Origin of the sequence: Sulfitobacter mediterraneus, assembly GCF_016801775.1 — a bacterium.
In the GTDB taxonomy this organism is placed as follows: domain Bacteria; phylum Pseudomonadota; class Alphaproteobacteria; order Rhodobacterales; family Rhodobacteraceae; genus Sulfitobacter; species Sulfitobacter mediterraneus_A.
Genome location: NZ_CP069004.1, coordinates 2432319 through 3342148, shown reverse-complemented (window position 1 = coordinate 3342148; position 909830 = coordinate 2432319). Strand labels below are relative to the sequence as shown.

General features: G+C 57.9%; 873 protein-coding genes, 9 tRNA genes, 3 rRNA genes, 2 pseudogenes and 4 riboswitches (2 of these 891 cut by a window edge). Of the genes and pseudogenes, 418 read left to right on the top strand and 469 right to left on the bottom strand.

The window, feature by feature from the left end; all coding sequences use genetic code 11:
- Positions 1–283, bottom strand: the 5' portion of a protein-coding gene (locus JNX03_RS16520) for a cytochrome c biogenesis CcdA family protein (RefSeq protein WP_203210091.1). Its footprint begins 458 nt before the window's first position; 283 of the gene's 741 nt are visible here — the first part of the coding sequence; its start codon is at positions 281–283; the stop codon falls past the left edge of the window.
- Positions 284–353: 70 nt separating this feature from the next.
- On the opposite strand from JNX03_RS16520, the gene JNX03_RS16515 reads away from it, so the two are divergent.
- Genes JNX03_RS16515 through JNX03_RS16505 form a run of 3 tightly spaced genes read left to right on the top strand, consistent with a single transcriptional unit; the run spans position 354 to position 2226 of the window.
- A complete protein-coding gene (locus JNX03_RS16515) occupies positions 354–722 on the top strand; it encodes a hypothetical protein (RefSeq protein WP_203210090.1) in 369 nt (122 codons plus the stop codon).
- An 8-nt stretch (positions 723–730) separates the two neighbouring features.
- Positions 731–1123, top strand: coding sequence for an ArsR/SmtB family transcription factor (locus JNX03_RS16510; RefSeq protein WP_203210089.1), 393 nt, complete (start codon positions 731–733; stop codon positions 1121–1123).
- 47 nt (positions 1124–1170) lie between these two features.
- A complete protein-coding gene (locus tag JNX03_RS16505; RefSeq protein ID WP_203210088.1) occupies positions 1171–2226 on the top strand; it encodes a YeeE/YedE family protein in 1056 nt (351 codons plus the stop codon).
- A 54-nt stretch (positions 2227–2280) separates the two neighbouring features.
- Here JNX03_RS16505 and JNX03_RS16500 read toward each other — a convergent pair whose 3' ends face one another.
- Positions 2281–3939: a sulfatase-like hydrolase/transferase gene (locus tag JNX03_RS16500; protein WP_203210087.1), complete on the bottom strand. Its 1659-nt coding sequence runs from the start codon at positions 3937–3939 to the stop codon at positions 2281–2283.
- 140 nt (positions 3940–4079) lie between these two features.
- Here JNX03_RS16500 and JNX03_RS16495 point away from each other — a divergent pair, with 140 nt between their 5' ends.
- Both JNX03_RS16495 and JNX03_RS16490 read left to right on the top strand, forming a co-directional pair.
- Positions 4080–5246, top strand: coding sequence for a nucleotide sugar dehydrogenase (locus JNX03_RS16495; protein WP_203210086.1), 1167 nt, complete (start codon positions 4080–4082; stop codon positions 5244–5246).
- Positions 5247–5267: 21 nt separating this feature from the next.
- Positions 5268–6533: a glycerate kinase type-2 family protein gene (locus JNX03_RS16490; protein WP_203210085.1), complete on the top strand. Its 1266-nt coding sequence runs from the start codon at positions 5268–5270 to the stop codon at positions 6531–6533.
- An 18-nt stretch (positions 6534–6551) separates the two neighbouring features.
- Here the strand turns inward: JNX03_RS16490 and JNX03_RS16485 are convergent, their stop codons facing one another.
- The 4 genes from JNX03_RS16485 to JNX03_RS16470 form a co-directional block, all read right to left on the bottom strand.
- On the bottom strand, positions 6552–7481 hold the full coding sequence (locus JNX03_RS16485; RefSeq protein WP_203210084.1) for a D-amino acid aminotransferase: 930 nt from the start codon (positions 7479–7481) through the stop codon (positions 6552–6554).
- A gap of 162 nt (positions 7482–7643) precedes the next feature.
- Positions 7644–8450 (bottom strand): ABC transporter permease, encoded by an 807-nt coding sequence (locus JNX03_RS16480; RefSeq protein ID WP_203210083.1) that lies wholly within the window; start codon positions 8448–8450, stop codon positions 7644–7646.
- Positions 8443–9210 (bottom strand): ABC transporter ATP-binding protein, encoded by a 768-nt coding sequence (locus tag JNX03_RS16475; protein WP_203210082.1) that lies wholly within the window; start codon positions 9208–9210, stop codon positions 8443–8445. Before JNX03_RS16475 ends, JNX03_RS16480 begins: the two co-directional genes overlap by 8 nt.
- 72 nt (positions 9211–9282) lie before the next feature.
- A complete protein-coding gene (locus tag JNX03_RS16470; protein ID WP_203210081.1) occupies positions 9283–10302 on the bottom strand; it encodes an ABC transporter substrate-binding protein in 1020 nt (339 codons plus the stop codon).
- 136 nt (positions 10303–10438) lie between these two features.
- Between JNX03_RS16470 and JNX03_RS16465 the strand changes: the two genes are divergently transcribed.
- From JNX03_RS16465 to rpe, 3 genes are all read left to right on the top strand, one after another.
- The gene (locus JNX03_RS16465) at positions 10439–13606 is read left to right on the top strand and encodes a 2Fe-2S iron-sulfur cluster-binding protein (RefSeq protein ID WP_231024310.1); all 3168 of its coding nucleotides are present in this window, start codon (positions 10439–10441) and stop codon (positions 13604–13606) included.
- Entirely contained in the window at positions 13603–14604 is a 1002-nt protein-coding gene (locus JNX03_RS16460; protein ID WP_203210079.1) for an NAD-dependent epimerase/dehydratase family protein, read from the top strand. Before JNX03_RS16465 ends, JNX03_RS16460 begins: the two co-directional genes overlap by 4 nt.
- Before the next feature lie 97 nt (positions 14605–14701).
- Positions 14702–15391: a ribulose-phosphate 3-epimerase gene (gene rpe, locus JNX03_RS16455; RefSeq protein ID WP_203210078.1), complete on the top strand. Its 690-nt coding sequence runs from the start codon at positions 14702–14704 to the stop codon at positions 15389–15391.
- A gap of 9 nt (positions 15392–15400) precedes the next feature.
- On the opposite strand, the gene JNX03_RS16450 is transcribed toward rpe, so the two are convergent.
- The 9 genes from JNX03_RS16450 to JNX03_RS16410 form a co-directional block, all read right to left on the bottom strand.
- Positions 15401–16894 (bottom strand): class I adenylate-forming enzyme family protein, encoded by a 1494-nt coding sequence (locus JNX03_RS16450; protein WP_203210077.1) that lies wholly within the window; start codon positions 16892–16894, stop codon positions 15401–15403.
- A 30-nt stretch (positions 16895–16924) separates the two neighbouring features.
- Positions 16925–17695 (bottom strand): oxepin-CoA hydrolase, alternative type, encoded by a 771-nt coding sequence (locus tag JNX03_RS16445; RefSeq protein WP_203210076.1) that lies wholly within the window; start codon positions 17693–17695, stop codon positions 16925–16927.
- A complete protein-coding gene (locus JNX03_RS16440; RefSeq protein WP_231024308.1) occupies positions 17692–18138 on the bottom strand; it encodes a PaaI family thioesterase in 447 nt (148 codons plus the stop codon). Before JNX03_RS16440 ends, JNX03_RS16445 begins: the two co-directional genes overlap by 4 nt.
- The gene (locus JNX03_RS16435; RefSeq protein ID WP_203210074.1) at positions 18107–19240 is read right to left on the bottom strand and encodes an acyl-CoA dehydrogenase family protein; all 1134 of its coding nucleotides are present in this window, start codon (positions 19238–19240) and stop codon (positions 18107–18109) included. The genes JNX03_RS16440 and JNX03_RS16435 overlap by 32 nt, the downstream gene beginning before the upstream one ends.
- Positions 19237–20442, bottom strand: a complete 1206-nt coding sequence (locus JNX03_RS16430; protein WP_203210073.1) for an acyl-CoA dehydrogenase family protein — start codon at positions 20440–20442, stop codon at positions 19237–19239. Before JNX03_RS16430 ends, JNX03_RS16435 begins: the two co-directional genes overlap by 4 nt.
- 12 nt (positions 20443–20454) lie before the next feature.
- On the bottom strand, positions 20455–21627 hold the full coding sequence (locus JNX03_RS16425) for an acetyl-CoA C-acyltransferase (RefSeq protein ID WP_203210072.1): 1173 nt from the start codon (positions 21625–21627) through the stop codon (positions 20455–20457).
- Positions 21624–23720 (bottom strand): 3-hydroxyacyl-CoA dehydrogenase NAD-binding domain-containing protein, encoded by a 2097-nt coding sequence (locus JNX03_RS16420; RefSeq protein ID WP_203210071.1) that lies wholly within the window; start codon positions 23718–23720, stop codon positions 21624–21626. The genes JNX03_RS16425 and JNX03_RS16420 overlap by 4 nt, the downstream gene beginning before the upstream one ends.
- 37 nt (positions 23721–23757) lie before the next feature.
- Positions 23758–24534 (bottom strand): IclR family transcriptional regulator, encoded by a 777-nt coding sequence (locus JNX03_RS16415; protein WP_203210070.1) that lies wholly within the window; start codon positions 24532–24534, stop codon positions 23758–23760.
- A 163-nt stretch (positions 24535–24697) separates the two neighbouring features.
- Positions 24698–25186: a class I SAM-dependent methyltransferase gene (locus JNX03_RS16410; protein WP_203210069.1), complete on the bottom strand. Its 489-nt coding sequence runs from the start codon at positions 25184–25186 to the stop codon at positions 24698–24700.
- A 144-nt stretch (positions 25187–25330) separates the two neighbouring features.
- On the opposite strand from JNX03_RS16410, the gene JNX03_RS16405 reads away from it, so the two are divergent.
- From JNX03_RS16405 to JNX03_RS16390, 4 genes are read left to right on the top strand one after another with little or no spacing between them, the layout of a single operon-like run.
- Positions 25331–27100: an ABC transporter ATP-binding protein gene (locus JNX03_RS16405; protein ID WP_203210068.1), complete on the top strand. Its 1770-nt coding sequence runs from the start codon at positions 25331–25333 to the stop codon at positions 27098–27100.
- The gene (locus JNX03_RS16400; RefSeq protein WP_203210067.1) at positions 27093–29000 is read left to right on the top strand and encodes an ABC transporter substrate-binding protein; all 1908 of its coding nucleotides are present in this window, start codon (positions 27093–27095) and stop codon (positions 28998–29000) included. The genes JNX03_RS16405 and JNX03_RS16400 overlap by 8 nt, the downstream gene beginning before the upstream one ends.
- Positions 28997–30025, top strand: a complete 1029-nt coding sequence (locus tag JNX03_RS16395; protein ID WP_037905839.1) for an ABC transporter permease — start codon at positions 28997–28999, stop codon at positions 30023–30025. The genes JNX03_RS16400 and JNX03_RS16395 overlap by 4 nt, the downstream gene beginning before the upstream one ends.
- Positions 30022–31176, top strand: a complete 1155-nt coding sequence (locus JNX03_RS16390; RefSeq protein WP_203210066.1) for an ABC transporter permease — start codon at positions 30022–30024, stop codon at positions 31174–31176. The genes JNX03_RS16395 and JNX03_RS16390 overlap by 4 nt, the downstream gene beginning before the upstream one ends.
- 115 nt (positions 31177–31291) lie before the next feature.
- Here the strand turns inward: JNX03_RS16390 and JNX03_RS16385 are convergent, their stop codons facing one another.
- The gene (locus JNX03_RS16385) at positions 31292–32068 is read right to left on the bottom strand and encodes an MBL fold metallo-hydrolase (RefSeq protein ID WP_203210065.1); all 777 of its coding nucleotides are present in this window, start codon (positions 32066–32068) and stop codon (positions 31292–31294) included.
- Between the two features lie 55 nt (positions 32069–32123).
- Positions 32124–34553, bottom strand: a complete 2430-nt coding sequence (locus tag JNX03_RS16380; protein WP_203210064.1) for a mechanosensitive ion channel family protein — start codon at positions 34551–34553, stop codon at positions 32124–32126.
- Between the two features lie 191 nt (positions 34554–34744).
- Between JNX03_RS16380 and JNX03_RS16375 the strand changes: the two genes are divergently transcribed.
- Genes JNX03_RS16375 through JNX03_RS16340 form a run of 8 tightly spaced genes read left to right on the top strand, consistent with a single transcriptional unit; the run spans position 34745 to position 42516 of the window.
- Positions 34745–36025, top strand: a complete 1281-nt coding sequence (locus JNX03_RS16375; protein WP_203210063.1) for a nucleotide sugar dehydrogenase — start codon at positions 34745–34747, stop codon at positions 36023–36025.
- Positions 36026–36048: 23 nt separating this feature from the next.
- Positions 36049–37260 carry a glycosyltransferase family protein gene (locus JNX03_RS16370; protein ID WP_203210062.1) on the top strand — a complete coding sequence of 404 codons (1212 nt, stop codon included), beginning with the start codon at positions 36049–36051 and terminating at the stop codon, positions 37258–37260.
- A complete protein-coding gene (locus JNX03_RS16365; RefSeq protein ID WP_203210061.1) occupies positions 37257–38498 on the top strand; it encodes a glycosyltransferase family 4 protein in 1242 nt (413 codons plus the stop codon). The genes JNX03_RS16370 and JNX03_RS16365 overlap by 4 nt, the downstream gene beginning before the upstream one ends.
- Positions 38498–39571 (top strand): glycosyltransferase family 4 protein, encoded by a 1074-nt coding sequence (locus tag JNX03_RS16360; RefSeq protein WP_203210060.1) that lies wholly within the window; start codon positions 38498–38500, stop codon positions 39569–39571. The genes JNX03_RS16365 and JNX03_RS16360 overlap by 1 nt, the downstream gene beginning before the upstream one ends.
- On the top strand, positions 39568–40155 hold the full coding sequence (locus JNX03_RS16355) for a histidine phosphatase family protein (RefSeq protein WP_203210059.1): 588 nt from the start codon (positions 39568–39570) through the stop codon (positions 40153–40155). The genes JNX03_RS16360 and JNX03_RS16355 overlap by 4 nt, the downstream gene beginning before the upstream one ends.
- On the top strand, positions 40152–41288 hold the full coding sequence (locus JNX03_RS16350) for a glycosyltransferase family protein (protein ID WP_203210058.1): 1137 nt from the start codon (positions 40152–40154) through the stop codon (positions 41286–41288). Before JNX03_RS16355 ends, JNX03_RS16350 begins: the two co-directional genes overlap by 4 nt.
- On the top strand, positions 41285–42043 hold the full coding sequence (locus tag JNX03_RS16345) for a polysaccharide deacetylase family protein (protein WP_203210057.1): 759 nt from the start codon (positions 41285–41287) through the stop codon (positions 42041–42043). The genes JNX03_RS16350 and JNX03_RS16345 overlap by 4 nt, the downstream gene beginning before the upstream one ends.
- Entirely contained in the window at positions 42040–42516 is a 477-nt protein-coding gene (locus JNX03_RS16340; RefSeq protein WP_203210056.1) for a class I SAM-dependent methyltransferase, read from the top strand. Before JNX03_RS16345 ends, JNX03_RS16340 begins: the two co-directional genes overlap by 4 nt.
- Here JNX03_RS16340 and JNX03_RS16335 read toward each other — a convergent pair.
- The 6 genes from JNX03_RS16335 to JNX03_RS16310 form a co-directional block, all read right to left on the bottom strand.
- A complete protein-coding gene (locus JNX03_RS16335; RefSeq protein WP_203210055.1) occupies positions 42513–43343 on the bottom strand; it encodes a 3-keto-5-aminohexanoate cleavage protein in 831 nt (276 codons plus the stop codon). The two genes, JNX03_RS16340 and JNX03_RS16335, sit on opposite strands and share 4 nt — an antisense overlap.
- A gap of 58 nt (positions 43344–43401) precedes the next feature.
- A complete protein-coding gene (locus JNX03_RS16330; protein ID WP_203210054.1) occupies positions 43402–43914 on the bottom strand; it encodes an alkylphosphonate utilization protein in 513 nt (170 codons plus the stop codon).
- A 35-nt stretch (positions 43915–43949) separates the two neighbouring features.
- Complete coding sequence (locus tag JNX03_RS16325; protein ID WP_037905825.1) at positions 43950–44132, bottom strand: hypothetical protein; 183 nt, start codon at positions 44130–44132, stop codon at positions 43950–43952.
- Positions 44133–44413: 281 nt separating this feature from the next.
- Positions 44414–45433, bottom strand: a complete 1020-nt coding sequence (locus JNX03_RS16320; RefSeq protein ID WP_203210053.1) for a hypothetical protein — start codon at positions 45431–45433, stop codon at positions 44414–44416.
- A 213-nt stretch (positions 45434–45646) separates the two neighbouring features.
- Positions 45647–47446: a translation elongation factor 4 gene (gene lepA / locus JNX03_RS16315; RefSeq protein WP_203210052.1), complete on the bottom strand. Its 1800-nt coding sequence runs from the start codon at positions 47444–47446 to the stop codon at positions 45647–45649.
- A gap of 111 nt (positions 47447–47557) precedes the next feature.
- The gene (locus JNX03_RS16310; RefSeq protein WP_203210051.1) at positions 47558–48124 is read right to left on the bottom strand and encodes an MAPEG family protein; all 567 of its coding nucleotides are present in this window, start codon (positions 48122–48124) and stop codon (positions 47558–47560) included.
- A gap of 235 nt (positions 48125–48359) precedes the next feature.
- Here JNX03_RS16310 and JNX03_RS16305 point away from each other — a divergent pair, with 235 nt between their 5' ends.
- Positions 48360–48722, top strand: a complete 363-nt coding sequence (locus tag JNX03_RS16305) for a hypothetical protein (protein ID WP_203210050.1) — start codon at positions 48360–48362, stop codon at positions 48720–48722.
- Positions 48723–48728: 6 nt separating this feature from the next.
- On the opposite strand, the gene JNX03_RS16300 is transcribed toward JNX03_RS16305, so the two are convergent.
- From JNX03_RS16300 to JNX03_RS16255, 10 genes are all read right to left on the bottom strand, one after another.
- A complete protein-coding gene (locus JNX03_RS16300) occupies positions 48729–49328 on the bottom strand; it encodes a GNAT family N-acetyltransferase (protein ID WP_203210049.1) in 600 nt (199 codons plus the stop codon).
- A gap of 16 nt (positions 49329–49344) precedes the next feature.
- On the bottom strand, positions 49345–50046 hold the full coding sequence (locus JNX03_RS16295) for a DNA helicase (protein ID WP_203210048.1): 702 nt from the start codon (positions 50044–50046) through the stop codon (positions 49345–49347).
- Between the two features lie 167 nt (positions 50047–50213).
- On the bottom strand, positions 50214–50606 hold the full coding sequence (locus JNX03_RS16290; protein ID WP_203210047.1) for a ketosteroid isomerase-related protein: 393 nt from the start codon (positions 50604–50606) through the stop codon (positions 50214–50216).
- Positions 50603–51073 carry a low molecular weight phosphatase family protein gene (locus JNX03_RS16285; protein ID WP_203210046.1) on the bottom strand — a complete coding sequence of 157 codons (471 nt, stop codon included), beginning with the start codon at positions 51071–51073 and terminating at the stop codon, positions 50603–50605. Before JNX03_RS16285 ends, JNX03_RS16290 begins: the two co-directional genes overlap by 4 nt.
- On the bottom strand, positions 51074–51553 hold the full coding sequence (locus JNX03_RS16280) for a UPF0262 family protein (protein ID WP_203210045.1): 480 nt from the start codon (positions 51551–51553) through the stop codon (positions 51074–51076).
- A 96-nt stretch (positions 51554–51649) separates the two neighbouring features.
- Positions 51650–52951 carry a histidinol dehydrogenase gene (hisD, locus tag JNX03_RS16275; protein WP_203210044.1) on the bottom strand — a complete coding sequence of 434 codons (1302 nt, stop codon included), beginning with the start codon at positions 52949–52951 and terminating at the stop codon, positions 51650–51652.
- Positions 52952–53071: 120 nt separating this feature from the next.
- Positions 53072–54802, bottom strand: coding sequence for a DUF4214 domain-containing protein (locus JNX03_RS16270; protein WP_203240814.1), 1731 nt, complete (start codon positions 54800–54802; stop codon positions 53072–53074).
- 142 nt (positions 54803–54944) lie between these two features.
- Positions 54945–55415 (bottom strand): DUF2948 family protein, encoded by a 471-nt coding sequence (locus tag JNX03_RS16265; protein WP_203210042.1) that lies wholly within the window; start codon positions 55413–55415, stop codon positions 54945–54947.
- The gene (gene murA / locus JNX03_RS16260) at positions 55415–56683 is read right to left on the bottom strand and encodes a UDP-N-acetylglucosamine 1-carboxyvinyltransferase (protein ID WP_203210041.1); all 1269 of its coding nucleotides are present in this window, start codon (positions 56681–56683) and stop codon (positions 55415–55417) included. Before murA ends, JNX03_RS16265 begins: the two co-directional genes overlap by 1 nt.
- A 1-nt stretch (position 56684) precedes the next feature.
- On the bottom strand, positions 56685–56870 hold the full coding sequence (locus tag JNX03_RS16255; RefSeq protein ID WP_203210040.1) for a hypothetical protein: 186 nt from the start codon (positions 56868–56870) through the stop codon (positions 56685–56687).
- An 83-nt stretch (positions 56871–56953) separates the two neighbouring features.
- On the opposite strand from JNX03_RS16255, the gene JNX03_RS16250 reads away from it, so the two are divergent.
- Positions 56954–57028, top strand: a tRNA-Thr gene (locus tag JNX03_RS16250).
- A gap of 125 nt (positions 57029–57153) precedes the next feature.
- Here the strand turns inward: JNX03_RS16250 and JNX03_RS16245 are convergent.
- From JNX03_RS16245 to JNX03_RS16200, 10 genes are all read right to left on the bottom strand, one after another.
- Entirely contained in the window at positions 57154–58347 is a 1194-nt protein-coding gene (locus JNX03_RS16245) for a Fic family protein (RefSeq protein WP_203240813.1), read from the bottom strand.
- A 516-nt stretch (positions 58348–58863) separates the two neighbouring features.
- The gene (locus JNX03_RS16240; protein ID WP_203210038.1) at positions 58864–59394 is read right to left on the bottom strand and encodes a hypothetical protein; all 531 of its coding nucleotides are present in this window, start codon (positions 59392–59394) and stop codon (positions 58864–58866) included.
- A gap of 93 nt (positions 59395–59487) precedes the next feature.
- On the bottom strand, positions 59488–59952 hold the full coding sequence (locus JNX03_RS16235) for a hypothetical protein (protein ID WP_203210037.1): 465 nt from the start codon (positions 59950–59952) through the stop codon (positions 59488–59490).
- Positions 59949–60119 carry a hypothetical protein gene (locus tag JNX03_RS16230; RefSeq protein WP_203210036.1) on the bottom strand — a complete coding sequence of 57 codons (171 nt, stop codon included), beginning with the start codon at positions 60117–60119 and terminating at the stop codon, positions 59949–59951. Before JNX03_RS16230 ends, JNX03_RS16235 begins: the two co-directional genes overlap by 4 nt.
- Before the next feature lie 93 nt (positions 60120–60212).
- Positions 60213–60500 (bottom strand): helix-turn-helix domain-containing protein, encoded by a 288-nt coding sequence (locus JNX03_RS16225; RefSeq protein ID WP_203210035.1) that lies wholly within the window; start codon positions 60498–60500, stop codon positions 60213–60215.
- A 113-nt stretch (positions 60501–60613) separates the two neighbouring features.
- Positions 60614–60784 (bottom strand): helix-turn-helix transcriptional regulator, encoded by a 171-nt coding sequence (locus tag JNX03_RS16220; RefSeq protein WP_203210034.1) that lies wholly within the window; start codon positions 60782–60784, stop codon positions 60614–60616.
- Positions 60785–60858: 74 nt separating this feature from the next.
- Positions 60859–61464 carry a hypothetical protein gene (locus tag JNX03_RS16215; RefSeq protein WP_203240812.1) on the bottom strand — a complete coding sequence of 202 codons (606 nt, stop codon included), beginning with the start codon at positions 61462–61464 and terminating at the stop codon, positions 60859–60861.
- A gap of 37 nt (positions 61465–61501) precedes the next feature.
- Positions 61502–62695, bottom strand: a complete 1194-nt coding sequence (locus JNX03_RS16210) for a tyrosine-type recombinase/integrase (protein ID WP_203210032.1) — start codon at positions 62693–62695, stop codon at positions 61502–61504.
- Between the two features lie 364 nt (positions 62696–63059).
- Complete coding sequence (locus tag JNX03_RS16205) at positions 63060–64409, bottom strand: HWE histidine kinase domain-containing protein (protein WP_203210031.1); 1350 nt, start codon at positions 64407–64409, stop codon at positions 63060–63062.
- Positions 64410–64413: 4 nt separating this feature from the next.
- Entirely contained in the window at positions 64414–65214 is an 801-nt protein-coding gene (locus tag JNX03_RS16200) for an alpha/beta fold hydrolase (RefSeq protein WP_203210030.1), read from the bottom strand.
- A 405-nt stretch (positions 65215–65619) separates the two neighbouring features.
- Between JNX03_RS16200 and JNX03_RS16195 the strand changes: the two genes are divergently transcribed.
- The 4 genes from JNX03_RS16195 (at position 65620) to JNX03_RS16180 (ending at position 69341) form a co-directional block, all read left to right on the top strand.
- Complete coding sequence (locus JNX03_RS16195; RefSeq protein WP_203210029.1) at positions 65620–65790, top strand: glutathione S-transferase; 171 nt, start codon at positions 65620–65622, stop codon at positions 65788–65790.
- 121 nt (positions 65791–65911) lie between these two features.
- The gene (locus JNX03_RS16190; protein ID WP_203210028.1) at positions 65912–66337 is read left to right on the top strand and encodes an SRPBCC family protein; all 426 of its coding nucleotides are present in this window, start codon (positions 65912–65914) and stop codon (positions 66335–66337) included.
- Positions 66338–66968: 631 nt separating this feature from the next.
- Positions 66969–67718 carry an SDR family oxidoreductase gene (locus tag JNX03_RS16185; protein ID WP_203210027.1) on the top strand — a complete coding sequence of 250 codons (750 nt, stop codon included), beginning with the start codon at positions 66969–66971 and terminating at the stop codon, positions 67716–67718.
- Between the two features lie 30 nt (positions 67719–67748).
- On the top strand, positions 67749–69341 hold the full coding sequence (locus JNX03_RS16180) for a GMC family oxidoreductase (RefSeq protein ID WP_203212273.1): 1593 nt from the start codon (positions 67749–67751) through the stop codon (positions 69339–69341).
- Here the strand turns inward: JNX03_RS16180 and JNX03_RS16175 are convergent.
- The 6 genes from JNX03_RS16175 to JNX03_RS16150 form a co-directional block, all read right to left on the bottom strand.
- Positions 69338–71245 carry a flavin-containing monooxygenase gene (locus JNX03_RS16175; protein ID WP_203240754.1) on the bottom strand — a complete coding sequence of 636 codons (1908 nt, stop codon included), beginning with the start codon at positions 71243–71245 and terminating at the stop codon, positions 69338–69340. The genes JNX03_RS16180 and JNX03_RS16175 overlap by 4 nt on opposite strands.
- An 8-nt stretch (positions 71246–71253) precedes the next feature.
- Positions 71254–72798, bottom strand: a complete 1545-nt coding sequence (locus JNX03_RS16170; protein WP_203210025.1) for an alpha-N-arabinofuranosidase — start codon at positions 72796–72798, stop codon at positions 71254–71256.
- 81 nt (positions 72799–72879) lie between these two features.
- Positions 72880–74196 (bottom strand): extracellular solute-binding protein, encoded by a 1317-nt coding sequence (locus JNX03_RS16165; RefSeq protein ID WP_203210024.1) that lies wholly within the window; start codon positions 74194–74196, stop codon positions 72880–72882.
- A gap of 48 nt (positions 74197–74244) precedes the next feature.
- Positions 74245–75081, bottom strand: coding sequence for a carbohydrate ABC transporter permease (locus JNX03_RS16160; RefSeq protein ID WP_203210023.1), 837 nt, complete (start codon positions 75079–75081; stop codon positions 74245–74247).
- A complete protein-coding gene (locus JNX03_RS16155; RefSeq protein ID WP_203210022.1) occupies positions 75078–76001 on the bottom strand; it encodes a carbohydrate ABC transporter permease in 924 nt (307 codons plus the stop codon). The genes JNX03_RS16160 and JNX03_RS16155 overlap by 4 nt, the downstream gene beginning before the upstream one ends.
- On the bottom strand, positions 75998–77086 hold the full coding sequence (locus JNX03_RS16150) for an ABC transporter ATP-binding protein (RefSeq protein ID WP_203210021.1): 1089 nt from the start codon (positions 77084–77086) through the stop codon (positions 75998–76000). The genes JNX03_RS16155 and JNX03_RS16150 overlap by 4 nt, the downstream gene beginning before the upstream one ends.
- A gap of 149 nt (positions 77087–77235) precedes the next feature.
- On the opposite strand from JNX03_RS16150, the gene JNX03_RS16145 reads away from it, so the two are divergent.
- Both JNX03_RS16145 and JNX03_RS16140 read left to right on the top strand, forming a co-directional pair.
- The gene (locus JNX03_RS16145) at positions 77236–77964 is read left to right on the top strand and encodes a FadR/GntR family transcriptional regulator (RefSeq protein WP_203210020.1); all 729 of its coding nucleotides are present in this window, start codon (positions 77236–77238) and stop codon (positions 77962–77964) included.
- A 122-nt stretch (positions 77965–78086) separates the two neighbouring features.
- Positions 78087–78974, top strand: a complete 888-nt coding sequence (locus tag JNX03_RS16140) for an alpha/beta hydrolase (RefSeq protein ID WP_203240753.1) — start codon at positions 78087–78089, stop codon at positions 78972–78974.
- Positions 78975–79340: 366 nt separating this feature from the next.
- On the opposite strand, the gene JNX03_RS16135 is transcribed toward JNX03_RS16140, so the two are convergent.
- From JNX03_RS16135 to JNX03_RS16090, 10 genes are all read right to left on the bottom strand, one after another.
- A complete protein-coding gene (locus JNX03_RS16135) occupies positions 79341–80282 on the bottom strand; it encodes an alpha/beta fold hydrolase (RefSeq protein WP_203210018.1) in 942 nt (313 codons plus the stop codon).
- Positions 80279–81283: a zinc-dependent alcohol dehydrogenase family protein gene (locus JNX03_RS16130; protein WP_203210017.1), complete on the bottom strand. Its 1005-nt coding sequence runs from the start codon at positions 81281–81283 to the stop codon at positions 80279–80281. Before JNX03_RS16130 ends, JNX03_RS16135 begins: the two co-directional genes overlap by 4 nt.
- Before the next feature lie 58 nt (positions 81284–81341).
- The gene (locus tag JNX03_RS16125; RefSeq protein WP_203210016.1) at positions 81342–81659 is read right to left on the bottom strand and encodes a DUF1330 domain-containing protein; all 318 of its coding nucleotides are present in this window, start codon (positions 81657–81659) and stop codon (positions 81342–81344) included.
- Positions 81660–81904: 245 nt separating this feature from the next.
- Positions 81905–82489: a TetR/AcrR family transcriptional regulator gene (locus JNX03_RS16120; protein WP_203210015.1), complete on the bottom strand. Its 585-nt coding sequence runs from the start codon at positions 82487–82489 to the stop codon at positions 81905–81907.
- 335 nt (positions 82490–82824) lie between these two features.
- Positions 82825–83823 (bottom strand): SDR family oxidoreductase, encoded by a 999-nt coding sequence (locus JNX03_RS16115; protein ID WP_203210014.1) that lies wholly within the window; start codon positions 83821–83823, stop codon positions 82825–82827.
- Complete coding sequence (locus JNX03_RS16110) at positions 83820–84536, bottom strand: hypothetical protein (protein ID WP_203210013.1); 717 nt, start codon at positions 84534–84536, stop codon at positions 83820–83822. The genes JNX03_RS16115 and JNX03_RS16110 overlap by 4 nt, the downstream gene beginning before the upstream one ends.
- Positions 84537–84591: 55 nt before the next feature.
- Positions 84592–85161: a TetR/AcrR family transcriptional regulator gene (locus JNX03_RS16105; RefSeq protein ID WP_203210012.1), complete on the bottom strand. Its 570-nt coding sequence runs from the start codon at positions 85159–85161 to the stop codon at positions 84592–84594.
- 279 nt (positions 85162–85440) lie between these two features.
- Positions 85441–85887 carry an SRPBCC family protein gene (locus tag JNX03_RS16100; RefSeq protein WP_203210011.1) on the bottom strand — a complete coding sequence of 149 codons (447 nt, stop codon included), beginning with the start codon at positions 85885–85887 and terminating at the stop codon, positions 85441–85443.
- A gap of 26 nt (positions 85888–85913) precedes the next feature.
- Positions 85914–86372: an SRPBCC family protein gene (locus JNX03_RS16095; protein WP_203210010.1), complete on the bottom strand. Its 459-nt coding sequence runs from the start codon at positions 86370–86372 to the stop codon at positions 85914–85916.
- A 2-nt stretch (positions 86373–86374) separates the two neighbouring features.
- Complete coding sequence (locus JNX03_RS16090) at positions 86375–87331, bottom strand: alpha/beta fold hydrolase (protein WP_203210009.1); 957 nt, start codon at positions 87329–87331, stop codon at positions 86375–86377.
- A gap of 111 nt (positions 87332–87442) precedes the next feature.
- Here JNX03_RS16090 and JNX03_RS16085 point away from each other — a divergent pair, with 111 nt between their 5' ends.
- Positions 87443–88099, top strand: coding sequence for a hypothetical protein (locus JNX03_RS16085; protein ID WP_203210008.1), 657 nt, complete (start codon positions 87443–87445; stop codon positions 88097–88099).
- Positions 88099–88698 (top strand): TetR/AcrR family transcriptional regulator, encoded by a 600-nt coding sequence (locus JNX03_RS16080; protein WP_203210007.1) that lies wholly within the window; start codon positions 88099–88101, stop codon positions 88696–88698. The genes JNX03_RS16085 and JNX03_RS16080 overlap by 1 nt, the downstream gene beginning before the upstream one ends.
- A gap of 153 nt (positions 88699–88851) precedes the next feature.
- Here the strand turns inward: JNX03_RS16080 and JNX03_RS16075 are convergent, their stop codons facing one another.
- Entirely contained in the window at positions 88852–89808 is a 957-nt protein-coding gene (locus JNX03_RS16075) for a LysR family transcriptional regulator (RefSeq protein WP_203210006.1), read from the bottom strand.
- Between the two features lie 23 nt (positions 89809–89831).
- Here JNX03_RS16075 and JNX03_RS16070 point away from each other — a divergent pair, with 23 nt between their 5' ends.
- From JNX03_RS16070 to JNX03_RS16060, 3 genes are read left to right on the top strand one after another with little or no spacing between them, the layout of a single operon-like run.
- Positions 89832–90029, top strand: a complete 198-nt coding sequence (locus tag JNX03_RS16070; RefSeq protein WP_203210005.1) for a tautomerase family protein — start codon at positions 89832–89834, stop codon at positions 90027–90029.
- A gap of 3 nt (positions 90030–90032) precedes the next feature.
- Positions 90033–90554, top strand: a complete 522-nt coding sequence (locus JNX03_RS16065) for an SRPBCC family protein (RefSeq protein WP_203210004.1) — start codon at positions 90033–90035, stop codon at positions 90552–90554.
- Positions 90555–90591: 37 nt separating this feature from the next.
- Positions 90592–91239: a hypothetical protein gene (locus tag JNX03_RS16060; protein ID WP_203210003.1), complete on the top strand. Its 648-nt coding sequence runs from the start codon at positions 90592–90594 to the stop codon at positions 91237–91239.
- A gap of 278 nt (positions 91240–91517) precedes the next feature.
- On the opposite strand, the gene JNX03_RS16055 is transcribed toward JNX03_RS16060, so the two are convergent.
- Positions 91518–92867 (bottom strand): PLP-dependent aminotransferase family protein, encoded by a 1350-nt coding sequence (locus JNX03_RS16055; protein ID WP_231024306.1) that lies wholly within the window; start codon positions 92865–92867, stop codon positions 91518–91520.
- A gap of 131 nt (positions 92868–92998) precedes the next feature.
- Positions 92999–93634 carry an FMN-binding negative transcriptional regulator gene (locus JNX03_RS16050; RefSeq protein ID WP_203210001.1) on the bottom strand — a complete coding sequence of 212 codons (636 nt, stop codon included), beginning with the start codon at positions 93632–93634 and terminating at the stop codon, positions 92999–93001.
- Between the two features lie 586 nt (positions 93635–94220).
- On the opposite strand from JNX03_RS16050, the gene JNX03_RS16045 reads away from it, so the two are divergent.
- The 3 genes from JNX03_RS16045 (at position 94221) to JNX03_RS16035 (ending at position 96536) form a co-directional block, all read left to right on the top strand.
- Complete coding sequence (locus JNX03_RS16045; RefSeq protein ID WP_203210000.1) at positions 94221–94814, top strand: ATP-dependent Clp protease proteolytic subunit; 594 nt, start codon at positions 94221–94223, stop codon at positions 94812–94814.
- Positions 94815–95232: 418 nt separating this feature from the next.
- On the top strand, positions 95233–95739 hold the full coding sequence (locus tag JNX03_RS16040; RefSeq protein WP_231024304.1) for an RNA polymerase sigma factor: 507 nt from the start codon (positions 95233–95235) through the stop codon (positions 95737–95739).
- Positions 95739–96536: an anti-sigma factor family protein gene (locus JNX03_RS16035; protein ID WP_203209999.1), complete on the top strand. Its 798-nt coding sequence runs from the start codon at positions 95739–95741 to the stop codon at positions 96534–96536. The genes JNX03_RS16040 and JNX03_RS16035 overlap by 1 nt, the downstream gene beginning before the upstream one ends.
- A 56-nt stretch (positions 96537–96592) precedes the next feature.
- Here the strand turns inward: JNX03_RS16035 and JNX03_RS16030 are convergent, their stop codons facing one another.
- Both JNX03_RS16030 and JNX03_RS16025 read right to left on the bottom strand, forming a co-directional pair.
- Positions 96593–97213, bottom strand: coding sequence for a LysE family translocator (locus JNX03_RS16030; protein WP_203209998.1), 621 nt, complete (start codon positions 97211–97213; stop codon positions 96593–96595).
- Between the two features lie 27 nt (positions 97214–97240).
- Positions 97241–98440 carry an MFS transporter gene (locus JNX03_RS16025; RefSeq protein WP_203209997.1) on the bottom strand — a complete coding sequence of 400 codons (1200 nt, stop codon included), beginning with the start codon at positions 98438–98440 and terminating at the stop codon, positions 97241–97243.
- A gap of 88 nt (positions 98441–98528) precedes the next feature.
- Here JNX03_RS16025 and JNX03_RS16020 point away from each other — a divergent pair, with 88 nt between their 5' ends.
- On the top strand, positions 98529–99476 hold the full coding sequence (locus JNX03_RS16020) for a GlxA family transcriptional regulator (protein ID WP_203209996.1): 948 nt from the start codon (positions 98529–98531) through the stop codon (positions 99474–99476).
- Positions 99477–99502: 26 nt separating this feature from the next.
- Here JNX03_RS16020 and JNX03_RS16015 read toward each other — a convergent pair whose 3' ends face one another.
- The gene (locus tag JNX03_RS16015) at positions 99503–99790 is read right to left on the bottom strand and encodes a DUF1330 domain-containing protein (protein ID WP_203209995.1); all 288 of its coding nucleotides are present in this window, start codon (positions 99788–99790) and stop codon (positions 99503–99505) included.
- A 469-nt stretch (positions 99791–100259) separates the two neighbouring features.
- Here JNX03_RS16015 and JNX03_RS16010 point away from each other — a divergent pair, with 469 nt between their 5' ends.
- From JNX03_RS16010 to JNX03_RS15995, 4 genes are all read left to right on the top strand, one after another.
- Positions 100260–101210 (top strand): homocysteine S-methyltransferase family protein, encoded by a 951-nt coding sequence (locus tag JNX03_RS16010; protein WP_203209994.1) that lies wholly within the window; start codon positions 100260–100262, stop codon positions 101208–101210.
- 59 nt (positions 101211–101269) lie between these two features.
- A complete protein-coding gene (locus tag JNX03_RS16005) occupies positions 101270–101596 on the top strand; it encodes a hypothetical protein (RefSeq protein WP_203209993.1) in 327 nt (108 codons plus the stop codon).
- A gap of 52 nt (positions 101597–101648) precedes the next feature.
- Positions 101649–102323 (top strand): ADYC domain-containing protein, encoded by a 675-nt coding sequence (locus tag JNX03_RS16000; protein ID WP_203240752.1) that lies wholly within the window; start codon positions 101649–101651, stop codon positions 102321–102323.
- Positions 102324–102542: 219 nt separating this feature from the next.
- Entirely contained in the window at positions 102543–103184 is a 642-nt protein-coding gene (locus JNX03_RS15995) for a LysE family translocator (RefSeq protein WP_203209991.1), read from the top strand.
- Between the two features lie 406 nt (positions 103185–103590).
- Here the strand turns inward: JNX03_RS15995 and leuD (JNX03_RS15990) are convergent, their stop codons facing one another.
- The 5 genes from leuD (JNX03_RS15990) to JNX03_RS15970 all read right to left on the bottom strand — a co-directional run bounded on the left by leuD (JNX03_RS15990) (position 103591) and on the right by JNX03_RS15970 (position 109298).
- Positions 103591–104214: a 3-isopropylmalate dehydratase small subunit gene (leuD, locus tag JNX03_RS15990; protein WP_203209990.1), complete on the bottom strand. Its 624-nt coding sequence runs from the start codon at positions 104212–104214 to the stop codon at positions 103591–103593.
- The gene (gene leuC, locus JNX03_RS15985) at positions 104211–105632 is read right to left on the bottom strand and encodes a 3-isopropylmalate dehydratase large subunit (protein WP_203209989.1); all 1422 of its coding nucleotides are present in this window, start codon (positions 105630–105632) and stop codon (positions 104211–104213) included. The genes leuD (JNX03_RS15990) and leuC (JNX03_RS15985) overlap by 4 nt, the downstream gene beginning before the upstream one ends.
- Positions 105629–106459 (bottom strand): amidohydrolase family protein, encoded by an 831-nt coding sequence (locus JNX03_RS15980; RefSeq protein ID WP_203209988.1) that lies wholly within the window; start codon positions 106457–106459, stop codon positions 105629–105631. The genes leuC (JNX03_RS15985) and JNX03_RS15980 overlap by 4 nt, the downstream gene beginning before the upstream one ends.
- Positions 106456–108291, bottom strand: a complete 1836-nt coding sequence (locus JNX03_RS15975; RefSeq protein ID WP_203209987.1) for a TRAP transporter permease — start codon at positions 108289–108291, stop codon at positions 106456–106458. The genes JNX03_RS15980 and JNX03_RS15975 overlap by 4 nt, the downstream gene beginning before the upstream one ends.
- 65 nt (positions 108292–108356) lie before the next feature.
- Positions 108357–109298, bottom strand: coding sequence for a TAXI family TRAP transporter solute-binding subunit (locus JNX03_RS15970; protein WP_203209986.1), 942 nt, complete (start codon positions 109296–109298; stop codon positions 108357–108359).
- A 180-nt stretch (positions 109299–109478) separates the two neighbouring features.
- Here JNX03_RS15970 and JNX03_RS15965 point away from each other — a divergent pair, with 180 nt between their 5' ends.
- Positions 109479–110357, top strand: a complete 879-nt coding sequence (locus JNX03_RS15965; RefSeq protein ID WP_203209985.1) for a LysR family transcriptional regulator — start codon at positions 109479–109481, stop codon at positions 110355–110357.
- A gap of 701 nt (positions 110358–111058) precedes the next feature.
- On the opposite strand, the gene JNX03_RS15960 is transcribed toward JNX03_RS15965, so the two are convergent.
- The 6 genes from JNX03_RS15960 to JNX03_RS15935 form a co-directional block, all read right to left on the bottom strand.
- Positions 111059–112195, bottom strand: a complete 1137-nt coding sequence (locus JNX03_RS15960) for a mandelate racemase/muconate lactonizing enzyme family protein (RefSeq protein ID WP_203209984.1) — start codon at positions 112193–112195, stop codon at positions 111059–111061.
- Positions 112192–113070 carry a glycine betaine ABC transporter substrate-binding protein gene (locus JNX03_RS15955; RefSeq protein ID WP_203209983.1) on the bottom strand — a complete coding sequence of 293 codons (879 nt, stop codon included), beginning with the start codon at positions 113068–113070 and terminating at the stop codon, positions 112192–112194. The genes JNX03_RS15960 and JNX03_RS15955 overlap by 4 nt, the downstream gene beginning before the upstream one ends.
- A gap of 19 nt (positions 113071–113089) precedes the next feature.
- Positions 113090–113824, bottom strand: a complete 735-nt coding sequence (locus JNX03_RS15950; RefSeq protein WP_231024302.1) for an ABC transporter permease — start codon at positions 113822–113824, stop codon at positions 113090–113092.
- A complete protein-coding gene (locus JNX03_RS15945; protein WP_203209982.1) occupies positions 113821–114924 on the bottom strand; it encodes an ABC transporter ATP-binding protein in 1104 nt (367 codons plus the stop codon). The genes JNX03_RS15950 and JNX03_RS15945 overlap by 4 nt, the downstream gene beginning before the upstream one ends.
- Positions 114921–115568, bottom strand: a complete 648-nt coding sequence (locus tag JNX03_RS15940) for an ABC transporter permease (protein WP_203209981.1) — start codon at positions 115566–115568, stop codon at positions 114921–114923. The genes JNX03_RS15945 and JNX03_RS15940 overlap by 4 nt, the downstream gene beginning before the upstream one ends.
- Before the next feature lie 61 nt (positions 115569–115629).
- Complete coding sequence (locus JNX03_RS15935; protein WP_203209980.1) at positions 115630–116475, bottom strand: GlxA family transcriptional regulator; 846 nt, start codon at positions 116473–116475, stop codon at positions 115630–115632.
- 311 nt (positions 116476–116786) lie between these two features.
- Between JNX03_RS15935 and JNX03_RS15930 the strand changes: the two genes are divergently transcribed.
- The 7 genes from JNX03_RS15930 (at position 116787) to JNX03_RS15900 (ending at position 122853) form a co-directional block, all read left to right on the top strand.
- Positions 116787–117452, top strand: coding sequence for an alpha/beta hydrolase (locus tag JNX03_RS15930; protein WP_203209979.1), 666 nt, complete (start codon positions 116787–116789; stop codon positions 117450–117452).
- A gap of 103 nt (positions 117453–117555) precedes the next feature.
- The gene (locus JNX03_RS20720; protein WP_203209978.1) at positions 117556–117777 is read left to right on the top strand and encodes a transposase; all 222 of its coding nucleotides are present in this window, start codon (positions 117556–117558) and stop codon (positions 117775–117777) included.
- A gap of 234 nt (positions 117778–118011) precedes the next feature.
- The gene (locus JNX03_RS15920; RefSeq protein WP_269142465.1) at positions 118012–119736 is read left to right on the top strand and encodes a thiamine pyrophosphate-binding protein; all 1725 of its coding nucleotides are present in this window, start codon (positions 118012–118014) and stop codon (positions 119734–119736) included.
- Positions 119737–119771: 35 nt separating this feature from the next.
- A complete protein-coding gene (locus JNX03_RS15915; protein ID WP_203209976.1) occupies positions 119772–120569 on the top strand; it encodes a transporter substrate-binding domain-containing protein in 798 nt (265 codons plus the stop codon).
- A gap of 103 nt (positions 120570–120672) precedes the next feature.
- On the top strand, positions 120673–121341 hold the full coding sequence (locus JNX03_RS15910) for an amino acid ABC transporter permease (RefSeq protein ID WP_203209975.1): 669 nt from the start codon (positions 120673–120675) through the stop codon (positions 121339–121341).
- The gene (locus tag JNX03_RS15905) at positions 121341–122090 is read left to right on the top strand and encodes an amino acid ABC transporter ATP-binding protein (protein WP_203209974.1); all 750 of its coding nucleotides are present in this window, start codon (positions 121341–121343) and stop codon (positions 122088–122090) included. Before JNX03_RS15910 ends, JNX03_RS15905 begins: the two co-directional genes overlap by 1 nt.
- A gap of 16 nt (positions 122091–122106) precedes the next feature.
- On the top strand, positions 122107–122853 hold the full coding sequence (locus JNX03_RS15900; RefSeq protein WP_203209973.1) for an IclR family transcriptional regulator: 747 nt from the start codon (positions 122107–122109) through the stop codon (positions 122851–122853).
- A 2-nt stretch (positions 122854–122855) separates the two neighbouring features.
- Here the strand turns inward: JNX03_RS15900 and JNX03_RS15895 are convergent, their stop codons facing one another.
- Positions 122856–123566, bottom strand: a complete 711-nt coding sequence (locus JNX03_RS15895) for a hypothetical protein (RefSeq protein ID WP_203240810.1) — start codon at positions 123564–123566, stop codon at positions 122856–122858.
- Positions 123567–123759: 193 nt separating this feature from the next.
- Positions 123760–124503, bottom strand: a complete 744-nt coding sequence (locus JNX03_RS15890; RefSeq protein WP_203209971.1) for a HisA/HisF-related TIM barrel protein — start codon at positions 124501–124503, stop codon at positions 123760–123762.
- A gap of 322 nt (positions 124504–124825) precedes the next feature.
- Between JNX03_RS15890 and JNX03_RS15885 the strand changes: the two genes are divergently transcribed.
- Entirely contained in the window at positions 124826–125713 is an 888-nt protein-coding gene (locus JNX03_RS15885) for an adenylate/guanylate cyclase domain-containing protein (protein WP_203209970.1), read from the top strand.
- Positions 125714–125739: 26 nt separating this feature from the next.
- Here the strand turns inward: JNX03_RS15885 and JNX03_RS15880 are convergent, their stop codons facing one another.
- The gene (locus JNX03_RS15880) at positions 125740–126555 is read right to left on the bottom strand and encodes an adenylate/guanylate cyclase domain-containing protein (protein ID WP_203240809.1); all 816 of its coding nucleotides are present in this window, start codon (positions 126553–126555) and stop codon (positions 125740–125742) included.
- 620 nt (positions 126556–127175) lie between these two features.
- On the opposite strand from JNX03_RS15880, the gene JNX03_RS15875 reads away from it, so the two are divergent.
- A complete protein-coding gene (locus JNX03_RS15875) occupies positions 127176–127700 on the top strand; it encodes a flavodoxin domain-containing protein (protein WP_203209968.1) in 525 nt (174 codons plus the stop codon).
- Positions 127701–127849: 149 nt separating this feature from the next.
- Positions 127850–128341: a hypothetical protein gene (locus JNX03_RS15870; RefSeq protein ID WP_203209967.1), complete on the top strand. Its 492-nt coding sequence runs from the start codon at positions 127850–127852 to the stop codon at positions 128339–128341.
- Between the two features lie 58 nt (positions 128342–128399).
- On the opposite strand, the gene JNX03_RS15865 is transcribed toward JNX03_RS15870, so the two are convergent.
- The 15 genes from JNX03_RS15865 to JNX03_RS15795 form a co-directional block, all read right to left on the bottom strand.
- The gene (locus tag JNX03_RS15865; protein ID WP_203209966.1) at positions 128400–130424 is read right to left on the bottom strand and encodes a sensor histidine kinase; all 2025 of its coding nucleotides are present in this window, start codon (positions 130422–130424) and stop codon (positions 128400–128402) included.
- Positions 130425–130555: 131 nt separating this feature from the next.
- The gene (locus JNX03_RS15860) at positions 130556–131494 is read right to left on the bottom strand and encodes a response regulator (protein WP_203209965.1); all 939 of its coding nucleotides are present in this window, start codon (positions 131492–131494) and stop codon (positions 130556–130558) included.
- 350 nt (positions 131495–131844) lie between these two features.
- Positions 131845–132990, bottom strand: coding sequence for a lytic murein transglycosylase (locus JNX03_RS15855; RefSeq protein WP_203209964.1), 1146 nt, complete (start codon positions 132988–132990; stop codon positions 131845–131847).
- A gap of 109 nt (positions 132991–133099) precedes the next feature.
- Positions 133100–133561, bottom strand: a complete 462-nt coding sequence (locus JNX03_RS15850) for a CreA family protein (RefSeq protein WP_203209963.1) — start codon at positions 133559–133561, stop codon at positions 133100–133102.
- Positions 133562–133603: 42 nt separating this feature from the next.
- A complete protein-coding gene (locus tag JNX03_RS15845) occupies positions 133604–134824 on the bottom strand; it encodes an aminopeptidase P family protein (RefSeq protein ID WP_203209962.1) in 1221 nt (406 codons plus the stop codon).
- Between the two features lie 184 nt (positions 134825–135008).
- A complete protein-coding gene (locus JNX03_RS15840; RefSeq protein ID WP_203209961.1) occupies positions 135009–136187 on the bottom strand; it encodes an ABC transporter permease in 1179 nt (392 codons plus the stop codon).
- A 3-nt stretch (positions 136188–136190) separates the two neighbouring features.
- Positions 136191–137840 (bottom strand): ABC transporter permease, encoded by a 1650-nt coding sequence (locus JNX03_RS15835; RefSeq protein WP_203209960.1) that lies wholly within the window; start codon positions 137838–137840, stop codon positions 136191–136193.
- Positions 137837–138127, bottom strand: a complete 291-nt coding sequence (locus tag JNX03_RS15830) for a DUF1330 domain-containing protein (protein WP_203209959.1) — start codon at positions 138125–138127, stop codon at positions 137837–137839. The genes JNX03_RS15835 and JNX03_RS15830 overlap by 4 nt, the downstream gene beginning before the upstream one ends.
- Positions 138128–138202: 75 nt before the next feature.
- Positions 138203–139309, bottom strand: a complete 1107-nt coding sequence (locus JNX03_RS15825; RefSeq protein ID WP_203209958.1) for an extracellular solute-binding protein — start codon at positions 139307–139309, stop codon at positions 138203–138205.
- 120 nt (positions 139310–139429) lie between these two features.
- Positions 139430–140530, bottom strand: coding sequence for an ABC transporter ATP-binding protein (locus JNX03_RS15820; RefSeq protein ID WP_025049595.1), 1101 nt, complete (start codon positions 140528–140530; stop codon positions 139430–139432).
- Positions 140531–140655: 125 nt separating this feature from the next.
- Positions 140656–141366 carry a maleate cis-trans isomerase family protein gene (locus tag JNX03_RS15815; protein ID WP_203209957.1) on the bottom strand — a complete coding sequence of 237 codons (711 nt, stop codon included), beginning with the start codon at positions 141364–141366 and terminating at the stop codon, positions 140656–140658.
- Positions 141363–142514 (bottom strand): M24 family metallopeptidase, encoded by a 1152-nt coding sequence (locus JNX03_RS15810; RefSeq protein ID WP_203209956.1) that lies wholly within the window; start codon positions 142512–142514, stop codon positions 141363–141365. Before JNX03_RS15810 ends, JNX03_RS15815 begins: the two co-directional genes overlap by 4 nt.
- A 56-nt stretch (positions 142515–142570) precedes the next feature.
- Positions 142571–142647: transfer RNA gene (locus JNX03_RS15805), tRNA-Arg, on the bottom strand.
- A gap of 57 nt (positions 142648–142704) precedes the next feature.
- Positions 142705–143169, bottom strand: coding sequence for a GNAT family N-acetyltransferase (locus tag JNX03_RS15800; RefSeq protein ID WP_203209955.1), 465 nt, complete (start codon positions 143167–143169; stop codon positions 142705–142707).
- Positions 143157–143468 carry an ETC complex I subunit gene (locus JNX03_RS15795; protein ID WP_203209954.1) on the bottom strand — a complete coding sequence of 104 codons (312 nt, stop codon included), beginning with the start codon at positions 143466–143468 and terminating at the stop codon, positions 143157–143159. Before JNX03_RS15795 ends, JNX03_RS15800 begins: the two co-directional genes overlap by 13 nt.
- A 320-nt stretch (positions 143469–143788) precedes the next feature.
- On the opposite strand from JNX03_RS15795, the gene uvrB reads away from it, so the two are divergent.
- Positions 143789–146005 carry an excinuclease ABC subunit UvrB gene (gene uvrB, locus JNX03_RS15790; RefSeq protein WP_275290521.1) on the top strand — a complete coding sequence of 739 codons (2217 nt, stop codon included), beginning with the start codon at positions 143789–143791 and terminating at the stop codon, positions 146003–146005.
- 63 nt (positions 146006–146068) lie between these two features.
- Here uvrB and JNX03_RS15785 read toward each other — a convergent pair whose 3' ends face one another.
- Positions 146069–146350 carry a hypothetical protein gene (locus JNX03_RS15785; protein WP_203209953.1) on the bottom strand — a complete coding sequence of 94 codons (282 nt, stop codon included), beginning with the start codon at positions 146348–146350 and terminating at the stop codon, positions 146069–146071.
- Between the two features lie 322 nt (positions 146351–146672).
- Here JNX03_RS15785 and JNX03_RS15780 point away from each other — a divergent pair, with 322 nt between their 5' ends.
- Together JNX03_RS15780 and JNX03_RS15775 are read left to right on the top strand one after the other, a co-directional pair.
- A complete protein-coding gene (locus JNX03_RS15780; protein ID WP_025049588.1) occupies positions 146673–146858 on the top strand; it encodes a PLD nuclease N-terminal domain-containing protein in 186 nt (61 codons plus the stop codon).
- Between the two features lie 125 nt (positions 146859–146983).
- Positions 146984–147652, top strand: a complete 669-nt coding sequence (locus JNX03_RS15775; RefSeq protein ID WP_203209952.1) for a hypothetical protein — start codon at positions 146984–146986, stop codon at positions 147650–147652.
- 32 nt (positions 147653–147684) lie between these two features.
- Here JNX03_RS15775 and JNX03_RS15770 read toward each other — a convergent pair whose 3' ends face one another.
- From JNX03_RS15770 to JNX03_RS15760, 3 genes are all read right to left on the bottom strand, one after another.
- Positions 147685–149973 carry a glycosyl hydrolase family 28-related protein gene (locus JNX03_RS15770; protein ID WP_203209951.1) on the bottom strand — a complete coding sequence of 763 codons (2289 nt, stop codon included), beginning with the start codon at positions 149971–149973 and terminating at the stop codon, positions 147685–147687.
- Positions 149974–150127: 154 nt separating this feature from the next.
- Complete coding sequence (locus JNX03_RS15765; protein WP_203209950.1) at positions 150128–150541, bottom strand: DUF4864 domain-containing protein; 414 nt, start codon at positions 150539–150541, stop codon at positions 150128–150130.
- 61 nt (positions 150542–150602) lie between these two features.
- Positions 150603–152183 (bottom strand): lysine--tRNA ligase, encoded by a 1581-nt coding sequence (locus tag JNX03_RS15760; RefSeq protein WP_203209949.1) that lies wholly within the window; start codon positions 152181–152183, stop codon positions 150603–150605.
- Between the two features lie 122 nt (positions 152184–152305).
- Between JNX03_RS15760 and JNX03_RS15755 the strand changes: the two genes are divergently transcribed.
- Positions 152306–152728: a tellurite resistance TerB family protein gene (locus JNX03_RS15755; RefSeq protein WP_203209948.1), complete on the top strand. Its 423-nt coding sequence runs from the start codon at positions 152306–152308 to the stop codon at positions 152726–152728.
- A 14-nt stretch (positions 152729–152742) separates the two neighbouring features.
- Here JNX03_RS15755 and JNX03_RS15750 read toward each other — a convergent pair whose 3' ends face one another.
- The 3 genes from JNX03_RS15750 to dacB are packed head-to-tail and all read right to left on the bottom strand — an operon-like array spanning position 152743 to position 155870.
- Positions 152743–153600, bottom strand: a complete 858-nt coding sequence (locus JNX03_RS15750; protein ID WP_203209947.1) for a GNAT family N-acetyltransferase — start codon at positions 153598–153600, stop codon at positions 152743–152745.
- Positions 153593–154387: a polysaccharide deacetylase family protein gene (locus JNX03_RS15745; protein WP_203209946.1), complete on the bottom strand. Its 795-nt coding sequence runs from the start codon at positions 154385–154387 to the stop codon at positions 153593–153595. The genes JNX03_RS15750 and JNX03_RS15745 overlap by 8 nt, the downstream gene beginning before the upstream one ends.
- Positions 154377–155870, bottom strand: coding sequence for a D-alanyl-D-alanine carboxypeptidase/D-alanyl-D-alanine endopeptidase (gene dacB / locus JNX03_RS15740; RefSeq protein ID WP_203209945.1), 1494 nt, complete (start codon positions 155868–155870; stop codon positions 154377–154379). Before dacB ends, JNX03_RS15745 begins: the two co-directional genes overlap by 11 nt.
- Before the next feature lie 86 nt (positions 155871–155956).
- On the opposite strand from dacB, the gene JNX03_RS15735 reads away from it, so the two are divergent.
- Positions 155957–156781, top strand: a complete 825-nt coding sequence (locus JNX03_RS15735) for a DMT family transporter (protein ID WP_203209944.1) — start codon at positions 155957–155959, stop codon at positions 156779–156781.
- Here the strand turns inward: JNX03_RS15735 and JNX03_RS15730 are convergent.
- Entirely contained in the window at positions 156764–157375 is a 612-nt protein-coding gene (locus tag JNX03_RS15730; protein WP_203212269.1) for a nicotinate-nucleotide adenylyltransferase, read from the bottom strand. The two genes, JNX03_RS15735 and JNX03_RS15730, sit on opposite strands and share 18 nt — an antisense overlap.
- An 83-nt stretch (positions 157376–157458) precedes the next feature.
- Entirely contained in the window at positions 157459–158796 is a 1338-nt protein-coding gene (locus JNX03_RS15725) for an alpha/beta hydrolase (RefSeq protein ID WP_231024301.1), read from the bottom strand.
- A gap of 23 nt (positions 158797–158819) precedes the next feature.
- On the opposite strand from JNX03_RS15725, the gene ettA reads away from it, so the two are divergent.
- Positions 158820–160475, top strand: coding sequence for an energy-dependent translational throttle protein EttA (gene ettA / locus JNX03_RS15720; RefSeq protein ID WP_203209943.1), 1656 nt, complete (start codon positions 158820–158822; stop codon positions 160473–160475).
- Positions 160476–160559: 84 nt separating this feature from the next.
- Here ettA and JNX03_RS15715 read toward each other — a convergent pair whose 3' ends face one another.
- On the bottom strand, positions 160560–161522 hold the full coding sequence (locus JNX03_RS15715; protein WP_203209942.1) for a response regulator: 963 nt from the start codon (positions 161520–161522) through the stop codon (positions 160560–160562).
- Between the two features lie 405 nt (positions 161523–161927).
- On the opposite strand from JNX03_RS15715, the gene JNX03_RS15710 reads away from it, so the two are divergent.
- Both JNX03_RS15710 and JNX03_RS15705 read left to right on the top strand, forming a co-directional pair.
- Positions 161928–162134: a cold-shock protein gene (locus JNX03_RS15710; protein ID WP_025049574.1), complete on the top strand. Its 207-nt coding sequence runs from the start codon at positions 161928–161930 to the stop codon at positions 162132–162134.
- 140 nt (positions 162135–162274) lie between these two features.
- The gene (locus JNX03_RS15705; protein ID WP_203209941.1) at positions 162275–162826 is read left to right on the top strand and encodes a L,D-transpeptidase; all 552 of its coding nucleotides are present in this window, start codon (positions 162275–162277) and stop codon (positions 162824–162826) included.
- Between the two features lie 70 nt (positions 162827–162896).
- Here the strand turns inward: JNX03_RS15705 and JNX03_RS15700 are convergent, their stop codons facing one another.
- The 9 genes from JNX03_RS15700 to JNX03_RS15660 form a co-directional block, all read right to left on the bottom strand.
- Positions 162897–163352 (bottom strand): macro domain-containing protein, encoded by a 456-nt coding sequence (locus tag JNX03_RS15700; RefSeq protein ID WP_203209940.1) that lies wholly within the window; start codon positions 163350–163352, stop codon positions 162897–162899.
- A gap of 68 nt (positions 163353–163420) precedes the next feature.
- The gene (locus tag JNX03_RS15695) at positions 163421–164410 is read right to left on the bottom strand and encodes an ABC transporter substrate-binding protein (RefSeq protein WP_203209939.1); all 990 of its coding nucleotides are present in this window, start codon (positions 164408–164410) and stop codon (positions 163421–163423) included.
- Positions 164411–164447: 37 nt separating this feature from the next.
- Positions 164448–165287 (bottom strand): ABC transporter permease, encoded by an 840-nt coding sequence (locus tag JNX03_RS15690; protein ID WP_203209938.1) that lies wholly within the window; start codon positions 165285–165287, stop codon positions 164448–164450.
- Positions 165287–166150: an ABC transporter permease gene (locus tag JNX03_RS15685; RefSeq protein ID WP_203209937.1), complete on the bottom strand. Its 864-nt coding sequence runs from the start codon at positions 166148–166150 to the stop codon at positions 165287–165289. Before JNX03_RS15685 ends, JNX03_RS15690 begins: the two co-directional genes overlap by 1 nt.
- A 63-nt stretch (positions 166151–166213) precedes the next feature.
- Positions 166214–166999 carry an ABC transporter ATP-binding protein gene (locus JNX03_RS15680; RefSeq protein ID WP_203209936.1) on the bottom strand — a complete coding sequence of 262 codons (786 nt, stop codon included), beginning with the start codon at positions 166997–166999 and terminating at the stop codon, positions 166214–166216.
- 57 nt (positions 167000–167056) lie between these two features.
- The gene (gene hydA, locus JNX03_RS15675; protein WP_203209935.1) at positions 167057–168517 is read right to left on the bottom strand and encodes a dihydropyrimidinase; all 1461 of its coding nucleotides are present in this window, start codon (positions 168515–168517) and stop codon (positions 167057–167059) included.
- A 66-nt stretch (positions 168518–168583) separates the two neighbouring features.
- Complete coding sequence (locus JNX03_RS15670) at positions 168584–168907, bottom strand: hypothetical protein (protein ID WP_203209934.1); 324 nt, start codon at positions 168905–168907, stop codon at positions 168584–168586.
- Positions 168904–169116 (bottom strand): hypothetical protein, encoded by a 213-nt coding sequence (locus JNX03_RS15665; RefSeq protein ID WP_203240750.1) that lies wholly within the window; start codon positions 169114–169116, stop codon positions 168904–168906. Before JNX03_RS15665 ends, JNX03_RS15670 begins: the two co-directional genes overlap by 4 nt.
- 71 nt (positions 169117–169187) lie before the next feature.
- Entirely contained in the window at positions 169188–170438 is a 1251-nt protein-coding gene (locus JNX03_RS15660) for a Zn-dependent hydrolase (RefSeq protein ID WP_203209932.1), read from the bottom strand.
- A 189-nt stretch (positions 170439–170627) separates the two neighbouring features.
- Here JNX03_RS15660 and JNX03_RS15655 point away from each other — a divergent pair, with 189 nt between their 5' ends.
- Together JNX03_RS15655 and JNX03_RS15650 are read left to right on the top strand one after the other, a co-directional pair.
- Complete coding sequence (locus tag JNX03_RS15655) at positions 170628–171206, top strand: TetR family transcriptional regulator C-terminal domain-containing protein (protein WP_203212267.1); 579 nt, start codon at positions 170628–170630, stop codon at positions 171204–171206.
- Positions 171207–171319: 113 nt separating this feature from the next.
- A complete protein-coding gene (locus JNX03_RS15650) occupies positions 171320–171682 on the top strand; it encodes a hypothetical protein (protein ID WP_203240808.1) in 363 nt (120 codons plus the stop codon).
- A gap of 23 nt (positions 171683–171705) precedes the next feature.
- Here JNX03_RS15650 and preA read toward each other — a convergent pair whose 3' ends face one another.
- The 5 genes from preA to JNX03_RS15625 form a co-directional block, all read right to left on the bottom strand.
- Positions 171706–173007: an NAD-dependent dihydropyrimidine dehydrogenase subunit PreA gene (gene preA, locus JNX03_RS15645; RefSeq protein WP_203209930.1), complete on the bottom strand. Its 1302-nt coding sequence runs from the start codon at positions 173005–173007 to the stop codon at positions 171706–171708.
- 20 nt (positions 173008–173027) lie between these two features.
- Positions 173028–173849, bottom strand: coding sequence for a class I SAM-dependent methyltransferase (locus tag JNX03_RS15640; RefSeq protein ID WP_203209929.1), 822 nt, complete (start codon positions 173847–173849; stop codon positions 173028–173030).
- Positions 173850–173892: 43 nt separating this feature from the next.
- The gene (locus JNX03_RS15635; protein WP_203209928.1) at positions 173893–175215 is read right to left on the bottom strand and encodes an NAD(P)-dependent oxidoreductase; all 1323 of its coding nucleotides are present in this window, start codon (positions 175213–175215) and stop codon (positions 173893–173895) included.
- A 139-nt stretch (positions 175216–175354) separates the two neighbouring features.
- Entirely contained in the window at positions 175355–175972 is a 618-nt protein-coding gene (locus tag JNX03_RS15630) for an SOS response-associated peptidase (protein WP_203209927.1), read from the bottom strand.
- Between the two features lie 3 nt (positions 175973–175975).
- Positions 175976–176617: an arylesterase gene (locus tag JNX03_RS15625; protein WP_203209926.1), complete on the bottom strand. Its 642-nt coding sequence runs from the start codon at positions 176615–176617 to the stop codon at positions 175976–175978.
- Between the two features lie 48 nt (positions 176618–176665).
- On the opposite strand from JNX03_RS15625, the gene JNX03_RS15620 reads away from it, so the two are divergent.
- From JNX03_RS15620 to JNX03_RS15610, 3 genes are read left to right on the top strand one after another with little or no spacing between them, the layout of a single operon-like run.
- On the top strand, positions 176666–177334 hold the full coding sequence (locus tag JNX03_RS15620; protein ID WP_203209925.1) for an ABC transporter ATP-binding protein: 669 nt from the start codon (positions 176666–176668) through the stop codon (positions 177332–177334).
- Entirely contained in the window at positions 177331–179847 is a 2517-nt protein-coding gene (locus JNX03_RS15615; RefSeq protein WP_203209924.1) for an ABC transporter permease, read from the top strand. Before JNX03_RS15620 ends, JNX03_RS15615 begins: the two co-directional genes overlap by 4 nt.
- Positions 179848–179861: 14 nt before the next feature.
- Positions 179862–180746 carry an inositol monophosphatase family protein gene (locus tag JNX03_RS15610; protein WP_203209923.1) on the top strand — a complete coding sequence of 295 codons (885 nt, stop codon included), beginning with the start codon at positions 179862–179864 and terminating at the stop codon, positions 180744–180746.
- Between the two features lie 66 nt (positions 180747–180812).
- Here JNX03_RS15610 and gcvP read toward each other — a convergent pair whose 3' ends face one another.
- The 3 genes from gcvP to gcvT all read right to left on the bottom strand — a co-directional run bounded on the left by gcvP (position 180813) and on the right by gcvT (position 185230).
- Positions 180813–183659 carry an aminomethyl-transferring glycine dehydrogenase gene (gcvP, locus tag JNX03_RS15605; protein ID WP_203209922.1) on the bottom strand — a complete coding sequence of 949 codons (2847 nt, stop codon included), beginning with the start codon at positions 183657–183659 and terminating at the stop codon, positions 180813–180815.
- Between the two features lie 67 nt (positions 183660–183726).
- Positions 183727–184086 (bottom strand): glycine cleavage system protein GcvH, encoded by a 360-nt coding sequence (gene gcvH, locus JNX03_RS15600; protein ID WP_203209921.1) that lies wholly within the window; start codon positions 184084–184086, stop codon positions 183727–183729.
- 19 nt (positions 184087–184105) lie between these two features.
- Positions 184106–185230: a glycine cleavage system aminomethyltransferase GcvT gene (gene gcvT, locus JNX03_RS15595; RefSeq protein WP_203209920.1), complete on the bottom strand. Its 1125-nt coding sequence runs from the start codon at positions 185228–185230 to the stop codon at positions 184106–184108.
- 152 nt (positions 185231–185382) lie between these two features.
- Positions 185383–185471, bottom strand: a riboswitch (glycine riboswitch).
- Between the two features lie 93 nt (positions 185472–185564).
- Between gcvT and JNX03_RS15590 the strand changes: the two genes are divergently transcribed.
- Positions 185565–186122: a gamma-glutamylcyclotransferase family protein gene (locus JNX03_RS15590; RefSeq protein WP_203209919.1), complete on the top strand. Its 558-nt coding sequence runs from the start codon at positions 185565–185567 to the stop codon at positions 186120–186122.
- Here the strand turns inward: JNX03_RS15590 and JNX03_RS15585 are convergent.
- The 4 genes from JNX03_RS15585 to JNX03_RS15570 all read right to left on the bottom strand — a co-directional run bounded on the left by JNX03_RS15585 (position 186102) and on the right by JNX03_RS15570 (position 190768).
- Positions 186102–187499, bottom strand: coding sequence for an MATE family efflux transporter (locus tag JNX03_RS15585; protein WP_203209918.1), 1398 nt, complete (start codon positions 187497–187499; stop codon positions 186102–186104). The genes JNX03_RS15590 and JNX03_RS15585 overlap by 21 nt on opposite strands.
- A gap of 57 nt (positions 187500–187556) precedes the next feature.
- Entirely contained in the window at positions 187557–188894 is a 1338-nt protein-coding gene (gene gltX / locus JNX03_RS15580) for a glutamate--tRNA ligase (protein ID WP_203209917.1), read from the bottom strand.
- A 62-nt stretch (positions 188895–188956) separates the two neighbouring features.
- Positions 188957–189358: a DUF1801 domain-containing protein gene (locus JNX03_RS15575; protein WP_203209916.1), complete on the bottom strand. Its 402-nt coding sequence runs from the start codon at positions 189356–189358 to the stop codon at positions 188957–188959.
- A 21-nt stretch (positions 189359–189379) separates the two neighbouring features.
- On the bottom strand, positions 189380–190768 hold the full coding sequence (locus JNX03_RS15570) for an MORN repeat-containing protein (protein ID WP_203209915.1): 1389 nt from the start codon (positions 190766–190768) through the stop codon (positions 189380–189382).
- A gap of 194 nt (positions 190769–190962) precedes the next feature.
- Here JNX03_RS15570 and JNX03_RS15565 point away from each other — a divergent pair, with 194 nt between their 5' ends.
- The 4 genes from JNX03_RS15565 (at position 190963) to JNX03_RS15550 (ending at position 194500) form a co-directional block, all read left to right on the top strand.
- Positions 190963–191388, top strand: a complete 426-nt coding sequence (locus tag JNX03_RS15565; protein WP_203209914.1) for a GFA family protein — start codon at positions 190963–190965, stop codon at positions 191386–191388.
- Positions 191389–191479: 91 nt separating this feature from the next.
- Entirely contained in the window at positions 191480–193138 is a 1659-nt protein-coding gene (locus tag JNX03_RS15560) for an NAD+ synthase (protein ID WP_203209913.1), read from the top strand.
- Between the two features lie 49 nt (positions 193139–193187).
- Positions 193188–193667: a hypothetical protein gene (locus JNX03_RS15555; RefSeq protein ID WP_203240807.1), complete on the top strand. Its 480-nt coding sequence runs from the start codon at positions 193188–193190 to the stop codon at positions 193665–193667.
- A 32-nt stretch (positions 193668–193699) separates the two neighbouring features.
- Positions 193700–194500, top strand: a complete 801-nt coding sequence (locus tag JNX03_RS15550) for an alpha/beta hydrolase family esterase (protein WP_203209911.1) — start codon at positions 193700–193702, stop codon at positions 194498–194500.
- On the opposite strand, the gene JNX03_RS15545 is transcribed toward JNX03_RS15550, so the two are convergent.
- Positions 194497–195180 carry an ArsR/SmtB family transcription factor gene (locus JNX03_RS15545; RefSeq protein ID WP_203209910.1) on the bottom strand — a complete coding sequence of 228 codons (684 nt, stop codon included), beginning with the start codon at positions 195178–195180 and terminating at the stop codon, positions 194497–194499. The genes JNX03_RS15550 and JNX03_RS15545 overlap by 4 nt on opposite strands.
- Before the next feature lie 70 nt (positions 195181–195250).
- Here JNX03_RS15545 and JNX03_RS15540 point away from each other — a divergent pair, with 70 nt between their 5' ends.
- The 3 genes from JNX03_RS15540 to JNX03_RS15530 all read left to right on the top strand — a co-directional run bounded on the left by JNX03_RS15540 (position 195251) and on the right by JNX03_RS15530 (position 196416).
- The gene (locus JNX03_RS15540; protein WP_203209909.1) at positions 195251–195574 is read left to right on the top strand and encodes an NIPSNAP family protein; all 324 of its coding nucleotides are present in this window, start codon (positions 195251–195253) and stop codon (positions 195572–195574) included.
- A complete protein-coding gene (locus JNX03_RS15535; protein WP_203209908.1) occupies positions 195571–195915 on the top strand; it encodes an antibiotic biosynthesis monooxygenase family protein in 345 nt (114 codons plus the stop codon). Before JNX03_RS15540 ends, JNX03_RS15535 begins: the two co-directional genes overlap by 4 nt.
- A 75-nt stretch (positions 195916–195990) precedes the next feature.
- Positions 195991–196416: an acyl-CoA thioesterase gene (locus tag JNX03_RS15530; RefSeq protein WP_203209907.1), complete on the top strand. Its 426-nt coding sequence runs from the start codon at positions 195991–195993 to the stop codon at positions 196414–196416.
- Between the two features lie 15 nt (positions 196417–196431).
- Here the strand turns inward: JNX03_RS15530 and JNX03_RS15525 are convergent, their stop codons facing one another.
- Both JNX03_RS15525 and JNX03_RS15520 read right to left on the bottom strand, forming a co-directional pair.
- Positions 196432–197961: a cryptochrome/photolyase family protein gene (locus JNX03_RS15525; protein WP_203212266.1), complete on the bottom strand. Its 1530-nt coding sequence runs from the start codon at positions 197959–197961 to the stop codon at positions 196432–196434.
- Positions 197955–198620 (bottom strand): SDR family NAD(P)-dependent oxidoreductase, encoded by a 666-nt coding sequence (locus tag JNX03_RS15520; protein ID WP_203209906.1) that lies wholly within the window; start codon positions 198618–198620, stop codon positions 197955–197957. The genes JNX03_RS15525 and JNX03_RS15520 overlap by 7 nt, the downstream gene beginning before the upstream one ends.
- Positions 198621–198925: 305 nt before the next feature.
- On the opposite strand from JNX03_RS15520, the gene JNX03_RS15515 reads away from it, so the two are divergent.
- A complete protein-coding gene (locus JNX03_RS15515) occupies positions 198926–200494 on the top strand; it encodes a 2-isopropylmalate synthase (RefSeq protein WP_203209905.1) in 1569 nt (522 codons plus the stop codon).
- 335 nt (positions 200495–200829) lie between these two features.
- Here the strand turns inward: JNX03_RS15515 and JNX03_RS15510 are convergent, their stop codons facing one another.
- Positions 200830–201414: a VOC family protein gene (locus JNX03_RS15510; RefSeq protein WP_203209904.1), complete on the bottom strand. Its 585-nt coding sequence runs from the start codon at positions 201412–201414 to the stop codon at positions 200830–200832.
- A gap of 172 nt (positions 201415–201586) precedes the next feature.
- On the opposite strand from JNX03_RS15510, the gene JNX03_RS15505 reads away from it, so the two are divergent.
- The 7 genes from JNX03_RS15505 to JNX03_RS15475 are packed head-to-tail and all read left to right on the top strand — an operon-like array spanning position 201587 to position 208583.
- Positions 201587–202633, top strand: coding sequence for a rod shape-determining protein (locus tag JNX03_RS15505; RefSeq protein ID WP_025049534.1), 1047 nt, complete (start codon positions 201587–201589; stop codon positions 202631–202633).
- A gap of 43 nt (positions 202634–202676) precedes the next feature.
- Entirely contained in the window at positions 202677–203585 is a 909-nt protein-coding gene (mreC, locus tag JNX03_RS15500; protein WP_203209903.1) for a rod shape-determining protein MreC, read from the top strand.
- The gene (locus JNX03_RS15495) at positions 203582–204121 is read left to right on the top strand and encodes a rod shape-determining protein MreD (RefSeq protein ID WP_203209902.1); all 540 of its coding nucleotides are present in this window, start codon (positions 203582–203584) and stop codon (positions 204119–204121) included. Before mreC ends, JNX03_RS15495 begins: the two co-directional genes overlap by 4 nt.
- 14 nt (positions 204122–204135) lie before the next feature.
- A complete protein-coding gene (mrdA, locus tag JNX03_RS15490; protein ID WP_203209901.1) occupies positions 204136–206079 on the top strand; it encodes a penicillin-binding protein 2 in 1944 nt (647 codons plus the stop codon).
- The gene (rodA, locus tag JNX03_RS15485; protein WP_203209900.1) at positions 206076–207215 is read left to right on the top strand and encodes a rod shape-determining protein RodA; all 1140 of its coding nucleotides are present in this window, start codon (positions 206076–206078) and stop codon (positions 207213–207215) included. Before mrdA ends, rodA begins: the two co-directional genes overlap by 4 nt.
- 31 nt (positions 207216–207246) lie before the next feature.
- Positions 207247–207657, top strand: coding sequence for a VOC family protein (locus tag JNX03_RS15480; protein WP_203209899.1), 411 nt, complete (start codon positions 207247–207249; stop codon positions 207655–207657).
- Positions 207654–208583, top strand: coding sequence for a 2-hydroxyacid dehydrogenase (locus JNX03_RS15475; protein ID WP_203209898.1), 930 nt, complete (start codon positions 207654–207656; stop codon positions 208581–208583). The genes JNX03_RS15480 and JNX03_RS15475 overlap by 4 nt, the downstream gene beginning before the upstream one ends.
- Positions 208584–208601: 18 nt before the next feature.
- Here the strand turns inward: JNX03_RS15475 and JNX03_RS15470 are convergent, their stop codons facing one another.
- The 6 genes from JNX03_RS15470 to JNX03_RS15445 all read right to left on the bottom strand — a co-directional run bounded on the left by JNX03_RS15470 (position 208602) and on the right by JNX03_RS15445 (position 214763).
- Positions 208602–210614, bottom strand: coding sequence for a M3 family metallopeptidase (locus tag JNX03_RS15470; protein WP_203209897.1), 2013 nt, complete (start codon positions 210612–210614; stop codon positions 208602–208604).
- 71 nt (positions 210615–210685) lie between these two features.
- Entirely contained in the window at positions 210686–211027 is a 342-nt protein-coding gene (locus JNX03_RS15465) for a DUF1428 domain-containing protein (RefSeq protein WP_203209896.1), read from the bottom strand.
- A 51-nt stretch (positions 211028–211078) separates the two neighbouring features.
- Positions 211079–212137 carry a HesA/MoeB/ThiF family protein gene (locus JNX03_RS15460; RefSeq protein WP_203209895.1) on the bottom strand — a complete coding sequence of 353 codons (1059 nt, stop codon included), beginning with the start codon at positions 212135–212137 and terminating at the stop codon, positions 211079–211081.
- The gene (gene dut / locus JNX03_RS15455; RefSeq protein WP_238936765.1) at positions 212137–212574 is read right to left on the bottom strand and encodes a dUTP diphosphatase; all 438 of its coding nucleotides are present in this window, start codon (positions 212572–212574) and stop codon (positions 212137–212139) included. The genes JNX03_RS15460 and dut overlap by 1 nt, the downstream gene beginning before the upstream one ends.
- Positions 212575–212607: 33 nt before the next feature.
- On the bottom strand, positions 212608–213804 hold the full coding sequence (gene coaBC / locus JNX03_RS15450) for a bifunctional phosphopantothenoylcysteine decarboxylase/phosphopantothenate--cysteine ligase CoaBC (RefSeq protein WP_203209893.1): 1197 nt from the start codon (positions 213802–213804) through the stop codon (positions 212608–212610).
- Between the two features lie 80 nt (positions 213805–213884).
- Positions 213885–214763, bottom strand: coding sequence for an RNA polymerase factor sigma-32 (locus JNX03_RS15445; protein ID WP_203209892.1), 879 nt, complete (start codon positions 214761–214763; stop codon positions 213885–213887).
- A 97-nt stretch (positions 214764–214860) separates the two neighbouring features.
- Between JNX03_RS15445 and cobU the strand changes: the two genes are divergently transcribed.
- From cobU to JNX03_RS15425, 4 genes are all read left to right on the top strand, one after another.
- Entirely contained in the window at positions 214861–215382 is a 522-nt protein-coding gene (gene cobU / locus JNX03_RS15440; RefSeq protein WP_203209891.1) for a bifunctional adenosylcobinamide kinase/adenosylcobinamide-phosphate guanylyltransferase, read from the top strand.
- The gene (locus JNX03_RS15435) at positions 215379–215960 is read left to right on the top strand and encodes a histidine phosphatase family protein (protein ID WP_203209890.1); all 582 of its coding nucleotides are present in this window, start codon (positions 215379–215381) and stop codon (positions 215958–215960) included. Before cobU ends, JNX03_RS15435 begins: the two co-directional genes overlap by 4 nt.
- 58 nt (positions 215961–216018) lie before the next feature.
- Positions 216019–216705 (top strand): glutathione S-transferase, encoded by a 687-nt coding sequence (locus tag JNX03_RS15430; RefSeq protein ID WP_203209889.1) that lies wholly within the window; start codon positions 216019–216021, stop codon positions 216703–216705.
- Positions 216706–216801: 96 nt separating this feature from the next.
- Positions 216802–218316, top strand: a complete 1515-nt coding sequence (locus JNX03_RS15425) for a YifB family Mg chelatase-like AAA ATPase (protein ID WP_203209888.1) — start codon at positions 216802–216804, stop codon at positions 218314–218316.
- On the opposite strand, the gene JNX03_RS15420 is transcribed toward JNX03_RS15425, so the two are convergent.
- Genes JNX03_RS15420 through rsmI form a run of 4 tightly spaced genes read right to left on the bottom strand, consistent with a single transcriptional unit; the run spans position 218282 to position 221435 of the window.
- Positions 218282–219208 carry an alpha/beta hydrolase gene (locus JNX03_RS15420; RefSeq protein ID WP_203209887.1) on the bottom strand — a complete coding sequence of 309 codons (927 nt, stop codon included), beginning with the start codon at positions 219206–219208 and terminating at the stop codon, positions 218282–218284. The two genes, JNX03_RS15425 and JNX03_RS15420, sit on opposite strands and share 35 nt — an antisense overlap.
- Positions 219205–220140, bottom strand: coding sequence for a glutathione synthase (gene gshB / locus JNX03_RS15415; RefSeq protein ID WP_203209886.1), 936 nt, complete (start codon positions 220138–220140; stop codon positions 219205–219207). Before gshB ends, JNX03_RS15420 begins: the two co-directional genes overlap by 4 nt.
- Positions 220141–220197: 57 nt before the next feature.
- Complete coding sequence (locus JNX03_RS15410; RefSeq protein ID WP_203209885.1) at positions 220198–220575, bottom strand: YraN family protein; 378 nt, start codon at positions 220573–220575, stop codon at positions 220198–220200.
- Positions 220572–221435 (bottom strand): 16S rRNA (cytidine(1402)-2'-O)-methyltransferase, encoded by an 864-nt coding sequence (rsmI, locus tag JNX03_RS15405; protein ID WP_203209884.1) that lies wholly within the window; start codon positions 221433–221435, stop codon positions 220572–220574. Before rsmI ends, JNX03_RS15410 begins: the two co-directional genes overlap by 4 nt.
- 94 nt (positions 221436–221529) lie before the next feature.
- Here rsmI and JNX03_RS15400 point away from each other — a divergent pair, with 94 nt between their 5' ends.
- The 4 genes from JNX03_RS15400 to murJ all read left to right on the top strand — a co-directional run bounded on the left by JNX03_RS15400 (position 221530) and on the right by murJ (position 229490).
- Positions 221530–222714, top strand: coding sequence for a penicillin-binding protein activator (locus tag JNX03_RS15400; protein WP_203209883.1), 1185 nt, complete (start codon positions 221530–221532; stop codon positions 222712–222714).
- Position 222715: 1 nt separating this feature from the next.
- A complete protein-coding gene (locus JNX03_RS15395; RefSeq protein WP_203209882.1) occupies positions 222716–225499 on the top strand; it encodes a [protein-PII] uridylyltransferase in 2784 nt (927 codons plus the stop codon).
- A gap of 215 nt (positions 225500–225714) precedes the next feature.
- The gene (locus tag JNX03_RS15390) at positions 225715–227847 is read left to right on the top strand and encodes a Hint domain-containing protein (protein WP_203209881.1); all 2133 of its coding nucleotides are present in this window, start codon (positions 225715–225717) and stop codon (positions 227845–227847) included.
- Between the two features lie 101 nt (positions 227848–227948).
- Positions 227949–229490: a murein biosynthesis integral membrane protein MurJ gene (gene murJ, locus JNX03_RS15385; protein WP_203209880.1), complete on the top strand. Its 1542-nt coding sequence runs from the start codon at positions 227949–227951 to the stop codon at positions 229488–229490.
- 11 nt (positions 229491–229501) lie between these two features.
- On the opposite strand, the gene JNX03_RS15380 is transcribed toward murJ, so the two are convergent.
- Positions 229502–230188 (bottom strand): rhomboid family intramembrane serine protease, encoded by a 687-nt coding sequence (locus tag JNX03_RS15380; protein ID WP_203209879.1) that lies wholly within the window; start codon positions 230186–230188, stop codon positions 229502–229504.
- Positions 230189–230261: 73 nt separating this feature from the next.
- On the opposite strand from JNX03_RS15380, the gene trpS reads away from it, so the two are divergent.
- From trpS to JNX03_RS15360, 4 genes are all read left to right on the top strand, one after another.
- Positions 230262–231278, top strand: a complete 1017-nt coding sequence (gene trpS / locus JNX03_RS15375; protein ID WP_203209878.1) for a tryptophan--tRNA ligase — start codon at positions 230262–230264, stop codon at positions 231276–231278.
- 185 nt (positions 231279–231463) lie between these two features.
- Positions 231464–231934: a VOC family protein gene (locus tag JNX03_RS15370; protein WP_203209877.1), complete on the top strand. Its 471-nt coding sequence runs from the start codon at positions 231464–231466 to the stop codon at positions 231932–231934.
- Positions 231935–232044: 110 nt separating this feature from the next.
- Positions 232045–232623, top strand: coding sequence for a nitroreductase family protein (locus JNX03_RS15365; protein WP_203209876.1), 579 nt, complete (start codon positions 232045–232047; stop codon positions 232621–232623).
- Positions 232608–233315, top strand: a complete 708-nt coding sequence (locus JNX03_RS15360; RefSeq protein ID WP_203209875.1) for an EI24 domain-containing protein — start codon at positions 232608–232610, stop codon at positions 233313–233315. Before JNX03_RS15365 ends, JNX03_RS15360 begins: the two co-directional genes overlap by 16 nt.
- On the opposite strand, the gene JNX03_RS15355 is transcribed toward JNX03_RS15360, so the two are convergent.
- The gene (locus JNX03_RS15355) at positions 233275–233568 is read right to left on the bottom strand and encodes a DUF1467 family protein (protein WP_203209874.1); all 294 of its coding nucleotides are present in this window, start codon (positions 233566–233568) and stop codon (positions 233275–233277) included. The genes JNX03_RS15360 and JNX03_RS15355 overlap by 41 nt on opposite strands.
- Before the next feature lie 3 nt (positions 233569–233571).
- Positions 233572–233976, bottom strand: a complete 405-nt coding sequence (gene mce / locus JNX03_RS15350; RefSeq protein WP_025050021.1) for a methylmalonyl-CoA epimerase — start codon at positions 233974–233976, stop codon at positions 233572–233574.
- Between the two features lie 130 nt (positions 233977–234106).
- Between mce and JNX03_RS15345 the strand changes: the two genes are divergently transcribed.
- Entirely contained in the window at positions 234107–234826 is a 720-nt protein-coding gene (locus JNX03_RS15345) for a response regulator (RefSeq protein WP_203209873.1), read from the top strand.
- A gap of 7 nt (positions 234827–234833) precedes the next feature.
- Here JNX03_RS15345 and JNX03_RS15340 read toward each other — a convergent pair whose 3' ends face one another.
- The gene (locus JNX03_RS15340) at positions 234834–235559 is read right to left on the bottom strand and encodes a GNAT family N-acetyltransferase (protein ID WP_203209872.1); all 726 of its coding nucleotides are present in this window, start codon (positions 235557–235559) and stop codon (positions 234834–234836) included.
- Positions 235560–235712: 153 nt separating this feature from the next.
- On the opposite strand from JNX03_RS15340, the gene JNX03_RS15335 reads away from it, so the two are divergent.
- Positions 235713–235895 (top strand): hypothetical protein, encoded by a 183-nt coding sequence (locus JNX03_RS15335; RefSeq protein ID WP_203209871.1) that lies wholly within the window; start codon positions 235713–235715, stop codon positions 235893–235895.
- 9 nt (positions 235896–235904) lie between these two features.
- Here the strand turns inward: JNX03_RS15335 and JNX03_RS15330 are convergent, their stop codons facing one another.
- Together JNX03_RS15330 and JNX03_RS15325 are read right to left on the bottom strand one after the other, a co-directional pair.
- Positions 235905–237080 carry a DUF1501 domain-containing protein gene (locus JNX03_RS15330; RefSeq protein ID WP_203209870.1) on the bottom strand — a complete coding sequence of 392 codons (1176 nt, stop codon included), beginning with the start codon at positions 237078–237080 and terminating at the stop codon, positions 235905–235907.
- Between the two features lie 4 nt (positions 237081–237084).
- Positions 237085–238467, bottom strand: a complete 1383-nt coding sequence (locus JNX03_RS15325) for a DUF1800 domain-containing protein (protein WP_203212265.1) — start codon at positions 238465–238467, stop codon at positions 237085–237087.
- A gap of 138 nt (positions 238468–238605) precedes the next feature.
- Between JNX03_RS15325 and JNX03_RS15320 the strand changes: the two genes are divergently transcribed.
- The gene (locus JNX03_RS15320; protein WP_203209869.1) at positions 238606–239082 is read left to right on the top strand and encodes a hemerythrin domain-containing protein; all 477 of its coding nucleotides are present in this window, start codon (positions 238606–238608) and stop codon (positions 239080–239082) included.
- A 50-nt stretch (positions 239083–239132) separates the two neighbouring features.
- On the opposite strand, the gene aspS is transcribed toward JNX03_RS15320, so the two are convergent.
- The 10 genes from aspS to msrQ all read right to left on the bottom strand — a co-directional run bounded on the left by aspS (position 239133) and on the right by msrQ (position 250100).
- Positions 239133–240983: an aspartate--tRNA ligase gene (aspS, locus tag JNX03_RS15315; RefSeq protein ID WP_203209868.1), complete on the bottom strand. Its 1851-nt coding sequence runs from the start codon at positions 240981–240983 to the stop codon at positions 239133–239135.
- A 166-nt stretch (positions 240984–241149) separates the two neighbouring features.
- A complete protein-coding gene (locus JNX03_RS15310) occupies positions 241150–242538 on the bottom strand; it encodes a PepSY-associated TM helix domain-containing protein (RefSeq protein WP_203209867.1) in 1389 nt (462 codons plus the stop codon).
- A gap of 65 nt (positions 242539–242603) precedes the next feature.
- Positions 242604–242969 (bottom strand): hypothetical protein, encoded by a 366-nt coding sequence (locus JNX03_RS15305; RefSeq protein ID WP_203209866.1) that lies wholly within the window; start codon positions 242967–242969, stop codon positions 242604–242606.
- Positions 242970–243108: 139 nt separating this feature from the next.
- Positions 243109–243185: transfer RNA gene (locus JNX03_RS15300), tRNA-Met, on the bottom strand.
- Between the two features lie 161 nt (positions 243186–243346).
- A 5S ribosomal RNA gene (gene rrf, locus JNX03_RS15295) occupies positions 243347–243461 on the bottom strand.
- An 88-nt stretch (positions 243462–243549) separates the two neighbouring features.
- Positions 243550–246429, bottom strand: a 23S ribosomal RNA gene (locus tag JNX03_RS15290).
- A 519-nt stretch (positions 246430–246948) separates the two neighbouring features.
- Positions 246949–247024 (bottom strand) — tRNA-Ala (locus tag JNX03_RS15285).
- A gap of 23 nt (positions 247025–247047) precedes the next feature.
- A tRNA-Ile gene (locus JNX03_RS15280) sits at positions 247048–247121 on the bottom strand.
- 158 nt (positions 247122–247279) lie between these two features.
- A 16S ribosomal RNA gene (locus JNX03_RS15275) occupies positions 247280–248738 on the bottom strand.
- The 16S, 23S and 5S rRNA genes sit together here with 3 tRNA genes alongside, the layout of an rRNA operon.
- 744 nt (positions 248739–249482) lie before the next feature.
- Entirely contained in the window at positions 249483–250100 is a 618-nt protein-coding gene (gene msrQ, locus JNX03_RS15270) for a protein-methionine-sulfoxide reductase heme-binding subunit MsrQ (protein WP_203209865.1), read from the bottom strand.
- Between the two features lie 114 nt (positions 250101–250214).
- On the opposite strand from msrQ, the gene JNX03_RS15265 reads away from it, so the two are divergent.
- The gene (locus tag JNX03_RS15265) at positions 250215–250856 is read left to right on the top strand and encodes a hypothetical protein (RefSeq protein ID WP_203209864.1); all 642 of its coding nucleotides are present in this window, start codon (positions 250215–250217) and stop codon (positions 250854–250856) included.
- Here JNX03_RS15265 and msrP read toward each other — a convergent pair.
- From msrP to clpB, 4 genes are all read right to left on the bottom strand, one after another.
- On the bottom strand, positions 250853–251758 hold the full coding sequence (gene msrP, locus JNX03_RS15260) for a protein-methionine-sulfoxide reductase catalytic subunit MsrP (protein ID WP_203209863.1): 906 nt from the start codon (positions 251756–251758) through the stop codon (positions 250853–250855). The two genes, JNX03_RS15265 and msrP, sit on opposite strands and share 4 nt — an antisense overlap.
- 147 nt (positions 251759–251905) lie before the next feature.
- Entirely contained in the window at positions 251906–252556 is a 651-nt protein-coding gene (locus tag JNX03_RS15255; protein WP_203209862.1) for an HAD family hydrolase, read from the bottom strand.
- A 48-nt stretch (positions 252557–252604) separates the two neighbouring features.
- Positions 252605–253108 (bottom strand): GNAT family N-acetyltransferase, encoded by a 504-nt coding sequence (locus JNX03_RS15250; protein WP_203209861.1) that lies wholly within the window; start codon positions 253106–253108, stop codon positions 252605–252607.
- Between the two features lie 118 nt (positions 253109–253226).
- On the bottom strand, positions 253227–255842 hold the full coding sequence (gene clpB / locus JNX03_RS15245; RefSeq protein WP_203209860.1) for an ATP-dependent chaperone ClpB: 2616 nt from the start codon (positions 255840–255842) through the stop codon (positions 253227–253229).
- A gap of 374 nt (positions 255843–256216) precedes the next feature.
- Between clpB and JNX03_RS15240 the strand changes: the two genes are divergently transcribed.
- Together JNX03_RS15240 and pyrF are read left to right on the top strand one after the other, a co-directional pair.
- The gene (locus JNX03_RS15240) at positions 256217–256531 is read left to right on the top strand and encodes an orotidine 5-phosphate decarboxylase (protein WP_203209859.1); all 315 of its coding nucleotides are present in this window, start codon (positions 256217–256219) and stop codon (positions 256529–256531) included.
- Between the two features lie 237 nt (positions 256532–256768).
- A complete protein-coding gene (gene pyrF / locus JNX03_RS15235; RefSeq protein ID WP_203209858.1) occupies positions 256769–257461 on the top strand; it encodes an orotidine-5'-phosphate decarboxylase in 693 nt (230 codons plus the stop codon).
- 186 nt (positions 257462–257647) lie between these two features.
- Here pyrF and JNX03_RS15230 read toward each other — a convergent pair whose 3' ends face one another.
- Entirely contained in the window at positions 257648–258082 is a 435-nt protein-coding gene (locus JNX03_RS15230) for an NUDIX hydrolase (protein WP_203209857.1), read from the bottom strand.
- 55 nt (positions 258083–258137) lie between these two features.
- Between JNX03_RS15230 and JNX03_RS15225 the strand changes: the two genes are divergently transcribed.
- The gene (locus JNX03_RS15225; RefSeq protein WP_203209856.1) at positions 258138–259391 is read left to right on the top strand and encodes a DNA polymerase IV; all 1254 of its coding nucleotides are present in this window, start codon (positions 258138–258140) and stop codon (positions 259389–259391) included.
- Here the strand turns inward: JNX03_RS15225 and JNX03_RS15220 are convergent.
- Positions 259369–259986: a TetR/AcrR family transcriptional regulator gene (locus tag JNX03_RS15220; RefSeq protein WP_203209855.1), complete on the bottom strand. Its 618-nt coding sequence runs from the start codon at positions 259984–259986 to the stop codon at positions 259369–259371. The genes JNX03_RS15225 and JNX03_RS15220 overlap by 23 nt on opposite strands.
- A gap of 87 nt (positions 259987–260073) precedes the next feature.
- Here JNX03_RS15220 and JNX03_RS15215 point away from each other — a divergent pair, with 87 nt between their 5' ends.
- A complete protein-coding gene (locus JNX03_RS15215) occupies positions 260074–260571 on the top strand; it encodes a DUF1772 domain-containing protein (RefSeq protein ID WP_203209854.1) in 498 nt (165 codons plus the stop codon).
- 3 nt (positions 260572–260574) lie between these two features.
- Here JNX03_RS15215 and JNX03_RS15210 read toward each other — a convergent pair whose 3' ends face one another.
- Positions 260575–261435, bottom strand: coding sequence for an N-formylglutamate amidohydrolase (locus JNX03_RS15210; RefSeq protein WP_203209853.1), 861 nt, complete (start codon positions 261433–261435; stop codon positions 260575–260577).
- Between the two features lie 149 nt (positions 261436–261584).
- Here JNX03_RS15210 and JNX03_RS15205 point away from each other — a divergent pair.
- Both JNX03_RS15205 and ykgO read left to right on the top strand, forming a co-directional pair.
- A tRNA-Val gene (locus tag JNX03_RS15205) sits at positions 261585–261659 on the top strand.
- A 95-nt stretch (positions 261660–261754) separates the two neighbouring features.
- A complete protein-coding gene (ykgO, locus tag JNX03_RS15200) occupies positions 261755–261880 on the top strand; it encodes a type B 50S ribosomal protein L36 (RefSeq protein WP_005850168.1) in 126 nt (41 codons plus the stop codon).
- 92 nt (positions 261881–261972) lie between these two features.
- Here ykgO and JNX03_RS15195 read toward each other — a convergent pair whose 3' ends face one another.
- Entirely contained in the window at positions 261973–262806 is an 834-nt protein-coding gene (locus JNX03_RS15195) for a PhzF family phenazine biosynthesis protein (protein ID WP_203209852.1), read from the bottom strand.
- A gap of 148 nt (positions 262807–262954) precedes the next feature.
- Here JNX03_RS15195 and yghU point away from each other — a divergent pair, with 148 nt between their 5' ends.
- From yghU to JNX03_RS15180, 3 genes are all read left to right on the top strand, one after another.
- Positions 262955–263830 (top strand): glutathione-dependent disulfide-bond oxidoreductase, encoded by an 876-nt coding sequence (gene yghU / locus JNX03_RS15190; protein WP_203209851.1) that lies wholly within the window; start codon positions 262955–262957, stop codon positions 263828–263830.
- Positions 263831–263961: 131 nt separating this feature from the next.
- A complete protein-coding gene (locus JNX03_RS15185) occupies positions 263962–264978 on the top strand; it encodes a Fe(3+) ABC transporter substrate-binding protein (RefSeq protein ID WP_203209850.1) in 1017 nt (338 codons plus the stop codon).
- 89 nt (positions 264979–265067) lie between these two features.
- On the top strand, positions 265068–265613 hold the full coding sequence (locus JNX03_RS15180) for a GNAT family N-acetyltransferase (RefSeq protein ID WP_203209849.1): 546 nt from the start codon (positions 265068–265070) through the stop codon (positions 265611–265613).
- On the opposite strand, the gene JNX03_RS15175 is transcribed toward JNX03_RS15180, so the two are convergent.
- The 8 genes from JNX03_RS15175 to JNX03_RS15140 all read right to left on the bottom strand — a co-directional run bounded on the left by JNX03_RS15175 (position 265610) and on the right by JNX03_RS15140 (position 275911).
- A complete protein-coding gene (locus tag JNX03_RS15175) occupies positions 265610–267274 on the bottom strand; it encodes an ABC transporter permease (protein ID WP_203209848.1) in 1665 nt (554 codons plus the stop codon). The genes JNX03_RS15180 and JNX03_RS15175 overlap by 4 nt on opposite strands.
- Positions 267275–267334: 60 nt before the next feature.
- Positions 267335–268543, bottom strand: coding sequence for a phenylacetate--CoA ligase family protein (locus JNX03_RS15170; RefSeq protein ID WP_203209847.1), 1209 nt, complete (start codon positions 268541–268543; stop codon positions 267335–267337).
- 48 nt (positions 268544–268591) lie between these two features.
- Positions 268592–269428 (bottom strand): ABC transporter ATP-binding protein, encoded by an 837-nt coding sequence (locus JNX03_RS15165; protein WP_203209846.1) that lies wholly within the window; start codon positions 269426–269428, stop codon positions 268592–268594.
- Between the two features lie 68 nt (positions 269429–269496).
- The gene (locus JNX03_RS15160) at positions 269497–270780 is read right to left on the bottom strand and encodes an ABC transporter substrate-binding protein (RefSeq protein WP_203209845.1); all 1284 of its coding nucleotides are present in this window, start codon (positions 270778–270780) and stop codon (positions 269497–269499) included.
- A 95-nt stretch (positions 270781–270875) separates the two neighbouring features.
- Positions 270876–271952, bottom strand: coding sequence for a branched-chain amino acid ABC transporter permease (locus JNX03_RS15155; protein WP_037907039.1), 1077 nt, complete (start codon positions 271950–271952; stop codon positions 270876–270878).
- A 67-nt stretch (positions 271953–272019) separates the two neighbouring features.
- The gene (locus JNX03_RS15150) at positions 272020–273027 is read right to left on the bottom strand and encodes a branched-chain amino acid ABC transporter permease (RefSeq protein ID WP_203209844.1); all 1008 of its coding nucleotides are present in this window, start codon (positions 273025–273027) and stop codon (positions 272020–272022) included.
- Positions 273028–273054: 27 nt separating this feature from the next.
- Entirely contained in the window at positions 273055–273813 is a 759-nt protein-coding gene (locus JNX03_RS15145; protein WP_238936727.1) for an ABC transporter ATP-binding protein, read from the bottom strand.
- 127 nt (positions 273814–273940) lie between these two features.
- Positions 273941–275911, bottom strand: a complete 1971-nt coding sequence (locus JNX03_RS15140) for an AMP-binding protein (RefSeq protein ID WP_203209842.1) — start codon at positions 275909–275911, stop codon at positions 273941–273943.
- 203 nt (positions 275912–276114) lie between these two features.
- Between JNX03_RS15140 and JNX03_RS15135 the strand changes: the two genes are divergently transcribed.
- Both JNX03_RS15135 and JNX03_RS15130 read left to right on the top strand, forming a co-directional pair.
- Positions 276115–278025: a PAS-domain containing protein gene (locus tag JNX03_RS15135; RefSeq protein WP_203209841.1), complete on the top strand. Its 1911-nt coding sequence runs from the start codon at positions 276115–276117 to the stop codon at positions 278023–278025.
- Positions 278022–278723, top strand: coding sequence for a response regulator transcription factor (locus JNX03_RS15130; protein ID WP_203209840.1), 702 nt, complete (start codon positions 278022–278024; stop codon positions 278721–278723). Before JNX03_RS15135 ends, JNX03_RS15130 begins: the two co-directional genes overlap by 4 nt.
- On the opposite strand, the gene JNX03_RS15125 is transcribed toward JNX03_RS15130, so the two are convergent.
- Together JNX03_RS15125 and fdhF are read right to left on the bottom strand one after the other, a co-directional pair.
- Entirely contained in the window at positions 278720–279916 is a 1197-nt protein-coding gene (locus JNX03_RS15125) for a Zn-dependent hydrolase (protein WP_203209839.1), read from the bottom strand. The two genes, JNX03_RS15130 and JNX03_RS15125, sit on opposite strands and share 4 nt — an antisense overlap.
- Before the next feature lie 109 nt (positions 279917–280025).
- Positions 280026–282794, bottom strand: coding sequence for a formate dehydrogenase subunit alpha (gene fdhF, locus JNX03_RS15120; RefSeq protein ID WP_203209838.1), 2769 nt, complete (start codon positions 282792–282794; stop codon positions 280026–280028).
- Positions 282795–282985: 191 nt separating this feature from the next.
- On the opposite strand from fdhF, the gene JNX03_RS15115 reads away from it, so the two are divergent.
- From JNX03_RS15115 to JNX03_RS15105, 3 genes are read left to right on the top strand one after another with little or no spacing between them, the layout of a single operon-like run.
- Positions 282986–283639 (top strand): histidine phosphatase family protein, encoded by a 654-nt coding sequence (locus JNX03_RS15115; protein ID WP_203209837.1) that lies wholly within the window; start codon positions 282986–282988, stop codon positions 283637–283639.
- A gap of 14 nt (positions 283640–283653) precedes the next feature.
- Positions 283654–284271, top strand: a complete 618-nt coding sequence (locus tag JNX03_RS15110; protein WP_203212264.1) for a glutathione S-transferase family protein — start codon at positions 283654–283656, stop codon at positions 284269–284271.
- On the top strand, positions 284268–285329 hold the full coding sequence (locus JNX03_RS15105) for a saccharopine dehydrogenase (protein ID WP_203209836.1): 1062 nt from the start codon (positions 284268–284270) through the stop codon (positions 285327–285329). Before JNX03_RS15110 ends, JNX03_RS15105 begins: the two co-directional genes overlap by 4 nt.
- Here the strand turns inward: JNX03_RS15105 and JNX03_RS15100 are convergent, their stop codons facing one another.
- The 7 genes from JNX03_RS15100 to puuE form a co-directional block, all read right to left on the bottom strand.
- Positions 285330–286571, bottom strand: coding sequence for a DNA recombination protein RmuC (locus JNX03_RS15100; RefSeq protein WP_203209835.1), 1242 nt, complete (start codon positions 286569–286571; stop codon positions 285330–285332). It lies immediately after the preceding gene.
- Positions 286568–288409 (bottom strand): DNA mismatch repair endonuclease MutL, encoded by a 1842-nt coding sequence (gene mutL / locus JNX03_RS15095; RefSeq protein ID WP_203209834.1) that lies wholly within the window; start codon positions 288407–288409, stop codon positions 286568–286570. Before mutL ends, JNX03_RS15100 begins: the two co-directional genes overlap by 4 nt.
- A 71-nt stretch (positions 288410–288480) precedes the next feature.
- Positions 288481–289701 carry a urate hydroxylase PuuD gene (locus JNX03_RS15090; RefSeq protein ID WP_203209833.1) on the bottom strand — a complete coding sequence of 407 codons (1221 nt, stop codon included), beginning with the start codon at positions 289699–289701 and terminating at the stop codon, positions 288481–288483.
- 83 nt (positions 289702–289784) lie between these two features.
- On the bottom strand, positions 289785–291107 hold the full coding sequence (locus JNX03_RS15085; protein ID WP_203209832.1) for a uracil-xanthine permease family protein: 1323 nt from the start codon (positions 291105–291107) through the stop codon (positions 289785–289787).
- Positions 291108–291158: 51 nt separating this feature from the next.
- On the bottom strand, positions 291159–291647 hold the full coding sequence (locus JNX03_RS15080; protein ID WP_203209831.1) for an ureidoglycolate lyase: 489 nt from the start codon (positions 291645–291647) through the stop codon (positions 291159–291161).
- The gene (locus tag JNX03_RS15075) at positions 291644–292453 is read right to left on the bottom strand and encodes a bifunctional allantoicase/(S)-ureidoglycine aminohydrolase (protein WP_203209830.1); all 810 of its coding nucleotides are present in this window, start codon (positions 292451–292453) and stop codon (positions 291644–291646) included. The genes JNX03_RS15080 and JNX03_RS15075 overlap by 4 nt, the downstream gene beginning before the upstream one ends.
- Complete coding sequence (puuE, locus tag JNX03_RS15070; protein ID WP_203209829.1) at positions 292450–293865, bottom strand: allantoinase PuuE; 1416 nt, start codon at positions 293863–293865, stop codon at positions 292450–292452. Before puuE ends, JNX03_RS15075 begins: the two co-directional genes overlap by 4 nt.
- Before the next feature lie 530 nt (positions 293866–294395).
- Here puuE and uraH point away from each other — a divergent pair.
- A complete protein-coding gene (gene uraH / locus JNX03_RS15065) occupies positions 294396–294755 on the top strand; it encodes a hydroxyisourate hydrolase (RefSeq protein ID WP_025049471.1) in 360 nt (119 codons plus the stop codon).
- Here the strand turns inward: uraH and JNX03_RS15060 are convergent.
- Genes JNX03_RS15060 through JNX03_RS15045 form a run of 4 tightly spaced genes read right to left on the bottom strand, consistent with a single transcriptional unit; the run spans position 294735 to position 298634 of the window.
- Positions 294735–295664: a metal ABC transporter permease gene (locus JNX03_RS15060; protein WP_203209828.1), complete on the bottom strand. Its 930-nt coding sequence runs from the start codon at positions 295662–295664 to the stop codon at positions 294735–294737. The genes uraH and JNX03_RS15060 overlap by 21 nt on opposite strands.
- The gene (locus JNX03_RS15055) at positions 295661–296866 is read right to left on the bottom strand and encodes a metal ABC transporter permease (protein WP_203209827.1); all 1206 of its coding nucleotides are present in this window, start codon (positions 296864–296866) and stop codon (positions 295661–295663) included. Before JNX03_RS15055 ends, JNX03_RS15060 begins: the two co-directional genes overlap by 4 nt.
- Positions 296863–297663, bottom strand: coding sequence for a metal ABC transporter ATP-binding protein (locus JNX03_RS15050; protein ID WP_203209826.1), 801 nt, complete (start codon positions 297661–297663; stop codon positions 296863–296865). Before JNX03_RS15050 ends, JNX03_RS15055 begins: the two co-directional genes overlap by 4 nt.
- A gap of 2 nt (positions 297664–297665) precedes the next feature.
- Positions 297666–298634 (bottom strand): metal ABC transporter solute-binding protein, Zn/Mn family, encoded by a 969-nt coding sequence (locus JNX03_RS15045; RefSeq protein WP_203209825.1) that lies wholly within the window; start codon positions 298632–298634, stop codon positions 297666–297668.
- Positions 298635–298883: 249 nt separating this feature from the next.
- Here JNX03_RS15045 and deoC point away from each other — a divergent pair, with 249 nt between their 5' ends.
- Together deoC and JNX03_RS15035 are read left to right on the top strand one after the other, a co-directional pair.
- The gene (gene deoC / locus JNX03_RS15040) at positions 298884–299897 is read left to right on the top strand and encodes a deoxyribose-phosphate aldolase (protein ID WP_203209824.1); all 1014 of its coding nucleotides are present in this window, start codon (positions 298884–298886) and stop codon (positions 299895–299897) included.
- Positions 299898–299935: 38 nt separating this feature from the next.
- Positions 299936–302278, top strand: coding sequence for an aldehyde dehydrogenase family protein (locus JNX03_RS15035; RefSeq protein ID WP_203209823.1), 2343 nt, complete (start codon positions 299936–299938; stop codon positions 302276–302278).
- A gap of 101 nt (positions 302279–302379) precedes the next feature.
- Here JNX03_RS15035 and JNX03_RS15030 read toward each other — a convergent pair whose 3' ends face one another.
- From JNX03_RS15030 to JNX03_RS15005, 6 genes are all read right to left on the bottom strand, one after another.
- Entirely contained in the window at positions 302380–303693 is a 1314-nt protein-coding gene (locus JNX03_RS15030; protein ID WP_203209822.1) for a M16 family metallopeptidase, read from the bottom strand.
- A complete protein-coding gene (locus JNX03_RS15025; protein ID WP_203209821.1) occupies positions 303690–305033 on the bottom strand; it encodes a M16 family metallopeptidase in 1344 nt (447 codons plus the stop codon). Before JNX03_RS15025 ends, JNX03_RS15030 begins: the two co-directional genes overlap by 4 nt.
- A 93-nt stretch (positions 305034–305126) precedes the next feature.
- On the bottom strand, positions 305127–305630 hold the full coding sequence (locus JNX03_RS15020) for a DUF3035 domain-containing protein (protein WP_203209820.1): 504 nt from the start codon (positions 305628–305630) through the stop codon (positions 305127–305129).
- 51 nt (positions 305631–305681) lie between these two features.
- Positions 305682–306179, bottom strand: a complete 498-nt coding sequence (lspA, locus tag JNX03_RS15015) for a signal peptidase II (RefSeq protein ID WP_203209819.1) — start codon at positions 306177–306179, stop codon at positions 305682–305684.
- A gap of 15 nt (positions 306180–306194) precedes the next feature.
- Positions 306195–307781: a bifunctional phosphoribosylaminoimidazolecarboxamide formyltransferase/IMP cyclohydrolase gene (gene purH / locus JNX03_RS15010; RefSeq protein WP_203209818.1), complete on the bottom strand. Its 1587-nt coding sequence runs from the start codon at positions 307779–307781 to the stop codon at positions 306195–306197.
- Positions 307782–307797: 16 nt separating this feature from the next.
- Positions 307798–309546, bottom strand: coding sequence for a heparinase II/III family protein (locus JNX03_RS15005; protein ID WP_203209817.1), 1749 nt, complete (start codon positions 309544–309546; stop codon positions 307798–307800).
- Positions 309547–309667: 121 nt separating this feature from the next.
- Here JNX03_RS15005 and JNX03_RS15000 point away from each other — a divergent pair, with 121 nt between their 5' ends.
- On the top strand, positions 309668–310474 hold the full coding sequence (locus JNX03_RS15000; RefSeq protein WP_238936703.1) for a phosphate/phosphite/phosphonate ABC transporter substrate-binding protein: 807 nt from the start codon (positions 309668–309670) through the stop codon (positions 310472–310474).
- Here the strand turns inward: JNX03_RS15000 and JNX03_RS14995 are convergent, their stop codons facing one another.
- Positions 310475–311749 carry an RsmB/NOP family class I SAM-dependent RNA methyltransferase gene (locus JNX03_RS14995; RefSeq protein WP_203209816.1) on the bottom strand — a complete coding sequence of 425 codons (1275 nt, stop codon included), beginning with the start codon at positions 311747–311749 and terminating at the stop codon, positions 310475–310477.
- 86 nt (positions 311750–311835) lie between these two features.
- Here JNX03_RS14995 and JNX03_RS14990 point away from each other — a divergent pair, with 86 nt between their 5' ends.
- A complete protein-coding gene (locus JNX03_RS14990) occupies positions 311836–312039 on the top strand; it encodes a DUF1674 domain-containing protein (protein ID WP_203209815.1) in 204 nt (67 codons plus the stop codon).
- A 16-nt stretch (positions 312040–312055) separates the two neighbouring features.
- Here the strand turns inward: JNX03_RS14990 and JNX03_RS14985 are convergent, their stop codons facing one another.
- The 3 genes from JNX03_RS14985 to dapB all read right to left on the bottom strand — a co-directional run bounded on the left by JNX03_RS14985 (position 312056) and on the right by dapB (position 313496).
- The gene (locus tag JNX03_RS14985; protein ID WP_203209814.1) at positions 312056–312412 is read right to left on the bottom strand and encodes a dihydrodipicolinate reductase; all 357 of its coding nucleotides are present in this window, start codon (positions 312410–312412) and stop codon (positions 312056–312058) included.
- Between the two features lie 102 nt (positions 312413–312514).
- Complete coding sequence (locus tag JNX03_RS14980; RefSeq protein ID WP_203209813.1) at positions 312515–312688, bottom strand: hypothetical protein; 174 nt, start codon at positions 312686–312688, stop codon at positions 312515–312517.
- Positions 312672–313496, bottom strand: coding sequence for a 4-hydroxy-tetrahydrodipicolinate reductase (gene dapB, locus JNX03_RS14975; protein ID WP_203209812.1), 825 nt, complete (start codon positions 313494–313496; stop codon positions 312672–312674). Before dapB ends, JNX03_RS14980 begins: the two co-directional genes overlap by 17 nt.
- A gap of 87 nt (positions 313497–313583) precedes the next feature.
- Between dapB and rbfA the strand changes: the two genes are divergently transcribed.
- The 8 genes from rbfA (at position 313584) to JNX03_RS14935 (ending at position 320719) form a co-directional block, all read left to right on the top strand.
- Complete coding sequence (gene rbfA / locus JNX03_RS14970; protein WP_203209811.1) at positions 313584–314000, top strand: 30S ribosome-binding factor RbfA; 417 nt, start codon at positions 313584–313586, stop codon at positions 313998–314000.
- Positions 313997–314734 carry a phosphodiester glycosidase family protein gene (locus tag JNX03_RS14965; RefSeq protein WP_203209810.1) on the top strand — a complete coding sequence of 246 codons (738 nt, stop codon included), beginning with the start codon at positions 313997–313999 and terminating at the stop codon, positions 314732–314734. The genes rbfA and JNX03_RS14965 overlap by 4 nt, the downstream gene beginning before the upstream one ends.
- 95 nt (positions 314735–314829) lie before the next feature.
- On the top strand, positions 314830–315735 hold the full coding sequence (gene truB, locus JNX03_RS14960; RefSeq protein WP_203209809.1) for a tRNA pseudouridine(55) synthase TruB: 906 nt from the start codon (positions 314830–314832) through the stop codon (positions 315733–315735).
- A 7-nt stretch (positions 315736–315742) separates the two neighbouring features.
- On the top strand, positions 315743–316249 hold the full coding sequence (locus JNX03_RS14955) for a DUF1643 domain-containing protein (protein WP_203209808.1): 507 nt from the start codon (positions 315743–315745) through the stop codon (positions 316247–316249).
- Between the two features lie 104 nt (positions 316250–316353).
- Positions 316354–316809: a hypothetical protein gene (locus JNX03_RS14950; RefSeq protein WP_203209807.1), complete on the top strand. Its 456-nt coding sequence runs from the start codon at positions 316354–316356 to the stop codon at positions 316807–316809.
- Positions 316810–317010: 201 nt separating this feature from the next.
- A complete protein-coding gene (rpsO, locus tag JNX03_RS14945) occupies positions 317011–317280 on the top strand; it encodes a 30S ribosomal protein S15 (protein WP_037906963.1) in 270 nt (89 codons plus the stop codon).
- A 349-nt stretch (positions 317281–317629) separates the two neighbouring features.
- A complete protein-coding gene (gene pnp / locus JNX03_RS14940) occupies positions 317630–319765 on the top strand; it encodes a polyribonucleotide nucleotidyltransferase (RefSeq protein ID WP_203209806.1) in 2136 nt (711 codons plus the stop codon).
- 162 nt (positions 319766–319927) lie between these two features.
- Positions 319928–320719 (top strand): FkbM family methyltransferase, encoded by a 792-nt coding sequence (locus JNX03_RS14935; protein WP_203209805.1) that lies wholly within the window; start codon positions 319928–319930, stop codon positions 320717–320719.
- Between the two features lie 2 nt (positions 320720–320721).
- Here the strand turns inward: JNX03_RS14935 and JNX03_RS14930 are convergent, their stop codons facing one another.
- Positions 320722–321375 carry a peroxiredoxin gene (locus JNX03_RS14930; protein ID WP_203209804.1) on the bottom strand — a complete coding sequence of 218 codons (654 nt, stop codon included), beginning with the start codon at positions 321373–321375 and terminating at the stop codon, positions 320722–320724.
- A gap of 162 nt (positions 321376–321537) precedes the next feature.
- Between JNX03_RS14930 and JNX03_RS14925 the strand changes: the two genes are divergently transcribed.
- A complete protein-coding gene (locus tag JNX03_RS14925) occupies positions 321538–322965 on the top strand; it encodes an aldehyde dehydrogenase family protein (RefSeq protein ID WP_203209803.1) in 1428 nt (475 codons plus the stop codon).
- A 282-nt stretch (positions 322966–323247) separates the two neighbouring features.
- Here JNX03_RS14925 and JNX03_RS14920 read toward each other — a convergent pair whose 3' ends face one another.
- Positions 323248–323895 (bottom strand): RluA family pseudouridine synthase, encoded by a 648-nt coding sequence (locus tag JNX03_RS14920; RefSeq protein ID WP_203212262.1) that lies wholly within the window; start codon positions 323893–323895, stop codon positions 323248–323250.
- 77 nt (positions 323896–323972) lie between these two features.
- Here JNX03_RS14920 and JNX03_RS14915 point away from each other — a divergent pair, with 77 nt between their 5' ends.
- A complete protein-coding gene (locus tag JNX03_RS14915) occupies positions 323973–324383 on the top strand; it encodes a nuclear transport factor 2 family protein (protein WP_203209802.1) in 411 nt (136 codons plus the stop codon).
- Here JNX03_RS14915 and rarD read toward each other — a convergent pair.
- The 9 genes from rarD to JNX03_RS14870 form a co-directional block, all read right to left on the bottom strand.
- Positions 324380–325300: an EamA family transporter RarD gene (gene rarD, locus JNX03_RS14910; RefSeq protein WP_203209801.1), complete on the bottom strand. Its 921-nt coding sequence runs from the start codon at positions 325298–325300 to the stop codon at positions 324380–324382. The genes JNX03_RS14915 and rarD overlap by 4 nt on opposite strands.
- A gap of 51 nt (positions 325301–325351) precedes the next feature.
- Complete coding sequence (locus JNX03_RS14905; protein ID WP_203209800.1) at positions 325352–327796, bottom strand: GcvT family protein; 2445 nt, start codon at positions 327794–327796, stop codon at positions 325352–325354.
- Positions 327797–327807: 11 nt separating this feature from the next.
- A complete protein-coding gene (locus JNX03_RS14900) occupies positions 327808–328689 on the bottom strand; it encodes a homocysteine S-methyltransferase family protein (RefSeq protein WP_203209799.1) in 882 nt (293 codons plus the stop codon).
- A complete protein-coding gene (locus JNX03_RS14895; RefSeq protein ID WP_203209798.1) occupies positions 328686–331133 on the bottom strand; it encodes a GcvT family protein in 2448 nt (815 codons plus the stop codon). Before JNX03_RS14895 ends, JNX03_RS14900 begins: the two co-directional genes overlap by 4 nt.
- 2 nt (positions 331134–331135) lie before the next feature.
- Positions 331136–331528 (bottom strand): GFA family protein, encoded by a 393-nt coding sequence (locus tag JNX03_RS14890; RefSeq protein ID WP_203209797.1) that lies wholly within the window; start codon positions 331526–331528, stop codon positions 331136–331138.
- Positions 331528–332148 (bottom strand): LysE family translocator, encoded by a 621-nt coding sequence (locus tag JNX03_RS14885; protein WP_203209796.1) that lies wholly within the window; start codon positions 332146–332148, stop codon positions 331528–331530. Before JNX03_RS14885 ends, JNX03_RS14890 begins: the two co-directional genes overlap by 1 nt.
- Positions 332149–332151: 3 nt before the next feature.
- Positions 332152–332724: a helix-turn-helix domain-containing protein gene (locus tag JNX03_RS14880; RefSeq protein ID WP_203209795.1), complete on the bottom strand. Its 573-nt coding sequence runs from the start codon at positions 332722–332724 to the stop codon at positions 332152–332154.
- A 77-nt stretch (positions 332725–332801) separates the two neighbouring features.
- Complete coding sequence (locus tag JNX03_RS14875; protein WP_203209794.1) at positions 332802–333260, bottom strand: GAF domain-containing protein; 459 nt, start codon at positions 333258–333260, stop codon at positions 332802–332804.
- 75 nt (positions 333261–333335) lie between these two features.
- A complete protein-coding gene (locus JNX03_RS14870) occupies positions 333336–334508 on the bottom strand; it encodes a thiolase family protein (RefSeq protein ID WP_203209793.1) in 1173 nt (390 codons plus the stop codon).
- An 89-nt stretch (positions 334509–334597) separates the two neighbouring features.
- Between JNX03_RS14870 and JNX03_RS14865 the strand changes: the two genes are divergently transcribed.
- From JNX03_RS14865 to JNX03_RS14855, 3 genes are all read left to right on the top strand, one after another.
- Positions 334598–334936, top strand: a complete 339-nt coding sequence (locus JNX03_RS14865) for an STAS domain-containing protein (protein ID WP_203209792.1) — start codon at positions 334598–334600, stop codon at positions 334934–334936.
- On the top strand, positions 334929–335423 hold the full coding sequence (locus JNX03_RS14860) for an ATP-binding protein (RefSeq protein WP_231024176.1): 495 nt from the start codon (positions 334929–334931) through the stop codon (positions 335421–335423). The genes JNX03_RS14865 and JNX03_RS14860 overlap by 8 nt, the downstream gene beginning before the upstream one ends.
- Positions 335424–335739: 316 nt before the next feature.
- Complete coding sequence (locus JNX03_RS14855; protein WP_203209791.1) at positions 335740–337317, top strand: gamma-glutamyltransferase family protein; 1578 nt, start codon at positions 335740–335742, stop codon at positions 337315–337317.
- A gap of 46 nt (positions 337318–337363) precedes the next feature.
- Here JNX03_RS14855 and hspQ read toward each other — a convergent pair whose 3' ends face one another.
- Positions 337364–337690, bottom strand: a complete 327-nt coding sequence (gene hspQ / locus JNX03_RS14850; RefSeq protein ID WP_025049429.1) for a heat shock protein HspQ — start codon at positions 337688–337690, stop codon at positions 337364–337366.
- A gap of 83 nt (positions 337691–337773) precedes the next feature.
- Here hspQ and JNX03_RS14845 point away from each other — a divergent pair, with 83 nt between their 5' ends.
- Both JNX03_RS14845 and JNX03_RS14840 read left to right on the top strand, forming a co-directional pair.
- Complete coding sequence (locus tag JNX03_RS14845) at positions 337774–338655, top strand: AEC family transporter (RefSeq protein WP_203209790.1); 882 nt, start codon at positions 337774–337776, stop codon at positions 338653–338655.
- A gap of 73 nt (positions 338656–338728) precedes the next feature.
- A complete protein-coding gene (locus JNX03_RS14840) occupies positions 338729–339319 on the top strand; it encodes a lytic transglycosylase (protein ID WP_203209789.1) in 591 nt (196 codons plus the stop codon).
- A 34-nt stretch (positions 339320–339353) separates the two neighbouring features.
- On the opposite strand, the gene JNX03_RS14835 is transcribed toward JNX03_RS14840, so the two are convergent.
- The 4 genes from JNX03_RS14835 to JNX03_RS14820 form a co-directional block, all read right to left on the bottom strand.
- A complete protein-coding gene (locus tag JNX03_RS14835) occupies positions 339354–339962 on the bottom strand; it encodes a LolA family protein (RefSeq protein WP_203209788.1) in 609 nt (202 codons plus the stop codon).
- A 160-nt stretch (positions 339963–340122) separates the two neighbouring features.
- A complete protein-coding gene (locus tag JNX03_RS14830; RefSeq protein ID WP_203209787.1) occupies positions 340123–343017 on the bottom strand; it encodes a DNA translocase FtsK in 2895 nt (964 codons plus the stop codon).
- 17 nt (positions 343018–343034) lie between these two features.
- Positions 343035–344219: an aminotransferase class I/II-fold pyridoxal phosphate-dependent enzyme gene (locus JNX03_RS14825; protein ID WP_203209786.1), complete on the bottom strand. Its 1185-nt coding sequence runs from the start codon at positions 344217–344219 to the stop codon at positions 343035–343037.
- A 117-nt stretch (positions 344220–344336) separates the two neighbouring features.
- On the bottom strand, positions 344337–345665 hold the full coding sequence (locus JNX03_RS14820; protein WP_203209785.1) for an amidase: 1329 nt from the start codon (positions 345663–345665) through the stop codon (positions 344337–344339).
- A gap of 84 nt (positions 345666–345749) precedes the next feature.
- Here JNX03_RS14820 and JNX03_RS14815 point away from each other — a divergent pair, with 84 nt between their 5' ends.
- Positions 345750–346976, top strand: a complete 1227-nt coding sequence (locus JNX03_RS14815) for a UbiH/UbiF/VisC/COQ6 family ubiquinone biosynthesis hydroxylase (protein ID WP_203209784.1) — start codon at positions 345750–345752, stop codon at positions 346974–346976.
- A 10-nt stretch (positions 346977–346986) separates the two neighbouring features.
- On the opposite strand, the gene JNX03_RS14810 is transcribed toward JNX03_RS14815, so the two are convergent.
- The 6 genes from JNX03_RS14810 to JNX03_RS14785 all read right to left on the bottom strand — a co-directional run bounded on the left by JNX03_RS14810 (position 346987) and on the right by JNX03_RS14785 (position 351572).
- The gene (locus tag JNX03_RS14810) at positions 346987–347172 is read right to left on the bottom strand and encodes a Trm112 family protein (protein ID WP_203209783.1); all 186 of its coding nucleotides are present in this window, start codon (positions 347170–347172) and stop codon (positions 346987–346989) included.
- Positions 347169–347813, bottom strand: a complete 645-nt coding sequence (locus tag JNX03_RS14805; RefSeq protein ID WP_203209782.1) for an LON peptidase substrate-binding domain-containing protein — start codon at positions 347811–347813, stop codon at positions 347169–347171. Before JNX03_RS14805 ends, JNX03_RS14810 begins: the two co-directional genes overlap by 4 nt.
- A 27-nt stretch (positions 347814–347840) precedes the next feature.
- Positions 347841–348755: a thioredoxin gene (gene trxA, locus JNX03_RS14800; RefSeq protein ID WP_203209781.1), complete on the bottom strand. Its 915-nt coding sequence runs from the start codon at positions 348753–348755 to the stop codon at positions 347841–347843.
- A gap of 55 nt (positions 348756–348810) precedes the next feature.
- Complete coding sequence (locus JNX03_RS14795; protein WP_203209780.1) at positions 348811–349599, bottom strand: exodeoxyribonuclease III; 789 nt, start codon at positions 349597–349599, stop codon at positions 348811–348813.
- Positions 349600–349671: 72 nt separating this feature from the next.
- Positions 349672–350634: a zinc-dependent alcohol dehydrogenase family protein gene (locus JNX03_RS14790; protein WP_203209779.1), complete on the bottom strand. Its 963-nt coding sequence runs from the start codon at positions 350632–350634 to the stop codon at positions 349672–349674.
- 251 nt (positions 350635–350885) lie between these two features.
- Positions 350886–351572 (bottom strand): response regulator transcription factor, encoded by a 687-nt coding sequence (locus JNX03_RS14785; protein ID WP_203209778.1) that lies wholly within the window; start codon positions 351570–351572, stop codon positions 350886–350888.
- 164 nt (positions 351573–351736) lie between these two features.
- Here JNX03_RS14785 and ribA point away from each other — a divergent pair, with 164 nt between their 5' ends.
- Together ribA and JNX03_RS14775 are read left to right on the top strand one after the other, a co-directional pair.
- Positions 351737–352825 carry a GTP cyclohydrolase II gene (gene ribA, locus JNX03_RS14780; RefSeq protein ID WP_203209777.1) on the top strand — a complete coding sequence of 363 codons (1089 nt, stop codon included), beginning with the start codon at positions 351737–351739 and terminating at the stop codon, positions 352823–352825.
- Positions 352826–352835: 10 nt separating this feature from the next.
- On the top strand, positions 352836–353330 hold the full coding sequence (locus JNX03_RS14775; protein ID WP_203209776.1) for a L,D-transpeptidase family protein: 495 nt from the start codon (positions 352836–352838) through the stop codon (positions 353328–353330).
- 1 nt (position 353331) lies between these two features.
- On the opposite strand, the gene JNX03_RS14770 is transcribed toward JNX03_RS14775, so the two are convergent.
- Together JNX03_RS14770 and JNX03_RS14765 are read right to left on the bottom strand one after the other, a co-directional pair.
- Positions 353332–353985, bottom strand: a complete 654-nt coding sequence (locus JNX03_RS14770) for a YggS family pyridoxal phosphate-dependent enzyme (RefSeq protein ID WP_203209775.1) — start codon at positions 353983–353985, stop codon at positions 353332–353334.
- A gap of 104 nt (positions 353986–354089) precedes the next feature.
- On the bottom strand, positions 354090–354977 hold the full coding sequence (locus JNX03_RS14765) for a porin (protein ID WP_203209774.1): 888 nt from the start codon (positions 354975–354977) through the stop codon (positions 354090–354092).
- A gap of 288 nt (positions 354978–355265) precedes the next feature.
- Here JNX03_RS14765 and JNX03_RS14760 point away from each other — a divergent pair, with 288 nt between their 5' ends.
- The 5 genes from JNX03_RS14760 to JNX03_RS14740 all read left to right on the top strand — a co-directional run bounded on the left by JNX03_RS14760 (position 355266) and on the right by JNX03_RS14740 (position 360505).
- A complete protein-coding gene (locus JNX03_RS14760) occupies positions 355266–355766 on the top strand; it encodes a DUF3576 domain-containing protein (RefSeq protein ID WP_203209773.1) in 501 nt (166 codons plus the stop codon).
- An 87-nt stretch (positions 355767–355853) separates the two neighbouring features.
- Positions 355854–358400, top strand: coding sequence for a leucine--tRNA ligase (gene leuS, locus JNX03_RS14755; RefSeq protein ID WP_203209772.1), 2547 nt, complete (start codon positions 355854–355856; stop codon positions 358398–358400).
- The gene (gene lptE, locus JNX03_RS14750) at positions 358387–358878 is read left to right on the top strand and encodes an LPS assembly lipoprotein LptE (protein WP_203209771.1); all 492 of its coding nucleotides are present in this window, start codon (positions 358387–358389) and stop codon (positions 358876–358878) included. The genes leuS and lptE overlap by 14 nt, the downstream gene beginning before the upstream one ends.
- A complete protein-coding gene (gene holA / locus JNX03_RS14745) occupies positions 358878–359876 on the top strand; it encodes a DNA polymerase III subunit delta (RefSeq protein ID WP_203209770.1) in 999 nt (332 codons plus the stop codon). Before lptE ends, holA begins: the two co-directional genes overlap by 1 nt.
- A 29-nt stretch (positions 359877–359905) precedes the next feature.
- Positions 359906–360505, top strand: coding sequence for a glutathione S-transferase family protein (locus JNX03_RS14740; protein ID WP_203209769.1), 600 nt, complete (start codon positions 359906–359908; stop codon positions 360503–360505).
- Here JNX03_RS14740 and JNX03_RS14735 read toward each other — a convergent pair.
- Both JNX03_RS14735 and JNX03_RS14730 read right to left on the bottom strand, forming a co-directional pair.
- Entirely contained in the window at positions 360502–361677 is a 1176-nt protein-coding gene (locus tag JNX03_RS14735) for a TIGR03862 family flavoprotein (RefSeq protein ID WP_203209768.1), read from the bottom strand. The genes JNX03_RS14740 and JNX03_RS14735 overlap by 4 nt on opposite strands.
- Entirely contained in the window at positions 361674–363008 is a 1335-nt protein-coding gene (locus tag JNX03_RS14730) for a mechanosensitive ion channel family protein (protein ID WP_203209767.1), read from the bottom strand. The genes JNX03_RS14735 and JNX03_RS14730 overlap by 4 nt, the downstream gene beginning before the upstream one ends.
- Positions 363009–363083: 75 nt before the next feature.
- Here JNX03_RS14730 and JNX03_RS14725 point away from each other — a divergent pair, with 75 nt between their 5' ends.
- Positions 363084–363377 (top strand): HNH endonuclease, encoded by a 294-nt coding sequence (locus JNX03_RS14725; protein WP_203209766.1) that lies wholly within the window; start codon positions 363084–363086, stop codon positions 363375–363377.
- Between the two features lie 139 nt (positions 363378–363516).
- On the opposite strand, the gene JNX03_RS14720 is transcribed toward JNX03_RS14725, so the two are convergent.
- Together JNX03_RS14720 and JNX03_RS14715 are read right to left on the bottom strand one after the other, a co-directional pair.
- A complete protein-coding gene (locus tag JNX03_RS14720; RefSeq protein ID WP_203209765.1) occupies positions 363517–364128 on the bottom strand; it encodes an enoyl-CoA hydratase/isomerase family protein in 612 nt (203 codons plus the stop codon).
- Positions 364125–364874 carry an SDR family oxidoreductase gene (locus JNX03_RS14715; RefSeq protein WP_203209764.1) on the bottom strand — a complete coding sequence of 250 codons (750 nt, stop codon included), beginning with the start codon at positions 364872–364874 and terminating at the stop codon, positions 364125–364127. The genes JNX03_RS14720 and JNX03_RS14715 overlap by 4 nt, the downstream gene beginning before the upstream one ends.
- A 158-nt stretch (positions 364875–365032) precedes the next feature.
- On the opposite strand from JNX03_RS14715, the gene JNX03_RS14710 reads away from it, so the two are divergent.
- The 6 genes from JNX03_RS14710 (at position 365033) to lpxK (ending at position 371302) form a co-directional block, all read left to right on the top strand.
- Complete coding sequence (locus JNX03_RS14710; protein ID WP_203209763.1) at positions 365033–366562, top strand: hypothetical protein; 1530 nt, start codon at positions 365033–365035, stop codon at positions 366560–366562.
- A 107-nt stretch (positions 366563–366669) separates the two neighbouring features.
- On the top strand, positions 366670–368016 hold the full coding sequence (locus JNX03_RS14705) for a TldD/PmbA family protein (RefSeq protein ID WP_203209762.1): 1347 nt from the start codon (positions 366670–366672) through the stop codon (positions 368014–368016).
- The gene (locus tag JNX03_RS14700) at positions 368003–368779 is read left to right on the top strand and encodes a 3'(2'),5'-bisphosphate nucleotidase CysQ (protein ID WP_203209761.1); all 777 of its coding nucleotides are present in this window, start codon (positions 368003–368005) and stop codon (positions 368777–368779) included. The genes JNX03_RS14705 and JNX03_RS14700 overlap by 14 nt, the downstream gene beginning before the upstream one ends.
- A gap of 52 nt (positions 368780–368831) precedes the next feature.
- Positions 368832–369074, top strand: coding sequence for a DUF4170 domain-containing protein (locus JNX03_RS14695; RefSeq protein ID WP_025049397.1), 243 nt, complete (start codon positions 368832–368834; stop codon positions 369072–369074).
- Positions 369075–369080: 6 nt separating this feature from the next.
- Positions 369081–370313, top strand: a complete 1233-nt coding sequence (locus JNX03_RS14690; RefSeq protein WP_203209760.1) for a 3-deoxy-D-manno-octulosonic acid transferase — start codon at positions 369081–369083, stop codon at positions 370311–370313.
- Entirely contained in the window at positions 370310–371302 is a 993-nt protein-coding gene (gene lpxK / locus JNX03_RS14685) for a tetraacyldisaccharide 4'-kinase (protein ID WP_203209759.1), read from the top strand. Before JNX03_RS14690 ends, lpxK begins: the two co-directional genes overlap by 4 nt.
- Positions 371303–371326: 24 nt before the next feature.
- Here the strand turns inward: lpxK and JNX03_RS14680 are convergent, their stop codons facing one another.
- From JNX03_RS14680 to JNX03_RS14670, 3 genes are read right to left on the bottom strand one after another with little or no spacing between them, the layout of a single operon-like run.
- Positions 371327–372439 (bottom strand): CaiB/BaiF CoA transferase family protein, encoded by a 1113-nt coding sequence (locus JNX03_RS14680; RefSeq protein ID WP_203209758.1) that lies wholly within the window; start codon positions 372437–372439, stop codon positions 371327–371329.
- The gene (locus tag JNX03_RS14675) at positions 372439–373113 is read right to left on the bottom strand and encodes a DsbA family protein (protein ID WP_203209757.1); all 675 of its coding nucleotides are present in this window, start codon (positions 373111–373113) and stop codon (positions 372439–372441) included. Before JNX03_RS14675 ends, JNX03_RS14680 begins: the two co-directional genes overlap by 1 nt.
- A gap of 21 nt (positions 373114–373134) precedes the next feature.
- Positions 373135–373644 (bottom strand): DUF721 domain-containing protein, encoded by a 510-nt coding sequence (locus JNX03_RS14670; RefSeq protein ID WP_203209756.1) that lies wholly within the window; start codon positions 373642–373644, stop codon positions 373135–373137.
- Positions 373645–373727: 83 nt separating this feature from the next.
- Between JNX03_RS14670 and JNX03_RS14665 the strand changes: the two genes are divergently transcribed.
- The 4 genes from JNX03_RS14665 (at position 373728) to JNX03_RS14650 (ending at position 377021) form a co-directional block, all read left to right on the top strand.
- The gene (locus JNX03_RS14665; protein WP_203209755.1) at positions 373728–374795 is read left to right on the top strand and encodes an A/G-specific adenine glycosylase; all 1068 of its coding nucleotides are present in this window, start codon (positions 373728–373730) and stop codon (positions 374793–374795) included.
- 78 nt (positions 374796–374873) lie between these two features.
- Entirely contained in the window at positions 374874–376019 is a 1146-nt protein-coding gene (locus JNX03_RS14660) for an alkane 1-monooxygenase (protein ID WP_203209754.1), read from the top strand.
- A 67-nt stretch (positions 376020–376086) separates the two neighbouring features.
- Complete coding sequence (locus tag JNX03_RS14655; protein WP_231024177.1) at positions 376087–376524, top strand: response regulator; 438 nt, start codon at positions 376087–376089, stop codon at positions 376522–376524.
- A 110-nt stretch (positions 376525–376634) separates the two neighbouring features.
- Positions 376635–377021: a GFA family protein gene (locus JNX03_RS14650; protein ID WP_203209753.1), complete on the top strand. Its 387-nt coding sequence runs from the start codon at positions 376635–376637 to the stop codon at positions 377019–377021.
- A gap of 98 nt (positions 377022–377119) precedes the next feature.
- On the opposite strand, the gene JNX03_RS14645 is transcribed toward JNX03_RS14650, so the two are convergent.
- The 3 genes from JNX03_RS14645 to JNX03_RS14635 all read right to left on the bottom strand — a co-directional run bounded on the left by JNX03_RS14645 (position 377120) and on the right by JNX03_RS14635 (position 379587).
- The gene (locus JNX03_RS14645; protein WP_409202361.1) at positions 377120–378223 is read right to left on the bottom strand and encodes a site-specific DNA-methyltransferase; all 1104 of its coding nucleotides are present in this window, start codon (positions 378221–378223) and stop codon (positions 377120–377122) included.
- Positions 378224–378323: 100 nt separating this feature from the next.
- Positions 378324–378938, bottom strand: a complete 615-nt coding sequence (locus JNX03_RS14640) for a ribonuclease HII (protein ID WP_203209751.1) — start codon at positions 378936–378938, stop codon at positions 378324–378326.
- Between the two features lie 151 nt (positions 378939–379089).
- Positions 379090–379587, bottom strand: a complete 498-nt coding sequence (locus JNX03_RS14635; protein WP_231024178.1) for a hypothetical protein — start codon at positions 379585–379587, stop codon at positions 379090–379092.
- Positions 379588–379772: 185 nt separating this feature from the next.
- On the opposite strand from JNX03_RS14635, the gene JNX03_RS14630 reads away from it, so the two are divergent.
- The 6 genes from JNX03_RS14630 to JNX03_RS14605 all read left to right on the top strand — a co-directional run bounded on the left by JNX03_RS14630 (position 379773) and on the right by JNX03_RS14605 (position 385648).
- Positions 379773–380063: a hypothetical protein gene (locus JNX03_RS14630; protein WP_203209750.1), complete on the top strand. Its 291-nt coding sequence runs from the start codon at positions 379773–379775 to the stop codon at positions 380061–380063.
- A gap of 1 nt (position 380064) precedes the next feature.
- Positions 380065–380739, top strand: a complete 675-nt coding sequence (locus JNX03_RS14625; protein WP_037918829.1) for a winged helix-turn-helix domain-containing protein — start codon at positions 380065–380067, stop codon at positions 380737–380739.
- A 109-nt stretch (positions 380740–380848) separates the two neighbouring features.
- On the top strand, positions 380849–381625 hold the full coding sequence (locus JNX03_RS14620) for an aldolase/citrate lyase family protein (RefSeq protein WP_203209749.1): 777 nt from the start codon (positions 380849–380851) through the stop codon (positions 381623–381625).
- Positions 381622–382800, top strand: coding sequence for an MFS transporter (locus JNX03_RS14615; protein ID WP_203209748.1), 1179 nt, complete (start codon positions 381622–381624; stop codon positions 382798–382800). Before JNX03_RS14620 ends, JNX03_RS14615 begins: the two co-directional genes overlap by 4 nt.
- 98 nt (positions 382801–382898) lie before the next feature.
- Positions 382899–383921: an aspartate-semialdehyde dehydrogenase gene (locus tag JNX03_RS14610; RefSeq protein WP_203209747.1), complete on the top strand. Its 1023-nt coding sequence runs from the start codon at positions 382899–382901 to the stop codon at positions 383919–383921.
- Positions 383922–384022: 101 nt separating this feature from the next.
- Entirely contained in the window at positions 384023–385648 is a 1626-nt protein-coding gene (locus JNX03_RS14605) for a mucoidy inhibitor MuiA family protein (RefSeq protein ID WP_203209746.1), read from the top strand.
- On the opposite strand, the gene JNX03_RS14600 is transcribed toward JNX03_RS14605, so the two are convergent.
- The 3 genes from JNX03_RS14600 to JNX03_RS14590 are packed head-to-tail and all read right to left on the bottom strand — an operon-like array spanning position 385649 to position 387613.
- The gene (locus JNX03_RS14600; protein ID WP_203209745.1) at positions 385649–385960 is read right to left on the bottom strand and encodes a P-II family nitrogen regulator; all 312 of its coding nucleotides are present in this window, start codon (positions 385958–385960) and stop codon (positions 385649–385651) included. It lies immediately after the preceding gene.
- Between the two features lie 3 nt (positions 385961–385963).
- Positions 385964–386947: a sodium-dependent bicarbonate transport family permease gene (locus JNX03_RS14595; RefSeq protein ID WP_203209744.1), complete on the bottom strand. Its 984-nt coding sequence runs from the start codon at positions 386945–386947 to the stop codon at positions 385964–385966.
- A 15-nt stretch (positions 386948–386962) separates the two neighbouring features.
- Entirely contained in the window at positions 386963–387613 is a 651-nt protein-coding gene (locus JNX03_RS14590) for a carbonic anhydrase (protein WP_203212258.1), read from the bottom strand.
- A gap of 146 nt (positions 387614–387759) precedes the next feature.
- On the opposite strand from JNX03_RS14590, the gene JNX03_RS14585 reads away from it, so the two are divergent.
- From JNX03_RS14585 to JNX03_RS14575, 3 genes are all read left to right on the top strand, one after another.
- Positions 387760–388137: a hypothetical protein gene (locus tag JNX03_RS14585; RefSeq protein WP_203209743.1), complete on the top strand. Its 378-nt coding sequence runs from the start codon at positions 387760–387762 to the stop codon at positions 388135–388137.
- A gap of 78 nt (positions 388138–388215) precedes the next feature.
- A complete protein-coding gene (locus JNX03_RS14580) occupies positions 388216–389598 on the top strand; it encodes a leucyl aminopeptidase family protein (RefSeq protein WP_203209742.1) in 1383 nt (460 codons plus the stop codon).
- Positions 389595–390368, top strand: coding sequence for an NlpC/P60 family protein (locus tag JNX03_RS14575; protein ID WP_203209741.1), 774 nt, complete (start codon positions 389595–389597; stop codon positions 390366–390368). The genes JNX03_RS14580 and JNX03_RS14575 overlap by 4 nt, the downstream gene beginning before the upstream one ends.
- A gap of 6 nt (positions 390369–390374) precedes the next feature.
- On the opposite strand, the gene JNX03_RS14570 is transcribed toward JNX03_RS14575, so the two are convergent.
- Complete coding sequence (locus JNX03_RS14570; protein ID WP_409202362.1) at positions 390375–390722, bottom strand: DUF2794 domain-containing protein; 348 nt, start codon at positions 390720–390722, stop codon at positions 390375–390377.
- Between the two features lie 117 nt (positions 390723–390839).
- On the opposite strand from JNX03_RS14570, the gene paaI reads away from it, so the two are divergent.
- Both paaI and paaK read left to right on the top strand, forming a co-directional pair.
- Complete coding sequence (gene paaI, locus JNX03_RS14565; RefSeq protein ID WP_203209739.1) at positions 390840–391277, top strand: hydroxyphenylacetyl-CoA thioesterase PaaI; 438 nt, start codon at positions 390840–390842, stop codon at positions 391275–391277.
- The gene (gene paaK, locus JNX03_RS14560; RefSeq protein ID WP_203209738.1) at positions 391277–392590 is read left to right on the top strand and encodes a phenylacetate--CoA ligase PaaK; all 1314 of its coding nucleotides are present in this window, start codon (positions 391277–391279) and stop codon (positions 392588–392590) included. The genes paaI and paaK overlap by 1 nt, the downstream gene beginning before the upstream one ends.
- Here paaK and JNX03_RS14555 read toward each other — a convergent pair.
- Complete coding sequence (locus tag JNX03_RS14555) at positions 392584–392829, bottom strand: I78 family peptidase inhibitor (RefSeq protein WP_203209737.1); 246 nt, start codon at positions 392827–392829, stop codon at positions 392584–392586. The two genes, paaK and JNX03_RS14555, sit on opposite strands and share 7 nt — an antisense overlap.
- Positions 392826–393443, bottom strand: a complete 618-nt coding sequence (locus JNX03_RS14550; protein WP_203209736.1) for a TetR/AcrR family transcriptional regulator — start codon at positions 393441–393443, stop codon at positions 392826–392828. Before JNX03_RS14550 ends, JNX03_RS14555 begins: the two co-directional genes overlap by 4 nt.
- A gap of 141 nt (positions 393444–393584) precedes the next feature.
- Between JNX03_RS14550 and mbfA the strand changes: the two genes are divergently transcribed.
- The 6 genes from mbfA (at position 393585) to JNX03_RS14520 (ending at position 398496) form a co-directional block, all read left to right on the top strand.
- A complete protein-coding gene (gene mbfA / locus JNX03_RS14545; protein WP_203209735.1) occupies positions 393585–394559 on the top strand; it encodes an iron exporter MbfA in 975 nt (324 codons plus the stop codon).
- Between the two features lie 51 nt (positions 394560–394610).
- The gene (locus tag JNX03_RS14540; protein WP_203209734.1) at positions 394611–395540 is read left to right on the top strand and encodes an AEC family transporter; all 930 of its coding nucleotides are present in this window, start codon (positions 394611–394613) and stop codon (positions 395538–395540) included.
- A 65-nt stretch (positions 395541–395605) separates the two neighbouring features.
- Positions 395606–396439, top strand: a complete 834-nt coding sequence (gene fghA, locus JNX03_RS14535; protein WP_203209733.1) for an S-formylglutathione hydrolase — start codon at positions 395606–395608, stop codon at positions 396437–396439.
- A gap of 5 nt (positions 396440–396444) precedes the next feature.
- Entirely contained in the window at positions 396445–396897 is a 453-nt protein-coding gene (locus tag JNX03_RS14530; RefSeq protein WP_203209732.1) for a YaiI/YqxD family protein, read from the top strand.
- Between the two features lie 64 nt (positions 396898–396961).
- On the top strand, positions 396962–397582 hold the full coding sequence (locus tag JNX03_RS14525) for an HAD family hydrolase (RefSeq protein ID WP_203209731.1): 621 nt from the start codon (positions 396962–396964) through the stop codon (positions 397580–397582).
- A complete protein-coding gene (locus tag JNX03_RS14520) occupies positions 397579–398496 on the top strand; it encodes an ornithine cyclodeaminase family protein (protein ID WP_203209730.1) in 918 nt (305 codons plus the stop codon). Before JNX03_RS14525 ends, JNX03_RS14520 begins: the two co-directional genes overlap by 4 nt.
- Here JNX03_RS14520 and JNX03_RS14515 read toward each other — a convergent pair.
- Positions 398493–399734: an MFS transporter gene (locus JNX03_RS14515; protein ID WP_203212257.1), complete on the bottom strand. Its 1242-nt coding sequence runs from the start codon at positions 399732–399734 to the stop codon at positions 398493–398495. The genes JNX03_RS14520 and JNX03_RS14515 overlap by 4 nt on opposite strands.
- A gap of 209 nt (positions 399735–399943) precedes the next feature.
- Here JNX03_RS14515 and JNX03_RS14510 point away from each other — a divergent pair, with 209 nt between their 5' ends.
- Positions 399944–400336, top strand: coding sequence for a GFA family protein (locus tag JNX03_RS14510; RefSeq protein ID WP_203209729.1), 393 nt, complete (start codon positions 399944–399946; stop codon positions 400334–400336).
- A 46-nt stretch (positions 400337–400382) separates the two neighbouring features.
- Complete coding sequence (gene zapE / locus JNX03_RS14505) at positions 400383–401459, top strand: cell division protein ZapE (RefSeq protein ID WP_203209728.1); 1077 nt, start codon at positions 400383–400385, stop codon at positions 401457–401459.
- Here zapE and JNX03_RS14500 read toward each other — a convergent pair.
- The 5 genes from JNX03_RS14500 to JNX03_RS14480 all read right to left on the bottom strand — a co-directional run bounded on the left by JNX03_RS14500 (position 401438) and on the right by JNX03_RS14480 (position 408023).
- Positions 401438–401632 (bottom strand): hypothetical protein, encoded by a 195-nt coding sequence (locus JNX03_RS14500; protein WP_203209727.1) that lies wholly within the window; start codon positions 401630–401632, stop codon positions 401438–401440. The two genes, zapE and JNX03_RS14500, sit on opposite strands and share 22 nt — an antisense overlap.
- Before the next feature lie 113 nt (positions 401633–401745).
- Positions 401746–403020: a bifunctional folylpolyglutamate synthase/dihydrofolate synthase gene (locus JNX03_RS14495; RefSeq protein WP_203209726.1), complete on the bottom strand. Its 1275-nt coding sequence runs from the start codon at positions 403018–403020 to the stop codon at positions 401746–401748.
- The gene (accD, locus tag JNX03_RS14490) at positions 403017–403967 is read right to left on the bottom strand and encodes an acetyl-CoA carboxylase, carboxyltransferase subunit beta (RefSeq protein ID WP_231024179.1); all 951 of its coding nucleotides are present in this window, start codon (positions 403965–403967) and stop codon (positions 403017–403019) included. The genes JNX03_RS14495 and accD overlap by 4 nt, the downstream gene beginning before the upstream one ends.
- Before the next feature lie 58 nt (positions 403968–404025).
- Positions 404026–404925, bottom strand: a complete 900-nt coding sequence (locus tag JNX03_RS14485; protein ID WP_203209725.1) for a CPBP family intramembrane glutamic endopeptidase — start codon at positions 404923–404925, stop codon at positions 404026–404028.
- Positions 404922–408023: an ABC transporter transmembrane domain-containing protein gene (locus JNX03_RS14480; RefSeq protein ID WP_203209724.1), complete on the bottom strand. Its 3102-nt coding sequence runs from the start codon at positions 408021–408023 to the stop codon at positions 404922–404924. The genes JNX03_RS14485 and JNX03_RS14480 overlap by 4 nt, the downstream gene beginning before the upstream one ends.
- Positions 408024–408197: 174 nt before the next feature.
- Here JNX03_RS14480 and ilvD point away from each other — a divergent pair, with 174 nt between their 5' ends.
- The 6 genes from ilvD (at position 408198) to JNX03_RS14450 (ending at position 413194) form a co-directional block, all read left to right on the top strand.
- Positions 408198–409964: a dihydroxy-acid dehydratase gene (gene ilvD, locus JNX03_RS14475; protein ID WP_203209723.1), complete on the top strand. Its 1767-nt coding sequence runs from the start codon at positions 408198–408200 to the stop codon at positions 409962–409964.
- On the top strand, positions 409945–410550 hold the full coding sequence (locus JNX03_RS14470) for a hypothetical protein (RefSeq protein ID WP_203209722.1): 606 nt from the start codon (positions 409945–409947) through the stop codon (positions 410548–410550). The genes ilvD and JNX03_RS14470 overlap by 20 nt, the downstream gene beginning before the upstream one ends.
- A 111-nt stretch (positions 410551–410661) precedes the next feature.
- Entirely contained in the window at positions 410662–411435 is a 774-nt protein-coding gene (locus tag JNX03_RS14465) for a DUF6478 family protein (RefSeq protein WP_203209721.1), read from the top strand.
- Positions 411436–411444: 9 nt separating this feature from the next.
- On the top strand, positions 411445–411810 hold the full coding sequence (locus JNX03_RS14460) for a hypothetical protein (protein WP_203209720.1): 366 nt from the start codon (positions 411445–411447) through the stop codon (positions 411808–411810).
- A 165-nt stretch (positions 411811–411975) separates the two neighbouring features.
- A complete protein-coding gene (locus JNX03_RS14455) occupies positions 411976–412458 on the top strand; it encodes an RNA polymerase sigma factor (RefSeq protein ID WP_280526480.1) in 483 nt (160 codons plus the stop codon).
- Position 412459: 1 nt separating this feature from the next.
- Positions 412460–413194: a hypothetical protein gene (locus JNX03_RS14450; RefSeq protein WP_203209718.1), complete on the top strand. Its 735-nt coding sequence runs from the start codon at positions 412460–412462 to the stop codon at positions 413192–413194.
- A gap of 62 nt (positions 413195–413256) precedes the next feature.
- Here the strand turns inward: JNX03_RS14450 and JNX03_RS14445 are convergent, their stop codons facing one another.
- From JNX03_RS14445 to gpmI, 3 genes are read right to left on the bottom strand one after another with little or no spacing between them, the layout of a single operon-like run.
- Positions 413257–414591: a S41 family peptidase gene (locus tag JNX03_RS14445; RefSeq protein ID WP_203209717.1), complete on the bottom strand. Its 1335-nt coding sequence runs from the start codon at positions 414589–414591 to the stop codon at positions 413257–413259.
- A 2-nt stretch (positions 414592–414593) separates the two neighbouring features.
- A complete protein-coding gene (locus JNX03_RS14440) occupies positions 414594–415724 on the bottom strand; it encodes a murein hydrolase activator EnvC family protein (protein WP_203212256.1) in 1131 nt (376 codons plus the stop codon).
- The gene (gene gpmI, locus JNX03_RS14435; RefSeq protein WP_203209716.1) at positions 415721–417238 is read right to left on the bottom strand and encodes a 2,3-bisphosphoglycerate-independent phosphoglycerate mutase; all 1518 of its coding nucleotides are present in this window, start codon (positions 417236–417238) and stop codon (positions 415721–415723) included. The genes JNX03_RS14440 and gpmI overlap by 4 nt, the downstream gene beginning before the upstream one ends.
- Before the next feature lie 227 nt (positions 417239–417465).
- Between gpmI and JNX03_RS14430 the strand changes: the two genes are divergently transcribed.
- The 3 genes from JNX03_RS14430 (at position 417466) to JNX03_RS14420 (ending at position 421280) form a co-directional block, all read left to right on the top strand.
- Positions 417466–417645, top strand: a complete 180-nt coding sequence (locus JNX03_RS14430; protein WP_203209715.1) for a zinc-finger domain-containing protein — start codon at positions 417466–417468, stop codon at positions 417643–417645.
- 131 nt (positions 417646–417776) lie between these two features.
- Positions 417777–420578: a DNA polymerase I gene (polA, locus tag JNX03_RS14425; protein WP_203209714.1), complete on the top strand. Its 2802-nt coding sequence runs from the start codon at positions 417777–417779 to the stop codon at positions 420576–420578.
- 84 nt (positions 420579–420662) lie between these two features.
- Positions 420663–421280, top strand: a complete 618-nt coding sequence (locus tag JNX03_RS14420) for a glutathione S-transferase (RefSeq protein WP_203209713.1) — start codon at positions 420663–420665, stop codon at positions 421278–421280.
- On the opposite strand, the gene JNX03_RS14415 is transcribed toward JNX03_RS14420, so the two are convergent.
- The 3 genes from JNX03_RS14415 to JNX03_RS14405 are packed head-to-tail and all read right to left on the bottom strand — an operon-like array spanning position 421277 to position 422847.
- Positions 421277–421510, bottom strand: a complete 234-nt coding sequence (locus tag JNX03_RS14415; protein WP_203209712.1) for a DUF2798 domain-containing protein — start codon at positions 421508–421510, stop codon at positions 421277–421279. The genes JNX03_RS14420 and JNX03_RS14415 overlap by 4 nt on opposite strands.
- On the bottom strand, positions 421507–422256 hold the full coding sequence (locus JNX03_RS14410; RefSeq protein WP_203209711.1) for a hydroxypyruvate isomerase family protein: 750 nt from the start codon (positions 422254–422256) through the stop codon (positions 421507–421509). Before JNX03_RS14410 ends, JNX03_RS14415 begins: the two co-directional genes overlap by 4 nt.
- A 6-nt stretch (positions 422257–422262) precedes the next feature.
- A complete protein-coding gene (locus JNX03_RS14405) occupies positions 422263–422847 on the bottom strand; it encodes a DUF1285 domain-containing protein (protein ID WP_203209710.1) in 585 nt (194 codons plus the stop codon).
- A gap of 69 nt (positions 422848–422916) precedes the next feature.
- Between JNX03_RS14405 and JNX03_RS14400 the strand changes: the two genes are divergently transcribed.
- Genes JNX03_RS14400 through JNX03_RS14380 form a run of 5 tightly spaced genes read left to right on the top strand, consistent with a single transcriptional unit; the run spans position 422917 to position 430061 of the window.
- Positions 422917–423924, top strand: coding sequence for an AAA family ATPase (locus JNX03_RS14400; RefSeq protein WP_203209709.1), 1008 nt, complete (start codon positions 422917–422919; stop codon positions 423922–423924).
- Complete coding sequence (locus JNX03_RS14395; protein ID WP_203209708.1) at positions 423921–424805, top strand: DUF58 domain-containing protein; 885 nt, start codon at positions 423921–423923, stop codon at positions 424803–424805. Before JNX03_RS14400 ends, JNX03_RS14395 begins: the two co-directional genes overlap by 4 nt.
- A complete protein-coding gene (locus JNX03_RS14390; protein ID WP_203209707.1) occupies positions 424802–427573 on the top strand; it encodes a DUF4159 domain-containing protein in 2772 nt (923 codons plus the stop codon). The genes JNX03_RS14395 and JNX03_RS14390 overlap by 4 nt, the downstream gene beginning before the upstream one ends.
- On the top strand, positions 427570–429612 hold the full coding sequence (locus JNX03_RS14385) for a hypothetical protein (protein ID WP_203209706.1): 2043 nt from the start codon (positions 427570–427572) through the stop codon (positions 429610–429612). Before JNX03_RS14390 ends, JNX03_RS14385 begins: the two co-directional genes overlap by 4 nt.
- Positions 429609–430061 (top strand): GNAT family N-acetyltransferase, encoded by a 453-nt coding sequence (locus JNX03_RS14380; RefSeq protein ID WP_217621278.1) that lies wholly within the window; start codon positions 429609–429611, stop codon positions 430059–430061. Before JNX03_RS14385 ends, JNX03_RS14380 begins: the two co-directional genes overlap by 4 nt.
- A 19-nt stretch (positions 430062–430080) precedes the next feature.
- Here the strand turns inward: JNX03_RS14380 and JNX03_RS14375 are convergent, their stop codons facing one another.
- From JNX03_RS14375 to JNX03_RS14355, 5 genes are all read right to left on the bottom strand, one after another.
- Positions 430081–430986: a nickel/cobalt transporter gene (locus JNX03_RS14375; protein ID WP_203209704.1), complete on the bottom strand. Its 906-nt coding sequence runs from the start codon at positions 430984–430986 to the stop codon at positions 430081–430083.
- A complete protein-coding gene (locus tag JNX03_RS14370; RefSeq protein WP_203209703.1) occupies positions 430971–431621 on the bottom strand; it encodes a DUF1007 family protein in 651 nt (216 codons plus the stop codon). Before JNX03_RS14370 ends, JNX03_RS14375 begins: the two co-directional genes overlap by 16 nt.
- Positions 431622–431692: 71 nt before the next feature.
- Positions 431693–432610, bottom strand: coding sequence for an AEC family transporter (locus JNX03_RS14365; RefSeq protein ID WP_203209702.1), 918 nt, complete (start codon positions 432608–432610; stop codon positions 431693–431695).
- Positions 432611–432662: 52 nt separating this feature from the next.
- On the bottom strand, positions 432663–434687 hold the full coding sequence (gene pbpC, locus JNX03_RS14360) for a penicillin-binding protein 1C (RefSeq protein WP_203209701.1): 2025 nt from the start codon (positions 434685–434687) through the stop codon (positions 432663–432665).
- A complete protein-coding gene (locus JNX03_RS14355; RefSeq protein ID WP_203209700.1) occupies positions 434684–440125 on the bottom strand; it encodes an alpha-2-macroglobulin family protein in 5442 nt (1813 codons plus the stop codon). Before JNX03_RS14355 ends, pbpC begins: the two co-directional genes overlap by 4 nt.
- Before the next feature lie 133 nt (positions 440126–440258).
- Between JNX03_RS14355 and JNX03_RS14350 the strand changes: the two genes are divergently transcribed.
- Entirely contained in the window at positions 440259–442430 is a 2172-nt protein-coding gene (locus JNX03_RS14350; RefSeq protein ID WP_203212255.1) for a response regulator, read from the top strand.
- On the opposite strand, the gene yaaA is transcribed toward JNX03_RS14350, so the two are convergent.
- The 3 genes from yaaA to JNX03_RS14335 form a co-directional block, all read right to left on the bottom strand.
- Entirely contained in the window at positions 442415–443194 is a 780-nt protein-coding gene (yaaA, locus tag JNX03_RS14345; RefSeq protein ID WP_203209699.1) for a peroxide stress protein YaaA, read from the bottom strand. The two genes, JNX03_RS14350 and yaaA, sit on opposite strands and share 16 nt — an antisense overlap.
- A 27-nt stretch (positions 443195–443221) precedes the next feature.
- On the bottom strand, positions 443222–445267 hold the full coding sequence (gene recQ / locus JNX03_RS14340) for a DNA helicase RecQ (RefSeq protein ID WP_203209698.1): 2046 nt from the start codon (positions 445265–445267) through the stop codon (positions 443222–443224).
- Between the two features lie 117 nt (positions 445268–445384).
- Positions 445385–445672, bottom strand: a complete 288-nt coding sequence (locus tag JNX03_RS14335; RefSeq protein WP_203198065.1) for a YggT family protein — start codon at positions 445670–445672, stop codon at positions 445385–445387.
- Between the two features lie 125 nt (positions 445673–445797).
- On the opposite strand from JNX03_RS14335, the gene JNX03_RS14330 reads away from it, so the two are divergent.
- From JNX03_RS14330 to arfB, 6 genes are all read left to right on the top strand, one after another.
- Positions 445798–446340, top strand: coding sequence for an acyl-CoA thioesterase (locus JNX03_RS14330; protein WP_203209697.1), 543 nt, complete (start codon positions 445798–445800; stop codon positions 446338–446340).
- 106 nt (positions 446341–446446) lie between these two features.
- On the top strand, positions 446447–447820 hold the full coding sequence (locus JNX03_RS14325) for an MFS transporter (protein WP_203209696.1): 1374 nt from the start codon (positions 446447–446449) through the stop codon (positions 447818–447820).
- Positions 447817–448743, top strand: a complete 927-nt coding sequence (mepA, locus tag JNX03_RS14320; RefSeq protein WP_203209695.1) for a penicillin-insensitive murein endopeptidase — start codon at positions 447817–447819, stop codon at positions 448741–448743. The genes JNX03_RS14325 and mepA overlap by 4 nt, the downstream gene beginning before the upstream one ends.
- Entirely contained in the window at positions 448719–449609 is an 891-nt protein-coding gene (locus tag JNX03_RS14315) for an esterase-like activity of phytase family protein (protein ID WP_203209694.1), read from the top strand. Before mepA ends, JNX03_RS14315 begins: the two co-directional genes overlap by 25 nt.
- A gap of 93 nt (positions 449610–449702) precedes the next feature.
- Entirely contained in the window at positions 449703–450323 is a 621-nt protein-coding gene (locus JNX03_RS14310) for a queuosine precursor transporter (protein ID WP_203209693.1), read from the top strand.
- A gap of 385 nt (positions 450324–450708) precedes the next feature.
- A complete protein-coding gene (gene arfB, locus JNX03_RS14305) occupies positions 450709–451131 on the top strand; it encodes an alternative ribosome rescue aminoacyl-tRNA hydrolase ArfB (protein ID WP_203209692.1) in 423 nt (140 codons plus the stop codon).
- A 64-nt stretch (positions 451132–451195) separates the two neighbouring features.
- Here the strand turns inward: arfB and cobF are convergent, their stop codons facing one another.
- The 7 genes from cobF to cbiE are packed head-to-tail and all read right to left on the bottom strand — an operon-like array spanning position 451196 to position 456652.
- Positions 451196–451945: a precorrin-6A synthase (deacetylating) gene (cobF, locus tag JNX03_RS14300; protein ID WP_203209691.1), complete on the bottom strand. Its 750-nt coding sequence runs from the start codon at positions 451943–451945 to the stop codon at positions 451196–451198.
- Between the two features lie 5 nt (positions 451946–451950).
- Entirely contained in the window at positions 451951–452253 is a 303-nt protein-coding gene (locus tag JNX03_RS14295) for a DUF1636 family protein (protein ID WP_231024180.1), read from the bottom strand.
- 8 nt (positions 452254–452261) lie between these two features.
- Positions 452262–452987 carry a uroporphyrinogen-III C-methyltransferase gene (gene cobA / locus JNX03_RS14290; protein WP_203209689.1) on the bottom strand — a complete coding sequence of 242 codons (726 nt, stop codon included), beginning with the start codon at positions 452985–452987 and terminating at the stop codon, positions 452262–452264.
- Complete coding sequence (locus JNX03_RS14285; protein ID WP_203209688.1) at positions 452984–454309, bottom strand: cobyrinate a,c-diamide synthase; 1326 nt, start codon at positions 454307–454309, stop codon at positions 452984–452986. Before JNX03_RS14285 ends, cobA begins: the two co-directional genes overlap by 4 nt.
- Positions 454306–455091 (bottom strand): precorrin-4 C(11)-methyltransferase, encoded by a 786-nt coding sequence (cobM, locus tag JNX03_RS14280; protein WP_203209687.1) that lies wholly within the window; start codon positions 455089–455091, stop codon positions 454306–454308. Before cobM ends, JNX03_RS14285 begins: the two co-directional genes overlap by 4 nt.
- Before the next feature lie 14 nt (positions 455092–455105).
- Positions 455106–455474 carry a cobalamin biosynthesis protein gene (locus JNX03_RS14275; protein WP_203209686.1) on the bottom strand — a complete coding sequence of 123 codons (369 nt, stop codon included), beginning with the start codon at positions 455472–455474 and terminating at the stop codon, positions 455106–455108.
- Complete coding sequence (cbiE, locus tag JNX03_RS14270) at positions 455471–456652, bottom strand: precorrin-6y C5,15-methyltransferase (decarboxylating) subunit CbiE (protein ID WP_203209685.1); 1182 nt, start codon at positions 456650–456652, stop codon at positions 455471–455473. The genes JNX03_RS14275 and cbiE overlap by 4 nt, the downstream gene beginning before the upstream one ends.
- On the opposite strand from cbiE, the gene JNX03_RS14265 reads away from it, so the two are divergent.
- On the top strand, positions 456651–457406 hold the full coding sequence (locus JNX03_RS14265; RefSeq protein WP_203212254.1) for a cobalt-precorrin-6A reductase: 756 nt from the start codon (positions 456651–456653) through the stop codon (positions 457404–457406). The two genes, cbiE and JNX03_RS14265, sit on opposite strands and share 2 nt — an antisense overlap.
- On the opposite strand, the gene cobJ is transcribed toward JNX03_RS14265, so the two are convergent.
- The 10 genes from cobJ to JNX03_RS14215 all read right to left on the bottom strand — a co-directional run bounded on the left by cobJ (position 457382) and on the right by JNX03_RS14215 (position 466918).
- On the bottom strand, positions 457382–458116 hold the full coding sequence (gene cobJ, locus JNX03_RS14260; protein WP_203209684.1) for a precorrin-3B C(17)-methyltransferase: 735 nt from the start codon (positions 458114–458116) through the stop codon (positions 457382–457384). The two genes, JNX03_RS14265 and cobJ, sit on opposite strands and share 25 nt — an antisense overlap.
- Positions 458113–458844, bottom strand: coding sequence for a precorrin-2 C(20)-methyltransferase (gene cobI, locus JNX03_RS14255; protein WP_203209683.1), 732 nt, complete (start codon positions 458842–458844; stop codon positions 458113–458115). Before cobI ends, cobJ begins: the two co-directional genes overlap by 4 nt.
- A 3-nt stretch (positions 458845–458847) precedes the next feature.
- A complete protein-coding gene (locus tag JNX03_RS14250; RefSeq protein WP_203209682.1) occupies positions 458848–459477 on the bottom strand; it encodes a precorrin-8X methylmutase in 630 nt (209 codons plus the stop codon).
- Entirely contained in the window at positions 459477–460622 is a 1146-nt protein-coding gene (cobG, locus tag JNX03_RS14245) for a precorrin-3B synthase (RefSeq protein ID WP_203209681.1), read from the bottom strand. Before cobG ends, JNX03_RS14250 begins: the two co-directional genes overlap by 1 nt.
- Positions 460619–463861: a cobaltochelatase subunit CobN gene (gene cobN / locus JNX03_RS14240; RefSeq protein WP_203209680.1), complete on the bottom strand. Its 3243-nt coding sequence runs from the start codon at positions 463859–463861 to the stop codon at positions 460619–460621. Before cobN ends, cobG begins: the two co-directional genes overlap by 4 nt.
- A gap of 3 nt (positions 463862–463864) precedes the next feature.
- Positions 463865–464899: a cobalamin biosynthesis protein CobW gene (gene cobW / locus JNX03_RS14235; protein WP_203209679.1), complete on the bottom strand. Its 1035-nt coding sequence runs from the start codon at positions 464897–464899 to the stop codon at positions 463865–463867.
- Positions 464896–465270, bottom strand: coding sequence for a DUF1636 family protein (locus JNX03_RS14230; protein WP_203209678.1), 375 nt, complete (start codon positions 465268–465270; stop codon positions 464896–464898). The genes cobW and JNX03_RS14230 overlap by 4 nt, the downstream gene beginning before the upstream one ends.
- A 71-nt stretch (positions 465271–465341) precedes the next feature.
- On the bottom strand, positions 465342–465860 hold the full coding sequence (locus JNX03_RS14225; protein ID WP_203209677.1) for a hypothetical protein: 519 nt from the start codon (positions 465858–465860) through the stop codon (positions 465342–465344).
- A 1-nt stretch (position 465861) separates the two neighbouring features.
- Positions 465862–466539 (bottom strand): CbtA family protein, encoded by a 678-nt coding sequence (locus tag JNX03_RS14220; RefSeq protein ID WP_203209676.1) that lies wholly within the window; start codon positions 466537–466539, stop codon positions 465862–465864.
- A gap of 208 nt (positions 466540–466747) precedes the next feature.
- Positions 466748–466918, bottom strand: a complete 171-nt coding sequence (locus JNX03_RS14215; RefSeq protein ID WP_081788172.1) for a CbtB domain-containing protein — start codon at positions 466916–466918, stop codon at positions 466748–466750.
- 36 nt (positions 466919–466954) lie between these two features.
- A riboswitch (cobalamin riboswitch) is annotated at positions 466955–467172 on the bottom strand.
- Between the two features lie 144 nt (positions 467173–467316).
- Here JNX03_RS14215 and JNX03_RS14210 point away from each other — a divergent pair.
- Complete coding sequence (locus tag JNX03_RS14210) at positions 467317–468213, top strand: DMT family transporter (protein ID WP_203209675.1); 897 nt, start codon at positions 467317–467319, stop codon at positions 468211–468213.
- On the opposite strand, the gene pncB is transcribed toward JNX03_RS14210, so the two are convergent.
- Positions 468210–469502, bottom strand: a complete 1293-nt coding sequence (gene pncB / locus JNX03_RS14205; RefSeq protein WP_203209674.1) for a nicotinate phosphoribosyltransferase — start codon at positions 469500–469502, stop codon at positions 468210–468212. The two genes, JNX03_RS14210 and pncB, sit on opposite strands and share 4 nt — an antisense overlap.
- A 229-nt stretch (positions 469503–469731) precedes the next feature.
- Between pncB and JNX03_RS14200 the strand changes: the two genes are divergently transcribed.
- Entirely contained in the window at positions 469732–470388 is a 657-nt protein-coding gene (locus JNX03_RS14200; protein ID WP_203209673.1) for an NYN domain-containing protein, read from the top strand.
- Between the two features lie 10 nt (positions 470389–470398).
- Here JNX03_RS14200 and pncA read toward each other — a convergent pair whose 3' ends face one another.
- Entirely contained in the window at positions 470399–470992 is a 594-nt protein-coding gene (gene pncA, locus JNX03_RS14195; protein ID WP_203209672.1) for a bifunctional nicotinamidase/pyrazinamidase, read from the bottom strand.
- A gap of 90 nt (positions 470993–471082) precedes the next feature.
- Here pncA and JNX03_RS14190 point away from each other — a divergent pair, with 90 nt between their 5' ends.
- Entirely contained in the window at positions 471083–471976 is an 894-nt protein-coding gene (locus tag JNX03_RS14190; RefSeq protein ID WP_203209671.1) for a rhodanese-related sulfurtransferase, read from the top strand.
- A gap of 189 nt (positions 471977–472165) precedes the next feature.
- Here the strand turns inward: JNX03_RS14190 and JNX03_RS14185 are convergent, their stop codons facing one another.
- The gene (locus JNX03_RS14185) at positions 472166–473386 is read right to left on the bottom strand and encodes an MFS transporter (RefSeq protein ID WP_203209670.1); all 1221 of its coding nucleotides are present in this window, start codon (positions 473384–473386) and stop codon (positions 472166–472168) included.
- Between the two features lie 142 nt (positions 473387–473528).
- Here JNX03_RS14185 and JNX03_RS20620 point away from each other — a divergent pair.
- Positions 473529–473621, top strand: a pseudogene (locus JNX03_RS20620) (chemotaxis protein MotB); the annotation flags it as partial.
- A gap of 218 nt (positions 473622–473839) precedes the next feature.
- Here JNX03_RS20620 and JNX03_RS14180 read toward each other — a convergent pair.
- On the bottom strand, positions 473840–474202 hold the full coding sequence (locus JNX03_RS14180; protein ID WP_231024181.1) for a flagellar biosynthesis protein FlgN: 363 nt from the start codon (positions 474200–474202) through the stop codon (positions 473840–473842).
- Positions 474183–474467 carry a rod-binding protein gene (locus JNX03_RS14175; RefSeq protein WP_203212252.1) on the bottom strand — a complete coding sequence of 95 codons (285 nt, stop codon included), beginning with the start codon at positions 474465–474467 and terminating at the stop codon, positions 474183–474185. The genes JNX03_RS14180 and JNX03_RS14175 overlap by 20 nt, the downstream gene beginning before the upstream one ends.
- A gap of 292 nt (positions 474468–474759) precedes the next feature.
- Between JNX03_RS14175 and JNX03_RS14170 the strand changes: the two genes are divergently transcribed.
- On the top strand, positions 474760–476556 hold the full coding sequence (locus JNX03_RS14170) for a flagellar hook-length control protein FliK (RefSeq protein WP_203209669.1): 1797 nt from the start codon (positions 474760–474762) through the stop codon (positions 476554–476556).
- Positions 476557–476567: 11 nt separating this feature from the next.
- A complete protein-coding gene (locus tag JNX03_RS14165; protein WP_203209668.1) occupies positions 476568–477233 on the top strand; it encodes a flagellar hook capping FlgD N-terminal domain-containing protein in 666 nt (221 codons plus the stop codon).
- Here JNX03_RS14165 and JNX03_RS14160 read toward each other — a convergent pair whose 3' ends face one another.
- From JNX03_RS14160 to JNX03_RS14140, 5 genes are all read right to left on the bottom strand, one after another.
- Complete coding sequence (locus tag JNX03_RS14160; RefSeq protein WP_203209667.1) at positions 477234–478562, bottom strand: NAD(P)/FAD-dependent oxidoreductase; 1329 nt, start codon at positions 478560–478562, stop codon at positions 477234–477236.
- Complete coding sequence (locus JNX03_RS14155; protein WP_203209666.1) at positions 478559–479380, bottom strand: ABC transporter permease; 822 nt, start codon at positions 479378–479380, stop codon at positions 478559–478561. The genes JNX03_RS14160 and JNX03_RS14155 overlap by 4 nt, the downstream gene beginning before the upstream one ends.
- A complete protein-coding gene (locus JNX03_RS14150; RefSeq protein ID WP_203209665.1) occupies positions 479377–480252 on the bottom strand; it encodes an ABC transporter permease subunit in 876 nt (291 codons plus the stop codon). The genes JNX03_RS14155 and JNX03_RS14150 overlap by 4 nt, the downstream gene beginning before the upstream one ends.
- Entirely contained in the window at positions 480252–481379 is a 1128-nt protein-coding gene (locus JNX03_RS14145) for an ABC transporter ATP-binding protein (RefSeq protein ID WP_203209664.1), read from the bottom strand. The genes JNX03_RS14150 and JNX03_RS14145 overlap by 1 nt, the downstream gene beginning before the upstream one ends.
- A gap of 79 nt (positions 481380–481458) precedes the next feature.
- Positions 481459–482544, bottom strand: a complete 1086-nt coding sequence (locus tag JNX03_RS14140) for a polyamine ABC transporter substrate-binding protein (protein WP_203209663.1) — start codon at positions 482542–482544, stop codon at positions 481459–481461.
- Positions 482545–482690: 146 nt separating this feature from the next.
- On the opposite strand from JNX03_RS14140, the gene JNX03_RS14135 reads away from it, so the two are divergent.
- Together JNX03_RS14135 and JNX03_RS14130 are read left to right on the top strand one after the other, a co-directional pair.
- Positions 482691–483392 carry a GntR family transcriptional regulator gene (locus JNX03_RS14135; protein WP_203209662.1) on the top strand — a complete coding sequence of 234 codons (702 nt, stop codon included), beginning with the start codon at positions 482691–482693 and terminating at the stop codon, positions 483390–483392.
- 73 nt (positions 483393–483465) lie between these two features.
- Positions 483466–484863, top strand: coding sequence for an aspartate aminotransferase family protein (locus JNX03_RS14130; protein WP_203209661.1), 1398 nt, complete (start codon positions 483466–483468; stop codon positions 484861–484863).
- A 32-nt stretch (positions 484864–484895) separates the two neighbouring features.
- Here the strand turns inward: JNX03_RS14130 and JNX03_RS14125 are convergent, their stop codons facing one another.
- Positions 484896–486158, bottom strand: a complete 1263-nt coding sequence (locus JNX03_RS14125; protein ID WP_203209660.1) for a lytic murein transglycosylase — start codon at positions 486156–486158, stop codon at positions 484896–484898.
- Between the two features lie 32 nt (positions 486159–486190).
- Positions 486191–486934 (bottom strand): helix-turn-helix transcriptional regulator, encoded by a 744-nt coding sequence (locus JNX03_RS14120; protein ID WP_203209659.1) that lies wholly within the window; start codon positions 486932–486934, stop codon positions 486191–486193.
- A 75-nt stretch (positions 486935–487009) separates the two neighbouring features.
- Between JNX03_RS14120 and JNX03_RS14115 the strand changes: the two genes are divergently transcribed.
- Entirely contained in the window at positions 487010–487741 is a 732-nt protein-coding gene (locus tag JNX03_RS14115) for a glutathione S-transferase family protein (protein WP_203209658.1), read from the top strand.
- Here the strand turns inward: JNX03_RS14115 and rnr are convergent.
- The 3 genes from rnr to dapE are packed head-to-tail and all read right to left on the bottom strand — an operon-like array spanning position 487710 to position 491714.
- Positions 487710–489965 (bottom strand): ribonuclease R, encoded by a 2256-nt coding sequence (gene rnr / locus JNX03_RS14110; protein WP_203209657.1) that lies wholly within the window; start codon positions 489963–489965, stop codon positions 487710–487712. The two genes, JNX03_RS14115 and rnr, sit on opposite strands and share 32 nt — an antisense overlap.
- Before the next feature lie 31 nt (positions 489966–489996).
- Positions 489997–490548 (bottom strand): TIGR04282 family arsenosugar biosynthesis glycosyltransferase, encoded by a 552-nt coding sequence (locus tag JNX03_RS14105; protein ID WP_203212251.1) that lies wholly within the window; start codon positions 490546–490548, stop codon positions 489997–489999.
- Positions 490549–490568: 20 nt separating this feature from the next.
- Complete coding sequence (dapE, locus tag JNX03_RS14100; protein WP_203209656.1) at positions 490569–491714, bottom strand: succinyl-diaminopimelate desuccinylase; 1146 nt, start codon at positions 491712–491714, stop codon at positions 490569–490571.
- 266 nt (positions 491715–491980) lie between these two features.
- Here dapE and JNX03_RS14095 point away from each other — a divergent pair, with 266 nt between their 5' ends.
- Together JNX03_RS14095 and JNX03_RS14090 are read left to right on the top strand one after the other, a co-directional pair.
- A complete protein-coding gene (locus JNX03_RS14095) occupies positions 491981–493564 on the top strand; it encodes a Hint domain-containing protein (protein WP_203209655.1) in 1584 nt (527 codons plus the stop codon).
- Position 493565: 1 nt separating this feature from the next.
- Complete coding sequence (locus tag JNX03_RS14090; RefSeq protein ID WP_203209654.1) at positions 493566–494660, top strand: Hint domain-containing protein; 1095 nt, start codon at positions 493566–493568, stop codon at positions 494658–494660.
- Between the two features lie 46 nt (positions 494661–494706).
- Here the strand turns inward: JNX03_RS14090 and JNX03_RS14085 are convergent, their stop codons facing one another.
- The 4 genes from JNX03_RS14085 to JNX03_RS14070 form a co-directional block, all read right to left on the bottom strand.
- Positions 494707–495066, bottom strand: coding sequence for a hypothetical protein (locus JNX03_RS14085; protein ID WP_203209653.1), 360 nt, complete (start codon positions 495064–495066; stop codon positions 494707–494709).
- Positions 495067–495134: 68 nt separating this feature from the next.
- Positions 495135–495389, bottom strand: a complete 255-nt coding sequence (locus tag JNX03_RS14080; protein ID WP_203209652.1) for a GlsB/YeaQ/YmgE family stress response membrane protein — start codon at positions 495387–495389, stop codon at positions 495135–495137.
- A 66-nt stretch (positions 495390–495455) separates the two neighbouring features.
- Positions 495456–496283, bottom strand: coding sequence for a 2,3,4,5-tetrahydropyridine-2,6-dicarboxylate N-succinyltransferase (gene dapD / locus JNX03_RS14075; protein ID WP_203209651.1), 828 nt, complete (start codon positions 496281–496283; stop codon positions 495456–495458).
- A 231-nt stretch (positions 496284–496514) separates the two neighbouring features.
- Entirely contained in the window at positions 496515–497435 is a 921-nt protein-coding gene (locus JNX03_RS14070) for a threonine/serine dehydratase (protein WP_203209650.1), read from the bottom strand.
- A gap of 78 nt (positions 497436–497513) precedes the next feature.
- Between JNX03_RS14070 and JNX03_RS14065 the strand changes: the two genes are divergently transcribed.
- Positions 497514–498356, top strand: coding sequence for a TIGR00730 family Rossman fold protein (locus JNX03_RS14065; RefSeq protein ID WP_203209649.1), 843 nt, complete (start codon positions 497514–497516; stop codon positions 498354–498356).
- Positions 498357–498386: 30 nt separating this feature from the next.
- Here the strand turns inward: JNX03_RS14065 and JNX03_RS14060 are convergent, their stop codons facing one another.
- The 4 genes from JNX03_RS14060 to JNX03_RS14045 all read right to left on the bottom strand — a co-directional run bounded on the left by JNX03_RS14060 (position 498387) and on the right by JNX03_RS14045 (position 501034).
- Complete coding sequence (locus JNX03_RS14060) at positions 498387–498587, bottom strand: hypothetical protein (RefSeq protein ID WP_025049271.1); 201 nt, start codon at positions 498585–498587, stop codon at positions 498387–498389.
- A 144-nt stretch (positions 498588–498731) separates the two neighbouring features.
- Positions 498732–499208, bottom strand: coding sequence for a protein-tyrosine phosphatase family protein (locus tag JNX03_RS14055; RefSeq protein WP_203209648.1), 477 nt, complete (start codon positions 499206–499208; stop codon positions 498732–498734).
- A 2-nt stretch (positions 499209–499210) separates the two neighbouring features.
- Positions 499211–500395 carry a 23S rRNA (adenine(2503)-C(2))-methyltransferase RlmN gene (rlmN, locus tag JNX03_RS14050; RefSeq protein WP_203209647.1) on the bottom strand — a complete coding sequence of 395 codons (1185 nt, stop codon included), beginning with the start codon at positions 500393–500395 and terminating at the stop codon, positions 499211–499213.
- Between the two features lie 108 nt (positions 500396–500503).
- The gene (locus JNX03_RS14045; RefSeq protein WP_203209646.1) at positions 500504–501034 is read right to left on the bottom strand and encodes an invasion associated locus B family protein; all 531 of its coding nucleotides are present in this window, start codon (positions 501032–501034) and stop codon (positions 500504–500506) included.
- A 175-nt stretch (positions 501035–501209) separates the two neighbouring features.
- Between JNX03_RS14045 and JNX03_RS14040 the strand changes: the two genes are divergently transcribed.
- Entirely contained in the window at positions 501210–502190 is a 981-nt protein-coding gene (locus JNX03_RS14040) for an asparaginase (protein ID WP_203209645.1), read from the top strand.
- Between the two features lie 15 nt (positions 502191–502205).
- Here JNX03_RS14040 and JNX03_RS14035 read toward each other — a convergent pair whose 3' ends face one another.
- The 4 genes from JNX03_RS14035 to serB form a co-directional block, all read right to left on the bottom strand.
- Positions 502206–502520 carry a YciI family protein gene (locus tag JNX03_RS14035; protein WP_203209644.1) on the bottom strand — a complete coding sequence of 105 codons (315 nt, stop codon included), beginning with the start codon at positions 502518–502520 and terminating at the stop codon, positions 502206–502208.
- 12 nt (positions 502521–502532) lie between these two features.
- Positions 502533–502976 carry an SRPBCC family protein gene (locus JNX03_RS14030; protein WP_203209643.1) on the bottom strand — a complete coding sequence of 148 codons (444 nt, stop codon included), beginning with the start codon at positions 502974–502976 and terminating at the stop codon, positions 502533–502535.
- Entirely contained in the window at positions 502969–503292 is a 324-nt protein-coding gene (locus tag JNX03_RS14025) for an ArsR/SmtB family transcription factor (RefSeq protein ID WP_409202364.1), read from the bottom strand. The genes JNX03_RS14030 and JNX03_RS14025 overlap by 8 nt, the downstream gene beginning before the upstream one ends.
- A gap of 64 nt (positions 503293–503356) precedes the next feature.
- Positions 503357–504232: a phosphoserine phosphatase SerB gene (gene serB, locus JNX03_RS14020; RefSeq protein ID WP_203209641.1), complete on the bottom strand. Its 876-nt coding sequence runs from the start codon at positions 504230–504232 to the stop codon at positions 503357–503359.
- 157 nt (positions 504233–504389) lie between these two features.
- Here serB and JNX03_RS14015 point away from each other — a divergent pair, with 157 nt between their 5' ends.
- Positions 504390–505529 (top strand): phosphoserine transaminase, encoded by a 1140-nt coding sequence (locus JNX03_RS14015; protein WP_203209640.1) that lies wholly within the window; start codon positions 504390–504392, stop codon positions 505527–505529.
- A gap of 87 nt (positions 505530–505616) precedes the next feature.
- Positions 505617–507212, top strand: coding sequence for a phosphoglycerate dehydrogenase (gene serA / locus JNX03_RS14010; RefSeq protein ID WP_203209639.1), 1596 nt, complete (start codon positions 505617–505619; stop codon positions 507210–507212).
- Positions 507213–507260: 48 nt separating this feature from the next.
- Here serA and JNX03_RS14005 read toward each other — a convergent pair whose 3' ends face one another.
- Entirely contained in the window at positions 507261–507629 is a 369-nt protein-coding gene (locus JNX03_RS14005; protein WP_203209638.1) for a hypothetical protein, read from the bottom strand.
- A gap of 160 nt (positions 507630–507789) precedes the next feature.
- Between JNX03_RS14005 and JNX03_RS14000 the strand changes: the two genes are divergently transcribed.
- Together JNX03_RS14000 and JNX03_RS13995 are read left to right on the top strand one after the other, a co-directional pair.
- Positions 507790–508698 (top strand): LysR family transcriptional regulator, encoded by a 909-nt coding sequence (locus JNX03_RS14000; RefSeq protein WP_269142444.1) that lies wholly within the window; start codon positions 507790–507792, stop codon positions 508696–508698.
- A 44-nt stretch (positions 508699–508742) separates the two neighbouring features.
- Positions 508743–509477: a metallophosphoesterase family protein gene (locus JNX03_RS13995; RefSeq protein WP_203209636.1), complete on the top strand. Its 735-nt coding sequence runs from the start codon at positions 508743–508745 to the stop codon at positions 509475–509477.
- Here JNX03_RS13995 and JNX03_RS13990 read toward each other — a convergent pair.
- From JNX03_RS13990 to JNX03_RS13970, 5 genes are all read right to left on the bottom strand, one after another.
- Positions 509444–510472 carry an App1 family protein gene (locus JNX03_RS13990; protein WP_203209635.1) on the bottom strand — a complete coding sequence of 343 codons (1029 nt, stop codon included), beginning with the start codon at positions 510470–510472 and terminating at the stop codon, positions 509444–509446. The genes JNX03_RS13995 and JNX03_RS13990 overlap by 34 nt on opposite strands.
- A 51-nt stretch (positions 510473–510523) precedes the next feature.
- On the bottom strand, positions 510524–511564 hold the full coding sequence (tdh, locus tag JNX03_RS13985) for an L-threonine 3-dehydrogenase (RefSeq protein WP_203209634.1): 1041 nt from the start codon (positions 511562–511564) through the stop codon (positions 510524–510526).
- On the bottom strand, positions 511551–512525 hold the full coding sequence (locus JNX03_RS13980) for a PLP-dependent cysteine synthase family protein (RefSeq protein ID WP_203209633.1): 975 nt from the start codon (positions 512523–512525) through the stop codon (positions 511551–511553). Before JNX03_RS13980 ends, tdh begins: the two co-directional genes overlap by 14 nt.
- Positions 512522–513709 (bottom strand): glycine C-acetyltransferase, encoded by a 1188-nt coding sequence (locus JNX03_RS13975; protein WP_203209632.1) that lies wholly within the window; start codon positions 513707–513709, stop codon positions 512522–512524. Before JNX03_RS13975 ends, JNX03_RS13980 begins: the two co-directional genes overlap by 4 nt.
- 94 nt (positions 513710–513803) lie before the next feature.
- On the bottom strand, positions 513804–514370 hold the full coding sequence (locus JNX03_RS13970; RefSeq protein WP_203209631.1) for a helix-turn-helix domain-containing protein: 567 nt from the start codon (positions 514368–514370) through the stop codon (positions 513804–513806).
- Positions 514371–514496: 126 nt separating this feature from the next.
- Here JNX03_RS13970 and JNX03_RS13965 point away from each other — a divergent pair, with 126 nt between their 5' ends.
- Positions 514497–515678, top strand: a complete 1182-nt coding sequence (locus JNX03_RS13965) for an acetyl-CoA C-acyltransferase family protein (protein ID WP_203209630.1) — start codon at positions 514497–514499, stop codon at positions 515676–515678.
- Between the two features lie 63 nt (positions 515679–515741).
- Here the strand turns inward: JNX03_RS13965 and ubiB are convergent, their stop codons facing one another.
- Both ubiB and ubiE read right to left on the bottom strand, forming a co-directional pair.
- The gene (ubiB, locus tag JNX03_RS13960; RefSeq protein WP_203209629.1) at positions 515742–517274 is read right to left on the bottom strand and encodes a 2-polyprenylphenol 6-hydroxylase; all 1533 of its coding nucleotides are present in this window, start codon (positions 517272–517274) and stop codon (positions 515742–515744) included.
- Position 517275: 1 nt separating this feature from the next.
- Positions 517276–518019: a bifunctional demethylmenaquinone methyltransferase/2-methoxy-6-polyprenyl-1,4-benzoquinol methylase UbiE gene (ubiE, locus tag JNX03_RS13955; protein WP_203209628.1), complete on the bottom strand. Its 744-nt coding sequence runs from the start codon at positions 518017–518019 to the stop codon at positions 517276–517278.
- 104 nt (positions 518020–518123) lie between these two features.
- Between ubiE and mutM the strand changes: the two genes are divergently transcribed.
- From mutM to gyrB, 7 genes are all read left to right on the top strand, one after another.
- On the top strand, positions 518124–518975 hold the full coding sequence (gene mutM / locus JNX03_RS13950; protein ID WP_203209627.1) for a bifunctional DNA-formamidopyrimidine glycosylase/DNA-(apurinic or apyrimidinic site) lyase: 852 nt from the start codon (positions 518124–518126) through the stop codon (positions 518973–518975).
- 64 nt (positions 518976–519039) lie between these two features.
- Positions 519040–519816 carry an enoyl-CoA hydratase gene (locus JNX03_RS13945; protein ID WP_203209626.1) on the top strand — a complete coding sequence of 259 codons (777 nt, stop codon included), beginning with the start codon at positions 519040–519042 and terminating at the stop codon, positions 519814–519816.
- Between the two features lie 165 nt (positions 519817–519981).
- Positions 519982–520245 (top strand): 30S ribosomal protein S20, encoded by a 264-nt coding sequence (gene rpsT, locus JNX03_RS13940; RefSeq protein ID WP_203209625.1) that lies wholly within the window; start codon positions 519982–519984, stop codon positions 520243–520245.
- Between the two features lie 535 nt (positions 520246–520780).
- On the top strand, positions 520781–522142 hold the full coding sequence (dnaA, locus tag JNX03_RS13935) for a chromosomal replication initiator protein DnaA (protein WP_203209624.1): 1362 nt from the start codon (positions 520781–520783) through the stop codon (positions 522140–522142).
- A gap of 141 nt (positions 522143–522283) precedes the next feature.
- On the top strand, positions 522284–523402 hold the full coding sequence (gene dnaN / locus JNX03_RS13930; protein WP_203209623.1) for a DNA polymerase III subunit beta: 1119 nt from the start codon (positions 522284–522286) through the stop codon (positions 523400–523402).
- A 59-nt stretch (positions 523403–523461) separates the two neighbouring features.
- On the top strand, positions 523462–524559 hold the full coding sequence (gene recF / locus JNX03_RS13925; protein WP_203209622.1) for a DNA replication/repair protein RecF: 1098 nt from the start codon (positions 523462–523464) through the stop codon (positions 524557–524559).
- A 93-nt stretch (positions 524560–524652) separates the two neighbouring features.
- The gene (gene gyrB / locus JNX03_RS13920) at positions 524653–527067 is read left to right on the top strand and encodes a DNA topoisomerase (ATP-hydrolyzing) subunit B (protein ID WP_203209621.1); all 2415 of its coding nucleotides are present in this window, start codon (positions 524653–524655) and stop codon (positions 527065–527067) included.
- 42 nt (positions 527068–527109) lie between these two features.
- Here gyrB and JNX03_RS13915 read toward each other — a convergent pair whose 3' ends face one another.
- The 5 genes from JNX03_RS13915 to JNX03_RS13895 form a co-directional block, all read right to left on the bottom strand.
- Positions 527110–527673 carry a PqiC family protein gene (locus tag JNX03_RS13915; RefSeq protein WP_203209620.1) on the bottom strand — a complete coding sequence of 188 codons (564 nt, stop codon included), beginning with the start codon at positions 527671–527673 and terminating at the stop codon, positions 527110–527112.
- Between the two features lies 1 nt (position 527674).
- Positions 527675–529759, bottom strand: a complete 2085-nt coding sequence (locus tag JNX03_RS13910; protein WP_203209619.1) for an intermembrane transport protein PqiB — start codon at positions 529757–529759, stop codon at positions 527675–527677.
- The gene (locus tag JNX03_RS13905; RefSeq protein ID WP_203209618.1) at positions 529752–530426 is read right to left on the bottom strand and encodes a paraquat-inducible protein A; all 675 of its coding nucleotides are present in this window, start codon (positions 530424–530426) and stop codon (positions 529752–529754) included. Before JNX03_RS13905 ends, JNX03_RS13910 begins: the two co-directional genes overlap by 8 nt.
- Positions 530384–531031: a paraquat-inducible protein A gene (locus tag JNX03_RS13900; RefSeq protein ID WP_203209617.1), complete on the bottom strand. Its 648-nt coding sequence runs from the start codon at positions 531029–531031 to the stop codon at positions 530384–530386. Before JNX03_RS13900 ends, JNX03_RS13905 begins: the two co-directional genes overlap by 43 nt.
- A gap of 112 nt (positions 531032–531143) precedes the next feature.
- Positions 531144–532247, bottom strand: a complete 1104-nt coding sequence (locus tag JNX03_RS13895; protein ID WP_203209616.1) for a CaiB/BaiF CoA transferase family protein — start codon at positions 532245–532247, stop codon at positions 531144–531146.
- A gap of 124 nt (positions 532248–532371) precedes the next feature.
- On the opposite strand from JNX03_RS13895, the gene JNX03_RS13890 reads away from it, so the two are divergent.
- Positions 532372–533988, top strand: coding sequence for an FMN-binding glutamate synthase family protein (locus JNX03_RS13890; RefSeq protein WP_203209615.1), 1617 nt, complete (start codon positions 532372–532374; stop codon positions 533986–533988).
- A gap of 6 nt (positions 533989–533994) precedes the next feature.
- Here the strand turns inward: JNX03_RS13890 and JNX03_RS13885 are convergent, their stop codons facing one another.
- The 3 genes from JNX03_RS13885 to JNX03_RS13875 all read right to left on the bottom strand — a co-directional run bounded on the left by JNX03_RS13885 (position 533995) and on the right by JNX03_RS13875 (position 536134).
- Entirely contained in the window at positions 533995–534360 is a 366-nt protein-coding gene (locus JNX03_RS13885; RefSeq protein ID WP_203209614.1) for an STAS/SEC14 domain-containing protein, read from the bottom strand.
- 64 nt (positions 534361–534424) lie between these two features.
- Positions 534425–535282 carry a YihY/virulence factor BrkB family protein gene (locus tag JNX03_RS13880; protein WP_203209613.1) on the bottom strand — a complete coding sequence of 286 codons (858 nt, stop codon included), beginning with the start codon at positions 535280–535282 and terminating at the stop codon, positions 534425–534427.
- A 21-nt stretch (positions 535283–535303) separates the two neighbouring features.
- Positions 535304–536134, bottom strand: a complete 831-nt coding sequence (locus JNX03_RS13875; protein WP_203209612.1) for a formate/nitrite transporter family protein — start codon at positions 536132–536134, stop codon at positions 535304–535306.
- A gap of 140 nt (positions 536135–536274) precedes the next feature.
- Here JNX03_RS13875 and JNX03_RS13870 point away from each other — a divergent pair, with 140 nt between their 5' ends.
- Positions 536275–537555 (top strand): acetylornithine deacetylase/succinyl-diaminopimelate desuccinylase family protein, encoded by a 1281-nt coding sequence (locus JNX03_RS13870; RefSeq protein ID WP_203209611.1) that lies wholly within the window; start codon positions 536275–536277, stop codon positions 537553–537555.
- On the opposite strand, the gene JNX03_RS13865 is transcribed toward JNX03_RS13870, so the two are convergent.
- Positions 537546–538808: an Hsp70 family protein gene (locus JNX03_RS13865; RefSeq protein ID WP_203209610.1), complete on the bottom strand. Its 1263-nt coding sequence runs from the start codon at positions 538806–538808 to the stop codon at positions 537546–537548. The genes JNX03_RS13870 and JNX03_RS13865 overlap by 10 nt on opposite strands.
- 130 nt (positions 538809–538938) lie before the next feature.
- Here JNX03_RS13865 and JNX03_RS13860 point away from each other — a divergent pair, with 130 nt between their 5' ends.
- Positions 538939–540417 carry an ABC transporter substrate-binding protein gene (locus tag JNX03_RS13860; protein ID WP_203209609.1) on the top strand — a complete coding sequence of 493 codons (1479 nt, stop codon included), beginning with the start codon at positions 538939–538941 and terminating at the stop codon, positions 540415–540417.
- 58 nt (positions 540418–540475) lie between these two features.
- On the opposite strand, the gene JNX03_RS13855 is transcribed toward JNX03_RS13860, so the two are convergent.
- Entirely contained in the window at positions 540476–540934 is a 459-nt protein-coding gene (locus JNX03_RS13855) for a hypothetical protein (protein WP_203209608.1), read from the bottom strand.
- A gap of 114 nt (positions 540935–541048) precedes the next feature.
- Between JNX03_RS13855 and JNX03_RS13850 the strand changes: the two genes are divergently transcribed.
- On the top strand, positions 541049–542110 hold the full coding sequence (locus JNX03_RS13850; RefSeq protein WP_203209607.1) for a DUF418 domain-containing protein: 1062 nt from the start codon (positions 541049–541051) through the stop codon (positions 542108–542110).
- A gap of 11 nt (positions 542111–542121) precedes the next feature.
- On the opposite strand, the gene JNX03_RS13845 is transcribed toward JNX03_RS13850, so the two are convergent.
- Positions 542122–543237, bottom strand: coding sequence for an acetoin utilization protein AcuC (locus tag JNX03_RS13845; protein WP_203209606.1), 1116 nt, complete (start codon positions 543235–543237; stop codon positions 542122–542124).
- A 95-nt stretch (positions 543238–543332) separates the two neighbouring features.
- Positions 543333–543755 (bottom strand): hypothetical protein, encoded by a 423-nt coding sequence (locus JNX03_RS13840; protein WP_203209605.1) that lies wholly within the window; start codon positions 543753–543755, stop codon positions 543333–543335.
- Positions 543756–544013: 258 nt separating this feature from the next.
- Between JNX03_RS13840 and JNX03_RS13835 the strand changes: the two genes are divergently transcribed.
- From JNX03_RS13835 to JNX03_RS13810, 6 genes are read left to right on the top strand one after another with little or no spacing between them, the layout of a single operon-like run.
- Positions 544014–544961, top strand: a complete 948-nt coding sequence (locus JNX03_RS13835; protein ID WP_203209604.1) for an ABC transporter permease — start codon at positions 544014–544016, stop codon at positions 544959–544961.
- The gene (locus JNX03_RS13830) at positions 544958–545773 is read left to right on the top strand and encodes an ABC transporter permease (RefSeq protein ID WP_203209603.1); all 816 of its coding nucleotides are present in this window, start codon (positions 544958–544960) and stop codon (positions 545771–545773) included. The genes JNX03_RS13835 and JNX03_RS13830 overlap by 4 nt, the downstream gene beginning before the upstream one ends.
- Complete coding sequence (locus tag JNX03_RS13825) at positions 545770–547371, top strand: ABC transporter ATP-binding protein (protein WP_203209602.1); 1602 nt, start codon at positions 545770–545772, stop codon at positions 547369–547371. The genes JNX03_RS13830 and JNX03_RS13825 overlap by 4 nt, the downstream gene beginning before the upstream one ends.
- Positions 547368–547835: a GNAT family N-acetyltransferase gene (locus tag JNX03_RS13820; protein ID WP_203209601.1), complete on the top strand. Its 468-nt coding sequence runs from the start codon at positions 547368–547370 to the stop codon at positions 547833–547835. The genes JNX03_RS13825 and JNX03_RS13820 overlap by 4 nt, the downstream gene beginning before the upstream one ends.
- Positions 547836–547872: 37 nt before the next feature.
- Complete coding sequence (locus tag JNX03_RS13815) at positions 547873–548865, top strand: P1 family peptidase (RefSeq protein WP_203209600.1); 993 nt, start codon at positions 547873–547875, stop codon at positions 548863–548865.
- A complete protein-coding gene (locus tag JNX03_RS13810; protein WP_203209599.1) occupies positions 548858–549667 on the top strand; it encodes an alpha/beta fold hydrolase in 810 nt (269 codons plus the stop codon). The genes JNX03_RS13815 and JNX03_RS13810 overlap by 8 nt, the downstream gene beginning before the upstream one ends.
- Here JNX03_RS13810 and maiA read toward each other — a convergent pair.
- The 5 genes from maiA to JNX03_RS13785 form a co-directional block, all read right to left on the bottom strand.
- Entirely contained in the window at positions 549649–550296 is a 648-nt protein-coding gene (maiA, locus tag JNX03_RS13805) for a maleylacetoacetate isomerase (protein WP_203209598.1), read from the bottom strand. The two genes, JNX03_RS13810 and maiA, sit on opposite strands and share 19 nt — an antisense overlap.
- Positions 550293–550985 carry a fumarylacetoacetate hydrolase family protein gene (locus JNX03_RS13800; RefSeq protein WP_203209597.1) on the bottom strand — a complete coding sequence of 231 codons (693 nt, stop codon included), beginning with the start codon at positions 550983–550985 and terminating at the stop codon, positions 550293–550295. The genes maiA and JNX03_RS13800 overlap by 4 nt, the downstream gene beginning before the upstream one ends.
- An 82-nt stretch (positions 550986–551067) precedes the next feature.
- Positions 551068–551457: a Cu(I)-responsive transcriptional regulator gene (cueR, locus tag JNX03_RS13795; protein WP_203209596.1), complete on the bottom strand. Its 390-nt coding sequence runs from the start codon at positions 551455–551457 to the stop codon at positions 551068–551070.
- Positions 551454–553907, bottom strand: coding sequence for a heavy metal translocating P-type ATPase (locus tag JNX03_RS13790; RefSeq protein WP_203209595.1), 2454 nt, complete (start codon positions 553905–553907; stop codon positions 551454–551456). Before JNX03_RS13790 ends, cueR begins: the two co-directional genes overlap by 4 nt.
- A 76-nt stretch (positions 553908–553983) precedes the next feature.
- On the bottom strand, positions 553984–555009 hold the full coding sequence (locus tag JNX03_RS13785) for a pyridoxal-phosphate dependent enzyme (RefSeq protein WP_203209594.1): 1026 nt from the start codon (positions 555007–555009) through the stop codon (positions 553984–553986).
- A 202-nt stretch (positions 555010–555211) separates the two neighbouring features.
- On the opposite strand from JNX03_RS13785, the gene JNX03_RS13780 reads away from it, so the two are divergent.
- Entirely contained in the window at positions 555212–556666 is a 1455-nt protein-coding gene (locus tag JNX03_RS13780; RefSeq protein WP_203209593.1) for a mannose-1-phosphate guanylyltransferase/mannose-6-phosphate isomerase, read from the top strand.
- Between the two features lie 74 nt (positions 556667–556740).
- Here the strand turns inward: JNX03_RS13780 and rfbA are convergent, their stop codons facing one another.
- The 6 genes from rfbA to JNX03_RS13750 form a co-directional block, all read right to left on the bottom strand.
- On the bottom strand, positions 556741–557613 hold the full coding sequence (gene rfbA / locus JNX03_RS13775) for a glucose-1-phosphate thymidylyltransferase RfbA (protein WP_203209592.1): 873 nt from the start codon (positions 557611–557613) through the stop codon (positions 556741–556743).
- The gene (gene rfbD / locus JNX03_RS13770) at positions 557610–558461 is read right to left on the bottom strand and encodes a dTDP-4-dehydrorhamnose reductase (RefSeq protein ID WP_203209591.1); all 852 of its coding nucleotides are present in this window, start codon (positions 558459–558461) and stop codon (positions 557610–557612) included. Before rfbD ends, rfbA begins: the two co-directional genes overlap by 4 nt.
- Positions 558462–558467: 6 nt before the next feature.
- On the bottom strand, positions 558468–559508 hold the full coding sequence (gene rfbB, locus JNX03_RS13765) for a dTDP-glucose 4,6-dehydratase (RefSeq protein WP_203209590.1): 1041 nt from the start codon (positions 559506–559508) through the stop codon (positions 558468–558470).
- Positions 559505–560074 carry a dTDP-4-dehydrorhamnose 3,5-epimerase gene (rfbC, locus tag JNX03_RS13760; protein WP_203209589.1) on the bottom strand — a complete coding sequence of 190 codons (570 nt, stop codon included), beginning with the start codon at positions 560072–560074 and terminating at the stop codon, positions 559505–559507. The genes rfbB and rfbC overlap by 4 nt, the downstream gene beginning before the upstream one ends.
- 84 nt (positions 560075–560158) lie before the next feature.
- Positions 560159–560308, bottom strand: coding sequence for a hypothetical protein (locus JNX03_RS13755; RefSeq protein ID WP_203209588.1), 150 nt, complete (start codon positions 560306–560308; stop codon positions 560159–560161).
- Between the two features lies 1 nt (position 560309).
- Positions 560310–561302, bottom strand: coding sequence for a DUF2793 domain-containing protein (locus JNX03_RS13750; protein ID WP_203209587.1), 993 nt, complete (start codon positions 561300–561302; stop codon positions 560310–560312).
- Between the two features lie 211 nt (positions 561303–561513).
- Here JNX03_RS13750 and JNX03_RS13745 point away from each other — a divergent pair, with 211 nt between their 5' ends.
- On the top strand, positions 561514–564219 hold the full coding sequence (locus JNX03_RS13745; protein ID WP_203209586.1) for a calcium-binding protein: 2706 nt from the start codon (positions 561514–561516) through the stop codon (positions 564217–564219).
- On the opposite strand, the gene JNX03_RS13740 is transcribed toward JNX03_RS13745, so the two are convergent.
- On the bottom strand, positions 564216–565436 hold the full coding sequence (locus JNX03_RS13740) for a glycosyltransferase family 4 protein (protein WP_203209585.1): 1221 nt from the start codon (positions 565434–565436) through the stop codon (positions 564216–564218). The two genes, JNX03_RS13745 and JNX03_RS13740, sit on opposite strands and share 4 nt — an antisense overlap.
- 2 nt (positions 565437–565438) lie before the next feature.
- The gene (locus JNX03_RS13735; RefSeq protein WP_203240741.1) at positions 565439–566731 is read right to left on the bottom strand and encodes a glycosyltransferase; all 1293 of its coding nucleotides are present in this window, start codon (positions 566729–566731) and stop codon (positions 565439–565441) included.
- A 140-nt stretch (positions 566732–566871) separates the two neighbouring features.
- Between JNX03_RS13735 and JNX03_RS13730 the strand changes: the two genes are divergently transcribed.
- Together JNX03_RS13730 and JNX03_RS13725 are read left to right on the top strand one after the other, a co-directional pair.
- The gene (locus tag JNX03_RS13730) at positions 566872–567798 is read left to right on the top strand and encodes a glycosyltransferase (protein WP_203209583.1); all 927 of its coding nucleotides are present in this window, start codon (positions 566872–566874) and stop codon (positions 567796–567798) included.
- 13 nt (positions 567799–567811) lie between these two features.
- Positions 567812–568828, top strand: a pseudogene (locus tag JNX03_RS13725) (glycosyltransferase); the annotation flags it as partial.
- Between the two features lie 106 nt (positions 568829–568934).
- On the opposite strand, the gene JNX03_RS20615 reads toward JNX03_RS13725, so the two are convergent.
- Both JNX03_RS20615 and JNX03_RS13720 read right to left on the bottom strand, forming a co-directional pair.
- A complete protein-coding gene (locus tag JNX03_RS20615) occupies positions 568935–569597 on the bottom strand; it encodes an ABC transporter ATP-binding protein (RefSeq protein ID WP_231024183.1) in 663 nt (220 codons plus the stop codon).
- Between the two features lie 6 nt (positions 569598–569603).
- Entirely contained in the window at positions 569604–570863 is a 1260-nt protein-coding gene (locus JNX03_RS13720; protein ID WP_231024184.1) for a capsule biosynthesis protein, read from the bottom strand.
- A gap of 201 nt (positions 570864–571064) precedes the next feature.
- On the opposite strand from JNX03_RS13720, the gene JNX03_RS13715 reads away from it, so the two are divergent.
- From JNX03_RS13715 to JNX03_RS13705, 3 genes are all read left to right on the top strand, one after another.
- Positions 571065–571796: an ABC transporter permease gene (locus JNX03_RS13715; protein ID WP_231024185.1), complete on the top strand. Its 732-nt coding sequence runs from the start codon at positions 571065–571067 to the stop codon at positions 571794–571796.
- An 84-nt stretch (positions 571797–571880) separates the two neighbouring features.
- Positions 571881–575081, top strand: coding sequence for a glycosyltransferase (locus JNX03_RS13710; RefSeq protein WP_203209581.1), 3201 nt, complete (start codon positions 571881–571883; stop codon positions 575079–575081).
- Positions 575082–575097: 16 nt separating this feature from the next.
- A complete protein-coding gene (locus JNX03_RS13705; protein ID WP_203209580.1) occupies positions 575098–575832 on the top strand; it encodes a sulfotransferase family 2 domain-containing protein in 735 nt (244 codons plus the stop codon).
- Between the two features lie 151 nt (positions 575833–575983).
- Here JNX03_RS13705 and JNX03_RS13700 read toward each other — a convergent pair whose 3' ends face one another.
- The 4 genes from JNX03_RS13700 to JNX03_RS13685 all read right to left on the bottom strand — a co-directional run bounded on the left by JNX03_RS13700 (position 575984) and on the right by JNX03_RS13685 (position 580363).
- A complete protein-coding gene (locus JNX03_RS13700; RefSeq protein ID WP_231024232.1) occupies positions 575984–576817 on the bottom strand; it encodes a sulfotransferase in 834 nt (277 codons plus the stop codon).
- Positions 576818–576882: 65 nt separating this feature from the next.
- Entirely contained in the window at positions 576883–578652 is a 1770-nt protein-coding gene (locus JNX03_RS13695) for an HAD-IIIC family phosphatase (protein ID WP_203209578.1), read from the bottom strand.
- A 6-nt stretch (positions 578653–578658) separates the two neighbouring features.
- Entirely contained in the window at positions 578659–579297 is a 639-nt protein-coding gene (locus JNX03_RS13690) for a hypothetical protein (RefSeq protein WP_203209577.1), read from the bottom strand.
- 115 nt (positions 579298–579412) lie between these two features.
- Positions 579413–580363 (bottom strand): GlxA family transcriptional regulator, encoded by a 951-nt coding sequence (locus JNX03_RS13685; RefSeq protein WP_203209576.1) that lies wholly within the window; start codon positions 580361–580363, stop codon positions 579413–579415.
- Positions 580364–580435: 72 nt separating this feature from the next.
- On the opposite strand from JNX03_RS13685, the gene JNX03_RS13680 reads away from it, so the two are divergent.
- The 3 genes from JNX03_RS13680 to JNX03_RS13670 are packed head-to-tail and all read left to right on the top strand — an operon-like array spanning position 580436 to position 584429.
- Complete coding sequence (locus tag JNX03_RS13680; RefSeq protein WP_203209575.1) at positions 580436–581596, top strand: acyl-CoA dehydrogenase family protein; 1161 nt, start codon at positions 580436–580438, stop codon at positions 581594–581596.
- Positions 581596–583623 carry an acetate--CoA ligase family protein gene (locus JNX03_RS13675; protein WP_203209574.1) on the top strand — a complete coding sequence of 676 codons (2028 nt, stop codon included), beginning with the start codon at positions 581596–581598 and terminating at the stop codon, positions 583621–583623. The genes JNX03_RS13680 and JNX03_RS13675 overlap by 1 nt, the downstream gene beginning before the upstream one ends.
- A 20-nt stretch (positions 583624–583643) precedes the next feature.
- Complete coding sequence (locus JNX03_RS13670; RefSeq protein WP_203209573.1) at positions 583644–584429, top strand: carnitinyl-CoA dehydratase; 786 nt, start codon at positions 583644–583646, stop codon at positions 584427–584429.
- A gap of 9 nt (positions 584430–584438) precedes the next feature.
- Here the strand turns inward: JNX03_RS13670 and JNX03_RS13665 are convergent, their stop codons facing one another.
- Together JNX03_RS13665 and JNX03_RS13660 are read right to left on the bottom strand one after the other, a co-directional pair.
- Positions 584439–585923, bottom strand: coding sequence for a heme biosynthesis protein HemY (locus tag JNX03_RS13665; protein WP_203209572.1), 1485 nt, complete (start codon positions 585921–585923; stop codon positions 584439–584441).
- 13 nt (positions 585924–585936) lie between these two features.
- The gene (locus JNX03_RS13660) at positions 585937–586881 is read right to left on the bottom strand and encodes a COG4223 family protein (RefSeq protein ID WP_231024186.1); all 945 of its coding nucleotides are present in this window, start codon (positions 586879–586881) and stop codon (positions 585937–585939) included.
- 4 nt (positions 586882–586885) lie between these two features.
- Here JNX03_RS13660 and JNX03_RS13655 point away from each other — a divergent pair, with 4 nt between their 5' ends.
- Entirely contained in the window at positions 586886–587335 is a 450-nt protein-coding gene (locus tag JNX03_RS13655) for a hypothetical protein (RefSeq protein WP_203246359.1), read from the top strand.
- Positions 587336–587385: 50 nt separating this feature from the next.
- Here the strand turns inward: JNX03_RS13655 and JNX03_RS13650 are convergent, their stop codons facing one another.
- Complete coding sequence (locus JNX03_RS13650) at positions 587386–588090, bottom strand: uroporphyrinogen-III synthase (protein WP_203240739.1); 705 nt, start codon at positions 588088–588090, stop codon at positions 587386–587388.
- A gap of 73 nt (positions 588091–588163) precedes the next feature.
- On the opposite strand from JNX03_RS13650, the gene tsaD reads away from it, so the two are divergent.
- From tsaD to JNX03_RS13625, 5 genes are all read left to right on the top strand, one after another.
- Positions 588164–589252, top strand: a complete 1089-nt coding sequence (tsaD, locus tag JNX03_RS13645; RefSeq protein WP_203209569.1) for a tRNA (adenosine(37)-N6)-threonylcarbamoyltransferase complex transferase subunit TsaD — start codon at positions 588164–588166, stop codon at positions 589250–589252.
- Positions 589249–590202, top strand: a complete 954-nt coding sequence (locus tag JNX03_RS13640; protein WP_203209568.1) for an NAD(P)H-dependent glycerol-3-phosphate dehydrogenase — start codon at positions 589249–589251, stop codon at positions 590200–590202. Before tsaD ends, JNX03_RS13640 begins: the two co-directional genes overlap by 4 nt.
- A 1-nt stretch (position 590203) precedes the next feature.
- Positions 590204–590476, top strand: coding sequence for a YciI family protein (locus JNX03_RS13635; protein ID WP_203209567.1), 273 nt, complete (start codon positions 590204–590206; stop codon positions 590474–590476).
- Positions 590476–590895, top strand: a complete 420-nt coding sequence (locus JNX03_RS13630; protein ID WP_203209566.1) for an EVE domain-containing protein — start codon at positions 590476–590478, stop codon at positions 590893–590895. The genes JNX03_RS13635 and JNX03_RS13630 overlap by 1 nt, the downstream gene beginning before the upstream one ends.
- Before the next feature lie 179 nt (positions 590896–591074).
- Positions 591075–591467 carry a DUF1761 domain-containing protein gene (locus JNX03_RS13625; RefSeq protein ID WP_203209565.1) on the top strand — a complete coding sequence of 131 codons (393 nt, stop codon included), beginning with the start codon at positions 591075–591077 and terminating at the stop codon, positions 591465–591467.
- Positions 591468–591686: 219 nt separating this feature from the next.
- Here the strand turns inward: JNX03_RS13625 and JNX03_RS13620 are convergent, their stop codons facing one another.
- The 4 genes from JNX03_RS13620 to JNX03_RS13605 form a co-directional block, all read right to left on the bottom strand.
- Positions 591687–592028, bottom strand: a complete 342-nt coding sequence (locus tag JNX03_RS13620; RefSeq protein ID WP_203209564.1) for a DUF2853 family protein — start codon at positions 592026–592028, stop codon at positions 591687–591689.
- Between the two features lie 149 nt (positions 592029–592177).
- Positions 592178–592762, bottom strand: coding sequence for an extensin family protein (locus tag JNX03_RS13615; RefSeq protein ID WP_203209563.1), 585 nt, complete (start codon positions 592760–592762; stop codon positions 592178–592180).
- Positions 592763–592973: 211 nt separating this feature from the next.
- Positions 592974–594365, bottom strand: coding sequence for an adenosylhomocysteinase (gene ahcY / locus JNX03_RS13610; RefSeq protein WP_203209562.1), 1392 nt, complete (start codon positions 594363–594365; stop codon positions 592974–592976).
- Between the two features lie 89 nt (positions 594366–594454).
- Complete coding sequence (locus JNX03_RS13605) at positions 594455–594754, bottom strand: S-adenosyl-L-homocysteine hydrolase (protein WP_203209561.1); 300 nt, start codon at positions 594752–594754, stop codon at positions 594455–594457.
- A 74-nt stretch (positions 594755–594828) separates the two neighbouring features.
- Here JNX03_RS13605 and JNX03_RS13600 point away from each other — a divergent pair, with 74 nt between their 5' ends.
- The gene (locus JNX03_RS13600; RefSeq protein WP_203209560.1) at positions 594829–595425 is read left to right on the top strand and encodes an HD domain-containing protein; all 597 of its coding nucleotides are present in this window, start codon (positions 594829–594831) and stop codon (positions 595423–595425) included.
- Positions 595422–595907: a GNAT family N-acetyltransferase gene (locus JNX03_RS13595; protein WP_231024187.1), complete on the top strand. Its 486-nt coding sequence runs from the start codon at positions 595422–595424 to the stop codon at positions 595905–595907. Before JNX03_RS13600 ends, JNX03_RS13595 begins: the two co-directional genes overlap by 4 nt.
- Positions 595908–595917: 10 nt before the next feature.
- Here the strand turns inward: JNX03_RS13595 and JNX03_RS13590 are convergent, their stop codons facing one another.
- Together JNX03_RS13590 and JNX03_RS13585 are read right to left on the bottom strand one after the other, a co-directional pair.
- Positions 595918–596466, bottom strand: a complete 549-nt coding sequence (locus tag JNX03_RS13590) for an ActR/PrrA/RegA family redox response regulator transcription factor (RefSeq protein ID WP_025047458.1) — start codon at positions 596464–596466, stop codon at positions 595918–595920.
- A 73-nt stretch (positions 596467–596539) separates the two neighbouring features.
- Entirely contained in the window at positions 596540–597151 is a 612-nt protein-coding gene (locus tag JNX03_RS13585; protein ID WP_203209559.1) for an SCO family protein, read from the bottom strand.
- 96 nt (positions 597152–597247) lie between these two features.
- Here JNX03_RS13585 and regB point away from each other — a divergent pair, with 96 nt between their 5' ends.
- The 8 genes from regB (at position 597248) to trxA (JNX03_RS13545) (ending at position 609107) form a co-directional block, all read left to right on the top strand.
- Entirely contained in the window at positions 597248–598627 is a 1380-nt protein-coding gene (gene regB, locus JNX03_RS13580; protein WP_203209558.1) for a sensor histidine kinase RegB, read from the top strand.
- Between the two features lie 85 nt (positions 598628–598712).
- Positions 598713–600227 (top strand): PAS-domain containing protein, encoded by a 1515-nt coding sequence (locus tag JNX03_RS13575; RefSeq protein ID WP_203209557.1) that lies wholly within the window; start codon positions 598713–598715, stop codon positions 600225–600227.
- A 56-nt stretch (positions 600228–600283) separates the two neighbouring features.
- A complete protein-coding gene (tsaE, locus tag JNX03_RS13570; RefSeq protein WP_203209556.1) occupies positions 600284–600757 on the top strand; it encodes a tRNA (adenosine(37)-N6)-threonylcarbamoyltransferase complex ATPase subunit type 1 TsaE in 474 nt (157 codons plus the stop codon).
- Positions 600754–601764 (top strand): aminoglycoside phosphotransferase family protein, encoded by a 1011-nt coding sequence (locus tag JNX03_RS13565; RefSeq protein WP_203209555.1) that lies wholly within the window; start codon positions 600754–600756, stop codon positions 601762–601764. Before tsaE ends, JNX03_RS13565 begins: the two co-directional genes overlap by 4 nt.
- Positions 601740–602426 carry a nucleotidyltransferase family protein gene (locus tag JNX03_RS13560; protein WP_203209554.1) on the top strand — a complete coding sequence of 229 codons (687 nt, stop codon included), beginning with the start codon at positions 601740–601742 and terminating at the stop codon, positions 602424–602426. The genes JNX03_RS13565 and JNX03_RS13560 overlap by 25 nt, the downstream gene beginning before the upstream one ends.
- The gene (addB, locus tag JNX03_RS13555; protein ID WP_203209553.1) at positions 602419–605376 is read left to right on the top strand and encodes a double-strand break repair protein AddB; all 2958 of its coding nucleotides are present in this window, start codon (positions 602419–602421) and stop codon (positions 605374–605376) included. Before JNX03_RS13560 ends, addB begins: the two co-directional genes overlap by 8 nt.
- Entirely contained in the window at positions 605373–608750 is a 3378-nt protein-coding gene (addA, locus tag JNX03_RS13550) for a double-strand break repair helicase AddA (RefSeq protein ID WP_203209552.1), read from the top strand. Before addB ends, addA begins: the two co-directional genes overlap by 4 nt.
- A gap of 36 nt (positions 608751–608786) precedes the next feature.
- Entirely contained in the window at positions 608787–609107 is a 321-nt protein-coding gene (gene trxA, locus JNX03_RS13545; protein ID WP_203209551.1) for a thioredoxin, read from the top strand.
- Between the two features lie 45 nt (positions 609108–609152).
- Here trxA (JNX03_RS13545) and JNX03_RS13540 read toward each other — a convergent pair whose 3' ends face one another.
- The gene (locus JNX03_RS13540; RefSeq protein WP_231024188.1) at positions 609153–610049 is read right to left on the bottom strand and encodes a capsular biosynthesis protein; all 897 of its coding nucleotides are present in this window, start codon (positions 610047–610049) and stop codon (positions 609153–609155) included.
- 102 nt (positions 610050–610151) lie between these two features.
- On the opposite strand from JNX03_RS13540, the gene hslV reads away from it, so the two are divergent.
- From hslV to JNX03_RS13525, 3 genes are all read left to right on the top strand, one after another.
- Entirely contained in the window at positions 610152–610709 is a 558-nt protein-coding gene (gene hslV / locus JNX03_RS13535) for an ATP-dependent protease subunit HslV (protein WP_037906346.1), read from the top strand.
- Positions 610706–612007 (top strand): ATP-dependent protease ATPase subunit HslU, encoded by a 1302-nt coding sequence (hslU, locus tag JNX03_RS13530; RefSeq protein ID WP_203209549.1) that lies wholly within the window; start codon positions 610706–610708, stop codon positions 612005–612007. The genes hslV and hslU overlap by 4 nt, the downstream gene beginning before the upstream one ends.
- A gap of 104 nt (positions 612008–612111) precedes the next feature.
- Complete coding sequence (locus tag JNX03_RS13525; protein ID WP_203209548.1) at positions 612112–613329, top strand: MFS transporter; 1218 nt, start codon at positions 612112–612114, stop codon at positions 613327–613329.
- Here JNX03_RS13525 and JNX03_RS13520 read toward each other — a convergent pair.
- From JNX03_RS13520 to JNX03_RS13510, 3 genes are read right to left on the bottom strand one after another with little or no spacing between them, the layout of a single operon-like run.
- Positions 613326–613907, bottom strand: a complete 582-nt coding sequence (locus JNX03_RS13520) for a Smr/MutS family protein (RefSeq protein ID WP_203209547.1) — start codon at positions 613905–613907, stop codon at positions 613326–613328. The two genes, JNX03_RS13525 and JNX03_RS13520, sit on opposite strands and share 4 nt — an antisense overlap.
- Positions 613904–614914 carry a murein transglycosylase A gene (gene mltA / locus JNX03_RS13515; RefSeq protein ID WP_203212246.1) on the bottom strand — a complete coding sequence of 337 codons (1011 nt, stop codon included), beginning with the start codon at positions 614912–614914 and terminating at the stop codon, positions 613904–613906. The genes JNX03_RS13520 and mltA overlap by 4 nt, the downstream gene beginning before the upstream one ends.
- A 23-nt stretch (positions 614915–614937) precedes the next feature.
- Positions 614938–615597 (bottom strand): Tim44/TimA family putative adaptor protein, encoded by a 660-nt coding sequence (locus JNX03_RS13510; RefSeq protein WP_203209546.1) that lies wholly within the window; start codon positions 615595–615597, stop codon positions 614938–614940.
- 104 nt (positions 615598–615701) lie between these two features.
- Here JNX03_RS13510 and JNX03_RS13505 point away from each other — a divergent pair, with 104 nt between their 5' ends.
- The gene (locus JNX03_RS13505) at positions 615702–616181 is read left to right on the top strand and encodes an FxsA family protein (RefSeq protein ID WP_203209545.1); all 480 of its coding nucleotides are present in this window, start codon (positions 615702–615704) and stop codon (positions 616179–616181) included.
- Positions 616182–616239: 58 nt separating this feature from the next.
- The gene (secB, locus tag JNX03_RS13500; protein ID WP_203209544.1) at positions 616240–616722 is read left to right on the top strand and encodes a protein-export chaperone SecB; all 483 of its coding nucleotides are present in this window, start codon (positions 616240–616242) and stop codon (positions 616720–616722) included.
- Here the strand turns inward: secB and dnaQ are convergent.
- From dnaQ to JNX03_RS13480, 4 genes are read right to left on the bottom strand one after another with little or no spacing between them, the layout of a single operon-like run.
- Entirely contained in the window at positions 616719–617405 is a 687-nt protein-coding gene (dnaQ, locus tag JNX03_RS13495) for a DNA polymerase III subunit epsilon (protein WP_203209543.1), read from the bottom strand. The genes secB and dnaQ overlap by 4 nt on opposite strands.
- On the bottom strand, positions 617398–617988 hold the full coding sequence (gene coaE / locus JNX03_RS13490) for a dephospho-CoA kinase (RefSeq protein WP_203209542.1): 591 nt from the start codon (positions 617986–617988) through the stop codon (positions 617398–617400). Before coaE ends, dnaQ begins: the two co-directional genes overlap by 8 nt.
- Positions 617988–618821 carry a shikimate dehydrogenase gene (locus JNX03_RS13485; RefSeq protein ID WP_203209541.1) on the bottom strand — a complete coding sequence of 278 codons (834 nt, stop codon included), beginning with the start codon at positions 618819–618821 and terminating at the stop codon, positions 617988–617990. The genes coaE and JNX03_RS13485 overlap by 1 nt, the downstream gene beginning before the upstream one ends.
- Positions 618818–619417, bottom strand: coding sequence for a Maf family protein (locus tag JNX03_RS13480; RefSeq protein ID WP_203209540.1), 600 nt, complete (start codon positions 619415–619417; stop codon positions 618818–618820). The genes JNX03_RS13485 and JNX03_RS13480 overlap by 4 nt, the downstream gene beginning before the upstream one ends.
- Before the next feature lie 404 nt (positions 619418–619821).
- On the opposite strand from JNX03_RS13480, the gene JNX03_RS13475 reads away from it, so the two are divergent.
- From JNX03_RS13475 to JNX03_RS13445, 7 genes are all read left to right on the top strand, one after another.
- Positions 619822–620271, top strand: coding sequence for a CopD family protein (locus JNX03_RS13475; RefSeq protein WP_203209539.1), 450 nt, complete (start codon positions 619822–619824; stop codon positions 620269–620271).
- Positions 620272–620394: 123 nt separating this feature from the next.
- Entirely contained in the window at positions 620395–621666 is a 1272-nt protein-coding gene (gene rho, locus JNX03_RS13470) for a transcription termination factor Rho (protein WP_203209538.1), read from the top strand.
- A gap of 31 nt (positions 621667–621697) precedes the next feature.
- A complete protein-coding gene (mnmE, locus tag JNX03_RS13465) occupies positions 621698–622984 on the top strand; it encodes a tRNA uridine-5-carboxymethylaminomethyl(34) synthesis GTPase MnmE (RefSeq protein WP_203209537.1) in 1287 nt (428 codons plus the stop codon).
- Between the two features lie 13 nt (positions 622985–622997).
- Entirely contained in the window at positions 622998–624860 is a 1863-nt protein-coding gene (gene mnmG / locus JNX03_RS13460; RefSeq protein WP_203209536.1) for a tRNA uridine-5-carboxymethylaminomethyl(34) synthesis enzyme MnmG, read from the top strand.
- The gene (rsmG, locus tag JNX03_RS13455) at positions 624857–625462 is read left to right on the top strand and encodes a 16S rRNA (guanine(527)-N(7))-methyltransferase RsmG (protein ID WP_203209535.1); all 606 of its coding nucleotides are present in this window, start codon (positions 624857–624859) and stop codon (positions 625460–625462) included. The genes mnmG and rsmG overlap by 4 nt, the downstream gene beginning before the upstream one ends.
- On the top strand, positions 625455–626252 hold the full coding sequence (locus JNX03_RS13450) for a ParA family protein (RefSeq protein WP_203209534.1): 798 nt from the start codon (positions 625455–625457) through the stop codon (positions 626250–626252). Before rsmG ends, JNX03_RS13450 begins: the two co-directional genes overlap by 8 nt.
- Before the next feature lie 10 nt (positions 626253–626262).
- On the top strand, positions 626263–627162 hold the full coding sequence (locus JNX03_RS13445; protein WP_203209533.1) for a ParB/RepB/Spo0J family partition protein: 900 nt from the start codon (positions 626263–626265) through the stop codon (positions 627160–627162).
- Here the strand turns inward: JNX03_RS13445 and hemW are convergent.
- From hemW to rph, 3 genes are read right to left on the bottom strand one after another with little or no spacing between them, the layout of a single operon-like run.
- Positions 627159–628316 (bottom strand): radical SAM family heme chaperone HemW, encoded by a 1158-nt coding sequence (hemW, locus tag JNX03_RS13440; protein WP_203209532.1) that lies wholly within the window; start codon positions 628314–628316, stop codon positions 627159–627161. The two genes, JNX03_RS13445 and hemW, sit on opposite strands and share 4 nt — an antisense overlap.
- On the bottom strand, positions 628309–628920 hold the full coding sequence (rdgB, locus tag JNX03_RS13435) for an RdgB/HAM1 family non-canonical purine NTP pyrophosphatase (RefSeq protein WP_203209531.1): 612 nt from the start codon (positions 628918–628920) through the stop codon (positions 628309–628311). The genes hemW and rdgB overlap by 8 nt, the downstream gene beginning before the upstream one ends.
- The gene (gene rph, locus JNX03_RS13430) at positions 628917–629630 is read right to left on the bottom strand and encodes a ribonuclease PH (protein ID WP_203212245.1); all 714 of its coding nucleotides are present in this window, start codon (positions 629628–629630) and stop codon (positions 628917–628919) included. The genes rdgB and rph overlap by 4 nt, the downstream gene beginning before the upstream one ends.
- 111 nt (positions 629631–629741) lie before the next feature.
- On the opposite strand from rph, the gene hrcA reads away from it, so the two are divergent.
- Positions 629742–630806 carry a heat-inducible transcriptional repressor HrcA gene (gene hrcA, locus JNX03_RS13425; protein ID WP_203209530.1) on the top strand — a complete coding sequence of 355 codons (1065 nt, stop codon included), beginning with the start codon at positions 629742–629744 and terminating at the stop codon, positions 630804–630806.
- 9 nt (positions 630807–630815) lie between these two features.
- A complete protein-coding gene (locus JNX03_RS13420) occupies positions 630816–631379 on the top strand; it encodes a nucleotide exchange factor GrpE (protein ID WP_203209529.1) in 564 nt (187 codons plus the stop codon).
- Positions 631380–631432: 53 nt separating this feature from the next.
- Here the strand turns inward: JNX03_RS13420 and mutS are convergent, their stop codons facing one another.
- On the bottom strand, positions 631433–634054 hold the full coding sequence (gene mutS / locus JNX03_RS13415; RefSeq protein ID WP_203212244.1) for a DNA mismatch repair protein MutS: 2622 nt from the start codon (positions 634052–634054) through the stop codon (positions 631433–631435).
- A gap of 164 nt (positions 634055–634218) precedes the next feature.
- On the opposite strand from mutS, the gene JNX03_RS13410 reads away from it, so the two are divergent.
- The 3 genes from JNX03_RS13410 to JNX03_RS13400 are packed head-to-tail and all read left to right on the top strand — an operon-like array spanning position 634219 to position 639133.
- Positions 634219–635949, top strand: a complete 1731-nt coding sequence (locus JNX03_RS13410) for a glycosyltransferase 61 family protein (RefSeq protein WP_203209528.1) — start codon at positions 634219–634221, stop codon at positions 635947–635949.
- A gap of 56 nt (positions 635950–636005) precedes the next feature.
- A complete protein-coding gene (locus JNX03_RS13405; RefSeq protein WP_203209527.1) occupies positions 636006–638264 on the top strand; it encodes an NADP-dependent malic enzyme in 2259 nt (752 codons plus the stop codon).
- A complete protein-coding gene (locus JNX03_RS13400) occupies positions 638261–639133 on the top strand; it encodes a ribokinase (RefSeq protein WP_203209526.1) in 873 nt (290 codons plus the stop codon). Before JNX03_RS13405 ends, JNX03_RS13400 begins: the two co-directional genes overlap by 4 nt.
- On the opposite strand, the gene msrA (JNX03_RS13395) is transcribed toward JNX03_RS13400, so the two are convergent.
- The gene (gene msrA / locus JNX03_RS13395; protein WP_203209525.1) at positions 639130–639795 is read right to left on the bottom strand and encodes a peptide-methionine (S)-S-oxide reductase MsrA; all 666 of its coding nucleotides are present in this window, start codon (positions 639793–639795) and stop codon (positions 639130–639132) included. The genes JNX03_RS13400 and msrA (JNX03_RS13395) overlap by 4 nt on opposite strands.
- A gap of 164 nt (positions 639796–639959) precedes the next feature.
- Here msrA (JNX03_RS13395) and JNX03_RS13390 point away from each other — a divergent pair, with 164 nt between their 5' ends.
- Both JNX03_RS13390 and JNX03_RS13385 read left to right on the top strand, forming a co-directional pair.
- Positions 639960–640652 (top strand): HAD family hydrolase, encoded by a 693-nt coding sequence (locus tag JNX03_RS13390; RefSeq protein WP_203209524.1) that lies wholly within the window; start codon positions 639960–639962, stop codon positions 640650–640652.
- 71 nt (positions 640653–640723) lie between these two features.
- A complete protein-coding gene (locus tag JNX03_RS13385; protein WP_037906287.1) occupies positions 640724–641137 on the top strand; it encodes a DUF7282 domain-containing protein in 414 nt (137 codons plus the stop codon).
- Positions 641138–641232: 95 nt separating this feature from the next.
- Here JNX03_RS13385 and JNX03_RS13380 read toward each other — a convergent pair whose 3' ends face one another.
- Positions 641233–642501: an argininosuccinate synthase gene (locus JNX03_RS13380; protein WP_203209523.1), complete on the bottom strand. Its 1269-nt coding sequence runs from the start codon at positions 642499–642501 to the stop codon at positions 641233–641235.
- Positions 642502–642624: 123 nt separating this feature from the next.
- Here JNX03_RS13380 and ilvA point away from each other — a divergent pair, with 123 nt between their 5' ends.
- The gene (ilvA, locus tag JNX03_RS13375; protein ID WP_203209522.1) at positions 642625–643857 is read left to right on the top strand and encodes a threonine ammonia-lyase IlvA; all 1233 of its coding nucleotides are present in this window, start codon (positions 642625–642627) and stop codon (positions 643855–643857) included.
- A 9-nt stretch (positions 643858–643866) separates the two neighbouring features.
- Positions 643867–644679, top strand: a complete 813-nt coding sequence (locus JNX03_RS13370) for an SDR family oxidoreductase (RefSeq protein ID WP_203209521.1) — start codon at positions 643867–643869, stop codon at positions 644677–644679.
- Here the strand turns inward: JNX03_RS13370 and JNX03_RS13365 are convergent.
- A complete protein-coding gene (locus JNX03_RS13365; RefSeq protein WP_203209520.1) occupies positions 644676–645008 on the bottom strand; it encodes an Hpt domain-containing protein in 333 nt (110 codons plus the stop codon). The two genes, JNX03_RS13370 and JNX03_RS13365, sit on opposite strands and share 4 nt — an antisense overlap.
- Before the next feature lie 150 nt (positions 645009–645158).
- On the opposite strand from JNX03_RS13365, the gene JNX03_RS13360 reads away from it, so the two are divergent.
- Positions 645159–646436, top strand: a complete 1278-nt coding sequence (locus JNX03_RS13360; protein ID WP_203209519.1) for a PP2C family protein-serine/threonine phosphatase — start codon at positions 645159–645161, stop codon at positions 646434–646436.
- Here JNX03_RS13360 and JNX03_RS13355 read toward each other — a convergent pair.
- Positions 646433–646876 (bottom strand): NUDIX domain-containing protein, encoded by a 444-nt coding sequence (locus JNX03_RS13355; protein WP_203209518.1) that lies wholly within the window; start codon positions 646874–646876, stop codon positions 646433–646435. The genes JNX03_RS13360 and JNX03_RS13355 overlap by 4 nt on opposite strands.
- Positions 646877–646968: 92 nt before the next feature.
- On the opposite strand from JNX03_RS13355, the gene JNX03_RS13350 reads away from it, so the two are divergent.
- The 7 genes from JNX03_RS13350 (at position 646969) to JNX03_RS13320 (ending at position 655435) form a co-directional block, all read left to right on the top strand.
- Positions 646969–647964 carry an Hsp33 family molecular chaperone HslO gene (locus JNX03_RS13350; RefSeq protein WP_203209517.1) on the top strand — a complete coding sequence of 332 codons (996 nt, stop codon included), beginning with the start codon at positions 646969–646971 and terminating at the stop codon, positions 647962–647964.
- Positions 647954–648553, top strand: coding sequence for a CoA pyrophosphatase (locus JNX03_RS13345; protein ID WP_231024189.1), 600 nt, complete (start codon positions 647954–647956; stop codon positions 648551–648553). The genes JNX03_RS13350 and JNX03_RS13345 overlap by 11 nt, the downstream gene beginning before the upstream one ends.
- A complete protein-coding gene (locus tag JNX03_RS13340; RefSeq protein WP_203209516.1) occupies positions 648529–649707 on the top strand; it encodes a CCA tRNA nucleotidyltransferase in 1179 nt (392 codons plus the stop codon). Before JNX03_RS13345 ends, JNX03_RS13340 begins: the two co-directional genes overlap by 25 nt.
- A gap of 170 nt (positions 649708–649877) precedes the next feature.
- Positions 649878–651716 (top strand): ABC transporter ATP-binding protein, encoded by a 1839-nt coding sequence (locus JNX03_RS13335; RefSeq protein WP_203209515.1) that lies wholly within the window; start codon positions 649878–649880, stop codon positions 651714–651716.
- Positions 651713–653545 (top strand): ABC transporter ATP-binding protein, encoded by a 1833-nt coding sequence (locus tag JNX03_RS13330; RefSeq protein WP_203209514.1) that lies wholly within the window; start codon positions 651713–651715, stop codon positions 653543–653545. Before JNX03_RS13335 ends, JNX03_RS13330 begins: the two co-directional genes overlap by 4 nt.
- 37 nt (positions 653546–653582) lie before the next feature.
- Complete coding sequence (locus JNX03_RS13325) at positions 653583–654803, top strand: class I SAM-dependent RNA methyltransferase (protein WP_203209513.1); 1221 nt, start codon at positions 653583–653585, stop codon at positions 654801–654803.
- A 134-nt stretch (positions 654804–654937) separates the two neighbouring features.
- Positions 654938–655435 carry a L,D-transpeptidase family protein gene (locus JNX03_RS13320; protein ID WP_203209512.1) on the top strand — a complete coding sequence of 166 codons (498 nt, stop codon included), beginning with the start codon at positions 654938–654940 and terminating at the stop codon, positions 655433–655435.
- Positions 655436–655450: 15 nt separating this feature from the next.
- On the opposite strand, the gene JNX03_RS13315 is transcribed toward JNX03_RS13320, so the two are convergent.
- Entirely contained in the window at positions 655451–655960 is a 510-nt protein-coding gene (locus JNX03_RS13315; RefSeq protein ID WP_203209511.1) for a CAP domain-containing protein, read from the bottom strand.
- 171 nt (positions 655961–656131) lie between these two features.
- Here JNX03_RS13315 and JNX03_RS13310 point away from each other — a divergent pair, with 171 nt between their 5' ends.
- Both JNX03_RS13310 and JNX03_RS13305 read left to right on the top strand, forming a co-directional pair.
- The gene (locus JNX03_RS13310; RefSeq protein WP_203209510.1) at positions 656132–656743 is read left to right on the top strand and encodes a L,D-transpeptidase; all 612 of its coding nucleotides are present in this window, start codon (positions 656132–656134) and stop codon (positions 656741–656743) included.
- A 141-nt stretch (positions 656744–656884) separates the two neighbouring features.
- The gene (locus JNX03_RS13305; protein ID WP_203209509.1) at positions 656885–657067 is read left to right on the top strand and encodes a hypothetical protein; all 183 of its coding nucleotides are present in this window, start codon (positions 656885–656887) and stop codon (positions 657065–657067) included.
- A gap of 85 nt (positions 657068–657152) precedes the next feature.
- On the opposite strand, the gene hemH is transcribed toward JNX03_RS13305, so the two are convergent.
- Complete coding sequence (hemH, locus tag JNX03_RS13300) at positions 657153–658199, bottom strand: ferrochelatase (protein WP_203209508.1); 1047 nt, start codon at positions 658197–658199, stop codon at positions 657153–657155.
- A gap of 54 nt (positions 658200–658253) precedes the next feature.
- Entirely contained in the window at positions 658254–659072 is an 819-nt protein-coding gene (locus tag JNX03_RS13295) for a methyltransferase domain-containing protein (RefSeq protein WP_203209507.1), read from the bottom strand.
- An 11-nt stretch (positions 659073–659083) separates the two neighbouring features.
- Here JNX03_RS13295 and JNX03_RS13290 point away from each other — a divergent pair, with 11 nt between their 5' ends.
- The 4 genes from JNX03_RS13290 to JNX03_RS13275 are packed head-to-tail and all read left to right on the top strand — an operon-like array spanning position 659084 to position 661391.
- Positions 659084–659818: a ComF family protein gene (locus JNX03_RS13290; RefSeq protein WP_203209506.1), complete on the top strand. Its 735-nt coding sequence runs from the start codon at positions 659084–659086 to the stop codon at positions 659816–659818.
- 36 nt (positions 659819–659854) lie between these two features.
- Positions 659855–660112 (top strand): glutaredoxin 3, encoded by a 258-nt coding sequence (grxC, locus tag JNX03_RS13285; RefSeq protein WP_203209505.1) that lies wholly within the window; start codon positions 659855–659857, stop codon positions 660110–660112.
- 2 nt (positions 660113–660114) lie between these two features.
- A complete protein-coding gene (locus JNX03_RS13280; RefSeq protein ID WP_203209504.1) occupies positions 660115–660960 on the top strand; it encodes a carbon-nitrogen hydrolase family protein in 846 nt (281 codons plus the stop codon).
- Complete coding sequence (locus tag JNX03_RS13275) at positions 660957–661391, top strand: MarR family winged helix-turn-helix transcriptional regulator (RefSeq protein WP_203209503.1); 435 nt, start codon at positions 660957–660959, stop codon at positions 661389–661391. The genes JNX03_RS13280 and JNX03_RS13275 overlap by 4 nt, the downstream gene beginning before the upstream one ends.
- 3 nt (positions 661392–661394) lie before the next feature.
- Here JNX03_RS13275 and ubiG read toward each other — a convergent pair whose 3' ends face one another.
- Positions 661395–662141, bottom strand: coding sequence for a bifunctional 2-polyprenyl-6-hydroxyphenol methylase/3-demethylubiquinol 3-O-methyltransferase UbiG (gene ubiG, locus JNX03_RS13270; protein WP_203209502.1), 747 nt, complete (start codon positions 662139–662141; stop codon positions 661395–661397).
- A 48-nt stretch (positions 662142–662189) separates the two neighbouring features.
- Here ubiG and pip point away from each other — a divergent pair, with 48 nt between their 5' ends.
- The 6 genes from pip (at position 662190) to infB (ending at position 669488) form a co-directional block, all read left to right on the top strand.
- Complete coding sequence (gene pip, locus JNX03_RS13265) at positions 662190–663161, top strand: prolyl aminopeptidase (protein WP_203209501.1); 972 nt, start codon at positions 662190–662192, stop codon at positions 663159–663161.
- Entirely contained in the window at positions 663158–664015 is an 858-nt protein-coding gene (locus JNX03_RS13260; RefSeq protein WP_203209500.1) for an ABC transporter substrate-binding protein, read from the top strand. The genes pip and JNX03_RS13260 overlap by 4 nt, the downstream gene beginning before the upstream one ends.
- Before the next feature lie 134 nt (positions 664016–664149).
- Positions 664150–664728, top strand: coding sequence for a ribosome maturation factor RimP (rimP, locus tag JNX03_RS13255; RefSeq protein WP_203209499.1), 579 nt, complete (start codon positions 664150–664152; stop codon positions 664726–664728).
- Complete coding sequence (gene nusA / locus JNX03_RS13250; protein ID WP_203209498.1) at positions 664728–666356, top strand: transcription termination factor NusA; 1629 nt, start codon at positions 664728–664730, stop codon at positions 666354–666356. The genes rimP and nusA overlap by 1 nt, the downstream gene beginning before the upstream one ends.
- A gap of 22 nt (positions 666357–666378) precedes the next feature.
- A complete protein-coding gene (locus JNX03_RS13245; RefSeq protein ID WP_203197884.1) occupies positions 666379–666999 on the top strand; it encodes an RNA-binding protein in 621 nt (206 codons plus the stop codon).
- An 8-nt stretch (positions 667000–667007) separates the two neighbouring features.
- Positions 667008–669488 (top strand): translation initiation factor IF-2, encoded by a 2481-nt coding sequence (gene infB, locus JNX03_RS13240; protein WP_203209497.1) that lies wholly within the window; start codon positions 667008–667010, stop codon positions 669486–669488.
- Between the two features lie 76 nt (positions 669489–669564).
- Here the strand turns inward: infB and JNX03_RS20690 are convergent, their stop codons facing one another.
- The 4 genes from JNX03_RS20690 to JNX03_RS13225 form a co-directional block, all read right to left on the bottom strand.
- Positions 669565–669699, bottom strand: coding sequence for a hypothetical protein (locus JNX03_RS20690; RefSeq protein ID WP_259939953.1), 135 nt, complete (start codon positions 669697–669699; stop codon positions 669565–669567).
- A gap of 109 nt (positions 669700–669808) precedes the next feature.
- Positions 669809–670207, bottom strand: coding sequence for a (deoxy)nucleoside triphosphate pyrophosphohydrolase (locus JNX03_RS13235; RefSeq protein WP_203209496.1), 399 nt, complete (start codon positions 670205–670207; stop codon positions 669809–669811).
- A complete protein-coding gene (argJ, locus tag JNX03_RS13230; protein ID WP_203209495.1) occupies positions 670204–671430 on the bottom strand; it encodes a bifunctional glutamate N-acetyltransferase/amino-acid acetyltransferase ArgJ in 1227 nt (408 codons plus the stop codon). The genes JNX03_RS13235 and argJ overlap by 4 nt, the downstream gene beginning before the upstream one ends.
- Positions 671431–671433: 3 nt before the next feature.
- Positions 671434–672282: a peptidylprolyl isomerase gene (locus tag JNX03_RS13225; RefSeq protein ID WP_203209494.1), complete on the bottom strand. Its 849-nt coding sequence runs from the start codon at positions 672280–672282 to the stop codon at positions 671434–671436.
- A gap of 176 nt (positions 672283–672458) precedes the next feature.
- Here JNX03_RS13225 and secA point away from each other — a divergent pair, with 176 nt between their 5' ends.
- The 3 genes from secA to JNX03_RS13210 all read left to right on the top strand — a co-directional run bounded on the left by secA (position 672459) and on the right by JNX03_RS13210 (position 677840).
- Complete coding sequence (gene secA, locus JNX03_RS13220) at positions 672459–675149, top strand: preprotein translocase subunit SecA (RefSeq protein ID WP_203209493.1); 2691 nt, start codon at positions 672459–672461, stop codon at positions 675147–675149.
- Positions 675150–675254: 105 nt separating this feature from the next.
- Positions 675255–676262 (top strand): hypothetical protein, encoded by a 1008-nt coding sequence (locus tag JNX03_RS13215; RefSeq protein ID WP_203209492.1) that lies wholly within the window; start codon positions 675255–675257, stop codon positions 676260–676262.
- A gap of 21 nt (positions 676263–676283) precedes the next feature.
- Complete coding sequence (locus JNX03_RS13210; protein WP_203209491.1) at positions 676284–677840, top strand: substrate-binding domain-containing protein; 1557 nt, start codon at positions 676284–676286, stop codon at positions 677838–677840.
- 12 nt (positions 677841–677852) lie between these two features.
- On the opposite strand, the gene radC is transcribed toward JNX03_RS13210, so the two are convergent.
- Positions 677853–678602 (bottom strand): RadC family protein, encoded by a 750-nt coding sequence (gene radC / locus JNX03_RS13205; protein WP_203209490.1) that lies wholly within the window; start codon positions 678600–678602, stop codon positions 677853–677855.
- A 113-nt stretch (positions 678603–678715) separates the two neighbouring features.
- Here radC and JNX03_RS13200 point away from each other — a divergent pair, with 113 nt between their 5' ends.
- Positions 678716–679198 carry a protein tyrosine phosphatase family protein gene (locus JNX03_RS13200; protein ID WP_203209489.1) on the top strand — a complete coding sequence of 161 codons (483 nt, stop codon included), beginning with the start codon at positions 678716–678718 and terminating at the stop codon, positions 679196–679198.
- 88 nt (positions 679199–679286) lie between these two features.
- Here JNX03_RS13200 and dnaJ read toward each other — a convergent pair whose 3' ends face one another.
- Together dnaJ and dnaK are read right to left on the bottom strand one after the other, a co-directional pair.
- Positions 679287–680441, bottom strand: a complete 1155-nt coding sequence (dnaJ, locus tag JNX03_RS13195) for a molecular chaperone DnaJ (protein WP_203209488.1) — start codon at positions 680439–680441, stop codon at positions 679287–679289.
- 79 nt (positions 680442–680520) lie between these two features.
- A complete protein-coding gene (gene dnaK, locus JNX03_RS13190) occupies positions 680521–682428 on the bottom strand; it encodes a molecular chaperone DnaK (RefSeq protein ID WP_203209487.1) in 1908 nt (635 codons plus the stop codon).
- 215 nt (positions 682429–682643) lie between these two features.
- Here dnaK and JNX03_RS13185 point away from each other — a divergent pair, with 215 nt between their 5' ends.
- Positions 682644–683246, top strand: coding sequence for an alpha-ketoglutarate-dependent dioxygenase AlkB family protein (locus tag JNX03_RS13185; RefSeq protein ID WP_203209486.1), 603 nt, complete (start codon positions 682644–682646; stop codon positions 683244–683246).
- A gap of 70 nt (positions 683247–683316) precedes the next feature.
- On the opposite strand, the gene JNX03_RS13180 is transcribed toward JNX03_RS13185, so the two are convergent.
- Positions 683317–684141 carry an ABC transporter permease gene (locus JNX03_RS13180; RefSeq protein ID WP_025047375.1) on the bottom strand — a complete coding sequence of 275 codons (825 nt, stop codon included), beginning with the start codon at positions 684139–684141 and terminating at the stop codon, positions 683317–683319.
- Positions 684142–684254: 113 nt separating this feature from the next.
- Between JNX03_RS13180 and cysQ the strand changes: the two genes are divergently transcribed.
- The 9 genes from cysQ (at position 684255) to JNX03_RS13135 (ending at position 694489) form a co-directional block, all read left to right on the top strand.
- Positions 684255–685052, top strand: a complete 798-nt coding sequence (cysQ, locus tag JNX03_RS13175) for a 3'(2'),5'-bisphosphate nucleotidase CysQ (protein WP_203209485.1) — start codon at positions 684255–684257, stop codon at positions 685050–685052.
- Complete coding sequence (locus tag JNX03_RS13170; protein WP_203209484.1) at positions 685052–685852, top strand: 3-deoxy-manno-octulosonate cytidylyltransferase; 801 nt, start codon at positions 685052–685054, stop codon at positions 685850–685852. The genes cysQ and JNX03_RS13170 overlap by 1 nt, the downstream gene beginning before the upstream one ends.
- Entirely contained in the window at positions 685849–687084 is a 1236-nt protein-coding gene (locus tag JNX03_RS13165; RefSeq protein ID WP_203209483.1) for a glycosyltransferase family 2 protein, read from the top strand. The genes JNX03_RS13170 and JNX03_RS13165 overlap by 4 nt, the downstream gene beginning before the upstream one ends.
- 121 nt (positions 687085–687205) lie before the next feature.
- Entirely contained in the window at positions 687206–688099 is an 894-nt protein-coding gene (gene galU, locus JNX03_RS13160) for a UTP--glucose-1-phosphate uridylyltransferase GalU (protein ID WP_025047371.1), read from the top strand.
- 22 nt (positions 688100–688121) lie between these two features.
- The gene (gene galE, locus JNX03_RS13155) at positions 688122–689105 is read left to right on the top strand and encodes a UDP-glucose 4-epimerase GalE (protein WP_203209482.1); all 984 of its coding nucleotides are present in this window, start codon (positions 688122–688124) and stop codon (positions 689103–689105) included.
- A complete protein-coding gene (locus JNX03_RS13150; protein ID WP_203209481.1) occupies positions 689065–690303 on the top strand; it encodes a glycosyltransferase family 4 protein in 1239 nt (412 codons plus the stop codon). Before galE ends, JNX03_RS13150 begins: the two co-directional genes overlap by 41 nt.
- Before the next feature lie 44 nt (positions 690304–690347).
- Positions 690348–691358, top strand: coding sequence for a glycosyltransferase family 2 protein (locus JNX03_RS13145; protein WP_203209480.1), 1011 nt, complete (start codon positions 690348–690350; stop codon positions 691356–691358).
- Positions 691355–693052, top strand: a complete 1698-nt coding sequence (locus JNX03_RS13140; protein WP_203209479.1) for a beta-1,6-N-acetylglucosaminyltransferase — start codon at positions 691355–691357, stop codon at positions 693050–693052. The genes JNX03_RS13145 and JNX03_RS13140 overlap by 4 nt, the downstream gene beginning before the upstream one ends.
- Positions 693053–693055: 3 nt before the next feature.
- On the top strand, positions 693056–694489 hold the full coding sequence (locus JNX03_RS13135; protein ID WP_203209478.1) for a sulfotransferase family 2 domain-containing protein: 1434 nt from the start codon (positions 693056–693058) through the stop codon (positions 694487–694489).
- Between the two features lie 7 nt (positions 694490–694496).
- Here the strand turns inward: JNX03_RS13135 and JNX03_RS13130 are convergent, their stop codons facing one another.
- The 30 genes from JNX03_RS13130 to JNX03_RS20685 form a co-directional block, all read right to left on the bottom strand.
- The gene (locus JNX03_RS13130; protein WP_203209477.1) at positions 694497–694961 is read right to left on the bottom strand and encodes a PTS sugar transporter subunit IIA; all 465 of its coding nucleotides are present in this window, start codon (positions 694959–694961) and stop codon (positions 694497–694499) included.
- A 42-nt stretch (positions 694962–695003) separates the two neighbouring features.
- Positions 695004–695570: a ribosome hibernation-promoting factor, HPF/YfiA family gene (hpf, locus tag JNX03_RS13125; RefSeq protein ID WP_203209476.1), complete on the bottom strand. Its 567-nt coding sequence runs from the start codon at positions 695568–695570 to the stop codon at positions 695004–695006.
- Positions 695571–695823: 253 nt separating this feature from the next.
- Positions 695824–696582, bottom strand: coding sequence for an LPS export ABC transporter ATP-binding protein (lptB, locus tag JNX03_RS13120; protein WP_203209475.1), 759 nt, complete (start codon positions 696580–696582; stop codon positions 695824–695826).
- The gene (gene lptA / locus JNX03_RS13115) at positions 696582–697067 is read right to left on the bottom strand and encodes a lipopolysaccharide transport periplasmic protein LptA (RefSeq protein WP_238936701.1); all 486 of its coding nucleotides are present in this window, start codon (positions 697065–697067) and stop codon (positions 696582–696584) included. Before lptA ends, lptB begins: the two co-directional genes overlap by 1 nt.
- Positions 697068–697084: 17 nt before the next feature.
- Entirely contained in the window at positions 697085–697690 is a 606-nt protein-coding gene (lptC, locus tag JNX03_RS13110) for an LPS export ABC transporter periplasmic protein LptC (protein ID WP_203209473.1), read from the bottom strand.
- A 5-nt stretch (positions 697691–697695) separates the two neighbouring features.
- Entirely contained in the window at positions 697696–698658 is a 963-nt protein-coding gene (locus tag JNX03_RS13105; RefSeq protein ID WP_203209472.1) for a KpsF/GutQ family sugar-phosphate isomerase, read from the bottom strand.
- Positions 698655–699269 carry a ribonuclease D gene (locus tag JNX03_RS13100; RefSeq protein WP_203209471.1) on the bottom strand — a complete coding sequence of 205 codons (615 nt, stop codon included), beginning with the start codon at positions 699267–699269 and terminating at the stop codon, positions 698655–698657. The genes JNX03_RS13105 and JNX03_RS13100 overlap by 4 nt, the downstream gene beginning before the upstream one ends.
- 55 nt (positions 699270–699324) lie before the next feature.
- Positions 699325–700116 carry a PaaX family transcriptional regulator C-terminal domain-containing protein gene (locus JNX03_RS13095; protein ID WP_203209470.1) on the bottom strand — a complete coding sequence of 264 codons (792 nt, stop codon included), beginning with the start codon at positions 700114–700116 and terminating at the stop codon, positions 699325–699327.
- The gene (gene paaZ / locus JNX03_RS13090) at positions 700106–702130 is read right to left on the bottom strand and encodes a phenylacetic acid degradation bifunctional protein PaaZ (protein WP_203209469.1); all 2025 of its coding nucleotides are present in this window, start codon (positions 702128–702130) and stop codon (positions 700106–700108) included. Before paaZ ends, JNX03_RS13095 begins: the two co-directional genes overlap by 11 nt.
- Positions 702131–702139: 9 nt before the next feature.
- Positions 702140–703204 carry a ferredoxin--NADP reductase gene (locus tag JNX03_RS13085; protein ID WP_203209468.1) on the bottom strand — a complete coding sequence of 355 codons (1065 nt, stop codon included), beginning with the start codon at positions 703202–703204 and terminating at the stop codon, positions 702140–702142.
- A 13-nt stretch (positions 703205–703217) separates the two neighbouring features.
- Complete coding sequence (paaD, locus tag JNX03_RS13080; RefSeq protein ID WP_203209467.1) at positions 703218–703685, bottom strand: 1,2-phenylacetyl-CoA epoxidase subunit PaaD; 468 nt, start codon at positions 703683–703685, stop codon at positions 703218–703220.
- Positions 703679–704401: a 1,2-phenylacetyl-CoA epoxidase subunit PaaC gene (paaC, locus tag JNX03_RS13075; protein WP_203212242.1), complete on the bottom strand. Its 723-nt coding sequence runs from the start codon at positions 704399–704401 to the stop codon at positions 703679–703681. Before paaC ends, paaD begins: the two co-directional genes overlap by 7 nt.
- Positions 704402–704430: 29 nt before the next feature.
- Positions 704431–704775, bottom strand: a complete 345-nt coding sequence (gene paaB / locus JNX03_RS13070; protein WP_203209466.1) for a 1,2-phenylacetyl-CoA epoxidase subunit PaaB — start codon at positions 704773–704775, stop codon at positions 704431–704433.
- 4 nt (positions 704776–704779) lie between these two features.
- A complete protein-coding gene (gene paaA / locus JNX03_RS13065; RefSeq protein ID WP_203209465.1) occupies positions 704780–705772 on the bottom strand; it encodes a 1,2-phenylacetyl-CoA epoxidase subunit PaaA in 993 nt (330 codons plus the stop codon).
- Between the two features lie 3 nt (positions 705773–705775).
- Positions 705776–706978 carry a 3-oxoadipyl-CoA thiolase gene (gene pcaF, locus JNX03_RS13060; RefSeq protein WP_203209464.1) on the bottom strand — a complete coding sequence of 401 codons (1203 nt, stop codon included), beginning with the start codon at positions 706976–706978 and terminating at the stop codon, positions 705776–705778.
- Positions 706979–707167: 189 nt separating this feature from the next.
- Positions 707168–707944: an IclR family transcriptional regulator gene (locus JNX03_RS13055; protein ID WP_203209463.1), complete on the bottom strand. Its 777-nt coding sequence runs from the start codon at positions 707942–707944 to the stop codon at positions 707168–707170.
- 323 nt (positions 707945–708267) lie between these two features.
- The gene (locus JNX03_RS13050; protein WP_203209462.1) at positions 708268–708591 is read right to left on the bottom strand and encodes a 2Fe-2S iron-sulfur cluster-binding protein; all 324 of its coding nucleotides are present in this window, start codon (positions 708589–708591) and stop codon (positions 708268–708270) included.
- 39 nt (positions 708592–708630) lie between these two features.
- Complete coding sequence (locus JNX03_RS13045; RefSeq protein ID WP_203209461.1) at positions 708631–709410, bottom strand: SDR family oxidoreductase; 780 nt, start codon at positions 709408–709410, stop codon at positions 708631–708633.
- 68 nt (positions 709411–709478) lie between these two features.
- A complete protein-coding gene (locus tag JNX03_RS13040; protein ID WP_203209460.1) occupies positions 709479–710588 on the bottom strand; it encodes an ABC transporter substrate-binding protein in 1110 nt (369 codons plus the stop codon).
- A gap of 32 nt (positions 710589–710620) precedes the next feature.
- Positions 710621–711322, bottom strand: coding sequence for an ABC transporter ATP-binding protein (locus tag JNX03_RS13035; protein ID WP_203209459.1), 702 nt, complete (start codon positions 711320–711322; stop codon positions 710621–710623).
- On the bottom strand, positions 711309–712079 hold the full coding sequence (locus JNX03_RS13030; protein ID WP_203209458.1) for an ABC transporter ATP-binding protein: 771 nt from the start codon (positions 712077–712079) through the stop codon (positions 711309–711311). Before JNX03_RS13030 ends, JNX03_RS13035 begins: the two co-directional genes overlap by 14 nt.
- Positions 712076–712960, bottom strand: coding sequence for a branched-chain amino acid ABC transporter permease (locus JNX03_RS13025; protein WP_203209457.1), 885 nt, complete (start codon positions 712958–712960; stop codon positions 712076–712078). Before JNX03_RS13025 ends, JNX03_RS13030 begins: the two co-directional genes overlap by 4 nt.
- Positions 712957–713847: a branched-chain amino acid ABC transporter permease gene (locus tag JNX03_RS13020; RefSeq protein ID WP_203209456.1), complete on the bottom strand. Its 891-nt coding sequence runs from the start codon at positions 713845–713847 to the stop codon at positions 712957–712959. The genes JNX03_RS13025 and JNX03_RS13020 overlap by 4 nt, the downstream gene beginning before the upstream one ends.
- 149 nt (positions 713848–713996) lie before the next feature.
- Positions 713997–714347, bottom strand: a complete 351-nt coding sequence (locus tag JNX03_RS13015; RefSeq protein ID WP_203209455.1) for an NIPSNAP family protein — start codon at positions 714345–714347, stop codon at positions 713997–713999.
- 7 nt (positions 714348–714354) lie between these two features.
- A complete protein-coding gene (locus JNX03_RS13010) occupies positions 714355–715119 on the bottom strand; it encodes an SDR family NAD(P)-dependent oxidoreductase (protein ID WP_203209454.1) in 765 nt (254 codons plus the stop codon).
- A gap of 3 nt (positions 715120–715122) precedes the next feature.
- Positions 715123–715773: a ThuA domain-containing protein gene (locus JNX03_RS13005; protein ID WP_203209453.1), complete on the bottom strand. Its 651-nt coding sequence runs from the start codon at positions 715771–715773 to the stop codon at positions 715123–715125.
- Positions 715770–716516: an SDR family NAD(P)-dependent oxidoreductase gene (locus JNX03_RS13000; protein ID WP_203209452.1), complete on the bottom strand. Its 747-nt coding sequence runs from the start codon at positions 716514–716516 to the stop codon at positions 715770–715772. Before JNX03_RS13000 ends, JNX03_RS13005 begins: the two co-directional genes overlap by 4 nt.
- Entirely contained in the window at positions 716513–717733 is a 1221-nt protein-coding gene (locus JNX03_RS12995; protein ID WP_203209451.1) for a cytochrome P450, read from the bottom strand. Before JNX03_RS12995 ends, JNX03_RS13000 begins: the two co-directional genes overlap by 4 nt.
- Before the next feature lie 102 nt (positions 717734–717835).
- The gene (locus JNX03_RS12990; protein ID WP_203209450.1) at positions 717836–718213 is read right to left on the bottom strand and encodes a limonene-1,2-epoxide hydrolase family protein; all 378 of its coding nucleotides are present in this window, start codon (positions 718211–718213) and stop codon (positions 717836–717838) included.
- Complete coding sequence (locus JNX03_RS20685) at positions 718210–718731, bottom strand: MarR family winged helix-turn-helix transcriptional regulator (RefSeq protein WP_203245811.1); 522 nt, start codon at positions 718729–718731, stop codon at positions 718210–718212. Before JNX03_RS20685 ends, JNX03_RS12990 begins: the two co-directional genes overlap by 4 nt.
- A 96-nt stretch (positions 718732–718827) precedes the next feature.
- Here JNX03_RS20685 and JNX03_RS12980 point away from each other — a divergent pair, with 96 nt between their 5' ends.
- From JNX03_RS12980 to JNX03_RS12965, 4 genes are read left to right on the top strand one after another with little or no spacing between them, the layout of a single operon-like run.
- Entirely contained in the window at positions 718828–719832 is a 1005-nt protein-coding gene (locus JNX03_RS12980; protein WP_203209448.1) for an amidohydrolase family protein, read from the top strand.
- 11 nt (positions 719833–719843) lie between these two features.
- A complete protein-coding gene (locus JNX03_RS12975) occupies positions 719844–721211 on the top strand; it encodes a metal-dependent hydrolase family protein (protein ID WP_203209447.1) in 1368 nt (455 codons plus the stop codon).
- A gap of 26 nt (positions 721212–721237) precedes the next feature.
- Positions 721238–722467 carry a cytochrome P450 gene (locus tag JNX03_RS12970; protein ID WP_203209446.1) on the top strand — a complete coding sequence of 410 codons (1230 nt, stop codon included), beginning with the start codon at positions 721238–721240 and terminating at the stop codon, positions 722465–722467.
- A gap of 33 nt (positions 722468–722500) precedes the next feature.
- A complete protein-coding gene (locus JNX03_RS12965; RefSeq protein WP_203209445.1) occupies positions 722501–723712 on the top strand; it encodes an NAD(P)/FAD-dependent oxidoreductase in 1212 nt (403 codons plus the stop codon).
- Between the two features lie 197 nt (positions 723713–723909).
- On the opposite strand, the gene JNX03_RS12960 is transcribed toward JNX03_RS12965, so the two are convergent.
- Positions 723910–723995: transfer RNA gene (locus JNX03_RS12960), tRNA-Leu, on the bottom strand.
- Positions 723996–724166: 171 nt separating this feature from the next.
- On the opposite strand from JNX03_RS12960, the gene JNX03_RS12955 reads away from it, so the two are divergent.
- From JNX03_RS12955 to JNX03_RS12910, 10 genes are all read left to right on the top strand, one after another.
- A complete protein-coding gene (locus JNX03_RS12955; RefSeq protein ID WP_203209444.1) occupies positions 724167–725153 on the top strand; it encodes a complex I NDUFA9 subunit family protein in 987 nt (328 codons plus the stop codon).
- Complete coding sequence (locus JNX03_RS12950; RefSeq protein WP_203209443.1) at positions 725153–725959, top strand: undecaprenyl-diphosphate phosphatase; 807 nt, start codon at positions 725153–725155, stop codon at positions 725957–725959. Before JNX03_RS12955 ends, JNX03_RS12950 begins: the two co-directional genes overlap by 1 nt.
- A gap of 157 nt (positions 725960–726116) precedes the next feature.
- Positions 726117–727550: an NAD(P)-dependent oxidoreductase gene (locus tag JNX03_RS12945; RefSeq protein ID WP_203209442.1), complete on the top strand. Its 1434-nt coding sequence runs from the start codon at positions 726117–726119 to the stop codon at positions 727548–727550.
- Positions 727551–727552: 2 nt separating this feature from the next.
- Complete coding sequence (locus JNX03_RS12940) at positions 727553–727984, top strand: GFA family protein (RefSeq protein ID WP_203209441.1); 432 nt, start codon at positions 727553–727555, stop codon at positions 727982–727984.
- Positions 727984–732516, top strand: a complete 4533-nt coding sequence (gltB, locus tag JNX03_RS12935) for a glutamate synthase large subunit (RefSeq protein WP_203209440.1) — start codon at positions 727984–727986, stop codon at positions 732514–732516. Before JNX03_RS12940 ends, gltB begins: the two co-directional genes overlap by 1 nt.
- Positions 732517–732687: 171 nt before the next feature.
- Positions 732688–733623, top strand: a complete 936-nt coding sequence (locus tag JNX03_RS12930) for a Hint domain-containing protein (protein ID WP_203209439.1) — start codon at positions 732688–732690, stop codon at positions 733621–733623.
- A gap of 47 nt (positions 733624–733670) precedes the next feature.
- On the top strand, positions 733671–734399 hold the full coding sequence (gene mtgA / locus JNX03_RS12925) for a monofunctional biosynthetic peptidoglycan transglycosylase (protein WP_203209438.1): 729 nt from the start codon (positions 733671–733673) through the stop codon (positions 734397–734399).
- A 58-nt stretch (positions 734400–734457) separates the two neighbouring features.
- Complete coding sequence (fzlA, locus tag JNX03_RS12920; protein ID WP_203209437.1) at positions 734458–735123, top strand: FtsZ-binding protein FzlA; 666 nt, start codon at positions 734458–734460, stop codon at positions 735121–735123.
- A 61-nt stretch (positions 735124–735184) separates the two neighbouring features.
- Positions 735185–736213, top strand: coding sequence for a tRNA epoxyqueuosine(34) reductase QueG (queG, locus tag JNX03_RS12915; protein ID WP_203209436.1), 1029 nt, complete (start codon positions 735185–735187; stop codon positions 736211–736213).
- 67 nt (positions 736214–736280) lie between these two features.
- Positions 736281–738287 (top strand): hydantoinase/oxoprolinase N-terminal domain-containing protein, encoded by a 2007-nt coding sequence (locus JNX03_RS12910; protein WP_203209435.1) that lies wholly within the window; start codon positions 736281–736283, stop codon positions 738285–738287.
- A 26-nt stretch (positions 738288–738313) separates the two neighbouring features.
- Here the strand turns inward: JNX03_RS12910 and msrA (JNX03_RS12905) are convergent, their stop codons facing one another.
- The 4 genes from msrA (JNX03_RS12905) to JNX03_RS12890 all read right to left on the bottom strand — a co-directional run bounded on the left by msrA (JNX03_RS12905) (position 738314) and on the right by JNX03_RS12890 (position 741371).
- Positions 738314–738823, bottom strand: a complete 510-nt coding sequence (gene msrA, locus JNX03_RS12905) for a peptide-methionine (S)-S-oxide reductase MsrA (protein ID WP_203209434.1) — start codon at positions 738821–738823, stop codon at positions 738314–738316.
- Entirely contained in the window at positions 738820–739269 is a 450-nt protein-coding gene (msrB, locus tag JNX03_RS12900; protein WP_203209433.1) for a peptide-methionine (R)-S-oxide reductase MsrB, read from the bottom strand. The genes msrA (JNX03_RS12905) and msrB overlap by 4 nt, the downstream gene beginning before the upstream one ends.
- Before the next feature lie 154 nt (positions 739270–739423).
- On the bottom strand, positions 739424–740431 hold the full coding sequence (locus JNX03_RS12895; protein WP_231024190.1) for a GlxA family transcriptional regulator: 1008 nt from the start codon (positions 740429–740431) through the stop codon (positions 739424–739426).
- 70 nt (positions 740432–740501) lie between these two features.
- On the bottom strand, positions 740502–741371 hold the full coding sequence (locus JNX03_RS12890; RefSeq protein ID WP_203209432.1) for a DMT family transporter: 870 nt from the start codon (positions 741369–741371) through the stop codon (positions 740502–740504).
- A gap of 140 nt (positions 741372–741511) precedes the next feature.
- Here JNX03_RS12890 and JNX03_RS12885 point away from each other — a divergent pair, with 140 nt between their 5' ends.
- Positions 741512–742099, top strand: coding sequence for an ATP-dependent Clp protease proteolytic subunit (locus tag JNX03_RS12885; protein WP_203209431.1), 588 nt, complete (start codon positions 741512–741514; stop codon positions 742097–742099).
- Positions 742100–742165: 66 nt separating this feature from the next.
- Here JNX03_RS12885 and JNX03_RS12880 read toward each other — a convergent pair whose 3' ends face one another.
- From JNX03_RS12880 to ade, 3 genes are all read right to left on the bottom strand, one after another.
- The gene (locus JNX03_RS12880) at positions 742166–742456 is read right to left on the bottom strand and encodes an HU family DNA-binding protein (protein ID WP_025047280.1); all 291 of its coding nucleotides are present in this window, start codon (positions 742454–742456) and stop codon (positions 742166–742168) included.
- Positions 742457–742585: 129 nt separating this feature from the next.
- Positions 742586–744049, bottom strand: a complete 1464-nt coding sequence (locus JNX03_RS12875; protein ID WP_203209430.1) for an AMP nucleosidase — start codon at positions 744047–744049, stop codon at positions 742586–742588.
- On the bottom strand, positions 744046–745848 hold the full coding sequence (gene ade, locus JNX03_RS12870) for an adenine deaminase (protein WP_203209429.1): 1803 nt from the start codon (positions 745846–745848) through the stop codon (positions 744046–744048). The genes JNX03_RS12875 and ade overlap by 4 nt, the downstream gene beginning before the upstream one ends.
- 49 nt (positions 745849–745897) lie before the next feature.
- Here ade and JNX03_RS12865 point away from each other — a divergent pair, with 49 nt between their 5' ends.
- The 9 genes from JNX03_RS12865 to JNX03_RS12825 all read left to right on the top strand — a co-directional run bounded on the left by JNX03_RS12865 (position 745898) and on the right by JNX03_RS12825 (position 753427).
- On the top strand, positions 745898–746317 hold the full coding sequence (locus JNX03_RS12865) for a VOC family protein (RefSeq protein ID WP_203209428.1): 420 nt from the start codon (positions 745898–745900) through the stop codon (positions 746315–746317).
- 66 nt (positions 746318–746383) lie between these two features.
- Positions 746384–747139, top strand: coding sequence for a class II aldolase and adducin N-terminal domain-containing protein (locus JNX03_RS12860; protein WP_203209427.1), 756 nt, complete (start codon positions 746384–746386; stop codon positions 747137–747139).
- Entirely contained in the window at positions 747129–748121 is a 993-nt protein-coding gene (locus JNX03_RS12855; protein WP_203209426.1) for a sterol desaturase family protein, read from the top strand. The genes JNX03_RS12860 and JNX03_RS12855 overlap by 11 nt, the downstream gene beginning before the upstream one ends.
- Positions 748122–748273: 152 nt before the next feature.
- A complete protein-coding gene (locus JNX03_RS12850; RefSeq protein WP_203209425.1) occupies positions 748274–749521 on the top strand; it encodes a glycosyltransferase family 4 protein in 1248 nt (415 codons plus the stop codon).
- A gap of 50 nt (positions 749522–749571) precedes the next feature.
- Positions 749572–750456 carry an NAD-dependent epimerase/dehydratase family protein gene (locus tag JNX03_RS12845; protein ID WP_203209424.1) on the top strand — a complete coding sequence of 295 codons (885 nt, stop codon included), beginning with the start codon at positions 749572–749574 and terminating at the stop codon, positions 750454–750456.
- Positions 750456–751073: a sugar transferase gene (locus JNX03_RS12840; RefSeq protein WP_203209423.1), complete on the top strand. Its 618-nt coding sequence runs from the start codon at positions 750456–750458 to the stop codon at positions 751071–751073. Before JNX03_RS12845 ends, JNX03_RS12840 begins: the two co-directional genes overlap by 1 nt.
- 46 nt (positions 751074–751119) lie before the next feature.
- Positions 751120–751980 carry an SDR family oxidoreductase gene (locus JNX03_RS12835; RefSeq protein ID WP_203209422.1) on the top strand — a complete coding sequence of 287 codons (861 nt, stop codon included), beginning with the start codon at positions 751120–751122 and terminating at the stop codon, positions 751978–751980.
- A gap of 4 nt (positions 751981–751984) precedes the next feature.
- Positions 751985–752569 carry an exopolysaccharide biosynthesis protein gene (locus JNX03_RS12830; protein ID WP_203209421.1) on the top strand — a complete coding sequence of 195 codons (585 nt, stop codon included), beginning with the start codon at positions 751985–751987 and terminating at the stop codon, positions 752567–752569.
- Positions 752570–752635: 66 nt separating this feature from the next.
- A complete protein-coding gene (locus JNX03_RS12825) occupies positions 752636–753427 on the top strand; it encodes an ion transporter (RefSeq protein ID WP_203209420.1) in 792 nt (263 codons plus the stop codon).
- Here JNX03_RS12825 and dxs read toward each other — a convergent pair.
- From dxs to JNX03_RS12800, 5 genes are all read right to left on the bottom strand, one after another.
- Complete coding sequence (gene dxs / locus JNX03_RS12820; RefSeq protein WP_203209419.1) at positions 753424–755352, bottom strand: 1-deoxy-D-xylulose-5-phosphate synthase; 1929 nt, start codon at positions 755350–755352, stop codon at positions 753424–753426. The two genes, JNX03_RS12825 and dxs, sit on opposite strands and share 4 nt — an antisense overlap.
- A 21-nt stretch (positions 755353–755373) precedes the next feature.
- Positions 755374–756300, bottom strand: coding sequence for a polyprenyl synthetase family protein (locus tag JNX03_RS12815; RefSeq protein ID WP_203209418.1), 927 nt, complete (start codon positions 756298–756300; stop codon positions 755374–755376).
- The gene (locus tag JNX03_RS12810; RefSeq protein WP_203209417.1) at positions 756260–756502 is read right to left on the bottom strand and encodes an exodeoxyribonuclease VII small subunit; all 243 of its coding nucleotides are present in this window, start codon (positions 756500–756502) and stop codon (positions 756260–756262) included. Before JNX03_RS12810 ends, JNX03_RS12815 begins: the two co-directional genes overlap by 41 nt.
- A gap of 153 nt (positions 756503–756655) precedes the next feature.
- Positions 756656–757357 (bottom strand): response regulator, encoded by a 702-nt coding sequence (locus JNX03_RS12805; RefSeq protein ID WP_203209416.1) that lies wholly within the window; start codon positions 757355–757357, stop codon positions 756656–756658.
- Entirely contained in the window at positions 757354–757866 is a 513-nt protein-coding gene (locus JNX03_RS12800) for a MarR family winged helix-turn-helix transcriptional regulator (protein WP_203209415.1), read from the bottom strand. The genes JNX03_RS12805 and JNX03_RS12800 overlap by 4 nt, the downstream gene beginning before the upstream one ends.
- 158 nt (positions 757867–758024) lie before the next feature.
- Here JNX03_RS12800 and JNX03_RS12795 point away from each other — a divergent pair, with 158 nt between their 5' ends.
- Positions 758025–758894 carry a branched-chain amino acid aminotransferase gene (locus tag JNX03_RS12795; RefSeq protein WP_203209414.1) on the top strand — a complete coding sequence of 290 codons (870 nt, stop codon included), beginning with the start codon at positions 758025–758027 and terminating at the stop codon, positions 758892–758894.
- A gap of 13 nt (positions 758895–758907) precedes the next feature.
- Here the strand turns inward: JNX03_RS12795 and JNX03_RS12790 are convergent, their stop codons facing one another.
- The 4 genes from JNX03_RS12790 to aroC all read right to left on the bottom strand — a co-directional run bounded on the left by JNX03_RS12790 (position 758908) and on the right by aroC (position 762468).
- Complete coding sequence (locus JNX03_RS12790; protein ID WP_203209413.1) at positions 758908–759675, bottom strand: SDR family NAD(P)-dependent oxidoreductase; 768 nt, start codon at positions 759673–759675, stop codon at positions 758908–758910.
- A complete protein-coding gene (gene cobO, locus JNX03_RS12785) occupies positions 759675–760274 on the bottom strand; it encodes a cob(I)yrinic acid a,c-diamide adenosyltransferase (RefSeq protein WP_203209412.1) in 600 nt (199 codons plus the stop codon). The genes JNX03_RS12790 and cobO overlap by 1 nt, the downstream gene beginning before the upstream one ends.
- A gap of 13 nt (positions 760275–760287) precedes the next feature.
- Positions 760288–761262, bottom strand: coding sequence for a DMT family transporter (locus tag JNX03_RS12780; RefSeq protein ID WP_203209411.1), 975 nt, complete (start codon positions 761260–761262; stop codon positions 760288–760290).
- A 102-nt stretch (positions 761263–761364) separates the two neighbouring features.
- On the bottom strand, positions 761365–762468 hold the full coding sequence (aroC, locus tag JNX03_RS12775) for a chorismate synthase (protein WP_203209410.1): 1104 nt from the start codon (positions 762466–762468) through the stop codon (positions 761365–761367).
- Between the two features lie 91 nt (positions 762469–762559).
- Positions 762560–762662, top strand: a riboswitch (TPP riboswitch).
- Between the two features lie 36 nt (positions 762663–762698).
- On the opposite strand from aroC, the gene thiB reads away from it, so the two are divergent.
- Genes thiB through JNX03_RS12760 form a run of 3 tightly spaced genes read left to right on the top strand, consistent with a single transcriptional unit; the run spans position 762699 to position 765887 of the window.
- Positions 762699–763676, top strand: a complete 978-nt coding sequence (thiB, locus tag JNX03_RS12770; protein ID WP_203209409.1) for a thiamine ABC transporter substrate binding subunit — start codon at positions 762699–762701, stop codon at positions 763674–763676.
- The gene (locus tag JNX03_RS12765; protein WP_203209408.1) at positions 763652–765208 is read left to right on the top strand and encodes a thiamine/thiamine pyrophosphate ABC transporter permease ThiP; all 1557 of its coding nucleotides are present in this window, start codon (positions 763652–763654) and stop codon (positions 765206–765208) included. Before thiB ends, JNX03_RS12765 begins: the two co-directional genes overlap by 25 nt.
- Positions 765195–765887 carry a thiamine ABC transporter ATP-binding protein gene (locus JNX03_RS12760; protein ID WP_203209407.1) on the top strand — a complete coding sequence of 231 codons (693 nt, stop codon included), beginning with the start codon at positions 765195–765197 and terminating at the stop codon, positions 765885–765887. Before JNX03_RS12765 ends, JNX03_RS12760 begins: the two co-directional genes overlap by 14 nt.
- A 143-nt stretch (positions 765888–766030) precedes the next feature.
- Here JNX03_RS12760 and JNX03_RS12755 read toward each other — a convergent pair whose 3' ends face one another.
- On the bottom strand, positions 766031–766480 hold the full coding sequence (locus JNX03_RS12755; RefSeq protein ID WP_203209406.1) for a 6,7-dimethyl-8-ribityllumazine synthase: 450 nt from the start codon (positions 766478–766480) through the stop codon (positions 766031–766033).
- Between the two features lie 75 nt (positions 766481–766555).
- Positions 766556–766706: riboswitch (FMN riboswitch) on the bottom strand.
- A gap of 65 nt (positions 766707–766771) precedes the next feature.
- Here JNX03_RS12755 and JNX03_RS12750 point away from each other — a divergent pair.
- The 5 genes from JNX03_RS12750 to JNX03_RS12730 all read left to right on the top strand — a co-directional run bounded on the left by JNX03_RS12750 (position 766772) and on the right by JNX03_RS12730 (position 770968).
- Entirely contained in the window at positions 766772–767395 is a 624-nt protein-coding gene (locus JNX03_RS12750; RefSeq protein WP_203209405.1) for an FMN-binding negative transcriptional regulator, read from the top strand.
- 72 nt (positions 767396–767467) lie between these two features.
- Positions 767468–768079 carry a glutathione S-transferase gene (locus tag JNX03_RS12745; protein ID WP_203209404.1) on the top strand — a complete coding sequence of 204 codons (612 nt, stop codon included), beginning with the start codon at positions 767468–767470 and terminating at the stop codon, positions 768077–768079.
- Positions 768080–768254: 175 nt separating this feature from the next.
- A complete protein-coding gene (gene petA / locus JNX03_RS12740) occupies positions 768255–768812 on the top strand; it encodes a ubiquinol-cytochrome c reductase iron-sulfur subunit (RefSeq protein ID WP_203209403.1) in 558 nt (185 codons plus the stop codon).
- Between the two features lie 12 nt (positions 768813–768824).
- Positions 768825–770165 carry a cytochrome b gene (gene petB, locus JNX03_RS12735; RefSeq protein ID WP_203209402.1) on the top strand — a complete coding sequence of 447 codons (1341 nt, stop codon included), beginning with the start codon at positions 768825–768827 and terminating at the stop codon, positions 770163–770165.
- An 11-nt stretch (positions 770166–770176) separates the two neighbouring features.
- Positions 770177–770968: a cytochrome c1 gene (locus tag JNX03_RS12730; protein WP_203209401.1), complete on the top strand. Its 792-nt coding sequence runs from the start codon at positions 770177–770179 to the stop codon at positions 770966–770968.
- Between the two features lie 100 nt (positions 770969–771068).
- On the opposite strand, the gene mtaB is transcribed toward JNX03_RS12730, so the two are convergent.
- Positions 771069–772325 carry a tRNA (N(6)-L-threonylcarbamoyladenosine(37)-C(2))-methylthiotransferase MtaB gene (gene mtaB / locus JNX03_RS12725; protein ID WP_203209400.1) on the bottom strand — a complete coding sequence of 419 codons (1257 nt, stop codon included), beginning with the start codon at positions 772323–772325 and terminating at the stop codon, positions 771069–771071.
- Positions 772322–773155 carry a diaminopimelate epimerase gene (gene dapF / locus JNX03_RS12720; protein WP_203212240.1) on the bottom strand — a complete coding sequence of 278 codons (834 nt, stop codon included), beginning with the start codon at positions 773153–773155 and terminating at the stop codon, positions 772322–772324. Before dapF ends, mtaB begins: the two co-directional genes overlap by 4 nt.
- A 104-nt stretch (positions 773156–773259) precedes the next feature.
- On the opposite strand from dapF, the gene JNX03_RS12715 reads away from it, so the two are divergent.
- A tRNA-Lys gene (locus tag JNX03_RS12715) sits at positions 773260–773335 on the top strand.
- Between the two features lie 235 nt (positions 773336–773570).
- Here JNX03_RS12715 and JNX03_RS12710 read toward each other — a convergent pair.
- Together JNX03_RS12710 and JNX03_RS12705 are read right to left on the bottom strand one after the other, a co-directional pair.
- A complete protein-coding gene (locus JNX03_RS12710) occupies positions 773571–774206 on the bottom strand; it encodes a ChrR family anti-sigma-E factor (protein WP_203209399.1) in 636 nt (211 codons plus the stop codon).
- Positions 774207–774773 (bottom strand): sigma-70 family RNA polymerase sigma factor, encoded by a 567-nt coding sequence (locus tag JNX03_RS12705; RefSeq protein WP_231024191.1) that lies wholly within the window; start codon positions 774771–774773, stop codon positions 774207–774209.
- 158 nt (positions 774774–774931) lie between these two features.
- Here JNX03_RS12705 and JNX03_RS12700 point away from each other — a divergent pair, with 158 nt between their 5' ends.
- The 6 genes from JNX03_RS12700 (at position 774932) to JNX03_RS12675 (ending at position 780433) form a co-directional block, all read left to right on the top strand.
- On the top strand, positions 774932–776212 hold the full coding sequence (locus JNX03_RS12700; protein WP_203209397.1) for an NAD(P)/FAD-dependent oxidoreductase: 1281 nt from the start codon (positions 774932–774934) through the stop codon (positions 776210–776212).
- On the top strand, positions 776209–776964 hold the full coding sequence (locus JNX03_RS12695) for a DUF1365 domain-containing protein (protein ID WP_203209396.1): 756 nt from the start codon (positions 776209–776211) through the stop codon (positions 776962–776964). Before JNX03_RS12700 ends, JNX03_RS12695 begins: the two co-directional genes overlap by 4 nt.
- The gene (locus JNX03_RS12690; protein WP_203209395.1) at positions 776964–778121 is read left to right on the top strand and encodes an SAM-dependent methyltransferase; all 1158 of its coding nucleotides are present in this window, start codon (positions 776964–776966) and stop codon (positions 778119–778121) included. Before JNX03_RS12695 ends, JNX03_RS12690 begins: the two co-directional genes overlap by 1 nt.
- A complete protein-coding gene (locus JNX03_RS12685; protein WP_203209394.1) occupies positions 778114–778851 on the top strand; it encodes an SDR family NAD(P)-dependent oxidoreductase in 738 nt (245 codons plus the stop codon). The genes JNX03_RS12690 and JNX03_RS12685 overlap by 8 nt, the downstream gene beginning before the upstream one ends.
- A gap of 27 nt (positions 778852–778878) precedes the next feature.
- Entirely contained in the window at positions 778879–779277 is a 399-nt protein-coding gene (locus JNX03_RS12680; RefSeq protein WP_203209393.1) for a DUF2177 family protein, read from the top strand.
- A 100-nt stretch (positions 779278–779377) separates the two neighbouring features.
- Complete coding sequence (locus JNX03_RS12675; protein WP_203209392.1) at positions 779378–780433, top strand: cupin domain-containing protein; 1056 nt, start codon at positions 779378–779380, stop codon at positions 780431–780433.
- 6 nt (positions 780434–780439) lie between these two features.
- On the opposite strand, the gene JNX03_RS12670 is transcribed toward JNX03_RS12675, so the two are convergent.
- Positions 780440–781954, bottom strand: a complete 1515-nt coding sequence (locus JNX03_RS12670) for a malonate--CoA ligase (RefSeq protein WP_203209391.1) — start codon at positions 781952–781954, stop codon at positions 780440–780442.
- A 71-nt stretch (positions 781955–782025) separates the two neighbouring features.
- Positions 782026–783762 carry a SulP family inorganic anion transporter gene (locus JNX03_RS12665; RefSeq protein WP_203209390.1) on the bottom strand — a complete coding sequence of 579 codons (1737 nt, stop codon included), beginning with the start codon at positions 783760–783762 and terminating at the stop codon, positions 782026–782028.
- A gap of 239 nt (positions 783763–784001) precedes the next feature.
- Between JNX03_RS12665 and JNX03_RS12660 the strand changes: the two genes are divergently transcribed.
- The 3 genes from JNX03_RS12660 (at position 784002) to JNX03_RS12650 (ending at position 786820) form a co-directional block, all read left to right on the top strand.
- A complete protein-coding gene (locus JNX03_RS12660) occupies positions 784002–785456 on the top strand; it encodes an aldehyde dehydrogenase family protein (protein WP_203209389.1) in 1455 nt (484 codons plus the stop codon).
- A gap of 9 nt (positions 785457–785465) precedes the next feature.
- The gene (locus JNX03_RS12655; RefSeq protein ID WP_203209388.1) at positions 785466–786212 is read left to right on the top strand and encodes an SDR family oxidoreductase; all 747 of its coding nucleotides are present in this window, start codon (positions 785466–785468) and stop codon (positions 786210–786212) included.
- Between the two features lie 77 nt (positions 786213–786289).
- Entirely contained in the window at positions 786290–786820 is a 531-nt protein-coding gene (locus JNX03_RS12650) for a hypothetical protein (protein WP_203209387.1), read from the top strand.
- A 20-nt stretch (positions 786821–786840) separates the two neighbouring features.
- Here JNX03_RS12650 and JNX03_RS12645 read toward each other — a convergent pair whose 3' ends face one another.
- Complete coding sequence (locus tag JNX03_RS12645) at positions 786841–788109, bottom strand: flavin-dependent oxidoreductase (protein ID WP_203209386.1); 1269 nt, start codon at positions 788107–788109, stop codon at positions 786841–786843.
- A gap of 336 nt (positions 788110–788445) precedes the next feature.
- Here JNX03_RS12645 and hisD (JNX03_RS12640) point away from each other — a divergent pair, with 336 nt between their 5' ends.
- From hisD (JNX03_RS12640) to JNX03_RS12625, 4 genes are all read left to right on the top strand, one after another.
- Entirely contained in the window at positions 788446–789753 is a 1308-nt protein-coding gene (gene hisD, locus JNX03_RS12640; protein ID WP_203209385.1) for a histidinol dehydrogenase, read from the top strand.
- Positions 789754–789809: 56 nt separating this feature from the next.
- Complete coding sequence (gene comD / locus JNX03_RS12635; RefSeq protein WP_025047231.1) at positions 789810–790307, top strand: sulfopyruvate decarboxylase subunit alpha; 498 nt, start codon at positions 789810–789812, stop codon at positions 790305–790307.
- Positions 790307–790861 carry a sulfopyruvate decarboxylase subunit beta gene (gene comE / locus JNX03_RS12630; protein WP_203209384.1) on the top strand — a complete coding sequence of 185 codons (555 nt, stop codon included), beginning with the start codon at positions 790307–790309 and terminating at the stop codon, positions 790859–790861. Before comD ends, comE begins: the two co-directional genes overlap by 1 nt.
- A gap of 139 nt (positions 790862–791000) precedes the next feature.
- On the top strand, positions 791001–793406 hold the full coding sequence (locus JNX03_RS12625; protein ID WP_203209383.1) for a GcvT family protein: 2406 nt from the start codon (positions 791001–791003) through the stop codon (positions 793404–793406).
- 47 nt (positions 793407–793453) lie between these two features.
- Here the strand turns inward: JNX03_RS12625 and JNX03_RS12620 are convergent, their stop codons facing one another.
- Positions 793454–796852: an indolepyruvate ferredoxin oxidoreductase family protein gene (locus tag JNX03_RS12620; RefSeq protein ID WP_203209382.1), complete on the bottom strand. Its 3399-nt coding sequence runs from the start codon at positions 796850–796852 to the stop codon at positions 793454–793456.
- Positions 796853–796987: 135 nt separating this feature from the next.
- Here JNX03_RS12620 and JNX03_RS12615 point away from each other — a divergent pair, with 135 nt between their 5' ends.
- Positions 796988–797437 carry an Lrp/AsnC family transcriptional regulator gene (locus tag JNX03_RS12615; protein WP_203209381.1) on the top strand — a complete coding sequence of 150 codons (450 nt, stop codon included), beginning with the start codon at positions 796988–796990 and terminating at the stop codon, positions 797435–797437.
- Here the strand turns inward: JNX03_RS12615 and JNX03_RS12610 are convergent.
- On the bottom strand, positions 797434–797655 hold the full coding sequence (locus tag JNX03_RS12610) for a DUF2061 domain-containing protein (RefSeq protein WP_203209380.1): 222 nt from the start codon (positions 797653–797655) through the stop codon (positions 797434–797436). The two genes, JNX03_RS12615 and JNX03_RS12610, sit on opposite strands and share 4 nt — an antisense overlap.
- A gap of 278 nt (positions 797656–797933) precedes the next feature.
- On the opposite strand from JNX03_RS12610, the gene JNX03_RS12605 reads away from it, so the two are divergent.
- The 4 genes from JNX03_RS12605 (at position 797934) to JNX03_RS12590 (ending at position 802410) form a co-directional block, all read left to right on the top strand.
- A complete protein-coding gene (locus JNX03_RS12605; protein WP_203212239.1) occupies positions 797934–799046 on the top strand; it encodes an S-(hydroxymethyl)glutathione dehydrogenase/class III alcohol dehydrogenase in 1113 nt (370 codons plus the stop codon).
- A gap of 102 nt (positions 799047–799148) precedes the next feature.
- Complete coding sequence (locus JNX03_RS12600; protein ID WP_203209379.1) at positions 799149–799607, top strand: (2Fe-2S)-binding protein; 459 nt, start codon at positions 799149–799151, stop codon at positions 799605–799607.
- 2 nt (positions 799608–799609) lie between these two features.
- The gene (locus JNX03_RS12595) at positions 799610–801850 is read left to right on the top strand and encodes a xanthine dehydrogenase family protein molybdopterin-binding subunit (protein WP_203209378.1); all 2241 of its coding nucleotides are present in this window, start codon (positions 799610–799612) and stop codon (positions 801848–801850) included.
- Positions 801850–802410 carry a hypothetical protein gene (locus JNX03_RS12590; RefSeq protein ID WP_203209377.1) on the top strand — a complete coding sequence of 187 codons (561 nt, stop codon included), beginning with the start codon at positions 801850–801852 and terminating at the stop codon, positions 802408–802410. Before JNX03_RS12595 ends, JNX03_RS12590 begins: the two co-directional genes overlap by 1 nt.
- Positions 802411–802467: 57 nt before the next feature.
- Here the strand turns inward: JNX03_RS12590 and JNX03_RS12585 are convergent, their stop codons facing one another.
- Positions 802468–804021: a trimethylamine methyltransferase family protein gene (locus tag JNX03_RS12585; RefSeq protein ID WP_203209376.1), complete on the bottom strand. Its 1554-nt coding sequence runs from the start codon at positions 804019–804021 to the stop codon at positions 802468–802470.
- A 132-nt stretch (positions 804022–804153) separates the two neighbouring features.
- On the opposite strand from JNX03_RS12585, the gene JNX03_RS12580 reads away from it, so the two are divergent.
- Entirely contained in the window at positions 804154–805194 is a 1041-nt protein-coding gene (locus JNX03_RS12580; RefSeq protein WP_203209375.1) for a pyridoxal-phosphate dependent enzyme, read from the top strand.
- 41 nt (positions 805195–805235) lie between these two features.
- Here JNX03_RS12580 and JNX03_RS12575 read toward each other — a convergent pair whose 3' ends face one another.
- The 5 genes from JNX03_RS12575 to JNX03_RS12555 are packed head-to-tail and all read right to left on the bottom strand — an operon-like array spanning position 805236 to position 810633.
- A complete protein-coding gene (locus JNX03_RS12575; RefSeq protein ID WP_203209374.1) occupies positions 805236–806684 on the bottom strand; it encodes a M81 family metallopeptidase in 1449 nt (482 codons plus the stop codon).
- Positions 806681–807211: a TRAP transporter small permease gene (locus JNX03_RS12570; protein ID WP_203209373.1), complete on the bottom strand. Its 531-nt coding sequence runs from the start codon at positions 807209–807211 to the stop codon at positions 806681–806683. The genes JNX03_RS12575 and JNX03_RS12570 overlap by 4 nt, the downstream gene beginning before the upstream one ends.
- Before the next feature lie 4 nt (positions 807212–807215).
- Entirely contained in the window at positions 807216–808190 is a 975-nt protein-coding gene (locus JNX03_RS12565; protein WP_231024192.1) for a TRAP transporter substrate-binding protein, read from the bottom strand.
- A gap of 29 nt (positions 808191–808219) precedes the next feature.
- Positions 808220–809503 carry a TRAP transporter large permease gene (locus tag JNX03_RS12560; protein ID WP_203209371.1) on the bottom strand — a complete coding sequence of 428 codons (1284 nt, stop codon included), beginning with the start codon at positions 809501–809503 and terminating at the stop codon, positions 808220–808222.
- Positions 809500–810633, bottom strand: coding sequence for an NAD(P)/FAD-dependent oxidoreductase (locus JNX03_RS12555; RefSeq protein WP_203209370.1), 1134 nt, complete (start codon positions 810631–810633; stop codon positions 809500–809502). Before JNX03_RS12555 ends, JNX03_RS12560 begins: the two co-directional genes overlap by 4 nt.
- 176 nt (positions 810634–810809) lie before the next feature.
- On the opposite strand from JNX03_RS12555, the gene JNX03_RS12550 reads away from it, so the two are divergent.
- On the top strand, positions 810810–811346 hold the full coding sequence (locus tag JNX03_RS12550) for a helix-turn-helix domain-containing protein (RefSeq protein WP_231024193.1): 537 nt from the start codon (positions 810810–810812) through the stop codon (positions 811344–811346).
- A 156-nt stretch (positions 811347–811502) separates the two neighbouring features.
- On the opposite strand, the gene JNX03_RS12545 is transcribed toward JNX03_RS12550, so the two are convergent.
- The 5 genes from JNX03_RS12545 to JNX03_RS12525 form a co-directional block, all read right to left on the bottom strand.
- A complete protein-coding gene (locus JNX03_RS12545) occupies positions 811503–811823 on the bottom strand; it encodes an NIPSNAP family protein (RefSeq protein ID WP_203209368.1) in 321 nt (106 codons plus the stop codon).
- On the bottom strand, positions 811820–812293 hold the full coding sequence (locus tag JNX03_RS12540; RefSeq protein ID WP_203209367.1) for a TRAP transporter small permease: 474 nt from the start codon (positions 812291–812293) through the stop codon (positions 811820–811822). The genes JNX03_RS12545 and JNX03_RS12540 overlap by 4 nt, the downstream gene beginning before the upstream one ends.
- Entirely contained in the window at positions 812290–813576 is a 1287-nt protein-coding gene (locus JNX03_RS12535; RefSeq protein ID WP_203209366.1) for a TRAP transporter large permease, read from the bottom strand. The genes JNX03_RS12540 and JNX03_RS12535 overlap by 4 nt, the downstream gene beginning before the upstream one ends.
- Before the next feature lie 57 nt (positions 813577–813633).
- Positions 813634–814605: a TRAP transporter substrate-binding protein gene (locus tag JNX03_RS12530; protein WP_203209365.1), complete on the bottom strand. Its 972-nt coding sequence runs from the start codon at positions 814603–814605 to the stop codon at positions 813634–813636.
- A 71-nt stretch (positions 814606–814676) separates the two neighbouring features.
- Positions 814677–815573, bottom strand: a complete 897-nt coding sequence (locus JNX03_RS12525) for an NAD(P)-dependent oxidoreductase (protein WP_203209364.1) — start codon at positions 815571–815573, stop codon at positions 814677–814679.
- A 134-nt stretch (positions 815574–815707) separates the two neighbouring features.
- Between JNX03_RS12525 and JNX03_RS12520 the strand changes: the two genes are divergently transcribed.
- From JNX03_RS12520 to JNX03_RS12510, 3 genes are read left to right on the top strand one after another with little or no spacing between them, the layout of a single operon-like run.
- Entirely contained in the window at positions 815708–816451 is a 744-nt protein-coding gene (locus JNX03_RS12520) for a FadR/GntR family transcriptional regulator (protein ID WP_203209363.1), read from the top strand.
- Between the two features lie 18 nt (positions 816452–816469).
- Positions 816470–818116 carry a thiamine pyrophosphate-binding protein gene (locus JNX03_RS12515; protein WP_203209362.1) on the top strand — a complete coding sequence of 549 codons (1647 nt, stop codon included), beginning with the start codon at positions 816470–816472 and terminating at the stop codon, positions 818114–818116.
- A gap of 19 nt (positions 818117–818135) precedes the next feature.
- Positions 818136–819629: an aldehyde dehydrogenase (NADP(+)) gene (locus JNX03_RS12510; RefSeq protein WP_231024194.1), complete on the top strand. Its 1494-nt coding sequence runs from the start codon at positions 818136–818138 to the stop codon at positions 819627–819629.
- 380 nt (positions 819630–820009) lie between these two features.
- Here JNX03_RS12510 and JNX03_RS12505 read toward each other — a convergent pair whose 3' ends face one another.
- Positions 820010–821251, bottom strand: a complete 1242-nt coding sequence (locus tag JNX03_RS12505) for a hypothetical protein (protein ID WP_203209361.1) — start codon at positions 821249–821251, stop codon at positions 820010–820012.
- Between the two features lie 339 nt (positions 821252–821590).
- Positions 821591–821667: transfer RNA gene (locus JNX03_RS12500), tRNA-Arg, on the bottom strand.
- 124 nt (positions 821668–821791) lie between these two features.
- Between JNX03_RS12500 and JNX03_RS12495 the strand changes: the two genes are divergently transcribed.
- Positions 821792–822829, top strand: coding sequence for a LacI family DNA-binding transcriptional regulator (locus JNX03_RS12495; RefSeq protein WP_203209360.1), 1038 nt, complete (start codon positions 821792–821794; stop codon positions 822827–822829).
- Position 822830: 1 nt separating this feature from the next.
- Entirely contained in the window at positions 822831–824030 is a 1200-nt protein-coding gene (locus JNX03_RS12490) for a winged helix-turn-helix domain-containing protein (RefSeq protein WP_203209359.1), read from the top strand.
- A gap of 12 nt (positions 824031–824042) precedes the next feature.
- Here the strand turns inward: JNX03_RS12490 and JNX03_RS12485 are convergent, their stop codons facing one another.
- On the bottom strand, positions 824043–824738 hold the full coding sequence (locus JNX03_RS12485; RefSeq protein WP_203209358.1) for an aspartate/glutamate racemase family protein: 696 nt from the start codon (positions 824736–824738) through the stop codon (positions 824043–824045).
- Between the two features lie 170 nt (positions 824739–824908).
- On the opposite strand from JNX03_RS12485, the gene JNX03_RS12480 reads away from it, so the two are divergent.
- From JNX03_RS12480 to JNX03_RS12440, 9 genes are all read left to right on the top strand, one after another.
- Positions 824909–826147 (top strand): NAD(P)/FAD-dependent oxidoreductase, encoded by a 1239-nt coding sequence (locus tag JNX03_RS12480; RefSeq protein ID WP_203209357.1) that lies wholly within the window; start codon positions 824909–824911, stop codon positions 826145–826147.
- 31 nt (positions 826148–826178) lie between these two features.
- Entirely contained in the window at positions 826179–827168 is a 990-nt protein-coding gene (locus JNX03_RS12475; RefSeq protein WP_203209356.1) for a TRAP transporter substrate-binding protein, read from the top strand.
- 105 nt (positions 827169–827273) lie between these two features.
- Positions 827274–827798: a TRAP transporter small permease gene (locus JNX03_RS12470; protein ID WP_203209355.1), complete on the top strand. Its 525-nt coding sequence runs from the start codon at positions 827274–827276 to the stop codon at positions 827796–827798.
- A 4-nt stretch (positions 827799–827802) separates the two neighbouring features.
- Positions 827803–829113: a TRAP transporter large permease gene (locus JNX03_RS12465; protein ID WP_203209354.1), complete on the top strand. Its 1311-nt coding sequence runs from the start codon at positions 827803–827805 to the stop codon at positions 829111–829113.
- An 11-nt stretch (positions 829114–829124) separates the two neighbouring features.
- Positions 829125–830063, top strand: a complete 939-nt coding sequence (locus JNX03_RS12460; RefSeq protein ID WP_203209353.1) for a hypothetical protein — start codon at positions 829125–829127, stop codon at positions 830061–830063.
- A complete protein-coding gene (locus tag JNX03_RS12455) occupies positions 830056–830793 on the top strand; it encodes a 5-oxoprolinase subunit B family protein (RefSeq protein WP_203209352.1) in 738 nt (245 codons plus the stop codon). Before JNX03_RS12460 ends, JNX03_RS12455 begins: the two co-directional genes overlap by 8 nt.
- Positions 830790–831818 (top strand): biotin-dependent carboxyltransferase family protein, encoded by a 1029-nt coding sequence (locus tag JNX03_RS12450; protein WP_203209351.1) that lies wholly within the window; start codon positions 830790–830792, stop codon positions 831816–831818. The genes JNX03_RS12455 and JNX03_RS12450 overlap by 4 nt, the downstream gene beginning before the upstream one ends.
- Before the next feature lies 1 nt (position 831819).
- Positions 831820–832593 (top strand): LamB/YcsF family protein, encoded by a 774-nt coding sequence (locus JNX03_RS12445; RefSeq protein WP_203209350.1) that lies wholly within the window; start codon positions 831820–831822, stop codon positions 832591–832593.
- 4 nt (positions 832594–832597) lie between these two features.
- A complete protein-coding gene (locus JNX03_RS12440) occupies positions 832598–833431 on the top strand; it encodes an aminoglycoside phosphotransferase family protein (RefSeq protein WP_203209349.1) in 834 nt (277 codons plus the stop codon).
- Here the strand turns inward: JNX03_RS12440 and JNX03_RS12435 are convergent.
- Positions 833416–836337, bottom strand: coding sequence for an ABC transporter transmembrane domain-containing protein (locus tag JNX03_RS12435; RefSeq protein ID WP_203209348.1), 2922 nt, complete (start codon positions 836335–836337; stop codon positions 833416–833418). The two genes, JNX03_RS12440 and JNX03_RS12435, sit on opposite strands and share 16 nt — an antisense overlap.
- A 208-nt stretch (positions 836338–836545) precedes the next feature.
- On the opposite strand from JNX03_RS12435, the gene JNX03_RS12430 reads away from it, so the two are divergent.
- Positions 836546–836935, top strand: coding sequence for a DUF3307 domain-containing protein (locus JNX03_RS12430; RefSeq protein WP_203209347.1), 390 nt, complete (start codon positions 836546–836548; stop codon positions 836933–836935).
- Here JNX03_RS12430 and JNX03_RS12425 read toward each other — a convergent pair.
- From JNX03_RS12425 to JNX03_RS12410, 4 genes are all read right to left on the bottom strand, one after another.
- Positions 836925–838643: an adenylate/guanylate cyclase domain-containing protein gene (locus JNX03_RS12425; RefSeq protein ID WP_203209346.1), complete on the bottom strand. Its 1719-nt coding sequence runs from the start codon at positions 838641–838643 to the stop codon at positions 836925–836927. The genes JNX03_RS12430 and JNX03_RS12425 overlap by 11 nt on opposite strands.
- A gap of 92 nt (positions 838644–838735) precedes the next feature.
- Complete coding sequence (locus tag JNX03_RS12420; RefSeq protein WP_203209345.1) at positions 838736–843583, bottom strand: PKD domain-containing protein; 4848 nt, start codon at positions 843581–843583, stop codon at positions 838736–838738.
- Positions 843584–843620: 37 nt separating this feature from the next.
- Positions 843621–845957, bottom strand: coding sequence for a FecR domain-containing protein (locus tag JNX03_RS12415; RefSeq protein WP_203209344.1), 2337 nt, complete (start codon positions 845955–845957; stop codon positions 843621–843623).
- Between the two features lie 301 nt (positions 845958–846258).
- Positions 846259–847317, bottom strand: a complete 1059-nt coding sequence (locus JNX03_RS12410) for a saccharopine dehydrogenase family protein (RefSeq protein ID WP_203209343.1) — start codon at positions 847315–847317, stop codon at positions 846259–846261.
- A gap of 211 nt (positions 847318–847528) precedes the next feature.
- Between JNX03_RS12410 and JNX03_RS12405 the strand changes: the two genes are divergently transcribed.
- The 9 genes from JNX03_RS12405 to JNX03_RS12365 all read left to right on the top strand — a co-directional run bounded on the left by JNX03_RS12405 (position 847529) and on the right by JNX03_RS12365 (position 856240).
- Entirely contained in the window at positions 847529–848452 is a 924-nt protein-coding gene (locus JNX03_RS12405; protein ID WP_203209342.1) for a LysR family transcriptional regulator, read from the top strand.
- A 151-nt stretch (positions 848453–848603) separates the two neighbouring features.
- Positions 848604–850337 carry an ABC transporter substrate-binding protein gene (locus tag JNX03_RS12400; protein ID WP_203209341.1) on the top strand — a complete coding sequence of 578 codons (1734 nt, stop codon included), beginning with the start codon at positions 848604–848606 and terminating at the stop codon, positions 850335–850337.
- Positions 850338–850443: 106 nt separating this feature from the next.
- Entirely contained in the window at positions 850444–851505 is a 1062-nt protein-coding gene (locus JNX03_RS12395; RefSeq protein WP_203209340.1) for an ABC transporter ATP-binding protein, read from the top strand.
- A complete protein-coding gene (locus JNX03_RS12390; RefSeq protein WP_203209339.1) occupies positions 851505–852578 on the top strand; it encodes an ABC transporter ATP-binding protein in 1074 nt (357 codons plus the stop codon). The genes JNX03_RS12395 and JNX03_RS12390 overlap by 1 nt, the downstream gene beginning before the upstream one ends.
- On the top strand, positions 852575–853438 hold the full coding sequence (locus JNX03_RS12385; RefSeq protein ID WP_203209338.1) for a carbohydrate ABC transporter permease: 864 nt from the start codon (positions 852575–852577) through the stop codon (positions 853436–853438). Before JNX03_RS12390 ends, JNX03_RS12385 begins: the two co-directional genes overlap by 4 nt.
- Positions 853435–854232, top strand: coding sequence for a carbohydrate ABC transporter permease (locus JNX03_RS12380; RefSeq protein ID WP_203209337.1), 798 nt, complete (start codon positions 853435–853437; stop codon positions 854230–854232). The genes JNX03_RS12385 and JNX03_RS12380 overlap by 4 nt, the downstream gene beginning before the upstream one ends.
- Positions 854232–854633 carry a DUF2160 domain-containing protein gene (locus JNX03_RS12375; RefSeq protein ID WP_203209336.1) on the top strand — a complete coding sequence of 134 codons (402 nt, stop codon included), beginning with the start codon at positions 854232–854234 and terminating at the stop codon, positions 854631–854633. Before JNX03_RS12380 ends, JNX03_RS12375 begins: the two co-directional genes overlap by 1 nt.
- 79 nt (positions 854634–854712) lie before the next feature.
- Positions 854713–855108, top strand: a complete 396-nt coding sequence (locus JNX03_RS12370; protein WP_025047187.1) for a BlaI/MecI/CopY family transcriptional regulator — start codon at positions 854713–854715, stop codon at positions 855106–855108.
- Positions 855095–856240, top strand: a complete 1146-nt coding sequence (locus JNX03_RS12365) for a M56 family metallopeptidase (protein WP_203209335.1) — start codon at positions 855095–855097, stop codon at positions 856238–856240. The genes JNX03_RS12370 and JNX03_RS12365 overlap by 14 nt, the downstream gene beginning before the upstream one ends.
- A 15-nt stretch (positions 856241–856255) precedes the next feature.
- Here the strand turns inward: JNX03_RS12365 and glpK are convergent, their stop codons facing one another.
- The 8 genes from glpK to leuC (JNX03_RS12325) form a co-directional block, all read right to left on the bottom strand.
- A complete protein-coding gene (glpK, locus tag JNX03_RS12360) occupies positions 856256–857743 on the bottom strand; it encodes a glycerol kinase GlpK (RefSeq protein WP_203209334.1) in 1488 nt (495 codons plus the stop codon).
- A 51-nt stretch (positions 857744–857794) separates the two neighbouring features.
- On the bottom strand, positions 857795–859414 hold the full coding sequence (glpD, locus tag JNX03_RS12355; protein WP_203209333.1) for a glycerol-3-phosphate dehydrogenase: 1620 nt from the start codon (positions 859412–859414) through the stop codon (positions 857795–857797).
- Between the two features lie 71 nt (positions 859415–859485).
- A complete protein-coding gene (locus tag JNX03_RS12350) occupies positions 859486–859866 on the bottom strand; it encodes a VOC family protein (protein WP_203209332.1) in 381 nt (126 codons plus the stop codon).
- 118 nt (positions 859867–859984) lie between these two features.
- Complete coding sequence (gene leuB / locus JNX03_RS12345; protein WP_203209331.1) at positions 859985–861091, bottom strand: 3-isopropylmalate dehydrogenase; 1107 nt, start codon at positions 861089–861091, stop codon at positions 859985–859987.
- 66 nt (positions 861092–861157) lie between these two features.
- Entirely contained in the window at positions 861158–862114 is a 957-nt protein-coding gene (locus JNX03_RS12340) for an endonuclease/exonuclease/phosphatase family protein (RefSeq protein WP_231024197.1), read from the bottom strand.
- A 29-nt stretch (positions 862115–862143) separates the two neighbouring features.
- Positions 862144–862974, bottom strand: a complete 831-nt coding sequence (locus JNX03_RS12335; RefSeq protein ID WP_203209330.1) for a hypothetical protein — start codon at positions 862972–862974, stop codon at positions 862144–862146.
- Between the two features lie 313 nt (positions 862975–863287).
- Complete coding sequence (leuD, locus tag JNX03_RS12330) at positions 863288–863893, bottom strand: 3-isopropylmalate dehydratase small subunit (RefSeq protein ID WP_203209329.1); 606 nt, start codon at positions 863891–863893, stop codon at positions 863288–863290.
- On the bottom strand, positions 863893–865299 hold the full coding sequence (leuC, locus tag JNX03_RS12325) for a 3-isopropylmalate dehydratase large subunit (RefSeq protein ID WP_203209328.1): 1407 nt from the start codon (positions 865297–865299) through the stop codon (positions 863893–863895). Before leuC (JNX03_RS12325) ends, leuD (JNX03_RS12330) begins: the two co-directional genes overlap by 1 nt.
- 318 nt (positions 865300–865617) lie before the next feature.
- On the opposite strand from leuC (JNX03_RS12325), the gene JNX03_RS12320 reads away from it, so the two are divergent.
- The 3 genes from JNX03_RS12320 (at position 865618) to rlmH (ending at position 868006) form a co-directional block, all read left to right on the top strand.
- Positions 865618–866934, top strand: a complete 1317-nt coding sequence (locus tag JNX03_RS12320; RefSeq protein WP_231024200.1) for a mechanosensitive ion channel family protein — start codon at positions 865618–865620, stop codon at positions 866932–866934.
- 213 nt (positions 866935–867147) lie between these two features.
- Positions 867148–867513 (top strand): ribosome silencing factor, encoded by a 366-nt coding sequence (gene rsfS, locus JNX03_RS12315; protein WP_203209326.1) that lies wholly within the window; start codon positions 867148–867150, stop codon positions 867511–867513.
- Between the two features lie 22 nt (positions 867514–867535).
- Positions 867536–868006 (top strand): 23S rRNA (pseudouridine(1915)-N(3))-methyltransferase RlmH, encoded by a 471-nt coding sequence (gene rlmH, locus JNX03_RS12310; protein WP_203209325.1) that lies wholly within the window; start codon positions 867536–867538, stop codon positions 868004–868006.
- 3 nt (positions 868007–868009) lie between these two features.
- Here rlmH and JNX03_RS12305 read toward each other — a convergent pair whose 3' ends face one another.
- Both JNX03_RS12305 and JNX03_RS12300 read right to left on the bottom strand, forming a co-directional pair.
- Positions 868010–868363, bottom strand: coding sequence for a hypothetical protein (locus tag JNX03_RS12305; protein ID WP_203209324.1), 354 nt, complete (start codon positions 868361–868363; stop codon positions 868010–868012).
- Between the two features lie 44 nt (positions 868364–868407).
- Positions 868408–869100, bottom strand: coding sequence for a DUF599 domain-containing protein (locus JNX03_RS12300; RefSeq protein WP_203209323.1), 693 nt, complete (start codon positions 869098–869100; stop codon positions 868408–868410).
- 81 nt (positions 869101–869181) lie between these two features.
- On the opposite strand from JNX03_RS12300, the gene JNX03_RS12295 reads away from it, so the two are divergent.
- The 6 genes from JNX03_RS12295 (at position 869182) to JNX03_RS12270 (ending at position 875490) form a co-directional block, all read left to right on the top strand.
- Positions 869182–870630: an FAD-linked oxidase C-terminal domain-containing protein gene (locus JNX03_RS12295; protein WP_203209322.1), complete on the top strand. Its 1449-nt coding sequence runs from the start codon at positions 869182–869184 to the stop codon at positions 870628–870630.
- Between the two features lie 59 nt (positions 870631–870689).
- Positions 870690–871808: an FAD-binding protein gene (locus tag JNX03_RS12290; protein ID WP_203209321.1), complete on the top strand. Its 1119-nt coding sequence runs from the start codon at positions 870690–870692 to the stop codon at positions 871806–871808.
- A 39-nt stretch (positions 871809–871847) separates the two neighbouring features.
- Positions 871848–873179, top strand: coding sequence for a glycolate oxidase subunit GlcF (gene glcF, locus JNX03_RS12285; RefSeq protein WP_203209320.1), 1332 nt, complete (start codon positions 871848–871850; stop codon positions 873177–873179).
- 95 nt (positions 873180–873274) lie between these two features.
- Positions 873275–874063 (top strand): trypsin-like serine peptidase, encoded by a 789-nt coding sequence (locus JNX03_RS12280; protein WP_203212236.1) that lies wholly within the window; start codon positions 873275–873277, stop codon positions 874061–874063.
- Between the two features lie 119 nt (positions 874064–874182).
- Positions 874183–874890: a trypsin-like serine peptidase gene (locus JNX03_RS12275; protein WP_203209319.1), complete on the top strand. Its 708-nt coding sequence runs from the start codon at positions 874183–874185 to the stop codon at positions 874888–874890.
- 129 nt (positions 874891–875019) lie between these two features.
- Positions 875020–875490 carry an Hsp20 family protein gene (locus tag JNX03_RS12270; protein WP_203209318.1) on the top strand — a complete coding sequence of 157 codons (471 nt, stop codon included), beginning with the start codon at positions 875020–875022 and terminating at the stop codon, positions 875488–875490.
- Positions 875491–875591: 101 nt separating this feature from the next.
- Here JNX03_RS12270 and JNX03_RS12265 read toward each other — a convergent pair whose 3' ends face one another.
- Together JNX03_RS12265 and JNX03_RS12260 are read right to left on the bottom strand one after the other, a co-directional pair.
- The gene (locus tag JNX03_RS12265; RefSeq protein ID WP_203209317.1) at positions 875592–875870 is read right to left on the bottom strand and encodes a YiaA/YiaB family inner membrane protein; all 279 of its coding nucleotides are present in this window, start codon (positions 875868–875870) and stop codon (positions 875592–875594) included.
- 19 nt (positions 875871–875889) lie between these two features.
- Positions 875890–876573 (bottom strand): PspA/IM30 family protein, encoded by a 684-nt coding sequence (locus JNX03_RS12260; RefSeq protein ID WP_203209316.1) that lies wholly within the window; start codon positions 876571–876573, stop codon positions 875890–875892.
- 120 nt (positions 876574–876693) lie between these two features.
- Between JNX03_RS12260 and JNX03_RS12255 the strand changes: the two genes are divergently transcribed.
- Positions 876694–877308: a TetR/AcrR family transcriptional regulator gene (locus JNX03_RS12255; RefSeq protein WP_231024201.1), complete on the top strand. Its 615-nt coding sequence runs from the start codon at positions 876694–876696 to the stop codon at positions 877306–877308.
- A 55-nt stretch (positions 877309–877363) separates the two neighbouring features.
- Here JNX03_RS12255 and JNX03_RS12250 read toward each other — a convergent pair whose 3' ends face one another.
- A complete protein-coding gene (locus tag JNX03_RS12250) occupies positions 877364–878836 on the bottom strand; it encodes an NAD-dependent succinate-semialdehyde dehydrogenase (RefSeq protein WP_203209314.1) in 1473 nt (490 codons plus the stop codon).
- A gap of 96 nt (positions 878837–878932) precedes the next feature.
- Between JNX03_RS12250 and JNX03_RS12245 the strand changes: the two genes are divergently transcribed.
- The 9 genes from JNX03_RS12245 (at position 878933) to JNX03_RS12205 (ending at position 888866) form a co-directional block, all read left to right on the top strand.
- Positions 878933–879721: an alpha/beta hydrolase gene (locus tag JNX03_RS12245; protein WP_203209313.1), complete on the top strand. Its 789-nt coding sequence runs from the start codon at positions 878933–878935 to the stop codon at positions 879719–879721.
- 14 nt (positions 879722–879735) lie between these two features.
- Positions 879736–880953, top strand: a complete 1218-nt coding sequence (locus JNX03_RS12240) for an MFS transporter (RefSeq protein ID WP_203209312.1) — start codon at positions 879736–879738, stop codon at positions 880951–880953.
- A gap of 120 nt (positions 880954–881073) precedes the next feature.
- The gene (locus JNX03_RS12235) at positions 881074–882150 is read left to right on the top strand and encodes a hypothetical protein (protein WP_203209311.1); all 1077 of its coding nucleotides are present in this window, start codon (positions 881074–881076) and stop codon (positions 882148–882150) included.
- A gap of 270 nt (positions 882151–882420) precedes the next feature.
- Positions 882421–883542: a hypothetical protein gene (locus tag JNX03_RS12230; RefSeq protein WP_203209310.1), complete on the top strand. Its 1122-nt coding sequence runs from the start codon at positions 882421–882423 to the stop codon at positions 883540–883542.
- A gap of 54 nt (positions 883543–883596) precedes the next feature.
- The gene (locus tag JNX03_RS12225; protein ID WP_203209309.1) at positions 883597–885537 is read left to right on the top strand and encodes an AAA family ATPase; all 1941 of its coding nucleotides are present in this window, start codon (positions 883597–883599) and stop codon (positions 885535–885537) included.
- Entirely contained in the window at positions 885534–886463 is a 930-nt protein-coding gene (locus tag JNX03_RS12220) for a restriction endonuclease (RefSeq protein ID WP_217621277.1), read from the top strand. The genes JNX03_RS12225 and JNX03_RS12220 overlap by 4 nt, the downstream gene beginning before the upstream one ends.
- A gap of 131 nt (positions 886464–886594) precedes the next feature.
- Positions 886595–887950 carry a DUF6638 family protein gene (locus tag JNX03_RS12215; RefSeq protein ID WP_203209308.1) on the top strand — a complete coding sequence of 452 codons (1356 nt, stop codon included), beginning with the start codon at positions 886595–886597 and terminating at the stop codon, positions 887948–887950.
- A gap of 1 nt (position 887951) precedes the next feature.
- Entirely contained in the window at positions 887952–888218 is a 267-nt protein-coding gene (locus JNX03_RS12210) for a hypothetical protein (protein ID WP_203209307.1), read from the top strand.
- A gap of 12 nt (positions 888219–888230) precedes the next feature.
- On the top strand, positions 888231–888866 hold the full coding sequence (locus JNX03_RS12205; RefSeq protein ID WP_203209306.1) for a DUF1523 family protein: 636 nt from the start codon (positions 888231–888233) through the stop codon (positions 888864–888866).
- Between the two features lie 104 nt (positions 888867–888970).
- Here the strand turns inward: JNX03_RS12205 and JNX03_RS12200 are convergent, their stop codons facing one another.
- On the bottom strand, positions 888971–890548 hold the full coding sequence (locus JNX03_RS12200; RefSeq protein ID WP_203209305.1) for a DUF5928 domain-containing protein: 1578 nt from the start codon (positions 890546–890548) through the stop codon (positions 888971–888973).
- Between the two features lie 144 nt (positions 890549–890692).
- On the opposite strand from JNX03_RS12200, the gene JNX03_RS12195 reads away from it, so the two are divergent.
- On the top strand, positions 890693–891511 hold the full coding sequence (locus JNX03_RS12195) for a sulfotransferase family protein (protein WP_203209304.1): 819 nt from the start codon (positions 890693–890695) through the stop codon (positions 891509–891511).
- A gap of 3 nt (positions 891512–891514) precedes the next feature.
- On the opposite strand, the gene JNX03_RS12190 is transcribed toward JNX03_RS12195, so the two are convergent.
- Entirely contained in the window at positions 891515–892198 is a 684-nt protein-coding gene (locus JNX03_RS12190; protein ID WP_231024202.1) for an SGNH/GDSL hydrolase family protein, read from the bottom strand.
- Positions 892199–892312: 114 nt separating this feature from the next.
- A complete protein-coding gene (locus JNX03_RS12185) occupies positions 892313–893968 on the bottom strand; it encodes a hypothetical protein (protein ID WP_203209303.1) in 1656 nt (551 codons plus the stop codon).
- 139 nt (positions 893969–894107) lie between these two features.
- On the opposite strand from JNX03_RS12185, the gene smpB reads away from it, so the two are divergent.
- From smpB to JNX03_RS12165, 4 genes are all read left to right on the top strand, one after another.
- The gene (gene smpB / locus JNX03_RS12180; RefSeq protein WP_203209302.1) at positions 894108–894596 is read left to right on the top strand and encodes an SsrA-binding protein SmpB; all 489 of its coding nucleotides are present in this window, start codon (positions 894108–894110) and stop codon (positions 894594–894596) included.
- Complete coding sequence (locus JNX03_RS12175; protein ID WP_203209301.1) at positions 894589–895233, top strand: glutathione S-transferase family protein; 645 nt, start codon at positions 894589–894591, stop codon at positions 895231–895233. The genes smpB and JNX03_RS12175 overlap by 8 nt, the downstream gene beginning before the upstream one ends.
- An 87-nt stretch (positions 895234–895320) precedes the next feature.
- The gene (gene sseA, locus JNX03_RS12170) at positions 895321–896175 is read left to right on the top strand and encodes a 3-mercaptopyruvate sulfurtransferase (protein ID WP_203209300.1); all 855 of its coding nucleotides are present in this window, start codon (positions 895321–895323) and stop codon (positions 896173–896175) included.
- On the top strand, positions 896175–897359 hold the full coding sequence (locus JNX03_RS12165; RefSeq protein WP_203209299.1) for an aromatic amino acid transaminase: 1185 nt from the start codon (positions 896175–896177) through the stop codon (positions 897357–897359). Before sseA ends, JNX03_RS12165 begins: the two co-directional genes overlap by 1 nt.
- A 163-nt stretch (positions 897360–897522) precedes the next feature.
- On the opposite strand, the gene JNX03_RS12160 is transcribed toward JNX03_RS12165, so the two are convergent.
- Entirely contained in the window at positions 897523–898830 is a 1308-nt protein-coding gene (locus JNX03_RS12160; RefSeq protein ID WP_203209298.1) for an ammonium transporter, read from the bottom strand.
- A 30-nt stretch (positions 898831–898860) separates the two neighbouring features.
- Positions 898861–899199 (bottom strand): P-II family nitrogen regulator, encoded by a 339-nt coding sequence (locus JNX03_RS12155; RefSeq protein WP_203209297.1) that lies wholly within the window; start codon positions 899197–899199, stop codon positions 898861–898863.
- A 254-nt stretch (positions 899200–899453) separates the two neighbouring features.
- Here JNX03_RS12155 and JNX03_RS12150 point away from each other — a divergent pair, with 254 nt between their 5' ends.
- From JNX03_RS12150 to JNX03_RS12110, 9 genes are all read left to right on the top strand, one after another.
- Positions 899454–901667, top strand: a complete 2214-nt coding sequence (locus JNX03_RS12150; RefSeq protein WP_203209296.1) for a transglycosylase domain-containing protein — start codon at positions 899454–899456, stop codon at positions 901665–901667.
- A 117-nt stretch (positions 901668–901784) separates the two neighbouring features.
- Entirely contained in the window at positions 901785–902633 is an 849-nt protein-coding gene (locus JNX03_RS12145) for a PhzF family phenazine biosynthesis protein (protein WP_203209295.1), read from the top strand.
- A gap of 138 nt (positions 902634–902771) precedes the next feature.
- Complete coding sequence (locus JNX03_RS12140) at positions 902772–904463, top strand: type I secretion system permease/ATPase (protein WP_203212233.1); 1692 nt, start codon at positions 902772–902774, stop codon at positions 904461–904463.
- A complete protein-coding gene (locus tag JNX03_RS12135) occupies positions 904460–905755 on the top strand; it encodes an HlyD family type I secretion periplasmic adaptor subunit (RefSeq protein WP_203209294.1) in 1296 nt (431 codons plus the stop codon). Before JNX03_RS12140 ends, JNX03_RS12135 begins: the two co-directional genes overlap by 4 nt.
- Positions 905756–905825: 70 nt before the next feature.
- Positions 905826–906284 carry a RidA family protein gene (locus tag JNX03_RS12130; protein WP_203209293.1) on the top strand — a complete coding sequence of 153 codons (459 nt, stop codon included), beginning with the start codon at positions 905826–905828 and terminating at the stop codon, positions 906282–906284.
- The gene (locus tag JNX03_RS12125) at positions 906281–907042 is read left to right on the top strand and encodes a glycerophosphodiester phosphodiesterase family protein (protein WP_203209292.1); all 762 of its coding nucleotides are present in this window, start codon (positions 906281–906283) and stop codon (positions 907040–907042) included. Before JNX03_RS12130 ends, JNX03_RS12125 begins: the two co-directional genes overlap by 4 nt.
- A 47-nt stretch (positions 907043–907089) precedes the next feature.
- Positions 907090–908277, top strand: coding sequence for a GNAT family N-acetyltransferase (locus JNX03_RS12120; protein ID WP_203209291.1), 1188 nt, complete (start codon positions 907090–907092; stop codon positions 908275–908277).
- Positions 908274–908582 carry a 4a-hydroxytetrahydrobiopterin dehydratase gene (locus JNX03_RS12115; RefSeq protein WP_203209290.1) on the top strand — a complete coding sequence of 103 codons (309 nt, stop codon included), beginning with the start codon at positions 908274–908276 and terminating at the stop codon, positions 908580–908582. The genes JNX03_RS12120 and JNX03_RS12115 overlap by 4 nt, the downstream gene beginning before the upstream one ends.
- Positions 908583–908592: 10 nt before the next feature.
- Complete coding sequence (locus JNX03_RS12110; RefSeq protein WP_203209289.1) at positions 908593–909438, top strand: mechanosensitive ion channel family protein; 846 nt, start codon at positions 908593–908595, stop codon at positions 909436–909438.
- A gap of 55 nt (positions 909439–909493) precedes the next feature.
- Here JNX03_RS12110 and JNX03_RS12105 read toward each other — a convergent pair whose 3' ends face one another.
- Positions 909494–909830, bottom strand: the 3' portion of a protein-coding gene (locus tag JNX03_RS12105) for a peroxiredoxin (RefSeq protein ID WP_203209288.1). 152 nt of this gene lie beyond the right edge of the window; only the last 337 of its 489 coding nucleotides appear in the window; its start codon lies beyond the right edge, outside the window; its stop codon occupies positions 909494–909496.

Sequence of the window (909830 nt, the reverse complement as noted above, 5' to 3'; positions counted from 1 at the left end):
CTATCCAGCGCAGGATGTCAAAGTACTCGCGCACCGCCTGACCAAAGGTTGTCGCCACGGCCCCAAGCCCCATAAAAATGGTGATGACACCGGCCGCAAAGAAACAGGCGGCCAACACTGCGCGTATTCTCACACTGCGGTCAATTTGCGCATCTGCCTGGATCTGGTTCATGCCAACGCCCGCCAGATAACTCAGGTAGAACGGCACAATCGGCAAGATACAGGGCGACAGGAATGACAACAGCCCGGCGATCAAGGCCCCTGCAAAGGTAATATCCATCATGACCCAGACCCGCCCTTGAGTAATTCACATATTCATATTATGTATTATTACTACCAAAGGTCAATTTACCATGTTCCTGCGCCGCGTCTTACTTTCTGCTTTTCTGCTGCTTTCCTCTGCCTTCACGGCGGCGGCCGAGTTGTCATTGGTTATGGTGGAAGAAGCCGGATGTGTTTGGTGCGCCCGGTGGAACGACGAGATTGCACATATCTATCCAAAGACACCCGAAGGTCAGTCCGCGCCGCTGCGCCGGATCGATATTCACGCGGCCTTGCCCGATGATCTGACCTTTGCAAGACGGCTCAGCTTTACCCCCACATTTGTGCTTATGCAGGATAATCTGGAAATTTCACGCATCGAAGGCTATCCTGGCGAGGACTTCTTTTGGGGGCTTCTGGAAAAGATGCTGGAAAAAGCCGACAGCCCGCCATTGAATTGAGGATGACGATGGACACGAGCGTTTCACACCAAGACGGCCTGACACCGTCGGAACCGGCAAGCACATCCAGCTTGCCCGTGTTCGACAAGGACATCTGCGCCGAAGACATGGACAAGATGGCCGCCAACGCGATGCGGGCGTCAAACTTTCTCAAGGCGATCAGCCATGAGGGCCGGTTGATGATCCTGTGCCATCTGGCCTCTGGCGAGAAATCCGTGACCGAATTGGAAGAGCTGCTGTCTGCGCGGCAAGCGGCTGTGTCCCAGCAATTGTCCCGCCTCCGGCTTGAAGGGCTCGTGACACCGCGCCGCGAAGGCAAAACCATCTTCTACAGTCTGACCGATGACCGCCCAAAGCAGATCATGGAAGTTGTCTATGATCTGTTCTGCCGCCAAAAATAACCGGTGACGCGGCGCTGCAAGACCCACTGCAACCAGAGGGCCAAGCCATGTTTGATGTCTTTTCCGAACCCACGCTTGTTGCGTTGATCGGCCTTGTTGGTGGTGTGTTTTTGGGGTTGGCCGCCCGCATCGGTCGATTTTGCACCCTCGGCGCAATCGAAGATCTTTACTACGGCGAAAGCGCCCTGCGGCTGCGGATGTGGGGGATAGCCATTGGCGTGGCCGTGATAGGCACCTTTGGCTTGTCCGCGCTGGGGCTTCTGGATCTGGGCGGCACCCTTTACATGACGCGGGACTGGAACCTGCTGGGATCGGTATTTGGCGGTCTGGTGTTTGGCTATGGCATGGCCCTGGCGGGGAACTGCGGCTATGGGGCACTGGCGCGGCTGGGCGGCGGTGATCTGCGATCCTTCTTGATTGTGCTGGTGATGGGGCTGTCGGCCTATGTCACCTTGGGCGGGCCGTTGTCGGGCCTGCGCATCTGGGCCTTTGGCACCGATGTGCTCCCGGCGGCCACCTCCAGCTATGCGCAGGCTCTCGCGGCGCTTTCGGGCCTTTCCGTAAACATCGCCGGCATGACCATTGGCGTTGTCATACTGGCGCTGACTTTGGCGAACCGCGAGATGAGGCAATCTTTCAGCCATGTGTTCTGGGGCGCTGTTGTGGGTCTGGCGATTGTATCAGGCTGGGCGGGCACACACTGGGTTGCGGCGCATGGATTTGACGCAACAGCGGTGGTCAGTCACACGTTTTCCGCCCCCATCGGGGAAACCATGCTTTATGCCATGACGTCCTCCGGCAACACCATCAGTTTTGGCACGGGCTCCGTACTGGGTGTGCTGATCGGGGCGTTTCTGGGCAGCCTGTTCAAGGGGCATTTCCGCTGGGAGGCCTGCGATGACCCAAGAGAGCTGGGCAGACAGCTTTTTGGGGCGGCCTTGATGGGGATGGGCGCGGTTGTTGCAGTTGGATGTAGCGTAGGCCAAGGCATCTCCGCCTTTTCGGTGCTGGCCTATAGTGCGCCCATTACCTTGCTGTGCATTCTGGCCGGTGCTGCGATTGGGCTGCGGCAATTGATCCTGGGATTTGCGCCACCGGCGTAGCACGCGGAGTTCTCAAGAACTTCGGACCGATTTCTTTGAAGAAATCGTACCGCCCTATCGCTTGCCCTTAACTTCTCCATTTATGTGATCCTGCCGCACCGTGCCGCGATATTTCACCGTCAATTCATCCGGCACTTCACTGCCGTCATACATAAACGGCAGGATCCCCCGACGCCCGGATTTGCCGCGCATGGTCTCGATATCGTCTTCGGATCGTGTCACCCTTTGTGACATCCGCAGTCCCCATTGCGCCAACATGTCATAAAGGCGGTCCATCTCCGGGTGGTGCTTGCCGCCTTTTGCCAGATCATCAAATTCGTCCGGATCGTTCTCCAGATCAAACAACATCGGGCGGAAGCCGCCCTCGGCGTGCATCAGCTTGTAGCGGCCATCAAACACCATAAACAGCCGTGCATCGCGCGGCCGCAGGCCCAGTTTGACCGCTTGCGGGGTGGCTGAATAATCGTATTCGCTGATCGCGTATTCGCGCCAGTCCGGCACCTCGCCATGCAACCACGGGATCAGGGACCGGCCCTCTATGATGTGATCCGGCACCTTGCCGCCCGCTGCCTCGACAAAGGTCGCGGCCAGGTCGACGCTTTCAACCAGTGCATCGCAGGTTGTGCCCCGCGCGGCATCCGCCACGCTGCGCGGATCGTAGATGATCATCGGCACTTTCACCGATTGTTCGTGAAACAGATCTTTCTCGCCCAGCCAGTGATCGCCCAGATAATCACCATGGTCCGAGGTCAACACAATCATCGTGTCTTTCAAACGGTCAGTGTTTTCCAGATGATCGAGCAGACGCCCCAACTGGTCATCACATTGCTTGATCAGCCCCATATAGGCCGGGATCACCTTTTGCCGCACCTCTTCGCGCTGAAACGCGCTGGCGACCTTGTTTTCCATATAGGCCCCGAACACCGGATGCGGATCTTCGCGTTCGACATCGGCGCGGCGTGGTTGGGGCACGTGGTTTGCACCGTACATATCGTGATAAGGCGCGGGTACGATATAGGGCCAATGCGGCTTGATATAACTGACATGGGCGCACCAAGGGCCGTCATGTTCCTCGATAAACTCGATTGTCTTGGTGGTCAGCCATGGGGTCTCGCTGTCCTCCTCGCGGATATTGGCGGGCTTGTCGGCGTTCCGGAACATCCAGCCCGAAGCAATCTGATCATCGTCAATGCCAGCATTGGCATAATCGGCCCAGGGGTTTTCACTGTCATAACCTTTGCCCTTGAGAAATTCGTTATAGGGAGAGCGTTTTTCATCATAGAACCCGTCTGGCCCCTCGCCCCACAGCCCATCATCGCGCACCCATGCATCAAACCCGCATTCGGCCTGCCGTGCGCCAATGGTGCTGTCCGCGCTGAGCCCCAGCCGCGCCATGCCCTCTACATCCGCCACCATGTGGGTCTTGCCAATCAGCCAGCAATCCATGCCAAGTTTGCGCAGATGATCGCCAATGGTCTGTTCTCCCACCCGCAACGGGAAGCCGTTCCATTGGGCGCCATGGCTCGATGCGTAACGGCCCGTGTAGTAGCACATCCGACTGGCACCGCAGATCGGCGATTGCACATAGGCGTTTGAGAACCGCACTCCCATTGCCGCGACGCGGTCGAAATTTGGCGTGTGCAAATGCGGATGCCCCGCACAGCTTAGATAGTCGAACCGCAACTGGTCATACATGATAAACAGGATATTCACTGGCGTTCCCCCTGCCCTCCAGTATCCACAGCGCAAGCAAAACAACCAGAGGTAATTTCCCCCGCGGGCAGCTGATCATTGCCACCCCAAAGCCGATATGACACTAAGGTGCCACAGATTTTGGGGCGGGCATCATTGACATGAAAATTGCCGTATTCGGTATCGGTTATGTGGGCCTGTCCAATGCCGTTTTGTTGGCCCAGAACAACACCGTCGTTGCCGTGGATTTGGACGCAGATCGCGTTGCACAATTGAATGCGCGCTGCTCCCCCATCGAAGACCCGGAACTCGAAGACTGGCTGGCCACCAAGGATCTTGATCTGACCGCCACAACCGACAGCGCCGGCGCCATGGCGCAGGCCACCTTTGTCGTGGTTGCCACGCCCACGGATTACGATCCCAAAACCGATTTCTTTGACACGTCATCCGTCGAGGCCGTGATCCACGCGGCTGCTCAAGACGCCCCCGATGCCACGGTTGTCATCAAATCCACCGTTCCGGTTGGTTTCATATCGCGCATGCGTACTGCGGTGGGATCGGACAACATCCTGTTCTGCCCCGAATTCCTGCGCGAAGGCATGGCGCTGCATGACAACCTGCACCCTTCCCGGATCGTTGTAGGTGCCGATACAACCGCTGCACGCACCTTTGCCGAACTGCTGGTCCAAGGGGCCGAGGCGCAGGACATCCCGCTTCTGTTCACCGGCCCCGAAGAAGCAGAATCAATCAAGCTTTTTGCCAATACCTATCTGGCCATGCGCGTTGCCTTCTTTAACGAGTTGGACAGCTATGCGCTGAGCCAAAACATGGACGCCCGCCAGATCATCGAAGGCATCGGACTCGACCCGCGCATCGGCACCCATTACAACAATCCCTCCTTCGGATATGGCGGTTATTGCCTGCCCAAGGACACAAAACAATTGTTGGCAAATTATTCGGATGTGCCGCAGAATCTGATGCGGGCGGTGGTCGATGCAAACCGCACCCGCAAGGATTTCATCGCAGATCAGATCATATCCCGCGCCCCGAAGGTTGTCGGCATTCACCGTCTGGTGATGAAAGCCGGTTCCGACAATTTCCGCCAAAGTTCCGTGCAAGGCGTGATCCGCCGCATCCGCGCCGCTGGCATTGACGTGGTGATTTACGAGCCTGCCCTTGAGGCTGAAACTTTCATGGGCTGCTCGGTCATCAACGATCTGGCGACCTTCAAGCAACGCAGCGATGTGGTCGTGGCAAACCGTGCCTCCGAAGACCTTGACGATGTGGCAGGCAAAGTCTTCACCCGCGATATTTTTGGCCTCAGCTGACCGCAGGTGTGAGGAGGGCAGATGCGCGATCCAAAAAGAGATTTCCTCGCCAGTCTGTTTGATGCTGCCGTCGCCGCCGCCGATCCGCTAAAGGCTTTGCAGGGCAACCTGCCGGACCCGCCCAAGGGCCGCACCGTCGTCATCGGTGCAGGCAAAGGCGCGGCGCAGCTGGCCCAAGCCTTTGAGCAACTCTGGCCCGCCCCTTTCGAAGGGGTTGTCGTCACCCGCTATGGCTATGCCGCCCCGTGCCGAACCATCCGTGTGCTGGAGGCGGCGCACCCCGTGCCCGATGCAGCCGGCCTCGAAGCCGCCCAAGCGCTCAAGGATGCTGTTCGGGGGCTTGGCCCGGACGATCTGGTGATTGCACTGATCTGCGGTGGTGGATCGTCTTTGTTGCCTGATCCACCTGACGGTCTGACGCTGGACGACCTGCAAAAATTGAACGAGGCGCTGCTGGCCTCAGGTGCACCGATTTCGGTGATGAACGACATCCGCAAATGCTTCAGCGGGATCAACGGCGGACGCCTCGCCGAACTGGCCGCGCCTGCACAGGTCTGTTCGTTGATCGTATCGGACGTTCCAGGCGATGCACCCGGCGAGGTGGCCTCCGGGCCGACCGTGCCGGGACGACCTGCACCCGCAGATGTCCGTGCGATGATCCGCGCCCGCGGTATTGTCCTGCCCGACCGCTGCTTGGCCTATTTGGAAAACGCGCCCCGTACGGCAAGTGGCCGCGCGCCGCAGGTCTTGACCAAGATCATCGCCTCGGCCGCCCTTTCCCTGAAGGCCGCCGCTGACACCGCACAGGCACGAGGCGTGAAGCCGTGGATCCTCTCCGACGCCATTGAGGGAGAGGCGCGGGATGTCGCGCAGGTGCACAGCGCCATCGCCCTTCATGCGGCCAAGTCCGGCACACCCTTTGCCGCGCCCTTCGTTATGCTTTCGGGCGGCGAAACCACAGTGACGCTCCGCCACAAGGGACGTGGCGGACGCAACAGTGAATTTCAGCTGAGCCTCGCCATCGCAGTTGACGGTCAGGCTGGGATCAGCGCCCTTGCCGCGGACACGGACGGGATCGATGGTTCCGAAGACAACGCCGGTGCCTTTGTCGATGGCAATACAGCCAGCCGGATGCGCGATGCGGGCATCAACCCCGTCGCTTTTCTCGGCCAAAACGATGCCTATAGCGCCTTTGAGGCCACGGATGATCTCTTTGTCACCGGCCCGACAGGCACCAACGTGAATGATTTTCGCGCCCTCCTGATCGGCGATCTGCCAAAGGGTTGAGGGTGCCAAACGCCCCAGTCAAAGGGCAGCTTTCTGCGCCACATGATCCGCGATCAACGCCTTATAGAGCGCTTGCAACCGCGCCGTGACAGGCCGCTCTCCATTGCCAATCGGTTTGCCATCGATCGTCGCCACCGGGGTCTGCGCTCCGAATGTCCCGGTCAAGAATGCCTCATCGGCGCTGTAGGCCTCATAAAGCGAGAAGTTCTTTTCAAACACCGAAATGTCATTCGCCCGGCACAAGTCAATCACCTTTTGCCGCGTGACACCGTTCATGCAGTAATCCCCCGTCGAGGTCCAAACCGTGCCATTGCGCACGATGAAAAAGTTGCAGGCGTTGGTGGTGTTCACAAACCCATGCGGGTCTAGCATCAATCCTTCATCCGCGCCCGCCGCTTCGGCTTGCAGGCAGGCTATGATGCAGTTGAGCTTGGAATGGCTGTTTAACTTCGGATCCTGGCTGTTGGGCAGGCCCCGAACCTGCGGCACCGTGGCCAGCGAAATGCCCGCCGATTGCAGGCGGTTCACCGGCTTGGAATGCTCCATGATGATCACCAAGGTGGGGCCAGAGGTGCTGAGCGCCGGATGCTGGAACGGCTTGTCCTTGATCCCCCGCGTCAGCATCAGCCGGCAATGCACATCGTCTGTCATCCCGTTGGCCGCCGCCGTCTGGCGCAGCGCCTTGGCGATGCCGGCACGGTCCATGCCCACATCCATCGCGATGGTTTTGCAAGAACCAAAGAACCGGTCCATATGTTCGTCAAAGAACGCCCAGACCCCGCCATACAGGCGCATCCCTTCCCAGATCCCGTCCCCCAGCATAAAGCCGCTGTCATAGACCGACACTTTGGCTTCATCGCGGTGCACGATCTCGCCGTTCACATAGATCTTGATGTCGCGGTTGCGAATGTCTTCTTCGGCGTCATGGGTGGTGGAATGGTCAGTCATAAAAAGTCCGTTTCTGGTTCTTCAGTCTTGATAACAGGTTTCAAAACCCCTGCCACACATGTCCCGCCTTTCGAGGGATCGCTGTTCCGCCCCCTTTTTGGCCATAAATAATCCGGGGGAAGCGCCGCGCATGCGGCGATGGGGGCTGGCCCCCTCTTGCCTTCAGACCCGCCAGCGCAGCACCCGCCGTTCCAGCGCCGCAATCGCCGAAGACACCGCCACCCCTAGCACCGACAAGATCACCACGCCGGCAAACAAACGTTCCAGATCGTAAAGGCTGCCTGCCTCAAGGATATAGGCCCCGATCCCGTATTGCGCGCCCAGCATTTCAGCGGCCACCAAAAGGATAATCGCGATGGTCAGTGACACCCGCAGCCCTGACAGGATACCGGGCATGGCTCCGGGCAGCACGATCTTGCGCACGATCGACCACCAAGTCAGTCCAAAGCTTTGCCCCATGCGGATCAGGCTGCGGTCCACGTTGTCGACCGCCGCATAGGTCGCCACCACTGTGGGCGTGAACGTACCAAAGGCAATCAACGCATATTTGCTGGCCTCATCAATGCCGAACCAGATCACAAACAGCGGCAACAACGCTATTTTGGGAATAGGAAAGATCGCCGCAACCAGTGGCACCAGCCCCGCCCGCACAAGGCTGAAGAGTCCGATCAACACGCCGACCGAGATCCCGATCACCGCACCCATGCTGGCCCCGATCACCAGCCGGGTCAGGGAGGGGATCAAATGTTTGAACAGCAGGCCGGATGCATAAAGTTCCCCAAAGGTCGCGGCCACATCGCTGGGCCGCGGCAGGGTCAGTGATGAAATAACGCCACTGCGCGTGCCCCATTCGGCCAGCACGATCAGCAGCACAAACACCACGATCCCAACCCCGCGTTTGCGCTGGGTGATGAAACCGCCACCTCTGAAAGTGACCTTCTGGGCTTGCAATTCTTTGGTGTCAGACATGAATCAGCTCCGCATCGGCGGCAGCAGCTTCTTCGCGCATCAAACCCCAAAGATATTGTTGCTGTTCCTCAAGTGCCGCATCACCATAAGCACGTTCGACCAGCGGCGTGTTCAGCGTCACAACCTCCCGGATCCGGCCCGGCCTGCGGGACAGCACGACGATCTTATGACCCAGGCGCACCGCTTCGGCGAGGTGGTGGGTGACATAGACCGCCGTGAAGGGTTGCCGTGTCCACAGGCCGATCAGATCATCCATCAGCAATTCGCGGGTCTGGCTGTCCAGCGCCGACAAGGGTTCATCCATCAACATCACTGCCGGGCGCACGGCCAGTGCGCGGGCAATGGCCACCCTTTGTTTCATGCCTCCAGACAATTGTTTGGGCAGGGCATCTGCAAATTCGCTGAGCTTGGTGCGGGCCAGCACATCATCAATGATCTCGCCGCGCGCCGACGCGCTCAGCCGGTGATCTTCAAGCACCAATTCAACATTGCCGCGTACCGACCGCCATGGCAGCAGGGCGAAATCTTGAAAAATATAGGTCAGCGGGTTCAGGCAACCCTCAGGCGCTGCGCCCAGTTGCAGCACCTGCCCGCCGCCGGGTTCTTCCAGCCCGCCGATCAGCCGCAGCAGGGTGGATTTGCCACAGCCTGATGGCCCGACGAGACAGACAATCTGCCCCGATGGGATTTCGAGCGTGATGTCACGCAGCACTTCGGTGTCACCGTAGTGATGGCTGATGTTGTCCAGTCGCAGGTCCATGGCGCAGCCTTCATTCCAATACAAAAGGGCCGGACGGAAAGCCCGGCCCCTGATAGATGCGATCTGTGCCGCTCAGGCGCCCATTGTTTTGACGTATGATGTGTCGACCAGTTGATCCAGCGTGATATCCGCATCCACCAGACCTTCGGACTGGAACCATTCAAGCTGGTCGCGGACGCTGGCCACATTCAGGGCCGCACCTTCATTCAGGCGCATCGTGCCGTTGATGATCGACGGTGCCGCCTTTTCACGGGGGCGGTCTGTGTAGACATATTTATGGATCAGATCGACCATGGCGTTGACGCCATCCTCGCCGCCGTCCTTGGCGATCATCGCGCTGTTGTAGTCCGCGACCCCCTTGGAGAACCCGCCAAGGAAACTTTGTGTCAGATCCCGATCTTCGCTGGCGTTCTTGGCCGAGGTAAAGACGGTCGTGACCTGATAATCGGGCAGATAATCGGCCACATCGCCGATGATATGCACTGCGCCTGAGCCTGCCAGGGGCTTGGCGATATGTGGCACGATGGACCAGCCATCAATCTGCCCCGATTTCAGTGCACCGATGATCGCACCGACCTTTTGCAGCGGCTTGAAGGTCAGGTTGATCCCTTCTGCGGCAGCCATCTTAGACCCCATGTAATGGAAGGATGATCCCGCCTGAGTGATGCCATAGCTTTTGCCATCCAGCATCGCCGGGGATGTGACGCCCGCCTGATAGGCCGCGTCAGAGACCAGGAACTTTTGACCGTCGATGCCGGGTTCTTCCTGCAATGCGCCGCCGATCACCTTGATCGCGCCTTTTTGGGCCAGTGAGACAAGGCCGCCGGAAATGGCGGTCACGGCATAGTCGACATCGCCGCTGGCAATCGCCACCGCCATTGGCTGTGCGGCCTGAAAGAACCGCAGTTCGACATCAAGACCGGCCTCTTTGAAATAATCCCGCTCAAAGGCGACAAAGCTGCCCGAATGGCTGGTAAAGCGCAGCGCACCGACAACGATTTTCTTGTTTTGTGCAATCGCGGGCGCGGCAAGGCCAACAGCGGCGGCAGCGCCCATCGTGGCCAAGGTCTGGCGGCGGTTAAAAGTGATCATGTTCTTACTCCCCATTTCTGGCAGTAGCATGGTCAAGGCGGTCCGGCAGAGTCAAGCGCGGCACTGGCAATTCACGCGCCGCTGTGGCACCTGCTGTGGCATGAAATTTTTCTCGTCCAAATCGCGGCCCATGCATATGGGATCATATCCACTGGAACGTTTGCGCCGGTTGGCCGGACCCTTGGCGCATTTGCCTGACCTGCCTTTCCCGACGCTGAGCTTTGAGCGGCCCGAAGACCCGGCAAGCATTGTCAATGCAATGGGGCCGTTTCAAGCGATGATGGATGTGGTGCGCAGCGGCAAGGTCAACCCGGCCAAAGCAGCGATCCCCGATGATCCCTTGGTGCGCAGTCAGCACCTCAAATCCTTTGGCTATTACAACGATGCCAGCATGGTCGGCATTTGCGCACTGCCCGATGCGGCGCGGCTGGCGCGACCCCGCCACAACCCTGCCACCGATGCACTGGCCCGTGACCTGCGCGAGCGGCAGACCAAGACATTGGCCGCTGGTGTCGATGTGATCATGGCGAACCTGCGCGATGCGGCCGAGGCACCGGCGCAGCCACTTGGCGATCACCATCATGCGCTGGTGATTCTGACGGCCTTTCCCCGCGATCCCAAGGCGGACGAACCGGGCAGCGACTGGATCATGAATGCGCAGGCCGAACGCGCCTGCCTCAGGGCCAGTGAAAATGCCACCGTGCTGGCCGAATATATCCGGCAGCTTGGTTTTGATGCGCGGGTGCATTCGGCCACCACATCAGATGTGCATCTGGGCAAACTGGCGATTGCGGCGGGACTGGCGGTCTGGGAGGGCGGAACATTGCAAGCGCCTTGGATCGGTGATCGCTTCGGCCTGGCGGTTGTGACGACTGACATGGCCCTGTCCAACGACCTGCCCCTGGCACCGCTGCGCGAACAGCCTTGGGCGGCTCTCAAAGGCCCGCATTGGCAGCTTGGCACCCATGGCGGCACCAGCGCCCGCGATCACGACCCTTATGCCAAACGCGGCTATGCGCAGGGACCGCACCCGTTTGAAACCCTCAAACGGGTTGATGATCCAACCACTTATATCGACGCGGCGAACGTGCCGCGCGTCCCCAAACGCGCCGATCTGTTTGCGCGGGGACAGTTCGGCGATATGGGGCCAAAAGTGCAAAACGCCATGAAGGGCGGTCATCACGTGGTGAAATCCGCCCCTGCCGCGGCGCAACGGCGTTTGCTGGGGGCTTTGATCCTGTTGCAGGACGGTGCGGTGCATCCTGATCCGGCGCAGCATGACGCCACCCGCAATGCCGCCAACCTCAAGGCGGCCAGCTATTTTCTGGGCGCGGACGCCGCCGGTATTTCGGCCTGTCCGGATTGGACATGGTACAGCCATGACGCCACTGGCACACCCATAGATCCGCCCCATGATCAATCCCTGAGCATGATCATTGATCAGGGCTTCGACACCATGGAAGGATCGTCGGGCGACGACTGGATCGCGGTGTCGCAAAGCATGCGGGCCTACCTGCGGTTCTCGATGCTGGGTGGGGTTCTGGCCCAACATCTGCGCAACCTTGGATATCCGTCCAAGGCGCATACGGTGATGGACGGCGATGTGTTGCAGCCACCCTTGTTGTTGTTGGCCGGCATGGGTGAGGTCAGCCGCATCGGCGAGGTGATCCTCAACCCGTTCCTTGGCCCACGCCTGAAATCCGGTGTGGTGACAACCACCCTGCCCGTCACCCATGACAAGCCCATTGATTTTGGCCTGCAAAAGTTTTGTGAGGCCTGCAACAAATGCGCCCGCGAGTGCCCCTCTGGTGCGATCACCGCCGGGCCAAAAAAGATGTTCAACGGCTATGAGATCTGGAAATCCGACAGCCAGAAATGCGCCACCTACCGGATCACCAATCAGGGCGGCGCGATGTGCGGGCGTTGTATGAAAACCTGTCCGTGGAATCTTGAGGGGCTCTTTGCCGAAGCGCCGTTCCGCTGGGCCGCGACACATATTCCGCAGGCCGCGCCGATGCTGGCCAAGCTGGACGACAAGGTTGGCAAGGGCCGGTTGAACCCGGTCAAAAAGTGGTGGTGGGATGTCGAATTGCAGGACGATGGCAGCTATGACACGCCCGCAGCCCCGGTGAATACCCGCGATCTGCAAACCGATCTGGACCTGAAGTTCGAGGATCAGACACTGGCAGTCTACCCCGCGCCGCTGGCTGCGCATCCCTGGCCCTATCCTGACCCGATGAACCGCGAGGCCGGGATCAAGGCGCATGCCGATCTGATCACCGCTGATGAACATCGTGCAAAATCTGCGCGAGGCGAGACAGACCACCTGCACCTTTACAATGTTGGCAGTGATGCGCCGGTTTTGGATCTGCGCATCGTCAACGCGGAAAAGATGAGCGATGGGGTGACGCTATACGATTTTGCCCATCCCGAAGGGCACGACTTGCCGGAATGGACGGCAGGGGCGCATCTGGATCTGGTGGTCGCGCCTGAATTCTTGCGACCCTATTCCCTGCTGGGTGATCCGGCAGACCGCAGCCGCTACCGGATTGCGGTGCTGCGCGAGGATCAGGGGCGCGGCGGATCGGCATTGCTGCACCGGGTGTTCACCAAGGGGCGGCGGGTGTTTGTTTCCAAACCTGTGAACCATTTTGAACTGGTTGAAGACGCCGCGCAGACCTTGTTGATGGGAGGCGGGATCGGTGTAACCCCGATGATCGCCTTTGCGCACCGCTTGCACGCATTGGGCAAACCTTTTGCCCTGCATTATTCGTCATCGTCCCGCGCCTCTGCCGCGTTTCTTGCGTTCTTGGCGCAGATGCCTTGGAAGGATCAGGTGCATCTGCATCTGTCAGACGAGGGCAGCCGCGCGGATTTACCTGCACTGATGTCCACCTTACCAAAGGGCAGCCACGTTTACACCTGCGGGCCGGATGCCTATATGCAATCGGTCATGGACGCGGCCGAGGCTGCGGGGGTGCCCGAAGACGCGCGGCATCTTGAATATTTCTCAACACCGGAACTGCCTGAATACGTGAACACACCCTTCACCCTGCGCCTGTCTTCGGGCCGCGAGATTGCGGTCGCTGCGGATCAATCTGCCTCTGATGCGCTGATTGCCGCAGGGGTACCTGTGGACATCAAATGTTCCGACGGGATCTGCGGCGTGTGCAAATGCGGTGTGAAGGCCGGCGAAGTGGAACACCGCGATTTTGTGCTGTCTGCCACACAACGTGAGACCTCCATGATCCTGTGCCAATCCCGCGCCGCCCATGAGGGTGCGACCCTGGAGATTGACCTTTGAAAACCGCACTTGTCACCGGATCATCCGGATTTGTCGGCTACTTCACCTCTCGCGCGTTGCTTGAGGCCGGATGGCAGGTGGTCGGACTGGACAGCCTGTCGGATTATTATGACGTCGGGCTGAAGAAACGGCGGCAGGAAATGTTGCTGGAATATCCTGCGTTTCAGGTGGTGAACGAAAAGATCGAAACGCCCGGTGTGTTGTTAACCCTGTTTGAACAGCACAGACCGGACATCGTCGTGCATCTGGCGGCACAGGCGGGCGTGCGCCATTCGCTGCATATGCCGAGGGCCTATGTTGAGGCGAACCTGATCGGAACCTTCGAATTGCTTGAGGCCGCGCGGACCTTCCCGCCAGAGCACCTGTTGCTGGCGTCCAGCTCATCGGTTTACGGCGCGAACACCGACCTGCCCTATGCAGAGACAGACAAGGTGGACAGCCCGATGTCCTTCTATGCAGCCACCAAGAAGGCGGGAGAAACCATGGCGCACAGCTATGCCCACCTTTACGGGCTGCCGACGACCATGTTCCGGTTCTTTACGGTTTACGGGCCATGGGGCCGTCCTGACATGGCGCATTTCAAGTTCACCAAGGCGATCCTGAACGGTGATCCAATCGACATCTACAACCATGGCCAGATGCAGCGCGACTTTACCTATGTCGATGATCTGGTCGGCGCAATTATGGCCCTGATTGACAAACGCCCCGATCCCGCCGCGCCTGTGGCGCATGACAATGTCTCAGCCGTGGCGCCGTTTCGGGTGGTCAATATCGGCAATGACAGCCCGGTGAAGTTGCTGGATTTCATTGCTGCTATTGAAACCGCTTGCGGGCGCGCGGCAATCAAGACCTTTCATGATATGCAACCCGGTGACGTGCCTGCCACTTGGGCGGACACCCGGCTGCTGACGGCACTGATCGGGGATCGCCCCACCAAGGATATCAAGGACGGCTTGCAGGCCTTCGTCGATTGGTATCGCGCCTATTATCAGGTCTGAGATCTGCGGCCTTTGTGCATCTTGGGCCAGTCTGCACTGGTCACATGCCCATTGACCCGCTAAGACGCGGCCAAACTGCCAACACAGGACCAGCGCCATGACCTTTGACCGTTCCATCAAAATTGCCCCGTCGATCCTTGCCGCCGATTTCGCCAACTTCGGCGCTGAATGTGAGGCCATCGAGGCACAGGGTGCCGACTGGGTGCATGTGGATGTGATGGACGGGCATTTTGTGCCCAACATCAGTTTTGGCCCAACCACCTGCGCCGCGATCCGTCCGCATATCAAGGGCGTGATGGATGTGCATTTGATGATCGCGCCGGTCGATCCCTACATTGATGCCTTCGCCAATGCAGGCGCGGATGTGATCACCGCCCATGTGGAGGCCGGTCCGCACATTCACCGTACCCTGCAAGCCATTCGCGGCGCGGGGGCCAAGGCCGGTGTCGCGCTGAACCCCGGCACCCCGGCCGAGGCGGTCGCGCATCTGCTGGACCTGACCGACCTGATTTGTGTGATGACGGTGAACCCCGGCTTTGGCGGGCAAAAATTCATCGACATGAGCGATAAGATCAGAAGCCTACGGGCGATGATCGGTGACCGCCCCGTGCATATCGAGATTGACGGTGGCGTGGACCCGACAACCGCGCCGATCGTGGCGCAGGCCGGGGCCGATGTCTTGGTTGCAGGGTCAGCCGTGTTCAAAGGCGGTTCGGTCAGCGATCCGGCCCCTTACGGGACCAACATCAAAGCGATCCGTGAGGCGGCGGCGGGCGTTTACGCCTAAGCTATTTGCTCAGGTCAGTTGATCGGCAAATGTGTCGAGCAATTTGTGTTTGAGGATCTTGCCTGTGGGCGCGGCGGGCAACGCTGTGCCGAGGATGATCTGCGCGGGCCTTTTGTAGCCAGTCAACCGGTCCCTCACAAAATCGCGGAGCGTTTCCACGGTCAGATCATCCCCTTCAGCAATCTGCACAAAGGCCAGCACCTGTTCATCGCCATCTTTCATCCGGCCGATAACGGCAGATTGGATCACTTGCGGATGGTCGTTCAACGCCGCCTCGACCTCGGGGGGATAGACGTTGAAGCCGCCGTGGATAATCAGCTCTTTTGAGCGGCCAAGAATGTGCAGAAAGCCGTTTTCATCGATCTTGCCCAGATCACCAGTCCGCATCCAACCATCGGAGGTCAGCACTTTGGCAGTTTCCTCAGGATTTCGATAATAGCCTTTCATGATGTGCGCGCCGCGCGTCAACACCTCGCCAGTGCCATCACGGCCGCCTGGCACGCTGTCGTCGATCATGACCTCCACACCGGGCAGGCAGGGACCAACCGAGATATCAGGCGATCCGATGGGATTGTTCGAGGCGCAGACGCCCGCGGTGGTTTCGGTCATGCCATAGCCGTTTTGCAGGGCGACCCCGTAGAACGCCTCTGCCTTGCGTTTCCATGCCGGATCAAGCGGCGCCGCGCCCGAGGACACATAGCGCAGGTCAGGCGAGCCGAGCCGGTCGAGGCCTTGTTCTTTGGTGTATTGCATCAGCAAAGCGTGCATCTGCGGCACCGCTGACAGGAGCGTGACACCTTCATTCAGCGCCGCAAACAACTTGGCGGCGGAAAACCGGGCCTCAAGCCGCACAGAGGCACCAGCATAGCATGACGCAGTGACAACGGAAGCGAGGCCAAAGACATGGGTGATCGGCAGCACGCCATAGATCAGATCGTCTGGCGTCATATTGCGCAGGTTGGCCGAGGCTTTGCCGCCGAAGCGCAGATTGTCATGGGTCAGCATCACGCCCTTGGGGTCGCCGGTTGTGCCCGTGGTGTAAAGCAGGACCGCAACATCGGCCAGATCGGCGTCAGGCTGGCTGCGCAATGGGGTTGCCAGCTGCAATGTGCCAAACCGGCCCGAGATGGTGCTGGCCTGCAATCTGTGCGCATGTGCCCCCGCATCGGGCGACACCGCATCGGTCATCACCACCGCCGCCGGGGCGGCGTGCGCCAGAACACGGTCCACTTCTGCAGGGGACTGGCGTGCGTTGACCGGGATCACCACGGCGTCCATCTTCCAGCAGGCAAAAAGAACCGCCACCGCAGCGGCGCAGTTTTCCGAGAGCATCAAAACCCGGTCATTGGCCTGCACGCCGGCCTCTGCCAGTTGCGCGGCCAGATCATCGCCGGCGGCATCCAGATCGGCAAAGCTCCAGCGGGTGCCAATGCTGTCGGTCAGTGACAGGGCATGCGGGGCGGTTTGCACTTGATCGGCCAGAAAATCCTCAACCCGTTGCATGTGGTTCCCTCCCTGTTGTTGGCTGCGTGATCAGCGGTAATTTGGTGGTCGTTTTTCCAAGAATGCGGCGATACCCTCGGCCGCTTCGGCCTGTCCGGCGGCATGGGCCATCGCATCGCGTTCGGCATCAAGCTGCACAGCTTCGGTCACGTCATAGGCCGCGCCGACCAGCCCGCGGATGGTGCCTTGCGCCTTGCGCGGACCAGTGGCCAGCGCATCGGCCAGCGCCATGGCTTCGGTCATCGCCTGACCTTCGGGGCAGATCAGATTGACCGCGCCGAGATCGGCAAACCGCTGTGCCATGACAGGCCGGCCCATCAGGCACATTTCCATCGCCAGCGGGCGCGGGATCATCCGTGCCAAGGCAGCCGTGAGGCCCGCATCGGGGACCAAGCCAGCCTTGACATAGGCGGCGGTGAATTTGGCGGTTTCCGATGCGACGATCAGATCACAGGCCAGCGCCAGTGACAGCCCTGCCCCTGCAGCGCCGCCTTCAACGGCGGCGATCACCGGCACGGGGCAGGCGCGAATGCTGCGCACCAGATCGTGCAGATCGTCAATTCGGTCGCGGCGGTCTGCCTCTGCCATTTTGCGGCGTGCGATCAGTACGTTCAGATCGCCGCCCGCGCAGAAGAACCCCCCTTCAGAGGTCAGTATCACGGCTCGGATGCGGGGATCTTGCGCTTGCTCCATCGCGGCGGCGATACACTCATATAATTCGGGCGACAGCGCCCCGCGTTTATCAGTGTTGCCATTCCAGATGATCAGGCGATCACCCTTGTCTTCGAGCCGTGCGGTCATGTCAGTCGTTCCTTTGGGACACGTTTGAATACGCCGGTGGAGCTGGCGATAAGGCGGCCATCTTCGTCCACCAGATCCGCCGCGATATAGAGAATGCTGCGCCCGCCACCCGTGACCCGGCCCATCGCGGTGACCCGTTTGCCCGCGCTTACGGGGGCGATGAACTGGGTTGTCAGGGTCACGGTCAGAAAGGGTGCCTTGCCCGTGGCGTCCACCGTCAATGATCCGGTGGTGCCGCTGGCGTTGTCCAAAAGGGCCGTCGCAATTCCGCCATGCAGCACGCCATGACGGTTGGTGTGTTGCGGCCCGATATCAAGCCAACACCGCCCGCGCCCGTCCGGATCACCCACATCCACGACGTAACCAATCAGCGTTTGCGTGCCGGTTTCGTCGTGGATCAGGCTATCGGCCTCAGGCGGCGGCAAGGGCGATGAACCGTTCAAGATGATGGTCCGTATCACCAAAGCGGTGATCGGCCATGGTGATCCGCTTGGCGATATGAGCCAGTTCATATTCCTGCGTCATCGCGATGCCGCCGTGCATCTGGATGCTTTCCTCGGCGACCAGTCGTCCGGCGCGGCCCATCAGGTTTTTGGTGGCGGAGACGTTGATCTCGCGCAGTTTGCGGTCTTCCTCAAGATGCCCTGCGGCATTGATCACGGCAGAGCGGGCCTGCTCCATCTCGATCAGCAGATCAGAGAACCGATGGGCCAGTGCCTGGAAGGTGCCGATGGGACGTCCGAACTGTTTGCGGGTGCCGAGGTAGTCGCGAGTCAATTCTGTCGCGGTTTCCATCGCGCCCAACGTTTCAGCGCATTGAGCCACGCTGGCCGCAGCCATCCGCGCCTCGATCGCGGCGAAGGCATTGCCTGCCTCGCCCAAGCGGTCTGCGGCGGTCAGCTGCACATTGTCGAGCATCACTTCGGCGGCGCGGCCACCAGCCAGCAAGGCGTAGCCCTGAATGGTGAGACCTTTGGCGTCCGACGGTACAAGGAACAGCGAAATGCCCGCCTCATCGTCCACAGCGCCGCTTTCGCGGGCCGAAACCACCAGATAGTCGGCGGCTTCTGCGTTAACTACAACAGCCTTGTGACCGTTCAGCACGATGGCGTCGCCATCTGTCTTGGCAGTGGTTTGCACGCGGTTCAGGTCATAGCGGCTGGAGGGTTCGCCGTGGGCGAGGGCCATATGCAGCCCGCCGCCAATCAGGGTTTCAACATGCGCCTGCTGCGCCTCATCGCCCAGATCCGCCAGCAATCCGCCCGCGAGAACAGCACTGTCCAGAACCGGCTCCACCACGCCAGCGCGGCCCAGTTCTTCAAACACCACGGCCAGATCAAAGCCCTTGCCGCCAAAGCCGCCCTGTTCTTCGGTGAACAGCGCGCCGATGACGCCCAGTTCGGCCAGTTGCGCCCAGATGTCTGAGGACATGCCGCTGTCGCTGTCGAGAATGGCATTGCGTGTTGCGGTGTCATAGCGGTCACGCAGAAACCGGCGCAGGGTGTCCTGCAACATTTGCCGTTCTTCGGTCAGGTCAAAGTTCATGCGCCACCTCCCATCTTAACCTTGGCAATGATGCCACGTTGAATTTCGTTCGAGCCGCCAAAGATCGACAGCTTGCGATAGTTGAAATATTGCGCGGCCACCGGCCCCGCATCATGTGGATCAGGCAGGCCTGCGTTTGATCCTTCGACCGCCTCTGAGGCGAAGGGCATGGCATATGCGCCGACCGCACGGCGGGCCAGATCGTTGATTTCCTGCCGGATGATCGTACCTTTAACCTTGAGCATGGACGCCTCAACGCCCGGCGCGCTGCCAGCAGCGGCCTGAGAAATAATGCGCAGATTGGTGGTGGCCATCGCCATCAGATCAATCTCGACCTGCGCCATACGGGCGGCAAAATGCGGGTTTTGCGCCAGTGGTTTGCCCCCGGCCATTTCCGCCCGCGCCACCCGTTTGACCGCCGCCAGGCCGGCCTGGGAAAAGCCGACGCCCGCGATGTTCGTGCGCTCATGGGTCAGCAGGTATTTGGCGTAGGTCCAGCCTTTGTCCTGCTCGCCCACCAGATTTTCCACCGGCACTTCGACGTCTGTGAACCAGACCTCGTTGACCTCATGGGTGCCATCCAAAAGGATGATCGGGCGCACTTCGACGCCCGGCGAGTTCATGTCGATCAGTAGGAACGAAATGCCCTCTTGCTGTTTGACGTCCTTGTTGGTGCGCACCAGACAGAAGATCATGTTGGCGTGCTGTCCAAGGGTCGTCCATGTTTTTTGGCCATTCACAATGTAATGCGTGCCGGCATCATTCAGCACAGCTGTGGTTTTCAAAGAGGCCAGATCGGACCCAGCGCCCGGTTCTGAATAGCCCTGACACCACCAGTCTTCGCCCGACAGAATGCGCGGCAGCCAATAGTCCTGCTGTTCCTTGGAGCCGAATTTTTGCAGCACCGGGGCCAGCATCGACAAGCCAAAGGGCACGATGCGCGGTGCGTTGGCGGCGGCGGCTTCTTCTTCGAAGATATGCCGCTGCACCGCGTTCCATTCCGCCCCGCCAAAGGACTTTGGCCAGTTCGGCGCAAGCCAGCCCTGCTCGTTCAGTATCGCATGCCAGCGTTCCTGATTTTCGCGGCCCAACTCCTGACCTTTGCGGATCTTGTCGCTGAACTCCTTGGGCAGCTTTTCCTTGAGAAAGCTGCGGACTTCGTCGCGAAAGGCCTTGTCTTCGTCTGAATAGCGCAGGTCCATTGGGCCGCTCCCTTAGTAGATTTCGAACAGGCCAGCAGCGCCCATGCCGCCGCCAACGCACATGGTCACAACACCCAGCTTGGCACCGCGACGCTTGCCCTCAAGCAACAGATGCCCTGTCAGCCGTGCACCTGTCATGCCAAACGGGTGGCCAATGGCGATGGAGCCGCCGTTGACGTTGTATTTGTCAGGGTCGATGCCCAGACGGTCCCGTGCATAGAGGCACTGGGAGGCAAAGGCTTCGTTCAGTTCCCACAGGTCGATATCATCCACCTTAAGCCCGTGCCGTTCCAGCAGACGCGGCACGGCAAAGACCGGACCGATGCCCATCTCGTCCGGCTCGCAACCCGCCACGGCAAAGCCTTTGAACGCGCCAAGCGGTTCAAGACCGGCTTTTTCGGCTTCCTTGCTGTCCATCACCACAACCGCAGCTGCACCATCTGAGAGCTGGCTGGCGTTGCCCGCTGTGACGTAGCCGCCTTCGCGCACAGGCTGCAGGCCAGAGAGACCTTCCATGGTGGTGCCGGGGCGGTTGCATTCGTCGCGGTCAACGACAACCTCATGAGTCGTGACTTCGCCGGTTTCCTTGTTCTTCATGCCCATCGTTGTGGTCATCGGCACAATTTCATCGTCGAATTTGCCGGCCTGTTGTGCCTCATGGATCAATTGCTGGCTGCGCAGGCCATATTCGTCCTGATATTCGCGGCTGAGGCCATAGCGTTCGGCGACGATATCGGCGGTTTCGATCATGGTCATGTAGACGTCCGGTTTGTGCTCAAGCAGCCATGGATCGGGGACATGTTTCATGTGCGGCTGGACCATCGAAATGCTTTCGACTCCGCCTGCAACCATCGGGCCTGCGCCCTCTTGCGTGATGGCGTTGGCCGCCATGGCAACGGTTTGCAGGCCGGACGAACAGAACCGGTTGACCGTGACGCCGGAGGTTGTGATCGGCAGACCTGCCCGCAAACCGATCTGGCGTGCGATGTTGGCACCGGTCGCACCCTCGGGCGTGCCGCAGCCCATATAGACGTCTTCGATCTGCGCCGGATCAAGGCCCGCCCGTTTCACCGCATGTTCAACCGCATGACCGCCCATGGTGGCGCCATGGGTCATGTTGAACGAACCCCGAAAAGATTTCGCAAGGCCCGTGCGGGCGGTGGAGACAATAACAGCTTGTTTCATTTCGAGGCTTCCTTGTTCAAATCATCAAATGTGCGGCCCTCGGAGGCCAGTTGTTTGAGAAGGGGCGCAGGTTCCCAGAACCAGGCATCTTCCTTTGCATAGTTTTCAATATCCGCCAGAACGGCAGACAGCCCCTGAATGTCGGCCCATTTCATTGGCCCGCCCCAATAGCGCGGGAAACCGTATCCAAAGAGCAATGTCATATCGACGTCCAAGGGGCGGCGGGCGATGCCTTCGCCCACGACCTTGGCCGCTTCGTTTACCATGGCACACATGTAGCGGCGTACAATCTCCTGATCGGTGAAAGGACGTGGCGTAATTCCCAGCTCTTGCTGTTCGGCGGCGATCAGTTCGGCAATTTTTGGGTTCGGGGTGCCGCCACGTTTGCCTTTTTCATAGACGTAATAGCCCTCGCCGGTTTTCTGACCGAAATGGCCCTGCTCGCACAGCCGGTCGATGTATGTCGGCACACGTTCCTGCGGATGGCGGTCCGGCGCTTTGCGCTTGCGGGTCATCCAGCCAATGTCGAGCCCCGCCAGATCGGCCACGGCAAATGGGCCCATGGCAAAGCCAAAATCCGTCAATGCCTTGTCGATCTGATAGGGCGTTGCGCCATCCAGCACCATGTGGTCGGCGGCGGTGCGGTATGTGGCCAGGATACGGTTGCCGATAAAGCCGTCACAGACACCTGCCCGCACACTGACCTTGCCGAGCGCCTTGCCCAGCGCAAAACCCGTTGCAACAACATCCGGCGCAGTTTGATCGGCGACCACGACTTCAAGCAATTTCATCACATGGGCCGGGCTAAAGAAGTGCAGGCCGATCACATCTGCGGGGCGCGATGTGCAGGCAGCAATTTCATTCACATCCAGATAAGAGGTGTTGGTGGCCAGCACACAGCCGGGTTTGCAAGCCGCGTCGAGCTTGCCAAACACCTCGCGTTTGACGGCCATGTCCTCGAACACCGCCTCGATCACCAGATCGACGTTGGACAGGCTGTCGTAACTGGTGGAGACGGTGAGCGCCTGGGTGATCAGGGCATCGTATTTGTCCTGAGTGATCTTGCCGCGCTTCAACGCCCCTTGCAGATTCCCCGCGATCCGCTCGCGGGCGGCGGCGGCAAACTCGTCTTTCATCTCGATCAGCACCACACCAAAGCCCGACAAAAGCGCCGCCGTGCCGATGCCAGCGCCCATGGTGCCCCCACCGATCACACCGATGGATTGCAAGGCGCGCGGTTCAACGCCTTTAAGCTCAGGCAGGTTGCTGACTGCGCGTTCGTTAAAGAAAGCGTGAATCATGCCTTTGCGCTGATCGGTGTTCATCAGTTCCATGAACAGCTCACGCTCACGCAGGATTCCTTGATCAAAGGGCAACTCGCTGGCCGCTTGCACGGCCCGGACGGCTGTGGCCGGGCTGATCTGGCCGCGGCCCCTTTTCAACACGGCGTCATAAGTTGCATCCCAATCGATCCCAGCCGCGGCGGGCATTTCGCTGACCGGGCGGCGCGGTGCATTCTGGTCGAGCAACTCTTGGGCGTAGGCCAAACCAACGGCCTCCGGATCGCCCTCTTCGACACGGTCAAGTATGCCCAGCTCCAAGGCTTCGGGCGCTTTGATGTGGCGGCCTGTGGTGATCGCCTCCACGGCCTTTTCCGCGCCAATCAGGCGCGGCAAACGCTGCGTTCCACCGGCACCGGGCAAGATGCCCAGATGCACTTCGGGCAGGCCCACGCGCGCGGAAGGCTGCGCGATCCGGTAGTGGGCGCAGAGCGCAACCTCAAGACCGCCACCAAGGCTGACCCCGTGCATGGAGGCCACGACCAACAACGGAGAGGCTTCGATGCGTGTACATAGATCTGGCAGGTTCGGCTCCATCGGAGGTTTGCCAAATTCGGTGATATCTGCGCCAGCAATAAAGGCGCGGCCATCGCCGAGTATCAGCACCGCCCGCACGCCATCTTCAGCCTCTGCGCGGGCCATGCCATCGGACAAACCCTGACGCACGGCCCTGCTCAGGGCGTTAACGGGAGGGTTCTGAATGCGCAGCACGGCAATATCTCCGTGGCGGCTATAGGCAATCTTGTCGCTCATGTTCTCATAGGCTCCTTGGTGTTCTGTTCGGATGTATCTAACCGCGCCGCGCAAGGGCGGGCGGCAAACCGTTTTGTCTTTCAAAGCTGCGCACTGCATCGCGCAGCGCCGGGCCAACCTCGGCCATCATTCGGTCATCGGGCAGATCCTGCGGCAGCGCCCCGCAGGTAAAGGCCACCGATTCTCCAAACTCACTGGCATAATAGGGCACGCTGACCGCGTTGACTGTACTGGCATATCGGGTTGGCTGCGGTGCAATTGTAAAACCCTTCCCGATCAGTTGGTCATAACCGTCCTGCCGGTAACGGGTGAGCGCTTCATCAGGCTCAAGCGCGGCAAAACGGTCGTCGCCCAAGGTGGCCAGAACAGCCAGCCCAGAGGAGGAGCCATAGATCGGGACCCGATGGCCGGGATCAAGCCAGATCGCAGAAACCCCCTCGGGCCGCCACGTTTTGGCCAAGAGCATCCGGTCGCCATCACGCACCGCAACAAGCGCCAATGTGCCCGTCTGGTTCGCCAACCTCTGAAGCGTATTGGACGCCAGATCGAGAAAACTGACAGAGAGGGACGCAACCGATCCAAGCGCAACCGCCGCCGGACCCAAGCGAAACCTGTCATTGCGGGCGCCATGGCTGAGATATCCCAATGCGCACAGCGTATAAGACAGGCGCGTCACGGTTGGCTTGGGCAGGCCGGTCCGCTCAGCAATCTCTGCATTGGTCAAACCATCGTCGCTGGCGCGAAAGGCCTGCAAAAGGCCCAGCCCCCGCGCCAGTGTATTGGCGAACTTCCGGTCTGTGGGCGCAGCAGTCATCGCAAGGACACCGCGCAGGGCATCCCGGCATGCCGGCTTTTGTTCAGATCATCCGCCTTGTTTCGCACTGCAAAACACCGTTTCAATAAATTCCGCAACGCAAGCTAGTCCGCTCTCCAAAGAGACGCAAGAGCAGCCAGCAGGGAATATCGATCAGCGGCGGTCAGCCAGCGCGGTAGATGAAACAACGCCCCGGAAAAGCCTCTGGCGGCAAGGGCAACTCTTCGAGTGCGTCAAAATACATCCGGTCACTGGCGACCATAATGCCCCCCTTGGCCAACATGGGTTCAACCAGCGGCGAGATTGCCCGCGCAAAAGCATCGTTCTTGGCCCGATTGTGCCCCCCAAGATCGGCATGGATCAACGCCGCCGTGGGGCCAAACCGCTTCAGCGCGGCGGGCAATGTGTCATGCACATCCCCCAGGATCAGCCGATCCTCGGGCGGGGTGCTGTCGGGGTGTGAGGCCACCGCCCGTTCGAACACATAGATCTCACGGTCCGGCATGGTTTCGACCATGTGGTGATATGTCCGGCCATTGCCCAGCCCCAATTCGAACACTGGACCTGCCATCCCCTCGGTCAATGCATTGGCATGATCCAGACAGGCGCGTTGTGACACCATTCGGGCAATAAAGAGATCCAGTCTGCTCATGGTAGGCTCCTTTGGGCAATCTTGTCGCTACATTGAGGAATGTAGGCATCATGTCCAGCAGTTGCGACCTGCTACTGGACGAATGCGCCGGAATCGGCTTCACTCTGGTTCAAAGTATCACCTTGCCCTGACGACAGGACCAAAATGCCACCAATACTCGAAGTAGATGCGCTTACGATCGGCTTCGGAAACGCAGAACCTGTCGTGCGCGATGTCAGCTTTTCCGTCAATGCCGGAGAGACGCTCGCGCTGGTCGGGGAAAGCGGGTCCGGCAAAACGCTGACCTGTCGCAGCGTGCTCAAGATCCTGCCCGAAGCCGCGCAGATGCGCAGCGGGCGGATCAATTTTGCCGGAAGCGGCGGTGCAGTGAACCTGCTGGATGCCACGGAACGACAGTTGCGCCGGGTTCGGGGCAACCAGATCTCGATGATTTTTCAAGAACCGATGCGGTCGCTTTCGCCTTTGCACCGGCTCGGCAATCAGGTGGCCGAGGTGTTGCACATCCATCGCGGGCTGAGCCTCAGCGCGGCCAAGCGTGAGGTTCTGGAACAGTTTGAGAAGGTCGGCTTTGTTGATCCCGAACGCGCTTGGCGCAGCTATCCCTTTGAAATGTCCGGCGGGATGCGCCAACGAGCGATGATCGCGATGGCCATGGTGGCCAAGCCTGAAGTGTTGATCGCGGACGAGCCAACGACAGCGCTGGATGTCACCACGCAGGCGCAGGTGCTGGGCCTGATCCGGAAGTTGCAGCAAGACACCGGCATGGCGGTGATCCTTGTCACTCATGATCTGGGCGTTGTGGCCAACATGGCGCAGCAGGTTGTCGTGATGAACAAGGGCCGCGTCATGGAAGCGGGCCGCGCCTCCGATGTGCTGGGCGCACCTGCACATAAATACACGGCCAAACTATTTGCCGCTGCGCCGATGATCCCCGAAGTTGCCAAACCGGCACGGGCCATGGTGCGCGATGACGTGATCCTTGATCTGCGCAACGTCACCAAGACGTTCACCTTGCGGGCGGGTGGATGGCGCAAACCGGTGCAGGTGACGGCCTGCCGCGATGTGAACCTACAGGTGGAGCGCGGCAAAACCCTTGCCGTGGTGGGCGAAAGTGGCTCTGGCAAGACGACATGTGCACGGGTCGCCTTGGGTTCAGAGCGCCCCGATGCGGGCGGCGAGGTGCTGTTCCATCCGGGCGGCGGACAAGAGCCCCTGCCTGTTCATGACATGACCACCACACAGCGCACTTCGTTCCAGCGCGAGGCGCAGATGGTGTTCCAAGACCCCTATTCATCGCTCAGCCCGCGAATGCGGGTGCAGGATGCATTGACCGAGCCGATGGACATTCACAAGATCGGCACCCGTGCCGACCGCCGTGACAAGGCGGCAGAGATGCTGCGGCTGGTGGGGCTCAACCCCGATATGCTGGGCCGCTATCCGCATGCGTTTTCGGGTGGCCAACGCCAAAGGCTTTCGATTGCGCGGGCGCTGACCCTGGACCCCAAGTTGCTAATCTGTGATGAGCCGACCTCGGCACTTGATGTCTCGGTGCAGGAACAAATCCTGAGTTTGCTGGAGGACATCCGTGATCATGCCCATTTGAGCTATCTGTTCATCAGTCATGATCTGGCCGTTGTGGCGCGGATCGCGGATGAGGTGGCGGTGATGCGGGCCGGTGTCATTGTCGAACAAGCCCCGCCCGACACACTGTTCTACAATCCCCAACACCCCTACACCAAGGCGTTGATCGCCGCGCAGCCAGAGCCGGACATGTCCCGCCCCATTGACCTTGATCTGGTGGCCAAGGGCGCGGGTGCGCCGACATCCTGGCCGGATATGTTCCGTTTTGACGGGCCGGATGCGCCCGCGCTGCGTGAACTGGAACCCGGACATATGGTGCGTTGTCATGCGTAAACTGCTTTGCCTTTTGCTTTGTCTCGCCGCGCCGGCCTGGGCGCAGGACAGCACGCAGGAAACCTCCTTCTGGGCGATGGAAGTGCAAAACGGCGACCTGCCGCCAATTGCAGAGCGTTTGCCCGAGGTGCCCCTGGTTGTCGATCTGGAGGCGAAGGGGCGCACCTATGGCACCCAAGGCGGCACATTGCGCACCTTGGTTTCGCGCACCAAGGATGTGCGGCAGATGGTGGTCTATGGCTATGCCCGTCTGGTGGGCTATGCACCGGATTATTCGCTTTACCCCGATATCCTGCGCGATTTCGAAGTGTTCGAGGATCGCCGCTATACCTTGCATCTGCGGCCCGGCCACAAATGGTCGGACGGTGCACCGTTTACCTCGGAAGATTTCCGTTACTGGTGGGAAAACGTCGTCAACAATGACGAGATTACGCCAACCGGCCCGCCGGATTTCATGGTCGTCGACGGCAATTTGGGCAGCGTCACGTTCCCCGATGCCCATACGGTTGTCTTTGAATGGCCAACGCCCAATTCCAATTTCCTGCCGCTATTGGCGCAGGCCAGCCCACCATTCCTTTACCGGCCCGCCCATTACCTGCGCCAGTTCCACGTTGATTTCGCCGAAACCGAAAGCCTTGCCGAAGAGGTCCGGCGCGCCCGTGTGAAAAGCTGGGCCGCGCTGCACAACAAGCGCGACAACATGTACAAGTTCGACAATCCCGCATTGCCGACCTTGCAGCCTTGGATCAACGCAAGCGGACGCGGATCGCGCAAGCTATTTGTGCGCAACCCCTATTACCACCGGATCGACAAACGCGGGGTACAGTTGCCCTACATCGATGTGGTCGAGATGACGATTGTCAGCGCCGGTTTGATCGCCGCCAAAGCGAACGCCAGCGAAGTAGATCTACAGGCCCGTGGACTTGATTTTCCAGATATTTCGATCCTCAAGAAAGGCGAGAGCGACGGCGGGAACTATCGCACCTTGCTGTGGGCCAACGGCGCGGCCAGCCAGATCGCGATCTATCCCAATCTGAACTTTCGCGATCCGGTCTGGCGCGAGGTGATGCGCGATGTGAGGTTCCGCCGGGCGCTCAGCCTGGGCATCGACCGGCGGATGATCAACCGCGCACTTTATTTCGGATTGGCGCATGAGGGCGGCATGACTGCGCTCTCGTCCTCCCCCCTGCACGACCCCGAGGATCTGACTTCTTGGGCAACGCTGGACGTGGCCCGTGCCAATGCCCTGCTTGACGAAATGGGGCTGACTGATCGCACACCTGCGGGCATTCGCAAACTGCCCGATGGCCGCCCGATGGAATTTGTGATCGAAACCGCCGGTGAGCGCCAAGAGGTAGAGAACGCACTCGCCATTGTCACCGACACCTGGCGCGAGTTGGGCATCAAGCTCATCATGCGCCCGCTGGACCGCGATATCCTGCGCAACCGGGTCTATGCCGGTGTCAGCATGGCGGCGATCTGGTTTGGCTGGGACAACGGCTTGCCAACGCCCGCCACCTCGCCCAAATACCTCGCCCCGACCAATCAGGAATTCTTTTCCTGGCCTAAATGGGGACAGTACTACCAGACTTCCGGCAGCGCTGGCGAAGCCCCCGACATGAAGCACCCGCAGCGCCTGATGCAATTGGCCGATGACTGGAGCCACACCTTTGATCCCGCCCAGCGCCGCGCGATCTGGCGCGAGATGCTGGATATCCACGCCGATCAACAATACGCCATTGGCATCCTGTCCGAAGCGCCGCAGCCGGTTGTGGTTTCCAAACAAATGCGTAACGTTCCCGAAACGGGGATCTGGGCCTTTGAACCCGGTGCGCATTTCGGCATCCACCGGATCGACGAATTTTACTATGAGAACCCGCTACAGCAGGTGACCCAATGATGTTTCTCCGCTATGCGGTCTACCGGTTTTTCACCATGCTGCTCACCCTTTGGGTGGTCTCGATCCTTGTCTTTGCCATCATCAACCTGCCACCCGGCGACTACCTGTCGAACCAGATCGCCGAATTGCGCGCCACCGGTCAGGCCGAAGGGGTCGCCAAGGCAGAATTTCTGCGCACCGAATATGCCCTCGACCGCCCGCTGTGGGAACAATACCTGATCTGGGTGGGTTTCTCGCCGGGGCCAAATGGGTTTTCCGGCTTGATCCAAGGGGATTTTGGCTGGTCCTTCGAATTTGACCGCCCCGTGGGGGAAATTGTTGGCGATGCGCTTTGGCTGACGGTTCTGGTCAATCTGGCAGCGGTGCTGTTTGTCTATCTGATTGCCTTGCCGCTAGGGGTGCTGGCGGCGGCGAAATCGGAAACATGGGTGGATTACACCGCCGGTTTTGTCGGCTATCTGGGTCTCGCGACCCCCAACTTCCTGCTGGCGCTGATCCTGTTTTACTATGGGCACAAGTATTTCAACCTGCCCATCGGCGGGCTGATGGACCCGGTCTATGAAGGCCAGCCGATGTCATGGCTCAAGGTCAAATCCATCCTGCTGCATATGATCGTGCCCACCTTTGTGATCGGCACCTCCGGCGCGGCGGCCATGATGCAACGGCTGCGCGCCAATATGCTGGACGAGCTGAGCAAACCCTACGTCGAAACCGCCAAAGCCAAGGGGCTGGCCCCTGCCAAGCTGCTGGCGAAATATCCCCTGCGAATGGCCTTCAACCCCTTTGTCGCGGATATCGGCAACCTGCTGCCGGCGATGGTGTCGGGCTCGGTTCTGGTCTCTGTGGTGCTGGGCCTGCAAACGATCGGGCCCTATCTGCTGGCCGCCCTGAAATCCCAAGATCAGTTCCTCGCAGCATTTGTGCTGATGTTCGTGGCTCTGCTGACCCTGATCGGGACGATGATCTCGGACATGTTGCTGGTGCTGCTTGACCCGCGCATCCGGTACGGAGGGCGCGGCGCATGACCATTCAGCCGGACAATCGTTTTGTCGACACCGAACCATGGGTCGACGACGCCGACATCAGCGCCCCCGAGCGGGCGGAAATGGATGCGCCGGGTTGGCTTCTGACCTGGCGTAAATTCCGGCGGCACAAGCTGGCGTTGGTGTCAGGGCTTTTCCTGCTGCTATGCTATCTGATGTTGCCCATCGCCGGCTTCATTGCGCCCTATACACCCAATGAGCGCAGCGCCGATTACCTTTATGCCCCACCGCAAAGCATCAATCTGTGGCACGAGGGATCATTTGTCGGGCCTTACGTCTATCCGGTGACAGCCACGGCCGATCTGGTCAATTTCCGCTGGACCTATACCACCGATGAAACACGGCCCATGCCGCTGGAGTTCTTCTGCGAGGGGGACGACTACAACCTCTTTGGCGTGATCCCGTCAGACACCCATCTGGTCTGCGCCCCCGAAGGCGCAACGCTGTTCCTCTGGGGGTCCGATAGATTGGGCCGCGATGTGTTCAGCCGCATCCTCTACGGGGCGCAGCTGTCCCTGACAGTTGGGATCATCGGCATCACAGTGTCATTCCTGCTGGGCATCACCTTCGGCGCAATGGCAGGCTATTTCGGCGGCAAAACCGACTGGATCATCAACCGCGCGATTGAGATCCTGCGCTCGCTGCCGGAACTGCCGCTGTGGCTGGCGCTGTCTGCGGCGGTGCCCTCCAACTGGGGGCCGGTCGCGGTTTTCTTTATCATATCGATCATCCTGGGCATCCTCGACTGGCCGGGCCTGGCGCGTGCGGTGCGCTCCAAATTTCTGTCGCTGCGCGAAGAGGAATACGTCAAAGCCGCCGAAATGATGGGCGCGCGGCCCGCCCGCGTGATCCGCAGGCATCTGCTGCCCAACTTCATGTCCCATCTGATCGCCAGCGCCACACTGTCGATCCCGGCGATGATCCTTGGCGAAACCGCGCTCAGCTTCCTCGGCCTCGGCCTGCGGGCGCCCGCGGTCAGCTGGGGGGTGATGCTCAACGATGCACAGAACCTTGCCAGCATTGAAATCTACTGGTGGACGGCGATTCCGATGTTGCCCATCGTCGTGGTGGTGCTGGCCTTCAACTTCCTCGGTGACGGGCTACGCGCCTCGCTCGATCCATACAAAAGCTAGAATAGGCCCGATTGACCTGACCCTGCCTCCCCCTTTTTGGCTCTAAATACCTCCGGGGGGTGCGGGGGGCTGGCCCCCCGCATCGGTCGGGTGCCGCAAGGCACCCGAAACCAGGTCAGCCATACCAAGGCGCAAACCGAACCTCTGTATCGCCCCCCACCATCTTGGCGAAGGCTTCGGGATCTTGCGTGCCGCCATCGCGGCCACGGTAGTGATAGGGATAGACAAACCGCGGACCAAACTCCGACACCGCCGATGCCGCTGCATTTGCATCCATCGTGAACGGCAAGTTCATACAGACAAAGGCGAGGTCAATCTCTTTCAGCGCACGCATTTCCGGGATGTCTTCGGTATCGCCTGAAATATAGACGCGGAAGCCTTCGAAATTGAGCACATAGCCGTTGTCGCGGCCCTGCGGGTGAAACTTCTTGCGCTCTTCGGTGATGTTGTAGGCCGGGATCGCTTCGATCTTGAGGCCTTGATAATCAGCCATCCCTCCATTGGCCACCTCGGAGGCCTGCGCCTTCATCTCTTCCGACAGCTTGCCAAACACAGCCGGATTGGTGATCAGCTTTGTGTTATCTTTCACCAAAGCCTTGAGCGTATCCGCATTGTAGTGATCGCCATGTTCATGGGTGATCAAAACCAAATCGGCCTCCGGGAACCCTTCGTATTGGGCAGGCTCGCCCACCGGATCGACATAGATCGTGCCCTTGGGAGTTTCCATCACGATGGATGCATGGGCCACGGGGTGCACTTTGATCATGCCGCCGGGGGTGTCGAAACTGTCGCTGGCATGGGCTGCGGCCCGCGCGGCGAACGGCAGCAATGTGATCGTGCCAACGCCGGCTGCGGCGCCGGCAATAAAACGTCTACGGCTTGGGTGGGTCATCTCGCTCTCCTGGGTTGCTGCTTGGTGATCTAGAAGGAGGGCGGACCTTTTCAACTTACCGGTCGTCACCGCCGCCGCCCTGCTCTTCTTCTTGTTCCTCATCGACATGGGCCTGCGCGGCCGCTGTCACTGCCCGCTTTTGTTCGTCGTTGAGTTCTTCCACCTTGCCATCAGCCAGTCGCACGGTGACTTCGCGGTGAGCAAATTTGACCCCTTCGCGTTCGAACAATTCGCGGATTTCCTCATAGACTTTCTTGCGCACCAGCCATTGATCACCGGGCTTGGTCATGAACTTGACCCGGATGATCATCGCGCTGTCCTGCATCTCAATCACGCCTTGGGATTTCAGCGGCTGGATGAAATTGTCACCAATCACCGGATCGTCGAGCAGTTCCTGACCCAGCTTCTTGATCAGTTTGCGCACCTTCTCCACATCCGTGTCATAGGTCACCCTCAGGGGCAGTTTCATGATCACCCAGTCGCGGGAATAGTTGGTCATCACCTGCAATTCGCCAAAGGGAATAGTGTGCAACGCACCAAGATGATGGCGCAGCTGAAACGACCGGACCGAGATTTTTTCGACCGTGCCCTTGACCCCGCCAACATCCAGATATTCCCCTTTGCGGAACGCGTCATCGAACAAAAAGAATGCCCCGGCAAAGACATCCCGCACCAGAGCCTGAGAGCCAAATCCAATAGCGACCCCCACGATACCGGCACCGGCAAACAGCGGGCCCACGTTGATCCCGATCTCCATCAGCACGATCAGGACAATGGTGACGACAACCACGATCAACACGATATTGCGGAATAGTGGCAACAGGGTCGCCAAACGGCTGGCGGAGGATCCGCCGCCCTCATCGCCCAATTCGCCCTCTTCCTGATCACCCGATTCTTCGGCGATCTTTGTGTCAATCCAGATGCGGAAGGCGTGGTAGACGATATAGCCGATAAAGATGATCACCATGATGTCCAGCAGCCTGTCGGCAAAGCTTTCGACCATTTCGGCGCTTTCGTTGTCCCAGATATAGAAGAACGCATAGGTGCCTGCGACAAAGGCAAGGATACCGGCAACACGCCGTGCCAGCGCTTCGAATGAGTTGAGGGAATGCCGTGTGGGCTGCGCCGCGCGGGCCGCTTCTTCGGCGGCGCGGGCTTCGGCCAGCTCCTGCTCCAGACGCGCGGCCTCGGCTTCGCTGTTTGGGGTTTCGCCCAACTGGGCATCCGCCAGTGCGCGGGCCTTGGCTTCTTCCTCATCGCGGATGGCATTCAATTGCCGCATCGCGCGGGCGCGGGCAAAGCTGCGTTCGATCAGGTAGTTGATCACCCCGTAAACCACGATGATCGAGATCAAGATCCCATAAGCCCCCGCAATCAGGGGGAACCCGCGGGGGTTGGCCAGCACCAGATCAAAGGTCAGATTGAACCAGGCCAGCAACACATAGAGGATCACAGCCGGTGCCCAGACACGGGCAAGGGTGCGGATGATAAAACTGCTTTCGGACGGCGATCGACCATTGCGCATCGCGTTGGAGATGGCACGTCGGTTGACCAGAACCAGCAGGATATTCAACAGCACGATAACTGCGGACATGACCGAGAACAGGAAGGCATAAACATCGTAATTCAGCCCCAGCTCGCCAATCCAGACACCGAACAGGATGCTGCAAATGTCCAGTGAGGCCAAAATCCAAAGCCAGCGATGCAGACGCTTTGCCTCGGCGTCAGTCAGAGCGGGTATGCGGTATTGCGACAGGAACGGCGACAGGATCATCCGCCACAGCCCGGCGACGAACCGGCATGTGAAATAGGCAATATTGATCAAGGCTGCCGTGAACTGCATCGCCGTGTCTGTGAGTTGGCCAAAGACGATAAAGCCCAGAATATAGGCCACCAGCATCGACACCAGGATCCCGCCCACCCCCATCAGGAACCGGAAAATCAGGAACGGCATTTTCTCGACATAGCCGACCGGGTTCTCCTGAATGCGGGCCACGACAAAACTGCGGGCGATCCGTTTGCCAAAGATTTGCGCCTCGACAAAGGCGCCTGCTGCGAACAGCAACAGGCTGTAAAGAACTGCTTTGCCAAAGGCGGTGATGGTTCCATCGGGGCTGGCCGCCCTGAGGATATATCCGACCTCGGCAAAGGCGTCGGGCAGATCCAGCAGGCGGTCTATCAAGGCAGAGCGGAACTTGACGATTTGATCCTGCGTTTCCATCAAAGCGGAGGATCCTGCCTCGCTATCAGCCGAAGGGGCTTCCGGGCGCGCAGTGTCCTGGCTCAGCAGATTGCCATCGCGATCTATGACCACAACACCGACGCCGTTCTCGGCGGCCTTCTTCATGATTTCGTCGATATCGGGCGCGTCTTCTGTCTGGGATTTCGCGGGCATCAAGGATCCCAAGCCCTGCGCGGACGCCGGCAATGACAGCCCGCCCAAAAACAGGCCAAGAACCGTCAAAAGCAAAATCGCAAACCGCATAAATCCCCCACTGGCCATCTGGCCTTACCTCACGCTAAGTCAGCCACCAGCCCATTGCAATTAAAGGGTGATCGCCCCAAGTCACGATTATGCGTTTGGCCCGTGCACCGTTTTGCATGACGGATGAAACTATGCCATAGCAATGGCATGCCTTTGGGCCCCGAAACGACGACAGAACCAAGGAACGGCCCATGGCAAACTCCTCCACAACCGAACGTATTGCTGTGCTGGGCCTTGGCTATGTGGGTTTGCCTCTGACGGTGGCACTGGCACGGGAGGGGTTTGATGTTGTTGGCCTTGATACCCATGCACCTGCGGTTGCGGCGTTGCGCGCTGGGCGCGATCCCAATGGGGAGGTCTCGGATGCCTCTGTTTCGGGGTCATCGGCGCTGTTTACCCATGATGCTGCTGATCTTGCGGGGTGCACGGCATTCATCATCGCCGTTCCAACCCCGATTACGGACGCCAAGACGCCTGACCTTGGCCCGGTGCTTGGGGCCTGCGCCACCATCGCACCGCATCTGACCGACGGTGCCCTGGTGATCCTGGAAAGCACGGTCTACCCCGGCGTCACAGAAGAGGTCTGCGGACCAGCCTTGACCGCTGGCAGCGGGCTTGAGGCCGGGCGTCAGATCAAGCTGGCCTATAGCCCAGAACGGGTGAACCCCGGCGATGCCGAACATTCCATGGAAAACGTGGTCAAGATCATCGCTGCGCAGGATGAAGAGACCCTGACCCGCGTCGAGGCGATCTATGCCCCCGTGGTCAAGGCGGGCCTGCATCGCGCCTCCTCCATCATGACCGCAGAAGCGGCCAAAGTGATCGAGAACACCCAGCGCGATCTGAACATTGCATTGGTCAATGAATTTGCCCTGATCTTTGCCCGGCTTGGCCTTGATACGCTTGAGGTCTTGGAGGCCGCAGGCACCAAGTGGAATTTCCTGCCGTTCCGCCCCGGCCTGGTGGGCGGGCATTGTATCGGGGTTGATCCCTATTACCTGACCTACCGGGCCGAACAGCTTGGCTATCATCCACAGGTGATCCTCGCCGGGCGGCGCATCAATGATCATATGGGCGCCCATGTGGCCCAAACCCTGATCAAGGCGATGCTGGCCCGCGATATCGGTGTGCGCGGGGCAAGGGTGCTGATCCTTGGGTATACCTTCAAGGAAAACTGCGCAGACACGCGCAACACGCGGGTTGCGGATATTGTCGGCGAACTGGCGTCTTATTCCGTGCAGGCCGATGTGCATGACCCATGGGTCGGCGTGGACAGGTTGCAAGGCGAACACGCAGTCAGCGGCATTGCAGAGCCGCAGCAAGGCACCTATGACGCGATCATTGTAGCGGTCGGACACCGTGAATTTGTCACAATGGGCGCTGAGGCAATCCGCGCCTTGGGCAAACCGGGGGCCGTGCTCTATGACATCAAGGGAATTTTTGGTAAATCAGGCAGTGATCTGAGGCTCTGAACGGATATCGGCAGGTGAATTTTATGGCGCAAACCGAAGACGGGCCGATCAACGGCAGCGCGGCCTCTCGCCGGGTGATGTTCTACAGCCACGACACATTTGGCCTTGGACATCTGCGCCGGTCGCGGGCGCTGGCCTCTGCGCTGACCGAAGGGGATGACAACGCCTCGGCGATCATTCTGACCGGATCACCCGTTGCGGGGCGATTTACTTTTCCTGAACGTGTTGACCATATCCGCCTGCCCGGCGTGACCAAGCTGCCCGATGGCAGTTACATCAGCCAGACCCTTGGTCTTGATATTGACCGCACCACGGCCCTGCGCGCCGGTTTGATCCAAAGTGCGGTGGAGCAATACCAGCCCGATTTGCTGATCGTGGACAAAGAACCCACCGGCTTTCGCGGGGAGCTTTTGACCACTTTGGAATGGCTGCGCAAAGAGGGGCGAACGCGGGTTGTTCTGGGCTTGCGTGACGTGCTGGACCAGCCCGACGTTTTGGCCGCCGAGTGGGACCGCAAAGGCGCCGTTGAGGCGACCGAACGCTATTACGATGAAATCTGGGTCTATGGCGTGCGCGATGTCTATGACCCTACTGAAGGCTTGCCCCTGTCAGAAGCCGCCCGTGCCCGCATGCATTGGACAGGCTACCTGCGCCGTGAAGTGACCGATGCCACGGAAACGCCCAATCACCCCTATGTGCTGATCACGCCCGGTGGCGGCGGGGACGGAGCGGCGATGGTGTCGCTGGTGCTTTCGGCCTATGAACAGGATCCTGACCTGTCACCCAAGGCGGTTCTGATCTACGGGCCGTTCCTGTCTGGCGAGGTCCGTGATGCCTTTGACGCGCGTGTTGCCAAGCTGGATGGCCGGGTGGCCGCCATGGGTTTTGACAGCCGGATCGAAGCTTTGTTTGCCGGGGCTGAGGGCGTGATTTGCATGGGCGGGTACAACACATTTTGTGAGGTTCTGTCCTTTGACCGGCCCGCGGTGATTGTGCCGCGCACCAAGCCGCGGCTCGAGCAATGGATCAGAGCCAGCCGCGCCGAGCAACTGGGTCTGGTGCGGATGCTGGACGAAACCCGCGATGGCATGACCACAGACGCAATGATCCGCGCCATTCGCAACCTGCCTCAGCAGGGCAAACCATCGGATGCCGGTGCCGACGGGCTGCTGGATGGTCTGGACGTGGTGGTGGAACGCGCCCGTGCGCTGATGCAGAAAGACAAAGACACATGAGCCATCCCAAACTTGCTGTTGTGGTCAAAGGCTGGCCACGGCTGTCCGAAACCTTCATCGCCCAGGAACTTGTCGCGCTGGAAGAGGCCGGACTGGAGTTTGACATCTGGTCGCTGCGTCATCCGACCGACAAGAAGACCCATCCTCTGCATGATCGGTTGCAGGCCAAGATCCGGTATCTGCCGGAATACCTGCGCAATGAACCGCGCCGCGTAGCCACCGCCATGGGGGCTGCCGCTGAAATGCCCGGTTTTGATGCCGCAGCTGCGGCCTATGCCGCAGATGTGGAACGCGATGACACCGCAAACCGCCGCCGCCGTTGGGGGCAGGCTTGCGTGATGGCCGCGGAAATGCCCGGCGATGTGGCGGGCATCTATGCGCATTTTCTGCATACGCCGTCTTCTGTTGCCCGCTATGCCGCGATCTTGCGTGGCATGCCGTGGTCATTTTCGGCCCATGCCAAGGACATCTGGACGTCGCCAGAGTGGGAGCTGCGCGAGAAATTGTCGGCGGCTACTCATGGTGCGGCTTTCGGGGCGACATGCACCGGTTTTGGCGCAAAGCATTTGCAAGGTTTGGCCGATACGCCCAGCCGGGTTGATCTGGTGTATCACGGGTTGGATCTGGCGCGGTTTCCTGCCCCGCCCGACCGGATGATGCGCGGAACCGATGCGCCGTTTCACATGATGTCCGTCGGGCGTCTGGTGGAGAAGAAGGGCTTTGACAATCTCATAGATGCGCTGGCGCTGCTGCCTGCATCGCTCAATTGGCACTGGACCCATATTGGCGGCGGTGCCCTGGATGCAGTGATGCAGGACCGTGCGGCGGCGCATGGAATTGCAGACCGGATCACATGGCGCGGTGCCTGCGATCAGCCTGAAGTGATCACGGCAATGCGTGCGGCTGATCTCTTTGTCCTGCCCTCGCGGATTGCGGCAGATGGCGACCGCGACGGTCTGCCAAATGTCCTGATGGAAGCGGCCAGCCAGAAGCTGCCAATCCTCAGCACACCAGTGTCCGCCATCCCCGAATTTATCGACAGCGGCACCCATGGTGTTCTTAGCGATGATGCGCCCGCCGCATTGGCCGATGCGATGGTCGACTTTGCTTCAGACCCCTCACAAGGCGCCAAGATGGCCGAGGCCGCTTATGGGCGGCTCACGCAGGATTTCCTGATGCACCCGGGGATTGAGCATCTCAAAAAGCGGCTGCTGGCGATGCTGGCGCAGGCGGGCTGATGCGTCTTGCCTTCTATGCGCCGATGAAGCCGCCGGATGACCCGGTGCCATCAGGAGATCGCAGCATCGCACGCGGGCTGGTTGCGGCCTTGGCGCAAAGGGGGACAGACGTCACCTTGGCCAGCCGCTTTCGCAGCCGGGACGGTATGGGCAACGAAGAAGTGCAGGCCGATCTGATGGCGCAGGCCGCAAAGGAAATTTCCCGTGTTTCAGAGGCAGGGAAACGCGCGGGCTGGCAGGCTTGGCTGACCTATCACAACTACTACAAAGCGCCGGATCTCATTGGCCCGCAGGCGGCGGCGGCGCTGGATATCCCATATTTGCAAATTGAATCCACCCGCGCCCGCAAACGCCTTGAGGGGCCATGGGCAGCATTTGCAAAAGCCGCCGAAGCTGCCTCTGACGCGGCCCAGGTGATTTTCTATTTTACTCAACATGACGCCGAAACCCTGCTCCGCGATGCTCCGCGATCGCAGGTCTTGATCCATCTGCCGCCATTCTTGAACGGTGACACCTTGCCGGTGCCCTCAGGTTTGTCCGGTCCGATGCTGTCCGTTGGGATGATGCGCAGCGCGGCCAAGTTGCCGTCTTATCAGATCATCGCCCAGACTTTGGCACTGTTGCCGGATACAGATTGGTGCTTGCAGATCGCCGGTGATGGTCCCGCCCGCGCCGAAGTTGAAGCCTTGATGGCTCCATTCCGGGGCAATGTCCGCTTCCTTGGCGCACTGGACACATCCGCGCTTCAGGAGATTTATCGCCAGTCCAGCCTGCTGTTCTGGCCCGGTGTCGACGAGGCTTTTGGCATGGTCTATCTAGAGGCGCAGGCCGCAGGCTTGCCCGTTGTTGCGCAAGATCGTCCCGGAGTGCGCGAGGTTCTGGCAGGAGCGCCCCAGCCGGCGGTGCAAGACGGACCTGCCGCATTGGCGGCGCGGATCACGGATATGATGAACAAACCGGCCCAACGCCACAAAGCCGCATTGGAGGCACGCAGCATGATCGCAAAACGACACCTGTTGCCCGCTGCCGCAGATGTATTGCGCGGCGGATTGGCCAAGGTGGGTGTGCGATGAACGCCCGCCTTGCCCTTTTGCGTCACGGCCATACACCATGGAACCGCGCGGGCCGCATTCAGGGGCGCACCGACATCGCCCTCGACCCCGAAGCAGTGGCGCAGCTGTCCCGGCTGCGGTTGCCGCCGCCATGGGATGCAGCGCATCTGTGGTCCAGCCCGTTGTCGCGGGCCGCAGACACCGCAAAGCTGGTGGCGGGCCGTGCCGCGCAAACGGACGCGGCGCTGCTTGAAATGAACTGGGGCGATTGGGAAGGCCTGAAGGGCGCGGAGCTTAAGGCCGATCCCGATGTCTCCTACCTGGATATTGAGGATTGGGGTTGGGGTTACACCCCGCCAAACGGGGAAAGCCCCGCCGCCCTTCGGGATCGCTTGGTGCCATGGGCAGAGACCCTGCACGGGGATCACGTCGCGGTCTGCCATATCGGCGTGATGCGGGTGCTCTTGGCCCATGCAACGGGATGGAACTTTGATGGACCGGCCCCCTTTGCGGTGAAACGGAACCGGCTTTTCGTGATTGAGATTGACGATGGCACATGGTCTGTTCCGGGCGATCCGGTTCGTTTGATTGAGGCTGCGCCATGAAGGTCATGATCGTTGTGACCCATCTGCTTGGCACCGGGCATCTGTCGCGGGCGTTGACGCTGGCAAAGGCATTCATTCAGGCAGGTCATGAGGCAGTGGTTGTCTCGGGCGGAGTGCCGGCGCCGCAGCTGGATCCGGGTGATGCGGCGCTGTTGCAACTGCCCGCGCTGCGCTCTGACGGAGTGAACTTTGCCCAATTGCTGACGGCGGCAGGCAATCCAGTAGATGACGCGATGCTGTACGGGCGGCTTGACGCGCTTTTGTCTTCGCTTGACGATCAAGCGCCGGATGTTCTGATCACCGAGCTGTTCCCCTTTGGTCGCCGCGTGCTGCGCGCAGAGTTTATCGCATTGTTGGAGGCGGCCAAGGCGCAGGACAAACCTCCGCTGATCCTGTCCTCGATCCGCGATATTCTGGCGCCGCCTTCCAAGCCCAAGAAGGCCGTATTTGCCGATGAGATGCTGGAACGCTTCTACGACGGTGTGCTGGTCCATGCCGACCCCCGGATCACCCCGCTGCATCTCAGCTGGCCGGTGACCGAGGCACTGGCATCGCGTTTGCACTACACCGGCTTTGTTGCGCCGCCGGTCTCAGACAGCCCAACCGACGCTGGCAAAAGCGAGGTGATCGTCAGCGCTGGCGGCGGCGATGTGGGCCGTGATGTGTTTGCCGCTGCGCTAGAGGCCGCAGCGGGCGATCCGGCGCGGCCCTGGCGGCTGTTGCTGGGTGGCGCGGATGCTGCCGAACGTTGCGCCGCCCTGGCGTCCCAAGCGCCGGACAACGTGATCATCGAACCAGCCCGCCCCGATTTTCGCGCGATGCTGCACAATGCAGCAGCCTCCGTTTCCCTGTGTGGCTACAACACCGCGCTGGATGTTCTGCAGGCTGGATGCCCGGCAGTGTTTGTGCCCTTTGACGCAGGCAATGAGGTTGAGCAGGGTATTCGCGCCCGCGCTTTGGCCCAGCAGGACGGGATCACCACGATCAACAGCGCCGATCTGACGCCAGAGAGACTGCGGCAAGCCGTGCAAAAGGTTATGGATGCCCCTGACCGTTCGCCCATGACCACCGGTCTGGATGGCGCCGCAGAGACCGTGCGTATCACCGCGCTGCTGCTTGAGACTCAAAGGTGAGTATTGATTGGTCCCCCTTGACCGCCGAGATGGCGATCTGGCAGCGCGAAGCACGGGTGCTGCCGATCTGGTGGCGCGATGACGACGCTATCAAAGACAGCCCGGCGCTGGCAAAACTCACCGGCTTGGCCGAAACGCTGGGCCTGCCGGTTCATCTGGCAGTGATCCCCAAGTTTGCGCATCCATCCCTTATTGGGGTGTGCAACGGTCCGTGGGCGGTGCCGATGGTCCATGGCTGGGCTCATGACAACCATGCGGCACGGGGTCAAAAAAAGGCGGAGTTCGGGCGGCCCAGAGCAGGTGCCTCAGATGAGATGGCACAAGGCCTTGGCACGTTGAAACAGATGTTTGCTGCAGATCTTTTGCCGCTGTTTGTGCCGCCGTGGAACCGCATTGATGCGGGTTACATCGCCGCCTTGCCTGATCTGGGATTCGCGGGGCTGTCCACCTTTACCCCCCGTGCCGCACGGCTTGCTGCGCCTGGCCTCGTGCAAATCAATACCCATATCGACCCGATCTTTTGGAAGGGTGGCGGCGGATTGGTTCCGCCGGAGGCACAGATCGCCGCATTGGTGCAAAACCTGCAGGACCGCCGTTTCGGCCGCGCGGATGCAACCGAACCCCTTGGCCTGTTGACCCATCACCTCGTGCATGATCAAGAGATCTGGGCCTTTACCGAAGCCTGCCTTGGCACTTTGCTGGAGGCCGGCGCAAAGCCGTGCAATTTACATGATCTGAAAGGAAATCTGCCGTGAGCCGATTGGAATCCATGCGCCGCAGACTGGAGGCGCAGATTGATGGCCTGAACTGGGCTGCGCACACCATTTCCGATGTCGCGGGCGATGTTCTGGAGATGGGCCTGGGCAATGGCCGCACCTATGACCACCTGCGGCAAGAATTACCCAATCGGCGCATTTGGGTGATCGACCGCGTGTTGCAGCCGCATCCGTCCTGCGTGCCGCCGCAAGAGAACTTCCTGCAAGGCGAGGCGGATGCCATGCTGGCCGGACTGGCACAGCGCGGGGTGCAAATGGCATTGGCGCATTATGACTTTGGCTTTGGGGTCAAGGAAAAGGATGTCGAGGAAGGCGCGCGGCTGTCGCCTCTGATCGCGCCTTTGATGGTGCCGAACGGCTTGATCGTCTCGCAACAACCGCTGACCGGGTTCACCCAGGTCAGCGGACCTGACACGATCGACCCTGAGCGATACCTGTTTTACCGCAGTTAAGCGGGGCGCAGCCCGAGGATTTGCCGGGCTTGTGCAGGCGTGGCAACGGGGCGCCCGTGTTTTTCGCAGATCTCGGCGGCGCGTTTGACCAGCGCCGCATTAGAGGGCGCCAAGGTCTGCTTGTCCCAGCGCACGTTGTCTTCGAGGCCTGTGCGGGTATGGCCACCGGCCGCAATCGACCATTCGTTCAGCACGACCTGATTTGGCCCGATCCCCGCCGCGCACCACTGGGCATCAGGGGCCAGTCGTTTGACCGTTTCGATATAGAAATCAAAGGTCGGGCGATCGACGGGCATGGCGTTCTTCACCCCCATCACAAACTGGATATAAAGCTGCCCCGGAATGCGCCCGTCGCGGTTCATTTCAGCGGCCTTGTGAATGTGGCTCAGGTCAAAGGCTTCGATCTCTGGCTTGATCTCATGGGTGCGCATCTCGCCAGCGAGCCAATCCACCAGATCCGGCGGGTTCTCATAGACGCGGGTGGGAAAGTTGTTTGATCCCACCGAAAGCGAGGCCATATCGGGGCGCAGTGGCAGCATGCCGCCCCGCGCCTGCCCGGCGCCGGACCTGCCGCCGGTGGAAAACTGGATGATCATGCCGGGGCAATGTTTGATCACGCCCTCTTGCAATGCTGCGAATTTCTCGGGGTCCGAGGATGGCGTCTCGTCCGCATTGCGCACATGGGCGTGGCAAATGCTCGCCCCTGCCTCAAACGCGGCATGGGTGCTTTCGATCTGCTCCGATACGCTGATCGGGACGGCGGGATTGGCCGCTTTGGTCGGGACAGAGCCGGTGATGGCAACGCAGATGATGCAGGGATCAGACATGGGGTTTCCTCAGCTAAGGCAACGCCAGTGTTCCACAGCGCCCCGCCGAAGTCGAGCGTCAGCGGCGTTTGACAAACTCCGTCAGGATGACGATCCGCTGCCCCTCAACGCGCCCTTCGATATGGGCGGGGTTGTCTTGCACAAGCGATATTTTATGCACCGCCGTGCCGCGTTTGGCAGTAAAGCCCGCACCTTTGACCGGTAGATCCTTGATCAGAACAACCGTATCGCCCTGGCTCAGCGGTTGACCGTTGCTGTCACGGTGCGCGCTGTCTTGGGGAACGTTATCCGCCCAAGCGCGGGTCTCGTCATCAAGGTAAAGCTGATCGGCCAGATCGCGGGCCCAATCGGTCTCTAATCGCGCAAGAATGCGGGCGGCCAGAACCTGTATCGCCGGATTTTCGGACCACATGGTGGAAGCCAGCACGCGGAAATGATCGGCCGCCGGCGCATCGCTGGCGATCTCATCGGCGCAGGTGGTGCAGATATGTACAGACGCCCCCTCAGGGCCGCCCGGAACTGGCGTTTCGATCAAAGGCGTATCGGATGCGGTGCAAAGAGGACATGTCATGCCCCTGCCCTACCCCATTGGTGATCCATGCGAAACTACAGACTGGTGATCTTTTTCGCCACCATCAGCGTGACCGGAACGGCCACAACCGCGCCCGCCGCCGCCGCGATCAGGATGGGCGTCAATGTGTCATATCCCGCAACGAGAACGGCAATCACGCCAGCCCCCGCAAGGGTGGAACCGATGATGGAATAAAGCATGGAAGCCAAGCGAAGCATGGGGGGACCTTTCCCGATTTGATGTTACCGGAAAGGTATCGGGCGGCGGCAGGCAACGCTTTGATTTGAGTCAAAAGGGAAAGGGTTTGTTGGGTTTGGTTGGATGGTTTGGCAATGAGCCGCTATCGCCGCATGTATGTTACTAGGGGCCGGTATTTCTTTACGGTCAACATCGCCCATCGGGGGCAGGATGTGTTGGTGCGGCATATTGAAGTGCTGCGCCATGCGGTTCGGATGACGCGAGCGGAAAGACCGTTTGAGATTGGGAAGTCTCGTGTGTATTATCCTTTGTTGACCCCGCTTGCCTGATTTAGTGTTCGTTGATTCCACCTCATATAGAACATTAGGAACGGATCAGTCAGATATAGATGGTCATCAGCCCACTCTACAACAGGCTCTCCATCAATCTCATCTTTCGCAATCCCCGACATATGTCCCAATGCAGAAGAAACTTCGTGTTTTTGCGGCAAGTCAGTTTCTACAAGAATTTTCCGAAGTTCGTCTCTAATTTCATTATAGTGAATCTTATCTTTCGGTCCAGTATTCGCCACCGCTGCAAGCACAGCTTCATAAATATCCATCGATCTTTCACTGTTTAGTAGCATGCGATCAAGCCGCTTCGCTCGAGACTGGGGGCCTTTTGCCAACTTTTGAAAAGTTGGAAGACCAAATTGCTTAGCCACTACTTCGAAAATTTCCTTTAAAGTCTCGTCAGACGGATTGAATGTCTTGGATTGAGATTGGGTTTCTTCAATATCATAATGGTCACAAAGCCGGCCACAAAATCGTTGCATCAAAAGAGGACTTCCGTTCGCCTCTTCGGAGAACACATCCTGTGTCTCGTGGGGCACGTCGACATTGAGCGCTCGAAATCCTTTCTTGGGGATTTCTACAAGTTCACCTTTGTTCCATGATGGGATTTCCACATGTGCAAAACGCCCTTCCATCTCTCGTTCGACGCCAATCGCATCAAATGCCCTATGCGGAACAGCGATCAATATTGCACAAAGGCCCTCGAATATCTCAGATTTCAGCGAACGGATGACTTCTCTTTGCACTTTCTCAGGCATATAGTGAAAGTCATCGACCACCAAAGCTAAGTCTTTTTCTCGTAGATAGGTAAGAAGCGTTTTTTTATTTCTATTGTTGAAGGTAAGCGCTTCCCCCTCGCTTGCCTTTCTTTGCGCAGTCACCAAATAGCGATATCCAATTGTATCCTCAGTAGAGCCATCGTGTGTCTCACTTTCAGGGAGATTCAGGTCCTGAAGCAGTAAATTCCAGAACTCATCGCTATCTTCCACCTGACCGCCATTTACCAATGCGGACCTTTCTGGTCCTAGGGTATGACGCGTTAGCACTGTTTTACCTGACTTAGTAGGACCCGTAACACATATCACTTTGTACCCTTCACGTATCTCGGACCTCAAAGATTTTTCAAGATTTTGTGCTAGTCGATCCACGTATGTTATTGAAGGCATCCCACCAGCGACGAAGACTTGCTTAGTTTTCATTTCTCAACCATCCATCTTCAGAGCCGAAATAAACGCCTCTTGCGGAATATCCACCTTCCCGAACTGGCGCATTTTCTTCTTACCCGCTTTCTGCTTTTCCAGCAGCTTTTTCTTACGGGTCGCATCACCGCCGTAGCATTTCGCCGTCACGTCCTTGCGCATCGCAGAGAGGGTCTCACGCGCGATCACCTTGCCGCCGATGGCCGCCTGGATCGGGATTTTGAACATGTGACGTGGGATCAGATCCTTGAGCTTTTCGACCATTGCACGGCCGCGGGCTTCGGCCCGGTCGCGGTGAACCATAGTAGACAGCGCATCCACCGGTTCGTCGTTCACGAGGATCGACATTTTCACCAAATTGTCCTGACGGTAGCCGATCATCTGATAATCGAATGAGGCATAGCCCTTGGTCACCGATTTCAGGCGGTCATAGAAATCAAAGACCACTTCGTTCAGCGGCAGATCATAGACCACCATCGCCCGCGATCCGGCATAGGTCAGGTCTTCCTGGATGCCGCGACGGTCCTGGCACAGTTTCAGCACATCACCGAGGTATTCGTCAGGCACAAGGATCGTTGCCTTGATGCGCGGTTCCTCAAGGTGATCGACCAAGGTCATGTCAGGCATGTCGGCGGGGTTATGCAGTTGCGTGACCGTGCCATCCTTCATGTGGATGTCATAAATCACCGAGGGCGCGGTGGTGATCAGGTCAATGTTGTATTCCCGTTCGATCCGGTCGCGGATCACCTCAAGGTGCAGCAGGCCAAGAAAGCCGCAGCGGAAGCCAAAGCCAAGCGCGGCAGAGGTTTCCATCTCAAAGCTGAAAGACGCGTCATTGAGGGCAAGCTTTTCGATGCTGTCGCGCAGGTCTTCGAATTCGGCGGCATCTACGGGGAAGAGACCACAGAAGACCACCGGTTGCGATGGTTTGAAGCCCGGCAGCGCCTCGGTTGTGCCCTTTTTTTCGTGCGTGATTGTATCGCCCACGCGGGTGTCGCGGACCTGTTTGATCGAGGCCGTGAGAAAGCCAAGCTCGCCTGGGCCAAGCTCGTCAATCTCGGTCATCTGGGGACGGAACACGCCGATGCGGTCCACATGGTGGGTGGAGTTGTTGGAGAGCATGCGCACACGCTCGCCCTTTTTCAGCACGCCGTCCATAATCCGCACCAGAACGATCACACCGAGATAGCTGTCGTACCACGAATCCACCAGCATCGCCTTGAGCGGCGCATCACGGTTGCCTTTCGGCGCGGGCAGTCTGGTGACGATGGCCTCAAGCGTTTCATCAATGCCGATGCCGGTTTTGGCCGACACACGGATGGCATCGGTGGCATCAATCCCGATCACGTCCTCGATCTGTTCGGCGACGCGGTCACAATCGGCGGCGGGCAGGTCAATTTTGTTGAGCACCGGCACGATCTCGTGGTCCGCCTCAATCGCGTGATAGACGTTTGCCAATGTCTGCGCCTCGACGCCCTGCGTGCTGTCAACCACCAGAAGCGAGCCTTCAACCGCGCGCATGGAGCGGGAGACTTCATAAGCAAAGTCGACGTGGCCGGGGGTGTCGATCAGGTTGAGGACATATTCCTCACCATCTTTGGCGGTGTAATTGATCCGCACGGTCTGCGCTTTGATCGTGATGCCGCGTTCGCGTTCGATGTCCATGCTGTCAAGCATCTGCTCTTTCATATCGCGATCCGCCACGGTGTGCGTGGATTGGATCAAGCGATCGGCAAGCGTGGATTTCCCGTGGTCGATGTGCGCCACGATGGAGAAATTGCGGATATGTGAAAGCGGTGTCATGCAGGGGATATGATGCGCTTTGGTGGGTTGGTCAAGGTGGATTCAATGTGGCCCCGACATGGCTCAAACCCCTGTGGCGCTTGGGCCGAACCGCTGCGGGTCTTGCCGCGTCTAAACGATCAGTGCCAGCGCCAGATAGCTCCCCATCCCATAAAGCGCAATCAGGCTGATGCTCATGCAAATTCCGCGCAATCCGTCACGCCCCGTCAGATAGGCAACGGCATGGCCAAGGCGTCCCAGCGCAAAGCAGATGATCCAGATCTGCGCCGCGATCTGAACCGGGGAAATCAGGCAAAGGGTGACGGCCAGCATGGCGAAATAGACAGTATTTTCCGTGGCGTTGCGGTGAGCGTTGTGCTGACGCTCAAGTTCCATCTGCGCCTTTGCGCTGATGTCCGCAGGGCTGCGTTCGCTGGCCTCCCATTCCTCCGGCGTCGCCTTAAGATCATATTTCAGTCGCGTCAGCTCGGTTGTGGTCATCAATACCGAGTGATTGATCACCAGCAGCAGCGCACCGATCACCAGCGCCCCGATCAAAGGTTTGCTTGGCAACGCCACGATGGCCGGATCCACCCCGAACAGCAGCAGGTTCAAGGCCAGAGCGATGGCAACCAGCGCGGCAGGATAGGCGATGATAATTGCACGGAACTTTGTCTTTTTATCTTTTGCAGGGGACATGAAAAATTGCCTTTTGGGTCCGAACAGACAAACTGCGGCATTCATGCGGTTGCGGCAAGTCCGGAAAACCAGCCCTTGCCCGGTCAGCGCCAAAACCAAGAGGCGGTTGCCGCTGATGCGGGCGGGACCAAACAAACGTGAATTGCCCCTTTGCGCAGAATAGGTCATACTTTGGCCAAAGCAGAAAGGGTCTGAACGGGGCAAACCCGGGGCCAACAAATCGAGGCAGTTTACGATGTTGCGGATAATGATTGCGCTTGTTGCGATGCTGGGGCTGACGGCCTGCGGCGGGTCTCGCTATAGCAGTGCCAATGCACGGGGGTACAAACCGGCACCGGTTCTTTTTGCCACCGGACCCATCCAGAAAGCCTGCCAGCAGGCGAACCGCAAAGCCGCCTCGCGGGCGCGGTGTGGCTGTGTTCAGGCGGTTGCGGATCGCGAGTTGTCGAATGCCGATCAACGGCGCGGCGCCAAGATGTTCAGCGATCCCCACAAATTGCAGGAAATCCGGCAATCCGACAACGCCAGCAACGAACGGTTCTGGAAAGCGTGGAAAGCCTATGGCAAGGTCGCGGCCGAGCTTTGCTCTGCGTCCTGATCCGACCTACAGATCCTTGATCCAGAATTGCAGCGGTTTGGCCGTTTCATCCGCCTGACCTATGTCTTTCCATTTGAACTGCGCCACCACCCCTTGCAGCGGGGCATAGCCCCGTCCGCGCCAGAAATCATCCAGCGGGCGATAGCTTGCGGGGTGTTGCGGGTGATCGGCTGGCCGAACAACCCCGCAAAAACAGCATTTGGAAAACCCCAACCGGCGGGCGTGGGCCTCTCTGATGTCAAAGAACCGGTGCCCGATGCCAAGCCCGCGATACTCAGGCAACAGGACACTTTCCGCGCAATAGAACACATCATCCAAAGCGATGCCCGTGCCGTCAAATGCAACGGCGAAATCATCCGCGTGATCGGCCAGCGGCGTGCCTGTGCTGGCACCGACCAGATCAGCGCCTTTGTAAGCCCCAACGACGACAGCACGGTCCGAATTCCGATAGGATTGCAGATACCCCTCCTCATAGGCCAGATCCCCGTCATAAAGGTAGGGCCAGTCGCGGAAAACAGCGATCCGCAGGCGGGCCACATCCGCGAGGGCCGGTGCGAGGTCCACGCCGGTCAGGGCGCGGACATCTATTAGATCTGGCTTTACCATCGAAACTCCCAATTCGTCAGGCAAACGCCTGTAGGCTGATCTTACCGGCGTTCAGAAAAATACATCGATCGAAGATGCGCAAATCGGCAGGATCGGCAAGACGCACATCTGCAAGGCCGGGGCGGTTTTGCCCTGCCTCAACAAAGCGGCGGTCGATCTGGCTGAGGCAGATGATCGTTTGCCCGCGGGCCTTCGCAAAGTCTTTGAGCGTGGCAAGCTGGCTGTCCAGGTCGGGGGTGCTGCGGCTTTCGCAGAGGCGTTGGAGATAGTCGATGACAATTACCCCGCCCTTGGGGGCAGCGGCGTGAGTTTCTACAATATGACCGGCACAAATGCCATCCGAGGTATCAATCTTGATTGCCCGTCCTTCCAGCCGGGTTTCGGCCAGCAATCCCCTGACGGTTTCTTCAGAATACTCCAACGTAAAAAAGGATGCCCCCTGCCCCGTCGCGGCGGCTTCGGCCAAAATCTCCAACGCGAGCAATGTCTTGCCTTCGCCGGGCCGTGCGGCAACCAGTACCAGATCGCCAGGCTGCAATTGCGCCAGCAGACGGGCCGCGCGGCCGGTGTCCGCATCACGTTTGGCCAGATGGCTCCAGTTTTGGAAGCCCTCCTGAACTGCAATACGGTCCAGAGCCGCGCTATGGGACAGTTTTCCCGTGCGGGACAATTGTCGAGCCTTGCGTTTGAGAACAAAAATCGGGGCGGATAACAGCATTTTGAAACCTCCTGTGCGCAGGTGTCACAATCCCTCCTGATGTGGCGGCGCGTGCAGGTTCAAAGCTTTGCCAATTGCCCTGCATGTCACATGCTTCCCCGGCGGAGGGGGGCGGCACAGGCGGCGCCGTGACTCAGCCTAGGCGCAACGCCAGCCTCGATCAAGTGTCAGGAAACCTGCGCGATCCAATCGCTGAGATTATAGCGGGTGGTCACGCGGGTGATCTTGCCATCAGCCACATCAAAAAAGGATCCGGCGGTCAGCTTATAGGTCTGTCCCTTTGCCTCGGGTAGGCCATCGTCAGTCGCCAGATAGGTGCCGTTGACGACAAACTCTGCCGCAGCGCGGGTGCCGTCTTCGTTGTGAAAAATCACCATATCCGTCAGATTTTCCCGGTAGCAGCGGGTCATGTGGTCACAAAAGCTGGCAAATGCGGGTTTGCCGATGCGAATGTCGCCTTCATTGACGTGATGGGCCACGTCATCGGACAGGCATTCGATCATGGCATCGGTATCACCGGCGTTGAAGGCTTCGAAATAGCGTTGGATAATATCTGTCATGAAAGGTCTTCTGCTTCTTTGGGGGGGCCGAACCGTTCCACCAGCCGGCTTGCAATCTGGTCTCGGGCGGCGCGAAACTGCACCAGTTTGGCGTCACGTGTCTCGCCCAGGCCGGTCGGGTCAAGGATCGGCCAATACTCAACATCGAGATGGAAAAAACGGGTTAATTCAAGCGCCCGGCGTTGGCTGGCCGGGCTAAGAGCAATCACCAGATCAAATGAGCTAAGATCATCGCCCCATTGTTCCATCTCGTCAAAACTGCGGGACCGATGGCGGCTTAATTCGACGTCCATCTCGGCGCAAACCGCGATGGAAAAGCCATCAATCTCGAGATCGTTCTTCACGCCAACAGACTGCACGTAGGTATCGGTGCCATAGAACTTTTTCATGATCCCCTCTGCCATGGGGGACCGCACCGCGTTATGATCGCAGCAAAAAAGCACCGATTGTGGCAAGCCTGAGGTCATTCAACCGCCGAAATGCAGAACACAAATGAGCGTAAAGAGGCGGCGGGCGGTGTCAATGTCGATCTCTGCCTTACCCTCAAGACGTTCTTGCAACACGCGGCTGCCTTCGTTGTGGATCCCGCGGCGGGCCATGTCGATGGTTTCAATCTGGCTGGGCGGCAGTTTCTTCACCGCGTCAAAATAACTCTCGCAGATCTGAAAGTAGTCTTTGACGACCTGCCGGAACGGACCCAGCGAAAGGTGAAATTCCGCTGCCTTTTCCTCGGCTTCGGTGTTCACATCAAAGACCAGACGCTTGTCACGGATGGACAGGCCAAGGTGGTACGGACCGTCGGGCACCGCACGTTCTTCGCGCTGCGGCAGGACAAAGGTGTTGTCCTCCAGCAGATCAAACATCGCCACCTTGCGCTCCTGTTCGATCTCAGGCGTGGGCGGCGGCAGGTTCGCGTCATCAAGTGCGATATGGGTGATGCGGGACATCCGGCGCATCCTTTTCTCAAACAATTACGAGGTTTGCATACGCCAGTGACCATAGCGGTGCAATGGCCCGCAGCGGCGCACCATTGACCGGCTGCGTCACCCGTTGAGTTTACGGAGCCGTGCGGTGACGGACAGACCGTGCGCCTCAAGACTTTCGGACGCTGCCAACCGCTCTGCCGCCGGGCCAATCTGGCGCAGTGCATCGGGGGTCATCCGCGCCAAGGTCGTGCGCTTCATAAAGTCCAGCACCGAGAGGCCGGAAGAGAACCGCGCAGACCGCGCCGTGGGCAAGACGTGGTTGGGCCCGCCGACATAATCGCCAATCGCCTCTGGCGTCCATTGCCCAAGAAAGATCGCGCCCGCGTGGGTGATCTTGTCCGAAAGGGTATCAGGGTCCGCCACGCACAGCTCCAAATGCTCAGGCGCAATCCGGTTTGACAATTCGGCCGCCACATCCAGATCCGGCACCGTGATGATCGCGCCATTGTCGCGCCAGCTTGCCCCCGCGATCTCGCGCCGCTCCAAGGTTTCGAGGCGTTTGTCCACCGCTGCGCTCACCGCTTTGCCAAAAGCGGGATCGGTGGTGATCAGAATGGATTGCGCACTTTGATCATGTTCGGCCTGGCTAAGCAGATCAAGGGCGATCCAGTCTGGATCATTATCGCCATCCGCGATCACCAGGATCTCGGAGGGTCCAGCAATCATGTCGATGCCCACCTTGCCAAACACCCGCCGTTTGGCGGCTGCAACAAAGGCGTTGCCGGGGCCGGTGATCTTGTCCACGGGGGCTATGGTCTGGGTGCCATAGGCAAGTGCTGCCACCGCTTGCGCCCCGCCGATGCGGTAGATCTCATCCACGCCGGCGATCTGCGCTGCCAGCAGCACCAGTGGGTTTAGCACGCCATCCGGCGTCGGCACGACCATTGCCAAACGCGGGACGCCTGCCACTTTGGCCGGAATTGCGTTCATCAACACCGAGGAAGGATAGCTGGCCAGTCCGCCCGGCACATAAAGACCCGCCGCCGAAACCGGTGTCCAACGCCAGCCAAGGGTCGCGCCCGCATCATCGGTCCATTCGGCGTCTTCTGGCAATTGGCGCTCGTGATAGGCGCGAATGCGGGTTGCAGCCAGTTCAAGTGCAGCGCGGTCCTCAGCGCTGACCTTTGCTGCCGCTGCGGTGACCTCTGCCGGGCTGATGCGGAGGGTTTCCGGCGACAACGTGACCCGATCAAACTTTTCCGTCAGCGCGATGACAGCCGCATCGCCCCGTGTCCGGACATCGGCAATGATATCGGCCACTGCGGCGTCCACATCGGGGCTGTCTTCCCGCTTGGCCCCCAGCAGGGCGGCAAATGCGGTCTCGAAATCCGGCGCAGCGGCGTTCAGGGTTACGGGCATGGGCGGCAATGCTCCAACAGGGGCGCACCTGACCGGGGGGCTGGGCGCAATGGGGTTGGCTGCTGCTTAACGGGAATGGTTTGGCGGCTCAAGCGGATGCATTGCCGCGCCCTCCCCTATTTATCCGTCAAAAAGATCGCCCGCGATCCCGACCATGGTGATGATCATTTCGCCACTGTTTGCTTCCATGGCATCGCTGTGAAGATCGTCGATCATCGCTTTGGCTGCGTCTACGCTGTCATCGCTACCATCCAGACCGGCAAAAATCGCATCGGCATTGTCCAGATTGCTCATCCCTTTGACGGCTGAATAGTACAGCCCCAGGTCAATCTTGCTGTCCAGATAGGCATGATCCAGCGCCCGTTGGGCGGTTTCTTCGGGGGTGTCTTTTGGATCGTACCGTGGCACTGCGCCTTTGATCAGTTCCAATACAAAGTTGCTGCGATCAACCTTGCCTTCTTCGGCCATCCGAGACCAGAATTCCAATCCGCGCGGATCCAAACTGCGGTTCAGGACGGATTGCGCAATCGCCTGCAACTCGCTCACGCTCAGAGACAGATCCTCGTATTGATCCGCAATCTCTTGAGAGGTTGAGAGATGCCCGGCAAGGTCGTCCATGCTCATCCCTTCGGCGATCTTGCTGCCCCAGAAATACAGCCCTTGCGCGTCCGGTGCGCGATCAAGAACCGCGAGGTAATGCGCGGTGATTTCGCGGGCTTGGTTCACGCTCAGTTCAAGCGCCGACAACAGCACATCAGTGTCGATTGTGGCGTTCGAAAATTCCAGAAAATCGATCCCGTTGAGGGTATCGTTGCCCTCTCTATTCAATACACGGTCTGCAACAAGGATCGTTGGCTGAGGTTGGTAGGGCAAAATGTCGGGATCGGCAATTATTGCGAAGGAGTTTTGATCCGATATGTTCGCTATGTGGTCTGGTTCGGAAGACACAAAAACGGAAATTGCAAATTCGTCACTCTCCCCCGCAAAGACTGCTGTCTCGCCATCTCCTCCGGAAAGGCTGTCGTCGCCAGCGCCCCCGATGAGCCGATTTTCTCCCCTATAAGCGACAAGCGTGTCGTCGCCGTCACCACCAAACAACGTGTCATTGCCCTCAGCCGCTGTAATGTGGTCGTTGCCTGCGTCGCCATGGAAAACGGCGTCATTTGGTTTTGGAAAGTCCCAAACGATCAGGTCGCCAATGATGGGTTCGTCCAATTCGGGGGATGCGTTTTCTTGCGGCGCAGTCACTTGGTCATCGCCGAAGGTGCCATCAAGATGATATATTGTCCAAGGATCTTCCTCCCGGATCACATCATCGCCACCATACCCGTGAATGACCGGAGGTTCATCGCTCTGCCAACTTGCACTGACAGTAATGTCATCATCACCGCCAAGGATGAGTTCATCCCAGAGGATGGCGCCATGGTCGGAACCGATGACGTTGCCCTCAAGGTCCAACAATCCGTCGTTCGGTTGTTGCGCGGGAATTGAAACGCTCGCCCCGGTGATCTCGATCCATGTCTCGGGGGGGGCAGGAACCACGTGTTGATCGTCATTCGTAATCAACTCTGACGGCTGATACACGGTGCGCGCGCCAGTGATTGTTCCAGAAAGCTGACCGTCTTCACTGTACTGAAAATTCCCGCTGATCTCTGTGCGCAGGGTGTCTCCCAATTCGATAATGAGCATCGTCTCGGAAAAAGAGAAGCTGCGGTAAGAGATTGAAAAAGTCTTTCCGCCGATCTCTACACTTTGGGCCAAAAAGTAGTTTGTCCGCCCGAAATGTGGCAGCCCGTTGAGGGTGGTCCCGTCCAAAAGGACCTGGGGACCGTCAATGTGTACATTTGCCATAATCAAAAGCCATTTAGTGCTGAAGTTCTACAGTGTTTGGTCCACTGTACAGCAATGGCTCATGCCCACAATCAGGAACTGAATTTAATTCGGCTGAAACACCTTAAAAGGGCGATTGGGCACCTCACCCATCCGGGTTTAATCACTCTGGATGGTCGGGAAGCTTCTTTGACGGAGCGACATAGGGGCGCGTCACGTCCTTGAGCGTGACCTCCAGCGCCTCAACCGCAAGTCGGATCGCACCATCCCCCGCAAGGGTCAGCAAAACATGGCCCGAAGGCGCGTCCGCCTCTTCGAACGTGATGGTCAGCAGGGACAGAATCACATCGGCATCGCCTTTTGGCACGCCTTGACTGGCGACCGATTGCACGTTTGAGAACAGCAGCACCGACTGCACCCGTTCCGGGGCATGACGGGTTTTGCCGTCGTCTTCCCAACGCACCCGGTTCAGCAGCAAGGCAAAACGTCTGCCCTTGCTGTCCCAGGTCATCTCGGAGGCCGGAAACACCGCGTCTTGCGCCAGTGACGAGATCACCTCAAGATCCGCCCCATCCAGCGCACCAAGGTTCAACGGTGCCTCGCGGCCATCCTCAAATCGGGCGTCCATGCTCATCAGCTTTTGATCCGTTCAATATCCGCACCCACGCCGCGCAGTTTGGCCACCACATGCTCATAGCCGCGATCAAGATGGTAAACGCGGCTGACGGTTGTTTCCCCTTCGGCGGCCATTCCCGCAAGGATCAAAGACACAGAGGCCCGCAGATCCGTCGCCATCACCGGTGCGCCTTTCAGTTTGGCCACACCTTTGACCGTCGCCGTGCCGCCGTGCACCTCGATATCTGCGCCCATGCGGATCAGTTCGGGGGCATGCATAAACCGGTTCTCAAAGATTTTCTCTTCCAAAACCGATGTGCCGTCAGCCGTGCACAGCAGGGCCATCATCTGTGCCTGCAAATCGGTGGGAAATCCGGGGAAAGGTTCGGTCGTCACGTTGACCGCCCGGATATGATCCTCACGGCGAGTAACGCTCAGCCCGTTTTCGGTTTCGCTGACAGAGATACCAGCCGCATCCAACTTTTCGCAGAAGGCCGCCAGCAGGTCGATGCGCCCGCCCAATAGCTCCACCTCGCCGCCGCAGATCGCAGGGGCCAGCATATAGGTGCCCAGCTCAATCCGGTCCGTGACCACACGGTGCGTGGCACCATGCAAGCGGTCCACCCCTTGGATGGTCACGGTTGACGTGCCGTCGCCGTCAATCTCAGCGCCCATCGCCCGCAAGCAATTGGCCAGATCCACAATCTCTGGCTCGCGGGCGGCGTTGTTGATCACTGTTGTGCCCTTGGCCAGCGTGGCCGCCATCATGATGTTTTCCGTGGCGCCGACCGAGGCAAACGGAAAGTCGATCACCGCGCCCTTAAGTTTGCCACCATCCGCCTTGGCGTGCAGATAGCCATCGCGCAGATCGATCTCGGCGCCCATCTTGGCCAAACCATCCGTATGGATGTCCATAGGCCGTGCGCCGATGGCACAGCCGCCTGGCAAGGACACTTCTGCATGGCCTTCACGCGCCAACAGCGGTCCAAGCACCAGATTGGATGCCCGCATCTTGCGGACAATGTCATATTCGGCGCGGGTGTTGATCGGCCCATGGCTCGCCATCGCCAGAACTTTGCCCTCTTGCAGCGAGGTGACCTCAGCTCCAAGCGAGCTGAGCAGCTCTGTCATGGTGCGGATATCGCTGAGCCGAGGCGCATTGGTCAGCGTCAAAGGCTCATCAGACAGCAAGGTCGCAGGCATCAATGCCAGACAGGCGTTTTTGGCCCCTGCAATCGGGATCTGCCCACTGAGTTTGCCGCCGCCTCTGACCAGAATTGAATCCATGTTATCTGCTTTCCTGTTCGGAGCCATCCGGCCCGTTGCCTGTATCTGGCGCGGTCTCATCTTGTATCTTGCGCGCCCGCGCCTGAGCTTTGCGCCGCCCCATATTGGCCTTAAGCGCGGCCTTCAACCGATCCTCGCGGATTTGCGCCTGTTTTACCGGTTTTTGATCTGCGGGAGCCTTTGCCATGACGCTTGTCTAACGCAGGCGCACAAAGGCGTCCAGATTGGGGTTGCACCAATATTATTTTGCAGCTAATCACCCGCCACGATGCTGCTGTAGCTCAGAGGTAGAGCACTCCCTTGGTAAGGGAGAGGTCGAGAGTTCGATTCTCTCCAGCAGCACCATTTACCTACTAAATTCGCATTATAATCAATGAGATAGATTCTTCCTCATTTTACCAGACCACCCTTTAGGCCACCTTTCACCGCGCGCTTGTAGCCCTTGAGGTTGGCTAAGAGCGCCCAGTTGACTACGCCTCATCGTCGACGTCGTTCTTCCAAGGTAAGAATGAGGTAATTTTTTCAATGTTTGGCCTCACCCTTTTGCGAGGAGTTCGCCGAATAAGCTCCATATCTACAAGCACATTGATATCGCGGGTCAGCGTCTTGACCGCGAGTTGCGCATAGGTACGACCCATCTCCAGATCAGCGGCCAATACATCTTGAATTCTTCTGAGCTCATTGGATCGGCTTATCGCCAACGCAAGATTTCGTTGTCGCTTGGCGGCCTCTGTAGTTTTGTCTGCGAATTCAGCATGAACATAGTTGACCCAAGTGACTCTTACCTGCTCCAACTGAATTTGCTCGACCTGCTCCCTTAAACCGTCAACGAAGCCCTGCAATGCGTAGGAGTTAAACTCCATCAGCTCGCCCTTCTTTGAAATGGCGTCGAGCTTCCGGTAGTACTCGGTTCGCGTTTTGTTGTAATGATTGCTGAGCAACTGGCAGGTCGGCATTGGAAACCCCGCACGAAGCAAAATATAAACCTCTAGAAGCCTCGACGTCCGCCCATTACCATCCCCAAACGGGTGGATGAGCGCTATGTAAACGTGCGAAAAAAGCGCCGCGAAAATAGCCTTCATAAACTTGGACTGCTCATCATTGTCAGAGCAAAGCATCTCTTCTACCACTTCACACATCCGCTCGAGTAGATAGTAGCAGTCTTCGTTTGGGGCCCCGCGATACCCGGCAACCACCACGCTGTGCCGACGGATTTCGCCAGGAACGACGCCATCCTCCAAATCCAAGCCCTCCAGAGCTTTCAAATTTAGCGATCTAATGAAGTCTACTGTGACCTCGCAGTCAGCCGGGTTTGAATGCCTCAAATCTTCGACAAACCCGTTGCACGCATCAATGATATTCTGCGTTTCTTTTTGGAGATACTCTTGGGAATCAGGCAGCTTTAAACCGCCTTCAACCTGCTTAAGCACATCCTCTTCAGTAAGCGTATTACCTTCAATCGCAGTGGTTGCAGCAGCCCCTTTAGCTAAGAAAATGTTGTACATCTTAGTAGCATGGTCCGGGTCGATCGGCGCATTGGCTACATGCTTTGCTTTTGAGATTATCTCGCCTAAGTCCATCCAAGACTGATGCGGCAGCCGAGTGACATCCATGGTGAAGGTGAGCCACGGGTGTGTCCTCAAGTATTCCCTCTTCGCCGACATTTTCTCTCCCTTCGTATGTCTATTTTTTATATATTAACATCATATTGTTAGTTAAAAAATTGTGAACCTAAAGTCCACATTTTTTAAGATTCTTGTCTATCAGAATAGCACATTTTTCTACAAATGCATGTGATTATTGATAGCCACATACGTCGGGCCGGAAACAAAGCAACCAAGAAGCCGATAGCAGCCCAGCGCAGGGGGATACTCCGTGTGGGTGGGTGATGGGAAAAGAGGGGCTAGCTCGAAACCACGCCCTCTGTCAGTCCACTCAAGCGCCCTTGCCGCGCTGCAACTGCTTTACGAGCTGCCTCAGAGCGATGACGTGACCGGACCTTAGCCCATGTCGCCATGCTGGATGATGCATTCCTGCCGGGTGACCACCTCCCGCTCCGTGCATCCTACAGACGCGCCAGCCGCGAACGGCAGGATTTTTGCATAGAAGGCCAGTCCGTTTTGAGTGGGCGGCGCATCGCGGCGCTTGGTGTGCCCTTTGCATGGGGTTGGCGTCACTTTTCATGAACGCCCCTCCCCCGTCTGGACGTTGCCCACAATGGCTTGCCCGCCGCCCTCTACGTTAACATGCTGAACTGTGACAGTCTGCTTGCCTCCGTTGCGATGTTTTCGCAGCGCCTCCATCTGAGCCGTGTAGGTGCGGGCCAGTTTGGTATAGCTGGAGTTATACGCCGTTGCCTTTTCAACCGTGTCCGCTGACGCCAACCAACGCCCCGCCCTGACCATGGCCACATGGGTTGCGGCCATCTGAACCGCCAACATCCGTTCCACGGCATCCCGAGGCGCAAGTTCTTTGATTGCGGCCAGCATGAAGGCGCGTTCATCGTTTCCGGCAAAGTCGTCACTTGCCTCATTGGCCTTGAGAACCTTGAGGCAATGAGACAGCAGTCCGTTTGCCATTTCCGGCAGATCTGTTTGGAACAGGTTTTCAAGTGTGTCCTCCTTTGCAAGGTGGACATGGTGCCCGGCTTCTGGCGTTCCTTTCAGGCTGACTCCGAAAGAGCTGAGTTCGATATTTGGTTCTTTGGTCATGGTCGCTGCCTATGGCTAGATGTATAAATGTCCTGATTTTTGTGACGCCCGAATGAGCAAATTGCTCTTTCCTGTCACGGTTATTGTGACGCTTTACCCCCCAACCACCCTCAACTGACCTTTGGTGTCACAACCATTGTGACGCGATGGCACGGTTTTTGTGCGGGGGTTCTTTTTTTCCCGCCACGCCATGAAAGACTTTGGCGCGGTTTTCATGTTGTCCGTTGGCACTTCCTCCAGCGCCCAGCGCGATGATTGCCCGATACCGGATGGCCCAAGATGATGGCCTTGCGTCATGCGGATAAACCCGCGTCTCTCAAGTTCCTTGAACCACGCCCCCGGAGTATTGCGGCTCACGTTTAACAGTTGTGCGGCCTCACGATGGCTTAGGGCAATTCGCCCATTGTTCGATCCGGTGTAACGCCGCTTCAGCTCCACATAGAGCGCCCTTGGACCGGGTTTGAGGGTAGCCCATGCCTCTGACGCTTGAAGCCACTCAGGAAGCTGGACGAAACGCCCAGCCCCCTTTTTCTTACCCTTGTATGGCTTGCGGCTCATTTGAGCGCCTCCCTTGCCTTGAGGGCCAGATAGACGCGGGTTGCGACGATCTGGTCGGGACAGCCCCCCAAGGACAACCAGAGCGCCTCTGTGGCCGCTCCAGCGCCCTTGCGGGCCATGACGTGCCAAGTCCCGCCTTGGTTGGCGAGTTTGAAGCGTTCAGCCATGGCGCGGCCCTCCATAGTGCAAGAAGGCCACCAAACGGGCTTGGGTTTCGGTCAATCCAAAACGGCGGCGTAGGCGGGCAATCTGATGGCGGTTCATACCTCGCCCTCCTTTGCGCCCAGCGCCTTGGCGGATTTGGGAAAGCGCAACTTGCTGCGGTCTGTGTCTGGCGCAAGGCTGTAAAGAGCGATTTGGCCGGGGCTGGAGTATTCCGTCTTGATCGGCCAGCCATACTCCCAGCGCAGGCGGTGAATGATAGCCCCCAAACGCCAGCCTTTCACGTTCTGAATTTGGGTCAGTTGGGAGATAGTGCGCCCTTCTGTGAGCGCTTTGCACGTCCAGTAGACGCTGGTGGGTTTTGAGTAAAAGTGTGCCTGTGGCATCTTCAATCCTTTCGATTGAAAAAGCGCGGCGCTGGGCGTAGGTATAGGACGTATCTTGCCGGATATATTCCCGTCCCAAATGCTCAGCGCTTGTGCGCAGGGTGGGACGGGTCTTAACCCGCAAAGGATGCAATCGCTGCATCAACATCGACCTCATTCCAGTATAGACGAGACCCGATTTTAGTGGGCTTGGGCAGACGGCCCAGATCTACATCGCGGTAGATGGTAGTGCGGCCACGGTTGCCGAGTTTGGCTTGCAGGTCCTTAAATGAAAGATAGCGCATTGATGTGCTCCATAGGTTGCGATGAATCCTATGTGACAGCAGGTGCCTACTCAGTCATACCCGGAGATACTCTTTCAATTCTGGGAACGGTTTGACCAAATGTTCATCAGTGTCTTTGGTGACGGAACTGCGAAATGGTTGCCCAACCCCTCCGAAATCGCATCACAGGCGCTTTGGTTTTTGTGCGTGGCTTCATTTTCGGTGATGGGCACACCATATTTCTCAAGGTGGGACAGAAAAAAGACCACCATCGAATTGCGTGCGCTGTACTTAAGTGGGTGCGGACCTCGACCAACGGCTGGCCTACTGATTGTGCCAGCGATAGTGCCACTTGCCCACTCTCTAGTCTCAGGCAGTAGGGGCAAGTTATCTCGCACAATCTCTGAAACCACCGCCGACAACGCATCCCAAACGTCCGGATCGGAAAGACTTTCTTTTAGTATTTCCGCCAAGGTGTGATGGGTTGACCAATCCTCCGTTTCTTCTGAAAAATACGGTTCAATGCCGTGAAGCAAGAAAAGTTCTTGCCTAAAGAATGCAACCTTACCACTTCGGTTCATATTGATTTGCCAGTCAGAATCAAATGCGATTCGGAGCGCCGAGGATGTTCGTGCAAGCTCAACCAGTTGATCAAAATTAGCCGGAGAAGACTGCAAATCTAAGGACTCCAACCTTTGCATCCATTGGTCATTACTTAGTGGTTCTGGAAGGGGGTTATTAGCCATCAAGAACAATTAGGTTTGATACAACAGGCTGCTTTAGTTTCTTGCTCCACCGTTCCATCAGCGCTCGCCTTTGCTCTAGAAAATCCGTGCGCCTGTACGCCCGCTCAACCTTGCCGCCGACAACATGTCCCAAGCAGGTTTCGGCCACGTCATGGGGTGTATTGGTCGTCTCTGCCACCCAATCCCGAAAGGAGGACCGGAACCCGTGCGGGGTTTCAATCATGCCGCGCCGATGCATGTATTTGGACATGGTTGCATCCGAGATAACACCACGCCTGACGCCGGGAAAAAGGAAGCCATCGCGTGCAAAGGGTCTGGCCTGTTCAATCACCGCCTTGGCTTCTGTGGACAGCGGCACCCGGAAGTCAGTGGTTGTGCCTTTGCGCCCTTTCATCAAGTCCGCTGGCACCGTCCAAACATCGCCTTCGATCTGGTCAAGGTGCATGAAGCGCACGGGCTTTGAACGCAGCGCGGTCAGGATAAGCAGGCGCAGCGCCAGTTCCGTTGTCGTGCCTTTGTTCAGCGATTGATAGAAGGCAGGCACATCCTGCCAATGCAGCGCCGGGGTGTTCTGTGTCTTGTGGCGTTGCTGGCCCAAAAGTGCCTTGGCCTTATCTGTTGCTTGCAGATCCACATCCAAGCCCAGCGCGGCGGCATGGCGCAGGCAAATGCCCAGCCGATTCATGGCCTTTTTGGCTGTATGCGCCTTGTCATGCCAGATCGGGGCAAGGGTGTCGCGTATATCGCGCTGGTCAATCTCTGATACGGGAACCTTGCCCAGCTTAGGCAGCACATGGTTTTCCAAAGGTGAGAACCAGCGCCCTGCCATGCCATCGCCTTTCAGTTCAGCCTTGCGGCTTTCAAAGGCATCCAGCGCCACGTCCTGCAATAGGTGCATGTTGCGCTCACTATCCCGGCGTTGTTTATCCCGCACCTTGATTGGGTCATGCCCTTCGCGGACAACGGCCCGCCACTTGTCCGCCTCCAGCCGTGCCTCCTTAAGCGATACGGCAGGATATGCACCCAAACCCATTTCACGCCGCCGACCATGCACTACGACCCGCAAGAACCACTTGGCATTGCCATCCTTGGCCCGTGCGAACCAAAGGCCACCACCATCTGAATATTTGCCGGGTTCAGCCGCTTTGACAGCCTGTGCCGATAGCTTGTTCAATGCTCTTGCCATTTGGTCCACCCTCAGGTCCACCCTCAACATATAGTATGCTGTGGGGCATGGCGAAACACCTTGGGGCAAGAAAATTCAATAAAATATGGAATATTTGCTTTGGGCGATATGCCGTGGTGCCCCAATATATAGGCTTACAATGCCCTCCAGCAGCACCATGGAACCCCGATTAATCTAGCGTTATCAAATAGCTGCCGTTAGGCTCTCGCTATTGGTCCGCCTTTACCCCATCCAATCGATGACACATCGGTTGCTTCTTTGGGTTTTGCGCGTTTTTCAGCCGTTCACTCCAGAAACGCAAATCATTGGCAAGAGGTGGTGAGGCTCTGGTCTTGTAGGCTTGTTGCCGTTGCTTTCAATTTGGTTAGTCAGATCTCAATCGACCTGTGCAATCAAACTCAAGACCGTCACGGGCATAGTTCATGGATATATCACCATCAAACTCTGCGCTTAGCATTTGCTTAAGCATGATAGTTCCAAAGCCGGTTCTTTGGGGTGTCACCACCGGCGGGCCACCTCGCTCGCACCAGCGAATGTGCAGATTGCGATTGTCATTGCCGGAAAGTGACCATGTTATTTCAACTTGGCCACCCGATACCGACAATGCGCCGTATTTCCTTGCGTTGGTTGTTAGCTCGTGGAACGCCATCGACAATGCCTTGAACTGGTTCGAACCAACCTTAACGTCAGGGCCATCGAAACTGATCTGCTGATTATCGCTGGCCTGTGCTATCACCGGAACTATCAATTCCGATAGCTCTGTCGGCTTCCATAGATTGGCAGTCACCAGGTTGTGGGAGTTTGATAGGCTATCCAACCGACCAAGCAGCTTTTCTCGATCTGTTTTTAACTTGTCGCCACGCAAAGACAATCGCACCAGGCCGCTCACGTTTGCGAAAATATTGCGAACCCTGTGATTCAGTTCTTCGACCAACAAGTTGAGGCGGTTTTGCACCTTAACCCGACCGCTTATATCAGTCAAAATGATCGAATACTCATTTGACGCGTAAGGGTTTTCTGTTTGATCAATCTGGGCAACCGAGATTTCAAAAAAACGACCTCTGTCGTCAGAAGTCTCAAACCGAACATGTCCTGCATTTTCGCTCAGCCGGTTCAGCGCATAGTCAAACCAGTCTTTGCGTTCCCCTGTCATCTCAATAAGGTCACTCACCTTTTTTTGAGGTGGTTCAGCACTCTCCAAGCCCATCATCATCACTGCAGCCGGGTTCATGCGTCTAGGCAGGCCCGAACTATCGCACCTCAGAATACCGTCAGGAGAATGTCGAACGATCGCGGCCAATTCCTCCGCTTCTGACTTGGCTTCAAGCAACTGCCTTTCAAAACTTGTCCGCTCGGAAGCATCAAACAAAGCGAAGTGTATTTCTCCAGCGTTTTGGTCCGCGAGTTTTCTAAGCTTCGCATTTAGGAGCACCGGGATAACGGAATTGCTGTCTTTCGCTTGAAGGGAACAGGAAATTGCCTTCACCTGCCCATCAAGCAGAATTTTCGGGAAAATCTGTGTCTCAAAATAAAGTCTGCTGGCCGGATCAAAAAGGCTGTGTAACTTTGAAACAGAAACCAGATCGCCCAGCTCCCAGCCCAACCAATCGGAGAGGGTCTTGTTCGCATAGGACACTGTACCTCTCAGATCCGTTACCAAGAAAGCGCATGGGGCCTCATGAATTAAGTCATCACTCAGGATACTCTTTGCCATCACTTCACTTCAGTGCTTCCAAAAACTCCGCCAGAAGGTCGGCAGTTTTTGCTGGTTCAGTCATGTGAGGGCAATGGCCTGTCGCATCTACGACCTTCAACTCACTTGACGGGATCGCCGAAGCCAACCAATTACCTACGTTCAGCGGCGCGAGTGCATCGTCAGAACATTGCACGATAAGGGTTTGGCAATGGATCTTGCTCATATCCTCTCTGTGGTCTGCCAAAAAAGTTACCCTACCAAAGTGCTTTGAAATCTTTGGATTCGCGCGGCAAAAGCTTTCAGCCAACTCGGTAGAGGCCAGACCATCCGCCTTTTGTCCGGTGATGGTGGGCACGAGTTGAGAGGTCCAACCCAGAAAATTCTGCTCCATGAGGTCGATCAGACCTTCAATGGTCTCCAGATCAAACCCTCCCACATAATCTGCATCATTGATAAAGCATGGAGAGGGAGCAATAAGTGCCAAGGCCTTGATCCGGTCAGGGACCATTTGCGCGGCCAGAGCGGCAATTGTTCCCCCCACAGAGTGCCCGACAAGTACCGCGTCAACAGCATCTAGTTCATCAAGAATTCCGACCAAATCCTCAGCATGGCCCGTCAAGCTTTGATATCTGTCAAAATCGTAGTTGGCGGCGTCTGATTTTCCCATCCCCATGAGATCATAGAGTACAATCTTGCCCGTCCCGAAAAGCAGTGGAACAACGTAGCGCCACATGTTCTGGTCACAGCCGTAGCCATGAACAAAGACTATGGTTCGCCCCCCATCAGAAGACTGAGTGACATTGTGGTTCTTCAAAAAGGACATTGCATTCGCACCAGTGATTCCCGCGCACAGTATATGATAACTTCCCGAAAGACAGGGCAGCTTACCCCTGGATAAGCTCAAGAACAAACGACCATGTGCGCCCCGAAACAAGGCGCACCAATGCCCGCAATTTTCCACCTGATTTCCTCAACTGAAAGACTTTCAGCCACTCTATAGTCTGGGCGTTCAACCAATCACTCTGCCTTTCAACATTGAAAGCAAATTTAGTTTTTTGAACTGCCGTGATCGTAGCCCGTGCCTACATGCAAGGCTAGGCGGCCAGCGGCTGAATGGCGATGCCGGCAGGTGTCTGATTTTGCCTTCAGTTTGTCCAGGATACGACGCTGACACATGAGTTTCTGATGTGGTAACTCTGCTTGCGTCGAAACCACGAGGAATGAACCCATGGCAGAACTGAAATTGGAAGATTGTCGCAACGATAGATGCCCTTGGTCAGGTGATCCAGTTTCCGCGGATTCACTGACAATCTACAAAGGCGAGGTCGTCGGCTTCTGTAACCCCGGCTGCCGGGACAAGTTTGAAAAGGCGGTCCAGCTGTTCGAACAGTCGATATGATTGAATCTGAAACGGCTCGGTTTTATCGCAGACCTATAGCTCAAGCCAATGGGGGAGGTGTTGAGAAAACCAGGGGCGCCTCAGCGCATTCTGATCCGTTCTGTTACTTTTGAGACGTCGAATGTACACAATAAAAGATACCATTGAAATTCAAAGCGATCCGGCATCTGTCTGGTCTGCTGTTACGGACGTAGAGAACTGGCCGCAATGGACGCCGACGGTTACTTCGGTTGAAAGGATCGATTCCGGTCCGTTCGGGTTGGAAAGTGTAACCAGAGTGAAGCAGCCTGGACAGCGGGCGAAGCTTTGGCGGGTTATCCGCTTTGATGAAGGGCATCAGTTTGCATGGCAGAGCGGTGGGAGCGGCTTGCAAATGGAGGCGGCTCACATTGTCCGGAAGTCCGCTCGAGGTGCTGAAAGCTCGATTTCATTACGGCTCAATGGTCGTCTGGCACCTTTTCTGGCACCATTGCTTTACCTGCCCATCAGGCTCGCATTGAAGCAAGAGAGTGCTGGCTTGAAATCTTGGTGCGAAGCACATCTCTAGGCCAAAAATTTATCGACTGCACGTCTCCTCCGCCAGTCCCGCCAAGACATCAGAGGTTGGTCGGAAGTCAATTCATTTCACTCGCGCAAGAACATCGCAAACTTTACACCGTCGATATCAAATTCGCCTCGGTGGCGTGACAATTGTGGCGGCTCTAGAGGCCAATCCAAAAGCAATGCAGCAGTTCCCGAAAAGCTGTGAGACAGCGCCAATCGTCCCGTGGACAGGTCTGAGTGGCGCGCAAAACGGCTATGGCTCTTTGTCTGTCAACTGACGATTCCGTTGTGTGCAAGGGACGGAGGTTTGGCATTGACAGCAACTTGGGCATATTTGGGCGGTTCGAATATTGGTTCATCAACAGATCCAAACCGACACACTCCATCAAAGCCTGAACGAAGCCCGCAATAGTTCCTTAGCCAGGTTTTGCTTCTATTTCCCAAAATATTCTTATTATAGTGCTTTCCAGCTATGTCGACGATGTAAGATTGACGTGCCGAAAGTTTCAATTTACGGTTCACTTAATGAACCAATATTCTTGCGTGTCGTGATGGATTTATCCGGAGCCGCAAGACGCCAGAGCAGCCGTTTTAACTGGACGCAATGGCAACGAGAACTGAAAGGAAATCACAACATGACCCCCAAGCCCGGATTTGAAGGACGCCGCGCAGTCGTCACTGGTGCAGCGCGAGGGATGGGCTTTGCCATAGCGAAACGTTTTGCCGAACAGGGCGGCGAGGTTTGTCTTTGGGATATTTCGCAAGAGGCGCTGAATGAAGCCGTTTCGCGCATTGCCGGCAGCGTGCGTGCTATGACTGTTGATGTCGCTGATCCGGACGCGGTTCAGGTCGCTATGGACAAGGCGGCCGACGACATGAATGGTCTCGATACCCTTGTCAACTCCGCAGGGATTGCCGGGCCAAACACGCTGGTCGAAGCCTTCCCTCCATCGGAGTGGGCGCGGGTCATGCAGGTAAATCTGAACGGTACCTTCCATTGCTGCCGCGCCGCCGTCCCGTACATGCGCGCGGCCGGCTCGGGCCGGATTGTCAACATCGCCTCGGTTGCAGGAAAGGAAGGCAACCCCAACGCCAGCGCCTATTCGGCGTCAAAGGCAGGCGTGATCGCACTGACCAAGAGTCTGGGCAAGGAACTTGCGACGACAGGCATCACCGTCAATGCCATCACGCCGGCGGTAATCGAAACCGAGATGCTCAAGGACGTGACGGAGGCTCAGATTGATTACATGCTGTCGAAAATCCCGATGGGACGGATGGGGACGGTCGACGAGATCGCTGACATGACCCTGTTCCTCGCCTCCGACCGTTGCTCCTATTCGACCGCTGCAGTCTTTGACATGACCGGTGGACGCGCGACCTATTGATTGGACATCACCCCCGAACTGGAGCCGGACATGATCGAAGCTGATTACGTCATTATCGGCGGTGGCACCGCCGGCTGCGTACTGGCACACCGGTTGAGCGAAAATGGCGCTCACCGGGTTCTTGTCATTGAAGCTGGATCGGCGCGCCGTTCACCTTGGGTCGATATCCCGGCCGGGTTCCAGAAATTGCTGGTATCACATCGACATAATTGGCGTTTCGTAACGGAACCGGAAGCCACAACCGGGCACCGCGCTATCGCGATCCCGCGAGGGAGAGGGCTTGGTGGGTCGAGCCTGATCAACGGGATGATCTGGGTGCGCGGTCAACCCGAGGATTACAACGCCTGGTCCGAGATGGGTTGTGACGGGTGGAGTTGGCAAGCCATCCAGCCCTACTTCGAGCGGGTCGACGGCATCGGCCTCCGTCACAACAGCACCGGGACCGGCGGTATGATCCCTGTCGCAGAAACAGAAGAGCGCCCCTATATTGCGGAACTCTTTCTCAAAGCGGGACATGCTGCGGGGCTGCCGCAGAACCCAAATTACAATGCCGGCGAACAGGAGGGGGTCTGCACCTACCAGGTCAATCAGCAACATGGACAACGGGTAAGCGCCTGGCATGCCTATCTTGCCCCGGCGTTGCGGCGTGCAAATCTCGAAGTACTGACAGATGCCTCGGTTGAACGGATCACTATCGATAAAGCCCGCGCGACCGGCGTGATCTTCCGCCGCGGAAGAGAGGTCTGTCAGGTTCGGGCCCGGCGGGAGGTTATCGTGGCAGCAGGCGCCGTTCAAAGCCCCCAACTGTTGGAGCTATCAGGCGTCGGCGAATCGCCACGCCTGCAGGCACTGGGGATCGACCCATTGGTTCACAACCCTCACGTGGGTGAGCACTACGCGGATCATTTCTGCACTCGCCTCTCCTGGGAAGTGAGAGGTGCCTCGACCCTGAACCAGCAAACCCGTGGGTTGGGTCTGGCCGCGGCAGTGCTTCGCTATACCCTGACACGAAAAGGTATACTGACTCTCGGCACCGGGCTTGCCGGTGCGTTCTTGCGTGCCGTGCCCGAAGCCGAGCGGCCCGATGTCCAGTTGTTCTTCATGCACGCAAGCTATGCCAATGCGGCCGAACGCATTCTCGACCGCCATCCGGGGATCACGCTGGCGGTCAGTCAACTGCGCCCGAAGTCACGGGGGTCGATCCACGCGGTGTCATCGGATCCGAAAGTCCCGCCGGCGATCCGCGCCAACATGCTGTCCCATCCCGAAGATTTGCGGGTGATGATCGAAGGCATGCGCCGTGCACGCGACATTGTGAACACCGCGCCGTTGGCACAGCATTGCGTGAGGGAAACCGCGCCAGGGCCTGACTGTCATACGGACGCGGAATGGGAGGCTTTTGCACGTGAAACCGGCCAGACCATCTATCACGCCAGTGGCACTTGCAGGATGGGGCGTGAAGGGGAAAGCGTCACAGATCCGGCACTGCGGGTGCGAGGTGTTGACGGCCTGCGCGTGATCGACGCCAGCGTTATGCCAGCAATCCCGTCCGGCAACACGCAGGCGGCGGTCTTTGCGCTGGCTGAAAAGGGAGCCGATCTGGTTCTGGACGACGCGCGCTAGCGAAAGACGTGATGGTCCGGGTCTGGCCGCAGTGTCATGTCCCAGAACTCGTAATGCGTTCCCGGCCAGTTTTGCGTGACGCGACCGGCGGCGTTCTTGTACCAGCTGTCCACGCCCGGTACGCCCCAGGCGCGTTCGGCATTCATCGCGTCCATCCGCGCAGTGTAGGTTTCCAGCGCCTCGGTTGTTACTTCCATGCTGGAAAAACCTTCGGTCATCATGTGGTTGAGACATCCCAGCACATACCGCGCCGAACATTCCGCAAAGAAGATGATGCCTGCACCCACGACGGTGTTGGTGTTCGGCCCATAAAGCATGAAGAGGTTAGGAAACCCTGGCACAGAAGTGCCGCGATAAGCGCAGGGGTCCGCCATCGCTTTGGCCATGGAGGCGCTGTCGCGACCGGTGATCTCGATCCCGTCAAAGAAGCGATCAGCCTGGAACCCGGTGCCAAAGATCAGTACGTCTGCAGGAATGCGGGTGCCATCCGACAGGATGACGGCATCACCTTCGATCCGGTCGATCCCCTGACGGATCAGGCTCACGTCGTCACGCCGAAGCGTACGAACCCACGATCCATTGTCTCGCAAGGGGCGTTTGGCGCAGGGGGGATAGTCGGGCATCAACTTGGCCAGCAAGGTTTCGTCACCGCCGGTCTGTTCCCGGAGATAGTTCACCCAAAGATCGCGCATCAATGCGTTGCGGGAACTGACAGCTTTATCGCCTGCATAGCCTTCCTCGCAGAAAAGATCCGGCAGCACACCATCGACACCATCTCGGCGGAACAGCCAGAGACGATACCATTCGGCATAGAACGGCCAGTGTCGGATCAGCCAGCGTTCTTCTTCCGGCAAGGTGTCGTGATAGTCGGGCGTCGGCACCAGCCAAGGCGGCGAGCGTTGCAGGACGGTCAGGTGAGCGACCTTGTCGGCGATGGCGGGGACGAATTGCGTGGCCGAGGCACCGGTGCCGATGACCACGACGCGCTTGCCCTGCAGATCGACCGCGTGGTCCCAGCGGGCGGAATGGAAAGCGGCACCAGCGAAAGTGTCCAAGCCGGGAAGGTCCGGGGTCTTGGGCCGGTTCAGCTGGCCCAAGGCGGAGATCAGGGCCCGGCCCGTGTGTGTCGTTCCGTCAGCAAGGCGGACAGTCCAGTGGGCACTGTCCTCGTTCCAGTCGGCTGCCACTACCTCGGCCCCGAAATGGATGTGGTCCATCAGGTCAAAGCGGGCGGCAACCTCTTCGAGGTAGGCGCGGATCGTCTGTTGGTCCGAGAACCGGGCTGGCCAGTCGTGATCGGCCGCGAAGCTGTAGGAGTAGATATGGTTGGGCGTGTCTACGCGGCAGCCGGGATAGGTGTTGTCGCGCCAGGTGCCGCCAAGGCTATCGGACTTTTCCAGCACCACGAAGGGATGGCCTGCACGCTTGAGGCGCACAGCCGCGGCGATGCCCGATATGCCAGCGCCAATGATCACGACGGGCCATTCGGCGCAGTTGCCCTTTGGTACCTCGTTTTCGCGCCAGGCCGGACGATTTGGTCCGGCGAAGGGCAGTTCCTCGCGCAGCAGCGGAGCATAGCTGTCCGGGGTGTCCTGACCGATGATATGCGTAGACGCATGATCGAGTACGGCGTGCGGCGGTATCCACAAGTCCCGGCCTGAGGTGCGCCAGTCTAGCGCCGCTTTGACCGCGCGGGCGCGGATGGCATCGCGATCGGCTTCGCTCAACCCGTCTTCCCGCCCTTCAAGCATGTCGGTGTCTGGGGTGATGCCTGACGAAAGCACGGCGTCGTCCCCTTCCAGATGCATGAGCGTCATCATCAGCGCAGGCACGTTGGCGACCGCGACCATGCGGCGCAACGTAGCTTCATCGGCAGTGGCGAATGGATGGGCGGCGTCGAGCATGGGCTGGATCATCCGGGCAGGCAGGAAAGAACACACCAACTTGCCGGCGGTAGGCTGGCGACGAGGTGGCCATCTTCGATTTTGGCGCCTTCGATGTTGACCGGGGCGAGGTTGTCGGCCTCGGCAGTGTTGGTCAATTCCGTATCTGTGTTACCGACTGCCAATGCGACGTCCACGTTGTCGATACCCAGACCCGAAACGTCCACGCGCAACTCGCAGGACTCCTTTAGATCGCGGTTCAGCGCAAAGACAGTCACACGGTCACCATCGCGGGTGGCGGCGAAATCGAGTTTGGCGCCGCCCTGGTGGCCAGCGCGGAGCGCCGTACCGCGCCCGTATTTCGAAGCCAAAGCGAAGGGATGAAAGATCGTCTGCTTCCAAGCCCGCCCCCCCGGTTCGGTCATGATCGGCGCGATGATGTTGACAAGCTGCGCAGTGCAGGCGGCCTTGACACGGTCCGCGTGGTTGAGAAGCACGATCAGAGCGCCGCCAACAACCATCGCATCCTTGGCGTCGAAGACCTCTTCGATAAGAGGCGGATGTTCGGGGAAACCCTCATCCAGCGTATCGACTGGGTGGCCGGATTTGTACCAGACATTCCATTCGTCGAGGCTCAGCATGATCCGCTTTGGCGAACGCCGGGTGGCCGCAACCGCATCGGCAATTGCAATCACTTCCGAAATGTAATCGTCCAGCCGGTCGATGTTTTCCAAAAAGCTTTCGGTCGTGCCTTCCGGATTCTTGAAATAAGTGTGCAACGAAATGATGTCGACTGCCTCGAAACATTCGTCGAGCACGTCATATTCCCATCGTGCGTAGGTCTTCATCTCGCGGTTGGAAGACCCACAAGCCGCAAGTGTCAGAAAGCGGTCATCGTCAAGCTGCGTCCTGCCACCCCCCTGCCCCATGTTGGCGAGGTAGTCGCGGGTGTGGGCCAGTTCGTCGTTGACCCAGCGCATCACCTTGGCCGCCTGAAGCGCCAGCCGCCCGTATTCGCGAGCGGGCCGGGCACCGATCTGCCATGGGCCGTCCATTTCGTTGCCAAGGCACCAGAACTTGATGCCATGCGGTTCGGGATAGCCGTGTTCGTGCCGCAGATCGGACAGTTCGGTACCGCCAGGATGGTTGCAATATTCGACAAAGCGACGGGCGTCGTCGATGCCGCGGGTGCCAAGGTTGACGGCGAACATCGGTTCGATCTCTGTCTGGCGGCACCAGTCGATGAATTCATTTGTGCCGAAGGTGTTGGGCTCGCGCGTACCCCAGGCGAGGTCCAGCCGCACCGGGCGGTCCTTCACCGGGCCAACGCCGTCTTCCCAGTTGTAGCCGGAGACAAAATTGCCGCCCGGGTAGCGCACGACAGTTACGCCAAGTTCTTTCACCAGTTCGGCGACATCCTGTCTGAAGCCGTTTTCATCGGCGCTTGGATGGTCAGGCTCGAAAATGCCAGTGTAGACGCAGCGCCCCATGTGTTCGACGAAGGAACCGTAGATGCGTGGATCAACCTCGCCAATGGTGAATGACGGGTGGAGCGAATAGAGAGCATGCGCCATGTTCAGATTTCCGTAAGCTTGGGTTCAAAATGCCGGCAGCGCCTTTGGAAGTGACGCTGCCGGAAGGTGGGGAGATAATACTCAGTTTGCGCGGGCAAGCATGTCGTTCACCCGCTTTTCGGCAGCGGCGATGGCTTCGTCCACGGTCTTTTGACCGTTGACCGCCGCCTGCATCTCTTCCCCGACATAGTCAGTCACGGTGAACTGCCGCTTGACTTCTGGCGGGAACGGGGTGGCATGCAGTGCGACACGCTCGAGCCGGTCACGGGCAGGCAGGGACTTGAACTCCTCGCTTTCGATGATCGAACTGCGGACCGGCAAATGGCCGGTGCGCGCCCAGTGCAGGTTGTTGTCCCACAGGAATTTCAAGAACGCGATAGCGGCGGCTTCTTCCTCGGCGTTGAGATCCTGTTTGGGGATCACCCAGGCGTGGCCGTCGGACCAGATACCGTCCTGAGCAAAAAGCTGGGGAAACGGCTGGACGAAATAGCCGCCAGCCAGCGCGCTTTCGTCCTTCAGCGATTCCTGCTGGTAGGTGTCAATCAGCCAAGTGCCCATGATGTAGACGCCGCATTCGCCCTGCGGGAATGCCGCCGTTGCCGCAGAATAATCGTAGTCTGTTGTGCTGAGGCCTTCCGAATAGAGGGTTTTAAACAGATCGACATAGTTGCGCGTGGCATCGCTGTTGAGGTTGATCATGGTTGGATCGGCAAAGAAGTTGTGGTCCTGCTGATAAAGCAAGGTGAACAGCGTGCGGGCATAGACCTGCGCGTTGCCAACCGAGGCCTCGCACAGATATGGCTTGCCTGTGGCTTCCTTGAACTGCCGTGCCTGAGTGATGAAATCATCGGCGCTGGATGGGGTGACGGGGGTGCCGTCGCCATTCACCATGCCAGCTTCCTCCATCAGGTTCATATTGGTGTGCCACAGCCAGCCCAGCGTGTCGAAAGGCATGGCGTAAACATCGCCCGCCTTGGTCACACCGGCTCGGGCGGCGTCGGTCATGTCGCCAAGATCGACACCCGCTTCGGTTAGTTTGTCGCCCAACGGCATCAATAGATCGCGTGATGCATAATTGGATAGTATCGACTGGTGCATCACGGAAATGGTGGGGGGCTCTCCGTTGCGCAGTCGCGCGGTCAGCTGGTCATAGCCTGGCCACTCCACAACCTCTTCCTTGATCTGATAGCTGTCTGATGTGTTGTTGAATTCATTGATCAACGTTGTGATGATCCCGCATTCGCCGTTGCCCTTTGCGGCTTCGGTCACATCTCCGTAGTCAGCTTCGCAAGAGCCGAAGAAGCGGCTAAGGCTGATCTCCGTCTTTTCGGCAAGTGCGGGAGCCGCAAACGCGCAGGCAGCAACACTCGTTATCAGGGTGTATCTCAGGTGTTTCATTGGTTCTCCTCCCGGTTGATTGGTTCTGCCGTTGCCGGCGTTGGACTTTCAGCGCCCGGCGGTTCCCGCCGCTGCGCCAATGATCTGTTTTTGGAAAATCAGGTAGACAATCAGGGCGGGCAGCCCGGCGAACACGGCTTGCGCCATCAGATATCCCAGCCCTTCTGACTGGGCGAAGTTGCCTTGCACGGATGCGATGCCCACTGTCAGTGTGTACATTTCGGGACGCGTGGCGGAAATCAGCGGCCAGAAGTAGTCATTCCAGACCAGCAAGAAGGTGAAAATGCCCAGCGTTGCTTGCACCGGCATGCTTTGCGGCAGCAGCACAGACCAAAAAACCTTGAACCGCGACGCATTGTCGAGGATCGCCGCCTCATCCTGTTCGCGCGGAATGCCGCGGAAAAACTGCGTCATCAGAAAGACGCCAAAGGGCAGGGAAAGATGCGGCAAAACCAGGCCGGTGTAGGTGTTGTGCAAATTCCAGTCGGTGAACAGTTGATGGCGCGCGATGATTACGGCCTGCTCGGGAATCGCGAGACCGATCAGCACGATCACGAATAGGGTGCGCCGGAACGGGAAGTTCAGCCGGGCGAAGCCGTAGCCCGCCAGTGACGACACAAAAAGTACGCCAACGGTTGCACTGACCGATACGATCGCGCTGTTCAGAAGCCAGCGGAAAACCGATGAGGTTTCCATGATATTGATGTAGTTCTTGAACGTGAAAGGTGGCACCCAGACTGGATCGCCGGACAGCATCAATACCTCGTTCGGCTTGAACGACAGGATCAGCACCCAGAGGACGGGCAGTATCCAGACCACGGCGAACACGCCAACTGCGAGGCTGATCGCACGGGAGGCGGGACGATTGTGAACGCCGACCATCATCTTGTCTGCCCCCGAACCGAATATGCGTATTGCGCCAGGGCAGCGACGGCAATGATGAGAAACAGCACCTCGGACGCGGCGGCGGCATAGCCGACATCCCAGTTCTTGAAGCCCTGTTCATAGATGAACTGAACGAAGGAGCGTGAGCGGTTGTTGGGCCCTCCCCCGGTCATCAGAAGTGACTGGCCGAACAGCTGGAATTGCGCGACGACCTGGTAAATCGTTACCACGACAAATGTCCGTCTGATTGAAGGGAGGGTGATCTTGGTCAGGGTCGTCCATCGCCCCGCGTTATCAAGCGCGGCAGCCTCGTAGAGGTCATCCGGGATCTGCTGAAGCGCCGCGAGAAACAGGATCATCGGCAGACCCAGAACCCACCAGACCGTCGCCATAGCAACCGCAACCAATGCCAGATCGGGGTGCGAGAGCATGGCCACCGGCTCCACGCCGAGGGGCTCGGCAAGAGCGCCGACCAACCCCTGGCTCGGCATCAGGACCACCTTCCAGATGATGGTGACGATGGTGACCGACAGAACAGAGGTGCCGAAGAAGATGGCGCGCATGATGGCGGCACCACGGGTCCGGCGATTGAGCACCAGGGCCAGTGCAAGACCGAGCCCGACGAAGACCGGGACCGTCATGCCGACGAATATGAAAGTGTTGCGCACCGCACCCAAAAAGATGTCGTCGTCCAACAGCCGGTAATAGTTTTCCAGACCCGCGAACTCGGCCGACAGGTCGAACAGGTCATATCGCTGAAGACTGATCCAGATGCCGTAAAACAATGGGTAGAGCAGGAGGATGACGTATGCCAACAGGAACGGCGCTACGAATACCGCGTTGCGGATATCGGGAGACTCCAGCGTGCGGCTGGCGGCACGGCGCGGTGCCTTGGTGCTATCAGGGTGTATCGCCGTCACTTTACTTGCACCGGATTGTACGCCAGTCCCTCGGCGTCGAAAATGTGCAGACGGTCGGGTGCCACACCAAAACGCACTGTGTCGCCTGACGAGATATGTGTTTGCCCGTCGGCCTCAACGACCAGCGGTGAGCCGTCGGGCAGACGCAGGTGTAGGCTGGTGCGGTCCCCGAGATGCTCGACAATCTCAACCTTGCCGGACAGCGCCCCTTCCGGATCGGGCATACATGCTTCCGCTCGAAGACCAAGCTGATGCGGTCCCGCGTTGATGCTGTTGAGTGGCACCGTGGTCGGCAGCACCGACCCGTCCGGCAGACGAGCCATCGCTATGCCGCCGCTGCCTTCTGCCAACGAGACGGGCAGCATGTTGATCGGCCGCGACCCGACAAAGCTAGCGACGAAGGCGTTGGCCGGTGCGTTGTAGATCTCCATCGGCGCGCCGATCTGTTCGATCCGCATCTCGCGCATGACTACAATGCGGTCGGCCAATGTCATTGCCTCGACCTGATCATGGGTAACAAAGATGGTCGTGGCCTTGGTGCGTTTGTGCAATTGGGCGAGCTCGATCCGCGTCCGCAGTCGCAGCGCAGCGTCCAGATTGGACAGAGGTTCATCAAAGAGAAAGGCTTCGGGCTTTTTTACCAGCGCCCGGGCGATTGCCACACGCTGTCGCTGACCACCTGACAGCTGTGCGGGTTTGCGGGCCAGCAGCGGGGTGATTTCCAGCATTTCGGCGGCCTCGGCCACGCGTTCGTCGATCTCGGCACTCTCCATGCCGATGTTGCGCAAACCGAAAGCGATGTTGTCAGCGATGCTCATGTGGGGATAGAGCGCGTAATGCTGAAACACCATGGCGACGCCACGCGCACCGGGAGCGAGGGTATCGACGCGGCGGTCGCCGATACGTATCTCGCCCGCATCGACCCCTTCCAGACCCGCGACCATCCGCAGCAATGTGGATTTGCCGCATCCCGATGGCCCGAGGAATGCGATGAACTCCCCCGCCTCGATTTTCAGATTAAGATTCTGAAAGACCGTGACAGAGCCGAAGCTCTTTGAAAGATTGACAAAGGAGATATCGCTCACAAGCTTCTCTCATACTGACTATTGGTTTATTATGTGAACCAGTTTGAGAATGCCAGGTCAAGTGTTTTTTTCCTTGCGGTAGGTCTTGCAGGATTGAGGCGCATCCCATGGTGCTCTACAAATGCCGATTATGCGAAACAGGAAGACCCATGGAAAAACTCGAACCGCTCAAGCTCAATGACCAGATCGCACAGCATCTGATCGACATGATCGTGAACGGTGAGGTCGCACCGGAGCAGCGTTTGCCATCGGAGCGCAGCCTGGCTTCGAGCCTCGGTGTCAGTCGCGGGACGCTGCGCCAGACGTTGGTACGGCTGGAGCTGGATGGTATTCTGGACATCAAGCCTGGCAGCGGAGTTTTCGTGACGGCGGACGGATTGTCACGCGCTTACGCCCGCCCCATGCCACACAGCGCGGATGTTCCGCCCCTCGATATTATCAAGGCGCGGAGGATTGTAGAGGGCGAAGCCGCACTCCACGCCGCGCTGAACGCATCGGACGGGGATCTTGTGCGGATTTCAAACCTCCTCACCGACTTTTCTGCCGGGCCTCGCCGGTATGATCTGCGACACCCCTCTGATCGAGATTTTCACATTGCGATCGCAGAAGCTTCGGGCAACAGGGCTGTGGCGCGTCTGGTCGTGGAGCTTTGGGAGATGCAGCGCGGCAAGCTGTACCAACGGCTTGAGGACCATTTCTCAACCGCGCCGATGCGGGACCTGGCTGTCGAAGATCATCGCAAGATTATCGAGGCACTTTTGAAAAGGGACGCGCAAGGGGCCCGTCAGGCGATGCATGATCACCTCGACAGGATCCACCTGAACCTCGCCACAGGCGAACTTCACCCCGATACCGTCAAAGGCAATGGTCCGAAGTAGGAAGATGACATTAGAGTATTTGGTATCTAAACTGGTCCAAATATGAAAAGATGGTTAAAGACCAACCAAGACCGCATAGTGCTTGGAAAGTGTGTTGGATCGTCTGAAGGGATGTCGAAAGAGTGACGCGGAACGCCAGAATCCATGAGGAGGTTCAACAGGCTCTTGCCAGATTGGCCCGAGATGCCGAAGGGCGTCCGGCTTTACTGGGTCTCGAACCGCTTGAGTACCGCAGACAGTTGGAACCGCTTGCCCTTCTTTACGCGCAGGAACTCGTCGATGGTGTTACGCGCGAACCCATTCGCGAGGGGATACGCCACCGCCCCGAAACGCGGCAGCCCGGTCCGCGGATCGTTTATGTGCATGGCGGTGGCTGGGTCTTTCTGGGCCCGGAAACGCACGCTCGCTTTTGCGATCTGCTTGCGCTGAAGACCGGGCGCGAGGTGTTGTCCCTCAGATATCCGCTGGCTCCGGAGAATCCGTTTCCCGCGGCGCCTGATCATCTGCAGCGGACAATCGCGGCCCTGGCTACGGATGAATCCGTGATACTGGCGGGCGACTCGGCCGGGGCTAATCTGGCGCTGTCCTGCGCGCTGGCATTGCCAGAGCGGGCGGTCTGCGGTCTGGGACTGATCTATGGAGCCTTCGACGACGACTTCGAAACAGAAAGCCACCGGTCCTATGGCGGCGGCACGCATCCGCTGACCACGCAGGAGATGCAGTATTTCTGGAATTCCTATGCACCGGTAGAGCGGCCCTGGCGTGCACGGCCGCTGCATGGTCCTTTGTCACATGCTCCGCCCACGGTCCTTTTGATCGCCGAAACAGATTGCCTGCGCAGCGACAGCGAGGCACTGGAACACAAGTTGCTGTCGGCCAGGCGGCACGTTGAGAGCCGTATGATGGAGGGGCTGTATCACGGGGCCATACTGCATGATCTCCTGCTGCCTTCGCTCATGCCTCATGTCGATTGGTTCGCGGATCGGCTTGCGGCGTTCGAACATACTTGAGCTCCGGCCAGCGAACACGATGTCCTGTAGCAATGAGGCTTGTAGCTCAGTATTGGTGGCTTCAGGGGCCGTTTGGTCGGGGAGCCGTTGGGGTAATCGGCGTCAGCCGCATGGATAAGGCTCATCTGCCGAGGCTCTCAAGGATCGGTTTCGTTCCCGGCATCCGCTCCAGCGTTCTACCGATGCGCTCCCGCCAGCGCGGACCAACCTCCAGCGCAGTTGTGTAAGCCCGGGCTAGATCGTCAGGACGATCACATCGACGACAGCCCAAACAGTGGCCTCCGAGGCAATCAGCGGCACCCCCTCAACTTTAGATTTCGCAGTCGTGCTGCTCCAGCAGCTGTTGTCGTGGCATGCCCAAAGACCTCATCCCTCGAGGAAAGTGCGCAACTGAGGAATGATAACGTCAGGCGCGTCCTCCTGCATGTAGTGTTTTGCCATCGGCAAACGCGTCACCTCGGCATTGGGCAAACGCGCCTCCCACGCGTCGAGCGCGGCGACAGGGAAAAGCGGATCTTTCATACCCCAGAATATCCGAGCTCTTCCGGAGAAATTGTCCAGAAACGGCCCAGTTTCGTTGATGAGTATTTGTGCACTGGCGTCGGCGGTGCGCGTGGGGATCAAGCGCGGAAACGCCATGACACCAGCGCGATCCTGCCGCCCTTCGAACACAGCCTTGTAAGCATGATGCACCGATTTCAGACGGGCACTGTCGGCGGTCGCCAGCTTCATCACGATGCGTTCGAAAAAGCCAAGGCGACGGACAATAAAATCTCCGATCCCCGGCTTGCGCATCACGCGCAGGGGCACTGGCAGTTTCAGATTGTCCGGGTCCATCCCCGCAGCAGGCGGGTAAAAGCCGAAGGTGTTCATCACCACGATATCTTTGATACGGTCGGGGTGGCGCGCAGCCATACCAAGGCCGATGGGCCCGCCCCAGTCCTGCATGACCAGAGTGACGTTGCGAAGATCGAGATTGGTGACCAAAGCCTCCAGATTGCGGATGTGAGCGCCAATTGTATAGGACGCCTCGTTTTGCGGTTTGTCCGAAAGCCCGAAACCAATGTGATCGGGCGCGATGACGCGGTGCGCGTCCGATACCCCTGCAATGAAGTCCCGGTACAAAAACGACCACGTGGGGTTGCCGTGCAGCATCAGCACCGGATCGCCAGCGCCCTCATCCACGTAATGCATCACGCCCATCGGCGTTTGTGCAAAATGGTGATCAAACGGATAGGCATCGGCAATCCCGAGCTTGCGGACCATCTGTTGTGCGCGCTTTTGCGCGGCTTGAAAATCGTCAGTCATGTATTCATCTCCACCAGAATTTTTCCAAGTTGCGCGTTGGACGCCATGTGCCGGTAGGCGTCCGCCACTTGATCGAAAGGGAACACCTTGTCGATCACGGGCCGGTAGTCGCCACGCGCCAGCCCCCCGGACAAATGCGCTACTGCCGCTGCGCGCCGCGCGGGGTGATCGAGCAGCTGCCAAACCAGATGAAAGCCCGTCACCGTCAAGCCGCGCCGGATCATGGCCTCGAAAGGCAGCGCGGGGACCTCACCCGACAGCAGGCCATAGGCCACCAGCGTCGCATCCGTCCCTGCCGCTGCGGCAAGCGTCGTTGCCCCCGTGCCCATCACCGCGTCACAGGCGATATCGAACCCTCGACCATCAGTGATCTGCATGATCCGCGCCACCACGTCCTCGTTTTCGGTGACAATCACATGATCCGCGCCCGCCTCTTTGAGCGCCGCCACCTTGTTGTCAGTGCGCGTCATCGCGATCGATTTGCCACCATGGGCCTTAATGATCTGAAGTGCCGCCATGCCGACCGAGGAACTGGCCGCATTCACCACCACAGCTTGCCCGGTGCCTTTGGTCAGCCCGCCTTTCTGCACCAGCAGCCCGTAGGCCGTTCCGAACGCCATCCAGAAGCCGGCGGCATCGATATAGCTCACCGCCTCCGGGACTGGTTCCAGCGCCGAGGTGGTCATGTTCACGATCTCTCCCAGCGTGAGATATTTCAGCTGGTCAAACCCCGGTGTAATTGCCACGCGGTCGCCAACAGAGAATTCTTTGACCTCAGGGCCAACCGCGACGATCTCGCCCGCGCCTTCGACGCCCGCGCCGGACGGAAGAACAGGTTCGATCAGATATTGCCCAGCGATGAACAGCAACTCAGCACGGTTAAGGCCTGCGGCCTTGACCGCAATCTGTACTTCACCCTCTTGGGGAGGCGGCACGGTCTTGTCCACGAAATGCAGCACGTCTGGGCCGCCGAGGGTGTCAAATTGAACAGTCTTAGGCATGGGAATTCTCTCTCAAATGGGGAAGCTCCGCGCCCAGAAAATGGGGCGAGGTAAAGGTTCAGGGCGCGAAGGACGGCACGACCAGCGCCACCGAGGTATCCGTGTTGGTCAGTTCATGCCGCCGCTGGCGGAGGGGTTGGTAATCGGGGTCGGCCCACCAGTCGGCATGCGCTTTTGCGGACGCGAACTTGAGCATCACGGTGAAGGACTTGGCGTATTCGCCCTCCAACACTTGTGGTTCTGGCGTCGCGGCCAGTACCTCGACCCCGTGTTTGGCGTGGATCGCTTGCAACGGTCTTGCATAATCCTCGAAAAACGCAGGCATGTCGTCAATATCCAGCATCACGATCATGTAGACGGGAGAGGTATCGCTCATGGGTCAGTTCTCCGATTGAACGCGATCGCACAGCCAGTCCGACAGGTTGCGCCGGATGGATTCGGGTGGTTTTTCCGAATGAAATGGATGGCGGAGTCTGCCGGTTGCCTATCACCCGATTTTGGTGAAATTGTTGGGAACGCAAAGTCCGCTGGCGCAGCGACCGATCGAGCCCCTGTCAGATTTCCAACTTGTTCCATTGCCGCTCCTTTTCTTCAACGATTAGTGAATAATAGTGAAATTTTTCAGCTTAGATCGGCCACCGCATCCGCGGCGATGGCACGAAGCTCATCGACGGGGCGTCCGGCCCGACCAAGGATGCACAGCGCCACGTGCGCCGCAAACAGCCGAGCGTTGCGCTGGGCAATGTCTTCAGAATTTAAATTGACCTCGTTCCGCTTCGCCGCTTGGGTCAGCGCATTGCGATAAGCTGCCTTGATCCGGTCGAAATAGGCTTCCGCACGAGTGTGCACTTCCGGAACCGCCGAGACCTCTTCTTGCGAAACGCTGCAAACGAGACACCCCTTAGGGCCTTCCTTTGCTTGTGACAGCTCCACAAAGGTGTTTAGCAGGTTTGCGATCTCGCGCACGCCTGCCGTTTCAACCTCAAGAGGGGCCAGAAACATGCGCCCAGCCTGGTCAGCGAAATCATCCATCGCCTTTAAAAACATAGCGAGCTTATCGCCTGGCCCATTGTAGAGCTGCCGACGATTCAGCCCCGTCGCTGCCTCAAGGTCGTTGAGCGACGTTTCCGCGTAGCCCTGTCGCCAGAACACCGACAAAAGGTTGGTCCGCAGGGCTATTGGATCGTATGCAATTTGGCGTGCCATATGACCTTATTCACCGATCAGTGAAGAAAGTCAACTAATTCGTCTGCGTTAAAGAAGAACGGAGCCGCACGGAGGCCGTGTCAATTCCAGCGGACGCGTTTTCTTACCCAAGTTGTGCTAAAAGTGTTGGCTCGAGCTTCGACACCTGCGCGCGTGACAGCGCCGACGCCCAAACTTCGCTTCTTCGCGCTGCTCGCCTAACTTCGCGATTAGTTGGTCGACGCCAAGCGTGAGATCGCGCACCAGCGGTTGCAGCGCAAAGTGAAAACAAGAAGGCGGAGGTTCAGATTAAGGACGATGAAAAGCCATCCGAGTTCCGGGGGTGAGTTCGTGCATCAGTTGGTGTTCCAGTTCTGTTCAATGTACCGGTCGAGGGTCATCTGTTCGGGCAAACCCAGCTCCTCCACGATGGGCGGGTCTTCCCATCGCGGCTGGTGGGCGGCGACGAGTTTGACGAGGGCGAGGACATTGGCCGCCGAGGGCATGATCGGCCGCATCGCACCTTGCCCTGTCGCCGCGAACCATGCCTTCATCGGGACCGGTCGCACCTTGCGTCCGGTCTTGCGAGACAGCTTCTCTGCCACCTCGCGCCACGTGACCCACTCCGGCCCGCCCGCCTCGATAATACGATTTAGGCAATCATCGCGCCCGACGGCTCCTGCCAAGATTTCGGCCACATCGCGGGTCGCGATGAAGGGTGCGCCGTGGCGGCCCCCGCCGGGGGCGAGCAGCACACCGCGCCGGGTGACAAGATTGCCTGTCATTGCCTGCCACATCCGCATGAAGCCATAAGGGCGGCGCGTTGTTGCATGGGGATCGGGACCGATCAGCTGGCGACAGCCGCCCATGACCAGCCAGACATCCATGAACGCCGGATTGCGCACAATCGTCGCCGGAATGGAGGATGCCGCGAGCCGCGCTTCCAGCGCCCGCTTGCCCGCCATCTCCGGCACGGTGTGTTCTCTTTCCCATGTCGGAACGGAAGACTGGACAAACTGTCGAACACCTGCGCGTTCTGCCTCTTCGATCAGCGCGTCGTGGCCGTCACGGTTGATGGACTTGACCGACATGGTCTTGCCGGACGGGATGATACCATTCGCCGAAGACACGACGATATCGACACCATCGAGCGCCCGGCGCAGGCTTTCGCGGTCGGCGAGATCCCCCACGGCGTAGTCCAGATCGCCCAAGCCCTCCGCACCGTGGACCTTCGCGTGCGGCTTGCGCACGAGCGCCCGGACGGGCCGACCGCGCTTCAATAGTGCCTTGATGACTTGTGAGCCAACATGCCCGGTCGCACCGAGAACGAGGGTTCGGGTTTCCGATGTAGTCATGTTTGAAATCCTTCGTTTGGGGAAGCCGCGCGCCAGGCCGCGACCGCACCGAGCAGGTTGAAGATAAGGAAGACCGGAACAACGAGGGTCGGACCGAGCGCCATCGGCCAATCGAGCATGACGGCAGAGGTCGGGTACCGGTCGAACATCTGCATCGGTCCCGGCAGTCCCGTCTGAAGAGCCAGCATGCCAGGCACGAGGATCAGGGCGACCCCGACGAGATGCCATAGAACGAGCGCATCTTTGTGGATGCGTTTATTGCGCACCAACACGAAGACCGGAAGCGCCGAAAAACCAAAGGCCAGATCGGTCAGGCCAATCGCCATCAAGACTTCGAGCGGGAACGTGCCCTGAGCCGTCTTGATAAGCGTTCCGATTGCCAGAATGCGCAATGATTGGACGGCGACCAGCCAGTGAGATGGAGTATTTCCGGCGATGTGAAAAATCGTCTGACGCTGCTCATGCGACAACAGGAAGATGCCAACGAGAATGAACGGCACGACAGGCAACCACAGGCCGGGCATCAAGGACAGAACCAAGCCGGAATCGTAAATCCCGGAAAGGGCCATCCATGCGGTAACGCATGCCCAGACGGAGAGTGCGGCGGCTATCCCGCCCATCGTGCGCAGACCCGCTGCAGACGCGCGAAAGCCAAACAGCAGTCCAAAGGCGATCTGCGCCGCGAACAGAAACGGAAGTGTAGAGACTGTCATCTGGCACGGCGTGTTAAATGCAGAACGATCATTCTCTTAATGGGTAAATGAAAGCTCACGACTGTACCGCCCGCAGGCCCTCCGAAACAGTGGCGTCGATCATGTGCGCGGGCGCACCGGCATGCGCGAGAACGAACAGACCCTGAAGCAATCCCGTTAAGTAGTCCCCCAACGGCCCGGCCCGGTCTTGCGCGACACCCGCGCGACCAAGCGCCGTGCGAAACCGCGCGCTGGTGCGCGACAGGTGACGTTCGATCTGGTCATGAACATCCGGATCATGGGCCGTTTCGTCATTGGCTGTATTGGCCATCAGACATCCCGTGCGCCCTGCGGGCGACTTGGCAATTGCGCCGATCTGTTCGAACAAGGCCGTGATCGTGGCCAGGCTTGCGTCTTCGCTATCGAGTTCGGAAAGAATGGTGACGGCTTGTGTCCTGCGGTAGCGTTCGAGGGATTTGAGGAAAAGGGAACGCTTGTCTCCGAAAGTCGCATAAAGGCTCTTGCGGCTGACTCCGGTTGCTTTGGTAAGATCGTCGTAGGATGCCTCGGCAAAGCCCCGCTTCCAGAACAGGAGCATCGCTGCGTCGAGTGCCTCATCAGGATCATATGTGCGTGGGCGTGGCATACATTCAATTTATAGAACGCTCATTCCCCTATCAAGAGCTTTTGATTCAGTAGTGCAAAGTTTTGCGTAAACGCAGCGCGAAATCACAAAAAGTAGATGTTCGAAGTCTAGTGGAACAGGCCGCTAGAGACGGTGCGATCAAGTTCTTTCTGGACTGGCGTTAGACATCAAACCCGGAGTGCCTCACAACGCAGGCGGCACAGAAGCCAGGCGTTGCCTTCGAGAAAGGCTTGAGGCCGTGTAGCAGGGCCGGTGGCGATGGACCGACCCCGCAATCATTTACGCCTTGTTCGCGTGACTTTCGAGGCCTTGGAATGCAGCGTGATAGGACTGGACCATCATCGGTCTGATCTCCTCCAGCACCGCGGGGTCGGCGTCAAAATGCGCCGTCCAGATTGCGAGAACACCGTTGTCGGTCTGTTCGGTCGTCACAACGCCGCCCAGGTTTTCGACCGGGAAAGGCGGGTTTTTGATGGCATAGCCGAAACGGCCAGTATCCCGGTCGTTCTCCACGATGGTCTCCCGCAGCTCATAACCATCAAGCTGCGGGTCGGGATGCGCCATGACGCAGACACGCGCAGACCCTGCGGTGTCACCATGACAGGTGTCGGATTTCAGGAACGGTATCCAGTTGCTCCATGCCGGGTCGTGCACGGCGGCACGAACGGCGTCGAGTGGCGCGTCGATATGGGTCGCAAAGCTGACGGAAGCGGATGTCTTGGTCATTTTCGGTCCTTTCGATATTGTGGTATTTAGGCAAACAAACGTTCGACATGGCGGGCATTACCATCGAGCGCCTTGGCCATTTTGCCGCGCAGCATCGGCTTCATCATCGGCAGCATCAGCATGCCGATCGGGCCCATGGGCGGTTTGAAGTCCATCGTGAAGATCAGCTCGCTCTTGTTCGGCCCGATCTCGCGAACCTCGAACAGGCAGGTCGCGCCTTTCATCGGCATGGTTGTGTCGTCAATCACAAGGCCCAGCTTACGGCCCGGCTCGTATTGGTTGATGGTCTCGCGCAGGTATTGACTGCCGTCCGCCTTCAGATCGCACTGGCGTTTTGCGCCCAGACCTGTTTCGGCGCTGCCCGGCAGAATGCGCGAGGCGGCGAGGTTGTCGTTCCATTTCGCGATACCGCCGTAGTCGTCGAGGCTTTTCCAGACCTCGGAAGCGGGGGCGTCGATCTCGCGGCGTGTGGTGACTTTGGCCATTTTCAGTTCTCCAGATTTTTATTGAGGAAGGCAGTAAGTGCTGCGACATAGGCGTCGGGTGCCTGGGTCTGCAGGAAGTGTCCGGCATCGGGAATGCGAGTAATGTCGCCCTCGTCCGTGCCAAGCTTGGCGGCGAGATCAGGAATGACGATATCGGGCGCGAAAAAGCGGTCCTGTTCACCGAAGATGATGGCAGTCGGCCCGTCGTAGGCGGCCAGATCGGCGGCCAGCGCCTCCCCACCCTGCATGAAGGCAGGGACGGCCATGCCGAAGAAGGCACTGTAGGCGGCCCCTGCCCCGACCAGATCCGTACCGTAGGCGTCAACCTCTTGTGCAGGTGCTGTGCCGGGTCCGGAATAGCCCTGGTCCATCCACATCTGCGCCATCTCGCGCGCGACTGCCGGGTCGTCCAGATCGGCGAAGGCGTCCATGGGTGAGACCTGACCCGCCATCATCTGCATGACCAGTGGCGTGGGCGTGACCCCATCGAGACCTGCCAGGGTATTGGTGGCGGCAATGGATGTTAGCCGTTCAGGTGCCTGCCCCACCATCGACCAACCTGTCATGCCACCGACGTCATGAAGAACCAGCGCAAAGCGTTCAATTCCGAGTGAGTCTGCCAGCTCTAACATGCGAGCGGCGCGGGCCTCAGTCGCATAGACAGCCATATCGTCGGGGCGGTCAGATGCACCGTGTCCCAAAAGGTCGGGGACGATCACGCGGTAGCCTGCGGCGGCAATACGCGGGGCGACGTCACGATAAAGGTAGGACGATGTCGGGATGCCATGCAGCAGCATGACAGCAGGATCGTCAGGGTGGCCAAGGTCGAGATAAGCGATACCGTGACCGCCAATGTTGGCGCGGTCGAGCATCGCGCGATGTGTCTCGCGTGGCGTTTCAGCCAAGGATGCCTGCGTTGCCGCAAAGAGAAGCGCGGTGGAAAGGAGTAGATGTTTCATGGATTTCCTCTGGTCAGGTGGGTAAAGTCGGCGTATCACTACACATGAAGTGCTTTAACACTACACACGTAGCGAAAAAGAAGTCAACGTAGAATCCAAAGGAAATACGCCATGCCCTCCAAACCCCTTCAGCCGTTGATGCTTGTGCCCGGAACCAATGTGCTTTTCACGGCACGCAGAGGCGCTGCAAGGATGATGGCGGCGCGTGCTGCGAGTGGCGGGCTGGTGCTTTATTCCCCGATTCCCGCACCCGATCCGGACGCCATCGCCGTCGCCCGCGACCTTGGCGGGGTTTCGGCCATCATTGCGCCGTCACCATTCCACCATCTTGGCGTTGCCGATTGGCTTGCCGCGTTTCCGGACGCCGCAGTGTCCGCGCCGGAAGCTGCGCTCGACCGGCTGGAAAAGCGGCTGGGGTTCCGGCCCTCTGCCGAGATGCCGACGTTTGCGGGCGATGTGACGTTGATCATCCCGGATGGTCTGAAAGCCGCTGAAGTCTGGTTGCGTGCCAAATGCGCCGACGGCGTTGCATGGGCCGTATGCGACGCCTTTGCCGGCCCCACGGGTACGGACGACACCCCTGCCGCAGTCCCCAAATTGCGCGGCGCTTTTGCGACCATGTGCCTGGGCGACCCTTTGATGTACAAGGCATGGGCGCTGGCGCAGATCGAGAGAGACAAGCCGGTTCAGCTCTATCCTGCCCATGGAAACCGCGTGGCGGGATCAATGTTGGCGAAGGGATTAAAAGACATCGTGGAGGAACTGTAATGGCACGTCCAAAAAGCTATAACCGCGCCGAGGTCGTCGACCGCGTCCGAGACCTGTTCTGGAAACACGGCTACCAGGGCTTGGGCATTCGCGCTATCGAGGAGGAGACCGGCCTCGGCCGCTTTGCAATCCGTACGGAATTCGGAGGTAAGGAAGGGCTAATGCTGGAGGCGCTGGCCTCTTATACGGGCGATACTGACACCTATGTCCATCAGGTGCTTCGTGCACGCGACGATACCGAAGCCATCGTCGAAATCTTGGAGGGCATGGTCACGCCGCATCCGGAGACCATGCGGCATCTCGGATGCCTGATGGTCAACACTTCGGTCGAGAACGCAGCCCTTGATAGTGGCCCACTGCGAGAAGCAACAAACAAGCATTTCGATACGCTAAGAGATGAGGTTGCGGCCCTGCTGATCCGCGGGCGTGCACATGGCAAGGTGCGCACCGACGTCGATCCCGCCTCTGGCGCCGAGTTCGTCAAGGGCGCGGTGATCGCAGCAATGGTGTTGAACCGCGCAGCTGGCGATGCGTCAGGCGGAGCGGGTTTCATAAGCGAAGCGGTACGGACAGTCAGGAGCTGGGCAGAATCAGGCTAAGCTGACCTGCTGGGTGAAGCAGCAAATACATCCCATTAGTGGACACAAGGCGCTCATTCTTGCTGCTGTAGCCATTCCAATGGCAAATCTGCAAATCATCCCGCTGGCGTGTGACAAAAGTCGGACTGGTTTTTTTCGCAGACCTGAGGCTTCTCAGAATGAGACTCCACCCTTTGCGACGCGCTCTAATCCTGCCGCTACAGCTTTCATGACCTCGCGCACGCGGGGGACGTGGCGGAGTTCCTCATGGGTCACGACCCACGCGGGGTAGGACGGCCCGTCCGAAATCTCGACAAGCGTCGAAAGCTCTGTGTATGCCGCGACAAAGGCCTTTGGCAGACATGCGCAACCCATGCCGCCTGCACATAAGCGAGCCTGCGCCATCATGCTGTCGACGCGCGCGACGATCCGCCCCTGCGGGTCATGGCGCAGGATCACGTCATCGATTTCGTTGACCCCGCGCGGCAGGGACCACGATAGCCAAGGCTTGCCCGGCGCATCATGGGCGAGGTTTGGCGGCGCGTAGATGCCCAGGTCGATCGCGGGCAGCCGCCGCCCCACCAGACCGTCATGGGGGCTTTCGGCCTGCCGGATCGCCACGTCGGTTTCACGCCGGTCAAGGCTGAGGTAGGCGTTGGTCGGCTTGAGGTCGAGCACCAGCCCCGGGAACCGTCGCCCGAGATCGACAAGCGTGTCGGTTAGAAGATCCAGCATGAAGTCCGTCCCCGAGAGTTTGACCGTGCCCGTCACGGGTGGGGCTTTCAGCGGTGCGGCCAGCGCGTCGTCGATACCGGTTTCAACCGTGCGGGCGATGCGCACCAGATCGTCGGCAGCGGCAGTCAGAACAACGCCGCCCTTGATCCGTTCGATCAGTTTCAGATCGAGCCGGTCTTCGAGGCGCCTGATCCGGCGGGGGATCGTCGTCTGGTCGACCCGCAGTTTTTCTGCGGCGCGGGTCACGTAGCCCGCCTCTGCCAGGGCAAGGATGAGTTTCAGATCGTCCCAATCAAGTCGTTCACTTGGTCTCACAGTCACCCCCTGCATCTGTGCAGGCTGACCTGCATATTCCTGCATTGAGGCAATAACCGGCCCGGCGCAATCTGTCGACATCAACAATACCAAAGGAGAATGACATGCCAACCATTCGCGTTACCGTCCCGCAGGCAGCTTGGTCCAAGGACGAGAAGGCTCAGATCGTGACCAAGCTCACCGATAGCCTCAATCAGGTCGCAGCCGCGACCGGCAAGGGCGATATCAAGCAACATATCAACGTCCACATCGAGGAAACCGCCGAAGGCGGCTACGCGATGGGCGGTCAGGTGGTGGGCTGAACAATGGAGCTGACCATAATACGACAAATAAACGCGCCGCTGGACAAGGTCTGGAACATCGTAGGACCGAACTACACCTCCGCCGGAAACTGGGCCAGCTCGGTCTATGTGTCAGGCGCAAGGCCCGGCACGCCGAAGGTCGCCAATGCCCCGGCAGCGGGGCGCGTCTGCGAAACCTCGCTCGGACCGTTCACGGAAACAATCGAAGCCTATGACGACTCCCGCCATATCGTGTCCTACTCGGCGACCGGGGCGAAGATGCCTGGCTTCATGAAAGGGCTGCGCAATACGTGGCACCTGACCCCCAGCGGCAATGGCACCAAGGCCAGCATGACCCTGCGCGCCGATATCGCCTTTCCTATGAACATACTCATGGGCTGGATGATGAAGATGCAGTTCAAGAAGGCCCTGACCGAGACCATCGACGATCTGAAGGTCTATGCCGAAACAGGTCGACCGTCGCCCCGCAAGCTCAAGGTCGATGCGTCCAAGAAAGCCGCCGCCGCGCGGCAGGCCATGGCCTGACCGGCCGCAACCACCTCTCAAAAAATTGGAGAAGACCATGAAACATCTGCTTTCCTTTGCAATCGCCCTCACAATTTCGACCGCACTCTCAGCACAACAGATGCCCAATATTGAAGCCGAACGAACCGCCATGTACGGCGAATTCGCCGCCGTCACATCTGCTGATGCTTTGACCGATTACACCTATGAAAGTGGCTATCTGGGCGCCTATATCGACGCACCCCTGCAGTCCGTTCAGACGCTCTTGCTGCCCATGACGCCCGAAGAAGCCTTCCCGCTGGTTCACTCGGGCAACGCCGATTGGTCACTTCAGATCGAGACGCTGACCTGGGATCATTCGGCCTCTGAAACACCGGGCGAGTTGGGCATGGGGTCTGTGCGCCGCTGCGATTTCGTGGGCGGAGCAGGCACAGCCTATGAACGCATCTTCGCAGTCGAAGAGAACCGCATGATTGCCTACGATCTGGATATGGAACGCAGCACCGTGCCGCTTCCAATCAAGGATTTCTTCGTGATCTGGACGCTTGAGGACAAGGGGGTTGACGGCACATTGATCACCACGCGCATCTATTTTGACGAAGCGCAAGACATGGGCGGGAACGCGGCCGCCGCGGTCGGTGAGGCACTCGCCGTGGATTTTCGCAACTTCGCCAACATCCACGGTGGCACCTACGTGGAGATGTAAGCCCATCACACGAGGGCCGGATGGCCGGCCCTCGTTTCTTTCTATCACTGGATCGCAAGTCGTTCGTTTCCTCATCACATTCGCCTTTAGTCTCTTCGCCCTGCCGACTGACGCGATGTTCGCACTTGTGGATGAAAGCGGGCTCTGCTCTCCAGTTCTGGACCGCTGAAAGCTGGATTTCCCGGGCCGTTTTACGGTGGCGGGCCAGGGACATCATCACGATCAAGGTCTGGAAAGAGCGACGGCCATGACTGGTCAGAGGCGCACCCGCTGGACGGCTAATATTGCCCAAGCATGACTTGTCTTAAGGTGGCCACAGCCCGGTCGATTTCCGGTTCTGTGTAGTTACAAAACCCCAGGATTAACCCATTATAGGATGCGTCATCGGTTCCAAATGATGACAAGGGTTGCGCGGTGACGCCAAGCTTTTCTGCCTTTTCAGACACCACTGTGTCTTGGAAGCTGGTCCTGAGGTGAAAGGCGATTTGCATCCCTGCTTGATGATCGGTGAACCAGCCAAACTCAGCAAGATCAGCCGACAATCTCCCAATCAGATATTTGCGCCTTTCTTTGTAGATACGTCGAACCTTGCGCAAATGGTGATAGAAAGCTCCGGTTTGAATAAACTCGGCCAATGCCTGCTGCGGCATGTAGCTGGCGCTGAAACCAAAACGCTCCAACGAAACCCGGAATTTCCCGATCAGTTCAGCCGGAACAATCAGGTAACCTATCCTGAGTAGGTTGGAAAAGATCTTTGCAAAACTGCCGACATAAATCGTGCGATCAAGATGGTCAAAGCCTGCCAGCGCTGGGATTGGATGACCGGCATAGCGGAACTCACTGTCATAATCGTCTTCAATGATCCACGCTTTATGTCTTTTGGCCCAGGCCACAAATTCCTGACGCCGTCGGGGCGACATCACGCCGCCAAGCGGGGATTGGTTAGACGGGGTTAGGATCGACAGCCTTGGGGTTTGCCCGGGGAGCGGCACCTCGGCTCCCTGATCCCCAATTTTCAGGTCTACAGGCGCCAGCTGCATGGCCTTGGCGAAATTGCGCACCGGCGGGTAGCCCGGATTTTCCAACCCAATGCTGTCCCCGGCTTTTGCCAGGGTGCGAATACAGATTCCAAGTGCATCGGTTGAGCCAGCAGTGATTATGATCTGATGAGGAGAGGCCTCGATCCCGCGCCAGTCCAAGACATGACTGGCAATTGCCTTTCGAAGCTCAAAATTCCCGAACCGACCGCCACCAAGCAACATCGCTTGTGGATTTGTCCGGCAGACTTTGGCCACAGCTTTGGCCCACTGCCGATGGGGAAACAACTCCATATCCGGCTGCCCGCCTAAAAGGGGTTGCGGCAGGGTCTGTACCTCATCCTCAAATCTGTTCTGGATTTCCTGCCGCGGTTTGAATTGGGTTTCGGATATGGCGCACACCAGCATCCCGGAGCGAGGCACGCTTGTGATATACCCCTCCGCACACAATTGGTCGTACACCGTCACGATCGTGGACCGCGAAACGCCCAAGTCCGCTGCAAACGACCGGGACGGCGCGAGCTTGGTCCCCTCAACCAGGTCGCCATCTATGATCGCCTGCCGGATGGCCGAACAAATCTGTTCAAACATCGGGATTCTCGATGTGCGGTAGATTGAGAACGGGATATTTGCCTTTTGAGCCATCAGTTCATTCGACCACGAGATACTCCACAACCAGAAATGTTGATAGCATCCTTTAGCGATGCAGACGACCGTTCAGTCTAACGCCGACGAGTTTCGACAATCGCTGCCATGTCCCGTGCGGCCTGCGCATGCTCGCACCGCAGACCCTCTGCCACCCCTGCGTTGTCGGCGGTCTCTTTATTTTGGCTGACTTTCCAGGTGCCTTGCAGGCTTTCAATCTTGATTTCGATGCCCGTGATGCCGCGCAACTGCCTATGGATGAACTCACTAGGTGCATCGGAAACCGTCCACGGTTTTTCCCGCCCTTCCTCGTGCAGATCCGTCAATGCATTCAGATGGGATAAAATCCACGCTTCATCATGTATCAGGTCAATCTTGCCCCGCGCATGAACAGAAATGTAATTCCAAGTTGGCACAACTTTGTCATGCATGTCTTTCGATGGATACCACGATGGCGTCACATAGGCGTGCAAGCCGGTAAAGACGACCAGGGCCCTCGCATCGTGATCAACAAGCCGGCGCATTGGATTGGCACGGGCAATATGCCCACGAAGTGTCCCTTGGTCCGACTCCTCCGCATGGATCATCATGGGAATATGGTCGCATACCATCTCTCCGTTCTGCAGTGACAGCAGGCTGGCAAAGGGGTTTTCTCGGATCATGGCGTGCATGACCTCAATGTCATCTTCGCGGAAAACGGGCGGCTGAAACATTTTGTGGCTCCTGTTCGGACTTGTTGAGAAACGGTTGAGAGATAAAAGATCCAGGACAACTGGCCCATCCGGGGGTGTGCAGCACAAATGAATCTGCCCGTCCGGAACGGGAATTATCGGCTCTTCCAAGTAGATGACGTTTCCCTCCTTCAGCGTGCATCTGCGTCACTTCAAAATCGGCAAATGAGATCGTCATGCTTTACCTGAAATCCATTGTTCACTGGCAGATCGCATTCCAATTGGCCTTTGTACCCATCCAGTATGTAAAAATTTGACCATACCAGATGAACAATTGCGAAAGGCTCCGAAGGTTGGCGGAAAATGACGTTACTCTGTCATTTGTTAACAGCCTGCAGGTTGCTACAATTTGCCTTCCTATCTTGGGGTTCGCCGAAGGCCCTTTCAGGCCGCAACAGATTTTCTCAATCCTGACCAAACGCAAAGACGCCTGGATGGCTTGGAAAATGGAGCATAGGCCGAAACTGGATCCCTTGATCTTAATTCAAACAGCCACGACCCGGAGACGACATTACTTTGCCTTGGCGAGGAGTCTGCGTAAGGGTGAGGCCATCAATAGGACTTGAATGTGAACGAAAACGAACCCGTCACAGGTGACCATCCAAAAAACGACAAACCGTCCCCTCGCGTAGAACAGCTTCTGTTTCAAAGCCGGAATGTGGTTGTCTCCGGTCAGGTAAATGACAAGCTGGCCAAAGAAACCGTAACGCATCTATTGGCACTTGCAGAAGAAAGCGATGACCCGATCAATCTGTTTGTTTCTTCCCCTGGCGGACACGTTGAATCAGGCGATATGGTTCACGACATGATCAAATTTATTCGCCCGAAGGTCCGCACCATTGCGTCCGGCTGGGCGTCGAGTGCCGGTGCCTTGATTTTTGTCGGTGCCAAATTGGAAAATCGCTATTGCCTGCCCAACACCAGGTTCTTGCTGCACCAACCCTCTGGTGGCATAGGTGGGCAAGCATCGGATATGATGATCCAAGCCGAGCAGATTAAGATCATGCGTGAGCGGTTTGATCATCTTTTTGCTGCGGCGACCGGGCAAACACCGGAGAAGATAGCAGAAGATACCAAGCGAGATTTCTGGCTCACTTCGAAAGAAGCAGTTGACTATGGGTTGGTCGGAAAGATTATTCGATCTGCTGATGATCTCGACTAAACTGATAGACATCCACTTTGCGAGATCGCCCGAATTGTCGTATCTCAGTTCAATGAGCGAAAACCATCTTTTACTTCCCAGTCTGGTGGAACTCTTTAACGCGATTCTCTTTGGGCATCGCGTTTGAGCAGTCGCTCCAGAAATCCTGTGCAAGAGGTCTTTTCACTGCCGTCAAAATCTATCATTTCCAGACAATACTGCATCGAAAAAAGACAGAGTTTTTCAGGCGCAAAATAAATCCGCCCATAGGCGCGTATTTAGTGGTGGAAGGCTTGTTCCTGCGCGGAAAATTGGAAATGATATCATGATTGTAAGCGTTCAATCCCCTTCTTCCAGCTTGCCAGGGCTCCACGAAATGGACGTGCAAATGCGTCTGTTCTGGCACTGGTTCTTAAGGACATCAAAAAGGTTCTCCGTCTTGTCTGCCGATGATTTCCAATTGCGCCAAGAGTTAATCGCGATGCTGCCACGCTTGCGGCGCTATGCACTGTCATTGACCGGGTCCCTTCCGGATGCAGATGATTTGGTTCAGGATACCTGTGCCAAGGCGTTGCGCTATTCGGATCAATATCACCCCCACCAAGATCTGGACCGGTGGGTTTTCCGAATTGCCCGCAACCACTGGTTCAGCGAAACCCGCAAACGTAAGGTGCGACTGGGAGCAGGGCAGGTCGATGCAGTTGAAACCGGCGAGCTCTATACCACGGTCAATGGGGAAAATGCGCTGGCTGGACGGCAGTTGGGGCATCAAATCATGCAATTGCCATCCGAGCTTGCGACGGTTTTGCTACTCGTCTCTGTTGAGGGATATAGCTACAAAGAAGCCGCTGCACATCTGGGCTGGCCCATTGGCACAGTGATGAGCCGCATCAGTAGAGCGCGGCAACTCCTGCGTGAGCGGCTGACCGAGAAGGAGCCGATGTGATGGACGAAGTTCTTTTTCAGAAGCTCAGCGCCTATATTGACGGCGAGCTCTCACCCCAAGACGCCGAGCAGATTAAAGATCTTTTGGAAAATGATCCATCGGTGGCGGAAATCTATCGCAGCATCGTGGATGCAGACGCTCGGGCTCGGGAAGAGCTCGACCGGATGTTGGAGTTGCCAGTGCCGGCGCACTTGATCCATGCGATTGAAGCCGCACCCCCCGCACCTGCAAATATCTCGGACGCCCCAAGCCACCTTCGAGTGATGATCCAGATCGCAGCCAGTGTCGCGTTCTTGGCAGTCGGCGTGGTGATCGGCCAGAGTTTATCCAAAAGTGGTGCGGCTCCGGGTCTCGAAACTGCGGCCACAACGGTGCCGCCGGGCTGGCTTCGCGATATTGCCGAGTACCACGCGGTTTACGAAACCCAGACGCGTCATCTTGTGGAGGTGCCCGCATCAGACGTCGATCACATCGAAGCATGGTTGGGCAAAACCGTTGAAGTCTCGTTTGAAACACCGGATCTCACTGCCGTTGGCTTGACTTTCGAAGGTGCCAGGCTGTTGGTCGCCGCAGGAAAGCCAGTTGCCCAACTGGTTTACACAACTGAAAGTGGCGATGTTGTTGCTCTATGCTTTCTGAAAACAGACAAACCCGACACTGAATCAAGCAAAGCGCAGCAAATTGGCGGCTACCACATGGTCAGTTGGCGCAGCAACGGCGGTGCTTACGTTGTGGTCGGACCAAAGGCGCGGCAGGATGTGATCGAACAAGCGGCGGCCCAAGCGATTTCGTTGTAACGTCTCAGGCGTATGCAGCGTGCTTGGTCCGTCGTGGGGCCGCTGTCTAACTGCCGTTAGAGAAAGGCCAGCAAGGCTGCCAGGAGGATCATCAAAGCAAGGGACAGGTTCAAAACGCGCTCTGCAAATGGTGGCAGGTTTGCGCGGCCCAATAAGACGCCAGCCAAAAGCCATAGAATATCAACGACAATCATCACTGTTACGACGATGCCCCACTTCCAGACACCGTCTGCAGTGACGCTATTCGTGACCAAGGTGTAGCTGCCCATAAGCGACGCGAAGGCAACATAGGCCTTGGGATTGGTCATCCCCAGGACAACTCCCGCCATCAGAAAACCGCCCCGTGGTGGCTGTGGTTTCTGTTGGGCCTTAGGTGAGACAGGTGCGCTTCCGATTTTCCAGGCGAGATACAGCAGATAGGCCGTGGCGATAATGACCATAACCGTTTGAACCGCAGGAAAAGCCACAAAAAGCGAAATGAGACCTGCCGCACTGATAGCGGCAGCCGTGCCTAACCCCAGCTGCAAGCCCAGATAAAAGCGCATGCCATCTTTCAAGCCAAATGTGCGCCCCACGGCCAGGAGCGCCGCAATCGCCGGACCGGGCGAGCCCAGCAGACCGGTTGCCGCAATTGCAAAAAGTACTGCCGCAGCAGAATCCAAATCGATTGATGACATTTGTTTTCCAGATGAATGAACTTGATATCAATTGGCGCCAGCGCGGCGCTGAATGCGACCTGTAACCAGCAGACCAGCAAGTCCCAACAGGACAATCGCCAATCCGATCCCCGCCAGAATGGGCCAGCTGTAGACCGCAATGATCGCGCCCGCGAGGAAGGCAAAAACAGTCGAAGACAAAGCGATCAACGTGTCATTCAATCCTTGGACTGCGGGCTTTTCGGGGATCGTGACGCATGCTGCCAGCATACTCGTGGCTCCAATGAAGCCAAAATTCCAACCCGTGCCCAACAAGATCAGTGATAGGTAGAAATGCTGAGAAGCTATCCCGCTTGCGGCAATGCATGCAGATGCGATGAGCATGGCAAACCCCAGCAGAACAATTCTGATTGCGCCAAACCGTTTGATGAGAAAGCCGGTGAAAAAACTCGGTGCAAACATCGCCACCACGTGCCAGCGGATGACGTCGCCCGCGATGGCCTCATCAAATCCGCAACCAATCATGGCAATCGGGGTTGGGACCATTAGAAAAACCATAACCCCCTGCGCCAGAGCCCCGGCCAAAATGGCACCCCGCACCTCGGGTCGGCGCAAAGCGGACCAGGCAAGATGCCTCGAGGATGTTCCTTTTTCGAGAGGGGACGAGGTTTTTGGAATGCGGACGAAGACCAGAGGCACGACCCCTGCAACCGACAGCGCGGCGATTGCCAAATATGCACCCAGAAGCGGGATCCCTGCATAGGCATCCTTTGCCGCAATAAACACTTGCGGGCCGAGAAACGCCGCCACCAAACCTGAAGTCAACATCAGCGAGATCGCCACTGGTTGCCAGGCAGCTTCAACCACCTCTGCCGCCGCAAACCGAAAATACTGATAGGACGCAAGGGCGATGCCCAACATGAAATGGGCCAAACAGAGCAGGACGAAGGAGGCAGCCATCAAGGCATACGCTCCCAAAACCGCGCCCAGAATGGCCAATGCTCCGCCCAGAAAGAAACCCAGCTTTCGCCCTAGACGCCCCATCAACAAGGATATTGGCGCAGCACAGACAAGCCCCGCCAAGGTTTGCACCGATGCTGGCAGTGTCGCCAATGCGGTGTTGGGGGCGAGCATCAGGCCAGCCAGCCCCCCAAGAATGATCAGGATCGGCATGGCAGAGCCAAGCACAGTATTGGCCGTGAGAAGTCCGAAAAAATTCCGGTTTTGAAGAAGGCTGAGCCCAGTCATTTGGTGCACTTTTTTGTTAACACTTGCCATATATCGACTTTTCTGATTGTCAGATATGACAATCAAGCATCAAAAACGGACTCCATCCATGCGGCGTTCAATCGAAATTCTACTTTTTGACGGGGTCAACCTTTTGGACGTCTCGGGCCCTGTCCAAGCGTTTGAAGCGGCGCAAGTCCATGGTCGCAAGCCCTATGAGCTTCGGTTTGTGACTCTCGACGGTGCTGCGGTTCGAGCGTCTTGCGGGTTGCTGTTGGGGGCGGATGCCATGCTGGAAGCAGGATCGGCCCGCGGCGACCTCCTGATACCCGGCGGCAGCGTTGAACCTTTGCTGACCCACAACCACCTTCTTGACATCATCCGCGATCGAAAGGCGAACCCAAACGAACATCGTCTCATTTCGATCTGTTCCGGCGCGTTGATCCTGGCGGCAGCCGGGGTTTTGGACGATCGCGAAGCGACAACGCATTGGACACGGTCAAAGGACATACAAGCCTATGATCAGGTACGTTGGGATCTCGATAAAATATTCTGCATCTCAGGCAACGTATTTACGTCTGCCGGGGTGACCACGGGCATTGATCTGGCTCTGCACATCATACGGCAAGATTGCGGTGCCAAGGTCGCTCTGGATTGCGCGCGGGAGCTGGTTATTCAATTGCGCAGGTCTGGCGGGCAAAGCCAATTCGCGGTCCATCTGCCCAGCCAGTTTTCGGATAGCACAGATCTGTCCAAACTGATTGAACAGGTCGTTTCACAACCGGAAAACAACTGGACAATCGATGCCCTCAGCCGGGTTGGCAACATGAATGAACGCACTTTGTCGCGGCGGTTCAAGCGTGAAATGAGCTGCACGCCCAGCCAGTTTGTCGAACGTGTACGGGTAGATCACGCACGGGGGCTGTTGTTGGAGGGGCTTGCGCTAAAATTGGTGGCCGCGCGCAGTGGGTTTGGTGATCTTCAACGCATGCGCCGTGCGTTTAAACGCCGGTTTGGTCTCGATATCCGCCAATATCTTGAGAACTTTGGCCAATAGGCCATGTTGTGCAAATGCCCGGCCCGTTAAGCCCCCTCGACAAGGACACTCACCCCTGACGAACATGACAGCCGCATGTTCTTGGCTGGCTCATATTCTGTCGAGTTGTACCAGGCAAGTGCGGCAGCCTTGTCAGGAAAAGAAATTACCACGATCCTTTCATACTCAAACTGGCCTTCCAGCTCAGTGATGTCACCGCCACGCACAATGAACTTTCCTCCGAATTGCGAGATCGAGGCCGGGGAAAGTGTTTTGTACTCGGCGAACTTTTCCTGATCCTGAATGTCTTCTTGAAAAATAACGTAGGCTGGCATTTTGGCTCCTTGTTTCACTCTAGAATGACTGCTGCCGGGTGAACCCGCTCCTATATGTGCCAATCGAAATGACGGAATTCCCCTATTTGACACGCTGCTAAAGAAAATCACCGTTCAGAAAAATCGCAAGCGAATGCTCCAAACACATTGCATTTCAAAGCGTTGTTTCTGGAACACGATGGCGCGCCGGAGTCTCAACCACTATCCCTTTCTAAAAAATAATTGCTAGCCGAGAATAATTTTTCAAGTTGCTGCGTAACGGTCGTGAACTGAAGAGGAACGACCATGTTTTTTCAAAATTGTCTTACATCCTTGCTGACTGCATTTCCGAGGCCGCGCACCACCTTCAGCGGTTCCGGCGCAGAAGGCATCAATCGGCACCTTTTGTCCGACATTGGCGTGCCGCTTCAGGATCATCAGGCGGGCGATCTATCCCGTCTCATTCACTCTTGTCACGGATGGTAACCCTATGCACACGTACAGAAACGCCCTGCCCCAATTGAACGGTCATGCACTGCTCACCGACAGTGGGCTTGAAACCACTTTGGTCTTTCACGAAGGTATCGACCTTCCTTGTTTTGCCTCCTATCCGCTGCTTGGTACAGCGGAGGGACGCGCCCAGCTTGAAACCTATTTTGAACGCCATCTGGAGATCGCCAGGCAGCGGAAGATGGGCTTCTTGCTGGAAGCGCCAACCTGGAGAGCCAGTCCGGGTTGGGGCCAAGAGTTGGGTCATGACCGGCAAGCATTGCAGGCCTTCAACGCGCAGGCGATCGAGATGATGTGCGCCTTGCGTGACAAAGCTGCCCTGCCCCATCCGGTCGTTATCTCCGGCAACATCGGGCCGCGCGGTGATGGCTATCAAGCCGATACTGCGATGACAGCGAGCGAAGCACAGGCCTATCACGCGGATCAGGTCGGATGGTTCGCACAGACCGCCGCCGATATGGTCAGCGCCTTCACACTGTGCACAGTGAATGAGGCAGTCGGCATTGTCCGGGCCGCCGTGGAGGTGCAGATCCCTGCGGTGATCGCCTTTACGGTAGAGACTGACGGCTGCCTTGCAGATGGCACTCCGCTTGGCGAGGCGATCACCCAGACGGACGCGGCAACAAACGGCAAAGCGGCCTATTTCATGGTCAACTGCGCCCATCCTGAGCATTTTGAGGACGCTCTGCGCAGTCAGGAGCCTTGGTTGCAGCGGCTGCGCGGCATCCGCGCCAATGCCTCACGGCTCAGCCACGAAGAACTCGACAACGCCGACGTTCTGGATGACGGCAATCCAGCCGAACTTGGCGCCAGCTATGGCACTTTGCAGGCGCAATTGCCTCATTTGTCGGTGTTTGGCGGCTGCTGCGGGACAGACAGTCGGCACATCGCCGAAATCGCCAACAATCTGTGTTGCGCACGGGCTGCGTGAGCCATCCAGCCAGACAGATCAACCCATCAACCAACCCCAAACTTGAAAAGGGATATACTATGAAACTGAACCACAAAAACACGGCCCTTGCCGCAACGCTGAGCGCACTTCTGTTTGCACAAGGCGCGATTGCTGAAACTCGAACGCAGGCTGTCGACATCAAGACAAATGCGCTTACTTTTAACGCACTTACCTTCAACGCGCTGACCATTAATCGTCTGGCATTGAACCGTCTGGCGCTGAACCGTTTGGCGCTGAACCGGTTGGCCTTAAATCGGCTTGCTCTGAACCGGTTGGCACTCAATGGCTTTCATCTGAACGACTTCGATTTCGACGGTTCGTCATCCATTGTTGCACAGAACGGCCGTTTGGTCATCAAACACTAAAGAAAAACAAGGCACGCGGGTCAACCGCGTGCCACAACTCAGGTTTGTTAGAATGAACTGTACTCGATTGGTTTTGACCTTTGCACTCATCGCCATAGCCACGACGGGCAAGGCGGATATTCCCTTGCCTGCGGGCGCGGTGCTTCAGATGGAGGGAGGTGCGGGCAATGCGGAGATCACCGTCACGCATGTTGAAGAGACAAGCCAGTACAATGTCTATTTTCTCACTGATGAAAACGGTTCCGCCTGCGGCGATCAAGATGGCGAACCGGTTGGCGCAATTCCACTTTCCGGCTCGTGGGGAGCAGATATGTCATGGTCCCCCGAAGGTTTGACAATGGCCTGCACAAACGGACCGATAGGCAAATGTGTCACATGGGGATATCTGCCATGGGACGCCGAGCTGCGCGATTTTCACCAGGCCTGTATTCGAATGGTACGTGCGGACTATTGCGGCACTGGGCATGGCACCACGCGCGATGGCACTCCGATTGATGTCTGGGATCGAAAGGGGATCAACACCTCGTCCGATGTTCAAGACATGCTGCACGAAGCGGATTGGGATGCAGATGGTGCGATAACCATCTACAGGACCCGTTTCCAAGCTGGTTTGGACTATGTTCTAAAAAACTGTCCGGACCGTTTAGCTCAGAGGCAGGGAACTTCAGAAATCGGGCGGGAAACGCTTTTGAGTAACGGGTCATTTCCCTTTTATGTTCAGGATTAGTCGCCGAGAACTTAGAAGAATAACGGAAATCTGACCGGCACCGAAGCCACCTCTCGAAGTGTTGTTACTTAGGCTCAGCTTTGCTGACGAAGCGCTTTTGCTCATTAGCTGCAACATGCTCTGCCCAGTATCGGCAAAGCCAATATGAGGTTTTGTTTGCCAAAGCGATGACTTTGGAACATTGTGTGAACAACCGTATATTCGAACGAGGGCGATACCATGCAAGAAATATCCATCTACCTCCCGGGAATCCTTCTTGCCTATTCTGCATTTCTACTGGCCATCGCAAGCCCCGGACCTAATATTCTTGCTGTCATTGGCACTTCAATGAGCGTCGGTCGATCCTCTGGTATGGCTTTGGCGATGGGCGTTGCGAGCGGATCATTTACTTGGGCCATACTGACAGTCTTTGGTTTGTCAGCCATACTTTCCACCTATGCCTCAGCTCTTTTGGCAATCAAAGTATTCGGTGGTCTTTACCTACTTTGGCTTGCTTACAAATCCTTCAAATCCGCAGCCTCAACCCATGATATTGAAGCAAGAGAGTTGGCAGGCGGACGGCGGACCCCATATGGATATTTCAAGCGTGGCTATATCATCCAAATGACCAACCCGAAGGCAGCTCTTGCTTGGATTGCAATCATTTCCCTGGGTCTGAAGGAAGGAGCGCCGCTTTGGGTAGGAGCTGTCATCGTGCTCGGGACATTCATGCTCTCGGTAGCCATCCACCTGATGTATGCGGTTGCATTCTCGACCCCGGCGATGGTGCGATTGTACGGCAATTCCCGACGTGTCATTCAAGGCGTCCTAGGCACCTTCTTTGCTTTCGCCGGTCTAAAGTTGCTGGCCAGCCGGGCATAATCAATGGCGCAAGCGTTCTGTGGTGAACGGAAACCTGCGAAAACGATTTTTGATGCTGGCTCCCTTTCCCAGTTTCTATAGGTGGCCAAAGCAGTACTTCTCAAGAATCCCAAGCAACATCTCTTTGGAATGAATGCGATGTGGGTGACGGATGCGCCGTACTTTTTCAACGTGCCGGAGCGAATTGCCTGATAACCGCCACGGTAATCCTCGTTCGACATCTCAGGCCATGGCCGAACCTACAACGTCACAGCGCGGGCAACACGTATCAAACGTGGCCTCTTTCAGAACAAGCAATGGGCATCCGGCGAGCGGGCGACCATCAATCAATTGTTCGAAGTCGTAGCGTGATCAAGCGAGGAGCCAAATAACTGCAACAGCAATGATTTATGAATCAGCGCTGATTTCAAGCCTCCGCACTGCCCCGACTTGGTTCGGCAACAAGGCCGTTTTTGACCTCGTATGCACGGATGCCATCAGCGTATTGCAGGGTTTCCTCAATATGGTCTAGCCCAAGCATCAGGTTCCTGCGCAGGCCTGCATCGATGTCAAACTCCAGGGCCGCGCCCTGCGCTGGCCGAATTTTCTGAGCGTCCAAGTCGATAGTCAGTTCGGCCCTATCGCCATCGCTGATCGTTTCCAGAAGAACGGTTAGTTTGTCTTCGGGCAGTTCTACGGCCAATAGTCCGTTTTTCTCGCAATTTCCGAAAAAGATCCCGGCAAAGCTGGGCGCGATGATCGCGCGAATGCCCTGTTGCAAAAGCCCCCAGACCGCATGTTCGCGGCTAGAACCGCAGCCGAAGTTGCGGCCCGCCACAATAAATCGCGCGTTACGATATCCGGCGCGATTTAATACGAAACCAGAACGCTCATTCCCATTTTCGTCAAACCTCAAATCGTGAAACACACCCTGAGCCAACCCCTCCCGGTCGATCCGCTTGAGAAATTTCTTGGGCATGATCACATCGGTATCGATGTTCGGCAACGGCATGGGTGCGGCGATTCCAGTAACCGAAGTGAAAGGTGTCATGTCTGTGCTCCTGGCAGAAATTCCCGATAATCGACCAAATGACCCGCTACGGAGGCCGCTGCGACCATCGCCGGGCTCATCAGATGGGTGCGAGCACCGGTACCCTGTCGTCCCTCGAAATTCCGGTTGGTGGACGATGCACATCGGGCGCCAGCGTCAAGTATGTCATCATTCATAGCTAGGCACATGGAACATCCCGAATTGCGCCATTCATAGCCTGCCTCGATAAATACCCGATCCAGCCCCTCTGCCTCGGCCTGCCGTCGCACGGCAAGCGACCCCGGGACGATTATCGCGGAAACACCAGCAGACACCTTCCGGCCCTTCAACACTTCCGCAGCAGCGCGCAAGTCTTCCATGCGGGAATTGGTGCAGGAACCGATGAACGCATGTGAGATTTCTATCGCCCCAAGCGGTTGACCCGGCTCAAGCCCCATGTATTCCAATGCGCGTTCTTGCGCGGCTCGCTCCATTGGATCATTTGCGTGCTCCGGCGCCGGAACCTCCCCGTCAATCCCGCAGGCCTGATGGGGGCTGGTGCCCCAACTGACCTGAGGCGCGATAGCCGCTACATCGATGTCGATGTCGATGTCGAACTTGGCATCAGGATCGGATTGCCAGCTGGCCCATTCCTGTTTGGCGGTGTCCCAATCCCTACCCTTCGGTGCGCGTGGCCGACCTTGCAGGTAATGGAATACCGTTGCATCCGGCGCGATCAACGCGACACGTGCGCCGCCTTCGACGGCCATATTGCACATTGTCATCCGCCCTTCGACCGACAGCAGGTTGACAGGAGCGCCAGCAAATTCGACCGCATGGCCCACTGCCCCAGACACGCCAACCTTTGCAATAAAGGCCATGACCAGATCCTTGGCTGTCAACCCCGGTGGCATTTCGCCGGTAAAGGTCACCCGCATGTTCCGCAGCTTGGTGTAGACAAGGGTCTGCGTGGCCAGAACATGCTCGATTTCCGAAGTGCCGATCCCGAAGCCAAGCGCACCAAACGCACCATAAGTGGTGGTGTGGCTGTCGCCGCAAGCGATCACCTTGCCCGGATGCGCTAAGCCGTTTTCCGGCACCACCACATGCTCGATCCCCTGCCTGCGGTCGAACAGGTCAAAAAGCTCAATCCCGTGGCGTGCGCAATTGCGGCCCAAGTTTTCAATTTGTAGCCGGGCATCATTGTCCGTCATCTCGTCCAATGAAGCGATGGCGCGAGTCGGGTTCACATGATCCACAACCGCCAGATGCGCCTCTGGTCGCCACACCGGACGTCCTGCCGCATGCAGGCCGGCAAAGGCTTGCGGGCTGGTGTATTCATTCATGATATGCAGATCGACGTACAAAAGCAGCCGGTTGTCGTCGATCCTCCGCACTGTATGGCTATCGCAGAGTTTATCATACAGGGTCCGTGTCATGTTGCGTCCTCGAACTGGCGAAATCTGTATAGTTGCTCTGGGTTGCTGCAAAAAATCTTATGAACAAGGGCCGGATCATCAATCCAATCCAGCCAGGTTCGCAGTTCTTCCAACTCGTTTGGCGGCTGCAACTGCCCCGGATGCGGACAGTTCGTGGCCCAAACCAGCCTGTCTGGCGTTCGCTCGATCAGCCGCTCCACCCGCGCACGCAGCCCCTCGCTACATTGGAGGCCCGGGGCCGACAGTTTGACCCACCAGCGTCCTGTATCCATAAGAGCCTCCAAAGCCCGTGCCGCCGGATGCCCTTCGGGCGCGGGCTCTCGGAACCGGCCAACATGGTCTAGCACCGCAGGGCACGGCAGCCCGACAAGTCGCTCGAGGTGTTCTGGCAGGGTCGCCCCGTCAATATGAAGCTCGATATGCCAGCCCAAAGGGGCAATCCGCTCGGCGACCGGTTGCAGACTATCCCACCCAAGCGCACCGCCCTTCCACATGAAAAAGCGCACTGCACAGGCACCCTGCGCGTCCAGCCGGGCCAATTCCGCATCGGTCACAGTCTCGTCAACAACGACCACCACTCTGGCGTCCTGTCCGAATTCGGCCGCCGCGGCCAACTGCAATCGGTTGTCCAGCCCATAGGTTGTGGGTTGAACGACCACCATGCGGCTGTGCCCCAGACGCCGCATTGTCGCGCGGTAGTCCTCTGTCGAGAAATCCGGCGGTGTGGGTTTCACCGCGCTCGCTGCTCCGGGAAATCGATGGTCATAGAAGTGCATATGCGTGTCGCAAGCCCCCGCGGGCAGCAGCTGTGCCTCGGTGCGGATCATGCCCCGGTCTCCTCAGGGTTGCGACGTGCGCGTGCTGAAAGAAAAAGCACCGGTGCCGCAAGTGCCAGTCCGGCCAGATCCAGCAGCCCCGACGGCCCCAGCAGGCAAAGCCCTGCCACCACCGCGACGGGACGCAGGAGTGCAGCAAGCGAGGACAGCAACCAACCGTGAAAGCCCGCTGCCAGCAATACGCCACCTAAAAGCGCGGTCAGTGCCGTCTGCGCAATCTCGGAACCGGTACCAAGTGTCAGGATTGCAGGTGACAATGCAAACATGAATGGCATGACATAAGCCGTACCAGCAAGCTTCATCGACGCTGCACATCCCTGCCAAAGCCCCGCACCCGAAATGGCATTTGCCGCATAAACCGTGATGGCGACAGGTGGGGTAAGGCCAGACAAAATGGCAAAATAAAATGCAAACATATGCGCCGCCGGCACCGGAATTCCCAACTCTGTCAGTGTCGGCACGAACAGCGCGACCTGAACGATATAGGCCGGCGCGGTCGGAATCCCCATGCCGACCACAATGCCGGCCATTGAGGCGAGGATAAGGGCCAAGTATAGGTTCTCGTCTGCAAGTCGAAGCACGGCCTGGCTAAAATCCAGCCCAATGCCGGTGATGTTAATCACCCCGACTACAATACCGGCAGTGGCACAGGCCGTGGCAATCAGCACCGCGTTTCGCGCACCCTCTACGAGCGCATCCAGAACATTACGGACCGTTACATTGCTGCGTGTCGACTTGCGCAGGAGGGCCACGGGAACAACGCTGGCAATACCGGCAAGAGCAGAGAATTGGGCCGAATAACCGGAGACCAGCGACAGAATAATCACGAGCAACGGAATGGAAAGATGTCCGTTCTCGATCAGGACCTTGCCCAGTTTTGGCGTCTGATCCGCCGGCAACCCCTCCAGACCTGTGGCCCGCGCTTCGAAGTGGATCGCGGCAAATACGGTGGCGTAATAGAGCAACGCGGGGATCAACGCATAAAGGCAGATCTGGGCATAGGATGTGCCGATGAACTCGGCCATTAGGAAGGCCGACGCGCCCATGACAGGCGGCAGGATCTGTCCACCGGTTGAAGCAACAGCCTCGACCGCGCCGGCGACATTCGGCCGGAACCCGGCCTTTTTCATCATCGGGATGGTAAAAACACCGGTTGTCATGACATTGGCAACGCCGTTTCCGGACACTGTGCCAAACAGCGACGAGGTAATCAGCGCCACCTTTGCCGCACCGCCCGAAGTGCGCCCAGCCAGAGCCAGCGCGAAATCGACAAAAAACTGGCCGATCCCCATCTTCTCGATCAATGCTCCGAACAGGACAAATAGCGTGATGAAAGTGGCCGATACAGCAAGCGGGATGCCAAAAATGCCTTCAGTCGTCAGGTAGGTTTGTTCAATCAATTCACCCGGCGCGATATTGGTAAAGAACACCGCATATCCCAGAAAAATGCTTGCGGTAATGGCCAGTGGCCACCCCATCAAACGACGCGCGGCCTCGATCACCAACAGGTTTGCGGCAATACCAAACACCCAGTCGGCGGGTTTGATCGGGTCAATCAAATAGAAGCGGTTATAGATATAGTCGATTTCAACAATAGGGTATGCGGCAACTCCGATGGACAGGAGAACCAGTGCCACTTCGGCTATTCCCGGTGTGTCCTTCTTCCCTCGCCAGTCGATCATCAGGAAGGTGATCGTAAGCACGAGACCCAGATGCACGCTGCGCATGATAAGCGCGTTTGGCGCCCCGAAATAGCCAATCCACAGATGATAGACAGCCATAAACAAGGCCACTGCCCTGCCAAGAGTTACGAGATGACGCATGTTATGAAACCTGAATGCGGCCCCTCGCCAGCTTCGGCGAGGGGCTTTGATGTTAATCGGCAGGATTACTTGGCAACCTCAATGCCGTTCTCGGCATAGAACTTTGCGGCTGCGGGATGGAATGGCACGCCTAAATCCTGACTCATGCGTTCCAGGTCCAGCCCCTTGGCTGCGCTGGCGACACCGCCAAGCGCCTCTGCATGTTCAAGGACGTTGCGGGTCAGCGTATAGATCAAGTCGTCCGGTGCGTCGCAGCGTGTGATAATGTGAGCCGACCAAGTCAGCGCGGCCGTGTCCTCGTCTACACCCTGATAGGTACCGCCCGGAATCGCCCCCAGTTGCAGGCCCGGCATATTCTGCTTCAGTGTTTCATATGTGGCATCGGCTACGGGCAACATGCGGATGTCTCGCGCCGCGGCAAGGTCCATGACCGCACCGGCGGGGGCCGTGGTCACAAGCGTGAAGGCATCGGCATTTCCATCCTTCATCATCGAAACGGCATCGTTGTAACCGACTTGGTTCAAGCGTCCCAGATCGTCATAGCTCAATCCGTTCACGCCGAGCACCAGCCGGGCAAACTGTTCCCCCGTGGTACCCGCCTTTTGGCTGGCAAGCGAGATGCCTTTGAAATCCGCAGGTGATTTGATCTCGCTGTCCTTCAGGACAACCATCTGAAAATACTGCGGGTAAAGTGCAGCCACGTTGCAGACATCGGTATGCGGCGTGCCAAACGGCTCGGCACCGTTAAGCGCATCGACCGTCGTGACCGAGTTGGCAAACCCAAGCACGGCCTTATTTGTGCCCACGCCCTTGATGTTGGCGATCCCACCACCGTTCACCACCTCCAGCTTCAGATCGGGCCGTTCCTCTTCCAGGAACCCTTTGAGTGCGCCGCCCAGTGGATAGAAAGACCCGCCCGGCGAACCTGTCATCCAGCGTAGCGTGTCGGCAGCAGCCGGGCTTGAAACCATAGCGGCTAGCGCCAGTGTCGATAGAAACTTCTTCATCTGATCCTCCCTAGATCCGCCATGAACAGTCCCGGCGGTAAATGTCCCGACAGGATGCAATGCGGGTGCCACAACGCAATTGATATTATCTGAATGCCGCCTTCTCCAATGAAGAATGGACCGTGCCTGCCTTTTTCCGCTATTGTACCGGCGACAGTTTTTCTCATGGATGGAGCGGTCATGGACCTTTCAGCGCTCAAGACTTTTCAGGCAGTTGCCGAAACCGCCAGCGTCACTCGGGCGGCCGATAAATTGTGCTGCGTTCCTTCGGCGGTGACCGCACGGCTCCGACAGCTCGAGCAGGAGATCGGTCAGCCTCTTTTCTTACGCGAACGGCAAGGAATGATCCTGACCCCGAAAGGCCGGGTGCTGCTGGACTATGCCAAAAAGGCGATGGTGCTGTTTGATGAGGCGGAAAAAGCGGTGCGTCACGACGATCTGCCCCAGGGTACGTTGAAAGTGGGAGCCACGGATACCGCCGCCACGCTCTATCTGCCGCGTGTTTTTGCGCAGTACCACCTGTCTTATCCCGATGTCAGCCTTGAGGTCACCTCGGGCGTGACTGAAACCCTGATTGCGGGTGTACGCGATCACAAACTTGACTGTGCAATTGTCAATCGTGAAGTCCGTGATCCACTGTTCAAGGCCGAACAGGTGCGTCGTGAACGGTTGGTGCTGGTCTCTGCCCTGACGGTAGATCAAATAACGGACGCCGACGAATTTACCTTTCTCGCTGCACCAACCGGTTGCGTTCAACGTGCAAGGGTAGAAGAGTGGTGGTCCGAGGGGGCGCATGCTCCGATCCGGCTGATTGAAATGGCAAATATCGAGATGCGCATCAGCTGTGCGGCGGCCGGAATGGGTGTGACGGTTCTGCCCTTGTCTACATTGGAGCGCTTGGCAGACCGTGAAACGGTACGCATTCATGATGTTCCGGAACCCTGGGCCTGGCTGGACACTTTCTTGATCTCGCGTGCTGACAGTCCCTCTTTCGCCGCCCGCCGTTTGTTCCGAGAAATGGTCCTGCAAGAGTTCCGCCAACTGCGTGCAGTGGTTTGAGCTCACGAGCTGCGAAAATTTAATATGAACTGTCTGGCTCACATTGGCACGGCCACCTATTTGAAACGTCCCTCAGAGGTGCATTTCTCAAAATAGCCTGTCAGGACATCAAGCGGAGCATAGGGCTGTGGCCCGATCCCATTTCCGTCTGGTCGCGGATGCGCAGGGCGTCAATGCAATTTCCAACGGCGTGGGCGCCGCTGACGAAGGCTTATTGTGCGACGACCCGCCCTGCCCTTCTGACAGCGACATAGGGCGGTCAGGCGGAATGCTGAAATAGCCTCGACCTTGTTCGCGAAGGCGATATCCGAATTCAAGCAGCGATTGGGCACATGCAAGCCGGGTCCGCGCCTGGGTCGTGTCGCGGTCTGATGAACGGGCACACCAAGGGGGTCACAGGCCGGCGCCCGATCACCTCTCAAACCGACAGCGGATTGGGTAACAAAAGCTGCCGAGGGAACATTGCGGGAATTTTGCCATCATCGCAGGCACACAAACGCCCATCGCAATCGCCGGTGCTTTCGTCAAATCAGAGCAGGAACAAGCAAGTCAAATCGCCAGCGAACCACAGCTGTCGGAGGAATTTCCCCAGGGTTTGCCCACTCATTCCGGCTCCTTAGCTTCCTCCGGCTACCAGCTTCTTACGGTTCAATTTGCCGCGAGATCTGGTCAGTTCCGATCCGGAGGTCGCCGCTGTTGTATCAGGCACGGGCGGCGTCGACAGCGCGTGGGTCAAGCGTGATGCCCAGCCCCGGAACCGCTGGCAGAGCAAGGTGCCCTGCAACCGGGGTCAGGTCGGGCGCGGCCACGATATCGCGTTCCAGCAGTTGCCACATGATCTGGTTCGCATCGTCAAGGTTTGGGATCGTCCGCGCGACGTGATGTTCGGCGGCGGTGGTTATGCCGGTCGTCATCGAGGAATGGATACACAGTGTCATGCCACCGCCTTCGGCCAGCGCCGCCACATGCCGCGTTGCACGTAGCCCCCCCGCTTCGCGTGGGCCAACTGCAAGCATGTCTGCCCCGCCGTTTGCCACAACCCGGTGCGCGTCTGAAATCGAGAACACCGCCTGATCCGCCCCGATCGGGATGGGCGAACGCGCAGTCAGCCGCGCCAGCGCTTCGGTCGAGGTGGCAGGCGTGGGCTGTTCGACATACTCGATATCGTATTCTGCGATCCGGCGCAGCATGCGCAATGCCACTTCCACTGGCCAACCTTCATTGGCATCCAGCCGCAGCCGCGTGTTGGGAACCGCGGCGCGAACGGCTTGGACCGACGCAATGTCGCGTGCCTCGCCCATCCCGACTTTGAGGTAAAGGACAGGCATGGACCTGGCCACTGCGTCGCGTGCATCTTCGGCCAGTTCTTCCGGTGTTTCCCCCTGAAGAAAATGGAAGTAGCCCACGCTGTCGCGGACCGCGCCCCCCAGCAAGTCCCAGACCGGCCGGCCCGCCAGCTTGCCGCAAAGATCGAGACAGGCCATCTCCAGCCCGCTGGCGACCTGTGCGAACTGCCGTGGCACGACGCATCCCCAGACCGTCCAGTGCTTCTTCCACGCCGCAGCAAGAAGTCCGGCATGGTGCCAAGGGTCTTGCCCGGTCAGCCCCTCGGCGACGCGCCGGACAATCATCCCGGTGGCCTGCGGATCGGGAGCAGCGGTGCATTCACCGATGCCCGTCAGATCACCCGACCGCACTTCAATCAGCAGAGTGTGGAAATGCGTTTCTGTCCCCTGCGACCACCGGTAGGGGGTGCGCAGTGGGTGACGCAGAGGCGTCACCCGGATACTGTCGATGACAGGCGCCCCCGCGCGGGGGGCGGATGCGCCGTCCGTCATAGCAGGCCTTCTTCACTCAGGTAGGTTTCAGCCACTTGTTCCACGGATTGACCGTTCACGTCCACCATTCCGTTCAGTCGCTGCATAGTCGCATCGTTCAGCCGACCGGAAAGATCTTCCAGCAGGGTGCCGATCTGCGGATTGGCCTCTAGCACTTCGGCCCGCACAACGGGGACCAGCGCGTAGTTGGGAAAGAAACTTTTATCGTCCCCAAGCAGTTGCAGGTCCATCGCTGCAATCCGGCCATCAGTTGCGCCCACAACGGCGACGTTAACGTTTCCGCTCGATAGCGCATCGAAGACCAGACCGCCATCCATGGGACGGATGTTCGCGCGCCCCGCTTCGAAAGCATAGGTCTCCTGCAGGCCCAGAAGGCCATCGTCGCGGCGCGGGAATTCTGCTGTTGTGGCCATCAGCACTGCGCGGCCCTCGCTATATGCGGCGGCGAGGTCGGAGAGAGTCGCCATCCCTTCGGTCACGGGGTCATCCTTACGGATCGCCAAGGCGTATGTGTTGTTGGCGTTTGACGGCGCCAACCAAACCAGCCCTTTTTCTCCATCCAGCTCCTTCACTCGCTGGTAGGTTTCTTCGGGCGACAGGCGTTCCTCGACCTTGTTGAAGGTCACCAGCGAAGTGCCGGTATATTCCCAGTAAAGATCGACAGCGCCCGATTCCAGCGCCTGCCGCACCACGGTGGTGCCCATGCCATCGGCCTTTTCAACCTCGAAACCGTTGGCTTCCAGAAGGCGGGTGGTCATTTCGGCCAGTATGAGCTGTTCAGTGAAACCCTTGCCGCCAACGGTAATTTCTTGTGCGGCAACGGGGGTCGCCATGCCCATGGCGACGGCAAGAGCCATCAGTTTATTGCGTATCATGTTCAAATCCTTTTGTTGGTCATCGGAGTGGATTGACCCCTCGCGGCACCAGCGCCCATTGCAGGCGCCCCACGAGGAAGTCGGTGAAGATCGCGAGTGCTGCCACCGCGATTGCTCCAGCCAGCATCATCCCTTGATCGTAAAGAGCGATGCCGGTGAAAATAAGTTCGCCCAAGCCGCCCGCACCGATCAGGAAGGCGAGCGGGGCGGTACCGACGCAGATCGCCAGCGCCGTGCGCAACCCGGCGAAAATCACGAAAAGCGCGTTGGGCAATTCAACGCGGAAAAACGTCTGCGAGGGTGTCATGCCCATGCCTTGCGCCGCGTCGATCAAACTGTGGTCAACGGCGGAGAGCCCAGCGTGCGTGTTGCGCACAATGGGCAGCAGGGTGGCCACGAAGAGGCCAAAGACGGCAGGTGGCGTGCCGATGCCCAGCAACGACATCGACAGCGCAAGCACTGCCAGCGTGGGGATCGTGGTGCCTAGGTTGAAAACCTGCAAAACGGTCTCCGACGCACGGCGAAACCGGGGCCGTGACAGGATTGCGCCTGCAGGCAAACCGACGAGGATCGCCAAGCCCCCGGACCACAGCACCAAAATCACATGCTGCACGCCGAGATAAGCGATATCGGGACGGTAAGACATCAGCGAGGGGCCGAGCCCCGATGCCCAGAACCACGCGCCCGCCAGAAAGACGCCCAGCAGGATCGCCGGTCCGCGCAGCGGTTTGAAAGAGGATAGAAGCAGCCTCACGGTGCCGTTTCCTTTTCTGAAAGGGCGGCAGTCACATCGGCGAAATTCAACGTGCCACGTAGAATTCCCTCTGCATCCACACAGGGGATGATTGGCATGTTGTCGGCCAGCATTGCAGCAACAGCAAGGCGCAGATCATCCTCTACCCGGCAGGTGGCGGCGACGGGTGTGGCGTGTTCGGCCACCGTGCCCGCACCATTGGCAGCGGCGCGGGTGATCAGCCCTCTCGGCCGTCCGCGCGGGCCGACCGCGACGAGGGCTGGTGCTGCCGTCGCTTCGAAAATTTCACGCGCGCGGGCCTGCGTGTCGGACAGCAGCAAGCGCGGTGGATTGCGGTCCATCGCGTCGCCCGCGCACACCAACCGCAGGCGTTTCAACGCACGGTCACGGCCCAAGAAGTCCTCGACAAAGGCATCACCCGGATCGGACAAAAGCTCCGCTGGTGGGGCGTAGCGCATCAGGCGGCCGTCACGCAGAATCGCGACCCGGTCCGCGAGCTTGATCGCTTCGTCTAGATCATGGCTGACCAGAACCACCGTCGTACCAAGGCGGCGTTGCAGGCGCAGAAACTCGTCCTGGATGACCTCGCGGTTAATCGGGTCGATGGCACCGAAAGGTTCATCCATCAACATAACGGGCGGATCCGCGGCCAGCGCGCGTACCACTCCGATGCGCTGCGCCTGTCCACCTGACAGCTCGCGCGGGTAGCGGTTGAGAAAGACCGCCGGGTCGAGCGCCACCATCTCCAGAAGCTCCGCCGCCCGGGCGCGGCTCTCCTTGCGCGGCTTCCCCAGTAGATCCGGCACGGTGCAGATGTTGTCCACCACGGTCTTGTTGGGGAACAGGCCGATCTGTTGGATGACGTAACCTATGCGCCGCCGCAGCTTGACCGGATCGCCCTGCGTCACATCCTCTCCATCGATCAGGATGCGGCCCGAGGTAGGTTCGATCAACCGGTTTATCATCCGCATCGTCGTTGTCTTGCCGCAGCCCGATGGGCCAAGCAGGACGCAGATCTCCCCTTTTGGCACCTCAAGGTTCACGCGGTCCACGGCGGTCACGGTGTCAAACACCTTGGTCACATTTTCCAGACGGATCATCGGATGCCTTTCGACGTCAGAGCGCGCTGTAAAGCGCCAAGGCCAAGATCCGCCGCGATGGCCAGCAGCGAGACAGCGACGGCACCGGTAATCAGCTGGCGCGGGTCGGATTGCGCGATGCCCCGGCTAATGAAAGTACCTAGGCCACCCGCGCCGATATAGGCGGCGATGGCAGTGACGCCGATGGACATCACGACCGCCGTACGCACGCCCGCCATGATAACGGGAAGGGCCAACGGGATCTCCACCTGTCCCAACCTTTGAAAGGGACGCATTCCCATTCCCATCGCGGCCTCGCGGAGGGCAGGATCGACATCGGCGATAGCTGTATAGGTGTTTCGCACGATGGGAAGCTGGCTGTAGAGCACAATGGCCACCACGGCGGGCACCGCGCCGATGCCGTGGCCGATGGGGGCCAGCAAAGGGATCATGATCCCGAATAACGCGACAGAGGGGATGGTAATAAGGATTGACGCTGCATAAAGAACCGCATCCGCCGCGCGCCGGTTCTGCGTGATCGCGATGCCCAACGGCACGGCGGTTATGATGGCAATGCCCACGGCCGCGGCAACGATGACGATATGCTCGCCCGCGCGTTCCAGGATCACCTGCCAGTTCTGAGCTGCGAAGTTGATCGTTTCCATGGCGTCCCCCTTTTCTCAAGGGACGCCCGAATCGAAGCTGGCGCTTTGCCCTCAACCGCCGCTAATGTGCTGGCCGCCGCAAATTCCTTGGCGCACTACCGGTTTTGGTTCTGAAAGCGCGCGAAAAGGCCGCCGCATCTGCATATCCGCAGGCAAGGGCGATCTGCGCGATGGATAGGTCCGTAGATTGGAGCAGTTCTGCCGCACGATTCAGGCGCATCCGGCGCAGGTAGGCCGCCGGTCCTTCACCAAGGATTGCATTAAATCGACGTTCGAGAGCGTCGCGGCCAAGACCTGACTCCGTTTCCAGTGCGTGGACATCGAACCCGGTCTCGATCTGTTGTTCCAATGCCGTGACGGCGGCCCGAATGGGCCCTTCCGGCAAGGTCGCTGCTGGCGGCGGCGGTCCAAGCGCACCCGCGCCCTTGCGCCGGGTATGACTGAACCAGTCCGCCACCGCGTCCGCCAAAGCAGCGCCTGCGTCAAGCGCGATGAGTTCGAGCGACATATCCAGCGCCGCCGTACCGCCCGCACATGTCAGCCGCCGCCTTTCGATCACCCAGAGGCTGGGTTCAAGGGGGATTTCCGGAAACCGCGTCGCAAAAGCGGCGCGCGCGGTCCAATGCACGGCGCAGCGCCGACTGTTCAACAATCCCGCCCGAGCGAGCGCAAAGGCACCATCTGCGGCGGCCCCTATCTCAGCCCCCATTCTGTCCATTTTTCGAAGCCAAGGCAAAAGCGGGGCAAGATCGACCGTTGCTGCATCGCCTCCAGATAACAAAATGATACGATCCATATCTGGCAACGCCGGCGCGATGAGATCGGGCCGCGCAGACAGCACCCCCGAGGATGGAACAACGGGGTCACATCCGATCACCTTCAGGTCGTAGAAGGGTTGTCCCGTCATTCCATTTACCGCGCGAATTGGCTCGATCAACGCAGCGAATGCCATGGCAGGGAACCCGCGCAGCACGACCACGCCCACTCGCTTAGGTTTGCGGGGGGGGTGTTTTAGAACGAACTGGGGATATCTGTTGCGATCTACGGACATCATAAAGCAAAAAGCAAACCTACAGTGCCTGTCATTACTGGCATCCTAGACCAATGTCGGGTTAGTAGTCCCGAATGACGAATTGGGCAACGGCATCTTCCGAAACATTACGACGCGCTCACCGGATCGAAGGGCGGAAGCGCGGTTGTTTGCCGCCTGGCGTTACCGTGCGGCGGGTGAAGGGTGCATTGATCGTTGATCCTTCGCATTCGTCCATGAATGCAGCAACGCTGCTTTGGTGGCATGGCGGTGGATTTGTCGCCGGTCACCCTTTGCGGGCGCTGGCCCCGGCCGCATGGATCGCTGAGACCGCCGGAATGACCTGCATACTGCCACTCTGGCCACTTGCGCCCGAGACAAAATGGCCCGCGCAGGCCCGACATGCCCGCAACTGGTGTCGCCGGATAACAGGACCAGTCTATGTCGGCGGAGACAGCGCCGGTGGTGCGCTTGCTTTGGCTTGCTCCGATCTGGCGGAGGCCCTGGTGCTGGGTTATCCCGCACTTGGCGCAGCGCCGGGGGCGTCTGTTGAGCAATGGGGAAGCCAGGAAAACGGTCTCGATGCCGCAGCGGTCAAAAAGATGTATGCGCGTCTTGGCGCTCCTGATCTTTCGGCGCGTTGGGAGCAAGGGTTACCACCCTGCCTTGTCCTCACCGGGGATCGCGAGCCTTTGGCCGATGACCGCAATATACTGCATGGACTTGGAACCTTCGACGTCCATGTGACGCCGGGTGCAGGGCACGGCTTCTTGCGTGATGCTGGCAAAGAGGCTCCGGCAACACAGGCCGTGCTGACCGCCGGGCGCTGGCTTCAGTCGTTGGCCTTGGGGTAGGCTCTTCCTGGATCACGGCAGCACAATTAGGCAAGCTTCCCGCAGGCCTTTCCCAGATCATTGACAAGGCGCATGGCAAACCTCGCGTCGATGACCCGCGAGCTTGCCGATAGCAATAGCGGCGAGTGGTCCATTTGCAGCGCTCAGTTACCACTTCGCTGTCGATGATCCTGACCGCTTCACCTCGTCTAAAGAGGCGGAACCATGGGTCGGCTTAACCCCTTCGCGCCGCAAGTTTGGTGAAAAACAAGTCCTGCCAACATCGTCAACGCCCGTGATGTCAACCTCAGATGGGCGCTGCGCGAAGCAAAAACATCTATGCTGATCCGTGACCCGTCAACTTGGCTGAGGACATCGGGAGCCGGTCGTCGAATATGTTGATTCGATGCACGCGCACCGAGAAATTGGCAAAGTTAGAACTACAACTTCTCATATAGTGGGATAATTGGCTAACGTCGATGCTTAATATTGGCGTTATTTCAATAATATTTTGACAGGAAAACATCCAGATGCTTCGCTTTAGGTGAAAATAAATCCCGCTATATGGAGCTTATTCGAGATGCACGAAAGACTATCGAGCCAGACGAGAACCGCCAAAGTGGCCCAGTTGATGGCTGATACACTGGCCTTGTATGGCGTCGAGTTTCTCTTTGGTATGGAGGATCCGGTTTATCTTTATCACCATCTAGATCGGACAAAGATCAGACCGATCACCATCCGGGACGAGAAACACGGGGCGATCATGGCGCATGGCTATGCCAAAATGTCCAAGCGTCCGGGCATTTGCACATCCACTTTCGGGCCAGGTGCCACCAATTTGATTACCGGTTTGCTCGAGTCACAGAAAAGCTCGATCCCTGTCATCGCCTTGATTCAAGAGATCCCTGCAAACCAGCGTGAACGCAATGCGAGCAGCGAGATTGACCATATTGCAGCGCTCACTCCCTTTACCAAGAAGGTCTTGCGGATTGATACGCCAGAACGTTGTTGCGAAGTAATTCGACGAGCATTTCGCAGCGCCACCAGCGGTCGCCCTGGCCCGGTCGCAATATTGTGCCCGGCTGATATTATGAATATCGAAACGACAGCGGATACATATGCCGAACCGGAGTTCGCGACGTTCCCAGCCTCACGGCCCAGAGCGGCCAAAGCTGAAATCGAGATGGCAGCAGGGTTGTTGGCAAGTGCTGAGCGGCCGGTCATAATTGCCGGCGGCGGCAGCATCCTGTCAGGGGCCTCGCAAGAGGTAATCGACCTAGCCGAGCGCCTTGGTGCTCCGGTTGCAACGACAATGAACGGACGCGGCACAATACCCGACAGTCACCCGCTTTCGGCGGGTACGTTGGGATCGTCAACCAGTGGCATATATGGACGTGGCCATATTTCGAATGAGGCCGTGAGCAATGCTGATGTCGTCCTGATCGTTGGGTCGCGAACAGGCCAGATTTGCTACATGAACTGGCAACAGCCGGGACCTGAAACACGTATCATCCATCTTGATATTGATCCCGAGGAACCGGGGCGGAATTTCCGGACGGATGTGACATTGATCGGCGACGCCCGCGAGACACTGGCTGAGCTTATAGCATCGCCCGTCACCAACAAACCCGGCCGGTCCGGTGCCATTGGCGAGGCGCTTGTTGCGAAGAACAACGAGTGGAAAGCTTCATTCAAGGAAATTTCTACCTCAACGGCGATTCCAATGCGTCCTGAATGCGTCCTTGGCGAAATATCCAATCGGATGGATCCCCAGACCATTTTGGTGACGGATGCAAGCTATGTTACCGGCTGGGCGTTCAGCCATATCGATAATGTATCCGTCGGCGGGCGCATCCTGTCGCCCCGTGGCACGGGCGGTATCGGGTGGTCTTTGCCAGCGGCCCTCGGCGCTAAGCTAGCTGACCCGAGTGCGAAGGTTGTCTGCCTGACAGGGGACGGGGCTTTCGGTTATGTCATGGCCGAGATGGAGACTGCTGCGAGGTGCGATATTCCCGTCGTTGTTGTTGTTATCAACAACGCAACCCTAGGCTTCCAAAAGCACTTTGAGCAAAAGTTGTTCGATGAATACGGAGAGTGCGATCTTTCGGATATCGATCACGCGGTTCTTGCCAAGGCACTTCATTGTGACGGGGAGCGTGTTGAAGATCCAGCCGAGATACCAGCCGCCGTCGATCGCGGTCTGAAAAGCAAGAAACTCTACCTCATAGATGTCGTCGTGGACAATCGTGCCATGGCGCCGATCCTGGGGCTGGATCGCGACGGAGATGCCCCAACAAGTCACTAAACAGAACAAGAAACCAATACATGGAGGACTAAAACATGGTGTATTCACTGATTAAAAGTATTGTCGTTGCTGCGGTATGTACAATTTCCACGACCGCTTGGGCCGGGGAAACATTTGACCGGATCATGTCGTCAAACAAGATGACCGTTGGTGTTGCCCCTTGGAATGGGTTTGTTGCAAAAAACCCATCCAGCGGGGAATTTGAAGGCCTGATCGTTGACGATATTGCAATGCTTTCAGAGCTGACGGGCATCGAGATCGAACTGATCAACACCACCTGGAGCGGGCTGATTGCTGGTCTTCAGGCCGGCAAATGGGACGTTATCATGACGGGCATGGGCGCAACGCCTGAACGCTCAAAAGCCGTCGCGTTTACCGATGGTTGGGGCTTCCTATCCCCTCTGGCGCTGGTCGGCACTGACAGCCCCTTTCAAACAAGCGAAGACCTGAACCAAGAGGGAAATAAAATTACAGTCGTTTCGGGTACAAGCGCGCACCGGCTGGCGGCACGTGTGTTCGACAAGGCAGAGGTGGCGTCCTATTCAGATACGGGTGCTGCCGTACTTGAAGTGATGCAGGGCCAAGCGGCTGCTTATATTGGCGATTCAATTTCCAACACGAAACGCGCCGAAGAACGCTCTGAACTTCGGGCGCTCGAGTTTGATCCTTCTGTCATTGAATGGAATAGCCTGAATCATGCTGTGCGATATGACGATCCGGAGCTTCTGGTGTTCTTGAATACCTATATCCACACGATGCAATTGCGTGGATGGTATGTTGAACTTGCCGAACGCTGGGGCATGCCTGCTAGCTTGGCGACTGGCCCGAACTAAACGCCATTGGCTGACTGCAATTTAACTGGGCCGGAGCTTTACAGGCTTCGGCCTAGGATCAAGACCCTAGATAAACTGAGGATCATATGATGGAGAGGGCGGCATGAACTACAATTTTGAATTTGGAATTCTATTCCAATACGGGGATTACCTTGCCGGGGGTGTTTGGTATGCGGTCATCATCGCCTTTCCAAGCATCTTAATAGCGACAATTGTCGGCATGATATTGGCGGCGGCACATCTTTCTCCCATCCGTATTTTCAGCATGGCCAGCTCTGTCGTCGTAGATGTATTTCGCACCTTGCCGGTTGTGGTCCTGTTGATCTGGATTCATTATGTATTTCCAATTCTCACCGGCCTATCAATGAGCCCGACACAAAGCAGCATACTTGCCTTGTCCTTGAACGGCAGTGCGCTGGCCTGTGAGGCATTCCGTGGTGGTTTGCAAGCAATTCCCGGAACGCAGCGCCAGGCGGCCTGGTCACTCGGGTTGTCGAAAATGGACACTTTGAGGTTTGTGATCATCCCCCAAGGCTTCTTCTCAACCCTCCCCGCACTGACAAATGTGCATATTACGATAATCAAGAACGTCACTGTCACCGTGCTGATTGCTGTGCCCGAAGTGATGTTCCGCGCACAGGAACTGACTGTTCAATTCTTTCGTCCTCTCGAACTCTACACGGGGGCTGCCGTTGTTTATGTGGCACTCATCCTGTCTTTCACTGTGGCAATGCGTCGCCTCGAGAAACTTCGCAAATGGGAGAGCGTCTGATGTCCGAGAAACCTTTTCTTAATATTAGCGGCCTGACTAAGAAATATGGGGACACGACCATTCTTAGCGATATTGATTTAAGCATCAATAAAGGCGATACGCTGATGATATGTGGGCCAAGTGGTTGTGGCAAAAGCACCCTCCTGCGATGCCTGAACGGATTAGAGCAGGTTGAAGCTGGCTCGCTCACGATCGGCGACCGGCACGTTGATTTGAGCGATCCCAATCAACGCGAGTCGGCACGGCAGGGTACGGGTCTGGTATTTCAAAACTTCAACCTGTTTCCCCATATGTCCGTGTTGGATAACATCACGCTGGCCCCGCGACGCGTTATGAAAACGCCCAAATCCAGGGCTGAAGATGAGGCGAAAGACTTGCTGGACCTCATTGGGCTCACCGACCGAATGCAAGCCTACCCTTGCGAATTATCCGGCGGTCAACGCCAAAGGGTTGCAATTGCGCGGGCACTGGCCATGAACCCGGAGCTGTTGATGTTTGATGAACCCACATCCGCCCTTGACCCGGAAAAGAAAGAAGAGGTTCTTGGGGTGATCCGCGAACTCAAGAGCATTAAGAATGTTACGATGATCGTCGTCACACATGAAATCGGATTTGGAAAAACCGTGTCTGATTGGGCCATGTTGCTCGATGCTGGCAAAGTGGTCGAATTCGAACCATCAACAGATTTTTTCAGCACACCAAAATCTCAACGCACCAAAGAGTTTTTGAATGCGATTGTAAACGCCTGAAGTCGAGCAAAACCATATGAAGACCCTCAACAACATGACAAAGGCTTTGAAGCTTGTTGCGGCATCACCAAAGCCGATATCGGTGAGCGAGATTTGCACGGCGCTTGACCTGCCACGAAGCAGCGCCTCTCGTCTGATGGCGTCACTACGTGACAGTGGACTGATTGAACAAGTGCCCAGGTCACGCCAATACGTGGCTGGGCCACTAGCCTGGGAACTGGGTGTTCAATATCGTCCGCTAAATTTCAATCTGGATGCCATCGCGGAAAGTTTGGCCCATATCTCACTTCTAACGGGTCTTTCCACATGGCTTGCTGTATTGGACAAACGTGAAATCATACTGTTGCGTCACCATCAGGGATCGACACCCATATTGATATCCGTACGTCTGGGGCAACGCCTACCTGCGCATACAACAGCGATGGGCAAAGCGCTGTTAAGTCGTTTGTCAGATCGCACCATCAAAGAATTGTATGATGAAACCCTGCCAAGTTTGACGGGGCGGAGCCTTCAGACGCGCACCGAATTGATTACAGAACTAGATGAGATCAGGCAAACCCGTTTGGCCTATTCACGCCAGGAAGCATTTCCCGGCATTGTTTCCGTCGCAGGGGCGATCATGGGCGTCGCCAACGATTATCCAATCGGCATCAGCATGTCGTACCAAGCGCAGCAGAAAAATGCGGCGGATCTTGACCCTATATTAGAAAAGGAACTGCAAACGATTGGACAGCAGTTCGGGGACGATTATTGGGCCAGCTGAACTCATCGTGAGCCCGCAGCCTCCTCGTTCTGTGGCGCCTCTTTCCCGGTGAGTTTTGTGAAGAAGTCTGTCACAGCATTGGTGTCTGACTTTTTTGGGGTACTCTTTTGGGGTGTTTTCTTTGCGGGCTTTTTCTGGGGCTTGTTCAGCGCCCCTTCCATGGGATTGCGATACCAGATACGGATCAGTTCTGACATTCGCTTCACTCTTCTGAGTTCGGGGTTATTAGGATCAATTGATTTTTGCGATCTCGCAATGTGTTCGAGCACTGAAACCCTGTCTTCTGCCAGCACAAGCCAATGTTCCAGGCGTCTTTTCCTGCTCTTTTTTGTCCTAAGTTTGGTCAGGTCATTGAAATGTGTAAGCGTTGTTTCTCGCCAAACCAACATCATCTCGAATATGACCGATGACATCTTTTTTGAGAAACCTTCGATCACAATACTATGACCCTCCTTGTTGCCACGGATCGCGGTCCTGAGATCTCTGTCTTTGACGTTTTTGAGGTTTTTCTGCGTGTAGATTACACTTATTTTTTTCGACCTCTTCTTTGGTGGGTTCTTATCGATATTGTGGGATGAAGACGGGCGCTCGTCCGATCCTCCGCCTCCTTCTGCGTTGGCAACGCCATGAGAGGAAACCATTGCCAATGAAGCACTCAAACCAGACAGTAGCCACCGTCTTGTGACATGGATTATCTGTGGAACCTGTCCCATAAAGGCCCATAATCTAGGAGAATGTGGAGCCTGACTTTAGCAAAATTAGGAATTTTTGGCAAACCAGCTTTGGCATAGGTACTGTACCCCCTTCCCGAGGTTGCCCCGACAACCCGCTTATGGGCAGGACAGCCAGCGGGCTGGCGGGCCACCAGACAATTGGGGTGACAGTCTGGTGGTCTTGGTCGGTCTGCTAGATAAATTCGGCGCGGCTGCCGATTTCCGGGCGTGCGATTTGAAGCGCATCCTCTATCTCGATGCTACGATCGAACAAAGCCCGCCCGATCAATGCACCCGAAACTTGCGGCACAAATTTCAACCGAGACAAATCGTCAAGGGAACGGATCAGCCCTCTGGCCACAACCGGAGAATTGGCCTCGCTCGCCAGTTGGGAGATCAGGGCAACACTGTCTTCTGCATCCCCTATTTCCGCCCCGATGTCGGTCACAATGATCGCGGCAAATGGATCGCTCTGGAACGCCTCCAGAAATGCCGATGGCGTAAACGCGCTTTTCTCTTTCCAGCCGTCGCTGACCACATGGCCTTCAAATACATCCACTGCGAGCACAATTTGATCAGGAAAGAGCTTGGCCGCCTCCTTCACCAGATCGGGCTGCCGCAATGCCAGCGTGCCAACGACAACGCGCCCCACACCGTGGTCGACCCACTCTGCGATGCGCTCGACGCTTCGAAAACCACCGCCCAATTGAACAGGGATTCCAACAACGCGAATGATCTCCCTGATGAGATCGGAATTCCGCTCATCACCCGACATCGCATCAAAGTCGGTGATGTGAAGCCATTCCGCGCCCGCCTCGGCAAAGCTTTTGGCCTTTTCTATTGGGTCGATATGCCAAATCTGGGGCTCTTCCGTACGCCCGCGGAAAAGGCTGACACAGCGACCTTCGAGCAGTTCAATCATGGGGTAGAGAATCATGGCAGGTTTCCTATCAAGGGGATCGTTTGGCTCAGGCCCACTACCCGTAGCTGTGGTTCGCGCTCAAGATCGTGAGAAGAAGCGACCAATATAGCAGAATTTGAGACAAAACTGAAATTAGCGAACAGCGTTCTGACGGCCACAAGCCCGAAGACAACGGCTGATATCCGTTGCTTTCGCAGTCCGGGAGCCAACCATTCTGGTGTCCTGATCCCCAAATCGTTAATGTTGCTATTTCCAACCACGCCGCGGTATCCTCAAAAAATTACCCTCGTTCCCTGCCCCAACGAACCTATCAATTGATTTCCGGTGACCAATTGCGATGCCATTTGCTTGCGTTCTGATATCCGACGTCACTGGCAGCACGCAGCTTTATGAAGCTGTAGGCGATGCGCTTGCCCTGGAGCAGATTACGGATGTCCTGACGAGAATGCGCCAAATCATTGAGCAGCACGGCGGGCATTGCGTTAAATCGCAGGGTGACGATGTGCTGAGCTACTTCGACCAGTCCGACAGCGCGTTTCAGGCCGCAATGAAGATGATCCATGAAGATTGGCACGCCGACTTGGCGGTCCATGTTGGCATGTACGTAGGCGAGATTCTGACCCACGACGGGGATATTTACGGCACGCCTGTGAACACAGCGGCCCGTTTGGCATCCATAGCCAAGCCGGGGGAGATATTGCTGGGCGATGCATGTTTTGACGGCTTGATGCCAATATCAAAACAGCAACTGACGCTGATTGGTGATTTACAGCTCAAGGGCAAACAAACGACGACCAGAGTCTATTCCTGCTCTGCCAGCGATGTATCTTTGCAGACGGCCACAGTTGTAAAACCCAAGAAGGCCCAGGCCAACGGCACAGACTTTGCCCGTTTGGCCTATGCCGACAGAAGTTGGCAGGTTGGTGAGGGGGAAAAACTGTCCATCGGGCGCGCCATCGACAATGACATCGTCTTGGGCCACGCTTGGGTCTCGCGCAAACATGCGGTTGTTTCGATGCGGCAAGGGGAGCTGGAATTTTCGGACATCAGCTCCACCGGTAGCGTCATTCAAACCGATGACGGCAAAGCGATCTCAATCCATCGAAGGACCACCCTGCTGAATGGCAGCGGTCTGATTTTTCTGGGGGCGGATGAAAAGGCCGAAAAAGCGAATGCGCTGTCTTTCGACACGAAGAAGATGAAGATCGAATTTGCCTCGGACTGACTGTTCCGGATCCTAGGATCAAGCCCCTAGCCTTCCGAAAAGACCGGGATCTTGCCAGCAAGCCCTTTCAGTTCGTAGGAGCCGCAATTTTCAAAGGCTTCGTCACTCAGATGTTGGCGAATTTCCTCTGAAACCAAGATCGCTTTGCCCAGTGTTCCGCACATGTCGGCCAAGCGGCTGGCCAGATTAACGTCGCGCCCGATCACAGTGTAGTCGAGCCGGGCACCGGAGCCGATGTTGCCGTATGCAACTTCGCCAAAATGCAGCGCAACACCTACGTCAAACTGTATCTCCGCGCTCTTGCGCCGGTCCGCCACAGCCAGACGCCCCTGGCGGGCCGCGCACAGCGCTTTGGCACAAGCCTTCGCATCCTCCTGCCCGGCACGGAAAATGGCCAATACACCATCGCCGATGAATTTGAGAACCTCGCCGCCATTGTTTTCGACAGCGGGAACCACGCAATCATAGTATTCATTTAGAAGGGCTGTCGCACTTTCGGCTGACAGATCAGAGGTCAACAGCGTGAATTCACGCATATCCGCAAACAGGATTGCAGATCTGAGCCGGGTCACCTCGCCGCGATGCACATCGCCCGCAAGTATCCTCTCATGCGGCTCTTCGCCCACGTACATCCGTGTGACCTCTTTCAAGATCCGGTGCATCACAAGAATTTCCTGACAGGCTTCGATTGCCGGAAAGGTTGCCCGTAAAAGGGCGACATCCACGTCGCTAAAGCCGGCCTCCGCCTGCGTTGCAAAGGAGAAAATATTCTGCATTCCATTGGCCATGAGCGTCGGCGCACAGATGTAGTCCGTTAGCCCGGCTTGTTTGAGTTCTGGCACGAGGTTGAAGTCTGTCTCCTGTAGGTCTTGAGGGTTGAACCGGACCCACCGCCCTGTTTCATGCGCGAGGGCTGAGGGCGATGTCTCATATTCGGTTGACGCCGTTCCAATGTATGGAAAGACGTTTGCGATAGCTCCTCGCCCTTGCTCCCAAACCCGATAAGATGCGGAATTTATTGCGTGCAAGATGCGGACAATGGTCACGCATCGGTGTAATGGCAGCCCCGCAGATACAAGTTGCTCTGCCAAGGCGGTGAGCGTGTCGTTTGCGTCGGCATTGAACCTGCCCTCTCCCAACATGTAATCGCGAATGGAGATAGCTTTCTTGACCTTGGCTGGATCAAGCAGGCTCCAAGGGTCGTCCGCATTGGCCGGAAGAAGATATTGTGAATTTTTCATCTCGCACCTCTGGGCATCACTCATCGTTGGACCAAAATATCGAAATATTGAGACACCCTAGCAGATGAAACGCCGACCGGCACACGTGGGGCCCGAATAAATCCGCCGCTTTGATCTAGAACAAAGCCCGTCCGCCCGAGACATGTAGAAAATAACCTTGCAGGTCAGTTGAGCAGCGATGGACCTCTGCCCTTCTGGCGGAGGAAGAGATGGGGTGCACAATGGAATTGCTCATTATTTACGAAACCGTCGAAGGACAAACGCGCAAGATTGTTGACGCCGTGGAGGCACAGATACGTGCGGCGGGACACGGCGTGCGGCTGTTCAACACATCGGACAGATTGGCGCCCATTTCTTTTGAAGGTATCGACAAGGTCATCCTGGCCGCACCGGTGCATGAGCGACGTCACCCGCAAGGCTTTGAAGTCCTGGTATCTGCCAGTCGGGAAGATCTGCAAGCCCTGCAAACCATGATCATTTCTGTCAGCCTAAAGGCTGCATTCCCTGACGGGCTTGAAGAAGCGCAGGAATATCTGACCGAGATGGAAATGCGCACACGGTTTGAACCCAACCGCGAGCTTCTGCTTGCCGGTGCTGTTCGCGCCAGCAGCTACGGCTATTTCGAAAGCCAGATCGTGCAGAATGTTCTCTTGGACGGGCGGGAGGTCGATCTGGTGGACGGCGTTCGCGAATTCACGGATTGGGACAGACTGCGTGCTGAGGTCAGCGCCTTTTTGGATGCTTAACCGCCTGTGGTCTCCGCAGCCTTCTGATCCGCCGCTGTTCAAAATTTGGCGCCCCGCTGGTTTCCCATCATGAAATTACCATAGTTCTGCCAGTTTCCGACTTTAACCGGCGCTCCACGAGAGCCATCTCAAAGTTAAGGAGGCCAAGTATGAACTTAATCTCGCCACTCATCGGTGCGCCGCAAGGCACATCATCGGCCAACTCTGAGCCAGAGGACAAATCGCCCAAGAAGGCGGAAGTGTCTGACGGTCAGGACAAGCAAGAGCCAAAACCCTCTGAGCAGAAAGCGGCAGACCAGACGACTGAAGTTGATAATTCCAACCCGCCCTCAAAGGCAGAGCAAGCCAAACCGGTTGCGGATAAAGGTCCGGCTGCAGCCAGCGATGGCGCGCCATCTCGCGCATCTGTTTCCGCTCTGGATGATGATGCGGCCAAGATCGCGGCCGACCGCCGCGCAGCGGAGAACCGGATTGAACAGGCACGCACACGTGCGTTGATCGACAGCATTGCGCCTGTTGCAAATTCACCCGCTCAGGGTAGCAAATCCTATATGGAAACGCTGCTAACGTCCAAGCCTGCGGCGGAGACGACCGCTGCGCCTGAGACTGCAGCAGCCCCAAAGGCCGACGCCGCGGCCTAGTATCACGATGTTTGAGCCTTCTGGAACGGCCCGCGATTGTCGGGGCTATCCGGAGGGCTCATTCAGCGCTCTGAAGCGGCAATGTCACCTTGAACACGCTGCCTTCACCTTCGACACTTGTTGCAGTGAGCGTTCCGCCATGCGCCTCGACAATCTCGCGCGAGATGGCGAGGCCAAGACCGGTGCCGCCGATGCCCCGCTTGTTGGACGAATCCACTTGATGAAATGGCTCAAACACCCTCTCGACCTGATCGGGCGGAATGCCCATGCCGGTGTCTTTGACCCTGATTTCGATCTGGTCTCTGACGATCTCTGCGATCAGGGAAACGCTGCCTGTTTCGGTGAATTTTGTGGCGTTGCCCAGAAGGTTCATCAAAACCTGCTGGATCCGCTTGGCATCAAGATCCAAAGTCGCAGACACAGGTTGGACGTTTAGCTCCAGACCCTTCTGTTCAACCATCGGGGCCATCTGGCCAGCCGCCGTTTGGATGATCTCGCCAATGTCATTGGGCTGAATATCAAGGGACAGGCCGCTGGCCTCGATCTTGGCAAAATCCAGAATTTCGTTCACCAAGAACAGCAGATGCTCGCCGGACCGCTCCAGCTTTTCCATCATGCCAGAGATCATCTCGTAGACCCCGGACAGTTGGGTCTTGAGCGCCGCGCCTTCACTATCCGGCAACGCATCAATCGACGCGGTCAGCTCCTTGGCCTTGGGCAGACGCTCCACCTGTTTGGACAGGCGGGCTGTGCCGAGGATCACGGTCAGCGGCGTGCGCAATTCGTGGCTGAGGACGGCCATAAAGTCCGATTTGGCTTTGTTCGCCGCCTCCGCCCCCAATTGAGCCTCTTTCAACTCGGAGACATCAATGCGCAGGCCGACTATGCTGCCGTCAGGCATGGTCCGGTCCGAGGCTTTGATCACGCGGCCATCTGACAGGAAATGTTCTGCATCGAAATCACCCCCGCGCTTTGCGTTCCATTCGGCAAGCCATTCTTCTTCGCGGCCAACAGCCGATGGAAAAATCCCGCGCTTGAGGCCGCGCAACACCAAATCTTCGTATGATGCGCCCGGCTCGATTGCGTCGCGGTTCAGGTTGTAGATGTCGAGGTATTTCTTGTTGTTCAGCACCAATCGGTCATTGGGGTCGAACATGATGAACCCGTGATCCAGTGCATCGATGGCATTCGACAGCCGCACCTCGGCGATACGACGGTTGTCCGCCAGCCGGATGACGTACCACAGCAAGAACAGCGCAAGACCAATGGCGATAAAGGCAAGAAGACGATCAGAATTGTGATCGGGTTTGTGCAGGGGCCAACCGCCAACGGGGACGGCCGCCAATTGCCAAACACCATAAGGGAAATCCAGCGTCAAAAGCACAGGGTCTTGGCCCAGAATGTCCTGATCCCCAAAGAGAACGTGATCAGACGCCCCGCCATTGGTCGTATCCTGGATCATGATCTCATAGTCTTGGCCGATGTCCGGCAAGCCCAGGTTGGTGAGAAACTTTTCATAGTCCAGCACAACGGAGATGATACCCCAGGGAGATTTATCTACCCCATCCCCGACATAGACCGGTTGGCGCAGAATGAGGCCCCGTCCACCCTGCACGAGGTTGACCGGCCCGGTGATCAATCCCTTGCCGGTCTCCATGGCCTGTTTCACCATTGGGTATTGTTGCTTGTTACTGCGATAATCGAGACCAATCGCGCGTTCGTTGCCCTCGGCCGGGATCACTCTTGTAACGACAAGATCCGGCGCAATCCCAATAGAAATCAAATCCGGTGTTGTCTCGATCAATTGCTCTGCGCGGGCAGACAGCTGATCACCCTCCATAGACGGATTTTGACCGACAATCGTGGCGAGTTCGCTCAACTTGAGGATACGGTCGATGATCTCTTTGCGGATGTTCTCGCGCAGCTCGACCAGTTGCAGCGTTGTCTGCAACTTGTTGTCATTCAGATACGCATTATCGCCCAGCTTTTCGAGCCGCCCTGCAATCAGGATGCCTATCAATGCGGCAATACTTAGAACCCCAACCATTCTGATATTTGAAAACAGGGTAATTCCGCCGCTCATTGCAGGGTCAGTCTCTTCATTGGTTAATCTTTACTTCAGCAAAACCAAACAGGAGGGTGGTGTCAACTTGAAGTCGACACCGCAACACATCCTAAGGGGGATGTTCCGCCACGTATGGTTGTAAAGGCCTGTTACTGCAGTCTGACGCTCTGATCCAGATGATTTTTCACTGCGTACAAAAGGTAAGAAGGCTCAACCCCTTCCGGCACTTCATTGCCATGGATTTGCCAGCTGCTGTAATCAGTGCGCAAATCCTGCGCACTCAAAAGCTGGCTGTCCACTTCACCAATCGCAGTCGTGATCGCATCTTTGAGGGTCATTGCCGGCCTGCGCACCGGCGCAAAGGACAGGATCAGGAATGCACCTTTGCCCAAATACGTGACGATCCCCTGCCAGGGTTGAGCGTGCGAAGCGATCACAGAGGCAAGTTTCACCAGGTATTGATGTGTCTGCGGTTCCTGCAGCGATTGCGTCACCTCTGGCAAATTGTTCAGTCTCAGCGCCATAAGGCTGACGTTGCCGTGTAGGGTGTTGCTGATCCGGGCAAAGCAGTTTTCAAAGGCGCCCAGCCCAACCAGGCCACTTTCAGTGATCTGTGCAGGTGTTACAGGGCGGTGCAAGGCACAGAACCGTTTGAGTGTTGTGTCACCGTTGCCAGCATCCTCTGACACGTCTTGCGAACGGCGGGCCAATTCGACCATCCGCGTTTCGACACCGTATAGACGTGTCTCCAGTTCAAAGAACTCGAACGGCTTGGTGACATAATCCCATGCACCCGCCACAAATGCCTCGGCGATGTTCTTTTTGTCATGCTGCGCGGTAAGCATGATGATCGGTACAAATTCATACCCGTTGTGCCGCCGGATCATCGGGATCAATTCGATCCCGGTCTGAACCGGCATATTGATATCAAGCAAGATGCACTCAAAAGGTGTGCTTGACGCCTCGATCAATTGTAATGCCTCTTCGCCGGATTTGGCGAATTGGACATTCTCGTAGTCAATCGAGGATAGGAACAGTTCTAGAATTTCAAGGATTAGGATATCGTCATCAACGACTAGGATCTTCATGGTTAGTATCCTTTGGCTTCTCGCCTTCCCATTTGGCCGTCCGGAGCGTCCGAAAGCGCGTGCTTACACTGACCGCCTTGCGGGAAAGTGCCTGAGGTGTGCTTCTGCATCAAACTTCATCCCATGAGTTTGGGTGCAGATATTCTACCATAAAGGGAGTATTCTCCAAACAAATAGTGGACAACATCCACCACTTCCACAAGGCAGCAGATCGAGGTGGAAAACTTCCCACCATATTTGCCTGAGATTGGCAAAACTTGTCGCCATATCTTTAATCGGGCTTAAACTCGCCAAATCCTCCACCCGGCGGGCGGGATACTTTTTCAAATATTAACGGGTTTTCGCCGCTCTCAGCCAAGCGTCCGAAGCAACGCGATTGAGGGGTCGCCCGTCGGTGTTTGGCCAATGCTCGATTGATAGGCCGCAATCGCCTTGCGGCTGTTCGGACCGATCACCCCATCCGCACCATCGGTGTCAAAGCCCCGCGCCGTGAGCCGTTCCTGCAGGCGCTGCCGGTCCGCTTTGGTCAGCCCATATTTATCGGGTGGAAAGCTGCCTTTGATCGGGCCTCCACCGGCGATCCGGTCTGCCAGATGCCCCACACCAATCGCATAGCTGTCGGAATTGTTGTAGCGTTTGATCACTCGGAAATTCGAGGTCACGACAAATTTTGGCCCGCCCGGTTGTGGCTGGATCACCGATCCGGCGCTTGCAGGCAGGGTGCCCGCTTCGCCGCCCCATTTGCGCCCCCGTGTCCATCCGTTGCGTGACAGATACGCCGCCGTTGAGGCCAATGCGTCAGACGGATCTTCGGACCAGATATCGCGCCGTCCGTCCCCCGTGAAATCGACAGCGAAGGCTTGATAAGAAGTCGGGATGAACTGGGTATGCCCCATTGCACCTGCCCATGACCCAGTCATGCGCGCGGGGCTGATATCGCCGTTCTGCAAAATCTTGAGAGCGGCAACGAGCTGTTTTTCAAAGAACGCGCCGCGGCGCCCGTCAAAGGCCAATGTGGATGTGGCCGAGATCACCGGCACATCGCCGCGCCGTTCGCCGTAGTAGCTTTCCAAGCCCCAGACCGCCGCGACGATCTCGGCGGCCACGCCATAGCGTGCTTCGATCGCCGCCAGTGTGCCGCGGTGGCGGGCATAGGCGGCGCGGCCCTTAGACACCCGTTCATCCGAGGCTGCGATAGCAAGGTAGTCTTCCAGAGTGCGGGTAAATTCGGTCTGATTGCGGTCCCTTTTGACCACGCCGGGCAAATACCCCGCGCCGCGAAACGCGCTGTTCAGGACCGAGGTGGAGATGCCTTGCGCCTCGGCACGACCGCGAAAGGCGGCGACCCAAGCATTGTATCCGGTGTTGAACTGCGGTCGCAGATCAGCGGGCAAGCCGCCTGTCTGTACCGGGACGACGCTGCGCCCGCCATTGGAACAAGCTGAAAGGCCAAACGCGCCCAAACCAGCAATCATTGTTCTGCGTGAAATTTCCATGTGCCTGCTGCCCTGTTTGTTTTCCATCAGTATAGAACAGGTTGAGACACGCGCATAGCGGGTACCTGCGGCCCAAGCAAAGATCAGCGGATCTTGGCGCGAGATCCTGCTATTGCGTCGGTTGATACAACGGGACGGTAGACATCGACATCTTGGCAGAGCCGTTTTGCACATCCCGCGCGTGACTGATGTAAATCAGGGTATTGTTCTTCGCATCAAATATCCGTTTGACCCGAAGCGTTTTGAAGATGATCGAACGGCGCTCGCTAAAGACATTCTCGCCTTCGTTGTCACGCTCGATATCTCCAATTTCAATGGGTCCGGTCTGGCGACAGGATATCGAAGAGTTCGAAGGGTCCTCGAACCAATTGCCCTTTTGCAACCGATCGATCAGACCGCGTTCAAAATAGGACAGATGGCAGGTGACACCCTTGACCTTGGGATCCTGCACCGCCTCGACAACGATGTCATTGCCAAGCCAGTCCACGTCGACGTTGCCCACAACGTCAGCGAAGGCGGGCATGGACAGGGCACAGGCGATAGCGGGGGCAAGGATGCGTTTGAAAGTCATGTAAACAAACGCAGCCCCCTTGCCCCCGGTTCCATCTTGTTCTCAGCTGTCGATGATGTTGTGACCAGGCCCATAGGGGAACCCGGTGATATTCTCCACGCCATCCTCGCTGATCACCAGAATATCATGCTCGCGGTAGCCACCCGCCCCCGCGGTTCCTTCCGGCACCCAAAGCATCGGCTCCATCGAGACAACCATGCCCGGTTCCAGAACGGTGTCGATATCCTCGCGCAACTCCAGACCGGCCTCGCGGCCATAGTAGTGGCTGAGAATGCCAAAGGAATGGCCATACCCAAACGACCGGTATTGCAGCAGGTTCTCCTGCGCGAAAAAGCGGTTGATCTCTTCGGTAATGCCGCTGCACGTCGCGCCCTGTTTGATCAGGCTGATGCCCAGTTCGTGTGCGGCCACGTTGGCCTCCCACAGACGCAGGCTTTCGGCGTCTGGCTGGCCGAGGAACAATGTGCGTTCCAGCGCGGTATAGTAGCCAGAGATCATCGGGAAGGTATTCAGAGACAGGATATCGCCTTTTTGCAGGGCGCGCTTGGTGACGGGGTTGTGTGCGCCATCTGTGTTCAGCCCCGATTGGAACCACACCCAGGTGTCGCGATATTCGGCATCGGGGTAGGCGCGGGCGATTTCGGCCTCCATGGCGTCACGGCCCGCCATCGCGATCTCGATCTCGGTTGCCCCTTCGCGGATCGCCGCGTGGATGGCCGCGCCGCCAACATCAGCGGTACGTGCGCCGCCCTTGATCAGTGCAATCTCTTCATCTGACTTGATCATCCGGGCGGTCATGGTGTCAGGTGCGATGTCCGGCAGTTCGGTTGCGCCCAGCATTTCGGTTGCCTTGTCGCGCATCGCCAGCGTCAGGTGATCCCCTTCGATGCCAATCCGCTTGGCCCCGCCGGTAAGCCCCGCCACTGCCCGCCAGTAGTTGTCACGCTTCCAATCGGTGTAGATCACATTGTCCTCTACAGACCGGCGCCACGGCTGCCCTGCGTCAATGTTGGCCGAGACGGTTGTGCAGGCCTCTTGCGTCACCACACAGCCATAAGGCCGCCCGAAGGAGCAGTAAAGAAAGCCGGAGTAATAGGCGATGTTGTGCATCGAGGTCAGCAGCACAACTGGAATGTCCCGTGCGGCCATGATGCTGCGCAGCTTGGCCAGACGGCGGGCGTATTCTGCCTTGGAAAACGGCAATGGGGCTTTGTCGCCATTGTGGGACGTGAAAAATTCAGGGCGGTTTGCGATATCGACCATGGTGGGTCTCCTGTCTCAAGGTCGGACAGAAGACGCCCGACCACACGTTCCGGCGTTCAGAACGGGGGAGGCATCGTAGGACGATGGCCGCGCGGCAAGCAGGGTCCACGACGCCATCGCGGGCAAGCTGCGCAAGGGGTTTGCTACTCCCCTTGCCAATTTTCGTCAACAGTTTTTAAGCTGGTTAAGCCGGTGACATGCCGCGAAGCCGCTCGGACCGGCGGCGCAGAACCTCGACCACGGTCAACAGCGCGATGGAGACCACAACAAGGATCGTTGCAACCGCCAGAATGGTCGGGCTGATCTGTTCCCGCAGGCCCGTGAACATCTGCCATGGCAGTGTTTTCTGACCAGCAGACCCAACAAAGAGCACCACGACCACTTCGTCAAACGAGGTGATAAAGGCAAAAAGACCCCCCGAGATTACACCCGGCAAGATCAGCGGCATCTGCACCCGGAAGAAGGTCGTCACCGGCCCTGCCCCCATGTTGGCTGCGGCACGGGTCAGCGAGTTGTCAAAGCCCACAAGCGTGGCCGTCACGGTGATGATCACGAACGGAATGCCAAGCGCTGCGTGCGCGAGGACCACACCGATATAGGTGCCTTGCAGGCCAATCCGGCTATAGAAGAAGTACATGCCTGCGGCCGAGATGATCAGCGGTACAATCATCGGCGAGATCAGGATCGCCATGATCGCCCGGCGGAACGGCACGTGCGGCTGGCTCAGGCCAATGGCGGCCAGGGTGCCAAAGCTCACCGATAGAAGGGTCGCCATTGGCGCGATCTGAACGGAGTTCTTCAGTGCATTCTGCCAGTCAGAGTTGGTCAGGAAGTCGCGGTAATGCTTGAGCGAGTAGCCTTCAGGATCAAAGCGCAGCATTTCGGGCGTGAAGGTAAAGAAATCCTCGGCGTTAAAGCTGAGCGGCATAACCACAAGGATGGGCGTGATCAGGAACACAAGGATTGCGCCGCAGATCACCCGGAAGGTGAAATGCCACAGAACCTGACCAGGGGTCAGATAGGGCGCAACCCGTGCGCGGTATCGTCCCTCATAGAGCCAGAAGCTGAACCAGCCAAAGAACCAGCCAAAGGCCGCACCGATGATCATCGCCGGAAGGCCGCCAAGGAAAAACCCGACGATGGCGAGGATCACCACAAGACCCCAGCGGCTCGGGCTTTCCGCCTTAATGATCTGGGTCATCACGAACGCAGCGGCGGCCAGCAGGACCGCCCCCAGAACCACGCCCAGCAGGCTGGCGCCCTGCGCAGTCCCGACAAAAAGTCCCGCCACAGCGCCAGCGGCGGCAACCACGGGCACATAGAAGGAAACAGGCGTGCGGGAGATAGGTGTCAAAGCAGCCATGGATCAGCCCCCCAATTTTACGTTGTCGATGCCGACGATGCGGTCATAGGCCCAATACAGCCCCAGAACCACGGCCAGCAGGATCGCACCCAATGCAGCCGCAAGGCCCCAGTTGAGCGAGCTGGAAATGTGATAGGCAATCCGGTTCGAGATGAACGTGCCGGTCGTGCCGCCCACGATCTCGGGTGTGATGTAGTAGCCGATGGACAGGATGAACACGAGGATCGACCCCGCGCCGATGCCCGGCACCGATTGTGGGAAATAGACCCGCCAGAAGGCGGTCCAGTTGGTTGCGCCCAGCGATTTGGCCGCACGTAGATAGCTTGGCGGTATCGTCTTCATCACCGAATACAGCGGCAAAATCATAAACGGCAGCAGGATATGTGTCATCGCGATGATCGTGCCTGTTTGGTTATTGATCAGCGCAAGCCGGCTGTCATCGGCCACAACGCCCAGCCAGACCAAGGTGTCATTCACCACACCTTGTTGTTGCAACATCACCTTCCATGCCGATGTCCGCACCAGAAGAGAGGTCCAGAACGGCAGCAGCACGAGGATCATCAACAGGTTTGCCGTCCGCGCGGGCAGGTTGGCGAGGATAAATCCAACGGGATAGCCCAGCAGGATACAGCTGCCGGTGATCACCATGGACATGAACAGCGTCCGCACAAACAACTTGAGATAAAGCTGTTCATTTTCGGGGCGCATTTCGGGGCCGTCGATGGTTTTCTGCATATCCACCGCATTCAGAAAATATCCGGCGGTGAATTCGGGGCTGTAAACCTGCAAGGTGCGCCAGACGTCAATGCTGGCCCAATCCTTGTCGATCTTGGTAAAGGCCTCGGTGAAATTCACGGTTTCAAAACCAGAAACCGCTGCGGCGGCTTCTTGCAACTCTGCGGCCCCCTCACCGGAATAGCCGGCGACATTCGCGCCCGCAGTCAAATCATCATAAAGTGCGGAATAGACAATCGCCCATGGATCTTCTTTGGCCAGATTGTCGTTTTCATCCACCTGCACAAACTCGGCGAACAGGCTGAACTTTTCGGATGTCTGCGGCAGCAGCGCGACTATCTCTGGTTTGATTTCAAGCCGTGGCTGTGGCTCCTCTGATTTCTTGTCCCATGCGTTCTGCGCAGCCAGCCAGCTGGAGGTACCCATCAGCACGTTCCAGTTCTCGCCCTTCTTCCAGTACTTGTTGAGGTCTTCGAACTGGTCTTGATAGACCTCGCCCATGTCTTCGACCTTGCGACCCGATTTGCGGAACAGGCTGGAAACGCCCGTCAATTCGTAGTTGAGGCGGGAGCCAAGTCGCGTGTGCAGTTTGCGTTCCTTGGCGATAAACATGTCCTCATAGAGGTTCTTGAACACGGGCTCTGGCGGGGGCGTTTCACCCTTTGCGTCCCAATCGGCCAGCGCAGCCGTGGTGCGCGGCAGGGTTTCCGATACGATCTGGTTCTCGACAGAGCGGAACAGCATATCGGCGATCGGCGCGATAAAGGTCAAAAGCACAAAGATCAAAAGCGGCGCGATCAACATCAGCGCCCGCAGTTTCTGGCGGCGCAGGGCGCGGTTCAGGCTGGATTTTAATGTTGTGCCATCGGCGGCCAACATGGGGCCATCGGATGCGGTAGTTGCGGTTTTGTCGGTCATTCTGCGCCCTCCACGACAAGGATCGTGCTGTCGGCGGTGCGTTGCCGGATTTTGGCAACCTCTTGATATTCAGGATCGTTATAGGCGGCGAGCGCCTCTTGATACGATGGGAACTCCAGCACCACGTGCCGCTCGAATGCGTCACCTTCCATCAGCTGGCTTTGCCCGCCGCGCACAAGGAATTTGCCACCAAGACGTTTGAGGATCGGCGTGTCGCGCTCCACATACTCCTTGTAGGCTTCGGGGTCTCTGACCGTAATATGGCCAATGATATATCCCTTGGGCATCGAGGTGTTCTCCTATCGTAGGGGATCAGGGGCCAATGGCGGCCCCTGATGATAGCTTAGCCATTCAAGGCTGGCTTATTGTGCCAACCACGCCTGGAATTTCGCGTCGATGTCATCGCGGTAGTCAGCCCAGAACTCGTAGTTGTAGAGGAAGGTGTTCTTGGCGTTTTCGGGATCTGTTGGCATGTGTGGTGCCATATCGATACCCAGATCCGCGTGCTGACCGACCAGCGGTGCAGAGGATGCACGTGCCGGGCCATAGCTGATGTACTTGGCCTGATCGGCCAGACGCTGCGTGTCCGTCGCGAACATGATGTAGTCCAGCGCACGGGCTTTACGTTCGTCGCTCAGACCTGCCGGAATGATCCAACCGTCAAGGTCAAACACCTGCGCGTCCCAAAGCATGGCAACCGGTTGCTTTTGCTCTTCGATGACCGAGAACAGACGGCCATTGTAAGTGGAGCCCATCACAACTTCGCCATCAGCCAGAAGCTGAGGTGTATCGGCACCAGCGGACCACCAGATCACGTCGTCTTTGATCGTGCCCAGCTTGTCCAGCGCGCGCTGCTGACCTTCGGCTGTTTCCAGAACGTCATAGACTTCATCCTTGGCCACACCGTCACAGATCAAAGCCCATTCCATGTTGTTGATCGGACGCTTTTCCAGGGACCGCTTGCCTGGGTAGGCTTCGGTGTCGAAGACCGCGCAAACGGATGTTGGCGGCGTGTCACCGACCATGTCTGTGCGATAGCCGAATGTCGTGGAATAGACGATCTGCGGGATAAAGCAGTCGGAAACCAGCAGGTCGCCGAAGTCGTCCGCCGCAGATGTGCCATCGGGCGCAGCCGCCAGATGCTCATCAGGGTCGATTTCCATGGCCAGACCTTCGTCGCACAGACGGATCGCATCCGCCGCAACAACGTCAACAACATCCCATGTCACGTTGCCCGCTTCGTTCATCGCACGCAGCTTGGCCACCGCTTCGGCAGAAGATTCATCGTTGATGATCTTGACGCCGGTCTTTTCCATATAGGGGTCGTGGTAGGCTTTTTGCTGTGAGTTGGAGTATGCGCCCCCCCAGCTTACGATGGTCATCTCGCTGGCCATGTGGCCATCAGCAGAGGCCATGCTTGCCGCAACAGTCAGTGCGGTCGTGGCCAAAAGAGCTTTGGTCATTTTCATTGATAGTCTCCCAGTTATGTACCCGTTGAATGCTTGGCGTGACGGCAACGGGCTTGGCCGACGCGCCTTTGTGTGCGTGGACCAACGTATTGGACCACGACAAACCCCATGCACCTGCCCTTAGGCGTCCAGCGCACGGCAGTCCTCTGCAAGCCAGCCGATTTCGATCTGCTGACCCGGCTTCAGACGCACCTGATCAGGTGCGTTCCGTGTCTTGATGACAAAATCGTCCCGCCCTGCAACTCGAAGACGGGTGCGGAAGATGTCACCCATATAAATAAATTCTAGCACTTCGGCGTTCAGCGTATGTGCATCCGCGCTCAGCCGGTCCTTGTTGTATTCCACCCGCTCTGGCCGGATTGACACGCGTGTACGTTCGCCCACTTTGCTGACGTTTACCGGCTTGGCATCAATCAATCCGCCGCCATCAAGCTGCACCAGGGCGCGGTCATTGTTGATCTCCTTGACCACACCCTCAAGCGTGTTGTTCTCACCAATAAACTGCGCAACGAAGCTGTTTTCCGGCGCTTCGTAAAGCTGATCTGGCGGAGCAAGCTGTTGAATGCGGCCATCATCAAACACCGCGACACGGTCTGACATGGTCAGCGCTTCGGTCTGGTCGTGGGTCACGTAAACCGTGGTAATCCCCAAATCATGTGCCAGATTGGTGATTTCAAACTGCAGCGTTTCGCGCAGCTGTTTGTCGAGTGCGCCCAGTGGTTCGTCCATCAACACCAGCTCAGGTTCAAATACCAAAGCCCGCGACAGGGCGATCCGCTGCTGCTGACCACCGGACAATTGCGCCGGACGGCGACCGGCGAAATCGCCCATCTGCACCATATCCAGCGCCCGTTTGACTTTTTCTTCACGCTCGGATTTCCCGATCTTGCGCACTTCCAAAGGGAAAGACAGGTTTTCAGCCACTGTCATATGAGGGAATAGCGCGTAGTTCTGGAACACCATGCCAATGCCGCGTTTGTGCGGCGGGATATTGTTGATCGATTTGCCATCAAGCCGGATGTCGCCATGGGTGGCTGTCTCGAATCCGGCCAGCATCATCAGGCAAGTGGTTTTCCCAGAGCCCGATGGCCCAAGCATGGTCAGAAACTCGCCCTTGGGCAAAGAAAGATTGAGATCCTTCACAACCAGAGCTTCGCCATCATAAGATTTTTGCACGCGTTCGAACTCGACGAAAGCCGCGTCGTTTGACGATGTATTCACGTCGTCTCCCTTCCCCGTTCTGACCGCAGCAGGTTCATCCCGCTGTCACATTTGAACGATCCCAATTCAAACGGACCACTGTCCAATACGCAACTAGAAACTTGATTTGGCACCAAGTATTCGGGTTACTCGGCGCTGTTGAGCTGGGCCATATGCCACGCCAAAGCCTGATTGCTGGACAAAACGGGTTTTCCAAGTGCCTGAGAAACCTCATCAATTACGCCCAGTGTTCGCAAATTTGTGCAGCTCATGAACACACCTTCGACCGATCCATCACGGCCAAGGTTAATTGCCCCGTCAATCAAAGACCGCGCAGAGATTCGGACCACTTTTTCCTCTTCGGCGACGCCAAAACTGCCAAAAACCGGCGTCTCAACCCCCTGCGCCGCGAAGGCCCCGCGCAGGGTTTCATTGACCTCAGCCACATAGGGCGACAGCAAGGCCAGCCGGGAGATGCCCTTGTGCGCCGCATAGGCTACCGCCGCTCGCAGCGGATTGGTCACCTCTGCCGCTTTGCAGGTCTTTTGCACCTGCTCTGCCACCGCTTGCGATCCGATCACCGAACTGGCGGAGGTGCATCCATACCCCACCACCCGGTAAGGCCGTGCCTTGGGCAGAAGGTCGGCGGCGGCGGATATGTCTCCCTTCATCGCGGCCAGACTGTCTTGCGAGACCTCCGGCGCGCTGGCGATGCGGGTCACATAGATCGGACTTGGGTCTTTTGCAAAATAGTGACGCATGTCGCCCTCAAGGGTCTCGTCGGTCTGAAGCACGATCAGACCCATCGGCGGCGCGGAAGGGTCATCCGCATCAAGGGCATAATTGAGATGCGTCACAGCGTGGAAATCTCCGGTCCAATCCGCGGCGAAATGAAACGCGGCGCGCCATCCGTGATCACGATGTTTTCCTCATGCACAATGATCTTTCCCCCAACGGCGATCCCCGGCTCAAGCGTTAGAACCATGCCCGCCTCCAGCGGCGTGTGATCTTGCGCAATCAGCGACGGCCATTCTGTTAGGGACATGCCCAAGCCATGCCCCAATCGCCCGGCCTCTGTTGCGCCAGCGCCCCGTGTGAGAACATCATTCATCGCGTGGAAAAGATCTGCCGCCGTCGCGCCCGGACGGGCAATATCAAAGGCCGCATCTGATGCCTCGATCAATTGTGCATGGGCGGATTTTACGGCTGTTGAAGCGGGGCCAACCGACCAATTGCGATCATAATCGCAGAAATACCCGTCCCATACCATGCCGGTGTCGAGCATCAGAACATCCCCTGCCACCAAAGGCACGGCCCGCGCGGGAGAGATCACATCGGTATAGCCGCCCTGCTCCGCCCCGCCTGCCAGATACGGCACCCAATCGGCACCTTCCTCCAGACACAGCATTTGAAACCGGCGAAACACGTCGTCCAGTGGCACCCCTGCAGCGGCAATCTCCGGCACCCGGCCAAAGGCGCGGCCTGCAATGGCACAGGCGTTTTCGATTTTGGCGATCTCGGCCGTCGATTTGACCATCCGCAAACCGCGTATGATCCCCGCATCTCCAACGATCTGCCGGGCCGGCAACAGATCCTCAAGCCGGCGCAAATCAGCCAAAGGCATGCGCAGATGGGTTTCATGCCCGTCCGGCACACCAATCCGCCCGCGATCCGGCGTCAATTCCCGCAAGGCCTCACCCAGAAGGCTCACGCCATCATCGGCCAGATCCGGCGCGCTCCAACTGCGGATATCCTCCACCCAGGTTTGCCCCATGAGCGCCGCACCGATAGAAGGGATCACTGCAACGGGTTTGCCACTGGCTGGCACTATCAAGAACCAAGGCCGCGTTGGACTTTCCCAAAATCGCGTCAGATAACCGGTGAAATAGCGAACTTGCGCTTCGGTCGTCAAAAGCAAGGCATCCAAATCCGCCTTGGCCATGGCCATTTGCGCCCGGGTCAACCGCGCCTCAAACTCAGCCTGCTCGAATCCACGATTGGTCATCTGTCACTCCCCTGTAAAAAAGGAGCGGCAAATTCGCGGTTTAATCAAGAAGAAACTGGCGATCCCTGAAGGACTCGAACCCTCAACCTGCTGATTAGAAGTCAGCTGCTCTATCCAGTTGAGCTAAGGGACCGCTGGCGGGGTTGTCCAACATCAGGCATGGCTTGGCAAGCCTGATCGTCAGGAGAAATCAAAGCCGAAGTGTCATAAAAGTACTGAGTGGATCAAGCTGATAGGCACCAAATGGCGGGCATTCTTCAAAGCCCTCGGATTCATAGAGGCTCCGCGCCGCCTGAAACTCTGCCGCGCTGCCGGTTTCCAGACTGATCTGGGTCATCCCTCGGTCGCGTGCCTCTTGCAAAAGTGCCTGCAACAATCGCCGCGCAACACCCTTGCCGCGGGCCTCTTGCGCCGTGTGCATGGACTTCAACTCGCCTGCGTCATCGCCAATGCGTGTCAACGCACCTACACCCAATAAAACGCCAGCTTCTCGCACGCCCAGCAGGGTCGCGCCGGCGTCCAGCAATGTCTCGGGTGCCATCACGTGACAGCTTTCCGCAGGCGACAAGGAACGCATCAACGCAAAATGCCGCTCCAGCAAGGCGCGGACATCAGCGGTGTTTGGCTGCTCGAATGTGACGCTCAGTGGGTCCATGCGCCGCGGCGTCCGGTGGCAAAGTTCTCACCATAGCCACCCGCGCGAATGTTTGGCTTGCGCTTGTTCGGATCCTGCACCTGCGCATCGATGCCATGCTCGCGGGCATATTCGACAGCCTCTTCCTTGGTGGAGAATTGCAAACGTACCTGCGACTGCGTATCGGACGATGAGGTCCACCCCATCAACGGATCCACCTCACGTGCCTCGGAGGGGGCAAACTCAAGCAGCCAGACGCGGGTTTTAGCGGTGCCCGATGACATCGCGGTGCGTGCGGGTTGGTAGATACGTGCGCGCATATCGGCCTCTTTGCTGCTAGCGTTATGGGCTTATCCGATATTCGCGGGCGCGGGGCAAGAGACAGCGTCGGGCTTTCACTGTAACAAATCCCGCATTTGATCCAATAGGCACACCATCCGCAACAAAACCGCTCCTCTCCCTTTCTGGCCTTAAATACCTCCGGGGGGTCCGGGGGGCTGGCCCCCCGGGGTTTGCCGCGGGACCAAATGCCTAATATGGGTCACCTCCCCTGTCAGTTTGTGGCAGCAATCCGCTCCGGCCTCTTGATCCTGCGGCAAAAGACGTCACCTATGTGTCTGACCCTCGCAAGGACCCCTTCATGCCCTACGCACAAACCGACAAATCCGGCGGCAATCCCGATTCCATGCCGATCATGGCCAATCCGGCACCGGATGTGCGCAGCCGTCCCAAACTGGAAGGTGGTCGCAAATTTGTCCTGCATACGGAATTTGAACCCGCGGGCGATCAACCCACCGCCATCAAGGAGTTGTCTACAGGCATCTTTGACGGCGACCGCGATCAGGTTCTGTTGGGTGCGACGGGCACAGGCAAGACCTTTACCATGGCCAAGGTGATTGAGGAGACCCAGCGCCCCGCGATCATTCTCGCCCCGAACAAGACCCTCGCGGCTCAGCTATATGGCGAATTCAAGGGCTTCTTTCCAGACAATGCGGTGGAATATTTCGTCAGCTACTATGACTACTACCAGCCCGAAGCCTATGTGGCGCGGTCCGACACCTATATTGAGAAAGAAAGCCAGATCAACGAACAGATCGACCGCATGCGCCACTCGGCCACGCGGGCGCTGCTCGAGCGGGACGATGTGATCATCGTGGCCTCGGTCTCTTGTATTTACGGCATCGGTTCGGTCGAAACCTATGGCGCGATGACGCAGGATCTCAAGGCCGGAACCAGCTATGACCAACGGCAGGTGATCGCGGATCTTGTCGCCCAGCAATACCGCCGCAACGATGCCGCGTTCCAGCGCGGGTCTTTCCGCGTGCGCGGCGATTCGCTTGAAATCTTCCCGGCCCACCTTGAGGACCGCGCCTGGCGTCTGTCCTTCTTTGGCGAAGAGCTGGAAAGCATTACCGAGTTCGACCCTCTCACAGGCGAAAAGACCGACACTTTCGACCAGATCCGCGTCTATGCCAACAGTCACTATGTCACCCCAAAGCCGACGATGCAGCAGGCCGTGATCGGCATCAAGAAAGAGCTGCGCACGCGGCTGGATCAGCTGGTCGCCGATGGGAAATTGCTAGAGGCGCAACGGCTTGAACAGCGTACAAATTTCGATCTTGAGATGCTGGAGGCCACCGGCGTGTGCAACGGGATTGAAAACTATTCTCGTTATCTGACAGGTCGCGCGCCGGGGGAGCCGCCACCCACGCTTTTTGAATTCATTCCGGACAATGCAATTGTCTTTGCCGATGAAAGCCACGTGTCGGTGCCGCAGATCGGCGCGATGTACAAGGGTGACTATCGGCGCAAGTTTACCTTGGCCGAACACGGTTTCCGGCTGCCGTCGTGCATGGACAACCGTCCGCTGAAGTTCGAAGAATGGGATGCGATGCGCCCGCAGTCGGTCTTTGTCTCGGCCACGCCCGCCTCTTGGGAGATCGAGCAAACCGGCGGCGTGTTCACGGAACAGGTGATCCGCCCCACGGGCCTGCTTGATCCGCAGGTGGAAATACGTCCGGTTGAGATGCAGGTCGATGATCTTTTGGATGAGGTGCGTTTGATGGCCGCTGGCGGCTATCGCACGCTGTGTACCACACTGACCAAACGCATGGCCGAAGATCTGACCGAATACATGCACGAACAGGGTATTCGTGTCCGTTATATGCACAGCGACATCGACACCATCGAACGGATCGAGATCTTGCGCGATCTGCGACTTGGGGCGTTTGACGTACTGATCGGGATCAACTTGCTGCGCGAAGGGCTCGATATCCCCGAATGCGGATTGGTGGCCATTCTCGATGCCGACAAGGAAGGCTTCCTTCGCTCGGAAACCTCATTGATCCAGACCATCGGCCGCGCCGCCCGTAATGCCGAAGGGCGGGTGATCATGTATGCGGACAGGATCACCGGATCAATGGAACGGGCGCTGGCCGAAACCGACCGGCGGCGCGCCAAGCAGATTGCCTATAACGAGAAACACGGGATCACTCCGGCAACGGTCAAAAAGAACGTCGAGGACATTCTGTCTGGCCTCTACAAAGGCGATGTGGACATGAACCGCGTCACCACGCAGATCGACAAAAATCTGGCCGGCGGCAACATGCAAGCGGTGCTGGATGGTCTTCGGACGGATATGCGCAAGGCGGCGGAAAACCTCGAATTCGAGGAGGCCGCGCGGCTGCGCGACGAGGTGAGACGGCTTGAGGCGGTTGATCTGGCGATTGCCGATGATCCGATGGCGCGGCAATATATGGTCGACAAGGCGGTAGATGATGCGCAAAAGGCCTCCGGTCGCAGCACGATGGGCCGCGGGGGAATGCGCGGCGGGGTGAAGCGTCGCAAGGGCCGCTGATGCCGAAGTCTAAACGAAAAAAGCCCCGCACGACTGCGGGGCTTTTTCATTCGTATTGCTCAATCAGCTGTCGTCTGATGGCGGCGTGATTTCCAGAGTCGGCACGGAGAGGCGCTTCTCTTCCATCGTAACCTCCACATCTGGAACTTCGACGGTCACATCTTCTTGCTCAACGGAAACAGACCCGACCTCTGCTTCAAACTCTGGCAGCTGTCCGCCGTTAACAGAAACGTCCACGTCAGGCATGCGGGTCTCTTGTGTCTGGTCGATATCAATCATGTAGATACCGGCGGCGATAACGACTGCGGCGGCTGCACCGCCAATAATTGCTGTGGTCGACTTCATTGTCTTTTCCTTTCAAGTCCGTTGCGTTTGAACGTCATGGGGAAAGAACAGTCGTCCCGCGATTTGGTTCCCGAAAATATGACATGATTGTTTTAGATCGGTATCCTTTATGGTCGGCAGACGGCAGTCAAACCTATGTTTTCAAGGGGAATTTGGAATTCGCTTAGAAACCATTCCACCCCTCGCGCCGCGCGGCCTTCAATTTAGGATTTCTAATAGGGCAGGCACGTTGGACGGAATTATTTCGGCGGAATTGGAACCGATCGGGTCCTATCGCGGTTAATTCGGCAGACCACCTGCTAATCACAAACGGAGAAATACAATGGAATACGGACTTCTTGGACTGATCATCCTGATCGCTGACATTTACGCCATCTATCAGGTTCTGACCTCCAGCACCTCGACGCTGAGCAAGATCCTCTGGACACTCGGCATCCTGCTGTTGCCAGTTGTCGGCTTGATCGTCTGGCTGATCGCCGGTCCCCGTGGCGGTTCCGTCCGCGTGTAAGACCCGATCACTGACCCAAAGGAGGCCCGGAGCGTTCGTCGCTCCGGGCCTTTTGTCTTTTCGGCACGCCGGTTTCGTAAGGATTTGTTAACCTTCGTTTAGGACGATCAGGGCCGGAGGGCCCGATGCGTTATTTTCTCTTGATTACCGCGATCCTGCACTGCCTCGCTGCCCCATTGGCCGCTGGCCCATGGCTGCGTGAAGAGGGTAAGACCTTTCTGTCGACCTCCGTCAGCAGCACCCGGACGTTCGAAACCCAAAGCAGCACCTATCTGGAGTTTGGCCTGTCTAGGGAGACAACGCTGGTCGCCGACCTGAACCTGACGGCAAGCGATCCTTCTGGCAAGAACGGAAGCGCTGTTTTGTTCTTTCGCCGCGCCCTTGGTCCTGCGGAAGGGGAGAACAAACTTGCCTATGAGGTTGGCATCGGCGCAGATTGGGGCAGCTACGGCACCCGCCCTATGGTTAAAACCGGGCTGACCTGGGGCCGCGGCATGCAGATGGGCGCGAAGGGCGGATGGGTCACCGTGGACGGGTCGCTGCTTTGGGACATCAAAACCAAAGACTACCGCGCCAAGCTGGATGGGACGTTTGGCGTTGATCTGGGGGATACCACCAAAGGCATTCTCGAACTGAACCTCGGCCATGCCGATGGCAGCACCTATGCCACCTTCGTTCCATCGTTGGTGATCCGCCCACCCGTTACTGATTTTCAAATCCAGCTTGGGATTGAGGCACCGCTTAAAGGCATCGCCACAAACCGCATCAAAATTGGCTTGTGGCGCGAGTTCTGAGCGATCCCCTTCGCGAGTTCCGAGCGATCCCTTTAACGTTTGTCCATACGGACCATGGCCTGCACTGTCCCTTTCACAGGCGTCGGCCAAACCAGTTGGATATGATCACCCTGGGCCCCATGCTGCAGATCGACATAGGGCATGTCATATTGGCGAACATTGTTGTCATTTCGGATCGGGCCAAATGGCATCACGCTGTCCACCTGCAAGGCCTGTCCGGAAAACGGCAATTGAGGGCCGGCATCAATATCCCACGCAGTGGACGGCTGGTTCTGGTCAAATTCCACATAGGCCGGGTTCTCAACAGGGTTTGACACAGCGTGAAACGAGTTGGCCGCCATCACCAGATTTTTGCACCGCGACATGTCCAAAGCGGCAAAGCTGTCATCGACCCGCTCAACCCGGTCAATCGAACCATTCAAGCTGCGGAACCTGTTCCCGGTGATTGTGACTCCGCTCAGGAAGTGCCCCGCGCCATGTGGTTTGACAATGATATAGCTGAACCATGGTGCCACTTCGCCGGACAGAAAGATGTTGTCGGTGATGCTGAGTGCGCTAAAGGAAAACTCCGAATTGAACTCTGGCGCGGAATCATGCTCATTGGTCCACTCGATAAAGCAGTTGTCGATGTAATTGCCTGAAATCACGCTGCTGACATGGGTATTGGCCAGGACAATCCCTGCGGATCGCACACCGTCTTGCACCGTATCACCTTGGAAAAAGTGGTTGCCCGTCACGATGTTGTTGGCCCCAGCAAGCAACCCGAAATGCCGGAATTTGGTCGCCCGGTTGTTGCGGATTTTCACATCGTTGGTGTTGGCATTGAAACCGATGCTTTTGCGGTTCGGGACGTCCAGCGGATCTTCGGCAGACAGGAACTGACATCGATCCACCAACATCCCCTGACACCCTGTGCCTGCCGAGGTGATCCCCCGATCCATCGGGCGGCTGATGAAACAGTCACGCAGATGAAATGAGATGCCTGACCGGGCCAACATGATGCCGCTGCACCGGTCGTTACATTGAAACTCGATATCCGCCATCACGAATTTGCTGAGCTGGTTAAAGCCGCTGAAGTCTACAAGGTATTTGAACCGCCTGAACGTGAATGTCTGGGTGCCTTCCGCATCAAAAAGCGGCTGCGTCAGGGTCACTTGCTGTGTCGCTTCGTTTTTGTCCTCGACATAGACCTCGCGTCCCACGCCCGTGCCTTCGACCAGCGCCCCCACCTGCACATTCGCCACATTCGCCACATTGGTCAGCACGCGGTTGCTGCCAGCATCATAAGTCGCTTGGGAAGTCACGGTGTCAGTGTCCCAAGCGGCAGAGTTTTCCGCCTCAAGCTGGCCGTTGCGGATCACCCGGCGCGTGGCATAGCTGTCGCGATCCGGAACCGCAGCCTGCATATCCAGTGGTCCGGTAATCGTGACCTTACGCCCGCCCAAATCCAGCGTTTCGTGATCCGAGTTGCTCAGCAATGCCTGAAACGCTTTGCGAAACGCCTCTGCCTCATCTTCAAAGGCCTCGATATAGCTGGGCAGATCAAAGCTGCGGCGCAGCAGCAGTTTGGCGGCAACAGGCATTGTCACCCGCCCTTCGAACTTGACCGCCGTGTCGAAAGTCACATCGTTTTCCAGATGAAAGACACCTGCTGGCACAAACACCTCGCGCCCGTTGGCCGCCGCATTGGCGGCCTCAAATGCTGCGGTATTGTCGGTGGTGCCGTCGCCGATGGCGCCGTAGTCCGTCACATCAACTGTTGAGATCATCCCGCGCAGGAACACGGCAGTGACATCTTCAATCTCGATATCATCGACCCGCACAATGCCGCCATTAGGCCCGATCAGATCCAAACCAAAATGTCCGTAAACCGGCTCATTGCCCCATGGCATATCGACCCCGCCGCGCGTGCCGGTGCCAACAATGGCCCGCACCTCGACCACTTCGCCATAGCTTGTCAAATCAACGGCGGCCGAAAACTCAGTCAAGCCAGTCACACGGCTGCCATTACCCAGTGCCGGATACCCCGCAATTCGCACCGACGGCAGATTGCCACTGATCGCCTTAACCCGCACACGGATTTGCAAATAGCAGCCCGGCAGGATCGGCGTTTGCCCCATAAACCGGATCTTCTGGACGCCTTGGGTTTTCAGAATTTCCAGCGCGCCGCCAAAATCCTGATCTGCAGGTACAAACAAGGCGTTGGGATCGTTGTCGTAGGTATCAGATCCGGCTGTCCCATCGCCGCTTGAATAGACATCCAAACCATTCGCATAGGGGGTCGGAGCCAACACCAGACCCTCGGTAATTGCCTTGTTCATCGCATTTTCCCTTTGTTCGGGGCCGCAAATCACGGACCGCCAGATTGCCGCATCTCCCGGCATTGCCGGGTCGGCTCAGGGAAGTATCGGGCAAGGGTTAACTGTGCCGTGCGGGATCGTCCGGCGCAGGTGCAACACCCCATGGATCATGCGATCAGGCAGTGCCGCCCGGTGCGGCCATCAACTGAACGCCGCCAATGCGCCACCCTTCGGCGGTCTGCTGCATCCGGTAAAGAAGCAGATGCGTGAACCCTTTGGCATCTGTGATCTGTACCTTTTGATAGACCACCGGCCCATCTTGCACCTGTTCAAGATATCGCACTTCGGCAGGTCTCCAGACCATTGGATAGCCATTGATCACCATCCGCTCAAAGTTCTGTGGTGATTGGAACAGCCGTTGCAAGGTCGGCGTGGCAAAGGTGAAGGCCTCAGCGAAATCATCCGCTTTGAACGCCTCAATCTGGCGGTTGATGGTGTCTTCCACCTCGGGCACCTGCGCCGCCGCACCAAAGACAAGGAGGGCCGACAAAACCAGCCCTCCGAACACAGATGTAATAAAGCTTCGCATCTCTCTCGCTCCCTTGCTGACATGACTTAAGCTAAGTCACGGCAGCACCGAGGCAAGAGTTTCAGCCTTCTGTCAGTTTTCCCGCCAGCGCATCATCAATCAGCGCGACAGTTTCATCCACGCCATAAAGCGCGATAAATCCACCGAAGCGCGGGCCTTGGCTGGCACCCAGCAACACCTCGTAAAGGGCCGTGAACCAATCGCGCAGCGGCTCGAACTTTGGTTTGCCAACGGCAAAGACCATGCTTTGCAGCGCCTCGGCATCCAATCCACCATCCCAGGATTTGAGATTGTCGCGCAGCTCTTCCAACGCGGTCCGCTCCAGATCACTGGGCGCACGGAAAGTTTTGTTTGGCTTCACAAAGTCGTTGTAATAGGCCACCGCATGACCCGCCGCCGCGTCCATTCCGGGGTTGGTTTCCGGTGTCGCTTCGGGTGCATATCGCTGGATAAAGCCCCACAGTTGCGACTTGTCCTCGGCGCTGGAAACAGAAGCAAGATTCAACAACATCGAAAACGGAACGACCATATCCGAGGTCGGAACATCGCCGCCGTGAATATGCCAAACAGGGTTATTGAGCCGCGCTTTGGTGTCTTGCGTCTCATACGCCTTAAGCTGTTGGTGATATTCATCCACCGCCTTGGGGATCACATCAAAATACATCCGCTTGGCGGTTTTGGGCTTGAGGAACATGAAATACGACAGGCTTTCGGTGCTCGCATAGGTCAGCCACTGATCAATGGAGATCCCATTGCCCGAAGATTTGGAGATTTTCTGCCCGTTCTCATCCAGAAACAGCTCATAGCTGAAATGCTCTGGCTTTTTGCCGCCCAGGATCTCGCAAATCCGGTCATAAATCGCCGTGTTGGTGGCATGTTCCTTGCCATACATCTCGAAATCCACATCCAGCGCCGCCCAGCGCGCGCCAAAATCCGGCTTCCATTGCAGCTTCACATTGCCGCCAGTGACAGGCAGGGTCATTTCCTCGCCCTCTTCGGTGTCAAAGGTGATGGTGCCCTCTTTGGCATTTACCTCTTTCATCGGCACATACATCACCCGCCCGGTTTCGGGATGGATCGGCAGGAAGATCGAATAGGTCTGGCGGCGCTCCTCGCGCAGGGATTTCAGCATCACCGCCATGATCTCATCGTATTTTTCCGCCGCCCGCAGCAGGATCTTGTCAAACTGGCCGGTGCGGTAAAACTCACGTGCCGAATAAAACTCATACTCAAAACCAAAGGTATCGAGGAACCGGCGCAGCATGGCGTTGTTGTGATGGCCAAAACTTTCGTGCGTGCCAAAGGGATCCGGCACCGAAGTCAGCGGCTTGTGCATATGTTCGGCCAGCATCTCTTGCTGGGGCACGTTGCCCGGCACCTTGCGCATACCGTCGAGATCATCGGAGAAACAGATCAGCTTGGTCGGAATGTCCGAAATTTCTTCGAACGCCCGTTTGATCATCGTGGTGCGCAACACTTCGCCAAAGGTGCCGATATGCGGCAGACCAGACGGACCATAGCCAGTCTCAAACAGCACATATCCCTTTTCCGGCGCCGCCTTATGATAGCGTTTGAGCACCCGGCGCGCTTCTTCAAAAGGCCAGGCTTTGCTTGTCATTGCAGCGTCACGCGTCTCGGACATAGGGGTCATCCATTTCATATTGTCCCGCACACTTTGCGCAGGACTGCGGGTCTACCTATTGCGTCACTGTCGAAGCGTCAATATTCTGCACTGCAACATGACCCCGCAAAGGATGCAGCACGATGCCGGATACTCTCCCTTCCCCGCTCAGCCCTCAAGATTGCCTGATCGCTCTCATGGTTGCTGTTTCCGCCTCAGATGAGGATGTCGGTACCACTGAGCTGATCAAGATTCAGACGGCAGTGAATATCCTGCCGATCTTTGCAGGCTTTGACATTGATCGCCTCAGCATCATCAGCAAAACGGTTTTTGACCTTTTTGATCAAGAAGATGGCCTCGATGCGCTGTTTGGGCTGATCCGCGGCGGCCTGCCTGAGCGTCTCTATGAAACCGCCTATGCGCTGTCCTGTGATGTGGCGGCGGCGGACGGGACGCTCGAAGAAACAGAGCTGCGCCTGCTCGAAGAAATCCGGTATGAGCTTAACATCGACCGCTTGCACGCCGCCGCGATTGAGCGCGGGGCACGTGCGCGGCACCTGATTTAAAGGCAGCCGTACCCTTAATATAGCTTCATCCCCAGCAAGACGATCTCGGTATAGAGGTGATCAATGGCTTCCGGAGACAGGTTTCCCGGACTATAGAATCGCGGCACCGGGATCGGCTCTGTGCGGTCGGGCACGACCCCCTCCGCAACAAACCGGCTATCGACCGACAGTACCGCCGCGTGACCTTCCGGCAATACCGCATCGGCAATTTCACGGGCATAGCGGGCAAAGAGAGCGCGGTCCCCTAGGTACATCACCTCGTGCGTGATATATGCATCGACCTTTTGCTGGACCGAGATCATCATAAAGCACGGCCCGCCAGATGTTTCGATCACCAAGGGACACAGTTTCAGGTCAGCGTGATCCTTCAAAATTTGCTGCTCCTGTTCTGAGAGCACGCCTTCAGTGCCATCCAGATCATCGTGAACCAGCAATCTTGATGGCCCCGACCGTTCCCAGATAAATCGGGTATCGTCGAGCACCTGCAACCCGACATTGGCGACCACGCCCAACGCCCCGCGCGCGCTGCTTAGGTTGGTACAGGTCAGCGCAGGATCTGCCGTGACCAATTGCATCACCCTTTGCCCGATCCCTTGCCCGCGATAGGCCTTATCGACATACCATGAGGTCAGGTTGCATAGGCGGGCCGTGCCAAAATCCATCTGCCGCCGTGACATCACAAGGCCCAGCACGCCAATCATCCTGCCTTGATCGCGCACGACCACGGCAAAGGGGTCATCTTCCTGCGCCCAGCGCCCGGAAAGAAGCTTGCGCCAACCGTCGATGGACCATTTCGCGCGGGGGAAACTTTGATGCATGAACTGCACCACATCTTCGCGTTCATCCGGTCTGGCAAAACGGATCTCAACCATTGGCCTGCCCTTGCTTCAACAGGGACGCCAACGTGATCCAGGCGCCGCCTCCTTCCCCGGTCAACCGATCCAAAAGCGCCTCTACAAAATCCCAGGTCGCAGTGTCGGTTTGCAGATGGTGGGTCAATAGCCCCGTGGGCTCCTGCCGGTCCGCCTGTCCTGTCCGCCGCGCGGCAAGGTGGGATACGACTTGCTGCAAGGTCTTGTCGGTTCCGCGAAACGCCGCGCCTTCTTTCCAGCGCACCGGATCAATATGGCAATTGACCTGCAACAGCCCCTCTGGCGTCTTGGCGCTCAGGCGGGGATCGAATGCAGTCAGCATCTTGTAACCAACCTGCGGAAGCGCCTGCACGGTGCGCGGTCCAATGCGGTTCCATGGCGGCGCGACGATAGGCAAAAGATTGGGCAGCTCTGCAGCCAACAACATCTCCCAGCCCGCCCGCAGATCAGCAATCTGCAACGACAGATCACGGCTTTCGCCAATCTCCGAGGCACGTTTGCCTTTAGGTTCATGATTGATGTGGGCAAAGCCATGCTGCACCACAAAAACTTGGTCACAAGGCTCAAGACGCGCCGCCAGGGCAGGTTCAACCCCCTTTGGCACCGCAGCCAGATGCAAGGGCGCACCAAAACGATCCGATAGCCCGATCAATTGATCAAGCGCCGCTGTCGGCCCCTGCGTATCGTCGTCGCGCCACCAGAATGTCGGGATCTCTCCGGCTTGCTTCCATAGAGAAAGCTCCCGCTCCAGCGCGGCCCAGCCGGTCAGATCCGCTTCAAGTGCCATAGAGAGCCGCCCAGCGTTCGATCAGCCCTTGCTGCACGCGCTTGGCACGCCTGTTCCATGTTTTTGCACCCGGCGCGCGTTCGCGTTCTTCAGGCCTGATCTTGGCGCGGGCGTCTTCGTCCGCTGCGAATATGGCAAAGGCCAAGACCCGCCCATCCTCCGCCGTGAAATATCCCGCCAGACCAGAGACAAAATTCAAGGTGCCGGTTTTGGCCTCGACCGTGATCGGGTGATCCTTGATTGGCCGCCCTTTTTCGTCGCGCATTTTGAAAGGCTTTAGAATGCTCCGCAGCGTGCTGCCATGCACTTTGACCAAGGCAAGCGCCATATCCTGCGCAGTCATGCGGCTGGCATCGCCCAGGCCGGAATGGTCCACAAGCTTGGGTGCACTCAGCCCCAGATCATTGATCGCCCAACGGTTCATCTCGGCCGCCGAAGATTGCAAATCCGCTACCAAACCGATCCGCTTTTTCGTCGCGGCAAGGCCGATCATTTCAGCCGTGAGGTTGGTGGAATACTTCAGCATATCCTGCAAAATACCGAGCAACGGGCCGCTTTGGTGGGTGACGATGGTCTCGCCCTGTGGCAGCGCATCAATCACCTCCGGCTTGGCCAACCGGATACCCTGCGCCCCAGCCAAAGTGGCAAATACATCCCCCGCATATAGCCCTGGCTTGCGCACCGGCAACCAACGCGCACCGTTCTTGCCCAATGCGCCTTTGGCGACGGTCCAGCTGTCGCGCTGCGGCTGGTCTTCATAGGTATAGATCGGGGCGCGGCGGTCGCGGATTTGCATGGACGCCATGGTCACGGCAGGACGGTAACGTTCGCTGCGCCCTTCCATCGTGATGGCATAGCCATTGCTGCCCCGCTTCCATTCGAAATGCACACGATTGAAATTCAGCGCCAAACCCGAGACCGCAGGATTATAGCCAACCTGATCGGGCTGCGCCGGGTCGATTTGGCGCAACACCGGAAGGGCCGCTTCAAACACCTTGAAGCCGCCCTTGATCCCGATGATGCCTGCCTCTTTCAGCTGTGCCGCCATCTGTGCCAAACCGTCGGTATCAAGGGTCGGATCGCCGCCGCCCACCAAAACCAGATCGCCCTGCACTTCGCCATTCACCACACCGCCTGTTGCCACGAGCGTTGTTTCAAATTGATGCGCCGCGCCCAATGTCCCAAGCGCATAAAGCGCGGTAAGGGCTTTGGCCACGCTGGCAGGCGCGGTGCCGGTCTGTTCGTTCTCGCATTCCAGCCATTTGCCGGATTGTGCATCCGCCACCGCAAAGGCCACCCGGCCCGAAAGCTTTTCGCCGCTGATAATTTCTTGTGCGCGTGGAACGGCGCGTTTGTAAAAGCCCTCACCGCGCAGATGCGGCCGCAAACTGGTGGCGGGCGGCGCGGCCAATGCACCGGTGCCAGCAATCCCGAACCCGGCCAGACAGCCCAAAAAACCACGTCTTGAAAAATCGTTACCCATGGTCCGGTTAAACCGCAGTCCGGCGTCCGCCACAAGAACCTGAGGAGCAGATTTTCAATCCCCTGTGCGCATGTTAAGCGCGTGCCATGCAACGCGCGGTTCTTATTATGCTGGTGGCCATGTCGCTGATCCCCGTCGGGGACAGCGCTGGCAAGATCCTGACCTCAGGGCTGGGTGCGCAGCCTGTCTTTGTGGCGTGGTCGCGGTTTGCGCTCGGCACGGTGCTGGTCTTGCCGTTCCTGCCCAAAGGCAGCTTTGCCCTGCTTGGCAATTGGCGCATTTGGCTGCGCGCCTCGATGCTGTGCGGCGGGATCACCTGCATCCAGTTCGCGTTGCGCACGGTTGATATCGCCACGGTTTTTGCTGCCTTCTTTATCGGACCGATGTTCAGCTATGTACTGGCCACCCTATTCCTGCGTGAACAGGTCACTGTGGTGCGCACGACTTTGATCCTGCTCGGCTTTGGTGGGGTTTTACTGGTGGTTCGGCCGGGAACCGGCGGCGATGCCGATGTGTTTTGGGCCGTCGCTGCGGGGCTGTTCTATGGCGCATTTCTGACCATGTCACGCTGGCTTGCGCATCTGGGAAAACCTTTGGCGCTGACCTTTACCCAATTGGCGATCAGCATGGTCTTGCTGCTGCCATTCGGGCTGACCAATCTGCCAGAGGCGAGCCTGCCAATGGCGTCAATGACACTGGCCTCGGCGTTGTTTTCGATGCTGGGAAATCTGCTGTTGCTTTATGCATATGGTTTGGCACCGGCCACGCGGCTGGCCCCGTTGGTCTATTTCCAACTGATTGCTGCGGTTCTTCTTGGCTGGGCCCTGTTCAACACACTGCCCGATGCCCTCACATGGGCAGGTCTGGTATTGATCATCGGCGCTGGCCTAGCCTCAACCCGTTTGCGCTGACCAGCCACCCCTCGCACGGATTTCCGTCGACGAGGCGTCATGCATCGGCACATTCACAAAGCACCACGCTGGCGCTTCCGACTGGGCAAGCAATTGCGAATAACGCCCCGGAATCCGGTAGGGCGCAAAAAGCGCCGAGGCGCGGCTCATCCGGGCCGAAATACGTTGTCCGGGGCGGGCCAGGATGCCCATCGGAACGGTCTGGGCAATTTGACGCCAGTCCTGCCAAAGGTGGAATTGCGCCAGATTATCAGCCCCCATCAACCAGACAAACCGAACCTTGGGATAACTCTGACGCAACTTTGCAAGGGTCTGAGCGGTGTAGCGGGTGCCCAGCGCGGCCTCGATATCGGTGACCTGCACACGCGGATGCTGCATCACTTGCCGCGCTCGTTCCATCCGTTTGCCCAAGGGCGCTGGCCCCCGTTCCTTAAGCGGGTTTCCGGGGCTGACCAGCCACCACACCTGATCAAGACCAAACCGTTTGAGCGCCTCACGGGTGATATGCACATGTCCTGCATGAGCCGGATCAAACGATCCGCCCAATAGACCAACAACCTGTCCCGGCGCGGCATAAGGAAATTGATGGCGCAACATGCGGCCCCCGTAATTTTCCCACAGGTTCAACGGTGTTTGCCTGCTGTTGTCAATCGGGCCACCACGAGGAAGGTGCCGCCTTAGCGGCCCACATCCACCTTCAAATCGGGCAAACGGTCCAATGGATAGTCGGGATGCAAACGCCAGATCAGATCCGGATCTTCTTCAAGCGGGCGTAATTCACCACCGGGAAAGGCCCGGGTGCGCAGGGCCAGCACGATATCGGACAAAACCGCGGGATTGGCGCGAAAGTATGAATGGCTGTCAGACCCAATGGATTTCTCGACCCGGATAAAATGGATCAACGCTTGTTTGCGCAAATACCTCAATTCGCCTTCTTCGAAGTCCTTGTCCGTTGCCGCGCCGATGCGCGGGGCGTTGGTCAGGATCGAAGACAAACGCAAGGCCACATCATCAGGGTTCACGTAGATATTGATCTGCTCGAACGCCTCTGAAACGCGCTCTGACAAAAGCCGCTGCCGCACGATGCCGGTGTCCAAATCCGGCGCGGCAAGGATCAGCGTGCCGGTTTTCATCGCCGCCTTGGGCGCGCGTCCCTTGGCACGGTGATGGATCACCAACTCTCGCAGTGCTTGCGTCATGACCGATGTGCCGCGGGAATGGGTGACGATATCAATATCTTCGACCTCCGGAATCTCGGCGAGCAGGCGCAGGAATTCCTTGGCGTGGTAAACGCTAAAGTCACCGGATTCGCGGTCCCGGAAATATCCAAGGACGCCATTGTTGCCTGCGGGCCAGGAAAACACGATGGGCACGGACCTCCGCCCTGTGAAATGCCAAATGTTTGCCAGTGTTTGCAGCGAGGCGTCAAACTCGTTGCGTACCCCATGCACAAAAATCAAGATGCGTCCATTGCCCGTCCGGCGCACCTCTTCCCGAATGGCGTCTTGGAACGTTTTTGCATGTCGGTCGTAATCCGCCTGTGCCGTTCGCAGAACTTCAAACCGGCCATCCTTTCGCTCCGCCTCAAGTGGAATATCGGGAAACCGGACAATCTCGCGCAATTCTTGCACCTCAAGCCGCGAAATCCGGCCGCCTTGGCCTAGATGGGTACGTGCCACAAGATCGGGCCAGTCTACCGCACCAAACCGTACCTCTGTCGCGCCAAAGGCCATCGCATTGGACCGGCCCGTGCCATAATCTGTTACGACGCCATTTTCATACACCGGCTCCCTGTCCGTCATGAAAAAGATCGGCGGATCCACAACACGCAGGGCAATCGGCACCAACTGTTCTGGATAGTTCCGGCCATCAAGGTACAGGTTGGGCGGCTGCGACAGCTCAATCGCGGCACTGCATCCCGCAAGAACCAGCACCAACAGCCATCTGCATAGCTTCAACCCGACATGTCTGCGTTGATCTTGCCCCATCCGCGGGATATTGCGGTCTGAATCCACTTTTGACCAGACAGGAATCCCTCATGGCCGCCTATCAATTCGTTTATCACATGTCCGGCGTCTCCAAGACCTATCCGGGCGGTAAGAAAACCTTTGAGAATATCCACCTGAACTTTTTGCCGGGCGTGAAGATCGGCGTCGTCGGTGTAAACGGTGCGGGTAAATCGACCCTGCTGAAGATCATGGCCGGTCTGGACAAGGACTTTCAGGGCGAGGCATGGGCCGCCGAGGGGGCCAAAGTGGGCTACCTGCCGCAGGAACCCAAGCTGGATGAAAGCCTGACCGTGCGCGAAAACGTCATGCTGGGCGTGGCCGACAAAAAGGCGATCCTTGATCGCTACAACGAGCTGGCCATGAACTACTCGGATGAAACCGCCGACGAGATGGCCAAGTTGCAAGATGACATTGACGCGCAGAACCTTTGGGATCTGGACAGCCAGATCGATGTTTCGATGGAGGCCCTGCGCTGTCCGCCCGATGACGCCAACATCAAAGACCTCTCGGGCGGCGAAGCCCGCCGCGTCGCGCTGTGTAAACTGCTGCTTGAAGCGCCTGACATGCTGCTGCTTGACGAACCGACCAACCACCTTGACGCCGAAACCATCGCATGGCTGCAACAGCACCTGATGGACTACAAAGGCACCATCCTGATCGTTACCCACGACCGTTATTTCCTTGATGACATCACCAGCTGGATTCTGGAACTCGACCGCGGCAAAGGTGTACCTTACGAGGGCAACTATTCTGACTGGCTTGAGCAGAAAGCCAAACGTCTGGCGCAAGAAGCCCGTGAAGATAAGTCCAAACAGAAAACGCTTGAACGCGAACTTGAGTGGATGCGCCAGGGCGCCAAGGCCCGTCAGGCCAAGTCCAAGGCCCGTATCAACGCCTATAACGAAATGGCCGACCAGTCAGAGCGCGAGAAACTGACCCGTGCCCAGATCGTCATCCCCAATGGCCCCCGCCTTGGTAACAAGGTGATCGAGGTGGCGAACCTGAACAAAGCCATGGGCGACAAACTGCTGGTCGAAGACCTCAGCTTTGATCTGCCCCCCGGTGGCATCGTCGGCGTGATCGGCCCCAACGGCGCGGGTAAATCAACACTGTTCAAGATGCTGACCGGTCAGGAAAAACCCGATGCAGGCACCATCGAATATGGTGAAACCGTTGATCTCTCCTATGTTGATCAGTCCCGTGATGACTTGGCCGATGATGATACTGTATGGCAGGCAATCACCGGCGGTGCCGAACTGATCAAACTGGGGGACGCCGAGGTGAACTCCCGCGCCTATTGTTCCTCCTTCAACTTCAAGGGCGGCGATCAGCAGAAGAAGGTTGGCCTGCTCTCGGGTGGGGAACGCAACCGTGTCCACATGGCGCGTCTGCTCAAAGAAGGTGGCAACGTCCTGCTGCTCGATGAACCGACCAACGACCTTGATGTCGAAACCCTGCGTGCCCTCGAAGATGCGCTGGTCGATTTTGCCGGCTGCGCCGTGGTCATCTCCCACGACCGCTTTTTCCTCGACCGGATCTGCACACACATCCTCGCCTTTGAAGGCGAGGCGCACGTCGAATGGTTCGAAGGCAACTTTGAAGACTATGAAGAAGACAAGAAGCGGCGTCTGGGCGCCGACGCCCTTGAGCCAAAGCGCTTGAAGCATAAAAAGTTCGTGCGTTAATCGCGATCTGGACACTTCGGAACAAACAAAAGGCGGGGCATGAGATGATCATGCCCCGCCTTTTGAATTAAAAGAGGTCTAGGTTCAGGCCGCGTTCTCGAGCGGTTCAAACAGCTCGTTCTCACGGTCGGCGGCCAGTTCCTGCATCATGTCCTTGTTCTGGAGATGCTCGCGCAGCATGTCGCTGGCGCTCAACCCTGTCCACAGACGTTTGTCAGTCATTGGCGTGACCTGAATTTCCGGTGGCATTGGCGTGCCGTTGGTTTCCATATTCCAACCACTGGTCAGCGCCTCGTTCATATGTTCCTGCAAATCTGCGTGGTTCAACCGCGCACGGCCCATGACCACAGCAAGGAAACGGCCACTGCCTGCATAGCCCATCTTCCAGACCCGGCCATCAAGTGCCTCTTTGGCAGCCTCGGCGACCTGTTCGAGGTTCCGGCGGAATGCGGGGCTGCCCGCAGCGCGCAATACACCGCGCAGGCCCATCACGTCGATGGCAACAAGGTTCATCGCATAGACACCCGCCGGCATCCGCAGCAATTCATTTTCAAGCGCCAGCAGATCGGTGACACCGCCGGTGTCCAGTGACACGGCTTGATCAAACCGGATCTTGGTCTTTTCGGTCAGTTCCGCCAGCGTGTGTTGCGCATGGCGCTCACGGTGCAGGCTGTCATTGAGCATGCCCGCACTATTGATCCGCGCGCCAAGTTCGATCCCATCAAGCGGTTTGGACACAAAATCAGTTGCCCCCGCATGGAATGCCCGGCCCATCAGATCAGCTTCGCGGCTGGCGGTGATCATGATAATGGGTGTGGTGCGATATGATTTCATCGCGCGGATCTGCTCACACAGCTCGATCCCGTCGATACCCGGCAGCATGATATCCAGCAGGAAGCAGTCAATCGGAGTGGTCTGAGCTTGCAGAACCTCCAGCGCGGCTTCCGCCGTTTCGCAGCAGATCAGATCGCCGCTGTTGTCTTTGTTCAGTGAACCCTTGAGCAGATCAAGGATAATTGGATCGTCATCAACTGCAAGTATGCGCATTTCTATTCCCTCTCGTTCAAGATTTTGGTACCGACCCCCATCGGCACAACCTTCTGGCATATGGCCAAGTTATCCCCCTATTGCGGGCTTCTTTGCGACCGATTTAAGACAATTCTAGGTCTTGGTGTTTTCCAGTCTTTTCAGGGTATTCCTTAATATATTGGGTTTGTTCGCCTTAACTTGGCCGAGAATAAGGCAAAAAGGGACGAGAACTGTCACATGGGCAAGCTTTCGCCCGCCCTGTTACGCCCTCTTGTGCGAATCTGATCAAACTGCCATAAGGCGGGTTGCAAACGTTATTCTATTTCGACCCCTGTCTCCTTTTACGGCGCTCAGTTTCGATCCAGACCAACAGAGCCGGGCCATCGCATCTACGCGGATGGCACTAAAATGGAGAATACGGATATGGCCACTGGCACCGTAAAATGGTTCAACACAACTAAAGGCTTCGGCTTTATCGCACCCGATGGCGGCAGCAAGGACGTTTTCGTTCACATTTCTGCTGTTGAGCGCGCAGGCCTGACAGGTCTGGCCGACAACCAAAAAGTGACATTCGACGTCGAAGCAGGCCGTGACGGCCGCGAAAGCGCGACAAACATCGCACTGGCCTAAGGGCTGGGGGCATTTGCCCACACGCAAAATTGACCGGTCTACTGGCAACAGTAGGCCGGTTTTTTGTTGCCTTAGGGTTGCCAACGCGCCTGAGTTTGCGACAATAAAATTGGTTTTACATAACGAACATGGAGCGACCTATGCGCCGCCGCACATTTTTGGCCAGCACGCTGGCCGCCACCGCCCTTCCACAACTCGCCATGGCAGAGTCCGCCGCCTATGATCCCACTCCGCAAGAGGTGCGCATCAAACGCCAGTATCAGCCCGGTCAACTGCTGATTCTGCCGCGCAGCCATTACCTGTACTTCGTCACCGCACCGGGCAAAGCCATCCGCTATGGCGTTGGTGTCGGCAAGGCCGGCCTTGAATTTACCGGCACGGCGACGATCGCGCTCAAGAAAGAATGGCCCACATGGCGCCCGACCGACGAGATGATCGAACGCGACCCCAAAGCCTACAAGCGGTTCATCGGCAACACCGAAGCCCAGCCCGGCGGCCCTGACAATCCCTTGGGCGCACGGGCGCTGTATCTGTTCCAGAACGGCAAAGACACATATTTCCGCATCCATGGCACCACCCAGCCCAATTCCATCGGCCGCTCGGTGTCCAACGGCTGTATCCGGATGCTGAATGAGCACGTGAAAGACCTGTACGAACGTGTGCCCGTCGGGACAGTTGTGACAGTTCTATAAGACCTGCCGCGTATTCGTTTGATGGAAAGGGCTGGCGTTGCGCCGGCCCTTTTTACTTAGGCTCAGGATACTAGCTGTCAAAGACAACCAATGTGTAATCGAGCCCGGCCAACTCAGCTTCGATAATGCCTTCGATCACCTGCCAGTCTCCGCCCGCCAGCCCTGCGCCGATCATCGGAAAGCCGATCCGCTTTCCGGCAAACCGATCTGCAATGATGGAAAAGCTGCTGCGAATTGCATCATAGTCTGCCTTCCGCCCCTGCCCGCGCCAATCAAACTGGGTGTAGGCATTGACCACCGTCAGCCGAAGATCACCCTGTGCAATCTCGGCAACCGAGATCTGGCCCAACTTGCCGCGATCCCCCTTACCCGTTCTTTTGTCTTCCGCCAGCGCTTCGGGGAATGTCTTCGCTATTCCTCGTGCGATTCCTGCGCCCATGGTGCAAAAGCAGTTGCAGCCATGCACGATCACATCAAAAGCACCGGCCTGTGCCAAGGCGATCAAATCGCCCTTTACCTTTTTCATCGGTTATTCCTCAAAATGAAAAGGGCCGGCGAGTGGCCAGCCCTCTCGCGTCTCAATACAAGGTCGTTTTAGTTCAGCGCTTTGTCCGTAATCTGATGTGTCCAGGCCCCTTCAGGCGCTTTGGAGATCACCGGATCGGAACCACCAGACAGCAAGGATGCCACCGTGCGCTCATAATCGGCCGGATCAAGTGCGCCGTTGCTGCCCGCGGTCAGCTTGGCCACTTCGCCCATCATGCGCTTTTGGTGCATTTCCGTCTGTGCGCCGGATGCATCGTTGTCCAGAACGATTTCCGCGGCTTCATCCGGATTGGATTCCGCATATTTCCAGCCCTTCATGGACGCCCGTACAAAGCGGACCATTTTGTCTTCAAACGCCGGATCAGACAGTTTGTCTTCGAGAACATACAGGCCATCCTCCAGCGTCGCGACGCCTTGGTCTTCGTATTTGAACACCTGCAGATCGTCCGGTGTCAGACCCGCATCAATCACCTGCCAGTATTCGTTGTAGGTCATGGTGGACACGCAAGCGGCCTGTTTCTGCAAAAGCGGATCCACGTTGAAACCCTGCTTGAGCACCGTGACGCCATCATCGCCGCCATCGGTCGAAATGCCCAGTTTGCTCATCCAGCTCAGGAACGGGAATTCGTTGCCAAAGAACCATACGCCCAGCGTTTTGCCTTTGAAATCGTCTGTGCTGGTCACGCCTGCATCTTTGCGGCAGGTCAACATCATGCCAGAGCTTTTGAACGGCTGGGCGATGTTCACCATCGGCAAGCCTTTTTCGCGTGCTGACAATGCAGATGGCATCCAGTCAACGGTTACATCTGCGCCGCCGCCAGCCAGAACCTGTGTGGGCGCAATGTCAGGGCCGCCCGGTTTGATTGTAACGTTGAGGCCTTCTTCTTCGTAAAAGCCCTTGTCCAAAGCCACGTAGTAGCCCGCGAACTGGGCCTGCGTGACCCATTTCAGCTGCAATGTGACATCGTCTGCCGCCTGCGCCATGGTCCCCCATAGACCCAGCGCCGCACCGGCTGCCAATTTTGTAAATTTTTTCATTTTGTTATCTCCCTCTTGGTTGGTCTTCATATCGTAGTTATTTCCGCTGGCTTGGATGCCAGAATGTCACATGTTTTTCGACCAGCGCCATCAACCCATAAAAGGCTGATCCGACAATCGCCGCCACCACAATCTCGGCCCAGACCAGATCAAGCGCAAGCTGTCCGACCGATGTTGAAATGCGAAACCCCATGCCTTTGACCGGAGAGCCGAAAAATTCGGCAACAATCGCCCCGATCAACGCCAGCGTTGTCCCGATCTTGAGGCCGTTGAACACAAACGGCATTGCAGCAGGCAACCGCAGCTTCAGCAAGGTCTTCCAATAGCCCGCCGCATAGGTCCGCATCAGGTCGCGCTGCATCGCATCGGTTGATTGCAATCCCTGCACAGTATTCACCAACATCGGAAAGAACACCATGACCACGACCACCGCCGCTTTGGATTGCCAGTCAAACCCGAACCACATCACCAGAATGGGCGCCATCCCGATCACCGGTAAAGCGGCCACAAAATTGCCGACCGGCAACAGCCCGCGTTGCAAAAACGGGAACCGGTCAATGGCCACCGCAATCAGGAATGCCGACCCACAGCCGATGATATATCCCGAAAGTGCGCCTTTGAGGACCGTCTGCATAAAATCCACCCACAAGATCGCAGTGGAGGATGCAAAGCGCACGGCAATGACGCTGGGCGCGGGCAACAAGACCTGATTGATCTCAAAGCCGTTCACGACCCCTTCCCAGACCGCAATCAACGTGATGCCAAACACGATGGGAGAGGCCAGCCCCGTGAGCCGCGACGGCGGGCGCCGCGCCAGCCAGACGTTGAGCATCCAACCCGCGATCCAGGCAACCGCTGCAAAGACAAGCCAGCCCATCACGCCATCCCCATCCGTTTCAGCGTAACACGCTGAATGATCCCGATGATGCCGACAAGCGTCGCTGCCAGTGCCGCCGCCATCAACAAAGCAGACCAGATTTGTATTGTCTGGCCATAATAGCTACCAGCGAGCAAACGTGCCCCCAAACCGGCCACCGCGCCTGTTGGCAATTCGCCCACAATGGCCCCGACGAGTGACGCCGCCATTCCGATCTTGAGCGATGTAAAGAGATATGGCATCGACGCCGGCAGGCGCAGCTTCCAAAACGTCTGGGATTTGCTCGCAAACCATGTGCGCATCTGATCAAGCTGCATCTGATCGGGGCTGCGCAGGCCTTTGACCATGCCGACAACCACAGGGAAAAACGACAGATACATCGAAATCATCGCCTTGGGCAAAAGCCCCGAAATGCCAACTGCGTTGAGCACCACGATGATCATAGGCGCGATCGCCAGAATGGGAATGGTCTGTGAGGCAATGACCCAAGGCATCACGCTCATATCCATGGTCCGGTTGTAAACAATCCCGACCGCCAGCAGAATGCCAAGTCCGGTGCCCATTACAAAGCCCAGCAAAGTCGCGCTGAGTGTCACCCAGGAATGATAGATCAACGACCGTTTGGAGGTGATCTTTTTCTCAACCGTGGTTTTCCAAATCTCTTTGCCCACCTGATGTGGCGCAGGCAGTTTGGGCTTTTCTTGTGACCACGTATCCGCGATCAAGGTCGAGGTGGTCAGAACCTCACCGCTGCGCGTGGCTTTATCATAGGCCCAAGGTGCATTCAGCCAGACCGCAGCCGCGTACCACATCACCAGCAAAAACCCGACAACGCTCAAAACAGGAACAACAGATCCCCTCATGCGCCGCCCCCCTGCTTCATTTGGCTAGAAAAACTCATCTGACCTGTCTGCGTCCACTGCGGGTCAATCATCTTGATGCCCCGCACGCAGCCCTTCACGCACCCGGTGCGCCACTTCGAGAAACTCCGGCGTGTCGCGGATGTCCAAAGGGCGGTCCTTGGGCAGCGGGCTGTCAATCACATCCGTGATCCGCCCCGGACGCGGCGACATCACCACGATCTTTGTGCTCAGATAGACCGCCTCGGGGATTGAATGGGTGACAAAGGCGATGGTCTTGCCCGTTCGTTCCCACAGATGCAGCAATTGTTCATTCAGGTGATCGCGCACGATCTCATCTAGCGCGCCAAAAGGCTCATCCATCAGCAGAATGTCCGCATCAAAACTCAGCGCCCGCGCAATCGAGGCACGCTGCTGCATCCCGCCCGACAGCTGCCAAGGGAATTTCTTTTCGAAACCGGCCAGTTCAACCAGCTCCAAAACCCGCTGCACCCGCTCGGCCTGCTCCGCGCGTGGCACCCCCATGATCTCAAGCGGAAGCCGGATATTGCCACCAATGGTGCGCCAGGGATAAAGCCCCGCCGCCTGAAACACATAGCCGTAGGCCCGCTGGCGTCGTGCCTCTTCGGGGCTCACACCATTCACGGTCACGGTCCCGCCCGTGGGCTGCTCCAGATCCGCCATGACCCGCAAAAATGTGGTCTTGCCACAGCCTGACGGGCCAATGAACGATACAAAATCGCCGTCCTTGATCTCAAGGTTCACGTCTTTCAACGCATGGACCGGCCCGTCATTGGTTTGAAAGGTCAGGTCTAGGTTCTTGGCGCTGATCACGCTCTGCTTTTCAGTCACTTCATGTCCCTCGCAAAGGGGCAGCGCCCGGCCACCCCTTTTGAATGTCTTGTCCTATCAGATACCCGCCGGAATGTTCAGTGGGTCTCGTTTGATCATCTTCGGGCTGGTCAGCGCCTTCCACTTGCTCAGCGCCACATTGGCGCTTGGGAACGCAGGACGCGGAATAAACTTGCCTCGGCCCGGTTGTGGCTGGCTATTCTGGCCCCAGGCCCAGATCACATCACCGCGGCTGAGCGTGTAGCGTGCGTTGGCCGTGACCTCAAACCCCTCGAAAACGTTGTAATCCAAAATCGAATGATGATTGGCGGGGCTGATGGTCTTGGTGATCTTGGGATCCCATACCACGATATCGGCATCGGCCCCCTCAACGATGGCACCCTTGCGCGGATAGATGTTGAGAATCTTCGCCACATTGGTCGAGGTCGCCGCGACAAATTCATTTGGCGTCAGGCGTCCGGTTTCCACACCCTCGGTCCAAAGCACGCCCAGACGTTCCTCAAGCCCGTTCGACCCGTTTGGAATGATCCGGAAATCATCACGCCCGGCGCGTTTCTGTTCGGTGTTGAAGGCCGCGTGGTCCGTGGCCACCACTTGGAGGCTGCCTGCTTGCAAACCGGCCCACAAACTGTCCTGATGGTCCTTTGACCGGAACGGAGGCGACATCACGCGCCGCGCGGCATGATCCCAATCCTTGTTGAAATACTCGCTCTCGTCCAGAGTCAGGAACTGGATCAGCGGCTCGCCATAAACCCGCATCCCCTTCTGCCTCGCCCGGCGGATCGCCTCATGGGTCTGCTCGCAGGACACATGCACAATGTACAAGGGCACACCTGCAGTATCGGCAATGGTGATCGCGCGGTTTGCCGCCTCGCCCTCAAGCTCCGGCGGGCGGGAATAGGCATGCCCCTCCGGACCGGTGATCCCCTGATCGAAATACTTCTGCTGCAACTCGGCGACCAGATCACCGTTCTCTGCATGCACCATCGGCAAGGCACCCAACTCGGCACAGCGCTTGAAAGAGGCGAACATCTCATCATCCTCGATCATCAATGCGCCTTTGTAGGCCATGAAATGTTTGAAGGAGTTCACCCCCATTTCCACGGCATCTTTCATCTCGTTAAAGACATTCTCGTCCCAACCGGTGATCGCCATGTGATAGCCCACATCCGAACAGATCTGCGGCGCCGACTTGCGGTGCCATTCGTTGATCGCGTTCTTGATCGACCCATCCGCGCCGGGCAGACAGAAATCGACCACCATCGTGGTCCCGCCACAGGCCGCCGCCCATGTGCCGGTCTCGAATGTCTCTGCCGCCGTGGTGCCCATGAAGGGCATTTCCAAATGGGTGTGCGGGTCAATGCCGCCGGGGATCACATAGGCGCCTTCGGCATCGATGTATTCATCTCCCTTGAGGTCCTCACCGATCTGCTTGATCGTTTCTCCCTCGATCAGCACATCTGCTTTCCACGTCCGGTCTGCCGTGCAAACCATTCCGCCCTTGATCACCTTGCTCATCGTCTTTCTCCCATCTTCTTTCTTTTTGGCCCCAAAATACTCCGGGGTTTGGGGCAGCGCCCCAAGTCAAACCGATCCAAAACACCCCAGCGCAGGCCCATGCACACCGATATCCAGCGGCCCAAAATCGCTCTCCACACATAGCGAGAAATATCCCGCCTTGGGCAGATAGACCACCCGGTAGGTGCCATCGCCCCGACTGACCGACCAACAGCGCTGAGTCAGCCCGCCAGAGAAGTTTACCGTGATCTCAGTTGGCGGGCACCGCAGTGATACAAAATCCCGCGCGGTCCGCCGCAACACGGCGTCTTGACTTTTCGCGGCCTCGTCCAGTTCGGTATCCAGCAGGATATCGATCTGCCGAGCGGTTGAAGTCTCCAATTTGATCACATCGGATCCGGCTCATCACCACGTGTTTCGATGACTACATCAACATTAATGAGCGCGCTGCCCGGGTTCATGCGAATTTGGTCAAGTGGATTTGCCAGCAAATGGGTCGCCGCTTCTTCGACCGTCGCAAAAGAGATTGCGTGTTTACTCTTATTACTCTTACGACCGTCACCATCCATTGGCCGGTCGTTCGGCCAAATATGGTACATCGGCTCCTCGTCCCCTCGCTCCCGCAAGATATACTTTCGCGCAACCTGATCATTTGTCGATTTTCTTATCCTCACCCCACAACCTCCGCTGTTTCTACCACCGCATGCAGTAGCACATCCGCCCCGGCCATCGCCCATTCTTTGGAAATTTCTTCGGCTTCATTGTGGCTCAGACCATCAACACAAGGGCACATAACCATCGCCGTAGGTGCAACACGATTGATCCAGCAGGCATCATGTCCTGCACCGGAGATCAGGTTCATATGCGAATAGCCCAAACGCTCCGCCGCATTGCGCACCGCAGTCACGCAGCCTTCGTCAAAGGCCACCGGATCGAATCCGCCGACCTTCTCAAATTCGATCTTAAGGCCCATGTCATCGGCAATCTTCTGACCCTCGACACGCAAGCGCGCCTCCATATCTTCGATCACGTTCAATTCCGGCGACCGGAAATCAACGGTAAATACCACCTTGCCCGGGATCACATTGCGTGAGTTGGGAAAGACATCAATATGCCCCGCCGCGCCAACGGCATGGGGCGCATGGGACCATGCAATCTCGTCGACCTTATCCAAAATGCGCGCCATGCCCAGCCCGGCATTCTTGCGCATCGGCATTGGCGTTGATCCGGTGTGGCTGTCCTTGCCGTGGATCGTCACTTGCGTCCAGCTCAGACCCTGCCCATGCGTGACAACTCCGATGTCCTTGCCCTCCGCCTCAAGGATCGGGCCCTGCTCAATGTGCAGTTCGAAAAAGGCGTGCATCTTGCGGGCACCGGTTTCTTCTTCGCCGCGCCAGCCAATCCGCTTGAGTTCATCGCCAAATTTCTTGCCTTCGGCATCTTCGCGGTCATAAGCCCAGTCTTGCGTATGAATGCCAGCAAACACTCCCGATGACAGCATCGCGGGCGCATAGCGCGTGCCCTCTTCATTGGTAAAATTGGTCACGACAATCGGATGTTTGGTCTTGATCCCCAGATCATTCATCGTGCGCAGGATCTCAAGCCCGCCCAGAACCCCCAAAACGCCATCATATTTGCCGCCTGTTGGCTGGGTGTCCAGATGGCTGCCCACATAGACGGGCAATGCATCGTGATCTGTGCCCTCGCGGCGGGCAAACATGTTTCCCATCTGGTCCAACCCCATGGTGCAGCCTGCATCTTCGCACCATTTTTGAAAGAGCGACCGGCCTTCACCATCTTCATCGGTGAGTGTCTGGCGGTTGTTACCGCCTGCCACGCCCGGCCCGATTTTAGCCATCTCCATCAGACTGTCCCACAAACGATCGGGGTTGATCTTAAGGTTTTCTCCGGGGGCAGGCATGGGCGGGCTCCTTGATCGGCTATCATCAGAAATTTTACCATTTGGTAAATACACGATTGCGTCTACCATGTTCCCTGTCAAGAACTGGTTTTACCTGCAAAGGCGGTATAGACCTAGGATGCCTGTTTTTGCGGCAACAACAAGGATTTCGCCACGGTGCCAGATACGAAAAAGCCAAGTCGCATTCAGATGCGCAATCGCCGCGTGATCCTTGATGCCGCCCTCGAAGTCTTTTCCCGCCATGGATATCGCGGCGCGACTCTTGACCAGATCGCGACTGAGGCCGGACTGAGCAAACCCAATATCCTTTATTACTTTAACGGCAAGGAAGAGATCCACGTCACGCTGCTGAGCCAGTTGATGGAAACCTGGCTTGATCCTTTGGTCGAGATGGACGCGGGCGGCGATCCATTGGAGGAAATCCTGGCCTACGTGCAGCGCAAGCTGGACATGACCCGCGATTTGCCTCGCGAAAGCCGCTTGTTTGCCAACGAGATCCTGCAAGGCGCACCGCGCATGGGGGCGCAATTGCATGATGGGCTGAAACCATTGTTTGACGAAAAATGTGCCGTAATCACGGGTTGGGTCAAGGCGGGGAAGCTCGCACCGGTGGACCCGCGGCACTTGCTGTTCTCGATCTGGGCAACAACCCAGCATTATGCCGATTTCGAAGTTCAGGTGGATACGCTTTTGGGGGGCGGTGCAGAGGTTTTTGACGGCGCTGCCACCCATCTGCAATCCATGTTTCGAAAATTGCTGGCGCCGTGAACCTTTGGTTTACCGTAATTGACGCTGGTCCATTGTATTAGGACATCATTTACACATTTGCCCCAAGGTAATTGCGGGTGGCGGGCTCCTCTTGATCAAGATCGGAGCACAGGATGAGTTCTATCTTACTTTCAAACCCTTTTGTCACACAGGCGCCTCCGCCAGGTGTGTCGGCAGATACCCACACTGTTCCCGTCATCGCGCCGACCATCGCCGCCGCGCAGGGGCGTGCGGCAGGCAACAGCACCGGTTTTTCCGGATCTGGCAGCAGTGGCACCAGCGATCAAGGCGCAAATGCAGCGCTGTTTCGCAAAAGGATCAGCGGCGCCTTTCCCCGCCCTGCGGATGCGACCCGAAGTTCGGTCGTCGCTGCGCAAACCCAAACAGAAAAACCGGCCCCCTTGCCCGGTGCCGGCCTTCCTGAAGTGTCGATGCCCGATCCGCTGCCAACCTCGCCCTTTCTCAAGAAAGGGTAAGGTCAACAGGTCGGGAGGAGATGTTATTCTGCAGCGTTGGCCGCAGGGTTGTTGGGATGGGTTGTCCAGTTGGCATAATCCGGCTGGACAACTTTTCCTGTCCGTGGATCAGTCTCGCCCGGTGCCATTGCCTCCATCGTGATGCAGTCTTCGACGGGGCAAACGTTGACGCACAGGTTGCAAGCCACGCATTCCTCATCGATCACTGTAAATGTGCGGTCTTCGGACATGGCGATCGCCTGGTGCGAAGTATCCTCGCAAGCGGCAAAGCAACGGCCGCAGGAAATGCACAGATCCTGATTAATTTTCGCCTTGGCGATGTAGTTCAGGTTCAGCTGGTTCCAGTCCGTTACATTTGGCACCGCGCGGCCGACGATTTCGTCAACGGATGAGATGCCCTTGCTGTCCATGTAATCGCTCAGACCCGAGATCATTTCCTGCACGATCTTAAAGCCATAGGTCATCGCGGCGGTGCAGACCTGCACGTTGCCAGCCCCAAGCGCGAGGAACTCCGCCGCGTCTTTCCAGGTTGTCACGCCGCCAATGCCGCTGATCGGCAGGCCTTGCAGGCCCGGATCGCGGGCGATTTCCGCCACCATGTTCAAGGCAATGGGTTTCACTGCCGGGCCGCAATAGCCGCCATGCGCGCCTTTTCCGTCAATGGTGGGCTCCGGCGCAAAAAGGTCCAGATCAACCGAGGTGATCGAATTGATTGTGTTGATCAAGCTCACCGCATCCGCGCCGCCACGCTTGGCCGCTTCGGCGGGCTTGCGCACGTCTGTAATGTTTGGCGTCAACTTGACGATCACTGGCATACGCGTGTTCGCCTTGACCCAGCGCGTGACCATTTCAATGTATTCCGGCACCTGCCCCACGGCAGAGCCCATGCCACGTTCACTCATCCCATGTGGGCAGCCAAAGTTGAGTTCAACCCCATCCGCGCCTGTCTCTTCGACCATTGGCAGGATCATCTTCCACGGCTCTTCCTCGCAAGGCACCATGAGCGACACGATCATCGCTTGGGCGGGGTAGTCGCGTTTGACCTCTTTGATTTCGTCCAGATTGGTCTGCAACGGACGGTCGGTGATCAATTCGATGTTGTTCAAGCCCAAGAGTCGTCGGTCAGCACCGTAAATTGCGCCATAACGCGGCCCGTTCACGTTGACGACATGTGGGTCTAACCCAAGGGTTTTCCACACAACACCGCCCCAGCCTGCATCGAATGCGCGGCGCACATTGTAGGCTTTGTCCGTTGGCGGCGCAGAGGCCAGCCAGAACGGGTTGGGGGATTTGATCCCGATAAAATTCGAAGAAAGATCTGCCATCTTGCGTCTCCTGTCGGGCCTCAGCCCTTTCTAAAAATCATTTCTACGGGTTGGATGTGGTCTGCCTGGACCGCGCCAATCATGTTGGCCATCTTGTTTGGGGCTGCGTCCCCCATCAGCATTGGCAAGCTTACCGGCGGCGGCCCCGAGGCCGCTATCTTGGCCTGCATGTCGGCAAAGAACTGTTTTGCAAACGCACCCCGGTCATTGCGGATCTCAAGGGTGAAACCTGCCTTTTGTGCCGCAGTTTGGTAGTCAGCTGGCGTTCCGAGGAAAGAATCCTCTGCCGTGGTCGCCCAAGGCACTGGAAATTCCGGCTGCCCGCCGAACAGCATCACATCATAGACAGCAAATACTCCGCCATCGGTCAGAACCCGTGCGGCCTCCGCGAACAGCTTGTCCTTATCTTGGATGTTCATACCGACATGGATCAACGTGGCCGCGTCAAAACTGGCATCGGCGAAAGGCAACTGCGTTCCGCTGCCCACCTCAAAGGACGTCTTCGCGCCCACAATCTCGCTCAGCTTTTCAGCGCAGGTTACAAAGTCCGGCGTCAGGTCGATGCCGACGACCTTGATGCCATATTCACTGGCAATGAAACGCGCCGTTCCACCGATCCCCGATCCGATATCCAACAGCCGCGTGTCCGCAGTCAGCCCCAGCGGATCAAGCAAAGCCTTGGTTGCCGCGATGCCGCCAATATGAAACTCATCAATCGGCTTGAGGATTTGCGCAGTGATCTGCGCCTCCTCGATCCCTGACTGAGCAAGCTTTTCGATGATCTTCTCGAAGAGGTCCGACTGCGCATAATGCCGTTCGATATGATCGACAGCGCCGCTCATTCCCCTCGTCCATTCAAAGGCAGGGTGGTGTGAAAATATTGCATTAGGCGCTCAACACTTCATGCATATCCATAGCCGCATCGCGGCCTTCGGCAACTGCTGTCACTGTCAGATCGTCACCGCCTGACGCACAATCGCCCCCGGCCCATACACGATCAAGCGATGTCCGACCTGTGCCATCTACCTTGATCTTGCGGCCATCCAGCTCTGGCAGGTCGTCCCCCTCAAGGGTCTGACCAATCGCCTTGAACACCTGATCCGCCGCAAGGCGCAGTGTCTGGCCCGTGCCGTTCATGTCCTCGTCTACGTATTCGAATTCGATCTCACGCACTGCGCCATTGCCATGCACCGCCTTTGGCACTGCATGAGTCACGATCCGCACGCCCTTTGAGGCTGCGAGGTCTTGTTCAAATGCGCTGGCATTCATCCGGTCACGGCCCCGGCGATAGACCAAAGTGACATTCAATGCGCCCAGCAGCTTGGCCTGCACGGCGGCATCAACAGCGGTCATACCGCCGCCGATCACCACAACATCGCGACCAATCGGTACGCTGGCCAGATCACTGGCCTGCCGCAAATCAGCGATGAAATCCACCGCGTCGGTGACGCCATCCTTGTCCTCGCCATCCGCGCCAAGCGCGTTCACACCGCCCAGACCAATCCCGAGAAAAACCGCATCATAGGTATCGCGCAGTCCTTGCAGGGTGATCCCCTGCCCCAAGGCCACGTCATGTTTCAGGGTAATGCCGCCGATTTTCAGCAACCAATCCACCTCGCCTTGCGCAAAACCATCCGGGGTCTTGTAGGTGGCGATCCCGTATTCGTTCAGCCCGCCGGGCTTGGGCCGCGCGTCATGTACCACGACATCATGCCCCATCATCGCCAAACGGTGCGCCGCAGAAAGGCCCGCTGGCCCTGCACCGACCACCGCAACCGTCTTGCCCGAAGGGGCGCCTCGTTCAAAGGGATGCACGCCCTGTTCTTGCAAATGATCGGTGGCGTAGCGTTGCAACTGACCAATCAGCACCGGCTTGCCCTCGGCCAATTCACGCACACAGGCCTCTTCGCACAATGTCTCTGTCGGACAGACACGTGCGCACATGCCGCCCATGATGTTTTGGCTCAAGATCGTTTTGGCCGCCGCGTCCGGCGTACCTGTGGCGATCTGCCGAATGAACAGCGGGATATCAATGTCCGTCGGGCAGGCCGTGATACAGGGCGCATCATGGCAGAAATAGCAGCGGTCAGCCGCCACCAGCGCTTCATGCGCATCAAGTGGCGGATGCAAATCCGAAAACTGCGCCTCATAACTCTCTTGATCCAACCGGCCCGGCTTGATCCCTTCGGCAAAAACGTCTGATGACATCTGGTACACCCCTGAATGACCTGATTTTTAAAAACGGTCTCACGGATTCATTTTTTTATCAACTGGTAAAATTATTGAAAGGGTAAGAAAATGCACCATGGGCGCGGGATGCCAAAGAAATGTGCAAGGATCAGGATGCTTAAGCTCCCGACCAATCAACGCCTTCCGCTTTCTCGATCCGCAACAAGCCTTCGGGCCATGGGACCATGAGCCTCTGCACCTCTGAGACCTGCCCTTGCAGCCAAAGCGCGATATCGCTCGGCCTCAGCAGAACACCCATGCGGTGATGGATCGGTTCAACATCTGCGTTTGGCGGGCAAGTCACTGTGGCGACCTGCTCCACCTTGATGCCGCCGGGGCCGCGCCAGACATCGGTGATCGCCGCGAAGAAAAGCAATCCGCCATCCTTTGCCGCTATCCGCCACGCGGTCTTTTTGCGTTTCTCGCCGGTCCACTCATACCAGCCGTCTACCGGCACAACCGCCCGCCCTGTGCCTTCATAGGCGGATTTTTCAAAAACCGTCTCTGATCTTGCGTTGATCAGCGTTTCCATCACCGGACGGCCCCGCGCATTGACGCGGCCCACTGGAATGATGCCCCACCTCATGCGGGAAACGCCCTTGGTGGTGAGGCAGAGAATCTCTTGGCCCGGTGCGATGTTATGGCGGGGCGGGTCATTATCATACGCTGATGTATCGATGCCCAGAACATCGCTTATCTCCGCAAGGGGTGATGTCAAAAACAGGCGACCGGGCATCGGTTAGCCCTTTATCTGATTGACCAGCTCCAACAGCTCCGGCCCGAACCGGGCCACGATCATCGCCACGCCTTCGGCATTTGGATGGACCCCGTCACCCTGAAACAGCGCCCGATAGGCGCTCAGATCCTCGTTTTCCTCTCCCTCTGTCAGCCCCGCGAAAAAGCTTTCGAGATAGAGAGTTTCAAAATCCTTGGCCAAGTCGGGGTAGATCGCCTCAAAATCGGCCTTGTAGTCTTCGCCATAATTCCCCGGCGCTTGCATACCAACCAGCAAAACCTCGACCTCGGCGGCTTGGGCGGCGGTCAGGATACCGGTCAGATTCTGCCGCGCTTGTTCCGGTGGCAGCCCGCGCAGCACGTCATTGCCGCCCAAAGCCACGATCATACCGTCCACATCTGGTGTCAGGGTCCAGTCCACCCGCGACAAACCGCCGGCAGTGGTATCGCCGGAAACCCCGGCATTGATCAATCGCACGTCCGCGCCATTCGCATCCAGCCAGGCCTGCAATTGCGGCACAAACCCTTGTTCGGCGGGCAAGCCATACCCTTGGGTCAGACTGTCGCCCAAGGCGGCAATAACCACCTCATCGGCTTGCGCAGTCCCTGCGAAACAGGCCAGAAATCCAATCATTACCTTGCGCATTTCAAACTGACCTCCATATCCAGCAGATACCTATTTAAAGGCGGCCCTATGACAGACCTCGTGTTCCAGCTTAAAGATGTGGCTTTTTCGCTCAGAGGCAATGCCGGACAGGTCGATATCCTGCGCGGAATTTCCCTGAAGGTCCACAGCGGCGAAAGTGTTGCATTGGTTGGTCCCTCCGGGTCTGGTAAGTCTTCCTTGCTGATGGTGATGGGCGGCCTGGAACAGGCCACCGGCGGCACGGTTGAGGCATTAGACCATGATTTGAGCACAATGGACGAGGATGCCCTGGCGCGATTCCGGCAAGGACGCATGGGGATTGTGTTTCAATCCTTTCACCTGATCCCGACCATGACCGCCTTGGAAAATGTTGCCACGCCTCTGGAAATTTCGGGTCAGACGGATGCCTTTGATCGTGCGCGTGAGGCGTTGGAGGCGGTTGGCCTTGGCCACCGCGTTGATCACTACCCCGCCCAATTGTCTGGCGGCGAGCAACAGCGCGTCGCCCTTGCGCGAGCCTGTGCGCCCCGCCCGGCGATCTTGCTTGCCGATGAACCCACCGGCAATCTGGACAGCACAAACGGCAGCGCGATCATGGATTTGCTCTTTGAGATGCGAGACACCTATGGCGCGACGCTGGTTCTGGTGACGCATGATCCCGCGCTCGCGGAGCGGTGCGACCGGTCCGTGGCCTTGGCCGACGGCAAAATCGCATGAGCCTGTCTCTTGCCAGCCGCTTTGCCCGCCGTGAAATGCGCGGCGGCCTCAAAGGCTTTCGTCTGTTTCTGGCCTGCCTCGCGCTTGGCGTAGCCGCGATTGCCGCCGTTGGGTCAGTCCGCGCTGCGATTGAGGCTGGTTTGCAGCGCGAAGGTGCGGCCCTTCTGGGCGGCGCGGCAGAGCTGGATTTCACCTACCGGTTTGCAACCGCCGAGGAACAGGACTGGATCGCGGGCCGCGCAACGTCCGTCTCTGAAATTGTTGAGTTTCGGTCCATGGCAGTGGTGGGCGACGAAAGGGCACTGACGCAGATCAAAGGCGTTGATGATGCCTATCCCTTGGTCGGGCAGATGGTTCTTGACCCGGCGATGCCCCTGGATGCAGCGCTGGCCGATCAAGGAGGACATCCCGGCGCGGTGATGGAACGGGCGCTGTCTGACCGGCTTGGCATTGCGGCGGGTGACACTTTCCAGCTTGGACGCAAGACCTACCACCTGTCCGCGCTGATCCTGCGCGAACCTGACAGCGCGGCCAGCGGTTTTGCCCTTGGTCCGCGCACCCTTTTGCACAGTGATGCGCTGGATGGTTCGGGGTTATTGGGGCCGGGGACGCTGTTTAACTCCAAATACCGTCTGACCTTGCCGCCAGATACTGATCTTGACGCGCTGAAGAATGACTCATTGGAGCAATTTGAAAACAGCGGAATGCGCTGGACGGATGCGCGGAACGGCGCCCCCGGTGTGGCCCGTTTTGTCGAACGTCTTGGGGCGTTCCTTGTGCTAGTCGGACTTTCCGGTCTGGCGGTGGGCGGCGTGGGTGTGTCTGCGGCTGTGCGGTCTTACTTGAATGGCAAAACCGGGGTGATCGCCACCTTGCGCGCCCTTGGGGCGGATCGCGCGACGATCTTTCAGACCTATTTCCTCCAGATCGGCATCCTGTCGATCTTGGGTGTGATGATTGGTGTGGTGCTTGGCGCGGTTGCCCCGATGCTGCTGTCGCCACTGATCGAGGCGCGGCTGCCGGTGCCTGCACGCTTTGCGTTTTACCCACTGCCTTTGGCCGAGGCCGCAATTTATGGCTTGCTGACCGCACTGGCCTTCACCCTTTGGCCCCTGGCCCGCAGCGAAGACGTGCGGGCCGCCACATTGTTCCGCGATGCATGGCAAGGCGCCCGGCGCCTTCCTGCGCCCCGGTATCTGGCAGTGATCGGGTTGATTGTCGCCACGCTGGTCGGGCTGGCGGCCTGGTTCAACGGATCTTGGATGCTCACACTCTGGACATTGGGCGGGATCGCCGGAGCGCTTTTGCTGTTGGTTCTCGCCGCTGGTCTGCTGCGCCTGTTGTCGCGCCGTGCGGCGCGGCTGGCACGTGGGCGTCCCCGCCTGCGGTGGGCCCTCGCCGCGATCAGCGGTCAGGGCGAAGGAGCCGGCGCGGTGGTTCTGTCACTGGGCCTTGGCCTGTCGGTGCTGGCCGCTGTGGGCCAGATTGACGGAAACCTGCGCAATGCGATCTCCGGCAATTTGCCGGATGTTGCGCCCTCGTATTTCTTTGTCGATATCCAGAAAGATCAGATCGACGGCTATACCGAACGCTTGGAAAATGACCCTGCCGTCAGCCGCATCGACAGCGCCCCCATGCTGCGCGGGGTTATCACCAAGATCAATGGACAGCCCGCCGACGAGGTTGCAGGCGATCACTGGGTGGTGCGCGGCGACCGCGGCGTGACCTATGCCGCCGCGCCTGACCCCGATGCCCGTTTGACTGCCGGCTCATGGTGGGCCGAGGATTATTCCGGCCCGCCGCTGATCAGCTTTGCCACCGAAGAGGCCGAAGAGATTGGCCTGTCTTTGGGCGACACACTGACGATCAATGTGCTGGGCCGCGATATCAAGGGCACCATCGCCAGCTTTCAAGAGGTCGATTTTTCCACCGCTGGTATCGGATTTGTTCTGACGATGAACCCCGCTGCATTGTCCGGCGCACCGCATACGTATATCTCAACTGTCTATGCCGAAGCGGAAGCCGAAGCGCAGATATTGCGCGATCTGGCCAGCGCCTACCCGAACATCACCGCCATTCGGGTGCGCGACGCGATTGACAGGGTCTCTGCTGTACTGGCCGGTCTGGCGGCCGCTACGTCCTATGGCGCTTTGGCGACCCTGCTGACCGGATTTCTGGTGTTGATCGGGGCCGCCGCAGCCGGGGCGCAGGCCCGCACCTACGAAGCCGCACTTCTGAAAACACTGGGCGCATCACGCCGTGCCATCGCAGCCAGCTTCATGCTGCGTGCCGCGCTTTTGGGTGTGTTTGCCGGGGCGGTTGCCTTGCTTGCAGGGGTGCTGGGTGGTTGGGCGGTAAGCCGATTTGTGATGGAAACCGACTTTACAATCATCTGGCCATCGGCCCTGATGATCATTGCAGGCGGCGTGTTGGCCACCGTCCTTGCCGGCCTCGGCTTTGCGCTGAGGTCTCTCAATGCCCGGCCCGCGCAGGTTCTGCGTGCCCGTGAATAGCAACCGGATGTGACATGACCCAGGACTTGCCGGCCCCCCTGCCCCCCGCCTTGCGCCCCGCGCAGCAGCAGCACGTCCTGAACATTGTCCGCCGCGCCGCCAAGGCAGAAATTCTGCCGCGTTTTCGCGCCCTCGCTGCCGCAGATATCAGCAGCAAATCACGCCCCGACGATCTGGTGACCCGCGCCGATCTGGAGGCCGAGGCGATGATGACACGGGCGCTCAAGATCGCATTTCCCGATGCCCTGGTGATCGGCGAGGAAGCTGTTTCCAAAAATCCGTCCCTGTTGGACGGTTTGGCCGCTGCGCCCCTGGCGTTCATTCTCGATCCGGTGGATGGCACGTGGAACTTTGCGCATGGGCTGGCGGTCTTTGGCGTGATCCTTGCGGTCACGCAATTTGGCAAACCCGGTTTTGGGCTGATCTACGATCCAATTGCCGACGATTGGGCCATTGCGGACAGCGCGACGGACCTCGCTGAAATGCAAAAGGCCAATGGCAACAGCACGCGGCTGAAGGTTGCAATGGGCAAGCAGATTGAGAACCTGTCAGGATATATCCCGCTCAGCCTGTTCAATGGGCCGGTGTTGCGACAGGTCGCTGCGACTCTGCCAAGTTTCGCCCGCATCAGCAGCCTGCGCTGTTCTGCGCATGAATACAGGATGGTGGCCCAGGGCCATGTGGATTTTCTTCTGACAGGAATGTTGCACCCGTGGGATCACGCCGCCGGAGCATTGATCTGTGCGCAGGCCGGTGCCCATGTGGAAATGCTGGACGGTGGGCCTTATACCGCCGCCCGCCGCGACGGTCATCTGTTGGTCGCGCCGGACCGCACCACATGGAACCGGCTGCGCAAGGTCTTTGATTTTCTTGTGAGGCAAGAGCCGAACAGCGCCTGAACGGGTCAGATGCAAAAAAGGCGGAGCCTTTAGCCCCGCCTTTTGCCATTTCTCAATTCCGCCGGATCATTCCGCCGCTTCAGCGTAGTCCTCCATCGGCGGGCATGTGCAAATCAGGTTGCGGTCGCCATGCACGTTGTCAACGCGGTTCACCGGTGGCCAGTATTTATCCACCCGGAATGCACCCGGAGGGAAACAGCCCTGTTCGCGGGTATAGGGGCGTTCACCCCATTCCAACACCAGATCCTCAACCGTATGCGGCGCGTTCTTAAGCGGGTTGTTCTCGCGTGGCATATCGCCTTTCTCAATGGCATCAATCTCTGCACGGATCGCCAGCATCGCATCACAGAACCGGTCCAGCTCTGCCTTGTTCTCGCTTTCCGTCGGTTCAACCATGAGCGTACCTGCCACAGGCCAGGACATCGTTGGCGCGTGGAAGCCGCAGTCGATCAGACGTTTGGCAATGTCATCCACCGTCACCCCAGCGCTTTCGTCGAAGGGGCGCACATCGATGATGCACTCATGCGCCACCCGGCCTGATGGCCCCTTGTAAAGCACGTCATAGGCACCTTCGAGACGCTTGGCGATGTAGTTGGCATTCAGAATCGCGACACGGGTGGCTTGGGTCAGGCCGTCTCCGCCCATCATCAGGCAATAGGCCCATGAGATCGGCAGCAGCGAAGGCGAGCCATATGGCGCCGCCGACACGGCGCTGCCGCCATCGTTCGGATGGCCCGGCAAATGCGCAATCAGGTGCTCCTTTACGCCAATGGGTCCCATGCCCGGGCCTCCGCCGCCGTGGGGGATGCAGAAGGTCTTGTGCAGGTTGAGATGGCTCACATCGCCGCCCAGATCACCGGGGCGCGACAGGCCCACCATGGCGTTCATATTGGCCCCGTCGATGTAGACCTGACCACCGTGTTCATGGGTGATCCTGGTCACCTCGGTTACGGTTTCCTCAAACACCCCATGGGTCGAAGGATAGGTGATCATGCATCCGGCAAGGTTCTCCGCATGCTGCTGTGCCTTTGCGCGGAAATCGTCCAGATCAATATCACCGTTTTCGGCAGATTTGATCGGTACGACCTTCCAGCCCACCATTTGGGCCGAAGCCGGGTTGGTGCCATGGGCACTCATCGGGATCAGACAGATGTTGCGGTGCCCTTCGCCATTGGCGCGATGATAGGCCGAAATGGTCAGCAGGCCCGCATATTCCCCCTGCGCGCCCGAGTTTGGCTGCATGGAGATCGCGTCATAGCCGGTGATGTCACAAAGTTTGGAGGACAGATCGTCGATCATCTCCTTGTAGCCCAACGCCTGATTGTCCGGCACAAACGGGTGCATCAAAGAAAATTCGCGCCAGCTCACCGGCATCATTTCGGCGGCCGAGTTCAGCTTCATCGTGCAAGAGCCCAGCGGGATCATCGCCCGGTCCAACGCCAGATCGCGGTCCGCCAGACGGCGCATATAGCGCATCATTTCGGTTTCGGCGCGGTTCATGTGGAAGATCGGGTGGGTGAGGTATTCGGTTTGCCGGATCAGCTTCTCCGGCATGTGGTAATGCGGGGTGTAGTCCTTGTCCGCACGATCAATGCCAAAGGCCCGCCAAACCGCCTCGATCGTGGCGGGTTTGCTGCGCTCATCCAGGGTGATGCCGACCTTGGTCTCGCCCACTTTGCGCAGGTTTACGCCCTCTTCAACCGCTGATTTCATCACGGCAGATTGCAATGGACCAACTTCAACAGTGATCGTGTCAAAGAAGGTCGCAGGGCGCACTTCAAAGCCCGCCTGTTTCAGCCCTTCGGCCAGACGCACGGTCTTGCGGTGGATGCGCTGTGCAATCGCCTTGAGGCCCTTCGGCCCGTGGAACACGGCATACATCGACGCCATCACCGCCAGCAAAGCTTGCGCTGTACAAACGTTGGAAGTCGCTTTTTCACGGCGGATGTGCTGTTCGCGGGTTTGCAGCGACAGGCGGTAGGCGCGATTGCCATGGGCATCAATAGATACCCCGACAATCCGGCCCGGCATGGACCGTTTCATCGAATCCTTGCAGGCCATATAAGCGGCGTGCGGGCCACCGTATCCTTCGGGCACACCAAAACGCTGTGTGGTGCCAACGGCGATATCTGCGCCCATCTCCCCCGGCTCTTTCAGCAGGGTCAAGGACAGCGGATCGGCAGAAATGATCCCAATGCCCTTGTTCTCGTGCAGCGCGGCAATGTGGCTGGTGAAGTCGCGCACATGGCCATAGGTGCCCGGATACTGGAATATCGCGCCAAAGACCTTGTCCGCTTCCATCTTGTCCGGGTCGCCGACGATGATCTCGATGCCCAAGGGGGCCGCGCGGGTTTTCATCACCGCGATGTTCTGCGGATGACAATCGTGATCCACAAAGAAGGCGCTGACCTTGGACTTGGACATGCGCTGCGCCATGGTCATCGCTTCGGCGCAGGCTGTTGCCTCATCCAAGAGCGAGGCATTGGCGACCTCAAGACCGGTCAGATCGCTGATCATGGTCTGAAAGTTCAAAAGCGCCTCAAGCCGGCCTTGCGAGATCTCAGGCTGATAAGGCGTATAGGCGGTGTACCACGCCGGGTTCTCAAGAATGTTCCGCTGAATGGCCGGAGGGGTAACCGTGCCATGATAGCCCTGACCGATCAGGCTGGTCATCACCTTGTTCTTGGAGGCGACGATGCGCATGTGCTCCAGCACTTCGCGCTCTGACATGGCCTTGCCGAAATCCAGCTTGCCTTTCATGCGGATGCCGCCCGGCAGGGTGTCATCAATCAACGCGTCCAAAGACTTGGCACCAACCGTCTCCAACATCTGCGTCATCTCTTCGGGTGACGGGCCGATGTGGCGGCGATTGGCAAAATCATACGGAAGATAATCGGTAGGCTTGAAGGTCATGGCACCCGCCCTTTTCTTTTTGGCTGTAAATATTCCCGCCGGAGGCATCCCCGGCGGGCATCATGCGTTACCCGATGAAGGCCTGGTATCCGGCTTCATCCATAAACTCGTCCATCTGCGATGCATCGCTGACCTTGAGCTTGAAAAACCACGCTTCGCCCTGCGGGTCGTCATTGACCATGCTGGGATTGTCGGTCAGTGCGCTGTTCACTTCGGTGATCTCACCATCAATCGGGGCAAGGATGTCAGAAGCGGCTTTGACAGATTCGATCACCACCACTTCGTCGTCTTTACTGACGGTTGTGCCTTCTTCGGGCAGTTCCACAAAAACGACGTCGCCCAATTGCTCTGCCGCGTGGATCGTAATGCCCACAACCACTTCATCGCCTTCAACGCGCAGCCATTCGTGTTCTTCGGTAAATTTCATGTTGTCGTTCCTTTGTTGATTATCTTTTGAAGTTTGCCGCTACAAAGGGCAGCTTGGCAATCGTCAATGGCAGACGTTTGCCGCGGACCTCGCCCCAAAGAGGCGTGCCAATTTTGCTGTGCTCTGTGGCGACATATCCCATCGCGACCGGCCCGCCGAAAGTCGGGCCAAAACCGCCGGAAGTGACCGTGCCAACCTGTGTGCCACCTTCGGCCGCATCAAAAATCGCCACGCCTTCGCGCATCGGGGCGCGTCCTTCAGGCAACAGCCCCACACGCTTGCGGGCGGCGCCGTTTTCAAAGGCGGCCATCACGGGCTCTGCGCCCGGAAACCCGCCAGCGCGGTCGCCGCCTGCACGGCGTACCTTTTGCACGGCCCAGTTCAATGCGCCCTCGACAGGGTTAGTTGTGGCGTCGATGTCATGTCCATAAAGGCAAAGCCCGGCCTCAAGGCGCAGGGAATCCCGTGCGCCAAGGCCAATCGCCTCGACCCCGTCTTGCGCCAACAGCTTGCGCGTCAGCGCTTCGGCCTGCGCCTCAGGCACGGAAATTTCATAGCCGTCCTCGCCTGTATAGCCGGACCGGGAGGCCCAAACCGCGATCCCGTCCAGTGTCAGGTCTCGCACATCCATAAACGTCATATCTGCCGCCGCGGCATCCATCGCGGCAACCGCCGCCTCTGCGCCAGGCCCCTGCACCGCGATCAGCGCGCGATCCGTCAAGGCAGTCACGGTGATCTCAGGTTCGAGCGCCGCCTTCATGCGGGCAATATCGGCCGTCTTGCACGCAGCGTTCACCACCACGAACAGATCATCGCCGCGCCGGGCAAACATCAGATCATCTTCGATTCCGCCAGCGTCATTGGTGAACAACCCATAGCGCTGCCGGCCATCGCCCAGCCCCAGCACATCCATCGGCACCAGTGTTTCAAACGCTGTTGCGACCGCCTCCCATGACGGGCCCGACAGGATCACCTGGCCCATGTGGCTGACGTCGAACAGACCTGCGGCCTCGCGGGTATGCTGGTGTTCCTTCATCACGCCAAGCGGATATTGCACGGGCATTTCATAGCCCGCGAAGGGCACCATCTTGGCGCCTAGCTCAACATGCAGATCAAAAAGTGGTGTGCGGTTCAGATCGCTCATCCGGTGTGTCCCCTTGTTCAACCGGATGTCGACAATTGATCAACCGGCACCAATGCACCGCAACATGCGGCCCACGATGCCCCCTCTGTCCTTTCGCCTGAGATCGTTATCCCTTCGGCGGGTGCCGCTCGCACCACTCTCCAGAGTGTCGTATGCCCGCCACGGTCCTTGTGGCCTGAGAGTTTCCGGGGCGGTTGCTCCTTCGGCACCGGCGCTCTGCCGATTCTCCCATGACGGTTGGCTATAGGTATGCCGCGGCATACCATTCCGTCAAGCGTGCTTGTGTTCGCGTCGCTTCCGGTGTTGTCTGCGGCCTAAATTCGATCGGCAGACCATGATGACCCCTTACTTTTTTGGCTACGGCAGCCTCGTCAACCGCAACACACACGCCTATCCGGATGCGCATCCCGCGCAATTGCAGGGCTGGCGGCGCAGATGGGTGCGCACCCGCCTGCGCGACGTGGTGTTTCTGACGGTGGAGCCTGACCCCTCATGCACCATTGACGGGTTGATCGCTGCCGTGCCGGGCGCCGATTGGGCGGCGCTGGACCTGCGCGAAACCGGCTATGACCGCCAGCCCTCCGGCGGCGCGGTTGCACATCCTTTGGGCCAAGCGCCGCAGATTGCCCATTACAGCGTGACGCCCGACAATCGCGTCGATAGCGGCGATCATTGCATCCTGCGCAGCTACCTTGATGTGGTGGTGCAAGGGTTCCTGCGTGAGTTTGGAGACGCGGGCGTGCAGCGGTTCTTTGACACGACGTCAGGCTGGGAAACGCCCATTCTGGATGATCGCGCCGCACCGATTTATCCGCGGCACCAACCCATATCAGAGGCTGAAACCGCGCTGGTGGATCTGCACCTCAGCCGTCTATCGGCGGGCCTGAAATAGCGCCATCAGACGCCCCTCGCGGCCAAATATCTCTTGCCCTGTCTTGCCCGGTTTGCCGCCCCGCGCGATGCAGCGCAGCGCCAGCACCCAGGCGACGATCCCAAACAGAACACCTGCCAACGATTGCCCGATCAGCACACCTTGCGGGCCCCAGATCATCGCGCCCAGCCAGACCAGCGGGATCAGCGCCAATGCGTTGCGGCCCCAATTGGTGAAGGTCGACAGGAACGGCTGGCCCAGGTTGTTGAACGCCGCATTGGCCACAAACAACACGCCGGGAAAGAAGAACGCCAAGGACAGCGGCCCGCAAAACAGATAGATCAAATCGCGGGTAATGCCTGTGGCCTCAAACAGATTGGCAATCGGCCCGCGCAGGGCAAACAGCACAGCCGAGACAAAGACCGTGACCAAAGCTGTGAACAAGACCGCCGCATTGAAACCGCGCCGCACCCTGTCCATGTTGCCCGCGCCGTAGTTCTGGCCGATGATCGGACCAACCGCCCCCGACAGGGCAAAAACCACGCCGAAGGCCACCGGAATCATCCGGCCGACAATCGCCATGCCCGCCACCGCCTCTTCACCATATCCGGCCATCGCCCGTGTGACATAGGCCTGGCCTACGGGGGTGGCGATCTGTGCAAGAATGGCGGGAAAGGCAATGGCCAGCACCGGCGCAAGGTCGCGGATCATACCAGCCAGACGCGGGCGCACGATGCCCCCATAAATCCGGATCAACGGCAGGATTGCCACCACGGCAATCACCAGCCGCGCCACGAAGGAGGCAATTGCCGCGCCGGTCAGCTCCAGATCCAGCCCGAAGATCAGGATCGGGTCCAGCACCGCATTGACCACGCCGCCCGAGATCGTCGCCATCATCGCCCGCCTCGCATCGCCGTGGGCACGCAGGACCGCACTGCCCATCATGCCAAGGATCAAGAAGGGCACGCTTGGCACCACGATTTGCAGAAAATGCACGCTCAGCTCGGCGGTTTCCCCTGTCGCGCCCAGCAGCGCCACCATCCATTCCAATGACAACCAGAAGATCACCGCAAAGACGATGCTGAACATAAGACCATAGCTCAGCGCGTGGGTGGTGCGTTCCCGCGCCAGTTCGGCATCCCCGGAGCCAAGCGCCCGTGCCACCAATGCCCCAGCAGAAATAGCCAATCCAATCCCGAAGGATGTGGTGAAAAACAAGATCGCACCAGCATAGCCGACGGCGGCAGCCAGTTCCGATTTGCCCAGCATCGAAATGAAGATCATATCAACAAAATCGACGACAAAGACCGCCATCAACCCGATGGAGGCCGTCAACGCCATCACGGCGGTATGGGCAAAGAGATTGCCGGTCAGGAATTTCGCCTGTGCATCAGCCATATGCGGCCGCGCCGCTGATCTGGCCTTGGGCCGGATGTGTGATCCCCGGCCCGCAAATCATTTCCGCGCTTTGACCACTTGCAACAAGGGCATCACGGCGGCCATTTCCGGCCCACTTTCCTGCCCTGTCAGGGCCAGACGCAATGGCCGGAACAGCCCGCGCCCCTTGCGACCGGTGGCCTCTTTGACGGCGGCGGTCCAACTCGACCAGGTGTTTTCGTCAAACGGCATCTCAGGCAGCATCGCCATGGCCTCTTTGATGAAATCCGCGTCGCCCTCTTCGATCACCGGATCAGCGCCATCGCGGAACATCGCCCACCAGCCGTTTAGATCTTTGAGGGTCGAGATGTTCTCGCGGGTGACGGACCAGAACCGGTCCGCTTGATCCGCAGGCACGCCCAACGCGGCAATCTCATCTGCTACGGCCTCAAGCGGCAATTGCTGCAGATAGCGTCCGGTCAGCGGGAAAAGATCCTGCACGTCAAATTTGGTCGGGGCAGAGCCGAAATGATTTATATCAAAGCCCTCGATCAGGCTGTCCATATCCGTGCGCAGTTCCACCGGATCAGACGATCCAAGCCGCGCCATCAGACTGAGCAAGGCATAGGGCTGAATGCCCTGCGCCCGCAGATCACGCAAAGACAAGGTGCCAAGGCGCTTTGACAGCGCTTCACCCTGCGGGCCGGTCAACAGCGAATGGTGGGCAAAACTTGGCACATTGCCCATGCCCAGCGCCTGCATGATCTGGATCTGCGTCGCCGTGTTTGTGACGTGATCAGAGCCGCGCACAACATGGGTCACGCCCATTTCGGTATCATCCACAACACTGGCCAGCGTATACAGGATCTGCCCGTCACCGCGGATCAACACCGGGTCCGACACAGAAGCGGCATCGATAGAGATATCGCCCAGAATGCCATCATTCCACTCGATCCGCTCCTGATCCAGCTTGAAGCGCCACACCCCATCACCGCGTTCGGCACGCAGGGCGTTCTTTTCATCCTCTGACAGTGCCAGCGCCGCGCGGTCATAGACCGGCGGCTTGCCCATGTTCAGTTGTTTCTTGCGCTTGAGATCCAGCTCGGTCGGCGTCTCGAATGCCTCGTAGAACCGGCCCTTGGCCCGCAGATCATCCGCCGCAGCGTGGTACTGATCGAGCCGTTCGGATTGCCGTTCGACCCGGTCCCAATGCAGGCCCAGCCATGTCAGGTCTTCTTTGATTGCATCAACATATTCTTCTTTGCTGCGCTCTGGATCTGTGTCGTCAATCCGCAGGATGAATGTTCCGCCAGCCTTGCGGGCAATCAGATAGTTCATCAGGGCGGTCCGCAGGTTGCCCACATGGATATATCCGGTTGGGGACGGGGCAAAACGGGTAACGGTTTGGCTGGACATTTGGTATTCTCCTATCGCAACGGTCACCTGTCACAGCGCCGCAGAATTGTCCAGTAAACAGCTTAGGTCGGCTGCACTGGCCAATGACCGTTCAGGTCTTGCAGACCGGCGCGGATCAATTCGGCGAGGACATCCGTGTCAGCATCGGCCAGCTTGTTGAGGTAGAGGCAGGATTTGCCTTTGCTGTGTTTGCCCAGCCGCGCCAATATGGGGTCGAAATTGGCATATCCGGGCATGATATAGATCGACAACTTGGCCTTGCGCGGTGCAAAACCGGTGGCAAATGTGCTGCCGCTGCGGCCAGAGGCGTAGGTGTAATCATACCGGCCATACCCCAGCATGCCGCCTTTGTAGAATCGCGGTTGCCAGCCTGTGACTTTGCGAAAGAGCGCATCCAGCTCGGCCGCCTCTGCATGGCGGCGCGGTGGCTCTACGTTTGTCAGAAACTCCGCAACTTCATCCATCGATCGTCCTTGTCGTCCGGGTCAGCCGCCGTCGTTCAGCGCGCCGTTCTCCCAATCTCCACTGGCCTCTTCGCCGGTGGCATAGCGCATGGTGCCCGCGCCCTGCCGTTTGCCGGCCTTGAAGGTACCCTCATAGACATCACCGTTGGCATAGGTCGCTTTGCCCTGACCTTCGATCTCGCCCCGGAACCATTGGCCCTCATAGACAAAACCGCTCGCCATGGTGATGTTGCCGGTGCCGTGGCGTTGGCCCATGTCAAACTCGCCCACATAGATCGTCCCGTCAGGGTAGGTCGCCTTGCCCTGTCCGTGCCGCTGGCCGTCTTTCCATGTGCCCTCATAGCGATAACCATCTGCGTAGGTCATGACGCCCTGTCCGTCGTTCCGGGCATTTTTAAAGCTGCCCTCGTAAACGACGCCATTGGGATAGGTCGCCTTGCCCTGCCCTTCAATCACACCGCCGGCCCAATCCCCTTCGTAGGTGGAACCATCAGGATAGGTGATCTTCCCCTCGCCATCGGCCAGATCATTGCGGAACGACCCAACATATACCGACCCGTCCGGATAGGTGACTGTCCCCTGCCCCTCGATCTGGCCCGCCACCCAGGAGCCGGTGTAAACATAGCCGTCCGCGCCGGTGAAGGTGCCCTGCCCATCGCGGCGGTCGTCCTTGAATGTGCCCTCATAGGTATCACCGTTGGCATAGGTGACCTTGCCGCGGCCCTCGCGGCGGCCACTGACAAGGATGCCTTCGTAAACATCGCCATTGGCTTGGGTCAGCTTGCCAGTGCCATCAATCTGGCCGTCTTTCCATGAGCCCACGTAGATCAGCCCATCGGGCATGGTCAGCGTTCCGGTGCCGTGGCGCTTGCCCTGCCGGATATCACCGTCATAGACCGCACCATCAGGATAGGTGATCGTGCCAACACCGTGTTTGGCCCCGTCCACCCAATCGCCCTTATATTCATAACCGCCTGGGCTTTGCATCACGCCTTTGCCGTGGTGTTTGGCATTGCGGAACTGTCCCTCATAACGCACCCCATTGGCATAAAGCGCAACGCCCTGCCCCATGATCGCGCCAGCCTCCCATTCCCCTTCATAGGTGCCGCCATCGGCAAAGGTGATCTTGCCAAAACCGTCCGGCTTGCCCTTGGCAAAGTTGCCCTCATAGACCGACCCGTTGGGAAAACGGGCCACGCCTTCGCCTTTGATTTCTCCGTCTTCCCAATTGCCGCTGTATTCATAGCCGTTGGGCAATTTGTAGCTGCCTTGCCCGTGCTGCAATCCGCCGCGGAAACTGCCCTCGTAGATCCCGCCATCGTCATATTGTTTGGTCTGGACCTGCCCATCCTGCGCCAAGGCGGGCAAGGGCAACAACGAGAGACAAAGCAACAAGGAACGGAGCGTCATGGACATACCTGCATTTCACGCGAAACTGCGCCGGATCGGTTTGGGTCGCACCCCCTGCGACCTTTGAACGGTAGCCTATGCAATGGGGCCAAAGGGGGCAATCGTCTTTTGTCTGGGTAAGGACGCAAGCGGATTGCGGCCCTCGACCCCCTTGGAAAAGCGGCCTAGGCTACCCCCAGATTCAGGAGATTTCCATGACCGATGACACCCAAACCCAATACACGGGCCGCTGCTATTGCGGCGCATTGCAATATGCCGCCGAGGGCAAGCCGGTTTTCAAGGCGCAATGCCATTGCCGCGAATGTCAGTACTTCTCAGGCGGCGGGCCAAACTATTTCATGATGATGCCCAAAGACGGTCTCCACTGGACCAAAGGCACCCCGAAAGAGTTCACTCGGCCAGATCTGGAAGGCGCCGTCACCAGATGTTTCTGCGGGCAATGCGGAACGCATATTCTCACGAAACTGCCTGCGCGGGATCATGTCGTGCTCAAGGTAGGGACGCTGGATGAACCCTCCCGTTTTGGCGCGGCCAAAGCGGCGATCTACATGGTGGATCAACAACCGTTTCACCTTGTTCCTGAGGGTCTTCCCGCGTTCGAACGGCTGCCTCCGCGCTGATCCGGCGCGGCACTTGGACGCGATTGGGGTTTTCCCCCGGCGTTGATCTGCTACATCACAGGTCAGACGTATTTTTCTATCGAGGCAGCGCATGGCAGACCGGTTTCGCATCACCTTGGGTCAGTTGAACCCGACCGTCGGAGATTTGGCAGGCAATGCCGCGTTGGCCCGCGAGGCATGGCAAGCGGGCAAGGAGGCAGGCGCCGATCTCGTAGCCCTGCCGGAGATGTTCATCACCGGGTACAACGCGCAGGATCTGGTGATGAAACGCGCGTTCCAGCTGGATGTGATGACCCATATTGAGGCATTGGCCGCCGATTGTGCGGATGGCCCCGCATTGGCCATTGGGGCGCCGTGGGCCGAAGGCACCGCGCTGTATAATGCCTATTTGATCCTGAAAGGCGGCAAAATCGCCAGCCGGTCGCTCAAATACAATCTGCCGAACGAGACCGTTTTTGACGAGGTGCGCATCTTTGATGCCGGACCGTTGGGTGGACCATACTCCGTTGGCAACACCCGCATCGGATCACCGATATGCGAGGATGCCTGGCACCCGGATGTGGCCGAAACGCTTGAGGAAACCGGGGCGGAGTTCCTGCTGGTGCCCAATGGATCGCCCTACTATCGCAACAAGATGGAAACCCGCATGAACGTGATGGTCGCGCGGGTGATCGAGACCGGCCTGCCACTGATTTACCTCAATATGATCGGCGGGCAGGACGATCAGGTCTTTGATGGTGCATCCTTTGCCCTGAACCCCGGCGGAAAACTGGCCATGCAACTGCCCGCGTTTGAACGGCAGATCACCCATGTCGATCTGGAACGCACCCCAGAAGGCTGGCGCGTGGTGCAGCAGGATCTGGCGCATTTGCCCGATGCCTGGGAGCAAGATTACCGCGTGATGGTGCTGGGCCTGCGCGATTACATGCGCAAAACCGGGTTCAAGAAGGTGCTGTTGGGTCTGTCAGGCGGCATCGACAGCGCCATTGTTGCCACCATCGCAGTGGACGCACTTGGCGCAGACAACGTGCGCTGTGTGATGCTGCCGTCCGAATACACATCACAAGCATCGCTCGATGATGCCGAAGCGGTCGCCAAGGCTTTGGGCTGCCGTTACGATTACGTGCCAATCTCCGAAGGCCGCGCCGCGATAACCAATACGCTTGCCCCGTTGTTCGAAGGGTATGAGCCCGGTTTGACCGAGGAAAACATCCAATCGCGTCTGCGTGGATTGTTGTTGATGGCGATGTCCAACAAATTTGGTGAAATGCTGTTGACCACCGGCAACAAGTCTGAGGTTGCGGTTGGCTATGCCACGATCTACGGCGATATGTCGGGGGGCTATAACCCGATCAAGGACATGTACAAAACCCGCGTGTTTGAGACCTGCCGCTGGCGCAATGCCAATTACCGCGACTGGATGATGGGGCCGGAAGGCGAGATGATCCCGGACCGGATCATCACCAAGCCGCCCACCGCCGAATTGCGCGAGGATCAAAAAGACAGCGACAGCCTGCCGGATTATCCAGTGCTGGACGCGATCCTGAATATTCTGGTGGATCAGGACGGCTCGATCGAGGATTGTGTTGCGGCCGGATTCGACCGCGATATCGCAAAGAAGGTCGAACATCTGATCTATATTTCCGAATACAAACGGTTCCAGTCCGCCCCCGGTCCGCGTCTGACCAAAGGGGCGTTTTGGCTGGATCGGCGCTACCCGATTGTGAACCGCTGGCGCGATCCGAGCTAGGGCGATGACGCCGCCGATCCTTGTGCAGACCCGGCGCAGCAGATCTCTGATGATCGCCGGCTCCTTTGCGGTGTTGGCGGTGTTCTGTTTGGGCTTTTTCGGTCTGGCCCTGACACGCGCCGCCCCGCTGGACGCATTGCCTTTTGTCACGTTCGCAGTAGGGGCCGGTTGTGCCGCGTTGACGTTCTACTTTGTCGGTGTTGCCCTGCGTGCGCCTATGGCGCTGCGCATGGATCAAAATGGCATCTCTGGCTATTACGCCGAACCGGCAGAATGGGTGGAGATCAAGGACATCGGCGTGATCACCGGCCAGAAGGGGCATCGGTTTTTAGGCTTTGCCCTGCATGACCCCATCGCCTTTCGGGACCGGCAAACCGCTTGGCGGCGGCTGACCTCATGGTCCAACGGGCGCAGCAGCGGCTATCATATCGTTATTCCTGAGCTGATCCTGAAAGACCGATCCGTGGATGATCTGGCGGCAGAGGCCAATGCCCTGCGCAAGGCGGCAGTGCACGGGGATGTGAATTGAGCCTAGGCGCGGGGCGTTGCACTCTGCCCCTCATGCGTATTCTTGCCCTGCTTTTGAGCCTCCTTGCGACCCCGGCCCTTGCCTGCGGACCCGACAGTGATTGCCGCATCGGTGAACGGTCCTATCGGATCTCCATGCCGCAGGATCACGCGGGCACCGGCCCCGTCGGCGCGTTGATCTGGGCGCACGGCTATCGCGGCAGCGCCGCCGGGGTGATGCGCAACCGCGCCTTGCGGCGGATGGCATCGGAGGCCGGATTGGCCCTGATCGCGGCGCAGGGTGTGAATGGTTCTTGGAACCTGCCCAACGGGCCGCGCACCATGGACAGCACCGGCGCGGCAGAATTTGCCTATTTCGATGCGGTCCTCGCCGATGCCACCAACCGTTTCGACATCGATCCGTCCCGCGTTGTGGCCAGCGGCTTCAGCGCGGGCGGCATGATGGTGTGGTATCTGGCCTGCCTGCACCCGCAGCCCTTCGCCGCCTTTGTCCCGTTTTCCGGCACCTACTGGAAGGAACCGCCCGCAAATTGCACCGCACCGGCCCGCAGCATTTTGCACATCCACGGCGATGCAGATCGGACAGTCCCCTTGAATGGCCGCCCCATTGGCGAGACACATCAGGGCCGGGTTATGGATGCGCTGTCCCAATACCGCGAGTTTGGAGGTTTCGGGAATCCCGCGCAAAGCAAGCCGCTGAACCTGTCCTGTAAGACCCGCAAGAACGCATCCGGCAATATTCTGGAATATTGCCTGTTTCCGGGCGGGCATTCGTTTAGCACCAGGCACCTTGGCTATGCATTGAAGCGGCTGAAGGCCGAAGGCCAGCTCTAGACCGGGCCAAAAGCATCCCGAAATGCGGCCTCACCTTTGGGCGAGAACCGGACCACCCGTGTACCGTCTTCGCGTTGTGCCCAGCCGAGGGTCTGCATCTGCGCCAGAATGGCCCGTCCGACACTGCCCGCCAGATGGGTTTGCCGCGCACTCCAATCCAGACAGGACCGGCAGAGCGGGGTTTTGCTGCGTTTGAGCGCGGCCAGATCAACACCGAATTCTGTCAAGAACACTTCACCTTTTGGGGTGAGGCTCACCGACTCTCCGGTTTCATGCAGCATCCCGCGCGCCAATAAACCCTGATAGAGCGCGATGCCCTTCTCGCCCGCCAAGTGGCTGTAGCAAACCCGCGCCTCGCGCAGCGCCGCATCGCGGGGGCCGGTGCGGGTGCGCAGATGCCCAGCGCCGGCCGCCAATCCCATCAGCGCCTCAAGCGCATGGGCCACATCGTCATTGCCAAGCGTGAAATACTTGTGCCGCCCGGATTTGCGGCACTGGATCATCTCCGCCGCCTCCAGTTTGGACAAATGGGCGCTGGCGGTTTGCACGGTCACGCCCGCCTCTCCGGCCAGTTCGGTCGCGGTCAGGGCCTTGCCCGCCATCAGCGCGGTCAGGATATTGGCGCGGGCCGGATCACCGATCAGCGCCGCAATGCGGGATATGTCTGGGCCGTCTTTCATACTTCGACCATAGCCGAAGCATTGCCGCCGATCAATCCGCTAGAACCGGGCCAGCAACAAGGAGACACCCATGCTGACCTGCATCATCAAATACCACATCGATCCCACCAAGAAAGCCGCCTTCGAACAATACGCCCGCAACTGGGGTCAGGCGATCCCGCGCTGCGGCGCCGATCTGATCGGTTATTACGCCCCTCACGAAGGGTCCAGCACCCTTGCCTATGGCATCTATAACATCCCGGATCTGGCCGCTTATGAGGCCTATCGCGCCCGGTTGGCCGCAGATCCGCTGGGCCGCGAGAATTATGAGTTTGCCCAATCCGAAAAGTTCCTCTTGCGCGAGGACCGGACCTTTCTCAAGCTGGTGTCCACACCGCATGGAGCGCAAAAATGATCGCTGTAATATTCGAAGTGATGCCGCACCCGGACCGCAAAGACGATTACCTCGACCTTGCCGCTGAGATGAAACCGCTGGTCGATCAGGTGGACGGGTTTATCTCTGTCGAAAGGTTTCAAAGTCTGACCAACCCGGACAAGTTGTTGTCCCTGTCATTCTTCCGCGATGAAGAAGCCGTGCAAAACTGGCGCAAACTGGCAGCCCATCGCAAGGCGCAGGCCAGGGGGCGGGCGAGTATTTTTACCGATTATCATCTGCGCATCGCCCATGTGATCCGCGATTATGGCCTGTCCGACCGCGACGAGGCACCGGACGACAGCCGCGCCAGCCACGGCTGATCCTGCGCTGCATTGTGACCGGCCCGTGTTTCACGCTAAACAGGGGCCGGATCACAACCAAAGGAGCCCTGCAGCATGGGCAAGGTATTTGTCACCGACCGCGAACTGCGATTTGGCGATTGCGATATTTCGGGCACCGCCTATTTCCCCTCCTACCTCAATCTTCTGAACGGCGTGAACGAGGAATACTGGGCGCACATCGGCTATCCTTGGCATGAAATCATCTGGAAAGAGCGCTGGGGCACACCCACGGTTCACCTGACCTGCGATTTCTCGATCCCATCGCTGTTTGGCCAAACCCTGACGTTTGAACTGCGGGTTGTGCGCGTCGGACGGTCCTCTGTAACCCTCAAGCACGAGATCAGCTGCAAGGGCGAAAAACGTTGGAACAGCACACAGGTTCTCGCGGCCTCTGATCTGGACAAACATACCTCCGTGCCCTGGCCGGCCCCTGTCAAGGCAACGCTGGACGATTGGCTGATCACGGACGGGGAAGCCTAGGGGCAGGATCCTGGCTTAAACCACTTCGCCTGCGTCCAATCGTTTAAGCCATTCGCCTGCATCTTTCAAAACGGTTTCGCGCCGGTCACCATCCATCCGATCCCATGTGCGGTACATATTGCCCATCCGCGCATTGTCTTTGAACCTGTCCCGGTGCCGGTCCAGAAAATGCCAATACAGCAGGTTGAAAGGGCAGGCTCCCTCTCCCGTCTTCACACTGACCTTGTAGTCGCAACCTTTGCAGTAGTTCGACATCCGGTTGATATACGCCCCGGATGACACATAGGGCTTGGAGGCAATGACCCCACCATCGGCAAATTGGCTCATCCCGATGGTGTTGGGTGCCTCGACCCATTCAAACGCATCGGCGTAAACCTCCAGATACCATTCATGCACCTGCGCGGGGTCCACTCCGGCCAGAAGGGCAAAATTGCCCGTCACCATGAGCCGCTGAATGTGATGGGCATAGGCACTGGTCTGGGTCTGGCGCACCGCATGGGCCACACAGTTCATTTTTGTTTCCGCGCCCCAGTAGAAGTCAGGCAGATCCCGATTATGACCCAAGGCATTCCGGGTGACATAGTCTGGCCCTTCGAGAAAATAGATGCCCCGCACATATTCGCGCCAGCCGATGATCTGGCGGATGAACCCCTCGGCAGCGTTGATCGGCACGTCACCGTCCTGCCAAGCCTGTTCCGCCGCCCGGCAAATCTCGAGCGGACCCAGCAAACCGATATTCAGATATGGCGACAGTACCGCATGATAGAGGGTCTCATGTTCCTCCAACATGGCATCCTGATAGTCTCCGAATTTAGGCAGCGCATGGGTGACGAAGTGATCCAAAGCCTTCAGTGCCTGCGCTCGCGTGGTCGCAAATTCGAAGGGATAAAGATCACCAAAATGGTCGGCAAACCGTGCCTCTACCAGTTCGAGCACCTCTTTGGTGAGCGCGTCGGGCTCAAACCGCAACGGCCCGTCGTAATCCACGTCGTCCGGTGCAGGTTTGCGGTTGTCGTGATCATAGTTCCACTGCCCGCCAGCGGGGTCATCGCCTTCCATCAGCAAACCGGTTTTGCGCCGCATCTCGCGATAGAAATACTCCATCCGCAAAGCTTTGCGCCCCTCGGCCCAGTCCTCGAATTCGGCATGTGACGCAAGAAACCGGTCATCGGGCAGCATCCGCACCTTGATCGGCGCATACTTCAGCTTTTCGATCAGCCGCCATTCTCCCGGCTCGGTGCAGACCACCTCTTGCGCCCCGGTCTCTTCCGCCCGGCGCAGCAGCTCTCCGACGATGGAGCCGGCATTGTGCGTATCGTCCAGCCGGGTATAGCGCAGATCCCAGCCGCCCCCTTCCAACTGATGTGCAAACTGGCGCATCGCAGCAAAGACCAGCGCGATTTTCTTGGGGTGATGACGCACATAGCCGGCCTCGTCCGCAACCTCGGCCATCACCACGATATCGCTGTCCTTGTCCGCCTCTGCCAAAGCGCTGAGCCCCTCGGACAATTGATCCCCAAGCACCAAGATCAACCGGCTCACCACGGCACCTCTGCGCCCGACCAATCAAAAAACCCACCCGTTTGCGAAGGGGTCAGCCCATCCATCACACCCAGCAGATTCTGTGCCGCTTCCTCCGCTGGTACTGCGGGATGGCGGCCCAGATAGGCTTCGGTAAACGGCGTGGCCACGGTGCCTGGATGCAGCGCCACGCAGATGCTCTGCGGATGGCTGCGGGACAATTCGATCGCTGCCGTATGTACAATCTGGTTCACCGCCGCCTTGGCACTGCGATAGCTGATCCAACCCCCCAAACGGTTGTCGCCAATCGACCCCACCCGCGCCGACAAGACCGCAAAAACCGCCTGGCGGTCCTTGGGCAGCAACTTATGCGCCTGTGCCAATACCAGCGCCGGACCAACCGCATTGAGCGCAAATTGATCCATTATCGCGTCCTTGCGCACCGCACGAATGGTCTTTTCCGGCGCCGCGCCGCCAATCTCCAACGCGCCGCTGGCGACAATCACCTGATCAAACGGCCCCGCCAGCCGCCCCAAATGATGCGCAACGCTGACAGGGTCCGTCACATCGAACCCGTCGCCGGACCGCGACAGGCCCACCACACGATCCCCGCGTGCCTGATGTGCCTGCACCAGTGCCGAACCGATCCCGCCGCTGGACCCAATGATCAAAACATCTCTCATATCCCGGAACTAGCGGTGCAAAGACGCGGATCAATCTTTCATTTGACCAAATAACTCAGCCACCCCCGCGCCACGCTCGCAACAACAAAGATCATTCACCCCCTTTCCATTTGCAAATGCACCGGTATAACTACGCCCCATGACACACGCCGCCCATATCCCAACCCTGCCGCGCCCCTGCGCGGCCATGCTGCGTGCCAACCTGCTGCTACTAATCCGCCTCTGAGCGTGCCATTCCGGCGCGCCCGCTCAGGGGGATGTGCCGCGCGCCAATGGATTTCAAAGCAGACAAGAAAGACCCAGACATGACAGATATATCCAAACAAGACCGCGTCTTGATTTTTGACACCACGTTGCGCGATGGGGAACAATCCCCCGGCGCGACCATGACCCACGCCGAAAAGCTCGAAATTGCGGGTCTTCTGGACGAAATGGGCGTCGATATCATCGAGGCCGGCTTTCCCATTGCCTCCGAAGGAGACTTCAACGCAGTGAGCGAGATTGCCCGCCTGTCCAAGAACAGCGTCATTTGCGGGTTGGCCCGTGCGCAATTTGGCGACATCGACCGCTGTTGGGAAGCGGTGAAACATGCCCCTCAGCCGCGCATCCACACTTTTATCGGCACCTCGCCGCTGCACCGCGCCATTCCGAACCTGACCATGGACGAAATGGCCGACCGTATCCACGAAACCGTAACCCACGCCCGCAACCTTTGCGACAATGTGCAATGGTCGCCAATGGATGCCACGCGCACCGAATTGGACTACCTCTACCGGGTCGTGGAAATCGCGATCAAGGCGGGTGCGACAACGATCAACATTCCCGACACCGTTGGCTATACCGCCCCGCGCGAAAGCGCCGATCTGATAGCAAAACTGCTCGAAAACGTGCCCGGCGCGGATGAGATCATCTTTGCCACCCACTGCCACAACGATCTGGGCATGGCGACCGCCAACAGCCTTGCCGCGGTTGAGGCGGGTGCACGCCAGATCGAGTGCACGATCAACGGCCTTGGAGAACGAGCGGGCAACACCGCGCTCGAAGAGGTCGTGATGGCCCTGAAAGTGCGCAATGACATCATGCCGTTCCAGACCGGCATCGACAGCACCAAGATCATGAACATCTCGCGCCGCGTCGCGGCGGTGTCTGGCTTTGCGGTGCAATTTAACAAGGCCATTGTAGGCAAAAACGCCTTTGCCCACGAAAGCGGCATCCACCAGGACGGTATGCTCAAGAACGCCGAAACCTTCGAGATCATGCGCCCCGAAGATGTGGGCCTGACCGAAACCAATATCGTGATGGGCAAGCATTCGGGCCGGGCCGCGCTGCGCTCCAAGCTGGAGAACCTCGGGTTCGAGCTCGGCGACAACCAGCTCAAGGATGTGTTTGTCCGGTTCAAAGAACTCGCCGATCGCAAGAAGGAGGTCTATGATGACGACCTCATCGCTCTCATGCGCACCGCAACCGACAGCGAGGCAGACCAGATCAAGCTCAAGTCGATGCATGTGATCTGCGGCACCGAAGGCCCAAATCAGGCGCGGATGGTGCTTGATGTGAACGGCGAGGAGCACAGCACCGAACAGACCGGCGATGGCCCTGTGGACGCAGCATTCAACTGCGTCAAAGCCATTGTGCCCCATGATGCGCGCTTGCAGCTTTATCAGGTACATGCGGTGACGGAGGGCACAGATGCGCAGGCCACGGTTTCTGTGCGCATGGAAGAGGACGGTCGGATCGTCACAGGCCAATCGGCGGACACTGACACGGTTGTGGCATCGGTCCGCGCCTATGTGCACGCACTGAACCGTTTGTTGGTCCGCCGCGAAAAAGGCGGCACGGACAAACGCGAGGTCAGCTACAAAGACGTGAGCTAAAGGGGTTTCGGACCGCAGATGCGGTCCGACCAACCGGGGGCGCTGCCCCCGGACCCCCGGGATATATCTGACCTGCAAAAGAAATGAAGTTGGCTGAAATCACTACGCCGGGGAACGACAAGCGCCCCCCGGCCGAAAAAAGCAATGCTTCTTCCGCAGGCACGGCCATCGGCGTCCCCGCCTGTACCGCATTTCTTAATCTCCTTTGAAAATCTTAAGAAACTCTGAATAACAGACTTTCGCCTGAGCGTTTTCTTTTGCAGGCCAAAATATTCCTGGGGGATTCGGGGGGCAAAGCCCCCCGACCGGTCGGGCCATGTCAATGGCCCGAAACCTCACCTATAAGGATTTCTCGCCCCACGGTCCGCGCTCAGTGAGGCCTGGCCGCGTTCTACAATGAGGACACTGGCATCTGCCAGATGTTCCCGCTCTATCGCCTTGGCACCGCGTTCCACCCTCAGTTTATGTGCCTCCAGCATCACTTCGGCATGGCTGACTCCGCGCGGCGGGATAAAGGCATAGCAGGCCAGCTCGATCAGCAGCCCAAGCGGATCTTTGAAATAGATCGAATGCATGAACCCGCGGTCCTTGACCCCGGAATGGCCGATCCCGCGGGCTTCGAGCCGCTCGATAATCTGATCGAACATCGCCCGGTCCACTTCGAACGCGATATGATGCACACAGCCGGGATCGGTGGGCGTGCGCTTGTGCACCGGTTTGCGCTCTTCGTTGGTAAAGATCGTGATAAGCCGCCCGTCACCTGGATCGAAATAGAGATGCCCTTCGTTGGGGTCGTCCAGATTGGGCTGGTCAAAGATGAATGGCATGCCCAGCACCCCTTCCCAGAAGTCGATTGAGCTTTGCCGGTCTGCGCCGGTCAGGGTGATGTGATGCACGCCCAAGCTTTGAATTTTCTTCATTTCACGCCTCTCCTTGTTGCCGCTTTGTCCTTCAATATAGGGCACCGGCGACAAGATGCCGAATGTCTTTGCCAAACCCCTTTCACCTGCCCCTGTGCGGGCCTATAAGAGCCCCCAGCCCGCCACTGTCAGAGTCGCGGGCCATTATGACTTTAACAAGGTGCGCGACCTTATGAATATCTTTGGAAACCTCGGCGGTTTGTTTTCGTCCGACATGGCAATTGACCTCGGCACGGCCAACACCCTGGTCTATGTCAAAGGCAAAGGTATCATCCTGTCGGAGCCTTCGGTCGTGGCCTACCACGTCAAGGATGGCGTCAAGAAAGTGCTGGCCGTGGGCGAGGATGCCAAGCTGATGCTGGGCCGGACGCCCGGCAGCATTGAGGCGATTCGTCCGATGCGCGAAGGTGTAATCGCCGATTTCGACACCGCCGAAGAAATGATCAAACATTTCATTCGCAAGGTGCACAAACGCTCCACCTTTTCCAAGCCCAAGATCATCGTTTGCGTGCCGCATGGTGCCACGCCAGTTGAAAAACGGGCGATCCGCCAGTCGGTTCTGTCCGCAGGGGCGCGCCGCGCCGGCCTGATCGCAGAGCCCATCGCAGCCGCCATTGGTGCAGGCATGCCAATCACCGATCCAACCGGCAACATGGTTGTGGACATCGGCGGCGGCACGACCGAGGTGGCAGTTTTGTCGCTGGGTGACATCGTTTACGCCCGCTCCGTGCGTGTCGGCGGCGACCGTATGGATGAGGCTATCATCAGCTATTTGCGCCGCCAGCAGAACCTGCTTGTGGGTGAAACCACCGCCGAGCGGATCAAAACCTCTATCGGCACCGCACGGATGCCCGACGACGGGCGCGGCACGTCGATGCAGATCCGTGGGCGCGACCTGCTCAACGGGGTGCCAAAGGAGATCGAAGTCACGCAGGCCCAGATCGCCGAAGCGCTTGCCGAACCCGTGCAGCAGATTTGCGAGGCGGTGATGACCGCGCTGGAAACCACACCGCCGGATCTGGCCGCAGACATCGTAGATCGCGGTGTGATGCTGACGGGCGGCGGTGCGCTTTTGGGTGATCTGGATCTGGCCCTGCGCGAGCAGACAGGGCTGGCCGTATCTATCGCGGACGAATCCCTTAATTGTGTGGCGCTTGGCACCGGCAAGGCGCTGGAATATGAAAAACAACTGCGCCACGCCATCGACTACGACAGCTAACCGCAAAACCCCACCGGCCCCCCGGTCAGGAGCGTAACACCCCATGGCCAAAGACCGTTCCCAGTCCAGTGACTATACCGGCCCGCTGCGCCGGCTGCTCCTGGCTGTGCTGGTGCTGGTCCTGGCGGCGGTGTTCCTGCTTTGGCGGATCGACAGCCCGCGGGTGGAGCGGTTCCGCGCCCAGATCACGGACCGGTTGGTCCCCAATCTGGATTGGGCGATGGCACCGGTCACCGGCACCATCAACCTTTTGCGGGATTATCAAAGCTATCAACGTCTGGCCGAACAAAACCGCGAGCTGCGCAGCGAATTGCGCCAGATGCAGGCCTGGAAAGAGGCTGCGTTGCAGCTGGAGCAGGAAAACGCCCGACTGCTGGATCTCAACAATGTGCGGCTTGATCCGCGCCTGACCTTCATCACCGGCGTTGTGCTGGCCGACAGTGGGTCACCTTTCCGGCAATCCGTGCTGTTGAATGTGGGGGCACGCGACGGTCTGGTTGATGGTTGGGCCACAATGGACGGGATCGGCCTGGTTGGGCGGATTTCCGGTGTTGCAAAGAACACCGCGCGGGTGATCTTGCTCACCGATGCTTCCAGCCGTATTCCCGCGATCATTCAACCCTCCGGCCAGCGTGCCATTGTGGCAGGTGACAACACCGCCGCGCCGCCCATCGATTTTCTGGAAAACCCGGATCTGGTGCGCCCCGGCGACCGGGTGATCAGCTCTGGCGATGGGGGCGTGTTCCCGGCGGGTCTGTTGATCGGGCAGGTTGCTGCCGATCCGGGTGGGCGTTTGCGGGTGCGTTTGGCCGCAGATTATGAGCGGCTCGAATTTTTGCGGGTGCTGCGCCATCACGGCAACGAACAGGTCTCCGACACCGCACAGGTGATCACCGAAAGTGGTCCGTTGCCCGCCGTGGAAAATCACGACGCGACGGACGATCAGCCATGAATGATCTTTCGCAAACACGGCTTTGGCTGATGCGGGCGGCGTTTTTGTTTCTGGCTCTTGTTATCCTGTTCTTTCACCTGTTGCCTCTGACGACGACGCCAAGCCGATGGACTGGCCCTGATCTATTGCTTGGGTTTGCCTGCGCGTGGTCGCTGCGGCGGCCTGAATATGTGCCGGCTCTGGCCTTGGCGCTGGCCTTTCTGATGGCTGATCTGCTGTTGCAGCGCCCGCCCGGTCTTTGGGCCTTGCTGGCGTTGATGGGCTGCGAAAACCTTAAATCCCGCGGGCGCAACCTGCGCGATTCCAGCTTTGCGGTGGAATGGCTGACCGTGGGCGTCGTGATCATCATGGTGATGATGGCGAACCGGTTCCTATTGGCCATTTCATTGGTCGAAGTACCGCATCTGCCGCTGGTCCTTTCCGAACTGGGCATGACCTTGCTATTCTATCCATTGATCGTTCTGGTCACCCATGGGCTGATGCGGGTTCGAAAAACAGCGCCGGGTGATCTGGATGCGCACGGCCAACGGGCCTGAGACGGGAGACACGCGTGAGACGCAACCGCGCCGAAAATGATGCCAGCCACAACAAGCTGACGCGCCGTGCCGCATTGCTTGGTGGGGCGCAGCTGTTGTTTATGGGCGGTCTTGCGGCGCGGATGCGGTATTTGCAGGTGGATCAGGCGGACCAGTTCCGTCTTCTGGCCGAAGAAAACCGCATCAACATCCGTCTGATCCCGCCTGCTCGCGGCGAGATTTTTGATCGCAACGGTATTCGGCTGGCGCAGAATGTGCCGTCCTACCGGATCGTGATTGTGCGTGAGGATGCCGGCGATGTTGAGGCGGTGCTGGACCGGCTGGCGCAGATCATCACCCTTGATCCCGAAGTGCGGGAGCGTGTCTTGGCTGAGGTCAAGCGCTCCGCGCCGTTTTTGCCCGTCACGATCATCGACGATGTCAGTTGGGAGGACGTGAGCAAGGTCAGCGTGAATGCGCCTGCCCTGCCCGGCGTCACACCCGAGGTGGGCTTGACCCGCGTCTACCCGCGCGGATCGCATTTCGCCCATGTGGTGGGAAGGGTCGGCAGGGTCAGTCAGGCGGATCTTGATGCCCTCGAAGACCCGGACCAATTGCTGCGCATTCCACGGTTCCAGATCGGCAAGATCAACGTAGAAGCGCGGCAGGAATCCTTGTTGCGCGGCAGCGCCGGCACCAAGCAGGTCGAGGTCAACGCAACTGGCCGCGTGATGCGCGAGCTGGCCCGCCGCGAGGGGCAATCAGGCGCGGATCTGCAATTGACCGTGGATGCCAATCTGCAAGGCTACGTCCAGGCGCGTCTGGGCGATGAATCTGCCGCCGTCGTGATCATTGATTGCGAAACCGGTGATCTGGTCGCCAATGCCTCTGCGCCCAGCTATGACCCCAACCTCTTTATCGGCGGCATTTCGTCTGCCGATTATAATCCGCTGTTGCAATCGATCTACCGCCCTCTGGTGAACAAGACCGTCCAAGGCAGCTATCCGCCCGGATCAACCTTCAAGATGATCGTGGCCATGGCCGCGCTGGAGGAAGGCCTCGCCGGACCGGACGACACCGCCTATTGCCCCGGCTTTGTCGAAGTGGCCGATCGCAAGTTCCACTGCTGGAAACGCGCCGGCCATGGCTGGGTTGATCTGGGCAATTCGCTCAAACAATCCTGCGATGTCTATTATTACGATCTGGCGCTCAAGGTCGGCATCGAAAAGATCAGCGCCATGGCAAACCGCTTTGGCCTCGGAATCCGGCATGATCTGCCACTGTCTTCGGTGTCTTCGGGGCTGACACCAACAAAGGACTGGAAAAAAACCGTGCGCGGGGCCGATTGGGTGATTGGCGATACGGTCAACGCCTCCATCGGGCAAGGGTTTATGCTGGCCTCGCCGTTGCAACTGGCCGTGATGACCGCCCGCATCGCAACGGGCCGTGAGATCACGCCGCGGCTGATTAAATCAGTAGACGGTGTGGAACAGCCACCAAGCATCGGAGGACCTTTGGGGCTGAATGAAAACAATCTGCGCCAGATGCGCCGCGGCATGTATGACGTGGTCAACAACCGCCGCGGCACCGCCTACAAGTCGCGGATCATCGCGGAAGATATGCGCATGGCGGGTAAAACCGGCACCAGCCAGGTGCGCAATATCACTGCCGCTGAACGGGCGCGCGGTGTGACCCGTAACCGCGATCTGCCTTGGGAACGCCGCGATCACGCGCTTTTTGTCAGCTTTGCGCCCTACGACAAGCCTCGATATGCAGTGTCGGTGCTGGTCGAACATGGCGGCGGCGGGTCCACGGCGGCAGCGCCGATTGCCCGTGATGTGATGCTGCAGGCTCTTGCCGGAGGAGAGCCGCCGCTGGAAGCCTATCCAACCGGCGACCGCGACCGCATCCGCGAGCAGCAACGCAAGCTTCGCGATATCCAGCCGATGGCCAAGATTGACGGGAAGGATCAAGCATGAGCTATCTTGAACACTCCGTCAAATCCGTTCCCACAGGCCTGCGCAAGGTGTTGTTCGTGAACTGGCCGCTTGCACTGTTGCTGGCCTCGGTCTGCGGTATCGGCTTCCTGATGCTGTATTCCGTGGCGGGCGGATCATTCTCGCCTTGGGCGGAGCCGCAGATCAAACGTTTTGCCCTAGGGCTTGGGGTGATGTTCACGGTGGCCTTTGTGCCAATCTGGCTGTGGCGCAACCTGTCTGGCCTAGCCTATGGCGTGTCGTTTCTGCTGCTGCTTGCGGTGGCCTTCATCGGGGAAGAGCGTAAAGGCTCACAACGATGGATCGACCTTGGTTTTATGGACCTTCAGCCCTCTGAGTTGATGAAAATCACCCTGGTGATGTTTCTCGCCGCCTATTATGACTGGCTGCCAGCCAAGAAAGTCTCACGGCCCTTCTGGGTTCTGTTGCCGGTGTTGATCATCTGCGTGCCCACGGCTTTGGTCCTGAAACAACCTGATCTCGGCACCTCCATCCTGCTGCTGACAGCGGGGGGCGGGCTGATGTTTCTGGCAGGTGTGCATTGGGCATATTTTGCGGCCGTAATCGCCTCTGGCGTTGGGTTGATCACGGCGGTTTTCCAGTCGCGCGGCACCACGTGGCAACTCTTGAATGATTATCAGTACCGCCGCATCGACACCTTCCTTGATCCCTCTGCCGACCCATTGGGCGCAGGCTATCACATCACCCAATCCAAGATCGCCCTTGGCTCTGGCGGCTGGACCGGGCGCGGATATATGCAAGGCACGCAATCGCGGCTGAACTTCCTGCCGGAAAAACACACCGACTTTATCTTCACCACGCTGGCCGAAGAGTTTGGCTTTATCGGTGGTGTGTCTCTGCTGAGCCTGTATGCGCTGATCATCGTCTTTTGCATCGGCACTGCGCTGCTCAACAAAGACCGGTTTTCATCCCTGCTCACACTGGGCATTGCGCTGAACTTTTTCCTGTTCTTCGCGGTCAATATGTCGATGGTGATGGGCCTTGCCCCCGTGGTCGGAGTGCCCTTGCCACTGGTCAGCTACGGCGGCTCTGCGATGCTGGTGCTGCTGCTGGCATTTGGACTGGTGCAAAGTGCGCATATCCACAGGCCGCGATAACGCCCCGTCCACTCAGTTCCAAGGTAGCAAAATGACCATTTTTCATCTGGCCTATAACGTCCGCGATCTGGACAGCGCCCGCACATTCTATGGTGAAACGCTGGGCTGCACGCCGGGCCGGTTCACCGAGACATGGGCTGATTTCAACTTTTTCGGCCATCAGATTTCCCTACATCTGGGGGAGCCTTTTGCCACCGCTGCCACAGGCAAGGTGGGCGATCACATGGTGCCAATGCCGCATTTGGGTGTAATCCTCGCGCTGGACGACTGGAAGGCCTTGGCAAAGCGGCTCACGCAGGCCGGAGTGGATTTTGTGATTCCACCCAGCAGCCGCTTTGCCGGTGAACCGGGCGCGCAAAGCACGATGTTTTTTCACGATCCATCGGGCAACCCGATTGAGATCAAGGGATTTGCCGATATGTCAGGGGTGTTTGCCACATGATCAACGTTCTTTTTGCCGCCCGTCCCGAACGCTGGACCACCTATGAACAGCCACTGCGCGATGCACTTGCCAAGGCGGGGCTCGAGGCCAATCTTGCCATCGACCTGCCCCCCGAAGAGGTCGATTATATCGTCTATGCCCCCAACAGCGATGTGCAGGATTTTGCCCCCTACACCCGCGCCAAGGCGGTGCTGAACCTCTGGGCCGGGGTGGAGAACATCACCGGGAATGAGACCCTGACCATCCCGTTGGCTCGGATGGTTGATCCGGGGCTGACCAAAGGCATGGTGGAATGGGTCACAGGCCATGTGATGCGCTATCATCTGGGGATCGACACGGACATTCTGCGCAGTGATGCCAAATGGCAGCCCCGCACGCCGCCTTTGGCACAGGAACGATCGGTTGTGGTGCTGGGCCTCGGGGCATTGGGCGCAGCGGTGGCACAGACCCTGCTTGGTTTGGGCTTTGAGGTTTCTGGCTGGTCGCGCAGCGCCAAATCGATTGAGGGCGTGACTTGTTATTCGGGGGATGCGGGCCTGACGCAGGCTTTGGCACGGGCCGAGATCGCCGTGCTGCTTTTGCCAGACACGCCCGCCACGGAAAATACGCTGAACGCTGAAACACTGTCAGCGATGCCGAAGGGGGCTTTTGTCATCAACCCCGGACGTGGGCCACTTATTGATGACGATGCTTTGTTGGCGGCGCTCGACAATGGCCAGATCGCCCACGCCACGCTGGATGTGTTCCGGGTGGAGCCCTTGCCGCAGGACCATCCCTATTGGGCGCATCCGCAGGTCACGGTTACACCGCATATCGCCGCCGAAACCCGCGCCAGCACTGCATCAGAAGCCATCGTTGAGAACATTCGCCGCGGCGAAGCGGGCGAGCCGTTCCTCAATCTGGTGGACCGATCACTGGGGTATTGACCGGTCCTCAGCCGCGCATCAGGCCGCCAAACCCCGGCCTTTCAGCAGCGCCTCAACTCCCGGCAAGCGCCCGCGAAACGCGACATAAAGCTCTGCCGCGTCGCGGCTTCCGCCGGTGGACAGGATATGCTGCTCCAGCGCTTTGGCCCGTTCCGGATCAAAGGCGCCCCCCGCCTCTTCAAAGGCTTCAAAGGCATCGGCATCCATCACCTCGGACCACATGTAGCTGTAGTATCCGCTGGAATAGCCATCGCCGGAAAACACATGGGCAAACTGCGGCGTGGCATGACGCATGCGGATAGCCTCTGGCATGCCAAGCGCCGCCAGAACTTCGGCCTGTTTTGCCATCGGATCGGCAGGGGGCTGTCCATCATGAAACGCCAGATCAACCAGCGCAGAGGCAACATATTCCACTGTCTGGAATCCCATATCAAATGTTGCGGCCCCCAGAACCTTGTCCAACATGTCTTGCGGCATGGGCTCTCCGGTTCTGGCATGGGTCGCGAATTCGCCCAGAACTTCCGGCACCTCCAGCCAGTGTTCATAAAGCTGGCTGGGCAGTTCAACAAAATCACGCGCCACAGAGGTGCCACTGACACTTTCATAGGTTACATCCGACAACATCTGATGCAGGGCGTGGCCAAATTCATGGAACAGTGTCCGCGCATCGTCATAAGACAGCAGCGCCGGGTCGGCCTTGGCAAAATTGCAAACGTTGATGACCACCGGGCTTTGCACCTTGGGGAATTTCGCTTGCGATCGCATCGCGGAACACCATGCGCCGGACCGTTTTGACCCGCGGGCGAAATAATCACCGATAAACACCGCCACATGTTTGCCATCGCGGGTGACCTCCCATGCGCGGCAGTCCGGATGGTACAGTGGCACATCGAGAGGCGCGAAATTCAGACCGAACAGACGGGTGGCGCAGGCAAAGGCCGCGTCTATCATCCGGTCCAACTGAAAGTAAGGCTTCAACGCAGCTTCATCCAGATCATGCTCGGCGGCGCGGCGTTTCTCGGCGTAGTAACGCCAGTCCCAGGGGGCCAGATCGCCGTTGATGCCATCATCATGCATCATCCGGGTCAGCACTTCGGCGTCGGCATTGGCCTGGCGCTTTGCAGGCTCCCAGACCTCCATCAGCAGGCCGCGCACTGCCTCCGGTGTTTTGGCCATTTCGGTTTCCAATTTGAAATCCGCAAATGTGTCATAGCCCAGAAGATTTGCCCGTTCCTCGCGCAAGGCCAGCGTTTCGGCGGCGATGGCGCGATTGTCGGTGTCCCCGCCATTTGCTCCGCGTGCCTCCCAAGCGAGAAAGGCTTTCTCGCGCAGGTCGCGGCGCGGCGAGAATTGCAGGAATGGCACGATGAGGGATCGCGACAGGGTGACAACCGGCCCAGCGGCACCTTTTTCCTCGCCTGCCGCACGGGCCGCAGCCACCACGAAATCGGGTAGTCCTTCCAGATCATCCTCGGACAGCTCCATGAACCAACTGCGTTCATCCGCGAGCAGGTTTTGGGTGAATTGCGTGCCCAGCACGGCCAGCCGCGCCTTGATGTCTTTCATGCGCTGTTCTTCTTCGCCTTCGAGCGCGGCGCCCGCACGGACAAACCCGCGATGGGTCAGCATCAAGACCCGCGCCTGTTCCTCTGTCAGGTCCAGATCGTCGCGTCCGGCCCAAAGCGCGGCCACACGCGCAAACAATGCTTTGTTGCTGGAAATCTCAGAGAAATGCGCGGCCAGCTTGGGGGAAAAGTCGCGCTGCAACGCCTCGCGGGCCGGGTTGCTGTCGGCCCCTGCCACGGTGAAGAACGCACCCAACACTTTGTCGAGCGCCCCGCCTGCCGCCTCCATCGCACCGATGGTGTTGTCAAAATCCGGCGCCGCAGAGTTGCCCGCGATGGCGTCAATCTCGGCCCGGTGTGCGGTCAATGCCTCGTCCAGAGCGGGGGCAAAATCATCGTCAGAAATGGCGTCAAACGGGGCCAGCCCAAAGGGCGTGCTCCAGTCTTGCAAAAGCGGGTTTGTCATGCGGATCTCCTTTGCGCTCAAGCTAGGGCGCAGGTCCGCAGGTTACAATCGGTGACAGCGCTGCCGCGTGATTAAATCCGTTCGAATCCACCAAAGATCATGCGCGCCCCGTCAAAGGGAAAATCGCCCATCTCGCCCATCGCAGGATCGCTCATCGCTGCCTCCATGCCGCTGTCGGCAGTGGCTTTGTCCGGCCATGTGATCCAAGAAAACACCACGGTTTCATCCTCTTTGCACTGCACCGCCATGGGAAAGGACGTCACTTTGCCGGGGGGCACATCCACGCCCCAGCAATCCACGACCTCCAACGCACCGTGTTTCTCGAACAGCGGCACCATAGCGCGGGCCATCCGGATGTAGGCCTCTTTGTTGGCGTTGGGGACTGCGACAACCATGCCGTTGACATATGGCATCTGATTTCTCCTTGCTGTGTTTGTTAAACCTAGCAGAGAACATCACGGCCGTCAGGATGGCTCACCAGCTCCACAAACCGGGCAATCCTTTCGCCGGGATAGAGTGATCGTGCGGCTTTCACCAAAGAGCGCATCATAGATCAACATCTGACCCCGCGCGGGGTTGCCTGCACCGGTGATCAGTTTGATCGCCTCTGCCGCCATCATCGCCCCGATCACGCCCGGCAAGGGGCCAATCACACCTGCCTCGGCACAGCTCGGCGCGAGATGCGCAGCGGGCGCTTGAGGAAAAATACACTGATAGCAGGGGGCTTTTAGCGCCGGGTCAAAGACGCTCAACTGTCCTTCCCATTGGCTCAGCGCGCCAGACACTAGCGGCGTTTTCTCTGCGACACAGATCGCGTTAACCAAGTATCGCGTTTCGAAGTTATCCGTACCATCCAGCACCAGATCATAGTCTGCGATCAATTCGGTTGCGATCTCCTCGGTCAGGCGGCGGTGATAGGGGCGCACTGTGACAAAGGGGTTTTGGGCTTCCATTTCTGCCTGGGCCGAAAACACCTTGGGCATGCCTATGGCCGCATCCTTGTGGATGACCTGCCGTTGCAGATTGGCATTCTCAACGACGTCATCGTCGATCACGCCGATGGTGCCAACGCCCGCCGCCGCGAGGTATTGCAGCGCCGGAGCGCCGAGACCGCCCGCGCCAACCACAAGCACCTTGGCATCCTTGAGCGCCCGCTGCCCTGCGCCGCCAATCTCGCGCAGTACAATGTGGCGGGCATATCGGTTGAGCTCAGTGTCTGAAAAGGCGGCAGATTTCTGCGCTGTGTCCGGCGCGTTCTCGATCTTCGGCGTGGCCTTCAGGCGCAGTCTCTTCAAGATCGCCCGGTATCCCGCCACGATCAGGGCAAAGCCACCCAGCAAAAGCCAGGGTGCAGGGCTTTGACCTGTCATCACCCGCAGGGGGTGCAGGTCTGGAAAGGCCAGTTGAATGCCCAAAACCGCAACATAGAGAATCGCCAGTAACGTGAGCCGCAGCCGTCGCGGTACATCAAAGACCATACCGCCGAACCAGATGCCGGCGGCGATGAGCAGAACCAAAACCATCAGCCGACCCCGGTAGAGCCAAATCCGCCACTGCCGCGTGCGGTTTCGCCCAGTTGTGCAGCCGTTTCGAACCGGGCCTGCACAACAGGAGCAACAACCATTTGTGCGACACGCATGCCGTGCGTTACCTCAAACGGCTCCGCGCCCGTGTTCAGCATAATAACCCCCACGGGCCCGCGGTAATCGCTGTCGATGGTGCCGGGGCTGTTGGGCAGGGTGATGCCATGTTTCAACGCCAGACCGGAACGCGGGCGCAGCTGCACCTCAAACCCCGGCGGAATTTCCAAATGCAACCCGGTCGGGATCAACGCGCGGCCCATTGGCGGCAGGACCACCGCACAGTCTGGCAGATTGGCCCGCAGATCAGCCCCCGCCGCGCCCGGTGTTTCATATGCAGGCAGGCCCAGTGCGGTATCGGCACCTTCTGCCCATGTCATCTTGATGGTTACCACTTTCTACCCCTATGCCGCCTAACCCGAGATCGCATCCGCAATCCGCGCGGCCAATTTGCGGGCCACCTCATCCTTGCCCATGCGCGGCCAGCTTTCTGCACCTGTGTCAGTAATCAAGGTCACAGCGTTTTCTGTACCGCCCATGATGCCTGTGGCGGGGGATACGTCATTGGCGACAATCCAGTCACAACCCTTACGCTTCCGCTTGGCCGTGGCGTGATCAATCACATCATTGGTCTCTGCTGCAAATCCCACCATGAGCGGCGGGCGGCCTTTCGTCATCTGGCTGACCGTTTTCAGGATGTCAGGGTTTTCGGCAAAGGCCAGGCTCGGCAACCCGTCTTTGGATTTCTTGAGCTTGCGGTCACTGGCCCCGTCCACGCGCCAGTCTGCCACGGCGGCGGCAAAGACGCCCGCATCCACTGGCAGGGTATCTTGCACCGCCTGCATCATGTCCTGCGCGGTTTGCACCTTGATCACTGTGACACCCTCGGGCGGCGGCACATCGGCGGGACCGGTGACAAAGATGACCTCTGCGCCCAGCGCCGCCAGAGCAGCCCCTATGGCACTGCCCTGCGCACCAGAGGACCGATTGGCGATGTAGCGCACCGGATCAATCGGCTCATGCGTGGGGCCAGAGGTGACAAGCACCCGCTTGCCCTTCAAGGGGCCATCGGCCAACCGCGTCTCGATGGCCGCGACGATCTCGAGCGGTTCGGCCATACGGCCCGGTCCAAATTCGCCGCAGGCCATGTCGCCCTCATTCGGGCCAACCACGGCAATGCCATCGGATTTCAAGATGCCCAGATTGCGCTGGGTCGCGGGATGGTCCCACATGCGCACATTCATTGCAGGTGCGATCATCACCGGGGTATCTGTGGCCAGCAGGAGCGTTGAGGCCAGATCATTGGCATGGCCCTGCGCCATTTTGGCCATCAGATCGGCGGTCGCGGGGGCCACCACCAACAGATCGGCAACGCGGCTAAGCTGGATATGACCCATCTCGGCCTCATCACCCAGATCGAAGAGATCCTGAAACACCTTTTTCCCCGCCAGCGCAGAGACTGATAGGGGCGTCACAAATTCCGTTCCAGCCCGCGTTAGGACCGGCGTGACCTCGGCGCCGCGTTCACGCAGGCGGCGGATCAGGTCAAGCGATTTGAAGGCGGCAATGCCACCCCCGATGATCAGCAGAATATGTTTGCCTGCCAGCATGATGCGCCCTTTCGCGGCCCCGTTCGGGACAAATCATAGGGCGCGGGGCGGCAATCTGCCAGCCCTTGCTCACGGCTGCGTCAATTGAGGAAATGCCGGATCTCTTTGGACTGCCCCTCAAGCGATTTGCGCATCTTTCCAAAGGCCGCCGCCTCCAACTGGCGCACACGCTCCTTGGACAGGCTCAACTCATCGCCGAGGCTTTCCAAGGTGCGGGGTTTGTCGCGCAATTTGCGTTCGCGCAGGATGAATTGTTCACGGTCGGTCAATTCGCCCATCGCCGAGACCAGCCAATTGCGCAATTGCGCGATGTCATGGCTTTGCTCAACCACATCTGCGGCCTGCGCGCTCTCATCCACCAGCGTATCAATCCACTCGCGGCCTTCGTCCTCCGCCGACTGTGTGGCATTCAAAGAAAAGTCGGAGCCGGACAGACGGCCATCCATCATTTCCACGTCATGAAGCGGCACGCCAATCTCGGCCGAGATCATCTGCCGCATCTGATGCTGATCAAGGGTTTCACCATTGGACGACGCCGTCCGCTCCAGTTGCGCCTGCACGCGGCGCATATTGAAGAACAGCGACTTTTGCGAAGAGGTGGACCCGGTGCGCACCATCGACCAGTTGCGCATCACATGGTCCTGAATACTCGCCTTGATCCACCAGATTGCATAAGTCGAAAATCGCACGCCGCGATCAGGGTCAAACTTGTCCGCCGCTTTCATCAGACCAAGTCCGGCCTCCTGGATCAGATCGTTCATCGGTGCGCCATAACGCTTGAATTTGCCCGCCATCGAAATGGCCAATCGCATGTAGGCAGTTATCAACCGGTGCAGAGCGGCTTCATCGCGGTTGTCGCGCCATGCATAGGCCAGTTCAAGCTCGGTCTCGGCATCGAGAAGTTCGGCCTTCATCGCCGTTCGGGTCAGAGAAAACTCACGCGCGGATTGCATTGTCATTGGATGATCTCCCCTCCCAGAAGCGGCACACCTTGTGGTTTACCTTTGTGAAAGATACGCATGAACCTCAGGTTTGGTTCACTTCTGGAACGAAAAAATGTTGCCGCGATCTACCTTCGTGCTAGGAGGCGCCGCCTCCGGCAAATCAAGTTGGGCTGAAGAGTTCCTGGAAAAAGATGCGCGGCCAATGGTTTACCTTGCCACGGGTCAAATTTTCGATGACGAGGTCGCGGCCAAGGTAAAAATCCACCGGGATCGCCGCGATGCGCGTTGGCGCACGGTCGAAGCGCCTTTGGATCTTGCCCCGGTTTTGGCTGATCTGACCGATGCGGAGACAGTTTTGGTCGATTGCGCCACCATGTGGCTGACCAACCATTTGATGCAGGAAAATGACCTGGCCGCCGCCCAATCCGATTTCCTGCAAGCTTTACGCAATTGCGCCGCCCCTTGGGTGATCGTGTCCAATGAGGTAGGCCACGGCATCGTGCCTGACAACGCGCTCGCCCGGCGGTTCCGCGAGGCACAGGGACGGCTCAATATCGCGCTGGCGGCCGAGGCCGATCTGGTCGTTCATGTCACTGTTGGCCTGCCGCAAGTTTTGAAAGGCGTTTTGCCATGACCGTTTGGCACTGGGTACGCCATGGCCCGACCCATGAGAAAACATTTGTAGGCTGGCGTGATGTGCCCGCAGATCTGTCCGACACTGCACAAATCGCGCGGCTGTCTGAGCATCTGCCATCACCTGCTATTGTAATCTCTTCCGATTTGATCCGGGCCAGCGCAACGGCTGATGTGCTGCACCATCGGAAACGTCGCCGCCTGCCCCATGCGGCGGATCTGCGAGAGCTGCACTTCGGCGTTTGGGATGGCATGCACTTCACCGAGGTCGCGGCTCGCGATCCTGAACTGTCCCGCGCTTATTGGGAAACCCCCGGCGACATCGCACCGCCTGGCGGCGAAAGCTGGAACCAAACAGCGGCGCGGGTAAACCGCGTGGTGGATCAGTTGAACGCCGCCCACCCCGACGCGCATATTATCGCGGTGGCGCATTTTGGCGTGATCCTGACGCAGGTGCAGCGGGCCATGGGCGCCTCTCCAACAGAGGCGATGGCGCACAAAATCGACAACCTGTCGGTGACGCAGCTGTCACATCACAAAGGTGAGTGGAACATCGGGCATATCAATCACGTTCCGTGATGACCCTCCTCACGAAACAGCGATTGTCAGCTTATTCCGACCACGGTTATCTGCGCCTATGAGTTATGATCTTTATATCGGCGATCGCACCTTCTCTAGCTGGTCCTTGCGGGGCTGGCTGATGCTGGAAAAATTCAACCTGCCCTATCAGGCACATCTGGTCGGCCTCTATGGCGGCACTATGGCGCAAGAGATGGCTGATCTGGCCCCTGCCGTTCTGGTGCCAGCCTTGCGCACGCCGGAAGGCACGGTTGTCGGGGAAAGCCTTGCCATTGCCGAAACACTCGCCGAGCGGCACCCGGATGCCGGGCTCTGGCCCAAAGATGCCGCAGAACGCGCCGCCGCCCGCTGGCTATGCGCCGCGATGACCGCCGGATTTGGCGCCTTGCGCGATGCCTGCCCTATGCAGCTACAGCATGTGAACAAAGGCTTTGCTGTCTCTGAGGCCGTGCAAAAAGATCTGGACCGGATTGAGGTGCTTTGGCAGCACGCGCAGGCCACACGCAAAGAAGACGGCCCCTGGCTCTTTGGCAGATACAGCCTTGCCGATGCCTTTTACGCGCCGATCTGTGCCCGTATCGTAGGGTACGACCTGCCGGTCAGTGACGCCGCGCGTCGGTATTGCGAGACCACGATCAACGATCCGGCGTTCAAGGAATGGCGGGCTGAGGGGCTTAAGGTCACTTACGATCCCTTCCCCTATGACATGGGCGTTCCGGTCAGAAGCTGGCCCGTCGCGGAGTGATCCAATCGCCTGATTGCCTGACCTTTGCCGGGGCGGACGTTAACCATTCCTAAAGACACCCTGCCTAATCCTTAAGCCTCAGGTTGAGGGGGGTTTATGGTTTCACGCGCCTATTCGGTGGCGTTTCAGGGGGTAGAGGCCCGGATGGTCGAGGTGCAATGCGCCGTAACTACTGGGTTGCCAGCGTTTTCAATCGTGGGCCTGCCCGACAAAGCCGTGTCCGAAGCCCGCGACCGCGTGCGGACTGCGCTCAGTTCCATGGCAATCGCGCTGCCTTCCAAACGTATCACCGTGAACCTCAGCCCTGCCGATTTGCCCAAAGAGGGCAGCCATTTTGATCTGCCAGTTGCCATGGCACTGCTGGCGGCGCTCGACATCCTGCCTGATGACGTCACCCAGAACATCGTGGCCTTGGGCGAATTGTCACTGGATGGCACCTTGGTTCCGGTCGTTGGCGCGCTGCCCGCTGCGATGGCCGCGGCGGAACACAATCGCGGACTGCTTTGCCCCGCAGGTTCCGGTGCCGAGGCGGCATGGGTTGGCACGACCCAAGTGATTGCGGCCGCCACTTTGGGCGATGTGGTCCGTCACTACACCGGTCAAAATCCATTACGCCCCGCCGAGCCCGGCGAAGTGCCTGATGCGCCGCAAGGGCGTGATCTGCGTGATGTAAAAGGGCAGGAACGCGCCAAACGGGCGCTTGAGATTGCGGCGGCCGGGCGGCACCACCTTATGTTTGTCGGCACACCCGGATCAGGCAAAAGCATGTTGGCGGCGCGGCTGCCATCGATCCTGCCGCCGTTGACACCAGCAGAAGCATTGGAAACCTCGATGATCCATTCGCTGGCCGGACTGTTGGACGAAGGCGGCATTTCCCGCGCCCGCCCCTTTCGCGAGCCACACCACACCGCATCCATGGCCGCGATTATCGGTGGCGGACGTCAGGCCAAGCCCGGTGAGGTCAGTCTGGCACACAACGGGGTTCTCTTCATGGACGAGTTTCCCGAATTTCCACGCACGGTTCTCGAAACACTGCGCCAGCCGATCGAGACCGGCGAGGTGATGATTGCCCGCGCCAATGCCCATGTGAAATACCCCTGCCGATTCATGCTGGTGGCGGCGGCCAACCCGTGCAAATGCGGCTACCTCAGCGACCCCGACCGTGCCTGCGCCCGCGTACCGCACTGCGGTGAGGACTACCTTGGCCGCATTTCAGGGCCGCTGATGGACCGGTTTGATCTGCGCGTGGACGTGCCACCTGTCGCCTTTACGGATCTGGACCTGCCTGCTGGCGGTGACAGTTCGGTCGAGGTAGCCGCACGGGTTGCGCAAGCCCGCGGCGTGCAGGCCACGCGATACAAAGACATGGATGCGATGCGGGTCAATGCAGATGCCGAAGGGGATCAGCTCGAAAAAATCGCAACCCCGGACAGCGAAGCGCGGGCGCTGCTGGTGAAGGCGGCAGAGCGGTTCAATCTGTCGGCACGCGGGTATCACAGGGTGATCCGGGTGGCGCGCACCATCGCCGATCTGGAAGGCTCAGACACGGTGCGCAAGCCCCATATCGCCGAGGCGATCAGCTTTCGCTTGGCCGGGCCGGCAGTGTCCTGATCCAGGTGGCAAGGTCATCCAGCGTTTGCCGCGCCTCGGGCAGGATATTGTGCAGAATCGGCCAAACATGGGGTAAATCATGCTTCTCCTCCAATTGCACCGTCACCCCACAATCCCGCAACCGGGCGGCGATGGCATGGGCGTCATCTCGCAATATCTCGGTGTCCCCCACCGTCAGCCACACCTGCGGGGCGCCGGTGAAATCGGCGTGAACCGGGCTGACTGCCGGATCAGCAGGATCGCAACCGCAAAGATAGGCCTCACTGCATTCTGCGGCCCGCGCTGCGGGCAAAACCGCCTCTCGCCGGGCGTTCTGAACAAAGCTGTTGCTGTTATGCGCCATATCCGTGAGCGGTGAAAAACAGAACACAGCGGCGGGCCCATCAGCCCCATCGGCGCAAAGCTCAGCCAAAAGGCCCAGCGCCAATGCAGCGCCAGCGCTGTCACCGCCCAAGACGATATCGGAAGGAGCGATGCCCTGCGCCAATAACCCGTTCCAGGCTTGGCGCAAATCCTGTTTCGCCGCAGGGAAAGGCGCCTCTGGTGCCAACCGGTATTGCGGCAAGAAGACCCGCGCTCCGGTCCGCCGCGCCAGTTGCGCCATCATCGCCGCATGGGTGCGCGGGCTGCCAAAAACGAAGGCACCGCCATGAATGTAAAGAATAACCCGTTTGGCGTGCGGCTCTCTTGGGCGCACCTCCAAGGCGTCCACGGTGCCATTTGCACTGCTCAACTTGAGCCAGTTCTGCCGGGTGCCGCGCGGCGCGTGAAACAGGAACTTCGCCTTCAGCTCAAGCGAACGGCGCAATGCGGCAGCATCCTTGGCGCGGGCCATGGCCGGTTTTTCCACCTGCCGCATCCAGAAATTGATCAAGGGGCGGCGCAGACTCATGCCCGGCGGGCCTCAATGGCATCCCAGATTTTTGCGGCGATGTTGACCCCGTCAAACCGCTCCAACTCCTGAATGCCGGTGGGGGAGGTCACGTTGATCTCGGTCAGGAAATCGCCGATCACATCGATGCCGACAAAGACCTGCCCCTTTTCCTTGAGCAGCGGCCCAATGGCATCACAGATCTCAAGATCTCGCTCGCTGAGCCCGATCTTCTCGGGCCGCCCCCCCACGTGCATGTTGGACCGGGTCTCGCCAGCCGCCGGCACACGATTGATCGCACCGACAGGCGCACCGTCAACGAGGATCACGCGTTTGTCCCCCTTAGACACCGCTGGCAGGAACTTTTGCACAATCAGCGGCTCACGCGAGAATCCGGTGAACAGTTCATGCAACGAGGTCAGGTTACGGTCCTGCGCATCGAGCCGGAACACACCTGCACCACCGTTGCCGTATAGCGGCTTCAGGATGACATCGCCATGTTTGGCCTTGAACGCTTTGATCGTTTCGAGGTCGCGCGCAATCGTGGTGGGCGGCGTCAAATCCGGGAAATCCAGAACCAACAGTTTTTCGGGATAATTGCGCACCCAAAAGGGATCATTGACCACCAAAGTGGTCTCTTTCAGACGATCCAACAGATGGGTCGAAGTGATGTAATGCATGTCAAATGGTGGGTCTTGCCGAAGCCAGACAACATCATAGTCCGCAAGATCCACTTCGATCTCCGGGCCAAGCTGGGCATGGTCGCCCTGAACCCGCTGCACAGTGAAGACATGCCCGCGCGCAGTGATCTTTCCCTCTTGATAGGCCAAATGATCAGGCGTGTAGAAGAACAGCTCATGCCCTCGCGCCTGCGCCTCCTCAGCGAGACGAAAGCTGCTGTCGGCGTCAATGTTCACGTCCCCAATAGGGTCCATCTGAAAGGCGATTTTCATGGGCTTATCCTTGCTGCGTTCTCCTTAGATGGCGCAGGAAGGCGGCTTTCGCAATGGTCAGCCGTGTCCGAAAGCGTTTTCGATGATGCGGGTGTCGCCACGGCCATCAACCAACGCCACATCAAAGCGGACATCCGTCAGGCTTCCCGCAGGTTCAGATGCGAGATATTCTTCGGCAGATGCATAAATGCGGCGCTTCTGCCGGATGCTGAGGCTTTCGGCGGCACGGTTGAAATCGCGGCTTTGCTTGACCTCCACAAAGATCAAAGCGTTGCCATCACGCACAATCAAGTCAATTTCACCGCCCTTACCACGCCAGCGGCGCCGGGCGACGGTAAATCCACGCCGCTCATAATCCTGCGCGATGCGGTTCTCAGCCGCCAGACCAGCATGAAATGCCAACCTGCCACGATGATGCCTGCACCCTTTTGTCACCTATCGCCCTTTCCCATGGCCAATGCCGTTTGATAGACCTGCCTGCGCGGCAGTGCATGAGCCTGCGCAACCATATCCACTGCATCGCGCATCGACATATCCGCCAATGCTTGCCGCAGGTCTGTTTCTAGGTCCAAAGCATTAACAGAGTGTTGACGATTGCGGTCGATCAGAACCACAACTTCGCCTTTCGGGGCCTTGCCTGCAAAAAGATCTGCCAGCTCGGTCAATGACCCGCGCTGCACTTCCTCAAACTTTTTGGTCAATTCGCGGCACATTGCAGCTTGCCGGTCTTGGCCAAGCACGGATGCGGCATCCCGCAACATTGCAGCCAGTCGCTTGGGAGATTCGTAAAACACCAAAGTGCCGGGAATGTCGCGCAGGGCTTCAAGGGCGCTGCAGCGGGCGGCTTTTGCATTGGGCAGAAAGCCCGCAAAGAAAAACGCATCGGTTGGCAATCCGCCCAGCGCAAGAGCGGTCAGCACCGCCGAGGGTCCTGGTGCGCAGGTCAGCATCACCCCAGCCGCCACAGCCGCGCGGGCCAGCTCGAACCCTGGGTCGGCAATCAGGGGCATCCCGGCCTCGGAGGCGTAAGCCACCGATTGGCCCTCGGCCATAAGCGCAATCAATTTATCCTGCACGCCGCTGCCGCTGTGATCATGCAGTGCCAAGATCCGGCGCTCGCCCAAGGGCACGCCGTGGATCTCCATCAGGCGGCGCAGGCTACGGGTGTCCTCGGCGGCCAGAACATCGGCCGAAGCCAGCACATCCAGCGCCCGCAGCGTGATGTCTCTTGCAGTGCCTATCGGCACGCCGACAAAATACAAACCCGCCGATAAGGGTGTCTTTTGGTAATTCACGCTGGACCAGCCTTTCGCACTCACTATGATTGCGGCACATCCTGTTTTTGTTTGCGCCGTTGCGCCGTCCTACCACCGGGGGAGTGAGTTTAGAATGATTGCTTTTTTTGAAAAATGCCGCAAGCGCGTGCGGTTGATGGTCCTGCCGCTTTTTGCGATGGCTTTGGCGGCTTGTGATCCGGCGGCGATGGGCAGTTTGGCCAACACCGGCGGGGCCAAGATCGACACGAATGCACCGGTTCCTGTGGCGCTTTTGATCCCGCGTGGCGGGTCGGCCAGTGACGAATTGCTGGCCAAGAATCTTGAAAACGCCGCGCGTCTGGCAATGCGTGATCTGGGCGGCGTGGAAGTTGACCTGCGCGTCTATGGCACGGCGGGCAATGCCGCTACAGCGGCCAGCGCGGCCACCAAAGCCGTGAACGATGGGGCAAAGATCATTCTTGGGCCAGTTTACGGCGAAGCGGCAAATGCCGCAGGTGTCGCAGTGGCCAAGCAGGGTGTGAATGTCCTGTCTTTCTCGAACAATCCCACCATCGCGGGCGGCAACGTTTTTGTTCTTGGGCCAACTTTTGGCAACACAGCCAACCGCCTGGTGCGTTACAGCAAGCGCAACGGCAAAGACCGGATCGTCATTCTGCACGGTCAGGATGTGGCCGGCCAGTTGGGGCGCGATGCGATTCAACAAGCGATTTCGGCCAATGGCGCCACGCTTTCGGGTACAGTTGACTATGCGTTGAGCCAGGAATCCGTGATTGCCTCTGTGCCGCGCGTCAAATCCACCATGGACGCATCGGGCGCCAACGCACTTTTCCTGACCACCTCATCGGCCAGCGCGCTGCCGCTGTTTGCGCAGCTTTTGCCAGAGGCAGGCGTGAGCGCCCCCAACACCCAGTATATCGGCCTGACCCGTTGGGATATTCCGCCACAAACGCTGGACCTGCCGGGGGTACAGGGTGGCTGGTTTGCGCTGCCTGATCCGGCGGCCTCCGGCGCCTTCCGCCAGCGCTACAGCGCCGCATACGGGTCGGATCCACATCCTTTGGCCGGGCTGGCCTTTGATGGCATCGCTGCTGTTGGGGCGTTGGCCAAATCCGGCAAAGCCACGGCGCTGACCGGGGCATCTTTGACCCAGGGCGCGGGCTTTCGCGGCGCAACCGGGATTTTCCGTTTGCGCAAAGATGGCACCAATGAACGCGGGCTTGCCGTTGCAACGATCCGCAACAAAGCTGTGGTTGTTGTAGAAAACGCGCCGCAATCCTTTGGTGGGGCCGGGTTCTGAGTTGCCCCCACAAACCACGATAGACACCGGATCAGGCGCAGTGGCCACGCTGCGCCTGATTTGCGATCCGGCACAGATCGTCGATCCGCCCGCCGTGATTGCCGCGATCGAGAGTGCCTGCGCCGGTCTTGATCCCGCCGGCCAACGCGCCGCCGCTGTGGCGATCCTGCGGGACGTGCAGAAACAGGGCCGCAGCACCATTGCGGAGGCTTTCGCGAGCGCCCCGTTTGATGCCCGCGGTATGACGCGGGCCTATACTTATCTGACGGACACCCTGGTGTGCAGCACCATGCATGTCGCCACCAAACTGCTGCATCCCAAGCCGAACCCGACCGAGGGGGAGCGGTTGTCGGTGATTGGTGTGGGCGGCTATGGTCGGGGGGAAATGGCGCCGTTTTCGGACGTCGATCTGCTGTTCCTGATTCCCTACAAGGCTACCGCATGGTCCGAAAGCGTGATCGAAAGCATGCTATACATCCTGTGGGATCTGAAGCTGAAGGTTGGCCACGCCACGCGCACCATTGCCGATTGTGTGCGGCTAGGCACCGAAGATTACACCATCCAGACCGCGCTGCTGGAACAAAGGTTCATCATTGGTGATACCGAACTGGCGGCGGAACTGCATGACACGCTGGCCCGCGAGTTGTTTTCCGCCAAGGGCCGGGCCTTTATCGAAGCCAAACTGGAGGAACGCGACAACCGCCACCTCAAACAGGGCGAGCGTTATGTGGTGGAACCGAACGTTAAAGAAGGCAAAGGCGGGCTGCGCGATCTGCATTCCCTGTTCTGGATCGCCAAGTTTATCTACGAGGTCGAGAATATCGCCGATCTGGTGGACAAGGGCGTGTTTCGCCCAGACGAATTTGAAACCTTCCGCGCAGCCGAGGAATTTTTGTGGGCGGTGCGCGGGCATTTGCACCTTTTGACGGGGCGTGCGACGGAGCAGCTGACCTTTGATATGCAGGTCCAGGTCGCACAGGCGCTGGGATACAATGACACCGCAGGTCGCCGAGCGGTCGAAGTGTTCATGCAGGCCTATTTCCGCCATGCGACGGCCGTGGGAGATCTGACTCGGATTTTCCTGACAGGGCTGGAGGCGATCCATCTCAAGGCGGAACCGCTGCTTGAGCGGATATTCCGCAGACGCCCGCGCATCCGCAAAGGCTATGAGGTGGTGCACAACCGCATCTCGGTCACCGATGAGGCGGAGTTTCTGTCAGACAAGCTGAACCTGCTGCGGATCTTTGAAGAGGCCTTGCGCACAGGCATGTTGATCCACCCCGATGCGATGCGGCTCATCAAGGCGAACCTGCATCTCATCGACGACAGCATGCGACACGAACCCGAGGCACGGCGGATTTTCCACGATCTGCTGCTCAAACACGGCAACCCGGAACGGGCGCTGCGCCGGATGAATGAATTGGGCGTTCTGTCCGCGTTTATTCCTGAGTTTGAGCCGATTGTCGCGATGATGCAGTTCAACATGTATCACAGCTACACGGTGGATGAGCATACGATCCAATGCATCGCGAACCTCGCCCGGATTGAGCGCGGAGAGCTGGAGGAGGAACTTCCCATCGCCTCGTCGATCTTGCAACGCGGTGTCAATCGCAAGGTGCTTTATATTGCGTTGCTGCTGCATGACATCGGCAAGGGACGGCCTGAGGATCATTCCATTCTTGGCGCAAAAATTGTGCGAAAGGTGGCACCGCGATTGGGGTTGAAACCGGATGAGGTGGACACCGTTGAATGGCTGGTGCGGTATCACTTGCTGATGTCCGATATGGCGCAAAAGCGCGATATCGCGGATCCGCGGACGGTGCGGGATTTTGCCAAGGCGGTGCGCACGGTCAAGCGGTTGGAACTGCTGTGCGTTTTGACGGTCTGCGACATTCGCGGCGTTGGGCCAAATACCTGGAACAACTGGAAAGCCGTGTTGATCCGGGGGCTGTACAACCAAACCGAACGGGCGCTTGAGACCGGGCTGGAAGATCTCAACCGGGCCAACCGCGGGGCGGAGGCTAAAAAGACCCTGCGTGAGGCGCTCAAGGACTGGCCGCGCAAGGCGCTGCAGACGGAAACCGGGCGGCATTACGATCCCTATTGGCAGGGTTTGCATGTCACCGCACATGTCGCCTTTGCCGAATTGCTGCGCGACATTGGCGAAGATGTCGTGCGGATAGATCTGCACCCAGACGAGGACCGCGACGCCACACGCGCCTGTTTTGTGATGCCCGACCATCCGGGGATCTTTTCGCGGCTCGCAGGCGCGCTGGCGCTGGTGGGGGCCAATGTGGTGGACGCCCGGAGTTATACGACCAAAGACGGCTATGTCACAGATGCCTTCTGGATACAGGACGCGGATGGCAATGCATATGAGGCGAGCCGTTTGCCGCGTTTGCGGCAAGTGATTGAGAAGACATTGCGCGGCGAGGTGGTCGCCCGTGAGGCGCTCAAATCCCGCGACAAAGTCAAGAAACGCGAGAAAGCCTTTAAGGTGCCGACCCATATCACCTTTGATAACGAAGGGTCGGAAATCTACACCATCATCGAGGTCGATACCCGCGACCGGCCCGGTTTGCTTTATGATCTGGCGCGAACTCTGGCGGATTCCAATGTCTATATCGCCAATGCGGTGATCGCGACTTACGGCGAACAGGTGGTCGATACCTTTTACGTCAAGGATATGTTCGGCCTGAAATATTACTCCGAAAGCAAGCAGCGCACCTTGGAAAAACGTCTGCGGCAAGCGATCACAGAGGGCGTGGAGCGGGCGCAGGGTTGACCGCCTGATCGCGCCCAATTTGGTACAAATTTCACCGCCCAAGACCCTGTGCCGATCCCAGATTTCTAGCGTTATACAGACGGTTTCGCCTTTGTATCACCACATTTGCCGCGTCAAAAAGTCAATATTTACTGACATTGTCTGCGTAGCCCAAGGTGACCAAACCATCTCTTTTCCGACGTCTCGGACCGGACGTCATGTCTTGAGGGCAGGCTATGCCGACGCACAACGTAAAGCTGTACGACATTGATCCGTATTCGCTTTTCTCCCAAACCATTGGGGGGACGGCCACGTATTCTGGTCCTTCTACAGCCACGGGCAGTGCAGCCATCACAGACAATGGCACCGGCGCCGATGGACAGCATTTCGATGACGAGAACGGTGGCACCGTTCCAATTTCCATCAGCGTCAACGGCGGCCCTGTCGAGACGTCTGATAGCTATGCAGCCGAAACCTGGACGTTGCGGGATACGGTCACCGGCAAGGAATTTCAGCTGGTTACCTTCTTTGTCAATTCCGGCAGTTATGCGGGATATTATACCCTCTCCGAAATCCCCCTGATCGCGGGCCGCAGCTACGAAACGCTGACTTTTGACGAAACGCCTGAGGCGGTTAACGGCGATGCCGCATTTGCCTATGCCGATTATGCCGAGGCGGACGGCGTCGTCGAAGGCACCAGTGGCGATGACGTAATTGACAGCAACTATATCGGGGATCCGGCAAACGAAACGGTCGATCAGGGGAAGTTCCCTGTCCAATCAGAATTTAACTGGAGCGATTATGGCGATGAGAGGGATCTTCGCAGCGGCGTAACCCAGGACACCGGCGAAGTGCGGGTGCAGGTCAGCTATTCAGACGTCCAGACCAATGAAGAGTTTTCCTCCGAAACCAGTGGCGGCAACGACCAGATCTATGTTGCCTCGGGAGAGCCCTTTGATCCACGATCCGCAGGCTACCTGCACCAAAGCGGAAGCACCGACCCCAGCACCGTTTCCTTTTCGTTCAATACCGAAGATCGTGCGACCTTCAAAGGTGAGGTTGAGAACGTCAAATTTCGCATCAGCGACATTGACGGGCTTTATACCAACGACGAAGAAAACGGCTACAATAACTTCCAAGACGTGGTCACTATCACCGCCTTTGACGAGAGCGGTAATCCGGTAGCGGTCAACATCACGCCTGGCGCCAACATGACGGTGTCAGGAAACACCATCACCGGTGGGATGAACAACTCCGCCCCGTGGTCCGCCAATTCGTCCGCGTTGATCGAGATCGCAGGGCCGGTTTCAAGCATTACGATCACCTACGACAACAACGGCGACACCCAACAGGCGATTTACTTTTCCGACGTTCATTTCGAAGCTGTACCCCAGGAAAACTTTGACGATTCCATCGAAGCTGGCGCCGGTGATGACCTGATCTATGCCGGTGAAGGCAATGATTGGGTCCATGGCGGCACGGGCAATGACACCATCTATGGTGAGGCCGGCAACGACAGCCTGGCTGGCAACGAGGGCGACGATACATTCTATGTCGGCAGCGGCGATTCTGCGCATGGCGACGATGGCGATGACACCTTTATCATCGACGGGAGCGAGCTGAACGGCGGCACCATTGGTGTGCTGGGCGGTGAAGGCGACGAAACCACGGGCGATACGCTCGATTTTGGCGGGCATCTGCTTGCGGGCTCCGTGGTGATCACCGATGGCGATGACGCCAATGGTGGCAAAACCGGCACGGCCCAACTGACAGACGGGACCACGGTCAACTTTTCGCAGATTGAGAAGATCATCTGCTTTGCCGGTGATAGCCGGATCGAGACCCCTTTTGGCCCGCGCAGCGTTCAAGAGCTGAAAGCGGGTGATCTGGTCCTGACCCGTGACAATGGCCCGCAACCGATCCGCTGGGTGGGTACAAAAACGGTTGCAGGGCGCGGTAAACTTGCCCCGATCATCTTTGCAAAGGGCAGCATTGGCAACAGCCATGCCCTGCAGGTTTCACCGCAGCACCGTATGTTGATCGATGATTATCGTGCCGAGCTTTTGTTTGGCCAAAGGGAAGTCATCGCGGCGGCGTCATTCCTGGTTAACGGAGCCGATATCATTCAACAGGAAACCGATAATGTCACTTATTATCACTTGCTGTTTGATCATCACGAAATCATCAAATCTGCTGGCGCATGGTCCGAAAGCTATCAGCCCGGAGATTACAGCCTGGCAGGCCTGACCCCCAAAGCCCGCGAAGAAGTATTTGCATTGTTCCCCGAACTGCGCAGCGATCCGGGCGCGTTTGGCCCCTCTGCACGTCAGAGCCTGAGCTGCGGCTCGGCACGGTTGTTGGTGGCCTGAACCGTTCTGGCGTCATTGGCGTCCCGATCCTTGATGACATTGCGCGGCACGGCGCAGCGCGGTAATGCTGGCCCAACCTGATCGCTAGGACTGTGCCAGCAATGAAACCCATCCGCCTTATGTCCGGCTTTTTCACCGTGGGTGTCTGGACCTTGCTCAGCCGCGTGATGGGCTTTATCCGCGAAGTGCTGCTCTTGTCATTGATCGGTCCCGGCCCGGTGATGGATGCATTTGTTGCGGCGTTCCGCCTGCCCAACATGTTCCGTCGGTTCTTTGCAGAAGGTGCGTTTAACGCGGCCTTCGTGCCGATGTTCGCAAAGCGGTTGGAGGGCGAGGACGGTGCAGGGGTATTTGCCCGCGATGCCTTTAACGGGCTGGCGATGGTGGTGATGCTGCTGACCGCACTGGGCATGATCTTTATGCCAGCACTTGTCTGGGTGACTGCCGAAGGCTTCTCCGGTGACGCGCGGTTTGACATGACAGTGAGTTACGGACGCATCGCTTTTCCCTATATTTTTTGCATGTCTCTGGCGGCGTTGTTCTCGGGCATATTGAACGCCACAGGGCGGTTTGCGGTTGCGGCGGCGGCGCCTGTATTGCTTAATATTTTTGTGATTGCGGCCATGACCATCGGCGCCCTGTCCGGCGGGGCAGTGATCGATTGGCTGATCTGGTCCATTCCTGTTGCCGGTGTCGCGCAACTGGCCTTGACATGGCGTGCTGCAGCGGCGGCGGGCTTTGCCCTGCGCCCCGGCCGCCCACGCTGGACCCCGGACATGAAGGCCATGGTCACAGTGGCCCTGCCCGCAGCGCTGGCCTCCGGGGTGATGCAAATCAATCTGGTGGTGGGGCAATTGGTGGCCAGCCAATATGACAGCGCGGTATCCTGGCTGTTCGCGGCAGATCGCCTTTACCAACTGCCGCTGGGCGTGGTTGGCATCGCGGTAGGCGTTGTTCTCTTGCCGGATCTGGCGCGGCGCCTGCGGGCCGGTGATGATGACGGCGCGCACCATGCCCTCAGCCGCGCGGCGGAGATCGCATTGGCGCTGACGATCCCCTCAGCAGTGGCGTTGATGGTGGTTCCGGGCAGCTTGGTCCGGGTGCTGTTTGAACGCGGCGCATCCGATGTGGATGACACCGCAGCCATTGCCACGGCGGTGTTGATCTATGGATTGGGCCTGCCCGCCTTTGTCCTGCAGAAAATCCTGCAACCGGTTTATTTCGCCCGCGAAGACACACGCCGGCCGTTCTATTTTGCGCTGGTGGCCATGGTGGTGAATGCAGCCCTCGCCGTGGGGCTGGCCCCGTTTGTTGGCTGGATTGCACCGGCGCTGGCCACCACCTTTGCCGGTTGGGCGATGTTTGTCTGTCTGGCCATGGGGGCACGGCGTTATGGAAAGGCCGTGAGGTTTGATGCGCGGTTTCACAAGCGGATCTGGCGCATATTGATCGCCTCTGCCGTGATGGGTGTGGCGATGTGGCTGGGAAATGCCGTGATGCAGCCATTCCTTGGGCTGCCGTGGTGGCGGGCGCTGGCGCTTGTGGTGCTGATCGCGATTGGCGCGTTCAGCTACTTTGGTGTGGGCCAGATGATTGGCGCGTTTCGCTTGGCCGAATTCAAAGGCGCGATGCGGCGCGGCTGATTGCGCGGCGGTCAGCGGCGCTGTAACTTGGCCCTGATCCGCGCCCATTCGCCGGGAGCCAGCAGGAAACACAAGCCGAAGCCGCAAAAGAACCCGGCCAATTCCGCCACCCACATGGTGCCGGTTTCAAAGAACACCCCCCAAACCAGTTGGATGCCCATCAGAACCGCGATCAGCGAGAAGGCCCGATATTGCTGGGTGCCTCGACCGGCCAGATGCCGCCACATGACAAAAGAATAGCCCCCGATCAAACCGTAGGCATTGGGGTAGGCACCGGCCAGCCAAACAGGATCATTGAGCAGCAGCGCATAAATCGCCGCGCCGCCGACGCCAGACAGGATAAAGATCACAACAAAGGCCATCTGCCCCATCACTTCGGCCACCATCTTGCCCAGCGCCAACAGCAGCACCATTGCAAACAGCCCATGGGTAAAGCCCAGATGCACAAAGGGATAGGTCAACAACCTGCGAACCTCTGACAAAGGCCACTGACCGTTCTCCATCATCCAATCAAAAATCTCGCCCGAAAACGCATAATCCCGGATCAGGCCAAGCCGCCAGCCCACCGCGCCGGGGCCGCCGATCAGCCCCGCTTCGCCCAGTGTCAGCCCGGCCTCTACCCCGGCGATGGCCAGAAACATCAATATCACCGCAGGGGGCAATGGGTTCACGGGGGGCTGGATGTCGGGGTCTTGCATGGGGCGCTCCTTGACGGGGTTCGCGCCCATGAGTAAGCCGTGGCAACCGCCAAATCCAGCCCAGAGGTGCCCCATGTCCGATACCAATTTCACGCCGCGAGTGTTTTCCGGCATTCAACCCTCCGGAGATCTGCATCTGGGCAACTATCTGGGGGCAATCCAGGGCTTTGTGCGGATGCAGGCTCAGGACATCCAGACCGTCTATTGCATGGTCGACATGCATGCGATCACCGTCTGGCAGGATCCGGCGGATCTGCGCCACAGCACGCGCGAATTGGCGGCGGGTTTCATTGCATCGGGGATCAGCCCGGAAAAATCTATCCTGATCAACCAAAGCCAGGTGCCCGAGCATGCCCAGCTGGCCTGGGTTTTCAACTGCGTGGCGCGCATGGGCTGGATGGGCCGGATGACCCAGTGGAAGGACAAGGCAGGCAAGAATGCCGAAGCCGCTTCGCTTGGGCTTTTTGCCTATCCAGCGCTGATGGCGGCGGACATCCTGGTCTATCACGCCACCCATGTGCCGGTGGGCGAAGATCAGAAACAGCATCTGGAACTGACCCGCGATATCGCCGCCAAATTCAACCACGACTATGGCGTTGATTTCTTTCCGATTACCGAACCTGTGATTGAGGGCGCGGCGACACGGGTGATGTCTTTGCGGGACGGGTCCAAGAAGATGTCGAAATCCGATCCATCGGATGCCAGCCGCATCAATATGACAGACGATGCCGACACCATCGCCAAGAAGATTCGCAAGGCCAAGACCGATCCGGATGCTCTGCCCTCAGAAGCCGCCGGACTGGAAGGCCGCCCCGAGGCCCGCAATCTGGTGAACATTTATGCCGCCCTGAACGAGCAATCGGTGGATGCGGTTCTGGCCGAGGTCGGCGGGCAGCAGTTTGGCACTTTCAAACCCAAGCTGGCCGAGCTGGCCGTTGCCAAAATGTCCCCGATTTCGTCGGAGATGGCGCGGTTGATGGCCGACCCAGCCGAGATCGATCGCATTCTGGCCAAAGGTGCCGAACAGGCGCGTGAGATCACCGCGCCAATCCTCAAGCGGACCTACGAGATTATCGGGATGGTGGGTTAAGCCAGCCGCCGGGGGCGCTGCCCCCGGACCCCCGGAGGTTTAAGGGCCAAATGAAGAGTCGAAAGTTGCCCGCTTTGGCTTTTCTAACGGCTGTTCTGTGCGGGGGTTCACATCCGCTCTGCGCGGGTGCCTCTGTTCAAATTGCCTGAGCTTCCCCATGTAGAGGGAGGTAACAGGAGAACATTATGACACATCCCAGCGTCGGGCACGTCCATCTCAGGGTCGCAGACCTTGACCGGGCGATTAACTTTTACCGTGATGTTTTGGGGTTCGATCTGACCCTGCGGTACGGAGATCGCGCGGCCTTTCTGGGGGCGGGCGGGTATCACCATCATATCGGGTTGAACACCTGGGACAGTAAAGGGGCAACGCCGCCGCCGCCGGGCCATACCGGCCTTTATCATGCAGCGTTTCTCTACCCGGACCGCCCAGCGCTGGCGCAGGTTTTGCGGCGGGTGGTCGAGGCTGGTATTGCCTTGGACGGTGCCGCCGATCACGGGGTAAGCGAAGCGGTTTACCTGCGTGATCCTGACGGCAACGGTGTTGAGCTTTATCGGGATCGCGCCGAGGCGGATTGGCCGCGTGATGCGCAAGGTGCCCTGGCGATGGTCAACGACCCGCTGGACGTGCAGGCACTGCTGGACGAGGCGGCCTAGCGATTTAGCTAGCTGGCGATGGCACATCTGTCTCGTCAAGAGCTTGTGAGCGGGGCTTGCGATGGCCTATGCAGGGCAGGCTGACCATTGGAATTGAAACGTGAGGCCCCATGCCTGATCCGAACCCCGACGCCCTTCGTTTTTTGCAAACCCGGCGCTCGCGCCCGGCCAAAACATTGGCTGGACCTGTGCCGGATCGGGCTGCGTTGATCCCACTGCTGACGGCGGCGGCGCGCAGCCCGGATCATGGCAAGCTGGAGCCGTGGCGGTTTATCGTGTTGGAAACACCCGCGATGGCGCGATTGGCCGAGGTGGTTCAGACACGCGGTGCAGCTTTGGCCTTGCCTGAGGAACAGATCGTCAAAGGGCGCAGTCAGTTTGATCAAGGTGGTCTTGCGGTTGTCGTCGTCGAAGTTCAAAAACCATCCGAGAAAATTCCGGCATTGGAGCAAACCTATGCGGCAGGTGCCGTTTGTCTGGCGTTGTTGAATGTCGCGCTGGCCGCTGGTTGGGGGGCGAATTGGTTGTCTGGCTGGCCCTCCCATGATCGCGGGTTTATGCAGGACGGCTTGGCGCTGGCCGATCATGAGCGTATTGCGGGGATTATTCACATCGGAACAGAAACATCCGCGCCGCCCGAACGGCCACGGCCAAATATCGAAAGCATGACGACATGGCTCTCCCGCTGATTTTCAACTCCTTTTTCATGGCGATTGGCCAGTTGACGGACCGGCGATTCCGCCGTGTGTTTTTCATCGGCATCGCACTTGCGCTGGCATTGTTGATCGCGGCCACAGCGGGGTTTTCTTGGTTGGTCGATTGGTTGACGCCAGAACAGGTGTGGTTGCCGATTATTGGCGAGGTGACATGGGTCGGTGATTTCCTCTCTTGGGGGTCGGCGTTCTTGCTGTTCTTCCTGTCGATGTTTCTGATGATCCCTGTCGCTTCGGCCATCACTTCGATGTTTCTGGATGATGTCGCCAATGCGGTGGAGGCCGAGCATTATCCCGGCTTGCCACCCACCACCCCTGTGCCGTTTGGCGATGCCCTGCGTGATACCGTGAATTTTCTGGGTGTGCTGGTCGGCGCCAATATCTTGGCGTTGTTGTTCTATTTCCTGTTCAACGTCTTTGCACCGCTGGTGTTCTGGACATTGAACGGGTTTTTGCTGGGCCGGGAATATTACACCATGGCCGCGATCCGCCGTGTTGGCCGCATCGAGGCCAAGAAGCTGCGGCGCAAACATATGGGCACGATCTGGCTCGCCGGTATTTTGATGGCGATTCCGCTGTCGGTGCCCCTGCTCAATCTGGTGATCCCGATCCTAGGAGCGGCGACCTTTACCCATCTGTATCACCGTCTCTCCATGCGCCAGCCCTGAACCAGCTTTCGACGTCGGCGACACTGATCCATTCGGACAGAATGATGGTGGCCACAATCGCCCAGATCACTGCGGCGACCAGCGTGGTCCAAAACGCCTTTTTGCGCAGGTGATGATGCTCCGGCGCACCCGCATGGGTGCCCGGCACAACGTCGTTCAGATCACCTTGGGTCTGCACGCGGATCGGCAGGGCGATAAGAAAGGTCATCGCCCAGATCACCGCAAAGAGGACAAGGCCGGATGTAATACCCATGGCCTAAACCTGCTCCAGCTCGACCAGGGCGCCGTTGAAATCCTTGGGATGCAAGAAGATCACCGGTTTGCCATGGGCGCCGATTTTTGGCTCTCCCGTGCCAAGGACACGTGCGCCGGTGGATTTCAAGTGATCGCGGGCGGCGATGATATCATCGACTTCATAGCAGATGTGGTGAATGCCACCTGATGGGTTCTTGTCCAGAAAGCCCTGGATCGGGCTGTTTTCACCCAAAGGATACAGCAATTCAATCTTGGTGTTTGGCAGCTCAATAAAAATCACGGTTACGCCGTGATCCGGCTCATCTTGCGGGGCGCCGACATTGGCCCCCAAAGCGTTGCGATATTGATCGGCCGCAGCCTCCAGATCCGGAACGGCTATGGCAACGTGGTTCAGGCGTCCAATCATCTTTTGATCCTTCGTCATTTGAGTTGCGGTCTTATCGTCTTTGGCGGGAGCAAGAGCAATGCGTCACGTTAACCTGCCGTTAGCCAACGGTGCGTAACCATAGCCCTATCAAATCATGTTGGAGGCCTGAATGGATACCACGGACCCGTTTACCGCGACGATCCCCGCGCCCACGGCGGCGCGGCCACTGCTGGGGCTGACTGTCCTTGTGGTGGAGGACAGCCGCTTTGCCTGTGAGGCATTGCGCCTGTTGTGTTTGCGGTCCGGGGCGCGGATCAGACGGGCGGATTGCCTACGCTCTGCCCGGCGGCATCTGCGGGTGTACCGTCCGTCCGTCATTATCATTGATCTGGGCCTGCCCGATGGCAGTGGATTGGACCTGATTGAAGAACTTTCCCATGGCCAACCTGCGATTGTCGGTATCTTGGCAATGTCGGGCGATCCCGATCTGGAAAAGGCGGCACTGTCCAAGGGTGCGCATGGGTTCATGTCGAAACCCATTGTGGCGCTGGCCCCGTTTCAGGAAAAAGTCCTGTCTCTCTTGCCGCCCGAGCAGCGCCCAAAAGGGCCACGGCGCATTGATCCGACCACAGTTGAACCGGACAGGATTGCCTACCGCGATGATATCGCCCATGTCGCCGACATTCTTGAGGACGCCCCAACCGATCACACACTGGATTATGTCGCGCAATTTTTGGAGGGTGTCGCGCATGCCGCAGGCGACGATGGTTTGGCCGATGCGGCCAAAATGCTGGCCCGCCAGCGGGCACTGGGTCATGCGGCGGCCTCAGACACCGCACGAATTGCCGGTCTGATCCAATCGCGGCTGGCAGACCGGGTCGCGATCTAGGGTCAGGTCAAAGGGTCGGATCAGAGGCCGTGCGCACAAGACCCGTCAGATCGCCAAGACGCTCCAACTGCTGTCCGGCGCTGTCAAAGTTGGCGGGGGACAACCATGCCTCAAAGGCTTCTTTCAAGGCGGGCCATTCGCTGTCGATTGCAGCAAACCACGCGGTGTCGCGATTGCGGCCCTTGATGACGGCGGCTTGACGAAACACCCCTTCGTAGCTGAAGCCCAGCCGTTGTGCAGCGCGGCGCGATCCAAGATTAAGCGCATTGCATTTCCACTCGTAGCGCCGGTATCCGGCCTCAAAGGCCCATTTCATCATCAGATACATCGTTTCGGTTGCAGCGCGCGTACGCTGCAACGCGGGACTGTAGTTGATATGCCCGACTTCGATACTGCCCATCTCCGGCGCGACCCGCAGAAAACTCGCCACCCCTTCCCATGCACCGCTTTCAAGGTTGCGGATCGCGTAGAAAAACGGATCGGGCTGACCTGCATGATCCCGCACCCAGCGATGGTATTGTGACGCCGAGGAAAACGGACCGTAAGGCATATAATCCCAAACGTGATCCTGACCTTGATAGGCGCGAAAGAGCAGGGCCGCATGAGCCTCTGCCGACAGCGGGGCCAATTCGGCATATCGGCCTTTCAGAACCGCGCCATCCGGGCGCGGCGGCACTGTCCAGTTCGGAACCGGTGTGCCAAGGATTGTGTCGGTATGTATTGGGTCACTCATGCCGGCAGGTTAGGCGCAGTCCCGTCCAAGGCCAAGCCCATAACGCGGTGACAGATGGCCCCAATCGTCGCAAAAGCAGCATAAGCGGTGCATAATCTGGCCATATTGCGATGTGATGCTGTCCTTGTGCCGCTGCTCTTCAATGAGGATCCCATGACAGACAGAACCGACAAGCAAGATCGCCGTGAACTGGAAAATCTGGTCAGTTTTGACTGGATCGTGTTCACAGCCGGTGTGCTGGGTTTGGCGGTGGTGATTATCGCCTCGGTGCGCGAGGGCGAGCATGGGCTGGTTGGCCAATTGGGCAGCTACGTCGGCCGCTCAAATCTGTTTTGACGGCCAGCCTTATCGCACCACCTTCGGATCTGCCCCCATTTCGAGGCCGGGGAACACCTTATCTTGCAAGGTTGATATCGGCAGGCCAGTCATGCCGCGCATGATCCAGGCCACGGGCGCCCGCACGTCATCCGTCGGCATCAGATCGCGCCCCTGATACAGCGCCTGTTCCCCCAGCCCCGGCCAGCGCCCGAACACCCGTCCGCCGCGAATAGCCCCGCCCGCCATCATCATCAGACCTGCTGTTCCATGATCCGTGCCACCAGTGCCGTTTTCGCGGGCGGTCCGGCCAAATTCCGTGAGCGCGACCACTGCGGTTTGAGACCAGATCGCCGCGCCAAGGTCTTGTTTCAAAGTGGTGATAACATCCGACAATTGTCCTAAGCTGCGCGGCAGCATACGGGCTTGGGCACGGTGGGTGTCCCAGCCATTGAGTGAAAACGCGGCGATGCGAGCCGGGCCGCGCAGCCGGTCCGCCGCAAATCGGGCGACCTGGATATGTGCTGGCCCCTTTTTGGTTGATACTGCCCCGGGCCGACCATCCGAGAGCATTTGAGCCTCTATCAGGGCCGCATGCATTTGCGGGTCGCTTTGCATGATCTGTTCGGCCAGACGCAGCACCTGTGGGCTCAGGTCCAGCGCCGCTTCGGGCGTCCAATTGGCCACCGGCGCTGTCCCGGCCAACAGGTTCAAGGTGCCTTGCCCGATGCCATATGCTGTCTCGGCCTCGATCTGCGGCAGATGCTGCATCAATCGGTTCAGCCAGCCGTCACGCCCTGCCCCGCCCAGATCCTGAGTGCCGGCCTCAAGCAAATCCTGTCCATCAAAGTGGCTGCGCTTGTCTCGGTATGGGGTGGAAACCGCGTGTACAAACCCCAATTCTTCGCGGTGCCAAAGCGGCATGAGATCCTTCAACGCGGGGTGCATCGCAAAGTACCCGTCCAGGTCCAGCGGGGCATCGCCCTTGGCCAAAGTCGGGCGTAGCGCGGCAAAGGCCGGATCGCCGGTGGGCCGCACGACATCCAGCCCGTCCATACCGCCGCGCAGGATGATCACCACCAAGCGCCCCTGCCACGGGGCATTGGCCAGACTAAGCGGGGTCCAAAGCGGACTGGCCGCCAGTGAACAGCCGATCCAACCGCTGCGGGCCAACATTTGTCTGCGGGTAAGGGGTGCATGGTTCATCAGATCACCGCCTCTGAAATGCCGGGGCGCAGAGTACCAGACCAACTGCATCTGCGCGGGTTTCCGCGGCGCGCGCGGCAAACACCACATCCGCGGGCGGGATCGGTCCCAAAACATCCTGCACGAACTCGCGGGGATCGGGTAGATCGGGCCGCAGCCGCGCCGGAGTGTTCACCGCCCACTCCAACCGCGCCGCCATACCCTGTGGTGTGATCCACGCGCTATCATCCTCCGGCCAGCCGTCCGGACTTGCCGGCTGGTGCCACGGCTGCCCCATCAACCGCATTGGCGTGGTCATAAGTCGCTTGATCTGGGCGGGTATTAAAGACTGCATCATCTCGGGTGCCACCGCCAAGGCGCGTAACGCGGCGCTGACAAACTCATCCGGTGGCCGAATGTTTGGCGCGTCGTTGGTCCACGACGCAGGATGGTGCAGCAAAGTTTCGTAGCATTGCATGAGATCACCGCCTCCGCTGAGGTAGGTTTCTTCAAGATCGCGGATCAGATCCGGCGCGGGTTGATCAGAGACAAAATGTACCGCCAATTTGCGCGCGATATGCGCGGCAGTGGCCGGATGTAGCGCAAGATCAAACAGCACAGCACGGATTGGTGCAAGCCCCGGAGCACCGCCATAGGTGCGGCCCAGAACAGTCTCCGCCCCCGGTTCTGCCATGTTGCGGCGGAACTTGAAGCTGTGGTCGCGTGTGCCCGCCAGCCCGGTCAGCAGTTTGGCGAATTCACGCACATCGGACTGATTATAGGGGCCGGCCACCCCCAATGTGTGCAGCTCCAGCACCTCCCGCGCGAGGTTTTCGTTCAACCCGCGCCGTCTGTCCGGCCGCCGCGCCGCCCGGCTGTTTGGACCGGCAGAGGTGTTTTGATCCAGATAATGCAGCATCAGCGGATGGGTGACGCAGGCGAACAATAGATCGGCAAATCTGCCGCCTATATGGGGGCGGACGGCCTCCTCGGCATAGGCGGGCGCCGCTGCCCGCAGCAACCCGCTTTTGCCCCGGGCGGTGAAATGATCGGCCCAAAAGGCAATCAGCCGTTCCCGAAAGGCATGTGGTGTGTCGATGCGCCTTTGCAGGGTCGAAACCACCCAACGCTGGCGGTCATGAAACAGAGCGCGACGCGCAGTCTTGGCTTTTTCCCCGGCCGCCGCTCCCGCCTCGGTTTGGGGGTTCTTGCGGGCGAATTTAGAAAACCGGCTGACAAGGACAATTTGGTCCTGAATGTACCTGAAACCGGGGATCGGATAGGTCTGTGCCATAACATCCGGCCCGCGCAGGCCGGTGAGCATATCCGCCACAGAGGGCGGCGCCGCGATTTGAGGGGACAGCCCATAGCCAAACCGCCGTTCCGCCAATTCGGGAGTGAAGGGCACGGGATCCAATCCTTTAACTACAGCCATTCAAGTATAGCGGATTGAGGATTTATTTTTCTCTAATTGTTTTGGCTGGCCGGTGAGGGGAACCGGGGTGCGAGACAGGCGTTGTTATGGCAGACACAGAAAGGGATCAAAATGCCATCGATTTATGACGCCATCAAATCCGACCATGACGCGCACCGCGACCTGCTGAATGCTTTGGAACAGACCAGCGGCGATACTGCGGAACGCCGTGAAGCATGGGACAGTTTTTACCGTGATGTGAAATCACATGCCGCCGCAGAGGAAGAGACATTTTATTCCAAACTTATCTCGGAAACCTGGGGGCAGGATTCGGCCCGCCATTCGGTACACGAGCATCAGCAGCTGGACGATCTGATGGAAGAGCTAAACGAGATGGACATGTCGTCCCCCGGTTGGCTCACCAAGTTCAAGACGCTCAAGCATGACTATGAGCATCACATCGACGAAGAAGAGAACGAAGTGTTCACCCGCGCCCGAGAGACCATCGGCGAGGAACACAATGAAGCATTCGGCCAGCGTTTTGAGGAGCGCAAGAAAGAAGAACGCGGATTGATCGAGAAAAAGCGTGAAGACAGTCTGGAAGACTGATCAACCACCGCCAAAAGAAAAGGGCCGCATCGCAGCGGCCCTTATTGTAATTATTCCTGCGGAATGACCCGCAGACCCAGATCCATCAACTGATCCGATGTCGGATCGGATGGCGCGTTCATCATCAGATCTTCGGCTCGCTGGTTCATCGGGAAGAGGATGACCTCGCGGATGTTCTGCTCATCCGCCAGCAGCATCACAATCCGGTCAATGCCGGCCGCGCAACCACCGTGCGGCGGGGCGCCGTATTGGAAGGCATTGACCATCCCGCCAAACCGCTTGCGCACTTCTTCTTCGCCATAACCGGCGATTTCAAAGGCCTTGAACATAATCTCCGGGCGATGGTTCCGGATCGCACCGGACACCAGTTCATAACCGTTACAGGCCAGATCGTATTGATAGCCCAGCACCTCAAGCGGATCGCCCTGCAACGCTTCCATCCCGCCTTGCGGCATGGAGAAAGGGTTGTGTTCAAAATCGATCTTGCCGGTCTCTTCGTCTTTTTCGTAGATCGGGAAATCGACAATCCACGCAAAGGCAAAGCGGTTTTTGTCGGTCAGGCCCAGCTCTTCGCCGATGACGTTCCGGGCGCGGCCCGCAACACCTTCAAAGGCTTTTGGCTTGCCGCCCAGGAAGAACGCCGCGTCGCCCACATCAAGGCCCAGCTGCTGCCGGATCGCCTCGGTGCGTTCGGGGCCGATGTTCTTGGCCAATGGGCCAGCCGCTTCCATGCCGCCCTCGACTTCGCCGGATTTGAGCTTGGCCTGCGCCTCTTTCACAGTGATGCCCAGTTCCTGCGCCACAGCATCGGCGGTTTTTTCGCGCCAGAAGATATAGCCCATGCCGGGCAGCCCCTCTTTCTGGGCAAAGGCGTTCATCCGGTCACAGAACTTGCGGCTGCCGCCCGTGGGCGCCGGAATGGCGCGGATCTCGGTGCCGTCTTGCTCAAGCAGCTTGGCAAAGATCGCGAAACCGGAGCCCGCGAAATGCTCGCTCACGACCTGCATCTTGATCGGGTTGCGCAGGTCGGGTTTGTCAGAGCCATACCAAAGCGCGGCGTCTTTATAGGAGATCTGTTCCCATGTCTCATCGACCTTGCGGCCACCGCCGAATTCTTCAAACACCCCTGCGATCACCGGCTGGATGGTGTCGAATACATCCTGCTGGGTCACAAAAGACATTTCGAGGTCCAACTGGTAAAAATCGGTGGGCGAACGATCGGCACGTGGATCTTCGTCGCGGAAGCACGGCGCGATCTGGAAATACTTGTCAAAGCCGGACACCATCAACAGCTGTTTGAACTGCTGCGGGGCTTGTGGCAGAGCGTAGAACTTGCCCGGATGCAGACGCGACGGCACGAGGAAATCGCGGGCGCCTTCGGGGCTTGATGCAGTGATAATCGGGGTTTGGAATTCTTTGAACTTCTGGTCCCACATGCGGCGACGGATCGAACTGACCACATCAGAGCGCAGGATCATATTTTGCTGCATCTTCTCACGACGCAAGTCGAGATAGCGATAACGCAGGCGGGTTTCTTCGGGATATTCCTGATCGCCAAATACCATCAAGGGCAGCTCATCCGCCGCGCCCAGCACTTCGACCTCGCGAATGTACACCTCGATTTCGCCGGTGGACAATTTGGGGTTGATCAGGCTTTCGTCCCGCGCCTTCACCACACCATCCACGCGGATGCACCATTCAGAACGGACCTTCTCCAACTCGGCAAAGGCCGGGCTGTCCGGATCGCACAGAACCTGGGTCATGCCATAGTGGTCACGCAGATCAATGAACAGAACGCCACCATGGTCGCGGACACGGTGGACCCAACCGGAAAGGCGCACGGCGTCGCCTTTGTTTTCAATGTTCAGATCAGCACAGGTATGGCTGCGATAGGCATGCATGACGGTCCCTTTCAGTGGGCGGAAAATCTTTGCCGCACCTACACCGTTTGAGGGGCCGGAAGTCAAGACCACATGGGCAAAACCCACGGTAACGCGGCAAGCATGCGCCACCGGTCACGCCTTGTTGGGGCGGCCCAAGCCTTGGCCAGGCTGCCCCGTTTTCGAGTTAGGTCAGCGCCCTGCGCAAGCCGGGCAGGCGGGACAGGATCAGGCTGTCGACGGCCAGAACGCTCAGAAATGCGATGCCCGCCATCGGAAAGGCCATGGAGACGCCAATGCCAACCAGCGCAGCACCCTGCCACAATGGCATTTCCTTGGGCAGCGGCGGCGCGGCCAGACGGCTGGCACCTACGGGACGTCGTTTCCACCACAGCACAAGCGAGCTGACACAAAGGAACAATACAGCAAGGCAAACCGCTGTATTCGCCAATACGGACCACAGACCAAGCGTGCCCATGTGCAGCGCGATCCCCACGGCCATCGCCTTGCCCGCCAGCGAATAATCGGCAAAACGCACATCAGCGAGGATCTTGCCGGTATATTGGTCGATGTGAACCGTCCGGTCAGACATCGGATCGGTGCTGTCCGTACTCATTGAATCGCGGCTCAGGGTCCAGACACCTGTATCCCCGTTGGGCAGGTTCATTTGGTACCGGGCGTTAAAGCCGATCTTACGCGCGAAAGCATCGACACTGTCCAGCGTCACGGCTGGTGCGGTGATCCCATCAATACCTGCTGTGCTGCCGGAGGCAGGCATCGGCGTCAACTCAAGCGCCCAAGGCACTTCCCGGCGGGCGTGGTTCATATTGGCATGAGTGTCATCGGACAACGGCACAGCATCCCATTTCTCCGCCGGGAACTGGCTCCAGGCTTGCACAAATTTGCCGCCCCAAATTCCAGCCCAAGCCAGACCGGAGATCAGGAAGAACACCAAGAACAACGAGAGCCAGATCCCGATAACACCATGCCAAGATTTCCAAAGGCTCCGCCCGCGTGACAAGCTGGGCACCAAGGCTTTGCGCCATCCCGCATCGCGCGGCCACCACATGTAAAGGCCCGTGGCCACCAGCACCAAGGCCAGCGATGCCGCGGTCTCCAACATCCGGTCGCCGGTCACGCCCAACATCAGATCGCTGTGAATACCATCGACAAAGTCGTACCAGCCACTGCGGCGGGGAAAGGTGTCGATGACTTTCGCGGTGTAGGGATCGACGGCAACCATTGTCGCCTCGCCGTCATGATCTACCCGGAACAACGCCGCAACATCAGCCCTACGCGGGGCGACATATTGCTTGAGCGTACCTTTGGGTATCGCAGTGACGGCAGCGGCGGCCTGTTCAGATAGGGGGGCGATCACCTCTTGCGGGGTGACGGCGGTGCGTTCGCCATCGCGGCCATCAATCCATGCAATCCACAGCATCGCCATGCCGGTCACCGCGAGCACTGCAAGAAACGGGATCACAAAGAGACCCGCATAGAAGTGCAAGCGCCATGCGGCGAAATAGAATTTGTTTGCGCTCGCATCCTGCGGCGCATTTGTTGTTAGGGTCGTCATAATAGGTCCAAGCCTTTGGGCCCGCATAACGCGGGCAATTGATCTGTTGGTTTACGAAAACAAGATCAGGCTTGAGGGGGCGCGCGGGTCTGCTGGCTGGGATCACGCGGCGCTGCATGATGGCGCAATTGCGCCAAACGCATCAGTCTGAGTGTCTGTGGGAGTCCAGCTTTGATAGAATGTGTAAAGTTGTCCGGAACTGTCGTCGTGGCCATCAGTCTACAAGCGGAACACTCATCAGCACGGGCGTCTTTGGGGTCTTGAATGTCGCCGCAAAGACCGCTCAATGTGCCACCGGACAGCAAGAAAGCCTCCAGATCTGCATTCAGGCTCTGTGCCGATACGCGGTGCGCAAAACCAACCGCCGTCAACGCTACAATCAACGTTGCGACAACGACAAGATCTGACAATTGGGCAATGACGCGCTTCATTCGGTAAGCGATAGGGCAATCGGAGAACCGGTTCCAGACGATTATCCAAGCGAAGGTCAAAATCGAGCCTTTGCAATTTAAACGCATCAAACCGCGCCGGACTGGCGTGCGTGGTCATTTATTAAGGTCTGGTAAATATTGGTTGCGGGAGTAGGATTTGAACCTACGACCTTCAGGTTATGAGCCTGACGAGCTACCGGGCTGCTCCATCCCGCGACACTTTTGTTGGCCTTGTGCACGGAGTGCTTTTTGAGGCCGTTTTTTGGCCTTTTGCACGGTGTTGTGCTTGAGGCCTTTTTGTCCTGTTACATTTTTTGTATCAGGCATTGTGTCTTGTTTGTCATCGTTGAGAGATACTGCTCTAAAAACCTTATTAGGTTTGGCGATGACCTACTCTCCCACGTCTTAAGACGCAGTACCATCGGCGCTACGGCACTTAACGGCCAGGTTCGGGATGGGGCTGGGTGTTTTGCTCGCGCTATGATCACCAAACCAAATAAAGTTTTTAGAGTTTTCCAAGTCAGTACACTGTGTTGTGTATGCTTTTGATTTATCGAGTAAAGTCTTGCTTTTACTGGATCAAATCAAGCCTATCGAGCCATTAGTACCAGTCAACTGAACGTATTACTACGCTTACATCTCTGGCCTATCGACGAGGTGGTCTACCTCGGCTCTCAGGGATACCTTGTTTTGAGGGGGGCTTCCCGCTTAGATGCCTTCAGCGGTTATCCTGTCCGATCATAGCTACCCAGCACTGCTATTGGCATAACAACTGGTCCACCAGTGGATCGTTCACCCCGGTCCTCTCGTACTAGGGGCAACTCCTCTCAAGTATCCTACACCCACGGAAGATAGGGACCGAACTGTCTCACGACGTTCTAAACCCAGCTCACGTACCTCTTTAAACGGCGAACAGCCGTACCCTTGGGACCTGCTCCAGCCCCAGGATGAGATGAGCCGACATCGAGGTGCCAAACACTGCCGTCGATATGGACTCTTGGGCAGTATCAGCCTGTTATCCCCGGCGTACCTTTTATCCGTTGAGCGATGGCCCTCCCACTTGGGACCACCGGATCACTATGGCCGTCTTTCGACTCTGCTCGACTTGTCAGTCTCGCAGTCAGGCTGGCTTCTGCCATTGCACTCAACGAGCGATTTCCGACCGCTCTGAGCCAACCTTCGCGCGCCTCCGTTACGATTTAGGAGGCGACCGCCCCAGTCAAACTACCCGCCACACAGGGTCCCGGATCCGGATAACGGACCGCGGTTAGACATCAAGCAGAACAAGGGTGGTATCTCAAGGGAGGCTCCACGCAAACTGGCGTTCACGTTTCAAAGCCCACCACCTATCCTGCACATGTTCGGCCTAATGCCAGTGTGAAGCTGTAGTAAAGGTGCACGGGGTCTTTCCGTCTAACCGCGGGTAACCGGCATCTTGACCGGTAATTCAATTTCGCTGAGTCTATGTTGGAGACAGCGGGGAAGTCGTTACGCCATTCGTGCAGGTCGGAACTTACCCGACAAGGAATTTCGCTACCTTAGGACCGTTATAGTTACGGCCGCCGTTTACCTGGGCTTCAATTCAGAGCTCTCACCCCTCCTTTTAACCTTCAGGCACCGGGCAGGCGTCAGACCCTATACGTCGTCTTGCGACTTCGCAGAGCCCTGTGTTTTTAATAAACAGTCGCCACCCCCTGGTTTGTGCCCCCAGCCCCTAGTTGCCTAGGAACCGGGCCTCCTTCTCGCGAACTTACGGAGGTATTTTGCCGAGTTCCTTCAACATAGTTCTCTCAAGCGCCTTGGTATTCTCTACCTGTCCACCTGTGTCGGTTTAGGGTACGATCTCATGATGGAGCTATTTCCAGGGACCTCTAAGCAGCCCATTCAATCCGATAAGGATGAACTACCCTCGAGATCCGTCACTTCCATCTGGCCCAGGAATATTAACCTGGTTCCCATCGACTACGCCTTTCGGCCTCGCCTTAGGGGTCGGCTTACCCTGCTCAGATTAGCTTTAAGCAGGAACCCTTGGACTTTCGGCGAGAGTGTCTCTCACACTCTTTGTCGCTACTCATGTCATCATTCTCACTAGTGATCTCTCCACCGGATCGCTCACGCGCCAGCTTCACAGAAAAGACTACGTCTCCAATATTCCCGAAGGAAGTAAGGAGACAAAGTCTTATGTCACACTACGCTCTGCTACCATGCAATAAATGCATCCTCAGCTTCGGCTCATGGCTTGAGCCCCGTTACATCTTCGCCGCAAGACAACTTATTTAGACCAGTGAGCTGTTACGCTATCTTTAAAGGATGGCTGCTTCTAAGCCAACCTCCTGGTTGTTTTGGTCGTCTCACCTGCTTTCCCACTTAGCCATGAATTAGGGGCCTTAGCTGGAGGTCAGGGTTGTTTCCCTCTTCACGACGGACGTTAGCATTCGCCGTGTGTCTGCCGACTAGTACTCATCGGTATTCGGAGTTTGGTTAGGATCAGTAAGCCTGTGGGGCCCCATTACCCATCCAGTGCTCTACCCCCGATGGTATTCGGTCGACGCTCTACCTAAATAGATTTCGCAGCAGAGAACCAGCTATCTCCGAGTTTGATTGGCCTTTCACCCCTAGGCACAGCTCATCCCGATCTTTTTCAACAGATGTGGGTTCGGTCCTCCAGTAAGTGTTACCTTACCTTCAACCTGGCCATGCCTAGATCACTCGGTTTCGGGTCTGATCCCACGAACTCGACGCCCTATTAAGACTCGCTTTCGCTACGCCTACACCTAACGGCTTAAGCTTGCTCGTGAGACCAAGTCGATGACCCATTATACAAAAGGTACGCTGTCAGGACGCAAGGTCCCTCCAACTGATTGTAGGCGTTCGGTTTCAGGTACTGTTTCACTCCCCTCGTCGGGGTGCTTTTCACCTTTCCCTCACGGTACTGGTTCACTATCGGTCAGTAAGGAGTACTTAGCCTTCGAAGGTGGTCCTCCGATCTTCAGACAGAATTTCACGTGTTCCGCCCTACTTAATACGTCCAATCATGCTTCTTATACGGGACTATCACCCACTTTGGTTGCGCATTCCAACGCATTCTAACCACAATCATGGCTCGGCTGGTCCCCGTTCGCTCGCCGCTACTAGGGGAGTATCATATTGATTTCCTTTCCTCCGGGTACTTAGATGTTTCAGTTCCCCGGGTTTGCCTTTTTAAGCCTATATATTCAGCCTAAAAATACCTGGTTTACCATATTATTTTGCCCTACCGCGCGGAGCGCTCCTTGAGGGCGAACCCGCAAACAACGTCTGTCTGGTAGTATAAATAACACAGTATCAGGTGGGTTGCCCCATTCAGAAATCCATGGATCAAAGCTTATTCTCAGCTCCCCATGGCTTATCGCAGAGTATCACGTCTTTCATCGCCTCTTACTGCCAAGGCATTCACCAAACGCCCTTTTCGCGCTTGATTTGATCCAGAAAAAGAAAGACTTGCGTCATTCGCGAAGATCAGAAGCTGGTAAGAAACTGATCCTCTTATTCTGAACCAAAAGCATACTTTTACCCGCCCACTCATCTGAGTGGACAATGAGTGATGTCTCTAGCTGCCATCCGTGCGGGAGGCAGCATCATCACTCTGGTTAGTGTACTTGACTTGGACAACACGTTCGTTTCAGCCGCGATATGCGCAGCAGACCGAGGAAACAGTCCGTTGTGCACCGGCCTCCGAAGAGGCAGCAACTGAGATCATCGCCTAACGCGGCGCGATCAATCGTGTTGTTAGTATCTCTCTATACGATGTCAATTCGGTCGACTTTCAAAGAAAGTCCGACCAACGCGAGGCAGCGTATCCAAAGGATGCGCGTTCGCGTCGTCTGTAGAACAGACGTCCAAACATTCAGCGAATGCTTGAAGATGTGTTCTACGCTGTACGTCTCATCGTTGCCACGCAACGACTGCCAGTACTTCACACTTTGCTGCGTAAAGTGTTTGGTGGAGCCTAGCGGGATCGAACCGCTGACCTCCTGAATGCAAATCAGGCGCTCTCCCAGCTGAGCTAAGGCCCCATCAGTTTCCTTGCGGAATACATGGGGTCGAGGAGGACTTGAACCTCCGACCTCACGCTTATCAGGCGTGCGCTCTAACCACCTGAGCTACCGACCCATACAGACCGGTAGGCCTGAAACTTAAACTGAAGAGATATGAGGACGGCTCGGTCCGTAGAGTGCACCGAAGTGCCTCTAAATATGGTCAGTTTTGTTTACTGACCTGCTAAGTGTTCCATGATGATTGCGAACAATCATGGCTAGGAACATCCTTAGAAAGGAGGTGATCCAGCCGCAGGTTCCCCTACGGCTACCTTGTTACGACTTCACCCCAGTCGCTGATCCTACCGTGGCCGCCTGCCCCCCGAAGGTTAGCGCAGCGTCGTCGGGTAGAACCAACTCCCATGGTGTGACGGGCGGTGTGTACAAGGCCCGGGAACGTATTCACCGCGTCATGCTGTTACGCGATTACTAGCGATTCCGACTTCATGGGGTCGAGTTGCAGACCCCAATCCGAACTGAGACAGCTTTTTGGGATTAACCCATTGTCACTGCCATTGTAGCACGTGTGTAGCCCAACCCGTAAGGGCCATGAGGACTTGACGTCATCCACACCTTCCTCCCGCTTATCACGGGCAGTTTCTTTAGAGTGCCCAGCCGAACTGATGGCAACTAAAGATGTGGGTTGCGCTCGTTGCCGGACTTAACCGAACATCTCACGACACGAGCTGACGACAGCCATGCAGCACCTGTCACTGCGTCACCGAAGTGAACGCCCGATCTCTCGGGTTAGCACAGGATGTCAAGGGTTGGTAAGGTTCTGCGCGTTGCTTCGAATTAAACCACATGCTCCACCGCTTGTGCGGGCCCCCGTCAATTCCTTTGAGTTTTAATCTTGCGACCGTACTCCCCAGGCGGAATGCTTAATCCGTTAGGTGTGTCACCGAACAGTATACTGCCCGACGACTGGCATTCATCGTTTACGGTGTGGACTACCAGGGTATCTAATCCTGTTTGCTCCCCACACTTTCGTACCTCAGCGTCAGTATCGAGCCAGTGAGCCGCCTTCGCCACTGGTGTTCCTCCAAATATCTACGAATTTCACCTCTACACTTGGAATTCCACTCACCTCTCTCGAACTCAAGACCAGGAGTTTAGGAGGCAGTTCCAGGGTTGAGCCCTGGGATTTCACCCCCTACTTTCTGATCCGCCTACGTACGCTTTACGCCCAGTAATTCCGAACAACGCTAACCCCCTCCGTATTACCGCGGCTGCTGGCACGGAGTTAGCCGGGGTTTTTTACCAGGTACTGTCATTATCATCCCTGGCGAAAGTGCTTTACGACCCTAAGGCCTTCATCACACACGCGGCATGGCTAGATCAGGCTTGCGCCCATTGTCTAAGATTCCCCACTGCTGCCTCCCGTAGGAGTCTGGGCCGTGTCTCAGTCCCAGTGTTGCTGATCATCCTCTAAAACCAGCTATAGATCGTAGACTTGGTAGGCCATTACCCCACCAACTATCTAATCTAACGCGGGCCAAATTCCTCCGATAAATCTTTCCCCGAAGGGCGTATACGGTATTACTCTCAGTTTCCCGAGGCTATTCCGTAGAAAAGGGTATGTTCCCACGCGTTACTAACCCGTCCGCCGCTCACCCCGAAGGGTGCGCTCGACTTGCATGTGTTAGGCCTGCCGCCAGCGTTCGTTCTGAGCCAGGATCAAACTCTCAAGTTGAAAAGCAATTGCTTGCTTATCCTTGACGTCGAACCTCTGCACATCGACCATAAGACCTTACTGAAATCTTATGGCGTCTTTTCTGTTTGATGTACTTAAAGTTACCAAAGTAACCGAAAGCCACTCAAACAGTGAAGCTGACACTCCATCATCGACCGAAGTCTAAGAGCGCGATATACAGACGTTGATCCATCGAATGAACCAAACCGCCCACATATCTCTTCAGATATCAAATTTTCAAACAGCGTAGAGACAAAAGTCACCGAGATGCGCCCTAACTTTTTGGCGCGCCCCGCCGAAATTACCTCAAATTTTCTCTCCGCCTCCGAACCTCACCTCCGCGTCTCCGCTTCCGTCTGGCCCGTCCAGCGCCCCGTTAGAGCGTCACCGCTCGTCCGGTAAGGGGGGTTCTAGAGTTAGTGGCGGACGCCCGCAACCCCTTTTTTCCGGAAATATGCATTTTTTGTAACGCACCCTGTTTTTTGTATGAAAACAGGGGTTTGCTTGCATTTTATGTCTGAAATTCGGCCCGTTGAGCAGCATTATTGCTCTTACCATAGGGCAACTGGGCCGGACGGGCACAACATCTCGTATTGGGGCGCCGCCGCACGGGGCGATTGGTCCGGAGAGTCGCCCGGAAAACCTCAATGAATCGGTCTGATTTGGCGATTCACCGATGAATCGGCTCAGTCTCCAAGGAATCGCAGACGGCTGATCCACCGGACCTGGGCGGCGAGTCGCGTCTTAGCGCACCTTGGCGGTTGTGCGGGACTTGATCCGCAGGGCCAGCAGCAAAAGGATCACAGCCATGTAGATGAGCGGCTCCAGCTGGATGCCTTTGACCAGCCAGATAAAGTGAACGGCACCTAACAATATTGCCAGATAGGTCAGTTTGTGCAGCTTGCGCCAGTTTGGACCCATCTTGCGGACGGACCAGTTGTTCGAGGTCATCGCCAGGGGAAGCAGACACAGGAACCCGGCCATGCCGATCGTAATATAGGGGCGCTTCCAGACATCGGCCCACATCTGCCCCCACAGCAGGCTCATATCCAAAACCACCCAAACCGCGAGATGCAGGGTGACATAGATAAAGGCCAACAGCCCGAAAGCCCGCCGGAACTTGATCAAGTTGATGCCCAGATGCCGGCGCAGCGGCGTGATGGCCAAGCCAATAACCAAGAGTTTGAGCGCAAATTCACCCAGCGCATGTTCCAGCCCCTTTATGGGTTCCCGGCCCAACCCGCCAGTTTGCGCCAGATAGACAAGCCAAGGCAGCCAGAGCAGACATAGTATATAGAGAACCCAACTAGGGATCTTGCGGGCGGCAGCGTTTATAATTTGTTGGGCCTTATTCACTGTCATTCTCTCTTTCGCCGAACCTGCGCCCCATTTTCACCACAATAAATGCCGATGAAAGGGTGCTGCCAGAATGCAGCGTGTAACGACGGACCCCAAGTAATGACGCATGATCAGGCAATGATATATACTGTTGTAGGTGTGATCGCCGGGTTGGCCATGACGGGCGCCCTGGCCAAATGGCGTCAAGACAAAGCGGGACCACCGGTTTTTGCCCCCGGTGAAACAGCGGATCCATCGGCCGCATTGCCAGAAGACGACGATGCGCAACTTCTCCCCAGCGGATGGACAGAGCTACGCCCTGCATGGGGTGTCCGTGTCATCGTGCCTTTTGTCGCGCTGGTTCTTTTGTTCACAGTGGACACCGCGCCGTTCTGGAATTTCTTTGCTGTCAGCAATCAGCTGCTCAAAAACGCAGCCTTCGTCCTTGTCGGCGCTTTGTTGGCTTACAATTGGTTTATGGTGCTGTTTGTGCAGCGCGTCACCTATGATAGCCAGAAAATCGAAAGCTGCGGCAATGATTTTGTGCCGCAATCGCGAGACCTCACAAGTTTGATCAGCGTCCGAGATCATGAAAAACGTCCGGTCCTTGTTTTGGCATTTATCGATCAAAAGCCGCTCTATGTTCCCAAATACATCGCACAGCGGGGCCGGTTCCTGGCCGATATGGAGCGGATCGTTCGGGCGAACCGCATGATGCCCACCCAAACAGAACTGCGCACTGAATTGGATTTCGATCTGGACATCGCCCAGAGCGCTTAAAAGTTCTTTTGCATGTCCATCCCGGCGTAAAGCGCAGCCACGTCTTCTTCATACCCGTTCAACATCAATGTCGGTTTGCGCTTGGCAAACAATCCACCGCCGATGGGCCGTTCGCTGGCCTGTGACCAGCGTGGATGATCCACCTCCGGGTTCACATTGCTGTAAAACCCGTATTCACGCGCATTCGCTTTGTTCCAGCTGGTTGGCGGCTGTTTGTCTGTCAGGGTGATGCGGACAACGGATTTGATTGATTTGAACCCATATTTCCACGGCACCACGAGGCGCAGGGGCGCACCGTTCTGATTTGGGATGTCTTTGCCGTAAATCCCTGTCGCCATGATCGTCAGCGGGTGCATGGCCTCGTCAAGACGCAGACCCTCCACATATGGCCAATCAAGCACGGGAAAACGCACGCCGGGCATTTCGTCGGGGCGCAGCGCGGTTTCGAAGGCGACGTATTTTGCGCCCGATTGAACCCCCGCCATCGCCAACAGATCGGCCAGTTCAAACCCGTTCCACGGAATGACCATCGACCACGCCTCAACACAACGAAACCGGTAAATGCGTTCCTCGATGGTCATCGCCTTGAGAATGTCCTCAAAGGCATAGTCGCCCGGATTGTCCACCAGCCCGTCGATCTTGACGGACCACGGCGCGGTTGTCAGCGTGTGGGCATTGCGGGCCGGATCGCCCTTGCCGGTGCCAAACTCGTAGTAGTTGTTGTATTGGGTGATATCGTCATAGCTGTTGGGCTCAAGTGTTTCGCTCGCGGCGGCGGGAATGCCCAGGCCCGCCAATCCGACACCTGCCGCTGCTCCGGCCATCCATTGCCGCCGGTTCAGAAACGCGTGCTCCGGTGTGCAATCGCGGTCTTTCAGGGTGTTGGTCCAGCGGTTCGCCATGACATGCTCCTCTATACATCTGTATCGGAGGTAGTGCGCGTGCAGGTTTCAGCCAATTGAAATGCGCCTGTGTTTCAGGGATCACACCGGATTGTCAGAGAGCGTGTATAAGGCGCTTTGCCTGCAACTTTGGTCACAGGCCGCGGATCAACCCAGATCTAGAAGCGCGGGAAGATCCGCCATATCGTCAAAAAGGACATCGCAGAACGGCCTCAGCTTTTCCGGATCGGCATTCGCATGATAGCCAAAACAAGTCATACCTGCCGCTTGCGCGGCTTTGGCCCCGGTGGCGCTGTCCTCTATGACAGTGCAGCGGGCGGGCGCGACGCGGGTATGGAACGCGGCCTTGAGATAAACATCCGGGGCAGGTTTGGCCGCTGGACAATCATGGGCCGAAAAAATCCGCCCTTCAAACCTCTCCCACAGACCGCAACGGCCTAGGGTGACTTGCATCTTTTCCATCGGACCGTTGGAACAGGTCGCATAGCCAACCCCGGCGCGATCCAGTTGGTCCAGCATATCAGGCACGCCGGGGATCACCTCGCATTGTGCATCCAGAACCGCGAAGATCTCTGCGTATATTTGCATCAGCCAATCGTCCGGCAATTCCGCGCCCAGCACACGGGCGCTTTTCATCGCGCCTTCCATTGTGCCGCCGACAAACAAGCGGCCAATGTCCTCGGTCTTGATCATCAAACCGTGCCGGGCAAAGTTCTGCTGTAGAACAGCTTGGGTCAGCGGCTCACTGTCCACCAACACACCGTCGCAATCAAAAAGAACGTAATCTGCTGTCGCCATGGCACCATGCACCACAGATCAAGCCGGGAATAAACCCCGGCATGCGGATCACCGATCCCGCGCCAGCAATTCCAGGTAGATACTGTCGAACCATTTGCCGCCAATTTCGATGGTGTTTTTCGCCTGTCCGGTGATCACAAACCCCAGCTTTGTCAGCATCGCGAGCGAGGCCGCGTTATCAGGATCGACATCTGCCGTGATCCGGTCAAGCCCGAGGGTCTCGAACCCATGGGCGATCACCGCCTGCACCGCCTCCGTCGCGAAGCCGCGCCGCCAATAATCGGGATGCAGGATGTAGCCGATTTCCGGCATTTGCCAAAGGCCAACCTTTCCGATCACCTTGCCCTCATGCTCGATCGCAAATTCGGCATGGCTGCCGGGATCGCCGGCCAGCGTCCGATCAATCATCCGCGCCGTATCCGCGACCGAAGCATGGGGCAACGTGCTCCAATATCGCATGGCGGTTGGGTTGCCGAATACTGCAAACAAGTCTTCCGCGTCCGAAGGATCAAACGGGCGCAGAACAAGACGCGGGGTCGTGAGAATGGTCATCGCAATTACGGCTTCTGAGGTTGGTCGAAGATCGCACAACTCTTGCAGGTCAAAGCGCCAAAAGAAAAGGCCGGGGATCACCCCGGCCTTCGGTTTTGCGTTTCATGCTGGTCCAGCCTTAGTGGATCACAGCGTCATCCGGTTTGGGCCGATTGCTGGCCGCAACGCGGTCCCCGATGATCAGACCATCCGTGCCTGCCGAAACCGTGATCGTATCGCCGTCACGCACATCCCCCGCCAGCAGCATCTCGGCCAGTGGGTCTTGCAACGCGCGTTGGATCACACGCTTTAGCGGCCGCGCACCAAAAACCGGGTCATAGCCTTCATCCGCCAGCCAGGTCTTTGCGCCCGCATCCAACTCCAGCGCGATCTTGCGCCCCGCCAGACGTTTCAGCAAACGCGCAAGCTGGATATCAACGATGCCGGTCATGTCATCACGTGCCAGACGGTCAAAGATGATGGTCTCGTCCAACCGGTTGAGGAATTCTGGACGGAAATGCGCCCGAACAGCGTCCATCACATCCCGCTTGGCCTGTGCCATGTCACCGCCATCGGGCAGTTGGCTCAGCGCCTGCGCCCCAAGGTTGGAGGTCAGGATGATCAAGGTCTGCTTGAAATCCACGGTGCGGCCCTGACCATCGGTCAGAACACCGTCGTCCAGAACCTGCAACAGCACGTTAAAAACGTCCGGATGGGCCTTTTCAACCTCATCAAACAGAACCACCTGATAAGGCCGCCTGCGCACCGCTTCGGTCAACACGCCGCCTTCTTCATAACCGACATAGCCCGGAGGCGCACCGATCAGTCGTGCAACAGCGTGTTTTTCCATGAATTCTGACATGTCGATGCGCACCATCGCATTGTCATCATCAAACAGGAATTCTGCCACCGCTTTGGTCAGTTCGGTTTTCCCAACGCCGGTGGGCCCAAGGAACAGGAAACTGCCCAGGGGGCGGTTTTCGTCGTTGAGACCGGCCCGCGCACGGCGCACGGCATTGGCAACCGCTTTCACGGCACTGTCCTGGCCAATCACACGGGCGTGCAACTGATCCTCCATCCTAAGCAACTTGTCCCGCTCTCCTTCGAGCATCTTGCCCGCAGGGATACCGGTCCAGCGCTCCACCACGGATGCGATCTGATCAGGCCGCACGGCTTCTTCGACCATAACGCCTTCTTCGCGGCTTTCGGCGGCTTCGAGGTCTTTCTCAAGCTGCGGGATGACGCCGTAGGACAGCTCCCCCGCCTTGGCGAGGTTGCCTTCACGCTTGGCAATGTCCAGATCGGCGCGGGCGCGGTCCAGCTTTTCCTTGATGTCACGGGCGCCGGCCAGCTTGTCCCGCTCGGCCTGCCATTGTGCAGTCATCTCGGCGCTGCGATCCTGCAAATCAGCCAGATCTTTTTGCAAGGTCTCCAGCCGGTCTTTGGACGCCTGATCATCCTCCAAAGTGAGCGCCTGTTCCTCAATCTGCAATTGCAGGATCTGCCGGTCCAGCGCGTCCAGTTCTTCGGGTTTGCTGTCTACTTCCATGCGCAACCGGCTGGCGGCCTCATCCATCAGATCGATGGCTTTGTCCGGCAGGAACCGGTCAGTGATATAGCGGTGCGACAGGGTCGCTGCCGCAACGAGGGCAGAGTCGCTGATCCGGACACCGTGATGCAGTTCGTACTTTTCCTTGATGCCGCGCAGGATGCTGACCGTGTCTTCGACCGTTGGCTCCAACACCATCACAGGCTGGAACCGGCGGGCAAGCGCCGCGTCTTTCTCTACATATTTACGATATTCATCCAGCGTGGTCGCGCCGACACAATGCAATTCACCCCGTGCCAAGGCTGGTTTCAGCAGGTTGGAGGCATCCATCGCCCCGTCTGCCTTGCCCGCACCGACCAAGGTGTGCATCTCGTCAATAAACAGGATCACCTCGCCTGCGGCCTCGGTCACTTCGGTCAGAACGGCCTTGAGACGTTCTTCGAACTCGCCGCGGTATTTCGCACCAGCAATCAACGCGCCCATGTCCAGCGACAGCAGCCGCTTGTTGCGCAGGCTTTCCGGCACGTCGCCATCCACGATGCGCAGCGCGAGTCCTTCGGCAATTGCGGTTTTACCCACGCCAGGCTCACCAATCAGCACCGGATTGTTCTTGGTTCTGCGGCTCAGCACCTGCATCGCCCGGCGGATTTCCTCGTCGCGGCCAATGATGGGATCAATTTTTCCCGCTTCAGCGCGGGCCGTAAGATCAAGGCTGTATTTCTTCAATGCGTCATAACCATCTTCGGCACTGGCCGTATCGGCCGTGCGCCCTTTACGAACATCATTAATGGCAGCGTTCAGCCCTTGCGCAGTTACCTTTCCAGCCTCCAACGCGGTTTTTGCGCCGGATTTGACCATGCACAGCGCCATCAAGATACGCTCAACCGGAACAAAGCTGTCACCGGCCTTCTTGGCCAGCGCGGCAGCCTCATCCAAGACTTTGGTTGTGGCATTATCAAGATAGACCTGCGCGGCATCGCCGCTGACTTTCGGCATTTTGCCCAGTGCCAACGCCAGCGCATCTGTCACGCGGCCCAGATCACCGCCAGATGCAGCAATCAGGTTGGCAGCAAGCCCCTGATCGTCGTCCAGCAATGCTTTTAGAATGTGTTCGGGGGTCAACCGTTGGTGGTTGTCCCGTGTCGCTATAGTCTGCGCTGCCTGAATGAAACCGCGCGACCGCTCCGTGAACTTGCTCAAGTCCATGGTGTTCTCCTTCTTGTTAAGCGCCCGTCGATGGATATGCCCGCCCGGCGGCACACACCCTATTGGGCCTCGGTTCTAATTTGGGGACTGGAGGAACCTGTTCAAGGCGGTGGTGGTCGTTTTTTTGTCCTGCGCCCACCGCAGTTTTTGTGCGGAATTCCGCCAACCTCCTCTTTTTGTGATGCACAGCGTGTTTTGTTCCCCCTTGTTTTGGCGCGGAACCACCCCCAAATCGAAGGTATGCAAGTCACTGTACTCGGCTCTTTGTAAGGTGAATGCATTGGGAAATGAAACTAAACCGCAATGTTCCGCGTTGTTAACTGAGACACATGATGACGACACCAAACCAAACAGGACCCCGCAAGGAGACCAACATGCAGACCAGCCCGATCAAATTGACCGACGTTATCTACAACGCCGCCAATCAAAGCTTTGAGGCTTGCGTCACGGTTTACGGCGAAAATGGCGCACGCAAATACGCCTGTTCCATTGAGGCGCCGATTTCGATGTCTTTTGAGGACGCAGCCAATGGCCTGCGCACCCAAGCCCTGCGCCGCCACGCGAAACGTGGCGGCTTGCATTCGCAAATGCGCCGCTTTGCACCGCAACAACGTGCCCCGCGGTCCCGGTTCGATCCGGTGCGTTGGTTGGAAACGCTGATCAACGGCGAACAGCGCAACGCGGCATAAGTTTCTGTGGGGGTTCTGCCTCCCCCATAGCCTCGGTGCAGGTTCGCGCGTTCTGTCCCCGCGTTCCTGCACCCCAGAGACCTCTGCTGCCTGCATTGTCTCTGATACTGACCCGGTTCATGCTCCCCCCGCATGGCCGGGTTTTTTTTGCCTTGGCCTGAACAGCACATCATCAGTGGACTTGACCCGCTCAACAGCGTAGGTCAGGGCCGTTTGCACTTTGCCCGGAGCCTTGCCATGACCGACGACCGCCTGATTGTTGCCCTTGATGTACCACATGCCCATGCGGGCCTTGAGCTTGCCCAAAAGATTGGGGATGCGGTGGGGTTTTTTAAGATCGGTTTGGGGATGCTATGCGGTGGCGGTTTGGCGCTGGCCAATGAGTTAAAGCAGGAACACGGCAAGCGGATTTTTCTGGACATGAAGTTGTTCGACATTGGCGCCACGGTAGAGGCCGCAGTACGGGGATTGGCACAGTTTGATCTCGACTTTCTGACCGTGCATGGCGATCCGCATGTGGTGCGTGCCGCCAAACAGGGCGCCGCGGGCAGTGATATGAAAATTCTCGCGGTCACGATCCTGACTTCGCTGGACCGCGCCGACCTTGATGCGGCGCTGATACAGCAGGGTGATTTGCCTGATTTGGTCAGCACCCGCGCGGGACGTGCATTTGATGCGGGCGCGGATGGCGTCATTGCTTCCCCCCAAGAGGCGGCCATGATCCGCGCCTTGCCGGAGGCAAAAGGCCGGCTGATCGTGACCCCCGGCGTGCGGCCTGCTGGCGCGGCACTCGGCGATCAAAAACGTGTCGCAACCCCGGCGCAGGCCATCGCGGACGGTGCAGATCATATCGTTGTGGGCCGTCCGATCTGGCAATCCGACGCCCCGCGCACGGCAGCCGAGGCGATCCTGTCCGAGATTTCCCACTGAAATCAAAGTTCAACCACAGACTGTAACAAATTCACAACATAGCTGATCTAGCCCGTCTGATCACAGTTCAACATCCTATGTCGAATTGCCCAAATATGGTAGGTTTGTAGCAGGTGATACTCCCCGACGAACTGGTTCTTCCTGATGTTCGTCACCTCCCCCCCGCTACACGCAGCGGGGGGCTTTCTATTTGCCCCTATCTTCACTTTCCTCAAAGTAATCTCGAAGCCGATCCTGAAACCGTGGCACTGCCATGGGGTGGGACAAGAATACCTGTGGATCCATCAACGTCCATCGCTGCCCTTCATCACCAAACACTACATCTTGTGAAGCTTCCGCAGGGGCACCCACAACAAACAGCCAATTGACCGTCCCACCCGACCGATAGGCGCGTTTCCATAGCACCGATGCCGGTGTGATCTGCAGGCCCAATTCCTCAAGGCATTCCCGGCGTGCGCATTCAAAAGCTGTCTCATTGCCTTCGCGGCCACCGCCGGGAAAATCCCAGTGATTGGGATAGGGCAAATCCGGCAAATCGTCGCGTAAGATTACGGCCAGATTAGCCCCTATAAAGAGGCAGACCTTTGCCCCTCCAAATGCCTGCTCATCGGCCATGTTCATCTGTGCTCCCATTGGGTAAACTCACCTTCGAAACCTCAGCCCACGGTGTCTGACCATGGCCGCCCTTTGCCGTGATTGCCTGTCTCAAATCGCCCCTGCCCGGCGCTGCCCCTCCTGCGGCAGCCCGCGTGTTCTGGTGCATGACGAGCTTGAGACCCTTTCCATAGCACATATGGACTGTGATGCCTTCTATGCCTCTGTTGAAAAGCGTGACAATCCCGAGCTGAACGGCAAACCGGTGATCATTGGCGGTGGCCGACGCGGCGTGGTTTCGACGGCTTGCTATGTTGCGCGGATTCGCGGGGTGCGTTCGGCAATGCCGATGTTTCAGGCGCTCAAGCTGTGCCCGGAGGCCGTGATCATCAAGCCAAGAATGGACGCTTATGTTGAGGCCTCTCGCGCGATCCGCGCCATGATGGAGGAGTTGACCCCCGCTATTGAGCCTCTGTCACTGGATGAGGCGTTTCTGGATATGACCGGCACCGCCCGCCTGCATGGCGCACCGCCAGCAGTGATGTTGGCCGGGTTGGTGCGCCGGATGAAAAATGAACTTGGCCTGACCGGATCCATTGGCCTCAGCCATAACAAATTTCTGGCCAAAGTCGCCTCTGATCTGGACAAGCCTCATGGATTTTCGGTGATCGGCGCGGCGGAAACCGGCGATTTTCTACGCGACAAGTCGGTCAAACTGATCTGGGGCGTTGGCGCCGTCACGCAGGGCGCGCTGGACAAAGCGGGCATTCGCACCTTTTCGGATCTGCTGCGCTGGGAAAAGACCGACTTGGTTGCCCGGTTCGGAGGCATGGGTGAACGGCTTTGGCACCTGGCGCGAGGCCAGGACAGGCGGCGCGTTTCGGCGCATGAGCCTGTCAAATCCATCAGCAAGGAAACCACATTTTTTGAAGACACCGGCAATGCGGATATTCTGGACGGCCATCTGTGGCGGCTCTCTGAACAGGTCGCCGATCGTGCCAAGGCCAAGGATCTGGCAGGCCGCATTGTCACGCTCAAGATCAAACGGTCCGACTTCAAAACGCTGACCCGGCGCGTGTCGCTTCATGATCCGACCCAATTGGCAGATCGCATCTATCGCCACGCCCGCGCCCTGTTTGACCAATTGGACGATCAAGGGCCATTCCGCCTGATCGGTTGCGGTATATCCGATCTCAGCCCGGCAGAAGGGGCCGACTTGGCCGGTGATTTGCTGGACCCCGATGCTGTCAGGCGCAGTCAGGCAGAGCGGGCGACGGACCAGATCCGTGACCGGTTCGGCAGCAAGGCCATCGTCAAGGGACGGGCGCTGCGCTAGGGCGGCAAAGCTGCAACAGGTGTGACATTGCCTGATCGGCCTGATGCGTGACGTCTTCGGCGGTCGGGGCGGGCAGCACCCCAATCGCGCGGCGCATTTGCTGATCTCCGACCAGCAGGTTCATGAACAAACTGCCAATCTCTCCCTGTGCGGGGGGCTGTAACAACCCCTGTTGAATAGCCGCGACCAAGACACCCTTAATCAGCGGCAATACCTCATCGCGCCCGCAGGTGGCGATAACCCGCCCCAGATCCCCGGTCGCATCCGCAGCTGCCGCTCGATTGAGCGCGATGGCCTTGTCTCCCAACAACATGCCCAGCAAAACCGGGGCCATGCGGTGCAATACCTCCAAGGGAGGCAAGCCGTCATCGACCAAAGCTTGCAACCCATTGCGTACCGCAGCGGCATTGGCGCGGACCATGCTTTCAAACAACCCGTTCTTATCTCCGTACCACCGATACATCGTTTCGTTTGACGCCTTTGCGGCCTTGGCAACAGCCAACATAGATGTGCCGTCATAGCCATGCAGCGCCAACAGGTCATAGGCTGCGGCCTCGATCTCCCGGCGGCGCTGTTGTTTTTTCTCGTCCCGCAATTTTTGGCTCCCCTCTTGACTTCATACCGTACATATCAATACGGATATGTAAAGACGTACACATACGTACGGATATAGGAGATCGATATGCCTTCGCTCATTCGCCCCCTCGCTCTGCTCAGTTTGCTGCTGTCTGCGGCTCTTTTTGGTTTTTTCTATGCTTGGGTTTGCTCAACCATGTGGGGGCTGGATACGGCCGATCCGCGCGTGGCTATTGCCGCAATGCAGGCGATGAATGCCTCTGTGCGCAATGCGGTGTTTGCGCCTGCGTTTTTTGGCACAGCACCAGTTCTGCTGCTCACAGCCTTTGTCATATTGCGCGAAAAACAAAGCGGTGCAGCACTGTGGTTCGGGTTGGCGGGGGTCATGGTCGCGGTCTTGGCCGTGGCTTTGACAGCCGCGTTCAACATCCCCATGAACGAGGCATTGGCAGGCGTCGCGGTGCCGCAAGACATTGAGGCCGCGCGTATCATCTGGGCCGAATATTCGACGCAATGGCAGGTATGGAATCAGATCCGTACCGTCACCTCGGGCGTTGCAGTGTTGTTCGTGGGGATCGGCATAATGCGGCTTGGCTCCGCATGAACGTTATTCTGCGGCCAATGGCACCCGTCCTTGGCCAATCGCGGCCACCTCGGCCACGACCTGCCGCAGGGCTGCTTTGACCGCGTCAAAGTTCCCGTTGAGCTCGATCTTGGCCTCGTCAAGATAGAGCGATCGGTCCAGTTCGATCTGCACGGCGTGCTGGTTGCGGGAGGGGCGTCCATAGGCCTGGGTGATGTAGGCCCCCGCAAATGGCGTGTTGCGGGTGACTGTGAAACCCGCGGACAGGAACGCCGATTCAACGCGGTCCACAACCCCGCCCGCCGCCGAAGCGCCAAACCGGTCACCAATAACAACATCAGGGCGCCGGACACCGGCCCGCGCAATACCGTCCATTGCCTCATGCGGCATGGAATGGCAGTCGATCAAGATTGCTTGGCCGTGACGCTGTTGGGCAACATCCAGCAGATTTTGCAATTGGTTGTGGTAGGGCCGCCACAAACGTTCAATGCGGTCGGCGGCGTCGGCATGGCTGATCTTGCCATGATAAATCGCACGGCCATTGGCGACCACGCGTGGAATCACCCCAAGGCCCGAGGCCACACGTGGATTGTGCCCCTGACGGCGGACCCCTTCGATCAAGGCGGGATCCAGTTCTTCACAAGACCGATTCAGGTCAAGATAGGCCCGCGGCGCACCGGCCATCAGGAAAGGCGCGCCAAATTCCACCACAGAATCAAAGAGTTGATCCACATAAGCATCTTCCGATGACCGGATCAAATGGGCATCCAGCACGGTTTGCTCTAGAAAATCAGGGGTATAATTCCGCCCCGAATGCGGCGAGGCGAAGACAACACAAGACCGGTTGCGCACCGGGTGCAGAACATCATAAGCGGTCTTGGACATATGCGCCCCTTTCCCCCTCTTCATAGCGCATAAATTTGAATTACCAAAAGCCCTTGAACAAAGCTCCGACTCCTTTTATAGCACCCCAACCGGCGCGTCATTTCGCGCCCCGTTTTTGTTTGGGGCATGGGATAACACGCTGATTAAGTGGGTGATTAGCTCAGCGGTAGAGCACTTCGTTGACATCGAAGGGGTCACTGGTTCGATCCCAGTATCGCCCACCACCTGTTTCACTGGTCCTTTCGGGGGCCGTCCGTAACCCGGCGCTGGTCCTTCTTTTCAAAAGGAAGGCGGGGCCACAGATGGAAGGATAAGGACTATGAAAGTTCGCAATTCGCTCCGCTCGCTGAAAAACCGGCACCGTGATTGCCGCGTTGTGCGTCGCAAAGGCCGCGTTTACGTGATCAACAAGACACAGCGCCGGTTCAAAGCCCGTCAGGGTTAATTTGATCGGTAGACTGGCAACAGTCAGAGCTATTCAAAAGGCTGCCTTTTTCGGGGCAGCCTTTTGCTATTTCAGGCGTCAGGATCGAAACCTTAGATTTCGACCGTCCCTTCGATCACGATTGTTGTGGCCCCGCCAATCATCACATCCGCGCCACGGTTGCTGACGAACACCCGACCATTTCGTCCGATGGCGGTGCCTTGGGCGATGACAATATCATCCGCCAGCCGCCCTTGCGATTTGAGCCAGACCGCAATCGCCGCATTCATGGAGCCGGTAATCGGATCTTCGGCCATCAGGGAGGCCGGTGTCAGGTTGCGGGATTCGTAGTGTGCATAGGCACCACCCGGATGCTTCCCAAGCACCGCCACACCGCGAAACTCCGGGGCGGACACCGCGCGGGCATCCAATGACAACACCCGCTCTGCGCTGCGCAATTCGATCAGGTTAAATGCCGCGCCATTGTTCACCCGCGCCGAAGCGGCAATATCCGCATCGCTCAGGCCCAAAGCGGCGGCGATCCGATCCCGCTCGGCCAGGTCCGCTTCATCAATCTGGGTTGGCGGGGCCACGAAGGCCGGGACCGTGCCGGACAAATCAATCTCGACCAGACCGATTGCGCATTCCTGCATAACGCGTCCGGCAACCTTAGGCACGCCACCGGCATGCAACCACGCGGCACAGCTGCCCAAGGTCGGGTGGCCGGCAAAATCCATCTCGCGGCTGGGCGAGAAGATTCGCACGCCGTAGTCGGCATCTGAATGTTGAGGTGGCACCAGAAAGGTTGTCTCGGCCTGATTGGTCCAGATCGCGAATTGCATCATCTGCGCATCGCTCAGCCCTGCGCCATCCAAGACCACCGCAAGCCCGTTGCCGCGCAGTGCCGTATCGCTGAACACATCACATTGAATAAACCGCCGTTTCATCTTTTGCCCTCCGTTGGTTCAGCACAATTGCACATATTGTAGGCGCCAAAGCAATTTGACCGCGCCACTTGTGGCTCGCCACGATCCGACTACCTTGCACTGTGACAGACGGTGCAGGACGTGCCGCAGAACCAAAAGAGGAAAACAAATGGCCGACAGCACCGAATACACACCCCCCAAAGTCTGGACCTGGGACGCAGAAAGCGGCGGACGTTTTGCCAGCATCAACCGCCCCATAGCCGGGGCCACCCATGACAAAGAACTGCCTGTGGGCAAGCATCCCTTTCAGCTTTATTCACTTGCCACACCCAATGGCGTCAAAGTCACCGTGATGCTCGAAGAGCTGCTGGCGGCGGGCCACACGGGCGCGGAATATGACGCGTGGCTGGTCAATATCGGCGAGGGCGATCAATTCGGCTCCGGCTTCGTGGAGGTGAACCCCAACTCAAAAATCCCCGCCCTGATGGACCGTTCCGGCGATGCGCCGCAACGGGTGTTCGAATCCGGTGCGATCCTTCTGTACTTGGCGGAAAAGTTCGGGGCGTTCTTGCCCACCAATCCCGCACAACGGACAGAGGCGCTAAGCTGGCTGTTCTGGCAGATGGGCAGCGCGCCGTATCTGGGCGGCGGCTTTGGCCATTTCTACGCCTACGCGCCAGAGAAATTCGAATATCCGATCAACCGCTTTGCGATGGAAACAAAGCGCCAGCTGGATGTGATGGACCGCCATCTGGCTGAGAACGAATATTTTGGCGGCGAGTACTCCATTGCCGATATGGCGATCTGGTCATGGTATGGGCAGTTGGTTCTGGGTCGGCTGTACAGCGCGGCAGAATTTCTGGATGTGGCGACCTACAAAAACGTGCTGCGTTGGGCCGAGGCCATCGACGCCCGGCCTGCGGTCACGCGCGGGCGGATGGTGAACCGGGCCTTTGGCGATGATCTGTCCATGCAGCTGCACGAACGCCACGATGCATCTGATTTCGAGACCAAGACCCAGGACAAGATTGGCGATCAAAGCTGATCCCCTGCCCTGCCGTTTTGGCGGCAGGGCGCCTTTTCCAACAAAAACTATCAGGAATGCCTTGCGCTCTGCAGGGGAATCTGTTTCTTACTGTTTCAGTCAGGAAATTCTGGACAGTATGGAAAACCACTATGACCCTCTTCAAGACAACAACATCTGCTGCCGCGCTGATCGCGCTGGCGCTTCCCGCTTTGGCCGATGGCGAGCTGAACCTCTATTCGTCGCGCCATTATGACACCGATGAACGGCTGTACTCCGATTTCACCGAACAGACCGGCATCACCATCAACCGTATCGAAGGCAAGGCTGACGAATTGCTGGCACGGATGCAGGCCGAGGGTGCGAATTCTCCTGCCGATCTTTTGCTGACTGTCGACACCAGCCGCCTGAAACGCGCCAAGGATATGGGTCTGTTGCAAGCCATCGACAGCGCGACGCTGGAAGCCAAGATCCCCGCAAATCTGCAGGACGACGACAACCAGTGGTACGGTTTCTCGCAGCGCGGCCGGATCATCTTTTATGACAAGGCCGGGGTCACAAACCCGCCGGCGACCTACATGGATCTGGCCGACCCAGCCTACAAAGGCCAGGTCTGCATCCGGTCTTCGACCAACACTTACAACCAGACCCTGCTGGCCTCCATCGTCACCCATGAGGGCGAAGAGAAAGCGACCGCGTGGGCGCAGGGCGTCGTGGACAACATGGCTCGCGCACCGCAGGGTGGCGACACCGACCAATTGCGTGGCATCGTCTCCGGCGAATGCGGAATTGCTGTTTCCAACACCTATTATTTTGCCCGCGCGATCCGCAAAGACGTCAAAGGCGTCAGCGCAGACATCGACAAGATTGGCGTGGTCTTTCCCGATCAGGACGGAAATGGCGCACATATGAACCTCTCGGGGGGCGGTGTGGCTGCCCATGCGCCGAACAAGGAGAACGCGATCAAGTTCCTTGAATACCTCGCATCCGACTCCGCGCAGGTTTATTTCTCCAACGGCAACGACGAATACCCGACAGTTGCGGGTGTGGAACTGGCCGATTCAGTGAAACAACTGGGTGAGTTCAAAGCGGACGACGTGAATCTGTCCGATGTGGCAGAGAACATTCCGACCGCGCAAAAGATCTTTAACACAGTGGGTTGGGAATAAGTCCAAAAAATCATTGGACCCTGTGATCGGTTTCAATCACCTTCTGGGGCGGACCTTTGGTCTGCCCCTTTTTTATGGTTGAGCCTGCTATGCACCCGAAATTTGATCCGCAACCGACGCTGCAAGACGATGACCTCTGCCTGCGCCCTCTGACCGCAGATGACCGTGAGCCATTGTTCGCAGCGGCCAGCGATCCTGCGATCTGGGCCGGACATCCCGCCAAGACCCGCCATGAACAGGCGGTTTTTGACCCATATTTCGACAGTTTGCTGGCCAGTGGCGGCACTTTGGCCGTGACTGAGCGCAGCAGTGGACGGGTGATCGGATGCTCACGCTATTACGAGGCGCCTGACCATCCCGGAAGCGTGTCGATCGGTTATACTTTCCTGGGGAGGGACCATTGGGGCGACGGCACCAACCACGCGATGAAAGCGCTGATGTTTGCCCATGCCTTTGACGTGGTGGATGAGGTCTGGCTGCACATTGATCCCGGTAACATTCGCTCGCAGCGGGCCACTGCGAAACTCGGGGCAAAGTGGGTCTGTGATGCAAAGCTGACAATGGGCGGCAAATCGGGTGTCTGGCAATGCTGGCGGATCACCCGCGCAGACTGGAAAGCCGGTTTGGCCGGTTAACGTTTGCGTCCGACTTGACGGCAAATCAGGATCACCGGCAGCAGGCCCATCGCAACAATCACCAGTGACGGCACCGCCGCCCCTTCAAGGCGCTCATCACTGGCCAGCCGGTAGGCCTGCACCGCCAATGTGTCATAGTTGAAGGGCCGCATGATCAGGGTCGCTGGCAGTTCTTTCATCACATCAACAAAGACGATCAGCAACGCCGTCAGCAGGCTCGGCGCAAGGATCGGAAGATGCACCCGCCGCAGGGTGCCAAGCGGAGTTTGCCCCAATGACCGTGCGGCGGCGTCCATATTGGCATGCACCATTGCCTGTCCGCCCTCATAAGCGCCAAGCGCCGCCGCGAGAAAACGCACCAGATAGGCCGCGATCAACAGCCAGATTGATCCGGTGATGAGCAACCCTGTCGAGATGTCAAAGGTCGCCCGCATCCAGGCATCAAAAACATTGTCAAAGGCCGCAAAAGGCACCAGCAGTCCCACCGCGATCACGCCCCCCGGCACAGCATATCCCAGCCGCGCCACATAGGCCGATCCGTTGGACAGACGCCCCGGTCGAAGGCGTTGAAAGAACCCGACAGAGATTGCCGCGCAGACCGTTACAACCGCAGCGATCCCCGCCAGTGTGACAGAATTCTGGATGAACCCCAGATAACGCGGGCTGAACAGATTTTGCTCTGATCCCAGTCCCATCACCAACAGAACGGCAATTGGCAGTACCGCGCCAAAGACCACCGGAATACCGCAAACAATCATAGCGGCCGCCGCGCCCCAGCCCTTGAGTTGAATGGGTGGCATCGCCTGACTGCGGCGGGACGGATCGTGGTATTTGGCCCGCCCCCGTTGGATGCGTTCCAGCAGCGCCAGCAGCAATGCAAAGCTGAGCAAGCAAAGCGCCAGTTGCGCCGCCCCGGCTCTGTCGAACATCGAAAACCAGGAGGTGTAGATGCCGGTGGCAAAGGTCTGCACCCCGAAATAGGCGACAGTGCCAAAATCCGCGATCGTCTCCATCACCGCCAACAACACACCGCCTGCGATGGCAGGTCGGGCCAAGGGCAGGCTGACCTTGAAAAACGCGGCCCATGCGCTGGACCCCAAGGCGCGAGCCGCCAAAAAGGTTGTGCCACTTTGCTGCAGAAACGCGGCGCGGGCCAACAGGTAAACATAAGGATAAAGGACAAGCACCAGCATCGCCGCCGCACCGCCCAGTGATCTGATTTCGGGAAACCAATAATCGCGCGGCCCCCAGCCCGTCAGATCGCGCAAGCTCGCTTGGACAATACCAGGGTGATCCAGCACATGGGTGTAGGCATAGGCCAGCACATAGGCCGGAAAGGCCAAGGGCAGAACCAGCGCAATCTCAAGGATTTTCACAGCTGGAAAACGGGTCATTGTCACAAGCCACGCCGCCCCTACGCCAATGGCAAATGTCCCGATCGACACCAGAAGAACCAGCAACAGCGTGGTCGCCGCATAGCGGCCCAGAACGGTGTCGATCAGATGCGCCACCGTATCCGTGCCGCCGCTCAGCGCGGCAATCAGGACCGCCAGCATCGGCAAAGCGCAGATCACGGCCACCAGTACGGACACAAACGAAAGCACCCGTATCCCGTCACGCGGGGCGGTTCTGGCTGCTGTTTGTGTCGGGTTCAGGGTCATGCCCCTATTTCGACGATTCTGCTCAGGAATACCAGTGCGGCGGCACCAGATGGCACGGGTTTAGTCGTAGCTGCGCTGATCCTCGATCACCAACCCGTCCCTAGGCAGGCTGCCGGGAGCGACCACTTCGATCTTGCCCTTGAGCTTGAGCAATTGCTGAACCGATTGGGCATATGCATCCGCATCACCGCCGTCCGCTTCGATCTGGACGGTCATCACGTCGGTTTCCCCTGCACGGCTGGCCACGACACGGGCCTTCGCGACCTCGGCGTGGTGGGCGACCAGCTCGGCCACCTGTTCGGGGCGGACAAACATGCCCTTTATCTTGGTCGTTTGGTCGGCGCGGCCCATCCAGCCCTTGATCCGCATATTGGTGCGCCCGCAAGGCGATGTGCCTTCCATGGCCGCGCTGAGATCGCCTGTGGCGAAACGGATCAGCGGATAATCGGGGTTCAGGGAGGTCACAACGACCTCGCCCACTTCGCCCGGGGCGACAGGATCACCGGTGCCGGGCGTTACAATCTCCACGATCACGCCTTCATCGACGATCATGCCTTCCATCGCGGGGGTCTCATAGGCAATGTTGCCCAGATCAGCGGTGGCATAACACTGCAAACAGGCGATACCGCGATCGATGTAATAGCTGCGCAGGGATGGGAACAACGCCCCGCCGCCCACGGCGGCCTTGGTGATCTTGAGCGTTTCGCCCATCTCATCTGCTTTTTCGAGAATGATCTTCAGGTAATCGGGCGTACCCGCATAGCCGGTGGTGCCAATGTCAACCGCCGCACGGACCTGCAGTTCGGTCTGGCCGGTGCCCGCAGGCAGTACCCTTGCACCCACTGCCCGCGCACCGCTTTCAAACATATGGCCTGCCGGGGTCAGGTGATAGCCGAAACAGTTCTGCACGATGTCACCTGTGCCAAATCCGGCCGCATGAAGAAACCGGCCCATGCGCCAGAAATCGGCCACACTGGTGCTGCCGGGCTCGTAAATCGGACCGGGGGATTGGAACACATGGGTGACATTGTTGACCGCGATACCGCCAAAGGGTGGATTTTGCTTTTGCCAACCGGACAGATCGGATTTGCGCAGCACTGGCAGCGCCACAAGATCTGCTGCAGTTTGTACGGTTGCGGCGGCCTCGCGCCATTCAGCCGGGGCTTCGGTTATGGCCGCAAGACGGCTGCGCAAAAGCGCGGATTGCTCCGCCGCGCGCTGGTCGGCGCTGCGCGTTTCCTGTTCGTCAAAGAAAGAGGTGCTGGCCATGGCATCTACCCCGGTTAAAATTGCAATAAAATCGGTCTTGGGATGGGTTTAGCTGAGCCAACGCTTGCGGCGGCGATAGCTGCGCACGTCGCGGAAGGATTTGCGCCCCTCATCGGACATTCCCAGATAAAATTCTTTAACGTCCTTGTTCTCACGCAGGTCGGCGGCGGGGCCGTCCATCACCACACGGCCCGATTCAAGGATGTAGCCATAGTGGGCGTAGCGCAGGGCAACGTTGGTGTTCTGTTCCGCAAGAAGGAAAGTCACGCCTTCCTTTTCGTTGATCGCTTTGACGATCTCAAAGATCTGTTCCACCAACTGCGGCGCAAGACCCATGGATGGCTCGTCCAGCAAAATGGTCTCGGGGCGGCTCATCAAGGCGCGGCCCACGGCGCACATCTGCTGTTCGCCGCCTGAGGTATAGCCCGCCTGACTTTTGCGGCGCTCTTTCAAGCGGGGGAAATAGTTGTAAACCATTTCGAGATCTGCGGCGATGGCGGCTTTTCCGTCGGTGCGGGTATAGGCACCCGTCATCAGATTCTCTTCAATGGTCAGGTGCTCAAAGCAGTGACGGCCTTCCATCACCTGCACGACACCCTTTTTCACGGTTTCAGCGGGATCTGCGTCCTGAATATCGAGGCCGCGGTATTTGATTGACCCCTTGGTCACTTCACCACGCTCAGAGGCCAGCAAACCCGAGATCGCTTTCAGCGTCGTGGTTTTGCCCGCGCCATTGCCACCGAGCAAGGCAGTGATGCCACCCTTGGGCACGTTCAGGCTCACGCCTTTCAACACAAGGATCACGTGATTGTAGATCACCTCGATATTGTTGACTTCAAGGACGTTATCGACCTGAGTCTCGGCGGTATTGGCAGCATCCAGCATGGGGCAAACCCTTCATAAAAATCGTGGGATCTCTGGCCGCAACGGGTGCTGCGGCCAGAGGGAAACGGTTACTTACAACCCGCTTCGATGTTGTTCTCGGATGCATAGGCACCCGAATCCTCGTCGATCAACGGCTGGATCACGGACATGTCTGTTTCGGAGAACTCAGAGATCAGCTTCCACTCCTTTGCGGTCGCGTCCCACTGGGTCATGCCGATCAGGCCCGGACCACCGTGGTTTTCACAGGACACGCTGAAGGATGGACCAAAGTTTGGCATACCGAGGTCGGCCATTTTCGCTTCTGTGATCTCCAGGTTTTCCATGCCATCGCGCATCATCGCTGGGGTGATGTCGGCGGTGCCGTGAATTTCCTGCGCGGTTTTTGCCGCTTCGGCTGCCAGCATCGCGGCATAGAGGCCACGGTTGTACAGGACGGTACCGATCTGATCGCCCGCACCGGCCGCTTTGCCTGCATCGACAACGTGTTTTTTGATGTCGTCAAACACCGGGAAGTCATCGCCAACGCCGTGGAATGTCAGAGCCTTGTAGCCGTCGGCCTTGTCGCCCGCTGCAAGAACGTCGTTCTCGGAACCGGACCACCAGATGCCAATGAAGTTTTCCATTGGGAACCGGATGTTGGCCGCTTCTTGAACCGCAACCTGGTTCATCACGCCCCAGCCGTACATGATCACGTAATCAGGCTTGTCGCGGCGGATTTGCAGCCACTGGGATTTCTGTTCCTGACCGGGGTGGTCAACAGGCACTTCCTTGAATTCAAAGCCGTGCTTGGCGGACAGTTCCTGCAGTGTGCGGATCGGCTCTTTGCCGTAGGCGGAGTTGTGATAGACCAGAGCAATTTTTTTGCCATTCAGATCACCACCGTTCTCGCTCAGCAGATAGTTGATCGCGCCGGAAGCACCGTTCCAGTAGTTCGCTGGGTAGTTGAACGTGTGGCTGAACACTTTGCCGTTTGCAGCAGACGTCCGGCCATAGCCCATGGTGTGCATCGGGATATTGTCAGCCGTGGTCTTTGGGATCAGCTGGTAGGTGATACCTGTGGAGAGCGGTTGATACACCAAAGCGCCTTCGCCCTTGGTGGATTCGTAGCATTCCACACCTTTTTCGGTGTTATAGCCGGTTTCACATTCGATCACCTTGGCCATCACGCCGCCGATGCCGCCGTCACGGGCGTTCAGCATGGTGAAATAATCCGCATAGCCATCAGCGAACGGGATACCGCCAGCGGCGTATGGGCCGGTCCGATAGCTCAGGCTTGGGAATACGAGATCCGCCATGACCGGGCTTGCCGCCATCAGGCCTGCAACGGCCAGTGTACCTAGTTTATATTTCATCGGTGTTTCCTCCCTTGGATATTATCCGATTTCCGTAGGGCGGGGGTCACCCCGCCATCGACGGGGTTCGCCCCGTCGTCTTCCCATGGCCTTCCCTAGTGCGGGAAGGGCCACAATCTCAATTTCTCTTTGGCCACGCGCCACAGTTGTGCCAGGCCATGTGGTTCCGCGATCAGGAATACAACGATCAGACCACCCACGATAACAAGCTGCAAGTGTGCGACGATATCCGTGGGCCATCCCAGCCAATCCACGCCGACAATTTTCAACAGCACCGGCAACAACACAAGGAAGGCCGCGCCAGCAAAAGAACCGAAGATGGAGCCAAGACCGCCGATGATGATCATGAAGAGCACGAGGAAAGATTTGGTGATGCCGAAGGCTTCGCCAACTTCCACGGCGCCCAGATAGATCGCAAAGAACAGCGCGCCCGAGATACCGATAAAGAACGAGGACACCGCAAAAGCCGTCAGTTTGGCCCGCAGCGGGTTCACCCCGATGATTTCGGCGGCGATGTCCATATCGCGGATCGCCATCCACTTGCGCCCGACAGAGCCGCGCGTCAGGTTCCGTGCCACCAGCGCCGATGCGATGGTGAAGATCAGGCAGAACATATAGGTCGCCCAGGCCTCGGTATTGGGGCCAGTGATCAGGATGCCAAAGGTGTCACGCTCAGGTGCGTTGATCTGGCCAGAGGCAGAGTAGTTGTAGAACCACGGCACACGGTTGAAGAGCCAGACCAGAAAGAACTGTGCCGCCAGTGTCGCCACCGCAAGGTAGAACCCTTTGATCCGCAGCGATGGCAGGCCAAACAGAACCCCCACTGCGGCTGTGATCAGCCCCGCAAGCAGAACGTGGATGAACATGCTGACATCGGGCATCGCCGTCATCAGCTTGTAACAGGCATATGCGCCCACCGCCATGAATCCACCGGTGCCAAGCGAGACCTGACCGCAATACCCCACAAGGATGTTGAGGCCGATGGCCGCAATTGCGTAGATCAGGAACGGCAACAGGAACGAGTTTGCCCAGTAATCGTTGATGATGAACGGGATCACAAAGATCGCGATAAACAGCACCACATAGTACCGGTAGCGGTCAAATTTGATCGGGAATGTCTGCTGGTCCTCGGCGTAGGACGTGTTGAAATCGCCGGCTTCACGGTAGAACATTTAGAAGCTCCCTCTCAAGTATTCGGTCGGGTGGGTTTGCGCCCACCGCTGCTGCGATGTGGTGTTTTCAAACACGCTCAATGATCTTCTCCCCGAAGAGGCCCTGCGGCCGGAAGACAAGGAACAAGAGCGCCAGCATATAGGCAAACCAGTTCTCGGTCGCACCGCCAAGGAAGGGCGCGCCGATCAGGAATTCAAAGAGCTTTTCACCCACACCGATGATCAAGCCACCGACAATTGCGCCGGGGATCGAGGTAAAGCCGCCCAGCATCAGCACCGGCAGTGCCTTGAGCGCGATCAGCGAAAGCGAGAACTGCACGCCCGATTTTGCACCCCACATGATGCCCGCCACCAGCGCGACAAAACCTGCCAGCGACCAGACCAGGATCCAGATAAAGTTAAGCGATACACCCACGGACAACGCCGCCTGGTGATCATCCGCCACGGCCCGCATGGCGCGGCCCTGTTTGGTGTATTGGGCAAACATCACGAGACCAATCACGAGGACAATCGCAACAACACTCGCCACGATATCGAGATTGTCGATAAAGAAGCCGTAGCCGAACGCATTGTAAGTGGTTTCGTCAATCCAGAGGTTCAGGCCCTGTGGAAGGCAGGCCCCTTCTGCGGCACAGACGTTCAGCGACTTGATCTCAGACCCCCACATCAGATCGGCGACCCCTTCAAGGAAATACGCCAGACCGATGGTTGCCATGAACAGGATGATGGGTTCCTGCCCGACCAGATGCCGGAACACGAACCGCTGCACGCAGACCGCCAGCAGCACCATCACCGCAACGGTGATGATAATCGCGATGGCGGAATGCACATGCCAGCCAAAATGGTGCACATCGGTGCCCAGAATGGCATTGATCAGATGCGAGAACGGCACTTGTCCGTTCTGGATACCGACCAGCGTCATCGCCGCAAACAGCGCCATAACCCCTTGGGCATAGTTGAAAATGCCAGACGCTTTGTAGATCAGGACAAAGCCCAGCGCGACCAGCGCATAAAGAACCCCGGCCATCAGGCCATTGAGGAACACTTCGATTGTAAAAGCCAATTGTTCGGGCATCAGAATGCTCCCTTTTCAATCAAATGCTCAGTCATGGGCCACCCCCAGATAGGCATCAATCACGTCTTGGTTGTTGCGCACGTCGTCAGGTGTGCCGTCGCCAATCTTCTTACCGTAATCCATCACGACCACACGGTCGGACAGGTCCATCACCACGCCCATGTCGTGTTCGATCAGGGCAATCGTGGTGCCAAATTCGTCATTCACATCCAGAATAAAGCGGCTCATGTCCTCTTTTTCTTCGACGTTCATGCCTGCCATCGGCTCATCCAGCAGGAGGATCGATGGCTCCGCCGCCAAGGCCCGCGCCAGTTCCACACGTTTTTTCAAACCGTAGGACAGACGCGAAACCGGCGTTTTGCGGATCGCCTGAATTTCCAGGAAATCGATGATCTTTTCCGCGACTTCGCGGTTGGCGATCTCTTCCTGCTCGGCTTTGCCCTTCCAAAAGGACTGGGCAAACAGGCCAGTGTTCATATGGGTCAAACGGCCGGTCATCACATTGTCGAGCACCGACATCCCTTCAAACAGGGCGATGTTCTGAAACGTGCGGGCGATGCCCTGCTCGGCAACCTGAAACGGTTTCATCGCGGGACGGCGGCTGCCTTTGTACCAGACCTCGCCTTCCTGCGGGACGTAAAAGCCGCTGATCACATTGAGCATTGACGATTTGCCGGCGCCGTTCGGGCCGATGATCGCACGGATCTCGCCTTCGCGGATGTCAAAGGAGATATCCTTAATCGCCTCCACCCCGCCAAAACGGAGGGTGATGTTCTTCATCTCCATCACAACAGGCCCGATCGTGCGCCCGTCTTCGGTGGTATAGCTTTCTGCAGTTGCGTTCACACCGCGCCCCCCTTTACCCTGAGTTCAATTCTTTGCCGTTCCATCCATGCGGGCCTTGTTTGCCCTGTCATTCCGCAGCCATCTTTTGGGCCACGGGTGCCACTTTGGCTTCACGCACTTCCAATGTGGCCTTGATGCTGCCTTTACGGCCATCCTCATAGGTCACTTCGGTTTCGGTGCTGACGGATTTGGACCCGTCATAAAGCGCGGTGATAATGTCGTGGAACTTATCCTCGATGATACGGCGGCGCACCTTGCGGGTCCGGGTCAGTTCGCCGTCATCCGCGTCCAGTTCTTTGTGCAGAACCACAAACCGATGGACTTGGCAGCCCGACAGCATCGCGTCCTCTGCCACCGATTTGTTAACCTCTTCTACATGGCTTTGGATCGTGTCCATCACCTGCGGATGGCGCGCCAGTTCCTGATAGGAAGCATAGCCGATGTTGTTGCGCTCGGCCCAGTTGCCAACGGCGGTCAGGTCAATGTTGATGAAGGCAGTGCATTCATCCCGGCCATTGCCAAAGACCACGGCCTCCAGAATATTCGGGAAGAACTTGAGTTTGTTCTCTACATACTTCGGCGCAAAGAGCGATCCATCTGCCATCTGGCCCACGTCCTTGGCCCGGTCGATGATCCGTAGATGGCCGGAACCCTCTTCGATAAAGCCCGCATCGCCCGTCGCGACCCAGCCTTCGGCGTCTTTTGTGTCTGCCGTGCTTTCGGCGTTTTTGTAGTATTCCACAAACACCCCCGGAGACCGGTAGAACACTTCTCCATTGTCCGCGATCTTCAGTTCGACACCCGGACAGGTCACGCCAACGGTGTCACTGCGCACTTCGCCATCGGGCTGCGCCGTGATAAACACGGTTGCTTCGGTCTGACCATAAAGCTGTTTGAGGTTGATCCCAAGCGAGCGGTAGAAATCAAAAATCTCGGGGCCAATCGCCTCGCCCGCTGTATAGCCAACCCGCACACGGCTAAAGCCAAGCGTGTTTTTCAGCGGCCCATAGATGCACAATTCGCCCAGTTGATATTTCAGGCGATCCCAGCCGCCAACGGGTTTGCCATCCAGAATACTGGGGCCAACCTTGCGGGCATGGGCCATGAAATAATCAAACAGGCGCTTTTTGAAGGGGCTGGCGTCTTCCATGCGGATCATGACGTTGGTCAGCTGGGTCTCGAACACGCGCGGCGGAGCAAAGTAGTAGGTCGGCCCAATCTCGCGCAGATCGACATGCATCGTTTCTGCGCTTTCCGGGCAGTTCGTGCAAAAGCCGGTCCACATCGCCTGACCAACGGAAAAAATGAAATCGCCCACCCAGGCCATCGGCAGATAGGCCAGGATATCATCGGTCTGACGCAGGTTATCAAACTCAGACGAAGACTTCGCCGTTTCAATGATGTTGCGGTTTGACAGAACAACGCCCTTGGGCTTGCCGGTGGTGCCGGAGGTATAAAGCATCACGCCGGTGCTGTCATAATCCAGCTTGGCCGTGCGGCGCTCCAGTTCTTTGATGTATTCGTCATGGGCCGCGCGGCCCTGATCCTGCACATGGCTGTATTGGTGCAATGTCGTGTGGTCATATTTGCGCAAGCCGCGCGGATCGAGGTAAATCAGATGTTCGAACTGGTGCAGACCTTCCTGCACTTCGATCACCTTATCGACCTGTTCCTGATCACCAACGATCACAAACCGCGCGCCGCAATGCCCCAGAACATAAGCCATCTCTTCGGCGTTGGCGTCCTGATAAAGCGGAACAGGCACGGCACCGACCATCTGGGCGGCGACCATTGCCCAATAAAGATACGGACGGTTGCGCCCGATCACCGCGACAAAGTCACCCTCGTTCACGCCAAGGTTCATCAACCCTAGTGCAAGCGCCTGAACCTCCTCGTGGGTTTCAGCCCAGGTCCAGCTTTGCCAGATGCCATATTCCTTTTCGCGATACGCCGGGGCATTCGCGAATTTCGTTGCGTTGCGTTGCAAAAGCGCCGGAACGGACTGCGGTCCGTCGGCGCGCGTCAGCGGCTTGGCCAATTTGTATTCCTCCCATACCCGCCACTTTGGCGAGCCAGATCACTTGTGCGATTCTCTTCCTCACAAGGATGTTGGGATTAGACTGACGGTCAACTTTTTCCTGAAGTTTTCTCAATCCTTACGAATTGTTACACAGCAAAAAGACCTGTTTGCACCCTTGGCGCATGCCCGTTTTGGGTGTTAGCGATAAGGCAGGGGGCACAATGGCACTGAGCGATGCACAAACCAAGGCGATGACTTCCGCAGGGCTGAACCTGATCGTACAGGCCCTGACAATCTATGATTCCGATCTGCGCCTTGTTGTCTGCAATGCCCCGTTTCAGCAGATGTTCTATCTGCCCGATGCACTGGTCACGCCCGGCGCCCCGTTTGAAGACACGATCCGCCATCTGGCAAAACGCGGCGAATATGGCCATGTCTCGGATCTTGAGGAGTTCGTCACCGAACGGGTCGAACAGGCCCGCGCCTTCAAACCGCATTACATGGAAAGGACCCGCGCCAATGGCCGCACCATCAGCGTGGAAGGCTCCCCTTTGCCTCAGGGCGGCTGGGTCACGGTTTACACCGACATCACCCGCACCAAGCAACAAGAGGCGCTGTTGCGGGCGCGGTCCGACGCCCTGAGCGATCAGGTATTGGCCCATGCCGAACAATTGTCAGCGACCAACCGCGAACTGGCGGCGATGATCACAACGCTTGAAGAAACCAAGCGTCAGCTCACCGAAAGCGAAGCCCGCACCCGCCTGACCACCGAGATGATGCCGGCCCATATTGCGCATGTGAACGCCGATGGCATCTACACCTATTCGAACCGCAGATTGTCGTCAGTTATCCCCGGAAGGCCTAGCAATATCATAGGCTTAACCAGTCGTCAGGCTTTGGGAGATTCCGCCTATGAACGCATTGCACCATCGCTGGCCAAAGCCTATGCCGGTGATCCATCTGTGCTTGAATTTACCGACGATCACAGCGCCCGTCGCATCCGTGTCGCCTTTACCCCTGACACCCGTGGCGGCATCTACATTCTGTCGATGGACATCACCGAGGAAACCCAAACCCGCGTTGCTCTGCAGCAAACCCGCAAACGGGAATTGGCCGCACAAATGATCTCCGGTCTGGCGCATGATTTTTCCAATCTTCTGACCATTATCCTCGGCCTGCAATCCCGGCTTGGCCGATTGCCGGATATGCCCGGCGCCGCGGATGAACTGATCGAAGGCACTCTGGCTGTGGCGCGGCGCGGCGGAGCCCTGCTCAGCGCGATTGCGGATGTGACCGGCCCCAGAGCCCTGCGCCCCACGGCCACTGATCTGAGCCTTTTTCTCCGTGATTTTGAAACCTTGGCCGCCCCCACATTGCCCGATGGCATGACCCTCACGGTGCTGGATGAAGCGCCAGAAACCCTCGCTCTGCTGGACAAAGGCATGGTTCAGGACAGCCTGTTGAACCTGATCCTGAACGCCCGCGACGCCTGCGGCAAAAGCGGACATATCACCCTCGCACAGCGCATTGTGCACGACACCTGGATCGAATGGGTGATGCAAGACAGCGGGCCGGGGTTTTCTGCCAAGGCACTGGAGAAGGGCATTGATCCGTTTTTCACCACCAAGGGCAGTGAAGGATCGGGGCTGGGCCTGTCGATGGTCTATGACCTGACCAAATCCGCGGGGGGCGATCTGCGCCTGTCCAATGGAACGGGCGGCGGGGCGCAGGTGGTGCTGCGCCTGCCCTACCGCCCGGCGCTTCATGCCACCACGGGCATGGTCCTGCTGGTCGAAGACGAAGACGATCTACGCGCCGGCGTCCGTGATATGTTAATGAGCCTTGGCCATTCGGTGATCGAAGCCACCAGCGCGGATGAGGCCACGGCCTTGCTCGCCGACCTGCCCGATATTGCCATGGTACTGTCTGACATCCAACTGATCGGCGAGGCAACGGGCCTTGATCTGGCAGAACGGGTGAACCGCAAGCTGCCATTCATCTTGATGACCTCTTTGCCCAAGGATCACGCGTTGTTCCTCAAGGCGCAAACCCTTGCACCGGTCCTGCAAAAACCCTTCACCGCTGCCGATCTGGCCGCCTTGATCACCCCCAATGAGGTTGCTGCCGAATGACCAAACCGCTTGTCACTATTCTGGACGATGAGCCGGAGATCCGCCGCATGCTTGTTGACGTGCTCGAAGAGGCTGGTTTTGCAACTCTCAGCTTTGGCCGCGCCCGCGCGTTCGAGGCGGCTTTGGCCAAACATACCCCCGATGTCTGCCTCGTAGACCTCAGTTTGCCTGACACCGATGGACTAACCCTCGTACATCGCCTCGCGCTGGAACAGGGTGCAATCGTGATCATCATTTCGGGCCGATCTCAGGTGCAGGATCGTGTCACGGGGTTGGAGTTGGGCGCAGATGACTACATCATCAAACCTTTCGACCCGGCCGAAGTGGTGGCTCGCATCCGCGCCCGCCTGCGCAACACCAAACCCGCCCCCCAGGCCGGTGACACAGCCAGCTTCAGCGGCTGGACCGCGCATTTTGACCGTTACATCCTTGAGGATGACGCAGGTGGTGAAACCCCGTTTTCCCATGCCGAAGGCGAAGTGTTGCGCCTGTTTCTCGACAGTCCCAAACGCCTGATCAGCCGGACGCAGATGCAAGAAAGCCTTGGCGGCGCGGCCTCCGAAAGCTTTGACCGGGCCATGGACGTCCGCATCTCGCGGCTGCGCACCAAGCTGCGCGAAGACCCCAAGAACCCGCAGCTGATCAAAACCATCTATGGCGCGGGCTATATCTTTCTCGGCGACGTCAGCTGGACCTAACCCAGCTGCGCAACTGCCCCGGCCAAGACCTTGAGCCCGGCCACCAGATCCACCTCATTTGTGTCTTCCTCAAAGGCATGGCTGATCCCATCAATGGACGGCACAAACAGCATCGCAACAGGCATCAAGCGCGATACATTGGTGGCGTCATGCAACGCCCCCGACGGCATTCCCCGCCAGCGCCCCGGCGCCACCGCTTCGGCCTGCGCCTCCAATGCCCCGCGCAACCGCGCATCCATCGCCACCGGCTCCAGCCCCAACAGCGGCCCATAGTCCAGCGTCAAATCACCCGCCAGCGCCACCTCATGGGCCGTGTCGCGGATAATCTGCTCCATCCGGTCCAAACGGTCTGAATTTCCATCACGCCATTGCATTGAAAACGCTGCCCGCCCCGGCACGATGGAAGAGGCATTGGGATGCAAGGACACATGCCCGATGGTCCAAACCGTGCTGGGCGTCACTACATTGCGCAGCCGGTCATTCAGCAATGTGTTGAACGCCGAGACCGCCTGAAACGCATCACGGCGCAGATGCATGGGCGTTGTACCCGCATGGTTCTGCTGGCCGTCAAAGGTGATCTTCATTTCACGGATGCCGACAATATCCGTGACCACGCCAATCTGCTCATTTGCAGTATCCAGCGTTGGTCCCTGCTCGATATGCATCTCGATAAAGCCGGTGAACTGGCATGGATCAACGTCACCCGTCACCCGGTCTGCCATGGCGACCCGCGCATCGGCCAGCCGCACGCCCGCATGATCTGTCAGCGCATCAGCAGTCTCTTGTGAAAGATGCCCCGCCCAGACCGCCGATCCTGTGGTCACGCCAAACCGGCCCTCTTCATCCTGAAACGACACCACCGAGACCGCAGGCCCGCCCGCCTCCTGTGCGGCGCGGGCCACCTCCAATCCAGCGATCACGCCCAGCGCACCATCCAGCCATCCACCTTCCGGCTGGCTGTCAGAATGCGAGCCAAGCAAGATCGACGGCCCCTCCGCCAAGCCAAAGAGATTGCCCATGGGGTCTACTGCAACGGTCAGACCCGCCGCGCGCATCTGGCCTGCCAGCCAATCGCGTGCCGCCAGATCAGGCGCCGAATAGGCCGGGCGCACAACGCCTTTGCCCACGCCAGACGCACCAAATCCGCGCAAAGCATGAAGATCCGCAAGGAATCGCGCTGCATCTATCTGCATGATGCCCCCTCTTTCTTTTTGGCAAAAAAATACTCTGGGGGAGTTTGAGGGGGCAATGCCCCCTCATCAACCAAATAATATCGAATGCGCCGTCAGGCGCACCTTTGGATCACTCGGCGGCCACCTGCGTGCTCGCCGCTTCAACCTTCACGGCCGAAAACTTGAACTCGGGGATCTTGCCATAGGGATCCACCGCAGGGTTGGTCAGAATATTCGCCGCCGCCTCGACATAAGCAAAGGGCAGGAACACCATGTCCGGCGATACGGCGCGGTCTTCGCGGGCCATGATCTCGATCGAACCGCGTTTGGTCGTCAAACGCACATGATCGCCCGGAACCACACCCAGCTTGCGCAAGGTGGAGGGGTGCAGCGAACAGTTTGCCTCCGGCTCCAAACCGTCCAGAACACTGGCGCGGCGGGTCATGGACCCGGTGTGCCAATGCTCGAGCTGGCGACCGGTGGTCAGAATCATCGGGTAATCCTGATCCGGCACATCATCCGGGGCAATGATCGAGGCAGGCGTAAATTTCGCGCGGCCACCGGCACGCGGAAAGCCATCGCCAAACACAATCGGCTGACCGGGATCTTCGGGTGAGAGCGACGGATAGGTTACCGCATTTTCGACCGCGAGACGATCCCATGTGATGTTGTTCAGCGACTTCATGTTTTGCTTCATCTCGGCAAACACATCGGCGGGGCCTTCATAATCCCAGCCAAGACCCAGACGTTTCGCCAGTTCCACCTCGATCCACCAGTCCTCACGCGCTTCGCCGGGGGGCGGCACAGCGGGTCGGCCCATTTGCACCTGACGGTTGGTGTTTGTCACCGTGCCGGACTTTTCTGCAAAGGCCGAGGCCGGAAGGATCACATCAGCATAGTTCGCGGTTTCGGTGATAAAGATATCCTGCACCACCAGATGCTCCAGCTTGGCCAGGGCGTCCCGCGCATGTTCCACATCGGGGTCCGACATCGCCGGGTTTTCACCCAGCACATACATGCCGCGAATATCGCCATCATGCACCGCGTCCATAATCTCGGTGACGGTCAGACCCTTCTGGTTGGAAAAGTCCTCACTTTTCCACACTTCGGTAAAGGCGCTGCGCACACCATCATCGGTGACCGGTTGGTAATCGGGCAGGAACATCGGGATCAGACCCGCGTCAGAGGCACCTTGCACGTTGTTTTGGCCGCGCAGCGGATGCAGACCCGCACCGGGGCGGCCCACCTGGCCAGTCATCAACGCCAGCGAGATCAGGCAGCGCGAATTGTCGGTGCCGTGGATGTGCTGGCTGACCCCCATGCCCCAGAAGATCATCGCGGCATTGGCACCCGCAAAGGTCCGCGCCACATCACGCAGGGTCTCAGCGTCGATGCCGCAGACCTCCGCCATCTTCTCTGGCGAGAAATCCTTGAGGTGCTCTTTCTCGGCTTCCCAGTTCTCGGTGTAGGCCTCGATATATTGCTGATCAAAGAGGTTCTCTTCGACAATCACATGCATGATCGCATTGAGCATCGAAACATCGGTGCCGGGGCGGAACTGCAGCATATGGCTGGAGAAGCGTTTGAGCGCCTGACCGCGCGGATCCATGACGATCAGCTTGCCACCACGTTTGGTGAACTGCTTGAAATAGGTCGCCGCGACGGGATGGTTCTCAATCGGGTTACAGCCGATGGCGATCGCCACATCCGCATTCTCAATTTCGTTGAACGTCGCAGACACCGCGCCGGAACCGACGTTTTCCATGAGCGCCGCAACAGAGGATGCGTGGCATAGACGGGTGCAGTGGTCGACGTTGTTGTGACCAAACCCCTGGCGGATCATTTTCTGGAACAGATAAGCCTCCTCGTTGGTGCATTTGGCAGAGCCAAAGCCCGCAACGCCGGTGCCGCCGATGTCTTTCAGCCCCTTGGCGGCAAAATCCAGAGCCTCATCCCATGACGCTTCGCGGAAGAACTCCTGCCAATTGCCGGGGTCAACGTTCAATCCCTTGGCAGGCGCATCGTCACGCCGGATCAGCGGTTTGGTCAGGCGGTGATCGTGGTGGATATAGTCAAAGCCAAAGCGACCTTTGACACAAAGCCGTCCTTCGTTCGCGGGGCCGTTGATGCCCTCGACATATTTGACCTTGCCGTCTTTGACCTTGAGCGAGATCTGGCAGCCCACACCGCAGAACGGGCAGATGCTGTCGACTTCACTGTCGAAATCGGCGCTGTCACCGACCTGGTTCTCGTCCACCACAGTAGACGGCATCAATGCCCCTGTCGGACAGGCTTGCACACATTCGCCGCAGGCCACGCAGGTGGAGGCGCCCATCGGGTCTGCCATATCAAAAGTAGGATAGCTGTCATGGCCGCGGCCCGACATGCCGATCACGTCATTGACCTGCACTTCGCGGCAGGCGCGAACGCAGAGACCACATTGAATACAGGCATCCAGATTGACTGACATCGCAACATGGCTGTCATCCAGCAGCGGGATGCGTCCCTCTTCGATCTTGGGGAAACGGCTTTCGCTGACGCCGTTCAACGCGGCCATATCCCACATGTGGCTCGATTTGTCATGGGCCACTTCGGGTGCGGGTTGATCTGCCACCAGCAGTTCCATAACCATTTTGCGGGCGTTTTCGGCGCGGGTGTTGTTTGTGGTGACGACCATGCCTTCGCTGGGCTCGCGGATACAGGAGGCCGCCAGCGTGCGTTCGCCTTCGATCTCGACCATACAGGCGCGGCAGTTGCCGTCCGGCCGGTAGCCAGGTGCAGGTTTGTGGCACAGATGCGGGATCTTCAGGCCGCGACCATTGGCCACTTCCCAGATCGTCAAGCCCGCTTCGGCCTCTACTTTTTCGCCGTCGAGCGTGAATGTGATCTTGTCCGCCATCCTGTCCTCCTGAAAAGCGCTGCTGCCTCTATAGCCAATTGTCGGTTTTTGCGGGAGTCCCATTCCCGACGCCCTGCCCCAAATTTGCGCCAAACCGCCCGTTGGCGGTGATCGTAGGTTTCGTATTGGCGCGGATGGCTTTTCACTTGGTCCTTGCTGCCCTATCAAAGTCGCAAGAAGGATTTTCAGACATGTCGCATATCACTCTTATCCGCCACGGGCAGGCCAATTCCGGCGCCAAGGACGAGGTCAGCTATGACCGGCTTAGCGATCTGGGCCACGAACAGGCGGCGTGGCTGGGCCATTACCTGCGTGAGGCCGGAAGCCATCACACAAGACTGTTTACCGGCACTTTGATCCGCCACCGCGAAACGGCGGACGGGATGGCCACCGGTCTGGTTGCTAAACGTGACGCGCGGTTGAACGAGCTTGAGTATTTTACGCTTGCGACGCTTCTCGAAGAGCAACACGGCGTGCCTTTCCCGACCGAACAAGGCAGCTTTACGTCCCACTTGCCAACAGTCTTCGAATACTGGAAATCTGGCAAGCTGGAGGGCGCGCCGGAAACCTGGCAGCATTTTCACGACCGGATCGAAAGCGCATTGCGCGATATCGCGGCTGGGGATGGGCCTGCGTTGGTGGTCACATCGGGCGGTCTGATCTCGATGGTGATGGCACAGGCGATGGGCCTTAGTGTGCCGGCCATGGCCCGTATGGCGCTGGCGATCATGCACACGTCCATGCACCGGCTATTCCCCATTGGCGGGCATTGGTCGCCGGTTCTGTTCAACGCAGTGCCGCATCTGGAAACCCCCGACAGGCGTCTTGCCCAGACACATATCTAAAAGGTGATCTCATGCTGAAACTCTATTACGCCCCCGGTACGATCTCGATTGCAGTCGCCCTTGGCCTTGAAGAGACCGGTCTGGCCTATGAGCTGGAGAAGGTGGATTTTACCACCGCCGCGCAGACCAAGCCGGCCTATCTGGCGATCAATCCCAAAGGCCGTGTGCCCGCCTTGATCACTGAGAAAGGCACAATCCTGACGGAAACGGGCGCCTTGCTTGAATATATTTCCGATCTCGCGCCGCAGGCCGGATTGATCCCGTCGGATATCGAAGACGCCGCCCACATGCGCAGCGTGATGTTCTATCTGGCGTCGACCATGCATGTCGCCCATGCCCACAAGATGCGGGGCAGCCGCTGGGCCGACAAACCAGAAAGCCATGCCGACATGCAGGCGAAAGTCCCGCAAACCGTGCGGGCCTGCGCGGAATATGTGCAATCCGATTGCCTGCGCGGTGATTATGTTCTGGGGGACCGGATCAGCATCGCCGATCTGTATCTGTTTATCGTCTGCAACTGGATGGAAGGGGATGGCGTGCCGCGCAAGGACTTTCCGGCCATTGATGCTTTCCTCAGCCGCATGGACGCGCGGGACAGTGTTAAGACCATTCGTGAAAAGGGTATGCTATGACCACGCCACATCTTTGGGTCCGCGCCGAACAGCGCGACAATGAAACCCGTGTCGGATTGACCCCCGAAGGCGCGGCAGAACTGCTGGCGGTAGGGTTTTCCGTGACGGTAGAGGCTTCTGACAGCCGGGTGATTGCGACCGATGATTATGCAAAGGTCGGCTGCACCATTGCGCCTGCCTACAGTTGGCCCGATGCCCCCGCAGATGCGATTATCTTTGGCCTAAAGGAACTGCCCGAAGATGGCACGCCCCTGCCGCACCGGCACATCATGTTTGGCCATGCCTTCAAGGGCCAATCTGCCGGGCAGGCGTTGCTCAAACGGTTCAAAGCGGGCGGCGGTACCTTGCTGGATCTGGAGTATCTGACCGATGAAAGCGGTCGCCGGGTGGCGGCCTTTGGCTATTGGGCCGGTTTTGCCGGTGCGGCGGTTGCCCTGAAATGCTGGGCCGCGCAGCAAAGGGGCGAGGTGGCCGGACCGGTCGCCCCCTATCCGAACGCCGATGCGATGAAAGACGCCCTGCGCAAGGAGCTGGCGCCGTTTATGGATCAAGCCCCCGATGCCCTGATCATCGGCGCCTTGGGACGCGTTGGCACCGGCGCGGCGGATCTGTGCAAAGCGATGGATGTCAGCGTCACCGGATGGGATATGGCCGAGACAGCGCATGGCGGACCTTATCCTGAAATTCTGGATCACACCTTGTTTTTCAACTGCATTCTGGCCGGTCCTAACACGCCACCCTTCGTGCGCCCTGATGCGCCAACCGCCCCGCGCAAGCTGCGGGTGATTGGTGATGTGGCCTGTGATCCGGACAGCGATTTCAACCCCGTGCAGGTCTATGACAAGACCACCACCTGGGCGGAACCGGCGCTGCGGGTGCATGACGATCCGCCGCTGGATGTCACGGCCATCGACAACCTTCCCTCAATGCTGCCGCTTGAAAGCGCGCAGGATTATGCGGGGCAATTGCTGCCAACCTTGCGGTCGCTGGCCGGGGATCAGGCAGGCGTTTGGGCGCGGGCCGAAGCGACCTTTGCCAAACATCTCGCTGCGGTGTGATCAGACGTCAGGCTTGGCCAGCGGGACAACCGTGGTTTCCGCACTGTCCTTGGACAGTTCTTCAAAATCAAAGTTGTGCAGGCGGCCGGCGCGTTTGGCCGCCTTTTCACTGCTGATCATGATCTCGTCCACGTCTTTGCGGGCCTGACCGAAGTGCCGATCGAGGTTGCCAACGCGCGTCACCAAACGTTCCACATCGCCGTGCAACGCGCCCAGTTCCTTGCGGATCGCGCCCGCCTGTTCTCGCATTCGCGCGTCTTTCAGAATTGCCCGCATGGTGTTCAGCGTCGCCATGCAGGTGGTTGGCGATACAATCCACACCCGTGCGGCAAAACCATCGCGAATGAGTTCGGGGAAATTGGCGTGCAATTCGGCATAGACTGCCTCTGACGGCAGGAACATCAACGCGCCATCTGCGGTTTCACCTTCCAGAATATACTTCTCCGAGATCGCCTTGATATGGGCCTTGACCGAGACTTTCATCTTGGCCACGGCCTCTTTCAACTCATAATCCGTCTTGGCATTGCGCAGTGCCTCATAGGCCTCCAGCGGGAACTTGCTGTCGATCACAATCGGCCCCGGTGGGTTCGGCAGATGGATCAGGCAATCGGCGCGTTTTCCGTTGGTTAGTGTCGCTTGCAGACTATAGCTGTCAGAGGGCAGTGCCTTTGACACGATGTCATGCAGCTGAATTTCGCCAAAGGCACCGCGGGTCTGCTTGTTGCTGAGAATGTCCTGAAGGCTGAGAACATCGCCGCTCAGCTTGGTGATATTGTCCTGCGCCTTGTCGATGGCGGCCAGCCGTTCCTGCAACTGCGTCAAACTGGTGGTCGTCTGCTTGGCCGAGCCGTGCAGGGTGTGGTTCATCCGTTCCTGCATCTCCGCCAAGGCCCGTGCGGATTTGGCTGCATTGTCAGCCAGCCGGTCTTGCATCTGTTGCTGCACATTGGCCATGCGCGTTTCGATGCTTTGGATCATCTGGGCCTGTGCGTTGGCTTGTGTGTCAGACACCGTCTGCAGACCGCCGCGCAATTGTTCCTGGCCCGCGCCGAGCTGTTGCACATGGCCACCGAGGATCTGCATCTGCTGTGCCAGCGGCGCGGCCATCTGGGCCGAACGCCCCGCCGCCCGCACCGCCATGATCAGCAGGATCAGGATCAACATGATCACCCCCGCCCCGATCAGCGCCGCTGTGACCTGCGGATCACCCCATTGATATGTTTGCCCTGCGATTGTGATCATGTCCGTCCAAAGAGCCGTTCAATATCGGCCAGCTTGAGTTCTACGTAAGTGGGGCGTCCGTGGTTGCATTGCCCCGAATGCGGGGTCGCCTCCATCTCGCGCAACAGCGCGTTCATCTCTTCGGCCCGCATCCAGCGGCCCGACCGGATCGAGCCGTGACAGGCGATGCGGCTGAGGATCGCCTCGATCCGTGCCTGCAGGATGTTGCTGTCGTTCTGGTCGGCCAGTTCATCCAGGATATCAAGCACCATCGCGCGGGCGTTCACCGTGCCAAGGATCGCGGGTGTTTCGCGCACTGCGACGGCGCTGCCGCCAAAGGCTTCGATGCCCAGCCCAAATTTTTGCAACTCGTCCGCCAGGTCCAATAGACGGGCGCAATCGCCTGCTGACAGTTCCACAATCTCGGGGATCAGGAGCGCCTGCGCCGCGACGCCGTTTTCGGCCATCTGGGTCTTGAGCTTTTCATAGACGAGCCGTTCATGGGCCGCGTGTTGATCGACAATGACCATGCCCGTTTCGGTCTGCGCGATGATGTAGTTTTCATGCACCTGACCGCGGGCTGTGCCCAACGGATATTGCTGCGCGGGATCTTGGGTTTCGACCACCTCTTCCGGCGGAGTTTCGACACGGCCCCACATCCCAGCGGTCTCGGCGAAACCCGGCGCTTGCGCGTCATAGGCCGCCTGCCGTGCGCCTGTTGATGGGCGATCCATCTGATAAACCCGTGCGCCCGTGGGTTCGGGACGCATCGCGCCAAGGGTGGCCCCCGCGACCGTGGTCGAGGCGCGATGCCCGGCATTGGCCAGCGCGTGACGCAGCGCCGAAACGATCAACCCACGCGCCAGACCGGGATCGCGAAACCGCACCTCGGATTTTGCAGGATGCACGTTTACGTCTACCAGCGTCGGATCACAGTCCAAAAACAGCGCCGCCGCCGGGTGCCGGTCGCGGCTGAGAAAATCGAAGTAGGCACCGCGCAGCGCGCCAGTCAGCAGTTTGTCCCGCACCGGACGGCCATTCACGAACAGATATTGCGCCACTGCAGATCCACGCGAATAGGTCGGCAGCGCGGCAAAACCAGTCAGATGCAGCCCCTCGCGTTCCGCATCGATGCGCAACGAATTGTCTGCAAATTCGCGCCCCAACACCCGCGCCAAACGGCCATGCAGGGCATCGAACAAATCGCCCTGCTCCGCATCGGCGCGAAACACCTCGCGCCCTGCTCCGTCACCAGAGACATCCCGCAGCACGATCTGCACAAAGGGTTCCGCCATCGCCAGTCGTTTGACCACATCGCCAATCGCCTGCGCCTCGGCCCTGTCGGTGCGCATGAATTTGAGCCGCGCGGGCGTTGCAAAAAACAGATCGCGCAGGGTGACAACGGTGCCGCCGTTCAGGGCCGCAGGTTTGACTGCACCCATTTTGCCGCCGCTCACCGTGACCTCTGCCCCTTCATGTCCTGCGGCGCGGCTGGTGATGGTCAGCCGGCCCACCGCGCCGAGAGACGGCAATGCCTCCCCACGAAAGCCGAAGGTGTGAATATTCAGCAGGTCCGAGCCGTCAATTTTGGAGGTCGCATGCCGCGACAGGGCCAGCGGCAGATCATCCGGCGCAATGCCGCAGCCATCATCCGTGACCCGGATCAATGTCTTGCCGCCGTCCGCATATTCCACCGTGATCCGGCTGGCACCGGCATCAACAGCGTTTTCGACCAGTTCTTTGACCGCAGAGGCAGGCCGCTCCACCACTTCGCCCGCGGCGATGCGGTTGATTGCAGCGTCGTCCAGTTGCCGGATGACGGGCTGATTTTCGCTTATATTGGGGTTGGGATGCGCCATAGCGCAAAACCTAGCATGGGAGCGCCCGATTCTTAAACCCGGATATCGGGGCGAAACCGGGTTATCCCCAGCTATTTTGTGGCGGCGATATACCAGGCCACAATCTGTGCCCGTTCATCTTGTTGCATATAGCTGAGGTTGGCGGGGGGCATGGCGTGGGTCAGCCCCGCCTGCAAATAGATTTCCTTGGCGGCCATGGCGATCTGGTGTTCGGTCTCAAGCCGCACGCCCTTGGGCGGCCAATGCATCCCTTCCCACGCAGGTTCAGCGGCATGACACATGCTGCACCGGCCCATGACGATATCCTGCACGTCCGCAAACCCTTCGGCCTTGGCAAAGCGCAGGGCAGGGCCATGCGCCTCTTCACGTTCCGCCGCTTGGAACATCGGCGCGGTGGAGAGCCACATGATCACCACAAAGATCAGCGCCGTGACCAACCATGTCCAGATCGGATTGCCCGCCCGCATATGCACTGTGTTGAAATAATGCCGGATTGTCACACCCATCAGGAACACCAGCGCCGCGATCAGCCAGTTCATCTCTGAGGCGAAGGCCAGAGGGTAATGATTGCTCAGCATCATGAAGATCACCGGCAATGTCAGGTAGTTGTTGTGGGTGCTGCGCTGCTTGGCGATCTTGCCGTATTTGGCGTCCGGCGTGCGCCCGGCCTGCAAGTCCGCGACCACAATCCGCTGGTTCGGCATGATGATAAAGAACACATTTGCCGACATGATCGTGGCCGTGAACGCCCCCAGATGCAGCAGCGCCGCCCGGCCTGAGAACACCGAGGTATAGAAATAGGCCATCCCAACAAGGATCACATAAAGCAGGATCATCAGGCGGGTGTTGTCGTCGCCAAACTTGCTTTTGCAGATCTGGTCATAGGCGATCCAGCCAAAGGTCAGCGAGGCCAGCGAGATCAGAACCGCCTGGACCGTGCCGATATCCGCCACGGAGGGATCGACCAGATAGAATTCTGCACCCAGATAATAGACCAGCACCAACAGGGCGAACCCAGACAGCCAGGTTGCATAGCTTTCCCATTTGAACCAGATCAGATCACCAGGCATCTGGTCCGGGGCGATCAGGTATTTCTGGATGTGATAGAACCCGCCGCCGTGAACCTGCCATTCCTCACCATCGGCGCCGGAGGCAAGATTGCGGTCGCGGTGCAAGCCGAGATCCAATGCGATGAAGTAGAATGACGATCCGATCCAGGCAATCGCGGTGATCACATGAACCCAACGCACGGCAAACTCTATCCAGCTGGCGATGGCGGCGAGATCGTACATGGGGAAGGCTCCGGTCAAAAAATCGTCCCGCTACAAGAACGGGAAAGACACGCCCGCGCAAGGGGGCGTGTCTGTGAGTTTGCCTAGATTTCCTCAGGCAATACCAGATTGAGGACGATCGCCACCAATGCCGTAGGGGCAACCGCGGATGTAGCCAGTGTTTTCACAACTCCTGGCAGATACTGCACTGCTGTCGGCACAAGGTTCAGACCCAGACCCGCCGCCAGCGCAACAGCGATGATCACCATATTACGCCGGTTCATGTTGATCTCGCTCAGCACATTGAGGCCCGCCGCCGCAACCATGCCAAACATCACAATCACACCGCCGCCCAAGACCGGCAGGGGCATGGACGCGATGACAGCGCCGATTTTCGGAACAAGCCCGCAAAGGATCAGAACCAATGCGCCAATCGTCACCACATGGCGGCTCATGATGCCGGTCATGCCGACGATGCCCACGTTCTGGCTGAAGGATGTGTTTGGCAAACCGCCAAAGACACCGGCGACCGCTGTGCCCAGACCGTCAGCATAGGTCGCTCCGGTGATTTCGGCGTCTGTGGCCTCGCGCCCTGCGCCTGCCTTGGTGGTGGCGGAGGTATCGCCCACGGTTTCAATCGCAGAAACGATCGAGACCAGCGTGACGGCGATGACAGCGCCGAGCGAGAATTCAAACCCGTAAGGCAGTGGCTTGATTGCTGTGAACCAGCTGGCCTTGGAGACCGCGCCGAAACTGACCATGCCGCTGAGGTAGGCGACGATGTAGCCAACGATCAGACCCACAAGGATAGCCGCATTGCTGAGCGTTCCTTTGGTGAAAAACTTGAGCGCCAGCGCGACAATCACCACCGAAAGGGCCACGGTCCAATGCATCAGGGAGCCAAAGCTTTCGGCCTCCATCTGAAACGTCGCGGCACCGCCCGCCGCGTATTTGATGGCGACCGGGATGAGATAAAGACCGATGGCGAGGATCACGAGGCCAGTCACCAAGGGCGGAAACAGCCAGCGCAGCTTGTCAATCACCGACCCAAGCAGAAAGTGGATCACGCCCGCGATGATACAGGCGGTCAGCGCCACACCGAGACCTTGGGTCGCGGCGACCCCGGCCAGCACACCCACAAAGGCAAAACTGGTGCCCTGCATGATCGGAAGCCGCGCACCAACCGGCCCAAAACCGACAGTTTGAAAGAGCGTTGCAATCCCGGCAAAGAGCATTGCCATCTGGATCAGGTAAACTTGCTCTGGCCCGCCGAAAGCCAGACCGGCAGCACCGGCGACAATAATGGATGGCGTGACGTTAGAGGCAAACATCGCCAAAACATGCTGCAATCCCAGAGGGATAGCTTGGCCAAGTGGCGGTGTATTCGAAGGGTCGTGATAGCCGACCGATGAGGAGGTATCTGTCATATTCTGTCCCTGTCTTGCTGTTTTTCGCCCGATTTTTCCGGGTCGCAGCAACTATGGGACCACAATATACGGTGGATCAAGAAAAATTTCTTCCAGATTTGGTGTCGCTCCGATGCGATCCACCACCGCGAATAGCCCCGGCGCATGCAAGGGGGTCAACACGCCATGCCATGTTCCGCGATGGAAATTGATGCCCTGATGCGGGGTGGTCAGAAAGGCGCGAGGGGTGCCCGGCTTGCCCTTCTGATCCGGTGCGACAATCACCAAAAAGGGGTGTTCTGTCAGCGGCACGAAGGCTTGCGATCCTTCGGGGTGACGCTCAAGCAATGTCAGCTCATAAGGAAAGCTGCGCGGCTGGGCGTCAAACAGGCTGATACCGGCGCGGCCTTCTGGCCCAAAGTCCAGCGCCGCCAGATCATGATGGCGGCCACACAGGCCCGCGTTGATCATTTTGTCTGGCGTCTCTCGCAGCTCCAGCACATCACCGAAGGGGGCGAAGGCCTCGGCGGTCAATGGTTCCGCCGTGATCTCACGGGTCATAGCGGCATGTGACGGTTCACGTCTTTGTACAGCAGATAGCGGAACGGTTCCTTGCCTGTGGCGATACAGGCCTGCGGGCAAAACGCACGCAGCCACATGAAATCGCCGGGACCGACAGGCACCCAGTCCTTGTTCAGCAGATAATCCGCCGTGCCTTGCAGCACATACAACCCATGTTCCATCACATGGGTCTCGGCAAAGGGAATGCGGCCGCCGGGCTGAAACGTCACGATGTTCACATGCATGTCGTGGCGCAGATCGGACGGATCGACAAATCGTGTGGTGGCCCAGACACCATCACAATCGGGCATCTCTATCGGGGCCACGTCCTTGTCAGAAGTCACGAAAGGGGGCGGCACATCAACACCATCGGCCACAACGTAGCGCTTGCGCACCCAGTGAAACTTGCACAGTCCGGCATCGTCATTCCACAGGGTCCAGACAGTATCAGGTGGAAGGTAGGCATAGCCGCCCTCTGTCAGCTTATGGGTTTTCCCATCAATGTTGAGGGTCAACTGGCCTTCCGTGATCAACAGAACGGATTGCGCTTCGTCATCCACGTCGGGCGTGTCCGAACCGCCGCCCGCGGACAGTTCGACCGCGTATTGGGAAAAGGTCTCTGCAAAACCGCTGAGCGGGCGGGCCAAGACCCACATGCGCATGCCTTTCCAACCGGGAAGAAAACTTGTGACGATGTCGCGCTGGGTGACCGCCGGGATCACCGCATAGGCGTCGGTAAAGACCGCCGCGCCTTCGGGGTTTACGGATTGATCCGGCAGGCCGCCGGGGGGGAACGCATAGGTCAAAACATATCCTCCAGCCGAAGACGCGCGATGCGTTCGACCTGTTTGCAGGCTGTGGTAAATTCGGTGTCGGTGTCATTGCTGATCCGCGTTTCAAAGGCCCGCAGAATGCCGTCTTTGTCGTGATCCTTCACCGCGATGATGAAAGGGAAACCGTGTTTGGCCACATAGGCGGTGTTCAGCTCCTCAAACCGGCTGCGTTCTGCATCAGTGAGCGCATCCAATCCTGCGCTGGCCTGTTCTGCAGTGCTTTCTGCCGTCAACCGTTTTGCAGCGGCCAGTTTGCCCGCAAGATCCGGGTGCGCCGTCAACACGCCAAGCCGTTCGTTGCAGGTTGCAGATCGGAACATTCGGGCCAAGGCATTGTGCAATCCTGCCGCGCAGTCATGGACGGGGCCAAGTTCAAGCTCAAACGCGCGTTCGGCGATCCAGGCGGAATGTTCGAAAATCCCGCCAAAGGCCGCGACAAAATCAGACCGCGACAATTGACTGGGGCGCAGGCCGCGCAGCGCGGGGGGATGCGCCGCACGCCAGTGGTCGGCAATATCAATCCGGCGCGGCGTCCAGACCCCTTCAAACCCTTTGATATACTCGACAAACCGTTTTAACGCCTGCACCCGTCCGGGACGTCCAATCAAACGGCAGTGCAGACCGATGGACATCATCTTGGCCTGACCTTGGGTGCCTTCGGCATAAAGCGCATCAAAGGTATCGCGCAGATAGGCATAGAATTGATCGCCCGAGTTGAAACCCTGCGGCGTGGCAAAGCGCATGTCGTTGCAGTCGAGCGTGTAGGGGATGATCAACTGTTCCCGTCCGTCGATCTCCATCCAATATGGCAGATCGTCGTCATAGGTATCAGAAATATAGTCGAACTGGCCGGTCTGTGCCGCCAAGGAGACGGTGTTCACCGATGTGCGCCCGCAGTACCAGCCCTGCGGTGCCTCCCCCACAACCTCGGTATGCAGGCGGATGGCTTCGGCAATGTCGGCACGTTCATCCGCGGCGATGTGGTCCTTGTAGTCGATCCATTTCAGCCCGTGGCTGGCGATCTCCCAACCGGCGTCTTTCATCGCCTCAACCTGCTCGGGCGCGCGCGCCAAAGCGGAGGCGACGCCGTATACCGTGACTGGGATATCCGCGCCGGTGAACAGGCGATGCAACCGCCAGAACCCGGCCCGTGCCCCGTAGTCATAGATGCTTTCCATATTCCAATGGCGCTGGCCCGGCCAGGGGGCTGCGCCGACAATCTCAGACAGGAATGCCTCTGACGCCGCATCACCATGCAGCAGGCAGTTTTCGCCCCCCTCTTCGTAATTGAGCACGAATTGCACGGCGATCCGGGCGTCATTGGGCCAAGCGGCGTCGGGCGGCGTCGCGCCGTGGCCGCGAAAATCTCTGGGGTAGCGGGTCATATCTGCATCCTGTTTGCGCGCCCATCACCCTGCACAAATCCTGCCTGCGCCGCAATTGTGCAATTTATCCGCCGCAACGCCAACGGGCCGCCCCTTGGGGCGACCCGTTGCCAGAAAGGCTGATGCATCTGCGCTTTTTCTTCGTTTAACGGTATCGGACGCGGGCCAATCTGTAACTGCTGGATAGGCTGCCACGGGGGGCCAACCCCGGCGCATAGGGGTACGGCACCACTGGCATTGCGCGGGTTTGACCGCCGCCTTGCCGGAATGATCTGACCTGAACGGTCCAATATTTCATGTGTTACGTCCCCCCAGACGTTTGACCACAGGTCACGGCACGCAATTGGCCGATCCTGAATGTGGTGTGGGCCTCCATATACGCAAGGGATGATTCGCAGGTCAAAGCAAAAACGAATCGCTTTACAAAAAACATGCGAATCAGGGCGCGAATCGGTTTGCAGCCATGGATTGACCTGACCGGCGGGGCAGCTATCCTCAACGGTTCCAAGGCAACAGGCAGGAGCGTTCAAATGTCGCAAGGATATCTTACAACCCACGTTCTGGACACAGCACGCGGTCTGCCTGCCGGAGGGATGACCATCACCCTTTACCGGATTGAAGGCACAAACCGGCTCAAACTCGCGCAGATGCAAACCAATGCAGATGGCCGCACAGATGCGCCGATCCTGCCCAAGGGGCAGTTTGCCACCGGTACCTATGAATTGGTGTTTGAGGCCGGTGCCTACCTTGACCGGATCGGCACCCCTGCCGAAGATCCGCGGTTTCTGGATGAAATCCCGCTGCGCTTTGGCATTTCAGACGGAGATGCGCATTACCACGTACCGCTTTTGCTATCGCCCTTTGGCTATTCAACCTACCGGGGCAGCTGATCCGCGCAGTCGGTGCGGGCCAAAGAGGGCCGCAAGACCAAGGATGATCCCCGATACGGTGGCAATCATGCCCGCCGCCGAGACCGAATCTTGCAGTCCGATCCACAGCGGCCCGTAGCCTGCAAAGACATAGCCCAGAACCGCCGCGATCGTGGCAAAAGCAACAGACCACGCCACCTGATGCTCTAGCCTGTTGGTCATCAAACGCGCCGCTGCGGGCGGGCAGATGAACATCGCAATCACAATGATGCTGCCCACCGCATCAAAGGCCGCCACCGCCGCAATCGCCGCCATGATCACCAGCCCCAGCCCCAACGGGCCGGTGCGCATGCCGATGGTCTGGGCGAACCCTTCGTCAAAAGTGCTGATCTTGAGGGGCCGCCAAAACAGCGCAACAAAAAGCGTAACCGCAACAAGTGTGAGGGCCATGCGCGGCAGTTCCACCGGCAATCCCTTGAGTGCCTGCCAATCCCACAAGGAGGACCAACCTGTCGCATCCAGCCAGATCAGGCTTTCCAGATTTCCATAAAGGGCGTGTTCCACATCCAGATGCACCGAGGACGTGTCGGATTGTTCCAACAGCAGGACACCGCCGGCAAACATCGCGGTAAAGATCACGCCCATGGCCGCGCCCGCCTCGATCCGGCCAAGCCGGCGAACGCCCTCAATCGCGACAACTGCAACCATCGCTGCACCCGCCGCGCCCAAAAGCATGGGCCATGTGCTGACCACGCCGGTGATCAGAAAAGCCACAACGATACCCGGCAGCACAACATGGCTGATCGCATCGCCGATCAGCGCCTGCCGCCGCAGCACAAGGAAATTGCCCGGCAATGCACAGGCCACCGCCACGAAGATGCCGGTCAGCAACGGAACCAGCGAAAGGGGAACAAACTCCGCGCCGTTCATGCGGACACCGGTCCGGCGCGGCCAATGCGGCGGTCCACTTCGATGATTTGGTCTGGGGTCAGGACGCTTTCGATTTCGGTCAGCCCGTCGTATCGCGATGCCGCCACTTCAAACGCCGGATCGCGGCGGATCTCTTGCCAGCGGGTTTCGTCGCGCATCGCTTTGGCCGCGCGGCCTTTGCCTTCGGGGGTGGCGACGCCGTCAGGCAAGGCCCAGCCGCGTTTGCGCAACAGGCGCAGGGTCAGACGTTCGTAGATCGGCTGCCCGTGGGCCAGCGCCAAAAGCCCCTGGCGTAGATGCACCTGCCGCTGATAGCTCAAATGCCGCATCACGGCAGAGACCAATCCACGCTGCGGCGCCAAAAGCAGAGAAATCACAAACAGGGCAAAGCCGACCAGCACAATGATCGGCCCGGTGGGCACATCCGGCAAAGCCGCCGAAAGCGCGGCGCCGATATAAGCCGATACGCCACCCAACAGACCGGAGATCAGCACCACATGATTGGTCCGTTCCGTCCAGAACCGCGCGGTCACCGGCGGGATGATCAGCAGCGCCACAATCAGGATCAGACCCACAATCTTGAGGCCCACAACTGTCACCGCCAGCACCAGCCCCATCATGGCAAGATCGGTGCGCGGCACATTTTGCCCAAGCGAAGTCCCGTATTCGGGATCAAATGCCGCCAGCGTCAACGGACGCCGCATCAGCAGGACCAGCGCCAGCGTGATCGCCGCTGAGACCGCGATCACCAATGCATCGCTGCGCAACATTCCTGCGGTAGAGCCAAGCAAGAACCCCTCAAGGCCTGCCTGCCTGCCTGCGGTCATGGTTTGGATCACGGTCAGCAGGACAATCCCAAAACCAAAAAAAACGGACAGCACCGACCCGATAGCCGCATCTTCGGCCAGCCGAGTTCTGGAGCTGAGCCATGAGACCAATAGGAGGCCTGCCGCCGCCGAAATCGCCGCGCCGCCCAGCAGCCCGATCAGATTGCGACCATCCCCGCCCAGCGCCACCATCGCCATAAATGCCAGCGCCACACCGGGCAGGGTGGCATGGCTGATCGCGTCACTGACAAGGGCGCGTTTGCGCAGGAACAGGAAAGTGCCACCCACACCGGCAGCCATGCCCAGCAAGGCCGCACCAAGCGTCACGAGCGTGGCGTTATAGCCCAGCTGCAACAGCAGTGCGTCAAAGATCATGAGAGTGCCAGCGCATCCATCTGCGCCCCGGCAAGGCGGCCGCCATACGCATCTTGCAGGTTGCGCGAGACAAAGGTGTTGACCATGCTGCCTTCGGCCACGCGGCGGGTGTTGATCAGGAACACGTTGTCAAAGTATTCAGCCACCGTGCTCAGGTCGTGATGTACGGCCACAACGGTCTTGCCTGCATCTCGCAGGGATTTGAGAACCGCGATGATCGCCTTTTCTGTCGCGGCATCGACACCCGCGAAAGGTTCATCCAGCAGGTACAGCTCCGCATCCTGCGCCAAGGCACGGGCGAGAAATACACGCTGTTGTTGGCCGCCGGACAGCTGGCCGATTTGGCGGGTGGCAAAATCCTGCATACCGACACGGGCGAGGCAATCCTCGGCCTTTTGACGGTGCGCCGCACGGACCCGCCCCAACAAGCCAAGCTTGGGGTAAAGGCCCATCAGAACCACATCGATCACCCGCGTTGGGAAATCCCAATCCACCGAAGCCCGCTGCGGCACATAGGCGATCTTCTGGCGCTGTTGCGCCACTGGTTTGCCAAATACGGTTGTTGTGCCCGCCAGCGGTTTGATGATGCCCAGTGCGGCCTTGAGCATGGTCGATTTACCTGCCCCGTTGGGGCCGATGATCGCCGTCATCTTGCCTGTCTCGACTGTCATATCAACGGAAAAGACCGCAGGTTTCTGCCCATAGGATACCGTCAACCCTCGTATCGCCAAAGGGCTGTCCTGCCGGGCCGTTTCCTGGGATGTGAATGCGTCTGCTGTGACCAGATCCAATGACATGATTAGCTCCCCCGCATCAATTTGCCCGACATGCCGCCAGGGGCCACATCCGCGCCCAAAGCACGGGCGATGGTGGTCGCGTTGTGATCAATCATACCGATATAGGTGCCTTCATAAGTGCCATCCGCACCCATCGCATCACTGTAAAGCGATCCGCCAATGCGTACCTCATGCCCGCGGGCAGCGGCCCCTTCGATCAAGGCCCGCATGTTGCGATCCGACACCGATGTTTCGACAAACACCGCGCCGATGTTGCGTTCTACCAGAACGTCCACCAGTTCGCTGATCCGGTTCAACCCCGCCTCGCTGGCGGTTGAAATGCCTTGAATACCGATCACCTCAAAATCATAAGCCTTGCCGAAATAACTGAAGGCGTCATGGGCGGTGACCAACACACGCTGATCTTCCGGCACGCGGCGCAATGCCTCGGCTGTGTAGGTGACCAATGCGTTCAATTCTTCGATGTAGCTTGCGGCGTTGGCCTCAAATGCGGCGGCATGCTCTGGCCGTGAGGTGGTCAACGTGCGGGTGATTTCCTGAACCACACCAATCCATGTCGCCGGGTCCATCCATACATGGGGGTCATAACGCCCTTCATAATCTGCATGGCTCAGCAGGCTGTCCTTTGGCAGGGCCTCCGCCACGGCAACGACCTGCCGCTTGTCGCCCAATTCTTCAAAGAACCGCTCCATCTGCGCTTCGAGGTAGAGCCCGTGCCACAGCACCAGATCCGAACGGGTCATCGCCACGATATCGCTGCGGGTCTGACGATAGCCATGCGGATCAACGCCCGGTCCCATCAAGGCCCGCACCGACACCAGATCTCCGCCGACCCGGCGTGTGGCATCTGCAATCATCCCCGTGGTCGCTACAATATCCAGCTGGCCAGCGGCCCGTGCAAAGGACGCAGTTCCCAAAACCGCAAGACCACCCAACAGGGCCGCGCGACGTGTTACCGAAAAAGAATCCATAGATCTCAATCTCCTTGCGGTAATAGATGCGATTGATTCTCAACTAAGTCAAGCTTGTTGCGACTAATTCTCAATATCATTCTAAACCAGCAGTTGATTGGCGCGCTTTTCCGCCGGTTTTGGCCCGGCCCGGCCTCGCCCCCTGCGGCTTTGCCCAATTTGATGCATTTGTGACCGCACGGCAGGACATCTTGCTATTCCCCTGCCGCCCGTGGCAATTTGACCATCTGTTCGAACCGGAGATGCCCTATGGCCGCCCAGCTCACCGATAAAAAGCCCACCGACGCGACGACAACCGACGCGCATCTGCCGCAGGTTACGGAGCCGCGCAATCCCGGTATGCCGCTTGACCTCGATTGGGTGCGCAGCGTGCAGGTGAACACCTCCGCCGTGGAACGCCGTGCCGCGACTTTGCCTGCCCGGCGGTCTGTGAAAAAGGCCCATCAGGCGGCATGGCTCTTGCGTGCGATCACCTGTATCGACCTGACCACGCTGTCTGGCGATGACACCGAACGGCGCGTAGAACGGCTTTGTGCCAAGGCGCGGCAACCGGTTGCGCCTGATCTGCTGAACGCGCTGGGGATGAAGCCGATCACAACCGGCGCGGTCTGCGTTTATCACGAGATGATCCCGGCCGCGAAACGCGCCCTGGAAGGCACCAATATCCCCATCGCGGCGGTGTCTACCGGATTTCCCGCCGGCCTGTCGCCGCTTGAACTGCGCATCCGCGAAATTGAAATGAGCGTTGAGGCAGGCGCAGCCGAGATCGACATCGTGATCTCGCGTCGCCATGTCCTGACCGGCGATTGGCAGGCGCTTTATGACGAAATGAAAGCCTTCCGTGCCGCTTGCGGTGATGCGCACGTCAAGGCAATCCTTGCCACCGGCGAGTTGGGCAGCCTGCGCAATGTCGCCCGCGCCAGTTTGGTGTGCATGATGGCCGGTGCCGATTTCATCAAAACCTCGACCGGTAAGGAAAGCGTCAACGCTACCCTGCCCGTCAGTCTGGTGATGATCCGCGCCATCCGCGACTATTTTGAACGCACCGGCATCCGCGTCGGCTACAAACCGGCGGGCGGCATTTCCAAGGCCAAGGATGCGATCACCTATCTTGCGCTGATGAAAGAAGAGCTTGGCGATCGCTGGCTTGAGCCGGACCTCTTCCGCTTTGGCGCTTCCTCGCTGCTCAATGACATTGAGCGGCAACTCGAACACCACGTCACCGGCAGCTATTCCGCCGGATACCGCCACGCCACAAGCTAAGCCAAGCGCTGGACCAAGACTTTTGAAAAGGGTGAACTATGAGCGTCGCTGACATCTTTGAGACCATGGAGTATGGCACCGCCCCCGAGGGAGCCGCCGAAGCACTGGCGTGGCTTGTCGATCAGGGCGATCGGTTTGGCCATTTCATCGACGGGGCGTTCACCAAGGCCGGTGATGGTTTCGACAGCAAAAACCCCGCAACGGGCGAAATTCTGGCAACCCTGTCCCAAGCCACCCAAGCCGACGTTGATGCCGCCGTCAAAGCGGCCCGCAAGGCACAGCCCAAATGGGCCGCGATTGGCGGACATGGCCGCGCGAAATACCTCTATGCGCTGGCCCGTTTGTTGCAAAAACACAGCCGCCTGTTCGCGGTGCTGGAAGTGATGGACAACGGCAAGCCGATCCGCGAGGCCCGCGATATCGATGTGCCCTTGGCCCAACGGCATTTTTACTACCACGCGGGCATGGCGCAACTGATGGACAGCGAACTGCCTGATGCCGAAGCCTTGGGCGTTTGTGGACAGATCATCCCGTGGAATTTCCCTCTGTTGATGTTGGCATGGAAGATCGCGCCTGCATTGGCTATGGGGAACACCGTGGTGCTGAAACCGGCGGAGTATACCTCGCTGACTGCCCTTCTTTTTGCCGACATCTGCCGTCAGGCGGGTCTGCCCAAAGGCGTGGTCAACATCGTCACCGGCGACGGTGCAGTGGGCGAGATGATCGTCAACGCAGACGTCGACAAGATCGCCTTCACCGGCTCCACCGCCGTAGGCCGCCGCATTCGCGAGGCGACCGCAGGCAGCGGCAAGGCGCTGACGCTGGAGCTGGGCGGCAAATCCCCCTACATCGTATTTGACGACGCCGATCTCGACAGCGCTGTCGAGGGGCTGGTTGATGCGATCTGGTTCAATCAGGGGCAGGTTTGCTGCGCCGGATCGCGGCTTTTGGTGCATGAACCCATCGCGGACCGTTTCTATGCCAAGCTCCGCGCCCGGATGAACAAGCTACGTGTGGGCAGCCCGCTGGACAAAAGCATCGACGTCGGCGCTTTGGTCGATCCGGTGCAGCTGCAATCGGTATCCAGCTTGGTCGAGGCCAATACCGCAGGCGAACGTTTCGTCGCAGAAACCGAGATGCCAGCAGAAGGGTGTTTTTATCCGCCAACTCTAATCACTGGTCTGAACCCTGCCGACACCCTGATGCAAGAAGAGATCTTTGGTCCGGTTCTGGTCTCCACGACATTCCGCACCCCTGCCGAGGCAGTGCAACTGGCCAACAACACCCGCTATGGACTGGCCGCGACGATCTGGTCCGAGAACGTCAATCTGGCCCTCGACATCGCCCCCAAGCTGGTCGCCGGGATTGTCTGGATCAACGGCACCAACCTAATGGATGCCGCTGCGGGTTTTGGCGGCGTCCGTGAAAGCGGCTTTGGCCGCGAGGGTGGCTGGGAAGGCCTCAGCGCCTACACCAAACCCAAAGGCAATGCCAAACCGCTCAAACCCATTGATGCCTTCACCGGCGAAGGCGCGCCCGCCGATCCTGTTGACCGGACCGCCAAGCTTTACATCGGCGGCAAACAGGCACGGCCCGACGGTGGCTATTCCGCGCCGGTCTGGGGCAAATCAGGCGCCTTGCTGGGCCATGCATCACTGGCCAACCGCAAGGATGTGCGCAACGCTGTCGAGGCGGCACAGGCCGCCAAAGGCTGGTCAAAGACCACGGGGCACTTGCGGGCACAAATCCTCTATTACATCGCCGAAAACCTCGCCGCGCGTCACGATGAGTTCGCCAACCGCCTTGATGCAATGCAGGGTGGCAAGTCCGGCGCAAAAGAGGTCGATGCCTCCGTGCGCCGCCTCTTTACCTATGCTGCATGGGCCGACAAATACGACGGTCAGGTGCACGGCGTTCCGATCCGCGGTGTTGCACTGGCAATGAAGGAACCTGTGGGCGTCATTGGCGCGCTCTGCCCTGCCGAGGCGCCGCTTCTGGGCCTGATCTCTTGCATGGCGCCTGCCATCGCCATGGGCAACCGCGTGATCCTCTCTGCGTCCGAGCCCTTCCCACTGTCCGCAACCGACTTTGTGCAAGTGCTTGAAACCTCCGACGTACCTGCGGGCGTAGTGAACATCCTGACAGGCCCGCAATCAGATATCGCCGATCCGCTGGCCCGGCACATGGATGTCGACGCGGTTTGGTCCTTTGGCGCAGGAGAGCTGAGCGGAATCATCGAAAAAGGATCTGCCCATAATCTCAAGCGCACATGGGTCAACAACGGTATCGCCCGTGACTGGCACGGGGCCGCTGGCGAAGGGCGGGAATTCCTGCAAGCCGCCACAGAGGTCAAAAACATCTGGGTGCCCTACGGCGAGTAATCCCTGCCTTCATTTGGCAAGAAAAACTCAAAAAAGCGTTCTGGCCGTTGGCCAGAACCAATATCGTGTGGCGCTTTAGCGCCTCGTTTTACACAGGCTGATCAATTGCCCGTGCTCTCGATCCCTACGGGCTGCCCAACCACAACAAAGTGCAGGCCTTCGGGGTCAAGCAGTTCCGCCGCAACGCGCTTCACATCCGCCAGCGTCACCGCCTCAACCTTGTCATTGCGGGTTGGAATGTAGTCAATCGGCAGGCCGATCATCTGCATGCCCACAAGAATGTTCGCAATCGGTCCATTGCCATCAAACCGCAAGGGATAGGCCCCGGTGATATAGGTCTTGGCGTCCTGCAGCTCTTGCGGGGTGATGCCCTCGGCCGCGGCCTTGGCCCATTCATCGCGGATCACTGCAATGGCCTGCGCAATGCGGTCATTGGCCGAACTGACGTTGCCCATGTAAACCTCGGCCAGATCCTGCGGCACAAGATAGGAATAGACCCCGTAGGTCAGCCCACGTTTTTCGCGCACCTCAGTCATCAGACGGCTTTCAAACGACCCGCCGCCGATCACATGGTTCAGAATGGTCGCGGCAAAAAAGTCTGGATCATCCTGCTTGATCCCCTTTTGGCCAAAGATCGCAACGGATTGCGGTGTGGCAAAGTCCACCACCGTCACGCCAGGGGGGATTGTCACCTCTGCCAGTGGCGGCATTTCTGCCCCTTCTTCCGGCAATCCGCCAAGCAGTTCATCCACCAATGCGCCCAGTTCTTCGGGCGTGATGTCGCCAACGGCGCCGATATAAATCCGGTCGCGGGCCAGCACATCAGCATGCGCCGCCAGCAGGTCATCCCGGGTCAATGCCGCCACGCTTTCCAAAGTGCCATTCAGGGACGATCCATATGGGTGATCGCCATAGGCAATTTGATTGAACGTCTGGCTTGCGATGTCATCGGGGTCTTTCTGGTCAGACTGGATTATCGACAGCACCTGCCGCCGCACCCGTTCTATCGCTTCTTCGTCAAATCGTGGCGCCTGTAACGCTGACTTGAGCAAAGCCACGGATTCTGCACGGTTCTCGGTCAAGAACCGTGTCGAGATCGCCACCGCATCATTGGAGGCATCAAAATCATAACTGGCGGCAAGCGCTTCTGCGGCACGGGCAAAAGCGCGGGCGTCCATGTCGCCCGCCCCCTCTTCCAGCAGCGCCGTCATCAGGTTCACCGCGCCGCGCTTTCCGGGCCGGTCCAGCGAGGCACCCCCGCGAAACCGGATTTCCAGCGCGACAAAGGGAATGGAAGGTTCTTCAACCAACCATGCGGTCAACCCGCCGGGACTGGTAACAGATTGGATGTTCACTTCGGCCCGGGCTGGAAGACCAGCCAGTGCTGTCAGGATCAGGGCAAAAATTAATCTCATTGCGCGGCCTCCGCTTTCATCAGCCATCCGGTGACAGACGCCCGCCGATCAAGAACTTCACTGGCGGCCTGCATGATGTCCTGGGCTGTCACAGCCTCAAGAATATCAGGCCAGTCTTGCACGTCTTGCACACTCATCCCCATCGCCAGCGCCTGACCATAGCGGTTGGCAACGCTGTCGGCATCGTCACGGGCATAAATCTGAGAAGCGCGGATTTGTAATTTGATCCGGTCCAACTGTTCTGCGTCGACACCGGCAATGACAAAATCCGCCAGCGCAGCATCAAGAGCATCTTCTGCCTGTTGCAAGGTCACGCCATCCGCCGGAACAACAATGAAATTAAACGTAGTGTCATCAAGGGAACTGCCCCGATAATAAGCCGCCGTGTAGGTCGCGACTTGGGTATCGAACTGCATCTTTTCCGCCAGGAACGACGTGGTGCCACCGCCGAGGATCTCGGCGAGGATTGTCAGTGCAGCGGCCTTTTCCTGTGCCCCGGGATCACGTTCCGGCGCAAGATAGGACCGGCTTACATAGGGTTGCGCCACACGCGGGTCACGAAAGATCAGCCGCCGCTCTGCGTTCTGGGGCGGTTCTTCGGTGCGAAGGCGTTCGGGCAGGTCAGGATTGGCGGGGATCACCCCATAGTATTTCTTGGCCAATGCCAGCACGTCTTCGGGTTCCACATCGCCAGAGACCACCAGAATGGCGTTGTTGGGCGAATAATAGGTCTCGTAGAAGGACAGCGCATCATCCAGATCAAGTGTCTGCATCTCGTGTTTCCAACCAATCACCGGCACGCCATATCGATGGTTGAGATATTGCGCGGCGTTCATCTGTTCATTGAACAGTGCAGACGGGTTGTTCTCGGTGCGCTGGTTGCGCTCTTCGAGGATCACGTCACGTTCGGTGCGGATGTTGTCCGGCGTCAGCCGGATGTTGCGCATCCGGTCGCTTTCCATTCGCATCATCAGCTCCAGCCTGTCGGCGGCCACCCGTTGGAAATAGGCGGTGTAGTCATAGCTGGTAAATGCGTTGTCGCGCCCGCCGTTTGCGGCCACGGTTGCGGAAAACTCTCCCGATTCCATTTTGTCTGTGGCTTTGAACAGCAAATGCTCCAGAAAATGCGCAACACCTGATGCGCCCTTCGGCTCATCCGCAGATCCGGCGCGATACCAGACCATCTGTTGCACAACCGGGGCGCGGTGGTCTTCGACCACGACCACATCCATCCCGTTTTCAAGGGTAAAATGGCTGACCGCCTCGTTGGCATTGGCGTGGACTGTGGCAAACGGCAGGAATACCGCCGCCAAAGCCGCAAAAATCGGCGCTTTGAACATGGAGCGTCCTTTGAATGTTTCGCTTGTGCTTGTAGGTACGCGGGTTGCGCACACAATCAAGGGGCGATCTGCACTTTCAGCGCTGACGACTGATCACTTTGCCGGGGGCGCCGATGGAGTACGCGCACCAGCCCGGCGCCAGCGACGTGCCTCCTTGTTGGCATCAAGCGCCTGTCGTTTGTACGCTTGATTGTAGCGATCCACCGGCACAATCCGGAACTGGGTGAACCGTGCCTTGCGCTTGCGGAACTTGGCGTCAGTCTCGGCCAGTTCTTCGCGGATGTTGGCAGACACGCCATTGCGGCTGGCGTGACGCACCAATGCGCCGTCACTTGCCGGGATACCCCCATCCGCCGATTGCGGACGCCCGCCAAAGGCCTGCACCCCTTCGTTCAGGGCAGAGCGATCCGTCAGGTTGGCTTTGCCCGGTGTCGGCGTTGGCAGCGTCGCGTAGTTGTCGGGGGATTCTAGCGGCTTTACCGGCTGGATCATAAACTCGTCCGGCCCGTCAGAGGAGCTGCGCAGATCTCTCAATCCCTGATTGGAGCACGCCGCAAGAGCGAGCGGGATCAGGGCAATCAAAGCGATACGGCGCATGGGTCGTCTCCTATGGGTCTGCCTTTCAATATCGCAGGCAGGTGGGCAATGTCACTTATGTTTTTTCGCCGCCGCTTTTCCAGCCTTTTTTGGATCTTCCACAAAAAAGACCAAACCGATTGCGCCGGTAAAGATAAAGACATCCGCAACGTTGAAAACAAAGGGATTGTTGATCCCGCAGCAGGACATGTTCAGGAAATCCAGAACGTAGCCATAGATGACCCGATCTGCGACATTTGCCAAAGCACCGCCAACGAGCAATCCGGCACTGATCTGCGCCAAAACGCCAACTTTGGCACGGCGCATCCAGAAAAACACGCCGATGCAAATCACCAGCGCAAGCCCGATCAACACCCAACGGCTGGCATCAGGCGCATCGCCCAGAATGCCGAAATTGATCCCGCGGTTCTCGCCATATCGGAAGTTCAGGATCGGCGGCATCACGTCAATCGCGCGGATGCGCGACAGATCCATCAGGTGGATCACAATGTACTTGCTGACCTGGTCCAGCAAAAAGGCGGCAAGTCCGGCCCAGTAAAAGATACGCATCTGCCGCCCTCTGTCTTAGTGTCGGAAGTGGCGCATGCCGGTGAAGACCATCGCGAGGCCCGCCTCATCCGCCGCTGCAATCACTTCGTCATCGCGCATGGAGCCGCCCGGCTGGATCAGCGCGGTTGCGCCCGCCTCGGCCGCCGTGATCAATCCGTCTGCAAAGGGAAAGAAGGCGTCAGAGGCCACAACCGACCCTTGGGTCAGCGGCGCGGGCAGTCCCATCGCTTCGGCCATGTCCTGCGCTTTACGGGCAGCGATGCGGGTGCTGTCCACACGGCTCATTTGGCCCGCGCCAACGCCCACGGTTGCGCCGTCTTTGACATAGATGATCGCGTTGGATTTGACGTGTTTGGCCACGGTCCAGGCAAACAGCAGATCGCTCAGTTCCTGATCGGACGGTGCGCGTTTGGTTACCACCTTGAGGTCATCCCGTGTGATCCGGCCCACGTCCTTGTCCTGCACCAAAAAGCCGCCAGAGACCTGCCGTACGGCCAGTTGCGCCGCATCGGCATCGGCCAGACCATCGGTGGTCAGCAGACGCAGGTTCTTTTTCTTGGCAAACACTTCAAGCGCATCAGCATCAGCGCCAGGGGCAATCACCACTTCGGTAAAAATCCCGCTGATCGCTTCGGCGGTTTCACCGTCCAGTGTCTGGTTCAGTGCGATAATGCCGCCAAAGGCCGATGTCCGGTCACAATCAAAGGCGCGGGTATAGGCCTCGACCATGGTTGATCCGGTGGCCACGCCGCAGGGGTTGGCATGTTTGATGATCGCACAGGCCGGACCGCCCGCGGGGTCAAATTCGCTGACCAGCTCAAAAGCCGCATCGGTGTCGTTGATGTTGTTGTAAGACAACTCCTTGCCCTGATGCTGCTGCGCGGTGGCCACGCCGGGACGGTTTGTGCCATCGGTGTAGAACGCCGCCTGCTGATGCGGGTTCTCGCCATAACGCAAGATTTGCGCCAATGTGCCGCCAAAGGTGCGGCGGCGCGGTGTGTCGTCCACCTGCGCAGCCATCCAGGTGCTGACAGCCGTGTCATAGGCGGCGGTGCGGGCATAGGCCGTCTGGGCCAGCCGTTGACGCAGGGCATAGGTGGTCTGGCCGTTGTTGGCCTCCAGCTCCGCGATCACAGCGGCATAGTCTTCGGTATCAACCACAACGTTGACAAAGCCATGGTTCTTGGCGGCAGAACGGATCATCGCCGGCCCGCCAATATCGATGTTTTCGATCACTTCGGCGTATTCGGCCCCTTTGGCCACCGTCGCCTCAAACGGATAAAGATTGACCACCACCAGATCGATGCCGCCGATGTTGTGTTCGTTCATCGCGGCAACATGTTCGTCATTGTCGCGCAGGGCCAGCAGACCGCCATGTACCACGGGGTGCAGGGTCTTGACCCGGCCATCCATCATCTCCGGAAAACCGGTAACTTCGGCCACGTCTTTGACCTCAAGCCCGGCCTCGCGCAGCGCCTTGGCGGTGCCGCCGGTGCTGAGCAGTTCAACCCCGTGAGTGGCCAGCGCCTTGCCCAGATCGACCAATCCGGTCTTGTCGGAAACGGAAAGAAGGGCGCGTTTGACGGGGGCAAGATCGGGCATGGCAGTGGTCCTTTGGTCAGTCGTCATCAGAATAGGGATCGTCCATAGACAAATCACGCACGCCAATCGCAGTTTCCTGCGCTTTGGACAAGGACCACCTGATGCGTGTGGCATAGGTAAATGCCATACCGGTGAGGACAATCTGCTGTGCCGCGCGGGGTTTGAGGCGGGTTGTCTCCAGATAGACCCCCGGATCAAGCGAGAGGTTATGCGCCCCGTCATGGCGGAAAACCCAGATTTCCCCGCTCTTTAACGCCATCGAAACCGCAGCGCCGCCCAGATCTAGCGTTGCATCCACGTCCGGATGCAGGTGAAACCGGATGTCAAAGCGCAGACCCTTCAGCTCTCCCGCGTCCAGCGCCGCGTCAAAGCGTCGCTTGTCGGCATCTTCCATCGCCAAGAGCATGTCTTCTCCCGCAAGGCCGCGCCCGTCCAGCGTCAGCTCAAGTGTGCGGGCATGGGTCAGCCCATGGGATTTGACATAGCCGTTGTGCCCGCCCTGAAACCGCAGGCCATCCGGGGCGCTGCTGATTTCGACCGGCACATGGGTCGGCCCGTCGATCAGTTCTTCCAGACCAGAATGACGGTCCGGTTCGGCCAAGCGGGCACTGGAGAAGCCGCCAAGCGATAGTGCAGAATGCGACGGCGTTGCCCGCCCGGCCCGGCGCCACTCAAGCCCGAAAGACGCGCCAGATCCGCAGTTCACCACCAAGGGACGGCGGCCAGAGGTGAGTTCGAATGCCAGTGTCGATGCATGAGCGTTCACCGACGCATCCTCCACTGGCGGGGTATCGGCATCGATCACAACGCTGGTGCGCCCGGCAGACAGGCGGGCATAGCCCATGGCAAGGCCTTCAGGCTGCGTTGCCCGCACGTTGGAGGCCGCCAGCGCATGATCCAGCCATCCCTCGACACCGCGCCCACCGCCGTGAAACCGCGCCAAACCGCCATCGGCGTGGCGCAGGCTGCGCAGGGTGGGGGCGATCCGTTCAATTGCGGCAAGGTGTTCACGCGGCGGAGTACGGCCAACATCCTGCAGCGCGGCTCCGGCCCAGGTCAGCAGGGTAAACACGGCCAGCAGTTCTTCGGGATTGCGGGTCGGCAAACCGCCCTGATCGTCGATCTGTATGCTGCACTCGCGTGCCAATGCCTTGACCGCCGGATCGGCCAGCCCCTCTTGCCCTTCAAGGGCAAGTCCGGCGTAGATCAAACCAGTAAGCGCCTCGAACCGGGGCAAACCCGGCGCCGCGCCGCGCCAGCGCCGCGAAAGGAATTGTGTCTGCTGTTCAAGCGAGCGGTAGAACGCCTTGCTTTGTGCCGTTTCCTGGCCCCGCAGCACAAACAGGGCGTGGTTGATCCACCGGATCAAACGGCGGCCCGTCAGATCAGGTGTCCACCCCGGCCCCTTGCCCTTGCCATAAATTTCGATCCAGCCCCAAAGCCAGTCTTGCGCCGCAGACCGCGCCGCTGGATCCCCCAGTGCAGCCAGATCATCGAGCCAGGAAAACCCCTGCAATTCGGCGGCATAATTCGCATCTGGTGGCTCAATCGCCCACATGGATTGCCCCGGCGCATTCACCAGAGTTCCGGCAAACAGGAAATTGCCCGCGATCAACTGCCGCCCGCGGGCAAAAGAACCGATAGTTCGGGGCTCGGGGGAGGATACGAATCCTTTGACCTGCGCACGGGTGCGGGTCGCCGCGCGGGCGTGCCACCGATTGAGAAACCGCGCCTTGCGCGCTTTCAAGCTGGTCATATTGAACATATCTCGCTGCCCTTGACGCTCTGACGGCGTTTGACGGGAGCATAGCCCGCGCACGACGCTGAGTCACCGCTTTTTGCCCCGGAAGGGTAGCATCGGCGGGTTTGGTCGCAAATGGGCTGTTTTGATCGGCCTGGCAGCGCTAGAACTGCGCCTTGAAACCACCGGAGGATTGCCCGTGATTGCCAGCTTGATGATGTATCTGCGCCCCGAAAACGCTCAGGCTCATGATCGGTATTGGACTTTGATCCGCGCCGAACTCGCCCAGCGCGGCATTGATGCACCTGAAAAGCCGGACAATGCACGGGATGAATTTGAGGTCTGGACCGCTGACGATCTGGTGTTGAGCCAGACCTGCGGCATGCCCTATCGCAAATGGCTGCATGACAAGGTGACGTTGATCGGCACGCCGGATTATGGCGTAAAAGGCTGTGAGGCAGGCTATTACAACAGCGTGATTGTGGTGCGGGCGGATGATCATCGGACAGGCTTGCCCGCCTATCGCGACGCGCGTTTCACCTACAATCAAACCTTTTCGCAATCAGGGTATGCCGCGCCCTTTGCCCTGGCCAAAACGCACGGCTTCTGGTTCGAAAACCGCAGTCAGAGCCACGGTCATCTCAACTCGGCGCGGGCCGTGGCAGAAGGACGGGCCGATATTGCCGCGCTTGACGTGGTGACGTGGCAGCTGATCCAGAAATACGATGCTTTTGCAGCTGATCTGCGGGTTCTGGCCCAAACCTCTCCGACCCCCGGCCTGCCCTATATCGCGGCGGCTGGTGTCGACCGGCAGGCGACATACGAAGCGGTCTCGGCGGCGATTGCGGGGCTAGATCAAGCGGATCGCGATGCGCTTTGCCTCAAGGGTTTGACCCACATTCCCAAAGCCGCCTATCTGGCGATCTCCAATCCCCCAGAAACCGCAGGTTGATCAAACCGCCTTGCGCAGACAGGCGATGTAGAACCCGTCCATGCCGCCTTTGTCCGCCCAGAAATCGGGGCGCAGCCGCAGGCCGCCTTCGGTGGTGATCCAATCCGCCGAGACACCATCAATCTTGAGCGCATCGCGGTCCACGGTCATATCCTCGTGCCGCTCCAGTGCCTCGTCCACCTGCACTTCACCCTCATCAGGCAGCAGGCTGCATGTACAAAACACCAGACGACCGCCGGGTTTGAGCAATGTCCAAGCGTGGTCAATCAACTCTCCCTGCAATTCGATCAGATCGCCAAATTCGGACCCATCCTTGGCATAGGGCAGATCAGGGTGGCGGCGCATTGTGCCAGTGGCTGAACAGGGCGCATCCAGCAAAATCGCGTCAAAGCTGCCTTTCACTGCGCGGGCATCTTTGGTCAGCGTTTTGGCTTTTAGCCCGACCCGCGCAAGGTTTTCTTTGACCCGCACCATACGTGGCACAGAAGAATCGACCGCCGTTACCTCCGCGCCAGCGGCGGCCAGTTGCATGGTCTTGCCGCCAGGCGCGGCACATAGATCCAGCACGGCTTCGCCGGCTCGGGGTGCCAAAACCCGCACAGGGATCGCGGCAGCGGCGTCTTGGACCCACCATTCGCCTTCGGCAAATCCGGGCATTGTTGACACCTGGCCTGCATTTTCGACGCGCACGGTGCCCGTCGCCAGCAAGGTACCACCCACCAGTTCAGCCAATGCCTTTGCATCACCCTTGGCGGTCAGATCCAGCGGTGCACCTGCAAAATGCGCCGCCTCCATGGCCGCCATCGCATCTGGCCCCCATGCCTCAATCAACGGGCCGCGCAGCCACTTGGGCAGGCGGGGGGCACGCAGTGCGGCCCATGCCTCGGGGCCGTCAGTTGCAATTTTGCGCAGCACCGCATTGGTGAGGCCTTTGAGGTGGCTCAATTTGTTATGGCTCGATACCAGATTGACCATCGCATTCACCACACCATGCGCAGCACCGCCCTGACACAGCTCGACGGTGCCAACCCGCAACACATTGCGAATGGTCAGGGGCGGTTGTTTGTTGAGGTGTTTTTGCAGCAACCGGTCTGCACGTTCCAACCCGCGCAGGGTTTCTACAGCAAGGCGTTGCGCTCGGGCGCGGTCATCGGGGGGCAGTTTGTCCAGCGCGCCACCCGCCAGCAGTTCGGACATCAAACGCGGCTCATCCCCCAGTATCTGATCGAGCATATACACCGCACTTCTGCGGGCTTGAACGCCTGTGTCTGCCATTGGGGTTTCCTGTCTATCCGGGGTCTTGGGTTGTCGTGGGCATGTCGGCACGTATATCAATGCGCAGAATGCCTCAAGAGGACAGCATGACAGAGACCGCGCCGAACCCCGACCGTGAAGAGCAAAAAGCGCAACTGCCCCCCGCCGCGCAACGCGCCTTGGCTGAGGCCGAAGAGCGGCGCAAGCAGGCAGAGGCGCTGGATCTGCCACCGGAACTGGGCGGGCGCGACGGGCCGGAGCCCGTGCGCTACGGCGATTGGGAGAAAAAGGGCATCGCAATCGATTTTTGATCGATGCCCAATCTGATCAGCGCAGCTTGAATTCAGCCGATTCGCCGGTTCCGCGATCTGATGTGATGCGCATGCGCTCTCCGTTCACACGCACTTCCTGACAATTGTAGCCAAGATCATCACCGCCCCATTCAAGGCTGCGGCACAGATAACCGCCCTTCCACTGCCAGCGTCCGCTGATGTCCCAGGTAGCCCCTCGCCCTGATATCCGGCCATCCGGGCTAACCTGAAGGCGCACCAATGGTCGTGACAAAGTTTTGCCATCCACAAGCGCCACAAATTCCGCGCGGCTTGTCACCTTTTGAAAATCGGCAAAGGCCGGACCCGCCAAGCCCGTCAACAGCGCCGCACCAATTGCAATAAAACGTTTCATCACTCACCTCCGAAAAGAAGTTCTGAAACAGATACGTTTCCAAAAGGTGATTGGTTTCATTTTTGGTAAGTTTTCCGCAGCGCGCGGGTCTTGCCTTGCCCCTCAACGGGCAATCACACAAATCGGATGATTGCCCGGATTGCGCCCGCCGCCCATGTCGAGACACAGGTCATCATAGCGCCAGCGTTCGAAGCTGCGGCCAAGTTGAAAGCTGGCGATCAAAGCCACGAAAACCACCGCCAGAAGCAGCACCCGTTTCTCAGGATGCCGGATCATTCAACCCCAGAACATCCAGCATATCGTATTGCCCCGGCGCACGGCCCTGCCCCCAAAGCGCGGCCTTGAGCGCCCCGCGTGCAAAAACCGAGCGGTCAGAGGCAACGTGGCGAAGGATGATCCGTTCCCCTGCTGCGGCGAACATCACGTCGTGTTCGCCAACAATATCGCCGCCGCGAATCGCCGTGAAACCGATATCGCCGGGTTTGCGGGCGCCGGTGATGCCGTCCCGTCCACGGTCGGCCACATCGTTGAGCGACACACCACGCCCTTCTGCGGCAGCTTCGCCCAGCATCAGCGCAGTTCCGGAGGGCGCATCGACCTTTTGGTTGTGGTGGGCCTCAATCACTTCGATGTCGTAGTCTTCATCCAATGCGGCGGCCACGCGTTTTGTCAGTTGGGTCAACAAGTTCACGCCAAGGCTCATGTTGCCGGCCCGTACGATCACCGCATGACGCGAAGCCGGTTCCAGCGCCGCGATCTCGTCGTCTGACATCCCCGTGGTGCCGATCACATGCACCGCGCGGGCCTGCGCGGCCAATGCGGCGAACTCCAGCGTGGCGGCGGGCGCGGTAAAATCAATGATGGCCTGCGATTTGGCGATCGCTTCGAGCGGATCATCCGTGACCTTAAGGCCCGTTGCCGCGCCGCCCATGACCTCGCCCAGATCTTGCCCGACCCAAGGGTGGCCGCTGCGCTCAACCGCGCCAGCCAGATGATGTTTGTCCGAGGCATTGACCTGCGCAATCAACATTTGGCCCATACGGCCAGAGGCTCCTGTAATGGTCACACCTGTGGTCTGGGTCATGGCTTTGATCTCCTGCATCGCTTTGACGTGGGTTTAGCCTGCCTTCACCTGCTTGGCAAAGCCATTGGGAGGCACTAGATGGGGGACATGGGAAAGAACAAGTTTCATGAGGGCTCCGGCCCATCGCAACGCCAGCTTCGTGTGGGCGAAACCATCCGCCGGGCTTTGTCCGAGGTGCTGGCGCGTGGGGATGTGCATGACCCCGAGCTGAACCGCATGTCGATCACCGTGGGTGAGGTGCGCACCTCACCCGATCTCAAGATCGCGACAGCCTATGTCTTGCCGCTGGGCGGTCAGGGACAGGATGAAGTGTTGCAATTGCTGGCCCGCAACAAAGGTGAGCTGCGCCGTATGGTCGCAAAAAAGCTGACGCTGAAATTCTCGCCGGACCTGCGGTTCCAACTGGATCAGACCTTTGACCAGATGGATGAAACCCGCCGGATGCTGAACCAAGAGGTCGTGCGCCGCGACGCAGATGCGCCGGACGATACCGGCGAGGCATGATCCGGCTGGCGGCTCTTGCGCTGCTGCTTTGCGCCACTGCGGCGCAGGCGGCGGAGTGCCGCAAAGAAACCTACGACGGCAATGCCTACACCCTGTGCGAGGTGTCCCCCGCCAAAGAACAGCTTCGGCTGTTTTTATGGGACAGTGATGATTTGCTTTACGGCCATTTTGGCAGCGTTGACCGAGCATTGCGGCAGCAGGGCAAGCAGCTTGGCTTTGCCATGAATGCGGGCATGTACCACGAGGATCGCGCGCCCGTTGGCCATTACATTGAACAAGGTGAACAGCAGCGCGGCGTGATTTCAACTGCGGGTCCGGGGAACTTTGGCCTGCTTCCGAATGGTATTTTGTGTTTGCGCAAAGGCCGCGCCGATGTGTTTGAGACCAACGCCTACCTAGACCAGAACCCGCAGTGTTATGGTGCAACCCAATCCGGCCCGATGTTGGTGATTGATGGCGCGTTGCATCCACGCTTTTTGCCGGACAGCACCTCACGCTACATTCGCAACGGTGTTGGCACCTCCGCGGATGGCAAAAGGGCCGTGTTTGCAATCTCGGACAACACTGTCACCTTTCATGAGTTTGGTCGGTTGTTTCGCGATCATCTGAAACTGCCAAATGCGCTTTATCTGGACGGCAATGTTTCTCGCATTCGCGCACCGGATTTGGGTCGTGATGACCCTGGATTTACCCCGCTTGGCCCAATCATCGGCGTGGTCGAGGACGCAAAGTAACGCTGCGCGCTGCCGCGTTGTTTATTTCGTCCTCCCTCTGGGCAGGGACCGCGTCTCTCTGTATAGCGCAGGCGCACAGTGAATAAGGGACGAACATGGCGCGTAAACGCAAAGGCCGGGATATTTCAGGGTGGCTGGTGGTGGACAAACCCGCCGGGCCAACCTCAACAGCCGTGGTGAACAAGGTGCGTTGGGCGCTGGATGCCAAGAAGGCCGGCCATGCAGGCACCCTTGATCCGGATGCAACCGGTGTTCTGGCCGTGGCATTGGGCGAGGCGACCAAAACCGTTCCTTATATTACCGATGCGCTCAAGGCTTACGAGTTCACCGTCACACTTGGCGCGGCGACCAATACCGATGATGCTGAGGGTGAAGTGCTCAAGACCTCCGACATCCGGCCCGATGATGCCGCGATCAAAGAGGCACTTGGCCGTTTTATCGGTGATATCGAACAGGTGCCGCCGCAGTTTTCAGCGGTCAAAATCGACGGGGAACGCGCCTACAAACGGGCACGCGACGGCGAAGAGATGGATCTGGCCGCGCGGCCCTTGTTTGTGGAAAGCCTGTTGCTGATTGACCGTCCCGATCCCGATCATGTGACGCTTGAGATGGTCTGCGGCAAGGGCGGTTATGTCCGGTCCATCGCGCGGGATCTGGGCGAAGCTCTGGGCTGTTATGGCCATGTGCGCGAACTGCGCCGCATCTGGTCCGGTCCGTTTGAAGCGGCCAAGGGGATGACCATCGAGCAGATCGAGGAAATGGCCCGCACGCCCGAGCTGGACGATCACTTGCTGCCGCTCGAAGAGGGGCTGTGCGACCTGCCGGAAGTCAAAGCCAGCGCCGAAGGGGCCACGCGATTGCGCAATGGCAATCCCGGCATGGTGATCGCGCATGACGTGGAATACGGCGACGAATGCTGGGCCTCATATGAGGGCAAGGCAGTGGCCGTGGGCCGGTTCAAATCAGGTGAGTTGCACCCTTCTCGCGTGTTCAACACCTAAGCCTTCATTGATCACCCGAAGCCATACCAAGGGCGATGCGCCCTCCACGGCGGTCTATTCGGACTGCGAGAGGTATCGCTATAGCCTCAGCCGTGTTTGGGACGCAGGTGCCGAACGGGTGATGTTTGTGATGTTGAACCCGTCCACCGCGACAGAGGTGCAGAACGATCCAACGGTTGAACGCTGTGAAAGACGGGCGCGGACGCTGGGCTTTGGCGGGTTTCGTGTGACCAATATTTTTGCGTGGCGGGCCACAGACCCGCGCGACATGAAGGCAGCCAGAGATCCTGTAGGCCCACAGAATGATGAGATCCTGTCTGAAGGGGCCGAATGGGCGGATCGAATTATCGCCGCCTGGGGCGTGCATGGTGCGCATCAAAATCGAGGCTTGGCCGTCGCAGATATGCTTCGCGCGGGGCCAAAGCCGCTGTTCCATTTGGGATTGTCCAAAGCGGGCCACCCGAAGCACCCGCTCTATCTGCCATATGTGCAGCAACCCGTGCTCTGGACCTGAGAAAACCAGTCTGCCTTAGAGGTGTATTAACTTGCCCAGGCTACCACGAAACTGCCCGCTATAGGGGCAGAGTGATTGATCCAGCGGAGCGGATGGGAAAACACATGTTTGGGATGTCTGGATTGGTGGGTGCGTTGACCGGCGGCGCAGCGGCGCCCGCCGGAGTGGATGCCGCAGACGGGGTCGAAAGCGTCGAACCCCCGCTCGCGCAGCATGTGAAGACCGTTCCGAACATGACCGCTGCGCAGGATGGCACGCTGCTTGATGCGCCTGCGGAAGGGTCGGAAACAACCGGCTGGATTGCGCAAGAACACGCCGCGCAGATCCATGATTTCGAACCGGCCCAAGATGCGCTCGTCTTGGTCTGGGACGACCGTACCCCCGACGCGCGAGAGCCACAGGTCCACATCGCAGAAGACACCGCACAGCCTGGCCAATTGCAGGTTTGGATGGGGAGACGCATGATGGCGCAAATTGGCGGACCTGCCCCTTTGGCCGAAGCTGACCTTGCCCTAGTTCCGCTGAGCGTGGCACAGGATTTGGGGTTTGCACCTGATTGATATGCAACGCGAACCGAAGCGTTTGGAAGGGATCAGACCCGGCGATCCGTAAAGATACCCTTTGCCAAACACCTCCGGATTTCCTATACGCCCCCATCGCCAGCTGATTCCCATCGGTCGGCGGTATCTCCATGGGCCTGTGCTGGACGACATCCCGGCCTGCGCCATTCCTTTTCACTTTATCCTATGAAGGAGACCCCGATGTCGATTACGCCCGAAGAAAAAGCACGCGTGATGAAAGAATTTGGCACCAAAGAAGGCGACACAGGTTCGCCCGAAGTACAGGTTGCCGTTCTGAGCTCGCGTATTGCCACGCTGACAGAGCACTTCAAGACCCACAAGAAAGACAACCACGGTCGCCGTGGCCTTTTGAAAATGGTCGCGACGCGCCGTAAGCTGCTGGACTATGTCAAAGGCAAAGATGAGGCCCGTTATCAGGACCTGATCAAACGTCTGGGTCTGCGCCGCTAAGCGCAGCCGCATCTCAGAGTTATTGAAAACGCCCGGTTCTTGCCGGGCGTTTTTTATTGTGGGGCGCAATGTGGTGCGGCCCCGGCATTTTTGAAAATTCCAGACGGCTTCCTTTGAAGAAAACAAATCACGTCAATTGCAGGGCGGGCAAATCAAATTGGCCTCCGCCCGCCGCTGTTGCCGCCTGAGTTGCGCATATTCACAAGGCTTTCCATTGCAACAAAAAACCTGTATGCCCCCGCAATCTGAAAGCCGGCGCCCGGACCTCAGCGCCTGACAAAGAAGATACCGAGGTCAGGGGGAATGCGCCCCCTATGCAAAGGCCAATTGGCCAACACAGGAAACGTAGATGTTTAATGTAACGACAAAATCCATTCAGTGGGGCGAAGAGACGCTCACACTGGAAACAGGTAAAGTGGCCCGTCAGGCAGACGGTTCCGTCATCGCAACGCTGGGCGAAACCAGCGTGATGGCAAACGTCACCTATGCACGACAGCAAAAGCCCGGACAGGACTTTTTCCCGCTGACCGTCCACTACCAAGAGAAATATTACGCCGCCGGCAAAGTGCCAGGCGGTTTTTTCAAACGTGAGGCACGCCCCACCGAGAAAGAAACTCTGACAGCCCGCCTGATCGACCGTCCGATCCGTCCGCTGTTTGTCCCCGGCTTCAAAAACGAAGTTCTGGTGATGTGTACTGTTCTGTCTCACGATCTGGTCAATGACCCGGACATGGTTGCAATGATCGCCGCCTCTGCCGCACTGACCATCTCTGGTGCGCCGTTCATGGGCCCAATCGCGGGCGCCCGCGTCGGTTATGAGGATGGTGAATATATCCTGAACCCAACCGTGGACGACATGCAGGACTTGCGCCTGAACCCGGATCAGCGTTTGGATCTGGTTGTGGCCGGCACCAAAGACGCCGTGATGATGGTTGAATCCGAAGCCTATGAACTGACCGAAGAAGAAATGCTCGGCGCGGTGAAATTTGCTCATGACAGCATTCAACCTGTCATCGACCTGATCATCGATCTGGCCGAAGATGCCGCGAAAGAGCCGTTTGACTTCCAGCCTGTAGACTACTCCGAGTTGTCCGCAGCCGTGGCCAAAGCAGGCGAAAAAGAAATGCGCGCCGCTTTTGCAATCGCCGACAAGCAAGAGCGCACCGCCGCTGTTTCCGCTGCGCGTGAAACGATCAAAGCCGCATTGAGCGAAGAGCAATTGGCAGATGCCAACCTCGGTTCCGCGATGAAAGGTCTTGAGGCCTCCATCCTGCGCGGTGACGTTGTCAAAACCGGCAAGCGTATCGACGGCCGCAAGACCGACGAGATCCGCGAAATCGTTTCGCAAACCGGTCTGCTGCCACGGACGCACGGCTCTGCCCTGTTCACACGCGGCGAAACTCAGGGTCTGGTTGTGACCACGCTGGGCACCGGTGACGACGAACAGTTCATCGACGCGCTGCATGGCAACTTCAAATCCAACTTCCTGCTGCATTATAACTTCCCTCCCTATTCGGTGGGTGAAGTTGGCCGCGTGGGCCCTCCCGGCCGTCGTGAGATCGGTCACGGCAAACTTGCATGGCGTGCGCTTCAGGCGGTTCTGCCTGCGGCTACCGACTTCCCCTACACCATCCGCGTTGTGTCCGAGATCACCGAATCCAACGGGTCGTCCTCCATGGCGTCTGTCTGCGGTGGCTCCTTGTCCATGATGGACGCGGGCGTTCCGCTGAAATCTGCTGTGGCAGGTGTTGCGATGGGTCTGATCCTCGAAGAAGACGGGTCTTACGCGATCCTGTCCGACATTCTGGGCGATGAAGATCACCTCGGTGATATGGACTTTAAAGTGGCCGGTACCGAAGCAGGGATCACGTCCTTGCAGATGGACATCAAGATTGCCGGTATCACGCAAGAGATCATGGAAAAAGCACTGGCGCAGGCCAAAGAAGGCCGGATCCATATCCTTGGTGAGATGAACAAAGCCATCTCCGGCGCGGCAGATTTCTCTGTTCACGCACCGCGCATCGAAACGATGCAGATCCCAACGGACAAAATCCGTGAAGTGATCGGTTCGGGCGGTAAAGTCATCCGTGAGATCGTTGAAGTGTCCGGCGCCAAGGTCGACATCAACGACGAAGGCATCATCAAGATCGCGTCGCCAAACGGTGACAGCATCAAGAAAGCCTACGACATGATCCATTCGATCGTGGCAGAGCCAGAAGAAGGCATGGTCTACACCGGCACGGTTGTGAAAATTGTCGACTTCGGTGCATTCGTGAACTTCTTTGGCAAGCGCGACGGCCTGGTGCATGTGTCCCAGATCGAAAACCGCCGCCTGAATCATCCTTCAGATGTTCTTAAGGAAGGCCAGGAAGTGAAAGTGAAGCTTTTGGGCTTTGACGATCGCGGCAAGGTGCGCCTGTCCATGAAGGTTGTGGATCAGGAAACCGGCGAAGAGATCAAGAAAGAAGAAAAAGCAGAGGATTGATCCTCTCTTTGTTCTGAAAATCTTTGGAAAGGCCCCGGTGGAAACATCGGGGCTTTTTGCTGTTAACATCTGATATTGCTGAATTTACTGCTCCGACAAACCAGCGGTTGTGCAGCAAACCTAATACTTGCCAAGCGGAATCCCGCTCCTTACTCATTTCCCATGAACTTTCTCTACCGTGCCTTGTTTAAGCATTTGATGCTCTCTGCGGTCCGTTCGCATCAAGATGCGGGACGTCCTGCGCTGGCCGGCTACGCCTTTGATCTGATTACCGCCAAGATCCATTTGGATGGACGGTTTGCGCATCGCGAATTGTCGGCGCTGGAAAGGCATGTGTTTCCGCAATTGGAGCCGGGCGGGATCTGTCTGGATGTGGGCGCCAATATTGGCAATCACGCAGTAAACTTTGCCGATGTGTTTGATCAAGTTCACGCCTTTGAACCGAACCAAAAGGCGCTTGAACTGCTCAGGATCAACGCGGCTTTGCGGCCCAATATTACCGTTCATCCCGTGGGGCTATCGGACCAGTCGCGCGTGCTGGAGGTCATCCAACCTGCCTTTAACCTTGGTGGCACGGGGGCGAGTGCTACGAACGGAAATCCACTGGATGAAAAGGTCGAGCTACAGCTCAAGGCGCTGGATGAGATGAAACTGCCCTTAAACGGCAAACGCGTCACCTTTATGAAGATAGATGTCGAGGGCCATGAGCCCGAGGTGATCCGCGGTGCGGCGCAGACATTGTCGGTTCACAGTCCGGTCTTGGGCATCGAGGTGGACCGCCGTTCCGTTCAGGATGGCAGCAGCCCGGCGCTGGATGCAGCGCAGGCGCTTGGGTATGCCCATATGTACGCCATGCGGCGAGGCCGCGCGGCACTGTTCCGCGCGGTAGACAGGCCCACCGCGCGCAACTATCCATTGTTGCTGTTGTCGAAGTCCAAACTCGACTTCGACTAGGATCAGCCCGGCGCTTTGGTTGTGCGCAGGTAGGGCAGAACGGTTGTAAATTCCCCGAACTTGGCCTTTGCATCGTCATTGGAAACAGTTGGCGGAATGATCACATCATCGCCAACATTCCAATTTGCCGGTGTCGCCACGCCATTGCCCGTGGACATCTGCAACCCATCCAGCGCCCGCAGCACTTCGGCAAAGTTGCGACCAACGGTCATGGGATATGTCATCGAAAGCTTCAATTGCTTGTCGGGTCCAATGATGAAGACAGACCGCACCGTGGCGCTGTCTGCGGGCGTGCGGCCATCGGGCAAATAGGCCTCTGCTGGCAGCATGTCGAAGGCTTTGGACACTTCCAAGCCGGTGTCTGCGATGATCGGGAAACCGGCCTTGGCGCCGGCAACCTGCTCGATATCGCCCTTCCATTTTTTGTGGTCCTCAACGCCATCGACGCTGACGCCAATCACCTTGGTGCCGCGCTTGGCCCATTCATCGGCCAGCTGTGCCACCGCACCGAATTCCGTGGTGCAAACGGGTGTGAAGTCTTTGGGGTGCGAAAACAGGATCGCCCAGCTGTCACCGATCCAGTCATGCAAAGAAAGGCTGCCTTGATCGGTTTCGACAGTAAGATCAGGAATAGTGTCGTTAATGCGCAAACCCATGGTATCCTCCGGGGTAATTGTCAGAATGCTGTATGCATGATGTAATTATTCTTAAGTCCAGTTGCATCCCCTCTCTTGCAGCACCACATGCTGAGTGACAAAGTGGCGCAGATTTCGTCAGGGACGGACCCTGTTGCATCAACGAAACAAAGGATTTCTGTCATGCTCGAGAAAAAAGAGTTCTACATCAACGGCCAGTGGGTCGCGCCTGCGGTCGCCAATGATTATGCCGTCATCAACCCATCCACCGAAGAACAATGCGCTGTCATCTCTCTGGGCGGGCAAGCGGACACCGACGCGGCTGTCGCTGCTGCGCGTGCCGCATTCGACAGTTGGTCGCAGACCTCCAAGGAAGAGCGGACCCGCCTGATCGAAAAGCTCAAGGAAGTCTATATCGCCCGCCAGGAAGAGATGGCGCAGGCGATGTCGCAGGAAATGGGTGCGCCCATTGACCTGAGCCGTGCCCAGCAGGTTGGTGCAGGCAGCTGGCACATTGACGGGTTCCTCAAAGCATTTGAGGATTTCTCGTTCGAGCGCGACTTTACCGCCACCGAAAAAACCCTGCTTGAGCCGATTGGCGTTTGCGCGCTGATCACGCCCTGGAACTGGCCGATGAACCAGATCATCCTCAAGGCCATTCCGGCGATGGCGACCGGCTGCACCGTAATCCTGAAACCGTCCGAGATTGCACCGCTGTCTGGCATTCTGTTCGCCGAGTTTGTCCACGAGGCCGGCTTCCCCGCTGGTGTGTTCAATCTGGTCAATGGCGACGGTCCCGGTGTCGGCAGCCAGCTGTCCAGCCATCCAGAGGTGGACATGGTCAGTTTCACCGGCTCCACCCGCGCGGGTATCGCGATTTCCAAGGCGGCGGCAGACACGCTCAAGCGTGTATCGCTTGAGCTGGGCGGCAAGGGTGCCAATGTGATCTTTGAAGACGCGCACCCCAAGGCGGCCAAAGCGGGCGCAATCCGTTGTTTCCGCAACTCTGGCCAGTCCTGTAACGCGCCAACGCGGATGCTGGTGCACAAATCGCGATATGACGAGGCTGTGGAAATGGCGGCAGACGTGGCCAACAACACGCATGTCGGCCCGGCCTCCGAAGAGGGTAAGCACATTGGCCCTGTCGTGTCCGAAGCGCAATTCAACAAGATCCAGGGTCTGATTGAAAAGGGGATGTCGGAGGCGCGTCTCGTGGCAGGCGGGTTGGGCCGTCCTGATGGATTGAACCGCGGCTACTACGTAAAGCCAACCGTTTTTGCCGATGTCACAAACGACATGACCATCGCGCAGGAAGAGGTCTTTGGCCCGGTTTTGTCGATCATCCCCTTTGAGACCGAAGAGGAAGCCATCGCGATTGCCAATGATACGCCTTATGGCTTGACCAACTACATCCAGACCGAAGACACCGAGAAACGCCGCCGCGTGGCGCGTCGGTTGCGCTCTGGCATGGTGGAAACAAATGGTCAGGGCTTTGCCATGGGCTCACCCTTTGGCGGGTACAAACAATCCGGCAACGGCCGTGAGGGCGGTGTGTTTGGCCTTGAGGAATTCCTTGAAATCAAGGCGGTGTCCGGTTGGGCCGCTGAATAGATCGCCATCCTTGGCGCATGATCTGGGGCTGCCTTCGGGCGGCCTCTTTTCTTTTCAACTGGCCGCGCCCGACAGAACCCGCAGGATTGAGTTTTTCTTGCCAAATGAAGCCAAGAGTAGCGCTTTACACTTCGTTTACCTTGCGCGGCTAACGTTGTGTCGCGCGGGTAGCTGGAGAGCGACCCCGTGTGCCAAGTGAAGCCCCGTTCGGCCGGGCGCACCGGTCTGGACGGGGTGATGGCCCTTTGCTTCATTTGGCAAGAAAAACTCAATCCCGCCCTCTCAGAACGGTGCCTTCGCCCGGATTTTCACGGATCGGCCACCCTGCGGATGATTGAAGCGCAACTCTTCCGAATGAAGCATCAGGCGCGGAAACTCCAACGCGGGGCCGCTTGCATAAAACGGATCCCCCAAGATCGGATGTCCCAGCGCCAGCATATGCACACGCAGCTGGTGGCTGCGACCAGTCTTGGGCATCAGGCGCACACGGGCCGTCGTGCCCTCGTCTTTGATCACACGCCAGTCTGTCTGCGCCGGTTTGCCCGTGTCATGGCATACCATTTGAAGCGGCCGGTTCGGCCAGTCGACGATCAGGGGCAAATCAATAGTCCCCGACTTTTCCGCCGGTACGCCCCAGACCCGCGCCACATAGGTTTTACGGGTCATGCGTTTTTCAAACTGCAAGCCAAGGTGGCGTTGGGCATAGGGCGTCAGGGCAAAGATCATGACGCCGGATGTGTCGCGGTCCAGACGGTGCACCAGCAAGGCATCGGGAAAGGCGGCCTGCACCCGCGAGAGCAGGCAATCGGCCAGATGTTCGCCTTTGCCCGGCACGCTCAGCAAACCGGCGGGTTTATCGACCAACAGCACCTCTGCATCTTCGTGCAAAATCACAAGCGGGTCTTGGGGCGGGGAATACGTAACGTCCATAGGCCGTTCGATCACAGATGTAGGGTGGGTTTTCAACCCACCTCATGCCAGTCTTTGCCAAACAAAGGAGAATTGAGATGCATCCCACAGTGCAAAAGTTTCACGATATGGTGCTTGAAGGCAATCATGAGGGGGTGTCGGATCTGATGGCAGATGACATCCGCTTCATGCCGCCGACCTATTGGGCGACATGGCACGGTCGCGAGGCGGTCTCAGCGGTGTTGGGGCATGTCGGCGAGGTGTTCGAGGATTTCCGCTATCGCCGCGTGCTGGGTGAGGACGATTATTGGATCCTTGAGTTTGAGTGCAAGATCGATGGCTTGGATTGTGTCGGGCTGGATCTGATGACCTTGAACGAGGCTGGCGAAATGCAGCAGCTTGAGGTGGTGATGCGGCCCCACAAAACTGTCGGCGCTCTGCGGGAGGCGATGAACAAGCGCGTTGCGACCGACCCGCGGTTTCTCAAGCTGCGCGAGGCGCTGTCTTAACCTTGTTGCGGTTTGCGCATCTGGCGCAACATTGAGCCTGAATAGATCACCAATGCCGCCCAAATCATGGGAAAGGCAACCATACGCGCCTGACCAAAGGGTTCTTTGAAGACAAAGACCGCGACGAGGAAAATCATCGTGGGCGCAATATATTGCAAGATGCCGATCGTCGAGAGGCGCAGCAGTTTGGCGCCGTTGGCATAGATCATCAACGGCACCGCTGTCACCGCGCCGCAACCGAGCAAAAGCCAGGTGTCGCGGGTCAGGCTGAGGCTGAAATGCGATTGGGCCGTTGCAGTGAGATACCCAAGATAGCCGAGCGCCGGGACAATCAGGATCAGCACTTCAAGCAAGAATCCCTGATTGGGGCCGATAGGCAGGCTTTTCTTGGCCAGTGCGTAGAACCCCCAGGACACGGTCAGCGCCAGCGCAACCCAAGGCATACGACCGGCGTCCAGTGTCAGGACCAGCACCGCACCCGCTGCCAGGGCGATGGCAAGCATCTGTGCCTTGCTCAGACGTTCCCCCAGCAGGACCGACGCAAGAAAAATGCTGAACAACGGGTTGATGTAATAGCCCAACGCCGCCTCAAGAGTGTTGCCCGAAGTGATCGCCCAGACATAGATCCCCCAATTGATCGAGATCAGCGCCGCCGTCACACAGCCCATGGCCAACATACGCGGCGTGCGCAGCGCCTCTCGCAGGGCGTCGGTGCGGCGCAAGATGATCAACACCACCGCAGCAATCGGCAGTGACCAGATGATCCGGTGCACCACCACTTCAGCCGCAGGAATATGCGAGAGCAGTTTCATGTATAGGGGTAGGAAGCCCCAGAACACATAGGCTCCCAGCGCATAAGCCAGACCTAGCGGTGTGTCTTCGTTTTTGGTGGGGGGCAAGCTGTCTGGGTTACGCATGGCGGATCCTCCGGCGTCATGCGTAACCGCGATTGTGGAGGGCGACCACCCCTAAACTTTGACCCGTTCAGAGGCGGGATCATACATCGGTTTCAGCGATACATCTGCCTTGACGCGGGTGCCTGCCACGTCGATTTCGTAGGACGAGGCCAGTACATCTGCCGCACTTTCCCCTTTACACGGCACATAGCCAAGGCCAATCGCTCCGCCCAATGCATGGCCATATGACCCCGAGGACAGATAGCCGACAATCTCGCCGTCCCGCAGCACCGGTTCATTGTGGTAGAGCAGTGGTTCAGGATCGGTCAATCGGAACTGCACCATCCGCGCGTCCAGCCCGGTTTCCTTTTTGCGCAGCACCGCATCGCGGCCGATAAAGTCAGGCTTGTCGGTTTTCACGGCAAAGCCGAGGCCCGCCTCCAATACATGATCTTCTGCGGTGATGTCATGGCCAAAGTGGCGAAAGCCCTTTTCGATGCGGCAACTGTCCATCATATGCATTCCGCAGAGTTTCAGATCCATGTCCGCGCCAGCCTCTGCGAGCGTTTCAAACACATGTGCCGATTGATCGGCACTGACGTAGATCTCCCAGCCCAGTTCACCTACGTAAGTCACGCGGTGCACGCGGGCGAGGCCCATCCCGATCTCGATCTCTTGCGCGGTGCCAAAAGGATTGACTGCATTGCTGAAATCATCGGGCGAGACGGCTTGCAGCAGTTTGCGGGCGTTTGGCCCCATCACGGCAAGAACACCCTCACCCGCCGTGACATCCGTGATGACCACGTTGAACGCACCCTGATGGCGGCGCATCCATGTTTCATCAGCCAGACGCGTTGCCGCAGGTGTCACCACCAGATAGGCGGTTTCGGACAGGCGCGTGACGGTCACATCCGCCTCGATTCCGCCACGTTGGTTCAGAAATTGGGTGTAGACAATTTTGCCCACAGGCACGTCGTATTGCCCGCCGCCGATGTGGTTCATAAAGGCGCAGGCGTCGCGGCCCTCAACGCGGATTTTGCCAAAGGATGACATGTCGTACATGCCGACGTTCTCACGTACGGCCATATGTTCGGCGCGGACATTGTCAAAGAAGTTCTGCCGCTTCCAGCTGTATTCATATTCCGGTGTCTGCCCCGGAACCGCAAACCAGTTGGCGCGTTCCCATCCCGCCAGTTCGCCCATAACGGCGCCGAGATCCTTGAGGTGCTGATGGAATGGGGTGCGGCGCACCCCGCGCGCTGTGGCCTTTTGCCGGAAGGGATAGTGATCGGCATAGAGCAGGCCCAGAGTTTCCTTGGACCGTTCGGCCAGATAGGTCTTGTTGCCTTGGAAAGGCTGCATGCGGCTGATGTCGACATCGCCCAGATCAAAGGGTTTCTCGCCGTCGTGCATCCATTGCGCCAATGCCATGCCAGCGCCGCCAGCCGATTGGATACCAATGGAGTTAAAGCCCGCCGCGACCCAGACATTGTCCATCTCCGGCGCGAGGCCAAGGTGATAGGCGTCGTCCGGGGTAAAGCTCTCGGGGCCGTTGAAGAATGTGTGAATGCCGGCCTCTGCCAGCATCGGCATCCGGTTCACCGCGTGTTCGAGGATAGGCTCGAAGTGGTCAAAATCTTCGGGCAGTTGGTCAAATTCAAAGTCCGCCGGAATACCATCCAACGCCCAAGGTTTGGCGTTGGGTTCAAATGCGCCAAGCAAAATCTTGCCTGCATCTTCTTTGTAATAGGCGCATTCGTCCGGCACCCGCAGAACCGGCAGTTGTTTCAGCCCTTCGATGGCTTCGGTCACGATATAGAAATGCTCGCAGGCCTGAAGTGGCACGTTCACGCCCAGCATCCGGCCAACCTCATGCCCCCACATGCCGCCGCAATTCACCACCATGTCGCAGGCGATATGGCCGCTTTCCTCGCCCTGTGCCCAATCCACGCCGGTGATCCGCCGTCCCTCGCGGGTGACGCCGGTGGCGCGGGTGCGTTCCAGCACCTGTGCGCCGCCTTGTCGTGCGCCCTTGGCCATCGCAAGCGCGATATTGGCAGGATCGCCCTGCCCGTCCTTGTCCAGATAAACCGCTCCGGTGACACCTTCGATGTTCAGATGCTCGTATTTTTCCAGCACCTCTTCGGGGCTGATTTCCTCAACATCAACGCCAAAGGCACGGGCCATCGCCGCCTGGCGGTAAATTTCTTCGCGGCGCTCTTCGGTCAGGGCCACGGTGATCGACCCGCAGCGTTTGAAGCCAGTGGCCACACCTGTTTCGGTTTCCAGATTGCCGTAGAGTTCCTGCGAATACTTCGCCAGCTTGGTCATATTGGCGGTGGCCCGCAATTGCGCAATCAGACCGGCCGCATGCCAAGTGGTGCCAGAGGTCAGTTGTTTGCGCTCCAGCAGAACAACATCTTTCCACCCCAGCTTGGTCAGGTGGTAGGCAACGGAACAACCGATGACGCCGCCACCGATGATGACAACGCGGGCGTGTGAGGGGGGGATGGCCATGGATGAACCCTTCAAATGATGGTATAATCTGCCGCCAACAAGCGACGGTGAATTTCTTTGATATGCTTGGGGCCAACCTCGCAGCAGCCACCAACGATGGTGGCACCCTGATCCATCCAGCGCAAAACGAGCTCGGCATAGGCCGCAGGGGTCAAGTCGCGTCTGGAGGTCAGCGCATCAACCGTCGGCTTTGCCGTTAGAAAACCTTCGGCGATCTTTTCAAACCCATTGGCATAGGCTCCAAAAGGGCGGGCAGATGCGGCCAGAATAGGCAGCGCCGCAGGCACGGCCTCAGGAGCGGAGCAATTGACGAGCACGGCATCCGCATGATCGGCCACCGCCGCAACCGCCTCTGCCAGATGCTCTCCCGAGCGCAGGCGGGTGCCGTCTTGATCATCCACCGTCATCGCGATCCAGACAGGTTTGCCAGCACTCAGCGCCCCTGCCAGAACGGAGCGGGCATGGTCCACCGAGGCAACGGTTTCTGCCAGAATGAGATCGCATCCCGGCGCCAAGGCCTGGGCGATTTCGGCATAGGCCGGTGTCGCCGTGTCAGGGTCCGGATGCAAATCCGGCCTGTAAGAGGCAACCAGCGGCCCAATCGCCCCCGCGATGCGTGCAGAGCCGCTGTTCTGTGCCTCTTTGAGCGCAAGCGCCAACAGTTCGGCCAATTGATCTTCGAGAGGCGTCCCCAGCAGACGGTCCCGGTGAATTGCATAGCTGTTGGTGGTGGCCACCGAGGCCCCGGCATCTGCATAATCACCGTGGACTTCGGCCACCAATCCGGGGTGATCCACCATCACCTGTGTGGACCACAAAGGCGTTGGCCTGTCCCCGGCGCGGTGCACCAGTTCTTGGCCCATGCCGCCATCCAGAAGCGTGATCGCGCTCATGCCCGGATGCGTTCGTTTTGAGGATCCCAAAGCGGCTGATCGGGTTGCACCGTGGCTTTGCACATCTTGCCAAAGATATCGATCTCGACCTCTGTGCCGGGCACCGCCAGATCGGCCCGCAACATGCCCAGCGCAATTGAGCTGTTCACGCGGTAGCCCCAATCGCCTGATGTGGTCTCGCCCACAACCGCGCCATCATGCCAGACAGTCGACATATAGGGCGCGTCCTGATCACCTGCATCGACGGTCATGATGACAAAGCGTTTCTTGCTGCCAGACTGTTTTTCCAGCTGCATCGCGGCCTTGCCGGGGAAATCCTGCGGTTTGTCGAGTTTGACAAAGCGGTCGAGCCCCCCTTCCAACAAGGTGTAGTCGGTGGACAGATCCCCCTTCCAGGCGCGGTAGCCTTTTTCGATCCGCATGGAATTCAACGCGAACATCCCAAAGGGTTTCGCACCTGCGCCGATCACCGCATCATAAAGCGCGGGAATGTCGGCATTTGCGGCGTGAATTTCCCAACCCAATTCGCCAGCAAAGCTGACTCGCGCCAATGCGCATGGCGTGCCTGCCACTTCGGCCGCTTGATGGGTCAACCAACCCAAGGACAGGTCCGCCTTGGTCTCCAACGCTTCAAACAGCGCACGGCTTTGCGGGCCGGTGACGATCAGTGTTGAGTATTCGGTGGTGTGATCCGTCAGGGTCAACCCTGCATCCCGCGCCGGGCGCAGCACGTCAAAGTCATGCCATTGCGCTGTGGCAGCAGTGATCAGGGTAAAGTGATCCTCGCCGTGCCGCAGGATCGACATTTCGGTCAGGATGCGCCCGCGATTGTCGCCAAAATAGGCCAGGTTCATACGCCCCACTTTGGGCAATCCGCCGGTGATCCGCCCGCGCAGCCATTCGGCAGCGCCGTCACCCGACAAATTGAAACGGGAAAAACCCGGCAGATCCAGAACGCCCACACCATCGCGCACTGCCTCGACCTCTTCTTTGACGCGCAGCGCCCATGGGCCGTTGCGATCCCATGTCTGGGTGCTTTGCTCAGAGGTGTCATCACCCGGTTTGGCAAACCAGTTGGCGCGTTCCCAGCCGTTGAAAGTGCCCATCTGCCCACCTGCCGCGAGGATTTTGTCATGGACCGGAGACAGCTTGCGGTCACGTCCCGCAGGCCAGACATGATGCGGGAAGTGCATGGCGTATTCGTGACCATAGGTTTCCATCGCCTTCTGGTCGCAATAGTCCTGATCCGTGTAATCGGTGTAGCGGCGCGGATCGACTGCCCACATGTCCCACTCAGTCTGTCCTTCGGTGATCCATTCAGCGAGCACCTTGCCCGCGCCGCCACCCTGGGTGATCCCAAAGGTGAACACGCAAGCCTCAAACGCATTTGGCACGCCCGGCATTGGTCCGATCAGCGGCAAGCCGTCTGGAGCATAGGGGATCGGCCCGTTGATCACGCGCCCCACACCGGCGGTGCCCAGGATCGGCACCCGCGCCATGGCGTCTTCGATGTACCACTCCAGACGCTCCAGATCGTCGGGATAAAGTTGGAACGAGAAATCCTCGGGCATGGGGTCTTGCGGCGTGACCCAATGGGCCTTGCAGTTCCGTTCATAGGGGCCGAGGTTGAGACCATTCTTGTCCTGACGCAGGTAGTAGGAGGTGTCCACGTCCCGCAGCAGAGGCACCTTGCGGCCATTTTCCTTGGTCCAGGCAGCCAGTTCGGGGATCTCTTCGGTCAGGAAATACTGGTGGCTCATCACGGTCATCGGCAAGGTGCGCCCGCCATAGGGCTTGAACCACTCAGCCACCCGCTGTGCATAGTAGCCAGCGGCATTCACCACATATTCACAGCGGATATCGCCCTTGTCCGTGTGCACAATCCATTCGGATCCCTCGCGGGTCACGCCCGTTGCAGGGCAGAAGCGTTCGATCCGTGCGCCCATTTCCCGTGCCCCTTTGGCCAGGGCCTGAGTCAACTGCGCTGGATCAATGTCACCATCTGCCGGATCCCACAGCCCCCCTTCAAGATCATGAGTTTCAATGAAGGGATAGCGGTCTTTCATGTCTGACACGGCCATCATTTCAAGGTCGAGACCTTGGTAATTACCCATGGACCGAGCGCGTTCAAATTCCTGCATCCGCTCTTTGCTATGCGCCAGCCGGATGGAGCCGGTGACGTGATAATTCATCGGGTAATCCACCTCTTTTTCCAGCCCTGCATAAAGACCCAGCGAGTAGCGCTGCATGTTCATGATCGCCCAGGAGGTCGAGAAGTTGGGGCAATTGCCCGCCGCGTGCCAAGTGGAGCCTGCTGTCAGTTCGTTCTTTTCCAGCAGGACACAATCGGTCCAGCCGGCCTTGGCCAGATGGTACAGCGACGACACACCGACAACGCCGCCGCCGATGATGACCACGCGGGCCGTTGATGGAAAGTTGCTCATCTTTATTGCTCCCTTTGCGGCACGCCGTCCGCGATCTCGTAATAATCACCCTTGTCCGCGACGAAGATGTGTTTTTGCAGCGTCAGCCCGGTCGGACCGTCAATGGCACCCAATGAAAAGCTCATTCCGTCTTCATCGTGGGCTTTCCAGAACAGGAAACAGCCGCAAGCGGGGCAAAAGCCGCGGGTGGCGGTTTTGGTCAAATCGAACCAACGCACTTCGCCAGTGATGTCGAAGTTTGACCGGGGCGCATAGCCGGAGGCCCAGTAGTTGCCCGATTGCTTGCGGCATTGGCCGCAGTGACAGGCCGATACGCTTTGCCCGCCATCGCGTACGGTAAAGGTGACTGCGCCGCAGTTGCAGCTGCCCTTCAGAATGTTGCTTTGATCTGGCATCACGCCCTCCCCGGTGTAACGGCACTGCCCAGAAGGGTGCCGTAGATTATAAAACAGACCGCCATGACCCGGCGCACCCAAATGTTGAACACCGCCCCCATCGCCGCACGGCCCAGCCCAGCGCCAAGCGCGGTAAAGGTTGTGTAGCTGAGCGCGGTGAGCGTCAGCGCGGTAGGCATGATCACCACCATCTGGTCCCAGATCGGAACATCTGGTTGGACAAACTGGGAAAAGGCCGCGAGGTAGCCTGCCACGCTTTTGGGGTTGATGGTGGCGATCGCAAAGGCTCGCAAATAGATCGACCGTGCGGGCCGTGTGATCTCTGGCACCGGCTTGCTGGCATTCAGCCAGCCGCGCACGCCGAGATAAATCAGAAAGCCCGCGCCGATCAGCTTGGCCACCGTGAAGGCCAGCGGTGATGCCGTGATCAATGCGGTGACGCCCAAAGCGGACAAGATCAGGAAGAGCGTGGCCTGTGTGAGGATGGCGAGCACACCAATCAGGCTGCGGCGGAAACCCAGAGTCATGCCGTTGCTGATGCAGTTGACGGCATTTGGGCCCGGCGTGGTGACAAAGACCAACCAGAACAGCGCGAATACGATCCAGGCCTCAAAGCTCATACGTCAATACTCCGGCGGGGCGATGACCCAGATCGCCACGGCAGGTGCGTCAAAGGGATTGGACCAGCGAAATGGTTCGCCCCGGATGCGGAAACTGTCACCGGGGTGGATCAAATGGGTGGTGCCGCTGATTTCGATCTCCAATTTACCGGACAGCAAATAACCCACCTCTTGCGTCTGGCGGGTGACCTCTTCGGTGATGCGGCTGTGCGGCTGAAAGGTGGAATGCACCATCTCGAAATCATCAGTCAGATCGGGGGAGAGAAGTTCTTCAACCAATCCGGCGGTGTAGGCACCAATGGTCCGGCGGGCATCTTTGCGCACGACAAAGCCTGCCTCATGGGCAGGGGCGGCCTCGTGGCGGAACAGCATGGACACGGAAACATCCAGCGCCGCCGCGATATGACGTAGATCGGTGATGGAAGGCTCTGAGATGTCCCGTTCAACCTGGCTGAGCCAGCCGACGGACCGGCCCAGCGCATCGGCCATATCGGTCAGCGTCAAGCCCCGGCTTTTGCGCAGGGCACGCAGATCGGCGCCCAAAGTGTCTGGTCTGTCCGGGGTGCTGTGTTGCATGTCAGGTCCGTGAAAATTCTAACTCGAATTTCACGATGCCTGAGTCGTGTGAAAAAATCCAGATTTATTTCACGCGATTATTCTGCCCGCGCAAAAACTGCGCTGAGGATCCTTGTCAGGGCCTCTGCATCCCCGTCCGTAAACGCCGCAGGTTGGTCGCTGTCGATATCAAACACCGCGATCAGGCGGCCTTTGCCATCAAACACCGGCAAAACAAGTTCAGACCGGGTGGAAGAGGCACAGGCGATGTGGCCAGGGAAAGCATCCACATCCGCGACCAGTTGCACCGCCTGTTCCCGCGCCGCCGCGCCGCAGACCCCGCGCGAGAACGGGATCGTCAGGCATCCGTGGCCACCTTGGTACGGCCCGATCTTGAGCATTTCTGGACCTGTGACGCGGTAAAAGCCGGTCCAGTCAAAGCGATCATCCGCATGATGCACCTCGCAAGCCACGGTCGCCATCAAAGCAACAGTGTCCGTTTCCCCCTCTGTGAGGGCGGCAAGGGTTTTGGCGAGGGTTGGGTAATCGACAGTCATGATGTGTGCCCTTGAAACGGCGACCGGGGGCTGACTGCCCCCGGACCCCCGTGAGTATTTTAGGCCAAAAAGGGTTCAGACCCGTTCGATTGCAATGGCAGTTCCTTCGCCGCCACCGATGCAGATGGCCGCGATGCCCCGCTTGAGATTGCGTTTTTCGAGGGCGTTGAGCAGCGTTACCATGATCCGCGCACCAGAGGCGCCGATGGGGTGCCCCAGGGCACATGCGCCGCCGTTGACGTTCACGATGTCATGGCTGAGATCCATCTCATGCATGAAGGCCAGTGGCACAACGGCAAAGGCTTCGTTCACTTCCCACAGATCGACATCCTCTTTTGACCAGCCGATTCGGTCCAGCAGCTTTTGCGCGGCGGGCACCGGTGCGGTGGTAAACAAACCTGGCGCCTGGGCATGGCTGGCATGGCCCATAATGCGGGCGCGGATGGTCAGGCCTTGCGCCTTGGCGGCCTCTTCTGAGGCCAAGATCAGCGCGGCAGCGCCGTCAGAGATTGAGGAGGAATTGGCAGCTGTGACCGTGCCACCTTCGCGGAAGGCTGGTTTGAGCTGCGGGATCTTTTCGGGGCGCGCGCTGGCGGGTTGCTCATCGGCTGAAACGGTTGTGGTGCCTTTGCGCGAACGGACCTCAAGCGGGGCGATCTCGTGCTCGAACGCACCGCTGTTTTGCGCTTCGAGCGCCCGAGACAACGAGGCAAGCGCATATTCGTCCTGGGTTTCACGCGTGAACTGGAATGCCTCGGCGCAATCTTCGGCAAAGGTGCCCATCAGGCGGCCCTTGTCATAGGCATCTTCGAGCCCGTCGAGGAACATGTGGTCAATCACCTGGCCATGACCGAGCCGCGCACCACCGCGCATTTTAGGCAGAACGTAAGGCGCATTTGTCATGCTCTCCATGCCGCCTGCGACCATGACATCCGTATGGCCAAGGGCGACCTGATCAAATGCGATCATTGCGGCCTTCATGCCGGAGCCGCACATCTTGTTCAGGGTTGTGGCAGGCACCTCTTCGCCCAGACCAGCGGCAAAACCGGCCTGCCGCGCAGGCGCTTGCCCCTGACCGGCGGGCAGAACGCAGCCCATGAGCACCTCTTCAACCTGCGCGGGGCCCGCGCCGTCCAACGCGGCCTTGATGGCGTGACCGCCCAACTCGGCGGCTGTCATGCCTTCAAATGCACCCTGAAATCCGCCCATGGGCGTACGGGCCGCGCCCGCAATTACAACATTTCGCATCACGTTCTCCTTGCTTGGCGTCTGATCATCAGTTGGTAAGGATTTACCGCTATGCCTTGATGCAACGCTCGGGTCTCAGGGTTTTACTTATGAAAGTTTCCACGAAGATTGAAGGGGACAGATGTGTCGTGACGGTTCAGGAGGATCGCATTGATGCGGTTGTCGCGCTTGCCTTTAAAGACGCCATGCGGCGCAATACCGTTGGATCAGGCGCAATGGTGATCCTCAACCTGGCACAGGTGCAGTTCATTGACAGCAGCGGGCTGGGCGCAATTGTCGCAACCATGAAACACCTTGCGCCAGACCGACAGCTGGTTCTGGCCGGGCTGACCGCCCCGGTTGAGCGGGTCTTTACCCTGACCCGGATGGACAGTGTTTTCCAATTGTTTGCCACCCTTGATGATGCTCTGGCGGTTCACCATGCATAAGCAGGACATGCCGGTCGCTGACACAGGAGCTTTGACCTTGGGATATTTGCCGCCGTTTGAAGTGTCGCTCGACAGCCAACAATCCGACGTGCGTGGAGCGCTCAGTGCGTTGCTGGCGGGATTGGGGCCACTCGCTCTGGATGTAGAAGAGGCCGGTACGGTCGAGTTGGTGATGGCCGAGGCATTGAACAACATTGTTGAACATGCCTATGCAGACCGCAAGCGCAAAGAGGCCATTCATATCCGGTGCAAACAACTTCGTGATGGGCTCCACCTTCGGATTGTGGATCGCGGGATGGCCATGCCGGATGGCAAGACACCGATCGGGATGGCCCAAGATATCAACGTGGATACCCCTGACATGCCGGAGGGCGGTTTTGGGTGGTTCCTGATACAGGATCTGGCAAAGGACATCCGGTATCGGCGGGTTGGACACACCAACCAGCTTGACCTGCGATTGGCCGTGGCTTTGCACGCCGAGGTTTAACCTCCATTTCCTTCGTTTTTGAAAGCCCTGCCAGCGATCTCGCTTGCGGGGCATTTCGGTTGTGCAGTCCCTGCAAGCTCATACCGTTTACCATGCCTCAAAGCTGCCCTGATGTTTCCCACAAGTGCCGTGATCTGATCATAATTGCGCCGTTGTCTGGGGGCATATCTGGATTTGTAGCTTCACAAGGCTTCCCTCGGCGGCGCGCTTTATAGCCCCCACCCAATGCGCGGCGCCGAGGATCTTTTCCCTATATCATTGGCAGCCCTGCACTCGCGGGCTAGGTTCCGATCAAATCAAACTGACGGAGCCATCAATGCGTGACTTTCACTTTCCCGGACGGTCCCCTGTGTTTGCCAGCAATGGCATGTGCGCAACCTCGCACCCTTTGGCCGCAAAAACCGCTATCGACATTCTGGAACGTGGCGGCAATGCGATGGATGCAGCGATTGCCGGGGCGATCTTGTTGGGCATTTGTGAGCCGCAAATGACCGGGATCGGCGGGGATTGTTTTGTCCTCTATTCAGAAACCGGGTCGGATGAAGTGATTGCGCTGAACGGATCTGGCCGGGCGCCAGCGGCCCTTGATGCAGCGGCATTGCGGGCGCGGGGTGACACCGCCGTGCCACTTTACTCTGCCGATGCGGTGACAATTCCAACGGCGATGGATGCGTTTTGCGGGTTGTCCGAACGGATTGGGAAACTGGGGCTTGATACACTTCTGGCGCCAAGCATTCACTACGCGGATGAGGGTGTCCCCGTTGCGCCGCGCGTTGCGTTTGATTGGGCTTTAGAGACTGAAAAGCTAAAGGGCAGCGCCCGAAATCACTACCTCAAGAATGGCAGCGCCCTGAAAACCGGCGATATCTTCCGCGCGCCCGGTCAGGCAGAGGTGCTGCGCCGCGTCGCGAAATCGGGCCGCGATGCGTTTTACACCGGCGAGATTGCCGAAGATATGATTGCCGCGCTGACGGCCCAAGGCGGCGCTCACACCGCAGAGGATTTCGCCGCCGCGGCCAGCGACCAAGCGGTCCCGGTTGAAGCGTCCTACAAGGGCATTGATGTTATTGAACATCCGCCAAATGGACAGGGCGCAACGGCGCTGTTGCTGCTGAATATCCTCGCGCAGTTTGACATTGCGGCGATGGATCCGCTTGGCGCGCAGCGCGTTCATATTGAGGCGGAGGCGAGCAAGCTGGCCTATGACGCCCGCAACCGGTTTCTGGCCGATCCGGATCATACAACTCGGCTCGATCACATGCTGGCCCCGGAAACGGCGCAGCGGCTGGCGGCATTGATTGATCCCAAGAAGGCCATGCCAGCTGCAGCCCCACTGACAGAGCAGGTGCATAAAGATACCGTCTATATCACCGTGGTAGACCGCGATGGTATGGCCGTTTCGATGATTTATTCGATCTTTCACGGCTTTGGATCGGGTATTGCCTCTGACAAATTTGGTATTCTTCTGCAAAACCGGGGGGCCGGGTTTACCCTAGAAGAGGGCCACCCCAATGAGCTGAAAGGTGGCAAGCGCCCCATGCATACGATCATTCCGGGGATGATCCGTGAAAACGGCAAGGTGATCATGCCCTTTGGCGTGATGGGCGGGGCCTATCAGCCATGCGGCCACGCGCGATTTGTGTCCAACCTGCAGGACTTCGAAATGGATATGCAGTCTGCCATTGATGCGCCGCGGGCCTTTGCAGATGGTGGCGTGCTAAAGATTGAACGCGGCTATTCAGAGGCTGTGCGCCAGTCGCTGACCGATTTGGGGCATCAGGTAGCAATTACGGATACCGCTATTGGCGGGGCGCAATCGATCCGCCTGCGCCCGGATGGCGTGTTGGAAGGGGCCAGTGATCCGCGGAAAGACGGATGTGCACTGGGGTACTGAGGCACGCGGCCCGTTGCAAAAACCCAGGCGGCGAAAATCGACGTCTTTAGTTCAACTGGAAATGAAGCGGATAGGCCCCATCGGTAAACGGGCCAAACAGATCGGGGATGTCGGGGTGATCCACAGGTTCGCCCGAATAATCGGCAACCAGGTTCTGCTCCGATACATAAGCCACATAGTAGCTTTGATCGTTTTCGGCCAAAAGGTGATAGAACGGCTGGTCTTTGACCGGCCGGCTTTCTTCCGGGATGGCTTCGTACCATTCATCGGTATTGGCAAATTCCGGATCGACATCAAAAATCACCCCTCGGAAGGGATGTTTCTTGTGGCGGACGATTTGCCCAAGGTGATATTTAGCGCGTGTTCGAAGCATAACTGCAGGCCCTACCTCTCGTTAGGTAGCGTTTCAAGTGGCTTTTGTCCAATCACGCAGCGGCAATTGAAGGAAACAGACTGTTGAACCTCACCCTCACAGTGCTTGAGATCGTCGCACCGGTATTTTTACTGGCTGGGATTGGGTTTGTCTGGGTCAAGGTCGGGCTAGAATACCGCATTCAGTTTGTGACCCAAATGGCGATGACCTTGGCCGTGCCCTGCCTGATTTTTGTTTCGCTGATGAACACGAAGATTGATCCGGCGGCCCTGACCTCGCTTTCGCTGGCAACTGTGGTGGCCTACGGGGCAGTGTCAGCTGCGGCGGTGGTGCTTGTGCTGGCGTTGGGTTTGAACAGACGCACGTTTACCGCACCGCTGATTTTTGGGAATACCGGAAATCTGGGTCTGCCGCTGGCGTTGTTTGCCTTTGGTGAAACCGGTCTCAGCTATGCGGTGGTGGTTTTTGCGATCATGGCAATCTGGTCATTCACCTTTGGGATCTGGCTTGTTGCGGGGGCGGGATCATTTGGCAAAGTGCTGCGCGAGCCTTTGGTCTGGGCCACATTGCTGGGCGCGCTTTTCCTGTGGCAGGGGTGGCAAACACCGGTGTTTCTGACCAATACCCTGAGCCTTGTGGGGCAGATGGCGATCCCTTTGATGTTGATCACTTTGGGCGTGGCAGTCGCACGGCTCTCGCCCGCGGGGATGGGTCAGGCGATTGTGCTTTCGTTTGTGAAGCTGCTGCTGTGCGTGGGGATCGCCTGGATCGCCGGGCGGTGGTTTGCCTTGGACAAAACCGCCTTTGGCGTGCTGGTTTTGCAGGTCGCAACGCCGGTCGCAGTTACGTCCTATCTGCTGGCCGAGAAGTACGGGGCAGATTCGCAAGCCGTTGCGGGGCTGGTCGTTGCGTCCACCCTGATGTCGATCGGCGCATTGCCGCTACTCTTGGCGCTTTTGCTGTGAAAATTGTGATGTGACGCCCGCATAGAATCTGATAAACTGCGGCAAAATATAAAAACGAAAAAGCGAGAGGCAGATGAGCAAAACTCTTCGCGCGTTGATTATTGTGCTGTTGGTGGCATCCTGTGGCGGTGGGCAGTCTTCTGCCCCGCGGGATCTGGATAACGCCTGCACGATCCTCAAGCAGCGCCCCGAATACTACAAAGCCTTCCGCAAGGTTGAGCGGAAATGGGGCGTGCCGATCCACGTCCAGATGGCGACGATCTATCAGGAAAGCAAATTTGTCGCCGATGCGCGCACACCGTTCAAATATGTGCTTGGCGTGATTCCGATGGGTCGCCAGTCCAGCGCCTATGGCTATAGCCAGGCGTTGGATGCGACTTGGGATGAATATCGCCGTGCCGAAAACCGGCGTACGGCCAAGCGGGACCGCATTCGCGACGCCAGCGATTTTATGGGCTGGTACATGACCCAAAGCAAAGACCGGAATGGCATTCCCCTCACGGACGCTCGCAACCAATATCTGGCCTATCATGAAGGCCACACCGGGTTTTCCCGCCAGACCTACAACAGGAAAGCATGGCTGGTGGCCGTGGCAGGCAAGGTTGACGCCCGATCTGCCATGTACCGCGAACAAATCTCCAGCTGCCGGTTGCGCCGGTTCTGATTGTTATCCCTGCCCCGTGTGGGCAGGGGTTTCATTACCGTTTTGGCGCGGATTGTGCGGCGCCGACATCAAACAGATTGTTTGGCAGGCTCACGCCCTTTTGCAGATCGCCCAGCACAACGGTGGTCTGCCCGCCGCCGCTGTCATTGATCACCCATTGGCGCAACTCAATCGGATTGGAGGTAAACTTCAGCTCGATATTGCCATAGCCTGGGCTTTCAGGGTCTTGCGCCTTGACCACGGTGGCCGTGCCGTCAAACCGGTGTCCGGTGACCATCTTTGCCCGTCCCAGATCGACCTGACGTGCCAGGATGATCGACAAAGGTGTGCGGCTCAGAGGATAACTTTCCGCCGGTTGGTTGGATTTCTTATCGTAAATCACCACCGTGTTGCTGCCCGCGACCACCAAGGCCGATTCCGGCGGATTGTATTCAAAGCGCACCTTGCCGGGGCGTTTGATATAGATGGTGCCGGTGCTGATGGACCCATCGTCATTGATCTGCGTGAACTCGCCCTTGGCGGTCTGCAACTTGTTCAGATAGGCAGAGATTTCACCCAACGGCAACTTTTCCGCCAGGGCCGCAACCGGGGCCATCACAAGTGCTGCCGCTGTAACTGCAGCGGCCATCGTTAAAATACGCATAATGTCTTCCTGTCTGACTGCTTGGCCTTACACATAGGGCGCATTGTGCGGTTATGCGATATCAGCCCGCAAAAATCCGCGCAAACTTGGCCCATCAATGGAAAAACCGCCGGAACAGGGGCCGGCGGTTTTCAACAGTGCTGAGGCGGTGAAGAGGGATTTAGCCCTGCTCTGGCACCAGAATTTCGCGTTTTCCGACATGGTTGGCGGGGGACACAAGCCCCTGATCTTCCATTTGTTCCACCAGACGTGCGGCTTTGTTATAGCCAATCGCCAGTTTCCGCTGGATGTAGGAGGTCGAGCATTTCCGGTCTTTGATAACGATTTGCACCGCCGTGTCATACAGGGCGTCTTCGCCATCTGTATTGCCGCCCAGGCCCAACACCGCATCAATGTTGCTTTCGTTGTCTTCTGACGGGCCTTCAACCACACCAGAGATGTAGTCCGGTTCGCCATAAGCCTTAAGGTGATTGACGATTTCCTCCACCTCTTCGTCGCTCACAAAGGGACCGTGGCAGCGCGTGATCTTGGCACCGCCCGCCATGTAAAGCATGTCACCCATGCCCAGAAGCTGTTCGGCGCCCATTTCACCCAAAATGGTGCGGCTGTCGATCTTGGAGGTAACCTGAAACGAGATCCGCGTGGGGAAGTTCGCCTTGATCGTACCGGTGATCACGTCGACCGAGGGGCGCTGTGTTGCCATGATCAGGTGAATGCCAGAGGCCCGCGCCATCTGCGCCAGACGCTGGATGCAGGCTTCGATCTCTTTGCCCGCGACCATCATCAGATCCGCCATCTCGTCCACGATCACCACGATATAGGGCAGCGCCTCGGGTGTGTTCTCTTCGGTCTCGAAGATCGGCTCGCCGGTGTCCTCGTCAAATCCTGTTTGAACGGTGCGGCTGAACATTTCACCCTTGGCCAAGGCTTCACGGACGCGGCCGTTGTAACCTTCGATGTTGCGCACACCCATTTTGGACATCTTGCGATAGCGCTCTTCCATCTCGCCCACGGTCCATTTCAGGGCTACAACCGCCTTCTTCGGATCGGTTACAACCGGCGACAACAAATGCGGAATACCGTCATAAACCGACAGTTCCAGCATCTTGGGGTCGATCATGATCAACCGGCATTCTTCCGGCGTCAGCTTGTAAAGCAGGCTCAGGATCATGGTGTTGATCGCAACCGATTTACCGGAACCGGTGGTCCCTGCGATCAGCAGGTGGGGCATCTTGGCGAGATTCGCGACAACCGCGTCACCGCCGATATCTTTGCCCAATGCAAGCGGCAGGCGCATATTGCTGTCGCCGAAATCGCGTGCCGCGAGGATTTCGCGCAGAACCACCTTTTCGCGGTTTTCGTTGGGCAGTTCGATACCGATTACCGAACGTCCGGGCACGGTAGAAACACGCGCCGACAGGGCAGCCATGGACCGGGCGATGTCATCAGCCAAACCAATGACGCGAGAGGCCTTGAGGCCCGGCGCGGGTTCCAGCTCATACATGGTGACAACCGGGCCGGGGCGCACAGCGACGATTTCGCCTTTGACGCCGTAGTCATCCAACACGTTCTCCAGCATCCGCGCATTTTCTTCGAGCGCTTCATCCGACAGATGCAAGCGTTGAACCTGTTCGGGGTTTTCCAGCAGGCTCAGCGGCGGCAGTTCGAAACCGGGGTGGGTGTCTTCGAAGGTCAGCGTGGGCTGTGCTTCGGCTTTGGCTTGTTTGGACGGCTGCACCACTTTGCGTGCGGGCTGCTGCACCACTTTGCGCGGCTCTGCGACCGGAATGACCGGTGCGGGCGCAGGTGCTTCGACCAATGTAGAGCTTTCAAGCGGCAGCGGATCAGCGGCAACCTGAGCCACAAGAGGTTCGGGTGCAGGCGCCACAGTCGCGTGAACCTGCATCTGCGGCTGGGCTGCGGCCGTCAATGGCGGCTCGGCCCGCAAAGAAGCGGTCAGCGGCGGCTCTGGTGGCAGCTCGGCCACAGGCGCGGTGTTCAGCACAAGCGGATCAGGCCCCCTGCCCCGACCTTTGGTAAGAGGCGCGGTTGTTGGTGTGTGCAAAGCGGTGGTGCTACGCATGCGGTTCTTAATGACATCGGCAATCTTGGTTTTTATCCGATCTTCGCCCGGCACCTCGTCGATGACGGCTTCGCTGTAGGTCTCCACCAACTCTGGCTCGGGCATGGTTTCGGGACGTTTGATCAGGGTGGGCATACGCGCCATGATGCCGGACTTCTCCTCAGCCGGCGCTTGCGGCTGGCGCTGGGCTTGGGCGGTCATCTCCATATGCTCTTGGATCGCGGCATAGGCGGCGGCCTCATCCGCCTCTTTTCTCAGGCGTTCGCGGCGTGCGGCATGGCGGGCCTGCAACTGATGTGCGGCCTGAACAGCGCCGGTTGCGCCGCGACCCAAAAGGGTCATCAACATGGCATAGGCCATGATCACGCCAACCAACAAAAAGCGGCCAATGCGCAGCAATTCAGCCTTGGTAAAGCCCAGCACGAAGGCGCCCAGCGTCAGGATCGACACCCCCATCAACAACGACATCAGTTTCACGGTAAAACTGGACCCGATCGGCAGAACCGTCAGAACCGCGCCCATGACAGTGTCGCCAAACAGGCCACCAAGGCCAAAGCTGTGGGTTTGCAGCCATTCCTCGCCCGGTGCGAGGGTCGCGGCATAGATCGCACCCAGCGCCACGGCAATGGGCGCAAAAATCAGGCGGCTGACCGCACGTTCCTGCCCGATGTGCAGGGCAAAACGGATGCCCCAAACCAACAGAACAACGGCAAGACCCCAAGACCCCCAGCCCACAATCATGAACAAAGGCGCAGCAATAGACGCGCCCATACGGCCCATCCAGTTTTGCACCGGCGCATCGGTGGACACCATCCAGTTTGGATCATCCGGCGTGTAGCTGCCGATCATCAGAACAGCCATCATACCCAGAAGGATCAGGCCAAGGCCCAACAATTCCTTACCGCGTTTTTCAATCGCTTCAGCCATATTGCTGTCCAGCAGAGGATCGCGCCCGCGTGTCTGATATGCCATTGCTCTGTTCCCTCGAATTATGCCGAGTACAGGCAGTCGCGGATCAATTCCAATCCGCGTGCCGTCTCTTCTTTTGGGGCCACCAAGGCGACCCGAATATATGTCTTGCCCGGGTTTTCCCCGTTTACGTCTTGTGCCAGATAACCGCCTGGCAGCACCTTCACCCCGGTCTCGCGCCACAGCTTGAGCGCTGCTTTTTCGTCGTCCTCAACCGGAAGCCACAGGAAAAAACCAGCGTCCGGGCTGGCGTAGCCCGGCACATTGCCAAGAATGCGGTCGGCCAGTTGGTACTTTTCCTGATAGAGCCTGCGGTTCTCTTCGACATGCACTTCATCGCTCCAGACGGCGGCGGCGGCCTGTTGCAGCGGCAGCGGCAAGGGTGCGCCTGCATAGTTGCGCAACTGCTTGATCTCGCGGATCGTGTCTGGCCCGCTGGCCACAAATCCGGACCGCAAACCCGGCAGATTGGAGCGTTTGCTGAGCGAATGAAAAATCACGACGCGATTGCGGTCAGTGCCCAATGCCTGAACCATCTCCATCGCGCCCGTCGGCGGGGTATCGCGATAGATCTCGGAGTAGCATTCATCTGCTAGAATTTTGAAATCATAGGTCTCGGCCAGATCAATCAGCCGGGTCCAGTAGTCGCGATCCGCAACAGCGCCCTGTGGATTGGCGGGTGAGCAAATGTAGGCCGCCGTGGTCCGGCGCAGCACTTCTTCGGGCAATGCGTGATAGTCCGGCAGATGCCCCGTTTCCGCAGTTGCGGGCACCATGATCGGATCGGCACCACCAGAAATCGCACCGATCATATAGACCTGATAGAATGGGTTCGGCATCAAGATGGCAGTTTTCTCGCCATTCTTGGTTTCGGGGCAAACCGCCATGACCGCGTTGTAAAGCCCCTCACGCGTGCCGTTCAGGGCCATCACTTCGGTATCTGGGTCCATGACAACGCCATAGCGCCGGTCAATCCAGCCGGTGATGGCACCGCGCAACTCTGGCGATCCATCGTTGGGCGGATAGCGGTTAAACCCTGCAGCGTTTTGCGAAATGACATCTGTAACCCACGCCGGAAAGGCGTGTTTGGGTTCCCCGATGGTCATTTGAATAAGCGGCCCACCACCTTGATGCACGTCCAGAAGGGCGCGCAGGCGCGGCCACGCATGGGCCGGAAGGTTCGAAAACCGCTCAGGATACAACATCAAAACTGCCTCAGGTCGGGATCATTAACGCCCCGTTTTGTTCAAAGTACCCAAGGCCCACCATTACGTCCAGAACTACCGGAAATTACGGTGCTATTTGTGGCATTTGCGCCAATGTCATCCCAACGCCTCTTCGACCGCTGCACCAAGTCGCAGCAACCGTTCTTCGTGATTTGGCGGGGCCATCATCATCAGTCCGCACGACGGCGTGCCCGTTGGCAAGGTCAGGGCACAACCGCCCATCAGGTTGCCGATGCGGGTGTTGCGCAGTGCCATAAGGTTTTCCGAGACATAGTAATCGTGGTCCTGAGTGAGCCGCGCAAGATTGGGCGGCAAGATCGGCGCGGTTGGTAGAAGCACCGCGTCAAAACCGGCGGTGGCGGCATAGAACCCTTCGCGGGCCGCATGTAAGGTCGCCCAAGCGGCCACGTAATCGGGGCCGGAGAATCCTTTGCCCAAAAGGAACCGTTCAAGGATTTCGGAGAACATTTTTTCCGGATTGGCCTCAATCACATCCCGCCACAATCCATAAGCCTCAGCTGTGTAAAGGCAGCCAGAGAGCGGCATCACCTCGTTCACTTCCGGCACATCGATATCCTCGATAATGGCGCCTGCCGCTTCGAGCCGGGCAAGCGCATCCGCATAGGCGGCGGCGGGTGCCTCGCGCAGATCATCCATTGCAACGGTGGTCAGGCGGGCAAAGCGACGCCCCTCAATATCAGCGTGATGCAGATCAGCGGCTTTGGTCCCTTCCAGCGCGGCCAGCAAAAGGCTCGCGTCCTCGACCGAGCGGCAGAGCGGACCAATCGTGTCAAACCTTAGGGCGAGCGGCACCACCCCTTCGAGGGTCAGCCGGTCCGATGTGGTCTTGAGGCCAACAAGGTCATTCCACGCCGCAGGGATGCGCACCGAACCGCCCGTATCAGACCCGATGCCCGCCGCGGCCAGACCAAAAGCAACTGAGGCCGCTGCGCCGGAGGATGAGCCACCCGACACGCCGTCTGGATCATTCACGGATGGCGGCGTTGCCGTGCTGGGATTGTGCCCAAGCCCCGAGAAGGCTAGCTCGCTCATGTGGGTTTTGCCCAGACAAACCAAACCCGCAGCGGTGGCGTTTTGCAAGACGACCGCATCCCGGTCCGGCACCCGCCCTTCCAGCAGTTTGGATCCGGCCTCTGTTGCCACACCTGCGGTATCAAACAGATCCTTCCAAGAGACCGGGACACCATCCAGCGCAGACAGGCGATGCCCCGATTTGGCGCGTTCCGATGCGGCCTGCGCCTCGGCCAAGGCCCGGTCTGCCGTCACACGTGCATATATGCGATCCCGCAGGGGATGCGCATCAATGGCATCCAGATAGGTCTGGCACAGCGCCACCGGATCAATCTGCCCTTCCGCAATCCCGCGTCCCAAGTCTGCGGCGGTCATCATTAGCCAGTCCTGCATGGTCTTACCCTTCCGTGATTTTTGGTGACGGTAGCGGCGCTTGGGCACATGGACAATCCCCACCTGCCGCGCATATCTAAGGGCATGACATTTGATACCGATATCGCAATTGTGGGCGGTGGCCTGAACGGGCCAGCGCTTGCACTCGCTTTGGCGCAGATCGGCCTGAAGGTCACCGTGATAGATGCGCTGGATCTCAAGCTGCGCAAGAACGCAAAGTTTGACGGGCGGTCCTATTCCCTGGCCTTGGCGTCTATGCGGTTGATGCAGGGGCTTGGGATATGGCCCGTGATTGCCGATGAGGCGCAGCCGATGCTTGAGATCAAAGTTACCGATGGCCGCGCGGGCGAAGGCCCTTCGCCGTTCGTGATGCAGTTTGATCATGCCGAAATCGAAGAAGGCCCGATGGGGTACATGGTCGAGGATCGGCACCTGCGCCGCGCCCTTTTGGACGCGGTGAAATCGACGCCGGGCCTTACCCAGATCAACGGCACACGGGTGGTTGGGCAGGATGTCGATGCAAATGGTATCACGGTCACGTTGGACAGCGGCAAAACCTTGCGGGCGCGTCTGCTGATCGGCGCAGATGGCCGCAGCAGCGGCACCGGCGAAAGGGCCGGGATAAAACGGGTTGTCCAAAGCTACGGGCAAACCGCCTTGGTCTGCGCGATTGATCATGAATTGCCGCACGATGGCGTTGCACACCAGTTTTTCATGCCGCCCGGTCCGCTGGCGATCTTACCGCTCAAGGGCAACCGTTCGTCTATCGTCTGGAGTGAGACAACCCAGAACGCCGCCCGGATTCACGCCCTGCCGGACGACGATTATATCGACGTGTTGCGCCCGCGCTTCGGCAGTTTCCTTGGTCAAATCTCGCTTGCCGGGGCGCGGTTCACCTATCCGTTGGGCCTGTCACTGGCCCATGAAATGATTGCCCCTCGCGTCGCGCTCGTCGGGGATGCGGCCCACGGGATGCACCCGATTGCAGGGCAAGGACTGAACGCTGGTCTGCGCGATGTCGCTGCCTTGGCCGAGGTGATCGCAGAAGCGCAGCAGCGCGGTGAAGACATCGGATCAGACGCCGCATTGGCCCGCTACCAGGAATGGCGCCGCTTTGACAACACATCGCTGGCACTGGCGACGGACAGCTTTAACAAGCTGTTTTCGAACGACAATCCATTACTACGCGCAGCGCGGGATCTGGGGATGGCAGCGGTCAATGCCCTGCCGGGTTTGCGGCGTGGATTTATCCGTGAGGCCGCTGGTCTCAATGGGGAATTGCCGCGCCTGATGCAGGGCAAACCGCTTTGATCTGAAAGGATCAGTCGAGGATACGCGCCTCATCTTCAAGCATCACTGGAATGCCATTGCGGATCGGATAGGCCAGACCGGCCTCTTTCGACACCAGTTCCTGATTTTCCGCGTCATAGCGCAGCGTGGCTTGGGTCCGTGGGCAAATCAGCGCTTCAAGCATCCGGCGGTCGAACTGCACTTCGGTGTTGGTCATTGCATCAATCCTTCTTCCTGACCGCCGCGCATGGCGTATTCTATCAGCGTCACCAATGTTTCGCGCCGCGTTTCAAGCGATGGCGCTTCTAACAAGGCTTGTTTGTCCTCGGGGTCAAATTCCAACATCATCGAAAGGGAATTGATCAGCAACTCGTCCTCCGCATCTTTCAGCGTGTCCCAGTCGGCCGACAGGCCCAACGTGTCGAAATACCGGCCCAGCAATGTCAGGAACGGTTTGCGGCAAAATCCGCTGTCGCCTTCTTCTTTGCCCAGATCCCGGCCAAACCCATCCCAGCTGACATCGCAGCGACGATAGGGCGTGAACCCCTCAACCTCTTGTATCACGCGAAACCGCGAGACACCGCCGAGGGTGATCATGTACCGCCCGTCTTCGGTTTCGGAAAACTGTGTAATCCGACCCGCACAGCCGATGGTCTGCAAACCCGGCCCTTCCCGGCCGGGCACCTCGTTGGGTTGCACCATGCCAATGAGCCGGCCATCAGTCTTGAGCGCATCGGATATCATCTGAAGATACCGCGGTTCAAAGATGTGCAGCGGCAACCGCGACCGCGGCAAAAGCAACGCCCCCGCCAGCGGAAAAATCGCAATTGTGTCGGGCAATTCGGTTGGCTTTATCATGGACAACGATCTAGCCCGCCAAGCCAATCAGGCAAATATCATTGAGCTAAGCTTGCGCCGCCCGTTGAGAACCACCGGATCATTCGGTTTCAGCGCGTCGAAAATGGTGAACAGCTGTGTCTTGGCGGCGCTATCGTTCCATTCCCGATCCCGCTTGAAGATGTCGAGCAGATGATCCACCGCCCCTTCGGCATCGCCATTGGCATAAAGCGCCTGCGCCAGATCAAACCGTGCATGATTGTCCTCTGGATTGGCTTCGACAGCAGCAGTCAATTCGGCCACGGGACCGGCATCAGCGGCCTGCCGTGCCAATTCAAGCTGGGCATGGGCGGCTTCGAGTTCCGGCGCTTTGGAGATTTCGATCGGCGCACCATTCAGCAGGGCTTCGGCGTGATCAAGATCATCCAGCGCCAGATAGGACCGCACCATGCCGCCATAAGCGGCCGCGTGCAGCGGGTCTTCGCCAAGGATGGCGGCAAAGGTCTGCGCCGCATCCGAAGCTGCGCCTTCGGCCAGCATTTCCTCTGCGGCGGCGACCGCTTCGTCCAGTTGCTCGCCCGGCGCTTCGCCGCCCGCGGCTTTCACGACGCGGTCGATAAAGGCCTTGATCTCGGACTCGGGCTGGGCACCTTGAAAGCCATCAATCGGCTGACCTTTGTGAAAGGCATAAACGGTTGGAATGGATTGGATCTGCAACTGACCGGCGATCATCTGAGCTTCGTCAACGTTGACCTTGACCATCTTGACCGCGCCCTTTGCAGCTTTCACTGCCGCTTCAAGCTGTGGACCAAGGGTCTTGCAGGGGCCGCACCATGGCGCCCAGAAATCTACAACGATCGGGGTCGTCTGCGACGCCTCGACCACGTCTTGCATGAACGACGCTTCGTCGCTGTCTTTGATCAAATCGGCATCGGGCGCACCCGACAGGTTCAGTTCCATCATTTTCAATTCCTCGCGTTGCGCGTTTGGTGCCTATATGTAGGCAGTTGGCGCAGATTCAAAGGTCAAAGGTCGCAAAAACCGGGGCGTGGTCGCTGGGTTGTTGCCATCCGCGGACATCGCGCACAACATGACTGGAGTGACCGGCGTTCGAAATGTCTTGTGTCGCCCAGATATGATCGAGCCTGCGGCCCTTATCGGCGGCATCCCAATCGGGAGAGCGATAAGACCACCAGCTATACAGATTGCCTTGCGGAATATCCTGTCGTGTGATGTCCACCCATTTGCCTGCATCTTGGGTCTCGGCAAGTGCCTCAACCTCAACCGGAGTGTGGCTCACCACCTTGAGCAGTTTTTTGTGGTCCCAGACATCATCCTCACGCGGGGCAATGTTCAGATCGCCGACCATGATGGATTTTTCTGGATTTTCCGCATGGAACCAGTCGCGCATCTCGGACAGGTAATCCAGCTTTTGACCAAACTTTTCGTTGATCTCGCGGTCCGGCTTGTCACCGCCCGCAGGCACATAGAAGTTGTGGATGGTCGTGCCGTTCTCCAGCTTGGCCGCTACATGGCGGGCATGGCCAAGCGCGGCAAAATCGCGATCACCGACATCTTCCAACGGCAAGCGGGACAGGATTGCCACGCCGTTATAGCCCTTTTGCCCGCGCGCAACCATGTGGGTATAGCCCGCCGCGTGAAAAGCCTCAGTCGGGATCTTGTCCACCGGGCTTTTGCATTCCTGCAAGCACAATACATCTGGCCCGTGTTCTTTCAGCAAGCGCAGCACCAGAGGTTCGCGCAGGCGAACGGAGTTGATGTTCCAGGTGGCGAGGGAAAAAGACATGGGCGGCAGGCTCCGGTTTGGGGTGTTTGGGCCGCACCCTACTCCTTGCCGCCGCCCGCCGCCATGATGAAATCAGACGCCGTTTGGCGCGATCATCACCTTGCCGTTCCGCTCGCCCGCCCAGGAATATTTCGCCGCTTCGGCAATTTCATCGAGGGTGAAATGTTTGTCGATGGGCGCATAAAGCGTACCCTTGGCAATCTGGCCCGCCAGATCTGCATAAAGCGCCGCGCGTGTCGCCTTGTCCGCCGCGTTCATCCATGTGACCAACCAAAAGCCGCGCACTGTGATGTTGTTGAAAATAAGCGCCGCAGCTCCAATCGCGCTGTCCTCGTTGGACATGCCGCCGTAATTCACCAAGGTTCCGCCCGGCTCCAGCGTGTCTGCAAGGCGGCCAGCGGTTTTGCCCGCCACCGCATCCACCGCCAGCTTCATCTTGGCGCCTGTGGCGGCTTTGACGTCCCGCGCCAAATCAGGGCTGTCGACCAACACCACATCTGCGCCCAGATCTTTCAATCCTGCAATTGCGCTTTCGCGGCGCACCACGCAAACCACATTGATGCCTTTGGCTTTGGCCAGTTGGACCAGATAGCCACCCACGGCAGAGTTTGCGGCAGACTGGATCACCCAGTCGCCCTCTTTCAGATCGACGTAATCTGTCAAAAGCAGCGCCGCCGTGGCCGGATTGACCAGCAGCATTGAAAGCTGGTCCAGATCCCCCTCGGGCAGCGGCACCAGATGACGGGGATCGCAAACCGTTTCACTGACCCAAGTGCCCTGCCCGGCTGGCAGCAAAACCAATTGCCCCTCTCCCGGCCCTTCGACAATGCGGCCCAGCCCTTCGTTGCCCGCGATAGCAGGCAGCGGCGGTTTCACACCATAATTGCCCGACACCTGAATAAGGTCAGATGGGTTGATCGGCGCACGCAACACTTTCACCCGCACCTGGCCTTCGGCCAAGGGCATATCGGGCGTTTCAACAACTTTGAGCACGTCCGCCGGATTGCCAAAGGTTTCGTAGATCACTTGCTTCATGTGTTTACTCCTGTTCCCCACAACATGGGGCAGTAGCGCTGGCGGCGCCAGACCACGGGCCGCAACGTCACTTGGACAGCGCGGCCGCTTGGGGCAGAAAAAAAGGGCCAGACAAGATGTCCGGCCCGAGTCCAACAGGGAGGTATGTGTCATTGCCCGGACACATGCTTCGGGTTCAAACCGATTGGCAGGTCATGAAAACCCCGCCGCTCAGGGAAATAATTCGGTTTCGCGAAAATGGTTCCCGCGAATCAGGCCATGAGCCTGTACCCACCACTTTCCGTAACAAGAAGGCGCGCATTTGACGGATCTGGTTCAATTTTTTGTCGAAGCCGATAAATATGCGTCTCAAGCGTGTGGGTCGTGACCCCGGCATTGTAGCCCCAGACCTCATGCAGCAGAACGTCACGCGGCACCACGCCATCGTTTGAACGATAAAGAAACTTGAGGATATTGGTTTCCTTCTCGGTCAGGCGCACCTTGCGGTCTTCTTCGGTAATCAACATCTTCATCGAAGGTTTGAAGGTATATGGCCCAAGCTGGAACACCGCGTCTTCGGATTGTTCGTGCTGGCGCAACTGGGCGCGTATGCGTGCGAGCAGAACCGGGAATTTGAACGGTTTGCTGACGTAATCATTGGCGCCAGCATCCAGGCCCAGGATTGTGTCTGCGTCCGTGTCATGACCGGTCAGCATTACAATCGGGCTTTTCACACCCTGTTTGCGCATCAGGCGGCACAGCTCGCGACCATCGGTATCGGGCAGGCCCACATCAAGGATCACCAGATCATAGATTGCCTCTTTGGCACGGGACATTGCATCGGCCCCGTTTTCCGCTTCGAAGACATCAAAGTCTTCAGTCATGAACAATTGCTCGCTCAACGCTTCGCGCAGGTCGTCATCATCGTCCACAAGCAGGATCTTCTTGAGCTGGGCCATACATTTCTCCAATCAACTTGGAATATAGATGCGTCTTGCACCCCGCTGCGGCAAGGTTTGCTGCAATTCTTTCACGGCCTCGTGTTGCAAAGCACCTGAAATGTTTCAATCTGTGTCACGAAGGCGTAAGTAGACCCTGCCCAACAAAGAAGTTATATTATCACATGAGTTTTGGTCCCGACATTACCGAACAACTGGCCCGCGCAAGGGCCGATTTGCGCATGGGCGTGCCTGTGGTGCTGAACGGTGTGCAATCCGTGCTGGTTCTGGCCGCTGAGACATTGAACGCGCAGCGGCTTACCGATTTGTTGGCGTTGGGCGGCTCACCTGTTCTGACAATCACGGCGCGGCGTGCCGAAACGCTCAAGGCGCGGGTCTATGACAACGATCTGGCGCGGCTTCCGCTGCCCGATGATGCCACGCCGGCATGGGTGCAAAGCATCGCCAATCCGGCAGATGACCTGCGTTCGCCGATGAAAGGTCCGTTCAATTGCGTCCGTGGCGGCGCTGTGGACGCGCATCGCACTGCGTTGCAATTGGTGAAATCGGCCCGGCTTTTGCCTGCGGTTTTGGTTCTGGGTCTGCCTGACGGTCGCGGATTTGCCGCGCAACATGGGCTGACGGCACTGGATCTGGTGGCCGCGATGCCGATCCTGTCTTTGCGCAGCGATCTGCATCCGGTGGTCAATGCCCGCCTGCCGATGGAAGCCTCCGATGCGGGCCGTTTGCATATCTTCCGTCCCGAAGACGGCGGCGAAGAGCATTATGCCATCGAAGTAGGCCGCCCGGACCGCAACAAGCCCGTGCTGGCACGGCTGCATTCAGCCTGTTTCACCGGCGATGTCATGGGCAGCCTCAAATGCGATTGCGGCCCCCAATTGCGAGCGGCATTGGCGCAAATGGGGCAAGAGGGGCATGGCGTTCTGCTTTACCTCAATCAAGAGGGGCGCGGGATCGGGTTGGCCAACAAGATGCGGGCCTATTCGCTTCAGGATCAGGGGTTTGACACAGTTGAGGCCAATCATAGGCTTGGCTTTGAGGATGATGAACGTGATTTTCGGCTGGGCTCTGACATTCTGAAATCCATGGGGTTTTCTGCTGTGCGACTGCTGACCAACAATCCGCGCAAGGTAGAGATGATGCAGGCCAGCGGCATTGATGTGGCTGAACGGGTGCCGCTGATGGTGGGGGAAAACCACTACAACCGCGACTATCTGGCGACCAAGGCGGCCAAGTCCGGTCATCTTCTTTGATATGGCCGCAATGACGCCCGAAGATATGGTGCTGACGCCACTTGGCCTGCGGTTTCTCGGGCGGCGGTTCCCCTGCACCCTTGGCAAAGGTGGCATTACATCGGACAAGCGCGAAGGCGACGGTGCCACGCCGCGCGGTGTTCATCACATCGTCGGTATGTTGTACCGGCCCGACAGAATGGCTGCCCCCGCGCCTTGGGCAGTGCCGATCCGGCCCGGTGATCTTTGGTCAGATGCCTCGGGTGATGCCAATTATAACCAGATGGTTCGGGTGCCTTACGCCCATAGCGCAGAAAGCTTGCGGCGGGCGGACCCGCTTTATGATCTTGTTCTGCTCACCGATTGGAATTGGCCCGATGCCAAGGCGGGCCTTGGGTCTGCGATCTTTGTTCATCAACACAGACGTCCAGGGGTCCCGACCGAAGGGTGCATTGGGCTGCGCAGGGGTGACTTGCGATGGATTGCAGCCAGAACGGAGCGTGGAACGCGGCTCATCGTTCGTTGATCTAGGCCGGAACGCGATCCCCGAATATGGCAGAGCCGACACGCACATGGGTTGCGCCCAATGCGATGGCCCGCTCAAAGTCACTGCTCATGCCCATGGAGAGGCCGGTCAGATCATTGCGTTTGGCAATCTTGGCAAGCAAGGCAAAGTGCAAGGACGGTTCTTCATCCGCTGGCGGGATGCACATCAATCCCTTGATCGGCAAATCAAGCGCGCGGCATTCCGCGACAAAGGCATCCGTTTCTCCCGGCATGACACCGGCCTTTTGCGGCTCTTCGCCAGTGTTGACCTGGATGAACAGATCAGGGCAGCGCCCGATCTCTTGCGCAATCCGCGCGATGGCTTTGGCAAGCTTGGGCCGGTCAACCGAGTGGATTGTATCAAAAAGCTCCATCGCCTGCCGGGTTTTGTTGCTTTGTAGGGGTCCGATCAGGTGCAAATCAACGCCGTCAAAGCTGTCCTTGAAATCAGGCCATTTGCCTGCGGCCTCTTGCACCTTGTTTTCGCCGAAACAGCGGTGACCCTGAGACAATACATCCGCGACCCGTTCGTTCGGCTGCACCTTGCTGACCGCGATCAGCTTAACCGATCCGGGCTCACGCCCTGCGTCTTGTTCGGCTTGGGAAATACGGGTGGTGATGTCTTGCAGGCTCATGATCTTACGCTCTTGGGAGGTGGGAGCGGCAGAAAACACCAGACCCGCGCAAAAGAAAAGGGGCAGACCAAAGGCCTGCCCCCAATACCGTGGTTCAGATCAACTTAGAAGTTGAAGCGAACACCCAGGTCGGCACGTACTGTGTCGTTGCTCAGCGATGCGATACCGCCGCGCAGCGATGTACCGCCACCCAGATCGTGGTTGAAGTCAACACCGTAGGATGTGTTTGCGAAGTTGTCCGCATCAGCAACGTAGACTTCTACGTTTGTTGCTGCGCCAACGTCGAAACGACCGGCCAGAGTGATGTGGTCGCCAGCTGTGCCGTTGTCGGCATAGGCCAGAGTTACGTCAACTGGACCGAAGGAACCGGAAACCGAAGCGGCCAGTTCTGTGTCAGCTGCGTTGTTGGAGTCCTGAGCACCCAGAGCAAATGTCCAGCCGTTCCAGGAGTATGCTGCGTGTGCGGCGATACGGTCGTTGGTGTCGGAAGCGGACACGTGGAAGGACAGGTCGCCCATGGAGTACAGAACTTCAACGCCGTTGGAGCCTGCGGAACCGTTGCCACCGGAAGAATACGCGTCAGCGCGGAACTGGTATGCGGTGTACTCGTAACCCAGACCGGTCAGGCCGAGGTCGATTGGGTACATGCCTGGCATGAATTCGATCGCGCCGTAGATGTTACCAACGCCAACTTCCAGGCCGCCGGAACGTGCGAAGAAACGCGCGCCGTTGAAGCCTGTGCCTGCTGGGCTGTTGCCGTTGTCTGTGTTGTTCTGCTGCATGCGAACGCGTGCACCAAATGTTACGCCACCGTCAGATTCGGCTGTCGCGTCGATCTGCAGACGGAAACGGCTTGTGATGTTGGTTTCGTTGCCAACGTTTGCTTCGTTGTACAGGATACCAAAGCGGCCCCAGCCGCCGAATGTAACGTCTGCTGCTGCAACGCCGGCTGTCGCAACCAGAGCTGTTGTAGCGAAGAGAACTTTTTTCATGAGTTTTCCCTCGGTTTGAATTCACATGCCCAGACCGGGGAATCCGGAAAGGGTATGCAGGGTGTTTGCCTCCTTTGCCCCCATTTGCGCAAGATGCCTGAAACGCCAGACTGCAATGTCGTGCTCAATGGTGCAGCTTTGCCACAGTTTTTCCCCATTGCCTTCCAAGTCGGACACAATTGAACGCCGCAAACCCTGATTTTGCTGGGAATCGCACCAATACATATGCCTTGCCCAGATCGCACAGCTTGGATAGACCAGTGATCAAACAGGCAAAGGAATGCTCGAATGGCGCGTCAAACAGTTTGCAGAATCGGACTGGCCCTCTTGATTGCAGGGTCGATGACCGCTTGTGGCGCTATTGGCAAGTTGGGACGTCCGGCAACAGAACGGCCAGCCTACTATAACAATGCGAACAACCCCGCGAATATCGAAACCGATCCCGATAATACGGTCTGGTCGATTTTCCGCGCAAAAACAGCCGACAACAAGGTATCTGTGAACCGGTATCTGTGGTCTGCCACACTCGAAGTGCTCAACTTCCTGCCCGTGCAAACCGTTGATCCATATACAGGTGTCATCGTTACCGGCTACGGAACACCGCCCGGTGGTGGCCGCGCCTATCGCGCCACGGTGTTGATTGATGATCCCGCATTGGATGCACGGTCTTTGAATGTTGCCCTGCAAACGCGCGGCGGCCGATCAGTCAGCAAAGCAACCACACGCGCGGTTGAAGACGCGATTCTTTCCCGTGCCCGCGAACTACGTATCTCAGACAACAAGTTCTGAGCCCGAACAAAATAACTGTCTACACAAACGCCGGGCCCTGTGACACAAGCAGCCCGGCGTTTTCTATTTCCAAAGGTCCGCAATACGATGTCCCGATATACCCCTGCCGAGATCGAAGCCCGCTGGCAAAAAGCCTGGGAAAAAGATGAAGTCTTCAAGGCGGTCCGCGCCGCTGACAAGCCCAAGTATTATGTGCTTGAAATGTTCCCCTATCCATCTGGGCGCATCCACATGGGGCATGTGCGTAACTACACCATGGGGGATGTGATTGCGCGCTACAAGATCGCGACGGGCCACAATGTTTTGCACCCGATGGGCTGGGACGCGTTCGGGATGCCTGCTGAAAACGCGGCGATGGCCATTGGTGGCCATCCCAAGGATTGGACATACGGCAACATCGACGACATGCGCGGCCAGATGAAGCCGCTGGGCCTGTCTATCGACTGGTCACGCGAATTTGCCACCTGTGATCCGGAATATTATGGCCAGCAGCAGGCGCTGTTCCTCGATTTCCTTCATGAGGGCTTGGTTTACCGCAAGAACGCCGTGGTGAACTGGGATCCAGTCGATATGACGGTTCTGGCCAACGAACAGGTTGAGGCCGGTCGCGGATGGCGCTCTGGCGCATTGGTCGAACGGCGCGAACTCACACAATGGTTCTTCAAAATCTCGGACCACTCCGAAGAATTGCTTGCCGCGTTGGACACGCTCGACAACTGGCCTGCAAAGGTCAAGCTGATGCAAGCCAACTGGATCGGGAAATCGCGCGGACTTCAGTTTGCCTTCTCGACAATTGATGCCCCCGAAGGTCACGACCGGATCGAGGTTTATACAACACGCCCCGATACATTGTTGGGCGCCTCCTTTGTCGGGATTTCCCCGGATCATCCGCTTGCCAAAGTGCTTGAGCGCGAAAACGAAGATGTGGCGGCGTTCTGCGCCGAATGCCGCAAGGGCGGTACCACGGAAGAGGCGATTGAAACCGCCGAAAAGCTGGGCTTTGACACCGGCATCCGCGTGCGTCACCCTTTTGATACCGCGCATGAGTTGCCGGTCTATATCGCCAACTTCATTCTCATGGACTACGGCACCGGCGCGATCTTTGGATGCCCCGCGCATGACCAGCGCGATTTTGAATTTGCGACAAAGTACGAGTTGCCCATCATCTCGACCTATCTGCCGTCCGAAGACGCCAACGAGGTGTTGGAAGAGGCATATGTGCCCGCAAAATCGGACAAGGTCTTCTACAACCGCGGTTTTGCCGGCGACGCATGGCAAACCGGCGAAGAGGCGATCAACGCAGCCGTTGATTTTTGCGAACAGAACGGCGTTGGCCAAGGCGTGACCAAATACCGCCTGCGCGATTGGGGTTTGTCCCGTCAGCGTTATTGGGGTTGTCCGATCCCCGTTGTGCATTGCGATGCCTGCGGCGTGGTGCCGGAGAAAAAAGAGAATTTGCCGATTGAGCTGCCCTATGATGTGGACTTTGGCACGCCGGGCAATCCGCTGGACCGGCATCCGACATGGCGCGACTGTGCCTGCCCGTCCTGCGGTGCACCGGCGAAGCGTGAAACCGACACGATGGACACCTTTGTCGATTCGTCGTGGTATTTTGCGCGGTTCACCGCGCCGCGGGCCGAAACGCCGACCAATATGGAAGACGCCAAATACTGGATGAACGTCGACCAGTATATCGGCGGCATTGAACATGCGATTCTGCACCTTCTGTATTCGCGGTTCTTTGCCCGCGCGATGCAGATCACCGGCCATCTGCCGGAAACGGCAATTGAACCCTTTGATGCGCTCTTTACCCAAGGCATGGTGACACACGAAATTTATCAGACCCGTGATGCGAAGGGGCGCCCGGTCTATCACCTGCCCGAAGATGTGACCGATGGTAAACTTGCCGATGGTACCGAAGTGGAGATCATCCCCTCCGCCAAGATGTCCAAATCCAAGAAAAACGTGGTCGATCCGCTGCACATTATCTCGAACTATGGCGCGGATACCGCCCGCTGGTTTGTTTTGTCCGATTCGCCGCCCGAGCGGGACGTGGAATGGACAGCCTCCGGCGCGGATGCGGCGTTCAAGCACCTCACGCGGGTCTGGAACATCTGTGACCGCATTGGCCAGATGGACAGGGATGCAAAAGGCCAGGGCGATGAGGATCTGCTGCGGGCCATGCACAAGACCATCCATGACGTGACCATGGGCGTCGAAAGCTTTGGCTTTAACGCGGCCATCGCGAAACTCTATGCCTTCACCGCCATCTTGCAGAAATCCAAGGCCGGTTACGCCGCACAGCGCGAGGCAATCATGACACTGGCTCAACTCATGTCGCCCATGACCCCGCATCTGGCCGAGGATATCTGGGCGCATCAGGGCGGAACCGGCCTGATCGTGACGGCCCCTTGGCCCAAGGCGGACGAGGCGATGCTGGTGGATGACACAGTGACCCTGCCCATTCAGGTCAACGGCAAACGCCGCGCCGAGATTCAGGTGCCGGCTGATATGCCCAAAGAAGAGGTTGAAAAAATCGCACTGGCCCACGAAGCTGTTGTGCGAAGCCTTGATGGCGCTGCGCCGAAAAAGGTCATCGTTGTGCCGGGACGGATTGTGAATGTCGTTGCCTAAAGCCACCTATCGCCGCCGGTTCATGGTGCTGGCCCCACTGGCGCTTGCCGCCTGCGGGTTTCAGCCTGTCTATGGGCCGGGCGGCAACGGGCGGCTTTTGCAAGATCGGGTCGAGGTTGATCCACCAAACGCGCGCTACGGCTATTTCCTGACCCGCGAGATTGAACAGAAACTGGGGCGCGGCGCCTCTCCGGCCTATGGTCTGGCTGTCAACATCAGTACACGCGAAGAACGTCTTGCAATCAACCGGGCGGGTGAAACCACGCGGTTTGATCTGATTGGATCGGTCGATTATGCTCTGCGCGATCTGCAAACGGGGCAAATTCTGACATCTGGTCAGGTCGAGAACTTTACAGGCTATTCCGCCACGGGCACGACCGTGGCCACATTGGCCAGCAGACAAGACGCGGAAAAACGTCTGATGGTGATTCTGGCCGATCAACTGATCACACGCCTCTACGCCGCTGATCTGAGCTGATGAAGCTAAGCCCCCGCGACGCCAACGGCTATTTCTCCCGGCCTGATCCGGACAAAACCGGGCTGTTGATATATGGCAGCGATGCGATGCGTGTTGCGCTGAAGCGGCAAGAGTTTCTCAAGGCGTTGCTTGGGCCAAACGCCGAGGAGGAAATGCGCCTCACCCGGATGCCCGCCGCCGAGTTGCGGCGCGATCCGGCAATGCTTTTGGATGCGATCAAGGCGGTAGGGTTTTTCCCCGGCCCACGGGCCGCACTTGTGGAAGATGCAAATGACAACATCGCCAAGATCCTGATCGATACCCTTACCGATTGGCAACCCGGTGATGCACAGATTGTGGTGACAGGAGGCGATCTCAAGAAAACCTCCAAAGTGCTCAAGGCGTTTCAGGATCATCGCAATGCCTATGCTACTGCGATTTATGACACGCCGCCCGACCGCGCCGAGATTGAGCGTTTGTTGGCGGAGGCAAAACTGAAGCCAGAGCCGGATGCGATGGCGAATCTTACCGATCTGGCCCGTGCGCTGGACCCCGGTGATTTTCGTCAGACGCTGGAAAAGCTGGCTCTATACAAGCTGAAGGATCCCTCCGCGCTGACCGCCGATGATGTCGCCGCCTGCGCTCCGACCTCTACGGAGGCTGATGTGGATGACATCCTGCATGTGGTGGCTGAGGCGCGGTCAGGCGATATTGGTCCGGTGATGAGCAAGCTGCAGGGACAGGGCGTTAATCCTGTTACCCTGTGCATCATGGCCACCCGTCATTTTCGCACCCTTTACCGGATTTCCGCCAACCCCGGTGCGCCGGTCTATGGCGTGCGTGACCGCGAGCGCGTGTCGCGGCAGGCCCGCAACTGGGGCGCGGCACGCCTGGAGACCGCGTTGACCGTTTTGACGGACACAGACCTCAAATTGCGCTCTGCCGGACAAAATGCGCCTGCGATGGCATTGGTCGAACGGGCATTTATCCGCCTTGCAATGCTGGGCACACAGCGTTGAACAGGCTCGATTGAACGAAAGGAAAGCAGATGTACAAAGTGATCGGCGCAACCAAATCAAGGGCCTTCCGCGTGATGTGGATGCTCGAAGAACTGGGTCAGGACTATGTTCAGATTGCCGCCCCGCCACGATCTGAGGAGGCGCTCAAGCACAATCCGACGGGCAAGATCCCGGCCTTGGTCGATGGTGATGATGTGCTGACCGACAGCGTTGCGATCATGACCTACCTTGGGGACAAGCACGGGATGCTGACCGCGCCTGCCGGAACGCCCGCACGCGCCCGACAGGACGCCATGACCTTTTGGTTGATCGATGAATTTGATGCGATCCTTTGGGCAGCGGCAAAGCACAGCTTTGTCTTTCCCGAAGCATTGCGGATGCCGCAGATCAAAGACAGCCTGAAAGCCGAATTTGGCCGTGCGGCCAGCCTGTTGTCAGAGCGTCTGGAGGGGCCCTTCCTGATGGGTGATCAAATGACCCATGCGGATATTCTGGCCGTGCATTGCATCAACTGGTCTATCGGCGCGGGTTTTCCACGGGTCGATGACAAGCTGAACACCTGGGCCAAAGGTCTGCGCGATCGGGATGCATTCAAGGCAGCTCAAGCCAAGGAACCCGCCGCCGCTTAACCGGCCCAGCGGGCCGCGTGTTGCCCGGCCCATCGGCCTGTCGCAAGGCAGGCCGAAATGAGGTAACCCCCTGTCGGGGCTTCCCAATCCAGCATTTCACCAGCGGCGAACACCCCCGGCAGCGCTTTGATCATCAGTCCCTCGTCCAATGCCTCAAAAGGCAGTCCACCTGCCGTCGAGATTGCCTCATCCATCGGGCGTAGCCCCGCGTTTGTCACGGGCACCGCCTTGAGCAACCGCGCCGTCGCCCGCAAACCATCTGGCAAAGGCCGCGCCATCTCTTGCAACAATGCGATCTGGGCCTGGGTCAGTTTCACCGTTTTGCGCAGATGGTTGGCAAGGCTTGCCTTGCCGCGCGGTTTCGACAGTTTTGCGGTGATCTCAGCCACTGTCATATTCGGCAAAAGATCCAGCGCCAACGAATGCCCTTCGCGCACCCCGCGCGAGATGGAATAGATCCCGCCACCTTCGAGCCCCTGTGCAGAAAGCACGGCCTCCCCTTTTGAGGAATAAGGGCCAGACGTCCACTTCACCCCTTTGATCGCCGCGCCGAAATGTTTGGTCATATGCGCCGACCAATTGATCAAGACGCCCGCATTCGCCGGGGCGAAGGCCGCCAGCGGGACATCTTTGCCGCCAAGGATATCAGCCCAAGCACCGTCCGACCCCAGCCGCGCCCAGCTTGCCCCCCCCAGCGCCAGTAACGTCACATCAGCCTTCAGGGTTTGTGGCCCCACTGGCGTATCAAAGATCAGCTTGTCTTCGTCCCACCCCTGCCAGCGCCAGCGGGTGTTGGTCTGTACCCCCGCCGCCGCGAGGCGGGTCATCCATGCCCGCAACAATGGGGACGCCTTCATCGCGACCGGGAACACCCGCCCAGTGCTGCCGGTGAACACTTTTTGATCCAGACCCTTGGCCCAGGCCTGCACCGCATCCCCATCAAAGGCGTCGATCATGGGGGTAAGCGGCTTGCGAGCCTCGGAAAACGCGGCGCGAAAGCTGCTGCCGTCCTCGTCCTTGGTCAGGTTGAGGCCGGATTTCCCTGCCATCAAGAACTTGCGCCCGACCGAAGGTTTGGCCTCGCAAACCGTAACGGCCAAACCGGCCTCTGCCATCACCTCGGCCGCCATCAGGCCCGCTGGCCCTGCGCCGATCACCACCGCCTGTTTCATGATTTCAGCTCCGGCATCGGGCCTTTTATCTCAACCACGCGCTGTGGATAGGGGATCTCGACACCGGCCTCTTTCAGCGCATTCCAGATCAGGAACAAAACATCCGAGGTGTATTTGTTCGGCCCGTCATCCAGCCCGTTCACCCAGAATTCAACAGCGAAGTCGATACCGCTGTCACCAAAGCCGCGCAGTTCGCAATCGGGTGGATAGGGGGCATCCAAAACTTCGGGATGTTTGGATACCGCCGCCTCGATCAACGGCGGGATCAGGTTGATATCGGTGTCATAGCTGACGGAAAACGGCGCCTCATATCGGTTTGCCGATCCGCTGTCGGAAAAGTTGGTGACGCGGGTGGTGATGAAATCTTCGTTCGGAACCACGATCCAGCGGCCATCAAAGGTTTCCAGAATGGCGGCGCGGGCTGTCATCTTGACGATCTTGCCGCTTTCGCCGCCGTCCAGTTCGACATAATCCCCGACCGTGGCCTGCCCTTCGATCAGCAAGATGACACCTGAGATAAAGTTCGACGCAATCTTTTGCAGACCGAACCCAAGACCCACACCAATCGCACCGCCCAAGACCGCCAACGCGCCAAGGTTGATCCCCATGATATTCAGCAGCAGCAGGAAAGCTGCGGCGAATATGGCAAATTCAATGGCCTTGCCCACCAGTTGCCGCACGGACGGGCGCATCTGTTCCTGCGCGTCGATGAATTGCGAGGTTTGCCGGGTAGACCACCCGCCCAACCAAAACAGGATCGATCCGGCGATGATACCGCGGATCAGTGCCATGGCCGAAATGGAGATATTGCCAAAGGTGACGGTCAGTGCCGTGAGCGCCGCCAGAACATCATCCAGCACCCCAAACATATAAAGTGCGGCCACCGGCAGCAGCACGTAGCGACCCAACAACTTGAGGAATGGATCATGGATGATGTCCCGCACCAACCTGCGAGCCGCGAGAAACAGGAACACCCGTTTGCCAAAGGCGATCACCGCGCCACTGTCGAACAAGGACCGCACCAGCGTTTCGCCAATGGCGGTGAAGCCATAGGCCAAAAGTGGTAACAACAACGGCAGGAAGATCACAGCAAAGCGGCGGCTGTCTGCAACGACCCCTTCGGCGTCTTGGGCGGGCGTGATCTGGCGGGTCAATACCGGCCGCAATCGCCGCGCTACCAGCACCGCCATCAAATAGGCAAGGACCAGGAGCGCGAACTGCGACCAGGCCGCCGGGCTCAATAACCAACTGAGCGCCAGATCCCATCCTTGCTGGGCATAGCCGTAGGCCTGCTGCACAATTTCCGACTGGTCAGAAAGGTCGAGAGCCATGATTTTTCCTTGTCAAAAACGCGGATCGCGCCATCCTCTTGCCTGCCCGCCCCGAAAGGTTCAAGGATTTTGCACATGGACCACCCGCAATGCCCGCTGTGCCAACGGCCCATTCCACCCGACGTGCCGCAAAGCCAGCATCATCTGATCCCCAAACTGAAAGGGGGTAAAGGCGGGCCGGTTGTGCTGATGCACCACATTTGCCATCGCGAAATTCATGCAACCTTAACCGAAGCGGAGTTAGCTCAGATCTACAACACGCCGGAGGCGCTGCTTGGGCATCCGCGGCTTGCGAAATTCGCCAGATGGGTGGCCAAACGGCCGCCAGGGTTTCTGTCGAAAGTGCCCGGCGGCCGGCGCAAGCGGTAGGCTGGACAGCCCGCCCAAGGCGGGGCAAGCTGAGGTCAACAAAAAGGATATCACATGCGTTGGATGATTGTTTTGGCAGGCCTGATGGCTTTGGCGGCTTGTGATGTTCCGATTGTGCCACTGATCTAGGGTCAAAGCCCTAGCTGCGGCACATCTCCTTGATGCCTCGCGCGATGGCAGGGTCCGCCGCGACGGTGTCGGCGGTCAGATCCTTGGCGTGCGCCAACAGATCCTCTGGCGCGACGATCCGGTCGATCAGACCAAAGGACAACGCCTCTTGCGCCTCTATCTTTTGACCGCCCATCAAGATCAATTTGGTCCGGGACGGACCGATCAAGGCCGCCATGCGGGCCGGATCAGAGGGTTGCGGCAGAAAGCCGAGCTTCATAACCGGATAAAAGAATTTGGCCCCCGGCACCGCGATCCGTAAATCGCAGGCCAGCGCCATGCCCATTGCGCCGCCCGCCAAGGTGCCGTTGAGGGCGGCAATGGTCAGGCCGGGCAGCTTGGCGATGGCCCCGGACAGGCGTTCCCAGACATCGGATTTGGCCAATCCTGCGCGGGCCTCATCCAGATCAGCGCCTGCGCTGAATACCTTGCCCCGCCCGGTCAGGATCACCGCCCTCGCATCTTGGGCGGCCTCCATCACATCGGCCAGTTCGGACAGCATCGCGTGGGTCAGTGAATTGGCCTTGTCAGGGCGGTTGATCGTGACGATCAGGACATCGCCGTTTCGGTCCGTTTGGATCATATCAGACCAACCGCCTTGCGCACGCCCTCATCGCGCAGGGATATTTCGTCGCCTTTGAAACGATCCGCCTCAGCACTGCACATCCACAGCAGGGTGCGGGCGGGCCATTCGGCGGGGATGTGATCCTCCCAATTCAGTTTGCTGACCGGGTTGATGCCGCTTTGCTTGATCTCGCGCTGCATCTGCGTCGCCACTGTGCCCGGCGACAGGCCAATGGCACGGATGCCGGCTTCGGCTTCTTCGAGATGCAGACAGCGGTTCAACATGTTCACCGCCGCCTTGCCAGAGCAATAATGGCTCCAACCTTCGATGGCACCGTGCGCCGCGCCGGATGAAATGGTCAGCACCGAACCGCCGCCAGCGTCTTTCATCACCGGAAGCGCCGCGCGGATGCCGTTGAACACACCCTTGAGATTGACGTCGATGTTCATGCCCCAGCCGTCTGGATCCGCCTCAGCCAAGCGGGAGATCGGTTCAATCGCGCCCGCGTTATTGATCAGAACGTCCAGGCTGCCGAAGGCTTGCACCGTGGTTTCCACCGCCGATGACATCTCGCCGAACCGCGCCACGTTGCAGGGAATCGCGATGGCCTGTTTGCCAATTTCGCCTGCTATTTGTGCAATCGCTTCCTGCGAACGGGCCAAGAGCGCGACATTTGCGCCCGCATCGGCAAAGACCCGCGCAGCCGCTTCGCCAATGCCGCGGCTGGCGCCGGTGATCATTACGGTTTTTCCGGTCATGTCCATAACGTGTTCCTTTGTGTGGTGTCTGGGTTTTGCAACCTGATTGCCCCATGTGGTAGTCTTCCCCTAACCGAGGGTCCAGCCCCCTGCCCCTGCCGCGGCTTGACCCTGCCGGGGGTTTGCACGACCTTGACGCGAAATTTGCCACAAAGGATTTGTCTATGTCCCGCTTTTCGACCTCTTCGTTTTGCTTCGCCGTTCCATTGGTTTTCCTGTCCCAGGCCGCGTTGGCCGATCTCACACCGGCGCAGGTTTGGGGTGATTGGCAACAATACATGGAAGGGATGGGGTACAGCGTTCAGGGCCAGCAAAGCGCGAGCGGCAACAACCTGACCGTCAGTGACATTCAACTGGGTTTTGAGATGCCCGATCAGGCCGGGTCGATGACCATGTCGATGGGCACGATTGTTTTCGTTGGGCAAGGTGACGGGTCGGTTGCGGTGGTTATGCCCGAGACCCTGCCAATGGTCATGACCGGGACCGATGGCAGCTCCTCCTCGGCGTTCAAACTGTCGATGGATTACATCCAGACCGGCCATTCCATGATCGTCAGCGGCACCCCGGAAAAAATGAACTATGCCTATTCCGCCGACACCTTCGGCCTCAAGCTTCAGCAGTTGGAAGCAGACGGTGATGTGATCGGGCCGGAAACCGCGCGCTTTGATGTCACCGGCACCGGTCTGGTCAGCAACACCAGCATGACAATTGGTGATTTGAGGGATTATCAACAATCCGGCAGCGTGGCCGGGATTACCTATGATCTGTTTGTCGACAACCCCCAAGAGGGCAATCAAGTCAGCCTGAATGGCAATCTGCAAAATCTTGAGATGTCTGCGGAAGGGGCAATCCCGCTGTTGCTGGAAAAGGCCTCTGACACATCTGCGATGATCAAAGCCGGCTTTGAGATCACCGGCGCGTTCAACGCCGGATCCAGCGCAACCGCGATGCAGGTGACCGATCCGGTGAACGGCGATATGTCCCTGAACACCTCGTCACAGGGCAGCCGGTTGAGCGTTGATCTGGGCGCGGATGGGGTCAGCTATGGCGGCGGGCAAACCAATTTACAGGTCACGATGAACGTGGCCGACCTGCCCTTCCCGATTGAGCTGAGCATGGCGCAAAGCGCCTTTAACCTCGCCATCCCGGTCAGCAAATCCGACGATCCGCAGGATTTCGCCTTTGGCCTCACCATGGGTGACTTCCAGATGTCCGACCTGATCTGGGGCATCTTTGATCCGGCAGGCCAACTGCCCCGTGATCCGGCCACTTTGGTCATTGATCTGGCCGGCAAGGCCAAGCTTCTGGTTGATTACCTTGACCCCAAGGTCGCCGAAAACATGGGCGCGGATGTTCCGGGCGAGGTGGAAGCGGTCACGATCAATAAACTGCTGCTGGACGCTGTTGGCGCCAAGTTCGAAGCGGACGGTCAGGTGGCACTCGACAATGCCGACAAGACCACCCTACCCGGTTTCCCAAAGCCTGTGGGCAGCATTTCCTTTACTCTTGATGGGGCCAATGGTTTGATCGACAAGCTGGTATCCATGGGTCTGATCCCGGCGGATCAAGCGATGATGCCACGAATGATGATGGGGATGATCACTGTGCCAGCAGGCGGTCCTGATCAGTTGAAGTCCAAGATCGACTTTACCGAGGATGGCCAGATCCTCGCCAATGGGCAGCGGATAAAGTAACCTATTCCAAGCACGCGGTTGGTCCCTGACCGCCACTCTTTGCCCCTCCCCTTGTCCTGCCGGATGGGGAGGGTTACCTGTCTTTCCGACCCAAGCCGGAGTGAATTATGTCCCAGCCTCTTGATGCGCTGACCAAATCCCTGTTGCAGGCAGCAAGATCAGCCGGTGCAGACAGCGCCGATGCCAAGGCGATCCGGGCGACATCCGTTTCAGTTGATGTGCGGGCGGGAGTGCTGGAACAGGCAGAGCGATCCGAAGGCATTGATATCGGACTGCGGGTGTTTGTCGGGCAGAGGTCCGCAATTGTCTCCGCCTCTGACACCTCGTCGCGCACCATTGAAGAGATGGCCGAACGGGCCGTTGCCATGGCCAAGGAGGCGCCCGAAGATCCCTATTCCGGGCTGGCGGACGCCGATCAGCTTGCGACCCATTGGAACATTGACGCGTTGGAGCTGGTCGATCCCTCCGCGGAGCCATCACCGCAGGCCCTGCAAGATGATGCCGCAAGGGCCGAAGCCGCGGCACTGGCCGTCAAAGGTGTCAGCCAAGTGCAATCCGCCAGCGCCGGTTATGCCGCCCATGTCACACATTTTGCCACCAGCAATGGATTTGACGCCGGCTACAGCCGCACAGATCGCGGGTTATCCTGTGTCGCCATCGCCGGAAGCGGCACCTCCATGGAACGCGACTATGATGGTGATGGCCGGATCTTTCAGTCCGACATGCGCGCACCCGATGATATCGGCAAAACCGCAGGGGAACGGGCTGTGGCGCGGCTGGACGCCCGCAAACCACCCACAGGCGCCTTTCCGGTGCTGTTTGATGAACGGGTTTCCTCTGGTTTGATTGGCCATTTACTTGGCGCGATCAACGGCTCGTCCATTTCACGTGGCGCATCGTTCCTGCGTGACGCGATGGGAGAGGCCGTTTTGCCCGACCATCTGTCCCTGATCGAAGATCCACACCGCCCCCGCGCCAGTGGATCACGCCCCTTCGACGGTGAAGGCCTGCCAACAGCGCGGCGTATGATTGTGGAGAACGGGGTTTTGCAAGGCTGGACGCTGGATCTGGCCACGGCCCGCAAGCTGGGCCTCGCTCCAACCGGAAATGCCGCGCGCGGCACATCATCGGGGCCGTCGCCTTCCAACTGGAATATCGAGCTGACCCAAGGCACAGAAAGCCGCGATGATCTGATCCGCGAGATGGGCACAGGGCTCTTGGTGACCTCGATGATCGGCAGCACGATCAACCCCAACACGGGCGATTATTCGCGCGGGGCCGCTGGCCATTGGGTCGAGAACGGAGAGATCACCCATACGATCAATGAATGCACAATTGCGGGCAATCTGCGCGATATGCTGCGCAATATGCGGCCTGCCAATGACGCCCGCACGCATCTGAGCCGTGTCGTGCCATCGCTTTTGGTGCCGGGAATGACCCTTGCCGGCGCGTGATCTGCCCCTATTGATTGATGCGGCCCGCATGGCGGGGCGTGTCGCCACCAGCTTTGCCGGGAAAACTGCGCTGCGCTGGGACAAACCCGGCAATGCAGGCCCGGTGACAGAGGCCGATCTGGCGGTCAATGATCTGTTGCTGACCAATCTACGGCAGGCGCGACCCGACTATGGCTGGCTGTCCGAAGAAACCGAAGACAACACAGACCGTTTGACCCAAGACCGCGTTTTCATCGTCGATCCCATTGATGGCACCCGCAGTTTCATGGAGGGGTCCAGCACCTGGGCCCATGCCATTGCCGTGGCGGAGCAGGGCGTGGTGACTGCAGCCGTGGTCTACCTGCCACTGCGAAACAAGCTCTACTCTGCATCTCTGGGGGGAGGGGCATATCTCAATGGTCAGCCGATCCGCGCCACCAAACAATCCAGTCTGGAAAAATCCACAGTTCTGGCCGCCAAACCCGCGTTGCACAGCGGGTTTTGGCGCGGCGGGGCCACGCCGGAGTTTACCCGCAACTACCGCCCATCCCTGGCTTACCGGCTGGCGCTGGTGGCACAGGGGCGGTTTGATGCAATGCTCACGCTGCGGCGCAGTTGGGAATGGGACATTGCCGCAGGGGCGCTGATCGTGGCCGAAGCGGGTGGTGTCTGCTCTGACCAAACCGGCCAGCCGCTGCGCTTCAACAACCCTGATCCGCGGCTCAATGGCGTGGTGGCAGGCGGTGCGCCCTCTCAAATTGCTCTGATCGACGCCCTTGCGTGAGGCCCCGCATCTGATAGGCAGAGATCAATCTACATCCATCAAAGGAAGCATTATGGCACAGCGTCTGCATCTGGTTTTTGGCGGTGAACTGGTGAACCCCAGCGAAAACGTCTTTAAGAATGTCGATGACCTCCACATCGTTGGAATTTTCCCCGACTACGCCACCGCTTATGATGCTTGGAAAAACGAGGCACAGCGTACGGTGGACAATGCACATATGCGCTATTTCATCGCGCACCTGCACCGGCTGCGCGACGAAGAAGCGGCGGCCTCCTCCACCGAAGAACTGGGCTAATTACCGATGGCGCGGTCACTTGGGCTGACCGCCTATCGGGCCTTGGCCCGTCGGGCAGAGGCACAAACGAAAGAGCCGTTTGCCCCGCGGCCGAAGGGGGAACTGCTTTGGTTGCATGCCGCCGAACCGGGCAATGTTATCGCGCTTCAGGATTTGGCCTTGCGGATGTGCGGCGCACGGATTGGCCTGCAAGTTCTGATCACGCTTCCCGATGACGATGCTGCGCCGCCGCCCCTGCAACAGCGTCCTGATGTCACAATCATCCAAACGCCTGCACCCAGTGAACACCCCGCCGCAGTTGCCGCATTTCTGGATCATTGGCGGCCTGATGCCTGTGTTTGGGCCTGGGGCGCGTTGCGGCCAAATCTCATTCTGGAGGCAGCCGAACGGCATTGCCCGATGATCTTGGTCGATGCGGACACGCGCGGTTTTGACGGGCGACGGGACCGGTGGTTGCCGGATCTGACAGGGCAGCTTTTGTCGAAATTTGTCGCCGTGATGGCACGCACCGAACCGGCGCGGCGGCGTTTGGTGCAACTGGGCCAGCCGCGCGATCAAATTGACCTGACCGATCCGCTGCTCGCCGGCGGGCAGGCCTTGCCCCATGTGGAGTCCGATTTGTCGGAATTGTCAGCAGCCATTGGCGGACGCCCGGTTTGGTTCGCCGCGCAGGTTTTGCCAAAGGAAGTGCCGGTTGTTCTGTCAGCCCATCGCAAGGCGATGCGGCTGTCACACCGGCTGTTGCTGATCTTGCACCCCGCCACGCCGGAAGGTGCAGACCCCGCTGCGGCGCTGGCCGCCGAACGGGATTTTTCAGTGCTCAATTGGGGAAATGACGGTTTTCCCGATGAGTCCACGCAAGTATTGATTGCCGATGACACCCACGATTTGGGGCTGTTTTTCCGCATTGCCCCTGTCTCATTTCTTGGATCGTCTCTGATTGCGGGCGAAGGCGGTTGCGATCCATTTGATGCTGCGGCGCTTGGCTCTGCGGTGCTTTATGGGCCAAAGGTCCGCCACTTCATGCCATCCTACACGCGGCTGGCGGCGGCGGGTGCGGCGCGGATCGTGAATGATGCCGACGCTTTGGGCACAGCTGTGTCCCGGCTGATTGCCCCCGATCAGGCTGCCGCGATGGCCCATGCCGGTTGGGATGTGATCAGCAAAGGCGCGGCAGTGACGGACAAGATTACCGACCTGATCCAGGATATTCTGGACACAAGAGAGGCAGGCAAATGACCCGAGCACCGGATTTTTGGCACAAACCCAAACCGGATCTTCGGGCGCAGCTGCTGCGCCCCTTGGGTGCCCTTTATGCGATGGCGACGGCCCGCAGATTGGCACAGGGCGCGCGTGAGCGTTTGGACATTCCGGTAATCTGTATTGGAAATATCAATGCAGGCGGCACAGGCAAAACCCCGACAGTTATGGCCGTGGTGGAACACTTGCGCGGGTTGTTCCACGAACCGCATATCGTTTCGCGCGGGTATGGTGGCACGTTGGAAGGGCCCGTGCAGGTTGATCCCGCGCGGCACAGGGCGGTGGATGTCGGGGATGAACCGTTGCTCTTGTCCGCCTTTGCTGAAGTTTGGGTGGCCAAGGATCGCGCCGCCGGGGCGCGGGCGGCGCAGGAGGCAGGCGCGAGTGTTATTGTACTGGACGACGGCTTTCAAAATCCGGCGCTGCATTACGATCTGAGCGTGGTGGTGGTGGATGCGGCCAAGGGGTTTGGCAACGGCTTGTGCTTGCCTGCCGGGCCACTGCGCGAACCTGCGGCCGTTGGGTTGGCGCGGGCTGATCTGCTGTTGTCGATTGGGGATGCGGCCGCGCAGTCAGAGTTTGATACCGCCGCGTTGCCCAATGCACTGCCGCAAGTACAGGCCGCACTTGCACCTTTGCAAACCGGCATGGATTGGACGGACACCAAGGCGCTGGCCTTTGCCGGGATCGGCCATCCGGAGAAGTTTTTTGCCACCCTGCGGGGCCTTGGCGCACAGATCGTGCATGCCGAGGCGCTGGATGATCATCAGCCTTTGACGCCTGCGCTGATGACCCGGCTGGAGGCGGATGCAAAGGCCAGAGGCGCACAGCTGGTGACGACAGAGAAAGATGCGGTGCGCCTGCCCGCGAATTTTCGCAGCAAGGTGATTACATTGCCGGTGCGGTTGTCCCTTCCAGAGGGCAACGCCTTGTTCAAAGCGTTGGACCAACTGCCCAAGCCTGCGTAGTTCGGAAAATCTGACGTATCCGGATCAGTCGTCCTCGCCCAGTTTCGGCGCCGGACGGTGGAGCGCCAGATCTGCCCCTGAAAAGGTAAACGGGGATCGCAACCCCGGCACGCCGTCCAGTTCTATCTGCATACCCCGTGCCACCACTTGCGGATCGGCCATCACATCGGACAGATCATTGATCGGCCCGGCCGGCACATTATGCGCCTCGCAATCGGCCAGCAGATCATCGCGACTGCGCTTTGACGTGGCTTCATTCAAGCGCCGGATCATCTCTGGCCGGTTCGCCACGCGGTCGGCATTCTTGGTGTAATCCGGCGAGGTTGCCAGATCCTCAAGCCCCAGCAACCGGCAAAGACGTTGAAACTGACCGTCATTGCCCGTTGCGATGATCAGGTGGCCGTCACTGCTTTCAAAGACTTCATAGGGGGTCAGATTGGGATGGGCGTTGCCCATACGCCCCGGCGCATTGCCGGTCAGCATGTAGTTCATCGCCTGATTGCCCATGATCGCCACGGCACAATCAAGCAATGCCATGTCGATATGCTGGCCTTTGCCGGTCTGACTGCGCTGATGCACTGCCGCAAGGATCGCGGTCGTGGCATAGATCCCCGTGAAGATATCGGTGATCGCCATCCCGGATTTCTGCGGCTGGCGGTCCGGCTCTCCGGTGATCGACATCAGTCCGGACATGCCTTGTATGATAAAATCATAGCCTGCGCGGTGCGCATAGGGGCCGGTGTGGCCAAAGCCGGTGATGGAGCAATAGATCAGCCCCGGAAATTCATCCTTCAGGCTGTCATAGTCGAGGCCATATTTGGCCAATCCGCCGGTCTTGAAATTCTCGATCAGAATGTCCGCATCGCGCAGCAACTCCCTGACCTTCGCCTGCCCTTCCGCGGTGCGAAAATCTGCGGTGACAGAAGCCTTTCCGCGGTTGGCCGAATGGAAATACCCTGCGCTGACATCCTCATCACGGGTGACGAAGGGCGGGCCCCATTGGCGGGTGTCATCGCCAGCGGGGCTTTCGACCTTGATCACATCGCACCCAAGGTCAGACAGCGTCTGACCGGCCCAGGGGCCAGCCAGAACGCGGGCCAGTTCAACAACCTTCAGCCCTTGAAGCGGTGCGGTCATTAGCCGGCCAGCTCTGTTTCAATGATGTCTTTGAGCTTGTCATAGGCCATGTTGCTGTACTTGGTCCCATTTATGATAAAGCTGGGCGTGCTGTCGATATCATCGGCTTTGCCATTTTCCTGATACCACGCGTAGAGTGTCTCGGCCTGTTTGCCGTCCTGCAGGCAGGCTTCGATGGTGTCGCTGTCCAATCCGGCCAGGCGCCCGATTTTGCGCAGCTCTTCCACAATCGCGGCGGGATCACCCGCGCGGGCCCAGGTGGACTGGCTCTTGTAGATCAGATCGACAATGCCAAAGAACTTTTCCTCGCCGCCGCAACGGGCGATCAAAGACGCCCAGATACCCGGACGGTCAAAATAGACCTCGCGGTAGACAAATTTGATCTTGCCGGTGTCGATATAGTCTGCCTTGAGCTTCTTGAACGTACCTTCGTGGAAGGCCGCGCAATGCGGGCAGGTGAAGGAGGCATATTCCGTGATGGTCACAGCCGCATCCGGGTTGCCCAGCACCATGTCCGGCACGCTAGATGTGTCCACATCGCCACTGGTTTGCGCATTTGCGGCATTGGCCAGCGGGTTCACGGGGGTGGACCCACTGCGCGGATTGCTGGTCAGATACCAGCCGCCCACTCCCACAACGGCCAAGGCGCCAAGGATCATATTTCTGCGGTTCATGTCGTTTCCTTTGTCAGCTCTTCAGCGTTTGTTCTTGTTCAATATGTTCTCGCCCAGCCGCGCAAGGGCTTCGCGCAGACCATCGTCCGATACTGGGCCCACTGTCGCCGCCGCTTTTTGCCGCAGCGCGGGGTCAGGTTCGGGGGGCTGTGCCTTGGGTTTTTGATGGGAAAAATCCACCTTGCCTTCGGCAAAGCCGGTGGCGGCGGTTTGGGTGATCCGCACGCGGGCAATGGCGTTGTAGCCATAGATCGCGTTCACCTTCTGGCGCAGTTTTTCCTTCTGCATTTCCAGCATCGGCGCATTGGCCCCGGTTGTCAGCAGGGTCAATGTCGCACCCATTCCGCCCCGGCCATAGCCAACCTCTACCGGACGGGCGATGGCGGCAATATCTTCGCCCGCAATTTCGGCCCATTGGGTCAGCAGGCGTGATTGAGCAAAGCCACGGGTCTCGCTGGCACGGCGGATCTGGTCGGTCAGCAGGCTGTCCGTCCGTTTGAACCCTTTTGTACTGGCGCGCCGTGGCCGCATGACTATGTTTCCCTTTGGATCGGGTTCAACATAATGGTTTGCCCCCGTATCACCAGCCCAGAGCGACAGCGGAGCTATAAAGAATGCGTGAAACAGACCAGACAGGCGATCTGCCGCGCATCTTGCTGTATTGGTATGACATACATGCCCGCCAGATGCCGTGGCGTGTGGCCCCTGCAGATCGCAAGGCAGGACAAAGGCCCGATCCCTATCACGTCTGGATGAGCGAGATCATGTTGCAACAGACCACTGTTGCGGCGGTGCGGGACTATTTCACACGTTTTATCGACCGCTGGCCCACTGTTGCGGACCTGGCCGGTGCCGAGGATGCCGATGTGATGGGGGAATGGGCCGGGCTGGGGTATTATGCGCGGGCCCGTAACCTGTTGAAATGCGCAAGGGTGGTGGTTGCGGACCATGGCGGCGCATTTCCTGCAGATCATGATGCGTTGCTCAAATTGCCCGGCATCGGCCCCTATACGGCGGCGGCGGTGTCCTCCATCGCCTTTGATGCGCCGCGCACCGTTCTGGATGGCAATGTGGAGCGTGTGATGGCCCGCCTTCACGACGTCCACACACCGCTGCCCGCAGCCAAGCCTGAGCTGATGACGCTTGCCGAAGCACTGACACCGCAAAACCGTCCGGGCGATTATGCCCAAGCCGTGATGGACCTTGGCGCAACGATCTGTAGCCCCAAATCGCCCGCGTGCGGTATTTGCCCCTGGCGCGACCCCTGCCTGTCACGAGCACGGGGCACGGCGGCGGGACTGCCAAAGAAAACCCCGAAAAAGCCCAAACCTGTGCGGCACGGAACTGTCTATCTCGCACAAAGGGCCGATGGGGCGTGGCTGCTGGAAACCCGTCCGGACAAGGGGTTGCTGGGCGGGATGCTTGGCTGGCCAGGATCGGAATGGCTGGACGTGGACAAAGATCGACCATTGGGCGTGCCTCCCGTGCAGGGTGATTGGCGGCCCATTGACGGCGAAGTGCGCCATACCTTTACCCATTTCCACCTGATGTTGAGCGTTCAAGTCGGCGCTGTTGCCGCCGATGCCGAACCCAGCGTCGGCACCTTTGTCCCGCCTGCAAATTTCCGGCCTTCCGATCTGCCAACGGTCATGCGCAAGGCGTTCGATTTGTCGCGCAAATAGCGCGGCGTCAGTGTTTGAGAGGGCCGCCGTTTACGGTATATCAACCTCGAACACGCCACAAAGCCGGCAGGAGCCCCGATGCCAAACACCATTATCGCACCGCAAGACCTGGCGCGACTGTCCCGCGCCCTTCCGTTCTGGTTGTCCCTTGGCCTGATCCCGCTGACCTGGATCTGCGCAGTGGTGGGCGGCTGGTCGATTGCTCTTTTGCCGATTGTGACGTGGTTCTTGTTTTCGCTGCTGGATGCGGTGCTGGGTCTGGACCTCGACAATGCCGATCTTGAGGCGACCGATGATGATTTGTTCTGGTATCGCCTGATCACGCTGATCTGGGTGCCCGCGCAGACCGTGACGGTTTTTGGCCTGATCTATTATGTGCCGCAGGCCGAGCATCTGGGCACGGCAGAACGGGTGTTTCTGTTCATGGGGGTTGGGGTTGTAACCGGCACCATCGGGATCAACTACAGCCACGAATTGATGCACCAGAAAAACAATCTGGAACGTTGGTGGGCAGATATCCTGCTGGCGATGGTGCTCTATTCACATTTCCGTTCCGAACATCTTTTGGTGCATCACCGCTATGTCGCAACGCCCCGTGATCCGGTGACCGCGAGATACAATGAGGGGTTTCACAGGTTTTATCCGCGCGTCTTGCGGCAATCACTTGTTTCGGCCTTTCGGGCGGAGGCGCAGATGCTGGCGCGCAAAGACCTGCCTTGGACCGACCGCCGCAATCCGTTCTTTCGCTATTGGGCGTTGCAAGGCGGGTTCTTACTGTTGGCGCTGATCCTTGGCGGCATGACGGGTCTGCTGTTGTTTGTGGTTCAGGCGGGCGTCGCCATCTGGCAGCTTGAGCTGGTCAATTACATTGAACACTATGGGCTGACGCGCAAACATCTGGGTGATGGAAAATACGAACATGTGCAACCGCGCCATTCGTGGAATGCGGCGCACCGGGCGTCAAACTGGCTACTGATCAATCTACAGCGGCATTCCGATCACCACTACAAGCCTGACCGCCGCTTTCCGGTGTTGCAGACCTACGGCACCGATCAGGCACCGCAACTGCCCTATGGCTATCCGGTGATGACTATGGCCGCGATGGTGCCGCCCTTGTTCAAGCGGATCATGAACCCCCGCGTGCGCAATTGGCGCGAGATGTACTATCCTGAAATCACCGATTGGCACGACTACAACAAGCGCCGCACCCCGATGCCCCGCTGAGCTGTCCGAACGCTTTCTTAAGACTTGTCTGCCATCCCTGTGACATCAGCCGTCACCGGGGGGTGTCATGCAAACCAACATGCGATCTAGGTCCAAACCATCAGGCACCTGCCTGATTATTGAAGACAGCGAATTTGACCGGGAACGTTTGACCCGGATTATCGGAAAGTCCCACCATGATCTGCAGGTGGAAGTGGCCGCAACCCTGCGGTCTGCACGCGTTGCGCTCAGCCGGCAGCAGATCACACTGATCCTACTCGACAACAATCTACCTGACGGGCTGGGTGCGAATTTCGTTTTGGAACTGGCCGAAGACCCCATGCTTGCACAGATCCCCATCATAATGGTCAGTGACTGGCCCTCGCCCTTTATGTGGGAAAAGGCGCATTCGGCGGGCGTGGCCTATGTCCTGTCGAAAACAGAATTTGACGGCCGCTACATTCACGCGGTGATGTCACCCATCGGCACGGGATCAAGGATCAGGGCCCAACAGACCGCCAACTGATCCACCCCGCGTTTTGCGTTGCGGGTCGCGCCAGTGCGGATTGGGTTCGCATTTGCACGGCAAGGCCCGCCAAACAGACCTAATCTGCCAGAAAACCGCAGGAGGGGTCTATGCGCGGAAGTTGTCTTTGTGGTCTCGTTGAATACGAAATATCGGGGTCGCCCCGTCCGGTTGTCGGGTGCCATTGTACGCAGTGCCGGAAATCTTCGGGGCATTACGTTGCCGCCACCCAAACGGCCAAATCCAGTATCACCATCACCGGACAGGACCTCCTGACCTGGTTCAAATCGTCAGAAACCGCGCGTCGCGGGTTTTGTGGTACATGCGGCAGCCAGATGTTCTGGACCGAAGAGACCAGTGAAAACATTTCGGTCATGGCCGGGTCCATTGACGGGGCCAGCGGTTTGTCGATGGACCGTCAACTTTATCCCGATGACAAGGGCGACTATTATCCGCTGCCGGACGTGGCCGTCGTGGATCAATCCACGCTCAAATAAAAAAGCCCCGCCAAAAGGCGGGGCAAGGTGAGTGCCCTTCAGGGCGATCCTTCGGCAAGAAGGTCGCGGGCACCGGCGGTGTTCGATTGTTTGGGTGTTTAATTGGCCATCTCGGCGCGGATCTGTTGGCGCAGAAGGTCAATCGGCACACGTTTGCCGTCCTTCTTGAAGCACCAATACGTCCAGCCATTGCAGCTTGGCGCTTTTTCATACGCCGCGCCGACCTGATGAATAGAACCTTTCACGTCGCTTCCGATCAATGTGCCATCGGCACGGACCTTGGCCTTGTGGCGGCCGTTGAGGGAATAGAGTTCCTCTCCCGGACGCAACATGCCGCGTTCGACCAATTGGCCGAATGGCACGCGCGGTTCTGCGCGTTTTGATGTTGTTGTTTGCAGGGCTTCGCGGTCAAATTTGCGCACCTTGCTGATGCGTTTTGCCGCTACCTTGCGATAGCTTTCCTCGCGCTCCAGACCAATGAAATCACGGCCCAGCATCTTGGCCACAGCACCCGTGGTGCCAGTGCCAAAAAACGGATCAAGAATAACGTCACCGGGATTGGTGGAGCCCACCAGAATGCGGTGCAGCAGGCTTTCGGGCTTTTGTGTTGGATGGGCCTTGTCGCCGTTGTCATCCTTCAGCCGCTCGTGGCCTGTGCAGATCGGCAGCACCCAGTCACTGCGCATTTGAATGCCTTCGTTGAGCGCCTTCAGCGCTTCGTAGTTGAAGGTATATTTGCTGTTTTCGTCCTTACCGGCCCAAATCATCGTTTCATGGGCATTGGTAAAGCGTTTGCCGCGGAAGTTTGGCATCGGGTTGGACTTGCGCCACACCACATCGTTGAGAATCCAGAACCCCTGATCCTGAAGCGCCGCGCCAACACGGAAGATGTTGTGATAACTGCCAATGACCCAAATCGCGCCATTTGGTTTGAGCAAACGCCGCGCGGCCTTGAGCCATGCACGGGTGAATTCATCATAGGCTTTGAAGCTTGCGAACTGATCCCATTCATCGTCAACGGCATCGACCTTGGAGTTGTCGGGCCGGTGCAGATCGCCGCGCAATTGCAGGTTATAGGGCGGGTCAGCAAAAATCAGATCAACGCTGCATTCCGGCAATGCGTTCATCAGATCTATGCAGTCACCCGCAAGAATTTCGTTCAAGGGAAGCGCTGTTGCGCCCTTTGTCATTGTCTTCATCATACTGCCTCTGTCCGCGGTGCTTTTGCACTCTGTGGTTGGTGACAGGATGACCCCAAGGCGATTCGCGGTCAAATTCTTTTTTGAATCAATCAGTTAAGTTTTATTCTTGATACAAGATATTGTGGACCGGTTTGAACGAACGTCTATGGTGTGGGGTGACACCAAGTTTTTGCAGCGCATCCATGTGCTTTTTTGAGCCATATCCCATGTTGGTTTCCCATCCATAACCGGGATGCTGTTGCGCCAATGACAACATGACACAATCCCGACAAATTTTTGCCATAATTGAAGCCGCTGAAATCGACTGCGAGAGGCTGTCGCCTTTGACAATTGTCTGGGATGGAAGATTCAAACCGCGCGGGATCATATTGCCATCGATCAGGGCATAATCCGCAGGCGTCTTGAGCCCGTCCAGCGCCCGGATCATCGCGATGTGGCTGGCCCGCAGGATATTGTGTTCGTCAATCTCTTCGACAGTGGCATGGGCAATCGACACATCCGCCACCCGCAAGATCTCGTCATAAAGACGTGCGCGGGCTTTCTTCGACAATTTTTTTGAATCGTTCAGCCCATCGGGAATTTGCGCTGGGTCCAGTACCACAGCAGCGGCGGTCACAGGACCGGCAAGCGGTCCGCGCCCCACCTCGTCTACGCCTGCAATACGGCTGTATCCTTGTGCCAAGGCGGCACGCTCAAATGAAAAATCAGGTGTCATGGCACACCCAAACCGCAAGACAGCCCGAACCACAAGGGCCGGGCTGTCTGCAACAGTTTACTCGTTACTGTTTTGAAGGCGGAAGACTGCCCGAACACTCTCCCGCCTCCAACCGGCGGCACGGGGGCGCGCCACCGGCCCGGGCACGCAGTTACCTGCGGGCCAAGCGGTATCCCCGATCCCGCAGACAGCGGGCTTCATATCCGCGGCGGTTGCCGCGCGGGGTGTCAAACACGTAGAGACATTGACGGGGCAGGCGGTTCACGAAGTCATAGTTGTTCTTCAGGCACCGGCGGCCAAACATCCGCACTTTGCCTTGCCCTGTCCGGTAGCTGTGGAAACACTTTCCTGGCAGCAACTTGCGATCCACCCGGCGCGGCAGCGGGCGCGGCTTTGGCTGATAGCGCGGCGGCTTGTAGCTGGGTTGATTGTATTGCGGCACGTGGTTCTTCGTAACGTGGTTCTTCTCGTAGTGATGTGCTTTCTTGTCTTTTTTGTTGTCGTGAATGATCTTGCCCACAATCGCGATGCCCAACAGGGCGGCCAGGGCGCGGGCGGCGTCGTCATTGTCTGCGCGGGCAGGCATGGCCCCAAATGCGGTAATGGCAATCGACGCGGCGGCGATAGTGGCGATAAATCTGCGGTACATGGGTCTGATCCTTTCTTCAGGTCTGCGCGGGAACCCCGTGCAAGAGCGGGATGGAGGGATGCTCTGACCTCAGGGTGGGCCAGCCCCTTTGAGACAGGCAATAACAGCGGGGTGTTATCCGATATCATCGCAGCTCAATCGCCTTGGATATTGAATAACGCCCTGCAAAAGCGCAGGAAGGTGTCATGAAACACGCCATTATCTCTTTTGCCCTCGCCTTTGCGATTGGCCTTGCGCAGCCCGCCTCGGCTGCGGATTGCTATGCTGATTACAAGGCCAAACAGGACAATCCCCTGCGCCTGCATTACGGTGTCGCGCAGATCAACGGTGCATGTACTCCGGCAGGAGCTGCATCAGAATTGGCCACCAGATTGGCCCAGCAGGGTTGGACCTTGCTGAATGTTCTGGGGGTATTTGGCCCCGATGGATTGGCGGAAAGGAAAGACAGTGCCGGATCAAACTACCTCCGCTTCTGATATGCGCCGCTTTGGCGGGCGATTTGTAGGCGGCGGCATCGCGGCTATTGTTGCCCTCCTGTTGCTTGGCGCGGTTTTGCTGTTCTGGGCTTTGCCGGATGCAAACCAGTTCAATGCGCAGGTGGAACGGATCTTTGTTGAAAATGATGATCTGACCAGCGGTGCCGAGATCAAACTGCTGGAGATTCTCGCGCAATCCGGCACGGCTTTTTCCGACACGTTGAACAGCTACCGCGTGGTGATCTTTGTGCTGCTGGTCTTTGCCAGTGCGATGCTGATCGCGGCGCTGGTTTTTCTGGTTCTGCTCATCGGGTTCAACCGCCGCATGGCACAGATTGAGCGGGCGGGCATTCAGGTCAATTCCCTGCTGATCAGCCGTGAAGAGAACACCGTTTACCTCAACAACTTTGGCTTCAAACTGACCGGCGCGGCGATGGAAACCCTTTCCGTGCTGGCCGAGGCGCGAATGGATGATGAGGTCATGTCGGGCTCTGAAATCGAAGGCGTGATATCGGGCCGCAGCGCCGCAGATTGCGACGAGGCCGCAGGGGCAACCCGCATCAAACGGCTGCGCGATACCTTGGGCAATCAACTGGTGTCAGAGCTGTTGGTCAAGAACATCGCACGGCGCGGCTATATGTTGGCCATCGACAAAGACGTGATCAAGGTGATCTGAACGGTGTTCTGCAAACCTCCGAGCACATCAAAAATTGGTACATTGTTCCCTCTGGTCAATCCCGATTAACCTTGTCTAGGGTGCAGCACCCCTTGCCGAGGAAGTGATCATGCCCGCAAAAACCAATCCGTTCAAAAGCGCCCTCCGGAACGGGCAAGTGCAGTTTGGCTGCTGGCTGGGCCTTGGTGATACCTTTTCCACAGAGCTGATGGGGACCGCCGGATTTGACTGGATGGTCATCGACGGAGAGCACGGGCCAAATGATCTGCGGTCTGTTATCGCGCAGTTGCAGGTGCTTGAGGCATCAGACAGCCATGCGGTGGTGCGATTGCCTGTGGGTGAGACCTATCTGCTCAAACAGGTGTTGGATGCGGGTGCACAAACGGTGTTGGTGCCAATGGTCGAAAGCGCCGAACAAGCCCGCCAATTGGTGCGCGACGTGACCTATCCGCCGCATGGCGACCGGGGCGTTGGCTATGCCTTGACCCGCGCCTCGCGGTTTTCCCAGATTAAGGATTATGGCAAGACTGCGGATGAACAGATTTGCTTGCTGGTGCAGGTCGAGAACCGCAAGGGCATCGCCGCGCTGGATGAAATCCTCGCGGTCGAGGGGGTGGATGGTGTCTTTATCGGTCCGGCAGATCTGGCGGCGGATATGGGGCATATGGGCAATTCCCTGCATCCCGACGTTCAGACGGTGATCATGGACGCGTTGCGCCGTATTCGCGCGGCAGGCAAGGCGCCGGGGATCCTCTCCACGCACGATCCAATGACAAATGAGGCCATTGAGGCAGGTGCGCTTTTTGTGGCGGTTGGGGCGGATGTGCTGATCCTGAGCCATGGCGCGCAAGCCCTGACCGCAAAATGGAAAGCATCCCAGTCATGAACACCGGAATTTTCCTTCTGGGGCTCGGCTATGTGTTGAGCCAATTTTTCCGCGCCTTTCTTGCGGTCTTGTCCAGCATACTGGAGCAAGACATCGGGGCGACACCTGATGATCTGGCCTTTGCCTCCGGACTTTGGTTCCTGTCTTTTGCCGCCATGCAGATCCCCGTGGGCGCAGCGCTGGACAGTATCGGACCCAGAAGAACGACGGCATGGGCGCTTTTCATCGGCGGCAGTGGTGGTGCGGCGCTCTTTGCTTTGGCGACCACGCCTTTGCATATCAGCATTGCCATGACCCTGATCGGGATCGGATGTTCACCGGTGCTGATGGCCTCTTACTATATTTTTGCCCGCGATTACCCGCCGGCGCAGTTTGCTATCCTTGCTTCGATGATGGTCGGGCTGGGCAGTCTGGGCAATTTAGTCGCCTCCTACCCGATGGCACTGGCCGCCGAAACGCTGGGCTGGCGCAACGCGCTTTGGGCATTGGCGGCGGTGTCTGCACTGGTGGCCTTTGGTGCGTTTCTCTTTGTGCGTGATCCCCAAAAGGTCATCGGCGAATCAAAGGGATCACTGGCCGAGCTGTTCAAGCTGCAGGCGCTGTGGTTCATTTTCCCGATCATGGGCGTCAGCTATGCGATCTCCGGTGCGGTGCGCGGACTTTGGATCGGGCCTTATCTGGCGGATGTGTTTGACGCGGGGACCAGCACCGTAGGTCAGGCCAGCTTGCTGATGGGCATTGCGATGGTCATCGGCGCCTTGGCTTATGGTCCGGCAGACCGTCTTATGCCGTCGCGCAAATGGATGATCGTGGCGGGCACGGTGATCACCCTTGTCGCAAGTGCCGTGCTGATTGCACAGCCTGCGCAATCGCTCGCGCTGTCCGTAACAATGTTGTGCATTATCGGCTTTTTCAGCGCGACCTATCCGGTGATCATGGCCCATGGGCGGAGCTTTCTACCGCCGCATCTGATCGGGCGCGGTGTGACCATGCTCAATCTCTTTAGCATCGGCGGCGTGGGCGTCGCGCAATTCTTCTCCGGCAAGGTCTATAGTGCCGCCCTGCCCGGCGCGGCGACCACCGCCAGCCCCTATGTTGCGGTCTATGTCCTTTTTGCCGGAAGCCTCGCCTTTGGGCTTTTGGTGTACCTTTTCAGCCGCGATAATGCCGATTGAGGCGACAAAGGCACAGCCTGTATAGCTGAGCCCCTTTTACTTGCCCGTCAGGCAGGCTAAAGGGCTGCGACCATCACTATATATATTGGAGAAATCAGATGGGTTATCGCGTCGCCGTCGTGGGCGCCACAGGCAATGTGGGCCGCGAAATGCTGAATATTCTGGCCGAGCGCCAGTTCCCTACGGACGAGGTTGTGGCACTCGCCAGCCGTCGGTCTTTGGGCACGGAAGTCAGCTATGGGGACACGACGCTTAAGTGCAAGGACCTTGATACGTTTGATTTCACCGACTGGGATATGGCGCTGTTTGCGGTTGGCTCTGAGGCCACCAAGAAATACGCGCCAAGTGCCGCCAAGGCGGGCTGCGTCGTGATCGACAACTCTTCCCTCTATCGCTACGACCCGGATATCCCGTTGATCGTGCCCGAGGTGAACCCCGAAGCGATCCACGGCTATGCCAAAAAGAACATCATCGCCAACCCCAACTGCTCAACCGCGCAGATGGTTGTTGCGCTCAAGCCGTTGCACGACCGCGCCACGATCAAGCGCGTCGTCGTCAGCACCTATCAATCGGTGTCCGGCGCGGGCAAAGAGGGGATTGATGAGCTGTGGGATCAGACCAAGTCGATCTACAACCCCACGGACGACAAGCCACCGCGCAAATTCACCAAACAGATCGCGTTCAACGTGATCCCGCACATCGACGTTTTCATGGAAGATGGCTCCACCAAAGAAGAGTGGAAGATGGTGGCTGAGACCAAAAAGATCGTCGACCCCAAAATCAAGGTCACGGCAACCTGTGTGCGCGTGCCGGTCTTTGTGGGCCACTCCGAAGCGGTGAACATCGAGTTTGAAGATCACCTCGACGAGGACGAAGCCCGCGATATCCTGCGCGAGGCACCGGGCATCATGGTGATCGACAAGCGCGAAGACGGCGGCTACGTCAGCCCGGTTGAATGTGTCGGCGATTTCGCCACTTTCATCAGCCGTATCCGTCAGGACAGCACCATCGACAATGGTCTGAACCTTTGGTGCGTCTCTGACAATCTCCGCAAAGGTGCGGCCTTGAATGCGGTTCAAATCGCCGAACTGTTGGGTCGGGAAGTTCTGAAAAAGGGCTGATATCCGCTCAAAATGCATATTGGGGAAAGGGGGCCGTTTGGTCCCCTTTTCTTTTGGCCGTGAGGGTGCAGAGTAACGGCAATAGATATGGGAACTGAATTATGCGTGTCCTCTTTGCCTGCCTGACCCTGCTGCCAACCGCCGCGCTGGCGGATGTCTTTACCCTGCGATCCGAACCGCAGGCGGTCACGGTTTATCCTTATCTGGCAACGGTCCACCGTCAGGCCACTGTCACCCTGCCCCAAGGCAGCCATCAGATCGTCTTGCCGGACTTGCCGCACACAATGGATCGTAAATTTCTGCGGGTTTCGGTCACGGGGGCAACCCTTGGCACAACGCAATTCCGCAAAGAGGCTGTGCCGCCACAAGCAGACACAGACAGCGCCGAAATCCTTGCAGCCAAGGAGCAGATTAATGCGGCCGAGGCTGCATTGCGGGGTCTAGATGACCAGATCGAAGCGGTCTCTCTTGCTGGCCGCGCGGCACAGGCGCAGATCGGGTTTCTGGGGGATTTGGGCCGCAACGAAGGATTGCCAGCAGATGTCAGCACTTTGCAGGCGCTTGGCCAGATGATCGGTGCAGAAAGCCTTCAGGCGGAGCAAGAAGCCCTGCGCGCACGCCAGGCCGCCCGTGATCTTGACCTGGGGCGGAAAGATCTGGAAAACACGCTTAGGGATGCGCGGGCGGCGCTAGAGGCATTGACCCCACCGCCGGAGAAACACGCGCAGCTGACCCTCGATGTAATGGCCACGGCGGCGGGTGAGGTGATGATCGGTTTGGAATATCTGGTCGATGCGGATTGGCTGCCGACCTATGACATTCATCTGGACGGCAAAGACGCGCCGCAGCTTTCGATCAAACGGGGGGCGGTTGTCTCTCAACGCAGCGGCGAGAACTGGCAGGGGGTCGCCCTGACCCTTTCCACACTTGCACCCTCGGGCCAGACCCAACCGTCACAAGTGTACCCGCGACGATTGACCTTGGCAGACAAGGAACCTCCGCGTGCAAAGCTTTCGCGCCAGATGGCCGACAGCGCCGAAAGCTTTGCCGATCCGGTAATCGAAGCACCGGTTATCGTTGAGGAGGCCAAGGGCATGACCAATTTCGATGGCCCTGGCGTGCGCTATGATTTCGCCACACCCGTCAGCATCGCCAGCGGCGTGGATGATAGTCGCGTAGCGCTGGACACTTTGACCTTTCCCGCCCGCCGCTTTGCCCGCGCGGTGCCGCGCTCCGATCAGACCGCCTTTTTGATGGCGGAATTTACCAACACCACCCAAGAGCCACTGTTGCCTGCGGATGAGGTGGCGCTGTTTCTGGACAATACCCTGATTGGGCAAATGAACCTTGGGCTGATCCCTGCGGGAGACGAGGCAGAGCTGCCGTTTGGACCGATCGAGGACTTGCGCCTGACCTATACCGTTCTGGACCAGACCGAAGGGGATCGCGGGATCATCAGCCGATCCAATGCCAAAACGGATCGCACCCGGATGGATATCCAGAACATCGGATCAGAGGATTGGCAGGTCGAGGTGCGGGCAGCTGTGCCCTATACTGCACAGGAAGATCTGCAAATTGACTGGACCGCCAATCCTGTGCCTGATGAGACCAATCTGGATGACCGGCGCGGCATTTTGCAGTGGGATCTGAACGTGGCCGCTGGGGCCACAACATCGGTCACGATTGAGGAAAACCTGCGTTGGCCCGAGGACAAGATCCTGCGCTGATCAGAACCGTTCGGCGCGCAGCACATCGCAATCGGTTACGCTGACCACGCCGATATGTCGTTCAACCACGGCAAAGGCCCCTTCGAGCAACCCATCAAGCCGTTCAGGCCGGATGATGCACACCACCTGCACCATGCCAGAGGCGCGGCTGACCTGACCTGCGCGGCTCCATTCACCGGAACGGCCGGACCCGCCCAGCACCGGCAGCACGGTGTAGCCGGTCACGCCCGCCTTTTTCAAAGCATCGGTGAGGCGCGATTGCATGACCGCCTCGATGGTGATCTCAACACGTTTGGCTTTATGAGTTTGCATAGGTCAGCCTCCGGTCATGGCTTGGGCCACCGCCACATAAAGCGGGATACCCAGCGTCAGGTTGAAGGGGAATGTCACCCCAAGCGAGAGAGTCAGGTACAGTGACGGGTTTGCCTCGGGCAGCGCCACCCTCATGGCCGCTGGCACCGCGATGTAAGAGGCAGAAGCCGACAGGACCATCATCAACGTCACACCGCCCGGCGTCAGGCCAAGCGCCAGGGCGGTAACTAGACCGGCCGCCGCGCCGATCAGGGGCATTAACACCCCAAAGGCCAAGACTGATGGAGTGAGGATACCGCCACCTTGGCGCAGGCCGCGCCCGGCGACGAGGCCCATATCCAGCAGGAACAGGCACAAAACACCTTTGAACGGCGACACAATAAAGCTGGAGATTTCCGCCAGACCCTCCTCGCCCGTCGCCCAGCCGATCAGGAACGCTCCAACCAGCAAAACGATGGAGCCGTTCAACATGATCTCACGCAGCAATGTGCTGTCCATGCCTTTGCTATCGCCGCCTCCGCCACGGGCCACCAGCCACAGCGCGGACAGGATCGCAGGCGCTTCCATCGCGGCGGCAACGGCGACCATGTAACCCTCCGCGGCTATGCCGCGGCTTTCCAAGACCGACGTGGCCGCGACAAATGTCACGATCGAGATCGACCCGTAGTGCGCCGCCACGGCAGCCGCATCAAGGCGGCTCATCGCTGTCATCACCCGCAACAGGCCAAAAGCGACCAAAGGCAGGGCCGCCGACAGAATGATCCCCGCCAGCAAGGCCAGCCCAAGCCGCGCATCAATGCCATGCGCGGCAACACTTACCCCACCTTTGAAGCCGATGGCAAAAAGCAGATAAATCGACAGCGCCTTGGCGGCGGCCTCAGGAATGCTCAGATCAGACCGCGCAAGGGAGGCCGCAACCCCCAATACGAAGGACAGAATAATGGGCGAAACAAGATTGTCCGCCGCCAGAGAGAACAGATTTTCCATGCCTCAAATGCCCTGTTAAACTGGCTGGAATTTTCCCGTTTCCGGGCAGAAGTATTCCAACCCACCTTCGCCGATATCGGTCCACAGGCCATGTAGGCTCAATTCGCCGCTTGTCACCTTTTCATTGACCCAAGGAAAGGTCATGAGATTTTCGAGCGATGTCATCACCGCATGCTTCTCAAACTGGCGTTCCTGTTCCTGTTCGTCCTCAATGTCAGCAACTTCGCCATACTTGGGGCGCAGGATATCCACCCAGCGGCCAACAAAGCTGTCTTTGGCTTCCAGTTCCGGTGCGTTTCCCTTGCACATTTCAAGGCAGCCTTTCGCGCCACCACAACTGGAATGGCCCAGCACAATCAGATGCGCAACATTCAGAACCCGCACCGCGTATTCCACGGCGGCCGATGTCCCGTGATGCTGGCCGTCAGGCTCGCAAGGGGGGACGAGATTGGCGATATTTCGGTGAATGAAGAACTCGCCCTGATCGGCCCCGAAAATCGAGGTCACATGCACGCGGCTGTCACAACAGGAGATCACCATGGCGCGGGGCCGCTGCCCTTCGGTCGCCAGTCGTCGATACCACGACTTGTTGTCGGCATAACCGGTGGCTTTCCAGCCGTGGTAGCGCGTCAATAGATATGCCGGAAGTGGTTTTGCATGATCCATCATTGATAGTCTCCTGAAACATTTCCGCAGGGTTAACTTAATTCCGGAACAAATTCGAGCGAAAACACAGAAGCAGAGCAACCATTTACATACTTGTTTGGACAATATTCCGCTTTGGCCGTGGGGGCTGAACAAGGGGTGAGTTAATGCAGGTTCTGCAAATCCGACCAAGGGAACAAATCAGCGTGGATCAGGATCGGCTGGGCGCGCTTTATACGCAACTGGGCGAAGCGGGGGCCGAAGATGTGGTCTGCCGCGCCCTCGAAGATCTGGCGCGGCGTTTGACCCAATGCGAACAGAAATTTCGCGATGCCGCCTGGCCCGATCTACAGAAAAGTGCGCGGTCCTTGATCGCGGTCGCCGACCAGATCGGGATGGCGGATCTGGCCAAGGTGGCAGGGGATGTCGTGCAATGCGTGGCCAACAACGATGCAACCGCGCTTGCGGCAACGCTTTCGCGGCTGTTTCGCATTGGCGAGCGTTCATTGACCGCAATCTGGGATATTGACGACATGCCCGAATGATCCCGGCCTGAGATGGCTTGCGGGTGTCGCTGGAACGGGTAGGCTGGGCGCGAGAATTAACCAGTAAGAAAGCGCCCCATGCCACCTCGTTTTGCATCCGATACCACATCTGCCCTGCCGCTTCATGTGATTGCCGAGGATGGGCTTGGGGCGTGGACGGCGGACCAACCGGAGGCCGTGCAAAACTGGATCGCTGCGCAGGGGTTTACCGGGGGGCTGGGTCAAGCCTTGGCGATACCGGCGGCGGACGGATCTGTGATGATGGCGCTGGCCGGATACGGCACGGCGGCGTCCCGCAAGCGGGGACGGTTCCATTTGGCTGGCGCTGCAGCCAGGCTCCCCAAGGGGGTATACAAGATTGCGTCTGGCCTACCGGACGATCAACAGGCCGTCGAGGCACTGGGCTGGTTGTTGGCCAGCTACAGTTTTGACCGCTACAAAACCCAAATACCAATGGCGGCAGAATTGGTCGCGCCTAAAGCAGTGACTGCATCCGAGGTAGAGGCGCTGGCCGCGGGGGAATGCCTGACCCGGGATTTGATCAACACGCCAGCATCCGACATGGGCCCGCCCGATCTGGAACAAGCGGCGCGGGATCTGGCAGGGGCACATGGGGCAAAGATCAAAGTGATCACTGGCGACGCGTTGCTGGAACAGAACCTGCCGATGATCCATACCGTTGGCCGCGCGGCGGACCGCGCACCGCGTTTGATTGACATGCGCTGGGGGGATACCGGGCCCACGCTGACGCTGGTCGGCAAGGGCGTGTGCTTTGACACCGGCGGTTTGAACCTCAAGCCCGGCGCGTCAATGGGGCTGATGAAAAAGGACATGGGCGGGGCAGCCGCAGTGCTGGGTCTGGCGCATATGATCATGGCAACGGGCCGGAAACTACAGCTGCGGGTGTTGATCCCAGCGGTGGAAAACGCCGTATCCGGCAATGCCTTCCGTCCACAGGATATCCTGACCTCGCGCAAGGGTCTGACGGTTGAAATCAACAACACCGATGCCGAAGGGCGGCTGGTTCTGGCCGATGCATTGGCTTTGGCGGACGAAGAGAAACCCGATCAGATAATTTCCATGGCCACGCTGACTGGCGCGGCGCGTGTCGCGGTGGGGCCGGACCTCGCGCCCTATTTCTCGGACGATGCCGGATTCGTAACGGCGTTGGAAACAGCGGCGGCGGCGCAGGCCGACCCGGTCTGGCGTTTGCCGTTTCATGATCCTTACGAGGCGATGATCGAACCGGGCATTGCCGATCTGGACAATGCGCCGAAGGGCGGCTTTGCCGGATGTATCACTGCCGCATTGTTCCTGCGCCGGTTTGTCACGGACAGCCGTTATGCCCATTTTGATATCTATGGCTGGCAGCCAGCAGCAGCCCCCGCGCGGCCCAAGGGCGGCATTGGCCAGGCGACCCGCGCACTTTATGCCGCCCTGGACGGGATCTTGGCCCCATGACCGACAGACGCCTGACCCCAGATCCGGACAAATCCAACCGCGCCGATCCGGCACAGATCACCGCCAGCGTTGCCGATCTTTGCCGGAGTCCCGCTGGGCCGCGCGACAGACAGCTGATCTACGGCGATGTAGTGACTGTGCTGGGCGATGAAGGGGATTGGCGATATGTGCAATCGGCCAAGGATGGCTATTGCGGCTATGTTCGGAGCGTGACCTTAGGTCCGCAACTAGAGCCCAGTCACCAGGTCTGTACCCCGGCAACGCACGCCTATGAAAGGGCTGATTTCAAATCCCCCGATCTGATCTCGCTCAGCTTTGGCAGCCGGATCAAGGTCACGGATGTGGTGGGAAATTATGCCCAGACCTGCCTTGGCTATATCCCAATCAATCATCTGGAACCTGTGGACACCCGGTATTCCGATCCCGCAGAGGTCGCGGCCCGTTTTCTTGGCACGCCCTATCTTTGGGGTGGCAATAGCCGTTGGGGCATTGATTGTTCAGGCTTGGTTCAGGCCGCGCTTTTGGCCTGCGGGACGCCCTGCCCTGCCGACAGCGACCAGCAGGCGACATTGGGCCATGCCACCAATGAGGTTTACCAGCGGAATGATCTGCTGTTCTGGAAGGGGCACGTGGCGATTGTAAGTGATCCGCAAACCATTCTTCATGCCAATGCAGGCGCGATGAGCACAGTTTATGAACCGATTGAGGATGCAATCACACGGATTGAGGCGCAGGGCGATGGGCCAGTGACCGGCCATCGCCGCCTTTGAGGTCCATCAATCGACGGATCGGATCAGCTTGCGTTCCAACACCCGCAAGACCGCTTTGAGATCGTGGCCGCGACGCATGATCTGGCCGCCCGTGCCAACAATCGCATACATGCCTTGCTTGTTGCGCAGCTTTGGCCGTTTCTCGATACGGTAAAGCGGAATTTCAGCGGTCCGCCGGAATACCGAAAAGACGGCCACTTCCCTCAGGCAGGATATCCCGTAATCGCGCCATTCGCCGGCTGCGACCATGCGGCCATACAACGATAGGATCACGGATAGCTCTGTGCGATGAAAGGCAACTTGTTCGGGCGGGCGCTCAAACGGGGTGACCTGGGGAGGGGAATGCATCGTCATATGGATACAGTTGCGCTGTTGGCGCGACAAATCAAGCCCGGCAATGGATCAAAAGGATTGAAAGCGTTACAAAGTTGTGCAAATGTCCCGATTTATGAAACATATGTGCGACATGAAATGACCCCTCAAACCTGTGCCGAAAAATGTGCCGAGATCATGTATGCCAAAGATCCCGCCTCAAGCGGGCTGGGCATGCAAATCACCAAGATAGCGCCGGGTCAGGCAACTCTGACCATGCGGGTGCGTCCTGATATGCTGAACGGACACGGGATATGCCATGGCGGATTTACCTTTGCACTGGCCGACAGCGCCTTTGCTTTTGCCTGCAACACCTACAATCAACTGACCGTCGCCCAGCAGAACCAAATCACCTATCTTACCCCCGGTGCCGATGGTGAGTTGTTGACCGCCACGGCCGCCGAAGTGTCAAGAACGGGACGATCCGGCGTTTATGATGTCACGGTCACCGGAGAAGACGGCCGGACCATTGCCCTGTTTCGCGGATTGTCACGCACCGTCAAAGGTCAACATTTCCCCCAAGAGGTTCCATCCTGATGAAAGATCTGACGCCCGCGAAATCCACATTGGATCCGATTGAAATTGCCAGCCGCGACGAAATTGAGGCGCTACAGCTTGAGCGGATGAAGTGGTCACTGCGCCATGCGTATGACAACGTGCCTTTTTACAAGGACAGTTTTGATGCGGCGGGTGTGCATCCGGATGATCTGCACTCTCTGGCTGATCTGGCGAAATTTCCCTTTACGGTTAAGAACGACCTGCGCGACAACTATCCCTTTGGCCTCTTTGCCGTGCCCCGTGAACAGGTGGCGCGGCTGCATGCTTCGTCCGGTACGACAGGCAAGCCGACGGTTGTGGGTTATACCAAGAAAGATCTGGACAACTGGGGTTCCGTTGTGGCGCGGTCATTGCGGGCGGCCGGTCTTTGCCCCGGAGACATGCTGCACAACGCCTATGGCTACGGGTTGTTCACTGGCGGGATGGGCATCCATCTGGGGTCTGACTATCTGGGACTGACGACGGTGCCTGTCTCCGGCGGTATGACCCCCCGACAGGTGAGATTGATCGGTGATTTTCAACCCAAAGGGATCACCGTAACCCCGTCTTATGCCCTGTCCATTCTGGACGAATTCGCCGCGCAGGGGGTCGATCCGCGCGACTCTTCGTTGCAGGTCGGCATCTTCGGCGCCGAGCCATGGACCAACGCCATGCGGCTTGAGATCGAAGAGGCTTTCGATATGCATGCGGTGGATATCTACGGCCTGTCCGAAGTGATGGGGCCGGGTGTGTCAATGGAATGCGTGGAGACAAAGGACGGGCTGCACATCTGGGAAGACCATTTCTACCCGGAGATTATCAACCCTGACACCGGAGAACCCGTTGCCGATGGGGAACGGGGGGAGCTGGTTTTCACCTCCTTGACCAAAGAGGCCTTTCCGATCATCCGATACCGGACTCGCGATTTGACCCGGCTGCTGGCCGGGACGGCGCGGTCCATGCGGCGGATGGAAAAGGTCACCGGGCGCACCGATGACATGATCATCCTGCGCGGCGTGAATATCTTTCCAACCCAGATCGAAGAAGAGCTCATGGAGGTCAAATCATTGGCCCCGCACTTCCAGATCGAGTTGAGCCGTCCGGACCGGATGGACCAAATGCGCGTGATCTGCGAATGCGCGGATGCGTCCATGTCGGATGAGACCCGCGCCGCCGCCGCCAGACAATTGTCTGCCAAGGTCAAACAAACCGTAGGCGTCAGTATCAAAGTGGATGTGGCTGATGTTGGCGGTGTGCCGCGATCCGAAGGAAAGGCCGTTCGGATCGTCGATAACCGCCCCAAGGGTCAGTAACAGGCCAGTTTTGCAATCTTGCCCTGCGCGTCGATCTCAGCATTCAACCGTGCAGGGTTGAAATCCATCGTCACGGCATCACCAGGGTGAATAATGCGCAGTTCCTTGTTGATGACAGACAATGCGGCCTCGGGCTTGCCCAGCAAACTGCGCCACTGGTCCGCACCGCAGGCATTGATAGCAGGCTCTGCGCTGCATCCGGCCAGAACCAGCAGCGTCAATGCGATGCATCCCCTCATACTCCGTACCTCGCCAGAAAGGTATCGACAGCATTTTCCACGACATAGTGGATTTCTTCTTCGCTGACTGTTTGCACCACGCCAAAAATCAAACGGGTCCAGATGTCTGCCTTGCACAGATCGCCGAATTGATCCGCCGCCAGTAGCTTGTCCTTAATCCGCAGCTCGCCCCGCGCTTCGGCCATTTCGAAGTATTCGGCCATCTCGGCACGCATCACAGCGGGACCGGAATTGTAGAATTGTTGCCCCAGTTCGGGGAACCGGTCCTTCTCTGCAACGCACATGCAAAAGATTTGCTGTCCGAACTTGGAGGTGATGAACCTGACAAAATGGCAGCCGGTTTGCATCAACACCTCGCGCGGCGGCGCTTCGAGATCTATATTGTCCATCGCCTCGTCCGATTGCCGGCAACATTCGGCATTGGCCACTTCGAGGAAAAGCAGACGTTTGTCAGGGAAATAACTATAGAGGGTGGCTTTGGATACGGCAGCAACGCGGGCGATTTCATCCACGCTGGCCCCTTCAAAGCCGTCAGCCATAAACACCTCGCGGGCACCGGCAAGAACCTGATCGAACTTACGGCCTTTGCGAATCTGCTGTGCGAGTGCTGTCATGGAAACTCCAGAATGTTGAATATGAGAATATAAACCGTTTTGTTTAGTTCCAAGGAATAAATCCCTTTCCGTCACGCAAAGTCGGTTGTTCCTGTTGCCCGCAAGTATTAGAATCATTCTAAACCGCTAGAGGATACTGCCATGCGCTTCTCGCTCGCCCGTAAACGTTTCAAGGATTTGACTGAACAAGAGATTCTGGCGCTTGCCATTTCCTCTGAGGAAGATGATGCACGGATTTACCGTGGATATGCAGAAAATCTGCGTGAAGATTTTCCCGACACCGCCGCCGTGTTTGATGGCATGGCCAGCGAAGAAGACACGCACCGCAAACGGTTGATTGATCTTCACGAGGCGCGGTTTGGGTCCACCATTCCGCTGATCCGGCGCGAGCATGTGTCGGGCTACTACGCCCGCCGTCCGGTCTGGCTGGTCGAAAACCTCGGGCTTGAACGCATCCGCGAAGAAGCCGCCGCCATGGAACGGGACGCAGAGGCCTTTTACCTGGCAGCAGCCGCGCGGACATCTGACACAGCTACACGGAAACTCTTGGGCGATCTGGCCGCAGCTGAGGCTGGGCATCAATCGACGGCGGCAGAGCTTACCGAGACCCATTTGTCCGGCGATGCCCAGACAGAAGAGGACAGCCGTGCGCATCGGCAATTTATCCTGACATGGGTACAGCCGGGGTTGGCGGGGCTGATGGATGGGTCTGTCTCGACCCTTGCGCCCATTTTCGCCACCGCCTTTGCCACGCAAGACACATGGACAACCTTTCTGGTGGGATTGGCGGCCTCCGTCGGGGCCGGGATTTCCATGGGCTTTACCGAGGCGGCCTCTGATGACGGGGAGCTGTCGGGGCGGGGATCGCCGTGGAAGCGCGGCTTTGCCTCAGGGATTATGACCACGGTCGGGGGATTGGGCCATGCCCTGCCCTATCTGATCCCGGATTTCTGGACCGCCACGATCACTGCCTTTGTCGTCGTCTTTATCGAGCTATGGGCGATTGCCTGGATTCAGAACAAATACATGGAAACGCCGTTCTTCCGTGCCGCCATGCAGGTCGTGCTGGGCGGTGCGCTCGTCTTCGCTGCGGGTGTTCTGATCGGATCGGGCTGACGGGCCGCAGAGGCACCTTGCGCCCGACCCTCTGGCTGGTTACCCAAGGCTATGCTGGCGATCTTTTTCAAGACCTTGCCGTTCTTTTTGCTGATCGGTCTGGGATACTGGGCCGGGCGCACCCGCTTTTTCAGTGAAGAAGCGACCGCCTACCTCACCAAATTCGTATTCTACTTTGCCCTCTCGGCCATGTTGTTCCGGTTTTCGGCAAACCTGTCGCTGGCCGAGGTCTGGGACGGGCGTTTGATCGCGGCCTATCTGTGGGGTACGGCGTTTGTTTACGGGATCGCGACCATCGTCGGCTTTCTGCGCGGTTTGGACGTGCCGACCACCGCGATTGAGGCGCAATGCGCCGCCATCGGAAATACCGGGTTTCTGGGCGTTCCAATGTTGACCCTGCTGCTGGGTGCGGAGGCGATTGGTCCGGTTCTGTTGGCGCTGGCGGTAGATCTGATCGTGTTCTCCAGCCTTATTGTGATTTTGATCACCGGTGCGCGGGACGGCCAGATCAGCCTGCGCATGATCCGGTCTATTGCCCTGGGTCTGTTGCGCAATCCAATGATTGTGGCGATCTCGCTTGGGTTTGTCTGTGCCGGTTTCGCACTTCCGATCCCTGAGCCGATCAATGATTTTCTGGCCATCCTGGGCGGCGCCGCCACCCCCGGCGCCTTGTTTGCCATCGGCGCGTCGCTCGCCTTTAAATCGGCGGAACGGATCGAAGTGGCAGGCTGGCTCAGCTTTTGCAAACTGGTGTTGCATCCGTTGCTGGTTGGTATTGCCGCGCTTTATATATTCGATGTGGACCCGTTCAAGGCTGGCGTGATCATTGCAGTTTCCGCCCTGCCCGTGGCGGGCAATGTGTTTATCCTCGCCCAGCATTATGGCGTAGCCCCGGTACGCGTTTCCACCGCCATTCTATTTTCCACAGCCCTCAGCATTGTCACCGTCAGCCTTGTGATCGCGGGGGTGACAGGGGGCTGATCTTTCCAGTACTGACTGTTGCAAGGTCCGGCCCGGCGCGGCGGACATGACAAAAGGATCCGACGATGAAAACCATTTCTGAAAATGCCTGTTTTGGTGGCACGCAAGGTGTCTATTCCCACAGTTCAGAGGCATGTAATTGCGAAATGACCTTTGGGTTGTTCCTGCCAGAAGAGGCCCGCGATGGGCCGGTGCCAGTGCTGTGGTACTTGTCGGGCCTGACCTGCACACATGAAAACGCGATGACCAAGGCAGGTGCGCAATCATGGGCTGCCGAACACGGGATCGCGCTGGTGTTTCCTGATACTTCTCCGCGCGGTGACGATGTCGCCGACGACGAAGCCTATGATCTGGGAAAGGGGGCCGGGTTTTATGTCAACGCCACCCAAGGCCCCTGGCAGACACATTTTCAGATGTGGGATTATATCGCAGAAGAACTGCCCGCATTGATCGGCGCGAATTTTGCCATTGACCTGACGCGGCAGGGCATCACAGGCCATTCGATGGGTGGCCATGGGGCGCTGACATTGGCGATGAACCTGCCGGGGCGGTTTACGTCTGTCTCGGCCTTTGCGCCGATTGCCACCCCAACCGCAAGCGATTGGGGCCGCAAACAATTGACCGCCTATCTGGGCGAGGATGACGCGGCATGGGCCAAACACGACGCAACCTTGCTGATGCAGGAAAAGGGCTTTGACGGACCTATCCTGATTGACCAAGGCGCATCGGATCAGTTTCTGGACCTGCTCAAGCCCGAGGCACTGGCCGCCGCGATTGCCGCCAAGCGACAGCAAGCCACGTTCCGGATGCAGCCGGGCTATGACCACAGCTACTTCTTTGTCTCGACCTTCATAGAAGATCACATCGCCTTTCACGCCGATGCGCTTTATGGGGTTTGAGGCCATTGACCGCGCTCTATATTGACGCCGACGCCTGCCCCGTCAAAGCGGAGGCAGAACGGGTCGCAACCCGTCACAAGGTAAGGATGTTTGTGGTGTCCAACGGCGGATTGCGGCCCTCGCAAAATCCGCTGGTTAAAACCGTGATCGTACCTGATGGGCCGGATGTGGCGGATATGTGGATCGCGGACCGTGCAGGCACTGGCGATGTGGTTGTCACCGGCGACATCCCCCTTGCCGCCAAATGTGTGGAGGCGGGCGCCAAAGTGCTCAAACACAATGGCGAGGCATTGACGGCGGCCAATATCGGCAACGTTCTTGCAACCCGAGACTTGATGGCGGATCTGCGGGCCGCTGATCCATTCAGACAAGGCGGCGGCAAAGGGTTTACCAAGGCTGACCGGTCCCGTTTTCTGGACGCATTGGAGCGGGAGCTGCGTGCAGCAGCGCGGTTATGAGCGTTTTCTGTCAAGGTAAACGGATGGAGACATTGAAAGTTTCCAATGCCAGGAGGGCAGACAAATGACACCCCAAGCCGTGGTTTTTGACATCGGCAATGTTCTGATCGAATGGCTGCCAGAGCGGTTTTTTGACGCGCAGATAGGCGAAGCCCGCCGCCGCGCGATGTTTGCAGAGGTTGATCTGCACGGCATGAACGACCGTATTGATCGCGGCGAGACGTTCCGTGATGTGATCTATGACACCGCTGAGATCTATCCGCATTGGCGTGCAGAGATCCAGCTCTGGCACGACCGCTGGATCGACATCGCCGCCCCCGTGATCGACCATTCCGTGCGCCTGATGCAGGCTCTGCAACGCGCCAATGTTCCGGTGTTCTCCCTCACCAACTTCGGCATTCAGACCTATGATCTGGCGGCAGAACGCTACCCGTTTCTCCGGCAGTTCGACGGGGACTATATCTCGGGTCATTTGGGGGTCATCAAGCCGGATGCGGGCATCTATGCCGCGCTTGAGGATCGCAGCGGCGTTGATCCAAAGGCGCTTTTGTTCACCGATGACCGGATCGACAATATCAACGCTGCCGCAGCACGCGGCTGGCAAACCCACCATTTCACCGGACCGGAAGGCTGGGCCAATCGGCTGGTGATGGCGGGGCTTTTGACCGAAGAGGACGCAAAATGACTGACATTCCCTTTATCCCTTTTGACGCGGGCGAGGCGGTGCTGGACTGGATCGGCCTGACGGACGCATTGGCTGCCGGTCACACCCTGCCCAAGGCCGAGATCGGTGATACCTTTCTCTATCGGGGTGATGACACCTTGCTCAGCCGGGCTGCATGGATCGACGGTCTGGGGATTGCAGTCAAATCCGCCACGGTTTTTCCGGGCAATCCGGCCAAAGGCACCCCGATGATCAATGGCGGGCTGAACCTATACGCTGATGCGAACGGCATGCTTGAGGCAATTGTTGACTTTCATCTTGTGACCAAATGGAAAACCGCCGGTGATAGCTTGCTTGCCGCGCGGCGACTGGCCCGACCAGACAGCAAGAACATCCTGATCGTCGGTGCAGGCAATCAGGGCCGCGCCCTGCATGCCGCATATCGTGCGGTGTTTCCTGATGCGCAGTTTACCGTCTGGAACCGCAGCCCCGGCAACGCTGAAAAAATGGCTGCTGAAACTCCGGGCTTGCGCGTTGCCACGGATCTGCAAGCCGCGGTGGGGGTTGCGGACATCATCACCAGCGCCACCATGTCCACCGATCCGCTGATCAAGGGCGATTGGCTGCAACCGGGGCAGCATGTCGACCTGATTGGCGCCTACCGACCCGATATGCGTGAGGTGGATGATGGCGCGATCATCCGTGCGCGGGTTTTTGTGGACAGTTTTGACACCACGATAGGTCACATCGGAGAGATCAACATCCCGCTTGAATCAGGTGTGATTGCCCGCGAACATTTGATCGCTGATTACTACGATCCGGGTAACTTCAACCGTTCGTCGGATGACGAAATCACCCTGTTCAAGAACGGCGGCGGGGCGCATCTGGATTTGATGACCAGCCGCTATATTCTGGACCGTTGGCGCAGCCGTTAGGCTGTCACCAACCCTTCGAGGCGACGTTCACGGATCGGCAGATGCACAATGGCGCTGAATGCGCCGACGCCAACGCCGATCCACCAAACGGCAGTGTAACTGCCAAAGGCATCATACATCCGCCCGCCCAGCCAGACGCCAAGAAAACTGCCCAATTGGTGGCTGAAAAAGACGATGCCATAAAGTGTGCCCATGTAACGCAGCCCATAGATATGCGCGACCAGCCCCGAGGTCAGTGGCACCGTGGCCAGCCATAACGAACCCATCCCGACCGAAAACAGAATGACCGAAATCGGCGTGATCGGGAACATGATGAACAGCGCGGCGATGATGGTACGACCGACATAAATACCGGCCAGCAGATACTTCTTGGAATACCGCTTACCCGCCCAACCGGCGGTCAGCGTTCCGACGATATTGGCCAGTCCGATCAGGGAAATCGCCACCGCCCCCAATGCCGAGGTGGTGGTTATCCCAACGCTATGCAGAACCCCACCCGCAAGGATGGGACCGCACAGCTCAGTCACAAAGGCGGGGAAATGGGCCGTGATAAACCCAAGCTGGTAGCCGCAGGAAAAGAACCCCAGAAAAATCATTGTATAGGACGGATCTCGGGCCGCCTTGATCAGGATTTGTCCAAGGCTTTCTTCCAGCTCCGCCTTGGTCGCAAGCGCGGGTGCCCGCATCATCGGCAAGGTCAGGATCATCGCCATGACGGCCACCGCGAACACGACAAACACACCTTGCCAGCTCATGAAACCCAGCATCCATTCGGCAATCGGTGCCCCGAAAATCTGACCACCGCTGCCCGCCGCAGTAACAATGGCAAGAGACATTGACCGGTTTTCATCCGATGAGGCCCGACCAACAACCGCAAGAATTACACCAAAGCCGGTGCCTGCAATCCCGAATCCCACCAGCCAAGCGTAGGCTTGATGCTCAAGCGGAGTGACGGAGTTGGCCGAAAGCAAAAGACCGGCAGCATAGACAATCGCGCCGATAATGATGGCCCGCCGGTCACCGATCTTTTCCGCCAATGCACCAAAGATCGGCTGCCCAATGCCCCAAGCCAGGTTCTGGATCGCGATAGCCAGTGAGAATTCCGCCCTCAACCAGCCAAACTCTTCAGCAATCGGGATCTGAAAAACACCAAAGGAGGCCCGCACCGCGAAACTGACCATGATGATCACACAGCCCACGATCAGGACGGGCGTAAACAAAGGGGAACGTTCTTGCATGATGGCTCCGATGCGGGGGGCGTCCGGCCAGATTACGCACAGATCGCGCAGGGTCAAATCAAGCATTGTGATGGCGCGCGAAGGGGGATTGATGAATGCCAAAACCATGATCAACCAATGTGTCCTGTCGGCGACAATGCCTTGGCTTTCATCCAACAAGCTGACATCGAGCCGAATTTGACTTAGACTTTCGCAAGAGAGGAGACATCATGGCAGAGCGTGTGGTTGGCGGATGCAAATGTGGGCATGTCCGTTATGAGGGCACCCGGCACAGCGCGGCGACGTTTCGGTGCCATTGCCGCGATTGCCAGAAGCTGACTGGTTCCGGGCATTCTGAAATGCTGCCACTTGAAATTGACACCTTCTCGATCAGCGAGACCTGCAAAGTTTTTGAAATGCAGGGCGGGTCCGGGCAACCGACCTACAGCGGGTTTTGCCCCAATTGCGGATCGCAATTGACCCGGCGCAGCACGCGTATGAGTGACAGGGTCTACGTGCACGCATCCTCGCTGGATGATCCGGCCCATTACGCGCCGGAGAAATCCATCTATACTGATGCCGCGCAACCTTGGGACACAGATGGGATCATCAAGCCTTCGTAAGGTCAGGGCACTTTTCAATCTCCCACCGGGGCGATAAGCCTGTGGTATGACCAGCTTGCGCGAAACCTATGACCGGATGATTGCCGAAGGCAGCTTGCGGCCCGATCCGGCCCAGGAAGCCGTTTTGCCGGAGTTTGACCGCATCCGTGATGCGTTGATGCAACCTGTGAAAAAAGGTCTGTTCCGCAAAGCGCCAGAACCGCCCAAGGGGCTTTATCTTTGGGGCGGTGTAGGGCGCGGCAAATCCATGTTGATGGATATGTTTGTCGATCATCTGGATGATATTCCGGCCCGGCGAGTGCATTTTCACGCGTTCATGCAGGAGATTCACGCGGCCATGCATGAGGCCCGTAAAACCGGTGTGGACGATGCCATCGCGCCGGTGGCTGCGGATGTGGCCAGCTCTGTTCGGCTGCTGGCGTTTGACGAGATGCAGATCACCGATATCACCGATGCGATGATTGTCGGGCGGCTGTTTGAGGCGCTTTTTGCGGCGGGGGTTGTTGTGGTAACCACCTCGAACCGGCTGCCTGATGATCTGTACAAAGACGGATTGAACCGAAATCTGTTTGTACCCTTCATCGAACTGATCAAAGACCGAATGGTGGTGCATGAACTGATCAGTCCCACCGATTACCGGCAAGACCGCCTGGCGGGCAGTCAGATTTATTTCACCCCCGTGAACGCAGAAAGCCGGGCCGCCATGGATGCGGTTTGGGACGATCTTGCGGGCGGTGCCGGCACGCCCATGGTTTTGCACGTCAAGGGCCGAGAAGTGGAGATTCCGCAGTTCCGCAACGGGATGGCGCGGGCACGTTTCCATGAGCTCTGCGGCAGGCCGCTTGGCCCAGCGGATTATCTGGCGTTGGCGGAAGCCACGCGGGTGTTGCTTCTGGACAACATTCCACAGCTGGGCCGCTCAAACTTTAACGAGGCAAAGCGTTTTGTTACTCTGATTGATGCCCTCTACGAGGCGCATGTCCGATTGATTTGTTCTGCTGCCGCCTCTCCCGAAATGCTCTATGTTGAGGGGGAAGGCACATTCGAGTTTGAGCGCACAGCCTCACGGCTGCGCGAGATGCAATCCGAAGATTGGGCTGATCAGGATTCGATCGCCAAATAGGTTTCGCTGTCAGTCATCGGGACATCTGGATGATAGGGTGCATTGCCTTGATAAAGCAGCCAAAGTCCGCCCACCACAATCGCCAGACCAACCGCCACAAAGACCATTTGTGACACTGTGCGGTCATCCATTTCAGCGGACGGAGTCCGCCCGACATTTTCTTGATAACTCATCTTGCTCGCCCTCCACAGCATTCAGTTTTTTGTGGTCAAGCCACGCCTGAATTAGAGCCAGCATACACTAAAATTTCGTTTATGTGCAGAGATTAGTTACAAGGAGCCTACATCTAGTGGTTTTCGCGCAAGATCGCACCAGCCAGATAAAGCGACCCGCAGATCAAAACACGGGCGTGTGGATCTTTGGCAACGATGTCTGCGAGTGCCTGTGCAACACTTTCTGCCTCAAAGGCTACCATCCCCTCGGCCCGCGCCGCAGCGGCGGTTTCAGAGGCCGCAAGGGTTGCACTTTCGCCGGGAATGGAAACCGCATGCAGGCTTTTGGCGTGGGCCGCCAATGGCCGCAGATAGCCGCCGATGTCTTTTGTGTTCAACATCCCGCAAATCAGATGGGTGGACCGTGCGCCGCGCTCTGACAGGACCGATGCGATGGCCTCGCCTGCTGCGGGATTGTGCCCACCATCCAACCATAGCTCTGCATCACCGGCAATCTCGATCAGCGGGCCACCTTTGAGGCGTTGCATCCGCGCAGGCCAGAACGCTTTGGTCACTGCGGCCTCGCAGGCTGCCTCATCCGCGCCAAGATGGCGCAATGCGGCCAGTGCCGCGCCGGCGTTTTGCACCTGATGCGCGCCCGGCAGGTTTGGCAAGGGCAGATCCAGCAACCCGTTTTCATCCTGATAGACAAGGCGGCCTGCTTCGGTTCCGACGTGCCAATGCTGCCCATAGGCCAGCACCGGTGCCATGTTGCGGGCCGCGACTTGCTCCATCACCTCAAGCCCGGCATCGTCTTGCGGGCCAATGATGCAAGGCACGCGCCGCTTGATGATACCGGCCTTTTCGCCTGCGATCTCTGCCAGTGTTTCACCCAGAAACTGCTGATGATCCACCGAGACAGGCGTGATGATGGTGAGCGCCGGAGTGTCGATGACATTGGTGGCATCGAGCCGTCCGCCCAGCCCCACTTCAAGCAGGGTATAATCCGCCTTGGTCCGCGAAAACGCGAGCATCGCAGCAGCAGTCGTGATCTCGAAATAGGTGATATTCTCGCCGTTGTTGGCGGCGTAACATTCATCCAGCACCGCCGTGAGCGCTTCTTCTGAAATCAGCTCCCCCGCCAATCGAATACGTTCGTGAAACCGCGCCAAGTGGGGGGAAGTATAGGCGTGCACGGTCTTGCCCATCCCCTCAAGCCCGGCGCGGATCATCGCTTGGGTGGACCCCTTGCCATTGGTACCTGCAATGTGGATCACGGGCGGCAGATCGTTTTGCGGATTGCCCAGCGCATCCAACAACCGCCACAGCCGATCCAGCGTGAGGTCGATGATCTTGGGATGCAGCGCCATCATCCGGTCTAGGATGGCGTCAGATGTGGCCGCGCTCATTTCTTGGGATCAGCAGGTTTTGAGTCAGTTTTGGCCGTGTCGCCGCTTTTCCCGTCTTCCACAACTTCGGGTGCGGGCAGATCGCCGCGTACGGCAGGTGACAGGCCAAGCAACATCCGGGTAATCGTGATCAGCTCGTCGCGCATTTCGGTGCGGGGCGTCACACGGTCCAGCATCCCGTGATCCAGGAGGTATTCGGCCCGCTGGAAACCATCGGGCAATTTTTCACCGATGGTTTGTTCGATCACGCGCGGCCCGGCAAAGCAGATCAGCGCGTTGGGTTCGGCGATATGCACATCGCCCAGCATCGCATAGCTGGCCGTAACACCGCCCGTGGTGGGGTGGGTCAACACGACGATATAGGGCAGACCCGCCTCTTTGAGCATCTGAACCGCAACCGTGGTGCGCGGCATTTGCATCAACGACAAGATGCCCTCTTGCATCCGTGCGCCGCCCGCAGCGGAGAACAGGATCAGCGGGCGTTTGAGTTTCACGGCTTCTTCGGCAGCGGCAATAATTGCATTGCCGACATACATGCCCATAGACCCGCCCATAAAGCTAAAGTCCTGTGCGGCGGCAACAATCGGTGTGCGCCCCATCTCACCATGCGCGACCAGCATGGCTTCGGCTTCGCCTGTTTGCTTTTGCGCCGCTTTCATACGGTCGGGATATTTCTTTTGGTCTTTGAAATGCAGGGGGTCCGGCGTCGGCGCAGGTACCTTGATCTCTGAAAAGATACCGCCGTCAAACAAAGCCTTGAACCGCTCACGTGGCGAGATCGCCATGTGATGTCCGCAATTGGTACAGACATTCAGGTTATCAGACACCTCGCGATGAAACAGCATGGTGCCGCATTCATTGCACTTGGTCCACAGATTGTCCGGCGTTTCGCGGCGCGAGAAGATCGAGTTGATCCGTGGCCGGACGTAGTTCGTGATCCAGTTCATACATAGCCCCTGATGGCAAAACTGTTTTCCAAATAAGACCCTGCTGCACAAATTGCAATCAGCGGCGTATCGCAACCCTTGCTGCCAGCCATGAGACAAACATCAGCGCAAAATCCACAGGAAGCCATGCCCGCACTGCGTCAGCATCGGCCATCCCGAAGGGGGAATGATACAGCGCCAGCCCGGAAAGGTCATCGGGCAATGACACAATGAGGATTGCAGTGACGTTGTTCCACAAATGCACCGCGATGGCCGGACCCAATGATCCGGACCGTGCCGTCAGATCAGCCATCAACATCCCGAAAACCCCCGCCCAAAGGGCTATAAACAGGGCGTTGTCACCGGCAGAATCTGGCAGGTAGTGCCCCGCCGCAAACAGCAAGGATGGCAAAACCATCCAGATCCAGGGCGAGCGGAACCGCGCCGCCAATTGTTGCTGGATATAGCCGCGAAACACCAGTTCTTCGGCGCCGACCTGTACCAGCACTCCCAAAAGCGAGAAAGGCAGCAAAACCATCCAATGCCCAAAGGGCACATTTTCCGTAAGCGAGCCGCCCATATCCCACGGCGGCAAAATGGCGAGAAAAACGCCCAAGGCGATCATGGCTATGCTGACGGCGCGAAAATCGGACAGCGCCAAACCCAGCGGCCCAAACAGGGTCAACATGGACCGGCTGTGCAGCAGCCGGACGGAGATACCAACCGCCATGGCCATAAATCCAAAGCTGAAAAGCAGCAGCAGCATGGCCCGCGGTGAGGTGCCGTCTGCCAGCTCGTTATAAAGGGCATAAGCCCCGTCTCCGGCCAGCCCATAAACCAGTTGAAAGAACATCTGGTTCAGTGCGACATAGCCGACAACAGCCAGGGTCAGACCGGCCAGAAACCGCCAAAGCGCCGGTTTCTTGCGGGCGGGTGCAATGAATATTTCATGCAGAAGATAGGCGGGTTGCTGGTTCATTCCGCGGGCTTATCAGCTGTCTCGAGGCTTTCTTCAAGGCGCAGCATTCCTTGCGGCATCTGTACCCGCGCCTCGCGCAGGATATCGGCAAGTTCGGTCAAATGGCCCGCCACAGTTTCCAGAAGTTTGAGCAGCACGGTGCGATCACTTTCAACGACCGCGCGGAATTGTTCGGCCCCGATCCGCAGGAATTGCACAGCCTCCACTGCATCCAGATCAAGCTGGCGCGGCTCGTTTTGAATGATCGACAAATCCCCGATCAGTCGCCCCGGCTCCACGAAGGAGATGTGATGTGCCTGACCGTCGCCATCGGTCCAGCTCATCTCGGCTTTTCCGGACAGGCAAAGATAGGCCGCATCAGGGCGTTCGCCCTGACTGAAAATCCGCTCGCCCGGCTCAGCGCTGTACCATTGCGCGGCAAAGGCCAGCAAACGCCGATTGCGCGGGCTGAGGCTGCCGAACAATTCGTTACGCGAAATGATCCTGAGCTTGCGGCGCAGATCGTCGCTGACATCGGGGTCGTCTTCATCCTGACCTGCCCCATCCAACCGGCCATCACGGATCTCGACATAGACATCGAATTCTTCGGGATTTGGGAAACTGTCCTGAATAAAGATCAACGTCGTATTGGGCAGGAGATCATGCAATCGGTTGCGGATCTGGGCATGGTTGGCCTGTTCCTGTCCGCCCATGGTCTGGTTAAACACCATCACATCGGGACGTTTGATCGCCGCCCGACCAAAGGCGGCACGTTCTTGAAAGGCCGCAGGCAGGTTTGCACCGCCGATCGCCGTCGGAATATCAAACAGATTGACCGAAACCTGCCGTTTCAGATTGTGTTTCAGCAAAATGTCCGCGACGACCTCTTGCACCTTATCGGCCTGCAATCCCGCCATTGAGGAAAATCGTCCATAGATCAGATTTTCCAAGATGGTCAGACGCGGCAGATAGTTTTCAGGAGAAATCGGTACAAACATCCCCTTCGCCTGTTCCCGCAGGAACGGACCATTGGTTTTGCGGATGGTCAGGATTTCTTCCTTGAAGCTTTCAGGGAAAGACGGGCCAATTTGCTCTGCGGTCAACGCAAAAGGCACCGTTAGCAACAGCGCAAATTCTTCGCCGGTCAAGGCATTGTCACCCCTGTCACGGCGTCGGTTGGCGATGTCGACAAGCTGTTCGTAAAGGTCTTCTTCGATGCCCAGCGCGGTAAAAAGCGGATGATCCGTGCCGTCCATCCCAAAGGTCTGGTGCAGCGTTTCCACCAAGGTTTGCGAGATCGCGATGCCCTGCTCGGCCAAGCCCTGTTCCACAAACATCGACAAAAAGGATTTTTCGGCGACAAGGCCTTGCTGGCTGATGTCACGCACAGGCGCGGCAAAGATAAGGTTGCCGCCCAGCGGCACCGCCGGATTGAACTTTTCGGGGTCGAAGCGGTGAACGGCCTTGTCCAGTCCCTCCTCCTTAAGCCGCTGCGCAACCTCTTGGCGCAGATCGACAATCCGCCGTGCCAGGTCGGGATATTTTTCCGGATCCATGCGCGAGTTCAGCATGCGGTGAAAGATCAAATCGGCGGTGCCCAATGCCTCGGTGATTTCAAGCCAGAATTGGTTGATTTCATCTGCTGATCCCAGATCGGCCAGCTCGGGATCAAGCCAATCGGCCACTGTGCTATCGGGACTGTTGCCAGATCTGCGCGCCTCGATTCCGCGGCGATCCTTGTGCGCAGGATCCCACAACACCGTCTTGGGGCTGGTCCGCAGGGGCATCAACAGATTGTCCCCGATGTTCCCCTTAAAAATATAGGGCTGCGCGTGGGCGTAACCGATGCGCGCCGCAATAACCGCCTGATGAAGCCCGCTGAGGTCGTGCCCGGCCATGGTGATCTTGCCCCTAGTCGGGATCACTTCGCGGGTCAGAACCTCGGACAGGGCCGTCCGCTCTGCCTGGCTTTCCATCTGAATGGCAACCTGACTGCCCGGCGGCAATTTCAGCGAAATGTCCTGAAGGATCATATTGCCATCTGAGTTGCGCACCGAAACGTTGCGCAGTTCAATCTCGCCGCGCAGATGCGGGATTTCATTCGGGGTGCCTTCAAACAGCGCTTCGTCAATCACGCCTGACGGATTGAACCGCTCTGTCACGATGTCCCAGCGCAGCGACATGTCCTGCGTCTGGTTGTAGTAAGTCAGCAGCTCCTTCCAGGGGCTCGACAGATCCTTGTAGGCCGCCAGTGCGGCAACCAAGGCACCAACCGTGATCTGCCCCTTGATCGCCAGATAGCCGCCAACCGCGTAAAAGAAGAATGGTGTCAGCTGGGTGATGAAGTTGTTGAGGAACTTCATAAAGAATTTCTTTTGGTAGATGCGAAAGCGCACATCGAAAAGACGGCCCAAACGGTCGGTGAAATGCGCCAAGCGGAAGCGCCAACCGCCATTTGTCCGCAGATCCGTGATCCCTGCCGCCGTTTCACCGATCTCGGCGGCAAACTGGCGCACCTCGCCGATGCGTTCCTTGTTCAGCAAATTGATCTGTCGTTGCAACAGCGGGATCAGCCACGCTTGCAAGGGGATCAGGGCAACGCCCGCAAGCCCGAACCAGATGGATTGCATGAAAAGAAAGGTCACGATGATCAGCATCTGGCCCGCCTGAAACACCGGCTGTGCCACCGCGTCACCCATCAGCCCGCCCATCGGCTCGGCCTCAGATGTCACCATGCTGACCAATTCGCCCTGGCTGGTGTTCTGAAAATAGCTGCGGGGAAACCGCATCATGCGGCTGACCAACTGAAACCGGAAACGCCGCAAAAGCCGTTCGGCCAGAATCCCCTTCATCGTGTTAAGCCGCATTTTCAGCAAGCCATGCACCAAGACGGAGCCGAGATAGGCAAAGCACAGACCAAACAGAAACTGCACCTGCGTCATTTCGACATCGAACACGGTGACGACGCTACCGGTGGCCCCGATGGCATCGTTGATGATCCGTTTGGGCAGTTCCAGCGTGGCATAAAGAAACGGAAAGGTGAAAACCGTAAAGGCCAATAAGAACAATTGCTCGCGGCGGGAATACTTCCAAATAAAGGAAAATAGGCTGGGTTCCATGCACCGCTCTTTCACTGGGCCTGTGGGGCGTGGACATGCCCATTGTTGTGGTTTTGTAAATTTAAGGCCGCTTGGTGTGTATTACAACATAGCCGCTTGGCCTTGCAGCAGCGCGATTGCACGACTAGACCAAGAGCAAACCAGTATTTCAGGCCTATCTTCGGGAGCTTCGCCATGTCCACCAACCAACGTTTTGACAAATCCAAACTGCCCAGCCGCCATGTGACCGAAGGCCCGGCACGCGCGCCGCATCGGTCCTACTACTATGCGATGGGCATGACGGACGTGGAAATCCACCAGCCGCTGGTCGGCGTTGCGACCTGCTGGAACGAGGCCGCCCCCTGTAACATCGCATTGAACCGTCAGGCACAGGCCGTGAAGATTGGCGTGAAACAGGAGCAGGGTTCACCCCGCGAATTCACCACCATCACTGTGACGGACGGTATCGCAATGGGCCACGAAGGCATGCGGTCTTCGCTGGCCTCCCGCGAGGCGATTGCCGATACGGTTGAGCTCACGATGCGCGGCCACTGCTACGATGCCTTGGTGGGTCTCGCCGGTTGTGACAAATCCCTGCCCGGAATGATGATGGCAATGATCCGTCTGAACGTCCCTTCGGTGTTCATGTACGGCGGTTCGATCCTGCCCGGCAAGGCACCAGAGGGCGCGGATGTGCCTGCGGCGTTTGCGGATCGTGACCTGACCGTTCAGGATATGTTCGAAGCTGTCGGCAATTGGCAGGGCGGCACCATGACCGAGGCCGAGCTTGAAATCCTTGAGCGGGTCGCTTGCCCCTCTGCCGGTGCTTGCGGCGGCCAGTTCACCGCCAACACCATGGCCTGTGTCTCCGAGGCAATCGGCCTTGCGCTGCCAAACTCTTCCGGTGCGCCTGCCCCTTATAAGTCCCGCGACGAATATGCCGTGGCTTCCGGTGCGGCAGTGATGAACCTGATCGAGAAAAACATCCGCGCGCGTGACATCTGTACCCGTGAGGCGTTTGAAAACGCCGCGCGTATTGTGGCTTGCACGGGCGGCTCCACCAACGCAGGTTTGCACCTGCCCGCCATGGCGCATGAGGCAGGGATCGAGTTTTTCCTTGACGATGTTTGCGAGATTTTCCGCGACACGCCGCATTTCGTAGATATGAAACCGGGCGGCGCATACGTTGCAAAAGACCTCTTTGAAGCGGGCGGTGTTCCGGTTGTGATGAAGGAGCTGCGCAAGGCTGGCCTGATCCATGCCGACTGCATGACCGCCACAGGCTATTCCATGGGTGAAGAGCTGGACAAGATCGAGCGTGAAGCGGACGGCAAGGTGATCCACGCGGTTGAAAATCCGATCAGCACCACAGGCGGTGTTGTTGGCCTCAAGGGCAACCTGGCCCCCGAAGGCGCAATCGTGAAAATCGCTGGCATGTCCGACGAAGACATTGTGTTCACTGGCCCAGCCCTGGTGTTTGAATGCGAGCAGGACGCTTTCGAAGCGGTGCAGAACCGCACCTATTCGGAAGGCGACGTGTTCGTGATCCGCAACGAAGGACCACGCGGCGGCCCCGGCATGCGCGAAATGTTGGCAACCACAGCGGCTTTGTCCGGTCAGGGCATGGGCAAGAAGGTCGCCCTGATCACTGACGGTCGTTTCTCCGGCGCGACGCGCGGGTTCTGTGTGGGTCACGTAGGCCCAGAGGCGGCGCTTGGCGGGCCGATTGGACTGCTGAAGAACGGCGATATGATCACCCTCAACGCGGTTGAAGGGTCGATCACTGTTGATCTGACCGACGAAGAGCTGGCCAGGCGCAAGGCGGAATGGTCCGGCCCGCGTCCGACAAACTATGCCTCTGGCGCGCTGTGGAAATACGCACAGCTTGTTGGCCCAACCTATCTTGGCGCGGTCACACATCCTGGCGCAGCGGCGGAAACGCATGACTACATGGACCTGTAAAGGCCCAGCCGCAGCCATTGTTGCCCTGTCCCTCCTCGCGGGTTGCGAGGCAGGACAGGGTGCATCATTTCTTGACGGTCTGAACCTGCCGGCGGCCACACCGGGTCCAAGAGCGGCGCCCGTCACCGAGGCCCAGATGATGGGCAAAGGCTTTACGCTTGTCGCACCAAAGGGCTATTGCATCGATCCCAAGAACCTGACCGCGCGTTTTGCGATCATGGCCCGTTGCGATGTTTTGGGGCAGTCCAGCAGTTCGCGTGGTGCGCCACTTGGTATCATCACCGCAAGCATTTCGGCCACCACGCCCGGCACCACCTTGCCCACACCGGACCAAAGCGCCCGGGCCATGGGGCTCAGGGACGTTCACAACACAACCCGGCACAGCAAAAGCGTGGTATTCCGCGCCACTGGCACTGCCCCCACGCAAGATGTGGCAGACCAGCAATGGCGAGGCACAGCCCTTATTGGGGGTTATGTGATAGGTCTTGCAGTCTATGGGCCAAAGAACGGCGCCGCCGTATCGGGCGAAGGCGGGGCGCTTTTGTCAGCCTTGATTACCGGATCGCGGGCGCGAAACGCGGATTAATTGTTTCCAAACTGGAAACGTGCCCTGAAACAGCGCCAGATTGTCCCCAATTCATTTGAATGAAACCATTGGGCTGGATACACTGCGCAAAAATGCAGGGCGCTTACAGGTATGTCCAAACTCGGCTTCAACTTTCTGGACGGAAAGGTTTTCTCGCGCAGCATATTGCGATGGGCGCGGGCTGCACGGCGTGCGCGGAAAACCGACCTGCCTCAACTGCGGCGGCAACGGAACAAAGCAAGGCTGCTCAAGACCCATCTCGATCGGCTGATCCATATCGCGGATGACCGGCTGGCCTTGCCAATGATCGGCTCGACAAATTTTTTCAAACCGCACAACGCAGACTGGGCCTGGCGGCCTGAATTGTGGCGTGGTCCACTGCCGACACCGGGGTATTCCGCGATTGCCAACAAATCCATGTTGGGCCGCGAGGTGACGCTGTTCCATGATTGCGAATTCTCGGAGCTGACCCTGCGCCAGTTGCGCAATTTGCGCGAGGAAGATCTGGCGCCTTACGGGCTGCGTCTTGATGTTTTTCAGTTTGACGGGTCGTTTCTGTCGCTGGTCATCGACCTGCCCGATGACGGCGTGATCGGCCTCAAGCGGACCCATCTTTTGCGCATGGATGCCATTGTGGAAATGGAAAAACCGCTGGAGATCTTCACCCGGTTGAATATTCGCCACGGCCCCAACACCGAACAGATTGTGCGCGAATTGCCTCTGAGCGAAGAGAACATCCGCGTTGAGTTTGATCTGGCCTATTCCAATATCAACGAGAAACGGGTGGAACGGGCATGGGTGGATCTGATCTTTGAAGGACCGCAAATGAACCAGGTGGTGTTGCGCGATCTGACCTTCTCGCGCCGCCCCCGCGCCCAGCTTTGAGGACAAAGAATGTTGAAATTGACCAAAACCAAGATGCGGCAGGGGGTCTGGCAGGGGATTATCACCGGCGCAGGCGACACCCAGCCGCAGATTGTCGTGACCCATCAGGATGTCGAGATCCAGGATATTGTCTTGGCCCATGATGCAAAGGCGGATCACTGGATGCTGTCCATTCCGATCCCCAAGGAAATGATCGCAGACGGAGTTCATACCTTGCTGATCCGGGACGGCACGCAGGATCGCAAACTGGGCCATATGACACTGGTCGCCGGCGAAGTTCTGTCGGACGACATCCTTGCCGAGATGGACCTGCTGCGTGCAGAATTGGACATGCTCAAAAGCGCTTTCCGCCGCCATTGTGTTGAAACCGCCTAGAACAGCTTTCCGCCGCCGCTTTATTAAGTTTGAAAAAATGCCATTCCTGATTGTACTATCCGCAGCATGGCCCGCGCTTTGATGTCAAAGCCGCGCCGCTGATTTTGTAATTGCCAAAGAGGCGCCGCCATCCGCTGGTCCGTCAAGAAAAACAGTCAAAGTGTTGTGCGCGAGGGGCTTCCTGCCCTTTATCCGCGTTTGTGGCGGTTTGCACTGATGCTCAGCGGGAGCCGCGCAGCGGCGGATGATCTGGCACAAAAGGCCTGCACGCGAGCGTTGGAAAATGCAGGCAAGTTTGAGCCGGGCACGCATCTGGACAGGTGGATGTTCACATTGACCCGGCGGATCTGGCTGAATGAGTTGCGCAGCGAGGCCGTGCGACGCGGCAATGGGCTGGTCCCAGTGGAAGAGGTGGAGCTCACCTCCAATACAGCCAGCAGCGAAGCGAATATTTTCACCGGTGAAGTGTTTAACGCGATAAGGAACCTGCCAGAAAGCCAACGCGAGACGGTCTTGCTCGTCTACGTAGAGGGCTATGCGTACAAAGATGCGGCACAAATGTTGGAGATCCCGATCGGCACAGTGATGAGCCGTCTGGCCGCCGCCCGCAAATCCATCGCGCAGAAGTTTCCGGATGAAAGAGCCTGAGATGAGCGAGAACAGAACATCATTTTCAGACGAGGAACTGACCGCGTATCTGGATGGCGAGTTGGACAAACAAACGGCGGCGCAGATCAAATCCGCGGCCAAGGCTGACGCGCTGATTGCCGCGCGGTTGGACAATCTTGCGGTTCCGATGAAGCTGCTGAAGCTGTCGATGAACCCTGCAGTTCTGGATGCACCTGCGTTGCCAGCGCATCTGGCGGGCTCTGCCCCGTCACCATCGCGCGGCATTTGGGTGGCGTCGGCCATTGCCGCGTCTTTTGTGATTGGCGTTGCGGTTACCAATTTCATGCGTCCGGCCCCGAACACCGGATGGATTGCGACCATCGCCTCCTATCAGGCGCTTTATGTCACTGAAACGCTGGAGAACGCTGTTCAGCCGCCCGCCGAAACAGCGCAGGTTCTGGCCCGCGCCAAAGAGGCATTTGGCGTGGACCTGAGTGAGGCATTGTCTGTTTCGGGTTTGGATTTTAAACGCGCCCAGATGCTGGGGCTGAACGGATCTCCCCTGTTGCAGATGGCCTATCTGGCAGAGGACGGCACCCCGATGGCGCTCTGCCTGAAGTCGGTGAGCGGACCGGATCGCGGACCAAAAACAACCGTCATGTTCGACATGGCCGGGGTAAGCTGGGTTGAGAACGGCATCGGCTATTTGTTGATCGGTGGCGGAGATACGGCCAGGACAGAAGCGTTGTCGACGGGTCTTGCGGCCTTACTCTAGCTTTGCATCCAAAGCAAAAAAGCCCGCCATGATGGCGGGCTTTTGTTGTCGCGGGGGTCAGATCAGTTCTTCGGACCCAGCGCCGACAGACCTTTGAGAATGTCGATGGCATAGGCAAGTTGATAATCCTCTTCGCGCAGTTCGGCGGCTTTTTCCGCTTTGGCGCGATCTTCTTCGATCTGTTTGATCTGGTCGTCGGTCAGGCTGTCATTGTTCAGGCTGCCGCGCAGATCCGCTTCGGACCGGCGCTTGCGAGCCGGTGTATCCGCCTCATCCTCTTCGGGTTTGGCCGGAGGTTGCGCCACAACGATGTCAGGTGACACACCCAGCGCCTGAATAGACCGGCCCGAGGGGGTGTAATACCGCGCCGTGGTCAGGCGCATCGCGCCATTGCCGCGCAGGGGCATGACCGTCTGAACTGACCCTTTGCCGAAACTCTTGGTGCCGATGACAATCGCGCGGCGATGGTCTTGCAACGCACCTGCGACAATCTCGGAGGCCGAGGCAGAGCCGCCATTGATCAACACCACAATGGGTTTGCCCATCGACAGATCGCCCGGCGTCGCATTAACCCGGTCGCCGTCTTCCAATGTGCGGCCGCGGGTGCTGACGATTTCGCCCTTTTCGAGGAAAGCATCGCTCACCGCGATTGCCTGATTCAGCAGACCACCCGGATTGTTGCGCAGATCCAGCACAATGCCATTGATCCCGTCGATGCCGCCCGCCGCTTCGATCTGGTCCTCAAGCCCTTCTTTCATCTTGGGGTAGGTTTGTTCGTTGAATGTGGTCAAACGCAGCACCGCTGTGTTGCCCTCGGTGCGGGCCCGCACCGCCGTAAGCTGAATGGTGTCGCGGATGATGGATACGTCAAAGGGTTCTTGTTCCCCTTCGCGCACCACAGTGATCACAATCTCGGAGCCGACCGGCCCGCGCATCATCTCGACCGCATCATCCAGCACCAGACCCAAAAGACTTTCACCATTTACATGTGTAATAAAATCGCCTGCTTCGATGCCCGCTTCAAAGGCCGGCGTGCCATCCATCGGCGAGACCACTTTGACAAAGCCGTCTTCTTGCGTGACCTCGATGCCCAGCCCGCCAAATTCGCCGCGGGTCTGTTCGCGCATCTTAGCCGCGTCCTTGGGCGACAGATAGCTGGAGTGCGGATCAAGCGAGGTCAGCATTCCGTTGATCGCCGCTTCGATCAGCTCGCTGCTGTCCACGTCTTCCACATATTGGGCGCGAATGCGTTCGAAAATGTCACCAAACAGATCAAGCTGCTCATAGACGTTTTCGGTCTTGGCGCTTTCTTGCGCCAGCAGAGGCGCGGCGATCTGGGTGGTTGCAATTACACCTGCCACTGTGCCGCCAAGGGCTGCCATCACAAACTTCTTCATTCTTATCCATCCTTGTCGGTTCGGAACCAATCGCTGGGGTCCTGTGGAATGTTGTCTTGTCTTACTTCTATATAGAGCGTTTCTGAGCGGTCAGTGCCAGTGCCTTCACGAAGGGGTGAGGATGACGTGCCTTGGGCCGCCTGACCACCCCCCATGAGACCAAGAGGGGTGCCTGCCGCGATCACCTCGCCGGTTTTGGCATAAACGACGTCCAGACCGGCCAGCACAAACAGCACATCGGCCTGTGGTTCAAGGATCACGACATTGCCCAGCTCCAGCAGTGGCCCCGTATAACGGACAGTGGCGGCTGTTGGCGTCGTCACAATCGCCTGTGGCCGAGTGGCCAGGATGATACCGGGGCGTTTGACCCCCGCCGCATCCACATCACCGGCGCCATGCAGCACCAGGCCCTGCACAGGCAAGGGCAGATCGCCTGCCATTCCGTCCAGTTTTGCCGGGGCTGGCGCGACCTCATTGGTGACGATCTCGGACAGGCCGCTGGCAAACCCGTCCAGCGTCTCGGTGGACGCGATCAGGATCGCAGTGCGCACGGGATCTTCGGTAAAGCGCAAAGGCAGGTCGGTGCGGTTTGCCATCGCTTCGTTCAAGGCGGTGCGGGCGGCTTGGACTTCGGTCAGGCCATCCTGCAACCGCTTTGCCGCATCGGTTTGTAGCGCACGCAGGGTTTGCACATCCTCCAGATCGCGGCGCAGCCCGTCCGCCCGGCGGTTCAATGCCGGCGTGAGTTCGGCCAGCAACATGCCGGCCCGCGCGGTTCCGGTTGGTCCACCAGGATGCAGCAAGGTGACGGGGGAGGGATTGCCGCCAATGCTTTGCAATACCCCCAAAAGCTGCGCCACCTCGCCATCACGCGCGTTGAGCTTGGTCGAAAGCTCCGCCTCTTTGATCGCGACACGGCGCAGTCCTTCGCGCATCGCACCGAGACCGGTTTCAAACGCCTGTATCGTTTCGGTCAACGCCTTGACCCGGTCGCGGGCGCCATCGGCATCGTCAAGCAGGCCAGATGCCTCTTCCAAGGCGGCAGAGGCCGCCCGCGCCTGATCTGCCGCTTCGGTTTGCGCCAGACCGGCCATGGGCCAGAGCATCAGTGAAAGGAGTGCTGCGCGGATCATGAGATCAGGCATGCCCCTGTCATTTCTTCGGGCTGTTTTAGCCCCATCAGGTGCAACAGCGTCGGCGCAAGATCGGCCAATCGCCCCTCTGCAAGCTGCGCCCCGTCCGGCCCGCCCATCAGGGCCACCGGGACAGGGTTGAGGGTATGCGCGGTGTGCGCCCCACCGGTTTCGGGGTCGATCATCATTTCGCAATTGCCGTGATCCGCCGTCAGCACCATTGCACCGCCCACCTTTTCCAGCGCGGCGCAGACCCGCGCCAGACCAGCATCCACCGCTTCGCAAGCCGCAATCGCCGCATCGAGATCGCCTGTGTGGCCCACCATGTCGGGGTTGGCGTAGTTCACGACGATCAAATCATATCCATCCTCAATCGCTGCGACGAAACGATCAGTGACCTCTGCCGATGACATTTCCGGCATCAGGTCGTAGGTCGCCACGTCAGGCGATTTTGGCATAAAACGATCCTCGCCCGTTGATGGCGTCTCCTCACCACCGTTCAGGAAGAAAGTCACATGGGGATATTTTTCCGTCTCGGCCAGTCGGAATTGGCGCAAGCCTTGCTTCGCCACCCAAGCGCCCAAAGTGTTGATGAGCTCCGGCTTGGGATAGACCGTTGTCATATAGGTTGTGTGTTGGTCCGAATAGGCCGCCATGCCCATCAAACCCGCCCAATCGGGGCGTTGGCCTGCATCAAACCCATCAAATGCCGGATCACCCAGTGCTGCCATAATCTCGCGCGCGCGATCGGCGCGGAAGTTGAGGCAGAAAAATCCGTCGCCGTCTTGCGCCCCTTTGTAGCCGTCAATCACCGTGGCCTGCACAAATTCGTCATTCTCATCTCGTGCATAGGCGGCATCGACCGCGCTTTGTGCATCATCAGCCGCCAATCCCTGTCCACGGGCAATGGCATCAAACGCCTTCTCAACACGGTCCCAACGGTTGTCACGGTCCATCGCGTAATAGCGGCCTGTCACAGTCACAACCTTGACCGCCTTCGGCAATGCCGCCTCAAGCGTTTCGAAAAACCCTTTGGCAGAGCGCGGCGCGACATCGCGGCCATCGGTCAAGGCGTGGATCACAACTGGCACGCCCGCGTCATCCAGCACCTTTGCTGCCGCGATCATATGCGCCAGATGACCATGCACCCCACCATCAGACACCAAGCCCATCAGATGCGCCGTGCCGCCGCTGGCCGTCATCGCGGCGATGAAGTCCACAAGCCGCTGGTTCTGTTCAAAGGTGCCTTCCTCGATGGCCAGATCAATCTGCCCCAGATCCATGGCCACTACGCGGCCCGCCCCAATATTGGTGTGCCCCACTTCGGAGTTGCCCATTTGCCCGCGCGGCAGGCCAACATCTGGCCCATGGGTGATCAAGGTCGCATTGGGACAATCGCGCATGATCCGGTCTACGGTGGGTGTTTTGGCCAAAAACGGCGCATTGCCGTCCTTCATATCGCTGAGCCCCCATCCGTCAAGGATGCACAATACCACGGGTTTTGGGGTTCTCATGCTGGGACTGCTCCGATTGCGCCTTGTTTTGTGGCCTTTTACCCCTTGGACGCGCCGGGGTGAACCATTTTCCTGCATGCGCTGTCAGATGCGCGGATTTTCAGCGGCGCTGCATCCATCCCGAGGCTTTTTGCCGCTGCCGGTTTGCCTGACAGCGGGTCTTGTTCTGACGCCCGGCATTGGGCATAAGAGATCAGCATTCAGCCCTGAGCCAAGGACCGCAAGACATGAGCCAGCAAGCGCCCGAAACCCGGATCGTGAACACCTACCGCGTTGCCTGTGACGGCGGCGAAGGGGGGCTTGGCCATCCGCGTGTCTGGCTGCAAATCCCGCGCGACACCGGCTATGTCGAATGTGGCTATTGCGACTGCAAATTCGTGCACAGCGATTTTGAAGGCAAAGTCTGAATCCGGCCGACGCACGCTTGCGGCGGGGGCCGCACGGCGTATTCTAGACATGATCAGACGACAGTGACGCGTGCCCAAAGGCAGCGCCCGATGCGTCATGTCACACATAAACCTGCGAGAGGAAGCCATTCATGTCCGGCACATTTGGCAAAGGCCACCACCTGCATCTGATTGACGGCTCTGCCTTTATCTTTCGCGCCTATCACGCCCTGCCGCCACTGACGCGCAAGTCTGACGGGTTGCCCATCGGTGCGGTTGCGGGATTTTGCAACATGCTGCACCGCTATGTCGAAGGGAACACCGGCCCCGATGCACCGACCCATGCCGCAGTGATTTTTGACAAGGGCAGTCATACCTTCCGCAACGAGATGTATGATCTTTACAAGGCCAACCGCGAGGCCATGCCAGAAGACCTGCGCCCGCAAATTCCGCTGACCCGGACTGCGACCGAAGCCTTCAACATCGCCTGTAAAGAAAAGGAAGGATTCGAAGCGGACGACATCATTGCCACCCTCGCCGTTCAGGCCCGCGCGGCGGGTGGGCGCTGCACCATCATCAGTTCTGACAAGGATCTGATGCAGCTTGTCGGGGACGGCGTTGAGATGCTCGACGCGATGAAAAACAAAACCATCGACCGCGATGGGGTATTTGAGAAATTTGGCGTCTTTCCCGAAAGAGTTGTCGATGTGCAGGCTTTGGCGGGCGATTCGGTTGACAATGTGCCCGGCGCGCCGGGGATCGGGATCAAAACCGCTGCACTGTTGATCAACGAATATGGCGACCTTGAAACCCTTCTTGCCCGCGCCGAAGAGATCAAACAACCCAAGCGCCGCCAGACCTTGATTGATCACGCCGAGCAGATCCGCCTGTCCCGCCGGCTGGTGTTGCTGGACGAAAACACGCCGCTGGATTTCACCTTGGATGATCTCGAAGTGCGCGAACCGGACGCAGATCTCCTGCTTGGGTTCCTTGCCGAGATGGAGTTCCGCACCTTGTCCAAGCGTGTGGCAGAGGTTCTGGGCCGAGAAGCGCCCGTAATCGCCGAAACCTCTCCAACCTTGCCCGATGCGCCGCAAGCCGATGATTTGCCGTTTGATGCGGAAAAATACGAGCATGTTGCCGATGCGGATACGTTGCAAAAGTGGATCGATGCAATCTACGAGGTCGGCTATGTCGCGGTTGATACGGAAACCACCGGCCTGAATGAGATGACCGCCGAACTGGTCGGAATCTCGCTGTCAACGGAACCGGGGAAGGCCTGCTATATCCCGTTGATCCATAAGGCCCATGGCGGTGATGATCTGTTCGGTTCAGACGATCTGGCCGAAGGGCAAATGCCGGTTGAACAGGCTTTGCAGATGTTGACCCCGATGTTGGAGGATCCGAGCATCCTCAAAATCGGGCAAAACATGAAATATGACGCCAAGATCTTTGCCCAGATCGGCATCACTGTTGCGCCTTTCGATGACACGATGTTGATGTCCTACGCGCAGCACGCGGGTCTGCACAATCATGGGATGGACACCCTTTCAGAGCGGTATCTGAGCCATACGCCGATCCCAATCAAACCATTGCTTGGCTCTGGTAAATCCGCCATCACCTTTGACAAGGTTCCATTGGAAGAAGCCGTAAAATACGCCGCAGAGGATGCAGATATCACCCTGCGTTTGTGGCAGTTCCTCAAACCGCAGTTGCACCGCGCCGAAGTGACCAAAGTCTATGAGACGCTCGAACGGCCATTGGTGCCGGTTCTGGCCGCGATGGAGCGGTCCGGGATCAAGGTGGACCGCGATACGCTAAGCCGGATGTCCAACGCCTTTGCACAGAAAATGGCAGGGCTGGAAGACGAAATTTACCAGATTGTCGGCCGTAAGTTCAACGTTGGCTCCCCCGCGCAGCTTGGCGAGATCCTGTTTGATGAAATGGGCATTGAGGGCGGCAAGAAGGGCAAGAACGGCAAGTATTCCACCGGCGTTGATGTCCTCGAAGATCTCGCCACCGAGCATGACTTGCCTGCGCGGGTTCTGGACTGGCGACAACTCAGCAAGTTGAAGTCCACATATACCGACGCGCTACAAACCCACATCAACCCGGACACGGGCCGCGTGCACACGTCTTATTCCATCGCGGGGGCATCGACAGGGCGTTTGGCCTCCACCGATCCGAACCTACAGAACATTCCAATCCGCACGGAGGAAGGCCGCCGCATCCGCGAGGCCTTTGTCGCCGAAGAAGGCAAGACGTTGGTCGCGCTGGATTATTCCCAGATCGAGCTGCGCATTCTGGCCCATATCGCGGATATCCCCGCCCTGAAGGAAGCTTTTGCCCGTGGTGACGACATTCACGCGATGACGGCCTCCGAGATGTTTGACGTGCCGATGGACGAGATGACACCAGAGGTGCGCCGCCGCGCCAAGGCGATCAACTTTGGTGTGATTTATGGTATTTCCGGCTTTGGTCTGGCCCGCAATCTGCGCATTCCCCGGTCCGAGGCGCAGGGGTTCATCGACCGCTATTTCGAACGCTTCCCCGGCATTCGCACCTATATGGATGACACCAAGGCGTTTGCCAAAGAACACGGCTATGTCCAAACCCTGTTTGGCCGCAAGATCCACACACCCAACATCGGTGCCAAGGGTCCGCATGCCGGTTTTGCCGCCCGCGCCGCGATCAATGCGCCGATCCAAGGCACCGCCGCCGATGTGATCCGCCGCGCGATGATCCGGATGCCGGACGCCATCGCCGATCTGCCCGCAACGATGCTGTTGCAGGTGCATGACGAACTGCTGTTTGAGGTGGAGCAAGGGGCCGAGGACACCCTGATCGCCGCCGCCCGTGAGGTGATGGAAAACGCCAATGATCCGGTGGTGAAACTGGATGTGAAGCTGACCGTGGATGCAGGTACGGGCGCGAACTGGGCAGAGGCGCATTAGGGAGGCGCCGCCCGCCCGTGCTCTGCACTTGACATCGGACCTGCCGCCATGGCCTCCCCTCCAATTTTCCGCTAACCCATAGTCATGACTCCGATCCTCTATTCCTTTCGACGTTGTCCCTATGCCATGCGGGCGCGTCTGGCGTTGGCCGTCAGCGGCACCACCACGGAACTGCGCGAGATTGTCCTGCGGGACAAGGCGCCTGCCTTTCTTGATGCGTCACCCAGCGGAACGGTGCCCTGTTTGGTCACCGAAGGGGGCGTGATTGACGAAAGCCTCGATATCATGTTCTGGGCGTTGCGCCGCCGTGATCCGGAAGGATGGCTCAATATGTCCAACGCGGGGCATGAGTGGATCGCACGGGCGGACGGGCCGTTCAAACATGCGCTGGATCGCACAAAATACGCGACCCGCTACCCTGATGAAGATCCCTCGGCGCATCGCGATCAGGCGGCCGCGTTCCTCACGGAACTGGATGCCGTGATAGATCAGTGGATCTTTGATCACCCCACGCTGGCAGATTTCGCGATCCTGCCCTTCGTTCGGCAGTTCGCATTCATCGACAAGCAATGGTTCGACGCCCAGCCATGGCCAAACCTTCAAGCATGGCTGGAGCGTTTTCTCAGGTCAGACCGTTTTGCCGCGATCATGGGCAAATATCCCAGATGGGCCGAAGGCGATGCGCCGACCTTTTTCCCTTAGGCTTGGTGCTTGCAGACCAGTGCCGCCACCAATCGCCGGGTGACGGGCGCCACGATCAGCACTGCGGGAAAGGCCACCAACCAGCTTGTCCCCCAAGCGCCCATCCATGAGGGCACAAAGGCCTCGGAAAAACCAAATGCCCGATAAGTCGCTATGCCTGACACCATCAAGGACATGAGGCCGGACAGGATAAATCCAAACAGGACAGGGGCAAATCGCGCGGGGATCATAGGGCAGTCATCCAGTCTAGTGTTTTTTCTGTGGGACGACCCGGATGATACTCACCACTGATCCAACCCTTATAGCCAGCCACCCGCAACGCATTGAAGAGCGATGCGAAATCGACAAGACCCGTGCCCGGCCCACTGCGCTCTGGCGCATCGCCGATCTGCACATGGGCAATCAGATCACGGTAGGTTTCAAACACCCGGACCGCGTCACCGTGGATCATCTGAGCATGAAAGCTGTCGTATTGCAGTGCGACATTGGGACGCTCGACCGCGTCCAGAATATCGGCAGCCAAGGCGTAGTCATTCAGGAAGTATCCCGGCATCGATACCCGGTTCAACGGCTCAATCGTCAGGGTGATCCCGTCGGGTGCTGCATCTGCCGCCCAGCGCAGGTTGTTGATCAACGTGGCTTTCGCCGCGTCACCTGCGGCCTCACCGGTCATGACATGAATAAACGACGCGCCAAGAGAGGTGGCGCAGTCAAAGGCCGTCTGCATATCGGCGCGAAACGCCGCCGCGTCACCCACCTGCGCTGCAAACCCGCGTGGGTCTGACAGCGGCGACGGGGCATTGAGCAAGATGAGTTCCAGCCTCTGCTCCTTCAACGCAGCCTTGGTGATGGCAGTGTCCGGCCCATAAGGAAACAAAACCTCCACCGCTCTGAACCCAGCAGCAGCGGCGGCGGCAAACCGGTCTTGATAGGGCAATTCCGGCCACAGGAGGCTCAGGTTCGCGGCTGACTTCATGACGCCTTACGACCCGTCCGGCAATTCATCCGACGGGATAATCCCAAAAAATTCCCCGCCTGTCCAAAGGCCGAACCAGCCATCATGATGAGCGCCAATATCGACAAGCCGATAAAAACTTTTGCGATCAATCAGCGCCTCCAGGTTCCGGCGGATCAACACATAAGGGGACGGCTCCCCCGTTTCGGGGTCGCGCACGACGCGGATCGGATGGTCCGGCCCGGCCAATGCTTCGTCTTCCAGATTGGTAACAAACCGCAGCTGTTGATCCTTGCCTGTCCCCTCAACCTCAAAATCGACGGCAACAAAAGGCGCGTCTTCGACTGTGATCCCGACCTTTTCCACCGGTGTGACGAGGTAATACTTGTCCTCTTCCCGCCAGAGAATCGTTGAGAACAATTTGACCAATTCGGGCCGCCCAATCGGTGTCCCTTGGTAAAACCACGTCCCATCACGCCGGATGTGCATATCCAGATCCCCGCAAAACGGGGGGTTCCATTTCTCAAGCGGCGGCAATCCGCGTGTTTTGGCGGCTTTTGCAGAGGCAAGGATGCCTTCTGCGGAGGGGGTAACGGTTTTTTGTCCGCTCATTGCTTTTGCCATTTCCTGTCAGAGAGATACACTTACACTAACCGATATAAACCAGAGAGAGAATTTGTCATGGCCGAAGCGGAAGATATGGTGGCGCAAATTGAAGCGTTGAGCGGCAAGCTGGCCGAGGCCAAAGCGTCTATCACCAACCGTTTCATCGGGCAGGACCGGGTTGTGGATCTGACCCTCACCGCACTGCTATGCGGAGGGCACGGGCTGCTGATCGGTTTGCCCGGCTTGGGTAAGACCCGCCTTGTTGAGACCCTCAGCACCGTGATGGGCCTGCATGGCAATCGCGTACAGTTCACTCCCGACTTGATGCCCGCAGATATTCTTGGCTCCGAAGTATTGGACACCGCCGAAGATGGCACACGAGCGTTCCGGTTCATCGAAGGGCCGGTGTTTTGCCAGCTTTTGATGGCCGACGAGATCAACCGCGCCTCGCCGCGGACGCAGTCGGCGTTATTGCAGGCGATGCAAGAAAAGACCGTGACTGTGGCCGGGCAGAACCGTTCCTTGGGCAACCCTTTTCACGTTTTGGCAACGCAGAACCCGATCGAACAAGAAGGCACCTACCCCCTGCCCGAGGCGCAGCTTGACCGTTTCCTGGTGCAGATTGATGTGGCCTACCCCGACCGCGATACCGAACGCGATATCCTGATTGCCACTACGGGCGAGACAGAGGCGCAATCGACGCAAGTTTTCACTGCGGACGAGTTGATCGAGGCACAGCGGTTGCTCCGCCGGATGCCCGTGGGCGATTCTGTGGTTGAGATGATCCTTGATCTGGTCCGTGCCTTCCGCCCCGAAGAAAGCAGTGCAAGCGCCCAGGTGCGGGAAACCGTCGCTTGGGGTCCAGGTCCACGGGCCGCCCAAGCCCTTATGCTGGCCGTGCGGGCAAGGGCACTGTTGGAAGGTCGTTTGGCCCCGTCAGCCGAAGACGTGACCGCAATGGCCCGTCCGGTGCTGAGCCACCGGATGGCCCTGAATTTTGCTGCGCGGGCGCGGGGTGACAGTTTGCAGGCGTTGATTGACGACACGGCCGCAGCCCTTGGCGGGACAAAGGCCGCCGCGTGACACCGCAAACCACCCTCCGCGCCAAGGCCGAAGAACAGGCCGCCCGGCTTCCGGCGCTTTTGGCGCGGGCGGAGCATTTGGCGGGCGCGGTTCTGCTGGGCGCACATGGTCGCAGGCGCGCGGGCCTGGGTGACGATTTCTGGCAGTACAGACCCGCGCAACACGGCGACAGTCGCCGGATGATTGACCACCGCAGATCGGCCATGGGCGATCAGGAATATGTACGCGAACGCGAGTGGCAGATTGCCCAATCGGTGATGCTGTGGGTCGATCAGGGCGCCTCGATGCGCTTTGCCTCGAACAAGGATTTGCCGGACAAGGCAGATCGGGCCCGGCTTTTGGGTCTGGCGCTCTGTATTCTGCTGATCCGAGGCGGTGAACGCGTGGGCCTGACCGGCACCGCCCTGCCGCCGCGCCGGGGCAACCCGCAGGTGCTGCGCCTTGCCGAGATGCTGACGCAAGACGACCCTGCCGATTACAGCCCACCTGAACACCGCGCGATGATACCCCATGCGCGGGCCGTGTTCATTTCTGATTTCATGGGCGATCTCGAAGCGGTCAAGCTGGCGCTGACCAAAGCGGCAGATCGCGGTGTGCGCGGGGTTTTGTATCATGTGCTCGATCCCTCCGAAGAGGCATTCCCCTTCACGGGCCGCACTATTTTCGAAAGCATGGGCGGCACATTGAGCCATGAAACTCTCAAGGCAAATGACCTTAAATCCCGCTATCTGGAGCGGCTCGCCGCCCGCAAGCAGGAGTTGTCGGAGCTTTGCGCCCTGACCGGATGGCAATACGGGCTGCACCATACGGATGCTTCTGCACAATCGGCATTGCTTTGGCTCTACGGGGCGCTTGATGCGCGGCGGGGTGTGGCGACATGACCATTCTGGGCGGCATTGGATTTACCTCTCCATGGATTTTAACGGCGCTGTTGGCCTTGCCGATCTTGTGGTTGCTTCTTCGGGCCGTGCCGCCGGCACCGATCCGGCGCCGCTTTCCGGGTGTCGCACTGCTGCTGGGGTTGAAAGACGACGAAACCGTATCTGATCGCACCCCGTGGTGGCTTTTGCTGCTGCGGATGTTGGCTGTGGCGGCGATCATTTTAGGGTTGGCCGGACCGGTCCTGAACCCCGAAGAGGATCAGGACGCCGGGACCGGCCCATTGCTGATTGTACTCGACGGATCATGGGCTGGCGCAGCACGTTGGCAGCAACAGACCCAAGCCATCGAAGCGCAACTTGTTCGTGCGGGCCGGGCCGAACGCACCGTGGGGATTCTGACCCTGACCCGCCCCGATCAACCGTCCTTTCAATCAGCAGATGTCTGGCGCAACCGGCTTGCCGGATTTGCACCTGCCGCATGGCAACCTGCCCCCACGGTCATAGGCAAAGCCCGCGCAATCATCACAGAACTGCCCGCTTTTGACACGATCTGGTTCAGTGATGCGCTCGATTATCCGGGCCGGGCTGATCTTCTGTCAGATTTGCAGTCAAAGGGGGCTGTCGAGGTATTCCAGACCGCCGCGAACGTCCTGGCCATCGCCCCTGCCACCTATCAAGACAGCGTGGTCAAACTGAATGTTCAACGCGCCTTGGCCGGCCCAGACAGAACCGTGGTGTTGCAGGCCGAAGGACGCGATCCGGCAGGCAATGCCCGTATCCTGGCCACGGCGGAGGCGACATTTGACAGCGGCGCGACCACCGCCGAAGCAGAGCTTTCCTTGCCCGCGGAATTGCGTGCCCGCATCACCGGTTTTGCCATCGCCGGACAGCGATCCGCAGGCGCGATCACATTGGTCGATGACGCCCTGCGCCGCCGCGAGGTAGCCTTGATCGGGGGGCGGAATGATCAAGAGGGGCTGCAACTGCTGTCGCCGCTGCATTACATCGAACAGGCGCTGCAGCCGACAGCTGATTTGATTGATGGGACGCTGACCGATGTTCTGCCCGCCAACCCCGATGTGATTGTGCTGGCCGACATTGCGACCATCTCGGATGCCGAAAACCAGCCTTTGCAGGAATGGATCAACAAGGGGGGTATGTTGGTCCGCTTTGCAGGGCCGCGCATCGCCGCCAGCGACATCAGCCGCATTGACGAAGATCCGCTTATGCCGGTGCGACTGCGGGCTGGCGGGCGCAGCGTCGGCGGCGCGATGAGTTGGGGAGAACCCAAAGCACTGGCCCCGTTCCGCGAGACCTCGCCGTTTTTTGGACTGCGCATTCCGGATGATGTTGTTGTCACCGCTCAGGTCGTGGCGCAACCCGATCCATCCTTGGCCAATCGGGTGATTGCCGCGCTCAGCGATGGTACACCTTTGGTCACGCGCAAGACCGTGGGCCAGGGCCAGATCGTCCTATTCCACGTCACCGCCACGGCGGAATGGTCCACCTTGCCTTTGTCCGGTCTCTTTGTCGAAATGATGGAACGGCTGGCGGTGTCGTCAGCTTCTGCAGCACCCAAGGCCAAGGATTTGGCCGGTACCACATGGACACCGCTGCGGGTGATGGATGGATATGGTGCGTTGTTTGATGCGGGCAATCTGCCCGGTGTAGACGGCGCGGACCTGGTCGCGGCCCCCGCTGGCCCAACACTGCGGCCGGGCGTTTACGGCAGCGGCGACAGCCGCTTGGCCCGCAATGTGTTCACTCAAGACAGTGCTTTGACCCCAGCCAGCTGGCCTGTCAGCGTTCCCGTGCGCGGCTTTGCCGTTGCACCGGAACAGCCGATCGCGGGCCTGCTATTGAGCCTTTCGATCTTGCTGTTATTGGTCGATGTGGTGGCAACCCTGTCCCTGTCCGGCCGCCTCTTGCGCCGAAACGCACCGGCGATGGCGCTGGCCCTTCTGCTTCCGGCATTTGGCTGGACCACCCCGGCCGAGGCGCAGGACAATGGCGACGATTTTGCCCTTGCTGCAACGGTGGACGTATCGCTGGCCCATATAATCACCGGGAACAGGCAACTGGACGACATTGCTTTTGCCGGTTTGCAGGGGTTGTCGGATATCCTGTTTTTCCGCACCTCAGTTGAGCCTGCGCCGCCCACATCCGTCGATCTGGAAGTAGACGAGCTGGCATTTTTCCCAATCCTATATTGGCCGATCACCCCCGATCAGCCGCGCCCGTCCAGCGAAGCCTACGGCAAGCTGAACGCATATCTGCGGTCTGGCGGCTTGATCCTCTTCGACACGCGGGATGCAGATATTTCCCGTTATGGCGCCGCCAGCCCGAATGGCCGGAAACTGCGGGAATTGGCCGCGCCGCTGGATATTCCACCGCTGGAGCCGCTGCCCGTGGATCACGTTCTGACCCGGACCTTTTATCTGCTGCAGGATTTCCCCGGCCGACATTCCAGCCGTGATGTGTGGGTCGAGGCCGCGCCGCCCGATGCCGAACGCATCGAAGGGATGCCATTTAGAAACCTCAATGACGGGGTGACGCCGGTGGTGATCGGCGGGAATGACTGGGCGGCGGCATGGGCTGTGCGCGGTGATGGTGCGCCCTTGTTGCCAGTCGGGCGCGGCTACGCGGGGGAGCGCCAGCGTGAGCTTGCCCATCGCTTCGGCGTTAATCTGGTCATGCATGTGCTGACCGGGAATTATAAATCGGATCAGGTGCATGTGCCTGCCTTGCTGGATCGGTTGGGCCAATGACCGCAACACTTGTTTTTGACCCGTTGATCCCGCTGCCACTGTTGCTGATGGTGATTATGGTGGCCCTCGTGGGGATCATCCTTGCGGTCCTGCGGGGGTTGAACGGCTGGCCATTGCGGGCATTGGCGGCTTTGGTTGTGTTGGGCGCGCTGGCGGGTCCGTCCTATCAACAAGAGGACCGCGCGCCGCTGAATGACATTGTGCTGTTGGTTTCGGATGAAAGCGCCAGCCAAAAACTCGGCACCCGTGCAGGCCAAACCCAAAGGGCGGAAGAAACATTGGCCGCCGCTGTGGCGGCCCGCCCGAACACGGAGTTGCGCCGCATCACTGTGGGCGATGGCGAGGGCGATACCGGAACCGAATTGATGACCGCATTGGCGGAGGCCCTGGCCGAGGAACCTTCTGCGCGGGTGGCGGGTATTCTCGCATTGAGCGACGGGCGCATTCATGACGCGGATTTGCCGGTGGACCTGCCCGCGCCGATGCATCTGATCCTGTCTGGCCAATCCACTGATTGGGACCGCCGGTTAACCGTGCGCAATGCGCCTGCCTTTGCGATTATTGGTGAGCCCGTGACACTCACCTTGCGCATTGACGATCTGGGTGCGGCACCCGCGGGACAGGAATTGGCAGTGTTGGACATCTCAATAGATGGCGAGCCGGCCCAGAGTTTCCGGGTGCCGATCGGTCAGGATCTGGACCTGCCTGTGACCTTGCCCCATGGCGGGCGCAACGTGATCCGGTTTTCGCTACCGCAAGCAGAGGGTGAGCTGACCGACCGCAACAATGCCGCCCTGATCCAGATAAACGGTGTGCGCGACCGGTTGCGGGTTCTGCTGGTCAGCGGCGAGCCGCATCCCGGCGGGCGCACATGGCGCAACCTGCTAAAGTCTGACAGCTCCGTCGATCTGGTGCATTTCACCATCCTGCGCCCACCAGAAAAACAAGACGGGGTGCCGGTGAATGAACTTTCTCTGATCGCCTTTCCCACCCGCGAATTGTTCATGGACAAGATCGACGATTTTGATCTGATCATCTTTGACCGTTATAAGCGGCGCGGCATACTGCCGGCGCTTTATCTGGACAACGTCGCCAATTACATCCGCCAAGGCGGGGCAGTTCTGGTGGCCGCTGGACCTGATTTTGCCAGTGCTGATAGCATTTTCCGATCGCCACTGGGATCGGTATTGCCGGCGACACCGACGGCCCGCGTGCTCGAAGATCCTTATCTGCCGCAAGTCACAGATCTGGGCAAACGCCATCCTGTCACCGTGGACCTGCCCGGCAATGGTGATTGGGGCCGCTGGCTGCGCCAGATTGATGTGGCCGATCCGCAGGGGCATGTGGTTATGGAAGGCATCGACGGGCGGCCCTTGCTGGTGCTGGATCGAGTTGAGGAAGGGCGCGTTGCGCTGCTTGCCTCGGATCACGCATGGCTATGGAGCCGTGGCTACGAGGGCGGCGGGCCGCAACTGGAACTGCTGCGCCGCTTGGCCCACTGGATGATGAAAGAACCCGAGCTTGAAGAAGAAGCCCTCACCGCAACCGCCGAGGGGCAAAACATGCGCATCCTGCGCCGCACCTTGGGCGAAACCGTAGCGCCCGTGACGGTCACCGATCCTGCAGGCAACAGCAGCGAGGTCACAATGACCCAGATAGCCCCCGGCACCTTTGAAGGTAATTTCCAGGGGCCGGAAATTGGCCTCTACCGGTTGGCGAACGGGGAACAAGGTGCGGTGATCGGGCTTGGCCCTGCCGCCCCGCGCGAGTTTGTCGAGACCATTGCGAGTGAAGAAGCGCTACAGCCGGTTGTCTCGGCGCTGCGTGGCGGTGTTGCCCGGATTGAAGATGGCGTGCCGCGCCTGCGCAATGTGCGGGCGGGCCGTCCGGCGGCCGGGCGCGGCTGGGTCGGACTGACACCGCGCGGCGCTTACGAGACCTTGGATGTGCGACAAACCCCGATTCTGCCGCCATGGTTGGTGCTGATTTTGGCAACCGCGCTGATCACCACTGGCTGGCTGAGGGAAGGGCGGAGGTGACAGGCCTTTGCCGCCCTTTGACGATTGCCGATTACGCCGACGCACGGCAGCTTTACGCGGCGCTTTCGACAGGTCACAGTCTGATCAACTTTGAAGACGGCCTCGGCGCATTTGCCGCGTTGCTGAGCTATCCCGGTACAACCGTCATGGGTGCGGCGCATGACGGACGGATCGTGAGCATGGCAACCCTGCATTTGATGCCGAACATGACCTATCATGGACGCCCTTTTGGATTGATCGAAAATGTCGTGACCCTCCCAGACGCGCGTGGGCAAGGATTTGCCCGTGCGGTGATGATGGCACTTGCCGACACCGCGCAAGACGCCAAAGCCTCCAAGATCATGCTATTGACCGGACGGGACAATGACGCCAAGGGATTTTATGAGCGCCTTGGATACAACGCCGATGAAAAGCACGGGATGATCCTACGGCTTGATCGCCCATCCTGATCACAATGACATGGCGGTGTTAAATCGCCCGCAAAAGCAGCGTGAGCGCAATGGCGAAGACCACCGCTCCGGCAAGGGTTTCAACAACCGATGCGACCTGGGCCAGACGGGTGGAACCGGCAAGGCCCGCCAGCAAACCGCCGCGCAGGCCAGAGGCGGCCAAGCCCACTGAGATGGTGATCAACGCCGTTCCAACGGCCATCGCAAAAGCACCCGCAATGCCCAGCGACCCGATGCCCATTTGCCATGTGATGATCAAAACAAAAAGCGCGCCGGTGCAAGGTCGCACCGCGATACCCGCAATCAATGCCAAGGCGGTCCGCAGATCGCCGGCTTGCCCGACCTGGTCCAGTGTTGGGCCATGGGCATGGCCGCAGTGCCCGCACACTTCTGCGCCATGGTCGTGGGCATGATCCTGAGTATGGGTTTCACCGCGCCCAGACATCCGGCGCAAACCGCGCCACAATAGCCAAAGACCGATCAGGGCAATCGCGCCATAGCTGACCGGAGCCATAATCTGTTCTGTAAACCCGATCATGCTGTCCCGGCCAAGGTTCAGGATCAGCACACCGGCATAGACCAAGGCCACCGCTGTCACGGCCTGCCCCAGAGATGCCAGCAGTGCAATCACTGACAGACGCAGCATCGGCACAGCACGGCCAAATCCATACCCGCCGATCAAAACCTTCCCGTGCCCCGGACCCGCCGCATGGGCCAGACCATAGGCAAAACAAGCGCCAAGCAACGCAACAACAGCGCCGCTCTCGCCTGCACGTGCTGCCCTCAAGGCAAGGGCGATGGTGTTTTGAAAACTGCGTTGCTGCGCGGCGGCCCATTGGCCAATGGCATCCACGCCGCCTCCTGCCCACAGCACCAGCAAAAGCAAGATCACCGCAGCGGCGGCCAAACTCAGGATGATGCGCATGTCACGATCACCTTGGTGGCAAACTTTGCGCCGATATCCGGCAGGCCTGCGTCCTCAGGTTGGGTCTGCCTGTCGAGAGCAAACAATTCCTGACGCAATGCATCAAGATCGGCGGTGATGTCGGGCATCGCGATCCGGCTGCGGCATTGATCCGCGCCAGAAAGCTGCACCGGTTGGGTGACTTCATAGGCAGTATAATAGCTGGCATCATAGGGCGTGATTTCATAGTTGCCGCTGCCAGGCTGATCCTGGGTCACATCGCGCCAGTGAGTGGTGATGATCTGACCGTTCTCGAAAGTGGCCCCCACATCCTGCGGCCCTGACAAAGCGAGTTCCTGCCCGGCTTGGGTGATCACCAGATCACCGTTGAACCCCTCCACCCATTGCATGTCAAAGCCAATGAGCTCTGACTGTTCAGCCGGGCTCAGGATCCCATCGCCGTCCGGATCAAGTTCCATGTCCTGGGTGATGAGCAGGGAATAGAACGCATCATAGATCCATGTCACTTTTACCCGTTGCAACCGGCCCTCGGGACCAAAGTCGAGGGCAAGCCCCGTGTCGATAAAGACATGCGGATGTGCACCAAGTGGCTGTGCGATCACCAGCGCCATCAACAATGGGAAAATGCGTTTCATACCTGTGTTCTATCCAGCGCGGCAAAGCGGGGCAATATCTGCAGTCCGCCCTGTCTCGACATGGGCAAGACTCAGCCCAGTATGTATCCAGCCCAAAGCGGGAGAACCGCCAGCGACAAAACGGTTTGCCAAGTCAGGACATCTGCATAAAGGTCAGCATCACCGCCCATCTGCTTGGCCACGATATAGCCATTGGAGGCGGCAGGTGCGGCAAAGACCAATACGCCGGCCAATGTTTGTTCCGGGCTGAGGGACAGCGCTGCGGCGATGGTCGCGAACACCGCGGGAGCCAGCAGAGGCCGCAACACCACCGCTGTGCCCAGCCTCCAATCCCACCGGCCCAGCCGCCGCAAGCTGACGCCGGCACCGACGGCGAGTAAGCCGACGGCCAGGGCCCCTCTGCCGACCATATCGAGGGCTTCGATCACCGGCATTGGCAGGGTGATGCCGCTGAAATAGATGATCAATCCTGCCGCGCAGGCCTGCACCAACGGGTTTTTGGCGACGGTTTTGATCACCTGCGCTGTGCTTGCCGATTGCGGGCCAAATGCCGTGAGAACAATGATGCAGGTGACATTGATCGTCGGGATCAAAAGCGCAATCGCGATGGCGATGACACCAAGTCCGGAGGCGCCCAGGAACTGCTCTGCCGCAGCGAGGGCAACAAAGGCATTCCAGCGGGTGCCTGTCTGAAAGATCGTGGTGAAACCTGGGTTGGCAAGCCGCGCTTGCGGCAACACGCGTAGCATGAGTGCCAGAATGGCAATCACCGCCCAGGTCAGCAAGAACCCCTGCATGACACCGCCGTAAAGGGCAAAGGACAAATCTGTGCGCGACAGGGTCAGGATCAGTACAGCAGGGATCAGCACCCGAAAGCTCAGCGTTTCGATGCCTTTCCAATCCGCTTTTGGCAGCACCTCGCTTTTGGCCAGCAGATACCCCAGGGCGATGATCAGGATCAGCGGAAGAACAGACAGGGCGAGGGACATACAAAGGCTCTTGGTTAGGGGCAGCGTGCCACTGGTGACAGCTGCGCAAAGGTCAGTCCAGCCTGATTTGCACCTGCACGGCCTGCCCCATGGCGTCAATCACCGAAATGCGTGAAAACCCCGGCGATGTCAGCGGCAGAACCACATCGCGGCGGTGCAATCCGGTGACAATCGGTGCCCCGTCTACCAGTATGGTCAAAGGCAATACCCCGGCCCGCAGTTTCAATGAAACCCCATCAAGGCCACGCTGCAAAACCGCGCCATCCGGCGGAAAGGCCACAACGGGGTAGTTTGCGGCCCCGGCAAACACCGCGTCGCGGGGTCGGAACCTTTGCAGGGGCGCGGGCAAGGACGCGGTGCTGACGATCAGGGTTTCGGGCGGCGGTCCAGGCAAGGGATCGGGGGCGGTTTTCAGACGGCCAAAGGCCTCGAACAGGATCGGGGCGGCCAGATCACCGCCAAAGACCCCCGGCACCGGCGTGCCATCCGGCCGGCCAAGCCAGACGCCAATCACATGTGCCCCGTCAAACCCGATCGCCCATGCATCCCGGTGCCCGTAGGAGGTGCCTGTCTTATAGGCGATCTGCCTGGCACGTGCGGCCGCGCCGTTTGGCGGCGTGATGCTGGCCAAGATATGGGAAACCTGCCATGCGGCAGCGCGGGTCATCATGCGCCGCTGGGACTGTTGCGCACCGCCTTGCAATGCATAAAGCTGCGCAGCCCGACCGCCCTGCGGCAGCGCCCCGTAGAGTTGCACCAAATCCGTCAGCGTGAGGCCCACACCGCCCAGCGCCACGGCCAACCCCGGCTTGCCCTGCAAATGCGGCACCGCACCGCCCGCCCGTAGGCCCGCCATCAACCGCGCCGCGCCCAGCTCTTGAGTGAGCAGGACAGGCGGGATGTTGAGAGACAATTGCAGCGCCTCGCGCACCGTCAACTCGCCGCGAAACTGACCGTCGAAATTCTGGGGCGCGTAGCGGCCAAAAGCCACGGGAGCGTCGTTGATCAGCGTGTCGGGATGTGCCAGACCCTGATCAAAGGCCAATCCATAGACAAAAGGTTTGAGGGTCGATCCCGGTGAACGGATCGCGCGGGTCATATCGACAAACCCCGCGGCGCCGCCCCCTGCAGAATATCGCGGCGATCCCACCGAGGCCAGTATCGCGCCGGTGCGGTGATCGGCCACCAATATCGCCGCTGATACGCCGCGTGGCTGGCCCCGGACCGCATGGCCGGCCAGCGCTTCGAGTTGGGTTTGCAACCGGGCATCCAGCGTCAGGTCGAACCGTTGCCGCAAAGGGTCTTCCGCCGCGATCCGATCTGTCAGATGCGGCGCTAATCGGACAAAGGGCACCATCTTGCTTGGCAGTTTTAACAGATGGACACCAGCGGCGGGCTGGGTGCGCTGCAGCACGCGGGTGCGGGCCGCAGCGGCGCGGGCCGGGTGGCGGTCGGGGCGGCGGGCCTCAGGCGCTTGTGGTAGGGCCACCAACAAGGCCGCCTCTGCCATGGTCAAACGCGCCGGTTCCTTGCCAAACCAAGCCAGCGATCCGGCACGGACCCCTTCAACCGCACCGCCATAGGGCGCATGCAGGAGATACAGAGACAGGATCTGGTCCTTGTCCAACTGCCGTTCCAGCGCCAGTGCCAGCCGAATTTGCCGCAGTTTGCCCTGCCAACGCCCGGTGCCGGAATTTTCCAACAACCGTGCCACCTGCATTGTCAGGGTCGACCCGCCGGATACGATCTCGCCTTGCCATAAGGCCTGGCTTGCCGCGCGCAGCATTGCCAGGGGATCAACCCCGCTATGCCGATAAAACCGCTTGTCCTCATAGCGCAGCAACATGGAAATAAACTCTGGATCCACCTGATCCAGAGCCACCGCCAGCCGCACCCGGCCATCCTCAACAGGAAATACCCGCATCAATGCGCCGTGTCGGTCCCGTACTTCGGCGGAAGTCTCGACCAAGACCGGCGGCACAGCCGTCCCGTCAACCCAAGCGTCAAATCCGTCACGCAGACCCGCACCAAGGCCCAATAACCCAACAAGGGCAAAAAGGCCAAAGCGGCGGATCATGGCAGAACGGTCAACGTGCCGCTGGCGGTCGTCGCGCGGTATTCGGGGCGGTACATGTCTTCGACCAAAGCCGCCGGGTGATGGTATTGCCCCGGTGTCACCGCCCGCACGATATAGGCCAGTTGGAACGGCTCTGCTTTGCGGTGATTAACGGCGGCAATGAACCGGTCACTGCGGAACTCGGCGTTTTCGGCAGGTTTGGTGCTCAGCCAGCTTAACGCGCCGATCTCGCCGCTGCGCAGCAGGTTGGGGTTGTCTATCTCAAGCCCGGCGGGCAAGGGATCGTCAACGATCAGGCGTGCACCGATATCCTCAAACGGGGTCACTTCGATCACGACGACCATCCGTTCTCCGGTCTGCACTGCCCCCTCGACCAGATTGCCGTCCATAGTGAAATAGCGCCGCGTCATGCTATAGCCATAACCGCCCGCCTCTGGCGCGACCTCGGGGACGCCAAAGGCGGTCAGGGTCACATCCATTGCCACATCACTGGCATTGCGGATCTTGGAGGATATCGGTGCAGCGTCGATCAATCGCTTTACCAACGGGCCAGCAACCGCTGCGCCATCCACCTCCAGCCCCGAAACTGCTTGCGGGCCGGTCAGGGCATGGGCCGCCAGCACAACCTGAGCCGCTTCTTGTGTGGACAAGCGGCCCGTCTCACGGCGGGTCCAACTGATCAAGGTTGCCGGATCAATAGCAGCGCTTCCGGCTTCGGCGCTGAGCTTGAGCACCGCCGCCGTGTCCCGCAGGTTGGTGCCATAATCATCGCGCCAGCCTTGGCGCCTGTCACGATCCCGCAACAACAGCAATCCTGCCTTGCGGAACATCATATCAGCCCGCACCGGATCACCATAGGCGGCCAGCGCCGCACCCAATTGCGCCGCAGCCAGCGGCGTTCCGAAGTCATCGGCCTTGGTGTCCGCATAGTAGCGCAGATCGCCCATCTGCGCCGCGCCCTCACGGGCCAACACCAACAGGGCGTAAGCCACGTCTTCGCCGCCCGCATCGAAATCGGGGGCATAATTGATCCGGTTGCGCAGGTTGTCCATCGCCAGCGAGAAGGCCAGATCCGGCACTGCATGCCCCTCATGCCGCGCCCGCGACAGGAAATCGGTGACATAGGCATCCAGCCAGAAGTCACCCGATTGCGCACGCCACAATCCAAAGGCACCGTTACTGGCCTGCCGGTTCAGCACCCGTTCAATGGCTTTGCCGATCTTGTCATTGATCCGCGCGGGTTCCCCCAAACCTGCCGATTGCGCGACCGAGCTGAGATACAGCAGTGGCATCGCGCTTGAGGTGACCTGTTCGGTGCATCCGTAAGGGTAGCGGTCAAGCTGGCGGAGCAAGCCGGGCACATCAAACCGCGCCAAGGGTCCAGCCGTCAGCGTGGCCGACGCGGTGCCCGGGCGCAGGCCCGCGAACACATTGCCATCAAAGGTGAAGGTTTCACCTTGGCCCAGCGAGAACTGACGCGTGACTGCCACTTCCGGATCATTGATGCGCACCGGCACAGTCAGCACTTTGCGCAATTCCTTACCGTCCGGCGTGGTGAGCGAAACGGTAATCAGGTGATCGCCAATCTCGCGCCCGGTGACCGGCACATTGATGCGCAGGCTGCCTTTTTCAGGCAGGGTCACATTCGCAGGTAAGTCACCCAAGGAGAGACCTGCGTCTGCAAAGGCTTGCAGTGACATCTGCCCTGCTGACCCTTCGGCATGGACCAACTCCAACAACATCCGGCTTTGATCGCCCGGGGCAAGGAACCGCGGCAGGGAGGCCGTGACCACAACCGGATCGCGGGCGACCACATCGGCAGAGGCTTCCCCAACCCCGCTGGGAGACCATGCCACCGCCATTAACTTGATTGTGCCGTTAAAGGCAGGGCGAATGATCTCAACCTCGGCGCGGCCATCGGGGCCAACCGTGATCGGACCTGTGAAAAACGCCATCAGCTCTTCGGTCGGGGGCGGCGATTGTACCTGGGCGCTGGCGGCGGCATCCCCGCCGGATCTGACCGTGCCAAGCGCCCCGTTCATCCCATCAATCAAGCGGCCATAGATGTCGCGCATTTCGACACCCAAGCGGCGCTGGCCAAAATAGTGATCGCTTGCATCCGGGGCTCTGAACCCAGTGAGATTCAAAATGCCCACGTCCACTGCGGCCAGCGTCACATAGGCGGTCTCGCCCGGTTGCACGCCCTCGACCTGCACAGCGGCGCGCAGGGTGCCGGCCTGCCCATCTACCACCTTTGGCGCGTCCAGACTGACGGACAGTGCCCGCTTTCCGGGGCGCACCGAGGCATGGGCGAGACCAAGACTGCGGGCGGGGTTCAGGCCGGCGGCTTCGTCCATGCCGCGCAGCAAGGACACGGTGACATAAGCGCCGCTGCCCCAAGCATCCGTCACAGTGAGCGGGATCATGTTCTCCCCCGCGTTCACCATCACCGCCTTGCGTTCGATCACCCGGTTGGACAGCACAGATACAAGCGCAACACCCCCGGTTTTTGCAGCAACGCGCAGGCGCACCGGATCACCGACAGCGTAGCTTTCGGCATCAAGCGACATCTCAAGCCGGTCTGGCGTGTCGGTTGATCCATCTCCGCCATACCAGCCGGAATAGAACGCAACCGAGGCGGCGGCGTAATCACTGCCGATCCGCTCCACGACCAGCTCATATTCGCCCCATTCAGTTGGCGCGGATACTGATACAGGCTCTGCACCCAGCGTGACCTCACCAGTAGCGGCACGGGTGCGACGGGTTGTCGGCTCCCATTCCCAGTTGCCGTAAAGCTGATACCACTGATAACGGGTCTCGACCTTGTTCAGGGTCCAGCGCACCTGCATTGGCATCGCTTGTGCTTGCGAACCCAGGGCGATCAGGTCAAACGCCGCTTCGCTGCCTTCTGCCAGAACATCCTCAAACAATGGCTTGATGCCAATCATCGGCATGTCGCTGACCACCGCATTGGTCAGGCGGCGTTCGACCGGACGGCCTGATCCTTCGGCGACCCGAAGGATTATCTCGGCCTCCATCGGCAGTCCTGGATCTTGTTCCAGCTTCGGCAGTGTCAGCGGCAGAACCGCCTTGCCTGCCGCATCAGTGACGGCATTGCCGATAAAACGGGTTTGGGTACGGAACGCGCTGTCATGGCGGCCAAAGCGATAGCCCGGCCAACCGTCAATCCCGCGCTTGGCCCGCAGGCGCACGTCCCCTTCAACGTCCAGATTGGCCCCCGGCGCGCCAAAGAGATAGTCCACCTGAACATTGAGCGACGGCGATGATGTCAGGCGCAATGGACTGTCCGGCAGGGACAGGTCGAAATCAATCCGCTCTGGCAAGAAGTCTTCGACCAGCACGGTCTGGCTGGCCAATGCGGGCTCTGTTGTATCGGTCAGTATGTCAATCCGCCAAGCGCCGCGCGGCACATCCGCCCCTAAGGGCAATGCAAAAACATGACCGCCCGCCTTCGCATCACTGCTGAGGCTGCGGCTGTATTCCACACCGTCGGGTCGTTTGAGGATCGCGGTCACTGGCAGCTCATCAATCGCCTGCGCCTGTGCATCACGGGTCAGGACGGTGGCATAGATCGTCTCGCCCACGCGGTAGGCGCCGCGATCTGTGGTCATGAACACATCAATGGGCGGAGCGGGTGGATGCCCCTCGACACCCCGGTCGGACAGGTCAAAGGCGGGATCGGTCAAAGGCAGGAATGCAACATCATGCGAGCCGTCTTCCGCCATCAACAATGCCGGGGCAGATCCACCATTGCCGCGACTGAGCCCGGCAGGAAACTGGGCGAACCCGCTTGAATCGGTGGTGGCCTTTCCAAGCACGGCATTGGCGCGGGAAATCAGGCTCAGCTCGATACCGGCGCGGGGCTCTGCGTCGGTCAGGCGGCGCACGGCGACATGCAGGCCGTCCACACCCGACAGGGTGGAAATGCCAAGATCGGACAAGACAAACCATTGGGTCGCGGCGGGATTGTCATAGGGATCCTGCCCCGGCACCGAGGCGCTGAGCGTGTATATCCCAGCAGGCTGTTGGCCAAGGATATCGCCCAAAGGCAGACGGGTGGTCATGTCCACGTTGAGGTTGTTCTGGACCGTGCCGGTGCCTTCCCAGATATCCTGCGCCAATGTCTGAGAGAACTGGTCGTCTTCATATTTGCTGAGCGGCCGTCCAAAATAGCTTTCGCGGATCGCCCGCACCAGGTTGCGGTCGCTGACCCGGCGCAACTTGAGGTCCAATGTGTCTACGTTCACTGTCTCGACCGGAATGCCCGCCTTTTCGGATCGCGGCAACACATAGGCCCGCCCGCCAAACCTGACTTGCGGGGACCGGTCCCGCACGTAAAGCCGCAACCGTACATCTCGGTGCAGGGCTTCACCGCTGGCGGAGGGCAGGCCTTCGCGCAGGGTCACGTCATATCGGGCACCATGTTCCACCCCGTCGATGCATAGCTGGTTCCCATCTGACTGCACCGCCAGCCCGCGCCCTTCAACGCGCACAAAGGGGTCGTAATCGACACCGACCTGGACGAGTTTCTCTGAAAACTCCGTACAGATCCGCGGCGCAGCGGCGTTATTGTCAACGCGGTGTTCAACAACGCGAAACCCGTACTTCCCGATGGCATCTTCAAGGGCCGCCTCAAGATCGTCCCGCGGCGCGATGGAGAGCGCAAGGCGCAATGCCGGGATCATGTCCCGGCCACGGCGGCTTACTTCCAAGGCGCGAGACATGGCTTCAAGGGCATTCACCTGAATGGCCGGGGTTTGTGCCCGCAAATAGGCGTTCACGGCGGCTTTCAGTGCTTCACGGCGAAACTGCCGTTTCTTGCCGCTGGCCTGCGTGGCGTCTGCCTGTTTCAGCGACAGGTCCGCAACCCGAACCCAGATATCGCCCCGATCTGTCAACGCGGCGGCCCGGCTGGCCCAAAGCAGCGCCGAGTTTGTATTCCCACCCTGCTCTGCCAGCGTCATCGCACCGATCAGCTCCTCTGCGGTTTCATCCGAAAAGGTGAACCGCCGGGCATTGTCCAAGACTTGCAGCCGGGCGTTGCCAAAATCATTCTGCCGCAAGAAATCCAACGCGCCTGTGCGGGCCGATTGCATGGCCAACGCAGCGGGATCGGTCGCCACTTTTCGGGCAGACATGGCCCCGACATAGGGTTGCCGGTCAGACAGGGCAGACTTGGGGAAACATGCGTGGGAGCGGGTGTTGAACGTGAAAGCGACGCATGTGTCTTGGGCGCTGCACGCCCGTTCGCAAGCCGCTTGCGTGGTATCAAAGAGATTGGTCAGATCGGCACCATAAAAATCCACATCCCGCGTGAAGAGGTAACGATGATCAGGCAGCGCATCTTGCCCCCGTGCCGGTGCGGCAAGGGCCGCAATGCAAACGATCAAACTCTTCAACAGGCGCAAACGCAGCATCACAATCTCCTTCAGAAATGCCGCAAAGGTGCCACGGGCCATGAAATCAGACAAGTCTGCCGCAAACCTTAAGCGGATGTTCACCCTGATTGCGCAGTCTGCGCCCGAACACGGAAACATGGCGGAGCGGCGGATGAGCCTTGCCAGCAAACTGACCGAAGAGCGGCGCAGCAGGCTCGCGGCGGAGCGGATGCTTGAGCTTAAGAAAGCCGAGCTTTTTGCCGCCAATCGCAAGTTGGGCCGACATGCCCAGCAGCTGAGCGAGGAGATCGTCGAAACCCGCGCCGAGGTGGAAAGCATCCGGGGCGAGAACCAGCGGGTCAAGTCCGACCTGAGTGCCGCCAATCAACGCATCGCCATCACCGAAAGGCGACTGTGGTATTCCATTGAAACGATCAAGGACGGCTTTGCCTTTTTCAATGGCGACAACGAGATGATCATGGCAAACCGCGCCTATCTGAACGTGTTTGACGGGCTTGAGGTGGTCAAACCGGGCGTCAACTACATCACCATCCTGCAAGTGCTCACCGATGAGGGTATCGTGAACACCGGCGATCTGCCCGCCCGTGCCTGGCGCAAGATGATGACGGATCGATTGCATTCGACAGACCCGGATCCGGTGATCATCAAGTTGTGGAACGGGGCGTCGATCAAGCTGCATGACCAACGCGGACCGGGGGGCGATATGGTCTCGCTTGGCCTCGATATCACGGCCACGGTTGCCTATGAGAAAAAGCTCAAAGAGGCCCGCGCCATTGCCGAAAGTGCGAACCGCGCCAAATCGGCGTTTCTGGCCAATATGAGCCATGAGATACGCACGCCGATGAACGGTGTGGTTGGCATGGCCGAGGTGCTGGCCGATACCGAACTGGACGCCGAACAACAGCTTTATGTTCAGACGATCAAGAACTCGGGCGAAGCACTCCTGGTGATTATCAATGACGTGTTGGACTATTCCAAGATCGAAGCCAAAAGGCTGGATCTGCACCCTGAGCCCTTTGATCTGGAACGCGCCATTCAAGAGGTGTTGATGTTGTTGCAACCTTCGGTGCGGGACAAGGGGCTGCGAACGGCACTGGACTATGATCTGTTCTTGCCAAGCCAATTGATCGGCGATCCGGGGCGCATTCGGCAGGTGTTGACCAACCTGATTGGCAATGCTGTGAAATTCACCGCACAGGGGCATATTCTGGTCCGTGTGACCGGTGTCGTCGATGAGGATGCAAAAACCGCGCAGGTGCACATCGTGATCGAAGACACCGGGATCGGCATTCCCGCCGATATGGTCGATCACATCTTTGGGGAATTCAATCAGGTTGAAAACGAACGCAACCGGCAGTTTGACGGGACAGGGCTGGGCCTCGCGATCTCGCAACGGTTGGTGGAAATGATGGGCGGCGACATATGGGTGACGTCCGAGGAAGGCAATGGTTCGTGCTTTGGCGTGAAACTGCCAATGGTCCCGCAGGCCGCATCCATGGCGGCTGGCTTTGCCCGCCCTGCGGATCTGCGCAACGTCCTGATTGTCGATGACGTCGACATTCACCGCACCATTCTGGAACGGCAACTGACACAACTGGGTTTGACTGTCACATCCTGCGCCAGCGGCAAGGAGGCTTTGGCCTGTTTTGGACCGGAGATTGATCTGCTGATCACCGATCACAACATGCCGAATATGGACGGTTTTGAACTATGCGCGGCCCTGCGGGAACAGGGCCTCCCCGTGCCGATCCTTTTGTGTTCCGATCACCCTGCCGATGCCCTTATCGATCCGTCGGCACCGCTGGTCCAAGGGATTTTGCCCAAACCGCTGCCGCGTGCGGCGTTGCTCGATCAATTGACAAAATTGCATTCCGAACCGGATCACGGACCGCCAGCGATTTCTATCCTCCCACGCGTGATGCGCATTCTGGCGGCTGAAGACAACAAGACCAACCAATTGGTGTTTCGCAAAATGATCAAGGATCTGAACATCGACCTGACATTTGCCAGCAACGGTGAAGAAGCTGTGGAGTTGTTCCAGAGCATTGTGCCGGATCTGGTGTTTATGGATATTTCCATGCCCAAAATGGACGGAAAGGAAGCCACCGCCGCAATCCGCCAATTGGAATCCGGAACCGGGCAGCGTGTGCCGATCATCTCAATGACCGCCCATGCCATGGCCGGAGATGACAGGGTTTTGATTGAGGCGGGCATGGATCATTATCTGACCAAGCCCTTGCGAAAGCCGCAAATTCTTGAGCAAATCGAAGCGGTCTGGACGGCAGATCTTGCCCCGCTCCACCCCCCTCAGGATGATGGGTAAGGCCGCACGAACACCGGTTTATCGGGCGTCGATGCGGCCTCTTGCCAGGCATAGCCACCGATATCAAAGTCGCGGATTGCGTCGGCCTCGGTGAGCCGGTTCTGCACAATGAATCGCGCCATGGCACCACGTGCCTTTTTGGCAAAAAAGCTGACGATCTTGGGCCCTTTGCCGTCGCCCTTGTCCTCCATGAATTGCGGTGTGATCACCCGCAGTTTCAGGGCCTTTGGGGCCACCGCGCCAAAATATTCCTGACTGGCGCAATTGATCAGCACATCCGTTCCAACCTGTTCAGCCTGCGCATTCAGCGCCTTTGACAGCCCGTCACGCCAATAGTCATAGAGGTTCGCACCCCGCCGGGTTTTGAGCCGACTGCCCATTTCCAGACGGTAAGGTTGGATCGCATCCAAGGGGCGCAATACACCATAAAGGCCCGACAGAATACGCAGATGCTCCTGCGCCCATGCCATTTCATCGGCGTCCAGACTCGCAGCCTCCAGCCCCTGATAGGTATCACCGGCAAAGGCCAGCGCTGCAGGCCGGGTGGTCTTGTCAGATGGTTCCGATTCAAAGGCATTGAACCGGTCACGGTTAAGCCGAGCCAGATCATCGCTGAGATCCATCAAACCTTTGAGTTTGCCCAAAGTCAGGTTGCGGGCGGTCTTGGCCAGCCGCACGGCATCATCCTGAAAATCGGGCTGCGTTGTTGTCACGTCCCGCTCTGCCCAATCCAGCCTTTTGGCCGGAGAAATCACCACCAACATAGAACTCTCCCCTTCGGTCTGACTGATCTAGCCCGCGTCCCGCAGGACGTCCAGAAAGGCCGGCCCAAAACGATCTGCCCGGCGTTCCCCCAACAGTCGCTCCAATGCGGTTTCATCGGCATTGCGCAGTTGTGCCACCTTGGCAAGCTGGGATGCAGAACAGCTCAGCGGTTTGTCTGTGCCCGCTAAACCCCGCGCCAGATCGGCCTGCACCTGCAACAGCTGGTCATAGACATTGCCCGCCTCACGTCCGGCCAGTTTGCGGCGGGTGGGATGCATCTGTTCAGCCTCTCCATTGATCACTTCAAGGAAAGCCGCGCCATAGGTTTCCAGCTTTTTCGCGCCCACCCCGCCAATGCGCGCCATGCCATCCAGATCACGGGGGCGCGTTTCGGCCATTTCGATCAAGGTGCGGTCTGTAAAGATGATATAGGCTGGCACCTTGGCCACCTCGGCCAGCGCCCGTCGCTTGGCCTTGAGCGCGGAGAGCAGCGGCGCATCTTCTTCGCTGACCATCGCTTTGACGGCAGGTCTGCGGGTTGCACCCGCCGCTTTGATCGTGTCGCGGCGCAGGTTTATCTTGGCCTCGTCGCGCAAGATCGGCAGGGCCGCATCGGTCATGCGCAAAGCGCCGTGGCGTTCAGGATCTGGTCGGATCAGATCATGGCCCATCATCTGCCGGAACACCGCCTGCCATTGGCGACGGTCGTATTCACCGCCCACACCAAAGGTTGGCAGGCTGGCATGACCACGCGCCTTGACCTTGTCGGTTTCCACACCGAGTAAAATATCGATCAGATGACCCGCGCCAAACCATTCTTCGGTGCGCAAAATGGCAGACAATGCCTTGCGCACAGCGGTGGTGCCATCGAAGACCTCGGCGGGGGTGTCACACAGATCGCAACGGCCGCAAGTCACATCGGTTTCGTCAAAATAGCTGAGCAGGGTCTTGCGGCGGCATTCAAGCGCCTCGGCCAGCCCCAGCAATGCATTCAACCGACCATGATCCGCCGCGCGGCGTTCCGGCGGCGCAAGGCCTTCGTCAATCTGCGACCGGCGCAACCGGATGTCATCAGGGCCAAACAACGTCAGCGTTTCGGCAGGCGCACCATCGCGCCCCGCGCGGCCAATCTCCTGATAATAGGCCTCGATGCTTTTGGGCAGATCCGCATGGGCAACCCAACGGATGTCAGGTTTGTCGACCCCCATACCAAAGGCCACGGTGGCGCAGACGATCAGCCCATCTTCTTGCTGAAACTGGCGTTCAGCGATCCGGCGATCTTCGGCCTCCATCCCGCCATGATAGTGGATCGCCTTTTGCCCCGCGTCGCGCAGCGCCTTGGCAATCCCTTCGGTCTTGGCGCGGGTGCCGCAATAGACAATGCCGGATTGCCCTTTGCGAGCGGCAGCGAAAGTGAGGATCTGATCGCGCGGCTTGTTCTTGGCGGCAAAGGCCAGATGGATGTTCGGCCGGTCAAATCCGTGCAGAAAGCTCTTGGGTGGGGAGCCGTCAAACAGCTTTTGCACAATCTCGGCGCGGGTTTCGATGTCCGCCGTTGCGGTAAAGGCAGCCAGCGGCACGTCCAATGCACGGCGCAATTCGCCGATGCGCAGGTAATCGGGGCGAAAGTCATGGCCCCATTGGCTGACGCAATGGGCCTCATCAACCGCAATCAGGCTGACGCCCACACGTTTGAGCATTCCGGTGACGGAACCCGCCGCCAAACGTTCCGGTGCCATATAAAGCAGCTTGAGTGTGCCTGCCTCCAGCCCTTCCCAGACAGCATCGGTTTCTTCGGGGGTGTTTCCAGAAGTCAGCGCCCCCGCGCCCACACCGGCCTCTTGCAAGGACCGGACCTGATCGCGCATCAGGGCAATCAACGGAGAGATAACCACCGTCACACCATCACGCATCATCGCAGGCAATTGAAAACAAAGGGATTTGCCGCCACCTGTTGGCATAATGGCAAGCACATTTTCGCCATCCGTCACCGCCTCGACAATCTCTTGTTGGCCGGGGCGGAAGGCGTCAAAGCCAAATACATCACGAAGCAGCGTGGCAGCGCCTGTCATGGGAGTCCTTAAAACTGTCTGCTCTTTTTATGCAGACTCCCACACTAATAATGGGTGAACAAGTCCCTGCGCACGAATGGTCGATCAATTCGTGCCTCTGGGCTGAACCAGCTCAGGTCAATAGAACAGCGCCGCGTTGTTCATGAGCACGATCCGTGCGATCGCCACACCGATCAGCACCACCAGCGGCGCCAGATCAAGCCCACCCATTTGCGGAATAATGGCCCGGACGCGGCTATAGATCGGTTCAAGCAAACGATTCAGCCCGTACCAGATCTGTGCCACCAATTGCTGCCGCAGGTTCAAAACCTGAAAATTGATCAGCCATGACATGATCACATGGGCGATCACGATAAAATACAAGATGTCGAGCAACAGCATCAGAATTTGGAACAGCGATGTCATCAAGAGCCCTTTCAAAGACGTGCCTTTCAGTTAAGCGCCGCGGCCAAAAACCGCAAGGGTGCCGCGAGGTTCATGGTTGACGTCCACGTCAAGTGGTGGCGGTTATCACGTGAAAGGAGAGACCGATGTTTCCATTTGTCCGCATGATCAAAGACACCTGGCTGGCGAGCCGCCAACCGCCCTTCAAATCATTGACCGACACCCATGTAAGCCATCACATCTGCTGGCCGCATGACCTGGATTTCTGGCTTGAGCTGAACAATGGTCGCGCCATGTCGCTTTATGATCTGGGGCGCATGGGCATGGCGCAACGTGGCGGATTGATCCGCATTTTGCGGCGTGAAGGCTGGGGCATGACAATGGCCGGTGTCAGCACCCGCTTCCGCCGCCGGATCCACGGGTTTGAACGGTTCGAGATGCGCAGCCGAACCCTGTGTTGGGATGACAAATTCATCTATCTTGAGCAAAGCATGTGGAAGAAGAACGGTGAATGCGCCAGTCATGTGCTGTTCCGCTCTGCGGTGACTGACAAAAACGGGCTGGTGACGCCGGACCGCGTGTTGGCCGCGTTGGGTCAGACAGTCACCTCACCGCCGATGCCCGAGTGGGTTGCCGCATGGTGCGCATCAGACGCCCAACGTCCATGGCCACCGATGCAAGATGCGTGACGTTCAGGGGCCAGCGGGGACCTGCGCCCTACCGTCATGAAACCTTTGCTTGCGCGGCCTCTCATTGCCTGTTCTACTTTTGGTTTAGAACAAACGGGGTGGGACAATGGCAAACATAAGCGCGCGCAAGCGGATCTGGGGTTGGTATTTCTTTGACTGGGCCAGTCAGCCCTACAACACCCTGATGCTGACCTTTATTTTTGGACCCTATTTTGCCCAAACGGCCACCGCTGCCTTGGTTGAAGGCGGCATGACCCTTGACGCGGCCAAAGCACAATCGCAGGCCTATTGGGGTTACGGGCTAACCCTGACCGGCATTCTGATTGCGGTGCTTGCCCCGATTTTGGGCGCGATTGCAGACAGCTCTGGCCGAAAACTGCCTTGGATCTGGCTGTTTTCCATTCTCTATGTCGTCGGGGCCGCCGGCACATGGTGGACCGCGCCGCAGGATTTCTCGGTGATCTGGGCATTGTTCTTTTTCGGGATCGGCCTGATCGGCATGGAATTTGCGACAATCTTTACCAACTCCTATTTGCCCGAGCTGCACGAGGACAGCGCCGAACTGGGCCGCATTTCCGGGTCTGGCTGGGCCTTTGGTTATGTTGGCGGTGTGGTCGCATTGATCGCGATGCTGATGCTGTTTCAGGCGGGCGACAGCGGCAAGACGATGCTTGGTATTTCGCCGCTCTTCGGGCTCGACCCGGAAACCAAGGCAGACACCCGCATCGTTGGTCCGCTGACCGCGATCTGGTTTGCCGTCTTTATGATACCGTTTTTCCTCTACATCCGGGACACGCTGACCCCGCAAGCCGACCGCTATAAGCTTGGCAAAGGGCTGCGCGATCTTGGGCATACCCTTGCCAGCCTGCCGCGGCATCCGTCGCTTTTGGCTTATCTCGGCTCGTCAATGTTTTACCGCGACGCGCTGAACGGCATGTACACATTCGGCGGCATATACGCGTTGGGTGTGCTGAATTGGTCAATCATCGAAATTGGTGTCTTTGGCATTCTGGCCGCGATTTCCGGCGCGGTGTTCTGCTGGATCGGTGGCCGTGTGGACCGGGCCGTCGGGCCAATGCCTGTCATTGTCACTTGCTGCATCATCCTGATCCTGACCGCTTGTCTGATCATCTCGCTTACTCCGACCTCCGCCATGGGGATCAGTTTGGCCGAAGGGTCTGCCTTGCCGGATATCCTGTTTTATGTGGCAGGCGCCTTGATCGGCGCGGCTGGTGGGGCGCTACAAGCCTCGTCCCGCAACATGTTGACCCGCCAAGGCAACCCCGAGCGGATGACAGAGGCATTTGGCCTTTATGCCCTGTCCGGCAAGGCCACGTCTTTTCTTGCCCCGGCCCTGATCGCCATCGCCAGTGATGTAACAGGCAGCCAGCGTTTGGGAATTACACCGGTTGTGGGGCTGTTCATCATAGGGTTGATCTTGTTAGCATGGGTCAAACCACAAGGAGATTTTTCAAAATGATCCTGTCTCGCCTTTTGTCTTGCGCGGCTCTTTCTTTGCTGCTCGCCTCCTGCGGCGGGTCACGTGATATCAGCGGTGAACGCGAAGTCCTGCCAACGGTTGGCTCCTCCGGCGGCGCTCAAAGCAATGTGCAGGCGAAAAAGCTGTTCGGCGCCCAAAGCCTTGCCTCACGCCAGAGCCCTGCCGCCTATGGCAGCTACGCCAAAGGTTGCCTTGCCGGGGCACAGCAATTGCCCGAATCCGGCCCGACCTGGCAGGCCATGCGCCTGTCACGCAACCGCAACTGGGCACATCCTGAAACCATTGACATGGTCAAGAAACTGTCCAGCTTTGCCGCCACTCAACCGGGGTGGAAAGGTCTTTATGTCGGTGATCTCAGCCAACCCCGCGGTGGACCGATGCTCACCGGGCACCGCAGTCATCAGGTTGGTCTGGATGCCGATATCTGGATGCTGCCGCCGCAATCGTTATCTCTGACGGCCAAGCAACGCGAGAATATCTCGTCCATTTCCACCCGCCGGGCCAAGGGTGCATATGTGAACGAAAACTGGACCCGCGCCCATCACAACATCCTGAAGGCCGCCGCCAAAGACCCGCGCGTGGCCCGCATCTTTGTTTTCCCCGGCGCCAAGGTGCAAATGTGTGCCGACGAGAAAGGCGACCGCAGCTATCTGCGCAAAATCCGCCCCTGGTACGGCCATCATTACCACTTCCACGTCCGGCTGAATTGCCCCAAGGGGCTGCGTGGCTGCGTCGACCAAAAGGCACCACCAGCGGGTGATGGCTGCGCAGATGCACGGCAATGGCAGCGCAACATCCTGAATCCGCCACCGCCTGATCCAAACGCACCCAAACGCAAACCGCGCCGCGAATTGCTTTTGGCTGATCTGCCCGCACAATGCGTCTCGGTTCTGGGCAACTGACCCTGCGCCTTTGTCTGGCTGTACTCTGCCTGTCCTGCGCTGCACTTTCGGCGCAGGCAGAGCCAACGCTGCGGCTGGTATCCAAGCTTAACTGGGCCGAGGACGCGCCATGGTTTGGCGGGTTTTCAGGGGCAGAGGTTTCTAAGGACGGACAGACGGTCACCCTGATCAGCGACCGTGGATCACTGGCAATCGCCCGCATTGTTCGCGGACCAGAGGGCCAAATCGACCGGCTGCAACTCCAGTCCCGCCAGATCCTTTGGAACGGAACTGATACCCCCGGCGACCACGACGCAGAAGGCTTGGCCCGCAGGCCTGACGGGGTGCTATATCTGTCTGCAGAACATGATCACCACGTGGCCCATCTGGACGCGGACACCGGCAAGATCACTTCGCTGCCCCGCGCCAAAGAGTTTGCCGCGTTTCAACTCAACTCCGGGATCGAAGCCCTCGCCGCCGGACCGGACGGGGCGCTCTACGCCATCCCCGAACGCTCAGGCAAAGTGGACCGGCCCTTTCCGGTTTTCCGCTTCAAGGACGGTGCTTGGTCCATCACGCATCACATCCCCCGCCACGGGCCATTCCTGCCTGTAGGCGCGGATTTCGGCCCGGACGGTTTGTTCTACCTGCTCGAACGTGCTGCCACACCGCTTGGCTTTCGTAGCCGCATCCGCCGCATGGACCTTGCACAAATGCCCCTGCGACCGAAGACCCTGCTGAGCACTGGACCCGCCCGCTTTGACAACCTCGAAGCCATCACCATCTGGCGCGATCCTGCTGGTGCAATCCGGCTGATCCTCGTGTCAGACGACAATTTCCTGTCGATCCAACACACCCAGATCATCGAATATGCCCTGACGGAATAACTTGCAGGGCCGCCCACAACACCGTAAAGCCCGCCCTGTCTGCGAATCCCCGCAGGCCAAGTCGCCGCACCCTTGCAAAAAACGGTTTTACAAATGACACGCACATATCTTCCGGGCATCCTTGCCATGGCCATCATCGTCGTGGCCTCCAATATCCTTGTTCAGTTTCTCTATGGTGACTGGCTCACCTGGGGGGCATTCACCTATCCGCTGGCCTTCCTCGTCACCGATGTGATGAATCGTGTCTATGGCGCATCTGCGGCCCGGCGAGTCGTGCTTGTCGGTTTTGTGGTTGGGCTGATCTGTTCTTTGATCGGTACGCAGATCATGGGCGAATTTGGCCCGCTGGTTACACTGCGCATCGCCGTGGCATCGGGCATCGCCTTTCTTGTTGCCCAACTTCTGGATGTTGCAATCTTTGCCGCCCTGCGCGGCGGCACATGGTGGCGTGCGCCGCTGGCCAGCACGCTGATCGGGAGCACGGTCGATACAGTCCTGTTTTTCTCTATCGCCTTCTCCGGCGGCCTCTCCTTCATCCATCCCGCCACGGATGTCAGCTGGGCGGCCGAAACTCTGCCTCTGCTGGGCAGCGGCCCCATTGCCCCGCTTTGGGTCTCACTGGCCGTGGCCGACTGGGCCGTGAAACTCAGCCTTGCGCTGATCGCGTTGATCCCGTTCCGACTGATCACAGCCAAGCTGACCAGCGCCACCTGATCCTCTTCATTTGGCGTATAAACTCGGGGCGTTTGAGGGGCCACGCCCCTCATTCCAAAATAAAATCAACTGCGGTGCAGCCGCGCCTTTTGACATCGCCGCCAAAAAAACACTTTGCGAATTGAAAAACCTGTGCGACGATTCAGGTGAGTTCAACAAATGTAAAGGAGGTGATCCAGTGTCAAGAAAGGTATTGGAGAGAGGTGTCGGAACAGCTTGGGAGGTCGCCCGCTAAGGCAGCCCTTGGCGGTTGAAACAACCCAGGTGGACAGGCGTCTAACCGACCCACCTCCGCAAACCATTCGATTGGGCCGCTCCGCAACAGGGGCGGCCCATTTCGTTTGCGCCCCTTCACCTTGGCGCGGCCGGATGCGACTATGGGCTCATGTTACGTATCAATAACGATATCGCCCTGCAGGATTGGGAAATCACTGAAAACTTCGTGCGCGCCTCCGGGCCGGGCGGGCAGAACGTGAACAAGGTCGCAACAGCGGTGGAACTGCGTTTCGAAGCGGCAACTTCGCCTTCGCTGACCGATCCAGTGAAAACCCGGTTGCGGCGGCTGGCCGGGCGGCGCTGGACCAATGAGGGTGCGTTGATCCTGCAATGTGACGAAACCCGCAGCCAGGCCCGCAACCGCGACATTGCCCGCGAGCGGCTTGCCGAGTTGATCCGCAAAGCCCTCGTGGCTCCCAAGCGCCGCATCGCGACCCGGCCAACGCTGGGCTCCAAGAAACGCCGATTGAAAGCAAAGAAGGTGCGCGGCGAAGTCAAATCACTGCGCGGTAAGGTCGATCCCGACAGCTGATCAAACCGTTTGGCCGCGAGGCCACTCTTGAGTTTTTCTTGCCAAATGAAGAAGGGAACAGCGCTTAAACACCCGCTTTGCGCAGGATGTAGATGTCCATGATCCAGCCGTGTTCGGCACGGGCCGCAGCCCGCATTTCGATGATCTGTTCGGCCACTTCTGCCAGTGGTCCAGCGCAGAGAATTTGCTCTTTCATACCCACATATCCGCCCCACCAGATGTGGATGTCCTGCGGCGGCAGGGATTGAAACGCGCAGGTGCCGTCCAGCATGATCGCCAATGTGTCGATGCCTTGGGGCCAGCCTTCGTCGCGCAGGCGGCGGCCGGTTGTGACCACGAAAGGCGCGCCGATCTCGTTGACCGGGATGGCGTGGGCGGCGGTCAGGGCTTGCAGCGATGTGATGCCCGCGATCACTTCGATTTGCGGAACCGGAGACAGGCGCGTAGCGATGCGAAGGGTGCTATCGTAAAGCGATGGATCGCCCCATACCAGCAGGGCCACATTCTTGGCCGTCGGATATCTGGCAATGGCGTCTTGCCAGCACAGCGCAATGGCATCGTGCCAATCATCGACCCGTTGTCGGTAATCGCGGGTTGCCTCGTCCCTAACGGGCAGGTCAAAGCCAGCGATTTGGGTTTTTGGGTTGCTCAGCACCTCATCACAGATTGCACGGCGCAGTTCTGCAAGATCGGCTTTTCCTTCGCCCTTGTGCGGGATCAGGATCAGATCCTGCGCATTGATCGCGCGGATCGCCTGCAAGGTCAGGTGTTCGGGATTGCCTGTGCCAATGCCGATGAGGGTGAGTTTTTGCATCGTTGTTATCCCGGAATACGCGCGATAGCACGGGTCCGCAGCTCGCCCAGCACACGGGCGTCGGCAAATGTGCCGTCGTCCGAAGCGTCATAGAGCCGCGCAAAGCTGCGCAATTCTTCAATGTTGGCTTCGGTTACTTCACCAAAGAGATAGGCCACCTTTCCGGGGCTGCGAAAGGCCACCGTTTGGGCGCGGGTACAACCGGACATGCAATCGACGCCGCGCACCTCAAGTTCTGGCAGCGCCCGTCGCGCCACATCGACAAAGCTGCCATCGGGGCTACAGGTCCGGCATACAAGAAGTTGCACAGGCGTGCTCATCCGTTCAGTTCCGCCAGAGGGCCGTAGAAGATCAGCGCAGGTGTGGTGCTGCTGGTGCTATCGAGATGTTCCGCCAGTGTTGCGATGGTAAAGCGGTGCAGCTTTTCATCGGGGGTTGAGACAGCCTCGGCCAACATCGCAGGCGTGTCGCCGGGCAGGCCATGTTCGATCAAACGTGCGGCGAGGCCCGGAAAGGTGCGTTTGCCCATGTATATCACGGTTGTGGCCAGCGGATCGGCCAGTGCCGCCATGTTCACATCAGGGGGCAAAGCGCCGGTGACATCAGCGCCGGTGATAAACTGCACACGCCTTGCACTCAGCCGTCGGGTGAGCGGGATGCCTGCCGTGGCGGCGGCGGCAGAAGCGGAGGTTACGCCGGGGATGATCTCGAACGGGATGCCCGCCGCTTGCAGGGCGGTGATCTCTTCTTCGAGGCGGCCAAACATGCCGCTGTCGCCGGATTTGAGGCGTACAACGCGCAGCCCCGCTTCGGCATGGTCAACCAGAACGCGGCTGACGTGGTCTTGTTTGGGGGAGGCCCGCCCGGCACGTTTTCCGACACCGATCAGATCCGCATCGGGTTGTGCATGTTCAAGGATCGGTCCGGCGCTGAGGTCATCAAACAGGATCACCTCGGCCTTTTGCAGACGATCCACCGCCTTGACCGTCAGCAGATCAGGATCACCGGGGCCAGAGGACACAAAGGAGACAAAACCGGTCATGTGGCCTCCGCGATCATGTGAAAGAACGTGCCTGTGGCAACGCCGCCGCCCTCAAAGGGGCGGACCGATCCGGTTTCTGGCACGGCCAGATCATTGCTGTCGCTGATCGCGGCGAGGGGTGCGTCAGGTTCGTCCAGAATGGTAGCATAGTGAAACTCATGCCCGCGCAACTGGCTTCGGGCGCTATGGCCGGGGATCGCCGCGTTCAGATCCGCCTTGCGATACCCGAGGTGGAACTTGCGTTTCTCAAAAGATGTCTCCAGACCCAAAAGTCCGGTCATCTGGTGGCGATTGCCCTCTTTATCCACCAGTCCCGCGCCCATGGCCATATAGCCACCGCATTCGCCATGCACGGGTTTGGTTTGGACAAAAGCTTGCAGACCGGTGCGGAAAGTCTCCGCCGCTGCCAGCTTTCCAGCGTGCAATTCGGGATAACCGCCGGGCAACCAGCAAATATCTGCACTGGCGTCCGGTGCCTCATCGCCAAGCGGCGAGAATGGCAGAACCTCGGCCCCTGCCGCCCGCCAACCGGCCAGCAGATGCGGATAGACAAAGGCAAAGGCATCATCGCGGGCCAGTGCAATGCGCTGACCAGGAGGCGTGATTCTTGTTGGTAGCGGCGCCTCCTTCATTGTGCCTGCCGCGGCTGCACGCAGGGCGGCCAGATCAACATGTTCGGCAACAAAGGTCGCAGCTTCGGCCAGAAGTTCAGGCAGGTTTTCCTGTTCACCCGCCTGTACCAGACCAAGGTGGCGTTCGGGCATTTCGATCTCTTTGCGGCGCGGCAGGGATCCCAGAACACGTACGCCCACCTGATCCATGCCGACCCGCACCAATGTTTCGTGGCGCGGGGATGCAACACGGTTCAGCACCACTCCGGCCAAGGTCACATCAGGGCGCATCTGTTTGAAGCCAAGCGCCGTGGCCGCCACCGATTGCGCAGCGCCGGAGACATCCAGAACCAGAATAACAGGCCATCCCATCAAGGCCGCGGTATCCGCGCTGGCCCCGTTGCCGCAGGCACCGGGCACAGCCACGCCATCGAACAGACCCATGGACCCTTCAGCAAGGATAAGATCGGCACCATCGGCGTTGCCAACCAAACCGTCGATCATGGCACGGTCCATGGACCAGCTGTCGAGGTTAAAGGACGCGCGGCCAGAGGCAGCCGTGTGGAAAGCCGGATCAATGTAATCCGGGCCGCTCTTGAAGGGCTGTACATTCACGCCCTGCCCGCGCAATGCGGCCAGGAGACCCAGCATCAGGGTGGTTTTGCCAGTGCCGGAGGACGGCGCAGATATCAGCAGGCCGGGGGGGATCATTCGGCAGTCTCCGGAAAGCGGGGATCGGTGCCGACAGGGCGGAAGCGGCGGTCATAATCGCCTGCGTAAAGGCGGCTTTCGCCAAAGTCTTCTGCGCCGATGGCATGGCCGACGAGGATCAGCGCCGTGCGCTCCATCTCGGCGCCGATGGCGGTTTTCAGACTGGCGAGGGTGGCCTTGACGATGCGCTGATCCGGCCAGCTGGCCCGCCAGACAACGGCGACCGGGCAATCGCCGCCATAGTGGGGTGTCAAATCTGCCACGACCTTGTCGAGCACATGGACAGAGAGGTGGATGGCCAAGGTCGCGCCGGTCTTGGCAAAGTTCTCCAATGCTTCGGTTTCGGGCATCGCAGTGGCACGGCCAGAGGTGCGGGTCAGGACAACCGATTGTACCACGCCCGGCAAGGTCAGTTCCGCATTGAGCGCGGCAGCGGCGGCGGCAAACGATGGCACGCCTGGTGTCACGTCATAGGGTATGTCCAGCGCCCGCAGGCGGCGCAGCTGTTCACCCATCGCGGACCAGACGGACAGATCGCCCGAATGCAGCCGCGCAATATCATGACCCTCTGCATGGGCGGCGGCGATTTCTTCCATGATTTCATCCAGCGACATGCGAGCCGTGTTCACGATCTTCGCCCCCTCCGGACAATGGCCCAGCAGCGCCTCAGGCACCAGCGAACCGGCATAGAGGCAGACCGGGCAAGCCGCGATCAGGTCGCGCCCGCGAAGGGTGATAAGATCCGGCGCGCCGGGGCCTGCACCAATGAAATGAACGGTCATGGGAAGTGGTTCCTTTAGCTTTCCGCGATGGCGGCAGTCGCCATACCATCGCCCGAGATAACACGCTGTACAACCAACTGCGCCTGTGGGCCAGCGGCGGCAAGCGCGGCGGCTTCGGCCAGAGAGCCGGTGCCGAAACGATCCTGAATGCGCTCAGACTGCGTGGGCGTTATCATCTGCTCCAGATCGGTTTGAGTGACCCCCAAGCCGGGCAGTTGCATCAGTTGCGCCAATTCGCGAAACGCAGGTTCGCGGGATTTGGCCGCCTCGCTGACCAGTGCGTCAAGCGTGCCGCCACCCGCCGCATCCAATGCGCGCTGCAGGGCGTCTTGCAGGCTGGCCAAGCCCGCCGCGCCGCGAAATCCGATACCGGCCACTCTCATAGAACCACGCTCCATTGCAGGACGGGACGGGCGGCATGCCATCCGCGCATCCGGCCCAGAGGTTCGGGGCGCGATAGATCAACGCGCAGCAGATCACCGCCTTTGGCTGTGTGCAGGCCCATCAACAGTGTCTCGGTTTCCAGCGTTACACCGTTTGCGATAAGCCGCGTGCCCTTGGGCAGAATCTCAAACAAGCGATCAAAAAGCGCCGCGGAACCACCGCCACCCACGAACACCGCATCGGGGGTCGGTTGACCTGCAATCTGGTCAAGTGACGCGCCTTCAATCACCCGCATCCGGTGATCAATGCCAAAATCGCTGATGTTTTGGCGGATATTCTGAACGCGGGCGGGCTTGATCTCAAAGGCGGTGGCGCGGCCCCCCGCGAGGCACCATTCAACCGAGATCGACCCTGATCCCGCACCGATGTCCCAAAGGGTTTCACCGGGCCGGGGCGCCAAGGCAGAAAGGGTCAAGGCCCGCACGGGCCGTTTGGTGATCTGGCCGTCATGGGCAAAGCTGTCATCGGGCAGACCCGAGGCGCGGGGCAAACCGGCATTTGTGGGCAAAGCCACCGCCACCGCGACGGGAGCCGCTACATCCTTGAGGTCAAAGCCCTGCGCTGTGGTCTGGCGAACCCGCTGATCCGGGCCCCCCATCCGTTCACAGACCCAGAGCCTGGCCTCTCCGGCACCCTGATCTACCAACCATTTGGCCAGCAGCGCGGGGGCATCCCCATCCCGCAGCAAACAAATCATGCGGCCATTGGGGGAAAGGACAGACCGCAACTGTGCCAAAGGCGCGGCATGCAACCCATGGCAGGTGATCTCTTCCATGCGCCACCCCAGATGGCCCGCAATCAGGGCAAAGGTGGAGGGCGCGGGCAGCACCCGCCATTCACCCGGCTTCAGATGGGCCGACAGGCTGCCCCCCGCACCGAACCAGAATGGATCACCCGAGGCCAGCACCACCACTTTTTGCCCGCGCAGGGCCAGCACCGGATCTATGGAAAATGGCACAGGCCAGGGCTGTCCGCGATCTCCGGCCCCAACCCGCTCCAGATGGCGCGGCCCGCCAATGATCACTTCCGCCGCATCAATCGCAGCACGGCTTGCAGAGGGCAGCGCCGCCGCGCTATCGTCTGTCATTCCGATGATATCAAGCCAGGGATCACCCATCATGCGCGTCCTTTTGTTGGGTGGCACAAGTGAAGCCAGCCAGATGGCCAAAGCCCTGTCCCAAGCCGCCGTAAACAGCGTCTTTTCCTATGCCGGGCGCACAAATGCACCGGTGCCGCAACCCTTGCCCACACGGATCGGCGGCTTTGGCGGCGTGGTAGGGTTGGTGGCCTATTTGCGCCGCGAGGCTATCACACATGTGATCGACGCCACACATCCTTTTGCGGCGGGCATGAGCCGCAATGCTTTTGCGGCCTGCACTCAAACCGACACGCCTTTGATCCGTTTGGAACGCCCGGCGTGGCAGGCGCAGTCCGGTGACAATTGGACCCATGTTCCGACCTTGGAAGCCGCCGCCACGGCCCTGCCGGACGCCGACGCGCGGGTGTTTCTGGCGATTGGAAAACAACAGATTGGTCTTTTCGCCGCCAAGCCGCAGCATCATTACCTGCTGCGACTGGTGGATCCGCCTGAACGTGATCTGCCTTTGCCAAAAACATCTGTCGTGTTGGCGCGGGGCCCGTTTGATATCGCGCAGGATCTGGCACTTCTCCGCGATCATGACATCACGCATATCGTTGCCAAAAACGCAGGCGGGCGCGGTGCGGAGGCCAAGCTGACCGCCGCACGGCAGCTCGGCCTGCCTGTCATCCTCGCGGATCGCCCCGCTTTGCCGGGGCAGAATATCGCCGCCGACATTGGCGCGGTAATGACGTGGCTGGACCATGATCAGGTGGCACTGCGCGGGGTGTAGACATAGCGGCCAATGCGTTTGGTCGCGGAATTGCCGACCAGAACAACCGTGCGCATATCGGCCATCTGAGGTGTCGCCTCGCCCAGAGGCACCGTTCTGATCACCTCGTCCTTGGTGCTGACCGCGCGGGCAAAGATAATCAGGCGCTCTGGCCCGCATTCCTCAAGCAATATCTCAAGGGTGCGTTCAAATTGATGCGGTCGGGACTTGGAGCGGGGGTTGTAGAACGCCATCGCAAAGTCGCCCCGCGCGGCCATGCGCAGGCGGTGTTCGACCATATCCCAAGGCTTGAGGTTATCACTGAGGTTGATCGCGCAGAAATCGTGCCCCAAGGGCGCACCGGCATGCGCGGCGGCGGCAAGCATCGCCGTTATGCCCGGCAAGACACGAATATCCGTGTCTTGATATTCAGGGTGCTTTTCAAGCGCCTCGAAAACGGCGGAGGCCATCGCGAACACACCCGGATCACCGGAGGAGACCACAACAACACGCGCCCCATCTGCGGCCAGTTGCAAGGCGTGCAGGGCGCGGTCCAGTTCCACCCGATTGTCAGTCGGGTGCAGGTTCAACCCCTCTCTGGGTGCCACACGGGCAACATAGGGGATATATCCGATCACATCGGTGGCCTGACCCAATACATCGGTCACTTCCGGTGTGACCAGTGCCTCATCTCCCGGTCCCAAACCGGCAATGGCGATCCAGCCGCTCATGTGTCTGCCTCCGGCCGGCGACCTTGGCCATGGACCAGAACAATCGCGAAATAGGGGCAATCGTCCACATCCACATCAGCCAGTTTGGCAACGCGTTGTCCGGGCATGGTGCCTTTCTCGACCAGCCATGCATCATCCAGACGGCCAACCTGTTCCAGCGCGGCGCGAACGCGGGGCATGTTGCGCCCGGTTTTCATCACAACCAGCGCATCAGCGCGATCCATATGCGCCACCAATTCGTCATCCGGCAAGGTCGCCATCAACACGGTCATAACGTCATCGCCCCATGTGAAGGGCGTGTCCAATGCGTTCCAGCAGCCGACCATGCCTGGGATTGCGGGCAGAACCTCCACCTCGGCGCGGCCCTGCAGACGGGTGTGCAAATGCATGAAAGATCCATAGAAGAACGGATCACCCTCGCAGAGCACGACAACTTCGTGATCTTTTGCCAGTTCGGCCAGCCGGTCCGCCCATTCGGCATAAAAATCGACCATCAGCTGGCGGTATTCATCGCTGTCAAATCGCAGCTCGGTGGTGACCGGATATTCCATTGGATATTCGATCACATCCTCGCGCAGCATGTCTTTGACAATGGTCCGGGCCTGTCCGGCGCGGCCTTTCTTGCGAAAGAACGCAAGATGCTTTGCCCCGCGAATGGTGCGGTCAGATTTGACACTCATCAGGTCCGGGTCGCCGGGGCCGAGGCCCGCGCAGATCACTTTTCCCATGGTCTACTCCACCCGGCTGGCGAGGGCGTTGACCGCCGCCACCGTGATGGCCGATCCGCCCAGCCGCCCTTTGACAATCATCGATGGCACCGGCAAATCCTGCATCAAGGCGTCCTTGCTTTCTGCCGCGCCGATAAAGCCGACCGGGCAGCCAATGATTGCCGCGGGGCGCGGGCAATCCGGATCTTCGAGCATGTTGAGAAGGTGAAACAACGCTGTCGGCGCATTGCCAATCGCCACAACCGCCCCGGCCAGATTTGGGCGCCACAATTCAAGCGCGGCAGCAGAGCGGGTGTTCGCCATTTCTCTGGCCATGCCCGGCACACGTTCGTCACGCAGGGTGCAAATCACCTCGTTCTCGCGCGGCAGGCGTTTGCGTGTGATGCCCTCGCTGACCATATAGGCGTCACACAGAATTGGCGCGCCGTCTTCCAGCGCCGCGCGGGCCGCAATGGCCATATCTGGGGAAAACTGCACATGCTGCTCCAACCCGACCATGCCTGCGGCGTGGATCATGCGCACGGTCACGATCTCTTCTTCGGGTGTGAAACGGGCCAGATCCGCCTCGGCACGGATCGTGGCAAAGGACTGGCGGTAAATTTCCGCGCCGTCGGTGATGTAGGTATGGGGCATCAGATCGCCTTGAGGATGGAGTGCGGGGAATGGCCGGTTTGCGCCGGATCGTCAGAGGCGCGGCCATTGTGAATAAGGCTCAGACCCTGGGCAGTGCCCGTGATGGTCAAAGCGGCGGGGTTGGGATGGGCGCAGCCCTTGGCACAACCAGACACGTGCAAGGTTTGCCCGACTGGCAAGTGTGGTGCGAGGGCACGGGCCAGGGCGCGTGTTTCAATCAGGGCTTGCGGGCAACCGGGCGCACCGGTGCAGGCGGCGATCCGCAACAGCGGGTCATCTTGCGCTGCGATCAAACCGGGCAACTGCGGCATGTCTTGTGCGCCTTCGATCAATACCATCCGCCACGGCGTCATGCGCAATGCGCCATGTTTGGCAAGACCAGCTAGGGTTTGTGCGGTCAGCTGCCCAAAGGCGAGGCCAGCCAGAACACCCTGTTCAGATAGGCCCGGCGTGGGCGTATAGGTCTGTTCCTGCATTGAGCGGGTGAACCCAGTCGGAAGTGACTGGCCCGTGGCCAGCAACTTTGCCATGCGTTTGTGCGTGCCGCGATTTGCTGCAAACCAGTGTGCCAGTTGCATCGCTTCGCCTATCGCGGTGTTCACATCCACCTGTTTGCCCAGCGCCGCACCATCCGGGCGCAGGATCAAACCACCCTGCGCCTCGCGTTCCAGCCGGATGTCGGCAGATGCCCTTTGCAAGACAGGCTGATCCCCCGTGTCGACGGCAAAGCCAAACTTCGCTGGGAGGTTCGGCGCATCTTCTTTTGCCAGAGCATCGGTCAGAGCCGCAGTGAGGTATTCTGTTTCATCGCCAACGGACCAAAACGGTGTGGTCAGAATATTGCGGCGACCTTCAACTTCGGCATTGGCGTCCAGAAGCCTCAGCCCGTGCAATCCTTCGATCAGCGCCTCAAAGCTGTCCTCACGCACGCCGCGCAATTGCAGGTTGCCCCGGCTGGACAGATCAATCAGCCCGTTGCCATGTGCCGCCGCGAGCGAGGCCAGCCCATCCGCCTGTGCACGGCGCAGGCGACCGCCAAAAGGGCGCACCCGCACCACCAGACCGTCACCCGACAACATCGGGCGCAGCGCACCAGGGCACCAGCCCTTGATCAGGGGATCATCAGGGCGGGCGGCGTCTGTCATTGCACACCGTCCATTTCAGCGTTGATCGAATTGCGGCGGGTCACCCAAAGACCGGCATCACGCAGGGCGGCAAACCGGTTGCGCATCTCTTCGAGTGCCAGCGGATTCTCCTCCTGCATAAAGGCGACAAGATCATCGCGGCCCAGCGTAGCGTCGTAGTAAAGATCAAACAGATGCCCCGGCACATCGCGGGTCAAATGTGCAAAGGCCGCCAGATTGTCGAGGGTTGCCGCGACCTCTGCCGCGCCTCTGAACCCGTGACTCATCATACCGCTGGCCCACGCGGGATTGGCGGCGCGGGCACGGACCACGCGGGCGATCTCTTCGGGCATGGTCCGGGCCTTGGGGGCATTCAGACGGGTGCTGTCGACATGGTACATCGCAGGCTTGGCCGCGCCCAGATGGGCCATCGCGGCGGCAAATCCGCCCTCGTGGCTGGCATAGTCAGAGGCCAGCAAAACATCGCTTTCAAGAAGATCCTGCACATGCGCAAAACCGTCGGCCTTGTGCAAACGCCGCTCCAGCGCGGCGCGGTCCTGATGGGCCTCGCCCTTGGCGTTGATCGCCCATTCCGAACCCTTCAGCCACGCCTGCCCCGCGGCAGTGCGCCCATCGTCCGAATAGTCCTGCAGTGCCGTTTCCATGTTCATCCCGTAAAGCCCCGGCTTGGGGCCAAAGACACGTGGGCTGCGCTCAAGATAGGGGTTCATATCCGCCGCTTCTTCGCGGTCCGCAAGGGCGGCGGCACCGGATTCGAACAATTGCGACAGTCCGGGAAAGATATCGCGAAACAAGCCGGACACCCGCAATGTCACATCGATACGCGGACGGTTCAACAACGCGAGCGGGAGGATTTCAAAGCCACTGACCCGTTCACTGCCCGCGTCCCATTTCGGCGACAGCCCGGCAAGATGCAGCGCCATGGCAACCTCTTCACCAGCCGTGCGCATGGTGGCGGAGCCCCATAGATCGATGACCAATCCCTTGGGGTAATCCCCTTCGTCCTGCAGATGGCGGCGGATCAGCTCTTCGGCCAGTTTGACCCCTTGGGCATGAGCGGCGCGGCTGGGCACGCTGCGCGGGTCCACGGCATAAAGGTTGCGCCCGGTTGGCAGAACATCGGACCGCCCGCGATAAGGGGAGCCGGACGGGCCAGAGGTGACCCGCTTGCCATCCAGCGCGGTCAGAAGCCCATCAAACTCGCCCTGCCCCGCGCCAAAGATATGCAGCCCATCGCCATATTGGCTTTCCTTGATGTCACAGACAAAACGGTCAATGCGGGTGATCGCCTCGGCGGCGCTGGCATCATCGTCCAGCCCCAGATCCTTTTCCACACCGGCGGCCTGGGCCTCGGACCGGATCGTATCAATCAGACGGTCCCGGCGGGCCGGATCAAGGCCATCGGCGGTCGAATATTCGTCCAGCAGCCGTTCCAGTTGCAAAAGGCCATCAGGTGTTTCGCTGTCTTTCATTGGCGGTGGAAGATGCCCAAGCGTCACCGCGCCAATGCGGCGTTTGGCCTGCGCGGCCTCCCCAGGGTCATTGACGATAAACGGATAGATCACCGGCAAATCGCCCGTCAGCGCCTCGGGCCAGCAATTATCTGACAGAGCCACGGCCTTGCCCGGCAGCCATTCGAGGGTGCCATGCGCGCCGATATGGATCAGCGCGTGATGGCCTTGCGTCCGCAGCCAGAGGTAAAACGCAACATAGGAATGGCGCGGCACCCGTTCGAGATCGTGATAATCGCTGTCACGGGCATCTATGCTGCCACGTTCGGGTTGCAGCGCCACCAATGCATTTCCGCAAGCCCGCGCGGGGAAATGGAAAGCCCCGTCGCGGAACAGTGGATCGTCCTGTGGATCACCCCATGCTGTTGCGAGATCATCGCGCAAAGTTTGCGGCAACGAAGCGAGCGCCGCGGTGTAATCGGCGATATCCCAAGCGATGGTTTCTCGAGTCAGGATCTCACCAAAACCGCTGGCTTGGGCGGTGTTGTAGCCGGCCTCGCCAAGCGCGGTGAGCATCGCCTCTGTCGAGGCGAGCGCATCCAGGCCAACGGCATGGGCAATTTGGTCGGCGCGTCCGGGATAGGTGGACAGGACCAGCGCAAGTTTTCGGTCTTGCACCGGCGTGCGGGCCAGCCGGTGCCAGCCCTCAAGGCGGTCTACAACAGCATTGATCCGGTCCATCTCTGCCCTATGGGCAAAACGGGAATATTGCAGGTGTGGGTCTTTCTTGTCCGGCGCTTTGAAGCTGACAACACCGGTGAAAATGCGCCCGTCCACTTCGGGCAACACAACATGCATGGCCAGATCAGCAGGGGAAAGGCCGCGTTCGGATGTGTCCCAATCCTTGCGCCGCGCGGTCGAGAGGGCGACCTGAAACACCGGACATCCGGTGCCATCGAGGGGCGACGTGCCATCACTGCCGCGCCCGGAAAATGCGGTGGCGTTGATGATTGCGGCGGGCCTCAAGTGGGCCAGGGCATCGTCTAAGAATGCGCGGCCTGTCTCGTCCTTCAGGGAGGGTGCAAAAAGCCCCACTGCGGCAAAGCCCCGGTCGCGGAGTGTTTGCATCAACTGATCAATTGGCGCGGTATCAGCGGCCGTGAGATAGCTGCGGTAAAAGGTGACGGCGACGACGTTTGCCGCGGCTTCCGGCAAGGGGATCACGCCCAATTCGGGATCGTAGGCACCGCAGGGCGGCACCGTCTTCGTGCCTTTGACCGGACCAGCATAGAAACCCGCCGCGAGTGCCAGCTGTGCCAATGCCGCTTGCGCGGCCACGGTCCCGCCGGTGTCACACAGGTGCTGCAACCGCCGCAGGGTGGACACAGGCAAGGTCGAATGGGCGTCAAGCGCCGGGTCTTCGCGGCCATCAGCAGGCAAGACCGCCAAGGCGATGTCATTGCGGCGGGCAAAATCCTGTACTTGCATGATGCCATAGGGCCAATAGTTTTCCCCGCCAATCAGACGGATCAAGATACCCTTGGCCGCTGTTAGGGTCTGTTCCACGTAGTTGTCGACAGAGGCCGGATGGCGCAATGCCACAAGATTGCACAGGCGCAACGTCGGCAATTTGCCCTCAACGCCGCCGCCCCGATGCCAGCCTGCCGCGAAAGCGCCAAGGTCGCTGTCGGAAAACGAAAGCACCACCAGATCCGCAGGGGTTTGCCCCGGATCAAACGGAGTTTCAGTATCCTCCAGCCCATGGCTTTCGCGGAAGACCACATGCATGGATCAGGCCCCCAAAACGCCGCGAATGGCTGCGGTGTCGATGTGATCGTGTTCAGCGATCACCACCAGATGGCCCTGCCGCGCATCGCTGCCCCATGGGCGGTCAAACTGTTGACGCACCCGTGCACCCACGGCCTGCACCAACAAACGCATCGGTTTGCCGGTGACAGCGACGTAGCCTTTGACGCGCAGAATATGCTGTTCGTTGGCCAGCTTTTCGATGGCGGCCACCAGGGCATCCACATCATCGACTTCGGGCATTGGCACGACGATGGTTTCGAAATCGTCATGTTCGTGATCGTCGTGACCGTCGTGGTGCGAGGGGCGTGCAGCCAGATCGTCTTCGGCCTTGGCGTTGAGGCCCAGTACGATGTTTGGATCAATCACGCCTTCGCTCATCGGCAAGATCGGGATCTGGCGCGGGCTTTCGGCTTCGATCACGGCGCGGGCTTTGGACAAGCCATCCTCACCTGCCAGATCGGCCTTGGACATCAGGATAATGTCGGCACAGGAAATCTGATCTTCGAACACCTCGGATAGCGGCGTTTCGTGGTCCAGTGAGTCGTCCGCCTTGCGTTGTTCATCCACCGCATGTTCGTCAGCGGCAAAACGGCCAGCAGCGACAGCTTCGGCATCTGCAAGGGCAATGACCCCATCCACCGTGATCTTGGACCGGATCGCGGGCCAGTCAAACGCCTTCAGCAGCGGTTTGGGCAGGGCCAGACCGGAGGTTTCAATCAGGATGTGATCGGGGCGCGTCGGCAATTCCATCAGTGCCTCGATGGTCGGGATAAAATCGTCAGCCACGGTGCAGCAGATACAGCCATTTGCCAGCTCTACGATGTTCTCTTCGGGGCAATCTGGGATCGCGCAGGATTTGAGAATATCGCCATCGACGCCAACGGTGCCAAACTCGTTGACCAACACCGCAAGGCGGCGACCACCCGCATTGGTCATCAAGTGGCGGATCAGCGTGGTTTTGCCGGACCCGAGAAAGCCGGTGATCACAGTGACGGGGATTTTGGACAGGTCGTTCATGTTTTTGGCTCCTCGGGGAGGGTCAGAGAGGGAATACGCGCAAGGCTTTGCTTGCGGAAAATAACGGGGCGTTCGCGCCACGGCACCAGGCCATCATGGGTTGCGGCATAGGCGGCTGCACCGGCAAGGATGTCATCCACATCCGCCTTGGTCAGACGGCCATAGACGTAGCTCCATTTACCGGGTTCGGACAGGGCAATCGCCGCGCCTTGGGAACAGGCCGACAGACATTCAACGCCGATGATCTGTACGCCGTCAGGTGCGCCTTTTTCGATGAGCGCTGCATAGAGCTGCGCGCCGGGGCGCGGGGCGTCTTCTTCGAGCACTTCACCAGCGCGGCAGGTGGTGCAAACATGCAGTGTCGTGGTCATGGGACTGACCTTTCAAATTTCGGCGGCTGGCGAACGGCCTAGCCCACCGATGTGATCGGGGCAAGCGGCCCCTAGTCCACCGTCAGCGTCGTGCTGGCGGAAATGGCGGTGCCGTTCACCGACAGGGGCCGGTGATCGTTGCTGTTCAATGTGACCTCGACCGTGACTTCGCCCTTGGGCAGGCTGGCGATGTGCAGCCAAGGGCCATAAACGCGGCCCAATTTCTCACCGTTGATATAAACATGCGCGTGCCCCTCACCCGGTACATGGCCAAGGCTGGCTTGCTGCGGGGCATAGGCAAAATTGCTGGTGATGATGTGCAGATTGTGGCCGGCCATCGGATCAGCGGTCAATTCCATCGCAACCGTTGGCGCATTTGCGGCAGGCAGGTCGATGGGCGTGTCATGCATCATTTCGTGGTCACTGCCGCTGCCGTGCCCCATAGCTGCATGATCCATCGCGCCGCCATGGGCGGACGGGTCAGCATGGTCATGGCCGTCAAATGTGACGCCGTTTCCGGCGGCAATCGAGAAACCCAGACCGCCACCGAAAACGAGACCTATGACAAAAAGAGAAAGCGTGCGGCTCATGTCACTGTTGCCCTTCGCGCTGCCAGAAATACGCCGCAAAAGCACCCAGCATGACCCACGCCGCCAAGCCAACGCCCAATGCACGGGCGGCAAACAAGGCACCGATTTCGGTTGGAACCGGTCCGGAGAAGCTGTCAGGTTCCGGTGCACCGACCAGGTGAGGCGCGGCCAACAGGGCTGCAGCGATCAAGATCATGACCGGCGAGCGCCCGAATGCGATCAACCAAAGAGCAACCGCCGCGGCGCCCACGGTCGCGAACCACCAGATTTGACGCGCGGTCACGTCAGCGGCAGCAACCCCCGGCACCTCGGGGGCAAGCGAAAAGCCAGGGGCAAGATGGAAAGCGACAAAACCGGCGACCCCCCAGAGGATTCCCCAACGGGCCGTGATGGGCGTGCCGCGCTCTTCGGCAAAGCTCATCGCGCCGATCAAGATCAGCGCGTAGCCGGTATAGGTGAGCATCGTGAAGATCACGCTGAGGCCATCGCGCATCAGGTCAAATCCCGGCAGTTCCGGATGGGCGCTGACGGCTTCGGCACCAAAGTGAACGAGATCGCCGCCTTCATAGAGTTCGGCATGCAAAAGAACAGGCTGTACAAAAACAAGCTGTAGAAGACCGGTCAAAAGACCGGCCGCGGCACCGGCAAAAACGGCGCTGATGATAAAGCGGGACAACATAGGAACCTAAATCCTTGTGGTAGAGCGCCTGTGGCGCGAGATGCGGGATATAAAAAAGCGGTTGCCATAACGCAAAGAAAGCAGCCGCTGAACGGCCGCCACTCCAAGCAATCAGAATACGGAAACGCCAAAAACCCCGCGAAGGGAAGACTATCTCAACGGCTCACCCAACAAGGTGAGGCCGCAGAAAACCTGAACGCAATCGCGTTTAGTGGCAGGGAAAGCCTGTGGCGTGGCGGACATCATGTGCCGCATCGTGCAGGGCAGCTGCCTGAACGTGGCCGGTCAGGGTGATCAGTGCCACACCCAGTGCCACTGCGAAAACCGCAGGAACAAAACGGGATGTGCTGATTGCGCGTGTCTTGGTTGTTGTTGTCATCTTCTTTTTCTCCTTACCGTCACACCCGACGGCATATTGCGTTTCATTTGCTTGGCAGGTCTCCTGGCTCGCGGGTCGTGGCCTTTGCCCGCCTTCCCCGTCCGAGGACGAGTGGCATGTTGGGCGCAGGCTCACCGCTTACAGTCGCGGGGGCGGCTTCGGCTTCGGATCGCGGAGGATCCTTACTGAATTCCCTGTTCGGTTCCACGCCCAGATTGGACGCGCTTCGGAACACCAAGCCCGGCGAATGTCGCATTTGACCAGATCGTTGGCAAGGTAGATTTGCGACAAGCCAACAGCCTAAAACGCATCTTTGCTGGCCTTATCGGTGGAATGTGCAGATAAATCTCTCCACGGGCACTGCGCCACGCGAATCGTGCCCGCCAGAACGGAGCCCTATGCACCTCAGCCGAACGACCCTCGCGATATGTTATTCGTTGATCGCGCTTGTCCTTTTCGATTCCATGGGATTGATCATCAAATACCTGTCCGGCCCCTATGGTGCGGCGGAACTTTCGGCATATCGCAACCTCTTTGGCCTGATCCCCGCCGCGATTGCGCTATGGTCCTCAAGAGCATGGCATCAAGCCGGGCGGCGTTGGCATCTGCGGCAATGGAAACTGGCCTTGTTTCGCGGGTTTGTTCTGACCTTTGCGCAGTATTTCTTCTATCTTTCCCTCGGGTTGCTCAGCTTTGCCACCGCATCGACCATCACTTACGCCAATGCGTTGTTCATGGTCGCACTCGCGGCCGTTTTGTTGGGTGAGAAGGTTGGGCCGGTGCGGTGGGCGGCCGTTCTGGTGGGTTTTGTCGGTGTGATTTTGGTGGTCGGCCCAGGGCGCGATACCTTTACCCCAGCCGCACTTTTGCCCTTGGCGGCGGCGGTCTGTTATGCGCTCACCGGCGTCACAGCACGGATGATGGACGCAGATGTGCCAACGGGTTTGATCAACCTTTATTCATCGGCATTGGCGGCAATCGGGGCGCTTTTGCTTGCGGTGCTGACAACGGGTTTTTCGCCGCTCAGAGACACCGGTGACCTGATCTGGATCGGCGGGATGGGCGCCTTTGGCGGTACCGCCGTTTTGTTGCTGATCGCCGCCTACCGCATGGCCGAACAAAGCGATCTGGCCCCGTTCAGCTATTTCGGTATCCCCATCGCTTTTGTCTTTGGCTGGGCGTTCTTTGATGAGACCCCATGGGGCGAACTTTTCCCCGGGGCGTTGTTGATCATCGTCGGCGGGTTGCTGATCATCTGGCGCGAACGGCGGTTGAGGCAGGCGGAAGGGGATTAAACCACCACATCCTCTGCCGCCTGATCGCCAACGCCAAAAACGCGCTTGTATCGGTCGATCTGGTCTTGCGGTCCCATGGCCTTGTTCGGGTTGTCCGACAGTTTGACCGTGGGATGCCCATTGGCCGACACCGCCTTGCAGACCAGCGAGAACGGCGCAAGCGCGTCATTGGGCACCAGGCCCCGAAAATCATTGGTCAACAGCGTACCCCAGCCGAATGATACTTTCACCTTGTCCGCAAATTGCGCGTGCAGGGTGCGGATCTTGTCCACGTCCAATCCGTCCGAAAAGATCACCCGTTTCTCCAAGGGGTCTTCACCGCGTGACTTCCACCAATCAATCGCCGTTTGCGCGCCGGTTGCCGGATCGCCGCTGTCGATGCGGATGCCGGTCCAGCCCGCAAGCCAATCTGGCGCATTGTCGAGAAAACCCTTGGTGCCGTAGGTATCAGGCAAGATAATCCGCAGGTTGCCTTCATGCTCATCATGCCAATCGGACAGAACGTCATACGGTGCTTGGGCCAGCGCGGCGTCATCTTTGGCCAAGGCCGCGTAGACCATAGGCAGCTCATGGGCATTGGTGCCGATCGCCTCAACTTCGCGGCTTTTGGCAATCTTGCAGTTTGACGTGCCGGTGAACGCATCTCCAAGACCTTCGTGCATGGCCTGCACACACCAGTCCTGCCATAGATAGGAATGCCGGCGCCGCGTGCCAAAATCGGCAATCGACAGATCAGGAATATCGCGCAGAACCTCGATCTTTTCCCAAACGCGGGTCATGGAACGGGCATAAAGCACCTGCAGTTCAAACCGGCCCATTTCATCGAGCACGGCACGGCCGCGCAGTTCCATCAAGATAGCAAGGGCGGGAATTTCCCACAGCATGACCTCGTGCCATTTCCCCTCAAAAGTCAGCTCATATTGATCGCCGCGCCGCTCAAGCTGATAGGGCGGCAGGCGCAACCCCTCGAACCATTCCATAAACTCGGGGCTGAACATCTGGCGCTTGCCATAAAAGGTGTTGCCGCGCAGCCAGGTGCTTTCCCCCCGGCTCAGCGACAGAGTGCGCACATGATCCAGTTGCTCGCGCAGCTCCGCCTCGTCAATCAGTTTGGCCAGTGGCACATGTTTGGACCGGTTGATCAGACTGAAAGTGACCTGCGTGTCTGGCTTGTTGCGAAAAATCGACTGACACATCAACAGCTTGTAAAAGTCGGTGTCGATCAGGGACCGGACAATCGGGTCGATCTTCCATTTGTGGTTCCAGACGCGGGTTGCGATATCGACCATGAGAGGCTCCGGCAATTAGGTTTGTCGGTTAAAGCAAAGCCGGGCGGCACTGGCAAGCAGGCTCAGCGCGGTTCATGGAACCTGCTCGGCGTCGATGCAAGACAGGTTCCCGCGCAGGGGGCATTGCATTTTTTCAACTCACGGTGATAGGGCTGCCACATTATTCCCCTATTGATCCGACAGAGTGCGGATACCCCAATGCCAGAGCGGCGTTCTGAAAGGCAGGTTTATGGATCAGTTCGATGTTATCCGGCTTGGCACTGTTGTACTGGCGTTTGTCGGCTATTTCGCCTGTCTTGCCCGCTTTGGTCTGATCACCTTGATCCTCACGGCGCTGTTCGGTGCCTATTTGTCCCAGTTTTATCCGCTCACCGGGGTCTATCAGCCCTATTGGATCGGCGCGACGTTGTTTGTGTTGATCCTCGCCCTTGGCGCGCGGCTGGGCAAAACCCGTACTTCGGCCCAGGACCGGTCTGCACCACAAGGTCCGCAACCTGACAGCAAGGAAATCGTCATTGACGGCACCAACGTCCTGTATTGGGACGGGGAGCAGGCCGAGCTGTCCACGTTGTGTATGGTCGTGGATGATCTGCGCCGACGCAGCTATGCACCGTTTGTCTTTTTGGATGCCTCCTCCCGGCACCATCTGAACGACACATCCATGACCGAAAAAAGCTTTGCCAAGGCGCTAGGCCTTCCGCAAAGCCGTGTGCGGGTGTGCCCGGCCAAAACCGAAGCGGATGCCTTCATTCTGAAATTCGCCCGAGAACAATCCCTGCCTGTTGTGTCCAATGACCGTTTTGGCGATCGGCATGAACAGACCCGCGGACTGAAGCTGGTCAAAGGGATCATCGCACGGGGCAAGCCGATTTTTGAGGGACTTTAGGTTCAGGCTCCTAGGCCAGCGTCACACCGGCGTTTTCCATACCCTCAATCGCAGCGGCCAATGATCCATCCAGATCAATCGCGCGGCACAGATCGCGGCGCACGGTCACGTCAAAGCCAAGGGTCGCGGCATCCACTGCCGAGAAGTTCACACAAAAGTCCAACGCCAGCCCGACCATGGTCAGCTCGGAGATGCCCCGCGTGCGCAGATATCCTTCAAGACCAGTGGCTGTCCTGTGATCATTCTCAAAGAACGCGGAATAGCTGTCGATGGCCGGGTTATACCCTTTGCGAATGATCAGATCAGCACGGTCTTGCTGTAATTCCATATGAAACTTCGCACCCATGCTGCCCTGAATGCAATGGTCCGGCCAGAGCACCTGCGGCCCATATGGCATCTCGATCATGTCATAAGGGGTCTTGCTATCGTGGCTGGAGGCAAAGGATGAATGCCCCGCCGGATGCCAATCCTGCGTGAGAATCACCGCATCGAAATCCGCCATTAAGGCGTTGATCCCCTGCACGATCAGATCCCCCTCTGGCACGGCGAGGGCACCACCGGGGCAAAAATCGTTTTGCTGGTCGATCACGATCAGGGCTTTCATGGCGGATTCCTTCGTTTTTAGGGCGTGCTAGGGGGAAACTAGCCCAGCCCCCTCTTGCAGAACAGCCCCCCAAAGCCGTAATTGCAGGCCATGTATATTATCGCTGCTCTTTACCATTTCACCCGGTTCGATGATCCGGCTGCGTTGAAACCTGCCTTGCTTGAGCTTTGTCTCGCACAGGATGTATCGGGATCATTGTTGTTGGCCCGCGAAGGGGTGAACGGCACCATTGCCGGCCCTCGGGCAGGTATTGATGCAGTGATCGCCCATCTGAAGGCTCTGCCGGGGTGCAAGGATCTGGAGTGGAAAGAAGCCACCAGTGATCGTGCGCCATTTGGCAAGATGAAAGTGCGCCTGAAGAAAGAGATCGTGACAATGGGTCAGCCCGATGTCGATCCGCGTGCAAGTGTCGGGCACTATGTCGATCCGCAAGACTGGAATGAGCTTATCCAAAGCCCCGATGTGGCAGTGATCGACACCCGCAACGACTATGAGGTGGCGATTGGCACCTTTGACGGTGCGGTTGATCCCCAGACCAAGACCTTTGGCGAATTTCCGGCCTGGTGGGAGGAGAACAAGCACCGGTTCCACAATAAGAAAGTCGCGATGTTCTGCACGGGCGGCATTCGCTGTGAAAAATCAACCAATTACCTGCTCGGCCAGGGTGTTGAGGAGGTTTATCACCTCAAGGGCGGTATCCTGAAATATCTCGAAGAGGTGCCTCAGGATGAGAGTACCTGGAACGGCGAATGCTTTGTTTTTGACAACCGGGTGAGCGTTGGACATGGGCTGGCTGAAGGGCCGCATGTTCTGTGCCACGGATGCCGCCAGCCTATTCTGCCGGAAGATATGAAACGGCCGGAATATGAGATGGGCGTGAGTTGCCACAAATGTCATGACAAGACATCGGACTGGGACAAGAAACGCTTCCGAGAGCGGCAGAAACAGATCCGGCTGGCCCAGGAACGCGGCGAACTGGCCTGATCGTCGGCACCGTCACCTGATTTCCGGCGGGAAATGGGGGCCAGCCCCCATCGCCGCTGCGCGTCGATTCCCCCGGAGGTTTTTCTGGCCAAATGAAGACAAAGCGCCTTTTTCTTCATTTGGCCCTTAAACCTCTGGGGTCCGGGGCAAAGCCCCGGGTGTCTGCTGCAGGCTCAATGGGTTGGATATCTAGGCCGTTACTGCGCCGCGCGGCGCACGTGGCTTGCTGCGCAGCAAGAGCCATAGCATGATTGCAATGTTCAGGCCGTTCCACAGAATGCCATTGATAAAGGCCAGATGGTAAGATCCACTCAGGTCGTAGATCTGGCCCGACAGCCATCCGCCCAGCGCCATGCCCATGATGGTCGCCATCATCACAAAGCCGACGCGCGCGCCAGCCTCCCGCGCGGGCATATATTCGCGAACGATCAAAGCATAGCTCGGCACGATGCCGCCTTGTGACAGGCCAAAGACCAGACTGACCACATAAAGCGAGACCAGTCCGCCCGCAGGCAGGTAGAGGAACAATGCAAGGCATTGCAACGTGGACCCGATCAACAGCGTCCGCACTCCGCCAAGCCGATCCGCCAGCAACCCTGAGACCACACGTGAGCCAACCCCGCCGAGCAACATCAGCGACAGCATCTCGGCCCCAACAACCGGGCCGAACCCCAGATCAACGCAGTAAGACACGATGTGAACCTGCGGCATGGACATCGCCACGCAACAGCCGATCCCGGCCAGCCCGAGAAGGTACTGCAACGCACGCGGGCTGAGCCCGGATGATTGTGCGTTCAGGGATGAGGCCAATTGCGCGGCCTCATGGGCGGCCTCTGAAACTTGACGCCGCAGGGCCAGGGCCAGCGGGATCACCCCAATCAGGGTGGCAACCGCCATCACTTGATAGACCGCACGCCAGCCGCTGTCTTGCAACACGCCCGCCAGCAGCATCGGCCAGATTGCACCGCTGAGATAATTGCCGCTTGCGACCAGCGCCACCGCAATCCCGCGCCGGCGTACAAACCAGTGGGATATGTCGGCGATGAGCGGCCCAAATCCGATGGCTGATGCAAAACCGATGATCAACTGCGCTGCGGACAGCAGGACAATGGAATGAGACAGGACCGCCAAGATTAAGCCAAGCACCACAGTCATGGCGGCAACGATCAGGGAAAGAGACACCCCAAACCGATCCACCGCGCGGCCCAGATAATAGTTGCCGAGGGCAAAGCCGATCATGGTGAGTGTATAGGGCAAGGACGCTTCGGCCCGTGTTGTGCCAAATTCGGCCTCAACCGCCGGCATGATCACAATAATTGCCCACATGCCTGCGTTTGCGATGGTCGCCACAAGCAGCGTCAGGACCAGCCTGAACCAGGAATATCCGCTGTCAGTTTCAATGCTTTGCATGGCCGTTCTCCGTTCGTGCCATCTGGCGTCAGGGAGGGGCAAAGCGCAAGGGCCGCAGGCAAATCGTGACAATTGAAGTTGTTAAGCGGGCAGTAAGCCCTCCTGTCTTAAACCTGTCGTCGGGTGAAAAGAGGTGGTGGAGATGAGTGCGCAAGCAAACGCGGCGCCGGTCATCATCAAGAAGAAAAAGGTCATCGCAGGTGGCGGGCATCATGGTGGTGCTTGGAAAGTTGCCATAAGCATAGTCCTTCAGTCATTGACGCTTTGCGTCCGTGAGGTCCCACCCCCCTGGGGCTGGACGAAATGTCGTTCTGACCTGTGCAAACGCCTAATGAAGAGGCTGCGCCATCCGACCTCGGATGCAGGGACAACTTGCCGTCCGGAGCGTTAATACCTTCTGAATGCGCTGCGACGGAGTACCCCGATTTTTATTTAAACGCCCAAATCCGCCCCTCAGGCGCGTTTTTCCACTGAGGCTTCTGCATCCATCTCGATGCGGTGCTTGCGACCATCTGCGCCATAGGTTTCAAGCGATCCCCTGGTTTCGCGTAGAGCTGCCATGCGGCGCGCGACCTCGCGAATGCCCTCAAGTGCCCCGTCGAGCAAAAGCTGGTTTCGGCGCACTTTTCTGTCCAGTGCTTCGAGAGTTCTCAGATCATGTTTCTCCGGATGTTCATTCACCGATCCGATAAGGGCTTCTTTGGCTGAATACATGTCAGCAAGGCGTTCAAGATCACCGCCAAGAAGCGCCTCACGTTCTGCGTCCAACAGGGTGCTCAGATCTTCCAGCGCAAGGTCAGTCAATTGGGGTTGCATCGTTTCTCTCCTTTAGGGATTCAAAAATCGTTTCGCTTAGTCCGATACCTCCGCTGCGCACCATTGCGGCGGCCTGTTCACGTAGCAAAAAAGACGCGAACTGATCCTCTCCCGCACCGCCGCCAAAGGCGCCGCGCGTTTGCCCCAAGCCAGCAGATTTGAGCATTTCAGCCAAAAACGTCGTTTCAAGATCATGTGCTGCGGCACGCAATTTCTGGTCTCGTTCGACCGCAGTCTGGGGTTGATGGGATGGCAGGATTTGCATCGCGTGATCCTTAAATTGCTGCGTATATTTCTCGGTTATCCGCTGTTTCGGTAAACAACAGGTAAGGAGGATCGCGCATACCAGCAGCCACGGGCAGAAACTTCCGGAGGATGCGATGCAATCGTTGATGGGTATACTTACAGGCACAGGCACGGTTGAATCCGCCAAGCAGGGTCCACTTACCCACCTTGCCCCTGTTGACGTTCCGGCAGACGGGGCCGGGGCCACGTTTGGTGATCTGTTCAGGACGCTAATGCCTACTGAGGAGCCAACAGTCCCAGAAAGCATCGAAATGGCTCTGACCGAGAATGATACAGACGTAATCACCTCTCAGTCTGATTCCGCTGATGATCCAGAGGCGCCTCCAATCGCCGGAGAAGGGACATTCACCCAAGAAGCCGAAAATGAGGACCAGGCCAAGTTAAAACACGATCCTGCTTCACTCTCTCCACAAGATGAAATTGCTGCAAAAGTGATGAAAGCTTCGCAGCCCAATATCGAAGAAGGGGCTGCGGTTCATCAGACCAAACCGCTCGCTCCTTCGGCGCGGACCGGCACCGAATTGCGGGCACCTATTCTAGCTCCAGCCCGCACGACGGTGGTCCAACCGAAAAACCCATCCGCCGCCGTGACGCGCGGTGATGCACAACCAGAAACGCTGAATACTCCCGGCGCGATAAGGCCCGTCCATCAACCGGCACCGCCAGCGCAGATGCTGCCTGCAACGGTCCAGACGATCAGGCACCCTTGGCCGGGATTGCAGACCCCGCCTGCAATGGCTGAAACAGAAATTCCGCTGGCGAACCCTGCCACCGTCAATGTAAACCAACCTTCAGCCGCGCATCAAAAAGAGGCGGTTCCGCTTGCACATCTAGCAAACGTCAAAGTTAAGCTTGAACAACCAAACGCAGCCCATACTGCCGAAACTGTTCAGCCCAAGCACGCTGCCCTCACGCCAAATCGGGCACCGATTGTGCCTGCGGCGGCGCAGTTACGTGAGCCTTCGACACCTGCCTATCACGAAATCCGAGCGCAAGGCATCGCTGCAGCCATGCCCAAGTCCAATGCAGAAAAAGCCGTCGCGCAAACCCCAATCCCTGACAGGGATATGCCGCTTGCCACACATCCCAAGACCCATACTCCAATTCGGCCAGTACCAGAGAGAAGCGACTTTTCTATCCATCCCAAAACCAACCCCACTGCGCCGACAGGTGCACGACCGGCTTCGGCTTTGACCGCAAGTTCTACGCATATCACCGCCAACATGGGGGTACCAATTGCGACGCCAGCTCAGAACATCACGGTTGCAGGACTTGTTCCTGATCATCGCCGCACGACAACAACAAAGACGGCCGAAACCGAACCGGCCAACAGCGCGCCCCTCAAACAAATGTTGCGCGGGTATCAAGCACCCCTCAATCCAATGCCACATGTTTCAAGAGCTGTGGAGAGTCACCGGACAATCGAAAGCCAGCCAACGGCACCGATGCAACAACAGGCGAAGATCGCCGTCCGGCCCACGGCACAGGTCAGCGTTCCGCCCCTGACCGAGCCCTCGGCGACGTTTCTCACTGACCAACGATCAGCCCATGGTCATATGGCATCCTCAAGCGTGGAGTTTGGGATGGCAGCGCGAACGGATGTGACAGCCGCGCCAAACCCGGCTACACCCGCGGCAGCCAAACCAGAGCTTGCAAACCACGTCGCACAGCAGATTGTAGATGTGGCGAAGACCCTTCCCAATCGACCAGTCGAGATCAGCTTGAACCCTGAAGAGTTAGGACGTCTCAAGTTGCATCTGGTCACGTCCGAGGCGGGTATCGCTGTGCATGTCTCCGCAGAGAGGCCGGAAACAATGGACCTGTTGCGCCGCCACATTGGCATTTTGGATCAAGAGTTTCTGAAGCTTGGGTTTGAGGATGTGGCATTCTCGTTTGCCGGGGGACAAGGGCCACAGGATCAAGCAGACCCGTCCAACGGCCAGTCACCCGAACATCAGGGCGAGATTGCGGATCCGCTTGCGCCCGCTGAGACACCACCCGCGCCCGCCACGCTGCCGCGCGAAGGTGGTCTTGATTTGCGCCTATAGAAAGGTCCGACATGGAAATCACCTCTGCCACATCCCCAGCCACAGGCGGGACCGCCGCATCGCCACAGGCCAATGCTGTCCTGTCCTCGGACTTTGAGACATTTTTGCAAATGCTCACCGCGCAAGCCAAATACCAAGACCCGCTAGAGCCCATTGATTCCTCGGAATATGCCGCCCAACTTGCGCAGTTCTCCATGGTGGAACAACAGGTGAAATCCAATGATCTGCTTTCCGCATTGACCGCGCAATTGGGGGCCAGCAACATGGCGCAGATGTCAGGGTGGATCGGCATGGAAGCCCGGACAACGGCGCCAGTGCATTTTGACGGTGCGCCGCTGACTGTCGCGCCAAACCCGGCGGCGGTTGCCGACAATGTGCAGCTTGTCGTCTATGACTCTGTCGGGGCCGAGGTTCAGCGGTTGACGATCCCGACCTCAGCCGAACCGGTTCATTGGGCTGGCGTCACCTCAGGCGGCGCACCCTTTCCGCCCGGCCTTTATCGGTTCGAAGTGGAAAGCCGTGCGCAGGGCGAACTTGTCTTGTCAGAGCCTGCGGAAACATACGGCACAATCACAGAAGCACAGATACATGCAGGCCAGACGCTCTTGGTGCTGGAGGGGGGATCAATTGTGGCGGCGGATGCGGTGACGGGCTTGCGCAGCCCGCCGTTGCTCTGATTAAAGATCCGTCAAAGCAAATCCGGCATAGGCGAAGGGCATGACGGCCCTGCGATATCGGCCCAATTCAAATTTTGCCAAGGGGCGTTGTACGGCCTCGGGATAAATATGGTGCGGCGGTTTTCCCTGCACCAGATCGGCCAGCAGGGCACCTGAATAACTTGCCATGGCGACACCATTGCCGTGGTAACACAGGCTCGCGAACATCCCCGGCTCACCGGGGACTTCGCCAATAAATGGCATCATCTTGCGGGCGATACAGACCATCCCTGACCAGGCATGCGGCGTTTCCACGTGACGCCATGCCGGGAACATACGGTCAAAATCAGCACGGGCGCGCTTCATCGCGCGGGCCTCAGAACCGGCTGTTGCCATCAAGCCGCCGCGCACCCCAAACAGCATACGGTTGTCGGGCATAAGCCGAAAGTAATGGAGCAGACTACGGGTATCATAGCTGGCTTGCCGACTGGTCCAGTTTTGCGCAGTCAGCTCTTCTTGGATCAATGGCCGCGTCACGATGATGCTGGACTGCGTCGGCATATAGCGACCGGCGAACCAGGGTGGCAGGTTTTCGGAGGAATACCCGTTGGTTGCAACAATCACCCTGTCTGCCGTCACTTTGCCAGCTGGCGTCACCACAGAGAACCCTTTCGCTGTGCGGCGTACCGAGGCCACTGGGCTGTCGTGACAAATCATTGCGCCTGCTTTTTCAGCCTCCGCTGCCAATCCGGTGATGTATTTTCGCGGGTTCAATCCAAATCCAATCGGGACGGTCAACGCCCCCTGATACCCTGCGTTCATCCCCGCATCCTGCAGATCCTGCGGACCGGCAAGATCAACCTTAACGCCGAAATTTTCAGCGTAGTAATCTGCAGCGCCCTTCATGGCTTCGAAATGGCGGGCGCGGTGGGCAAACATGGTTTCGCCCTTGGAATGGCGATCCACCTCCAAGCCAAAACGCGCAATCAGGTCTTCGACAAGTTTGACCGCCGCCAGTTCTGCCCCGCGCCAATCCGCTCTGCCTTGCCGGCCAAATGCCTTATCGAGCGCCGCATCTTCCAACATACCTCCGCCCAGACAGCAGAACCCGCCATTCCGACCGGATGCACCCCATCCCACATAATGGCTTTCAAGGACTGTCGCAGAAACGCCTGCTTGCGCCAGATGCAGCGCCGCGGAAATGCCGGTGAACCCGCCACCGATGATGGCAACGTCGCATCGATGCTCTCCAGTCAATGAAGACCTGTCCGGGGCGGCGCAGGTTTCATTCCACCAACAGCCCGCACGGGGACCGTCGCCATAAGCAAAGTCAGGATAGATGCGTGTCATCCGTTGGCGCGTTCCGCGGCTTGCGCATCCTTTTGGGCACGGAGCGAGTTGCGCTTGCTGACCAAAGAGGCGCTGATCACACCCACTGTCACGATGGCAATCATGATCGTGGAAAGTGCGTTGATCTCTGGCGAGACACCTAAACGCACCGCGCTGAAGATCTTGATCGGCAGCGTTGTCGCGGAGGGGCCAGATGTGAAGGACGCAATCACCAGATCGTCCAGGCTGAGCGTAAAGGCCAAAAGCCATCCGGAGATAACAGCGGGTGCAATAATCGGCAGGGTCACAAGGCGAAACGCCTCCCAGGGGGATGATCCCAGATCGAGCGCGGCCTCTTCCAAGGATCGGTCAAAGGAGACCAGCCGCGATGAAACAACGACAGAGACGTAGCACATCGAAAATGTCGTATGCGCCAGAACAATGGTCAAAACACCGCGATCCAGCCCAATCCCGATAAACAGCAGCAGCAGCGACAGGCCGGTGATCACTTCGGGCATCACAAGCGGTGCGTAAATCATACCGGAAAACAAGGTGCGCCCCAAAAACCGCCCGCCTCGCACCAAAACGTAGGCCGCCATCGTGCCCAGAACGGTCGCAAAGGTCGAGGAAATCACTGCAACTTTCAGCGTGACCCACGCGGCATCCAAAAACGCCTCATTCTGGATCAACTCGCCATACCATTTGGTCGAGAAACCGGCCCAAACCGTGACCAGTTTGGATGCGTTGAAACTGTAGATCACGAGAATGACCATCGGCAAATACAGAAAGGCAAACCCGAGGGTCAGCGACGTGACGTTGAACCAGCTTAAGCGCCTCATTGCTCTGCCTCCGCCTGTTTCTGCTGGTTGCGCTGGAACAGCACAATCGGGATCACAAGGATCAGCAACAAGATAACCGCAACGGCGCTGGCGACCGGCCAATCGCGGTTGTTAAAGAATTCCTCCCACAGAACCTTGCCGATCATCAGTGTCCCTGATCCGCCCAAAAGCGATGGGATCACAAATTCACCCAGCGCCGGAATGAACACAAGGAACGATCCTGCAATGATGCCGTTTTTGGACAGTGGAATGGTCACAAGCCAAAATGCCTGCATCCGGGAACAGCCTAAATCCTCGGCCGCTTCGTTCAATGAATCATCGAGCCGGTCCAATGCGGCATAAATCGGCAGGATCATGAACGGCAGATAGGTATAGACGATGCCGATATAGACGGCGGTGGTCGTGTTCAGAATCGTCAGCGGATCATTGATCAGACCCAGCCATTGTAAGAACTGGTTCAATAGACCCTCATTGCTCAGAATGCCCATCCACGCATAAACGCGGATCAGGAATGAGGTCCAGAACGGCAGAATCACCAACATCATCAAGGTTGGCCGCCATTCTTCGGGCGCGCGGGCCATGCCGTAGGCAATGGGATAGCCCACGACCAGTGTCAAAACGGTAGAGATAACCGCGATCTTGAGAGAGCTGAGATAGGCTTTCCAGTAAAGATCATCTTCGGTCAGGAAGACAAAATTCTCAAAATCCAACTCGGCCAGAAGGGCAAATAATCCATCCCGCATGGTTGGTGAATAGGGCGGGATCGCAAGGGCGGTGTCCGACAGCGAGATCTTGAATACAATCAGGAACGGCACCAGAAACAGCAGCAAGAGCCACAGATAAGGAACTGCGATCAGGGCGGCGCGGCGCATCATTGGTCCAGCAAAACGCCGGCGGTGGCGCTCCATGAGATCCACACCGGATCTTCCCAAGTGATGTCGCGGCGGGCCAGGCGGCGCGTGTTGGCCGTTTGGGCTTTGATGATCTGACCGCCGGGCAATTCGACGTGATAGGTGCTGAGATTCCCGAGATAGGCGATATCAAGTACCTTGCCTTGCATCGCGTTTGGCGCATCTTCCGGCTTTTCGGTCGAAATACGGATTTTCTCGGGGCGAATGGCCAAATGGGCCTGCTGCCCTTCGGTAAATGGTTTGGCCGAGGTGGCCTTGATCGGGGACTGACCATCGGCCCAGTTGAGATCATACATCTCTTCACCAGAGGCCTTTGCCGTCGCCTGAATGATGTTCACATCGCCAATGAAATCCGCCACATAAACGGAGTTGGGGTATTCGTAAATTGCGGCGGGCGTGGACACCTGAATGATGCGGCCTTCGTCCATGACCGCCACGCGGGAGGCAACTGTCATGGCCTCTTCCTGATCGTGGGTCACAATCACAAAGGTCGTGCCGGTGGTCTCTTGAATATCCATCAGCTCAAATTGCGTATCTTGCCGCAGCTTTTTGTCCAGTGCGCCCAAAGGTTCATCCAGCAGCAACAGTTTTGGTGCCTTGGCCAAAGACCGGGCCAGTGCCACACGCTGCCGCTGGCCACCAGAAATCTGGTGCGGCTTGCGCTGTGCAAATTTTTCGAGCCGGGTGAGTTTGAGCATTTCCTCAACACGGGCACTGATCTCTTCTTTTGATTTGCGATCGCGGCGGAGGCCAAATGCAATGTTTTCCCAGATCGAAAGGTGCGGAAACAGTGCATAGGATTGAAACATCATATTCACGGCCCGCTTGTTTGGCGGCACCGGGCCGATGTCCTGACCGGCCAGTTCGATCCGGCCATCGCTTGGCGTTTCAAACCCGGCCAACATCCGCATCATGGTGGTCTTGCCGCAGCCAGATGGACCAAGCAGGGCAAAAAATTCCTGTTCAAAGATATCCAGCGTCAAATCATCAATCGCGACGAATTCACCGAACTTCTTGGTGACATTCTGAAAGCGGATGAGAGGCTTTTCATTGGGATCATCCCAAGGCGCAAAAACGGTTTGGCTCACGGCTGGCAATCCTTCGTTCGGCCCATTTGATCGGGCATGTAAAAAGGGCAAGGCATTGCTGCCTTGCCCCGTTTAGATTTTAGGTACCGGACTTGATCTTGGTCCACATCCGGGTCACCAGACGCTGGGTCTTGGGGCCGTAAGGCGATGTGGTGTAGAGATTTTCAAGTGTCGCGGCATCAGGGTAAATCGCGGTATCCCCGATCACGTCTTCCTCAAGAAATTCCTGAGACGCCAGATTGCCATTGGCGTAGTAAACGTAGTTGGAGGCCGCAGCCATGTTTTGCGCGTCCAAGATAAAGTTCAGGAACTTATGCGCGGCATCAGGGTTCGGCGCATCCACCGGAATTGCCATGTTATCAAACCACATCAGCGCACCTTCGGATGGCGCGTAATATTCGATCTCAACGCCATTCTCCGCTTCGGCCGCACGATCGCGCGCCTGAAGAATATCACCGGACCAGCCGAATGCGACGCAGATGTCACCATTGGCCAGAGCATTGATGTATTCAGAGCTGTGGAATTTTTGCACAAAGGGCGCGACCGGGGTCAGAACATCCTCGGCCTTTGCAATCACGTCTTTGTCCTGGCTATCGGGGTCTTCACCGATGTAGGCCAGCGCCGCAGGGATCATCTCCGCTGGGGCATCAAGGAAATGCACACCGCAACCCGCCAGTTTTTCCATATTGGCGGGATCAAAAATCAGTGAAAGCGAACCGACCGGCGCATCCTCACCCAATACTTCTTTGACCTTGCCGATGTTCACACCGATACCTGTGGTGCCCCACATGTAGTTGATCGCATATTCGTTGCTTGGGTCATATTTCTTGAGACGGTCTTCGATGACGTCCCAAAGATTGTCTTTGTTCGGCAGCTTGGACATATCCAGCTTCTGAAACGCACCTGCGCTGATCTGGCGCTGCAAGAAGGTGCCGGAGGGCACAACAACGTCATAACCGGATCCACCGGCCAGCATTTTGGTTTCCAGCACTTCGTTGCTGTCAAACACGTCATAGATCAATTCGATGCCGGTTTCGGTCTCGAACTTTTCCAACAGACTTTCGTCGATATAATCGGACCAGTTGTACACGCGTACTTCTTCGGCCATGGCACTGACCGCCGTCAAAGCCGTCACGGCAAGGCCGCCAAGAATTCGGTTTTTCATAGTAAGCTCCCATCAAGTGACCGGGTTGACCCCGGCCTTACGTTAATTTGATCAAGTTTTGCGTCTTCGAGCAAGATGATTTATGGTTTCACGCACGACGCATTGGTGCAAGGTGCCGTTACAGCGTAGAAATTGGGCAACAGAAAATGACGAAAGACGTGATCTCGGCCAGTGGCGAAAACGGTGCGGACACTTCCGTAAAAACACCGGCGCATCAACATGTCTATGAAGAGCTGCGCCAAATGATTCTCTTTGGTGACCTGGCCCCCGGCCAGGCGGTAACAATTCAGGGATTGACCAAACAATTGGGCGCAGGGATGACCCCAGTGCGCGAAGCGTTGCGCAGATTGATCTCCGAAGGGGCGCTTACCCATCAGGGCAACCGCCGCGTTAGCGTACCAGAGTTATCGGAAAGCTGCGCCGATGAGCTTTATTTTATGAGAAAAACGCTTGAATCGGAACTGACCCGTCGCGCGGCGGAACGCATGACGCCAGAACGGCTTGCGGCACTTCGATCCTGCGACAGAGACCTCAACCAAGCCATCGCTTTGGGCGATGTGGGGGGGTATCTGACGCATAACTATCGGTTTCACAGTATGATCTACGACGGTGCAGATGCCCCGATCATGAGTGCCACCGTGGATCGGCTTTGGCTGCGCTTTGGGCCTTCTTTGCGGGTCATCTGCGGGCGGTTCGGAACCAGCAACCTACCGGACAAACACAAAGACCTGCTTGAAGCACTCGCACAGAACAACACAGAGGCGGCGGTGGCGGCCATGGCAGAAGACGTCGAACAGGGGATGCTTCAGGTTCAGGCTGCTTTTGAAGAAGGTCAGCAGGCCAACTGATTCGATTGACTTCGGATAATTTGATCATATTCTGCGCTCAATCCGTTAGGCCATTATTGAAAGGCGCAGAATCATGTCTATCATCTCCAATCACCTCCCGACTGATGAATTGCAGGCGTTGGATGCCGCGCATCACCTGCATCCATTTTCGGAGAACGAGGCGCTGGGCAAAAAGGGCGCGCGCGTCATCACCCGTGCCGATGGCGTCTATCTGACCGACAGCGAAGGCCACGAGATACTGGATGCAATGGCGGGCCTGTGGTGCGTCAACATCGGATACGGGCGCGAAGAAATGAGCCAGGTCGCAGCCCGGCAGATGCTTGAACTGCCGTTCTACAACACTTTCTTTCAGACAACCCACGTGCCGGTCATCGCATTGGCTGCAAAACTGGCAGAGATCGCCCCCGGTGATCTGAACCATGTGTTTTTTGCCGGTTCCGGCTCTGAGGCGAATGACACCAACCTGCGGATGGTGCGGACCTATTGGGCGCAGAAGGGCCAGCCGGAAAAAAGCCATGTGATCAGCCGTAAAAACGCCTATCACGGCTCGTCCGTCGGGTCCGGATCATTGGGTGGCATGACCTACATGCACGAACAGGGCGGTATGCCCATTCCCGGCATTCACCACATCGCACAACCCGATTGGTGGGCCGAAGGCGGCGATCAGACGCCCGAAGACTTTGGTCTTGCCTGTGCCCAAGAACTTGAAGCGAAAATTCTTGAGCTTGGCGCAGACAAGGTCGCGGCCTTTATCGGCGAACCTGTGCAAGGCGCGGGCGGCGTGGTTGTGCCACCCAGCACCTATTGGCCCGAGATTCAGCGGATTTGTAAGAAATATGATGTTCTGCTGATTGCCGATGAGGTGATCTGCGGCTTTGGGCGGACCGGGAACATGTTTGGGTCCGAAACTTTTGGTATCAAGCCCGATATCATGACTGTCGCCAAGGGTCTCAGCTCTGGCTATGCGCCCATCGGCGGGTCCATCGTCAGTGACGAAGTGGCCGCAGTGATCAGCGCTTGTGAGTTTAACCATGGTTATACTTATTCGGGACATCCCGTGTGCGCCGCTGTCGCGCTTGAGAACCTGCGCATCATCGAGGAAGAGAAGATTCTCGACCACGTCCGCAATGTTGCAGCGCCGGCGCTCAAGGCTGCTTTTGACAAACTGGCGGAGCATCCGCTGGTGGGCACCATCAATATGTCCGGCCTAATGGCATCCATTCAACTGGCACCCATCAAGGGCAGCCGCGCCCCCTTTGCAGGCGAGCAAGGGGCAGTGGGCTATATCTGCCGCGAGAACTGTTTTGCGCAAAATCTCGTGATGCGCCACGTGGGTGACCGGATGATTGTCTCCCCGCCCTTGGTCATCACCCCTGAAGAGATCGAGGTTTTGGCCACCCGCGCCAAGGCAGCATTGGATGCGACCTATGCTGAGCTTCAGGAAAAAGACATGCTTAAGGCAGCATCATAAGAAGCATCCCTGTAGGCCGGGCATTTCTCGGCCTACAGCGCCCTCAAACGCTCAAGCAGGCGCAAGGAGGGATAGCCATCTGGCAAAAAACCTTTGGCCTTTTGAAAATTGCGCACCGCATTGATGGTCAGCGGCCCCATTTTCGCGTCAATTTTGATGGTGTCAAATCCGGCCGCCGTTAGCCGTTTTTGGAGCTCAATCCGTTCATCATAAGTCAGGGCGCGGTCGCCACGAGGCCAATCATGGCGGATCGGTCCCGCACCCTTTATCCGGTCACTGAGATGTCCGACACCAATCACATAGGCATCCGCCGTGTTGTACCTTTCCAGAACTTCAAAATTATCGAACACCAGGAATGCCGCACCCTGTGCACCGCCGGGCAACAACACCGATGCAATGCCGTAATCGGCCACCGGTCCGTTTGCTCCCGCGATACCCAGCGCGGCCCATTCGCTTGGCAGTTTGGCAAGATCACGCCGGGCCAGCGTGTAATCAAAGCCATTGGGCAATGACACTTCAACACCCCAAGGCTGCCCTTTGGCCCATCCGAAATGTTTGAGATATGCGGCGGTAGAGGCCAACGCATCCTTCGGGTCATCCTCCCAGATGTTCCGCTTTCCGTCGCCATCGTAATCCACCGCATGGGCCAGAAATGATGAAGGCATAAATTGCGTATGCCCCATCGCCCCCGCCCAACTGCCACGCAACCGCGATTTGTCTGTGTCACCCGATTGCAAAATGGTCAGCGCATGGATCAGTTCCGCCTCAAAGAAAGCGGCGCGGCGGGCATCGTAGGCCAAAGTCGCCAGCGAATTGATGACATTATCACTGCCGCGAAAGGTGCCATAGGCGCTTTCCAATCCCCAGATCGCGGTGACCACTTCTTTTTCAACACCGTAACGCGCTTCGATTTGTGTCAGTGTCTCCTGCCATTCGGCCATGGCCTTGCGCCCGTTTGCAATGCGCAGATCCGACACGGCGGTATCCAGATAATCCCAGATCGTCTTGGTAAACTCCGATTGGTTCCGATCGCGTTTGATCACCTGTGCATCATAGCGCAGCCCGGTCATCGCGCTGTCGAAGGTCTGGGCAGAAATACCTTGCGCCATCGCGCGCGGGCGAAAATCCGCAATCCAATCTTGCAGCCCTGCAGGCTCTTGCGCGGACACTCCTGCAACGGCAACCATGGCACTGCGTTGACCCGGTGGCCGAGACGACGTTTCAGGCCCCGCCGCCAGCGCCAGAACCGGCGCCATGACCAATGACATCGCACAAATAATACTGCTGATCCGCATCAATTTTTCCTGCTGCCTAAATGGCCATCTTATCAGCTTTTGTCATCCGCAGAAGTGTCGGTTCCGCTTGGGCGGCATCTTGCCCGCTCCTCCGCTTCAGCTCGCAGTTGTTGCATATATTCACGCAACATCGGCACCCTGCGTGGCCGGAAACTTTGCCCTGTGCGCCGCAGATCATCCATCCGGTCAAGGCGAAACACCCTGAAATCCCGGCGCAGATGACACCACGCCATCAGCATATTGGTGTCCTGCATATAGACGATCCCCAATGGATCGACCTCGCGTATCGACGGGGCACCTTTCGCATCCACATATGAAAACGCCACAGTTTCTTCGGCCCATGTCGCCGCCCGCAGATCCGCCACGTCGATACGCGGCGGTTCGGGACGAAAGAAACGGCGGGCATCCAGAATTGCGTGTTGCAGGCGATGGGCCTGCCGGGGCGGCACCCGCGCGGTCAGCTTGGCAAGCGCTGATTCGGCAGCGCGTGACAGGGCCGGGTCACCGATCACCGCAACATCGCGTAGGCCCAGCACCAGCGCCTCAAGCTCATCATCCTCAAAACCAAGCGGTGGCAAGGCGGCATCTTCGATCAGGGTGTAGCCAAACCCAGCCTCACCATCGATCACCGCACCCAACCCGCGCAACGCATCAATGTCACGGTAAACCGTGCGCAACGATACATCCATTTCATTCGCCAACTGCACCGCCCGAACGGGCGCCGGCAGGCGGCGCAAAGTCGTCATCATCTGGAAAAGGCGATGGGTGCGGGTCATTTCCGAAACATATCCTATCCTGTCAGAAATTGACAGTATCGAATGTTACTCCAGCATCAGAAACAGGAGACTGCGATGATCACCCTCTACACCTACAAACCCGCATTTGGCGAACCTGCTGCCAGCCCGTTCTGTACCAAAGCCATTTGGCTTTTGAATATGTCCGGGCAGGAATGGCAGCGCAAAGACCTCGCCGATCCACGTAAAATGCCCAACCAGAAGCTGCCGGCGATCAAGGCCGATGACCGGTTGATCCATGACAGCGACAACATAAGACGCCATCTGGAGGGTCTTGGCGCCGACTTCGATGCCGGATTATCCGATATGGAAAAGGCAACCTCGCGGGCGTTCATACGCATGGCGGAAGAGCATATGTATTTCCACATTGTCGCGGATAGGTGGTGCAACGATGCGGTTTGGCCGGCGATCCGGGAAACGTATTTTGACAGCATTCCCAAAATCTTGCGCGGCCTGATCACCAACAAATTGCGAAAGTCAGTCATTCAGGGCATGCAATTTCAGGGCCTTGGACGCTGGTCCGAGGACGACCGCCTCGCAAGGCTTGAGCCGGATCTACAAGCCATCTCAACCCGCCTGTGGCTCGGGGCCTGTCTGTTTGGCGACAGGCCCACGGCAGCGGATGCATCGGTTGCGGCGATGCTCGCCAATATGAGAGCCACGCCGGGCAAGACCCCGCTCAAGACCCGTGTCGCCGAGGATGAAGTGCTTTGCCGTTACATTGATCGGGTCAGCACTGCATTGGGAAAGCCTTGGATCACCGACGGCTCCGCGTCACTTTGCGCTTGATCTTGTCTTTCTTGCGCTTGGCTTTATGCGCTTTGCCGCGTGGGCTGCGGCCCGCGGGGTTGCGCGAGCCTTGTTTGACCTTCTGATCCTCGATCTCAAGCAGCTCCAGTGCGATCCCGCCCGTGACCGGCACCGCTTCGGAAAGCCGTACTTTGACCCGCTGACCCAAGCCAATAGTCATTCCGGTGTCAGACCCCATCAGGGTCTGACTATCCGCATCATGATGGAAATATTCGCGCCCCAGATTGCGCATCGGAATAAGCCCATCCGCGCCGGTTTCGTCCAGTTTCACAAACACGCCAAACCGGGCGATCCCGCTGGTCCTGCCAGTCATCTCGCTGCCTACACGTTCGGACAGATATGACGCGAGATAGCGATCTGTCGTATCCCGCTCCGCCATCATCGAGCGGCGCTCGGTGTCCGAAATATGCGCCGCTGTTTGCTCCAGTCGCTCAATCTCTTCGGGGCTCAACCCGTCTTTACCCCAACCATGCGCCGTGATCAAAGCACGGTGAACGATCAAATCGGCATAGCGGCGAATGGGCGAGGTGAAATGTGCATAAGACCGCAATGCCAGCCCAAAATGGCCAAGATGCTGCGGCGCGTAATAGGCCTGCGTCATCGAGCGTAGCGTCGAGATGTTGATCAGCTCCGCCTCGTCACTACCCGCCGCATCGTTCAACAACCTGTTCAAGTGCGCGGTCTGCAGCACCTGCCCCTTGGCCAGTTTGAATCCGGCCGCCTGCGCGGTTTCCCGGAGGCTTTCAAGTTTTTCGGGTGAGGGTTCCTCATGGACCCGGAACAGCAGATCCACCTTCTTTGCCAGCAAGGTTTCCGCCGCGGACACATTGGCCAGCACCATGAATTCTTCGATCAACCGATGCGCGTCCAGCCGATCCTTGAAATTCACGGATCTGACCGTCCCGTCTGCATCAAGTTCGATTCGTCGTTCCGGCAAATCGAGATCGAGCGGCTGGCGCTCTGCGCGGGCCTGCTTCAACGCCTCGTAGGCGGCGTATAGCGGTTTGAGCACCGGCTCCAACAATGCTTCGGTGCGATCATTCGGCTGGCCGTCCACGGCGTCCTGCACCTCTTGATAGTGCAGCGATGCCGGAGATTTCATCAACCCCCGGTGAAAGCTGTGCCGCAACTTGTTGCCCTTTGGGTCAAGCACCATGCGCACGGCAATACAGGCCCGCGGCACGCCTTCATGCAGGCTGCATAGATCCCCCGAAAGGCGATCCGGCAGCATCGGCACCACCCGGTCTGGGAAGTAGGTGGAATTGCCCCGCCGACGCGCCTCTTGGTCCAGTGGCGATCCGGGTGTGACATAGGCCGCCACATCCGCAATCGCGACCCAGACGACATGACCACCTTCGTTCTTGGGGTCATCATCCGCATGGGCGTAACAGGCATCATCGTGGTCCCGCGCATCAGATGGGTCGATGGTGATCAGCGGCATCTCCCGCAGATCCTCGCGCCCTTTCAGGCCCATAGGTTTGGCCGCATCGGCCTGCGCGATCACGTCATCGGGAAACTGGTCTGGAATGCCGTGTTGATGAATTGCGATCAGTGACACAGCTTTGGGCGCGGACGGGTCACCCAGACGGTCAACAATCCGTGCCCGTGGCAGGCCCATTCGGCCCTTTGGACCGGCCAGTTCACCCTCGACCAACTCACCGTCCTTGGCGCCGTAAGTGGCGTCATCAGCCACGATCCATTCCTTGTCAGACCCTTTGTCGATGGGAATGATACGTCCGCCTTCGGTGCGCTTGCGGAAAATGCCCAACACCTTCTTGGGATTGGTCCCGATGCGCCGGATCAGCCGCGCCTCATAGTGATGTTCTTCGTTCTTGATCAGCGTAAGCCGCGCCAGAATACGATCCCCTTCGCCCAGCGCCGGATCAGAGGCACGCGGCAAGACCAGAACACGCGGTTCCTGCCCTTCGCCCTGCCATTCCATCGGCTTGGCATAAAGATCGCCGTCACGGTCCGGACCAGTGACCACCAAAACGGAGACCGGTGGCAGACGGTCGGGGTCTTGATAGCTGCGATTGCGTTTTTCCAGATGGCCTTCGGCTTCCAGCTCTTTCAGCACGCGCTTGAGGTCGATACGCGCGGCCCCTTTGATCCCGAACGCCTTGGCGATGTCACGCTTGGCGGTCAGGGTCGGGTTCTGGGTGATCCATTCGAGAATTTCGGGTTTGGAGGGGATTTTGCTCATATCCCTCAGGTAGCACGCGACCTGCGGCGCGTCATCGCAAATCGTCGGCGGTGTCTATGTCACGCAGCGGCGTAATTTCCGCAATCCGGTGGCCCGAAAGCGTTGCCCGGCTGTCCGAAAGCGCATGAGGGCTGGACCAACGCACACCGGCAAAAAACCCCGCAGGCTGACGTGCGGGATGTTTCAGCCCGACGAGCCAATATCCACCATCGGGCGCAGGTCCAAATACCGCATCATGATCGCCCAGCGCTGCAAAGGCTTCGGCAATATGGTGGCGTGTGATGCCGGGAATATCCGCCCCAATCACGCAAGCGGGACCGGGCGCAGACAGGCGCAGCATCCGCGCCATACGTTCGCCCAGGTCACCGCGCCCTTGCGGCAATCGCGGGAAGTGTGCCGGCCAATTGCGGCTTTTGAGCCCCTCCACATCCGGGGCAACGGCCAGAACGACCTGCCAACGTGGATCTTCGATCCGCCGCAGCAGACGGCGGGTCTGATGGCGAAACCACCAGGCCGCTGCGGTCATTCCGATGTCGCGCCCGAGCCGCGTTTTGACACGCCCGGGGCGCGGTTCCTTCACCATTACGATGAGGGTGGCGTTTTTCACGCAAAATAGTCCTGAAGGATGCGGCCATAAATCGCCTTGAGCTGATGGATATGATCCACCTTCACATGTTCATCGACCTTATGCATCGATTGACCGACCAAACCAAATTCAACCACTGGGCAATGATGTTTGACAAATCGGGCGTCTGACGTGCCGCCGGACGTGGACAACACCGGCTGAACGCCGGTTTCTGCTTTCACGGCCTTGCCGATCAAGTCCGACAGGGGTCCGGGTGGGGTGATAAAGCTCTCGCCGGAAATCTTGACGCTCATCTCGATCTCAACGCCAAATTCGTCACGGATGAGGGAAGTTTCCTGCTCCAACCATTTGGTCAGGCTGGCGCCTGAGTGCAGATCGTTGAACCGGATATTCAGACCCGCAGAACAGCTTGCCGGGATAACATTCGTCGCCGGATTTCCGGTATCGACAGTAACTACGGCAAGGGTGGATGCATCAAAGTGATCGGTGCCCTGGTCCAGCTCATGGGAGGCCAGCTTGTCCATAAGCCGCACCATCGCATTCAGCGGATTATTGGCGCGGTGCGGATAGGCCGAATGGCCCTGCACTCCGGTCACGGTGATCTTTGCGTTCATCGAACCACGACGTCCGATCTTCATCATTTCGCCCATGGTTTCCGGGCAGGTTGGCTCCCCGACCAAGCACACATCCATGCGCTCGCCATGATTTTCCATGTATTCAAGCAACGCCGTGGTGCCATCCAGCGCGTCGCCCTCTTCGTCACCCGTGATGGTCAGAATGATCGATCCATCGGGCGGCGTGTCCTTCACAAAATCTACGGCAGCAGCAGCAAAGGCAGCAACGCCAGATTTCATGTCCGTGGTGCCACGCCCATACATGATCCCGTCTTTCACCTCCGCGCCAAAGGGGGGCATGGACCAATCCTGGGGATTGCCAATCGGCACTACATCGGTGTGACCATTGAACCCAAAGGATCGTGTGTTGCCCTTTTTGCCCCAACGGGCGAACAGGTTGCGAATGCCGCCCCGATCCGCCCAGGCACATTCGAATCCGGCCTCGCACAGCAGATCATGCAGGATCTCCAACGCCCCTTCATTGGCAGGGGTGACAGAGGCACAGCGCACAAGCTGCGCGGTCAATTCGGCGGGATCAACACCGGGCATGGCGGTTCCTTTTGGCTAGGTCAGTGAAATTTACCCTGTTTTGTGGCGAAAAACACGCGATGCCAAGGGGGATGGCCGAGAAAAGGTTAACAGTTCCTAAATCCTCGTGTTAAGTTTGTGTCAATAATATGACCCGAGGCAGGGCGCAGCAGCATACCGCAGATGACAAAACCGGAAAAATCCGGCCGCGTTTGCATCCAAGATCATTCGCATGGGAAAACCATGCAGGCTGCCACGTTCTGTCCGAACCAGAGGTTTGAGGCACAATGGTAGCAGCGTCGGAACTTCCTATCGAAACGGTGCGCGAGGGCACAACCGCGCTTGATATGGCGCAGGCGATCTTTGGCAATGGCGTCACGGTCACTGGCGCAACTTACTACGGTGATCGCGACAGCGCGGGTATTTACTCAAACGGCGACAGCGTTGCGCCGGGGGTCACGCCATCTGATACCGGCGTGATCATGTCCACGGGTGAGGCTGAGGATTTCACCAACTCCAGCGGTCAATCCAACCAAAGCACAAACACCGGCACCAATACCTCTGGCAGCAACAACGTCAGCATGTACAACAACCACGCCGGCGCGCGCACCTATGATGCCGCGACGCTGGATGTGGATTTCATCCCCGATGCGGCCACAATGACAATGCAGTTTGTGTTCTCATCCGAGGAATACCCCGAATTTCAAAACTCGATCTATCAGGATTTTGTGGGTGTCTGGGTCAATGGCGATCTGGTGCCGATGGATGTTGGCAACGGCGATACCGATCCGGGTAACGTCAACACCACGAATAACATCAACATGTACGTCAACAACCAGTCTGACGATTACAACACCGAGATGGATGGTTTTACCATCACGATGACCCTGACGATGGCTGTCACACCGAATGTGGTCAACTCCATGCGGATCGCCATCGCGGATGTGTCGGACAACCAGTTCGATTCAAATCTGTTGATTGCAGGCAACTCTGTTCAGACCAGCCTTGTTGCGGTGTCCGATAACATTGACCTTTATCCAGACGGCGACAAAGACATCGATGTTCTGGCCAACGACATCAACAACACACCCGGCAGCACCCTGACAATCACCCAGATCAACGGACAGGATGTCGTTGCCGGTGACACGATCACGCTGCCCACAGGGCAAACGGTCAAGCTGAACCCGAATGGCACCTTTACGGTGACGGGTGATGGCGATGTCGAGAACTTCAACTTTACCTATACCGTCGACAACGGCAGTGACGTTGATGTCGGCTTTGTCAACGCAACGGGTGTGCCTTGCTTTGTCGCAGGGACAATGATCGCAACGCCTGACGGCGAACGCCCTGCCGAGACCTTGATGCCGGGTGATCTGGTGCTGACCCAGGATGACGGGCCACAGCCACTGCGCTGGATCGGAACCCGCACGGTAAAGGCGGAAGGCGAGTTTGCACCGATTCACATTCGCGCCAATACCTTTGGCGATCACCGCGACCTGTTGGTGTCTCCGCTGCACCGGGTCTTGATCCGTGACAATCTGGCAGAGCTTTTGTTTGGTGAGGCAGAGGTGCTGGTCGCCGCGCGTGATCTGGTCAATGATCGCTCCGTTCGGCGCAAGCCAGGCGGCGATGTGACCTATGTTCACCTGCTGTTTGACCGCCATCAGGTGGTGTTCTCCGAAGGTTTGGAAACAGAAAGCTATCTGCCGGGCCCTCAAACCAACAAGAGTTTTGAAACTGAAGTCGTGGCAGAGATTTGCGCATTGTTCCCTGAGATTGATCCCGAAACGGGCATTGGCTATCCGCCCGCTGCACGGCGAACCTTGAAACGGTTTGAGGCAGATTTGCTGCGCTCTGGACAGGTGGCCTAAGATGACATGGCTTGCCCTCAGTGATCACGACGACCGGCGGCTTTCCCTGCGTGGACTGGGCGCTGACAAGAAAGACAGACCGCTGCTGCCTGATCACCCACGCAGTTTGCTCAACCGCGGCACGATCATGTTCGAGACCCGGCTGTCACCGGATGGCAAGCCGCAGGTATTGTTCGGTTACAAGACAACCTATCCTGAATTGCGCAGCTTGACCTTTCAGGCGATCCCCGGTGGCGGCATCGCGATGGTACAGGTGCAGGATCAGGACATCTGCCATGCTGCAATCCAGAGGTCCGAGACCGGTCGCACAGATGTTGTCCGTATCACCTATTCATGGGACTGCGCCGCCAATTGGGCACGGATGACACTGGAGCGGCCAGAGGATGCACAAATCTCGCATGCCTATATCGAAGTGCCCAAACCGCTGCCGCTTGATGACATCCGCGACCTGATGTTGGGGCGCAATGATCACAGCTTTTCAGCCGATATGATCTTTGCTGCGCTTTCGAACGAGATTGAGCCGATTGGCCCCATGCCGAGCCTGTTGCCGAGCACACCTGTCGCGACGCCGCGCGGATACAAAGAAGTGGGGCAGTTGCAGCGCGGCGATACCGTCTTGACGGGGAACGCAGGTACGGTTCCGGTTCTGCACAGTCTTGACCGGATGGTCCCGGCGCGCGGAAGTTATCGCCCTGTGCGGTTGCGGGCGCCCTATTTTGGCTTGCAACAGGACATCATCGTGTCTCCCGATCAAAGATTGATCATCGATGGGCCAGAGGTGGAATACCTGTTCAACCAAGAGGCGGTTCTGGTGCCCGCCCGCCATCTGGTTAATGGCTTTGCCGCGCTGGAGGAACCCTGCGGACCGGTCATTCGCTATGCCCAGTTGTTGTTGCCGTCCCATGAGACATTGCTCGCCGCTGGCACCACGCTGGAAAGCCTTTATATCGGGCGTATCCGGCGCAATGGCCAACATCTGGCCAACAGTCTGTTGCGTTCTTTCGACCGGGGCTCCCTGCCCGAACATGGACGCCCCGCGCACCATGTCTTGCGCTGGTATGATGCCATCCACCTGGCGCGTCAGCGGGCGGCCTGATTTCGGAACGGCAAACCAAGGAAAGCGCGGCGCGGCGATCCTTGCCTCATTCCGGTGAGGGCAGTTCCTTGTCAAAGAACGGGGTCATCTGTGCCACGATAACGGCGTTTTCCTCTAATGCACGCTGCATCAAGGCGCGTTCTTCGTCGCCGATCTCTTGTCCGTCGGCCTCACGTTCCTCCATGGTGCCGTAGCCGGTGACATCCAATGGATTTGTGTCCGCCTGTTTGAGAATGGCAACGGTTTCGCGCACGGCTTCGGCCTCATCTATGCCGGAGGCAAAACACATAAGGGCCGCACCGGTTGCCTTGTCCGGCAAGCCATCGCCCTCTTTGCGGCCAATCTGAACCAGCAGGGTAAACACCTGTTGGCGTGATTTCTTTTTGGCTTTCTTAGGATCAGACATGACAAGGGCCACCTTTTCTGTGTGAAAGGCAGCCCTAGCGTGATCTGTAGGAAATGAAAAGCCTCGGCTCAGGACCGGCTGCGAAAGGCGTTGATCGCCGCGATCAGGATGCAGGCCCCAACAACACCGGCAAACAATTGTCCAATCCAGCCACCCAGCGACGAGCCGAAGATAAACCCAAGGATCGCATTGAACAGCATCGCACCAACGATGCCCATGAAGACATTCAGCAGCAGACCATGGTCACGCTTCATTATCTTTTCAGCAATCCAGCCGGCAAGCGCCCCGACGATCAGCGCCGCAAACCATCCAAGTCCCGTCATGTCGTTCTCCTTCACCTTGTTGGAAGGAGAACGCACCACCGCTATGTTTGGTTCCCGCGAGGCAGATCAGTCGCGCAGCAGCTCGTTGATGGATGTCTTGGAACGGGTCTTTTCGTCAACGCGTTTGACGATCACGGCGCAGTAAAGGTTCACGCCATTTTTAGACGGCATGGAGCCTGCCACCACAACGGAACCAGACGGCACTTCGCCATACATGACTTCGCCGGTTTCGCGGTCCACGATCTTGGTCGATTGGCCAATGAACACGCCCATGCCCAGAACCGAACCCTCACGCACGATACACCCCTCAACAACCTCGGACCGCGCCCCGATAAAGCAGTTGTCTTCGATGATGGTTGGACCTGCCTGCATCGGCTCCAGCACGCCGCCAATGCCGACACCGCCGGACAGGTGCACGTTTTTGCCGATCTGGGCGCAAGAGCCAACGGTCGCCCATGTGTCAACCATCGTGCCGCTGTCGACATAGGCGCCGATGTTCACGAAAGAAGGCATCAACACCACGCCGGGCGCAATGAACGCTGATTTGCGTACCACACAGTTTGGCACCGCACGGAAACCGGCAGCTTTCCATTGGTTGTCGCCCCAGCCTTTGAACTTGCTGTCAACTTTGTCCCACCAGCCTGCGCCTTGTGGACCCCCCTCTTGGTGTTCCATGTCCTTGATACGGAAGCCAAGCAGAACCGCCTTTTTGGCCCATTGGTTCACATGCCAAGATCCGTCCGCCTGTTTTTCGGCGACCCGCAGTTTGCCGCTGTCCAGCGCGTTCAGGGTGTCTTCGATGGCCTCGCGCACTTCGCCCGTGGTGGCCGAGGTGATCTGATCGCGGGTGTCCCATGCTGCCTCAATGGCGGTTTCCAGCTGCGCGTTCGACATATCCGTATCTCCAATTTCAATTCTCAGGCTTGTCGCGGGCTATAGCCGCTCCCCCCCCTTGGATCAATCGGGCATTCCGACCGCCACATCACCTTCAAAACCGCCGCCCGCCCACGCAAAAGCGCCAAAGATGTCACGGATCAGCGGCCATGCCCCGTTTGGGGAACGGCCTGTATTGAGTTTTTCTTGCCAAATGAGGATGGGATTCGGCCAAATTGCGAGGGCGCTGGTTCATGAAATCGGATCGGGGGCCGGGTTTGCCCCGCAGAGCAGAACAGCGACCTTTTCGCCCGGCTCTGGCTGGTAGGCGCCGCTCATCAAGGCGGCGAGCGCGGCAGCGCCAGCCGGTTCGACCAGAATGCGCCATTCACGCCAAAGTGCCACCTGCGCAGCGATGATCGCATCATCATCCACCAAAACGGAAGCACCCAGATGGGCCTGCGCCAAACCAAAACAAATATCGCCAATGCGCCGTGCACCAAGGGCATTGGCTGCGACACCCGACACCGGCACATCGCAAGGTTCCCCGTATTCCAGCGCCTTATGCAACGCACAGCAATGGCGCGGTTCAACGCCCACCACCTTGCGGCGGCCCTGAAGCCAGCCAAGCGCACCTCCGATCAAACCTCCGCCTCCCACAGCGATCAGCACGGTGTCGGCATCAAGGCCCTGGGCCTCCCATTCCGCCATCATGGTGCCTTGGCCTGCGACTGTGCCCGGCGCGTCATAGGCATGGATCTGCATCGCACCGGTTTTGGCCTCATGGGCCTGTGCGGCGGCAAGCGCATTTGCATATTCACCGGAGACAACAGTCAGTTCCGCGCCTGTGCGGCGGATCAGATCAATTTTTGCAGGACCGGCCAGTTCAGGCACAAAAATATGGGCGTCATGGCCCAGCGCCTTGGCCGCATGGGCCACAGCCGCACCATGATTGCCGCCGCTGGCCGCAACAACGCCGCCATCTGGCACATCGGTGGACAACAAGGTGCTGAACGCTCCGCGTGCCTTGAACGTGCCGGTGTGCTGCATATGCTCAAGTTTCATGGTGACCGGATAGGACAAACCAAAGCTGCGGGTGGTGATCACCGGCGTTTCGCGAACATAGGGCGCAACCCGTGCTTTTGCCGCCTCAATCTCAGCTTTCCAATCCATGATCACGCTCCTGTTGCTGGTGCTCAAAGCGCAAACCCTATAGCTCTGGACCAAACGCGCAAGCAGGAAGTGACCCTCATGAAAGACGATCGTACCAGCCCGTTCAGAGACGCCCATACAGACCGCGATTCTGCCGAACATGTCCCCGACACACCACAAAGCCGCGCGCCAGCCTATCGGTTGGCTTTTGCGGATGAGGATTTCCTGTGCCGGGATGAGTTGCGCCCAGTTCGCCTGCAACTTGAGCTGCTGAAACCGCAGCTGATGCTGGATGAGCAAGGCATCGAAAGCACGATTGTACTGTTTGGTGGCGCGCGCATACCCGCCCCGGCGGACAAGGACAAAGCCCGCACACAGACACTGTCGGATTTGTCACGCTTTTACGATGAGACACGCGAATTTGCGCGGCTGATGACGTTGAAATCCATGGAAGGTGGCGGTCATGAGAATGTGATTGTGACCGGCGGCGGGCCGGGTGTGATGGAGGCTGGCAACCGCGGCGCGGTTGACGCGGGCGGGCATTCCATTGGCCTCAACATCGTGTTGCCGTTTGAGCAGGCGCCAAACGAATACGTAACGCCCGAGTTGTGCTTTAACTTCCACTACTTTGCGATCCGCAAGATGCACTTCCTGATGCGGGCAAAGGCAATTTGTGTGTTCCCTGGTGGCTTTGGCACCATGGATGAGTTGTTCGAAGCGCTGACGTTGATTCAGACGGGCCGAATGCAACGGGTCCCATTCCTGCTGTTTGGCGAGGAATTCTGGAAAAAGATCATCAACTGGGATGCACTGGCGGATGCCGGCACAATTTCGGCCGAGGATCTGGATCTCTTCCGCTTTGTCGAAACGGCGCAAGAGGCAATGGATTTGATCGAGAACTGGGAAACGGCCCCGGCGCGGGATGCCATTCCAGGCAGATAACGATCCGTATCGAATGGTTTTGCCTGCGGATTACGCAGGCAAAACACCCACTTCAACGTGGTGCGGAAGGGTTTCAACGACCTGGCCGTGCAGCGTTTCCTTGATCGCATAGCCATAGCCGGCCAGCCGGTGCTTCCATTCACGCACAGAAAGGGCGCAGGCGCGTTCGCTCAGGATAAAGTCGAACACCTTGCTGGTGTCGAATTGGTCTTTCTTAGAGATAAAGGACATTGGTCCGCTCCTTGATTGGTTTCAATCTGGAAACAACCCTTGCGCGTGACCATGGCAGCATTTGAACCGAATTGCGGCAGAATAAAGGTATTTCCCAAACCCCTTTCAGCCATGAAAATAACGGCGAAAGCCAAATCTGCGGCGTTAAGGTACAAAACCTAGTATAAATTGCCGCTGTTCGATTGTGTCGGGAATGGAAACGCCGCGGGCAATGCTGACCTTTTCGATGGCCTGGTCCGGCGCGTACCCCAGACGGATCAACACGGCGGATGCCACCATGCCAGATCGCCCGATACCGGCGCGGCAGTGGATGGCGACATGTGCGCCGTTTTGCAGATGATCCGTGATATGGGCCACCAACCTGCGGAAGGCGGGTTGGTCAGGCAATCCAAAATCAACAATTGGATGGTTCTCAAAGGCGATGCCCGCATCGGCGCATAATCTGTTTTCTGAAGCGACGCCCAGCAAACCCGCCTCATCAGGGGCCAGCATAGAGATGATGCGCGTGATCCCGGCCTGCGCAAGGGATGCAAACTGATCTTCCAGATCACTCCCTGTCGGACAAGGCATGATCGTCAGCCGTCCGGGCAGGTCTGCCGCAACCAAGAAATGCGCTGGCAATGTCAGCTTCCTGCCAGGCCCGCCTCTTGGGCGATCTGCTTGCGGGATTTGCGTTCGCGTTCGGTGGCCGATTTGAGCTGTCCGCAGGCGGCCATGATATCTTCGCCGCGTGGTGTCCGGACGGGGCTGGCATAGCCGGCTTTATAGACGATCTCAGAAAACGCACGGATGCGGTTGTTTGACGACCTTTTGTAGGGTGCGCCGGGCCATTCATTGAAGGGGATCAGATTGATCTTGGCCGGGATACCGTCGATCAGTTTTACCAATCGGCGGGCATCTTCGTCACTGTCGTTGATCCCATGCAGCATCACATATTCAAATGTAATCCGTTCAGAGTTGGACACTTTGGGATAGACCCGCAGGGCGTCCAGCAAGGTTTCAATGTTCCAACGTTTGTTGATGGGAACCAGCTTGTCGCGCACTTCGTCTGTGGTGGCATGGAACGAAACGGCAAGCTGGCACCCGATTTCTTCGGCAGTTCGGGCAATCTCCGGCACCACACCGGATGTGGACAGGGTGATGCGCCGGCGCGACAGTTGAATGCCCTCGGCATCCATCGCGATCTTCATCGCATCGCGCACATTTTCGAAATTATAAAGAGGTTCGCCCATGCCCATCAGAACGATGTTCGATAACAGCCGCCCTTCGACGTTTTTCGCGCCGATCTCCGGCCATTCGCCCAGATCGTCACGTACCACCATCACCTGACCGATGATTTCGGCCGCGGTCAGGTTGCGGACCAGTTTTTGCGTGCCCGTATGACAGAACGAACAGGTCAGCGTGCAACCCACCTGAGAGGAAATGCACAGCGTGCCGCGTGAATCCTCGGGGATATAGACAATCTCGACCTCGTGACCGCCGGCAATCTTGACCAGATATTTCCGCGTGCCGTCTGTGGAGATTTGCCGCGTGACCACCTCGGGGATTTCGATGACGAATTGTTCGGTCAATTCGGCGCGATAGGCCTTGGACAGATTGGTCATCTCGGCAAAGTCGCGCACGCCCCACAGATAGATCCACTGCCAGATCTGGCCAACGCGCATCTTGGCCTGTTTTTCAGGGGTGCCGCTGGCAATCAGAACGTCGCGCAGTTTCTCCCGCGTCAGCCCGACAAGGTTCATTGGTCCATCCGGCAATTTGCGCGGGATGGTCATGACGTCCTGTGTGATCGGTGCAGTGCCGGACATGGCGAATCTCCAATGAGGGGTGATGCGCCTCTATATAGAGGATCGCGCCCGGATCAAAAGAAAACAGCCCCGCAGGTGCAGGGCCGTTTTAGCAAACCACAACAGGTTTTACCCGCCGCAGCGTTTTCCCGCATCTTCCACAGCCGCGGTAAAGCCGAGCAGAGAAAACGTATCTTTGGTGTTGGTGCCACGCCCGGAGCGCCCTGAAAGGATCGCCGTCGCGCCACGTTTCATTGCAGTGATGATCTTGGCATCGTCATCGGTGGTCGCAGGCCAAGCCCATTCACCCTCGGTGAACAGCTCAAACGTGGTGCCGGAAATATCCATGTTGACCGTGGATCCAGCCGCAAAAGGATAGCCGCCTGTAAAGGCAACCTGACCCTTGGCACCGGCTGAGGGACGGTAAAAGACCATAAGCAGGGTTTGACCCCGGTTCACCGCCACAACGCGCCCGTCGCGGGTGTTTACAGATTCCTTGGGTGTTGAGACGCCCCAGCATTCGGTTGGATTGTCTTCGACAAAAACGCTCCAATCGGTTTTTGCGGCAACCCGGTTTGTGCTTTGTTCCTGCGCGGCAGCGGGGAATGCGGCAAGAGCCATAAGCCCAAACGCATATCCAAGTGTTCTTCCAGTTCGCATCTGTGCAGCCTCCAGCTGACTTCTACCTCAATTTATCCAGAGCCCTCGGCCATCCTTTAAATGGATCGCTCTTCTACAGGGTCTGTTATATTCTCGACAACAAGCATATTAACGCCAAACACGCGACCGACGAAAGCCTGATTGGCAGGTTTTCGCCCACGAAAAGGACGAAATCATGACCAATCCGGCCCCCTTTGCAGAAATTTGGCGCGGTCCCTTCCTCGAAAGCGTGCATTCGGGCCATGCGGTGATTTGCGACAGCACCGGCCAGATCGTGGATGCCTGGGGCAATCCGGAGGCCGTGATCCTGCCGCGCAGTTCTTCCAAGATGATTCAGGCGCTGCCTTTGATCACCTCTGGCGCGGCGGACAAAGCCGGTCTGACAACCGAACAACTGGCGCTGTCTTGCGCCTCCCATCAGGGCGCGGCGATCCACACGGATCGGGTTGCGGTCTGGCTTGAGACGCTGGGCCTAAGCGACGATGATTTCCGTTGCGGCCCGCAAGAACCCAATGATACTCCCGCCCGTGAGGCGCTGATCCGCGCCCATGAAAAGCCCTGCCAGATCCACAACAATTGCTCTGGCAAGCATTCGGGTTTTTTGACCCTGAACCAGCATTTGGGCGGCAATGCCGAATACGTTGACCCCGATCACCCGATCCAACGCGCCTGTCTCGAGGCGTTTGAGACCGTTACGCAGGAAACTTCGCCCGGTTTTGGCATTGATGGATGCTCCGCCCCGAACTACGCCTGCACCCTGCATGGTATGGCCCGTGCCATGGCGCATTTTGCCAATGCCGCGGAAGGCAGCGCCGAGGCACGGTTGCATCAGGCGATGCGCCTGCACCCCGAGTTGGTCGCAGGCGAAGGGCGGGCCTGCACCGAATTGATGCGAGCAATGGATGGAAAAGTGGCGCTTAAGACCGGCGCCGAGGGGTTCTTTATCGCGATCCTCCCGGAGCAGAAACTGGGTATCGCGCTCAAGGCAGCTTGCGGCACCACCCGTGCCGCGGAATGCGCAATTGCGGCCTTGCTGGTGCGTTTGGGGGTATTGGATGCAAGCCACCCTGCCACGTTGAAGCGGCTAAATGCGCCGATCAAGAACTGGCGGGGGATTGAAACAGGTGTTCTGAAACCAGCGGCGGGCCTGATCTGACCCGCCGAACAGGTCTTACATTTCGACGATAGGCGCGACTTCGGCGGTGCCGCTGCCATCAGCCACCATCGGGCACGCCGCCGCCATTTTGCAGGCCGCCTCAATGCTGTCCGCTTTGACGATGGTAAAGCCCGACAACGGGTTCGATCCGCCATCATCGGCGATCCCGCCGGCGCTGACCGTCTTGGACATGCCGACAGGGTTGCCGGGATGGACGACACTCTCACCGAGATCCTTGTACCACGCCTCCCAGGCCGCCATGGCCTTGGCGCCCTCTTCGGGTGTTTCCGGCATTTTCCCGCCGTGATAGGCAAACATAAACTCTGGCATAATTTCCTCCTCTTAATCCTTGGTTTCTTTGCTCAATAGACGTTCAAGCCGCGACAGTGGGCCGCCCCAACCTCTTTCGTGTTGTGCTGCAATATCGTCCGAGACCAATTCGCGGTGATCCACCACCAACCGCGCCCCTTTGGCGGTTTCGGCAATGGTAAAGGTGACATGGCTTTCGGGCCCGCGCTGGTCTTCTTCGTCGTGCCAACCCCAAGTGAAGCCGATGACCTCATGGGGCGAAACCCGCGTGACCTGACCGGACAGCTTGAACCGGTTGCCCTCTTCACTGCGCATATCGGCAAACCACGGGCCTGTGCGCGAAAAATCAAGCTGTTCTTCCATCATGGTCCAGCCGTCATGCCCCCACCATTGCACGATGCTAGACTGGGTGGTCAGCACCTCGAACAGCCGTTTTTGTGTGACGGGGAATTCCCGCTCCAATCTGATGTCACTCATCGTGCGCACCCCCCTCCTCAGCCAAAATCGCATCCAACCGGTCAAGGCTGGCTTCCCAAAAGCTACGGTGCGCAATTGTCCAATCCACAATTGCGCGCATCGATTCCGGGGCAACACGGTAATATCGTTTGGTTCCATCGGCCCGTTGCGTCACCACGCCAGCCTCACGCAGCACCTTGAGATGCCGCGAGACCGCAGGCGGCGACATGCCGACATGTGAAACAAGATCGCCCGCAGGCATTTCACCGCGCTGCATCAACTCCTCCACCACCGTCAGGCGGGTCGGATCTGCAAGGGCAGCAAAGGTGCGGGTCATGTTGTTCATGACCTTAATTTAACAGATTTGTTAATTAAGTAAACCGTTAAATATTAATATCAGGTTAAACGGCAAAGTCTTCGCGGCCATACCCCTGCACAAACAACAGCGCCGTCAGATCACCATGGTTGATCCGCACGTCACATTGCGCCGCAACAGTCGGCTTGGCATGTAAGGCAACGCCAAGCCCTGCGCGGGTCAACATGCCCAGATCATTGGCCCCGTCACCCACCGCCAGCACGTCCTGATCTGTCAGGCCAAGCCGCGTGGTGATCTGCTCCAGCGCATCTACCTTGGCCTGTTTGCCAAGGATCGGCATAGCGACCTCGCCGGTCAGTTTGCCATCTTTGATCAGAAGTGTATTGGCGCGGTTTTCGTCAAATCCAAGCGCGCCTGCGACCCTGGCCGTAAAAGCCGTGAACCCGCCAGACACCAATGCCGCATAGGCACCGTTTGCCTTCATCGTGCCGAGAAGGGCCGCGCCGCCCGGCATCAAGGTGATACGTTCATCCAACACTTTGTCGATTACGGCGGCGTCCAGCCCGGCCATCAGGCCAACCCGTTCCTTCAGCGCCCCGTCAAAATCAAGCTCACCGTTCATCGCACGCGCAGTGATGTCTTTGACCCGGTCGCCCACGCCCGCCTCATCTGCCAGCTCATCAATGCATTCCTGCTCGATCATCGTGCTGTCCATATCGGCGAGCAGCATCTTTTTGCGCCGCCCTGCGGTGGGCACCATCACCAGATCAACCCCCATGCCCTGACAGGTTTCCCAGACCTCCCAAAGATTCGGAGGGGCGGCCTGCACGTCAAATTCCGCCGCTTCATCCGGTGACAACCAGACCGCATCACCGCCGCCCCAGGCGTTGCGCAGGCTTTCAACCAAGGCAGGCTCAAGCCCCTTTGTCTCCGGTGAAGTAAGCAAAACAACTGTAAACATGGGGAAGTTTCCGATCCGCGCCAATCATGTCGCAAAAAGCGACCCAAGCGGCGTTCTAGCCCCGTTTTGCAGCTTGTGCCAGAGGCCACCTGCCCGTATTTCGGTTCGTGGGACACCCTTCCCCAACGAAGGGCGCTTATCTGAGAGGGTAGCATTCATGGCTATTGAACAACCGGCAACGCGGCCGGCCAATCCGCGTTTTTCTTCTGGCCCCTGTGCCAAAATCCCCACATTCGATTTGAACAATCTGTCGGACGCGCCTTTGGGCCGGTCGCATCGTGCCGCTGTCGGCAAGGCAAAACTGCTCGAAGCGATCGAGACAACCCGCGAGATTCTTGGCGTGCCTGCAGATTACCGGATCGGGATTGTACCCGCCTCAGACACCGGCGCGTTTGAGATGGCCATGTGGTCCATGCTGGGCGAACGGCCCGTACAAATGGTCGCATGGGAAAGTTTTGGCGCGGGCTGGGTCACGGATGTGGTCAAACAGCTCAAGATCGAGGCGACAACCCACACCGCAGAGTATGGCGAGATCGTCGATATGACGGCGCTGAACTATGACAACGACGTGTGTTTCACTTGGAACGGCACCACCTCAGGCGTGCGCATGGCCAATGGCGATGCGATCCCGGAAAACCGTGCAGGATTGACCCTGTGCGACGCGACATCCGCCGCCTTTGCGATGGATCTGCCCTGGGACAAGCTGGATGTGACAACCTTCTCTTGGCAAAAGGTTCTTGGCGGTGAAGCCGCGCATGGGATGCTGATCCTGAGCCCCCGCGCAGTAGAACGTCTGGAGAGCTATACGCCCGCATGGCCCCTGCCCAAGATTTTCCGCATGACCAAGGGCGGCAAGCTGAACGAAGGTATTTTCCGTGGTGAAACGATCAATACGCCATCGATGCTATGTGTTGAGGATTATTTGCAGGCGCTGACATGGGCCAAATCCGTCGGCGGCTTGCAGGGCATGATCGCCCGTGCGGATGCCAACGCGCAGGCCGTGGCCGATTTTGTCAAAGCTCATGACTGGATTGATTTTCTGGCGGCTGATCCTGCCATCCGCTCCAACACCTCGGTTTGCCTTAAATTCACGGATGCCCGGATCACCGATGGCGCAGCCTTTGCCAAGGCGGTGGCCAAGCGGCTGGCGGATGCGGATGTGGCACTGGATATCGGCGCTTACCGCGATGCCCCTCCCGGTCTGCGCATCTGGTGCGGCGGCACAGTGGAAACATCCGATGTGGCGGCCATGTTGCCATGGCTCGCATGGGCATTTGAGACCGAAATCAACGCCTGAGCATTGGCGGGATCAATCCCGCCCTACCCCATTCCTGCGGCGGGCACTGCCCCGCCACACCTCCCCATTCTATGAAGGACCGAAACGATGGCTCCCAAAGTACTGATCAGCGACAAACTCAGCGATGCAGCTGTACAAATCTTCAAAGACCGCGGCATTGACGTGGATTTTCAGCCCGACGTGGGCAAGGACAAGAAAAAACTGGCCGAGATCATCGGCAATTACGACGGCCTTGCGATCCGGTCCGCCACCAAGGTGACGGAAAAGATCCTTGCGGCGGCAGACAACCTCAAGGTCATCGGGCGCGCCGGGATCGGCACCGACAATATCGACAAGGAAGCCGCCTCCAAGAAAGGCGTGATCGTGATGAACACGCCCTTCGGTAACATGATCACCACCGCCGAACACGCCATTGCGATGATGTTCGCCGTGGCCCGCCAGATCCCCGAGGCCAGCGCCTCGACCCATGCGGGCAAATGGGAGAAATCCAAGTTCATGGGGGTCGAGCTGACCGGCAAGACGCTGGGCGTCATCGGCGCGGGCAACATTGGCGGCATTGTTTGTGACCGGGCGCGTGGTCTGAAAATGAAAGTGGTGGCCTATGACCCCTTCCTTGGTGAAGAAAAGGCCGAGAAGATGGGTGTTGAGAAGGTCGAGCTGGACGAGCTGCTGGCGCGGGCCGATTTCATCACGCTGCATGTACCGTTCACCGAGGCGACCGCCAATATTCTGAGCCGTGAAAATCTTGAAAAAACCAAGAAAGGTGTGCGGATCATCAACTGTGCTCGCGGCGGTCTGGTGGACGAAGAAGCGCTGGCCGATCTGCTTAAATCCGGTCATATCGCTGGCGCGGCCTTTGATGTGTTTGCCAAGGAACCGGCAACAGAGAACCCGTTGTTCAACCTGCCCAACGTGGTTTGCACGCCGCATCTGGGCGCGGCAACAACCGAGGCGCAGGAAAATGTAGCCCTTCAGGTGGCGGAGCAGATGTCCGACTATTTGCTGACCGGTGCTGTATCCAACGCACTCAACATGCCGTCGGTTACTGCCGAAGAGGCCAAAGTGATGGGGCCATGGGTCAAACTAGCCGGCCATCTGGGCGCCTTCATCGGCCAGATGACGGATGAGCCGATCAAGGCGATCAATATTCTCTATGATGGCACCGTGGCCGGAATGAACCTCGATGCGCTTAACTGCGGCGTGGTTGCCGGGATCATGAAACGCGCCAACCCGGATGTGAACATGGTCAGCGCCCCCGTGGTAGCCCGCGAAAAAGGCATCCAGATCAGCACAACCAATCAGGACAAATCAGGGGTGTTCGACGGTTATGTGAAAGTCACCGTTGTGACGGAGAAACGCGAACGGTCTGTGGCTGGCACCGTGTTCTCGGATGGCAAACCCCGGTTTATCCAGATCAAGGGCATCAATATCGACGCAGAGGTCGGTGCGCATATGGTCTATACCACCAACGAAGACGTGCCAGGCATCATCGGTGCCCTGGGTCAGACGATGGGCGAGAACGGCGTGAACATCGCCAACTTTACCCTCGGCCGGTCCGAGGCCAAGGGTGAGGCGATTGCCTTGCTTTACGTGGATGATGTCGTGCCTGCCAATGTCATCGACAAGCTGCAAAGCACGGGCCTGTTCACACAGGTCAAACCGCTTGAATTTGAAGTGGCCTAATATCCATCGTTGGCGCGGCAATTTGCTGCGCCAACGCCCCTTGATGGTTCAGTTTTGCCGGCTGCGAAGCGCCACCGCCAGGAAGATCAGCATACTGGCAAGGGCAACAACAGATCCGGCTTTGGCCAGCAGATCTGTGCCGCCTGACAACACCACCGCGATACCCGGAACGATCAGGACCAATCCTGTCAGTGAGACAATCAGATGGATTCGCGCCAGACCGTTTTGCGCCGCCGCGGGCACAACATGATAGAACATCGCAAACAGCGTCATCCCGACCCAGCCAATCAGGTTAAGATGCCCGTGCGCGGGTGACAGATCGTGGTTTTGCGTGGCTGACATTTGAATGCCCCAGACCATGCCGCAAATCCCCGACACGATGCCGGCCAACAGAAAATAAAGTGCAATACCTTTCATAACGTCCCCCGTTTTGGCTTGCCGATGGATCACGCCGAAGTTGCGGGATCGCATTATGGATTAAATTCGCACACCATAGACCATATCGAAAATTTATTATTTGTATTATCATCATCCATAGTATGGATTTACGAAGCTTTGATCTTAACTTCTTCGGGTTCTGCGGGCCTTGATGGAAACCCATTCCACCACCCGCGCCGGACAGCTTATCGGCCTGTCGCAGCCTGCGGTTTCTGCGGCGCTCGGGCGGCTTAGGGAACATTTGAAAGACCCGCTGTTTGTGCGCATCGGCCCCCGGTTGGAGCCAACCGATTACGCGCTTTCGCTGGCAGAGCCGCTTCGCAATATTCTGGATGAGACACAGGCGCTGTTGTCAGGGCCGCCTGCGTTTGACCCCAAGGTGGCGCAAGACAGCTTCCGCCTGTCGGGCAGTGATTTCTTTTCCGAATTGTTAATGCCGGGTCTGGCCGCATTTCTCAGCCGGAATGCACCCGGTGTGCGGGTGCAGCTGGTCGATCTTATGCCGGGTCAACATGGCGGCAAGCTGGAAAGCCACGAGATCGATCTGGCGCTGGCACCGCATTTCGAGATCCCGAGCTGGATGGACTGGCAGCCGATATTCGAATCTCCAATGGTGATGGTCGCACGCGGCGATCATCCATGCCTCGACGGCCTGCCGGAAACATCCGCGCTGGATCTTGAGACATATTGCGCCCTTGGCCATATCCTGTTTTCACCAGAGGGAAAGTACACCGGAACCGGCGATGCTGCGCTGTCCCGTATCGGCAAAACCCGCCATGTCGTGATGAGTTTACCCGTTATGCACGGGGTGTGCAGCGCGGTGGCCAATACCGATCATCTGGCGCTTATACCGCTGCAAATGGCGGTGAAAATGGCGGCCACCCACGGCCTGGCGGTTCGTCCCGCGCCGATGCCGATCGAGGTTCCGCTCGTCGGGATGAGCTGGCACCGACGGCACTCCACAACGCCTGCCCATCAATGGCTGCGCAATAGCATTGCCGATCTGATGGCCGCGCTGGACCAGCCCCGCGGTGCTTTGTCAGCATAGGGTCGGTCTTTTCATTTCGGGAAGGGTCCGCTACCAGCTATTTCATGAAAGAGCAGATCTATGCCATCGGCGACATTCACGGCCAATTGCACGAATTGCAACGGGTGCTTGCCCTGATCGAACAGGATGGAGGACCGGCTGCCAGGGTCGTTTTTCTGGGGGATTACACCGACAGAGGGCCGGACAGCAAAGCGGTACTGGATCTTCTGATCGATGGTCAAACGCAAGGCCGGGATTGGCATTTCATCCTTGGCAATCATGACCGGATGTTCGCCCATTTCATGCAAGACACCCCGCGCCACGATGCGCATTTGCCGATCAACCTTTACTGGCTGCATCAACGGCTTGGCGGTGACACCACACTGGCCTCCTACGGGGTGGAATTTGTGGAAACCGATCGCAAGTCAGCGGTGCATGAACAGGCCCGTGCCGCCGTGCCGCAGGCGCATGTCGATTTTCTCACAAGCCTGGATCTGTCCTATCAGAACGATGATCTGTTTCTGTGCCATGCGGGGATCAGACCGGGTGTTCCACTTGCCAAACAAACAGAACACGATCTGATATGGATCCGACAGGAATTTCACAATGATCCGCGCCTGCACCCGAAACTGATTGTCCATGGCCACACACCGGTTGCCGAGGCCACGCACTATGGCAATCGGATCAACCTCGACAGTGGCGCGGGTTATGGCAAACCTTTGAGTGTCGCGGTGTTTGAGGGCGCTGCCTGCTGGCTATTGACCGATCAGGGCCGTATGCCCTTGGACCCGTCTGCCTGAGGCGTGTTTGCAATCGCATCGATTGAAGATGCGACGCCGGCAAAATCGACCGCGCTGAACACCGGAACACCTGCGCCGCGGATTTCATCCATTGCGGCGCGACTTTGGGCATCCGGTCCCGGCCCCGGTTTGCGCAGCACCACTGCCAATACACGCCCAGGATGGCGCAGCACAGCATCCCGATAGACCATCGCATCATGTTGGCCTGTGTCCCCCATCAGAACATATCCCAGCTGCGGATTGGCCGCCATCAACACGTCAATGGCGCCACCTTTGTGATCACCATGGGTGCCGGTGACAAATTGGGTCTGGCTCAAGCCAAGATCGCGCAGGAACTTCGGACCCTTCACCAGACCCGCCAGATCAAAAATCCGGTTCAGGAAATGATGCAGGTTCCAAGGGCTGGAGCTGACATAGTAAACCGGGTTGCGGCCACATTCCGACAGCGATTGGAGACACGTAACTGCATCCGGAAAAATGCGTCGCGTCAGGGCATTGCCGGTCAAAGAATTCCACAGATTGCGGATCAGGGAATAGGCACCGGTCTTGAGGACTGTGTCGTCGATATCTGAAATCACACCAAACCGTGCGGCGTTGTCTGGCACCAAAACCGGACATTGGGTTTGTCCGGCCTGCCCTTCGATTTGGACCGGGATGTTGATCCACCCGCATGGCTGATCGCGCGGCAGCAACAGGGTAAAGTAGCCTTCTTCGTCGCTGATCGCTTTGACCATGCCAGATTGCACGGTCACATTTGCAACCTCATCCGTAAGAAACAGTGAGAACATCTGTTTGAAATTGACCCAGCGCGATTGCATGGGTGTAGGTGCATTCCGGCGCAGGGAGGTCAGCACCCTGCCCCGCACCACAAGATGGTCGGGATTGGCGTAACCGATGTAGGGCTCGATGATCCGGCGGGGATCACGCTGGCCTTTGATCCGATCCAACAAGCGTTCTGCCCGCCAGGCGATTGCATGGAGAGATTTCTTGATCATGACTGTTAACGCCGCAGCAGAAGAATGGATCCCTTCCGCTGCGACAATACCTCAGGTCCAGTCGAGAACAACCTTGCCAGACTGGCCTGATTTCATAGCTGCAAAACCCTGTTCAAAGTCATCGACCCCAAACCGATGGGTGATGATTGCCGAGATGTCCAAGCCGTTTTCCAGCATCGCAATCATCTTGTACCAAGTCTCAAAAATCTCGCGGCCATAGACACCTTTGATGGTGATCGCCTTGAACACGATGCGCGACCAGTCCACAGGGCTTTTGCCCGGTGGTATACCCAGCATTGCAATGCGTCCGCCCATCGTCATCGCCTCGACCATCTGATCCAAGGCGATCTGGTTGCCGGACATTTCGAGACCTACGTCAAACCCCTGTTTCATCTTCAGGCGCGGAATCACGTCGCGCAGGTCTTCTTTGGTGACGTTGACAGGCACAACACCCGTGACCTTTTGCGCCAGTGTCAGGCGATCCTCGTTGATGTCGGTGATCACCACATGCCGCGCGCCCACATGCCGCGCAACGGCAGCGGCCATGATGCCGATAGGGCCCGCACCCGTGATCAAGACATCCTCGCCCACCAGATCAAAGCTGAGGGCGGTGTGCACAGCATTGCCCAAGGGATCAAGGATCGCACCGATGTCATCGGAAATTTCATCCGGCAGCGGTACCACGTTGAACGCGGGCAGACGCAGGTACTGCGCAAATGCCCCCTGTTCGTTCACCCCTATGCCGCGGGTTGCCGGATCAAGGTGAAACTTGCCCGCGCGGCTTTGCCGGGAGTTTTTGCCGATCAAATGCCCTTCGCCTGAACAGCGCTGTCCGATCTCAAGTCCCTCGACATTGCGGCCCAGTTCGACAATCTCTCCGGCAAATTCATGCCCTGTGATCATCGGCACAGGCACGGTTTTCTGCGCCCATTCATCCCAGTTCCAGATGTGAATATCGGTACCGCAGATGCCGGTCTTGTTGATACGGATCAACACGTCGTCGGGGCCGATCTCCGGCACGGGCGCGTGAGTCATCCAAAGCCCTTCGCGGGCGTGCAGCTTGGACAGGGCTTTCATTTCATTGGTGGTCATTTGAATCCTCCCACAGATCCGTGGACAAGTATTTCAGCCCACTGTCACAGACGATCATCGCGACGGTTCCGCCGCGCTCCGGCCCGCGCAGCAGAGCGATCGCGGCGGCCAGATTGGCGCCTGCGGAATAGCCACCAAACACCCCCTCAAGCTGCGCCAGCATTCGCGCGGCATCACGGGCCTCAGATCCGGTGACGGCCAGCGTTCCGGCGATATCGGATGCCTCAAGATGGGTAAGGTCAGCCATGGCATAGCCGCCACCCTGAATGGGATGGTTCGGGTCTGACACGGGATGGCCCGCGATCACCTCGGCACCAGCAGGTTCAACCGCATAGCAGCGCACACCCTTTGGTCCCAAGGCCTGCGCCACGCCGGCCAGTGTTCCGCCCGATCCGGCAAAATCGCAGAACGCCGTGACTGTGCCGCCAGATTGTGCCCATAGCTCTGGCCCGGTTCCGTTTTCATGCCCTGCGGGGTTGCCGGGGTCTTCGAATTGATCGGCGCGAAATGCGCCAGTTTGGTCAGTGATCCGTCGCACCTCTGCATCAACCTGTTTGAGATCCGCCGCTGTCACCTGTCCGGGGATGCCGCCGGTGGCCTGCGGCACGATCACCACCTCTGCCCCCAACCCGCGCATCATCCGGGCGCGTTCGGTGGAATTGCCCGCGCTCATCACCGCTGTGAAAGGATGGCCTAGAACACCGCAGACAATCGCAAGACCCGTGCCCATGTTGCCGGAGGTCAGTTCCACGACTCGTTGACCGGGTTTGAGCCGCCCATCGGCACGGGCCGCTTCGATGATCTGCCGGGCGGCGCGGTCTTTCTTGGAATATCCGGGCAAGAGGTTGTCGAGCTTGGCCAGAATACGGCCCTCCAACCCCAGATACGCGGTGATAAGGCTCAGATCGACAAGCGGTGTATTCCCGATCACCTCGATCACAGAGGCTTTGATGTCTGTCATTTCAACACGCCGCAGGCTTTGCCTGCTGTCTCAAACGCGATCAAGGCACGGTCCAGATCATTCCGCGACAGGGCGGCGTTCATTTGGGTTCTGATCCGGGCCTGTCCGCGTGGCACCACCGGAAAAAAGAAACCGGAGACATAGACGCCCTCTTCGAACAAACGCGCCGCCATATCCTGCGCCAGCTGCGCCTCGCCCAGCATCACCGGCACAATCGGATGTTCCCCCGGAAGCAGATCAAAGCCAAGCCGTTCCAGACCGGCGCGCCAATAGGCGGTGTTTTCAAACAGCTTGGTCCGTAGATCATCGCCCTGCATCACCAGATCCAACGCCTTGATCCCCGCCGCCACGATGGACGGGGGCAGTGAATTGGAAAACAGATAAGGCCGCGCGCGTTGGCGCAGCAGATCAATCACCGGCTGCGGCCCCGCGATATAACCGCCGATGGCCCCGCCCAGCGCCTTGCCCAACGTGCCGGTCAACACATCCACATCGACACCAAAATGCGCAGGCGTACCCGCACCTTGCGGCCCCATAAAGCCGGTGGAGTGGCAATCATCAACCATCACCAGCGCCTCGTACTTTTGCGCGAGCTCGGTAATCTGGGGCAGTTTTGCCAGATATCCGTCCATTGAAAACACACCATCGGTGGCGATCATAATGAACCGTGCGCCATCTTCGCGGGCCTGTTTCAGCTGGCCTTCGAGATCATCCATATCGCTATTGGCATAGCGATAGCGTTTCGCCTTGCACAGCCGGATGCCGTCAATGATCGAAGCATGGTTCAACGCATCTGATACGATTGCATCTTCTGGACCAAGAAGAGGCTCAAAAAGACCGCCATTCGCATCAAAACAGGCGGCAAAGAGGATCGAATCGTCCTTATTCAGAAATGCAGCAAGTTTTTGTTCCAACTCGCGGTGAATGTCCTGCGTGCCGCAGATAAACCGCACGGAGGCCATGCCGAATCCTTTGGGATCCATCGCAGCTTCGGCGGCTTGGATGAGGTCGGGGTGATCGGCCAAGCCGAGGTAATTATTGGCACAGAGATTGATCACCTTGCGATCGCCAACGGTGATCTCTCCACCCTGAGGCGAGGTGATCAAACGTTCGCGTTTCATCATGCCCTCGGCGTCAATCTGGGCGAGCGTTTCGGTGATATGGTCAAGATAGGCTTGGGTCATGATGAGGCTCCTTTGCGGTTCCTCTACCATACCGGACGCGTTTCCGAAATAGTAGAAATCTACTATCACGGATTTTTTCCGTCATTCTGGAATACTAAGCATCCTGCACCACAAGAAAAGCACGTGCGGCACCGCCCTGTGCGGTCACCCGATGCCGCACATCAGCTGCATATCGGGCCGTATCGCCTTGTTCCAACCGGATTGTCGCATCGCCGCTGATCACTTCGACAACGCCGGTGATCACCGTCAGATGTTCGCGCGCGCCGCGGGTGTGAGGCTGGCTGTCCAAAACGCCGCCCTCATCCATCAACAACTCATAAACCTCATGTTTCCCGGCCTCTTCGGGAGGAGAAAGGATACGAATGCGGCAGCCACTGCCCAGATTATTGATCGTCGGAACATCTGCGGCCCGCAACACTTCGATCAGATCTTTGGCAGGTGCACCGTCGAGCAGTCCGGCAAAATCCACCTGCAAGGCCCGTGTAAGGTTCCACAACGTGGCAATCGTCGGGCTGGATTCGCCGCGTTCGATCTGGCTGACCATGGAGCGGGACACTCCAGAAAGCTTGGCCACAGCATCCAGTGACAAACCCTGACTTTGCCGCGCTTCTTTTAGGCGGGCGGGCAAATGGGTTAAGATAGCGTCATCGTTTTCCGTCATGACGGACAGATGCGCTTTGCCCGCTGACAAAGTCAAGAGAGCGGGCGCCTGCCTGTGACGGTACGTCCCTCCTGACAATGATCCTTCGCCGCCCCATAATCGCGGCAACCGGGATAGGAGAGACCCATGACCAATGAGATCGTGATACTGGGCGGTGCACGGACCGCCATCGGGACATTTGGCGGCGCATTGGCCGCAACACCTCCCACAGAGTTGGGCCGGATTGTTGCCGCCGAGGCAATGCAGCGGGCAGGCGTCGCACCGGAGCAGATCGGGCATGTGGTGTTCGGCAATGTGATCAACACCGAACCGCGCGATATGTATCTGTCACGCGTTGCAGCACGGGAGGCCGGTGTGCCTGATGAGGTGCCTGCGATGAACGTGAACCGTCTTTGCGGGTCCGGGGTGCAGGCGATTGTGTCCGCGGCACAGAACCTGATGCTGGGTGATGCGGATTTTGCCCTCGCGGGCGGCTCTGAAAGCATGTCACGGTCGCCCTATATCATGCAGAACGCCCGCTGGGGCCAGAAGATGGGCGATGTGCGGACACTGGATATGATGCTTGGCACGCTCAATTGCCCGTTTGGCACGGGCCACATGGGTGTCACAGCCGAAAATGTAGCAGCAGAGCATGGCATCAGCCGCGCCGATCAGGACGGTTTTGCGCTGTCCAGTCAGGAACGGGCTGCGGCGGCCATCGCTGCCGGATACTTCAAAGACCAGATCGTGCCGGTCGACGTAAAGGTGAAGCGTGACACGGTGGCCTTTGATACGGACGAGCATCCCAAGGCCACATCAGCAGAAGCCCTGGCCGGATTGCGCCCGGCCTTCCAAAAAGACGGCAGCGTGACAGCGGGCAATGCCAGCGGCATCAACGACGGCGCCGCCGCGATGGTTCTGGCCACAGCGTCGGCCGCCGAACGCGCAGGGCTCACCCCGCGGGCACGGATCTTGGGATATGCCCATGCAGGCGTGCGCCCAGAAGTGATGGGCATCGGACCGGTGCCTGCCGTGCAGAACCTGCTGGAGCGGACCGGATTGAAAGCCGGTGACTTTGACGTGATTGAAAGCAACGAGGCTTTTGCCTCGCAGGCTCTGGCCGTGACCAAGAACCTTGGCTTTGATCCTGCCATCGTAAATCCCAATGGAGGTGCGATTGCCTTGGGTCATCCGGTCGGAGCAACCGGAGCGATCATCACGGTGAAAGCGATGTATGAGCTGGAGCGTATTCAGGGCAAGCGGGCCTTGATTACTATGTGCATTGGCGGTGGTCAGGGTATCGCCATGGCCATTGAACGGATCGCTTGAGGTAAGCGCCGGGGGCTGTCTGCCCCGGACCCCCGAGAGTATTTAGAGCCAAAAAGGGCTGGTTCAGGTCAGTGCGACCATTAGGGCGATCACACCAGAGGCAAGCGCTGCACCGCCCAGCGCAGAGAGCAGCATCCAACCGATGCGGGAGTTGCGCACTTCAGGCTGCGGGTTGCTTTGTCGTAGCAAGGCGGCCTCGACCAGACCGGGCAGGCGCGGACCAAAACGGGCGAGGACCATCGCGGTGTTGGCCAGATCATTGAGCGCGGCGCGGGGGCCGATGGATTTGGTGATGTAATCGGTGACGATGGGACTGGCGACTTCCCAGATGTTGATATGCGGATTGAGCGAGCGTGCAACCCCTTCGACGACGACCATGGTGCGTTGCAGCAAGATCAATTCGGTTCGGGTTTCCATGCCAAACCGCTCTGTCACTTCAAAGAGATAAGACAAAAGCCGCGCCATTGAGATATGGGTGGCATCCATGCCAAAGATCGGCTCCCCAACCGCGCGGAGGGCGCGGGCAAATTCGTCCACATCCTTGTCAGCAGGCACATAGCCCGCCTCGAAATGCACCTTGGCCACCCGCATGTAGTCTCGGCGGATGAATCCGTAGAGAATCTCGGCATAGACCCGGCGGGTGTATTCATCGATGTGGCCCATGATGCCAAAGTCGTAGGCGATGATATCGCCATTTGGCGCAACCTTGAGATTGCCCTGATGCATGTCGGCGTGAAAGAAGCCGTCGCGCAGCGCATGATTGAGGAACAGTTGCAGCACCCGGTCCCCCAGCACGACGCGGTCATGCCCGGCGGCATCAATCGCCGCATTGTCCCCCAGCGGCACACCATCGGCCCAACCAAGTGTCATCACCCGGCGGGCAGACAGGTTCCATTTGATGGCGGGCAGTTGGAAGCCCTGGTCTTCGGATGTATTGGCAGCAAATTCAGAGGCTGAGGCGCTTTCGAGGCGCAGATCCAGCTCGCCGCGGACAACACCGTCAAAGTGTTCGATCACATCCATCGGGCGCAAGCGTCGCGAACCGGGCGAGAACAGCTCAACCATGCGGGCGGCCAGATAGAAAGCATCAACATCCTTACGGAAGGCGCGTTCGATATTGGGACGCAGCACTTTGACCGCGACCTCTTCACCTGTGTCCGCGATGCGCGCCTTGTGGACCTGCGCGATGGAGGCCGCGGCGACAGGCTCGCTGAACTCGGAAAACATCTGATCCAGAGGCAGGCCCAGTTCACGCTCGACCTCTGCCTTGGCCTCTTCAATAGAGAACGGCGGCAGCTTGTCCTGCAACACCCGCAACTGCACGGCCAGATCATCCCCCACTACATCCGGACGCGTCGACAACACCTGACCAAACTTGATGTAAGCCGGGCCAAGCGCCGTGAGGGCGCGGGTCGCCGGGGGCATGGACGGATCGCCTTTGTACCCCAGAAACTTGAATGGCAGGCCCAGCGCCCGCGCCACAAAGCGCAGGGCGGGCGTCGCCTCGAATGCGTCGAGCACCACGTTCATCGCGCCGGTGCGTTCAAGCGTTGCGCCCGTGCGAATTAACCGCCAGATGTTGTGAGGGCCGCGCATCTCAGAGCTTCCAACCAGAATGCAGTGCCGCAATGCCCATGCTCAGGTTGCGGTACTTGGCTTGGGCAAATCCAGCGTCGCGGATCATGCCCAGAAACGTTTCCTGATCGGGGAAATTGCGGATCGATTCGACAAGATACTGATAACTGTCACGGTCATTTGCGATCACCTGCCCCATGCGCGGGATTATATTGAAGCTGTAGAGATCATAGGCCTTTTGCATCGCGGGGTTGGGCAATTGGCTGAACTCAAGCACCATCAAACGGCCACCGGGGCGCAAAACGCGGTAAGCCTCGTTCAACGCCTCTTGCGGACGGGTCACGTTTCGGATGCCAAAGCTTATGGTGTAGACGTCAAAGGTGTTGTCCTCAAAGGGCAAGGCCATTGCATCGCCAACCACCCAATCTAGGCTATCGGCCATCTGATCGGCTTCGGCGCGTTTGCGGCCCTCGACCAGCATCCCTTCTGTCAGATCGCAGACGGTCGCGTGGCCCTGGCCAGCACGTTTGAGAAACTTGAAGGACACATCACCCGTGCCACCCGCCACATCCAGCAGTTTCTGGCCGGCACGCGGGGCCAGCCAATCCATCATCGCTTCTTTCCAGATGCGGTGGATACCCATGCTCATCACATCGTTCATGACATCATATTTGTTGGCAACGTCGCTGAACAATGAACGCACCTTGCCGGCCTTTTCATCCTCGCGAATGGTTTGCGATCCGAAATGGGTTGTCTTGTCCGTCATGTCATTGTCCCGCTAGTGTCTTGGCGGAGATATAGCCTCAGTTGCGCAGATACAAACCGCCATTTGCCGCAGACCGGTGAACGCGGTCAGAAAAGGATGCCGAAATGCCCGAACTTCCCGAAGTTGAAACCGTGCGCCGGGGTTTGGCGCCGGTCATGGAAGGCAGCGTAATAACCAAGGCAGAGGTCAACCGGCCTGATCTGCGCTGGCCCTTTCCGGAACGGATGGCAGAGCGGTTGAGCGGGCAGGACATCAAGCAGCTGCGACGGCGATCCAAGTACATTCTGGTCGATCTGGGGTCGGGGGAATCACTTTTGATCCACTTGGGAATGTCCGGGCGGATGTTGATCTCCGGTGATCCATTGGGGCATTTTGTGCATGATCATCCGGCGCCGGAAAAACATGACCATGTCGTGCTTCATATGGCAAACGGCGCGCGTATAACGTTCAACGACCCGCGGCGGTTTGGCGCGATGGATCTTCTGGACACGGCAACCGCAGAACAGCACAAATTGCTGGCCTCCATCGGACCGGAACCCTTGGGCAACAGTTTTCACGAAGCGCATTTGATTTCCGCCTTGAAGGGCCGGAACATGCCGATCAAATCGGCGCTTTTGGACCAGCGGATCGTGGCCGGGCTGGGAAATATCTATGTTTGTGAGGCACTTTATCGGGCGGGCCTGCATCCGGCACGCAAGGCCGGGCGTATATCGCAGGGCCGGATTGCCGCGCTTGTTCCGATCATCAAAGAGGTGCTTGCGGAGGCGATTGAGGCGGGTGGTTCCTCTCTCAGGGACTTTCGGCAAGCGGATGGGGAATTGGGCTATTTCCAGCACAACTTTGACGTTTACGGACGCGAGGGCGCGCCTTGCAATACGCCCGATTGCCCCAAGGTCATCCAACGGATCGTGCAGTCCGGACGGTCGTCTTTCTACTGTAGTCAATGTCAAAGATAGCTTGAAACGTGATCCGCCCGTGATATGCAGAGCGACCTGAGCGCAACAACAAAGAGCATACTTGATGGCTTACGAAACGATCACGGTGGACGTGGACAATCATGTGGCATTGGTCACGCTGAACAGGCCTGATGCGCTCAATGCGCTCAACGACCAACTGATGAGCGAACTGGCCAGCGCGCTTAAGGCGGCACAAGACAACGACAAAGTGCGCTGCATTGTGATCACCGGATCGGAAAAGGCATTTGCCGCTGGGGCGGACATTGCCATGATGCGCGACAAGACCTTTGTCGAAGCCTTCACGGGGGACCTCTTCACACCCGAATCTGAACAGATCATGCGGGTGCGCAAGCCGATCATCGCCGCTGTTTCCGGTTATGCGCTGGGCGGCGGATGCGAATTGGCAATGATGTGCGATTTCATCATCTGTTCGGAAACCGCGAAATTTGGCCAACCCGAAATCAACCTTGGTGTGGTTGCTGGCATTGGCGGCACACAGCGCCTGACCCGTCTGGTCGGCAAATCCAAAGCGATGGACATGAACCTCACCGGGCGTTTCATGGACGCGGCCGAAGCTGAACGGTCCGGCCTGGTGTCGCGGGTGGTTCCGGTGAAAAAGCTGATGGACGAGGCATTGGGCGCGGCGGGCAAGATTGCCGAGAAATCGATGATTTCCGTGATGGTCGTCAAAGAGGCCGTGAACCGCGCTTATGAAGTGCCGCTGCGCGAAGGTCTGTTGTTTGAACGGCGGGTGTTCCATTCCCTGTTTGCAACCGAAGACCAGAAAGAAGGCATGAGCGCCTTCCTCGAAAAACGCGAAGCTCAGTTCCGAGACAAGTAATTGCCGCCCCGACAAAGGGGTTTGCATTGGCGGGCTTTCTCAACTATAGCCCGCCCCAATACATGCGCGTGCAGCCCGCTCTGGCTAGAATCACCTTCCCGGAAGATCCGGCATGGGTTTGGCGTCACGTGCCGAATTTTGAATAGAACCCGAAGGTAGATCCTCATGGCAAATACACCCCAATCGAAAAAACGCGCCCGTCAGAACGAAAAGCGTTTCCAGATCAACAAAGCACGCCGTTCGCGCATCCGCACGTATCTGCGCAAAGTCGAAGAAGCGATCGCATCCGGCGACAAAGACGCGGCGTCCGCAGCCCTCCAGGCTGCACAGCCAGAACTGATGCGCGGTGTGACCAAGGGCGTGTTCCACAAAAACACAGCATCGCGGAAAATGTCCCGCCTGTCCGCGCGGGTCAAAGCGCTGGGTTAATTTTGATCTTCTGATCAAACCAGAATCAGCTAATTGATTGATTAGAAAGGCGTCGCAATGCGGCGCCTTTTTTTGCAACTTTTTTTCCCGTTATACGCGTCAGAGATTCTTTTTGATCGATTCACGAGTCAAGTTTGAAGATATGTTGAAGCGTGCCCGTTCTCCTTGCTATTTATGTCTTGCGAGTCACTTCGCAGGGGGGACAGGCCTCTAACAATGAAAAGGTACGGGGGACGTGCCGCATTGTTTGGAGGTTGGTCAACGGCCCACCAAATTGGGGTCGTTTTAGGTCTGCCTCGGCGCTTATCGGCGCTGTGGCCCTGTCACAACAAAAGTGCGAACGGAAATGTTCGACATCCTGATGTTCATCACTCGGAACATCGATGTTTGGTATGCCCGTTCTACTCAAGGTCCGATGGACACAGGCCGATTCCGGGCGGGGTCGGAACCAAAACCTGTTTCCTGAGGGTAAAATAGGCATGTGCCCGGTTTGGTCGGTAACACATGGGCAGATAGTACGTGGGACGAATAAAAAATGACGCAGGACCAATGGGGCGCAATTAGGCAGCGACTTCTCAAAACTGTAGGGCAGAACAATTTTACAACCTGGATTGAGCCACTTGTTCCGGGTCCGGTGTCGGAAGGGATTGCAACCCTGCATGTGCCGACCAACTTTTTTGGAAACTACGTCAGCCAGAATTTCGCCGATCTGATCCTGCATGAGATCAACGCTGAAGGTGTTGAGGCATCGCGCCTGAACTTTGCCCTGGCAGCCCAATCCGGTTCGACCGCAGCCAAACCCGTCATGCCTCCCAAAAAACCCGCCGCGCCGCAGGCCGCAGCAAACTCAAATGTCTTGAACACCGCCCCGCTTGACCCGCGTTTCAGCTTTGACAATTTTGTTGTCGGCAAACCCAACGAGCTGGCCCATGCCGCCGCCCGCCGCGTTGCCGAAGGTGGCCCTGTCACTTTTAACCCGCTGTTTTTGTATGGTGGTGTTGGCCTTGGTAAAACACACCTGATGCACGCCATCGCGCTTGAGTTGCAGCAGCGCAAACCGCAGATGAATGTGCTTTATCTGTCTGCCGAACAATTCATGTACAGGTTTGTTCAGGCCTTGCGTGATCGCAAGATGATGGACTTCAAAGAGATCTTTCGTTCCGTCGATGTGTTGATGGTGGACGATGTGCAATTCATCGCCGGCAAAGACAGCACGCAAGAAGAATTCTTTCACACGTTCAACGCGCTGGTGGACCAAAACAAACAGATCATTATTTCCGCCGATCGCGCCCCCGGCGAGATCAAGGATCTTGAGGACCGTGTTAAATCCCGCCTGCAATGCGGTCTGGTGGTGGATCTGCATCCCACCGATTACGAATTGCGCCTTGGCATCCTGCAAAGCAAAGTCGAGGTTCAGCGCCGCAACTATCCCGGCCTTGAGGTTGATGATGGCGTGCTGGAGTTCCTCGCGCACCGGATCAGTTCAAACGTGCGGGTTCTTGAGGGTGCACTGACACGGCTTTTCGCCTTTGCCTCACTGGTCGGGCGTGAGATCAACATGGAACTGACGCAGGACTGCCTTGCCGATGTTCTGCGCGATTCAGAGCGCAAGATCACCGTCGAAGAGATCCAGCGCAAAGTCAGCGATCACTACAACATCCGTCTGAGCGATATGATCGGCCCGAAACGCCTGCGCAGCTATGCCCGGCCCCGTCAGGTGGCGATGTATTTGTGCAAACAGATGACCAGCCGCAGCCTGCCCGAGATTGGCCGCCGCTTTGGCGGGCGCGACCATACCACCGTGATGCATGGGGTGCGCCGGATTGAAGAGTTGAAACAATCAGATGGCCAGATTGCCGAAGATCTGGAAATGCTGCGCCGCGCCCTTGAGGCGTGATCCACAAACCATGCGTGCGTGACCAAATGACAGGGGCCTTCGGGCCCCTCTTGCATTCCCTCCGCGAAACCAACAAAAGTCTTGTGAAAGCGGGGGAACAAGGTAGTTTGCCTATCCCGGCAGTCCTCAGGGAGAAGGCACATGAAATTCAGCATCGAACGCGCCGCGTTGCTCAAGGCAGTCAGCCAGGCACAATCTGTTGTTGAGCGGCGCAATACCATTCCGATCCTCGCCAATGTGCTGATTGAGGCAGAAGGCAGCGACGTGTCCTTCCGCGCCACCGATCTGGATATCGAAGTTGTCGACAAGGTTGGCGCACAGGTTGAACGTGCCGGAGCGACGACCGTGTCCGCAACCTTGCTGCATGAAATTGTCCGAAAGCTGCCGGATGGTGCATTGATCAACCTGACGGCTGACAGTGCCGCTGGGCGTCTCACGGTTGAGGCTGGCCGCTCCAACTTTAGCCTTGCCACCTTGCCGCGTGAAGATTTCCCGGTGATGGCCTCTTCTGAATATGCCTCGAACTTCAGTGCGCCGGCGCCGGTGCTGCGCCGCCTGTTCGACAAATCCAAATTTGCGATCTCTACCGAAGAAACGCGGTACTATCTCAATGGTGTCTACATGCACACGGCAGATTCCGCAGGTGGCAAGGTGCTGCGCTGTGTGGCGACCGATGGTCACCGGCTTGCCCGGATTGACGCAAATCTGCCCGAAGGCGCGGCCGAGATGCCCGGCGTGATTGTGCCGCGGAAAACCGTGGGTGAGCTGCGCAAACTGCTGGATGATGATGATTTGCAGGTCGCCGTGTCAGTTTCGGAAACCAAGGTGCGCTTTGCCACGCCAGAGATTACCCTGACATCCAAGGTCATTGACGGCACATTCCCCGATTACACCCGCGTCATCCCACAGGGCAACACCCGCAAGATGGAAGTTGACGCCAGCGATTTTGCGCAGGCGGTCGATCGTGTTGCCACCGTAAGCTCCGAACGGTCCCGCGCGGTAAAGTTGCAACTGGACGAAGACCGTCTGATCCTGTCGGTCAACGCCCCAGACAGTGGCGCGGCCGAAGAAGAGCTGGCAGTGGCTTACGGCGATGAACGGCTTGAGATCGGATTTAACGCCAAGTATCTGTTGGAAATCGCCAGCCAGGTGGACCGCGAGAATGCGGTGTTCCTGTTCAACTCTTCCGGCGATCCGACATTGATGCGCGAAGGCAATGACGAATCCGCTGTCTATGTCGTCATGCCGATGCGTGTGTGAGGCCCGCGGAAATTATCAGAGTTTCCGGCCGTTCTCTTTGAAAGAAAATGGGGCCGCCGATGGGTAAGTTATACCTCTCCCAGCTCACGCTGTCCCATTTCCGCTCGCACAAGCGGGCGGTGGTGGAGTGTGACGCACGTCCTGTCGCGATCTTTGGCCCCAATGGTGCGGGCAAAACCAACCTGATCGAAGCGGTGTCTTTGCTGTCTCCGGGTCGCGGTTTGCGCCGGGCCAGCGCCGAGGACATGACACGCAGGCCCGAAGCCTTGGGGTGGAAGCTGACCGCGATACTGCATTCGCTGGATCAGGTGCATGAGATCGAAGTCTGGTCCGAAGGTGGCAATGCCCGTCAGGTGCGTATTGACGGCAAGGCCGCGCCGCAAACAGCGCTGGGGCGGATCGCCCGCGTGCTTTGGCTGATCCCCGCGATGGACCGGTTGTGGATTGAGGGCGCGGAAGGTCGAAGGCGGTTCTTGGACCGCATGACGCTGAGTTTCCTGCCCGACCACGCAGAACACGCGCTGACTTATGAAAAAGCCATGCGCGAACGGAACAGATTGCTCAAGGATATGGTTCGGGAGCCGTCATGGTACGCCGCGCTTGAACTTCGAATGGCCGAAGCGGGCGCGGCCATTCACGCAGGTCGCCTTCAGGCGCTTCAGGCCATTGCCGAGGCGCAAGACCAGGCACAAACCGCCTTTCCGGTGGCCACCCTGTCATTGGAATGTGACATGCCCGCAAAGGCGGAAGAGTTGCAGGCCGCACTTGCGGACAATCGCACCCGCGATCTGGCGGCGGGACGCACATTGATCGGACCGCACCGCGCCGATCTGTTCGGGGTTTACGCAGCCAAGGGCATTCCAGCCAAGGATTGTTCAACGGGGGAACAAAAGGCGTTGCTGGTCTCGCTGATCCTGGCCAATGCCCGGGCCTTGGCGGAAGGCTTTGGCGCGCCGCCGTTGCTCTTGCTGGATGAGGTCGCTGCACATCTGGATGCGGACCGGCAAGCCGCCCTTTACGACGAGATTTGCGGGCTTGGCGCACAGGCGTGGATGACCGGAACCGGGGCGGAAATGTTCACCGCTCTGGGGGATCGCGCGCAGGTTCTGGAAGTCACAGAAGAGGCCGGAGAAAGCCGCGTGACCGCCGCCCGCTGACACCTTCCATCATGGCACAAAATCTTGTGCCATTTGCGTGACAACCCTCTGCAAAACCACTATAAATCGGACAAAAGAAGAAGGTTTTTCCACATGTCCGAGAATGAGCAGACGCCACAGGAATATGGCGCGGATTCCATCAAAGTTCTCAAAGGCTTAGAAGCGGTCCGCAAACGCCCCGGCATGTACATCGGTGACACCGATGATGGCTCTGGCTTGCATCATATGGTCTACGAGGTCGTGGACAACGGAATTGACGAGGCATTGGCCGGTCATGCGGACGCGGTGACGGTCACAATTCACGAAGATCTCTCTGTTTCGGTCAGCGACAACGGGCGGGGCATTCCGGTGGGCATCCACGAGGAAGAAGGCGTTTCCGCCGCCGAAGTGATCATGACCCAACTGCACGCGGGCGGTAAATTCGACAGCAATTCCTACAAGGTCTCCGGCGGTCTGCACGGTGTTGGCGTTTCGGTTGTGAATGCGCTCTCAGACTGGCTTGAGCTGCGCATCTGGCGCGAGGGCAAAGAGCATGTCGCCCGTTTCGAGGGTGGCTTTACCACCAAGCATCTGGAGGTTGTCGGCGACACCGATCGCACCGGCACCGAAGTGCGGTTCATGGCCTCAACAGATACGTTTTCGAACCTCGAATATTCGTTTGAGACATTGGAAAAACGCCTGCGTGAGCTGGCGTTCCTGAACTCAGGTGTGCGGATCATTCTAACCGACGAGCGCCCGGCAGAGCCGTTGCGATCCGAACTCTTTTATGAGGGCGGCGTCAAAGAATTTGTTAAATATCTCGACCGGCACAAAACCTCTGTAATGCCGGAACCTATTTTTATTGTTGGCGAAAGGGACGATATCGGCGTCGAGGTCGCAATGTGGTGGAACGACAGCTATCACGAGAATGTTCTTCCTTTCACAAACAACATCCCACAGCGCGATGGCGGCACCCATATGGCCGGTTTTCGCGGGGCACTGACACGCACAATCAACAGCTATGCCCAGTCTTCTGGCATCGCAAAGAAGGAAAAGATCAACTTTACCGGTGATGACGCACGCGAGGGTCTGACCTGTGTCTTGTCGGTCAAAGTGCCTGATCCAAAATTCAGCTCGCAAACCAAGGACAAGCTGGTGTCGTCTGAAGTCCGGCCAGCGGTTGAAGGACTGGTGAACGAAAAACTGTCTGAATGGTTCGAAGAAAACCCCAACGAAGCACGGGTCGTGGTCAGCAAGATCGTCGAAGCGGCCCATGCCCGTGAGGCTGCGAGAAAGGCCCGCGACCTGACCCGCCGCAAGACCGCGATGGATGTGAATTTCCTTGCTGGCAAACTCAAGGACTGCTCCGAAAAAGACCCTTCCAAGACCGAAGTCTTCCTTGTGGAGGGTGATTCTGCGGGAGGGTCTGCGCAAACCGGACGTGACCGCCAGACCCAAGCGATCCTGCCTCTCAAAGGTAAGATTCTGAACGTGGAACGGGCGCGATTTGACCGGATGCTGGGCTCGCAAGAGATCGGCAATCTGGTGATGGCACTTGGCACCGGCATTGGGCGGGACGAGTTCAACATCGACAAACTGCGCTATCATAAGATCGTCATCATGACGGACGCGGATGTTGACGGGGCGCACATTCGGACGCTGCTTTTGACGTTCTTTTATCGCCAGATGCCACAGTTGATCGAAAACGGGCATCTCTACATCGCACAGCCGCCACTTTACAAAGTGTCACGCGGCAAATCCGAGGTGTACCTCAAGGATCAGGCCGCGATGGATGATTACCTGATCCAGCAGGGTATTGAGGGCGCTTTGCTGCGCCAAGGCAATGGCGAAGAAATCTCTGGCGCGGATCTGGCGCGGGTTGTCGATATGGCCCGCCAGTTGCGCCGCGTGCTTGAGGCCTTCCCGACCCATTACCCCCGCCATATTCTGGAACAGGCGGCCATTGCCGGTGCCTTTGTTCCCGGCGCGGTGGACAACAACTTGCAAGGCGTGGCCGACAAGATCGCAACCCGTCTGAATCTGATCGCGCTCGAATATGAACGCGGCTGGCAGGGTCGGATCACTCAGGATCACGGTGTGCGACTGGCCCGCATTCTGCGCGGTGTCGAAGAGGTGCGCACGCTGGATGGCAAGATGCTCCGCTCTGGCGAGGCGCGGCGCTCTGGCTCCTTTACGCAGCATCTGCAGGACGTCTATGATCTTCCTGCGACCTTGGTCCGCAAAGACCGCAGCCAGCTCATCCATGGCCCGCTTGATCTGCTGAGCGCGATCCTGGCCGAAGGGGAAAAGGGCCTGTCTTTGCAGCGCTACAAGGGATTGGGCGAAATGAACCCTGATCAGCTGTGGGAAACCACGCTAGATCCGGATGCCCGTACCTTGCTGCAGGTCAAAGTCGAAGACATGGCCGAGGCCGACGATTTGTTTACCAAGCTGATGGGTGATGTCGTCGAACCACGCCGCGAGTTTATCCAGAAAAACGCGCTGAATGTGGAAAACCTGGATTTCTAGGTTTCTTGGCCGGTCGCGCAGCAATACGCTGTGCGGCCTTTCTTATTTCAGCCCGTTGATCGCAATGTAACGCGACAAATCCAAGATCAGCTGCCCCCGTGCCCGTGCAATCGCATTGGGGCCTCCTTTGGGATCAAACGTTACGCTCAGATCAAACAAGCCCGACCGTTCCCGCCCACCGTCACGAACCGCCACGAAATATTGGCCTGTGGTGCGAAACACCCCGTCGCTTGTCGCAACGAGATCGGAAAACCGCAATTCCAGCCGTGCGGATGGAAAGGCTTCAAACGGCCAAGGTTCTGAGGCGATGGCCCTACCGGTCATCTGGGCGAGGTTCCGGCTCAGCTCAAGTGCGACGGCCCGCTCCGGCGCATCGGCCCAGAGGATATCCGATGAACTTTTGAGAGTGCCGTCCGCAGCTTGCAGATGGATCTCATCCGCCGCCGCATAACTGGGCAAAGACACATCCCTCACTTCCACGGATGAAAAGGCGATGCGGACTTTCTCGGTCACAGGGGGCGTGCTGACGGCAAAACGTTCTGCGCTGCCACAGGCGGCCAGCAGCAGCGTCAAACCCACAATCAAAGACCGGCGGTGAAATGTCATTTTATCGTCCCAGCAAAAGCGAATTGGGGTTACGTTCAATGGTCCGCGCCAAAGATGCAAGGGCGTCGGCGGCTTTCTGAATGTCACGCAGGGTATCTTGAGCGGAGCGGCTGATCTCTTCGCCCTTGTTATACCCTTCAATTGTGCGGCTCGCCTGAGCAAACAGGCGGGTCAGGCGATCCACGATATTTGGCAGATCCTTGGCCGAAACCGCGATGTTGTCCGCTGCGTTACGGGCAGAAGCCAGCGTCTTGTTCACATTCTCGATCGCACCGCCCTCGCGCAATTCCTGCAAGGTGTAATTTACTTCATCCAACGCCCGTTTGAGCGATCCAGGCAATGCAACAGCAGCCTCCGTTCCGATCACAGCATCAGCGGATTTGGTCAGCGCGGTGAGTTCCTCCACCAACTGGTTGAGTTCAAGCGTTTCGGCCTTGGCCGCGACGGCCTGGATTTGCTCCACCAATGCGGGCACCCCTTCGACCGAGGTCGTCACAGAATTTGCGGCGACGGTTGCGCCTTCCAGGGCGGCAGAAAGACGTTCAGCGACCTGCTCGCGTTCCAATGTCGCCACCAGCGTTTCCACCCGTGTGAGCGTGGCGTTCAGGGCCACCGGGATGTTTTGCACATCATCCGAGGTCACAAGCCCCTGCAATTCGGCCAACAACAAGCGCAGATCCTGCGGCGTTTCGCGCAGGTCTTCGTCGGTGACCAAAGCCTCTGCCGAATTGAGGAACGAAATCGCACTGTTGAGCAATTCCTCGATCGGCAGATTGTTGATACGGGTGAACACCCCCTCGACGGTCGCGGCCGCGTCGGATGTTTCGCTAAAGGTTGTGGGCAGGACAGGCAATGCATCGCCATCGGCAACCAAACGGGCGGAGGGCGCATCTTCGACCATCACCAGCTCCACCTTGAGCCCGCCGGTCAGCAAACTGGCCGAAGCCAGCCGCGCACGCAGGCCGTTGCTCACACGTTCCTGCAGAAACAGCAGCGCGTTTTCCGCATTCACATCGACCGGTAGACCAAGGCGGGCAGGTTGGATGGAAAGATTTACGTTCAAACGCACACGGCTGTCGCCAAACTGGTTGTAGTCAACAATACCGGACAGCGCCTCAACCTCGCCGATCTTGAGGCCGCTCAATTCAACTGGAGCACCGACCACGAGACCGGAGATATTGTCCTCAAAGATCACACTCAGCTTCAAGGGTGTAACCTCTGAAGCATTAAAGACCGAGTTTCGCGCTGTTTCCTTGTCCGGGAAAATCTCAAATACTGTGCCATCCTGAACACGGTCACCGCCCGACACAAAGGTATCAAAGGTGATTCCCCCGCCGACCAGCGTCGCGAGAGAGGAAAAATCAATCTCGGCGCCTGCGGGGCCAAGTGTCACGCTAAAGCCGGAAGCATCCCAAAATCGGGTCGATTGGTTGACGAGTGTCCGATGCTCTTCGAAAATCAACGCCTCGACCACGGCGTAGTTGTTGCGCGGATCAATCTTTGCACGCCCCACACGGCCCACTTCGATGCCTTTATATAGGATGGGCGCATTGTCCGTCAGTTGGCCGTTGGCCGTAGTTTTGAATGCAATTTCCAGACCCGACTGACCCGGACGGATCAGCGGTGCCTCAGATGCCCCTTGAAAGAGATTGGCATAAGCGCCGACCTGATCGTCCCAGGATCCCTCGATGTATACACCGCTCAGAACCGTGCTGAGCCCGGTAATTCCTTGCGCGGTCACCTCGGGCTGGACAATCCAAAAGACCGCGCTGGCGTCAATGAAAGGTGCAACTTCCTTTTCCACGCGAATTTGCGCGGTGACCTTGGACAGGGACGCAGTAAAACCGACCTTCTCAACAATGCCAACCGTCACATCGCGAAACTTCAGCTCCGTTTCTCCGGCCTGAATGCCCGCGCCGTTCTCAAACTCGACCGTGATCAAGGGACCACGCTCGTTGTAGGATTGCCACGCAACCGTCAAGGCAACCAGCAACGCGAGGATCGGAATGATCCAGATCACCGATGCCCCGCTCAGGAACACCTTGCGGGCAGGCGATACAGACACATCTGGCAGGTCGTCATTCATGTATGTCTACGCCCCCATCACCGGCTGGTTTTTCTTTGGCTTGAACGTCCCAAATCAGGCGGGAATCGAAGGCCTGCGCGGACAGCATCGTGAAAATGACCGACAAAGCAAAGAACATAGCCGCAGTGCCGGGATTGATGGCGGCCAATGCCTTGAGTTGCACCAGAGACGACAAAATCGCAACCACAAAGATATCGATCATCGACCAGCGGCCGATGTATTCCACCACCTCGTAAAGAAACTGCCGCGTGTTCTTTGACACCATCGACCTGTTCTTGACGCTGAGCGCGAGAAACGCCACCGCCCAGAACTTGCCCAAGGGGATAACCACCGAGGCAAAGATGATAATCGCGGCGATGCCAAGGTTGCCGTGATGGGCAAGTTCAACCGCACCGCCGATGATTGTGCTTTCATCCACCTGAAACAGCGTTCTGGTTTGCAGCATCGGAAACAGATTTGCCGGCACGTAACAGATCAGACCCATCAGCCAATAGGCCCAGACCCTTTGCAGGCTCATCGGATCGCGTGACATCAGGGCATGACCGCAGCGCGCACAGGTTTGCGTGCCCAGCGGCCACGCCTTCGAACAGCGCGTGCAGGCGACGATACCCAGATCACGGGCGCTTACGATCTTTTTGGGTGTTCCAGAGAGTTCCATACAGACCATTTACACATGAAGCTGTCCTGCGCGATCACCAGAACAACAAGAATACCAAACATCCAGAACGCCGGGCCAAATCCCACATGGGCCAGATCCGCGACCTTAACCAATGCAACGGCGCAGCCAATTGCAAAAATCTCTGCCATCGACCACGGGCGCATGGCCTCTGACAACCGAAAAGCGCGGATGGCGTGGCGGGCCGGAGGTCGGTCCAGCACCACGGGCACCAGAACATAGAGCGTCAGCAACACGCGGAACAGCGGGAACAGAATAATCAACGCCGCCGTCGCCAATGACAGTATGATCATCGGCCCACCCGAGAACGCCAATGCCGCATCCAGGATTGAAACCGCATTTTTGTTGCCCGCCGCGTCGATGGTCAGAAATGGAAATATCGCCGCGCCGATAATCAGGAACAAAACAGACAAAGCCACTGCAATGATATGAAGGCCCGCATTTCTGCGCGGCGCGATCAGAACCTTTTGACAGCGCTGACATTTCGCCCGCTCACCATGCTGTGGCCGGACAAGTTGAAAAACCGCATCGCACTGCGGGCAGACAATGACCTTGTCCAAATCGATCCGGCTGTCTGTAGGCGCGTTGTCTTTCATAGGGGCAGAGTACCCGATCCTGCATAGGGGCGATACGGGAATGTGGTGTCTTTGCACGGCGAATCAAGTGACGCGGAAATGGGTCACAACAGGTTCGGACCCTATTTAGTCTCTAGGTCAGCGTCTCGATCTCTTCATCAGAAAACCCCAGCGCTTGCAGAACCTCCACTGTTTCGCCGCCCACGGCATTGGGCGCAACGATTGGCCTTGGCTGACTCCGCGAAAACCGGGGTGCAGGGGCAGATTGCACTGTTCCACCCACATTGATCAGCGACTGCCGCTGCGCCATATGCGGGTGGTCGGGCGCTTCGGAAAATTCAAGAACCGGCGCGACACAGGCATCTGATCCTTCGAAAATTTCTGCCCATTCATCACGGTTTTTGGTGGCAAAAATATCCGCAAATCGGGCGCTCATGTCCGGCCATGTTTCACGGTCGTTTTGCGAGGTCCGCAGATCCTCGGGCAGGTTCAGTTTGTCCAACAGGATTGCATAAAATTGTGGCTCTAACGCGCCCACAGAGACATATTTTCCATCTGCACAGGTATAGCACCGATAGAAATGCGCGCCGCCATCCAGCCAGTTTGCGCCACGGTGCTGAGTCCAGAATCCCTCGGCCAGCATTCCGTGGATCAGCCCCATCATCGCGGGCACACCATCCACCATCGCCGCATCCACCACCTGACCTTTGCCGGACACGCCGCGTTCGATCACCGCGGACAGGATGCCAAAGATCAAGAACATCGTTCCGCCCCCGTAGTCCGCGACCATATTCAATGGCGGCACCGGCGCTGAATCTGCTGCCCCCATCGCGTGAAGCGCCCCTGTTAGAGACAGATAATTGATGTCATGGCCTGCTTTATGCGCCCAAGGCCCATCCTGGCCCCAGCCCGTCATCCGCGCGTAGATCAACGCCTTGGGGCAGCTGTCCGGGCCAAGGCCCAACCGCTCCATCACGCCAGGGCGGAACCCTTCGATCAAAACATCGCTTGCGGCAATCAACCGCCGCGCTGCATCAAGGCCCGCATCGGATTTGAGGTTCAGCACAACAGACTTCTTGCCGCGCCGATTTACATCCGATGGGTCAGCGGGCGCTGCGGCACGATCCACAGTGATCACCTCGGCCCCCATATCCGCCAACAATTGGCCTGCCAAAGGCGCAGGGCCAAGGCCGGAAAACTCAACAACCTTCAACGATGCAAGTGGACCTTGAGACATTTTGCGCTCCCGTGATGGCAATTGACTGCCAACAAATGCAAGCACCGCGCAAATAGCAAGTGCTTGCGTCAGCGATCAAACCCGTCACACTACGGCCATCGCATTCACCTAGTCGGAGACTTTGATGCCAAACCTCAAAAACATGACCCGCTTTGTTCCGTTTGTCGCGGTTGTCCTTTTGGGATTGCTCTGTCTGGTTCTGGTTTTTGCATGGTCTGTCTGGTTCCTGCTGCCGCTGGCCGTTTTGACCGTGCTCAGCCTCATGGGCATCTATGATGTTCTCCAGCCCAGCCATTCGATCCTGCGCAATTATCCTGTTCTGGGTCACATGCGCTTCTTCTTTGAGGGGATCAGGCCGGAGATCCGGCAATATCTGATCGAATCCGACCAAGACGAAGAACCCTTCAGCCGCGATGACCGGTCGCTGGTCTATCAACGGGCAAAGGGGCAGGAGGACGCGCGGCCTTTTGGGACGCGAAAACGGGTGTATGAGGCGGGATATTCCTGGGTCACCCATTCGGTGCAGCCGGTCCATATCACCAATCCCGATTTTCGGACGGTGATTGGCGGGCCGGAGTGCAAGCAGCCCTATTCCGCCTCGCTGTATAATATCTCCGCGATGAGCTTTGGCTCGCTCTCCGCCAATGCCATTCAGGCGTTGAACACCGGGGCAAAAATGGGCGGCTTTGCCCATGATACCGGTGAAGGATCGGTCAGCCGTTATCACAAGGCGGGCGGCGGTGATCTGATTTATCAGGTGGCGTCGGGGTATTTTGGATGCCGGGCCGAAGATGGCAATTTTGATCCTGAAAAGTTCCGCGAAACCGCATCACTGGACCAGATCAAGATGATTGAGCTGAAGCTCAGCCAGGGGGCAAAACCCGGACATGGCGGGCTGTTGCCTGCGTCCAAGATCAGCCCCGAGATTGCCGAGGCACGCGGGGTTCCGATGGGCAAGGACTGCGTGTCGCCTGCCGCGCATCCGGCGTTCTCTACCCCCATCGAAATGATGGAATTTATCGGCATGTTGCGGGAATTGTCAGGCGGCAAACCTGTTGGTTTCAAGCTCTGTATCGGCCACAGGCGCGAATTTATGTGCATGGTCAAAGCGATGCTAAAGACGGGCATCACGCCCGATTTCATTGTGGTGGACGGGGCCGAGGGTGGCACGGGTGCCGCGCCGGTGGAGTTCTCCAACCATGTCGGTATGCCGATGATCGAGGGGCTTACCTTTGTGCACAACACGCTGCGCGGGGCGGGCCTGCGCGACGGGATCAAGATTGGCGCGGCCGGCAAGATCGTGCATGCCTATGACATTGCCCGCGCCCTGGCCTTGGGGGCGGATTGGTGCAATTCGGCCCGTGGTTTCATGTTCGCCATCGGCTGCATCCAAGCGCAGGCCTGCCATACCAACCATTGCCCTGTCGGCGTCGCAACGCAGGACAAATTGCGGCAAAGGGCGCTGGATGTTGGCCACAAAAGCCAGCGGGTGGAGCGTTTTCACCGCAACACGATGGAGGCCCTGGCCGAGATGACCGGCGCGGCGGGCTTGCATCATCCTGATGAATTTTTGCCCCGACATCTGATGATGCGGCAAGGTGACAACAGCGTGGTCGAGGGCAACGAAGTTTATCACTATCTGCCCGTAGGGTATCTTTTGGATGACAAGGCCGAGGATTTGCAGGGCAACAAAACCCGCTGGGCCCGTGCCCGTGCAGAGAGTTTTGCGCCGGTGGATTGACCCGCGTTAATGCGGACCTGACGCAAATCGTTGCGCGGTTTGCCGTTCGGTCAGATCAAAACGGCCCAATTGCCCCGGCGGCATCACCGCATCCAGCGCCTGCACAAAGTCCGGCAGTGCATCCCGCGCCCCCACGATGGCGACACGTCCCAGCTTGTCCAATTGCGCCAAGAGGCGCTGTGACACCGCATCTGTGGCCGTGGGTTGATCAAATTGGGACGGCTCTGACAGGTCGATCACGGCATTCACTGATCCTTCATCCTCAAGATATGGATCAAGCCGCGCCTCCAACGCCTCAAGATCGCCCGCGGCGATTTTTCCTATCAGATGCAGTCGCAGTGTCTGTGGTGCCAATTCTTCAATCGCGATCATTTATGCATCCTTCCCTTGGGCCAAAGCCAGCCTTATTGGGAACAGCAAAAAATGAGGATTTCGTTTACGCGATGATGTTCTGATCTGACTGGGCGTCGATCTGCGCGTTGATCGAGCCGCCCAGAAGAACCAGAAAACTGCTGATCCAGAGCCAGATCAGCATCGCAATAACAGCACCGATGGACCCGTAGACCTGATTGTAATTACCAAAATTTGCCACGTAGAACGAAAATCCAACCGACAGGACGATCCACGAAAACACGGCCAGCACCGCGCCCGGAGACACCCAGGACACCCGCGCCCGGTGCCGGTTCAGCCCATGCCGGTACAAAAGACCGACACCGACAAACAAAACGATCAACGCTATCGACCAGCGCAACAGATCAACCAGCAGGTTGGCCAGAAATCCAAGCGGGAAGAACGCCAGAACCACCGGAATAACCACCAGTGTCAGCAACGCAACAATGCCAACCGCGACCATCGCCAATGTCACCAGCAAGGCCCGCAGGTAGTGCCGCGCAGTGTTTCTGTTGGGGCGGTTATAAACGTTGTTGAGCCCGGTCATCATCGCGCCGACACCGGCCCGTGCGGACCAAAGCGCAAACATCAGTGACAATAGCCCCGCCCATCCCAAAGTATCCGCACTGGCCGTTACCAGCGCCACCACCTGATCATTTATAATCTCGTAAACATCATCCGGCAGCAGGCCGCGCATCTCCTCCAACTGGGCCACAACCACAACAGGATCAGAGATCAGCCCAAGCAATGCAATGAGCGCGGCCAAGGCCGGAAACAACGAGAGCATCGAGAAAAACGCGACACCGGCCGCGATCAGGGCAAGGTTGTTTTCTGCAATCTGCGCAAAACTCGCCCGAAGCGCCCGCCATAGAATACCAATGGAAAGGGGCGGACGACTTCTCACGGCTGTCTCCTGATCTTGGTTCTATTCCGGCTCCACATCATCGCGCACCTGCCCCCATGCCACGAGGGTAAATATCATCGTTCCGCCGATAATGTTACCCGCCAAGACTGGCAGAAAGAACCCAAAGAGTGCGGGACCGACGGTCAACGACCCTTGCAGGACAAGCACGGCCATTTCCACTGATCCGGCGACGATATGGGTGAAATCCCCCGCCGCGATCAACCAGGTGAACACAAGAATCAACCAAAACGCCGATGCCGAAGCCTGGGGCAGCATCCAGACAATCAATGCCACGATGATACCGGCCGGAATGGCACGCCAGAACGACTGGCTCGCGCCCATTCCTGTGGCATGTTGGGACAGCCCCTCAATCGCTGGCATCAATTCAGGTGACAATGCCGGCGTGAATACAAACAGGGCGGCGGCGACAAATGCGCCGACAACATTCGCCCCCAGAACGATACCCCAAAGCCGCATCATACAGCCAAAGGCGTACCACGTGCGTTCCTGCATAATCGGCAGGACCGTCGTAATCGTGTTTTCCGTAAACAGCTGCATCCTGCCCATGATCACCGCCAGAAACCCAAGCGAATAACCAAGGTTCTCGATCAGGTAGCGCCCTGGGGTATCGGGCAGATAGGTACGCAAAACAGCCTCGCCCAAGACGGAAAGGCTGATCAACATACCCGCCGCAATGCCCGACCAGATCAACGACCGTTTGGTGCGTCGCAATTCCTCTTCTCCGTCCCGCCGGATCACTTCGTAGATCAGCTTGGGCGACAAAGCCGCGGCATCATTGACGGATTGCTCTTCCATTTCTTCTTCGAGTTCGGGGTCTTGGGTCTGGTTCATTTCGCAATCCTGTAATCCTCGGCAGTCTTGAACTAGCGCGGACCGTACCAAGGAAAAGACCTGATCCAAAATCGGAGGTATTGTGCATCGTTGCTGGCAGGGGGCTTGCCTTAACGTGCGATGCGGTAAACGATGCCTCCATGACAACATCGCTTGCCTCCGCCATCGCCGCCAAACGTGACGATCTGATCGCACTGACCCAGGATATGATCCGCATTCCGACGCTGAACCCGCCCGGTCAGGATTATCGCCTGATCTGCGAGTATCTGGACAAGCGGTTGTCGGCGCATGGATTTGAAACGCAACTGATCCGCGCTCATGGCACGCCGGGAGACAGCACAAAATACCCGCGCTGGAACATCATCGCACGGCGCGAGGGGCGTCATGCGGGTGACTGTGTGCATTTCAACAGCCACACGGATGTCGTCGAGGTCGGCGCAGGCTGGACCTTTGATCCCTTTGGCGCCGAGGTTTCGGATGGCAAGATCTACGGGCGCGGCACCTGCGACATGAAGGGCGGCTTGGCGGCCTCTATCATCGCGGCGGAAGCCTTTATCGAAACCCATCCCGACTTTTCCGGCGCGGTTGAGATTTCGGGCACTGCGGATGAAGAATCCGGTGGCTATGGCGGTGTCGCTTATCTGGCCGAACAGGGTTATTTCGACCCGGCCCGCGTGCAGCATGTGATCATCCCCGAACCTCTGAACAAAGATCGCATTTGTCTGGGCCATCGCGGCGGCTGGTGGGCGGAAATCGAGACAAAGGGCGAGATTGCCCATGGCTCCATGCCGTTTCTGGGCGATTGCGCCGTGCGGCACATGGGGGCAGTCCTGACCGAATTTGAAGACAAATTGTTCCCGGCGATGGCGGCCCGTTGGACAGAAATGCCAGTCGTGCCCGAGGGGGCGCGGCAATCAACCATGAATATCAATTCCATCCATGGCGGCCAGAAGGAACAGGATGATGACTTCACAGGACTGCCCGCCCATTGTGTGCCAGACAGCTGCCGTATCGTCATCGACCGCCGATTTTTGGTCGAAGAACCCTTGGACCAGGTGCGCGGCGAAGTGACCGACCTTCTCGAAGGGTTGCGCGAGACCCGCGCCGATTTCGACTATGAGCTGACCGAGCTGAATTCCGTCTTGCCCTCCATGACCGACAAGGACGCGCCCGTGGTGCGGACCGTGGCAAAGGCGATTGAGGATGTGATGGGCAAACCGGCTGAATATGTTGCATCACCCGGCACCTATGATCAAAAACACATCGATCGGATCGGCAAGCTGAAAAACTGCATTGCCTATGGGCCGGGGGTTCTGGAATTGGCACATAAACCTGATGAGTGGATTGGCATCGATGATATGATCGACAGCGCCAAGGTCATGGGCGCGGCGCTGGAAACGCTCCTGCTGCCTCAGGGTTGATCGTCAAAGGCCGTTGCAGATCGGATCGCCAGACCGCTGACAATGGCCGTCATTGCCGCGCCGCGATGCATTTGCGCAGCGGGGAAGCTTTTGCGCAGGGCGTCTTCGACCACCTGCATCAGCCCTGACCCGCCCACAAAGATCAACTTGTTCACCGCCGTCGCGGGCACATCCGCCATCGCAAGCGTGGTTTGCGCCGCCTCACCAATTTGATCTGCAAGAGGTGCAAGTTTCCTGTGCATGAAGGCGGCTGGTAAAGGCAGGGTCGCGCCTGATTTTAACATGCCCACATGGATCACCGGATCTGTCTGCGTAGGGTCATTGGCCATGATCTTGCCCGCCTCAACCGCAAAGGCCAGATCATGACCCAATTCATCCTCAAGCACCTTTTCAAGCCGCGCCAGACGTTTGGGATGCACAGCAAACCTGGCCAATTCCCGCGCTGCACGGCGGGTGTCAGGGCCATAAAGAAACGGGATCTTCTGCCATGTTGCCAGATCATTAAAGATCGCATTCGGTGCGACATGGGTGTCATTGCCAAAGGCGTGGCGGATGTCGCTGCCCATGCCCAGCTGCGGCATCACTTTGGCAATGCTCAAACGTCGGTCAAAATCGGTGCCGCCGATACGCACACCATGGCTTGCCAGAATATCAATGTCGCCGCCCTGCTTCTGCCGGAACAGCGTAAAATCCGATGTGCCGCCGCCAATATCAACCACCAGACCAAGATCACCATCCTCTAGCGCCGCCCGATTGGCTATCGCCGCCGCCTCAGGCTCATTCAGGAAACGCACATCGGAAAACCCCGCACGGGTATAGGCTTCGGTCAGATCCAGCAAAGCCTGATCATTGCGGGCCTTATCTGCGGTGTGAAACTGAACGGGCCGCCCTGACAGCGCCCGATCAAAGGATTCACCCGTCGCCGCCTCGGCGCGGCGTTTTACCTCAGCCAGAAACCGCCCGACAATGTCGATGAAATCCAGTCGTTCCCCTAGGAGCATCCGGCTTTCACGCATCAAACGGGTGCCAAGCAGGCTTTTGAGACCCCGCATATACCGGCCTTCCTCGCCCGACAAAAGCGCCTTCGCGGCCCGCTCCCCAACTCTCATCTTCTTGGCGTCAAAGTCAAAAAACACTGCTGTCGGCAGGGTTTGCGCACCCTCCTCAAGGTCAATCAGCACCGGCGCGCCACCCCGGACATAGCCCGCCGCCGAATTGGATGTGCCAAAATCAATGCCCAATGTAGATGACATATCAGGCTCCCGCCCCATCAAAAGGCCGGTGCATACCTCTCCCCCTGACCAAAGGCAATCAAACCAAGGAATGCTGGCCTTGAGCACGATTCTTTTGTTAACGTCAGGTATAACCAACCGGGAGACCACCATGTTCCACCTTCGCACCATTCTGCTGGGCGCAAGTACTGCCGCCCTGATGGCAGGCACAGCCATGGCCAAAGATGACATCACATTGGCCATGCAGCTTGAACCGCCACACCTTGATCCGACCTCTGCTGCCGCTGGGGCCATCGATTCTGTGCTTTATTCCAATGTGTTCGAGGGGCTGACCCGGTTTATGGGTGATGGCTCTGTCGTTCCGGGTTTGGCTGAATCCTGGGAAATCTCTGATGATGGGCTGACCTATACATTCAAGCTGCGCTCGGGTGTGACCTTCCATGACGGCACCACCATGGATGCCGAAGACGTGAAATTCAGCCTCGACCGCATCAACGCCGAAGACAGTGCCAATGCGCAAAAGGCGCTCTATTCTGCCATCTCAAGCGTGACAGTCATCGACCCTACAACGGTCGAGGTCAAACTGTCCGAACCCAATGGCAACATGTTGTTTAACCTCGCTTGGGGTGACGCCGTGATCGTCGCGCCCGAAAGCATTGAGAATATCAAGCAACAGCCCATCGGCACTGGCGCGTTCAAATTCGACAGCTGGTCGCAGGGCGACAAGATCGAGATCAGCCGCAACCCGGATTACTGGGGCACCCCTGCAGTGCTGTCCAAGGCCACTTTCAAATTCATCTCTGACCCGACTGCCGCTTTTGCCGCGATGATGGCCGAAGATGTCGATGTCTTCAGCGGCTTTCCCGCCCCTGAAAACCTTCCGCAGTTTGAGGCAGACCCACGTTTTCAGGTTCTGATCGGATCTACCGAAGGTGAAACAATCCTGTCGACCAACAACAAGATGCCGCCCTTTGACAACGTCAAGGTGCGGGCCGCTGTGGCCCATGCAATTGACCGTCAGGCGATCATCGACGGGGCGATGTTTGGCTATGGCACCCCAATCGGCACGCATTTTGCGCCGCACAACCCCGCCTATGTCGACCATACCGGGATGAGCAATTATGACCCCGAGCGCGCCAAGGCGCTGCTGGCCGAGGCAGGCTTTCCCAACGGGTTTGAGACCACGCTGCACTTGCCACCCCCTTCCTACGCCCGTCGCGGCGGAGAGATCATCGCAGCACAGCTTGCCGCTGTTGGGATCAAAGCCGAGATCAGCAATGTCGAATGGGCGCAATGGCTGGAAACCGTGTTCAAAGGCAAGAACTTTGGCCTGACCATCGTCAGCCATACGGAACCAATGGATATCGGGATCTATGCCAACCCGGACTATTACTTCCAGTACGACAACCCAGCCTTCCAAGAGCTGATGACCAAACTGAACAGCACGACCGACCCAGACATGCGCACCGCGATGCTGGGCGAGGCGCAGACCATCATCTCGAATGATTATGTGAATGGTTACCTGTTCCAACTGGCGGCGCTGTCAGTGGCCAAAGCTGGCGTTCAGGGTCTCTGGGCCAATGCACCAACGCAGGCCAACGACCTTACGGCGGTCAGCTGGTCCGAGTAATCCTTGACCCTTAGAATCCAAAAAGGCCCCGCGATTGTCGGGGCCTTTTCTTTTTTGGTCACTTGCGACGGGTGACGCCATTTTCATTTTTAAACTGATACAGGTCAGCCCCTGAAACCGTCGAAACGATCAGGCCGGTGCCATAGGCGGTAATCCCCGCGATGCGGAATTCTTCTGATGGCAGGACACTTGGTACATCTATCGCATAAATCGCACCGTCTGGCGATTGGCAGCGCACTGGTGATTTGGCATTGGCCGCAGGATAGTCGATCTTTCCAGGTATGGCTGGTGTCTGCAATCTGCCCGACGGCAGGGTCACTGAACATACGGTTCCCGCAGGAAAATCCTGAAACAGGATTGAGATTTTCGATTTGGGGTTCAGGCCCGGTGCGCTTGCCGTTGGTGCATTTGACCCACCACAAGCCGCCAGGGCAAACGCCAAAGCGGCGCCCATTACGATATTTTTCATTAGGTTACTCTTGAACTTCTTTCTACTTTTGCGGGCATATTGCGACATTGCCTCGCCGTCAATGCAAGACAACCGCACAGCGACGCGGCGTTTCTGCCACAGCCCCGCATCAGCGCTATTTCACCTCTTGTCCTTTGAAAGATCAGATCAGACATCATGCAAATGACAAATGCCGCACCCCCTGCCCCGCAAAGCCGTCTTGCCGGTTTGGATCTTGCCAGATACCTCGCCTTTGTCGGGATGGTCATTGTGAACTTCAAGATCGCGATGGGTGCGGAAAATGATGGCGGCTGGCTCAGCCTGCTGAGCGGTGCCTTGGAAGGGCGCGCCGCAGCGACCTTTGTCGTGCTGGCGGGGATCGGCCTTGGCCTTGCGGGGCGCAAAGCCTTGGATCAAACGGTGTCTGTATCCCTGCGCCGGGCGGTGTTTTTATTGGCGATTGGCCTCATGAACATGCTGATCTTCGAGGCCGACATTCTGCATTATTACGCCTTCTACTTTCTGTTTGGGGTGCTGCTTTTGCCCCTGTCCTCCCGCACGTTGGTCTTGGCCATTCTGGCGCTCAACCTGGCCTTTGTCGCCATGGTTTTCTTGTTCGAATATGACACCGGCTGGAATTGGGAGACCTTCGCCTACGCCGATTTCTGGAAGCCTGCGGGCTTTGTCCGGAACCTGTTTTTCAATGGCTGGCACCCCGTCATTCCTTGGCTTGGATTCTTGCTGTTTGGCATCGTACTCAGCCGCCTTGCCTTGTCAGAACGCCGGGCTCAGTTGGCCTTGGTGGGCCTCGGCGCTGGCGCGCTGGCCTTTGCCGAAGGGGCCAGCTTCGTACTGGCACATATGCTGGTGCCGCTCGATGCGGAGTTTGCCCTGCTGGTCACGACCGACCCGGTCCCGCCGATGCCGCTTTATAGCTTGGCGGGGTTCGGGGCTGCCTCTTTGGTGATTGGGCTGTGTCTTATAGTGGCAAGGCCGCTGGGCCGGTGGCGCATTCTTCCGTTGATCGTGCCTGCTGGGCGGCAAACACTGACTCTCTATATTGCGCATATCCTCGTGGGAATGGGCACGCTTGAGGCCTTGAATATGCTCGGTGGTCAGACCATCGCGCAAGCGGTTGGCGCAGCGCTGTTGTTCTGTCTTGGCGCGACGATCTATGCCAATATTTGGTCGCTGGTCTTCAAACGCGGCCCGATTGAGGCACTGATGCGCAAGGTCGCGGGCTAACCCCCTTCAGGTCAAAGTACAGGTCGCAACAACAACTGCCGCACAACCTCTTTGACCTCATCCCGCACATCCCCGAGGCGCGGTTTATCTTGCAATGTCGTGAACCAATGCTCTGGCGCGTTCTTGCCGCGGCGATTGCCGTCAAACCGCAAAGCCCGCAGAATAACCTCGGCCTCCGTCGGCAATGTTGCAGGCAAATCCTGCCCGTTCAAAATGCCCCAGATCCCGGTCCAGAGACGACCAACGGACCACGGATTATAGCCACCCCCGCCCAGCACTAGCAGCCTTGGCGCCATACCCATGAGCCGGCGCAGGATATCCCAATGCGCGTTGTTGCTGAGGTGCAAATGGGACAAAGGATCTTCTTCGACCGCATCCGCCCCGCAAAGCAGCACGATCGCATCCGGCGCAAAAGCCTCCACGCGGGGAAGGATCAGCGCATCGCGAACAAAGGCCATTTCACTGTCGTTAAACCCGCGCGGCACCGCAATGTTGAGCGCATTTCCGCCCCCATCGTTTTCGACCGGTCCGCTGCGCGGCCATAACCGTGCCTCATGCACCGAGATCATCAGGCAATCGGGATCGCCGCCAAAGCCTGCTTCCACGCCATCGGGGTGGTGCGCATCGATATCCACAAAGGCAATTCGCCGTATGCCAAAGCGGCGCAGGCTGAGCATCGCAAGCACGGGATCATTGAGATAGCAGAACCCGTTGGCGCGGTCCGGCATACCGTGATGGGTGCCGCCGGCAGGGTTATAGACAACACCGCCGTCGCGCAGCAGCTCACCTGCAAGGATGGACCCACCCGCAGCTGTGGCCGGGCGCCGGAAAATCTCGGGGAAGACCGGATTGGTAACGCTTCCAATGTCATGGCGGGAGAGATCATCTGCGGTAGCGATCTGGTCCGCTTCGACCCGCTGCAACGCATCGATGTAATCGGCTGTGTGCCAGTTCACCAATGCCTCAGGCTTGGCGCGGGGCGATGTGATAAATTGGCCCGTAGGCAACCACCCCAAGGCCCGCGACAGATCCATCACCGTAGATACACGCGGCACCCGCAAAGGGTGCCATCGGCCATAGCTGGAGCCACGATAAATCTCATGTCCGATGAAAAGCGGGCTGTTCATGCGCCATACTTATCCCAAGCGGCAGCTCTTGCCATCAACACAAAAAAAAAGGGGCACCCCGAAGGATGCCCCAATTTGTTCAACTGTCCGTTGATTTAGCGTGTGCCGGCAGAGCCGATGGCCGCTTCGGACACCATAGCGTCAAGGTTGGTGTCGCAGGTCCGTTCGAACAGTGCCATGTCGTCATCGCTGATGGTGTTTTCATCCGCTGTCAAAGACGATTCGTTCGCTGTCGCTTCTGCGCCTGTGGCATTGCCGTTATCGCTGTCTGTCGCTTCTGCAGCTGTCACACCGTCGCCATCGTCAGTTGCAGTGGCGCTGTCTTCCATGCTTTCACCGTCGTCGCCTGTTGCGATCTCGGCCAGTGCCATTTGGGCAACTTTCATGCGGTCCTCATCACCGAGCTCTTTCCATTCGGCACATGTCATGGATGTGCTCATATGGCCGTCTGCGAATGCAGGTGCGGACACGGTGCCCATGAGGGCGGCGATGGCAAGGGTTTTTACAGTCGTGTTCATTGTTACTCTCCAAAACTCATTAACGTCACCAAACCAACCAGCCGGCTTACATTTGGTTCCTAAAGAAGATGAAGCCTTTTATCCTAATACCCTCAAGCCGTTGTAAAATATGGCATATATCAGTCATCACGAAAACGGCATCTGCTTGGGAGGCCTGACCAACCGCTATATCAAGGCGTCAATTCACTGCGATTTCGTCAGGGCATCGCCGCCAAAGCCCTCTGGACCCGCCCCGCTCCTGCGCCTAACCTTCCCGTAATGCTACGTTATACGATCAAACGCCTGATTTCGCTGTTTATCAGCCTTGCTGTGGCGTCGATTGTGATCTTTGCCGTGATAGAGATCGCGCCGGGTGATCCGGCCTCCTTTATGCTGGGAATGAACGCACAACCTGAAACGCTGGCTGCTTTGCGCGCTGAACTGGGCCTCGATGTGCCCAAGGTGCAGCGCTACCTGACCTGGGTGGGCGGGATGCTCAGCGGTGATTTTGGCACCTCCTATACCTACCGCACCCCTGTGATGGATATGATCTCTGACCGGTTGTGGGTGTCCTTGCCACTGGCCCTTTACGCTTTGGTTCTCAGTACCGTTTTGGCCTTTCCTGCCGGAATTTACGCGGCTTCCCGCCGGGGCCAGGCGGGCGATATCGGTGTGATGGGGGCAACCCAGCTGGGCGTGGCGGTGCCAAACTTCTGGTTTGCCATGATGCTGGTGCTGATCTTTGCGATCAACCTGCGTTGGTTTGCGGCGGGTGGTTTCGTTGGGTGGGACAAAGGGCTTTGGGCCGGTCTGCATGCCCTAACCTTGCCCGCGATCGCCCTCGCCCTGCCGCAGGCCGCCATTCTTGCCCGTGTCATGCGGTCATCGCTGCTGGATGTGCTGGGCGAAGATTTCATGCGCACTGCACGGGCCAAGGGCCTGACAGCGCGGCAAGCCCTGTGGCGGCACGGGCTGCGCAATGCGTTGATTCCGGTGCTGACCATCATCGGGTTACAGTTTTCCTTCCTGCTGGCCGGATCGATCATCATTGAACAGGTGTTCTATCTGCCCGGTCTCGGGCGGCTGGTGTTTCAGTCTATTTCCGCCCGCGATCTGATCGTGGTTGAATCGGTGGTGATGCTCTTGGTCTTCTCTGTCATCACCGTCAATTTCCTAGTTGATCTGGCCTACGCCGCTGTTGATCCCCGGCTGAGGTCGCGCACATGATCCGCAATCTGATCATCGGCGGCGTGCTGTCTGCGGTGTTTGTCTGCGCCGCATTGATCAGCTTTGTCTGGACCCCTTATGACCACGCCGCCCTGGACATCGCCAACAAGCTGAAGACGCCCAATGCGCTACACCTGCTGGGAACTGACCATTTTGGCCGCGATATTCTAAGCATGATCATGGTTGGCGCACGCACCTCGATTGCGGTGGCGCTGGTGGCTGTTGGCATCGGGATGGGCCTTGGCGTGCCGCTGGGCCTTTGGGCGGCAGCACGGCAAGGCACATGGCTGGATGAATTGATCATGCGCGGCAATGATCTGGTGTTTGCCTTTCCCAGTCTTGTGATTGCCATTCTGATCACCGCGATCTTTGGTGCAGGCGCGATCAATGCCATCATTGCCATTGGCATTTTTAACATCCCCGTATTTGCCCGGATCACCCGCGGCGCAGCGCTGTCGCTGTGGCAGCGGGAATTTATTCTTGCGGCACGGGTTGCAGGAAAATCCGCGGCACGGATCTCTGTTGAACATATCTTGCCCAATGTGACCAATCTTCTGATTGTGCAGGGCACGATCCAGTTTTCGCTGGGCATTCTGGCCGAGGCGGGCCTGAGCTATGTCGGCCTAGGTGCACAGCCTCCAACACCGTCATGGGGGCGGATGCTTGCTGATGCGCAGACCTTGGTCAGCATTGCACCGCATATGGCGCTGGTGCCGGGTTTCGCGATCATCCTGACAGTGCTGGGGCTGAACCTGATGGGCGACGGGTTGCGCGATTATCTGGACCCCAGGCTGCGGGTGGCTCGAGTATGAACCTGCTTGAGATCACCAATCTGTCCCTGTCCATTCACGCGCTCAAAATCCTGCGTGACGTGACCCTGTCGGTTGCACCCGGCGAAATTGTTGCCGTCACGGGAGAGAGCGGATCAGGCAAATCCCTGACCGCGCTGGCCACTATGCAATTGCTGCCCAAGGGCACCGAGCTCAGCGGTCACATCATGCTGGGCGATCAGGATTTGACAGAGCTGACTGAAGCGGAATTGTGCGGCATTCGCGGCAATGACATTGGCATGGTGTTTCAGGAACCGATGACCGCACTCAACCCCGTGCAGACCATAGGCGCACAGGTGGCCGAGACCATTCGCGTGCACCACAGCGAAGTACCCCGGCAAGAGGCAGAATCCCGCGCCGCCGAAACCCTGTCCCGTGTCGGTCTGCCCCAGGACCGTTTTCCCCTGTCGCGCTATCCTCATGAGCTGAGCGGGGGTCAGCGTCAGCGGGTTGTGATCGCCATGGCCATCGCTCTGCGCCCGCGTTTGCTGATCGCGGACGAGCCGACAACCGCCTTGGATGTGACCACGCAGGCGCAGATATTGGCGCTGCTGAAAAAACTGGCCCAAGAAGACGGCATGGGCCTGCTGATGATCACCCATGATCTGGCTGTGGTGGCCGATATGGCCGACCGGATCATCGTCATGCGTCACGGCGAAGTGGTGGAACAGGGCGAGACTCAGGCGCTTTTGCAAAACATGCGCCATCCCTACACAAAGATGTTGTTTGAAGCGTCCAGCCATCGCGTTTCACTGCCCGAACCGCCACCGCCAAAACCATTGCTTGAGGTGCGCAATGTGATCCGCGACTACCGTCTTCCGCGCACCAGCCTGTTCGGGCATCCGGGATATTTTCGGGCGGTGAACGATGTGTCTTTCACCATTCAACGCGGTGAAAGACTGGGCCTTGTTGGGGAATCGGGCTGCGGCAAGTCTACGTTGACCCGCGCCCTGCTGGGGCTCGAGCAGGTACAGGGTGGCAGCATCACCTTGAACGGTGCACCCGTTTTCAGTGGCACGCGGCCCAATCTGGACGTGCGCCGCCAGATGCAGGTGGTGTTTCAAGATCCATTCGGCAGTTTCAATCCACGGCACCGGGTTGACCGTTTGATCACCGAACCATTTCATTTGCTGCCTGATCCACCGCAGGGCGCGTCGCGCACCCGTGCGATTGACGAAGCCCTGACCGCGGTCGGCCTGACCCCCAAAGACGCCAGCAAGTACATCCATGAGTTTTCCGGCGGTCAACGGCAGCGCATCGCCATCGCCCGCGCCCTGATCATCCGGCCCGAGCTGATCTTGTTTGACGAGGCGGTAAGCGCCTTGGACGTTTCTGTACGGGCGCAAATCCTGGACCTGCTGGCCGATCTCTGCGGCGCTTATGATCTGACCTATTTGTTCATCTCTCACGATCTGTCGGTGGTTCGCACCGTTACGGACCGGGTGTTGGTGATGAAATCGGGCGAGATTGTCGAACAGGGCCAGACCGAAGCGGTGTTTGAACGTCCGGCGCATCCCTATACGCAATCGCTGATTGCTGCCGCGCCGGTCTTGCCCGAGATCGAGCAGGCCCGCGCATGACCGACCGTATCAGCATCGCACCGGTGCCAGAACAGAACCGAGGTGTCATCGACGCCATGTCAGAAGCCTATTTCCGAGAGCTTTTGCCAGAAGGGCCGGTCTATTTTCCAAACGCGCTGGACCGTTACTGGATCGAGCCAGGCCGGCATCCTTACGTGATCGAACTCAATGGCGCGCCAGTCGGTTTCGCCCTTGTGTGGAACCATAAGGATGGTTGCCATGAATTGACGGAGTTCACCATTCAACCCGCCTTTCGCAATCGCGGGATCGGGACAGAGGCCGCAACACTGATCTTTCAAGCGCTGGGCGGTGATTGGGTCTTGGGTGTCGCTGAGAATGCACCCAATGGCATGGCTTTCTGGCGGCAATGCCTCGAAAGCTGTGACGCGGTTTTCGAGATCACAGAAGGCCCACCACGCACCGCAAACCAATGCGGCAGCTATGCATTTCGGGTCGGGCGATGACCTTGCGCCCTTTCCTTCAAAACCAAAGGACATTTCCATGAAACCCGGTCCCAAGAACCTGATCACCGATGTTGCCGGTCTCTTGGTTGGCAACGCGCAGGACGATGTCCTGAAATCCGGTACAACGGTTGTCACAGCCGCCAATCCCTTTGTGGCCTCTGTGCATGTGATGGGCGGCGCACCCGGATCACGGGAAACGGATCTGCTGGCCCCAGACAAATCCGTGACAGAGGTTGAGGCGCTGGTGCTTTCGGGCGGGTCGGCCTACGGGCTTGATGCCTGTTCCGGTGTGGTTGACGGGTTGAGGGCACAGGGGCGCGGGTTTCAGGTGCGCGGCGCGGTGATCCCGCTTGTGCCGGGGGCGATCTTGTTTGATCTGCTCAATGGCGGTGAAAAAGACTGGACCGAGAACCCCTACCGCGCCCTTGGCCGCGCGGCGTTTGAAGATGCCTCGGCTGATTTTATGCTGGGCAGTTTTGGCGCAGGCACGGGCGCATTGACGGCGATGGTCAAAGGCGGGCTCGGATCGGCTTCGTTGGTTTTGCCAGATGGCAGCACAGTCGGGGCGCTCGTTGCGGCCAACCCTGTTGGCGCGGTGACCACACCCGGCGACAAACACTTTTTCGCGGCACCATTTGAGATCGAGGATGAATTTGGTGGCCAAGGCGTTGATCCCGCGACTGGTCTGGGTCTGCAATTGGACAGCCGCAAGATGCAGGCCATGTCACCACGTGAGAACACCACCATCGCCATCATTGCAACCGATGCCCCCCTGACCAAGGCACAATGCCAGCGGGTCGCCGTCGCTGCCCACGATGGAATTGCCCGCGCGACCGTTCCGGCCCATACGCCCCATGACGGCGATCTGGTCTTTGCCCTGAGCACTGGCACCGGCCCTGCGGTGCCTGACACCACGTTGATTGGCCATGCCGCTGCGCAATGCCTGGCCCGTGCCATTGCCCGCGCCGCCTATGAAGCGGCGCCCGCCGATGGCGATCTTTTGCCCTGTTGGAGTACACTCAATGCCTGATTTGGCCCTCGATGATATCACCCTGCACTATGAAATCGATGGCAGCGGTCCTCCGATCTTGCTGCTGGCCGGGATGATGGGCGACAATGCCAGCTGGGGCGCTCTGCTCCGGCTTTTGACACCGCATTTTACGGTCATTCGCCCCGACAACCGCACCACTGGCCAGACCACCCCTTGGGATGCCCCGGTGAGCGTAGGACAAATGGCCGAAGATGCCGCCGCGCTGATGCGGCATTTGGGTCATGAGCGTTATCACGTCACCGGGCATTCGATGGGCGGACTGATGGCGATGGAATTGTCCGGCCTCGTGGGCGATGCAATGGCCTCGCTGACCATACTGGCCTCTGCGCCCGTTCGGATACCGCGCACGATGCATGTCTTTGATACCTTGCTGGCCATTCGCCGCGCCGAGGGGGGCGAAACCCATTGGCTCAATGCCCTTTACCCTTGGGCGTTCCGGCCTGCGTTTTTTGAAAACCCGCAAAATGCCAAAATGGCGGTCGAGGCGGCGCTGGCCTATCCCCATGCCCAGACCGTCGATGCCATGGCGCATCAGATCGAAGCCTTACGCAACTTCCGCCCGCGTACCCGCGCAGGGGACATCAAAACACCAACACAGGTGATTTTTGCCGCCGAGGATCTGATGATCCCCGAGGCGGAAGGGCGCCAAGCCTTCGCCGCCATCGAGGGGGTTTCACAGATCACCCTGCCCGATGCAGGCCATTCCATCCATTGGGACGCGCCGGAAGCCGTGGCAGAGCGGGTCATTGCCCATGCGCAGGCTCACACCGCGTCAGGCTGATTGGCAGGCGCAGCTTGCGCCAAGGCTGGCACCTCCATGCAGGCCTCATGGATGCGCCTGATCGTCGGGTAGGGCTTCATATCGACCTCAAACCGCGCGTTGTTAAGGACTTGAGCGTAGAGGCACAGATCGGCCAGACCAACCGTGTCACCATGGCAGAACGTGCCGGTCTCCGGTTCTGCCGCCAGCCGTGTTTCAAGCGCCTGCATGCCCGCGCTCGCCCATTTGCGAAACCACGCCGCCTTGCCCGTTGCATCCACGCCAAATTCGGCTTCGAGATGTTTGAGAATACGCAGATTGTTCACTGGATGAATGTCCAATGCGACGATCTGAGCTAGGCTGCGCACCCGCGCCCGCGCCCAAGGATCAGATGGCAGCAACGGCGGTTCTGGATATACCTCCTCCAGCCATTCCAAAATTGCCAAGGATTGCGGCAATGCCCCCTCCGGCGTGACCAATGTGGGCACCAAACCTGACGGATTTAGCGCCAGATGTTCGGGACTGGCTTGTTCTCCCTTGAGCAGGGACAGCGGAATATAATCATAGCTCAGCCCCTTGAGATTCAGCGCCGCCCGTACCCGCACAGAGGTCGAGGACCGGAAGTAATTGTGCAATGCCAGATCCGTCATGCGCGATCTCCGATCTTGACTTCGAGGGTTCCGATGCCATCCACACCGCCGGTGATCACATCGCCGGGGGCAACCGGGCCAACGCCCGCCGGGGTGCCTGTCATGATCAGATCACCGGGGGCCAGTGTCATCGCCCGCGACAGGATCGCAACGGTTTCGCGCACCGACCAGATCAGATCGGACAAATCCGCATCCTGCCGGATCTCACCGTTCACGGACAGCCATATGCGCCCGGTTTCAACACTTGGGACATCCGCGATAGGCTTGATCGCAGAAATCGGCGCGGAGTTGTCAAAGGCTTTGCCCCAATCCCACGGGCGGCCCATCTTTTTCGCTTCGCCCTGTAGGTCGCGGCGGGTCATATCAAGGCCAACGGCTGCGCCCCAAACATGGGTCATCACATCCGCCTCGGCAATGTCAGATCCGCCTTTGCCCAGCGCAATCACCAGCTCAATCTCGTGGTGCAAATCCTCGGTCAATTTTGGGTATGGCAGGGTGAAGGGTGTGTCGACTGCGGCATCGGTTGGTTTCGTGAAAAAGAACGGCGCTTCCCGCGTTGGATCTTTGCCCATCTCGCGGGCATGTGCCTCATAATTCCGGCCCACACAGAAAATCCGCCGCACCGGAAACCGGTCATCGGTGCTTTGCACCGCGAGGCTGGCCTGTTTCGGCGGGTTGATCACATACATCGGCTGTTCCTTTCGCAAACCCTGCGAGATGCAGGCCGCGCCACCTAAACGCAGGTCGCATAAAACCTCAATGCCGGGCGGCTCAGGTTGGGGCGGCCAGATCCTGTAGAATGGGGCAATCGGGGCGATGATCCCCCGCGCAGGCTTCTACCAGATGCCCAAGGGTGTCACGCATCGCTGACAGCTCGGCCAGTTTGCGATCGATCTCTTTGAGGTGTTCTTTGGCGATCTGTTTCACATCTGCGCTGGCGCGGCCCTTGTCGTCGTAGAGGGCAAGCAGACTGCGACAGCTTTCCACCGGAAAACCCAGCGATCTGGCGCGGGCCAGAAACGCAAGCTTGTGCTGGTCCGTGTCACTGAACACACGGTATCCGTTGCTTTGCCGTTTGGGGCTGACCAATCCGATATCTTCGTAATAGCGGATGGTTTTTACAGGCAGACCCGTGGCGGCCCCAACCTCTTTGATGTTCATGTGACCCCTCCTGCACGTCTGAGCCGCAGTGCATTTGTCAGCACAAAGACCGATGAAAACGCCATCGCCCCTGCCGCCATCGCCGGCGACAAAAGCATTCCGAACGCAGGGTATAGCAGACCCGCGGCAACCGGAATCAACAAGATGTTATAGCCAAAAGCCCAAACCAGATTTTGCCGGATATTGCGCAGGGTCAGACGTGAGATGTCAAATGCGGCAACCACTCCGTCAAGCGTGCCGGACATCAACACAACATCCGCCGTTTCAATGGCCACATCGGTGCCGGTTCCGATGGCGATTCCCACATCCGCATGGGCCAGGACCGGCGCATCATTGATCCCATCACCGACAAAAGCCACCTGCCGGTCCGGGCCGCCAAGACCGTCCAGCGCAGTGATTTTGCCCTCTGGCAGTACCTCGGCGATCACCTTGTCGATGCCCAGCGCCCGCGCGACGGCTTGTCCTGTCTGTTCGCCATCCCCAGTAATCATGGCAACCTCGATCCCGCGAGCCTTGAGGGCCGCAATCGCATCACGGCTTTCGGCCTTGATCGGATCGGACACCGCAATCAGCGCCATCGCGCGGCTCTCTTGCGCGGCGAAAAAGACCGTCTTGCCATCCTCGGCCAAGGCTGCCGCCTCGCCTTGGAGTTCGGATATATCTATCCCGGCATCGGCCATCATCGCCGCGTTGCCGATACGGATCAGATCACCAGCAACCCGCGCCGTGACGCCCTGACCGGACAATGCGGCGAAGTCTTCGGTCACGGGGACCGGCACGCCTTCGGCTTGCGCCGCTGATACAACCGCACGGGCGACCGGATGTTCTGACAAAGCCTCCACCGCCGCGATTTGGGACAACACGGCAGCGCGATCAAACCCCGCTGCGATGTCCAAGGCGGTCAGGCTGGGCCGCCCTTCGGTCAGTGTACCGGTCTTGTCGAAGGCAACCACGTCCACCCCACTGAGCGATTGCAGGGCATCCCCTTGCCGAAACAACACGCCAAGCTGTGCCGCCCGCCCTGTGCCGACCATGATCGAGGTGGGTGTGGCGAGCCCCATCGCGCAGGGACAGGCAATAATCAACACCGAAACCCCTGCAACCAGGGCATGTGACACCACCGGTGCGGGCCCAAAGACGAGCCAGACCAACACCGTCAGCAAAGCAATCAGAAGAACAGCAGGGACAAACCACAGCGTCACCCGATCCACAAGCGCCTGGATCGGCAGGCGGGCATTCTGGGCCTGCTGAACCATCCGGATGATCTGCGACAGGGTTGTGTCTTGTCCGGTACGCGTCACCTCGCACGTCAGGCTACCGTTGCCATTGATGGTGCCACCTGTCAGCGGATCACCGGGCGATTTGACCACTGGCATCGGTTCACCGGTGATCATGCTTTCATCCACACTGCCAGTGCCGGATTTCACTTTTGCGTCGATGGCGATCCGCTCTCCGGGGCGGGTGCGGAAAATGTCACCGGGGCGCAGATCCTCGATGGCTGTTTCAACCCAGTCCGCGCCAGATTTGACCATGGCGGTGCGCGGTTGCAAACCAACCAGCTTTTGGATCGCACTGCCGGTCTGGCCCTTGGCGCGCGCCTCAAACCAGCGGCCAAGAAGAATCAGCGCCACAATCACCGCCGCCGCTTCGAAATATACAACTCGGCTGTCCTGCGGCAGCAAAGCGGGCAGAAACAGCGCCACGGTCGAATAGCTCCAAGCCGCGCCAGCGCCCAGCGCGACGAGGCTGTCCATGTTGGGCGCCCGGCGCAACAAGGCCCGCCCGCCCTTCAAAAAGAACGCCCGCCCCGGACCAACCAGAACCAGCGACGTGAGGATAAACTGAATGACCCAGCTGGTCTGGTGCCCGATGGTCCGACCGATGAGGTGGTGCAAAGCTGGCACCATATGCCCGCCCATTTCCAGAATGAAAACCGGAAGCGCGAGGCACATCGCAAGGATCATTGCACGTTTATGGGTCTGCGCCTCTTCGGCCTTGGTTGCGGCGCGGTCTGGCATCTGGCCCTGTTCAAGGATTGTTCCGGGATAGCCTGCCTTTTGGGACGCAGTGATCAGTTCGGCTGTGCTGACAATGCCAGGGACATAGCGCACCAATGCTGTTTCGTCGGCCAGATTGACCTGCGCCTCGACCACACCCGGAACAGCTTTCAACGCGCGGTCCAACCGTCCAACGCAAGAGGCACAGGACATGCCAGTGATCGCCAAGGTAACGGTCTGGTCAGCAGCCGGATATCCGGCGGCACCCAAAGCCGCGATCGCGTCTGCTTTGACCCGGTCATCACGGGCCGAAAAATGGGCAGTTTCGTCTGCCAAATTGACGGTGACCGCATCAATCCCTTCTACGGATTCAAGCGCGCGCGCCGCGCGGCCGACACAGCCCCCGCAGGACATATTCATCACCGAGATCGAGATTTTTGGCGCCTGCGACATGGCCCTGCTCCTTGACTGACAGCCCAGACATAAGGGTTCCAGTCACTAGAAGGTCAAGAGGCAACTGTTGACGCTCTCAGATTTTCATCAATGCGCCGTAGTGGTCCATTCCGCGCAACAACTGTGCCTGATAGGTCGCTGCATCAATATTGGCACCGCACACCACCACACCAACCCGCTTTGCCTGCAATCTTTTGCGCAATGGCCCAAGCAGCCCTGCCATCGCGGCCCCGGCTGCGGGCTCCACGGCCAGTTTCGCCTCTTGTTGCAGTGCGACCATACCCGCGCAGATCTGATCATCGGTGACGCGCACCATATCATCCACATAGGCCGCACAGAGGGCGTGGCCCAGGGGCAATGCCATGGGCGGGCCAAGGCTGTCCGCGATGGTATCAACCTTGTTCAAGGTCACAGGCCGGCCCGCTGCCAAGGACCGCGACATGCTGTCGGCGCCGGACGGCTCCACGCCAAAAACCATGCAATCGGGCTTGTGCAACTTGACCGCCGCCGCGATGCCGCTGATCAAACCCCCACCGCCCACAGATACGACGACTGCGTCCAGATCGGGCATGTCCGTGATGAGTTCATAGCCGACCCCGGCCGTGCCAAGCGCGGTATTCACCCCTTCGAACGGGTGAATAAAGGTACGGCCCTCTTCTGCAGAAAGGCGTTCTGCTTCTGCGAATGTGGGCGCTCCGGGCGCACGCAGTATCACTTCGGCGCCTTCGGCCTCGGCCCGGGCGATCCGGAAGGGGTTTGCGTTGTCTTGCATCACCACTTTCGCAGATAGGCCCGTCACGCGTGCCGCCCATGCCGCGGCAATGGCATGGTTGCCCGCACTGGCCGCTGTGATCCCCGCCACTTTGTCTGATTCTGGGATTGCCAGAGCATTGGAAAGCGCACCCCGCGCCTTGAAGGTTCCGGTGTGTTGAAAACACTCAAGCTTGAGCGCGACATGGCCGCCGCCCATCAAATGACCGATCAAGCGAGATGAAAGTTCAATCGCCGGAGTGTGGGCAATATGTGCCCGCAGTTGTTCTGTCCGCTGGCGAATACGATCTGCCGTGATCTCGCTGATATCCACGGTGGGGTCTGCTCCCATGTCCTGTCCTTTATGGTTTTGCACCCAAACCGGGCCTTCGCTGGTCTCTTTCACAAACATGGCCGTGCCCAAAAAAACCGGCAAGGCTCTGCTTGTCTTTGCTAATGTCGCTTGAAACTTGGTAAACTGCTAGCCTAACAGGCAATTGATTTATCCGGTTGCCTTGCAACCCAGGCAAGACGGCAGGCAAAAAGGACAACCGATGGCAGCGAACAACATCACCCCTGTTATTCTTTGTGGGGGATCAGGCACCCGGCTTTGGCCCGTTTCACGCAAAAGTTTTCCAAAGCAGTTTATCAATCTGATCGGCGACGGAAGCCTGTTTCAACAATCCAGTGCACGCCTGTCCGGGGCTGGATTCAACGCGCCGCTGATCGTGACCAACTCCGATTTCCGGTTTATCGCGACGCAGCAGCTGGGCGATGCGGGAATTGACCCCGGTGCCGTTCTGATCGAACCGGAGGCCCGCAATACCGCCCCGGCCCTGTTGGCCGCGGCGCTGGTTCTGGCCCAGGACAATCCGCAAGGTCTGATGCTGGCTGCTCCCTCAGATCACTACATCACGCAGGCCGATGCATTTCGCGATAGCATCAAACGTGGCTTGGACGCCGCAAGTGCGGGTCAGATCGTGACCTTTGGCATTGCGCCTGACCGCCCTGAAACCGGCTATGGTTATCTTGAGTTGGGCGAAGTCGGGCAAAATGGGGCTTTGCCGCTCAAACGGTTTGTCGAGAAACCGGAACTGGCCGAAGCAAAACGAATGGTGGCCGATGGTGGCTACCTGTGGAACGCGGGCATTTTCATGTACACCGCACAAACCCTGATTGATGCCTTCGCCGCCCATGCACCGGAGATGATGGCGCATGTCACGGCATCTGTTGAAGCAGCCAAACCAGACCTTGGTTTTCTGCGCCTTGACCCTGATGCATGGGCCAAGTGTGAGGACATTTCCGTCGATTTTGCGATCATGGAGAAGGTCAGCAACCTGTCCGTTGTGGCACATGAGGGCGACTGGTCCGATCTCGGCGGCTGGGGCGCGGTGCATCTGCATGCCAAATCGGATGAAAATGGCGTCGCAACGCAGGGTGCTGCACTGGCAGTAGATTGTGCCAATACGCTGCTGCGGTCGGAAAACGATGCACAGCAACTGGTGGGGCTTGGCCTTGAAAACATCGTTGCCGTTGCAATGCCTGATGCCGTTTTGGTGGCAGACCGGAATTGCGTCGCTGATCTGGGCACCGTGGTCAAGCAAATGCGCAGCGCCAACATACCGCAAGCTGATACCTTCCCCAAGGATCACCGCCCATGGGGGTTCTTTGAATCGCTGATCGTTGGTGAGGGGTTTCAGGTCAAACGGATTGTTGTGACCCCCGGCGCAGCGCTGAGCCTGCAGAGCCACAAACACCGGTCTGAGCATTGGATCGTCGTTGTCGGCACTGCCAAGGTGACGGTTGGCCCGGATATGGACAACCTGGAAGTCAAAATGATCAACGCCAATGAATCAGTTTACATTCCATTGGGTGCGATCCACCGCATGGAGAATCCCGGCGACATTCCGATGGAGCTGATCGAGGTGCAGACAGGTGATTATCTGGGCGAAGATGACATCATCCGATATGAGGATGTCTATGCCCGTGGGCAGGGTGCCAAAGGGTAACACACCTCCGAAATTCGGGTGCATTGGACGCGCTTCCACTGGTGCCAAAGCATATTGTTTGGGGAGACTTGATCTTAATCGGTCAGATTTTTGAGATAGGCACCATATTCGTTTTTCTCGAACATTTCTGCGCGTTTGGCCAGTTCATCATCGCTGATCCAGCCCTGGTCATGTGCGATCTCTTCGAGGCTACCGGTTTGGAGCCCCTGTCGCTGTGTCAGGGTCCGCACAAAGTTCCCCGCATCAAGCAGGCTGGCATGTGTGCCCGTATCAAGCCAGGCATAGCCGCGTCCCATGCGGTTGACCCGCAGTTGGCCCTTCTTGAGATACATTTCCAGCAAGGTGGTGATCTCAAGTTCGCCACGCGCAGAAGGTGTGACCTCTCGCGCCAATCGCGGCGCATCCGCATCCAGGAAATAGAGGCCGGTCACAGCATAATTTGACGGGGGTACATCCGGTTTCTCAATGATCTGGCGGGCGGTGCCGTCTGCATCAAACCCAACCACGCCATAGCGTTCCGGATCCGCAACGTGATAACCAAAAACCGTGCCACCACTATCCTGTGCATCGGCGTCCGCCAGCAATTCGGGCAACCCATGCCCAAAAAAGATGTTGTCCCCAAGCACCATGGCAGAGGGGGCTCCATCCAGAAAATCCTCCGCCAGGATATAGGCCTGCGCCAGACCATCTGGAGATGGCTGCACGATATAGGACAGGGAAATGCCCCATTGGCTGCCATCGCCAAGGCTGCGCTGAAACTGGGCTTGATCCTGTGGTGTGGTGATCATCGCGATTTCGCGGATACCTGCCAGCATCAGAACCGAAATCGGGTAATAAATCATCGGTTTGTCATAGATCGGCAAAAGCTGTTTCGAAATCCCGATGGTGATCGGATAAAGCCGTGTGCCAGATCCACCCGCCAGAATAATGCCTTTGCGTTGTGTCATTTGGATGCTCCGAGATCTTTGAGTATTTGGGTGAGGCTCGCGTGCCACTGCGGGCGTTCAATGCCGAAGGTCTTGTTTGTCGTGCTGCAGTCCAATCGCGAGTTGAGAGGGCGTTTGGCGGGTGTCGGGTAGCCGGATGATGGAATGTCGTGCACTGTGCAATTCAATCCGGCCTCATCAAAAATGGCGCGGGCAAGATCTGCCCAACTGCAATCGGGCGCTCCGGCGAAATGATAGGTGCCGGTCTTGTCTGGGGCATCTATCAATTGCAGGGCAATCCGGTGACAGGCGGCCGCAATATCCGCCGCTGCGGTCGGGCCACCGATCTGATCGGCCACCACATTGAGGCTGTCCCGCTCTGCCCCGAGGCGCAGCATTGTCTTGACGAAGTTTGCCCCATGGGCCGAAACCACCCATGAGGTGCGCAGAATGGCGTGAGTACAGCCCGCATCGCGCACGGCTGTTTCTCCGGCCAGTTTGCTGCGCCCATAAGCGCCCAAAGGCGCGGTTGCATCATCGGGCCGCCACGGTGTCTCGCCATCCCCTGCAAACACATAATCAGTTGAAATGTGCACCAAAGGGATGCCCAAATCGGCACAGGCGCGGGCCATTGCGCCGGGTGCCGTGGCGTTGACCAAGGTTGCTTGTGCCTCGTCTGACTCGGCTGCATCCACCGCAGTATATGCGGCGGCGTTGATCACTGCGGCGGGCTGGTGAAACCGGATCGCTTCGGCGCAAGCCATCGGATCGGTCAAATCCGCCGCATCCCGGCCAAGGCAGAGAGTTTCTGGCAGTTTCGCCAGCTCACGCGCTACTTGCCCGGATTTGCCAAACACAAGGATCGCCATCTCCCGCTAACCCTTATTGCCCAGACGGACGCCCACACCATCACGGCCTTGCAAAGCCCGCCACCAGTCTTCGTTGTCCAGATACCACTGCACAGTCTTTTCCAGCCCTTCGGTCAGTGTCACAGAGGGCCGCCAACCTAATTCATCACGAATGCGCGCCGGATCAATGGCGTAACGCAGATCATGCCCCGCGCGGTCTTCCACAAATGTGATCTGATCGGCATAGCTGCCCGTCTTGGGCCGCTTTTCATCAAGGATCGTGCAGATAGAGCGCACCAGATCAATGTTGCGGGCCTCGTTCTCCCCGCCGATGTTGTAGCTGCGGCCCAACGCGCCTTTTTCCATCACCAGCAAAAGCGCATCTGCGTGGTCTTCGACAAACAGCCAATCGCGCACGTTCTCGCCCCTGCCGTAGACCGGAATGTCTTTGCCCGCCAAGGCGTTCAGGATCACCACAGGCACCAGTTTTTCAGGGAAATGGTAGGGGCCGTAATTGTTGGAACAATTGGTCAAGACAACGGGCAAGCCATATGTCTCATGCCAGGCCCGCACCAGATGGTCGCTTGAGGCCTTCGAGGCCGAGTAAGGCGAGCGCGGATCATAAGGGGTGTCTTCGGTGAACATGCCTGTCGCGCCGAGGCTTCCGAACACTTCATCAGTGGAAATGTGGTGAAACCGGAAATCTTCGGCCTTGCCGGAGCCCGCCCAATAGCTGCGTGCCGCTTCAAGCATGTTGTAGGTGCCGGTGATGTTGGTCTCGATAAAATCACCCGGCCCATCAATGGATCGATCCACATGGGATTCTGCTGCCAAATGCATCACGCACTGCGGCTTATGCGCGGCAAACACCCGATCCAGCGCAGCCCTGTCACGGATATCTACATGTTCGAAGGAATAGAGCGGGTTATCAGACACAGGCGCGAGGTTTTCCAAACAGCCCGCATAGGTCAGCGCATCAAGATTGATCACCTCATGCCCGCGCGAGATCGCCAACCGCACCACTGCCGACCCGATAAACCCTGCACCGCCTGTGACCAGTATCTTCATGTTGCGCCCTCAAAGGTGAAGGGACTGTCAAAGTCTGAAAAACCCTGCGCCTTGCTGTCTTTTTCTGACAGGATCGCGTCGCCGCTCAGCCCCCAGTCAATCGCGATATCAGGGTCATCAAAGCGCACCGCACCGTCACATTCGGGCGCGTAATAATCGCTGCATTTATAGATAATTTCGGTGTCAGGTGCCCTTGTCGCAAATCCATGCAAAAACCCTGCGGGGATCAAAAGCTGCAACCCGTTTTCAGCGGTCAGATCATAACCAACCCATTGCCCATAGGTCGCGCTGCCTTGGCGCACGTCAACCGCAACGTCAAACAATGCCCCGCGTCCGCAACGAACAAGCTTTGCCTGTGCATGTGGCGGCGATTGAAAATGTAGCCCGCGCACTGTGTTCACCGCAGAGGATAGCGAGTGATTGTCCTGCACAAAATCCAGATCAATCCCATGGTCTGCCATCTTGCGGCGGTTCCAGCTTTCGCTAAAAAATCCACGCTCATCGCCAAACCTCGGTGGGCTTAGCAACAGCACGCCGGAAAGTTTGGTCTGGGTCACAAAATCCACGCAATCGCTCCGTCACTTTTGGTCATCATGGGCGTAGCAAGCACCCGACCGAAAGTCACGGAACGATTGAGAAACGCGGTGTTTCTATTCTTGGCTGTCGCTTTCAAGAATCTCTTTGAGAATATCTTCATCGCTCAGATGCGCGGGCACCCTGATCCGTCCGACCCCCGGCAAGACAGTTTCACGGTACGCGATCTCGGAGACGATCTTTTTCTGTTTTGGTCGCTTTGCCATATTACTTTCCCATTGTCGCAAGGGTGAAGAGCCGGTTGCTGCCGACCCGGTTTTCGATAAACATTTTTGGCACGGCACCGGTGGTATCGATGGACAGGCTGATCTCTCCATCCGGGCCGGTTGTTCCGGTCAACGGCCCTGTCAGATAGTTGATGCTGCCTGCCGGATTGGCGAACATTTCCCCAAAGTTGGTCGCGTTCACCAAGGTGCCCGTCACTGCAAACAGGTAAAACCGTGCAGCGATATTGATGCTCAGCCACATCAGGATCCGCGATGGGTTTGACCAGGGGATATCAAAAGACCACGCTGTATCGTCCAGAATGAACACATCCTCGAAAAACTGCTGGCCGCTGTTGATCTGCACGGCGCCAGATGAGCTTTCAATGCTCAACCCTGTGTGAAACGTGCTGCCGTCCGGGCTGACCTTGATCGAGAAATCGTCATTGCCTGCGGTCCCCATTTCCGCACGTCCCGAGAACCCGGTTTGAAACAGCAGACTGGCGGTATCTGCCGCAGAGTCTTTGTTGAGTTTCAACTGATGGCCGCCACCATCATGGGTGAGCAATGTCGCATCCGCCGCGACTGACAGACGATTGGTTGCATTGGCCGTCGTCCCGACCCCGACCATCGGGAGGTTCTGAAAATCCAGCGCTGGAATGGCATCAACCCAGAGCGCCCCATCAAAGCGCAATTGCGTTCCAGTGGTGGCCAAATCTGCGCGCCACCCTGTTCGCGGGGTAAAAAAGACCCATGCCGCATCGGACCAAACCGCGATCGCATGGTCCTGTCCCGCCCATGCCCCCGTCGCGGAGGCACCAACAAGATACCGGTCTCCCTGTGCAGGGCCGGCGGGCGGTGCCGTTAAACCCGCATCAAGCACGGCAAGCTGCGTCACCGCATCCAGAATGCGCAGCGCCTCATTGTGGGTGACGTGTTTTTGCGCCTGCGCCGGTTGGATATAGGGCAGGGACAAAATCGGAGATTGCTCTGACATGGACGCTCCTTCTGGGTTGTCAAAACGTGAATGCAGCGAACCCTGTTGCAGTCCTGTAAACAATTTCTGCGGCGTCGGTCTGTTGGCGCCAATTTGAGGCAACAGCAGGCCTTTAAACTTCGCTGGAAAAACCAAAAGATTGCCACAATCACGGCCCCGCAGAATTCGGTTTTGTCTGCCATCCAAACCAGCAAAGCATGCGAGGTGGTTCATGGTCAGAGCGGTTTTTTCGGTGCAAGGCACTCTGAGCGGCGCAGAAGAAAATGCGCTGGTCGGGATTAACGACCTGCTGGTTGTGCCGGGTTCCGACGGCGGCACATTGTACACCTCAACCCGAGGAGACGGGTGGCTCAGCGCGTTCGACATCGGCGATGGTGCGGGACAAACAACGCTGGAAGGGCATTGGCGGATCGCCCCGCAATACTTACAACTCGAAACCACCGATCTGGTGCTGAAAGGCCCAGATCAGCTGTTTATGGCCGGATTAGACAGCACGGATTTGCAGGGTGTGACACTGGATGCGGGCCGGGCCGGCAGCCCGTTTGCCGCTTCCACGACCATGGCATCGCAGGACATCAGCGCCCGATACTTTAGCGAATTGGTGGTAGAGGACACGGGCCAATCCGGGCTCGCCGCCCTTCGCGGCGGGGGTATTGTTCAGGTTTCCTTTGGCGCGGGCGGGCAGTTTGTAACAAAAGAGATTGATGTCTCTTCCGCGTTGAATACGGCCCGCGCATCTGATGTCTTGATCAGCAGCCACAATGGCCAAACCTACGCTTTTGCCAGCTATGGTGCCGAGGACAGCGTAAGCATGTTCAAAAAAGCGCCAGACGGATCCTTCGATCATATCTCAAACATCGACACTCAGGATGGCTTGTGGGTGGACCGGCCCAGTGCATTGGCAGTGACCACTGCAGCGGACGGCGGGCTCTATCTGGTGAGCGCCGCGTCCGGCAGTCACTCTCTTTCGGTCATGGCCATATCCCCGGACGGCATGACGCCCGTTGATCAGGTGCTGGACAGCAGCGAAACCCGTTTTGCAAATGTGTCTCACGTGACAAGTATAACCATCGGTGCACAGGATTTCGTGCTGGCCGCAGGATCAGATGCCGGGGTCAGCCTGTTCGCGATGCTGCCGGGCGGGCGGCTCCAACATCTGCAAAGCATGGAAGCCACTGCCGATGCGCCACTGAACGGCATTACCGCGCTTGAGGCACTGGCCACATCCGATGGCATTCGCATCTGGGCCTCGACCGAAGCTGCACCATTCTTGTCGGAATTCTCCGTTGACTTGCAAGACCTTGGGATCAGCATAGCAGCCAGCAACAGCGGTGGGCTCCTGAACGGATCACGCGCGGACGACATCCTTAGCGGCAGTGCAAGCGCAGATCAGATCCATGGCGGCGACGGCAATGATTTGATCTGGGACGGTGCAGGCGCCGATGACATGCGCGGTGGCGGCGGAAGCGATACGTTCATTTTGACGGCAGATGACACGCGGGACCGGATCCTTGATTTTCAATCGGGCACCGACCGCATCGACATCTCCGCATTCAGCCAGATGAATGGCATCGGCGCCACGAGCATCTCGTCGCGGTCCTATGGCGCCGACTTACGGATCGGTGACGACGTCACCGAAATTCACAGCGCAACCGGTGTTGCCCTTGACGCAGACGACTTTGATTTTGGCAATCTGATCACCGGGGATCGCATCGAAACCGACCCTGGCCACTATCCGGGGGCGACAACCCCGCCACGTACAGACCCGGCGCCTGCCTCAGATCCGGCACCCGAACCGCAACCCTCAAACACTTCCGACTGGCAGGCAGCGCCCGAATTTGAGTTGGACCGTGGCGGCGCAGATCAGATCGGAACCGAACGCGGCGAAGCAATGTATCGGTTTGGCTCTGACGATCGGCTCTTGGGTGGGGGCGGCAATGACACCATTCAGGCAGGCGCAGGCAATGACAGCGTCACGGGAGATGCGGGAAATGACGAAATACACGGGGGTGGCGATCATGATCTGCTGATTGGTGCAGGCGGTTTTGACACGATCAATGGCGGCGATGGCGACGATACGATCTGCGGTGACGGTCATGCAGACTCCCTCAACGGTGGTGACGGACAAGACGTGATCTTGGGCGGTGATGGATTTGACCAGATCAATGGAGGCGCCGGAGCAGATCGCGTTTGGGCCGGCGCAGCACCAGACCGCGTGTATGGCGGCGATGGCGATGATTGGCTCAGCGCGGGCAGCAACTTCGGCACCTCGGTCGATGGTATTTGGGGCGAGGCCGGCAACGATACTTTGTTTGGAAATGCAGGGTTTGACTATCTCAATGGCGGAGATGGTGACGACTTGCTGGATGGTGGTCATCAAGCCGATAATCTTTATGGCGAGGCGGGCAATGATACCTTGATCGGAGACCAGGGGTTTGATCGCCTGTTTGGCGGCGACGGGGATGATCTGTTGTCCGGGGGACAGATGGGGGACGCATTGTTTGGAGACGCAGGCAATGACACCCTTGATGGCGGCGCAGACAATGACCGATTTTTTGGCGGCACGGGCGACGATCTTTTACTGGGCGGGGCTGGCGTGGATACGCTGCAAGGTGGCGCCGGTTTTGACACCCTCGAAGGTGGTGCAGGAGACGATCTGCTCTTTGGCAATTTTAACGCCGATCATTTTGTCTTTGCCGATGGCCATGGCCACGACCGTGTGGCCGATTTTGAAACACAAAACGATCAAGAGGTGTTGGATCTGTCCGGCGTGACCACACTGAACAGCTTTGCTGATGTGATGAACGTTGCGCGGCAATCAGGTTGGGATGTCGTGATCGACACGTCGCCAAACTCATCCATCCGGTTGATCAAGACCGACCTGCAAGACCTCAGCGAAGATGATATCGTGTTCTAGTGGTTGCCCGCCTTGCTGAGAGCCTCCTCAATCAGACCCTCCAGCGCTGCGGCTTGTGTATCGAAATCGGTGACGGCACAGGGCGCCATATGGGCGGGATGCGCGGCAATCGCATCGGTGATCTGACGGCGCAGCGGCGCAGGATCCGGTCCGATTGGTATCAAATCTTCCTGCGCAATATAGCCGTGTTCTGTGCTGCCACCGCTGTCTGTCTGGATCACACGCACACCCCGCGCAAGCGCTTCGCGGATGACCAGGCCGAAGGTTTCCTTCCATTGCGAGATAAACAACAGGACGTCGATCTTGGAATAAAACCCATCCATTTCGTCTTGTGTAAATCTTGGGTGAACTTCCCATTCCCCCGGCAAGCCCGAAAAATCATGCCCCTGCCACCAAGAGCCATCCATGCTTCCGTCAACCACAATCACCCGGAAATCCGTTTCTGACAGGCCGGCAAAGGCATCCTTGATCAATGGCCATCCCTTGATCTGGGAGGGGCCCCCTACGAACCCAAAGACAAGTCGGCGATCTTGGCGTCTGCGGGCGCTCTGCTTTTTCGCAAAACTCTGGTCCGGCAGTCGTATCCCGTTTTCCCAAACCACGCCCCGACCGGTCGCAAATCCGGAATTTTCGCACAGCCCTTTTGCAAATTGGCTGGGATAGGTCACGATCTCCACCAGACCGCCCATGGTTTGCAGATGTTCAAACCGGGTTCTCGCCGCCCAATAGTTTTCAACACATCCCTTGCACTGCGTGATTTTGACGGGATGCTGACCACAATAGGTTTGATCCATTTGGATCATGAACTGACGCTCACAGATCCACCAAAAATCATGCACGCTCAGGATCACGGGCACATCTTGATCCCGCGCGGCGGTTATCACACCTGTTCCAAGATCCTGAAGGCAATGTGCATGAACCAGATCAGGGTCCAGTGTATGGATCAATTCCGCAACCCGGGCCGTGATGCCCGGATTGTCGTAGGCCGCACCATAGCTTCGCCCCTCCGGCACATTGATTTGATAGTTAACGATACCGTCGACTTCTGTTTTCAGCACAGCATAATCGGCGATCCCGGCCCGGCAGCAGAGCGATACAGCCGTGACTTGAAATCCACCCCGCCGGATCAAGGCATGCGCCACTTCTTGAGCAACAATCGTTGCGCCGCCGTAGGAATGCGGGGCAAAAAAAACATTGGCGACCAGGATATGGCGCATTTTCAACCTTCCACCCAACGAACAAGCTCCGGCGAGATGATGTGTGGCTCTGCTTTTCCGCTCCAATAGGTTTCGATGTCCTTGCGGGCAGTGCGGCCCAGTTTTCTCGTATAGGTGAGGTCTTGTGCTAATACCTCCAAAGCCTCGGTCCAACGCAGATCAGCCCCAACGACCAGCCCCGTTTCACCGTGGCGCACAACGGCGGCGAGATCACCAATGCTGCCCACGATCGAAGGCACCGCCACAGCCGCAGCATCCAGAACCCGCACTGCAGATTTGCATCCGTTGAAAACATCATCACTCAATGGCATCACCGCACAATCCGCACACGCAAGCGCGTTCAAATAAGCGCCATAATCCGTGAATTTGAACCGCTCAATCTGCTTGTCCAACCCATTTGGCAGTATCTTGGAATCGACGTGCCCCATCAGCATCAGCCGCCGCTTTGGATCCGCCTGAACGAATGCCGACAAGCCTTGCAGGATCTCCGCAAGATCCATTTCGTGCCCTAGTGACCCGCTTGCGAATGCCACACGAAAACACCCATCATCTGGCCGGTCGGTCTGCATTGCCCTGGCCCCGTTGGTCAGAGTTTGGCAATCCGCAAAATTGCGCCGCAAGTAGGTAGGTCTTGGAGAATAAAGCCCTGTATGGGCGATCATACCGGGTGTCGAAACCGACAGAACATCAGCGCCGTTCATCATGCTCAGGTATTTTGGCGCTTCATTGAGAAAATGGGTCTTTAGAGACGGATCAACCGCAGCCATATTTCCGTAAGTGCCATAGGCCGACACCGAAAAAAGCGGATCGTCCAGATCATACAACACCGGCAGTCGCAGACGCCGCGCCTCATAGCGCAGCATCTGGGTTACGTCGGTGGTTTTCAGACGGTATTCAAACAGATGCGTCGCCTGTTGCAGGATCGAGGTGGCGCGGGGAATGTCCTCATAGTGGGCATATGTAAACTCGACCCCAAGCGCCTGCCAGAACGTCGCCAGCTGTTCCACACGGTATTTGCGACATTGCGGCAGGTTCAGATCGCCGATCAATGCAATCTGTCTGCGGCGTTGAAGAACGGCCGGTGTCGCACTGATGTGAAAGCCATTGTGCTGTGCCAGTTCCTGCCAGACCGGGCCAAGGTATAATGCTGATGGATCAACGCGGTGATCGGAGCTGGGAGCAACCGTGCTTGGCCCTTGACCGCGCAGTCGGCGGAACACATATCGCCAGGCCTTGCCCAACGCGCAAGAAAAGCCGTCCTGACGAGCGGTTGTGGAGAAACGCCTGATTAACATTTGCCAAGTTCTTGGCACCATTCCAAAGTCGCTCCGAATAAACCTTTGAAATGTTAATACTTTGCTTACCCTTAACGATCTATGAATCTCAGGTGTCTTCTTTAACCAATGGTTCTTTTGTGCCTGCTATCAGTCCCGACATGACCAATACCGTAACCATTCTGATGGGCGTTCTGAACGGGGCAAAGTGGCTGCAGCCACAGCTCGATAGTATTTCAGAGCAAGATCACGAGGACTGGGTCTTGCGGTTCAGCGATGATGGATCAACGGATCTTAGCAGCCAGATTATCCGCGGCTTTTCTGACCGGTTCCCTACACGGATTCATTGCGGTCACGGGCCAAGGACAGGCTTTGGCGACAACTATATGCGTCTGATCCGTAATCTGCCTGAAAAGGCGGGATACACCGCCTTTGCTGATCAAGACGATGTCTGGAGCAGGGAAAAACTGGGGCGGGCTGTTGCCGCACTTTCTGGGTTTGAGGAAACACCAACGTTGTACTGCGGACAGCGCTGGCTTTGGTATCCCAAGACGGATCGCCGCATCAAATCATCTCGTCCCAATCGGGATTTTGAGTTTCGGAATGCCTTGATTGAGAATGTCGCAGCGGGCAACACGGTCATGTTGAACCCCGCCGCCACGCGGTTGGCGCGGCAGGCCTCACGCATGATAACACAACCGGTTTTTGCGCATGACTGGTGGCTCTACCAATTGATCACAGGGGCCGGCGGCAAAGTGGTTTATGATAGCGGACCGCCCTGCATTCTCTATCGACAGCACAGCGCAAATGCGATCGGGGCGGGTCATGGCATGTCCGCGCAGATCAAGCGCAAGAGGGGTGTTCTCAAGGGCAATTTCGCCATGCGCATCCAGCAAAACCTTGCCGTGCTCGGGCAGATAAGATCGCTTTTGACAGAGGAGGCGCGCCATGATCTGCGCCGTTTCGAACTGGCCCGCACAGCTGCGTTGCAGCAGCGGTTGTTGCTGTTGAACGAAGTCCGGCCCTATCGGCAAACTCCGGTCGGGACACTTGGGTTTTGGGGGGCCGCCAGCCTTGGCCAAATCTGAGAAATGCCCTCATGTGGTTCTGGTTGGCGGCTGTGGGTATCGGTCCGGCGTACCTGAACATATTCTGCATATCGTGAAAGCCATGAAAGGCCGGGCCCGCATCACAATTGTCAGCGAGCCGGATCAGGGCGGTTATACCGAGGCGCGGGCGCTAGGCGCAGCACATCACGCCATTCCCGGATTGGCCTCTGGACTGTCCCCACTGCGCCATTTTCGGGCCTGCCGTGACCTGCTGAGGCTCTTGCGGGAACAACCGGCAACGCTGGTTTGGGTGCATGCGCGGCTGGCTGTTCTGCTGTGCCGGATCGCACTGGTGCTCAGGGTTTGGCGGCCCGCCCATCCGGTTTTGTTTACTTTTCACGGCTTGCCCTTTGATCGGGGTCACCGCGCGATTCTGCGCTGGTGCTCTTCGCTGGCAGAGCGCTGTGTCTTGCGCTTTTCGCCGCCTTTGGATCTGGTTTTCCTAAGCAACCGGATGCGGGCATCGACGATTTTGCATTTGGGGGATTCTATTGCGACGCGACACCGCCTTCACGTGTTGGCAAACTGCTCTGATCTGGGGCAATTGCCACCTTTTAAACGCACGGCGGGTGGCAATATCGTGATGACCGGGCGGGCCTGTTATCAAAAGGACTATGGCACTGCTTTAGAGGTTTTTTCTGCCTTACCGGACCGTTTTACGCTCACCCTTGCAGGGGTTGGCACGCAGTCGCCGCGCTTCCAGAGAAAGATTGAGAAAAGCTTGCCCAGAGCGACGTTCAAACGCATCACCTTTTGCGGCCCGGTTCGGAATGTTCGGCCCTTGCTGGCTGCGGCTGACGCATTCTTGTTGACCTCGCGCTACGAAGGGTTGCCCATCGGCGCACTTGAAGCGTTTGAAATGGGGTTGCCGCTGATCCTGAGGGACTTTGAGGGAGCGAAGGAACTGGCTGCCAGGCACCCTTTCGCGATGGTGACTTCGTTTCGCGATCTAAAGGCAGATCGCGATCAGATCTTGGCCCTGCTCGCGGATTATCAGGAACAAACGCCGATCAGCCGTGCGGCGGTGCAGCACGCATGGTCACAATCCTTCTCTCCTAAGATCTTTCAGCATCAGCTTTATCAACTGCTTGAGGAATGCGGGGTGTCCATTCCCCCTATTGAGGGCGCGCCAGATTGTATTCGTGATGTTCAAGCGCCGCATCAATATCACGGTAGAAGGTCAATTTGCCCTGCTCCAACACTGCAGCCATGCTACACAGACGTCGAACCATCGGCGCGGAGTGAGTGACCACAATCGCCCCGGCTGTTTCGCGCCGCTTGTCAAACACCTGCACACTTTTGTGACGGAACGCCCCGTCCCCAACTGAGGTCACTTCGTCCACCAGGTAAGTGTCGAATGGTATGCCCATGGAAACACCAAAGGACAGCCGGGATTTCATGCCTGCCGAATAGGTGCGGAAGGGCATTCTGAAATGCCCGCCGAGTTCCGCAAAGTCTTCGACAAAATCCACCAATGCATCACTGTCTACACCATAAAGCCGTGCGACAAATCGGGTGTTCTGTACACCTGTGAGATCTGGATGAAAGGAGCCCGCGAACCCCACCGGATAAGAGATTGTTCCCGTAGATTGGACAAAGCCACTGCTTGGCCGGATGGTGCCGGAAATCAACCTGAGCAAGGTGCTTTTCCCGGCACCATTCCGGCCCAGAAGCGCGACCGAAACCCCGGTTGGAAACATCGCAGTCAGGTTGTCGACAATTACCTTACGGCCATGCCGTGTTCGAAAAGACTTGCAAAGATTCTCGAGCCGCACCATCGCACATCACCGCCGGTCGCGCAGGCTGTAGTAGATCAGACAAAAAATCGACCAGACAAAAAATGAAAAGAGGGTCTGCAGTCCCAACAACTTGGCCCGCTCCGGAAACTCCGCTCTTTCGGCCAATGTTGGTTTGACATGCGCGGCCAGGTACCGGCTTTGCCGTCGTACCTCGGCCTGCGCGGAATCATGGGCGCCCAAGGCAGCGGTATAGGCCGTTTCCGCAAATTCCCGATCTACGATGAGACCTTCATATTCCCCAACAAGGGTCGCAAAGGCCGCGTCGCCATTCCCCTCAACTCCCAATCCCAGCTTGCGCCGCTCGGATGCGATGCGCCCGTTGATTACATCAATGCGGCGTTTGGCCTGTGCAATGCGCGGATCATTGTCGCGCGTCGTGTCTTGCAACAAATCAAATTCGATCAAGGCATCGGCGAGTTGCTGTTGCAGGGTAACGAGCAGACCCATCTGATTTTGTGTATCGATACTCGGATCGACAATCTGGGTCCGGTTGCGGAATTGGGTCAATGCGCGGCGTGCGGTTTTGAGGCGTTCGACCGCGTTCTGAAGCTCCTCGCGGGTGTACCTGATCGAATCTTCCTGCGCGATATCCGACAGGCTGTTGATCATCGCGGCGCATTCATCCAGCACCGCCTGAGCAACACGTCGGGCGTCTTGAGGATCAAAAGCACGTACCTCCAGATCAATCAGTCCCGTGCCGCTGTCATAAACAACAGAGATTTTACGATCCCAATGCGCCTGGAGATCCTCAATGGTGCCCGCAGGATCAAAGGCAAAAACAGGATCCTGTTCAGGAGGGACTCGTGACCAGATCGCCCGGAGGTCAACGCGATCATTCACCCGCGAGACCAATTCCTGACTGGATAGATATGCAAACAGAATGTCGGTGTCAGACGAGCTTGATCCAGACAGCTCCGTGATCCCGCCAAGCAGTTCAATAGCTGAGCTTTTGTCCTCGGTTCGGACAGAGAACGCCACGTCCGACGCATATTGATCTGCCGCCCGCTGCCAAAGATAAAACGCGGTAACCAGTGACGGTAAAAGCACCAAAACAGCGAAAGACAGCAACAGTAACCAATGCCGTTTACGCGTGCGTGCGGGTTGTGCAGGTGGCCCAACAAGAAATTGCGGAATTTCCGGTTTCATCACTTTCGGCGGTTCCGGGTCATCGGGTGGCAAGGCCGGACCAAGCTTGAGCGGCGCTTCTTTCGGCTCGGACCCTGCTTTGGTTTTTAGCCAACGCACCTTTGTAACAGGCCTCCTTTGATCAGAGGTATCATCCGGCATCGGAAAACTCTTTTGGTTGCATTATTGAATATCTTTGCCACCTATAGTTTCATAACTTTGCTGTTTTGACCAGTCAGGAGGCCGCACATCACACCTCAAAACCCTCAAACACTGCGCCCGCAATCGGCACGGTTTGCCACGCCCCGCGCCATCGGTGCGTTGATCCTGCGTGAGATTTCGACGACCTATGGCCGATCACCGGGGGGCTATGTCTGGGCTATTCTTGAACCTGCCGCTGGCATCGCGCTTTTGACCCTGGTGTTTTCCATTGGGTTCCGGACACCGCCGCTTGGCACCAGCTTTGCCCTTTACTACGCGGCGGGGATCCTACCGTTGATGATGTTCACCGAATTATCTGGAAAACTTGCGCAAACCATTCAATTCAGCCGCGCCCTACTGGCCTATCCACGGGTCACATTTCTGGACGCCCTCATTGCGCGACTGGCACTGAATGTCCTGACGCAGTTGATGGTCCATTTTGTCTTGCTCGGCTCTATCTGGCTGGTTCTCAAGCCGACAACCATTCTGGATTTTTCAAAGATATCCCACGCCTATTTGCTGACCATCGCGCTTGGCACGGGAATCGGGACGCTCAATTGTTTTCTAACCGTCGCTTTCCCTATTTGGCAGATGGCCTGGGCAGTCTTGAATAGGCCGTTGTTCATCGTTTCTTGTATCTTTTTTAACTTTGAGAGCATTCCGCAGCCCTACAACGATTACCTCTGGTTCAATCCGCTGGTCCACATCGTCGGATTGATGCGTGACGGCTACTACCCGTTTTATCTGCCGACTTATGTGTCGGTCGTTTATCCAATGGGATTGTCGGCGCTGACTTGCATCTGCGGCTTGTTCCTTTTGAACCGATATCATCGCGATGTGCTGGATCAGTAGCACAACCCAAAGTATATTAATTATCGACAATACTCTTGTTATGCGGTACTTTCCAAAGGTTCTTTACCGATGGGGCTGTTGCTGATGACGCTTGCGAGAATACCCGATTTCCATTGCTTGCTGATGATGGATGGTGTGATTTACGGCAATCTCGAAGACAATGCGCGACCGACGTCACGTGAACTGCACCTCGGTGGCGCACGCAGCCTGTTTGCGCCTAGCGCGCAGGCACCGGTAAACGGACACGGTGTCTCGATCCCGTTCAACCTATCTTCTGATGCGATGACCACCCGCATCAGATCAGAGCCGAGCGAAACAAAAGCCGGAGAAATCTTTGCGTGCTGGGTCAACTACCTTTCTGACTGGAGCATGAATGGCAGCCAAACCATCCAGTTGATGATCCATCAATTCGATGCTCCATGCCGCATCACGTTCGAAGATCAATTGACCGTCGCCAAATTGCGAAAAGGTATGCGGTTCGAAACCCACCTGGCCATCCACCGGGCTCAAGCTGATCTGGTCGTCACCTTCTCCGACCTCTTCAGCGAGCGGGAGGAACGCCATCGCGTGGTCTTTGATCCGGCCTTCAAGGGGGGTGCAACGGCCAACGGCTATTTGCCCGTTTCAATCCCGCTGCCGGACCATTTCGAAAGCTGCAATGTCGCGCTTGCGGTTGAGTACCATCAGCATATTCCCGACGATACCGGCACAGAGCCATTCATGTTTATCGCGGGTACGCAGATCGCCCCGGATCGTGAAGCCAAACCCAACGAGCCAAGTGCCGTACCCCGCCAAATCTCCGGAGAGGCAACGGAAAACGGGAACACCTGGGTCAGTGCACCCCTGCCAACCGCCCTCACGCCCGGGCAGGCGATTTCAGTGAACGTTGACGGAGAATCCTTTCCGCTGACACCGATGCAAACAACGTCATTTTTCGTTCGGGAGAATTTCGGGCACACGTTGATATGTCAGTCCGAAGAGGAATTGGATCTGATTCTAAGCATTGATGGCCGCTACATCAGCGCACTGCAAATTGGGGTGAACGACACTGTCATACGGTTGCCGGATCAGTTTCTTGATGGCCATGTGCATCTGGTCTGCATCACTGACAGTTCTGGTTCTGTCACCCTGTTCAAGAGTCAGCAATTGATTCCCGCAATTGTCACCCCTGCCGAGGTGATGCAGCACGAATCGGTTGCCCCTTTCCCGTCAATGATTTTTGCCCAGACCGCCCTGCGTTATGATGGTTTGAAAAAACTGATCGGCGCGGCCGGGGCAGACACCAACCTTGCACAGGTGGCTCACGCTATAAAAACCGTGGAAGGTGGGCACGAAAACGTAAAACTTGAACCGCTTGCCTTTGCGCAGGTGGACAGGCCTGACGTTTCCATCGTCATTCCAGCCCACAACAAGGTCAAAGTGACCTACCTTGCCTTGTGCTCTCTTTTGATCGCGACAAATCGCGCCTCGTTCGAAGTGATTGTCGTTGATGATGCCTCAACTGACGAGACAGCAAACCTCGAAAAGATCGTCACGGGAATTCAGGTCATCCGTAATGAAATGCCGCAGCGGTTTGTCCGGGCCGTCAACGCTGGTGCGCAACTGGCCAGAGGTCACTACATCGCCTTGCTCAACAACGATGTCGAAGTCACGGCGGGATGGCTCGATGCGTTGATTGATGCCTTTGACCGGTTTGACAATGTCGGTCTTGCCGGATCCAAGCTGCTTAACCCTGACGGCAGCTTGCAAGACGCCGGCGGGATCGTCTGGGGGTCCGGAAACCCGTGGAATTACGGCAAGGCACAAAACCCCCACGAGCCGCGTTTCAGCTATGCCCGCCAAGCGGATTATCTATCAGGCGCTGCGTTGATGATGCCCCGGCACCTGTGGGACAAGATCGGCGGCCTGTCGCAATATCTTGAACCGATGTATTTTGAGGACACTGATCTGGCCTTCAAGGTTCGGGAGGCAGGATACGCAACATGGTTCGTTCCCTCGTCACAGGTATACCACTTCGAAGGCATGACCTCCGGCACTGATGTCTCCACCGGGTTCAAGAAATTTCAAGAAGTGAACCGACCCAAATTCAAACGACGCTGGGCCAGTGCCTTCGGGCAATTTGGCACCGAAGGTATCGCACCAGATCTTGAGAAAGATCGGGGGATTTTTGGGCGGGTCCTGTTTATCGATTATGCTCCGCCTCGCCCGGATAAGGACGCCGGTTCTTACGCTGCTCTTCAGGAGATGAAGCTGGTGCAATCGCTTGGCTATAAGGTCACATTCATGTCGACCAACATGGCACACCTGGGGAGCTACACCGAAGATCTACAACGTCAGGGGATCGAGGTGATCTATGCGCCGTTTTTCATGAACGTGGATGAATATCTAACCAAACACGCCCAGGACTTTGATGCCTTCTATCTGACCAGATATTATGTCGCCCAGGCCGTTCTGCCGACAATCCAGGCCCATGCACCCGGCGCTCGAATCCTCTTCAACAACGCCGATCTGCACTTTCTCAGGGAGCTGCGTACAGCCCAACGCGAGGGCGATCTGAACAAGTTGGAAAGCGCCCGCAGGGTGCGCACAGAGGAACTGGATGTCATCAAGGCGGTTGACGTGGTCCTGTCCTATACCGACGTCGAACATTCCGTCATCGAGGCCTACACCGATGGGCAGGCCAAGATCGTCAAATGCCCTTGGGTGGTGGCCCTTCCTGAACAAGTTCCGGAGCTTGAAGGCCGCCACGGCTTGTCTTTTTTGGGAAGCTTTCGGCACCACCCAAACTCGGAAGGTATCAAATGGTTTGCAAGGGACGTGATGCCACTGCTGGAATGTGACGGCGCGGCGCCCCTTTTGACAATCTATGGGTCAAGTATGAACGAGGACATTCGCGCGTTGGCGTCTGATCTGATCCACCCGCACGGGTTCATCGAGAACGCCAGCGACGCCTTTCAAGGGCATCGCATTTTTATTGCGCCTCTGCTGTCCGGCGCGGGCATAAAGGGCAAAGTCATCTCTGCTCTCGCGCATGGCATTCCTACAGTTCTGACGCCGATTGCCGCCGAAGGGATTGGTCTGCGCAGCGGTCTCGATTGCATCATCGCTGAAACATCCGACGAATGGCGCAGGGCAATCGCCGCGTTAGCCTGCGATGACCAGCTTTGGCAACGGCTGTCGTCCAACGGGCGGGGATACGTGGCAGATGCCTTCAGCTTTGATCGGGGCCGAAACCAGATGCGCAGCGCGTTTGAAGCGGCAGACTTGTTTTGCGCACGGCCGTAAGATCGGGGTTTTTCGCATGAGCCACCCCTCACGCACGGTGATCTTGCACTGCCACCTGTTCAAGAATGCAGGCACATCGCTTGATCACATCCTCAAGCAGAATTTTGCAGATCGCTGGGTCACCCGCGAATTCGACATGGGAAAGGGCGGCAACACCGGTCAGGTCGAAAATTGGATTCTGTCCTCACCGAAGGCCGTGGCATTCTCATCCCATACAGTGACGGGACCGCTGCCCAGTTTGCCCGATATCGAAATTGTCCCGATCCTGCTGCTCAGAGATCCTTTGTCACGGATCAGATCGGCCTACAGGTTTGAAAGAAGTCAACAGGCGGACACCTTCGGCGCCAAGTTGGCCAAGGTCAACGATTTGGCCGGATATGTTTCGAAAAGGCTGTCAAACCCCCAAGACCGCCAATGCAAAAGCTTTCAAGCCTGGCGGTTGGCAATGTTCTGCCCCGGACCAGAGGCGGAATACCAAAGAGCAAAAAAAGGCGCTGCTTTGATCAATGAGACAGGTGTGCTTGGTCTGGTTGAGGCATTTGACCAGACCTTGGCGGCACTACAATGCCGCATCAGGGGGGTGTTCCCTGATTTTGCCTGGCAACATGTCCATGCCAATACCTCCGCCAAGACACCGGAGTCGCATATGGACCGGGCCTTGCTGCAGCAGTTGGAAGACGCCAATGCGGATGATCTAAACCTGTTGCGGTATGCGCAAGAACTCCTGTGTGTCGATCAGCGGAACGATTAGGTTGAGGGCCCTTTAAACCTGTGTCGCTGGTTTGACAGGTTTTGTCTGTGACGTGGCGCAGTTGCGCAGGAACTCTTGTTGAATTTCATACAGATGCAACGAAGCTCACTGGGAGAATTCGCCAAATCCGAAGAGCGTCAAAAACACAGGATTAATGGCTCCTGACCCTGATCGACCAGCTTTCGGGTATTTCAAAACCCTCTTGCTCCACTTCCCTGCAAATCCGTGTCGCATCACTTGCAAACAAATCCGCAAAGAACCCCGGCATTGGATGTTTTACACTCTCGGTAAATCGCCGATCCAGAAGGGTCTGTGGATAGTGAAACGATTCAATCCCAAGAAAGGTCTCGATTTGGCGGAGCACAGCACGCTGATCATTGTGGAGATCCTCATAGAAGATCACTTTGCGGCTTTGTCGGGGAAGACCGTCACGCAGATTGCGCAGCACCTCACCGTATTCAGCATTCTTCCAAATATGTGGTTGCCGAACGAACCCCTCAAATTGCTCTGCGCTCCAAGATGATAGGTTTTCAATCTGGCCTGTGATTTGCAGATGAAACTTCGTATGGCTCCACAGCCGTTTGAGGGGATCCCGCATCGTATAAAGAACCCTCAACCGATCCGCATGACCCGCGACACGGGGCCAAGCCGCCGCCGGAAGCAGCGCATGCAAGTTGGAGAAATCACAGGCGTAGATTTCTTTGTCTCGCATTTGAAAGAGATTTCGATACCAGAAATCGTCAACCGGGCGGCTGAGATAATTGGCGATCCAATGCAAATTATGACGCACCGCATCAATGTTTGCGGAGTTTGGGTCAAACCGCGGCAAATACCGGTTTCGGGCTTCGGTCAGGCGCCGGGTTTCGTTCAGTTGGGTCTGATCAACATAGCGGTGATAGAAATAGTGAATTTCCTTTTCCATTGCAAAATGGAGAGCGGGATGCCGCGACAGCACGGCATACAACCAGGTCGTCCCGGCTTTCATTGCACCAATGCTCAGAAACAGGTTGGAAAACAATTTGCCCGCATTTTCTTCGCTTGATGCATTCATCATGCCGCCTTGGGCAGACGCAGCCCCTCCAGCAGCTCGAGATAAATCCGATGATACACATCGCGGCGAAAATGGTTCAGGTCCAATAAATCTTGCGCATCGTGAATGTGGTTTTCGGGGTTGAGCAGCATTACATTCGGGCGCTGCGCCGCCACCTGCCGCAGGGCCGTGTTCAATATTTGATGATGCTTGTGTCGAGGTTTGTCCCGGTTGAGAAAAAACAATGAACCACGTTCGTTGGCCAGCATCAGGACGATCTGCACCTGCGGTGGAATGACATCCAATATCTGCGTGTAACGCTGTACCATCTGACCAGGGCCAAGAAGGCCAAGATGCTCAAAATCCCGGCTGAGAATATTCAGTCGCTCACGCTGTACATCTGTCTTGGCCACAGCGGCACGTAGATCGGCGCGGGCGATCAAATCATGATTCTGAGCGCCAACCAGCCAATATGGCACCTGCAACCCGGTGTCTTTGTGACGATAAACCGGAATGTCCGCATCGGCCCAGAAGCTCAAGAAACAAAGTGAGCCGGGCCTGCATATCGACAGCAGATCCGTTTCAAAATCCTGAGCTTGATATCCCAGACTTTGGGCTGCCTCCATCTCGGCTGCCGAAAGGCCGCCGCCCAGTGCGGGCATCAAGAATGCAGTATGATCGCGGCGCAACATCTGACCATTGCGCGGCGCGTTAAACTCTTCAGTGATCTGTGAGCTATGCAGTGTCAAATAATGCATCAAGCTGGCCAGATCACAGCCACCCCGTGCGAATATCGGCCCCAAATTCTGTACCGTTTGGGCCGGTTTTTCCTTTTCTGGCAGCAGCGTCAGCGGCGTGATCCAATCCACCTTTATCGGATCGTTTTGCAAGTCGGAAAGAACCTCACCACGCACCGGAAGCTCTGGATTGTTCAGCACATCGTAAACGTAGTGTTCGATAAACATATTCAGCGTTCGGCAGGAAAAACAGAAATGTTCAAGTCGGCGCGTATTCTGGATACGGCGCGTGAGGTAGAACCCGACATAGCCGTAATCACCAAACCGGTCCCGCACCCGGATCAACGCAGCGTCGCTGGTGTTGTGAGACAACGCCGCGCCAAGCTTCGCGCGGGCATCCTCAATGTTTTCCGGCAATCGGTTCTTTGTAAAGTTAAGCTGGTTTGTGCGATTGATCAGCTCAATCGCACGATCCAGATGCGCCGTAACGTCGTAGTCAAAAAGCACCTGCACGTCGCTCTTCCGCAGGAAATCCAGAGTGCTGTCATCCGTGATCTCTTTGGCGTGGTTTTTTGCTTCTTTAATCTTGTATTGCCTCAGTCTTGAAAGGTCGGGATCATCTTTTCCGGCAAGTTGCGGTGCGTCCTTTAGATGGCAAATCACCTCCGGTCCGGCAGTATTCAAACCCGGCGCCGCCTCTGCCGCTTGGGCGAGGTTCATCGGGTTGTCGTCAATGAACAAAACCGATTGCGGGCGCAATCCAATTTGGTCCAACATCGCCGCGATGCGCGGGCCCTTGGCCGTCCAGTCAATACTGGGAAAGATAAACTGGTCCCAGATATCCTTGGCCTTTAGAAGCCTCTCAATGTTTGCGTGATCATTCTTTGAACAAATCGCGTTCATCACGCCGCGCCTGTTCAGGGCAAGTACCAGATCGTGACAATCCTGTCGGTACGCGATGCCTCCCTCAGTCAACGTGCCGTTCCAGAATGTCTCATCCAGATCCCAAATGATCAGACGGATCTCTTCTGGAAATTCGGGACACGGCATCATGATCACTTACAGCCGCCGCAGATTGTAAATTGTGTCGTGGCCAGACCGCGGCCCAAGCTGCCCGCCATCAAGGCCATCCTTGGCCAGAACACCGGGATTTGCGTCTAGGAAGTCATGCAATGCATCCCCTGCATTACGATCCTTGTTTTGCAACCCTTGTCCGCCACCGACATCCTGGTCTTCGAGAACAAGAAAGTCACCCGTTTGCAAATGTCGGAGCGCGAAATGGAGAGTGGTCATCATTCTTTGGTACCCACAGGCCTGGTTCGTTGACATGATCCAGGGTCGGGGCAGATCGATCACATCAACCGAATTGAGCGCCTCCTCCAGAGACATCAAATCGCCCTTGAGGAGGGTTTGGCCCATGATGCAACGCTTTGCCTCGGTCAGATCAGGTGTAATCGTCACAAACTGCGCGTCCGCCCCATAGGTTCGGGCAATATTGCGCAACATCGCCCCTGTTTGACTGGGCCGTGACCCCACTTCGATCAAGCTTTCAGGCAGCACCTTGTGATACAAATGCAGACAGCTCGCGGTCAGTCCGGCGGTGCCATCAGGCGCAGCGGAGCCAACAAATTCAGTGGCATTTCTGCCCTTTAACCCAAATGCGGTTTGGCTGGCCTGAACCCGGACAGATCGAACCATAGACGTACCTCCGATCTTCCCAGACCTTTCGTCAACTCTGCCTAAGGTAGAGTGAATTTGAGTTTATGTGAACTCTAAAGTGTAAAGATCGGGTAAAGACAGACGCGCAAAAACTCTATCTCTGTGCAATCTGGCGTGCCTCGCTTGGGGTTAAGCCAAATTCAGACCGGAACGCTCGCGCCATTGCGCTGGCATCCTGATAGCCGGACCGCACGGCAATTTCGGCCATAGGCAAACGGGTCGTTTGCGCCAAACGCCGCGCCAGTACCAGACGTTGCCGCCGGTAAACATGCTGCGGCGTAATGCCTGTTTCGTCTTTGAACGCAGCTTCTAGACGGCGCTGGGTACAAGAAAGCCGGCTTGAGATCCGTGAAATCGAAACCGGAGTTTCCAGATGCTGGTTCATGAAAGCAATCGCGGCGCGAACCAGTTTACTGCGCCCCAGAACCGGCTCTGCAGGCGTCGTCGTGGCATCGCGGGTCACGAACAACTGCTCCACCTCAAGGGCCAGCTTGGCACCGCCATCACGCAGAACCATATGCAAGGACAGATCAAAGGCCGCCATCGCGCCCGAACAGGTGATGCGTTTTCCGTCAATCACATAACGGTCCTGTTCAACGGACACCTTTGGGAATTGCTCTGCCAGGGCTGTGATCTCTTCGGGGTGAATCGTGGCGCGATACCCGTCCAGAAGCCCGGCCTCGGCCAGCAACCACGATCCGGTATCAAGGCCCGCAACCTGGTCAAATCTGCCTGCCGCGGCCCGCAGGCTTCTGATGACATCGGGCCGGCAAAGAGCACGAAAGCCGTAAGACGGAGCAACCATCAACACATCGCCGCGCATATCGCTCAGGGCCACTTCTGGAAGGATGCGCAGCCCGCTTGAACTCTCTACACCAGCGCCATCCGTGGTCACATAGCGCCAAGTGTAAAGCGCGCGCCCGCCCAGCGTATTTGCGGCCCGCAAGGGTTCAATCAGATTTGCAACGCAGTGGTTTGAAAACCCGTCGAACAACAATAGTCCGATATGCGTCGGTTCTGGATTTGATTTGTTCGAATCCTGCATAATCTTTACTAACTCTGCACATCGGATGCCTGCAATCCCCCTAAGCTATTCAAAACGCATTGGGGGACCACCATGGATTTCGGCCTGACAGAAGAACAAGAAATGATCGTCTCAACCGTCCGCAGTTTCGTGGAAAAAGAGATCTATCCCCATGAGGCCGAGGTAGAGCGCACAGGCCAGGTGCCGCATGAGCTGGGCGAGGCGATCAAACAGAAAGTCATCGACCTTGGATTTTACGCCTGCAACTTCCCCGAAGAGGTCGGCGGCGCGGGGCTGAGCCATGTGGATTTCACCCTTGTCGAGCGCGAGTTGGGTCGTGGTTCAATGGCCCTCACGCATTTCTTTGGGCGCCCCCAGAACATTCTGATGGCCTGTAATGACGATCAAAAGGAACGCTATCTGCTGCCTGCGGTGCGCGGCGAACGGATGGATGCACTTGCCATGACCGAGCCCGATGCGGGTTCGGATGTGCGGGGGATGAAATGTACCGCCGTGCGCGATGGCGGTGACTGGGTCGTAAACGGGTCCAAGCACTTCATCTCGGGTGCGGAACATGCGGATTTCTTCATCGTTTTTATCGCCACAGGTGTGGATGAAACCCCCAAAGGCCCGAAAAAACGGATCACCACCTTCCTCGTGGATCGCGGAACGCCGGGGTTCGAGGTGCGCGACGGGTACAATTCGGTCAGCCACAAAGGATACAAGAACTGTATCCTCTATTTCGACAATTGCCGCCTGCCCGACGCGCAGGTTCTGGGCGAGGTCGATGGTGGTTTCGCAGTCATGAACGAATGGCTTTATGCCACGCGGCTGACCGTTGCGGCCTTTTCCGTTGGGCGGGCGCGGCGCTGTTTTGACTACGCGCTGAACTATGCGGCGGAACGCAAGCAGTTCGGCCAACAGATCGGCAAGTTTCAGGGCGTGAGTTTTCAAATCGCGGATATGATCACCGAGATTGACGCCGCAGATTGGCTGACACTGTCAGCGGCTTGGCGGCTCGATAAAGGGCTTCCGGCCAATCGCGAAATCGCATCAGCCAAGGTTTACGCCTCCGAGGCCTTGGCGCGGGTCACGGATACCACCTTGCAGATCTTTGGCGGCATGGGGCTGATGGATGATTTCCCGATCGAACGGTTCTGGCGGGATGCACGGGTTGAACGCATTTGGGATGGCACATCAGAGATCCAGCGCCACATCATTTCGCGCGACTTGTTGCGCCCCTTGGGGGCTTGATGACCCGCAATCTGGATCGGCTTCTCAGGCCACGCAACATCACGGTGATCGGCGGCGGTGCATGGTGCCGTGCGGTGGTGGAGCAATGCCAAAAGATGGGGTTTGCGGGCGGTATTTGGCCGGTTCACCCAAAGGCGGAGACTGTCGGCGGCCTGCCCGCGTTTCCAAACCTGGACGCCCTGCCCGAACCACCTGACGCCTGCTTTGTCGGCGTGAACCGTGACGCGACGGTTGCCCTTGTTGGCCAGTTGTCACAGATGGGTGCTGGTGGCGCGGTGTGCTTTGCTTCCGGCTTTCTTGAGGCGCAGGCTGAGGATGCAGAGGGTGCAGATTTGCAGGCGTCATTGCTGCAGGCGGCTGGCGAAATGCCGATCCTTGGGCCAAATTGTTATGGCTTTGTGAATTATCTCGACGGCGCGTTGCTTTGGCCGGATCAGCATGGCGGCCAACGCTGTGACGGCGGCGTCGCCGTGATCACCCAAAGCTCAAACATCGCCATCAATCTGACTATGCAAGCCCGCGGTCTGCCACTTGCCTACGTCGTCACAGCGGGCAATCAGGCGCAATGCGGTATCGCAGATATCGGTCTGTCGCTGCTGGATGATCCGCGCGTTAGGGCGCTTGGCCTTCATATCGAAGGGTTTGGTGATCTGCGCGGGTTTGAAGCCCTCTCGGCACGGGCACGGGCACTGGGCAAACCGATTGTCGCGATAAAGGTGGGCCGCTCCGATCAAGCGCGTGCCGCCACGGTTTCCCACACCGCATCTCTGGCGGGAGAAGACGCAGGCGCCGCCGCCCTTCTGCGCAGGTTGGGCATTGCCCGCGTACCGGATTTGCCAACTTTTCTTGAAACTCTGAAGCTGCTGCATGTTGCCGGCCCATTGCCGCAAGGCACCATTGCGACGATCAGTTGTTCGGGCGGCGAGGCCAGCCTTGCCGCCGATACCGCCGTTCCTATGGCCATAGACTTTCCACCGCTCAATCCACGTCAGAAATCAGACCTGCGAGCGGCCCTTGGCCCTCGCGTGGCGTTGGCCAATCCGCTGGATTACCACACTTATATCTGGCGTGACGTGCCCGCGATGACCCGCTGTTTTGCTGCGATGTCCGACCCCGGAATCGCCATCACCATCCTGATTGTCGATTTCCCGCGTGCAGATCGCTGCGACCCCAAAGACTGGGATTGCGTGATCGCGGCCTGTATCGCCGCGCAGCAAGAAACCGGAGGCCAATATGGCATGGCCGCAACCCTGCCCGAGCTGATGCCCGAAGCTGTGGCAACACAATTGCTGGCGGCAGGTGTTGTGCCGTTTTCCGGATTGACCGAAGCACTTGCTGCTTGTGCCGCCAGTGTCATGCCATTCACTGCCGCGGACCCCGTTTTGTGCCCCGAACCCTGCGCAAACCCCCGACTGGTTTCCGAGGCCCACGCCAAGGGTGCCCTGGCCGCATTTGGCCTGCGCGTTCCCCGCTCTGCGCGCGCCTCTGGTCTGAATGACCTGTCCCAAGCCGCCCGCATTGTCGGCTTTCCCCAAGTGCTCAAGGGCGAAGGTATTGCCCATAAGACCGAAGCCGGCGCGGTTTGTCTCAACCTGCATGATGAAGCCGCAACACTGGCCGCTGCCAATGATATGCCCGCGACTGAATTTTTGATCGAAGAGATGATCACAGGCGCTCTGGCCGAGCTGTTGGTCGGCATTGTCCGCGACCCGGCGCATGGCTACCTCCTGACCATCGCAGCAGGTGGCGTCTTGACCGAGATCCTGAACGATTCCGTGTCTTTGCTCTTGCCTGCCCGACCGGACGAAATTGACGCCGCATTGGACCGCTTGAAAATCGCACCATTGCTGAACGGTTATCGTGGCAAACCACCTTGCGACCGCGCCGCGATATTGCGGGCAGTGATGGCTGTGCAAGACTATGCCCTTGCCCACACGGCGGGCTTGCAAGAGATTGAGATCAACCCATTGATTTGCACGCAGCACGATGCCATTGCCGCCGATGCGCTGCTGCGGCGCGACGCATAATCCAATTGAAAGGCCATCCAATGACCGACAGTCCCGTCAAGACCCACCGCGAAGGCGCAATTTTGCAAGTGACGCTCGACCGGCCCAAGGCCAATGCGATTGACCTGCAAACCTCGCGCCTGATGGGTGAGGTCTTTGCCGGTTTCCGCGATGATCCAGACCTGCGGGTGGCAATCATCACAGGCGGCGGGGAAAAATTCTTTTGCCCCGGATGGGATCTCAAAGCGGCTGCTGATGGTGACGCGGTGGATGGCGACTATGGCGTTGGCGGATTTGGCGGCATTCAGGAAATGCGCGACATGAACAAACCGATCATCGCCGCCGTAAACGGCATTGCCTGCGGGGGCGGGCTGGAACTGGCGCTGAGCGCCGATATGATCCTTGCCGCCGATCACGCCACTTTTGCCCTGCCCGAGATCAGGTCCGGCACCGTGGCTGACGCCGCCAGTGTGAAATTGCCCAAACGCATCCCCTATCACATCGCGATGGAACTGCTTTTGACCGGGCGCTGGTTTGACGTGACCGAGGCCAAGACGTGGGGTCTGATCAACGAGATTGTGCCCGGCGATCAACTGCTGGACCGTGCATGGAAGCTGGCACGCCTGCTTGCCTCCGGTCCGCCGCTGGTCTACGCCGCCATCAAGGAAATCGTGCGCGACGCCGAAGACAGCAAGTTTCAGGATACCATGAACCGGATCACCAAACGGCAATTGCCAACGGTTGACCGGCTTTACGCCTCTGAGGATCAAATGGAAGGCGCCCGCGCCTTTGCGGAGAAACGTGACCCGGTCTGGAAGGGGAAATAAGGCTCCCGGTTAAGACGTCTTTGCGTCACCTTCTGCCGTATCATCCACCAATTCGGCATCCTCAATCGCATCGGTGTCTTTGACAGGGCCGGGGCCATCTGCGCCCGAGTTGTCTTCAATCGCACCAACAATCAACGGCAGCATCTGAACACCCCCCGGCATCGCGACCTCGGACATTGGCGGGGTTTTCCATTCAAGGGTGTCAAAGCTCTTGCAGTTTTCGCAAATCGGATGCCATCCGGAATGGATATGGTGGCAGTTTTCGCAAATCCACTGCGGACCGCGTGACACGGTCAGTGCTCGCGCCAGCCAGCCCTTGACGATAGTGTCAGATGCGCCTTCGCCGCGCTCAATCGCCGCCATCAGGGTCACGGAACGTGCGGTTGGATCGCTTTCCACCAAATCACCCAAGGCACGCCGCGCCTGAGGGAAATCTTCGTTCGCAATGTGCAATTCGCTGAGCAACATCTTGGTTTCGGGATGATCCGGCTGGGATTTGACCAATGCGTTAAACCGCTTGATCCGTGCTTCAGGCTTTTCGTCCGGCTCAATCGCGGCAAAGGCAGCGGCAAGATCGGGATGGGGATGAACGCTCCAGGCTTTGGTCAGAACGCGGGTTGCATAGCGCGGCTTGCCCTGTTCCACATATCCATGCGCCGCCATCACGGCAGCAGGCACCAGATCGGGCGACATCTTATTGGCCACAATGGCCGCCTCCCGCGCCTCGATGCTCTTGCCCTCTGCAATGACATCCTTGGCCTCTGACAAGGCCAGAACCGCATCGCGCCGCTTGTGTACGTCACGCGGCAATTGTCCGTTCTTCAACTTGGCGCTGAGGGTCTGCCGTGCACCGGACCAGTCTTCTTTTTCCGCCTGCAGCTTCAAAAGAACATCACCGGTTTCCTCGTGCTTGGGCTTCAGCGCAAAGGCTTTCTCCGCCAGCTTCAATGCTGTTTCCGTATCACCATCAGCCAGTTTTTGTTTCATGATGCCGCGGACACCGACAAACCGGGTGGATTCGTCCTCAACCAGCTTGCGATAGGTCTCCTCCGCTTTACGCCGATCACCGGCCAATTCCGCCGCCTGCGCCGTCAACAAGTTGGTCAGCGCGGGTTTGTCGAGATACTTGTCGGCTTTCGCAGCCTTGGCCATCGCCACACGGCCCTCACCACTGGCCAGCGCCATCAGCCCTTCGGCCAATGCGTCATAACCTTTACGCTCCCGGTTGCGGTCAAAGTACCGCGACAGCGCGGTCTCGTCGCCGTTCAGGAAATGCCAGGTCGCGACCAAAAGCGATACGACTTTGATCAGCAGCCAAACTGCAATGATCAAGAGCCCCACGGCAATAACCGATTGCAGCGGTCCAAAGCTATACTCAGTACCCAGCACCGTCACCTGAACGCCGCCTTCGCTTTCCAAAAGGAAGCCAGCGCCCCATGCCAGTACCGCAACCGCCGCGACAAACAGGATAATCTTGATCAATGACCACAGCATAAATTCATGTACCTCAGTTTGCCGTCAGGCGTTGGGACAGGGTTTGGATCGCCTGTTTTGCATCATAGCGGGCGCGGGCGTCGGTTAACCAATCTTGCATCGCCGCCTTGGATGGATCGGGCAGAGTCTCAAGCTCACTCAGCGCGTCGCCAAGCCGTCCGTTGCGCACCGCGTCTTCGGCCCGTGATAGCACCGCGTCGGGGTCACTGCCTTCGCGCGGCGCCACAGACCGGGCACCCAATTGGCGGCGCAAGAACCCGCCAAAACCGTCTTCGCCGTCCTGAGCACCTGCCGCGCGGGCATCTGTCAATGCTGCGCGGGCCGCATCGGGGAAGCGTGTTTGCAAATTGACCAGCGTCACCACACCAGATTGAGACAGCGTATCAAGGGCTTCAGGCACATCTGCCAATCCGCCAGCCTTGAGCTGTGCCAGTGGTCCATCAAAAGGCGCACCGGAGTTGATCGCCGCGGTCACCTGCGCCAGCGCATTTTGCAGTGTCGCCTGCCGCGCCGCATCGGCGGTCGCCTCTTCTACGGATTTGGCGTTGTTGAGCAATGCTTCGATCTCGGCTTTCTGTGCCTCGACCGACGCTTGCAGGGCCGCCAGATCCCGCTCATAGGCGGCTATCGCGGTGTTCGACGCGCCCTCGTCGGTGGGTTGTTTCTCAACCGCGGTCAGGCGATCTTGCAAACCGGCAAGCTGGCCTTCGATTGCCGAGATCTGCGCGTTTATTTCATCAGTATTCGCAACAGGCGCTGCTGCAGGTTCAGCATTTTCCAGCGCTGCGATCCGGTTCGCTTGGGCGGCCAGTTGCGCTGTCACTGCGGAGGTATCGCCGCGCAAATTGAACAGGTCAAGCTGCGAGACCAAAAATCCTGCACCAAAGGCTACAGCGCCACCCAGAACCAGCGGCAGAAAAATGCTCTGGCGGTCTTGAGGTGCCGGTGTAGGCGGCAAGGGCTTGTCAGGGCTTGCAGGAGGCGGAGTGGTTAGCTTTGCCCCGCTGGTCTCGGATGACTTCGGTGCAGATTCCCCTGGCTTGGCTGTTGACGTGGACGGCTTGCTTGCGTCCGCTGGTTTTGCGGCTTCGGTATGTTTTGGTGCTTCCGGCGATTTTGCGGCTTCCGGTTTTTTCTGTTCTGCTGCCGCAACGGTTTTTTCCTTTACCGTAGCTTTGTCTGCTGTTGTCTCGGAAACCGTTTTTGCAGCCGTCGCTTTGGCCGTTGTTGCCTTGGATGCAGCAGCCTTTGGTTTGGCGCTTGAGGTCTTGGGCTTCGCCCGGACCGGCTTTGATACTTTGGGTGCGCGGGATGCGGTTTCCCTGCCTCCTGAACCGGCTTTCGCTGATGTGGAGGAGTTTCCTGTAACGGGTCTCTTCGCTTTAGCCACTCTGCAACCTTTCCGATTCTGACCGACAGATCAGTTTAACCACCCGATTGTATCCGGCAATCAAACCTGCCTTCAAGCTAAGCTGTAGGTGCGCAGCTGTTTTTCAATACATTGCACCATATCTTTGCCTGTTGGTGCCTTTGCAATGATCACATCCACAGGCGCCTTTTCGCCCAACGCGTCAACTACCGCTGCGCTGATTGCGACGATTTGGAGGTTCTGCACCGAACGGAACTCTGCGGCAAAATGCCCCGCGGTTCTCGGGGAGAAAAGCGGCAGCAAAACCCTTGTTTCACTGCAGAGCGCCGCTTGGGCGTCAGCGGTCAACGGCACAAGCGCCTGATCATAGACTTCAATCACTTCTGTCTCGATCCCGATTTGCGCCAAACGCGCCGCGATCTCGCCCCTGCGGTGTTTTCCGGCCAGATGGGTCAACGGACCGCTGGGCGCATCAACACTCAGCCGTGCAACCAGATCATCCGCGTCCCGCGCGGCGAAAGCAACGCGCCAGCCTTGGGCAGTTGCGGCCTCTGCGGTCTGCTCGCCCACGCAATAGGCCGTGCGCCCCTGCCCCGGCGGGCCAAATTGAACCGCATTGGCAGAGGTGAATATGACTGCGGCAGAAACATCTAGGTCCACCGCGGCTTGGGTCGGAACAATCTCTAACAAAGGCGAAAGCACAACATCCACCTTGGTCAAAAGCGTGGGATCAAGCCGTGCGAGGAACTTTTCCGCGCTTCGCTTGGGCCGTGTGATCAACAAAATCGGCTTGGTCATTGAATGTCTCGGCATTGTTTGCCCCTCTCTGCGGTGTTACCTGCGAGGGACGCCCCATGCAACGGATAGCGCCATGACAAAGACCATGACCATTCTCGGCATTGAAAGCAGCTGCGATGACACCGCAGCGGCATTGGTGCGTGTCAGCGACAAGGGTGCAGAAGTTCTGTCATCGGTCGTGGCCGGACAAACGGAACTGCATGCGGCCTTTGGCGGCGTGGTACCAGAGATCGCGGCCCGCGCCCATGCGGAAAAGCTGGATTTTTGTGTTGAACAGGCTCTAATAAAAGCAAAGTTGGACCTATCCGGCATTGATGCCATTGGGGTGACCTCTGGTCCGGGGCTGATTGGCGGGGTTGTTTCTGGCGTTATGTGCGCCAAGGGATTGTCCGCAGCGACGGGCAAGCCGCTTTATGGTGTGAACCACCTCGCCGGCCATGCGCTGACTCCGCGGATGACAGACAATGTGCCTTACCCCTACCTGATGCTTTTGGTTTCGGGGGGCCATTGCCAGTTCTTGATGGTTTCTGGCCCTGACTGCTACAAACGTATTGGCGGTACAATCGACGATGCGCCGGGGGAAGCTTTTGACAAGGTTGCGCGTTTGATCGCCCTGCCCCAACCCGGCGGACCGTCCATCGAACAGGCGGCAATGGCCGGTGATCCAAAGCGTTTTGCCTTTCCCCGCCCCCTTCTTGATCGTCCGGGCAGCGATATGTCGTTTTCCGGGCTCAAAACCGCTGTGTTGCGGCAAAGGGATGCATTGGTGTCCGCGCAAGGCGGTTTGACCAAACAGGATCAATCTGACCTCGCCGCCGGATTTCAGGCTGCTGTTGTGGATGTACTCGCAGAAAAGACGCGCCGTGCCTTTGATCATTATCCAGACGGTGTTGATCGCAGTCTATGTGTCGCGGGCGGCGTTGCGTCAAATTCCGCCATACGCGAGGCGTTAGAGACTGTTTCAGATCAATACAAGGCCAACTTTATTGCGCCGCCGCTTGCCCTTTGCACCGACAATGCCGCGATGATCGCCTATGCCGCTGCCGAACAGGCACAACAGCGGCCCGCGGATGATCTGACCCTTTCTGCACGGCCCCGCTGGCCGTTGGACCAAACCGCCCCGTCCATGCTTGGATCGGGAAAGAAGGGAGCTAAAGCATGAGCATTGCGGTCCTAGGTGCCGGAGCTTTTGGCACAGCTTTGGCAATATCGCTGGCTGGATCAGGCCCAGTCACCCTTTGGGCAAGAGATCTGCGTGATATGGCGGCACGGCGCGAAAACACGGCACGATTGCCGGGCTGTCCTTTCCCCGAGAACCTGACACTCACTGACAACTTGAATGACATCGAGCGCGCAGACATCATTCTGCTGGCTGTTCCGATGCAAAAACTGCGCCAAATGCTGTCTGCGAACGCCAATATTCTGTCAGGAAAACACCTGTTGGCTTGCTGCAAAGGTATTGAACTGACCACGGGTGTAGGGCCGGTTTCTGTGATCCGTCAGGAGGTGCCAGATGCAATTGCAGCCATCCTGACCGGCCCTAGCTTTGCCGCCGATATCGCACGTGGCCTGCCGACCGCACTCACCCTTGCTTGCGCCGATGACAAAGCGGGCAAGTATCTGCAACAGACCCTAACAACGGCAAACATACGCCTTTACCGCACCACTGACACCATTGGAGCGGAGCTGGGTGGGGCTTTGAAGAACGTCATCGCGATTGCCTGCGGGGCCGCGATGGGTGCGGGATTGGGTGAAAGTGCGCGCGCCGCGTTGATGACCCGCGGCTATGCGGAAATGCAGCGGCTTGCCCGTCATTTGAACGCCAAACCAAGCACGCTGTCCGGCTTGTCCGGATTTGGTGATCTGACTCTGACCTGTACCTCTGATCAATCGCGAAATTACCGGCTTGGACTTGCGTTGGGATGCGGTGAAACTTTTGACCCCACAACCACAGTTGAAGGCGCCGCAACGGCCCGCGCTGTTAATGAATTGAGCCGGTCCGCCGATCTGGAAATGCCAATCACCGCCGCCGTTGCAGCCGTGCTGGATGGCAGACAAGATGTACCGGATGCGATGAAATCACTTTTGGCCCGACCACTTAAGGAAGAATGATATGCTTGTTGCCCTGATGGCCCATGACAAACCTGGCGCCCTGGAGATCCGCAAGGAAAACCGGCCAGCGCATTTGGACTACCTCAAATCAACTGATCTGGTTGCGCAGGCCGGTCCGCTTTTGGATGCAGATGGTGGGATGATCGGATCTTTGATCATTCTGGATGTGCCAGATTTGGCGGCCGCCCAAAGCTGGGCAGAGAATGACCCATATGCCAAGGCCGGTTTGTTCCAGTCCGTGACCCTGACCCATTGGAACAGGGTGATCGGCTGATGGCGTATTGGCTTTTCAAATCGGAACCCAACACATGGGGCTGGGATGATCAGGTGGCCAAGGGCGCGGCGGGCGAAGAATGGGATGGCGTGCGTAACTATCAGGCCCGCAACTTCATGCGCGAAATGAAACTCGGCGACCGGGGGTTCTTTTATCATTCGATGAAGGAAAAATCAGTGGTCGGGATCGTCGAGGTTTGCGCCGAATCCCACCCCGACAGCACGACCGACGATGACCGTTGGGAATGCGTGGATATCAAGGCCATCCGCGCCTTTGAGGTGCCTGTGACGTTGGATCAAATCAAAACGGATCCGCGACTTGCAGAGATGGTGTTGGTCAAAAACTCCCGCTTGTCTGTGCAGCCCGTGACCGAAAAAGAATGGCAGGTGATCTGTGATTTGGGGAAAACCGAGCCTTGAACTATGGAAAACATGGCAGCGCCCTTTCGGTCATTTCAATCTCCCTGACCATTGGTCTGTCATCACTGGGGACAATGGTCAGAGCAAATACAGGCCACCCTCCGATATCGCAGACTTCTCCAATTATCTGGCAATTTTCCGCCTTGGCTGCGTAGAATGCCTAAAACTGGAGGGACGAAATGGATTTTCTAGCAGTGATTATTGCCGCGGCAGCGGGGTTTGCCTTTGGGGCGGTCTGGTACAGCGTGCTTTCAAAGCCCTGGATGGATGCCGTGGGTCTCAAGCTTGGTGCGGATGGCAAGCCTGAGGGATACTCCAAGACGCCCTTTATCCTTGCCGGGATCGCCATGGTCCTTGTGGCGGGGATGATGCGACATACGTTTTCCCTCTCGGGAATTGATACAATGGGCAAGGGGTTGCTGTCCGGCCTGGGCATCGGCCTGTTTTTCATCAGCCCATGGATCATGATCAACAATGGCTATGCCGGCCGCCCGTTTCGCCTGACCTTGATCGACAGCGGCTATGCCACGTTCGGCTGCGCGGTCATTGGTTTGGTGCTGATGCTGTTCTGAAACGGAAAAAGGGTTCCGGCACAGATGCCAGAACCCTTCTCACCCCGTGCGCTCCCATAACCCCGCACACGTATCGAAATCTGTTCTGGCCTTACTGGCCTTTGAGTTTCATAGCATTTGCGCGGCGTCGGGCCAAGAAAATGATGTTTCAAACACAGATCGAAAAAAGAACGCCCGCTTAACCAAAAGCGGGCGTCAGAATGAAAGATCGGGACCGGCTTAGCCGTAAACGGCCTCTTTGCCAAAATGCTTGGTCAGCATGTAATAGATCACGGCGCGGTATTTGTTCCGCTCGGATTTGCCATATGTTTCGATCGCCTTGTTGATACCCGCCATCAATTCAGGGCTGTCGGACATGCCCAGTTTTTTGATGAGAAAGTTGTTTTTGACCAACTCCAGCTCACTTTCCTGACTGGCCGCAACGGTTTGTGCATCCGCGTTATAGATCGACGGACCGCAACCGATTGTCACCTTGGTCAGCAGGTCCATGTCTGGCGTCATGCCACATTTGTTCTTCAGATCGTCCGCATATTTTGCGATCCATTCGTCACGCTTGCCCATACAGAATTCTCCCACCTTAAATTGAATTGACTGATCAGAATGCCTGATCTCGGGCAGAGACTAATCCGTAATCCCAAACCGACAAAGGGGAAATTTCTGGCGTTGTCGTCGCATATGCGCCGGTGCTTCGCGGCTGATCGCCCTCGTCTTTATCGGCAAAGGCCCCAACCGGTGTGCTGCAAATGGAAGTGATCTGAATGCAGGGCGTTGTAATCCGGGCCAAGCGTCAGGCGAAACCAATCGCATGCGCCATCCCGCACCGCCCGCAGAAATCCGCCCCGTTCACCACCGTCCTGCCAATGATCCTGCAACAGGATCCTTTGACCCTCCGCCATGACAAAGCCCTGAATGTCCACCGCGTCAGCCGTTGCATGGGTGCTCATCCGCCCGGTTGGGCCGCTGGCCGTGCGGATTTCACGGCAGTTGTAGCTTGATAGATGAAGGATCTCGCGCACAGGCTGGTTCAGAATGTCCTGTGCCTTTGGCGCGATGGAATGCTGATGCCACATTGCCAAACGCAGAGCTGTTTGGCAGCGAGTGTAGAGAGGGCGTATCCTGGCACCACCCACGGAGGTCAGGCGCACCTGCGGTTTGATGTGGCACTGTGCACTCTGTTCAAAATCAGGGAGATCCTGAAACGCGGCCCCGGTGCCCAGCGCCGCATGGCAGAGGCTGTCAGCGGATAGAGCCTGCCTCAGCTTCCAAGACGTCATGGGCGTGATGGGGTCGGTCACAGATAGCGGTTTGAGGGGGTTCCATTGTGGCGGAAGCGGTGATTGTGGATGGGCGATCAAGAACAAGGCCAGCGCAGAAAGCAGAATGCAGATCGAAAATACTGCTGACACAAACCGCACAGGCTTAACCCCAAATTACAATCACCCATCAGACATAGAAAGGCCGGGGCAATTGTCGACCCCGGCCTTTGTCACATTCTGTTGCGTTTGATCAGTAGCGGTAGTGCTCTGGCTTGAACGGGCCATCCGGGCTGACGCCGATGTAGGCAGCTTGCTCCGGATCCAGCTTGCTCAGCTTCACGCCGATCCGGTCAAGATGAAGGCGTGCGACCTTTTCGTCCAGATGCTTGGGCAGGATGTAAACGTCGTTCTTGTAGTTGTCGCCCTTGGTCCACAGCTCGATCTGCGCCAACACCTGATTGGTAAAAGAGGCAGACATGACAAAGGACGGGTGGCCCGTGGCGTTGCCAAGGTTCAGCAAACGCCCTTCGGACAGAAGGATCAACCGGTTGCCGTTTGGCATCTCGATCATGTCCACCTGTTCCTTGATGTTGGTCCATTTGTGGTTTTTCAGTGCGGCAACCTGAATTTCGTTGTCGAAGTGGCCAATGTTGCCGACAATCGCCATGTCCTTCATTTCGCGCATGTGCTCGATGCGGATCACGTCTTTGTTGCCGGTGGTGGTGATGAAGATATCTGCCGAACCGACGACATCTTCGAGCAGGACAACTTCAAAGCCGTCCATTGCCGCTTGCAACGCACAGATTGGATCAACTTCGGTGACTTTGACACGGGCGCCTGCGCCGCGCAGCGAGGCGGCTGAGCCTTTACCAACGTCGCCGTAGCCCATAACGACTGCGACTTTGCCCGCCATCATCGTGTCAGTGGCGCGGCGGATACCGTCGACCAGAGATTCCTTACAGCCATATTTGTTGTCGAACTTCGACTTGGTCACAGAATCGTTCACGTTGATCGCCGGGAAGGGCAATTGCCCGTCGCGGACCAGTTCATACAGGCGGTGAACACCTGTTGTGGTTTCTTCGGACACGCCAACAATCTGATCACGCATTTTGGTGAACCAACCGGGGCTGGCCGCCATGCGTTTCTTGATCTGGGCAAAGATCGCTTCTTCTTCTTCGGATTTCGGGATGGCGATCAGATCGTCTTCGCCATTCTCCACACGTGCCCCCAACAAGATGTACAACGTCGCATCGCCGCCATCATCCAAAATCAGGTTCGGTCCATCGGGGAACAGGAAGGAACGGTCCAGATAATCCCAATGCTCTACAAGTGTTTGACCCTTTATCGCAAAAACTGGCACGCCAGATTCAGCAATGGCAGCCGCGGCATGGTCCTGCGTGGAGAAGATATTGCAGGAGGCCCAGCGCACATCGGCGCCCAGCGCCACAAGCGTTTCAATCAAAACAGCGGTCTGGATGGTCATGTGCAACGATCCAACGATGCGCGACCCCTTCAGAGGTTTGCTTTCCCCGTATTCATCGCGCAGCGCCATCAGGCCGGGCATTTCGGTTTCTGCGATATCCAGTTCCTTACGCCCATAGGCGGCAAGGGTGATGTCTTTGACGATATAATCTTCGGCCATGTGGCACCTCATAACAAATTTGACCGCCGCCTATCATTTTTAGGCAGCGGTCTCAATGATTGTTCGTTTCAAATGGGCGGCAGCGGGGCTTAGTCAAGCGCAGCAATCAGTTCATCCTGATTTGCGCCGGCCATCCAATCTTCGCCCTGGGCCAGAACGCAGGCATTCCCGTCCGCCAGCGTTTTAATCAACGTCCATGTGCCGGTTTGCTCGGAAACCCACAATTGCTCCCGGTTTTCGCTTGGTTCTGAGACAGGCCTTTCGCCGTACCAATCGATCAGAGAGGCTTTCATCTCTCCCGATGGCATGCAGACGGTATCGGCCGCCGCGACGGGGGCGGACAGTCCAATTGCAATCAAAACAGCGGATATCGAAAAAACGGGTTTCATGGCTCTCTCCTTCGTGGGAATAACAGATGAAGCCAACAAATGGTTCCAATTGCAGATGAGATGAGGCCCGGTTCATGGCGCAACAACCCCGTGCATGGCAGCGGATGCTGTCCGGTCGCAGGCTTGATCTGCTGGACCCGACCCCGGTGGATATCGAGATTGAAGACATTGCGCATGGGCTGGCCTTTGTGGCCCGCTGGAACGGTCAGACCATGGGCGATTATGCCTACTCCGTCGCGGAACATTCGCTTTTGGTCGAAACGATCTTTGGCCGGATCAACCCCAAGGCGCCAGCCAAATGGCGGCTTGCCGCGCTTTTGCATGATGCGCCAGAATATGTGATCGGCGATATGATTTCTCCGGTTAAGGCAGCGGTTGGGCCCGGCTACGGCGCATTGGATGACCGATTGACGGCGGCAATTCATCTGCGGTTTGGCTTGCCTGCTGCGATTCCGGCCAGCGCCAAAAAACAAATCAAACGCGCCGATAAAATCAGTGCCTGGATGGAAGCAACCCAGATTGCGGGTTTTTCCGAAGCAGAGGCCAGCAAGTTTTTCGGGCGCCCCGACGCGGCGCTGATCGCGGATCTACGGATCATCCTGAGACCCCCCCTTGAAGTACGTACAGAATTTACCGCACGCCATGCACAGTTGTTGAGAGAGATGACTTGATAAATGTGCGTGTTGCGGCGCGGCTGGACGCACGTCCAATGGCGGATTTGCTGAACGAGATCATCCGCGAAGGGGGCACCACGGCCTTTACCAACGAAGTGACGCGCGACACTTTGCTCGGCTGGTTTGCCCAAGCCCCCGATCAATCCGTTTGGCATGTGGCAGAAAACGCCAAGGGCGCGTTACTTGGTTTTCAGTCGATTGAACCCAAGGCGAAACTGCCCGCAGCGGCCTGCGACATCGCGACCTTCGTTCAGGTCGGGCAAACCGGGCTTGGCATCGGGTCAAAACTGTTTGAAGCGACCCGCAAAGCGGCTGTTGCGCTGAATTATGAATGGATCAATGCGACCATCCGTGCCGACAACAGCGGCGGTCTTGCGTATTACCAAAGCCGCGGTTTCGAAGACTATGCACGCCACCCCAATGTATTGCTGGGCAACGGCATGTATGTCGACCGCATCAGCAAGCGGTACAATCTTTGACCGTCAAACCCTATCTCGGTGAACGCTTTGCCAAAATCCGCTGAAGTGTGCGGCGGTGCATGTTCAACCGCCGCGCTGTTTCGGACACATTGCGATCACACAGCTCGTACACGCGCTGAATATGTTCCCAACGCACGCGGTCCGCGCTCATTGGGTTGTCGGGCGGCGGCGGCATGTCCCCTTCAGGCACCAAAAGCGCATTGGTGATGTCATTGGCGTCCGCAGGTTTGGACAGATAATCCGTCGCGCCGATCTTGACCGCAGCAACAGCCGTGGCGATCGCACCGTACCCCGTCAGCACAACCACCCGACAATCTTCACGGCGTTCGCGCAGCACCTCCACCACGTCGAGGCCATTGCCATCTTCGAGCCGCAGATCAATCACCGCATAGGCTGGCGGACGCGCGGTTGCGATGGCCTTGCCGGCGGCAACACTGTCCGCGGTCTCAACTTCAAAGCCGCGTTTTTCCATTGCCTTGGCCAATCGGCGCAGAAACGGCTCATCATCATCCACAAGCAATAGTGACTTGTCCGCGCCGATATTTGGGGTGTCTTGCATCAGGTCACAGCCTCATCTGGAAATTTCCGTCTACCATTAACCATATGGCGCGACGCTAAGCCGCGTCAAACGCTCAGAGTTGATCGACAAAACACCCAATCTGGTCTGCCATCTGTTCGGGCGTGGTTTCGCGGCGGAAATACTCGACAAACCCTTCTTCAGGCATCACCAGATAACTAAAGGTCGAGTGGTCCACCAAATATTCGTCATCCACTGCCTCATGCGCCTTGTAGTAGGTGCGATAGGCCATGCTGGCCGCTTTGACCTGCTCGGCAGAGCCAGTGAGCCCGATCATACGCGGATGCATGACTTCGGCAAATTCACCAACCACCTCAGGTGTGTCGCGGGCAGGGTCAATGGAGATGAAAACCGGTGTCACCATCGTTCCGCGCTCTTCAAGGATCTCGATGGCGCTGGCGTTGCGGTCCACATCAAGCGGGCAAACATCGGGGCAGTAGGTATACCCGAAATAGATCAATGTTGGCTCTGTAATCACGTCTTTGTCGGTGACTGTCTGACCTTGGGCGTTGACCAACTCGAACGGGCCGCCCAACTCTCCGGCGACTGCAGCAGACCGGCATTGGGCAAATTTATCGTCGCTCTTGGTTCCCGAAGTAATAAAATAGGTGCCCAGCAAAAGCGCGGCGGCGGCTGCGGCGGCTGAAATAGCGATCGTGCGGTTCATAATTCTCTCCTACCAACGGTGGTCTTGATCGGACTCGGCGGCAGACCTACGCTACATTTTCGGCGATGTAACGGCCAATAAACATAAGGTGCGCAGATGACGCAGGCGAATATCAGACCCCTCACCGCGCGCACGCGGGCCAACTGGATCCGTCTGCGCACAATGATCCTGCTGCGCTGGGTTGCGATCACTGGCCAATTGATCGCCATCACCGTGGCCCAGCTGGTTTATGGGCTGCAACTGGAACTGGGGTTCTGCTACCTTGCCATCGGCGCATCGGTAATCGGGAATCTGGTCGCGACGCTGGTGTTTCCGGAAAACAAGCGCCTGTCCGAACGCGAAAACCTGTTGATGGTCATGTTCGATCTGTTGCAATTGGGATTCTTGCTGTTCCTGACCGGCGGTTTGAACAATCCTTTCTCTCTTTTGGTTTTGGGGCCAGTGACCATTTCGGCCACCGCGCTTAGCCTGCGATCCACCGTGGTGCTGTGTTCCACAGCCATTATTCTGGTCACTGGGCTGGCGGTCTTTCACCTTCCGCTCACCAGCCAAAACGGGGACATCCTGCGCCTTCCGGGCCTGTTCATTTTTGGTCAATGGACCGCCTTGATCATCGCCATTGTGTTTACCAGCGCCTATTCGCGGCGCGTCACGACCGAGGTTCACTCGATGGGGGATGCCCTTTCGGCCACGCAAATGGCCCTGGCACGGGAACAAAAGCTGACCGATCTGGGCGGCGTCATCGCCGCCGCCGCGCATGAGCTTGGCACACCGCTTGCGACGATCAAACTCACCAGTGTCGAATTGATGAATGACCTGGCTGACCATCCTGACCTTGCCGATGACGCAGCCCTGATCCGCGATCAGGCAGACAGATGCCGCGACATTCTGCGCGATATGGGAAGTGCGGGAAAAGATGATTTGCACCTGCACAAAGCGCCACTTGAGACGGTGGTTCTGGAGGCGGCAGAGCCGCATATGAACCGGGGCAAGGAGGTGTTGATAGATCAGGCCTTCACTGCCGCCCAGCGCAAAAGCCAGCCCTTGATCCTGCGCAAACCCGAGATTGTACACGGGCTGCGCAATCTTGTGCAAAACGCCGTTGATTTCGCAAGCGAACGGGTGTGGGTCAGCGCCGATTGGACCGATGAAACCGTCACCGTGCGCATTATTGACGACGGTCCGGGCTTTCCACCGTATCTTCTGGGCCGGATTGGCGATCCGTTCATGCGCCGCCGTTCACCCGAAAAGAACAAATCCGCAAGACCGGAATACGAAGGCATGGGGCTGGGCCTTTTCATCGCAAAAACCTTGCTGGAGCGGTCAGGTGCGACGCTGCGGTTTGCGAATGGCAGTGACGACCGCAAAGCGGGGGATCGCACTGGCGCCGTGGTCGAGGTGACATGGCCGCGCCGGACCCTCAACACCCGCGACCATGAGCAGCCATTGGGGCAAAACCCTCTAATCACTTCATAAATTAAGGCGCACCCAGAGCCATTAATGGTTTGTTAACTATTTCAACCCACTTTCCATGCTTTGTTAATCTCTGCGGAGGTGTGGCTTGTTTCTGGAACTCTTTGAGATTGTTGTCATTGTCCTGACGGCCATTGTGGCCGCTGGCTTGGCGCAAAGTTATCTGTCCCGGTCCCATGTCACCGCCACCACACCGATTGAACCGATGGCGCTGCTGTTCACCGATGGCGTCCTGCAACATGGCACCGACAGCGCCCTGCGGCATTTCGCAGTCGAGCCGGGTCTGCACGCATGGCAGGATATCCGCGACACATTGATCCCGACATTTCCTGATTTTCCCCCGGTGCCCGGCTCAGGCCCGCAAGGCAGCGTTGTGTTGCAGCCCCAAGGGCAGGCAGCGCCGCCGCATAACATTGAATTGCGTTGGCGTGACGCCCTGTGTTGGGTCACGCTGACCCCCGTTGAAGAGCCGTCCACCACCACCCCGATCACACCTGCCATCGCGCAGGAGATGAACGCGCTTCGGCTTAGCAGCGATACAATGATCAACCCGGTTTGGCATCTGAACGCTGAGGGTGCGGTCTGTTGGTCAAACCCCGCCTACACCGTTCTGCATGAGCTTGCACGGGGGCCAGATGCCGATCCTGAAACACCGCTTTTTCCGATCACGTCCGGCGATGGACCGCGCCGTGTGACCCTGCGCCTTGATCCTCTTGATTTGCCCGATTGGTACGAGGTGACATCCATCCAGATGGGCAGCATCACTGTGTGCCACGCCAACTGCATCAACGCATTGGTTGAGGCCGAACAAGCCCAGCGCGACTTTGTCCAGAGCCTCGCCAAGACCTTTGCGCATTTGTCGGTGGGTTTGGCCATATTTGATCGGCGCGGACAGTTGGTTCTGTTCAATCCGGCGCTCGTGGACCTGACACATCTGACGCCAAAATTTCTCAGCAGCCGCCCGCAGATATTGTCCTTTTTTGACCAGTTGCGCGAAGACCGCATAATGCCGGAACCCAAGAATTATGCCTCCTGGCGGCAGGCCATCACTGATTTGATCGCGGCTGCGTCCGACACCTCCTATGAGGAAACCTGGAACCTCGAAGACGGGCGCACCTTTAGCGTGGAAGGAAGGCCGCACCCGGACGGCGCCACCGCTTTCCTGTTTGAAGATATCAGCGCCGAAGTATCCTTGACCCGCAGTTTTCGGAGCGAGCTTGAGCTGGGACAATCCCTGATTGATGTGGTCGAGGATGGCTTGGTTGTGTTTTCGGCCAGCGGCGCATTGACCTGTTGCAATCTGGCCTATCGGGATTTGTGGGGCCACGACCCCGGTACCGGCTTTGTCGAAACCACGATTGGCGATTGCATTGATCTGTGGTCCCGGCTTTGCCAGCCCAGCGCCCTTTGGCCGGAAATTGCAAAATGCATCTCTGAACGCGGCACCGGAACCCCTTGGGATATGACACTGTACCTCAAGAACGGCGACGCGTTGACCTGCGAAGTACGGGGGATTGCCTCGGGTTCTACCTTGGTTCGATTTCGCAATCGAAGCGCTGCAAATGACCCCGCCGCATCGCGCCGCGATGAGCTGGAAAAATAGCTGACCAAGCGCCGCTTTGATCTTGCAGTCATCCGGCATGGCCGTCACCATATGGCATGTCTGCACATCATCTTTCAGTATCAATCTCCGGCGCGGATGATATGACCCTTTTGGCCGCAAGATTGGCCTCCCGACTGACCGCAGGAGACGTCATTTTGCTGACCGGTGATGTCGGCGCAGGGAAGACCCATTTCGCGCGATCTTTGATCCAATCGGTGCTGGACATGCCAGAAGATGTGCCCTCGCCAACCTTCACCTTGGTGCAAACCTACGACACCGATATCGGCGAGATCTGGCATGCTGATCTGTACCGTCTCACCTCGGTTTTCGAGATTGAAGAGCTGGGATTGACCGATGCCTTCGAGAGTGCCGTTTGTCTGGTCGAATGGCCTGACAGGCTTGGGCCGTTGACCCCGGACAATGCCCTTCACATCTCCATCGAGCCCGGCGAAGATGACAACGCCCGACAGCTGATGATGCGTTGGAAAGGGTCCAAATGGGCGGACAAGCTCGGAGCAATTCATCCATGAGCGATCGCGCGATCCGGCTGGATCAATTCTTGGCCCGGTCCGGCTGGTCCGATGCTGGCCGCGCGCTGGTCGCGGGAGATGCATCAAACCGCCGGTATGACCGATTGACCCGTGCCAACGGCGAAACCGCCATCCTCATGGATGCCCCGCCCCACAAAGGCGAAGACGTCCGGCCGTTTGTCGCAATCGCCGATTTTTTGCACGGCCAAGAATTGTCCGCACCGCAGATCTATCATCAGAATGCAGAGGAAGGGTTTCTGATCATTGAGGATCTTGGTGATGATCTTTTTGCCGATCTCATGGCAAAGAACGCCGAGGCGCAACTGCCGCTTTATCGCGCCAGTATTGATGTGCTGGTCCAACTGCACACCGCGCCGCTGCCATCCTTGCCCCTGTGTGATGCCGATTGGCTGATTGAAATGACGGGGCTGTTCTTTGATTGGTACGTTCCTGAAGGGTTTGACCATCTTGGCCGCGCGTTCGAGAATGTGTTCCGCCCGCTTGCCGAGAGGGTTTCACAATCAGAGCAGGTCGTGATCCTGCGCGATTACCATGCGCAAAACCTGCTTTGGTTGCCCAACCGGACAGGCGCGGCGCGCGTTGGTATCTTGGACTTTCAAGACGCTCTGTTGGGGCATCCCGCCTATGATCTGGTATCAATCATGCAAGACGCCCGCCGCGATGTGGATCCAATGATCGAAGCTGCGATGATCGATCATTATCTCGCCTGCACAGACAGGCCGCACACAGAGTATCAAAACGCCTATGCCACGCTTGGCTTGCAAAGAAATCTGCGCATTCTGGGTATTTTTGCAAGGCTTTGCCTGCGGGATGGCAAGGCCCATTATGTCGATATGATCCCGCGGGTCTGGGGCTATGTGATGCGCAACCTGGAACACCCCGACCTGCACGAGGTGAAAGACCTGCTTGATCCCTTTCTTGCCCGCCCGACACCTGAATTTTTGATGGATTTGAAAAACCGATGCGCGACCACCCCACAGCCGTAATGATGTTTGCCGCCGGTTTTGGCACGCGGATGAAACACCTGACCAAGGATCAGCCGAAACCAATGATCAAGGTCGCGGGCAAGGCGCTGGTGGATCACGCATTGGACCTGACCCATGGCACGGGGCGCGTGGTCGCCAATCTGCACTATAAGCCGCAAAAGCTGCAGTATCATCTTGAGGTGCAGGGCGTTGAGACTTTGATCGAAACGCCCGATATTCTGGACACCGGCGGGGGCTTGCGAAATGCGTTGCCTTTGCTTGGCGAAGGTCCGGTATTCACCATGAACACCGATGCGATCTGGGCCGGGCCGAACCCGTTGCATCTGCTGCGCGATGCCTGGAACCCAGCGACGATGGATGCGCTTTTGGTCTGTGTTCCAACCGCACAGGCGGTGGGTCATGCCGGATCTGGAGATTTTACGCTGGCTGACGACGGCACATTGTCGCGCGGTCCGGGCGTTGTTTACGGCGGCATTCAGATCATCAAAACAGAACTTTTGCACGACATCAAAGACCGCGTATTTTCCCTCAACCTTTTGTGGGACATGATGCAGTCCAAAGGGCGGCTATGCGGACTGCGCTACCCCGGAAAGTGGTGTGACGTGGGGCATCCCGGCGGAATCGCATTGGCCGAAGAAATGCTGGAGCAGCACCATGTTTGATCCATCAGATAGCGCCAGAGTCTTTGGATTGGCCCCAGGTGTAGATTTTCCTGCCGCGCTTGCGGACGGTCTTCGCGTGCGGCTGAAAGATGCGCCGCCGGATGCAATGGCGCGGGTTGATCTGATCGTGAACACCCGCCGGATGGCGCGGCGCTTGCGGGATATTTTCGACAATGGGCCAGCAGGGTTTTTGCCCCGCATCCGGTTGTTGGGAGAATTGGACACATTGGTGCCCGGCGTCACAGCCCCGCCTGCAATCCCTGCTCTGCAACGGCGGCTTGAGCTTATTCAATTGCTGTCCGGTCTGTTGGAGGCAGACCCTACATTGGCCCCGCGTGCATCGCTTTATGCCTTGTCAGACAGTCTGGCGGCGTTGATGGACGAAATGCAGGGAGAAGGCGTTGATATCAGCGCCATTGAGAATCTCGATGTCAGCGATCAATCCGGGCATTGGGATCGCGCCAAAAGGTTTATCGAAATTGCCCACGGCTATCTTGGCCAAACGGGCAGCGCGCCGGATGCAGAAGCGCGGCAAAGGCAATTGACCTTGCAAATTATTGCCGCATGGCAGGCCAATCCACCGCAAAATCCCGTGATCCTTGCCGGTTCCACAGGCTCGCGCGGGACCACCTCATTGCTGATGCAGGCGGTGGCAAAGCTGCCGCAGGGTGCGCTTGTCCTGCCGGGGTTTGACTTTGACATGCCCACCGCGGTTTGGGCGCAGCTGGATCAGGAACTGCTGTCCGAGGACCACCCGCAATACCGGTTTCGGCACTTGATGCAGGCGCTCGAATTGCCGCGCAAGGATATCCGCCCCTGGGCCAAAGGGGATGCACCGTCACCCACCCGCAATGCGCTTGTTTCCCTGTCTTTGCGCCCGGCACCTGTCACCCATGCATGGCTCAGCGAGGGACCGGACTTGGCCGGTCTGACCGCTGCAACGGCTGGGATGACCCTTGTGGAGGCACCAACGCCGCGCATCGAGGCATTGACCATCGCACTGCGCCTTCGCAAGGCGGTCGAAGAGGGGAAAACCGCTGCGTTGATCACGCCCGACCGGATGTTGACCCGGCAAGTGACCTCGGCGCTGGATCGTTGGAATATCCTTCCGGACGACAGTGCAGGCACGCCGCTGCAATTGTCGCCACCGGGCCGGTTTCTGCGCCATGTTGCAGCGTTGTTTCTGCGCAAGCTGGATGCAGAGGCCTTGCTGACTTTGCTCAAACACCCGCTCACCCATAGTGGTGCGGACCGGAACCTGCATCAGCTGCATACCCAGCGCCTTGAGATGCAGATCCGCCGCGATGGTTTGCCCTATCCCGATCCAGACGGCCTTGCCCGGATCGCGCAGAAGGCCGCGGACAAGATCGAAGAGCCGGGTGCATTTCTTGAGTGGGCCAATTGGGTTGGTCAAACGTTTTGTTGCCATGCAACCACTGGTGATCAGGCCTTGACCACTTGGGTGCAGCGCCATCTCGATCTTGCAGGTAGGATTGCGGCTGGTCCGTCAGGCACAGCCGACCACGAATTGTGGCGTCGCAAGGCCGGACAGGCGGCGGAAAAACTGATGGCGGATTTGTCTCAGCAAGCCGTCTTCGGCGGCGCCATGTCTGCCGGTGATTTTACAGATCTGCTGGGTGCTGTTCTATCGGGTGGCGAAGTGCGTGACCGCGATGCGCCGCATCCCGGCGTCATGATCTGGGGCACCTTGGAGGCCCGTGTTCAGGGCGCTGATCTGGTCATTATGGGCGGCTTGAATGATGGCACATGGCCCGAAGCACCGCCGCCCGATCCATGGCTCAACCGCCAGATGCGCCTGCAAGCCGGTTTGCTGCTTCCTGAGCGGCGCATCGGTCTGTCCGCGCATGATTATCAACAGGCCATCGCCGCTCCGGAGGTCTGGATCACACGCGCAATCAGATCAGACGAGGCAGAAACCGTGCCATCACGATGGCTCAACCGTTTGGGCAATCTGCTGAACGGTTTGCCGCAAGAAGACGGTGCCAAAGCCTGGGCCGCGATGCGCGCGCGTGGAGAATACTGGACCAAACAAGTGCGGGCATTGGAAGAAACCATCCGCAGCACCCCTGCCCCGCGCCCATCGCCCCGCCCGCCTGTCATTGCCCGCCCGCACGCGCTTTCTGTCACCGAGATCAAGCGCTTGATCCGCGATCCCTATGCCATTTATGCCAAACACACATTGCGCCTGAGACAAATCAATCCACTGGTACAATCCCCGGACGCCCCGGTGCGCGGCATTGTTTTGCATGAAATCATGGAACGGTTCGTCAAATCCGTCAGCGCCAATGCGGCGCATTTGACCAAGGATCATCTGCTGTCAATTGCCCGCGAGGTTCTCGAAGCCGAAGCGCCCTGGCCGGCCGCTCGTGCGATGTGGTTGGCGCGGATCGAGCGGGTGGCCGATTGGTTCATCGCGCAAGAGGCCAAACGGCAAAGTTATTCTTCCCCCGTGGCCTTTGAAAAGGCCGCACGCGGCAAACACGTTTTCGAAGAACTTGGTTTCACGCTCACTGGTTTTGCCGACAGAATTGACCTGACTGATGCCGGCGATGCGCTGATCTATGATTACAAGACCGGCACGCCGCCCAGCAAAAAAGAACAAAAACTGTTCGACAAACAACTTCTGATCGAAGCGGCGATGGTCGAAGAAGGCGGCTTTGCCGAGGTGGGTGCAGCACCGGTCGCAAATGCGATTTTCATCGGTTTAGGGTCGAAACCAGTCGAAATTTCCGCCCCCTTGGATGAGGAGCCCCCCGCCGAAGTGCTGGCAGGGTTGCAAGAATTGATCGCGAGCTACCTCACCGCAGCGCAAGGGTTCACATCCCGCCGAATGGTCAAAACCGAAGAGGCGGCAGGCGATTATGACCAGCTTGCCCGCTTTGGCGAATGGGACGGAACCACAGTTGCCTCGCCGGAGGATCTGACATGATGCCGGACTTTGACGATGCCACCCGCGCCCAGATTGATGCGGCACGGCCAGATGCCTCTACTTGGCTCGCGGCGAACGCAGGGTCGGGCAAAACGCGGGTTTTGACGGACAGGGTGGCGCGGCTGCTTCTCAGCGGTGTCGAGCCACAGCATATTTTGTGTCTGACCTATACAAAAGCCGCCGCATCAGAGATGCAAAACCGGCTTTTTAAGCGTCTTGGCGAATGGGCCATGCTTGATGATGCCGCCTTGCGCAAAGCGATGGCTGATCTGGGCCTGAGCGATGATCTTGATCCCGCTGAACTGCGCAAGGCACGCACCTTGTTTGCACTGGCGATTGAGGCGCCGGGTGGTCTGAAGATTCAGACCATCCACTCCTTTTGCGCGTCTCTATTGCGGCGCTTTCCACTCGAGGCGGGAGTCAGTCCACAATTTTCCGAGATCGAAGATCGCGCAGCAGACTTGCTGCGTGCAGACATCGTGGATGCCATGGCGGAAGATCATGATGGCCCCCTGATTGCGGAAATTGCACGGTTCTACACCGGTGAGGATTTTGGCAAGCTGACCCGCAGTATTGTCGGGCTGCGTGACGCTTTTGCAGCCTCTCCAGATTGGCCGGAATTGCTGCAACTTTTGGGTCAGGAACCGGACCTCAGCCGCGCTTCGATCGAACAATCGGTCTTTTTGGGAAGCGAGGCAGATCTCATAAAAGGAATCACGCCCCATTTGATTGCGAAAGGTGGAAACGACACCAAAGCCGGAGATGTTTTGGCGCAAATCGGGTCATTTGATTTGTCTGCCCTCCCAACCCTCGAAGGTGTTTTCCTGACCGGAGCAGGCGCAAAATCCCCGTTTACTGCAAAGATCGGCAGTTTCCCAACCAAACCCACACAAAAGGTCATCGCAGATGCGATGCCTGCGCTAGAACAACTTATGATGCGGGTCGAAGAGGCCCGCGAGGCGCGTCTGGCTTTGGCATTGGCGGAGAAAACCAACGCGCTGCACAAGTTCGCCAAGGCATTCCTAGCGCGCTATGAGGCCGCCAAGCAGGCGCGTGGCTGGCTCGATTTCGACGATCTCATTCTCAAGGCCCGCGCCCTTTTGACCGACAAGGCCGTCGCCGCATGGGTGTTGTTCCGCATTGACGGGGGGATTGATCATATTCTCGTTGACGAGGCGCAGGATACTTCGCCACGGCAATGGGATGTGATCGAGCGCCTGACAGACGAGTTTTACAGCGGGTCCGGTGCGCGGTCTGACGTTGAACGGACCCTGTTTGTGGTCGGTGACAAGAAGCAATCGATCTATTCCTTTCAGGGCGCCGACCCGTTGGAATTTGATCGTAAAAGTCTGATGTTTGAGGAAAAGATCGTCGAGGCCGGCAAACTGTTTCAGCATCGCAGTCTGGACTATTCCTTTCGGTCCTCTTCGGCCATTTTACGCCTTGTAGACACTGCTTTTGATCCAGACCTTCAATCCGGTCTCGACAAAAAAACGCAGCACAAACCGTTCAAAGCCGCCCTGCCCGGCCGTGTTGATCTGTGGCCTGTGGTGGAAAAAGCGGACGACAACGAAGACCGCATCTGGACCGATCCGGTGGACAGGCGCAGTGCCCGGCATCACAGTGTCATCCTCGCCGAGCAAATCGCGGCACGGATCGCCACGCTGATCAACGAAGAACACTACATTCCCGAAGACACCGATACGCCCGGCGTCTTTGCCCGCCGCCGTGTTCGTGCCGGTGATTTCTTGATCCTGGTGCAGCGCCGCTCTGCCCTGTTTTCCGAGATTATTCGTGCTTGTAAGGCCGCGAACCTGCCAATTGCGGGGGCGGACAGGCTGAAAGTTGGGGCGGAACTTGCCGTCAAGGATCTGGCGGCGTTGTTGTCATTCCTGGCGACGCCAGATGATGACCTGTCTTTGGCGACCGCGTTGAAATCGCCCCTGTTTGGATGGTCCGAACAGATGTTGTTCGATCTCGCCCACCGGCGCAGTGAACGCCATCTCTGGCAGGCGTTGCGCAATCGGGAAGATCATTCGGAAACAGTTTCTAAATTAGAGGATCTGCGGGCGCGCGTTGATTTTCTACGCCCGTATGATTTGATCGAATGCATCCTCACCCGGCATGATGGACGCCGCAAATTATTGGCTCGTTTGGGCGCCGAGGCTGAGGATGGGATCAACGCGATGCTGTCGCAGGCCTTGTCCTATGAGCGCAGCAATGTGCCCAGCTTGACCGGCTTTATCGTCTGGATGCAAACTGACGATCTGGAGATCAAGCGCCAGATCGATAGTGCCTCGGACCAGATCCGCGTGATGACGGTGCATGGAGCAAAGGGGCTTGAGGCGCCCATTGTTATCTTGCCCGATACGGGGCGACGCGACATCACTGTCAAGGATGAAATTGTCCGGATGGAAGGTGTACCAATTTGGAAGGCCGCCGCAGCGGATATGCCAGCGGCCCTCAGGAAAACCATCGACAGCATGAAAGACGCGCAGTTTCAGGAACGGTTGAGATTGCTATACGTGGCGATGACCCGCGCGGAAAAATGGCTGATTGTTGCTGCTGCCGGGGATCTGTCAAATGATGGATCGTCCTGGTATCAAATTGCCCAAGCAGCGATGGGTCATGCAAACGCTGTTCCTGTGGGGGATGATGGCACTTTGCGGTTTGCGGAGGGCGATTGGGACAGCCTTGATACGGTTGATCATGTGACCGATCTTGAAGAAAACACTGAGTTAGACCCTGTTTTTGCGACACCTGCGCCCATCTATTCTCTAAAGCAAGGGGCGCTTTCTCCATCTGATCTCGGTGGCGCAAAGGCCTTGCCCGGAGATGCAGGAGAGGACAAGGAGCGCGCCATGCTTTACGGGACAGTGGTGCATAATATGTTGGAGCGTCTGGCACCACTTTCCGCTTTGGACCGTGCAAGCGCTGCCACGCAAATGGTTTCGGCAGACGCTCCGGAAATGACAGAACAGGCCTATCAAGAGGCTCTGCAAGTTTTGAATGCCCCTGCCCTCGCCGGTATTTTTGCGCCCGGCACATTGGCCGAGGTTCCGATAACAGCCCAAATCGGACAGGCCCGACTACACGGATTGATCGACAGGTTGATCATAACCGATGGTGCGGTCACGGCTGTAGACTTCAAAACCAATCGGATCGTACCGGATAGACCGGAACAGTGTCCCGACGGTATTCTTCGGCAGATGGGCGCCTATGCGAGGATGCTCGCGCAGATCTACCCGGATCGTGACATCCGCACAGCCATTCTATGGACATCGACTTGCCAGTTGATGGAATTGCCCCACAATATTGTGACATCCGCGCTAGAGTGCTCGCCATATCTTGACGCGGGGGGCATGCGTTCATAGGTTCTGTTCGAACCCAATTCCTGTCAGGAGAGCATCATGGCCACCGTCGCAGTTACGGACTCAACGTTCGACGCCGAAGTCAAAAATTCAGATATCCCAGTCGTGGTGGATTTCTGGGCCGAATGGTGCGGCCCATGCAAACAAATCGGCCCGTCTTTGGAAGAACTGTCCGCAGAAATGGACGGCAAAGTTAAGATCGTCAAAGTAAACGTGGACGAGAACCCGAATTCACCTGCCCAGATGGGTGTGCGCGGCATTCCGGCGTTGTTCATCTTCAAAGATGGTCAGGTCGTATCCAACATGGCAGGCGCCAAGCCAAAAGCAGCGCTGCAAAGCTGGATCGAAGAGTCGATCTAAGGCTTTGATGATAAGATGGTTTGAGGGCGTCCCAAGTGGGCGCCCTTATTCTATAGGCCAGCCAAATCGTTGAAAACGCGATGCAATTCTGCCCTTCGCGTCGAGCTTCCCCGCGTTGATGCAGTTTTGCTGCCAGAACCAATGCACATACCGATCAAACGCTGGTTGCGCAGTGGCGGCGGCATGAAAGCTATCTGACAAATGCGCGATATCTGCGGCCACGGCGATGTGATGAAAGTCAATTTTGCCAAACAGCAATGCAGGTTTACCAAAGAAGTATCCTGCAAAGGCCGCGGCTGAGTTTTGGCTGACGACAAAATCACAATGCTGCAAATGTTGTTCCATATTGCCGGTTTCGACCGACAATTGGCTGTGGCGCCCCGAAAGTTCATCAAGCGCCGTCAATTCTGCTGCCGAATAGGTTTCATTGGGGTGCAAGCAGGCCACAACCGGTCGTGCGCCGCCATGCCTCAAACAATGCTCAATCATCTCTATCGGTGAACATCGTTGGAATGAGCGGTGTGCGGTTAGCTTACCCTGAAGCGGAACATAGATATATCCGTCCTTGGTTGCCTGGCCGGCCGCCGCGCCAAAAAGCCGGTTCTGCCAATAAGAATAGAAACGCTTGGCATCGGGGTGATGGATTGCCGGGTCAAATCTGGCCTTGGCAACATCCCATCGCCAACGCTCTGTTGTCGCCTCGATTTGCCAGAACGGATAGTGATAGGCCCGCCGAAACACCAAACCGCGCTCGGCGGGTGGGGCGGACATGTGAGACAGGGTATAAGTGCTGGCATTGCCTTTGACGGCTGGCTGATCATGAAATGTGACCCTAAATAAGGATTTCTCTGCAACATCACGCACCAGATTGATAAAATTATGCGCACCTGCCTCCGCGCTTTTGCGCAGATCAGGCTCCAGATATATGCAAAGTTCTTTCATCAAGGAACGCTATCCAGAGATCAAAGGGCGGGCAAGGGCAGCCACCCTTGTACGCAACCAGCGAGAAGGCCATATAGTCCCCAAGCAGACAGGAGGCCGCGCATGGCACATCAGGATTTTCCCGGCTGGCACGGGACCACGATTATTGGGGTCAAGAAGGCCGGTGAAGTGGTGATTGCGGGGGACGGTCAGGTGAGCCTTGGCCAGACCGTGATTAAGGGAACAGCCCGCAAAGTGCGGCGGTTGTCTCCGGGCGGGTTTGACGTGGTTGCCGGATTTGCCGGATCGACCGCCGACGCCTTTACCTTGCTGGAACGTCTGGAAGCCAAGCTTGAAGCGACGCCCGGCCAATTGGCCCGTGCAAGTGTGGAATTGGCCAAGGATTGGCGCACCGACAAATATCTGCAGAAACTTGAGGCGATGTTGATAGTGACCGACGGCAACGACCTGTTGGTAATCACCGGTGCAGGTGATGTGCTGGAGCCTGAACATGATGTGGCGGCCATTGGATCAGGTGGAAATTTTGCCCTGGCGGCCGCACGGGGCCTGATCGACAGCGACCGCGACGCCGAAGCTGTCGCCCGGGATGCGATGGCCATTGCCTCTGACATCTGCGTTTACACAAACGGCAACCTGACCGTGGAGAAAATCAGCCAATGACCGATCTGACCCCCCGTGAAATCGTCTCGGAACTTGACCGTTTTATCATTGGCCAAGCAGACGCCAAGCGTGCCGTGGCCGTGGCGCTGCGCAACCGTTGGCGGCGCAAACAGCTTTCGGACGATCTGCGTGATGAAGTGTACCCAAAAAACATCCTGATGATTGGGCCCACTGGTGTTGGCAAAACCGAGATCAGCCGCCGTTTGGCCAAACTGGCCCGCGCGCCGTTTCTCAAGGTTGAGGCGACCAAGTTTACCGAAGTGGGCTATGTCGGGCGCGATGTTGAACAGATCGTGCGCGATCTGGTCGATGCCTCTATCGCGATGACCCGCGAACATATGCGCGAAGACGTCAAGGCGAGTGCCCATAAAGCAGCCGAAGAGCGTGTGATCGATGCCATCGCGGGGACGGACGCCCGCGAAGGCACCCGCGAGATGTTCCGCAAAAAGCTCAAAGCGGGTGAGCTCGACGATACGATGATCGATCTGGAGCTTTCGGACAATTCCAACCCCTTCCAGATGATGGATATCCCCGGACAACCCGGGGCGGGGATGCTGAACCTTGGCGAAATGTTCGGCAAGGCGATGGGCGGACGCACCACGAAAAAGCGTCTGTCGGTTGCAGAAAGCTATGAAACCCTGATCAGCGAAGAAGCCGATAAATTGCTGGATGATGAAACCGTCACGCGGGCGGCGATCGAGGCGGTTGAGCAGAACGGGATCGTCTTTCTTGATGAGATCGACAAGGTCTGTGCCCGATCTGATGCCCGTGGCGGCGATGTAAGCCGCGAGGGTGTGCAGCGCGATCTGTTGCCTCTAATCGAAGGCACCACCGTCAGCACCAAACACGGGCCGGTAAAGACTGATCATGTCCTGTTTATCGCCTCTGGCGCGTTCCACATCGCAAAGCCATCCGACCTGTTGCCGGAATTGCAGGGGCGTTTGCCAATCCGGGTTGAGTTGCGCGCGCTGACCGAGGCGGATTTTGTGCGCATTCTCACCGAAACCGACAACGCGTTGACGCTGCAATACACCGCGTTGATGGGCACCGAAGAAGTGACCGTTTCCTTCACCCCCGAAGGGATCGCGGCCTTGGCCAAGATCGCAGCGGATGTGAACCAATCGGTCGAGAACATTGGCGCACGGCGGCTTTATACCGTGATGGAACGGGTGTTTGAGGAATTGTCCTTTACCGCGCCGGACCGATCCGGAGACGAAGTGGTGGTGGATGCCGCGTTCGTTGAACAGAACCTTGGCGAATTGACACGCTCTGCGGATCTGAGCCGCTACGTGCTTTGATAAGCTAGCAGGTGGGCGACAACCACATATAAGACCGGCGCCGCCGCTGGCCTCATCCAAAGATTGTCTCTTTTCATTCCCTTTCACCTGACCGATGAAAGGGAATGGACTATTTCCGATTTATGCACCGGAACTGGCTGTTTTTGCTGGCCGGCTTTCTGATCACATTCACCTCGTCCTATGGGCAAACCTATTTCATCTCGTTGTTCGCGGGTGAAATCAAAGGTGATTTTGGCCTGTCTGACGGACAATGGGGCGGCATTTACACCATCGGGACAACCCTTTCCGCGATCACAATGATCTGGGCAGGCGTCCTGACGGACCGGTTTCGTGTGCGGGCATTGGCGCTGTTGGTGATGGTTGGTCTCGCCTTGGCCTGTGTTGCGATGGCTTGGGTGACCCAATGGATATTTCTGGTTCTTGTCATCTATGCGCTGCGGCTGACGGGACAGGGGATGATGTCACAGCTGGGCGCGGTGGCGATGGTGCGTTGGTTCGAGGCATCGCGCGGCAAGGCGTTGTCGCTCGCCTCCATGGGTTTCGCAGCGGGGCAGGCGATTTTGCCGGTTGTGTTTGTCGCGCTCTTTGCCGTGATGCATTGGCGCGATCTTTGGCTGCTTGCGGCGGCGCTGGTGATCCTGACCATTCCATTCCTGCTGATCCTCCTGCGCCAAGAGCGTACACCGCAAAGCATGGCGGACGAGGCGCAGATCGCCGGGATGCATGGCCGTCATTGGACGCGCGGTGAAATGTTGCGCTCTGGCTTGTTTTTCCTGATGATTCCGATGGTAGTCGGCCCTTCCGCCTGGGGCACCGCACTGTTTTTTCAGCAAGTGCATCTTGTCGAGGTTAAGGGATGGGAACTTGTCGCCTTTGTCGCCTTGATGCCGGTCTATACGCTGGCTGCGGTGGTTGCGACCTTCGCCTCGGGCTGGGCGATTGACCGCTTTGGTGTCAGCCGCGTTGTGCCGGTTCAGATGATCCCGTTCGGCCTCGGCTTTGCGGTGTTGGCCTATGCCGATACGATCTTTTGGGCGGGCATCGGTTTGATGATCTTTGGTGTGGGGCAGGGGCTCCAATCCACCGGCGCCTCAGCATTCTGGCCCGAATATTATGGCACGCGCCATATCGGATCGATCAAATCTGTCGCGGCGGCGCTGATGGTATTCGGGTCTGCGATTGGGCCGGGTATCACCGGTGCGTTCATTGATTTTGGGGTGGATTTTCCCGATCAAATGTTGCCCATCGCCGTCTATTATTTTGCCGCCGCGGGCCTTGCAACATTTGGCATCGTCAAATACCGGCCCACTTTGGGCCGCTAGCGGTGCCGCCTGAGGTAGACATAGTAGGCACCATCGGCCCCATGGCTGACATGGGCCTGGCTGACCTGCATCACCACGGATGACAGGGGCGGCGCATTCAGCCAGTGCAAAACCTGATGGCGCAACACACCATATCGAACGGGAATTGGCCCACCCTCATCGCGGCGCTTGCCCTTGCCGGTGACCACCAGAACCAGACGTTTGCCATTGCGATGGGCGTTCAGAATGTACCGGTTGAGCACCGGATGCGCCTGATCAAGGGTCATGCCGTGCAGGTCGATCTTGCCTTCGGGTTTGATCTTGCCGCGCTTGAGCTTGGTAAAGGCTTTCTTGTCCATCTGAACCGAAGCCGGCCCAAGCGGATCAGCAAAAGCCGGCGAAACAGATGTGGGCGCCTTGCGCGGCATCCCGCTGCCCTTACCGCTCAGCGCAGCTTGGGCGCGGCGGATGGCGGGCGCGGTCGGGTGGGGGGCGTCAATCTCGGCCCGGAACAGCGATTTGAGGTCAAGCCGCTCTGTCCGGTCCGTTACCCTGCGCCAGAGCGCCAGATCTTCGTCGTTCAAACCACGCTTTTTCATATCGCGCTTTCCGGTAGCAGAGCATAGGCGCGTTGGATCGGCATCAGCACAACCATGCGTCCGGGATCGCGCAGCTTGCCCGCCGCCCGACCGGCGCGATCACCGGTGCCAAAGAAGATATCGGCCCGCTGCGCGCCCTTGATCGCGGATCCTGTGTCTTGCGCAATCATCAAACGGCGTAATGGGTTTTTGCCGTCTTTCTCCAACCAAACGGGCGCACCCAATGTTACATATCGCGGGTCAACAGCCACAGATCGCATGTCTGTCACCGAGCGATTCATGGCGCCCAATGGCCCTTGATCTGCAGGCACTTTGCTGACCTCGCGGAAGAACACGTAAGAGGGATTGTGAAACAAAAGATCGCGCCCCTGCACCGGGTTGCGCCGCACCCAGTTTTTGATCACCTGCGCACTCACTTGATGGGCGTCATATATACCGCGGCGCACCAATTCCACACCGATGGATCTATAGGGATGCCCGTTGGAGCCGCGATAGCCAACGCGTATGGACCGCCCACCGGGCAGGCGGATGCGACCAGATCCCTGGATTTGCAAGAAGAACAACTCTACCGGATCATCGACCCATGCAATTTCAAGCCCGCGGCCCGTCATCACGTCACTGGTCAGGATCTCCCGGCGGGTCAGCCAGGGATTGCTGCGCAATGCCTCTGGCGGCATTTTGTAAACCGGATAGCGATAGCGGGACGACCGATACAGATCGCCGTCCAGCTCCGGCTCGAAATAGCCAGTGAAAAGGGGGTCTTGGCCGTCCTCGATCAGAACAGGGCGAAAGAACAATTCGAAAAACTGGCGCGGTTCGGGATCGGCTTCGGCAAACTGGCACAATGACCGCCAATCGGGGTCTTTCATGTCACGGCAGGTGTTGAGAAAAACCTTGAGCGCCTTGCCGTGATCGTCCTTTGCCCAGCCGTTCAGCTGTTCAAAGGACAACACTTGATAGGTCACATCACTGGCGTTTGCAGGGCTCACCTCAGCGATCCCCGCCATGGCCAGTGCGGCAAGCGCACCGGTTACCCGTCTGTAGAGACCAGCAGCCAATTCGGATCATCCGAGCCCATGATGCGGGCAAACACCCAGGTGTCTTTCTGGCGTTTGATGTCCGTGACGCTGCCCTCAACGATATCACCGCCACGATCACGCACGGCAGACGTCAGTTCAGCCACGAAACGGATCGTCATCTCCGCCTCCTTGGTGTCCGGATCAAGTGTGGCATTCACCAACTCCATCTCACGCACGCCGATAAAGTTGGCTTCAATGGTCAGTCCCTGATCTTCGCGAGCAGCCACGCCGTCAACAAAGCTTTCATAGATATCTTCGGACAGGAATGGCTGGATCTCGGCCAATTCGCCACGCTCGTAGCCCATTACGATCATTTCATAGGCGCCGCGTGCGCCGCCGAGAAAATCACTGACGCCAAAGGAAGGCTCAAGCCGCTTCATCTCGGCCAGCGCCTTGGCAGCGTCGCTGTCTTCTGGAACGTGGTCGGTGATGTCCAGATCCGGCCCACCTTCGATCACTTCGAAAGCAGGGCCAGAACGGCGTGCCGGCTCATGATCGATGACGGGAGGTTTTTCAAAACCCTCGCGCGTTCCCAACACGTTTTTCAGGCGCAAAATCAGGAATACCGCAATACCGGCCAAGACCAGAAGCTGTATTATAGGTGAATTCATCGGGACCTCATTTGGGCAAACCATGGAAACATATCAGTTAAGCTCTTATGTAGGTGCTTGACTGGGGCAAGTCCACTCCGCCCCACCTGAAAGGACGTTTGCATATGTGGCTTTTGATCGCATTTATCGCTGTACCCCTGATCGAGATCAGCCTGTTTATCCAAATCGGGGGTGCCATTGGTCTTGGCTGGACCTTGGCAATTGTGCTTGTCACAGCGGTCTTGGGCACATGGTTGGTGCGCAATCAGGGGATAATGGCCTTGGGACAACTTCGCAGCTCTTTTTCCGATATGCGCGATCCCACCGAACCGCTGGTGCACGGTGCGATGATCCTTTTTGCCGGCGCTTTGTTGCTGACGCCGGGTTTTTTCACCGATGCCGTTGGGTTCGCGTTGTTGGTGCCGCAGTTCAGACAGGCCGCATTCCGTGCAATCCGAGCGCGGTTTACTGTTCAAGGCTTCACACAACGCAGCGGCCCGCCCCGATCTGATCCGCATAAGGACGAGATCATTGATGGCGACTACCACGAAATTTCCGAACCGGCTGACCGGGACAGTGGCCCCTCAGGCTGGACAAAGCATTGAGGGCCGCGTGCCAACCTGCTAAGTCCCCTGAGATTTATATTTCTTGAGGGAAAATCCGATGGCCGAAGAAGCAGCACCAGCACAACCACAAATGCGTGTCTTGGGGCAATATATCCGCGACATGTCTTTCGAAAACATCATGGCACAACAGGGCGCTCCGTCTGACGTGCAGCCAGATGTGCAGGTTCAGGTGAACCTTGATGCGAAAAAACACGGCACAGACCACCAGTACGAAAGCGCGATCAAGCTGAACGTAACGTCCAAGAACAAAGGCACGGATACGACGCTGTTTGTGCTTGAGATCGACTATGTCGGCATTTTCCACATCGAGAATGTGCCAGACGACCAGATCCACCCGTTCTTGTTGATCGAATGCCCGCGTATGATCTTCCCGTTCCTGCGCCGCGTGGTCAGCGATGTTACCCGTGACGGTGGCTTCCCGCCGCTGAACCTCGAAAACATCGACTTCATGTCCATGTATCGCAACGAAGTGGCCCGCCGTCAGGCAGAAGCCTCCGAGGCGTCTCCCGAGAACGCTTAAAGTTTAGACCAAAGCACGTCGTCGCCCAGTTGCCCGAGAAACTCGGCATGGGCGGCGGCTTCTTCCTCGCTGAGCCGTGAGGGCAGGGGGTTTGGCCGTGGTTTGGCTTTCCAGGCCTCGACAACCGTCCCAGATTTCTGATCCGGTGCTGATGACAGTGCAAAATCCGGCTGTCGGCCGCCGATCAACTCCAGATAGACTTCCGCCAGAATTTCACTGTCGAGCAAAGCGCCGTGCAAGGTGCGGGAGCTGTTGTCGATGCCAAACCTGCGGCACAACGCATCCAGCGATGCCGGGGAACCGGGGAACCGTTTGCGGGCGATGGCCAGCGTATCAATGGCCTGTTCCCAAGGGATCTGCGGCAGGTTCATCCATTTCAGCTCTGCATTGAGAAACTTGATGTCGAACGAGGCGTTGTGAATGATCAGTTTGGAATCGCCAATAAAATCCAGAAAGCTCTGGCCAATTTCCGCAAATTTGGGTTTGTCAGCAAGAAACTCATCCCCAAGCCCATGCACCTGAAACGCCTCATCGGGCATATAGCGTTCAGGGTTGATGTAAACATGATAGGTTTCGCCGGTGGCGACATGCCCCATCAGTTCCACCGCGCCGATTTCGACAATCCGGTCGCCGCTCTCGGGATCAAAGCCCGTTGTTTCCGTATCGAGAACAATCTCACGCATGGTTTAGCCTCTCCCGAATGCTGCGCAGTGTGGATTTTACTGCTTTTTGCGCTGTTTCAAGGGTGTCCGTGGGGATAACAAAATCTGATCGTGCGCATTTTTCGTCGTTCGGCATCTGCTTGGCGCGGATTGTTTCCAATTGCGCTTCGGTCATGGTGCCGCGTGCCATCACCCGTTCTTTTTGGATTTGTGGATCGACGGTCACACAGGCCACCGCATCCATCTGGGCGTCACCGCCGGTTTCAAACAGGATCGGGATGTCCAAGACGATGATATCGGTGTTCGCGGCTGCGATGAAATCGGCTCGGTCCTGACCGACCAGCGGATGCACAATCTGTTCGATCTGTTTCAAGGCGTTGGGGTCACTTGCGATGATATCTTTGAGGGCTGGTCGAGACACCGCGCCATCGACGATGGCTTGCGGAAAGACCTCAGCGAACAACGGCACCGCTGCCCCCCCCTTTGCATAAAGCCGATGTACCGCCGCATCCGCATCCCAAACGGCGCAGCCTTCGTCGGCGAACATCTGGGCAGTCGTGGATTTGCCCATACCGATAGATCCGGTCAGCCCCAGCAGAAACATTAGCGCAACGCCGCCGCACGGGTGGCGCGGTCCACTTCGGGTCGTTTGCCAAACCAACGTTCAAAGCCCGGCACCGCTTGATGCAACAACATGCCCAAGCCATCGACAGTGGTGCACCCCATCTCTTCTGCGGTTGCCAGAAGGTTGGTTTTCAGCGGCGCATAGACCAGATCAGTGACCACGGTGTTTTTTGTCAGGCCATCCAGCGGGACACGCAATTCACCTTTGCCGACCATACCAAGTGATGTGGTGTTCACCACCAGCGCGGCATCGTCGAACATGTTGCCCGCCTGAACCCAGTCAAACACGCGCAGACGATTGCCAAAATCCGACACCAGTTTTTCAGCCCGGACGCGCGTGCGGTTGGAAATGTAAATTTCTGGCACACCCGCATCCAAAAGTGACGCAATCACCGCCCGCGCCGCGCCGCCAGCACCCAGGATCGCGGCAGGCCCTGACTTCGGTTGCCAGTTTGGAGCGCCCGTCTTCAGGTTTTCGAGAAACCCATAACCATCTGTATTGTCTGCATGAATTTTGCCATCTTTGCGGAATATCAGCGTGTTTGATGCACCGATAAGGATGGCGCGGTCCGTCACAAGGTCCGCAATCTGCATCACCGCTTCCTTGTGGGGGATTGTCACGTTCACCCCGACAAATCCCATGCGAGGCAAGCTTCGGATCACCTGTTCAAGATCAGCGGCGGCGACATCCATCGGAATATAATGCCCCTGAATGCCATAGGTCTTGAGCCAATGCCCATGAACCTGCGGCGATTTGGAATGCGCGATCGGAGATCCAATCACGCCGGCCAAGGGTATTTTTGCCAAAGTCATGTGGGAAGATCTCCGCGCAGGGTCAGGTAATTGAGCAGTTCCAAAAGTGGCATACCAAGGACATGAAAGTAATCCCCCTGTATGTTGGAAAACAGACGTACACCTTCTTCTTCGAGTTTATAGCAACCAACCGCGTGGCGAATACTCTCCCAGTTGCGTTCAACATAGTCTTGCAGATAGGCATCACTGATTTCGCGCATCCGCAAACGTACTTGTCCGACATGCCGCCAGATCGGTTTGCCATCTTCGCAAAGGACGGCAGCCGACAGCAAACTGTGCCGATCCCCTCGCAATGATTGAAGTTGGGTGATGGCGTCCTGGGGAGTTTCGGGCTTGGACAACAAAGTGCCGCGATGGTCCAGCACCTGATCACAACCCAAAACCAAGGCACCGGGGTGTTTTTCGCTGATCTTTGTGGCTTTCATCTCGGCCAGGGCATCGGCAATATCGCGAGGCGTTGCCTCCTCTGCCAAAAGCGCGGCTTTGATCATCTCTTCATCAACACGCGGTTTGGTGATCTGATGCATCACACCAGCCTGATCCAGCAGCTTGTGGCGGATTACAGAGCCGGAGGCCAGGATGAACGGCTGTGGCATGTGGATAACCTTGTGTGTGACGTTAGGCATTTCTTAAGGACTTCTGATGCAGAATTCAAAAGCTGAGGGCAGGTTTGACGGTTTTTGCCAAAACCGCTGGTTTGTTCGCGATTCCCACCCAATAGGATAAGGAAAACTCTCGACGTGGGAGGAATCGGTTATGGCGCAGTTTATCCCTTGAGTTATCCACGATATTTTTACCCATTTTATGTCTTAACCATTTGATTTAATTTAATTAAATTTCCTTTAATCAATTTATATGCACAGAACAGGTTCAGAGTTCTTCAGTTCGGGATAAACCTTGAGTAATTCTTTAATCCACAGATTTTCTGCTCCCTACAAACAACATCACCTTTCTTATCTTTCTTATTATTATAAGAAGGGCCGAAAGAACGGAGTGGGATATGTCTGATCTGCTTGCCCTTGCTTACCCTTGGACGAAATCCTTTCATATCATCTCGGTCATCGCTTGGATGGCCGCGCTGTTCTATCTGCCGCGATTGTTTGTGCATCATACCGAACAGGCTGGGCTAAGCGGAGAAAAGCATGATCTCTTTGCAATGATGGAATTCAAACTGGCCAATGTGATCATGCGGCCCGCCATGCATGCCACCTGGACCTTTGGCCTGCTTTTGGCCTTCACACCAGGGATCGTCGATTGGTCTGCGGTCTGGCCCTATAGCAAAGCAATCTGCGTTATTCTGATGACGTTGTTTCACACTTGGCTCGTTATCCGCATGAAAGCATTTCAACGAGGCGAGAACCACATCACAGGTCGGCAATTCCGCATGATGAACGAAGTGCCAACTGTTCTGCTGATCGTGATCGTGATCTCTGTGGTGGTTAAATTCTGAAATATTGACAGTCTCTTGGCCTCTGCTTATACCAAGCGCACCTTCCCGTCCGGGAGGGCGACCTAGCATTTACATTCCAATGACGCACAGCCCCGCTTTTGCCTGGGCTGCACAGGATTATTCATGACAACCGATACGCTGAACCTCGCTGACCTAAAGGCGCAAACGCCCAAGAACCTTTTGGCGATGGCCGAAGATCTTGAGATCGAAAACGCCTCCACGATGCGCAAGGGCGAAATGATGTTCCAAATCCTGCGCGAACGCGCGGATGAGGGTTGGGAAATTTCCGGTGACGGCGTTTTGGAGGTTTTGCAGGATGGATTTGGCTTTCTGCGCTCTCCGGAGGCGAACTATCTTCCGGGCCCGGATGATATCTATGTCTCGCCCGAGATGATCCGTCAGTGGTCCCTGCGGACCGGAGACACCATTGAGGGGCTGATCAAGGCTCCTGACGACAGTGAACGGTACTTCGCCCTGACCGAGGTCACAAAGATCAACTTTGAAGAGCCTGAGAAGGCGCGTCACAAGGTTGCTTTCGAAAACCTCACACCGCTTTACCCTGATGAGCGTCTGACGATGGAAGTTGAAGATCCGACAGTCAAAGACCGCTCCGCGCGGATCATTGATCTGGTGTCGCCCATCGGTAAAGGACAGCGTTCCTTGATCGTCGCGCCGCCGCGTACCGGTAAGACGGTTCTGCTGCAAAATATCGCCAACTCGATCGAAAAGAACCATCCTGAGTGTTATCTGATTGTCCTGCTGATCGACGAACGGCCGGAAGAAGTCACCGATATGCAACGGTCCGTGAAAGGGGAGGTTGTGTCCTCTACCTTTGACGAACCGGCGACGCGTCACGTGGCGGTTTCCGACATGGTCATCGAAAAGGCTAAGCGTCTGGTTGAACACAAGCGCGACGTGGTGATCTTGCTCGATTCCATCACGCGACTTGGTCGTGCGTTCAACACCGTTGTTCCTTCCTCCGGTAAAGTTCTGACAGGTGGTGTGGATGCCAACGCCCTGCAACGCCCCAAGCGTTTCTTCGGTGCGGCACGAAACATCGAAGAGGGCGGTTCGCTGACCATCATCGCCACGGCCCTGATCGACACAGGCAGCCGGATGGACGAAGTTATCTTTGAAGAGTTCAAGGGCACGGGCAACTCCGAGATTGTTCTCGATCGCAAGATCGCTGACAAGCGTGTGTTCCCGGCCATCGACATCCTCAAATCCGGCACACGAAAAGAAGATCTGTTGGTTGATAAGATCGATCTGCAGAAAACCTTTGTTCTGCGCCGGATCCTCAACCCGATGGGGACGACGGATGCGATTGAATTCCTGATTGGAAAACTCAAACAAACCAAGACCAATTCGGATTTCTTCGATTCGATGAACACCTGAGTTATTTAATAATAACAATAGGTTATGATTTATGGACACGATCTTTGCCCAAGCGACGGCTGGGGGGCGGGCTGGCGTTTCTGTCGTCCGCTTGTCGGGGCCGTCCGCCTTTGAAATCGCGGAAAAGATCGCAGGCCCATTGCCCAAATCCCATCGCGCGGGGCTGCGTTCGGTAAGAACGCAGACCGGAGAGGTGATTGACGAAGCGTTGATCCTGCCTTTTGCCGGCCCCAACAGCTTTACCGGTGAAAACGTTGTCGAATTCCAATTGCATGGCAGTATCGCTGTGGTCCGGTCCTGTCTTGAACTGCTCGCGTCCTTTCCAGATGCACGCCTGGCTGAGGCGGGTGAGTTCACCCGTCGCGCCCTCGAAAACGAGCGCTTGGATCTGGCGCAGGTGGAGGGACTTGCCGATCTGATTGATGCGGAGACCGAAGCGCAGCGCAAACAGGCATTTCGTGTTCTGTCCGGTCATCTCGGAGATCAGGTAGAACGCTGGCGAAAAGACTTGATTCGTGCGGCGGCCCTTCTGGAAGCTACAATCGATTTCGCTGATGAAGATGTGCCCGTTGATGTGACGCCAGAAGTAAATGCTTTGCTGAAGGGCGTCATGTCCGATCTGGATAGTGAAATTGCCGGCACAAAGATTGCTGAGCGGATTCGCAGCGGTTTTGAGGTGGCCATTGTTGGCGCGCCGAATGCGGGGAAATCGACACTACTCAACGCACTTGCGGGGCGTGATGCGGCTATCACATCGGAGATTGCGGGCACGACCAGGGATATCATCGAGGTGCGAATGGATCTTGGCGGACTTCCAGTGACCTTGCTTGACACGGCTGGCTTGCGCGAGAGTGATGACGTCATCGAGGCCCTTGGCGTTGATCTCGCGGTATCGCGTGCTAGGGCCGCGGATCTCCGGATTTTTCTTGCGTCACCGGGAGAAGCTCTGATGCTTGAGCCGGTGAAGGGCGATATCGTTGTGCGCCCGAAGGCGGACCTATTGGATGACAGCCAGGACGCGATATCTGGTAAGACGGGGCAGGGGATTGATGCTTTGGTCAAGCGCGTTCAGGATCAGCTGTCGGAACGGAGCTTGGGCGCGGGGCTCGCCACGCACGAGCGCCACCGAATAGCGATGGAACGTGCTTCGGAGAACTTGGACGCTGTGCGTGCGATACTGGGGCGGGGCTCCGATCATTATGATATAGCTGCGGAAGAGCTGCGGTCGTCGATTCGAACCTTGGAAACGTTGGTCGGTCGCATTGATGTAGAAAGCCTTCTGGACGAAATATTCTCCAGCTTCTGCTTGGGAAAATAATGGAGTGTTTCACGTGAAACATTTTGAAGTTGTTGTGATTGGCGGCGGTCACGCTGGGGCGGAGGCTGCACATGCTGCGGCACGGATGTCTGCAGACACCGCCCTTGTAACGATGACCGAGGCGGGGATCGGCGTTATGTCATGCAATCCGGCAATTGGTGGCCTTGGAAAAGGCCATCTTGTGCGCGAGATTGATGCGATGGACGGCGTTATGGGACGCGTCGCAGATAAGGCCGGAATCCAATTCCGGTTGTTGAACCGACGCAAAGGTCCGGCGGTTCAAGGCCCACGGGCGCAGTCCGATCGCAAAATCTATCGCGAACAGATGCTCTTGGAGACCCAGAAGCAAGATAACCTGACCATCGTGATTGGTGAGGTTGTCGATCTGATTGTTGAGAATGGCAGAGTTTGCGGGATTGTCCTTGCTGACGGTGAGCAGATCACAGCGGATGCAGTGATCTTGACCACTGGCACGTTTTTGCGCGGTGTCATTCATATCGGGGAGGTTTCGCGGTCTGGCGGCCGAATGGGTGACAAGGCGTCCGAAAAATTGGCTGAAACGATTGATGGGTTTGACCTACCAATGGGACGGCTCAAAACCGGGACACCACCAAGGTTGGACGGCCGCACGATCAATTGGGATGTCTTGGATGAACAGCCCGGTGACGAAGAGCCGGTCCTGTTTTCCTTTTTGTCCAAGCAAACATCAGCACCGCAAATCTCTTGTGGTATTACGCACACCAACGAAAAGACCCATGACATCATTCGCACCAATCTCGAGCGATCCGCGATGTATGGCGGACATATTGATGGGGTTGGCCCCCGCTATTGCCCCTCGATCGAGGATAAGGTGGTCCGATTTGCCGATAAGGATTCCCATCAAGTTTTCCTGGAGCCGGAAGGCGCAGATGATTACACCGTCTATCCGAATGGCATTTCGACGTCTTTGCCCGAAGAAGTGCAGCTAGAATACGTGCGTTCGATGAAGGGTCTTGAGAATGCCGTCATTCTTCAACCGGGATATGCGATTGAGTATGACTACATTGATCCACGCGCGCTGAAGGCGACACTGGAGGTTCGAAAAGTACCGGGCCTGTATCTGGCGGGGCAGATAAATGGCACCACCGGATATGAAGAAGCCGCCGCACAAGGCTTGGTCGCGGGATTGAACGCAGCGCTCTCTTCACAGGGCAAAGATCAGATCACCTTTAGCCGTGCAGACAGCTATATCGGCGTGATGATTGACGACCTGACAACGCGTGGGGTCAGCGAACCCTATCGGATGTTCACCTCACGGGCCGAATTCCGGCTCTCCTTACGCGCGGACAACGCCGACCAGCGCTTGACGCCAATCGCGATGCAGCTCGGTTGCGTTTCCGACCAACGAAAATCTGCTTTTCAGTCCAAACTGAATGAGCTGTTGCGGGTAAAGGAAATCCTTTCCTCTGCCACTTTCACACCAAAAGAAGCCATTCAGGCCGGGATTTCGATCAGCCAGGATGGCAACAGGCGAAGTGCGTTTCAGTTGCTTTCTTTTCCTGACATGACGTTTGAAGATATTCTGCCATTGGTTCCGGAGCTTGAAGGCGTCTCCTCTGAAATCTCAGAACAGATTGAGCGTGACGCGCTCTATTCCAACTATCTCGCGCGGCAGCAAAAGGATATTGATGCCCTGCGCAAGGATGAAGCGCAGAAAATACCGGTCGGGTTTCAATATGAGGCACTTGACGGGTTGTCCAATGAGCTCAAGATGAAACTGATGTCGGCACAACCGGAAACACTGGCGCAAGCTGCGCGTATTGACGGCATGACCCCTGCAGCATTGACACTTCTTCTGGCGCGGTTGCGTCGGGATGTTGGGAAGAAAACTGCATGAGCGATATGGATTTGGATGTTTCACGTGAAACATTGGACAAGCTTGAGGCATTTGTTGCGCTCGTTGAAAAGTGGACGGTCAAAATCAATCTGATATCCAAAGCAAGCGTTCCTCATATCTGGGACAGGCACATTGTGGATTCAGTACAAATCTATGACTTGGCGCCAAAGCAAGGACACTGGGTTGATCTGGGTAGTGGAGGTGGCTTTCCAGGTGTGGTCTTGGCAATTCTAGCGTCAGAAGGTCCAGATCCAGTTAAATTCACGTTGGTTGAGAGCGATCAGCGTAAATGCGCATTCCTGCGAACAGCGTCCAGAGAGCTGGATCTGGGGATCACAGTGCAATCCGAACGAATTGAGGAAATTGATCCATTGGGCGCCGACATCCTGAGTGCCCGTGCCCTGGCGGATCTGTCTGTTCTATTGGGTTTTGCCGAACGACATCTTTCGCCGGGCGGTTTGGCTCTGTTCCCGAAGGGGGCACAGTGGAAAAAAGAGGATCAAGAGGCGCGGAAGCTGTGGTCCTACGATTGTGAACCTGTCAAAAGTAGAACCAGCGCTGATGCTGCGATCCTGAGTATCAAGGAAATTTCCCGTGTCTGACTTATCCCGCCCCGATGGCCCCAAGATTATCGCTGTTGCCAACCAAAAAGGCGGAGTTGGCAAGACGACCACCGCGATCAATCTCGCCGCTGCATTGGTTGAGGAAGGCAAACGGGTGCTGCTTGTTGATCTTGATCCGCAGGGCAATGCCTCCACAGGACTTGGAATCGAGTTGGAGGACAGGGTTTACACAACTTATGAACTGCTTTTGGAAGATATTGATCTGGATGAGGTCGTTCAGGAAACGGATTATCAAGGTTTGTTGATCGTTCCCGCGACCGTTGATCTGAGTTCCGCTGATATTGAGCTGATTGCAAATGAAAAGCGCAGTTTTCTACTGCATGACGCATTGCGGCAAACACAGATGGATCGCTATGCGCTGGATTATATCCTGATTGATTGCCCGCCGTCGCTTAACTTGCTGACCGTGAATGCAATGATCGCGTCCCATTCGATCCTTGTCCCGCTGCAAAGCGAGTTTTTTGCGCTGGAGGGATTGTCACAACTGATGATGACCATCCGCGAAGTGCGCCAAACCGGCAATAAGGATCTTCGGATTGAGGGCGTGGTGCTGACGATGTACGACAAAAGGAACAACCTTTCACAGCAGGTGGAGCAGGATGCACGCAGTAATCTGGGTGATCTGGTGTTTGAAACAATGATCCCACGAAATGTAAGAGTGAGCGAAGCGCCAAGCTATGCTATGCCAGTGCTGGCCTATGATCCTCAGTCCAAGGGGGCTGAGGCTTATCGGGATCTGGCTAGAGAATTGATCAAAAATAACGTCTGAGGATGCAGAGATGGCAGATAAACAAGATCGCAAACGCGGATTAGGTCGCGGGCTGTCCGCATTGATGGCGGATGTCGCGGAAACTGAAGCGACAACCGCACAAGGGCCCGTCGCGACGGAGCAATATATCCCGATTGAGCGGATTTCTCCGAACCCGGAACAGCCGCGGAAGCGTTTTGCTAAGGAAGATCTGGATGATCTGGCTGCGTCGATCAAGGAGAAAGGCGTCATTCAGCCTTTGATCGTGCGCAAGCGGAGCGATGAATCCTATGAGATCGTCGCTGGCGAGCGCCGCTGGCGTGCAGCGCAGCTGGCGCAGCTACATGAACTGCCGGTCGTGATCCGTGAATTTACAGATGTTGAAGTTCTCGAGGTGGCAATCATCGAGAATATTCAGCGCGCCGACCTGAACCCGATTGAAGAGGCCGCAGGTTATCGGCAATTGATGGACAAGTTTGGCCATACCCAGGAAAAAATGGCCGAAGCGCTTGGCAAAAGCCGGAGCCATATTGCGAACCTGCTGCGCCTTTTGAACCTGCCACAGCCAGTCCTGGATATGGTCCGGGATGGCGATCTAAGTGCAGGGCATGCGCGTGCTTTGGTGCCCGCGCAAGACCCCGTCAAATTGGCCCGAGAGATTGTTAAAAAGGGGCTGTCCGTTCGCGCAGCTGAGGCGTTGGTTAAGAAAGAACAGCAAGCGGATGCCAGCGACGTGGTCGATGGCAAAAAGCCGGCGGCCAAAGTTGAGAAAGACGCCGATACCAAAGCGTTGGAGGGCGATCTTACAGCAGCACTTAAGATGAAAGTTGTGTTGAACCATAAGCCCGGCCAAGAAAAGGGCCAGCTGACCGTGCATTACGATTCATTGGATGAGTTGGATGAATTGTGCCGCGTGCTGAGCGGTGCTTAGTCAGGTATAAGGTTCTCGATCACCGCGTTCAGAACGTTAAATCCCTGATTTGTAACGATAATCCGATCATCTGTCGCGCTGATCATCCCGATCTCGCTCAGATGATCGATCTTTTCTTTGGAAACCGGTTTACCAGCAATTCGTGCAAACCGCTTTGGATCAATGCCTTCCTTTAACCGCAAGCCCATCAACAAGAATTCGATGGCTTGTTCGGATGAATCGAGCAGGCTCCGTGGCTTCTCCGTCGTCCCATCAGTTGATCTCTCAAGCCAGATTTTGGGATTGCTGAAGCATTCTGTTGCAAAGCGGTTGCTTTCAGTCGTAACCCGACCATGGGCGCCGGGCCCGATTCCGATGTAATCACCATATCGCCAGTAGATCAGATTATGTCGCGATTGCGCCCCGTCGCGGGCGTGATTTGACACCTCGTATCCCGGCATTCCCATTTCGTCGCAAATGTCTTGGGTAAGGGTATAGAGATCGGCGCCCAGATCTTCATCGGGCAATCCGCGTAATCCACCACGGGCATAACGATCGCCAAATGCTGTACCTTTTTCAATAGTGAGTTGGTAGAGCGATATATGGTCTATCGCGAGGTTTAGAGCCTGCCTTAGCTCTACCTTCCAGTCCTGAGCGGTTTGGTTCTGGCGTCCGTAAATCAGATCAAAACTGACACGGTCAAACGCGGCCCTTGCGACGTCAAAGGCGGTCAGGGCCTCTTTTGCAGTATGAATACGGCCAAGGCGGCGGAGATCTTCGTCGTTCAAAGCTTGTATTCCCATGGAAACGCGGCTGATCCCGGCGTCACGGTACGCGGCAAAGCGGCCCGCCTCGACGGAACTGGGGTTTGCTTCGAGCGTGATTTCAAGATCGTTGGCTGTGGGCCAGTGTGTTTTGATGGCGCTGATGACATCTGCAACAACATCAGGGTCCATCAGGCTGGGCGTCCCACCACCAAAGAACACTGCATTCAGCACACGGCCCTTGGTTTCAGCAGCGGTGCGTTTGAGTTCTGACAAATAGCCATCACGCCATGCGCGTTGGTCAATTTGTCTGCTGACATGGCTGTTGAAATCACAATACGGGCATTTCGCCTCGCAAAACGGCCAATGGATATAAAGCCCGAAGCCGCCGTTTTGCCAATCTTCAGTCAAAACAAGCTGTGATCAGCTTGGAAAAGGCGTCAGCACGGTGGCTGATCGCGTTTTTCTGATCGGCATCCATTTCGGCAAAGGTGATGTCATGGTCGTCCGGCATGAACATCGGGTCATATCCATGGCCTAATTTGCCCCGGATCGGCCAAACCAAAGTGCCGTTAACGCGGCCCGCAAATACTTCGTCATGGCCATCGGGCCAGGCCAGAACCAGCGTGGCGCAAAACCGGGCGCGCCGGGGGTGCGGTGCCGATTTTTCTTCAAGCAGATTGTGCGTCTTGGTCATCGCCATCGTGAAATCGCGGCCGGTCGGGGTTTCCGCCCAATCTGCAGTGTACACGCCGGGCGCATTGTCCAACGCTTCCACCTCGATCCCTGAATCGTCGGACAGGGCAGGCAGGCCGGTGGCTTGCGCTGCGGCATGTGCCTTGATCCGTGCATTGCCAACAAAGGTGGTCTCGGTCTCTTCCGGCTCTGGTAGGTTCATCTCGGCCGCGCCGACCACAGAAACGCCGCGCGGAGCGAACAATTGCTGCATTTCCTCCAGTTTGCCAGCGTTGTGGGTGGCAATCAGGATGCGGGTTTCTGTGAATTTCCGGGTCACGCAGTGACGTCCTTTTGGATCGCGACGAGTTCGGACACGCCTTTTTCGGCCAGGTCCATCAATTGGTTCATTTGATCGCGCGAGTAAGTGGAGCCCTCAGCGCTCATCTGAACTTCGATCAATCGCTTTGAGCCGGTCATGATGATGTTGCCGTCTACCCCTGCTTCTGAATCTTCAGGATAATCGAGATCAAGCACGGGCTGACCCGCGTAAATGCCGCAGCTGATTGCGGCGACTGGATCAACCAGCGGATCGGTGATCACATCGCCGGCCTTCATCAATTTGTTGACCGCAAGACGCAGCGCAATCCAGCCGCCGGTGATCGACGCGCAGCGGGTGCCGCCATCGGCCTGCAAAACATCGCAATCCACGGTGATCTGACGTTCGCCCAGCGCAACGCGATCAACACCTGCCCGCAAAGACCGGCCAATCAGGCGTTGAATTTCAACAGTGCGGCCGCCTTGCTTGCCCGCTGTGGCCTCACGGCGCATCCGGGTGTTGGTGGCGCGGGGCAGCATGCCGTATTCTGCGGTGACCCAACCCAAACCGGAACCTTTGATAAACGGCGGAACGCGATCTTCGATGGTTGCAGTACACAAGACATGGGTATCCCCCATCTTGATCAGCGCCGACCCTTCGGCATGTTTGGTAAAGCCTACCTCAACAGAGACAGCACGCATTTCATCAAGTTTCCGGCCAGAGGGACGCATATTCATTCCTTTACAGTTTGAACCGGGGATAGCGCCCGACCTATGCTGTATGCAAGCCCGATTGACGTTTACCCTTGCTGCACCTTTATTATCTCCTAAACAGGTATGAAGATGACAGAGACCTCTGACCTACTCAACGAGATGAATGACCGATCCCGCGAAGTGTTTCGCCGGGTGGTCGAAGGATATCTGGCCAATGGTGATCCTGTCGGGTCACGAACCCTGACACGGGATTTCAGTGAAAAGGTCAGTGCGGCAACAATCCGGAACGTGATGCAGGATCTTGAGTACCTTGGTGTCTTGGGATCGCCGCACGTCAGCGCCGGGCGTATTCCTACACAACTGGGCCTGCGGATGTTCGTCGACGGGATGATCGAACTGGGTGATCCGACAGAGACCGACCGCGAAAAGATTGATGCAACCCTTGGCGACAATGCATCGGATGTTGGCGGTCTGCTTGATCGTGTTGGCTCTGCCTTGTCGGGAGTCACGCAAGGGGCGTCACTGGTTATGACGCCCAAGCACGAAGCCCCTATAAAACATATCGAATTTGTGTCCCTGTCGCAGGATCGGGCACTCGTTGTTCTGGTGTTTTCGGACGGTCATGTGGAAAATCGACTGTTCACGCCGCCCCCTGGGCAAACGCCGAGTTCCATGCGGGAGGCGGCAAATTTCCTCAATGCGCTGGTTGAAGGTAAAACCATCAGCGAGCTTCAAAAAACCATTGAGCGGGAGATCGCACAAAGGCGACAAGAGATTGATGTTCTGGCCCGCGACATGGTGGAAAGTGGTCTGGCACTGTGGCAAGGCGAGGATACCAACACGGAGCGTTTGATCGTCCGAGGTCGGTCGAATCTGCTGGGGACGGAAGCGGAAGCCGAGGATCTGGAACGTATTCGCAGCCTGTTTGATGATCTGGAACGTAAGCGTGACATCGCCGAATTTCTTGATTTGGCCGAGGGCGGCGAGGGTGTGCGCATTTTTATCGGCTCAGAAAACAAACTTTTCTCACTTTCGGGTTCCTCTCTGGTGTTTTCCCCTTATATGAACGCTGATCGAAAGGTGATTGGTGCGGTCGGCGTGATTGGCCCCACTCGCCTGAACTATGGACGTATCGTGCCGATTGTGAATTACACGGCACAGCTGGTCGGAAAACTGGTGTCTGATCGGAGTTAGAGGTGAAAAATGGCAGAGCCTAAGGAAAACGATTTTCTCGACGATATTGAGCAAGCGATGGCAGAGGAATTTGCCGAGGACGCGGCCGAGATTGATGATGAAGCGCTGGAGCTTGAACAGCTTCGTGCAGACCGGGATCAATACAAAGACCGTTTCATGCGGGCGCTGGCCGATGCCGAGAATGCACGTAAGCGGTCTGACAAGGATCGCCGTGAGGCGGAGAACTATGGCGGGTCAAAGCTGGCCCGTGACATGCTGCCTGTTTACGACAATATGAAACGCGCCCTTGAGGCCGCCACAGAAGAGCAGCGGCAGGTGTCCGGCCCATTGCTTGAGGGTGTGGAGCTGACCATGCGCGAGCTGCTGAATGTGTTCAAGAAACACGGGATCGAAGTGATCGCGCCGGAAGTCGGCGATAAATTCGATCCGCAGCATCATCAGGCCATGTTCGAAGCGCCGGTGCCGGGCACCAAAGCGGGTGACATTATCCAGGTCGCGGCAGAAGGTTTCATGTTGCATGACCGCTTGCTTCGTCCCGCTCAGGTTGGGGTTTCGTCGCAACCTGCGGGATAAGAGATTTCTTGCCTTCGGCGAGAGTATTTATTGAGCCAAAAAGAAAGAGGTGGTCAGTCTTTGACCGCCTCTTTTAGTTTGTACAGCAGATCAAGTGCCTCACGCGGGGTCAGCTCATCTGGCATGATCGTCTTGAGTTGTTCTTCAACCTCGGACTTTTGGGTCGGAGCAGGGGCCGGCGTGGCGCTCACCGAGAAAAGTGGTAGATCGTCGATCAGGGTTTTCTGGGTTGCGCCACCTTCGCGTTCGCCTTTTTCCAGCGCATCAAGAACAACACGGGCGCGGGCGATCACCGCATCAGGCAAACCGGCAAGTTGCGCCACTTGTACGCCATAAGATCGATCCGCCGCGCCCTTGCGCACCTCGTGCAGAAAGATCACCTCGCCTTCCCATTCTTTCACCGCGACTGTGGCGTTATCAACGCCGTTCAATTTACCGGAAAGGGCGGTCATTTCGTGATAATGGGTGGCAAAGAGCGCCCGAGATTTGTTCACATCATGCAGATGTTCAAGCGTGGCCCAAGCGATCGACAACCCATCATAAGTCGCTGTGCCGCGACCAATTTCATCGAGGATTACCAAGGCGCGGTCGTCCGCTTGGTTGAGAATCGCGGCGGTTTCAACCATTTCGACCATAAATGTGGAGCGGCCGCGCGCCAGGTCATCCGAAGCACCCACCCGGCTGAAAAGCTGGCTGATCATGCCGATATGCGCAGAAGCGGCGGGGACGAAGCTGCCCATTTGAGCCATCAGGGCGATCAGCGCGTTCTGGCGCAGAAATGTAGATTTACCGGCCATATTGGGGCCGGTCAGCAACCAAATATTCGCATCCTGATCCGATGCGCTGAGGTCACAATCGTTGGCGATAAACGGTTCACCCGATTGTTGGGCGAGGGCGCGTTCCACCACGGGATGACGACCACCCTTGATGTCAAAGGCGCGGCTGTTGTCAACCTTGGGGCGTGTCCAGTTTTCCGCCAACGCAAGATCGGCCAGGCCCGAGGCCAGATCAATCTCGGCCAGCGCGGTTGCGGTGACACCGATCTGCGCGGCGCTTTCAAGAATGGCGGCTTTGAGGGATTCAAATAGCCGTTTCTCGATCTCAAGCGCGTGGTTCCCCGCATTGAGAATCTTTGTCTCCATTTCGGACAATTCTACCGTTGTGAAGCGTACCTGATTTGCAGTTGTCTGACGATGGATAAAGGTCTCGGACAGGGGTGGCGCCAGCATCTTGTCTGCATGGGTTGCGGTGGTTTCAATAAAATATCCCAGCACATTGTTGTGCTTGATCTTCAGTGTCGAGATGCCCGTGATAGAGACGAAATTCTGTTGCATTTCTGCGATGACAGAACGCCCTTCATCGCGCAGTTTGCGCGAAGCATCCAGTTCTTCGTCATAGCCTTCGGCGATGAATCCGCCATCGCGGGCCAGGAGCGGCGGCTCTGCAACCAGCGCGGCATCCAAAAGGTCAACGAGATCGGCATGGCCGGTCAAACCTTTTGCCGCAGTGGCAAGCAGATCTGGCAGATCAGATGGCGAGATCAGGTTTTGGAGTTGTTCTGCCTCTGCGAGGCCATTGCGGATTGCGGCGATATCGCGCGGACCACCCCGATCCAGAGAAAGCCGAGACAAGGCGCGGTCAAGATCAGGCACCTTGCGCAGATGATCACGGATATCCTGAACAAGGCGACGGTGTTCGGTGCAGAAGGAAATCGCATTAAGACGGTTGATAACAGTCTCTAAAGACCGCGAGGGGCTTGCGATCCGGCGCTCCAGCAGTCTCGCGCCGCCGGCGGTACAGGTGCGATCCATGATCGACAAAAGCGATCCAGCGCGACCACCTGTCATGCTATGGGTCAATTCCAGGTTGCGTCGGGTAGCGGCGTCAATCTGAACGCTGCGGGCTTCGCTTTCCTTCTGGGGCGAGCGCAGGAGGGGCAGTTTGCCTTTTTGAGTGATCTCCAAATAATCGATCAATGCACCCATTGCGGAAACTTCGGCGCGGGAAAAGCTTCCGAAGGCATCAAGGGTTGCAATGCCGAACAGATTACAGATGCGTTTTTCGGCTGCGGTGCTGTCAAAGGCGGAGCGGGCGATCCCGGTTAAAGCGAGGCCGAAATCAGAAACTAAATCGGCAAATTCCTGCTCTTTGGCTTCGGACACGATCAATTCGGATGGGGTGAGGCGGGCCAGTTCCGGGCTCAACCGAACGGTTGCCAAGGGCATGACGTGAAAGGCACCGGTAGAGATATCGACCCAAGCCAGCGCCGATACATCACGTACCTCGGCAAATGCAGCAAGGTAATTGTGGCGGCGCGGTTCGAGCAAGGCCTCTTCGGTCAGGGTGCCGGGGGTGACAAGGCGGACAACATCGCGTTTGACTACCGATTTATACCCGCGCTTCTTCGCCTCGGCCGGGCTTTCCATTTGTTCGCACACCGCAACGCGAAACCCTTTGCGGATCAGCGTGAGCAAGTACCCTTCGGCGGCATGAACGGGGACACCGCACATCGGGATATCCTTGCCCGCATGTTTGCCGCGTTTGGTCAGCGCGATATCCAATGCCTCTGCGGCAGCGACCGCATCATCAAAAAACATCTCGTAAAAATCGCCCATCCGGTAGAACAGCAGGGCGTCGGCATATCCGGCCTTAAGCTCAAGATATTGCGCCATCATCGGCGTGACTTTTTCTTCGCTCACTGCATTCTCCCCGCGCATGTCTGTCTGTACAAAACCATGCGGTCTGAGGAAAGAGGGCCACGCCCAGAGATGTTGGTAGACCGGGGCATTCTTCGTGATAAAATCGGGTTAACACCACATGATGAGAGCTCCGCCCGCCCGTGCGCAACAAGATTGACCTGTCGTTGCCGCCAGAAACCTTGTTTCACAACCCCTGGAGCGATCCGGGGTTTTTTCTGCTGAAGAGGCCGGAATTTATCTGGCGACCCAAAGAGCGCGCCATCATCGAAGGATTTGCGGTAAGCGAACATGCGCAGATCAACAAGAAGATCCGATCATTCCTGACGGTCACCAAGCGGCAAAAGACCTTTAGCAAGGCGATCGAATACGCTGCCGCCCCGATTTATCTGGAGCAGGCGAGTTTTCGTAAATCCCACATCATGGTGCAGGACAGAATGTTGCTTAACGGCGCCTCCGGGGTGCGGTTGATCAACCGGTTTCGTTGGGAAAATGAAGAGGCTGAGATTGACAGCGTTGATCAGGTTCAGACCTATCTTGCAGGTTGTCAAAATGAGAACACGGAGCGTGAAATTCCGTCGAGTCTGGCCGATTTAGAGCCTAATACTGACGTTGCTATCGAATGCCGAAACACGTTCAACTTCTATCATTTTATCACCGAGTCTCTGTCACAGCTGACGGTTCTGGATGGGCATAACTTCACCGGAGATGTCTATTTCCATTTTCCGAACCAGGAAGACAAACAAAGACCCTTCGCCAGGGCTTTTGTGGATGCGTTGTTTCCTGAGCTCGCGGGGCGGGTGTTTTTTGAGCGGGCGCCGAAAGAATACGACAGCGTCATATCGACCTATGATTTTTTGGGTGGCCACTATCAGGCGCCACGTGAAAGCGTCAGTGGGATAGGTGATTTCGCGCCAAAACCGTTTGTTGAGGGGGGTGGTTTGACGGATGTGCGTGGTCAGGCGGTTCTGGCGATGAACTGCGTCAGTTCGCCACTGATTGCCCTGCGCAACCGCGGTTTGGCGGCGATCGAGGGGCAGGATTTTAGTTATTTGCCCAAGCGGTTCTTTGTGGGCCGCGATGATCGCCAAAGTCGAGCGCGGCACATGGAAGGTGAGGATCTGTTGTTTGATCATCTGCGCCTGTTTGATTTTGAATATGTTGTGTTTGAAAACCTGTCACCGCTAGAGCAGGTGGCGATCATGGCCCAGGCAGAAGTGATGATTTCCTATCATGGGGCCGGCTTTACCAACATGTTGTTTGCCAATCCTGATACCTATGTGATCGAGCTTGGGACATTGCAAACCGCGCAGTTTCGTTGGGGGGATTTCTGGCCTTTGGCGAACGCTGCGCAATGTCGTTACATCAGTTTTTTTGCAGACCACAACACAGAAAACCCTTTGTTAGAGCCGAACTTCAGTCAGGACGGCATTGTTCCCGTGCGTCTTGGTGAGGCTGCAACAGCGGAGATTATGGCCTTTGTCGTTACCTTGTTGGGGCATTATCCGAAATTGACCAAACTGGCGATTTTGATCGAAACCGCCACTCGTGCTTTGCAGGCAGGAGCGCCGGAGAAAGCGGCAGATCTTATTGACCATCATGCCGAATTTCTGGACCGCGACGCAGAGCTTTGCCTGATCAAGGCGGATTGCCACAAGGAACTGGATGAACCCAAGTCAGAATTGGTGGCGCTGGATTTGGCCTATAAGGCAGATCGCAGCCGTTGGCAGACCTTGGTGCGGATGATCTGGTGCGCGAACCGGTGTGAGCGCCCGCAAGTGATCCGATGGGCCCTATCCCGGCTTGAGCGCGATTTCCCTGAACGGCACGAGAATTTCGTTACCGCACATAACTGGGTCAAATACGTCACCTGATTGTATGCGCGTGCTTTGCTGTCTATGACTCGTCTAAACAGCAGAAAGCCGATCCCGTGACCAAAAACCGTATCACCTCAGAAGAAGCGCTTGCCTTCCACCTCGAACCCAGCCCCGGCAAGTTCGAGATCAGCGCAACCGTCCCGATGACCACCCAGCGCGATTTGAGCCTGGCCTATTCGCCCGGTGTTGCCGTGCCCTGCGAGGCCATCGCTGAAGCGCCTGAAACTGCTTATGATTATACCAACAAGGGCAACCTTGTGGCGGTGATCTCCAACGGGACAGCGGTTTTGGGCTTGGGCAATCTTGGGGCGCTGGCCTCCAAGCCGGTGATGGAAGGCAAGGCCGTCCTGTTCAAGCGTTTCGCTGATGTGAATTCCATCGATATTGAGCTGGATACCGAAGATACCGAGGCCTTTATCAACGCGTGCAAATTGATGGGACCCACCTTTGGTGGCATCAATCTTGAGGACATCAAGGCGCCGGAATGCTTTATCATTGAGCAGCGCCTGAAAGAAGAGATGGATATCCCTGTCTTTCACGATGATCAGCATGGCACTGCGGTGATCTGTGCGGCGGGACTGCTGAACGCTTTGCATATTTCCGGAAAAAAGATCGAAGATGTCAAAATCGTTCTGAACGGTGCCGGTGCAGCAGGTATTGCCTGTCTTGAGCTGCTCAAGGCGATGGGCGCAAAACATGACAATTGCATCATGTGTGACACCAAGGGTGTGATCTACCAGGGCCGTACCGAAGGTATGAACCAGTGGAAATCGGCGCATGCGGCAAACACCAAGCTGCGTACTTTGGAAGAGGCGATGAAAGACGCCGATGTGTTCCTCGGTGTGTCGGTCAAAGGTGCCGTGACCCCCGATATGGTGGCCAGCATGGCGGACAATCCGGTGATCTTTGCAATGGCAAACCCTGATCCGGAGATCACGCCCGAAGAGGCGCATGAGGTGCGCATGGACGCCATCGTGGCCACCGGGCGCAGTGATTATCCAAATCAGGTGAACAACGTTTTGGGCTTTCCCTATCTGTTCCGCGGAGCATTGGATATTCATGCCCGTGCGATCAACGACGAGATGAAGATCGCCTGTGCCCATGCGCTTGCCAATCTCGCACGCGAGGACGTGCCAGATGAGGTTGCCGTGGCTTACGGCAAGACTCTCAGCTTTGGTCGCGATTACATTATTCCAACGCCGTTTGATCCACGTCTTATTCACCGTATTCCGCCAGCGGTCGCACGGGCCGGCATGGATACCGGCGTGGCGCGGCGTCCGATTATCGACATGGACGCCTATGAATTGAACCTGAAATCCCGCATGGATCCGACCGCCAACATCTTGCGCGGCATAAACGCTCGCGCACGGGCCAATCAGGCGCGGATGGTCTTCGCCGAAGGGGATGATCCACGGGTCTTGCGGGCCGCGGTGATGTATCAGCGTGCGGGTCTCGGCAAAGCCTTGGTTGTAGGACGGCCTGATGATGTGAAGGCCAAGCTTGAATCCACCGGAATGGGGGATGCAGTCCGCGAGCTGGAGGTGGTGAACGCCGCGAACACCATGCATTTGGACAGCTACAAAGATTACCTTTATGGCCGGTTGCAACGGCGCGGATTTGACAAGAAAGACATCCATCGCCTCGCCGCCCGAGACCGTCATGTGTTTGGTGCATTGATGCTGGCGCATGGGCATGGCGATGGCCTTGTGACCGGTGCAACGCGCAAATCGGCGCATGTGCTTGAGCGGATTAACCATGTGTTTGAGGCAAATGCCGAACATGGCGCGGCAGGGTTTACCGCGCTGATGCACAAAGGGCGGATCGTGTTTATCGCCGATACACTGGTGCATGAATGGCCGGATGAAAACGATTTGGCCAATATCGCAGAAAGCGGCGCACGGGTTGCGCGGCATATGGGGCTGGAGCCGCGTGTGGCCTTCGTCAGCTTCTCTACCTTTGGCTATCCTGTGTCGGAGCGTGCGGAAAAAATGCACCTCGCACCGAACGTTCTGGACGCCCGCGGTGTCGATTTTGAGTACGAGGGCGAAATGACCGTCGATGTGGCGCTGAATGTTGCGGCACAAAAAAGCTATCCGTTCTCGCGGTTGACGGGGCCAGCGAATATTCTGGTTGTGCCGGCGCGGCACTCTGCCAGTATTTCGGTGAAATTGATGCAGGAAATGGGCGGTGCAACGGTGATCGGGCCAATCTTGACCGGCTTGGATCAGTCCATCCAGATTTGCTCGACCAACGCAACGGCCAATGACATCTCGAATATGGCGATTCTTGCGGCCTGTAAGGTCGGCAAATGATCTGGAACCTTGGTTCGATTAACGCGGACAACTTCTATCGTGTGCCGCATTTGCCTGAACCTGGGGAAACCCTTGCCGCGACCGGATTTGACCGGGGGCTTGGCGGCAAGGGCGCAAACATGTCGGTCGCAGCAGCGCGCGCTGCGGCGCGCGTGGTGCATATCGGCGCTGTCGGTGCCGATGGCGGATGGGCCAAGGACCGTTTGTTGGAATATGGCGTAGATACGCAGCATATCTCAGAGGTCGATACCCCCACAGGCCATGCCAATATCTGCGTCGATCCGGCGGGTGAAAACAGCATCGTTCTTTATCCGGGTGCCAATCATGCCATCACCGAACAGATGATCGGCGCGGCATTGGCAGAGGCATCGCCGGGGGATTTTGTTTTGATGCAGAACGAAACGCTGGGCCAGAAATATGCGGCAGATACAGCGCGTACCTTGGGGTTACGGGTGGCCTATGCCGCCGCGCCCTTTGATACCGATGTTGTAGCCGAAATGGCAGCACTGGCGGATCTACTGATCTTGAATGAAGTCGAGGCAGCGCAGTTGCTCGCGGCAACCGGGCAGGAATTGACCGATCTGCCGGTGGATGATGTTGTGGTCACGCTTGGCGGTGACGGATGCAGATGGGTCTCTAACAAGGTGAATGTCACACAGACCTATGCGGCTTACCCCGCCGATCCGGTTGATACGACCGGGGCGGGCGATACCTTTACCGGTTATCTAGTCGCCGGACTGGATCGCGGAATGGAGATGGCTGATGCAATTGATCTGGCGATGCGGGCCGGGGCGCTCATGGTGGCGCGGCACGGCACCGCAGATGTCATTCCGGACCTCAAAGAGATCCTGGATCACGACTTTGGCTAGTTCACGAAGGGCGCATTTGCACCCCACAGCTGTTTGACCCGTTTGTCACGGCCACAGCCCTTGCGATACCGTTTGTATGCAACCGCCTTTTTCACACCAACTCCGACGCTGCTGAAGGCGAGGCGTTCACTGCTTTTGTAATAATCCTGATGATAATCATCGGCGGCATAGAATGGTGCAGCGGGCAGGATCGGGGTGACGACTTTTTGCCCCAATGCGGCCTGGGCCTCTGCCTTGGCCTTTTCAGCGGCGGCTTTCTGGGCGGGCCCATTGGCAAAGATTGCTGAACGGTAGGTCGGACCGCGGTCACAGAATTGCCCGCCCGCGTCCGTCGGATCGATGGATCGGAAAAACAGCGACAGGATCGTATCACGGCTGACCACCGCGGGGTCGAACTGGATCTGGACCACTTCGTAATGACCGGTGCCGCCGGATGTCACCTGCTTGTAGGTAGGGTTCTTGGTTGTGCCGCCAGCGAAACCTGACACCGCTTCCTTGACCCCTTTGACAGATTCAAAGTCTGATTCAACGCACCAGAAACAGCCGCCAGCGACCACGAGCGTTTCGGTGCCAGCAGCATAAGCATGGGGGGCACGGGCGCAAATGCCGATCACGATCAATGCGGCTAGGGCAATGGCCTTGAAGTTGGAGAGTTTCGTCATTGTCTGCTCCTCTTGGATGCGATGAGGCTGCCGTTCAGACTGAGCTAGCGCAAGAGCGACTCCCGCCAAGTCACGCGGTGGTGAAGGCAATTTACCGCTTGGCTTGCTGTCGTAACATTTCTAGCGTCGCCCTTGGTCTGCGACGAGAAAAAGAGAGAAAAGAGATGCGAATTGCGATGTGGTCGGGGCCACGCAATCTGAGCACGGCAATGATGTACAGTTTTGGTGCACGCCCGGATTTTGCAGTGATGGATGAGCCGTTCTATGCGCCCTATCTGCTACATACCGGCATCGAACACCCGATGCGGCATGACATTCTGGACGCCCATGAGAATGATCCGGTCAAGGTTGCACAAACCTGCCGTGAAGGCGGGACGCCGCATTTGTATATGAAACATATGCCACACCATATGATTGACGGATTTCCCATGGAGTGGGCGGAGGAATGCGTCAATATTCACCTGATCCGCCATCCGGCACGGGTGATTGCCAGCTATGCGGCGAAACGCGAAGCGCCGACGTTGCATGATATCGGCTATGCGCAACAAACGCGATTGTTTGATCGCATTGGCGGTTTGGTGATCGACAGCACCGATATCCGCGCCGACCCAGACGCGATGTTGCGCAAACTTTGCGCTGCCATTGATCTTCCGTTTGATCCGGCGATGCTGCATTGGCCGGCGGGGCCGCGCGTCGAGGATGGGATTTGGGCGTCGCACTGGTATGGGGCGGTGCACCAAAGCACCGGTTTTGCCGGAGCAGAGGGGCCATTACCGGACTTGCCTGTGAATTTGCAGCCCTTGCTGGATCAGGCGTTGCCGCATTATCAGCGGCTTTGGGACCGCCGCATGAAATAATTTTACAAATTTTTTGAAACTCTCCCTACAGCACCTTCGTGCCTTCACCATCATTAACAAGGGAGATCGTAATGAATACTCTATGGAATGCCGCCGCTGCACTGGTTTTGAGCACGGGTGCCGCCTTTGCTGCCGCCCACGCAACACCAATGGTCGAAGCGTCTGATCAGGACGTGTCAAACGGCGTGGTCAGCGCAGAAAAAGTTGTCGCAGGCGAAAACGGTTGGCTGGTTGTGCATCGCACTGGTGCCGACATGAAGCCGGGTCCGGTTGTGGGCTATGCACCACTGCGTGCTGGTGAAACCGCTGATGTTGCCGCGATCTTGCAAGAAGAGGTCAAACCCGGCGAGATGCTGATGCTTATGGTTCATGCCGAGGCAGGCGGGATGAAAACCGGGGTGTTTGAATACACGCTGGGTGCCAAAGAGGACGGCCCGATCAAACCTGATGGGAAGCTGGTGATGACAGTCATCACCGCCAAGTAACGGCTGGGCGCCGTGCCTTTCGTTGCCAGAAGGGGCGGCGCCGTTGCTAACTTGCCCGGACAAAACCTGTCCGGGCCTTTTTTATCGGATATCGATCAATCGAACCGTGGCAGACCGCGATCCGGCACAACATCTTTGCCAGTTGCCTCACCGCGCCGCTGATCACGGGCGGCCAGCAGGCGCAGACGGAGGGCGTTGATCCGGATAAACCCTTCGGCATCTTTCTGGTCATAGGCACCGCGGTCATCTTCGAAGGTCACGTGCTGTTCGGAATAGAGGCTTTCGTCGGACCAACGACCAACAGTGCGCACGGATCCTTTGTACAGCTTCAAACGCACCGTACCGGACACATGTTCCTGGCTCTTGTCGATGGCCGCCTGCAGCATCTCGCGCTCCGGGCTGAACCAGAAGCCGTTGTAGATCAGTTCAGCATAGCGTGGCATCAACTCATCCTTGAGATGTGCCGCGCCGCGATCAAGGGTGATCGATTCGATGCCGCGATGCGCCTCAAGTAGCAGTGTGCCGCCGGGCGTTTCATAGATGCCACGTGATTTCATGCCAACAAAACGGCCCTCAACCAGATCCAGACGGCCACAACCGTGCTTGCCGCCCAGTTCATTCAGCTTGGTCAGGATCTCGGCAGGGCTCATCGCCTCGCCGTTGATCGAAACGGCATCACCTTTTTCAAAACCAACTTCGATGAATTCCGGCGTATCGGGCGCATCTTCGGGATTCACGGTGCGCTGATAGACATAGTCAGGTGCATCCACGGCCGGATCTTCAAGCACTTTACCTTCGGATGAGGTGTGCAGCAGGTTGGCATCAACGCTAAAGGGTGCCTCGCCGCGTTTGTCCTTGGCAATCGGGATCTGGTTCTTTTCGGCAAAGTCGATCAGCTTGGTCCGGCTGGTCAAATCCCATTCACGCCAAGGGGCGATTACTTTAATTTCCGGGTTCAAGGCATAGGCGGCCAGTTCAAATCGCACCTGATCGTTGCCTTTTCCGGTTGCACCATGGGCCACGGCATCAGCGCCGGTTGCTTCGGCGATCTCAACCAGACGCTTGGAAATCAAGGGGCGCGCGATGGAGGTGCCAAGCAGGTAGAGCCCCTCATAGACCGCATTGGCGCGGAACATCGGGAATACGAAATCGCGCACAAATTCTTCGCGCACATCTTCGATGAAAATTTCGGATGCACCCATCATTTCAGCCTTGGCGCGGGCTGGCTCCAGCTCTTCTCCCTGGCCGAGATCGGCGGTGAATGTGACAACCTCACAGCCATATTCGGTTTGCAGCCACTTGAGGATGATCGAGGTATCAAGCCCGCCGGAGTAGGCGAGCACAACTTTTTTAGGCGCGGACATGAAGATTCCCTTTCCAGTTCGTCTCGCGGCCTAGCGTTTTTTCAGGGCACGGGCAAGATAAGGGGCCGTTGACCGGGGCGTATTGCCGCCCTATCGACAGAAAACACTGGTAAAGGCGGTTTTATGACAGAGAATTTTCAGGCGATGGCGACATTGGCGGCAGCAAAGATGCGGCAGGTGTTCCCCGAAACGCCGCTGATGCGCAACGAAATGCTGTCCGAACGGTTTGGCGCTGACATCTGGCTCAAGCGCGAAGATCTCAGCCCGGTACGGTCATACAAACTGCGTGGCGCCTTCAATGCGATGCGCAAGGTGATCCCGGATCAGACAATGTTTGTCTGCGCCTCGGCGGGCAATCACGCCCAGGGTGTTGCCTTCATGTGCAAACATTTCCAGGTGCATGGCGTGGTGTTTATGCCGGTTACGACGCCGGAACAGAAAATCCTGAAAACCCGCATGTTTGGAGGTGATCACGTCGAGGTGCGGTTGATCGGGGATTACTTCGACGAATCCCTCAAGGCCGCGCAGGATTTTTGTGCCGAAAAGGGTGCGCATTTCCTGTCCCCTTTTGATGATGAGGATGTGATCGAGGGGCAGGCCTCAGTTGCGGTTGAGATAGAGCAGCAGTTGGGTGGGCTGCCGGATCACATCATCTTGCCGGTCGGTGGTGGTGGGCTGTCTGCCGGGGTGCGCGGGTATTTTGACGATACGGTGCGCTATACCTTTGTTGAGCCGTCTGGCGCCAAGAGCCTTGCTGCTGCATTGGAGGAGGGCGCACCTGTCGATGTCTCGCCGATCAATTCCTTTGTGGATGGCGCCGCCGTGGCCAAGATCGGTGCACGGACATTTGCGCGACTGAAGGGCATTTCGCCAAATGACGTGATGGATCTCGCCGAAGATCGGATCTGCAACACCATCGTTGAGATGTTAAATGTCGAAGGCGTTGTTCTGGAGCCAGCCGGCGCGATGTCAATCGAGGCGCTGGGCGAGGTGGCAGATCAAATCAAAGGCAAAACCGTGGTTTGTGTGACCTCTGGCGGGAACTTCGATTTTGAACGTTTGCCCGAGGTAAAGGAGCGGGCGCAGCGATATGCCGGCCTCAAGAAATATTTTATTCTCCGATTGCCGCAACGTCCCGGCGCATTGCGCGATTTTCTCGATACACTGGGCCCGCATGATAACATCACGCGATTTGAGTATATGAAAAAATCTGCCCGTAACTTTGGCTCTGTCCTGATCGGGATCGAAACGGATGCGCCGCAGAACTTTCCGGCGATGTTTGGCCGGATCGATGCGGGCGGCTTTACATATACCGATATCACCAATGATGAGACGCTTGCGCAATTTGTGATCTAAGGGGCCGATATGAAGTTTAAAGATGCATCCGTTGTCATCACCGGTGCGGGCAGTGGGATCGGGGCGGCCTTGGCCCGCTTGGCCGCGACAAAGGGCGCGCGAGTTACCGTTTCGGACATTGACGGCGACAAGGCAAAGTCAGTTGCACAAGAGATTGGCGGGGTCGCGGTGCCTTGTGATGTGCGCAACGAAAACGCTATTCAAAAGCTGATTACGAAGGCCGAAGCGGCCCACGGACCGGTTGATATTTTTGTCTCTAATGCGGGGCTTGGGCGAGGTGATCCAAGCCATGCAGCATCGCAACCGGATGAGCATTGGATGTTGAATTGGCAGGTGCATGTGATGGCGCATGTTTATGCTTGCCGGGCTTTGCTGCCGGATATGATTGCGCGAAAATCAGGGCATCTGGTCAATGTGGCGTCCGCGGCAGGATTGCTGAACCAGATCGGCGACGCAGCCTATTCCGCGACCAAACATGCCGCGGTCAGCTTTGCAGAATCCTTGGCCATCACGCATGGGGCGGATGGGATCAAAGCCTCCGTTGTTTGTCCGCAATATGTGGCGACGCCTTTGCTGGGGTTGTCTGACGCCGATGCCGCCGCGCAGGCCAATCTGCTGACAGCGGACGATGTGGCGGCGGCTGTTGTTGAGGGGGTCGAGGCAGACAGGTTTCTGATTTTGTCGCATCCCGATGTGGCGGAATACACCCGCCACCGGGCACTGGATCATGACCGGTGGATCGGTGGGATGCAGATGTTGCGGGCCAAGGCAAAAGACACCTTTGGCGAGATCAGCGTCGAGTCGTTTTACAAGCTGGTTTAAGGGTCAAAGGCGCTTGGCAACTCCGCCAGAAATCGTGATTTTGAGGTCTCGTAAGATACCAAAATCGGCCCAAGATCAATCTCATGGGCGCGCCCTTTTGAAGCAAGGGTTTCGCTGATTTGACATAGATCGGAGAGATCGCAAAACCCGAGCGTTAGCGCGCTGCCCTTGAGAAAGTGCAGGGCCTCTTCCAGGTTTCGGTCGCCTGCTTGTGCAGTAAGGGTCAACGTCACGCTGTCCGCCTCTTCGAGGAAGAGATCCACGACCTCGCCAAAATCGTCCGGGCCGACTTCGTTTCGCAGGTTTGAAATGCGATCCCAATCCAGCATCATAAGATCCTTTCAAGGCCAATTGTCCGCCTTGAACCTGAATAATCTCCTGCGATTTTTGTGGAGATTGCGTTGGATTTTAGCTTTCACCCGGTCTTAAGACCCCGGACCATAACAAGCGCCATTCGCCATCATCTGTGCTGGGGGCCTATGGTTCAGGGTATAACGGCATCTATCGGTCAAGGCCGGTTGGATGCACATGAGGCCGCCGTAAGGGTGGTGTTGGTTGTTGATGACAGCCGCCTGCAACGGCGCATCCTGATGTCGTCTTTGGCGCGGTGGGGGTTTGAGGTGATCGAGGCCGCATCGGGCGAGGAGGCGCTGGCGGCCTGCCGCAAACGAATGCCCGATCTGATATTAAGCGATTGGATGATGCCGGGTATGTCCGGTCTGGAATTTTGCGAAGTGTTCCGTGATCTGGAAAATGAGAGCTATACCTATTTTATCCTTCTGACCTCCAAAAGCGAAAAGGCGGAGGTGGCCAAGGGGCTTGATTCAGGTGCTGATGATTTTTTGACCAAGCCGGTTGATGCCAATGAATTGCGGGCCCGCATTACGGCGGGCGAACGGATCATCGATATGCAGCGAGAGCTGTCGCACACCAACCGGGTGATCAGCGAAACACTGGATGAATTGCAGCGTGTCTACGATTCTCTCGATTCTGATCTTCTTGAGGCGAAAAAGCTGCAGCAATCCCTCCTGCGTCAACGCAGCGCCACGTTTGACCAAGGGCAATTGTCGCTTTTGCTACGGCCAAGTGGCCATGTCGGGGGGGATCTGGTCGGGTTTTACCCTGTGGGGGACCGTCAGCTGGGCCTGTTTGCAATCGATGTGTCCGGCCATGGTATCAGTTCGGCCCTGATGACGGCGCGGTTGGCCGGTTATCTGTCCGCCACCGCCCCGGATCAGAACATCGCGTTGCAGCGGTCGGAAGATGGGGTTTATGCCCTGCGCCCGCCTGCTGAAGTGGTCACTGCTCTAAATCAACTTGTGCTGAACGAAATGGAAACGGAGCATTATTTCACACTGATGCTCGCCAATATTGATCTGAGTACTGGCAACGTGCAGATCGCCCAGGCGGGTCATCCGCATCCGGTGGTGCAACGGGCCGACGGCACAATCGAACAATCCGGCACGGGTGGTTTTCCTGTGGGATTATTGCAGGGCATCCCCTTTGAGCAGTTTGAATTGTCTCTGCGCCCCGGTGATCGTTTGCTGATATTGTCAGACGGGGTGACAGAATGCCCTGACGCCAATGATCAGATGTTGGATGAGGACGGGTTGGCGGCAATCCTCAATGCATTGCAGGGGGTTAATGGTCATGACCTGTTTGAGGCTTTGGTTTGGGAACTGTCCTGCTTTTCGGGCACAAACGAGTTTCCCGATGACATTTCCGGCATCCTTTTCGAATTCTCCGGGCCTGACTAACGCTGGCCCAAGTAGCGCGACAAGAACATCCGATCGCCATCGTTGCCCAACGCCGTCACCGCGTCAGAGCCGGACAAGACCAGCGTCGCATGATCCGGTTCAATCGGATCCGCGATCTGGCGCACGGGGTGTGCGACATAAACATGGCACAGCTTTTCTGCCCAAAGGTCATATTCAGGCATGAACACAAAACGCCGGAACGCCCCCAAGCGCCGGGGTTGCGCGATGCGCCAGCCGATCTCTTCGAGAACCTCGCGGTGCAGGGCCTGCAAGGGCGATTCGCCGGGATCAATGCCGCCGCCGGGCAGCTGCACATCAACCTGCGGCTCCATCTGCGCGGTCATCAAAAAGCGACCCTTCAACGGCAAGATCGCATAAGCCCCTGGCCGGACGCGATAAGACTTGTCCCAGCGGGGTGTTTCCCCAATCCGTCTGATCATCAACGCCTCCTGTTGAAACGGCCCCTTTATCCACGGGTTGCCGCCCCTATATAGACGCGGTATGCCAAGCGGCCCCCGATAAGGAAACCCCCATGACCTCTCCTCACCAGCCCACTCAACAGCTCGCATGGGACGACAGCGTTCTGCCGTTTCAGTTGGATCACGCGGATATCCGTGGCCGTGTGGCGCGGCTTGACGGTGTGCTTGATGGCATTCTCAAACAACACGACTATCCTGCGCAGGTCGAAGCGCTGGTGGCAGAGATGGCCTTGCTGACCGCATTGATCGGCCAGACCATGAAACTGCGTTGGAAACTGTCCTTGCAGGTACAGTCGAAAGGGCCAGTGCGGATGATCGCCACTGATTATTACGGCCCGGACGAAGATGGCCGTTCAGCCCGCATTCGAGCTTATGCCAGCTATGACACGGATCGCCTGACGGATGGTGCGCCGATTGATCAGGTCGGCGAAGGGTACTTTGCAATCATGATCGATCAGGGCGAGGGCATGACTCCCTATCAGGGTATTACCCCGCTCACGGGAGAGTCATTGGCGTCTTGTGCAGAGGCGTATTTTGCGCAGTCCGAACAATTGCCAACACGTTTTTCGCTGAGCTTTGGCCGGTCTTCCAGCCCCGACAAGGCCGAGCATTGGCGGGCAGGTGGCGTGATGCTTCAACATATGCCCAAAGCGTCGCCCTTTGCCGCATCGGGAGAGGGAAATGGCGATGTGCTGAGCGCCAGCGATCTGGTGGACGGCGATGAGGAAGAGAACTGGAACCGTGTGAACATGTTGCTCAACACGGTTGAAGATTTCGAATTGATCGGGCCAAGCGTGCCGCCAACAGATCTGCTGCTGCGATTGTTCCATGAAGAGCAACCGCGCGTATTCGATGCTCAGGCCGTGCGGTTTGGCTGCACCTGTTCCGAAGATCGTGTGCGGCAAAGCCTGTCGATCTATTCTGCCAAGGACATCGAAAAGATGACCACCGATGACGGGCGCGTGACAGCGGACTGCCAGTTCTGCGGAGCGCATTACGATATGGATCCGGCAAGCGTTGGGTTTGAGGCCGAAACAGGTGGTGCATAAACAGATTGACGATATCCGCGCGGCCTTGCTGCGCAGTGGATCGTCATCATCGGATTTCGATCTGAACCCTGATGTGGTTTTACCTGAGGGGCGCACATTGCGCCCGGCGGGGGTTCTGGCGCCGATTCATGAGGTTGATGGCAGGCTTGAGCTGATCCTCACCAAAAGGTCATCAGCGCTCAAACACCATCCGGGGCAAATCGCCTTTCCGGGTGGCAAGCAGGACGAAGGCGATGTCGACGTGATTGCCGCGGCCCTGCGTGAGGCCGAAGAAGAGATCGGCCTGCCACGTGATATTGTGGATGTTCTGGGTGTTCTGCCCACGCATGAAACTGTCACCAGTTTTGATGTCACACCTGTAATTGCCTTTGTTAGAGACAGATTCGAGATCAAACCAGAGCCCGGTGAGGTCGAAGAGGTGTTCTCTGTGCCGCTGGACCATGTGCTTGATCCGGGTAATTATCTGGTGCAGTCTCGGCGCTGGCGGGGCACCCGGCGGCATTATTTTGTTGTGCCCTACGGACCCTATTACATCTGGGGCGCAACCGCGCGTATGTTGCGGGCATGGTCAAATCAAATGACATTGTGATTCCTCCCGGCACAAGCTGGCTGAAGGACAAGGATGCACAGGCTGTTTGCCGGGTGATCCAAGAGGGCGGGCACCGGATTTTCTATGTCGGCGGCTGCGTGCGCAATGCGCTTTTGGGTCTGGCAGACAGCGATGTGGACATGTCAACCGACGCTTTGCCGACAGAGGTCATTCAATTGGCAAAGGACGCAGGCATGAAGGCGATCCCAACCGGGATCGACCATGGCACCGTGACCGTCGTTGCGGGCGGCAAACCATTTGAAATCACCACCTTCCGGCGAGATGTCGAGACAGACGGGCGCCGCGCGACTGTGGCGTTTTCCAAAGACATCACCGACGACGCGCGCCGCCGGGATTTTACGATGAATGCGCTTTATGCAGATGCGCTGGGCGCGGTTGTGGACCCATTGAACGGTCTTCCCGATCTTTTGGCGCGGCGGATCAGATTTATCGAAGATCCGGCTGCTCGCATCCAGGAAGACTATTTGCGCATTCTGAGGTTCTTTCGGTTTTCGGCCTGGTTTGGCGATCAACAAGAAGGCTTCGACGAAGAGGCCTTGGCCGCAATTTCTGCAAATACCCAAGGTTTAGAGACACTTTCGGCTGAGCGTGTGGGTCAGGAAATGACCAAGTTGCTGGCAGCGCCGGATCCTGCGCCAGCGGTCGCGGTGATGCGTCAAACCGGCGTGTTGGCAGCGCTGTTGCCGGGCAGCGATGACCGATGGCTGGCTGTTCTGGTGCATATGGAAGACGCGATAGGGCTCTCGCCCAATTGGCTTACCCGGCTATCCGTATTGGGCGGTGAGGATGCGGCCGTACGTTTGCGGCTGAGCAAAGCTTATGGCAAACAGCTTGCCCTGTTGCGAGAGCTTGGATTCGCCGGTCCGCGCCTGCCGGAACTGGCCTATCGGCACGGCGCAGAAACGGCGCGGCAGGCGCTGCTGCTCCGGTCCGTGATCGCGGAAAAAGTGCCGGAACTGTTCGTATTAGAGACGATCAATCAGGCCGCAGCCAAAACCTTTCCGGTGAATGCGGTGGATCTTATGCCTGCGTTCTCCGGCCCTGCGCTGGGCCAGCGGTTGAAGCATTTGGAACAGGCTTGGATCAATTCTGATTTTGCCCTGTCACGGGAAGAGTTGCTGAAATTACCCTGAAGGGTCGACAGCCCGCCCGGAATTCTCTATGCAAATGCATATGAACACGGAGGATTGCAAAATGTATCGCGGGATCTGGTTGAGCTAACGCTCCCCCAAGCGCGTATTCCTATCGGGGCGCAATTGTGTGTCCTGACCATTTTGCAATTTGTATTCCAAGGCCTTTTGCCATGTTCCGTTTCTTTGAAAACCTTATCAATCCTTATGTAACCTACACCGAACACGACAAACCGTCGCAAAAGTTGTGGCCGTTTTTGTGGGACTACTCCCAACCGTTTAAAAAGGTGTTTGCGCTGACCGCATTCATGTCCATCGTCGTTGCGGCGATCGAGATCTGGCTGATCTATTACATGGGTCGTTTGGTGGATCTGCTGGGCAGTGATCCCGCGCTGCTTTGGCAGACCTACGGCACTGAACTGATCCTCGTAGCGCTCTTTGTGTTGCTGATCCGGCCGGCGCTACAAGGTTTGGACGTGCTGCTTTTGAACAATGCGATCATGCCGAACTTTGGAACGTTGATCCGTTGGAGGGCGCATAAGCAGGTGTTGCGGCAATCGGTCGGCTGGTTTGAGAATGACTTTGCCGGACGGATCGCCAACCGGATCATGCAAACCCCGCCAGCGGCGGGCGAGGTGGTTTTTCAAGTCTTTGACGCGATTTCCTATTCACTGGCCTATCTGATCGGCGCAGCGATTCTGCTTACCTTATCGGATTTGCGCTTGCTGGTGCCTTTGCTGGGGTGGTTTGTCCTATACGGGTTTTTGGTGCGCTGGACCCTGGCGCGGGTTGGCCCCGCTGCCAAGGACGCGTCTGATGCGCGGTCTGCCGTAACGGGGCGGGTTGTTGATGCCTATACGAATATCCACTCGGTCAAGATGTTTGCCCACCATGATCTGGAACTGGGTTTTGCCAAGGACGCCATCGAAGAGGCGCGCCGCACCTTTCAAATCGAGATGCGCATTTTCACCATCATGGATGTCTTTCTGGTGGCGCTGAACGGGTTGTTGATTGTTGGCATAGTCGGTTGGGCGCTTTGGCTTTGGACGACAGGCGAGGCCAGCGTGGGTGTTGTTGCGGCCGCTGCGGCGTTGACACTGCGGCTGAACGCGATGACCGGATGGATCATGTGGGCGCTTTCCTCTTTCTTCCGCCAACTTGGGGTGGTGGCAGAAGGGATGGAGACCATTGCACAGCCTATTACCTTGGTGGATGCGCCGGATGCAAAGCCGTTGGAATTGTCCGACGGGCGGATCGAAATGCAAGGGTTGACCCATCATTACGGGCGTACATCGGGCGGATTGCAGGGGGTCGATCTTGAGATCGCTCCGGGGGAGCGGATTGGCCTGATTGGCCGGTCTGGTGCGGGCAAATCCACCTTGGTCAAACTCCTTTTGCGGTTCTATGAAGCCGAAGGCGGGCGTATTCTGATCGACGGTCAGGACATCAATGACGTGACCCAAGACAGCCTGCGCCGGCATATCGGAATGGTCCAGCAAGACAGCTCTCTGTTGCACCGTTCGGTGCGGGAGAACATTTTGTATGGTCGTCCGGACGCCAGCGAAGAAGAGATGATCGCGGCCGCGAAACAGGCGCAGGCGCATGAGTTTATTCAGGATCTGTCCGATCCAGAAGGGCGTCACGGCTATGATGCACGGGTTGGGGAGCGGGGTGTCAAACTGTCGGGTGGCCAACGCCAACGGATCACTCTGGCGCGGGTGATCCTCAAGGATGCGCCGATTTTACTTTTGGATGAGGCGACCTCTGCCCTTGATAGCGAGGTGGAGGCGGCAATTCAGGAAACGCTTTACGGCATGATGGCAGGCAAAACCGTGATTGCCATCGCGCATCGCCTTTCAACTATTGCCGAAATGGACCGTATTCTGGTGTTGGATGAAGGGCGCATAGTCGAAGAGGGGTCTCATGACGCGCTTTTGGCGCGCGGCGGGCTATATTCAGATTTCTGGTCTCGCCAGTCGGGTGGGTTCCTCAAACTGGATGAAGACGCATGAGCATTGGCAATTGGATCAACCCGTTTCGTGCCGCCGAAGGGCCGCCGCCACAAACGCTGGGGGCGTTTTTGCGGTGGTGCTTGTCTGGCGCTTGGCCGGTGCTGTGGCTTGCCGCGTTGCTGTCTGCCGCTGCCGGAGTGATGGAGGCGGGTACAGCGTTGATCCTGGGCCGGGTCATCGATGCCACGGTCAGCGCAGGGCCGGAGGCGTTTTTCGATGGGCAAAATCTGGCGCTGATCCTTGGTGCGATTGGGTTTTTCCTGATCCTGAGACCGATCCTGTTTGCCCTCAGCTCTGCGTCGAATGCGATCATGGTTCAGCCGAATGTGAATCCGCTGGTTCTGTCGCGGTTGCATCGCTGGACGTTGGGCCAGAATGTCGGCTTTTTTGATGATGATTTTGCGGGGCGCATTGCACAAAAACAGATGCAGGCAGCGCGTGCAGTGACCGACATTGCGTCTGAGCTGATCAATGTGGTGGCTTTTGCGCTGGCATCCTTGCTGGGCTCACTTGCGTTGCTCGTGGCGATTGATTGGCGTGTGGCCGTTGGATTCTTGCTTTGGCTGGTTCTGTACTTTGCGGTGATCAACTGGTTCTTGCCGCGCGTGCGCAAACGGTCTGCGGGCCGTGCCGGCGCTCGGGCGATGGTGTCGGGGCAGGTTGTGGATACGATCACCAACATCAAGACGGTGAAATTGTTTGCCCATGCGGATCATGAAGATCGCGCTGCCTTGGGCGCCATGAAAACCTTTCGGGAACGTGCGCTGGAATTTGGCTACCTTGCGGCCGGTTTCCGGCTGACCTTGATGACTTTGGCGGGGCTTTTGCCGGTGGTTCTTTTGGGCGGCACGATCCTTTTGTGGCAACGTGGTCTGGCCAGTGAGGGCGATATTGTTGCGGCAGGCGCCGTGGCGATCCGGATCGCGCAGATGACCGGATGGGTCAGCTTTACCTTGATGGCAATCTATTCCAACGTGGGTGAGGTTGAGGACGGGATGAAGACCTTGACTCCCCGTGTGAGGTTGGAGGACGACCCCGACGCAAAAGTGCTGGATGCCGTCGAGGGCCGGATTGAAATGCATGATCTGGGGTTTGCCTATGGCCGCGAGGCAGGCGGCGTTGAGCGGATCAATCTTACGATAGAACCGGGTGAAAAGCTTGGGATTGTCGGCGCGTCCGGCGCGGGGAAATCGACGCTCGTATCGCTTCTTCTGCGGCTCTATGATGCGGAGCAGGGTCACATATTGATTGATGGTCTTGATGTGCGGGAGACCACACAAGAGAGCCTTCGGCGCAATATCGGGATGGTCACGCAAGAGACCGCGATGTTCAATCGCTCGGCTCGGGACAACATCCTTTATGGCCGACCCGACGCGACCGAGGCTGAGATCAGAGCGGCCGCTGAACGGGCCGAAGCGCATGAGTTTATTCAAGAGCTTGAAGACCATCGCGGGCGCCGTGGGTATGAGGCGCATTTGGGTGAACGGGGTGTAAAATTGTCCGGCGGACAACGCCAACGGATCGCACTTGCGCGGGCCATTCTCAAGGATGCGCCCATTCTGGTGCTGGACGAGGCCACATCCGCCCTCGACAGTGAGGTTGAGGCGGCCATTCAAACCGCGCTGACCCGTGTGATGGAGGGCAAAACCGTTTTGGCGATTGCGCACCGTTTCTCGACGCTGACGGAGATGGACCGCATTATCGTAATGGATCAGGGGAGGATTGTCGAAACCGGCAGTCACGACGCCCTTTTGGCCGAAAATGGCCTTTATGCCCGCTATTGGCAGCGGCAGTCGGGCGGGTTCCTGAATGTAAAGGCGGCTGAATAGGGGTTTTGTGCCGGACTGTGGCGCGGTAAGGCGGGGCATGACAGAACATCAAATTCTTCGACTGGGCCACCACGGCGATGGTATCGCCGATGGCCCGATCTTTGCGCCGCTGACCCTTCCCGGAGAGGTGGTGTCCGGCACAGTTTCGGGAAACACCCTGACGGATGTGCGTATCCTGAAACCGTCTGACGATCGGGTCGCGCCGCCCTGTCGGCATTTCAAATCCTGCGGTGGATGCCAGTTGCAGCATGCATCGGATGATCTGGTCGCGGGCTGGAAGCAAGACGTGGTGAAACATGCGCTGGACGCGCATGGGTTAGAGACTGTTTTTAAGCCGCTTCACACGTCGCCTCCCCAGTCCAGACGCCGGGCGACCTTTGCAGCAAGGCGCACCAAAAAAGGCGCAATGGCAGGGTTTTATGGCCGTGGCTCGGACGTGTTGATTGAAATTCCAGACTGTAAGTTGCTGGCGCCCGAGGTCTTGGAAGGCCGCGCCGTGGCCGAAGATCTGGCGCTGGTCGGGACCAGCCGCAAGGCGGCGCTTGCCGTGACTGTGACGGTATCGGCCAACGGGCTGGATGTCGCGGTGGCGCATGGCAAACCGCTTGATGGGCCGCTGCGGCAAGAATTGGCCAGTCTCTGCGAGCGGCGCGGTTTGGCGCGTCTCAGCTGGGACGATGAGGTGATTGCGATGCGCCATGCACCGGTGCAGGCCTTTGGCCGCGCCGCCGTTACCCCGCCACCTGGTGCGTTTTTGCAAGCCACGCAGGACGGTGAGGCGGCATTGTTGTCTGCGGTCAAAGAGGCGGTTGCGGGGGCGGATGCATTGGCCGATCTGTTTGCCGGTTGCGGCACATTTGCACTGCCGCTTGCAGAAACTGCGCGTGTGCATGCGGTTGAAAGCGTTGCGGAAATGATGACAGCGCTGGATCATGGCTGGCGGATGGCAGAGGGCCTCAAGCCTGTGACAACAGAGACCCGGGATCTGTTTCGGCGGCCGCTGTTGCCCGATGAGATGCGCAAACTGGATGCGGTCGTTCTGGACCCACCTCGCGCCGGTGCCGAGCGGCAGGTGGCCGAGATTGTGACCGCCCGCGTGCCGCAGGTGGCCTATGTGTCGTGCAATCCGGTGACCTTTGCCCGCGATGCCCAGACGATGGTCAGCGCAGGTTACACGTTGAACTGGGTGCAGGTTGTTGATCAGTTCCGCTGGTCATCTCATGTTGAACTGGCGGCAAGCCTGACCGCGCCAACCTGATCCGGCGGTGATTTGCCGGTTTGCGCAGATGTTTCAAAATCGCGGCAATCACAGCTTTTTGACTGCGGGCAATTGGGCTATATGATAGCGCCATAACAAAGGGCAAAAATCGCCTGGCAAATTAGGCAGTACAGATGAACCGCAGAACAGTCATCCTTGGCGGCACCGCGCTTGTCGCGCTGGGCGCATGCAGCAGCAGCAAATTCAAACGCTACAACGGGCCTGAAGTCACCTATGTGGTGGTGAACAAAGAGGCGCGGCGCATGTACCTGCTGCATCATGACAAGGTGCTTGAGGATTATGACATCAAGCTGGGTTTTGCCCCTATCGGTCACAAACAGATCGAAGGGGACGGGCGCACGCCAGAAGGGATCTATCTTATTGACCGTCGCAATCCCAACAGCCAGTTCCATCTGTCTTTGGGCATTTCCTATCCCAATGATGCAGATCGCGCCTATGCTAAGTCCATCGGTAAGGAACCTGGCGGAGATATCTTTATTCACGGGCAAAAGAACCCCCTGAAAAGGGACAAGGGGGATTGGACCTGGGGCTGTATCTCGGTGACCAACAAGCAGATGGAAGATATCTATGCCATGGTCAGGGATGGAACGCCAATCCAGATCAACCCATAGAACAAAGATGTTGGGTCAGTTGCCCATCACCAGCGTCCACCAGATTTTACCGCCCGATTCCTGATGCCAGGCAAAGCCCATGTTGCGTGCATCGGGCGACATGATCACGCGGCGCGTGTCTGGCTGGTCCATCCACGCCGCAAGGGTTTCGAGTTCGGATTCGTAGGTTTCCGAGATGGTTTCGCCCACAAGACGCCCAGCATAGCCAACACGGCTGATCCGGTCGATCGGGGAAGAGCCGTCAGAGCCAAAATGCCATGGGCGATTCTGGCGTGACATGTCCTTGGAATGGGTTGCCGCTGCTGCGTTCAATTTTGAATCCAGTGTAACCGGCGCCCGGCCCGCGGCGCTGCGCAGGGCATTGACACTATCGACCATCCGGAACGGGATCTTGCCCGCGTCGCCGCGGCTGATCCGATAGACCTTTGGCAGCGGCTTGCCGTCTGTTCCAATGCCGGGTTCAACCGGCGCACAGGCAGCGGCAGCCAAGGCAATTGCCATCAAGACAGACAGGATACGGATCATAGCTTTGCTCCAGCAAAATCGGTGTTCTGCCTCTCCTACATTGGGTTGCGTTGCAGTTCAAACGCACATCAGCGTGAGTCTGCCAGTTAACGGTGGTTTGATTTGATACTGCGTCTTTCGCGCCATATATGTCTGTAAAATAGTGAAATTGCCCAATGAGGGAGACATATCATGTCTGACAGTCAATTTTCCAACGGTGGCCGCCGTGCGTTTCTGGCCGGAAGCGCCGCGATGTTGGCCACCCCTGCGCTGGCGCAGGATACCGGCGCCGTCAATTCTTCGACAACCACAGAGAATGAGCGGGATCTGACGGAAACTGTCCGCCGGAATATCTCCAGCTTTCGGACGTTGGATTGGCAACCCTATTTCGACAACACCAACAATGGCGCGATTCTGGTCGATATCGACAGCCGCGCGGTGCATTACTGGTCAGAGGATCAGAGCATCTACAAATTGTATCCGTCCAGCGTGCCACTGACCGAGGATCTGACCCGTCGTGGCCGGACGAAAGTTGTGCAAAAGGTCGAAGGGCCAAGCTGGCGGCCAACGCCATCCATGCTCAAGCGCAATCCGGAATGGCCTCCGTTCATTGGGCCCGGCCCGGAGAACCCTCTGGGAACGCATGCGCTTTACCTCAGCTGGACATATTACCGGATCCACGGCACCCATGACACCCGCAAGATCGGGCGCAAATCCTCCAACGGATGTATTGGCCTGTACAACGAACATATTGCTGAGCTGTTCGGGATGGCCGAAGTGGGCACTCAAGTGTTGCTAATTTGACGACATTTGGGTGATTGTAGGTTGTCTGAATGGAATCCGGGTTTGCAATCCGCTGTATATGCTGTTTAGACAGAACTACGAGGTAAGTCTTGGGTGCGTGTCCGCACATTGATGTGGCACGCCTTTTCTGGAGGTTATGTTATGAAAAAACTCGTTCTCGCCGCTGCACTGACAGCTGCCGCATCGACCGCATACGCTGGTTCGCTTGCAGACCCGGTCATCGAAGCACCTGTTGTTGTTGAAGAAGCCACTGGCTCTTCTTCCGGCATCCTGCTGCCGCTGATCCTGCTGGCAATCGTTGCTGCGGCTGTTGCTGCCGACTAATCGGTATCGACAACTAAAACGGAAAAGGCGGTACCTCGGTACCGCCTTTTTTGTGTCTGAAGGGTAGGTTTTTGCCCGCAAAGGCTCAGTCCAGCCAGCCGCGCAGGTTTTCGGTAATGGTATTGGTCAGCGCGCCGATATGTGCGTCGTCATCATTGAGGCAGGGAATATAGGTAAAGTGTTTGCCGCCCGCCTCCTCAAAGCTTTCCTTGATCTCTTCGTTGATCTCTTCGAGCGTTTCAATGCAATCGGCAGAGAACGCCGGTGCGCAGACCGCGATGCTTGTTTTGCCAGCCTTGGCTTGCCGCGCGACCTCTTCCACCGTGTAGGGTTGCAGCCATTCTTCGGGTCCGAACTTGGACTGGAATGTGGTCATGATCTGGGTGTTGTCCCAACCCAGCCGTTCCTTGAGCAGCCGCGTGGTTTTCTGGCATTGGCAATGATAGGGGTCGCCCTCCATCAGATAGCGTTCCGGCAAACCGTGGTAGGAGCAAATCAGAGTGTCCGGCTTGTTTTCCGCTGCCGCATAGCCCCGCTCGACAGATTGCGCCAAAGCTTCGATATAATCGGGGCGGTCGAAATAGGGCTCAACCACGCGCGCAATGGGTTGCCATTTTTCTTTGCTCAAAGCTGCAAAGAATGCATCGCAAGCGGTTGCGGATGTGGCCCCGGCATAATGCGGATAAAGCGGGAAAAACAAGATCTTGGAACATCCTGCCTTGGTCATCGCCTCGACCTTTGATTGGGTGGACGGGTTGCCGTAACGCATGCAGAAATCCACCATCACGTCATCACCGTATTGTTCCTGCATCCGCGCCGTGATCTTGGCGGTTTGCGCCTTGGTGATGGTCATCAAGGGGCTTTCGCCGGCCTCTTCGTTCCAGATGGATTTATAGGCCGCACCGGATGTAAACGGGCGTTTGGTCAGGATGATCCCCTGCAAAAGCGGCTGCCACAGCCAGGGGGAATAATCGATCACGCGGCGATCCGACAAAAACTCGCTCAGATAGCGGCGCATCGACCAATAATCGTAATTGTCCGGCGTTCCCAGATTGGCCAGCAGAACACCCACCTTTTGTTTCGGCAAAGCGGGGTGGTCAGCATTGGCATGGGGTGGTCGGGCAGGCTGCATGTGGGAAAATCCTAAAAAGGTGATCTTGCTGAAATAGACGCTTTGCCCTTGGGGTCAAATAGGCAGTTTTGTCTCATCGGTCTTTAGGGCATCGGCCAGCCGTTGTTGGGCCGAACCGGGGCGCAAGGGCTTGGGTTGGCTTTCGTCAGGGGCCCACCCGGTGAGGAAGATCAGTTCAAAGGTCGCAGTGATCCGCCCGTTCGTGCCCTGGTAATTGTCCTGATAAAGCTGCGCAGTTGTCTCCAGTACGCGGCGGGCGGTTGGGCGGCGCAAACGACCGGTCAGGGCATTTGTCTCGCCCATGCTGCGCAAATCACGCATCAGATGCCACGCGTTGGCATATTCCACGGTAAGCGGCAGGCTGTCTGCAACGGGCAGGGCAAAACCGGCCCGCTGCAGCAGGGCACCCATATCGCGCAATTCTGCCATCGGTGCGATGCGCGGTGACATGCCTCCGGTTACTGTGGATTCGGCCTGGCCAAGGCAGGCCCGCAGCTCATGCAAGGTCTGACCGCCAAAAGCGACGGACAGGAACAAGCCATCTGGCCGCAAGGCGCGGCGGCATTGGATGAGTTGGCCAACCGGATCATTCGCCCAATGCAGGGCCATCGCATGAACCAGCATGTCATAACTGGCAGGCTCAACCGAAAGGGTGTCGTCGTCAGGCAGAGTGGTCATGTTTGGCAGGCGTGATTCCCAGAAATCAGCAAAGCCGGTGATCAATCCCATCTTGCTAAACGGCTTTTTAACCAGTTGCAGGCGATCCTCCACTTCATCGGCGGCGGTCTGGTGCAGGAACATCCCGTCCGCATTGGCGCGGGCGCGGTGAAGGTGCAGTGCCGTCAGGTCGGTAAGAACAGGATTCTGGGTCATCCGGGGTAGATATGACGATAACAAGCAGACTTCAAACAGGGCTGAACGCCATTTATCCGCCTCGGTGCCTGGCTTGCGGTGATATTGTGGATGGCGATTTTGGCCTGTGCGGGAAATGCTGGCGCGATACTGCATTTGTCGGGGGCATGGTCTGTGACAGTTGCGGGGTGCCTCTGCCGGGCGAGGAGGATGATGTCTCACATCAATGTGATGCGTGTTTGCTGTCGCCTCGGCCATGGGTGCGCGGACGGTCTGCGCTCTTGTATCGCGACACCGGGCGCAATTTGGTTCTGGCGCTGAAACATGGCGACCGACAAGAAATCGCGCAGCCTGCTGGCTTGTGGATGGCCAATACGATCAAGGGACTGGTGCCAGAACAGGCCTTGATCGCGCCAGTGCCTTTGCATTGGCAACGGATGATTCAGCGGCGCTATAACCAATCGGCCCTTCTGGCCAAGGCTTTGGCAGAGCGGAGCGGGCTGTCCTGGGCGCCTGATCTGTTACAGCGACATCGGCGAACACGCCGTCTGGACGGCATGGACCGCGAAACGCGATATCGCACCTTACAGGACGCCATGCGTGTCCACCCGCGTCGGCGACACCGATTGATCGGGCGTCCGGTGCTTTTGGTCGATGATGTAATGACATCCGGCGCGACATTATCTGCGGCGACTCAGGCCTGTCTGGATGCCGGATCGGGGCCGGTCAGTGTCGTAACACTGGCGCGGGCGGTGAAAGACGCTTAAATCCCTCTCAACAGTTATGTTGAAAGGGATCGGTTCATGAAAACCGTCGAGATTTACACATCACCACTTTGCGGGTTCTGTCACGCGGCGAAACGGCTTTTGAACAGCAAAGGCGTCAGCTTTGCCGAGGTTGACGTGCTGGCAAATCCCGACCGCAAGGCCGAGATGATCCAACGTGCCAATGGAGGGCGCACCGTGCCGCAAATCTTTATTGGCGGCGATCATGTGGGCGGGTCGGATGATCTGCACGCGCTCGAACGGGCAGGCAAGCTCGACGCTTTGCTTGAGGCGTGATTATGCAGGCGGCCCTGCTTCAGCTGAATGTGACGGATGATCCGGCAGAAAACCTGCCGGTGACTGTCGGAATGTTCCGGGACGCGGTGGCGCAGGGGGCGGAGTTTGTTCTGACCCCCGAAGTGACCAATTGCGTCTCGACCAGCCGCCGCCATCAACAGGATGTCCTGCAGTATGAGGGCGAGGATCAAACTCTGGCCGCGCTTTGCGATGAGGCAGCGAAGGCGGGGATCTGGCTATTGATCGGATCTCTTGGTCTTAAGACAGACGACCCTGACGGGCGCTTTGCCAATCGCAGTTTCCTGATTGCGCCCGATGGGTCTGTGGCAGCACGGTATGACAAGATCCACATGTTCGATGTGCAGATCAATGAGACCGAGACCTACCGCGAATCCGAAGGATACCGGCCCGGCACGCAGGCGGTGGTTGCGGATACCCCTTTCGCCCGCATCGGGATGAGCGTTTGCTATGATGTGCGTTTTCCCAAATTGTATCAGGCGCTGGCCAATGCCGGTGCGCGGATCATCACGGTGCCTGCAGCGTTCTCTCCCGTGACCGGCGCGGCCCATTGGCATGCCTTGTTGCGGGCGCGGGCGATTGAGACAGGGTGTTTCGTGATTGCACCCGGTCAAACGGGTACGCACGCCAGCGCCAGTCGCAAAACACGGGATACTTATGGTCACTCCTTGGTCGTTTCCCCCTGGGGTGAGGTGATTCTTGACGCCGGGGAAGCGCCGGGCGTTTACAATTTTGATCTGAATATGGAAGAAGGGGAAGCGGCGCGGCGCAGGGTGCCGAGCCTGTCCAATGCCCGAGAATTTCGGCCCCCTGATCCGGTAGACCAATGACGCAAGACAAGAATGCCCTCGCTATATTGCTTTTCAGTGAACTGCTTGCCGCAGATCACGCTGTGCGGGGCAGTCTGACCAGGATTCTACCAAAAGGGATGGAAATCTCACATTTTTCGGTACTGAACGTTCTTGCGTTCAAGGGCGAGGAAAGCACGCCTGCCAAGCTGGCGGAGCGGTTCAATGTGACGCGCGGAGCAATGACCAATACCCTGAACAAGCTGCAATGGGCGGGGTATATCCACGTGCGCCCGGATTGGGACGATGCCCGCCGCAAGATCGTACAGATCAGTCCCGCAGGACGGCAGGCGCGGGATGATGCCTTTGCTGCGATCACCCCGACCATCAACAAAGTGGTTGATGATCTGGGCGAAGAACAGGCGCGCGCCGCTTTGCCAATCTTGCGCGGCATTCGCAAGCAGCTCGCTTAAAGGTCAGTTGGGTCGCGTGCTGGCGGTGACGTAGTTCACGCTCAGATCCCTGTCCGACAGGCTCCAGCTCCAGGCGATGGGATTGAAAACGAATCCCTTGCGATCCACCGGGGTCAGCCCTGCACGGGTCAGCAGGTCAAACAGTTCATCCGGGGTGATGAACTTGGACCATTCATGTGTGCCTTTGGGCAGCCAGCGCATGATGTGTTCGGCACCAACAATGGCCATCATGTAGGATTTTGGATTGCGGTTGATCGTCGAACAGATGTGCAATCCGCCGGGTTTGAGCAGATCATGGCAAGCGGTCAGATAATCAATGGGGGAGGCGACATGCTCGACCACCTCCATGTTCAGAACCGCGTCAAATTGTTCGCCCGCCTCGGCCATCGCTTCAGCTGTGGTGTGGCGGTAGTCAATCTGGAGGCCCGACTGCGCCGCATGCACTTGCGCCACGGGGATGTTGCCAGCAGCGGCATCTGCTCCCACCACATCGGCACCCAGCCGCGCCATCGGTTCGGCCAGCAATCCACCGCCGCAGCCGATATCAAGGATTCGCAGGCCTTTGAATGGCGCGTCTGATTTCAGATCACGGTCAAACTCGCCCGCGATCTGGTTGGTGATATAGTCCAACCGGCAGGGGTTAAGCATGTGCAAGGGTTTGAATTTACCGTTCAAATCCCACCATTCGGCGGCCATCGCTTCGAATTTTGCGACTTCGGCGGGGTCGACTGTTGTTTGAGGCGTTTGCATTCCACGCTCCCTATGCTCTTGTGTTGTGAAAGACTATATAGGGCCGTGATGGACAAGTATCCCGACCAAAAGCGCGCAGTGCAGTATCTTTATCCGCCCGTTGATCCGTTCGATCAGCGGATGTTGGCGGTTGGGCAAGGTCATCAGGTCTATGTCGAGCAATGCGGAAACCCTGAGGGGATACCGGTTGTAGTGCTGCATGGCGGCCCCGGGGGCGGGTGCAGCCCGTCCATGCGGCGTTATTTTGATCCATCGGTGTACCGGGTGATCTTGTTTGATCAGCGCGGATGTGGCCGGTCGCGGCCCCATGCATCGGTCACGGACAATACGACGTGGCATCTGGTGGCGGATATCGAGTTGATTCGCACAACGCTTGGCATATCAGACTGGATCGTTTTTGGGGGATCCTGGGGTGCGACGCTGGCGTTGATCTATGCACAAAGCCATCCCGAAGCAGTGCGCCATCTGGTCTTGCGAGGGGTGTTCCTTATGACCCGGGCCGAGCTGGATTGGTTTTATGGCGGCGGCGCGGGCAAGTTCTGGCCCGAAGTTTGGGCACGGTTTGTGGATTTGATCCCCGAAGACGAACGCGATGATCTGATCGCAGCTTATCACCGGCGGCTTTTTTCCGGCGATCTGCAGGTGGAGCGGCAATATGGCCGTGCATGGGCCGCATGGGAAAATGCATTGGCCTCGATTCATTCGGCAGGGTCTGTGCATGAGGGGCCGGCGGATTATGCCCGCGCTTTCTCACGGTTGGAAAACCATTATTTCACTCATGCCGGGTTTCTTGAGAGTGACGGCCAGATTATCGCGAATATGGACCGGATCAAACATATTCCCGGCACCATTGTGCAGGGGCGTTATGACATGATCTGCCCCCCCAGCAGCGCCTATGCCCTGTCGGAAGCATGGCCAGAAAGCGAACTGATGATGGTGCGGAACGCAGGGCATGCGTTGTCAGAGCCGGGGATTTCAGCAGAGCTAGTGCGGACCATGGATAGGATTGCGGCGCAATGACCCGGCGGTCACATATCGACCGGCGTGCCTTGTTCACCAGCGGTGCAGCTGCGGCGCTTTTGGCGGCGTCGGGCATGTCGGCGTCGGGCCTGCCAAAGCAGGGTGGCCGGTTGCGCATGGCGCTTTCTGGTGCAAATCGCGATGACAGTTGGACCATGGGTGAAGGTCTGTTCATGCAGGTTGCGCGGCAGGGGCTGGTCTTTGACACGCTGACAGAGGTTGCTGCGGATGGCACGTTGCGCCCTGAGTTGGCATTGGATTGGCGTGCGTCCGAGGATGGGCGGATCTGGATCTTTGATTTGCGTCCGGATGTGCGGTTCCACGATGGTCAGCCCTTCACATCCGCAGATGCAGCGGCAAGCCTGGCGTGGCAGTTGGACGCGGATATCGTACCACTTGGCCCGTTTGAGTTGCAAATCACGCTGTCACAGCCCGACGCGGGCCTTCCCCTTCGACTGGCGCAGCCAGATCATGTGATTCGCCCCGCACATGCGCCAGACAGCGGTATTGGCACGGGCCTTTATCAGGTGAAACGCTTTGTGCCGGGGCAGCGGTTGTTGGCAGCGCGCGTGTCTCAACATTACAAGGATGGCAGTGCGGGGTGGTTCGATGAGGTTGAATTGACGTCGATCCCATCAGAGATGGTCCGCGGTCAGGCGCTGGGCGAATACCTTGTGGATGCCGCAGACCTGCATGATGCCAGAGGCTTGGCCGGGATGCCGGATATCGTGTTGCTGCCAGATGCCCGCAATCCGGTTCAGGCGGTCAGTGCCGATCTGGCCCAGCCTGCCCAGATCAGCAACCTGCGCCCGCTGGACAACCTCCGCGCGGCTGAGCGGTGGTGGTTTGGGTAAAGCGGCTTGCAGTTTCGCGCCCATCCCCCTATATGCATCTCAACAGCGGCGCGATCGGGTCCACACCAAACGCTCCACCGAAACACGATACGGGCCGCGCGCCCGTTTTTTTGTGCCCAATACCAAGCGAGATCATGACCAACGACCTGATAGCCAAAGCCGCCATTGACCGCCGCATGGCCGAGATCATCACACCGGTGATTGAGGATCTGGGGTTTGAACTGGTGCGCGTGCGTCTGATGAGCGGCAAAACCACAACGCTTCAGATCATGTGCGATAAACCCGAAGGCGGGATCGAAGTGGATCATCTGAGTGATATCACTCAGGCGATCGGCGCGATTCTTGATGTCGAAGATCCGATTGTCGAGGAATATACGCTCGAAGTGTCCTCGCCGGGGATCGACCGTCCGCTGACCCGTCTCAAAGACTTTGACATGTTCGAAGGCTACGAGGCGAAGATCGAGACAGAAGAGCTGATCGATGGTCGCCGCCGCTTTAAGGGTGCGCTGGCGGGTGTTGAGGATGACGAAGTGCTGATCAATGTCGAAGAGGGCACCATTGGCCTGAAGTTTGACTGGCTGTCGGATGCCAAACTGGTTCTGACGGATGATCTGATTAAAGAAATGCTGCGCCAACGCAAGGCGTCAGGTGCAATTGACGAAACCCAATTCGATGAGATCCAGACTGATGAGTCTGCTGAGGGAGAAGACTAATGGCCATTACATCTGCCAACCAGCTTGAGCTGCTTCAAACCGCCGAGGCGGTTGCCCGTGAAAAGATGATCGACCCCAATCTGGTGGTCGAAGCGATGGAAGAATCGCTCGCCCGTGCAGCGAAGTCCCGCTATGGCGCGGAAATGGACATTCGCGTGGCGATTGACCGCAAGACAGGTCGCGCCACCTTTACCCGCGTGCGCACCGTGGTCGAGGATGAAGAGCTTGAGAACTATCAGGCGGAATTCACCGTTGAGCAGGCCAAGCAATACATGGACAATCCTGCGGTTGGCGACACCTATGTAGAAGAAGTGCCACCGGTCGAGATGGGCCGGATTGCCGCGCAGTCGGCCAAGCAGGTGATCTTGCAGAAGGTTCGCGAAGCCGAGCGTGATCGTCAGTACGAAGAGTTCAAGGATCGCGCAGGCACCATCATCAATGGTCTGGTCAAGCGTGAAGAATATGGCAACGTTATTGTGGATGTGGGCGCTGGCGAAGCGATCCTGCGCCGCAACGAGAAGATCGGCCGTGAAAGCTATCGTCCGAACGACCGGATCCGCGTTTACATCAAGGATGTGCGCCGCGAGCAGCGTGGCCCGCAGATCTTCCTGAGCCGTACCGCGCCCGAATTCATGGCCGAATTGTTCAAGATGGAAGTGCCGGAGATTTATGACGGCATCATCGAGATCAAGGCGGTTGCCCGTGATCCCGGATCGCGTGCCAAGATTGCCGTGATTTCTTATGACGGTTCGATTGATCCGGTTGGGGCTTGCGTTGGTATGCGCGGCTCTCGGGTTCAGGCGGTCGTGAACGAGCTTCAGGGCGAAAAAATCGACATCATTCCATGGAACGAAGATCAGCCAACCTTCTTGGTGAATGCGCTGCAGCCTGCCGAAGTGTCCAAGGTTGTTTTGGACGAAGAAGCTGGTAAGATCGAAGTTGTTGTTCCTGAAGAGCAATTGTCGCTGGCGATTGGCCGCCGAGGTCAGAACGTGCGCCTGGCGTCCCAGTTGACCGGTCTTGATATCGACATCATGACAGAAGAGCAGGAAAGCGCGCGCCGTCAGGCCGAGTTTGAACTGCGCACCAAGCTGTTCATGGACAACCTCGATCTGGACGAATTCTTTGCCCAGTTGCTGGTCTCCGAAGGGTTCACCAACCTCGAAGAGGTGGCCTATGTCGAGATTGACGAACTGTTGGTGATCGACGGCGTTGACGAAGACACTGCGAATGAACTGCAGGCCCGTGCCCGCGACGTGTTGGAGGCCCGCAACAAAGCGGCGCTTGAGAATGCTCGTGCATTGGGTGTCGAGGACAGCCTTGTTGAATTTGAGGGTCTGACACCCCAGATGATTGAGGCGCTGGCCAAAGACGACGTAAAAACACTGGAAGATTTCGCAACCTGCGCGGATTGGGAGCTGGCCGGTGGCTGGACCACTGTTGAGGGTGAGCGGGTCAAGGATGACGGGGTTCTCGAACCTTTCGACATCTCGCTTGAGGACGCACAAACCATGATCATGACAGCCCGCGTGCTGCTGGGCTGGGTCGATCCGGCAGAACTGGAAGCAGACGCAGAAGAGGCGCTGGACGGCGAAGATGCAGACCTGACCGAGGAGACCGGGGCCTGATCGCAGGCCTCGGAGGTTCATGATGGGTCGCGGTGGCGTTCCAAAAGACCGGGAAAACGGTCCTGATCGCAAGTGCATTGCCACGGGCGAGGTGCAACCAAAGCATGGTTTGGTGCGCTTTGTCGTGGGGCCGGATGCGCAGATTGTGCCGGATATTCTGGGCAAACTGCCTGGCCGCGGCATATATGTGGCATCGGACCGCGCGGCGATTGAGATGGCCGTTAAGAAAAAGCTGTTTTCCCGTGCGGCCAAACAGCAGGTTACGGTGGCTGATGATTTGGCCGATGAGGTTGAGCGGCAGCTGGCGCGGCGGGTCGTTGACCTGATTTCGCTGCAACGTAAATCTGGCAAGGCTGTTGCGGGCTACGAAAAAGTCAAAGGCTGGCTGCAAACAGAAGAAGCCGAGGTGCTGGTCCAGGCGGTGGACGGATCAGGCCGCGGCAAATCGAAACTAAGCACACCGCACTACGGCCACTACATTGGCTGGCTGACCGCAGACGAATTGGGTTTGGCATTCGGTCGGCAAACTGTGATACATGGGGCGCTCGCCTCTGGCGGACTCACTCTGCGTGTTGTAGAGGAAGCCCAACGACTTAAAGGCGTGCGCAAAAACGAGGTTGGCAACGGCCAGCCGAAAGGATGACGAGCTAAATGAGCGATACTGACGGCAAGAAAACATTGGGTCTGCGCGGGGCACCTGCGCGTCCGGGCAACGTAAAGCAAAGCTTTAGCCATGGGCGGACCAAGAACGTCGTGGTCGAAACCAAACGCAAGCGCGTTGTTGTACCCAAGCCGGGTGCGGCAAAGTCCGGTGCGGCTGGAGGCTCTCCTATTGGTGATCCGTCCAAACGTCCTGCGGGGATTACAGATGCGGAAATGGCCCGCCGGCTGAAGGCTGTGCAAGCGGCCAAGGCGCGTGAGGTCGAAGAGGCCGCTGCCCGCGAAGCCGAAGAAAAGGCCCGCGCAGAGGATCGTGAACGCCGCCGCGCCGAGATCGAAGCCAAAGAAAAGGCAGAACGCGAGCGCGAAGAAAGCCTCAAGGCAAAGGCCGAGGAAGACGAGCGCAAAGCCCGTGAAGCCGAAGCTGCTGCGCAAGCGGCGGCTGCGGCTCCTGTTGCGGCGGCCCCAGCGGCCCGCGCACCGGCCAACAAGCCTGCGCCGGCTGCCACACCTCGCAAAACCGATCGTGACCGCGAGGACACGAACAAGAAGAACCGTGGTGATGACAGCCGCCGGTCTGGCAAGCTGACGGTTAATCAGGCGCTTTCTGGCCGTGATGGTGGCCGACAGCGATCCATGGCGCAAATGAAGCGGAAGCAGGAACGCGCACGCCAAAAGGCGATGGGCGGCAGTGTTGAGCGCGAAAAGGTTATTCGTGATGTGCAATTGCCACCGGCAATTGTTGTGTCCGAATTGGCTGCACGTATGGCCGAAAAGACAGGCGCCGTTGTCAAAGCGCTGATGCAGAACGGCATGATGGTTACGCAAAACGAGACCATTGATGCCGATACCGCGGAACTGATCATCGAGGAATTTGGCCACAAGGTGGTCCGTGTTTCCGATGCGGACGTCGAAGATGTGATCAAAGAGATCGAAGATGATCCGGCTGATCTGGTGAGCCGTCCACCGGTGATCACGATCATGGGTCACGTTGACCACGGTAAAACATCTCTGCTGGATGCGATCCGCAATGCCAAGGTTGTTGCCGGCGAAGCGGGCGGGATCACACAGCACATCGGTGCCTATCAGGTCACGACGGATGGTGGTCAGGTTCTGTCATTCCTTGATACGCCGGGCCACGCGGCCTTTACCTCCATGCGTTCGCGCGGTGCTCAGGTAACGGATATCGTGGTTCTGGTGGTTGCGGCGGATGACGCTGTGATGCCGCAGACCATTGAGGCGATCAATCACGCCAAGGCGGCCGAAGTGCCAATGATCGTGGCCATCAACAAGATCGACCGCCCGGCGGCTGATCCTGACAAGGTGCGTACAGATCTGCTGCAACACGAAGTGATTGTTGAGAAAATGTCGGGTGAAGTGCAGGACGTTGAAGTCTCCGCAATCACCGGTCAGGGCCTTGATGAGCTGCTCGAAGCGATTGCGCTGCAATCCGAAATTCTGGAACTGAAAGCCAATCCAGATCGCGCTGCCGTTGGTGCAGTGATTGAGGCACAGCTTGACGTGGGCCGCGGCCCAGTTGCGACGGTTCTGGTTCAGAACGGTACGCTGCGCCAGGGCGATATCTTTGTTGTGGGTGAGCAGTACGGTAAGGTCCGTGCGCTGATTGATGACAAGGGCAACCGCGTCAAGGAAGCCGGACCTTCGGTTCCTGTCGAGGTTCTGGGGCTGAACGGTACGCCTGAAGCGGGCGATGTTCTGAACGTAACGGATACCGAAGCACAGGCACGTGAGATCGCGGATTATCGTGCAAATGCGGCCAAGGACAAACGTGCGGCTGCCGGTGCGGCGACGACACTTGAACAGTTGATGGCGAACGCCAAGGCGGACGAAAACGTCAGCGAGCTGCCTATTCTGGTCAAAGCGGATGTTCAGGGCTCTGCCGAAGCGATTGTTCAGGCGATGGAGAAGATCGGCAACGATGAGGTGCGCGTGCGCGTATTGCACTCCGGTGTTGGTGCGATCACCGAGACCGATGTTGGTCTTGCTGAGGCATCCGGCGCACCGATCATGGGCTTTAACGTTCGTGCCAATGCCTCTGCACGGAACACGGCGAACCAAAAGGGCGTCGAGATCCGGTACTATTCTGTGATTTATGACCTCGTGGATGACGTCAAAGCGGCGGCCTCTGGCTTGCTCAGCGCGGAGATCAAAGAAAACTTTATCGGCTACGCGTCGATCAAAGAGGTCTTCAAGGTCACTGGCGTCGGCAAGGTTGCGGGTTGCTTGGTTACCGAAGGCGTGGCGCGACGTTCTGCCGGGGTGCGTTTGCTGCGTGACAACGTGGTGATCCATGAGGGTACGTTGAAAACACTCAAGCGTTTCAAGGACGAGGTGCCAGAGGTACAGTCCGGTCAGGAATGCGGTATGGCGTTTGAAAACTATGACGATATCCGTCCTGATGACGTGATCGAAATCTTTGAACGCGAAGAAGTGACCCGTACGCTTTCATAAAGCGGGCCACGTCAAGACATCAAAAAAGGGGCTGCGGTGACGCAGCCCCTTTTTCGTTGAACAGTTTGAAAACCGCTTAGTTCTTGCGGGTGACGGGTTTGCCGGCATAGACGGTGTCGTCTACTTTCACAGCGATGCGCCCATCGGGCATATCTTTTACGAAGATACCCTGAACGGACACACATGTTCCCAAAGTGATGGTTCGCAGCATTTTCTTTCCCCCAAAAGAATACCTCACATTTTAGTGAACAATTCGGAAAACACCAGCGGATTGTTTCTCAGACCAAGGGGATCGAATCCAGATTTCAGCGCGTTTGGGTTCAGAGCCAGTCGCGAAGGATCGGGATCAGCGGCACATCGGCAGGGGGCATGGGATAATTGCGCAAATCATTGGCCCGCACCCATTTCAACGCCTGATTCTCGCGCGGCATTGGCGTGCCTTCCCATTTGCGGCAGGCGAACAACGGCATCAGCAGATGAAAATCCTCATAGCTGTGGCTGGCAAAGGTCAGCGGAGCCAGGCAGGATGCCCAAGTGTTGATGCCCAGTTCTTCTTCCAGTTCGCGAATCAGGGCCGTTTCAGGGGTCTCGTCAGCTTCGACCTTGCCGCCGGGAAATTCCCAGAGGCCCGCCATGGATTTGCCTTCCGGTCGTTGTGCCAACAAGACCCGACCATCCACGTCAATCAGCGCGACCGCTGAAACAAGGACCACCTTCATGAACGGTAGTCCGCGTTAATCTCGATATATCCATGGGTCAAATCGCAGGTCCAAACGGTTGCTGAGCCTGTTCCGATCCCCAGATCGACCCCGATGGATACATGGTCGCCTTTCATGTGGGCAGCGGCATCCGCTTCGGAATAATCGGGGCTGCGCCAGCCATCCTTGGCCACTTGGATATCGCCGAAGCGGATAGATAGGCGATCACGGTCCGCCGCGGCGCCCGATTTTCCGATGGCCATCACAACACGGCCCCAGTTGGGATCTTCGCCTGCGATTGCGGTCTTGATCAGTGGTGAATTGGCGATGGCCATCGCGTGGGTCTTGGCATCTGCGGCACTGGCCGCGCCGGTGACGGCAATCTCGACAAATTTGGTTGCGCCTTCGCCGTCTTTGACCACTTGATGTGCCAGATCGAGCATCAGACCATGCAGTGCCTCCCTGAACGCGGCACTGCCGGTCATATCGACACCGGAAGCGCCTGTGGCCGCCATGATCAAGCTGTCCGAGGTTGATGTATCGCTATCAACGGTGATGCAGTTAAAGGTGACATCGTTGAACTCCGACACCATGGATTGCAGATCAGCCTGATCTATCTGCGCATCTGTAAAGATGTAGACCAGCATTGTGGCCATATCCGGCGCGATCATGCCGGAGCCTTTGGCGATGCCCGCGATCTGCACGGTTCCGCCGTTGTCTGTCACGCGGGTAGAGGCACCTTTCGGGAAGGTGTCGGTCGTCATGATCGCCTTGGCGGCAGCGGCGATCCCGCTTGCATCCAAACGGTCATGCAGATCCCCAAGGACAGCAGTGATCTTGTCATGTGGCAGCGGTTCGCCAATCACACCGGTCGAGGATGTGAAGACACGCGCCTGCGGTATATCACAACTGGCGGCCACCGCCGCCGTGATTGCCTGAACACTCTGCACGCCACCTTGGCCGGTGAAGGCATTGGCATTGCCCGAATTGACCAAAATCGCGGCAGGGCCAGTGGCGGCACCGCCAATCTTTTCCTGGCAATCAAGAACCGGTGCCGCGCGGGTGGCGGAGCGGGTGAACACCCCTGCAATGCTGGTACCGGGGTTCAACACCGCCAGCATCACGTCTGTCCGGCCTTGATATCGAACACCAGCGGCTGTCGTTGCAAAGCGTACCCCGTCGATCACAGGCAGATCGGGAAATTGTGCAGGCGCGAGCGGTGAAACAGAGGTTATTTTTGCCATTTCTTATTCAAGCCATTCGATGTTTTTGAGGATCGCCGGATCAATGCCTTCCGCGGCAGAGCGGTCCACATCGGCGGCTTCGGTGATGCTGTCGATTGTGGTCTGGACGCGGGTCTGGCGGATTTGAAGCTCCAGCTCGTCGCGCACGGTGTCAAGCGCGGGGGCTTCGGTCTTCCGGATCTCGTTCAGCATGATCACATGCCAGCCAAACTGTGTCTCTACCGGTTCAGACACCGCGCCTGCTTCCATGGCAATGACAGCAGCCTCGAAACTGGGCACCATCATGCCTTTTCCGAACCAGCCCAGCGATCCGCCGCCGGGGCCGGACGGGCCGGTGGATTTTTCGCGGGCCAGCTCGGCAAAGTCTGCACCGCCATCCAGTTCAGCCTTGATCGCAAGCGCCTCTTCCTGGGTTTCCACCAAAATGTGAGAGGCGTTGTATTCATCGCCCTGTTCGGCGCTGGCGTATTGTTCGTCATAGGCGGCCTTGACTGCGTCTTCGTCAACGGGGCCAGCCATCACGCCTTCGATCACTTCACCCGCCACAAGGGAACGGTTTTCGTTTTCCATCGACAGTCTGACCCGCGCTGGCAGATCACCCTGATAGGTGTCAGCAAGGGCCGTCTGTTGCACCAACTGATCCAGAATACCTTTGAAAAGGATCTCATCGGGCAGCTGCTGATACTGCTCGGGCAGGGTCGCGCGGGCGACGATCATGTGGCCCACGGTAATCTCTGTGCCGTTCACTGTGGCAACAACGGTATCCAACCCGGCTTCGTCCTGCGCGGCCGCCGGTAGGGCCAGACATGCGGAAAGTGCCAGAGATGCCAGAAAAGTGCGTGGTTTATGCATGGAATGTCCTATCGTTCGCCCCTCCCGGGGGGCTGCTACATTGACAGCGTTTGGTGCGGCCCTTACATCGCCCTATGGGCGCCGTTCAGACGCTCGTTCACCCATCTATCTATGGGCAGACAAGGCGCTGGGCAAGCAGATCAGCGCCAGACATTGCAACTTCGGCTGGAGAGCACATGCTGGGTATCGGAACAATCGCCAAAAAGGTCTTTGGCACACCAAACGACCGCAAGATCAAGGCGACGCGCCCGCTGGTGGCAAAGATCAACGCACTTGAGCCAGAGATCGAAAAGCTGAGCGACCAAGGGTTGATCGACAAAACAGCGGATCTGCGCCAACGCGCCCAGAATGGCGAAAGCCTTGATGACCTGCTGCCCGAGGCATTTGCAAACTGCCGCGAGGCCGCACGCCGGACGCTCGGCATTCGCGCCTTTGATACACAGATGCTGGCCGCGATTTTTCTGCATGAAGGTAATATTTCCGAACAGAAGACCGGTGAGGGCAAAACCCTCACTGCCGCTCTGGCCGCTTATCTGAATGCGCTCACGGGCAAGGGCGTTCACGTTGTGACCGTGAACGAATACCTGGTTCAGCGTGATGCGGATTGGATGGGCAAGGTATTTGGCGCACTTGGTATGACCACCGGCGCGGCGATCTCGCAGATGCCTGAGGCCGATAAACGTGCCGCTTACGAATGCGACATCACCTATGCCACGAACAACGAGCTGGGTTTTGATTATCTGCGCGATAACATGAAATCCAACCTCGATGAGATCCTGCAAAAGCAGCACAATTTCGCGATTGTGGATGAGGTCGACAGTATTCTGATCGACGAAGCCCGGACGCCGTTGATCATTTCCGGACCGGCGCAGGACCGGTCCGAGATGTATGTGACCGTTGACGCGCTGATCCCGTCCTTGCAGCCAGAACATTACGAGCTGGACGAGAAAACCAAAAATGTGACCTTTACTGACGAAGGCAACGAGTTTCTCGAAGAGCAACTCCGTGCGCATGGTCTGCTTGAAGAGGGTCAGACTCTTTATGATCCCGAGAGCACGACCATTGTTCACCACGTCAATCAGGGTTTGCGGGCGCACAAGCTGTTCCTGAAAGACCGCGATTACATCGTCCGTGACGGTGAGGTGATGTTGATTGACGAATTCACCGGCCGGATGATGCAGGGCCGCCGTTTGTCTGATGGGTTGCATCAGGCGATCGAGGCCAAGGAAGGCACCTCCATTCAGCCGGAGAATGTCACGCTTGCTTCGGTGACGTTCCAGAACTATTTCCGTCTTTATGACAAGCTGGCCGGGATGACCGGCACCGCGTTGACCGAAGCCGAAGAATTTGGCGAGATTTACGGGCTCGGCGTGGTCGAGATCCCGACCAATGTGCCAATTGCACGGGTCGATGAGGATGATGCCGTCTATCGTACGGCAAACGAAAAATACCAGGCGATGATCGATAAGGTGAAAGAAGCCCATGCCAAGGGCCAGCCCTGCCTTGTGGGGACCACGTCGATTGAAAAGTCTGAACAGTTGAGCGTGATGCTCACGGCGGCTGGGATTCCGCATAATGTACTGAACGCCCGCCAGCATGAGCAAGAAGCGCAGATCATCGCGGATGCGGGCAAGCTTGGCGCGGTCACGATCGCCACCAACATGGCGGGCCGCGGTACGGACATCCAGCTGGGCGGCAACGTCGATCTCAAGGTGCTTGAGGCGCTGGACGCAGACCCGGATGCCGATCCCGCCGCCCTGCGTGCGCGGATTGAGGCGGAACACGCGGATGAAAAGAAAAAGGTGCTGGAGGCAGGCGGGCTTTATGTTCTGGCCTCCGAGCGGCACGAAAGCCGCCGCATCGACAACCAGTTGCGGGGCCGTTCTGGCCGTCAGGGTGATCCGGGGCGCACATCGTTCTTCTTGTCCTTGGAAGACGACTTGATGCGCATTTTTGGGTCCGAGCGGCTTGAGAAGGTGCTGACGACGCTGGGCCTCAAAGAAGGCGAAGCGATCATTCACCCATGGGTGAACAAATCGCTGGAGCGGGCACAGGCCAAGGTCGAGGGCCGCAACTTTGACATCCGCAAACAGCTTTTGAAGTTCGACGATGTGATGAACGAGCAGCGTAAGGTGGTATTCGGCCAGCGCCGCGACATCATGGAAGCAGAAGATCTGAACGAGATCGTCACCGATATGCGCCATCAGGTGATCGATGATCTGATTGATGTGTACATGCCGCCCAAAACCTATGCCGATCAGTGGGACACCGAAGGGTTCAAGACGGCGGTTGCCGAACAGTTAAACATGGATCTGCCCATCGTTGAATGGTGCGAAGAAGAAGGCGTGGATGACGACGTGATCCGTGAACGCCTGATCGAAGCGACCGACGGGTTGATGGCGCAAAAGGCCGAGGTCTTTGGCGAAGAGAATATGCGCAACATCGAAAAGCAGCTTTTGTTGCAAGCGATTGACGGCAAGTGGCGCGATCACCTGCTGACGCTGGAACACCTGCGGTCTGTGGTCGGCTTCCGCGGCTATGCGCAACGCGATCCGTTGAACGAATACAAGAATGAATCCTTCCAACTGTTTGAAACCATGCTCGACAGCCTGCGTCAGGACGTCACGCAAAAGCTGGCCCAGATTCAGCCGATGACTGAAGAAGAGCGGAACGCGATGATGCAGGAAATGGCAGCGCGTCAATTGGCAATGAACGCGGCAGCGGCCAAGGAAACGCCCGCAGCGGGTGCCGCGGTGGATGGGTTTGTCGAGGATGATCCTTCCACTTGGGGTAACCCCAGCCGAAATGACATGTGCCCTTGTGGGTCCGGTAAGAAATTCAAACATTGCCACGGGCGTTTGGGTTAAACATCTGACACTTAAGCGCCACATTCTGCGCCTAAACGGGTCATAAGGCGGCCCTTTTTGTTTGCGACAACGTTCCTGAACGATTCCATTAAAGGAACAGGACCCATGTTGCAGACTTTTGTTTTGCAGAAAAAAGGTATCGCAACCGCAGCAGGTACATTGACCTGCGCGCTTGCCATCGGCTTTGTCATGCAAAGCACCGATACCGCACAGCAACGCTATGGTGTGGCTGGCAATGCCATCCCCATGGTGAAAACGATTGATGCCTCCGATCCAGCCAATTCCCTGTTGGATGTGCAGGAAATCAAGCTGACTTCGGCGGAGTTCAGCAGTGCGATTGACGTGCCGCAGGCTGATCCCGAAGTGGTCAAGGTTGCGTCACCCAAGAGCGTTCTGCCTGAACCGGATATGCCGGAGATTGATGTGGCCAACGCCTGCACCATTTCCGCAGTTGCACAGCCGATTGCGGCGGCGATGGTCAAGCTGAGCATGGAAGCGCCCTGTCTGCCCAATGAGCGGGTGACAGTGCACCACAACGGCATGATTTTCACCGAGACGACAACTTTTAACGGAACACTGGACCTGACCGTGCCGGCCTTGGCCACCGACGCCGTGTTTATCATGGCTTTCACCAATGGTGATGGCGCAGTGGCGCAGACCATGGTCGAGGACTTGGCTGATTTTGACCGCTCGGTTCTGCAATGGAAGGGCAACACAGGGTTTCAGATCCACGCCCGCGAATTTGGCGCAGGCTACGGCGAGACCGGCCATTTGTGGGAAGCGTCACCTGGCGAGATTGCCGATGCTGTCACAGGCAACGGCGGCGTTCTGACGCGGCATGGCGATACAAACGCAGGTGATCCCCTGCTGGCAGAAGTCTACAGCTTTCCCAGTGATACAAATGGCCGCTCTGGCGTCATCGCTTTGAGCGTTGAAGCGGAGATCACCGAGGCCAATTGCGGGTTGGAGATTGAGGCGCAGTCGCTTGAAGTTTTGGGCGATTATTCGATCAAAACGCAAAACCTGACACTGCCCGTTCCTGATTGCGACGAGATTGGTGGGTTTCTGGTGTTGAATAATCTGCTGCAAGACCTGAAAGTCGCTGCCAAGTAACGCAGCGCCAGGGATCTTAGGATGAGATTGAAATGTGCGGCGGCTTTCGCCGCATTTTTTCTGTTTGGTGCATCCACTTTGTGGGCACAGGACGTCACGCTGACCTCGCGCGATGGCAAAATCGAGCTGAGCGGAACTCTCTCCGGTTTTGACGGAGAGTTCTATCGTGTCCAAACCGAATATGGCGAACTGACGGTTGACGGATCCGGTGTGAATTGTGCCGGTCCGGGTTGTCCGAATTTACAAGACTACGTTGCCGAGGTGTATCTTTCCGGTTCTGCGACCATGGGCGCGGTTCTGATGCCGGCACTGATCGAGGCCTATGCCCAACGCGGCGGGTATGATGTGAGCCGGGAAAACGTGGATGCAACGCGGTTTGATCTGTTGTTGCACCGCAAGGACAGCGGAAAGCTGGCTGCGCGATTTGGCTTTCGCGCCACCAATGCCGATGAAGGGTTTGCCGATCTGCTGGCCAATGAGGCCGATATCGTCATGTCCCTGCGCGAGATCCGCAAAGCCGAACGGATCAATGCCCGTGAAGCCGGCATGGGGGATCTGACCGGGCCGAACCGCAGCCGTGTTCTGGCATTGGATGCCGTTGTGCCAGTGGTCGCGCCGACCAATCCGATCAAGGATATTTCGCCACTGACACTTGCGCAGGTGTTTGCCGGAGAGGTCACAAACTGGCAGGAACTGGGCGGGCCAGACGCGCCGATTGATCTGCATTTGCCCGATCTGGCCAGCGGGCTGAGCCAGGCCATCGAGGATCAGATAATGGTGCCTGCAAAATCGTCACTGGCGGGGCAGATCACCCGCCATGCCTTGCCGGGGGCACTGGCCCAAGCTGTGGCAAAGGACAGTTTTGCCTTGGGCATCACCAGCTTTGCCGAACGGCGCAACACACAGGTGCTGACGCTTAGCGGGACATGCGGGTTTTATCTCGATGCGGCGCGGCGCACGATCAAAACCGAGGATTACCCGCTCACCGCACCGATGTTTCTGTATTTCCCGGCGCGGCGTCTGCCGTTGATCGCGCGGGAGTTTCTGGCCTTTACCCGCGGTCCCACTGCCCAAAATGTGATCCGGCGCGCCGGATTTGTGGATCAGCGGCCCGAGGAAATTCCGGTGGATGATCAGGGCAACCGGTTTGCCAATGCGATCACGGTGGCCGGCCCTGAAACGTCGTTGCAGGAGTTGCAACGCATGACAGCCACGCTTGGCCCGATGGCGCGGCTCACCACGTCTTTCAGGTTCGAAGCCGGGTCGATCCGGCTCGATGCGCAGTCCCGTTCCAACGTGCAACAACTGGCGCGGTCTCTGGAACAGGGCAAATACGATGCGCGGCAGATCCTTTTTGTCGGGTTCAGCGATGGTCAGGGGGCAGCAAAGGCCAACCGCGACATCGCACTGCGCCGCGCCGAGGCGGTCTTGCGGGCGGTGAGCGCAGCAGCGGTGACCGCCAATCTGGAACGAGTGGATCTGGGGGTTGATGCCTTTGGCGAGGCACTTCCGATGGCCTGTGATGACACCGCATGGGGCAGGCAGGCCAACCGCCGCGTTGAGGTCTGGGTGCGCTAGGAGCGCGCCCTTTTAAATGAACCCTTCAGATCGCAGGCTCAGTTCCCGTGATTTTCCGATGATCAGGTGATCGTGGAGTGTGATCCCCAGCGCGTCACAGGCGCATTCTATCTGGTGGGTCATGTCGATATCTGCGGCTGACGGGGTTGGATCGCCTGATGGGTGATTGTGCACGAGAATCAGTGCGGAAGCGTTCAGCTCCAACGCCCGTTTGGCGACCTCGCGGGGGTAGACGGGCACATGATCCACGGTGCCTTTACCTTGTTCCTCATCCGCAATCAGCAGGTTTTTGCGGTCGAGATAGAGCACGCGAAACTGTTCTGTCTCGCGGTGGGCCATGGCGATCTGGCAGTATTCCAGCAGTGCGTCCCAACTTGAGAGAATGTGTTTTTGCAGTACCTTGGCCTGCGCCATCCGCTGCGCCGCGGCTTGCACGATCTTCAATTCAACGATCACGGCATCGCCGACGCCGGAAATGTCCCGCAAGCGGGCCTCCGGCGCTGTGATCACGTGATTGAAATCGCCGAACCGGTCCATCAACGCCCGTGCAATGGGTTTGACATCGCGGCGCGGGATGGCCCGAAACAAGACGAGTTCCAACAACTCATAATCCGGCATCGCATCGGCGCCGCCCGCCATGAAACGGGCCCGCAACCGCTGGCGATGATCACGTATGTACGAGGGTTGCTTGCCCTGAAGGGGTGCGGCGGCAGGGGTCTCGTCAAAGAGCATGGGTTGATGGGAATCAGAGAGCGCAGACATGGCAAAACTCTGGACGCAGAGGGTTAGAGAAGGGTTAAGATTAACGGTGTGTGAAGGGACTGCGGTGCAGCGCCGGATCGCGGGGCAAACTCAGGCCAAAGAAGGAAGCAACCATGACAGCCGAACAAGACATTCTGAACTGGCGGCGTTGGGACAACCGCATCAGCCTGTCAGGGCAGCCTACGGAGGGGCAACTCAGCTTGCTTGCACGATCGGGGGTCGCACAGATTATCAACCTCGGTCCGCATTCAAATGACGGCGCGTTGGATGATGAGGCGACGAGTGTTGAGCAGCTCGGAGTGGAATATGTCTATATCCCGGTGGATTTTGCCGATCCAACCGAAGCGGACTGGACGGCCTTTTGTGACGCAATCGAAGCAGCGCCGGATGCGCCACTGCATGTGCATTGTATCTACAATGCGCGGGTTTCAGCCTTTTTCTATCGCTTTGCCTTGGAAGGGCGGGGCGGCGATGTAGAGAGGGCATTTGACTTGATGGATGGCATTTGGCGGCCCGGTGGGGTTTGGGCGCGATTTATCGGCAAACCAGAAGATGCGGACAAGCCGAACCGATATCTCGGCTATGATTACCATTGACCCAAAAGAAAAGAGGCCACGATAAGCGACCGTGGCCCCCTTCTACATTCGTTAGACCTATCGCCGGACCAGAGGTCTGGCCAATAGGTCAGCCCTTCATCGAATCCCAAAAGGACTTCACGCTTGAGAAAAAGCTGCTGCTTTCGGGGTTGTTCTCCGACGACAGCTCTTCAAATTCGCGCAGCAGCTCTTTCTGCTTGGACGTCAGGTTTACAGGTGTCTCAACCGCCAGTTCGATGATCATGTCACCCACACCCTTGCCGCGCAGGGCGGGCATGCCTTTGCCGCGCAGGCGCATCTGGCGGCCGGATTGGCTGCCCGATGGGACGGACACGCGCCCGCGCCCGCCATCAATGGTGGGCACTTCGATTGTGCCGCCCAATGCAGCGGTGCTCATGGACACCGGGACGCGGCAGAACAGGTTTGGACCGTCGCGATCGAACAGTTCGTGCTCCTGCACTTCGATAAAGATGTACAGATCGCCCGAGGGTCCGCCCCGCATGCCTGCTTCGCCTTCGCCAGCAAGGCGGATGCGGGTGCCGGTTTCGACCCCGGCGGGGATGTTCACAGACAGCGAGCGTTCTTTTTCCACCCGGCCCGCGCCCCGGCAGGTCTTGCAGGGGTTCTTGATGGTTTGGCCCATGCCGGAACATGTCGGGCAGGTGCGTTCAACGGTGAAGAAGCCCTGCTGCGCACGGACCTTGCCCATGCCGGAACAGGTGGGGCAGGTTGTCGGCTCTGCGCCGCCTTCTGCGCCTGATCCTTCGCAGCTGTCACAAGGGACTGACGTGGGCACGTTGATGGATTTTTGCAGGCCCGAGAAGGCGTCTTCGAGGGAAATGCGCAGGTTGTAGCGCAGGTCGGATCCACGTGCGGCCCGGTGTCCGCCACCGCCGCCACCGCGTTGGCCCATAAAGTCACCAAAGAGGTCGTCAAATACGTCGGAAAACGCGGATGAGAAATCACCCTGACCGCCGCCAAAGCCACCGCCGGGACGGCCACCGCCACCCATGCCACCTTCGAATGCGGCGTGACCATAACGGTCATAGGCTGCTTTCTTGTCGGCGTCTTTCAGCACTTCGTAGGCTTCGTTGGCCTCCTTGAACTGCGCTTCGGCGTCCGGTTTGTCGGCGTTGCGATCCGGGTGCAGTTCTTTGGCCTTCTTGCGATAGCCTTTCTTAATCTCGTCGGCAGAGGCCCCCTTGGCGACGCCAAGTACCTCGTAATAATCACGTTTTGCCATGGATTAATGTCCTTTTTCCGGAACACGAAGGGCCGGCCCGTCTATCGGACCGGCCCTGTCGTCAGTTCAGCGCATCAATTTACGCGCGCTTGTCATCGTCCAGATCTTCGAACTCGGCATCGACGATGTCATCGTCGCCACCTGCAGCATCTGCCGCTTCGGGAACGTCTTCGCCTTCTTCCTGCGCGGCCTTATAAATGGCTTCGCCCAGTTTCATGGCCGCTTCGGTGACGTTCTGGATGCCGGATTTGATCTTCTCGACATTTTCAGTTTCCAGCTCGTCTTTGAGCGCGGCAATGGCCAGTTCGATGGCTTCGACAGTTGTCGGATCCACCTTATCCGAATGCTCTTCCACCGACTTTTCGGTCGAATGGATCAGGCTTTCGGCCTGGTTTTTCGCTTCGATCAGCTCGCGGCGTTCTTTATCCGCTTCGGCGTTCTCTTCGGCGTCCTTGACCATTTTTTCGATGTCATCGTCGGACAGACCGCCAGAGGCCTGGATCGTGATCTTCTGCTCTTTGCCGGTGCCCTTATCAAGTGCGCCCACCGAAACGATGCCGTTGGCGTCGATGTCAAAGGTCACTTCGATCTGTGGCATGCCGCGTGGGGCAGGCGGGATGTTTTCAAGGTTGAAGGCACCGAGGATCTTGTTGTCGGCGGCCATCTCACGTTCACCCTGGAACACGCGGATTGTCACAGCGTTCTGGTTGTCTTCGGCGGTCGAGAAGACCTGAGACTTTTTCGTTGGGATCGTGGTGTTGCGGTCGATCAGACGGGTGAACACGCCGCCGAGGGTTTCGATACCCAGGGACAATGGTGTCACGTCCAGCAGAACAACGTCTTTCACGTCACCCTGCAGAACACCGGCCTGAATGGCAGCGCCCAGTGCAACCACCTCGTCAGGGTTCACACCTTTGTGTGGCTCCTTGCCGAAGAATTTGGTCACTTCCTCAACAACCTTGGGCATACGTGTCATACCACCGACGAGAACAACCTCGTCAATGTCAGAGGCGGACAGGCCCGCATCCTTCAGCGCGGCGGCGCAAGGCTTCATCGAGGCTTTGATCAGATCGCCAACAAGGCTTTCCAGCTTGGCACGGGTCAGCTTCATCACCATGTGCAGCGGCGAGCCGTCTTTGCCCATTGAGATAAACGGCTGGTTGATCTCGGTCTGGGACGACGAGGACAGCTCAATCTTGGCTTTCTCGGCGGCTTCTTTCAGACGCTGCAGGGCCATCTTGTCTTTGGTCAGGTCGACGGAATGCTCTTTTTTGAACTCACCTGCGAGGTAGTTCACGATGCGCATGTCAAAATCTTCACCGCCGAGGAACGTGTCACCGTTGGTGGATTTCACTTCGAACAGACCATCGTCGATCTCAAGAATGGTCACGTCGAATGTACCGCCGCCAAGGTCATAGACCGCGATGGTTTGGGTATTCTCTTTGTCCAGGCCGTAGGCCAGCGCGGCTGCGGTCGGCTCGTTGATAATGCGCAGCACTTCAAGACCGGCGATTTTGCCCGCGTCTTTGGTGGCCTGACGCTGGGCGTCGTTGAAATAGGCCGGTACGGTAATAACCGCTTGGGTCACTTCTTCGCCGAGATAGCTTTCGGCGGTCTCTTTCATCTTACCAAGGATGAAGGCAGAGATCTGCGAAGGGGAGTATTTCTCACCCTTGGCTTCGACCCATGCGTCGCCGTTGCCGCCATCAATCACGTTGAAAGGCAGGTTTTTCTTGTCTTTGGCGAGATCCGCGTCGTCATTGCGGCGGCCGATCAGGCGCTTCACACCAAAAATTGTGTTGTCCGGGTTTGTTACAGCCTGCCGTTTTGCAGGCTGACCCACCAGACGTTCGTCGTCGGTGAAGGCGACGATAGATGGGGTTGTACGTGCGCCCTCTGCGTTTTCGATAACGCGGGGCTGGCTGCCGTCCATGATGGCGATGCAGCTGTTGGTTGTTCCAAGGTCAATACCAATTACTTTGGCCATGTTTTCGATCCCTCATTTTATTCAAGGCGATGACACGAGGCATAAGGCCCGGTTCGGCACCTCTGCTCCGATCTGTGGTGAGACTGAAAGCAGCACTGCCTTCAGCGGTTCGGAGGGTATATAAGGAGCGCAAATGCACCCTGCAACCATTGCAAAGCCCCTCAGAGAAGGAATCTGCATGGATTTTTGCAAAGAACGTAACGATCAGGACCGATATGACACATTTAAGGATCAGAGAGGTCGATGTTCACAAAGGGTTCCTTGATCCCGCTGCGCAGGGGCAGATCGTGGATGCGATCAGAAAAGTGGCCGAGCAAGCGCCATTTTTTCAGCCCGATACACCCTATGGCAAACCGATGTCGGTGCGGATGACGGCGGCAGGGCAGTTCGGTTGGTTCAGTGATCGGCGCGGCTATCGCTATGTTAAGCAGCACCCGCAGGGGGCGGCGTGGCCCGCCATTCCTGATCCGGTACTGGCGATTTGGGATCGGGTGGCAGGGCTGGACCGGCGGCCAGAGTGTTGTTTGATCAATTTTTATGGGCCCGGCGCAAAGATGGGGATGCATCAGGATCGGGATGAGGCTGATTTTGATTGGCCTGTTGTGTCAGTCTCACTGGGGGACGATGCGCTGTTTCGGATCGGTAACACCACCCGCGGAGGTAAGACGGAATCGGTTTGGTTGCAATCGGGGGATGTGGTCGTGATGGGAGGTGCGGCGCGGCTGATCTATCACGGGGTGGACCGGGTGCGGGATGGATCATCGACGTTGCTGCCCAAAGGTGGGCGGATCAATCTGACGCTGCGGGTGGTGACTTAGGCGATTTGTTCAAAAAATCCGGACTGGAGTTTTAAAAATTCCATTGCGCCAAGATCAATGGCGAACACCTTTATCGCCGCGCGTTCCAGCTGAGCGAGGCGTGTTTGCGGGTGTAAAATTCGCCCATTAACCCGATCATCACCAGCACCATCCCAACCCAGATGGGATATTCCCAAGAGCTGTAACGCGGATAATAGTTAATAAAGACATAGCCCCGCGCCTGATCAATGCAGTGGAACAAAGGATTCCAGTCGAACATGGCAAGCATGAACCCCGGCAGGGTATTGGCGACAAACATCTTGCCGGAGGCAATCATATTGGCCCGTTGATACACTGTCATCAAAACACCGGTGACCGCCGGAAACCAGGGTTTGACCGCCAGTACAACCAACCCCAGGGCACAACCGGTAAACCAGGCAATCAAGAGCATGCCATAGGCCGCGGCCGGTTGTTCAATTTCCAAGGGCTTGTACCCGACGTGATAGCCAAAGAGGATCAAAAACAGAGACAGCGATTGAATATAGAGAGATCCCAATGCGGCGGAGGTGATCGAGATGATCGTGGTCATCGGCGCATGCTGCATCATTGCGCTGGCTGGTCCTTCGGACCCGGCAACCGCGCCAAGCGATTTGGTATGGGTCAGGTAGAGGAAAATCCCTGACATAATATACAGCAGAAAATCCCCACGCAGGGCGGCGGACCGCATGCCAAGGATGGAGAACATGATAAAGAACGCGGCGACAAACATCATCGCCTGCGACACATTGATAAAGATCGCCACAAAAGCATTATTGTGCTGTTTGCGCACACTGCGGACGATCGAATGATAGACCAGTTCAGCCATGGCAATGGCCGAGGCAAAGCTGCCTTTTGGCTTGCGGGTCGACTGGAACATGCGCTGCTGTCCTCTGCTCATGATATGTTTGCACGGAATTCTTGCTGTTCCGTTACCCCCACAGCATAAGAGGAGTGAGCAAACTAATCAATCAAAGCCGAGGAATGCAGCAGATGGATTACGAGAAACTGGTCACCGTGATGCGCAGGCTGTCGCTGGAGGCAGGTGACAAGATCATGGAGATTTATGGCCGTGACGATTTTGAGGTAAAGTCAAAATCGGATGACAGCCCAGTCACCGCGGCGGACGAGGCGGCGGATGCGATCATTTCTGCCGGGCTTAGGGCGGCATTTCCGGACGTGGCATTGATCACCGAAGAACAGGCGGCCACCCATAAATTGGATGTTGATACATTCTTAATTGTTGATCCGCTTGATGGCACTAAAGAATTTATTCACCGGCGTGGAGATTTCACAGTAAATATTGCGCTGGTGGAAAAAGGCGTTCCGACCCTTGGCGTGGTTTATGCGCCTGCAAAAGGGCGGATGTTCTTTACCCGCGCGGATGGTCAATCTGTTGAGGAAACCGGGGCTTTGGACAAGGACAGTCCCGGCGAGGTGTCACCGATCCACGTGGCGCAATCTGACAATAGCGCATTGATGGTGGTGGCGTCGAAATCGCACCGGGATGAACAAACCGACGATTACATCGCCAAATATCAGGTGCGGGATATGACCAGCGCCGGATCGTCGCTGAAGTTTTGTCTGGTTGCCACTGGGGAGGCGGATCTTTATCCGCGCCTTGGCCGCACGATGGAATGGGACACTGCCGCGGGTCATGCGGTATTGAGCGGGGCAGGTGGTGCAGTGGTGCGTCATGATGATCTGACGCCACTGACCTATGGAAAGGCAGATTTTGCCAATCCGTTCTTTATCGCCCATGCCGCCAATGTGGAGTTGAAACCCGCCTGATGTCAGTACTGATTGTCATTCCCGCCCGCTATGCCTCTACCCGCTATCCCGGCAAACCGCTTGTGGCGCTCAAAGGGGCGAGCGGTGCTTCACGCAGTTTGATCGAACGGTCCTGGCGAGCGGCCAGTGAGGTGCGCGGTGTCGATCGGGTGGTCGTCGCAACCGATGATGACCGGATCAAAGACGCCGCTGGGGGTTTTGGCGCCGAGGTTGTGATGACCTCCTCTGATTGTGTGAACGGCACCGAGCGATGCGCAGAGGCACATGCGGCGCTGGGCGGCGGATTTGATATTGTGGTGAACCTGCAGGGGGATGCGCCGCTGACCCCGCATTGGTTTGTCGAAGATCTGGTGACAGGGCTGCAATCCAACCCTCAGGCCGAGATTGCAACGCCGGTGCTACGCTGTGACGGGGCCGCGCTGAACAGCCTGCTGGCGGATCGGAAAGCCGACCGCGTTGGCGGGACAACCGCCGTGTTTGCGGCGGACCATCAGGCGCTTTACTTTTCCAAGGAGGTCATACCCTTCACATCCAAGGTGTACGGCGATGATGCGCCGACGCCGGTGTTTCACCATGTGGGCGTTTATGCTTATCGCCCTGATGCCCTGTCTGCCTATCCGTCGTGGACAATCGGCCCGCTGGAGCAGTTGGAGGGATTGGAGCAGTTGCGGTTCATGGAAAACGGGCGGTCGGTTCTTTGTGTGGAGGTCGAGGCCAAAGGCCGGTCTTTCTGGGAGCTGAACAACCCAGAAGATGTGCCAAAGATCGAAGCGATGATGGCGCAGATGGGCCTTGAATGACCCAACCACCGGCCAGCGTTGTCATTGTCAGCCGTGGCCGGGCCGAGGCGCTCAAGCGCTGTTTGCTTGGGGTTTCCCAGCTTCAGTATGACCCGTTTGAGGTGGTCGTGGTTGCAGATCCTGGCGGGATTGCTGCCGCGCGAGATATGCCGTTCGCGGGCAGTGTGAAACAGGTGCCTTTTGATGAGGCCAACATCTCGGCCGCGCGAAATCTGGGTGTGACACATGCGGCGGGCGAGATCATCGCGTTTATCGATGATGACGCTGTTCCAGAGCCGCAATGGCTTTTCCATCTCTTGGCACCCTTTGATCATCCTGAGGTCGCCGCGACAGGCGGCTTTGTGCGCGGCCGCAATGGCATATCGTTTCAATGGAAGGCGCGGGGGATTGATCCGCGCGGCGAGACATTCGATCTGGATTTGAGCGCGGATCAAGCAGTGGTTCTGCACCCGCCCAAAGGCCAAGCGATCAAGACCGAAGGCACCAATATGGCATTTCGCCGTGATGTATTGGTGGATCTCGGCGGCTTTGATCCGGCATTCCGCTATTTCCTTGATGAGACCGATCTGAACATGCGTCTGGCGCAGACTGGCCATGCCACGGCGATTGTACCCTTGGCGGAGGTGCATCACGGTTTTGCCGAAAATTCCCTGCGCCGGTCCGATAGGGTGCCGCGTGATCTGTTTGATATCGGGGCCAGCTGGGCAGTGTTCCAACGCAAATATTTGCCTGCTGTCCAGCACGCTGATCAATGGGCACGTCTGCGAGCGGATGAGCGCAAGAGACTGCTGCGCCACATGGTGCGCGGATCGCTTGAACCTAAGGACGTCGGTCGTTTGATGCAGCGGTTGAACGATGGCTATGCAGAGGGATCAATCCGAGCGATTGCGAGCACTTCGTTTCCGCGTCACCCGGTTTCGGGATTTCAGGGTTTCCCGGCGCGTCGGCGACCCACAATTGTGATCCGGTCCCGGCCCATTCGGTTTGCCAAGGATTATCAGAGCGCGGTGAACAGGGTGAAAAAGGGTGACATTGTCACCGTGATGTCCCTGTCACCAAGTGCTATGTTTCATAAGGTCTTGTTTACCAAAGATGGCGTATGGCTTCAAAAAGGGGGACTGTTCGGAAAATCGGATCGGGACGCACCGTTGTTCCGGCTGACATCTAGATCACGTCGCCTTGAAAAAGAGCGGAGCCGAGTTGCCAGACAGCGCGGATTGCGCGAAGACTGATAAAATAGGACGAAAATTGGCTGGATACTGCAATTCCGGCACGGTTTGGCCAAGGTTTGGCCCAAATTTGAGTAAATAATAAGATAGCATAAGCTACGGCAACTGAGCATTAGGAAACGCAATGCGTAAAAAAGTGACAAAAGCAATCTTTCCGGTTGCTGGCATGGGCACCCGGTTTTTGCCGGCGACAAAGTCCGTACCCAAGGAAATTATGACCTTGGTGGATCGCCCTTTGATCCAATACGCGATTGACGAGGCCCGCGCGGCGGGCATCAAGGAATTCATCTTTGTGACCTCGCGCGGCAAAGGTGCGCTTGAGGATTACTTTGATCATGCGCCCCAGCTTGAGCAGGAGTTGCGCAAGAAAAACAAGACAGAGCTGCTTGAAACGCTCAAGAACACCAATATGGAAAGCGGCGCGATTGCCTATATTCGCCAGCACAAGGCGCTTGGCCTTGGTCACGCGGTGTGGTGCGCGCGGCGTCTGATTGGCGATGAACCCTTTGCGGTGATCCTGCCGGATGATGTGATCGCGGCGGATAAGCCATGCTTGCAACAGATGGTCGAAGCCTATGCCGAAACCGGCGGTAACATGGTTGCCGCCATGGAAGTTGAACCTTCCCGCACGTCGTCTTACGGCGTTTTGGACGTGTCAGATGACATGGGTCAGATGGTGAAGGTGAAGGGCATGGTCGAAAAGCCCAAAGCCGAAGACGCACCATCCAATCTCGCGGTGATCGGGCGATATATTCTGTCCCCAACTGTTTTGCAGAACCTCAATCAGATCAAGTCCGGTTCAGGTGGTGAGATCCAACTGACCGACGCGATTGCCAAGGATATCGAACTGGATCGCAACGTATATGGCTACCGGTTCCGGGGTCAGCGGTTTGACTGCGGATCAAAGTCCGGCTTTCTTCAGGCCACTGTGGCATTTGGTCTGGCCCGCGAAGAACTGCGTGACGATCTGCGCAGTTACCTGCAAAGTGTGATGCAAATCGACAGGGCTGCGCAGTAACATCAGCCGGGGGGCTAAAGGCATGAATAAGGTTCTGGTGACCGGTGGCGCGGGCTACATCGGATCACATGCCTGTAAGGCGCTTCGGTCGGCTGGATTTACCCCCGTGACCTTTGATAATCTGATCACCGGATGGCAGGATGCCGTCAAATTCGGCCCGTTCGAACGCGGCGATCTGCTGGACCGCGACGCGCTGGATGCGGTTTTTGCGAAACATGAACCCATTGCCGTGATGCATTTCGCCGCGCTGAGCCAAGTGGGCGAAAGCATGCAACAGCCGGGCCGCTATTGGCACAACAATGTCACCGGATCGATGAATCTGCTTGATGCCGCAGTGCAAGCGGGCTGCAAACAGATCGTTTTTTCCTCAACCTGTGCGACCTATGGCGATCAGGACAATGTCGTGCTGGATGAGAACAGCCCACAAAACCCGATCAATGCCTACGGCGCCTCAAAACGTGCGATCGAGGACATGTTGCGCGATTACGAGGTGGCGCATGGGTTGCGGCATGTGATTTTCCGGTATTTCAATGTCGCAGGCGCCGATCCGGAAGGAGAGGTGGGCGAGTTTCATCAACCCGAGACCCATCTAGTGCCGCTGATGTTGGATGCAATCGCGGGAAAACGGGATGCCCTCACGGTTTTTGGCAGCGACTATGACACCCCTGACGGCACCTGCATCCGTGATTATGTGCATGTGTGCGATCTGGTGGATGCGCATCTGCTTGGCCTGAATTGGCTGTCGGATGGCAAAAACAGCCGGGTCTTCAACCTTGGCACAGGCAAAGGGTTTTCCGTGCGCGAAGTGATAGACCACAGCCGCGAAGTGACCAACCAAACTGTGCCGATTGTCGAAGGGCCGAGGCGGCCGGGGGATTGCACAAAACTGGTGTCAGGATCGCATCGCGCGGAGGTTGAACTGGGGTGGAAACCGCAAAGATCGACCCTCAAACACATGATCTCAGATGCATGGAGATGGCACCAAACCGGCCATTACGACGCCTGATATGGCGCAGGCCCGCCTGCTTGATCTGACGCGCAGTATGCGGCGGGCCGGGCGGGTTGCGACGGGCATTGACCGGGTCGAATTGGCCTATCTCAAACGGTTTCTGCAAGATGATAATCCGGTGTTCGGGCTGGTGCGATCGCCCTTTGGATACCTGTTGTTGGATCGGGCAGGAATGTCCGAATTTTCTGATAAGTTACAAGATGCTATCCCTTGGAGCCAGGCGGATTTTTGGTCCTCTGTCTGGCCGGGACGGGATCCGGTCGTAAGGCAGGCCGAAAGCGATTTGCGGCGCCGGGCAGTGGACCGGGCAACGCGGCATCGTTTGCGGGCAATGCTGGCGCGGAACCTGCCGCAGGGATATGCCTATTTCAACATCGGCCACAGCAATATAACCGAACGTGTCCTGCGCAGCATAAAGCAGAGCGGGGGCCAAGTGCATGCATTGGTGCATGATGTGATCCCGCTTGAATATCCTGGCTATCAACGGCCCGGCACGGTCGTTCCTTTCCGGATCAAAATGCAGCTTTTGCGCGGATATGCCGACCGCTTGATCTACAATTCACAAGACACGCAAAAACGGTGCGAAGAACAGATGCTGGCATGGGGAGTGATCCCGCCCGGTGTGGTTGCGCATCTGGGAGTTGAGAATGTGCAACCTGATCCTGCTGCCGTGCCGTCGACTGCGCTGCCGGATTGTCCGTATTTCATTTGCGTTGGCACCATTGAGCCCCGCAAAAACCATGCATTTCTGCTCGATCTTTGGGATCGGATGGGCACGGACGCGCCACCTTTGCTGATTTGTGGCGCGCGCGGCTGGAACAACGAGGCAGTGTTCAAACGCCTTGATCAAATGCGACCTTTTGGAGTGGTAAGAGAGCTGTCTGGCTTGCCCGATGCTGCCGTCTCTGCCTTGGTTCAGGGCGCCTCAGGGCTGCTTTTCCCCAGCCATGCAGAGGGCTTTGGTTTGCCCCCCTTGGAGGCGGCCCAGCTTGGAACGCGTGTTTTATGCAACGATTTACCGGTTTTGCGCGAGATTTTAGGGGATTGGGCCCATTTCATACCTGTTTCCGAGCCCGATTTATGGGTAAGAAACATTAAGAAATGGGAAAAAATACAGCCAAACGCAAAAATCCGGGATGGCATACCGGGGCCGACATGGAATGATCACTTCAAGACCGTGTTAAGGTTAAACTGATACCGCGTTGAAAGAGCTGTAATCCCGAAGGTAGAGGGCGGTTTTTGGGTGTATTCCAGTCATATCGGCTGCGTCTGCAACGTAAGCGGTGGCGCATTCGTGCGATCCGCAAGCGCGGAGAGCTAAAGCGCGTCGCGGACCGGACCAGCCAGATCCGGCCAGATGACCTGCTGTTGTTCTGTACCCAGCGGAACGAGGGTGTACGTCTGCCCTATTTCCTGGACTACTACCGCGAGATGGGCATTGGCCATTTTTTCTTTGTGGACAATGACAGCACGGATGGGTCTGCCGAATATCTGGCCGAACAACCTGATGTTTCAGTCTGGAGCAGCCGCGCCGGGTACAAGCGTGCGCGGTTTGGGATGGATTGGCTCAACTATCTGCTGATGAAATATGCGCATGGGCACTGGGCGCTGACGGTCGATCCTGATGAATTTCTGGTTTACCCGTTTTGCGATACGCGCCCCTTGCGGGCGCTGACCGACTGGCTGGATGCATCCTCTATCAAATCGTTCTCGGCGATGCTGCTGGATATGTATCCCAAGGGGCGGATTGACGAGCAGCCCTACTACGCCGGTCAGAACCCGATTGAGATCGCCTCGTGGTTCGACAGCGGCAATTACACGATGTCGCGTAACCATTTGTTTCATAACCTGTGGATCCAAGGCGGACCGCGGGCGCGCGTGTTCTTCAAGGAGGCGCCGGAAAAGGCACCGGCCCTGAACAAGGTGCCTTTGGTCAAATGGGACAAACGGTATGCCTATGTCAGTTCGACCCATATGTTGCTGCCGCGTGGACTCAATCAGGTCTATGATGAATGGGGCGGTGAGAAAGCGTCCGGCGCGCTGCTGCATACCAAGTTTATCGATACATTCGGCGCAAAGGCCGAGGAGGAGCTGCAGCGCGGCCAGCATTATGCCGGGTCAGTCGAATACATCGCCTATGCGCAAGAGCTGAGGGAAAACCCGCAGCTTTGGTGCAAGTGGTCAGAGCGGTACATCAACTGGCGGCAGCTTGAGATCCTTGGTCTGATGTCCAAGGGGAACTGGGCATGACCGTAGGGATCGTCATGTTGGTTCATACGGCCCTTGGCCGCGCGGAACAGGTGGCGCGGCATTGGGCCGCTGCGGGCTGTCCTGTGGTGATCCATGTCGACAAAAGCGTTCCGCGAAAGACTTACGAGGGGTTTGTAAAGGCCCTCAGCACGCTCCGCGACATCAGTTTCTGTGGCCGCTATCGTTGTGAATGGGGCACATGGGGCATTGTCGCTGCATCGCAGGCCGCCTCCGAACAAATGTTGGCGCGACATCCGGAGGTGCGGCATGTCTATCTTGCCTCCGGATCATGCCTGCCGCTGCGCCCGGTGGAGGAGCTGATTGATTATCTCGATGATCGGCCGCACACGGATTTTATCGAAAGCGCGACAACGGCGGATGTGCCCTGGACCGTTGGCGGCTTGGATGCCGAACGTTTTACGTTGCGCTTTCCTGTTTCGTGGAAACGCAACCGCTATCTGTTTGACAAGATCGTGGATATTCAGCGGCGGTTCAAACTGCACCGGGATATGCCCAACGGCATCGTCCCGCACATGGGCTCGCAGTGGTGGTGCCTGTCGCGGCGCACATTGTCGGCGATCCTGCAAGATCCGGAGCGGCCAACCTATGACAAGTTTTTCCGCCATGTCTGGATTCCCGACGAATCCTATTTTCAGACTCTGGCCCGCCAATATGCCACCCGTATCGAAAGCCGATCGCTGACCCTGTCAAAGTTCGATTTTCAGGGCAAACCACATATTTTCTATGATGATCACCTGCAGTTGCTGCGCCGGTCTGATTGTTTTGTGGCCCGCAAAATCTGGCCTCATGCGGATCGGCTCTATGATGCCTTTCTGACCGATGTTGCCGGCGCTATGAAACGGACGGAGCCGAACCCCGGCAAGATTGACCGGATTTTCTCCAAAGCGGTGGAGCGGCGGACAAGGGGCCGATCCGGCCTTTATATGCAAAGCCGGTTCCCGAACGAAGATTGGGAAAACGGTGTGACCGCTGCGCCCTATTCAATGTTCCAAGGCTTTTCAGAATTGTTTGAAGACTTTGAACAATGGCTTAGCAAGGCAACCAACGCCCGCGTGCATGGACATCTGTTCGCCAAGGACCGCGTGCATTACGCCGATGGGCAAACGGCCCTGAACGGCGCTGTGTCAGACAGCGCCACCTTGCGCGACTACAACAGCAAGGCGTTTCTGACCAACCTGATCTGGAACACGCGCGGTGAACGTCAGTGTTTCCAATTTGGGCCTGCAGACAACCAAGAGGTCAATTGGCGCATTGCCAGAGACCCAAACGCGCAAGTGTCGGTGATCACTGGGGCTTGGGCAGTGCCGCTGTTTAGGTCCAACCTCGATTTTGCCGAGATCCGCCGCATTGCGGCCGGTCTGCAAAAGATCGAAAGCGACCACATGGATATTCTCCGGTCCCCCCACACCAAGGCGCGAGTTCGGATCTGGACGATGGCGGAGTTTATCGAAGCACCGATGGAGCCGCTCCAGGGTATTCTTGATGAGATCGGGCGCACCAACCTGCGGCGGCTGGCCGAAGCGCCCAAAATGGTGGATCTGGCAGGCTTTGGTCAATTCCTGCAAAACCTCAAGAACCAGGGTATGCATCCTTATCTGATGGGGGATTTCCCGGTGGAACGGAATGTATCTGAGCCTGCCAAAACCCCCCGCAAACCCTATTTGGTACGGTAATTCATGGCGCAGCGGTTTCACAGTTTTGTTGTTTTTGCAGAGATGCGCACAGGGTCGAATTTTCTTGAAACCAACCTGAATGCCTTTGACAGCATCCGTTGTCATGGGGAGGCGTTCAACCCGCATTTTCTGGGCTATCCATCCAATGACCCTATCCTTGGCGTTGATCTGGCGACCCGCGAGGCCGATCCGTTGGTTCTGGTCGATGCAATCCAGAATGATCCCTCTGGCATCGGCGGGTTTCGGTATTTTCATGATCACGATCCGCGGGTGTTTGACCATATCATCGCGGATGAGGGCTGCGCCAAGATTATCCTGACCCGCAATCCGGTCGAAAGCTATGTAAGCTGGAAAATTGCGCAGGCCACGGGTCAGTGGAAGCTGACCGATGTCAAAGCCCGCAAGTCCGGGCAGGCGGTGTTTGACGCAGATGAGTTTGAGCGCCATCTTGATGCGCTACAACAGTTTCAGATTACCTTGCTGAACCGTTTGCAGGTTACGGGGCAGACGGCCTTCTACGTCGCTTATGAAGACCTGCAAAGCGTCGATGTGATGAACGGAATCGCCCGGTTCCTTGGCGTCGATGAAACCCTCGATGGGTTGGACACCAGCCTGAAAAAGCAAAACCCAAGTCCGATATCGTCCAAGGTACGCAACTATGAGGATATGTTGGTCAGCCTTGCCGGGATGGACCGGTTTGACCTGACCCGAACCCCAAATTTTGAGCCGCGCCGCGGGCCGAATGTGCCGTCCTATGTCGCGGCAGCAGAGGCGCCGTTGCTGTATATGCCGCTGCGCAGTGGGCCGCAGGATCGGGTGATGCGCTGGTTGGCGGCGGTGGATGATGTGGCGGAGGCGGATCTGCTCACCAAGATGAATCAAAAAGAATTACGTCAGTGGAAACGTGGACATCCGGGGCATCGCAGCTTTACCGTGCTGCGCCATCCGGCGGCGCGTGCCCATGATGCATTTTGCCGGCATATTCTTGGCACGGGTCCGGGTAGCTACAAACAACTGCGCACGACGATGATCAAACGCTACAATCTGCCGTTGCCAGAGGATGGGCCGGATGCCAGCTATGATAAACCCGCCCATCGTGCGGCCTTTGCGGCGTTTCTGAGCTTTCTCAAGGCCAATCTGGCAGGGCAAACCGCGATCCGTGTTGATCCGGCATGGTGTACGCAATCGCAGGCACTGGCCGGATTTGCAGAATTGTGCCCGCCAGACCGCATCATCCGCGAAGAGACGCTTGAACAGGAATTGGCAGAATTGGCACAGGCGGCGGGTATTGGTTCCGTGCCGCCGCTGAGCGAAGGTAAAGTGGATCAGCCCTATACTCTGGCCGAGGTTTATGACGACGAGATCGAGGCGCTGGCGGCGGATGCCTACCATCGTGACTATGTCATGTTCGGGTTTTCGCGATGGGCTCAGGGGTGATCAGCGATTACGCCGCCTGGACAGAATTCTCTTCGGTCAGAATTGTATAAAGCGTTGCGGCGTCAGGGTTGGACCGCAGTTTGCTGCACACCGAGTTGTCGCGCAATGTGCGTGAGACAAGGGCCAATGCCTTGAGATGTTCAACACCGGCATCTTCTGGGGCGAACAGTGCAAAGGCGATATCAACCGGTTGCCGATCAACAGAGGAAAAATCGATCGGCTTGTCCAAAAGAACAAAGGCGCCGACCACCTCGTTCAAGCCATCCAGCCGGGCATGGGGCAGGGCAACACCGTGCCCCACACCTGTTGGTCCAAGAGATTCGCGTGCGATCAATGCCTCCACAACACGGCCTGCGTCCATGCCATAGGCTCCGCTGACCAAATCGCCGATGTCCTGCATCAGCCGTTTTTTACTTGAGGCCGAGGTCAGCACTTTGACTGCCTCGGGTTTCAATAGTGTTGCAAACTGCATCAATACGCTCTGCTCTGATGGCGGGACGTTTCTTGTCGATCCTTACGAAGGATCAATCCAGCCGATGTTTCCGTCGTCGCGGCGGTAAACCACGTTGATTCTGTCTTCACCTTCTTTGCGAAACACCAACACCGGGGCGCCTGCCAGTTCCATTTGCATCACCGCTTCGCCGACAGACAAGTTTGCAATCTTGGTCTGCATTTCGGCTACGATCATGGGTTGGAGTGTTTCAGGTTCCTGCGCGTCTGAGTCGCTTTCCGAGGCGAGGATATAGGAGGATGCGCCGTAAAGTTCAACAGGCTCTGCCCGGTCTTTATGGTGATCCTTGAGACGCCGTTTGTAACGCCTCAGCTGTTTCTCCATTTTTTCATTGCAGGCGTCGAATGCCCCGTAGATTTCGTTGTGTGACGCCTTGGCAGATGCGGTGAGGCCCGTGGATAAGTGGACCGTTGCTTCGCAGACAAATTCGTGACCGGACTTTGAGAAAATAACCTGTGCATCCGTCGGACGCTCTGCATATTTCTTGACCGCTTCACCCAGTTCTTCTTTGACGTGGGTTTGAAGCGCGTCGCCGATATCGATCTGTTTGCCGCTGATTTGGTACCGCATACTCTCTCCTTATTATATGTGTCATCGGGCATCACAAAACGGACCACGGGCGTGGTCTGTTGAGGGTGCCTAGATGCGGGAAACCGGCCTTGCGTACAGCTTGATCTCGTTCGAGCCTTGGCGATAAGGCCGATGCAAAATCAAACAGGAACGCAGTGTTGCCATGACCTGATCATCGCAAATACCAGCGCGGGAAGTCAATCAAAAGCCGCCCCAATTTTGGCGGAAATACTCTTAATGCCTTAAGGAATTTTTAAGAGATGCGGAAATTGTCGCCAAGATAAACGCGGCGCACATTCTCGTTCTGGACGACCTCGTCGGGCGTGCCGGACATCAAAACGCGACCCTCGTGCAAGATATAGGCGCGGTCCACAATTTCCAGTGTTTCCCTCACGTTATGGTCTGTCACGAGCACCCCGATACCGCGGTTCTTGAGGTCCGCCACCAGGTGACGAATATCCCCGACAGAGATCGGATCAACCCCGGCAAAAGGTTCATCAAGCAGCAGATATTTGGGATCCGCCGCCAGGCAGCGGGCAATCTCCACACGGCGCCTTTCGCCCCCTGAAAGCGCCAATGCGGGCGCACGGCGCAGGTGTTCGATGGAAAATTCTGACAGCAATTCCTCAAGCCGTTCGCGGCGCTGGTGTTTGTGTGGCTGCGAAATGTCGAGAATCGCCGAGATGTTGTCTTGCACGGACAGTCCGCGAAAAATGCTCATTTCCTGCGGCAGATATCCGATCCCCAATTGGGCGCGGCGGTACATCGGCAATGTTGTGACGTCACGTCCATCTACAGTGACGGTCCCACCTTCGGGCGTGACGAGGCCGGCAACCGAATAAAACGTGGTGGTCTTGCCAGATCCGTTTGGCCCAAGAAGCGCAACAACCTCGCCCCGATCCAAGTGCATGGAGAAATCACGGATCACGATCTTTTTACGGTAGGATTTGCGCAGATGCTCGATACGCAAACCGCGATTGCCATCCGCAACGGTGAGTTCAGGCGCGCTCATCAGTCGTCGCCGCCCTGTTGGATGATGGTCTTCACCCGGCCGGACATCTGCGCGGTGCCATCGTCAAGGCGGATGTTCATCCGGTCCGCGCTCAGGGCATTTGGTCCCTGATCCAACAGGACATTCCCGGTCATCACGATGGTGCCGTCGTCAATGTTATAATCGGCACGCTCTGCCTCTGCAGCGTCCGGTCCAGAGACCAGCGTCACGCCGCCAGTTGCCTCCAGCCGTGCAATACCTTTGTTTTCAGCGCGGTAGACAACCAGAACACGCGGTGCTGACAGCCGCATCTCACCCTGTCCGATCAGTACATTTCCGGTGAAAATGGCGATACCGGTTTGCTGATCCACAGACAGGTTGTCTGCGGTCACCTCAACAGGTTGGCCGGTGTCCTGGCGGATTGTGCCAAAGGCAACGTTGGTGCCCTGAGCCAAAGCCGGCAGTGTTTGAACCGCCAGAAACAAGGAAAGCAGGAAAATTCGCATAACAAACACTTCGATTACTATTCATCGCCTTTTGGGGTGTATACCAGCTTCACGCCATTTGTGAAAAACAATTGGGCAGGCCCGCCCTCTGTCTCGGAGGTGAGGGTCATGCTGCCTGCGTTCAAGGTGCCAATTGGGCCGGTTGCATCGACCGGACCGGGGGATTTGAGATTCAGGCCCGTCATCCGCGCCGAAAGCAGGTCACTTTCGATGCGGTATCCCGTGGAGGTGGTGACAAGCACATCTCCTTCGAGATCAACATTGTCCTGCGCCAGATTAAAGTAGCCCTCAGCAGCATCGAGGGTGATCTGTGTCCCGCCTGCAAGATCAATCTCGACATCCACATTTCGCGCGCGGTTCACCCCGCGTTCGGTGTTTGAGGTGGTCAGTGATTGTGCAGAAAAGGCGATCTCGTCCCCATCCGCAGTGGTGCCTGTGTAGAATGGCCCGGTGACTTGCTGTCCCTTCAGGCGGTCCTGAATTTCCTTGTCTGCAAAGGGAATCACGGCCTCTGGGTCGATCACCCGCGACAACAGGAACAACGTCGACAAAAGCGCCAGCGCCATAAGCGGAAACACAACCTTGAGCCAGGACACCAGCCGGGTATAGCGGTCCGCTTGCATGGGGGTTAACCCAGACCGACGCGCAAACAATCGTGGATGTGCAGCAATCCAACGGGAACATCAGGTGTCTTGGGATCGACCACCAGAAGGCAGGTGATCTTGCGATCATTCATCACGCCCACAGCTTTCTCCGCCAGTGCGCCGGGGTCAATTGTCACGGGGGAGGCTGTCATCACATCGCGGGCAGTCAGGTTCAGAAGGCCATCCATATGGCGGCTCAAATCACCGTTGGTGATGATCCCCAACAGTTTGCCATCCGCATCCGTCACACCGGTCACGCCAAAGCCTTTGCCACTGATTTCGATCAGTGCATCCGACATCTTGGCGTCTTCTTCCACAAGGGGAATCGCCGCGCCGCTGTGCATCAGATCCACCACACGGCTGAGGCGCGCGCCCAATTTTCCGCCGGGGTGGAAGTCACGGAAATGTTCGGCGGTGAAATCACGGTTTTCCATCAGGGCCACAGCCAGCGCATCGCCCATCGCGAGGGTCATGGTGGTGGATGATGTGGGCACAACGCCCGTGCCGCAGGCCTCGCCGATTTGAGGCAGAAGCAGCAATACGTCACTTTGACTGCCAAGGCTGCTTTCGGGGCGACTGGTCAAGCCGATCAGCGGAATGCCAAAGCGGCGGGAGTAGGCGATCAAATTGCCCAGTTCGGGCGCTTCGCCGGAGTTGGATATCGCCAAAACCACATCTTCGCCAGTGATCATGCCGAGATCGCCATGGCTCGCCTCGGCGGGATGCACAAATTGTGCCGGTGTTCCGGTGCTGGCGAGGGTTGCTGCGATCTTGTTGGCGATGTGGCCAGACTTCCCGATACCTGTGACGATGACGCGCCCCTTGGTGGCTTTCATCAAGTCGATCGCGTCGCGAAACCGGTCGTCCAAACTGTCTGCCAGCGTGATCAGCGCCTCCGCCTCTGCCCGGATCACCCGGCGGGCCGTATCAAGAAAAGGTGTGGTCATGCGTGTGCAAAAATGTCCGTTTCGGGCCAGCCTTCGAGATCCAGTTGAGCCCGCATAGGCAGAAAGTCAAAGCAAGCCTGCGCAATTTCTGTCCTTCCCTCTCGGGCAAGACGTTTGTCGAGCTCATCGCGCAAACGGTGCAGGTACAAGACATCAGAGGCCGCATAGTCGATCTGCGCCTGGGTAAGCTCTTCACTGCCCCAATCACTGGATTGTTGCTGTTTGGAGATGTCGATTTGCAACAGCTCCTGCAGAAGTTTGGCCAGTCCGTGACGGTCTGTGTAGGTGCGGATCAGACGGCTGGCGATCTTTGTGCAATAAACGGGTGCGGTTTTTGCACCAAAGGCATTCAGCATGGCGGCGATATCAAACCGGCCAAAGTGAAACAGCTTTAGCACATCGGGGTTTTCCAAAAGCGCACAGAGGTTCGGCGCTTCGGTCTGGCCTTTGGCAACCTGTACCAGATGGGCGTTTCCGTCGCCGCCAGACAACTGCACAACGCACAGACGGTCGCGGTGCGGGTTCAGGCCCATGGTTTCACAATCGATGGCGACAACCGAACCCAGATCCAGGTCATCCGGCAAGTCATTCTGATAGAGATAATTTGTCATGCCACATCCTATACCGTGGTTACAGGGCGGGCGAAAGCGCGGGATTTCGCCCTGCTCAGGCAGCGGCGGCTTGCTGCGCGATGCGGCTGAGGTCGGGTCTTGGAAACCGATCGAGGAGTGAGGCCACCATCCGGTGACAGGCATGGCCGGGCCAGTCTTCGGGCAACAGGGCTTGGGGCAACGGCGGGTGACGCAGTACCAGCCGTCGCCAATTGTGCACGACCAGACAGCGCAAGACCGCCACTTCGATCTGGGACAGATCAGGCATTTGATCCAGTTTTGTTTCCAAATCGGTCAGCGTCTGCAGCAACTGTTGGTAATCCTCTCGCAGATCGTCGGGCGCGGCCTCTTTACGGAGCCAATCCGGAACGTCAGTTCCAGGCAGTGCCAATGCATACGCCGGCGGCTTCGCGGATTGCGGCCCGATATAGGTGCGCGTGGTGATGGCGGCGAAACCGCGGGCTGTCATATCTGCGCTGGCGTCTGCGTCGCTGGGTGGCATCAGGACCAACTGCCAATCCGGGGTCTCCGATCCGGGGCGGGCATAGATGCGGGGGCTGGCGATCGCGCTTTCGCGGCGGCCTTTGTCCGTCAGGCTGTGCTGGCGAATACGCCCCGATTTCTCTGACGTAACCCAACCGTCATTGCGCAGCCGGTGCAGCGCGACGCGCACGGCCTCTGGCTTTATATGTTGCCGCGCCATGATGGCCGACAGAACCGGCCCGTCGATCCGATCACCTGCCCCTTGGGCCAAATCGCCAAAGAGACTGATCATCAAGGACCAAACGCGCTGCCCGCCCAAGGCACGCAGCGCGGCTGTGTTCTTTGAAAACGGATCAGTAGGCATTCATGGTCAACAGCTCGTATTCTGCCACTGCCTCGTCGTTTTGGTTGGTCAGGGTCACATGCCAGCGCACTTCGCCGTAGTCCTCATTGCGGGGGGTCTTATGCTTTACGCTCAACCGTACCTTAATGCTGTCCCCCGCTTCAACCGGAGCCATGAACCGCAGATTGTCCAAACCTGTGTTGGCCAGAACCGGGCCGGGGTCAGGCTGCACAAACAGGCCAGCAGCAAAACTCAGCAGCAGATAGCCATGGGCAACACGACCGGGGAAGAACGGATTTGCCTTTGCGGCGGCATCGTCCATATGGGCATAGAAGGTATCGCCGGTGAAATGGGCAAAGGTTTCGATGTCTTCCAACGTCACTTCGCGACTTCCAGAATGGAAAGTCTCTCCCAGATCCAGATCGTTGAATGTTCGGGTGAACGGATGTGCTCGGTCGGTGATCTCGGTTGCGCCCGGAACCCATTGCTTGCCAATCGCGGTCAAGATATCGGGACTGCCCTGTACGGCGGTGCGTTGCATGTAGTGCATCACGCCGCGAATGCCGCCCAGTTCCTCGCCGCCGCCGGCACGGCCCGGTCCACCGTGCACCATATGCGGCAATGGCGATCCGTGGCCCGTGGCCTCGGCCATGGAGGCGCGGTTGTTGAAATAAAGCCGCCCGTGAAATGCCGCCGCGCCCAGAACCATCTCGCGGGCCACTTCGCCATCATTGGTGATCACAGAGGCCACAAGCGACCCTTTGCCCTTATTCAGTAGGTCGATGGCGTTGTTCAGATCGCGGTAGGGCATGATTGTTGAAACAGGACCAAAGGCCTCGGTGTCATGCACGCGCTCGGCCTCATCAGGCGCAGCGCAATGGAACAACATGGGCGGCACAAAGGCACCTTTTGCCTTGTCGGCACCCACAACTTCAAAGTTGTCAGGATCGCCAAACACCCGCTCCGCCTCGGCGCCAATCAATGCGGCTTTCTCAAGCACATCGCGTTTCTGCCCCGCTGACACCAAGGCACCCATCTGCGTGGCCTCAAGCCGTGGGTCACCGATGGTGGTTTTGGCAAGGCGCTCAGACAGGGCCGTGATCACTGCGTCAATCTGCGCCTCTGGCACCATAATGCGCCGGATTGCGGTACATTTCTGCCCCGCCTTCGCGGTCATTTCGCGCTGCACTTCTTTGACGAAAAGATCAAACTCGGGCGTGCCGGGAACGGCGTCGGGGCCAAGCACGGAGGCATTAAGGCTGTCCTGCTCAGAGGCAAAGCGAACCGAGTTTTCCATCAAAACAGGATTGCCGCGCAGCTTGAGCGCGGTTTGTGCCGATCCGGTGAAAGCTACGGCATCCTGACAATCAAGATGGTCCAGCATATCGCCCAATCCGCCGCTGACCAATTGCAGCGCGCCCTCTGGCAACAGACCGGAGGCCAGCATCATGCGTACGCAAGCCTCGGTTACGTAACATGTCGCGGTCGCCGGCTTCACAATCGCGGGTACACCGGCCAGCAGCGTTGGCGCAAGTTTCTCCAACATGCCCCAAACGGGAAAGTTGAAGGCATTGATATGCACCGCAACGCCTTGCAGCGGGGTACAGACATGGCGGCCCCAAAATTGCCCGTCGCGGCCAAGCTGCTCGGGCGGGCCGTCCAGATAGACATGCGCATCGGGCATTTCGCGCCGCCCCTTCGAGGCAAACACCATCATCGTGCCGATGCCGCCGTCCACGTCAATCTTGTGATCGCTCAGCGTCGCGCCGGTGTCATAGCTCAGATCATAAAGCGTCTGACGTTGCTCTCGCAGATAGAGCGCCACGGCCTTGAGCATGCGGGCACGGTCATGGAACGTCATTTTGCGCAGGGCAGGGCCGCCAACGTGGCGGGCATAACCCAGCATCGCTTGCACATCCAAGGCATCGTTGCCCGCCTGCGCGATAACATCGCCGGTGATGGCGGATGCAATATTTCGTGCACCGGCACCGGGCGAGACCCATTGACCGGCGGCAAAGCTTTCGACGTTGCGCATGTTTGTTCCTTAGTGAGTGTCGTAATCGATGACGAGTTTGTCCGTGAGTGGATAGGACTGACAGGACAGCGCCATGCCGCGTTCCACCTCGTAATCCTCAAGCGCGTGGTTGGAGAGCATTTCAACATCTCCCTCCACCACCTTGCAGATGCAGGTGGAACATACGCCAGCCTTGCAGGCAAACGGTGCATCCAGGTTGTTCTCCAGAGCAGCCTCAAGCACGGATTGGCCCTTTTGCATGGTAAAGCTGCGCTGGGCACCCTCCATGATAAAGGTCACTTCGGTGCCGGCCTGACCTTCGCTGCGCTTGGCCATTTCCTTTTTGGCAAGTTGTCCTTGCTGGCTTTCGCTGAAGAGCTCGAATTTGATCTGATCAGGCTCTAATCCGTGGGATTTCAGCGCATCCGAGATCGCCAGCATCATCGGCTCAGGGCCGCAGATGAACGCTGTATCAACGGATTTGACGTCGATCCAATGCTTGAAGAGCTGGGCGCATTTGTCCTGATCTACACGTCCGGTGAACAGGTCGATATCCTGCCCGGATTCCAGCATGTGGATCACATTGAATCGGCCCATGAAGTGGTTCTTGAGATCCTCAAGCTCCTCGCGGAACATGATCGTGTTTACGGCACGGTTTGCATAGACCAGCGTGAAGGTGGATTTGGACTCTCGCATCAGAACAGTTTTGAGGATCGACAGCACCGGCGTGATGCCGGATCCACCTGCGAAACCGAGGTAGTTTTTGCCAATATCAGGCTCTATTTCTGTAAAAAACTTGCCCTGCGGCGGCATGGCGTGCAGGCGGTCACCGACCTTGAGTTCTGTATTGGCAAAGGTTGAGAAGGCACCGCCGTCCACACGTTTGATTCCCACCTGCAGCTTGCCATCGTCCAGGCCCGCGCAGATGGAATAGTTGCGACGCAACTCGGTGCCGTTGAAATCCTGCTTGAATGTCAGGTACTGCCCTTGGGTGAAATCAAAGGCATCGGGGTTGTCTGGTTCCAGTGTCAAAACCACCGCGTCGCGGATCGTGTGGTGGATATCAGTCACTGTTAAAGGATGAAACTGGCTCATGATACGCTAGGCCTCATATGCATTTGAAATAATCGAAAGGCTCAAGGCAGCTTTGACAGCGCCACTGTGCCTTGCAGGGGGTTGAGCCAAACTGGCTGATGCGTTCGACTTCGGTGGATTTACAGCGCGGGCAATGTTGTGGACCGCCTGCGGGTCGGGGCGGGGCAATGCCGTATTCTTCCAACTTTGCCTTGCCGCTTTCGGACAGCCAATCGGTTGTCCATGCCGGCGACAATTGCCTTTTTAGAGACAGTTTTTTGATCCCCTTGTCCCGCAGCGCGGCTTCGATATCCAGATTGATAATGCTGGTGGCGGGGCAGCCTGAATAGGTCGGGGTGACCGTTACCTCAAGCGTATCGCCTTGCCACTGCACATCACGGATGATGCCCAGATCGGTCAGGGAAATGACGGGGATCTCCGGATCAGGAACGGCAGAGAGCCAGTTCCAAACAGTCTCTAATGTTGGCTTTTCCTCTACCATGTCGCGTCTGGATAGGCCCGTTGCAGCCACTGCATTTCGGTCAGCATGTGACCCAGATGTTCTGTGTGCCGCACACCGGTCTTGCCCCCTTGATGGGCAAAGTCACTGTCTGGTCGGGTCAGCGTGGCCTCTGCCAGAACGGCGTTTACCGCAGTGTCATAACCTTCTCGAAGGCTGGTTGGATCGGGGACGATGCCCTTCTCAGACAAGGCTTGATCCACTGCATCAGAGGCGAACAATTCGCCGACATAGGGCCACAACCGGTCAAGCGCCTTTTGCATACGCTGATGACTTTCCTCGGTGCCGTCACCAAGGCCGATCACCGTGTCACCCGACCGCTCAACATGATAAGTGACCTCTTTCACGGCCTTTTCTGCAATCGCTGCGATTTCCGCGTTGCTGGATCTCATCAACGCCTTGAGCTGGAGCAGGTGCCAGGCGTCAAACAGATATTGGCGCATCATGGTTTGACCAAAGTCGCCGTTTGGCTGTTCGGCCAACAGAACATTCCGGAAATCCCAAACGTCACGGCGGAAGGCCAAGGCATCGGCGTCACGGCCTTTGCCTTCCACTTCGCTAGCGAGACCAAGCCAGAGCTGGGTTTGGCCAATCAGATCGAGGGCGGTATTGGCCAGCGCGATGTCCTCTTCTAGAACCGGCGCAACGCCGCACCATTCTGATACGCGATGACTGAGAACGAGGGTATTGTCCCCCATCCGGCAAAGATATTCGAATAATGGGTCGGTCACATCGCACCTACTTCGTCTGGAATGTCAAAAAATGTCGGGTGGCGATAGACCTTGGCGTTGGATGGCTCATAAAGCGATCCTTTTTCCTCGGGGGAGGATGCGGCGATATGGTCCGCCTCGACGGCCCAGATGCTGACGCCCTCGTTTCGGCGGGTGTAGACATCGCGGGCGTTCTTGATCGCCATCTCGGCGTCCGGGGCGTGCAGACTGCCAACGTGACGATGGCTTAACCCGTGTTGCCCGCGAATGAAAATTTCCCAAAGGGGCCATTCGTTGTGACGCGCAGGGCCGTGATCTGCGGCTTCGGTGCCTGTGTAGGGGCTGGTTTCTGGGCTGCTCATGATCTTACTCCGCTGCGAGATGTGTTGCTTTTTTCTTGGCGGCATGGGCCAACAGGCCTTCGCGCACCCAACGTCCGTCATCCCAGGCTTTGTTGCGGGCTTCCAGACGTTCGACATTGCAGGGGCCGTTGCCCTTGAGCACGTCAAAGAATTCGTTCCAGTCCGGCTGGCTAAAGTCCCAATGGCCGGTCTCTTCGTTGAACTTCAGATCGTCATCAGGAACCGTCAGGCCAAGGTAGTGTGCCTGCGGTACAGTCTGATCGACAAACTTCTGGCGCAGCTCATCGTTGGTATTCACCTTAATTTTCCAGGCCATGGATTGCGCGGAATGCACGGATTCAGCGTCGGAGGGGCCGAACATCATCAGCGATGGATACCAGAACCGGTTGAGCGCATCCTGCGCCATTCTGCGCTGTGCTTCGGTGCCTTGGGCCATCTTCATCATTATGTCGTAGCCCTGACGCTGGTGGAAAGATTCCTCTTTGCAGATCCGGACCATCGCGCGGGCGTAGGGGCCATAAGATGTCCGTTGTAGAGGCACCTGATTCATGATCGCCGCACCATCGACGAGCCAACCGACTGCGCCCATATCAGCCCATGTTAGGGTCGGATAATTGAAGATCGACGAATATTTCATCTTGCCGGACAGCAGATCACGGGTCAGCTGATCGCGGCTGACTCCGAGGGTTTCAGCTGCACAATAAAGGTAGAGACCATGCCCTGCTTCATCCTGCACTTTGGCCAGCAGGATCGCCTTGCGTTCCAATGTCGGTGCGCGGGTGATCCAGTTGCCTTCGGGCAGTTGCCCAACGATTTCGGAGTGCGCATGTTGGCCTATTTGGCGGATTAGGGTCTTGCGATAGCCATCTGGCATCCAATCCTTTGGCTCAATCTTTCTACCGGCATTGATCCGCTCCTGAAAGGCGCGCTCATCCGGGTCCATGTCTTCGAGGGATTTAACCCCCTCGCCGGTCGACTTGATCATCTGTGCATACATCGTTCAGGTCCTCTCAAGAATAAGGGCAACACCCTGGCCCACGCCCACACACATGGTGCAAAGCGCATAGCGGCCTTGGGTGCGTTTCAGTTGCAGTGCGGCGGTCATCACCAGACGGGCGCCGGACATGCCAAGTGGATGGCCGATGGCGATGGCGCCACCGTTGGCATTCACATGCGGCGCATCGTCCGGCACACCCAAGGCCCGCAGTGTGGCGATGCCTTGACTGGCGAATGCTTCGTTCAATTCAATCACGTCCATCTGGTCGATGGTCAGCCCAGCGCGGTCCAGCACCTTTTGGCAGGCCGGGATCGGACCGATGCCCATCACACGCGGTTCGACCCCGGCGGCAGACATCGCAACGACACGGGCAATCGGTGTCAGGTTGTGTTCTTTGGCTGCTTGTTCAGAGGCAATGAGCATCGCAGCCGCACCGTCATTCACGCCGGAGGCATTGCCTGCGGTCACGGAAAGATCCGCCCCATTGATGCCGCGCAGTTTTCCCAGCTTTTCGGCAGTTGTGCCGGGGCGCGGGTGTTCATCGCGGTCCACGACAATGTTATCGCCCTTGCGCTGCGGAATGGTGACTGGCGTGATTTCTTCGGCAAAGATACCGGCGGCGTCCGCTGCGGCCCATCTTTCCTGACTGCGCTGGGCAAAGGCGTCTTGATCGGCGCGGCTTACGTCATGGTCTTGGGCAACGTTGTCAGCGGTTTGCGGCATGGAATCGACGCCAAACTGCACTTTCATCTTCGGGTTAACGAAGCGCCAGCCGATGGTGGTGTCATAGACCGCATTTGCACGGGAAAAAGCGGTTTCGGCCTTGGGCATGACAAAAGGTGCCCGCGTCATGCTTTCCACGCCGCCCGCGATGGCCAGATCCATGTCACCTGCACGGATGGCGCGGGCGGCGGTGCCAACAGCGTCCATACCAGAGGCGCAGAGCCGGTTTATCGTGGCGCCGGGCACATCAACGGGCAAACCTGCCAGAAGGGATGCCATACGCGCCACATTCCGGTTGTCTTCGCCGGCCTGATTGGCACAGCCGTAAATTACATCGTCGATTTTGGCCCAATCCACCTGTGGATTGCGGGCCATCAATGCCGCGATCGGTACAGCCGCCAGATCATCCGCCCTGACAGAAGCCAAAGCCCCGCCAAACCGACCGATAGGCGTACGTTGCGCGTCACAGATAAATGCCTGCATGAATCACTCCCTTTGACGGGTAAGCCTAGGTGATCCGATTCAGCCAAACAAGAAAAATGTTACGAAGTTTCGGAACGGGGAGTTTATTGGTAACGCTTTGAGCGCAAGAAGATCAGATGCAGCGGTGGCCGCACTGGCGGTTTACGGTTTATTTTGTTTGGGTTGTGGGCCAAAACCCGATCAATCGGATCAGGCCAAAAGCTCTTCGAGGCGATGAGCGCCTGCGCGCAATATCTCGATGAAACCGATCAAATCATCCAGATCGTGGCGTTGAATTGGGGCGTGAATGGACAATGTCGTCAGCAACCGGCCCTGTGTGTCACAAATCGGGGCGGCAATGGCGGCCATGCCTTCCATGAATTCCTGATTGTCGGTGGAATATCCACGCTCGCGGATCTTGGCGATATCCTCCAACAGATGATCGGGATCGACGATAGAACTGGGTGTCTTTTGTTCCAGCGGCATGGATTGCAGCAACCGCCGCAGTTTGTCTTGCCGCATTGACGACAGGTACATCTTACCGCTTGCCGTGCAATGGAACGGAACCCGCGTGCCAACAGGCAGCTGGATGCGCAGGGGCCAGTGGGTTTCGACCCGGTCCAGATAGACCATTCCGTAACGTCCGGGCGCGGCCAGATTGCAGGTTTCACCGACATCCTCGGCAAGCTTCTTGAGCACGATCAACCGTTCGGTGCGCACCCGTTGGGATGACAACGTGTTGGCGGACAAGACCCTGAGCCGCGCACCGGGGCCAAAGGACCGGCCATCAAGATCGCGTTGCAGGAAACCCTCTTCTTCGGCGGTTGCCAAGAGCCGGTGGATCGTCGGCTTGGGCAGATCCAATGCGGCGCTTAATGCTCGTGGTGAAACCGGTGCACCTTCTTTTGCAATTTGCTCTAGAATCAATAACAGACGCAAATTGGTTGGGATCTGTCCTTTGGTGCCGTCTGGCTGGTCGCTGGGCATTGGTTTACGTTATCCTTCTGAGAGGAGCCATAGGGCAAGGTCTGGTATCAGAGCAACCACAATCCAGGCCGCTCTGGGCGATGTCAAATACATCGAGGAATAGCGCAACAGTCTGAACGACCACACGCCCAGAATGCCGGAGGCAGCATCGAGGCCAAGGGCCATGGGGCGCGTGAGACATCTGCCAAAGGTTCCCTCATGCGCCCTTGAGCGACAGCACCCAGCATCCCTACCAGCTTTGCAATCAATGGAAGCGTGGCCGCGATATGAAAAATCAACTGAGCGCTACTTAAGCCGCGCTGGGGAGTGTTGTCGCCCTACGGTCAGGCCTGCTTTTCCGGCATGAACACCTTCAATCCCTCCAACGCATCGCTGACTTTCAGCTGGCACGTCAGGCGAGAGCGCTCGCTGTCCAGTTCATAGGCAAAATCCAGCATGTCGTCTTCCATTTCGTCACGCGGGGGCAGCTTGTCGATCCAGGGTGTATCGACATAGACGTGACATGTGGAACAGGCGCAGGCACCGCCACAGTCAGCCTCGATGCCGGGAATGTTATTGTCGCGTGCGCCTTCCATGACGGTGTTGCCTTCGGGCACGTCGACCACGTGTTCCTGCCCGGTAAATTCTACATAGGTGATCTTGACCATTATGCCCTCGGAAATTGGAAAGATTGAAAAAAGACGGGATCAGAAGGCCGCGCGGTGCAGGCCTCCGTCGATCAGAATATTCTGACCGGTGAGGTACCCGGCGTCAGCCGAACACAGAAACGCGCAGGTTTGCGCAAACTCCCGTGGCCTGCCGAAACGTGCGGCGGGCACCTGTTGTTGCCATTGCTGCGCGGCGCTTTCAGGCGTGGTGCCTGACTTTGCAGCAGTGGCATCGAAACCTTGGCGCAGGCGTTCGGTATCGAAATACCCTGGCAGCAATTGGTTGATCGTGACATTGCGATGAGCGACGGTACGGGCGACACCTGCGACGAAACCCGTCAACCCGGCACGTGCGCCGCTGGACAGGTCCAGCCCCGCAACCGGCATTTTTACGGTCACCGAAGTGATATTGACGATGCGGCCAAATCCACGCTCGACCATGCCGTCGATCACTTTCTGGATCAGTGTGATCGGAGTGACCATGTTCATTTCAAGACCGCGGCGGATGTCGTCGCGGTCAAGATCGGCCAACGCGGTGAAGGGCGGACCACCATTGTTGTTGATCAGAATATCGGGGGCCGGGCACGCCTTCAGCAGGGCCGCCTGGCCCTCATCGGTGCAGATATCGGCCGCGACAGGCGTCACACGGCCCTCGGCATGGGCCTCGATTGCGGCGGCGGCGGCATCCAGCTTGGCCGCGTCGCGTCCGTTGATGACCACGTTCACTCCGGCTTCGGTCAGGGCAAGCGCGCAAGCATGACCAAGCCCCTGGCTTGATCCACACACGATCGCTGTTTTACCTGAAATACCCAGATCCATGACGGTATAGTCCTATTGAAAAAGGGCGCATGGCCATGCCGGCAATGCGCCCCATTGTGTTTGACAGATTATGGTTTGACCCATTCCCCGTCTTTCAACTGCATAACGATCCCACCCATGGACGGGACGCGGTTTTCGTCAAAGCTGAGTTTGCCTTGACCCATCACGACCGGCAGATCCTTGGTGGCGGCCATCGCGTCGCGCAGGGTCTCGCGGTTGACGTCATCTCCGGCATTGCGGATGGCGTTCGCGACCGTTTGCATCATCGTATAGCCGGTTGCCGCCCACAGATCTGGCGCTGTGCCATAGGCCGCCTCGTATTCCGTTGCAAAGGCGGCGGCGCTGTCCGATCCGGTGGATACAAAGCTGGCCGGGAACAACATCCCGTCAACTGCCGATCCACCTGCATCGATCAACTTTTTCGACCCGGCACCGGAATCCCCGGCCAGAATGGTATCCGGATCAAGGCCGGCTTGGCGCGCTTGAATAATGATGTTTGCGGCCTGTTCGGGCGGCGTTGTCACGAAAAGGCAATCGGGTTCTGCAGATACGATCTTGGTCGACAGAGCAGTGAAATCCGTGTCGGCGGCCAGAATGCTTTGGTCCGCAAGGATTTCGATCCCGTTGGCTTCCATGATGTCGCGGAACACGTTGCGCTGGCGGATGTAACCCTCGTTGTCCCGGATGGAGACAAGGAAGCAACCATTGGGTTTCAGGCTCGCCACATGTTCGGCGACCGGGGCCATATAGGCATCAGCCGTTTCTGTGGATTTGAAGATATATGGCCCGATTTCCAGCACCGCAGGAGATGTCGCGGTTGTGAACATCGGGATCTTCAGATCGTTTGCGACCGGGCCTGTGGCCATGGCTTCGGATGTTGCGATGGGGCCGATCACGATGTCGGCGTTTTCTGCTTCGGCCATCCGGGTGATCAGGGAAATCGCTTCCTGTTTGTCCGAACGGTTGTCTTCATAAAGAATCTCGACGTTGTGCCCGCCCCAACCTTCACCGGCATTGATTTGCTCAGCGGCAAGTTTCATTCCGTTGACCAGTGGCACGCCGACAAAGGCATAGGTGGCGGTTTCGGATACAACCACCCCGACCTTCACGTCGTCCGCTGACGCTGCCGAAGCAAGCGCAATTGCGCTGACCGCGGTCATTTTGCTGATGTATTTCATTGTCTTCTCCCTGTTGCGTTTTTGTTTTCGGGTCATTGCCCAAGATAAAGTGCAGCGACTTCCGGATCTTTTGCCAGATCGGCGCTGTTTCCGGATCTGACGATATTGCCTTGATCCAGCACATAGGCCCTGTCCGAGCTGGCCAAGGCGAGATGGGCGTTTTGTTCGACCAAAAGGATGGTGAGCCCTTGCTGTTTGAGCGCGGCAAGGGCGTCAAAGACCTGGGCAATAATGACAGGGGCGAGACCCAAGCTGGGTTCATCCAGAAGCAGCACTTTGGGCCCGCCCATCAAGGCGCGGCCGATGACCAGCATCTGTTGCTGTCCGCCTGAAAGCGATCCTGCATGTTGGTTCTGGCGTTCCTTCAAGATGGGGAAGAGGTCGAATACCTGTTCCTGGCCAAAGTCCGGCGAGCGGCCCGCAAGTGCGTTTTGCCCGACCAGAAGGTTCTCCTGCACCGTCATTTCCGGAAAGACCTGCCGTCCTTCCGGCACCTGCAACATGCCTGCGGCGGTTACCTTCCAGGGGGCGGCTCCTGTCAGATCCTGCCCGGCAAGGCTGATATTGCCGGAATCGACGGCCACAAGTCCTGAAAGGGCATTCAGCAAACTGGATTTGCCCGCACCATTGGCCCCGATCAGCGCCACAGTTTCACCAGCGCCCACTTCAAGAGACACCCCGCGAAGGGCTTGAATACCGCTGTAATTGACCCGCAGATCTTCAATCTTCAGCATGGGCGCCTCCAAGATAGGCCGAGATCACAGCGGGATCTTTCAACACGTCTGCGGGTTTGCCTTCGGCAATCAGGCGTCCGCCATCCAGAACATAAACCTTGTGGCAAAGCCGACTGACAAACCTGACGTTATGTTCAATCAACAACGCGCCCTTCCCTTGTTCAGCAAAGCCTGTGAAAATCTCGGCCAGCGCATCACTTTCAACATCGTTCATGCCCGCGATTGGCTCATCCAGCAGGATGAATTCAGGATCCGAAGCGATTGCGCGGGCCATCTCGACCTTGCGTTGGTGGCCGTAGGACAGGCCTGACACGGGAAAGTTGGCCAGATCGTCAAGCCCGAATTCGGTCAGAAGGCCAGCCGCCTTTTCGCGCAGGGCCGCTGTTTCCTTTGCCGAGGCTGGCAGTCCGAGCAGCGCCGCGAAGGTGGAGGCGGTTTCATGCCGGTGAAAGCCGATCATCACGTTGTCCAGAACGCTGGCCTCGCCCAGAAGGCGGATATTCTGGAACGTGCGCGCCAGCCCGGCCCGGCAAATCTCATGGGCCGGTGCATGGGTGATGTCCGTATCGCCCACATGGATGGTTCCGCCACTGACAGGCAGCATGCCCGTGATCATATTGACGATTGTTGTCTTGCCCGCGCCATTGGGGCCAATCAATCCGGTGATCTGCCCGGCAGGCACCTCGATATTGACATCCTCCGAGGCGACGACCCCGCCGAAGCGTTTGGACAGGTTGGATAGCTTGAGGGTTCTCATGAGGCTGCCCCCCCTTTGTCTTGCCCGGACCCTGCGGTGCCAAGCCTGCGGGCTTTGATCCAGTCGATCCATGTGTCCACAATGCCCTTGGGCAGGTAGTTGATGACGACGATCAGGATAATTCCGTGCATGATCATGCGGTTTTCTGCCAGTGGCCGGGCGATTTCGGGCAACAGGATCAGGATCGCGGTGCCGATGATCGGCCCCCAGACAGAATTGCGTCCGCCGAGGATGACATAGCTCAAAAGCGTGATCAGCAGGTGGAACCCGAACTGGTTGGGGTCAAGCGCGTAGGAATGATAGGCTTCCAACCCGCCAAACAGGCCTGCAAGTGCCCCGGACAGCGCAAAGGCCAATGCCTGATACCATGTGATGGATACGCCAAGGGATGCGGCCACGGCCTCATCCTGGCGGATGGCGCTAAAGGCCCGTCCCACCCGGCCACGTTCGAGGGACCAGATCAGATAGATTGTCCCCAATGCGGCAAGGAGCAAGGTGCCGGTGCCGACGGTTTTGGGAATGCCGTTCAGCCCCATGGCGCCGCCGGTCAGCGAGTCGGAGTAGATGTTCAGCGACAGGACGATCTGGATAAAGGCCACAGTGGCAATCGCCTGGTAGACACCGCGCAGCCGTGCCAACGGGATCGACAGGACAAGCCCGGCGAGCATCCCCGCCAGCAATCCAGCGCCCAACCCCAACACCGGATGGAGACCCGCGCTCACCGCGAGAATGCCTGCGGTATAGGCTCCGATCCCGGCAAAGGCTGCAGAAGCCAGCGAGAAGACCCCGGCGCGCAGGACGATGTATTGGCTGAAGGCCATGCCCAGATGCAGCAGATATAAATCGAAAAGGGGCAGATAGCCCGCGACGAACCCATTCATCGGCGTTGCCTCAGATTGCCAGCGTCTTCCTTGCCCATCAGCCCATGTGGCCGCACCAGCAAGATCAGGAAAAGCGCTGCGAAGATGATTGTATCGGTGAGTCCCGATGGCAGGTACGCAATGGTGAGTGTCTGAACCATGCCAAAGATGATGGATGCCAAGAGCGCACCGGGGATCGACCCCAGGCCGCCCAGAATAATGATGGCAAAGCCGAACATGAGGTATGGCTCGCCCATCACGAAGTTGATCGAGTTAAAGGCGAGGCCAACCAGTACACCGGCCGCCCCGGCCAGAGCACCAGCGAGGAAATAGGTCTGCATGAAAATCATGTTGGGGTTGATCCCCATCAGCAGTGCTGCGCGTTCATTGTCGGTGACAGCGCGCACCCGCCGTCCAAAGGAGGTGCGATAGACAAAATAGGCCAACACGATAACCAGCACGAGAGCGCCCAGCAGCATGAACAGTTGCAACGCAGAGACCCGCAGCCCCCAGAATTTGAAAATAATCACGGGGAAGGTTTCGAACGGAAAACGTAAAACCTGTGTGTTGGAGACCTGTTGCGCAATGGTGCTGATCACCAGCCCGGCCCCGATTGAGGAAATGATGCCTCCGAATTCTTCGTCGCCCGTCTTGCGCAAACGCCGGAAGCAAACGAATTCGACCAGGACAGATAGCAAACCCGACGCGAGAATGGCCAGGATCATTGCCAGCCACAGCGGGCCACCAGCGGCCACAACGTAGTAGGCGACCATTGCGCCCGTCATGAAGATCGCGCCATGGGCGAGGTTCAGAATGCGCTGAATGCCAAAAACCAGCGTGAACCCTAACGCGAAAAGCGCATAGACCCCGCTGACGACCAGCCCGTTCAACAGCTGCTGCGCCAACATCAGAGTGTCTCCTTGGCACCGCGGCCTGCCTGGGTGGTGAGGGTGGTTTGATCTGTCACGCGGCGCTCCCTGCCTTGTGGTACTGATTCATGTTCAAGCGTCATTATATTGCATACAATTTTATCTAAAACAATTTAATTGTGATCGATTTAATTATCCGATCCGGATGTGTTGGTCGCGATGGTGCGGATGGGCGAAAAGTCGGTTGGCAGCAGGATCTTGGACTCCTGATGTTGGATCATCGGCGTGATCTGACCAAGAAAGTCCCGCCACAGTTGGTGTGACATCAGTTCGGCGCGTCTGGCCCCCCGATCATCCAGCGACGTGTAGCCCCACAAGTGAACGGTTTGATTCAGCGGCCCCAGTTCCGAGGTGAAATAGCCGATCAGGTTCCCCAGAACGCGCTGTTGAAGTGCGCGAGCGCCGGATTGCTCATAAAGAGCAAAGAACTTCGGCAAGGTGCCAGGGTGGTAGCCATAGGTCCGTTGTTCGATGATCATGACATGCTCATTTGTAGCTGACGCCAAGGGCAAGACCGCCATCGACGACGATGGACGTTCCCGTTGTCCATTCCGAACGCAGAAGGTAATCGGCGGCTTCGGCAATTTCGGTTGCTGTGCCGATACGGCCCAGCGGGTGATCTTCAGCCATGGATTGCAGCCTCTTTTCGTTTTCGGTTGCGTCCGCTGCCAGCCCGGCCCGAACATTGATCTCGGTTGGCACGGCACCGGGCAGAACGCAGTTCACACGAATGCGTTTCGGGCCCAATTCTGCAGCAAGGACTTGGCTCAGAACTTCGACCGCGCCTTTGGATGCCGCATAGGGCGATGCGCCTGGAAAAGCGCGGCGTGTATGGACGGATCCGACGAACAGTACCGCACCCCCCGATTGTTCCAGATGTGGGACGGCCAGCCCGGTCAATGCCATGCCCGCCACCACATTGGTATTGAGCACGTTCAGAATGTCATCGGCATCGAGATCGCAAATGGAGCCGCGCAGCATGTTTCCCGCATTGTTGAACAGGCCTTGCAACCCGCCGCCATGGGCAACGGCGACTTCGATCATGCGGGCGCGGTCGTCTGCGTTGGTAACGTCACCCGCAATCCCGATGCAATTTGGCCCGATGTCCTGTGAAACGGACTCAATCTTTTCAGCCCGCCGCCCGGTGATTGTCACCCGCGCACCACGCTCGGCGAAATAACGTGCAACCTCGGCACCGATGCCAGAGCCGCCGCCCGTCACCAAAAGAGAATATCCGTTCATATCCTGCATGATTTATCCTTTGTTTCCGAGCGCCCGCGCCGCAGCCTCTTTCAACAGGCGAACATAGCCGGGATTTTCAGTGGCCGTCAGATCATGCCCCAGCGCGAGATAGATACAGCGGTCTTTGGCGGTCATCACGGGTTGTGCCTTGCCGCCTTCCGGATCCTGCGCAGTCGCCAGTACAGTTGCATCTGGCGCGACCTGCATATCACTGTAAAGCTCGTCCCAGATTTGGAAACGGCCTGTCTCATCGATCACATCGAAGTATCCCGGTTGCGGGTGGTGAGATTGCCCCCAGACCCAGGAAATCCCCAGAAGATCTCCCCACTCCGCCCATGTGTCGAAACAAACAGCAGCCGTGTGCAGCCCTAAAAGGCCGCCGTTTCGCGCCACGTGGGATTGCAAGGCGGTCTTGTCTTGCTCTGAACAAACATGGGCAAAACGGTCGCGCAGGGGGCCGTATTTGTCGGCCTGTGTCATAGAGAAACCAAGCGCGTTGATTGTCACGAGATCAAAATCTTCCTGCGTAAGGCGGTCAAATCCTTCGGCCACGCCGCAAAGCTGCGAAACGATTCCAAGATCATTCAGATGCGCCGCGATGCTCGCCGAGGTCTCATTGAAAGGGTGGTAGGGACCGCCCGATATCAGAAGGTTTCGGATCATGATTTGGCTTCGCGCGGCAATTGGGTCAGCAGGCTGACGGATACGCCGCCATCGACAACAAGCTGGTGCCCGTTGATATAGCTGGCCTTATCGCTGGCCAGAAAACACACCGTGTTGGCGATGTCTTCGGACAGACCGAGCCGTTTGGACGGCACCGCTTGTTCGCGCAGGCTGCGCACTGCCGGATCGGCAAAGAACGGCGTCGACAGGCCGGCATCAATGAACCCTGGCGCGATGGCGTTCACACGCAGACCCAGTGCCGACCATTCCAGCGCCATCATCTCGGTCAACTTGGCCAGCCCGGCCTTGGAGGCAGGATAGCTGCCCGAACCGGGGCCGGTGGTGATTGCATTGATCGAGGTCACGTTCAGGATCACGCCGGATCCGCGTTCGACCATGCCCCGCGCGGCGGCCCGTGCCACGATAAATGCGCCGACAAGGTTCACGTCCAGTTGCAGGCGGAAGGTTTCAATGGGCATGTCCAGCAGGGGGGCAAAACGGCCGATCCCGGCATTGTTCACCACCAGATCCGGCACCGCGCCGAATTGCTCCATCGCGGCCAGAACGGCCGGTTCATCAGTCACATCAACGACAAAGGCCTCGGCGCCTGTTTCGGCGGCGGCCTCGTTGAGACTGCCCGTGTCCATATCAAACAGCCCAACCCGAAAGCCGTCTTCAATCAAGGCCTTGGCGCAGGCACGGCCCAGACCGCCACTGCCACCGGTTACGATTGCGGTTTTCATGACCAAACTCGCTTTTTGTCAAATATAACAGGGTAATAGCCCCAATTGGGCCGGGCGGTATCTACGGCGGGGCGCGGCGGATCATCAGGATCGATGCGTGCACCACGGGCAAACAGATCGCGCAGGAACAGCGTGATGGTGCCATATTGATGTGTCGCCGGATCGACCTCGCCGCGTGGCAGGATCCCGCCGTCCAGATCGCGCCCCAGACAGGTGTGAACCCCGGTGCCAAAGGTATGGCCATAAGGCGGATGCGGTGTCTTGATCTCGCGGTAGGGGTTAAAGCTGTCGGCATCTGCGCCGTAAATTTCGGGATCGCGATTGGATTCGGCCAGGCGGAATTCGATCATCTCACCTTCCGCCACATCACCAGCACCTTCCAGATGCATCGGGCATGTCGCGCTGCGCCAGGCTACGGGACTGGCCGGATGCAGGCGCAGGCTTTCGTGAACGCAACGTTGGAAAAAGATCGGATCGTCCTGCAGTTTCTTCCAGCGGGACGGGTCTTCTTCAGCCCAGGAGTAGATCTCGTGAAAGCCGTGGATGGTCGAATTGGCTGTCGAATGCGCTCCCGCCTGAAGGTAGAACGCCACCTCCCGCAGCAGCATATCGGGGGTAAATTCCTCAGGGTCGCCACGTTGCAAGATCACGGTCAGAACATCCCGTGGCAGGTCATCTTCGTGCATCTCGCCATTGGCAACCTTGGCCAGCAAGTCGCGGCGACGTGCCACGGAAGGGTCGAGGAACCGGGGGCGGAAGATATCAATCGCTTCGCGCACCTCTTCGAGCACTTCCGCCTTGGGACGGGTGGAGTGGATCAGGGTCGCGGCATGGGAGAAGGCCTCGACCAGGCGCAACAACTCAGCGGTTTCTTCTGGCGTCTGTTCCTGCCGGTCTACCCCGGCAAAGTCTGCGGTCAGGTTCATTGTCACGCGGTAGCCCAGATCGATAAGCTCGGCACGACCCCGTTCGATATCGCCAGTCATGGACTGGCGCAGGGTCTTTGGAAAAACGGTTTGTTCGTACCAATGGAAATAGTCTTTCCGGAACACGCGGAATTCCATGATCCGGCGTTTGCGGTGGGCTTCGCCATGCAGGGTAAGCAGGGTGTCGCCCATGATAATAGCGCCTTCATCATAGAGCGCTTGCTTGAGGTCGGGATGCCGCAACCCGCTGGAAATCTGGTTGGTATCGGCGACGATATGCAGCTTTGACACGATTGCGGTCCTTCATTCTGAGTGGCCACAATTTGTATCGAAAGCAATATAATTTACAACAATATTTTTTATGAAATCGGAAAAGATAACTAAAACAAGTATTTATAACGCATCCAGCTGGCGACGATACCCAGCGAGATCAAAATAGTCCCGCCAGACTCGGATCAACCCCTGCTCAATTTCGAAGGTGCCCATCACCTCCAGCGCGATTGGCTTGCCGTGTTTAACAAACCTATCCACACGTTCGGTCAACACGGTATTGCCCTGAACTGCGAGGTTCACGATTTCCCACTGGCAGTGTTCGAAGGGCCCCGCCTTGCGCAGGTAATCCATCACTGGCCCCTTACCATTCAAAGGGGTCAGTGGCATGTTGTGATAAAGGATGTCGTCGTGCAGAAACGGTGCCAGCACCTCAGGGTCCAGGCGCTCCCAGGCAGCACAAAATGACCGGACGATCGCAGCAGCATTCGTCGCCGTCATGGTTTGGGCGGGATGTCTCTGGGCAGGGCTTCATAGACCCGTGTCATCAGGTTGGTCAGTACGTCGATTTCATCCTGGCTTAGGGCGCCAGAGATATTCTCGAGAATCATATCGCTCAGTTGATTGCATTTCTCCGCAACTTCCTCCCCAAGCGGCGTGAGTGTGATGACCACCGTCCGGTTGTCGGTTTCGGAGCGGGTGCGCCGCACGTGATTGTCGCGTTCCAGACGTTTGATCTGGTGCGAAATCGTAGATTGGGGCAATGCGATAAATTCGACCAGCTCCCCGATCTTCATCGGACCCTTCTCAGCGATGGCCACGATAATGCGTGAGCTGAATAGATCAAGTTTATGCGGCGATATCAGGGGATTACACAGGTGATTCAGACGGGCGTTGATCCGGTGGGCCAAGAAGGAAATGCGTTGGTCCAACGGGCGACGTTCGAATTTTGCTGGTGGGTCTTGTGGGGTGCGTGACACGTTGATCGGTCTCTTCTTTTTAAGGGTGGCAAGAGCCATGAGCGCAGGGACTTGCACAGAAAGTTCCTAGTCGATTGACAATAACATCGATATCGATAATATTGCATTCGATCCATTATAACCCAACGGTGCGCAATGTCCAAGACTTTTCAGACTGCCAATGTGATCGATGTTCACGCTCATATCATCCTCGAAGAGTCATTTGGCAAAGCCGGTCCCCTTGGCCCCGAGATGGGTGACCAAGACGGAGACAGCCCGTGGTTTCGTGTGGGTGATTACCGCCTCGACGGCGTGCGTTACAAGGGCAGCGCGTTTATGGATACCGATCTGCGTCTGGCGCGCATGGCGGAGGCCGGGATCGATGCACAGCTTTTGTCGCCGAACCCTTTGACTTTTCTGCATTTCGCACCGACAGATATGGCGGTTCAATTCTGCCAGACCCATAATGACGCGCTGGCAGGACTGCTGTCGCGCTATCCAGGAAATCTGGCCGGCCTTGCGGCGCTTCCGATGCAATCGGTCCCCGATGCAATTGACGAACTCACCCGCGCAGTCACCGTGATGGGGATGCTGGGCAGTTGCATCGGCACCGACATGCCCCACGCGTTGGACCATCCGGCGATGGACCCGTTTTATGAGGCCTGCGTCCGGTTGAATGTCCCCCTGTTTCTTCACCCATCGCCAGCCGGGATTGAAGGGCCTGCAGGTGATCCGAACCTGAAAGACTATGATCTGGATGTGGTACTGGGCTTTGCCGCGCAAGAAGTTCTCGCAGTGGCACGCCTGATCTATGGCGGTGTCCTTGAGCGCCATCCGGACCTCGATATCTGCATCAGCCATGGCGGTGGTGCGACGGGTTATCTTGCCGGGCGCATGGCGTTGGCGGCGCGCAAGCGCCCCTGGTCACCGGAGCACCTGCGGGCTGACGGAGCGTTTGAAGAACGCCTGTCACGACTGTGGTTTGATGACCACCTGAACAATGCAGACAGCCTTGTGATGCTGAAAAACCTGATTGGCGATGAACGGCTGGTCTTCGGGACGAATTTCTCCGGGTGGGACGCGCCGGAGGATCTGGCGAACCATCGCCCGCCCGAGAAGTTTGCCAACAACGCCCGCCGCCTTCTTCGAATCTCGCAATAGGATTGAATGACATGAACACGCAAATCATCAAGAACGGCCGCGTCATCGACGGAACCGGTGCAAAAGCAATTGACGCGAGTGTATTGATCGAAGAGGGCGTTATCACCGCAGTGGGAGGCGAAGCCGACGCCAAGGCGGCACAGATGCCGGGTATCCGAGAGATTGATGCAACTGGACAAACGGTCATGCCCGGTCTTGTCGATACCCATTGCCATCTTTCCTTTGACGATGCCGGGTCCAACGCGGAAATCTTTCACCAACGGCGCAACGCTCTCTCGGCGCTGGTGGCCTCCTATAACGGTCGCAAGCTTTTGCGGGCGGGTGTGACGAGCGTTTTGGATCCCGATTCGGTGCATGAGAACATGATCGATCTGCGTGATGCGATTGACGCCAATATCGTCGAAGGGCCTCGCATGTCTTGCGGGTCATATGCATTGATCACCGGTGTCGGCGGAACAGCGGGCCGGTTGATCAAAGACGAAGGGGTCACGGGCTACTACTTGCCGGTCAATTCCCGCGATGAGATCGTGCGCGAGGTGCGCCGCCAGATCAAATATGGTGCGGATTGGATAAAGGTGCATGTCACCGGAATCGTTCCAAGGCAGGCCCATCTGGGTGAGCTTTGCGTCTGGACGCTGGATGAGCTCAAGCTGATCTGCGACACCGCGCATGAGCTGCGTACCCCTGTCATGGGTCATTGTCGCGGGGCAGAGGCGACTAGACGCGCCGCGGTTGCCGGGTTTGATTTGATCTTTCATGCCACCGCGATTGACGATGCAGCCTTGCAAGAAATCATCGACCGCAAGATCCCGATTACGCCCGCACTGACGTTCCAGGCCAATATGGTGGACTACGGGCACAAGATCGGAACCTCGTCAGAGTTGATGAAAATTTTCGAAAGCGAGATTACCGATTCCATCGACACGATGACCAAGGCCCATAAGGAAGGCGTGCCGCTGATGTGCGGCTCCGAAGCAGGCTTTTCGCTGGTGCCCTATGGTGACTGGCACTACCGCGAGATGGAAGTCTTTGTGAAATACTTTGGCCTGACGCCGTTGGAAGCCATCAAATGCGGCACGATGAACGGCGCTATCGGAATGCGGATGGAAGGCGAGATTGGCGTCATTGCGCCGGGCTACAAGGCCGATATCATCTGTGTCACCGGCAAGGTCGAAGAGGATCTGTCGCTGCTTGGCAATCCCGACAACATCACCAGAGTGATGATTGGCGGGGTCGAAAAGAACATCGATCCGCTGCCCGAACGCAAGAATATCTCCGGCTGGCGGTTGGCTTCCATCGGTTCAACCCGTCTGACCCGCGCCGTGGCGCTGGGACAGGAGAGCACGCCGGAAGCCCCCAACATAGAAGAGCTGCACTGACAGCGACGAACCAACAGGAGCTCATTATGGCCGAACATTTCATCACCCGTTTCGAACACGCCGAACCGACATTGCGTCTGCCTGACCTGCATCAGGCGCTTTATGACGCGGATACGTTGTTTCTGCCAAAGACCGTGGTTTGCTTGCACGGGCAGGAGCATATGAAGAAAAAGCGCATCTTTGCGGGTGTGTTCAACCGGCCCTTTTTCCGGCATTACCAGAACCACGTCTTTCCCGTCGCGCTGAAGGAATCGATGGATCCCGTACGTGAAAACGGCGGCGGCGATATGGCGCAGTTTGCCTATCGTGTGCTGGTCAACCTTGTGGCGGACAGCGCCGGCATCGACCGGGCCCATAATGAGGCCGACACTGACCGTCTGTTCGCGCTTATCGGCAAACTGGGACATGCCCCCACAATGGGGCAGCTCACCGATCCGTCTGATCGGGACAAGCTGATGGTCGAATTGAAAGAGGCGCTTGAGGCGTTCGAGAAAGAGTTTTTTGAACCCTCTCTGGCCCGTCGCCGCGCCTTGGTCGACAAGTTCAACGCCGGCGAGATCGAGAAATCCGATCTGCCGCGCGACGCAATCACCGCCCAGCTCCAGCATTCGCCCACGGACGACGATCTGCCCTATGACGAGCGGGTGAAGGATGCGGCGTTCTTTATCCTCGCAGGGGCGTTCACGACGGCGAATGTCTTGATGAACGTGGTGAATGAAGTTCTGGATTGGCTCGAAGACCATCCAGAGGATCGCCTGAACCTGATCAATGATCCGGTATTGATGCAAAAGTTCATCTGGGAAGGGGTTCGCCTGCATCCGGCCAGCCCGATTACAAAGCGCCGGGCGCTTTGTCCGGTGCATCTGCCCGATGGGCATGACGCGGCAACGGATGAATTTGTCACGGTTGACCTGACACGGGCGAACCGGAACCCGGACCTGTTTGGAGAGGACGCCGAAAGCTTCAACCCGCATCGCGCGTTGGCGGACAACTTGCCATTGCACGGTGTTTCCTTCGGGGGCGGTGCGCATGTGTGCTTGGGCAAGCTGCTGGCCGTCGGTGTCAAGATCACCGAAGACAACAAGGATGCCGAAGAAACCGAGTTTGGCACCATCGCGATGGTATTGCGCGCGCTGCTGCAGGAAGGGATCGCACGCGATCCTGCGCGTCCTGTTGAAATCGACGAAAGCACCACGCGACGGCATTTCAGGACCTTGCCTTTTGTCTTCGATCCCGCATTGGCACAGCAGGGTTGAGCCGCAAGGCGTCCGCAAGAGAAAAGTCGGGACATGTCCAGAAATATCGTAATCGTCGGTGCAGGGCAGGCGGGGTTATCGGCCGCGGCCAAGCTGCGCCGGTTGGATTTTGACGGGGGCATTACATTGGTGGGAGCCGAACCTGTGCCGCCCTACCAGCGCCCCCCGCTGAGCAAGAAATACCTGACCGGCGAAATGAGCCGCGAGCGGCTGTATCTGAAACCGGAAGATTTCTATGGCGCATCGGACATTGACCTGCGCACCGGTGTCGCCGTGACGGAGATTGATCTTTCTATTCAAGTGGTCAGGACGGACGACGGGGGCCAAATTCCCTATGATGATCTGGTGCTGACAACCGGGGCCGCCCCCCGCCGCCTTCCGGATCGGATGGGCGGCAACCTGCCCGGTGTGTTTGTGATGCGGTCCTTGCAGGATGCAGAAGCCTTGGCTCCGGTGTTCGCCCCAGGACGTAGCTTGTTGGTGATTGGTGGTGGCTACATCGGGCTTGAGGCGGCGGCGGTTGCGGCGTCTTTGGGCATGTCTGTCACGCTGATCGAAATGGCTGACCGTATCCTGCAAAGGGTCGCGGCCCCGGAAACCTCGTCCTTTTTCCGCGAGTTGCACAGAGGCAAAGGTGTCGAGATCATCGAAGGTATCGGACTGGATCACCTGACCGGACAAAGCCATGTGACAGGGGCCGTTTTGTCGGATGGCAGACGAATTGACGCAGATGTGGTGGTGGTCGGGATAGGTGTTGCCCCAAATACCAGTCTTGCTGAAGACGCCGGGCTCCCGCTGGATAACGGGATCGCGGTCGATACCTATGGGCGCACGGAGCACCCCGGCATCTGGGCCGCAGGAGATTGCGCATCCTTTCCCTACCGTGCAGGCCGTATCCGGCTGGAAAGCGTTCCCAACGCGATCGCCCATGCGGAAACCGTGGCCGCCAATCTAATGGGCGCAAACCAGCCCTATGAACCCGACGTTTGGTTCTGGTCGGATCAGTTCGACGTCAAGCTGCAAATCGCCGGATTGAATACCGGTTTTGATGACGTGATCACCCGACCAGGCACACGTGAAGGGGCGGTGTCTTTCTGGTATTTCCGCGGCGACCAATTGGTGGCGGTTGACGCTATGAATGACCCGCGCAGCTATATGACGGGAAAGCGCATGATCGAGAGGGGCCAGACACCAGATAAAGCCATGGTCGCCGACGGATCCAGCGATCTTCGCTCGGCTGTCTAGCGCCGCGCTGTTCTGCTGCCTCTGATCGATGTCACAGCATCTATCCATTTGAGGCCCAGCCCGTCACCGTGAAACAATCGGAAATTCCAGCTTCCAGCGGTTCAGTACTGGGGGGCAGAAAACCTTTAGCCAAAGGCGGGTCGCAATCGCACAATGACCGCTAACGCGGTATTCTCGCTTGAGTATTTTCGGAAAATTGGTGCCCAGGAGAGGACTCGAACCTCCACACCGTTGCCAGTACTAGCACCTGAAGCTAGCGCGTCTACCATTCCGCCACCTGGGCAGGTTGCGTGAGCGCTGATCTAGGGGGATGTTGGTGGGGTGTCAATCGGATTTTAGCAGAAAAATCACTGTTCCGGTATTCGGTCGCATCCATCATGCGCACTTCTGCCTTGTCCGGGGGCAGGCGGGGGGGTACATCACTGTGTAAGAATAGGCGTACAGGAGCATTATCATGTCCAAGCTGGTTACGATTTATGGCGGTTCCGGGTTTGTCGGGCGTTATATCGCGCGGCGGATGGCCAAGGCGGGCTGGCGTGTGCGTGTGGCTGTGCGGCGGCCGAATGAGGCGCTTTTTGTCAAACCTTACGGTGTCGTTGGTCAGGTAGAGCCGATCCTGTGCAACATCCGCGATGACAATTCTGTGCGGGCTGCGTTGGTCGGTGCGGATGCGGTTGTGAACTGCGTTGGTATCCTGGCCGAAAGCGGCAAGAACTCGTTTGATGCGGTACAGGTTGAAGGTGCCACGCGGGTGGCGCGTCTGGCGGCAGAAGAAGGTATTGCGCGGATGGTCCAGATCTCTGCGATTGGTGCCGATGCCGATGCAGACAGTGAATACGCCCAGACCAAAGCGCGCGGCGAGGCTGGCGTGCTTGAACATATGCCGGGCGCCGTGATCTTGCGGCCTTCTATCGTTTTCGGGCCTGAGGATGAGTTTTTTAACCGTTTTGCCGGCATGACACGGTTCAGCCCAGTGCTGCCGCTGGTGAATGCAGATGCCAAGTTCCAGCCTGTTTATGTGGACGATGTCGCCCATGCGGCAGAACTGGCCCTCACCGGCAAGGCAGAGGCAGGCATCTACGAGTTGGGCGGGCCGGATACCGAAAGCTTCCGCGCTTTGATGCAGCGGATGTTGGGCGTGATTGGCCGGCGCCGCTTGATTCTGAACATGCCAAACTGGATGGCGCGCCTGACGGCCTTTGGGTTTGATATGATGCAGGCGATGACATTTGGCCTGATCAGCAACGGCGTTCTGACCCGCGATCAGGTGAAAAACCTGCAAAACGACAACGTCGTCGCAGAAGACGCCAAAGGTTTTGACAGTCTGGGTATTCGCCCGGTGTCGATGGTTTCGATCCTGCCTGACTATCTGTGGCGGTTCCGGCCCTCCGGTCAATATGACGCAATCAAGGATTCGGCACAGAACCTGCGCCGCGGCTGATGGACAGCTCGACAACGCTGGTTGCTGCCTTTCTGGGTCTTGTTGAGGGGCTGACGGAGTTTATTCCGGTGTCCTCGACGGGGCATCTGTTGCTGGCTGGGCATTTTCTTGGGTTTGAAAGCGCCGGCAAAACCTTCGAAGTGGTGATCCAGCTGGGCGCGGTTCTGGCGATCCTGACAATCTATGCCGGACGGCTTTGGTCTGTGTTTTCCACAGCGCCGCATGATCCTCAGTCCCGTCGCTTCATTCTGTCTGTGTTGATTGCGTTCTTGCCCGCCGTGTTCATAGGCGTACTCGCCCATGACTTTATCAAAACTGTTCTGTTTGAAACGCCGATGCTGATTGCGATCATGCTGATTCTCGGTGGTTTTGTCCTGCTGGTCGTGGACCGTATCGCACCGGAGCCGGTTCATGATGACGCGATGCGCTTTCCCCTTCCGATGGCCCTTGCGATCGGGTTTATCCAATGTCTGGCGATGATCCCCGGGGTATCACGGTCTGGCGCAACCATTGTGGGGGCGCTGATGTTGGGCGGCAGCAAACGCGCGGCGGCGGAGTTTTCCTTTTTCCTGTCGATGCCAACAATGGCAGGCGCGTTTGCCTATGATCTTTATAAGAATCGTGACGTGTTGGATGCCTCCGCCATGGGTGAAATCGCAGTTGGTTTTGCGATGGCCTTTGTCAGTGCGGTTTTGGTGGTGCGGTGGCTTCTCGGTTATGTGAGCAAGCATGGTTATGCGCTTTTTGGCTGGTGGCGAATCGTCGTTGGGACAGCAGCATTTGTGGGCCTTTTGGTTTTTGGATAATAGATAGGTCCGATTCGGATCTAAAATTTGCGGAAAACCGCATCAGTAACCCAGAGAGATGCGATTAACTTGAATATAGGTCAGCAGTGCTGACTTTTATTCCTTTTCATCCTGTAATATCCCACAGCTTCGGTGGATTGAATGAAAGGGCGCGGTCATGGCCAAGCAACCTATGCTGAAATTTGTAAGCGTTGAACGGGATATGCCTGAGAAACGGCCCCCGGATTTGCGTCGCACAGATTTTCAGGAGATCTATGCCGAATATGCGGATGCAAAAGCCAAAGAGCAATCCAGCCGCTGTAGCCAATGTGGCGTGCCCTATTGCCAGAGCCATTGTCCGCTGCACAACAACATTCCCGATTGGCTGCGGCTGACCGCCGAGGGGCGTCTGCAAGAGGCCTATGAGGTGTCGCAGGCCACCAACACCTTCCCCGAAATCTGCGGGCGGATTTGTCCGCAGGACCGGCTGTGCGAAGGCAACTGCGTTATTGAACAATCCGGCCATGGCACAGTGACCATTGGATCGGTCGAGAAATATATCACCGACACCGCATGGGAAAACGGCTGGGTCCAACCGATCACGCCTAAGGCTGAGCGTACCGAAAGCGTTGGCATCATTGGCGCGGGGCCCGGCGGCCTTGCGGCGGCGGATGTGCTGCGCCGGGCGGGTGTGCAGGTCACGATCTATGACCGTTATGACCGCGCAGGCGGGCTGCTGACCTACGGCATTCCGGGGTTCAAGCTGGAAAAAGATGTGGTGATGCGCCGCAACGATCAACTGGCCGAGGGCGGCGTTACATTTGAGTTGAATTGCGATGTGGGCCGGGACATCAGCTTCGCCGATATTCGGGCCAAACATGACGCCGTAATCATCGCCACAGGTGTTTATAAAACCCGCGAAATTCAGGCCCCCGGTGTGGGTGGCCTGGGCGTAGAGCGGGCGATTGATTTTCTGACCGCGAGCAATCGCAAAAGCTTTGGCGATACCGTCGAAGAATTTGAAAGCGGCCGTCTGAACGCCAAAGGCAAGCGCGTCGTGGTTATCGGGGGCGGCGACACCGCGATGGATTGTGTGCGGACCTCGATCCGCCAGGGCGCGACCAGCGTGAAATGCTTGTACCGTCGTGACCGTGCCAACATGCCGGGCAGTCAACGTGAAGTGGCCAACGCCGAAGAAGAAGGCGTGGTATTTGAGTGGCTTTCTGCCCCCAAAGGCTTTGTTGGCGACCCTGTAACAGGTGTCATGGTCCAGAAAATGCGCCTTGGTGCACCTGATGCCACAGGCCGCCAATCCCCTGAGGTGATGGAAGGGGCCGATTATATCGAAGAGGCTGATCTGGTGATCACCGCCCTTGGATTTGAGCCGGAAAATCTGCCGACCCTCTGGAATGAGCCTGAATTGCCGGTGAACCGTTGGGGCACAGTCAAAGCGGATTACATCACCGGCGCGACAGCCCTTGATGGGGTCTATGCCGTGGGTGATATCGTTCGCGGGGCATCCTTGGTGGTGTGGGCGATCAAGGACGGGCGCGACTGTGCCGAGGCGATCCTTGCCCAGCTTGGCGATTCTGCTGCGATTGCGGCCGAATAACGATGGCCGAGGTGCAACATCTTTCAGGACATTGCCTCTGCGGCGCGGTCAAGATCACCGCAACTGCCAGCAATCCGATCCTGAGGGCCTGCCACTGCGATATGTGCCGTCAGCATACATCGGGCATGTTCGTGTCCATCTCCGCTGATCCGGACAGCATTACAGTGGACGGTCCGGCCAAGAGTTTTCGGTCTTCAGAATGGGCGGAGCGTGGCTTTTGCCCCGAATGTGGCTCAACCCTTTGGTACGGAACGGTCCATGACGGGGTCAAGAACCTCTCTGCTGGCCTGTTCAAAGGGGCGGCAGACGCCCCGATGAAGCTTGAGTTTTTCGCCGACAATTGCCCGCAGGGATATGCCCTTGCCGGAACGCACAAGAAACTATCGACACAAGACACAATTGCGCTGTTTGCGCCGCAAGAAGGAGAAGCCTGATGACCAAATATGATGATGCATGGGTGGCCCGCGAAGAAGCAAAACGCGCGATGATGGCAGAGCAGGGCCTCTATAGCCCTGAGGAAGAGCATTCATCCTGTGGCGTTGGTCTTGTGGTGAACATTGACGGGAAAAAGTCCCGTGACGTGGTGCTTAACGGAATCAAAGCGCTCAAGGCGATCTGGCACCGCGGCGCGGTGGATGCGGATGGCAAAACCGGTGATGGCGCGGGCATCCACGTGCAGATCCCGGTTCCCTTCTTTTATGATCAGGTGCGCCGTACCGGCCATACGCCTCGCGAAGACGAAATGATCGCGGTTGGGCAGGTGTTCTTGCCCCGCACGGATTTTGGCGCACAGGAAACATGCCGGACTATTGTGGAAACCGAAGTTCTGCGCATGGGATACTACATCTATGGTTGGCGCCATGTGCCCGTTGATGTTTCGGTCTTGGGCGAAAAGGCCAACGCGACCCGTCCTGAGATCGAACAAATTCTGATTTCAAACACCAAGGGTGTGGATGAGGAAACCTTTGAGCGCGAACTTTATGTGATCCGCCGCCGGATTGAAAAAGCGGCCAGCGCCGCGCATGTGCCGACGCTCTATCTGGCGTCGCTGTCCTGCCGGTCGATCATTTATAAAGGCATGATGCTGGCCGAGCAGGTTGCAGAGTTCTATCCGGACCTGAAAGACGACCGTTTCGTCAGCGCCTTTGCGATCTATCACCAGCGTTATTCAACCAACACCTTCCCGCAGTGGTGGCTGGCACAGCCGTTCCGCATGTTGGCGCACAACGGTGAAATCAACACGCTGCGCGGCAACTTGAACTGGATGAAATCGCACGAGATCCGAATGGCATCGAATGCCTTTGGCGACATGGCAGAGGATATCAAACCCATTGTTCCTGCCGGATCTTCGGACTCTGCCGCATTAGACTCTGTTTTCGAGGCATTGGTGCGCGCCGGTCGTAATGCGCCAATGGCAAAAACCATGCTGGTGCCGGAAAGCTGGTCCAAGCAAGCGGTTGAGCTGCCGCAGGCGTGGCGCGACATGTATTCCTATTGCAACTCCGTAATGGAACCTTGGGATGGTCCTGCTGCATTGGCGATGACCGATGGCCGCTGGGTGTGCGCCGGCCTCGACCGGAATGGGCTGCGTCCGATGCGCTACGTGGTCACCGCTGATGGGATGCTGATTGCCGGGTCCGAGGCGGGCATGGTGCCGTTGGACGAAGCAAATGTGACCTTCAAAGGGGCGCTAGGACCCGGTCAAATCATTGCCGTCGATATGACCGACGGCAAATTGTACCACGATACAGAGGTCAAGGATCAACTGGCGGCGTCACAGCCTTTTGGTGAATGGGTCGGCAAAATCGTCGAACTTGACACGCCGCTGTCCAAAGTGACGGAAAAACCGCTGTTTTCCGGGAATGAGTTGCGCCGCCGTCAGGTGGCAGCAGGCTATTCCATCGAAGACTTGGAACAGATTCTCGCGCCGATGGCCGAAGACGGCAAAGAAACGTTGGCCTCGATGGGCGACGACACACCCTCTGCGGTTCTGTCCAAGCAATATCGCCCATTAAGCCATTTCTTCCGCCAGAACTTCAGCCAGGTGACCAACCCGCCCATCGACAGCCTGCGTGAATTCCGGGTGATGAGCCTTAAGACGCGGTTCGGAAACCTTAAAAACGTGCTGGACGAAGACAGCAGCCAAACCGAGATTTTGGTGTTGGACAGCCCGTTTGTCGGCAATGCGCAGTTTGATGAATTGTTCAGCCATTTCAACGCGGATGTGGTCACCATCGACTGCACGTTCGAGCCTGGCGGCAGCAACCTGAGCGCAGGTTTGGCCCGCATTAGAGACGAAGCAGAAGACGCTGTGCGTTCCGGCGCTGGGCATTTGGTTTTGACCGATCAAGGCAGCAACGAGCACCGCGCCGCGATGCCGATGATCCTCGCCACCAGCGCGGTTCATAGCCACCTGACCCGCAAAGGCTTGCGCACCTTTACCTCCCTCAATGTACGGTCTGCGGAATGTGTTGATCCGCATTACTTTGCCGTGCTGATTGGTTGTGGCGCGACCGTGGTCAACGCTTATCTGGCAGAGGATTCATTGGCCGACCGGATTGAACGCGGCTTGTTGGATCTGTCTCTAACACAGGCAATTGGCCGCTACCGCGAGGCAATTGACCAAGGTTTGCTCAAGATCATGGCGAAGATGGGGATCTCTGTGATTTCCTCCTATCGCGGCGGTCTGAACTTTGAAGCGGTCGGATTGTCCCGTGCCATGTGCGCCGAATATTTCCCCGGCATGACCAGCCGTATCAGCGGCATTGGTGTGACCGGAATTCAGCGCAAGGCAGAGGCCGTTCACGCCAAGGGCTGGCAGGGCGATGGTGTGGTTTTGCCCATCGGTGGTTTCTACAAGGCCCGCAAATCCGGCGAGACCCACGCGTGGGAAGCGTCCTCGATGCATTTGCTGCAAATGGCCTGCAATAGAGCCTCATATGAAATGTGGAAACAATATTCGGCCAAGATGCAAAGCAACCCGCCGATCCATCTCCGCGATTTGCTGGATATCAAACCACTTGGTGCGCCGATTGGTCTGGAGGAGGTGGAGAGCATCACCTCGATCCGCAAGCGTTTCGTTACCCCGGGGATGAGCCTTGGCGCGTTGTCGCCCGAGGCGCACAAAACTCTGAACGTCGCGATGAACCGGATCGGGGCAAAATCCGACTCTGGTGAAGGGGGCGAAGATCCGGCGCACTTTGTGCCAGAGCCAAATGGCGACAACCCAAGTGCCAAGATCAAACAGGTGGCATCGGGCCGTTTTGGTGTGACCGCGGAATATCTAAACCAATGTGAAGAGCTTGAGATCAAGGTCGCCCAAGGTGCCAAGCCCGGCGAGGGTGGTCAGCTGCCCGGCATGAAGGTGACAGATCTGATCGCGCGTCTGCGGCATTCGACCAAGGGTGTAACCTTGATTTCACCGCCGCCGCACCACGACATCTATTCCATCGAAGACCTTGCGCAACTGATCTATGATCTCAAACAGATCAACCCGCGCTGCAAGGTGACGGTGAAACTGGTTGCCTCGTCTGGTGTTGGGACCATCGCGGCAGGTGTGGCCAAAGCCAAGGCGGACATCATCCTGATTTCCGGTCACAACGGTGGCACAGGTGCGTCCCCCGCGACCTCGATCAAATATGCGGGTCTGCCGTGGGAAATGGGCCTGACAGAGGCACATCAGGTTCTGTCGATGAACAACCTGCGGGATCGTGTGACCCTGCGGACGGATGGCGGGCTGCGCACGGGCCGCGATATTGTGATGGCCGCGATGCTGGGCGCCGAAGAATACGGTATCGGCACCGCCGCATTGATTGCCATGGGCTGTATCATGGTGCGCCAGTGTCAGAGCAATACCTGCCCCGTGGGTGTCTGTACCCAGGATGAGGCGTTGCGCGACAAGTTTACCGGGAATGCGGACAAGGTTGTAAACCTGATTACCTTCTACGCCAGTGAAGTGCGCGAAATTCTGGCCAGCATCGGTGCGCGGTCTTTGGATGACGTGATCGGACGTGCGGATTTGCTCACGCAGGTCAGCCGTGGTTCGGCGCATCTGGATGATCTGGATCTGAACCCGCTGTTGATCACTGTCGATGGCGCGCACAACAACGTCTATGACCGTGACAAGCCGCGCAATGCGGTTCTGGATACGCTTGACGCGCAGATCGTGCGTGACGCCGCGCGATTCCTGGAAGATGGCGAGAAGATGCAGTTGAGCTATGCGGTACAGAACACCCACCGAACGGTCGGCACCCGCATATCCAGCCACATTGTCCGCAAATTTGGGATGAACAACGCCCTGCAACGTGATCACTTGACGGTCAAGCTGACCGGTTCTGCCGGGCAATCCCTTGGTGCGTTCATCGCGCCGGGGCTCAAGCTTGAGGTGTCAGGCGATGCCAACGACTATGTCGGCAAGGGCCTGTCGGGCGGCACGATTGTCGTGCGTCCGCCCATGTCCAGTCCGGTTGTGGCGTCCGAGAATACGATCATCGGCAATACCGTGCTCTATGGTGCGACCGCAGGCTATCTGTTTGCGGCGGGCCGAGCCGGCGAACGGTTTGCTGTGCGCAACTCCGGTGCCAAAGTGGTCATTGAGGGCTGTGGCAGCAACGGCTGCGAGTATATGACAGGCGGTGTGGCCGTTATCCTGGGTGAAGTCGGAGCCAACTTTGCCGCCGGGATGACGGGTGGCATGGCCTATCTTTATGATCCTGACGGGCAAGCCTTGCCCCTGATGAACCGCGAGACAATTGTGGTTGGACCGGTGTCTGTAGATCATTGGCAAGTGATTCTCGAAGAGCTGCTGGAGCAACATCTTGCAGAAACCGGAAGCCGCAAAGCCGCAGAAATTCTTCAGCACTGGGAGACCGAGCGCCACAATTTCATTCAGATTTGCCCCAAGGAAATGCTGCCTCATCTGCCTGCACCTCTTGGCTATGAAGACGCCGCAATGCCAGCAGAATAAGGGCTTTCTTGCAAAAACAACCCCTACGCGAAATCCATGGTTTTCGCGTAGGGGAGATCACAAAACCCGCCTTTTCTCGAACATTTTTTGACACATTTGACTAAACTTTTGACCTAATTCGAACCGGATTGAAGCGCAGAGTCTCGATTGTTACGCAATCTGGATCTCGCTATGCCGACGTCTTACAAGGATCAGTTCTACACGATCGACCCGGGCAACCCGCCCGCGTCGGGTACACCTGTTTCTTTCACCCGTCAGACATTTACGGACGGCAATGATGATGGATTGATCCAGCCGAACGTTGGCGACACCTTCGAAGGTACACAGGTCATCTCTGTATGGCAGAACGATTCAGTGACAATCAACGTGCCGGGTATTGGCAATGTGACCTACACGGGAACCACATTCTATCTTGACGGAGGGCTGCCAGCCGTCTTTACCCCGACAGATGGACAGGTGTTACAAAACGGGACGTTCGTAAGCTCGACCTATGTCACCAACAGCACGCAGATGCCGGTGGCCAACACTGGGCCCACGTGTTTCACACCCGGAACCATGATCCGGACGCCAGATGGGGATTGTTTGATCGAGACTCTGGAGGTGGGTGATCTGGTCTCTACTGCAGATCACAGCGCGCAGCCGATCCGTTACATCTTGCGTGGCACTTTTCGGGCGGCGGGCGATGTTGCGCCAATCCGGTTTGCTGCTGGCTCTATCGGCAATGATGCCCCGCTGACCGTTTCACCCCAGCACCGGATGTTGATCACCGGTTGGCAGGCCGAGATGTACTTTGGTGTGGATGAGGTGCTCGTCGCGGCCAAACATCTGGTCAACGGCGATACGATCCGGCAGGTCACTGGCGGCATGGTGGAATATATACATCTGGTGTTTGATCAGCACGAGCTGGTGTTTGGTCAGGGTGTTCCATCAGAAAGCTTCTTTCCCGGCCATGTAAGGGATATGGAAGATCTGGCTGCGCGAGAGGAGCTGTTAATGTTGTTTCCTGATGCAGCGGATTTGACCACTGACGACATGCAGACGGCACGTTGTGTCCTGCGCGGGCGTGATGCGCAGATCCTGCAAGGGCATCCGCATCTGCTGCAATAAGGCGCGGCGGCGTTCACAAAGTCCGGCTGCACCCCTATAGATTGGGGATGGCAAAACCGACGCAGAAAAAAACCAAACCCAAAAAGAAAAAACCGCCGCAGCGCAGTTTGCGACAGCGGATAAGACGATTCATTCTGCGCAGTATTTCAGGGGTTTTTCTCTTTGCTGTCGGAATTGTTGTTTTGTTTGCGGTCTTTGATCCGCCCACGAATATTTACATGATCTCTGAAGGGCGCAGGCTGGGCAAAATCAACCAAACTTGGGTGCCGATGGAACGTATCGCGCCTGTCATGGCGCGGTCGGCTGTGGCGGCAGAGGACGCCAACTATTGCCATCACTGGGGGTTCGATCTGGCTGCGATCAAGCTGGCTATTGCGGATGGGTCGTCGCGCGGGGCCTCTACCATCAGCCAGCAAACAGTCAAGAATGTTTACCTGTGGCATGGTCGCGCATGGCTGCGCAAAGCGATGGAGACGGCTTTGACCCCTTTGGTTGAGGCGATATGGTCCAAGCGGCGCATTCTGGAAGTCTATTTGAACATTGCCGAGTTTGATGAGGGGGTTTTTGGCGTTGAAGCTGCGGCCCAGCATTATTTTGGTGTGACCGCCGCCGATCTGTCTGCAAGCCAGGCAGCGAGACTTGCTGCGGTGCTGCCCTCGCCCAAAAGCCGATCAGCCTCAAAACCCGGCGCCTATGTAAAAAAACGCGCAGCGCAGGTCCGAGACGGAGCGGCAACAATCAGCAGGGATGGGCGTGCTGCATGTTTCGAGAGTTGAAAACAGCACGCTTAACGGGCATTGAAAGAAACCAACCCCAAATTATCGGATCTTAGTAATGGCTCGCTTGTTTCATGTCCCTCTTTCCCCTTTCTGCCGCAAAGTGCGTCTGAGCCTCGCAGAGAAAAAGATTGAAGTGGAACTGGTGGAGGAGCGCTATTGGGAACAGGATCCTGATTTCATGCGCCGCAATCCGGCAGGCAAGGTGCCGGTGCTGCGGCTGGACGGGATCATGATGTCCGAAAGTGCGCCGATCTGCGAGTATATCGAAGAGACCCGGCCTGAGCCGTCACTTTTGCCAAGCGATCCTGTACAGCGCCTTGAGGTGCGGCGGCTTGTCAGTTGGTTTGACGACAAATTCCATGCCGAGGTCACGTCGAAGCTGCTTTATGAGCGGGTGAACAAAAAGGTAATGAAGCAAGGCTATCCCGACAGCAGCAATGTCAAAGCGGGAGCCAAGGCGATAAAATATCATCTGGATTATATGGCGTGGCTGCTCGATCACCGGCGCTGGTTGGCAGGGGATAAGATGAGCCTAGCCGATTTTGCCGCTGCGGCACATCTGTCATCACTTGATTACATTTCTGACGTGGATTGGAATCGCAGCGAGATCGTCAAGGACTGGTACGCCAAGATCAAATCACGGCCTGCGTTCCGCTCTATTCTGGCTGATCAGATGCCCGGTTTCCCCCCGCCCGCGCATTACAACAACCTGGATTTCTGAGCGTCGCGCCGGGGGCTGTCTGCCCCCGGACCCCCGAGAATATTTAAGGCCAGAAAGCAATATGGATCTGAAAGCACGATTGGTGGATCAGGCTCTGACCGAGGGGTTTGTGAGCTGTCGGTTGTGCAAACCCTGGGATGTGCCCGAAATGCCGGACAGATTGGCGGCGTTTGTTGCTGCGGGCTATCATGGGCAGATGGGCTGGATGGAAGAACGGATGCATTGGCGCGGCAATCCTGCTGCCCTTTGGCCCGAGGCCAAGACAGTGATTATGCTGGCCGAATCCTATGCGCCGGAACAAGATCCACTGGCCGTACTGGAGCATCCTGAAAAGGCCGCGATATCGGTCTATGCGCAGGGGCGCGACTATCATGATGTGGTCAAGAAACGACTGAAACGATTGGCGCGGTGGTTGATTGAACAAGAGCCATGCGAGGTGAAGGTGTTTGTCGACACTGCCCCGGTTCCGGAAAAGGCATTGGCGCAGGCATCGGGACTGGGCTGGCAAGGTAAACACACCAATGTCTTGAGCCGGGAGTGGGGAAACTGGGGCTTTCTAGGGTCTGTATTCACCACTCTGGACTTGCCTGCGGATGCGCCGGAGATTGACCACTGCGGATCGTGCCGCGCCTGTCAGGATATTTGCCCAACGGATGCCTTTGTTGCCCCCTATCAGCTCGATCCGCGGCGGTGCATCTCGTATCTGACAATTGAACATGATGGGCCGGTTGATCTTGAGTTGCGCGAAAAGATGGGCAACCGGATCTATGGCTGTGATGATTGCCTGGCGATCTGTCCTTGGAACAAATTTGCACCCCCGGTGAGTGATGACAGATATCATGGGGCGCATGTGGAAGCTGCAGATCTGGCGGATTTGGCCAGCTTGGACGATGCAGCATTCCGTTTGCGGTTTTCCGGGTCGCCGATCAAACGGATCGGGCGAAACCGATTTGTGCGCAATGTCCTTTACGCCATCGGAAATTCCGGCGTCCCGGCCCTGCACCCTGCGGCCTCGGCATTGCGGGACGACGCGGATCCCACCGTGGCGGAGGCGGCCCGTTGGGCGATGGCGCGGTTGACCGCCGGGTGACGCAATTGGGCTGGACGCCACCGCCTATCACGGTAAATCCTAGCTGGAACATAAGGGAGAGGCACGTATGGCGGTGCTATTGGGCGTAGATACGGGTGGGACGTACACGGATGCGGTTCTGGTCCGGGATGAGACCACGGTGATCGCTTCGGCCAAGTCGTTAACCACCCGGCAGGATCTGGCCATTGGTGTTGGCAATGCGGTCCGGTCTGTGCTCGAAACGGCCCAGATTGCACCTGAAGAAATTGCGCTGGCGTCCCTGTCCACCACACTGGCCACCAATGCTTTGGTCGAAGGGCAAGGCGGCCGCGTCGCCCTGATCTACATCGGCTTTCGGGCGCGCGATCTTGAGGCGCACGGACTGGCCGAGGCGCTCAAGGGGGACCCGGCGTTGGTCTTGTCGGGCGGGCATAACCACGCCGGCGGTGAGGCGCAACCGCTTGATGAGGCGGCTCTCGTCAGCTTTTTAGAGACACATAAGAGTGATGTCAGCGGTTTCGCTGTCGCCAGTCAATTTGCCACGCGAAATCCGGCGCATGAGCTTCGCGCGGCGCAATTGGTGGCTGAGATAACGGGCAAGCCTGTGTCGTCGTCGCATCAATTGTCGGCCAAGTTGAACGGTCCCAAACGCGCGATGACTGCGGTTTTGAATGCCCGGTTGATTGGTATGATTGACCGGCTGATCGGGCGGGCAGAAGATGTGCTGCAGCAGATCGGTACCACTGCGCCTCTCATGGTGGTGCGCGGGGACGGCGCGCTTATTTCCTCAGGACAGGCTCGGGAACGTCCCATTGAGACGATCTTGAGTGGCCCAGCGGCTTCGATCGTTGGAGCGCGTTGGATGACGGGTGTGGATCATGCCTTGGTCAGCGACATTGGTGGAACGACCACGGATGTGGCTCTAATCAAGGGCGGAAAGCCTCAGATTGACCCTGCCGGGGCGCGGGTTGGCCCCTATCGCACGATGGTCGAAGCTGTTGCGATGCGCACCACCGGGCTTGGCGGGGACAGCGAGGTGCATTTTCAATCCGAAGGGTTGCAAGGCGGGGTGACACTGGGCCCGCGCCGCGTTTTGCCGATTTCCTTGATCGCCGTCGATGCGCCGGATGTTGTACATGCCGCGCTGGATTCGCAATTGCGCAGCGTGGCCCCGGGCGAGCATGATGCGCGTTTTGTGCGGGCGGTTGCAGGGCAGACCAAAGAGGGTCTCGGCACGCGCGAACTGGCGCTGTTGGAACGAATTGGCAATCAGGTGCACCCTCTGGGTGATATCATTCGGTCGCGGGTCGAACTGGGCGCGCTCAAACGGCTGGTGGAGCGTGGACAAATCCAGATTGCCGGAGTGACGCCGTCAGATGCCAGCCATGTTTTGGGCCGGGTGATGGAATGGGACACTGGCGCGGCCCGCAAGGCCTTGCGCTTGTTCGGGCGGCGGCGGACCGGCGCTGGTGATGTGCTGTCCAACAGCGAAGATGACATTGCGCAAATGATCATTGATCAATTGACGCATCAGACCGCTTTGGCTCTATTAGAGACTGCTTTTGCCGAAGAAGATCCAGGATTTGACGTTGCGCCGGATATTCTGGCGCGGCATGTTTTGATGCAACGGGGCATGTCAGGGCATCAAGGTTTGGTGCGATTGAACACGGGGTTGGCGGTGGATGTTGTGGGTCTTGGCGCCTCTGCGCCGAGCTATTACCCTGCGGTAGGAGAGCGATTAGGCACGCGCATGATCTTGCCTGAGCATGCGGGCGTGGCAAACGCAATCGGGGCGGTTGTCGGGCGCGTCACGATGCGGCAAAGCGGAACGGTCACATCGCCCAGCGAAGGAAAGTACCGAGTGCATCTGGCTGATGGTCCAAAGGATTTTGGGGATCAAGACAGCGCCTTGGCCTTGTTAGAGACTGTTCTGAGAGACGCAGCGCAAGCACAGGCGTTGGAAGCAGGTGCTCAGGACATCCAGATCACTGTGAGCCGGGACATCCGCACGGCAGGCGTTGAGGCGCGTGAAGTTTTCGTTGAAGCGACCGTTACTGTCGAGGCGGCAGGGCGTCCGCGCGTGGCGGAGGGGTAGGCCGGGCAATTCACCCGACCCAGATCTTATTCCGCTGCGGCGCGTTTCGGGAGCACCCAATCGGGCCGCGCGAAGTGGCATGTGTAGCCATTGGGCTGGCGCTCCAGATAGTCTTGATGCTCTGGCTCTGCTTCCCAGAAATCGCTCACAGGCTCGACTTCGGTGACGACCTTTCCAGGCCAGAGACCGGAGGCTTCGACATCCGCAATCGTGTCTAACGCGGTCTCTTTTTGCTGTTCGTCGGTAAAGTAGATCGCTGATCGGTAGCTCATGCCGATGTCGTTGCCTTGCCGGTTGACTGTTGTGGGGTCATGTATTTGAAAGAAAAACTCCAGCAACTCGCGATATGACGTCTTGGCAGGATCAAAGATAATCTCGATCCCTTCGGCATGGGTGCCGTGGTTGCGGTAGGTGGCGTTGGGTACGTCGCCGCCCGTGTAACCGACACGTGTGGAGACCACGCCGGGACGTTTGCGGATCAAATCCTGCATGCCCCAGAAACAGCCGCCTGCCAGTACTGCGCGTTCGTTGCTCATGTGATGTCCTCCACTTGGTTCAGGTAGTCGCCATACCCCTCGGCCTGCATGTCATCGCGGTGTACAAACCGCAAGGAAGCGGAATTGATGCAATAGCGCAGCCCGCCGCGGTCGGGAGGACCGTCGGGAAACACATGGCCAAGGTGGCTGTCACCGTGGGTGCTGCGCACCTCGGTGCGGATCATGCCAAGGCTGGCATCGCGCAATTCTGCCACATGGGCCGGTTCGATGGGTTTGGTGAAACTGGGCCAGCCGCAGCCGGATTCGTATTTGTCGGACGAGGCAAACAGCGGCTCACCCGATACGATATCGACATAGATGCCTGGCTCTTTGTTGTTGAGCAGCTTGCCCGTGCCGGGGCGTTCGGTGCCGCTTTCTTGTGTCACGTGAAACTCTTCGGGCGAAAGGGCCGCGATGGCGTCCGGGTTTTTTTCGTAGCGGGGCATGGAGATCCTCCTGTCGATGCTGTTGGCACATTAGATGGGGCGACGGCAGGAAATTCAAAGGGTTTGTAGCGCTTGAGCACTGATATGTGATGGCCACTGGCAGCTGCGGGGCGAAGGCTTATCTAAAACGAAAGGGCTTTTGGGCGACGCAGGATCAGCGATGCACCGAATCTGACCACAACACTTTACCGTCAGAGGCCTCCATGCCCGGGGGAATGCCATAGGCCGAGCGATAGCTCTTTGAAAAATGCGACAGCGATTTGAAACCGCAGGCGACGCAGACATCTGTCACTGACAAGTCTGTTTGGCGCAGCAGGTTCCGCGCCTTTTCGAGACGCAGGTGCAAATAATACCGTTTTGGAGAGGTGCTGAGGTACTTTGCGAACAAACGCTCCAGCTGCCGGGTGCTGAGGCTGACGACGCCTGCAATCTCATCAGGACGCAGCGGGTCTTCGAGGTTGTTTTCCATGATCTGCAGCGCCAGCAACAGCTTGGCATTGCGCACTTCGGGCCGTGACTGCAGCGACATGCGCTGTTTCTGGCTGTGGAGCCGCGGCACGGTATAGACCATCTGATCGGCCACCCATGTTGCGATGTCGTTGCCGTAGTCCTTGTTGACGCGGTGCAGCATCAGATCCATCGAGGCCACGTTGCCAGCTGAGGTAAAGACCCGGCCGTCGACGGAATAAAGCGTGTCTTCCATGATCACGTCAGGCAACATTTCGGCCAGTGCTGTCTTGTATTCCCAGTGGGTCGTGACCCGCTTTCCACCGATCAAACCGGCCAATGCCAGCGTATAGGTGCCGGATGACAATGCACCGTAGTCCATGCCCTTGCGAGTCTCACGGCGGAGCCAGTTGAGCAATGGTTTGGTGCTGCCACGGCCAGCATTTTCACCGGCACAGACGATCAAAGTTTCGTTTCGATCCAGTTCCGTCAGGCCGCTGTCCACTTCGATGCTCACACCATTGTAAGCGCGAACCGGCGTTCCGGTTTCCGAGATCAGCCGCCATTTATAAAACTTCTGGCCAGAAGGGTGGTGGTTGGCCAGGGCCAACGTGTCCAGTGCGCAAGAAAAGCCCAACGTCGAGAACCCCGGCAGAAGCACGAAGGCATAAGACCGTGGAGCGGTGGTCTGATCTATGAGGCGGGCGCTGTTCATGGCGCTAGCTTTTGCACGTTTTGCAACCGGGCCGAGCGCGGTCTGCGGCAAAAAACGATAGCTTTACGTCTTATTGGCGACTTTGCCTCGAGATTTGAACCGCCAGAATTCCAATTGTGATGATCAAAACACCCAAGGCTTCGCGCCAGCCGAGCGATTCATTGAGCAGGACTGCGGCGACCAGAACACCGAAAAACGGGTTGAGAAAGTGGAAGGTGGCTGCACGTGTGGCGCCAATCCGGTTGACCAGCCAGAACCAAACCACCGTTGCAGCCAAACCCGGCACGAGGCAGGTGTAGGTAAAGGCAATGACCAGTGGCCAGCTTGGGTTGATCCGTGGCGTTTCGAACAGCAGTGTGGCGACAGACAAGGCAACACAGCCCACCAACATTTGCAGTCCCACAATCATCAGGAAATTGCCGCCGGATGTGGCACCGCGCACCAACAGCGTTGCAGCGGAAAGCGCGAGCACACCGATCACGCAGAGGGCAACACCCGTCAAGTCAACACCGCCGCTGAGTCGGGCACCCATGATGATGGCCACACCAACAACACCTGCCACCAAACCTGCCACACCCAGCGGCTTAAGCCGTTCACCATAGAGAACCCAGGCGGCAAATCCGACGATCAAAGGCATGGTAGAGGCGATGATCGCGGCCAGCGACGCCTCGATGTTTTGCATCGCGACAAAGTTCAACCCAAGGTACATCGCATTTTGCAGGACGCCAAAGATCGCGGTCGCCCGCCATTGTGCCCGGGTCAGCCGCCAGCTTTGTCCTAATGCCAGCGCAATCCCGACTCCGATGAGGCCAGACACCAAATAGCGGAGCGAAAGCGCAAACAGGGGCGAGGCATCCGCAACAATGATCCGCGCAGATGTAAAGGCCGACGACCACATCATTGCAAAGATGAGACCCATCAGAATTGCACGAATATCCATCTCAGCCCCTTTGGTCTTTCAGCGCGACAGTTTCCCAGATTGCAGCCAAGGGCAAGGGGCGGATTGGCGCCGGTGGGGTCGATGGACAACCCCCGCGTGCAACGATAGCGTTGCTTGTGAATAGCAAGGAGGAGGCATTCATGCAGATCAATTTGTTGGACGACACCCAATCGGAAAAGGCCGATGGCGACCGCATCAGTGCTTTGTTCTTCAAAAGCCGCAATGTGGTGATCACGGGTGAAATCAACGACAAGCTGGCACAGCGTACGGTCACGCATCTGCTGGCCCTGGCAGAAGAAAGCGACGATCCGATCAACGTCTATATTTCCTCGCCCGGTGGCCATGTGGAATCGGGCGATATGGTTCATGACGTGATCAAGTTCATTCGGCCGAAGGTGCGAACAATTGGATCTGGCTGGGTGGCCAGTGCCGGCGCGCTGATCTTTGTGGGAGCAGAAAAGGAAAACCGCTATTGTCTGCCCAACACCCGTTTCCTGTTGCACCAACCTTCCGGCGGGATTGGCGGGCAGGCGACAGATATGATGATCCAGGCCGAGCAGATCCGCATCATGCGTGAACGATTTGATCAGCTGTTTGCCGAGGCGACAGGCCAGACCCCTGAAAAAATCGCCGCTGATACCGCCCGCGATTTCTGGCTCAGGGCCAGCGAGGCGCAGGACTATGGTTTGGTCGGGCACATCATCAATGGCATTGACCAACTGAAGTGATCGCCCCTTAAAACAAACAAAAAGGGCCGCCAAATGGCGACCCTTTGAAACTCAAGCTTGCGGGGTTTAGCCGTTGACGCTGTCTTTCAGCGCTTTGGCGATGGTCATTTTCACAACCTTGTCCGCTTCTTTCTTGAACTGTTCACCGGTCGCAGGGTTGCGGACCATGCGCTCTGGGCGCTCGCGGCAGTAGATCTTGCCAACACCGGGCAGGGTCACTGCGCCGCCACCGGACACTTCGCGTGTGATCAGGTTGCAAACCGCGTCCAGCGCTGCGCCTGCAGATTTTTTGTCTGTGCCCATTTCATCTGCCAATGCGGCGACGAGCTGAGTCTTTGTCATAGGTTTGGTTGCCATCTTTTTATCTCCTTAGACCGCCCGAATTTAGGGCCCTGTGAGCGGAATGTAACGGTATGTTGTAGGATAACACAACGAATAGTGGCGCGAAAAACCGCAAAACATGCGATTTTCTGCTGTTTTTGGCCTTTAAAGGAAGGCGGTTTCGTCAAACGAGCGCAATTTCCGGCTGTGAATGCGCTCAAGCGGGGTCGAACGCAGCAATTCCATTGCCCGAATTCCGATCATCAAATGCCGTGCGACCTGTGTTTTATAGAAATCCGACGCCATGCCGGGCAGTTTCAACTCACCGTGCAGCGGCTTGTCGGACACACATAGCAATGTCCCGTAAGGCACCCGGAAACGGTAGCCGTTGGCGGCGATGGTCGCGCTTTCCATATCGAGGGCGATGGACCGCGATTGGCTGAGCCGTTGCACTGGGCCGGATTGATCGCGCAATTCCCAATTGCGGTTGTCGATGGTCGCGACGGTGCCTGTACGCATCACACGCTTGAGTTCATACCCTTCGAGCTGGGTCACTTGCGCCACGGCGCGTTCCAGCGCGATCTGGATTTCGGCCAACGCCGGGATCGGGGTCCAGACTGGCAAATCGTCATCCAGCACGTGATCTTCGCGCAGATAAGCATGGGCCAATACAAAATCACCCAAGGCCTGACTGTTACGCAGACCCGCACAGTGACCAACCATCAACCATGCATGGGGGCGCAACACGGCGATATGGTCTGTGGCCGTCTTGGCGTTGGATGGGCCGACACCGATGTTAACCAGTGTAATCCCCGAGCCGTCTTTCCGCTTGAGGTGGTAGGTGGGCATTTGCGGGGTTTTTTGTGTCTCGCCCAATGGCGTGTCGCCCGCGGTGATTTCGACATTTCCGGTCGAGACAAAAGAGGTGTAGCCGCTGTCAGGATCGTTCAATTGCGCCCGCGCATATTCTTCGAACTCTGTGACGTAGAATTGGTAGTTGGTGAACAGGACGTGACACTGGAAATGTTCCGGGTCCGTCGCTGTATAATGCGCCAGACGGGCCAGGGAATAATCCACCCGCTGTGCCGTGAAGGGGGCAAGTGGGCGCACGTCGTCTTGCGGTACATAGGTGCCATTCACGATGTCATCGTTTGTGGTGCTCAGGTCCGGCACATCAAAGACATCGCGCAAGGTGAATTCGGCCGCCCCGTCCTGCGGGATCTCCATGGCGCTTTCGCCGGTCACGGCAAAATGCACGGGGATCGGCGTGTCAGATGGACCAATGATCACCGGCTGCCCGTGGTTCTCAAGCAGTAGGCCGATCTGTTGGATCAGGTAATTGCGAAACAGGTCTGGCCGGGTGATGGTGGCCGCAAATGTGCCTGGCGACGAGACATGCCCAAATGCCAGCCGCGTATCAACACGGGCATAGCTTGAGGTGCGAAACCGGACCTCTGGATAAAAGGCACGGATCCGAACCTCTTGCGGCGTGTCCTGCATCGCTGCGTTGAACTGATCGCGCAGGAAACCGGTTGCTTCCATATACAGCTCCGTCAACCGGTCAACGGCGGCAGTGGCATCGGTGAATTCTTCCGAAGGACGGGCATTCGGGGTCAGGATTTTGGTCATGAATGAGGCTCTAACACGGGGATAAATTCAAAGGACCGGACATCGACCAACCCAAGGTCAGAGATCCGCAACTCGGGGATGACAACCAACGCAAGCAGGGAATGCTGCATATAGGCGTTGTTCAGGGTACAGCCACAGTCGCGCATGGCCTGCATCATCTGCTCGGCCTTGGCGGCGACTTCGGTTGCGGGGCTGTCAGACATAAGACCTGCGATCGGCAGCTCAACCAACGCAAGTTCTGCTCCATCACGGAAAATGGTAATGCCGCCGCCGACCTCGCGCAGCCGGTTTGCCGCCAACGCCATCTGTTCAGGGTCCGTGCCGACAACAATCATATGGTGGCTGTCATGCGCCACGGTCGAGGCCATCGCCATGTTGCCGTCATAGCCAAAGCCGGACACAAAGGCGTTGACCACCCCGCCTGTTGCGCGGTGGCGTTCGACCAACGCGATCTGGCAAACCTCTCCGGTGCTTTGGACCTGTCCATCGGTTACCGGCAGTTCGAATTTCAAGGCCCGTGTGGGTGCTTGGTTTTCCACCACTCCGATGACATTTGCGGTTACGGCGTTTGCCCCTTTGGGCGCATCAATACGGAAATCTGCACGGGTCAGATCCCTGGCCATGTTCACGGTTTTCCGGGCCGCTTCGGGCCAATCGTAATGTGGACAGTCCACCAGGCATTCGCCTGCCTCGGCTACGATCTGTCCGCGGGCAATAACAGTCTCTATGGGGAGGGTTTTGAGGTCTGAAGTCAGCACAACATCCGCACGGCGGCCGGGGGTCAAAGACCCGATATCGCGTTCCAACCCGAAATGCGTGGCGGTGTTGATCGTGGCCATTTGCAAGGCAACAACCGGATCACAGCCGCAATCGATGGCGTGTCGCACGACCCGGTTCATATGCCCGTCGTTGACCAATGTGCCCGAATGGCTGTCGTCGGTGCACAGGATCATATTGCGCGGATCGAGCCCCTTTTCCGTGATCGCGGTGATCTGGGTTTCGACATCATACCATGCAGAACCCAGACGGATCATCGACCGCATCCCCTGCCGCATCCGGGCAATTGCGTCGGCCTCACAGGTGCCTTCGTGATCGTCCGCCGGCCCGCCTGCGACATAGGCTGCAAAAGCGGGCCCAAGGTCGGGCGACGCATAATGCCCGCCTACCGTTTTGCCTGCCCGCTGGGTTGCGGCAATCTCGGCCAGCATTTGTGGGTCAGCGTTGCTGACACCGGGAAAGTTCATCATTTCGCCGAGACCAATGATACCGGGCCATTGCATGGCCTCGGCCACATCTTCTGCGCTGATTTCAAAGCCTGTCGTCTCCATTCCGGGCGCGGACGGGGCGCAGGATGGCATCTGGGTAAAGATGTTCACGGGCTGCATCAGGGCCTCGTCATGCATCATGCGCACGCCCTCAAGACCCAGAACATTGGCGATCTCATGGGGATCGGTGAACATGGATGTTGTGCCATGGGGGATCACGGCGCGGGCAAATTCTGCCGGTGTCAGCATCCCGCTTTCGATGTGCATATGCGCGTCGCACAGACCGGGGATCATATAGCGGCCTTTGGCGTCGATAATCTGCGTGCTTGGACCACGGCAATGGCTGGCGTCTGGCCCTACAAAGGCAATGCGACCGGCGACAATGGCGATATCGTGATCAGGCAGGATTTCACGGGTGTGTACATTGACCCATTGGCCGCCGGTGATGATCGTATCAGCAGGGCTGCGCCCGGCAGCCACGTTGACCAGTTGAGGGGCGACATCGGGCCATGAGGGAAAAATTTCTTGCGTCATGGCCCAAGGTGACACACGGTTTGAGCGGGTTCAACCGAGGAAAGAACAGATGGATTTCGACAAGGTCTCAGCCGAGGAGTTTGGTGCCAGTTTGCGGGGCATCGGATTGAACCTTTTGGTGCGGGATGTTTCGGCGCAAATCGCCTTTTTAGACACTGTTTTTGGCATGAAGGCGTTTCAGCCGACCGCAGATTTTGCGATCGTAAAGTACGGCGATCAGGTCTTCCAACTGCACAGTGATGGCACCTATCATTCCAATCCGCTGCTTGGTCTTCTGCCCGAAAACCCTCCACGTGGAGGCGGGATCGAGATCCGGCTGTATGACACAGACCCGGAAACAGCTTGTGCCAAGGCCGAAGCGGCGGGCGGCACCGTCTTACAAGAGCCGACAGACAAACCACACGGCCTGCGCGAAGCCTATATCTTGTGTGAGAATGGATACGCCTGGGTTGCCAGTCGACCACTCTGAATGTCGTTTTTTGAGAGGTTCTTTTTCGGGCTTCCCGGCAGAGTGAAACAAACGAAGGGACAAAACATGAGCGTGACACAAATTCGGCAAAACATGGATCACTGGCAAGAACGGGTGGATCTTGCTGCGGCATTCCGCTGGACCGCGCGCCTTGACATGCATGAGGGGGTCGCCAACCACTTTTCCCTTGCGGTGAATGACGACGGTACGCAGTTCCTGATGAACCCAAACCAAGTTCATTTTTCCCGTATCCGCGCCAGTGATCTGTTGATGGTTGATGCCAACGATCCAGAGACATTATCAGGCCCTAATGCGCCTGATCCCACGGCCTGGGGTCTTCATGGCGGGGTGCATCGCGCCTGTGCGCATGCCCGTTGTGTGATGCACGTGCATTCGATCTACGCGACCGTTCTTGCCTGTCTGCAAGACAGTCGCCTGCCTCCGATTGATCAGAATTGTTGTACTTTCTTTAACCGTGTTGTGATTGATGAAAACTACGGCGGTCTGGCCTTTGAGGATGAGGGCGCGCGCTGTGCGGAACTGCTGACGGACCCCAAGCAAAAGGTCATGGTCATGGGCTCTCATGGGGTAATGGTGATCGGGGATACAGTCGCGGATACCTTTAATAGGCTCTATTATTTCGAACGGGCGGCAGAAACCTACATCAAGGCTCTGCAAACCGGCTTGCCGCTGCGGCGCATTTCTGACGAGATCGCCGAAAAGACCGCGCAGGAGCTGGAGAATTACCCCGAGCAAGACGCGCGGCATCTGGCAGAACTCAAAGCGATATTGGACGGTGAAGGGTCCGATTATGACCACTGAACCGGATATCGGTGCAGAGGCGGACCGCTGGCACCATCATCCTGGGCCGGTTCGAAACAACCCGCTTTTTGATTGGCCACCGCAGCCCATGGCCGTGTTGCGGTGGTATGCCGCCTATTGGTTGACCATTTCAACCATCACGATCACCGCAGCGTTTTCCGTCGCCGTCTATTTCACGCTACTGCCCGCGTTAGACACGATGCAGAGTTTTCAGGCCGGTTGGATGGTGCGGGTGTGGCTGGCCAATCTGCTGCCGCAGGTTATCTGTGCGGGCGGGCTGCATATGTGGCTCTACCATTGGCGAAAACAGGGAAACCAGACCAAATACGATGCACGTGATCTGGCCCGTGGCAATGGCACCTATACCTTTGGCAATCAGGTTTGGGACAATATGTTCTGGACCTTGATCAGTGGTGTCACCCTTTGGACGGCGGCCCAATGGGGTGTGTTCTGGATGATGGCGAACGGCCATGCGCCCGCGATGATGTTCCCGGACAATCCGGTTTTGTTTTTGTTGCTGTTCCCGTTTCTGGTGATCTGGTCTTCGTTTCATTTTTACTGGGTTCATCGACTGTTGCATGTGCCTGCGATATATAAGCATGCCCATGCCTTGCATCATCGGAATGTCAATGTTGGACCGTGGTCCGGCATTTCAATGCACCCATTTGAGCACCTGCTGTTTTACACGAACTTTGCGATTCATCTGATCGTGCCCAGTCACCCGATCCACGTCCTGTTTCATGGCTATGTGCAATCGGTGCATCCGGTGTTCTCACACTCCGGCTTTGATCAACTGGTGGTCCGGAATCAGGAGAAGGCAAAGATGGGTGATTTCTTTCATCAGCTGCATCATCGGTATTTTGAATGCAACTACGGCACAGTAGAGATGCCTTGGGACAAATGGTTTGGGTCTTTCCACGATGGCAGTGCAGCCGCGACGAAACGGACAAGAGCCTTCAAAAAGCAGATGTACACCAAGTGAGCGGGCCGCGTTTGTTGTGATTTCGAAGGCGTCCGGCCTTGTTCCGTGATAAAGAGCGCAAAAAAGAGGTGGCGTTAAACGTCCGGTTGCGTTGCCAAGGTGAACGCGCTTTGGTTATCTGCGCACAACACCCTCAAACGCAGGTCTTTGATATGAATGTCCTATTTGTCCATCAGAACATGCCGGGCCAATATCGCGAGCTTGTGCAATGGTTGGCAGCGCAGGGCGGGCATCGGATCTATTTTTTGACCCAACGTCGAAATGCGCCATCTTTTCCTGGTGTCGAGACCCGCATTTACAAGCCGCACCGGACCCCAGCCAAAGATGCCTATGGCCTGTCAAAGGTGTGGGAAGCGGCGACTGGTGCAGGTTTTGGCGCGGCGACGGCGGCGCGAAAGCTGGAGCAGGAGGAAGGGTTCAAACCTGACATCGTCATCGGGCATGTCGGTTGGGGGGAACTGACGTTTTTCAAGCAGATCTGGCCAGATGTGCCAATCATCGGATTCTTCGAATATTACTACAACATGACGGGTGGGACCGTTGGCTTTGATCCAGCAGAGCCGCCAACGGATCATGCACCATTCTTAATGCAGGCCCGCAACGCCGTGCCTCTGGCCAATATCGAAACAGTTGATTTGGGCCAATGTCCGACGGTTTGGCAAAAGGATCGGTTTCCCAAACGGTTTCACGAGAAATTCTATGTTTGCCATGATGGCATTCGCACGGATTTGCTGCAGCCTGACCCAACAGCAGAGGTTGGACTGGGACGATTGGACAAGCCCCTGACGGCGCAAGATGAGGTGGTAACCTATGTCGCGCGCAATCTGGAACGCACGCGCGGGTTTCACACATTGATGCGGGCATTGCCGCGCATTCAACGCGAACGGCCCAATGCGCGTATCCTGATCGTGGGCGGTAATGATGTGTCCTACGGCGGTAAGGCCAAGACGCCGGGCGGATTGCGTGCAGAGATGGAGGCCGAAGTTGGCAAAGATCTCAATTGGGAGCGCCTGCATTTTCTGGGGCAGGTGCCCTATGACCATTTTTGCAAGCTGATCCAGATCAGCAGTTGCCACATCTATCTGTCGATGCCTTTTGTTTTGTCGTGGTCCTTGCTTGAGGCGATGTCGATGGGGGCAAAGATCGTGGCTTCTGATGTTCCTTCCGTGCGCGAGGCTGTGACCCATGGCGAAACCGGGATGCTTGTTGATTTCTTTGACCATGATGCGCTGGCCGCGCAAGTGGTGGATGTGCTGGCGCGGCCCGATGACTTTGCCCGTCTGGGCGGCGCGGCACGGGCGCATGCGGTTGCGCAATATGATTTCCTGACCAAATGCCTTCCCGAACATATTGCGCAGATCAACGCGCTTGTGCCCAAGGACAAGCGGATCGCACTCTGACGGTTCAGATATCAATCATCTATTAACCATTCCGCCGATAGCCTGAAGCAATGATAGGTTCAGGCACCGCCACGATCACAGATAGACATGGGCCGGTTCTGCTGCTCGGCGCGGGCGGCCGGTTGGGCCGTATGTGTTGCCAGTATTGGCCGGCCGGTCATGGTTTGATTGGCCAAAGCCGGCAAATTGGAATGGGGGACTTGTGGTTTGACCCTCTGAGGGATCGAAATGCTCTTATTGTGGCGGCGCGGGGCAAAAGGGCGGTGGTTTGTCTGGCTGGGGTTGTGCCGAATGGCCTGGCAACAGCTCCTGTCGATTTCGGAGTGAACAGCGATCTTGCCTGCGCCGCGGTTCAGGCCGCAAAGGCCGCCGGATGCCCACGGGTGTTTTTGGCATCTTCCGCCGCGATTTATGGCAAACAGGCCGGTGCCTTGGGCGAAGCCACCCGGCCCTGCCCGATCAGTGCCTATGGACGTTCAAAATTGCGAATGGAGGAAGAAGCCCATGCCATCGGCATCGCTTTGGATCAGCCTGTCACGTCGCTGCGGATCGGCAATGTGGCTGGCGCTGATGCAATCCTTGGCGGTTGGCACAATGCGATGCAGCTTGATCAATTGCCCGACGGCACGACCCCGCGCCGCAGTTACATCGGGGGGGCCGATCTGGCTGCGATAATCCATCGGCTCACCCTCATGCCACACGTGCCGCCGGTTTTGAACGTTGCGCTGCGCGGGGCGATAGAGGCAGGCACGCTCTTGAATGCTGCGGGGTTGTCATGGACCTATCGAGACGCAGGGGATGATGTGATCCCTGATGTAACGCTGAACGTGGATGTGCTTGGTCAGGTGCTGGGGGCTCGGGTGCCACGCGCGAGCCCTGATGATCTGGTTGCGGAATGGCGCGGTTGGGAAAAACCGCAGGCCCGAGCCATTTGATGACTCTGTCCAAGCGCATGTTTGACCTGGTGATGGCGCTGGTGTTGATCACGCTTTTGATTGCCCCAATGGTGGTCTTGCTGCTGTGGCTTTTGGCGGCCGAGGGCAGGCCGGTTTTCTTTGTCTCGGAACGGATGAAAACCCCGCACCGTGCCTTTAGGCTCTGGAAATTGCGGAGCATGAAAGAGGATATCCATGATCAGGGGGTGACCGGCGGCGACAAGGCCAACCGATTGACCCCAAGCGGCCGTTGGTTGCGACGGTTTCGGTTGGATGAGCTGCCGCAATTGTGGAACATCCTGCGCGGTGACATGAGCTTTGTCGGGCCGCGCCCGCCATTGCGGGCTTATGTTGAGCGTTTTCCGAATCTCTACGCGGATGTTCTGCAAAACCGTCCGGGTGTGACGGGGCTGGCCAGCATCATTTGTCACGGAGTGGAGGAGCACCGCCTGCAACACTGTTACACCGCGTCCGAAACAGATGCGGTGTATGCGCGGGTTTTTGTACCGTGCAAGGCAAAGCTGGATTTGATCTATCAGCGCAATCAAAGCCTTTGCCTGGACATAAAATTGCTTTGGCGCACGGTGTCAGTACTGATCTCAGGCAGATTCAGATGACCATTGCCCTCTTGATGCGCGGGGCGCAAAGGGGCAGGTATTGCAGATGGACAAAACGCTTCTTTCTTTGGGACACGGATACAGCGCCCGCGCGTTGGCCGAGCGGCTGATTCCGCAGGGCTGGCGGATCATCGGAACAACGCGCAGCGCGGACAAACTGGATGACATTGCGGCGACCGGTGTGGAACCTCTGCTATGGCCCGGCACGGATATCGCCCCGCTTTTTTCGCAGGTGCCGCATATTCTGATCTCTGCAGGGCCAGGCCCAGACGGCGATCCGGTGCTTGGCGTTTTGCGCGATGAGATCGCCGCAGCAGCGCCGCATCTGCGTTGGGCGGGGTATCTTTCGACAACCGGTGTTTACGGAGATCACGGCGGTGATTGGGTAGATGAGGATACGCCTTTGACCCCCGCCACAAAGCGTGGATTGGCCCGTGTCAGCGCCGAGACGGCGTGGCAGGAAATCCCTGATTTGCCGCTGCACATCTTCCGTCTTGCCGGGATCTATGGCCCCGGTCGCGGCCCCTTTGCAAAGGTGCGCAAGGGCACCGCACGGCGGATCATCAAAAAGGGGCAGGTGTTCTCACGAATTCATGTGGAAGACATCGCTCTGGCGCTTGAGTTGTCAATCGCCACCCCGCAGCCCGGCGCGATCTACAATCTGTGCGATGATGACCCCGCGCCGCCGCAAGATGTTATCGGATATGCGGCCACCCTTTTGGATGTGCCATTGCCGCCAGCGATGGATTTTGAAACCGCTGAGATGACCCCGATGGCCCGCAGCTTTTATGCAGAAAGCAAGAAGGTCAGGAACAATCGGATCAAAGAGGCGTTGGGTTGGCAACCGCAATACCCCGATTATCGAAGTGGTCTGACCGACCTTTTGAAACGGGAAACCTCAAGTTGATCACATGCCCGCGCCTGATACAGACCATAGACTGACAGAAATGCTCGATGGTTTGGAAGAGGCGGGGCAGGATCGCAAAGTGTCCTTTCGCGATCTGCTGCGCCAGTTTGGCAACCGGGCGATCACACCCTTTATTTTGCTTATTGCGCTGCTGATGGTATCGCCACTTTCCGGAATTCCGGGGATGCCAAGCCTCGCGGCGATGATCATTGTCACGATGGCCGTGCAGGCATTGTCCGGGCGCAAACGTATTTGGTTGCCGGAAATCCTGTTGCGTCAGCGTTTTCGATCCGAGCGATTGCTTCAGGCGGTGCGTTGGATGCGAAAACCCTGCGCGTTTCTGGACCGACATTCGCAGATGCGGCTGCAATTTCTGACCAGAAGTGTGATGCGTTGGATCACCCTGGCCATTTGCGCCGCACTCCCACTGGCTTGGCCCTTGTTGGAAATCCTGCCTTTGGTCACCTCGATCGGGGCGGCCACCGTCGCGTTGCTGGTCTTTGGACTTTTGACACATGACGGGGTCTACGTGCTTTTGGGGTATTGCGCTGTTGCGCTCAGCATATTTGCGGGGGTCTCATTGCTTTGATCCGTGCGGGCTTGTTCCGGCACCCGGCCAACGCCATATAGGGGCAAAAGTGGCATAGGCAGGAATATGACGGTACAGCAACGACTTCAGGCGTTTTTGGCGGCGAAAAAATTTGGCACCGCAATTATGTCGGTGATTGTTTTCAATGCCGTGCTGCTTGGCCTTGAGACCTCCAGGACCGCGATGGATGTCGCCGGTGGTTTGATCCTGACGTTGGACAGGCTGTGTCTTGCTATTTTTGTGCTGGAGTTGCTGGCCAAATTGTTCGCCTACCGGCTTCGGTTTTTCCGCGACGGATGGAACATCTTTGATTTTGTCATTGTTGGCGTGTCTTTGGTGCCTGCGGCTCAGGGTTTCTCGGCGTTGCGGGCATTGCGCATCCTGCGGGTGCTGCGACTGGTTTCCGCCGCGCCGCGTCTGCGCCGCGTTGTCGAAGGGTTCATCACCGCCTTGCCCGGCATGGCCTCGGTCTTTTCCCTGATGGCGCTGATTTTTTACATCGGATCGGTGATCTCGACCAAGCTTTTTGCGGCAAGCTTTCCTGACTGGTTTGGCACGCTGGGCCTGTCGGCCTATTCCCTGTTCCAGATCATGACACTTGAAAGCTGGTCAATGGGCATCGTGCGTCCGGTGATGGAGGTGTACCCACTCGCTTGGATGTTCTTCATTCCCTTCATCATGGTCACCACTTTTGCCGTGGTGAACCTCTTGGTGGGTCTGATCGTGAATTCCATGCAAGACGCCCACCACGAAGAAGCGGACGCCGAAACCGGGGCCTACCGCGATGACGTCACCGCGCGTTTGCTGGTGATTGAGGGGCAATTGGCACAGCTTTTGGAGCAGCAGAAAAAGCCCTAGGCCCGCTGCGCCCCAAGGCTGGCAATGCCCAGAACCTCCAAAACCTTTGCCTCGATGTGTTCGGCGTTCATTCCGGCCACGGCATACATGTCTGCCGGGCTGGCTTGATCAATAAACGTGTCCGGCAAGACCATGGAGCGGTACTTCAGCCCCTCGTCAAACACACCCTCATCTGCAAGCAGCTGCGCTACATGGCTGCCAAAGCCGCCAACAGCGCCCTCTTCGATGGTGATCAGTGCCTCGTGATCCGCGGCCAATGACAGGATCAAATCGCGGTCCAGTGGTTTGGCAAAACGGGCATCGGCAATCGTCGGTGTGATGCCTTTGGCCTCCAATGCTTCGGCGGCTTTTTCGACCTCTTCCAGCCGTGTTCCGAAGGACAACAGCGCCACTTTGGACCCTTGGGTGATCATCCGGCCCTTGCCGATTTCAATCGGCGCGCCACGCTCCGGCATATCAACGCCGCGCCCTTCGCCACGGGGAAAACGAAAGGCGATGGGTCCGTCGTCGTGAGCCGCTGCGGTGGCGACCATATGTTTCAGTTCCGCCTCGTCGGCAGCGGCCATGACCACAAACCCCGGCAGGTTGGCCAGATAGGCGATATCGAAAGCGCCTGCATGGGTCGCGCCATCCGCGCCCACCAGTCCGGCGCGGTCAATGGCGAAACGGACCGGCAAACGCTGGATCGCCACGTCATGCACCACCTGATCATACCCGCGCTGAAGGAAGGTCGAATACATCGTGCAAAAGGGTTTCATTCCGCCTGCGGCCAGCGCGGCACAGAAGGTCACGCCATGCTGTTCGGCAATCGCCACATCGAAGCACCGCGAGGGATAGCGTTCTGCAAAGAGGTTCAATCCGGTGCCGTCGGGCATGGCGGCGGTCACGGCGCAGATCTTGTCGTCTTCCGCCGCTTCTTGCAGCAAGCTTTGCGCAAAAACCGAGGTGTAGCTTGGCGCGTTGGAGGGCGCTTTTTTCTGCTCGCCCGTGACCACATTGAACTTGGCAACACCATGGCCCTTGTCTCGGGCCTTCTCGGCGGGGGCGTATCCCTTGCCCTTTTTGGTCAGCACATGGATCAGGATCGGCCCGGTGGCGCGTTCCTTGACCGTGCGCAGCACGGGCAGCAGTTGGTTCATGTCGTGTCCATCAATCGGCCCGACGTATGAGAAACCAAGTTGTTCAAACAAGGTGCCGCCAACGGCCATGCCCTTGAGGATGTCCTTGGCCCGTTTCGCCCCTTCGCGGAAGGGCTCAGGCAACAGGCTCACTGCACCTTTGGCGGCGGCTTTGAAATCCTGAAAAGGCTCTTCGGCATAAAGACGGCTGAGATAGCTGGACATTGCGCCAACGGGTGGCGCAATCGACATCTCGTTGTCATTGAGAATGACGATCATCCGCTTGCCCAGATGGCCCGCGTTATTCATCGCCTCATAGGCCATTCCGGCCGAGATCGACCCATCGCCAATCACTGCAATCGCATCGCCCAGCCCTTCGGGGATGTTTCCGCCCAGATCCCGCGCCACGGCAAAGCCAAGTGCCGCGCTGATCGAGGTTGAGCTGTGGGCCGCGCCGAAAGGATCATAGGGGCTTTCACTGCGTTTGGTGAACCCGCTAAGCCCATCCTTCTGACGCAGGGTGCGAATGCGGTCTCGTCGCTCGGTCAGGATTTTATGCGGATAACACTGATGCCCGACGTCCCAGATTATCTTGTCGCGTGGCGTGTCAAAGACCGCATGCAGGGCGACGGTGAGTTCAACAACACCCAGACCTGCCCCCAAATGCCCACCGGTTACCGAAACCGCAGAAATGGTTTCCTGACGCAGTTCCCTGGCCAGCGTGGTCAGTTCAGAATCGCTGAATTGTTTGAGGTCGGCGGGCCGCTTGGCGCGGTCCAGCAGCGGGGTGACAGGTCGGTCGGTCATTTGAACCCCCCTCCGGGTGATTTATTTCTCGCGGGCAATAACGAAGCGAGCGGCCTCTCGCAAGGTTTCGGCATCGTCACCATATGAAGATAGGGCATCACAGGCCGATTGCACCAGGTCAGAGGCGCGGCTTTTGGCCCCATCCAGCCCCAGCAGCGACACAAAGGTGGCCTTACCCGCGCCCGCGTCCTTGCCCGTGGCTTTGCCAACCACGGCTGCATCACCTTCCACATCGAGAATATCATCGGCGATCTGAAAGGCGAGGCCAAGTGCGTCAGCATAGGATTTGAACGCGGTGCCATCCGTGCCGGTCATGCGCGGCCCGGCCATCGCAGACCATGTAATCAAGGCACCGGTTTTTCCGGCCTGAAGCGCAGTAATCTCGTCCAATGTCAAAGGCAGCGCAGCGGTTTCTGCCGCGATGTCCATCGCTTGTCCGCCGACCATGCCAGCCACGCCCGCCGCTCTTGCAAGGCTAACGGCCAGATCCATCTTCTGTGCCGGATCGCACACCACATCACCAAGCAATTCAAACGCCAATGAATGCAAGGCATCGCCTGCCAATACCGCCGTGGCCTCATCCCATTTGCGATGCACTGTCGGCTGGCCGCGGCGCAGGTCGTCATCATCCATGCAAGGCAGATCATCATGGATCAGAGAATAGGCATGCAGCGCCTCAATCGCGCCCGCCGCCGGTCCGGCCTGCGCAGCGCTGCATCCGCAGATCCGGGCGCTTTCCAACACCAAAAACGCGCGCAATCCCTTGCCGCCGCGGGTGGCATATCCCATGGCTTGCGCGATCTCGCTGCTGTCCTTGGCAAGGGTTGCGCCAATCCAATGCGCGGCCACATCCTGCGCCGCGCCAAGCGCCTGCGCGAAAGGCAACCGCGCGGTTGATCCGTCTATCTCAGAGACCTTCAACAGGCTTGGCCCCCACAGGATTGCCATCGGCGTCCAAAGTGATCGCCGCGACCTTTTCTTCGGCTTCTTTCAGCTTAGCCTCGCACCGCGCCTTTAATTCCGCGCCGCGCTCATAAAGCGCAATCGATTCGTCCAGCGCCACATCGCCCCGCTCCAGCTGACCGAGAACTTTTTCCAGCTCCGCCATCGCAGTTTCAAAGTTCATCTCATCTACGGATGTCTCGGACATGTCAGTGCCTTTCTGTCAAATTCCCGGCCACATTAACGGCGAAGCGAAAGGCCTGCCAGATGCGCGGGTCATCTTTCTTTTTGGCCTTAAATATTTCGGGGGGTCAGGGGGGCTGGCCCCCCTTCGCGGCGCTGGCCAAACCCGGACTTTTTATCAATCCGGCGCCAGCATATAACCCGCGCCGCGCACCGTTTGAAGATAGCGCGGCTGTTTGGGATTATCCTCGATCTTGCGGCGCAAGCGGGTGATTTGTACGTCTACCGCACGTTCCTGTGCCTGCCCGCGATCGCGGCCCAATTCCTCAACCAGTTTGGCACGGCTGAGCGGCGCACCGGGCTGCGCGGCAAAGATTTTCATCAATTGCACTTCGGTAGCGGTCAGTCGCACGAGGTCATCCCCTTGCCACATCTCGCCGCGTTCCAGATCATAGCGGATCGGCCCGAGCGACAGCACCTTGGGCGCGGCATCTTGTGCGCTCGTGTCCGGCATACGGCGCAAAATGGCGTTGATCCTCAGCAGAAGTTCCTTGGGTTCAAAGGGTTTGGCCAGATAATCATCGGCGCCTGCCTCAAGCCCTTCGATCCGGTTGCCAGTCTCGCCTTTGGCGGTCAGCAGCATGATCGGTGTCTGCATTGTCTCGCGCAGCGATTGGGTGAGCGACAGGCCATCTTCGCCCGGCATCATCACATCCAGAACGATCAGGTCAAAATCCAGCCCTGCCAGAATGCGCCGCGCATGGGCGGCATCACGGGCCGCAGTGACCAAAAACCCGTTTCGCATCAAGAATTTCTGGAGCAGTGTGCGAATGCGCTCATCGTCATCCACGATCAGCAGATGGGCGTCCATGTCCATCATGATCCGCTTTCCTTGAGCCGCGTGTAGCTTGCGCCCATTTCAGGATCCATCATCGCCTCCAATACAGTGCGAAATCCGGCCACCGCTTCGGGACCGGCATCGCGGAACGCTGTGCGCATCCGGGCGCGTTGGGCATCAGACAGGGTCTGTTCCAGGGCGCGGCCCGCATCCGTCAGGTAAAGGTGGCGTTCGCGTTTGTCGTTGCGACCCACCCTGCTTTCGACAAGACCATCTGCGATCAGGGTCCGCAACACACGGTTGAGTGACTGTTTCGTGACGCCAAGGATATTCAACAGGTTGTTCACCGTTGTGCCCGGCGCCCGGTTGATAAAGTGGATGGCACGGTGATGGGCCCGGCCATAGGCCATGTCGACCAGGATACGGTCCGGGTCCGCAGTAAAGCCGCGATAGGCAAAGAACATTGCCTCTATCGCCTGCCTCAGCTGTTCATCCGTCAGAAAAAGCAGGCTCTCGCCACTGCTGCTTGCGGGGCCGCGTCCGTCTGCCATAATGTCCTCATGTGTTGGTGTGCAGACATTACGTCAGCCTTGTTGACACTCCAAGGACGAAAGGCTAGGGAATCGCAGCTTTTGCGTAATTAAATGACCAAATGGGCCATTTATTGCGCAATATTCGAAAAATATCCCGCTAAGTTGGAGGAATGCAAATGGCTGGAGCATATGATGATCGGGATGGTTTCATCTGGTTGGATGGTGAAATGGTCAACTGGCGCGACGCCAATGTGCATATCCTGACCCATGCGATGCATTATGCGTCTTCGGTGTTTGAAGGAGAGCGGGCCTATAACGGCAAGATCTTCAAGAGTCGCGAACACTCAGAGCGGTTGCGCCGCTCGGCCGAGATGATTGATTTCCAGATCCCATGGACCGTGGACGAGATCGAAGCGGCCAAGGTCGAAGTTCTGGCCAAATCCGGGCTGTCTGATGCCTATGTGCGTGCTATCGCGTGGCGTGGCGCGGGCGAAGACATGGGCGTGGCCTCGGCTCGTAACCCTGTGCGCCTGGCCATCGCCGCATGGGAATGGGGCGCCTATTACGGGGATGCCAAGATGAAGGGCGCCAAACTGGATATCTCCAAATGGAAGCGCCCCAGCCCCGAGACGATCCCAAGCCATGCCAAGGCGGCGGGCCTCTATATGATCTGCACCATGTCCAAACACGCAGCAGAGGCAAAGGGTTGTTCAGATGCGATGATGTTCGACTATCGCGGCTATGTGGCCGAGGCGACGGGCGCGAACATCTTTTTCGTAAAAGATGGCGAAGTACACACGCCCGATCCGGATTGCTTTCTCAACGGGATCACGCGACAGACAGTTGTTGGCATGCTCAAGGAGAAAGGCATCACCGTACACGAGCGCCACATCATGCCAGAAGAGCTTGAAGGGTTTGAGCAATGCTGGCTGACCGGCACAGCGGCGGAAGTGACCCCAGTGGGCCAGATCGGTGATTTCAACTTTGAGGTCGGCGCCCTGACCCGCGACATCGCGGAAAGCTATGAAAAGCTGGTGCGGGCCTGACCCCCGCACCACATTATTTGCGAAGCGCAGGCAGGCCTACGCCTGTGCTTTCAAACCCGCCATCTGATGCGATGATCTGGCCAGTGACATAGCTGGCCTTTTCACTGCACAGGAACGCGATGACCTCACCAATTTCCTGCTCCGACCCATAGCGGTTCAGTGGGATCGCATCATAGTAGGCGTCGATAATGTCCTGTGTGTGGACTGCCATGGCAAGTTTTGTGCGCACGGGGCCGGGGCAAACGGCATTTACGCGAATCCCATATTCCCCGAGTTCTGCGGCCTGTTGTTTGGTCAGGTGGATCACAGCGGCCTTGGATGTGCCGTAGGCAACCCGAAGCGTCGAGGCCCGCAAGCCAGAGATTGAAGCGATATTGACGATCGCACCAGCACTGTCTTTGAGCGCCTCTGTCGCGGCTTGCGTCATCAGAAACACGCCGTCCAGATTGGTTTCCATCACCCTTCGCCAGCGGGCAAAGTCGGTTTCTTCGATAGGACCAAAATCCGCAACGCCGGCATTGTTGACCAAGGCATCGAGCCGCCCGAAATGATCGATGCAAGCCCGGATCGCTTGTGGCGCGGCTTGCGGGTCGGAAACGTCGAACAGCAAGTCCAACGCGGCGCCGTCAAACTCTGCCGCCGCGGCTTTTAACGCGTCAGCGTCGCGATCCAGCAGCGCAACTTTCCAGCCGTCTTTGACCATCAGGTGCGCTGTGGCCAGCCCGATCCCCCGTGCCGCGCCAGTGATCAGCGCGACCTTGGCGTGTTTGGCAGTCGCCATCAGAAATCGACACCGCGCTGGGCTTTGATGCCTGCCTTGAACGGGTGTTTGACCTCGGTCATCTCTGTCACCAGATCGGCATAGGCGCAAAGTTCCGGCTTGGCATCGCGGCCCGTGAGGATCACGCCTGTGTCCTTGGCACGGGCGTCCAGACCCGCGATCACGTCTTCGACGCTGATGTATTCATAGCGCATCGCGATGTTGATCTCGTCCAGGACCACCAGATCATAATCGCCGCTTTCCATCATTTCGCGGGCCTTGGCAAAGGCCGCCTGTGCGGCGGCAATGTCACGCTCTTTGTCTTGGGTGTCCCAGGTAAAGCCTTCGCCCATAGTGTGCCATGTGACCTCTTCAAGACGGTCAAAGAACAGCCGTTCGCCGGTCTTCCATTTGCCCTTGATGAACTGCACCACGCCCACCCGCTGTTTCCAACCAAGCGCCCGCACCACCACGCCAAAGGCGCTGGAGGTTTTGCCTTTGCCCGCGCCGGTGTGGACCAGTACCAGCCCCTTTTCAGGATCCTGAAGCTCTGCGACTTTCTTGCGCTGCTCGGCCTGACGCTTTTGCATTTTTTCTTTGTGGTCTGCTGTCTCGGACATGGGGTTCTCTCCTTTAACCGGGGGTGCCTGGTGGGGGGACATTGGGCTTTGATTTGCTCCTGTCCACCCCCAATTGCCGTTCGCGCCAGATAATCAGCACGCCGCCGGCAATGACAAGCCCGGCACCAAGCAGAATTGTTGCTGTGGGCACTTCGCTGAACACCACCCAACCAATGAGGCTGGCGAAGATCATCGAGGAATAGTCAAAGGGGGCCAGCATCGAAGCGCTGCCAAAGCGGAAGGAGGATGTGACAAGGATCTGCGCGACGCCTCCGATCAGACCCGCACAGATGATCAGGCCCAACACCTCTATGCCGGGCGCGGTCCATGTAAGGGCAGGTGTTTGAATGAGCCAGCCCAATGGCAGGGTCAGCAGGGACAGGCAGGTGGCCGTCAGCGAAAAGTAAAAGACGATGGCCGAGGTGCTGTCGGTTTGCACAAGCCGCCGTACGTGGATTTGCACCAAGGATCGCAGAATGGACGCCGCCAACACCATCAACGCGCCATAGGTCGCGGCGGCGCTAAAGTTGGCGTCCACAGACAGGCGCGGGGCAATCACGATCATCACTCCAATCAACCCAAGCGCCACAGCCGACAGGCGAAAAAGGCGCACCCGTTCACCCAGAAACAACGCTGCGAATATGACGGTGAACATCGGCGTGGCATAGCCGATGGCCGTGACTTCAGGCAGGGGCAACAAGGCAAGCCCGGCAAAGGTCAGGCCCATGGCGGTGGTGCCAAACAGACCCCGCCAGATATGCCCGAAGAGGTTGTTGACCTTGAGCCCATCGTGCAAATGCCCGCTTTGCCAGAGCCAGAGGCCGATGATCGGTATCGCAAACAATGAGCGGAAAAAGACAGCCTGCCCCGGAGGGACTTGGCCCGATGCGGCCTTGATCAGCGCGGCCATGACCATGAACAGAAAGATCGCACAAAGTTTAAGCGCGATGGCACGGCCGGGGCGGTTTTGCGTCAGACTGGCGGGCATGCCGAAGTCATGCGCCTCTGATCGGGAAAGTGCAAGCGTGTGGGTAGGGTGGCGGACTTTTTTGAAAAGTCCGGTCCGGAAAATTTGAAATTTTCCGCGCCCTCAGCCGATGATGCCGCGGTTTTCCCCAACCTGTCCGCGGTGCAGCAACAGGTGGTCGAGGATCACACAGGCCATCATCGCCTCACCCACAGGAACGGCGCGAATACCCACGCAGGGGTCATGGCGGCCCTTGGTGATGATCTCGGTTTCCTCACCACTCTTGGTGATGGTTTTGCGGGTGGTCAGGATGCTGGAGGTTGGTTTGACGGCAAAGCGCACGACGATGTCTTGTCCGGTGCTGATCCCGCCCAGAATACCACCCGCGTGGTTTGACGAGAATCGGGGCTGTCCGTCGTTGCCCATGTAAATCTCATCCGCGTTGGCCTCTCCCGTTAGCATCGCCGCTGACATGCCCTCGCCAATTTCGACACCTTTGACGGCATTGATGCTCATCATTGCGGCGGACAGATCGGTGTCAAGTTTGCCGTAAACCGGTGCGCCTATGCCTGCAGGCACGCCGCGCGCGACCACCTCGATGATTGCCCCGACGGAGGAGCCGGATTTGCGCAACCCATCAAGGTAGGTCGCCCAGTCTGATGCGGCCTGTGCATCTGGCACCCAGAACGGGTTTTGCTCAATCTGGTCCCAATCGAAGGCAGTGCGGTCAATCTGATGCGGACCCATCTGCACCATGTAGCCGGTGATCTGAACATCCGGCGCCATCGCCTTGATGGCCTCGCGGGCCAATCCACCCGCCGCCACGCGGGAGGCCGTTTCGCGCGCAGAGGACCGCCCGCCGCCGCGATAATCGCGGATTCCGTATTTCTGGAAATAGGTGATATCTGCATGTCCGGGGCGAAACTTGTCCTTGATATCGCCGTAGTCCTTGGACCGTTGATCGGTATTTTCGATCATCAACTGAACCGGGGTGCCGGTGGTTACACCTTCAAATACACCAGACAGGATCTTGACCTCATCGGCCTCGCGCCGCTGGGTGGTAAACTTGTTCTGGCCGGGTTTGCGTTTGTCGAGCCAGTGCTGGATCATCTCGGCTGTGACCGGAACTCCGGGCGGGCATCCGTCAACGGTTGCGCCCAAGGCCGGGCCGTGGCTTTCGCCCCAAGTGGTCACGCGGAAGAGATGGCCAAAGCTGTTCATCGACATAAATGCACTCCTGTTGGCTCTGCATTAACGGGCGCGGTGCTGTGTCTCAAGGGGTTTTGGCTTGCATCCCTTTGTACATGCTCCTAACGATGGCGATACCTCGGGGGGCTCGATTGAGCTGAGATGTGCATTTGCATGGACCCGTTGAACCTGAACCGGTTAACACCGGCGGAGGGAAGGTCTGGACAATCATCCATCCTTTTTCCCTTTCGCCGCAAAAGGAGGATGCGATGAAGTATCTTACACTTGCAGCGGGCTTGCTTGGGGCCTCGGCAGCGATTGCCGAAACACCAGTGCTGACAGTCTATACCTATGACAGTTTTGTTTCTGACTGGGGGCCGGGCCCGCAGATCGAAAAGGCGTTTGAGGAAAACTGTGCTTGCGATCTGAAATTTGTCGGAATGGGCGATGGCGCGGCGCTTTTGGCGCGGCTCAAGCTTGAGGGCGCGCGGTCTGACGCAGATGTGGTGCTTGGGCTTGATACCGGCCTGATCGCCGCAGCGAAGGACACCGGATTGTTCACTGAAACATCTGTGAGCGCCGATTATGCCTTGCCGATCACTTGGGACGATGCGGTTTTTGCGCCTTATGACTGGGGCTACTTTGCCTTTGTGCACAACACGGACATGACACCGCCCACAAATTTCAAGGCGCTGGGCGAAAGTGACGTGAAAATTGTCATTCAGGATCCGCGTTCCTCGACCCCCGGTTTGGGGCTGATGATGTGGGTCAAGGATGCCTATGGTGACGAGGCCGAAGCCATCTGGCAGGGCTTGGCCGACAATGTCGTGACCGTGACCAAAGGCTGGTCCGAGGCGTATGGTCTGTTCCTTGAGGGCGAAGCCGACATGGTGCTGAGCTACACAACCTCGCCTGCCTATCACATCATTGCAGAAGAGGACGAAAGCAAAGCCGCCGCCGTGTTTGACGAAGGTCACTACATGCAGGTCGAAGTGGCCGGGCGTCTGGCAAACAGCGATCAGCCAGAGCTGGCCGAGGCGTTCTTGAACTTCATGGTGTCAGACGTGGCGCAATCCATTCTGCCAACAACCAACTGGATGTATCCGGCGGTGATGCCCAGTGGCGGTTTGCCCAAAGGATTCGAGGCGCTTGTGCAACCTGAAAACGCGCGGTTGATCCCCGCCGCAGAGGTGCCAGCCATACGTGATGCGGCATTGCAAGAATGGCTCGGCGCGTTGTCGCAATGAGACATGCTGCGGGTATCGGTGCTGCGATTTTGGTCGCAGCGCTGGTGCTTGCTGCTTTGCTCGCGGTGATGTCCCGGGCAGAGCCCGGCGCGGGTTTTCTGCGCTCTGATTGGGCGGCTGTGCGGTTCACCGTTTGGCAGGCTGTCTTGTCTTCGATGATTTCAACACTCTTGGCCATTCCGGTCGCCCGTGCGTTGGCGCGGCGGCGGTTTGCAGGTCGGACCTTGCTGGTGACGCTGCTGGGTGCGCCGTTCATTCTGCCCGTGATTGTGGCTGTGCTCGGGTTGTTGACGGTGTTCGGCAGATCGGGCTGGATGAACCAATTGCTTGGCCTAGTAGGGCTGCCTGAGGTCTCGATCTACGGACTACACGGCGTGGTTTTGGCCCATGTATTCTTCAACCTGCCCTTGGCGACACGGCTGATCCTGCAAGGGTGGCAAAGTATCCCGGCAGAGCGGTATCGCCTTGCTGCCCAATTGCGCCTTGGGCCGCGTGCGATTTTTCTGACTCTGGAATGGCCCCTGCTGCGCCAAGTTGTGCCGGGGGTGGCGGCGTTGATTTTCGTGATTTGCCTGACCAGTTTTGCCGTTGCGCTGACGCTTGGTGGCGGTCCAAGGGCCACAACGCTTGAACTGGCAATTTATCAGGCGTTCCTGTTTGATTTTGACTTATCGCGAGCGGCGCTTTTGTCTTTGGTGCAGCTGGTGTTGGCAGGGGGCGCTGCATTGGTGGCGCTGTGGATCATTCCGTCAATCTCATTGGGCGGTGGTCAGGACCGGACGCTGCAACGTTGGGATGCGCGGGGCGGCGTGCAACGTGCGCGGGACGGGGCGGTGATCACCTTGGCGGCGCTGTTTTTGTTGCTGCCGCTGGCGGCGGTTGTGCTGCGCGGTGTTGCGGGGCTTGCAAAGGTGCCTGTCGCGGTCTGGCATGCGGCGGGGCTGTCGGTGTTTGTGGCGGTGATCAGCGTGCTGACGCTGTGCCTTTTGGCGCTGCCGATGGCGGGCTGGATCGCCAGCCGCCAAAGAGGCGGGGTGGAGGCCATAGGTTTGCTGGGCTTGTCCGCGTCCCCTTTGATGATCGGCACGGGCTGGTTCATTTTGATCAATCCTGTGATGAACCCGTCAGATCTGGCCTTACCGGTCACGGCTTTGGTCAATGCCTTGATGGCGCTGCCCTTTGCGTTGCGAATTTTGGTGCCGCGTCTGCGCGATACCCTGGCAGATTTCGGGCGGCTCTCTGTCTCGCTTGGCCTGCAAGGCTGGCCGCTTTGGCGATGGGTGATCTTGCCACGTCTGCGGGCGCAATTGGGATTTGCCGCCGGATTGACGGGTGCATTGTCGGTGGGCGATCTGGGTGTGATTGCGCTTTTTGCTGATCAGGAACGGGCAACATTACCGCTTCAGATGTATCGGTTGATGGGCGCCTACCGAATGGAAGCGGCGGCGGGGGCGGCCTTGATCTTATTGGCACTGGCCTTGGGAATATTCTGGCTTTGCGACAGGGGAGGACGCTGGCATGCTGAAAGTTGAGCAGGCAGAAATTGTGTTGGGTGATTTTTCCCTGGCTGCGGATCTGGAACTGAATCAGGCGCAGCGATATGCCGTGATCGGTCCGTCGGGGGCAGGCAAATCAACCTTGCTCAGCGCGCTTTGTGGGTTTGTGCCGTTGCAATCGGGCCGGATCCTTTGGCAGGGACGGGATATTACGCAGGATGATCCGGGCCAACGGCCCATGACGATGCTGTTTCAGGACAACAACCTGTTTCCGCATCTGACGGTGCAGCAGAACGTGGGACTTGGCCTGCGTCCTGATTTGCGGCTGTCGGGCGCGGAGCAAGCCAAGGTGCAGGATGCGCTGCGCCGGGTGGGACTTGAAACGCACAGCGGCAAGCGGCCAGCGGCCTTGTCGGGTGGTCAACAAAGCCGTGCAGCACTGGCGCGGGTGTTGGTGCAGGCCCGGCCACTTGTCCTGCTGGACGAACCTTTCGCGGCTCTGGGTCCGGCCCTGCGCAATGAGATGTTGGATCTGGTGGCTGAATTGGTGGCCGAAACCGGCGCGGCGCTGATCATGGTGACACATGCCCCAGAAGACGTGCGGCGCATAGCCGATCAGGTGGTGTTTGTCGCCGAAGGCCGGGCCGAGGCTCCGCAACCGGCGGCGGCGTTGATGGATAACCCGCCGCCGGCGCTGCGGTCATATTTGGGTTGAAAGGCGCACCTGTCAGGTCGTGCTGTTTGGCTGCGCGGTGGCGAAGTCTTTAAAGACTTCGGTCCGTTTCCTTTAAAGGAAACGGTTTGGCGGTGCCCCGGCAATGTGAAGACCGCCGGGACGGCTGTTAGGGCAACATCGGGTCAGGCCGCCAGCGCTGTTTCCACCTCGGCGATCTTGAGGGCGGCGCGGGCGGCTTCGCGGCCTTTTTCAACAAAATGCGTACGGTAGATCGCATTGTGATGGTCGGTTTCCTGATAGTGATGCGGGGTCAGAGACACCGACAGCACAGGTACGCCAGTGTCCAAGCCAACCCGCATCAACCCTTCAACCACAGCAGCGGCCACGAAATCATGGCGATAGATGCCGCCATCCACAACAAAGGCGGCACAGGCAACGGCGCTGTAGTTCCCCGTGCGTGCAAGGGTCTGCGCCATCAGTGGCAATTCAAATGCGCCGGGCACATCGACAACATCGACCTGCGCGGCGGGAATAAGTTCGCAAAACCCCTCAAGCGCGCGATCAACGATATCTGCGTGCCATTGAGCTTTGATAAATGCGAAGCGGGCGGGGGCTGTATTGCCTTGTGTCATAATGATCTCCTTTGGTTCAGACACGTCCACCCAAGGCGATCACGACCACAGACAGGGGCGAGACCCCTGAAAATGCCGCATTCTCTTTCATCCGGACTATGACCGTCGGCTCTGGCATCTCACCAGATCTGCTGACCAATCCCTTAGTGGAATTGCGCTCGCGGGCTCGCAAGGTCTTGCCCTGCATACCGCCGGTGGGGAATTTCACCCCGCCCTGAGAATAGCGCCACGTTGCAATGTCATGCAAAACTCTGCAAGAGCGAAAATGAGTGATTTGCAAAGGAACGCGCCATGCATCCCAATCCGATATTTCACGATGCCGACGATGCACGGAACGTTGCGTTTGCCCGCGAGCGGGGCTTTGGCGTTTTGGCGGCGCAGGGTGCGGATGCGCCGATGCTGAGCCATATTCCTTTCCTGCTGTCCGAAGATGGCGCTGTCGCTGATTTGCATCTGGTGCGGTCCAATCCGATTGTCCGCGCCTTGAAAGAACCGATACCTGTGACTTTGGCGGTGTCAGGTGGCGATACTTATGTCTCTCCTGATTGGTACGAATTCGCAGATCAGGTTCCGACCTGGAATTATGTCGCGGTGCATCTGACGGGTGTTCTTGAGCGGCGACCACAAGAGGAGTTGCTGGCTCTGCTCGACCGGCAATCGGCCTTCTATGAGGATCGGCTTCTGCCCAAGCCGCCATGGAAAACCAGCAAGATGACACCGGATGCGCTGGACAAGATGATGCGCATGATTGTGCCTTGCCGGATCAGGGTGTCGGGTGTCGATGGGACGTGGAAGCTGGGCCAGAACAAGCCTGATGCGGTGCGCGATGCCGCCGCGGGCCAGATTGAAGCCTTCGGTTTTGGATCGGAAGCGCATGTGATCGCCGCCATGATGCGCGGTGTACCCAAGGGTTGATTTGGTACAATGCAGTGATTGCGCCCATGGCATTGCGGCGCAATACTTGGTCGATCTTATCAGGAGACCTGCATGAAACTCGCCTATTCGCCGACTTCCCCCTATGTCCGCAAAATCATGGTTTTGCTTCATGAAACCGGCCAGCTTGATGATGTCACGCTGGAAGAACAGCACGGGACGCCTCTGGCGCCGGCTGTTGGATTGTTGCCACAAAATCCGCTGGGCAAAGTGCCTGCACTGGAACGGTCCGATGGCCCGTCGATCTATGACAGCCGGGTGATTTGCGCCTATCTGGATGATCGCGCCAAGGCTGGTCTTTATGGCAGCGGCGCGGCACGCTGGGATCTGTTGACGCTCGAAGCCACGGCGGACGGGATTCTCGATGCGGCCCTGTTGATGGTCTATGAATCGCGTCTGCGCCCCAAAGAGATCCGTATGGATGCCTGGATCGAGGGGCAATGGGGCAAAATTGAACGCGCCTGTGCTGCATTGAACACACGTTGGATGAGCCAGCTGTCTGCTCCGATGAATATCGGCCAGATCGCGGTGGGTTCTGCGCTGGGTTATCTGGATTTCCGTTTGGACGCGCGTGGTTGGCGCAAGGGCAATGATGCATTGGCCGCTTGGTTCCAGACTTTTGATTCGCGCCCGTCGATGCAGGCAACTGTCCCGCCAGCGGGTTAATTTTTTGTTCAAACGGCCATTTTTCCGGTTTCTTCGGCAAACTGCGACCCTTTGCGCGGCATTGCCATCTGGACGGACTCGCTTTGGCCCGTTAGATACCGCTTGAAGTCAGGTGGCGCATTCGCGCCGCCTCTATGTCTGATGGCCCGTTTTGGCCGAGAAGTGGAGTAAACCCGTGTCCCAAGCAGATGATCACGCAGGCACCCGGAGGGATTTCCTGTATTACGCAACCGCCGGAACCGGTGCTGTAGCCGCCGGTGCTGTTGCCTGGCCGCTTGTCAATCAGATGAATCCATCTGCTGACGTTCTGGCGCTGTCCTCTATCCGTGTGGATGTTGCCGATGTTGAACCCGGCACCCAGTTGACTGTGAAGTGGCTCGGCAAACCGGTTTTCATCCGTCGCCGCACTCAAGAAGAGATCGACGAAGCCCGCGCCGTGGCTTTGTCTGACCTGCCCGATCCGGTGGCACAGAATGACAACCTTGGTTCCGTGGATGCGTCCGACGAGAACCGCACGCTGGATGAAGCGGGCGAATGGTTGGTGATGATGGGTGTGTGTACGCACCTTGGCTGTGTGCCTTTGGGCGATGCCGGTGACTTTGGCGGCTGGTTCTGCCCCTGCCACGGTTCACACTACGACACCGCGGGCCGTATCCGCAAAGGGCCAGCGCCGACCAACCTGCCGGTGCCTGTCGCTGAATTCGTGGATGAAACCACGATCAAACTGGGTTAAGGGAGCACACCAATGTCTGGAATTCCTCACGACCATTACGAGCCAAAGTCAAACGGCGAAAAGTGGCTGCACAGCCGCCTGCCCATCGTTGGCCTGCTCTATGATACATTGATGATCCCCACACCCAAGAACCTGAACTGGATGTGGATCTGGGGTATTGTGCTGACGTTCTGTCTGGCGCTTCAGATCGTCACCGGTATCGTTCTGGTTATGCATTATACACCGCATGTCGATCTGGCGTTTTCGTCTGTTGAACACATCATGCGCAACGTGAACGGCGGCTACATGCTGCGGTATCTGCACATGAACGGCGCATCGCTGTTCTTTGTTGCAGTTTATGCGCATATTTTCCGCGGTCTCTATTACGGGTCTTACAAAGCCCCGCGCGAGATCACCTGGATCATCGGTATGCTGATTTACCTGCTGATGATGGCGACCGGCTTTATGGGTTACGTTCTGCCATGGGGTCAGATGTCCTTCTGGGGCGCGACTGTGATCACCGGCCTGTTTGGCGCGATCCCCTTCGTGGGTGAAAGCCTGCAAACCTTCCTGCTGGGCGGACCTGCGGTGGACAATGCCACATTGAACCGCTTCTTCAGCTTGCACTATCTGCTGCCCTTCGTGATTGCTGCGCTTGTTGCGGTTCACATCTGGGCCTTCCACAGCACCGGCAACAACAACCCAACAGGTGTTGAAGTGCGCCGCGGCTCAAAGGAAGAAGCAGAGAAAGACACGCTGCCGTTCTGGCCCTACTTCGTGATCAAGGATCTGTTCGCGCTTGCCGTGATCCTCGCGGTGTTCTTTGCCATCGTTGGCTTTATGCCAAACTATCTGGGCCACCCGGACAACTACATCGAAGCGAACCCGCTTTCGACACCTGCGCATATTGTGCCGGAATGGTATTTCTTGCCATTCTACGCGATCCTGCGGGCGTTCACCTCTGAGGTTTGGGTCGTACAGATCGCGTCCTTCGTGACCGGCGGTATCATTGACGCCAAGTTCTTTGGGGTTCTGGCAATGTTCGGCGCGATCGCAGTGATGGCGCTGGTACCATGGCTGGACACATCCAGCGTACGTTCGGGCCGTTATCGCCCGATGTTCAAATGGTGGTTCGCCCTGCTGGTGATCGACTTCTTCGCCCTGATGTGGCTGGGTGCGATGCCGGCCGAGGAGCCTTATGCGAGCTTCTCGCTGATTGCATCGGCCTATTGGTTTGCCTACTTCCTGGTAATCCTGCCGCTGCTTGGCGTGATCGAGAAACCGCTGCCGCAACCGGCAACCATCGAAGAAGATTTCGATGCACATTACGCCCACAAAGCCGATGCTGACGCAGCGGCAAAACCGGCGGAGTGAAGGACATGACAATGATCAAGAAACTGACCCTGTCCGCGCTTGTTGCGCTTGGCCTTGGCACTTCCGGCGCAATGGCCGCCGGTGGTGGCGAACAACACATCGAGAACATCGATTTCTCGTTTGACGGCCCGTTTGGTGCCTATGACGTGAACCAACTTCAGCGCGGTTTGCAGATCTACACCGAGGTCTGTGCGGCTTGTCACGGTCTGAAATACGTGGCGATCCGAACCCTTGGTGATGAGGGCGGCCCTCAGTTGCCCGAAGATCAGGTCATCGAATACGCCAAACAGTTCGAAGTGTTTGATGCCGATCTCGATGATTTCCGCGCGGCAACACCTGTGGACCACTTTCCGGAATCCAACCTGGAAACTGCACCTGATCTGTCGCTGATGGCAAAAAAGCGGGCGGGTTTTCATGGCCCTTACGGCCTTGGCATCAACCAGTTCTTCAAAGGCATGGGCGGCGCGGAGTATATTGCGGCACTGCTGAATGGCTATACAGGTGAGACCAAGGAACAAGCCGGTGTGACCTTCTATGAGAACACCGCGTTTCCGGGTGGCTGGATTGCCATGGCACCACCGCTGGACGATGAATCTGTTGAATTCATCGATGGCCATGCCAACGATCTGCATCACCTGTCCGAAGATGTTTCCGCGTTCCTGATGTGGACCGCTGAACCCAAGATGATGGCGCGCAAGCAAGCTGGTTTTGCCGGTGTGCTGTTCCTGACCCTGCTTTCGGTTCTGCTGTATTTGACCAACAAACGCCTTTGGGCGCCGGTGAAATATAAAAACCGCGACTAAGCTGGCCTAAGCCGGAACTCAAAAGCCTTCGTAGGAAACTGCGGAGGCTTTTTTGTGATGTGTGTAATGAAACCCGCCCGAACCTTTGAGATTAAACGGTTCAGGCGGTGAGTTGGTTGCCGGATTGCCCAAAGATGGCAGTGGTGACGATCTGCCCTTCGGTCTGTGGCTGCGCAAAGGTCACCTCTGTAAACTGCTCGGTCCGGCCCATGGTCGGGTTTTCCATCAAGATACGATGGGTCTTGCCTATCTGCGCCTGTAAATGCCGCTGCACCTGCGCATCGCCAGCGGCCCGCAATTGCGCAGCACGGGTTTTGATCACTGTCCCGTTCACCTGATTTGGAATCTTCGCGGCCGGTGTGCCTTCCCTTTTGGAATAGGGGAACACATGGAGCCATGTCAGATCACAGTCTTTGACCAGCTTGAGCGAGTTTTCGAAATGTGCGTCTGTCTCCGTCGGGAACCCCGCAATGATATCGGCCCCGAACGTCATATCCGGGCGCAGGCGCTTGGCCTCTTCCGTAAACCGGATCGCGTCATCGCGCAGGTGCCGCCGCTTCATCCGTTTGAGGATCATGTCATCCCCATGCTGGAGCGACAGATGCAAATGCGGCATCAGACGCGGCTCTGTCGCGATGGCCTGCATCAGGTTTCCGTCCACCTCGATGCTGTCGATCGAACTGATGCGCAGGCGGGGCAGGTCGGGCACCAGCCGCAGGATGCGCATGACCAGATCACCCAGTTTGGGGGTCGCTGGCAGGTCCGCGCCCCAAGAGGTCAGATCAACACCGGTTAGCACGACCTCGTTAAAACCTTTGCCCACCAAACGTTTGATCTGGTCCACCACCACGCCTGCGGGGACGGAGCGTGAATTGCCACGGCCATAGGGGATGATGCAGAAGGTGCAGCGGTGATCACAGCCATTCTGGACCTGTACATAGGCCCGGCTTCGGGTGCCGAACCCGTCGATCAAATGTCCGGCAGTTTCGGTGACGGACATGATGTCATCGACCTGCACGGCCTCTGTTTCACCGATAAAATCCGCGGCCAGCCCGAGCCATGTTTCGGGGCGCATCTTTTCGGTGTTGCCAATGACGGCGTCGACCTCTTCCATTTTGGCAAAGGTGTCTGGCTCGGTCTGTGCGGCGCAGCCTGTGACGATCAGGCGGGCGTTAGGATGGGCCTTGCGCAGCTTTCGGATGTCCTGCCGGCCCTTGCGCACGGCCTCTGCCGTGACGGCGCAAGTGTTCACGACAATCGCGTTCTCAAGCCCGGCCTGCCCGGCGAGATCCTTCATCGCCTCCACCTCGTAGGCGTTGAGGCGGCAACCGTGGTTGGAAAAGACCGGGGGTTTCATTTCAGGCTGTCCAGAAAGGCGGTCGTGAATACGCCACTGAACACATGTGAGGTCGGTCCGGTCATCCAGACGCCGTCCTCGGCCCAATTCAGGTGCAACGTGCCACCATCCAGATCAATGCGGACCTGTCGTCCCGTCAGCCCCCGCCGCGCCGCCGCAACGGCAGTGGCGCAGGAGGAGGAACCAGAGGCCAGTGTCACACCAACGCCGCGCTCCCAGACCCGCATGCGGATGTGGTCGGGGCCAATGATCTGCGCAATTTGTACGTTGGTACGTTCGGGGTAAAGCGGGTGATGCTCGATCCGTGGTCCGATCTCTTCGAGGTTTGCCCCCATCACGTCATCGACAAAGAAGGTGCAATGCGGATTTCCCATGCCGGTGGCGGTCGGACTGCCATCAATGGGCAGCGCCAGCGTATCCATTTGCCGTGCCAATGGCACTTCGGTCCAATCAAGTTGTGGCAGGCCCATATTGACAGAGGTTAGTCCGTTACCTGCGTCTTTCGCCGCCAAATCCCCGCGATCCGTGGTCAGGTGGAGTTCGGACTTGCCGGTCTCATCCATGATGAACCGCGCGATACAGCGTGTGGCATTCCCGCAAGCGGCAGACAAAGATCCGTCAGAATTGAAAAACGTCAGATGGGCGTCACCTTTGCCCCTTGTGATCAGTGCAAGCTGATCGAATCCCACGCCAAAGTGCCGATGACCGATTCCTTTGGCCATTTCGGGCGTGATCACCCGCGTCTGCACACGCGCATCCACAACGACAAAGTCGTTGCCCAACCCATGCATCTTCATAAAGGGCAGATTATCGGTGTTTTCAGAGCACATTCGGCGCATATAACGATGCGCCGCGAAGTAATCCAGCATGTCCAGGCATTTTCCTGTTTTTGGGCTTGACCCTGCCCCTCTAGCTTTCTAGATACGCGCCCAGTGGGCCGTTAGCTCAGTTGGTAGAGCAACTGACTTTTAATCAGTAGGTCGTTGGTTCGAACCCAACACGGCTCACCACTTCTTCCCAAATGGATCAAGTGGTTACGCATAACCACTACGTTCAATGCGACCGTCGCGGGATCTTTGTGATCCGGGCATGGGCGTTACATTTGTGGCTGGCGGTTTGCCGGCAAACGCCTCACGTGGCTGTCAAATAGGTCATTGGGGCAAAGGGTCCGATGGCCGCTGCTGTCCGGAAAAGGACAGGCAGCAGCTCAACCTGCAGGATTCGTTAGGAGCCGCAAACCGATGATCAGATTTTGAACAACGGCTGGAGCAGTCTCGGCAACAGGGCACTGAAACGAAGCGGTGCATCCGTCGCCGCCAGGCAGATGCAAGGGGGGCCAGCATCCGCAATGGGTGTGTGTTCCAGATCCTGATCCGCGACTTCCAGATCGCCCACACCGAACCGCCCGGTTTCATCGCTGAAACTGCCTTGCAGAACCAATGTCAGTTCCAATCCGTTGTGGGAGTGATCCGGCACAGCCTGACCGGGGGGAATATAAAGAAGCCGCACTGATCCGTCGCGATCACCGGACAGGATGCACTGCCGCACGCCAAGGCCCAGAGACTTCCACCGCGGCGGCTTGCCCTTGAGGGCTTCCATCACAGGTCCGGGATACACACCTGACCGCGCATAGGTTTTCTCGACCGGTACAGGTTCGTCCAGCAGGGCCAAGGTGCTGTGCTTCAGATCACCTGACACAGCTTCGCTGGTGGCGGTCTCCAAAATGGCGCCGCCTGCCATTTGATGCGCTTCAAATCCTGCGCGGCAATCCAGGCACAGCGAAACATGGGCGGCCACGACCACCGCATAGGCATGCGGCAAAGTGCCAGCGGCATAGGCGGCCAGCAGATCGTCAGGGATATGATGATTTATTGCGGTCATTTAACGCATGTCCTTGAGTTCATGGCGCAACTTTTCCAATCCCAGTCGAATGCGGGATTTTATTGTGCCAAGCGGCAGGCCGGTCTGGGTGCGGATCTCCTGATGGGTCAGCTCTCCGAGATAGGCCTTTTCAATAATTTCACGTTGATCGGGTTTGAGCAGCGATAACGCTTTCTTCAGTGCCCCCGCCTCTTGCTCCACGGCGAGGATCTGACCGGCGTCTGGCTCGGTCTCTGGATCCTCGGCCAGTTCTTCGGGAAGGGGGCGGTTTTCTTTACGGATTACGTCGATCTGGCGGTTGCGGGCGATCTGATAAATCCATGCTGAAACCTGAGCGCGTTCGGGATCAAATTGCGCTGACTTGCGCCAGACGGTCAGCATCACCTCTTGCACGATCTCTTCGGCTTGCCCGGTGCCCATGCCGGACCGCATGATGAAACCCTTTAGGCGCGGTGCAAAAAAATCAAACAGCATCGCAAAGGCGTCGCGGTCGCGTTGGTCGCGGACCAATAGCATCCACGTTGTCTGTGGAGAGACTTGGGCTGACGGTTTCGTCACCTGTGTCATGTCCTTTCCAAACCGCGCAGGGGGCGGTTTGAGCGTGGTTGGGATATTTAGGCTCGCAATCAGCATAATCTCATTACGGGGGGCGATAAAAGTCGGATCATTTTTGATCCAATTTTTTTCGCGTCTCGTAACCAGAGGGAATAAGCACTGGAGCCTACATGTCATTTGATGCCCTTCCCATCCGCCCGCAACGTGTCGCTATCATTGGTGGAGGGATCTCTGGATTGGCTGCGGCCTACCTGTTGGCGCCGCATCATGCGGTTACAGTTTATGAGGCCGCGCCGCGATTGGGCGGCCATGCCCGCACAGTCATGGCGGGCCTGAATGGGGATCAGCCTGTCGATACCGGGTTTATCGTTTTCAACTATGCCAATTACCCACATCTGACCCGAATGTTCCAGGATCTGGACGTACCAGTGGCCAAAAGTGACATGAGTTTCGGGGCGTCGATTGATGATGGCCGGATCGAATACGGTTTGAACACCATCGCGGCACTGTTTGCCCAGCCACGCAATCTGATGCGGCCCGGCTTTACCCGCATGCTGGCCGATATCCTGCGGTTCAACAAAAAGGCTGAGGAAACGACCGGCGATACGGACGCCACAATCGGAGAGTTTATGGACGATCTGAAATTGGGCGATTGGTTTCAGCGCTATTACCTGATGCCGCTTTGCGGTGCGATCTGGTCAACGCCGCCAGACAAGATCCGGTCTTTTCCGGCGCGTGCGCTGATCCAGTTTTTTCGCAACCACGCCTTGCTGAGCACATTTGGTCAGCATCAATGGTGGACGGTTGATGGTGGCAGCATCGAATATGTGCGCCGTTTGGAAGCGCATCTGCGCGGGCGCGGAGTGGCGCTTCGCACAGGTACACCTGTGCAAGGTGTCAGCAGGACCGGGACCCAAAGCACGGTTCACACCGCCGGAGCCCCGGACGAAACCTTTGACCAGGTGATCTTTGCCTGCCATCCCGATCAGGCCTTGCGGATTCTGGAACGGTCAACTCCGCAAGAGCAGTCCGCGTTATCCGCGATCCGGTTTCAGGACAACCAGATGATCCTGCACCGTGACACTGCGCAAATGCCCAAGAACAAATCGGTTTGGTCCAGTTGGGTTTACAAGGCCGACACCACGCGGCCGGAGCCAGCGATTGGTGTGACTTATTGGATGAACCGGTTGCAGAACATTCCCGAGACAGATCCGCTCTTTGTCTCACTGAATCCGTCTGATCGGGTGCCCGATGAATTGATTTACGATCAAAAGACGTTCCGCCATCCGGTTTTTGATGCTGCTGCGCTGAACGCCCAGCAGAAGTTGCGTGATCTGCAGGGGCAGAACAACACATGGTTTGCGGGAGCCTACACGCGCCACGGGTTTCATGAGGACGGATTTGCCAGCGCCGCGCGGATTGCCCGTTTGATGGATCGGCAGTTCGCATGACATCAACGCCGGAATATATCTCAGGGGTGACAACCCATACCCGCAAGGGTGCGGTGCGGCATGGTTTCCGCTATGGCGTCGATTACGTGTTGATCGACCCCGAGCAGGATCAGCGCAGTCCGTTCTTGTTTTCCCGCAACAGGTTCAATTTCAGCGCGGTGCATGACGTGGATCACGGTGGCCCACTTGGGGCCGGCCGTGGTTCTGCATGGGCGCGGGCAGCGTTGCGGGCCAATGGTTTGCCGGACCACGGCGTGGATCTGCGTCTTTTGACCCAGCCGCGGTTCTTGGGCTACGTCTTTAACCCGGTCAGTTTCTGGCTGGCCTTCAGGGGGTCGGATCTGGTTGCGGTGATTGCTGAAGTCTCCACGCCGTTCCATGACCGTCACAGCTATCTGTGCCATTTGCCGGATTTTGCGCCGATCACCAGTGAAAGCCGCATCGAAAAGCCGAAATGGCTGCATGTGTCGCCCTATCAGGACGTCGCAGGACATTACCAATTCGGGTTCGACATCCGCGAAGATCAAATTGCCATCCGGATCATTCACAAAAATGGTGAGGAGGGAGTTGTCGCGACACTGTCCGGCCCCCGCGTTCCGATGACAAGCCCGGACCTGATCAAAGCCAGCCTGCGCCGTCCGCTTGGGGCAATGCGCACCATCGGGCTGATCTATTGGCAGGCGCTGATCCTGAAACTCAAAGGGGCCAACTACCGGTCCCGTCCAACACCGCCCAAGACCGAGGTAAGCTGATGCTTTTTCTTACAAACCGTGTGAAGCGGGACTTTCTCGACACATGTGAACGGATCACCACCGGCAGTCTGCGCCTGCGCACGCCTGAAGGCGAGATCTACGATTTTGGCGTAGGATCTCCGGCCGCTGAGATGCGCATTTACGATTGGTCCGTCGTCACATCCATAGCGGCGCGTGGGGATATCGGATTGGGTGAAACATACGTTTCGGGCCTTTGGGAAACCTCTTCCATCGCTGATCTGGTTGAAGTTGCCATTCGCAATCTCGACCAGTTTCGCGGCTATGCCTATGCGGGCTTTTGGTCAAACCTGAAATATCGTGTGGTCAACCAGATTTTGCGCGCCAATTCGCGCAGTGGTGCAGCCCGCAATATCCGCGCGCACTACGATGTTGGCAACGAGTTTTACCAACTCTGGCTGGACGAGGGCATGACCTATTCCTCCGCCATGTTCGCGGCGGGTGATAATGATTTGCTGCGGGCGCAAAACCGCAAGTACGACCGCATTCTGAACCGTCTTGGCGAGGCTGAAAATGTGCTTGAAGTCGGTTGCGGCTGGGGTGGTTTCGCGGAGCGGGCGGCGGACAGCGGGCGTTATGTGACCGGCCTGACCATTTCACGCAGTCAAAAAGGTTATGCCGATGCCCGTCTGGACGGACGGGCCGACATCCGGTTGCAGGACTACCGTGACAGCGATGGCAAGTATGATGGTATCGTGTCCATCGAGATGATCGAAGCGGTCGGCCAGAAATATTGGCCGACCTATTTTGCGATGCTCAAGGACCGGCTCGCCGACGGGGGGCGTGCCGTGGTCCAGGCGATAACGGTGTCAGACGATTATTTCGACACCTATCGGCGCACTGCAGATTATATCAGGCAGCATACATTTCCGGGCGGTTTGCTTTTGTGTGATGCGGCGATCCGCCAGCAGGCAGAGCGGGCCGGTTTGAAGGTCACGGACAGCCTTGCCTTTGGTCAGGATTACGCACGCACCTGCGCGGCCTGGGATGCGCGGATTGAAGAAAAAACCGGCAAAATCCGGGCGCTTGGATATGACGACGCTTTTCTGCGGAGCTGGCGCTATTACCTTGGTGCCTGCGCCGCTTCGTTCAAAGCGGCTCAAACGGATGTTGTCCAAGTGGAGCTGAGCCATGTCTGAGCGTGAGATCATTTGGATCATCGGGGCCAGTGACGGGATCGGCGCGGCCCTGGCCCGCGCTTGGTCGGCCAAAGGCGCACGTCTGATCCTGTCAGCACGGTCCGAAGACAAGCTTGAGGCATTTGCGGCTGAACTGGGACCGGACCATGTGGCGCAGCCGCTGGATGTGTCGGATCGTGCCAGCCTTGATCGCGCGTCGGATGCCATCGCAAAGATCGGGCCGGTTGACCGCGTTGTGCACCTGGCGGCGATCTACGACCCTGGAAAGCTTGCAGATCTGGACCCTAACAAGGCCGAACAGATTGTTACCGTGAATTTGGCCGGAACCTTTCATGTGGCGCAGGTGGCACCAAAGGTATTGCGTGCGGGCGGGCAGATGGCGCTTTGTGGATCGGTGGCAGGCTACATCGGATTGCCGCAAGGACAGATCTATTCCGCGACCAAAGCGGCGGTCATCAACCTTGCCGAAACCCTCAGGGCTGAACTCTCGGGAAAGGTGGACGTCAGGCTGATCAACCCCGGTTTTGTTGAGACCCGACTGACCGCGCAGAACGATTTTGACATGCCCGCCATGGTGACCCCAGAACGTGCTGCGGAGGAGATCATCAAAGGACTGATGGGCCGTTCCTTCGAAGTGCATTTCCCGCGCCGCCTCACATGGCCGCTCAAGTGGTTGAGTGCGCTGCCCTATTGGGCGGCTCTGCCTCTAACCGGGCGTTTGACCCGCTAACCCCAGATTGATGAAAGACGCAAAACCATGAAAATTCTTGTTCTGTACCTCTCGACCGTTCTGGTGTTTTTTGCTGCGGATGCCGTGGGTCTGAGACTGTTGATCAAACCAGTGTTCGACCGGCACATCGCGCATCTTTATGCCGATCCGTTCCGTGTTGTGCCGGCGGCGGTGTTTTATCTTGGTTATGTCGCGGGCCTGCTTTGGTTTGTGTCATTGCCTGCTTTGCGGGACGGTAATCCGGTTGCGGCGTTGATTGGCGGCGCGCTGCTTGGTCTGATGGCCTATGGCACCTACGAGTTTACCAACTATGCGACCCTGCGTGACTGGTCGATGACGCAGGTCGTCGTTGACAGTCTTTGGGGTGGGGTCCTCACTGGGTTTTCTGCTTGGGCCGGGGTCATGATCACACGGGCGCTGGTCTAGGCCAGCCACCGTAGGGGTTCGGTCCTCTTTGCGGATGGCGATGCGATGTATATTGTCTAAGTATCAACAGCATCCGCATCACCATTAGGGAGGCCATCACATGGGCCTGCGATTTATCTTTATGCTGACCCGCAACGACCGAACGGTGGAAGATGCGGCGGCGCATCTTGCGACCGCTCTGGCATTGGGTGTGCGGCATGTGGGGTTTAAGGATGTCGGCTTGCCGGTTGCCGCGCTCAAAGAGTTGAACAAGACGATCAAGGCCAAGGGCGCGACGTCTTATCTTGAGGTGGTTTCTCTTGATCAGGACAGCGAAGTCCGCTCTGCCCGTGCGGCTGTTGAGATCGGTGTCGATGTTTTGCTTGGCGGTACACGTGTCGATGAGGTGCTGCCGGTTCTGGCGGGGCGGGGCATCGCCTACTATCCGTTTCCCGGTCGGATTGAGGGGCACCCCAGCGTGCTGCAAGGCAGTATCGAAGAGATCGCCAAAAGCGCGGCAGAATTGGCGGCTCGGGACGGGGTGGATGGACTGGATCTGCTGGCGTATCGGTCCAAGACGGATGTGCCTGAGTTGATCCGCGCTGTGTGTGAGGCAGCCGGTAAACCGGTGATCGCGGCCGGATCGATTGCCGACCCGTCGCGGATTGCAGATGTGAAGAATGCAGGGGCTGCCGGTTTCACCATTGGCACCGCAGCACTGGACGGGCTGTACCCGGCCGAAGCCAATGATCTGGCAACGCAATTGGGCGCAATTGTCCGCGACGTGGCTGAGTTGAACGGGCATTTGTCACCATTTGGCAAAAAGAGCCTCGACCGCGCCTTTGGGTCCTTTGAGGAAACATGGGCGCCGCGCGTTGCCGGGCAAATCAACAATATGCAGATCAAGTTGGCCAAGTTTTCCGGAAATTTCACATGGCATTTCCATCACGATGAGGATGAGTTGTTTCTGGTCCATCGCGGGCGGCTCTTGATGAAATTTCGCGACCGCGAAGAGATCATTGAAGAGGGTGAATTTATCGTGGTGCCGCGCGGCGTTGAACATTGCCCCGTGGCATTGTCAGAAAGTTGCGAGGTGGTTCTGCTTGAGCCGGCGAGCACGGTGAACACAGGCACCGCCAGCGACGCGCGGACGGTTCATGATCTGGCAGAGGTCTGACGCCGCCTAGCGCCCAAATACATCCGCATAGGTTTCGCGCAGCACGTTCTTTTGAACCTTGCCCATGGTGTTGCGCGGCAGGGCGTCCACCACGATCAATTTTCGCGGACATTTAAATCGCGCCAAATCGGAATTGAGTTGCGCCAAGATCGCCTCGCTGTCCGGCTCCGCGCCTTTTTCCCGCACCAGAACGCCCAGCGGCGCCTCGCCCAGATCGTCGTGCGGTACGCCGATCACAGCCGATTCGAGCACGCCCGGCTGTTCGTCCAGCACCAGCTCAATCTCTTTGGGGTAGATATTGTAGCCGCCCGATATGATCAGATCCTTGCCGCGCCCGACGATCTGCACATAGCCCTGATCGTCTATCAGGCCCAGATCGCCAGTGATAAAGAACCCGTCGCTGCGCAGTTCTGCGGCGGTCTTTTCCGGCATCTGCCAATAGCCCTGAAACACATTTGGCCCGCGTACTTCGATCACGCCTATCTCGCCATCCGGCAGGGTTGCGCCGCTGTCCGGGTCCGTCACCTTCAGCTCGACCCCCGGCAGGGGATGGCCAACCGTGCCTGCGCGGCGCTCCCCGTCATAGGGGTTTGAGGTGTTCATATTGGTTTCGGTCATTCCGTAGCGTTCCAAGATCCGGTGGCCTGTTCGGGCCTCAAACGCCTTGTGAGTTTCCGCCAAAAGCGGGGCAGACCCAGAAATAAAGAGCCGCATATGTGCGGTCAGGTCTTTGGTGAAATCGGGATGATCCAGCAGCCGGGTGTAGAACGTCGGCACCCCCATCAAACTTGTGGCGCGAGGCATGAACCGGATCAATTCATCCACATCAAGCTTGGGCAGGAACACCATCGATCCGCCCGAAAGCAGGATGATATTTGTCGCCACAAACAACCCGTGTGTGTGAAAGATCGGTAAGGCATGCAGCAGAACGTCATTATTGGTAAAGCGCCAGAAATCCTTGAGGGTTTCCGCATTGCTCAGCAGATTGGATTGGCTGAGCATAGCGCCTTTGGACCGCCCTGTTGTGCCAGAGGTATAAAGGAACGCGGCCAGATCGTCAGCAGATCTGTCGACCGTTTGAAAGCTGTCAGGTTGCGCTTCGGCCAGTTCCACCAAGGTGCCGCCGCCCGATCCGTCCAGCGTTTCCAGCCGCGCGCCGGCGTCCATGGCCACGGGTGTCAGGCCGTCGGCCTTGTCGGGATCACAAACCAACAACCGCGCACCAGAGTTGCTGACGAAATAGTCTACTTCGGCAGGTTTGTAGGCGGTGTTCAGAGGTAGAAAAACCAGACCGGCCTGCACGCAGGCGGCAAAAAGCGCCAGCGCATCGGCGGATTTCTCGATCTGAACGGCAACTCTGTCTCCGGGGGTCAGGCCAACCTTGGCAAAGGCATTGGCAAACCGCGCTGTGCGGGCCAGAAATGCCGCATGGGTCACGGTCTGGCCGTTTGGCAAATGCAGAAACGGCGTTTCCTTGCCTTGGTGGCGACCAAACAGAGCGTCGAAAAGCGGATTTGCCATCATCATTCCTTTGCGGAGACTTCGCCCGAACTTGCGATATTGGCTTTACGGCGTAAAGGGGCGCTATGCCGCTATGATGGCTCCTTTGTGCTGGATTGGCTGGCGACATATTGGGCGGCTTCAAACTGGGTCAGGAACACTTTGCCAGTCATCTCCTGCAAGAAATGTTGTTCCTCCAGCCGGTCCATCACCGGGCCTTTGACCTCGGACAGATGCAGACACACATTCATTTCCCTGAGCCGGGTGTTGATCATCTCAAGGGATTCCAAGGCGCTGAGGTCAATCGCGTTGATGGCGGAGCATTGCAAGATCACATGCCGGATCGCCGGATCACGTGCGACGCGGTTGTGGATCTGATCCTCTAGGAATCGTGCGTTTGCGAAATAAAGGCTCTCGTCCACCCGCAGAGACACGACAGTGGGGTCAGTGATCACCTTGTGACGGAGAATATTGCGGTAATGCTCGGTGCCCGGCACACGGCCGACCTCGGCGATATGGGGTTTGGATGACTTGTACAGATGCAGCAGTATCGAAAGCAGCACACCCGCAGTCACGCCTGCCTCGACCCCCATGCCAAGGGTCAGCAGGATTGTCACGGCCACGGCGGCAAAGTCGGATTTGGAGTAGTGCCAGCTGCGAGTCAGGATGGAGAAATCAATGAGGCTCAGCACCGCAACGATGATGGTCGCGGCCAGTGTCGCCTTGGGCAGGAAAAAGATCAACGGGGTCAGCAGCAACGCTGCGATGGCAAGACCGATGGCGGTAAAGGCTCCGGCGGCAGGGGTTTCTGCGCCTGCGTCAAAATTCACAACCGATCTGGAAAATCCGCCGGTGACAGGGAAACCGCCCGTGAGCGCCGCGCCAATATTGGCCGCGCCGAGGCCGATCAACTCTTGATCCGGGTCGATCCGCTGGCGCTTTTTTGCGGCGAGTGTTTGCGCCACCGAGATGGATTCCACAAATCCGATCAGCGAGATCAGGAAGGCCGGCATAAGCAGTTTCTGCAATAGATCAAGGGGGACAGGGGGCAGGGTAAAGGGCGGCAAGCTTTGCGGGACAGCGCCGACAATCTGCACGCCGCTTTGGCTCAGATCGAACCCCCAGACCGTCAGGGTGGTTGCAACAACAACGGCCACAGGTCCGGCCTTGACCAAGGCTGATTTGACACCTTCGGACAGGCCGAACCGTGAGAGCAGCGGCGCCAGGCCTTTGCGCACCCAGAATAGGAATGCCACTGCGCCGGCGCCGATGGTCAGAGTGATCCAATTGGTTTGCGGCAGATGGAGGATCAGGGGTGTGACAAGTTCCAACAGCGTGTGGCCATGCGCCTCAATACCAAGAATATGTTTCAACTGACTGGCCGCGATCAATAGACCGGAGGCGGTGATAAAGCCGGCAATCACCGGATGTGACAGGAAGTTCGCAACAAAGCCGAGGCGGAACAGACCCATCGCAAGCAGGATCGCGCCCGACAACGCCGCAAGTGTCAAGGCCGCGGCGGCATATCCGGCGCTGCCCTGCGCGGCTACCTCCCCCAAAGTGGCGGCCGTCATCAAGGACACCACGGCAACAGGCCCGACCGCCAAGGCGCGGCTGGTTCCGAACACCGCATAAAGCATGATGGGCAAGATCGAGGCGTAAAGCCCCGCCTCGGGCGGCAAGCCGGCCAACAGGGCATAGGCCAAGGACTGTGGGATAAGCATGATGGTGACGATCACGGCCGCCATCAGATCATTGCTGAAACTGCTGCGGTTGTAGCTGCGGCCCCAATTGAGGATGGGAAGAAATCTGCTGAGGGAGCTGTTCATGAAGTGGTCCGGCAAGGCTGCGCGAAAGGCGCAAGCGTGGGGTGATCGGTGGTCTTGATCATATTGCAAAGATGCCTGGGTTTCGGTGACTTAGTCACTTTGCCGATCGAATTTTGAACATAAGCCCGAAGTGGTAGTGTGGACAGCGTGGAAACCCTGTTCATGCGATTTTGGGCTGTTCATTCATGTGGTTCTGCCGCAGCTTGGGTGCAGTTCAGACACCACAGTGAGGATGAAACGTGACCCTGCGACCCTTAGGCATCGATCCCGGCTTGTGTTTTATCGGCGGCACATGGGATGCGGCGGATGGTGGTGAGACCATCGTGCTGCGCAATCCGTCAGATGGATCAACCCTGTGCGAGATTGCACGCGGGCGTGCGGCTGATGTTGATCGTGCGGTTGAGGCGGCGGAGGCCGCGCTGGCAGGGCCGTGGGGCCGGATGCCGCAGTTTGAACGTGGCAGGATCCTGCAAAGGATCGGCACCCTGGTTTTGGAACATGTCGACGAACTGGCCCAGCTGGAGGCGCTTGATGTGGGTAAACCGCTCAAGCAGGCCCGTGCTGATGTGATCGCCCTTGCCCGGTACATGGAATTCTATGCCGGGGCGGTTGATAAAATCCATGGCACGACAATTCCCTATCTCGATGGCTATACCGTTTATACTCTTCGCGAGCCGCATGGCGTCACCGGGCATATCATCCCGTGGAACTATCCGATGCAGATCATCGGGCGTTCCGTTGGGGCGGCCCTTGCGATGGGCAATGCGGCAGTTTTGAAACCGGCGGAAGAGGCCTGTCTGACTGCGCTGGCCTTTGCCGAGATTGCCCGCCGCGCCGGGCTGCCGGATGGGGCGCTGAATGTGGTGCCGGGGCTAGGGGCGGAGGCGGGTGCCGCCTTGGCCGGTCATCCCGGTGTTCGGCATGTGTCTTTCACCGGCTCGGTCGGGGTCGGTAAGTTGATCCAGACAGCGGCGGCGGCCAATGTTGTGCCGGTCACGCTAGAGCTGGGTGGTAAGTCACCCCAATTGGTGTTTGAGGACGCGGATGTGGGTGCGGCGCTGCCGTTTCTGACCAATGCGGGCATTCAGAATGCGGGTCAAACCTGCTCGGCGTCTTCGCGCATTCTGGTACACCGCAGTCGGTATGACGAGGTATTGAACGGCATGGCAGAACGCTACTCCGCGCTTCGTGCTGGTCCGGCGATGAATGATCTTGATGTGGGGCCGCTGGTGTCAGCGCGTCAAAAAGAGATTGTTGAAGGGTTTCTGTCCAGGGGCAAAGACCTTGAGATCGCGGCACAGGGTCAGGTTGTTTCCGATGCGCCCGCCGGTGGTGCCTATGTTGCACCGACCTTGTTTGCGGGCGTGACGCCTGATCACCTGTTGGCGCAGGACGAGATTTTTGGGCCTGTGCAGGTCGTTATTCCGTTCGAAACCGAAGAAGAGGCCGTTCAGATTGCCAATGGGACCGCCTTTGGGCTGGTTGCTTCGGTTTGGTCGCGCGATGGTGCGCGGCAGATGCGGCTGGCCAAACGGCTGCGGGCGGGCCAGGTTTTCTTGAACAATTATGGCGCGGGCGGCGGTGTGGAACTGCCCTTTGGTGGCACGGGTCTGTCCGGGCACGGGCGCGAAAAGGGCTTTGAGGCGCTTTACGGATTCTCAAAACTCAAGACTGTCGCGGCGCTGCACGGCTAGGAGGATCAAATGAGATTAGGTAACAAAACAGCAATCGTCACCGGCGGTGCATCGGGCTTTGGCGCTGGCATTGTCCGAAAGTTTCATGCCGAAGGGGCCAAGGTTTTGATCGCGGATCTGAACACCGAGCTGGCAGAGGAGCTGGCGGCAGAACTGGGCGATGGGGTGCGGGTCTGCACCACCAATGTGGCCAAATCGGCTGATGTTGAGGCGATGACGCAGGCCGCTTTGTCCGCGTTTGGACAGATCGACATTCTGGTCAACAATGCAGGCACCACGCATTTGCCCGCACCGATGGAAGAGGTCAGCGAAGAAGATTTTGACAAGGTGATCGCGGTGAACGTCAAATCGGTTTATCTGACTGCGAAATCCATTGTGCCTTTGATGAAGGCCCGCAGAACAGGGGCGATTCTGAACGTGGCATCCACTGCCGGGGTCAGTCCACGACCGCGTCTGAACTGGTATAATGCTTCCAAAGGATGGATGAACAACGCGACCAAGGGGATGGCCGTGGAACTGGCCCCCGACGGGGTGCGCGTGAATGCGATCAATCCGGTTGCAGGTGAAACGCCGCTTCTGAAGATGTTCATGGGTGAAGACACCCCTGAAGTGCGGGCGAAGTTCTTATCGACCATTCCATTGGGCCGGTTTTCCACACCAGAAGATATGGGCAATGCCGCCTGCTACCTGTGCTCGGACGAGGCCAGCATGGTCACCGGGGTCTGCATGGAGGTGGATGGCGGGCGCTGTATCTGAAGGTATTGACGGGCTTGTGCATCACCGCCTCTGGTAATCTTTCGCAACTTTACTACATATAATAAATGAGATCTTATATGCCGCTTCATCGACTGCTCCTTGCGCTGGTTTTCAGCGTTCTGCCGATCGTGGCCCTGGCCGCTGAAATTGACCGATTTGCGGGCGTCTATGAGGGCAGTTCTGAGTTTGTGCAGGATGGCGAAACGCAGCGCCGCGATCTGAGCACCACCATCAAGCCGTCGAAAAAGGGTTTCGAGCTGAGTTGGACATCGGTCAGCTACAAGAGCGACGGGCGGATCAAGCAGAAGGTCTATACCATCGAATTTGTGCCAAGCCCGCGCGATGGCATCTATGGCTCAGCCATGAAAACCAACGTCTTTGGCAAGCCAGAGCCGCTGGACCCGCTCAATGGTGAGCCGTTTGTCTGGACCCGGATCAGCGGCGACACGTTCTCTACGTTCTCGCTTTTTATCAACGAGGCGGGCGAATACGAAATGCAGGAATATCACCGCACGCTGGCAGAAGGCGGGCTGGATCTTGTGTTCCGGCGGGTCAAGCAAGGCGCGGTAGAACGTGAGATCAAGGCGTTCTTGTCCAAAGTAGAATAACCCCTGTCTTTTTATAGTCCTCAGCCCATTCTTGCCCCTTCGGCAATCGTGCGTGGCCGCGCATTGGTATCTTCGATCCCGTAACCTGCGGCTGCTTTGTATTTGTCCGCATGCGCGGCAAGCTCTTCCTTGCTCATCACTTCGGAAATGTCGGTGAATGCGCCGTCTGCGCGTTGCTCGACCAGATCGAGAATGGAATCGGGGCCAGCCACGCGGTTCATCAAGGTCACTTGTGCAGTCTGGGGGCGCATTTCGGTTTCATAAACCTCCAGCGCTTTTGCCCCGACGCCATGTTCAAGGAATGCCGCGCCCAGTTTGCGGGCGTCGATGATGGCTGAACCAGCGCCGTTTGATCCCACTGGGTAGGCGGCATGGGCGGCATCGCCCATCAATGTCACGCAGCCCTGTTGCCAGCGGTCCATCGGATCACGGTCTACCATCGGGTATTCGTAGACTTTGCCTGCATCGCGGATCAATCCGGGGATGTCGATCCAATCGAGGTCAAATACCGAAAAAGCGGGCAGGACATCGTTTTTATCGGCTTCGCGGCTCCAGTCTTCCTTGTTCCAATCGGCGTCTGGATCCTGCAAGAGCGTCGCAATCCAGTTGATCTCGGCAAGGCCGGTGTCTGGGTCCGGCTTCGAGATCGGATAAGATACAAAGCGCAACCCCTTTGAGCCAATCATCACCATGGATGCGCCGGTTTTGAACGGTTTGGCTAGCGTTGTTCCGCGCCACATGATCGTGCCGCCCCATTTTGGCGGGCCGCCTTTTGGGTCGATCTGGCCGCGGATCGCAGAATGAATGCCATCAGCCCCGATCACCACGGAGCCGTCCAATGACTGCGTTTGCCCATCAGTGCCACGCAGGTGCAATGTTGCGCCTGTGTCTGTGTTGTCAAATCCGGTGGCAGCCCAACCTGTCTCGACTGCGTCTGGTCCGGCCCGCTGGATCAGAGCGTGATAGAGCATCATGTGCAATTTGCCGCGATGGACAGAGTATTGCGGCCAGTCGTAGCCGGCCCAATGACCGCGCGGTTCGGTCCAGACATGCACGCCATGGCGCGTGTACATCCCGTAGTCCTGGGTGCGCACGCCGATTTGTTCCAGTTCACCTTCGAGATCCAGATCAATCAGTTCACGGACGGCAGTGGGCTGAAGGTTGATGCCAACCCCCAGGGGACGCAATGTCTGCACAGCTTCGAAGACTTTGAAGGGCACGCCGATCTGATGACAAGTCAGTCCCAGCGCAAGCCCTGCGATCCCGCCTCCGGCAATTAGTACTGTCATAACTCGCCCCCTTCGTTTTGCGTGGAGGCATAGGGTGTGAAAGGCGCAGGGACTGTCAAGAGCAACACGGCGCCCGATCCGGCGAATCTCCCCAGCCGCGGCATTTTCAGCATTGCCGACATCAATCATCCAAAAATCGACAAATCCGGACCAAATTGACCCCTGCATTTCAGTCCTCGAAAGCCTGTTTTTGGCTTTTGAAAATGGAGGCTTGGAAACGGTTGAAAGTCTTGCAAATGGCCACAGCGCCCCCCAAGAACAGGCATAACCCACTGTTTCTCGTAAAGCGGGCGCAGGGGATTGCCCTCATTTTTTTCGAACAAAGGACTGCATGAAATGGCCCCGACATATCTGAAAAAAGCCAGCATGACAGCGCAGAGCGGATCTTCGGATGTGCAGAAAACTGTGCAAACCATTCTGTCCGAAATCGAAAGCGGCGGGGAAGAAAAGGCGCTGGAATATGCCGCCAAATTCGACAAGTACGATGGTAATATCGTCCTGTCGAAAGAAGAAATCGCCGCCGCGGGTGCGCTGGTGTCTGATCAGGTCAAAGCGGACATAAGGTTTGCCCATGACAATGTGAAACGCTTTGCCGAGGCGCAAAAATCCACCATAGGCGATGTCGAGATTGAAGTTGTACCGGGACTGACCGCCGGGCAGAAAGTGATCCCTGTCGATGCCGTGGGTTGTTATGTGCCGGGCGGGCGCTACAGCCATATTGCCAGCGCGATCATGACCGTGACCACCGCCAAGGTTGCCGGTTGCAAACACATCATGGCCTGTTCGCCGCCGCGCCCTGGTGTGGGGATCAATCCCGCGATCATTTATGCCGCGCATGTGTGCGGCGCGGACAGCATCATGGCTATTGGCGGCGTGCAGGGGATTGCGGCGATGACCTTTGGCCTGTTTGGTCAGCCCAAGGCCAACATTCTGGTAGGTCCGGGAAATCAATTCGTCGCAGAGGCCAAGCGCATTCTTTATGGGCGCGTTGGTATTGATATGGTCGCTGGCCCCACGGACAGTCTGATATTGGCCGATGCAACTGCAGATGCCCATATCGTCGCGACGGATCTCGTGTCGCAGGCAGAGCACGGCTACAATTCCCCGGTCTGGCTGGTGACAGATGACCAGAAACTGGCCGATGACGTGATGGCGATGGTGCCCGGCATGATCGACGATCTGCCGACACTGAACCGCGACAACGCACTGGCGGCCTGGCGTGATTACGCTGAGGTTGTGCTGTGCGCGGACCGCGAGGAAATGGCAGTGGTCTCTGATCAATACGCGCCCGAGCATTTGACGGTGCAGGCTGACGATTTGCCTTGGTGGCTTGATCGATTGACATCATATGGATCACTGTTTCTTGGCGAGGAAACGACCGTGTCTTTTGGTGACAAGGCCAGCGGTACAAACCACGTTCTGCCCACCTCTGGGGCGGCGACCTACACGGGTGGTCTGTCGGTCCACAAGTACATGAAGATCGTCACCTGGCAAAAGGCAACGCGCGAGGGCGCCCGCCCCGTGGCCGAAGCGACGGCAAGAATTTCACGTCTGGAAGGGATGGAAGGGCATGCAAGGTCCGCCGATGTGCGCCTTGCAAAATACTTTCCTGACCAGCAGTTTGATCTTGGCATGTCCGGCTAACGGTCACGTCCCAGCCAACGCCTATCTCGAACCTCAGAACCGTCAGGAGTAGACCTTTGTCCATATCCAAACAAATCGTTGATGATTTTGTCGCCAATGACATCTCATTTGTAACGACCGTGCCGTGCAAGCAGTTGGCCGGCGTGATTGACGAGGTCGAGACCCGGCCAGAGATCTATCACATTCCGTCCAACAAAGAGGACGAGGGCATGGGGCTGTGTGCCGGTGCTTTCATGGGCGGCAAACGCCCTGCCATCATCATGCAGAACACCGCCATCGGTGTAACAGTGAACACTCTGGTTACACTGACACAGTTCTACCGGATGCCCTTGCCGATGCTGATCAGCTATCGGGGAGAGTTGAAAGAGCCGGTCGCCTGTCAGGTTGAAATGGCGGTGCACACCAAGGCTCTTCTCAACCAGTTGAACATCCCGACATACCACTTTCACAAGCAAGAAGATGCGCAGGAATTGGATGCGATCCTGAAATACACATTCATGTGCAACAAACCTGTCGCCATCCTGACGGACGCGACGTTCTGGGGAGGTTACTGATGATCCGTTCCGAAATTCTCAAAGAGATCGCGCCGATCCTGCGCGACCAGTTGGTCATCTGCAATATCGGCCTGCCCAGTCAGGAATTGCACATGATCGACGATCAGCCGACAAACTTTTACATGTTGGGCACCATGGGGCTCGCGTCTTCCATCGGGCTTGGCGTGGCGCTGGCGCAGGAAAAAACGGTCATCGCGATTGATGGTGACGGGTCCGTGCTGACCAACTTTGGCACCTTGCCGACCATCGCCAACAACGTGGCGGACAATTTCATCCTGATGATCATCGACAACGGATCATATGGTTCGACTGGCGATCAACCGACCTATGCGGGCAAGAAGACATCGCTGGCCGCAGTGGCAACGGCCTGCGGCTGCGAAAATGTGGTCGAAGTGCAAGACAAGGACTGCGGTCCGGCGCTTGAGGCGGCAATCGCATCCAAGCAAATGACGATCATGGTGGTGAAATGCGACAGCGGTAACATCAAAGTGCCGGTGATCACCAAGGATCCTGTGGTGATCCGCGACCGGTTTATGAAGGCCGTAGCATCCTGATTTAAAATAATACTTCTGAAGAATTGGCGCGTACCCTCGCCGGGTGCGCGCCTTTTTCCTGGCCGTGTCGCGATTGCTCTTGACGCGAGGCGGATCGCGCTTGTCTGCTTGACCCAATCAGCGCGAGGGGAGAGCGGGCATGAAATCGCACTACAGAGTGGTCGTTATCGGCGGCGGCGTTGTCGGGGCATCGGTCCTTTATCATTTGGCCAAACTTGGGTGGAGCGATGTTGCGCTGGTCGAACGGTCGGTTCTGACCGCCGGATCAAGCTGGCATGCGGCAGGGGGCATTCATGCGCTGAACGCCGATCCAAATATCGCGGCTTTGCAGGCCTATACAATTGATCTGCTGAGCGAGATCGAAGAGGAAAGTGGCCAGAATATCGGGCTGCATATGACTGGCGGTTTGACGATGGCGGGTACGCCGGACCGCTGGGAATGGCTGCAATCGGCTTACCGCACATTTCAATCCATCGGCATTGAGGACTGCCGCCTTGTTAGTGTGGAAGAGGCAGTCGCGCTGAACCCGATCATGTCCGGCGAAGGGCTCTTGGGCGGCATGTGGGCCGACCGTGAGGGGTATATTGACACCACAGGCACAGTTCATGCCTACGCAGGCGCGGCCAAGAAACGCGGTGCAACTGTGATTGAACACAACCGCGTGCTTGAGCTGAACCAGACCCTGCAAGGGTGGGAGGTGGTGACGGAAAAAGGCACGATTTCTTGCGAACATGTGGTCAATGCGGGCGGTCTTTGGGCCAAACAGGTGGGACGGATGGCCGGTGTCGAGCTGCCTGTTGCACCGCTCAAGCACCATTACCTGATTTCCGACACCATCCCGGCGCTTGAAGGTCTGGATTTTGAGGTGCCGATGACCGTGGACCTCGAAGGGTTCACTTATCTGCGCCAAGACCAGAAAGGTGTTCTGCTGGGCATTTATGAGGTGAACACGGAACATTGGGCGATGGACGGTGCCCCGTGGGACTACGGGATGGAGCTGTTTCAGGAAGACACAGACCGGATTGAACATGAACTGACGCTGGGATTTGAACGCTATCCCGCGTTGCAGGATGTGGGTGTGAAAACATGGGTCAACGGCGCGTTTACCTTTAGTCCCGATGGCAATCCCCTGGTGGGTCCGGTTCCGGGCAAGCGTGGTTATTGGTCGGCTTGTGCAGTTATGGCCGGGTTCCTGCAAGGCGGCGGTGTGGGCAAAAGCCTTGCGGAGTGGATGATCCATGGTGAGCCGGAGGCGGATGTCTATGGTATGGATGTGGCCCGTTACGGCATCTGGGCCGAGAACAAACAGTACATCGCGCAGACCACGGGGCAGTTTTATTCGCGCCGCTTTGTGATGACTTATCCGAACGAGCAATTGCCCGCTGGCCGTCCGATCAGGACGACTGGCGTCTATTCCGACATGACCGCCGCGGGCGCGAAATGGGGGCAAAGCTGGGATCTTGAGCTGCCGCTTTACTTTGCACCGCAGGGGTTTGAGGAAACGCCATCGCTCAAGCGATCGAATGCGCATGATATCGTCGGGGCGGAATGCCGTGCGGTGCGCGATGGGGTTGGTCTGCTGGACATAACGGCGTTTTCGCGGTTCGAGGTTTCTGGCCCGAATGCCGAAAGCTGGCTCAATCATTTGATGGCCTCCAAACTGCCTGCGCCGGGGCGTGCGAAACTGGCGCCAATGCTGGGCGAGGACGGGCGACTCAAAGGGGATCTGACGATCTTTAACTGGGGCGATGGGACATGGTGGATCACCGGATCCTACTACCTGCGCCAATGGCACATGCGGTGGTTTAATGACCATATGCAGGACGGCGTGAACCTGCGCGATCTGGGTGACGAAATGGGCGGGCTGTCGCTGGCTGGTCCTAGATCACGCGAGGTCTTGCAAGCGGCGTTGAGCGATGGTGATCTGGATGCCCTGCGGTTCATGGGCTGTGCGCAGATGGATGTGGGGTTGATCCGCTGCAAAGTGGGGCGTTTGTCGGTCGCGGGCGAGCTGGGTTATGAGCTGCACTGCCGCGCGGGCGACCTGAAGGCGCTGCGTGATCACCTGCTGGCAGCGGGGGCAGATCACGGCATGATCGAATATGGCTTCAATGCGCTGTTGTCGCTGCGCCTTGAGAAGAGCTTTGGCATTTGGTCGGCGGAATTCACCCAAGGGTATACGCCTGGTATGACGGGGATGGACCGCTGGATTGATTGGTCCAAAGACTTTGTCGGCAAAGATGCCGCTTTGGCAGAACGCGACGGGTCGGGGCCGGACAAGTTGTTGGTGACGCTTGAGATTGATGCGCTGGATGCAGATGCCAGCGGGTACGAACCCGTTTGGCATGACGGGCGCAAGGTCGGTTTTGTGACCTCTGGCGGTTATGGGCATTGTGTCGGCAAGTCGCTGGCCATGGCATTGGTGGACAGAGGCAGCGCTGCCGAAGGAACGGCGCTTTCGGTGCATGTGGTTGGGGCCGAACGGCCTGCAACTGTGATCGCACCGTCACCCTATGACCCGCAGGGTCAAGTGATGCGCGGATAACGATGATTTGAGCAGAGCATTTAGGGATGCTCTGCCCCATGCGCCGATCAGCCCAGAAGCGCCGCGACTTTCTCTTTGGCCTGTGCTGCTGCCTTCTCCTTGACCGGTCCGTAGCCTCGGATCTCCATCGGGGCGGTTAGAACGGCAAGCGCGGCCTCCTCGTCCAATGCGGCGGTCTTGACCTGTTCCATCACCTCTTCGAACCAACCGATCAGTGCGATCTCCAGCTTGCGATCCGCGCCATATCGGAACACATCGGCCCAGGTGCCGCGCAGACCTTTCATCCGGGCCAGAAGGGCAAAGGCATTGCCCATCCACGGACCAAAGGTTTTCTTGAAAGGCCGACCGCGCGTGTCTTTGCCCGTGGGCCAAAGCGGCGGCGCGAGATGGTATTTGATCTTGTAGTCGCCCTCAAAATCCTGCGCGATCTGATCGGTAAAGCCAGAGTGGGCATGCAGGCGAGCGACCTCATATTCGTCTTTGTAAGCCATCAGCTTGAACAGGGATTTGGCCGCTGCACGGATCAGTTCCTCGCTCGCCCCGGTTTGTGCAAAGGTTTCAAGCTTTGATTGGTAGCGGGCGGCATAGGCAGCATTCTGGTAGTCGGTCAGAAACGCCATGCGCCGCGCGATCAGGGCAGAAACGCTTTCGTCTGTTGTCGGCGCTTTCTCGTCCTGCGTCAGAAGCGCGGGGCTGTCGGCCATGATCCGACCATAGGCAAAGGCGGTTTTGTTTCTGTCCGGCGCCACGCCGTTCAGCTCTATCGCCTGACAGAGGGCATCAAGGGAAACCGGGACCAAGCTCTTTTGCCATGCAAAGCCCAGCATCATGACGTTGGCAAACACCGCATCGCCCATCAGACGTTCAGCCATGGCGTTTGCATCGAAGGCCGACAGGTTTTCTGCACCAACCACACCTGCGATCACATCTTCACGGTCGTCAATGCGCAAATCGGCATCGCGGTTCAGCACCAGATCACCGGTCGGCATTTCGGCACGGTTCAGAACGATCCGTGTGCCCTTGCGATAATGGGCCGAGGCCTTGGGCGCGGAGCTGACGACCATGTCACATCCGATGACCGCATCGGCGCTGCTCTCATCAATCCGCACCTGATGCACAGCATCGGGACTTTTGGCCAACCGGACATAGCCCAGCACGGTTCCGAATTTCTGGGCAAATCCGGTGAAATCCAGCACGCTTGCGCCTTTGCCTTCGAGATGGGCCGCCATGGAGATCAGCGCACCCACGGTCACAACCCCGGTTCCACCCACGCCGGTTACAAGCAGGTCAAAGGGTTGATCCAGTGTCGGCAACTTGGGGCGGGGCAGGTCTGCGACCATGCTGTCCACATCCAAGCCTGCACCGGATTTCTTGCGCCGTTCGCCGCCTTCGATGGTGACAAAGGATGGGCAAAATCCGTTGAGGCAGGAATAATCCTTGTTGCAGGTGGATTGGTTGATCTTCCGCCTGGTTCCGAACTCGGTCTTCTTTGGTTCAACGCTCAGACAATTGCTTTCGAGCGAGCAGTCCCCGCAGCCTTCGCAGACCAGATCGTTGATCATGACAAAGCGTTTGGGGTCATCCATCTGCCCGCGTTTGCGCTTGCGGCGTTTTTCTGTTGCGCAGGTCTGTTCGTAGATCAGGACCGTCACGCCGGGGATCTCGCGCAATTCGCGTTGCACCGTGTCCAGATCTCGGCGGTGGTCGAATGATGTCCCAGCGGGAAAATCCGCGCGGGTAAATTTCTCGGGATGATCCGAGACAAGTGCGATGCGGTTGACACCTTCGGCGCGGGCGGCTTGGGCGATGCCACTAACCGACACCGGCCCATCAACGGGTTGCCCGCCTGTCATCGCCACGGCGTCGTTGTAGAGAATTTTGTAGGTGATATTGGCCTTGGCCGCGACCGCTTGCCGGATCGCGAGCGAGCCGGAGTGATACCATGTGCCCTCACCAAGGTTCTGGAAGATATGCTTGCCACCGTTGAAAAGCGATGTGGCAATCCACGGCACCCCTTCGCCGCCCATCTGGGCAAATCCGGCGGTGTCGCGGTCCATCCAACTGGCCATGACATGACAGCCGATGCCGGAGGCCGCTTTGGACCCTGCGGGCAGCTTGGTGGAGGTGTTGTGCGGGCAGCCCGAGCAGAAATAGGGCGTTCGGTTCGCCCCCGGCACGTTGAGCACCGGCACTGGAGTGCTGGTCAAAGCTTTGGCGCGCTCCATCAGCTTTTCGCTTGGGAAAAACGCATCGAGCCGCGCGGCGATGATTGGCACCAGCTTCAGCGGTGACAGTTCGCCCGTCCACGGCACCAGCTCTTCGAGGTTTTCGTCATGTTTGCCGACCATCCGCTGCGGCTTGGAGCCGGGCCAGTCATAGAATGCCTCTTTGAATTGGCTTTCGATAATGCCGCGTTTTTCCTCGATCACGAGGACTTCTTTCTTGCCTTTCACAAACTCCAGCGCGTCGCGGCGGGCCAAGGGCCAGACCATGCCGACCTTGTAGATGTCGATGCCAAGCGCGCGGCATTTCTCTTCGCTGAGGCCTAGCAGACGCAGGGCCTCCATCAGATCAAGATGCCCTTTGCCGGTGCTGACAATGCCAAAAGGGGCATCGTCGATATCATAGATTTTGCGATCAATCGGATTGGCCTCAACAAAGGCTTCGACCGCTTCAAGCTTGTCATGAATCCGCGTCTCGATCCCCGGCGAGGGGAGATCACCCAAACGAACATGCAGCCCGCCGGCCGGCGCGGTGTAATCTGGCTGTTTGAAGGTTCGGTCAGGCAAAAGATCGACGGATGCGCCGGATTCCACCGTTTCGGAGATCGCCTTGAAGCCCACCCAAGTGCCGGAGAACCGCGACAGGGCGAACCCATATTCGCCAAAGCTTTGATATTCCGCGACCGATGCGGGGTTCAGCGTTGGCATGAACCACGCCATGAACGCCACGTCCGATTGGTGCGGCATGGAGGATGAGACACAACCGTGATCGTCCCCTGCCACCACCAGAACGCCGCCCTTTGGCGCGGACCCATAGGCGTTGCCGTGTTTGAGCGCATCGCCTGAACGGTCAACACCTGGCCCCTTGCCGTACCACATCGAAAACACGCCATCGACTTCGGCGTGGGGGTCCAGATGCGCCTGTTGTGCGCCCAGAACGGCGGTTGCGCCCAGATCTTCGTTCACGGCGGGCATGAATTTGATGCGGTTTTCTTCAAGCCGCGGGGCAATGCGCCACATTTCCTGATCCAAACCACCCAAAGGAGAACCGCGGTAACCAGAGACAAAACCGGCCGTGTTCATGCCCGCATCACGGTCCCGGCGTGCTTGGTCCAACATGATCCGCGTGAGTGCCTGCGTGCCGGTCATGAAGACGCGGCCGCGCACCTGCGCATAGCGGTCGTCAAGTTGATAGGTTTTGAACTGGTGATCAGGACGGGACATTGCGCACTCCTAGCTTTTGGGGAAAATACACTGGATCTTCTGGATTTCGGCTTCATTCTTTCTGCGTTTGCGTTAATGTTGCGGGTAATTCTTTCAATATGGAGGGATTATCTGGGGATTATATTCGGAGATTCTATGGATGATATTGATCGTAAGCTGCTGATGTTTCTTCAACAGGATTCGCGGCTTCCAAATGCGCAGTTGGCGGAAAAGTTGAATATCTCCGCCTCGTCGTGCTGGCGCAGGGTCAAAGCATTGGAAGAGGCTGGAATTGTTGAGCGCTACGCCGCCATCGTCAACCCCAAGAGGATGGGCCTGCGGTTTGAAGCGATCGTGCATGTCCACCTAACCCGCCATGACACCGAAGCCTTGGCCCGGTTCATCGCCGCCGTCCAACGCCGCGAAGAGGTGACAGAATGTTATGCGACCACGGGGCAGGCCGATTACCACCTGCGCATCCTCTGCCGTGACATTGACGCCTATAACGAGTTTCTCGAAGGGTTCTTGTTTGTGCAACCAGCGGTGAATTCCGCGCAGACGAATGTGGTGTTGCGACGGATTAAGGCGAATGCGCCAGTGCGCTAACTCACTTGATCTTTTGGCAAAATTTGACCCCATCGGATGCGATCCCAAATCCGTTCGTGGATGAAATAGGTGACCGTTCCCGTGGCAAAGCTGGCCAGGGCAAGGCCGCCAGCCGCGCGGATCGACCCGGTGGTCAGATAGCCGAGAATTACCATCATAAGCAGGCCGGATGTTTGCCAGGTTAATGCTTTGGCTATTGTGCGCTTGGGGTGCTGCATTGGTGTTCCTTCTTGGCCAAGCTCTACGGCAGCCGTCGCGATCGGACCATTCAGAGAATTGTCAGATATTGGTCACGGTCGTAGATATTAATCACTGATGGTGATTTATATCCGCCTCGGAGCGCTGTGTTTTGGCCGGTTGGTAGAATCCGCTCCGGAGAGCTCCGACGCTTTCCCGTAAGGTGTCGCATCTGAACCCTCAGGCGGTGCTGCTTGCCTTGACAAGCCGCCCGCCCTTAAGCTTCCTGCGCAAAACAATTCCGGAGGATACCCCCATGATGAAAACCCGTGCCGCCGTTGCCGTTGAGGCAGGAAAACCGCTTGAGATCATGGAGGTGAACCTCGAAGGCCCTCGCAAAGGCGAAGTTCTGGTTGAGATCAAAGCAACCGGTCTGTGCCATACAGATGAATTCACCCGTTCCGGCGACGATCCCGAGGGCATCTTCCCGGCCATCCTTGGCCATGAAGGCGCAGGCGTTGTTTTGGAAGTGGGCGAAGGTGTGACCACACTGGAACCGGGCGATCACGTGATCCCGCTCTACACGCCCGAGTGCCGCGAATGCGAATATTGCCTCAGCGGTAAGACAAACCTGTGCCAGAAGATCCGGATCACCCAAGGGCGCGGTCAATTGCCGGATGGCACAACCCGCTTTTCCATGCTGGATGGTACGCCCATCCATCACTACATGGGCTGTTCGACGTTCGCCAATCACACGGTTGTGCCTGAGATCGCGCTGGCCAAGGTGCGCAAGGACGCGCCGTTTGACAAGATCTGCTACATCGGTTGCGGCGTCACTACGGGCATCGGCGCGGTGATCAACACCGCCAAGGTCGAGATCGGCGCGCGTTGTGTTGTCTTTGGTCTGGGCGGTATCGGTCTCAATGTGATTCAGGGTTTGCGTCTTGCTGGCGCGGATCAGATTGTCGGTGTGGATCTCAACGACGACAAGGCCGAGACGGGCAAGTATTTCGGCATGACCGATTTTGTGAACCCGTCCAAGGTTGAGGGTGATCTGGTCGCGCATCTGGTTGAACTGACCAAGGGCGGCGCCGATTATTCCTTTGACGCAACTGGCAACACCAAGGTGATGCGTGACGCGCTCGAATGTGCGCACAAGGGTTGGGGCGAAAGCATCATCATCGGTGTGGCTCCGGCCGGTGCCGAGATTTCGACACGTCCCTTCCAACTGGTGACAGGGCGTGTTTGGCGCGGCACCGCATTTGGCGGTGCCAAGGGCCGCACAGATGTGCCCAAGATTGTTGATTGGTACATGGACGGCAAAATTGAGATTGATCCGATGATTACCCACAAGTTGAAGCTTGAAGAGATCAACCACGGGTTCGAGCTGATGCACGAAGGCAAAAGCATTCGTGCGGTTGTCGAATTCTGATCTGAAAAATGACCCAAGGTAACCCGTAGCCACAACAGGTTGCGGGTTGCCGACACAAACGGCGCTCCTAAATTGAACGAAACAGTTCAGCAGGAGCCGCCCATGAAACTCATCGCCAACGGAAAAGAGCACGCTGTGGATGTCGAAGATGACATGCCGCTGCTTTGGGTTTTGCGGGACGAATTGGGGATCACCGGGCCGAAATATGGCTGTGGCATTGGGCAATGCGGAGCCTGTACAGTGCATGTTGACGGTATTGCGGTGCGATCCTGCCAATTGGCGGCAGCGGATGTGGATGGCGACGTGACCACCATCGAAGGGTTGGGCACACCGCAATCATTGCATGCGGTTCAGGCCGCTTGGGTGGATCATCAGGTAGCACAATGCGGCTATTGTCAGTCCGGCCAGATCATGCAGGCCGCATCCTTTCTGGATCTGAACCCGGAACCTTCGGATGATCAGATCGATGCCGCGATGAGCGGCAATCTGTGCCGCTGCGGCACCTACCCACGCATTCGTGCTGCGGTGAAGACCGCCGCTGCCAAGTTGCAGGAGGCCTGATCATGGGACGCGTGCGCACGATTGCCCGCCGCAGCTTTCTGGTTGGGTCTGCCGCCGTTTTGGGCGGTGTGGCCTTTGGCACCTATCTTTACAAACGCGAGGTCGAGAACCCGCTTTTAGATCAGCTCGCGCCAGGCGAGGTGGCCTTTAATCCCTATGTGATGATCGATAGGGATGGCATTACCCTGATCACGCCCCGTGCGGATGTGGGGCAGGGTGCCTATTCTGTTCAGGCACATCTGATTGCCGAAGAGTTGGATGTGGATGTGGCGCAAGTTCGCCTTGATCCCGGCCCGCCAGCCGCAGCCTATTACAACCACGTGGTTGCCGTTGAGGGGATGCCGATAGCGGCGGTTTCCGACAGCTTCTTTGCAAAAGCAGGACGCGGAGCTGCCGATGTTGCGGGCAAGCTGCTGGGGCTGCAACTTACTGGCGGGTCTTCAACCGTGCCCGATATGTACGACCGACTGCGCGAGGCGGGTGCGATGGCGCGAGAAACCTTGGTTGCGGCGGCGATGGCACAAACCGGTTTGGCGCGGGATCAGCTTGATACCGCGGAAGGCGCGGTGATCCTGCCTGATGGCACGCGGCTGCTCTATGTCGATCTTGCGGTGGCGGCAGCCGAAACGGACCCTGTGCAAGATGCGCCACTGCGGAGCCCATCTGAATGGAAACATTTAGGCAAGGCTCACCAGCGCAGCGATATCGTTCCCAAATCGACCGGCACGCAAGCCTATGGCATTGATTTGCGAATGGATGGTCTGGTCCATGCCACCACCCGGACCAACCCGGCGCGCGGGGGCGGAATTCTGGGCTATGACGCGTCAGAAGCCGAAACAATGCGTGGCGTGCGGGCCATCTTTCCGATCCGTGACGGCATTGCCGTCGTCGCGGATAACACCTGGAGGGCCTTTCAGGCTGCGGATGCGGTTGATTGTGAGTGGGGCGACAGCCCTTACATCGGTGAAACCGAGGCACAGATTGCAACGCTTGATGCGGCGTTTACCAATGAATTGCAGGACAGCCGGTTTCGCGATGATGGCGATGTAGAAGCTGCGTTGGGCACTGGTGACGTGATTGAGGCGACTTACCAAATCCCCTATCTGGCACATGCACCGTTGGAGCCGATGAGTGTTGTTATCAAACTGGCCGCTGGACGGCTGGACATCTGGACCGGTACGCAAATCCCGCGGTTTATGCAGGTCAACGCAGCCAAGTTGGCTGGGCTGGAGGCCGAGCAAGTGTACGTTCATGTCCTGATGTCTGGCGGCAGTTTTGGTCGGCGGCTCGAGGATGATTATGTGCTGCAGGCTGTCGAGATTGCTCGGCAGATGCCGGATGTGCCGATCAAGATGACCTGGAGTCGTGAAGAAGATTTCACGCATGATTTTCCCCGCCCCATGCAATTGGCGCGCGCCCGTGGGAAGGTGGCGCAAGGTGCGGTGACGGCGTTTGATCTGGGCATTTCTGCAACCTCCGTAACGGAAAGCAGCCTTGGTCGTTTGGGCCAACCGGCGATGGGGCCGGACGTGGCCATCGTCGCAGGCGCATGGGACCAACCCTTTGCCATTCCCGACTACCGCGTCACCGGATATCGCGCGCCTGCGATGGTCCCGGTCAGTTCCTGGCGTTCCGTTGGGGCATCGGGCAACGGGTTTTTGCACGAAAGTTTCATGGATGAGCTATGCCATGCGGCGGGTGCCGATCCCTTGCAGGAACGCCTGCGCCTGTGCAGTCACGAGGTGTCGCGCAAGGTTCTGGAAACTGTTGGCGAGATGTCGAGCTGGGGCAGCGATCTTGGTCCCCGGCGTGGGCGCGGGGTTGCCTTTGTGCTGGCCTTCGGCGTGCCTGTGGCACAGGTAATTGAGGTCACAGATACCGATGCCGGTATTCGTATCGACAAGGTTTTTGCTGCGGCAGATGTGGGACGAATCTTGGATCCGGTGAACTTTGAGGCGCAGGTTACAGGCGGTGTGATCTGGGGGCTTGGCCATGCGATGAATTGCGAGCTGACCTATGAGGGCGGCGTGCCACAACAGGACAATTACCACGCCTTTGAGGGCATGCGCTTGTACCAGACGCCGCAGATCACGGTGCGCGGACTGGAAAACGGCGACAAGATCCGCGGCATTGGAGAACCGGGCGTGCCGCCTGCCGCGCCTGCCTTGGCCAATGCGATCTTTGATGCAACCGGACAGCGCATTCGCGAAATGCCCTTTGATAAACATGTGAGGTTTGCCTGATGCGCTATGCCTTTGCTTTGATGATGTTGGCGTCCCCTTTGGCGGCGCAAGACACCGCCAGCCGTGCCGAGGGTTTACAAGCCTGGGACAAGATCTTTGAGGTCACATCGCATCCGCGTTGCACAAATTGCCACGTCACCGAGGATCGGCCGATGTGGGAGGGGCTTGGCTATGGCGCCGGGGCACTCCACGGGATGTATGTGCGGGCCGATGAAAGCAGGATCGGGGCAGAAACCATGCCCTGCCGAACCTGTCATGTGACCAGCGCCGCGGAAAACACTGTGCCGCATGCGCCGCCGCATATTGACGATGCCTGGCGGTTGCCACCGGAGGAATTGGCGTGGTTGGGCAAATCCTCTGCCGAAGTTTGTGTGCAGTTGCGCGATCCAGAGACCAATGACGGCAGCGACATCGCGGATCTGATCGACCATGTGCAAAGCTCTGCCTTTGTCCGCTGGGGATTCACTCCCGGCGCGGGCCGCTCAGCGCCAGAGGGAACCGTGGCCGATCTGGCGCGGGAGCTGGCGATCTGGGGGGCAGCGGATACCCCTTGCCGATAGTGCCTTTGGCAGGCGAAGCGCAGGAGTTTTTCCAGCCAAATGAAGCGGGGCAGCGCTTTAGTAGCTTTGGTTGAGTTCGTCGCAGGCCGGGATTTCGGCCTCACGTTTGGCAATATATGCACGTAACTCTTCATCCTTTGCGATGTCGAGATGCGGCTCTTGGTATTCGGATAGTAACTTGCGGGCATGGATCAGAGCGCGTTCGGTGATTTCTTTGCTGCCGTCCGCCTGCCATTGTTCGATGGAGTTGTTGTCGAATAGTTCAGGCATAAAGAACGCGGTTTGAAAATTATCTTGGGTGTGAGGATGGCCAAGGTAATGCCCGCCTGGTCCAACATCGGGTACGGCGGCAAGCGCCTCCTCAAAATCGTCAAAGTTTGGACCTTGCGCCATGCGGTGTGCCATGGCGCATTGTTCGGCATCGACGATGAATTTTGCGACTGAACAATGCATACCCGCTTCGTTCCAACCCGCCGAGTGCCAGATGTAGTTGGCACCTGCATGCATCACCGATGAGAGGGTCGTGGCACTTTCATACCCGGCCTGTGCGTCGAATGTCTTGGCCCCGCCCAATGTGTTCGAGGTCCGCCATGGCACATCGTAGTGCCGCGCCATTTGGCCAATCATAAAGTTCATCAATGAGATTTCCGGCGTGCCTGCCATCGGCGCGCCCGACTTCATGCTGACGCTGGAGAGGTAATGACCATAGATCGCAGGGCAACCTTTGCGGATCACCTGCGTGTAGGCCAGTGCCGATAGGGCTTCGGCGTTCAACTGCGCAACAGAGGCGGCGACAGAGGCGGGCGTATTGGCCCCGCCCAGCACGAAGGGCGAACACAGCACCGGTTGATTGGCGCGGCAGAAGGCCCGCATTGCGCCAAGCATGGTCTCGTCCCAAACCAGCGGCGAATTGCCATTGCAATTGCCAGTAACGACAGGGTGCTGTTCAACAAATCCGGACCCGAACAGGATGCGGCACATGTCGATGACGTCTTCGGCGTTTTTGGGGCTGGTGGTCATCCCCATGAAAGTTTTGTCGGAGTATTTCATGGATGAATACGTGATCCGCAGATGACGCTGGCTGATCGCGTGATCATAAGGCTCGACGATGTGATGGGCGCTGGAATGCAGGGCGGGCATCATATGGGCCAGCTTGTGGAACATCGCCAAATCATCCAGCGTCGGATTGCGGCGCACATCATCGAGATCACGCAGATAAGGGGCACCGGTCATCGGGACAAACATCGCGTCGCGCCCGCCAAGGGCGAGGTTCTTGTTTGGATCGCGGGCTTGGTATGTGAACCGCGCTGGAATGGATGCGATCAGATTGCGCACCAGTCCGCGATCCAGATACACACGGTCGCCGACCACCTTGGCCCCGGCCTTGCGCCAATCCGCGAGAGCGATGTCATCGCGGAACACCACGCCGACATTTTCCAGAATGTCCATGGAGGCCGCATCAATACGTTTCACCTGTGATCCCGTCATGATTTCGCAGGTGGGGATCTTGTTGTGGATGCCAGGCAGCATGCAAACATTGGTGGCTTTCCGCAGGGCCCGCCGGGCGGCGCGGCCGCCGGAGCGCGCTGGCGCTATAGCTTGATCTGTCATGGCGAACCCTTTCTGATTTGCACTCAGGCTTGCACATAAGCGACGTCGCTGGTTGTCCAATGGCGAAGTGTTTTCCGCAAAAGAGGCCGTAAATCGCTTGACCTGTGGGCGGCTGCGTAATGGAGTGCTGGCATGGATATTTTGCACAACACCCGCCCGGCAGCCGTGACTGGCCTTGATCGTGTTCCTTTTCCGTCGGTTGATGCGGATGCGCCGATGGCGTTGCTCCGGCGGTGCCCGGCGGCGGGGCAAACGCCGCTGATGCCAGCCAAACCAATTGCGGCACAGGCAGAAGTGGCTGAAGTGTGGATCAAGGACGAACGCGCCCGGATGGGGCTGGGCAGTTTCAAGGCGCTGGGCGCGGCTTACGCTATTGCTCATGACGCAGAGCAGGGTCGTGCAAAAGGCGCAACCTATGTAACGGCCAGCGCGGGAAATCACGGCATGTCCGTGGCCGCAGGGGCGGCTGCATTTGGGGCGAAAGCGGTTGTCTATATCGCCGAAACCGTGCCTGAAGCCTTTGCTGCCCGCTTGTCAGATCAAGGGGCTGAGGTGGTGCGGGCTGGAGACAATTATGAGGCGTCCATGGTCGCAGCGGCGCAAGCTGCGACTGACAATGGCTGGTGGCTTTTGTCGGACAGTTCGTGGGAGGGATATATGGATTACCCCTACCGCGTGATGGAGGGGTATCTTGCCCTCATGGCGGAGGCGATTGAACAGATGGAGCAAGTGCCCAGCCATATTTTTTTGCAGGCGGGCGTTGGCGGCCTTGCGGGATCATGCGCGGCGCTGGCACGGCAGGCGTGGGGCGATGCGCCAAGAATAATCGTGGTGGAACCGGCATTTGCAGCAGCGCTGCACAGTTCCATCGCCGCCGGTAAGCCAACCGAAGCCGGCGGTCCGGTCAGCAATATGGGGCGTTTGGATTGCAAAATGCCATCGCTGATTGCCCTCAAGGGGTTGGCACGCGATGCGGATGATTTTGTTTTACTGTCCGAGGCTGAGGCCGAAGCGGGCGCTGGCGCTATGATGGTGGCCGGGTGGCCATCGACGGAATCCGGTGCTGCTGGTGTTGCGGCCTTGCTGGCCACATCGGCTGACCAACGTCAGGATTTGCATTTGACGAAAGATGCGCGGGTTCTGTGCATTCTGAGTGAAGGGCCGGAAGGGTAAACTCCTGACCTCTAGAAGTCTCGGGCCGGCGGGGACTGATTTCAATCAAAGGGGTTTTCCGTCTTGGGCCAGTAATTGTCATCCCGCTTGGTGAAGGGGATGATTGTGAAATCGGGTGGGATCGCCCCTGGCCCTTTCATGTGAATAACCTCTGAAGCGATGGGCGCAAAACCTGCGTAGAAATGTTGCGAGCTTTTCACGATGACAGCTTTCATCGTTTGCAGGTCTATTCCCAGATCGGTAAAGGCGCTGGGGTGAAATGTCTGGCTGCGCAAATCATTGACCACAAGATGCACGCCGTCCGCTTCGAGCCAAACGGCGTTGCCCATCGGCATTTTACTGCCGCCAAGTTCCTGCGCCATGTCACTTTTTGCACCGCGTACCGTCACGCGCAAATCAACCGGATCGCCGGAGGTCTTGCCCAGTTTGCCACCGATCCTGACATCCATGGTACTGCCTACGCCTGCCTCGGTACACATGCGCACCATGATCGGATCCCAGTAGATGCCAAGGGCGACGTCCTTCATGCCTTTGGCCAGCACTTCCTGCAGCACAAAAGTTGAATCCGACGGTGCCCCGCCGCCCGCGTTATCGGCAAAATCGGCCAGGACGAAGGGAAACTCGGTGCCAGATTGGACCTTGTCCAGAGCTTCGGAAATGGACGGATAAGACGCGCGAAGCTGTTCGCGCAAGCCCCATAGCTTCATTCCAAACTCTTTGGCGACAGCCTCGGCCTGGTCAGCGTTTCCATCGGTGATGGCGATCATGCGTGTCCCGGTGCGCGGACTGTCGCCCCATGGAAATCCGTGGGTCAAAGAGAGGCTCAGAACCCCGTCTTGCCCTTCTCGGGCCATCATTTCATCGACAAAACTGCGCGCTGGCTCGAAAGGCGTGTGATACATCGTGAGCATGCGGCAATCGTAATCCCGCATCACCGGTTTGATCTTGTCTTCGGCGGTATCCGCAACGATTGCAAACAGCTCTTGTGCGCGTTCACGGCTGTCGGTGTGAGGGTATTCCTTATAGGCGACAATGGCATCCATTGCTTGCATCATGTCTTCGGTCAGATGGTGATGGGGGTCCAGCTCCATCCCTATGATGGCCTTGTCTCCCATGATGGAACGGGCGCGTTTGGCCAGATCGCCTTCGCAATCATCATAGCCATCGGCGATCATCGCGCCATGCATGCTTAGCAAGATGATATCCGGTTGGGCGGCCTCGATATCGGACAGTATCTCATCGCGATATTTTTCGTATACGGAACGGATGGTTGGTCCGGCCGGCTGGGCAAAGGCACTGAGACTTTCGACCACTTCCCAACCACGCGCCTCGGCGGCGGCGCGCCATTCGTGAAGTGGCGCGGAAAACAGGTTTGGGGTCTCCTCGGTGGCCCGGCGCGACACAAAGGTCTCTTCAAACGATTGCTCACCCGTTGGAATGGGAGAGAAGCTGTTGGATTCGGTGGCAATCCCGGCAATCAAGACTTTCATGAAGGGTTCCTTTCAGTTTGGTCCGCAAAGGCGCCGACCAATTGTGCGATCAGGTGAATGGCAATCAGGGTGAACGCGATGGGAATGGCGATACCAAACAACGACATTGGCACATCCATTGTCTCTGCTTGCCGTCCGGCCAAACGCGCCAGATAGCCGCGGGCGGGGTTCATGTTTGGACCAAAGAAGGAATACCAGAGGATTGGGGAGATAAAGGCCAGCACGCCGATGGTTCTTAAGACGGCACGCAGTTTGCCAATGGTGCCTTTTGGGTTTTGCAGGGCGGGAAACAAAGACGGATCTGCGTTCATACGAAACGCGCAGGACGCACCCAGCAACCCGGCCCAAACCATCGAAAAGCGGGCAAGCTCTTCGGTCCAGGCGGGCGGTTGAGCGAGAAAGTAGCGTGCGATCACCTGCCAGCCGGCAGCCGCCAACAGCACCAGCACCGCCAAGACAGCACAAACCAGAGCGATCCGGTGCAGGTGGTAGGACAGCCGGTCCAGCATATGGGCAATCGCACGCATCCGTTTAGTCCTTGATCGCCGCTTTCCATGCGTCAAGCGCGCCGTCTGGCATCGGGATGTTGCCCCAGATGGCTTGGGATGCCTCGCGGAATTCGCCGCGTTTTGCGTCGTCGAGCTTGATCACTTCGACACCGGCCTCTTCCAGTTTATCCAGAACCGATGCCTGGTTCTTGAGCCATTCGCGGTTTGCGGTGTTGGCCGCCTCTATGGCTGCATTGACGGTGTCGCGCTCTGCATCGGACAGGCCTTGATACCAATCTTCGGACATCACCGCAGCGCGTGAGGACGGCACGATCTGAGCGTCGGTGAAATGTTTGATAAATCCTGTGTGGCCAAAGAGAAGCGGTACAAAGGATGGGTTCAGATATCCGTCAGCCACACCGGTTTGCAACGCGTTTGGCACCTCGGCCCAGCTGACAATTGTGCCCTGTGCACCCCAGGCTTTGAAGATTTCGATCTGTGCTTCGTCCAGCGCCCGCATGCGCAAACCCTCCATGTCCGCCATGGATTTTACGGATTTGTTGGTTGTGAAGATCCCGGCGGCATCGCCAAGATAAACCACGTTGGCCACGCGGACCCCTTTGGGCGTGGTGCCTGCGTTGATCCGTTCCAGCATCCCGCCTTTGGTCATGGCCTTGTCGATCTGGTGGTAGTCCTCAAAAAAGTAGGGGAGAAAGACCCCAAAGATCGTGCCATCAAGTGTCCCGGCGGATTTCACGTCGGACATGGACACTTCAAGCAAGCCTTGGCTGACTTGATCAAGTTTTTCCGCCTCGCCGCCAAGGGCGCCCCGTTCGTATTCTACCGCTTCCATACCGTTCGCGTTCAGATATTCGGTAAAGGTATGCGCCCAGACATAGGTGCCCGAATCCATGCTGGCGGGGCTGTCGAGCGCGACCTTGATTTCAGCGAATGCCGGCGCTGCAAGTCCCAGCACCAAAGCGCTTGCCGCGCCCATCAGAGTTTTCGAAATTGTCATAGTCATCCTCCCAGATTTGAAGTCATCAGTTAATTCCACAGACCCATGAGCCTTGGCAGGACCAATGAAATGTCCGGCACAAAGACCAACAGGCCCAACACGAGTATTTCCGCAATGACGAAGGGAATGACCTTTGCGGCCAATGCCCAATAGTTCATGCCAGTCACGGTCGAGACGATCAGCAGGCAGCCCCCCAAAGGCGGCGACACCAGTCCAATCGACAAATTGAAACAGATCACGATCCCCAGGTGGACAGGATCGGCCCCGTTCAACAGGGCAACAGGCGCCAGCAACGGCACCAAAAGCGCAAGGGCAACCGTGATGTCCAGCAGCATGCCTGCGAAGATGAAAATCAGGTTCATCAACAACAGAAAACCAATCGGCCCAAGCCCCAGATTTTCAACGGCAACTGAGATCGCCTGCGGCACCCGTTCAAGCGAGGCAACATGCCCCAGGGCGGCAACGGCGCACAGAATGATGAAGATCGATCCGGTCAAGGTCGCCGTCCGCTCAAGGCTTTCGCGCAGATCGGCCAAAGAAAATCCAGTATAGAAATATCCCGCGACGAATGCGGCAACAACGGCCACGGCGGCCGCTTCGGTTGGCGTCATCCAGCCAAACACGATCCCGCCGACAATGATCAACGGCAGCGACAGCGCAGGCAGCGCGGCGCGAACTGCGGGAAGGATGGCAACGGCCTCTTCCTTGGACAGGCGCGGGTGGTCCTCTTTCCAGGCGAAAAAGGCGTTCATCACAAACAGAACAGCGGCAAGCAAGAGCCCCGGAATGATGCCGGCCACAAACAATGCAGCCACCGAGGTCTGCATCAGCGCGCCATAGAAAATGAGGATGATGGATGGTGGTACAATCGGGCCGATGATGGCAGAGGCCGCCGTGATCGCACCGGCATATGTTTCGGAGTAACCACGTTCTTTCATTGCAGGCACAAGCGTGTTTGAAAGTGCTGCTGCATCTGCGATGGCCGATCCAGAGATTCCGGCAAAGAAGACGCTGGTCATGATGTTCACATGGCCAAGTCCGCCGCGCAGCCGTCCGACCAGTGCCATGCTCAGGTCAATCAGCGCCTTTGTCACGCCGCCGCGGTTCATCAACTCGCCCGCCAGAATGAAAAGCGGCATGGCCAACAAGGAAAACACGCTGATTTGCGAAAACACCTTTTGCGGCAGGATTGCCAAGTATCGCGCATTTTCGGTTGCGATGAACGACAGGACGGCAACACCGCCGATGACATAGGCCAAGGCCAATCCCGATCCCAGAAGCAGGACCACAGTCAAAGGAAGCAGCCAGATCAAGCCGGAACCCTCAGCCGTGCGGGCGACAGATCTTGCACGCGAACCCCTTGATCAACGATGTCTTGTGGCACATCGCGCCGCAGCACCTGAGAGGCTGCAAAACGTGCCAGTGCTGGCGATGATTGAATGCCGTAGCCGCCTTGACCGGCAAGCCAATAGAACCCTTCTGCATCTTCGGCGTATCCAGCAACGGGTGATTTGTCCTGAACAAAGCTGCGCAGACCTGCCCACTTGTTTTCAATGCGGCGCACGGCAACGTCAAAAGCCGTTTCAATCCGGTCGACGCAGATCGCGATATCCATTTCCTCCGGTTGGGCATCACAGGGGGCAGAAGGCGTTTCGTCTGCAGGAGAGATCAGCAAACGCCCGGCATCGGGTTTCAGGTAAAACTGTTCGTCGATGTCGATGGTGATCGGCAGGTGATCTGTCGCCAGTGTTTGCGGCGCTGCGATGATTGCGGCGGTGCGGCGTTTCGGTGTCAGGCCAATTTCCGCGATGCCCGCCATTTTGCCAACCACATCAGCCCAAGCGCCGGCTGCGTTTACCACCACCCCAGCGTTTATGGCCGCGGTTTTCAGTTGCAATTCCCAGCTTGCGCCGCTGCGCGTAAGGGAATGCAATTCACTCCGGGTCAGAAGTGTACCGCCCAAGGTCTTGAACTGTCTCAGATACCCCTGGTGCAGCGCGGCCACGTCTATGTCCTGACCGTTGCTGTCCAGCATCGCCCATTTGGCATAGCCCGGTCGCACCAGTGGATTGACTTCAAGCAAAGCAGCTTCGTCCAGTCGCGATACGGAGGCGGCGGCGCCCACCTCGGACAAAAGTGTGTCGAGCGATGGTTCCTGATCTGCACGGGCCATCATCAGGATCTTGCGCGGCGCGAACAGGTCTTCCTGGGCAAAGCCGTCGGGCGGGGTGCGGAAAAACGGCTCTGACGCGCGGGTCAGCGCCCGCACCGGAGCCGGGCCATAGATAGGTGCAAAAACCGCCGCTGATCTGCCTGTGGTATGATAGCCCGGTTGCGCTTCCATTTCGATCAGGACGACACGGGCTTGCGCCGACAATTCAGCCGCAATCGAAGCACCTGCGATCCCCGCGCCGATCACGGCAAAATCAAAACTCTGGTCCATCGCTTTGGAGGTCACTTTGCTTGGTTCCGGATTCCATTGGCTTACGATGGGAGTGGTGGTAACATGTTTTCCAATCGGAAAATAGGGAAATTTTCGCATTGGAAAATTCTGAACTCACTTCATCCCTGAATTTGGACCCAACGGACACCGCATCAGAATCGTCCCTTGGCGTGCGCGTGCGCCAAATTCGCAAGGCACGTGGCTGGAAACTCAAGGATTTAGCGGATCGCACGGGTCTGGCTGTTTCGACCATTTCCAAGATGGAACGCGGCGAAATTTCTTTGACTTATGACCGGTTCATGCGACTGGCGCAGGGGTTGGGCATGGACGTGGGCGAACTTTTCGACGCTGACGCCGAGGGGTTTTCGCGTGGTTCCGTGACCATCACCCGCGCGGGTGAGGGGCCGATTCACCGCTCTGACACTTATGACTACGAAATGATTGCCGGTGATTTGGCGGGCAAACACATGATCCCGATGATTGGCCATGTCAAAGCCAACAGTTTCTCGACCTTCGAAGATTTCATTGCGCATCCGGGGGAAGAGTTCATTCATATCCTCAAAGGCGAAGTGACCGTTTACCTCAAGGGGCGTGATCCTGTGGTGCTCTACCCCGGTGACAACCTCTATTTCGATTCCGGGCTTGGCCACGCCTATGTCTCCACAGGTGCAACCGATGCGGTTCTGCTGGGCGTTTGCTGGAAGCCGGGGTAGCGCCGGTTGTTTTTTTGATCCTAGGTTGATGGTTCCCTTTTGGCCCGCCACATCGCGACGACTGCAATGATTGCGAAAACGGTCAACACTGCGGAAACGGGTCGAAGACGCGCGTGTGCCACACTGTCTTCGACGTTCTGGCGGCTGGTTGATCGCTTATTTGGGCTCAAAGAAGGGGGCAGGGGTCAGGATCGTATTGACCTGACTGGCAAGATTGCCGCTTTCGCTGCTGAGTTTAAGAAACTTCTGCCAGTCCGGGTCCGCAGCCAGCGCGGCGCGTCTGGCGCTGCGGTCTGCCGCATCTTTGTAGACCCAGATATGAACGTAGGAATTAACGTCACCGGTTTCGACCGCGCCATAGACCGCGGGCTCACCCAAATGCTTGCGCTGCACTTCCCAGCCGTGATCGGCATAGAGCTGCATGTGTTTTTTGATCCGGCCCGGATGGCAGGTATAGGTGCGGTGATCATAGATCATGAATTGATCTCCTTGTTGGTGGTTAATTTGAAAAGATCGACGCAGGCATAGATGCTCATCACTGCGCCCGAGATGGGGATGGCGGCATAGAACAAGGATGTCGGCAGATCGAGAATCGGGGTCAGCGCACGTGCATCAAGGGTGAGGGACGCGCCGTACCATGTCATTGCGGACAAGAAGCACAGGCTGATGAGCGCAATCAAAATGCGCAGCAGGCGCGAGGGCGCTGGTGGCAAGGCGTCTATCAGCCAATGAACCTGAAAATGATCCTTGTCCCGCCAAAGGGCAGCGGCGCCGATAAAGACCATCCAGGCAAAGAGGCCCTGCACCACCTCATCGAACCACGCGAAACCAGCAAGCTGGAAGGTCCGCGCGACCACGTTGATGAACAGCAGCAGGAACAGCAGGCTAAGGCATGTGATCGGGATGATCCGCAAAAGCTGACCGATGCGGTGATCCAGCGCGCTCATGGTCCCATCACCAGATTGGGCAGCCAGGTCGAGACTCCCGGCACCGCGACGACCAACACAAGAACCAGTGCAAGACCGATGAGATAGGGCACAAGGGCGCGGGACAGACGCCCGACTGGCATCTGCGCCACCGAAGCAACGGCAAAAAGCACCATTCCAACTGGCGGAGTGAGCAGGCCCAGCATTGAGCACATGATCATGATCACACCAAACTGAACCGGATCGACACCAATCTGCTGCATCACCGGCAGGAACAACGGCACGGTCAACACGATAACGGCAATCCCCTCTAGGAACATGCCCAACACCAGCAGGATCGCGACGACGATAACCAGAATCACGGCGGGATTTTCAGAAAACCCAACCATCGAGGAAACAAGCGCATCCGGCACGCGCTGGTGGACCAGAAGCCAGCCAAAGAAACCTGCTGCGGCGATGACAAACATCACGCGAATGGTGTGTTGCAGAGTGCTCCAGAAAATGCCGGGCAGGTCGCGCGGGGTAATCTCGCGGTAGACGATCATGGACAGGAACATTGCATAGGCGCTGGCGGCAACGCCGGCCTCGGTGGGTGTGAAGAGCCCACCAAAAATACCCGCGATGATGATGACCGGGGTCAAGAGGGAGAGGGCAGCGCCCTTGAAACTTTCCCAGATCTCGGACCAGTCAATGTGATCGGCTCGCGGCATCTTGTGGCGCAATGCCACCAGCCAGACCGCCCCCATCAGGGCCAGCGCCATCAGAACGCCCGGGACCACGCCGGCAAGGAACAACTGTGCGACTGACACGCCGGTGATAGAGGAATAAAGGACAAATGGGATCGAGGGGGGAAACACCGGCCCAATGGTTGAAGAGGCCGCGGTGATCGCCGCGCTGAAGTCGGGATCATAGCCCTTGTCGGCCATCGCCTTGAGTTCAACCTGTCCCAAACCGGCAGCATCCGCCACTGCAGCCCCGGACATGCCGGAGAAAAAGAGCGATGCCAGGACGTTGACCTGACCCAACCCGCCGCGCACATGACCCACACAGGCATTGGCAAAGCGAAAGATGCGTTCGGTGATGCCGCCTGTATTCATCAGCGTGCCCGCCAGAATGAAAAACGGGATCGCCAGAAGAGTGAAGCCGGTTGTTGCGGAGAACATGCGCTGCGGCAGCATTGCGAGAATGCGAAAGTCGCCTTGCAATGCGTAAAAGCCAACCGCCGTCAGGCCTAGCGAAACCGCAATCGGCACACCAATGGCGATCAACAGCACCAGCACACCCAGAATGATAAACGTCGTCATGTGATAAGTCCTGAATGGGGCCGCCCGCGACCCATTGGACCGCGGGCAACCTATGGGTTACTTCAGGAAGCTGAGGAAGGTGTCCATGTTCTCCTTGCCGGAGAACTTGGCAACCCGCGCCCGCGCTGGGCCCATGAGGGCTGCAAAGGGGGCGAGATCCGGACGTGTCACGGCCATGCCAGCCGCTTCAAGCGCCGCGATCTCGTCTTCTTCTTGAGCGATCACAGCGGCGCGCATCATGTCGCCCGCGCGTTTGCTTTCTTCACGCAGAATGGTCTGCTGCGCTGGGGTGAGCGCGTCAAAGACGTCCTTGTTGATGACATGCACCATGGAATTGTAGACGTGGCGCGTGACGGCAAGATTGGTTTGGAAATCATTCAGCTTGAAGTGATAGATGACGCCAATCGGGTTTTCCTGCCCGTCAACAACACCCTGATTCAATGCATTGGGAAGTTCGGGGAAGGCAATTTGCGTTGTCGCCGCGCCTAGCCCTTCCATGGCCGCTACAATTTGCAACTCTGACGGGGTGCGCAGTTTCAAACCTGCAACATCGCTGGGTGAATTGATCGGGCGAACGGAGTTGGTGATGTTGCGAAATCCGTATTCCCAGTTCGACAGCATAACGAGGCCCTGCTTTTCGAGCTTGGGCGCGGCCCAGTCCATGAACGGGCCATCGAGGATCGCATGCGCTTCTTCATAGCTGGAGAAAGCGAATGGCGTCATCACCGTGCCAAATGCCTTTTCGTATTTGTCGAGCGCACCCTGCGTAGGCAGGTTCATTTCGATGGCACCGAGAACAGTTTGCTCAAGCTGCTCTGGCGGGCTGCCAAGCTGGTTGGCCGGGAAGAGTTCCACCGCGACGGCGCCATCCGTGCGCTCAGAAACCGCTTTGGCAAAGGCCTGCGCGGCGATGTGACCCGGATGCGCCTCGGCCGCGAAATGTGCGAGCCGCAGCGTGACATCCTGTGCGAACGCCGTTCCGGACATAAGCGCCGTTATCGCGCCGGTGATGAGTAGTTTCTTGAGCATTTGGTTTCCTCCCGTAATGCAGTTATTGCGCCGCGCAGATGACCCATTGCGGCATGTGTTTGGGGCAAGGCCTATTGTGCCTCGGGCAGTTTCGCCTCGACCCCGGTTAGATCTTCGTATGCCTTGATGACGGCTGTGCAGCCTTCGTCGCCATGCCCCATGATCGAGGCCAGCGCGTAGGTTTGATGAACGGACTGCGCCATAAAGCCGGGCAGGCCTGCTTGTTCCAGCCATTCAGCGTAATAGCGAACGTCCTTTTGGGCGTTGGACAGGGACATATGCGGGGTAAAGTCCCGGAGCAGGGTCAATTCGCCATAAAGGTCCATCATCCCCGATTTCCCGCCAGCAGCGGAGATAATCCCGATGACCTTGCTCATATCGAGACCTTCTTTTGCCGCCAGCGCGAAGCCTTCGCAGAAGGTCGCGACATTGGCGAAGGCGATGTAATTGTGGATCAACTTGAGGCGGATCGCATGACCGGCGGGCCCGACATGAAAAATGTTTTCGGCATAGGTTTCAAATACCGGGCGAAGATGTTCGATCAGGTCTTCGTCACCACCAAACAGGATGTTGACCTCTCCGCGGTCGGCGTGTGCCGGGGTGCGCGTCATCGGCGCTTCGGCGTAGCGGACACCGACGGCGTCGCATTGTGCACGCATGAGGTCTACGTGTTCGGCAGATACGGTTGTGTGATCTACCAGAACGTCGCCAGGGGACATGTGTGACAGTGCGCCATCCGGGCCCAAAGCTATGCCTTGCACTGCCTCGGCTGTGGTGACGCAGATCATCAATACATTGCAGTCAGAAGCCATCTGCGCGGCTGTGCTTCCTTCCTTCGCCCCCAGACCTACGGCGTGATCAACGCGCGCTTGATCCAGATCCGAAACTGTTATGTCGACACCTTTTGCCGCCATGTTCTTGGCCAGTCCACGCCCCATGCCGCCAAGGCCAATCAACCCGATTCTCATATGTTTCTCCCAATTTCGTTCACCAAAGCATTAAAACAGTTGTCAGACAACCTGTTTTATCATATCCCATTTGATAATGGCTGTCAGAGACCCTATGCTAAGGACGCAACAGCCTTAATTTTGGAGAATTTTTGATGTCAGACAGTGCGAATCTTTTTGATCGGATCGATCGCCCGCGCCGTTTGCCGGACGAAGTCGCGGTTTCCATCATTGGTGCGATCGAGGGTGGGCAGTTGATGCCGGGCGATCGCTTGCCAACAGAATCGGAGCTGTCAAAGCGCTTTGGCGTGGCCCGAACCGTTGTGCGAGAGGCCATATCTCTGCTGCGTTATGATGGTATCGTGGATTCTCGGCGGGGCGTGGGTGCATTTGTCACGGACGCGTCGCAACGGGCCGCCTTTCGAATCAGCCCCGCCTGTTTTGAAAAGCGAAAGCAGATTGTTCAGCTCTTGCAGTTGCGCACAGGCGTTCAGGCAGGGGCCTCGGCATTGGCGGCAAGCACGCGCACATCCGATCAACTGGCGCAGATCGAAGCTGCCTTCAAGCGCATGGTTGTCGCAGACGAACGTGGCCCTTCTGATGCGCTCGAAGAGCGGGTCGATAGCGAACTGCTGCTTTATCGCTACATCACCGAGGCGTCGAACAATCCCTATTATGCCGAGGTCGTCGCGATGATCGAAGCAAACATCCAGAATAATCTGCGCTCAGCGTTCCTGAAAAACGCTGCGGCCTCGGAATTTGGGCCGGAGATTATTGCCGAACACAGCGCTGTGCTTGACGCTCTGCGTGCCGGAAACACGGAGGCCGCGCGCACGGCAACCCGCACCCGTTTTGAACGTGCTGCCGATCGATTGGCCGCGCGGGCCGATTTTGCTTGATACAAGGATATCCCGAAAATGACCGACGCTCCTTCCCCGCTGCACGGCGGCGCCCTTTTGACGCAATGCCTGGTGGCACAGGGGGTCGAGCGGGTGTTCTGCATTCCGGGCGAAAGCTTCTTGGCGGCGCTTGACGGGCTTTATGATGCCGATATCGATGTGGTCGTCGCCCGTCAGGAAGGCGGGGCCGCGATGATGGCCGAAGCGACCGGGAAACTCACCGGAAAGCCCGGTATTGCCTTTGTCACCCGTGGTCCGGGCGCAACAAATGCAAGTGCCGGTGTCCACATCGCCTTCCAGGACAGCACACCGATGATTCTATTTGTGGGGCAGGTCGCAAGTGACCAACGCGACCGCGAGGCGTTTCAGGAGGTGGACTATCGCGCGATGTTTGGTCCGCTGGCGAAATGGGTCGCCGAGATCGACCGCGCCGACCGCATCCCGGAATACATCAGCCACGCGTTTCATATCGCGCAATCCGGCAGGCCCGGCCCTGTGGTTCTCGCGCTTCCGGAGGATATGTTGTCTGGCGTTGCAGAAGGCGTACCGGTTCCGGCAGCAACATTGCCATCGGGCAAGGCCGCGGACACCGATCTAAGGGGTGTTGTGGAAAAATTGGCTACGGCCAAGCGACCGTTGATCATTGCAGGCGGGGCCAGTTGGGATGCGGAGGCAGCAGAGGCGCTTGGCACATTTGCAAAGCAGATGGGTTTGCCTGTCGGCGCATCCTTCAGGTGTCAGGATTTTCTCGACAACCGGCATCCAAACTATGTCGGCGATGTTGGGATCGGGATCAATCCGGACCTCGCGAAACGGGTGCAAGAGGCAGATTTGATTCTGGCCCTTGGTGCGCGGTTGGGTGAGATGACGACCTCTGGATATACGCTCTTGACCCCGCCTGTTTCACATCAGGAACTGATCCATATTCATGCAGACCCATCGGAAATCGGCCGAGTATATTACCCCACTTTGGCCGTCGTGGCCCAGCCGGGACCGGTTATCAAACAGCTCCGGGATATGTCCATTTCCCGCGAAGGTGGGGCATGGTTGACGGATGCGCGCGCGGCCTATGAGCAATGGCAAGAACCGCAAGAGACACCCGGCGCGCTTAAGATGGAGCAGGTGATTTCGCACCTGAACACGGCACTTTCCGACGATGCTATTCTGACCAATGGTGCGGGCAACTACTCTGCGTGGTTGCACCGGTATTACCGCTATCGTGGTTGGCGGACCCAGCTGGCGCCGACATCAGGCTCAATGGGCTATGGTTTGCCTGCGGCCATCGCGGCCAAGTTGCACCATCCAGAACGCGATGTGATTTGCCTTGCCGGTGACGGGTGTTTCCAAATGGTCAGCCAGGAATTTGGGACCGCATGCGAGCAGGGCGCGGCTGTGATCACCCTGGTTTCTGACAACGGTATGTATGGCACAATCCGGATGCATCAACAGCGCCATTATCCGGGGCGCCCGTCCGGAACAATGATGAAAAATCCCGATTTCGCAGCGCTGGCAAAAGCCTATGGCGGTTTCGGTGCGACCGTAACCACCACCGAGGCCTTTGGCCCCGCGCTGACTGCGGCCCGTGAAAGCGGCCTGCCTGCTATCCTTCATCTGAAACTCGACCCTGCCGCGCTGTCGCCAAAGATGCGCCTTGAGGGACATTAAACCAAATTGGAGATCCCTCGTGATTGAACCAACAGGCCAACACCTGATCGATGGAGATTGGGTCAGTTCTGACGCCAAATTCACAAGCAAACCACTGACCGGGCACGGTGTTGAGGTCAGCGAAGGTACCGCCGCAGAGGTAGACCGGGCAGCGATGGCCGCAGAGGCCTGTTTTGCCAGCGTGAACGCGATGCCGGTAGAGCGCCACGCCGCTTTGTTGCGCAGGATTGCGGCGCATATCGACGCCCAGGCTGGCGCAATAACAGCCTATGGAATGGCAGAAACTGGCCTTCCCAGCGGGCGTTTGGTGGGGGAACGTGGCAGAACTGTCGGGCAGCTGCGCATGTTTGCCGATTACATTGAAAGCAGAGATCATCTGGATCAACGCCATGATCCCGCACAGCCGGATCGAAGCCCCATGCCCGCCCCTGATCTGCGCTTGGTGCAGCGTCCCGTTGGTCCGGTCGCTGTGTTTGGCGCCTCCAATTTCCCACTGGCATTCTCAACCGCCGGCGGCGACACGGCATCAGCATTGGCCGCCGGATGCCCGGTCATTGTGAAAGGTCATCCAGCCCACCCAGCCACGGGTGAAATCGTTGCACGCGCCATTGGGGCCGCCGTCGCCGCCGAAGGTTATCCCGCAGCGATGTTTCAAATGATCCAGGGCAGCACCCATGATCTGGGCCGCGCAATGGTTGAGCATCCTCTGATAAGCGCCGTGGGCTTTACCGGCTCGCTAGGGGCCGGGCGGGCACTGTTCGACCTTTGTGCAAGAAGGCCGGTTCCAATCCCATTTTTCGGAGAGCTTGGATCCATCAACCCGGTTTTTGTTTTGCCGTACGCCTTGGCAGCACGAGGCACCGACATTGCCAAGGCCTGGGCGGCTTCACTGACCATGGGCGTGGGGCAATTTTGCACCAATCCCGGCTTGATCGTATTGCCCGAAGGGCCACAGGGCGATGCATTTCTTGCTGATGCAGTGGCGGCTCTCCAAGAGGTCGCGCCCCAGCCGATGCTGACATCTGGAATTGCCGATGACTTCTCCCTTAAGACACAAAAAATCGCGCAGATGAGCAGATTGGCGTTTCAAGGTCAAACCAAAAACCGTCAGGTGACGCCATTCGTCAGTTCCGTAGCTGCGTCGGAATATCGTGCCAACCCAGCGCTGCGCCATGAGGTGTTTGGACCCTTCGGATTGATCGTGCGTTCACCTGATCCGGAAACGACGCTGTCATTGGCCGATGAGCTGGAGGGTCAATTGACCTGCACCTTGCACGTGGATGAAGAAGACGCCCCACAGGCCCGCAAACTGCTTGCCATCCTGGAGCGAAAAGCGGGCAGAATTCTCGCCAACGGATTTCCGACCGGAGTAGAAGTAGCATCCGCGATGGTGCATGGCGGGCCATATCCAGCCTCAACGAATTTTGGGCATACGTCAGTTGGCCCCATGGCCATCCGCCGTTGGATGCGACCCGTCTGCTATCAGGACATGCCCGACTATCTTGTGATATGAACCCCAGTTTTCCGAGAACGACCGCGAAAGGCCAAATCCCGGTTTTACCTGATCCTAAACCGGAATTTCGCAGCACCCTTTCTAGGAGAACTCGGACGATCTTGGGGCTGATCTCGAGGGATCGCCTGCCGGTTCGCATTGCCTAGTGAGAATGCGATACCGATAAATGCCGCCCATCCAACAGTCCAGCACATCGGTGCCTTTCGCGTCATCCGTCGCTATGGACAAGGCTGGCGACCCCGGCAGGATTCGAACCTGCAACTTAGGAGGGGGCATGCTTGCTCGATTTTTGTGAGTCAGATTAGTTGGTTACACGAGGACATGGACAGGACTGCACGGATTTTGCACGTAATACGAACAGTCCATGTCATGCAAACCGCCTATCTGTCCTCTGGCATCCAGACGAGTTCTTCAGGAACACTACTACCTGCCTCAGAGAACAGGAGTTCCCAAAAATCATTCATGATCATCTCAGTAGGATAGTCTGCAGTAATGGTTTTTCGCAGATTTACTTCACTTTGATAGATAGGACCGACAAATGTTTCAAAATACGCGCGACTTCTCGCAAGCTGCACGCCGTCTGCTCCGGAAAATCCCATTTCAACAATGTACTGATCGCCATAGCCTAATTCCGACGCCAAACGTCGGATGCTATTTATCGATCTAATGTATTCACGTTGGATAGCTCCCGTGGGTAGGTAGGCAAAATATTCTTCGTCATCGTCTTCTGGGTTATTGGTTATTGACGAATAGTACGCGTCAATTCCCCAAATTTCGCGGTTCCGAAACACCTGCGTCATACCCATGAGTTCACCGTCATGCGCCACGCAATGAGATGCCGCCCCCCATTTGTTGCGCGTTCGGCTGTAGCCACCTTCTGACAGAAGCGGCATCAACTTGGCCGTCGCGTCCTCCGCTTCCCGCGATGATAGTTCTGGCAGGGCACTGATTGGAATGCACCGGAAGTAAAGAACTCGAACCGCATTGAAGAATACGTCATGGCTTTGCCTGCGCCCGTTACTGGGAACCAGCGGCTCGCTTGGTTCCCAAAACATGCCTTTTAGCCGTGTACTAGGGGTTTCCACATGGGCGGCCATCGGCTCAATAACTGGATTTTGTAGATACAAATTAAGAATACCAACAAGCTGTTGGACGAGATCTTTTTGAGCTTTGGCAAGAGATTTGGCGTCAGATCCAGGTTCAAGATGATACTTGACCGGGTGTCGCCGTATCCTGAGATCAAAAGGTAATTGTTCCGGCGTCCCAAAATAGGTGTTCATGATTTTTAGCACAGCTTCGTCACCGGGTTTTGCGTATGCAAAACCCAATTCAATTGCCACGTTGCTGTTAATATGACGTTTCTCGCCCTTTCCCGAGGCGACCAGTGAGACATCAGTTACCACAATATCTGAAGCGGCGATTTTGTCGAAGATCACTCGCGCTACCTCTGGCGAGCCTAAGACCCCCTGCGTGTCCTGATCAATCTTAAGTCCTTCACGCTCCGATTCAGATACTTTTGATTCAGCACTGATTTCATTGATTGCATCATTCAGGGCGTCGAAAATGAAATCTTTGTTAACTTTGCGTGGAGCATCAACCTGCCAAGAGTAGAAAATTTTCATTGCCAACGCGCCTTTCGCTAAAGCAGAAATTTTCTCTGGATTTCTATACATTTGAACCCATTGCACAACAGGCATCGACGGAAGAAAAGGCTTCTTTCTTGTGTACTGACCTCAAGATGAACATCAGGTTCGTCCAACGCATGATCGATACCCTCAAGGGGCCTCGTACTCAAATACGCTCTTCCTTCGAGAACGAACGCGGAACCGACTGCACGGATTTTGCACGGAAAATCCGTGCAGTTTGCAGGAATTCACACGAAAATGCGGTAAAACGCAGTAAAAGGTGAAAATCACCTTACTCCACAATCCAACAAAAAATGTTTAATTTCAATGATTTATTGGCGACCCCGGCAGGATTCGAACCTGCAACCTGCCCCTTAGGAGGGGGCTGCTCTATCCAGTTGAGCCACGGGGCCAGCAGGCTTGGGTTTAGCCCAGCGTTCGGGGCTTGTCATCGGCATATTGCATTGGGTGCAGGCGGCGCTTGATCGTGAGGGGTGCTTCGCGGTAACTGTTTCATATGCATTCAGGAATAGAAATTTGAACACACCCCCAAAACGCCCGCTGACCCTTCGTGATGTATCCGATGCCTGCGGCGTCTCTGAAATGACCGTCAGCCGGGTGTTGCGCAATCGCGGTGATGTGTCTGAAGCAACACGGAAAAAGGTGCTGACCGCGGCCAAGGAACTGGGTTATGTGCCGAACCAGATTGCCGGATCATTGGCCAGCCAACGGGTCAATTTGGTGGCGGTGATCATTCCGTCCCTGTCCAACATGGTCTTCCCGGAGGTTTTGAACGGCGTCAATCAGGTGTTGGAAGACACGCCATTGCAGCCTGTGGTTGGCGTGACCGACTATTTGCCTGAGAAAGAAGAGCGGGTGCTTTACGAGATGCTGTCGTGGCGTCCGTCCGGGGTGATTATTGCGGGGCTGGAGCATTCTGAAGCGACGCGGGCGATGTTGCGCAATGCGGGTATTCCGGTGGTTGAGATCATGGACACCGATGGCCGGCCTGTAGACGCGATGGTGGGGATCTCGCACCGCCGCGCGGGGCGCGAGATGGCCAATGCTATCCTGAAAGAGGGATATGAGCACATCGGGTTTATGGGCACCAAAATGCCGTTGGACCATCGGGCGCGCAAGCGGTTCGAGGGGTTTACCGAAGGATTGGCAAAGGCTGGCATAGAGATCGAGGACCGCGCTTTTTATTCCGGCGGGTCGGCGTTGGCCAAGGGTCGCGAGATGACACAGGAGATGCTTGAACGCTCTCCCGATCTGGATTTTCTGTATTACTCCAATGATATGATCGGCGCGGGCGGGTTGTTGTACCTGATTGATCAAGGCGTCGATATCCCCGGCCAGATCGGTCTGGCTGGCTTTAACGGAGTTGAGCTGTTGCAAGGATTGCCGCGCCAGTTGGCGACCATGGATGCCTGCCGCGCCGAGATCGGGCAGGCGGCGGCGCGGATTATCTTAAACCAGACCATGGATGAGCCGGATCCGGACATGCCGCAGCAGGTTACACTGACGCCAACGTTGTCATTTGGTGATACGCTGCGCCGCCATCGCAAAAGATAACATGCTGACCCTTTCCAACAGTGCCGCGCGGCGCGTGTTTCTTGACCGGCACCACCTGTCCGGTCTGCCGCAAGGGCCGGGCAAGGGCGATGATCTGCTTGGCCTGATCGAAAATCTTGGCTTTGTGCAACTCGACAGCATCAACACGGTTGCGCGCGCGCATGATCTGATCCTGTTTGCCCGGCGGCAGCGGTATCGGCCCAAGGCGCTCAAGTCCCTTTATGAGAAAGACCGCGCGTTGTTTGAGCATTGGACCCATGACGCGGCTGTGGTTCCGATGTCCTATTACCCCTATTGGCACCTGCGGCGGCAGCGCGATGCGGAGCGTTTGCGCGGCCACTGGCGTGACGGGCGGCGTGCGGGGTTCGAGGCGTGTTTTCAGGCGGTTTTGGATCAGATCAAGTCTGACGGCCCGGTGTGTTCTGCCGATGTGGGCAAGGATGAAAAACGCGGATCAGGTGGCTGGTGGGATTGGCATCCATCCAAGACCGCGTTGGAATATCTGTGGCGCAGTGGGGCGTTGTGCGTTGTCGGGCGCGAGGGGTTTCAGAAACGCTATGACCTGACCGAGCGGGTGCTGGAACAGCATCTGTGTGACGTCTCGAATGCCCCTGATTTGGACGAGACGATTGATTGGTGTTGCGATCAGGCGCTTGAACGGCTGGGTTTTGCCACGCATGGAGAACTGGCCGCGTTCTGGGCGCATATCACCCCGGCCGAGGCGCAGGGGTGGTGCAAGGCAGAATTGGCGGCAGGGCGGCTTGAGCAGGTTCAGATCACGGGTGTGGATGGCAGCCTCAAGATGGCCTATGCGCGGCCTGGTCTGGCCGATGATCCAGCAATTGACCAACCTCCGACAAGTCGTCTGCGGGTGCTCAGCCCATTCGATCCGGCCCTGCGAGATCGCAAGCGGGCGGAGCGGTTGTTCGGCTTTGACTACCGGATTGAGGTGTTCGTTCCCGCGGCGAAACGCAAGTATGGGTATTACGTTTTCCCGATCCTGCAGGGCGATCGATTGGTTGGGCGCGTCGATATGAAAGCCTTTCGCGATGAAGATGTGCTGCGGGTGCGGGCGCTTTGGCCGGAGGATAAGGTCAAATGGGGCAGTGGCCGGATCGCCGCGTTCGAAGCAGAACTTGAGCGGATCAAAAGGCTGGCGGGTGTGAGCGGTGTCGCGTTCGAGGATGACTGGCTGCGCTAGTCGCGGTTAAGGCTAGCCAAATTCGCGTGGCCGCAAACCTTCGTGAAACCACAGCAGATAGCTGTAGATAGAAAAGACGGGCCTTTGGGTGGCGGCGGCGATGGCTGCGGAATAGGGCACCATATTTGTACATTCCAGAATGATCGCGCCAACATCGGGGTGATCGGTCACAAGGGCCATGGCCGCGCTTACCAGATCGGCACGGGCGGCGGGCACATCCAAACTGGGTTGGTTGCCCAAAATCGTCTGGGAAAAGCTGCTGCCGTCAGTGCCTTGAACTGACGCGTCCTCGGGGACGCCTGCCGCGGCAAGGTGAGCGGGTGTCAGGGTGCGAGCCGAGATGGTCAGCACGCCAATGGTTTGGCCGGGGGGCAACATGGCTTGTATCTGTGCCGCCTGTTCAAGCGCGGAGGCGGCCACTGGAACCCCTATTTCTGCCGCAAGGCGGGGCCGGATCAGGGAAAGAAATCCGCACGTGGTGGCGATGCCGCTGCACCCTGACGCGACCAATTCTTGACCCGCGGCCACAAAGGCCTGCACAAATGGTTCAACGTCGTCACAGACGATGGCCTCAGGTGTGGCACCTTCAACCACTGCAAATTTCACCGCAAACGGCCAGGTGTCAGGGTTTCCAACATCGCCGGGGATTCGCGGAAATCTGGTGTCCAGCATCAGGATACCGAGGCGTGCGTTGTCTTTGTTGTTCATGTGCCTGTCCCGCCAAAGCCCAGCAAACACTGCGGTTTCGTGCCAATTCATACAAGAGAAAATTCAAACAATTACAAAATACAAACAAATTGTTGACGTTTTGATATTTTTGATAAGAATGGAGGCAGGGAGAACGTCATGAACAGAACAAATTGCACCGGGCTTGCGATGTGACCGGCCATTGCGTTGTCATAGGGGCGGGCATCGTCGGCGTGTCCACGGCGATCTGGCTGCGCCGCGCTGGCGTGGAGGTGACGGTGATTGACCGGGGTGCGCCCGGCACGGGCACTTCTCACGGCAATGCAGGTGTGCTGGCGTCATGCGCGATGGTGCCGGTCACAGGACCAGGGCTGCTACGAAAAGCGCCGGGAATGTTGCTGGATCGGGATTTCCCATTGTTTCTGCGCTGGTCCTATCTGCCGCGCCTGCTGCCATGGCTGCGCAAGTATCTGGCGGTGGCCAATGATACCGACACACGCCGGATCGCCAAAGGGCTCACCACGATCACCGGCGATTCCGTAGAGCAGCACAAAAGCCTGTGTGATGAACTTGGTCTCGGTGATTGGGTCAGCGAAAGCGAATATTGCTTTGCCTATAACAGTCGCGCGGCCTTTGAGGCGGAACACTACGTTTGGGAGCTGCGCAAAGAGGCGGGGTTTGAGCCGCGCCTGATCGAAGGGGCTGAGGTTCATGATTATGAGCCTGCCCTTGGCCCGCAGATCAACACTTTGGCGGTCATGAAAGACCACGGATTTATCCGCAGCCCCGGTGGCTATGTGCAGGCCTTGGCCAAAGCTTTTGAAGGGATGGGCGGCACCATCATGAAGTCGGAGGTCAAGGATTTTGACCTTTTCGGTGGGCAAGTGCGCGGCGTTCAGACTTCTGAAGGCACCGTCCCTTGCGATAATCTGGTGCTGGCGACAGGCGTTTGGTCCAAGCCGTTGATGAAGAAGCTGGGTCTGAACATTCCGCTTGAGGCCGAACGGGGCTATCATATCGTTTTTGAAGATGCATCCGGCGGACCAGCGCGGCCAACGATGATCGCCAGCGGAAAATTTGTGGCAACGCCCATGGAACAAGGTCTGCGCTGTGCGGGCATTGTGGAGTTGGGCGGGCTTGAGGCCGGACCATCGCCCGCCCCGCTGGCCTTGCTCAGGCGTCAGGCCAGGGCCGCCTTTCCGGGGCTGAAAGCGACAAATGAAATCGAATGGCTGGGGCACAGACCCGCCCCCAGTGACAGCCTGCCGTTGATCGGTGAGGTTGGAAACAGCCGGGTCTTTACGGCCTTCGGGCATCACCACATCGGGTTGACGGGCGGGCCAAAGACGGGCCGCCTTGTGGCCGGATTGATCACCGGGCAGGCCCCGAACACGGACCTGACCCCATATCACCCACAACGCTTTGATTAGTGTTCAAGACATCCAAAAAGGGAGAAACTCAATGAAACTGACAACAAGATTGATGGCAGGCGTGGCAACCGCCGCCGTGGCCCTGACAGCGGCGATGCCCGCAATGGCTGCTGAGAAATGGGATATGCCGATGGCCTATTCCGCGTCCAACTTCCATTCGGAGAATGGCGTCGCTTTTGCCGATTGTGTACGCGGCGCGACCAACGGCGATATTGATATCACTGTGCATCCGGGCGGTTCGCTGTTTGCTGGCGCAGACATCAAACGCGCAATCCAGACCGGTCAGGTCCAGATTGGTGAACGTCTGCTGTCTGGTCACCAGAATGAAAACGCGGTGTTCGGATTTGATTCCGTGCCGTTCCTTGCCCCGTCCTTTGAGGACAGCGCCAAGCTGTTCAAAGCGGCCAAGCCAAAGCTGGACGCGGTGCTGGACGAACAGAACCTTGTGATGCTCTATGCCGTGCCATGGCCACCACAGGGTCTGTATTTCAACAAGGAAGTGAACAGCGCTGCGGATATGCAGGGCATCAAGTTCCGGTCCTACAACAACGCCACTGCCCGACTGGCAGAGCTGACTGGCATGTTGCCCGTCACCATTGAGGCAGCAGAAATTTCCCAGGCGTTTGCGACAGGTGTGGCGGAATCGATGATTTCCTCCGGCGCGACCGGCTATGACCGCAAGGTGTGGGAAAGCCTGAGCCATTTTTATGAAGTCGATGCATGGCTGCCGTACAACTATGTGATGGTAAACAAAGATGTCTGGGCGGATGTGTCTGATGCCAACAAAACGGCAATCACAACCTGCGCTGGAGAAGCACAAGCGCGTGGTTTGCAGGCGTCCAAAGACTACACCCAGTTCACAATGGATGGTCTGGCCGCAGGCGGCATGACCGTTGGTCCAGCCGGAGACCAATTGATGGGCGATCTGCGTGCTGTGGGTGAAACCATGACCGCCGAATGGCTCGAAGCAGCAGGCGAAGATGGCGCGGCCATCGTGGATGCCTTCAAGTCCATGCAATAAGGCAACGCAGAAAACCACAAGAGGGCCGGTGCGCCGGCCCTCTTCGCGCCGCGCGCGCGGTGTTTTCTCATCACGGCAAAGCCATCTTTTGACAGGGGTCAGATCATGACATTCCTCCGACGGTTCCTCGATTTTCTGTATCTGGCATCCGGCGTTCTGGCCGCGCTATGCCTGATCTCGATCCTCAGCTTGATCGTGGCACAAATGCTGGCCCGCTGGATTGGCGAGATCTTTCCCGGTGCGCCCAGTTACGCCGGCTATGCCATGGCCGCGGCGAGCTTTTTTGCCTTTGCCAATGCTTTGAATCGCGGTGCGCACATCCGTGTATCCGTCCTGCTGAACGCCGTGCCACCCGGCCCGAAAAGGTTATTGGAGATCTGGTGCTTTGCGCTGGCGGCGGGGATCGCATGGTATTTCACTTATTACGCTTACTGGTTTGTCTACTGGTCGTGGAAATTCAAAGAGGTCTCACAAGGGCAGGACGCCACGCATTTGTGGATACCGCAATCGGTGATGGTTTTGGGGGGCGGCCTGTTGGCGATCGCGCTGACCGACAACTTGCTAAATGTGCTGTTCAAAGGTGAGCACCGCATCAGCCGCGACATCGTCGATCAGACGCACGGGGAATAAGAACATGACAGAGATTTACGCCATAACGCTTTTCCTTTTTGTGCTGTTTTTCCTGTTGGGCACAGGTGTCTGGGTTGGGCTGGCCCTGATGGGGGTCGCTTGGGTCGGGATGGAGCTGTTTACCACCCGCCCGGTCGGCGACACGATGATCACTACGATTTGGGCTTCGTCCAGTTCCTGGACACTGACGGCCTTGCCCCTGTTCATTTGGATGGGAGAGATCCTGTATCGTACCCGATTAAGCGAGGATATGTTTAAGGGGCTGTCACCATGGCTGGCAAGGTTGCCGGGCGGATTGGTGCATACCAATATCGTGTCATGCACCGTGTTTGCGGCGGTGTCTGGATCATCTGCTGCGACCCTGACCACAGTGGGCAAGATGTCGATCCCGGAACTGAGGGCCCGAAACTATCCTGAGAAGATGATCATCGGCACATTGGCAGGGGCGGCCACTCTGGGTCTGATGATCCCGCCGTCGCTGGCATTGATTGTCTACGGTGTTACCGTGAATGAAAGCATCACCAAGCTGTTCTTTGCAGGCGTGTTTCCGGGCTTGGTCTTGGCGGGCATGTTTATGGCCTATGTGGCCTTTGTCAGTTTCACCTCCAAGGATTGGAATCCCGATGTTGAAACCGGCATGAGCTTTGCCGAAAAGGTCCGCAATTCGCGGTTCCTGTTGCCGGTGTTTGCCCTGATCACTGTGGTCATCGGGTCGATGTATCTGGGTCTGGCCACAGCCACCGAAGCGGCGGCCATCGGGGTCATCGGGGCGCTGGTGCTGGCGATGTTCCAAGGGTCGCTGACCTGGGACAGTTTCCGCGAAAGTCTGATGGGGGCCACGCGAACCTCTGCGATGATCGCGCTGATCCTTGCGGGGGCAGCATTTCTGAAGCTCTCGATGGGCTTTACCGGATTGCCACGGGCGCTGGCGGATGGGATTGCGGCGATGGAATTGACCCGCTTCCAGCTGCTGATGGCGCTCTTGGTGTTTTACATCGTGCTGGGCATGTTCCTTGATGGTATCTCATCGGTTGTTCTGACCATGGCCGTGGTCGAGCCGATGGTGCGGGGCGCGGGCATTGATCTGATCTGGTTTGGCATTTTTGTCGTCGTGGTGGTCGAGATGGCCCAAATCACGCCGCCCATCGGATTTAACCTTTTTGTGCTGCAAGGCATGACCGATCACGAGATGGGCTATATCACCCGCGCGGCGCTTCCGATGTTTTTTATCATGGTTCTGATGGTCTTTGTCTTGATCTGGTTCCCCGAGATTGCGACATGGCTGCCAGAGAACCTGCGCAGCGGGCCGTCCTGAGACAGTGACCTATGATCCAACACATCTTATCTGCCGCATCGTCCCATGCGCGGCTCTGTCTGATCCTCGGGCTTGCGGGCGGGCTTTTGTTGCCCACCGTCGCGAATGCCTTGGTGCCGTGGTTGCCGCATATGGTGGCAGGGCTGCTGACGATCACGGCGTTGCGCATTGGCTGGCGCGCGGCAATGGGCGCGGTGAGCGATCTGCGCTGGGGGCTCAGCGCAGTATTGCTGCTGCAAATGGGCGTGCCGCTGGCGTGCTTGGGCATCATGACTTTGGCCGGATTCGGCGACAGCCCAGCAACCCTCGCCATCGTGCTGGCAAGTGCTGCCCCTGCCATTGCCGGGTCGGTCAATCTGGCGCTGATCCTCGGGCTGGATGGCGGGCGCATGATGCAGATTTTCGTGCTAGGCACGGCGGCGTTTCCCCTTACTGTTTTGCCGGTTCTGGCGGCGTTGCCACAGCTTGGCCCGGTGTCGGAGGTGGTGTTTGCAGCGTTGCGGTTGTTGGTGATCATCGCGGTATCGGCGGGCACCGGTTTTGTGTTGCGCCGGCTGTTCTTTCCGCGACCCTCACCGGCCCAGATCAAGGCGCTCGACGGCTTGTCTGTGATCGCCTTCTCCTCAATTGTTGTGGGGCTGATGGCAGCGCTGAACCCCGCCTTGCGGAGCGATCCGGTAGCGGTTCTGTGGTGGGCCCTGTTGGCTTTCGCGATCAGCTATCTGTTGCAGCTTATCACGCTGCTGACCCTCCGGCACGGCAAACTCAAGGCGGTCGCCGGGCCTATCGCTATCGGTGCAGGAAACCGCAATATCGCGATCTTTCTGGTGGCCCTGCCCGCCGAGGTTCTGGCGCCGCTGATGGTGTTTATCGGCTGTTGGCAATTGCCGATGTATCTGACGCCGGTGCTTTTGCCGCGCCTCTACAAATGGGCGCTTGGGGATGAGTGACTGGCCTCAGATACGTACCGTCGGCTTGTCTGGCATATTGGTCAGCTTTGCCGACAAAATGTCAGAGCCTGCCAACCGCGCCGCCTTGGCCTTTCGCGCGGCTGTAGATGCGGCAGACTGGCCCGAGGTGGCAGAGACCAGCACATCGTTGGTATCGGTCTTCTTGCAGGTTGATTTGGCAGAGGCAGCGCCGGATGCACTGGTTGAGAAACTGCAAGACCTGCTTGCTCTGTCAGACTGGCTTAATGCGCCTTTGCCAGCGGGGCGCACTTTGTGGCATGTGCCGACTGTCTATGGCACAGAGCTGGCGCCGCAATTGGAAGAGGCCGCAGAGGCTGCGGGCGTTGATCCTGATACAGCTGTCCGCGAATTGTCGACATCGCGGGTGCGGGTTCTGACCATCGGTTTTGCACCCGGCCAGCCCTATATGGGAGAGCTCAGCGAGACATGGAATATCCCGCGCCAGCAGGCGTTGACCAAATCCGTGCCCGCGGGGGCTCTGGTGGTGGCGATCCGGCAGTTGATCATCTTTACCAACGCCTCTCCCACAGGGTGGCGGCACATCGGCCAAACCGCCTTTCGCACATTCCGCCCTGATGCATCGAAACCCTTTGCCTTGTCACCGGGGGATGAACTGGTGTTCCCTTCTGTGACGCAAGCCGAGTTGGCGCAGATCCGTGCCAAAGACGACAGCGGCAATGGTGGTGCCAGTTCAGAGGCACTGACATGACTGCGCATCTGGGCATTATCCAAGCCGGTCCGGGGCTAAGCCTGCAAGATTTAGGGCGTCCCGGTTTTCGGGCGCAGGGGCTGACCATAGGCGGTGCGGCTGATCCGGTTGCTCTATACGAGGGTGCGGCACTCTTGGGGCAGCCTGCCGATACGGCGGCGATAGAAATGGCCGGAAGTGGCGGCGCATTTCGGGCCAGTGGCGATATCCGCATTGCCCTGACGGGCGCGGAAATGGCGGCAAACATCGACGGTGACCCGCTTATCTGGAACGCCTCGCATCTGCTACCTGCCGGTGCGACGCTGACCATCGGCGGGGCGCGAAACGGCAGCTATGGATACCTGCATGTGGGCGGTGGATTTGACACGCCGCCACAGATGGGATCGCGGTCCAGCCATCTCAGCGCGGGTTTGGGCCGCGCTTTGCAGGATGAGGACAGCTTGCCGCTTGGCCAGGACGAGGCGGGGCAGGTGGGCATGACCCTGACACCTGTGACCCGCTTTGGCGGTGGCGCGGTGCGCGTGGTGTCTTCAATGCAAACAACGTCCTTTTCGCAAGACACGCGGGACAGGTTTTGCCAAACACAATTTTCCCGTGATGCTCGGGCCAATCGCATGGGTGTGCGGATGGATCAACCGGGCGATGGGTTCGCCACCGAAGGGCAGCTTACCATCGTGTCCGAGGTCATTGTGCCCGGCGATATCCAAATCACCGGTGATGGCGCACCATTTGTGCTGATGTATGAATGCCAGACAACAGGGGGATATCCGCGCATCGGCACAGTGATCCCTTGTGATCTGCCGCGGGTTGCGCAGGCCCAGATGGGGGCCACGATCCGGTTTGAATTTGTTGAGATGGCCGAGGCCATCGCGTTGCAAACCCGCTTTCTGTCTGAGCTGAAATCACTGCCGTCCAAAGTGATGCCGCTTGTGCGTGATCCGGCCAATATCCGTGATCTGCTGGGCTACCAGTTGATCAGCGGCGCGGTTTCTGCCCAAGCAAACCCTTTTGAAGAGGAGAATTGAGATGCCACATGTCGATCTGAACGCGGATATGGGAGAGAGTTATGGCGCATGGAAAATGGGCGACGATGCGGCGCTTTTGAACATTGTGACCTCGGCAAATATCGCTTGTGGTGGTCATGCGGGGGATGCGGATGTGATGGCGGCGACCATGACGATGGCCCAAAGCAACGGTGTGGGCATTGGCGCGCATCCGGGGTTCATGGACATCGCCGGATTTGGCCGCAACCGCATGTCAGTGCCGCGCGGGACGTTGCAAAATCAAGTGCGCTATCAAGTGGCCGCAAGTCTTGGCATGGCCCGCAGCGTGGGCGCAGAAGTGCGGCATCTCAAGCTGCACGGCGCAATGGCCAACATGTGTGCCGAAGACGAGGATATGGCGCGTGACCTATACGAGGCGGCGTTGAGTGTTGCGCCCGATTTGATTGTCATGGTGCTGGCCGCCACCGCGCAACAGTCGGCGGTGGAAAAGCTGGGCTGCCTCTGGGCCGGAGAGATCTTTGCAGACCGCGCCTATAACGACGATGCCACGCTGGTGGACCGGTCTTTGCCCGGTGCGGTGATCCATGATGCGGATCATGCTGGTGCTCGGATGGTTCAGATGGTGCAGGCCGGCGCAATCATCACCGAAAGCGGCAAACATATTCCGACACAGATTGATACGATCTGCCTGCATGGCGATACGGCAGAGGCCGTTCAGATTGCCGGATCGGTCAGGCGCCAATTGGAAGCGGCTGATGTGTCTCTGCGCAAGTTTGAAGGGCATCGGTCAGATTAGCGCAATGGATGTACAGACACAGGCGCAATTGGCCAAGCTGGCCCCGATCTTTGACGCATTGGGGGAAAAAGCGGTTGCGATTTCGGTGTTGGGTGGCGGGGCACAGGCATCGATCTGGCGTATTCAAACAGACCGGCGCACCTATGCGCTGCGCGTGCTCAAACCCGGTTCGCCGGGACTAGATCCAGCGATCGATGCCAGATTGCGCCGCACGCTTTCTCAAAATGGCGCTGCAGTTGTCCGTCCGGTGTTGACCTCTGAGGAGGTGACGACGCCAGAAATATCTGCGCAATGGGTGTTGGACGATTTTGTGCATGGACGGCCATTGTCAGGGCCGCTGCCCCGGCAACCGGCCAATGATCTGGGTCACTCACTTGGGGTGATACACGGTCTCGATCAGGACGCATGGGCCGAAATTCCGGTCAGCTTGCCATCGGCCCTGTCTGGGTTGGGCAAATTGCGGCCGGGCGCAAAGCAGGCTCTGTACCAGGAGTTGATCAACCATACCCTGGCTCCAGAAAACACCCGCGTTGCCGTCTGTCACGGCGATTTGCATGCAGATCAAGTGTTCCGGAAGCGGCACGGCGGGATTGCGATATTGGATTTCGGTTTGGCGCGGCGCTGTGACTGTCGCTGGGATCTGGCTGCGGTTTTGTTGGCTTACGGGCGAGGCAGCTTTGACGCTGTCTTAGCGGGATATCCGGGCAATGCCGTAGATCTTGATAAGGTGCTACCATTTGCCCAGACATTGGCCATTGCAGCGTTGATGCGGGGCCGGGCCAAGGCCGCAGCGGCGCAAACATTTCTGGATAATCATCCTGTTCAGTTGGATACGTAGCCCGCGACAACCTGTAGCAGTTTGTAGGCTGTGCCAGCATCGCTGCCGACCACATCAAGGAATTCCTCACCGCCAATGCGCAGGCAGGTCAGGTCCGATTTGGCCCGCATATCCAACGCGCGGGGTACATTGCGGATCAGGCCCAATTCCCCGACCAATGCGCCGGGGCCAGAGGTCGTGATCAGCAGATCATCCTCGCCGTCACGGGGCAGCAGCAGATCAGCTTCCCCGTCGATCACCAGATAGGCGCCAGAGGTCGGGTCGTCATCTTTGTGAAAAACATATTCGCCCGGCTCGGCCTTGTACCACCGCGCCCCGAAGGCCAGCAGCCGCAGTTGTTTGCGGGCGAGGCCAGAGAAAAGGTCGGTCCCTTCGATGGCCCGCAGCTTGCGGGCGAGATCGGCGCTGACGGTGCTGTCCTCATCTTGTGGCGTGGCACTGGCAATGGACGAAATCCGGCCTGCCTGCATCTCGTAAACGGCTGTGAAATCGCCGGTGTTTTCGAAGCTGGGCGCAAGACAGATGATCGTGGTGCGTGGCAACAATGCGCGCAGTTTTTGCGGCAGGATGTTCCGGGTCTCGTCATCAAAGCTGGCCAGCACACCGTCAAGGATCAATATGTGAGGTCGCTTGATCGTGGCGCGGCTTATGGCGAGCGATTCCGTGAGCAATGCGGGCAGATTGCCACCGCCCAAGGTCAGCGGCATCTCAAAAATGAGGTCGAGCACAAGGCCGGCCAAATCCGCCTTTCGCAGGATGTCGCCAATCAGATCACGCAACTCATCGGCTTTGGCGCCGGCGCTGGCCACGATCCGGCCATAGAGCGCGTTTTCCAGCACAGTGAGGCCCGCAACCGGTGCATCCGCATCAATCGGGCTGAGCAGATCCACCATGCTGGCTTGCAATTGCGCGCCATGTTCCTTGCGGATTTGCAGCACGCGGGTGGTGATTTCTTCGGGAAACGCGGTGCCCAGTTTGTCGGCGGAAATTACAAAGGTCACGGCCAGAAGACGGGCTTTTTCATCGCGCTCAAGCTGACCGCCGTCTTGGTGCTTGGTCAACAATGCGACAGCATTCTCGTAGGTTTCTGGATCGAGACCAAGCTTGCGGAACATCGGATGATCGGTGCCGTCCAGACCAAATATCTGGCGCAAAAGATCAACGATATCGGCCGCCAGTTGCAGCAGGTCCGCCTCAAGATGCAACTCTTCGAGAAGGTTCAGGAATTGCGCCTGCTCAAGCAGGTTTTCTGCGGTGACATGATTGCGCGACGTGGCAAACAACATGTTCTCGGCCACGGGTAGGCTGGGATTGAACAGATCCTCGCGGAAGAAATAAACAGCATCGCGCAGGCCGGCATCTCTGACAGCTTTTTCAACATCAGGCCGAAGTGCGACCAACGCGCGGGCCAGCTTGGTATGGACCGTTGCATTGATCCGTTGTTCGACGCCGCGTTTGAACAGCGCCTGATCAATGCCCATCCCGGTGATCAATTCCAGCCACCAGGACCGCAGATCTTCGGCTGACACGTCGTCTTCGATATCCTGCCAATCTGTTTCAAGTGGGTCTGTGCTGTTGCCTGCCCGTGCGCTTTCTGCGGCGGTTTCGTCTTGTTCGCCGCCAGGCTGCAGCTTCAGGGGCAGCATGACGTTGTCGCCAAAGCTGCCGAGGAACATCACGGGACGGGATGTGGCGTGGCCGATGCGCTTGGCAATTGTTGCCTGATGCAGGTCGGAAAGCTGCAGATCGCCGATGGTGATCTTGCCCGAAGACGGGATCACCTCACGCACCAGCACCTCTGCAAGGGCGCGGCGGTCTTCATCGCTGGGCGCGGTGATGGCGATGGAGGTGCCGGCATCAAAAGTGACGTTCAAGTCTTCGAGCACCGGATTACCATCGGCATCCTGCACGTTGACGCCGTGCAACTGGACTGTTCCTGCCAGATCTTCCAACTTCTCAGGATAACCATCGAACAGGTCTTTGCGGATCATGCCCTGAGGGGCAAACCGTTCGGTAATGGTTTCCCACCGCAGGGCCATATCCTGAGACTGGTTGTAATAGGCCAGCAGTTCTTTCCATGGGCTGGACAGGTCTTTGTAAGCAGCCAGAGCCGCAACAAGGGCGCCCACGGTGATCTCGCCCTTGATCGCGAGATAGCCGCCAAGCGAATAGAAAAAGAACGGTGTCAGTTGCGAGATGAAGTTGTTGACGAACTTCATAAAGAATTTCTTTTGGAAGATCTCAAACCGGATGGCAAAGAGCCGCCCCAAACGGAAGGAAACCATCGCGAGACGATAACGCCAGCCGCCGTTGACACGCAGGGTGCTTGCTCCTGCCGAACTTTCGCCGATTTCCGACGCCAGCGCCCGCAACTGGATCACCCGCTTTTTGTTCAGTTTGTTCACTTGCCGCTGCAATTTGGGGATCAACCACGCCTGTAGCGGAATGAACGCGCAGGCGGCCAACCCAAAGGTAAAGCTTTGCAGGAACAGGAAGCCAAGGATCGTCGCCATCTGGCCTGCTTGCAAGACGGGTTGCGCAACTGCATCGCCCATCAGCCCGCCCATCGGTTCGGATTCCGACGTGACCATCGAAACCAGCTCACCTTGGCTGGTGCGTTCGAAATAGGGGGCGGGGAATCGCAGGATGCGCGCGATCAGGGTATACCGCAGCCGCCGCAGCAAACGTTCGGCCAGCACCCCCTTCATCGTGTTGATCCGCATTTTCATGATGCCGTGACCAAAGACGGACAACAGGAACAGACCGCACAGGAACATCAAGAACGGCACCTGCTGCATTTCGTAGCCATATACGGTGACAGGCCCGCCCGCGCCGATGGCGTCATTGATGATCCGCTTGGGCAATTCCAAGGTCAGGTACAGCAATGGAAACAGCGTCAGCGTCACGGCCAGCAAAATCAGCTGATCGCGTTTGGAATATTTCCAGATGAAACTGAACAGCGTGCGTTCGATGGGGCAGATCCAATGCTGAGGTGAAACAAAAAGACTTTGAAAATCATCAACCTCAGAGTCTTAACAACTCTGGGACGCTAAAATCAATTGATTTGCAGGTTTCGCAGGTTCCGTTAGGATCGTACCTTGAGGGAGGACGTGCGTGACCGCAGAGCTTCAGACCGCTTTGCTCCTGCTGTTATTGCTGGAGATCAAACACCTGTTTGCGGATTTTTTTCTGCAAACGCCGCGCATGTTGTCCGGCCGTGGGCAGTATGTCCATTTGGGGCGTGCCCAACATGCCGGGCTGCATGCGGCGTTTTCTGTCTGCGCCCTGCTGGTCTGCGGGGCGCCGGTGATGTTTGTCGCGATCCTCTGCCTCGTGGAACTGGTTGTGCATTACCACATTGATTGGGCCAAAGGGGTGCACTCGGACAAGACGGGATATACGCCAACAGACCCAGGGTATTGGCGGGCCTTTGGGGTTGATCAATTGCTTCATCAGCTGACCTATATCGCGATGGTCTGGGCTTGGGCCAACTTTACGCTGTGACGGCCTTTGCCGCGAAGTTCGGCACCGGCTCGGCGTAACCTTTCAAGGCAATTGGCGCCAAGGTTTCGAATGCCACACCCTCAAGATCGCCGCTGGCATCTCGGGTTGCCTGATCCAGAAGAACCTGCCCCGGATCCGCTTTGGAGCACAGGCGCGCTGACAGGTTCACGGTGGAGCCAAGTACGGTGAAATCCATCCGCTCCCGGGCGCCCATGGCCCCGACAACCACTTCACCGGATGCGATGCCAATGCCCACATGAAGGTTGTAGTCGGGAAATTTCATCAACAGGTCTTGCATCGCGTTGGTGATCTTGACCGCGCATTGTACCGCGCGGATCTCCATCTCTTCGCCTTCAAAAACAGCGACCAGTGCGTCACCGATGAACTTGTCAACGTCGCCCTTATGTTCTTCGACGATATCGGTCTGCACATCAAAATACTGGTTCAGCGCCTCAATCACGACCTCGGGCGGTACCCGTTCGGAGAATTCGGTATAGCCGCGAATATCGGTAAAAATGACCGAGACCCGCCGCCGTTGCCCGCCGCGCGACATGCCTGCTTCATGCGATCCTTGAATGGCGTTCATGGTGCCGTGGCTGACAAATTTCATCAGCTCCAATCGTTCTCCCAGATGGCCGATCATCTGGTTGATGCGGTTTGACAGATCGCCGATTTCATCGCGCGAATTGACGTTTTGCACACGGGCGCTGAAATCACCGCTACCGACCTTCTCCGCCACGCTGCCGATCTCAAGGATCGGTTTGGTCAGTCGCCGCGCAAAGATGAGGGCGCCGATGCTGGCAATCGCAAACCCCAGCAGGCCAACAATCAGGATCTGTTCCGTGATGGCATTCACCACGCCGTAGGCTTGATCTTCGCTTTGTTCGGTCACCACGGCCCAGGGAAACCGGTTGGGAAAGGCGTAAGCGCCAAGCATCTTGGTGCCATCGGTGCGGGTATAGCCTTGCAAGGTGTCGGCCCGCGCGTTTGCCGTAATCAGTGGCATGGCAGAGCGGACCAATGACCGGTCCGTGAGCGAGGTGGGTTCAGGCGTTAATACAGTGTATCCCTGAGGATCAATCACAGAGATTTCCCCACGCGCCGAGAACGGGTGATTGGCCACCAACGCTGCCATGGAGGCAAGGTTGATCTTTGCGGCAAAGGTGACTTCACGGCCTGCGATCTTGGTGTCCAACGGCAGGGCGATGGTCGCGATCCAATCGCCGGTCGCATCAATCTGGTCAATCAGCGGCTTGCCGTAGGCACCGCGTGCCCGCAGATCAGCCAGGAGTTCCGGAGAGGTGCTGAGTGTGGTGACAGGATCAAGTCCCGCAGTGTCCAGCCGTTGGGCAAAGCCCTGATCCGGGGCAAGGATTGGCAGTTTTGATCCGTCAATCGCCAGTTGCAGCGCGACCACTTGGGGAAGTTCCTGAATGCCCAGTGTCAGCAGGGACACCTTCTGTTGTACGTCCAGATCGGGGCTGTCGATGCCATTGCGGATCACTTGCAGCGGTGAAAGCCAGCGGCCCTGAAATTCATTGTCGAAGGCGCGGCGCAGCTGGCTGGCAACTGCAGTCAGATCTTCGTTGGCGGCGCTCTTTAATTCGTCGCGGGTCAGCTTGGTCAGGTTCTGGCCAACAATGGCCAGCGGCAGCACGGCAAGCAAAGTGGCAAACAGGAAAAATTTGATGCGTAATGGAAATCTCATGTGCGCACCTTAGAGCAGAAAACAGGCTCTGAATATGGGCTATCTGCCACCCGCACGCCGCAGCGGTTTGACCGCTGCGGCGTGGGCAAAGATCAGTTGCGCGGCAGCGCCGTGACAGTTGCCGTGTCACGGCCGACCCCGCAGGCCAGCCCGGTTGGGTCGCGTGCCTCAACCGTCACGGTGTAGGTGCCGGGCGTTGCATAGCGATGCCGTGATACTGCGCCTGTGCCGGTGGTTCCGTCGCCATAGTTCCAGTGCAGGTCCAAGCCTTGGCCATCTGGGTCAAAGGCATTGGATGCATCAAAATCAGCAACGTCATGGGCCGCGCCCAGCTTTGTTGTGATGTCCGGCCCGGCATCGACGCTTGGTGTATGATTGACCAGAACCGCTGCGCGATCTGTACCGGTGCCGCAGGTCAGACCACTATTGTCGGTCACGACCAGATCCACGGTGACAGGACCAGCGTTATCAAAACTGCGCTCAACCCTTGGGCCGGTCAGTGTCACGCCATCGCTGAACTTCCACTCAAACTGTTCGATCAGACCGTCCAGATCACCAGAAGCACCGGCATCAAATACCGTCACATCGCCAGGGCAGACCACACGGTCCGGTCCGGCAAGTGCCGTTGGTGCCGCATTGACCCGCACATAGCGTTCCTCGCGGCGTTGGCTGTTGGCGAGGTTCTTGCCGTCATTCAAGGCGACGCTCACCGGGTAGAGGCCCGGATTTGCAAATTGGTAGCGCACACTGGCCCCCTCGGCACGCACACCGGTGTCGCCGAAGATCCATGCAACATCCGTACCTTCCGGAACGTCAACCTGCCAAGGCAATTCCACGGCAGGACAGATCCATTGCGGCGCTTCAAGATCGGCGACCGGGGCGGGGTTCACCACAACTTCATGTTCGCGGGTGACACGGCTGTTACCAACGCCCGCATCATCCGTCACCGTCAGGGCCACCTTGTAGGTACCGGCTTTGGCAAAACGGTGGGCGGGGCGCAAGCCTTCGCTGGTGTTGCCGTCGCCAAAGTCCCAGGCGTAGTTGATGATCACGCCATCCGCGTCGATTGAGGCGCCCGCATCAAAGATCACCGCTTCACCTGCGGCCATGGATTGCGGGCCCTTGATGTCAGCGGCAGGTGCCTCATTGACCACAACCTTGCGGGTTGTCTCGATGGTACTGCACCCTTGGTTGCCGCCAGAAAGCTCGGTTTTCAGGGTCGCAAAATAAACGCCCGGTGTTTCAAAGACGTGCGAAACCTCAGCCCCTTCTGCGGTTGCACCATCGCTAAAGCTCCAGCTGTGAGAGATCACGGATGCCCCCTCAAGATCGCTGAGATCAATGGAGAACTTCGCAGGCATTCCAGCGGCGGCGCGTTCAGAGCCGACGATGGTCTGCGCGGGCGCTGCGACGACCTCGACATTCACGGTGTCGGTGTCCAGCGGGCTGCAGGACCCCAAAGCTTCGCCTGTAATGGTCAGGTTCACCACGTAGTTGCCGGGCTTTTTGAACCGGTATTCAGGACGTTCACCGCTGGCTGTTCCGCCATCACCGAAGGTCCAGGCGAAAGAGTTGACCGCCCCGTCTGCGTCGGTTGATCCGGACCCGTCAAAGCGCACGGCCTGGTTGGTGCAAACGGTCATATCCTCGCCAGCATCAGAGATCGGTCCTTCGCGGATCAGGGCGGCGATACGGTCCACCGCGGTGCCCCATTCGGTGCCGGTGCCATTGCGCACGGTCAGGGTGACCGGATAGGCGCCGGGCTGTTCGTAGGTTTTTGACGGGTTCACCAGATCGGAGGTTTCGCCATCGCCGAAGTCCCAGGAATACAGCAGCAAACTGCCATCGGGGTCGGAGCTGTCTGAGGCGTCAAACAGGATCGGCTGGCCGGAACACACATCCTTGTTGCCGCCTGCCACCGCAATTGGACGGGTCTTGATCGTGACGACCGTTGTGTCGATGGCTTTCGCGTTCTTCAGGCCGGTCCCGTCATCGACGCGCAGCGTCACGGGGTAGATGCCGGATTTTTCGTAGACATGGGTGACCTGCGCCCCTTCCATCGGGGCGGAGCCGTCGCCAAAATCCCAGGCATAAATCAACGCATCACCATCGGCATCTGAGGAGGCTGAACCGTCAAATGAGACCTGTAGAACTTCGGTATCAATGCGCGGTCCGGCTTCGGCGACCGGGGCGTGGTTGACCCGAATGGTCAGATCATCGGTGTCGGTGGCGTTGGTCACGCCGCTGTCATCGGTCACGACCAGTTGCGCGGACCATACGCCGGGGGTGTCATAGGTGCGTTCAAAGGCGGGGAGAGCAACAGGATCAACACCATCGTCAAATTCCCACATGTAGCTGATGATCTCGCCGTCCGTGTCGTAGGACAGACCGCCGTCAAAGCGTACGGGATCGCCCGGCGCGACCAGCTGGTCGGCACCCGCTTCTGCCACAGGGGCAGCGTTGACGGTGATCAATGTCTCGGCTGTGTCAGCCGCCGGTCCGCCGGAAAAGCTGTCTTTGACTGTCAGACCAAACCGGTAAAGGCCGGGACTGGCCAAAGCGACAGCGATGCGTTCGGCAGATTGTGAGGTGCCATCCGGCAACGTCCATTCGTGGACGCTGACGCGGCCATCGGGGTCCAGTGAGGCGCGGCCGGACAGGACAAACTCTTCGTTCGGTGCCACGGTCAGGGGCGGGCCAGCATCGGCGATAGGCGTGGCGTTGATCGTGATCGTTGTTGTGGCACGGTCGACGTTCAAAGGTGCAGTGCTTTCGTCGCGTACGACAAGCGCCACCTCGTAAATGCCGGGCCGTGCATAGGCATGAACCGGCGTCGGGCCGGTGCCAGTGTGACCATCGCCAAAGTCCCATTCGTAGGATGTGATCCCACCTTCGGGATCGGAGGACGCGGTGCCGTCAAACTGGACTTCGCTGGCCGTGACAAATTGGGCCGGACCTGCATTCGCGGTTGGGGCGGCATCAATCACGATCTGCTTTTCGATCTTTTGAATGGCTGAGGCCGTGCCGCTGTCATCTGTGACGGTCAGGGTCACGGTATAGATCCCCGGCGCGGTCCAGGCGTATTCGACGATCTCACCGTCCCCCAATGCGCCATCACCGAAATCCCACATGTAGGACAGGATCGATCCATCGGGATCAACACTGGCCTCAGCAGAGAGACTGGCCGCCTCGGAGACAGACACAGGGCGGTCCGGGATCGTGAACATCGGCTCTGGCGGCGCGTTCACGACCACGATCAATTGATCCCAGTCATAATTGTTCTCAACGCCGCTGTCGTCTTTGACGGTCAGGGTGGCATAGTAGGTGTCGGGCTTGGTGTAGGTGTGGCTGATCCGTGCACCTTCAATGATGGTGCCGTCGCCCATGTCCCAAACATAAGTGTTGAGAGTTCCATCCACGTCGTAGCTGGCACTGGCATCAAACAGCAGCGTTTGGCCGGTCTCGGCGGTTTGGTCCGTACCTGCTTCGGCCACGGGGGGAAAGTTGACCGTGATCAGGCGGGTTTCAACGCCGAAGTTACAGGGGTGATCGCTGTTGTCTTCAACCCGCAGGTTGCTGCGGTAGGTGCCTGGCTTTTCATAGGTTTTCTCGGCATAGCTGCCAGCCGCGCCGGTGCCATCGCCAAAGCTCCAGATGTAGCGGCTGATGGGGCTGTCTGATGGTTCTGATGCTGAACCGTCAAAAGGCACAACCTGACCGGGGGCCACTGTGATCGGATCGCCGGGTTTGGCTGTTGGGCCAGACCGGACATGCACGGGTACGGCAACGCTGGATCCACGGCCAGCATGGGTGCCTTGTTCCATCACCTTGAGTGTCGCGGTATAGCGGCCCGGCGAGTCATAGCGGTGTGCGATCACGGATTGATCGGTAGATTTGCCATCGCCAAACTCCCAGATGTAGCTGAGCGGCACGCGCCCTTGCGAGGGGCTGGCGTCAAAGGCTACAGCGCGGCAATCTGCCAGAGGGCTGGCGGTTCCGATGGCTGTCGGGCGGGCCGGATCAAGCGCCTTTACCGGCGGCATTTGCAAGCCGACGGCTGCGCCGTCTTTGTCAAACACGGATACGGTCACATCATTTGGTGTTTCAAACCCGCCTTTAAGACTAAGTGCCAAAGCGCCGGTTTCCGGCGCCGCGCTGTCGATGGACCAATAGTTCTGACCAGAGATTTGCAGCGGTATATCAGTGTAGTCGGTCACAAAGGTCAGATCGCCCTTGGCGCCGTCAAAATTCTGCACCTTGAACGGCCCTTGCGCGGCGGGGTCTACCGTGACGCGGGTTGCGGATGTGCCGGCGCTCCACCTGATCGTGGGCTGGTAGGCGAACATCGACAGGTCATTGGGCGCGCGGTTACGGTCGCGCACTGTGCTGACAGCGACCGAAAAACCGTTGCCGTCGTTGCCGGCGGTACCGTCCACATCAATGCGGAAATAGGCGCGGCCATTCACGATCTCACCTTGACGCGCGCGGACGGTGCCCAGTGTTATCCAGCGGCCATCGGTGCCTTTGTCATAGCCGTATTCAGATTGCGCCAAGACCTTGCCAGGATCGGTTGTGACGGTCGAAATACGGGCAGGTCGTTCGCGTTCCTGCACCATGGAGGGGCGGGTTGCGCCGGTAAAGGCACCTTCGCCGCCCATGATGCGATAGGTCGTCAATGAATCGCGCGGACCGCCATAGGTGAAGTCATCGTTGCCGCTGGTTTCGGGATCAAAGATGCGCACATAGACACGTCCGGGCGTGTTTTCAGGGATCGAGAAAAGGATCTGTTCGCGGTGATCCACGTCGCCTTCGGAACTGGGCGCGGAGATTCCGTAGATCACCAGCAGGCTGGCCGTGTCGGCGGTGGTTTGGGCGCTCAGCGGCAGGGCAAGCGCAGTAAGGGCGCCGGCAGCCAGTGTGATGCGTTTCATCCAGTTCATCGTCTTCCTCCATCCCTCAGGCGCAGCGCCCGAGAGGTCATTTGAATGCCGTGTTTCCGGCGTAGTCTTCGACGGCCACTTCGATCAGTTGGATCTGGCCGGTTTCGGGCGGCAGGCTGGCGCGGCAGATGCCCGCGCCACTGTCGCAGCGCAAAAATCCGTCCCGTTCCGCACCGCCAATCTCAATCAGATAGGTGGCGGACTTGCGCAGCCCGCTTGGGTCGGTTGCGGCCACTTCGATGGTGATTGGCCCAGCATTGCCTTCGGCTCGGATCACTTCGGCGCGGGTGATCACGGGTGGCTCAATGTCATAAACGGTTTGCAAGCGTACAGCCGTGACGTTGCCAACAGCATCGGTCGCCAGCAGATCAAAATCGTTGATGCCGGGTTGCAGCTCGGTTGCGATGGCAAAGGCTCCGTCAGCAATCTCCACGGGCTGGCCATCCAGTGTAAGGTTGACCGCATCCCCTGCCGTGCCGGTGATCTCTAGATCAGGATTGTCAGTGGCCTTGGGTAGCGGCAGATCAAGCTTCACCTCCGGGGGCATTTCATCGCGTAAGACAAAGAAATCGGCGCGACCTTCGGATTTGCCATTGGGCGCGAAAATTTCAATCTGATAGCCCTGAATTTGAGATGTTGCCGGGACACTAAACGAAAGGGCGCCTTGTGGGCCTGTTACGGCCTGCACCACCACGGCGCCCGAGGCATCAATGACAACGACCGGTGCATCGGGTTGCGCGGTGGTCGCCGCGCGAACAACCAGTTCCCCAGATCGCGTAGCAAAAGCATCGTCAGCGCGGGGCATGGCAGGATCAAATGCGATCTCAACCGCAACCGCGGGGCGGTAAATGACGGTTTGTCCAAGGTTGCTTTGGTTTCCTGCCAGATCGGTCGCATCAAGGCGCAGCAGGTTTTCGCCCACATTCAAAGGCACTTCGATTTCAAAGCTGCCGTCCTGGTTCAGCTCCAGTGGCGCACCGTTTAGCAGGACAGTGGCATCCGGCTCGGACGCGCCGAAAACGATGATCGTCGGCTCTTCAGACAGGGTGCCGTCACCGGGGGCCAGCAATGTCAGAAACGGCGGCGTGTTGTCCCGGCGCACGATAAAGCCAGCGGGTTTGCTCCATTGTCCGGGGAGCCCCAATTGATCAAGCGCGGCAACCCGCCAGAAATAGCGAGCCGGGGGCAATTCCGGCGTGGTAAAAGCGGTTTCGGCGATGCCCCATTCACTGACCTGCATTTCATTAAATCCAGCGTCGCGGGCCACTTCGATCCAATACCCCGCAGCGCCGTCAAATCCGGCCCAAGCCAGATCAACAGCGCTGGAATACAAGATTTCATTATCGTCCGGTCGGCTGAGTACGGGGCTATCCAGAACATCGGCGGTCTGGGCGCCGTCGCGGTTGAGCACAACACCTTCATTTTCACCGATCACCACGGCAGTATCGCCCTGCCTGACCTCAAGGCTGGCTTGATCATAATTCACAAACTTTGCGCCGCTGGTGTCGTTCTTGACCCAGAAATCCGATGAGTTCGTCTTGGTCTCGACACCCGGCACATCGATTTCAAAAGCGGTCTTGTCCGACAGCTGGTTCAGAACCGCATAAAAGTCGCCGTCCACCAGCGAGACCTTGGTCACCTCATCCCCGGTCAACGGGTCAGAGCGCATGCGCTGGATCGTGGCATTGGAATTGGCGTTCAACCGCAGGCGCGACAGATCGCGAAAGGTGATCTGGGTTGTGCTGCCCGAAAGGGTGCGCACGCGTTCAAATTCGATCAGAATGTCGTTGAGGTTTCGACCAGACCAGCGCGGCTCGGCCGGGGCGCGGCCCTGCACATCACCTTGCACATCGGACACGACCGCCTCGGCAGAGCGGTCGCGTTGGGCAATCGCGATCTCAAGCGCCTCCTGCGCCAGCAGAGTGGCGATGTCGGACAGATCAATGACCTCGCCCCACTGATAGGTTTCACGCCGCTCCAGCGCGGTTTCGCGGCTGGCGACGGCATTGCCGATCTGAACCGGCGCAAAGACCTGTGCGCCTTCCGCTGTTGCGGTCTGGATGGTGTTGAGCGCCTGTTGGAGCGCCTCGTCCGCCGCGCGAACCTGTTTGACCGGCATCTTGAGCGTGTCGTTGGGCCGTAAATCGGTGGGTGTTGCGATCTGGTTCAGTTCAAGGACGTAGGGCCATAGATCAGGATCCCCCAGATGCCGCCCAACAAAATCGCGGATGGTGTCGGCAGAGGTGAATGTAATGTTCTCGAACTCAAGCGTTGCGCTGCGCGTTTGGCTTAGGGCCGGCTGAACCGCCAGTCCTGATGCAAAAGCGCTGGCTAAAACAAGACCGCGCAGAATATGTCGGACAGTACAAAACAATATTGCCGCCCCCGAGGGATCAAAGAGAAGTGCCTAAAAATTGGCACAATCCTCCGGAGAAACCCCTGTTCAAGCAAGTTTATTCGTTAACAAAGTAACTGTTTCTGGGGTGGATTGGTCTGTCGAAGTGCATCAATAGCCCAGTTTTAAGGGGCATTGTCGCGTATTTGGCATCTATAGGTAAGCGGGCCATTTGCGGTGGTCGTTTTTGTAACCAACGTGTTTGAAGCGGGCCCGGCTCTGATTCTCTGGAGAATTGCCGCGGTTCCGACTGTGCTCGAAACCGTGGCAAACTTTGACACTATTGGGCGTAAAGGCCGCCTGTGGGCGTCGCGAGGAAATCGGACAGCGGAATGTCTTCTTGCTTGAGGAACCCGCTGGCTGGCAACTTGCCGTCGCGCACCATTTCGATGATTGCGACGACCGATCCTGCGGTGGTCCACGCGATGGCCGTGCGGGATTTGCCTGCAACATCAATCGGACGGTAGCCGCGCACAAACTCCTTGCGGGCCATTCGCCCGTCTTTCTTGCCCTCTGCCGCGACGTGCACATAGACCACGTCGTCATCCACGGGCGGCTTGGCGTTCACAAGGATCTCTCCTGCCTCTTTGCGGCGCTCGCGCATCAACAGCTCGTGGAAGAAAAAGTTCATCTGCGCGGCGTGACCGGGATAGCGCATGGTTTTGTAGTCGATGTTGGCAACCTTGCCCAAATAGGTGTCGCACATTGTGCCCAAACCGCCTGAGGTCGTGAAAGCTTCAAGTTTGACCCCGTCGATGTAGATATCTTCAAGCCATTCCATCGCCGAGACCCATTTGATCTCACCGTCTTCGATCACTTCGCAGTCGTTCAGATATTCGTTGACCACACCTTCGGGCGACCAATTGAAGGCATAACCCATCAAGCCGGTGGGGTTTTGCGGAAGGGCACCAACCCGCATTTTACAGCTGCGGCATTCATCAAGCGATGCGATCAGATCTGCGCCGACAATTCCGATGAAACCCGGTGCCAGACCACATTGCGGCGCCATCAACCCTTTGGAGGTTTTGCTCAGCTCAATGATGGATTTGGTGGTTGGCACGTCTTCGGTCAGGTCAAAGTAGTGGATGCCAGCATCATGGGCGATCTGCGCCAGCCGGGCGTTCAGGTGAAACGGGAGGCAGGACAGGACGGCGTCTTGCTGTGCAAACTCGGCAGAAACGTCGCCGGTCTGGCTCAGATCCATCGCCTTGACGGCAAAAGGCAGCGATGTGGCGGGTTGCGACATATCTATGCCGGTCACGTCAAACCCTGAATTGTGCAGCAGTTCCGCTGCCAATGTGCCAACTTTTCCAAGCCCAAGAACTGCAATTTTTTTCATAGCCAACCCTCAATCATAGCTGTTGAGAAAAGGCGGGATCGGCATGTGATAGAGCTGCCTGCCGCCATTTCAGATTGCAGCCACCTAATGCGCCCCGGTGGGCAGATACAATCGCTTGATACTCATCCACTCATGAATAATATTCATATCTCAACCTGCCGGACGCCGGTATGGGTGACTTTGACCGCATCTTGAGGCAGGAACACCCGCAATGTCAGAATACCAAAGGCGTTATCTGCCGTCCCATGCTGTTTTGCGCAGTTTCGAATCCGCCGCCCGGCACCAAAGCTTTACGCTGGCAGCCGGAGAGCTGCATCTGACGCAAAGCGCGATCAGCCGTCAGGTGAAGGAATTGGAGAACACGGTTGGCACTGCCCTGTTCCGCCGTGTCGGGCGGGGGGTGGTTCTGACCGCCGCCGGGCAAAATCTGGCGGATGGGCTGGCCGTTGATCTGGAGAATATGCATCGCACCATCATGCGGGCGGTGTCTGCGGGCAAGATGGGGGCCGCCATTCGTGTTGCCACGCTGCCCGCCTTTGCCAGCCGGTTTATGATTCCGCGCCTGCCTGCATTTTTTGAGCGTTATCCGAATATCGAGGTAAGCCTCTCCACCCGGTTGGAGCCTTTTGACATGTCCGAGGGGCGCTTTGACCTGGCTGTGCATTTCGGCAAGGCCGACTGGCCCGGCGCCGATCTACGCTACCTGTGCAGCGAGACATTGATTCCGGTCGCTTCGCCTGCGTTTATCGACAAGCACGGGGTGAAGGGTTCGCAAGACCTAGGCGCGGTGCCGCTGTTGCACCTCGCGACCCGTCCGTTTGCCTGGCAGGAGTATCTGGAGGATTTGGAGATTGATCGGCCGATGGCGATGTCGGGGAAGTATTTTGATCAATTTCTGATGATCATCGCGGCGGCGACGGCGTCTTTGGGGGTGGGGTTGATCCCGGACTATTTAATTGAACAGGAGCTGCAAAGCGGCCAGTTGGTGCCATTGCATGCGGGCGGGATGACCACCAGCAACAGCTATTATTTGGTGACGCCACAAAACCAGAACAATGCCCATGTGACCAGGTTGTGTGATTGGTTGGCGGAATGTGTTTCTGACCGGGAAGAGCAGGGTAGGGCGAAGCAGTGACCCTACGTCAATAATGCCTCGTCTCGTTAACTATTTGTAAGTAATTGTAAATTATCTACTAACAATTTAGTTTGACAGATTTGCATTTCTGGCATTAGCGTAGTGTCAGGTCGGCATGGTCCGGCTCACAAACACTTTGGGAGGAGACAAGATGCGCAAGTATCTGCTCTCCGCGACTGCGGCATTGGCCGTCATCGCGGGGTCTGGGACTGCTTTTGCCGATACGGCAGCGGCTCAGAAATGGATTGATCAAGAGTTCCAGCCGTCCACGCTTAGCAAAGACGAACAAATGTCCGAGATGGAGTGGTTCATCAGCGCGGCGGAACCGTTTAAGGGTATGGAGATCAACGTGCTGTCGGAAGGTATCCCGACGCATGGTTATGAATCCGAAGTACTGACCAAGGCCTTTGAGGACATCACTGGGATCAAGGTAAACCACCAGATCCTTGGTGAGGGCGAAGTGGTGCAGGCTGTGCAGACGCAGATGCAGACCCAGCGGAACCTCTATGACGGCTATGTCAACGATTCCGACCTGATTGGCACCCACTCGCGGTTGCAGCTGGCCTATAACCTGACCGAACAGATGAATGGCGAATGGGCGGCGACGACATCGCCAACGCTTGATCTGGATGACTTTATGGGCATTCAGTTCACCACAGGTCCGGACGGTAACTTGTACCAGTTGCCCGACCAGCAATTTGCGAACCTCTATTGGTTCCGCAAGGACTGGTTCGATGACGAAGCCAACAAAGCTGCGTTCAAGGCCAAGTATGGTTATGAATTGGGTGTTCCGGTCAACTGGTCAGCCTATGAGGATATTGCTGATTTCTTTTCGAACGACGTGAAAGAAATTGATGGTGTCGCGATCTATGGTCACATGGATTATGGCAAACGCGCGCCCGATCTGGGCTGGCGGATGACTGATGCCTGGCTGTCGATGGCAGGCACCGGCTCCAAGGGTGAACCAAACGGCGTGCCAATCGACGAATGGGGCATCCGGATGGAGGCCGGTTCGTGTAACCCTGCGGGTGCCTCTGTTACTCGGGGCGGCGCGGCCAACGGTCCGGCGGCGGTCTATGCGATCCGCAAATGGGACGAATGGCTGCGGGCTTATGCGCCTCCGGGTGCGGCGTCTTATGACTTCTACCAATCCTTGCCAGCGCTGGCGCAAGGCAATGTGGCCCAGCAGATCTTCTGGTACACGGCCTTTACCGCCGACATGGTGAAGCCAAAGTCGGAAGGCAACAACACCGTTGACGATGCGGGCAATCCACTGTGGCGCATGGCGCCATCGCCGCACGGCCCATATTGGGAAGAAGGTCAGAAGGTTGGCTATCAGGATGTCGGGTCTTGGACCTTCCTTAAGTCCACACCATCTGATCGGGCGCAGGCGGCCTGGCTTTATGCCCAGTTCGTGACGTCCAAAACCGTGGATGTGAAAAAATCCCACGTTGGTCTGACGTTCATGCGCGATTCCACGGTGAACCATGAATCCTTTACCGAACGCGCACCGAAACTGGGCGGTCTGGTCGAATTTTACCGTTCGCCCGATCGTGTGGCATGGTCGCCAACCGGTATCAACGTGCCTGATTATCCAAAGTTGGCCCAGATCTGGTGGCAGCAGATTGGTGATGTGAACTCCGGCGCGTTTACACCGCAACAGGCGATGGATCGTCTGGCCGAAGAGATGGATATCACCATGGCCCGGATGCAGCAGGCAGATGAGGCGGCTGGTGTTTACGGCGGTTGTGGCCCGCGCCTGAACGAGGAAAAAGATCCCTCTGAATGGCTGGGCAAAGGCGGGGCGAAAGCTAAGCTGGACAATGAAAAGCCGCAGGGCGAGACCGTCAACTACGACGATCTGGTAGCCCGCTGGAACCAATAAACCATGTGTTGGCCCCCATGTGGGGCCAGCGTTGGCCGAAGTTCCCTCTCTGGGCTTCGGCCTTTTCTGACGCCGCGCTTTCAGGCGCAATTCCGGGCTGAACGACATGACAATCCAACTGCGCGCCGCGACCAAGGTCGTCAGGGGCATCACCCACATCAAACCCACCACGCTGTCACTGGAGGCGGGGCATTTCAACGTTCTGCTGGGGCAGACCGGATCGGGCAAGACATCCTTGATCAAATTGATGGCGGGACTTGATCCGTTGGGTGCAGGCGAGATTCATATGGACGGAGAAGATGTGTCAAAGCTGTCCACTCAAAAGCGTAACATCAGCCTCGTACATCAATTCTTTGTAAACTATCCGCATATGACGGTTTTTGAGAACATTGCCTCCCCCTTGCGGGTTGCAGGCATGGCCAAATCCGAGATCGCCGGGCGCGTAGAAGAAGCCGCAGATATCTTGCAACTGCGTCCGATGCTCAACCGGCGTCCGCAAGAGCTGTCGGGCGGGCAACAGCAACGCTGCGCCTTGGCCCGCGCCATTGCCAAGGAGAGCCGCGCGGTGTTTCTGGATGAGCCTTTGGCCAACCTTGATTACAAACTGCGCGAGGAACTGCGCGAACAGCTGCCTGAACTCTTTGCAGGCCGCGGCGCGGTTGTGGTCTACGCCACGTCCGAGCCGGAAGAGGCGCTGTTGCTTGGTGGCAAGACCGCGCTTTTGGACGATGGTGTTGTCACCCAATTCGGCACCACGGCAGAGATCTATCGTAGGCCGGAAAACCTGACAGCAGCGCGTGTGTTTTCCGACCCGCCGATCAACTCGGCCGAAATCGTAAAAACGGGCACCACTGCCAAGATGCAAAACGGGATCAGCTGGACCATGGGGGGATCGGCGGCAGAATTGGCTGATGGGCCATATGTCGTCGCCGTGCGCCCGCATCACGTTACGCCAGTTGCCTCGGGCAGCACCGTGGCGATGGACGGCACGGTTTTGGTCACGGAATTGTCCGGCTCAGAATCCAGCGCCCATTTTGAGGTAGGTCAGGAAGCATGGGTGTCTTTGGCTCATGGGGTGCATCCCTACAACGTGGGCGAAAGCCACAGGTTTTACATGGACCCGACACAGGCATTCTATTTTGCTCCGGACGGGAGGCTCGTTGCCTGATGGCGAAAATCACTCTTTCCAACCTGCGTCATTCCTACCTGCTAAATCCAAATGGGCCTGAGGACTTTGCGCTTAAAGAGATCGACCTCGATTGGCAGAACGGTGGTGCCTATGCGCTGTTGGGGCCTTCGGGGTGTGGCAAGTCCACATTGTTGAATATCATCTCCGGTTTGCTGGTCCCATCCGAAGGGCGGATCTTGTTTGATGGCAAGGATGTCACCGACCTGCCACCCGATCAGCGTAACATTGCGCAGGTGTTTCAGTTTCCGGTGATCTACGACACGATGACCGTGCGCGAAAATCTGGCGTTTCCACTGCGCAATCGCGGGGTGGCACAAGCCAAGATAACCGAGCGGGTGGCGGAGATTGCCGCGATGCTTGAAGTCGAAGAGATGCTTGATACCCGCGCCTCGCATCTGTCACCGGACAACAAACAAAAGATCTCCATGGGGCGCGGATTGGTACGCGACGATGTGAACGTGGTGATGTTTGACGAGCCGTTGACGGTGATTGATCCGCATCTGAAATGGAAATTGCGCTCCAAGCTCAAGGAACTGCATCAACGGGTCCGTGCGACGATGATTTATGTGACCCATGACCAGACCGAGGCGTTGACCTTTGCCGATCAGGTGGTGGTGATGCAGGATGGTGAGATCGTACAAATCGGCACACCTGTCGAACTCTTTGAGCGCCCGCAGCATACCTTTGTCGGCCATTTTATCGGTTCGCCGGGCATGAATGTGCTGCCCGCCGATGAGGGGCAAGGCGGCGTCACGGTTGAGGGTCACCCGATCACGCTGGAAGGCGAAGTCACGGGCCGTGGCGGCGTGGCGCAGGTTGGCATCCGGCCCGAATTTGTCTCGCTTGCCAAGACGGGCCTGCCGGGCCGTGTGCGCAAAGTGTCAGACATTGGCCGGCATTCCGTGCTGGAGGCGATGGTGGGCGACACCTCGATCAAGGCCGTGATCGACGGTCCGGTGCCCGCACAGGGCGAGGCCGTGCATCTGGCCTTTCGCGCCGATCAAACCCGGCTTTATCGCGACGGCTGGATCGCAACGGAGGTGGGCGCATGAAAACCGAAAATCAAAAGGCGTGGTTCTTTGTGCTGCCGGTCCTATTGCTGGTGGCGTTCAATGCGCTGGTGCCGATCATGACAGTGGTTAATTATTCGGTGCAGGAAACATTTGGGAATAACGTGTTCTTCTGGCAGGGGCTGGACTGGTTTGAACAGATCTTGCGGTCTGACCGGTTTCAGGCGGCCTTGGGGCGGCAATTTCTATTTACCTTCCTGATCCTGATCATCGAGGTGCCGCTGGGCATTATCATTGCCCTTTCGATGCCACGCAGTGGTTTCTGGGTGCCGGTTTGCCTTGTCACAATGGCGCTGCCGATGCTGATCCCCTGGAACGTTGTGGGCGCGATGTGGAATATTTTTACGCTGCCGGACATTGGGCTGCTGGGTTATCTGATGAACCATACGCTGGGCATTCCATATGACATGACGCAGAACCCGTTTGCGGCTTGGGTCACGATCATCACGATGGACGTCTGGCATTGGACTTCGCTTGTGGTGCTACTGTCTTATGCAGGGCTCGTTTCGATCCCGGATGCCTATTATCAGGCGGCCAAGATTGACGGTGCTAGCGCGTGGAAAGTCTTTCGTTTCATTCAGCTGCCCAAGCTGAAGACCGTACTGACCATCGCCATTCTATTGCGGTTTATGGACAGCTTTAACATCTACACAGAACCCTTTGTTCTGACCGGAGGCGGGCCCGGCAATTCGACGACCTTGCTTTCCATTGATCTGGTGAAGATCTCCTTGGGCCAGTTTGACCTTGGGCCAGCGGCGGCGATGTCGCTGATCTATTTCGCCATCACGCTGCTGGTGAGCTGGTTGTTCTACACCCTCATGACAAAGGATGACGCGCAATGAGAAAACGCACCCTCATTCCGATCCTATATATCCTGTTTCTGATGTTGCCGATCTATTGGCTCATCGCGATGAGCTTCAAGACAACGGGTGAGATCCTTTCGGGGTTCAGCCTGTTTCCCCAGACCTTTACGCTTGAGAATTACAAGGTGATCTTTACTGATCCGACGTGGTACTGGGGCTATATCAACTCGATCATCTATGTGTCGCTGAACACGGTCATATCCGTTGCGGTGGCCCTGCCTGCCGCCTATGCGTTTTCCCGGTATCGATTCCTTGGGGACAAGCAGTTGTTCTTCTGGCTGCTGACCAACCGGATGGCCCCCGCCGCGGTTTTTGCGCTGCCGTTCTTTCAATTGTATTCTTCGGTCGGGCTGTTTGACACACATCTTGCTGTGGCCTTGGCGCATTGCCTGTTCAATATCCCGCTGGCGGTTTGGATTCTCGAGGGGTTCATGGGCGGCGTGCCAAAGGAACTGGACGAAACCGCCTATGTGGATGGCTATTCCTTCCCGCGCTTTTTTGTGAAGATCTTTCTGCCGACGATCAAAGCGGGTGTGGGGGTCGCCGCGTTCTTCTGCTTTATGTTCTCTTGGGTTGAACTGTTGTTGGCTAAGACCCTGACGGCGGTCGCAGCCAAGCCGATTGCCGCCACCATGACCAAGACCGCCTCATCTGCGGGGTATGAACTTGGCCTGCTTGCGGCGGCGGGGACGCTCACCATCATTCCCGGTGCCATCGTGATCTATTTTGTCCGCAATTACATCGCCAAGGGCTTTGCCCTAGGGAGGGTTTGATGCAGCGTCTTTCTATCACATTTGCCGCCCTTCTTTTGGCGGTTCCCGCCGGAGCGCAAGGTTGGGGCAATGTCGCCAAAAAAGAAGAGGAAAAGGGTTTCTCCTGGACAGATCCCCTGTGGCCTGAGTTCTGGATGGCGTGGACGCCCGCCACATTTCTGCTGTTCTGCGGCATCTTTTCCGCAATGGCGATTATCACCGTGCTGGAAATCCGCCGTCCGGGCGGGGACGAACGGCGCGGGGTTCTTGGCCTGACCACAACGCGCGGGGATCGCTTGTTTATCTCGCTGTTGGGAACAGCCTATATTTTTCTCGCATGGCTTGGCATCGTCGGGCAGCCGCTGTGGTGGCCGCTGGCAATTTCCGTGGGGTGGGCGGTGTTCTGTTTCCGCAAGGTTTAGAAATCGCTTTGGTTTACGAAAAACTTAGTATTTACTCCGCGAGAGTAACGAGTGAGCAATGCCCACGGACTGGATGGCAATGAGAGAAAAGAAAAAACGCGAGTTGTTAACAGAGGTTGAACTGGAGTTCATGAATGAACTTTGGGCCTTGGGGGAGGGGACGGTGCGTGATGTGCTGGACCAGCTGCCTAAGGAGCGCAATCTGGCCTATACATCCGCTGCCACCATCCTGCGCATTCTGGAACAAAAGGAATTCGTCACCAGCCGGAAAGAAGGCAAAAGCCATGTCTATATTCCCGCGCTTGGCAAAGACGCCTACCAGAGCCGCTCACTCAAAGATCTGTCGATGAAGCTGTTCGATGGCACGCCTGCTTCTCTCGTGGCGCGTTTGGTCAACGATGATGCTCTCACAGACGAAGCATTGGGGCAAATCCGGGCACTTGTGGATCGGAGGTTGAAAAATGATACCGGGTGATGCAGTTCTCGACGCTTTCATCAACGCCAATATTCTGTTTTGCGTGGCCTATGGGCTTTGGCACCTGACGCGCATCGGGTTGAATTATCTGGGCCTTCGACATGCCTACGGAACCCAACTTCAACTTCTAAACGGGGCCTTTCTGGCGATCGTTTTTGCACCTTTCCTTGTCCTGCTGTTCAATGGTTTGCAAAACAATGGCATTGCCTCAGGCGTAAACCTGAATCTGTCCGATATGGTGGTGTCTCATTACCTGAATGGCGGGTTCGAGATGAAGGCGACCCGCTTTGAAAGCCTGATCCAGATCCGCGAGACCCTGTCATCCAACATTCTCAGCGGTGTAGGATTTATCGCGCAGGCGATGATCGTTGCGTTTCTTGCGGGGCTGATACTTGGCTCGGTGCGACTGGTATATTCGATGTTTTGTCTGCACAAGATTGTCAGCCGAAGCTTTCTCTGGCGGCGGTTTGGCCGGGTGCGTCTGTTGCTGTCTGACCGGACGCTGGTGCCGTTCTCCACACGTGGCATTCGTAATTATTATGTGGTGATCCCGACACATATGTTGAGCCAAGGAAGCGAGCTCAAAGTATCTTTGGCGCATGAATTCCAACACATGCGTCAGGGCGATCTTGAGTGGGAAATCCTGCTTGAGGCGCTCAAGCCGCTGTTCTTTCTTAATCCGGCCTACCACGCGTGGAAGCGGCAGGTCGAACACCTGCGCGAGTTGAGCTGCGACAGTGCGGTTCTGACACGTGGCAGTATCTGCGTGAAGACTTATTGCGATACTTTGTTGTCGGTTTGTCAAAAGACGTTGCGCAAGGACCGGACCTTTGTGATTGCTGTGCCCAAGGTCGCCTTGGTGACTGCGGATCGCGCGACCCTGCGCGAAGGCAAAACCAGCTTTCTTGAGCACCGCATCAGATCGCTGTTGGATGCGCGGCGCGTGACGCATCCGCGTTTGATCCTCGCTGCGGTCATCCTGCCGTTGTTTGCGGTGACGACCCTGACGGCAATCTCAATTCAACGCCCAGGCGATTGGAGCCATGACCGTTTGATGTTGTCCACCGTTGTCAATCTTGAACGGCTGGACGAAATCAACCGCCTGTCGACCTTTGGCCGGGTCCGCAACTAAGCCTGCGCGCCCGATCTAGACCGACAGGGTTGCCGTAACTGCGCGTTGCCAACCCGCATATTTTTCCGCACGGGTCTTATCATCCATGGCAGGCGCAAAACTACGTTCCTTGACCCAGCTTTTTGCAAACTCGTCCATTCCGGGGTAAATCCCAGCCCGCTGCCCGGCCAGCCACGCAGCGCCCATTGCCGTGGTCTCCAGAACATGTGGACGGTCCACTGGTGCGTCGAGGATGTCGGACAGAAATTGCATCGCCCAGTCGCTCGCGCTCATCCCGCCATCCACACGCAGTGTGGGCGCGGCCCCTTCGTCCTGCCAATCGGCATGCATGGCCTCCATCAGATCGCGGGTCTGATATCCGACGCTTTCCAATGCGGCGCGGGCAAATTCGGCTGGTCCCGATCCGCGGGTCAGCCCAAAAACCGCACCGCGACATTCTGCATTCCAGTAGGGCGCGCCGAGGCCGGTAAAGGCCGGAACGATGATCACGTTTTGCTGGTCATCCGCGGTTTCTGCCAAGGGCTGTGTTTCTGCGGCACCTTTGATGATCTGCAAGCCGTCGCGCAGCCATTGCACAACCGCCCCTGCCACAAAGATCGACCCTTCGAGCGCATATGTCGTCTTACCATCCAGTTGATAGGCGATAGTGGTCAACAAGCGATTGTTGGAGGTCACCGCATTTTCCCCGGTGTTGAGCAGCGCAAAACATCCGGTGCCATAGGTGGATTTCAACATGCCCGGTTCAAAACAGGCCTGCCCGATGGTGGCGGCCTGTTGGTCGCCCGCAACGCCCAAAATAGGCAAGGCCGCACCCAGATGCGCGGCATCCGTCATGCCAAAATCGGCGGCGCAGTCCTTCACCTCGGGCAGCATCTCCATCGGGATGTCGAACAAATCGCAGATGCTTTTGCTCCACCGGCCATTGTGAATGTCATAAAGCAGGGTGCGGGCGGCATTGGTGGCATCGGTGACATGGGACGCGCCATTGGTCAGATTCCAGATCAGGAAACTATCGACCGTTCCAAACAACAGTTTCCCAGCGCGGGCACGATCCCGTGCGCCTTCAACCTCATCCAATATCCACTTGAGCTTGGTGCCTGAAAAATAGGGATCTGCCAAGAGGCCGGTTTTGGCGGTGATCATCTCGTCATGGCCATCTGCGCGAAGTTCGGCGCAGTATTTGGCGGTGCGGCGGTCTTGCCAAACAATGGCGTTGTAGACCGGCTCGCCCGTTTCACGATCCCAAACCACGGTCGTCTCTCGCTGGTTCGTAATGCCAATTGCGGTGATGTCTGATCCATCCAGTCCGGCCTGCGCTATGGCGTCGCGGCAGGTTTTCAAGGTGGTAGACCACAGGTCAGACGGATCATGCTCGACCCAGCCACTATGAGGGAAGTGCTGCGCGAACTCTTGCTGTGCCGTGGCTGCGATGGTCATCGCACTATCAAAAACCAAGGCGCGGGAGGACGTTGTGCCCTGATCAATGGCAAGAATATGTGTCATAACGGGCCTTCGGTGTTGTTCGCGGAATGGTTTCTTTCGGGGGCTTTGTTGTCAAGATCCGGGCTGGGTCTGCATCCATCGATCCAGAGTTGCCGCCTCGACCTTGGACAGCCGCAACCCCAGCTTGCTGCGCCGCCATAGGACATCATCGGCGGTCTTTGCATATTCGCGCTGCATCAGCCAACGCACTTCGGTTTCGGTCAGGTTGTATCCGAAGGTTTCGCCCAGATCGGTTGCAGCCCTGGCATCACCAAGGATTTGCCGGGCTTCGGTGCCGTAGGCACGGATCAGGCGTGTGGCCCAAGCGCGGTCAAGGAAGGGATAGTCGGACATCAATGTTCCGATCAGTTTTTGCACATCGCCGACCGGGAAATCACCGCCGGGAAGGGCGACGCCTGCGGTCCAATGATCTGCGGTGTCCTCAAAAAACGGCGCAATCTTCTCCATCGCGTCTTCGGCCAGCTTTCGATAGGTGGTGATCTTGCCGCCAAAGATATTCAGGATCGGCGCACCGCCGTTTGCGTCGACTTTCAACGTATAATCGCGGGTCGCAGCAGCGGCAGAGCTGGCACCATCATCGTAGAGCGGCCGCACACCAGAGTATGTCCAGACCACATCATCGGCGCTCAGCTCCTGCTGGAAATAGCCGTTGGCGAAATTGATCAGATAGTCCCGTTCCTCCGGCGTGCATTCGGGGCGCACCGAAGGATCAGGGTGATCCATATCGGTGGTGCCGATCAGGGTGAAATCGGTCTCATAGGGTATCGCAAAAATGATCCGGCCATCGCCACCTTGAAAGAAATAGCATTTGTCGTGGTCATAAAGCCGTTTGGTGACGATATGACTGCCGCGTACTAGACGCACGCCCTCGCGGGAATTGATGCGCACTTTGCTTTGGATGATGTCGCCCACCCACGGACCGCCTGCGTTGATCAGCATCTTGGCCTGATGTACCTGCTGCGTGCCGGTTCCAGTGTCTTCGGTGGTGATCTCCCAAAGGTCACCTTTTCGGGCGGCGCTGATGACTTTTGTGCGAGTCAGGATTTTGGCGCCGCGTGCCTCGGCATCGCGGGCGTTCAGAACAACGAGGCGTGCGTCTTCGACCCAGCAGTCCGAGTATTCAAAGGCTTTGCTGAACTGCGGTTGCAGTGGCACACCCTCGGGCGTGCCGTTCAGTGACAGGGTGCGGGTTGCCGGCAATATCTTGCGACCGCCCAAATGGTCATAAAGGAACAGGCCAAACCGGATCAGCCACGCCGGACGGCGGCCCTTGGTCCAGGGCATGGCGAAATTCAGGATCTTGGAGGCGGGCGTGTCGGCCTCAAACCGCATGTCTTTGTGGTAAGGCAGAACAAACCGCATCGGCCATGAGATATGCGGCATCGCCTTGAGCAATGTCTCGCGCTCACCCAAAGCATGACGCACCAAAGCAATCTCGAAATATTCAAGATACCGCAATCCACCGTGAAACAATTTGGTCGAAGCGGATGAGGTGGCCGAGGCCAGATCGTTCATTTCTGCCAGTGCCACAGATAAACCGCGCCCTGCCGCATCGCGGGCAATGCCGCAGCCATTGATGCCGCCGCCGATCACAAAAAGATCCAAAGGGGCGTCCGTTTTCTGCGCTTGGTTCAAAGGTGTTCTCTTATCCAGAAATGTTACCGCTGACATACCTTAAAAACAGGGCGCAAGCAATGATTGCGGGGGTGCAAACCAAAGTGCCGATACGTCACAAACAAGAGTTACTCGCGGTATTCTTCTTGTTGGGAAATCCACCAAACTGTGCCGTTGGCATCAGCCACACCGCCACGGTAATCGCCGTCGCCAGCGCGGGTCATTTCCTGAACGGCGTTGCCCCCTGTTGCCAGCGCCAGAGCAAAGGCCGCATCGGCATCGGGAACATAAACATGGATATGCGCTGTGGCTCCGCCGGACATCTCTCCGACCATGACAACGGTGTCGTCGATCCGGAACTCGGCGTGTTTGATCCCGCCGTCCTCTCGGTGATGCAGGCGCAGACATTCTGCGTCAAAAACGGCTTGTGCGAAGTTAAGCGTCGCTTGAGCATCTGACACGATCAGATATGGGCTGACGCTTGTGTATCCTTCTGGTTTCCAGTGCATCGCGGCCTCCTTGCATTGAGGTGGATAGGGTAACACGGTACTCCCGCCTCCCCCAAATGGCAGGCAAGAAAAAAGCAGCGCACAAGGCGCTGCTTTTCGTTTTCCCGTTTGGGCGTTTTTAAAGGCTGGCGTCAAGCGCGGCCAGAATGGCGTCGCCCATGTCAGAGGTGCTGATCGGGGTGCCGCCCTCTTCGCCCATCAGGTCCGCCGTGCGGGCACCGTCTGCCAGCACCTTTTCAATCGCTTTTTCAAGACGCGCGGCCTCGTCGCCTTGATCAAAGGAGTAACGCAGTGCCATCGCAAAACTCAGGATGCAGGCGATGGGGTTTGCTTTGCCCTGACCGGTGATGTCAGGCGCCGATCCGTGGACCGGTTCATAGAGCGCTTTGGGGCGGCCGTCGGCATTGGGGGCGCCAAGAGAGGCGGATGGCAACATGCCAAGCGAGCCAGTCAGCATCGCGGCGCAATCGGATAGGATGTCACCAAACAGGTTGTCGGTCAGGATCACGTCAAACTGTTTGGGTGCGCGTACCAACTGCATCGCGCCATTGTCGGCGTACATATGGCTTAACTCGACATCGGGGTAATCCGCGTCATGCACCCGCTGCACCACCTCGCGCCACAAGATGCCGCTTTCCATCACGTTGGCCTTCTCCATAGAGCAGACTTTGTTGCCACGGCGGCGAGCCAGTTCAAAAGCAGAGCGGGCAACACGGTCAATTTCGCTTTCGGTATAACGCTGCGTGTTGATGCCGACCCGTTCGTTGCCCTCTTCGAAGATGCCGCGCGGCTCGCCGAAGTAAACGCCAGAGGTCAGTTCGCGCACGATCATGATGTCGAGGCCGGCAACGATGTCTTTCTTCAAAGACGAAAAATCGGCCAGGGCATCAAAACACTGCGCGGGGCGCAGGTTGGAATAAAGGTCCATCTCCTTGCGCAGACGCAGCAGGCCGCGCTCTGGTTTTACGCTGAAATCCAGATCGTCATATTTTGGGCCGCCAACCGCACCGAGCAGGACCGCATCCGCCTCAAGCGCGCGGGCCATCGTATCGTCATGCAGGGGCGTGCCGTGTTTGTCGTAAGCTGCGCCGCCGACCAGATCATGCTCCACATCGAAGGTCAGATCACGCTTGGCACCAAACCAGTCGATGACACGGGTGACTTGCGCCATGACTTCCGGTCCGATGCCGTCACCGGCGAGGATAAGCAGAGTTGGGTTGGCCATGGGGCGCTCCTTGCAAAAAACTGTCAGAAGCGGCCTAGCCCGTGGATGCCGGAGGGTCAAGATAACCTACTGTTTGAGGTCCACCCAAAGCAGATTATGGCGGCTGGCCGCGGCGATTTGAGGCACAACTTGAGCGTCCACAATATGCCAATCGGTTGAGGGCAGGATGTAGCTGACCCGCATTGGCCCGGTTTGTGGCCAATCGACCGTTGGCAGTTTTGACATGGCATCAACCAGTGCGGGATGATCCAACAATGCCTTGATGGCCTCGTGCTCGCCTTCGTCCCTATCAGGATCAAGGTTCGCGTCACCTACCAAAACAAACCGGGCTGCTGGCGCCTGGCCAATTTTCCCATCCAGGAAATGTTGCCAGAACCGGATTTCATCCGCATTGCGTTTGCCATTACGGTCTTCGGGTCCATCGAAAACGGGCGGTGTGGCATGAAAGGTCAGGATTGAAACCCGGCCCATTTTGGGGTGCAGTATCGGTACCACCCAATGACCGCGTGACGACAGGCGTTGCACGGCCTGGGCCTCGGCGCTTGGGAAAGGTTTGCCATCGATCTGAGGCAGGTCGGCCCCCGGCAGATCGCGCCACAACAGCGACGTGAAATCCTGTACCTGATCCCTTTCAATCACAAATCGGGACAGCACCGCCATGCTGCCAGCGCCAAAAAACCGCCCGTAGCCTTGCGCGTCATCTGGCCCGCCTCTGCGTTCGTCACCGTTCAGATCAAGCCCGGTTCGGAAGCCGGCATTGGGCGGCGCGGCGAAAAGATGAGGATAGTGCAACCCACGTTTCTCAAGAGCATTGGCAAAGGCCATGAGGGCGCGGTTTTCGAAATCATAGTCGAACCCCTGCAAGGTGATCACATCGGCATTGGTCTGCGCCAGCAGATCCAGCACTGCAGTGATTTGTGCATCTGTTCCCTTGAGGATATCGCGTAGCAACAGGCCGGGGCCATTGCGGGACAGTTCTGTGTTGAAGGTCGCAACCCGAAGGGTGTCTGCCCAAGCAGGCAAAGTCCAAATCAGAGCCGCCGCGAGTGCTATCAGGCGATTTGCAAACCTGCTTCGGTTTCCGCGTCGGCATATGTGCGGCGGCGCTTGTCTTCGATCATGCCGGCAACCCTGTTCATGGCGATGCCTCGCATGACCATACTGGCTGGCAAAAAGGCCCATGCGCTTACGGTCCAGATCAATGTTTGCGGGTTCTCAAATGGAATCGGATCAATCAGATATGACGCAAGCTTGACCATCGCAGGGATCAGGAATGGCAGCAAGAAGCCGAGTGCAATATTGATCCTCGCTTCCCGCTGTAGGCGAGAAATCACGTCACCGCCTGCCGTCGGATCAAACAGAGGCAGGTTCACCCAGACGTTAAATGCGCCGTGGCGGGTGGGCCAACCCAGAACGCGCACGATCACCACAAAAACGATCAACGCAATTGCGGCGACCAGATAGGCAAGGCCAGCGGCTGCGCGGATGGTTTCAACCAACTGAATGCTGGCCGTTTCCGGCAGCATCAAGACGGCAAGTCGGACCGGAGAATAGGGAAAATCGAGGGCATTGCCGATGATTGTACCCAATGAGAATAACGCGCCGCTGAGCAGGGTCACTTCGGAATGGCTCTTGATCACCTGGGTGATCATCAAGACGGTCACAAACATGGCGATAAATCGCAGACGGTTGAATGGGGGGGCATCGCGGAATTCGACAATGCTGGGAAAGCTGGAGTTGTATTCGACGAAGGTCAGGAAACCGGCAAGCAGGGCCATCAGCGCGGTGATTTGGGTCGAGTCTGCGGCGACACCGGGCAAGATCAATGCCGGTGTTGCAATCAGCAACGCCACCAAAAGGCCACGCGTTGCCGCGCCTGTCATTCGTCCAATCACTACTGCGCCTTTCCAAACTGGCCAGTCCCGATACGTTGCCGCGACCTATTCCAACTTGTTGCCCACTGTTTTTCAGGGGCGCCTCAATTCTGCCCGATTTGTGCCTTCTTTTGCCATAGTTCTCAAGCCGCTAGACGCATTGAAGCTAAGACTTGTGGCATTTTGACGGTGAAGGTGGTGCCTTCTTGCATCATTTTGATGACCATAAGAAGGCAGTTTCCAAGATGTTGTGGGTGCCACGAGGGCACCCACTAGGAACACTGAAAAATGTGTTTTATTTGTTAATTCGTAAGAGCAGGTATCAAACCCAAGGGCGGCTTTGCGCTGCTTGCTCTTCAAATGTGTCGATGGACGCGGCCTTTTCCATGGTCAGGCCAATATCGTCCAAGCCATTCATAAGGCAGTGCTTTTTGAACGAGTCCACCTCGAATGAGAAGCATTCACCGTCAGATGTCGTGACGGTCTGCGCTTCGAGATCAACGGTCACACGGGCGTTTGCACCCTTCTCCGCGTCCTGCATCAAAACATCCACCTGATCCTTCGGCAGGACGATAGGCAGGATGCCATTTTTGAAGCAGTTGTTGAAAAAGATGTCGGCAAAGGATGTGGAGATCACACATTTGATGCCAAAGTCCTTGATCGCCCATGGGGCGTGTTCGCGCGACGATCCACAACCGAAGTTGTCGCCCGCGACAAGAATCTCTGTCTCGCGGTACTGCGGCTTGTTCAGCACAAAATCTTCGATTTCGTTGCCCTGACGGTCATAGCGCATTTCGTCAAACAGGTTCACGCCGAGGCCGGACCGTTTGATGGTTTTCAGGAAAACCTTGGGGATGATCATATCTGTATCGATATTGACCAGCGGCATTGGTGCAGCGATCCCGGTGAGTTTGTCGAATTTTTCCATTACATCATCTCCCGGACGTCGGTGAGTTTGCCGGTGATTGCGGCAGCGGCGGCCATGCCGGGGGAGACGAGGTGCGTGCGCCCTTTGTAACCCTGCCGGCCTTCGAAGTTACGGTTGGATGTGGATGCGCAGCGCTCTTCCTCGGCCAGTTGGTCGGGGTTCATTGCCAGACACATGGAACATCCCGCCAGACGCCATTCGAACCCGGCCTCCTTGAAAATGTCGGCAAGGCCTTCTTCTTCGGCCTGCGCCCGGACGAGGCCGGAGCCGGGAACAACCATTGCCCGCATTCCGTCTTTGATCTTCTTGCCCTTGAGGATCGCGGCCGCGGCCCGCAGATCTTCGATCCGGCCATTGGTGCATGATCCGATGAACACCGTGTCGATTTCGATGTCTGTCAGCTTCTGACCGGGCTTGAGGCCCATGTATTCAATGGACCGCCGCGCCGCTTCAACCTTGCCGCCTTCGAAATCTTCCGGGCTGGGCACTGTTGCGGTGATCGGCAGAACATCTTCGGGTGATGTGCCCCATGTGACCACGGGCTGAATGTCTTCACCGCGCAGTGTGATGACCTTATCGAAATGTGCACCCTCATCGGTATAAAGGGTTTTCCACCACGCCAGCGCCGCTTCCCATTGTGCGCCTTTGGGGGCGTGTGGGCGACCTTTGACGTATTCATAGGTGGTTTCATCCGGCGCGATCAAACCGGCGCGCGCGCCGCCTTCGATGGCCATGTTGCAGACGGTCATCCGCCCTTCCATGGACAGATCGCGGATCGCTTCGCCGCAATATTCGATCACATAGCCGGTGCCGCCTGCGGTGCCGGTTTCGCCAATCACGGCCAGCGTGATGTCCTTGGCGGTCACACCCGGCTTGAGCTTGCCGGTGATCTCGACCTTCATGTTTTTGGATTTCTTCTGGATCAGCGTCTGCGTGGCCAGAACATGCTCCACCTCGGAGGTGCCGATGCCGTGGGCCAATGCGCCAAAGGCGCCGTGGGTGGCGGTGTGGCTGTCGCCGCAGACCACGGTCATGCCGGGCAAGGTCCAGCCCTGTTCGGGGCCAACGATGTGAACGATGCCCTGACGCACGTCCGACACGGGGTAGTAGTGAATGCCAAAGTCCTTGGCGTTCTTGTCCAGCGCTTCAACCTGAATGCGGCTGTCTTCGGTCATGGTTTCCGCATTGGCGCGGTCCAGCGTTGTCGGAACGTTGTGATCGGGCACCGCGATGGTCTTGTCCGGTGCGCGGACTGTCCGGCCTGTCATGCGCAGCCCTTCAAAGGCCTGCGGGCTGGTCACTTCGTGCACCAGGTGGCGGTCAATATAAAGAAGGCAGGTGCCGTCGTCCGCTTCATGCGCGACATGGGCATCCCAGATTTTATCGTAGATCGTCTTGGGGGACATGATGGTCCTCTCCCGTATTGTTTGGGTGATGGTATGTGGCTGGGGGTTGGTCGCTTATAGGAAAGCGAGCACGCTGTGCCGCGCTCCGAAAAAGCGTTCGCGCAGGCGTGCGCGGTCGTCCAGATCAAACACCTGTGTCATGTATCGCGGACTAGCCTGAAATGACCCATGGTTCAAGGGAATTGCCGTGTTGGCAAAGCGCCGCGACCGAATAAAGCAGGACTTGGGCAGCGGCGGCTTGCCGCTGGGCTTTGGCTGTGGTTGTCTTTGATTATGACGCCGGAAACCGATCCTGTTGATCCCTACGTGGATTTCCTGATGTCGCTGCAAACCCTGTTTGCGAGCGTAATGAGTTTCCTTGAGGGGGTTATCACCCCCGGATGGCGACAGAATCAGATCCTGATCCTGATTGCCTTGGCATTGATTGCCTGGGGCTTGCACCGTCTGTCAGACACTGCATTGCAAAACTGGGTGCGCTCGCGTGAAGGCTGGTCGAAATGGCAGCTGCGTATTGTGGTGCAGGTGCGCCGGCGTTTGGGGTTGATGTGGTTCGCGCTCATGGCGGCGGGTGTTTATCTGGTCATGCAGAATGTGACCTGGCCGTCGCGATCCTATCTGATCGGGCTGGCAGCCACACTGGCGATTGTATGGGTCGGGATCGCCTTTGCCGTGCGATTGGTTCGCAACCGGTTCTTACGGCGTATGGTGACATGGGCGCTTTGGATTTATGCAACGCTGTATTTCCTCAATGTCGCGGACGAGGTTTCCGAATTTCTTGAGGGGGTCGCCCTCAAGATAGGGGAGTTCCGCCTGTCCTTGCTGGATATGATCACGGCTTTGGTGGTGATCGGGGTATTGTTTACCTTTGCCAGATTGGTCAGCACCACCACTGCTGCCAGCATCCGCCGCAACGAAGATATCAGCCCCTCCATGCAGGTGCTGGCTGTCAAAGGGGTGCAGATATTCCTCTATGGTATCGCCTTCTTCATGGGTGTGCGGGCCGTTGGCATTGATCTGACCGGGCTTGCAGTGTTGTCGGGTGCGATTGGTGTGGGCCTCGGTTTTGGCCTGCAAAAGGTGGTGTCGAACCTGGTTTCGGGTGTGATCATCCTTATCGACAAATCCATCAAACCCGGTGATGTGATCAGCCTTGGGGAGACCTTCGGCTGGATCCAGACCCTTGGCGCGCGCTATGCCTCTGTGGTGACGCGGGACGGAAAGGAATACCTGATCCCGAATGAGGATCTGATCACCGGGCAAGTGGTTAACTGGTCGCATTCCAATGATTTTGTGCGCCTCGATATCTATTTTGGCACGGCTTATTCCGACGATCCCCATAAGGTGCGCAAACTGGCCATCGAAGCGGCCAAAGGCGTGGACAGAGTGCTCGGCTTCAAGGCGCCTGTGTGTCATATCGTTGGATTTGGTGACAGCAGTGTGGATTACATTCTGCGGTTCTGGATCAAAGACCCGACCGGGGGGCTGACAAATATTCGCGGCAACGTATATCTCGCGCTCTGGGATATCTTCAAAGAAAACGACATTTCCATCCCCTTCCCGCAGCGCGAAGTGCGCATGTTGGAAGACAGCCAGCTTTCCCTGTCGCGCAGACCGGTGGGCGAGGCGCTGGACTGATCTCTGGCTGGGCGAACACCCCGATCAAGCAACATTGTCACAACTATTGGCCGGTTCTGGCCACCGGTGCCGCTTGTCATTGAATTGTCACTTTGGCGTTGCTATCTTGGACCCAACCCCAGCGCCGGGGGTCCGGCGGCGCGCAAAAAGGAGGACGATGTCCTGTCAATCCAAGCGAACGCAGCCACGGCTGCGGATACCGGGGCGGCTGTAATGTCTGTTGCCGGTGAGATGACCACAAGCGATGCGCTTTTGGCGACAATCCTGAAATCCCTTGAAGACGACAAAGCCGAAGACATCGTGCAGATCAATCTGCGCGGCAAAACGGAGATCGGTGATTACATGGTTATTTGTACGGGCCGTTCGACCCGTCAGGTTTCCGCGATCTCCGAAAAGCTGGCTCAGCGCGTCAAGGATGAATTCGGGCGGACGCCCAAGGTGGAAGGCAAGGACATTGGCGACTGGGTCTTGATCGACACAGGCGACGTGATTGTGCATGTTTTCCGCCCTGAAGTGCGTGAATTCTATCAGTTGGAAAAGATGTGGGTTGGGGGCGATGCGCCCGCGCCGCAAAACTGATTCCGCTGACTGAACGCCGCTGATGCGTGTTCATATCTGTGCTGTCGGGCGGCTGCGTGCCGGTCCCGAGAAAACCCTCATTGATGATTATCTGACCCGCTTTGACCGGACAGGCCGCAACCTTGGCCTTGGTCCGGCGCGGGTCGTTGAGGTTGAGGACAAAAAGGGCGGCGGTATGGCGGCAGAGGCCGCGCTGTTGCAAAAGGCGATCCCGCAAGGGGCGCTGATCTGTGTGCTGGATGAGCGCGGCAAGGTTGAAAAGTCACCGGATTTTGCCAACCGTTTGGCCAATTGGCGCGACATGGGGCGCGGTGATCTGGCCTTTGTGATCGGCGGCGCGGATGGAATTGATTCGGCTTTGCGCGGAACGGCAGATCATTCCCTGTCATTTGGTAAGATGGTTTGGCCGCATATGATGGTGCGGGTGATGCTGTCAGAACAATTGTACCGTGCGGCGTCGATCCTATCCGGTGGACCATACCACCGGACCTAGGCTTTAGCGTAATTTGACTGTGACAGTGGTTGGGGACCATCCGCCAACCGAATCGCGGGCCTGCACGGCAACCTCGGTCACATCCCGCGGGATAGATACGCCCGACAGCGACCGGGTGAAGGGCTGTTCATCTACATGCGGATGCGCGAGATTGCGCAGACCCAAAACCTTGCCGTCTTTGTCCAATACACGCCAAGCGTCGGCATAGTCTTCCCAGCCGGTATCGCCATGGCGCAATGTCACGTCAAAGGTCCAAAGATCACCGACCAGTTTTGCGTTCACGTTCTTGATCACCGGCGCATCAGCGAAGGCGGGAAATGTCGAGGCCACGAGGGCAAGCAAACTGCGTTTTAACATGGTATCACCATTGTTTCGGAACGAGCTTGATATAGGTATTCTTTTCAAGTTTTCAAAAGAATTTCACGTGACAAGGAGGCGAATTCCCGCCGCCAGATCACAATCAGTGTGATTATTGCACCAATAATCAAAGGCAGGGCCCCCGCCAGCCATGCCACACTGGCCAACGCGAAATAGACAGATCGCAAACCCCGGTTAAAGCTGCGTGCAGCTGTTATGTTCAGCTCCGCCGCCTTGTCTGCCATCCGGATGGCATTGCTATGGCCGGGATCATTTGGAACGGCTGCCATCACGACAGAACAATAGCCAAACAGACGGTTTGACCATGCAAATTTCAAGAACGCATTGGTCAGGAAAAACACCACAAGCAGTAGCTTGATTTCCCATACAATGCGCGGCTGGGCCTCCGTGGTCAGGTCTTGGGCGACATTTGCAAGGCTGTCGGCATTGCCCATCAGCGCAAGCGTGCCGCCGATCGCGATAACGCTGGTGGAGGCAAAGAAAGACGTGCCCTGCCGCAGCGTCGCGACCGTTTGCGCGTCGAAGATGCGCGGCTCACGGGTGATCATCTGGCGCATCCATTCGCGGCGATATCCGGCCATGATCTTGGAGACCGATGGCCGCTTCGCCGTAGGATGTTCCACCCGCCAACCGACAATCAGCCAAAGTGCCAGATTGATGGCGACAGCGGCAAAGTCGAGCGGTTCAAAAAGGGTGAGTTGTGCAGGCCAATCCATGACGGGGTGATAGCGAGTGTGGATAGAACTTGCCAGATAGATAAATTGGTAATATAAATTTACCAAATTGGAGGTACCGCTATGGAAATGCCAAAACCCGATCAAGAAGTCCTCTCGCGCAAAGCGCGGATTGTGGCCCGTTTGAGGGAGGTTCTGCCAGATACGGCCGTCATCCATGACGAGCGGGAAACGCGTGCCTATGAATGTGATGCGCTGACCGCATACAAATGCCCGCCCATGGTCGCGGTGCTGCCGCAGAACACCAAGGAGGTCGCCGCGGTTTTGCGGATCTGCCACGAAGAGGGTGTGCCGGTGGTGCCGCGCGGGTCTGGCACGTCGCTTGCGGGTGGGGCGCTGCCGACGGCGGACTGTGTTATTCTGGGCGTCGCCCGGATGAATGATGTGATCGAGACCGACTATCAAAACCGGTTGATCCGCGTGCAAACGGGACGCACCAATCTAAGCGTGACGGGCGCGGTGGAAGAAGACGGGTTTTTCTATGCACCGGACCCTTCATCGCAGCTGGCCTGTGCCATCGCCGGCAACATCGCGATGAACTCGGGCGGGGCGCATTGTCTCAAATATGGCGTGACGACCAACAATCTGATGGGCGTGACCATGGTGATGATGGATGGCGAGATCGTCGAGATTGGCGGCGGTCATCTGGATTCGAGCGGGCTGGACCTGCTCGGCCTGATCTGCGGATCTGAAGGGCAGCTTGGCGTCGTTACAGAAGCGACTTTGCGTATCTTGCCAAAGCCGGAAGGCGCGCGCCCGGTGTTGATGGGGTTTGACGACAACGAAGTGGCAGGGGCCTGTGTGTCGGACATCATCAAGGCGGGGGTTTTGCCCGTTGCGATTGAATTTATGGACCGGCCCTGCATCGAGGCCACGGAGGCCTTTGCCAAGGCGGGCTATCCCATGTGCGAGGCGCTGTTGATCGTCGAGGTTGAAGGGTCAGAAGCCGAAATTGACCACCAATTGTCATTGATCATGGAGATCGCGCGCCGCCACAATCCGGTGGAATTGCGCGAAAGCAAATCGGCCGAGGAAAGCGCGGCGATTTGGCTGGGCCGGAAATCGGCCTTTGGTGCGATGGGGCAGATCAACGATTACATGTGTCTGGACGGCACTATCCCGGTCAGCAGTTTGCCGATGGTTTTGCGGCGCATTGGCGAGATGTCGGAAGAGTTCGGTCTGAAGGTTGGCAATGTGTTTCACGCAGGGGATGGCAATATGCATCCGCTGATCCTGTTTGACGCCAACAAGCCTGGTGATCTTGAGCTTTGCGAGGCGTTTGGCGCCGAGATCCTCAAGCTTTGCGTTGAGGCGGGTGGATGTTTGACCGGCGAGCATGGTGTGGGCATCGAAAAGCGCGACCTGATGCATGTGCAATATGCGCCTGCGGATCTTGAGGCGCAGATGGCAGTGAAAGATGTGTTCGACCCCGGTTGGCTGCTGAACCCTGCCAAGGTGTTTCCATTGGACGCCTCCGAGGCACGGCGTGCCCCGCCAATGGCGGCGGAGTGATCCAGCCCAAGATCGGGGGCCAGCCCCCGGACCCCCGGAATATTTAAGGCCAAAAAGAAATGAAGATCACATCAGAGAAAGACTTGGTTGAGGCTGTTCGGGCTGCGGATGGGCCTATGGCCATTTCCGGTGGCAACACGCGGGGCTTCGCGCCCGCTGGCGCAGAACTGTCCGTGGCTGGGCTGAGCGGGATCACGCTTTATGAGCCTGGTGCCCTGACCATGGTGGCGCAGGCCGGAACGCCCGTGGCCGAGATCGAAGCGGCGCTGGCGAAAGAAAACCAGCGGTTGGCGTTTGAGCCTATGGATCATCGCAGTGTTCTCGGCACCACAGGCACACCAACCATCGGAGGGATTTTTGCCGCCAATGTCAGCGGACCCCGCCGGATCGCCGTTGGGGCGGCGCGTGACTTCCTTCTGGGGGTGCGGTTCGTGGATGGTGCTGGCGCGGTGGTGAAAAATGGCGGACGGGTTATGAAGAATGTGACCGGCTATGATTTGGTCAAGCTGATGGCTGGGTCTTTTGGCACGCTTGCTGTGTTGACCGAGGTGTCGTTCAAGGTTTTGCCCTGTCCGGAGACCGAGGCGAGCCTTGTGTTGCATGGGATGGATGATGTGCAAGCGATTGCGGCGCTAGCCCGCGGAATGGGCAGCCCGTTCGAGGTGACTGGCGCGGCGCATGATCCGGCAAACGGGCAGACCGTGATGCGCATTGAGGGGTTTGAGGCTTCCGTGGCTTACCGGATGCAGCGTTTGAAAGATTTGTTGGCAAATGCGGGCGGCGAGATCTCGGAATTGGATGCCGCCGCATCTGCAACGTTCTGGACGTCGCAGCGGGATGTTGCCGCTTTTGCTGAGGGTGAAGGTGATGTTTGGCGGGTGTCGTGCAAGCCATCGGATGCGCCGGCACTGGCTGCCAAAGCGGCAGCGGAGGCACATTGTTATGACTGGGCCGGAGGCCTGATCTGGATGCGCACGGTTGCCGGCACGGATGTGCGGGCACGGATGAGTGGGTTTGATGGTCACGCCACACTGCTGCGCGGGGCCGATGAAACACGCGCGAAGCTGGGTGTGTTTCAACCTGAAGCGCCTGGTGTGGCGCGGCTCACGGCGGGCCTGAGAGCGCGGTTTGATCCGCGCGGCATTTTCAACAGCGGCCTGATGGGCGCGGCGCAGTAAGACTGCGCTGGGACAAAGATTAAGATTGGCGGAACCACGATGCAGACCACCTTTACACCCGAGCAATTGAACAATCCCGCCATTGCCCGCAGCAATGAGATTCTGCGCGCTTGCGTGCATTGCGGATTTTGTACGGCGACCTGCCCAACCTATCAGGTGCTGGGTGATGAATTGGACAGCCCGCGCGGGCGGATCTACCTGATTAAGGATATGTTGGAGAACAACCGTGACCCGGACGCCAAGACGGTCAAACACATTGATCGTTGTCTGAGTTGCTTGGCCTGTATGACGACCTGCCCGTCCGGCGTTCACTACATGCATTTGGTGGATCACGCGCGGGAGTATATCGAAGAGCGCTACAAACGGCCCTTCTCGGATCGTGCATTGCGTTGGATTTTGGCGCGAATCTTGCCCTATCCGACCCGCTTTCGACTGGCGCTATTGGGGGCCAAGATCGGTCGGCCATTTGCGCGCATGATGCCGGATGCGCGGCTGCGGGCAATGCTGGAGATGGCGCCAAAGACCATTCCGCCGGTCAGCGGCAACGATGATCCGCAGAGTTTTGCGCCGGAGGGACCGCGCCGCAAGCGGGTGGCCCTTATGACGGGGTGCGCACAGAAGGCGCTGAACACCGATATCAACGATGCCACCATTCGCTTGCTCACCCGGCTGGGCTGTGAGGTGGTGGTGGCCGAGGGCGCAGGATGCTGCGGGGCATTGACCCATCACATGGGCAAAACCGATGAGAGCCATCGCACCGCTGCCAAGAATATCCGCGCCTGGACCGCGCAGATGGATGCCGGTGGGTTGGATGCAATTGTGATCAATACCTCCGGCTGCGGAACAACGGTCAAGGACTACGGGCATATGTTCCGCAATGAGCCTCTGGCCAAGGACGCCGCGCGGGTGTCCAAGATCGCAAAGGACGTGTCTGAGGTGCTGATCGACTTGCTGGACGAAAGGCAAGTGCAAGCGCCGCCTGAGCCCCTGACAGTGGCCTATCATGCGGCCTGTTCGTTGCAACACGGGCAACAGATCAAGACTTTCCCCAAAGATCTGCTAAGGCGGGTGGGGTTCACAGTGGTGGAACCTGCCGATCCGCATCTGTGCTGCGGATCGGCAGGGACGTACAACCTGTTGCAACCGGAGATTTCGGGGCAGTTGAAAGACCGCAAGATCAAAACCCTTGAGGCCAAGAACCCAGATGTGATCGCAGCGGGCAATATCGGCTGTATGATGCAGATCGGGTCCGGTGCGTCGGTGCCGATTGTGCACACGGTCGAGCTGCTTGATTGGGCCACCGGTGGACCCAAACCACCTGCGATGACCGGCGGAAATGCGCACAATCAAGGCGTGCCACGCTTGCGTTGAAAAATTGCCGCAATTTTGCCGTATCTGCCCCGTAGTGCCTAAGTATAGACAAGAACGGGGATGGTCTTTTGCGGCGCTGGATGGCTCTTTCACTCATGGCTCTTGTTGTCACTTCGGCAGCATATGCACAGGATTCGCGGCTCAAACGGTTGGAAACCGGAGTGACGGGAAAAGCCTGGGAAGCCGTCGGACGTCTGGACATTGACGGGCGCGGATTCTGCACTGGCGCATTGATCGCACCACGGCTGGTTTTGACTGCTGCACATTGCCTCTATGACAAAGAGACAAAACAGCGGATTGATCACGGCAACGTGCAATTCCTCGCCGGGTTCCGCAACGGGCGTGCAGGTGCGTACCGCGATGTTAGGCGGGCCGTTGTGCACCCCGATTACGTCTATGATGGCGAGGTTTCTTCGCAGCGAGTGCGCAATGATCTGGCCCTACTGGAACTGCAACGCCCGATCAACAACACAACAATTACCCCCTTCGCCACCGCGGCACGGCCCCGCCCGGGAGATCCTGTCGGCGTGGTTAGCTACGCCCGCGACCGGTCCGAGGCGCCTTCGCTTCAGGAACGGTGCAACGTTCTGGCGCAGCAGGAAGGTGTGCTTGTCACCTCATGTGCGGTTGATTTCGGGTCAAGCGGGGCTCCGATCTTTACCTTCGCAAATGGCGCGCCGCAGATCGTTTCAGTTGTTTCGGCCAAAGCCGAGGTTGAAGGGTCTGATGTTTCTTTGGGGACCTCCCTGGGTGCGCCACTGGCCGTGTTGCGGGCCGAATTGGTTGCGGGAAAGGGCGTCTATTCATCCTCCGACGCTGCGCCACAGCGGATCGTGGCGGGTGATGCCAACCGCCGCACCGGCGCAAAATTTGTGAAACCATGATGGGGCTGTCGCGGCCTATCACCTGCGCTGTATTGGCGCTTGGTCTATCTGCTGGCGGCGCAGCCGCACAAAATAATCCTTCATCAAATCTGCGGTCCCTGGACACCAAAAACGAAGCAATGGTCTGGCAGGCGGTCGGCCGGTTGGACAGCGCCAAGGGCAGCTATTGCACGGGCACGCTGATCTCACCTGATCTGGTCTTGACGGCCGCGCATTGTGTTTTTGCAGGCAATGATCTGGTCGACCCCTCCGATCTGACGTTTCAGGCGGGGCTGACCCACGGAACAGCTGCGGCCAAACGTCCGATCTCGCAGATTGAAGTGCTCAATACCTACGATCCTTCTGATGGCATGAGCGCAAAAAATATCCGCACCGATGTTGCACTTGTCCGTTTGGCTGAGAGTATTCCAACCCACGAGCTTGATCCGTTTCGGGTTTATTCGGGGCAATTGCCCAGAGGACCGGTAAGCGTTGTCTCCTACGGCAAAGGCCGGTCAGAGGCGCTTTCCCGGCAGGATCAATGCCAGGTGGTGCATGCGCATTCCGGTCTGCTCGGCCTTGACTGCGATCTGACCTTCGGGTCCAGCGGTGCGCCTGTGTTTACCCATTTGAACGGGCGCGGCCAGATTGTCGCGCTTATCTCTGGCGGTGGATCATGGGGCGGGCAGGAAGTGGCCCTGGGTATGGTTTTGCCAGAAGTTGTCGGCGCGTTGAAGCGACAGATGCGGGCCAATAAACCTGCGCCCCGCGCACGGGTGAAACGTTTGACCGTGGGCGGCAACAAAGATGGCACAGGGGCAAAGTTTGTGACCGCAAAAGGGTCTTGAAAGGCCGGATAACCATTCCCACATGAGTGATGTCCAAGGCGCCTAGTGAGGGTCTTGGGCAATGAAAAACGGGCCTGTCCAATGGTGGAAGGCCCTGAAGTTCAATCGCTCTAAGATGAGGATGACCAAATGCGTAGTTATGATTTTGCACCGCTTTACCGTTCCACAGTCGGGTTCGACCAGATCGCCAACATGATGGATCGTGTGCTGAGCAATGATGGTGCCACACCCAGCTACCCCCCTTACAACATTGAAAAAACCGCCGATGATGCCTATCGGATTTCCATCGCGGTTGCCGGATTCTCGGACAGTGATCTGAGTGTCGAGGTGCGGGAAAAATCGCTGATTGTTTCGGCCCGCAAGGCGGACGAAGACGAAGAAAAGACCTATCTGCATCGCGGCATTGCAACCCGCGCCTTTGAGCGCCGGTTCCATCTGGCCGATCATGTGCATGTGACCGGGGCCGCCCATGCCGATGGGATGCTGCACATTGATCTGGAACGGCAAATGCCAGAAGCCCTGAAACCGCGGCAGATCCAGATCGCCTCTGACCGTGCGGTTCTGGACAAGGACGTGGTCGAGGCCAAGTCTGTCAACTGAGCGTTAGGAGCCGCGAGCACCAAGGGCGCTTAAGATACTTCGCTGAACCAGAAGCGGCGGCCACCAGCAGTACGGTGGCCGCCTTTGCTTTGCGCTGAGGTTTAGATCAATTCCTCTCCTGCATCAGCCAGGAGGCGCTCCGTGCGGGCATCTTCGATCTTGTTGTGTATGCGGTCGGATTCTTCCACATCGCGCAGGGATTTGGTGATCGCTACCGTCGCGCTGACCAGCATGATCGCTGCCATGGCGTAAAAGCCCTTGGCGGCAAAGCTGGCTTCGAGGAAATAGATCCCCCCGGCCATCATGCCGGCGGCCACGGCAAACTGAAGATAGGTAAAAAGGGTCCAGCTGGACGAAGGTTTGTTGGCGTAAGCGTTCATCTTATGTCTCCTAACAAAGTTAATTGGAATTGATGTCTTTTTTCAGCCGGGCGAGCACATCCTCGGCTGATGTTGTTTTGGCCGCGCCCATGCCAGCGGCGGCGAGACGATCACTCAGCGCTTCTGCGCTGGTTTCAGACGACAGATCTGACATGGCTTGCAGGGTGGCATCCGCGAGTTTCTGGCGCTCTTGCAGCCGGGTGAGTGTGCTGGCCGCATCCGCCAGTGGGCTGCGTGCAGAAACCCGCGCGCTGGCGCGCATGGATTGGGTTTTTCCGGTGGCTTCAGCCAGTCGTTGACCGCGTTTTAGCTCGGCCAATTGGGCCTCACTTTGGCGCAAAACCTGGCGCAGGGCGGCGATATCCTGGGCGTAGGTTTGAACCACCTTGCGCAGAGAAGCGCGTTCCGCCTCAAGGCCCGCAATTGCCGACGCGGCTTCGGCCGCGAGGTCTTCGCGCCCCTGTTCCAATGCAGCCCGCGCGCGGGTTTCAAGATCGGCCAGTTGCGCTTCAAGCGCCTCAAGCGCTTTGCGTTCGCGGGCCTCATAGGCCATCGCAACAGCAACCGCTTTGCGCGCGCGGCTAACGCTTTCGGCGGCCTCACGCATTTGCTGGCGCAGCAGCGTGAGGGCATTGGCATCAAGAAATGATTGGGTGCGATCGACAGTTTGACCGCGTGCAAGTGTAAAAAGTTGTTTGAGCATAGGTTGGTTCTCCGATACATGAACACTGTTCACGATGGGAACATGGGTGAAGTGTGAACAATGTTCAAGTCCTTTTTTGAACGTTGTTCAATTTTTTTCGAGGTGGGGATGAAAACGAATTTGAGCAAAAAGAAGCAGGATCTGCTTGAACGTCTAATTGACGCCGCCGAGGCCGAGGTGGCGCAGCGGGGCTTGCGCAGCCTCAAGGCACGGGACATTGCGACCAAGGCAGGCTGCGCGCTTGGTGCGCTTTATACGGTGGTTGAGGATCTGGATGATTTGATCACCCATGTGAATTCGCGCACCCTGCGCCGGATGGGGGCCTCTTTGCGCGAAGCACTCCCCAAAGGCGGGCGGCCGGTTGATGCGTTGCGGGCCTTGGCGGCCGCCTATGTCAGCTTTGCTTTGGATCACACCCGGCTTTGGGCGGCGATCTTTTACCAGCAATTGCCAGAGGGGCGGGAGTTTCCCGATTGGCACAAGGCAGATTACCCGGTTCTGATTGAGCAAATCATCGCGCCGCTGTCGGAACTGCTGCCCGAGCTTGAGGAAGAGGCCCTGACGATCCGGGCGCGCACGCTTTATGCTGCGGTGCACGGGGTGGTCTCAATGTCGATCCACGGGCGTTATGTGGGCGTGCCCAAGGAGATGCTGCATGCGGAAGTGGATGCGCTGCTGGATGCACTTGCCAGAGGGCTTGAGGGGCCAGCCCCTCAAACTCCCCGGAGTTTATAGTGCCAGTGAAGAAGGGGTCCGGCCAATATGGTCGGACCCTGTTTGGGCGCTGCGGTCAGACGCTCATGCAGATGTATTTCATCTCCAGATAGTCTTCGATGCCGTGGTGGCTGCCTTCGCGGCCGAGGCCGGATTGTTTGACGCCGCCAAAGGGGGCGACCTCGGTTGAGATGATGCCGGTGTTCACGCCCACGATCCCGTATTCCAGCGCTTCGGCCACTTTGTAGACCCGGCTGAGGTCGTTGGCGTAGAAATAGGATGCCAGACCAAAGATCGTGTCATTGGCCATTGCGATCACCTCGTCTTCGTCCTCGAACTTGAACAGGGGGGCGAAGGGGCCAAAGGTTTCGTCCTGCGCGACCTGCATGTCTTGGGTGACGCCGGTGACGATGGTGGGGGGAAGGAAATTGCCGTCCATCGCGCCGTTGCCGCCGAGAATCACGGTTGCGCCCTTGCTGATCGCGTCGTCGATGTGCTCTTTGACTTTTTCGCCGGCGGCGGGGTTGATGAGCGGACCGAGGTCCACGCCTTCTTCAAAGCCATCACCGATTTTCATCTGTTCCACGCGGGCTTTGAGTTTTTCGGCAAAGGTGTCGTAGACGCCGGATTGCACATAGATGCGGTTGGCGCAGACGCAGGTTTGGCCGTTGTTGCGGAATTTGCACATGATGGCGCCTTCGACCGCCGCATCAAGATCGGCATCGTCAAACACGATGAAGGGGGCGTTGCCGCCCAGCTCCATCGAACACTTCATCACCTGATCGGCGGCCTGCTTGAGCAAGATCCGTCCCACTTCGGTGGATCCAGTGAAAGTCAGTTTGCGCACGGCAGGGTTTTCACAGAACTCCTTGCCCACTGCAGAGGACGAGGAGGACGGCACCACGTTGAAGACGCCTGCGGGGATGCCTGCGCGTTCGGCCAGCACGCCCATCACGATAGCGGAAAGCGGTGTTTCAGCGGCAGGGCGGGCGACGAAAGAACAACCGGCGGCCAGCGCGGGCGCGGCCTTGCGGGTGATCATTGCGTTGGGGAAGTTCCACGGCGTGATTGAGGCCGCCACGCCGATAGGCTGTTTCAGCACCGTGATCCGTTTGTCGCGCTGGTGGCCGGGGATGGTCTCACCGTAGATGCGTTTGGCCTCTTCGCCAAAAAACTCGATGAAGGAGGCACCATAGGCCACTTCGCCTTTGGCTTCGGCCAGTGGTTTGCCTTGCTCTGCGGTCAGGATCGCGCCCAGATCGTCCTGGTTTGCCATCATCAGGTCGAACCATTTGCGCAGAACGCCTGCGCGTTCCTTGCCGGTCCAGCTGGCCCATTCTTTCTGGGCCGCTTCGGCTTGGGCGATGGCGCCGGCCACCTGGGCGCGGCTGAGGTTGGCCACCTTGGCGATCACATCGCCGCGGGCCGGGTTTGTCACGTCAAAGGTGCCATCTTCGCCATCCACCCATTTACCGCCGATATAGGCGCGGGTTTCGAGCAGGCTGGGATCTTTGAGCAGGGATTTGAGATTCGTTGTAGCGTCGGTCATTTGGGTGTCTCCGCGTTTTGGTTGTGCTACCCAAAGCAAGTAAGTCTATGATTGTCTAGGTCCAGTTTATGGGCTGAATACCTACAGGAGCCACAAATGAAGCTTGATGATGCCTATGCCAATGGTGCCTACATTGATGGCGCTGACGAATATCCGCCGCGCTGGGCTGCGGCTGCGGCTGCTTTTCGCGCCGAACTTGGCGCGCGGGCGCAGGTTGATGTTTCCTATGGCGGATCGGATCGGGAGGCTTATGATTTTTTCCAGCCCGAGGGCGTGTCGCGCGGCACGCTGATCTTTGTGCATGGCGGCTATTGGAAGGCATTTGACAAGAGTTCGTGGTCCCATTTGGCCGCCGGGGCGTTGGCGCGGGGCTGGGCGGTTGCCATGCCCAGCTATATATTATGTCCGCAGGTGCGGATCAGTGAAATCACGGCCCAGATTGCCGCGGCAGTGCGCCATATTGCCAACCGGACTTTTGGGCCAATTGCCTTGGCGGGCCATTCTGCCGGCGGGCATCTCGTGGCGCGGATGATGGATCCGCTGGTGTTGCCGGGCGATGTGCGGAGCCGGATCAAGACGGTTGTGCCGATCTCGCCCGTGGCGGATCTGATGCCTTTGTTGCAAACCTCGATGAACGTTGATCTACGGCTGGATGAGGCAGAGGCCATGGCCGAAAGCCCGGTCAATATGATCCCGCCGCATGGGGTTGCCGTGACGGTTTGGGTTGGCGCGGAAGAGCGCCCCGTGTTCCTTGAGCAAGCCGAAGCCCTGTCACGGTCTTGGGGTGCACGGCAGGTGGTGGATGCGGGCAAGCACCATTTTGATGTGATCGATGCGCTGGCAGATCCTGAGCATGAGTTGACCAATATTTTGGTCAGCTGGTGATCGCGGCCACACCGATGGCGCGCAACGTTGCGTTGTACCCATGGTTCAAGTTCTTTCAGAACCTCGTGTTCTGGCAGGCGATCTGGTTCTTGTTCTTTCAAAAGGAGTTGTCGGGCGCCGAGGCGATCATGCTTTATGCCATCTATGATGTTGGCACGACCGCGATGGAGGTTCCTTCAGGCTATATGTCTGATCGATTGGGCCGGAGGCGGACGCTGATTGCGTCAGGTATTGCGGCCAGTGCCGGTGCGGCGTTGATCGCCTTTGGCGATGGCTTTGCGACCTTTGCCTGCGCGCAGATTTTGTTGGGGGCCGGTGCGGCTTTTGCATCGGGAACCGACAATGCGTTTTTGTATGAATCGCTCGCAGCAGATGGCCGGGAAGCAGAAACCGAGGCGCAGGAAACCCGCAGTTGGCAGTTTTCGTTGATCGGGCTTGCCCTGTCTGCGTTCACGGGCGGGGTGATGGCGCAATGGGGCTATTGGCTGGCCTTCGCTGCGGGTGCAGTGGCTCAGATGGCTTGTTTTATCGTGGCAGTGCGGTTTTGTGAGCCGCCGCATGAGATGAACCGGACCGAGACCGCCGGTCCGGTGTTCCAGGCGCGGCTGTTTCGTTCTGCCATGGGTGTGCCGGTTTTGGTCTGGCTGTTTACGCTATCGGTGTTGATGTATGGACTTAGTCATATTCCCTTTGTTTTTGGCCAACCTTTCATCGCCGAAGCCCTGCGCAATATAGGACTACACGGCGACGCGCCGATGGTCAGTGGTGGTGTTTCCGCGATTATGATGTTGGTGTCCGCTATCGCCACTCTGTTTGCGCTGCGGCTGCGCAGGCGGTTTGGTCTGGCGGTGCTATTGATGCTGGCCTTTGGGATTCAGGTGGGGTTGATTGCGACATTGGCCGTGACCAACAGTATCTTTGCCATCGCGGTATTGTTCTTGCGTATGGTGCCCAATTCCCTGTCGCGGCCCTTTATCATCGCGCGTATGCAACCTTTGCTGAGCGACGCAGGGCGCGCCACGTTCCTGTCTGTGCAGAGTTTCGCAGGCAGGCTGCTGTTTGCGGGCAGTTTGCTGCTCGCGTCGGTGCAGGTTTCGGATCGAACGGCTATGGCTTATGATGATATCCGCCTGACCTTGGGCTGGTACGCGTTGGTAGGCATTTTGTGCCTGATGGTGCTGTTGCTGACCCTAAGGTGGGCCGGTGTGCAGCAGGAGAGGCAGACAGATTGATCTGCCCTTTTCAAGGTCAGGGGCATTTGGCACAATCGAGAAAAGTTTTGAACGCGCTGATGTAAATCAGCGTAACATTGCCTATATATGGGCTAAGATATTGATATAGAGGATCGTTTGATGGCCAATTTGGATGCACAGGTAAAAGAATCCCAGGCGCAAGTCGCCGAAGCGCAAAGCAAGATTGCCGAGTTGACGGGCCGGATCGAAACAGCACGTGCCAAATTGAAAGCTGGCGACGATGCGATGATCGACATTGAAAATGCCACACTCGAAGATGTGCATGCCCATACAGAGGTGATGAACGCTAACATCGCCGAGTTGATCATGGGACTGGACGATGTGACCGCCGGATTCAGCCGTGACTTTGACGAGATGCGCAACAAGACCGGTTGGGAAACCTTTGTCGGGATCTTCTCAGGGGCGAAGTCGGATAGCATGCGGCAGGAACGGGTGAGGTCCGCCTCTATCGACGACAAATTGCAGGATTTGATCAGCAAGTCCGACGTAATTGTGCAACTGCTCGAAGGGCAGCTGGCGATGCTGGAAGAGCAGAAGGTCAAGGTCGAAAGCAACCTGACCGAAACACTGGACGAGCGCGAGATGACGGTGGGAGAACTGGAAACCATTCGCAGCGATATTGGCGGGATGGACCCCGATATTATCAAGCTGGAAAATGCGATCGCCAGCGAGACCGATGCCGCAAAGCGCACCAAGCTGGAAACCGAACTGGCCGAGATGAACACCCGCTACAATGCGCTGGTGCAGGAAGAGCAGGTCAAGCTGGCCAAGTCGCAGACGCTCGAGCGCTATATCGAAAAGGGCAAGACCTGGATCGATTCCCTGCAGAACCAGGCGGCGACACAGATGGTCTTGATCAACAAGCTGCAGACCGACACCAAACAACGGGTCGTGCTCTATGATGCGCTGACCAAATCGCTCAAGACAGCACAGCAGCAGGACGTCGCCCACCGGATCAACGAGATCGGCGTAAAAACCGACCAAGAGGCGCAATCTGCCATGGCGGGGATTGGTGCCGCCACCAATGCGCGGATGGCGGAGATGATGGAGAAACACGAAGATCACATGGTCTTTGCCCGCGAAGTGCTGGAGGCCAAAGCCAAGGCGGATGAGCGTTTCGCCCGCCGGTTCCAGAAGATCATCGAGAAGCATGACAGCAATCAATATGGGGCTTGAGGCCCGGTGAAGGCAGGCTGAAATTGCGACCTCAACCATATCATCCGGGAAGACCTGTTGGGCGGCTCATGGTTCAATTTTTCGGCGTTTTGGTGGCATTGTTCATTGGCCGCGCTGACCGATGGATTCTTGCTGGCTTACCCGTATTGGTCTGGGGCGTTTTATATAGCCCTTATGGTGTTTGGCTGTTGCGCATGGATTGGCTTTTGGAATTGCTCATATTTTCGATTGCCTGCACCAGCGTTCGGATTTGGATAGCAAAGGTACATCATGACTGACCCCGCCCGCGACCACGTCGGCCTTATGGATACCTTTGCCTCGCGCCGGTATTTCCGCAAGTTCGAGGGCATCATGCAACATATGCTGCGGGTGGCCGGAGTGATGGAGGCGGAAAGCAAGTTGAACCGGGATGAGGTGGAAATCCTGACCCGCTATGCGGTGATGTTGACCCACACGTTCAAGGCGCTGAGCCTCAAGTATCTGTTGGTGGGGCGGGAAACAGGGCGGTTCTTTGGCTCGCTCAGTATCGACAACCGTGACAGTGGTTTCCCGGTGGCCGAAGAGCTGATGACGATGGCCAATGATGCACAGCAAGCGGCCAAACATCTGGAAAACATGCCTTCGGTTGCCACGCTCAAAAACGAAATGGTGCAGATGATCCTGGGCGACAGGCAGGTGCCGACCAAACTGCAATTCGCCCTGTCCCAGCGGCTGTATTATGAGGAGTTGATCAAAGGGGGTCTGTTCTGGGTGCAGAACGATCCGCAGGCCGACTGGACCGGAAACCTGAGCGACGGACGGCGCACCTTCCGGCTGCATTGGGCGACCTATGACAGTCAGGTGAATTTGCCGGTGATCTATCTGATGGAGTTGGAGGACAGCGGCAAGGTTGGGCTACCCAAAGATGAACGGCGCTGGCCGGAGGTACAGGCGCATCTGTCGGCGCAGGCGCTGGGCGGACTGAAGCTGGTGACGATTGCACGGGGCTTTGATCAGGACTTTGATGACTTGCACCCCAAGCGGTTGCGGCGGTTCCATGTGGGTCCGATGTACAGCCATGCCTTCACCCGGCAGGCCGGTCCACTTCGCAATGTGCTGGCCGATGCCAAGGCGCCCGAGGGGCAGGACTGGGCATTGGTCTGGACCGAAGAGGAATTGGTCAGTGACCGTGTGATCGAAGAAAAATCCGGGTGGTTCTCGACGGTTGAGCGTGAGGTTTTTGCGCTGGATCCGTTTGGTGGCAAGGGCGCCGATCTGGGCGCCACCCGCCAAGAACGCAGCATCATCTTGCCGCAACGGCCCTATCAGGTGTTGGAAGAACAAGATCCACCGGGATTTGCCGCAGTGCGTAAATTCGTGGTGAGCGCGTCGGGGCAGGTGCTGCGCTATTAGATTTATGCCTCCGGCGGGAATATTTAGAGCCAAAAAGGGAAGGCCCGTATTTAGATGAGCCAGATTTCAGATGCGATGGAACTCCGTGAGGAGGATATTCACAAACATGTGCCGATGGCGCAGGCGATGTTGGACGGGTTTGATCACGCGCCGCGGATTGGCAAGGCCACCGGCGATGACAGCGTGGCAGAGCAATCATCGGGCCTTGGCACGCGGCGGCGGTTTCGCACCACCACACCGGGGCTAGTGACACGGCGCAGGGTGCCGACCGGGGCAGTGCAATTGATTGCGCGGATTGAAGGCGCGGATGAAGGCGATACGTTGATCAGCCCGATGCAGGCGACGGTGCTGCATGTGTTACGCCGCGCGATAGCGATTGCCTTGGCGGTGGCGGAAAACGTGGCGGAGCAATCGGGGCTGGGCGATCTCAAACGCGCCAATCTGGAGGGCTCATTGCCGGCGGCCCGCAAGAGCGAGTTCAGCGAGCTTCTGTCGGCGGAGGCCCTGGTGACGCTCTATGTGTTGGGCAATGCCACGGCCTATCTGATGTCGTCGCATCTGACTGAGACCACTGTGGAGGTGGGCGAGGTCGATGAGGTCTTGACCGACAACGGACAGGTCGCACTGCACGGCGCATTGTGGGAGTTGGATCAGGACATCGCCGCCCATGCGCAGGATGATGCGCGGCTGGTGGCGACGGTGGCGGCCTTTGCCGAGAGCCTGATGGAAAAGGTTGCCCTGCGTGCCCAGACCGCGCCGCGCCTGGAAGGATTCAAATCTGCCGCCTGGCGGGTTGAGGCGGATGATTTCACCGTGCGTGGGTTCAGCCCGGCCTCCAAGGCGAAATCAACCACGCTGACCATGACCTTCAAAAAGCCCAATGAGGTGGTCGGCAACCACATCGCCAAATACCAAGCGATGAAGCTGGCCAAGATGTTGATGGCTTATGATTTTGACCGGCGACTGAACCCCTTTGCCGAATTGGGCGGTTTTATCTTTACCTTTATGGGGGATGGCGCACCCGGGACGGGGAAAACCACGCTGATCCAGATGATGGCGGGGTTGATTTCGGAGTATTGCAGCAATGCCGGATATCCGTTTCGGTATCAGAACCTGAGCACCGATAATATCGACAGTTATCAGGGTAAATCGGGGCAGAACGCCAAGGCGTTTATCAACAATATCATTGATCCCTCGGTTATTGGCTTTGGCACGATTGATGATATTGACCAGCTGGCGGGCAAACGCGGTGACAGGCAGTCCTCAGCGGGCCAGCTTGAGATCACGGCGGTTCTGATGGAGAGCTTTGCCGGGGCCAATACCGTTGTGCGGGGGAACTGCACCTTTGGGATGTTCTCGAACTATCCCGAAAACGTCGATGATGCCTTGCGCCAGCGTGCCGGGGCGCGTTTCTTGGTCGATGGGCCGCAAACGCGGGAGGATTACGTTGATATCCTCTATCTGTTGATGGGTAAGAACCATGACATCCCCTTGGGCGATCACAATGTGTTCGAGGCGCAGGAGATCAAAAAGGCGGTGGCGGCGTCCTTTGAAAGCCACTCGCGGCCCCATGAGGACGGGCTGCTGAAGGTCTATGAGGCGGTGATGGGCGAGATTGGGGAGCTGGACACGATCAACAAGCTGGGCACCTATCTCAAGGGTATTCAGGAGGCTGATCCGCGGTTCACCGGGCGGGCGATCAAGAACATCACCGACGCGGTGAAGGTGCGCGCGATGGATTTTGAACTGCCCGATGAATGGATGGAGGAGCCCGATCTGTTCCTGTTCAAGGATTACGAGACCAAGAAGGCGATGATCAACGAGATGCGCCAGCCGATCACGGTGGAGATGGTGGTGCAGGAGATCAACCGCTATGCCGACAGCGAATTCCGCTATGCAGATAAGTCCGATGAGGTGGCGATTGAAAACGCCGTGCGCGAGATGGGCCGGATGGAAGAGGCCAAACGGCGGTATTTGTCTGGGGGTGAGGGGTGAGTAGTCGTAAGTTCAGAATTGAAGCCGAGGGTTTCCCTGAGATGCCAGGAATGATGCTGGCCACTGTTGAGGCACTCAGGGAAGTCGGTGGATCTGCCACCATTCATGAACTCGATGAAAAAGTAGCCGAACTCGAAAATGTTACTGAGGAGGAACAGTCGTACATGATGGTGGGGAAAAACAGCGCCCAACCACGATTGAACTACTATCTAGCATGGGCCCGGACTTATTTGCGTCGTGGTGAAGCTGTCGAGAACTCTAGTAGGGGTGTCTGGGCTCTTACTGAGATTGGAGCAAAGATTTCGACCATCGGGGACTGCAAAATAATTTATGATCAAGTTATTGAAGAAGAAAAAGAGAAAGCAAAGCTACGACGTCAAGCCAAGGCTCAAGCGCAAAGTGCAAATACGTCAAAGGATGACGGAATCTTTGATACCGGCGAGTCGGAAGAAGAAGCTGACGCACAACTCAACTGGGATGATCGACTGCTTTCAGTTTTGCGAAAGTTAGATCCTTCGGCATTTGAGAGACTAGCCCAAAGGCTTCTCCGGGAAGCTGGTTTCACAAAAGTAGAGGTCCGAGGAAAATCGGGTGACGGAGGGATCGATGGCGTTGGCGTACTTCGCGTAAACCTTGTTTCTTTCCAAGTCTATTTCCAATGTAAACGCTATACTGGAGGGGTATCAGCCCATGAAATTCGGGATTTCCGTGGCGCAATGCAAGGTCGGGCAGACAAGGGATTGTTTATTACAACAGGACACTACACGGCTCAAGCTAATGAAGAGGCAACAAGGGATGGCGCCACCGCTATCGACTTGATTGATGGATATCGTCTTTGCGAACTACTCAAAGTGAATGGGCTTGGCGTAACGACAGAAATGGTTGAGCGTGTTCATATTAACAGTAAGTGGTTCGAGGGAATTTAAATGAACCGCGCTACCCAAAATCTCCCGGTTAGCTTCAGTCCAGCGCCCTTCCCCAGGGGGGGAAGGGAAGGGCGCGCATCTGCTTTGCAGATGCAGGGCAGACTGACAGTGCAGCATGGCGGGAGGCGCAGATGCATCGCTTGATCAGACACGGCCTCATGTTCGGCAATCTGTTCCATGTGGACAGCCCTGCCTTGGTGGAGCGTTACAATCGGGCGCTTGAGCACCTCACGGGCAAGCGCACGGAACTGAGCGACTTTCACATCGACATCTCCGGCTATTCCCCAGAGGTCGGCGATGAGCTGGAGGATCATCTCTATCTCAACCATGCGGGGGTGAACCGGCAGTTTATCCTGCTGAGCATGGAGCAACGCAGATGTCCTTTGTTGAACACCAAATTCTCCACCTCGCGGGAGATCCTGCAGCAGTTCATGGATGCCAATGAGGCGCAGCTCTTTGCCCTGACTGCGCGGGATGCGGTGACGGGGGAGTTGGTGAATTCGGTTTATGACGTCAGCACCCCGGCGCGGCTGTTTGATATTCGCCGGGTCGAGATTGAGGCGGATACCACGGGCGGCACCTTGCGGGATGCGGAGAAGCTGGGCGGTTTGGTGGACCGGTTCAAGAGCGAGCCGGATGGTTGGTTTGATGACGTGCTGATTGCCGAGATGATCACGCTGGCAGGCAAGACCGGGGACGTGATCCGCAATCCGGTCAAGCTCAAGCAGATGGGATTTGATCAGCGCAATTTCTGGACCGCGCATTTTGGCGGGCTGTATCTGTTTCAGGATCTTGATCATCCGGCGCTGATTGCCCCTGCGGGCAAGGATGGGCTGGAAGATCTGCCGATAAAATACGTGTTTGATGGGGGCAACCGAAACCAGATCGCTAAGTTTTTTGAATACAACGATCTGGTGGAGCCGATTGTGAAGGCGCGGGGCGTGGATGCGGCGGCGATCCTGCGGCAGAAGATGGATTTCATTCTGGTGGATGCGGTGGCTGATCTGGGCGTGGATCTTTCTGGGGCCAATCGGGCGGATATGCGCAGGCTGGCGCGGCATCACGGGGACAAACTGCCGCCGGAGTTTCATGCGCTGGGCGCTTTGGTGCGCTGGGCCGAGAATGGCGGGGCATGGCCTCGGATCACTTCGGATCATCCGGCCTATTTCTATACGCTTCGGGCGTCGGACACCAAGGATGCGGCACTGGTGAATATGCTCTTGGCGGAACTGGCACCCAAGGATGCACGGCAGATGTTCATTTGCCACAAGGAACTGTTCTATCGCACCTATGCAGGCTGGGCCGAGACCAAGAAGGCCTATGTTGCCGATTTTCTTGTGGCCGAGTATCAGGTGGACAAAGCCGGTGCGCGGGCCGCGCTTTTCGGGCATGATGCGCCGATGGAAGAGCCGCGCAGGGCCAGGCCCGATCCGGTGTCAGAGATGATCGCGCGGGTTGGCCCCTGGGGCGCGGTAAGGAGGCGATAAGATGTTCGCATTGGCACGGCTCGTGGTGGTTGGATTTGTCGTTCTGACGGTGATCTATGTCTGCCTGTCGTTTTACTCCCGCGCGGTGCGCAAGGGAAAGCTGCGGCAGAAGTGGCAGGACGGACCGCAGAAAGTGGACCGCGAAACCTTCGTGCAGCGCGGGCTTGAGAAATACGATGGATCTATCCGGCGCAAGCTGATCCTGGGTGTTTATGTTGTTCCGGTGGTGGTGGTCGGCGTGATCATCTACCTCACCAATTTTTCCTGAAGGAGCCATCAGATGGCGATTATCAAATGGGTTTTCTGGATCACCTTCTGGGTGCTGGTGGGGTGTTTCTTTCACTACACTTTGCCGCAGGTCGATATCGTGCGGGTGACAGACACCTATGAAAAGCGGATCGATTTTGGCGAGAACTCGATCTTTTGGGCGCAGGCGGATGTGGGCAGCGATGGCACGGCGGTGAACCGCGATGTGTTCTTTATCCAGACGCGGCGGGCCAAAGGCGATGTCATGGTTTACCGCAATGAGGACACGGGCTGGGGCTGGCCGCCCTATTTCAAATTCGACACCTCCAATCTGCAGGCTGAGGCGGCCGATGCCAAATCCACAGGCGAGGCGGCAAAATATGTTGCGATCAAACATTATGGCTGGCGTAATGAATTCCTGTCGATCTTTCCCAATGCCATTTCGATCCGGGCGGTGGACGGACCGGATGCGGCGAAAGGTATTCCATGGTTGAACATCTTTATTCTCGTGGTGTTCTTTGCCATCGCCTATGCCATCTGGGTGCGCTGGCGACGGTTCCGCATGGCGCGGATCGACCCGACATTGGAAGCCATCGAGGACGATCTGGTCGAAAAGCGGGGGCGTTTCAGCCGCTGGATCGGCACATGGCGTGCCAAAGACAAGAGTTAACCTGATCGGGCGGCGTTGCCGCATGCGATATCTGGGCTGATGAGGGGGCTTCATGCCCCCTCAAACTCCCCCTGGAGTATTTAGGGGCCAAAAAGGGCAGAGGGTCAGTCGGCAAAGAGGTGGTCAGTTTGTGCCACCTCGGCGGCTTTGTCCGTGGGGATGTTCAGGAAATGGCCAAGTTCCTGCGCATTTTCGTCCGCGCCGGCGGTTTCGCGCATCCGGCAGTGGTTCTCAAACTCGGCATCGTTGAGCTGATCACGTTCGTGCAACATGTCATTGCGGATGGTGGGCAGCAGCCGGGCCAGCGTGTCTTTGGAGGTTTGATCGCCTGCAAGGCCGACCCGCATGGCATGGCCAATCAGGTAATCGTCCGAGAACTGGCATTCGATTTCCAGGATGCGGGTGACGGACCGGTCCGAGGCAAAGTCATTCAGTAGGTCCAGATTGCTGGGGTCCATGCAAACGATCAGGCGGTCGGTTTCGAAATAGTCAAACAGCATGCGCATCAGCGCGCGGCGGTGGCGCGTGCGTTTTTCCAGCGTATTTTGAATGCCGCCAAGATCGGGCAGCGGTGTGTCTTCTTCGTTAAAGAGGTATTCAATGGCGGGAACATTGGTCACTTGCCGGATGCGTTCAAGCACCCGTTTGGCCACGTGCCACTTTTTGCACACCACGATCAGCAGTTCGCGTTCACGGCCAAGCGTGCTTTCGGTTTCCCAGAAACGGGTCGCAAAACGGCGACCAACGCGGCCACGGCCACTGAGAAATTTGAACAGGCTGCGGCCTTCGTTGCTAATCTGGAAATCCACACCTTCTGCCGCATAGAGCAGGCCGAGCCTGCGTTTGAGATCCTGCGCTTCGGGGCTGATTTTGCGGGCAAAGAGGTAATCCTGGCTGAGCAGAAGATCGTAGTGATCATTGTAGAAAGTGACCGGCATCCCGTAGTCGGTGAACATCAGGAAGGTCAGAGTGCGGGCGCGAATCTCGTTCTCCGGCACCAGATGCCGGACGAGGGTCTGAAAAAAGGTTTCATCCGGGATCCATGTGGTGCGAAAAAACCGTAGTACATCGCGGCGTTTCTGGATGAATTCCAGTACCGATTCAACGGTGTTTCGGCGTAGGCACCACCATTGGCTGCCAATCTGGATTTGCAGATCTGCCGGAATTTTCCGTTTGAGACCAAAGCGTTTTTGGGCCTCGAACATCGCGTAGAACAGTTTTTTGTGGGTCCGTTCGTTGACGTAGTGGCGGTAGATCAGACGTTCCTCACGCCAACCGGTCTTGATCCAATCGCTTTCGAAATAATCAAAGCTCTCGATGAAATCGGCATCGTTGTCGTCAAGAAACCTGTGGGTGTATTCGGCGGTCTTGATGGCCATGCAATCGCCCGAGAGCATGTAGAAGTGCGTGGCTCTGGGGAAGGCATCGACCGCGGATTGAACGGCATAGATCGTTGCCTGGACCAGGGACCATTCACCCCAGCCACATTTGATCCGTTTGTGTGCAAAGGTGACGTTGGGATTGTCGGCGAGGGCCGCCTGGATCTCGCGAAAAGCATCGGCATCTGCAGAGGCGTCAAAGTGGATTGACATATAATCACCGGCTGCCGTCAACCGCTCGGCCTGCCGAATGATGGCAGCCGGGTCTTTGTGACACAGCAAGATGTAGGCGATTTTTGCCATACCTGAAACGAACTGCCTCTTTACCTCTGTTTGTTTACCTAGATAATGGTGAAGGTGGATTGAATAAACAGAATTTATCCCTTTTTTGGGGTTATCGCGAAACTGTTGTGAAAACAGTCGCAGCCGGCAGGAGGCAGGAACGCTATGGGGTTTCCCGGAACATGGATGACGGAAAGCGAAAGCGTGGTCTATCGGGTGGTGCCAAAATGTGCCTGCTCAACCATCGGGCAAATCATGTATTACTCTGATCATGGGGCGTTTTTTGACGGCGATATCCATGATGCCCAGTCCGGGTTGCACAAGTGGGCACTGGATGCGTCACAAGATCCGATCACCCGCAACGTGACGGCGCATAAATCCTTTGCCTTTACCTGTGTGCGCAACCCTTACACCCGTGTCCTGTCTTCGTTCTTTGACAAGATTTGCGGCATTCAACGCAACGGGCGGCGGTATCGCGGCAACCTGGTGCCGCTGCTGATCCAGAAATACGGGATTGAGGTAGGCGGCGAGGATGGCAAACAGGAGTTTGACCAGATCGCCAGCTTCCGCCGGTTTTTGTTGTTTGCCCGTGACACGATCCGCTGGCGGCGGCCGATGGACCCTGACATTCACTGGTCTGCGCAGGCAGGGCATGTCAGCACGTTCATTGTGAACGGCGGCAAATATGACAAGATCGTTTGGACCGAAAGCTTCAACGACGGCATGCAGAGCGTTCTGGATTCAATCCAGACCCCGCATTCGGTGAAACTGGCGGATATTCCACGGTTTAACGAAAGCGAAGGGCACGGGCCCAAAAGGGCGCATCCGGTGGAAGACTATTTTGATGATCTTTCGATGCATCTGGTGCGTGAGATCTACAAGCGCGATTTCACCTTGTTCAAATATGATTTTGACAACCCCGGAAACAAAATGCCTGTGGGCGAGATTGATCTTGATGAGGTCCATGCCAAGTTGGGCGATTGATCGTTACTTCTTAATGTTTCGAATGGCTTGGGCGATCCTCTTGGTCGCGGCGGCGCTGCCTTTGGGCGAGGGGTGGATCATGTCAGCGGCGTGAAAACTGCGATCGCCATGCGGCACCATGTCCGCCAGTGAGACAAAGCTGATGCCAGCGTCCTGTTTCGCCATCACGTTGATCCGGGCCTCCAATGCGTCACCCACTTTGCGGCAGTGCTCGATGGGAGAGCCAAGGCCGGGGCTGCGCAAGTAACCGACATAGATGACCTTGGCGCCGCTTTTGCGGGCAGTGTTTACGGCGCTGGGGATTTCACCTTTGCGTCCGTCCGGGGAAATCAACCGGTTCAACCGCTTGCGGCATCGTGTGCAGCCGCAGCCCATCCACAGATCGTTGCCGCCGCCGTTCATCACGACAAAATCCCACGGGCCGGGGCGATATTGCTTGGCGATGTTCATGCCCAATGCCCCGGTGATCGGCAGGCGGTAGACAAACCGCGCCCCCGTGACCGCGCGGCTTTGGACGTTGGCCTGCAGGTCACGGCGCAGCAGGCTAGGCACTGCCGATCCGGCAGAGCCATTTGAAGTCATGAAAGAATCGCCCATGACAAGGATGCGAAGCGGGTCTTTGGCCAAGCTGGAGCTGGGCAAGAAAAGCGCAAGAACTAGAAGGGATCGTGCCGCAATATTGTGCATCTTATGGACCTTAACTGCATCATTGGTCATTCGAATTGCAAATTAATGCGGCAGCAATGTGGAGGCAATTCACGCTCTGTTTCGTTTAGCTTTGTACGTTGTCTGGCCCCGGCATTATTCAAGCTGCTCCGTTGCTTCAGCAAAACTTGCGGGATCATACCAAAGCTCTTCGATAGAGGCATTGAGATATCCCGCGCAGGCCGGCTCATTGTTTGCCAGTTCGCGCAGGGAGGCGTGAGCGGTGGCTTCTTCTCCCCTGAGTTCTCGGCACTGTTTGGCGTCTGGTGAATAATGCTCGCAGCTCGTTTGGTACAACAGATAGGCTCTGAGATAGGGACAAAGGATTTGATCGGCGAGATTGGTTTGCTGCAGGAAGCGTCGCCAATTTGGAAGTCGGGCCAGATCCTCGGCGGATATATCAGAAGCCTTGGAGTAGGTTTGATATTGGTTGAGCTTATACCTCATCATTTGGAGGAGCGACGCTGCGGGATCATCTGAAAAGACAATTGAGTTACGCATCGCAAGATCACCGGAAAAAGTGCTCTCAGGAATGTTTCTTTTGCTGACGATGGTGGCAACTTTTGCCCAATGGTACGGTGAATACGGCGAGGCCCGCAGGCGGCGCATTGCAAAATCATCGTTTTGCGAGTCACGGGCGTGGCGTTGTTCTTTGGTCAGGTGATTTGGGACAAGGCGGTGGCTGGTTTGGTTGTCTGCATCCGTTTCCGTTGCAACTTTCTGCCCAAATTCAACGCCATCGATCAATTCAAGCAGATCCAGATTGTAGGGGTCGTGATCCAGAAACGCCTTCGCTTGGTCGAGCCTGGCCCACCTAAAGCGCTCAAAGAATGGATCGCGGTCCCCATGTGATGTGCGAGCAATAAAAGCGAGGCGCTCGGCCAGAAATCGAAAATGGGCCAGTTCAAACTGATCGACGGGCGCCGTCAGCAGTTGCGCCTTGGCCCAGGCGATCTCCTTTTTTGTCCAGTCTTGATAGGTTTTGGTTCTGATCAGAAAATCCAACTGATCCATCACGAGTGCAGGATCTTCAATTTTCCAAAGTAATTTTGTGGCTTTCGCTCTGAGATCGGAGCTCTTCGATTGGTTGGCGGCCTGAAGAATGCAGCGATGTTCGATTATCCTGTGCATGTAGCGGGTCGGAAAATTCTCACTTGCCGACTTGCAAAAGGACATGATCATTTCGAAAGACAGATGATAAACGGTTGGGAGTGTTCTTTGCAGCGTTCCCCAGTTCGGTCTATCTTTCATCACCAAGTCAAAGGCCTCGAGCGAAGAAGGAATGCCAAAGTTATTGCGACCTAGCTCCCGCACGACCGCATCTGATACAGGAATAAGATCCGGGCTGCTCCGGTAAGCTGCTGCCACCAGGTCAAAAATCTGGCGATGCATATGGTGCGCCACCTCGTTGGAATAGGTGTTCCGTCCCCACTGCACATAATTTGCGGCGTTGTAGAGGCTCCAAGCCCTTGAGATCTGTGCCTTGTGGTTTTCCGGATCTTTCTCGAGCCAGTCAGAGACAAATTGGACAGCAGCGGGGTGTGATCGCGACAGGGTGATGTAGAGCGCCCGAATGTTATCTGCATCCCGGTTACCAGCCAGATAATCGGCCTGTGCCGTTTCCAGCAGGTGATCAACTTTTTCAAAATCGCGGGCAATAATTGCCGCTCGAACCTTGGAGGGGGTGATATCTTGTGCGTTGCATAGGCTTGCCCATAGAACAGCACAGGTGAGAAAGAAAATTGATCGCATGGTGGTGCCTTTGTTGTTTGAAATGCAACCTTATGGCGAAATGGGGCGTTATTAAGACCGCATGGTGATCTGACCTTCGATAATTTAAAAGATTGCTCGTGCCTTGCGTGGCTGACGTTCAAGATCTACATCCCTGTGCATGTCACAGGTCAAATCCTCTTCAAAATCCGATCCGAACTACAAGGTGATCGCTGAAAACCGCCGGGCGCGGTATGATTATGCTATTGAAGACGACATCGAGTGCGGAATCATTCTGGAAGGGTCCGAGGTCAAATCACTGCGCCAAGGCGGAGCCAATATTGCGGAAAGCTATGCCGCGGTTGAGGATGGTGAGTTGTGGCTGGTGAACAGCTATATCGCGCCCTACGCGCAGGCCAAAACCTTTGGTCACGAAGAACGCCGTCGCCGCAAGTTGATGGTGTCGCGCAAGGAATTGTCGAACCTTTGGAACGAAACCCAGCGCAAGGGCATGACCCTTGTGCCACTGGTGATGTATTTCAACCATCGCGGAATGGCAAAAATCAAACTCGGCATCGCCAAGGGCAAGAAAAATCATGACAAGCGCGAAACAGCGGCCAAACGCGATTGGTCGCGGCAGAAATCACGTTTGTTGAAAGACCATGGCTGAGCCTTTGAACCTGCTCGGCTTTCGCCATTCGGTTTATACGCGGATTGCCCGCATGGGCCTGATCGAGACCGGGCTGACAGCAACCTACGTTGAGGCGAACCCCTTTGCGGCTGAGCCTGATCCGGTTTTGGCCGCAATGACACCGCTTGGGCGGGTGCCTGTGTTGCAACATGGGGATTTCGTGCTTACGGAAACTGCCGCGATTTTGCGGTATCTCAATGATCTTGGCCCCAAGGCCAGCCTGATCCCCCCCGATCCGCAGGCCGCCGCGCGGATGGCGCAGGTGATGGGAATCGTGGATGCCTATGTCTACCAACCTTTGGTGCGCAAAGTGTTCTCTCACGGGTTTTACCAAGCCGCGGTGGGTGAGGAGGGCGATTCTTCGGTTGTGGCAGAGGGATTGGCCCTGTCCCAAGCGCCGTTGCGGGCGCTCAACAACATTGCCGCGGGCGGATTGCAGCTTGGCGGGCGGGACATCAGCCTTGCCGATCTGCATTTGGCCCCGATGATTGATTATTTCGTCAGGGTGCCTGAAGCTGCTGATTTGTTGCGGCATTACACTGCGTTAAGCGCGTGGTGGGATGAGATTTCAAATCACCCCTCTTTACGGGAGACGGATCCCTTTCCAGACCAATAGTTCAAGACCCTTGCTGCATGCTACCACCTTGCCAGTCTGCGTCTGCGGAGATAGGCAGTGTGCGACCTGTTTTGCAAAGGATTCCCGATGGCTGATGATCCCAAAACACTGGTGTCGACCGCATGGTTGGCCAAACACCTGAAAGATCCCGATCTGCGGCTTTTGGATGCGTCATGGTATTTGCCCGATGAGGGCCGCGATGCCAAAGCCGAATATGACGCTGCGCATATCCCCGGCGCACGGTTCTTCGACATAGACGAGATTTCCGATGCTCGGTCGGACTTGCCACATATGGCACCGCCGGTGGAAAAGTTCATGTCACGGATGCGGGCGATGGGCGTTGGCGACGGGCATCAGGTAGTGGTCTATGATGGGGCTGGCCTTTTCTCTGCCGCGCGTGTCTGGTGGCTGTTCCGTCTCATGGGGCAGGAAAACGTTGCTGTGCTGGATGGCGGTCTTCCCAAATGGGTGGCCGAGGGACATCCGACCGAAGACATGCCGCCGATCCCGCGTGATCGCCATATGACGGTTCGGTTTCAGAACCAGTTGGTGCGCGATGTCACGCAGGTGGCGCATGCCTCCAAGCTGGGTGATCCGCAGATCGTGGATGCCCGCGCCGCTGCACGGTTCCGCGGCGATGCGCCTGAGCCGCGTGAAGGATTGCGCGCTGGCCATATTCCGGGTTCGCGCAACGTGCCTTTTAGCACCCTGCTCAATGACGACAAAACGATGAAAACTCCGGACGAGACCCGCGCCGTTTTTGAAGCGGCGGGTGTGGATCTGGAAAAACCCGTCATCACCTCATGCGGGTCAGGCGTCACGGCGTCGGTATTGGCGCTCGCGCTTGAGCGGATGGGGCATCATTCTTGGTCCCTTTATGATGGATCATGGTCGGAATGGGGGATGTTCCCCACCGTTCCTGTGGCAACCGGAGAAGCCTAATGTTCGAGACATTGAAAACCCAACCAGCGGACAAGATCCTTGCACTGATGCAGATGTACCGCGAAGACCCGCGCGATACGAAGGTCGATCTGGGTGTTGGCGTTTATAAAGATGCAACGGGGCTGACGCCGGTGATGCGGGCGGTGAAAGCGGCCGAGCAGAAGATCTGGGAAACCCAGGATACCAAGGTCTATACCGGGCTGATTGGTGATCCGGCCTATTCGGATGCGATGATTGAACTGGTGCTGAACGGCGCAGTAGCGCGGAACACCATTGCGGCGGCGGCAACGCCCGGTGGCACCGGTGCGGTGCGCCAGGCGTTTGAAATGATCCGTATGGCCAATGCAAAGGCGCGGGTGTTCGTATCCAACCCGACATGGCCAAACCACCTCTCGATCCTGTCGTATCTTGGTATCGAAGCGGTGCCCTACCGCTATTTCGACGGTGAAACGCGCGGCGTTGATTTTGATGGCATGCTGGCCGATCTGAAGACCGCCAAAAAGGGTGATGTGGTTTTGCTGCATGGCTGTTGTCACAACCCAACCGGCGCGAACCTGAACGCGGCAGAATGGGATGCGGTGATCGAGGTCTTGCTGGAAACCGGCGCAACCCCGATGATCGACATTGCCTATCAAGGCTTTGGGGACGGGCTGGCCGAAGATGCGGCGGCCACGCGCAAATTGGTTGCGGCAGTTCCGGAGTGCCTGATCGCGGCGAGTTGTTCCAAGAACTTCGGCATCTACCGCGAACGCACAGGCCTGTTGATGGCCATCGCAGCGGACCCTGCGGCGCATACGTTGAACCAAAGCACGCTGGCCTATCTGAACCGCCAGAACTACAGCTTTCCGCCCGATCATGGTGCACGGATCGTCACCACGATCCTCACCGATGATGCGCTGCGCAGCGATTGGATGGCGGAGCTTGAAGAGGTGCGCCTTGGCATGCTGGATCTGCGGCAGCAGTTGGCAGCGGAATTGCAGCGGCTTTCAGGGTCGGACCGGTTCGGGTTTTTGGCCCAGCACCGCGGCATGTTCTCGCTTCTGGGAACGTCACCCGAAAAGGTTGAACTGCTGCGCAAGGAACACGGGATCTATATGGTGGGCGACAGCCGCATGAACATCGCGGGTTTGAATGCTGACACAGTGCCCGTCTTGGCCAAGGCGATCATTGACGCGGGCGTTTGAGGCGTTTGTCCCAAGGGCGTCGCGGGTTGATGGGCGGGGATTGAGTTTTTCTTGCCAAATGAAGCCAAGGGCAGTGCTCGACTTTTGAAACCAAGCCAATGGGATTGATGGAATAGAAAAAGCCCGGTCGATTGACCGGGCTTTTGGTTTTTATGGTTGCAGTTTAGCCGTTGGAGAACTCCGGATAGGCTTCCATGCCCAGCTCGGATGTGTCCAAACCGTTGATCTCGGCCTCTTCGCTGGCACGGATACCTACTGTTGCCTTGAGGATCATCCAAGCGATCAGGCTGATCACGAAGACAAAGATGCCCACTGCGGCAAAGCCGATGATCTGGGTCACAAAGGATGTGCCTTCGGTATAGACCGGCACGACGAGTGTGCCCCAGAAACCCGCGATCAGGTGAACCGGGATAGCGCCCACAACATCGTCGATCTTCAGCTTGTCGAGGAAGGGCACGGCAAATACCACGATCACACCGCCAACAGCACCAATCCAAAGCGCCCCAAAGAGCGTCGGATCAAGCGGCCCGGCGGTGATGGAGACCAGACCGGCCAGCGCACCGTTGAGGACCATTGTCAGGTCAACCTTGCCATACATCACCTGCGTCAGGATCAGCGCGGCAATAGCGCCCGCTGCAGCGGCCATGTTGGTGTTGGCGAAGATCTGCGCGACGGCATCGACATCTTCGAGCGTGCCCATGGCCAGCTGTGATGCGCCGTTAAACCCGAACCAGCCCATCCAGAGGATGAATGTGCCCAAGGTGGCCAGCGCCAGGTTGGAGCCCGGCAGCGGGATCACACGGCCTTCTTTGCTGTATTTGCCCAGACGTGGTCCGAGGATGATGGCACCGGCCAGTGCGGCAAAGCCACCGGCGGCATGTACGAGGGTCGAGCCGGCAAAATCGCTAAAGCCCATGGCGCTCAGGAAGCCGCCACCCCACTGCCAGCTGGCTTCGATCGGATAGATGATACCTGTGAGCACAACTACAAAGATCAGGAAGGGCCACAGTTTGACCCGTTCAGCCATGGTGCCAGACACAATGGAAGCCGTGGTGGCGCAGAACATCAACTGAAAGAAGAAATCAGAGGCGTTGGAATAGCCGCCTGCATCAATGTCAGTCTTGATGTCTTTGGGTGAGATGGTGCCAAACACCCCTTCGATGATCCAATTGCCATCGCCGGGATACATGATGTTATAGCCAATGAGCCAATACATGATGGCGGCAATGCCAAACAGGCCCATGTTCTTGGTCAGCTGGGTTGTGACGTTTTTGGACCGGACTAGCCCGGCTTCGAGCATGGCAAAGCCTGCGGCCATCCAGAACACCAGAAAGCCGCCGATGAGAAACAGCAGTGTGTTAAAAATGAATGTTGTTTGTTCGAGCGTGGCAAATTCGGCGTCTTGCGCGGCGCCCAATGTCGGGACCATGGCAATCGCGGCGGCCAATGGTAGATATTTGATCTTGGTCATGGATGGGTTTCCTTTTGATCGGGGAGGAGATCAGATGGCGTCTTCGCCGGTTTCACCGGTGCGCACGCGCACGGTTTGATTGACGTCGAGAACAAAGATTTTACCGTCGCCAATCTTGCCCGTGCGGGCGGAGGTCGAGATCACCTCGACGATCTGGTCGGCCATGCTGTCGGCGACGACCAGTTCCAGTTTTACTTTTGGGACAAAGTTCACGACGTATTCGGCGCCGCGATAGATTTCGGTATGGCCTGACTGTGCGCCAAAGCCTTTGACTTCTGTGACCATCAAACCGCGAATGCCCGCTTCGGTCAGCGCTTCGCGGACCTGTTCCAGTTTGAATGGTTTGATCGTTGCAATGATGAGTTTCACCTTATGGCCCTCTTCCGGTTGGCAGGGTTGCCCTGCATTGTGCAGGTGCAGAAAATCGGAAGAAGCGGCGGTAATGGAAGGAGTCGCAGGCGAATCCGGTGTTGCATTCGCCTGTCGGCGCCCAAAATTTGTGCGCATGAGACATCTTGCCTAAAAAGTGGGCGAAAATTTGATGTTGAAAGCGGCTGACGGTGCTAAACAATCGGAGGCCGCCAAGGTAAAGTAAGAAAAAATCAGGCCGGGCAGGCAACAAAATGAGTGACAGTTCCAAGCGCAAACGCCCGTTGGTGGCTGACAAACGCTATCCGAGCAAGGGCAAGGTGGCGGCGAAAAAGCCGGCCAAGAAACCTACGCCGAAGAAACCCGCGACCAAACGCAAGGCCGCGCCTAAACGTGCCAAGCGGGGCGGGATCATCGGATTGTTCTCGGCTTTGTTCCGGTGGATCTTTCGGCTGATTTGGAAAATCACATGGCGGATCACCGCTGTCGCGGTTCTGGTGCTGTCATTGGCTGTCGGTTATTTCTACACCACGTTGCCGCCGCTTGAGGCGCTGTTGGATGGACGCGCGCGCGGCTCAGTGACGATGCAGGATCGTTACGGCGATGTTTTTGCATGGCGCGGGGACCAGTTTGGCGGTGTGGTGACTGCAGACAGCGTGTCACGCCACTTGAAGAATGCGGTGATCGCGACCGAGGACAAACGCTTTTACCGCCATTTCGGGATCAGCCCACGCGGCATCGCCTCTGCGGTGCGCATCAACCTCAGCGAGGGGCGCGGCCCGTTGCAGGGGCATGGCGGGTCTACCATCACACAGCAGGTGGCGAAACTATTGTGTCTTGGCGAACCGTTTGACCCGAATGCGGGCCTGACCGAAAAGGAATACGAATCCGCTTGTCGCCGGACGTCCCTGCAACGCAAGGCGAAAGAGGCGTTGTTCTCCATGGCGATGGAGGTGAAATACACCAAGAACGATATCCTCTCTATCTATCTGAACCGCGCCTATATGGGCGGGGGTGCCTTTGGGGCCGAAGCGGCGGCGCAGCGGTTCTTTGGCAAACCTGCCGCAGCGGTGAATGCGGCGGAGGGGGCCATGCTGGCCGGTCTTCTAACAGCGCCCACAACCCTTTCGCCCACCAACAATCTGGATCGGTCGCAAAGCCGCGCGGCTACTGTGATCCGGTTGATGCGGGAACAGGGCTATCTGACAGAGGACGAGGCAGCGCAAGCACAGGCCAATCCGGCAGAACTTTCCGAAGCGGCAGAGGCCAAGGCGGGTGGATATTTCGCCGATTGGGTGATGTCCACCGGGCCGGAGTTTTTCACCCGAAACACCACCGAGGATGTGATCATCAAGACCACTTTGGACCAGAGGATGCAGAAGGCTGCCGAAGAAGGTCTGAAGTGGGTGTTCGATAACAAGGTGCGTGAAGGATCCAAAGCGCAGGCGGCGATCGTTGTGATGTCTGCGGACGGCGCCGTGCGCGCCATGGTTGGCGGGCGCAAGACCAAGGTTGCGGGTGCCTTTAACCGCGCCACGCAGGCGCTGAGGCAAACCGGATCAGCGTTCAAGCCGTTTGTCTATGCCGCCGCTTTGGATCTTGGCTATTCGCCCAATGATCTGATTGACGATTCTCCGTTTTGCATGACGATCCCCGGATCGGGTGAATGGTGTCCCAAAAACTATACCAAGCGCTTTGAAGGTATGGTCACGATGACCCAGGCCTTGAAGGATTCGTTGAATGTGCCGGCCGTGAAAATCTCGGAGAGCGTTGGCCGTGATCTGGTCAGCCAGGTGGCAAGTCAGTTCGGCATTCAAAGCGATCTTGCCGCAGGGCCGGCCTTGGCTCTGGGCGCATCTGAAAGCACCTTGATCGAGATGGCCGGTGCCTATGCGGGCATTCTCAATGGCGGTTCTTCGGTGACACCCTATGGTCTGGTCGAACTGCGGTTGCAGGGCGATGAAGAGCCCCTGATGGGCACCGGTGGCGGGATCGGCGAACGTGTCATTCAGGAAAGCGCTGCGCGGCAGTTGGTTTACATGATGGAAAAGGTCATCTCCGAAGGCTCTGGCCAGCGTGGCCAATTCGGCGGACGGCAGCTGGCGGGTAAGACCGGCACAACATCGGCGGCGAAAGACGCGTGGTTTATCGGTTTTTCTGCCGATTATGTTGCGGGCGTCTGGATGGGGTATGATGACAACACCCCGCTGAGCGGTGTGACGGGTGGCGGTCTGCCCACAGACATCTGGCGCGAAGTGATGAGCCGTGTTCATGAGGGTCTGCCGCTCAAGGATTTGCCGATGTCAGCGCCAGCGCCGTTGAGCGATTTTTCTGACGAGAGCCAGGGCACCAATCTCACGGGGAACGGAGGCGGCGCAGGAACCGTCATTGATCAGATCCTGAACGAGATATTCGGGAAAAGCGGATCAGGATCAAATGCTCCGAACCCGGAGGGCGGAGATCGTTAGGGCCCTGACCCTGGGTGGCGCGGGCATTCCGATAGCTGATGGAATAGCTCACATTCATTCATTTTTGTTTCATCGTCTTATGTGTCAGCTTCGGCAGACACATTGGAAAGGTGCAACATGACTCCCTTACATATCTCCTCTTTTTCTCGCGGCGACAGCGGCGGCAATCCGGCAGGGGTGGTCATTTCTGATCGCCTGCCAGATCCCGACACCATGCAGCAAATCGCAAGGGAACTCGGTTATTCCGAAACCACCTTTGCCGCGCCTCAGGGCGGGGGCTGGAAGGTCCGCTATTATGCGCCCGTAGGTGAGGTTGCCTTCTGCGGCCACGCGACCATCGCGCTGGGCGCGGCATTGGGCCAACAGAACGGCGCTGGTCGCTATGATCTTCATCTGCGCGACGACGATATCACGGTTGAGGCGATGCAGGTTGGCACAGATTGGCACGCGGCACTGCAATCTCCGGCAACATGGTCAAAGCCGATGGCAGAGGATTTGTTGCTGGCGTTGCTGAGCTATTTCGGACTGTCACAGGATGATCTTGACCCGGCATTTCCGCCGACGCTTGGCTTTGCCGGGGTGCGCCACGGCATTCTGGCGCTGAAAGATCGCAGCAAACTGGCTGCTATGTCCTATCCTTTTGATGCGATGCAGGCCTTGATGCTGGACCATGATCTGGTCACCGTGAGCCTGCTGCATTTCAGGTCGCCCCGCGCCATCACGTCCCGCAATGCTTTTGCCAGTGGCGGCGTGGTTGAAGACCCTGCAACAGGTGCAGCGGCGGCGGCGCTTGGCGGGGCATTGGTCGATCTGGAATGGGACGGTCTGCAAGAGGGCGGCCAATTCTCCATCTCGCAGGGGGAGGATATGGGCATGCCATCGGAACTGACTGTCGAGGTGACCGGCACAAAAGGCGGGTCGGTTCGGGTCAGCGGTGCAGCACGCTGGATGAACGCGAGCCAATAACAGCAACAAGATATTAAACACCCTGTGGTCCAATCCCACGTCCCGGCCCCGTTTTGGGCCGGGGCGCGGGAACGCTAAGTCAGGGTGTGCCAATTGGAATCCGGGGCGATCAAACGCGGCGAGGCAGAGCTGCGCCGTATGGGCAGGCAAAGCCGGCCTCTTTATTGTGCTGTCGCAGTGTTCAGCCTCTTCGCAAATCTCCTGTTGCTGACCGGTCCGGTGTTCATGCTTCAGGTTTACGACCGCGTGCTTGGGTCAGGGTCCCAAGAAACATTGGTTGCCCTGTCCGGCTTGGTGATTTTTCTGTTCGTCGTTTTGGGCCTGCTGGACTTTCTGCGTGACCGGATCATGACCCGGATTGGTCTGCGGTTTCAGGCGGATCTGGAAAAGCGTGTGTTCGATGCAATATTGCGCAAATCGGCGTTGTTGCCGGATGACGGTGACGGGCAGGGGCTTCGCGATCTCGATGCGGTGCAGCGGCTGATTGCTTCGCCCGTGCTGATTGCGTTCTGTGACCTGCCTTGGACGCCGGTCTTTTTTGTGGCGATCTTTGCCTTTCACCCGCTGTTGGGGCTTGGGGCGCTCTTTGGGGCAATGTTGCTGGTCGCAATCACGGTAGCAAATCAAATTCTGTCTCGCGATCCACAAGCCAGGGCGGATATCGCTGCGCAGGGGGCGAGTGTGATCCAAGGGCAATTGCAGCGCGAGGCAGAGATCGTTCACGCCCTTGGTATGGCGGAAGCCGGATATCATCGTTGGCAAGGGGCGCGGACCGTCGCATCGGCAAGCCAGTTGGCGGTGGCGGATATTGGAGGCGGTTTCAGTGTCTTAACACGCACGCTTCGGCTCGCGTTACAATCTGTGATGCTGGGTCTTGGCGCTTGGCTGGTGCTGCAAGGGCAGATGTCGGGCGGCGCGATGATTGCCGGTTCGGTTTTGATGGGGCGGGCGCTCGCACCGGTCGAGGCCTTGCTGAACCATTGGCCGGTCTTGCAACAGGGACGCAAGGGATGGTGCAGTCTGGCGGCGCTGTTGGGAGAGGTCGGCGCAGCGCCGGTTCGCATCGATCTGCCTGAACCTGCTGCCCGGTTGAGCGTGGAAGCCCTGACTGTTGTGCCGCCGGGAGAAAAACGCGCAACGCTAAAATCGGTTAGTTTTGAAATGATGCCGGGTCAGGCGGTTGGCGTTATCGGGCCATCTGCCAGCGGAAAATCAACTCTGGCGCGCGCCGTGATGGGGGCCTGGCCAGTGGCCGGAGGTCATGTGCGGCTAGACGGGGCAACGGTTGGGCAATACGGGCCACAATCGTTGGGGCGGTATATCGGATACCTGCCGCAGAAACCGACGCTGTTTGACGGTACAATCGCGGAAAACATTGCGCGGCTGAGGCGGGATGCTGATGACAGCAAGGTTGTGTCCGCTGCGCAAAAGGCCGCGGCGCATGAGATGATATTGGCCCTGCCACAAGGATATGACACTGTGATCGACGCCGGGCAGGTGCGACTGTCGGGCGGACAGATACAGCGGATCGGCTTGGCACGGGCGCTTTATGACGATCCGGTGATCCTGATTCTGGATGAACCCAATGCAAATCTCGACAACAGCGGTTCATTGGCCCTGAACCATGCGGTGCGCCGGATGAAGGAGGCGGGCAGGGCCGTCTTGATCATGGCGCATCGGCCTGCCGCCATACAGGAATGCGATATGCTGCTGGTTCTGGATGGCGGAATGCGCGTTGCCTTTGGCCCAAAGAACGAGGTGTTGGCCGGGATGGTCAAGAATGCGGGCGCAATTCAGCAGGTGCCAGCACAGGCAGGTGGGCTGGGATGACGCGGGCAGGCCTTGCATGCCACCGCCTTGTGATCACAGGCATCGCTGTGATCTGCGCTCTTTTGGGCGGTGTGGTGGTTTGGGCGGTTCAGGTCGAGATTACCGGCGCAATTGTGGTGCAAGGACAGCTCGAGATCGAGCGGAGCAACCAGATTGTGCAGTCCGAAACCGGCGGACGCATCACAGGTGTGCATGTTGCCGAAGGGGATCATGTGCGGGGTGGCGATTTGTTGTTTCAACTCGATCGCGGCGCCGAGCAATTGCGAGAGGACGCGATTAACGAAAAAATCGCCGAACTCACCTTGCGCCGTGCGCGCCTTTGGGCAGAGCAGGATGGCATGGTACGGATCGACTTTCCGTTTGTCGCAGGCAATGTGGATCCGCAGGAAATCGCCCGCATCAAAGAAGGCGAGCGCCGCCATCTGGAGGTTCGCAAAGCGATGTTTCTGGACGGGCAGGCACAGATCGCCACCGCCAAGGATCAGATCAGAGCGCAGATAACGGGTATTCAGGCGCAGCGTGCTTCGGTCGTTTTGCAAATCGACCTCATTGCAGAGCAACTGGCCGCGCAAGAAGCATTGCGCGCGCGGGGGTTGGCACCGGCTGCATCCGTGCTGGCCTTGAGGCGAGAACATGCCCGGTTGACCGGACATCAAGGCGAGTTGCGCAGCGCCGAGGCGGCCGCACGGAAAAGGATCACTGGTCTGAATTTGGATGCGTTGCACCAAAAGGAGACCCGTAGGGAAGAGATCATCGCGCAACTTAATAAGGTCTCAAGTGAACTGTTGCGGCTGACGGGCGCAAGGGAGGCTGTTTTGCAAGATCTGAACAGGTTGTCGATCCGCGCACCTGTCTCCGGGATTGTGCACCGGTTAGTCGTGAAAAACCAAGGTGCGGTGGTCCGCGGGGGCGAAACGTTGATGCATATTGTGCCGCAAGACAGACCAATGACCGTCATCGCGCGGGTCGCACCCAGAGCGGTAGACCAAGTCCATGTTGGCCAAACCGCCCGCTTGAGGTTGACGGGCTACAACCGGCCGGAAACTCCGGAACTCACGGGTCAGGTGGTGCATGTTTCGCCGGATAGGATCACGGGCCAGAATGGAATGCAGAGCCACTACAACATCTCGGTGCAGTTGCCAGCAGGAGCGTCACAGCAATTGGCGTCCGATATACCGCTGTTGCCGGGGATGCCGGTCGAAGTTTTTGTAATTCAAGCGCCCAGATCTGCGATGTCTTATCTTGTGAAACCGCTCACCGACTATTTCGTGCGGGCCTGGCGCGAAAGTTGATGTCGCCTCTTTTCTGCAGCGCTGAAAATGACTAGCGTCCCGCGTGAAAACCATTTTGAGGAATTACTCCATGAGCTTTACCGCACGTCTGTCCGAACTGGGTGTGACCCTTCCTGATGCACCTGCGCCTGCGGCGAATTACGTGCCGTTTGTGCGGGTTGGAAATCTTGTCCATGTGTCGGGTCAAATCTCGATGGGCCCGGATGGGTTGATCACCGGCAAGCTGGGCGCGGATATGGATGTTGCCGCCGGGGCGCAAGCCGCCTTGACCTGCGCGATCAGCCTGCTGGCGCAGGTCAAGGCGGCTTGTGGCGGCGACATTGAACGGCTTGTCCGTGTCGTCAAATTGGTCGGCTTTGTGAACTCCACGGCCGATTTCGCTGACCAACCCAAAGTGATCAACGGCGCGTCCGACTTTATGGTCGAGGCTTTGGGGGATGCAGGTCGGCATGCCCGTTCGGCGGTGTCTGCGGTTTCTTTGCCGCTTGGCGTTGCGGTTGAGATCGAAGGCATCTTTGAAATCAAATGACCCTGCCGCGCGCCTTTTATGAAGTTCCACTGGCGCATCGTGCATTGCATGATGTGGCGCGGGGGCGGCCCGAAAACAGCCGGGCAGCCATCCGTGCCGCAATTGCGGCAGGGTATGGCATTGAGATTGATGTCCAGCTCAGTGCCGATGGCGCGGCAATGGTGTTTCATGACTACGCGCTGGACCGCCTGACCCACAACAGCGGCGCAGTGCGTTTGCACAGTGCTGATGAACTGAAGGCGGTGCCGCTAAAGGGCGGGGATGAGGGTATCCCCGACCTACCCGAAGTGTTGCGGTTGGTCGCCGGACAAGTGCCGCTGCTGATCGAGTTGAAGGATCAGGATGGCGCGATGGGCGATGATCTGGGTCCGCTGGAGCAAGCTACGGCTGCTGCGCTTAACCATTACAAGGGTCCGGTTGCGGTGATGTCATTCAATCCCCATTCCGTGGCAATGATGCGCGACCTGTTGCCGGACGTGCCGCGCGGGATTGTGACCAGCGCCTATCGCTATGACGAATGGCCGCTGCCCAAGGCCACCTGTGACCAACTGCGTGATATTCCCGACTATGACCGGACGGGTTCGTGTTTCATCAGCCATGAGGTCGATGATCTGGACCGCCCTCGCGTGGCAGAGTTGAAAGCGCAGGGTGCGATGATCTGTTGCTGGACGGTTTGCAGCGTCGATGTTGAGAATGAGGCCCGCCAGATTGCGGACAACATCACCTTTGAAGGGTACATCGCCGCGCTTGATGCTTGATCCCTGCTGCGAAAGCCACACATTGGATCAAAGGCAAAGGGCAGAACATGAGCGCGCAAGAAATCGAGATCACCGTGGTGCCGCATCTGGCCGAGATCGGCCAGGAACAATGGGATGCATGCGCCTGCCCCGAAGCGGCGGAGGGTGCGCGACCGGTTGACCCATTCACAACTTACCGGTTTCTGTTGGCGTTGGAGGAAAGCGGCAGTGTTGGTCCCGGCACGGGTTGGCAACCGCAGTACCTGACGGCGGCTGTGGGCGGGCAGATCATTGCGGTGGCACCGCTTTATGCCAAATCGCACAGCCAGGGTGAGTACATCTTTGATCACAACTGGGCCCATGCCTATGAGCGTGCAGGGGGCCGGTATTATCCCAAGCTACAGATCGCGGTGCCGCATACCCCCGCGACCGGACGCCGGTTTCTGACCCGCCCGGGTTTTGAGGACACGGGCATGGCGGCCTTGGTACAGGGCGCGGTGCAGCTGACCGAGAATAACCATTTGTCCTCGCTGCATGCCACGTTTTGCACCAGAGACGAGGCGCTGCGTGCGCAGGGAATGGGGCTGATGGTGCGCAAGAACCAGCAGTTTCATTGGCGCAATGACAGCTATTGTAATTTTGACGACTTCCTTGCCAGCCTGAATTCACGCAAGCGCAAGAATATCCGCAAGGAGCGCAAACAGGCGCAAGCCTTTGGCGGCACGATTGAGACCTTCACCGGGGATCAGATCGAACCGGAGCACTGGGATGCGTTCTGGCAGTTTTACCAAGACACCGGGGCGCGCAAGTGGGGATCACCCTATCTAACGCGAGCATTTTTTGACATCGCGCACGAGACCTTGCGGGACGACATCGCGCTGGTTCTGGCGCGGCGCGACGGGCGCTGGGTGGCGGGTGCATTGAACTTTATCGGCGCTGATGCGTTGTACGGAAGGTATTGGGGGTGTGCAGAGCATCACCCCTGTCTGCATTTTGAGCTTTGTTATTACCAAGCCATTGATTTTGCGATTGCAAATAGGTTGGCCACGGTAGAGGCGGGCGCACAGGGCGAACACAAGCTGGCGCGCGGCTATTTGCCGACGCCGACATGGTCGGTGCACTGGCTGCGCGACGAAGGGTTTGCAAATGCAGTTGGTGAATACCTTGAGGCGGAACGCGATGCGGTGGACCGCGAGATTGAAATACTGACGGACTACGGACCTTTCAAACAGGTCCAGATTGAGGAACAGGAATGACAGAACGACTAAGCGAAGAAACACGCAAGACCGTGTTGCAGCCGCTTTTTGATACAGGATGGGCGATGGTCGACGGACGCGATGCGATCTGCAAAACCTTCAAATTCCCTGATTTTACCGATGCATTTGGCTGGATGACCCGCGCGGCGTTTTGGTCGGAGAAGTGGGATCACCATCCCGAATGGCAGAACACCTACAATCGTGTGACGGTGACGTTGACCACACATAGCGTGGATGGTCTCAGCACGCTTGACGCCAAGCTCGCACGCAAGATGGACGGCCTGTTTGCGCCTGACAACGGATAGGGGGTCTGAAATGGAAAACCTGATGAACACCGAAGTTTGGCAAGGCAAAACCATTGGTGATTTGCTGACCATCGAATTTCTGGCCAGCGCGATCGGCTCAGTCATGGGCGCACTTGCGATCCTGCTTTTGGGTTGGATCGTGTCGAAATGGCTTCAGGGCCGGGTGCAACAGCTGGGCAAGAACAACAAGCATCTCGATGAGATGCTGTTTGATTTCCTCGCCTCGATCGTGCGCTATGTTGTGCTTGGCTTTACCGTCCTGTTTGTTCTCAACACGTTTGGCGTGCAGACAACTTCAGTTGTCGCGGTCATCGGTGCTGCGGGTCTGGCCATCGGGCTGGCGCTGCAGGGCACTCTGTCCAATGTTGCGGCGGGCGTGATGCTGATCCTGTTCCGTCCGATCAAGATCGGCGATTTTGTCGAGGTCGCAGGCGAGATGGGGACAGTGAAACAGATCAACCTGAATTTTACCGAACTGGCCGACCTCAGCAACGTGCAGGTGATCGTGCCCAATTCCGAAGTTTGGGGCAATGTGATCACCAATTATTCCGTCAATCAAAAGCGCCGCGCCGAGTGGACCTTTGGTGTGGGCTATGGTGCCAATCTCAAGACCGCAGAGGGGATCATCCGCGATACGATCATGGGCGACAGCCGGTCTCACTCAGACCCCGAACCGTTCATTCAGGTGACAAATCTGGGCGACAGTTCGGTTGATTTTCTGGTGCGGGTTTGGTGCGATGCATCCGATTACTTTGCGTTCAAGGCCGACATGACCCGCAAAGTCAAAGAGGCGATGGACGAGGGCGGTGTCGATATCCCGTTCCCAACCCGGACGATTGTTCAAGCGGCGGAATGATACGCCGGACAAGCCACAAGCATCGGGGCGCAGGCAAACTGCGCCCCGTTTTTCTTTACATGTTTTCCAGCAGGCCTTCGCCACCTGACAGATCGCAGACACCGGCCTGAATCTCGGGCTGGAACAGCGTCACCTTGCCGTCATCGACCAGCATCGCGTAACGCTTGGAGCGTGACATCAGCCCGGCTGGAGCGGCGTCAAATTCCATGCCGATGGCCTTGGTAAATTCAGATTGCGCATCGGCCAGCATGGTGATCCCAGCAGCCGTGGCACCCGTTGCCTCGCCCCAGGCTTGCATCACAAAAGGATCGTTACAGGACACGCAGATGATCTCATCCACGCCTTTGGCATCGTATTGATCCTTGGTGCGCACAAAGCTGGGAACATGTGCG

What these genes read in the sequence shown, in the direction of transcription:
- JNX03_RS14365 (WP_203209702.1), bottom strand. Translation starts at nt 432,610, where the DNA reads ATGTCCCTCGCCCTGTCTGTTCTTCCGCTGATCCTGATCATCGCCCTG.
- JNX03_RS14995 (WP_203209816.1), bottom strand. Translation starts at nt 311,749, where the DNA reads ATGGCAGACACAGGCGTTCAAGCCCGCAGAAGTGCGGTGTATATGCTC.
- JNX03_RS16070 (WP_203210005.1), top strand. Translation starts at nt 89,832, where the DNA reads ATGCCAACCATTCGCGTTACCGTCCCGCAGGCAGCTTGGTCCAAGGAC.
- deoC (WP_203209824.1), top strand. Translation starts at nt 298,884, where the DNA reads ATGGCCGCCCAGCTCACCGATAAAAAGCCCACCGACGCGACGACAACC.
- JNX03_RS14810 (WP_203209783.1), bottom strand. Translation starts at nt 347,172, where the DNA reads ATGACCAACACCGAAGTGCAGTTCGACCGCCGGATGCTTGAAGCGCTG.
- JNX03_RS15195 (WP_203209852.1), bottom strand. Translation starts at nt 262,806, where the DNA reads ATGAAACGGCGGTTTATTCAATGTGATGTGTTCAGCGATACGGCACTG.
- JNX03_RS16280 (WP_203210045.1), bottom strand. Translation starts at nt 51,553, where the DNA reads ATGTCCCGCATCACCCATATCGCACTTGATGACGCGAACCTGCCGCCG.
- JNX03_RS13650 (WP_203240739.1), bottom strand. Translation starts at nt 588,090, where the DNA reads ATGACCAAGCCGATTTTGTTGATCACACGGCCCAAGCGAAGCGCGGAA.
- pip (WP_203209501.1), top strand. Translation starts at nt 662,190, where the DNA reads ATGGACAAGTATCCCGACCAAAAGCGCGCAGTGCAGTATCTTTATCCG.
- radC (WP_203209490.1), bottom strand. Translation starts at nt 678,602, where the DNA reads ATGTCTGCGCTCTCTGATTCCCATCAACCCATGCTCTTTGACGAGACC.
- JNX03_RS15105 (WP_203209836.1), top strand. Translation starts at nt 284,268, where the DNA reads ATGACCACGCCACATCTTTGGGTCCGCGCCGAACAGCGCGACAATGAA.
- JNX03_RS12410 (WP_203209343.1), bottom strand. Translation starts at nt 847,317, where the DNA reads ATGAAAAAAATTGCAGTTCTTGGGCTTGGAAAAGTTGGCACATTGGCA.
- JNX03_RS16435 (WP_203210074.1), bottom strand. Translation starts at nt 19,240, where the DNA reads ATGAACTTTGACCTGACCGAAGAACGGCAAATGTTGCAGGACACCCTG.
- JNX03_RS13840 (WP_203209605.1), bottom strand. Translation starts at nt 543,755, where the DNA reads ATGAACACGACTGTAAAAACCCTTGCCATCGCCGCCCTCATGGGCACC.
- JNX03_RS15970 (WP_203209986.1), bottom strand. Translation starts at nt 109,298, where the DNA reads ATGAAGAAGTTTCTATCGACACTGGCGCTAGCCGCTATGGTTTCAAGC.
- JNX03_RS13385 (WP_037906287.1), top strand. Translation starts at nt 640,724, where the DNA reads ATGAATACTCTATGGAATGCCGCCGCTGCACTGGTTTTGAGCACGGGT.
- JNX03_RS13680 (WP_203209575.1), top strand. Translation starts at nt 580,436, where the DNA reads ATGGATTTCGGCCTGACAGAAGAACAAGAAATGATCGTCTCAACCGTC.
- JNX03_RS14140 (WP_203209663.1), bottom strand. Translation starts at nt 482,544, where the DNA reads ATGAAAAACCGAATTCTTGGCGGCCTTGCCGTGACGGCTTTGACGGCG.
- JNX03_RS13235 (WP_203209496.1), bottom strand. Translation starts at nt 670,207, where the DNA reads ATGAAGGTGGTCCTTGTTTCAGCGGTCGCGCTGATTGACGTGGATGGT.
- JNX03_RS14635 (WP_231024178.1), bottom strand. Translation starts at nt 379,587, where the DNA reads ATGTACCGCAGATTTATCGCCACTATCGCCGCCGCGTCGATTGCCATT.
- JNX03_RS14615 (WP_203209748.1), top strand. Translation starts at nt 381,622, where the DNA reads ATGAACACCGGAATTTTCCTTCTGGGGCTCGGCTATGTGTTGAGCCAA.
- JNX03_RS12525 (WP_203209364.1), bottom strand. Translation starts at nt 815,573, where the DNA reads ATGAGAATCGGGTTGATTGGCCTTGGCGGCATGGGGCGTGGACTGGCC.
- JNX03_RS13835 (WP_203209604.1), top strand. Translation starts at nt 544,014, where the DNA reads ATGCTACGTTATACGATCAAACGCCTGATTTCGCTGTTTATCAGCCTT.
- JNX03_RS13340 (WP_203209516.1), top strand. Translation starts at nt 648,529, where the DNA reads ATGGTCAAATCAAATGACATTGTGATTCCTCCCGGCACAAGCTGGCTG.
- JNX03_RS12850 (WP_203209425.1), top strand. Translation starts at nt 748,274, where the DNA reads ATGAATGTCCTATTTGTCCATCAGAACATGCCGGGCCAATATCGCGAG.
- yghU (WP_203209851.1), top strand. Translation starts at nt 262,955, where the DNA reads ATGGCCGACAGCACCGAATACACACCCCCCAAAGTCTGGACCTGGGAC.
- JNX03_RS16190 (WP_203210028.1), top strand. Translation starts at nt 65,912, where the DNA reads ATGTACACAATAAAAGATACCATTGAAATTCAAAGCGATCCGGCATCT.
- rpe (WP_203210078.1), top strand. Translation starts at nt 14,702, where the DNA reads ATGACCTTTGACCGTTCCATCAAAATTGCCCCGTCGATCCTTGCCGCC.
- JNX03_RS14155 (WP_203209666.1), bottom strand. Translation starts at nt 479,380, where the DNA reads ATGAGGCGCTTAAGCTGGTTCAACGTCACGTCGCTGACCCTCGGGTTT.
- JNX03_RS14355 (WP_203209700.1), bottom strand. Translation starts at nt 440,125, where the DNA reads ATGCTGCGTTTGCGCCTGTTGAAGAGTTTGATCGTTTGCATTGCGGCC.
- rfbD (WP_203209591.1), bottom strand. Translation starts at nt 558,461, where the DNA reads ATGGCGATCCTTGTGTTTGGCAAATCCGGGCAAGTAGCGCGTGAGCTG.
- JNX03_RS15665 (WP_203240750.1), bottom strand. Translation starts at nt 169,116, where the DNA reads ATGTACCATATTTGGCCGAACGACCGGCCAATGGATGGTGACGGTCGT.
- JNX03_RS12665 (WP_203209390.1), bottom strand. Translation starts at nt 783,762, where the DNA reads ATGAACAGCTCCCTCAGCAGATTTCTTCCCATCCTCAATTGGGGCCGC.
- JNX03_RS13130 (WP_203209477.1), bottom strand. Translation starts at nt 694,961, where the DNA reads ATGCAGTTTGCAACACTATTGAAACCCGAGGCAGTCAAAGTGCTGACC.
- JNX03_RS16160 (WP_203210023.1), bottom strand. Translation starts at nt 75,081, where the DNA reads ATGATGGTCGGCGTTCACAATCGTCCCGCCTCCCGTGCGATCAGCCTC.
- JNX03_RS20615 (WP_231024183.1), bottom strand. Translation starts at nt 569,597, where the DNA reads ATGGTGCGGCTCGAGAATCTTTGCAAGTCTTTTCGAACACGGCATGGC.
- JNX03_RS13700 (WP_231024232.1), bottom strand. Translation starts at nt 576,817, where the DNA reads ATGAAAGCCGGGACGACCTGGTTGTATGCCGTGCTGTCGCGGCATCCC.
- JNX03_RS16165 (WP_203210024.1), bottom strand. Translation starts at nt 74,196, where the DNA reads ATGAAACACCTGAGATACACCCTGATAACGAGTGTTGCTGCCTGCGCG.
- cobF (WP_203209691.1), bottom strand. Translation starts at nt 451,945, where the DNA reads ATGCAAAAACTCACCCTCATCGGCATTGGCACAGGCAATCCCGAACAC.
- JNX03_RS15920 (WP_269142465.1), top strand. Translation starts at nt 118,012, where the DNA reads ATGCACGAAAGACTATCGAGCCAGACGAGAACCGCCAAAGTGGCCCAG.
- JNX03_RS15225 (WP_203209856.1), top strand. Translation starts at nt 258,138, where the DNA reads ATGGCCGCCCTTTGCCGTGATTGCCTGTCTCAAATCGCCCCTGCCCGG.
- JNX03_RS16490 (WP_203210085.1), top strand. Translation starts at nt 5,268, where the DNA reads ATGCGCGATCCAAAAAGAGATTTCCTCGCCAGTCTGTTTGATGCTGCC.
- JNX03_RS14090 (WP_203209654.1), top strand. Translation starts at nt 493,566, where the DNA reads ATGACATGGCTTGCCCTCAGTGATCACGACGACCGGCGGCTTTCCCTG.
- JNX03_RS14895 (WP_203209798.1), bottom strand. Translation starts at nt 331,133, where the DNA reads ATGAGCAACTTTCCATCAACGGCCCGCGTGGTCATCATCGGCGGCGGC.
- JNX03_RS14840 (WP_203209789.1), top strand. Translation starts at nt 338,729, where the DNA reads ATGAGCAAAACTCTTCGCGCGTTGATTATTGTGCTGTTGGTGGCATCC.
- JNX03_RS16005 (WP_203209993.1), top strand. Translation starts at nt 101,270, where the DNA reads ATGAAACTGAACCACAAAAACACGGCCCTTGCCGCAACGCTGAGCGCA.
- JNX03_RS12795 (WP_203209414.1), top strand. Translation starts at nt 758,025, where the DNA reads ATGGCTGGAGCATATGATGATCGGGATGGTTTCATCTGGTTGGATGGT.
- JNX03_RS12150 (WP_203209296.1), top strand. Translation starts at nt 899,454, where the DNA reads ATGAGTGACAGTTCCAAGCGCAAACGCCCGTTGGTGGCTGACAAACGC.
- JNX03_RS12910 (WP_203209435.1), top strand. Translation starts at nt 736,281, where the DNA reads ATGGCGGTGCTATTGGGCGTAGATACGGGTGGGACGTACACGGATGCG.
- JNX03_RS16185 (WP_203210027.1), top strand. Translation starts at nt 66,969, where the DNA reads ATGACCCCCAAGCCCGGATTTGAAGGACGCCGCGCAGTCGTCACTGGT.
- JNX03_RS16380 (WP_203210064.1), bottom strand. Translation starts at nt 34,553, where the DNA reads ATGCGGTTTGCGATTTTGCTTTTGACGGTTCTTGGCCTGTTTTTGGGC.
- JNX03_RS15505 (WP_025049534.1), top strand. Translation starts at nt 201,587, where the DNA reads ATGAATATCTTTGGAAACCTCGGCGGTTTGTTTTCGTCCGACATGGCA.
- JNX03_RS12125 (WP_203209292.1), top strand. Translation starts at nt 906,281, where the DNA reads ATGACCCTGCCGCGCGCCTTTTATGAAGTTCCACTGGCGCATCGTGCA.
- JNX03_RS12840 (WP_203209423.1), top strand. Translation starts at nt 750,456, where the DNA reads ATGACTCTGTCCAAGCGCATGTTTGACCTGGTGATGGCGCTGGTGTTG.
- JNX03_RS12670 (WP_203209391.1), bottom strand. Translation starts at nt 781,954, where the DNA reads ATGGCAAATCCGCTTTTCGACGCTCTGTTTGGTCGCCACCAAGGCAAG.
- JNX03_RS14480 (WP_203209724.1), bottom strand. Translation starts at nt 408,023, where the DNA reads ATGGAACCCAGCCTATTTTCCTTTATTTGGAAGTATTCCCGCCGCGAG.
- hslU (WP_203209549.1), top strand. Translation starts at nt 610,706, where the DNA reads ATGACCGATCTGACCCCCCGTGAAATCGTCTCGGAACTTGACCGTTTT.
- JNX03_RS13185 (WP_203209486.1), top strand. Translation starts at nt 682,644, where the DNA reads ATGACACATTTAAGGATCAGAGAGGTCGATGTTCACAAAGGGTTCCTT.
- JNX03_RS12800 (WP_203209415.1), bottom strand. Translation starts at nt 757,866, where the DNA reads ATGGCAGACGGACGCGGCCCCGCAAGCAGCAGTGGCGAGAGCCTGCTT.
- JNX03_RS15935 (WP_203209980.1), bottom strand. Translation starts at nt 116,475, where the DNA reads ATGACGGGACAACCCTTCTACGACCTGAAGGTGATCGGATGTGACCCC.
- cobO (WP_203209412.1), bottom strand. Translation starts at nt 760,274, where the DNA reads ATGTCCGAGACAGCAGACCACAAAGAAAAAATGCAAAAGCGTCAGGCC.
- JNX03_RS16010 (WP_203209994.1), top strand. Translation starts at nt 100,260, where the DNA reads ATGCACACGTACAGAAACGCCCTGCCCCAATTGAACGGTCATGCACTG.
- JNX03_RS14550 (WP_203209736.1), bottom strand. Translation starts at nt 393,443, where the DNA reads ATGACAGCACTCGCACAGCAGATTCGCAAAGGCCGTAAGTTCGATCAG.
- JNX03_RS12115 (WP_203209290.1), top strand. Translation starts at nt 908,274, where the DNA reads ATGACAGAACGACTAAGCGAAGAAACACGCAAGACCGTGTTGCAGCCG.
- JNX03_RS13030 (WP_203209458.1), bottom strand. Translation starts at nt 712,079, where the DNA reads ATGAGAACCCTCAAGCTATCCAACCTGTCCAAACGCTTCGGCGGGGTC.
- JNX03_RS13820 (WP_203209601.1), top strand. Translation starts at nt 547,368, where the DNA reads ATGACCGACCGTATCAGCATCGCACCGGTGCCAGAACAGAACCGAGGT.
- mnmE (WP_203209537.1), top strand. Translation starts at nt 621,698, where the DNA reads ATGGACACGATCTTTGCCCAAGCGACGGCTGGGGGGCGGGCTGGCGTT.
- JNX03_RS12200 (WP_203209305.1), bottom strand. Translation starts at nt 890,548, where the DNA reads ATGGCAAAAATCGCCTACATCTTGCTGTGTCACAAAGACCCGGCTGCC.
- JNX03_RS15555 (WP_203240807.1), top strand. Translation starts at nt 193,188, where the DNA reads ATGATCGCCGGCTCCTTTGCGGTGTTGGCGGTGTTCTGTTTGGGCTTT.
- JNX03_RS15915 (WP_203209976.1), top strand. Translation starts at nt 119,772, where the DNA reads ATGGTGTATTCACTGATTAAAAGTATTGTCGTTGCTGCGGTATGTACA.
- JNX03_RS15565 (WP_203209914.1), top strand. Translation starts at nt 190,963, where the DNA reads ATGACCGATGACACCCAAACCCAATACACGGGCCGCTGCTATTGCGGC.
- JNX03_RS12730 (WP_203209401.1), top strand. Translation starts at nt 770,177, where the DNA reads ATGATCAAGAAACTGACCCTGTCCGCGCTTGTTGCGCTTGGCCTTGGC.
- JNX03_RS12335 (WP_203209330.1), bottom strand. Translation starts at nt 862,974, where the DNA reads ATGACAGGCGCGGCAACGCGTGGCCTTTTGGTGGCGTTGCTGATTGCA.
- JNX03_RS15775 (WP_203209952.1), top strand. Translation starts at nt 146,984, where the DNA reads ATGCGTTATTTTCTCTTGATTACCGCGATCCTGCACTGCCTCGCTGCC.
- JNX03_RS13015 (WP_203209455.1), bottom strand. Translation starts at nt 714,347, where the DNA reads ATGATCATCGAACAACGGACCTATGGCTACCACCCTGGCACCTTGCCG.
- JNX03_RS12175 (WP_203209301.1), top strand. Translation starts at nt 894,589, where the DNA reads ATGGCTGAGCCTTTGAACCTGCTCGGCTTTCGCCATTCGGTTTATACG.
- JNX03_RS15825 (WP_203209958.1), bottom strand. Translation starts at nt 139,309, where the DNA reads ATGAAAATGACCAAAGCTCTTTTGGCCACGACCGCACTGACTGTTGCG.
- JNX03_RS15465 (WP_203209896.1), bottom strand. Translation starts at nt 211,027, where the DNA reads ATGCCATATGTCAACGGCATGGTTGTCGCAGTCCCCAACGCCAACAAA.
- JNX03_RS15895 (WP_203240810.1), bottom strand. Translation starts at nt 123,566, where the DNA reads ATGGGACAGGTTCCACAGATAATCCATGTCACAAGACGGTGGCTACTG.
- JNX03_RS14870 (WP_203209793.1), bottom strand. Translation starts at nt 334,508, where the DNA reads ATGCGAAATGTTGTAATTGCGGGCGCGGCCCGTACGCCCATGGGCGGA.
- JNX03_RS14470 (WP_203209722.1), top strand. Translation starts at nt 409,945, where the DNA reads ATGACTACATGGACCTGTAAAGGCCCAGCCGCAGCCATTGTTGCCCTG.
- leuS (WP_203209772.1), top strand. Translation starts at nt 355,854, where the DNA reads ATGTCCCGATATACCCCTGCCGAGATCGAAGCCCGCTGGCAAAAAGCC.
- JNX03_RS15230 (WP_203209857.1), bottom strand. Translation starts at nt 258,082, where the DNA reads ATGAACATGGCCGATGAGCAGGCATTTGGAGGGGCAAAGGTCTGCCTC.
- fghA (WP_203209733.1), top strand. Translation starts at nt 395,606, where the DNA reads ATGAAAACCATTTCTGAAAATGCCTGTTTTGGTGGCACGCAAGGTGTC.
- JNX03_RS14815 (WP_203209784.1), top strand. Translation starts at nt 345,750, where the DNA reads ATGACATTTGATACCGATATCGCAATTGTGGGCGGTGGCCTGAACGGG.
- JNX03_RS16235 (WP_203210037.1), bottom strand. Translation starts at nt 59,952, where the DNA reads ATGAGCCGCAAGCCATACAAGGGTAAGAAAAAGGGGGCTGGGCGTTTC.
- JNX03_RS13445 (WP_203209533.1), top strand. Translation starts at nt 626,263, where the DNA reads ATGGCAGATAAACAAGATCGCAAACGCGGATTAGGTCGCGGGCTGTCC.
- mutL (WP_203209834.1), bottom strand. Translation starts at nt 288,409, where the DNA reads ATGGCGCATCCCAACCCCAATATAAGCGAAAATCAGCCCGTCATCCGG.
- JNX03_RS12675 (WP_203209392.1), top strand. Translation starts at nt 779,378, where the DNA reads ATGGGCCTGCGATTTATCTTTATGCTGACCCGCAACGACCGAACGGTG.
- JNX03_RS12645 (WP_203209386.1), bottom strand. Translation starts at nt 788,109, where the DNA reads ATGACAGTACTAATTGCCGGAGGCGGGATCGCAGGGCTTGCGCTGGGA.
- JNX03_RS16425 (WP_203210072.1), bottom strand. Translation starts at nt 21,627, where the DNA reads ATGAAACAAGCTGTTATTGTCTCCACCGCCCGCACGGGCCTTGCGAAA.
- JNX03_RS13790 (WP_203209595.1), bottom strand. Translation starts at nt 553,907, where the DNA reads ATGTCGCAGGCGCCAAAAATCTCGATCTCGGTGATGAATATGTCCTGC.
- JNX03_RS16220 (WP_203210034.1), bottom strand. Translation starts at nt 60,784, where the DNA reads ATGCGCTATCTTTCATTTAAGGACCTGCAAGCCAAACTCGGCAACCGT.
- JNX03_RS12450 (WP_203209351.1), top strand. Translation starts at nt 830,790, where the DNA reads ATGACTGCGCATCTGGGCATTATCCAAGCCGGTCCGGGGCTAAGCCTG.
- JNX03_RS14660 (WP_203209754.1), top strand. Translation starts at nt 374,874, where the DNA reads ATGCCAAACACCATTATCGCACCGCAAGACCTGGCGCGACTGTCCCGC.
- JNX03_RS12570 (WP_203209373.1), bottom strand. Translation starts at nt 807,211, where the DNA reads ATGCGTGCGATTGCCCATATGCTGGACCGGCTGTCCTACCACCTGCAC.
- JNX03_RS15575 (WP_203209916.1), bottom strand. Translation starts at nt 189,358, where the DNA reads ATGGATGAAGTTGCGGAGTTTCTGACAAACGTAGAGCCACCGCGCCGC.
- JNX03_RS14520 (WP_203209730.1), top strand. Translation starts at nt 397,579, where the DNA reads ATGACTGACATTCCCTTTATCCCTTTTGACGCGGGCGAGGCGGTGCTG.
- JNX03_RS13540 (WP_231024188.1), bottom strand. Translation starts at nt 610,049, where the DNA reads ATGAAAGAACTTTGCATATATCTGGAGCCTGATCTGCGCAAAAGCGCG.
- mutS (WP_203212244.1), bottom strand. Translation starts at nt 634,054, where the DNA reads ATGATGGCGCAATATCTTGAGCTTAAGGCCGGATATGCCGACGCCCTG.
- JNX03_RS14285 (WP_203209688.1), bottom strand. Translation starts at nt 454,309, where the DNA reads ATGATCCCCCCCGGCCTGCTGATATCTGCGCCGTCCTCCGGCACTGGC.
- JNX03_RS12860 (WP_203209427.1), top strand. Translation starts at nt 746,384, where the DNA reads ATGAGCGTGACACAAATTCGGCAAAACATGGATCACTGGCAAGAACGG.
- JNX03_RS12485 (WP_203209358.1), bottom strand. Translation starts at nt 824,738, where the DNA reads ATGAACAACAAAGACAACGCACGCCTCGGTATCCTGATGCTGGACACC.
- JNX03_RS16475 (WP_203210082.1), bottom strand. Translation starts at nt 9,210, where the DNA reads ATGGACCTGCGACTGGACAACATCAGCCATCACTACGGTGACACCGAA.
- JNX03_RS14765 (WP_203209774.1), bottom strand. Translation starts at nt 354,977, where the DNA reads ATGAAAAAAGTTCTCTTCGCTACAACAGCTCTGGTTGCGACAGCCGGC.
- mutM (WP_203209627.1), top strand. Translation starts at nt 518,124, where the DNA reads ATGCCCGAACTTCCCGAAGTTGAAACCGTGCGCCGGGGTTTGGCGCCG.
- JNX03_RS16290 (WP_203210047.1), bottom strand. Translation starts at nt 50,606, where the DNA reads ATGACAGATATTATCCAACGCTATTTCGAAGCCTTCAACGCCGGTGAT.
- JNX03_RS14185 (WP_203209670.1), bottom strand. Translation starts at nt 473,386, where the DNA reads ATGCAAAGCATTGAAACTGACAGCGGATATTCCTGGTTCAGGCTGGTC.
- JNX03_RS14655 (WP_231024177.1), top strand. Translation starts at nt 376,087, where the DNA reads ATGCAAACCAACATGCGATCTAGGTCCAAACCATCAGGCACCTGCCTG.
- JNX03_RS12145 (WP_203209295.1), top strand. Translation starts at nt 901,785, where the DNA reads ATGACTCCCTTACATATCTCCTCTTTTTCTCGCGGCGACAGCGGCGGC.
- JNX03_RS13025 (WP_203209457.1), bottom strand. Translation starts at nt 712,960, where the DNA reads ATGAATGGGTTCGTCGCGGGCTATCTGCCCCTTTTCGATTTATATCTG.
- hemH (WP_203209508.1), bottom strand. Translation starts at nt 658,199, where the DNA reads ATGCAGCCTGCCCGACCACCCCATGCCAATGCTGACCACCCCGCTTTG.
- JNX03_RS13390 (WP_203209524.1), top strand. Translation starts at nt 639,960, where the DNA reads ATGCGAATTGCGATGTGGTCGGGGCCACGCAATCTGAGCACGGCAATG.
- aspS (WP_203209868.1), bottom strand. Translation starts at nt 240,983, where the DNA reads ATGCATGCCTATCGCAGCCATACCTGTGCTGATCTGAACATTGAAAAC.
- JNX03_RS13855 (WP_203209608.1), bottom strand. Translation starts at nt 540,934, where the DNA reads ATGTCGCAATATGCCCGCAAAAGTAGAAAGAAGTTCAAGAGTAACCTA.
- JNX03_RS20690 (WP_259939953.1), bottom strand. Translation starts at nt 669,699, where the DNA reads ATGCTGCGAACCATCACTTTGGGAACATGTGTGTCCGTTCAGGGTATC.
- JNX03_RS13520 (WP_203209547.1), bottom strand. Translation starts at nt 613,907, where the DNA reads ATGAAAAAGCGTGGTTTGAACGACGAAGATCTGGCGCTCTGGCGCAGG.
- JNX03_RS15155 (WP_037907039.1), bottom strand. Translation starts at nt 271,952, where the DNA reads ATGTTCTACCGTGAAGCCGGCGATTTCAACACGTCCTACGCCGAGGAC.
- JNX03_RS13780 (WP_203209593.1), top strand. Translation starts at nt 555,212, where the DNA reads ATGGCAGCGAACAACATCACCCCTGTTATTCTTTGTGGGGGATCAGGC.
- JNX03_RS12575 (WP_203209374.1), bottom strand. Translation starts at nt 806,684, where the DNA reads ATGAAAGTCTTGATTGCCGGGATTGCCACCGAATCCAACAGCTTCTCT.
- hisD (WP_203209385.1), top strand. Translation starts at nt 788,446, where the DNA reads ATGGCCCCGACATATCTGAAAAAAGCCAGCATGACAGCGCAGAGCGGA.
- JNX03_RS14865 (WP_203209792.1), top strand. Translation starts at nt 334,598, where the DNA reads ATGAAAGTTTCCACGAAGATTGAAGGGGACAGATGTGTCGTGACGGTT.
- JNX03_RS15800 (WP_203209955.1), bottom strand. Translation starts at nt 143,169, where the DNA reads ATGGACCCACTGAGCGTCACATTCGAGCAGCCAAACACCGCTGATGTC.
- JNX03_RS12990 (WP_203209450.1), bottom strand. Translation starts at nt 718,213, where the DNA reads ATGACGGCGACGAATGCTGCTGCGATCGTCCGGTCATTTTGTGCTGCC.
- JNX03_RS13475 (WP_203209539.1), top strand. Translation starts at nt 619,822, where the DNA reads ATGTCTGATCTGCTTGCCCTTGCTTACCCTTGGACGAAATCCTTTCAT.
- JNX03_RS13625 (WP_203209565.1), top strand. Translation starts at nt 591,075, where the DNA reads ATGGATTTTCTAGCAGTGATTATTGCCGCGGCAGCGGGGTTTGCCTTT.
- JNX03_RS12790 (WP_203209413.1), bottom strand. Translation starts at nt 759,675, where the DNA reads ATGGCGACTGCCAAACACGCCAAGGTCGCGCTGATCACTGGCGCGGCA.
- JNX03_RS12930 (WP_203209439.1), top strand. Translation starts at nt 732,688, where the DNA reads ATGCCGACGTCTTACAAGGATCAGTTCTACACGATCGACCCGGGCAAC.
- ilvD (WP_203209723.1), top strand. Translation starts at nt 408,198, where the DNA reads ATGTCCACCAACCAACGTTTTGACAAATCCAAACTGCCCAGCCGCCAT.
- rimP (WP_203209499.1), top strand. Translation starts at nt 664,150, where the DNA reads ATGACCAACGACCTGATAGCCAAAGCCGCCATTGACCGCCGCATGGCC.
- JNX03_RS12390 (WP_203209339.1), top strand. Translation starts at nt 851,505, where the DNA reads ATGGCGAAAATCACTCTTTCCAACCTGCGTCATTCCTACCTGCTAAAT.
- JNX03_RS13865 (WP_203209610.1), bottom strand. Translation starts at nt 538,808, where the DNA reads ATGTCATCTACATTGGGCATTGATTTTGGCACATCCAATTCGGCGGCG.
- leuC (WP_203209328.1), bottom strand. Translation starts at nt 865,299, where the DNA reads ATGTCCCCCAAGACGATCTACGATAAAATCTGGGATGCCCATGTCGCG.
- JNX03_RS14325 (WP_203209696.1), top strand. Translation starts at nt 446,447, where the DNA reads ATGGCAAACATAAGCGCGCGCAAGCGGATCTGGGGTTGGTATTTCTTT.
- JNX03_RS12460 (WP_203209353.1), top strand. Translation starts at nt 829,125, where the DNA reads ATGATCCAACACATCTTATCTGCCGCATCGTCCCATGCGCGGCTCTGT.
- JNX03_RS12260 (WP_203209316.1), bottom strand. Translation starts at nt 876,573, where the DNA reads ATGCTCAAACAACTTTTTACACTTGCACGCGGTCAAACTGTCGATCGC.
- JNX03_RS14200 (WP_203209673.1), top strand. Translation starts at nt 469,732, where the DNA reads ATGGATCAGTTCGATGTTATCCGGCTTGGCACTGTTGTACTGGCGTTT.
- JNX03_RS14275 (WP_203209686.1), bottom strand. Translation starts at nt 455,474, where the DNA reads ATGAGAGTGGCCGGTATCGGATTTCGCGGCGCGGCGGGCTTGGCCAGC.
- JNX03_RS12425 (WP_203209346.1), bottom strand. Translation starts at nt 838,643, where the DNA reads ATGAGATTTCCATTACGCATCAAATTTTTCCTGTTTGCCACTTTGCTT.
- mtgA (WP_203209438.1), top strand. Translation starts at nt 733,671, where the DNA reads ATGGCAAAACCGACGCAGAAAAAAACCAAACCCAAAAAGAAAAAACCG.
- msrA (WP_203209434.1), bottom strand. Translation starts at nt 738,823, where the DNA reads ATGAGCAACGAACGCGCAGTACTGGCAGGCGGCTGTTTCTGGGGCATG.
- JNX03_RS14710 (WP_203209763.1), top strand. Translation starts at nt 365,033, where the DNA reads ATGTCCCGCTTTTCGACCTCTTCGTTTTGCTTCGCCGTTCCATTGGTT.
- JNX03_RS14215 (WP_081788172.1), bottom strand. Translation starts at nt 466,918, where the DNA reads ATGACAACAACAACCAAGACACGCGCAATCAGCACATCCCGTTTTGTT.
- JNX03_RS12615 (WP_203209381.1), top strand. Translation starts at nt 796,988, where the DNA reads ATGGATGATATTGATCGTAAGCTGCTGATGTTTCTTCAACAGGATTCG.
- JNX03_RS14180 (WP_231024181.1), bottom strand. Translation starts at nt 474,202, where the DNA reads ATGCAACCCCAATTGACTGACCTTGCGCTGGAAGATCTGAGCACCCTG.
- JNX03_RS14795 (WP_203209780.1), bottom strand. Translation starts at nt 349,599, where the DNA reads ATGTCTTTTTCCCTCGCCACCTGGAACATCAACTCCGTTCGCCTGCGC.
- dapE (WP_203209656.1), bottom strand. Translation starts at nt 491,714, where the DNA reads ATGCCCGGTGTTGATCCCGCCGAATTGACCGCGCAGCTTGTGCGCTGT.
- JNX03_RS15160 (WP_203209845.1), bottom strand. Translation starts at nt 270,780, where the DNA reads ATGAAATATAAACTAGGTACACTGGCCGTTGCAGGCCTGATGGCGGCA.
- JNX03_RS15060 (WP_203209828.1), bottom strand. Translation starts at nt 295,664, where the DNA reads ATGAACGGCGCGGAGTTTGTTCCCCTTTCGCTGGTTCCGTTGCTGACC.
- rnr (WP_203209657.1), bottom strand. Translation starts at nt 489,965, where the DNA reads ATGAGCAAAATCCCCTCCAAACCCGAAATTCTCGAATGGATCACCCAG.
- JNX03_RS12845 (WP_203209424.1), top strand. Translation starts at nt 749,572, where the DNA reads ATGATAGGTTCAGGCACCGCCACGATCACAGATAGACATGGGCCGGTT.
- JNX03_RS16125 (WP_203210016.1), bottom strand. Translation starts at nt 81,659, where the DNA reads ATGAGCGATACCTCTCCCGTCTACATGATCGTGATGCTGGATATTGAC.
- queG (WP_203209436.1), top strand. Translation starts at nt 735,185, where the DNA reads ATGGATCTGAAAGCACGATTGGTGGATCAGGCTCTGACCGAGGGGTTT.
- JNX03_RS15380 (WP_203209879.1), bottom strand. Translation starts at nt 230,188, where the DNA reads ATGCAAGACCCCGACATCCAGCCCCCCGTGAACCCATTGCCCCCTGCG.
- JNX03_RS14890 (WP_203209797.1), bottom strand. Translation starts at nt 331,528, where the DNA reads ATGCCAGATCAAAGCAACATTCTGAAGGGCAGCTGCAACTGCGGCGCA.
- JNX03_RS15905 (WP_203209974.1), top strand. Translation starts at nt 121,341, where the DNA reads ATGTCCGAGAAACCTTTTCTTAATATTAGCGGCCTGACTAAGAAATAT.
- JNX03_RS13945 (WP_203209626.1), top strand. Translation starts at nt 519,040, where the DNA reads ATGGCTTACGAAACGATCACGGTGGACGTGGACAATCATGTGGCATTG.
- JNX03_RS12165 (WP_203209299.1), top strand. Translation starts at nt 896,175, where the DNA reads ATGTTCGAGACATTGAAAACCCAACCAGCGGACAAGATCCTTGCACTG.
- JNX03_RS14770 (WP_203209775.1), bottom strand. Translation starts at nt 353,985, where the DNA reads ATGAGCCTGCAAGACATCACCACCCGTATTTCCCAAGCCGAACAAGAC.
- JNX03_RS13050 (WP_203209462.1), bottom strand. Translation starts at nt 708,591, where the DNA reads ATGGTCAAGATCACCTATGTAGAATTTACCGGGCAGGAACACGTGGTC.
- JNX03_RS15890 (WP_203209971.1), bottom strand. Translation starts at nt 124,503, where the DNA reads ATGATTCTCTACCCCATGATTGAACTGCTCGAAGGTCGCTGTGTCAGC.
- paaA (WP_203209465.1), bottom strand. Translation starts at nt 705,772, where the DNA reads ATGTATGCACAGATGATCAAGTCGACCGGCGAGGGGGTTAAATCCCTC.
- JNX03_RS13485 (WP_203209541.1), bottom strand. Translation starts at nt 618,821, where the DNA reads ATGACTTTGGCAAAAATACCCTTGGCCGGCGTGATTGGATCTCCGATC.
- JNX03_RS13215 (WP_203209492.1), top strand. Translation starts at nt 675,255, where the DNA reads ATGTTGCAGACTTTTGTTTTGCAGAAAAAAGGTATCGCAACCGCAGCA.
- JNX03_RS16285 (WP_203210046.1), bottom strand. Translation starts at nt 51,073, where the DNA reads ATGACCTCAGGCTTGCCACAATCGGTGCTTTTTTGCTGCGATCATAAC.
- coaE (WP_203209542.1), bottom strand. Translation starts at nt 617,988, where the DNA reads ATGTTTCTGCTGGGGCTGACCGGATCTATCGGTATGGGCAAATCCACG.
- JNX03_RS14135 (WP_203209662.1), top strand. Translation starts at nt 482,691, where the DNA reads ATGACGAAAGACGTGATCTCGGCCAGTGGCGAAAACGGTGCGGACACT.
- JNX03_RS13085 (WP_203209468.1), bottom strand. Translation starts at nt 703,204, where the DNA reads ATGAGCCAGTTTCATCCTTTAACAGTGACTGATATCCACCACACGATC.
- JNX03_RS14450 (WP_203209718.1), top strand. Translation starts at nt 412,460, where the DNA reads ATGAGCGAGAACAGAACATCATTTTCAGACGAGGAACTGACCGCGTAT.
- JNX03_RS14035 (WP_203209644.1), bottom strand. Translation starts at nt 502,520, where the DNA reads ATGCCAGAGTTTATGTTTGCCTATCACGGCGGGAAAATGCCGGAAACA.
- JNX03_RS15085 (WP_203209832.1), bottom strand. Translation starts at nt 291,107, where the DNA reads ATGACAGATACCTCCTCATCGGTCGGCTATCACGACCCTTCGAATACA.
- leuC (WP_203209989.1), bottom strand. Translation starts at nt 105,632, where the DNA reads ATGACACGGACCCTGTATGATAAACTCTGCGATAGCCATACAGTGCGG.
- JNX03_RS15050 (WP_203209826.1), bottom strand. Translation starts at nt 297,663, where the DNA reads ATGTCATTGGATCTGGTCACAGCAGACGCATTCACATCCCAGGAAACG.
- JNX03_RS12565 (WP_231024192.1), bottom strand. Translation starts at nt 808,190, where the DNA reads ATGACAATTTCGAAAACTCTGATGGGCGCGGCAAGCGCTTTGGTGCTG.
- JNX03_RS12685 (WP_203209394.1), top strand. Translation starts at nt 778,114, where the DNA reads ATGTCTGAGCGTGAGATCATTTGGATCATCGGGGCCAGTGACGGGATC.
- JNX03_RS12765 (WP_203209408.1), top strand. Translation starts at nt 763,652, where the DNA reads ATGGCTCGGCGCGTTGTCGCAATGAGACATGCTGCGGGTATCGGTGCT.
- JNX03_RS16255 (WP_203210040.1), bottom strand. Translation starts at nt 56,870, where the DNA reads ATGGCAAAGGCTCCCGCAGATCAAAAACCGGTAAAACAGGCGCAAATC.
- JNX03_RS12405 (WP_203209342.1), top strand. Translation starts at nt 847,529, where the DNA reads ATGTCAGAATACCAAAGGCGTTATCTGCCGTCCCATGCTGTTTTGCGC.
- JNX03_RS14730 (WP_203209767.1), bottom strand. Translation starts at nt 363,008, where the DNA reads ATGGCTCTCGACCTTTCTGACCAGTCGGAAATTGTGCAGCAGGCCTAC.
- JNX03_RS16305 (WP_203210050.1), top strand. Translation starts at nt 48,360, where the DNA reads ATGTTGCGGATAATGATTGCGCTTGTTGCGATGCTGGGGCTGACGGCC.
- JNX03_RS14175 (WP_203212252.1), bottom strand. Translation starts at nt 474,467, where the DNA reads ATGCAAATCCTGCCATCCCATCAACCCCAGACTGCGGTCGAACGAGAC.
- JNX03_RS12265 (WP_203209317.1), bottom strand. Translation starts at nt 875,870, where the DNA reads ATGAACGCTTACGCCAACAAACCTTCGTCCAGCTGGACCCTTTTTACC.
- JNX03_RS12605 (WP_203212239.1), top strand. Translation starts at nt 797,934, where the DNA reads ATGAAAACCCGTGCCGCCGTTGCCGTTGAGGCAGGAAAACCGCTTGAG.
- JNX03_RS14570 (WP_409202362.1), bottom strand. Translation starts at nt 390,722, where the DNA reads ATGACGATGCATTCCCCTCCCCAGGTCACCCCGTTTGAGCGCCCGCCC.
- JNX03_RS15305 (WP_203209866.1), bottom strand. Translation starts at nt 242,969, where the DNA reads ATGAAGCGCGTCATTGCCCAATTGTCAGATCTTGTCGTTGTCGCAACG.
- JNX03_RS12530 (WP_203209365.1), bottom strand. Translation starts at nt 814,605, where the DNA reads ATGCTCAAGAAACTACTCATCACCGGCGCGATAACGGCGCTTATGTCC.
- JNX03_RS12245 (WP_203209313.1), top strand. Translation starts at nt 878,933, where the DNA reads ATGAAGCTTGATGATGCCTATGCCAATGGTGCCTACATTGATGGCGCT.
- JNX03_RS14220 (WP_203209676.1), bottom strand. Translation starts at nt 466,539, where the DNA reads ATGTTGTCCCGCTTTATCATCAGCGCCGTTTTTGCCGGTGCCGCGGCC.
- JNX03_RS15545 (WP_203209910.1), bottom strand. Translation starts at nt 195,180, where the DNA reads ATGAAAGACGGCCCAGACATATCCCGCATTGCGGCGCTGATCGGTGAT.
- secA (WP_203209493.1), top strand. Translation starts at nt 672,459, where the DNA reads ATGCTGGGTATCGGAACAATCGCCAAAAAGGTCTTTGGCACACCAAAC.
- JNX03_RS15215 (WP_203209854.1), top strand. Translation starts at nt 260,074, where the DNA reads ATGCCTTCGCTCATTCGCCCCCTCGCTCTGCTCAGTTTGCTGCTGTCT.
- cobJ (WP_203209684.1), bottom strand. Translation starts at nt 458,116, where the DNA reads ATGAGCGGCTGGATCGCCATTGCCGGTTTGGGACCGGGAGATGAGGCA.
- addB (WP_203209553.1), top strand. Translation starts at nt 602,419, where the DNA reads ATGTTTGATCCATCAGATAGCGCCAGAGTCTTTGGATTGGCCCCAGGT.
- JNX03_RS13245 (WP_203197884.1), top strand. Translation starts at nt 666,379, where the DNA reads ATGGGTCGCGGTGGCGTTCCAAAAGACCGGGAAAACGGTCCTGATCGC.
- JNX03_RS16050 (WP_203210001.1), bottom strand. Translation starts at nt 93,634, where the DNA reads ATGTTTCAGCCGCCCGTTTTCCGCGAAGATGACATTGAGGTCATGCAC.
- JNX03_RS12780 (WP_203209411.1), bottom strand. Translation starts at nt 761,262, where the DNA reads ATGCCCGCCAGTCTGACGCAAAACCGCCCCGGCCGTGCCATCGCGCTT.
- murA (WP_203210041.1), bottom strand. Translation starts at nt 56,683, where the DNA reads ATGGATTCAATTCTGGTCAGAGGCGGCGGCAAACTCAGTGGGCAGATC.
- JNX03_RS15445 (WP_203209892.1), bottom strand. Translation starts at nt 214,763, where the DNA reads ATGACAATGCAATCCGCGCGTGAGTTTTCTCTGACCCGAACGGCGATG.
- JNX03_RS12445 (WP_203209350.1), top strand. Translation starts at nt 831,820, where the DNA reads ATGCCACATGTCGATCTGAACGCGGATATGGGAGAGAGTTATGGCGCA.
- JNX03_RS15355 (WP_203209874.1), bottom strand. Translation starts at nt 233,568, where the DNA reads ATGGGTATTACATCCGGCCTTGTCCTCTTTGCGGTGATCTGGGCGATG.
- comE (WP_203209384.1), top strand. Translation starts at nt 790,307, where the DNA reads ATGATCCGTTCCGAAATTCTCAAAGAGATCGCGCCGATCCTGCGCGAC.
- ilvA (WP_203209522.1), top strand. Translation starts at nt 642,625, where the DNA reads ATGACAGAGAATTTTCAGGCGATGGCGACATTGGCGGCAGCAAAGATG.
- cobM (WP_203209687.1), bottom strand. Translation starts at nt 455,091, where the DNA reads ATGACCGTTCATTTCATTGGTGCAGGCCCCGGCGCGCCGGATCTTATC.
- JNX03_RS15180 (WP_203209849.1), top strand. Translation starts at nt 265,068, where the DNA reads ATGCACCCGAAATTTGATCCGCAACCGACGCTGCAAGACGATGACCTC.
- JNX03_RS15240 (WP_203209859.1), top strand. Translation starts at nt 256,217, where the DNA reads ATGCAGACCAGCCCGATCAAATTGACCGACGTTATCTACAACGCCGCC.
- JNX03_RS12875 (WP_203209430.1), bottom strand. Translation starts at nt 744,049, where the DNA reads ATGACCAAAATCCTGACCCCGAATGCCCGTCCTTCGGAAGAATTCACC.
- JNX03_RS15480 (WP_203209899.1), top strand. Translation starts at nt 207,247, where the DNA reads ATGACCATTTTTCATCTGGCCTATAACGTCCGCGATCTGGACAGCGCC.
- JNX03_RS12120 (WP_203209291.1), top strand. Translation starts at nt 907,090, where the DNA reads ATGAGCGCGCAAGAAATCGAGATCACCGTGGTGCCGCATCTGGCCGAG.
- rsmG (WP_203209535.1), top strand. Translation starts at nt 624,857, where the DNA reads ATGAGCGATATGGATTTGGATGTTTCACGTGAAACATTGGACAAGCTT.
- JNX03_RS14430 (WP_203209715.1), top strand. Translation starts at nt 417,466, where the DNA reads ATGAGCCAGCAAGCGCCCGAAACCCGGATCGTGAACACCTACCGCGTT.
- pbpC (WP_203209701.1), bottom strand. Translation starts at nt 434,687, where the DNA reads ATGATCCGCCGCTTTGGCCTTTTTGCCCTTGTTGGGTTATTGGGCCTT.
- lpxK (WP_203209759.1), top strand. Translation starts at nt 370,310, where the DNA reads ATGACCCGAGCACCGGATTTTTGGCACAAACCCAAACCGGATCTTCGG.
- JNX03_RS16300 (WP_203210049.1), bottom strand. Translation starts at nt 49,328, where the DNA reads ATGGTAAAGCCAGATCTAATAGATGTCCGCGCCCTGACCGGCGTGGAC.
- JNX03_RS16245 (WP_203240813.1), bottom strand. Translation starts at nt 58,347, where the DNA reads ATGTCGGCGAAGAGGGAATACTTGAGGACACACCCGTGGCTCACCTTC.
- JNX03_RS16105 (WP_203210012.1), bottom strand. Translation starts at nt 85,161, where the DNA reads ATGCCACGCCCACGCACATATGATCCTGATGAGGCACTCGACGCAGCG.
- JNX03_RS15750 (WP_203209947.1), bottom strand. Translation starts at nt 153,600, where the DNA reads ATGGTTGAGATCCGTTTTGCCAGACCGGATGAACGCGAAGATGTGGTG.
- lptC (WP_203209473.1), bottom strand. Translation starts at nt 697,690, where the DNA reads ATGCAAGCGGACCGCTATACCCGGCTGGTGTCCTGGCTCAAGGTTGTG.
- JNX03_RS14150 (WP_203209665.1), bottom strand. Translation starts at nt 480,252, where the DNA reads ATGCGCCGCGCCGCCCTGATCGCAGTTCCTTATCTGTGGCTCTTGCTG.
- JNX03_RS14440 (WP_203212256.1), bottom strand. Translation starts at nt 415,724, where the DNA reads ATGATCCGCGCAGCACTCCTTTCACTGATGCTCTGGCCCATGGCCGGT.
- JNX03_RS12490 (WP_203209359.1), top strand. Translation starts at nt 822,831, where the DNA reads ATGCTGACCCTTTCCAACAGTGCCGCGCGGCGCGTGTTTCTTGACCGG.
- JNX03_RS15840 (WP_203209961.1), bottom strand. Translation starts at nt 136,187, where the DNA reads ATGGCTGCTTTGACACCTATCTCCCGCACGCCTGTTTCCTTCTATGTG.
- JNX03_RS14760 (WP_203209773.1), top strand. Translation starts at nt 355,266, where the DNA reads ATGGCGCGTCAAACAGTTTGCAGAATCGGACTGGCCCTCTTGATTGCA.
- JNX03_RS16130 (WP_203210017.1), bottom strand. Translation starts at nt 81,283, where the DNA reads ATGCCTAAGACTGTTCAATTTGACACCCTCGGCGGCCCAGACGTGCTG.
- JNX03_RS16370 (WP_203210062.1), top strand. Translation starts at nt 36,049, where the DNA reads ATGGCGCAAACCGAAGACGGGCCGATCAACGGCAGCGCGGCCTCTCGC.
- JNX03_RS15810 (WP_203209956.1), bottom strand. Translation starts at nt 142,514, where the DNA reads ATGACCAATCGTGGATTCGAGCAGGCTGAGTTTGAGGCGCGGTTGACC.
- JNX03_RS14335 (WP_203198065.1), bottom strand. Translation starts at nt 445,672, where the DNA reads ATGACATCGCTGTTCCAAATTCTGATGCTGTTGCTCGACATCTTGTAT.
- JNX03_RS13225 (WP_203209494.1), bottom strand. Translation starts at nt 672,282, where the DNA reads ATGCATAAACCACGCACTTTTCTGGCATCTCTGGCACTTTCCGCATGT.
- JNX03_RS12940 (WP_203209441.1), top strand. Translation starts at nt 727,553, where the DNA reads ATGGCCGAGGTGCAACATCTTTCAGGACATTGCCTCTGCGGCGCGGTC.
- JNX03_RS15045 (WP_203209825.1), bottom strand. Translation starts at nt 298,634, where the DNA reads ATGGATTCTTTTTCGGTAACACGTCGCGCGGCCCTGTTGGGTGGTCTT.
- JNX03_RS12650 (WP_203209387.1), top strand. Translation starts at nt 786,290, where the DNA reads ATGCCGCTTCATCGACTGCTCCTTGCGCTGGTTTTCAGCGTTCTGCCG.
- JNX03_RS16485 (WP_203210084.1), bottom strand. Translation starts at nt 7,481, where the DNA reads ATGACTGACCATTCCACCACCCATGACGCCGAAGAAGACATTCGCAAC.
- JNX03_RS13630 (WP_203209566.1), top strand. Translation starts at nt 590,476, where the DNA reads ATGGCGTATTGGCTTTTCAAATCGGAACCCAACACATGGGGCTGGGAT.
- JNX03_RS16410 (WP_203210069.1), bottom strand. Translation starts at nt 25,186, where the DNA reads ATGAGCAGACTGGATCTCTTTATTGCCCGAATGGTGTCACAACGCGCC.
- JNX03_RS16415 (WP_203210070.1), bottom strand. Translation starts at nt 24,534, where the DNA reads ATGACTGCTGCGCCCACAGACCGGAAGTTCGCCAATACACTGGCGCGG.
- JNX03_RS15900 (WP_203209973.1), top strand. Translation starts at nt 122,107, where the DNA reads ATGAAGACCCTCAACAACATGACAAAGGCTTTGAAGCTTGTTGCGGCA.
- JNX03_RS15715 (WP_203209942.1), bottom strand. Translation starts at nt 161,522, where the DNA reads ATGCGCATACTTGCAGTTGATGACGATCCAATTATCCTTGATCTGCTC.
- ribA (WP_203209777.1), top strand. Translation starts at nt 351,737, where the DNA reads ATGAGTTTTGGTCCCGACATTACCGAACAACTGGCCCGCGCAAGGGCC.
- JNX03_RS14375 (WP_203209704.1), bottom strand. Translation starts at nt 430,986, where the DNA reads ATGCGCATCATCCTGAGTTTGGCCGCCGCTGCGGTGATCTTGCTTTTG.
- JNX03_RS12885 (WP_203209431.1), top strand. Translation starts at nt 741,512, where the DNA reads ATGCAGATCAATTTGTTGGACGACACCCAATCGGAAAAGGCCGATGGC.
- JNX03_RS15685 (WP_203209937.1), bottom strand. Translation starts at nt 166,150, where the DNA reads ATGAGGGGATCTGTTGTTCCTGTTTTGAGCGTTGTCGGGTTTTTGCTG.
- JNX03_RS15435 (WP_203209890.1), top strand. Translation starts at nt 215,379, where the DNA reads ATGACCGTTTGGCACTGGGTACGCCATGGCCCGACCCATGAGAAAACA.
- JNX03_RS16270 (WP_203240814.1), bottom strand. Translation starts at nt 54,802, where the DNA reads ATGGCAAATGTACACATTGACGGTCCCCAGGTCCTTTTGGACGGGACC.
- rpsO (WP_037906963.1), top strand. Translation starts at nt 317,011, where the DNA reads ATGTCGATTACGCCCGAAGAAAAAGCACGCGTGATGAAAGAATTTGGC.
- JNX03_RS15865 (WP_203209966.1), bottom strand. Translation starts at nt 130,424, where the DNA reads ATGAGCGGCGGAATTACCCTGTTTTCAAATATCAGAATGGTTGGGGTT.
- hslV (WP_037906346.1), top strand. Translation starts at nt 610,152, where the DNA reads ATGGCACATCAGGATTTTCCCGGCTGGCACGGGACCACGATTATTGGG.
- msrA (WP_203209525.1), bottom strand. Translation starts at nt 639,795, where the DNA reads ATGACGAAACTCTCCAACTTCAAGGCCATTGCCCTAGCCGCATTGATC.
- rarD (WP_203209801.1), bottom strand. Translation starts at nt 325,300, where the DNA reads ATGCGTAACCCAGACAGCTTGCCCCCCACCAAAAACGAAGACACACCG.
- zapE (WP_203209728.1), top strand. Translation starts at nt 400,383, where the DNA reads ATGACCAGCTTGCGCGAAACCTATGACCGGATGATTGCCGAAGGCAGC.
- JNX03_RS15425 (WP_203209888.1), top strand. Translation starts at nt 216,802, where the DNA reads ATGGTTTCACGCGCCTATTCGGTGGCGTTTCAGGGGGTAGAGGCCCGG.
- JNX03_RS16450 (WP_203210077.1), bottom strand. Translation starts at nt 16,894, where the DNA reads ATGCAACGGGTTGAGGATTTTCTGGCCGATCAAGTGCAAACCGCCCCG.
- JNX03_RS14005 (WP_203209638.1), bottom strand. Translation starts at nt 507,629, where the DNA reads ATGAAAGGTATTGCACTTTATTTTCTGTTGGCCGGCATCGTGTCGGGG.
- rodA (WP_203209900.1), top strand. Translation starts at nt 206,076, where the DNA reads ATGAGCTATCTTGAACACTCCGTCAAATCCGTTCCCACAGGCCTGCGC.
- JNX03_RS12755 (WP_203209406.1), bottom strand. Translation starts at nt 766,480, where the DNA reads ATGACACAAGGCAATACAGCCCCCGCCCGCTTCGCATTTATCAAAGCT.
- JNX03_RS13975 (WP_203209632.1), bottom strand. Translation starts at nt 513,709, where the DNA reads ATGACCCAAGCCTATCTTGACCATATCACCGAAACGCTCGCCCAGATT.
- JNX03_RS15550 (WP_203209911.1), top strand. Translation starts at nt 193,700, where the DNA reads ATGCGTATTCTTGCCCTGCTTTTGAGCCTCCTTGCGACCCCGGCCCTT.
- JNX03_RS12970 (WP_203209446.1), top strand. Translation starts at nt 721,238, where the DNA reads ATGGCCGAACATTTCATCACCCGTTTCGAACACGCCGAACCGACATTG.
- JNX03_RS14835 (WP_203209788.1), bottom strand. Translation starts at nt 339,962, where the DNA reads ATGCGTATTTTAACGATGGCCGCTGCAGTTACAGCGGCAGCACTTGTG.
- JNX03_RS14525 (WP_203209731.1), top strand. Translation starts at nt 396,962, where the DNA reads ATGACACCCCAAGCCGTGGTTTTTGACATCGGCAATGTTCTGATCGAA.
- JNX03_RS13685 (WP_203209576.1), bottom strand. Translation starts at nt 580,363, where the DNA reads ATGCAGGATTCGAACAAATCAAATCCAGAACCGACGCATATCGGACTA.
- JNX03_RS14015 (WP_203209640.1), top strand. Translation starts at nt 504,390, where the DNA reads ATGGCTATTGAACAACCGGCAACGCGGCCGGCCAATCCGCGTTTTTCT.
- cobI (WP_203209683.1), bottom strand. Translation starts at nt 458,844, where the DNA reads ATGGGAAAAGTGATCTGCGCGGGCCTCGGCCCCGGCGACCCGGACCTG.
- JNX03_RS13105 (WP_203209472.1), bottom strand. Translation starts at nt 698,658, where the DNA reads ATGACCACACCTTTTCTTGATACGGCCCGCCGGGTGATCCGGGCAGAG.
- gcvH (WP_203209921.1), bottom strand. Translation starts at nt 184,086, where the DNA reads ATGAAATTTACCGAAGAACACGAATGGCTGCGCGTTGAAGGCGATGAA.
- JNX03_RS15615 (WP_203209924.1), top strand. Translation starts at nt 177,331, where the DNA reads ATGAGCCTGTCTCTTGCCAGCCGCTTTGCCCGCCGTGAAATGCGCGGC.
- JNX03_RS16395 (WP_037905839.1), top strand. Translation starts at nt 28,997, where the DNA reads ATGATGTTTCTCCGCTATGCGGTCTACCGGTTTTTCACCATGCTGCTC.
- regB (WP_203209558.1), top strand. Translation starts at nt 597,248, where the DNA reads ATGACGCAGGCGAATATCAGACCCCTCACCGCGCGCACGCGGGCCAAC.
- ubiB (WP_203209629.1), bottom strand. Translation starts at nt 517,274, where the DNA reads ATGCGCGGCCCTCACAACATCTGGCGGTTAATTCGCACGGGCGCAACG.
- JNX03_RS13990 (WP_203209635.1), bottom strand. Translation starts at nt 510,472, where the DNA reads ATGATCAAGAAATCTCTCCATGCAATCGCCTGGCGGGCAGAACGCTTG.
- dacB (WP_203209945.1), bottom strand. Translation starts at nt 155,870, where the DNA reads ATGGGTAACGATTTTTCAAGACGTGGTTTTTTGGGCTGTCTGGCCGGG.
- JNX03_RS12135 (WP_203209294.1), top strand. Translation starts at nt 904,460, where the DNA reads ATGACGCGGGCAGGCCTTGCATGCCACCGCCTTGTGATCACAGGCATC.
- JNX03_RS12110 (WP_203209289.1), top strand. Translation starts at nt 908,593, where the DNA reads ATGGAAAACCTGATGAACACCGAAGTTTGGCAAGGCAAAACCATTGGT.
- JNX03_RS14950 (WP_203209807.1), top strand. Translation starts at nt 316,354, where the DNA reads ATGTTTGGGATGTCTGGATTGGTGGGTGCGTTGACCGGCGGCGCAGCG.
- JNX03_RS12470 (WP_203209355.1), top strand. Translation starts at nt 827,274, where the DNA reads ATGACATTCCTCCGACGGTTCCTCGATTTTCTGTATCTGGCATCCGGC.
- JNX03_RS14045 (WP_203209646.1), bottom strand. Translation starts at nt 501,034, where the DNA reads ATGCGAACTGGAAGAACACTTGGATATGCGTTTGGGCTTATGGCTCTT.
- JNX03_RS13505 (WP_203209545.1), top strand. Translation starts at nt 615,702, where the DNA reads ATGTGGCTTTTGATCGCATTTATCGCTGTACCCCTGATCGAGATCAGC.
- rbfA (WP_203209811.1), top strand. Translation starts at nt 313,584, where the DNA reads ATGGGAAAGAACAAGTTTCATGAGGGCTCCGGCCCATCGCAACGCCAG.
- JNX03_RS12695 (WP_203209396.1), top strand. Translation starts at nt 776,209, where the DNA reads ATGACATCAACGCCGGAATATATCTCAGGGGTGACAACCCATACCCGC.
- JNX03_RS12965 (WP_203209445.1), top strand. Translation starts at nt 722,501, where the DNA reads ATGTCCAGAAATATCGTAATCGTCGGTGCAGGGCAGGCGGGGTTATCG.
- JNX03_RS15135 (WP_203209841.1), top strand. Translation starts at nt 276,115, where the DNA reads ATGGCACTGAGCGATGCACAAACCAAGGCGATGACTTCCGCAGGGCTG.
- JNX03_RS13005 (WP_203209453.1), bottom strand. Translation starts at nt 715,773, where the DNA reads ATGATCCGAAACCTTCTGATATCGGGCGGTCCCTACCACCCTTTCAAT.
- JNX03_RS14715 (WP_203209764.1), bottom strand. Translation starts at nt 364,874, where the DNA reads ATGGACATGACCGGAAAAACCGTAATGATCACCGGCGCCAGCCGCGGC.
- JNX03_RS15170 (WP_203209847.1), bottom strand. Translation starts at nt 268,543, where the DNA reads ATGGCCAGCACCTCTTTCTTTGACGAACAGGAAACGCGCAGCGCCGAC.
- JNX03_RS14415 (WP_203209712.1), bottom strand. Translation starts at nt 421,510, where the DNA reads ATGATCCCCGCGCGATTTGCCCCTGTCCTGTTTGGATTTATCCTGTCC.
- mce (WP_025050021.1), bottom strand. Translation starts at nt 233,976, where the DNA reads ATGATTGGACGCCTGAACCACGTTGCCATAGCCGTTCCGGATCTGGAG.
- JNX03_RS15780 (WP_025049588.1), top strand. Translation starts at nt 146,673, where the DNA reads ATGGAATACGGACTTCTTGGACTGATCATCCTGATCGCTGACATTTAC.
- JNX03_RS14820 (WP_203209785.1), bottom strand. Translation starts at nt 345,665, where the DNA reads ATGCAGGACTGGCTAATGATGACCGCCGCAGACTTGGGACGCGGGATT.
- JNX03_RS13280 (WP_203209504.1), top strand. Translation starts at nt 660,115, where the DNA reads ATGCAGGCGGCCCTGCTTCAGCTGAATGTGACGGATGATCCGGCAGAA.
- trxA (WP_203209781.1), bottom strand. Translation starts at nt 348,755, where the DNA reads ATGATGGAACTGAACCTGTCGGGTGCGCCCGATGCCGATTTGATCAAA.
- JNX03_RS16090 (WP_203210009.1), bottom strand. Translation starts at nt 87,331, where the DNA reads ATGAAACATCTACTCCTTTCCACCGCGCTTCTCTTTGCGGCAACGCAG.
- JNX03_RS13355 (WP_203209518.1), bottom strand. Translation starts at nt 646,876, where the DNA reads ATGATCAGACGGATTGGGGAAACACCCCGCTGGGACAAGTCTTATCGC.
- aroC (WP_203209410.1), bottom strand. Translation starts at nt 762,468, where the DNA reads ATGTCGATGAACAGCTTTGGCCATCTCTTCCGCGTGACCACTTGGGGC.
- JNX03_RS15005 (WP_203209817.1), bottom strand. Translation starts at nt 309,546, where the DNA reads ATGTTCAATATGACCAGCTTGAAAGCGCGCAAGGCGCGGTTTCTCAAT.
- cobN (WP_203209680.1), bottom strand. Translation starts at nt 463,861, where the DNA reads ATGCATGTGGTCTTCCGCGAAAGCCATGGGCTGGAGGATACTGAAACT.
- JNX03_RS12215 (WP_203209308.1), top strand. Translation starts at nt 886,595, where the DNA reads ATGCATCGCTTGATCAGACACGGCCTCATGTTCGGCAATCTGTTCCAT.
- rph (WP_203212245.1), bottom strand. Translation starts at nt 629,630, where the DNA reads ATGCGTCCCTCTGGCCGGAAACTTGATGAAATGCGTGCTGTCTCTGTT.
- JNX03_RS16385 (WP_203210065.1), bottom strand. Translation starts at nt 32,068, where the DNA reads ATGACCCACCCAAGCCGTAGACGTTTTATTGCCGGCGCCGCAGCCGGC.
- JNX03_RS15165 (WP_203209846.1), bottom strand. Translation starts at nt 269,428, where the DNA reads ATGCTGGATGCTGCCAATACCGCCGAGACTCAGGTCGATAACGTCCTT.
- JNX03_RS12705 (WP_231024191.1), bottom strand. Translation starts at nt 774,773, where the DNA reads ATGACACAGGTGACGAAACCGTCAGCCCAAGTCTCTCCACAGACAACG.
- JNX03_RS12395 (WP_203209340.1), top strand. Translation starts at nt 850,444, where the DNA reads ATGACAATCCAACTGCGCGCCGCGACCAAGGTCGTCAGGGGCATCACC.
- JNX03_RS14190 (WP_203209671.1), top strand. Translation starts at nt 471,083, where the DNA reads ATGTATATTATCGCTGCTCTTTACCATTTCACCCGGTTCGATGATCCG.
- JNX03_RS12880 (WP_025047280.1), bottom strand. Translation starts at nt 742,456, where the DNA reads ATGGCAACCAAACCTATGACAAAGACTCAGCTCGTCGCCGCATTGGCA.
- cysQ (WP_203209485.1), top strand. Translation starts at nt 684,255, where the DNA reads ATGGATTACGAGAAACTGGTCACCGTGATGCGCAGGCTGTCGCTGGAG.
- JNX03_RS14705 (WP_203209762.1), top strand. Translation starts at nt 366,670, where the DNA reads ATGTCCCAGCCTCTTGATGCGCTGACCAAATCCCTGTTGCAGGCAGCA.
- JNX03_RS15080 (WP_203209831.1), bottom strand. Translation starts at nt 291,647, where the DNA reads ATGACCCGTGAGATCACGGCGGAACCATTGACCGCCGAGGCCTTCGCC.
- JNX03_RS15100 (WP_203209835.1), bottom strand. Translation starts at nt 286,571, where the DNA reads ATGATCACAATCGCAGGGCAAACATATCAATGGGGTGATCCGCAGGTC.
- JNX03_RS16180 (WP_203212273.1), top strand. Translation starts at nt 67,749, where the DNA reads ATGATCGAAGCTGATTACGTCATTATCGGCGGTGGCACCGCCGGCTGC.
- JNX03_RS16310 (WP_203210051.1), bottom strand. Translation starts at nt 48,124, where the DNA reads ATGTCCCCTGCAAAAGATAAAAAGACAAAGTTCCGTGCAATTATCATC.
- thiB (WP_203209409.1), top strand. Translation starts at nt 762,699, where the DNA reads ATGAAGTATCTTACACTTGCAGCGGGCTTGCTTGGGGCCTCGGCAGCG.
- mtaB (WP_203209400.1), bottom strand. Translation starts at nt 772,325, where the DNA reads ATGAAACCCCCGGTCTTTTCCAACCACGGTTGCCGCCTCAACGCCTAC.
- JNX03_RS16195 (WP_203210029.1), top strand. Translation starts at nt 65,620, where the DNA reads ATGGCAGAACTGAAATTGGAAGATTGTCGCAACGATAGATGCCCTTGG.
- JNX03_RS12595 (WP_203209378.1), top strand. Translation starts at nt 799,610, where the DNA reads ATGGGACGCGTGCGCACGATTGCCCGCCGCAGCTTTCTGGTTGGGTCT.
- JNX03_RS15360 (WP_203209875.1), top strand. Translation starts at nt 232,608, where the DNA reads ATGGCTCTCCCGCTGATTTTCAACTCCTTTTTCATGGCGATTGGCCAG.
- leuB (WP_203209331.1), bottom strand. Translation starts at nt 861,091, where the DNA reads ATGGCCAACCCAACTCTGCTTATCCTCGCCGGTGACGGCATCGGACCG.
- JNX03_RS12825 (WP_203209420.1), top strand. Translation starts at nt 752,636, where the DNA reads ATGACGGTACAGCAACGACTTCAGGCGTTTTTGGCGGCGAAAAAATTT.
- JNX03_RS14600 (WP_203209745.1), bottom strand. Translation starts at nt 385,960, where the DNA reads ATGCAAACTCATAAAGCCAAACGTGTTGAGATCACCATCGAGGCGGTC.
- JNX03_RS12545 (WP_203209368.1), bottom strand. Translation starts at nt 811,823, where the DNA reads ATGATCTATGATCACCGCACCTATACCTGCCATCCGGGCCGGATCAAA.
- paaB (WP_203209466.1), bottom strand. Translation starts at nt 704,775, where the DNA reads ATGAGCAGCCCAGAAACCAGCCCCTACACAGGCACCGAAGCCGCAGAT.
- JNX03_RS14875 (WP_203209794.1), bottom strand. Translation starts at nt 333,260, where the DNA reads ATGACTGTCGATTACCCAACCCTCGCCAAAACCCTTGCCGCCCTCACA.
- JNX03_RS14625 (WP_037918829.1), top strand. Translation starts at nt 380,065, where the DNA reads ATGCGCCGCTTTGGCGGGCGATTTGTAGGCGGCGGCATCGCGGCTATT.
- JNX03_RS14515 (WP_203212257.1), bottom strand. Translation starts at nt 399,734, where the DNA reads ATGCAAGAACGTTCCCCTTTGTTTACGCCCGTCCTGATCGTGGGCTGT.
- JNX03_RS14595 (WP_203209744.1), bottom strand. Translation starts at nt 386,947, where the DNA reads ATGGAAAATCTGTTCTCTCTGGCGGCGGACAATCTTGTTTCGCCCATT.
- JNX03_RS15250 (WP_203209861.1), bottom strand. Translation starts at nt 253,108, where the DNA reads ATGACCATTCTCACGACCCCGCGTCTTGTTCTGCGCCCGTTTGATCCT.
- leuD (WP_203209990.1), bottom strand. Translation starts at nt 104,214, where the DNA reads ATGACACCTTTCACTTCGGTTACTGGAATCGCCGCACCCATGCCGTTG.
- JNX03_RS15345 (WP_203209873.1), top strand. Translation starts at nt 234,107, where the DNA reads ATGGATACCACGGACCCGTTTACCGCGACGATCCCCGCGCCCACGGCG.
- JNX03_RS12300 (WP_203209323.1), bottom strand. Translation starts at nt 869,100, where the DNA reads ATGGATTGGCCTGCACAACTCACCCTTTTTGAACCGCTCGACTTTGCC.
- JNX03_RS12890 (WP_203209432.1), bottom strand. Translation starts at nt 741,371, where the DNA reads ATGGATATTCGTGCAATTCTGATGGGTCTCATCTTTGCAATGATGTGG.
- JNX03_RS16055 (WP_231024306.1), bottom strand. Translation starts at nt 92,867, where the DNA reads ATGTTTGAACAGATTTGTTCGGCCATCCGGCAGGCGATCATAGATGGC.
- JNX03_RS16095 (WP_203210010.1), bottom strand. Translation starts at nt 86,372, where the DNA reads ATGGCCAAAGTCACCACACGCCGCGAGATCGACGCCCCCGCTTCCGAG.
- JNX03_RS15755 (WP_203209948.1), top strand. Translation starts at nt 152,306, where the DNA reads ATGCCGGATACTCTCCCTTCCCCGCTCAGCCCTCAAGATTGCCTGATC.
- JNX03_RS12975 (WP_203209447.1), top strand. Translation starts at nt 719,844, where the DNA reads ATGAACACGCAAATCATCAAGAACGGCCGCGTCATCGACGGAACCGGT.
- JNX03_RS14630 (WP_203209750.1), top strand. Translation starts at nt 379,773, where the DNA reads ATGAAACACGCCATTATCTCTTTTGCCCTCGCCTTTGCGATTGGCCTT.
- JNX03_RS12680 (WP_203209393.1), top strand. Translation starts at nt 778,879, where the DNA reads ATGAAAATTCTTGTTCTGTACCTCTCGACCGTTCTGGTGTTTTTTGCT.
- JNX03_RS15635 (WP_203209928.1), bottom strand. Translation starts at nt 175,215, where the DNA reads ATGTCATCAGACGTTTTTGCCGAAGGGATCAAGCCGGGCCGGTTGGAT.
- JNX03_RS14675 (WP_203209757.1), bottom strand. Translation starts at nt 373,113, where the DNA reads ATGAACCGCAGAAATATGATCCTTGGCGCCTTGGCCGTTGTGGGAGTG.
- JNX03_RS12440 (WP_203209349.1), top strand. Translation starts at nt 832,598, where the DNA reads ATGGATGTACAGACACAGGCGCAATTGGCCAAGCTGGCCCCGATCTTT.
- JNX03_RS14125 (WP_203209660.1), bottom strand. Translation starts at nt 486,158, where the DNA reads ATGCGGATCAGCAGTATTATTTGTGCGATGTCATTGGTCATGGCGCCG.
- addA (WP_203209552.1), top strand. Translation starts at nt 605,373, where the DNA reads ATGATGCCGGACTTTGACGATGCCACCCGCGCCCAGATTGATGCGGCA.
- dapB (WP_203209812.1), bottom strand. Translation starts at nt 313,496, where the DNA reads ATGACCCAGACCACAGGTGTGACCATTACAGGAGCCTCTGGCCGTATG.
- JNX03_RS13000 (WP_203209452.1), bottom strand. Translation starts at nt 716,516, where the DNA reads ATGAAAACCGCAATCGTAACCGGTGGCAGTGGCGGTCTGGGCCGTGCC.
- arfB (WP_203209692.1), top strand. Translation starts at nt 450,709, where the DNA reads ATGTTACGTATCAATAACGATATCGCCCTGCAGGATTGGGAAATCACT.
- JNX03_RS14510 (WP_203209729.1), top strand. Translation starts at nt 399,944, where the DNA reads ATGGCAGAGCGTGTGGTTGGCGGATGCAAATGTGGGCATGTCCGTTAT.
- JNX03_RS14690 (WP_203209760.1), top strand. Translation starts at nt 369,081, where the DNA reads ATGGCGCGGTCACTTGGGCTGACCGCCTATCGGGCCTTGGCCCGTCGG.
- JNX03_RS13670 (WP_203209573.1), top strand. Translation starts at nt 583,644, where the DNA reads ATGACCGACAGTCCCGTCAAGACCCACCGCGAAGGCGCAATTTTGCAA.
- JNX03_RS13275 (WP_203209503.1), top strand. Translation starts at nt 660,957, where the DNA reads ATGACGCAAGACAAGAATGCCCTCGCTATATTGCTTTTCAGTGAACTG.
- JNX03_RS14985 (WP_203209814.1), bottom strand. Translation starts at nt 312,412, where the DNA reads ATGAAACGTTTTATTGCAATTGGTGCGGCGCTGTTGACGGGCTTGGCG.
- accD (WP_231024179.1), bottom strand. Translation starts at nt 403,967, where the DNA reads ATGAACTGGATCACGAACTACGTCCGGCCACGGATCAACTCGATCTTC.
- JNX03_RS13040 (WP_203209460.1), bottom strand. Translation starts at nt 710,588, where the DNA reads ATGAAATACATCAGCAAAATGACCGCGGTCAGCGCAATTGCGCTTGCT.
- dnaA (WP_203209624.1), top strand. Translation starts at nt 520,781, where the DNA reads ATGACGCAGGACCAATGGGGCGCAATTAGGCAGCGACTTCTCAAAACT.
- JNX03_RS14460 (WP_203209720.1), top strand. Translation starts at nt 411,445, where the DNA reads ATGTTGAAATTGACCAAAACCAAGATGCGGCAGGGGGTCTGGCAGGGG.
- JNX03_RS12815 (WP_203209418.1), bottom strand. Translation starts at nt 756,300, where the DNA reads ATGGCAATCCTGTGGGGGCCAAGCCTGTTGAAGGTCTCTGAGATAGAC.
- cobW (WP_203209679.1), bottom strand. Translation starts at nt 464,899, where the DNA reads ATGAACGACCTGTCCAAAATCCCCGTCACTGTGATCACCGGCTTTCTC.
- JNX03_RS13620 (WP_203209564.1), bottom strand. Translation starts at nt 592,028, where the DNA reads ATGGGCAAGCGTGACGAATGGATCGCAAAATATGCGGACGATCTGAAG.
- lptB (WP_203209475.1), bottom strand. Translation starts at nt 696,582, where the DNA reads ATGAGCGCGCCTGAACTCACCGTTGCGGATGGCAATCGCGGTTTGCGT.
- JNX03_RS14130 (WP_203209661.1), top strand. Translation starts at nt 483,466, where the DNA reads ATGTCTATCATCTCCAATCACCTCCCGACTGATGAATTGCAGGCGTTG.
- JNX03_RS13045 (WP_203209461.1), bottom strand. Translation starts at nt 709,410, where the DNA reads ATGGATCTGGGTATTTCAGGTAAAACAGCGATCGTGTGTGGATCAAGC.
- JNX03_RS16430 (WP_203210073.1), bottom strand. Translation starts at nt 20,442, where the DNA reads ATGGACCTGCGCTATTCAGACGAAGACAAGGCCTTTCGCGACGAAGTC.
- dapF (WP_203212240.1), bottom strand. Translation starts at nt 773,155, where the DNA reads ATGTGCTCTGAAAACACCGATAATCTGCCCTTTATGAAGATGCATGGG.
- grxC (WP_203209505.1), top strand. Translation starts at nt 659,855, where the DNA reads ATGAAAACCGTCGAGATTTACACATCACCACTTTGCGGGTTCTGTCAC.
- JNX03_RS15340 (WP_203209872.1), bottom strand. Translation starts at nt 235,559, where the DNA reads ATGAGTGACCCAATACATACCGACACAATCCTTGGCACACCGGTTCCG.
- JNX03_RS12475 (WP_203209356.1), top strand. Translation starts at nt 826,179, where the DNA reads ATGAAACTGACAACAAGATTGATGGCAGGCGTGGCAACCGCCGCCGTG.
- JNX03_RS15850 (WP_203209963.1), bottom strand. Translation starts at nt 133,561, where the DNA reads ATGACTTTCAAACGCATCCTTGCCCCCGCTATCGCCTGTGCCCTGTCC.
- cobG (WP_203209681.1), bottom strand. Translation starts at nt 460,622, where the DNA reads ATGACAGACGCCGCCCGCCCTGATGATCCCCTGATCAAGGGCTGGTGC.
- JNX03_RS14025 (WP_409202364.1), bottom strand. Translation starts at nt 503,292, where the DNA reads ATGACCCGCACCTTTGCTGCCCTTGCAGATCCGACCCGCCTGACGGTG.
- JNX03_RS13055 (WP_203209463.1), bottom strand. Translation starts at nt 707,944, where the DNA reads ATGCCCAGCGACCAGCCAGACGGCACCAAAGGACAGATCCCAACCAAT.
- dnaJ (WP_203209488.1), bottom strand. Translation starts at nt 680,441, where the DNA reads ATGGCAAAACGTGATTATTACGAGGTACTTGGCGTCGCCAAGGGGGCC.
- msrP (WP_203209863.1), bottom strand. Translation starts at nt 251,758, where the DNA reads ATGGCGAACCGCTGGACCAACACCCTGAAAGACCGCGATTGCACACCG.
- cobA (WP_203209689.1), bottom strand. Translation starts at nt 452,987, where the DNA reads ATGACCGGTTTTGTCTCCTTTGTGTCCTCTGGCCCCGGTGATCCTGAT.
- JNX03_RS12555 (WP_203209370.1), bottom strand. Translation starts at nt 810,633, where the DNA reads ATGGACCAGAGTTTTGATTTTGCCGTGATCGGCGCGGGGATCGCAGGT.
- JNX03_RS15125 (WP_203209839.1), bottom strand. Translation starts at nt 279,916, where the DNA reads ATGCAGATAGATGCAGCGCGATTCCTTGCGGATCTTCATGCTTTGCGC.
- JNX03_RS16100 (WP_203210011.1), bottom strand. Translation starts at nt 85,887, where the DNA reads ATGACCAAGACATCCGCTTCCGTCAGCTTTGCGACCCATATCGACGCG.
- JNX03_RS14790 (WP_203209779.1), bottom strand. Translation starts at nt 350,634, where the DNA reads ATGAAGCAAGTGATCTACGAAACCTTTGGCAATCCGGCGGACGTGCTC.
- JNX03_RS12610 (WP_203209380.1), bottom strand. Translation starts at nt 797,655, where the DNA reads ATGCAGCACCCCAAGCGCACAATAGCCAAAGCATTAACCTGGCAAACA.
- JNX03_RS12130 (WP_203209293.1), top strand. Translation starts at nt 905,826, where the DNA reads ATGAGCTTTACCGCACGTCTGTCCGAACTGGGTGTGACCCTTCCTGAT.
- rlmH (WP_203209325.1), top strand. Translation starts at nt 867,536, where the DNA reads ATGCGTGTTCATATCTGTGCTGTCGGGCGGCTGCGTGCCGGTCCCGAG.
- JNX03_RS12250 (WP_203209314.1), bottom strand. Translation starts at nt 878,836, where the DNA reads ATGACCGACGCTACAACGAATCTCAAATCCCTGCTCAAAGATCCCAGC.
- JNX03_RS13210 (WP_203209491.1), top strand. Translation starts at nt 676,284, where the DNA reads ATGAGATTGAAATGTGCGGCGGCTTTCGCCGCATTTTTTCTGTTTGGT.
- JNX03_RS13900 (WP_203209617.1), bottom strand. Translation starts at nt 531,031, where the DNA reads ATGAAAGACAACGCGCCTACAGACAGCCGGATCGATTTGGACAAGGTC.
- JNX03_RS15130 (WP_203209840.1), top strand. Translation starts at nt 278,022, where the DNA reads ATGACCAAACCGCTTGTCACTATTCTGGACGATGAGCCGGAGATCCGC.
- JNX03_RS14040 (WP_203209645.1), top strand. Translation starts at nt 501,210, where the DNA reads ATGACCAATCCGGCCCCCTTTGCAGAAATTTGGCGCGGTCCCTTCCTC.
- galE (WP_203209482.1), top strand. Translation starts at nt 688,122, where the DNA reads ATGAATAAGGTTCTGGTGACCGGTGGCGCGGGCTACATCGGATCACAT.
- JNX03_RS16405 (WP_203210068.1), top strand. Translation starts at nt 25,331, where the DNA reads ATGCCACCAATACTCGAAGTAGATGCGCTTACGATCGGCTTCGGAAAC.
- JNX03_RS12835 (WP_203209422.1), top strand. Translation starts at nt 751,120, where the DNA reads ATGGACAAAACGCTTCTTTCTTTGGGACACGGATACAGCGCCCGCGCG.
- infB (WP_203209497.1), top strand. Translation starts at nt 667,008, where the DNA reads ATGAGCGATACTGACGGCAAGAAAACATTGGGTCTGCGCGGGGCACCT.
- JNX03_RS14210 (WP_203209675.1), top strand. Translation starts at nt 467,317, where the DNA reads ATGCACCTCAGCCGAACGACCCTCGCGATATGTTATTCGTTGATCGCG.
- JNX03_RS15495 (WP_203209902.1), top strand. Translation starts at nt 203,582, where the DNA reads ATGAATGATCTTTCGCAAACACGGCTTTGGCTGATGCGGGCGGCGTTT.
- JNX03_RS15995 (WP_203209991.1), top strand. Translation starts at nt 102,543, where the DNA reads ATGCAAGAAATATCCATCTACCTCCCGGGAATCCTTCTTGCCTATTCT.
- JNX03_RS14930 (WP_203209804.1), bottom strand. Translation starts at nt 321,375, where the DNA reads ATGGGTTTGCGCATTAACGACACTATTCCTGATCTTACTGTCGAAACC.
- JNX03_RS14095 (WP_203209655.1), top strand. Translation starts at nt 491,981, where the DNA reads ATGGTAGCAGCGTCGGAACTTCCTATCGAAACGGTGCGCGAGGGCACA.
- JNX03_RS15610 (WP_203209923.1), top strand. Translation starts at nt 179,862, where the DNA reads ATGACCCAGGACTTGCCGGCCCCCCTGCCCCCCGCCTTGCGCCCCGCG.
- JNX03_RS12385 (WP_203209338.1), top strand. Translation starts at nt 852,575, where the DNA reads ATGAAAACCGAAAATCAAAAGGCGTGGTTCTTTGTGCTGCCGGTCCTA.
- JNX03_RS15265 (WP_203209864.1), top strand. Translation starts at nt 250,215, where the DNA reads ATGATATATACTGTTGTAGGTGTGATCGCCGGGTTGGCCATGACGGGC.
- JNX03_RS16115 (WP_203210014.1), bottom strand. Translation starts at nt 83,823, where the DNA reads ATGACTACATCGGAAACCCGAACCCTCGTTCTCGGTGCGACCGGGCAT.
- JNX03_RS15535 (WP_203209908.1), top strand. Translation starts at nt 195,571, where the DNA reads ATGATCGCTGTAATATTCGAAGTGATGCCGCACCCGGACCGCAAAGAC.
- JNX03_RS14115 (WP_203209658.1), top strand. Translation starts at nt 487,010, where the DNA reads ATGATCACCCTCTACACCTACAAACCCGCATTTGGCGAACCTGCTGCC.
- JNX03_RS15650 (WP_203240808.1), top strand. Translation starts at nt 171,320, where the DNA reads ATGAGTTCTATCTTACTTTCAAACCCTTTTGTCACACAGGCGCCTCCG.
- JNX03_RS14540 (WP_203209734.1), top strand. Translation starts at nt 394,611, where the DNA reads ATGCTGGCGATCTTTTTCAAGACCTTGCCGTTCTTTTTGCTGATCGGT.
- JNX03_RS12205 (WP_203209306.1), top strand. Translation starts at nt 888,231, where the DNA reads ATGGCGATTATCAAATGGGTTTTCTGGATCACCTTCTGGGTGCTGGTG.
- JNX03_RS14400 (WP_203209709.1), top strand. Translation starts at nt 422,917, where the DNA reads ATGGCCGAAGCGGAAGATATGGTGGCGCAAATTGAAGCGTTGAGCGGC.
- JNX03_RS14445 (WP_203209717.1), bottom strand. Translation starts at nt 414,591, where the DNA reads ATGAAGAAGTTTGTGATGGCAGCCCTTGGCGGCACAGTGGCAGGTGTA.
- JNX03_RS14680 (WP_203209758.1), bottom strand. Translation starts at nt 372,439, where the DNA reads ATGACCGCACCGCTTCAAGGGCTGAAGGTTGTTGAACTGGCCCGCGTT.
- JNX03_RS12270 (WP_203209318.1), top strand. Translation starts at nt 875,020, where the DNA reads ATGCGTAGTTATGATTTTGCACCGCTTTACCGTTCCACAGTCGGGTTC.
- JNX03_RS14860 (WP_231024176.1), top strand. Translation starts at nt 334,929, where the DNA reads ATGCATAAGCAGGACATGCCGGTCGCTGACACAGGAGCTTTGACCTTG.
- JNX03_RS13875 (WP_203209612.1), bottom strand. Translation starts at nt 536,134, where the DNA reads ATGAACCAGACCCAAGACCCCGAACTCGAAGAAGAAATGGAAGAGCAA.
- JNX03_RS15530 (WP_203209907.1), top strand. Translation starts at nt 195,991, where the DNA reads ATGGGCAAGGTATTTGTCACCGACCGCGAACTGCGATTTGGCGATTGC.
- gcvP (WP_203209922.1), bottom strand. Translation starts at nt 183,659, where the DNA reads ATGACCTTCAAGCCTACCGATTATCTTCCGTATGATTTTGCCAATCGC.
- yaaA (WP_203209699.1), bottom strand. Translation starts at nt 443,194, where the DNA reads ATGTTGGTGGTGATTTCTCCGGCCAAAAGGCTGGATTGGGCAGAGCGG.
- lptA (WP_238936701.1), bottom strand. Translation starts at nt 697,067, where the DNA reads ATGCGAATTTTCCTGCTTTCCTTGTTTCTGGCGGTTCAAACACTGCCG.
- rsfS (WP_203209326.1), top strand. Translation starts at nt 867,148, where the DNA reads ATGTCTGTTGCCGGTGAGATGACCACAAGCGATGCGCTTTTGGCGACA.
- JNX03_RS13830 (WP_203209603.1), top strand. Translation starts at nt 544,958, where the DNA reads ATGATCCGCAATCTGATCATCGGCGGCGTGCTGTCTGCGGTGTTTGTC.
- JNX03_RS12750 (WP_203209405.1), top strand. Translation starts at nt 766,772, where the DNA reads ATGCATCCCAATCCGATATTTCACGATGCCGACGATGCACGGAACGTT.
- JNX03_RS15640 (WP_203209929.1), bottom strand. Translation starts at nt 173,849, where the DNA reads ATGAGCGGCGCTGTCGATCATATCGAACGGCATTATGCGCAGTCGGAC.
- JNX03_RS12865 (WP_203209428.1), top strand. Translation starts at nt 745,898, where the DNA reads ATGGATTTCGACAAGGTCTCAGCCGAGGAGTTTGGTGCCAGTTTGCGG.
- JNX03_RS13730 (WP_203209583.1), top strand. Translation starts at nt 566,872, where the DNA reads ATGACCAATACCGTAACCATTCTGATGGGCGTTCTGAACGGGGCAAAG.
- JNX03_RS14830 (WP_203209787.1), bottom strand. Translation starts at nt 343,017, where the DNA reads ATGGCATATCAGACACGCGGGCGCGATCCTCTGCTGGACAGCAATATG.
- JNX03_RS13350 (WP_203209517.1), top strand. Translation starts at nt 646,969, where the DNA reads ATGACCTCTCCTCACCAGCCCACTCAACAGCTCGCATGGGACGACAGC.
- JNX03_RS13290 (WP_203209506.1), top strand. Translation starts at nt 659,084, where the DNA reads ATGACGATAACAAGCAGACTTCAAACAGGGCTGAACGCCATTTATCCG.
- JNX03_RS12505 (WP_203209361.1), bottom strand. Translation starts at nt 821,251, where the DNA reads ATGAAAATTTTCTACTCTTGGCAGGTTGATGCTCCACGCAAAGTTAAC.
- paaK (WP_203209738.1), top strand. Translation starts at nt 391,277, where the DNA reads ATGAAAGATCTGACGCCCGCGAAATCCACATTGGATCCGATTGAAATT.
- JNX03_RS14330 (WP_203209697.1), top strand. Translation starts at nt 445,798, where the DNA reads ATGTTTCCATTTGTCCGCATGATCAAAGACACCTGGCTGGCGAGCCGC.
- JNX03_RS15310 (WP_203209867.1), bottom strand. Translation starts at nt 242,538, where the DNA reads ATGACGACCCTAACAACAAATGCGCCGCAGGATGCGAGCGCAAACAAA.
- JNX03_RS12375 (WP_203209336.1), top strand. Translation starts at nt 854,232, where the DNA reads ATGCAGCGTCTTTCTATCACATTTGCCGCCCTTCTTTTGGCGGTTCCC.
- JNX03_RS14920 (WP_203212262.1), bottom strand. Translation starts at nt 323,895, where the DNA reads ATGGACGTTACGTATTCCCCGCCCCAAGACCCGCTTGTGATTTTGCAC.
- JNX03_RS12455 (WP_203209352.1), top strand. Translation starts at nt 830,056, where the DNA reads ATGAGTGACTGGCCTCAGATACGTACCGTCGGCTTGTCTGGCATATTG.
- JNX03_RS16330 (WP_203210054.1), bottom strand. Translation starts at nt 43,914, where the DNA reads ATGACATGTCCTCTTTGCACCGCATCCGATACGCCTTTGATCGAAACG.
- JNX03_RS15735 (WP_203209944.1), top strand. Translation starts at nt 155,957, where the DNA reads ATGCAACGCGCGGTTCTTATTATGCTGGTGGCCATGTCGCTGATCCCC.
- gltB (WP_203209440.1), top strand. Translation starts at nt 727,984, where the DNA reads ATGACCAAATATGATGATGCATGGGTGGCCCGCGAAGAAGCAAAACGC.
- JNX03_RS15185 (WP_203209850.1), top strand. Translation starts at nt 263,962, where the DNA reads ATGACCCTCTTCAAGACAACAACATCTGCTGCCGCGCTGATCGCGCTG.
- JNX03_RS13035 (WP_203209459.1), bottom strand. Translation starts at nt 711,322, where the DNA reads ATGCTGAAGATTGAAGATCTGCGGGTCAATTACAGCGGTATTCAAGCC.
- ubiE (WP_203209628.1), bottom strand. Translation starts at nt 518,019, where the DNA reads ATGACGGACAAGACAACCCATTTCGGATCGCAAACCATTCGCGAGGAT.
- JNX03_RS12535 (WP_203209366.1), bottom strand. Translation starts at nt 813,576, where the DNA reads ATGACGACGTTTATCATTCTGGGTGTGCTGGTGCTGTTGATCGCCATT.
- uvrB (WP_275290521.1), top strand. Translation starts at nt 143,789, where the DNA reads ATGCCCTACGCACAAACCGACAAATCCGGCGGCAATCCCGATTCCATG.
- JNX03_RS15430 (WP_203209889.1), top strand. Translation starts at nt 216,019, where the DNA reads ATGAGTTATGATCTTTATATCGGCGATCGCACCTTCTCTAGCTGGTCC.
- JNX03_RS15690 (WP_203209938.1), bottom strand. Translation starts at nt 165,287, where the DNA reads ATGGGCTGGCTTGTCTTTGCAGCGGTTGCCTGGATCGCGGGTTGGATG.
- JNX03_RS16135 (WP_203210018.1), bottom strand. Translation starts at nt 80,282, where the DNA reads ATGACTGACGATTTTCAAGCCGCGCAAAAGCGCGCACAACAGATGGTC.
- JNX03_RS15145 (WP_238936727.1), bottom strand. Translation starts at nt 273,813, where the DNA reads ATGGAGATGAAGAACATCACCCTCCGTTTTGGCGGGGTGGAGGCGATT.
- recQ (WP_203209698.1), bottom strand. Translation starts at nt 445,267, where the DNA reads ATGACAGGCGCTGCCACGCTGCTTCGTGATGTATTTGGCTTTGACGCC.
- JNX03_RS14160 (WP_203209667.1), bottom strand. Translation starts at nt 478,562, where the DNA reads ATGACACGCATCTATCCTGACTTTGCTTATGGCGACGGTCCCCGTGCG.
- JNX03_RS12805 (WP_203209416.1), bottom strand. Translation starts at nt 757,357, where the DNA reads ATGATGGACATGGACGCCCATCTGCTGATCGTGGATGACGATGAGCGC.
- dnaQ (WP_203209543.1), bottom strand. Translation starts at nt 617,405, where the DNA reads ATGCGTGAGATTGTTCTCGATACGGAAACAACGGGCTTTGATCCCGAG.
- JNX03_RS20685 (WP_203245811.1), bottom strand. Translation starts at nt 718,731, where the DNA reads ATGGCTCTTGCCACCCTTAAAAAGAAGAGACCGATCAACGTGTCACGC.
- JNX03_RS15655 (WP_203212267.1), top strand. Translation starts at nt 170,628, where the DNA reads ATGCGCAATCGCCGCGTGATCCTTGATGCCGCCCTCGAAGTCTTTTCC.
- JNX03_RS15835 (WP_203209960.1), bottom strand. Translation starts at nt 137,840, where the DNA reads ATGACCGACAAAACCGCAACTACCGCATCCGATGGCCCCATGTTGGCC.
- JNX03_RS15035 (WP_203209823.1), top strand. Translation starts at nt 299,936, where the DNA reads ATGAGCGTCGCTGACATCTTTGAGACCATGGAGTATGGCACCGCCCCC.
- JNX03_RS13810 (WP_203209599.1), top strand. Translation starts at nt 548,858, where the DNA reads ATGCCTGATTTGGCCCTCGATGATATCACCCTGCACTATGAAATCGAT.
- hydA (WP_203209935.1), bottom strand. Translation starts at nt 168,517, where the DNA reads ATGAGCAAGGTGATCAAGGGCGGAATGGTTTGCACGGCAGACCGGACG.
- JNX03_RS14465 (WP_203209721.1), top strand. Translation starts at nt 410,662, where the DNA reads ATGTCCAAACTCGGCTTCAACTTTCTGGACGGAAAGGTTTTCTCGCGC.
- JNX03_RS14775 (WP_203209776.1), top strand. Translation starts at nt 352,836, where the DNA reads ATGACGCCCGAAGATATGGTGCTGACGCCACTTGGCCTGCGGTTTCTC.
- rpsT (WP_203209625.1), top strand. Translation starts at nt 519,982, where the DNA reads ATGGCAAATACACCCCAATCGAAAAAACGCGCCCGTCAGAACGAAAAG.
- JNX03_RS13635 (WP_203209567.1), top strand. Translation starts at nt 590,204, where the DNA reads ATGCTTGTTGCCCTGATGGCCCATGACAAACCTGGCGCCCTGGAGATC.
- JNX03_RS12195 (WP_203209304.1), top strand. Translation starts at nt 890,693, where the DNA reads ATGGGGTTTCCCGGAACATGGATGACGGAAAGCGAAAGCGTGGTCTAT.
- JNX03_RS12945 (WP_203209442.1), top strand. Translation starts at nt 726,117, where the DNA reads ATGGCCAAGCAACCTATGCTGAAATTTGTAAGCGTTGAACGGGATATG.
- JNX03_RS12235 (WP_203209311.1), top strand. Translation starts at nt 881,074, where the DNA reads ATGGCCAATTTGGATGCACAGGTAAAAGAATCCCAGGCGCAAGTCGCC.
- JNX03_RS12810 (WP_203209417.1), bottom strand. Translation starts at nt 756,502, where the DNA reads ATGTCCGAGACATCCGTAGATGAGATGAACTTTGAAACTGCGATGGCG.
- JNX03_RS13150 (WP_203209481.1), top strand. Translation starts at nt 689,065, where the DNA reads ATGCATGGAGATGGCACCAAACCGGCCATTACGACGCCTGATATGGCG.
- JNX03_RS15560 (WP_203209913.1), top strand. Translation starts at nt 191,480, where the DNA reads ATGGCAGACCGGTTTCGCATCACCTTGGGTCAGTTGAACCCGACCGTC.
- glpD (WP_203209333.1), bottom strand. Translation starts at nt 859,414, where the DNA reads ATGTCAGCGGTAACATTTCTGGATAAGAGAACACCTTTGAACCAAGCG.
- JNX03_RS13995 (WP_203209636.1), top strand. Translation starts at nt 508,743, where the DNA reads ATGAAAGAGCAGATCTATGCCATCGGCGACATTCACGGCCAATTGCAC.
- JNX03_RS16230 (WP_203210036.1), bottom strand. Translation starts at nt 60,119, where the DNA reads ATGGCTGAACGCTTCAAACTCGCCAACCAAGGCGGGACTTGGCACGTC.
- JNX03_RS13850 (WP_203209607.1), top strand. Translation starts at nt 541,049, where the DNA reads ATGACAAATGCCGCACCCCCTGCCCCGCAAAGCCGTCTTGCCGGTTTG.
- glcF (WP_203209320.1), top strand. Translation starts at nt 871,848, where the DNA reads ATGCAGACCACCTTTACACCCGAGCAATTGAACAATCCCGCCATTGCC.
- leuD (WP_203209329.1), bottom strand. Translation starts at nt 863,893, where the DNA reads ATGGAAAAATTCGACAAACTCACCGGGATCGCTGCACCAATGCCGCTG.
- JNX03_RS14990 (WP_203209815.1), top strand. Translation starts at nt 311,836, where the DNA reads ATGACAGAGACCGCGCCGAACCCCGACCGTGAAGAGCAAAAAGCGCAA.
- JNX03_RS15845 (WP_203209962.1), bottom strand. Translation starts at nt 134,824, where the DNA reads ATGGTCGATATCGCAAACCGCCCTGAATTTTTCACGTCCCACAATGGC.
- JNX03_RS16215 (WP_203240812.1), bottom strand. Translation starts at nt 61,464, where the DNA reads ATGCAAAGGTTGGAGTCCTTAGATTTGCAGTCTTCTCCGGCTAATTTT.
- JNX03_RS15210 (WP_203209853.1), bottom strand. Translation starts at nt 261,435, where the DNA reads ATGTCCAAGACCGCTTATGATGTTCTGCACCCGGTGCGCAACCGGTCT.
- JNX03_RS15770 (WP_203209951.1), bottom strand. Translation starts at nt 149,973, where the DNA reads ATGAACAAGGCAATTACCGAGGGTCTGGTGTTGGCTCCGACCCCCTAT.
- JNX03_RS16060 (WP_203210003.1), top strand. Translation starts at nt 90,592, where the DNA reads ATGAAACATCTGCTTTCCTTTGCAATCGCCCTCACAATTTCGACCGCA.
- JNX03_RS15370 (WP_203209877.1), top strand. Translation starts at nt 231,464, where the DNA reads ATGACACATCCCAGCGTCGGGCACGTCCATCTCAGGGTCGCAGACCTT.
- lspA (WP_203209819.1), bottom strand. Translation starts at nt 306,179, where the DNA reads ATGCGTATCTTTTACTGGGCCGGACTTGCCGCCTTTTTGCTGGACCAG.
- JNX03_RS16375 (WP_203210063.1), top strand. Translation starts at nt 34,745, where the DNA reads ATGGCAAACTCCTCCACAACCGAACGTATTGCTGTGCTGGGCCTTGGC.
- JNX03_RS15960 (WP_203209984.1), bottom strand. Translation starts at nt 112,195, where the DNA reads ATGACGGACGGCGCATCCGCCCCCCGCGCGGGGGCGCCTGTCATCGAC.
- hrcA (WP_203209530.1), top strand. Translation starts at nt 629,742, where the DNA reads ATGACAGAGACCTCTGACCTACTCAACGAGATGAATGACCGATCCCGC.
- JNX03_RS13755 (WP_203209588.1), bottom strand. Translation starts at nt 560,308, where the DNA reads ATGGCAAAGCGACCAAAACAGAAAAAGATCGTCTCCGAGATCGCGTAC.
- JNX03_RS16030 (WP_203209998.1), bottom strand. Translation starts at nt 97,213, where the DNA reads ATGTCATCAATCGATTTGGATTCTGCTGCGGCAGTACTTTTTGCAATT.
- JNX03_RS15710 (WP_025049574.1), top strand. Translation starts at nt 161,928, where the DNA reads ATGGCCACTGGCACCGTAAAATGGTTCAACACAACTAAAGGCTTCGGC.
- JNX03_RS14640 (WP_203209751.1), bottom strand. Translation starts at nt 378,938, where the DNA reads ATGACACCTGATTTTTCATTTGAGCGTGCCGCCTTGGCACAAGGATAC.
- JNX03_RS15510 (WP_203209904.1), bottom strand. Translation starts at nt 201,414, where the DNA reads ATGAAGAAAATTCAAAGCTTGGGCGTGCATCACATCACCCTGACCGGC.
- sseA (WP_203209300.1), top strand. Translation starts at nt 895,321, where the DNA reads ATGGCTGATGATCCCAAAACACTGGTGTCGACCGCATGGTTGGCCAAA.
- JNX03_RS13525 (WP_203209548.1), top strand. Translation starts at nt 612,112, where the DNA reads ATGGACTATTTCCGATTTATGCACCGGAACTGGCTGTTTTTGCTGGCC.
- JNX03_RS13600 (WP_203209560.1), top strand. Translation starts at nt 594,829, where the DNA reads ATGGCGCAACAACCCCGTGCATGGCAGCGGATGCTGTCCGGTCGCAGG.
- JNX03_RS12290 (WP_203209321.1), top strand. Translation starts at nt 870,690, where the DNA reads ATGAAGATCACATCAGAGAAAGACTTGGTTGAGGCTGTTCGGGCTGCG.
- cueR (WP_203209596.1), bottom strand. Translation starts at nt 551,457, where the DNA reads ATGAACATCAAAGAGGTTGGGGCCGCCACGGGTCTGCCTGTAAAAACC.
- JNX03_RS14420 (WP_203209713.1), top strand. Translation starts at nt 420,663, where the DNA reads ATGACTCCGATCCTCTATTCCTTTCGACGTTGTCCCTATGCCATGCGG.
- JNX03_RS15055 (WP_203209827.1), bottom strand. Translation starts at nt 296,866, where the DNA reads ATGATCTTTGACGCACTGCTGTTGCAGCTGGGCTATAACGCCACGCTC.
- JNX03_RS15875 (WP_203209968.1), top strand. Translation starts at nt 127,176, where the DNA reads ATGGAATTGCTCATTATTTACGAAACCGTCGAAGGACAAACGCGCAAG.
- JNX03_RS12855 (WP_203209426.1), top strand. Translation starts at nt 747,129, where the DNA reads ATGACCACTGAACCGGATATCGGTGCAGAGGCGGACCGCTGGCACCAT.
- JNX03_RS13140 (WP_203209479.1), top strand. Translation starts at nt 691,355, where the DNA reads ATGACCGTAGGGATCGTCATGTTGGTTCATACGGCCCTTGGCCGCGCG.
- JNX03_RS14915 (WP_203209802.1), top strand. Translation starts at nt 323,973, where the DNA reads ATGCATCCCACAGTGCAAAAGTTTCACGATATGGTGCTTGAAGGCAAT.
- JNX03_RS14315 (WP_203209694.1), top strand. Translation starts at nt 448,719, where the DNA reads ATGCGTCTCGGTTCTGGGCAACTGACCCTGCGCCTTTGTCTGGCTGTA.
- JNX03_RS12140 (WP_203212233.1), top strand. Translation starts at nt 902,772, where the DNA reads ATGGGCAGGCAAAGCCGGCCTCTTTATTGTGCTGTCGCAGTGTTCAGC.
- JNX03_RS14370 (WP_203209703.1), bottom strand. Translation starts at nt 431,621, where the DNA reads ATGAAACGCATTTTCCCATTGTTGATGGCGCTGGTGATCGCACAGCCA.
- JNX03_RS14605 (WP_203209746.1), top strand. Translation starts at nt 384,023, where the DNA reads ATGCGTGTCCTCTTTGCCTGCCTGACCCTGCTGCCAACCGCCGCGCTG.
- JNX03_RS14085 (WP_203209653.1), bottom strand. Translation starts at nt 495,066, where the DNA reads ATGTCTGATCCTAAGAAAGCCAAAAAGAAATCACGCCAACAGGTGTTT.
- JNX03_RS15975 (WP_203209987.1), bottom strand. Translation starts at nt 108,291, where the DNA reads ATGCGTCATCTCGTAACTCTTGGCAGGGCAGTGGCCTTGTTTATGGCT.
- JNX03_RS15390 (WP_203209881.1), top strand. Translation starts at nt 225,715, where the DNA reads ATGCCGACGCACAACGTAAAGCTGTACGACATTGATCCGTATTCGCTT.
- JNX03_RS14080 (WP_203209652.1), bottom strand. Translation starts at nt 495,389, where the DNA reads ATGACGGGACTTGGATGGTTTGCGGCGCTGATCGTCGGGGCGCTTGCC.
- JNX03_RS15320 (WP_203209869.1), top strand. Translation starts at nt 238,606, where the DNA reads ATGCCATCGATTTATGACGCCATCAAATCCGACCATGACGCGCACCGC.
- JNX03_RS16240 (WP_203210038.1), bottom strand. Translation starts at nt 59,394, where the DNA reads ATGACCAAAGAACCAAATATCGAACTCAGCTCTTTCGGAGTCAGCCTG.
- JNX03_RS13750 (WP_203209587.1), bottom strand. Translation starts at nt 561,302, where the DNA reads ATGTCAGAGCAATCTCCGATTTTGTCCCTGCCCTATATCCAACCGGCG.
- JNX03_RS12465 (WP_203209354.1), top strand. Translation starts at nt 827,803, where the DNA reads ATGACAGAGATTTACGCCATAACGCTTTTCCTTTTTGTGCTGTTTTTC.
- JNX03_RS14060 (WP_025049271.1), bottom strand. Translation starts at nt 498,587, where the DNA reads ATGTCCTTTATCTCTAAGAAAGACCAATTCGACACCAGCAAGGTGTTC.
- cobU (WP_203209891.1), top strand. Translation starts at nt 214,861, where the DNA reads ATGTTGCCGCGATCTACCTTCGTGCTAGGAGGCGCCGCCTCCGGCAAA.
- JNX03_RS13870 (WP_203209611.1), top strand. Translation starts at nt 536,275, where the DNA reads ATGACAACATCGCTTGCCTCCGCCATCGCCGCCAAACGTGACGATCTG.
- JNX03_RS12620 (WP_203209382.1), bottom strand. Translation starts at nt 796,852, where the DNA reads ATGTCCCGTCCTGATCACCAGTTCAAAACCTATCAACTTGACGACCGC.
- JNX03_RS16265 (WP_203210042.1), bottom strand. Translation starts at nt 55,415, where the DNA reads ATGAGCATGGACGCCCGATTTGAGGATGGCCGCGAGGCACCGTTGAAC.
- JNX03_RS13895 (WP_203209616.1), bottom strand. Translation starts at nt 532,247, where the DNA reads ATGTCTCAAGGTCCACTTGCATCGTTGAAGGTTGTTGAGTTTTCCGGC.
- JNX03_RS13585 (WP_203209559.1), bottom strand. Translation starts at nt 597,151, where the DNA reads ATGAACCGCACGATCGCTATTTCAGCCGCCGCAGCCGCCGCCGCGCTT.
- JNX03_RS13315 (WP_203209511.1), bottom strand. Translation starts at nt 655,960, where the DNA reads ATGATCCGTATCCTGTCTGTCTTGATGGCAATTGCCTTGGCTGCCGCT.
- ettA (WP_203209943.1), top strand. Translation starts at nt 158,820, where the DNA reads ATGGCCGCCTATCAATTCGTTTATCACATGTCCGGCGTCTCCAAGACC.
- JNX03_RS15030 (WP_203209822.1), bottom strand. Translation starts at nt 303,693, where the DNA reads ATGAGATTAATTTTTGCCCTGATCCTGACAGCACTGGCTGGTCTTCCA.
- JNX03_RS15515 (WP_203209905.1), top strand. Translation starts at nt 198,926, where the DNA reads ATGACAGATATATCCAAACAAGACCGCGTCTTGATTTTTGACACCACG.
- JNX03_RS13480 (WP_203209540.1), bottom strand. Translation starts at nt 619,417, where the DNA reads ATGCCACAGCCGTTCATCCTGGCCTCCGGCTCTGTAATCCGCCACAAG.
- JNX03_RS14350 (WP_203212255.1), top strand. Translation starts at nt 440,259, where the DNA reads ATGAGCCTTGCCAGCAAACTGACCGAAGAGCGGCGCAGCAGGCTCGCG.
- JNX03_RS14650 (WP_203209753.1), top strand. Translation starts at nt 376,635, where the DNA reads ATGCGCGGAAGTTGTCTTTGTGGTCTCGTTGAATACGAAATATCGGGG.
- JNX03_RS15330 (WP_203209870.1), bottom strand. Translation starts at nt 237,080, where the DNA reads ATGAACCATGCACCCCTTACCCGCAGACAAATGTTGGCCCGCAGCGGT.
- JNX03_RS15020 (WP_203209820.1), bottom strand. Translation starts at nt 305,630, where the DNA reads ATGCGCCGTATCGCTTTGATTGCCCTGATCCCGCTCGCTCTTGCGGCG.
- JNX03_RS12830 (WP_203209421.1), top strand. Translation starts at nt 751,985, where the DNA reads ATGCCCGCGCCTGATACAGACCATAGACTGACAGAAATGCTCGATGGT.
- JNX03_RS16110 (WP_203210013.1), bottom strand. Translation starts at nt 84,536, where the DNA reads ATGACAGTCTCTACACTTCCGTTTCTGTTCGCGGCGCAGATCGCCTTT.
- JNX03_RS15520 (WP_203209906.1), bottom strand. Translation starts at nt 198,620, where the DNA reads ATGAGAGATGTTTTGATCATTGGGTCCAGCGGCGGGATCGGTTCGGCA.
- JNX03_RS14905 (WP_203209800.1), bottom strand. Translation starts at nt 327,796, where the DNA reads ATGGCCATCCCCCCCTCACACGCCCGCGTTGTCATCATCGGTGGCGGC.
- JNX03_RS12515 (WP_203209362.1), top strand. Translation starts at nt 816,470, where the DNA reads ATGACCGACGCTCCTTCCCCGCTGCACGGCGGCGCCCTTTTGACGCAA.
- ade (WP_203209429.1), bottom strand. Translation starts at nt 745,848, where the DNA reads ATGACGCAAGAAATTTTTCCCTCATGGCCCGATGTCGCCCCTCAACTG.
- holA (WP_203209770.1), top strand. Translation starts at nt 358,878, where the DNA reads ATGAAGCTAAGCCCCCGCGACGCCAACGGCTATTTCTCCCGGCCTGAT.
- JNX03_RS13100 (WP_203209471.1), bottom strand. Translation starts at nt 699,269, where the DNA reads ATGACAAATTATCTCTATCAGAATGACTTGCCGGATGACCTGGATCTG.
- JNX03_RS16335 (WP_203210055.1), bottom strand. Translation starts at nt 43,343, where the DNA reads ATGTCTGATCCCTGCATCATCTGCGTTGCCATCACCGGCTCTGTCCCG.
- JNX03_RS14405 (WP_203209710.1), bottom strand. Translation starts at nt 422,847, where the DNA reads ATGAGCGGACAAAAAACCGTTACCCCCTCCGCAGAAGGCATCCTTGCC.
- JNX03_RS16355 (WP_203210059.1), top strand. Translation starts at nt 39,568, where the DNA reads ATGAACGCCCGCCTTGCCCTTTTGCGTCACGGCCATACACCATGGAAC.
- JNX03_RS13310 (WP_203209510.1), top strand. Translation starts at nt 656,132, where the DNA reads ATGTCTGACAGTCAATTTTCCAACGGTGGCCGCCGTGCGTTTCTGGCC.
- JNX03_RS16360 (WP_203210060.1), top strand. Translation starts at nt 38,498, where the DNA reads ATGCGTCTTGCCTTCTATGCGCCGATGAAGCCGCCGGATGACCCGGTG.
- petB (WP_203209402.1), top strand. Translation starts at nt 768,825, where the DNA reads ATGTCTGGAATTCCTCACGACCATTACGAGCCAAAGTCAAACGGCGAA.
- JNX03_RS13020 (WP_203209456.1), bottom strand. Translation starts at nt 713,847, where the DNA reads ATGTTGGCGCAGCAGCTGTTGAACGGGCTGGTCGTCAGCGGGGTCTAT.
- JNX03_RS13200 (WP_203209489.1), top strand. Translation starts at nt 678,716, where the DNA reads ATGACAGCCGAACAAGACATTCTGAACTGGCGGCGTTGGGACAACCGC.
- JNX03_RS13885 (WP_203209614.1), bottom strand. Translation starts at nt 534,360, where the DNA reads ATGATCGCGATTGAAGAATTGGCACCACAGACACTGCGACTGCATCTG.
- JNX03_RS16080 (WP_203210007.1), top strand. Translation starts at nt 88,099, where the DNA reads ATGGCACGTCCAAAAAGCTATAACCGCGCCGAGGTCGTCGACCGCGTC.
- JNX03_RS14900 (WP_203209799.1), bottom strand. Translation starts at nt 328,689, where the DNA reads ATGAGCGCGATCACGCTTCTGGATGGCGGCATGGGCCAAGAACTGGTG.
- JNX03_RS13180 (WP_025047375.1), bottom strand. Translation starts at nt 684,141, where the DNA reads ATGTTCCAGTCGACCCGCAAGCCAAAAGGCAGCTTTGCCTCGGCCATT.
- rlmN (WP_203209647.1), bottom strand. Translation starts at nt 500,395, where the DNA reads ATGTCCGGCACTGCACCGATCACACAGGACGTCATGACCATCCCGCGC.
- JNX03_RS14925 (WP_203209803.1), top strand. Translation starts at nt 321,538, where the DNA reads ATGCTCGAGAAAAAAGAGTTCTACATCAACGGCCAGTGGGTCGCGCCT.
- JNX03_RS14980 (WP_203209813.1), bottom strand. Translation starts at nt 312,688, where the DNA reads ATGATCCGGCATCCTGAGAAACGGGTGCTGCTTCTGGCGGTGGTTTTC.
- JNX03_RS13690 (WP_203209577.1), bottom strand. Translation starts at nt 579,297, where the DNA reads ATGGTTCGATCTGTCCGGGTTCAGGCCAGCCAAACCGCATTTGGGTTA.
- JNX03_RS12230 (WP_203209310.1), top strand. Translation starts at nt 882,421, where the DNA reads ATGACTGACCCCGCCCGCGACCACGTCGGCCTTATGGATACCTTTGCC.
- JNX03_RS13970 (WP_203209631.1), bottom strand. Translation starts at nt 514,370, where the DNA reads ATGACGGAAAACGATGACGCTATCTTAACCCATTTGCCCGCCCGCCTA.
- JNX03_RS13510 (WP_203209546.1), bottom strand. Translation starts at nt 615,597, where the DNA reads ATGAATTCACCTATAATACAGCTTCTGGTCTTGGCCGGTATTGCGGTA.
- JNX03_RS15590 (WP_203209919.1), top strand. Translation starts at nt 185,565, where the DNA reads ATGATGACCCCTTACTTTTTTGGCTACGGCAGCCTCGTCAACCGCAAC.
- trxA (WP_203209551.1), top strand. Translation starts at nt 608,787, where the DNA reads ATGGCCACCGTCGCAGTTACGGACTCAACGTTCGACGCCGAAGTCAAA.
- JNX03_RS12710 (WP_203209399.1), bottom strand. Translation starts at nt 774,206, where the DNA reads ATGACCGCAATAAATCATCATATCCCTGACGATCTGCTGGCCGCCTAT.
- pncB (WP_203209674.1), bottom strand. Translation starts at nt 469,502, where the DNA reads ATGGTCGATATCGCAACCCGCGTCTGGAACCACAAATGGAAGATCGAC.
- hspQ (WP_025049429.1), bottom strand. Translation starts at nt 337,690, where the DNA reads ATGCTTCGAACACGCGCTAAATATCACCTTGGGCAAATCGTCCGCCAC.
- maiA (WP_203209598.1), bottom strand. Translation starts at nt 550,296, where the DNA reads ATGACGGATCTGGCATTGCACAATTACTTCCGGTCCTCGACCTCTGTG.
- dnaN (WP_203209623.1), top strand. Translation starts at nt 522,284, where the DNA reads ATGAAATTCAGCATCGAACGCGCCGCGTTGCTCAAGGCAGTCAGCCAG.
- JNX03_RS16365 (WP_203210061.1), top strand. Translation starts at nt 37,257, where the DNA reads ATGAGCCATCCCAAACTTGCTGTTGTGGTCAAAGGCTGGCCACGGCTG.
- JNX03_RS15570 (WP_203209915.1), bottom strand. Translation starts at nt 190,768, where the DNA reads ATGACGCTCCGTTCCTTGTTGCTTTGTCTCTCGTTGTTGCCCTTGCCC.
- JNX03_RS14670 (WP_203209756.1), bottom strand. Translation starts at nt 373,644, where the DNA reads ATGCGGCCACGGCGCGCCAGTACAAAAGGGTTCAAACGGACGGACAGC.
- gltX (WP_203209917.1), bottom strand. Translation starts at nt 188,894, where the DNA reads ATGTCCAGCCAAACCGTTACCCGTTTTGCCCCGTCCCCAACCGGATAT.
- JNX03_RS16175 (WP_203240754.1), bottom strand. Translation starts at nt 71,245, where the DNA reads ATGCTCGACGCCGCCCATCCATTCGCCACTGCCGATGAAGCTACGTTG.
- JNX03_RS14590 (WP_203212258.1), bottom strand. Translation starts at nt 387,613, where the DNA reads ATGGATCATGCAAAACCACTTCCGGCATATCTATTGACGCGCTACCAC.
- JNX03_RS16170 (WP_203210025.1), bottom strand. Translation starts at nt 72,798, where the DNA reads ATGGCGCATGCTCTCTATTCGCTCCACCCGTCATTCACCATTGGCGAG.
- recF (WP_203209622.1), top strand. Translation starts at nt 523,462, where the DNA reads ATGGGTAAGTTATACCTCTCCCAGCTCACGCTGTCCCATTTCCGCTCG.
- JNX03_RS15945 (WP_203209982.1), bottom strand. Translation starts at nt 114,924, where the DNA reads ATGATCCGTCTGGAAAATGTGACCAAGGTGTTTGACACCGTGACCGCC.
- argJ (WP_203209495.1), bottom strand. Translation starts at nt 671,430, where the DNA reads ATGGCAAAAATAACCTCTGTTTCACCGCTCGCGCCTGCACAATTTCCC.
- JNX03_RS13560 (WP_203209554.1), top strand. Translation starts at nt 601,740, where the DNA reads ATGCGCGACCACCCCACAGCCGTAATGATGTTTGCCGCCGGTTTTGGC.
- JNX03_RS16065 (WP_203210004.1), top strand. Translation starts at nt 90,033, where the DNA reads ATGGAGCTGACCATAATACGACAAATAAACGCGCCGCTGGACAAGGTC.
- JNX03_RS14935 (WP_203209805.1), top strand. Translation starts at nt 319,928, where the DNA reads ATGAACTTTCTCTACCGTGCCTTGTTTAAGCATTTGATGCTCTCTGCG.
- JNX03_RS16000 (WP_203240752.1), top strand. Translation starts at nt 101,649, where the DNA reads ATGAACTGTACTCGATTGGTTTTGACCTTTGCACTCATCGCCATAGCC.
- JNX03_RS12210 (WP_203209307.1), top strand. Translation starts at nt 887,952, where the DNA reads ATGTTCGCATTGGCACGGCTCGTGGTGGTTGGATTTGTCGTTCTGACG.
- JNX03_RS14575 (WP_203209741.1), top strand. Translation starts at nt 389,595, where the DNA reads ATGACCGACAGACGCCTGACCCCAGATCCGGACAAATCCAACCGCGCC.
- JNX03_RS12585 (WP_203209376.1), bottom strand. Translation starts at nt 804,021, where the DNA reads ATGACAGATCAAGCTATAGCGCCAGCGCGCTCCGGCGGCCGCGCCGCC.
- JNX03_RS12895 (WP_231024190.1), bottom strand. Translation starts at nt 740,431, where the DNA reads ATGAACAGCGCCCGCCTCATAGATCAGACCACCGCTCCACGGTCTTAT.
- JNX03_RS13380 (WP_203209523.1), bottom strand. Translation starts at nt 642,501, where the DNA reads ATGTCCGCGCCTAAAAAAGTTGTGCTCGCCTACTCCGGCGGGCTTGAT.
- JNX03_RS13170 (WP_203209484.1), top strand. Translation starts at nt 685,052, where the DNA reads ATGTCAGTACTGATTGTCATTCCCGCCCGCTATGCCTCTACCCGCTAT.
- JNX03_RS15795 (WP_203209954.1), bottom strand. Translation starts at nt 143,468, where the DNA reads ATGCGCGCACGTATCTACCAACCCGCACGCACCGCGATGTCATCGGGC.
- JNX03_RS12365 (WP_203209335.1), top strand. Translation starts at nt 855,095, where the DNA reads ATGATACCGGGTGATGCAGTTCTCGACGCTTTCATCAACGCCAATATT.
- fzlA (WP_203209437.1), top strand. Translation starts at nt 734,458, where the DNA reads ATGGCTCGCTTGTTTCATGTCCCTCTTTCCCCTTTCTGCCGCAAAGTG.
- JNX03_RS13420 (WP_203209529.1), top strand. Translation starts at nt 630,816, where the DNA reads ATGGCAGAGCCTAAGGAAAACGATTTTCTCGACGATATTGAGCAAGCG.
- JNX03_RS14825 (WP_203209786.1), bottom strand. Translation starts at nt 344,219, where the DNA reads ATGTTGTATCCTGAGCGGTTTTCGAACCTTCCGGCCCATGCGTGGCCG.
- JNX03_RS13710 (WP_203209581.1), top strand. Translation starts at nt 571,881, where the DNA reads ATGACGCTTGCGAGAATACCCGATTTCCATTGCTTGCTGATGATGGAT.
- pcaF (WP_203209464.1), bottom strand. Translation starts at nt 706,978, where the DNA reads ATGCAGGCATTTATCTGTGACGCGCAACGTACGCCTATCGGTCGGTTT.
- JNX03_RS16075 (WP_203210006.1), bottom strand. Translation starts at nt 89,808, where the DNA reads ATGTCGACAGATTGCGCCGGGCCGGTTATTGCCTCAATGCAGGAATAT.
- gyrB (WP_203209621.1), top strand. Translation starts at nt 524,653, where the DNA reads ATGTCCGAGAATGAGCAGACGCCACAGGAATATGGCGCGGATTCCATC.
- gshB (WP_203209886.1), bottom strand. Translation starts at nt 220,140, where the DNA reads ATGAAAATCGCCTTTCAGATGGACCCTATTGGGGACGTGAACATTGAC.
- JNX03_RS12305 (WP_203209324.1), bottom strand. Translation starts at nt 868,363, where the DNA reads ATGTTAAAACGCAGTTTGCTTGCCCTCGTGGCCTCGACATTTCCCGCC.
- JNX03_RS15400 (WP_203209883.1), top strand. Translation starts at nt 221,530, where the DNA reads ATGATTGCTTTTTTTGAAAAATGCCGCAAGCGCGTGCGGTTGATGGTC.
- JNX03_RS16015 (WP_203209995.1), bottom strand. Translation starts at nt 99,790, where the DNA reads ATGCCAGCCTACGTTATTTTTCAAGAAGACATTCAGGATCAGGAAAAG.
- JNX03_RS12625 (WP_203209383.1), top strand. Translation starts at nt 791,001, where the DNA reads ATGAAATCGCACTACAGAGTGGTCGTTATCGGCGGCGGCGTTGTCGGG.
- JNX03_RS15255 (WP_203209862.1), bottom strand. Translation starts at nt 252,556, where the DNA reads ATGGCGACAGCAGATTACGTTCTTTTTGATTGCGACGGTGTGTTGGTG.
- JNX03_RS13695 (WP_203209578.1), bottom strand. Translation starts at nt 578,652, where the DNA reads ATGATGCCGTGTCCCGAATTTCCAGAAGAGATCCGTCTGATCATTTGG.
- JNX03_RS14495 (WP_203209726.1), bottom strand. Translation starts at nt 403,020, where the DNA reads ATGAGCGCGGCCACATCTGACGCCATCCTAGACCGGATGATGGCGCTG.
- JNX03_RS16145 (WP_203210020.1), top strand. Translation starts at nt 77,236, where the DNA reads ATGGAAAAACTCGAACCGCTCAAGCTCAATGACCAGATCGCACAGCAT.
- JNX03_RS16225 (WP_203210035.1), bottom strand. Translation starts at nt 60,500, where the DNA reads ATGCCACAGGCACACTTTTACTCAAAACCCACCAGCGTCTACTGGACG.
- JNX03_RS15965 (WP_203209985.1), top strand. Translation starts at nt 109,479, where the DNA reads ATGGACCTTTCAGCGCTCAAGACTTTTCAGGCAGTTGCCGAAACCGCC.
- JNX03_RS15540 (WP_203209909.1), top strand. Translation starts at nt 195,251, where the DNA reads ATGCTGACCTGCATCATCAAATACCACATCGATCCCACCAAGAAAGCC.
- smpB (WP_203209302.1), top strand. Translation starts at nt 894,108, where the DNA reads ATGTCACAGGTCAAATCCTCTTCAAAATCCGATCCGAACTACAAGGTG.
- JNX03_RS13295 (WP_203209507.1), bottom strand. Translation starts at nt 659,072, where the DNA reads ATGACCCAGAATCCTGTTCTTACCGACCTGACGGCACTGCACCTTCAC.
- JNX03_RS13325 (WP_203209513.1), top strand. Translation starts at nt 653,583, where the DNA reads ATGACAGAACATCAAATTCTTCGACTGGGCCACCACGGCGATGGTATC.
- truB (WP_203209809.1), top strand. Translation starts at nt 314,830, where the DNA reads ATGGCGCGTAAACGCAAAGGCCGGGATATTTCAGGGTGGCTGGTGGTG.
- JNX03_RS13305 (WP_203209509.1), top strand. Translation starts at nt 656,885, where the DNA reads ATGAAAAAACTCGTTCTCGCCGCTGCACTGACAGCTGCCGCATCGACC.
- JNX03_RS12380 (WP_203209337.1), top strand. Translation starts at nt 853,435, where the DNA reads ATGAGAAAACGCACCCTCATTCCGATCCTATATATCCTGTTTCTGATG.
- JNX03_RS13825 (WP_203209602.1), top strand. Translation starts at nt 545,770, where the DNA reads ATGAACCTGCTTGAGATCACCAATCTGTCCCTGTCCATTCACGCGCTC.
- tsaD (WP_203209569.1), top strand. Translation starts at nt 588,164, where the DNA reads ATGACAAAGACCATGACCATTCTCGGCATTGAAAGCAGCTGCGATGAC.
- polA (WP_203209714.1), top strand. Translation starts at nt 417,777, where the DNA reads ATGTCCGGCACATTTGGCAAAGGCCACCACCTGCATCTGATTGACGGC.
- JNX03_RS13735 (WP_203240741.1), bottom strand. Translation starts at nt 566,731, where the DNA reads ATGTTAATCAGGCGTTTCTCCACAACCGCTCGTCAGGACGGCTTTTCT.
- JNX03_RS13665 (WP_203209572.1), bottom strand. Translation starts at nt 585,923, where the DNA reads ATGCTGTGGTCATTGATCAAGATTATCCTGTTTGTCGCGGCGGTTGCG.
- JNX03_RS15700 (WP_203209940.1), bottom strand. Translation starts at nt 163,352, where the DNA reads ATGAAAAAGGTAAAGGGCGATTTGATCGCCTTGGCACAGGCCGGTGCT.
- JNX03_RS15090 (WP_203209833.1), bottom strand. Translation starts at nt 289,701, where the DNA reads ATGTACGATCTCGCCGCCATCGCCAGCTGGATAGAGTTTGCCGTGCGT.
- JNX03_RS12760 (WP_203209407.1), top strand. Translation starts at nt 765,195, where the DNA reads ATGCTGAAAGTTGAGCAGGCAGAAATTGTGTTGGGTGATTTTTCCCTG.
- uraH (WP_025049471.1), top strand. Translation starts at nt 294,396, where the DNA reads ATGTCGCAAGGATATCTTACAACCCACGTTCTGGACACAGCACGCGGT.
- rho (WP_203209538.1), top strand. Translation starts at nt 620,395, where the DNA reads ATGACAACCGATACGCTGAACCTCGCTGACCTAAAGGCGCAAACGCCC.
- JNX03_RS15470 (WP_203209897.1), bottom strand. Translation starts at nt 210,614, where the DNA reads ATGACAAACCCGCTTTTGCAAGACTGGAGCACGCCCTTTGGGCTGGCC.
- JNX03_RS16510 (WP_203210089.1), top strand. Translation starts at nt 731, where the DNA reads ATGGACACGAGCGTTTCACACCAAGACGGCCTGACACCGTCGGAACCG.
- JNX03_RS16205 (WP_203210031.1), bottom strand. Translation starts at nt 64,409, where the DNA reads ATGGCAAAGAGTATCCTGAGTGATGACTTAATTCATGAGGCCCCATGC.
- JNX03_RS13260 (WP_203209500.1), top strand. Translation starts at nt 663,158, where the DNA reads ATGACCCGGCGGTCACATATCGACCGGCGTGCCTTGTTCACCAGCGGT.
- msrQ (WP_203209865.1), bottom strand. Translation starts at nt 250,100, where the DNA reads ATGACAGTGAATAAGGCCCAACAAATTATAAACGCTGCCGCCCGCAAG.
- JNX03_RS15980 (WP_203209988.1), bottom strand. Translation starts at nt 106,459, where the DNA reads ATGATCCGCACCGAGGCACAGCTGCTGCCCGCGGGGGCTTGCGACACG.
- JNX03_RS13815 (WP_203209600.1), top strand. Translation starts at nt 547,873, where the DNA reads ATGAAACCCGGTCCCAAGAACCTGATCACCGATGTTGCCGGTCTCTTG.
- JNX03_RS15885 (WP_203209970.1), top strand. Translation starts at nt 124,826, where the DNA reads ATGCCATTTGCTTGCGTTCTGATATCCGACGTCACTGGCAGCACGCAG.
- JNX03_RS14585 (WP_203209743.1), top strand. Translation starts at nt 387,760, where the DNA reads ATGCAGGTTCTGCAAATCCGACCAAGGGAACAAATCAGCGTGGATCAG.
- JNX03_RS14230 (WP_203209678.1), bottom strand. Translation starts at nt 465,270, where the DNA reads ATGACCACGACACTGCATGTTTGCACCACCTGCCGCGCTGGTGAAGTG.
- JNX03_RS15760 (WP_203209949.1), bottom strand. Translation starts at nt 152,183, where the DNA reads ATGTCCGAGACGCGTGACGCTGCAATGACAAGCAAAGCCTGGCCTTTT.
- JNX03_RS15765 (WP_203209950.1), bottom strand. Translation starts at nt 150,541, where the DNA reads ATGCGAAGCTTTATTACATCTGTGTTCGGAGGGCTGGTTTTGTCGGCC.
- JNX03_RS12225 (WP_203209309.1), top strand. Translation starts at nt 883,597, where the DNA reads ATGAGCCAGATTTCAGATGCGATGGAACTCCGTGAGGAGGATATTCAC.
- JNX03_RS16120 (WP_203210015.1), bottom strand. Translation starts at nt 82,489, where the DNA reads ATGGCACGCCAAATTGCATACGATCCAATAGCCCTGCGGACCAACCTT.
- JNX03_RS14225 (WP_203209677.1), bottom strand. Translation starts at nt 465,860, where the DNA reads ATGAGCCGCACGCTTTCTCTTTTTGTCATAGGTCTCGTTTTCGGTGGC.
- pncA (WP_203209672.1), bottom strand. Translation starts at nt 470,992, where the DNA reads ATGAAAGCCCTGATCGTGATCGACCAGCAAAACGATTTTTGCCCCGGT.
- hpf (WP_203209476.1), bottom strand. Translation starts at nt 695,570, where the DNA reads ATGCGGTACCAAATCAGCGGCAAACAGATCGATATCGGCGACGCGCTT.
- JNX03_RS15150 (WP_203209844.1), bottom strand. Translation starts at nt 273,027, where the DNA reads ATGCCCGAACAATTGGCTTTTACAATCGAAGTGTTCCTCAATGGCCTG.
- JNX03_RS14030 (WP_203209643.1), bottom strand. Translation starts at nt 502,976, where the DNA reads ATGAGTGACATCAGATTGGAGCGGGAATTCCCCGTCACACAAAAACGG.
- lepA (WP_203210052.1), bottom strand. Translation starts at nt 47,446, where the DNA reads ATGACACCGCTTTCACATATCCGCAATTTCTCCATCGTGGCGCACATC.
- JNX03_RS15830 (WP_203209959.1), bottom strand. Translation starts at nt 138,127, where the DNA reads ATGCCCAAGGGATATATCATTGGCCATATTACGGTCAGAGACCCCGAA.
- JNX03_RS13590 (WP_025047458.1), bottom strand. Translation starts at nt 596,466, where the DNA reads ATGCAAGACACCCCAAATATCGGCGCGGACAAGTCACTATTGCTTGTG.
- JNX03_RS16210 (WP_203210032.1), bottom strand. Translation starts at nt 62,695, where the DNA reads ATGGCAAGAGCATTGAACAAGCTATCGGCACAGGCTGTCAAAGCGGCT.
- JNX03_RS14695 (WP_025049397.1), top strand. Translation starts at nt 368,832, where the DNA reads ATGGCACAGCGTCTGCATCTGGTTTTTGGCGGTGAACTGGTGAACCCC.
- ahcY (WP_203209562.1), bottom strand. Translation starts at nt 594,365, where the DNA reads ATGGCCGAAGATTATATCGTCAAAGACATCACCCTTGCCGCCTATGGG.
- JNX03_RS13360 (WP_203209519.1), top strand. Translation starts at nt 645,159, where the DNA reads ATGGTTCAGGGTATAACGGCATCTATCGGTCAAGGCCGGTTGGATGCA.
- JNX03_RS14965 (WP_203209810.1), top strand. Translation starts at nt 313,997, where the DNA reads ATGATCCGGCTGGCGGCTCTTGCGCTGCTGCTTTGCGCCACTGCGGCG.
- JNX03_RS13965 (WP_203209630.1), top strand. Translation starts at nt 514,497, where the DNA reads ATGACCAATGAGATCGTGATACTGGGCGGTGCACGGACCGCCATCGGG.
- nusA (WP_203209498.1), top strand. Translation starts at nt 664,728, where the DNA reads ATGGCCATTACATCTGCCAACCAGCTTGAGCTGCTTCAAACCGCCGAG.
- JNX03_RS14165 (WP_203209668.1), top strand. Translation starts at nt 476,568, where the DNA reads ATGGAAATCACCTCTGCCACATCCCCAGCCACAGGCGGGACCGCCGCA.
- lptE (WP_203209771.1), top strand. Translation starts at nt 358,387, where the DNA reads ATGTCGTTGCCTAAAGCCACCTATCGCCGCCGGTTCATGGTGCTGGCC.
- JNX03_RS12955 (WP_203209444.1), top strand. Translation starts at nt 724,167, where the DNA reads ATGTCCAAGCTGGTTACGATTTATGGCGGTTCCGGGTTTGTCGGGCGT.
- JNX03_RS12350 (WP_203209332.1), bottom strand. Translation starts at nt 859,866, where the DNA reads ATGCACTGGAAACCAGAAGGATACACAAGCGTCAGCCCATATCTGATC.
- JNX03_RS14070 (WP_203209650.1), bottom strand. Translation starts at nt 497,435, where the DNA reads ATGGATTGGAAAGCTGAGATTGAGGCGGCAAAAGCACGGGTTGCGCCC.
- JNX03_RS15660 (WP_203209932.1), bottom strand. Translation starts at nt 170,438, where the DNA reads ATGCCTGCCCCCGGAGAAAACCTTAAGATCAACCCCGATCGTTTGTGG.
- JNX03_RS16470 (WP_203210081.1), bottom strand. Translation starts at nt 10,302, where the DNA reads ATGATCACTTTTAACCGCCGCCAGACCTTGGCCACGATGGGCGCTGCC.
- JNX03_RS14620 (WP_203209749.1), top strand. Translation starts at nt 380,849, where the DNA reads ATGCCCGCAAAAACCAATCCGTTCAAAAGCGCCCTCCGGAACGGGCAA.
- paaC (WP_203212242.1), bottom strand. Translation starts at nt 704,401, where the DNA reads ATGGGGGACAATACCCTCGTTCTCAGTCATCGCGTATCAGAATGGTGC.
- JNX03_RS12240 (WP_203209312.1), top strand. Translation starts at nt 879,736, where the DNA reads ATGGCGCGCAACGTTGCGTTGTACCCATGGTTCAAGTTCTTTCAGAAC.
- JNX03_RS16505 (WP_203210088.1), top strand. Translation starts at nt 1,171, where the DNA reads ATGTTTGATGTCTTTTCCGAACCCACGCTTGTTGCGTTGATCGGCCTT.
- JNX03_RS16085 (WP_203210008.1), top strand. Translation starts at nt 87,443, where the DNA reads ATGCCCTCCAAACCCCTTCAGCCGTTGATGCTTGTGCCCGGAACCAAT.
- mltA (WP_203212246.1), bottom strand. Translation starts at nt 614,914, where the DNA reads ATGGCGGGGATCGCTGAGGTGAGCCCTGCAAACGCCAGTGATGTGACC.
- JNX03_RS12540 (WP_203209367.1), bottom strand. Translation starts at nt 812,293, where the DNA reads ATGAGCGCGCTGGATCACCGCATCGGTCAGCTTTTGCGGATCATCCCG.
- JNX03_RS14500 (WP_203209727.1), bottom strand. Translation starts at nt 401,632, where the DNA reads ATGAGTTATCAAGAAAATGTCGGGCGGACTCCGTCCGCTGAAATGGAT.
- JNX03_RS14805 (WP_203209782.1), bottom strand. Translation starts at nt 347,813, where the DNA reads ATGATAAAGCCAACCGAATTGCCCGACACAATTGCGATTTTTCCGCTG.
- fdhF (WP_203209838.1), bottom strand. Translation starts at nt 282,794, where the DNA reads ATGGCGGACAAGATCACATTCACGCTCGACGGCGAAAAAGTAGAGGCC.
- JNX03_RS12745 (WP_203209404.1), top strand. Translation starts at nt 767,468, where the DNA reads ATGAAACTCGCCTATTCGCCGACTTCCCCCTATGTCCGCAAAATCATG.
- JNX03_RS16020 (WP_203209996.1), top strand. Translation starts at nt 98,529, where the DNA reads ATGCGGCGTTCAATCGAAATTCTACTTTTTGACGGGGTCAACCTTTTG.
- glpK (WP_203209334.1), bottom strand. Translation starts at nt 857,743, where the DNA reads ATGACACATATTCTTGCCATTGATCAGGGCACAACGTCCTCCCGCGCC.
- JNX03_RS14880 (WP_203209795.1), bottom strand. Translation starts at nt 332,724, where the DNA reads ATGCAACACAGCACCCCGGACAGACCAGACACTTTGGGCGCCGATCTG.
- JNX03_RS16295 (WP_203210048.1), bottom strand. Translation starts at nt 50,046, where the DNA reads ATGCTGTTATCCGCCCCGATTTTTGTTCTCAAACGCAAGGCTCGACAA.
- JNX03_RS13365 (WP_203209520.1), bottom strand. Translation starts at nt 645,008, where the DNA reads ATGCTGGATTGGGATCGCATTTCAAACCTGCGAAACGAAGTCGGCCCG.
- ubiG (WP_203209502.1), bottom strand. Translation starts at nt 662,141, where the DNA reads ATGCAAACGCCTCAAACAACAGTCGACCCCGCCGAAGTCGCAAAATTC.
- JNX03_RS15705 (WP_203209941.1), top strand. Translation starts at nt 162,275, where the DNA reads ATGCGCCGCCGCACATTTTTGGCCAGCACGCTGGCCGCCACCGCCCTT.
- JNX03_RS15460 (WP_203209895.1), bottom strand. Translation starts at nt 212,137, where the DNA reads ATGGTTTTGGTTCTGCTCATCGCCGCCGGCATCTGGTTCGGCGGTATG.
- JNX03_RS13370 (WP_203209521.1), top strand. Translation starts at nt 643,867, where the DNA reads ATGAAGTTTAAAGATGCATCCGTTGTCATCACCGGTGCGGGCAGTGGG.
- JNX03_RS14065 (WP_203209649.1), top strand. Translation starts at nt 497,514, where the DNA reads ATGAAAGACGATCGTACCAGCCCGTTCAGAGACGCCCATACAGACCGC.
- purH (WP_203209818.1), bottom strand. Translation starts at nt 307,781, where the DNA reads ATGCCCGATCTTGCCCCCGTCAAACGCGCCCTTCTTTCCGTTTCCGAC.
- JNX03_RS14735 (WP_203209768.1), bottom strand. Translation starts at nt 361,677, where the DNA reads ATGAAACAGGCGGTGGTGATCGGCGCAGGGCCAGCGGGCCTGATGGCG.
- JNX03_RS14610 (WP_203209747.1), top strand. Translation starts at nt 382,899, where the DNA reads ATGGGTTATCGCGTCGCCGTCGTGGGCGCCACAGGCAATGTGGGCCGC.
- JNX03_RS13910 (WP_203209619.1), bottom strand. Translation starts at nt 529,759, where the DNA reads ATGAATGACGACCTGCCAGATGTGTCTGTATCGCCTGCCCGCAAGGTG.
- JNX03_RS15585 (WP_203209918.1), bottom strand. Translation starts at nt 187,499, where the DNA reads ATGGCTGATGCACAGGCGAAATTCCTGACCGGCAATCTCTTTGCCCAT.
- JNX03_RS16480 (WP_203210083.1), bottom strand. Translation starts at nt 8,450, where the DNA reads ATGTCTGACACCAAAGAATTGCAAGCCCAGAAGGTCACTTTCAGAGGT.
- JNX03_RS14885 (WP_203209796.1), bottom strand. Translation starts at nt 332,148, where the DNA reads ATGAGCTTTGAGGCCTGGATCGTATTCGCGCTGTTCTGGTTGGTCTTT.
- JNX03_RS15625 (WP_203209926.1), bottom strand. Translation starts at nt 176,617, where the DNA reads ATGCGCAAGGTAATGATTGGATTTCTGGCCTGTTTCGCAGGGACTGCG.
- JNX03_RS12520 (WP_203209363.1), top strand. Translation starts at nt 815,708, where the DNA reads ATGTCAGACAGTGCGAATCTTTTTGATCGGATCGATCGCCCGCGCCGT.
- JNX03_RS13890 (WP_203209615.1), top strand. Translation starts at nt 532,372, where the DNA reads ATGCCAAACCTCAAAAACATGACCCGCTTTGTTCCGTTTGTCGCGGTT.
- coaBC (WP_203209893.1), bottom strand. Translation starts at nt 213,804, where the DNA reads ATGCTGGCAGGCAAACATATTCTGCTGATCATCGGGGGTGGCATTGCC.
- JNX03_RS13785 (WP_203209594.1), bottom strand. Translation starts at nt 555,009, where the DNA reads ATGGGAGCAGACCCCACCGTGGATATCAGCGAGATCACGGCAGATCGT.
- JNX03_RS13705 (WP_203209580.1), top strand. Translation starts at nt 575,098, where the DNA reads ATGAGCCACCCCTCACGCACGGTGATCTTGCACTGCCACCTGTTCAAG.
- JNX03_RS13010 (WP_203209454.1), bottom strand. Translation starts at nt 715,119, where the DNA reads ATGCAGGATATGAACGGATATTCTCTTTTGGTGACGGGCGGCGGCTCT.
- tdh (WP_203209634.1), bottom strand. Translation starts at nt 511,564, where the DNA reads ATGACCACCAATGAAATGAAAGCCCTGTCCAAGCTGCACGCCCGCGAA.
- JNX03_RS15175 (WP_203209848.1), bottom strand. Translation starts at nt 267,274, where the DNA reads ATGACCCTGAACCCGACACAAACAGCAGCCAGAACCGCCCCGCGTGAC.
- JNX03_RS15620 (WP_203209925.1), top strand. Translation starts at nt 176,666, where the DNA reads ATGACAGACCTCGTGTTCCAGCTTAAAGATGTGGCTTTTTCGCTCAGA.
- trpS (WP_203209878.1), top strand. Translation starts at nt 230,262, where the DNA reads ATGTCCGATACCAATTTCACGCCGCGAGTGTTTTCCGGCATTCAACCC.
- JNX03_RS13800 (WP_203209597.1), bottom strand. Translation starts at nt 550,985, where the DNA reads ATGTATGTGATCAACCCGCCGAAACAGGCCAGCCTCGCGGTGCAAAGC.
- JNX03_RS12980 (WP_203209448.1), top strand. Translation starts at nt 718,828, where the DNA reads ATGTCCAAGACTTTTCAGACTGCCAATGTGATCGATGTTCACGCTCAT.
- JNX03_RS12600 (WP_203209379.1), top strand. Translation starts at nt 799,149, where the DNA reads ATGAAACTCATCGCCAACGGAAAAGAGCACGCTGTGGATGTCGAAGAT.
- JNX03_RS16515 (WP_203210090.1), top strand. Translation starts at nt 354, where the DNA reads ATGTTCCTGCGCCGCGTCTTACTTTCTGCTTTTCTGCTGCTTTCCTCT.
- JNX03_RS12580 (WP_203209375.1), top strand. Translation starts at nt 804,154, where the DNA reads ATGGATATTTTGCACAACACCCGCCCGGCAGCCGTGACTGGCCTTGAT.
- JNX03_RS12275 (WP_203209319.1), top strand. Translation starts at nt 874,183, where the DNA reads ATGGTCTGGCAGGCGGTCGGCCGGTTGGACAGCGCCAAGGGCAGCTAT.
- JNX03_RS12160 (WP_203209298.1), bottom strand. Translation starts at nt 898,830, where the DNA reads ATGACCAAGATCAAATATCTACCATTGGCCGCCGCGATTGCCATGGTC.
- puuE (WP_203209829.1), bottom strand. Translation starts at nt 293,865, where the DNA reads ATGACCCGCTACCCCAGAGATTTTCGCGGCCACGGCGCGACGCCGCCC.
- JNX03_RS12950 (WP_203209443.1), top strand. Translation starts at nt 725,153, where the DNA reads ATGGACAGCTCGACAACGCTGGTTGCTGCCTTTCTGGGTCTTGTTGAG.
- JNX03_RS14665 (WP_203209755.1), top strand. Translation starts at nt 373,728, where the DNA reads ATGCGTGAAACAGACCAGACAGGCGATCTGCCGCGCATCTTGCTGTAT.
- dnaK (WP_203209487.1), bottom strand. Translation starts at nt 682,428, where the DNA reads ATGGCCAAAGTAATTGGTATTGACCTTGGAACAACCAACAGCTGCATC.
- serB (WP_203209641.1), bottom strand. Translation starts at nt 504,232, where the DNA reads ATGTTTACAGTTGTTTTGCTTACTTCACCGGAGACAAAGGGGCTTGAG.
- JNX03_RS12370 (WP_025047187.1), top strand. Translation starts at nt 854,713, where the DNA reads ATGAGAGAAAAGAAAAAACGCGAGTTGTTAACAGAGGTTGAACTGGAG.
- JNX03_RS16400 (WP_203210067.1), top strand. Translation starts at nt 27,093, where the DNA reads ATGCGTAAACTGCTTTGCCTTTTGCTTTGTCTCGCCGCGCCGGCCTGG.
- JNX03_RS15955 (WP_203209983.1), bottom strand. Translation starts at nt 113,070, where the DNA reads ATGATACGCAATAAACTGATGGCTCTTGCCGTCGCCATGGGCATGGCG.
- JNX03_RS15335 (WP_203209871.1), top strand. Translation starts at nt 235,713, where the DNA reads ATGACAGACAGAACCGACAAGCAAGATCGCCGTGAACTGGAAAATCTG.
- dapD (WP_203209651.1), bottom strand. Translation starts at nt 496,283, where the DNA reads ATGTCGAACGCGCAGCTGGAAACCGCCATTGAGGCAGCATGGGACACC.
- tsaE (WP_203209556.1), top strand. Translation starts at nt 600,284, where the DNA reads ATGTCTGCACATCATCTTTCAGTATCAATCTCCGGCGCGGATGATATG.
- JNX03_RS13915 (WP_203209620.1), bottom strand. Translation starts at nt 527,673, where the DNA reads ATGACATTTCACCGCCGGTCTTTGATTGTGGGTTTGACGCTGCTGCTG.
- JNX03_RS14720 (WP_203209765.1), bottom strand. Translation starts at nt 364,128, where the DNA reads ATGATCCAAACGGACCGAAACGGCGATGTCCTGATCGTCACGATCAAC.
- JNX03_RS15910 (WP_203209975.1), top strand. Translation starts at nt 120,673, where the DNA reads ATGAACTACAATTTTGAATTTGGAATTCTATTCCAATACGGGGATTAC.
- JNX03_RS15365 (WP_203209876.1), top strand. Translation starts at nt 232,045, where the DNA reads ATGCCTGATCCGAACCCCGACGCCCTTCGTTTTTTGCAAACCCGGCGC.
- JNX03_RS16035 (WP_203209999.1), top strand. Translation starts at nt 95,739, where the DNA reads ATGGACGAAGTTCTTTTTCAGAAGCTCAGCGCCTATATTGACGGCGAG.
- paaD (WP_203209467.1), bottom strand. Translation starts at nt 703,685, where the DNA reads ATGGTAGAGGAAAAGCCAACATTAGAGACTGTTTGGAACTGGCTCTCT.
- JNX03_RS14855 (WP_203209791.1), top strand. Translation starts at nt 335,740, where the DNA reads ATGCGTGACTTTCACTTTCCCGGACGGTCCCCTGTGTTTGCCAGCAAT.
- rfbB (WP_203209590.1), bottom strand. Translation starts at nt 559,508, where the DNA reads ATGAAGATACTGGTCACAGGCGGTGCAGGGTTTATCGGGTCGGCAGTG.
- ykgO (WP_005850168.1), top strand. Translation starts at nt 261,755, where the DNA reads ATGAAAGTTCGCAATTCGCTCCGCTCGCTGAAAAACCGGCACCGTGAT.
- paaI (WP_203209739.1), top strand. Translation starts at nt 390,840, where the DNA reads ATGACCCCTCAAACCTGTGCCGAAAAATGTGCCGAGATCATGTATGCC.
- preA (WP_203209930.1), bottom strand. Translation starts at nt 173,007, where the DNA reads ATGGCAGATCTTTCTTCGAATTTTATCGGGATCAAATCCCCCAACCCG.
- JNX03_RS14410 (WP_203209711.1), bottom strand. Translation starts at nt 422,256, where the DNA reads ATGAAGTCAGCCGCGAACCTGAGCCTCCTGTGGCCGGAATTGCCCTAT.
- JNX03_RS12400 (WP_203209341.1), top strand. Translation starts at nt 848,604, where the DNA reads ATGCGCAAGTATCTGCTCTCCGCGACTGCGGCATTGGCCGTCATCGCG.
- JNX03_RS15870 (WP_203209967.1), top strand. Translation starts at nt 127,850, where the DNA reads ATGAACTTAATCTCGCCACTCATCGGTGCGCCGCAAGGCACATCATCG.
- JNX03_RS13845 (WP_203209606.1), bottom strand. Translation starts at nt 543,237, where the DNA reads ATGAACAGCCCGCTTTTCATCGGACATGAGATTTATCGTGGCTCCAGC.
- clpB (WP_203209860.1), bottom strand. Translation starts at nt 255,842, where the DNA reads ATGGACTTGAGCAAGTTCACGGAGCGGTCGCGCGGTTTCATTCAGGCA.
- JNX03_RS13745 (WP_203209586.1), top strand. Translation starts at nt 561,514, where the DNA reads ATGGTCAGAGCGGTTTTTTCGGTGCAAGGCACTCTGAGCGGCGCAGAA.
- JNX03_RS14740 (WP_203209769.1), top strand. Translation starts at nt 359,906, where the DNA reads ATGTACAAAGTGATCGGCGCAACCAAATCAAGGGCCTTCCGCGTGATG.
- mbfA (WP_203209735.1), top strand. Translation starts at nt 393,585, where the DNA reads ATGCGCTTCTCGCTCGCCCGTAAACGTTTCAAGGATTTGACTGAACAA.
- mepA (WP_203209695.1), top strand. Translation starts at nt 447,817, where the DNA reads ATGATCCTGTCTCGCCTTTTGTCTTGCGCGGCTCTTTCTTTGCTGCTC.
- JNX03_RS14645 (WP_409202361.1), bottom strand. Translation starts at nt 378,223, where the DNA reads ATGATGAAGACAATGACAAAGGGCGCAACAGCGCTTCCCTTGAACGAA.
- JNX03_RS16200 (WP_203210030.1), bottom strand. Translation starts at nt 65,214, where the DNA reads ATGTCCTTTTTGAAGAACCACAATGTCACTCAGTCTTCTGATGGGGGG.
- JNX03_RS14390 (WP_203209707.1), top strand. Translation starts at nt 424,802, where the DNA reads ATGACCATTCTGGGCGGCATTGGATTTACCTCTCCATGGATTTTAACG.
- JNX03_RS16025 (WP_203209997.1), bottom strand. Translation starts at nt 98,440, where the DNA reads ATGACTGGGCTCAGCCTTCTTCAAAACCGGAATTTTTTCGGACTTCTC.
- JNX03_RS12280 (WP_203212236.1), top strand. Translation starts at nt 873,275, where the DNA reads ATGGCTCTTGTTGTCACTTCGGCAGCATATGCACAGGATTCGCGGCTC.
- JNX03_RS13400 (WP_203209526.1), top strand. Translation starts at nt 638,261, where the DNA reads ATGATCTGGAACCTTGGTTCGATTAACGCGGACAACTTCTATCGTGTG.
- serA (WP_203209639.1), top strand. Translation starts at nt 505,617, where the DNA reads ATGGCTCCCAAAGTACTGATCAGCGACAAACTCAGCGATGCAGCTGTA.
- JNX03_RS15115 (WP_203209837.1), top strand. Translation starts at nt 282,986, where the DNA reads ATGTCGCATATCACTCTTATCCGCCACGGGCAGGCCAATTCCGGCGCC.
- pnp (WP_203209806.1), top strand. Translation starts at nt 317,630, where the DNA reads ATGTTTAATGTAACGACAAAATCCATTCAGTGGGGCGAAGAGACGCTC.
- dut (WP_238936765.1), bottom strand. Translation starts at nt 212,574, where the DNA reads ATGACATGGGCAGAAGGTGCCGATACCGCACTGGGCCTGCCTGCATAT.
- gpmI (WP_203209716.1), bottom strand. Translation starts at nt 417,238, where the DNA reads ATGAGAACCCCAAAACCCGTGGTATTGTGCATCCTTGACGGATGGGGG.
- JNX03_RS14725 (WP_203209766.1), top strand. Translation starts at nt 363,084, where the DNA reads ATGGACCACCCGCAATGCCCGCTGTGCCAACGGCCCATTCCACCCGAC.
- hisD (WP_203210044.1), bottom strand. Translation starts at nt 52,951, where the DNA reads ATGCCCGTAACCCTGAACGCCGCTGCGCCGGATTTCGAGACCGCATTT.
- JNX03_RS13165 (WP_203209483.1), top strand. Translation starts at nt 685,849, where the DNA reads ATGACCCAACCACCGGCCAGCGTTGTCATTGTCAGCCGTGGCCGGGCC.
- JNX03_RS13335 (WP_203209515.1), top strand. Translation starts at nt 649,878, where the DNA reads ATGTTCCGTTTCTTTGAAAACCTTATCAATCCTTATGTAACCTACACC.
- JNX03_RS14250 (WP_203209682.1), bottom strand. Translation starts at nt 459,477, where the DNA reads ATGCCCCATACCTACATCACCGACGGCGCGGAAATTTACCGCCAGTCC.
- JNX03_RS13320 (WP_203209512.1), top strand. Translation starts at nt 654,938, where the DNA reads ATGAACCGCAGAACAGTCATCCTTGGCGGCACCGCGCTTGTCGCGCTG.
- JNX03_RS14785 (WP_203209778.1), bottom strand. Translation starts at nt 351,572, where the DNA reads ATGGCCCAGCTCAAGAAGATCCTGCTTGTGGACGATGATGACGACCTG.
- JNX03_RS12690 (WP_203209395.1), top strand. Translation starts at nt 776,964, where the DNA reads ATGCTTTTTCTTACAAACCGTGTGAAGCGGGACTTTCTCGACACATGT.
- JNX03_RS14580 (WP_203209742.1), top strand. Translation starts at nt 388,216, where the DNA reads ATGCCACCTCGTTTTGCATCCGATACCACATCTGCCCTGCCGCTTCAT.
- JNX03_RS13605 (WP_203209561.1), bottom strand. Translation starts at nt 594,754, where the DNA reads ATGAAACCCGTTTTTTCGATATCCGCTGTTTTGATTGCAATTGGACTG.
- JNX03_RS16445 (WP_203210076.1), bottom strand. Translation starts at nt 17,695, where the DNA reads ATGACCGCACGGCTCGAAGACAAGGGTGATCGCCTGATCATCTGGAAT.
- JNX03_RS16390 (WP_203210066.1), top strand. Translation starts at nt 30,022, where the DNA reads ATGACCATTCAGCCGGACAATCGTTTTGTCGACACCGAACCATGGGTC.
- secB (WP_203209544.1), top strand. Translation starts at nt 616,240, where the DNA reads ATGGCCGAAGAAGCAGCACCAGCACAACCACAAATGCGTGTCTTGGGG.
- JNX03_RS15940 (WP_203209981.1), bottom strand. Translation starts at nt 115,568, where the DNA reads ATGGAAACGATCAACTTCGCAGCTCAGAACTGGCAGGTGATCCTGGAA.
- JNX03_RS12185 (WP_203209303.1), bottom strand. Translation starts at nt 893,968, where the DNA reads ATGCGATCAATTTTCTTTCTCACCTGTGCTGTTCTATGGGCAAGCCTA.
- cbiE (WP_203209685.1), bottom strand. Translation starts at nt 456,652, where the DNA reads ATGGGTGATCCCTGGCTTGATATCATCGGAATGACAGACGATAGCGCG.
- JNX03_RS13980 (WP_203209633.1), bottom strand. Translation starts at nt 512,525, where the DNA reads ATGACAGACATCAAAGCCTCTGTGATCGAGGTGATCGGGAATACACCG.
- JNX03_RS15630 (WP_203209927.1), bottom strand. Translation starts at nt 175,972, where the DNA reads ATGCCCGGTCGCCTGTTTTTGACATCACCCCTTGCGGAGATAAGCGAT.
- dxs (WP_203209419.1), bottom strand. Translation starts at nt 755,352, where the DNA reads ATGACCGACCGACCTGTCACCCCGCTGCTGGACCGCGCCAAGCGGCCC.
- msrB (WP_203209433.1), bottom strand. Translation starts at nt 739,269, where the DNA reads ATGCCCCGCTACGAAAAAAACCCGGACGCCATCGCGGCCCTTTCGCCC.
- rfbA (WP_203209592.1), bottom strand. Translation starts at nt 557,613, where the DNA reads ATGACACAACGCAAAGGCATTATTCTGGCGGGTGGATCTGGCACACGG.
- JNX03_RS13330 (WP_203209514.1), top strand. Translation starts at nt 651,713, where the DNA reads ATGAGCATTGGCAATTGGATCAACCCGTTTCGTGCCGCCGAAGGGCCG.
- JNX03_RS14310 (WP_203209693.1), top strand. Translation starts at nt 449,703, where the DNA reads ATGACACGCACATATCTTCCGGGCATCCTTGCCATGGCCATCATCGTC.
- JNX03_RS13135 (WP_203209478.1), top strand. Translation starts at nt 693,056, where the DNA reads ATGGCGCAGCGGTTTCACAGTTTTGTTGTTTTTGCAGAGATGCGCACA.
- JNX03_RS15785 (WP_203209953.1), bottom strand. Translation starts at nt 146,350, where the DNA reads ATGAAGTCGACCACAGCAATTATTGGCGGTGCAGCCGCCGCAGTCGTT.
- JNX03_RS12655 (WP_203209388.1), top strand. Translation starts at nt 785,466, where the DNA reads ATGAGATTAGGTAACAAAACAGCAATCGTCACCGGCGGTGCATCGGGC.
- JNX03_RS14170 (WP_203209669.1), top strand. Translation starts at nt 474,760, where the DNA reads ATGGCTCTGACCGAGAATGATACAGACGTAATCACCTCTCAGTCTGAT.
- JNX03_RS16495 (WP_203210086.1), top strand. Translation starts at nt 4,080, where the DNA reads ATGAAAATTGCCGTATTCGGTATCGGTTATGTGGGCCTGTCCAATGCC.
- galU (WP_025047371.1), top strand. Translation starts at nt 687,206, where the DNA reads ATGCGTAAAAAAGTGACAAAAGCAATCTTTCCGGTTGCTGGCATGGGC.
- JNX03_RS15855 (WP_203209964.1), bottom strand. Translation starts at nt 132,990, where the DNA reads ATGGAAATTTCACGCAGAACAATGATTGCTGGTTTGGGCGCGTTTGGC.
- JNX03_RS14385 (WP_203209706.1), top strand. Translation starts at nt 427,570, where the DNA reads ATGACCGCAACACTTGTTTTTGACCCGTTGATCCCGCTGCCACTGTTG.
- JNX03_RS13565 (WP_203209555.1), top strand. Translation starts at nt 600,754, where the DNA reads ATGAGCGATCGCGCGATCCGGCTGGATCAATTCTTGGCCCGGTCCGGC.
- murJ (WP_203209880.1), top strand. Translation starts at nt 227,949, where the DNA reads ATGAAACCCATCCGCCTTATGTCCGGCTTTTTCACCGTGGGTGTCTGG.
- JNX03_RS12320 (WP_231024200.1), top strand. Translation starts at nt 865,618, where the DNA reads ATGTCGCTGCAAACCCTGTTTGCGAGCGTAATGAGTTTCCTTGAGGGG.
- JNX03_RS12700 (WP_203209397.1), top strand. Translation starts at nt 774,932, where the DNA reads ATGTCATTTGATGCCCTTCCCATCCGCCCGCAACGTGTCGCTATCATT.
- JNX03_RS13675 (WP_203209574.1), top strand. Translation starts at nt 581,596, where the DNA reads ATGACCCGCAATCTGGATCGGCTTCTCAGGCCACGCAACATCACGGTG.
- paaZ (WP_203209469.1), bottom strand. Translation starts at nt 702,130, where the DNA reads ATGCGCAACGTCGAAAGCTTTGCCGCCGGTCAATGGGTCTCGCCCGGT.
- JNX03_RS15860 (WP_203209965.1), bottom strand. Translation starts at nt 131,494, where the DNA reads ATGAAGATCCTAGTCGTTGATGACGATATCCTAATCCTTGAAATTCTA.
- JNX03_RS13860 (WP_203209609.1), top strand. Translation starts at nt 538,939, where the DNA reads ATGTTCCACCTTCGCACCATTCTGCTGGGCGCAAGTACTGCCGCCCTG.
- JNX03_RS15420 (WP_203209887.1), bottom strand. Translation starts at nt 219,208, where the DNA reads ATGAGTCTGCGCCGCCCCTTGATCAATTTCTGGATGCGGCAGGTGGAA.
- JNX03_RS14105 (WP_203212251.1), bottom strand. Translation starts at nt 490,548, where the DNA reads ATGGTGAAGGAACCGCGCCCCGGGCGTGTCAAAACGCGGCTCGGGCGC.
- gcvT (WP_203209920.1), bottom strand. Translation starts at nt 185,230, where the DNA reads ATGAGCGATCTGAACCGCACACCACTTTTTGATCTGCATGTTGAGCTA.
- JNX03_RS12420 (WP_203209345.1), bottom strand. Translation starts at nt 843,583, where the DNA reads ATGAACTGGATGAAACGCATCACACTGGCTGCCGGCGCCCTTACTGCG.
- pyrF (WP_203209858.1), top strand. Translation starts at nt 256,769, where the DNA reads ATGACCGACGACCGCCTGATTGTTGCCCTTGATGTACCACATGCCCAT.
- JNX03_RS13905 (WP_203209618.1), bottom strand. Translation starts at nt 530,426, where the DNA reads ATGGTCTGTATGGAACTCTCTGGAACACCCAAAAAGATCGTAAGCGCC.
- JNX03_RS15695 (WP_203209939.1), bottom strand. Translation starts at nt 164,410, where the DNA reads ATGAAAAAATTTACAAAATTGGCAGCCGGTGCGGCGCTGGGTCTATGG.
- JNX03_RS13740 (WP_203209585.1), bottom strand. Translation starts at nt 565,436, where the DNA reads ATGCGCCATATCCTGGTCGCCAATGTTTTTTTTGCCCCGCATTCCTAC.
- JNX03_RS16325 (WP_037905825.1), bottom strand. Translation starts at nt 44,132, where the DNA reads ATGCTTCGCTTGGCTTCCATGCTTTATTCCATCATCGGTTCCACCCTT.
- JNX03_RS12295 (WP_203209322.1), top strand. Translation starts at nt 869,182, where the DNA reads ATGGAAATGCCAAAACCCGATCAAGAAGTCCTCTCGCGCAAAGCGCGG.
- JNX03_RS16465 (WP_231024310.1), top strand. Translation starts at nt 10,439, where the DNA reads ATGGGATCATATCCACTGGAACGTTTGCGCCGGTTGGCCGGACCCTTG.
- JNX03_RS16420 (WP_203210071.1), bottom strand. Translation starts at nt 23,720, where the DNA reads ATGAGCGACAAGATTGCCTATAGCCGCCACGGAGATATTGCCGTGCTG.
- JNX03_RS12590 (WP_203209377.1), top strand. Translation starts at nt 801,850, where the DNA reads ATGCGCTATGCCTTTGCTTTGATGATGTTGGCGTCCCCTTTGGCGGCG.
- JNX03_RS15475 (WP_203209898.1), top strand. Translation starts at nt 207,654, where the DNA reads ATGATCAACGTTCTTTTTGCCGCCCGTCCCGAACGCTGGACCACCTAT.
- JNX03_RS16350 (WP_203210058.1), top strand. Translation starts at nt 40,152, where the DNA reads ATGAAGGTCATGATCGTTGTGACCCATCTGCTTGGCACCGGGCATCTG.
- JNX03_RS15745 (WP_203209946.1), bottom strand. Translation starts at nt 154,387, where the DNA reads ATGGCACTTGAAGCGGATCTGACCGGCTGGGCCGCGCTGGAGCGGGAG.
- JNX03_RS12190 (WP_231024202.1), bottom strand. Translation starts at nt 892,198, where the DNA reads ATGCACAATATTGCGGCACGATCCCTTCTAGTTCTTGCGCTTTTCTTG.
- JNX03_RS14485 (WP_203209725.1), bottom strand. Translation starts at nt 404,925, where the DNA reads ATGAACCAGCAACCCGCCTATCTTCTGCATGAAATATTCATTGCACCC.
- JNX03_RS14120 (WP_203209659.1), bottom strand. Translation starts at nt 486,934, where the DNA reads ATGACCCGCACCCATCGCCTTTTCCAGATGATGACGACTTTGCGCCGC.
- JNX03_RS13095 (WP_203209470.1), bottom strand. Translation starts at nt 700,116, where the DNA reads ATGCCTACTGATCCGTTTTCAAAGAACACAGCCGCGCTGCGTGCCTTG.
- JNX03_RS15025 (WP_203209821.1), bottom strand. Translation starts at nt 305,033, where the DNA reads ATGTTCAAAGCGCCGATTTTTGCGGCTTTGGCGGCGGTATTCCTGCCG.
- JNX03_RS14555 (WP_203209737.1), bottom strand. Translation starts at nt 392,829, where the DNA reads ATGAGGGGATGCATCGCATTGACGCTGCTGGTTCTGGCCGGATGCAGC.
- JNX03_RS13640 (WP_203209568.1), top strand. Translation starts at nt 589,249, where the DNA reads ATGAGCATTGCGGTCCTAGGTGCCGGAGCTTTTGGCACAGCTTTGGCA.
- mreC (WP_203209903.1), top strand. Translation starts at nt 202,677, where the DNA reads ATGGCCAAAGACCGTTCCCAGTCCAGTGACTATACCGGCCCGCTGCGC.